Annotated in this window: 609 protein-coding genes, 7 tRNA genes, 4 pseudogenes and 1 riboswitch (1 of these 621 cut by a window edge); of the genes and pseudogenes, 318 read left to right on the forward strand and 302 right to left on the reverse strand. The window is 69.6% G+C overall.

Annotation, left to right across the window (positions count from 1 at the left end; genetic code table 11):
• The 3 genes from dinB to FZO89_RS11570 all read left to right on the forward strand — a co-directional run.
• Nucleotides 1-774, forward strand: the 3' portion of a protein-coding gene (dinB, locus tag FZO89_RS11560; RefSeq protein WP_149103397.1) for a DNA polymerase IV. It extends 306 nt beyond the left edge of the window; 774 of the gene's 1,080 nt are visible here — the last part of the coding sequence; its start codon lies beyond the left edge, outside the window; the stop codon is at nt 772-774.
• Between the two features lie 75 nt (nt 775-849).
• On the forward strand, nt 850-1,557 hold the full coding sequence (gene gph / locus FZO89_RS11565; protein WP_262378627.1) for a phosphoglycolate phosphatase: 708 nt from the start codon (nt 850-852) through the stop codon (nt 1,555-1,557).
• Nucleotides 1,558-2,197: 640 nt separating this feature from the next.
• The gene (locus FZO89_RS11570; RefSeq protein ID WP_149103398.1) at nt 2,198-2,674 is read left to right on the forward strand and encodes a hypothetical protein; all 477 of its coding nucleotides are present in this window, start codon (nt 2,198-2,200) and stop codon (nt 2,672-2,674) included.
• A 281-nt stretch (nt 2,675-2,955) separates the two neighbouring features.
• Here FZO89_RS11570 and FZO89_RS11575 read toward each other — a convergent pair whose 3' ends face one another.
• The 3 genes from FZO89_RS11575 to FZO89_RS11585 all read right to left on the reverse strand — a co-directional run bounded on the left by FZO89_RS11575 (nt 2,956) and on the right by FZO89_RS11585 (nt 6,139).
• Nucleotides 2,956-4,827, reverse strand: a complete 1,872-nt coding sequence (locus FZO89_RS11575) for a TonB-dependent receptor domain-containing protein (protein ID WP_149103399.1) — start codon at nt 4,825-4,827, stop codon at nt 2,956-2,958.
• A 125-nt stretch (nt 4,828-4,952) separates the two neighbouring features.
• Nucleotides 4,953-5,186, reverse strand: a riboswitch (cobalamin riboswitch).
• A gap of 96 nt (nt 5,187-5,282) precedes the next feature.
• Nucleotides 5,283-5,660, reverse strand: coding sequence for a TfoX/Sxy family protein (locus FZO89_RS11580; RefSeq protein WP_149103400.1), 378 nt, complete (start codon nt 5,658-5,660; stop codon nt 5,283-5,285).
• Nucleotides 5,657-6,139, reverse strand: coding sequence for a GAF domain-containing protein (locus FZO89_RS11585; protein WP_149103401.1), 483 nt, complete (start codon nt 6,137-6,139; stop codon nt 5,657-5,659). The genes FZO89_RS11580 and FZO89_RS11585 overlap by 4 nt, the downstream gene beginning before the upstream one ends.
• A gap of 43 nt (nt 6,140-6,182) precedes the next feature.
• On the opposite strand from FZO89_RS11585, the gene FZO89_RS11590 reads away from it, so the two are divergent.
• Both FZO89_RS11590 and bioD read left to right on the forward strand, forming a co-directional pair.
• Nucleotides 6,183-6,962: a TMEM175 family protein gene (locus tag FZO89_RS11590; RefSeq protein WP_149103402.1), complete on the forward strand. Its 780-nt coding sequence runs from the start codon at nt 6,183-6,185 to the stop codon at nt 6,960-6,962.
• On the forward strand, nt 6,959-7,657 hold the full coding sequence (bioD, locus tag FZO89_RS11595; protein WP_149103403.1) for a dethiobiotin synthase: 699 nt from the start codon (nt 6,959-6,961) through the stop codon (nt 7,655-7,657). The genes FZO89_RS11590 and bioD overlap by 4 nt, the downstream gene beginning before the upstream one ends.
• Before the next feature lie 298 nt (nt 7,658-7,955).
• On the opposite strand, the gene FZO89_RS11600 is transcribed toward bioD, so the two are convergent.
• The 3 genes from FZO89_RS11600 to FZO89_RS11610 all read right to left on the reverse strand — a co-directional run bounded on the left by FZO89_RS11600 (nt 7,956) and on the right by FZO89_RS11610 (nt 13,179).
• On the reverse strand, nt 7,956-11,138 hold the full coding sequence (locus FZO89_RS11600) for an efflux RND transporter permease subunit (RefSeq protein WP_149103404.1): 3,183 nt from the start codon (nt 11,136-11,138) through the stop codon (nt 7,956-7,958).
• A 79-nt stretch (nt 11,139-11,217) separates the two neighbouring features.
• Nucleotides 11,218-12,408, reverse strand: a complete 1,191-nt coding sequence (locus FZO89_RS11605) for an efflux RND transporter periplasmic adaptor subunit (protein ID WP_149103405.1) — start codon at nt 12,406-12,408, stop codon at nt 11,218-11,220.
• Between the two features lie 24 nt (nt 12,409-12,432).
• Nucleotides 12,433-13,179: a TetR/AcrR family transcriptional regulator gene (locus FZO89_RS11610; RefSeq protein WP_149103406.1), complete on the reverse strand. Its 747-nt coding sequence runs from the start codon at nt 13,177-13,179 to the stop codon at nt 12,433-12,435.
• Nucleotides 13,180-13,379: 200 nt separating this feature from the next.
• On the opposite strand from FZO89_RS11610, the gene FZO89_RS11615 reads away from it, so the two are divergent.
• Complete coding sequence (locus FZO89_RS11615; protein ID WP_149103407.1) at nt 13,380-14,600, forward strand: efflux RND transporter periplasmic adaptor subunit; 1,221 nt, start codon at nt 13,380-13,382, stop codon at nt 14,598-14,600.
• Nucleotides 14,601-14,606: 6 nt separating this feature from the next.
• Nucleotides 14,607-17,780: a multidrug efflux RND transporter permease subunit gene (locus tag FZO89_RS11620; RefSeq protein ID WP_149103408.1), complete on the forward strand. Its 3,174-nt coding sequence runs from the start codon at nt 14,607-14,609 to the stop codon at nt 17,778-17,780.
• Nucleotides 17,781-17,927: 147 nt separating this feature from the next.
• Here the strand turns inward: FZO89_RS11620 and FZO89_RS11625 are convergent, their stop codons facing one another.
• From FZO89_RS11625 to FZO89_RS11645, 5 genes are read right to left on the reverse strand one after another with little or no spacing between them, the layout of a single operon-like run.
• Nucleotides 17,928-18,866, reverse strand: a complete 939-nt coding sequence (locus FZO89_RS11625; RefSeq protein WP_149103409.1) for an N-acetylglucosamine kinase — start codon at nt 18,864-18,866, stop codon at nt 17,928-17,930.
• Nucleotides 18,866-20,026 carry an SIS domain-containing protein gene (locus FZO89_RS11630; protein WP_149103410.1) on the reverse strand — a complete coding sequence of 387 codons (1,161 nt, stop codon included), beginning with the start codon at nt 20,024-20,026 and terminating at the stop codon, nt 18,866-18,868. The genes FZO89_RS11625 and FZO89_RS11630 overlap by 1 nt, the downstream gene beginning before the upstream one ends.
• Nucleotides 20,013-21,305: a D-tagatose-bisphosphate aldolase, class II, non-catalytic subunit gene (locus tag FZO89_RS11635; RefSeq protein WP_149103411.1), complete on the reverse strand. Its 1,293-nt coding sequence runs from the start codon at nt 21,303-21,305 to the stop codon at nt 20,013-20,015. The genes FZO89_RS11630 and FZO89_RS11635 overlap by 14 nt, the downstream gene beginning before the upstream one ends.
• A 16-nt stretch (nt 21,306-21,321) precedes the next feature.
• On the reverse strand, nt 21,322-22,230 hold the full coding sequence (locus FZO89_RS11640) for a DMT family transporter (protein WP_149103412.1): 909 nt from the start codon (nt 22,228-22,230) through the stop codon (nt 21,322-21,324).
• Nucleotides 22,227-24,320 carry a glycoside hydrolase family 36 protein gene (locus FZO89_RS11645; RefSeq protein WP_149103413.1) on the reverse strand — a complete coding sequence of 698 codons (2,094 nt, stop codon included), beginning with the start codon at nt 24,318-24,320 and terminating at the stop codon, nt 22,227-22,229. The genes FZO89_RS11640 and FZO89_RS11645 overlap by 4 nt, the downstream gene beginning before the upstream one ends.
• A 112-nt stretch (nt 24,321-24,432) precedes the next feature.
• Here FZO89_RS11645 and FZO89_RS11650 point away from each other — a divergent pair, with 112 nt between their 5' ends.
• On the forward strand, nt 24,433-25,557 hold the full coding sequence (locus tag FZO89_RS11650; protein ID WP_149103414.1) for an amidohydrolase family protein: 1,125 nt from the start codon (nt 24,433-24,435) through the stop codon (nt 25,555-25,557).
• A 100-nt stretch (nt 25,558-25,657) separates the two neighbouring features.
• Here FZO89_RS11650 and FZO89_RS11655 read toward each other — a convergent pair whose 3' ends face one another.
• A complete protein-coding gene (locus FZO89_RS11655; RefSeq protein ID WP_149103415.1) occupies nt 25,658-26,437 on the reverse strand; it encodes a DeoR/GlpR family DNA-binding transcription regulator in 780 nt (259 codons plus the stop codon).
• A gap of 131 nt (nt 26,438-26,568) precedes the next feature.
• Here FZO89_RS11655 and FZO89_RS11660 point away from each other — a divergent pair, with 131 nt between their 5' ends.
• Both FZO89_RS11660 and FZO89_RS11665 read left to right on the forward strand, forming a co-directional pair.
• A complete protein-coding gene (locus FZO89_RS11660) occupies nt 26,569-29,448 on the forward strand; it encodes a TonB-dependent receptor (RefSeq protein ID WP_262378628.1) in 2,880 nt (959 codons plus the stop codon).
• A gap of 317 nt (nt 29,449-29,765) precedes the next feature.
• Complete coding sequence (locus FZO89_RS11665; RefSeq protein ID WP_149103416.1) at nt 29,766-31,076, forward strand: DUF4832 domain-containing protein; 1,311 nt, start codon at nt 29,766-29,768, stop codon at nt 31,074-31,076.
• 563 nt (nt 31,077-31,639) lie between these two features.
• Here the strand turns inward: FZO89_RS11665 and FZO89_RS11670 are convergent.
• Nucleotides 31,640-32,044 carry a phasin family protein gene (locus tag FZO89_RS11670; RefSeq protein ID WP_149103417.1) on the reverse strand — a complete coding sequence of 135 codons (405 nt, stop codon included), beginning with the start codon at nt 32,042-32,044 and terminating at the stop codon, nt 31,640-31,642.
• Between the two features lie 155 nt (nt 32,045-32,199).
• Entirely contained in the window at nt 32,200-32,553 is a 354-nt protein-coding gene (gene queD, locus FZO89_RS11675; protein WP_149103418.1) for a 6-carboxytetrahydropterin synthase QueD, read from the reverse strand.
• 173 nt (nt 32,554-32,726) lie between these two features.
• Between queD and FZO89_RS11680 the strand changes: the two genes are divergently transcribed.
• Nucleotides 32,727-34,409, forward strand: a complete 1,683-nt coding sequence (locus tag FZO89_RS11680) for an electron transfer flavoprotein-ubiquinone oxidoreductase (RefSeq protein ID WP_149103419.1) — start codon at nt 32,727-32,729, stop codon at nt 34,407-34,409.
• 168 nt (nt 34,410-34,577) lie between these two features.
• Here the strand turns inward: FZO89_RS11680 and FZO89_RS11685 are convergent, their stop codons facing one another.
• From FZO89_RS11685 to FZO89_RS11710, 6 genes are all read right to left on the reverse strand, one after another.
• Nucleotides 34,578-35,039: a DUF305 domain-containing protein gene (locus tag FZO89_RS11685; RefSeq protein ID WP_149103420.1), complete on the reverse strand. Its 462-nt coding sequence runs from the start codon at nt 35,037-35,039 to the stop codon at nt 34,578-34,580.
• A gap of 289 nt (nt 35,040-35,328) precedes the next feature.
• Nucleotides 35,329-37,023 carry a glycoside hydrolase family 43 protein gene (locus tag FZO89_RS11690; RefSeq protein ID WP_149103421.1) on the reverse strand — a complete coding sequence of 565 codons (1,695 nt, stop codon included), beginning with the start codon at nt 37,021-37,023 and terminating at the stop codon, nt 35,329-35,331.
• Nucleotides 37,024-37,030: 7 nt separating this feature from the next.
• Nucleotides 37,031-37,957 carry a 2-dehydro-3-deoxygalactonokinase gene (locus tag FZO89_RS11695; protein WP_149103422.1) on the reverse strand — a complete coding sequence of 309 codons (927 nt, stop codon included), beginning with the start codon at nt 37,955-37,957 and terminating at the stop codon, nt 37,031-37,033.
• Nucleotides 37,954-38,874, reverse strand: coding sequence for an SMP-30/gluconolactonase/LRE family protein (locus FZO89_RS11700; protein ID WP_262378630.1), 921 nt, complete (start codon nt 38,872-38,874; stop codon nt 37,954-37,956). Before FZO89_RS11700 ends, FZO89_RS11695 begins: the two co-directional genes overlap by 4 nt.
• Nucleotide 38,875: 1 nt before the next feature.
• Nucleotides 38,876-40,027: a galactonate dehydratase gene (gene dgoD, locus FZO89_RS11705; protein WP_149103423.1), complete on the reverse strand. Its 1,152-nt coding sequence runs from the start codon at nt 40,025-40,027 to the stop codon at nt 38,876-38,878.
• Nucleotides 40,024-40,647: a 2-dehydro-3-deoxy-6-phosphogalactonate aldolase gene (locus FZO89_RS11710; RefSeq protein WP_149103424.1), complete on the reverse strand. Its 624-nt coding sequence runs from the start codon at nt 40,645-40,647 to the stop codon at nt 40,024-40,026. The genes dgoD and FZO89_RS11710 overlap by 4 nt, the downstream gene beginning before the upstream one ends.
• Nucleotides 40,648-40,971: 324 nt before the next feature.
• Between FZO89_RS11710 and FZO89_RS11715 the strand changes: the two genes are divergently transcribed.
• The 12 genes from FZO89_RS11715 (at nt 40,972) to FZO89_RS11770 (ending at nt 69,951) form a co-directional block, all read left to right on the forward strand.
• Nucleotides 40,972-41,940: a LysR substrate-binding domain-containing protein gene (locus FZO89_RS11715; protein ID WP_149103425.1), complete on the forward strand. Its 969-nt coding sequence runs from the start codon at nt 40,972-40,974 to the stop codon at nt 41,938-41,940.
• A 231-nt stretch (nt 41,941-42,171) separates the two neighbouring features.
• Entirely contained in the window at nt 42,172-45,117 is a 2,946-nt protein-coding gene (locus tag FZO89_RS11720; protein ID WP_262378631.1) for a TonB-dependent receptor, read from the forward strand.
• A 596-nt stretch (nt 45,118-45,713) separates the two neighbouring features.
• Entirely contained in the window at nt 45,714-48,836 is a 3,123-nt protein-coding gene (locus FZO89_RS11725) for a TonB-dependent receptor (protein WP_262378713.1), read from the forward strand.
• Nucleotides 48,837-49,053: 217 nt separating this feature from the next.
• Nucleotides 49,054-51,291, forward strand: a complete 2,238-nt coding sequence (locus FZO89_RS11730) for a WD40/YVTN/BNR-like repeat-containing protein (RefSeq protein WP_262378632.1) — start codon at nt 49,054-49,056, stop codon at nt 51,289-51,291.
• Nucleotides 51,288-53,231, forward strand: a complete 1,944-nt coding sequence (locus FZO89_RS11735) for a glycoside hydrolase family 2 protein (RefSeq protein ID WP_149103426.1) — start codon at nt 51,288-51,290, stop codon at nt 53,229-53,231. Before FZO89_RS11730 ends, FZO89_RS11735 begins: the two co-directional genes overlap by 4 nt.
• Nucleotides 53,224-55,143, forward strand: coding sequence for a sialate O-acetylesterase (locus tag FZO89_RS11740; protein WP_149103427.1), 1,920 nt, complete (start codon nt 53,224-53,226; stop codon nt 55,141-55,143). Before FZO89_RS11735 ends, FZO89_RS11740 begins: the two co-directional genes overlap by 8 nt.
• A 754-nt stretch (nt 55,144-55,897) precedes the next feature.
• Nucleotides 55,898-57,601, forward strand: a complete 1,704-nt coding sequence (locus FZO89_RS11745; RefSeq protein WP_425480466.1) for a DUF5597 domain-containing protein — start codon at nt 55,898-55,900, stop codon at nt 57,599-57,601.
• Nucleotides 57,602-57,605: 4 nt separating this feature from the next.
• Nucleotides 57,606-60,467: a TIM-barrel domain-containing protein gene (locus FZO89_RS11750; protein ID WP_149103429.1), complete on the forward strand. Its 2,862-nt coding sequence runs from the start codon at nt 57,606-57,608 to the stop codon at nt 60,465-60,467.
• Nucleotides 60,468-60,527: 60 nt separating this feature from the next.
• Entirely contained in the window at nt 60,528-62,921 is a 2,394-nt protein-coding gene (locus FZO89_RS11755; protein WP_425480467.1) for a glycosyl hydrolase family 95 catalytic domain-containing protein, read from the forward strand.
• A gap of 300 nt (nt 62,922-63,221) precedes the next feature.
• Nucleotides 63,222-64,634 (forward strand): sugar porter family MFS transporter, encoded by a 1,413-nt coding sequence (locus FZO89_RS11760; RefSeq protein ID WP_149103431.1) that lies wholly within the window; start codon nt 63,222-63,224, stop codon nt 64,632-64,634.
• Nucleotides 64,635-64,879: 245 nt separating this feature from the next.
• On the forward strand, nt 64,880-66,439 hold the full coding sequence (locus FZO89_RS11765) for a sodium:solute symporter family transporter (protein ID WP_149103432.1): 1,560 nt from the start codon (nt 64,880-64,882) through the stop codon (nt 66,437-66,439).
• Nucleotides 66,440-66,918: 479 nt separating this feature from the next.
• Nucleotides 66,919-69,951: a serine/threonine-protein kinase gene (locus tag FZO89_RS11770; protein WP_187471135.1), complete on the forward strand. Its 3,033-nt coding sequence runs from the start codon at nt 66,919-66,921 to the stop codon at nt 69,949-69,951.
• Here the strand turns inward: FZO89_RS11770 and FZO89_RS11775 are convergent.
• Nucleotides 69,905-70,504: an ECF-type sigma factor gene (locus FZO89_RS11775; RefSeq protein WP_149103434.1), complete on the reverse strand. Its 600-nt coding sequence runs from the start codon at nt 70,502-70,504 to the stop codon at nt 69,905-69,907. The two genes, FZO89_RS11770 and FZO89_RS11775, sit on opposite strands and share 47 nt — an antisense overlap.
• A 167-nt stretch (nt 70,505-70,671) precedes the next feature.
• Here FZO89_RS11775 and FZO89_RS11780 point away from each other — a divergent pair, with 167 nt between their 5' ends.
• Nucleotides 70,672-71,439 (forward strand): sterol desaturase family protein, encoded by a 768-nt coding sequence (locus FZO89_RS11780; protein ID WP_149103435.1) that lies wholly within the window; start codon nt 70,672-70,674, stop codon nt 71,437-71,439.
• A gap of 266 nt (nt 71,440-71,705) precedes the next feature.
• Nucleotides 71,706-72,056 (forward strand): hypothetical protein, encoded by a 351-nt coding sequence (locus FZO89_RS11785; protein ID WP_149103436.1) that lies wholly within the window; start codon nt 71,706-71,708, stop codon nt 72,054-72,056.
• 238 nt (nt 72,057-72,294) lie between these two features.
• On the opposite strand, the gene FZO89_RS11790 is transcribed toward FZO89_RS11785, so the two are convergent.
• Nucleotides 72,295-72,371, reverse strand: a tRNA-Met gene (locus FZO89_RS11790).
• Nucleotides 72,372-72,509: 138 nt separating this feature from the next.
• Here FZO89_RS11790 and FZO89_RS11795 point away from each other — a divergent pair.
• From FZO89_RS11795 to bfr, 3 genes are all read left to right on the forward strand, one after another.
• A complete protein-coding gene (locus tag FZO89_RS11795) occupies nt 72,510-73,091 on the forward strand; it encodes an RNA pyrophosphohydrolase (RefSeq protein ID WP_149103437.1) in 582 nt (193 codons plus the stop codon).
• A 99-nt stretch (nt 73,092-73,190) separates the two neighbouring features.
• Nucleotides 73,191-73,406, forward strand: a complete 216-nt coding sequence (locus FZO89_RS11800; protein WP_149103438.1) for a (2Fe-2S)-binding protein — start codon at nt 73,191-73,193, stop codon at nt 73,404-73,406.
• A gap of 110 nt (nt 73,407-73,516) precedes the next feature.
• Nucleotides 73,517-73,987, forward strand: a complete 471-nt coding sequence (bfr, locus tag FZO89_RS11805; protein WP_149103439.1) for a bacterioferritin — start codon at nt 73,517-73,519, stop codon at nt 73,985-73,987.
• 187 nt (nt 73,988-74,174) lie between these two features.
• Here the strand turns inward: bfr and FZO89_RS11815 are convergent, their stop codons facing one another.
• The 3 genes from FZO89_RS11815 to FZO89_RS11825 all read right to left on the reverse strand — a co-directional run bounded on the left by FZO89_RS11815 (nt 74,175) and on the right by FZO89_RS11825 (nt 79,579).
• Nucleotides 74,175-76,868, reverse strand: a complete 2,694-nt coding sequence (locus FZO89_RS11815; RefSeq protein WP_262378633.1) for a hybrid sensor histidine kinase/response regulator — start codon at nt 76,866-76,868, stop codon at nt 74,175-74,177.
• A 15-nt stretch (nt 76,869-76,883) separates the two neighbouring features.
• Nucleotides 76,884-78,632 carry an EAL domain-containing protein gene (locus tag FZO89_RS11820; RefSeq protein ID WP_262378634.1) on the reverse strand — a complete coding sequence of 583 codons (1,749 nt, stop codon included), beginning with the start codon at nt 78,630-78,632 and terminating at the stop codon, nt 76,884-76,886.
• Nucleotides 78,633-78,994: 362 nt separating this feature from the next.
• Nucleotides 78,995-79,579, reverse strand: coding sequence for a DUF4126 domain-containing protein (locus tag FZO89_RS11825; RefSeq protein WP_149103441.1), 585 nt, complete (start codon nt 79,577-79,579; stop codon nt 78,995-78,997).
• An 83-nt stretch (nt 79,580-79,662) separates the two neighbouring features.
• Here FZO89_RS11825 and FZO89_RS11830 point away from each other — a divergent pair, with 83 nt between their 5' ends.
• The 4 genes from FZO89_RS11830 to ampE all read left to right on the forward strand — a co-directional run bounded on the left by FZO89_RS11830 (nt 79,663) and on the right by ampE (nt 82,787).
• A complete protein-coding gene (locus tag FZO89_RS11830) occupies nt 79,663-80,439 on the forward strand; it encodes a DUF6776 family protein (RefSeq protein ID WP_262378635.1) in 777 nt (258 codons plus the stop codon).
• Nucleotides 80,440-80,495: 56 nt separating this feature from the next.
• Nucleotides 80,496-80,858 carry an iron-sulfur cluster insertion protein ErpA gene (gene erpA / locus FZO89_RS11835; protein WP_149103442.1) on the forward strand — a complete coding sequence of 121 codons (363 nt, stop codon included), beginning with the start codon at nt 80,496-80,498 and terminating at the stop codon, nt 80,856-80,858.
• 5 nt (nt 80,859-80,863) lie between these two features.
• Entirely contained in the window at nt 80,864-81,757 is an 894-nt protein-coding gene (nudC, locus tag FZO89_RS11840) for an NAD(+) diphosphatase (protein ID WP_149103443.1), read from the forward strand.
• Nucleotides 81,758-81,869: 112 nt separating this feature from the next.
• On the forward strand, nt 81,870-82,787 hold the full coding sequence (ampE, locus tag FZO89_RS11845) for a regulatory signaling modulator protein AmpE (RefSeq protein ID WP_149103444.1): 918 nt from the start codon (nt 81,870-81,872) through the stop codon (nt 82,785-82,787).
• Between the two features lie 300 nt (nt 82,788-83,087).
• Here the strand turns inward: ampE and FZO89_RS11850 are convergent, their stop codons facing one another.
• The gene (locus FZO89_RS11850) at nt 83,088-85,046 is read right to left on the reverse strand and encodes an MFS transporter (protein ID WP_149103445.1); all 1,959 of its coding nucleotides are present in this window, start codon (nt 85,044-85,046) and stop codon (nt 83,088-83,090) included.
• A gap of 214 nt (nt 85,047-85,260) precedes the next feature.
• Between FZO89_RS11850 and ygiD the strand changes: the two genes are divergently transcribed.
• On the forward strand, nt 85,261-86,124 hold the full coding sequence (gene ygiD, locus FZO89_RS11855; RefSeq protein ID WP_262378636.1) for a 4,5-DOPA-extradiol-dioxygenase: 864 nt from the start codon (nt 85,261-85,263) through the stop codon (nt 86,122-86,124).
• Nucleotide 86,125: 1 nt separating this feature from the next.
• On the opposite strand, the gene purD is transcribed toward ygiD, so the two are convergent.
• The 5 genes from purD to prmA form a co-directional block, all read right to left on the reverse strand.
• Complete coding sequence (gene purD / locus FZO89_RS11860) at nt 86,126-87,412, reverse strand: phosphoribosylamine--glycine ligase (RefSeq protein ID WP_149103446.1); 1,287 nt, start codon at nt 87,410-87,412, stop codon at nt 86,126-86,128.
• A gap of 109 nt (nt 87,413-87,521) precedes the next feature.
• Nucleotides 87,522-89,108, reverse strand: coding sequence for a bifunctional phosphoribosylaminoimidazolecarboxamide formyltransferase/IMP cyclohydrolase (gene purH, locus FZO89_RS11865; RefSeq protein WP_149103447.1), 1,587 nt, complete (start codon nt 89,106-89,108; stop codon nt 87,522-87,524).
• 59 nt (nt 89,109-89,167) lie between these two features.
• Nucleotides 89,168-89,440: a DNA-binding transcriptional regulator Fis gene (gene fis / locus FZO89_RS11870; RefSeq protein WP_149103448.1), complete on the reverse strand. Its 273-nt coding sequence runs from the start codon at nt 89,438-89,440 to the stop codon at nt 89,168-89,170.
• 135 nt (nt 89,441-89,575) lie between these two features.
• The gene (locus tag FZO89_RS11875) at nt 89,576-90,022 is read right to left on the reverse strand and encodes a DUF3426 domain-containing protein (protein WP_149103449.1); all 447 of its coding nucleotides are present in this window, start codon (nt 90,020-90,022) and stop codon (nt 89,576-89,578) included.
• A 657-nt stretch (nt 90,023-90,679) separates the two neighbouring features.
• Nucleotides 90,680-91,597, reverse strand: coding sequence for a 50S ribosomal protein L11 methyltransferase (gene prmA / locus FZO89_RS11880; RefSeq protein ID WP_149103450.1), 918 nt, complete (start codon nt 91,595-91,597; stop codon nt 90,680-90,682).
• Between the two features lie 1,117 nt (nt 91,598-92,714).
• Here prmA and FZO89_RS11885 point away from each other — a divergent pair.
• Together FZO89_RS11885 and FZO89_RS11890 are read left to right on the forward strand one after the other, a co-directional pair.
• Nucleotides 92,715-94,475: a glycosyltransferase family 2 protein gene (locus FZO89_RS11885; protein WP_262378637.1), complete on the forward strand. Its 1,761-nt coding sequence runs from the start codon at nt 92,715-92,717 to the stop codon at nt 94,473-94,475.
• A 154-nt stretch (nt 94,476-94,629) separates the two neighbouring features.
• Nucleotides 94,630-95,256, forward strand: a complete 627-nt coding sequence (locus tag FZO89_RS11890; protein WP_149103452.1) for a superoxide dismutase — start codon at nt 94,630-94,632, stop codon at nt 95,254-95,256.
• A 117-nt stretch (nt 95,257-95,373) separates the two neighbouring features.
• Here FZO89_RS11890 and FZO89_RS11895 read toward each other — a convergent pair whose 3' ends face one another.
• Nucleotides 95,374-95,919 (reverse strand): DNA-3-methyladenine glycosylase I, encoded by a 546-nt coding sequence (locus FZO89_RS11895; RefSeq protein WP_149103453.1) that lies wholly within the window; start codon nt 95,917-95,919, stop codon nt 95,374-95,376.
• A 98-nt stretch (nt 95,920-96,017) separates the two neighbouring features.
• Here FZO89_RS11895 and FZO89_RS11900 point away from each other — a divergent pair, with 98 nt between their 5' ends.
• From FZO89_RS11900 to FZO89_RS11915, 4 genes are all read left to right on the forward strand, one after another.
• Nucleotides 96,018-96,476: an FKBP-type peptidyl-prolyl cis-trans isomerase gene (locus FZO89_RS11900; protein ID WP_149103454.1), complete on the forward strand. Its 459-nt coding sequence runs from the start codon at nt 96,018-96,020 to the stop codon at nt 96,474-96,476.
• A gap of 53 nt (nt 96,477-96,529) precedes the next feature.
• On the forward strand, nt 96,530-97,096 hold the full coding sequence (locus tag FZO89_RS11905) for a YqgE/AlgH family protein (protein ID WP_149103455.1): 567 nt from the start codon (nt 96,530-96,532) through the stop codon (nt 97,094-97,096).
• The gene (ruvX, locus tag FZO89_RS11910) at nt 97,093-97,554 is read left to right on the forward strand and encodes a Holliday junction resolvase RuvX (protein WP_149103456.1); all 462 of its coding nucleotides are present in this window, start codon (nt 97,093-97,095) and stop codon (nt 97,552-97,554) included. The genes FZO89_RS11905 and ruvX overlap by 4 nt, the downstream gene beginning before the upstream one ends.
• Nucleotides 97,555-97,661: 107 nt before the next feature.
• Nucleotides 97,662-98,594: an aspartate carbamoyltransferase catalytic subunit gene (locus tag FZO89_RS11915; RefSeq protein ID WP_149103457.1), complete on the forward strand. Its 933-nt coding sequence runs from the start codon at nt 97,662-97,664 to the stop codon at nt 98,592-98,594.
• A 552-nt stretch (nt 98,595-99,146) separates the two neighbouring features.
• Here FZO89_RS11915 and FZO89_RS11920 read toward each other — a convergent pair.
• The 15 genes from FZO89_RS11920 to FZO89_RS11990 form a co-directional block, all read right to left on the reverse strand.
• On the reverse strand, nt 99,147-99,950 hold the full coding sequence (locus FZO89_RS11920; protein WP_149103458.1) for a carboxylesterase family protein: 804 nt from the start codon (nt 99,948-99,950) through the stop codon (nt 99,147-99,149).
• A 19-nt stretch (nt 99,951-99,969) separates the two neighbouring features.
• Entirely contained in the window at nt 99,970-101,331 is a 1,362-nt protein-coding gene (gene mgtE / locus FZO89_RS11925) for a magnesium transporter (RefSeq protein WP_149103459.1), read from the reverse strand.
• A gap of 175 nt (nt 101,332-101,506) precedes the next feature.
• Entirely contained in the window at nt 101,507-103,234 is a 1,728-nt protein-coding gene (gene ptsP, locus FZO89_RS11930) for a phosphoenolpyruvate--protein phosphotransferase (RefSeq protein ID WP_149103460.1), read from the reverse strand.
• Nucleotides 103,235-103,397: 163 nt separating this feature from the next.
• The gene (locus FZO89_RS11935) at nt 103,398-103,667 is read right to left on the reverse strand and encodes an HPr family phosphocarrier protein (protein WP_149103461.1); all 270 of its coding nucleotides are present in this window, start codon (nt 103,665-103,667) and stop codon (nt 103,398-103,400) included.
• 8 nt (nt 103,668-103,675) lie between these two features.
• A complete protein-coding gene (locus FZO89_RS11940; RefSeq protein ID WP_149103462.1) occupies nt 103,676-104,071 on the reverse strand; it encodes a PTS sugar transporter subunit IIA in 396 nt (131 codons plus the stop codon).
• Nucleotides 104,072-104,178: 107 nt separating this feature from the next.
• Nucleotides 104,179-105,084, reverse strand: coding sequence for an RNase adapter RapZ (gene rapZ, locus FZO89_RS11945; RefSeq protein WP_149103463.1), 906 nt, complete (start codon nt 105,082-105,084; stop codon nt 104,179-104,181).
• The gene (hprK, locus tag FZO89_RS11950; protein WP_149103464.1) at nt 105,081-106,049 is read right to left on the reverse strand and encodes an HPr(Ser) kinase/phosphatase; all 969 of its coding nucleotides are present in this window, start codon (nt 106,047-106,049) and stop codon (nt 105,081-105,083) included. Before hprK ends, rapZ begins: the two co-directional genes overlap by 4 nt.
• Before the next feature lie 10 nt (nt 106,050-106,059).
• Nucleotides 106,060-106,527 carry a PTS sugar transporter subunit IIA gene (locus FZO89_RS11955; RefSeq protein WP_187471136.1) on the reverse strand — a complete coding sequence of 156 codons (468 nt, stop codon included), beginning with the start codon at nt 106,525-106,527 and terminating at the stop codon, nt 106,060-106,062.
• Between the two features lie 19 nt (nt 106,528-106,546).
• Nucleotides 106,547-106,873, reverse strand: a complete 327-nt coding sequence (hpf, locus tag FZO89_RS11960; protein WP_149103466.1) for a ribosome hibernation-promoting factor, HPF/YfiA family — start codon at nt 106,871-106,873, stop codon at nt 106,547-106,549.
• A gap of 127 nt (nt 106,874-107,000) precedes the next feature.
• Nucleotides 107,001-108,470: an RNA polymerase factor sigma-54 gene (locus FZO89_RS11965; protein WP_149103467.1), complete on the reverse strand. Its 1,470-nt coding sequence runs from the start codon at nt 108,468-108,470 to the stop codon at nt 107,001-107,003.
• Nucleotides 108,471-108,502: 32 nt separating this feature from the next.
• Nucleotides 108,503-109,222: an LPS export ABC transporter ATP-binding protein gene (lptB, locus tag FZO89_RS11970; protein WP_149103468.1), complete on the reverse strand. Its 720-nt coding sequence runs from the start codon at nt 109,220-109,222 to the stop codon at nt 108,503-108,505.
• The gene (gene lptA, locus FZO89_RS11975) at nt 109,222-109,758 is read right to left on the reverse strand and encodes a lipopolysaccharide transport periplasmic protein LptA (RefSeq protein ID WP_149103469.1); all 537 of its coding nucleotides are present in this window, start codon (nt 109,756-109,758) and stop codon (nt 109,222-109,224) included. The genes lptB and lptA overlap by 1 nt, the downstream gene beginning before the upstream one ends.
• Entirely contained in the window at nt 109,739-110,299 is a 561-nt protein-coding gene (gene lptC / locus FZO89_RS11980) for an LPS export ABC transporter periplasmic protein LptC (RefSeq protein WP_149103470.1), read from the reverse strand. The genes lptA and lptC overlap by 20 nt, the downstream gene beginning before the upstream one ends.
• Entirely contained in the window at nt 110,296-110,841 is a 546-nt protein-coding gene (locus FZO89_RS11985) for a KdsC family phosphatase (RefSeq protein WP_149103471.1), read from the reverse strand. Before FZO89_RS11985 ends, lptC begins: the two co-directional genes overlap by 4 nt.
• A gap of 96 nt (nt 110,842-110,937) precedes the next feature.
• Nucleotides 110,938-111,948, reverse strand: coding sequence for a KpsF/GutQ family sugar-phosphate isomerase (locus FZO89_RS11990; protein WP_149103472.1), 1,011 nt, complete (start codon nt 111,946-111,948; stop codon nt 110,938-110,940).
• A gap of 122 nt (nt 111,949-112,070) precedes the next feature.
• Here FZO89_RS11990 and FZO89_RS11995 point away from each other — a divergent pair, with 122 nt between their 5' ends.
• From FZO89_RS11995 to FZO89_RS12005, 3 genes are read left to right on the forward strand one after another with little or no spacing between them, the layout of a single operon-like run.
• Nucleotides 112,071-112,307: a BolA family protein gene (locus FZO89_RS11995; protein ID WP_149103473.1), complete on the forward strand. Its 237-nt coding sequence runs from the start codon at nt 112,071-112,073 to the stop codon at nt 112,305-112,307.
• Nucleotides 112,307-113,566, forward strand: coding sequence for a UDP-N-acetylglucosamine 1-carboxyvinyltransferase (murA, locus tag FZO89_RS12000; protein WP_149103474.1), 1,260 nt, complete (start codon nt 112,307-112,309; stop codon nt 113,564-113,566). The genes FZO89_RS11995 and murA overlap by 1 nt, the downstream gene beginning before the upstream one ends.
• 10 nt (nt 113,567-113,576) lie before the next feature.
• Nucleotides 113,577-113,906, forward strand: a complete 330-nt coding sequence (locus FZO89_RS12005; protein ID WP_149103475.1) for an EF-hand domain-containing protein — start codon at nt 113,577-113,579, stop codon at nt 113,904-113,906.
• A gap of 147 nt (nt 113,907-114,053) precedes the next feature.
• Here the strand turns inward: FZO89_RS12005 and FZO89_RS12010 are convergent, their stop codons facing one another.
• The 4 genes from FZO89_RS12010 to purM form a co-directional block, all read right to left on the reverse strand.
• Nucleotides 114,054-114,755, reverse strand: coding sequence for a DUF3108 domain-containing protein (locus tag FZO89_RS12010; protein WP_149103476.1), 702 nt, complete (start codon nt 114,753-114,755; stop codon nt 114,054-114,056).
• A gap of 17 nt (nt 114,756-114,772) precedes the next feature.
• Complete coding sequence (locus tag FZO89_RS12015) at nt 114,773-115,576, reverse strand: DUF3108 domain-containing protein (protein WP_149103477.1); 804 nt, start codon at nt 115,574-115,576, stop codon at nt 114,773-114,775.
• A 10-nt stretch (nt 115,577-115,586) separates the two neighbouring features.
• Nucleotides 115,587-116,231, reverse strand: a complete 645-nt coding sequence (gene purN, locus FZO89_RS12020; RefSeq protein ID WP_262378714.1) for a phosphoribosylglycinamide formyltransferase — start codon at nt 116,229-116,231, stop codon at nt 115,587-115,589.
• A gap of 131 nt (nt 116,232-116,362) precedes the next feature.
• A complete protein-coding gene (purM, locus tag FZO89_RS12025) occupies nt 116,363-117,418 on the reverse strand; it encodes a phosphoribosylformylglycinamidine cyclo-ligase (protein WP_149103479.1) in 1,056 nt (351 codons plus the stop codon).
• A gap of 179 nt (nt 117,419-117,597) precedes the next feature.
• On the opposite strand from purM, the gene FZO89_RS12030 reads away from it, so the two are divergent.
• From FZO89_RS12030 to hda, 3 genes are read left to right on the forward strand one after another with little or no spacing between them, the layout of a single operon-like run.
• On the forward strand, nt 117,598-118,650 hold the full coding sequence (locus tag FZO89_RS12030) for a DUF2066 domain-containing protein (RefSeq protein WP_262378638.1): 1,053 nt from the start codon (nt 117,598-117,600) through the stop codon (nt 118,648-118,650).
• 19 nt (nt 118,651-118,669) lie between these two features.
• Complete coding sequence (locus FZO89_RS12035) at nt 118,670-119,866, forward strand: AI-2E family transporter (RefSeq protein ID WP_149103481.1); 1,197 nt, start codon at nt 118,670-118,672, stop codon at nt 119,864-119,866.
• Nucleotides 119,867-119,871: 5 nt separating this feature from the next.
• Complete coding sequence (hda, locus tag FZO89_RS12040; protein WP_149103482.1) at nt 119,872-120,579, forward strand: DnaA regulatory inactivator Hda; 708 nt, start codon at nt 119,872-119,874, stop codon at nt 120,577-120,579.
• A gap of 151 nt (nt 120,580-120,730) precedes the next feature.
• Here the strand turns inward: hda and FZO89_RS12045 are convergent, their stop codons facing one another.
• The 3 genes from FZO89_RS12045 to FZO89_RS12055 all read right to left on the reverse strand — a co-directional run bounded on the left by FZO89_RS12045 (nt 120,731) and on the right by FZO89_RS12055 (nt 124,384).
• Nucleotides 120,731-122,497 (reverse strand): cytochrome P450, encoded by a 1,767-nt coding sequence (locus tag FZO89_RS12045; RefSeq protein ID WP_149103483.1) that lies wholly within the window; start codon nt 122,495-122,497, stop codon nt 120,731-120,733.
• Nucleotides 122,498-122,628: 131 nt separating this feature from the next.
• Complete coding sequence (gene murU, locus FZO89_RS12050) at nt 122,629-123,357, reverse strand: N-acetylmuramate alpha-1-phosphate uridylyltransferase MurU (RefSeq protein ID WP_149103484.1); 729 nt, start codon at nt 123,355-123,357, stop codon at nt 122,629-122,631.
• A 10-nt stretch (nt 123,358-123,367) separates the two neighbouring features.
• Nucleotides 123,368-124,384, reverse strand: a complete 1,017-nt coding sequence (locus tag FZO89_RS12055) for an aminoglycoside phosphotransferase family protein (protein ID WP_149103485.1) — start codon at nt 124,382-124,384, stop codon at nt 123,368-123,370.
• Between the two features lie 70 nt (nt 124,385-124,454).
• Between FZO89_RS12055 and FZO89_RS12060 the strand changes: the two genes are divergently transcribed.
• The gene (locus FZO89_RS12060; protein ID WP_149103486.1) at nt 124,455-125,858 is read left to right on the forward strand and encodes a mannose-1-phosphate guanylyltransferase/mannose-6-phosphate isomerase; all 1,404 of its coding nucleotides are present in this window, start codon (nt 124,455-124,457) and stop codon (nt 125,856-125,858) included.
• A 129-nt stretch (nt 125,859-125,987) separates the two neighbouring features.
• Here FZO89_RS12060 and FZO89_RS12065 read toward each other — a convergent pair whose 3' ends face one another.
• From FZO89_RS12065 to cysG, 6 genes are all read right to left on the reverse strand, one after another.
• Nucleotides 125,988-127,052: a sulfate/molybdate ABC transporter ATP-binding protein gene (locus FZO89_RS12065; protein WP_149104157.1), complete on the reverse strand. Its 1,065-nt coding sequence runs from the start codon at nt 127,050-127,052 to the stop codon at nt 125,988-125,990.
• A gap of 297 nt (nt 127,053-127,349) precedes the next feature.
• Nucleotides 127,350-128,207 (reverse strand): sulfate ABC transporter permease subunit CysW, encoded by an 858-nt coding sequence (gene cysW / locus FZO89_RS12070; RefSeq protein WP_149103487.1) that lies wholly within the window; start codon nt 128,205-128,207, stop codon nt 127,350-127,352.
• Nucleotides 128,200-129,063 (reverse strand): sulfate ABC transporter permease subunit CysT, encoded by an 864-nt coding sequence (cysT, locus tag FZO89_RS12075; RefSeq protein WP_149103488.1) that lies wholly within the window; start codon nt 129,061-129,063, stop codon nt 128,200-128,202. The genes cysW and cysT overlap by 8 nt, the downstream gene beginning before the upstream one ends.
• Before the next feature lie 520 nt (nt 129,064-129,583).
• Nucleotides 129,584-130,600, reverse strand: a complete 1,017-nt coding sequence (locus FZO89_RS12080) for a sulfate ABC transporter substrate-binding protein (protein ID WP_149103489.1) — start codon at nt 130,598-130,600, stop codon at nt 129,584-129,586.
• 157 nt (nt 130,601-130,757) lie between these two features.
• Entirely contained in the window at nt 130,758-131,735 is a 978-nt protein-coding gene (gene cysK, locus FZO89_RS12085) for a cysteine synthase A (RefSeq protein ID WP_149103490.1), read from the reverse strand.
• Between the two features lie 44 nt (nt 131,736-131,779).
• The gene (gene cysG / locus FZO89_RS12090) at nt 131,780-133,225 is read right to left on the reverse strand and encodes a siroheme synthase CysG (RefSeq protein ID WP_149103491.1); all 1,446 of its coding nucleotides are present in this window, start codon (nt 133,223-133,225) and stop codon (nt 131,780-131,782) included.
• 216 nt (nt 133,226-133,441) lie between these two features.
• Here cysG and FZO89_RS12095 point away from each other — a divergent pair, with 216 nt between their 5' ends.
• Complete coding sequence (locus FZO89_RS12095) at nt 133,442-134,425, forward strand: LysR family transcriptional regulator (RefSeq protein WP_149103492.1); 984 nt, start codon at nt 133,442-133,444, stop codon at nt 134,423-134,425.
• 31 nt (nt 134,426-134,456) lie between these two features.
• Here FZO89_RS12095 and FZO89_RS12100 read toward each other — a convergent pair whose 3' ends face one another.
• Complete coding sequence (locus FZO89_RS12100; protein WP_149103493.1) at nt 134,457-134,669, reverse strand: hypothetical protein; 213 nt, start codon at nt 134,667-134,669, stop codon at nt 134,457-134,459.
• Nucleotides 134,670-134,965: 296 nt separating this feature from the next.
• Entirely contained in the window at nt 134,966-135,376 is a 411-nt protein-coding gene (locus FZO89_RS12105) for a gamma-glutamylcyclotransferase family protein (protein WP_149103494.1), read from the reverse strand.
• Between the two features lie 163 nt (nt 135,377-135,539).
• Between FZO89_RS12105 and FZO89_RS18865 the strand changes: the two are divergent.
• Nucleotides 135,540-136,034: pseudogene (locus tag FZO89_RS18865) on the forward strand (pyridoxamine 5'-phosphate oxidase family protein); the annotation flags it as partial.
• 410 nt (nt 136,035-136,444) lie between these two features.
• Here FZO89_RS18865 and FZO89_RS12115 read toward each other — a convergent pair.
• Nucleotides 136,445-136,642: a hypothetical protein gene (locus FZO89_RS12115; protein ID WP_149103496.1), complete on the reverse strand. Its 198-nt coding sequence runs from the start codon at nt 136,640-136,642 to the stop codon at nt 136,445-136,447.
• Between the two features lie 82 nt (nt 136,643-136,724).
• Nucleotides 136,725-138,038: a serine hydrolase domain-containing protein gene (locus tag FZO89_RS12120; RefSeq protein WP_149103497.1), complete on the reverse strand. Its 1,314-nt coding sequence runs from the start codon at nt 138,036-138,038 to the stop codon at nt 136,725-136,727.
• 266 nt (nt 138,039-138,304) lie between these two features.
• On the opposite strand from FZO89_RS12120, the gene FZO89_RS12125 reads away from it, so the two are divergent.
• Complete coding sequence (locus FZO89_RS12125; RefSeq protein WP_187471137.1) at nt 138,305-139,315, forward strand: Gfo/Idh/MocA family protein; 1,011 nt, start codon at nt 138,305-138,307, stop codon at nt 139,313-139,315.
• 19 nt (nt 139,316-139,334) lie between these two features.
• Here the strand turns inward: FZO89_RS12125 and FZO89_RS12130 are convergent, their stop codons facing one another.
• On the reverse strand, nt 139,335-140,456 hold the full coding sequence (locus FZO89_RS12130) for a GGDEF domain-containing protein (RefSeq protein WP_222928115.1): 1,122 nt from the start codon (nt 140,454-140,456) through the stop codon (nt 139,335-139,337).
• Between the two features lie 353 nt (nt 140,457-140,809).
• Nucleotides 140,810-141,190, reverse strand: a complete 381-nt coding sequence (locus tag FZO89_RS12135; protein ID WP_222928116.1) for a polyhydroxyalkanoate granule-associated phasin — start codon at nt 141,188-141,190, stop codon at nt 140,810-140,812.
• Nucleotides 141,191-141,298: 108 nt separating this feature from the next.
• Here FZO89_RS12135 and FZO89_RS12140 point away from each other — a divergent pair, with 108 nt between their 5' ends.
• Nucleotides 141,299-142,078 (forward strand): ThuA domain-containing protein, encoded by a 780-nt coding sequence (locus FZO89_RS12140; protein WP_149103499.1) that lies wholly within the window; start codon nt 141,299-141,301, stop codon nt 142,076-142,078.
• Here the strand turns inward: FZO89_RS12140 and FZO89_RS12145 are convergent.
• On the reverse strand, nt 142,059-142,901 hold the full coding sequence (locus FZO89_RS12145; RefSeq protein ID WP_149103500.1) for a polysaccharide deacetylase family protein: 843 nt from the start codon (nt 142,899-142,901) through the stop codon (nt 142,059-142,061). The two genes, FZO89_RS12140 and FZO89_RS12145, sit on opposite strands and share 20 nt — an antisense overlap.
• A gap of 257 nt (nt 142,902-143,158) precedes the next feature.
• Between FZO89_RS12145 and FZO89_RS12150 the strand changes: the two genes are divergently transcribed.
• Both FZO89_RS12150 and FZO89_RS12155 read left to right on the forward strand, forming a co-directional pair.
• A complete protein-coding gene (locus FZO89_RS12150) occupies nt 143,159-144,304 on the forward strand; it encodes an MFS transporter (RefSeq protein ID WP_262378639.1) in 1,146 nt (381 codons plus the stop codon).
• 101 nt (nt 144,305-144,405) lie between these two features.
• On the forward strand, nt 144,406-144,612 hold the full coding sequence (locus tag FZO89_RS12155; RefSeq protein ID WP_149103502.1) for a hypothetical protein: 207 nt from the start codon (nt 144,406-144,408) through the stop codon (nt 144,610-144,612).
• Nucleotides 144,613-144,622: 10 nt separating this feature from the next.
• Here FZO89_RS12155 and FZO89_RS12160 read toward each other — a convergent pair whose 3' ends face one another.
• Nucleotides 144,623-145,861 carry an MFS transporter gene (locus tag FZO89_RS12160; RefSeq protein WP_149103503.1) on the reverse strand — a complete coding sequence of 413 codons (1,239 nt, stop codon included), beginning with the start codon at nt 145,859-145,861 and terminating at the stop codon, nt 144,623-144,625.
• Between the two features lie 237 nt (nt 145,862-146,098).
• Here FZO89_RS12160 and FZO89_RS12165 point away from each other — a divergent pair, with 237 nt between their 5' ends.
• Nucleotides 146,099-146,461 carry an RcnB family protein gene (locus FZO89_RS12165; RefSeq protein WP_149103504.1) on the forward strand — a complete coding sequence of 121 codons (363 nt, stop codon included), beginning with the start codon at nt 146,099-146,101 and terminating at the stop codon, nt 146,459-146,461.
• Between the two features lie 114 nt (nt 146,462-146,575).
• Complete coding sequence (arsN2, locus tag FZO89_RS12170; protein WP_222928117.1) at nt 146,576-147,028, forward strand: arsenic resistance N-acetyltransferase ArsN2; 453 nt, start codon at nt 146,576-146,578, stop codon at nt 147,026-147,028.
• 33 nt (nt 147,029-147,061) lie between these two features.
• On the opposite strand, the gene FZO89_RS12175 is transcribed toward arsN2, so the two are convergent.
• Complete coding sequence (locus FZO89_RS12175) at nt 147,062-147,319, reverse strand: hypothetical protein (protein WP_149103506.1); 258 nt, start codon at nt 147,317-147,319, stop codon at nt 147,062-147,064.
• A gap of 118 nt (nt 147,320-147,437) precedes the next feature.
• Nucleotides 147,438-148,304, reverse strand: coding sequence for an alpha/beta fold hydrolase (locus FZO89_RS12180; RefSeq protein ID WP_149103507.1), 867 nt, complete (start codon nt 148,302-148,304; stop codon nt 147,438-147,440).
• 302 nt (nt 148,305-148,606) lie between these two features.
• Between FZO89_RS12180 and FZO89_RS12185 the strand changes: the two genes are divergently transcribed.
• Nucleotides 148,607-149,296 carry a DUF1349 domain-containing protein gene (locus tag FZO89_RS12185; RefSeq protein WP_149103508.1) on the forward strand — a complete coding sequence of 230 codons (690 nt, stop codon included), beginning with the start codon at nt 148,607-148,609 and terminating at the stop codon, nt 149,294-149,296.
• 192 nt (nt 149,297-149,488) lie between these two features.
• On the opposite strand, the gene FZO89_RS12190 is transcribed toward FZO89_RS12185, so the two are convergent.
• The 7 genes from FZO89_RS12190 to FZO89_RS12220 all read right to left on the reverse strand — a co-directional run bounded on the left by FZO89_RS12190 (nt 149,489) and on the right by FZO89_RS12220 (nt 154,963).
• Nucleotides 149,489-150,148, reverse strand: a complete 660-nt coding sequence (locus FZO89_RS12190; protein ID WP_149103509.1) for a glycosyltransferase family 2 protein — start codon at nt 150,146-150,148, stop codon at nt 149,489-149,491.
• Nucleotides 150,145-150,741, reverse strand: coding sequence for a class I SAM-dependent DNA methyltransferase (locus FZO89_RS12195; RefSeq protein ID WP_149103510.1), 597 nt, complete (start codon nt 150,739-150,741; stop codon nt 150,145-150,147). The genes FZO89_RS12190 and FZO89_RS12195 overlap by 4 nt, the downstream gene beginning before the upstream one ends.
• Nucleotides 150,738-151,493 carry a PIG-L deacetylase family protein gene (locus FZO89_RS12200; RefSeq protein ID WP_149103511.1) on the reverse strand — a complete coding sequence of 252 codons (756 nt, stop codon included), beginning with the start codon at nt 151,491-151,493 and terminating at the stop codon, nt 150,738-150,740. Before FZO89_RS12200 ends, FZO89_RS12195 begins: the two co-directional genes overlap by 4 nt.
• Entirely contained in the window at nt 151,481-152,464 is a 984-nt protein-coding gene (locus FZO89_RS12205; protein WP_149103512.1) for an acyl-CoA dehydrogenase, read from the reverse strand. Before FZO89_RS12205 ends, FZO89_RS12200 begins: the two co-directional genes overlap by 13 nt.
• Nucleotides 152,465-152,587: 123 nt before the next feature.
• Nucleotides 152,588-152,980, reverse strand: coding sequence for a VOC family protein (locus FZO89_RS12210; protein WP_149103513.1), 393 nt, complete (start codon nt 152,978-152,980; stop codon nt 152,588-152,590).
• 298 nt (nt 152,981-153,278) lie between these two features.
• The gene (locus tag FZO89_RS12215; protein WP_149103514.1) at nt 153,279-154,142 is read right to left on the reverse strand and encodes an MBL fold metallo-hydrolase; all 864 of its coding nucleotides are present in this window, start codon (nt 154,140-154,142) and stop codon (nt 153,279-153,281) included.
• On the reverse strand, nt 154,139-154,963 hold the full coding sequence (locus FZO89_RS12220) for an MBL fold metallo-hydrolase (RefSeq protein WP_187471138.1): 825 nt from the start codon (nt 154,961-154,963) through the stop codon (nt 154,139-154,141). Before FZO89_RS12220 ends, FZO89_RS12215 begins: the two co-directional genes overlap by 4 nt.
• A gap of 131 nt (nt 154,964-155,094) precedes the next feature.
• Here FZO89_RS12220 and gcvA point away from each other — a divergent pair, with 131 nt between their 5' ends.
• The 3 genes from gcvA to FZO89_RS12235 all read left to right on the forward strand — a co-directional run bounded on the left by gcvA (nt 155,095) and on the right by FZO89_RS12235 (nt 159,638).
• Complete coding sequence (gene gcvA / locus FZO89_RS12225; RefSeq protein ID WP_187471139.1) at nt 155,095-156,006, forward strand: transcriptional regulator GcvA; 912 nt, start codon at nt 155,095-155,097, stop codon at nt 156,004-156,006.
• 399 nt (nt 156,007-156,405) lie between these two features.
• The gene (locus tag FZO89_RS12230) at nt 156,406-157,671 is read left to right on the forward strand and encodes a ferredoxin reductase family protein (RefSeq protein ID WP_149103517.1); all 1,266 of its coding nucleotides are present in this window, start codon (nt 156,406-156,408) and stop codon (nt 157,669-157,671) included.
• Between the two features lie 281 nt (nt 157,672-157,952).
• Nucleotides 157,953-159,638, forward strand: coding sequence for a GspE/PulE family protein (locus tag FZO89_RS12235; protein ID WP_149103518.1), 1,686 nt, complete (start codon nt 157,953-157,955; stop codon nt 159,636-159,638).
• Between the two features lie 64 nt (nt 159,639-159,702).
• Here FZO89_RS12235 and FZO89_RS12240 read toward each other — a convergent pair whose 3' ends face one another.
• The gene (locus FZO89_RS12240; protein WP_149103519.1) at nt 159,703-160,311 is read right to left on the reverse strand and encodes an NAD(P)H-dependent oxidoreductase; all 609 of its coding nucleotides are present in this window, start codon (nt 160,309-160,311) and stop codon (nt 159,703-159,705) included.
• Between the two features lie 72 nt (nt 160,312-160,383).
• A complete protein-coding gene (dbpA, locus tag FZO89_RS12245) occupies nt 160,384-161,766 on the reverse strand; it encodes an ATP-dependent RNA helicase DbpA (RefSeq protein WP_149103520.1) in 1,383 nt (460 codons plus the stop codon).
• Between the two features lie 158 nt (nt 161,767-161,924).
• Between dbpA and FZO89_RS12250 the strand changes: the two genes are divergently transcribed.
• Nucleotides 161,925-162,176, forward strand: coding sequence for a hypothetical protein (locus FZO89_RS12250; RefSeq protein ID WP_149103521.1), 252 nt, complete (start codon nt 161,925-161,927; stop codon nt 162,174-162,176).
• A 43-nt stretch (nt 162,177-162,219) separates the two neighbouring features.
• Here FZO89_RS12250 and FZO89_RS12255 read toward each other — a convergent pair whose 3' ends face one another.
• Together FZO89_RS12255 and FZO89_RS12260 are read right to left on the reverse strand one after the other, a co-directional pair.
• A complete protein-coding gene (locus FZO89_RS12255; RefSeq protein ID WP_149103522.1) occupies nt 162,220-163,536 on the reverse strand; it encodes a glycoside hydrolase family 2 TIM barrel-domain containing protein in 1,317 nt (438 codons plus the stop codon).
• Nucleotides 163,537-163,673: 137 nt separating this feature from the next.
• On the reverse strand, nt 163,674-164,324 hold the full coding sequence (locus FZO89_RS12260) for a glutathione S-transferase family protein (protein ID WP_149103523.1): 651 nt from the start codon (nt 164,322-164,324) through the stop codon (nt 163,674-163,676).
• A 648-nt stretch (nt 164,325-164,972) separates the two neighbouring features.
• On the opposite strand from FZO89_RS12260, the gene FZO89_RS12265 reads away from it, so the two are divergent.
• Nucleotides 164,973-166,025, forward strand: coding sequence for a glycoside hydrolase family 11 protein (locus tag FZO89_RS12265; protein ID WP_149103524.1), 1,053 nt, complete (start codon nt 164,973-164,975; stop codon nt 166,023-166,025).
• Between the two features lie 21 nt (nt 166,026-166,046).
• Nucleotides 166,047-166,976 (forward strand): hypothetical protein, encoded by a 930-nt coding sequence (locus FZO89_RS12270; RefSeq protein ID WP_149103525.1) that lies wholly within the window; start codon nt 166,047-166,049, stop codon nt 166,974-166,976.
• Between the two features lie 124 nt (nt 166,977-167,100).
• Here FZO89_RS12270 and pgaD read toward each other — a convergent pair whose 3' ends face one another.
• From pgaD to FZO89_RS12290, 4 genes are read right to left on the reverse strand one after another with little or no spacing between them, the layout of a single operon-like run.
• Nucleotides 167,101-167,562, reverse strand: a complete 462-nt coding sequence (gene pgaD, locus FZO89_RS12275; protein WP_149103526.1) for a poly-beta-1,6-N-acetyl-D-glucosamine biosynthesis protein PgaD — start codon at nt 167,560-167,562, stop codon at nt 167,101-167,103.
• On the reverse strand, nt 167,559-168,818 hold the full coding sequence (pgaC, locus tag FZO89_RS12280; protein ID WP_149103527.1) for a poly-beta-1,6-N-acetyl-D-glucosamine synthase: 1,260 nt from the start codon (nt 168,816-168,818) through the stop codon (nt 167,559-167,561). The genes pgaD and pgaC overlap by 4 nt, the downstream gene beginning before the upstream one ends.
• 2 nt (nt 168,819-168,820) lie before the next feature.
• Nucleotides 168,821-170,716 carry a poly-beta-1,6-N-acetyl-D-glucosamine N-deacetylase PgaB gene (pgaB, locus tag FZO89_RS12285; protein WP_149103528.1) on the reverse strand — a complete coding sequence of 632 codons (1,896 nt, stop codon included), beginning with the start codon at nt 170,714-170,716 and terminating at the stop codon, nt 168,821-168,823.
• Nucleotides 170,713-172,722, reverse strand: coding sequence for a tetratricopeptide repeat protein (locus FZO89_RS12290; RefSeq protein ID WP_262378640.1), 2,010 nt, complete (start codon nt 172,720-172,722; stop codon nt 170,713-170,715). The genes pgaB and FZO89_RS12290 overlap by 4 nt, the downstream gene beginning before the upstream one ends.
• A 372-nt stretch (nt 172,723-173,094) precedes the next feature.
• Here FZO89_RS12290 and FZO89_RS12295 point away from each other — a divergent pair, with 372 nt between their 5' ends.
• Nucleotides 173,095-173,781, forward strand: a complete 687-nt coding sequence (locus FZO89_RS12295; RefSeq protein WP_149103529.1) for a beta-galactosidase small subunit-related protein — start codon at nt 173,095-173,097, stop codon at nt 173,779-173,781.
• Nucleotides 173,782-174,020: 239 nt separating this feature from the next.
• Here the strand turns inward: FZO89_RS12295 and FZO89_RS12300 are convergent, their stop codons facing one another.
• Nucleotides 174,021-174,413: a tautomerase family protein gene (locus FZO89_RS12300; RefSeq protein ID WP_149103530.1), complete on the reverse strand. Its 393-nt coding sequence runs from the start codon at nt 174,411-174,413 to the stop codon at nt 174,021-174,023.
• A 61-nt stretch (nt 174,414-174,474) separates the two neighbouring features.
• Nucleotides 174,475-174,891 (reverse strand): MarR family winged helix-turn-helix transcriptional regulator, encoded by a 417-nt coding sequence (locus FZO89_RS12305; RefSeq protein WP_149103531.1) that lies wholly within the window; start codon nt 174,889-174,891, stop codon nt 174,475-174,477.
• Between the two features lie 223 nt (nt 174,892-175,114).
• Here FZO89_RS12305 and FZO89_RS12310 point away from each other — a divergent pair, with 223 nt between their 5' ends.
• Nucleotides 175,115-175,684 carry a hypothetical protein gene (locus FZO89_RS12310; protein WP_149103532.1) on the forward strand — a complete coding sequence of 190 codons (570 nt, stop codon included), beginning with the start codon at nt 175,115-175,117 and terminating at the stop codon, nt 175,682-175,684.
• A 128-nt stretch (nt 175,685-175,812) separates the two neighbouring features.
• Here FZO89_RS12310 and FZO89_RS12315 read toward each other — a convergent pair whose 3' ends face one another.
• On the reverse strand, nt 175,813-176,490 hold the full coding sequence (locus tag FZO89_RS12315) for a hypothetical protein (protein ID WP_149103533.1): 678 nt from the start codon (nt 176,488-176,490) through the stop codon (nt 175,813-175,815).
• 200 nt (nt 176,491-176,690) lie between these two features.
• Nucleotides 176,691-177,365 carry a class I SAM-dependent methyltransferase gene (locus FZO89_RS12320; RefSeq protein WP_149103534.1) on the reverse strand — a complete coding sequence of 225 codons (675 nt, stop codon included), beginning with the start codon at nt 177,363-177,365 and terminating at the stop codon, nt 176,691-176,693.
• Nucleotides 177,366-177,415: 50 nt separating this feature from the next.
• On the opposite strand from FZO89_RS12320, the gene FZO89_RS12325 reads away from it, so the two are divergent.
• Complete coding sequence (locus FZO89_RS12325; protein WP_149103535.1) at nt 177,416-177,871, forward strand: Rrf2 family transcriptional regulator; 456 nt, start codon at nt 177,416-177,418, stop codon at nt 177,869-177,871.
• The gene (locus FZO89_RS12330) at nt 177,868-178,803 is read left to right on the forward strand and encodes an NAD(P)/FAD-dependent oxidoreductase (protein ID WP_149103536.1); all 936 of its coding nucleotides are present in this window, start codon (nt 177,868-177,870) and stop codon (nt 178,801-178,803) included. The genes FZO89_RS12325 and FZO89_RS12330 overlap by 4 nt, the downstream gene beginning before the upstream one ends.
• On the opposite strand, the gene FZO89_RS12335 is transcribed toward FZO89_RS12330, so the two are convergent.
• Together FZO89_RS12335 and FZO89_RS12340 are read right to left on the reverse strand one after the other, a co-directional pair.
• Nucleotides 178,784-179,029: a hypothetical protein gene (locus tag FZO89_RS12335; RefSeq protein ID WP_149103537.1), complete on the reverse strand. Its 246-nt coding sequence runs from the start codon at nt 179,027-179,029 to the stop codon at nt 178,784-178,786. The genes FZO89_RS12330 and FZO89_RS12335 overlap by 20 nt on opposite strands.
• A 167-nt stretch (nt 179,030-179,196) precedes the next feature.
• Nucleotides 179,197-179,808, reverse strand: coding sequence for a DUF2242 domain-containing protein (locus FZO89_RS12340; protein ID WP_149103538.1), 612 nt, complete (start codon nt 179,806-179,808; stop codon nt 179,197-179,199).
• Nucleotides 179,809-180,300: 492 nt separating this feature from the next.
• Here FZO89_RS12340 and FZO89_RS12345 point away from each other — a divergent pair, with 492 nt between their 5' ends.
• Nucleotides 180,301-180,510, forward strand: coding sequence for a cold-shock protein (locus FZO89_RS12345; protein ID WP_149103539.1), 210 nt, complete (start codon nt 180,301-180,303; stop codon nt 180,508-180,510).
• A 153-nt stretch (nt 180,511-180,663) separates the two neighbouring features.
• On the opposite strand, the gene FZO89_RS12350 is transcribed toward FZO89_RS12345, so the two are convergent.
• Complete coding sequence (locus FZO89_RS12350; protein WP_149103540.1) at nt 180,664-181,587, reverse strand: alpha/beta fold hydrolase; 924 nt, start codon at nt 181,585-181,587, stop codon at nt 180,664-180,666.
• A 124-nt stretch (nt 181,588-181,711) separates the two neighbouring features.
• On the opposite strand from FZO89_RS12350, the gene FZO89_RS12355 reads away from it, so the two are divergent.
• Nucleotides 181,712-182,314, forward strand: coding sequence for a CGNR zinc finger domain-containing protein (locus tag FZO89_RS12355; RefSeq protein ID WP_149103541.1), 603 nt, complete (start codon nt 181,712-181,714; stop codon nt 182,312-182,314).
• 57 nt (nt 182,315-182,371) lie between these two features.
• Here FZO89_RS12355 and FZO89_RS12360 read toward each other — a convergent pair whose 3' ends face one another.
• The 8 genes from FZO89_RS12360 to FZO89_RS12395 form a co-directional block, all read right to left on the reverse strand.
• Nucleotides 182,372-182,815: a carboxymuconolactone decarboxylase family protein gene (locus FZO89_RS12360; protein WP_149103542.1), complete on the reverse strand. Its 444-nt coding sequence runs from the start codon at nt 182,813-182,815 to the stop codon at nt 182,372-182,374.
• A 79-nt stretch (nt 182,816-182,894) separates the two neighbouring features.
• Nucleotides 182,895-183,758, reverse strand: coding sequence for an RNA polymerase sigma-70 factor (locus FZO89_RS12365; protein WP_149103543.1), 864 nt, complete (start codon nt 183,756-183,758; stop codon nt 182,895-182,897).
• 277 nt (nt 183,759-184,035) lie between these two features.
• A complete protein-coding gene (locus FZO89_RS12370; RefSeq protein WP_149103544.1) occupies nt 184,036-184,536 on the reverse strand; it encodes a BON domain-containing protein in 501 nt (166 codons plus the stop codon).
• A 280-nt stretch (nt 184,537-184,816) separates the two neighbouring features.
• Nucleotides 184,817-185,230, reverse strand: coding sequence for a nuclear transport factor 2 family protein (locus tag FZO89_RS12375; RefSeq protein ID WP_187471140.1), 414 nt, complete (start codon nt 185,228-185,230; stop codon nt 184,817-184,819).
• A gap of 506 nt (nt 185,231-185,736) precedes the next feature.
• Nucleotides 185,737-187,326, reverse strand: a complete 1,590-nt coding sequence (locus tag FZO89_RS12380) for a GMC family oxidoreductase (protein ID WP_149103546.1) — start codon at nt 187,324-187,326, stop codon at nt 185,737-185,739.
• A gap of 121 nt (nt 187,327-187,447) precedes the next feature.
• Nucleotides 187,448-188,239, reverse strand: coding sequence for an alpha/beta fold hydrolase (locus FZO89_RS12385; RefSeq protein WP_149103547.1), 792 nt, complete (start codon nt 188,237-188,239; stop codon nt 187,448-187,450).
• A 109-nt stretch (nt 188,240-188,348) separates the two neighbouring features.
• Nucleotides 188,349-188,939 (reverse strand): cytochrome b, encoded by a 591-nt coding sequence (locus FZO89_RS12390; protein WP_149103548.1) that lies wholly within the window; start codon nt 188,937-188,939, stop codon nt 188,349-188,351.
• Nucleotides 188,936-190,015: a catalase family peroxidase gene (locus FZO89_RS12395; RefSeq protein WP_149103549.1), complete on the reverse strand. Its 1,080-nt coding sequence runs from the start codon at nt 190,013-190,015 to the stop codon at nt 188,936-188,938. Before FZO89_RS12395 ends, FZO89_RS12390 begins: the two co-directional genes overlap by 4 nt.
• Before the next feature lie 178 nt (nt 190,016-190,193).
• Between FZO89_RS12395 and FZO89_RS12400 the strand changes: the two genes are divergently transcribed.
• Nucleotides 190,194-190,721: a sigma-70 family RNA polymerase sigma factor gene (locus tag FZO89_RS12400; RefSeq protein ID WP_149104161.1), complete on the forward strand. Its 528-nt coding sequence runs from the start codon at nt 190,194-190,196 to the stop codon at nt 190,719-190,721.
• On the forward strand, nt 190,718-191,476 hold the full coding sequence (locus FZO89_RS12405; RefSeq protein ID WP_262378641.1) for an anti-sigma factor family protein: 759 nt from the start codon (nt 190,718-190,720) through the stop codon (nt 191,474-191,476). The genes FZO89_RS12400 and FZO89_RS12405 overlap by 4 nt, the downstream gene beginning before the upstream one ends.
• A 352-nt stretch (nt 191,477-191,828) precedes the next feature.
• Here the strand turns inward: FZO89_RS12405 and FZO89_RS12410 are convergent, their stop codons facing one another.
• The 6 genes and pseudogenes from FZO89_RS12410 to FZO89_RS18875 all read right to left on the reverse strand — a co-directional run bounded on the left by FZO89_RS12410 (nt 191,829) and on the right by FZO89_RS18875 (nt 195,244).
• The gene (locus FZO89_RS12410; protein WP_149103550.1) at nt 191,829-192,839 is read right to left on the reverse strand and encodes a hypothetical protein; all 1,011 of its coding nucleotides are present in this window, start codon (nt 192,837-192,839) and stop codon (nt 191,829-191,831) included.
• Between the two features lie 84 nt (nt 192,840-192,923).
• Entirely contained in the window at nt 192,924-193,406 is a 483-nt protein-coding gene (locus tag FZO89_RS12415; RefSeq protein WP_149103551.1) for a hypothetical protein, read from the reverse strand.
• Between the two features lie 164 nt (nt 193,407-193,570).
• A complete protein-coding gene (locus tag FZO89_RS12420; RefSeq protein ID WP_187471141.1) occupies nt 193,571-194,287 on the reverse strand; it encodes a hypothetical protein in 717 nt (238 codons plus the stop codon).
• Nucleotides 194,288-194,342: 55 nt separating this feature from the next.
• Nucleotides 194,343-194,528: pseudogene (locus FZO89_RS18870) on the reverse strand (trypsin); the annotation flags it as partial.
• Between the two features lie 29 nt (nt 194,529-194,557).
• On the reverse strand, nt 194,558-194,839 hold the full coding sequence (locus FZO89_RS12430) for a hypothetical protein (protein ID WP_149103553.1): 282 nt from the start codon (nt 194,837-194,839) through the stop codon (nt 194,558-194,560).
• A gap of 282 nt (nt 194,840-195,121) precedes the next feature.
• Entirely contained in the window at nt 195,122-195,244 is a 123-nt protein-coding gene (locus tag FZO89_RS18875) for a hypothetical protein (protein ID WP_262378642.1), read from the reverse strand.
• A gap of 226 nt (nt 195,245-195,470) precedes the next feature.
• On the opposite strand from FZO89_RS18875, the gene arr reads away from it, so the two are divergent.
• The gene (gene arr, locus FZO89_RS12440) at nt 195,471-195,875 is read left to right on the forward strand and encodes an NAD(+)--rifampin ADP-ribosyltransferase (protein WP_222928118.1); all 405 of its coding nucleotides are present in this window, start codon (nt 195,471-195,473) and stop codon (nt 195,873-195,875) included.
• Nucleotides 195,876-195,980: 105 nt separating this feature from the next.
• On the opposite strand, the gene FZO89_RS12445 is transcribed toward arr, so the two are convergent.
• From FZO89_RS12445 to FZO89_RS12455, 3 genes are read right to left on the reverse strand one after another with little or no spacing between them, the layout of a single operon-like run.
• Nucleotides 195,981-197,204, reverse strand: coding sequence for a sensor histidine kinase (locus FZO89_RS12445; RefSeq protein ID WP_149103555.1), 1,224 nt, complete (start codon nt 197,202-197,204; stop codon nt 195,981-195,983).
• Entirely contained in the window at nt 197,191-197,901 is a 711-nt protein-coding gene (locus FZO89_RS12450; protein ID WP_149103556.1) for a response regulator transcription factor, read from the reverse strand. Before FZO89_RS12450 ends, FZO89_RS12445 begins: the two co-directional genes overlap by 14 nt.
• 33 nt (nt 197,902-197,934) lie before the next feature.
• A complete protein-coding gene (locus tag FZO89_RS12455) occupies nt 197,935-198,990 on the reverse strand; it encodes a type 1 glutamine amidotransferase domain-containing protein (RefSeq protein WP_149103557.1) in 1,056 nt (351 codons plus the stop codon).
• 238 nt (nt 198,991-199,228) lie between these two features.
• On the opposite strand from FZO89_RS12455, the gene FZO89_RS12460 reads away from it, so the two are divergent.
• Nucleotides 199,229-199,999: an SDR family oxidoreductase gene (locus tag FZO89_RS12460; RefSeq protein ID WP_149103558.1), complete on the forward strand. Its 771-nt coding sequence runs from the start codon at nt 199,229-199,231 to the stop codon at nt 199,997-199,999.
• Nucleotides 200,000-200,050: 51 nt separating this feature from the next.
• Here FZO89_RS12460 and FZO89_RS12465 read toward each other — a convergent pair whose 3' ends face one another.
• Nucleotides 200,051-201,388, reverse strand: coding sequence for an alpha/beta hydrolase family protein (locus tag FZO89_RS12465; protein WP_149103559.1), 1,338 nt, complete (start codon nt 201,386-201,388; stop codon nt 200,051-200,053).
• A gap of 85 nt (nt 201,389-201,473) precedes the next feature.
• On the opposite strand from FZO89_RS12465, the gene FZO89_RS12470 reads away from it, so the two are divergent.
• Both FZO89_RS12470 and FZO89_RS12475 read left to right on the forward strand, forming a co-directional pair.
• Entirely contained in the window at nt 201,474-202,067 is a 594-nt protein-coding gene (locus tag FZO89_RS12470; RefSeq protein ID WP_149103560.1) for a MarR family winged helix-turn-helix transcriptional regulator, read from the forward strand.
• Between the two features lie 93 nt (nt 202,068-202,160).
• The gene (locus tag FZO89_RS12475; protein ID WP_149104163.1) at nt 202,161-202,871 is read left to right on the forward strand and encodes an REP-associated tyrosine transposase; all 711 of its coding nucleotides are present in this window, start codon (nt 202,161-202,163) and stop codon (nt 202,869-202,871) included.
• A gap of 978 nt (nt 202,872-203,849) precedes the next feature.
• On the opposite strand, the gene FZO89_RS12480 is transcribed toward FZO89_RS12475, so the two are convergent.
• Nucleotides 203,850-204,293: a tellurite resistance TerB family protein gene (locus FZO89_RS12480; protein ID WP_187471142.1), complete on the reverse strand. Its 444-nt coding sequence runs from the start codon at nt 204,291-204,293 to the stop codon at nt 203,850-203,852.
• Nucleotides 204,294-204,556: 263 nt separating this feature from the next.
• Here FZO89_RS12480 and FZO89_RS12485 point away from each other — a divergent pair, with 263 nt between their 5' ends.
• Nucleotides 204,557-205,051, forward strand: coding sequence for a GyrI-like domain-containing protein (locus tag FZO89_RS12485; protein ID WP_149103562.1), 495 nt, complete (start codon nt 204,557-204,559; stop codon nt 205,049-205,051).
• Between the two features lie 201 nt (nt 205,052-205,252).
• Nucleotides 205,253-206,248, forward strand: a complete 996-nt coding sequence (locus FZO89_RS12490) for an alpha/beta fold hydrolase (RefSeq protein WP_149103563.1) — start codon at nt 205,253-205,255, stop codon at nt 206,246-206,248.
• Between the two features lie 137 nt (nt 206,249-206,385).
• Here FZO89_RS12490 and FZO89_RS12495 read toward each other — a convergent pair whose 3' ends face one another.
• From FZO89_RS12495 to FZO89_RS12505, 3 genes are all read right to left on the reverse strand, one after another.
• Nucleotides 206,386-207,114: a hypothetical protein gene (locus FZO89_RS12495; RefSeq protein ID WP_149103564.1), complete on the reverse strand. Its 729-nt coding sequence runs from the start codon at nt 207,112-207,114 to the stop codon at nt 206,386-206,388.
• Nucleotides 207,115-207,208: 94 nt separating this feature from the next.
• A complete protein-coding gene (locus FZO89_RS12500) occupies nt 207,209-207,505 on the reverse strand; it encodes a hypothetical protein (protein ID WP_149103565.1) in 297 nt (98 codons plus the stop codon).
• Complete coding sequence (locus tag FZO89_RS12505; RefSeq protein WP_149103566.1) at nt 207,502-207,924, reverse strand: ACT domain-containing protein; 423 nt, start codon at nt 207,922-207,924, stop codon at nt 207,502-207,504. Before FZO89_RS12505 ends, FZO89_RS12500 begins: the two co-directional genes overlap by 4 nt.
• Before the next feature lie 514 nt (nt 207,925-208,438).
• Between FZO89_RS12505 and FZO89_RS12510 the strand changes: the two genes are divergently transcribed.
• From FZO89_RS12510 to FZO89_RS12535, 6 genes are all read left to right on the forward strand, one after another.
• A complete protein-coding gene (locus tag FZO89_RS12510) occupies nt 208,439-211,021 on the forward strand; it encodes a bifunctional diguanylate cyclase/phosphodiesterase (protein WP_262378643.1) in 2,583 nt (860 codons plus the stop codon).
• A gap of 355 nt (nt 211,022-211,376) precedes the next feature.
• Nucleotides 211,377-211,703 carry a helix-turn-helix domain-containing protein gene (locus FZO89_RS12515; protein WP_149103568.1) on the forward strand — a complete coding sequence of 109 codons (327 nt, stop codon included), beginning with the start codon at nt 211,377-211,379 and terminating at the stop codon, nt 211,701-211,703.
• Entirely contained in the window at nt 211,700-212,986 is a 1,287-nt protein-coding gene (locus FZO89_RS12520) for a type II toxin-antitoxin system HipA family toxin (RefSeq protein WP_149103569.1), read from the forward strand. The genes FZO89_RS12515 and FZO89_RS12520 overlap by 4 nt, the downstream gene beginning before the upstream one ends.
• A gap of 189 nt (nt 212,987-213,175) precedes the next feature.
• Complete coding sequence (locus tag FZO89_RS12525; protein ID WP_149103570.1) at nt 213,176-213,376, forward strand: hypothetical protein; 201 nt, start codon at nt 213,176-213,178, stop codon at nt 213,374-213,376.
• 43 nt (nt 213,377-213,419) lie between these two features.
• On the forward strand, nt 213,420-214,097 hold the full coding sequence (locus tag FZO89_RS12530) for a hypothetical protein (RefSeq protein ID WP_149103571.1): 678 nt from the start codon (nt 213,420-213,422) through the stop codon (nt 214,095-214,097).
• Between the two features lie 162 nt (nt 214,098-214,259).
• The gene (locus tag FZO89_RS12535) at nt 214,260-214,688 is read left to right on the forward strand and encodes a Dabb family protein (RefSeq protein ID WP_149103572.1); all 429 of its coding nucleotides are present in this window, start codon (nt 214,260-214,262) and stop codon (nt 214,686-214,688) included.
• Nucleotides 214,689-214,918: 230 nt separating this feature from the next.
• On the opposite strand, the gene FZO89_RS12540 is transcribed toward FZO89_RS12535, so the two are convergent.
• The 7 genes from FZO89_RS12540 to FZO89_RS12570 all read right to left on the reverse strand — a co-directional run bounded on the left by FZO89_RS12540 (nt 214,919) and on the right by FZO89_RS12570 (nt 224,661).
• Entirely contained in the window at nt 214,919-215,512 is a 594-nt protein-coding gene (locus tag FZO89_RS12540) for an RDD family protein (protein ID WP_149103573.1), read from the reverse strand.
• Nucleotides 215,513-215,653: 141 nt separating this feature from the next.
• Entirely contained in the window at nt 215,654-216,478 is an 825-nt protein-coding gene (locus FZO89_RS12545) for a S1 family peptidase (protein ID WP_149103574.1), read from the reverse strand.
• A gap of 2,209 nt (nt 216,479-218,687) precedes the next feature.
• Complete coding sequence (locus FZO89_RS12550) at nt 218,688-219,977, reverse strand: AAA family ATPase (RefSeq protein ID WP_149103575.1); 1,290 nt, start codon at nt 219,975-219,977, stop codon at nt 218,688-218,690.
• Between the two features lie 109 nt (nt 219,978-220,086).
• Complete coding sequence (locus FZO89_RS12555; protein ID WP_149103576.1) at nt 220,087-220,869, reverse strand: TSCPD domain-containing protein; 783 nt, start codon at nt 220,867-220,869, stop codon at nt 220,087-220,089.
• A gap of 283 nt (nt 220,870-221,152) precedes the next feature.
• Entirely contained in the window at nt 221,153-221,719 is a 567-nt protein-coding gene (locus tag FZO89_RS12560) for a hypothetical protein (RefSeq protein WP_187471144.1), read from the reverse strand.
• A 59-nt stretch (nt 221,720-221,778) separates the two neighbouring features.
• Complete coding sequence (locus tag FZO89_RS12565) at nt 221,779-222,306, reverse strand: hypothetical protein (protein WP_149103577.1); 528 nt, start codon at nt 222,304-222,306, stop codon at nt 221,779-221,781.
• A 204-nt stretch (nt 222,307-222,510) separates the two neighbouring features.
• Complete coding sequence (locus FZO89_RS12570; protein ID WP_149103578.1) at nt 222,511-224,661, reverse strand: adenosylcobalamin-dependent ribonucleoside-diphosphate reductase; 2,151 nt, start codon at nt 224,659-224,661, stop codon at nt 222,511-222,513.
• 528 nt (nt 224,662-225,189) lie between these two features.
• Between FZO89_RS12570 and FZO89_RS12575 the strand changes: the two genes are divergently transcribed.
• From FZO89_RS12575 to FZO89_RS12610, 8 genes and pseudogenes are all read left to right on the forward strand, one after another.
• Nucleotides 225,190-226,623, forward strand: coding sequence for a trypsin-like peptidase domain-containing protein (locus FZO89_RS12575; RefSeq protein ID WP_149103579.1), 1,434 nt, complete (start codon nt 225,190-225,192; stop codon nt 226,621-226,623).
• Nucleotides 226,624-226,690: 67 nt separating this feature from the next.
• The gene (locus tag FZO89_RS12580) at nt 226,691-227,056 is read left to right on the forward strand and encodes a hypothetical protein (RefSeq protein WP_149103580.1); all 366 of its coding nucleotides are present in this window, start codon (nt 226,691-226,693) and stop codon (nt 227,054-227,056) included.
• A 12-nt stretch (nt 227,057-227,068) separates the two neighbouring features.
• A pseudogene (locus FZO89_RS12585) lies at nt 227,069-227,548 on the forward strand (phage holin family protein); the annotation flags it as partial.
• A 110-nt stretch (nt 227,549-227,658) separates the two neighbouring features.
• Nucleotides 227,659-228,147, forward strand: coding sequence for a hypothetical protein (locus FZO89_RS12590; RefSeq protein WP_149103582.1), 489 nt, complete (start codon nt 227,659-227,661; stop codon nt 228,145-228,147).
• Between the two features lie 120 nt (nt 228,148-228,267).
• On the forward strand, nt 228,268-229,368 hold the full coding sequence (locus tag FZO89_RS12595; RefSeq protein WP_149103583.1) for an AI-2E family transporter: 1,101 nt from the start codon (nt 228,268-228,270) through the stop codon (nt 229,366-229,368).
• Between the two features lie 341 nt (nt 229,369-229,709).
• Nucleotides 229,710-230,420, forward strand: coding sequence for an HAD family hydrolase (locus tag FZO89_RS12600; protein WP_149103584.1), 711 nt, complete (start codon nt 229,710-229,712; stop codon nt 230,418-230,420).
• A gap of 5 nt (nt 230,421-230,425) precedes the next feature.
• The gene (locus tag FZO89_RS12605) at nt 230,426-231,106 is read left to right on the forward strand and encodes a DUF1294 domain-containing protein (RefSeq protein ID WP_149103585.1); all 681 of its coding nucleotides are present in this window, start codon (nt 230,426-230,428) and stop codon (nt 231,104-231,106) included.
• A gap of 46 nt (nt 231,107-231,152) precedes the next feature.
• Nucleotides 231,153-232,547, forward strand: a complete 1,395-nt coding sequence (locus FZO89_RS12610; RefSeq protein ID WP_149103586.1) for a leucyl aminopeptidase family protein — start codon at nt 231,153-231,155, stop codon at nt 232,545-232,547.
• 525 nt (nt 232,548-233,072) lie between these two features.
• Here the strand turns inward: FZO89_RS12610 and FZO89_RS12615 are convergent.
• From FZO89_RS12615 to FZO89_RS12640, 6 genes are all read right to left on the reverse strand, one after another.
• Nucleotides 233,073-233,495 (reverse strand): hypothetical protein, encoded by a 423-nt coding sequence (locus FZO89_RS12615; RefSeq protein ID WP_149103587.1) that lies wholly within the window; start codon nt 233,493-233,495, stop codon nt 233,073-233,075.
• Nucleotides 233,496-233,737: 242 nt separating this feature from the next.
• Nucleotides 233,738-234,340 (reverse strand): response regulator transcription factor, encoded by a 603-nt coding sequence (locus FZO89_RS12620; protein ID WP_149103588.1) that lies wholly within the window; start codon nt 234,338-234,340, stop codon nt 233,738-233,740.
• Nucleotides 234,341-234,478: 138 nt separating this feature from the next.
• The gene (locus FZO89_RS12625) at nt 234,479-235,651 is read right to left on the reverse strand and encodes a sensor histidine kinase (protein WP_187471145.1); all 1,173 of its coding nucleotides are present in this window, start codon (nt 235,649-235,651) and stop codon (nt 234,479-234,481) included.
• 53 nt (nt 235,652-235,704) lie between these two features.
• Nucleotides 235,705-237,546, reverse strand: coding sequence for a CIA30 family protein (locus tag FZO89_RS12630; protein ID WP_149103590.1), 1,842 nt, complete (start codon nt 237,544-237,546; stop codon nt 235,705-235,707).
• Nucleotides 237,547-237,575: 29 nt separating this feature from the next.
• A complete protein-coding gene (locus tag FZO89_RS12635; protein ID WP_149103591.1) occupies nt 237,576-238,343 on the reverse strand; it encodes an ABC transporter permease in 768 nt (255 codons plus the stop codon).
• On the reverse strand, nt 238,340-239,248 hold the full coding sequence (locus FZO89_RS12640) for an ABC transporter ATP-binding protein (RefSeq protein WP_149103592.1): 909 nt from the start codon (nt 239,246-239,248) through the stop codon (nt 238,340-238,342). Before FZO89_RS12640 ends, FZO89_RS12635 begins: the two co-directional genes overlap by 4 nt.
• A 204-nt stretch (nt 239,249-239,452) precedes the next feature.
• Here FZO89_RS12640 and FZO89_RS12645 point away from each other — a divergent pair, with 204 nt between their 5' ends.
• The 4 genes from FZO89_RS12645 to FZO89_RS12660 all read left to right on the forward strand — a co-directional run bounded on the left by FZO89_RS12645 (nt 239,453) and on the right by FZO89_RS12660 (nt 244,497).
• A complete protein-coding gene (locus FZO89_RS12645; RefSeq protein ID WP_149103593.1) occupies nt 239,453-240,685 on the forward strand; it encodes an efflux RND transporter periplasmic adaptor subunit in 1,233 nt (410 codons plus the stop codon).
• Nucleotides 240,686-241,064: 379 nt separating this feature from the next.
• Complete coding sequence (locus tag FZO89_RS12650; RefSeq protein ID WP_149103594.1) at nt 241,065-241,757, forward strand: ABC transporter ATP-binding protein; 693 nt, start codon at nt 241,065-241,067, stop codon at nt 241,755-241,757.
• A gap of 178 nt (nt 241,758-241,935) precedes the next feature.
• Entirely contained in the window at nt 241,936-243,102 is a 1,167-nt protein-coding gene (locus FZO89_RS12655) for an ABC transporter permease (RefSeq protein WP_149103595.1), read from the forward strand.
• Nucleotides 243,103-243,180: 78 nt separating this feature from the next.
• Nucleotides 243,181-244,497 carry an ABC transporter permease gene (locus FZO89_RS12660; RefSeq protein ID WP_149103596.1) on the forward strand — a complete coding sequence of 439 codons (1,317 nt, stop codon included), beginning with the start codon at nt 243,181-243,183 and terminating at the stop codon, nt 244,495-244,497.
• Nucleotides 244,498-244,843: 346 nt separating this feature from the next.
• Here the strand turns inward: FZO89_RS12660 and dapA are convergent, their stop codons facing one another.
• Nucleotides 244,844-245,746 (reverse strand): 4-hydroxy-tetrahydrodipicolinate synthase, encoded by a 903-nt coding sequence (gene dapA, locus FZO89_RS12665; protein ID WP_149103597.1) that lies wholly within the window; start codon nt 245,744-245,746, stop codon nt 244,844-244,846.
• Between the two features lie 155 nt (nt 245,747-245,901).
• Here dapA and FZO89_RS12670 point away from each other — a divergent pair, with 155 nt between their 5' ends.
• On the forward strand, nt 245,902-246,996 hold the full coding sequence (locus FZO89_RS12670) for an alpha/beta fold hydrolase (protein WP_187471146.1): 1,095 nt from the start codon (nt 245,902-245,904) through the stop codon (nt 246,994-246,996).
• Nucleotides 246,997-247,650: 654 nt separating this feature from the next.
• Here FZO89_RS12670 and rarD read toward each other — a convergent pair.
• The 4 genes from rarD to FZO89_RS12690 form a co-directional block, all read right to left on the reverse strand.
• Entirely contained in the window at nt 247,651-248,562 is a 912-nt protein-coding gene (gene rarD, locus FZO89_RS12675; RefSeq protein ID WP_262378645.1) for an EamA family transporter RarD, read from the reverse strand.
• Nucleotides 248,559-249,491, reverse strand: coding sequence for a drug/metabolite exporter YedA (gene yedA, locus FZO89_RS12680; protein WP_149103599.1), 933 nt, complete (start codon nt 249,489-249,491; stop codon nt 248,559-248,561). Before yedA ends, rarD begins: the two co-directional genes overlap by 4 nt.
• A gap of 263 nt (nt 249,492-249,754) precedes the next feature.
• A complete protein-coding gene (locus tag FZO89_RS12685) occupies nt 249,755-250,111 on the reverse strand; it encodes an MmcQ/YjbR family DNA-binding protein (RefSeq protein ID WP_149103600.1) in 357 nt (118 codons plus the stop codon).
• A 12-nt stretch (nt 250,112-250,123) separates the two neighbouring features.
• The gene (locus FZO89_RS12690) at nt 250,124-250,642 is read right to left on the reverse strand and encodes an adenine phosphoribosyltransferase (RefSeq protein ID WP_262378646.1); all 519 of its coding nucleotides are present in this window, start codon (nt 250,640-250,642) and stop codon (nt 250,124-250,126) included.
• A gap of 99 nt (nt 250,643-250,741) precedes the next feature.
• On the opposite strand from FZO89_RS12690, the gene FZO89_RS12695 reads away from it, so the two are divergent.
• Nucleotides 250,742-251,164, forward strand: a complete 423-nt coding sequence (locus FZO89_RS12695) for a DUF4920 domain-containing protein (RefSeq protein WP_149103602.1) — start codon at nt 250,742-250,744, stop codon at nt 251,162-251,164.
• 132 nt (nt 251,165-251,296) lie between these two features.
• Nucleotides 251,297-252,097 carry a lytic transglycosylase domain-containing protein gene (locus FZO89_RS12700; RefSeq protein WP_149103603.1) on the forward strand — a complete coding sequence of 267 codons (801 nt, stop codon included), beginning with the start codon at nt 251,297-251,299 and terminating at the stop codon, nt 252,095-252,097.
• A 16-nt stretch (nt 252,098-252,113) separates the two neighbouring features.
• On the opposite strand, the gene FZO89_RS12705 is transcribed toward FZO89_RS12700, so the two are convergent.
• The gene (locus FZO89_RS12705) at nt 252,114-253,310 is read right to left on the reverse strand and encodes a PQQ-dependent sugar dehydrogenase (protein WP_149103604.1); all 1,197 of its coding nucleotides are present in this window, start codon (nt 253,308-253,310) and stop codon (nt 252,114-252,116) included.
• An 83-nt stretch (nt 253,311-253,393) separates the two neighbouring features.
• Here FZO89_RS12705 and FZO89_RS12710 point away from each other — a divergent pair, with 83 nt between their 5' ends.
• The 13 genes from FZO89_RS12710 (at nt 253,394) to FZO89_RS12770 (ending at nt 265,133) form a co-directional block, all read left to right on the forward strand.
• Nucleotides 253,394-253,585, forward strand: coding sequence for a CPXCG motif-containing cysteine-rich protein (locus FZO89_RS12710; RefSeq protein WP_262378647.1), 192 nt, complete (start codon nt 253,394-253,396; stop codon nt 253,583-253,585).
• Between the two features lie 137 nt (nt 253,586-253,722).
• Complete coding sequence (locus FZO89_RS12715) at nt 253,723-254,181, forward strand: EF-hand domain-containing protein (RefSeq protein ID WP_262378648.1); 459 nt, start codon at nt 253,723-253,725, stop codon at nt 254,179-254,181.
• 148 nt (nt 254,182-254,329) lie between these two features.
• Entirely contained in the window at nt 254,330-255,079 is a 750-nt protein-coding gene (locus FZO89_RS12720; protein ID WP_149103606.1) for an HAD family hydrolase, read from the forward strand.
• 14 nt (nt 255,080-255,093) lie between these two features.
• Nucleotides 255,094-255,600, forward strand: coding sequence for a hypothetical protein (locus FZO89_RS12725; protein ID WP_149103607.1), 507 nt, complete (start codon nt 255,094-255,096; stop codon nt 255,598-255,600).
• A 148-nt stretch (nt 255,601-255,748) separates the two neighbouring features.
• Nucleotides 255,749-256,642, forward strand: a complete 894-nt coding sequence (locus FZO89_RS12730; protein WP_149103608.1) for an NAD(P)/FAD-dependent oxidoreductase — start codon at nt 255,749-255,751, stop codon at nt 256,640-256,642.
• Nucleotides 256,639-256,917, forward strand: coding sequence for a hypothetical protein (locus tag FZO89_RS12735; RefSeq protein WP_149103609.1), 279 nt, complete (start codon nt 256,639-256,641; stop codon nt 256,915-256,917). Before FZO89_RS12730 ends, FZO89_RS12735 begins: the two co-directional genes overlap by 4 nt.
• A gap of 200 nt (nt 256,918-257,117) precedes the next feature.
• Nucleotides 257,118-257,564 (forward strand): type II secretion system protein, encoded by a 447-nt coding sequence (locus tag FZO89_RS12740; RefSeq protein ID WP_149103610.1) that lies wholly within the window; start codon nt 257,118-257,120, stop codon nt 257,562-257,564.
• Nucleotides 257,565-257,572: 8 nt separating this feature from the next.
• A complete protein-coding gene (locus tag FZO89_RS12745) occupies nt 257,573-260,224 on the forward strand; it encodes a putative bifunctional diguanylate cyclase/phosphodiesterase (RefSeq protein ID WP_149103611.1) in 2,652 nt (883 codons plus the stop codon).
• Nucleotides 260,225-260,327: 103 nt separating this feature from the next.
• Nucleotides 260,328-261,362: a tRNA dihydrouridine(20/20a) synthase DusA gene (gene dusA / locus FZO89_RS12750; protein WP_262378649.1), complete on the forward strand. Its 1,035-nt coding sequence runs from the start codon at nt 260,328-260,330 to the stop codon at nt 261,360-261,362.
• Complete coding sequence (locus FZO89_RS12755) at nt 261,359-262,297, forward strand: arginine deiminase-related protein (RefSeq protein ID WP_149103613.1); 939 nt, start codon at nt 261,359-261,361, stop codon at nt 262,295-262,297. The genes dusA and FZO89_RS12755 overlap by 4 nt, the downstream gene beginning before the upstream one ends.
• Before the next feature lie 286 nt (nt 262,298-262,583).
• Nucleotides 262,584-262,817 (forward strand): hypothetical protein, encoded by a 234-nt coding sequence (locus FZO89_RS12760; protein ID WP_149103614.1) that lies wholly within the window; start codon nt 262,584-262,586, stop codon nt 262,815-262,817.
• A 67-nt stretch (nt 262,818-262,884) separates the two neighbouring features.
• The gene (locus FZO89_RS12765) at nt 262,885-263,571 is read left to right on the forward strand and encodes a response regulator transcription factor (RefSeq protein ID WP_149103615.1); all 687 of its coding nucleotides are present in this window, start codon (nt 262,885-262,887) and stop codon (nt 263,569-263,571) included.
• A 137-nt stretch (nt 263,572-263,708) separates the two neighbouring features.
• Nucleotides 263,709-265,133, forward strand: a complete 1,425-nt coding sequence (locus FZO89_RS12770) for an ATP-binding protein (protein ID WP_262378650.1) — start codon at nt 263,709-263,711, stop codon at nt 265,131-265,133.
• A gap of 40 nt (nt 265,134-265,173) precedes the next feature.
• On the opposite strand, the gene FZO89_RS12775 is transcribed toward FZO89_RS12770, so the two are convergent.
• A complete protein-coding gene (locus FZO89_RS12775) occupies nt 265,174-265,920 on the reverse strand; it encodes a M90 family metallopeptidase (protein ID WP_262378651.1) in 747 nt (248 codons plus the stop codon).
• Between the two features lie 13 nt (nt 265,921-265,933).
• Entirely contained in the window at nt 265,934-266,215 is a 282-nt protein-coding gene (locus FZO89_RS18550; RefSeq protein WP_187471147.1) for a hypothetical protein, read from the reverse strand.
• Between the two features lie 194 nt (nt 266,216-266,409).
• On the opposite strand from FZO89_RS18550, the gene birA reads away from it, so the two are divergent.
• From birA to FZO89_RS12810, 7 genes are all read left to right on the forward strand, one after another.
• The gene (birA, locus tag FZO89_RS12780; RefSeq protein WP_149103616.1) at nt 266,410-267,405 is read left to right on the forward strand and encodes a bifunctional biotin--[acetyl-CoA-carboxylase] ligase/biotin operon repressor BirA; all 996 of its coding nucleotides are present in this window, start codon (nt 266,410-266,412) and stop codon (nt 267,403-267,405) included.
• On the forward strand, nt 267,402-268,139 hold the full coding sequence (locus tag FZO89_RS12785; RefSeq protein WP_149103617.1) for a type III pantothenate kinase: 738 nt from the start codon (nt 267,402-267,404) through the stop codon (nt 268,137-268,139). The genes birA and FZO89_RS12785 overlap by 4 nt, the downstream gene beginning before the upstream one ends.
• Before the next feature lie 9 nt (nt 268,140-268,148).
• Nucleotides 268,149-268,940, forward strand: a complete 792-nt coding sequence (locus FZO89_RS12790) for an SPOR domain-containing protein (RefSeq protein WP_149103618.1) — start codon at nt 268,149-268,151, stop codon at nt 268,938-268,940.
• Between the two features lie 52 nt (nt 268,941-268,992).
• Nucleotides 268,993-269,068: transfer RNA gene (locus FZO89_RS12795), tRNA-Thr, on the forward strand.
• A 236-nt stretch (nt 269,069-269,304) separates the two neighbouring features.
• Complete coding sequence (gene rocF, locus FZO89_RS12800) at nt 269,305-270,228, forward strand: arginase (RefSeq protein ID WP_149103619.1); 924 nt, start codon at nt 269,305-269,307, stop codon at nt 270,226-270,228.
• 179 nt (nt 270,229-270,407) lie between these two features.
• Nucleotides 270,408-270,563, forward strand: a complete 156-nt coding sequence (locus FZO89_RS12805; protein WP_149103620.1) for an entericidin A/B family lipoprotein — start codon at nt 270,408-270,410, stop codon at nt 270,561-270,563.
• Nucleotides 270,564-270,826: 263 nt separating this feature from the next.
• Nucleotides 270,827-271,027, forward strand: coding sequence for a CsbD family protein (locus tag FZO89_RS12810; protein ID WP_149103621.1), 201 nt, complete (start codon nt 270,827-270,829; stop codon nt 271,025-271,027).
• 194 nt (nt 271,028-271,221) lie between these two features.
• Here FZO89_RS12810 and FZO89_RS12815 read toward each other — a convergent pair whose 3' ends face one another.
• Complete coding sequence (locus FZO89_RS12815; RefSeq protein ID WP_149103622.1) at nt 271,222-272,043, reverse strand: hypothetical protein; 822 nt, start codon at nt 272,041-272,043, stop codon at nt 271,222-271,224.
• A 125-nt stretch (nt 272,044-272,168) separates the two neighbouring features.
• On the opposite strand from FZO89_RS12815, the gene FZO89_RS12820 reads away from it, so the two are divergent.
• The 3 genes from FZO89_RS12820 to FZO89_RS12830 are packed head-to-tail and all read left to right on the forward strand — an operon-like array spanning nt 272,169 to nt 274,789.
• On the forward strand, nt 272,169-273,500 hold the full coding sequence (locus FZO89_RS12820) for a tryptophan--tRNA ligase (protein WP_149103623.1): 1,332 nt from the start codon (nt 272,169-272,171) through the stop codon (nt 273,498-273,500).
• Nucleotides 273,497-273,811 carry a hypothetical protein gene (locus FZO89_RS12825; protein WP_149103624.1) on the forward strand — a complete coding sequence of 105 codons (315 nt, stop codon included), beginning with the start codon at nt 273,497-273,499 and terminating at the stop codon, nt 273,809-273,811. Before FZO89_RS12820 ends, FZO89_RS12825 begins: the two co-directional genes overlap by 4 nt.
• A 30-nt stretch (nt 273,812-273,841) precedes the next feature.
• On the forward strand, nt 273,842-274,789 hold the full coding sequence (locus FZO89_RS12830; protein ID WP_149103625.1) for an MBL fold metallo-hydrolase: 948 nt from the start codon (nt 273,842-273,844) through the stop codon (nt 274,787-274,789).
• 33 nt (nt 274,790-274,822) lie between these two features.
• On the opposite strand, the gene FZO89_RS12835 is transcribed toward FZO89_RS12830, so the two are convergent.
• The 7 genes from FZO89_RS12835 to FZO89_RS12865 form a co-directional block, all read right to left on the reverse strand.
• Entirely contained in the window at nt 274,823-275,206 is a 384-nt protein-coding gene (locus FZO89_RS12835) for a VOC family protein (RefSeq protein ID WP_149103626.1), read from the reverse strand.
• A 30-nt stretch (nt 275,207-275,236) separates the two neighbouring features.
• Nucleotides 275,237-275,623 carry a VOC family protein gene (locus FZO89_RS12840; RefSeq protein ID WP_149103627.1) on the reverse strand — a complete coding sequence of 129 codons (387 nt, stop codon included), beginning with the start codon at nt 275,621-275,623 and terminating at the stop codon, nt 275,237-275,239.
• A gap of 99 nt (nt 275,624-275,722) precedes the next feature.
• Complete coding sequence (locus FZO89_RS12845; RefSeq protein WP_149103628.1) at nt 275,723-277,162, reverse strand: dihydrolipoamide acetyltransferase family protein; 1,440 nt, start codon at nt 277,160-277,162, stop codon at nt 275,723-275,725.
• Nucleotides 277,163-277,187: 25 nt separating this feature from the next.
• Nucleotides 277,188-277,526, reverse strand: a complete 339-nt coding sequence (locus FZO89_RS12850) for an SH3 domain-containing protein (protein WP_149103629.1) — start codon at nt 277,524-277,526, stop codon at nt 277,188-277,190.
• 2 nt (nt 277,527-277,528) lie between these two features.
• Nucleotides 277,529-278,560: an alpha-ketoacid dehydrogenase subunit beta gene (locus FZO89_RS12855; protein ID WP_149103630.1), complete on the reverse strand. Its 1,032-nt coding sequence runs from the start codon at nt 278,558-278,560 to the stop codon at nt 277,529-277,531.
• A complete protein-coding gene (gene pdhA, locus FZO89_RS12860) occupies nt 278,557-279,630 on the reverse strand; it encodes a pyruvate dehydrogenase (acetyl-transferring) E1 component subunit alpha (RefSeq protein ID WP_149103631.1) in 1,074 nt (357 codons plus the stop codon). Before pdhA ends, FZO89_RS12855 begins: the two co-directional genes overlap by 4 nt.
• A gap of 218 nt (nt 279,631-279,848) precedes the next feature.
• Nucleotides 279,849-283,421, reverse strand: coding sequence for a lamin tail domain-containing protein (locus FZO89_RS12865; RefSeq protein WP_149103632.1), 3,573 nt, complete (start codon nt 283,419-283,421; stop codon nt 279,849-279,851).
• 123 nt (nt 283,422-283,544) lie between these two features.
• Between FZO89_RS12865 and FZO89_RS12870 the strand changes: the two genes are divergently transcribed.
• The 5 genes from FZO89_RS12870 to FZO89_RS12890 all read left to right on the forward strand — a co-directional run bounded on the left by FZO89_RS12870 (nt 283,545) and on the right by FZO89_RS12890 (nt 289,958).
• Complete coding sequence (locus FZO89_RS12870; RefSeq protein WP_149104168.1) at nt 283,545-284,405, forward strand: tryptophan 2,3-dioxygenase; 861 nt, start codon at nt 283,545-283,547, stop codon at nt 284,403-284,405.
• 9 nt (nt 284,406-284,414) lie between these two features.
• Nucleotides 284,415-284,864 (forward strand): NUDIX domain-containing protein, encoded by a 450-nt coding sequence (locus FZO89_RS12875; protein ID WP_149103633.1) that lies wholly within the window; start codon nt 284,415-284,417, stop codon nt 284,862-284,864.
• Entirely contained in the window at nt 284,861-286,465 is a 1,605-nt protein-coding gene (locus tag FZO89_RS12880; RefSeq protein WP_149103634.1) for an AbgT family transporter, read from the forward strand. The genes FZO89_RS12875 and FZO89_RS12880 overlap by 4 nt, the downstream gene beginning before the upstream one ends.
• A gap of 202 nt (nt 286,466-286,667) precedes the next feature.
• Nucleotides 286,668-288,161: a peptide MFS transporter gene (locus FZO89_RS12885; protein WP_149104169.1), complete on the forward strand. Its 1,494-nt coding sequence runs from the start codon at nt 286,668-286,670 to the stop codon at nt 288,159-288,161.
• Nucleotides 288,162-288,614: 453 nt separating this feature from the next.
• Entirely contained in the window at nt 288,615-289,958 is a 1,344-nt protein-coding gene (locus tag FZO89_RS12890; RefSeq protein WP_149103635.1) for an MFS transporter, read from the forward strand.
• 128 nt (nt 289,959-290,086) lie between these two features.
• Here FZO89_RS12890 and FZO89_RS12895 read toward each other — a convergent pair whose 3' ends face one another.
• On the reverse strand, nt 290,087-290,566 hold the full coding sequence (locus tag FZO89_RS12895; RefSeq protein WP_149103636.1) for a MarR family winged helix-turn-helix transcriptional regulator: 480 nt from the start codon (nt 290,564-290,566) through the stop codon (nt 290,087-290,089).
• Nucleotides 290,567-290,657: 91 nt separating this feature from the next.
• Here FZO89_RS12895 and hppD point away from each other — a divergent pair, with 91 nt between their 5' ends.
• The 4 genes from hppD to FZO89_RS12915 all read left to right on the forward strand — a co-directional run bounded on the left by hppD (nt 290,658) and on the right by FZO89_RS12915 (nt 295,068).
• Nucleotides 290,658-291,770 carry a 4-hydroxyphenylpyruvate dioxygenase gene (hppD, locus tag FZO89_RS12900; RefSeq protein ID WP_187471148.1) on the forward strand — a complete coding sequence of 371 codons (1,113 nt, stop codon included), beginning with the start codon at nt 290,658-290,660 and terminating at the stop codon, nt 291,768-291,770.
• Between the two features lie 91 nt (nt 291,771-291,861).
• Nucleotides 291,862-293,157, forward strand: a complete 1,296-nt coding sequence (hmgA, locus tag FZO89_RS12905; RefSeq protein ID WP_149103637.1) for a homogentisate 1,2-dioxygenase — start codon at nt 291,862-291,864, stop codon at nt 293,155-293,157.
• Between the two features lie 195 nt (nt 293,158-293,352).
• A complete protein-coding gene (locus FZO89_RS12910) occupies nt 293,353-294,012 on the forward strand; it encodes a hypothetical protein (protein ID WP_149103638.1) in 660 nt (219 codons plus the stop codon).
• Between the two features lie 108 nt (nt 294,013-294,120).
• A complete protein-coding gene (locus tag FZO89_RS12915; protein WP_149103639.1) occupies nt 294,121-295,068 on the forward strand; it encodes a sodium:calcium antiporter in 948 nt (315 codons plus the stop codon).
• A gap of 118 nt (nt 295,069-295,186) precedes the next feature.
• Here the strand turns inward: FZO89_RS12915 and mnhG are convergent, their stop codons facing one another.
• From mnhG to FZO89_RS12945, 6 genes are read right to left on the reverse strand one after another with little or no spacing between them, the layout of a single operon-like run.
• Entirely contained in the window at nt 295,187-295,597 is a 411-nt protein-coding gene (mnhG, locus tag FZO89_RS12920) for a monovalent cation/H(+) antiporter subunit G (protein WP_149103640.1), read from the reverse strand.
• On the reverse strand, nt 295,594-295,875 hold the full coding sequence (locus FZO89_RS12925; RefSeq protein WP_149103641.1) for a K+/H+ antiporter subunit F: 282 nt from the start codon (nt 295,873-295,875) through the stop codon (nt 295,594-295,596). Before FZO89_RS12925 ends, mnhG begins: the two co-directional genes overlap by 4 nt.
• Nucleotides 295,872-296,360: a Na+/H+ antiporter subunit E gene (locus tag FZO89_RS12930; protein WP_149103642.1), complete on the reverse strand. Its 489-nt coding sequence runs from the start codon at nt 296,358-296,360 to the stop codon at nt 295,872-295,874. Before FZO89_RS12930 ends, FZO89_RS12925 begins: the two co-directional genes overlap by 4 nt.
• Before the next feature lie 13 nt (nt 296,361-296,373).
• Nucleotides 296,374-297,924 carry a monovalent cation/H+ antiporter subunit D gene (locus tag FZO89_RS12935; protein ID WP_149104171.1) on the reverse strand — a complete coding sequence of 517 codons (1,551 nt, stop codon included), beginning with the start codon at nt 297,922-297,924 and terminating at the stop codon, nt 296,374-296,376.
• Nucleotides 297,924-298,298: a Na+/H+ antiporter subunit C gene (locus FZO89_RS12940; protein ID WP_149103643.1), complete on the reverse strand. Its 375-nt coding sequence runs from the start codon at nt 298,296-298,298 to the stop codon at nt 297,924-297,926. The genes FZO89_RS12935 and FZO89_RS12940 overlap by 1 nt, the downstream gene beginning before the upstream one ends.
• Nucleotides 298,298-301,078 carry a monovalent cation/H+ antiporter subunit A gene (locus tag FZO89_RS12945; RefSeq protein ID WP_149103644.1) on the reverse strand — a complete coding sequence of 927 codons (2,781 nt, stop codon included), beginning with the start codon at nt 301,076-301,078 and terminating at the stop codon, nt 298,298-298,300. The genes FZO89_RS12940 and FZO89_RS12945 overlap by 1 nt, the downstream gene beginning before the upstream one ends.
• 139 nt (nt 301,079-301,217) lie before the next feature.
• Here FZO89_RS12945 and FZO89_RS12950 point away from each other — a divergent pair, with 139 nt between their 5' ends.
• On the forward strand, nt 301,218-302,099 hold the full coding sequence (locus tag FZO89_RS12950; RefSeq protein ID WP_149103645.1) for an NAD-dependent epimerase/dehydratase family protein: 882 nt from the start codon (nt 301,218-301,220) through the stop codon (nt 302,097-302,099).
• On the opposite strand, the gene FZO89_RS12955 is transcribed toward FZO89_RS12950, so the two are convergent.
• The 3 genes from FZO89_RS12955 to FZO89_RS12965 all read right to left on the reverse strand — a co-directional run bounded on the left by FZO89_RS12955 (nt 302,083) and on the right by FZO89_RS12965 (nt 304,513).
• A complete protein-coding gene (locus FZO89_RS12955) occupies nt 302,083-302,994 on the reverse strand; it encodes a DMT family transporter (RefSeq protein WP_149103646.1) in 912 nt (303 codons plus the stop codon). The genes FZO89_RS12950 and FZO89_RS12955 overlap by 17 nt on opposite strands.
• Nucleotides 302,995-302,998: 4 nt before the next feature.
• Nucleotides 302,999-303,499: an Mpo1 family 2-hydroxy fatty acid dioxygenase gene (locus tag FZO89_RS12960; RefSeq protein WP_149103647.1), complete on the reverse strand. Its 501-nt coding sequence runs from the start codon at nt 303,497-303,499 to the stop codon at nt 302,999-303,001.
• Between the two features lie 117 nt (nt 303,500-303,616).
• The gene (locus FZO89_RS12965) at nt 303,617-304,513 is read right to left on the reverse strand and encodes a phosphoribosylaminoimidazolesuccinocarboxamide synthase (RefSeq protein ID WP_149103648.1); all 897 of its coding nucleotides are present in this window, start codon (nt 304,511-304,513) and stop codon (nt 303,617-303,619) included.
• A 90-nt stretch (nt 304,514-304,603) separates the two neighbouring features.
• On the opposite strand from FZO89_RS12965, the gene FZO89_RS12970 reads away from it, so the two are divergent.
• The 10 genes from FZO89_RS12970 (at nt 304,604) to FZO89_RS13015 (ending at nt 312,955) form a co-directional block, all read left to right on the forward strand.
• On the forward strand, nt 304,604-304,930 hold the full coding sequence (locus tag FZO89_RS12970) for a J domain-containing protein (protein WP_149103649.1): 327 nt from the start codon (nt 304,604-304,606) through the stop codon (nt 304,928-304,930).
• A gap of 116 nt (nt 304,931-305,046) precedes the next feature.
• Entirely contained in the window at nt 305,047-305,721 is a 675-nt protein-coding gene (rpe, locus tag FZO89_RS12975; RefSeq protein WP_149103650.1) for a ribulose-phosphate 3-epimerase, read from the forward strand.
• Complete coding sequence (rraA, locus tag FZO89_RS12980; RefSeq protein ID WP_149103651.1) at nt 305,718-306,191, forward strand: ribonuclease E activity regulator RraA; 474 nt, start codon at nt 305,718-305,720, stop codon at nt 306,189-306,191. The genes rpe and rraA overlap by 4 nt, the downstream gene beginning before the upstream one ends.
• A gap of 268 nt (nt 306,192-306,459) precedes the next feature.
• A complete protein-coding gene (gene yegS, locus FZO89_RS12985) occupies nt 306,460-307,404 on the forward strand; it encodes a lipid kinase YegS (RefSeq protein ID WP_149103652.1) in 945 nt (314 codons plus the stop codon).
• A gap of 131 nt (nt 307,405-307,535) precedes the next feature.
• Entirely contained in the window at nt 307,536-309,041 is a 1,506-nt protein-coding gene (gene trpE / locus FZO89_RS12990; RefSeq protein WP_149103653.1) for an anthranilate synthase component I, read from the forward strand.
• 1 nt (nt 309,042) lies between these two features.
• Entirely contained in the window at nt 309,043-309,621 is a 579-nt protein-coding gene (locus FZO89_RS12995; RefSeq protein ID WP_149103654.1) for an anthranilate synthase component II, read from the forward strand.
• Nucleotides 309,622-309,812: 191 nt separating this feature from the next.
• Nucleotides 309,813-310,853: an anthranilate phosphoribosyltransferase gene (gene trpD, locus FZO89_RS13000; protein ID WP_149103655.1), complete on the forward strand. Its 1,041-nt coding sequence runs from the start codon at nt 309,813-309,815 to the stop codon at nt 310,851-310,853.
• A gap of 59 nt (nt 310,854-310,912) precedes the next feature.
• Nucleotides 310,913-311,275: an antibiotic biosynthesis monooxygenase family protein gene (locus FZO89_RS13005; RefSeq protein WP_149103656.1), complete on the forward strand. Its 363-nt coding sequence runs from the start codon at nt 310,913-310,915 to the stop codon at nt 311,273-311,275.
• A 130-nt stretch (nt 311,276-311,405) separates the two neighbouring features.
• Complete coding sequence (trpC, locus tag FZO89_RS13010) at nt 311,406-312,224, forward strand: indole-3-glycerol phosphate synthase TrpC (protein ID WP_262378717.1); 819 nt, start codon at nt 311,406-311,408, stop codon at nt 312,222-312,224.
• Complete coding sequence (locus FZO89_RS13015) at nt 312,221-312,955, forward strand: haloacid dehalogenase-like hydrolase (RefSeq protein WP_149103657.1); 735 nt, start codon at nt 312,221-312,223, stop codon at nt 312,953-312,955. The genes trpC and FZO89_RS13015 overlap by 4 nt, the downstream gene beginning before the upstream one ends.
• A 120-nt stretch (nt 312,956-313,075) precedes the next feature.
• Here the strand turns inward: FZO89_RS13015 and FZO89_RS13020 are convergent, their stop codons facing one another.
• A complete protein-coding gene (locus tag FZO89_RS13020; RefSeq protein WP_149103658.1) occupies nt 313,076-313,549 on the reverse strand; it encodes a GNAT family N-acetyltransferase in 474 nt (157 codons plus the stop codon).
• The gene (gene crp / locus FZO89_RS13025) at nt 313,546-314,181 is read right to left on the reverse strand and encodes a cAMP-activated global transcriptional regulator CRP (protein WP_425480468.1); all 636 of its coding nucleotides are present in this window, start codon (nt 314,179-314,181) and stop codon (nt 313,546-313,548) included. Before crp ends, FZO89_RS13020 begins: the two co-directional genes overlap by 4 nt.
• 182 nt (nt 314,182-314,363) lie before the next feature.
• Between crp and speD the strand changes: the two genes are divergently transcribed.
• Nucleotides 314,364-315,158 (forward strand): adenosylmethionine decarboxylase, encoded by a 795-nt coding sequence (gene speD / locus FZO89_RS13030; RefSeq protein ID WP_149103660.1) that lies wholly within the window; start codon nt 314,364-314,366, stop codon nt 315,156-315,158.
• Nucleotides 315,159-315,330: 172 nt separating this feature from the next.
• Here the strand turns inward: speD and coq7 are convergent, their stop codons facing one another.
• Nucleotides 315,331-316,026, reverse strand: a complete 696-nt coding sequence (gene coq7, locus FZO89_RS13035) for a 2-polyprenyl-3-methyl-6-methoxy-1,4-benzoquinone monooxygenase (protein ID WP_149103661.1) — start codon at nt 316,024-316,026, stop codon at nt 315,331-315,333.
• Nucleotides 316,027-316,256: 230 nt separating this feature from the next.
• Between coq7 and rplM the strand changes: the two genes are divergently transcribed.
• The 6 genes from rplM to FZO89_RS13065 all read left to right on the forward strand — a co-directional run bounded on the left by rplM (nt 316,257) and on the right by FZO89_RS13065 (nt 321,664).
• Nucleotides 316,257-316,685 carry a 50S ribosomal protein L13 gene (gene rplM / locus FZO89_RS13040; protein WP_149103662.1) on the forward strand — a complete coding sequence of 143 codons (429 nt, stop codon included), beginning with the start codon at nt 316,257-316,259 and terminating at the stop codon, nt 316,683-316,685.
• 3 nt (nt 316,686-316,688) lie between these two features.
• On the forward strand, nt 316,689-317,081 hold the full coding sequence (gene rpsI / locus FZO89_RS13045; RefSeq protein ID WP_149103663.1) for a 30S ribosomal protein S9: 393 nt from the start codon (nt 316,689-316,691) through the stop codon (nt 317,079-317,081).
• A 48-nt stretch (nt 317,082-317,129) separates the two neighbouring features.
• Nucleotides 317,130-317,204: transfer RNA gene (locus FZO89_RS13050), tRNA-Gln, on the forward strand.
• 263 nt (nt 317,205-317,467) lie between these two features.
• The gene (locus FZO89_RS13055) at nt 317,468-318,211 is read left to right on the forward strand and encodes a 2OG-Fe dioxygenase family protein (RefSeq protein ID WP_149103664.1); all 744 of its coding nucleotides are present in this window, start codon (nt 317,468-317,470) and stop codon (nt 318,209-318,211) included.
• Between the two features lie 109 nt (nt 318,212-318,320).
• Complete coding sequence (locus FZO89_RS13060; protein ID WP_187471149.1) at nt 318,321-318,872, forward strand: ECF-type sigma factor; 552 nt, start codon at nt 318,321-318,323, stop codon at nt 318,870-318,872.
• Nucleotides 318,873-318,874: 2 nt separating this feature from the next.
• The gene (locus FZO89_RS13065; protein ID WP_149103666.1) at nt 318,875-321,664 is read left to right on the forward strand and encodes a serine/threonine-protein kinase; all 2,790 of its coding nucleotides are present in this window, start codon (nt 318,875-318,877) and stop codon (nt 321,662-321,664) included.
• Nucleotides 321,665-321,726: 62 nt separating this feature from the next.
• Here FZO89_RS13065 and FZO89_RS13070 read toward each other — a convergent pair whose 3' ends face one another.
• Nucleotides 321,727-324,033 (reverse strand): YadA-like family protein, encoded by a 2,307-nt coding sequence (locus FZO89_RS13070; protein WP_149103667.1) that lies wholly within the window; start codon nt 324,031-324,033, stop codon nt 321,727-321,729.
• Nucleotides 324,034-324,560: 527 nt separating this feature from the next.
• Between FZO89_RS13070 and FZO89_RS13075 the strand changes: the two genes are divergently transcribed.
• Nucleotides 324,561-325,550 (forward strand): fumarylacetoacetate hydrolase family protein, encoded by a 990-nt coding sequence (locus tag FZO89_RS13075; RefSeq protein ID WP_149103668.1) that lies wholly within the window; start codon nt 324,561-324,563, stop codon nt 325,548-325,550.
• 308 nt (nt 325,551-325,858) lie between these two features.
• Nucleotides 325,859-326,524, forward strand: a complete 666-nt coding sequence (gene maiA, locus FZO89_RS13080) for a maleylacetoacetate isomerase (protein WP_149103669.1) — start codon at nt 325,859-325,861, stop codon at nt 326,522-326,524.
• Nucleotides 326,525-326,552: 28 nt separating this feature from the next.
• Here the strand turns inward: maiA and FZO89_RS13085 are convergent, their stop codons facing one another.
• Complete coding sequence (locus tag FZO89_RS13085) at nt 326,553-327,662, reverse strand: PilT/PilU family type 4a pilus ATPase (RefSeq protein WP_149103670.1); 1,110 nt, start codon at nt 327,660-327,662, stop codon at nt 326,553-326,555.
• Between the two features lie 92 nt (nt 327,663-327,754).
• Here FZO89_RS13085 and FZO89_RS13090 point away from each other — a divergent pair, with 92 nt between their 5' ends.
• The 15 genes from FZO89_RS13090 to FZO89_RS13160 all read left to right on the forward strand — a co-directional run bounded on the left by FZO89_RS13090 (nt 327,755) and on the right by FZO89_RS13160 (nt 352,917).
• The gene (locus FZO89_RS13090) at nt 327,755-328,141 is read left to right on the forward strand and encodes a DUF4398 domain-containing protein (RefSeq protein WP_149103671.1); all 387 of its coding nucleotides are present in this window, start codon (nt 327,755-327,757) and stop codon (nt 328,139-328,141) included.
• Nucleotides 328,138-328,740 (forward strand): hypothetical protein, encoded by a 603-nt coding sequence (locus FZO89_RS13095; protein ID WP_149103672.1) that lies wholly within the window; start codon nt 328,138-328,140, stop codon nt 328,738-328,740. The genes FZO89_RS13090 and FZO89_RS13095 overlap by 4 nt, the downstream gene beginning before the upstream one ends.
• Nucleotides 328,741-329,132: 392 nt before the next feature.
• Nucleotides 329,133-329,351 (forward strand): HP1242/YdcH family protein, encoded by a 219-nt coding sequence (locus tag FZO89_RS13100; protein ID WP_149103673.1) that lies wholly within the window; start codon nt 329,133-329,135, stop codon nt 329,349-329,351.
• A gap of 136 nt (nt 329,352-329,487) precedes the next feature.
• Nucleotides 329,488-330,864, forward strand: coding sequence for a pyridoxal-phosphate dependent enzyme (locus FZO89_RS13105; protein WP_149103674.1), 1,377 nt, complete (start codon nt 329,488-329,490; stop codon nt 330,862-330,864).
• Nucleotides 330,865-330,927: 63 nt separating this feature from the next.
• Nucleotides 330,928-332,106, forward strand: coding sequence for a cystathionine gamma-synthase (locus FZO89_RS13110; protein WP_149103675.1), 1,179 nt, complete (start codon nt 330,928-330,930; stop codon nt 332,104-332,106).
• Nucleotides 332,103-332,897, forward strand: coding sequence for an ABC transporter permease (locus FZO89_RS13115; protein WP_149103676.1), 795 nt, complete (start codon nt 332,103-332,105; stop codon nt 332,895-332,897). The genes FZO89_RS13110 and FZO89_RS13115 overlap by 4 nt, the downstream gene beginning before the upstream one ends.
• Nucleotides 332,894-333,703 carry an ABC transporter ATP-binding protein gene (locus tag FZO89_RS13120; RefSeq protein ID WP_187471150.1) on the forward strand — a complete coding sequence of 270 codons (810 nt, stop codon included), beginning with the start codon at nt 332,894-332,896 and terminating at the stop codon, nt 333,701-333,703. Before FZO89_RS13115 ends, FZO89_RS13120 begins: the two co-directional genes overlap by 4 nt.
• Nucleotides 333,700-335,151 carry a glycosyltransferase gene (locus tag FZO89_RS13125; protein WP_187471151.1) on the forward strand — a complete coding sequence of 484 codons (1,452 nt, stop codon included), beginning with the start codon at nt 333,700-333,702 and terminating at the stop codon, nt 335,149-335,151. The genes FZO89_RS13120 and FZO89_RS13125 overlap by 4 nt, the downstream gene beginning before the upstream one ends.
• Nucleotides 335,148-336,434 carry a UDP-N-acetyl-D-mannosamine dehydrogenase gene (wecC, locus tag FZO89_RS13130; protein ID WP_262378654.1) on the forward strand — a complete coding sequence of 429 codons (1,287 nt, stop codon included), beginning with the start codon at nt 335,148-335,150 and terminating at the stop codon, nt 336,432-336,434. Before FZO89_RS13125 ends, wecC begins: the two co-directional genes overlap by 4 nt.
• 25 nt (nt 336,435-336,459) lie before the next feature.
• Nucleotides 336,460-342,759 carry a glycosyltransferase gene (locus FZO89_RS13135; RefSeq protein WP_222928119.1) on the forward strand — a complete coding sequence of 2,100 codons (6,300 nt, stop codon included), beginning with the start codon at nt 336,460-336,462 and terminating at the stop codon, nt 342,757-342,759.
• Entirely contained in the window at nt 342,756-343,265 is a 510-nt protein-coding gene (locus FZO89_RS13140; RefSeq protein WP_149103680.1) for a hypothetical protein, read from the forward strand. Before FZO89_RS13135 ends, FZO89_RS13140 begins: the two co-directional genes overlap by 4 nt.
• Before the next feature lie 27 nt (nt 343,266-343,292).
• Entirely contained in the window at nt 343,293-345,866 is a 2,574-nt protein-coding gene (locus tag FZO89_RS13145) for a heparinase II/III domain-containing protein (RefSeq protein WP_187471152.1), read from the forward strand.
• A gap of 86 nt (nt 345,867-345,952) precedes the next feature.
• A complete protein-coding gene (locus tag FZO89_RS13150) occupies nt 345,953-347,125 on the forward strand; it encodes a glycosyltransferase (RefSeq protein ID WP_149103682.1) in 1,173 nt (390 codons plus the stop codon).
• Nucleotides 347,122-350,241, forward strand: coding sequence for a glycosyltransferase family 4 protein (locus FZO89_RS13155; protein WP_149103683.1), 3,120 nt, complete (start codon nt 347,122-347,124; stop codon nt 350,239-350,241). Before FZO89_RS13150 ends, FZO89_RS13155 begins: the two co-directional genes overlap by 4 nt.
• Nucleotides 350,242-350,496: 255 nt before the next feature.
• The gene (locus tag FZO89_RS13160; RefSeq protein ID WP_149103684.1) at nt 350,497-352,917 is read left to right on the forward strand and encodes an acyltransferase family protein; all 2,421 of its coding nucleotides are present in this window, start codon (nt 350,497-350,499) and stop codon (nt 352,915-352,917) included.
• A 604-nt stretch (nt 352,918-353,521) separates the two neighbouring features.
• On the opposite strand, the gene FZO89_RS13165 is transcribed toward FZO89_RS13160, so the two are convergent.
• Entirely contained in the window at nt 353,522-353,770 is a 249-nt protein-coding gene (locus tag FZO89_RS13165; protein ID WP_149103685.1) for a hypothetical protein, read from the reverse strand.
• Between FZO89_RS13165 and FZO89_RS13170 the strand changes: the two genes are divergently transcribed.
• The 4 genes from FZO89_RS13170 (at nt 353,762) to FZO89_RS13185 (ending at nt 360,955) form a co-directional block, all read left to right on the forward strand.
• Entirely contained in the window at nt 353,762-354,730 is a 969-nt protein-coding gene (locus FZO89_RS13170; RefSeq protein WP_149103686.1) for a hypothetical protein, read from the forward strand. The genes FZO89_RS13165 and FZO89_RS13170 overlap by 9 nt on opposite strands.
• A gap of 85 nt (nt 354,731-354,815) precedes the next feature.
• Nucleotides 354,816-357,215 carry an acyltransferase family protein gene (locus FZO89_RS13175; RefSeq protein ID WP_187471153.1) on the forward strand — a complete coding sequence of 800 codons (2,400 nt, stop codon included), beginning with the start codon at nt 354,816-354,818 and terminating at the stop codon, nt 357,213-357,215.
• Between the two features lie 54 nt (nt 357,216-357,269).
• Entirely contained in the window at nt 357,270-359,054 is a 1,785-nt protein-coding gene (locus tag FZO89_RS13180) for a hypothetical protein (protein ID WP_149103688.1), read from the forward strand.
• Between the two features lie 122 nt (nt 359,055-359,176).
• A complete protein-coding gene (locus tag FZO89_RS13185; RefSeq protein WP_149103689.1) occupies nt 359,177-360,955 on the forward strand; it encodes a hypothetical protein in 1,779 nt (592 codons plus the stop codon).
• Nucleotides 360,956-361,025: 70 nt separating this feature from the next.
• On the opposite strand, the gene FZO89_RS13190 is transcribed toward FZO89_RS13185, so the two are convergent.
• Nucleotides 361,026-362,018: a polysaccharide pyruvyl transferase family protein gene (locus tag FZO89_RS13190; protein WP_149103690.1), complete on the reverse strand. Its 993-nt coding sequence runs from the start codon at nt 362,016-362,018 to the stop codon at nt 361,026-361,028.
• Between the two features lie 75 nt (nt 362,019-362,093).
• Here FZO89_RS13190 and FZO89_RS13195 point away from each other — a divergent pair, with 75 nt between their 5' ends.
• Nucleotides 362,094-362,678, forward strand: a complete 585-nt coding sequence (locus FZO89_RS13195) for a hypothetical protein (RefSeq protein WP_149103691.1) — start codon at nt 362,094-362,096, stop codon at nt 362,676-362,678.
• Nucleotides 362,679-362,735: 57 nt separating this feature from the next.
• Here the strand turns inward: FZO89_RS13195 and FZO89_RS13200 are convergent, their stop codons facing one another.
• The 7 genes from FZO89_RS13200 to FZO89_RS13230 form a co-directional block, all read right to left on the reverse strand.
• A complete protein-coding gene (locus FZO89_RS13200) occupies nt 362,736-364,151 on the reverse strand; it encodes a hypothetical protein (RefSeq protein ID WP_149103692.1) in 1,416 nt (471 codons plus the stop codon).
• A 130-nt stretch (nt 364,152-364,281) separates the two neighbouring features.
• Nucleotides 364,282-364,683, reverse strand: a complete 402-nt coding sequence (locus FZO89_RS13205; RefSeq protein ID WP_187471154.1) for a GtrA family protein — start codon at nt 364,681-364,683, stop codon at nt 364,282-364,284.
• Nucleotides 364,684-364,718: 35 nt separating this feature from the next.
• Nucleotides 364,719-365,492, reverse strand: a complete 774-nt coding sequence (locus FZO89_RS13210; protein ID WP_149103694.1) for a class I SAM-dependent methyltransferase — start codon at nt 365,490-365,492, stop codon at nt 364,719-364,721.
• On the reverse strand, nt 365,489-366,484 hold the full coding sequence (locus FZO89_RS13215) for a glycosyltransferase family 2 protein (protein ID WP_149103695.1): 996 nt from the start codon (nt 366,482-366,484) through the stop codon (nt 365,489-365,491). The genes FZO89_RS13210 and FZO89_RS13215 overlap by 4 nt, the downstream gene beginning before the upstream one ends.
• Complete coding sequence (wecB, locus tag FZO89_RS13220; RefSeq protein ID WP_149103696.1) at nt 366,414-367,538, reverse strand: non-hydrolyzing UDP-N-acetylglucosamine 2-epimerase; 1,125 nt, start codon at nt 367,536-367,538, stop codon at nt 366,414-366,416. The genes FZO89_RS13215 and wecB overlap by 71 nt, the downstream gene beginning before the upstream one ends.
• A 47-nt stretch (nt 367,539-367,585) precedes the next feature.
• Nucleotides 367,586-368,524, reverse strand: coding sequence for an electron transfer flavoprotein subunit alpha/FixB family protein (locus FZO89_RS13225; RefSeq protein WP_149103697.1), 939 nt, complete (start codon nt 368,522-368,524; stop codon nt 367,586-367,588).
• On the reverse strand, nt 368,524-369,270 hold the full coding sequence (locus FZO89_RS13230; RefSeq protein ID WP_149103698.1) for an electron transfer flavoprotein subunit beta/FixA family protein: 747 nt from the start codon (nt 369,268-369,270) through the stop codon (nt 368,524-368,526). Before FZO89_RS13230 ends, FZO89_RS13225 begins: the two co-directional genes overlap by 1 nt.
• 224 nt (nt 369,271-369,494) lie before the next feature.
• Between FZO89_RS13230 and FZO89_RS13235 the strand changes: the two genes are divergently transcribed.
• From FZO89_RS13235 to FZO89_RS13245, 3 genes are all read left to right on the forward strand, one after another.
• The gene (locus tag FZO89_RS13235) at nt 369,495-370,208 is read left to right on the forward strand and encodes a CoA transferase subunit A (protein ID WP_149103699.1); all 714 of its coding nucleotides are present in this window, start codon (nt 369,495-369,497) and stop codon (nt 370,206-370,208) included.
• Nucleotides 370,208-370,843, forward strand: a complete 636-nt coding sequence (locus tag FZO89_RS13240) for a CoA transferase subunit B (RefSeq protein ID WP_149103700.1) — start codon at nt 370,208-370,210, stop codon at nt 370,841-370,843. The genes FZO89_RS13235 and FZO89_RS13240 overlap by 1 nt, the downstream gene beginning before the upstream one ends.
• Before the next feature lie 106 nt (nt 370,844-370,949).
• On the forward strand, nt 370,950-373,271 hold the full coding sequence (locus tag FZO89_RS13245; RefSeq protein WP_149103701.1) for a reprolysin-like metallopeptidase: 2,322 nt from the start codon (nt 370,950-370,952) through the stop codon (nt 373,269-373,271).
• Between the two features lie 132 nt (nt 373,272-373,403).
• Here FZO89_RS13245 and FZO89_RS13250 read toward each other — a convergent pair whose 3' ends face one another.
• The 3 genes from FZO89_RS13250 to FZO89_RS13260 all read right to left on the reverse strand — a co-directional run bounded on the left by FZO89_RS13250 (nt 373,404) and on the right by FZO89_RS13260 (nt 377,800).
• A complete protein-coding gene (locus tag FZO89_RS13250) occupies nt 373,404-374,141 on the reverse strand; it encodes a phosphoadenylyl-sulfate reductase (protein WP_149103702.1) in 738 nt (245 codons plus the stop codon).
• Nucleotides 374,138-375,859 carry an assimilatory sulfite reductase (NADPH) hemoprotein subunit gene (gene cysI, locus FZO89_RS13255; protein WP_149103703.1) on the reverse strand — a complete coding sequence of 574 codons (1,722 nt, stop codon included), beginning with the start codon at nt 375,857-375,859 and terminating at the stop codon, nt 374,138-374,140. The genes FZO89_RS13250 and cysI overlap by 4 nt, the downstream gene beginning before the upstream one ends.
• A 102-nt stretch (nt 375,860-375,961) precedes the next feature.
• On the reverse strand, nt 375,962-377,800 hold the full coding sequence (locus tag FZO89_RS13260; protein ID WP_149103704.1) for an assimilatory sulfite reductase (NADPH) flavoprotein subunit: 1,839 nt from the start codon (nt 377,798-377,800) through the stop codon (nt 375,962-375,964).
• Nucleotides 377,801-377,939: 139 nt separating this feature from the next.
• On the opposite strand from FZO89_RS13260, the gene cysD reads away from it, so the two are divergent.
• Both cysD and cysC read left to right on the forward strand, forming a co-directional pair.
• Nucleotides 377,940-378,866: a sulfate adenylyltransferase subunit CysD gene (gene cysD, locus FZO89_RS13265; protein ID WP_149103705.1), complete on the forward strand. Its 927-nt coding sequence runs from the start codon at nt 377,940-377,942 to the stop codon at nt 378,864-378,866.
• Between the two features lie 127 nt (nt 378,867-378,993).
• A complete protein-coding gene (gene cysC, locus FZO89_RS13270; protein WP_425480446.1) occupies nt 378,994-380,895 on the forward strand; it encodes an adenylyl-sulfate kinase in 1,902 nt (633 codons plus the stop codon).
• Nucleotides 380,896-381,070: 175 nt separating this feature from the next.
• Here cysC and FZO89_RS13275 read toward each other — a convergent pair whose 3' ends face one another.
• A complete protein-coding gene (locus FZO89_RS13275; RefSeq protein WP_149103706.1) occupies nt 381,071-381,337 on the reverse strand; it encodes a GlsB/YeaQ/YmgE family stress response membrane protein in 267 nt (88 codons plus the stop codon).
• 152 nt (nt 381,338-381,489) lie between these two features.
• Complete coding sequence (locus tag FZO89_RS13280) at nt 381,490-382,983, reverse strand: M20 family metallopeptidase (protein ID WP_149103707.1); 1,494 nt, start codon at nt 382,981-382,983, stop codon at nt 381,490-381,492.
• A gap of 205 nt (nt 382,984-383,188) precedes the next feature.
• Between FZO89_RS13280 and FZO89_RS13285 the strand changes: the two genes are divergently transcribed.
• Both FZO89_RS13285 and FZO89_RS13290 read left to right on the forward strand, forming a co-directional pair.
• The gene (locus FZO89_RS13285) at nt 383,189-383,524 is read left to right on the forward strand and encodes a ComEA family DNA-binding protein (RefSeq protein WP_149103708.1); all 336 of its coding nucleotides are present in this window, start codon (nt 383,189-383,191) and stop codon (nt 383,522-383,524) included.
• A gap of 170 nt (nt 383,525-383,694) precedes the next feature.
• Nucleotides 383,695-384,300 carry a HutD/Ves family protein gene (locus FZO89_RS13290; protein WP_149103709.1) on the forward strand — a complete coding sequence of 202 codons (606 nt, stop codon included), beginning with the start codon at nt 383,695-383,697 and terminating at the stop codon, nt 384,298-384,300.
• A gap of 133 nt (nt 384,301-384,433) precedes the next feature.
• Here the strand turns inward: FZO89_RS13290 and FZO89_RS13295 are convergent, their stop codons facing one another.
• The 7 genes from FZO89_RS13295 to FZO89_RS13325 form a co-directional block, all read right to left on the reverse strand.
• Nucleotides 384,434-384,766: a non-heme iron oxygenase ferredoxin subunit gene (locus FZO89_RS13295; RefSeq protein ID WP_149103710.1), complete on the reverse strand. Its 333-nt coding sequence runs from the start codon at nt 384,764-384,766 to the stop codon at nt 384,434-384,436.
• The gene (locus FZO89_RS13300; RefSeq protein WP_149103711.1) at nt 384,763-385,302 is read right to left on the reverse strand and encodes a GNAT family N-acetyltransferase; all 540 of its coding nucleotides are present in this window, start codon (nt 385,300-385,302) and stop codon (nt 384,763-384,765) included. Before FZO89_RS13300 ends, FZO89_RS13295 begins: the two co-directional genes overlap by 4 nt.
• 104 nt (nt 385,303-385,406) lie before the next feature.
• Complete coding sequence (locus FZO89_RS13305; protein WP_425480469.1) at nt 385,407-386,630, reverse strand: cysteine desulfurase; 1,224 nt, start codon at nt 386,628-386,630, stop codon at nt 385,407-385,409.
• A gap of 29 nt (nt 386,631-386,659) precedes the next feature.
• Nucleotides 386,660-387,919: a Fe-S cluster assembly protein SufD gene (gene sufD / locus FZO89_RS13310; RefSeq protein ID WP_149103713.1), complete on the reverse strand. Its 1,260-nt coding sequence runs from the start codon at nt 387,917-387,919 to the stop codon at nt 386,660-386,662.
• Entirely contained in the window at nt 387,916-388,680 is a 765-nt protein-coding gene (gene sufC / locus FZO89_RS13315; RefSeq protein WP_149103714.1) for a Fe-S cluster assembly ATPase SufC, read from the reverse strand. The genes sufD and sufC overlap by 4 nt, the downstream gene beginning before the upstream one ends.
• 110 nt (nt 388,681-388,790) lie before the next feature.
• Nucleotides 388,791-390,251 (reverse strand): Fe-S cluster assembly protein SufB, encoded by a 1,461-nt coding sequence (gene sufB / locus FZO89_RS13320; RefSeq protein WP_149104175.1) that lies wholly within the window; start codon nt 390,249-390,251, stop codon nt 388,791-388,793.
• Between the two features lie 49 nt (nt 390,252-390,300).
• Nucleotides 390,301-390,756 carry an SUF system Fe-S cluster assembly regulator gene (locus tag FZO89_RS13325; protein ID WP_149103715.1) on the reverse strand — a complete coding sequence of 152 codons (456 nt, stop codon included), beginning with the start codon at nt 390,754-390,756 and terminating at the stop codon, nt 390,301-390,303.
• A 197-nt stretch (nt 390,757-390,953) separates the two neighbouring features.
• Between FZO89_RS13325 and FZO89_RS13330 the strand changes: the two genes are divergently transcribed.
• Nucleotides 390,954-391,133: a hypothetical protein gene (locus FZO89_RS13330; protein ID WP_149103716.1), complete on the forward strand. Its 180-nt coding sequence runs from the start codon at nt 390,954-390,956 to the stop codon at nt 391,131-391,133.
• On the opposite strand, the gene FZO89_RS13335 is transcribed toward FZO89_RS13330, so the two are convergent.
• Entirely contained in the window at nt 391,106-391,687 is a 582-nt protein-coding gene (locus FZO89_RS13335; RefSeq protein WP_149103717.1) for a cytochrome C, read from the reverse strand. The two genes, FZO89_RS13330 and FZO89_RS13335, sit on opposite strands and share 28 nt — an antisense overlap.
• Before the next feature lie 180 nt (nt 391,688-391,867).
• Between FZO89_RS13335 and FZO89_RS13340 the strand changes: the two genes are divergently transcribed.
• Both FZO89_RS13340 and FZO89_RS13345 read left to right on the forward strand, forming a co-directional pair.
• Nucleotides 391,868-392,344, forward strand: coding sequence for an SET domain-containing protein (locus FZO89_RS13340; RefSeq protein ID WP_149103718.1), 477 nt, complete (start codon nt 391,868-391,870; stop codon nt 392,342-392,344).
• A 132-nt stretch (nt 392,345-392,476) separates the two neighbouring features.
• Nucleotides 392,477-394,714 carry a DUF5916 domain-containing protein gene (locus tag FZO89_RS13345; protein WP_149103719.1) on the forward strand — a complete coding sequence of 746 codons (2,238 nt, stop codon included), beginning with the start codon at nt 392,477-392,479 and terminating at the stop codon, nt 394,712-394,714.
• Between the two features lie 13 nt (nt 394,715-394,727).
• Here the strand turns inward: FZO89_RS13345 and FZO89_RS13350 are convergent, their stop codons facing one another.
• The 8 genes from FZO89_RS13350 to fusA all read right to left on the reverse strand — a co-directional run bounded on the left by FZO89_RS13350 (nt 394,728) and on the right by fusA (nt 400,910).
• A complete protein-coding gene (locus FZO89_RS13350) occupies nt 394,728-395,396 on the reverse strand; it encodes a hypothetical protein (RefSeq protein WP_149103720.1) in 669 nt (222 codons plus the stop codon).
• 29 nt (nt 395,397-395,425) lie between these two features.
• Nucleotides 395,426-395,995, reverse strand: a complete 570-nt coding sequence (locus tag FZO89_RS13355; protein WP_149103721.1) for a DUF1439 domain-containing protein — start codon at nt 395,993-395,995, stop codon at nt 395,426-395,428.
• A gap of 67 nt (nt 395,996-396,062) precedes the next feature.
• Nucleotides 396,063-396,494: a hypothetical protein gene (locus FZO89_RS13360; protein WP_149103722.1), complete on the reverse strand. Its 432-nt coding sequence runs from the start codon at nt 396,492-396,494 to the stop codon at nt 396,063-396,065.
• 48 nt (nt 396,495-396,542) lie between these two features.
• On the reverse strand, nt 396,543-397,103 hold the full coding sequence (locus tag FZO89_RS13365; RefSeq protein WP_149103723.1) for a hypothetical protein: 561 nt from the start codon (nt 397,101-397,103) through the stop codon (nt 396,543-396,545).
• Between the two features lie 20 nt (nt 397,104-397,123).
• The gene (locus FZO89_RS13370; protein WP_149103724.1) at nt 397,124-397,777 is read right to left on the reverse strand and encodes a tellurite resistance TerB family protein; all 654 of its coding nucleotides are present in this window, start codon (nt 397,775-397,777) and stop codon (nt 397,124-397,126) included.
• 108 nt (nt 397,778-397,885) lie between these two features.
• A complete protein-coding gene (locus tag FZO89_RS13375; protein ID WP_149103725.1) occupies nt 397,886-398,266 on the reverse strand; it encodes an HU family DNA-binding protein in 381 nt (126 codons plus the stop codon).
• 136 nt (nt 398,267-398,402) lie between these two features.
• Nucleotides 398,403-398,822, reverse strand: a complete 420-nt coding sequence (locus tag FZO89_RS13380; protein WP_149103726.1) for a DUF2784 domain-containing protein — start codon at nt 398,820-398,822, stop codon at nt 398,403-398,405.
• Nucleotides 398,823-398,837: 15 nt separating this feature from the next.
• Complete coding sequence (gene fusA, locus FZO89_RS13385) at nt 398,838-400,910, reverse strand: elongation factor G (protein WP_149103727.1); 2,073 nt, start codon at nt 400,908-400,910, stop codon at nt 398,838-398,840.
• Between the two features lie 307 nt (nt 400,911-401,217).
• Between fusA and FZO89_RS13390 the strand changes: the two genes are divergently transcribed.
• The 4 genes from FZO89_RS13390 (at nt 401,218) to FZO89_RS13405 (ending at nt 405,034) form a co-directional block, all read left to right on the forward strand.
• Nucleotides 401,218-401,652: an OsmC family protein gene (locus tag FZO89_RS13390; protein ID WP_149103728.1), complete on the forward strand. Its 435-nt coding sequence runs from the start codon at nt 401,218-401,220 to the stop codon at nt 401,650-401,652.
• Nucleotides 401,645-402,331: an alpha/beta hydrolase gene (locus FZO89_RS13395; RefSeq protein WP_149103729.1), complete on the forward strand. Its 687-nt coding sequence runs from the start codon at nt 401,645-401,647 to the stop codon at nt 402,329-402,331. The genes FZO89_RS13390 and FZO89_RS13395 overlap by 8 nt, the downstream gene beginning before the upstream one ends.
• Before the next feature lie 110 nt (nt 402,332-402,441).
• Nucleotides 402,442-403,170: a glycine zipper 2TM domain-containing protein gene (locus tag FZO89_RS13400; protein ID WP_149103730.1), complete on the forward strand. Its 729-nt coding sequence runs from the start codon at nt 402,442-402,444 to the stop codon at nt 403,168-403,170.
• Nucleotides 403,171-403,354: 184 nt separating this feature from the next.
• A complete protein-coding gene (locus FZO89_RS13405) occupies nt 403,355-405,034 on the forward strand; it encodes an amidohydrolase (protein ID WP_149103731.1) in 1,680 nt (559 codons plus the stop codon).
• 159 nt (nt 405,035-405,193) lie between these two features.
• On the opposite strand, the gene FZO89_RS13410 is transcribed toward FZO89_RS13405, so the two are convergent.
• On the reverse strand, nt 405,194-406,084 hold the full coding sequence (locus tag FZO89_RS13410; protein WP_149103732.1) for a PhzF family phenazine biosynthesis protein: 891 nt from the start codon (nt 406,082-406,084) through the stop codon (nt 405,194-405,196).
• Nucleotides 406,085-406,191: 107 nt separating this feature from the next.
• Between FZO89_RS13410 and FZO89_RS13415 the strand changes: the two genes are divergently transcribed.
• The 3 genes from FZO89_RS13415 to murD are packed head-to-tail and all read left to right on the forward strand — an operon-like array spanning nt 406,192 to nt 411,693.
• Nucleotides 406,192-408,786, forward strand: a complete 2,595-nt coding sequence (locus FZO89_RS13415) for a bifunctional aspartate kinase/diaminopimelate decarboxylase (RefSeq protein WP_149103733.1) — start codon at nt 406,192-406,194, stop codon at nt 408,784-408,786.
• Nucleotides 408,783-410,279: a MurL-like N-terminal domain-containing gene (locus FZO89_RS19075; protein WP_262378657.1), complete on the forward strand. Its 1,497-nt coding sequence runs from the start codon at nt 408,783-408,785 to the stop codon at nt 410,277-410,279. Before FZO89_RS13415 ends, FZO89_RS19075 begins: the two co-directional genes overlap by 4 nt.
• The gene (gene murD / locus FZO89_RS13425) at nt 410,260-411,693 is read left to right on the forward strand and encodes a UDP-N-acetylmuramoyl-L-alanine--D-glutamate ligase (protein WP_262378659.1); all 1,434 of its coding nucleotides are present in this window, start codon (nt 410,260-410,262) and stop codon (nt 411,691-411,693) included. The genes FZO89_RS19075 and murD overlap by 20 nt, the downstream gene beginning before the upstream one ends.
• Before the next feature lie 84 nt (nt 411,694-411,777).
• Here murD and FZO89_RS13430 read toward each other — a convergent pair whose 3' ends face one another.
• Entirely contained in the window at nt 411,778-412,773 is a 996-nt protein-coding gene (locus tag FZO89_RS13430; protein ID WP_149103735.1) for a polyprenyl synthetase family protein, read from the reverse strand.
• Nucleotides 412,774-412,937: 164 nt separating this feature from the next.
• On the opposite strand from FZO89_RS13430, the gene ssb reads away from it, so the two are divergent.
• The 10 genes from ssb to FZO89_RS13480 all read left to right on the forward strand — a co-directional run bounded on the left by ssb (nt 412,938) and on the right by FZO89_RS13480 (nt 423,750).
• On the forward strand, nt 412,938-413,408 hold the full coding sequence (gene ssb, locus FZO89_RS13435; protein WP_149103736.1) for a single-stranded DNA-binding protein: 471 nt from the start codon (nt 412,938-412,940) through the stop codon (nt 413,406-413,408).
• Nucleotides 413,409-413,447: 39 nt separating this feature from the next.
• Complete coding sequence (gene rfbB, locus FZO89_RS13440; RefSeq protein WP_149103737.1) at nt 413,448-414,503, forward strand: dTDP-glucose 4,6-dehydratase; 1,056 nt, start codon at nt 413,448-413,450, stop codon at nt 414,501-414,503.
• Nucleotides 414,500-415,387 carry a glucose-1-phosphate thymidylyltransferase RfbA gene (gene rfbA, locus FZO89_RS13445; RefSeq protein WP_149103738.1) on the forward strand — a complete coding sequence of 296 codons (888 nt, stop codon included), beginning with the start codon at nt 414,500-414,502 and terminating at the stop codon, nt 415,385-415,387. Before rfbB ends, rfbA begins: the two co-directional genes overlap by 4 nt.
• The gene (gene rfbC / locus FZO89_RS13450) at nt 415,384-415,941 is read left to right on the forward strand and encodes a dTDP-4-dehydrorhamnose 3,5-epimerase (protein ID WP_149103739.1); all 558 of its coding nucleotides are present in this window, start codon (nt 415,384-415,386) and stop codon (nt 415,939-415,941) included. Before rfbA ends, rfbC begins: the two co-directional genes overlap by 4 nt.
• Nucleotides 415,938-416,843: a dTDP-4-dehydrorhamnose reductase gene (gene rfbD, locus FZO89_RS13455; protein WP_149103740.1), complete on the forward strand. Its 906-nt coding sequence runs from the start codon at nt 415,938-415,940 to the stop codon at nt 416,841-416,843. The genes rfbC and rfbD overlap by 4 nt, the downstream gene beginning before the upstream one ends.
• Before the next feature lie 299 nt (nt 416,844-417,142).
• Nucleotides 417,143-419,206, forward strand: coding sequence for a S9 family peptidase (locus FZO89_RS13460; protein WP_149104176.1), 2,064 nt, complete (start codon nt 417,143-417,145; stop codon nt 419,204-419,206).
• A 72-nt stretch (nt 419,207-419,278) separates the two neighbouring features.
• Nucleotides 419,279-420,541 carry a DUF819 family protein gene (locus FZO89_RS13465; RefSeq protein WP_149103741.1) on the forward strand — a complete coding sequence of 421 codons (1,263 nt, stop codon included), beginning with the start codon at nt 419,279-419,281 and terminating at the stop codon, nt 420,539-420,541.
• Between the two features lie 256 nt (nt 420,542-420,797).
• Nucleotides 420,798-422,486: a carbon starvation CstA family protein gene (locus FZO89_RS13470; RefSeq protein WP_149103742.1), complete on the forward strand. Its 1,689-nt coding sequence runs from the start codon at nt 420,798-420,800 to the stop codon at nt 422,484-422,486.
• Complete coding sequence (locus FZO89_RS13475; protein ID WP_149103743.1) at nt 422,486-422,761, forward strand: cory-CC-star protein; 276 nt, start codon at nt 422,486-422,488, stop codon at nt 422,759-422,761. The genes FZO89_RS13470 and FZO89_RS13475 overlap by 1 nt, the downstream gene beginning before the upstream one ends.
• Nucleotides 422,752-423,750 (forward strand): ArsA family ATPase, encoded by a 999-nt coding sequence (locus FZO89_RS13480; protein WP_149103744.1) that lies wholly within the window; start codon nt 422,752-422,754, stop codon nt 423,748-423,750. Before FZO89_RS13475 ends, FZO89_RS13480 begins: the two co-directional genes overlap by 10 nt.
• Here the strand turns inward: FZO89_RS13480 and FZO89_RS13485 are convergent.
• The 6 genes from FZO89_RS13485 to FZO89_RS13510 all read right to left on the reverse strand — a co-directional run bounded on the left by FZO89_RS13485 (nt 423,747) and on the right by FZO89_RS13510 (nt 430,460).
• Nucleotides 423,747-424,751 carry a magnesium and cobalt transport protein CorA gene (locus FZO89_RS13485; RefSeq protein ID WP_149103745.1) on the reverse strand — a complete coding sequence of 335 codons (1,005 nt, stop codon included), beginning with the start codon at nt 424,749-424,751 and terminating at the stop codon, nt 423,747-423,749. The genes FZO89_RS13480 and FZO89_RS13485 overlap by 4 nt on opposite strands.
• 107 nt (nt 424,752-424,858) lie before the next feature.
• Nucleotides 424,859-426,901, reverse strand: a complete 2,043-nt coding sequence (locus FZO89_RS13490) for a glycoside hydrolase family 97 protein (protein WP_149103746.1) — start codon at nt 426,899-426,901, stop codon at nt 424,859-424,861.
• A gap of 108 nt (nt 426,902-427,009) precedes the next feature.
• A complete protein-coding gene (locus tag FZO89_RS13495) occupies nt 427,010-428,185 on the reverse strand; it encodes a lipoprotein N-acyltransferase Lnb domain-containing protein (protein WP_149103747.1) in 1,176 nt (391 codons plus the stop codon).
• Between the two features lie 24 nt (nt 428,186-428,209).
• Nucleotides 428,210-429,085, reverse strand: coding sequence for a CorC family transporter (locus tag FZO89_RS13500; protein WP_149103748.1), 876 nt, complete (start codon nt 429,083-429,085; stop codon nt 428,210-428,212).
• A 105-nt stretch (nt 429,086-429,190) separates the two neighbouring features.
• Entirely contained in the window at nt 429,191-429,454 is a 264-nt protein-coding gene (locus FZO89_RS13505; protein ID WP_149103749.1) for a hypothetical protein, read from the reverse strand.
• A 25-nt stretch (nt 429,455-429,479) separates the two neighbouring features.
• Nucleotides 429,480-430,460: a hypothetical protein gene (locus FZO89_RS13510; protein ID WP_149103750.1), complete on the reverse strand. Its 981-nt coding sequence runs from the start codon at nt 430,458-430,460 to the stop codon at nt 429,480-429,482.
• 212 nt (nt 430,461-430,672) lie between these two features.
• Here FZO89_RS13510 and FZO89_RS13515 point away from each other — a divergent pair, with 212 nt between their 5' ends.
• Nucleotides 430,673-431,158 carry a hypothetical protein gene (locus tag FZO89_RS13515; RefSeq protein ID WP_149103751.1) on the forward strand — a complete coding sequence of 162 codons (486 nt, stop codon included), beginning with the start codon at nt 430,673-430,675 and terminating at the stop codon, nt 431,156-431,158.
• 20 nt (nt 431,159-431,178) lie between these two features.
• On the opposite strand, the gene ybeY is transcribed toward FZO89_RS13515, so the two are convergent.
• From ybeY to FZO89_RS13530, 3 genes are read right to left on the reverse strand one after another with little or no spacing between them, the layout of a single operon-like run.
• Nucleotides 431,179-431,667: an rRNA maturation RNase YbeY gene (ybeY, locus tag FZO89_RS13520; protein ID WP_149103752.1), complete on the reverse strand. Its 489-nt coding sequence runs from the start codon at nt 431,665-431,667 to the stop codon at nt 431,179-431,181.
• Nucleotides 431,664-432,560 carry a hypothetical protein gene (locus tag FZO89_RS13525; protein ID WP_262378660.1) on the reverse strand — a complete coding sequence of 299 codons (897 nt, stop codon included), beginning with the start codon at nt 432,558-432,560 and terminating at the stop codon, nt 431,664-431,666. The genes ybeY and FZO89_RS13525 overlap by 4 nt, the downstream gene beginning before the upstream one ends.
• A gap of 33 nt (nt 432,561-432,593) precedes the next feature.
• A complete protein-coding gene (locus FZO89_RS13530; protein WP_149103753.1) occupies nt 432,594-433,574 on the reverse strand; it encodes a PhoH family protein in 981 nt (326 codons plus the stop codon).
• A gap of 108 nt (nt 433,575-433,682) precedes the next feature.
• Here FZO89_RS13530 and FZO89_RS13535 point away from each other — a divergent pair, with 108 nt between their 5' ends.
• The 5 genes from FZO89_RS13535 (at nt 433,683) to FZO89_RS13555 (ending at nt 438,586) form a co-directional block, all read left to right on the forward strand.
• Entirely contained in the window at nt 433,683-434,363 is a 681-nt protein-coding gene (locus tag FZO89_RS13535) for a TetR/AcrR family transcriptional regulator (protein ID WP_149103754.1), read from the forward strand.
• Between the two features lie 5 nt (nt 434,364-434,368).
• Nucleotides 434,369-435,346, forward strand: a complete 978-nt coding sequence (locus FZO89_RS13540; RefSeq protein WP_262378719.1) for an HlyD family secretion protein — start codon at nt 434,369-434,371, stop codon at nt 435,344-435,346.
• A 208-nt stretch (nt 435,347-435,554) separates the two neighbouring features.
• Nucleotides 435,555-436,481 carry an ABC transporter ATP-binding protein gene (locus tag FZO89_RS13545; protein ID WP_149104179.1) on the forward strand — a complete coding sequence of 309 codons (927 nt, stop codon included), beginning with the start codon at nt 435,555-435,557 and terminating at the stop codon, nt 436,479-436,481.
• Nucleotides 436,478-437,563, forward strand: coding sequence for an ABC transporter permease (locus tag FZO89_RS13550; RefSeq protein ID WP_149103755.1), 1,086 nt, complete (start codon nt 436,478-436,480; stop codon nt 437,561-437,563). Before FZO89_RS13545 ends, FZO89_RS13550 begins: the two co-directional genes overlap by 4 nt.
• Nucleotides 437,564-437,878: 315 nt before the next feature.
• Nucleotides 437,879-438,586, forward strand: a complete 708-nt coding sequence (locus FZO89_RS13555; protein WP_149103756.1) for a hypothetical protein — start codon at nt 437,879-437,881, stop codon at nt 438,584-438,586.
• 141 nt (nt 438,587-438,727) lie between these two features.
• On the opposite strand, the gene FZO89_RS13560 is transcribed toward FZO89_RS13555, so the two are convergent.
• Entirely contained in the window at nt 438,728-439,393 is a 666-nt protein-coding gene (locus tag FZO89_RS13560) for an HD domain-containing protein (RefSeq protein ID WP_149103757.1), read from the reverse strand.
• On the reverse strand, nt 439,390-440,826 hold the full coding sequence (miaB, locus tag FZO89_RS13565; protein WP_149103758.1) for a tRNA (N6-isopentenyl adenosine(37)-C2)-methylthiotransferase MiaB: 1,437 nt from the start codon (nt 440,824-440,826) through the stop codon (nt 439,390-439,392). The genes FZO89_RS13560 and miaB overlap by 4 nt, the downstream gene beginning before the upstream one ends.
• A gap of 175 nt (nt 440,827-441,001) precedes the next feature.
• On the opposite strand from miaB, the gene FZO89_RS13570 reads away from it, so the two are divergent.
• From FZO89_RS13570 to FZO89_RS13595, 6 genes are all read left to right on the forward strand, one after another.
• Nucleotides 441,002-441,964, forward strand: coding sequence for a lytic transglycosylase domain-containing protein (locus tag FZO89_RS13570; protein ID WP_149103759.1), 963 nt, complete (start codon nt 441,002-441,004; stop codon nt 441,962-441,964).
• Between the two features lie 301 nt (nt 441,965-442,265).
• Nucleotides 442,266-442,901 (forward strand): ubiquinol-cytochrome c reductase iron-sulfur subunit, encoded by a 636-nt coding sequence (petA, locus tag FZO89_RS13575; protein ID WP_149103760.1) that lies wholly within the window; start codon nt 442,266-442,268, stop codon nt 442,899-442,901.
• Between the two features lies 1 nt (nt 442,902).
• Nucleotides 442,903-444,162: a cytochrome b gene (locus FZO89_RS13580; protein ID WP_149103761.1), complete on the forward strand. Its 1,260-nt coding sequence runs from the start codon at nt 442,903-442,905 to the stop codon at nt 444,160-444,162.
• Complete coding sequence (locus FZO89_RS13585; RefSeq protein WP_149103762.1) at nt 444,155-444,901, forward strand: cytochrome c1; 747 nt, start codon at nt 444,155-444,157, stop codon at nt 444,899-444,901. The genes FZO89_RS13580 and FZO89_RS13585 overlap by 8 nt, the downstream gene beginning before the upstream one ends.
• A 150-nt stretch (nt 444,902-445,051) precedes the next feature.
• Nucleotides 445,052-445,687, forward strand: a complete 636-nt coding sequence (locus FZO89_RS13590) for a glutathione S-transferase N-terminal domain-containing protein (protein WP_149103763.1) — start codon at nt 445,052-445,054, stop codon at nt 445,685-445,687.
• An 84-nt stretch (nt 445,688-445,771) separates the two neighbouring features.
• On the forward strand, nt 445,772-446,200 hold the full coding sequence (locus FZO89_RS13595) for a ClpXP protease specificity-enhancing factor (RefSeq protein WP_262378661.1): 429 nt from the start codon (nt 445,772-445,774) through the stop codon (nt 446,198-446,200).
• Between the two features lie 93 nt (nt 446,201-446,293).
• On the opposite strand, the gene FZO89_RS13600 is transcribed toward FZO89_RS13595, so the two are convergent.
• From FZO89_RS13600 to FZO89_RS13610, 3 genes are all read right to left on the reverse strand, one after another.
• Nucleotides 446,294-446,629, reverse strand: a complete 336-nt coding sequence (locus FZO89_RS13600; RefSeq protein WP_149103764.1) for a DUF3301 domain-containing protein — start codon at nt 446,627-446,629, stop codon at nt 446,294-446,296.
• 166 nt (nt 446,630-446,795) lie between these two features.
• Nucleotides 446,796-447,698, reverse strand: coding sequence for a carboxylating nicotinate-nucleotide diphosphorylase (gene nadC, locus FZO89_RS13605; RefSeq protein WP_149103765.1), 903 nt, complete (start codon nt 447,696-447,698; stop codon nt 446,796-446,798).
• Between the two features lie 108 nt (nt 447,699-447,806).
• Nucleotides 447,807-448,076 carry a Trm112 family protein gene (locus tag FZO89_RS13610; protein ID WP_149103766.1) on the reverse strand — a complete coding sequence of 90 codons (270 nt, stop codon included), beginning with the start codon at nt 448,074-448,076 and terminating at the stop codon, nt 447,807-447,809.
• A 56-nt stretch (nt 448,077-448,132) separates the two neighbouring features.
• Here FZO89_RS13610 and purE point away from each other — a divergent pair, with 56 nt between their 5' ends.
• Both purE and FZO89_RS13620 read left to right on the forward strand, forming a co-directional pair.
• A complete protein-coding gene (gene purE / locus FZO89_RS13615) occupies nt 448,133-448,636 on the forward strand; it encodes a 5-(carboxyamino)imidazole ribonucleotide mutase (protein WP_149103767.1) in 504 nt (167 codons plus the stop codon).
• Nucleotides 448,637-448,777: 141 nt separating this feature from the next.
• A complete protein-coding gene (locus FZO89_RS13620; RefSeq protein ID WP_149103768.1) occupies nt 448,778-449,926 on the forward strand; it encodes a 5-(carboxyamino)imidazole ribonucleotide synthase in 1,149 nt (382 codons plus the stop codon).
• 266 nt (nt 449,927-450,192) lie between these two features.
• On the opposite strand, the gene FZO89_RS13625 is transcribed toward FZO89_RS13620, so the two are convergent.
• Nucleotides 450,193-450,780, reverse strand: a complete 588-nt coding sequence (locus tag FZO89_RS13625) for a superoxide dismutase (protein ID WP_149103769.1) — start codon at nt 450,778-450,780, stop codon at nt 450,193-450,195.
• 122 nt (nt 450,781-450,902) lie between these two features.
• Here FZO89_RS13625 and grxD point away from each other — a divergent pair, with 122 nt between their 5' ends.
• The 5 genes from grxD (at nt 450,903) to ppnN (ending at nt 457,463) form a co-directional block, all read left to right on the forward strand.
• On the forward strand, nt 450,903-451,223 hold the full coding sequence (gene grxD / locus FZO89_RS13630; protein ID WP_149103770.1) for a Grx4 family monothiol glutaredoxin: 321 nt from the start codon (nt 450,903-450,905) through the stop codon (nt 451,221-451,223).
• Nucleotides 451,220-451,948: an SDR family NAD(P)-dependent oxidoreductase gene (locus FZO89_RS13635; protein ID WP_262378662.1), complete on the forward strand. Its 729-nt coding sequence runs from the start codon at nt 451,220-451,222 to the stop codon at nt 451,946-451,948. Before grxD ends, FZO89_RS13635 begins: the two co-directional genes overlap by 4 nt.
• Nucleotides 451,945-452,544 carry a YhgN family NAAT transporter gene (locus tag FZO89_RS13640; protein WP_149103771.1) on the forward strand — a complete coding sequence of 200 codons (600 nt, stop codon included), beginning with the start codon at nt 451,945-451,947 and terminating at the stop codon, nt 452,542-452,544. The genes FZO89_RS13635 and FZO89_RS13640 overlap by 4 nt, the downstream gene beginning before the upstream one ends.
• A gap of 244 nt (nt 452,545-452,788) precedes the next feature.
• Nucleotides 452,789-455,968 (forward strand): TonB-dependent receptor, encoded by a 3,180-nt coding sequence (locus FZO89_RS13645; protein ID WP_149103772.1) that lies wholly within the window; start codon nt 452,789-452,791, stop codon nt 455,966-455,968.
• Nucleotides 455,969-456,068: 100 nt separating this feature from the next.
• Entirely contained in the window at nt 456,069-457,463 is a 1,395-nt protein-coding gene (gene ppnN / locus FZO89_RS13650; protein ID WP_149103773.1) for a nucleotide 5'-monophosphate nucleosidase PpnN, read from the forward strand.
• 11 nt (nt 457,464-457,474) lie between these two features.
• Here the strand turns inward: ppnN and FZO89_RS13655 are convergent, their stop codons facing one another.
• Nucleotides 457,475-458,509, reverse strand: coding sequence for a sensor histidine kinase (locus FZO89_RS13655; RefSeq protein WP_262378663.1), 1,035 nt, complete (start codon nt 458,507-458,509; stop codon nt 457,475-457,477).
• A 171-nt stretch (nt 458,510-458,680) separates the two neighbouring features.
• On the opposite strand from FZO89_RS13655, the gene FZO89_RS13660 reads away from it, so the two are divergent.
• The 6 genes from FZO89_RS13660 to FZO89_RS13685 are packed head-to-tail and all read left to right on the forward strand — an operon-like array spanning nt 458,681 to nt 465,421.
• Nucleotides 458,681-459,217: a GspH/FimT family pseudopilin gene (locus tag FZO89_RS13660; RefSeq protein WP_149103775.1), complete on the forward strand. Its 537-nt coding sequence runs from the start codon at nt 458,681-458,683 to the stop codon at nt 459,215-459,217.
• A gap of 25 nt (nt 459,218-459,242) precedes the next feature.
• Nucleotides 459,243-459,749 (forward strand): type IV pilus modification protein PilV, encoded by a 507-nt coding sequence (pilV, locus tag FZO89_RS13665; protein ID WP_149104182.1) that lies wholly within the window; start codon nt 459,243-459,245, stop codon nt 459,747-459,749.
• Nucleotides 459,750-459,766: 17 nt separating this feature from the next.
• Complete coding sequence (locus FZO89_RS13670; RefSeq protein ID WP_187471155.1) at nt 459,767-460,693, forward strand: prepilin-type N-terminal cleavage/methylation domain-containing protein; 927 nt, start codon at nt 459,767-459,769, stop codon at nt 460,691-460,693.
• 8 nt (nt 460,694-460,701) lie between these two features.
• Complete coding sequence (locus FZO89_RS13675; protein ID WP_149103776.1) at nt 460,702-461,253, forward strand: pilus assembly PilX family protein; 552 nt, start codon at nt 460,702-460,704, stop codon at nt 461,251-461,253.
• 29 nt (nt 461,254-461,282) lie between these two features.
• Entirely contained in the window at nt 461,283-464,966 is a 3,684-nt protein-coding gene (locus tag FZO89_RS13680) for a pilus assembly protein (RefSeq protein ID WP_262378664.1), read from the forward strand.
• Between the two features lie 5 nt (nt 464,967-464,971).
• On the forward strand, nt 464,972-465,421 hold the full coding sequence (locus FZO89_RS13685) for a type IV pilin protein (RefSeq protein ID WP_149103777.1): 450 nt from the start codon (nt 464,972-464,974) through the stop codon (nt 465,419-465,421).
• 51 nt (nt 465,422-465,472) lie between these two features.
• On the opposite strand, the gene FZO89_RS13690 is transcribed toward FZO89_RS13685, so the two are convergent.
• Both FZO89_RS13690 and FZO89_RS13695 read right to left on the reverse strand, forming a co-directional pair.
• Nucleotides 465,473-465,549: transfer RNA gene (locus tag FZO89_RS13690), tRNA-Asn, on the reverse strand.
• A gap of 59 nt (nt 465,550-465,608) precedes the next feature.
• Nucleotides 465,609-466,139, reverse strand: a complete 531-nt coding sequence (locus FZO89_RS13695; RefSeq protein WP_187471156.1) for a GspH/FimT family pseudopilin — start codon at nt 466,137-466,139, stop codon at nt 465,609-465,611.
• A 150-nt stretch (nt 466,140-466,289) separates the two neighbouring features.
• Between FZO89_RS13695 and uvrB the strand changes: the two genes are divergently transcribed.
• The gene (gene uvrB, locus FZO89_RS13700) at nt 466,290-468,323 is read left to right on the forward strand and encodes an excinuclease ABC subunit UvrB (protein WP_149103779.1); all 2,034 of its coding nucleotides are present in this window, start codon (nt 466,290-466,292) and stop codon (nt 468,321-468,323) included.
• Between the two features lie 147 nt (nt 468,324-468,470).
• Nucleotides 468,471-468,545: transfer RNA gene (locus tag FZO89_RS13705), tRNA-Val, on the forward strand.
• Between the two features lie 43 nt (nt 468,546-468,588).
• On the opposite strand, the gene FZO89_RS13710 is transcribed toward FZO89_RS13705, so the two are convergent.
• The 4 genes from FZO89_RS13710 to FZO89_RS13725 all read right to left on the reverse strand — a co-directional run bounded on the left by FZO89_RS13710 (nt 468,589) and on the right by FZO89_RS13725 (nt 474,874).
• On the reverse strand, nt 468,589-469,326 hold the full coding sequence (locus tag FZO89_RS13710; RefSeq protein WP_149103780.1) for a sulfotransferase-like domain-containing protein: 738 nt from the start codon (nt 469,324-469,326) through the stop codon (nt 468,589-468,591).
• Entirely contained in the window at nt 469,323-470,258 is a 936-nt protein-coding gene (locus tag FZO89_RS13715; protein WP_149103781.1) for an aminotransferase class IV, read from the reverse strand. The genes FZO89_RS13710 and FZO89_RS13715 overlap by 4 nt, the downstream gene beginning before the upstream one ends.
• A gap of 123 nt (nt 470,259-470,381) precedes the next feature.
• The gene (locus FZO89_RS13720; protein ID WP_149103782.1) at nt 470,382-473,147 is read right to left on the reverse strand and encodes a TonB-dependent receptor; all 2,766 of its coding nucleotides are present in this window, start codon (nt 473,145-473,147) and stop codon (nt 470,382-470,384) included.
• Between the two features lie 155 nt (nt 473,148-473,302).
• Nucleotides 473,303-474,874: an alpha-glucosidase family protein gene (locus FZO89_RS13725; RefSeq protein ID WP_262378720.1), complete on the reverse strand. Its 1,572-nt coding sequence runs from the start codon at nt 474,872-474,874 to the stop codon at nt 473,303-473,305.
• A 345-nt stretch (nt 474,875-475,219) separates the two neighbouring features.
• On the opposite strand from FZO89_RS13725, the gene FZO89_RS13730 reads away from it, so the two are divergent.
• Nucleotides 475,220-476,719: an MFS transporter gene (locus FZO89_RS13730; RefSeq protein WP_149103784.1), complete on the forward strand. Its 1,500-nt coding sequence runs from the start codon at nt 475,220-475,222 to the stop codon at nt 476,717-476,719.
• Between the two features lie 167 nt (nt 476,720-476,886).
• Nucleotides 476,887-478,593, forward strand: a complete 1,707-nt coding sequence (locus FZO89_RS13735) for an alpha-amylase family glycosyl hydrolase (protein WP_149104185.1) — start codon at nt 476,887-476,889, stop codon at nt 478,591-478,593.
• 123 nt (nt 478,594-478,716) lie between these two features.
• Here the strand turns inward: FZO89_RS13735 and FZO89_RS13740 are convergent, their stop codons facing one another.
• Complete coding sequence (locus tag FZO89_RS13740) at nt 478,717-479,778, reverse strand: LacI family DNA-binding transcriptional regulator (RefSeq protein ID WP_262378665.1); 1,062 nt, start codon at nt 479,776-479,778, stop codon at nt 478,717-478,719.
• A gap of 294 nt (nt 479,779-480,072) precedes the next feature.
• Between FZO89_RS13740 and thrS the strand changes: the two genes are divergently transcribed.
• The 11 genes from thrS (at nt 480,073) to FZO89_RS13795 (ending at nt 490,276) form a co-directional block, all read left to right on the forward strand.
• Complete coding sequence (thrS, locus tag FZO89_RS13745; protein WP_149103785.1) at nt 480,073-481,977, forward strand: threonine--tRNA ligase; 1,905 nt, start codon at nt 480,073-480,075, stop codon at nt 481,975-481,977.
• A gap of 93 nt (nt 481,978-482,070) precedes the next feature.
• Nucleotides 482,071-482,592: a translation initiation factor IF-3 gene (infC, locus tag FZO89_RS13750; protein ID WP_187471201.1), complete on the forward strand. Its 522-nt coding sequence runs from the start codon at nt 482,071-482,073 to the stop codon at nt 482,590-482,592.
• A 657-nt stretch (nt 482,593-483,249) separates the two neighbouring features.
• Nucleotides 483,250-483,453 carry a 50S ribosomal protein L35 gene (gene rpmI, locus FZO89_RS13755; protein WP_100322122.1) on the forward strand — a complete coding sequence of 68 codons (204 nt, stop codon included), beginning with the start codon at nt 483,250-483,252 and terminating at the stop codon, nt 483,451-483,453.
• 13 nt (nt 483,454-483,466) lie between these two features.
• Nucleotides 483,467-483,826, forward strand: a complete 360-nt coding sequence (rplT, locus tag FZO89_RS13760) for a 50S ribosomal protein L20 (RefSeq protein ID WP_149103786.1) — start codon at nt 483,467-483,469, stop codon at nt 483,824-483,826.
• Nucleotides 483,827-484,124: 298 nt separating this feature from the next.
• The gene (pheS, locus tag FZO89_RS13765; protein ID WP_149103787.1) at nt 484,125-485,135 is read left to right on the forward strand and encodes a phenylalanine--tRNA ligase subunit alpha; all 1,011 of its coding nucleotides are present in this window, start codon (nt 484,125-484,127) and stop codon (nt 485,133-485,135) included.
• Between the two features lie 98 nt (nt 485,136-485,233).
• Nucleotides 485,234-487,621: a phenylalanine--tRNA ligase subunit beta gene (gene pheT / locus FZO89_RS13770; RefSeq protein ID WP_149103788.1), complete on the forward strand. Its 2,388-nt coding sequence runs from the start codon at nt 485,234-485,236 to the stop codon at nt 487,619-487,621.
• A gap of 19 nt (nt 487,622-487,640) precedes the next feature.
• Entirely contained in the window at nt 487,641-487,943 is a 303-nt protein-coding gene (locus FZO89_RS13775; protein ID WP_149103789.1) for an integration host factor subunit alpha, read from the forward strand.
• Entirely contained in the window at nt 487,936-488,292 is a 357-nt protein-coding gene (locus FZO89_RS13780; RefSeq protein WP_149103790.1) for a MerR family transcriptional regulator, read from the forward strand. Before FZO89_RS13775 ends, FZO89_RS13780 begins: the two co-directional genes overlap by 8 nt.
• Before the next feature lie 224 nt (nt 488,293-488,516).
• Nucleotides 488,517-488,593, forward strand: a tRNA-Pro gene (locus FZO89_RS13785).
• A gap of 109 nt (nt 488,594-488,702) precedes the next feature.
• On the forward strand, nt 488,703-489,173 hold the full coding sequence (locus FZO89_RS13790) for a cupin domain-containing protein (RefSeq protein ID WP_149103791.1): 471 nt from the start codon (nt 488,703-488,705) through the stop codon (nt 489,171-489,173).
• Nucleotides 489,174-489,205: 32 nt separating this feature from the next.
• Nucleotides 489,206-490,276: a TraB/GumN family protein gene (locus FZO89_RS13795; RefSeq protein ID WP_187471157.1), complete on the forward strand. Its 1,071-nt coding sequence runs from the start codon at nt 489,206-489,208 to the stop codon at nt 490,274-490,276.
• A 7-nt stretch (nt 490,277-490,283) separates the two neighbouring features.
• On the opposite strand, the gene FZO89_RS13800 is transcribed toward FZO89_RS13795, so the two are convergent.
• The 9 genes from FZO89_RS13800 to FZO89_RS13840 all read right to left on the reverse strand — a co-directional run bounded on the left by FZO89_RS13800 (nt 490,284) and on the right by FZO89_RS13840 (nt 500,446).
• Nucleotides 490,284-491,342 (reverse strand): sensor domain-containing diguanylate cyclase, encoded by a 1,059-nt coding sequence (locus tag FZO89_RS13800; RefSeq protein WP_222928120.1) that lies wholly within the window; start codon nt 491,340-491,342, stop codon nt 490,284-490,286.
• Nucleotides 491,343-491,604: 262 nt separating this feature from the next.
• Entirely contained in the window at nt 491,605-493,515 is a 1,911-nt protein-coding gene (gene dxs, locus FZO89_RS13805) for a 1-deoxy-D-xylulose-5-phosphate synthase (protein WP_149103794.1), read from the reverse strand.
• 53 nt (nt 493,516-493,568) lie between these two features.
• Nucleotides 493,569-494,672, reverse strand: coding sequence for a hypothetical protein (locus FZO89_RS13810; RefSeq protein ID WP_149103795.1), 1,104 nt, complete (start codon nt 494,670-494,672; stop codon nt 493,569-493,571).
• A 173-nt stretch (nt 494,673-494,845) separates the two neighbouring features.
• Nucleotides 494,846-495,514, reverse strand: a complete 669-nt coding sequence (locus FZO89_RS13815) for an HNH endonuclease (RefSeq protein ID WP_187471158.1) — start codon at nt 495,512-495,514, stop codon at nt 494,846-494,848.
• Between the two features lie 91 nt (nt 495,515-495,605).
• Nucleotides 495,606-495,995: a hypothetical protein gene (locus FZO89_RS13820; RefSeq protein ID WP_149103797.1), complete on the reverse strand. Its 390-nt coding sequence runs from the start codon at nt 495,993-495,995 to the stop codon at nt 495,606-495,608.
• A gap of 59 nt (nt 495,996-496,054) precedes the next feature.
• Nucleotides 496,055-496,819 (reverse strand): methanethiol S-methyltransferase, encoded by a 765-nt coding sequence (gene mddA, locus FZO89_RS13825; protein ID WP_149103798.1) that lies wholly within the window; start codon nt 496,817-496,819, stop codon nt 496,055-496,057.
• 166 nt (nt 496,820-496,985) lie between these two features.
• Nucleotides 496,986-498,050 (reverse strand): alpha/beta fold hydrolase, encoded by a 1,065-nt coding sequence (locus tag FZO89_RS13830; protein WP_149103799.1) that lies wholly within the window; start codon nt 498,048-498,050, stop codon nt 496,986-496,988.
• 79 nt (nt 498,051-498,129) lie between these two features.
• Entirely contained in the window at nt 498,130-499,920 is a 1,791-nt protein-coding gene (locus FZO89_RS13835; RefSeq protein ID WP_149103800.1) for an acyl-CoA dehydrogenase C-terminal domain-containing protein, read from the reverse strand.
• A 34-nt stretch (nt 499,921-499,954) separates the two neighbouring features.
• Complete coding sequence (locus tag FZO89_RS13840; protein ID WP_149103801.1) at nt 499,955-500,446, reverse strand: LEA/WHy family protein; 492 nt, start codon at nt 500,444-500,446, stop codon at nt 499,955-499,957.
• Nucleotides 500,447-500,784: 338 nt separating this feature from the next.
• On the opposite strand from FZO89_RS13840, the gene FZO89_RS13845 reads away from it, so the two are divergent.
• The 4 genes from FZO89_RS13845 to FZO89_RS13865 all read left to right on the forward strand — a co-directional run bounded on the left by FZO89_RS13845 (nt 500,785) and on the right by FZO89_RS13865 (nt 503,440).
• Nucleotides 500,785-500,860, forward strand: a tRNA-Phe gene (locus tag FZO89_RS13845).
• Nucleotides 500,861-501,293: 433 nt separating this feature from the next.
• Nucleotides 501,294-501,665 carry a helix-turn-helix domain-containing protein gene (locus FZO89_RS13850; protein ID WP_149103802.1) on the forward strand — a complete coding sequence of 124 codons (372 nt, stop codon included), beginning with the start codon at nt 501,294-501,296 and terminating at the stop codon, nt 501,663-501,665.
• Nucleotides 501,666-501,679: 14 nt separating this feature from the next.
• Nucleotides 501,680-502,234 (forward strand): ImmA/IrrE family metallo-endopeptidase, encoded by a 555-nt coding sequence (locus tag FZO89_RS13855; protein ID WP_149103803.1) that lies wholly within the window; start codon nt 501,680-501,682, stop codon nt 502,232-502,234.
• An 810-nt stretch (nt 502,235-503,044) separates the two neighbouring features.
• On the forward strand, nt 503,045-503,440 hold the full coding sequence (locus tag FZO89_RS13865) for a hypothetical protein (RefSeq protein ID WP_149103805.1): 396 nt from the start codon (nt 503,045-503,047) through the stop codon (nt 503,438-503,440).
• On the opposite strand, the gene FZO89_RS13870 is transcribed toward FZO89_RS13865, so the two are convergent.
• The 9 genes from FZO89_RS13870 to FZO89_RS13910 all read right to left on the reverse strand — a co-directional run bounded on the left by FZO89_RS13870 (nt 503,441) and on the right by FZO89_RS13910 (nt 511,680).
• A complete protein-coding gene (locus FZO89_RS13870) occupies nt 503,441-504,151 on the reverse strand; it encodes a hypothetical protein (protein ID WP_262378667.1) in 711 nt (236 codons plus the stop codon).
• Complete coding sequence (locus FZO89_RS13875; protein WP_222928121.1) at nt 504,142-504,888, reverse strand: phage terminase large subunit; 747 nt, start codon at nt 504,886-504,888, stop codon at nt 504,142-504,144. Before FZO89_RS13875 ends, FZO89_RS13870 begins: the two co-directional genes overlap by 10 nt.
• Complete coding sequence (locus FZO89_RS13880; protein ID WP_149103806.1) at nt 504,869-505,543, reverse strand: hypothetical protein; 675 nt, start codon at nt 505,541-505,543, stop codon at nt 504,869-504,871. Before FZO89_RS13880 ends, FZO89_RS13875 begins: the two co-directional genes overlap by 20 nt.
• Nucleotides 505,530-505,874, reverse strand: a complete 345-nt coding sequence (locus tag FZO89_RS13885) for a hypothetical protein (protein ID WP_149103807.1) — start codon at nt 505,872-505,874, stop codon at nt 505,530-505,532. Before FZO89_RS13885 ends, FZO89_RS13880 begins: the two co-directional genes overlap by 14 nt.
• A 102-nt stretch (nt 505,875-505,976) precedes the next feature.
• Nucleotides 505,977-506,705 (reverse strand): hypothetical protein, encoded by a 729-nt coding sequence (locus tag FZO89_RS13890; protein WP_149103808.1) that lies wholly within the window; start codon nt 506,703-506,705, stop codon nt 505,977-505,979.
• A gap of 739 nt (nt 506,706-507,444) precedes the next feature.
• The gene (locus FZO89_RS13895; RefSeq protein ID WP_149103809.1) at nt 507,445-509,385 is read right to left on the reverse strand and encodes an AAA family ATPase; all 1,941 of its coding nucleotides are present in this window, start codon (nt 509,383-509,385) and stop codon (nt 507,445-507,447) included.
• The gene (locus FZO89_RS13900; protein WP_149103810.1) at nt 509,382-509,621 is read right to left on the reverse strand and encodes a MerR family transcriptional regulator; all 240 of its coding nucleotides are present in this window, start codon (nt 509,619-509,621) and stop codon (nt 509,382-509,384) included. Before FZO89_RS13900 ends, FZO89_RS13895 begins: the two co-directional genes overlap by 4 nt.
• Nucleotides 509,622-509,702: 81 nt before the next feature.
• Nucleotides 509,703-510,194, reverse strand: a complete 492-nt coding sequence (locus FZO89_RS13905; RefSeq protein ID WP_149103811.1) for a hypothetical protein — start codon at nt 510,192-510,194, stop codon at nt 509,703-509,705.
• Between the two features lie 25 nt (nt 510,195-510,219).
• The gene (locus FZO89_RS13910) at nt 510,220-511,680 is read right to left on the reverse strand and encodes a tyrosine-type recombinase/integrase (RefSeq protein WP_187471159.1); all 1,461 of its coding nucleotides are present in this window, start codon (nt 511,678-511,680) and stop codon (nt 510,220-510,222) included.
• Between the two features lie 510 nt (nt 511,681-512,190).
• On the opposite strand from FZO89_RS13910, the gene FZO89_RS13915 reads away from it, so the two are divergent.
• Complete coding sequence (locus FZO89_RS13915) at nt 512,191-512,400, forward strand: DUF2188 domain-containing protein (RefSeq protein WP_149103813.1); 210 nt, start codon at nt 512,191-512,193, stop codon at nt 512,398-512,400.
• Between the two features lie 87 nt (nt 512,401-512,487).
• Here FZO89_RS13915 and FZO89_RS13920 read toward each other — a convergent pair whose 3' ends face one another.
• Entirely contained in the window at nt 512,488-513,882 is a 1,395-nt protein-coding gene (locus FZO89_RS13920; protein ID WP_187471160.1) for an FAD/NAD(P)-binding protein, read from the reverse strand.
• Nucleotides 513,883-514,047: 165 nt separating this feature from the next.
• Between FZO89_RS13920 and FZO89_RS13925 the strand changes: the two genes are divergently transcribed.
• A complete protein-coding gene (locus FZO89_RS13925; RefSeq protein WP_262378668.1) occupies nt 514,048-514,512 on the forward strand; it encodes a DUF6491 family protein in 465 nt (154 codons plus the stop codon).
• Nucleotides 514,513-514,819: 307 nt separating this feature from the next.
• On the opposite strand, the gene FZO89_RS13930 is transcribed toward FZO89_RS13925, so the two are convergent.
• The 4 genes from FZO89_RS13930 to ftsY form a co-directional block, all read right to left on the reverse strand.
• Nucleotides 514,820-515,101, reverse strand: coding sequence for an oxidative damage protection protein (locus FZO89_RS13930; protein ID WP_149103815.1), 282 nt, complete (start codon nt 515,099-515,101; stop codon nt 514,820-514,822).
• A gap of 113 nt (nt 515,102-515,214) precedes the next feature.
• A complete protein-coding gene (gene mutY, locus FZO89_RS13935) occupies nt 515,215-516,285 on the reverse strand; it encodes an A/G-specific adenine glycosylase (RefSeq protein WP_149103816.1) in 1,071 nt (356 codons plus the stop codon).
• Nucleotides 516,282-517,577: an AsmA family protein gene (locus FZO89_RS13940; RefSeq protein WP_149103817.1), complete on the reverse strand. Its 1,296-nt coding sequence runs from the start codon at nt 517,575-517,577 to the stop codon at nt 516,282-516,284. Before FZO89_RS13940 ends, mutY begins: the two co-directional genes overlap by 4 nt.
• Complete coding sequence (gene ftsY / locus FZO89_RS13945) at nt 517,574-518,944, reverse strand: signal recognition particle-docking protein FtsY (protein WP_262378669.1); 1,371 nt, start codon at nt 518,942-518,944, stop codon at nt 517,574-517,576. Before ftsY ends, FZO89_RS13940 begins: the two co-directional genes overlap by 4 nt.
• Here ftsY and rsmD point away from each other — a divergent pair.
• The 7 genes from rsmD (at nt 518,829) to FZO89_RS13980 (ending at nt 524,348) form a co-directional block, all read left to right on the forward strand.
• Nucleotides 518,829-519,401, forward strand: coding sequence for a 16S rRNA (guanine(966)-N(2))-methyltransferase RsmD (gene rsmD, locus FZO89_RS18890; protein WP_149103819.1), 573 nt, complete (start codon nt 518,829-518,831; stop codon nt 519,399-519,401). The two genes, ftsY and rsmD, sit on opposite strands and share 116 nt — an antisense overlap.
• A 65-nt stretch (nt 519,402-519,466) precedes the next feature.
• Complete coding sequence (gene coaD, locus FZO89_RS13955; protein ID WP_149103820.1) at nt 519,467-519,970, forward strand: pantetheine-phosphate adenylyltransferase; 504 nt, start codon at nt 519,467-519,469, stop codon at nt 519,968-519,970.
• Between the two features lie 37 nt (nt 519,971-520,007).
• Nucleotides 520,008-520,493 carry a hypothetical protein gene (locus tag FZO89_RS13960; protein WP_149103821.1) on the forward strand — a complete coding sequence of 162 codons (486 nt, stop codon included), beginning with the start codon at nt 520,008-520,010 and terminating at the stop codon, nt 520,491-520,493.
• 354 nt (nt 520,494-520,847) lie between these two features.
• Nucleotides 520,848-521,102 (forward strand): YfhL family 4Fe-4S dicluster ferredoxin, encoded by a 255-nt coding sequence (locus FZO89_RS13965; RefSeq protein ID WP_149103822.1) that lies wholly within the window; start codon nt 520,848-520,850, stop codon nt 521,100-521,102.
• Nucleotides 521,099-522,841, forward strand: coding sequence for a gamma-glutamyltransferase (gene ggt / locus FZO89_RS13970; RefSeq protein ID WP_149103823.1), 1,743 nt, complete (start codon nt 521,099-521,101; stop codon nt 522,839-522,841). Before FZO89_RS13965 ends, ggt begins: the two co-directional genes overlap by 4 nt.
• A gap of 206 nt (nt 522,842-523,047) precedes the next feature.
• Nucleotides 523,048-523,950 carry an MBL fold metallo-hydrolase gene (locus tag FZO89_RS13975; protein ID WP_149103824.1) on the forward strand — a complete coding sequence of 301 codons (903 nt, stop codon included), beginning with the start codon at nt 523,048-523,050 and terminating at the stop codon, nt 523,948-523,950.
• Entirely contained in the window at nt 523,947-524,348 is a 402-nt protein-coding gene (locus FZO89_RS13980; RefSeq protein WP_149103825.1) for an MAPEG family protein, read from the forward strand. Before FZO89_RS13975 ends, FZO89_RS13980 begins: the two co-directional genes overlap by 4 nt.
• Nucleotides 524,349-524,366: 18 nt before the next feature.
• On the opposite strand, the gene FZO89_RS13985 is transcribed toward FZO89_RS13980, so the two are convergent.
• Nucleotides 524,367-524,750, reverse strand: coding sequence for a helix-turn-helix transcriptional regulator (locus tag FZO89_RS13985; protein WP_149103826.1), 384 nt, complete (start codon nt 524,748-524,750; stop codon nt 524,367-524,369).
• Nucleotides 524,751-525,184: 434 nt separating this feature from the next.
• Between FZO89_RS13985 and FZO89_RS13990 the strand changes: the two genes are divergently transcribed.
• Complete coding sequence (locus tag FZO89_RS13990) at nt 525,185-526,945, forward strand: glycoside hydrolase family 9 protein (protein WP_149103827.1); 1,761 nt, start codon at nt 525,185-525,187, stop codon at nt 526,943-526,945.
• A gap of 73 nt (nt 526,946-527,018) precedes the next feature.
• Here the strand turns inward: FZO89_RS13990 and upp are convergent, their stop codons facing one another.
• On the reverse strand, nt 527,019-527,651 hold the full coding sequence (gene upp / locus FZO89_RS13995) for a uracil phosphoribosyltransferase (protein WP_149103828.1): 633 nt from the start codon (nt 527,649-527,651) through the stop codon (nt 527,019-527,021).
• Between the two features lie 155 nt (nt 527,652-527,806).
• On the opposite strand from upp, the gene FZO89_RS14000 reads away from it, so the two are divergent.
• The 4 genes from FZO89_RS14000 (at nt 527,807) to FZO89_RS14015 (ending at nt 533,658) form a co-directional block, all read left to right on the forward strand.
• Complete coding sequence (locus FZO89_RS14000; RefSeq protein WP_149103829.1) at nt 527,807-530,359, forward strand: TonB-dependent receptor; 2,553 nt, start codon at nt 527,807-527,809, stop codon at nt 530,357-530,359.
• A 117-nt stretch (nt 530,360-530,476) separates the two neighbouring features.
• Complete coding sequence (locus FZO89_RS14005; protein ID WP_149103830.1) at nt 530,477-531,628, forward strand: NHL repeat-containing protein; 1,152 nt, start codon at nt 530,477-530,479, stop codon at nt 531,626-531,628.
• A 1-nt stretch (nt 531,629) separates the two neighbouring features.
• Nucleotides 531,630-533,024: a purple acid phosphatase family protein gene (locus FZO89_RS14010; protein ID WP_149103831.1), complete on the forward strand. Its 1,395-nt coding sequence runs from the start codon at nt 531,630-531,632 to the stop codon at nt 533,022-533,024.
• 40 nt (nt 533,025-533,064) lie between these two features.
• On the forward strand, nt 533,065-533,658 hold the full coding sequence (locus FZO89_RS14015) for an inorganic diphosphatase (RefSeq protein ID WP_425480470.1): 594 nt from the start codon (nt 533,065-533,067) through the stop codon (nt 533,656-533,658).
• Between the two features lie 21 nt (nt 533,659-533,679).
• On the opposite strand, the gene FZO89_RS14020 is transcribed toward FZO89_RS14015, so the two are convergent.
• The 12 genes from FZO89_RS14020 to FZO89_RS14075 form a co-directional block, all read right to left on the reverse strand.
• Nucleotides 533,680-535,017 (reverse strand): sensor histidine kinase, encoded by a 1,338-nt coding sequence (locus FZO89_RS14020; RefSeq protein WP_262378723.1) that lies wholly within the window; start codon nt 535,015-535,017, stop codon nt 533,680-533,682.
• A gap of 2 nt (nt 535,018-535,019) precedes the next feature.
• A complete protein-coding gene (locus FZO89_RS14025) occupies nt 535,020-535,682 on the reverse strand; it encodes a response regulator transcription factor (protein ID WP_149103833.1) in 663 nt (220 codons plus the stop codon).
• Nucleotides 535,682-536,011 (reverse strand): PepSY domain-containing protein, encoded by a 330-nt coding sequence (locus tag FZO89_RS14030; RefSeq protein ID WP_149103834.1) that lies wholly within the window; start codon nt 536,009-536,011, stop codon nt 535,682-535,684. The genes FZO89_RS14025 and FZO89_RS14030 overlap by 1 nt, the downstream gene beginning before the upstream one ends.
• A gap of 147 nt (nt 536,012-536,158) precedes the next feature.
• Entirely contained in the window at nt 536,159-537,616 is a 1,458-nt protein-coding gene (locus FZO89_RS14035) for an alkaline phosphatase D family protein (protein ID WP_149103835.1), read from the reverse strand.
• Nucleotides 537,613-538,434, reverse strand: coding sequence for an inositol monophosphatase family protein (locus tag FZO89_RS14040; protein WP_187471162.1), 822 nt, complete (start codon nt 538,432-538,434; stop codon nt 537,613-537,615). The genes FZO89_RS14035 and FZO89_RS14040 overlap by 4 nt, the downstream gene beginning before the upstream one ends.
• 4 nt (nt 538,435-538,438) lie before the next feature.
• A complete protein-coding gene (locus FZO89_RS14045) occupies nt 538,439-539,785 on the reverse strand; it encodes an MFS transporter (protein WP_149103836.1) in 1,347 nt (448 codons plus the stop codon).
• A 70-nt stretch (nt 539,786-539,855) separates the two neighbouring features.
• Complete coding sequence (locus FZO89_RS14050; protein ID WP_149103837.1) at nt 539,856-541,355, reverse strand: CoA-acylating methylmalonate-semialdehyde dehydrogenase; 1,500 nt, start codon at nt 541,353-541,355, stop codon at nt 539,856-539,858.
• 2 nt (nt 541,356-541,357) lie between these two features.
• Nucleotides 541,358-542,179: a 5-deoxy-glucuronate isomerase gene (gene iolB / locus FZO89_RS14055; RefSeq protein WP_149103838.1), complete on the reverse strand. Its 822-nt coding sequence runs from the start codon at nt 542,177-542,179 to the stop codon at nt 541,358-541,360.
• The gene (iolE, locus tag FZO89_RS14060) at nt 542,179-543,069 is read right to left on the reverse strand and encodes a myo-inosose-2 dehydratase (protein WP_149103839.1); all 891 of its coding nucleotides are present in this window, start codon (nt 543,067-543,069) and stop codon (nt 542,179-542,181) included. The genes iolB and iolE overlap by 1 nt, the downstream gene beginning before the upstream one ends.
• A complete protein-coding gene (iolD, locus tag FZO89_RS14065) occupies nt 543,066-544,916 on the reverse strand; it encodes a 3D-(3,5/4)-trihydroxycyclohexane-1,2-dione acylhydrolase (decyclizing) (RefSeq protein WP_149103840.1) in 1,851 nt (616 codons plus the stop codon). The genes iolE and iolD overlap by 4 nt, the downstream gene beginning before the upstream one ends.
• A 1-nt stretch (nt 544,917) precedes the next feature.
• Entirely contained in the window at nt 544,918-546,855 is a 1,938-nt protein-coding gene (locus tag FZO89_RS14070; RefSeq protein ID WP_149103841.1) for a bifunctional 5-dehydro-2-deoxygluconokinase/5-dehydro-2-deoxyphosphogluconate aldolase, read from the reverse strand.
• 83 nt (nt 546,856-546,938) lie between these two features.
• Nucleotides 546,939-547,832: a MurR/RpiR family transcriptional regulator gene (locus FZO89_RS14075; RefSeq protein WP_149103842.1), complete on the reverse strand. Its 894-nt coding sequence runs from the start codon at nt 547,830-547,832 to the stop codon at nt 546,939-546,941.
• Nucleotides 547,833-547,972: 140 nt separating this feature from the next.
• Here FZO89_RS14075 and iolG (FZO89_RS14080) point away from each other — a divergent pair, with 140 nt between their 5' ends.
• Nucleotides 547,973-548,971 carry an inositol 2-dehydrogenase gene (gene iolG, locus FZO89_RS14080; RefSeq protein WP_149103843.1) on the forward strand — a complete coding sequence of 333 codons (999 nt, stop codon included), beginning with the start codon at nt 547,973-547,975 and terminating at the stop codon, nt 548,969-548,971.
• On the forward strand, nt 548,971-549,948 hold the full coding sequence (gene iolG, locus FZO89_RS14085; RefSeq protein WP_149103844.1) for an inositol 2-dehydrogenase: 978 nt from the start codon (nt 548,971-548,973) through the stop codon (nt 549,946-549,948). The genes iolG (FZO89_RS14080) and iolG (FZO89_RS14085) overlap by 1 nt, the downstream gene beginning before the upstream one ends.
• Nucleotides 549,949-550,211: 263 nt before the next feature.
• On the opposite strand, the gene FZO89_RS14090 is transcribed toward iolG (FZO89_RS14085), so the two are convergent.
• Entirely contained in the window at nt 550,212-552,725 is a 2,514-nt protein-coding gene (locus FZO89_RS14090) for a TonB-dependent receptor (protein WP_187471163.1), read from the reverse strand.
• Between the two features lie 264 nt (nt 552,726-552,989).
• Here FZO89_RS14090 and FZO89_RS14095 point away from each other — a divergent pair, with 264 nt between their 5' ends.
• Entirely contained in the window at nt 552,990-555,056 is a 2,067-nt protein-coding gene (locus FZO89_RS14095) for a phytase (protein ID WP_149103846.1), read from the forward strand.
• A 48-nt stretch (nt 555,057-555,104) separates the two neighbouring features.
• Here FZO89_RS14095 and FZO89_RS14100 read toward each other — a convergent pair whose 3' ends face one another.
• Nucleotides 555,105-556,601, reverse strand: a complete 1,497-nt coding sequence (locus FZO89_RS14100) for an aminotransferase class III-fold pyridoxal phosphate-dependent enzyme (protein ID WP_149103847.1) — start codon at nt 556,599-556,601, stop codon at nt 555,105-555,107.
• A 185-nt stretch (nt 556,602-556,786) separates the two neighbouring features.
• On the opposite strand from FZO89_RS14100, the gene FZO89_RS14105 reads away from it, so the two are divergent.
• The 9 genes from FZO89_RS14105 to secF all read left to right on the forward strand — a co-directional run bounded on the left by FZO89_RS14105 (nt 556,787) and on the right by secF (nt 567,333).
• On the forward strand, nt 556,787-557,218 hold the full coding sequence (locus FZO89_RS14105) for an Lrp/AsnC family transcriptional regulator (RefSeq protein WP_149103848.1): 432 nt from the start codon (nt 556,787-556,789) through the stop codon (nt 557,216-557,218).
• Nucleotides 557,219-557,249: 31 nt separating this feature from the next.
• A complete protein-coding gene (gene queA / locus FZO89_RS14110; RefSeq protein ID WP_149103849.1) occupies nt 557,250-558,281 on the forward strand; it encodes a tRNA preQ1(34) S-adenosylmethionine ribosyltransferase-isomerase QueA in 1,032 nt (343 codons plus the stop codon).
• Between the two features lie 118 nt (nt 558,282-558,399).
• Nucleotides 558,400-559,473 carry a Fe(3+) ABC transporter substrate-binding protein gene (locus FZO89_RS14115; protein ID WP_149103850.1) on the forward strand — a complete coding sequence of 358 codons (1,074 nt, stop codon included), beginning with the start codon at nt 558,400-558,402 and terminating at the stop codon, nt 559,471-559,473.
• 114 nt (nt 559,474-559,587) lie between these two features.
• The gene (locus tag FZO89_RS14120; RefSeq protein WP_149103851.1) at nt 559,588-561,285 is read left to right on the forward strand and encodes an ABC transporter permease; all 1,698 of its coding nucleotides are present in this window, start codon (nt 559,588-559,590) and stop codon (nt 561,283-561,285) included.
• Complete coding sequence (locus FZO89_RS14125) at nt 561,282-562,298, forward strand: ABC transporter ATP-binding protein (protein WP_149103852.1); 1,017 nt, start codon at nt 561,282-561,284, stop codon at nt 562,296-562,298. Before FZO89_RS14120 ends, FZO89_RS14125 begins: the two co-directional genes overlap by 4 nt.
• 436 nt (nt 562,299-562,734) lie before the next feature.
• Entirely contained in the window at nt 562,735-563,862 is a 1,128-nt protein-coding gene (tgt, locus tag FZO89_RS14130) for a tRNA guanosine(34) transglycosylase Tgt (RefSeq protein ID WP_149103853.1), read from the forward strand.
• 116 nt (nt 563,863-563,978) lie between these two features.
• Complete coding sequence (gene yajC / locus FZO89_RS14135; RefSeq protein WP_149103854.1) at nt 563,979-564,320, forward strand: preprotein translocase subunit YajC; 342 nt, start codon at nt 563,979-563,981, stop codon at nt 564,318-564,320.
• Nucleotides 564,321-564,461: 141 nt separating this feature from the next.
• Nucleotides 564,462-566,348: a protein translocase subunit SecD gene (secD, locus tag FZO89_RS14140; RefSeq protein WP_149103855.1), complete on the forward strand. Its 1,887-nt coding sequence runs from the start codon at nt 564,462-564,464 to the stop codon at nt 566,346-566,348.
• Between the two features lie 19 nt (nt 566,349-566,367).
• Nucleotides 566,368-567,333 (forward strand): protein translocase subunit SecF, encoded by a 966-nt coding sequence (gene secF / locus FZO89_RS14145; protein WP_149103856.1) that lies wholly within the window; start codon nt 566,368-566,370, stop codon nt 567,331-567,333.
• A gap of 161 nt (nt 567,334-567,494) precedes the next feature.
• Here the strand turns inward: secF and FZO89_RS14150 are convergent, their stop codons facing one another.
• Entirely contained in the window at nt 567,495-568,328 is an 834-nt protein-coding gene (locus FZO89_RS14150) for an inositol monophosphatase family protein (protein WP_149103857.1), read from the reverse strand.
• Between the two features lie 88 nt (nt 568,329-568,416).
• Here FZO89_RS14150 and FZO89_RS14155 point away from each other — a divergent pair, with 88 nt between their 5' ends.
• From FZO89_RS14155 to FZO89_RS14165, 3 genes are all read left to right on the forward strand, one after another.
• Nucleotides 568,417-569,193, forward strand: coding sequence for an RNA methyltransferase (locus FZO89_RS14155; RefSeq protein ID WP_149103858.1), 777 nt, complete (start codon nt 568,417-568,419; stop codon nt 569,191-569,193).
• Between the two features lie 100 nt (nt 569,194-569,293).
• Nucleotides 569,294-570,211 carry a phosphate/phosphite/phosphonate ABC transporter substrate-binding protein gene (locus FZO89_RS14160; RefSeq protein ID WP_187471203.1) on the forward strand — a complete coding sequence of 306 codons (918 nt, stop codon included), beginning with the start codon at nt 569,294-569,296 and terminating at the stop codon, nt 570,209-570,211.
• Complete coding sequence (locus tag FZO89_RS14165) at nt 570,208-572,337, forward strand: putative bifunctional diguanylate cyclase/phosphodiesterase (RefSeq protein ID WP_149103859.1); 2,130 nt, start codon at nt 570,208-570,210, stop codon at nt 572,335-572,337. The genes FZO89_RS14160 and FZO89_RS14165 overlap by 4 nt, the downstream gene beginning before the upstream one ends.
• 96 nt (nt 572,338-572,433) lie before the next feature.
• Here the strand turns inward: FZO89_RS14165 and FZO89_RS14170 are convergent, their stop codons facing one another.
• Both FZO89_RS14170 and FZO89_RS14175 read right to left on the reverse strand, forming a co-directional pair.
• Entirely contained in the window at nt 572,434-573,084 is a 651-nt protein-coding gene (locus FZO89_RS14170; protein WP_149103860.1) for an exopolysaccharide biosynthesis protein, read from the reverse strand.
• A complete protein-coding gene (locus FZO89_RS14175) occupies nt 573,074-574,408 on the reverse strand; it encodes a hemolysin family protein (RefSeq protein WP_149103861.1) in 1,335 nt (444 codons plus the stop codon). The genes FZO89_RS14170 and FZO89_RS14175 overlap by 11 nt, the downstream gene beginning before the upstream one ends.
• 258 nt (nt 574,409-574,666) lie before the next feature.
• Between FZO89_RS14175 and FZO89_RS14180 the strand changes: the two genes are divergently transcribed.
• Together FZO89_RS14180 and FZO89_RS14185 are read left to right on the forward strand one after the other, a co-directional pair.
• On the forward strand, nt 574,667-575,293 hold the full coding sequence (locus FZO89_RS14180; protein ID WP_149103862.1) for a DUF47 domain-containing protein: 627 nt from the start codon (nt 574,667-574,669) through the stop codon (nt 575,291-575,293).
• Between the two features lie 13 nt (nt 575,294-575,306).
• Nucleotides 575,307-576,434, forward strand: coding sequence for an inorganic phosphate transporter (locus FZO89_RS14185; RefSeq protein WP_149103863.1), 1,128 nt, complete (start codon nt 575,307-575,309; stop codon nt 576,432-576,434).
• Nucleotides 576,435-576,534: 100 nt separating this feature from the next.
• On the opposite strand, the gene FZO89_RS14190 is transcribed toward FZO89_RS14185, so the two are convergent.
• Nucleotides 576,535-576,945 carry a hypothetical protein gene (locus tag FZO89_RS14190; RefSeq protein WP_149103864.1) on the reverse strand — a complete coding sequence of 137 codons (411 nt, stop codon included), beginning with the start codon at nt 576,943-576,945 and terminating at the stop codon, nt 576,535-576,537.
• Nucleotides 576,946-576,990: 45 nt separating this feature from the next.
• Between FZO89_RS14190 and FZO89_RS14195 the strand changes: the two genes are divergently transcribed.
• Both FZO89_RS14195 and FZO89_RS14200 read left to right on the forward strand, forming a co-directional pair.
• Complete coding sequence (locus FZO89_RS14195) at nt 576,991-577,344, forward strand: MGMT family protein (protein ID WP_149103865.1); 354 nt, start codon at nt 576,991-576,993, stop codon at nt 577,342-577,344.
• 87 nt (nt 577,345-577,431) lie between these two features.
• Entirely contained in the window at nt 577,432-578,085 is a 654-nt protein-coding gene (locus FZO89_RS14200) for a rhomboid family intramembrane serine protease (protein ID WP_149103866.1), read from the forward strand.
• Between the two features lie 90 nt (nt 578,086-578,175).
• On the opposite strand, the gene FZO89_RS14205 is transcribed toward FZO89_RS14200, so the two are convergent.
• Nucleotides 578,176-580,191: a M13 family metallopeptidase gene (locus FZO89_RS14205; RefSeq protein WP_149103867.1), complete on the reverse strand. Its 2,016-nt coding sequence runs from the start codon at nt 580,189-580,191 to the stop codon at nt 578,176-578,178.
• Nucleotides 580,192-580,347: 156 nt separating this feature from the next.
• Nucleotides 580,348-582,432 carry a M13 family metallopeptidase gene (locus FZO89_RS14210; protein ID WP_187471204.1) on the reverse strand — a complete coding sequence of 695 codons (2,085 nt, stop codon included), beginning with the start codon at nt 582,430-582,432 and terminating at the stop codon, nt 580,348-580,350.
• 200 nt (nt 582,433-582,632) lie between these two features.
• Between FZO89_RS14210 and FZO89_RS14215 the strand changes: the two genes are divergently transcribed.
• The 3 genes from FZO89_RS14215 (at nt 582,633) to FZO89_RS14225 (ending at nt 588,608) form a co-directional block, all read left to right on the forward strand.
• Nucleotides 582,633-584,006, forward strand: coding sequence for an MBL fold metallo-hydrolase RNA specificity domain-containing protein (locus FZO89_RS14215; RefSeq protein ID WP_149103869.1), 1,374 nt, complete (start codon nt 582,633-582,635; stop codon nt 584,004-584,006).
• Between the two features lie 110 nt (nt 584,007-584,116).
• The gene (locus tag FZO89_RS14220) at nt 584,117-585,010 is read left to right on the forward strand and encodes an ABC transporter ATP-binding protein (protein ID WP_149103870.1); all 894 of its coding nucleotides are present in this window, start codon (nt 584,117-584,119) and stop codon (nt 585,008-585,010) included.
• A 10-nt stretch (nt 585,011-585,020) separates the two neighbouring features.
• Entirely contained in the window at nt 585,021-588,608 is a 3,588-nt protein-coding gene (locus FZO89_RS14225; protein WP_149103871.1) for an ABC transporter permease/M1 family aminopeptidase, read from the forward strand.
• Between the two features lie 43 nt (nt 588,609-588,651).
• Here FZO89_RS14225 and FZO89_RS14230 read toward each other — a convergent pair whose 3' ends face one another.
• The gene (locus tag FZO89_RS14230; protein ID WP_149103872.1) at nt 588,652-590,490 is read right to left on the reverse strand and encodes a monovalent cation:proton antiporter-2 (CPA2) family protein; all 1,839 of its coding nucleotides are present in this window, start codon (nt 590,488-590,490) and stop codon (nt 588,652-588,654) included.
• Nucleotides 590,491-590,494: 4 nt separating this feature from the next.
• Nucleotides 590,495-590,863: a hypothetical protein gene (locus tag FZO89_RS14235; protein WP_149103873.1), complete on the reverse strand. Its 369-nt coding sequence runs from the start codon at nt 590,861-590,863 to the stop codon at nt 590,495-590,497.
• 496 nt (nt 590,864-591,359) lie between these two features.
• Between FZO89_RS14235 and FZO89_RS14240 the strand changes: the two genes are divergently transcribed.
• The gene (locus FZO89_RS14240; RefSeq protein ID WP_149103874.1) at nt 591,360-592,715 is read left to right on the forward strand and encodes a DEAD/DEAH box helicase; all 1,356 of its coding nucleotides are present in this window, start codon (nt 591,360-591,362) and stop codon (nt 592,713-592,715) included.
• Nucleotides 592,716-593,212: 497 nt separating this feature from the next.
• Here the strand turns inward: FZO89_RS14240 and FZO89_RS14245 are convergent, their stop codons facing one another.
• Entirely contained in the window at nt 593,213-594,145 is a 933-nt protein-coding gene (locus tag FZO89_RS14245) for a PD40 domain-containing protein (RefSeq protein WP_149103875.1), read from the reverse strand.
• Between the two features lie 149 nt (nt 594,146-594,294).
• Here FZO89_RS14245 and FZO89_RS14250 point away from each other — a divergent pair, with 149 nt between their 5' ends.
• Both FZO89_RS14250 and FZO89_RS14255 read left to right on the forward strand, forming a co-directional pair.
• Nucleotides 594,295-595,368, forward strand: coding sequence for a sensor histidine kinase (locus tag FZO89_RS14250; protein WP_149103876.1), 1,074 nt, complete (start codon nt 594,295-594,297; stop codon nt 595,366-595,368).
• On the forward strand, nt 595,365-596,123 hold the full coding sequence (locus FZO89_RS14255) for a LytR/AlgR family response regulator transcription factor (protein ID WP_187471164.1): 759 nt from the start codon (nt 595,365-595,367) through the stop codon (nt 596,121-596,123). The genes FZO89_RS14250 and FZO89_RS14255 overlap by 4 nt, the downstream gene beginning before the upstream one ends.
• Nucleotides 596,124-596,180: 57 nt before the next feature.
• On the opposite strand, the gene FZO89_RS14260 is transcribed toward FZO89_RS14255, so the two are convergent.
• Genes FZO89_RS14260 through FZO89_RS14295 form a run of 8 tightly spaced genes read right to left on the reverse strand, consistent with a single transcriptional unit; the run spans nt 596,181 to nt 604,733 of the window.
• Entirely contained in the window at nt 596,181-596,972 is a 792-nt protein-coding gene (locus FZO89_RS14260; RefSeq protein WP_149103878.1) for a queuosine precursor transporter, read from the reverse strand.
• 45 nt (nt 596,973-597,017) lie between these two features.
• On the reverse strand, nt 597,018-598,142 hold the full coding sequence (locus tag FZO89_RS14265; RefSeq protein ID WP_149104194.1) for a zinc-dependent alcohol dehydrogenase family protein: 1,125 nt from the start codon (nt 598,140-598,142) through the stop codon (nt 597,018-597,020).
• 5 nt (nt 598,143-598,147) lie between these two features.
• Nucleotides 598,148-598,579, reverse strand: a complete 432-nt coding sequence (locus FZO89_RS14270; protein ID WP_149103879.1) for an acyl-CoA thioesterase — start codon at nt 598,577-598,579, stop codon at nt 598,148-598,150.
• Nucleotides 598,576-599,973 carry a hypothetical protein gene (locus FZO89_RS14275; RefSeq protein ID WP_222928123.1) on the reverse strand — a complete coding sequence of 466 codons (1,398 nt, stop codon included), beginning with the start codon at nt 599,971-599,973 and terminating at the stop codon, nt 598,576-598,578. Before FZO89_RS14275 ends, FZO89_RS14270 begins: the two co-directional genes overlap by 4 nt.
• Nucleotides 599,970-601,613, reverse strand: a complete 1,644-nt coding sequence (locus tag FZO89_RS14280; RefSeq protein WP_149103880.1) for a long-chain fatty acid--CoA ligase — start codon at nt 601,611-601,613, stop codon at nt 599,970-599,972. Before FZO89_RS14280 ends, FZO89_RS14275 begins: the two co-directional genes overlap by 4 nt.
• 34 nt (nt 601,614-601,647) lie before the next feature.
• Nucleotides 601,648-602,643 carry an NADPH:quinone oxidoreductase family protein gene (locus tag FZO89_RS14285; protein WP_149103881.1) on the reverse strand — a complete coding sequence of 332 codons (996 nt, stop codon included), beginning with the start codon at nt 602,641-602,643 and terminating at the stop codon, nt 601,648-601,650.
• A 19-nt stretch (nt 602,644-602,662) separates the two neighbouring features.
• A complete protein-coding gene (locus FZO89_RS14290) occupies nt 602,663-603,496 on the reverse strand; it encodes an IclR family transcriptional regulator (RefSeq protein WP_149103882.1) in 834 nt (277 codons plus the stop codon).
• 1 nt (nt 603,497) lies between these two features.
• Complete coding sequence (locus FZO89_RS14295; RefSeq protein ID WP_149103883.1) at nt 603,498-604,733, reverse strand: acyl-CoA dehydrogenase family protein; 1,236 nt, start codon at nt 604,731-604,733, stop codon at nt 603,498-603,500.
• Between the two features lie 188 nt (nt 604,734-604,921).
• Between FZO89_RS14295 and FZO89_RS14300 the strand changes: the two genes are divergently transcribed.
• From FZO89_RS14300 to FZO89_RS14345, 10 genes are all read left to right on the forward strand, one after another.
• Entirely contained in the window at nt 604,922-605,662 is a 741-nt protein-coding gene (locus FZO89_RS14300) for a 2-phosphosulfolactate phosphatase (RefSeq protein ID WP_187471165.1), read from the forward strand.
• Nucleotides 605,659-606,717 carry a phosphotransferase family protein gene (locus FZO89_RS14305; RefSeq protein ID WP_149103885.1) on the forward strand — a complete coding sequence of 353 codons (1,059 nt, stop codon included), beginning with the start codon at nt 605,659-605,661 and terminating at the stop codon, nt 606,715-606,717. Before FZO89_RS14300 ends, FZO89_RS14305 begins: the two co-directional genes overlap by 4 nt.
• 55 nt (nt 606,718-606,772) lie before the next feature.
• Nucleotides 606,773-608,884 carry a 3-hydroxyacyl-CoA dehydrogenase NAD-binding domain-containing protein gene (locus tag FZO89_RS14310; protein WP_149103886.1) on the forward strand — a complete coding sequence of 704 codons (2,112 nt, stop codon included), beginning with the start codon at nt 606,773-606,775 and terminating at the stop codon, nt 608,882-608,884.
• An 8-nt stretch (nt 608,885-608,892) separates the two neighbouring features.
• On the forward strand, nt 608,893-610,071 hold the full coding sequence (locus tag FZO89_RS14315) for an acetyl-CoA C-acyltransferase (protein ID WP_149103887.1): 1,179 nt from the start codon (nt 608,893-608,895) through the stop codon (nt 610,069-610,071).
• A 5-nt stretch (nt 610,072-610,076) separates the two neighbouring features.
• On the forward strand, nt 610,077-611,906 hold the full coding sequence (locus FZO89_RS14320; protein ID WP_149103888.1) for an acyl-CoA dehydrogenase: 1,830 nt from the start codon (nt 610,077-610,079) through the stop codon (nt 611,904-611,906).
• 11 nt (nt 611,907-611,917) lie between these two features.
• Complete coding sequence (locus FZO89_RS14325) at nt 611,918-612,715, forward strand: SDR family oxidoreductase (RefSeq protein WP_149103889.1); 798 nt, start codon at nt 611,918-611,920, stop codon at nt 612,713-612,715.
• A complete protein-coding gene (locus FZO89_RS14330) occupies nt 612,712-613,674 on the forward strand; it encodes an SDR family oxidoreductase (RefSeq protein WP_222928124.1) in 963 nt (320 codons plus the stop codon). The genes FZO89_RS14325 and FZO89_RS14330 overlap by 4 nt, the downstream gene beginning before the upstream one ends.
• A 14-nt stretch (nt 613,675-613,688) precedes the next feature.
• Nucleotides 613,689-614,864, forward strand: a complete 1,176-nt coding sequence (locus tag FZO89_RS14335) for an acyl-CoA dehydrogenase family protein (RefSeq protein WP_149103890.1) — start codon at nt 613,689-613,691, stop codon at nt 614,862-614,864.
• 12 nt (nt 614,865-614,876) lie between these two features.
• A complete protein-coding gene (locus FZO89_RS14340) occupies nt 614,877-615,995 on the forward strand; it encodes an acyl-CoA dehydrogenase family protein (RefSeq protein ID WP_149103891.1) in 1,119 nt (372 codons plus the stop codon).
• 113 nt (nt 615,996-616,108) lie between these two features.
• On the forward strand, nt 616,109-618,679 hold the full coding sequence (locus FZO89_RS14345) for a TonB-dependent receptor (RefSeq protein WP_262378670.1): 2,571 nt from the start codon (nt 616,109-616,111) through the stop codon (nt 618,677-618,679).
• A gap of 135 nt (nt 618,680-618,814) precedes the next feature.
• Here FZO89_RS14345 and FZO89_RS14350 read toward each other — a convergent pair whose 3' ends face one another.
• The 4 genes from FZO89_RS14350 to trxA all read right to left on the reverse strand — a co-directional run bounded on the left by FZO89_RS14350 (nt 618,815) and on the right by trxA (nt 623,388).
• Nucleotides 618,815-619,504, reverse strand: coding sequence for a DUF502 domain-containing protein (locus FZO89_RS14350; protein WP_149103892.1), 690 nt, complete (start codon nt 619,502-619,504; stop codon nt 618,815-618,817).
• Between the two features lie 45 nt (nt 619,505-619,549).
• Entirely contained in the window at nt 619,550-621,610 is a 2,061-nt protein-coding gene (locus FZO89_RS14355) for a bifunctional serine/threonine-protein kinase/formylglycine-generating enzyme family protein (protein ID WP_187471166.1), read from the reverse strand.
• A gap of 173 nt (nt 621,611-621,783) precedes the next feature.
• Nucleotides 621,784-622,230 carry a DUF4442 domain-containing protein gene (locus tag FZO89_RS14360; RefSeq protein ID WP_149103894.1) on the reverse strand — a complete coding sequence of 149 codons (447 nt, stop codon included), beginning with the start codon at nt 622,228-622,230 and terminating at the stop codon, nt 621,784-621,786.
• A gap of 285 nt (nt 622,231-622,515) precedes the next feature.
• Nucleotides 622,516-623,388, reverse strand: coding sequence for a thioredoxin (trxA, locus tag FZO89_RS14365; RefSeq protein WP_149103895.1), 873 nt, complete (start codon nt 623,386-623,388; stop codon nt 622,516-622,518).
• Between the two features lie 104 nt (nt 623,389-623,492).
• Here trxA and FZO89_RS14370 point away from each other — a divergent pair, with 104 nt between their 5' ends.
• Together FZO89_RS14370 and FZO89_RS14375 are read left to right on the forward strand one after the other, a co-directional pair.
• Nucleotides 623,493-624,692 carry a winged helix-turn-helix domain-containing protein gene (locus tag FZO89_RS14370; RefSeq protein ID WP_222928125.1) on the forward strand — a complete coding sequence of 400 codons (1,200 nt, stop codon included), beginning with the start codon at nt 623,493-623,495 and terminating at the stop codon, nt 624,690-624,692.
• A gap of 208 nt (nt 624,693-624,900) precedes the next feature.
• Nucleotides 624,901-625,485, forward strand: a complete 585-nt coding sequence (locus tag FZO89_RS14375) for a DUF998 domain-containing protein (RefSeq protein WP_149103897.1) — start codon at nt 624,901-624,903, stop codon at nt 625,483-625,485.
• On the opposite strand, the gene FZO89_RS14380 is transcribed toward FZO89_RS14375, so the two are convergent.
• Nucleotides 625,466-625,717, reverse strand: a complete 252-nt coding sequence (locus FZO89_RS14380) for a SemiSWEET transporter (RefSeq protein WP_149103898.1) — start codon at nt 625,715-625,717, stop codon at nt 625,466-625,468. The genes FZO89_RS14375 and FZO89_RS14380 overlap by 20 nt on opposite strands.
• Entirely contained in the window at nt 625,714-627,012 is a 1,299-nt protein-coding gene (locus tag FZO89_RS14385; RefSeq protein WP_149103899.1) for a metal-dependent hydrolase family protein, read from the reverse strand. The genes FZO89_RS14380 and FZO89_RS14385 overlap by 4 nt, the downstream gene beginning before the upstream one ends.
• Nucleotides 627,013-627,118: 106 nt before the next feature.
• On the opposite strand from FZO89_RS14385, the gene FZO89_RS14390 reads away from it, so the two are divergent.
• The 6 genes from FZO89_RS14390 (at nt 627,119) to rlmH (ending at nt 633,350) form a co-directional block, all read left to right on the forward strand.
• Nucleotides 627,119-629,890 carry a leucine--tRNA ligase gene (locus FZO89_RS14390; protein ID WP_262378671.1) on the forward strand — a complete coding sequence of 924 codons (2,772 nt, stop codon included), beginning with the start codon at nt 627,119-627,121 and terminating at the stop codon, nt 629,888-629,890.
• A gap of 54 nt (nt 629,891-629,944) precedes the next feature.
• Nucleotides 629,945-630,460 (forward strand): LPS-assembly lipoprotein LptE, encoded by a 516-nt coding sequence (locus tag FZO89_RS14395; protein ID WP_149103901.1) that lies wholly within the window; start codon nt 629,945-629,947, stop codon nt 630,458-630,460.
• Between the two features lie 13 nt (nt 630,461-630,473).
• Nucleotides 630,474-631,517: a DNA polymerase III subunit delta gene (gene holA, locus FZO89_RS14400; protein ID WP_149103902.1), complete on the forward strand. Its 1,044-nt coding sequence runs from the start codon at nt 630,474-630,476 to the stop codon at nt 631,515-631,517.
• 23 nt (nt 631,518-631,540) lie between these two features.
• Nucleotides 631,541-632,281 (forward strand): nicotinate-nucleotide adenylyltransferase, encoded by a 741-nt coding sequence (gene nadD, locus FZO89_RS14405; RefSeq protein WP_149103903.1) that lies wholly within the window; start codon nt 631,541-631,543, stop codon nt 632,279-632,281.
• Nucleotides 632,282-632,310: 29 nt separating this feature from the next.
• Nucleotides 632,311-632,730 (forward strand): ribosome silencing factor, encoded by a 420-nt coding sequence (gene rsfS, locus FZO89_RS14410; protein ID WP_149103904.1) that lies wholly within the window; start codon nt 632,311-632,313, stop codon nt 632,728-632,730.
• A 149-nt stretch (nt 632,731-632,879) separates the two neighbouring features.
• Nucleotides 632,880-633,350, forward strand: a complete 471-nt coding sequence (gene rlmH / locus FZO89_RS14415; RefSeq protein WP_149103905.1) for a 23S rRNA (pseudouridine(1915)-N(3))-methyltransferase RlmH — start codon at nt 632,880-632,882, stop codon at nt 633,348-633,350.
• Between the two features lie 136 nt (nt 633,351-633,486).
• Here the strand turns inward: rlmH and FZO89_RS14420 are convergent, their stop codons facing one another.
• From FZO89_RS14420 to FZO89_RS14425, 3 genes are all read right to left on the reverse strand, one after another.
• Nucleotides 633,487-634,173: an energy transducer TonB gene (locus tag FZO89_RS14420; RefSeq protein WP_149103906.1), complete on the reverse strand. Its 687-nt coding sequence runs from the start codon at nt 634,171-634,173 to the stop codon at nt 633,487-633,489.
• Nucleotides 634,174-634,658: 485 nt separating this feature from the next.
• Nucleotides 634,659-634,826: a hypothetical protein gene (locus FZO89_RS18555; protein ID WP_187471167.1), complete on the reverse strand. Its 168-nt coding sequence runs from the start codon at nt 634,824-634,826 to the stop codon at nt 634,659-634,661.
• A gap of 6 nt (nt 634,827-634,832) precedes the next feature.
• Nucleotides 634,833-635,570, reverse strand: coding sequence for an SIMPL domain-containing protein (locus tag FZO89_RS14425; protein ID WP_149103907.1), 738 nt, complete (start codon nt 635,568-635,570; stop codon nt 634,833-634,835).
• 122 nt (nt 635,571-635,692) lie between these two features.
• Between FZO89_RS14425 and FZO89_RS14430 the strand changes: the two genes are divergently transcribed.
• From FZO89_RS14430 to tldD, 4 genes are all read left to right on the forward strand, one after another.
• The gene (locus FZO89_RS14430; RefSeq protein WP_149103908.1) at nt 635,693-636,328 is read left to right on the forward strand and encodes a Maf family protein; all 636 of its coding nucleotides are present in this window, start codon (nt 635,693-635,695) and stop codon (nt 636,326-636,328) included.
• Entirely contained in the window at nt 636,328-637,815 is a 1,488-nt protein-coding gene (rng, locus tag FZO89_RS14435; RefSeq protein ID WP_149103909.1) for a ribonuclease G, read from the forward strand. The genes FZO89_RS14430 and rng overlap by 1 nt, the downstream gene beginning before the upstream one ends.
• Nucleotides 637,816-637,920: 105 nt before the next feature.
• Nucleotides 637,921-641,811: a YhdP family protein gene (locus FZO89_RS14440; RefSeq protein WP_149103910.1), complete on the forward strand. Its 3,891-nt coding sequence runs from the start codon at nt 637,921-637,923 to the stop codon at nt 641,809-641,811.
• A gap of 58 nt (nt 641,812-641,869) precedes the next feature.
• Nucleotides 641,870-643,321, forward strand: a complete 1,452-nt coding sequence (gene tldD / locus FZO89_RS14445) for a metalloprotease TldD (RefSeq protein ID WP_149103911.1) — start codon at nt 641,870-641,872, stop codon at nt 643,319-643,321.
• A gap of 92 nt (nt 643,322-643,413) precedes the next feature.
• Here tldD and yjgA read toward each other — a convergent pair whose 3' ends face one another.
• Nucleotides 643,414-643,938 carry a ribosome biogenesis factor YjgA gene (gene yjgA, locus FZO89_RS14450; RefSeq protein WP_149103912.1) on the reverse strand — a complete coding sequence of 175 codons (525 nt, stop codon included), beginning with the start codon at nt 643,936-643,938 and terminating at the stop codon, nt 643,414-643,416.
• Between the two features lie 17 nt (nt 643,939-643,955).
• Here yjgA and pmbA point away from each other — a divergent pair, with 17 nt between their 5' ends.
• The 3 genes from pmbA (at nt 643,956) to FZO89_RS14465 (ending at nt 646,478) form a co-directional block, all read left to right on the forward strand.
• Nucleotides 643,956-645,329, forward strand: coding sequence for a metalloprotease PmbA (pmbA, locus tag FZO89_RS14455; RefSeq protein WP_149103913.1), 1,374 nt, complete (start codon nt 643,956-643,958; stop codon nt 645,327-645,329).
• A 75-nt stretch (nt 645,330-645,404) separates the two neighbouring features.
• Entirely contained in the window at nt 645,405-645,764 is a 360-nt protein-coding gene (locus tag FZO89_RS14460; RefSeq protein ID WP_149103914.1) for a DUF4870 domain-containing protein, read from the forward strand.
• A 276-nt stretch (nt 645,765-646,040) separates the two neighbouring features.
• Nucleotides 646,041-646,478: a DUF4870 domain-containing protein gene (locus tag FZO89_RS14465; RefSeq protein WP_187471168.1), complete on the forward strand. Its 438-nt coding sequence runs from the start codon at nt 646,041-646,043 to the stop codon at nt 646,476-646,478.
• Between the two features lie 22 nt (nt 646,479-646,500).
• On the opposite strand, the gene FZO89_RS14470 is transcribed toward FZO89_RS14465, so the two are convergent.
• From FZO89_RS14470 to dnaE, 7 genes are all read right to left on the reverse strand, one after another.
• A complete protein-coding gene (locus FZO89_RS14470; protein WP_149103916.1) occupies nt 646,501-647,481 on the reverse strand; it encodes a polyprenyl synthetase family protein in 981 nt (326 codons plus the stop codon).
• Nucleotides 647,468-647,731, reverse strand: a complete 264-nt coding sequence (locus FZO89_RS14475; RefSeq protein WP_149103917.1) for an exodeoxyribonuclease VII small subunit — start codon at nt 647,729-647,731, stop codon at nt 647,468-647,470. The genes FZO89_RS14470 and FZO89_RS14475 overlap by 14 nt, the downstream gene beginning before the upstream one ends.
• A 45-nt stretch (nt 647,732-647,776) precedes the next feature.
• The gene (tilS, locus tag FZO89_RS14480; protein ID WP_149103918.1) at nt 647,777-649,129 is read right to left on the reverse strand and encodes a tRNA lysidine(34) synthetase TilS; all 1,353 of its coding nucleotides are present in this window, start codon (nt 649,127-649,129) and stop codon (nt 647,777-647,779) included.
• Nucleotides 649,130-649,160: 31 nt separating this feature from the next.
• Nucleotides 649,161-649,454 carry a hypothetical protein gene (locus FZO89_RS14485; RefSeq protein ID WP_149103919.1) on the reverse strand — a complete coding sequence of 98 codons (294 nt, stop codon included), beginning with the start codon at nt 649,452-649,454 and terminating at the stop codon, nt 649,161-649,163.
• Between the two features lie 174 nt (nt 649,455-649,628).
• A complete protein-coding gene (locus tag FZO89_RS14490; RefSeq protein WP_149103920.1) occupies nt 649,629-650,366 on the reverse strand; it encodes a tetratricopeptide repeat protein in 738 nt (245 codons plus the stop codon).
• An 18-nt stretch (nt 650,367-650,384) separates the two neighbouring features.
• Nucleotides 650,385-651,344 (reverse strand): acetyl-CoA carboxylase carboxyltransferase subunit alpha, encoded by a 960-nt coding sequence (locus FZO89_RS14495; RefSeq protein WP_149103921.1) that lies wholly within the window; start codon nt 651,342-651,344, stop codon nt 650,385-650,387.
• 119 nt (nt 651,345-651,463) lie between these two features.
• Nucleotides 651,464-655,048 (reverse strand): DNA polymerase III subunit alpha, encoded by a 3,585-nt coding sequence (gene dnaE / locus FZO89_RS14500; RefSeq protein WP_149103922.1) that lies wholly within the window; start codon nt 655,046-655,048, stop codon nt 651,464-651,466.
• A gap of 259 nt (nt 655,049-655,307) precedes the next feature.
• Between dnaE and FZO89_RS14505 the strand changes: the two genes are divergently transcribed.
• The 3 genes from FZO89_RS14505 to FZO89_RS14515 are packed head-to-tail and all read left to right on the forward strand — an operon-like array spanning nt 655,308 to nt 659,583.
• Nucleotides 655,308-656,696, forward strand: coding sequence for an MFS transporter (locus tag FZO89_RS14505; protein ID WP_149103923.1), 1,389 nt, complete (start codon nt 655,308-655,310; stop codon nt 656,694-656,696).
• Nucleotides 656,693-659,080 carry a GH36-type glycosyl hydrolase domain-containing protein gene (locus FZO89_RS14510; RefSeq protein ID WP_149103924.1) on the forward strand — a complete coding sequence of 796 codons (2,388 nt, stop codon included), beginning with the start codon at nt 656,693-656,695 and terminating at the stop codon, nt 659,078-659,080. The genes FZO89_RS14505 and FZO89_RS14510 overlap by 4 nt, the downstream gene beginning before the upstream one ends.
• Complete coding sequence (locus tag FZO89_RS14515; RefSeq protein WP_149103925.1) at nt 659,077-659,583, forward strand: gluconokinase; 507 nt, start codon at nt 659,077-659,079, stop codon at nt 659,581-659,583. The genes FZO89_RS14510 and FZO89_RS14515 overlap by 4 nt, the downstream gene beginning before the upstream one ends.
• 41 nt (nt 659,584-659,624) lie before the next feature.
• Here FZO89_RS14515 and FZO89_RS14520 read toward each other — a convergent pair whose 3' ends face one another.
• From FZO89_RS14520 to FZO89_RS14580, 13 genes are all read right to left on the reverse strand, one after another.
• Nucleotides 659,625-660,200 (reverse strand): ribonuclease HII, encoded by a 576-nt coding sequence (locus FZO89_RS14520; RefSeq protein ID WP_149103926.1) that lies wholly within the window; start codon nt 660,198-660,200, stop codon nt 659,625-659,627.
• Entirely contained in the window at nt 660,197-661,465 is a 1,269-nt protein-coding gene (lpxB, locus tag FZO89_RS14525) for a lipid-A-disaccharide synthase (RefSeq protein WP_425480449.1), read from the reverse strand. Before lpxB ends, FZO89_RS14520 begins: the two co-directional genes overlap by 4 nt.
• Nucleotides 661,462-662,247: an acyl-ACP--UDP-N-acetylglucosamine O-acyltransferase gene (gene lpxA / locus FZO89_RS14530; RefSeq protein ID WP_149103928.1), complete on the reverse strand. Its 786-nt coding sequence runs from the start codon at nt 662,245-662,247 to the stop codon at nt 661,462-661,464. Before lpxA ends, lpxB begins: the two co-directional genes overlap by 4 nt.
• 1 nt (nt 662,248) lies before the next feature.
• Entirely contained in the window at nt 662,249-662,704 is a 456-nt protein-coding gene (gene fabZ / locus FZO89_RS14535; protein WP_149103929.1) for a 3-hydroxyacyl-ACP dehydratase FabZ, read from the reverse strand.
• Nucleotides 662,701-663,741, reverse strand: coding sequence for a UDP-3-O-(3-hydroxymyristoyl)glucosamine N-acyltransferase (lpxD, locus tag FZO89_RS14540; RefSeq protein WP_149103930.1), 1,041 nt, complete (start codon nt 663,739-663,741; stop codon nt 662,701-662,703). The genes fabZ and lpxD overlap by 4 nt, the downstream gene beginning before the upstream one ends.
• Nucleotides 663,742-663,755: 14 nt before the next feature.
• Entirely contained in the window at nt 663,756-666,308 is a 2,553-nt protein-coding gene (gene bamA, locus FZO89_RS14545; RefSeq protein ID WP_149103931.1) for an outer membrane protein assembly factor BamA, read from the reverse strand.
• 62 nt (nt 666,309-666,370) lie between these two features.
• Nucleotides 666,371-667,732 carry an RIP metalloprotease RseP gene (rseP, locus tag FZO89_RS14550; protein ID WP_149103932.1) on the reverse strand — a complete coding sequence of 454 codons (1,362 nt, stop codon included), beginning with the start codon at nt 667,730-667,732 and terminating at the stop codon, nt 666,371-666,373.
• Nucleotides 667,733-667,741: 9 nt separating this feature from the next.
• Nucleotides 667,742-668,914, reverse strand: coding sequence for a 1-deoxy-D-xylulose-5-phosphate reductoisomerase (dxr, locus tag FZO89_RS14555; RefSeq protein WP_149103933.1), 1,173 nt, complete (start codon nt 668,912-668,914; stop codon nt 667,742-667,744).
• Complete coding sequence (locus FZO89_RS14560) at nt 668,914-669,792, reverse strand: phosphatidate cytidylyltransferase (RefSeq protein WP_149103934.1); 879 nt, start codon at nt 669,790-669,792, stop codon at nt 668,914-668,916. The genes dxr and FZO89_RS14560 overlap by 1 nt, the downstream gene beginning before the upstream one ends.
• Nucleotides 669,789-670,610: a polyprenyl diphosphate synthase gene (gene uppS / locus FZO89_RS14565; protein WP_149103935.1), complete on the reverse strand. Its 822-nt coding sequence runs from the start codon at nt 670,608-670,610 to the stop codon at nt 669,789-669,791. The genes FZO89_RS14560 and uppS overlap by 4 nt, the downstream gene beginning before the upstream one ends.
• Nucleotides 670,611-670,681: 71 nt before the next feature.
• Entirely contained in the window at nt 670,682-671,239 is a 558-nt protein-coding gene (gene frr, locus FZO89_RS14570; protein ID WP_149103936.1) for a ribosome recycling factor, read from the reverse strand.
• Nucleotides 671,240-671,624: 385 nt separating this feature from the next.
• Nucleotides 671,625-672,347 carry a UMP kinase gene (gene pyrH, locus FZO89_RS14575; RefSeq protein ID WP_149103937.1) on the reverse strand — a complete coding sequence of 241 codons (723 nt, stop codon included), beginning with the start codon at nt 672,345-672,347 and terminating at the stop codon, nt 671,625-671,627.
• Nucleotides 672,348-672,427: 80 nt separating this feature from the next.
• Nucleotides 672,428-673,915: a GGDEF domain-containing protein gene (locus FZO89_RS14580; RefSeq protein WP_149103938.1), complete on the reverse strand. Its 1,488-nt coding sequence runs from the start codon at nt 673,913-673,915 to the stop codon at nt 672,428-672,430.
• Nucleotides 673,916-674,319: 404 nt separating this feature from the next.
• On the opposite strand from FZO89_RS14580, the gene FZO89_RS14585 reads away from it, so the two are divergent.
• From FZO89_RS14585 to FZO89_RS14595, 3 genes are read left to right on the forward strand one after another with little or no spacing between them, the layout of a single operon-like run.
• Nucleotides 674,320-674,715: a hypothetical protein gene (locus tag FZO89_RS14585; RefSeq protein ID WP_222928126.1), complete on the forward strand. Its 396-nt coding sequence runs from the start codon at nt 674,320-674,322 to the stop codon at nt 674,713-674,715.
• On the forward strand, nt 674,712-676,193 hold the full coding sequence (locus FZO89_RS14590; protein WP_149103939.1) for an ATPase domain-containing protein: 1,482 nt from the start codon (nt 674,712-674,714) through the stop codon (nt 676,191-676,193). The genes FZO89_RS14585 and FZO89_RS14590 overlap by 4 nt, the downstream gene beginning before the upstream one ends.
• An 8-nt stretch (nt 676,194-676,201) precedes the next feature.
• Nucleotides 676,202-677,806, forward strand: a complete 1,605-nt coding sequence (locus FZO89_RS14595; protein ID WP_149103940.1) for a diguanylate cyclase domain-containing protein — start codon at nt 676,202-676,204, stop codon at nt 677,804-677,806.
• Nucleotides 677,807-677,897: 91 nt separating this feature from the next.
• Here FZO89_RS14595 and tsf read toward each other — a convergent pair whose 3' ends face one another.
• Together tsf and rpsB are read right to left on the reverse strand one after the other, a co-directional pair.
• Complete coding sequence (gene tsf, locus FZO89_RS14600; protein WP_149103941.1) at nt 677,898-678,770, reverse strand: translation elongation factor Ts; 873 nt, start codon at nt 678,768-678,770, stop codon at nt 677,898-677,900.
• A 126-nt stretch (nt 678,771-678,896) separates the two neighbouring features.
• Complete coding sequence (rpsB, locus tag FZO89_RS14605; RefSeq protein ID WP_149103942.1) at nt 678,897-679,751, reverse strand: 30S ribosomal protein S2; 855 nt, start codon at nt 679,749-679,751, stop codon at nt 678,897-678,899.
• Between the two features lie 604 nt (nt 679,752-680,355).
• Here rpsB and map point away from each other — a divergent pair.
• The 5 genes and pseudogenes from map to dapE all read left to right on the forward strand — a co-directional run bounded on the left by map (nt 680,356) and on the right by dapE (nt 686,241).
• Nucleotides 680,356-681,132 (forward strand): type I methionyl aminopeptidase, encoded by a 777-nt coding sequence (map, locus tag FZO89_RS14610; RefSeq protein WP_149103943.1) that lies wholly within the window; start codon nt 680,356-680,358, stop codon nt 681,130-681,132.
• Nucleotides 681,133-681,134: 2 nt separating this feature from the next.
• On the forward strand, nt 681,135-683,753 hold the full coding sequence (gene glnD, locus FZO89_RS14615; protein ID WP_262378675.1) for a [protein-PII] uridylyltransferase: 2,619 nt from the start codon (nt 681,135-681,137) through the stop codon (nt 683,751-683,753).
• A gap of 20 nt (nt 683,754-683,773) precedes the next feature.
• Nucleotides 683,774-684,598, forward strand: a pseudogene (gene dapD, locus FZO89_RS14620) (2,3,4,5-tetrahydropyridine-2,6-dicarboxylate N-succinyltransferase); the annotation flags it as partial.
• 24 nt (nt 684,599-684,622) lie between these two features.
• Entirely contained in the window at nt 684,623-684,979 is a 357-nt protein-coding gene (locus FZO89_RS14625) for an arsenate reductase (RefSeq protein WP_149103945.1), read from the forward strand.
• A gap of 116 nt (nt 684,980-685,095) precedes the next feature.
• The gene (dapE, locus tag FZO89_RS14630; protein WP_149103946.1) at nt 685,096-686,241 is read left to right on the forward strand and encodes a succinyl-diaminopimelate desuccinylase; all 1,146 of its coding nucleotides are present in this window, start codon (nt 685,096-685,098) and stop codon (nt 686,239-686,241) included.
• A 47-nt stretch (nt 686,242-686,288) separates the two neighbouring features.
• Here dapE and FZO89_RS14635 read toward each other — a convergent pair whose 3' ends face one another.
• Nucleotides 686,289-687,950 (reverse strand): ABC1 kinase family protein, encoded by a 1,662-nt coding sequence (locus tag FZO89_RS14635; RefSeq protein ID WP_149103947.1) that lies wholly within the window; start codon nt 687,948-687,950, stop codon nt 686,289-686,291.
• 330 nt (nt 687,951-688,280) lie between these two features.
• Here FZO89_RS14635 and asnB point away from each other — a divergent pair, with 330 nt between their 5' ends.
• From asnB to FZO89_RS18560, 4 genes are all read left to right on the forward strand, one after another.
• Nucleotides 688,281-690,014, forward strand: a complete 1,734-nt coding sequence (gene asnB, locus FZO89_RS14640; protein WP_149103948.1) for an asparagine synthase B — start codon at nt 688,281-688,283, stop codon at nt 690,012-690,014.
• A 115-nt stretch (nt 690,015-690,129) separates the two neighbouring features.
• Entirely contained in the window at nt 690,130-690,954 is an 825-nt protein-coding gene (locus FZO89_RS14645; RefSeq protein WP_149103949.1) for a DsbC family protein, read from the forward strand.
• Between the two features lie 103 nt (nt 690,955-691,057).
• Nucleotides 691,058-695,083 carry a phosphoribosylformylglycinamidine synthase gene (gene purL / locus FZO89_RS14650; protein ID WP_149103950.1) on the forward strand — a complete coding sequence of 1,342 codons (4,026 nt, stop codon included), beginning with the start codon at nt 691,058-691,060 and terminating at the stop codon, nt 695,081-695,083.
• Between the two features lie 742 nt (nt 695,084-695,825).
• Nucleotides 695,826-698,415: ESPR-type extended signal peptide-containing protein (locus FZO89_RS18560; protein ID WP_262378676.1), on the forward strand; the 2,590-nt coding region annotated here is incomplete at its 3' end.

Below are 698,415 nucleotides of genomic sequence, written 5' to 3' on the forward strand. Positions count from 1 at the left end.
GAGGCCTATCTCGACGTCACCGAACCCAGGATCGCCGCAGCCAGCGCCACCGCGACCGCGCAGGCGATCCGCGCCCGGATCCGCGAGGAAACGCGGCTGACGGCGTCGGCGGGCGTGGCGCCGAACAAGTTCATCGCCAAGATCGCCTCCGACTGGAACAAGCCCGACGGCCTGTGCGTGATCAGGCCGGCGCAGGTGGAGGCGTTCCTGACGCCGCTGCCGGTCGGGCGCATTCCCGGCGTGGGCAAGGTGATGCAGGGCAAGCTCGAACGGCTCGGCGTCCGCACCGTCGGCGACCTGCGGGCGCTGCCGCGGGAGGAACTGCAGTCGCGCTTCGGCAGCTTCGGCGTGGCGCTGCACCGGCGTGCGCGCGGCATCGACGATCGCCCGGTGGAACCGGACCAGCCGGTGCAGTCGATCTCGGCCGAGGACACCTTCGAGCGCGACCTGCCACTGGGCGAACTCGAGCCGCACATCCGCCGGATCGCGGAGAAGGCCTGGAATGCGACCCGCAGGACCGAACGCGTGGGGCGCACGGTGGTGCTCAAGCTCAAGACCGCGCAGTTCCGCATCCTCACCCGCAGCCTGACGCCGGATGCGCCGCCGCCGTCTCAGGACGCTTTCACCGCCATCGCATTGGCGTTGCTCGAACGCGTCGACCTGCCGGACGAGACGCGCTACCGCCTGGTGGGCGTGGGCCTGTCCAATTTCCGCGACGCGGAGGACGTCGCGCCGCAGCCGGGTCTGTTCCCCGCGGAGGCGGCGGCGTCCTGAGCGTGCGCGGGGCCCCACGATCGTGCGTCGCAGCGACGGCCGTTAGACTGCAGGCCCCTGGAACGAGGCAAGGCGATGTCCGCAGTACCGCGCGCCATGCTGTTCGACCTGGACGGCACCCTGGTCGACAGCGCCCACGGCATCGCCTGGGCGGTGAACCGGACCCTGGCCGAACTCGGGCACCCGGCCGCGGACGAGACGCTGGTGCGCACCTGGATCGGCGAGGGCGCGCGCTTCCTGCTGCACCGCGCGCTGCGCCATGCCGGCGCCGACCTGCCCGACGGCGAGGCCTTCGATCGCGTCTTCGCCCTGCTGATGCGGCACTACGCGGCGTCGCTGCCGCGCCAGGCGCGCGCGTATCCCGGCGCGGACGCGGCGCTGCGCGGGCTGCGCGAGCGCGGGGTGGCAGTGGCGCTGTGCACCAACAAGCCCCAGCGCTTCATCGATCCGCTGCTCGAGGCGCTCGACTGGCGCGCGTTGTTCGACGGGATCGTCGGCGGCGACACGCTGCCCGAGTGCAAGCCTTCGGCGCTGCCGTTGTTGCACCTGGCGCGCGCGCTCGACGCGCCGGTCGAGGCCTGCCTGATGGTCGGCGACTCGCACACCGATGCCGCGGCGGCGCACGCCGCCGGCATGCCGCTGGTGCTGGTGGACTACGGCTATCACCGCGAGTTCGATCTGCATGGCGCGGGCGCGGTGGCGGTCACCGGCGACCTGCGCATGCTGCTGCAGATGCCGGCTCCTGGCGCAGGCGCGCTCGCGGTGCCAACCGGCGCCGTCTAGCCGCTGCAGGACGGCAAGGCCGCAAGCCGCTTCCGGGACGATGTCGGTGCGATCGTGGGGGTCGCGACCGCCGCATCCCCGCCCCGGGTGCGCTTCGCTTACCCGGGCTACGCGCTGCCGGCTCATGGCGCAGGCGTGCACGCGTGCCAACCGGGCCGTCTAGCCGCCGCAGGACGGCTAGGCCGCGAACCGCCTCCGGGACGATGTCGGTGCGATCGTGGGGCGCGCGACCGCCGCATCTCCGCCCCGGGTGCGCTTCGCTTACCCGGGCTACGCGCTGCCGGCTCATGGCGCAGGCGTGCACGCGGTGCCAACCGGGCCGTCTAGCTGCCGCAGGACGGCTGGGCCGCGAACCGCCTCCGGGACGATGTCGGTGCGATCGTGGGGGGCGCGACCGCCGCATCCCCGCCCCGGGTGCGCTTCGCTTACCCGGGCTACGCGCTGCGGATGCCGGCTGCGGATACGGCCTCGCCGGTGGTGTCCTCGGCGACGCGTAGCCGCCGCGGCAGGCGGGCTCCGGGCTATTCGTCGCCACGCGCCCGTCGAACCCGGGCGCGCTGTCAGCACTCGTGCCTGTTTGCTGCCAACACGCCGCGCCCGCGCAGCGCTAGGCTCGGGTCGGACCAACGAGGAGGCAGGCATGAGCGGGATCCGACAGGGGGCGGCGGCCGCGTTGTGGCAGGCGGTGATCCGCGAGGCGCTGGCCACGCGCGGCGCGGAACTCGACGAATCGCAGGAAAGCTATCTGGTGTTCGTGCTGCTGCGCCACCAGCGCGACGCGCACCTGCTCGCGCGCATCCAGGCGCTGGAATGGCTCGATGCGCAGGCACAGGCCGGCAGCGTCCGTACCGACGCGCTGCGCGACGTCGGCGATCGCTGCCTGCTGGTGGCCGGGCTGTTCCCGGCGCTGGCGCGCCGGCGCCGGGTCGGCGTGGAGTACTTCGTGGACCTTGGCCGCGGCGCCTACCAGGGCGTGGCCGATGCCGGGCGCGACGCCTATGCCGAACTGTTCGCGCGCCTGGCCGGCACCTACGACGAGCTGGTGGCGACGCTGCAGGCGGTGCGCGGTCTGGTCCCCTTGCCGGTGCCGATCGCACACGCGCGCGCCCTGCACTGACGCGGTCGGGCATGCGGGTCTGCGCCCGGCGCTGTCGCGCGTGCATCCCGCCTGCGTCGTAGGCAGCGCTGCCCCCGGGCAACGTGGCCCGCGTCGCAGCGGGCGTGCCGTACCTGGCCGAGCGCTGCCCGATGGGCTTCAGTGCACCGGCGGGACGGCGACGCCGGTTGCCCACGCGCGCGTCGGCCGCCCAACCCGTCGGTCGCCAGCCAGCCGCCTGCGCGCATGCGGCCGCGCAGCACCGGGCTGGCGGCCGGCCCGATGATGCTCCTGCGCCCGCGTCAGCGCGCCGGACGCCAGCGCAGCGCCACGTGGTATTCGCGCCCCGGCTGGTAGTACCAGGCCACCGTCTCGTACTGGCGGTCGAACACGTTGCTGGCGCGCGCGAGCAGGGTCCAGTCGCGGTGCAGCGCGTATTCCAGGCGCAGGTCGGTGGTGGCGTGGCCGCCCAGGCGCACGGTGTTGGCGGGGTCGTCGTAGCGGCTGCCCGCGCCCTGCACGGTGATGCCGGCGCGCAGCGGGCCGAAGTCGCGGTCGAGGTCGAGCCGGCCCGTCGTGCGCGCGCGTCGCGCCAGCAGGTTGCCGTCGTTGGCGCCGCCGCTGCGGTCGCGCGGATCGGTGTGGCTGAGTTGCAGCGAGACGTCGATCCCGGCCAGGGTGGTGCCGAAGGCGAACTCGGCGCCGCGGATGCGCGCCTGGTCGACGTTGCTGCCCACGCCGCGGTAGTCCGGCGGCGGGTAGACGAACACGATCAGGTCGTCGATCCGGCTCTCGTAGACGTCGAACGACCAGTGGTGGCCCTGCGCGATGCGCGACAGGCCGAGGTTGAGGCTGGTCGATTCCTCCGGCCGCAGGTCGGGGCTTTCGGAGCCGGGGTAGTACAGGTCGTTGAAGGTCGGGGCCTTGAAGCCGGTGCCGAGCGAGCCGGTCAGGCGCAGGCCGTTGTCGAATGCCGTGCCCCAGCCCAGCGCGCCGGTGACGTGGCTGCCGAACTGCTCGTTGTCGTCGTGGCGCACGCTGGCCTGGAAGCGCTGGGCGCCCGCCTGCCCGCCATAGGCGAGGAACACGCCGGTGTTGTCGCGCTCGTCGACGGCGTAGGCGGTGGCGCTGTCCACGCGGTCGTTGCCGTGGTCGATGCCGAGGCTGAGCAGGTGGTCGGCGGCCAGCTGCACGTCGGCCTGCACCGAGGCGCTGTCGCGACGGGTCTGGAAGTCGCTGCGCGGCAGCGCGTCGAGGAAGTCGTCGGAGCGGTCGACGTTGCGTGCCAGCGCGAGGCTCAGCGCGAGCCGCCCGTCCCCGGGCGCGTGCCGCAGCCGCGCGCCGGTGACCTGCTGGCGGATGCGCGAGCGGTTGGTCCACGAGCCGTCGAACTCGTTCTCGGCATCGGCCTGCAGGAACTGGCCGTCCAGCACCAGCGCCTCGCCGAAACGGTAGCCGCCGCGCAGGGTGATCGAGGTGTTGCGGTAGCCGTCGTCGTCCGGCTCGTCGGTGAAGCAGCCCTGGAACAGCGCGCCGGAGCCGCGGCAGGCGTTGAAGCCCTCGGTGCTGTCGTAAGCGCCGTGCGCGCCGATCCAGCCGCGCTCGCCGCGGTGGTCGAAGCCGGCGCTGGCCTCGCGCGCGTCATGGCTGCCGCCGCCGACGCTCGCGTAGGGCGAGAACCCCTGCGCCTGGCTGCCGCGGGTGAATACCTGGATCACGCCGCCGATCGCCTCGGAGCCATACAGGCTCGAACGCGGCCCGCGGATGATCTCGATCCGTTCGATCTGCGCCAGCGGCAGGTCCTGGATCGCCGCCATGCCGGCGGTGGCGGAGTTCATCTTGACCCCGTCCACCAGCACCAGCACGTGGTCGGATTCGGTGCCGCGCAGGAACAGACTGCTGAGCTTGCCGCGGCCGCCGGTGTTGCCGACGTCGATGCCGGCGCGCCCGCGCAGCAGTTCGATCAGGTCGCGCGCCTGGCTGCGCTCGATCTCGGTACGTTCGATGACCTGGGCCGGGACCAGGCTGTCGGCCAGGCGCAGCTCGCTGCGGGTGGCGGTAACCAGCACGGTATCGAGGTCGGTGGCGGCGGCATCGGCGCGCGCCGCCCCGGACAGGGTGGAGGCGGACAGGAGCAGGGCGGCGGCGATGGCCGCGGGCAGGGAACGGTGCATGCAGGGCTCTCCATGGCGCGCACACCCGCGTACGCGCCGGTTTCGGTCGGGTCGCGACAGGGAGAGCAGAGGCCGCGGAACCGGAGACGCGCGCCGGCATCGCCGCCGCGACGCCCTCCGCGTCGCAACCAGTGGACTCCGTGGCCGGTCTCCGGACTCGCGCGCTGGGCAGTGGATGCCCTGGCCGTCGCGCCTTCCCATGCCCTGGGCACAGTGGCGGATGCGGCGGCCTGACGCGCTTACCGTTGCGGGGGCAGTGCCGGAATGGCCGTGTCGCTGCTCGCGACATCGGCGTCACCGGCTTCCCGTTTCAGCCCTTGGACGAACGTCCGCGGGCCACCTCGAAGCAGCACGCATTGTACGCGATGGGGGAGTGCCCACGTCCCGGGGGCGCCTTTCGGGGGCGACCCCATGGAACCTTCCCGGCGACCGCCTCGATCGCCCTGGGGGCACGCTCAGTCGTGGTCGCCGCCGCCGGGTTCGTCGAGGAAGCCGAACGAGGGCGCGGGCGCCTCGTCCTGGTGGTGGGTGGTGGTGACCGGCGCTGCGGCAGGGCGCCCGCGCGGCGGCGGCAGGCCGGCCGTCGCCGCCTCGACTGCGGACACCAGCTCGGCGCGCCGGGCCTCGGGCACTTCCTGCCAGTGGCAGTCCTGGAGCGCGCCCTCGAGCGCGTAGAGCATGTTGAGGCTGGGCTTGAAGCCGGCGCGCCGGACCCGCATGAACGCATCCACCGGGCCCGCGGCCACCAGGTCCTCCTGCGTGCGCAGCCCCACCTGGCGCAGCCAGGCGGCGGACTTGGGACCGATGTTGCGCAGTTTCAGCGGAGCATTCATGGCAGCGACTCGACGTAGATCCGGGCGATGGTTTCCAGCCCCTCCTGATCCATAACGTCGAAACGGGCCGGATCCGGGCTGTCGAGATCGAACACCCCCACCAGCTCGCCGTCGCGGACCAGCGGCACCACCAGTTCCGAGCGCGAGGCCGCGTCGCAGGCGATGTGGCCGGGGAAGGCGTGGACGTCGTCCACGCGCTGGGTCTGCCGGCTGCGCGCGGCGGCGCCGCACACGCCACGGTCGAGCGGGATGCGCACGCAGGCGGGCAGGCCCTGGAACGGGCCGACCACGAGTTCGACGCCGTCGTGGAAGTAGAAACCCGCCCAGTTCAGCCGCGGCAGCGCGTGGTAGACCAGGGCGGCGAGGTTGGCGGCATTGGCGACCCTGTCGCGTTCGCCATGCAGCAGCGCGCGGGCCTGCTCCGCGAGCTGGGCATACTGTTCGGACTTGTCGCCGCTTAGACTGGAGGCGCTGAACATGCGGCCAGTGTAGCAGCGCGTCCACGCGCGCTCCGGAGGACGGGTGACGGATCTGGAACGGCTCGATCGCGATGGCGCCGGCTTCCGCCTGCGCGGTGAACAGGTGACGCGGCTGGAGACCTTCGTCGACGCCGCGTTCGCGTTCTCGCTGACCCTGCTGGTGATATTCACCAGCGACCTGCCGCAGACCGCCGCCGAGCTGCGCGAGGCGTTGAAGAAGGTGCCGACCTTCGTCGCCTGCTTCGCCGTGCTGATGATGTTCTGGGCCGCGCACAACCGCTGGAGCCGGCGCGTCGGGCTGGAGGACGCGAAGTCGACCGTGCTCAGCCTCGCGCTGGTGCTGGTGGTGATGGTCTACGTGTACCCGCTGCGGATGGTGAGCTCGAGCTTCCTCTCGCTCGTCACCGCCGGCTGGCTGCCGAACGAACTGGGCATCGACGCGGACCACGTCATGCGCGACCTGCAGACCACGTTCATCGTCTACGGCCTGGGCTTCGGCCTGCTGGCCTGGTTGCTGTGGCGGCTCAACGCGCATGCCCTGCGCAGGGCCGATGCGCTCGCGCTGGACGCCAACGAGCGCCACCTGCTGCGCACCGAGGTCGGCTCGCACGCGATCCTGGCACTGGTCTCGCTGGCCAGCCTGGCGAGCGCGCTGATGCTGTACGTGCTGGATCCGGCACTGAGCGGCGTGGTCCGGGTGCTCGCCGGGCTGCCGATGTGGTGCTACGCGACGCTCGGGATCTGGATGCCGTGGTACCACACGCATCGCGAGCGGCAACGGCTGTCGCGGCATGCCGCGGCGCCCGGCGGTGGCGGCGCATGAGCTGGTCCTGTTTCGTCACCGGTACCGACACCGGCATCGGCAAGACCTTCGCCTCGGTGGCGCTGCTGCATGGGCTGCGCGCGCGTGGCCTGCGCGCCTTGGGGATGAAGCCGGTCGCCAGCGGCTGCGTGCGGACCGACGCAGGCTGGCGCAACGAGGATGCACTGGCCCTGCTCGCGGCCAGCGAGCCGGCGCCGGCCTATGCCGACGTCAACCCGTTCGCGCTGCCCGCCGCGACCGCGCCGCAACTGGCTGCGCGCGAGGCCGGGATCGCGGTGGATCTGGCGGCACTGCTGGCCGCGCATGCGCGACTCTCGGCAACCGCACAGGCGACCGTGGTGGAAGGCGTCGGCGGCTGGGCGGCGCCGCTGGCCGATGGCCTGGACCAGTGCGCGCTGGTGCGCGCGCTCGATGCCGACGTCGTGCTCGTGGTCGGGCTGCGGCTGGGTTGCCTCAGCCACGCGCGGCTGACCGCGCGTGCGGTCGAGGCCGACGGTTGCCGGCTGGCCGGATGGATCGGCAATCGCGTCGATCCGTCGTTCGACCGTGCGGACGACTACCTCGACCTGCTCCGCGACGCCCTGCCGGCACCTTGCCTGGGCGTCCTGGCGCATGCACCGACGGGCGATGGCGCGATCGCGGCGGAGGAACTCGACGTGGCGCCGTTGTGGCGGACCGGCGACCAAAGCCGCTGAAGGAGGCGTCCTTCCTGCCCCACGCAGCGGCAAAGGCTTGTAAGCGGAGGTCCTGCGTCCTTCCCCACGCAGTGGGAGGGTTTCGAAGCGGTGTCCTGCTTCTTTCACCGCGCAGAAGCAAAGGTATCGAGCTGACGTCCTGTTTCCTTCGCCCAGGCAGTGGGGGGAAGATGCCGAAGGCGGATGGGGGCGCGCCGAAGGCGCGGCAGGACTTTGGCCCCTGTCTACCCTCACCCCTGCCCCTCTCCCGCAAGCGGGAGAGGGATGAAACATGCCCCGCGCCGGCTCCGTTCCGGCCTCAGCCGTGCTGCGGCGCCGGCGGCGGCAGCCGATCCGCGCCGTCCGCTTCGCTCGCCGTCTCGTAGTCGCGGTCGTGCGCATGGTCGCGGGCGAGGTAGAGGTAGAAGGCCGGCAGCACGAACAGCGTGAACACGGTGCCGATGGTCATGCCCGAGGCGATCACCGTGCCCATCGAGAAGCGCGAGGCCGCGCCGGGGCCGCTGGCCATCAGCAGCGGAATCATCGCGAACACCAGCGCCGCGGTGGTCATCAGCACCGGCCGCAACCGGATCGCGGTCGCTTCCTCGATCGCCTCGCGCTTGGAAAGGCCCTGCTCGATCTGCAGCTTGTTGGCGAACTCCACGATCAGGATGCCGTGCTTGGAGATCACGCCCACCAACGTCACCAGGCCCACCTGGGTGTAGATGTTGATGCTCATCCCCGGGAAGGCCTCGATCCCCGAGAAGCCGAGGATGCCGCTGATGATCGCCAGCACGTTGAGGGTGAGCAGCGCGCCGCAGATCGCCATGGGCACCGTGAGCAGCATGATCAGGGCATCGCGGAAGCTCTCGAACTGCGCCGACAGCACCAGGAAGATCACGATCAGCGCCAGCCCGAGCGTGACCAGCATCGCCGATCCCTCCTGCTTGAACTGGCGCGACTCGCCGGCGTAGTCGACGCTGTAGCCCTGCGGCAGCACGTCGCGCGCGGCCTCGTCGAGGATCGCCAGCGCCTCGCCCTTGCTCACGCCCGGGCGCGGCGCGAACGTGATCGCCACCGAGTTGAGCTGCTGGAAGCGCTTGAGCGACTGTGGCTGGGTGCTCTCGCGCAGCGTCACCAGGGTCGACAGCGGGATCAGCTCGCCATCGCGGGTGCGGGTGTAGTAGTTCTGCAGTTGCGCGGCGTTGAGCCGGTCGCTGCGCTGCACCTGCGGGATCACCAGGTACGACCGGTTCTGCATCGCGAAGCGGTTGGTGTAGCCGCCCGAGAGCATCGCCGACATGTCGGCCGCCAGGGTACGCATGTCGATGCCGAGCGAGGCCGCCTTGTCGCGGTCGATCTCCACCTCGATCCGCGGCTTGTCGATCTTCAGGTCCTTGTCGAGGAAGATGAAGCGCTTGCTCTCCATCGCCCTGGCCAGGATCTGGTCGGCCAGCTCGCTGAGCTGGCTCAGTTCGCCGACGCCGCCGATGACGAACTCGCCGCCGCCGTCGCCGCCGGCGCTGGGCAGCGAGGGCGGAACCAGGGCGAAGGTGTTCAGGCCCGTGACCTCGCTGATCTTCGGCTGCAGGTCCTGTTCCAGCACCTGTTTGGTCGAGCGCTCGCGCTCGCTCCAGGGCTTGAGCACGAAGCCGGCCATCGCCATCGGGCTGGCGCCGCCGCCGGCGCCGCCGAAGCCGCCGTTGAACAGGAAGTAGTCCTGCACCTCGGGCACGCCCTTGGCGATCTGTGTGACCTCCTCGGTGTAGCGCTCGACGTAATCGAGGGTGGCAGTGGGGTCGGCCTGCGCGATGGAGAAGATGAAGCCTTCGTCCTCGAGCGGCGCGGGTTCCTTGGGCGCGGTCATGTACAGGAACACGCACGACACCAGCACGATTGCGCCGAAGAGCGCGATCACCGCCTTGGTCTCCAGCGCGCCGTGCAGCCTGCGCTGGTAGCCCAGGCGCAGCTTGTCGAAGCGCGTGTCCAGCCAGGCCTCCAGCCGGCCCTTGCTGCCCTCGCTGTGGGGCTTGAGGATCTTCGCGCTCATCATCGGCGAGAGCGTCAGCGCGATCACGCCCGAGAGCAGCACGCTGCCGGCCAGGGTGAACGCGAACTCGGTGAACAGCACGCCGGTCAGCCCGCCCTGGAAGCCGATCGGCAGGTACACCGCGACCAGGGTCGTGGTCATCGCCACCACCGGCCAGGCCAGCTCGCGCGCACCCTTGATCGCCGCATCGTAGGGCGACATGCCTTCCTCGATGTGGCGGTGGATGTTCTCCAGCACGATGATCGCGTCGTCGACCACGATGCCGATCGCCAGCACCATCGCCAGCAGGGTCAGCAGGTTGATGGTGAAGCCCATCAGCAGCATCAGGAACAGCGAGCCCACCAGCGACAGCGGGACCGTCACCGCGGGGATCAGCACGCTGCGCAGGCTGCCCAGGAACAGGAAGATCACCACGATCACGATGACCACCGCCTCGATGATCGTGGTCACCACCTCGTTGATCGCATCCTGGATCGCCTCGGTGCTGTCGTAGGGAATCGTGGCGATGATGCCTTCAGGCAACTGCGGCACGATCTCGCTGTCCCACAGCTCGCGGACCTCGCTGATCACGTCGAGAGAATTGGCGTCGGGCGAGACGAAGATGCCCATGAACGTCGCCGCCTCGCCGTTGATGCGGACCGAGGTGCCGTAGTTCTCCGAGCCCAGCATCACGTCGGCGACATCGCCCAGGCGCACGATCGCGCCGTCCTGCTCGCGGATGACCAGCTTGCGGAATTCCTCGGCGTTGCGCAGGTCTGTGCGCGCGGTCATGTCGATCGCGACCATCTGGCCCTTGGTCGAGCCCACCGCGGAAAGCACGTTGTTGGACTGCAGTGCGGTGGCGACGTCGCTCGCGGTCACCTGAAGCGCGGTCATGCGGTCGGGCTTGAGCCACACGCGCATCGCGAACGTGCCGGCGCCGAGGATGTCGGCGCGCTGCACGCCGCCCACGGTGACCAGCTTGGGCTGGACCACGCGTGTGAGGTAGTCGGTGATCTGGTTGTTGTCGAGCGTCTCGCTGGCGAACGACACGTACATCGCCGCGATCTGCTGGCCCTGCTGCAGGTCGATCACCGGGTCCTCCGACTCCGGCGGCAGCTGGCCGCGCATCTTGTTGACCTTGGCGGCGATCTGGGTGAGCGCCTCGTTCGGATCCTGGTCGAGGCGGATGTAGGCCTGGATCGTGCTGACGCCGGCCGAGCTGGTCGAACTCAGGTAGTCGATGCCCTCGGCGCTCGCGATCTCGCGCTCCAGCGGCGTGGTGATGAAGCCCTGGATCAGGTCGGCGTCGGCGCCGTAGTACACGGTGCTGACATTGATCACCGCGTTGCGCAGCTCCGGGTACTGGCGCACGTTCAGTTCCGAGAACGCGCGCAGCCCGAAGATCAGGATGAACAGGCTGACGACCATCGCCAGCACCGGCTTGTTGATGAAGATGTCGGTGAATTTCATCGCTTCGAACTCCCCCTCTCCCGCTTGCGGGGGAGGGTCGGGGTGGGGGCCCGCGCGCGGCGCGGGGCGGTCGGACCGGTCAGCGGTTCTCGGCCTGCGGCTGCGCGTCAGAGGTCGGCTGGATCTTGTTGTTGACCGTCACCTCGGCTTCGTTGCGCAGCTTGAGCAGGCCGCTGGTCGCCACCCGTTCGCCGGGCTTCAGGCCCTCGGTCACGGCGATCAGGTCGCCGCGGGTGGTGCCGGTCTTGATGAAGCGCTGGTTGACCACGAGCTTGTCGCCGGTCAGCGCATTGCCCTGCATGTCGGTCTCGCCTTCCTCGCGCGGCACTTCGCTGATCACGAACACCGCGTTGCCGTAGGGATTGAAGCTGACCGCGGTCTGCGGGATCACCACCACGTCGCGCTCGCCGCCGAGCGCCAGCGACACGTGGGCGAACGCGCCCGGACGCAGCTCGCCGTCGGGGTTTTCCAGCGTGGCCTGCGCGGTGAAGTTGCGCGTGCCGGGGTCGACCCCCGGTTCGATCGCCGTCACCCGGCCCTCGAACACCTTGCCGGGCAGCGCATCGACGGTGGCGCGGATCGTCGTGCCCTGCTGCAGCTTGTCCATGTACAGCTCGGGCAGGTTGAAGTCGAGGTAGATCGGGTCGAGCTGCTGCAGGCTGACGATGGGATCGCCCGGCGAGACGAACTGGCCGAGGTTGACCTTGCGGATGCCGAGCTCGCCGCTGAACGGCGCGCGGATGGTCTTCTGCGCGATCAGCGCGCGCTGCGCGTCGGCCTGGGCGCGTGCGCTGGCGGCGGTGGCCGTGCGCTGCTGCACCTCGTCCAGCGAGACCAGCTGGTCCTTGCCCAGCTGCTGCCAGCGCTCGGCCTGCACGTCGGCCAGGCGCGCGGCGGTCTCCAGCGACTTCAGCGTGGCCAGCTCGTTGTCGGTGTTCAGGCGCACCAGCACGTCGCCGGCCTTGACCGGCTGCCCGGCCTCGAACTCGATCGCGCGCACCACGCCGCCGGCCTCGGTGGTGACGTCGGTGCCGTTCACGGCGACCAGGGTGCCGACCGCCTCCGCGTCGTCCGACCAGCGCTCGGCACGCGCCACCGAGGCGCTCACCGCCGACGCCGGCTGCGGCATGTTGTCGAAGAAGTTGTTGGTCTGCGCGCCGATGAAGGCCTTGACGGCGAACACGCCGCCGAACACCAGCGCGGTCGCCAGCAGCATCAGGATCAGGCGCAACGCGAATCGCGGCTTGCGCTTCTGGGGGGCAGTGGACATGGGGGGAGCCTTGGTGGAAAGGAATCAGCGGGTCGAGCGGGTGGGATAGGGGCAGGGCGCGTCGAACACGTCGCGGCACAGGCGTTGCGTCATGCGGTCGAGCGCGTCGTCGTCGCCGGGATCGAACAGGGGTTGCCAGCCGTAGCCGTTGAGCAGGTAGTGCAGGTGCTTGAACAGCAGCCGGTACGGATCGCCGATGCCGGCCGGATCCAGCAGCCCCTGCTGCTGCGCGAGAGTATGCATGCCCAGGCACAGGATCCATGGGCCGATCGTCAGGCATTCGTCCGGCATGGCGAATCCCGCCGGCAGGTCGCCGTTGCGGCGCGCCTCGGCGGCCACCCCGTCGACCAGGGCGGCCAGTGGCTCGCAGGCCTCCAGTGCGCGTCGCCGGCTGTCGGCGGACGCGGCGCCCCAGACGACGTCGGTCCACACGAACTGGGCGAGGCGGAAATGCTCGGGCTGCTCGCGCAGCACGATCAGGTCGGCCAGCGCGATCGCGACGATGCGGTCGCGGGTAGGGCCGTTCCAGCGCGCCGCGCGTTCGAACAGTTCGACCCGACCGATGCAGTTGCGCGTCGACAGCGCCACCAGCAGGTCCTCCTTGCTGGCGAAGTGCTTGTACAGGGTGCCGATCGCGTACTCGCATTCCTCGGCGATCCTCGACATCTGCAGGTTGAGCAGCCCGTCGCGCTGGATCAGCGCCTGCGCGCAGTCGAGGAACAGGTCCTCGCGGCGCGCGAATTCCCGCTGTTTGCGATCGACGGTGGCCATGGGCGTGAGGGGGAGGACGTCGGCAGGCGGGCATTGTGAACCAGGTTCATTCCATGATCCAGCGTTCATTTGCGGCGGGCAGGGCGCCATGGCCCCCCCTGACGAACGGCAGGGTCTGACGGTCCGGCTCGCAAGTATACTCGCCGGTACAGAAATTAATCACGCCCGTGCCTGCGCGGGCCCCGCCAGGGATTTGCCCGATGCGCCGCCTCCTCGCCCCCGTGCCGCTGCTCCTCCTGCTTGCCGCCTGTGGCGGCGAGCAGGCCCCCGCGACCCCGCCCCCGCCGGAGGTCGGCGTGATCGAGGCGACGCCCGCCAACCTGCCGCTGACGCTCGACATCGGGGGCCGCCTGGCGCCGTTCCGCAGTGCCGACGTGCGCGCGCGGGTACCGGGCGTGCTGCAGAAGCGGGTGTACGCCGAGGGCAGCGATGTCCGCGAGGGCGACGTGCTGTTCCTGATCGATCCGGCACCGCTGCAGGCGGCGCTGGGGACCGCCCAGGCCTCGCTCGCGCAGGCGCAGGCGAACTACGCCAACGCGAAGGCCGGCGCCGACCGTGCGCGCCAGCTGGCGCCGCAGAACTACGTCTCGCAGTCCGACCTCGACAATGCGCTCGCCGCCGAACGCAGCGCCGCGGCGGCGGTACAGGCGGGGCGCGCGGCGGTCGATTCGGCGCGCATCAACCTCGGTTACGCGACCGTGCGCGCGCCGATCGCGGGCATCGCCGGCAAGCAACGCGTCACCGAAGGGGCGCTGGTCGGACAGGGCGATGCGACCCTGCTGACCACGGTCGACCAGGTGGACCCGTTGTACGTGAACTTCTCGATCAGCGTCAGCGAACTCGGGCGCATCCGCGCGATCGTCGCGGCCAGCGGCCGCGACCGGTCCGAGGTCGCGGTGCGCCTGCCGGACGGCAGCGAGCACGCGCACAAGGGCGCGCTCGACTTCTCGGCGGACCTGGTCGATCCGGCGACCGGCGCGGTCTCCATGCGCGCGAGCGTGCCCAACCCCGACAGGCGCCTGCTGCCCGGCACCTACGTGACCCTGGAGGCGACGATGGGCATGCAGCAGGGCGTGTTCGCGATCCCGCAGGCGGCGGTGCAACGCGACGCGAGCGGCGCCTACGTTCTGGTGGTGGGTGCCGACGGCAAGGTCGCACGCAGGGACGTGGAGACTTCGACGGCCAGCGAGGGCAACTGGATCGTCACGGACGGCCTTTCCGCCGGCGAGCAGGTGATCGTGGCCGGGGTGCAGAAGGTGCGCGTGGATGCGCCGGCCAGGGCGGTGCCGTGGCAGCGCGACGGTGCGGCGCCGCCGGCGAAGCAGGCGCCCGCCCCCGGCGCTCCGCAGCCTGCGGCACGACCCGCGGCGCCTGTCGCGCCATCCGAAGGCGCGCCTGCCGACGCCGACGCCGAGGGCTGACCGGCCATGCCAAGGTTCTTCATCCACCACCCGGTCTTCGCCTGGGTCGTCGCGATCCTGATTTCGCTCAGCGGCGTGATCGCGCTGCTCAACATGGGCGTCGAGTCGTATCCCAACGTCGCCCCGCCGCAGGTCACCATCAGTGCCACCTATCCCGGTGCCGACGCGCAGACCGCCGAGCAGGCGGTCACCCAGGTCATCGAGCAGCAACTGACCGGCATCGACAACCTGCTGTACTTCAGCTCCTCGTCGAGCTCCTCGGGCGGCGTGTCGATCACGCTGACCTTCGAGAGCGGCACCGATCCGGACATCGCCCAGGTGCAGGTGCAGAACAAGGTGTCGCTGGCGACGGCGCGCCTGCCGACCGAGGTGATCCAGCAGGGCGTGGTGGTGGCCAAGGCCAACAGCGGCTTCCTGATGGTGGTCGGCCTGCGCTCCGTCGATGCCTCGATGGACCGCAACGCGCTCAACGACATGATCGCCTCGCGCATCCTGGAGCCGCTGGCGCGGGTGCCGGGCGTGGGCAATACCCAGCACTTCGGTTCGTCCTACGCGATGAACATCTGGCTCGACCCCGAGAAGCTGCAGGGCTACGGCATGTCGGCCTCGCAGGCGCTCGCGGCGGTGCGCGGGCAGAACGCCCAGTTCGCCGCAGGTTCGATCGGCGCAGATCCCGCGCCGGAAGGCCAGGGCTTCACCGCCACCGTCGCCGCCGAGGGCCGCTTCAGCACGCCCGAACAGTTCCGGAACATCATCCTGCGTTCCGACGCCGACGGTGCCGTCGTGCGGCTGGGCGACGTGGCGCGCGTCGAGGTCGGCGCGCAGGGTTACGGCTTCGATGCCAAGTTCGACGGCAAGCCGGTGGGCGCGGTCGCGGTGACGCTGCAGCCGGGCGCGAACGCGCTGGCGGTGGCCGAGGCGGTCACCGCGCGCATGGACGAGCTGCAGGCGACGTTCCCGACCGGGGTGGAGTGGTTCACGCCGTTCGACACCACCACCTTCGTCCGGATCTCGATCGAGGAAGTGGTGGTGACCCTGGTCGAGGCGGTCGTGCTCGTGTTCCTGGTGATGCTGCTGTTCCTGCAGAACCTGCGCGCCACGATCATCCCGACCCTGGTGATCCCGGTCGCGCTGCTGGGCACGTTCCTGGGCCTGAGCATGATCTGGTTCACGGTCAACCAGCTGACGCTGTTCGCGATGGTGCTGGCGATCGGTATCGTCGTGGACGACGCGATCATCGTGATCGAGAACGTCGAACGGATCATGGCCGAGGAGCATCTGCCGGCGCGCGAGGCGACCGAGAAGGCGATGGGCCAGATCACCGGCGCCGTGGTCGCGATCACGGTGGTGCTGGCGGCGGTGTTCATCCCCAGCGCCTTGCAGGGGGGGGCATCGGGCGAGATCTACAAGCAGTTCGCGATCACCATCGCGATGGCGATGGGCTTCTCGGCCTTCCTCGCGCTGGGCTTCACCCCGGCGCTGTGCGCGAGCTTCCTCAAGCAACATGACCCGGACGCTTCGAAGAAGCAGAACGTCGTCTACCGCACCTTCAACAGGTACTACGACCGCATCAGCCGCACTTACGTGGGGCATATCGGGAGCGCGGTGAAGCACGCGCCCCGCTGGATGATGGTGTTCGCGGCGATCGCCGTGGTCTGCGCGCTGCTGTTCACCCGACTGCCGGGCAGCTTCGTGCCGGAGGAGGACCAGGGCTACGCCCTGGCCATCGTGCAATTGCCGCCCGGCTCGAGCCTGCAGCGCACGCAGGCGGTGTTCGAGGACGTGCGCACCACCATGGAAGGCCTCGACGGCTACGAAGGCATGATGCAGATCGCCGGCTTCAGCTTCGTCGGCCAGGGCGAGAACGTGGGCATGGCGTTCATCCGGCTCGACCACTGGGACGAGCGGGACGTCACCGTGCCCGAGTTCATCGCGCAGGCCAACGGCGCGCTGCAGGGCATCAAGGAAGCGCAGATCTTCGTGGTCAACCTGCCGACCATCCGTGGCCTGGGCCAGTTCGGCGGCTTCGACATGTACCTGCAGGATCGCGCAGGCCTCGGCCGCGAGGCGCTGGGCGCGGCGCGCGACACGCTGGTCGCCAGTGCCGCGCAGCAGCCGGAGCTGTTGACCGCGGTGCGCCCCAACACCCTGCAGGACGCGCCGCAGCTCAGGCTCGACGTCGACCGCGCGCAGGCGCAGGCGATGGGCCTGTCGGTGAGCGACGTGTACAGCGCGATCCAGCTGATGCTGGCGCCGGTGTACGTCAACGACTACTTCTCAGAAGGTCGCGTCAAGCGCGTGATCATGCGCGCCGACGCGCAGTTCCGCAGCGGTCCGGAATCGTTCTCGCGCTTCTACACGCCGTCGGCGCTGGAGAACGTCGACGGCAACCCGGCGATGGTCCCGCTCAGCAACGTGGTGTCCACGCGATGGCAGATGAACGCCCCGGCGCTGACCCGCTACAACGGCTACTCGGCGGTGAACATCAACGGCTCGCCGGCGCCAGGCCGCAGCTCCGGCGAGGCGATGGCGGCGATGGAGGACATCGTCGGCAACGAACTGCCGACCGGCATCGGCTACGACTGGACCGGGCTGTCGTACCAGGAAATCATCGCCGGCAATACCGCGACGTTGCTGCTGGTGCTGTCGGTGCTGGTGGTGTTCCTGTGCCTCGCGGCGCTGTACGAGAGCTGGTCGATCCCGGTCTCGGTGCTGCTGGTGGTGCCGCTGGGCCTGCTCGGCGCGGTGCTGTTCACGATGATGCGCGGGCTGTCGAACGACATCTTCTTCAAGATCGGCCTGGTGACGGTGATCGGCCTGGCGGCGAAGAACGCGATCCTGATCGTCGAGTTCGCGGTGCTCGAGCGCACCCAGGGCAAGACGTTGCGCGAGGCGGTGATCGAGGCGGCGCGCCTGCGCTTCCGTCCGATCCTGATGACGTCCTTCGCCTTCATCATGGGCGTGGTGCCGATGGCGATCTCCACCGGCGCCGGCGCCAACGCCCGCCACGCGATCGGCACCGGCGTGATCGGCGGCATGCTGTTCGCCACCTTCCTCGGCCTGCTGCTGATCCCGGTGTTCTTCGTCGCGGTGCGGCGCATGCTCGGCGACAGGATGGACGAGCCGCTGCCGACGACGGACGAGGCCACGCCGTCACCCGGGCCCGCATCGAACGACTGACGGCTGGCTGGGGAACGCGCGTGGCGGGGGCCGCCATGTGCGTCGATGCGCGGCGGTGTCCTGGCCGTCAGTCGTGAAGCGGCCGGTCCCCGGCCCTGGAGCCATGCTGCGCAGGCACGACGCGCAGGCCGCGCCGCCGCGGCCGACTCAGCCGTGGCGCGACAGGTGCATGGCGTAGAAGGCGGCGCCCAGGTGCGGTGGACGCAGCGGCGCACGCACGTCGAAGCGCGGGCAGGCCGCGTGCAGCGCCTGGGTGAACGGCGCCAGTAGCAGTGCGCCGGCGCTGAACGCGCCACCCGAGTACGACACCGGCACCGCCTCGCCGTCGTCGAAGGCGAGCGTGCGGCGCAGCGCGTCGGCGATGCGCGCCAGCTCCTCGCCGGCCACGCGGAAGATGCCGGCGGCGGTGGGGTCGCCCAGTCCTGCGGCCTCGGCCACCAGCGGCGAGAGCTGCGCCAGAGCGCCACGCGCCAGCGCATCCTCCCCGTACACGTGCGCGCACAGGTCCAGATCGTGTCGCAACCCGAGACGCTCGCGCAGCAGCGTGTGCAACGGGCCGCGCGGCAGCCGTCCGTCGCTCATCCGCGAGAACGCGTTGAGTCCCTGCACCGCGATCCAGTAGGCCGAGCCTTCGTCCGAGAACGCCTCGCCCCAGCCGCCGCAACGCGCCGCGCGGTCGCCGCGCTGGCCGTAGCCGATCGAGCCGGTGCCGGCGACGACGTTGATGCCGTCGCCGCAGTCGAACGAACCCGCCCAGCCGCAGACCATGTCGTTGTCGCAGGTGTAGCGTTCGTGTCCCAGCAGGTCGCGCGGCATCGCATCGAGCAGCGGCGTGACGCGGCTGTCCTCGCCGTAGGCCGGGAGGCCGAAGAAGGCATGGCGGACATCGACGCGCGTGCGGCCGGCGCGCGCAAGCGCCGCGTCGATGCCTTCGCCCAGCGCCGCGCGCACGCCGTCGAGGCCGACCTGCGGATGGTAGGTGGTGCCGACCCGCGATTCGCCGAGGAGGCCGCCGCTGGCGTCGACCACGGCGAAGCGGGTCTTGGTGCCGCCGCCGTCCACGCCCAGGAAGCAGTCGCCGGCCATCAATCGGCCAGCGGGTGGATGCGCACGCCCTGCACGACGCGGTTCACCGTGCCCTGCACGTTGGGATTGTCGGGCGACAGGCCGAGCGCGCGCGAGGCGAAGAACGCGTACAGCTGGGCGACCGCGACGTAAGGCCACAACAGCTCGACGTCCCGCGCCGCGGCCATGCCGGGTACCGCGAGCGTGTCGCGCGCCGCCTGCGGCCGCGGATGCGCGGTGACCTCGATCACGCGCGCGGCGCAGCCGTCCTGGCGCAGTTCGTCGACCAGGTCCTGGTCGTAGCGGCGGGTGGTCGCATCGCCGGAGACGAACACCACCACCAGGGTGCGGTCGGTGACGAAGGTCTTCGGCCCGTGGCGGAACCCGAGCGGGGAATCGAAGCAGGTCGCGACCGCGCCGTTGCTCAGCTCCCCCAGTTTCAGGCATGCCTCGCGGGCCAGGCCCTGGAAGGGTCCGCTGCCCAGATAGACGACGCGGTCGAAGCCGCGCAGCGCGAGTTCCTGCAGTGCCGGCCGGGCGTCCGCGATGACGCGGGCCATGGCATCTGCGACCGCCGCGATGCGTGCGTCCAGCGCCTCGACCCCCGCCAGCGCGGCGAGCGTGGCGTACATCATGCAGCTGAAGCTGGAGGTCATCGCGAAGCTGGCGTCGTGCGTCTCCTCCGGCAACTGCAGGGTCATCGCCTGGCGCGCGGCGACGCGGCCGAGCGCGCCGTCGGGATTGCAGGTGACCAGCAGGTGGCGCACGCCCGGGACCAGGGCTTCGGCCAGTTCGACCGCGGCCAGGCTTTCCGGGCTGTTGCCCGAGCGTCCGAACGAAACCAGCAGCAGCGGCCGGTCCGGGTCGACGTACAGACGCGGGCAGCTGACGATGTCGGTGGTCGGCACGGCATCCACGCGCGCGGCCAGCTGCCGATCGAGCAGGGGCGCCAGGCACTGGCCGATGTAGGCCGAAGTCCCGGCCCCGGTGAGGATGATGCGCGCCGCCGGATCGCGGGCGACCGGTCCGACGAACGCCTCGATCCGCTCGCGCAGTTGCGAGAGCAGCGCGTGCGTTTGCGCGAGCATGCGCGGCTGCTGCTCGATCTCGCGCGCGGTGTGCAGCGCGCCGGATGCGGCGAGCTCCGGCTCCGGAACGCCCAGGTATTCAGCGGTGGTCATGGCGGGGATGGCATGCACGGTGGTAATCATCGAGGACGGTGGCGACGTGCGCCATGACGAGGGAATGGGGATCGCGGGTGGCACGTCCCTCGCGCATGGCGTGCAGGGCGTGCGGGAGATGCTGGCTGAGCAGGGGCAGCGGCGGCGGCCGGTCGCGCAGGTTGGCGAACAGGCGCTGGCGGGCCCGCTCGATCGCGGGATCGGGCCAGTAGTAGCGGATGCGGTCGCTGAGGCTGTACGACAGGTCGAGCTCGAGTTGCGCGCCCTGCGCGTGGTAATGGCGCTGCCAGTGCCCGGGCTGCTCGCGCATGCGCGCAAGCGAGAGTTCGCGCAGGTTGGCGCGTGCGTCGGGTTCGACCGTCTCGCGTTCGATCGCATCGAGCGCCCACAGCGCCTCGCGCAGCGCGAACGTCAGGCCGGGGCCGACCTTGAGGATGGCGAAGTGGTCGCGCACCAGCGCCCGCAACGCGCCGGCGGTCTGGTAGTCGGTGGAATGCGCCTCGAACACCATGCCCGGCACGCTGGCGATCGCGTCGCTGAGCGCATGCGCCGCGTCGGGACGGTAATCGACGACCTCGTGGTGGTCGAACTCGACCCCCGGCTGCACGACCGAGGCGACCACCCGCGCCCATGCCGCCTCCAGCCCCGCGGCGGCGAAGGCCTGGCGGTGCGCCTCGATCGTCGCCAGGGCCGCCTGCGCCGTGGTGGGTTCCAGGCCTTCGATCGCCTCGGTGGCCCCGCCCGGCACCGGCACTTCGGTCCCGATCACGTAGACCGGCGGTTCGCCGCCGGCGCGGGCATGCGCGGCTTCCGCCGCCAGGCACAGGCGCACCGCGCGCTCGACGACCACCGGTTCCGGCAGCGGCACCGGGTCGCCGGCGCAGGCCATCGAGCAGTCGAGGTGGATCTTGCGGAATCCCGCGGCGACGTAGGCATCGACCATCGCCTCGGCCTTGTCCATGGCCGCCGCGGCATCGAGCGCGGTCCACGGGTTGGGGCCGAGATGGTCGCCGCCGAGCGCGATGCGCGCCGGGTCGAAGCCGACGTCGACGGCGATCGCGTGCACGAAGCGCACGAAGTCCGCAGGGACCATGCCGGTGTAGCCGCCGTCCTGGTTGACCTGGTTGCAGGTCGCCTCGAACAGCGCCACCGGCGCCGCGACCGCCAGCGCATGGCGCAGCGCGGCCTCGATGACGATCGGATGGGCGGAACAGACCGAGGCGATGCCCACGGCCTCGCCGCGCTTGTGCCGTTCGATCAGGTCGAGCATGACGCGCATCGCATGCGACTCCGTGTCAGGGCGCCCGGGGCGCGGGGGCGTCGTGCTCGGGCTGCAGCACCAGCAGCAGCGAAGCCACCAGCGCCAGCGCGAGGCCGACCATCTTCAGGGGGCCGGGCACCACGCCGGCGATCAGCAGCGACAGCGCCGCGGTGACCAGCGGCGCGCCGGCATTGGTCAGCGGCGCGACCACGATCGCCTTGCCGTAGCGGAAGGCATAGACCAGCATCAGCGCGCCGACCGCGTTGAGGGTCTGGATCGCGGCGGCCATCCACGGCCCGTCGAGGCCCAGGTTCAGCGGTTGCGTCCAGTCGGTCATGCCCCACGCCACCGGGATCAGCAGCAGCGCCCCGAGCATCATGTAGAAGAAGATGCTCTCGGCGCCGACGGTGTTGTTGGCCAGCTTCATGAAATAGGCCTGCACCCCCCAGGCCAGCATGATCAGCAGCGCCAGCGGGAACCAGCCCAGCCCCTGCGCGCCGCCGCCGAACGACAGGTCGAGCATCGGCAATGCCACCAGCGCCAGCGCGATGCCGAGCGCGCCGAGCCGGCCGGTACGCTCGCGCAGCAGCAGGAACGACAATGCGATCGTCACCACCGGCGACAGCGAGATCACCGGGAAGATGAAGTAGGCGGGCCCGGTGGTGAGCGCCTTGAACAGCACCATCTGCCCGCCTGCGCCCAGCAGGCCGATGGCCATGCCGTAGCCGATGGCGCCGGGGGTGCGGTCCAGCGACCAGCCGGTGCGCCACAGCACGAACAGCGCCGGCGGGATCATCGTCAGCGCCCATACGCAATACACCAGCGTGTCCGGAAAGCCGTGCTGCGAGGAAAGCCCCGCCAGCGCGCCCCAGACGCCCCACAGCAGGACGGTCACCAGCGCATAGACCAGCCACGGGCGTCCCGTGCGCGGTGCCGCGCTCATGCGCCTTCGCCTTCGGGCAGCGCCTGCAGCAGCAGGAAGCCTTCGAATGCGGCGTCCAGCGTGTTCGCGCGTGAATCGACGACCCCCAGCTCGCGATCCTCGAACAGGTCGCGCACACGCCAGCGGCCCTTGCCGAGGCCGCGCAGTTGCAGCGGGCCGTTCCAGGCATCGGCGTAGAACGCGTAGTACATCGCGCCATCCTTCGCGATCGCGTGCGCCTCCGGCCTGTCGAAGCCGATGTCGTACAGCGCGCCGCGATATTCGCCCTTCGGCAGCATGTGCGCCTTGTACAGGTCCACCCACTTGCGCCACAGCGCTTCCTTCTCCGGCGTCAGCACGAAGCCGCCGGGCGGCAGCGGGCCGGGGTTGGGACGGTCGGTGTCGCGCGGCCAGGTGAACTTGGTCGAGATCACCGCGCCGATGCCGACGCTGCTGGCGAAGTCCTGGCCGCCGGTGCTGAGTTCGACGTGGTCGCCGGCGTAGCTGCTGCCGCGCCCCATCAGCGCCTTGACGGTCTTGCCCTTGTGCCGCACCTGCCAGGACGACAGCGGGTCGGACGAAGGGAACTGGTCGGTGGCCGGCAGGTTGTGGAACGCGAACGCGGTGCCGCAGGGGCACAGTTCCACCACCGCCTCGGGATTGGCCTCGCGCGCGGCGGCGTGGATCGCGTTCCAGAAGTCGGGCAGCTTCTCGCACGACTCGGCCGGGTGCGCGTGGTTGTGCGCGGGGTTATGGCAGGGTGCGACCGCGTTGAGGTGCTGGCCGTCGAGCTTCAGTCCCTCGAAGCCCCATTCGCCGATCGCCTTCTTCACGAACGCGACGTAGTAATCGATGGTCTTGTCGTAGGCGGGGCACTGGGTGAGCGCGTTCCACCACGTCACCTTCTGGAAACCGCCGTATTCGTCCAGCAGCAGCATGTCGGGGTGCTGGTGCAGCACGTCGCTGCCGGGGTCGGCCGCCAGCGGCGCCAGCCACAGGCGCGGGCGCAGGCCCTGGGCGCGCACCGCATCGGTGAAGGCGCGCATGTCGGCGTCGCCGCGCGGGAACTTGCGCAGGTCGATCGCCCAGTCGCCCTCGTTGGTCTGCCAGCCGTCGTCGAGCACCGCCCACTCGAACCCGAGTTCGCGCGCCTTGGGCAGGGTGGCCAGCACCTGCTCGGTGGTGAAGTCGCGCTCGTAGCCCCAGGCGCACCAGATCGGCGCGAAGGCGGAGTCCGGCACCTCGCGCGCGGCGATGCCCTGGTCGCCCAGCAGGCCGCGGTAGAGTTCAAGCGGGGCGTAGAAATCGCCGCTGTGCACGCACAGCAGCGTGCGCTCGGTCGTCAGCGTGCCGCCCGGCGGCAGCGTGGCCGGCTGCGCGCTTTCAAGCGCGATGCTGGCGCCGCGCGCGGTCTTGCGCACCGGCATGTCCAGCAGCCGCGGCATCGCCTCGACATGGCCCACGGCCAGGCCGCCGTCGCGGCGCCACAGGTCGGCCACCGGCGTGCCGCCACCGTAGTCGGACGAATCCATCGCCAGGGTGTTGCGCTGGTTGAAGTCGGCGTCCACCGGCTGCACCCAGTCGCGCCGGTCGGTATGGGTGGCGCCGGAGAAGCTCCAGAAGCCCCCGGGCGCATCGTCCAGCTCGTACGCGGCGTTGCGCCAGCCGGCCAGCTCCAGCGGGGCGTCGCCGCCGTTGCGGTAGGTGGTGGCCAGGATCGCCAGGCCCGGATAGCGTGCGTAGAAGGTCAGGTCGACGGTCTTCTCGATCCCGCCGGCCGAGCGGCCGCGCAGGACATGGCGGCGTCCGCTGCCGTGGCGCGCGTCGTCCAGCGGTTGGATGCGCTCGTCGGCGAAGGCGAAGTCCTGCAGTTCGGTGCCGTCGGCCAGCAGCAGCACTTCGCTGGGCTGGAAGCCGGTCATCGCGTTGCCGCCGCGCTCGATCGCGGTATGCATGCGCGCGTCGAAGCGGATGGCCAGGCGGTCGTCGTGCGCCACCGCGCGTGCCGGCCGGGAGGACCCGGCACGCGCGGCGGACAAGGAGGGGAGCGCGGCCAGCGCGACGGTGCCGGCGGCCAGCTTGAGGACGGTGCGGCGTCCGATCGGGGTCATGGGACGGTTCCGAAGGAGTGCGGGGGCATTCTGCGTGACGGGCCCCAGCGATGCAACATTTTTGTTTCGATATGTTGTATATAAGTTTCGTTACATTCCGACGGAGCCCGCGATGCACGCCCGGTCCCTTGCCTGCCTCGGCGCGATCCTGGCGCTCGCGACCGCCTGCGCGCCGGTCGCCACCACCCCCGCCGTGGCCGATGCGGCCGCGAAGGATGCGACCTACACCATGGCCGATTTCGCCCGCGTGGCGAAGTTCGACGCGCACGTGCACGCCAACACCTCCCAGCGCGCCTTCCTCGATCAGGCCGCGGCCGACAACTTCGAACTGCTGACGATCAACGTCGACTACCCGGTGTTCCCGTCGATCGCCGACCAGCGCACCGCCGCGCTCGCGCTGGCGAAGGCCGATCCCGCGCGCCTGCACTGGGCCGCCACGTTCTCGATGGACGGCTTCGGCACCCCGCAGTGGCGCAGTTCGGTCGGGCAGGCGGTCGACGCCGCGGCCGATGAGGGCGCGCTGGCGGTCAAGATCTGGAAGAACGTGGGCATGATCGAGAAGGATGCGGACGGGCGCCTGGTCATGCTCGACCATCCCGCGCTGGCGCCGGTGGCCGAACACGTGCGCGCGCGCGGCCTGGCCCTGATCGGCCACCAGGGCGAGCCGCACAACTGCTGGCTGCCGCTGGAGCAGATGACCACCGACAACGACCGCGAGTACTTCGCCAACCACCCGCAGTACCACATGTACCTGCATCCGGACGAGCCTTCGTACGAGGACCACATGGCGGTGCGCGACCGCTTCGTGGCCGCGCATCCGCGGCTGCGTTTCGTCGGCGCGCACATGGCCAGCCTCGAATACGACGTCGATCGCCTGGGCGCGTTCCTCGACCGGTTCCCCAACGCCAGCATCGACCTCGCCGCACGCATGAGCCAGGTGCAATACCAGTCCGTGCGCGACCGCGAGCGCGTGCGCCGCTTCTTCATCCGCCACCAGGACCGGATTCTCTACGGCACCGACCTCACCCAGGCGCCGGACACGGAGCCGGACGAGATGCGCCGCACCGCCCACACGGTCTGGACGGCGGACTGGCGCTATCTGGCGACCGCCGAAACCCAGCACGTGGACATGATCGGCGCGGACGTGGCGGGCCTGGCGCTGCCACGTGCGGTGATCGACAAGATCTACCACCACAATGCGCGTCGCGTGTTCCTGCGGGAAGGCAACGCCGATTGACGTCGCGCGCGATGCGTTCCGATCGACGGCGACGCGGCCGTTTCCGGGTCATGTACGCATGCATCCGCATGCGTCGAAGCACGTGGCTGGCCGGGACGACCTAGGCCAGCAGCAGTTCGAAACCGAGCTGCTGGCTGGCGGCGCGGATGTCCTCCGGCGCGCCGGTATCGGTGATCAGCGTGTCGAGGTCGGTGACCGGGATGATGCGGTGCAGGCACACGGTGCCGAACTTCGAGCTGTCGGTGATCGCGACCACCACGCGCGCGGCCTCGACCATCTTGCGGTTGAGCATCGCCTCGGGCTCGTAGTGCGTGGTGATCCCGCGCTCGAGATCGAAGCCGTCGACCCCGAGGAACAGCCGGTCCACGTGCAGCGCGTCGAGCGCCTCGACGGTGAGCCCGCCGTAGAAGGCCATGTTCTTGCGGCGCAGCTCGCCGCCGAGCATCACGATGCGGATGTTGTTCTTCGGGGTCAGCGCGGCCAGCACGTTGAAGTCGTTGGTGACCACGGTGACGTCGATGTTCGGCAGCGCCTCGGCCAGCTGGATGGCGGTGGTGCCCGAATCGATCGCGATGGTGTCGCCGGCCTTGACCAGGGTCGCCGCGCGCAGCCCGATGCGGCGCTTCTCGTCGAGGTGCGAGGTGCGCTTGGCCTCGTAGGGCGGTTCGGACAGGGCGCCGCCGACCACGTGGCTGTCGATCGCGCCGCCGTAGGCGCGGGCCATGACCCCGCGCTCGGCGAGGTAGCGCAGGTCCTTGCGTACCGTCTGCATGCTGACGCCGAAACGGCGCGCCAGCGCGGTCACCTGCACGCTGCCGTGCTGGCGCACGAGTTCGCTGATCTGCAGGCGTCTCTGGCTGGTGTCGCGGGTGGCGGCCATGGGGTCCTTTCCTCTGCGGTCGGAGTATGCGACATTTCGTTAAATTTCGCTATTGATGCGAAACGAAACATAGGATAGGCTCGGTTTCGTTTCGTTCACCTTCCGCCCGCTACCGCCCCGAGGAGACCTCCGTGACGACCGTCCGACTGCACCGGAAAACGCTCGCCTTCAGCATCGCCCTGGCGATGCTGGCGCCGTATCCCCTCCTCGCCCAGCAGTCCGACCCCGCCGCGGTCGAACCGTCCGCTGCGGAACCGGCACCGGGCAGCGACGAGGCGATCGAGTCGATGGAGACCGTGGTGGTCACGGGCGTCCGCGGCAGCCTGGCGCGCGCCACCGAGCTCAAGCGCGATTCCTCGACCGTGCAGGATTCGATCAGCGCGCTGGAACTGGGCAAGTTCCCCGACGACAACGTCGCCGACTCGCTGAGCCACATCACAGGCGTCTCGATCTCGCGCACGGCGGGGGGCGAAGGGCAGCGGGTGAGCGTGCGCGGGCTCGGCCCGGAATACACGCTGACCACCTTCAACGGCCGCATCCTCGCCACCGACGGCGCCGGCCGCGACTTCGCCTACGACGTGCTCCCGGCCGACGTCATCAGCGGCGCCGACGTGATCAAGGGCGCGCAGGCCTCGCTGACCGAGGGCGCGATCGGCGGCCTGGTCAACCTGCGTTCGGCCAGCCCGTTCGACCGCACCGGGCAGCACGGCGCGCTGCGCCTGGAAGGCGACCGCAACCTGATGTCGGAATACGACGGCGGCAAGCTGTCGGCCGTCTACAGCAACACCTACGCCGACGATACCTTCGGCGTGCTGGTCGGCCTGGTCTACGCGAAGCGCAAGGACCGCACCGACGTCGCCGGCAACGATGGCGGCTGGAGCCGCAACGCCGATCCGAACGACGAGAGCTGGCTGTGGGGCAACACCTGGGGCGGCCATATCGATCCCGACGGCAACGGCGTGCTCGACGAGGACGAATACGGCCTGATCGGCCCCGGCCAGTTCCGGGTCGGTTCGATCCTGGAAGAGAAGAAGCGCACGGCGCTGTCGGCCAAGCTGGAGTGGCGGCCGAGCGACAGCGTGAGGATCTCGGTCGACGGCCTGAAGACGCGGCTCGATTCGCCGCAGGTCGGCTACCAGCAGTCGTACTATCCGCTGTTCGCGCCGGGGCGCTGGTCGAACATGACCATCAACGACGGCATCGTCACCGACTTCACCATGGACAACCCCGATCCGGAGATGCGGCTCAATCCCGAGCTGCTGAACCAGACCGAGTACCGGGTGGTCGATACCGACCTGTACGGCGTCAACGGGCAATGGAAGGTCAACGACGACTTCACCCTCACCGCCGACCTGTACCGCTCCACCTCCAGCCGCTATTCCGGTGGACAGGATTCGTACGTGGTGCTGCGCATGAACCAGCCCAACGTGGCGCGGATCTGGCTGGACGGCGGCGTGCCGAACGTGCAGGCGACCTTCGCCGACGGCCGCGACCTGATCGGCGGCCTGGCGGCCGGCCAGTTCGGCGCGGACGATTTCAACACGCACTACTTCTCGCTGGCCGGCGACAACATCGACGACCGGATCACCGGAGGCGCCGTCGCCGGCGAGCTGTTCGTCGGCGAACTCGGCATCGACAGACTGAAGTTCGGCGTCAACCGCACCGACCGGCGCAAGGCCCGCGACCTGGTCAACAACGCCCTCAACGGCGGCGCGGACTACTACTCCGGCGGCAACGCGATCAACGTCGGCGACCTCGGCGGCAGCGTGATCTCGGACACCTTCAACCTGCCCAACTTCATGAGCGGCGTGTCGTCGGTGTTCCCGCGCTCGTTCCTGGGCTTCGACGTGCCCGGCTACATCGCCGCGCTCGAGGCCTACGACGGCAATCCGCGCCCGGGCGGCGGCAGCTACGACTACGCCGCGGCGGCGCCAGTATGGAACCCGCTGCAGAGCTATCGAGTGTCGGAAAAGACGCTGGCGAGTTATATCGAGCTGGACCTGTCGGGCGAGCGCTGGAGCGGCAACGTCGGCCTGCGCCTGGTCAAGACGCGCACCACCGCGCAGGCTTGGGACGCGGAGATCCTGAGCATCGTCGAGTTCGGCGCCTTCAACTACTCGGCCGTCTACGCCGAGCCGTCGTCGGTCTACCAGGAATCGGAATACACCTACGCCCTGCCGACGGCCAACTTCACCTGGCGCTTCACCGACGACCTGCAATTGCGCCTGGGCGCCGCCAAGACCATGGCGCGCCCGGCGGTGAGCCAGCTGGCGCCGACCAACACCACCGAGAGCGTGGCCTGGGGCGAGTTCACCCAGATCTACGGCGGCAACGCCGAACTCGAGCCCTACAGCGCGAAGCAGGCGGACGCATCTCTGGAGTGGTACTTCGCCGAGAACTCGATCGCCAACTTCGCCGTCTTCCGCAAGCGCATCGAGAACCAGATCACCACCAGCTGGGAGCCCGGCCAGGACATCGGCGTGGGCCCGATCGTCGACACCGACGGCAACCCGGTGACCGATGGCCCGACCCTGTTCAACATCATGCGCCCGATCAACGGCGACTACGCCAAGGTCCATGGCTTCGAGGCGGGCCTGCAGCACTTCTGGGAAAGCGGATTCGGCTTCCGCGCGCAGTACACACGCAACTGGTCGAGCAGCTGGGTCGACGACGAGGAGCGTCCGCTGGAAGGCATCGCGCCGTCGGTCTACTCGCTGGGGGTGATGTACGAGAAGGGCCCGTGGTCGCTGGGCGCGACCGCCGACCGCACCGACGGTTTCGTCACCGCCATCAACGTGCTCGGCGGCGGCTACAACGAAGAGGCAGACCCGATCACCTGGCTCACCGCGCACGCGTCCTACAACGTCAACGACGACTTCACCGTGTCGCTGGAGGGCAGCAACCTGCTCGACGAGGCCAATACCTACAGCATCAACGGCAATCCGCTGCTGTCGCAGGGGTACTACCGCTACGGTCGTTCGATCACGGTGGGCCTGAGCTACCGGTTCTGACGGTTCCGCGCGGCCAGCCTGCCTGGCCGGCCGCTTCCATGGAGTAAGGAGTCGAGGCGATGGGACGCTGGAGAATCCCGGCGGGCGCGATCCCGGCGGCATTGGCGCTGGCGCTGGTCTGCACCGGCGCATCGCAGGCCTTGTCGCGGACTTCGGAACGCGGGCGAGCGGATGCGCCAGTCGCGGACGAATGGCCGCAGGCGAGCAACGAAGCCGTCCATCGCGTGCCGGTGGGCTTGGTGGTGGCGGGGCAAGCGCGAGGTGCCCTGCCGCAGAGGGAGTCGCGAACCGATCGCGCGGCTGCAATGGCGCGCGGGGTGCCTGCCGGAACCGCTTCGCCGCCGGCGCAGGCAGCCGCGGCATCGTCGCGCACGACCGGCGGACGCGGCGCCCGGCACCGGCGCGCGGCATCGGCCTTCATCCCGGTGCCGCTGCAGTCCCGCATCGATGCGGTCCAGCCGATGACCGGCATCGTGCTGTGGAACGACAACGCCGCCGGCCTGGCCGCGCTGGGCGAGGACGTGCAGCTGGAGTTCGCCTACCTGCGCTACAGCGACGTGAGTCCCAGCTCCACCACGTTCGACTGGTCTCCCGTCGACACGCGCCTGGCCGCCGCCGCCGCGCGCGGACACCAGATGATCCTGCGCTTCCACGACACCTATCCCGGTCGCACGGAGATCTCCATCCCGGCCGACATCGCCGACGGCCCTGACCACGTCACCGCCTTCCACACCGTCGAGGGGCGCCGTACCTTCATCCCCGACTGGCGCTCGCAGCGGCTGCGGCAGTTCGTGCTCGACTTCTACACCCGCTTCGCGCAACGCTACGACCGCGACCCGCGCCTGGCCTTCGTGCAGGTGGGCTTCGGCTCCTACGCCGAGTACCACCTGTGGGACGGGCCGCTCACGCTGGGACACACGTTTCCGTCGAAGGCATTCCAGCAGCAGGCGCTCGAACATCTGGGCGCGAATTTCGTCGACACGCCCTGGTCGGTCTCGATCGACGCCGCGAGCGGAGTCTACTCGCCGTTCCCGTCGGTGCCGTCGCTGCGCACGCTGCGTTTCGGCCTGTTCGACGACTCCTTCATGCACGAGCGCCACTCGGAGAGCGACACCGAATACAACCGCGCCGCCTGGCGCTTCTTCGGCGACGCGCGCCACCATGATGGCCCGGCCGGCGGCGAGTTCAGCTACTACAGCGATTACGACCAGGCGCACGTGCTCGACCTGCCCGATGGCCCGCACGGCCGCAGCTTCGAATCCTTCGTGGCGCAGTACCGCATCAGCTACATGATCGGGAACGACCAGCCCCGGTACCAGTCGCGTGCGAGGATCAGGCAGGCGGCGATGGCGACCGGCTACGCGTTCCGGGTCACGGCGCTGGAAAGCGATGGTGACTGCGTGCGCATGGCGGTCCGCAACGAAGGAGCGGCACCGATCTACCACCACGCCTGGCCGGCCGCCAACGGCCAGCGGGCGGGCGCATCGCTGAAGGGATTGCTGCCCGGCGACGAAGACACCTTCCAGGCCTGCATCGGGCCGCACCAGCGCGAGGCGCTGGAGATCGGCATCGAAAGCGATCGCCTGGTGCCGGGACAACGGATCCAGTTCAACGCATCGCTGACGTAACGCAGCGACAGGAGTGTTCGAGGTTCCCGGTCGCTGGCGACATCGCTGCTCCGAATCCGGGGGCGGGCCAAGAAAAGGTTCTTCTCCCATGGGAGAGAGAGATAGTCCGCGATGGAGAAGACATTGCCGGGACTTCGGATGGACGCCGCGCCCTGGCGCCCGGGGATCGCTTTTCGCTCGCGCGCAAAACATCCATGTTCTGCTTGCCGCGATCCCCGGGCACCAGGACGCGGCTCACCGTTGCTCTGGCCGCGATGGCCCGGTGGCCTGCCCTTCGAAGCCACGCCAATGGTCGGCCGATGGGCGTTCCGGGTCGGGGGTTGCGGAAAGCAGCGCATGGATGCGCTGCGGCGGCGAGTCAGCCATGGATGGCTGACCGAGCCGAAGAGCAATCCCCGGCCCGGAACGACCCGAGCCGCAAGGCCGGGGCCAATCCCTGACAACTTGGCCAGGGTCCCTCTCATTGGAGAAGAACCAAAAAAACCCGGCAGCCAAGGCCGCCGGGTTTCCGGTTCGAGCGCGGCGCGGGGAGGGACGCGCCGGCTCGGGGGACTGCGCGTCGCTCAGCGGCGCTTGGTCGCCTTGGCGGCCGAAGCCACGACCTTCTCGGCCTGGGCCTGCGCCTTGACGGTGGCGGCCTCGAGCTGCGACTTGGCGATCTCGGCGATGGCCTCGTTGGTCTTCACGGTGGTGCCGAAGACTTCCTGGCCGGCGCTGATGCTGCGCTCGACGTTTTCGCGGGCGATCTGCACGCCCTTCGGCAGCAGGGTCTTCATGCCGTCGAAATCGCGCACCTCGGCGGCTTCGCCGAAGAACGCGAAGGTGGCTTCGGCGTTCTCTTCGAGGGTCGCCATCTGCAGGCCGAAGACCTTCTGGGCGTTCTCGAGGGCAAGCTGGTTGATGCGCGCAGCGGTGTCGGCGAACTGACGCGTCGCGGCTGCGAACTGCTCGTTGTACTGGTAGTTCATGGTGATCTCCTGCGATCAGTGCCGGCACGGGGTTGCCGGGTTTGTGCGATGCAGGATAGCCATGATTATGTTGCAGTGCAACATCGACCCGACGAACGGCTGAATGGCGTTCAGGTTTGCAGGTAAATCAGCCGCTTGCTCGGACCGGGGACCCCTCAGCCGCTGTACCGGCACCCCGAGGTGCAGGTTTCCCGGACCACCACGGCACTTAGCGCCGGCAGGGCGGGCTTCAGGCGCTCCCAGATCCAGACCGCCAGCCGCTCGCTGGTCGGATTTTCCAGCCCGGGCACGTCGTTGAGGTAGTGGTGGTCCAGTTGGTCATGGAGCGGCTTGAATGCGGCCTTGATGTCGGCGAAGTCCATCACCCAGCCGCTGTCCGCGCCCGGCTCGCCGCTCACGTGCAGTTCCACCCCGAACGAGTGCCCGTGCAGGCGCGCGCACTTGTGGCCGGGAGGCACGTTCGGCAGCCGGTGCGCGGCTTCGAGGGTGAAGCTCTTGAAGATGTCCATGCGGCATTGTCCTTGCGCCGGCACCGGCGGGCAATCGTGGAACTTGGGGTTTGCGACGGCGATGCGGTAGCGTACGGCCCCTTGGCCGACTGGACGCGCGCAGCGCGGAAACCGGTGCGCGCCGGCCTACCGCACATCCACGATGCCGCCATGCCCCGCGAGGAGCAAAGCCGATGACACCCGAAGAACTGCTGGCCACCCACGGCCCGCGAGAAGCGATGGAATACGACGTGGTCGTGGTCGGCGCCGGTCCCGGCGGGCTGGCGACGGCGATCCGGCTCAGGCAACTGGCCGCGGAAGCGGGGCGCGAGGTGTCGGTCTGCGTGCTGGAGAAGGGCTCCGAGCCGGGCGCGCACATCCTCTCGGGCGCGATCATGGATCCGCGCGCGCTGGCCGAGCTGTTCCCGGACTGGGCCGAGCGTGGCGCGCCGCTGAAGCAGGCGGTGACGCGCGACGAGTTCCTGTTCCTCGGCGAGGACGGCGCCCGCGCCACGCCGGCGTTCTTCCTGCCCGAGTGCTTCGACAACCACGGCAACTACATCGTCTCGCTGGGCGCGGTGACGCGCTGGCTGGCGCAGCAGGCCGAAGCGCTGGGCGTGGAGATCTTCCCCGGCTTCGCCGCCGACGAAGTGCTGTACACCGACGACGGCGCGGTACGCGGCGTGGCCACAGGCAACCTCGGCCTCGGCCGCGACGGCGAGCCGACGCCCGAGTTCCAGCTCGGGATGGAACTGCACGCGAAGTACACGATCTTCGCCGAAGGCTCGCGCGGCCACCTGGGCCGGCGCCTGATCGCGAAGTTCGGGCTCGACGCCGGCCGCGACCCGCAGAGCTACGGCATCGGCATCAAGGAACTCTGGCAGGCCGACCCGGAGCGGCACCAGCCCGGGCTGGTGGTGCACACCGCCGGCTGGCCGCTCGCGGACGACACCTATGGCGGCTCGTTCCTGTACCACGCCGAGGACGGCAGGATCACGCTCGGCTTCGTGGTCGGACTGGACTACGCCAATCCGTACCTGAGCCCGTTCGAGGAATTCCAGCGCTGGAAGACCCATCCGGCGATCCGCAAACACCTCGAGGGCGGCAAGCGCATCGGCTACGGCGCGCGCGCGATCACCGCCGGTGGCCTGCTGTCGCTGCCGAAGCTGGTGTTCCCGGGCGGCGCCCTGGTCGGCTGCGAGGCCGGTACCCTCAACGCCAGCCGGATCAAGGGCAGCCACGCCGCGATCAAGACCGGCATGCTCGCGGCCGAAGCCGCGTTCGCCGCGCTCGGCGAGGGCCGCTTGCACGACGAGCTGTCGACGTATCCGGAAGCGTTCGAGCGCAGCTGGCTGCACCAGGAGCTGCTGCAGTCGAAGAACTTCAAGCAGTGGTTCAAGAAGGGCCGCACCCTGGCGACGCTGATGACCGGCATCGAGCAGTGGCTGCTGCCGAAACTCGGCATCCGCAACCCGCCGTGGACGCTGCACCGCGACAAGCCCGACCACGCCTGCCTGGAGCCCGCGGCCCGGCACGCGAGGATCGCGTATCCCAAGCCCGACGGCGTGCTCACCTTCGACCGGCTGAGCTCGGTGTTCCTGTCGAGCACCCACCACGACGAGAACCAGCCCAGCCACCTGACCCTGAAGGATGCGTCGATTCCGGTGGAGGTGAACCTGAAGGAGTACGCCGGACCGGAAGCGCGCTACTGCCCGGCGGCGGTGTACGAGTTCGTCGGCGAACCCGGCAGCGAGCGGCTGCAGATCAACTTCGCCAACTGCGTGCACTGCAAGACCTGCGACATCAAGGACCCGATGCAGAACATCGTCTGGGTCGCGCCGCAGGGCGGGGGCGGGCCCAACTACGCGGGGATGTAGCGGCCGCCCGCATTGCGGTCGTTCTCACGCTGAGCGCCACGCGGTTCTTTTCCGCCGGCGCGGGTGCGCGGTCCTTCTCCCGCGGCGCGGGAGAAGGTGGCCCGAAGGGCCGGATGAGGGCAGGCCACGAACTGGACACCGGATTGCCGCGCGGGTGGGCGTCCAGGCTCACCGTTGCGCGGCGGTGCTTTCAAGCTCGTCGATCAGCTGCTTCATCTCGTCGATCTCGCGACGCTGCGCCTCGATGATCTCGTCGGCCAGCGCCCGCACGCGCGGATCCCGGATGCGCGCCCGCTCGCTGGTGAGGATGGCGATCGAATGATGCGGGATCATCGCGCGCATGTACGAGACATCGTCGACCGTGCGCTGGCTTCGCACCAGCCACAGCGCGCCGGCGAAGACCACGGCCGCGGCCGCGAAGATGGCCATGTTCTTCCGGCGGTCCTGGTACATGTGCAGCATGAACAGCAGCATCAAGGTCGCCATCGACGCGCCCATGATCAGGGCCATGTAGGCGCGGGTCTCCGAGAAGAACACGTGGTCCGGCGCGTATGTATGCAGGTACATCAGGCCGAACATGACGAGTGTCGAGGTGGCGATCATGACGCCGAAGCGGGGGTACGGGCTCATCGGACTCTCCTGCTGGCAAGGATCTGTACGGGGGACGCCACGGCCGGTCGCGTCCGCGCCGGCGGTGCGAATCGGGAGGCGCGCGCACGCGGCAGTCGGACGCCGATGCCGCGAAGCGGGGCGTGCGCCGGAAGGCGGTTCGCGTGGCCGGACATCCCGGCGGCAGCGCGTGCGACGAATCTAGCGGATGCCGGTGCCGCCGGCGTGCAGAGTCCGTGAATGCGACGCCAAGGGCGGTCCGCAATCGCGCGGCGTTGCGCCGGCCGCGATCGCCTCCCCGTGCAGCTCCCTACGGGTGGCCATCGCGCCGCACCGCGTAGGGCCCGAAGGTATTGCCGATGAAGCCGCCGGCGGTGTCGACGCTCAGCAGGCTGGCATCGAGGTCGGCGGCGAGCGGCTTCCAGTCGCCCGGCGCGAGCGCGTAGTCGACATCGAGGCGCGGCGCGGCGAGGCGGAAACGCAGCGAGACCTGCGCCGGCACTCCGGACAGCCGAATCCGTGCGAGTTCGCGGCCACCTTCGGGTTCGTCCTTGCCGGCACGGCGCAGCAGCACCAGCGCCGCGCCGCGCTCGTCGCGTTCCAGGCCCGCCACGTAGTGGTAACGCTCGTTCTGCAGCAGCGCCATGCCCGCGAATTCGCCGGCGTCGAGGGCGGCGGCGTCGAGCGTGGTGGCGAGCGTGGCGTGATGGTGCAGCAGCCGATGGGCGACATAGGCCGGCTGCCCGCGCGACTGGCCGTGCGCGCCGAGCGGCGTCGCGGCAGGCGTGATTCGCAGGCCGTCGCCAGTGGTGAACCACGCGGTCTTCGGCGGATCGAGCATCACCCACTGCGGCGGCAACGTGCCGGCCCCGAACCGCTCCGTCCACGCCATCGGCCCGGTGGTGGGCGGCGTGGCCGCGTCGCGGGGCAGCGCAGGACGTTCCAGCACCGCGGGCACGCGTTCGCCGCGCGCCAGGATCACCGGCCAGCCCTCGCGCCACTGCACCGGCAGCAGGAAGGTCTCGCGGCCGAGGTTGTACTGGTTGCCGCGGTAGGGGCGGGTGGCGAGGAACACCGCCCACCAGCTGTCGTCCTGCGCGCGCACGAACTGCGCGTGGCCGGTGGAGGTGACCGGATCGGTTCGCGCGGGATCGAGGTCGCGCTGGGTGAGCGTGGGATTGCCGCTCCAGGCCTCGTACGGACCGGTGACGGCGCGGCTGCGCCAGATCATCTGCGCATGCTGCTCGCCGGTGCCGCCCTCGGCCGCAGTGAGGTAGTACCAGCCGTCATGCCGGAACACGTGCGGACCTTCGACGTGCTCGGGATTGCTCGCCGGATCCACGCCGGCGTCGACCAGCTGCAGGCGCGGGCCGACCAGCGACAGCGTTTCCGCATCGAATTCCTGGATGAAGATCGCGCGATGGCCGTCGTAGCGCATCTCGCCTTCGGGGACGCCGTTGTTGACCAGCCAGGCGCGGCCGTCGTCGTCGAAGAACAGCGACGGGTCGATGCCGTCGATGTCCAGCCAGTGCGGATCCGACCACGGCCCGGCCGGGTCGCGCGCGGTGACGACGAAGTTGCCCATGCCGCGGCCCGGGCAGTAGAAACAGGTATTGGCGATGTAGAACGTACCGTCGTGGTGGCTGATGGTCGCGGCGAACAGCCCGCGGGTGAGTTCCTCGCCATCGCCGTAGGGCATCTGCTCCGGCCGGTCGATCGCGTTGCCGATCTGCCGCCACGAGACCAGGTCGGTGCTGTGGAACACCGGCAGGCCGGGGAAATAGCCGAAGCTCGAGGTGACCAGGTAGTAGTCGTCGCCGACGCGGATCGCGGACGGGTCGGGATGGAAGCCTGCGATCACCGGGTTGCGGAACTGCGTTGCGCCGGGCGCCGGGCCGTCGTCGTCGCCCGTGTATGCCACTTCGGTGAACAGCGCTTCGCCGGCGTGGGCGCCGGTGGCGAGCAGGCAGCCGGCGAGGAATGCCAGGCAACGTTTCATGATCATGCTCCGGTCAGGCGGGCGGCGCCGGAGCGCGCTGCCCGGCCGCCTGCATCCGCCGCGTCCACAGCAGGTGCAGGCCGCGGGCGGCGAGATCCTCGGGATGCCGCTGCACGCCGATCTCGAGCGTGGTCAGTGCGCGCGCGTACACGCCCAGCAGGCGTTCGCTGCCGATCAGGTGCACCTGCGCCGGACGCGGCCGGTCCGCCGCCAGTCCGCATTCGTGCAGTTCGTGCCCGACCAGCAGGCCGGACAGGTACGAGGGCAGCGCCGCTTCCGCGAACTGTCCCGAGAGGCCGGCCGTGCGGACGCCGAACAGGTGGTGCAGCAGCCCGCCCGGCTCGGCACTGCGGCGCAGCCCGGCCTCGAAGGCATAGGCGTCGAAGCGGCTGTCGTCGTGGGACATCAGCGCGCCGAGGATGCTGTGCTTGCGCAGCAACGCGTACAGTTCCCCGGTCATCGCCGTGCGGATGCGCTGGACGCGACCGTCGCGGATCGTCACCCACTTGCTGTGGGTCCCGGGCAGGCAGACCTGGTGGACGCCTCCGGGCAGTACGTCGAGCAGGGCCGCAAGCTGCGTTTCCTCGCCGCGCATCACGTCCGGTACGGTCTCCGAGGTGTCGCGCAGGCCGGGGACGAACCACAGCTCCCGGTGTTCGAACCCGGGCGGGTGGATGCGCTGCATGTGGCGCGCGAGGTCGGGCAGGCCGGCGGGGCAGTCGAGGTAGGGCATCTCGTGCCAGCCGCCCCTGGCGCCGGCCATGCCGCAGAGCAGGACGTGGCTGTCGTCCCAGCCGGCCATTTCCGCGGCAAGTATCGCGCCGAAGCGGCCGCCGGTGGCGAGCGTGCCCTGGTCGCTGCGGCGCCGTTCGCTCAGGGTGCCGTCCGCCCCCATCCGGTACAGGCGCAGGTGGGTGGTGCCCCAGTCGACCGCGATCATGCGCCGCGCAGCCGCGGCTCGGCGCGACCGCTGCCCGGTGCCAGCCGGAAGGCGAACACGCCACCGGCATGCGGCGCGCGCGCAAGCGCGTCCCCGTCGAGTTCCTCGCGCGCGGTGGTCACGTACAGCGTGTCGAAGTCCGTACCGCCGATCGCGCAGCACGAGGGTCGGCCCGCGGCAATGGCGACGATGCGGTCGACGCGGCCATCGGGTGCGTAGCGCACCACGCGGGCCGCGTCCCACTGCGCGTTCCACAGGCCACCCGCCGCGTCGACGGTCGAGCCGTCCGGCGTCATCCCGCCTTCGACTTCGGCGAACACGCGTGGATTCGAGATGCTCGCCTGGTCGGGATCGTAGTCGCAGCGCAGGATGCGCGGCTGCATCGAGTCGCAGTAGTAGAGCGTCCGGCCATCGGGCGAGAAGCAGATCGAGTTCGGGATCGCGGCGGGCGGCAACGGCAGGACGCGCAGGCCGTGGGCGAACGAGAACTGGTAGAACCGGCCCAGCGGCGGCACCGCGCCGGTTTCGTCCTTGGTGCCGAACACGAAGTTGCCGTCGCGGTCGCAGCGGCCGTCGTTGCTGCGCGTGGCTGCGCCGTGCTCGGGTTCGAGGGCGGCGAGCATGCGCAGCGACAGCGCTTCGCCCGGCATCGGCGCGTCCGCAAGGCGGATCGATTTCGCCAGCGCCAGCAGCAGGCGGCCGTCGTCGCACAGGGCGAGGCAGCCGAGGGCTTCGGGCAGGTCCCAGGCATGGGTGGCGCCGTCTGCTGGCGCGTGCATCCACAGCTTCGATCGCAGGATGTCGGTCCAGTACAGGCGCTGCGTGCGCTCGTCCCACACGATGCCCTCGCCGAGCTGGCAGCGGCTGTCCACCGCCAGCGTCGCGGTCGCCTCCAGGGGACGGCCCGGATCCGTCACCTCACCACTCCGCCACGCTGCCGTCTTCGTGGCGCCACAGCGGATTGCGCCAGCGCGGCGGCTCGCGCGAGGCGCGTTCGAGGCGTTCCACGTCGATCTCCACGCCCAGCCCTGGCAACGGCAGCGCGGCGATGCTGCCGGTGTCGTCGCAGCGGAAGTCGTCCTTGTTGAGCACGTAGTCGAGCAGATCGGTCCCCTGGTTGTAGTGGATGCCGATGCTCTGTTCCTGCAGCATCGCGTTCCAGCTGACGAAGTCCACCTGCAGGCAGGCCGCCAGCGCGACCGGGCCCAGCGGGCAATGCGGCGCCAGCCCGACGTCGTGGGCCTCGGCCATCGCCGCGATCTTCACGCATTCGGTGATGCCGCCGGCGTGCGAGAGATCCGGCTGCAGCAGTGCCAGCCCGCCGGCGGCGAGCACCGGCTTGAACTCGGCGCGCGAGTACATGCGCTCGCCCGCTGCCAGCGGGATCGAAGTGGCGTCCGAGAGCGGGCGGTAGTACTCCCACTGTTCGGCCAGGACCGGTTCCTCGACGAACAGCGGCTTGAACGGCGCCAGCTCGCGCAGCAGCACGCGCGCCATCGGTGCGCTGACCCGGCCGTGGAAGTCGATGCCGAAGTCGATCGCGTCGCCCACCGCCTCGCGCACCGCGGCGACCTTGGCCACCGCGGCGTCGATGGCGCGCGGGCTGTCGATCAGCTTGAGCTCCTCGGTGCCGTTGAACTTGAAGGTGTCGAAGCCCGCGGCGTGGTGCGCCTGCATCTGCGCGACGATCTCGCCCGGCCGGTCGCCGCCGACCCAGCGGTAGGTCTTCATGCGATCGCGCACCATTCCGCCGAGCAGCTGGTACACCGGCACGCCCAGCGCCTTGCCCTTGATGTCCCACAGCGCCTGGTCGATGCCGGCGATCGCGCTCATCAGGATCGCGCCGCCGCGGTAGAAGCCGCCGCGGTACAGCACCTGCCAGAGGTCGTTGATGCGCGCCGGGTCGCGCCCGACCAGATAGTCGCCCAGTTCGTGCACCGCCGCCTCGACGGTCGCCGCGCGGCCTTCGATCACCGGCTCGCCCCAGCCGCTGATGCCCTCGTCGGTCTCGATCCGCAGGAACAGCCAGCGCGGCGCGGCCTGCCAGGTGGTCAGCCGGGTGATCTTCATGCGGTGTGTTCCATCCATGCCTCGCGGAAGCGACGCGCCTGCGTGCGCGTGTGCTCCGCGGATTGTCCCGGTCGATAGAGTTCGCCGCCGATGCCCACGCCCTGGCAGCCGGCGGCAAGATACACGGGCAGGGTTTCCGGCGTGATCCCGCCCACCGCGAACAGCGGCACCGGCGGCAGTACGCTGCGCAGCGCGCGCACCATCGCCGGCCCGTAGACCGCGGCGGGGAACAGCTTGAGCATCGGCGCGCCGGCCTCGAGCGCGTCGAAGGCCTCGCTGGTGGTGGCGAAGCCGGCGACCACCTGCAGCCCGAGCCCGACCGCACGGCGGATCACCGCCGGGCGCACGTTGGGCGTGACCACGAGGGTGCCGCCCGCGGCCAGCAGGGCATCGACGTGCGCGGCTTCGAGCACCGTGCCCGCGCCGATCCGGGCGCGGTCGCCGAAGCCGGAGGCGGCGATCGCGACGCTGCGCGTCCAGTCGGGCGAGTTGGTGGGAATCTCGATCGCGTCGAATCCTTCCTCCACCAGGACCTCGCAGTGCTCGGCGACCTCCACCGGCATCACGCCGCGCAGGATCGCGATCAGGGGCAGGCGGAACGGGGTGCGGGGCTCGTCCATGCCGGGTTCCGGAATCAGGGGGCCGGCGCGCGCGCGTGGCCGCGACCCGCCGGTCCGGCTGCGCGCGCAGCGGCCGCCGCGATGGCGCGGCGTGGGCGGTCGCCGTGCAGCGATCGCAACATGCTTGGTCCTCCTCCCGGTCCCGCGTCAGTGGGGTGGCCGCCCGCGGGATCCCGGCGGGTCGCCACCACAGGAGAGACCGGGCGCGAGGCACCGGCTCCGTGAAAGCGGACATAGCCTCGCGTGGCCGTGGTATGTACGACAAATGAAATTTTCGTCGTACCCTATTCCCTTGGCGAATATGTGAACACGGCGAGGAACAGCATGGTGCAACCGGCCACCGGATGGTTCGGCGCGACGCGGCTGAAGACCCGCCACCTGGCCTTGCTGCTGCACCTGTACGAGCAGCGATCGGTGCTGCGCGCGGCCGAAGCGGCCAACATGACCCAGCCGGCCGCGTCCAAGCTGCTCGCGGAGATGGAGGCGTTGCTGGGGGTGCCGCTGTTCGAGCGCCACGCGCGCGGCGTCGAGCCGACCTGGTACGGCCAGGTGCTGATCCGCCGGGCGCGGTCGGCGCTGTCGGAGATCGGGCGCGCGCACGACGAGATCGCCGCGCTGCGCAGCGGCCGCATGGGCCAGGCCTCGATCGGCACGGTGGTCAATCCCGGCACTACCCTGGTGCCGCAGGCGATCGCGGCGGTGAAGCGCGACTTTCCCGACATCCTGATCCGGGTCGAGATGGACTACAGCCGGCCGCTGGTGGCGCGCCTGCTCGACGGCCAGCTCGACATCGTCGTCGGCCGCATCATGGGGCCCGAAGGCGCCGCCGACCTCGACTTCGAGCCGCTGGCCGACGAGCCCCACGCGGTGATCGTTCGCGAGGGCCATCCGCTGGCGCGCCGCGAGACGGTGCACCATGCCGACCTCGCCGAGTTCGGCTGGATCATGCCGCCCGTGGCCAGCGTGTTGCGCGCGCGGCTGGACGCGGTGTTCCTCGAGCTGGGCCTGACCCTGCCGCAGAACATCGTCGAGACCGCCTCGCTGCCGGTGATCATCCACCTGCTGCGGCACAGCGACCTGCTGACCGCGCTCCCGCCCGAATCGGTGGGGCCGTACCTGCAGACCGGGCAGATGCGCGTGCTGCCGATCGACCTGGGCGTGCGCATGGAATTCTTCGGCATCGTGCGCCGCCGCGACCAGTTGCTGTCGCCCGGGGCGGAACGGGTGCTGGAAGCCTTGCGCTCCACCGCGAGGCGGCTGTATCCCCCGGCGCCGCGCCGGGGGAGCGACTGAAACCCCGGGAGCCGGGGGCAACCGGCGGCTCAGCGCCAGGGCCCGGCTATTCCCAATCAGACTAGCTTGCGGCCAAAAATTCATTGGTAGTGCATGGGTTGACGCTCCTATGCTCCAAGCAGACGGCCGTGTCTTGCGCTGTCATCAACGGCCGCGCCAGAGAGCGCACGCCGCTGAAGCCGGCGCCAGACACCTCATCCGCTTGTCATGTGCCCTTGGGAGGGGAACACCATGTCAACGCTCCGCCACCGCCACCCGGCTACCGGGAAGGCGGCATCCGATGCCACCCGTACTTTCCGCCGCTCCGCCATCGCCCTCGGCGTGGCGGCCATGCTGGCCGCGCCTGCCTACGCGCAGGAGGCGACCGCCACCGCGCAGCCGGACGAGGCCACCGAGCTCGACAAGGTCGTGGTCACCGGCATCCGCGGGTCCGTCTACCGGGCCCAGGACATCAAGCGCGATGCCAACACCTTCGTCGATTCGGTGACCGCGCTCGACATCGGCGCGCTGCCGGACCGCAGCGTCACCGAGACGCTCTCGCGCATCCCGGGCGTGACCATCGACCGGTTCCTGTCGGTGGGCGACCCCGAGCACTTCTCCGCCGAGGGCGGCGGCGTGCAGGTACGCGGCTTGACCCAGGTGCGCTCCGAACTCAACGGCCGCGACAGCTTCTCGGCCTCCGGCGGCCGCGCGCTGAGCTTCCAGGACGTGCCCTCGGAACTGATGGCCGGCGTGGACGTGTACAAGAACCAGACCGCCGAGATGATCGAAGGCGGCCTCGGCGGCACCGTCGACCTGCGCACCTTCATGCCGCTGGACTTCGAGGAAAGCCGCCTCGGTGTGTCCTTCAGCGCCAACCGCGGCGATTTCGCCGACGAGGTCAAGCCGTCCGGCTCGATCCTCTACAGCAACCGCTGGGAGACCGGCGCCGGCGATTTCGGCATCCTGGTCGACGTGGCGCATTCGGAACTGGCCACGCGCACCGACGGCATGTTCGTGCGGCCGTTCTTCAACACCGCCAACAGCGACCTCGACGGCGACGGCACCAACGAGCAGCTGTGGCTGCCGCGCGGCGCCGACTGGCGCACGCTCGAATACGAGCGCGAACGCCAGGGCGCCTATGTCGCCCTGCAGTGGCGGCCGAACGAGAACCTCGAACTGTTCGCCACCGCGTTCCAGAGCAGCTACGACGAGCTGTGGTACGAGGATGCGATCTTCGTCTCCAACGATCCGCTGCAGGTCCGGCTCGACGCCAGCCAGCCCTACGAGCTCGACGGCAACGTGTTCGTGTCCGGCCGGCTGCGCTCCAACGGCGACATCCCGATGGGCACCGACATCCGCGCATCGCACCGCGAGTCCAAGACCACCGACTACTCGGTCGGCATGAAGTGGGCCTTCAGCGAGCGCACCGAATTCTCCACCGACCTGCAGTTCATCAAGGCCGACACCCGCGCACTCGATTCCACCGTGTCGCTGGGCGTCAACGTGCCCTACATCGACGTCGACGTGGGCTCGGGCCGCCCGAGCATCGGCGTGGACGAGCAGTTCACCGCGAACCCAGCCAACTACTACTGGGGCTTCACGATGGACCACCGCGACGACAACGAGGCCGAGGAAGTGGCCTGGCGCGCGGACCTCAAGCACAGCTTCGATGCCGGCTTCGTCGATTCGATCCAGTTCGGCGTGCGCCTGACCGACCGCGACGCCACCAGCGTCGACACCGGCTACGACTGGCAACCGGTGTTCCAGACCTGGATGCAGGGCTGGGCGCTGCCGGCCGGTGCGCTGCCGGGGCTCGACCTCGACGGCACGGTCAACTCCAGCCTGGTGAACCTGCAGACCTTCGACAACTTCTACCGCGGCGACGCCAACACGCCCGGTGCGTTCTATGCGCCGGTCCTGTCGACCGCGCTGAACTTCCCGCAGAGCTACCTCGACATCCACGGCGCGGCCATCCCGTACTACACCTGCTGCTACGGCCAGATCACCCCGCGCGACCTCGACGACCCGCAGTGGCGCAATACCCAGGGCGAGAAGACCACGGCCGGCTACTTCATGCTGAGCTTCGGCAGCGACGAGGCGCTGTTCGACGGCAACGTCGGCGTGCGCGTGGTCCGCACCGAGAACGAGGCGGACGGCTTCCTGGTATATCCGAACCTGCAGTTCGCGCCGTACCTGGGCGCCGGCGAGTCGGTGCCGATCACGGCGAGCAATTCGTATACCGACGTATTGCCCAGCCTCAACCTGCGCTGGGAATTCGCGCCCAACCTGATCGCGCGCTTCGCCGCGTCCAAGGCCATCGCGCGCCCGGCCTTCAGCGACATGCAGGCCTACCAGCAGCTCAGTGCGGCGGTCCGTGATGGCGTAACGCCCGACCCGGGCGAGACGGTCACCCCCGACGACCTCGACCTGACCGGCAGCTCCACCGACAACCCGTACCTCGAGCCGATGAAGGCCAACCAGTTCGACCTGTCGCTGGAGTGGTACTTCGCGCCGGACAAGGGCGGCATGGCCTGGGTGAACTTCTTCTACAAGGACGTCGAGGACTACTTCCGCCAGCAGACCGAACTGGTGCCCTACCCGGGCGTGGACGGCAACGAGTACGACTACCTGATCTCGCGCCTGGTCAACATCGGCACGGCGAAGATCCAGGGCGCCGAGCTCGGCTGGAACCAGTTCTTCGATTTCCTGCCAGCCCCGTTCGACGGCCTGGGCATGTCGGCCAACTACACCTACATCGACAGTTCCACCGAGATTCCGGCGGGCTCGAACGCGGTGCCGATCGATACCGACGGCAGCACGTTCGACGACCTGCCGGCCGATGGCCTGTCGAAGAATTCCTACAACGCGGCCGTGTTCTACGAGAAGGGCCCCTGGCAGGTGCGCCTGGCCTACAACTGGCGCAGCGAATACCTGCTGTCGGTCGGCCCGAACGGCTACAACGGCGGCGATGGCGGCATTCCGTGGAAGCTGCCGGTCTACAGCGACAGCTTCGGCCAGCTCGACGGTTCGATCTTCTACAAGGTCTCCGACAACGTGCAGATCGGCCTGGAGATGAACAACCTCAACAACGCCGAGCAGCGCACGATCATGGACCAGAACGGCGCGGGCAAGCGCATCACGTCCTGGTACGTCAACGACCGGCGCTACGCCGCGACGCTGCGCTTCACCTTCTGACGGGCACGGGCCGTCCGGACGCCCCGTCCGGGCGCCCGGACGACAACCCGGGTGCGGACGGATGCGCCGCACGCACCCGGTCGCGGACCAGCGGCTTCCCTCCCGGGCCGCAGGATCCGCAACTGCGGCGGCGCGTCGCCAGCCCCGTGCACAAGCACTGGCGGCGCGCCGGCCGCAGCATCCGGAAACGCCTGATCGACTCCGTCGACAGGCTCGGATGAAACAGTCCCGGATGTATCGATTGGCGTCTACGACCATCGCCCAATACGGCTTGGCGCGCATTGACGCGCTCAAAATGCGAGCGCTAACATCGAGACAGGGGCGCACAGTCGTCCAAGGGGACAAGCACGACAGCCGGGTCTCCGGCATGCGGGTTTCTGCGCGGGCGCCGGCACGGTGGCGTCGTCGCGCAGGCGCTGGTGCTGGCCAGCGCAGATGGCGTAGCGGACGCGGGTCGTCCGTGCGTCGGTGGCACACCGTGGCGATCAGTCCGCGACACACAACTCGATCCGTTCGACGCGCATTCCTCGGGAGGGAACACCAGGCGAACGCTCAACCATCGCCAGCCGGCCTTCCGGCAGGCGGGTTTCGACACCCTGTGCACGTTCCGCCGCAGCGCCATCGCCCTGGGCGTGGCCGCGCTGCTGTCCGCTCCATTGCACGCGCAGACCACGGGCAGCAACGCCCCCGCCGGCACCACCAGCGACGCCACCGACCTCGATGCCGTGGTGGTCAAGGGCGTGCGCGGCGCGGTGATGCGCGCGCAGGACATCAAGCAGGACGCGCCGCAGATCATCGATTCGGTCACCGCCGAGGACATCGGCGCACTGCCCGACCGCAGCGTCACCGAAACCCTCAAACGCATCAGCGGCCTGACCGTCACCGGTTTCGCCGCGCGCGACGATACCGACCATTTCTCCGCCGAAGGCAGCGGGGTGATGATCCGCGGCCTGACCTTCGTGCGCGGCGAGCTCAACGGCCGCGACGTGTTCACCGCCAACGGCGGCCGCGGCATCAGCTTCGAGGAAGTGTCGGCCGAGCTGATGGCGGGCGTGGACGTGTACAAGAATCCCTCGGCCGAGATCATCGAGGGCGGCCTGGGCGGCACCATCAACCTGCGCACGCGCATGCCGTTCGACGAGCCGGGGCGCAAGATCGCCGGCAGTGTCGACGTCAACTACGGCGACAAGGCCAAGGATGCGCGGCCGTCGGCCTCCTTTCTGTTCAGCGATCGCTGGGACACCGGCGTGGGCGAGATCGGCTTCCTGGCCAACGTCTCGTACTCGGAACTGGCCACGCAGTCCGACGGCATCCAGATCCAGCCTTACTCGCGCCGCGGCCGCACGCCGGCGGAGCAGCCGGAAGGGCTGCCGAACGGGGAAGGCTGGGTGTACGACTGGGAGCAGGAGGCCTGGGTGTCGTCCGACAGCCAGCGCGACCTGCTGCTCGAAGGCAGCGGTCGCGACCAGGTGTTCGTCCCCGGCGGCGTGAACTGGCGCCGCACCGATTTCGACCGCAAGCGCCAGGGTGGCGCCTTCGCGTTCCAGTGGCGTCCCAGCGACGACACCGAGATCTACACCCAGTTCATCACCTCGAAGTACGACATGACCTGGCGCGAACACTTCATGGAGTACGCCGGCGCGGGCGAGGCCAACAACACCGACAACTGGACCGGCGACCCGAACTATTACGGCAACGCCTACGACGGCGGCGACGGACTGGCCGACCGCACCAACCGCCTGATCCCGATGCCGGGCACGCAGTTCGAATACGACGACAACGGCCGTTTCCTGCGCGGCAGCATCCGCCTGGGGGGCTGGCGCGGGCAGCCGGGCGACGATTCCAACGGCATGTACCAGGGGCCGGGCATCCAGTTCGTGGCCGGCAACCGCTACAACGTCCAGTCCTCGCAGACCACCGACTGGTCGGCGGGCTTCCGCCACTTCATCAGCGACAACTTCCTGGTGCGCGGCGACTTCCAGTACGTGAAGGCCGAGAGCGACCAGGTCGACTTCTCCGTGCACACCTCGACCCTGCTCGAAGGCATCACCCTCGACCTCACCGGCAAATACCCGTCGGTGACGCTCGACAATCCGGACCGGGCGCTGCAGCAGGACACCTACTTCTGGCGCTCGGCCATGGACCACCTGGCCGACAACGAGGGCCACGAACGGGCCGGGCGGGTCGACTTCGAGTACAACTTCCCCGACAGCACCTGGCTGCGCACGTTCCGCTTCGGCGCGCGCGTGGCGGACCGGGAATACACCAGTTTCTACACCACCTACAACTGGCAGCCGATCAGCGACGACTGGAACCGGATCGAGAACCCGGACCCGACCCGCCCGCCGGTCGCGTGGCTGGACCAGTTCTATGCCTCCGAGTCGGCGATCTACACGCTGGACGACTTCTTCGGCGGAGACGCCAACGTCCCGACCCAGTTCTGGGCGGCGCGGGACGGCTTCGTCGACATCGGTCGTGTCCGCGACACGCTGGCGACGATTCCCGGCGCACAGTGGAATCCGATCGCGTTCACGCCCGACGCCATCAACCAGCAGCGCGAGCGTACCCAGGCCGCGTATGGCGTGATGTACTTCGGCAACGACGAGCTGCGCAACCCGGTCGACGGCAACCTCGGCGTGCGCGTGGTCAAGACCAGCGTCAAGGCCTTGGGCGGTGGCCTGCTGCCGGACATGACCGGCGCGTACGTGGAGGACGTGGCGCAGGAAGTGCGGGACGCCTTCTACGGCCAGGCCTTCACCAGCCAGGTCAACACCTCCTATACCGACGTGCTGCCCAGCCTGAACGTGCGGGTGCGGTTCGACCATGGCCTGCAGTGGCGCTTCGCCGCATCCAAGGCGATCGCGCGACCCGAGTTCAGGCTGATGCAGAACTGGATCACGCTGTCGGCCAACGCCGCAGGCTGCGCCCAGGCGCGGGAGGACGGGCTGCGCGAGGAGCTCTGCAGCTTCGACGACCTCGCCTACAGCGGCAGCGGCGGCAACCCCGAACTCAAGCCCATGCGTGCGAACCAGTTCGATACCGCGCTCGAGTGGTACTTCGGGCCGGCCAACAGCCTGTACCTCACGCTGTTCAAGAAGGACGTCGAGGGCTATTTCGCCACCTCACTGGGCACCGAGATCATCGACGGGCGCGTGTACCAGATGAACCGCACGCGCAACCTGGACGAGGGGAAGATCAAGGGCTTCGAATTCGGCTACTCGCAGTTCTTCGACTTCCTGCCGGGCCTGGGCGTGCAGGCGAACTACACCTTCGTGGACAGCTCCGGCGGCACCAACGTCGACGTCGGCCCGCCGGACGGCGCGCCGACGGTGCCGGAGGTCGCGCTGGAACTGCCGCTGGAAGGCCTGTCGCGCCGCAGCTACAACCTGATCGGCATCTTCGAGCGCGGCCCTGTGTCCTTACGCCTGGCGTACAACTGGCGTTCGCGCTACCTGCTCACCAGCAGCGACGTGATGCCGGCCATGCGCCAGCCGGTGTGGAACGACGACTACGGCCAGCTCGACGGCTCGTTCTTCTACAACCTCACCGACAACATCCAGCTCGGGCTGCAGGTGAACAACATCACCAACAGCACCACCAAACTGCTGATGGGGCCGCGCGGCTACCGCCGTGACGGGTTCGTGGACGAGACGCTCTACAACCGCGCCTGGTTCGAGAACGACCGGCGTTACTCGGCGGTGTTGCGCGCGAGCTGGTAATCGCAGGCGACGAGCAGAATCGGGGGAGGGTCGCGGCATGCCACGCGACCCTTCCTGTTGCGCATGGACATGGGCGACGCGGTGATCGCGCGTACCGCGACGATGATGCATTGCATCATTCCATGGTGCTATACGCGCGGGCGTTTTATTCATTGGTAGGGAATGCCTGCGCCACCTATCCTGTCCCGCTGACACGTGGGGCGAGGGGTGCCGGGGGATGAGGCTGCGCACAGGGCGATCCAGGCAAGGCGCGAGCCGGGGTCGGCGCGGCGGCGCATGGCTGTTCATCGCCTGCCTGTGGGTGCTCGCCAGTGCGAGCGCCCAGGCGTCCTACCAGTGGCGCAACGTCGCCATCGGCGGTGGCGGGTTCGTGACCGGCCTGGTCTTCCATCCGGCGCAGCCGGGCCTGCTCTACGCCCGGACCGACATCGGCGGCGCGTATCGCCTGGAGCCCGACGGCGGGCGCTGGACACCGTTGCTCGACTGGATGGGCGAGGACGACAAGGGTCGCTTCGGTGTGGAAAGCCTCGCACTCGACCCGTCCGATCCCGATCGTCTCTATCTTGCGGTCGGCACCTATCTGCACGAACGCGGCAGCGAGGGCGCGATCCTGCGCTCGCGCGATCGCGGCGCGACGTTCGAGCGCACGCCGCTGCCGTTCAAGCTCGGCGGCAACGAGCAGGGTCGCGGCAACGGCGAACGCCTGGCGGTCGATCCCCACGACGGACGCGTGCTGCTGTTCGGCACCCGCGCCCACGGGCTTTGGCGCAGCGACGACGCGGGCGCCAGCTGGAGCGAGGTGCCGGGTTTTCCCGCGATCGCGACATCGAAGTCGGCATGGGCGAAAGGCTGGCGCGACGAGGTGCCGATCGGCATCGCCTTCGTCGTGTTCGATCCGGCCAGCGGCGGCTCCGGGGCGCCGTCGCGCACGCTCTACGCGGGCGCGTCGACGAAGGAGGCCAGCATGTACCGCTCCGACGACGGCGGCGACAGCTGGCGCGCCGTGCCGGGCCAGCCCACCGGCCTGCGCCCGAGCCACATGGTGCGCGATGCGCGCGGCCGCTGGCTGCTGAGCTACGGCGACGAACCGGGGCCGAACCACATGGCCGACGGTGCGGTGTGGCGTTTCGATCCCGCCGACGGCAGCTGGACCGACATCACCCCCGCACCGCAATCGAGCGGCATCGCCGGCACGGGCTTCGGCTGGGGCGCGGTGGCGGTGGATACGAACGATGCGGACGTCATCGTCGCCTCCACCTTCCGCCGTTACCAGCCGCACGACGACATCTACCGCAGCACCGATGGCGGTCGCAGCTGGACAGCCATGCTGCCGCGTTCGTCGTTCGATCATTCCAACGCGCCGTGGACGCGGGATGCGAAACCGCACTGGATGGCCGACCTCGAGATCGATCCGCACGATCCCGACCGGGTCTGGTTCGTCACCGGCTATGGCGTGTGGGCGTCCAGCAACGCGCGTGCGTTCGATCGCGGCGAGACCTTGCAGTGGCGCTTCGAGCAGGAAGGTTTCGAGGAGACCGTGCCGCTGGCGCTGGCCAGCCCGCCGCAGGGCGCGCACCTGGTCAGCGGGCTGGGCGACGTGGACGGTTTCGTGCACGACGATCTGGACGTGTCGCAGCAGCGCTACGCCGGCGTGCGCTTCTCCAACACCGAGAGTCTCGCGTTCGCCGGGCAGGCGCCGGACGTCATGGTGCGCACCGGCTACTTCCACAACCGTCCCGAAGGCGCGGTGCGTGGCGCATGGTCGACCGACGGCGGTCGCACGTGGACCGCGTTCGCAAGCGAGCCGCCGGACGGCGACGGCGCAGGCCACATCACCCTGGCCGCCGACGGCAAGCGTGCGATCTGGAAGCCGCGCAACGGCGAACGCCATTGGCTGACCGCGGACATGGGCGGGCGCTGGCAGGCAGTGCAGGGCTTGCCCAAGCATGCGGTGGTCGAGGCCGACAAGGTCGACGAGGGCATCTATTACGGGTTCGATGCCACCACCGGCAAGCTCTATGTCAGCGGCAACGGCGGGGTGGGCTTCAGGGAAGTCGAGGCCAGCGTCGGCGAAGTGGGCGACTGGTATCGCGCCGAGATCCGACCGCATCCGCAGCGCACCGCCGAGGCCTGGATCGCGGCGTCGTGGCGCGGCCTGCTGCACTGGTCGCCCGGCAAGCTGGAGCGCGTGCCCGGGGTCGACAACGTGATGTCGGTCGGCCTCGGCAAGCCCGCGAACGAGGGCGATCCGCTGGTGCTGTTCGTGTTCGGTGAAGTCTCCGGCAAGCGTGGGCTCTACCGGTCGGACGACAACGGCCGACACTGGCATCGCATCGACCGTGATGCGCAGCGATTCGGCGGCGTCATCCGCCACGTGACCGGCGATCCGCGACTGCACGGACGCGTGTACTTCGGCACCGAGGGACGCGGCATCTGGTACGGGGATCCGCAATGACGATCGCGTGGCGGGCGTGGCTGCTGTCGTTGCTGGTCCCGCTGGCGAGCGGCTCGTCGTTTGCGGCGGAGCGGCCAGCTGCATCGGACGACGTAGCGGAGGGCTATCGTCCGCTGCCTGTCCAGGCCGAGGCCATGCCGCGAACCGCAGTTCCGCCGATCGCATTGTCGGCGCCGGACGACATGCCGCCGCTGATCGCCAATGTCGCAGCACGCCAGACGCGTTCGCTGGACGGAACGTGGCAGGCGATGATCGATGCCTATGGTGCCGGCATGGGCGACTGGAAGGCCGCCTGGCGCGACCGTACGCCCGAGCGGCCCGACGAGTTCCACGAGTACGGCTTCGACGATGCTTTCACCCTGCAGGTGCCGGGCGATTTCAACACCCAGCATCCGCAGTTGCATTGGCTGGAGGGATCGGTCTGGTACCGCAAGCGCTTCGATTTCGATGCCGAACGGCTGCAGCGGCAGCAGCGTCGGCTGTTCGTGCATTTCGGTGCGGCGAACCAGCGCGCCGACGTGTTCCTCAACGGCGAGCCGGTCGGCAGCCACGAAGGCGGCTTCACCCCGTTCCAGTTAGAGCTCACCGGCAAGCTGAAGCAGGGCGAGAACCGGCTGCTGGTCCATGTCGACAACCGTCGTCGTCGCGACGCGGTGCCTTCGATGGGGTTCGACTGGTTCAACTACGGCGGGCTGACCCGCAGCGTGCGGCTGGTCGAGCTGCCGGCGCGCCATGTCCGCGACTACCACCTGCAACTGTCGCCGGACGACCGAGAGGAAGTCCGCGGCTGGGTGCAGGTCGCGCCCGCGCAGGCCGGACTGCCGGTACGGGTGGAACTGCCCGAGCTGGGCATGGCGGTCGATGCGCGCACCGATGCGGCCGGCCGCGCCGCGATCGCGTTCCGCGCACCGCTGCAGTTGTGGTCGCCGCAACGACCGAAGCTGTACCGGGTACGCGTCTCCGCCGCCGGCGACGCGGTGGAAGACGAGATCGGCTTCCGCAGTATCGCGGTGCAGGGCGAACGGATCCTGCTCAACGGCGAGCCGGTGTACCTGCGCGGCATCAACCTGCACGAGGAGATCGACGGCCGGCGCGCCGCGTCCGACGACGACTATCGGCGCCTGCTGGAACAGGTACGCGCGCTGGGCGCCGACTTCGCGCGGACCGGGCACTATCCTTTCGGCGAGGAGTTCGTGCGCCAGGCCGACCGCATGGGCATCCTGCTGTGGAGCGAGATCCCGGTCTACCAGGGCATCGATTTCGAGGATCGCGGAACGCAGCAACTGATGCAGCGGATGCTGGCCGAGATGATCGGGCGCGACCGCAATCGCGCCGCGGTGGTGATGTGGGGCATCGCCAACGAGACCGCGCCGGGACGGGCCCGCGACGCGGTGCTGACCGCGCTGGCGGCGCAGGCGCGCGCACTCGATCCGACCCGTCTCGTCGCCGCCGCATTCTACGGGCCCGGTTTCCACGGCGCCCGCCTGCAGATGCACGATCCGCTGTTCCCGGCGCTGGACGTGATCGGCGCGAACATCTACTACGGCTGGTATGTGCCGTGGGCGGTCGAGCCCGAAGAGGTGGAATGGATCCCCCCCGGGAAGCCGCTGCTGATCTCCGAGTTCGGCGCCGAGGCCCGGCATGGCCACCGCGGCGCCGCCGACCGCGCGGGCGACTGGAACGAGGAATTCCAGGCAAGCTTCTACCGCAAGCAGTTCCGGTTGATCCGGCGGCTCGGCTTCGTGCAGGGCACCCTGCCGTGGGTGCTGGCCGATTTCCGCTCGCCGGTGCGCATGCATCCGTACCAGGGCGGCTACAACCGCAAGGGGCTGCTGTCGGAGGACGGCGAGCGCAAACTGGCCTGGGACGTGGTCGCGGACTTCTATCGCACCGTGGTCGCATCCCCGCAGACGAGGCGGCAAGGAGTTTCGAATGAATAGGTCGTGCTGGATCCGCACCGCGCTGTGCTGGCTCGTCGGTTCGCTGTCGGCCGCTTCGGCGCATGCGGTCGATCTGCCGCGCGTGTTCTCCGACGGCATGGTGCTGCAGCGCGACCGGCCGATCCAGGTCTGGGGTCGCGCGGCGGCAGGGGCGCGCATCCAGGTCGCACTGGGCGCGGATCGCGCCAGCGCCACGGCCGGTGCCGATGGCGGGTGGCGCGTCGAGCTGCCCGCGCGCGCAGCCGGCGGGCCGTTCACGATGCGGATCGACGACGGCACCGCGCCGCGCGAACTGCGCGACGTGCTGGTCGGCGACGTGTGGCTGGCTTCGGGACAGTCGAACATGGAGTGGCCGATCTCGCAGTCCGCCGATGCCGATGTCGAGATCGCGCGCGCCACCGATCCGCTGATCCGCCATTTCAAGATTCCGAAGTCATGGTCCGGCACGCCGCAGTGGCAGCTGGCCGGTGGCGAATGGATCGCCTCGTCGCCGGCGGTGGCGGGCCAGTTCTCCGCCGTGGCGCACTTCTTCGCGCGCGAACTGCGCCGCAGCGAAGGCGTGCCGATCGGCATCATCGACAGCACCTGGGGCGGCAGCAGCATCGAGGCGTGGATGGATGCCGCCACCCAGGGCATCGACGGCGAGGCGCAGGCGGCGCTGGCTGAGAGGCTGAAAGCCGACGACGAACGCGCGCTGGCGCAGGCGCGCGCGAACCTGGCGCGCTGGCAGCTGCCGGCCGACGACCGCCGCTGGAACGCTGCGGACCTCGACGCGGCGGGCTGGGCCGACATCGCCGTGCCCGGGCTGTGGGAAGGCGGTGGCTTCAACGGCATGGACGGCATCGCGTGGTACCGCACCACGTTCGAGCTGAGCGCCGCCGAGGCCGGGCGCGGGCTCGCCCTCGGCGTCGGCCGCATCGACGACACCGACACCACCTGGGTCAACGGCGTCGAAGTCGGCACCACCGAGTCGCAGTACAACCTGGCGCGCGTGTACGAGGTGCCGGCCTCCGCGCTGCGCGCCGGCACCAACACCATCGCGGTGCGGGTGACCGACCTGGGCGGCGGTGGCGGGATCCATGGACCGGAGGAAGAACTGTTCGTGCAGCCCGGGGGCGGCGCGCGCCGGCCGTTGGCTGGAACCTGGGCGTTCCGGCCCGCACAGGTCACCACGCTCGCGCTCGACGATGACAAGAACCAGCGGCCGACCCTGCTGTACAACGCCATGATCCACCCCCTGCAGCCGCTGCCGGTGCGCGGCGTGATCTGGTACCAGGGCGAGGCGAATGCCGGCAGCGTGGAACAGGCCATGGCCTACCGGCAGCAGTTCCCGGCCTTGATCCGGCAATGGCGCACGCAGTTCGACGCGCCGGCGCTGCCGTTTCTGTGGGTACAGCTGGCCAGCTGGCATTCGGGTGGCGACGAGGGCGACACCAGCCCCTGGGCGGCGCTGCGCGAATCCCAGACCGCGACGCTGTCGCTGCCGGCGACGGGACAGGCGGTGGCGATCGACATCGGCGATGTCGGCGACATCCATCCGAAGAACAAGCAGGACGTGGGCAAGCGCCTCGCGCTGGCCGCACGTCGCGTGGCGTATGGCGAGGCACTGATCCATCGGGGGCCCGTGTTCGAAGGCGCGCGATTCGCCGATGGCGTGGCGCTGCTCTCCTTCGACGCCGATGGTCTGGCCGCGCGCGGCGGCGATGCGTTGCAGGGCTTCCGGCTCGCCGGCGCGGACCGCAGGTTCCATCCGGCCGCCGCATCGATCGACGCCGACCGGGTGGTCGTGCGCAGCGATGCCGTGGCCGCACCCGTGGCGGTGCGCTACGCGTGGAGCGATGCGCCGGTGGACGCGAACCTCGTCGGCGCGAGCGGTCTGCCGGCGTCGCCGTTCCGGAGCGATGACTGGTGAGGGTGCTGATGGAAGAGCCGGCGGCGGTGCAATTGTCGCTGCGCGATGCGGCAGAAGCTGCCTCTGCCTCTGCCTCTGCCTCTGCCTCTGCCTCTGCTTCTGCTCTTGCTGTTGCAGTTGTCCTTTGGAGCCGTAAAGCGAGCCGAGCACCGCAGCCGGTGGTGGCCGTAGAGGCGCCCATGTCTGAGCGTAGCGAGTTTGGGCGCCGTGCCACCGCCGGCGAGGAGCGCAGGGGACCGGCGCGGCGCAGCCGCGACGGCTCGCGTCCGGTGAAAGGGCTTTTGGTTCCTTTTGGCCCGTCAAAAGGAACTCGTCCGCGCAGCGGGCGAAAGCTCTCGATCTTGCCCTTGAGACTCCTGACTAATCCAGAGGAACAACCGCGACGGCTTACGCGCTGTCGCGCGGGTGACTTTTGTCTTGGCAAAAGTCACCAAAACCGCCTCCGCCGGACGCGATCCGGACTGGCTGCGCCAGTCCGGTCCCCTGCGTTTCTCCGTCGGCGGGGCACGCGGCCCAAACTCGCTGCGCTCGGACACGGGCCGCTCTTCGGCCCCGCCGCCCTGCGATGCTCGGCTCGCTTTACGGCTCGAAAAGCCAAGGCACAAGCAACGGCAACGACAACAGCAGCGACAAGGACAGCAGCGCCCAGACCATGCCCCAGGAGACCGCAATGACGCAGGGAGTGCCGATGGCCGTCGTGCCACCCGGATCGGGAGGCCGCAAGGCGCGGAGCGCGCTGTTCGCGCTGTTCGCCATGGCCGCTCTCGTGCTGGCCGGCTGCCAGCGCCAGTCTGCCGTGCCTGCAGATGGGTCCGCGCCCGATCCGGCCGCGGCCGCCGATGCGGCGGGCGACAGAGAACGTGCGGACGCGAACAGCGAAGTCGCGGACGGCGAACGCCCGATTCCGCGCTTCGAAAGCAAGGACGGCAAGCACGCCCTGATCGTCGATGGTGCCCCGTTCCTGATCCTGGGCGGGCAGGCGCACAACTCGAGCAACTATCCCGAACCGCTGAAGCAGGTATGGCCGGCGCTCGAGGACCTCGGCGCCAACACGCTCTCGATCTCGATCGCCTGGGAGCAGGTGGAGCCGGAGGAGGGGAAGTTCGACTTCTCCTTCGTCGACCACCTGCTGGCGCAGGCGCGCGCGCACGACAAGCGGCTGATCCTGCTGTGGTTCGCCACCTGGAAGAACAACGGTCCGAACTACGCGCCGCGCTGGGTGAAGCTCGACAACGCACGCTTCCCGCGCCTGGTACGCGAGGATGGCGTGGTGCTGAACTCGCTCTCGCCGCATGCGCAGGCCACGCTCGATGCCGACCGCAAGGCCTTCGCCCGGCTGATGGCGCACCTGCGCGAGCATGACGCGCAGCGTACGGTGATCATGGTGCAGCCGCAGAACGAGCCTGGAACCTATGGCGGCGTGCGCGACTTCTCGCCGATGGCGCAGAAGATCTTCCACGGGCCGGTGCCGCAAGCACTGCTGGACCACCTCGGCAAATCCCCCGGCACCTGGCGCGACGTGTTCGGCGCCGACGCCGACGAGACCTTCCACGCCTGGCACATCGCCCGCTACATCGACCAGGTCGCCGAAGCGGGCAAGGCCGAGTATCCGCTGCCGATGTACATCAACGCCGCGCTGCGGGGGCCGTTCAACCCGGGCCAGCCGGGCCAGTACGCCAGTGGCGGGCCCACCGACAACATGCTCGACGTGTACAAGGCCGCCACCCCGCACGTCGACCTGCTCGCACCCGACATCTACATGCCCGAGCACCTGCTCTACACCACGGTGCTCGAGCGCTACGCGCGGCCGGACAACGCGCTGTTCGTGGCCGAGACCGGCAACACGCCGCAGTACGCGCGCTACCTGTTCGCCGCGCTCGGCCACGACGGCATCGGCTGGGTGCCCTTCGGCATGGACTACACGCCCTACGGCAACTGGCCGCTGGGCGCGAAGCGCACCACGCCCGAGACCATCGCCCCGTTCGCACAGGCGTTCGCGCGCATCAACCTCGGCATGCGCGTGTTCGCGAAGGCCGCGTCCGAAGGCCGGCTGCACGGCGTGTCCGAGGCGCCGGGCGTGCCCGAGCAGCAGATCCGGCTCAACGACCGCTGGAACGCCACGATCGCCTACGGCCTGCCGCACTTCTGGTTCCAGGGCACGCCGCCCGGCAACCCCGAGCCGATCGGCGGCGCGCTGATCGCCGAACTCGGACCGGACGAGTTCCTGGTCACCGGCATGCATGCGCGGGTGACCATTTACCCGGCGCGCGAAGGCGTGGCGATGATCTACGACCGGGTCGAGGAAGGGCGCTACGTCGATACGGCGTGGGAGTTCCAGCGCAACTGGAACGGCGACCAGACCGACTACGGACTCAACTTTTCCGAGGCCACGCAGCTGCTGCGCGTGACCCTGGCCACCTATTCCACCCAGACCGACACGAAACCCCAGGAGCCCTGACGCCATGACCCGACTGTCCCGCTTTCCGCGACCCCTGGCCCTGCCACTCGCGCTCTCCCTGGCCTGCGGCGTGGCGCACGCGGCCCCCGGCTGGGAACGCGACGGCGGGGGCGTCGTGGTGCGTCCGGCGCAGGCCGGCGCGGCTCCCGTCCGGTTGCAGGTGGTGGACGGTAATATCCTGCGCGTGACCGCCGATCCGGACGGCGATTTCGAGCGCTCCAAGAGCCTGATGCGGGTCGAGCGCGAAGGCGCCGCACCCGGGTTCGAAGTGAAGGAAGGCGACAATGCGGTGCGCGTGGTCGCACCGGGGATTTCCGCGACGGTCTCGCTGGCCGACGGCCAGGTCGCGTTCTTCGACGCGGCCGGCAAGCCGCTGGTCTCGGAAGTGGCGGGCGGTCGCACGTTCACCCCGGCCGAGTTCGACGGCCGCGGCTACGTCAGCGTGCGCCAGCGCTTCGTGTCGAACGACGACGAGGGGCTGTACGGCACCGGCCTGCACCAGCAGGGCTGGATGAACCTCAAGGGGCGCGATGTCGAGCTGCTCCAGCACAACATCGACAATGCGATTCCCTACCTCACCTCGAGCCGCCACTACGGCATCCTCTGGGACAACAACTCGATCACCCGCTACGGCGACCCGCGCGGCCTGCGCCAGATCGGCGAGGTGGTGGCGCTGTACGACAAGGACGGCAAGGAGGGCGCGCTCACCGCGACCTATTCGATCGAGGGCGACGTCAAGCTCGTCCGGCGCGAGGAGAAGATCGATTACCAGTTCATCTCCAGCCTCGAAGCGTTCCCCGAAGCAGGCAAGAACCTGGCCCAGGGCGGGCGCAGCGAGGTGGTCTGGGAAGGGCAGATCGCCGCGCGCACCTCCGGCCGCCACACCTTCTCGCTGTTCAACAGCGAGTACGCCAAGCTCTACGTCGACGGCAAGCTGGTGATCGATCGCTGGCGCCAGAACTGGAACCCGTGGCACCACGAGTTCGCGCTGGACCTCGAGGCCGGCAGGAAGCACGACATCCGCATCGAGTGGGACCGGATCGAGCCGGCCTACCTCGCGCTGCAGGGGCGCGACCCGCTGCCGGCCGACGAGGCGCAGGACCTGTCGATCTGGTCCGAAGCCGCGCAGGTGATCGACTACTACGTGGTCGCCGCCGACGACGCAGACGGCGTGATCGCCGGCTACCGCGAGCTCACCGGCAAGGCGGTCCTGCTGCCGAAGTGGGCCTACGGCTTCTGGCAGAGCCGTGAGCGCTACAAGACCCAGGCCGAGCTGACAGGCGTGCTCGACGAGTACCGCCGCCGCAAGCTGCCGATCGACAACATCGTGCTCGACTGGTCGTACTGGCCCGAGGACGCCTGGGGTTCGCACGATTTCGACCCGAAGAACTTCCCCGATCCGGAGGGCATGGTCGAGCACGTGCACGACAACAACGCCCAGGTCATGATCTCGGTGTGGCCGAAGTTCTATCCGACCACCGAGCACTACAAGGAGCTCGACGCCAAGGGCTACATGTACAAGCGCAATGTCGAGGTCGGCGAGCGCGACTGGATCGGGGACGGCTACCTCAACTCGTTCTACGATCCCTACGCGAAGGAGGCGCAGGACATCTTCTGGCGCCAGGTGAACACCAAGCTCAACGCCAAGGGCTTCGATGCGTGGTGGCTCGATGCCACCGAGCCCGACCTGCACAGCAACCTCGACACCGGCGAGCGCAAGGCGCGGACCACGCCGACCGCGCTGGGATCGTCGGTGGAGTACTTCAACTCCTATCCGCTGCCGCATTCGGAAGGCGTGTACCGCGGGTCGCGCGAGGTCGATCCGGACAAGCGCGTGTTCATCCTCTCGCGCGCGTACTTCGCGGGCCAGCAGCGTGCGGCGGCGGCGTTCTGGAGCGGCGACATCGTGCCGCGCTGGGAAGACTACCGCGAGCAGATCTCCGGCCTGGTCAACGCCTCGATGGCGGGCGCGCCGAACGTGAGCTTCGACATCGGCGGCTTCTCGCCCGAACGCCGCTACGAGCAGAAGGACCCGGCGCACCTGCCGGAATGGCGCGAGCTCAACCTGCGCTGGTTCCAGCACGGTGCGTTCGTGCCGATCTTCCGCCTGCACGGCCAGTTCCCCTACCGCGAGATCTGGGAGATCGCGCCCGAGGGCACGCCGCACTACGACAGCTTCGTGCACTACCTCAAGCTGCGCTACACGCTGCTGCCGTACATCTACACCCTGGCGGGCGACACCTGGCACGCGGACGGCACCATCCTGCGCGCGCTGGCGATGGATTTCCCGGCCGATGCGAAGGCGCGCGACGTCGCCGACCAGTACCTGTTCGGCCCCGCGTTCCTGGTCGCGCCGGTGACAGAGTTCAAGGCCACCAGCCGCGAGGTCTACCTGCCCGCTGGCGCGCAGTGGATCGACTTCGAGACCGGGCAGCGGCATGAAGGCGGGCGCACCATCACCGCCGCCGCGCCACTGCAGCGGATGCCGCTGTTCGTGCGTGCCGGCTCGATCGTGCCGCGCACCGTCGTGCAGCAGTACGTGGACGAACAGCCCGGTGCGCCGCTGACCATCGAGGTCTACACCGGTGCGGACGGCAGCTTCTCGCTGTACGAGGATGCCGGGCGCAGCTACGGCTACGAGCGCGGCGAATCCAGCCGCATCCCGCTGGCGTGGGACCAGGCGAGCGGCACGCTGACCATCGGGGCGCGCGAGGGCTCGTATCCGGGCATGGCGGCGTCGCGCGAGATCCGCGTGCGCTGGATCGACGGCCCGCGCGGCGACAACGGCGCGCTGGAGCCGGAAGCGGACGCCACCGTGACCTACGACGGATCGGCGCAGGTGGTCGCGCGGCCGGCGAAGGGCTGAGCCGTGGCGGCGTTCGACCCGCGTCGTCGCGACGCGCTCAAGGCCGCCGCGCTGGCGGCGGTGGCGGGAGGGGGCGCGGCGGCAGGTTTCGGTCGCGCCGATGTGCGGGCGGCCGCGCCTGCCCTCGGCACGGACGCGGCTGGTGCGTCCGCGGGGTCTGCCGATGGCGTAGCCGTCGCGGGTGGCGCGTCATGGGAGGATCTGCGGCTGTGGTATCCGCGCCCGGCCACGCAATGGGTCGAGGCGCTGCCGCTGGGCAATGGCCGGCTCGGTGCGATGGTGTGGGGCGGCGGCAAGCACGAACGCATCCAGCTCAACGAGGACACGCTCTACGCCGGCGGCCCGTACGATCCCACGCCGCCGGATGCACGCGAGGCGCTGACCGAAGTGCGGCGCCTGCTGTTCGCGCGCCGCTATGCCGAGGCCGAAGCATTGGCCAACGAGACCATGCTCAGTCGGCCGCCGAAACAGATGCCCTACCAGCCGCTCGGCGACCTGGTGCTGGACTTCTTCGAGATCGCCGAGACCAACGGTTACCGGCGCGAGCTGGACCTGGACCGCGCGCTGGCGACCTCGACGTTCGAGGCGCGCGGGCTGCAGCACCGGCGCGAGGTGTTCGTCTCGCCGGTCGACCAGTGCCTGGCGATGCGCCTGTCGGGTGACAAGCCGGGCCGCATTTCGCTGCGTATCGGCTTGGCGAGCGACCAGCCCAGCGCGAGCGTGGAGGCCGATGGCGACGCGGGCGTGCTGCTGCATGGGCGCAACGAGGGGGCGTTCGGCGTGGACGGCCGGCTGCGCTTCGCCGCGCGCCTGCGGGTGCTGCCGGTCGGTGGCACGCTGCAGCGGCGCGACGGCCGCATCGAGGTGCGCGATGCCGACGAGGTGGTGCTGCTGCTCACCGCGGCCACGAGCTTCCGCCGCTACGACGACGTCTCCGGCGATCCCGGGGCGACCACCCGCGACCAGCTCGCGCGCGCGGCGGCGCGTTCATGGCCCGAACTGCTTGACGACCACGTCGCCGCGCACCGCGCGCTCTTCCGGCGCGTGCAGATCGACCTCGGCGCCTCGCCCGCCGCGCTCGCGCAGCTGCCCACCGACGAGCGTGTCGCGCATTTCGCCGACGCGAGCGATCCCGCGCTGGCCGCGCTCTACCACCAGTTCGGCCGCTACCTGCTCATCGCGAGCTCGCGCCCCGGCACCCAGCCGGCGAACCTGCAGGGCATCTGGAACGACCTGCTGCAGCCGCCGTGGGAAAGCAAGTACACGATCAACATCAACACCGAAATGAACTACTGGCCGGCGGAGGCGGGCGCCTTGCCCGAATGCGTCGAGCCGCTTGAACGCATGGTCTTCGAACTCGCAGAGCGCGGTCGCGAGACCGCGCGGCGCATGTACGGCGCGCCGGGCTGGGTGGTGCACCACAACACCGACCTGTGGCGCGCGACCGCGCCGATCGACGGCGCGCAGTGGGGCCTGTGGCCGCTGGGCGGCGCCTGGCTGCTGCAGCACCTGTGGGACCGCTGGGACTACGACCGAGATCCGGAGTACTTGCGCAAGGTGTATCCGCTGTTCCGCGGCGCGGCGGAATTCTTCGAGGCCGTGCTGGTCGAGGATCCGCACACCGGTGCCCTGGTGACCGCGCCGTCGATCTCGCCCGAGAACGTCCACCCGCACGGCGCCGCGCTGTGCGCCGGGCCGTCGATGGACGCGCAACTGCTGCGCGACCTGTTCGGCCAGTGCATCGAGGGCGCCGCGCTGCTGCAGGTGGATGCGGCGTTCGCGCAGCGCCTGGAACGCCTGCGCGCGCGGTTGCCGCCGCACCGCATCGGGCGTGCCGGCCAGCTGCAGGAATGGCAGGACGACTGGGACATGGACGCGCCCGAGATGGACCACCGCCACGTCTCGCATCTGTATGCGCTGCATCCCTCCAGCCAGATCAACGTTCGCGATACGCCGGACCTCGCCGCCGCCGCGCGCCGCTCGCTGGAGATCCGCGGCGACGAGGCCACCGGCTGGGGCATCGGCTGGCGCCTGAACCTGTGGGCGCGCCTGCGCGATGGCGAGCGCGCGATGAAGATTCTGCGCATGCTGCTGAGCCCGTCGCGCACCTACCCGAACCTGTTCGATGCCCATCCGCCGTTCCAGATCGACGGCAATTTCGGCGGCACCGCCGGGATCACCGAGATGCTGCTGCAGAGCTGGGGCGGCACGGTGTTCCTGCTGCCCGCGCTGCCCGAAGACTGGCCGACCGGTGAGCTGCGCGGCGTGCGCGTGCGCAACGCGGCGTCCGTCGACCTGGCCTGGCGCGGGGGCGCGCTGGCCAGCGCGACGCTGCGCAGCGACAAGGGCGGCGAATACCGCGTGGACTACCGCGGGCGGGAGCTGGCCCTGACCCTGGCGGCCGGCGAGGCGGCAGAACTCCGGCCGGATCGCGGCGGACTGCGACGTGCGTGATGCCGGCTGCCCGCAACGCGCTCGCGTTGGTTGCAGCGGAGACCGTCCCGCGCGATTGCTGCAATGCACGAAGCGCGACACGCGACTCCGGCTACCCTATGCGGCACTGGATGACAGCGCAGTCATCCAGCGAGCCGGACCTGCCGCCCCGGGCGAGTGCGTGCCTGGCTCCAGTGGTGTCGTATTCCCCGTGACGCCAGGCCGCTTCCGCTGTCGCGGGGACGGTCGCAGCGGTGGACGCGAGCTTCGTGCGATTCGTCGGATCCAGCAGAAACGGAAAGTCATCCCGGGAGGGAATACATGAGCAGTGGTAACGCGTCAGGCGAGAACACCGGTTTCATCATCCTGATCAGCCTGGTGGCGACGATCGGCGGTTTCCTGTTCGGCTACGACAGCGGCGTGATCAACGGCACCGTCGACGGCATCACCACCGCGTTCGACTCCGATGCGGCGGTGACGGGATTCAACGTCGCCTCGATGCTGCTCGGTTGCGCGGTCGGCGCGTGGTTCGCCGGCACCCTGGCCGACCGCTACGGCCGCCGCACGATGCTGCTGTTCGCGGCGGTGTTCTTCATCGTCTCGGCCTGGGGTTCGGGCATCGCCACGTCCTCGTTCGAGTTCGTGATCTACCGCGTGATCGGCGGCCTGGCGGTGGGTGCGGCGAGCGTGATGTCGCCTGCCTACATCAGCGAGGTGGCACCCGCGCGCTACCGCGGCCGGCTGGCCACGATCCAGCAGATCGCGATCATCTCGGGCCTGTTCGCCTCGTTCCTGAGCAACTACCTGCTGGCGAAGGTGGCGACCTCGTCGGTGGCCGAACTGTGGATGGGGTACGAGGCCTGGCGCTGGATGTTCTGGGCCGAGCTGGTGCCGGCGTCGCTGTTCTTCGTGCTGCTGTTCGCGATTCCCGAAAGCCCGCGCTACCTGGTCGCGCGCGGCCTGCGCGATCGTGCGCAGGGCGTGTTGTCGCGGCTGTACGGCGCGGCGCAGGGCGAGCGCAAGCTGGGCGAGATCGACGCCTCGCTGGCCACCGACCACCACCGCCCGCGGCTGTCGGACCTGGTCAGCAAGGCCACCGGCAGGATCCGCCCGATCGTTTGGGTGGGCGTGGGTCTGGCCACGTTCCAGCAGCTGGTCGGCATCAACGTGGTGTTCTACTACGGCGCGGTGCTGTGGCAGGCGGTGGGCTTCTCCGAATCCGACGCGCTGCTGATCAACGTGCTCTCCGGCGCGCTCAGCATCGGCGCCTGCATCGTCACCGTGCTGCTGATCGACCGCGTCGGGCGCAAGCCGCTGCTGTGGATCGGCTCGGTCGGGATGGCCGTCACCCTGGGCTTGGTGACCTTCGCCTTCGCCACCGGCGGCGTCGACGCGGCCGGCAAGCTGCAGCTCAGCGATTCGATGGGCCTGCTGGCGCTGGTGGCGGCGAACGCCTACGTGGTGTTCTTCAACCTGTCCTGGGGCCCGGTGATGTGGGTGATGCTGGGCGAAATGTTCCCGAACCAGATCCGCGGCTCCGGCCTGGCGGTCGCCGGGCTGGCGCAGTGGACGGCGAACTTCCTGATCACCTGGACCTTCCCGATGTTGCTGGCCGGCATCGGCCTGGCGACTGCCTACGGCATCTACACGGTCATGGCGGTGATCTCGGTGTTCTTCGTGATCAAGTTCGTGCACGAGACCAAGGGCCGCGAACTGGAGCAGATGGAGGGCTGACGCCCCGGACAAGACCGACGCGGTTCCTTCCACCCGTTTGGCGGGGCATTGCGCCCCTCACGGGTGGGAAGGTGCCGAAGACGGATGTTGGCCGTTCGAAGACGCGTCACGCGCGCGTCGATCGCCCGGTCCCGGAGGCGTGGATGCCTCTCCGGCGACATGCGTCCACGCGCCCTGGACACACCGGTGAGCCTGCTTGAAGCGCAGGCCACCCCCGCCTCGCCGCAACCGATGAGGAACGAGTGATGCAATTGTCCAGCCTGGATATCGCGATCGTGCTGGCCTACCTCGCCGGCGTGTTCGTGCTGGCGCAATGGGTCTCGCGAGAGAAGGCGGGCCATGCCAAGGACACGGACGACTATTTCCTCGCCAGCAAGTCGCTGCCGTGGTGGGCCATCGGCGCCTCGCTGATCGCGGCCAACATCTCGGCCGAGCAGATCATCGGCATGTCCGGCTCGGGCTTCGCCATCGGCCTGGCGATCGCATCCTACGAATGGATGGCGGCCGCGACCCTGCTGATCGTCGGCAAGTGGTTCCTGCCGGTGTTCCTGCGCAACCGCATCTACACCATGCCGCAATTCCTTGAGCGTCGCTACGGCACGCGCATCCGCACGGTGATGGCGGTGTTCTGGCTGGGGCTGTACGTGTTCGTGAACCTCACCTCGATCCTGTGGCTGGGTTCGCTGGCGATCGCGCACGTGGCCGGCATCGACCAGATGGCGGCGCTGCTGGGGCTGGCGGTTTTCGCGCTCGCGTTCCAGCTCTACGGCGGGCTCAAGGCGGTCGCGCTGACCGATATCGTGCAGGTGGTGCTGCTGGTGGCCGGCGGCCTGCTGCTGGCGGGCATCACCCTCGACCGCATCGGCGAGGGCGCCGGCATCTGGGCCGGCTTCCAGCGCCTGCGCATGGAGGTGCCCGGGCACTTCCACATGATCCTGTCGCCCGACAATCCCTTCTACAAGGACCTGCCCGGCATCAGCGTGCTGATCGGCGGCATGTGGATCATGAACCTGAGCTACTGGGGCTTCAACCAGTACATCATCCAGCGCGCGCTGGCGGCGAAGGACCTGGCCGAGGCGCAGAAGGGCGTGCTGTTCGCCGCCTTCCTCAAGCTGCTGATGCCGGTGATCGTGGTGGTGCCGGGCCTGGCCGCCGTGCTGCTGGCGCCGGACATCGCACGTCCCGATGCGGCCTACCCGGCGATGATGTCGCTGCTGCCGGCGGGCATCCTGGGCATCGTGTTCGCGGCGCTGATCGCGGCGATCGTCTCCTCGCTGGCGTCGATGACCAACTCCATCTCCACCATCTTCACCCTCGACCTGTACCGTTCGCGCAAGCGCGACGACCAGCGCCGCCTGGTGCGCACCGGCCGCATCGTGACGGTGGTGGCGATGGCGCTGGCGGTACTCGCCGCGCGCCCGCTGCTGGGCAGCTTCGACCAGGCCTTCCAGTACATCCAGGAATACACCGGCTTCTTCACCCCGGGCATCGTGGTGATCTTCGTGCTCGGCCTGTTCTGGAAGCGCGCCAACGAGGCCGGGGCGCTCGCGGCCGCGATCGGCTCGTTCGTGCTCTCGATCGTGCTCAAGCTGGCGTGGCCGGCGCTGCCGTTCATCGATCGCGTCGGGCTGGTGTTCCTGCTGGCGCTGGCGCTGGCGGTTGTGGTGTCGCTGTCGATGCGGCACGCGCCGGAGAAGGACATCATCCGCACCGACGATGTCGACTACCGGACCGGGACTTCGTTCAACGCCGGCGCCGTGGCCGTGCTCGCGATCCTGGCGGCGCTGTACGCCGTGTTCTGGTGAGGTCGCCCCCAGCAGGGGTGCGATGACCGCGGGATGGCGCGTCGCAACCGGGCGCGTTCCGGCCGACGTCGGAAACGACGCCGTGCCATCCGTCTCCGGGTCTTGCGATGGCGGGTGGCGCTGCAGGATCCCGTAGTGGCTTGAACGGCCCCGGTGCGGCAAGCCCGGACCGCACGCGAGCCCGCCACGCCCGCCAGGGTGTCGGCGACGCGGCGGAATCGCGCGGCAGGCAGGCGTATGATCCGGTGGCCGTCGCCGGGGGACGGTCGCCATGGCGTCGACCACCGGTGCACGAAGTACGTCCGCGGTGCCGTGGTTCGCGACGGCAAGCGGCGGGCGCGCAGTGCGGAGCCGGGATGTGATGGGGTGTCGCGCGGGACGGGCGCAGGGCGCGGGTGCGTCCGCCTGGTCCCGATGCCGCGGGAACGGTCGAGTGCTCCGCTTGCCCGATGCCGCATGTTGCCGCTGGTGAAATCGCCATGCCGGAAGATTCCGCAAGCAACATCAGGACGATCGACCGCCTCCTGGACGAGTTGCTCGACCTGGACGCGCCCGCGCGGCTGCGCCGGCTCGCCGAACTGCGCGACACGGACGCGGCGCTGGCGGCCGCGGTCGAGCGCCTGTTGTCGTTGTGCCTGGAGGAGTCGGGGGAACTGGCTCCGGGCGGCGCGCTGGAAGGCAGCCTCGCCCGCGAGTGCCTGTTCGGCGTCGAAACGCAGCCGCTGGCCGCCGGGACACGGGTCGGACCCTACCTGGTCGAGCGCCTGATCGGCCGGGGCGGGATGTCCGAGGTCTATCTGGCGTCCCGCCGCTTCGACGGCTTCTCCCAGCAGGTGGCGCTGAAGGTCGTGCGTTCGGACAGGGTGGGCCTCACGCTCAGGGAGCGGCTGCTTGCCGAACAGCGCACCCTGGTGCGCCTGGACCATCCGAACATCGCCCGGTTCCTGGACGCCGGCGTCGATGCCGAAGGCAACGTCTACCTCGCGATGGAGGCGATCGACGGCGGTTCGATCCTGGAAGAAGCCGCGGACAGGGAGCTCGACCTGCGCGAACGCGTCGGCTGGACGATCCATCTGTGCTCCGCGCTCGAACACGCGCACGCGCAACTGGTGGTGCATTGCGACATCAAGCCGTCCAACGTCCTGGTCGACCGGTGGGGCCAGCCGCGGCTGCTCGATTTCGGTATCGCCCAGGCCCTGGGAGAGGCCGAAGCCGATGCCACCTCGCCAGGCATCAAGCTGTTCACCCCCGATTGCGCGGCCCCGGAACAGCTCAGTGGCGCGGCGGTGTCGACCGCCACCGACGTGTTCCAGATCGGGGCCCTGCTCTACCAGCTGATCGTGGGCCGGCCCTGGCCGGTGGACGGCAACATCACCTCGATCACCCGCGTGGATTCGATCCTGCACGAGCCGGCGGTCGCGCCGAGCCGGCGCCTGGTCGAAGCGCGAGAAGACCCGCGCGTGCGCGACAACGCGGTCTCGTGCGGCGCGGCCGATGCGGAGGCGCTGGCGCGGCAGGTGCGCGGGGGCCTGGACGCGATCGTCCTCAAGTGCCTGGCGAAGAGCCCGGCGGACCGGTACGCGAGCATCGAACAACTGCGCGGCGACCTCGAAGCCTGGCGCTCGCTGCGCCCGGTCGCCGCCGCGCACGCCGGCCGCTGGGAACGGACGCGTTTGTGGTGGCGCCGCAATCGCGGTGTCGCCTCGGTGGCGGTGGTCGGCATGGCGGCGCTGTCGATCGTGGCCGCGATGGCACTGGTACGCATCGCGGAAGAGCGCGCGCAGAAGGCGCGCGAGCAGGAGCGCGCGCTGGCGGTGGAGGGGTTCATGGGCCAGGTGTTCAAACAGGCCAGTCCCTACCTGCGCGGCGAGCAGGAACACGCGCTGGAGACCCTGGTGCGGGTGGGCGATTCGATGCTCGCCGGGAGTCGCGACGTGGATCCGCGGACGCGCCTGGCGCTGATGGCGGTGCTCGCCAACCTCGAACTGGACATGGGGCAACCGCAACTGGCGGCGACGCGCGCGCGCGAGGCGCTGCGTGCCGCCGACGCCCGCCAGGTGGACGACCCGCGGACGTTGCTCGCCATGAGCGCCCTGCTGGCCGACGCGCTCTCGCAGCAGGATCGCGACCAGGAGGCGATCCAGATGCTGGGACCGGCACTCGAACGCACCCGCGACGCCGACCTGCCGCTGGTGGAGCGGGCGCAGGCCTGGTCGCAGCTCGGCGAGCTGTACGAGACCGTCGGCCGCCTGCCCGAGGCGACCCGCCAGTTCGACGCCGTGTTCGAAGCACTGGTGGCCTCCGACGCGCCGCTGGAAAGCGGATCGATCGATGCGCTGCGACGCCTGGGCCGTTACCTCAACATCGGGCAGCGGGGCGAGGATCCGCAGCGGGTGAGGGCGATCGTGCGGCGGCTCGAATCGCCTGTTCAGGGCGAGACCGCGATCCAGCGCGCGGCGCGACTGAGCACGCTGAGCCTGGTGGGATCGCTGGCCGCGGACGATCCGGCCGCCAGCGGACGCTACGGCAAGGAAGCGGCGCAGGCGCTGGCGTCGGCGCTGGGCGCGAGCCATCCCCGGGTCTCGGTCGCATGGGGCGATGCCTGCGTCGCCTTCATCAGCGGCGGTGACCTGCTCGAGGCCAAGGCCGCCTGCGAAGCCTCCCTTGCGGGCAACGTCGAGGCGGGACGCGGGAGCACCGCATCGGCGGCGGCGGACCGCATCAACCTCGCCACCATCGAGTACCTGCGCGGCAACTTCGCATCCGCCGGCCGGCTGGCGCGGGAGGCGATGGCCGCGGTGGACCGGGAGTCGGCGCTGTCGCTGTACCTGTTCGGTGCGGGCACGCTGGCCCGGATCGACTATCGCGAAGGCGACCAGGACGCCGCGCTCGCGCGACTCGACGAACTCGCGACGATCCAGCGCCAGCGCTATCCGGACAACGCCGACATGCGCCTGACCGTGCATACCAACCGTGCCGAGGTGCTGCTGGCGCAGGGGCGCGTCGACGCGGCGGCGGCCGCGCTCGAGGAAGCCGGCGTGCGGGCGCACACCGGTGGGCCGCTCGACCGGCTGATCGCGGGCCAGGTGCTCGCTGCGGCCGCGGTGGATGCCGCGGCCGGGCGCCGCGACGACGCGCTGGCGAAGGTGGTCGATGGCATCCGTGCCTTCGAGTCGCACCCGGCGGTGTCGCCGGCGGAACTGGCGTGGGCGCTGCTCGATGGCGGCGAGGCGCTGATCCTGGCCGGGGAGCGCGACCCCGCGGCCGACCTGTTCGCGCGGGCGCTGGGCACCGGCCTGGATCCCGAGCGGATGCCGGGACTCTGGGCCTGGGCGAGCCTGCGCCTGGAGCAACTGCGGCCGGGAAGCGTCGAGCCGCGCGCGCTGGGCCGGGCGGTCGCGGTCGGCCGCGACCAGCTGGGATCGGCGCAACGCAGCGTGCCCTGCCTGCAGGCGCCCGCCGACCTCAGTGCCGGGCCGGCAAAGGCTGCTGCCCGGACAGCATGTCTTTGACCCAGGCGCGGGCGCGCATCCAGTCGCGCTGCACGGTGCGCAGCGGCAGGCCCAGCGCCTCCATGGTCTCGGCTTCGCTGAGCCCGGCGAAGAAGCGGCATTCGAACACGCGCACCAGTCGCGGGCTGGCGTCGGCCAGGCCGCGCAAGGCCTGGTCGATCAGCAGCAATTCGTCGGCCTCGCCCTGGACCGGGATGTCCAGGTCCTCGATGTTGTGCAACACCACGTTGGCGCCGCGCTTGTCGGCGCGTTTCTGGCGCGCGTGGTCGACGATGAACTGACGCATCGCCTGGCTGCAGATGGCCAGGAAATGCGCGCGGTCGCTGGCGTCGAGCGTGTGCTGGCGGGCGAGCTTCAGGTACGCCTCGTGGACCACGCCGGTGGTGTCCAGCGTCAGGTTCGGCCATTGCCGCACCTGGCGGCGCGCGAGCCGGCGCAGGTCCTCGTACACCAGCGGCATCAGCTTGCCCAGGGCGTCGGGTTCGCCCTTGCGGTAGGCGACCAGCAGGTCGTGGAGGCTCTGGTCCATGGTCTCGAAGAACGGGTCGCGCATACCGGACCGGCCAGCGCGCCCGGCCGCAATGCGCGACGGCCCGGGAACGCGCCGTTGACCGGGAAGTGGCGGGACGCGGTGGCCTGCTGCGTATATCCCAATCTCTCGCGGCGGCGGACAGGGGCGCCTGCCGCGTGCGCCGGTCCCCCAACACCACAGGTCATGTCATGCCTTCTCCGCTGCAACTCCTGCTCGATCCCGTTTCCCTCGTCGTGTTCCTGCTGTACGCCGGACTGATGGCATGGGAGCTGTTTTTCCCCGCGCGGCGACTGCCGTCCATCCGCGGCTGGCACTGGCGCGGCCTGGCGGCATTCGCCGCGTTCTTTTTCCTGTCCTCCTACCTGCCGCTGTTCTGGAGCGCGCATCTGCAGGCCTACCAGTTGCTGGATCTGAGCCATCTGCCGGTCTGGGCCGGCGCAGTGGTTGGCGTGCTCGTGTACGAGGCCGGCGTGTATGCCTGGCACCGCAGCATGCACGGGTCGGGCCTGCTGTGGCGCGCGCTGCACCAGATGCATCACTCGGCCGAGCGCCTGGACACGTTCGGCGCCTTCTGGTTCAGCCCGCTCGACATGGTCGGCTGGATCGCGCTTTCCAGCCTGTGCCTGACGCTGTTGGTGGGCCTGTCGCCGGAGTCGGCGACGATGGTGCTGTACGCCACCACGTTCATGGCGGTATTCCAGCACGCCAACATCCGTACGCCGCGCTGGATGGGCTACATCCTGCAGCGCCCGGAAAGCCATTCGATCCACCACGGTCGCGGCGTGCACGCCTACAACTATTCCGACCTGCCGCTGTTCGACATCCTGTTCGGCACCTTCCGAAACCCGAAGCGGCACGCGCCGCGACAGGGCTTCTACGACGGTGCGTCGCGGCGCGTCGCCGAGATGGTGCTGTTCCGGGACGTGTCGAAGGAACCCGGAGGCCGCGCGTCCTGATCATGCCCGTGTGTCGATCGCACCGGCACCGGCACCGGCTGCGGCCGCCCGCAACGAACTGAATCGTCGACCAGCGTCATCCGGGCGGGTCCCGTCCGCCGCATCCCCGTTGCACCGCTCCGGCGACCCTGGTCATCGCCGACGGGACGCGCGGGTGGGGATGCCTTCCGCTTCCTGCGCCTTGTCCCTGCCCATTCCGGTGCGGGGCGGGTCCGCGCGTCTTCCGTTTTCGCGACCTCAACCCAACCCTCTGGAGTTCCCCCGAAATGTCCAACCTCGCAACCACCCTCCTGTTCCTCGTCAGCGCGCTCGGCGGTGTCGCCGTCCCCGTTCCCGAACAGGCGAACGAAACGCCCGGGCAGCATGTCGCCGGCCCTCACCATGGCGCGGCGAGCGCCGCTTCCGCGCCGAACACCGCGAACGCGAAAACCCGCGCGCGGTCCGTGGATCGCGCCTGCGACGCCGATCTCTGGCGCCAGGCCCGGCACATTCCCCGCCGCCGCGCACCGTCCGTCGCAGACTGCCAGCGTGGCCTGTCGCCGCCGCTCAGCGTGTGGGAGCAGGAACTGCTCCGCCAGCACCGCCAGTTCCACGAGCTGAATCCGGCCTGGCGGTAGGCGCGCCCACCCGGCTCGACTCCGGCGCGTTCGCGGCACCACGCAACCGGTTCCACGAGGCCCCGCCGGCCTCTGTCCGGTTGCGCGGGGCTGCGCCGCGCTGCCGGAGGCGGGCGGCCGCAGGTTATCGCTCGGCGCGGACGTCGGCACGATCCAGCACGGAATCGAGGTGGCGCGGGAGACGTCGAGGGCCCGGCGGTTTCGTGCAGCGTCCGCGGGACGCGTGACGACCCGGAGGTGGTGGCTATGGGTGGACTCGAACCACCGACCCCAGCATTATGAGTGCTGTGCTCTAACCGGCTGAGCTACATAGCCAAATCGATCGCGCGCGCAGGGCGGCGAGCCGCGTATTGTCGCGATGCGAAACCACGGCGTCAACGCCGGCCCGGGGAAGTTGGCACTTTCGCAGTGGTCGTGGCAGAGTCGGGGGCAGTAGATCTTGGAGTCCGCATCGTGATCGATCCGGACGGGTATCGCCCCAATGTCGGCATCGTCCTGATGCACACCGACGGTCGCGTCTTCTGGGCGCGGCGGGTGCGGCGCGACGGCTGGCAGTTCCCGCAGGGCGGGATGAACAGCGACGAGACGCCGATCGAGGCGATGTATCGCGAGCTGCGCGAGGAGACCGGCCTGCTGCCCGAGCACGTCGCGGTCCTCGGGGTGACCCCGGGCTGGCTGCGCTACCGGCTCCCGCACAACGCGATCCGCCGCAACGACCGCATGGTCTGCATCGGCCAGAAGCAGGTCTGGTTCCTGCTGCAGCTCACCGGCCAGGAGAGCGACCTGCAGCTGGACCTGACCCCCAGGCCCGAGTTCGACCACTGGCGCTGGGTGGATTTCTGGTATCCGGTGGAGCACGTGGTGATGTTCAAGCGTGGGGTCTACGCCAGCGCGCTGCGCCACCTGGCACCGTTCGCGCGCCAGATCGCCGGGAACGCGATCCCGGCGGCCAGCATCGAACGGGACCGCGGCCGGCGCCGGCCCCGGCATCGGCCCGGCGCCGCGCGGCAGCCCTCGAGCCGGGAGCGGGACTAGGGCCGCGGACGGGCGCGCTGAATACGAGTTCTGGCGGCATTGACACTCATTCTCATGTGTGGCGCAATAGGCGTCCGTTCCGCGAACAGGTCGCGCGCCTTGTACGTCTGCATCTGCAACGGGGTCACCGAACTCGACATCCGCCGTGCGGCCGAAGCCGGCTGCGGCTCCCTGCCGGAGCTGACCATGCGCACCGGCATCGGTGCCTGTTGCGGCACCTGCGTCGAGACCGCCAGCGCGCTGCTCGAGCAGTCACGCCCCGCCGGCATGTCCAGCGGCCTGGTCGCGCTCCCGGTCCTCTCGCGCGCGGCCTGACCGTTCCGCGCCTTTGGGGCGCGGATACAAATGCACCCTATTCGTGTTCCGTCATCCGCGCGCGGGGGGGCGCTAGAGTTGCCGCGTCCACGCTCCACGGAACCATGGAAATGAAAGGCGACGCGCGGGTCATCCGCTATCTCAACCAGGCGCTCTACAACGAGCTGACCGCGATCAACCAGTACTTCCTGCATGCCAAGATGCTGAAGAACTGGGGCCTCGAGGAGCTCGCCAAGCACGAGTACGCCGAATCGATCGACGAGATGAAGCACGCGGACATCTTGTCCGAACGCATCCTGTTCCTCGAGGGGCTGCCGAACTTCCAGGCGCTGGGCAAGCTCAAGATCGGCGAAAGTCCGGTCGAGATCCTGCGCTGCGACCTGGCGCTGGAAATGGAAGGCATCCCGCTGCTGCGCGAGGCGATCGCGTACTGCGAAACCGTCAACGACTTCGTCAGTCGCAAGCTCTTCGCCGACATCCTCGAGAGCGAGGAAGGACACGTCGACTGGCTCGAGACCCAGCTCGACCTGGTCGCGCGCATCGGCGAGCAGAACTACCTGCAGAGCAAGATCGAGGACTGAGCGCCGGCGCCGGGGCTGTCCTTCGTCCCGCGTGGCGCACGGACCGTCCGCCCCGTCGCGGACGGTCCACGTCGCCGTCCGGCGTGGCCACCGCGGTCGCCGCGGCATGCGTGCCGACAGGCACCGCATCGACGACCTCGACGCCGCCGCTTGCGGCCAGCAGAGGCTTGTCCGGCCGTACGGGCGCTCAGGCCTGCTGCGCCGGCCGCCGCGCCAGCAACTGCTGCTTCGCTCGGGCGAACTCGTTGGCGATCAGCGCGACCGCCACCGCGGGGCGCTCCAGCGATTTCTCGCGCGCCGCGAGCTCCACCCGCTTGGCCGCCGCCGACAACGACAGCGCGCCGAGGTTGGCGCTGGAGGACTTGAGCGAATGCGCGGCGTCGCGCAGCGCATCGTAGTCGGGGCCCGATGCCGCGTTCTCGAGCGCGCGGATCAGGCGCGGCGTGTCGTCGAGGAAGATGTCGACCAGCCGGTCCACTTCCTCGCCGAGCATGGCCTGCAGGTCGTCCAGGATCTCGGTGTCGAGGACCGCGGCGAGCTGGCGTTTCGGCGCCTCCGGCGCCACGGCGGGTGGCTGCTGGGGCGGATGCGGGACCACGGAGGCAGGCGCGGGGGAAGGCGCACGCGCGCCGGAAGGTGCGGACGGTGGGGGTACAGGCGTCCGTGGAGCGGCTGCGACCGGCGTCGGGGTGGTGTCCGGGCTGGTCGTCGGCGCGGGTGACGGCATCGGACGCGGGGGCGCGGGTGGCGTCGCGGCGGCGGGCGGTGCCGGCACCGGCGTCGCCGGTGCGACGGTCCGCGCAGCCGCGGGTTCGGCGGCCACGCCCGGGGGCGGAGCGGCGGGCCGGGTCGCCGGTGGCGTCGCGTCGGCGGTGGGCAGGCCGAGCAACTGCGGGTCCAGGTCGGTCGCGGTGATCGCCTCCGGGGCTTCGTCGGCCGCGACGGGCTCGCCGAACTCGGCAGGCATCGTCACCTGGTCCGGGTCCCACCAGCGGTGCAGGCAGCGTTCGAGCTCGCTGCGGGTGACGGGCTTGGGCAGGTAGTCGTCCATGCCGGCGTCGAGGCACTTCTGGCGGTCGCCGGCCATCGCGTTGGCGGTCATCGCGATGATCGGCAGGCGGCGGCCGTCGCCGCTGGCCTCCTCGTTCTCGCGCCAGCGCTGGGTGGCGGTGTAGCCGTCCATCACCGGCATCTGGCAGTCCATCAGCACGATGTCGTAGCGCGAGGCCGACATCCGCAGGAGCGCGGCTTCGCCATTGCTGGCGGTATCGCAGGTGATGCCCAGCACGCCCAGCAGGCGCTGGCCGACCATCAGGTTGACCGGGTTGTCCTCGACCAGCAGCACGCGCGGCTTGCGCACCGCGAACTTGTCCAGGTTGGTGGTCGCCGGCGGCGAGGCGGCGGGTGGCGCCATGGTCACGGATTCCTCCTCGGTCGCCTCGGCGGCGGGCGGGTCGACGGTCGATTCGAACAGGGCGGCGCGCAGGTCCGGATCCGGCGCCTGGCGGCTGAGCAGGGTGACGCTGCGCTGCAGTTCGTCGGCCACCGGGTCGTCGCCGTACAGGCACACCAGGCGCAGTTCGCCGTAGACGCTCTGGCGGCCGAGGTTGCGGTGCAGCGCGAGCGCGGTGTTGCGCATGCCCGCCAGGTCGGCGAGCACGATCGAATAGGCCCAGGGCTGGCCCTGGTTGGCCGCGGTGCGCAGCCGGTCCAGCGCCTCCTGGGTGGTCTCCACCGAGGTCACGCGCAGGCCCCAGTTCGGCAGCAGCATGCTCAGGCGCAGGCGCAGGCGCGGGTCGGCGCTGAGCAGCAGCAGGCGCCCGCCCTGCGGCGTCCTGTCTTCGGCCTGCATGTCGCCCTGTACCTTGAGCAGCGGAATCTCGAACCAGAACGTGGCGCCGAGTCCGGGTTCGGACTCCACGCCGATGCGGCCGCCCATCAGGTCGACGATGCGCTTGGAGATCGCCAGCCCCAGACCGGTGCCGCCGTACAGCCGCGTGGTCGAGGCGTCGGCCTGGCTGAAGGCCTGGAACAGGCGCGACTGCGCCGCCTGCGAAATGCCGATGCCGGTATCGCGCACCTCGAAGCGCAACTGGTGCTGCGCGGCGGTCTCGCCGGTCTTGCGCAGCGACACCGTGATCGAGCCGCGTTCGGTGAACTTGACCGCGTTGCTGACCAGGTTGCCCAGCACCTGGCGCAGGCGCACCGGGTCGCCGCGCACCGGCAGGCGCACGCCCGGGTCGAGCTGCATGTGCAGGCGCAGGCCCTTGCTCTGCGCCGGGCGTTCCATCAACTGCAGGACGCCTTCGAGCAATTCGCGCAGGTTGAACGTGGTCGTCTCGAGTTCGAGCTTGTCGGCCTCGAGCTTGGAGTAGTCGAGGATGTCGTCGACGATGCGCAGCATCTGCTGCGACGACAGATATGCGGTGCGCACCAGTTCGGCATGGTCCGACGCGAGCCTGGCGTGCATCAGCAGGTCGAGCATCGGCACGATGCCGTTGAGCGGCGTGCGGATCTCGTGGCTCATGGTCGCCAGGAACTCGCCCTTGGCCATCACCGCCGACTCCGCGCCCTGCTTGGCGAGGCGCAGCTCCTGTTCCAGCTGGGCGTGGCGCTCGAGTTCGCGCTGAAGCTCTCCCAGCAACTGCTCGTCGCGCTGGGTGCGCTCCTGCGCTTCGAGCAATTCCTGCTCGCGGCTGCGCAGGTTGTAGAACACCGCGATCGAGGCGAACACCGCGAGCAGCGCCAGCACCAGGGCGAAGCCCTGCCACGGGCCTTCCATGCCCAGCACGTGCAACGCCATGGTCACGGCCGCGCCGCCGGCGGCACCGAGCGTGAACCAGCGCAGCATCGCGCTGGAAGGACGGGCGGTGCTGATCATCGCCATCGGTGCGCCCTAGAGGACCGAACTCTGGAAGTCGAACTCGAGTTCGCCGGCCGGGCGCTGCACCAGGTTGCCCTGGATGAAGTCGACGCCCGTCATCCACAACGTGGCGGCCGACTGCGCGTCCTCGACCTGCTGCCCGATCACCTGCAGGCCGAGGCGGTGCGCGAAGTCGATCGCGCTGCGCATCTCGTCGCGCACGGCCGGCTCATGCAACTGGCTGGAATAGCGTGCGGCCAGCCGCACGTAGCCCAGCGGCAGCTGGCCGAGCAGGGCGTTGGCCTCGGGACCGAAGTGGTACTGGCTCAGGCACAGCTGCACGCCGGCCGAAACCATCTCGCTGCAGAAGTCCTGCAGCGACAGCGCGTGAACCAGGGCGTCCTCCTGGCGCACGTCCACCACCAGCGACGCGCCGTCCACGCCGGCTTCCGCCAGCGCCTGCAGCAGCCACTGGGCGTGGCCGTCGTGCGACAGGGTCGAAGGCGACTGGGTCACGAACAGGCGCAGCACCCGGTTCTCCGCGCGCTGCCGGCGCAGCGCGCCGATCGCGATCTCCATGACGCGACGGTCGACCTCCAGGGTCGCGCCGATGCGCCCCGCCGCCGCCAGCACCTGTCCGGCGGCATGCAGCTCGCCGCGGGTGTCGCGCAGCCGCAGCAGCACCTGGTACTGGGCGTCGTTGCCGCCGGCGACCGCGACGATCGGCTGGAACGCGGCCATCAGGCCGCCCGACGCCAGCGACTCGCGCAGCGTGCGCGCCAGTTCGGTCTGGGCCCGGTCCTCGACCGACACCGGCCGCTCCCAGGCGGCGACGCCGTGGGCATGGCCGCGGGCGGCGCGCAGGGCTTCCTCGGCCGCGGACAGGGCGGCGCCCGGATCCTCGAAGCCGAGCGCAAGGTCGGCATAACCCACGACCGCCCGCAGGCGCACGCGCTCCGCACCCACGGCGAAGGCGTGTTCGCCCAGACCGTCGCGCAGCTGTCGCGCGAACGGCGGCAGCGCGTCGGCCGCCAGCCCGGTCGCGAGAACCAGGAAGGTGTTGTCGTTCAGGCGCGCCGCGGGATGGCCGTCGGCGACCTCCCCGAGCCGGCGCCCGGCGTCGGTCAGCAGCGTCTCCAGCGCGGCATAGCCGAAGCGGTCGCGCAGCGCGGCCGAGCCGGCGATCTCGACGAAGAACGCCGCGCCGTCACTCGCGCCCGGCACCGTGGACGACAGCAGCTGGAGCATCTGCGGGCGCGTGTGCAGGCCGGTCGCCGGGTGCCGGTGCGCGGCGGCGGCCGGCCCCTGCAGCGCACGCGCGCGCACGATCCGGTTCTGCACTGCGGAGATCAGGTGCTTGGGGCGCACCGGCTTGCGCAGGAAGTCGTCGGCGCCGAGGTCGAGCGCCTCGAAGCGTCGCTCCGGATCCTCGTCGCCGGTGAGGAACACCACGGGCGTCAGCGCGAAGTCCGCATGCGCGCGGATCATCCCGGTCAGCTCCGCGCCGTCGAGGCCGGGCATGTGCAGGTCCATCAGCACCAGGTCGGGGCGCAACCGCTCCATCGCGTCCATCACCTCGCTGGTGACCGACACCACCTGGGCCTGCATGCCGGCGCCGTGGAGCACGCTCTCGGCGAACAGGGCCTGGCTGGGATCGTCCTCGACGATCAGTACCCGCCAGGGGGTGGCCTCCCCGCCGGGCTGCGCCGGTGACGGGGCGTCGGACTGCAACGCCGCCGGCGCCAGCGCCTCCGGGTCGGCGACCGGGTCCGCGCGCGGCATGACCGCCGCCGCTGCATCCTCGCACCAGCGGCGCCAGAATCCGGTGGGCGGAAATTCCGCGCGTTGGCGATTGTCGGCGTCAGACACCGCTGGAACCTTGCCGGAAAGCCGTGGCGTCGGCAACCGCGCGGATCGTGGCGAACGCAGCCTGCCGCGGGCGCGCGTCGACCTGCCGCATTCGCGGCGGCAACAGCCGAAAGAGCGAGGAGCCTGCCTGCGCAGCCACGCGGTCCATCCATTTCCCCCTGAGGCCGGCATTATGTCGGCAATGCGGCATGACGACTATTGCACGGCAAACGCCCCGGCGCGCGGCCAGCGCGCAGGGAACGCGGAGGCGCAAAAGCGGAAGTGTGACCGTCGGCTCAGGCTGCGGCGGTGGGGCGCGGGGCGCGCCGGAACAACAGGCGCCAGACCCACCACAACAGCAGCAGCATGCCGATCCCCAGCGTCACCACGATCCCCAGCACCGCCCACGGATACGACCACGCCAGTCCCAGTGCGCCCACCACCACCACGTCCTCGGCCGTCGACGCGGTCCAGTTGCTGACCGGTTCGGGCGAGGTGTTGAGCAGCGCCCGTGTTCCGGCCTTGACCGCATGGCTGGTCAGGGCAACGCCCGCGCCGGCGGCGAGCATGCCGGCGCCCAGTTCACCGTCCGGCGACAGTGCCGCGGCGGCGAGGAAGGCTCCGGCCGGCACCCGCGCCAGGGTCTGCAGCAGGTCCCAGGCCGAATCCACCCCGGGGATCTTGTCGGCCAGGAACTCGGTCACCGCCAGCACGCCCGACACCCCCAGCACCCAGGGCGAGGCCGTGGCTTCCAGCGCGGGCGGCAGGTCGAGCCAGCCCAGCGCGCCGGCCAGGCCGACGCCGAACACGGTGAGGTAGGCGCGGATCCCGGCCAGCCAGGCCAGCAGCACGCCGACGGCGAACAGGTGGGCTTCGGACATGGCGGGTCTCCTCGCAAGCCGGACGGCGGCTGAACATCACGGCAGGCCACGGCCTGTGCCGACGAGTATAGGAGGACTCCGCCTTGACGCCGCCGCCGGCGCGTCGCTATACCGGTTCGATGACCGATCCCGAATCCGATTCCCCCCGGCCGGGCGCAGACGCACCCGCGCCGGTACCGGCAACGCCGCCCGCGTCGGCCACCCGGACGACCTATGCGGTCCTGGGCCTGTTCGCCGCCGCGATGCTGTTCGGGCTCTGGGGCGTCTGGCGGGCCATGGACGGGCCTGGCGGCGCGACCGGCGCCCAGCTGGCGGCCGGGCAGGCCCGGATCGAGGCCCTGGAACAGGAGGTGGCGACACTGACCCGTTCCGACCAGATCAGCCGCGAGGCCAACCGCGACCTGCAGGGCACCCTGGCCGAGCGCGACGAGGAGATCTCCGCATTGCGCGCCGACGTCGCCTTCTACGAACGCTTCGTCGGTTCCACCGCACAGCGGCGCGGGCTGGCCGTGCACGAGCTCGTGCTCACCCCGCAGACCGACCAGGCCTGGCACTACACCGTCACCCTGACCCAGAACCTGAACCGCGGAGCGGTCAGTTCCGGTCGACTCGTGCTCGCGGTCGAGGGCACCCGCGACGGCCAGCTGGAGCAGCTGGACTGGGCCGCACTGCGCCAGCAGCCGGACGCGCCGGGCGTCGAGTATTCGTTCAAGTACTTCCAGCAGGTGGAAGGCGAGATCGTGCTGCCGCCGGGCTTCCAGCCGCTGCGGATCAGCGTGCGGCTGGTGCCGGCGTCCGGCGCGGCGGTCGAGCAGACCCTGCCGTGGGGCGAAGCCGCGCCGCGCGCGACCGCCGGGTGAACGGCCCGTCCGTCGCCGCGCTTGAAGTCGGCACGCCACCGCCCCATCCTGACTGCATGGAACTGCTCGCCCCCGGCTACCAATCGCTCGATCGTCCGCTGGAATTCACCCCGGCCGCGGCCGTCAAGGTGCGCGAACTGATCGCCGAGGAGGGCAACCCGGCGCTGAAACTGCGCGTCTACATCCAGGGCGGCGGCTGCTCGGGCTTCCAGTACGGCTTCGAGTTCGACGAACAGCAGGCCGACGAGGATCTCGCGATCACCACCGACGGCGTGACCCTGGTGGTGGATCCGCTCAGCCTGCAGTACCTGATGGGCGCCTCGGTGGACTACGCCGAGAGCCTGCACGGCGCGCAGTTCACGATCCGCAACCCGAACGCGAAATCGACCTGCGGCTGCGGGTCGTCGTTCACCGTCTGAGCCCGATGGCCGTCGCGGCTGCGCCGTTCGCCTTCATCGACGGCGCGCTGGACCGTGCCGAATACCTGCGCAACGACCCCGCGCGCCTGGCCGCGCTCTGGCCACAGGCGCAACTGCTGCTGCTCGACGGCGAAGGCCGCGCGCGCGGCGATGTCGATGCTGGCCCGCCGGCGATCACCGGTGCGGCGCATCCCGCGCTGCGCGACGAAGCGGTGCTGCTGGGGCTCGCGGATGGACAGGCCTGGTTCGCGTCCCTGGACGACGACGCGGCCGCCCCACGCGTCGACCTGCGCACCGCGGCCGCCACCTGGCCGATGCGCGAGGCGACCGCCTACGCCCAGGCGCGCGCGGTGCTGCACTGGCGCGCGCGGCACCGCTACTGCGGCGCCTGCGGCGGCGCGCTGCGCTTCGGGCGCGCCGGCTGGCTGGGCCGCTGCGACGGCTGCGCGCTGGAGCACTACCCGCGGACCGACCCCGCGGTGATCGTCGCGGTGAGCGATGGAGAGCGCCTGCTGCTCGGGCGCCAGGCGGGCTGGCCGCCAAGGCGCTATTCGACGCTGGCGGGGTTCGTCGAACCGGGCGAGACGCTGGAGCAGACCGTGGCGCGGGAGGTGTTCGAGGAGTCGGCGGTGCGCGTGCGCGGTTGCCGCTACCTCGCCTCGCAGCCGTGGCCGTTCCCGTCGTCGCTGATGCTGGGCTTCGTCGCGGACGCCGAGCCCGACGAGCCGCATCCCAGCGACGAGGAGCTCCAGGACGCGCGCTGGTTCACCCGCGATGAGGTCGGCGCCGCGCTGCGCGGGGAAACGCGCGAGGCCGGGCTGCTGTTGTCGCCGCGGCTGTCGATCTCGCGCTGGCTGGTCGAGCGCTGGTACGCGGACGACACCTCCTCGCAGCGATAGGGGCGCGCGGGTCGCGTCCCCCGGGCTCCGGGGCAGGCGGCGGCTGCCATCGATCGACAGTCCGACGCGCCGGCCGATACCGCCACCGCGCGGCAGCGCCTAGAATCGCGACATGTTCGCCACCCTGCTCGCGGTCGTCGTCGCCCTGGTGCTGGGCCATTTCGCACGCGACCTCACCGCGGCGCTGCGCAGCCATGGCTGGTACCGCGCCTGGCTGCGCTGGCTCGATGCACGCTTTCCCGATGACGGCGCCTGGCGCGGGCGCTACGGCATCGCGCTGGCGCTGGTTCCGGTGTTGCTGCTGGTCGCGCTCGTGCAGTGGCTGCTGCACGACACGCTGTTCGGGCTGCCCTCGCTGCTGTTCGGCGTGATCGTGCTGTTCCACGCCTGGGGCCCGCGCGACCTCGACCGCGATGCCGACGCCGTCCTCGACGCCGCCAGCGGCGACGCGCGCCGCGCCGCGGCGTCGTGGCTGTGGCCCGGAATGCGTCGCCACGAAACCAGCCTGCACCCGTTCGCACTGGTCTGCGCCGTGTTCGACGCAGCGCTGCGGCGCTGGTTCGGCGTGCTGTTCTGGTTCCTGCTGCTGGGGCCGGTCGGAGCGCTGTTGTACCGGCTGACGGCGATCGTCGCTGAAGACGAGGTCGCCGCCGACCTGCCTTCCACCACCGTTTCGGGTGCGCGCACGCTGCTGGCGGTGCTCGACTGGCCGGTCGCGCAGCTGGCGACGCTGGCGCTCGCGCTGGTGGGGAATTTCGACGTGGTGGTCGGCGCGTGGAAGGACGCCGGTGGCGCGTCGCCACGACTCGATACCGGGTTCCTGCGCGCGGCGGCGCGCGCGAGCGTGCGTAGCGACATCGCCGACGAAGCGGAGGAATACGCCGGTGCCGGCGTGCCGACCGGAAGCGCCCTGGTGCACGAACTCGGCCCGCTGCCGGAACTGCGCGATGCGATGAGCCTGGTCTGGCGCAGCCTGCTGGTGTGGCTGGCCGTCATCGCCCTCTTCGTCATCGGGGGATGGGTGAGCTGACGCGAGCTTTGCGCGGCACTGCCGCGCAGCGTCAGCGAACGCCCGCACACGGATGTGCGGGCCGGGCTATCCGGAGCCGAGCGTGTCACGCCATGGATGGCACCTTGCTCCGAGGGGCGCGAAACGCGCTTGCGAGGCACTGCCTCGCGCGTCAGCGAACGCCCGCACATGGAGGTGCGGGCCGGGCTATCCGAAGCCGAGCGTGTTGCGCCATGGAGGGCACCCTGCTCCAAGAGGCGTGGAACGCGCTCGCGCAGCACTGCCGCGCAGCTTCAGAGAACGCCCGCAGGCCGCGTGGCCTCAGGCCGCATCGCCCCGCAGTTCCCGCACCCGTGCTTCCAACTGCTGCGCGGTGACGCCGGGGTCGCGGACCGGCGCCTGCGCCATCACCTGCACGTGCGCACGGAAGCGCCGCGGGACGCGCATGCGGCCGAGGCGTCCGGCGCCGGCCGAGGCGCTGCGGCGGCTCCACATGCTGCTCCACATCCCGCGCAGCGCCATCGGCACTACCGGCACCGGACGACCCGCGGCGGCGGCGCGCTCCAGGATCTTCTCCACGCCCGATCTGAACGCCGCGATCTCGCCGTCGCCGGTCAGCTTTCCCTCGGGGAAGATGCCGACCAGCTGGCCGTCGGCCAGGGCCGCGTCGATCTCGTCGAACGCGCGTTGCATCAGCGCGGCGTCTTCCCGCGGGCTTGCGATCGGGATCGCCCTGGCGGTGCGGAAGATCCAGCGCATCACCGGGATCTCGAAGATCCGGTAGTACATGACGAACCGCACCGGGCGCGGCACCGTCGCCGACAGGATCAGCGCATCCATGTAGCTGACGTGGTTGCAGACCAGCACGGCCGGGCCCTCGTCCGGCACGTGCTTTTCGATGCCGTGCAGCTCGAGCCGGTAGAGCGTGCGCACCATCAGCCAGCTGACGAAGCGCATGAAGAACTCGGGGACGATGCTGAAGATCCAGATCGCGACCAGCGCGTTGGCGATCGCCAGCGCCAGGAACACCTGCGGGATCGACCAGCCGAGGAATCGCTGCAGGGCGATGCCGATCACCGCCGCTGCGACGATGAAGGCCGCATTCTGGATGTTCATCCCGGCGATCACGCGCGCCAGCTCGGCCCTGGGCGTGCGGCTCTGGATCAGCGCGAACAGCGGCACCACGAAGAACCCGGTGAACAGGCCGATGCCGGTGAGGTCGAGCATGATCCGCCAGGCGCCCGGCGCCGCCATGAACTGCGGTATCGACAGGCCAGCGGCCAGCGCCTGCCCCGGCCGCGCGAAGTACAGGTCGAGCATGAACGCGCTGACGCCGAATGCGCCCAGCGGCACCAGGCCGATCTCGACCGTGCGCCCGGACAGCTTCTCGCACATCAGCGAGCCCACGCCGATCCCGATCGAGAACAGCGCCAGCGCGAAGATGTACAGCGCCTGGGTGCCCCCGAGGTTGGTCTCGGCGTATACCGGCAGCTGCGCGGTCAGCACGGTGCCGACGAACCAGAACCAGGACACGCCGAGGACCGCGTTGCGTACCGCCGGCTGACGCCGCGTGAGCTGCCAGATGCGCCAGGACTGGCGCGCGATGTTCCAGTCCACCCGCAGGCCCGGTTCGCCCGCGTCCACGCGCGGGATGCGGCGGGCGACGAGGTTGCCGGCGATGGCGAGCGCGATGATCGACACCGCCGCCACGTAGGGGCCCGCGGCGCCGGCCAGCAGGAAGATCGAGCCTCCGCAGATCATGCCCAGCAGGATCGCCAGCGAGGTGCCCATCTCGACCAGGCCGTTGCCGCCGGTGAGCTCCTCGGGCTTGAGCACCGACGGCAGGATCGAGTACTTCACCGGCCCGAACATCGTCGACTGCAGGCCGGTGCAGAACAGCGCGACCAGCAGGATCCTCATGTCCTGCAGCAGGAAGCCGATCGCGGCCAGCGACATGATCGCGATCTCCATCGCGGTGGTGATCACGATCAGCCGCTGCTTCTCGAGCTTCTCGGCGATCTGACCGGCGGTGGCGGAGAACAGGAAGTAGGGCAGGATGAAGATCGCCGGCGCGAGCTGGGTGTAGAGCGCGCGCGTCTCCGGTGCCATCGTGCCGGCCAGCAGCATCGCGCCGAGCAGGCCGATGATCGCCTGGCGGTAGACGTTGTCGTTGAATGCCCCCAGCGCCTGCACGCTGAAGTAGGGCAGGAACCGGCGCTGGCGCAGCAGGTCGAACTGCGAGTGGTGGTCGTTGACGGGATGCTCGGGTGGACTCGCCATGCGGCCTCCATCGGTTCGCGGCGAGTGTAGCGGCTGGCCGCGTCGATTCGTGGGCTGCGCGCGCAGCTGCCGGTCGGGTAGCGCGAAGGGCGACCGGCGGGTGCATTGCGTCCGCGGTCTGGATGGCGGGGAACCTGACGGTGCGTGCGGCGGGCATGCCCGACACGACCGCAGCGGCTGCTAGAGTGCCCGCATCCGCGTTCCCGGAGCGAACATGGCCGCACCGCCTCCGATGCCCGCCGCCTTCCTCGGTCACGGCAGTCCGATGAACGCGCTGGAGCGCAACCGCTATACCGCGGCCTGGCGCGCGTTCGGCGCCTCGGTGGCGCGGCCGCGCGTGATCCTCGCGGTGTCCGCGCACTGGTACGTCAACGCGCTGGCGGTGACGGCGATGCCGAGCCCGCGCACGATCCACGATTTCTACGGGTTCCCGCAGGCTTTGTTCGACGTGCAGTACCCGGCGCCGGGCCTGCCCGACCTGGTCGGCGAGATCGCCGAACTGGTGAAGCCCGACCGGGTGGGCGCCGACATCGACGGCTGGGGCATCGACCACGGCACCTGGTCGGTGCTGGTACACGCATTCCCCGAAGCCGACGTGCCGGTGGTGCAGCTGTCGATCGACGCGCGCAAGCCGCTCGAGTGGCACCTCGCGCTCGGTGCCAGGCTGGCGGCGCTGCGCGAGCGCGGCGTGCTGGTGCTCGGCAGCGGCAACGTGGTCCACAACCTGCGCGCGATCGACTGGACGCAACCCGATGGCGCGTTCGACTGGTCGCGCCGCTTCGACGAGCGTGCGCGCGAGCTGATGCGGGAGCGGCCGCACGACGTGCCGTCGCTGGCCTCGCATCCCGACTACCGCCTGGCGGTGCCGACGGCGGACCACTTCCTGCCGCTGCTGTACCTCGCGGGTCTGGCGGCCGCCGCGCAACGGCCGGCGCAGACGCTGGTGGACGGCTACGCCTACGGGTCGCTGTCGATGACCGCGTTCACGCTGGATGCGCAATGCCCGGACGCCGCGTCGCAAGGCGCCGGCGCCGCGCCGATCGACACCCGACTGCCGCCGGAGGATGCGAACGTCTGATTCAGCCGCGTTCGCGTGCGATCGCGCGCCAGCCGATGTCGCGCCGATGGAACGCGCTGGCCCAGGAGATCGCGTCGACGCCGGCGTAGGCGTTGCGCTGCGCATCGGCCACCGAACCGCCGAGCGCGGCCACGCACAGCACGCGGCCTCCTGCGCTGACGACGCGCCCGTCGGCGTCGAGCGCGGTGCCGGCGTGGAACACCTTGGCGCCTGCGGGCACCGCATCGAGGCCGGAGATCGGCTCGCCGGTCACCGGCGCCTCCGGATACGGCCGTGCCGCCATCACCACGCCCAGCGACGGACGCGGATCCCACTGCGCGGCCACGCCATCGAGCCGGCCTTCGATCGCGGCCTCCACCAGGTCGACCAGGTCGGACTGCAGGCGCAGCATCACCGGCTGTGTTTCCGGGTCGCCGAAGCGCACGTTGAACTCGATCACCTTCGGCGCGCCGGTCGCATCGATCATCAGCCCGGCGTACAGGAAACCGGTGAACGGCACGCCGTCGGCGGCCATGCCGGCGACGGTCGGTTCCACCACCTCGCGCATCACCCGTGCATGCACCTCGGGCGTGACCACGGGTGCGGGCGAATACGCGCCCATTCCGCCGGTATTGGGACCGGTATCGCCGTCGCCGACGCGCTTGTGGTCCTGCGAGGTGGCCATCGGCAGCGCGGTGACGCCGTCGACGATGGAGATGAAACTGGCCTCCTCGCCTTCGAGGAACTCCTCGATCACCACGCGCGCGCCGGCTTCCCCGAAGGCGTTGCCCGACAGCATGTCGCGCACCGCGTCCTCGGCTTCCTCTGGTGTCGTCGCCACGATCACGCCCTTGCCGGCGGCCAGGCCGTCGGCCTTGACCACGATCGGCGCACCCTTGTCGCGCAGGTAGGCCAAAGCGGGCTCGACCTCGGTGAAGACCGCATAGAACGCGGTCGGGATGCCGTGGCGTGCGAGGAAATCCTTGGCATAGGCCTTGCTGCCCTCGAGCCGGGCGGCGGCCGCGGTGGGGCCGAAGATGCGCAGGCCCGCGTCGCGGAAGCGGTCGACCACGCCGGCCACCAGCGGCACTTCGGGTCCGACCACGGTCACCGCCACGCCCTCCTCGCGCGCCAGCCGCAGCAGGCCGTCGATGTCGGCGACTCTGACCGCCGCATTGCGGCACTTCGCCTCCGTCGCGGTGCCGGCGTTGCCCGGTGCGACGATCACTTCGTCCACGCGCGGGGACTGGGCCAGCTTCCAGGCCAGGGCGTGCTCGCGGCCGCCGGAACCGATGACGAGGATTTTCATGGAGGCGTGATTCGCGGATCCTGATGCGTGGTCGGGAGGGGCGTCGTGGAACGTGCCGCGGGTCGTACGTCGTTTCGAACCGGTACTCGCGGGTCGCCGCGCAGGCGTGCTAGTGCCGGAAGTGGCGCACGCCGGTGAACACCATCGCGATGCCGTGCTCGTCGGCGGCGGCGATCACCTCGTGGTCGCGCATCGAGCCGCCGGGCTGGATCACCGCCCTGATGCCGGCCTCGGCCGCGGCGTCGATGCCGTCGCGGAACGGGAAGAAGGCGTCGCTGGCCATCACCGAGCCCTCGACCACCAGGCCGGCATCGCCAGCCTTGATCCCGGCGATGCGCGCCGAGTACACCCGGCTCATCTGTCCGGCGCCGACACCGATCGTGCGGTGGTCCTTCGCGTACACGATGGCGTTGGATTTCACGAACTTCGCCACCTTCCAGGCGAACAGCAGGTCCGTGAACTGCGCCGCGGTCGGTGCGAGCTTCGTCACCACCTTCAGCTCGTCGCGCGTCACCACGCGGTCGTCCGCGGTCTGCATCAGCATGCCGGAGCCGACGCGCCGGGTGTCGATGAAGCCCTGCGACGCCGGCGCCAGCGGAATGCGCAGCACGCGCACGTTGGCCTTCTTCCTCGCGACCTCGAGCGCGCCGTCCTCGTAGTCCGGCGCGATCAGCACCTCGACGAACTGGCGCTCCAGGATCACCTTCGCGGTCGCCGCATCGAGCCTGCGGTTGAAGGCGATGATGCCGCCGAAGGCGCTGGTGGGGTCGGTGGCGTACGCCAGCTCGTAGGCATCGCCGCAGGCGGCGCCGACCGCGACCCCGCAGGGATTGGCGTGCTTGACGATCACGCAGGCCGGGGCGTCGAACTGGCGCACGCATTCCCAGGCCGCGTCGCTGTCGGCGATGTTGTTGAAGCTCAGTTCCTTGCCCTGCAGCTGCACGAAGGTCGCCAGCGACCCGGGCGCGGGATACAGGTCCCGGTAGAACGCGGCGCTCTGGTGCGGGTTCTCGCCGTAGCGCAGGTCCATCACCTTGTGGAAGGTGCCGTTGATCTGCGCGGGGTAGCGGTCCCGCACGGGGACGGGCGTGGAGGCGTCGTTGATCGAAGACAGGTAGTTGCTGATCGCGGCGTCGTACTGCGCGACCCGGTTGAACGCGGCTACCGAGAGCACGAAGCGCGTGCTTGCCGACAGCGCGCCGGCGTTCGCATCGAGTTCGGCCGCCAGGCCGGGGTACTGCGAGGGGTCGGTCGCCACCGCCACGCGCGCGAAGTTCTTGGCCGCCGAGCGCAGCATCGCCGGGCCGCCGATGTCGATGTTCTCCACCGCTTCGGCAAGGGTGCAGTCCGACTTCGCGGTGACCGATTCGAACGGGTACAGGTTCAGCACCAGCAGGTCGATCGCCGCGATCCCGTGCTCCGCCATCACCGCGTCGTCGGTACCGGCGCGGCCCAGCAGCCCGCCATGGACCACCGGATGCAGGGTCTTGACGCGGCCATCCATCATTTCCGGGAAGCCGGTGGCCTCCGACACGTCCTTCACCGCCAGGCCGGCGTCGCGGAGCGCTTTCGCGGTGCCGCCGGTGGACAGCAGTTCGATGCCGCGCGCGGCCAGCGCGGTGGCGAGTTCGATCAGCCCGGTCTTGTCGGAGACGGACAGCAGTGCCCGGCGCACGGGCAGGAGGTCGGAGGTCATCGCGGGGACGGAAGCGGGAAGCGAGGGCGGAATTATAGGCCGCCGTGCGTGGCCCCGACTCAGGCGATGCCGTATTCGCGAAGTTTCTTGCGCAACGTTGCGCGATGGATGCCGAGCATGGTGGCCGCGCGGCTCTGGTTGCCGTCGCAGTGCTCGAGCACCTCCAGGAACAGCGGGATCTCGAGCTCGCGCAGCGCGACCTGGTAGAGATTGTCGGCATCGCTGCCGTTGAGATCGCCGAGGTAGCGGCGCACCGAGTTGGCGACATGCTCGCGCAGTGGAGCGCGCGACGCGCTGCGCGGGTTGGGTTCGGTGTGTTCGACGGTATTCAATGGGGCGCCCGGTGCAACCTGGCGAGGGCAGGCGGGACCGGCCCTCGCGGGCGAACGAGTCTAGCGCCATGCGGTCGCAATGGACAATGCGAATTCGACCAATGGACCACGCGCGGCTGCGTCCGCGTCGGCGGGCTAGTGGCCGAAGTCGAACGCGAACGAGACCGTCGCGACGGATGGCTCGCGGATGTCCAGTGCGATGTCCGCCGTCTGTCCCGGCGCGATCGGCGCCGACGTCGTCGCACCGCGATATTCGTCCGCCCCGAAGGCGCGCGCGGCGACGGCGCGGCCCTCGACATCCGAGAGCGTGAGCAGCAGCGTCGGCCAGGCCTGCGGCCAGCGGGCGTCGTTGCGGAACGTGGCGCGCACGCGCAGCGCGCCTGGTACCTCGGGATGCGGGCGGACCTCGCGTGCGACCAGCACGAACGCGGCCGGTTCGCGCCACGGTGGGAGGCTGCAGCCGAACACGCCGCAGGTCGCCGCGACGAGCGGACGCCAGCGTGCGTCCGCCGCGAGCCGCGCGCGGTCGGCGAGCAGGACCTGCAGGCCGAGCAGCAGGGCCAGCGCCACGATCGCGAGCATGCGCCAGCGACGCCGCGCGCGACCGGAATCCGTCGCGGCGGGCGCCGTGGCCGACAGGAACCCCGGTCCGGTCGTCGTCGGGGCCGCGGGGACGTCCCCCGGGGCGACCGGTTCGTCCGCACGCGGAGAAGGCGGCGGCGTGTCGCCGGGAGGGGAAGGGGCGGCGGCCGCCTGCGGGTCGGTCGGCTCGGCGTCTGCGCCGGACACGGTTTCCGGGGCGCCCGCGGTCGGCGGCGGTGCCACCGGGGCCGGCGGCACGCGGGCGGCTGACGGAGCCGGCCCGGGCGCGTCATCCGCCTCGCCGGTAGCCACCGGTCCCCGCGCCGGCGGGTCGTTCACGGGATCCGGCGTGCCGGCCGGGCGGGCCGAGGCGGCAGGCGGGAGCGGATCGGCGGGGGGCGAAACGGCCGCGACCGCCGCAACCGCCGACGTAACGGTCGACGCGACGGCATCGTGCCCGGTGCCGGTGCCGGTGCCGGTGCCGGTCGGCGGCGACGCGGCCGGTTCGGCCCGCCTCAGCGACCCCGCACAACGCGGGCAGCGCTCCGGCGGCAGGTCGGTCGCCGGATCGGTCGCGACCAGCGCGTTGCAATGCCGGCAGTTGATGAACATGGCGCTATTCAATCACGCGCGGACGCCGGCCCGCCGTGTCGCGCGTCACCGGCGGACGCCATCGATGCGCACCCAGTCGCCCTCGTGTGCGACCGCGAGATCGTCGAACCACTCGGCGTAGCGCTCGAGCAGTGCGGCCTGCTGGCCGTCGAGGATGCCCGACAGCGCGATGCGGCCGCCCGGCGCGGTGCGCTCGGCCAGTTCCCCGGCGAGCGCATCGAGCGCGGCCGCCAGGATGTTCGCAACGACCACCGGGTAGGGGCCTGCCGGCGCCGCCGCGGGTTCGAACACCGGCAGGACCTCGCCCACGCCGTTGCGCGCGGCGTTGTCGCGGGTCGCCAGCAGCGCCTGCGGGTCGTTGTCGACGCCGTCCGCACGCGCCGCGCCGAGCTTGAGCGCCGCGAGCGCGAGGATGCCGCTGCCGCAGCCGAAGTCGAGCACCTGCCGGTCATGCAGCAGCCCGTCCGCGGCCAGCGCGTCGAGCCATTGCAGGCACAGCGACGTGGTCGGGTGCGTGCCCGAGCCGAACGCGAGGCCGGGATCGAGCCGGACCACGGCGGCATCGGGCGTGTCGGCTTCCGCCGGCAGGTCGTGGTTCCAGGGCACGATCCAGGTGCGCGCGCCGAACCGCAGCGGGTGGTACTGGTCCATCCAGGCGCGCTCCCAGTCCTGGTCGGCGACGTGCCGGAACGTGGCGCCGGTCCAGTCCAGCGCCGGATCGAACGCGTCGAGCGCGGCCAGCAGGAGCAGGGCGTCGGCATCGTGCGCGAACAGCGCGGTGAGCGCGACCGAATCCCACAGCGGGGTCTCGCCCACCCCCGGTTCGAGGATCGCGTGTTCGTCGTCGGTATCGGCGGCGGCATCGAGCATCGTCACCGCCAGCGCGCCGACATCCTCCAGCGCGTGCTCGCGGCGCGGCTGCTCGGAGGCACGGCAGCGGATGGTCAGTTCGAGGAATGGCATGGCGCCAGTCTAGCCGCCGCATCCGCAGCCGAGGCTCGCGGGGCGCTCCCGTATAATGTCCCATTGCGTCGGGCCCGGCCCCCCCAGGCACCGCGCCCTCCCGACGACGATCCGCCCCGATGCGCGAAGACGCCCCGCTGCCGTCAGGCCAGTCCCGATGGTTCGATTCCGGCTGGTACCGGATCGCGACCGCGTGGCCGGAAAGCGCGGGCGCGGCGCCGAAGATCCTGCTGACGCGCGAGGGCGCCGGGGACAGCGAGCGGGTCCGCGAACAGGTCTATCCGATGGACGTGGCGGCCGGCGTGGCCGAGGGCATCGTCGCGATCGCGCAGGGGCATTACCTGCTGCGGCTGGCTCCGGACCCTGCGGGCGGTTTGCGGGTCGAACGGGTCGAACGGGTCGAACGGGTCGGGCGGCGGGCAGCGCTGCAGGCAATGTGGTCGTCCCTGTCGGCAGCGGGCGGCGGCGGTCGCGCGCGGCGATGGGCCGGCGCCCTTCCGAATCTCCTGGCGGGCCTCCTGCGGGGCCCGCGTGGGCTGGCCAGCGCGCTGGTCGACGAATACCGCAGGCACCTGTTCCTGCGCGGGCACCGCCAGCTGGGAAGGCGCACCTTCCCGTACCGGCATGCGCCATGGCCGGCCTTCTCCGAGGAGGCGTTGCTGGTCCCCGCCGGGCGCGACGCGCGATCGCAGGCGGGGGCTTCGCTGTCCGTGGAGCACGTGGACGCCGGCTGGGCGCTGCGTCGCGCGCTCCCCGGGCAGCCGATCGAGGCGGGCTGGTACCGCCTGCGCCTGACCTGCCGCGGAGTCGATGGCCAGGTGCACCCGCTGTTGCTGCAGCCCGGTCCGGGCCAGGGGCCAGCGACCGGACGTGGCGTTTTCCTGTCCGACGAGGCACAGACCGGCTCCTGGGACCTGCTGGTGATGTTCGACGCCCCGGTCCCGTCGCTGTGGCTGGGATCGGCGTGGCGCCAGGTGGAACTGCGGGTGGCATCGCTGCAACTGGTCCGCGTCGGGCGCCTGCGCGCGCTGTGGGCGCTGTTGCGGGGCGTGTCGACGAGGGGGACGATGGCCGCGGAAGTCGTCGGGTTCCTGCGCGAAGCGGCCGCGCCGTCGGGTTGTCGGGGGCGGCGGATGCCCTGCTGCGTCGCTACAACCTCCGCCATGACCTCCGCCCCGATGCGTATGCGGCGTGGGTCCGGCACTTCGATTCGTTCGACGGATCGGACCTCGCTGCGCTGCGTTCGCGGGCGGACACCCTGGGCCGGGTGGTGGAATTCTCGGTACTGGTGCCGGTCTACAACACGCCCGAGCAATGGCTGCGGCGTTGCATCGAAAGCGTGCTCGCGCAGGCCTATCCCCACTGGCAACTGTGTCTCGCGGACGATGCCTCCAGCGATCCCGCGGTGTCCCGGGTGCTGGAGGAATACGCGGCGAAGGATCCGCGCGTGCGCGTGGTGCGGCGCGAGCGCAACGGGCACATCGCGCGGGCGTCGAACACGGCGCTGGAGATGGCGACCGGTGCGTACGTCGCGCTGCTCGACCATGACGACGAGTTGCGGCCGCACGCGCTGCTCGAGATGGCGCAGGCGATCGCCGGCGACCCCGCGCTGGACCTGCTCTATTCCGACGAGGACAAGCTCGACGGGGACGGCCAGCGCTTCGATCCGTACTTCAAGCCCGACTGGGACCCGGACCTGCTGCGCAGCCAGAACTACGTCTGCCACCTGAGCGTGATCCGGACCTCGCTGGTGCGCGCGGTGGGCGGATTCCGGCCGGGTTTCGAGGGCAGCCAGGACCACGACCTTGTCCTGCGCTGCAGCGAACGCATCGACCCGGCGCGCATCCGCCACATCCCGAAGGTGCTGTACCACTGGCGGGCGATCGAGGGCTCGACCGCGCTGACCCGCGATGCCAAGGACTACGCCGCCGCGGCCGGCGTGCGCGCGGTGGACGAGCACCTGCGCCGATGCCATCCGGGCGCACGCGCGGAGGAACTGTCGCATGGCCACTACCGCGTGCGGTGGCCGTTGCCCGAGGCGGCGCCGAAGGTCAGCCTGCTGGTCCCCACCCGCGACCGGGCCAACCTGCTGAGGACCTGCGTCGAGAGCATCTTCGAACGCACCGACTATCCCGACTTCGAGGTCGTGGTGATCGACAACCAGTCCAGCGAACCCGACGCGCTGCAATACCTGGCCGAACTGGACCGGCGCGATCGCGTGCGCGTGCTGCGTTTCGACGCGCCGTTCAACTATTCGGCGATCAACAACTGGGCGGCCGGGCAATGCGACGGCGCGGTTCTCGGGCTGGTCAACAACGACATCGAGGTGCTCTCGCGGGAGTGGCTGAGCGAGATGGTCTCGCACGCCGTGCGTCCCGGGATCGGGGCGGTCGGCGCGATGCTGTACTACCCGGACGACACCATCCAGCACGCCGGCGTGGTGCTGGGCGTCCACGGCGTCGCCGCGCACGCCTATTGCGGCATGCCGCGCGGCTACCCCGGCCACGGCGGGCGGGTGCGTGTCGCGCAGCGGCTCTCGGCGGTCACCGGGGCCTGCCTGGTGGTGCGCCGCAGCGTGTTCGAGCAGGTCGGTGGGCTGGACGAATCGCTGCAGGTGGCGTTCAACGACATCGACTTCTGCCTGCGCGTACGCGAGGCCGGCTATCGGAACCTGTGGACGCCATTCGCCGAGCTGTACCACCATGAATCGGCGTCGCGCGGCTCGGAAGACACCGAGGAGAAGCGCGCACGCTTCGTCGGGGAAGTCGAGGCGATGCTGCATCGCTGGAGCCCGCAGTTGCGGTGCGATCCGGCCTACAACCCGAACCTGTCGCTGTCGGGCCTCAACTCCGAATACGCGTTCCCGCCCCGGCTTTGACGTGCGTGCGCGACGTCTTTTGCGGTTGAGGTGCCCGGATCCGCCTCGAGTGCGCTCGAGGTTCGCCGGAATGCAGCATTGCGGCCGGTTGATCCAGTTTTTACCCCGCAGGCGTCACAATGGCGTCCGACCCTGACCCGAACGGAGATCCCCCGTGGCCTTCACCCTCCCCAAGCTGCCCTACGCCTACGACGCGCTCGAGCCGCATATCGATGCGCAGACGATGGAGATCCACCACACCAAGCACCACCAGACCTACATCAACAACGCCAATGCCGCGCTGGAAGGCACCCAGTGGGCTGACAAGTCGGCCGAGGAGATCATCGCCGACCTCGACGCGTTGCCCGAGGACAAGCGAGGTCCGCTGCGCAACAACGCCGGCGGCCATGCCAACCATTCGCTGTTCTGGACCGTGATGTCGCCCAAGGGCGGCGGCCAGCCGAGCGGCGACGTCGCCAAGCACATCGACAGCGACCTCGGCGGCTTCGACGCGTTCAAGGAGGCCTTCACCAAGGCGGCGCTGACCCGCTTCGGCAGCGGCTGGGCGTGGCTGTCGGTCGACAGGTCCGGCAAGCTCTCGGTCGAGAGCAGCGCCAACCAGGACAACCCGCTGATGAAGGGCGTGGGCTCCGGCAATACGCCGGTCCTGGGCCTCGACGTGTGGGAACACGCCTACTACCTGAAGTACCAGAACCGCCGCCCGGACTACATCGCCGCGTTCTACAACGTGGTCGACTGGAACGAGGTGGAGCGGCGCTACCAGGAGGCGGTGAAGGGCTGAGTCCAGACCCCGTCGTGGTGATTTCGATTCCGGCCGCGCGAGCGGCCGGAATGCGTTGCGGGGCGTGAGTTTCCCGGTTTCCCGTTCAACCGGGGCGTCGGGAGCGGCTCGTCGCTCCTATGCCGCACGCCGCGCGCGCGCGATCTTCCTGGCGATCGGGCAATCGGGCCGGTGCGCGCCGGGCAGGTAACCCAGGCTCATCAGGAATTCGCCGGTGATCTCGCCGCCGGTGAAGCGGAAGGTCTGCCTGAAGAGCTTCACCCACGAGGCCTTGTCGCGCGGCTTGCCGGATTCATCGTGGACGTTGGCATCGAGCCATCGGGCGAAGCCGCCGTGGGAGGCACGCAGGCCGCGGACCACCTTGGCATTGTGGATCGCGGCGGCCACCTTGAGGCGGTTGCGGATGATCCCCGGGTCGGCCAGCAGGCGTTCGGCGTCACGGTCGCCGTAGGCGGCGACGGTGTCGACGTCGAAGCCGGCGTAGGCGCGGCGGAACCCCTCCCGCTTCTTCAGGATCGTCTCCCAGCTCAGGCCGGCCTGGTTGATCTCCAGCAGCAGGCGCTCGAACAACGCCGATTCGTCGCGCTGCGGGAACCCGTATTCGGTGTCGTGGTAGGGCCCGTGCACGGGATGACCCGGGGCGATGTCGCAGTAGCCGCTCATCGCACCAGCATAGCGGGCGCGACCCCGGGGCGGCACCGGGTTGCCCCGGCTCCCGCGTCCGCGCCAACATGGAGGCTTCGCGCATCACGGGCTTCGCCATGGACATCGCAGACCGCCGCATCGCCACCGTCCACTTCACGCTGCAGGACGAGCAGGGCCAGGCCATCACCTCCACCCATGGGCATGCGCCGCTGGTGTACATGCACGGCACCGGCAGCATCATGCCCGGCCTGGAACAGGCGCTGGCCGGCAAGGCGCCGGGCGACACCTTCCGGGTGACGATCGCGCCGGAGGCCGGTTTCGGCCCCCGCCACGATGCGCTGGTGCAGACGCTGCCGCGCGACAGGCTGCAGGCCTCGGTGGAACCGGCGGTCGGCGCGAAGCTGACCGCGCAGACCGCGCGCGGGCCGCTGGACGTGGTGGTGACCGCGGTCGATGGCGACGCGATCACGGTCGACGGCAACCACCCGCTGGCCGGGCGCACGGTCGAGGCGCTGGTGGAAGTGGTGGACGTGCGCCTGGCCACGCCCGAGGAACAGCAGTTCGGCCTCGCCTGAACACCTGCCTGCCCGTGGGCGCGCCGCCGCGGCGCAGGGCCTAGAATGGCCGCATGCCCTCACTCTCGTCCTCGTTCGCGAACCAGCTGCTGATCGCCCTGCCGACGCTGGCCGATCCCGGCTTCGCGCGCACGGTGGCGCTGATCTGCCAGCACGACGACGACGGTGCGATGGGGGTGGTGGTGAACCGCGCCTCCGACTTCACCCTGGGCGAGGTGCTGCGGCAGATGGGCATCGCGTCCGACGATCCGGAGCTGGTGGAGCAGCGCGTGCTCGCGGGCGGCCCGGTGCATCCGGAGCGCGGCTTCGTGCTGCACGACGGCGCGAGCACCTGGGATTCCACCCTTGCCGTCGCCGCGGACCTCTCGGTGACCACCTCGCGCGACATCCTCGAGGCGATCGCATCCGGCGAAGGGCCGGCGAACGCCACGGTCGCGCTCGGCTGCGCCGGCTGGGGGGCCGGCCAGCTGGAGTTCGAACTGACCGAGAACAGCTGGCTGACCGCGCCGGTGCGGCAGGAGATCCTGTTCTCGCTGCCGCTGGACCAGCGCTGGCAGGCGGCGGCCGGCGAGATCGGGGTCGACCTGATGCGCATCGCGGGGCACGTGGGGCACGCATGAGCGCGGACACGATCCGCGTCGACGGCACGGTGCTGGGCTTCGACGTGGGCGCGCGCCGGATCGGCGTAGCGGTGGGGAGCGCCTACGGCCATGGCGCGCGCGCGCTGGCGGTGGTCGACGTCCACGGCGAGCAGGTGGATTGGGCGGCGATCGACCGCCTGCACCGGGAATGGCGCCCGGACGGGCTGGTGGTCGGCGACCCGATGACCCTGGAGGGTGGCGACCAGCCGATCCGCGCCCGCGCCCGTGCCTTCGCCGCCGATCTGCAGGCGCGCTACCGCCTGCCGGTGGTGCTGATGGATGAGCGTGCCAGTTCGATCGAGGCGGCGCAGCGCTTTGCCCTGGACCGCGCGCAGGGACGACGCCGGCGCCGCGACGCGGCGGCGCTCGACGCGGTGGCGGCCGCGGTCATCGTCGAACGCTGGGTCGCCGCGCCGGGCGACGCGACTCCGCTCTAGGCCCCCGCGCACCGCGGCGAGGCGAGCCGCGCGCACGCCCCGGCGGGTGATGCAGCGGAGGCGCCCCCGACTGCTACGACGGGGGCGATTTGCCCGACAATACGGCCATGACCGACCAGCTCGATGCCGACGGCCGCCTGCGCCACCTCCTCACCCTCGAAGGCCTGCCGCGCGCGACCCTGTGCGCGCTGCTGGAACGCGCCGACGGCTTCGCCGGAGGCGCCGACGCGCGCGGCGCCCTGGCCGGGAGCGCGGTCTGTACCCTGTTCTTCGAACCGTCCACGCGCACACGCCTGAGCTTCCAGCGCGCCAGCCAGCGGCTCGGCGCCGACGTACTCGGCTTCGACGCCGCGACTTCGTCGACCACCAAGGGCGAAACCGCGCGCGACACCCTGAAGAACATCGAGGCGATGGGCGTGCGGGGCTTCGTGGTGCGCCACTCGATCGACGGCGAGGTGGCGGATCTCGCCGCCGCGGCCAACCCCGGGACCGCGCTGGTCAATGCAGGCGACGGCCGCAGCGCGCATCCCACCCAGGGCCTGCTCGACATGCTGACCCTGCGCCAGGCGCTGGGCGAGGATTTTTCCCCGCGTCGCTTCCTGATCGTCGGCGACCTCCGCCATTCGCGGGTCGCGCGCTCGGACCTGCACGCGTTGCGCACCCTCGGTGCCGGCGAGATCCGGGTCTGCGGCCCGGCCGCGCTGCTGCCCGCCGACGCCACGCTGGAGGGCTGCATCGTCAGCCACGACCTCGACGCGGCGCTCGACGGCGTCGACGCGGTGATGATGCTGCGCCTGCAGCGAGAGCGCATGGAGGAAGGCCTGGTCGCCTCGCTCGACGACTACCATCGCGACTACGGCCTGACCCGCGAACGCCTGCGACGCGCTTCGCCCGCCGCCGTGGTGCTGCATCCCGGGCCGATGAACCGCGGCGTCGAGATCACCGACGAGGTCGCCGACGGCGCGCAGTCGCTGGTCCTGCGGCAGGTGGCGAACGGCGTGGCGGTGCGGATGGCGGTGCTGGAGGCGCTGCTCGCCTGACCAAGCCAGGGCTGGCGGATCCGCGGCGCGCGTTGCGCGAGCACGTCGCTGCATCCAGCAACGCGGGACCGGTCGGCACGGGTGCAGGCTGAGGCCGCCGCCGGGTTCCATCCATGCGTCGTGAACGCGGACGCCCGACCGGCCGACTCCGCGCCTATTTCAGGTTCTTCTCCCACGTGAGGGGGCCGGGCCAAGTTCCCGGAGATTGGACCCGGGCTTGCTGCCGGGGTCGTTCCGGGCCGGGGTTGCTACTCGGATCTGTCAGACCGCTGCGCGGCCAAAGCCACTACGAGCCGCGTCCTGGCGCCCGGGGAGCGCGCCAAGCAAAAAATGGATGTTCTGCGCGCGAGTCAGGGCAGGGTGAGCGTGGGTCGCTCGCGCGGCACGCTGCGCATCCGCGCGAACGCACGGCGCTCTGCGCCGGGCCGGGCCGCACAGCGGCCCTGACCGGGCGGAAAGCGATCCCCGGGCGCCAAGGCGCGGCGGCGATCGGAAGTCCGGACGGGGAGTTCTCCATCGCAGATCACTTCTCCCCCACATGGGAGAAGAACCCTATTTCAATCGCATTGCGTTCGGTTGCCGCTGCGCGAACAGCCAGGCCCACAGTTCCGGCGTGGCATAGGCCGGGTCCCAGCTGTTGTGGTTGGCATCGGGAAATTCGGTGTAGCGCACGTCGGCCGCACCGGCGGCGCGGAACGCGGCGTCGAGCCGCCGCGAATACTCCGGTGGCACCAGGTCGTCCTGTGCCCCGTGGAAGATCCAGACCGGCATCCCGCGCAGCCGCTGCGCCACCGCGGCATAGGGATCGACCTCATCGGCAAGCCCGGTGACCGCCATCGACGGCCGCCGCGGATGCACCAGCCCGCCGCAGACGGGTACCACCGCCGCGAAGCGGTAGGACTGGCGCAACGCCAGTTCCCAGGCGCCGTAGCCGCCCATCGACAGTCCGGTCAGGTAGGTGCGGTCGGGATCGCCGCCGAACTCGCGCGTCGCCGCGTCGAGCTGCGCGAACGCGACATCGGCGAGCTGGTTCCACTCGCTATCTTCCGGGGCCTGCGGGAACACGACGATCGCCGGGAAATCTTCGGCCCGGGACCGCACGTAGGGTCCCAGCCCGACCGCGACCTGGCGCCGGTTGTCGTCGCCGCGCTCGCCGGAGCCGTGCAGGAACAGGACCACCGGCGCCTTGCCCGGCGCGGCCGCGCGTGCCGGCACGAAGACCTGGTAGCGATGCACGCGGCCGTCGACCGCCAGTTCGCGCTCGAAGAATTCGCCCCGCTCCCCGCGCTGTGGCGCAGAAGCGCAGCCGGCGAGCATGGCGGCCAGCATCAGACCTCCGAGGGTACCCAGGCGCATGGGCGTGCTCCGGTTGGCATCAGTGCAGCAGGATAACCGTGGCCAGTCCGAGGAAGCTGAAGAACCCGATCACGTCGGTGACCGCCGTCACCACCACCGTGCCGGCGACCGCCGGGTCGACGCGCATGCGCTTGAGCAGCAGCGGCAGCAGTACGCCGGCCAGGGCGGCCGAGCAGAAGTTGATCACCAGCGCGGCGGCGATCACCAGCGACAGCGACCAGGAGCGGAACCACAACAGGGCGACCAGGCCGACCAGGCCGCCGATCAGCAGGCCGTTGATCAGCGCCACGCGCAGCTCCTTCCACAGCAGGATGCCGGCGTTGCTGGCGCCCACCTGGCCCAGCGCGATGCCGCGCACCATCAGCGTCAGCACCTGCACCGCCGCATTGCCGCCGATACCGGCGACGATCGGCATCAGCACCGCGAGGGCGACGATCTGCTCGATGGTGGCGTCGAACTGGCCGATCACGCCGGCGGCCAGGAACGCGGTGAGCAGGTTGATGCCCAGCCACACCACGCGTCCGCGCACGGCGCGCCGGATCGGCGAGAACAGGTCCTCGTCCTCGTCCAGGCCGGCGGCGCCCAGCGCCTGGTGCTCGGCCTGCTCGCGGATGATGTCGACCACGTCGTCGACGGTGATGCGGCCGAGCAGCACGTTGCCGTCGTCGACCACCGGCGCGGAGACCCAGTCGTTGTCGGAGAACTGGCGCGCGACCTGTTCGGCCGAGGCGTCGACGTGCAGCGATTCGAGCTCGTCGTCCATCAGCCGGTTGATCGGCGTGCCCGGGTCGCGGGTGACCAGGTCCTGCAGCGCCACCCAGCCGATCAGCTGGTGGCGGCGGTTGACCACGTACAGATGGTCGGTATGGTCGGGCAGTTCGCCGCGCAGGCGCAGGAAGCGCAGCACCACGTCGACCGTGGTGTCGGCGCGCACCGTCACCACGTCCGGGTTCATCAGGCGCCCGGCGGTGTCCTCGGGATAGGACAGCACCTGCTCGAGGCGCTCGCGGTTGTCGCGGTCCATCGAGCGCAGCAGCTCGTCGATCACCGCGTCGGGCAGGTCCTCGACCAGGTCGGCGAGGTCGTCGATGTCGAGGTCCGACGCCGCGGCGACCAGCTCGTCCTGGTCCATGTCCGCGATCAGGCTTTCGCGCACCTCGTCGCCGACGTGCACCAGCACCTCGCCGTCGTCCTCCGGATCGACCAGGCCCCACACGACCATGCGCTTGTCGGGCGGCAGCGATTCGAGCAGGTTGCCGATCTCGGCAGGCGCCAGGGTGTTGACCAGGCGCCGCACCGGGCCCAGGCGGCCGCTGTCGAGCGCGTCCGACAGCAGGCGCAGCTGGCGCGCGGTCTTGTCGTGGCGGACGGCTTCGGCCATGCGCGCGGCTCCGGTGGGCGAAGGGCTGCCGCGCCGGAAGACGCGGCGGATCAGGCGTTCATGCGCGCATTATCGCCCGCCGGCCGGTCGATGCCCACCCTCGCGTCGCCCCGTGAGGCGATGGCGCACATGCGCCGCCAGGCGGACGCACCAGGCATCGGGCAGCAGGGGGCGGCTAGGACGCTGCCGGTGGCACGCGTTGCAGCCAGCGCAGGATCGCCTCGCGGTCTCGGCAACGCAGCAGGGCCGACGCCGACGCGCGCAGCGCGTCGAGCCGCTGCGCGCGGACCGCGCGCCGTACTTCCAGCATCGTCGCCGGATGCAGGCTGAACTCCTCCAGCCCCAGCGCCAGCAGCAGCGGCGTCAGCAGCGCGTCGCCGGCCATCTCGCCGCACACGGCGACCGGCTTGCCGCGCGTGCGCGCGGTGCGTATGACCTGGTGCAGCAGCCTGAGCATGGCCGGGTGCAGCGGCGAATAGAGTTCGCCCAGGGCATCGTTGCCGCGGTCGGCGGCGAGCAGGTACTGGGTCAGGTCGTTGGTGCCGATCGAGATGAAATCGACGTCGCCGATGAAACAGGGCAGCGCCAGCGCCGCCGCGGGGACCTCGATCATCGCGCCGAACGGCACGTGCTCGGCGATCTCGTGGCCTTCGCTGCGCAGGTCGCGGGCAATGCGCCTGAGCAGGGAGGCGACTGCGACCACCTCCTCGCGGCCGCTGATCATCGGCACCAGGACCCGCAGTGGACCGTAGCCGGAGGCGCGCAGGATCGCGCGCAACTGGGTCTCGAACACGTCCGCGCGCGCCAGCGACAGGCGCACGCCGCGCAGCCCGAGCGCGGGATTGGGTTCGTCGCTCAGCGCCAGGCCGGTGCGATCGGCCTTGTCGGCGCCGATGTCCATGGTGCGGATGGTCACCGCGCGCCCGGTCATGCCCAGCACCACGTCGCGGTAGGCGCGGAACTGTTCCTCCTCGTCCGGCAGCTCGCTGCGCTGCAGGAACAGGAACTCGGTGCGGTACAGGCCGACGCCGGCTGCGCCGAGCGCGTGCGCGCTGGTCACGTCCTCGCGCGACTCGGCATTGGCCCAGAGCCGGATGTCGACGCCGTCGAGCGTGCGCGAGGGTTCCCGACGCAGCCGATGCAACTGCTTGCGCTCGCGCTTTTCCTCGCGTACGCGGGCGCGATAGTCGCGCAGGTCGGCGGCATTGGGCTCGACGATGATCTGGCCGCTGCCGCCGTCCACCAGCAGCACGTCGCCGTCGTTGACCTGCTGCAGCGCGAGCGGGGCGCCGACCACCAGCGGCAGGTGCAGGCTGCGCGCGAGGATGGCGCTGTGCGACAGCGCGCTGCCGCCGGCGGTGACCACCGCCATCACCCCCTGTGCCTGCAGCTGGCTCAGCTCCGCGGGCGCGACGGTGTCGGTGACCAGGATCTCGCCGGCCACTCCCTGCAGGTCGGCCTCGCGCTTGTGCAGCATCGCGTGCACCCGGCCGATGACGTGGTCGATGTCCTCGACGCGGCTGCGGAAGTAGGGATCGTCCATGCCCTCGAACACCGCCGCCAGCCGGTCGCGCTGCAGGCGCAGGGCGTAGTCGGCGCCGTAGCGGCCCTTGCGGACCAGGTCGTCGAGGCCCTGCAGCAGCTCCGGATCGTCGAGCAGCAGGGTGTGCAGGTCGAGGAACTCGCCGACCTCGTGCGCGAGCGCGCCGTGCAGGCGTTCGCGCATGTTGCGCATTTCCACCCGCACCGCGTCGATCGCGGTATGCAGCCGCCGCAGCTCCGCCTCGACCGCGTCGGCGGCGACGTGTTCCTCGGCGACTTCCAACGCATGCGGCAGCCGGACCCGGGCACGTCCGAGGGCATTGCCCCGCGATGCGCCATGGCCGGCGAGGGGGTGCCGCATCTAGGGCCGGCCGCCGGGGTCGGAACCGGCCGGGTTGCGGCGGACCGCAACCGGACGCAGCTGCAACCGCGTCATCGTTCGGGCATGTAGCGACATACTTTCCTCATCCTTCCTTGCCACGCACGGCCGTTCGCGTGGGCGATCCCGATGGCGCTGGCGGTCCCTAGCCGCCCTCGTCGAATTTGCGTTCGAACAGCGCGGCCGCGGCCTCCATCGCGGCGGCTTCGTCCTCGCCCTCGATGCGCAGCACCACGCTGGTGCCGTACCCGGCGGCGAGCAGCATCACCCCCATGATGCTCTTGGCGTTGACCTCGCGGCCCTTGGCGACCAGGGTCGCGTTGCTGCGATACCCCGACAGGACCTGGACCAGCTTGGCGGTGGCGCGCGCGTGCAGGCCGAGCTTGTTGGCGATGAGCAGTTCGCGTTCGGTCATCATCGGCCTCAGGCGTCGCCGAGGATCACCCCGTTTCGCGCGCCCGCGGCGGCGATGGCGGGGAGTTCCTCGAGGGGGAGTTCAGCATAATTCATCACCCGCAGCAGCATCGGCAAGCTCAGTGCGGAGACGCGGCGTGACGGTGTGCCCAGTCTGGACAGGCGGGCGGCGAGGTTGCTCGGGCTGGCGCCGTAGAGGTCGGTCAGGATCAGCACGCCGTCGCCGCCGTCCACCCGGCGCATCGCGGCGCTGGCCTGCGGCAGCAGGGCGTCCGGGTCGGCCTCGAACGGCACCTCGAACGATTCCAGCCGCAGCGGCAGGTTGCCGCGCAGCATGCCCGTGGCCACCGCGACGATCGCGCTGCCGATGCCCGAGTGGGTGAGAAGGAGGATGCCGACGGCCATGCCGCCAACTTAGCAGACGGCGGTGACACCCGGTTAGCGACGACCGCCAGGCGACCCGCATCCGGTGCCCGCCGCGCCGGCGCAGCGCGCGAGCGCGGCCGAGGGAGTCAGTCCAGCTCGCGGTGGAACGTGGCCACCTCGGTCCAGCCGCGTTCGCGCGCGTGCTCGGCGAGCGTTTCGGCGAGGTAGACGGAGCGGTGGCGGCCGCCGGTGCATCCGAACGCGACGGTCACGTAGCTGCGGGTGCCCGACTGCATCCGCGGCAACCAGGTGTCGAGGAACGCCGACACCTGGGCCACGTACTCGTTGACCTCGGCCCGTGCCTCCAGGTAGGCGCGTACCGCGGCGTCGCGTCCCGACAGCGGCTTGAGCCGCGGGTCCCAGTGCGGGTTGGGCAGGCTGCGCGCGTCGAACACGAAGTCGGCGTCGGCGGGCAGGCCGCGCCGGTAGGCGAAGGACTCGAACAGCAGCGACAGGGACGAATCCTGGCCCAGCCCGAGTTCGGTGATCACCCGGTGCCGCAGCTGGTGGACGTTGAGCTCGCTGGTGTCGACGACCATGTCGGCCAGCGCGCGCAGCGGCTTGAGCGCCTGGCGTTCGAGCGCGATCGCATCGGCCAGCGCCAGCCCCAGGTGGGTCAGCGGATGCCTCCGCCGGCTCTCGGCGTAGCGCTTGAGCAGGATCGCGTCGGTGGCGTCGAAGAACACCAGTTGCGGATCCAGTCCCATCGCCCCCACCGCCGACAGCCACTCCGGCAGGCTGGCGAGGTCGCCGCGGTTGCGCATGTCGATGCCGACCGCGAGCTTCTGCTCGGCGCGGTCGGTGTGGGTCGCGGCGCGCACGAATTCGGGCAGCAGTTCCGCCGGCAGGTTGTCGACGCAGTAGAAGCCGAGGTCCTCGAAGGTGTTGAGCGCGACCGTCTTGCCGCCGCCGGACATGCCGGTGACGATCAGCAGCGAGGCGGCGGGCCGGCCGCCGGCGTCGTTGGCCGAGGGTTGCGCGCGGGCGTTCATGGCGCCGTCGACTCCTCGCCGCTTTCGAGGAAGTGGGAGTGGCGCGCGAGGAACGCCGCGGCCGGGTCGATGCCCTTGGCGCGCAGGATGTGGGTGCGCGTGGCGGCCTCGGTCAGCACCGCCAGGTTGCGGCCGGGCATCACCGGCAGGGTGATCATCGGCACGTCGAGGTCGAGCACGCGGCGCAGGCCGAGGTCGCCGGTGAGCCGCACCATGCCGTCCTCGTGCAACTGCGGCTCGGCGTTGGGCCGGCTCAGGTGCACGATCAGGCGCAGGTACTTGTTCCGCTTGACCGCGGTGTCGCCGAACATCTGGCGGATGTTGAGTACGCCCAGTCCGCGCAGCTCCAGCAGGTCCTGCAGCAGGTCGGGGCAGGTGCCGTCGAGCACGTCGGGCGCGATCTGGGTGAACTCGGGCGCGTCGTCGGCCACCAGGCGGTGGCCACGGGTGATCAGCTCCAGCGCCAGCTCGCTCTTGCCCGAACCCGACTCGCCGGTGATCAGCACCCCGATCGAGTAGACCTCCATGAACACGCCGTGCAGCGTGACCCGTGGCGCCAGCGCGCGCGCCAGGTGGTACTGCAGGTGGTTGAGCAGTTCGTGGCCGCGCTTGGGCGAGGTCCACAGCGGCGTCTGGGTTTCCTCGGCGGCGCGGCGCAGGTCTTCCGGACACGGCTGGTTCTTGCTGATCACCAGCGCCAGCGGCCGGTACTGGATCACGCGCTCGATGGTTTCCCAGCGCAGCCGCGAGTCGAGCCCGTCGAGCCAGTGCAGTTCCTCGGTGCCGAGGATCTGCACCTTGTTGGGATAGATGATGTTGAGGTAGCCGGCCAGCGACGGACGGCGGGCATTGGTCTCCACCGACTCGAGCACCCGCGACTGCCCCTGCTGGCCGGCCAGCCAGCGCAGGTGCAGGCGTTCGTGCTGCTGCTCGAACAGGTCGAGGGCGGTCAGGCTCTGGTTCACCGGCGACGGCTCACGCGGCGTTCGCGGCCGGCGCGGGGGCCAGAAGCACCCGGCGCAGTCGTTCGAGGCTGCGCGCCATGCGCAGGCGGTCGCGGAACCCGGGGTCGGCGAAGCGCTCGGCGACACCGGCCAGGTAATGCAGGTGCTGCTCGGGCATGTCGTCGGTGGCGCTCATCGCGAACACCAGGTCGACGGGCTCGCCGTCGCGCGCGCCGAAGTCGACCGGCCGCCCCAGCCGCAGGAACGCGCCGCGCGGCGCGTGGAACGCCGAGCTGCGCGCGTGCGGGATCGCCACGCCGTGGCCGATGCCGGTGCTGCCGAGGCGCTCGCGCTGGCGCAGGGCGTCGGCCAGCACGCGGGTCGAGGCCGGCGAACCATCGGACAGCAGGCGCGCGGCGGCGTCGAGCACCTGCGCGGGGCTGCCCGGATCGACCAGCATCACGATGCGGTCCGCGCTCAGCAGGTCGGTCCAGGGCATGGGGTGGGGCGCCTCGTGCTCAGCCGAAGCTGCCGTCGCGGGCGGCATTCTCGCCGCGGTGGTGGTCAACCTGCTTCTTGCGGTGCTTGATCAGCAGGCGGTCGAGCTTGTCGGCCAGCAGGTCGATCGCGGCATACATGTCGATCGCGCTGGCGTCGGCGTGCAGCGCCTTGCCGGCCAGGACGAGGTTGGCCTCGGCCTTGTGGTTGGGCTTGTCGAGGCTGAGTTGCACGCGCACCTCGAACGGACGGTCGAGGTGGCGCGACAGGCGCTGCAGCTTGCTGTCCACGTACTCGCGCAGGGCGGGTGTCACGTCGATGTCGTGGCCGTAGGTCTCGATCTGCATGCGCTGCCTCCTGTCTGGGGGACTCCAGCATCGCCCGAAACGGGTCGCTGCGGGTTGAAAACAGGTTAACGCAGGCGCGCGGGGCCGGCGAGCGTCCGGATCATGGACATGGCGCACGGAACGCGCTTCAATCGATTCTTATGCGTTCGTGCGACGCGGCGATGTGCAGGGCCTCGCGGTACTTGGCCACGGTGCGTCGCGCGACCGGCACCCCGGAGGCCTTCAGCGACTCCGCCAGGCGCGCGTCGGACAGCGGTTTGCGCGGGTCCTCGGCCTCGATCAGACCGCGGATCATCTGCTGGATCGCGACGCTCGAAGCCTCGCCGCCGCCGTCGGTGTCGATGCCCGAGGCGAAGAAGTCGCGCAGCGCCAGCGTGCCGCGGGGCGTGTGCACGTACTTGCGCGCCACCGCGCGCGAGACCGTCGATTCGTGCATGCCGATCTCGGCCGCGACCTCGCGCAGGGTCAGCGGCCGCAGCGCACGCGCGCCGAACTCGAGGAAGCCGGACTGCTGGCGGATCAGGCAGCGCACCACCTTGAGCAGGGTCTCGCCGCGTGCCTCCAGGTTCTTCAGCAGCCAGCGCGCCTCCTGCAGGCGACCCTTGAGATATCCGGCATCGTCGCCCGCGGTGGTCTGGATCATGCGTTCGTAGGCCTGGTGGATGGTCAGCCTCGGCAGCGAGCTGGTGGCCAGCATCGCCTGCCACAGGCCGTTGCGCCGGACGATCACGCAGTCGGGCACGACGTAGCTGTCCGCCGGCACGTCGCCGACCTGGGAGCCCGGGCGCGGGTCCATCGAGCGCAGCAGGTGCAGGGCGGTGTCGGCCTCGTCCGCGCTGCAGCCCAGCTGGTCGCACACGCCGCGTGCGCCGAGCTTGGGCAGCCGGTCGATCAGGGTCGTGGCGATGGTCAGCGCCAGCGCGCGACCGGGTGTGTCGGGCGGCAGGGTGTCGAGCTGGATCCACAGGCATTCGGCAAGGTCGCGGGCGCCGACCCCGACCGGGTCCATGCGCTGGATCTGGCGCAGCACCGCGAGGATCTCGTCGTCGCCCGGCGCGGGCTCCGGGTCGAGGGCCGCGGCGATCTCGCTGAAGGGCGCGCGCAGGTAGCCGTCGTCCTCGATCGCGTCGATCAGGGCGGCGCCGATACGGCGGTCGCGCGGCGACAGGTGGCCCAGGTGCAACTGCCAGCACAGATGGTCGCGCAGGGTCTCGGACTGCACCATGCGGCTGGCCGGGTCGCTCTCGTCGTCGTCGCCACGGCCGCCGGACCCGGTGTACTCGAAGCCGCCGCCCTCCTGCCAGCCGTCCTCTGGTCGCTCCCAGTCCTCGCCGTTGCCGCGCTCGTCGCGGGTGGCGTCCCGGTCCCCGTGCGCATCCCCGTCCCCGGCGGCATGCGTTTCGCCCGCCGCCGGCTTGCCGTCGATCGCGAGCGCCGGCGCGTCCTCCGCCCAGTCCAGCAGGGGGTTGCTTTCGACCGCAGCTGCGATCTCGGCTTCCAGCTCGATCGCCGGCAGTTGCAGCAGGTGCAGCGCCTGGCGCAGTTGCGGCGTCAGGACGAGGTGTTGACCCAGCGATGTCTGGAGGCGTGGCTTCATCGTCCCGCGGATCCCCTGGACGACGTGCACGGCTACAGACGGAAGGACTCTCCGAGGTAGACCCGGCGCACGTCGGGATTGGCGAGAAGCATGTCCGGAGCCCCCTGCGCGAGCACGCTTCCCTCGTTGAGGATATACGCCCTGTCGCAAATGCCCAAGGTTTCGCGCACATTGTGGTCGGTGATCAGCACCCCGATGCCGCGCTGCTTGAGGTGCTCGACGATGCGCTGGATCTCCACCACCGAGATCGGATCGACGCCGGCGAACGGTTCGTCGAGCAGGATCAGCCGCGGCCGCGCCGCCAGCGCACGGGCGATCTCGACCCGCCGCCGCTCGCCGCCGGAAAGGCTGGCGCCGATCTGGTCGGCGACATGGGTGATCTGCAATTCGTCGAGCAGCCCGTCGAGTTCCCGGCGGCGGCCGGCGCGGTCCAGGTCCTCGCGCAGCTCCAGCACCAGCATGATGTTGTCGGAGACGCTGAGCTTGCGGAACACCGAGGGTTCCTGCGGCAGGTAGCCGACGCCGCGCCTGGCGCGCTGGTGCATGGGTTCGGCGGTGATGTCGCGGCCGTCGAGCACGATCCGGCCCTCGTCGGCCGGCACCAGGCCGACGATCATGTAGAAGCAGGTGGTCTTGCCGGCGCCGTTCGGGCCGAGCAGGCCGACCACCTCGCCGGCATCCAGGGTCAGCCCGAAGTCGCGCACGACCTCGCGCTGGCGGTAGCGCTTGCGCAACCCCTCGGCGACGAGCATCAGTCCTGCTCTTCCGTGTCGGCCTCGGCCGCCGGCGCGCGGTTGCGCGGCTCGAACTGCAGGGTCACGCGCCCTTCGTCGCCGCCGCCGCCGCCCTGCACCTGGCCGGTACGCATGTTGTAGACGATGCGTTCGCCGGCGATGCTGCCGCGGCCGGGTTGCTGGACCACCGCGCCGCCGATGAACACCACGGTGTCCTGCTGCAGGTCGTAGTCGACCCGGGCGGCGGTGGCGTTCATGGTCCCGCCGTTGTCCATCTGCTGCTTCAGCCGCACCGGCGAGCCGCTCAGCTTCGCGCTCTGGATGTCGCCGTCGCCCTGGCGGATGTCGGCGCGCGCGGCATCGATCACCAGCGAGCCCTGCACGATGTGGACGTTGCCGGTGAGCACGCAGGGGCCGGAGTCGGTGACCGTGCAGTCGCTCTTGTTGGCCTCCACCTGCATGGTCTGCTGGCGGTCGGAGGATTTGCCCAGCGCGGCGCCCGCGCAGCAGGCGGCGGCGATCGCCAGGACGAGCTCAGCGGCGTGTCGGGTCATTGGTCAGGCTCACTCTGGACAGGAGCTGGATGCGCTTGCTGGCCAGATCGGCCTCCATCCCGGTACCGCGCATTGTAGTGCCGGGGCTTGTGATGGTCACGACGGCCCTGGACGTGGCGCGGTTGTCCTCGGGCCGGATGTCGAGCTGTTCGGTCCGCAGCACGGTCGGACGGCTCGCGCCGACCGGGCTGTCGGCGACCACGTCGCCACGCAGTTTCACCAGGGTGCTCTTCTCGTTGACCCAGCCGGTCTTCGAGCGCACTTCCCAGCGGCTGCCGTGCTCGTCGGGCATCAGGAACAGCGGCGTCACCAGCTCCAGCGTGCGGGCGCCGGGCGTCTGCCGCAGTTCCGGCGCGCGCAGCGAGAACGACTCCCGGCCGTCGCTGTCCAGGGTCACCACCTCGAAATCGCGCAGGATGAAGTCCGAGCGCGCCTCGGTCGACGCCTCCGGGGCCTCCGGCTGGTGCGAGCGCCAGGCGAACCAGCCGCTCAGCAGCGCGCCGGCGAGCAGGAGCAGCATGACCGCGAGCCGCCAGTTCATCGGCGGCGTCCGTCGAGCAGCGCATCGACGCGGCCCTGCGCGTGCAGGATCAGGTCGCACAATTCGCGCGCCGCGCCCTCGCCGCCGCGCGAGGGCGTGACCCAGTGCACCTCACCGCGCAACCAGTGGTGCACGTTCGCCGGCGCGACGGCGAAGCCGACCCCGCGCAGCACGTCCAGGTCGGGCAGGTCGTCGCCCATGAACGCCACCTCGTCCATGGACAGTTCCATGCGCGCGGCGATCCCCGCCAGGCAGGCGAGCTTGTCCTTGCAGTCGACGTGGGGTTCGGCGCCCAGCTCGCGTGCGCGGTTGGCGGCGACCAGGCTGTTGCGGGCGGTGATGAAGGCCACGGCGATCCCGGCCCTGCGCAGTTGCACCAGGCCCTGGCCGTCGAGCACCTGGAAGGCCTTGGATTCGCGCCCGTCCTCGTCGAACCACAGGCGCCCGTCCGTCAGCGTGCCGTCGACGTCGAAACCGACCAGGCGGGTCTTCGCGGCGCGGGCGACGAGCTCGTCGGGATAGGCGGGGGTGGCGTGGGGCACGTGGGGAGTGTCCGGAAGGGGGAAGGCGGGAGAGGTCAGGAAACCGCATCCTGCCTTTACCTGCGGCGAATCAGGGTTCGCCCATCGGGGAACGGGTCATACCACCCGTGCCCGCAGCAGGTCGTGGACGTTGAGCGCGCCCACCACGCGGCGGTCCCGGTCCAGCACCAGCAGGGCGTTGATCTTGCGGGTTTCCATCAGCCGCGCGGCCTCGACCGCGAGCGCGTCGCTGCCGATGGTGACCGGGTCGCGGGTCATCACGTCGCCGATCGCCGTGGCATGCACGTCCACCCGCCGGTCTCCGAGGGTGCGGCGCAGGTCGCCGTCGGTGAACAATCCCAGCAGCCGCCCGGCATCGTCCACCACCGCGGTCACGCCCAGGCGCTTGCGGCTCATCTCCAGCAGCGCCTCGCCGAGCGAGGCGTCGGCGGGCACGCGCGGCACGTCGTCGCCGGTGTGCATCACGTCGGCGATGTGCAGCAGCAGGCGCCGGCCGAGCGCGCCGGCCGGGTGCGAGCGCGCGAAATCGTCGGCGGTGAAGCCGCGCGCCTCGAGCAGCGCGACCGCCAGCGCATCGCCCATCGCCATCGCCGCGGTGGTGCTGGCGGTCGGTGCGAGGTGCAGCGGGCAGGCTTCCTCCGGCACGCTGATGTCCAGGTGCACATCGGCCGCCTGCGCCAGCGCCGACCCTGGCCGGCCGGTCATCGCCAGCATGGCGTTGCCCTGGCGCTTGAGCACGGGCAGCAGCATCAGGATCTCGTCGGTCTCGCCCGAATACGACACCGCCAGCAGGATGTCCGCATCGGTGACCATGCCCAGGTCGCCATGGCCGGCCTCGCCCGGGTGCATGTAGAACGCCGGGGTGCCGGTGGAGGCGAGCGTGGCCGCGATCTTGCGCGCGACGTGGCCGGACTTGCCCATGCCGGTGCACACCACGCGCCCCTGCGCGCCGAGGATCCGCTCGCAGGCCCGGGAGAACGCGCCGTCGATGCGCGCGCAGACGGCCTCCAGGCCTCGCATCTCCACCTCGAACACGCGCCGGCCACTGGCGGCGAGGGCCGGTTCTGCGGCGGGTGCTTCGCGGGGCGATGTTCCGTGCGTGGCCATATCCGGTGGACCGGCTTTCCGTTAACCTAATCCGTTCATTTTAGGCGCTTCCCGGCGCAAAAGGCCCGCCCGTTCCACGCGGCCGGCGCCGGGCTCATGCCCGCTTCAGCAGGAAATCCCCCTTGAACCCCGATTTCATCCGCGATCTGATCCTGCAGGGACTGCCCGGCGCCCGTGTCGAGGTCTCCGGCGACGACGGCGTGCATTTCGAAGCCTTGGTCGTGTCCGAGGCCTTCGCCGGGAAACTGCCGTTGGCCCGTCACCGCATGGTGTACGCCACGCTCGGCGAGCGCATGGGCGGCGAGATCCACGCGCTCGCCCTGAAGACCCTCACGCCCGACGAAGCGGCACGCGGCTGATGGACAAGATCGTCGTCACCGGTGGGGTGCCGCTGGAGGGAGAGGTCCGGATTTCCGGCGCCAAGAACGCGGTGCTGCCGATCCTGTGCGCGACCCTGCTGGCCGATGCACCGATGGAGATCGGCAACGTGCCGCACCTGCACGACGTGCGCACCACCGCGCGCCTGCTGGGCGGCCTCGGCGCGGGCATCGGACACGACATCGAAGGCGGGATCGTGCGTGTCGACCCACGCACCGTCGACAGCCACCTGGCGCCCTACGAACTGGTGCGGACCATGCGCGCCTCGGTGCTCGTGCTCGGGCCGCTGCTGGCGAAGCATGGTGCGGCGGAAGTCTCGCTGCCGGGCGGCTGCGCGATCGGTTCGCGTCCGGTCGACCTGCATATCAGGGCGCTGGAGGCGCTGGGCGCCGAGATCGTGGTCGAGCACGGCTTCATCAAGGCGCGCGCGGGACGGCTGCGCGGGGGCCACGTGCAGTTCCCGATGGTCAGCGTGGGCGCGACCGAGAACGTGCTGATGGCGGCGACCCTCGCCGAGGGCACCACCACGATCGAGAACGCAGCGCGCGAGCCGGAGATCGTCGACCTGGCCGCCTGCCTCTCGGCGATGGGCGCGCGGATCGAGGGCGCCGGTACCTCGCGCATCCTCGTGCACGGGGTCGACGCGCTGCACGGCGCGCGCCACGACGTGATCGCCGACCGGATCGAGACCGGCACCTTCCTGGTGGCCGGCGCGATCACCGGCGGCCACGTGATCGCCACGCATGCGCGGCCGGACACGCTCGAAGCGGTGCTCGCGAAGCTGCGCGAGGCCGGTGCGGAGGTGAGCATCGACGGCGATCGCGTCGGAGTCGACATGCGCGGCCGCCGGCCGCGCGCGGTCGACATCGTCACCGAGCCGCACCCGGGCTTCCCGACCGACATGCAGGCGCAGTTCATGGCCCTGGACTGTGTCGCCGAGGGCGCGGGCACGATCGACGAGCGGATCTTCGAGAACCGCTTCATGCACGTCAACGAGCTGATGCGCCTGGGTGCCGATATCCAGATCGACGGCCATCGCGCCACGGTGACCGGCGTCGCCCGGCTCAGCGGGGCGCCGGTGATGGCGACCGACCTGCGGGCATCGGCTTCGCTGATCCTGGCGGGCCTCGTCGCCGAGGGCGAGACCACCATCGACCGCATCTACCACCTCGACCGCGGCTACGAGCGCATCGAGCGCAAGCTGTCGGGGCTGGGCGCGCGGATCCGGCGGGTGTCGTGAGGTGGCGCGCGTGAACAAGACGAAGTCGCGCTTCCCGCCCAGGCGCAAGGTGCTGCTGGCGGTCGTGGTGCTGGTGCTGGTGGCGATGCTGGTCCTGCGCCTGATGGGCATCGCCGGCTTCAACGGCACCGCGCCCGAGGGCATGGACTGGAACGACGACGGCGTGGCCAGCCGCGCCGAAATCCTGCAGGGCTACACGATCATCGCGGTCGACGAGACCCGCGACGGCCCGCGCACCTGTCGCCGCTACGTGCGCCTGCGCGATCGCGAGGCGCCGTTCCGGGTGGAATGCCGGGTCGAGTTCGGGGAAGACGGCGGGAAGGGTTCGACGCCGCAATAAGACTGCTGCCTGGCAGGTGGCTGCCGCCGTTCCTCGACCGCCGCCTCATGGACTCGCCCGCGTTCCGAACGCGGTCAGCGATTACGCCGGGTCGGGAGGACCGCACGACGACGGCCTGCGCCGTCGCCGCCTGCGTGGCACGCAGGGTCAGTGCAGCGACTTCAGCTGCAGGTCGATATGGTCGCGGCCGTCGCGCTGCTGCAGGATGCGCGCAGGCACCGGCAGATCGTCGACGATCCAGGCGGTGATGCTGCGATTGTCGTCCTTCCAGGTGACCTTGGTCGCCTTGCGGGTCTTGCCGGCCACCGAAATGTCCTCGGTGCCCGCCGGCCTGAAGGCCTGGCGCTTGACCCGCCCGTCCTCGACCAGACGGTAGCTCAGCGGCTTGCCGGCCTTGAAGTCGCGCACCAGCGCGAGGTTCATCAGCATGCCGTCGACGTCGCCGGCCTGCAGCTTCACCGGTCCGCGACGGTCAGGCTTGACGTCGCCGTCCCAGGTGGCCTTGCCGCTGTCCCAGTCGTAGGTGGCGTTGACCGAACGCTTCTTGACCAGCATCGCCGCGAGCCCGGATTCGCCGCCCTGCGAATCGTTGCCCGACAGCGGGCGCCACTGCCCGCCCGTGGCCTCGAACACCGTGCTCTGCGCCAGCCGCGCCCCGGCGCCGGTGACCTCGAGGCTGTACTTCCAGCGGTTGTCGCCCGCCGGCGCCAGGGTCATGCGGCCGTCGGCCTGCATGCCCATGTACTGGGCGCCGTAATCGGCGGTGAAGGGCTCGATCGCGGCCAGCGGCGCGCTGGCGAGCGCGAGCAGGGCTGCGATCGCGGGAGTACGGAAACGGGTTCGGAGCATGGGGGCAATCCTCGTTCTCATTGTGCGGTCTGGTATTCGACCAGGCGCAGGTCGATGGCGTCCTCGCCATCCTCGCGCTGCAGGATGCGGACCGGGGTCGGCACCCCGTCGGCGATCCAGAAGATGGTCTCGTCGTTGCCGCCGTTGGTGCGTTCGACCCGCAGCGCCTCGTAACTCAGTTCGGCCACGGTCACCGTTTCGGTCCGGGCGGCGACCTGGTAGGCATAGTCGCGCGCCCGGCCACCGTCGACGAAGCGGTACTGCAGGCTCCTGCCCGGCTGCGCATCGCGGATCACCGCGAGGTTGATCAGCAGCCCGCTCATGTCGCCGTAGCGGATCGGCAGCGGGGCACGGCGATCCCTGTCGAGGTCGCCCGTCCACCGCGCGGTATTCGCATGCCAGTCGTAGGTTCCGGTGACCTTGCGATTGAAGAAGAACGCGGCCTTGCGCACGGTGCTCTGCGACAACGGCCGGTAGATGCCGTTGGCCTCGTCGAACACGGTGCTCTGTTCAAGGTTCAGTCCCGCGATCCCGGCCAGCCCGCGGTTGCCGCGGATGCCCAGGTCGATGCGCCAGCGCGCGGCCGCGTCGTCCCGGACCACCTCCATGGTCGCGTTGCCCGCGGGCTTGCCGCCGTACCACGCCTCGTAGGTGGCGAGGAATGGCTGCAACGCAGAACCGGACGCTGGCGTCGGTGCCTGCGTGGCCTCGGTGGCCTCGGTGGCCTGGAGGGCCAGGGCATGCGCAGGCACGGAAGCGCCCGTGGCAACCAGGGCGGTCGCGGCGAAGCATGCGGAAAGCAGGGAAGGGGTCAGGCGCATAAGCCCGACATCATGCAAAGGCGTCGTTGCACGACAGCTGAAGCGCCGCGGTCAGCGCGCGTGCATCGACGTGAACGCGGTCTTCATGCAGGGCCACCCGCGCCTGCGCGAACAGGCGCAGGCTCGCCACCAGCAGCGGATGCTCGCGGGCCAGCACCCGCGCGGCGAGGCTGGTCTCGGTGTCGCCCGGTTCGACCGGCACGCGGGCCTGCGCGATCACCGGGCCGCCATCCAGGTCCGGGGTGACGAAATGCACGCTCGCCCCGTGCTCGGCCACGCCCGCCCGCAACGCCTGGCGATGGGTGTGCAGTCCCTTGAACGCGGGCAGCAGCGACGGGTGGATGTTGATGATGCGGCCGGCCCGCGACGCGAGGGCGGCGGCGTCGATCAGGCGCATGTAGCCGGCGCAGACGATCAGGTCCGGCGCCACCGCGTCGACCCGGGCGAACAGCGCCTGGTCGAACGCGGCGCGGGAAGGGTAGTCGCGCGGCGACAGCGCCTGGGCGTGTACGCCGGCCGCGCGCGCGCGTTGCAGCGCGGGCGCCCCGGTCCGGTCGGAGAACACGCCGGCGACGGTCGCGTCCAGGGTGCCGGTCGCGATCGCGTCGAGGACCGCCTGCAGGTTGCTGCCGCGTCCGGACGCGAGGATCGCGATGCGATATGTCGGAGTATTCGGGACGGGTGGCGGGAGATCGCCGGCATCCCGCGCGCCGGACACCGAGGCGCGCGCCGATGCGGCATCCTCGCCCACTCCCGGGTCCCGATTCCCCATTCCCGGCCCCGCTGTCAGCCGATGCGCACGCGCTCGCCTTCGCGCGCGGGGACGACTTCGCCGATCCGCCAGTGGGCGAGGCCGAGTCGCGCGAGCTCGCCGCCGAGGCCGGCGACCGCGTCGCGGTCGGCCAGCAGCACGAAGCCGATGCCGCAGTTGAACGTGCGCCACATTTCCTCGCGGGCGACGTTGCCCTCGCGCTGCAGCCATTCGAACACCGGCGGCAACTGCCACGACGACGCATCGATGTCGAGGCCGAGCCCCTCGGGCACCACGCGGATGATGTTCTCGGTCAGGCCGCCGCCGGTGATGTGGGCCATGCCGTGGATCGCCGGCCCGTGCGTGCCGCGCAGCAGTTCCAGGATCGGCTTGACGTACAGCCGCGTCGGCGCCATCAGCGCGTCGGCCAGCGCCACGCCGCCGACGTCGAGTCCGGCCGGGCGGCCGGCGCGGTCGTAGATCCGGCGGATCAGCGAATAGCCGTTGGAATGCGGGCCGCTGGAGGCGATGCCGAGCAGCACGTCGCCTTCGCGCACGGCGGAGCCGTCGCGCAGTTCCGACTTCTCCACCCCGGCCACGCAGAACCCCGCCAGGTCGTATTCGCCCGGCGGATACATGTCGGGCATTTCCGCGGTCTCGCCGCCGATCAGCGCGCAGCCGGACAGCTCGCAGCCCCTGGCGATGCCGCCGACCACCGCCACCGTGGTCTCCACGTCGAGCTTGCCGGTGGCGAAATAGTCGAGGAAGAACAGCGGCTCGGCGCCCTGCACCAGCACGTCGTTCACGCACATCGCGACCAGGTCGATGCCGATGGTGTCGTGGCGACCGAGCTGCTGGGCGAGCTTGAGCTTGGTGCCGACGCCATCGGTGCCCGAGACCAGCACCGGCTCGCGGTACTTGCCCGACAGGTCGAACAGCGCGCCGAAGCCGCCGAGGCCGCCCATCACCTCCGGGCGCAGGCTGCGCCGGACCAGCGGCTTGATGCGTTCGACGACCTCGTTGCCCGCGTCGATGTCGACGCCGGCGTCGCGATAGGTCAGGCCGTGCGGGCCGGGAGGGGGGGTGGTCACGGATGCTCGCGGAAGGCCGGTCGGCCCGCGATTCTAGCAGCCGGCCGGCGCCGGCCCGCGGCGCGGTCACACCTGCGGCGGTGGCGGCGTCAGGAACCGCGAAGGGGCTTTGTGGCACCATTTCACACGGTTGGCTGCTGGAAGGACATCGGATGCGCTTGGTGGTGCGAGGGACCCGGATGATCGGGTGGGCGCTGGCCGCGCTGCTGCTGGCGGCGCCCGCGGCGGCGCAGCGCGTCGAGGGCGACCGCGCGTCGGCGCAGGGCGTGTACGAGGCCGAGGTACCGGTGCGCAGCCAGGCCGAGTCCGAGCGCGAGACCGCCTTCGCGCGCGCGCTGGCCCAGGTGTTCGGGAAGCTGTCCGGCGACCGTGCGATCACCAGCCGCCCCGGGATCGGCCAGGAACTGCGCCGCGCCGAACAGTACGTGGACGGCTTCGACTACCGCCAGGACGAGAGCGTGGGCGCGAGCGGCGCGCCGAGCTTCCGGACCACCCTGGTGGTGCGCTTCAAGCCCGACGACATCGACGCCCTGGTCGACGCGCTGGGCCTGCCGGTGTGGCCGCAGCCGCGGCCCAAGCCGGTGGTGTGGCTGGCGATCGACGACGGCAAGGGGCCGCGCCTGGTCGGGCTGCAGCACAACAACGTGGCGCGGCCGCTGCTGCAGCGGGCGAGCGAGCGTGGCTACCGGCTGGGGCTGCCCAACGGCAGCGCCGCCGAGCAGGCCGCGGTCGGTGCGATCTGGCGCGGCGACACGGCCGCGATCGCGCGCCTGTCCGCGCGCTACAGTCCGCCGATGCAGCTGGTCGGCAAGCTCTACCGCGGCGGGGCCGGCTGGAAGGCCGACTGGATCTTCGTCGACAACGGCCGCGTGCTGTCGCGCTGGTCGGAAGAGGACGTCGACGCGCGGCGCGCGCTGGCTACAGGTGCCGATGGCGGCGCCGACGCGCTGATCAAGCGCTACGCCAAGGCCACCGCGCCGTCGCAGCCGGTCGCGCAGCGCATCGTCTTCAGCGGCGTGCGCAGCGGCGGCGACTACCTGCGCCTGGCCGCGGCGCTGCAGCGCATGTCGGTGGTGCGCGCGATCCGTCCCGTGCGAGCGACCGCCGACCGCCTGGAACTCGACCTCGACCTGCTGACCGGGCTGCCGGGCTTCCGCCGCATGGCCGACGAGGCGGTGCTGCTGGAAGTCGAGGGCGGCGACGAACTCACGCCGGTCTACCTGCTGCGCTGACCGCCGGAGCCGCGAACCCATGGACGAGACCCCCACCAGCGCGAACGCCGACATCGCGCGCTTCCTCAGGCGGCTGCAGTGGGGGCTGGTCGCGTTCGCCGCGCTGTGGCTGGTCGCACTGCTCGGGCCGATCCTGACGCCGTTCGTGCTGGCCGCGCTGCTGGGCTGGCTCGGCGACCCCCTGGTCGACCGGCTGGAACGCTCCGGCCGCTCGCGACCAGTCGCGGTCACCCTGGTGTTCGTGCTGATGGTGATGCTGGTGGTGCTGGTGGTGCTGATCCTGGTGCCGATGGTGGAGCGCCAGGTGGTCACCCTGGTCGAGGCCCTGCCCGAGTACCGCGAATGGTTCATGGGCACGGCGCTGCCGTGGGTGGAGGCGCGCACCGGCATCGAGATCACCAACTGGCTCGACCCGCAGCGGCTGATCGAGCTGGCGCGCGCGCACTGGGAGCAGGCCGGCGGTGTCGCGGCGACCGTGTTCGGCTACCTGTCCAGCTCCGGCTTCGCGTTCCTGACCTGGATCATCAACATCGTGCTGGTGCCGATCCTGACCTTCTATTTCCTGCGCGACTGGGACGTGCTGGTCGAGCGGGTCGCGGCGATGATCCCGCGCAACCACATCGGCACCGTCTCGCGCCTGGCGAAGGAGTCGGACGACGTGCTCGGCGCGTTCCTGCGCGGCCAGTTCATCGTGATGCTGGCGCTGGGCGCGATCTACGCCCTCGGCCTGACGATCGGCGGACTCAAGCTCGGCCTGCTGATCGGGATCGTGGCCGGGCTGATCAGCTTCGTTCCCTACCTCGGCGCGACCACCGGCATCGTCCTGGCGGTGCTGGCGGCGCTGGTGCAGGCGCAGGGCTTCGACCTCAAGCTGCTGATCCTGGTGGGCGTGGTGTTCACCGTCGGCCAGCTGATCGAGAGCTACATCCTCACCCCGCGCATCGTCGGCGACCGCATCGGCCTGCATCCGGTGGCGGTGATCTTCGCGATCATGGCCGGCGGCCAGCTGTTCGGCTTCGTCGGCATGCTGATCGCGCTGCCGGTGGCGGCGGTGGGCAACGTGCTGCTGCGCTTCGCCCACGAACGCTACACGCAAAGCCGCCTGTATGCGGGCGAGCGGCCGAAGATCGTGATCGAGGGCCACCGCAGCCATGGCGGGATCGTGCTCGACGACGATATCGGCGAGGCCAGCGAAGACCGCCGCGACGCGTCCTGAGTCCGATGCCGACATCCTCGCCGCAACTGCCGCTGGCGTTGCGCTACCCCCCCGACCAGCGCCTGGACACGTTCGCGGGCGATCCGGCGCTGGCGGCGCAACTGCGGGCGTTCGCGAGCGGCGGCGACGACCGCGCGCTGCTGCTGGCGGGGCCGGCGGGCACGGGCAAGAGCCATCTCGCGCTGGCCGCATGCGCCGAGGCCGACGCGGCCGGGCACCGGGTCGGCTACCTGCCGTTGGCCAGCATGGCCGGACGGCTGCGCGAGGCGCTGGAGGCGATGCACGCCTTCGACCTGGTGGCGCTCGACGGCGTGGAGGCGGTGTCCGGCCAGCGTGCGGACGAGCTGGCGTTGTTCGACTTCCACAACCGCATGCACGACGCCGGGCGGCGCCTGCTGTACACCGCCCGCGCCACGCCCGACGCGCTGCCGCTGGTGCTGCCGGACCTGCGCTCGCGGCTGTCGCAGTGCACGCGGCTGGTGCTCGAACGCCTCGACGACGCCGGCCGCGGCGAGGTGCTGCGCCTGCGCGCGCGACGCCGTGGCCTGCAGATCGACGACGCCGCGATCGACTGGCTGCTGCGCCGCGCCGGGCGCGATCTCTCCGGCCTGGCCGCCTTGCTCGACCGCCTCGACGCGGCCTCGCTCGCCGCGCAGCGGCGCATCACCGTGCCGTTCCTGCGCGAGGTGCTGGGGACGGACGGGTCGCGGTGAAGGCCCCGTTGTCGCGGAGCGATGGCCGGGTGACGCGGCCATCGGGATTGTCATCCCGAGCGTAGCGAAGGATCTGCCTCCGGTGGCCTTCCCGTCGGATCGAGCGCCCTGCCGGAGATCCCTCGCTGCGCCCGGGATGACAGCGGAAAGGCTATGCCGCGGGCGGTGTGCCCGCGCGCCGCTTCAGGCGGATCACCAGGTTGTCCGGGCGCATGGTGAACACCAGCTTCTCCTCGACCGGGCCGCTGCCGGCGCGTTCGAGCTCGAAGTTGCGGCACAGCATCGAGATCACGCCCTTGATCTCCAGCAGCGCGAGGAAGCGGCCCGGGCAGAAGCGCGGGCCGGCGCCGAACGGGAAGAACGCCTTCGCCGAACCCGCATCGAGCGCGGAACCGTCGGCCTTGATCCAGCGCTCGATGTCGAACGCAGCGGCCCCGGTCGCGGCCTGCGCGCGGATCGAGGCGTGGCGGGTGAGCAGGAACACCGGCGTGCGCGCCGGCACCTCGACGTCGCCGAGCACGGTGTCGTGCAGCGCCTCCAGGCGCAGCACCGGCGCGGCCGGCTTGAGCCGCATCGCCTCGAGTGCGGCGGCCTCGATCCGCACCATGCGCGGGTGGGTGGCGAAGTCCTGCAGCAGTTCGTCGTCGCCAAGCAGGGCGTCGGATTCCGCGCGCAGCATGTCGCGCAGGTCGGCACGCTCGCACATGAAGTGGATCAGCCAGGCCAGCGCACGCGCGGTGGTTTCCTCCCCGGCGAGCATCAGCGTCATCACGTTGCCGGTGACGTCCTCGTCGCTGAAGCCGCCGCCATCGGACTGCGCCACCAGCGCCTCGATGTAGTTGCCCGGGCGCGCGGCGAGCCCGGGGTCCTCCGCGAGGCGGCGCCGGGCGTCGGTGATCAGGCGTCCGAGCGTGTCGTGGATGCCGACCAGGGCGCGGTCCAGCGTGCGGTCCGCCGGCAGCTTCACGTAGTTCCAGTACGGCACCAGCGCGGTCACGCGCCGCGACAGCGCCTTCGGGATCTCGCCGATCTGCCGCTCCAGGGCGCCTTCGTGGCCCTCGATGGTGTTGAGGTCCTGGCCGAAGGCGAAGGTCGAGGTGACGTCGATGGTGAAGCGGGTGAGGTCGTCGAGCAGGTCGATCTCGCGGCCCTCGTCGGCGGCCTGCTCCCAGCGCCGCTGCAGCCGCGCGACGATGCGCATCATGGTCGGGAAGAAATGCTTGAGATGGCCGTGGGTCAGCGCCTGCACCACCACCTTGCGCTGGCGCCGCCACTCGTCGCCCTCGGCGGTGAACACGCCGGCGGCCTTGAGCCCGCGGGCGATGCCCTCGACCGTGCTCATGCGCCGGAAGGTATCGGGCCTGCGCTTGAACGCATCCTCGACCAGGGCCGGGTCGGCCACCATCAGGATGCGGTAGGCGCCGAGCCGGATCCGGTACATCGATCCGTACTCGTCCGCCCAGTCCTCCATCACCAGGTGCTGGTCGGTCTCGCGCAGCTGGAACAGGTTGCCCACCAGCGGCAGGCCGTGCGGGCCGGGCAGCGAATCGAAGCGACGGGTCGCCGCGGCACTGCCGGCGCGCTGCGCATGGAAGGCCTGCAGCTCGTCGGCGTCGATCGCGATGTCGTCGTCGACGAGGTGGGTGGTGAAACGGTGCAGGCACGCGCGCGTGCCTGCGTCACGGCGACCGCTGGCGCAGTCGAAGCGCCAGCCATGGCCGGGACAGACCAGGTGCCCGTCGACCACTTCGCCGTCGGCGAGCAGGCTGCCCTGGTGCGGACAAAGGCCGTGGAACACGGACACCTGTTCGCCATGGCGCACGATCACCAGGGGCGTGCCGTCCACGATCGCGGGCACGGGGACATCCTCGACCAGCGCGGGAGCGCGGGCGACCAGAAGCAATGACGTGGTCGTCATCAATCTCCTCCAGCAGCGGTCCCGGGGGGACGGGACGCAACTGCGTCCCGCGCGACCGAATTCGTCTCGACAGGTGGGCCCGGGGACCCGCGGGGCTGGGATCGCGCCAGAACGTGCGTGCGATCCGGAACCTATCTTGCGCCGTGGAGCGGGCCCGCGTCGAGCGTGCGGTCCAGTTCGGCCAGGCGCTCCGGGGTGCCGACATCGGTCCAGGCGCCGCCATGGCGCTCGCCGGTGACCGCGTCGCGCGCCATCGCCGCCCGCAGCAGAGGCGCCAGCTGGAAACGCGGCGGGGTCTCCTGCGCACCCGTCGTGTCGCCCACCACGCTGCGCCAGGTGCGCAGCAGGTCCGGACGGTAGACGCCGATGCCGGAGAAGGTCAGCCGCGGTGCGCCGCCGTCGCCGTCGTGCACCCTGCCGTCGGGTGCGAGCACGAAATCGCCCCGCGGGTGGTGGTCCGGGTTGTCGACCAGCACCAGGTGCGCGTCGCCTTCGGGTTCTGGCGGCAGTCGGGCGAAGTCGTAGTCGGTCCAGATGTCGCCGTTCACGGCGATGAAGGGCGCGTCGCCGAGCAGGTCCCGCGCATGCCACATGCCGCCGCCGGTCTCCAGCGGCACCGCGCCTTCGTGCGAGTAGGTGATGCGCAGGCCGAAGGCGCGGCCGACGCCGAGCGTCGCCGGGAACTGTTCCGCCAGCCACGAGGTGTTGATCACCACTTCGCCCACGCCGATCGCGGCCAGCCGCTCCAGGTGCCAGGCGATCAGCGGCCGGTCGCCGGCGCGCAGCAGGGGCTTGGGCGTCGTGTCGGTCAGCGGCCGCATGCGCTCGCCGAGGCCGGCGGCGAAGATCAGGGCCTTCATGCGCGCGCCGTCATGCGTCGGCCGACGCGAGCGCGTCCATCGCCGGCTTCACGCGCGCCTCGACCAGCGCAGCCAGCGGCCGCAGCTCCGGATGCCGCGGCAGCACCGCGTCGAGGTAGCCGACGAAGCGCGGGGCGTCGGCGACGTACTTCGGCTTGCCGTCGCGATGGTGCAGTCGCGCGAAGATGCCCAGCACCTTGAGGTGACGGTGCACGCCGATCAGGTCGAGGTCGCGGCGCAAGCGCTGCAGCGGCGGCACCGGCAGGCCGGCCTGCGTCGCCAGCGCGTGGTAGCGCGCGTGCCAGCGGGCGACACGTTCCTCCGGCCAGCTCAGGAACGCGTCCTTGAACAGGCAGGCGGGGTCGTAGCCGATCGGCCCGCGCACCGCGTCCTGGAAATCGAGGATCGCGACTTCCTCGCCGCAGGGCATGAGGTTGCGCGGCATGTAGTCGCGGTGCACCAGCACCTGCGGTTGCGCCAGCGCGGCTTCGACCAGGGTGCGGTACACGGCGACCAGCGAGGCGCGCTCGTCGGCATCGAGTGCGATGCCGAGATGGGTGCCGAGGAACCACTCGTCGAACAGCCCCAGTTCGCGCAGCAGCAGCGCCTCGTCGTAGGCGGGCAGGCCGGGCGGTACCGGGATCGACTGCAGCCTGACGAGGCGCTCCAGCGCGGTGTCGAAGAGCGCATCGGCGTTGGCTGCATCGATCACGTGCAGGTAGGTGTGGAGGCCGAGGTCCTCGAGCAGCAGGAAGCCCTGGTCGGGATCCTGCGCCACCACGTCCGGCACGCGCAGCCCGCCGCTGCGCAGAAGTTCGCGGATCGCCAGCCACGGCCGCACGTCCATCAGCTCCGGCGGCGCGTCCATCAGCACCAGGCTCGGGCTGCGGCCGGTGGTGCGCCAGTAGCTGCGGAAGTCGGCGTCGAAGGACGCGCGCTCCAGGCCGGTCTCCGGCTCGGACAGCGCGTTGCGAACCCACGCCAGGCGCTGCTGGTCGCGGGTCTGCGGGGCGGTGGGCTGAACCATGGACTCTCCCGCCGGCGGTCGCCGGGCGTGCAAAGGGTAAACTGCCGCGCATTTCCCGGCGAGAGAGGCGATGACGAACCTGCATCCAGTACTGCTCTCGGGCGGGTCGGGAACGCGGCTGTGGCCGCTGTCGCGGGAGGCCTATCCCAAGCAGTTCCTGCCGCTGGCCGGCGAGGAGACGATGCTGCAGGACACCTGGCGGCGGGTCGCGCCGCTGGCCTCGGCCGCGCCGATCGTGGTCGCGAACGAGGAACACCGGTTCCTCGCGGCCGAGCAGTTGCGCCTGGTCGGCGTGGAGCACGCACGGATCGTGCTCGAGCCGGCGGGGCGCAATACCGCGCCGGCGATCGCGGCGGCCGCGCTGCAGGCGCTGGCCGATGGCGGCGATCCGCTGTTGCTGGTGCTGCCCTCCGATCACGTGGTCCGCGACGCCGGAGGTTTCCGCGCCGCGGTGCAGGCGGCGATCCCGGCGGCCGAGGCCGGTGCGCTGGTCACGTTCGGCATCGTGCCCTCGGCGCCGGAGACCGGTTTCGGCTACATCCAGGCCGCAGCCGGCGAAGGCGTGCGCGACGTGCTGCGCTTCGTCGAGAAGCCGGACGCGGCGACCGCGCAGTCCTACCTCGATGCCGGCGGCTATTTCTGGAACAGCGGCATGTTCCTGTTCCGCGCGTCCCGCTACCTCGCCGAGCTGGAACGCTTCCGCCCGGACATCGCCGCCGCCGTGCGCAAGGCCTTCGACGCCGCCACCCGCGACGGCGACTTCATCCGCCTCGACCGGGACGCCTTCGCCGCCAGTCCGTCGGATTCGATCGACTACGCGGTGATGGAGAAGACCGGCGATGCCCGGGTGCTGCCGGTCGACATCGGCTGGAACGACGTCGGCTCATGGTCGGCGCTGTGGGAAGTCAGCGAACAGGACGGCGACGGCAACGCCAGCCACGGCGACGTGATCGCGGTCGACAGCCGCAACAGCTACGCCTATGCGCGGCGGCTGGTGGCGCTGGTCGGGGTCGACGACCTGGTGGTGGTGGAGACCGACGACGCGGTGCTGGTCGCGCGCAAGGACCGGGTGCAGCAGGTCAAGGACGTGGTCGCGCGGCTCAAGTCCGACCAGCGCAGCCACGCCGTGCTGCATCGCGAGGTGCACCGGCCGTGGGGCAGCTACGATTCGATCGACCAGGACGCCGGTTTCCAGGTGAAGCGGATCAAGGTCAAACCCGGCGCGCGCCTGTCGCTGCAGTCGCACAAGCATCGCGCCGAACACTGGATCGTGGTGCGCGGCACCGCGCGCGTCACCCGCGACAACGACGTGTTCGAACTGCACGCCAACCAGTCGACCTACATCCCGCTCGGCGCGAAGCACCGCCTGGAGAATCCGGGCAGCGAGATGCTGGAATTGATCGAGGTGCAGTCCGGCAGCTATCTCGGCGAGGACGACATCGTCCGCTACGAGGACGTGTACGGGCGGTCGTAGGCGGGTTCGCGAACGGGACGCCGGGCCGTCTTCCGGAAGGACGCCGGCGCCACGGTCGAAGCGCGGGCAGGACGCCCCGGCACGGTTTTTCCGCACTCGCTGGGCGCACGGAATTTCCCTCGACAGCCGCTATCGCGGATAGACCCGATAGCGGGGTAACTGCAGGCCTGTGACTGCGCCAAGCGCGGGCACCTGCGTGCCGGGCGTCGCGACGAGGTCGACCTCCAGCGCCCGTTCCTGGCCCGCGAGCGCCAGTTCGAGCGTGATCCGGCCGGCATGCGGATGCACTGCGGAGACCCGTGCTTCCAGGCCCTCGCCCGCTGCACCGGTCTGCGCATCGTGCGGCCGCAGGTACATCCTCGCGGGACCGTCGGCAACCCCCGCGGCATCGAACCCGAAGGCCTGCCCGTGCGGCGAGAAGCGGCCGGCCGCGACCATGCCCTCGATCACGCTGGCGCGGCCGATGAAGTCGAACACGTAGGCCGAGGCCGGCGCGTCGTAGATCTCGCGCGGCGTGCCCACCTGCTCGATGCGCCCGTCGCGCAGCACCACCACGCGATCGGCCAGTTCCAGCGCCTCGTCCTGGTCGTGGGTGACGAACACGGTGGTCTGCCCGGTCTGGTCGTGCAGGCGGCGCAGCCAGCGCCGCAGTTCCACACGCACCTTGGCATCGAGGGCGCCGAAGGGCTCGTCGAGCAGCAGCACGGTCGGGTCGATCGCCAGCGCGCGCGCCAGGGCCACGCGCTGCTTCTGCCCGCCCGAGAGCTGCTCGGGATAGCGGTCGCCGTGGCCGGGCAGCTGGATCAGCGCCAGCAGCTCGTCGACCCGGCGCCGGATCGTGGCCCGGTCCGGCCGGCGTGCGCGCGGCCGGCTGCGCAGGCCGAAGGCGATGTTCTCGGCCACGGTCATGTGCCGGAACAGCGCGTACTGCTGGAACACGAAGCCGACGTTGCGCTCGCGCAGGCTGAGCCGGGTCGCATCGGTGTCGCCGAACAGCACCCGGCCCGCGTCGGCCGGCAGCAGGCCGGCGATCACGCGCAGCAGGGTGGTCTTGCCGGAACCGGAGGGCCCGAGCAGGGCGACCAGTTCACCCGCGGCGATGTGCAGGTCGACGCTGTCGAGCGCGGCGGTCGAGCCGTAGCGCTTGCCGACGCCCTCGATCCGCAGGTCGACGCCGTGGCCGCGACCGGTCATGGACGGATCATCGCCGATTCCCGCCGCGTCGGCGTCGCTGCCCGCGTGGCCGGAAAGGGAGGCGCGATGCGGTCGTGGGCCGGTGTCCTGGATGAGCAGCATGGTCAGGTTTCCGAGGCGGGGCCAGGGGTGGAAGGCGAGGCGAGCGGGATGCGCGCCCGCCAGGGGCGATGGCGGTCTGCGTCCCGGCGAGACCGCGGGACAGCCCGGCCCTGGCGCGCGTCTGCGGCGTGCGACGGATAGGGCTTGATCGCCGCCGCGGGCGATGCATGGTCGGGTTGCGGTGGGGCCGTCATCTCAATGCCTGCGATGCGACTTCGCGAGGCCGTCGGCATGCGCGGCCTCCAGCCAGAACTTCAGCACCAGCGTCACCAGCGCCAGGCCCGCGAGCAGCGACGACACCGCGAAGGCCGCGGTGCTGTCGAACTCGTTGTAGAGGATCTCGATGTGCAGCGGCAGGGTGTTGGTCAGTCCGCGGATGTGGCCCGAGACCACCGACACCGCGCCGAACTCGCCCATCGCGCGCGCGCCGCACAGCAGCACCCCGTACAGCAGGCCCCACCTGATGTTGGGCAGGGTGACGCGGAAGAACATGGTCCAGGCGTTGGCGCCGAGCGAACGCGCCACCACCTCCTCCTCGCTGCCCTGCTGCTGCATCAGCGGCACCAGCTCGCGCACGACGAACGGGAAGGTGATGAACAGCGTCGCCAGCACGATACCCGGGCGCGCGAACAGGATCCGGATGTCGTGTTCGCGCAGGAGGCCGGCGAACCAGCCCTGCGAGCCGAACAGCAGCACCAGGCACAGGCCCGCGACCACCGGCGAGACCGCGAACGGCAGGTCGACCAGGGCCAGCAGCGCGCGCTTGCCCGGGAATTCGAAGCGCACCAGGGCCCAGGCGGCGGACACGCCGAACACCGCGTTGACCGGGATCACGATCGCAGCGGTGATCAGGGTGAGGTGCAGCGCCGAGACCGCATCGGGCGTGGTCAGCGCCGCCCACCAGGTGGCGAAGCCCTCGCCGAAGGCCGAGACCAGCACCATCAGCAGCGGCAGCACCACCAGCAGCAGCATCACCAGCACCGCGCCACCGACCAGCGTCCGGCGCAACCAGGCAGGCGTCTGCAATCCCGGGTCGTGGGAGGGGTCAGCCATCGCGGCGACTCCTGCGCTCGTGCCGGAACAGCAGCGGGATCAGGTTGATCGCCAGCAGGCACGCGAACGAGGCCGCCAGCATCACCGCCGCGAGCGCGATCGCGCCGTCGTAGTCGTATTCCTCGAGCCGGATGGTGATCAGCAGGGGCGCGACCTCGGTCCGGTAGGGCCTGTTGCCGGCGATGAAGATCACCGAACCGTATTCGCCCAGGCCGCGCGCGAAGGCGAGCGAGAACCCGGTGAGCAGCGCCGGCAGCACTTCCGGCAGCACCACCCGGCGCAGCGTGGTGAAGCGCGAGGCGCCGAGCGAGGCCGCAGCCTGTTCCTGGTCCTGGCCGAGCGATTCGAGGATCGGCTGCACCGTGCGCACGGTGAACGGCAGGCCGATGAACACCAGCGCGATCACGATCCCCGCCAGCTGGTAGGCCACCTGGATGCCGAGCGGTTCGAGAAACCGGCCGACCCAGCCGTTGGGCGCGTAGATCGCGGTCAGGGCGATGCCGGCCACCGCGGTCGGCAATGCGAACGGCAGGTCGACCAGCGCATCGAGCAGGCGCCGGCCGGGGAACCGGTAGCGCACCAGCACCCAGGCCACCATCGCGCCGGCCAGCAGGGCGATCACCGCGGCGGCGAACGCGGTACCGAAGCTCACCTTCAACGCCGCCTGCACGCGTCCGTCGCGCAGCACGTCCATCCAGCCGTCGGGGCCGAGCCCTGCGGCGTGGACGGTCAACGCGGTCAGCGGCAGCACCACCACCACGCCGAGCCAGGCCATGCCCAGACCCAGGCTCAGGCCGAAGCCGGGCAACGGGCGCCGCCAGCGCGGGCGTGGCAGGGGCAGGGCGAGCGTGCTCATCCGGGTGCGTCTGCCCGGTTCGTGGGATGGTGGTCGCTGGTGCCGAGGGCGGATCCGACAGGTCTCGCGGCTGGCTCGAACCTCTTCTGGGCGGGCTCGATCAGTTGCACGGCGGGTTTGATCCGATTCATTCCGGATCCTCGATGCGGCCTTCTCCCGCTTGTGGGAGAAGGTGGCCCGCAGGGCCGGATGAGGGCCGGTGCCGGTGGCGCTTCGCGCACCCGGCGCGACCGCGGAGCACCCTCATCCGCCTTCGGCACCTTCTCCCGCAAGCGGGAGAAGGAAAAGCGTCCGAGCGGGCGGGGGGACGAAAAGCGCTGGAGCAGGCGGATGGAAGGACGGCACTCACGCCGGTTGGAGAAGGAACTGCGCGCCTGTGGGCCGGAGAAGGAATGGGGGGCGGACCTGAGGACCCGCGAGCGCCAGGGCGCGATGGTGTCCGGAACGCGCGCGATCGACGCACCCGGGCCACCCGCGTGACCCCGGCGTTTCGCGCGCGAGCGGTGGAGGCGTGCGTGCGTCATCTGGGCTGGTAGATCCGGTCGAAGAAGCCGCCGTCGGCGAAATGCAGCTCCTGGGCCCTGGCCCAGCCACCGAACGCGCCATCGATGGTGACCATCGGGATCTGCCGGAAATGGGCGATGCCCGTCGCGGGCACGGAGGCCGGTCGCGACGGACGGCAATGATGTTTCGCGGCCAGGCGCTGCCCTTCTGGCGCGTACAGGAACTGCAGGTAGGCCAGCGCGACCTGCCGCGTACCATGCCTGTCGACATTCGCATCGAGCACCGCCACCGGCGGCTCGGCCCGGATGCTGAGGCTCGGGTAGACGATCTCGAAGCGGTCGCGGATCGCCGGATCGGCGAGCGCCAGCAGCGCCTCGCTTTCCCACGCCAGCAGGACGTCGCCGATGCCGCGCTCGATGAAGGTGGTGGCCGCGCCGCGCGCGCCGGAGTCCAGCACCCGCACGTTGCCGAACAGCGTGCGCAGGTAGTCGAGCACGCGTGGTGCCTGGCGGTACTCCTGCGAGGCCCAGGCCCAGGCGGCGAGGTAGTTCCAGCGCGCGCCGCCCGAGGTCTTCGGGTTGGGCGTGATCACGCCGATGCCGGACCCGGCGAGGTCGCCCCAGTCCCGGATCCGCTTCGGATTGCCCTTGCGCACCAGGAACACGATGGTCGAGGTGCAGGGCGCGCTGTTGTGCGGCAGGCGCTTCTGCCAGTCTCCGGAGAGCAGGCCGGCGTGGGCTGCGATCGCGTCGATGTCGCCGGCCAGGGCCAGGGCGACGACATCCGCATCGAGCCCGTCGATCACCGACCGCGCCTGCTTGCCCGAGCCGCCGTGCGAGGTGCGGACGATCACGGTCTGCCCGTGTTCGGCCTGCCAGCGCTTCGCGAACGCGGCGTTGAACTCGGCGTAGAACCCGCGGGTCGCGTCGTAGGAGACGTTGAGCAGTTCGATCTCGTCGGCGGCAGCGTTCCCGCTCGTGGCTGCGAGCGCGGCGAGCAGGAGAGCGGCAACATGCTTGGCTGGGCAGCGCATGGGATGACCGAAGAAGGGAGTTGCGGACCGGTCGCGCGAGCGGACCGGCGCCGGTCAGCGCGTGTCGCGGGCTTGCGCGGAGCAGCGGCGTGCGTGGCGGCGATGCGTCTGCGGCGGCGCGGGCGGGCCGCGACCGCCTCAACCACGGGGATGCGCGTCAGGCGCCGGTCCGCGCGCCCTCGATGCCGGCAAGCCACTCGTCGTCGGACCCCTCCAGCAGGTTCGCGAACAGAGGTGTGGAGAAGTAGCGCTCGCCGGTGTCGGGCAGGGTCGCGAGCAGCACCGCGCCTTCCGGCGCGTCGGCCGCGACCTTCAGCGCCGCGGCGACGGTGGCGCCGGCGGAGATGCCGACGAACACGCCTTCCTCGGCGGCGAGCCGGCGCGCGGTGTCGATCGCCTCGTCGTCGGTCACCAGCACCAGCTGGTCGTGCACGGTGCGGCTCAGCACCTCGGGCAGGAAGTCCGGGGTCCAGCCCTGGATCTTGTGCGGGGTCCATTCCTTGCCGCCGAGCAGCGAGGCGCCGGTGGGCTCGGTGGCGACGATCTTCGTTTCCGGGCGCGCGACCTTCAGCACTTCGCCCACGCCGGTGATCGTGCCGCCGGTGCCCCAGCCGCTGACGAAGTAGTCGAGGCGCCGGCCGGCGAAATCGCGCAGGATCTCGGCCGCCGTGGTCTGGCGGTGGTAGGCCGGGTTGGCGGGATTGGTGAACTGCGAGGCCAGGAACCAGCCGTGGCGCTCCGCCAGTTCCTTCGCCTTCTTCACCATGCCGCTGCCGCGTTCGGCGGCGGGGGTGAGGATCACGCGGGCGCCGTAGGCACGCATCAGCTTGCGGCGCTCGATCGAGAAGGTCTCGACCATCACCGCCACGAACCGGTAGCCGCGCGCGGCCGCGACCTGGGCCAGGGCCACGCCGGTGTTGCCGCTGGTCGCCTCGACGATGGTGTCGCCGGGTGCGAGCAGGCCCTTCGCCTCGGCATCGAGCACGATCGCGAGCGCCAACCGGTCCTTGACCGAACCGCCGGGGTTGAACGACTCGGCCTTCGCGTAGAGCGTGACGTGCGCGGGCGGCAGCCGGTGCAGCTTGACCACCGGGGTGTTGCCGATGGTGTCGAGGATGTTGTCGTAGAGGGCCATGGGTGCCTCGGGGTGATGAAAGCGAAGGGGACCTGGAAGGGGCGTCAGGCAGCATGCGCCAGCGCGGCGGCATCGCCCAGCGGCGCAGCGCCGAACCAGTGCAGCCTGCCGGCCAGTGCGGCGACCTCGCCGACGATCAGCAGCGCGGGCGCCTGCACGTCATGCAGACGCGCAAGCCGGGGCAGGTCGGCCAGGGCGCCGGCGACCACCCGCTGCTCGGGGCGCGATCCGTTCTCGACCAGGGCGAACGGGGTATCGGGCGCGCGGCCGTGCGCGATCAGCTGCATGCGCACCGTCTCCAGCCGCGCCACGCCCATGTAGAACGCCAGCGTCTGCCGCTCCTGCGCCAGCGCCGGCCAGTCGAGGGTGTCGCCCGAGTCCCTGGCGTGCGCGGTGACCAGGCGCACCGACTGGGCGTGGTCGCGATGGGTCAGCGGGATCCCGGCGTAGGCCGCGCAGGCCGCCGCCGCGGTGATCCCGGGCACCACCTCGTAGTCGATGCCGGCGGCGCGCAGCGCCTCGAGTTCCTCGCCGCCGCGGCCGAACACGAACGGATCGCCGCCCTTGAGCCGCACCACGCGCCGGCCGGCGGTGGCGTGCTCCACCAGCAGGGCGTTGATGTCGGCCTGCGGGGTGGCGTGGTGGCCGGCGCGCTTGCCCACGGCGATGCGCTGCGCGTCGCGGCGCGCCAGTTGCAGCACGTCCTCGCTGGCCAGGCTGTCGTGCAGGATCACGTCGGCTTCGTTGAGCAGGCGCAGCGCGCGCAGGGTCAGCAGGCCCGGATCGCCGGGACCGGCGCCCACCAAGGCGACCCGGCCGCGCGCAGTCGTGCTGTGGCCGTCTTCCGTGAGCGCGAGATCGAAGGCGCGTTCGGCCTCGATGTGGCGACGGCTGCGCAGCAGGCCCTGCAACGGACCCGCCAGCAGTCGCTCGAACGCGCGCCTGCGTGCGGCCGTGTCCGGCCAGCGCGCGCGGATGCGCTCGCGATGCCGGGTGAGCAGGGCGGCGAGCGCGCCGAAGGATTCGTCGAACCGGGTCTCCAGTTGTTCGCGCACCAGTCGCGCCAGCATCGGTGCGCCACCGCCGCTGGAGATGGCGATCTGCAGCGGTCCGCGCTCGACCCGCGCCGGCAGGTGCACCCGCGCCAGCGCCGTGTCGTCGACCACGTTCACCCAGACGCGACGCGCTTCGCCGGCCTCGGCCACCGCGCGGTTCACCCCGGCATCGTCGGTGGCGGCGATCGCCAACCAGGCCTCGTCCAGCCAGGCGGGCGTGAACTCGGCCGGCAGGTGTTCCACTTCGCCGGCCGCGGCCAGGACCGCCAGCGCCGGATCCAGCGTCGGCGCCCCCACCACGATCCGCGCGCCGGTGCCCAGCAGCGCCTCCACCTTGCGCGCTGCGACCGCGCCGCCGCCCACGACCACGACCGTCCGCTCGCGCAGGTCGGCGAAGAGCGGGAACAGCCGATTGCTGGCGGGGGTCTCGGGCATTGGGCGCAAGGCGGGTTGTCGGAAGGCGACGCTAGCGAGTGCAGGGGCGGCGGTGGAAATGGCGACCGGTGCTGCGCTTATGCCGCGATGGCATAAGCGGCCGGCCACGCCGCATGGACAGCCCCTGCGACCGTGGCTATGATGCGACCATCCATCTTTCAATCGGGATGGAAAGATGAAGTTGCGGCGGAAACCAGTGCCGCGTGGACGCCCGGCATGACCCTCACCCAACTGCGCTATCTCGTCGCGATCGCCGACTCCGGGCTCAACATCACGCTCGCGGCCGAGCGCGTGCACGCCACCCAGCCGGGCCTGTCCAAGCAGCTCAAGCAGCTCGAGGACGAACTGGGCTTCCAGCTGTTCGTGCGCAAGGGCCGCAGCCTCGAAGGCATCGCACCGGCCGGCGAACGCGTGATCGAGCATGCGCGCCGGATCCTGGCCGAGGCCGCCAACATCCGCAGCTACGCCGCCAACGAACGCGGCGAGTACAGCGGCCGCCTGCTGCTGGCGACCACCCATACCCAGGCGCGCTACGTGCTGCCGCCGGTGATCGCCGCGATCCGGCGCGAGTTCCCGCGGGTCGACGTCGACCTGCAGGCCGCGAGCGACGCCGAGGTGCTGCAGCTGCTGCACGATGGCGCCGACCTGGCGCTGATCAGTACCGCCGGTTCCACGCCCGGTGGCGGCCTGGCGGTGCCGCTGTACGGCTGGCGCCGGGTGCTGCTGGTGCCGGCCTCGCATCCGCTGGCCGCGCTGCGGCGGGCGCCCACGCTGGCGGAACTGGCGCAGCACCCGCTGATCAGCTACGAATCCTCGACCCGGGCCGATTCCTCGATGCGCCGCGCCTTCGCCGCGGCCGGGGTCGAACCGCAGATCGCGATGACCGCGCGCGACGCCAACCTGATCAAGACCTACGTGCGCGCCGGGCTCGGTGCGGGACTGCTCGCCGAAATGGCGGTCGGCCCGCGCGAGGACGAGGACCTGCGGATCCTGCCGGCGCCGACGCAGATCCCGGACTGCATCACCTGGGCGGTGGTGCCGCGTGGCCGGGTGCTGCGCGAGTACGCGCTGGCGCTGCTGCATGGCGTGGCTCCGCAGCTCGATCGCCGCGACCTGCGCCGCGTGCTCGAGGGCAACCTCGACGCCGACTGGCCGACGCCGCCGAGCTGGCAGGAACTGAGCCAGTCGATCACCGTGTGACGGCCGGCGCGATTGCGCCGGCGCCCGGATGTCAGTCGCTCACCGCCGAGATGTACGCGCCGGTGTCGACGATCTGGAAGGTGTCGTTGTCGACCCGCCGGACCGGACTGCCGTCGTCGAGCGTGTAGACCAGGCGCGCCGCGCCGTGGTCCTCGTGTTCCTCGCCCTGCTGCGGCGATTCCACGCGCTGGATCACCTTGTGCCGGTTGCCGGACTCGTCCTGGGCATAGAGGATCTGGGTCATGCGGGACCTCCGTGGAAAGCTTGCGCCACGCTAGCGCCCGCGGGGAAGGGAGGCGTGAAGAATGCGGCGGTGGGGTGTTAACGGCGGCCGAGCAAGGCGCTTCATTGGCGAGGCGCGCGGCGGCGCGTTCGCCGTAACGCCGTTCTGGTTGCGTCGGGCGCGGCTCGATCGAAAAACGCCGCACATCCTGTGCGGCGCCCTCCGGGTCTTGCCGGTTCTGCTCTCTTCACGAAAAGAGAGTGAAGCATTGAGGCGCAACTGGGTGGTGGTGCGCTTCGTCACCGGGGCCCCGTCGTTCAGGCGTCGCGCGACGGGGTGCGCCAGCGTGGTCCCGGGAGCGGGGCGCCGTCTGGCGGCGGGCCGCGGTGGCAATACAGCCAGGCGTCCACGCCGTGCTCCGGCAAACGCACCACCCGGCGCACATAGTCGGAGTTCGCCTCGTCCGCCGGATCGCAGGCTTCGTACAGGTCGAGTTCGGCGATCAGGCCGGGATCGAGGATGCGGTGCACTTCGCCTTCCACCCGCCCCGCGCCCGGTACCAGGGTCGGGTAGCCGCCGAGGTCGTAAAGACGGCCGTCGACCGTGGCGTCGCCGACGTATGCCGCGCGTGCGGACAGGGCGAAGCGCGCGTGCGCGGGTTCGCCGCGCATCAGCGTGCCGTAGAGGAACAGGTGCCCGATGGCGGAGGCATCGGCGGGATCGTGCATTGCGATGTTCCGGTCCGGATGGCGTCGATGTTCGCACGCGCCGGGCCGGATGCGATTCCCGCAGGGCCGTCAAGACGCATGCGCCTTGCCGCATCGCCTTCACGCGTTCCACGCGCGCGGCGTGTCCACACTGCGCAACTTCCACGTGCACGGAGCGAGCCCCATGGCGACACGCAAGCAGGAAATCGAACATCTCGCGAAGCTGATGAACAAGATCGACATCGCGATGCTGACCACGATCGGCAAGGGCGGGCACCTCGTGAGCCGTCCGCTCTCGACCCAGTGCGCGACCTTCGACGGCGAGCGCGTGTGGTTCATGAGCGAGGCCGATACGCCCAAGGTCGGCGAGATCCGCCGCCAGCCCAAGGTCAATGTCGCCTACGCGTCCAAGGACGCCAATACCTATCTTTCGATCGCCGGCGAGGCGCGCGCGGTGCGCGACCAGGCGCTGATCGACCGCTTCTGGAACGATGCCATGAAGGCGTTCTTCCCCAAGGGCAAGGACGATCCGAACGTGATCCTGATCGAGGTCGCGGTCGACACCATCGAGTACTGGGACGGCCCCGGCAGCTGGCTCGGCAAGGCGCTGACCTTCGCGGTCGCGCGGGTGACCGGCAAGGAAGAGGTGATGGGCGAGAACCGGATCGTCGACCTGCGCAAGCGCACCAGCCGCAAGCCGCCGTCGAGCGAGGATGCGCCGAAGAAACGCGCCACGAAGCGGTCGTCGAAGCGGTCGACGGCCACCGGCACCGCGAAGAAGGCGGGCGCGAAAAAGGCAGCGACGGCGCGTTCCGGAAAGACCGGCCCGGCGAAGCGGGCGGCCACCAGAAGTGCGCCCGGCGCGAAGAAGAAGACGGCAGCCGCGAAGAAGACGGCGTCCGCGAAGTCCGCCTCGAAGCGGGCGTCGAAGCCGGCGAAGAAGTCCACGAAGAAGCCCGCTTCCTCCCGACGCTGATCGTGGTCCCGCAGGGGACGCCTGCCCGGCGTGCCCCGTCGCGCGAGGTGGCGACTAGGCCGCAGCGCCCGGTCGACGCAGGCACTTTCCGCGCCCGCCGGTGGGCGCGGAACTCAGGCGTCGTGGCGCTCGCGGATCGCCTGCAGCCGTTCGCGGTAATACAGCGCGTCCGCGGGTTCGATGTCCGCGCGTGCCGACAGCCAGTCGCCGGCGTCGCGCAGCACCTGCGCCGCGTCGCCGCCGCCCGATTCGAGCGCGGTATCCACGCGGTCCAGTTGTACCAGCACGTCGTCCCGGGTCGTCTTCGCCATCGCCTTGCCTCGCCTGGATGCGGATGGCGACAAGCTGCCGCGCGCGGCGTGACAACCGCGTCGTCGCCGGGGCGCAGGCGGCTCAGGGCTGCGGTGCGGGCCCCTTGCCCGCGGAGGAGGCCTGCGCGTCGCGGTGGTACACCGCATCCCGGAACACCTTGTGCAGGTCGGTGCCGCCGGGCGGGACGTACTGGGTGAAGAGGACGGCGACGATCTCGTGCTCCGGATCGACCCAGAACAGGGTGTTGGCATAGCCGTCCCAGAAGAACTCGCCGACCGCGCCCGAGGCCTCGCCTTCGTGCGCCGGCGGCGAGTGGCGCACCGCGAAGTCGATGCCGAAGCCGACCTGGCCCTTGCCGGGCAGCCAGGAACGGTCGGTCACGTCGGCCGACAGGGCATCGGTCGCCATCAGCGCCACCGTGTCGGCCGCGAGCACGCGGGTGCCATCGAGGCTGCCGCCTTCGACCAGCATCCGTCCGAAGCGCATGTAGTCGTCCAGGGTGGATACCAGCCCGTAGCCGCCCGGCGCCATCGGCCATTCCCGGTAGGCGTTCGCGAGCGCGGTGTCGTCGGGCAGCCGTTCGAAGCCGTCGCCGGCGATCTCGTACATCGCGGCCATCCGCCCGCGCCGTTCCGGCGCCACGTGGTAGCCGGTGTCGCCCATCCGCAGGGGCTCGAGCACACGCTCGCGCACGAGTTGCGCGAACGGCTTGCCTGCGAGCACTTCGGCCAGGCGCGCCTGCACGTCCACCGAGATCCCGTACAGCCAGCGCGTGCCCGGCTGGTAGGCGAGCGGCACCTTCGCAAGTCGCTTCGACATTTCCTCCAGGCTGATCTCGCGCGTGTCGATCTGCGCGTCGCGGTACAGCTGCGCCGGCCTGTCCTGCTCGAACGCGGCCGGGAATCCCGCGGTATGGCGCAGGATGTCGCGCACCAGGATCGGCCGCTGCGGCGCAACCAGGACCGGCTGGCCATCGGCGTCGTCGTCCGCGTACACCTGCACGTCGGCGTACTCGGGCAGATAGGTCGCCAGCGGTTCGTCGAGCTGGAACTTTCCTTCCTCGTACAGCGACATCAGCACGACGCCGGTGACCGGCTTGGTCATCGAATAGACCTGGGCGAGCGTGTCGCGCGCCATCGGCCGGGCGGCCTCGCGGTCGGCCATGCCGAACGCGCCGAAGTACGCTTCCTGTCCGCGTTCGTACACCAGCGCCGAGACGCCGACCGCCGAGCCCTCCTTCACGAAGCGCCCGAGCACGTCGTCGATGTGCGCCGCGTCCACCAGGGCCGGTCGCGGTTCTGGCGCCGAAGGCGTGGCGTCGGACGGCGCGGTTGTCGGCGCGGGCTGGCATGCGGCCAGCAACAGGCCGAGTCCGGCGACGAGGAAGGACTTCATGCGGCAACTCCGTGGGCGGGGGCGGCGCGAAGCCGCAGGCGCGTCAGAGTATGCCCACGCGCGCATCGCGCTTCCCGCTGCAGTGCAGCGCCGCCACCGGCGCAGATGGGTGCATCGGCAACCATTGCGTGATGCGGACATCGGCGCATTGCGCAGGCGCACGGTCGCGGAAACAATGACGCATCGCGATGCGGGTCGTCGCGCACGCACGGAGACGCGATGGATTGCAGCAGGGCGGTAGCGGACGACGGCAAAGGGCGGGCGGCATGACCGGGCCACGCATGCTCGGCGTCGCGTTGTGCGGGCTGGGCAGCCTGGGCGAGCACCAGATCGCGCCCGCCCTTCGGAAGACGCGGTACTGCCGCCTGGCGGGGCTGGTCAGCGGCACGCCCGCCAGCGTGGCCCGGTTCCAGGACCGCTACGGCGTGCCCCACCGCAGCGTCTACCGCTACGACGACATGCACCGCATGGCCGACGATCCCGCGATCGACATCGTCTACGTGGCCACGCCCAATGCGCTGCACGCCGATCATGCGATCGCCGCCGCGCGGGCCGGTAAGCACGTGTTCTGCGAGAAGCCGCTGGAAGTGTCGGTCGAACGCTGCCAGCGGATGATCGACGCCTGCCGCGACGCCGGCCGCCAGCTGGGCACCGCGTACCGCTGCCAGTACGACCCGCACCACCTCGAGTGCATCCGCCTCGTGCGCGAGCGCGTCTTCGGCGCGCCGATCGTGGTGCAGGCCGGGTTCTCGATCGATGTCGGCCGCGCCGGCCAGTGGCGGCTGCGGCACGCGCTGGCCGGCGGCGGCGCGCTGATGGACGTGGGCATCTATGCGCTGCAGGCCACGCGCTACCTGACCGGCGAGGAGCCGGTCGAGGTCGGCGCCATGGAGACGAAGACCGATCCGGTGAAGTTCGCCGAAGTCGACGAAACCATGGCCTGGACGGCGCGCTTCCCCTCCGGCGTGCTCGCGCACTGCAGCACCAGCTACCGTGGCGCCGGCATCCAGGGCCTGCGGGTCAATGCCGAACGCGGCTGGTTCGAACTCGACCCCGCGTTCTTCTACGACGGCAACCATGGGCGGCGCAGCGACGGCGTCGGGATCCGCTATCCGCCGATCGACCTGTTCGCCGCCGAGCTCGACGACTTCGCCCTCGCCATCCTCGAAGGACGACCGGCCCGGGTGCCGGGCGAGGAGGGGCTGCGCGACGTGCGCATCATGGAGGCGATCTACGCCTCGGCGCGCAGCGGAAGGACCGTCCGCCTCGACCGGTGACCGGCGCGCGGCCGCGCGATCAGTGCGCGGCCGCGGGCAGTGCCCGCCCGCTCGCCAGCTCGTCCGACGACACCACCACCCGGTTGCGCCCGCGCAGCTTCGCCGCGTACAGCGCGTGGTCGGCCCTGAGCACCAGCCGTTGCGCGCGCGCCCCATGTTCGGGGAATCCGGCCACGCCGATCGAGAGCGTGGTCCGCATCGCCTGCCCGTCGGCGACCACGCGCAGCGATTCGAAGGTCGCGCGGATGTCCTCGGCCAGCGCCTCGGCCTCGGCCACCGTGGTGCCGGGCAGCATCAGCAGGAATTCCTCGCCGCCGTAGCGGCAGGCGATCAGGCCGTCGTCGCGCACGCGCTCGCGCAGCAGCCCGGCCAGCTGCCGGATCATCTCGTCGCCGGCGGGGTGCCCGTAGGTGTCGTTGATGCGCTTGAAGTGGTCGATGTCGATCAGCACCAGGGTCAGCGGCAGGCCCGCCGCGGTGCACGCCGCGAGCTCGCGCTCCAGCGCCTCGTCGAGGAAGCGCCGGTTGTGCAGGCCGGTGAGCGGGTCGCGCTGCGCCTGTTCCTGCAGCTGCGCCTGCAGCTTGGTGATCTCGGCCAGCTGCTCGCCCAGCTGGCGCCGGCTTTCGCGCAGCGAGACGCCGCGGCGGTAGGCGTCGTTGGCGAAGAACAGCAGGTAGGACGTGAGCAGCGCGATGCACAGCAGGCTGGTGTGCAGTTCGGTATGGGGCCGGAACGACAGGCCCTGGACCAGCGCCACCGCGGCCACCCCGGCGCCGACCGCCGCCATGCCCTTCCACAGCCCGGGCATGCCCATGAAGATCACCACGTTCACGCACACGCCGACGAACAGCACGAACGAGATCCACAGCGGCATGCCCCAGACGGCGATCCACGCCCCGAGCAGCACGCCGTCGATCAGCAGGTTCTGCATCTCCGCGCGCAGCGAGTCTTCCGCGCGCGCCGCGCGCCAGTACGCGAGTTGCGGATACGCCAGCAACTGCAGCACCAGCAGCGTCCACATCACCGGTCCGGCCTGCAGGTAGGCCAGGTGGGTGGCGAGCACCACGAATCCGAGCGCGAAGAACAGCGACCGGTAGCGCCGGTTCAGCGTGACCACCCAGTGGATCTTGCCAGCCTGCACCGCCTTCCCCTGTCCGACGTCGTTCGACCGGCGAAACGCCCGGATGTTCCGGGCGGACTCGCATTGTAGCGATGGCTCCCGGCGCCCCGGTGCATCCCGTGCGGGACGCCTGCCGTCCCTCGGCGGCGTGATCTCCGGCGGCGCGCGCCCGCGGCAGGTGCGAGTTCGCATCACTGCAAGGCCGGTGCCCGTTGCCGGGCGGACGCGAGCCGTATGATGGAGCTGCGGGTCGGAGCCGCAGGTCACGCTGGCGCTGCGGCCGCGCCTCCACCGCGATCGAGCGGCGCGCCGGGACCAGGCGCCGTGAACGACCTCACGCCTGCGGCCGCCCCCGCATCGAACCGGCAAGGCGCTCAGCCCCGCAGGCGCCTTGCGTTTGCGCGGACCCGCCGCTGGACCGGCGCCAGCCCCCGCGCGGCGATCCGGTCCAGGCCCGCCTGCAGCATCTGCGCCTGCCGCGCGGGCGAGGGCGCGCCCGTCATCCACGACAGTGCGAGCCGGGCCTGCAGTTGCCAGGCCTCGGTCCACATCGCGGCCCAGGACTCGACGAAGGCGACCTGCTTCTCCACGACCATGCCGTTGAACTCGCGCCGATCGCGCGCCGACGGCGACGCACCGGCAAGCGCCATCCGGGTCATGCGTGCGGAGGCGACCCTCTGCGCGGCGACCCCCAGTTCGGCCAGGCGCATGCCGTTCGAGAGGGCACGGATACCGTGCTTGCGGGAGCGGGCCATGCGGCGATCCATGAGAGGAGGGGGAAAAGGCACAGGGCAGCATCCCAGCGGCCGCGCGAGGATCGCGCGAAGGCGTCGCGGCGCGGCGACGACCGCTACCATGCACGCATGAAGACAGTCGCCGCCCTGCTCGTCCTGTGCCTGGCCCTGTGCCTGGCGCCCACCGCCCGGGCCGAGGGCCAGTTCCGGGTGCTGGTGGTCGCCGTGCCCAACCGCTACCACCACGACTACGCCGTAGTCGCGCAGCCGCGTTTCGAGCAGATGGCGCGACGCCACGGCTTCGACCTGGACTGGGCATGGAACACGGCCCACTTCGACGGCGACCTGTCGCCGTACCACGCGATCGTGCTGCTCAACACGCCCGGCGACGAACTCGCCCCGGCACAGCGCGGTGCGCTGGAGCGCTACGTGCGGGCTGGCGGTGGCGTGGTCGCGGTGCACCGCGCGCTGATCTTCAACCCGCCCGGCGACTGGCCCTGGTTCGAGAAGCTGGTCGGCCGTGCGTTCCGCATCCATCCGGTGGTGCAGACCGCCACGGTCCGGGTCGAGGATCCCGGTTTTCCCGCCACCTTCGCACTGCCGCGGCGCTGGATCTGGAGCGACGAGTGGTACGAGTTCGGGCCGCCGCTGGTCGAGGGCCTGCGTACCGTGCTGTCGGTGGACGAGACCAGCTACGATCCGACGCGCATCTGGCCCGGCCAGGTCGCGCACGGCATGGGCGACGCGCATCCGGTGGCCTGGTACCACGCCTACGACGGCGGACGCGTGTTCGCCACCGCGCTGGGGCATCCGCCGGCGGCCTACGACGACGCCACCTACCTGCAGCACCTCTACGGCGGCATCTGGTGGGCGGCGACGGGCCGCGGGGTCATCGCGCCGGCGGACTGATCTCCGTGTCGCCGGCGGCGGCCTGCGCCTGGCGATCGCGCACCCAGCGCATCTGCTCGCGGAAGGTGGCGGTCCAGTAGCGGTCCCGATGTTCGGCGAGGAAGGCGAGCAACTGCCCGTGCGCCTGGTTGCTGATCGACAGGTGGTCGCCGCCGATGCCGTGGAAGGTGAAGTTGATCATCGTGCCCAGGCGCCCGGCCTCCTCGACCAGTGCGATCAGTTCGGCGCCCGACATGTCCACTGGCACCGTCACCGGCACCGCCGAGCGGTCGAGCGCCTGCATGTCGGGGATCGCGGCGCCGCCGACCAGCTTGATGCCGAGGAACAGCGGCGCGACCGCGTCGATGTAGTTGCCGTCGCTGGCGAGCCGGTCGCCGCAGGGCGCGGTGTAGGTGAACTCGGTGCTGCCGTCGATCGCGTGCAGCATGGCGTTGGCCAGTTCCACCTGCGCGCGCATCTGCGCCACGGTGGTGGCGTCGAGGTCCTGCTCCGGTTGCACCCACTCGCGGCCCGGGCCCTTCGCCGAGCACTGGTGGAACAGGCTGTGGTTGCCCAGTTCGTGCCCATTGCGCGCGGCGGCGCGCCAGTCTTGCAGGCGCTCGCGCACGGTGTCCGCACCGAGGGTCAGGTAGAACGTGCCCTTCAGGCCGTGGCGGTCGAGCGCGGGGATCGCGTTGTCCAGTTGCGACGGCACCGCGTCGTCGTAGGACAGGCTCACCGCGGCGCGCTGACCCCCGGGCCACGCGAACGACGCGGGTTGCGCGGCGCAGGCGAGGCTGGAGAGGAGCAGGGCGCCGCAGACGGCGAATCGGAAATACGGCATTGAAGTCCCCCGGGCGCTGTGTGCGGTCGCCATGGTGCCGCAATCGGTGCGGTGCGCGAAGCGGGCATTGCGCGCGGTGAATCGGGCCGGTCGGGGGCGTGGCACGCCGGGGAAGGGGGTGCCTACCGGGTGCGCTTCGCTTGCCCGGGCTACGCCGCATCACATCGGTCCTAGGCCGTACCCGGGGGCGGCGTGGCCGGTTCCGCAACGGCGTGGTGCCGGCTATGGTGGCGGGCCCCGCAGGATCCGCAGCGCCTTTGACCATCGATCACCGCCGCGCGCAGCAGCGCGGCACCCGCGTGGCGTTCTTCATCCCCGGGTTCGTCGTCGCCACCTGGGCACCGCTGGTGCCGTTCGCGAAACTGCGCGCGGGCCTCGACGACGCCACGCTCGGCCTGGTGCTGCTGTGCCTGGGCCTGGGGTCGCTGGTGGCGATGCCGCTGGCCGGCGCCCTGGCCGCGCGCCAGGGCTGCCGGCGGGTCATGCTGGCCTCCACCGCGCTGATGCTGGCGGCCTTGCCGCTGCTGGCGTGGGTATCGGACCCATGGCTGCTGGGCGCGGTGTTGCTGCTGTTCGGCGCCGCGATCGGCGCGATGGACTGCACGATGAACATCCAGGCGGTGGTGGTGGAGCGCGAAGCCGGGCGTCCGATGATGTCGGGATTCCACGCCTTCTACAGCATCGGCAGCCTCGCCGGCGCGCTGGCCGCGACCCTCCTGCTCGGTGCGGGCGCGGGCATTTTCGCGACGACGCTCGCGATCGCCTCCTGCGCGGCGCTGCTGTGCGCGGGTTCGGCCGGGGCGTGGCGAAGCGACCGCGCGCCGCGCGATGCGAAGGTGTTCGCCGTGCCGCGCGGCGTGGTGGTCGCCATCGGCGTGGTCTGCTTCGTGAGCTTCCTCGCCGAGGGCGCGATGCTGGACTGGAGCGCGGTGCTCCTGCACGAGGCCAAGGGCGTGGACATCGCGCAGGCCGGCTGGGGCTTCGTCGCGTTCAACCTCGCGATGACGGCCACGCGGCTGGCGGGCGACCGGCTGGTTGCCCGGCTGGGTCGCGCGCGCATCGTGCTCTCGGGCGGGCTGCTCGGTGGATGCGGGCTCGCGCTGGCCGTCGTCGCCCCGGGCCTGCACGCCGGGCTCGCCGGCTATGCCCTGTTGGGGGTGGGCTGCGCCAACATCGTCCCGGTGATGTTCTCGCTGGCCGGCGAACAGATGCGCATGCCGGAGCACCTGGCGATCCCGGCAGTGACGACCCTGGGCTATGCCGGGGTACTCGCGGGACCTGCGCTGATCGGATTCGCCGCCCACGGCACCTCGCTGGCCGTTGCCCTGCTGCTGGTGGCCGGACTGCTGGCGGCCGCGTCGGTGCTGGGCGCCCGGCTGGGGCGGGGCAGTGCACCGCGTTGAGACGCCAGCCGTGCGTTGTCACCAAGATTTCTCGATTCGGCAACACCGTCTTGACGATGCGCCCACTACGATGCGCGCCCCAGACGCAAGGTGTTTCGTCGATGAACGGCACGGTCCGGATCGAAGTGCAGCGCGACATCGAGGGTGGCTGGGCGGTCACCCGAGACCAGATCATCGACGGCTACTTCAGCGACATCGCCGCCGCCAACGATTACGCCAGCGCCTGCGCCCACCGCGCGCAGCGCGCCGGCATGGCGGTGGTGCTGAACACCGTTCCGGCCGACCCGCCGCCGCACATCGCGGCATGACCCCGGGGCCTCACCGCGCGACGCCGACGGTCACGGGCGGGGACGCCCGCCGGGCCCCGGGAAAAAAGGTGACGATCGCCGCCGCCGCCAATCCCACCAGCAGCGCGCCGATGTACATCCACGCGTAGCTGCCGTAGCGATCGAACAGCCAGCCTCCGGCCAGCGGACCCAGCGCCATCCCCAGTCCCGACAGCAGCGTCATCGCGCCGATCACCCCGCCGAGGATCCGCGGCGGGAACGCCTCGCGCGCGAGCGAGGCGTACAGCGGCATGGTGCCGCCGTACGCCAGCCCGAACACGAACGCCACCGCGTAGAAGCCGTCGGGCTCGCTGACCGCGAGATAGGACACCGCCGCCACCGCCTGCACGCACAGTCCCGCCACCAGGACCTGCCTGGCGCCGTAGCGGTCGCCGAGCACGCCGAACAGCAGCCGCCCGCCGAGCCCCGCCGCGCCCTCCATGCCGTAGATCGTCACCGCGGTGGTCACCGACAGGCCGCAGCCCACCGCGTAGCTGACCGTGTGGAAGATCGGCCCCGAGTGCGCGGCGCAACAGGCGAGGAACGCCAGTCCCAGCACGATGAAGGGCCTCGAGCGCAGCGCCTGCGCCATCGTCATGCCGTCGGCATCCTCGTCCGCACCCGCGGATGGCTGCGCCGCAGCCGGCAACGCGCGGACGAACCAGGCCGCCGGCACGGTCAGCGCCCATGCCAGCACGCCGACGATCAGCAGGGTCTCGCGCCAGCCGTAGCGCATGAGCAGCCAGGCCACCAGCGGCGACATCGTCAGCGGCGCCACGCCCACGCCGGCGGACACCAGCGACACCGCGAGGTTGCGCCTGCGTTCGAACGCCGCCGCCGTCGCAGCCATCACCGGCGCGAAGAAGCTCGCCACCGCCACGCCCAGCAGCACGCCGAACGCCAGCTGGAACTGCAGCAGCGTCGTCGCCCGGCTGGCCAGAACCAGCGCCAGCCCGAGCAGGATCGCGCCGGCCAGCACCACCACGCGCGGCCCGACGCGATCGCTCAGCATGCCCCAGCCGAATCCCGCGAAGCCGCTGACGAGGAACGCCAGCGTCATCGCCATCGACAGCCCCGTGCGCGACCAGCCCGTCGCAGCGCCCATCGGCTGCAGCAGCACCGCCAGCGAGAACAGCGCGCCGATGCCGACGCAGCCGAGCAACGCGCCGGCGGCGACCAGCGGCCAGTTGCGGTCGAGGCTGGCGGGGTCGGGCAAGGAACGAACGGGCATGGTGGGGCTCCGGCGGTGTCGTGGTCACGACGGGCGGCGGGGTCGGGTTTCGACAGCGACAGATCGGCGCGCGCAGGACCGGATCCAGCCACACGCGTCGGTAGAGCGCACGGCGCACCTGCACATCGCGCCCGGAGGATGCGTGCTGACCCTTGCCGCAACGGAGCGCAGCCGTTTTCCCTTGCGTTCACGACGCTCCGCGTAGCGTTCGTCCGCATCCTTCCCGAGGAACAAGCCATGCGCGACCCATCCGCACACCCCGTCCGCCCCTTCGCGATCCTGGCCACGGCCCTGGGCCTGCTGCTTTCCGGGAGCGTCGCCCTCGCCGATCCGCCGCCGCATGCGCGTGGCAAGGGACCGCCGGCGCACGCCGGCGGTCCGCACCATGCCAAGGCGCCGCCGCCGGGCTGGGTGAAGCAGGCCTGGCGCAAGGGCGACCGCCTGCCGGTTGCAGAACTCGACGGCTACTGGATCGACGACTACGCCCACGACCACCTCAGGCCCCCGCCGCGCGGCCACCGCTGGGTGCGCCAGGACGATGGCCGCTACCTGCTGGTCGCCATCGCCACGGGCCTGATCGTCGACATCCTCATGCGGTGAGCCGTCGCGCAGGGTCGCTGCGCGGGTAGCGGGTACGCGTCGACGGGGCGGGGCAGTGGCGTTCGGCCGCGATTCGCGGGAAAGTTCCCCGCCCATCCGATCCGCGTGCGGCCCGTGTTCCCCATCCACGACATCGACTACGACGCCTCGGTCGCGCGCCTGCTGCGCGACGCCGCCCTGCCCACCACCGACCTGCCCCATTCGCGTGTGCGCTTCCTCGGCGCGGTCGACGGATCGCGCCTGCTGGGTTGCGTCGCCCTCGAGGATTGCGGCGACGACGCGCTGCTGCGTTCGCTCGCGGTCGCGCCATCCGCGCGCGGTGCGGGCCTCGGCGCCGCGCTGCTGGCCGCGGCCGAAGACTTCGCGAGCGCGCAGGGCCGCGCGGACCTCTACCTGCTCACGACCGATGCCGCGGCGTTCTTCACCGCGCGGGGCTACGCGAGCGCCGTGCGCGCCGAAGCGCCGCCAGGGATCGCGGCCACCGCCCAGTTCTCCGGACTGTGCCCGGCCTCGTCGCATTTCATGCGCAAGCGCCTGCCGGCGGGCGACGCCAGTCCCGGCCGCTGAGCGCGATCGTGGAAGGGCGTGTGGCTGCTGCGGTCATCGCGCCCGAGCGCGCAGCCAGGCCAGGGCGCCGGCCTGCATGCCCTTGAACTTCGGCTCGTCGGCGAGCGGCGCCACCAGCAGGCGTTGCGGTTGCAGGCGCCGCTTCAGCGCGTGGTAGAGCTGCGAACGCGTCCGCGAGGATTCGGTCAGGTACAGGCCGGGCGCGAGCGGCACCAGGTCCGGCGACGGATCCGGGTGGGACGTGTGGCGCGTTTCGACGTAGACGAGGTAGAGCGTGCAGGGGTCCGCCATCGCCCGCACTATCGCGCGGCCGGTGGCACGAATCCGTGAATCCGCGCCGGCGCTGGCCACACGATCCGAAAAAAACGGCCGCATCCGTTGCGGCCGTTCTCCGGTGCAGACGCTCTGCCTACTTGCGCAGGAATGCCAGCAGGTCCTGGTTGAGGCGATCCTTGTGCGTGTCGGTGATGCCGTGCGGGCCGCCCGCGTACACGATCAGCTCGGCGCCACTCACCAGTGCCGCCGAGGCCTTGCCCGCCAGGTCGATCGGCACGATCTGGTCGTCGTCGCCGTGGACGACCAGGGTCGGCACGTCGAACTTCGCCAGGTCCTCGCGGAAGTCGGTGGCCGAGAACGCGGCGATCGAATCGAAGGTGTTCTTGTGCCCGCCCTGTATGCCCTGCACCCAGAACGACTGGATCAGGCCGGCGTTCGCCGTGGCACCCGGACGGTTGTAGCCGAAGAACGGACCCGAGGCGATGTCGAGGTAGAGCTGCGAACGGTTGTCGATCGAGCCCTTGCGCAGGCCGTCGAACACCTCGAGCGGCAGGCCGCCCGGATTGTCGTCGGTGCGCAGCATCAGCGGCGGCACCGCGGACACCAGCACCGCTTTCTTCACCCGCGCCGTGCCGTGGCGGCCGATGTAGCGCGCCACCTCGCCGCCGCCGGTGGAGAACCCGACCAAGGTCGCGTCGCGCAGGTCCAGCGCTTCGATCACCGCCGCCAGGTCGTCGGCGTAGTGATCCATGTCGTTGCCGTCCCAGGGCTGGCTGGAGCGGCCGTGGCCACGACGGTCGTGCGCGACCACGCGGAAGCCCTGTCCGGCGAGGAACAGCATCTGCGCTTCCCAGCTGTCCGAGTTGAGCGGCCAGCCATGGCTGAAGGTGACGACCGGACCATCCTTCGGGCCCCAGTCCTTGTAATAGAGCTGCACGCCGTCGCGGGTGGTGACGGTGCTGGCGGTGCGGTCGGTGTAGAGGCGGGTGTCGGCGTTCATGGCATTGCTCCTCGTTCGGGTGGGGGGAGGGCGTGGAGTGCGCCCGCTCCGGTGATGCCTACTCTGGGCGCGCGTGCCTGCATCGTCGTGACAGGGAATCCTGAAAACTTGACCGGGCGTCCCGCGAGCGGGAGAAGCCCAACCCGGGTGCGCTTCGCTTACCCGGGCTACGGCAGCATCTGTCGGAACGGTCGGACCGCGGACGCCACCTTTGCTAGGCTGCCGCGAAGCGCCGCAGCCGCTGGCGATCCGGATGCGCGTTCCGGCTCCCGCGTGCGCCTCCCAGCCACAGGACGGTTCCCATGAACGCGAAACTCCTCGCAATCCTCGTCGCTGCGCTCGGCAGCTGCGGCCCGCTGTTGGCGCAGGACCACGGCAGCGTTCCGGTGGACGTCTCCCTGCCGGGCCTGCGGTTCACGCTCGCGGCCAATGGCGCGCAGGATCTGTACACGCTGGAGGACGGCGGCAGGCTGGTGCTGCGCAGCCCGGCGAAGCGCGACAACTTCCGCGATCCCGACGGCACGAAGGCGAACATCTCCGCGCCGATGCTGCTCGCGCAGATCGACAACACCCGCCCTTTCACCCTCACCGCGCGCGTGCAGCCGACCCTGCTCGACACCTACGATGCCGGAACGCTCTACGTCTGGGCAGGCGCCGAGTCGTGGCTGAAGATGGCGCTCGAGCGCGACGAACGCCGCCTCACCCGACTGGTCAGCGTGCGCACCGAAGGCACCTCCGACGACAACAACCACGATGTCGTCGAAGGCGATGCCGTGCACATGAAGATTTCCTCCGATGCCACCACGATCGGCTTCTACTATTCGCTGGACAACCGCGAGTGGCAGCTCATCCGCCTGTACCGCAACGCCTATCCGGACAGGCTGTGGCTCGGGATCAGCTCGCAGTCGCCGATCGGGACGGGCAATGCCACGGTGTTCGAGGACATCGCCCTCACGGATGCCGCCGTGTCCGACTTCCGCATGGGGAAATAGACGCGCGCTCGCGCTGCAGCGATACAGGCCGAAGACGGTCGGGCGCGGGCCTCGCGGTGCAGTGGTGATCGTCCTGGCGGACATCGATGGAAGGCGAGCATCGGTCGCCGCGGCCGGCGTCGACGCTCCCGTGCGGTGCGCAGCGTGCGCGGGCGACGTTCCGCATCCGGCGCGCCGGCCCGGCGACTCCGGTCAGGCGGCCGCTTCCTCCAGTCCCAGCAGGTAGTCGCCGAACCCGTGTCGCGCGCGCGCGTCGCGTCGCGCGCTGGTCCATACCGCGGGCGAACCACGCCGCGCGATCGCGAAGCCCGCACGCGCCAACGCGTCGATCAGGGCGCGGTCCTCGTGCGCCGCGTGCGGGGGGAACCCGCCGACGGCGCGGTAGGCACTTGCCGAAACGCCCAGGTTCGCGCCGTGCACGTGCGCATGCCCGTCGCGATAGTGTTCGGCGGCGAGGAAGGCGTCGCGCACGACGGGCCGGTAGTCGAGCCAGTCGCCGACGCGGACCGTGCCGCAGAACGCATCCGCCGCGCACGCCAGCTGCCCCGAAAGCCAGTCGGGCGGGACCCGGCTGTCGGCATCGGTGGAGGCGAGCCAGCGCGCGCCTGCGCGCAGCAACGCAGCGGCCGCGACCGCGCGCGCCTGGCCCACGTTGCGTGCCTCGAGCCGCACCGTGGGTACGCCGAGCCCTTCGCAGATCGCGGCGGTCGCGTCGCGGCAGCGGTCGAGCGCGACCACCACCGCCACCGGCTCGCCGCGCAGGCGCGGGCAAGCCGCGGCGACCTGGATGTTTCGCAGGCAATCGCCGATCAGCGCCTGCTCGTCGTGCGCGGGCACCAGCACCCCGATCATCGCAGGCCCTCGCGCTGCGCCACCGAGACCGCGTCGTCGCTCCAGCCGTCGAGCACGAAGTCCGCATCCTCGTAACGCCATCCCGGCACCAGTCCGGGAATCGCACCCAGGCGCGCGTGCACCGCTGCAGTGCTGGCCAGGCGGCCGTCGAAATCATCACGCCAGTGGCACGCCACCAGCACCGCGCCGGGCGCCAGGCTCCCGGCGACGCGCCTGGCGAACGCGTCGAGCGTGCCGTCGTCGAGGTAGTAGCCCATCTCCCCGACCACCACCAGGTCGAAGCGTCCGGCGGGCCAGTCGCGCGGATGCTCCATGCGCACGACCTCGACCGACGGCAGGTCGCTGCAGGCCCGCTGCGCCGCTTCGACCGCACGCGGATGCAGGTCGGTGGCCAGCAGCGAGGCGCAGCGCGTGGCCAGCCGCCGCGTGAGCTCGCCATTGGCGCAGCCGATTTCCCATCCGCGCCCGAACGCGGGTTTCGGCAGCGTCGAGAGCAGGAGTTCGCGTTTGCGCGCCTCGTACCAGCGATCGCGGTAACCGAACGGATCCTCTCCCTCGGCCCAGACCGCGTCGAAATAGCGCGCCAGGCTCATGCCAGGTAGACCTCGAACGGGCGCAGGAAGCGTTCGACCACGTGCGCGGGCAGGATCGGCTGCGGGGTCGCGGGATGGGCGGTGCCCAGCTGCGAGGCGAAGCAGGCGATCGCGCGTCGCTTGGCGGCCAAGGCGTGCGCATCGAGCTCGAGCCTGAAGGCGTCGAAGGGTGCATCCGCGGCGTCCGGCGGCAGCCAGTGCCAGGCCCAGACCGGGTACTGCAGCAGGCAGGCATCGCTCGACTGCGCCACCTGGAGCGCGGCCTCGCCGAGCGCGTCGTGGTCCGGGTGGCCATCGTGTTCCCAGGGCGCGAGCACGAGATCGTCGGGGCAGAGCAAGGCGGCGACCTCGCGCACCAGCGCTTCCCGGCAGCCGGCCAGACCACCGTCGGGCAGGCCCAGGCGCCGCACCTGCGCATGCACGCCCAGGGCGGACAGCGCCAGCGCGACCTCGTTCGGCCGCTGTTCGCGCAATCGCTGCGGCGTCCAGTCGGTGTCGCCGGGGTAGCAGGCTTCGCCGTCGGTCGCCGCCAACAGGTGTACCTCCAGGCCCGCATGCGCCGCCGCGCGCATCAGGCCTGCGCAGGCCAGGGTTTCGTCGTCGGGATGCGGCGACAACACCAGCAGTCGCCGGTGGCCGTCGAGCAGCGATTCGGCCGCCCGAACGGGCAACGCGGACAACCAGGGCGAGGCCTGCCAGTCGGCCTCGACATGCCCTGCGCCGACGATCCGCGGCGCGATCACAACGGCCATCGCGCAGCGGCTTCCAGGTCGGCGACGTCGGCGCCCAGCGCCGCCCAGTCGCGGTCGGCATGGCTCTGGCGGACGAACACGGCGAGGTCCGCGCAGCGCCGCGCATGCGCACCGTCGCTGCACAGCGGGCCGGGGCCGAGGCTGCGGGCCGCGGCGTCGAGCACCTCGTGGCAGGCGCGTTCGATCACCGAGCGCAGCCGCACCACCTCGCGGCGATGCGGTTCGCCCGGCGCCGCGTCGATGCGCGCGGCGAGTTCGCGCAGCAGCGCGGACGCGGCGCCGAGCGTCATGTCGACGCGCCCGAGCGCCGCGGCGAGATGCGGATCGCGCGCGACCCGCGGCGGGTCGGCCATGCGCTGGGCGATCGCGACCGCGGCCCCGTACCAGCAGGCGGCCACGCCCGCACCGCCGTGCCAGAACCCCGGGCGCTCCAGGTAGGCGCCCGGCCCGCCGATGCGACGGCAGGGCACCGCGTCGAAATCGACCGGGCCGCTCTCGATCGCCGCCATCCCGACCGCTTCCCAGCCCGCGGGCGGGCGCGAGATGCCGGCTTCGCGCATCGACACCAGCACCAGTCGCCGCGCATCGCCGTCGCGCACGGTGAGCAGCGCGGCGTCGACGAAGCGCGCGCCCGAGCACCACGGCTTGCGCCCGCGGATGCGCGGGCCGCCGGGACCGTCCTGCAGCGTTGCGGTCGACTGCGGTCCCTCCGCGGCCCAGACCGCGAGCAGGCTGTGGTCGTCAGGCGCGGCCGCGTCGAGTTCGGCGAGTATCGCGAGCGCGTCGTGATGCGCCTCCAGCACCTTGGCCAGGGCCAGATCCTCCGCGCCGAGCGCGGCGAGTTCGCGCCAGCGATCGAGCGTGTTGCCGCGCCCGGGGAGCGCGATCGCGCCCCCTTCGCGCAAGCGCGCACGGGACAGGTCCTCGAGCGTGGGAGGGAGGCGCGAGGGAGCGGGCGAGGGCGTCGGCATGGCCCGCCAGTGGAACAAACCGCCCGTCGGGGCCGCGTGACTGCGGAACGACCGCAGTGCACGCCTCGCGCACGGCTGGCGACTGCGGAGGTGGAAGCGGACAGTCGCGTCGAACGGCGCGTCCTAGCGTGGCCGGTATACCGCGCAAAGCTTGTTGCCGTCGGGATCGCGCACGTAGGCCAGATGCATCGGCCCGCTGCCGCCCTCGCGTGGTCCGGGCGGATCCTCGATGGAGGTGCCGCCGGCGGCCACGGCGGTGTCGTGGAAGGCCTGCACCTGTTCGGGAGAGGCGCAGCGGAACCCGAGGGTGCTGCCGTTGGCGACCGTGGCCGGCTCGCCGTTGATCGGCTGGGTGATGCCCAGGGAGTGTCCGTCGTGGCGATAGAACAGGCGCTCGTGGCCGGAGGCCGTGCGCTGGCGCACGGGCTCCGCCACGCCGAGCACCGCGAGCACGGCGCTGTAGAAGCGCTGCGACCGTTCGATGTCGTTCGATCCGATGACGATGTGGTTGAACAAGGCCGGCTCCAGGTTGCGGTGGGATCGGTAAGCGGGGGAGGTTAGCCCGTCGCGGGAGGCGCCGGTGTGCCAGGCGTGGGCCGCAGCGGCATGTCATCCACGCTGCGACGCGGATCGATCACGCCCTGGATACCCGGCTCGCGTCGCAGCGGCTTCATCCACCCTGCTTGCGGCTGCAATCGCCGTCTCGCCAGCGACCCGGTGCCTGCTTCCGGTTCGTCGTGCGCCGGAACGCCCGCAGCAACGCGTTGCAGGCCTCGCGCAAGACTTCCTTCCCCGTCGGCGGCTGGGCGTGCCTTCAATTCCATTCCAGCCATTCACCCGGCGCGAGCACCTGCAACGCGAAGGATCTGCCGCGCACCAGGCTGCGCAAACGCCCGATCGGATCCTCGACTTCCACGTACTCGTCCATGCCGCCGACACCGTAGTGGATGGGGACCAGCCGGCGCGCGCCGAGGATGGTCGCCGCCGCCACCGCCTGCTCGGGCGTGAGCACGCCGGGCTGGCCGCTGGCCGGTTGGCGCCACCCGAACCTGGCTCCGTTGACCGGCAGGAACACCGCATCGAACGGACCGAACTGGCGGCCGATCCGCCACCAGTGCCCGTGCCAGAGCGTGTCGCCGCCGTGGAAGATGCGACGTCCGCCGGCGCTGACCACCCACGAAGCCTGCGGATCTCCGTAGCCGTCCGCTGCCGGGACCGCGGCGGCGGTGAAGTCGCCGACCAGCTGCGGCTCCCACCACGGCGCCGGACGCGCGCGGGCGGCGTCGGGCACCGGGCGCGGGGTCGCGCCTTGCGGATGCAGCAGCACGCCGCCCTCGCCCAGGACCTGGCCCACCGCCATCGCATCGAAATGGTCGGGGTGCGCATGGGTGACGAGCACGCTGCGATCGCCCACCGCATCGTCCACCGGCACCAGCCGGTCGGGGAGGGCGTCGCCCCACGCTTCCGGATCGACCAGGGGATCGATGAACAGCGTCGCGTCCGGCAGCTGCAGCCGGATGCCCGCCCATGCGAGTCGCTGGATGCGCAATGCGTCGGAAGCACCGGCCACGAGCGCGCGGGCGCCCGGCACGAGCGTCGCAGCCGCGAGGCCCGCGCAGCCCGCGAGGAAAACGCGCCGCCCGATGCCGCGCCTGCCGGTTCCGGGGCGTGCGTTCATGCGCGTGCCCTGCGCGCGTCGAGCGCGGCATCGAGCGTGAACATCGACTGCGCGACGATCGCCTCGAGATTGCGTTCGTGCCAATGCCGCTCGAATGGAGAGGGTTCGACCCCGGGTGCCAGGCAGGTCTCGATGGCGATCGAGGCGATCCGCTCGTCCGGCTGGCGGCCGTCGACGGCGGTCCGGATCCCGACCACCGCCTCCGCCAGCCGGTCCAGGTAATGGACCGCGTTGCCGAGCGTCGCCGCGCCGAAAACGCCCATGTGCCCGCCGATCACCCTGCCCCTGCCGAACTGCTGCATGCGGACGATCGCGGCGCGGATCTGCGCCGGATCGGCCCGGGACACGTACACGATGTTGCCGACGATGTTGTCGCCGGCGCAGACCAGGTCGGCGCTCGGCACGTCCACGCTCAGGTGGTCCATGGTCTTGCCGGGATTGTGCAGCAGGTGCAGTTCGTGGCGCCCCCAGCGGATCCGCATCGCGCTGTCGAACACCACCTGCGGCTCGCGGTAGAACGCGTCGACCTGCCGGTTCTGCGACAGGAACGCGTGGCGGTGGTGGCGGTGCGCGATCGTCGTCGCCTCCGGGAACAGCGACAGCCCGGCGATGTGGTCGCTCATGAAATGGGTGGACACGACGATGCGCACGCGCTTGCCCATCTCGTCGCACAGCACGCGCCGCAACGCGTGCGCATCGTCCATGCCGCCGAGCGTATCGACCAGCAGCGCGTCGTCGCCGTCGACGAAGGCGGTGGCGACCGATTCGAGTTCCCGGCCGACGAACATCCAGACGTCCGGCGCGATTTCTTCGACTTTCATGGGAGCCACCGCGGGTTGCAGGGTGGCCATCATTGCGGGCGCGCACCGCGGCGACAAACGAGAAATTTTCCGCTTCCGGCACAGGAAAACTAAGCTGGTACGATGCGCCTCCCTCCCGCCGCAAGGCCGTCGTGAAGCCCCGCCATCCCGCTCCGCTCAACGCGCTCCGGGCCTTCGAAGCGGCCGCGCGATGCCTGAGTTTCCAGGACGCCGCGGCGCAGCTGTTCGTCACCCCGGCCGCCGTCAGCCACCAGGTCAAGCGCCTCGAGGCCTACCTGGGCGTGGAACTGTTCAAGCGCGGCCACCGTGCCGTCGCGCTCACCGCAGAGGGCGAGGCACTGGCCGCATCGCTGGGCGAACTGTTCGGCAAGCTCGACCTGGCGCTGGATCGCGCGACCGCGGCCACCACCGCCGACCTGCGCGTGAGCACGATGGAGTCGTTCGCCGCGAAATGGCTGGCGCCGAGGCTGCACCGCTTCCATCGCATCCGGCCGGACCTTCGGGTGCGCATCGAAACCGGCAACGCCCACGCCGATTTCGTCCGCGACGGCGTCGACGTCGCGATCCGTTACGGTGCCGGCGCCTACGCTGGCGTCGATGCGGAACGGTTCCTGGATGCTGCGGTGTTCCCCGTTTGCGCGCCCGCCGTGCTGGGCGATGCAGCGCGTCCGCTCGCGACCGCACACGACCTCCAGCGGCACACCCTGCTGCACGACGAGAGCGCGCAGGGACGACCTGGCGTACCCGGCTGGTCCGATTGGCTCGACGCCGCCGGCGCCACGCGCGTGAGCGCAGGCGAGGGCCCGGTGTTCGCCAGCATCTACCTCGCGCAGGAAGCGGCCATCGCCGGGCACGGCGTCGCCCTCGGCGTCGCGCCGCTGGTCGCCGAAGACCTGCGCAGCGGCCGCCTCGCCAGGCCGTTCGAACTGGCGCTGGACAACGCCTACGCGTTCTGGATCGTGCGGCGTCGTGGCGCCGCGGCGAATCCCGCCGTCGACGCCTTCTGCGAGTGGTTGCGTGGCGAGGCCGTCGGGGAGACGTAACCCATGCGGTAGCGTGGCATGGCCAGAACGATACGCGCGGCACGACGGACGACAGCGCGCGAAGGTCCCGTCTGACCAGTCCGGAGAGCAGGTGACCACGCCGACTGCGGTGGCGATGATCGGAGTCTCGCGCCGGGCCGAACCTCAGTCCGTGGCCCGATGGCTCATCGCACGATCGGGTGCGTCCGCGCCCAACGCACTTCAGGGCCGCGATCCAGTGTGGCGCCCGGTGACGAAACGCTCCGGGCGAATCGCCCGGACGACCCCGGCCGCCATTTGATCGTGATCAATGAAAGCCCGGCCCATGGGCGCAGACTGGGGTCGGTGGATTGGCACCGTCGACGCGGTGGGTGGATCGTCGTGGAGCCTGACGCGGCCTCGCGGAGTGCTGCAAAGCCCATGAGGCTGGGAACCGGACCGCTGGTCGCGTGCCTGGTCCTGGTGAGCTTCGCTTCGATGCTGGTGGCGATCCCCGCCGGCACGTGGTGGAGTACGGCTGCGCTCAGTCTCGGTTCGGGGATCGCCGCGGTCTCGCTGATGGCGATGGCGGCCGTGCTCGGAGCCCGCTGGAAGTGGCTGGAGTCGGTGTTCGGCGGCCTGGACCGCGTCTACGAGACGCACAAGTGGCTGGGCGTCTGGGCCCTGGTGTTCGCGCTGGTCCACTTCGTCTTCAAGGCGGGGAACGCGGAGTGGCAGACCGCGGCCATCGTGACGCTGCCCGGCCCGGCGACGCGGCTGGTCCGGCAACTGAGCCTGGTCGCGCTGGGGCTGATCGTGCTGCTGGCGCTGAACCGCAACATCCCGTACCGCGTCTGGCGCTGGTGGCACAAGCTGTCCGGGCCCTTGTTCCTCATCGTCGTCGCGCACTGGCTGAGCTTCAAGTCGCCGATCGCGTTGCCCAGTCCGTCGGGGGTCTGGCTGGCGGTTCTCTCGGTGCTGGCGGTGGTGGCGGCGACCTACAAGCTGCTGCTGTATCCGATGCTGTCCCAGCATGCCGAGTACCGCCTGCAATCGGTGTCCGGCAACGGCGGCGCCGTGCATCTGCAGCTCGCACCGGTCGGCCGCAAGATTCCCTTCGTGCCCGGACAGTTCGCGTTCGTGTCCTTCCGGCGCGATGGCCTGCGCGAGCCGCATCCATTCACCATCGCGGGCGCAGCGACCGACGATGGCAGCATCGCCTTCATGGTGCGTGCGCTGGGCGACTACACCGCGCGCCTGGTGAACGAAGCCGAGCCCGGCCTGACCGCGGAGGTCTACGCGCCATTCGGGCGTTTCCAGCGGGCACGCGACGGACGCGCCGAGATCTGGATCGCCGGCGGCGTCGGCGTGACGCCGTTCCTCGCCTGGTTGCAGGAAGCCGACGGCGCTCCCTTCGATCGGGTGACGTTCTTCCACTTCTTCACCCCCGGGCGCGAACTGCCCGAAGCGGTCGACCCGCGGGCATTGTCCGGTCAGCGCGGCGTGGAACTGGTGGAGATCACCACGGGGCCGGGTGCAAGCGAGTTCCGAAGCCGCTTCGCCGCGATCGTCGCCGAAGCCGGGCCGGGGCACGTTCGGATCAGTTTTTGCGGACCGAAGGGACTGCTCAGGCAGGTACGGTCGCTGATGCACGAAACCGGCGTGCCGGACGATCGCCTACGCCACGAGCTGTTCGAGTTTCGTTGAGCCGCGGATGCGGCAAGCCTGCGCTGGCTACGCTGCCTGCCCGATCCACAGCCGGTTGCCGTCGGGATCCTCGATCCGGAACTCGCGCATGCCGTAGAAGGTCTCGGGCCTGCGTCGGTTTCCCGGCAGCGGTCGCGATCCGCCTCTCCAGGCGCAGCGAGCCGGTCGCACCCATCCGGCGACGCATCCTGTCCCGCGAAGCCATCGCGTTCATCCAGATCAAGGCCGGCAGCGGAACGGGTGCTAAGTTCGACGACTACCCGTTGCCGGCAGAGAATTCGATGGCCATCGCCAGTCCCATCCCCCCGGCATTGCCGGTGATCCGCGATGCGGCCCAGCTCGATGCCTATCTGGCTGCCTGTGCCTCGGGCAGGGCCGAGGCGATGCTCGCGACGATACCGATGGACCATGCCACCTGGCTCGACCTCGCCGGCGGCGATGGCGATGCCGCCTGGCAGCGCGCGCAGCGGTTCGGCTTCCCGCTGGTCGACATGTCCGCCATCGACCGGAACCCGGAACTCCGGCAGTTGTTCCCCGACGCCGCCGCGAGAAGGCTTCGCGCGACGCCGCTGCTCAGTGCCCATGGCTACCTGGCCCTTGCGATCGACCCGACGACCGAGGAGGCAGCGATCGCGACCCTCGGGTTCGTCACCAACCAGCCGCTGGCCCCGCTGGTGGCGACCGCGCATGCGCGCATGGGCCGCCGCAGCCCGGAGGACGATCGCGAGGAGGACCAGCGGGTCGCCAGGCAGATGGGCCGTGAGCCGGGGCAGCGCGAGGTGCTGCAGGCGGCCCGCGACGACGAGCTGGCCGCCAAGTGGCCGATGATCCAGACCATGCGGTCGACCATGATCGCCGCGATCGCGCAGCGCGCTTCCGACGTCCATATCCGGCCGGGCGCGAAGGATTACGAAGTCCTGTTCCGGATCGACGGCAACATGGTCCACCAGCGCCAGATCCTGCCGGAGGTGGCGTCGCTGGTGGTCAACCGCATCAAGGTGTTCGCCGGCATGGACATCGCCGAGCACCGGCGGGCGCAGGATGGCCGCGGCTCGTTCAAGCTGGCCGACGGGCGTTCGATCGACCTGCGCGTCTCGGTCGTGCCCACCGTGCTCGGCGAAAGCGTGGTGATCCGCCTGCTCGATACCGAGGAAAGCCTCAAGACCATCGACGAGATCCAGCTCACGCCCGCCGACCGCGCCGAGCTGGAAGACCAGATGAACCGCTCCCACGGGTTCTTCCTGACCACCGGCCCCACCGGCTGCGGCAAGTCCACCACCCTCTACGCGATGCTGCAGGAGCTCCGGCGGCTGCCGGTCAACATTCTCACCGTCGAGGATCCGGTCGAATACACCTTGGCCGACATCCGCCAGATGGAAGTGAACCAGCAGATCGGGGTGACCTTCGCTGGTGCGCTGCGCAGCTTCCTCCGGCACGATCCGGACATCATCATGGTCGGCGAGATCCGCGACCGCGAAACCGCCGCCATGGCGGTGGAGAGCGCGCTCACCGGCCATCTGGTGCTGAGCACGCTGCATACCAATACCGCCGCGACCACCGTAACCCGGCTGCTCGAACTGGGCGTGGAGGCCTACCTGCTGCGGGCCGCGCTGACCGGGGTCATGGCGCAGCGGCTGGTACGGCTGACCTGCGAGCACTGCCGACAGCAGGAGGATCCCGCACCGCTCGTCCGCGGCGCACTCGGCGTCGGGCCGGACGAGGTGTTCACGATCGGGCGGGGATGCCCGCGATGCCACGGCACCGGCGTGTTCCGGCGCTGCGCCGTGTACGAGCTGATGCGGATCACGCCGGCGATCCGCGACCTGATCGCGCCGGGCGTCGACGCCGACCGCATCCACGAAACCGCGTTGGCGGGAGGCATGGTGCCGATCACCCAGGCCGCGGTGACGATGGCCCGGGAGGGACGGATCTCGCTGGCCGAGGCCTACCGAATCCGCGCGGACTGAACGGCTCGCGCGTCGTGATGCAGACCGGCGTGCACGTTCCGCTTGCCGGGCCGCACGCGCGCGCCTACGGCCCCAGGCGCCGGACCGTCGCGTCCACACAGTCGAGCCACTGCGCGCGCTGATCTGGCGAGCTGTCGACGACGGGACGGAACACCACCCGCTGGTACTGCCCGACGCCACAGAAGGGCAGCACGCAGCGTCCCCAGATCAGCTCGAGCGGATCGCCGAACTCGGCCTGCTCCCTTTCCTCGGGCGTGTCGGAGGTGTTGAAGATCAGCGCGTGGCGGGCGCGCAGCAGGCCTTGCGGGCGGCCATCCGCCCGTTCCAGGCGGTAGGCGACGCCGGGCACGAGCACGCGGTCGATCCATCCGCACAGGATCGCGGGCGGCTTGCCCCACCAGTTCGGGTGGACGACGAGCAGGCAGTCGGCCGCTGCCACGTCCTGCCGATAACGCTGCAGCAGCGGGTCGGCCGCCCGGGCGAGCGTCTGCTCGACGCTGTCGCCGATCGACCAGGCCTCGTCGGCCGCCAGTCTCGGCTCGAACCCGTCCGCGTACAGGTCGTGGTGCGTGAGTTCGTGCCCTTGCGCCGCAAGCGCGGTTCTCGCCCGTTCCGATACCGCATGGCAGAAGCTCGTGGGTCTGGGGTGGGCGAGGAGCGACAACACGTTCATGAGCCTGTCCTTCGAAAACGTCGAGGGAGGGCGGCAGCCTGCGGTTCCGATCCGCCCCGTTCCCGTTCCCGGCTACAGCCGGTTGACCCGGAACCTGCGCCCCTTGATCCGGCCTTCGCGCAGGGCCGCCAGCGCCTTCGCCGCATGCGTGCGGGCGATGGCGACATAGCTGCGGGTGGCGAACACGTCGATCCTGCCGATCGCATCCTTGTGCAGGCCGGCGTCGCCGGTGAGCGCACCGACGATGTCGCCGGCGCGCAGCTTGTCGCCGCGGCCGGCATCGATGCGCAGGGTGGTCATGGCGGCGGCGGGCACGTTGCCCGCCCTGCCAGACAGCGGTTGCAGCGGCTCCCAGCGCAGCGGCCCGCCCTGGCGCTCCTCGATCGCCTTCGCGCGCGGGAGTTCGCGCGGCGCGCACAGGCTGAGCGCCAGTCCGTCCCTGCCCGCGCGTCCGGTGCGGCCGATGCGATGCAGGTAGGTGTCGGGGTCGGTGGGCAGTTCGTAGTTCACCACGGCGCCGAGATCCTCGACGTCGAGGCCGCGCGCAGCGACATCGCTCGCCACCAGCACGCCGCAACTGCGGTTGGCGAACTGCACCAGCACTTCGTCGCGATCGCGCTGTTCCATGTCGCCGTGCAGGGCGAGCGCAGAGAACCCGTAGTGGGTCAGCGAGCCGACGACCTCCACGGTGTCGGCGCGCGTGTTGCAGAACACGACGGCGGACGCGGGCCGATGGCGCAGCAGCAGGGCGGCGAGCGCCGGCGCGCGCCGCGCCGGGTCGACCTCGAAGAACAGCTGCTCGATCGCCGCCGGCTGGGCGCCGCCGTCGATGCTGACTTCCAGCGCGTCGCGCAGCATGGCATGGCCCAGCACGCGGATCGGATCGGGGATGGTGGCCGAGAACAGCAGGCCCTGCCGGTCCTTGGGCAGGCGCCTGGCGATGTCGCGGATCGCGTCTTCGAAGCCCATGTCGAGCATGCGGTCGGCCTCGTCCAGCACCAGGGCGCGCACGCCATCGAGTTTCAGCGCACGCTGTTTCGCCAGTTCCTGGATGCGACCGGGGGTACCGACCACGACGTGCGGCGGATGGGTCAGCGAGGCCAGCTGCGGGCCGAGCGGAATGCCGCCGCACAGGATCGAGAGCTTGAGGTTGGGGATGCCGGTGGCGAGCTTGCGCAGCTGCTTGCCGACCTGGTCGGCCAGCTCGCGCGTCGGGCACAGCACCAGCGCCTGGGTGCCGGTGCGCGCGGGATCGAGCCGCGACAGCAGGCCAAGGCCGAACGCGGCAGTCTTGCCGCTGCCGGTGGGTGCCTGCGCGATCACGTCGCGACCTTCGAGGATCGCGGGCAGGCACTGCGCCTGCACCGGCGTCATCGCCGTGTACCCAAGGGCATCGATGCCCTGCAGCAGGGACGGCGGAAGGGCGAGGGCGGTGAACGGCAGCGGCGTGGTCATGCGCGCATGATCGCAGGTCGGGCATGTGGTTCGTGGCGGCGGTCCGCAGACCGGGGCAGGTAGCCGGTTCAACCCGAAGGCAGGCGCGGGGCAACACCCACCCGCGACCGGTCTTCGGCCACAATCCCCACGGTACGACCCACCCCGGGAGGCGCGAGATGCGCGACGAACTGACCATTGCGGTAGGCGAGCTCTACCAGGGCATCCGCCACGAGCATTGGCACGGCAGGACGTTCCGGCAGTTCTGGGAATGGTTCAACGCGCGCTGCATCCAGATCGTGGGCACGGCCGAAGCGGGCGAGCTCGACGAACTGGAAGGCAGGCTTCTGGAGGTGCGCGCCGAGGTCGAGGACGGCGGCTACGCCGTCGCGTCCGATCGCCTGGACGAGGTGATCGAACCGCCGATGTAGGTTGCGTGTCGGCAGCGGCGCCTCCGCCGTGTCGGGCGCCGGGTCAGCGTGCCGCGCCTTCCACCCGGAACGGGATGTTGGCGTAGGCGGCATGGTCGTGGCCGTCGCGCACCTCCACGAACAGGCGGTAATTGCCGGGCCTGTCCGGGGCGGCGAAGCGCAGGCGACCCTGTTCCGACCGCTGTACCCGAAGGTCGACCCGGGCCGGCACCGTTTCCGGGTCCCCGCCGATGCTGGTGGCCCGGCTTTCCTCGAGCGCATACCAGTGCCATTGCAGCGGATCGCCGTCGCGATCGTCCGCTTCGGCCGCCGCCTCGTGCATGGCGCCGGGCGCCAGCACCACGCTCGAGGTGGCCCCCTTGCCGTCGATCGTGGCCGGTCCGATCGACGGCGCGCGGTTGTCGGGCCAGCGGCCGGTCCACAGGAGCTGCATCGCATCGACCGCCGGCGTGGATTCGCCGGTGGCCAGGAACAGGCCGTACCAGGTCGGTGTGCGTTCCTGCTTGTGGCCCCACAGGAACACGTACGAACCCAGGCACCGCCGCGTGTCGGCGGCGATCACGTCGCGGTAGCGCCGCTCGAACAGCGCCGCCTTGCGCGAGCCGTGGTCCTCCACCGGCGCGCCCCAGGCGGTGAGCGGGCTTTCCCAGTGTCCGGTCGGGCCCCATTCGGTGACGAGGTAGGGGCCGGTCCAGTCGGCCTCTCGCAGCTTGTCCGGCAGCGCCTCGAGATCGCCGTACAACTGCACGCCGATCAGGTCCAAGGAGGGCGCGCGCGCCTTGATCGTGTCGATCAGGGCGCGGTCGAAGCCCGCGAGCGGCGTCATCACCGGGTGGTTCGGATCCTCTTCGTGGATCATGCGGGCGATCTGCTCCACCGCGTCCCAGACCTTCGGATTGCGGTGCTCCAGGTTCAGCTCGTTGCCCACCAGCCACATCAGCACCGCCGGATGGTCGCGATACAGGCGCACTTCCTCGCGCAGCTTCCGAAGTTGTATGGCGACCGCCGCGGGATCGTCGTAATCGAAGCCGTGGCGTTCCTTGCCCACCGCCAGGCCCATCGCCACCGTCAGGCCGTTGCGCTGCGCGCGGTCGAGCATGGCGCGTACCTTCGCCACGTCGGTGCCGGTGCTCCAGGTACGCACCGAGTTCCCGCCGCGTGCCGCGAGCTGTTCCAGGTCGCCCTCGGCGGATCCGGCACCGCGCACGTAATAGGGTTCGCCATCGACCAGCAGGCGATAGGCGCCGCCCTCCTGCACGATCCGCACGTGCGAGGGCGCGGCGGCCTTCGCATCGACCGGCGGCTGCGCCGATGCGCCCCACGATCCCAGTGCCAGCAGGCACGCCATCACTGCACGCATGTGTCCTCCGCCAGGTCGATGCATGCGCGCATGGTAGCGGCCGGCCACCGGAAGCGTCTCCCCTCGCGGGCCGCATCTCCGGAAGCCCGTTGCCGCAGTCACCATCGGTCCGCACGACGGAAGCGGTGCGAAGCCCTTCAGCCGCCTCGCGTCGCCTCGAACACCGCGCGCTGCGCATCGAACGCGCGCCTGTAGGCGGGCCGCGCTTCGCCGCGGGCGATGTAGGCCAGCAACGCCGGGAAGTGCTCGAGCAGTCCCGAACCCTCGAGCCTGCGCAGCACCAGCACCATCAGGATATCGGCGGCACTGAAGGCACCATCGAGCCACCTGCGATCGCCGAGGTGGCGAGACAGTGCCTCGAGGCGCTCGCTCACGCGCGCGTCGAGCATGGCCAGGTGCTCCGCCTGCCAGGCCTTGCCGCGCTCGGCGTAGCTGGCGGCCTCGCGTTCGACGATCGGCGTTTCCACCGTGTTGAGTGCCGCGAACATCCACATGATCGCGCGTGCACGCGCGCCGGCATCGGCGGGCAGCAGGCCGGCGTGGCGCTGCGCGATGTGCAGCACGATCGCGCCGGACTCGAACAGCACCAGGTCCCCCTCCTCGTAGGCAGGAATCTGGCCGAACGGATTGCGTGCGAGATGCGCAGCCTGCTTCATCGCCTCGAACGAGACCAGGCGCACGTTGTAGGGAACGGCGGCCTCCTCCAGCGCCCAGCGCACGCGCATGTCGCGCGCCAGTCCGCGGCCACGGTCGGGGGAGGACTCGAAGACGGTCAGGGTGGGGTGCATCGGGCTTTCCTCGTTGACGTCATGGGCGCATCGCCTCGCTACGACGATGACGCGCGCGCGGCTTCGACATCGCGCGGTCGAAGTGCGGCATGGCGGTCGGACACCTTGCGATCCGCGCCGATGGTGGTGCCCCCGGGCCGAATCGCCATCGCATGGGAGTTGTAATCGATACCATCCGTCGGACACGCGGGAGCTTGCGTGAAAGCCGTGTATACGCTCGCGAACCTGTCATGCAGTGCGAATCACGCGCAACTAATTTTTCGCTGGATTGTCGAGCGTTGTCGTCGATTCGGCAGCAACATCGCATGTCGAAACGCGAACGTGTTCGCGGTTCGCCGCGATCGATCCTGTTCTACTTTGGGCGCCGAATGGTAGCGCTACCATCCGGTGTGACAGCAGTTGGTTTCGAGCACTTGCAGTACCCAGGGAGGGGCTGTCGTGTTGAAGCAGTCGATTCCACGCCCCGGCGTGGCGCCATGTCGTCTCCGTCGCCGTGCATCGCGGCGCGACCCCCACGACACCGGCGCGGCATCGCCCCGGGCCCTGCGCGCGCAGGGCTTTCCATCATCCATGCAATCCCCGTCCATCGCCCCCGGCCCGCGGCGCATCCGCGGCCGCGAGGGCGCACATCCTCTTTGGAGAAACACGATGATGAAGTCACCAAGCCGCGCCGCGCGCTCCGCCGCCGCCCTGCTCTGCGTCACCGGCCTGTTCGCCGGCGCCGCGCAGGCGCAAACGCTCACCAGCAATTCCACCGGCACCCACGACGGGTTCTATTACAGCTTCTGGAAGGATTCGGGCAGCGCATCCATGACCCTGCATCCCGGCGGACGCTACAGCTCGCAATGGACCAGCAACACCAACAACTGGGTCGGCGGCAAGGGCTGGAACCCAGGCGGCCCGCGCGTGGTCAACTATTCCGGCTACTACGGCGTCAACAACAGCCAGAACTCGTACCTCGCGCTGTACGGCTGGACCCGCAGTCCGTTGATCGAGTACTACGTGATCGAAAGCTACGGCTCCTACAACCCGGCCAGCTGCGCCGGTGGCGTCGACTACGGCAGCTTCCAGAGCGACGGCGCCACGTACAACGTGCGCCGCTGCCTGCGCCAGAACGCGCCCTCGATCGAGGGCGACAACAGCACGTTCTACCAGTACTTCAGCGTGCGCAATCCGAAGAAGGGCTTCGGCAACATCTCCGGCACGATCACGGTGGCCAATCACTTCAACTACTGGGCCAGCCGCGGACTGAACCTGGGCAACCACGACTACATGGTCTTCGCCACCGAGGGCTACCAGAGCCAGGGCAGCAGCGACATCACCATCAGCTCCGGCGGTGGCAACCCGGGCAACCCGGGCAACGGCAGCAAGACCATCGTGGTGCGCGCGCGCGGCACCGCCGGGGGCGAGAACATCTCGCTCAAGGTCAACAACGCCACCGTCGCCAGCTGGACCCTGACCACCAGCATGGCCAGCTACACGGCGACCACGTCGGCCTCCGGCGGTTCGGTGGTGGAGTTCACCAACGACGGCGGCAACCGCGACGTGCAGGTGGACTACATCAGCGTCAACGGCAGCATCCGCCAGTCGGAGGACCAGACCTACAACACCGGCGTCTACCAGAACGGCCAATGCGGTGGCGGCAACGGTCGCAGCGAATGGCTGCACTGCAACGGCGCGATCGGCTACGGCAACCTCTGACCGGGCAGGACGACCATGGGCATGAATCGCGCGAACCTGCCGTCGATCGCGATCGCACTGGCGGCGGGCGTCGGTCTTGGCGCCCTGGTCACGGCGCTGGTGGGCGACGACGCCCGCCAGTGCCGACAGGCGGGCGGGGCGGCGTCCGAGGCCCGCATCGCCCGGCTCGAGGCGGAACTTGCCCGCAGGCCGGCGATGTCCGCGCCCCCGGCCGCGTCCGGCGCGGCGATGACGCGCGGGGACGGGCCCGGTCGGCCGCCTGATGTCGCGAACCGTGTCGATGCATCCCGCCCCGACGTCGACAGGTTGCTCAAGGACCTGCTGACCCTGGCCTGGAACGATCGTCGCGACTTCAGCGAAAAGCTGGAAGACTTCCTCGCCGAACATCCGGGCAGCGACGGCATCGCCATCGCCAGCAAGGGCGTGTCCGACCTCGGCGACAATCGCGACGTGCTGTCAGACGACGCGTTGAAGTCGATGTACCGCCGGCAACAGGATCCGGCACTGCAGCGCGTCCTCGCCCAGGTCGCATCGATGCGCGGCGACAACAGCCTGATCGAATCCCACGCCGGGCGGGCTGCGGTCGGCCTGCACAGCCCGGACGCGGGCGAACGCCAGCGGGCGCTGGTGGAACTGGCCCGCATCCGCCATGTCGCCGCCGCCGACATCGCCTTGCCGATGCTGCGCGATCCCGACACCGGCGTGCTGCTCGACGCACTGCTCGCGCTGCGCGCCACCGGCAACCAGCGGCATGTCGGCGCGATCGAACCGCTGCTCGACCATCCCGACGAAGCGGTGGCCTGGCTGGCGACGGATGTCGTCACCGAGCTGCAGTCGCTCAGCGAATCCGCGCGCACCCGCGTCGCGCACGGCGAGCTGGCGGCGGAACTGCCGCCGCTGCCGTTGCCGGATGCGAGCGCCTACGCTGCCTGTGGTCTCGCATCCGGCTGACGTGGCAGGCTGCCGCGCCGGCACCCGCGTGCGATCACGGAGCATGCCCCGCCTGCCGAACGCTGCCGCCACCGCGCGTCGTAGCGGCGAACGGGCGGCCGTGCGCGCCCACCGCGGACGCATGTCAGGGCGGCTGGTCCCGGGCCTCGCCCGGACGGGTCACCGAGACGGGGCGCGCATCCTCGTCGACCGCGACGGTCACGATCCGCCCGCTGCGCAGCTTCGCCGCGAGCAGGGGGCTCGCCCCCAGGGCGACCTGGACCGCACGGTCGTCGATATCGTCGCGGTGCTGTCGACGGTCGTGCCGGCCGAAGCGCGCGCGGTTGTACTCCGCCCAGCCGATCAGCAGGATCCCGCAGGCGAAGGCGGTGACCGGCAGCGCCAGCAGCAGGAACGGGTCGATCGCGTTGTCGGCGAGGTAGAGCTGCACGTACGCGGTGCGCACGCCGACCACCCACGCCAGCAGCGTGAACAACGGCAGCCACAGCCAGGCGTACAAGCCCCAAGCGAGGGCGGTGAGCATCCCGGCGGCGCTGCGGCGCCCCGGGCCGCGCTCGCCGCTGTGGTCGATGATCGGGACGGTCATGCGCGCGCTCCCCGGTCGGGACTGGTCCACAGCGCGCGTTGCCGGCGCCGGAGCACGGTGCGGGGCAGCGCGATCACCGCGGCCAGCATGCCCAGCATCCAGAACGCGATCGGGTACCAGATCACCCAGTAGAAGTGCCGCGCCAGGTTCGGCTCGTAGCGGCGCTCGATCACCAGGCTGGTCGCGAACTGCAGGAGGCAGACCACCGCCAGGACCATGCCGTGCCAGCGCGGCAGCAGCGTCTCGACGTGCAGCGATGCCGGCATGGCCACGAACAGCCCGACCAGCCACAGCAGCATGATCGCCAGCATGACGTAGGCCCAGCCCAGGCTCAGCAGGTACTCGAGCAGCACGCCCCACATCCTGCGCTTCCTCCAGGCGAGCACGCCGCGGCCGTGCCTGAGCAGCACCTCGACGCCGCCGGAGGCCCAGCGCAGGCGTTGCGACCACAGGCCACGGACCGTCTCCGGCATCAGGATCCAGCACAGTGCATTGGGTTCGTAGCGGATGTCCCAGTGCGCCATCTGCAGGCGCCAGGAGATGTCGATGTCCTCGGTGACCATGGTATCGGACCAGTAGCCGACATCGTGCAGCGCGGTGCGCCGGAACGCGCAGATCACGCCCGACACGGTGAACAGGCGGCCATAGGTACGCTGCGCGCGCTTGATCAGGCCGATGATCGCGGAGAACTCGCCGATCTGCATGCGGCCCATCAGCGTGGTGCGGTTGCGCACGCGCGGATTGCCGGTGACCGCGCCCACGCGTGGGCCGTCGATCAGGTGCCCGACCATCCAGCGCAGCGCGTGCGGCTCCACGATCGCATCCGCGTCGATGCAGACCAGGTACTCCGACTTCGCCGCGAGCGTCGCGATCCGCAATGCATTGGCCTTGCCCTGGTTCTGCGCCAGGTGGACCACCCGCAGGCGCGGATGGTCGGCGACCAGGGCATCGAGCACTTCGCCGGTGCGGTCGCTGCTGCCGTCGTCGACGGCGACGATCTCGAAGTCGTCGTAGGCCTGGGCCGACAGCGCCGCGATGGTCGCGCCGATGTGTTCCTCCTCGTCGAAGCAGGGCACGAGGATCGACACGAACGGCATCGTCGCCATCGGCGGGGGCGCGTCGGGCAGTGGCCCCTTGCGCTCGCGCCGCAGGTAGTAGTAGACGCCGCCGGTCATCCAGACGCAGGCCATGACGATCGGATAGAAGAAGGCGAAGTTGAACAGCCATGCCGTCAGCGGCAGCGTCGACCAGGCCATGCTCAACGCTCCAGGTAGGGGAAGTCGCGCGCCGACATCGCTTCGCGCGCGTCGGGCAGGGCGGGGTGGTCGCGCGGGAAGTCGTCGGGGTAGTAGCCCAGGTGGCGGACGCCGGCGGCGCGCAGCATGCGCGTCTGCGCGCGCAGGGTTTCGCCGGCGATCGGTTCGCCGCTGCGCCAGTCCACCGTCTGCAGCTCGAACAGGGTCTTCTCTAGGCCGCGCGGCGTGCCCGCGACCGCGTCTACGAGCCCGCGCAGCCAGCGCTCGGGATCCCCGGCGCCCTCGAGCTGAGGCATCGCCATCAACGCGGTGAGGTCGTAGGCGCGATGGAAGGCCGCGAGGTCCTGCGCGAACCAGGCTTGCGAGGCCGGCTCCAGGACCGGGCGCGCGAACAGGTTGCGCATCGTCGCCAGCTTGGGCCGCCAGCGTTCGGCCTCGGCCTGCAGCGCGAGGGTGAAATCGACCAGCCCGGCCGTGCGGCGCGCCGAAATGCCATCGCCGTAACCGGGAATCTCGTCGTCGCGCAGGTAGGCGTCGTCGTGGAACAGGAGGCCGTCGAAATGGCTGTTGGCGGCGAGATCGGCATACAGCTCGCCGACGATCGCCAGCGTGCGCGGATCGCCCGGATCGAGCCGTGGGATCTCGTCCGGATTGCCCGACGCGATCCGCAGCTCGCGCTGCAGGCCGGCATCGGCGAGTTCGAAGCCGAGCACCGGCAGCCATGCGAACACCCGCACCCCGGCGCGCGTGCGCAGCTGCCACGCCACCCGGTTGAACAGGTCGGCGCGCATCGGCAGGTGCCGGTTCGGGAAGTACAGCGCCTCGGCCGCGCCGTCGCCGTCGGGATCGGCGAACGCCTGCAGCAGCACGTGGCTGGGACCGATGTCCTGGACCCGCTGGACCAGCTGGTCGACATTCCGTGCCGTCTGCGCCGGGTCGTCGTCGAACACGTAGTCCATGTCCACCTGGATCGCGCGCACGCCGTCGAGCGAGAGATCGCGGCGCAGCTCGCCGGCCAGGTCGCGCACGTCCGGATTGCCGTGGATGAGCAGGCGCGCGAGGCTGCCGAGCGCGTCCTGCCCGGCGCTGTCCTCGCCCTGCTGGCCGAGATCGGCCTGCTGCGAGCGCCCTTCGAGATCGAACGACAGGACCATGCCCATGTCGCCCGCCAGCGCGTTGGCCACGTCGTTGTAGGCCGCGTACGGCCAGACGATCACGCGCGGCGCGCGGTCGAGATGGCGGGCGATGGCATCGCGGCTCGCCTGCAGGTCGGCCGCGATCCGCGTGCGGTACGCGCCTTCCGACTCGTAGCCGCGGGCAGCGTCCCAGATGCGCGTCACCGCGGCCGGTGTCTGGTTGCCGAAGGGATTGCCGGGCAGGCCGCGATGCAGGTCGTGGCTGTGCGACCCGACCTCGACCAGGCCGCTGTCCTGCATCTCCCGCAACTGGTCCCAGGTAAGGAAGTCGTCGCGGGTGAAGTCGCGCGGGCCGTAGGGCACGGTGCCGTCCGTTGGCAGGGCCAGCCAGCCGGTGACCGGTGCGACCAGTGCGGGATAGCCGTAGGCGCGCAGCAACGGGAACGCGTGCGTGTAGGCGCTGCGCAGGCCGTCGTCGAAGGTCAGCAGCACCGCCCTGGCGGGAAGCGGGGCGCCACCGGCACGGGCGTCGAGCACCGCCTGCACGCTGACGGGCTGGTAGCCGTGCGCACGCAGCCAGTCCAGGTGCTGGGCGAAGTTGGTGGTCGAGACGGCGTAGGCATCCGGATCACCCTTGGCCGCCACGTCGTCGCGGATGTCGTGGTAGCTCAGCACCAGCAGCGAAGCCTGCGTGGCGGGGGCCAGCAGCGCCAGCGCCATCAGCACTGCCACTTGCCACAGGCGCGATCGGAACGGATTCATCGTGCACCTCCCCAGCGCAGTTCGACATCGAAGGCGACGCGCTGCTCGCGTGCGCCGTCGTAGACCGGTCGCGACCAGGCGGCGCCGTATTCGAACTCGTGGCCGTCGCGACGCCACAGGTGGCGATAGCCCAGCGACGGCACCCAGTGCATCGACTGCCCGCGCTGCCAGTACGGGCCGGCGGCGATCTCGAAGCGTTGCTGGAAGGCGCTCTCGTAGCGACGCCAGGTGATGTGGTCGGCGCGCAGGCCCAGCGTCGCCGAGGCATCGCGCTCCGGATTGAAGTAGGCGGTCCGGTCGCCCTGCGAAGCGCGCCCGACGTGGACCGACGCGAGCCCATCGACCATCAGGTGCGGCCGGCTGAGCAGGCGACGCGTGGCGTCGAGGCCCAGCTGGTCGCGGATGTTGCCGTCCTCGTAGCGCAGGCGCGAGGCGCGGGCATCGAGGCCCACGGTGTCGCTCGGCGTCCACGCCGCGGACAGCGTGAGGCTGTCGGCGGTGATCCCGAGCCGGCGCGCCTGCAGCGACGCCTGCGGATCGAGCCTCGCGATCGCCGCGCCCGCGTGCCAGGCATCGGAGAAGCGCCAGTCGCCGGCGACGGTCCACGCGGTCGCGCCGCGGTCGTCGGCATCGCTGACGCGCGAGACGGTGGCCGATGCGCCCAGCCGGTCATGGCGGTACCAGCCGCCGATGCCGGCGCTGCGGTAGCGCGTGCGCGCGGCCCCGGTGTCGGCGCCGAAGTCCGCCCATGTGTCCTGCGCGAGCACGCCGATGCGCCAGCGGTCGTCGATCAGCGGCGACCGCAGGTCGAGCGCATGGCCACCGTCGCGACTGCCGAACGGCGACTGCGGGCTGCCACCGTCGCGCGCGCGGCTGCGTCCGCGGTTCGCCGACAGCGTGGCCTGCACGCCCCGATGGCGGTCGAGCGCCCGTTCAACGCGGACGAGGCGCGGATCTTCCGGATAGGTCGCGTCGAGCGCGGCGTACGCATCGCGCGCAGCGCCGATCCGGTCGAGTGCGGTCAGCGCGCCGACGCGGCCGGCAAGGGCGTCGCGATCCTGCGGATCCGCGGTCAACGCCATGTCGTAGCGTTCCAGCGCGGCCGCCGGTCGGCGGCGCCTCGATTCCATCGCGCCGATCGCCGCCTGCAGCCCGGGGTTCGCCGGACCAATGTTGCCGAGAGCGTGCAGCATCGCCTCGGCGCGGGCCTGGTCATTGCCATACGAATGCGCGAGCGCCAGGTTCAAGTCGGCGCTGTAGCGGTCCCAGTTCTCGTAGCCGGCGCGGGCGCCGGGCTGGCGCGGCCAGGCGGGCTGCGACGCAGCGAGCGTTTCGAACAGCGGCATCGCGAGGTCGAAACGCTCCTGCTCCATCCAGGCGTAGGCCAGCAGGATCCGGGCGTTCACGTCGTCCGGGCGATGCGCGAGCGCGGCCTCGAGCACGCGCGAAGCGTCTTCGGGGCGGCGCAGCGCCAGCAGCGAATCGCCGACGGTGCCGAGCGCGTAGGCCGGCACCTCGACGCCATCGGCCAGCAGGGCGTCGTAGCCGTCGACGACCTCCTGGTGGCGTTGCAGGCTGTTGAGCGCGGACAACGCGTCGACCCGCAGTCGCGTGCGTTCCCAGTTGGTCCGGCGCGGGGCGTTTCGCTGCAACACGCGCAGGGCCTCCAGCGCAGCCCTGGCTTCGTCGAGGCGCCGGGTGGGCGATTCCGGTTCGACCCGGCCCCAGCCGATGCGGCGGGCGATCGCGTCGCCCTGGATCCGCTCGATCTCGTGCGTGGCGAACAGCGCGGGACGCGCGGCGACGGCTTCGGAAGCGAGTATCGAACTGCCGAGATCGGCCAGCGTCAGCGCACGCAGGCGATACGCCTCGTCGTCACTCGGATCACGCGCCAGGCGGCGCTCGAGTGCCAGCAGGGCGGCAGCGTGGTGCTCGCGTGCCGATGGCGCGGCGCTACCGGGCGCCGGCGTGCGGGTCTCGCTGCCAGCCGACGTTTGTGCGATCACGGGCGCGCACAGGGCGGCAAGCAGGGCAAGCGGAAGCGGATGGAAGCCCGGGGCAGAACATCGTGGGGAGAGGGGCACTTGGATGGTTTCGAAAAAAGAAGTCTAGCGGCGTCGCGCCAATAACGTGACCAACGTCTCAGATTGGGGTGGAGCGTGACCGCGCAGGCGTCAACGTGATGTCGCGGCCGCGGTGCGCAAGCGCGTGTGATTCAGGTACGGGCGCGCGGTGCTGCCCATCCGTAGGCAAAGGCGGGCGTCTGCGCCACCTGCGTTCAGGAAACAGCACCCGGTGTGCATGCTTGCCTTGCATTCAGTTCTGGAGAGCCTGTGGGCCACGCGGCCCGCGTGACGCGCGGTTCGAGCCGAGACTGGATGCACGGCGACGGCCGCGTGGCGATCGGTGCAGCGCTCATGCCGCTCGCCGCGTCGCTGCCCGATCCGCTGCGCATCGGTCTCGCGTTCCGAATGCCCGGGGACTTCAACACGCTCGAGTGGTACGGCAAGGGGCCGCACGAAAGTTATCTCGACCGCCAGACGGGTGCCGCGCTCGGCCGCTGGACCTGCGCGATCGCCGACCAGCACCACGACTACATGCGCCCACAGGAAACCGGCAACAAGGTCGGCGTGCGCTGGTTCGCGGTGCGCGGGCAGAACCTGTCCACGCTCACCGTGCGCGGCGAGCAGCCGCTCTCGGCCAGCGTGCTCGCGTTCCGTACGAATACCTGGATCGTCGCCCGCCGGGCACGTCACGCAGCAGCGACATCGTGCCGCGCAGCGCAGCGACGTGTGTGTGGTGATCGATGCCGTGCAGAGCAGCGGCCTCGGCGGCACCGACAGCCGGAGCCCGCTGGGGCGACCGCTCGAGCGCTACCGCAGCCCGGTCGAGTCGCTGCAATATGCGTTCACGCTGGAGGCCTCGCCGCCTGTGCCCGCCATCCGCGACGTACGCGCGGCAACGGCCACCGGCAGCCCAGTCGTCGATTGACGCGGGGCAAGGGCGGCTCAGGGCGTTCTCGGGTTCGCTTCGCTTACCCGGGCTACGACGCCGTAGCCGGATAAGGCCGAAGGCCGCATCCGGGGAAAGCGCCGGTCTCCGCCATCGGCTGTTCGCTGACGTAGCCAAGCGTCCCGGGTGCGCTTCGCTTACCCGGGCTACGGCGCCGCGATGGTGCGCGTGCGCGGTGTCCAGTCGACGCTCAACAACGTCGTCTCGCAGGCACCCGGCAATAGCGCTACGGGTGTCTCCGTGGGGTTCACCGCAGGCGGTGAGCAGATCCGGCCAGGCGAGCATCCGAGCATCAGGGAAGGTGGAAGCGGGCCTCCTGCGTCTTGCCGCCGAACCCGTAGGCACTCGCGCGCACGTCGTCGATATGGATGTAGCTTTCCTCGTGCAGCTCCCCAAGCAAGCCTGCGAAGCCATCGAAAGCCTCGCGGATGTACTGCGCCTTCTGTTGCCTGGTATTGCTCTCGTCGACGATCTTGATGTCGAAATGGAAACTCCGCTTGCCCTGTTCGAGCAGGGTGCGCCCGCCGACGACCCAGTCGGCGGGATCGACGTACTCGACCACGATCGCGGTCAGTTCCGGCTTCTTGCCGAGGATACGCGTGGTCAGTTCCAGCAGCATGGCGCTGATGGCCCTGGTCGTGTCGGGAGATTTCGTGTCGCTGACCTTGACCTTGAGGATCGGCATGGCGGTTCCTTTGATTAGCTATGCAACTATATGGACGTGATGCAGGGATCGAATCGGCGGGTCACTCCAGCGAAGAACGAACCCTGCGGATCCTGGCGACGGCATCGCCGAAGTCCTCGTCGCCGAGGACGCGCTTGAGCTGGCGGGTCACGTTGCTGCTGGCCTGGTTGATCGCATCGCCGATGGCCAGCGCGGCAGAGGTGGGGTGGATGGACTGTCCACGACCGTCCGATGCGGAACCCTTGCGCACCAGCAGGTCCTTGGATTCCAGGCCGTCGATCAGCCTGGTCACGGTGGGGCGCGCGAGGGACAGCGTTTCCGCCAGCTCGAAAGGGGCCAGGCCCGGATGCTTCAGCACGGTCCGCAGCAGGAACGCCTGTGGCGGGGTCAGTCCGAACGGTGCGAACGCCGCCGACCATTTGCGTTCCAGCTGGCGGACCAGCGCCGATGTATTGAAATAGAGGCAACCTTCGAACATATGGGCACACTACGCCGATATGATTAGCTATGCAACTACATCGACGGAACAGGTTGTTGCGCCCTGGAGCGGACCATCGCTCCTGGCGAGATACTGCCTGCCCTCATCGGGCATCGCAGAGGCTGTTCCACCAGCCGGCCCTGGCTGGTGAAGCAGTGGATCAACAGCCGCAAGTCTGGGAAAGTCGCTGCTGACGAGGAGCCAGGATTTCCGGGGAGGACGCATGGGCAAGATGATCTGCGCGGTGCTGCTGGGACTGTGTCTGCATGCCCCGCACGCCGGGGCGCAGGTGCTGTGGGAGGGCGCGAGCTACGGCATGAGCCCGGCGCAGGTACAACAACGCTTTCCGCGAGCGCAGATGCCGGAGGTCCCGGACAAGCTGGCGGGTGGCGAGGTCGAAGGGCTGCGCCTGGCGGACGTGCGGATGGCGGGCCATGCGTTCACCGCATCGTTCTTCTTCGGGCACGACGGGCTCATGCAGGTCATGCTGGGGCTCGACGGGATGCCGGCGCAGGCCGACGGCATGCGGGCTTTCGAGGCGGTCGCCGGCGAGCTCGGGGCCGCGCACGGCAAGCCGCACTCCAGCGAATGGACGCATGCGCCGTTCCAGCGCAGGACCGCGCAGTGGATGGTCGATGGCGCCACGGTCAAGGTGTTCTACATGGACGTCGGCACGGCGTCGATCGTGAACGTGATCCACCAGGCGCGTGCGCCGGATGCGCCGCCCGGTCCGCGACTGCGGACGCCGACCGGATCGGGTCGGACGGGCGAGGCAGGGCGGCGGGGTGAATGAGCGTCCGGGTGGACAGGTTGCAGGGCCGGCGCCGAGGGGAGCACGGAAGTCGCCCGATGGAGTCAGGACGGAACCGCAACGTCAACGTCGACGGCGACTGTGCGTGGAAGATGGACCCGCAGCTGGACTCAGTCGGCGTTCTTGCGCACGAAATAGGTGAGGTAGATCAGCCCGCGATCATCCGACCCCATCGTGGTGCTCGCGTCGAAGAAATGTTCCTGGAACCAGGGCTCATTCATTACTTCGACCATCAGCGCCTGCCAGTCGTTCGTGTCGTCGAGGACGTTACGGTACGGCACGGCCGAGATCGTGCAGATCGAACGGGTGCAGCGCGGTTCGCCGATTTCCAGGCCAGTCCTGCCGCCCTGGCGTTCGCGCAGGGCCCGGCCAAGCGCGTCCTGCATCTGCGGTGACCAGCCCGGATCCAATTCCTCGTGGGTGGCGAGGTGCAGGAATTCCTTCTGGCGTTCGTCGCCTGCCGCAAGCCCCTCGGCGAACTTCGCGACCCGCCCGATATTCTCGGCGGACAACGGTGCCGGGCCGAGCGCCGCGACGGCCGCCTCGCCCGGGGGCGCGAGATGCGCGTTGCCGCCATCGGACGATTCTCCGATCTGTTTCCCGTCGTCAGCCCTGCCGGGCGCGCTCGCGCTGTGCGTACCCATGCGCGGAGAGGCTCCGCCGGCGTCAGCTCGTGTCGGCGTGGGCTGCGATGTCGCAGTGTGTCGGGGGGTCTGCTGCACGTAGATCCCGACAACGATCACGCATGCAAGCACGAGGGCGATGGCAATCCCGATCTTCCGGTTCACTGGATCCTCCCGAATGTGCGGATCGTCGCAGGCCTGCACGACTCCATGGGGTCGGGGAAAGCGTCTGAGCGCATTGCAGGGCCGACGGACACCTGCTCGGCGCGGAACACGCGATCGCCGGTCAAGCGAGCGCACTTTCCCCCAATCGCGCCGGAAAGTCGACTCCGACCGTTGCAGCAGCGCTGTCTCTTCCTTGCGGGTCACACGCGATACCCGACCCACCCGCGGAACGTGAATCCGGCATAGAACAACTCGATCCCCTCGAAACCCGCTTGTTCGAGCAGGCGGACCTCCGCCTCGGGCGACATGACCGGCAGCCGTTCGCGCATCGCCGCGTTCGCCGCGTCCGCCCCAGGCGCCAGGCGACCGGACGGCGATGCGAACGCGGCGTAGCGCCGGAGCCAGCGGGTCTTGCCCGCTTCGCTGGTATCGAAACTGTGGTGCGCGACCACGAGCGGCGCGCCGGGTCGCAGTCGTCGCCGGAGTTCGCGCAGTGTGTGCAGGCGCGCTTCCGGCGACAGGAAGTGCAGGGTCAGCAGGCAGGCCGCGCCATCGAACGTGGTTTCGGGCGCGTCATCGATATAGCCCTCGATGAGTTGAATCCCGGGTGCCAGCGTGCCCAGCGTCTCTTCCGCCAGCCCGAGCATCGCAGCCGAGGGATCGACGCCCACCAGCCGCCAGCCCGGGCGTGCCACGGCGAACGCCTTGAGCTCCAGCCCACCGCCCGCGCCGAGCACCAGCATGCGGCCGTCGTCGGGCACGACCTCCGCCAGCAGCAGCTCCGCCATCCGGTGCAGCGCCGCCAGTCCGGGCACTTTGGCGATGGGTCCTTCGAGATACCTGGCGACTGCATCGGGATCGTTGAACGAGGACATGACGGCTTGCGCACTTGACGAGGGGCGCTATTTGTAACATCGTTTGTTACATGAAACGAGACAGCCGCCTGTCCGCCGTCCTCCACGCACTGCTGCACATGGCCGAGCACGGCGGGCCGATGACCTCCGAGGCGCTGGGCCGATGCCTGGGCACCAACCCGGTCGTCGTCCGGCGCACGATGGGACTGCTGCGCGAGGCCGGGCTGGTCGGCGCCGGGCGTGGCCACGCGGGCGGCTGGACGATCCAGGCGGACCTGTCCACGGTGACGCTGCGCGACCTGCACGAGGCCCTCGGCGAGCCGGCGCTGTTCGCCATCGGCCATCGCAGCGAACATCCGGCCTGCCTGGTCGAACAGGTGGTCAATGCCGCCCTGGACGATGCCTTCGACGAGGCCGAGGCGCTGCTGATGGAGCGCTTCGCCTCGGTGTCGCTGGCGCAACTGGCCGACGCGTTCGCGCGTCGTCACAAGACGCACAAGGCCCGCAAGCGGAGAGCCGCGGCGTGAGCGAGGATGCCATCATCGTCGGCGGCAGCTATGCCGGCATGGCCGCGGCCCTGCAACTGCTCCGGGCGCGACGGCGCGTGCTGGTGATCGACGCCGGGAGGCGACGCAACCGCATGGCAGCCACGTCGCACGGGTTCCTCGGCCACGACGGCAGCGACCCCGCGATGATCGCAAGCCTCGCGCGATCGCAGCTCGAGCGTTACCCCACGCTGCGCTGGATCGACGGTTCGGCGGCGGCGGCGTCCGGCACCCGCGACCACTTCACCGTCACCACGGGCGACGGTGCCGAGCACAAGGGCAGACGACTGCTGCTCGCGCCCGGCGTCTCCGACACGTTGCCTCCGGTGCCGGGCCTGGCCGAACGCTGGGGCAGGAGCGTCTTCCATTGCCCCTATTGCCACGGCTACGAACTCGACCGCGGAGAGATCGGCGTGATCGCCACCGGCCCGATGTCGTTGCACCAGGCCAGGCTGCTGCCGGAGTGGGGCAGGGTGACCCTGTTCCTGGATGGCAGGCTCGAACTCGACATGCAGTCCGCGGACGAGCTTTCGGCGCTTGGCGTCGCCATCGAACCGACCCCGATCGCGCGGATCGAAGGCCACGCCGACATCGTGCTGGCGGACGGACGGCGTCGGGGCTTCGCCGGCCTGTTCACCGCATCGCGCAACGCGCCCGCGACCGATCTCGCCGAACGGCTGGGCTGCGAACTGATGGACACCCCGATGGGCACCCAGGTCCGGACGAACGAGGCGAAGGAAACCAGCGTCCCCGGCGTGTTCGCATGCGGCGACGTCGCGCGCGTGCCGCATTCGGTCTCGCTCGCAGTCGGCGATGGCGCATGGGCGGGTGCCCAGGTGCACCAGTCGCTGGTGTTCGCGGAGGCGGCCCGGGCGGACCGGAACAGGCAGTCGCCTACCCGCGTTGCCCGATGATCATCGCGGCCCGTTTGTCGGCCTCGATCCTGTGCCTGAAGGACTTGCACATGGCCACGCCGGCATCGGTCAGGCGCAGGCCCTCGTCGGTGTCCTCGACAAGCGCACTCTCGATCAGCCGCTGCTTCATCTCCGGCTCGATGGGGATGGACTCGTCGCACTGGAATACCCGGTGCAGGACATCCAGCAGGGCCAGGTCTTCGAGCGGAATCGGATCCATCGTCATGGCCAGGTCGGGCGAGGTTGCAGGGTTGGGGATCTGCCGGCTGATCCGTGGAGATGCGCCGCGGTTCCATTATGGACCGATCCCGCTGCCGCGGCCCCGATCCTGCGTTCGCGATTCCGAAGGCCGCGTCGCGCCGGATGGGTCCGGAAGGGAATCACCGGACCCGTTTACTGCCCGGGCAGATCCGGCCCCGGGGGATCGGGCGGGCTGTCCGCTTCCGGCGGCGGCGCCACCATGTCAGGGGTACCGGGCAGGTAGGACGCCACCCGGTCGAAGAACCGCTGGTAGAAATCCTGGTTCTGCACCGTGTTGCTGCCCACCCGCACCAGGTTGGCATTGCTGCTGCCGACCGGCAGCGACACCGACCCGATCATGCTCACGCCCACGCTGGCCGAATTGGATTGCGTCTTCAGCGCGTAGCGGTCCTGCACCGCGTTGAGGAACACGATCGACCCGCCGGCCGCCTGCGGCACGCAGGTGGCGCGCACGTTGAGCTGGGTGTGGACCTCGGCCTCGGGCTGGAAACTCTTGGTCGCCTCCAGTGCGTCCGTCGTCATCGTGCCGATCACGTAGCCCTGCCCCAGCAGCGCGCGACGCGTCGCCTCGCAGGCGGTGGCCGGTGCCACCGGATAGGTGCGCGAGTAGGTGTCCTCGGGGCCGAAGGTTTCGCCCAGGGGCGGTGGTTCCACCTTGTCCTGGCGCGAGCCGCAGGCGGCCAGCGAGCAGGCCACGGCGGCGGCGAGGGCAAGGGATCGTCGGGACGGCATGGTGGCGGGCATGCGGAGCACGGGGTCGAGTGGAACCGGAGCGGCGGCGGACGTGCAGCGCGAGTGTAGCGATGACGCCATGCAAGGCGACTGAATGCCGCGCCCTCGGTTCCACGCCGGTTCCGCCTCGGCGGGCGTCGGCCATGCGCCGGGTCGCCTTTCGCGTGGTCGCGGCGTCGGCACTCGAAGCGAACCCGATCCGGCATCGGAGCCGGTTCCTTCCTTGCATCCTGCCGCCCGTCCCGGGAGGCGGGAACTGAACCCGATCGCGTCCTGTTCATCCCCAACCCCCCGATTCCGCGAAAGTGCTGTATGGTGCCTGCACTGTTCAAAGCGGGATCACGGTACATCGTGGCTCCGATGCGGTTGATCAACAGGTTCCAGGGCCGGCGACGGCCTTTCCAGACGATCCGCTCCATCGCTTCGTGTTACCCCTTGCTCGATACAGTCCCGGCACCGCGCATTGCGGGCCGTGTTTCCTCAACTGATCCAAGGAGTAACACCATGTCTGAACGTCAAACCGGCACCGTCAAGTGGTTCAACGACGCCAAGGGCTTCGGCTTCATCACCCCGCAGAGCGGCGCCGACCTGTTCGTGCACTTCCGTTCCATCCAGGGCAGCGGCTTCAAGTCGCTCCAGGAAGGACAGGCCGTGTCGTTCAAGGTCGCGCAGGGCCAGAAGGGTCTGCAGGCTGAAGAAGTCCAGGCCGAGTAAGCACTACTCGACGCTTGCACCGCATCAGCGGTACCAGAGACCCCGGGCGGCGACGCCCGGGGTCTTTTGTTTGGCTCTCCTCCCCTGTGAGGGAGCCTGGCCAGGTTGGCAGGGATTGGCCCCGGGCTTGAGGCCCAGGTCGTTCGCCGCGCCCTACAGGTGACGGCCGAGGAAGGCCAGCATCTGCTTCGCGATCTCGTCGCCATGCGTTTCCAGCGCGAGGTGGCCGGTGTCCAGGAAGCGCACTTCGGCAGCGGGGTTGTCGCGTTTGAACGCTTCCGCGCCGGCTGGCAGGAAGAACGGATCATTGCGACCCCAGATCGCCAGCGTCGGCGGGCGGTGCTCGCGGAAGTAGGCGTGCAGCTGCGCGTACTGCTTCACGTTGCTGCCGTAGTCGGCCAGCAGGTCGACCTGCGGCTCCACTCCGATGCGCTCGATCGCGTCGGCCGCCAGCTGCCACGGCTCGGGCGCGATCAGCGACGTATCCGGCACGCCCTCGGTGTACTGCCAGCGGATCATGTCGGGCGTGTTGAAGCGGCGCAGCGCTTCGCGGTTCTCCGCGGTCGGCGCGTCCCAGGCCTTGCGCATGTCGGCCCAGCCCTCGCTCAGGCCCTCTTCGTAGGCGTTGCCGTTCTGGCTCACGATCGCGGTGATCCGGTCCGGGTGCCGCACCGCCAGGCGCCAGCCGACCGGCGCGCCGTAGTCGAACACGTACAGCGCGTACCGGTCCAGGCCCTTGGCGGCGGTGAAGGCATCCACCACCGCGGTCAGCTGGTCGAAGGTGTAGCGGAACTCCGTGCCGGGCTGCACGCGGGTCTGGCCGAAGCCCGGCAGATCCGGGGCGACGACGTGGTAGCGCTGCGCCAGTTGCGGGATCAGGTCGCGGAACATGTACGACGAGGCCGCGAATCCGTGCAGCAGCAGCACGGTGGGCGCCTGCGGCGAACCGGCTTCGCGATAGAACACGTCGACGCCCGCGACCTCGAGCGTGCGGTGGTGGACCGGTGGCGCACGGTCCGTGGCGTGGGCGCCGAACGCGGCGCCGAGGAGGGCGAGGAACGCGGCGATTGCTTTCATTGGGGGCTCCAGGGGCAGGAAGTCACGGGGAGTAGTAACCTTTATAAATCAAAATTAACGGTTACTGGTGGCGCAGGATCGCGCATCTGGAGTAACCTGTCAACAGGTGATTTCAAGGTTATCCATGGCAACCACGGCATCGACTGGCTCCGGAGACGACGCGCCCCTCGTCGGCGACCACCCGGCGATGGACCTGCTCAACACGCAGGCGCGCGAAGACGGCGTGCCCACCGACGCGTGGGAGACAGGCACGGACGTCCTCCGGTGGCTGGCGCGACTCGGCATCGTTCCCGCCGCTGGCGCCGGCCGGGTGGACGAAGCGGAGCTGCTCGCGCGCGCGCGCGACCTGCGCGCGCAGGCGCGCAAGCTGATCGTGGCGCGCATGCAGGGCAAGGCCGGCAATCCCGCCGGCCTCAACGCGCACCTGCATGCGTACCCGGGCACGCCCAGCCTGCAGCGCGACGGCGCGGGTGGTTTCTCGCTGGTCCGGGTGGCGCGGGGCGATGCGGTCGCCACGCTGCTCGGCCCGGTGGCGGAGGCGGTGGCCGAGCTGCTGGTGGAGGCGGATTTCAGCCTGGTCCGCCAGTGCGAACATCCCGACTGCGTGCTGTGGTTCTACGACCGCACTAAGTCGCACAAGCGCCGCTGGTGCAGCATGGCGGTGTGCGGCAACCGCCACAAGGCGGCGCGGTTCCGCGCGAACCGGCGGGAAGGCGCGGCGGGCTGAGCCGCGCCTTCGGGATTCCACCGCGCCGGCAGGCAAGGCCAGGTGCGATGGCCGGCCTCAGGGCAGCGGCGTGCGCATCCCCACCGCCAGCCGGTTCCAGCCGTTGATCTCGACCACCAGGAACGTCAGCTCGGCGATCCCGGCCTCGTCGAAGTGCTCCGGCAGCGGCGCGTAGTCGGCGTCGGCGGCATTGGTGGCCTCGATACGCGTCAGCGATTCGGCCCAGCCGAGCGCGGCGCGTTCGCGCGCGTCGAACAGGCGGCTTTCCCGCCAGCCGGCGAGCGTGTCGAGCTTGCGCTGGTCCTCGCCCGCCTCGCGCGCCTCGCGCGCATGCATGTCCAGGCAGTAGGCGCAGCCGTTGATCTGCGAGACGCGCAGTTTCACCAGCCCGGACAGGCGCGGGCCCAGGCTGCCGTCGTGCAGGGCGTCGGCGAGGGCGAGCATCGCCTTGAACGCTTTCGGGGCGAGTCGGGGGTAGGGAACGCGGGTGTGTTGCGACATGGAAGGCTCCGGACATGGCGGCCACCATGGCCGCCTCACCGGGAGGACGGGCCAGCGCGTACGCGCGTGACACCCGCGCTCAATGCAGCCGCAACTTGTCCGGGTTCATCTGGTTGAGCACCTCCACGATGCGCTCGCCGTCGCTGACGATCGTGGTGATCATCTGCAGCCGGCCGTGCAGGAAGCGCAGCCCGGCCGCCTCGCCGTTGACGCGCCCGATCCGCCACTGCGCCTCGCGCGGCACACGGCGCGCCACCGCCCGGTACAGCCGTGCGATGCGGTCGGCACCTTCCAGCGGCCGCAGCGCGGCGATCGTCTTGCCGCCGCCGTCCGAGCGCAGGCGCGCGTCCGCGTGCAGCAGGGCCATGATCGCGTCGCGATCGCCGCTGGCAGAGGCCTGCAGGAAACGCTCCAGCAGTTCGCGATGCCGTTCCGGCGCGACCCCGGGAAAACGCGCGCGCCCGGCCTGCACGCGTTCGCGTGCGCGGTGCACCATCTGCCGGCAGTTGGCCTCGCCCTGGCCGAGCAGCGCCGCGATCTGCGCGTAGTCGTAGTCGAACACTTCGCGCAGCAGGAATGCCGCGCGCTCCTCCGGCCCCAGCCGTTCGAGCAGCGCGAGGAAGGCCAGCGACACCTGTTCGGCGATCTCGGCGCGGCCGGCGGGGCCGGGCGATTCGTCGATGGTCAGAGGCTCGGGCAGCCAGGGACCGATGTAGTCGGTGCGCGCGACGTGCGCCAGGCGCAGGCGGTCGATGGCGAGCCGGGTGACGGTGGCCACCAGCCAGCCGGCCGGGTCGCGCACCGCGGCGTAGTCGGCCTGGCGCCAGCGCAGCCAGGCATCCTGCACCGTGTCCTCGGCATCGGCACGGGTGCCCAGCATCCGGTAGGCGAGGGCCAGCAGCCGCGGGCGGTGGATTTCGAAGGTCCGGTCGTGCGGGGTCATGAGGGAAAGGACGAACGACGGCGTGCGCGCGTGACAGGGATCCGGAAGCGGGCGCCGTGACTGTGCCCGATGCCGGCTGTCCGGGTCGACTGCGTTCCTGCGGGTTCTGCCGCGGCGCCATCGGCAACGCGTGCGTCGACGGCGTCGCGCCTGCGCCCTCCGGTCCGACGGGCCTGCAACGAAAATGCCGCGCACCTGTGAGGTGCGCGGCATTCATGGACAACCGTTGGGGACGGGCCGGGCGCATGTCACGCCCGGGAACCGCCCCGGCCCTCGATCACTCGGTGGCGGCGCCGACGGTCAGACCGGTCGTATCGACATTGGTCACGCCTTCGATGTCGCGCGCGATCCGGGTTGCATGGTCGATCTGCGCCTGCGATTCGACCTGGCCAGAGAGCGCCACGACGCCATTGACGGTTTCGACATCGATCGCCAGTCCGGACACATCGTTGTCGGCGAGCAGCGAGGACTTGACCTTGGTGGTGATCCAGGTGTCGTCGACCGGCTGGTCGGAGTCGCGGCCGTCGTCCATGTCCGCGTGCTGCGCGTCACCCATGGCAGGCGGCTGCGCTGGATCCGCGTAGGGATCGGCACCGGTGGCCACCGGGTCGGTCGGACCCGTCGGAGTCGTGTCCGGCGTGGTCTCCATGGCCGCTTCGTCTGCCGGCGTCATGTCGGCACGGTCGTCGGCATCGGGTGCGCAACCCACGGCGAAGGCGAGCGCCGTGGACAGCGCGATCGCGAGGGGCAGGCGGGTCGGGGACGAAATCATCTTCATTGCAGTGCTCCGGGACAGGAGTGGGGACGTGCGGCCAGTGTGGTGGGCGGGTTGTCCACGAGACGTGACCGGTTCGTGCCAGAGCGTTAAATCGGCGCGGATTCCGTTCACCAACGACAACGGCGACTGACTGGAGACCAGGCGGGCGCGGACGTCGGTGAAGAGAGCGTTGCGGGTATCGGTATCCGGAAGCGCGCACCAGGCGCGGGGGTCCACATCGGTGCGCCTGGGAAGAACGCCCGGTCGCCTTCGTGGCTGGTCGCCTGGCCTTGAAGAAGTGCTAGGCGGCGGCCGTCGACTGGGCAGCAGCCGTCGGATCGTCCTGTTCCGGCGTTTCGGTATGGGCGCACGCCACCCACCGGCCCTGCTTCCTGACCCAGGTGGTGGTGTCGTAGACCACCATGTCGTGGTGCCTGCCGCCCATCGTGAAGGACTGTTTCGCCTTGTACGAGGCGATCGCCACGTCCGGCGTCGGGAAGAGGACGCTCTCGTCGGAGAACTCGAACGAGGTCATCCGCGCATCGCCAGCGAGCGCCATCGCCTTGTATTCCCCGGGGGCGAAGCGACGGATGCCGCGGACGCCGGCGACGGTGGACTGCTCGTCCAGCAGGGAGATGGCGGTGTCGACGTCCATCTCGACCATGGACTGCCAGAACCTGCGCTCCAGGGCCATGATGTCGGCCTGTGTGGTCATCCTGCACCTCGCGTCCGAAATGGTCGCCACATGATGCGCACGACGCGTTCGCATCGCGTCGTCGAAGCGTTATCGGTGCGGCGTGGACGCATCGCGGCGTCGCGCATGCAGGATCGCGGCTCCCGGCACCCCGGGCGTGTCCGGAACCTTGAACGGATCGCGCCTTGCGCCCTTCGCCATGGCATTCTCGCCGCGAACTTCGCAGCTTCACTGCCGGGCTTGACCGGCCCCGTCGAGACGGGCGGTGCCGTCATTCGCAGCGGATGCCGGGCGCCTGCCGTACTGCCGCGGCGGGGCGCCCATGACCCGCTTGAATGCGGTGCTGAATGGCGAGCCGTTCCAGGGCCCTGCGAAGCGCCGCGGGTCCATGGCGTCTTCCGGACGATCGCGAGGGTGGATCGGACTCCGGCGCATGCGAAGGGGAAACGAGGTCGTTGGTTGTCAGGTCGCAAACCGAGCACAGGCCCGGGGCGCACAGCCATACCCGAAGCACATTGCAGCATTGCTCAAAGCCCGTGCGCTTTCCTGATGATCTCGGCGGCTCGCTCCCCGATGACGACACAGGGCGCCATGGTGTTCCCGCTCGGGACATTGGGCATGATGGACGCATCCGCGATCCGCAACCGGTCGATACCGTAGACCTGCAGGTTGCCGTTGACCACCGACATCTTGTCGCGCCCCATCTTCGCCGTGCAGGCCTGATGCCAGAAGGTCACCGCCGAGTCGCGGATGTAGGTTTCCATCTCGGACGGCGCCAGGTTTCCCGGCATCGCTTCACGCTTCAGCAGATTCTTGAACGGCGAGGCGTGCGCCATCTCCCGTGCCAACGTGATGGTCGCCACGGCGCCGCGTACGTCGTCGGGGTGGGAAAGCGTATTGGCCTCGATCCGGCAGGGTGCACCTGCTTCGGCACCCGTGAGGTGCACCGAACCGCGACTCTTGGGATGGGAAAGTCCGGCGAACGTCATCCAGCCATGCTCCGGCACGCCGCGGTGCGCGGTCTCCGGCGTCGGCACCGGGAACTCCAGCTGGCAATGGAATACATCGGGAGCAGCCAGCGCAGGATCGGTCTTCCAGTACAGCGTGGCCTCCGATCCGCCGTTGCCGACGCCCACCGGCGTACCCGACTCGAAGATGCAGCCGAAGGACACGTGGTCCTGATGGTTTCTTCCAACGCCGGGCAGGTGCTGGATCACCCGGATGCCATGGGGCGCCAGTTCCTCTTCCGGACCGATGCCGGACTGCATCAGGACCTTGGGCGTATTGATGGCGCCCATCGACAGGACCACCTCGCGGTCGGCCATGATGCGTGTGCTGCGCGCACCCTGCATCACCTCGACGCCGACCACGGTGGTGCCGTTGAACACCAGTCTGCCGACCTGGGCGTTGGTCATCACCGTCAGGTTGGACTGCCCCAGCTTCGGGAAGATGTAGCAACGGAAGATCGATGAGCGCCGGCCCGCCTTCACGATCAGGTCGTTGAGCGCAACGCCGCCGCGTCCTTCCATCATGGCGCCGTTGGGGCTGTCGAACGTCGGGATCCCAAGTGACCTGGCTGCCTCGACCATGGCGATCGCCACCGGTTGGGGATGGGGCGGCGTCGTCACGTGCACCGGTCCGGCGGTGCCGCGCCGGGCGGCATCGGGCACGCCGCGCCAGTCTTCGATGCGTCGATAGATCTCGAGCACCGAACGATAGCTCCACGCATCGTCGCCGGCTTCTTCAGCGAAGTGCTCCCAGTCGCTTCGATGCCCGCGCGCCCACACCATCACGTTGATGCTGGATCCGCCGCCCAGCACCTTGCCCATGTTCAGTGGAATGGCACGGCGATTGAGGTGCGGATTGGGCTGGGCCACGAAGGCCCAGTCGCGGTCGGAGCCGAGGTTCAGCGGCCACTGCGTCGGATCGAGCACTTCAGGCACCTCGTCGGATCCGCCCGCCTCGATCAACAGCACGCGCACCGCGGGATTCTCCGCGAGCCTGCCGGCCAGCGCGCAACCGGCAGGACCGGCGCCGCAGACGATGAAGTCGTAACGACCCGGATGTCGTGCGTCGGTCGCGTCAGAAGAATGGAAAGGAGGGTGAGGGCTGGACATGGCGGCAGATACTCCGGGCGAGGTGGGGCATTCAGGCAGCCGGGTGTGGCCGCCCGTCGTGGGAGAGGGGTGCAATGGGGAAAGCCGCGGACGCGCCGGACGGCGCGTTCGCGGGAGACGCTTAAGCGGCCGGTTGGCCGGCTTCCCTGGCGGCGAGGTCGATCGTGTCGGCGACCACCCTGGGCTGCGTCATGAAGACGGCGTGGCTGGCGGACACCCTGGTGACGCGCGCGTTGATGCGCTCGGCCATGTGGATGAGCATGGCCTGGTCGAACGCCTTGTCCTCGGTGGCAATCACGGCCCAGCTGGGCTTCGTGCGCCAGGCGGCATGGGTCAGCGTGGTGCCGAACACCGACATGTTGATCGGCACCTGCGAGTCGCGCAGGAACGCCGCGTCGGCATCGGTGGTGTCGTGGGCAAAGCCGGCCTTGAACCTGGCGGGACTGATGAAGCCGTAGCCGTCGCCGCCCGTGTCGATCACGAATTCGGGCGTGAGCGCGAAGCCGGCGTACTGCTGGGCGGTGGTTTCGCCGGCGTCCGGTGCCAGGGCGGACACGTAGACTAGGCCGGCCACCTTGTCGTGGACGCCGGCTTCGGTGATGACCGTGCCGCCCCAGGAATGTCCGACCAGGATGGCAGGGCCGTCCTGGCGGTCGAGCACGCGCCGGGTCGCCGTCACGTCGTCGGCGAGCGAGGTCAGCGGGTTCTGCACGATCGAGACGCGATAGCCGCGCGCGGTGAGGTCGTCGTAGACCGGGCGCCAGCCGGCGCCGTCGGCGAAAGCACCGTGCACCAGCACGACATTCTTCACCTGCGCGCCGCGGTGGCCGGGCGCGGCGTCATGGGCCTGTGCGGAAGGGGAGGTGCCGGCCGCCAGAGCGGCCGCGAGCACTGCAGGGATCAGCTTGAACATGGACGTATCCTCGGGTGTGGGCAGGTGTATGGCGTGTCGGCCGGCAGGGCCGCTTTGCGGCGCACGACAGGGCGGTCGGTTGCCTGAGCCTGATCAGTCAGCGGGCAGGTCAGTCCTGCAAGCGGGGGGTCGGCTCAGCCACGGTTTCGTTCGATGGCATCGACCTGGGTCGCCCGCTCCGCGCCATTGCATCGAATACGCCATCGCGACGCACCCAGGCGTGGTACAACGCCGCGGCCAGGTGCATCAGCACCAGGGCGAAAAGTGCATAGCCAAGTACGCCATGCGCGCCGCGCAACCAGGCGTAAAGCGTGGGGTCGTGCGGGACGAGTGCGGGCAGCCGCAGCGCGCCGACCATCGGCACCGGGTAACCACCGGCCGACAGCATCGACCAACCGAGCAGCGGCATCGCGAGCATCAGCGCGTACAGCAGCCAGTGCGAGGCTTTCGCGGCGAGGGCCTGCGGGCGCGGCAGGTCCGCAGGCAGCGGGGGTGGCGGGCTGCGCCAGCGGTGGTACAGCCGCACCAGCGCCAACAGCAGGATGGCGATGCCGAGCGGCCGGTGCAGCTCGATCAGCATCGGCCGCAGCGCCAACGATGCGACCATGCCCACGCCGACGAAGAGCATGGCCATGACCAGCACGGCCATGCCCCAGTGCAACAGCCGCGCAAGCGCATCGAAATGGCCGTGGCGATTCATCGTGCAACCTCCTGCATGGTGACGTCGGTCGCCGGCGGCGCCTGGTCGCGGGCGGTCTCGCGTTCGCGACGGTTGAAGGAAACCGAGTACGCCGCCGCGCGCGCCGCCAGGATCGGATCGCCGGACAGCGCGATGCCGTCAGGCACCACGGTCGGGTCGTAGTTCACGTCCCGGCACCGACCGGTGGCCTGCGGCTGGCTGTTGTTCAACACGAGTACGCCGGCAATGTGGCGCGGACGGTTTTCGGGCCATGCCTGCGACGGATCATCGATCGGATCGCCGGGCGCAGCTTCGATGATGACCAGGTTCCAGCGCAGCGGACCCCGGCGCAGCCGTGCCCGCAGTTCCTCGGCCAGGTAGTCGGGATCTGCCTGCTGGCGTTCGGCTTCGCTGAGCGGTTCGAATGGAGCCTGTGGCTCCATCGACCATCGTACGAAGCGTTCGCGACCCGCGGCATCGACGAAACGGAATGCGTTGACGCCGTTGTATGCCGTGTTGGCCCAGCTGCTGGACCACGGCGCGGACTTCGCCCAGGCCTGGAACCGCTTCGCTTCCGGATGTTCGGCAAGGAACGCCGCCATCCTTGCAGGATCCGGCTTTCCCGTCGCCGGATCCGGACGCGACGCGACCAGTTGCTTGTGGAATCCGGCCGGTGTGGACACGGAGAAGAATGGGAAGCTGTTCATCGCCATCCGCCACTCCTGTCCGTTGTCGGCCTTCAGCAGCAGCGCTAGGCTGCGCACGCGCGCCTGCGCGTCCAGCGCGTACGGATCGGCGCCGCCGATCGACAGTCGGCCCTGCACCGCCGTGCGCGGCTGGCTGAACACCTGTGCGCGCGAAAGCGCCGCAGCCTGCGTGGAAGGTTCGAAATAGCCCGCCACGCAGACGCCCTTGCTGTGCGCCCGGCGGAAGCCCGCGTACGGCTTGCCGCCCTCGATGGCGTCCACCAGGCGTGGCGCCGTCAGGCGATCCTTTCCGATCCAGCCGGCCGCCCAGGCGAAGGCCGTGGCCAGTACCAGGACGATGATGGCGATGGCCGTCAATGCGGGCCACGGCATCGGTGGTTTCGGGGGCATCAATGGATCGGGAGGAAGGGTGGGCACGGGCAGCTCCGGTATCGTTGGATGGTGGAGGACGCGCGGCGGCGGGATTTATTCCATGTACCGGCGATACCCGACCGTTGCATTGGCGGCAATGCGGAATAATCCGCCTTGCCCATACGTCCCACGCACAACACCGACCCTGCGCTCCCCGATGCCTGCTCCATCGCCCCTGCTGGATGATGAAACCCTGCGTGAGCTGATCCCGAGGCTGCGACGGTTCGCGCGGTCCCTGGCTGCGGATCCTGCCGCGGCCGATGACCTGGTCCAGGCCACGCTGGAGCGCGCACTGACCCGGGGCGCGAGCCGTCGCAACGAGGACGCCCTGCAACCCTGGTTGTTCTCGGTCCTGTACCGCCAGTTCATCGACGACCATCGGCGTGCGGTGCGCTGGAAGCGCATCGCCTCGCTGTTCGCGACCGAAAACGAGCCGCGGCCGCCGACGCCGGACCAGGTCTTCGATGCACGCACGTCGTTGGCGTCCTTCTCCCAACTGCCGGCGGAACAGCGCGCATTGCTGATGCTGGTCAGCGTGGAAGGCCTGGGTTACCGCGAAGCGGCGGATGTGCTGGGCATCCCCATCGGCACGGTGATGTCGCGCCTGTCGCGCGCCCGACAGGCGTTGCGTGCGATGGATGAGGAAAAAATGCCCGCCTCCCCCGTGCTGAGGGTCCTGCGATGAACATCGATGCCATGCACCACCGGCCCGACGACAGTGAACTGCATGCTTATGTGGACGGTCGGCTGGATCCTGCCCGGCTCGCCGATGTCGAAGCCTGGCTCGCCGCGCACCCGCAGCATGCCGTCCAGGTGGAGGGCTGGAAGCGCGATGCCGAGCGGCTACGCGCACTTCATGCACATCCGGAACACTGGGCTTGCAACACCGCACTGGAACCCGCGCGCGTGCGCAATCGTCTGCGCTCGCGGCGACGTGCGCGCTTCGGCATTGCCGCATCGCTGCTGCTGGCCTTCGGCATGGGAACTGGTGCGGGCTGGCAGGCGCGCGAATCGCGGCCGGTGCAAGCTTCGTTGCCGATGGCCGACGCCCTGGCCGCGTACCGCCAGTTCGTGAGTGTCGAGGCGCCGCCCATGGAATTCGATGCCAGCCGCACCGATGACCTGCAGCGCTGGCTGCGGCGCCATTTCGGCGAAGCGGGGCGGGTACCCGACCTGAGCGCAGCAGGTTATCGGCTGATGGGGGGGCGCCTGCTCTCTACCGAACAGGGGGCGGCGGCGATGCTGGTCTACCAGGATGGCTCAGGCGCGCGGGTGGGTTTCTACCTGCGTCCACGCGGCTTGTTGCGCAGCGACGGCCAGCGCCGCGACGGCGACCTTCTGGCGCGATACTGGTCGCACCGGAACACCAGCTTTGCACTGGTCAGCAATACGGAAGACGCGGCAGCGTTGAAGCTGCCCAGCCTGTTGGGCGGCGGGTAAGAGCCAGAGAGACCGCAGGTACTCGAACTGGCCGCATCGTCACCGCAGGCCCATCGCCGACGAGTGCTTGCACGGCCTTGACCCAACCCCGGCATTGGTCCCCCAGACCGTGTTGCCGGTCGGTTGTCGGGCGCCACCGCCTTCCAGGGCCAGGCGCCCCGGGACGACTGCGTTGTCTCCAGCGCGGGCCAGCGCGCCCCATCGGGACGACGGCACGACGTCCCCGGGTGGAAACATCAGCGCGCCGGGTTCTTCGGCGATACAGCCCCGAGTCGATCCGCCTGCCTGCCAGTTGCCGATACGAGTTCTTCCGCCCGCAAGTCTCCACGCGTCCGCGAGCCGATCTGCGGATTCAGTCGGCAGACGACTCCGGCTGCCGCCATTGTGCCGGACGCGGCGCCCAGTCGCCTTCGCCCAGCACGGCCTCGACCAGGTGGACCAGCGGGAAGCCGAGTTCCGCTTCGGCGCCCCGGCCGGCATCTTGCCAACCGGCCGCAAGCACGAACGCCCGGAATGCGGATTCGTCCTGCTTCGCGGCAAGGCGGGTGATGGTGGCGGCCAGATCGTAGGCGAGTTCCTCGCCATCGCCGACGTGGAACGCCTCACCCGACCAGAACGCCTGGATGCGCCCGGCATTCCACCAGGCGAGGTGGCGGGCGTGCATCTCGGCAGGGCTGTACAGGCGTAGCCGCGGGTCGGCCATGCGGGGCAGCAGGGCCTGCTCGACGTTCACCGCGATGCCTTCGTTGAGCCACACCGGCAGCGGCAGGTGCGTGAGCAGCGCGTGGGACAGTTCGTGCACGACGACCGGCTCGAGGTCGTCGAGTGCGTCGTGCCAGCTGGCGAAGTGGCCGTAGCCGGCGTTGATGAACACGCCGCTGGAAGGTGCGTAGTCGCCGTCCGTCGGGCGGTAGTGGTCGAGGTAGTCGTGGTAGCTCTCGCGCGAGGCGAACACCATCACCACGTACGGGCCATGTCCCTCGTCGGATGCGAGCGGGCCCAGCCGCGCGCGGATGGCCCGCAGCGCCTGCTCGCACATGCCCAGCACCAGGGTCCCGGCCCGTTCGGGCAGCGAGGACAGGAGCAGGAAATTTCCGCTGGCCCGTAGCCTGTACTCAGCGTCGGGCAGCGCGTTGCCCAGGGCGTCCAGCCACTGGCGGGCGGCAGTGGCGTAATAGCGGTCGAGAAAGCTTTTGTCGGCCTCCGCCGCCGCGGCACCCATCGCCTCCCAGTCGGGAATCGGAAACCGGGTGCCGGGGCGCCAGCGCATGTCGACGCCGACGTCGACGGGCGCTGGCTCGGGCGCATGCCTGGGGGCATCCGCAGTCGGTCCCTTGGGCTTGCGGAAGAACCGGCTCAGCATGCTTGGAGAGCCTCCTGCATCTCGGACCAGTCAGTGAGCCGGAGCCCGTGCCTTTCCTGGAAGCGAACGCGACCGCGTTCCCGGCTAGGGCGCACCTTTGCTTCTTCCCGCCCTGTACTCCGCGATGGCCTGTGCGGCCGTCGGATTCGACATCGCCATGCCGTTCACGAAGACGGCCGGCGCGCCGCGCTTGAACACCTCGACGGCGCGGTCGATCCCGGCCATCTGTTCGCTGGTCGGATCCGCCACGTCGAAGGAGAACCCGTCTCCCCTGACGACCGGGATGCCCAGCCGCTCGAGCTCCCGGACGAGGGACTCGGTGCGCTGCGCCTGCTCCGATGGGCAATTGCGCGGGGCGAGCACCAGCACCGCGTTGCGCGCGACGCCAGCCGGCATCTCGACCGGCACGAAGCCGTTGGCGCTCGCGGCGACCTCGCCGGCAACCTCGCGGCCCTGCCACCACTGGTAGGCGCCATAGAGCCCGCACCCCAGTAACAGGATCGTCAGGATCCGCATGAACGCAACCTCCGCTGTCCGGCGGCAATCTTCATTGAGTTCTTCCCTCATTCCCCGGTTGTGGCCGTGTCCGATCAGCCCCGTGTTCCCGGACGCAACCGCGATCACCCTTCCCCACCACGTTCATCCCCCGGTCGCACGAGTCGGTCGGTGAGCATGGCCCGCTCCGCATCGCTTCTGGCGCGACGAAGAATGGCCTCGTTCCTCCGGCCCGATCAAGGGCGCACGGGGCGCGAGTCCGTCTGCGGCGAGCGCCGGCCAGGCCAGGCGGGCAGCGGAATCCCGCGCGCCTGCATCACGCCGCTGCGGACGACCTCGTACACATCTTCCAGCAGCATCCCCTGCGAGCACCAGACCCTGCCGTTTGCGATGCGCCAGTGTGGCTGGTCGCCGGCACGGTAGCCGGCGAGCATGTGTTCGGACAGCTCGGACTCGAGCGCGATCTCCCGCCGGAACCTCAGCGTCCTCAGTTGCGGCGAGGGCTTGCCGGCAGGATCGCGGCGGATGTCGCCGCAGGAAGCCCACTGTCCGTCGACCGTCCGATGCACCGGAACCGCCTGGTACTTGTGGAGCCACGGCCCCTCGTCGGACAACGCCACGAACAGCAGCGCATTGCGGAAGCGCGCGAACGCCGGGAACCCGTAGTGGTCGGCGACGCTGAACCCCACTTCTGCGTTCGGGTAAGCGCCGGCGATCGGCTCCAGCACGCGGTACCGCGCCGCATACAGCGAATCCATGCTGATGCAGCCGCGCTCGCCGGTCTTCTCGAACTCCTGCTCGCACGGGTCGGGTGCTTCCTCGATCGAGATGCGCTCACCCACGAAGACGAACGTCTCGACCGGCTGCGGCCCGACGGCTGCCGCCGGCGCCGGATAGAAGAGCGCTCCGACTGACAGGAGCAGCGGCGCACACATAACGCAGTTGATGAGCATGCGTCCGAACTCCGTTTCGTACTCTGCCGGAAGCCCCGGCCTTGGCATGGATCGTATGGGCGGCGGTGACCACCCAGCGTGGGTCCGCCAGCACCCCGTGCCCTTCGCCTGGCATGTCGACAAGCGCCGGGAACTCCGTCGCGGGAACCCGGTACTGCGTGTCATCGACGTCATGCCGGATCACGATCGCGCTGGCGGACGAGGTTGCGGCAAGCAGGATGGGCAGCAGCAATCGCACCATGTCCTGGCCCCGATCCTCCGAATCGCCTGTCAGCGATCAATGGGCCAGACGACGACGCTGCCCACAATCAGCGACAGGGAGACGAACGCCAGCATCGAGGCAAGCCCTGGATGGCGGGTGAAGCGGGGACGCGCTGCCGCGAGCGTTGGATTGGCCAGGACAAGCACACCCAGAAGCAGCCAGCCGCCCGCGCCCAGCCATCCCGGAAGTCCCTGGAACCTGGTGGGCGACAGGTAAGCAACGACAGCGCACAGTCCCGCAATCCAGAGGTGTGCACGTGCGTCCGTGCTGGATGTCCCATCTTGCGACATGTGAACCTCCCTTTTCGAGCGCCACCGGGGCCTGGCCCTGAGTGCATGAACCCGCGCCGCAACGTCTTTCCTGTTCCCGGCGGCGGGGGCTGCGAACGAACCGCAAGGTTTCGTCGGCACCCGCTTCCAGAATGCAGCCTCCCTGGCCATGAGTGTAGCCATCCGGGGCGTGCCGGTGGAAGCCGCCGGCTCCGCAGCTGCCGATCGGAGGGGACCAGGTGCAAGGCGAACCGGATTCTCGGCGACGAGGTCGAGACGCCTGTTTTCCGACCCCTGTTTCCGCTACCCGGGCGTGCAGGCCTGGGCGATGGAGAGGCTGTTCTCGTACAGGTGGTGGCGGGTGGTCCCGCCATCCTCCACGGTCAGCCGCAGCGCAGACGGACGCGCGAAGAGCACATGGTGCATCCGGCCGACCTCTTCGAAGTTCGAACGCGGCGGGCCACCACGCCTCATCGGGCCGGGGCCACGCCCGGAAGAATGGCTTCCCACCTGTCCCGCCGCGGAAAAAAAGAAAGGGAGGCCTGCCCGGCCTCCCGTTATGACGTTATAAGCCGCCCGGGGGCTTGCGACAAGCCCCGTCGCCCGGGGCAGGATCGGCGCCCTGTCGATGGGACAGCACGGGGAGCGAAGCATGACCGACCAGGCAACGACCTACTACCACGGCACCCGCGCGGACCTGCGCGAGGGCGATCTGATCGGGCCCGGCCGCAGGTCCAACTTCGGCAGCAGGAAGCCGTCGTCGTACGTCTACCTGTCCGCCACCCTCGACGCTGCCATCTGGGGCGCCGAACTGGCCGCCGGCGAGGGGCCCCAGCGGATCTACATCGTTGCCCCGACCGGGCCGATCGAGGACGATCCCAACCTCACCGACAAGCGCTTTCCCGGCAATCCGACCCGCTCCTATCGATCGCGCCATCCGTTCCGCGTCGTGGGCGAGGTGATGCAGTGGACCGCGCATCCGCCCGAGCGCCTGGCGCAGATGCGCGCGTTCCTCGCCAGCCTCCCCGAAGCCGACGCCGATCCGATCGAAGACTAGCCCGCGTCGTCGCCGCATCGATCGGCACGGGCCATCGGGAGACGAATGCCGCCGACAACACTTTCGACGAACGGGCTTTCCGGTTCGCCTGGCCGACCCGGCGCTTCAGGACGACGGGACCGGCTCGAAAGGATGCGGGTCGGGCCAGCGCAATTCGCAGCAGACCCGTTCGGCGGAGACCCGCATCTCCAGCTGCCAGCCGATGCGCACGGCCAGACGCCGCGCGATGTCCAGGCCGATCCCGAAACCCGGCGCATCGGCTGCCGCCGGCGGGTTGCGGATCGCCAGCTGCGTGGCATCGGCTTCCACTTCGATCGTGCCTGCGCCGCCGTGCTGGATTGCGTTGAGCAACAGGTTGGCCAGCAGCGTTTCGACCGCTTCCCACGGCGCATCCCACCGCAGTCCCGGTGCGACGTGCACGCGGAACGTCTGCCGCCGCGTGGCGGCCAGCGGCTGCAGTTCATCGGCCAGCTCCCGCAGCGCCGATGCCGCATGCGTGGGCTGCGCGCCCGCCAACGTCACCTCGCTGGACAACCAGAGGATCGCGTTGCCCGCGCGCTCCAGCCGCGACAAGGCGCGCTGCAGGCGCTGCAGCGCCGGAGACGTGGTGTCCGCCTCCTGCAGCAGGGCCAGGCTGGTGCGTGCCGACTGCAGGGGCGTGCGCAGTTCGTGTGCGAGGAACGCCAGGGTCTCGCGTTCGCGTTCGACGGCCGCATGCCGGCCGCGCCAGACCTCGGCGTGCAGCAGCAGGATCTCGGCGAACTCGCCGACCGGCTCGGCACGCGCCAGCGCCTCCAGGCTCGCCGGATCCGGCGTCGCCCGCACCTGCGCCACGAGTCTGTGCGCATGCCGTTCCGCACGACCGACGAAGGCGTTGGCCAGCAGCCACGCACACAGCAATGCCAGCACGAATGCCGCCACCGCATAGGCCAGCCCAGCCGGGAGGCGCGGCGTGACGGTGAGCTCGCCAGTCACGTCGTACAGCAGCACGGCGCGGCCACCGTCGGCAGCCGGCACCAGCCGCGCATGCACGTAGCGGCCATCGTCGCGTCGGAACTCCGCCATCGCGCCGGTGCTTCGGTTCCCGAGATGCCTCTGCTCCCGTGGCGAGAGCCCGGCGAACGGAACCAGCGTGAAATGCTCGGGCAGGGACGCCCTGCGCGTATCGGCCGGCAAGGTCGCCGCGACCGTCTGCAGGCGCCGATCGATGAAGCTGTCTTCCAGCACGAACAGCAGCAGCAGGGTGATGCCCGCGAACAGCAGCGACAACAGCGCGGCGAACAGCATCCAGCGCCGGACCAGCGCCTCCCGCAGGCTACGCCGGCGCATCCATGGGCTCCCCGCTGAAGCGATAGCCCACGCCGCGCACGTTGGCGATCAACGGCACGCCGAACGCGCGCAGGCAGTGCTGCCGCAGCTGGTAGACGTGCATGCGCAGCGGATCGCTGTCCGGCGGGTCGCCCTGCCACAGTCGCTCGCACAGGACCTGCCGGGACACCGAGCCCGGGCTCGCCTCCATCAACGCGCGCATCAACACGAGTCCGGTGCCATGCAATGGCAGGGAATCGTCGCCGCGCGCCAACAGGTGGCGCTGGATGTCCAGTACGTACGCGCCGACGCGCAGCTGCGGGCCGCCGGCGTGCGCCGTGTGCGTGGTGATGGCCCGTGCGCGCGCCAGCAGCTCCGCCGGGGCGAACGGCTTGACCATGTAGTCCACCGCGCCGGCCGCGAACGCGGCGAGCTTGTCGTCCAGCGAGCCACGCGCGGTGAGGAACAGTACCGGTGCGCGCATCCCGCCCTCGCGCTTGAGCGACTGGCACAGCGCCATGCCGTTCTGGTCGGGCAGGTTCACGTCCAGAACCGCCAGGTCGAACGGTTGCGCCTGCAGCCGCGCACGCGCCTGCGCCGCGTTGTAGGCGAAGTCGACCACCACGCCATGGCGGCCCAGGTAATCGCCGATGCCGGCGGCGATGTCGACATCGTCCTCCACCAGCAGCAGTCGCAATGGCGGCGCGCGCAGTTTCACCGGCCGGTCCCGTCGAGGTCCGTGCGAGTGTAATCATCCATGCGCGAGGCGTTGCAAGTGCCAGGCGTCGCCCCAGCGCCCCTGCATCGCGGCCACCAGCGCATGCATCAGCAGCAGGTGCTTGCCTGCCCCGGGCGCGGACTGCCTGGCGTCCAGCGCGGCGTCGATGCCGCCGCGACGATAGGCCTCCATCACCCGCACTGCCTGCTCCTCGCGGGTCGCTTCGCGCGCGACGGGCGGATGGCCCAGCGCCGTCACCATCGCTTCGGCCACCGACCAGGTCGACCACGGGTTCTGCCCGGTCACCAGCCGGCCATCGACCACGGTGTTGTCCAGGTACAGGCCGCCTTCGACGAACCGCGCGCCGCGCTGCACGAGCGCGTCCTGCAGCAATGCGTCGAAGCGCTGCCGCGCGTCCTCCATCAGGAACAGTTCCTCGGCATTGGTGAAGCCGGTGACGCGGCGTCCCCGCAGCAGCGGCGTGCCGTCGTCCAGGGTCACATCGAGCAGCGCCGCCGGTCCGTGGCAGACAGCGCCGATCACGCCGCCGCTGCCATGCACCTGGCGCACGATCCGCGCGATGTCGGCATCGCCGGGGAAGTCGAACATCGCGCCCTTGCCGCCGACGAAGTACACCGCCGCATACCGGGAGCCGTCCACCGTCTCCAGCGGCAGGCTGGCGGCAAGCTTCGCCCGCGCCGGCGCGTCGTTGAGGAAGGCATGGTCGGCCGCGCCCATGTCCTCGTCGTCCACCCGCATTGGCGGCGAACCGCCCTGCGGGCTCGCGATGTCCACCGCATAGCCGTTGGCGATGAAGGTGTAGTAGGCGCGCGAGAGTTCGGTCAGTTCGAAACCGGCGCGCTTGTCGGTGCCGGGGAAGTACCCGGCGCTGCTGACCACCGCGAGGATCCGGCCGCGCGCCGGTGGGGGCGCGTTGCGCATGAACGCCAGGTCGGCCACGGTGCTGCGCGGGTCCGCCGGTGGCTGGCTGCCCAGGTCCAGGCTGTACACGTACAGACCGGCGCCTGCAGCCAGCATCACGACTGCCGTCAGTGCGCCAAGCAGCAGCCGCTTGATCCAACGCCGCATGTTCCGCCTCCGGGGCCGTGCCCCACGTTCAAGATGTGGCCACGTTGCACCGGCGATGTAGAACGAAGATCAATCCAGGCCGCGGATGGCCGTGCCTTCCGGTCGAGCCACCCGGGTGATCGGCCGTCGAGGCGCCCGGCGGGTCCCGGTCGCCGGACCCGCATGCAACGGCCGAATGCGGCCAGTACCGCGCGCTGCCGTTGCCCAGACTGCGGGCTCCCCCACAGGAGACTCAGACATGGCAGCACAGGCACTGGCCGGCAGGACGGCAATCGTCACCGGCGCGAGTTCGGGCATCGGTCGCGCGGCGGCACTGCGGTTCGCGCGCGAAGGCGCGCGGCTGGTGGTGAGCGGCCGCCGCGCCGATGCGCTGGCGCAGCTGGTCGGCGAGATCGAACGCGCGGGCGGCGAGGCGATCGCCTGCGCGGGCGACGTCCGCGACGAGTCGCACAACGACGCCCTCGTCGACACCGCGCTGGCGCGCTTCGGGCGTGTCGACATCGGCTTCAACAACGCCGGCGGCACCGGCGCCATGGGGCCGGCCAGCGAGATGTCGCTGGCCGACTGGCGCGCCACCATCGACACCAACCTGACTTCCGCGTTCCTCGGCGCGCGACGGCAGATGCAGGCCATGCTGGAGGCCGGCGGTGGCTCGATCATCCTCACCTCGAGCTTCGTCGGGCATACCGCCGGCATGCCCGGCACCGCCGCCTATGCGGCCGCCAAGGCCGGCGTGATCGGCCTGGCCCAGGTGCTCGCCGTCGAGGGCGGCCCGCACGGCGTGCGCGTCAACGCGCTGCTGCCCGGCGGCACGGACACGCCCGGCGCACGCGATTTCATCGAAGAACCCGCATCGCGCGCCTTCGTCGAACAGATGCACGCACTCAAACGCATCGCCGATCCGGACGAGATCGCCGCGGCCGCGCTGTTCCTCGCCTCGGACGCCTCCGGCTTCGTCACGGGCAGCGCGATGCGGGTGGATGGCGGGGTGTCGATCAGCCGGACGTGAGGGGGGAGGTGTGCCCAGCTTCCAGAAGCCGGGGCCGCTCCAACGCTGGATTCAATTCCCTCCGTCCCCTTTGGTCGCTGCGCTGGTCGATACGGATACCGATGCGCCGTAGTCCAGGTACGTTCGCACCTGGCCATCGCGGATGAAGTCCGCCAACAGTCGGAGGTAGCCCTCGGGATTCCGGGTGGACACGCGGTCGCCGTCGGCCGTCTGCTCGTACTGGTAGATCCCGTGGTCCGTCCCAGCGAACACCGCGGTCGTGATCGGGCGTCCCGCGGCCTGCAGTCGAGCCAGGCGACGCAGGGTTTCGCCGATGGGAGCGGCCCTGTCGTCGGCGGCGAGCACCCACAACTGCGGCACGTCGAGGTTCCGCAACACCGGCATCGGGTCGTACTGCAGCGGGATACCGTCCAGCAGCACGGGTCCCTGCGCGCGCAAGGTCGCTTCGGGCATGTCCAGCAGGTGGCCGGTGATATTGCCGCGCACGTGCGGGAACCATGGTTCATCGCCGTACTTCGCCCGCACCGCTTCGATCCGTTCGTATCCGCCCCGGAAACCGTTGAGCATCACCGCAGCGGTCGCGTCCGCGACTTCCATCGCATGGGCCACGATCTCCGGACCGTGGCCCTGGCGCGCCATGTCGTAGACGATGGCTTCCCGGTCTTCGTCCAGCGGCGACACCGCCAGGCCGTAACTGGCGATCACGAAATCCACCGGTTCGATCCGGGCCGCCAGCGGCGCGGTCCAGCCGCCCTGGCTGGTGCCGAGGTAACCCACACGCGTGGCGCGATCGCCGGCCAGGCGGCGTGCTTCGCGGGCGGCGGCGATGGCATCGTTGGCCAGCAACAGGTAGTCGTGGGTGTACTGCCCCCCGGACTTCCCGGTCCCGCGCTTGTCGTACACGAACACGCCGATGCCCTGGCCCGGGAACAGGCGCTGGTGGGCATAGAACTCCAGCGCGGAGAAGTCCTCCGAACCGTGCACCAGCACGACGACCGGGACCGGTCCGTCGCCGGGCGGCATGACCAGGCGGCCAGCCAGGGCGACGCCCGCGCCCTGGAACCGGGTATCGAGGGTTCGCAGTCCGACGCGGCGACCCTCCTTGCCGTCGAAGCGCAGCGTGCCCGCAGGGCAGTCGAAGCGCACGTCGATGCCGTCGCTGCGCTCCGTCCAGCCGAGGCGACTGGTCCAGTGCCCTGGCGTGGTCTCGGTCAGCGACCCGGTGCGGCCCTCCCAGGTCCGCCAGCGAAGACGTTCTTCGTCGCTGTTTCCGATATCCACCTGGCGACCGTCGCCGAACTGGTACAGGCCCACGCCGCACGCGGCGTCGGTTCCAGTCCGGGCCGGGGCCTCGTTGGCGAAGGCGAAGGCGGCGACCAGTGCAAGCATCCGGATGTACACGGCGACCCCAAGGTGGACATTTACGTAAAGCTTTACCTAAAATCGATCGCAACTCAAGCCGGGTCAGCATTCGATGGCCGACTACATCCAGCAGCAGGGCCCCGCATACTTGGCCCACCTGCTCAAACGCCTGTCCGACCACCTGGTCGAAGGGGCCAGCATCTGGTATCCGCAGGTCGGGGTGCGCGTCCCGCCCCGCACCACGTCCACCTTGCTCGCACTCGACGACATGGGGCCGCTGGGCATCACCGAAATCGCCGCCTGCCTGAGGCAATCGCATCCACTGGTGATCACCTGGGTGAAACAGCTGCAGGCGCTGGGTTGCGTGGAGTCGCGCTCCGACCCCGACGATGGCAGGCGCACGCTGGTGCACCTGACCCGACAGGGACGCCGGGAGGTCGAGCGCCTGCGCACCGCCCTGCTGACGATGGAACGGGCTTCGCGAGACTTGATGGACCAGGCCGGCGATGGCCTGTTCGAAGCGCTGTGGCGCATGGAAGCCGCCTGCCGCGAACAAGCCTTCGCCCAGCGTCTCGCCGCGTTCGCCGCACCGGCCGCCGGTGTGGAGAAGACGTCCCGGACGAAGAAAGCCGCCAAAAAAGGGACAAGGAATAGGCAAGGAATAGGGACGGAGGGAATTAAAAGGAATAGGGACGGAGGGAACTAAGGGATTCCCGACAGCTTGCTGCGGAATTCGCCGGCTGCGCGCAAGCGATGCCAAGGGCAGGATGGTGCTTCCTCTCCCTTCTCCCCTGCTGTCATGCCACGCCTGCCTCGCCTGGAACTCCCTGGCATCCCCCTCCATGTGACACAGCGTGGCGTCAACCGCTGCGCCATCTTCCTCGACGACGACGACCGCCACCACTACCGGCGCGTGCTGCGCGAGGCTGCCCGCCGGCATGCGGTCGCCATCCATGCGTTCGTGCTGATGGACAATCATGTCCACCTGCTGCTGTCCGCGAACCGCTCCGGCGACATCTCGCAGACCCTGCGGCGCGCCGGCCAGACCTACGTGCAGTCGTTCAACCAGCGCCATGGCCGCGTCGGCACGCTCTGGCAGGGGCGCTTCAAGTCCTGCCTGGTCGACTCGGACGCCTATGTCCTGCGGGTGATCCGCTACATCGAACTCAATCCCGTGCGCGCGGCGATGGTCGAGCGTCCCGAAGACTTCCGATGGTCCAGCGTGCACACGCACCTGGACAGGGCGCGGGACCCGCTGATCGTGCCGCATCCGGTCTACCAGGCACTGGGCAGCGACCCGGCCAGCCGTGCCGTGGCCTACCACGCGTGGCTCGACGCGCCGATCGATGCCGGGGAGGTGGCGCGAATCCGTGCCTATCTGACACAGGAGAAAGCGCTTGGCGAGCCGCGCTTCCAGGCGATGGTGGAGAAAGCCCTCAATCGCCCCGTGGCATTGCGGCCCAGGGGGAGGCCGAGAGCCGAGCTTCCTGCGGGCGGGGCGGGAGGTTGATTCCCTCCGTCCCCTGTTAAGTCCCTTTAAGTCGTCCCCTTTAAGTCAATCCAACAGACAGAGAGGGCGCTGAGCGCACCCTCCCTGACCCTGAGTGATCTATCAGGGGATCTGGCAGCCGTGTAACCGCAAGCACTGATAATACTTGAACTCGCACCTACTACCGCCATCAGCCAGGCACTGATCCCGTACAACGGCACAGTTGTTTGGTCGGCAGGCTGAGTATGCAGCGCCTGACAGAAGCGTCAACATGACAGCCGTAAACAATGTGACCTTGATTGGAGATTGCGTCTTCATCGTCTCACTCCTTTGGTTTGATGAACGTTCCCCCTGAACTAGCAGCATACGACATTAGTTCCTGAGAGGCCCAGCCCCTTACGGTTTTCCAGTTTCCCTACTGTAGGTGCCGAGAGCCTGTCGTGTGCACCCGATAACGTATCGGTGTAGCAGCAGCACCAAACGGAACCACTAAACGCACTAAACCACTAAACGGGACGGAGGGAATTAAGCGCACTAAACCACCAAACGGGACGGAGGGAACTAAGCAGGCGCTGACACCATTGTTGCGGCTGGGTTTAATCCCCTCCGTCCCCTTTAAATCCAGCGTGCACACGCACCTGGACAGGGCGCGGGACCCGCTGATCGTGTCGCATCCGGTCTACCAGGCACTGGGCAGCGACCCGGCCAGCCGTGCCGTGGCCTACCGCGCGTGGCTCGACGCGGCGATCGATGCCGGGGAGGTGGCGCGAATCCGAGCCTACCTGACACAGGAGAAGGCGCTTGGCGAGCCGCGCTTCCAGGCGATGGTGGAGAAAGCCCTCAACCGCCCCGTGGCATTGCGGCCCAGGGGGAGGCCGAGAGCCGAGCTTCCTGCGGGCGGGGCGGGGGGGGTTAATTCCCTCCGTCCCCTTTAAGTCCGAGCTTCCTGCGCGCGGGGCGGGGGGGTAATTCCCTCCGTCCCCTTTAAGTCCGTCCCCTTTAAGTCGCCCTCGCCAGGTGCTTGCGACGGATGAACTCGGCATGCGGCACGGCCAGCAGGTCGGCGACGCGGCGGACCATCAGTTCCTCGTGCTTGTCCAGGCGCGCGTCGGCGAACGCAACCCGCCACAGCCACTCGACGAGCTCGGCGCGCTGGGCCGGATCGAGCCCCGGCCGCAGCTCCCGGGTGAACTCGTGCAGCGAAACCGACTGCCGCCGCGCCTCGTGCGCCTGCCCGATCAGCGACGCCAGCTCGTCCGGGGGCATGCCGAAGGCCGCGGCCATCGCCTGGTGGACGACGTCGAGTTCCACGTCCTCGCCGCCTTCCGCGGTGACCGCCATCTCCAGCAGCAGCGCCGCCGCGGCCCGCGGCAGGGCATGTGGATCGTCGCCGGGCTCGTGGCTGTTGACGATGCGGGTGAGCGCCTTGAACCAGTCGGTCACGAGGATGCCTGCCTGTGTCTCGGTGGATCGGATGAACTGGGGTCCGCCACGGGGTTCTCAACCGCTGAACGGGACGGAGGGAATCAGGCAGGCCCCGACACCATCGTTCCCGCCGGGTCCGGTTCCCTCCGCCCCTGTTGCTGCCGCGGGAGAAGAATGGAAGCCGCAGTCCGTACGCCCGCCGGATTGTCGATCCGCGGCCGCCCGGCTCGTCGCACCAGCGAGGGCCCCCACGCGCCCGCCCAACGAACCGGAGACCGCACATGCTCAGCCTGCCATGCATCGTCGAACGCAGCGCCACGCCCTACGTCGCGCTCAGGAAGCACGTCACGCTGCCGTTCGACGACGAGATTCCCGCCATCCTCGCGCAGCTGTCCGCATACCTGGCGCAACGCGGCCTCGAAGCGGCCGGGCCGGTGTTCTTCAAGCACAATGTGGTCGACATGCCGTACCTGCAGATGGAATTCGGCGTGCCGCTCGCGCATCCGGTCGAGGCGGGCGGCGAGTTCACCAGCGGCGTGCTCCCGGCCGGCCCCCACGCCGAGATAACCTACACCGGCCCGTACGAGGACCTGATCACCGTCAACGCCGTGTTGATCGGCTGGTCGAAGCACGCCGGCCTGGTGTTCGACAGTCGGCAGCAGCCGGACGGCGAGTGGTTCGCGCACCGCTCCGAGATCCTGCACAACAGCCCGGCCGAGGAACCAGATCCGGGCAAGCTGCGCACGACGGTGACGATCAAGCTCAGGGAGCCGTAGGCACGCGCCAGCAAAAAAAAGGACGGAGGGAATCAAGGCTTCCCGCCAGACTGCTGTGTCCGTCAGTTGGACACCATTGATTGCGCTTTGATGTAACCGGGAAGCCTCCCCGCGCGAATACACAGCCATGACCACGCTGCTGACCCTTACAGGTACTGCGTTCCCCCAAGACCGACATTGGCTCGAACGAGGATTCATTTCATGGCTGGCCGCCTGCATATCCGCCTGAAGAACCGGTTATTCACAGTGGCGGCAGCTGCTGCCTTGCTGGTCGCCTTCGCACCGACGGCGTGGGCTGCTCCGCTGGTGTCCTCCAGCTCGACGACGACCTATCACAGGGTGGAGATCGACGGCGTCGGGATCTTCTACCGCGAAGCCGGACCGAAAGATGCGCCGACCATCGTCCTGCTGCATGGCTTTCCAACATCGTCCCGCCAGTACGAAGCGCTCATCCCGCTGCTGGCCACCCGATACCACATCATCGCGCCGGACTACCCGGGTTTCGGACAGAGCGACGCCCCCGCCCCATCCGCCTTCCCCTATACCTTCGACCATCTCGCCAGGGTCATGAATGACCTGCTGGTGCGCCTCCGGATCGAGCGCTACAGCCTGTACGTCCACGATTATGGCGCGCCGGTCGGTTTCCGGCTGATGCTGGCGCACCCGGCGCGGCTGGACGCGCTCATCACGCAGAACGGCAATGCGTACCGGGAAGGACTGGGCAGGAAGTGGCCCGGCATCACCGAATACTGGGCCGACCCGGACGGTCACCCGGAGGTGCTCGACGCCTTCCTGTCGTTCGACACCACGATGCAGCGCCATACCGCCGGCACATCGCATCCGGAGCGCTACAACCCGCAGGCGTGGCTCGATGAATTCGCGCACCTTTCGAAGCCCGGCCAGCGCGCGATCCAGTCGGCGTTGCTCTACGACTACCGGACCAACGTTGCGGCCTACCCGCAGTGGCAGGCCTGGCTTCGCGAACATCAGCCGCCGACCCTCGTCGTGTGGGGAGCCAATGACCCGTCTTTCATCGCCGCCGGGGGCGCGGCGTTCAGGCAGGACGTCCCCGACGCGGAAATCCACCTGCTCGACGCGGGCCACTTCGCGCTCGACGAGAAGACCGACGAGATCGCGCGCCTGATCCTCGATTTCATGGCGAGGCGTTCAGCCACCAAACGGGACGGGGCACATTAAGCAGTCCCTGACACCACACATCCAGCCAGGTTGAATACCTTCGTGCCCGTTGTTGCTCCTACTGTTCCCAACAACTTTTCCGCCAATGGGAGCGGGTCCGAAGACGACAATGACCGCGGGCCGGTACCCTCGTTCCTTCAGTCCGACTGCGACCAGGCCAGGGTTGGGGTGACCCATTCGGGAAGCGGCCGGTACAGGAAACCATGGCTCAGGCCCGTCGAAAGGGCGCGTTCCTCGAATTCACCGACGGTCGGCTGGCTGGCGACGACCGACCTGCAACTACCACCGTAGGGATCTCCCTCCTCGTAGATCGAGAGCACGTGGCCATGCAGCTCGGGCTTGAGCTCATCGCGGACCCAGTCGTTGCATGCGCCGAGCAGGACGAACCGCAGCGAGCCACGCTGCATCCTGTCCGACGCCTTCATGGCGATGATGGAGCCGATCGAAGCGCCCACGATGGTGATGTCGCTTTCCGCGACCCCTGCCGCCAGCAAGCCGTCGACGAGGCCTGCGACGTCTCCCGCGGCCCGGTCGGTAGTGGAGTCCGCGGACCTGACAGGCGCATGCACCACGGCGCCCGTCCTTCCCAGCGCGGACACGATCTCATCGAACATGTAGCGCCCGTACTCGGGACTGACGGCGTCCTTGCCCTGCTGCTCGACGATCCTGCCGTGCAGGTACAGCACATGCCGGGAACCCGCGATAGCGGAGGCGCGTGCATCGTCGTCGTGCCGCGCCGCGCGCACGCCGGCACCGCCCGCCATGACCAGGAAGGCCAGCGCGAAGATGAGCGTGTGTGTCTTCAAGAAGCGCTCCTGCGGATGCAGAGTGGCAACGGGACGGAGAAAGGCAAGCCACCCTGCCATCTTGCCGCGGGGTTCAATTCTCCGGGGAAGAATGACCCTGACACCATTCTTGTTTTCCGCCCCCTTGTTCTCAGAAGGCCCGCTGTCCGGATGTCTAACGGAGCCTTGGGCGGACGTTGGAGATGTGGATGAGCGCGGCACCGACGCCGAGCAGGAACGTAAGGGCGTACTGGATCATGTGTTCCCGTGGATGCACCAGCATTCCGATCGCGATCGCCGCCACCATCCAGAGCGAACTCCTGAAAGCGAACCTGCGCAGGCTTTTCCGGTCCTCGAAGCCGAAGTAGCCGCCATAGCGAAATATGCCACCCGGGCGAAAGCGGTACACCCACACCCACAGCGCCAGGTACCCCGCGAACAGCGGCGCCACGACTTCGATCATCGCCTTCATGCACTGTCGCTCACGTGGATGCCGTCCGCCGCCTGCGCCGCCCGCAGGACATCCATGGCCGCCCGGGCCTGCCCAACCGGCACGAACAGGTGGTCGTGGCAGACGCCGGCCACGACGTTGCAGCTGATCCCGGCCTGTGCGAGTGCCTGCGAGAACGCGGCGGTCAGGCCGACGGCAGACAGGTCCGAGTGGACGGTGAGGGTGATCCAGGCGGCGGTGAACGCGACCGGCAGGCCCAACTCCACGGCAACCTGCTCCGGGATGATGACCGAGAGCCCTTCGGGTTCGCGAATGGACGCAACGACATGGGCCGGGTCGAGCGGGAATCCGGCAGGCAGGGTGACGAACGCGTAGCGGCCTGGATCGAGTTCCGGCTGCATGTGGAGCAGCAGCTCCTGGAGGTCGGCGATCGCCTGCATTGCTTTGCCCTTGCTTGTTGCGGTCCAGCAGAAGGCGTTCGATCTCCCCCCGCTCGTCCAGCGCGCGCTGGAAGTCGGCGGGAGACGCCTGTTCGCTTTCGGCGAGCCTATGGCTTGTCCGAGGGCCGGTACAAGCGCCACGTGCCGCTCCGGAGGGAGCAACCGAGCAGGTCAGCCTCTGCGTCCCTTTCGTCGAGCCGGGGAGGAGCATGTCCCTGACACCTGTTTGCCTCCCCTTGGTCCCCGCTTCCGCAAGAATCGGGGTCAAGAGTTCCCTTCATCGTCCGATAGATGTATTGATGGCCACGGTCGGCCGGCCGCGGGCCGGGAAGACGCGGGTCCCCGCCTGGCCGCTTTTCACTGTGCAACGGGTGAGGGGCAGCATCGTTGCCGTTCCCGTCATGGAGCCACGCTCATGCCAGCACGGGAACCAGGAAAGGCGCACGGCGAGATGGGGGCAGATCAGGCCGGCGCACGCGGATGGCCGTCCAGCTCTCTTCTTTGGGCGTTGGCGTTGCTGCTGCTGGGCCTGCTGGGCACCGCGGCGATCGCGCGTCACGAGTGGGCGCAGCAGCAGCGGCAAGCCGACCTGCTGCAGCAGGCCTTGGCGACCGGGGCGCAGTCGCGCATGCGCCAACCGCTGAACGGGGCGGCGATGGTGCTGCGCTCGATGCAGACCGTGTTCCTGTCCAGCAAGGGCATGAACCAGCAGGAGTTCGCCCACTACCAGCAGAACCTGCGCCCGCACGAGCTGGCACAGGGCTATGTGCTCACCGCGTTCGCGCAGCGCCAGGCCAGCCCCGACCATTCCGGGCCGGACGCGTATCGCTACCAGTTCGTGGCGCCGCTGGAAGGAAACGAGGTCCTGCTCGGCTTCGATATCAGCCGACAGCCGGCCAACCTGCGGGCGCTGCAGCTGGCGCGCGACCGTGACCTGCCGACCGCGTCGGCCCCGTTCCAGCTGCTGCAGTTCCAGGACGGGGCGGAGAGCGCGCTGGGCATCACCGTGCGCCTGCCGGTCTATTCCCACGGCACGGTTCCGCTGACGGTGGCCGAACGCCGTGCCCGCGAGATCGGTGCGCTGGCGGTCAGCCTGCGGCTGGAGCCGATGATCACCCGGGCGCTGGAGGGCCGGGTACTGGACGACATGCATGTGCATATCCGCGATCTGGACGCGCCGCCGGGCCAGGACCTGATATTCGCTTCCGCGCAGCCGGCCCCGGCGCTCCCGCAGCAGGTGCGCCGGATGGATTTCGGCGGCCGCCGCTGGGAGATGCGCCTGTGGCCACGCAGGGACACCGCCGAATGGGGGCAGCTGCGCGCGATCCTCGTCGCCGGCACCACGATCAGCGTGCTGCTGGCGCTGCTGCTGTGGTCGCAGATGACCACCCGGCAGCGTGCGGTGGAACTGGGGCGGCGGATGAGCGCGCGCTTCGGCGAAAGCGAAGCGCGCTTCCGCACCCTCAACGAGCTGCTGCCGGCGCTGGTGCTGCTGGCCAATGGCGATGGCAGCCGGATCACCTACGCCAACCAGGCCTCCCGCGAGTTGCTGGGCGATGTGGTCGGGCTGCCCCTGTGCGCGCTGTTCGCCAGCATCCGCGCCTGCGAGGACGCCATCGCCATGGCGACGAGCGGCAGCGGCTGGCGCAGTCAGGAAGCGATGCTGGCCCCGGCAGGCAATGCCCCGTTCTGGATCAATGCGTCGCTGGCGCAGGTGGAGGTGGAGGGCGTTCCGCACCTGCTGATGGTCGCCACCGATACGAGTGCGCAGCGCGCGATGACCGAGCGTCTGCATTACCAGGCCACGCACGACGAGCTGACCGGGCTGTGCAATCGTCGCGAGTTCGAGCGGCTGCTGCGCGAAGCGCTGGCCGGTCATGACGGGACCGTGGCGGCCGTGCCGTTCGCGCTGCTGTACTTCGACCTGGACCAGTTCAAGCTGATCAACGATCTGTCCGGACACGCGGCGGGCGACCAGTTGCTGGTGCAGCTGGTGCGCGCGATGCGCGCCGAACTCGGGCCCGGCAGCATCCTGGCCCGGCTGGGCGGAGACGAGTTCGGCGTGCTGGCGCCCGGCGTGGACCAGGCGCAGGCCGAAGCGCTGGCCGAGCGCATCCGCCGCGCCATCGAGCGGCACATCTTCCGCTGGCACGAACGCACCTATACGCTCAGCGCCAGCATCGGCCTGGTCATGGTCGAGCGCAGGGGCAGCACGCTCAAGGACCTGCTGGCCTGGGCCGACAGCGCGTGCTACCAGGCCAAGGAGAGTGGGCGCAACCGCGTCTGCACCTATCGCGACGATGCCGCCAGCACCCACCGCATCGGCGAGATGGAGTGGGCCAACCGCCTGCGCGGGGCGCTGGAGCAGGGACATCTGCTGCTCGACTACCAGGAGCTGGTGGCGCTGGACCCGGCGGCAGATGCCGGGATGCATGTGGAGCTGCTGCTGCGCCTGCGCGACCCCGCGGGCGGCGTGATCCTGCCCGGGGCATTCCTTGCCGCGGCCGAGCGCTACGGGCTGATGCCGGCCGTGGACCGCTGGGTGATCCGGACCGCGCTGGCCAACTTCTCGCGGCTGCATCCGTGCGGCGCGCAGCTGCAGAGCTGTTCGATCAACCTGTCCGGTGCCAGCGTCGAGGACGACGGCCTGGCGGATTTCATCCTCGACGCGGTGGCCACGTTCGGGGTGCAGCCGCAGCGACTGTGCTTCGAGATCACCGAAACGGTGGCGGTGCGCGACCTCAAGCGCGTCGCCCAGGTGATCGAGCGCCTGCGCGCGGCCGGGTGCCGGATCGCGCTGGACGATTTCGGCGCCGGCATGTCCTCGTTCGGTTACCTGAAGAACCTGCCGGTGGACAGCATCAAGATCGACGGCAGCTTCGTGCGCGACCTGGGGCGCGATCCGGTGAGCCGCATCATCGTCGATGCGGTGACCCGGATCGGCCACGAGCGCCGTCTGCGGGTGCTCGCGGAATGGGTGGAGGAGGAGAGCGTGCTGTCGGTACTGCGCGAGCTCGGCGTGGACTATGCCCAGGGCTTCCTGCTGCACCGGCCCGAGCGGGTGGCGTTCCAGCGTGGACAGGCCGGTCCCCGTTGATCGAGTCGAACCGCGACAATCGGTACTGCGTGTTGAGGATCATCCTTCTCCATCCGGTGCCTGGACCGCCATGCCGTGATCGGCATGGTGCTCAGCGCGCACGAAGGCGTCCGCACACAAAGATGTCAGCGACAATGGACGCCTGCCCACCGAGGCGAGTAGCCGTTCCGTGCCACGGCATGTCCCACCTGCCTGCTTACGCTCGCAACCGGGCGAAATGTCCCTGACACATTGCTCTCCGTTGTCTGCAGCGGGCCGGTCCCATCCGGTACCAGGTGCTCCTGGCTCCGGTACCGGAATGCTTTCATGTACAGAATAGTGTTCAATTGAGCCTCTTTTGTTTACTATTCCAGACATGAGAAGCCAGACCAAGACGCTCCCCATCCGCCTCCGCAAGCCGGTTTCCGCTCTCGGAAAGCGGCTCGCTGACGCGCGCGTCGCCCGCAGGATCAGCCAGTCCCTGATGGCGGAGCGATGCGGCGTTGCCCGGGTCACCATCTCCAAGCTGGAGAACGGCGACCCCTCCGTGAGCATGGAGACGCTGTTTCGCTACCTGGGGGTGCTGGGGCTGGAGGGCGACATAGACCTGTTGGCCGGCAACGACAAGGTGGGTCACGAACTGGCCATGGCTCAGCTTTCCCGCAAGGGCCGCAAGCCCGCTGACCGCGCGGTGTCGCGATGAACGATGTGGCGCCGCTGGACATTGCCGGCCTGACCGCGGTGGAGGTGCTGTACGACGACCATGAGCGGGATGAGCCTGTGCTGGTGGGCCGGATCCTGCGCGATGTCACCCGGAGTGGCGATCGGCTGAGCTTCGTGTACGACGAGGGATGGTTCGGTGCCGATGGCTGCTTCCAGCTGGATGCCACCCTGCCGCTCCACGCGGGGCGTCACTTCATGGGCAGCGAGGGAGGGGTGGATGCCCTCGCCCCGGCGTTCGACGACTGCTCCCCTGACCGCTGGGGCAAGATGCTGATGAAGCGGCGCGAGGCGATGCGGGCAAAGGCCGAGGATCGAAGGATTCGCGGCCTGCGCTCCTGGGACTACCTTCTGGGCTCGCCGGACTCTGCACGCATGGGGGCGCTGCGGATGCGCGATCCGGGTTCTGGCCGATGGCTGGACGACTCCGCACTTGCGGCCCCTCCCGTGACGCGCCTGGGTGAGCTGGAGGCAGTGGCGCGGGCAGTCGATTCCGGCCGGGACCTGGCGGCCGAGGAGCAGGTGTGGCTCCGTCAGCTGATTGCCCCTGGCGCCTCCCTGGGGGGCGCCAGGCCGAAGTCGGGCTTTGCCGGCGTCGATGGGCAGTTGTGGCTGGCCAAGTTCCCGGGGGCCGACGACGAATACGATGTGGGCCGCTGGGAGTTCATCACCTGGCAGCTGGCCCGGCAGGCGGGCATCTCCATGCCGGATGCCAGGCTGCTGCGCCTGTCGGCCAATGGCCATACCTTCGCGGTGCGGCGCTTCGATCGTGACAACCAGGGGTGGCGCATCCATTACGCATCGGCCATGACCCTGCTCAACGCACCCGACAGTGAGGGAGTGAGCTACCGGGACATCGCCGACGAGATCGGGCTGTCGGGCGCGCCCGGCGCGATCGCGGACGATCTGGAACAGCTGTTTCGCCGGGTGATCTTCAACATCCTGGTCGGCAACCGGGATGACCACCTGCGCAACCACGGGTTCCTGCGCATGGAGGGTGGGTGGCGTCTCTCCCCGGCCTTCGATGTGAACCCGAACCCGCACAAGGATGTGCACGTCCTGGGGATCGCGGGTGACGATCCCGCTCCCGATGCGGGGGGCGCGCTGGCGGACCACCGGCACTACCGGCTCACGAAAGCCCGGGCAGGGGAGATTGCCGACCAGGTGCGGGAAGCGGTGGCCGGCTGGCGGACGGTGGCAAAGGCTGCCCGGGCACCTGCTGCGGAGATCGACCTGATGGAGCCGGTGATCGACAGCGCGCGCTGAGCCCTGGTCTGGTGACCTGGCCCCACCGAGCCGTCCCACGTGAAGCTGCAGAGTCCGTGAACCTGGCAAAGGCGCGCCTGAGGGCAGGCCGGATGCGACGAACGGCCATGCGCGCGCCTTGCGCCGCACACGCAATGCGGCGAGGCCCGTCGGATAATGCGTGCGAATGCATCCAGGCGGAGTGGCGGCATGAGCGAGCAGGGGTGGCACGATTTCCGCAGTGCCGAAGGCGTGGACGACTGGGTGCTGCTGCATGGCGGCGCCACGGCGGTGGTCCGGGTGGATTCGCTGGACCATGCCTTGCGCGTGGCCGCCGCCCAATGGCCGCTCTCGGACCGGGCCGGGAACCGCGTCTGCGTCTGCGGCTGGCCGGACGGACACGGTGCCTAGCGCGGGCGATGGGTGGCTGCAGGAGCGCCCCACGTACTGCCTGATGTCGGCCACCAGCCGCCCCCGGCGCCGGATCGCCCACGCGCCCGCCATCGACGGCGTGAGCTGGTGGCGCGGCGCCCCGATCACGGCGCCGGTGCCCGTGCCCCTGCCGTTCGCCCTGCATCCCTACCGACCGTTCTCCGGGGACGAGGCGCCGCATCTGGGCGCCATCCTGGAGACCAACCCGCCGCTCTGGCGCGACGACCTGGTGCAGGCGCTCCGGGACTGCGGCGTGCACAACTTCGAGACCTACGCGGTGGCCATCCACAACCCCGACAACCGGGGCGTGATCGACGACCTCCACCGCGAACTGCGCGAAGCCGGCGTCGGCGATGTGGAGCGCTACCTGCGCGAGATCGGCCATACCGACCTGGACGAGTGGATCGATCCCGCGCCCGGCGCGATCTTCAGCCACTACAAGGCCGTCAACATCCTCGGCCTGGTGTCCGCAGTTGACCTGGGCGAAGGCGCGGTGTCGGAGGCCGTCGACCTGGCATCGGCTGGCGGACCGCCCGATCCCGTGACGACCGACGCGCGAACGCCCGATGGACTGAAACTCTTCCGGCTTGTCGAGTCCCCGAACGCGATTCTCGTGCACGCATCGCTGCGCGACGCACTGCTCGCCCGAGGCTTCGGGTCGGATGTGGCGTTCCACGACCTGAAGGAAGCCGCGCTCTGAAGTCGGCAATCGATGCGCGGATCGATGGCGGCAGCACCGCATCGACCTATCCCCGGAAAGTCGGCTCCGACCCCTGCTTTCCTCGGCGCAGACGTGCTGGGGCATCGCCGATGGCCCCCTATACTCGTGGGCCCGCAGGCCATCCACCGAAGGACCCGGATCATGACCGATCGCAGCCGCCGAGACATCCTCCTCGCCGCCACCACCCTGGCCGTCGGCGCGACCGCCACCGGCGCCCGCGCGGCCGCGTCCACACCCGCCGGCAAGGCAGCGTTCCCGCCGGTCGTGCACCACGTGTTCTTCTGGCTGAAGAATCCGGAGTCCAGCGAGGATCTCGCCGCACTGCTCGCCGGATTGCGCACGCTGGCGGGCATCGACACCGTGCGCGGCATCCACATCGGCGTGCCGGCGGATACCGAGCAGCGCGGCGTGGTCGACGGCAGCTACAGCGCCTCGGAGCTCCTGTTCTTCGACGATGTGGCCGGGCAGGACGCCTATCAGATCCATCCCATCCACAAGCAGTTCGTCGCCGACTGCGAGCACCTGTGGGAGCGGGTGGTGGTGTATGACGTCAAGGCTGTCGCGCCGTAACCCATTGGCTCCCGGAAAGTGGCAGGTACATCCTGGACGTCGCGTCGCGTCGCGGCAGGCCTCCAGTGACTCGGCCCGGTTCGGCGGCCATGCTATCTGCCGCGGTCGCATGGATGCGATAAGGCGCGCCCTACCACCTCAATCTTTCCGGCATCGCGTTGACAAAAGCGGGAAGGAATCAACTGGCTCAATTCCCTCCGCCTCTTTAGATCCCGCGTCTTTGCAGCGTGTCAGAGGGACGTGAACGTCCCAATCGTGCCTGCGAACATCAAGGCCACCACAATGGCGCCGCCGAAGATCGCGCGCACCCACCAGAACCAGGTAGCGGGCGCATGATGCACCTCCAAGCCGAGCGACCTGTCCCACCGTGTGATGCCATTGTTGGAGAGATCACCGAAGCTGGTCGCCATCGTGTACAGGGTGACTAGCGGCAGCCCAAGACCCAAGCCGCGCACGTAGATCGTGGCCTCTCGCCGGAGTGCCAGGACAAAGCCCATCCTGCGTCCTTCGCGTGTGCGCACCCGAATTCCGAAGAGCCACTTTCCCGGCGTCTGCCCGGAAGCCAGCAGCAGCGCGATCGGCGGGATCGCCACGATCGGCGATATCACATTCGACAGGACCGTCCCACCCAGTCCTTCGAAAAGGCCCAGCAACCTGTCGACCCGTTCCGTATCCGCCTGTAGGAGTTCCAGGTAGATCACGACCACGAAGATTGCCACGAAGGAAAAGACGAACACGTCGATCATGCGTGCGAAGTAGCGTGGCCAAGGACGCACGTCTACATTCGCCCTCGGCGGGGCGTCGGACTCTACCTGAATCTCCATCGCACACCCCCTGTTGCACTGTGCAATCGCACCGGCGCCATCCCCATGGCGAACGCTCCCCTGCTCCTGACGACGTAAAGGGGACGGAGGCAATCTAAGCCGATCATTGCCCTCCGTCACCTTTTTTTGGTCCCCTTACAGTCAGCCAGCCGCTGGCGGCTCGCCGGCGATCACCCCCTCGATCCAGCTCGCATAGTGACTGATACGGACATTGCAGGCGCTCTGTCCGTAGCGGCCCGGCCAGACGGTCCTGACGTCGCCTTCGAGGAACTTCCAGGAAGCCAGCCCAGCCAGTCGCCATTGCCCATCCACCTCGATGAGCGCGGGGCCGCCGCTGTCGCCGTTGCCGAGGATGCCCTCGAGCGGCAGCCCGGAAGGGGGCGCATCGAACACGTAGCAGAACCAGCGCTCGTGCGCGCTGGTGACGGTGTTGAAGGCGCGGCGCAGTTCCGTGCGATTGGGGCCCTGTGGATCGTGACCAATGGCGCCCGTTCCCGCGGCGCCTTTGCCCAGGATCCTGACGATCCGGTTGGCTTCATCGCTGCCAAGGTAGAGCGGCGCGGGCACGACATCGGTGACCGCCTCCGACAGCTTGAGCATGGCGATGTCGTCGGAGGATGCGAGCAGCACCAGCACCAGCACCGCTTCGCCGGTGGCCATGGCCTGGTGGATCAGCGCGTGCGGCGGCAGCTTGTAACCGGGATGCGTCACGACACGCTCGACGTTCCTGGGCACGCCGTTGATGACGACCTGCCAGGGCCCGGGCTGCGACGGAATCGTATGGGCGGCGGTAACCACCCAGCGCGGTTCCACCAGCACCCCATGGCCCTCGCCGGGCATGTCGACGAGCGCCGGGAACTCGGCCGCCGTCACCCGGTACTCCGTGTCATCGACGTCATGCCGGATCACGACCGCGCTGGCGGACGACGTTGCGGCAAGCAGGCTGAGCAGCAGCAATCGCAGCATGCACCTTGTCCCGTTCTTCCAAACCGTTGGTCAGCGATCAATGGACCAGACAACCACGCTGCTCACGATAAGCGACAAGGCGACGAACGCCAGCATCGAGCCAAGTACTGGATAGCGGGTGAAGCGGGGACGTACCGCCGCGAGCGTTGGGTTGGCCAGGACAACCACACCCAGAAGCAGCCAGCCTCCCGCGCCTAGCCATCCCGAAAATCCCTGGAACTTGGCAGGCGACAGGTACGCAACGACAGCGCACAGTCCCGCAATCCAGAGGTGTCCACGTGTGTCCGTACTGGATCCCATATCTTGCGACAAGTGAATCTCCCTGAATCTCCCTGTCTGAGCGCCAACCGGGCTTGGCTGCGAGTGCCTGAGACAATCAAAGCGGATTAATTCCCTCCGTCCCCTTTAGATCCGAGCAGCAGCAATCGCAGCATGTACCTTGTCCCGTTCTTCCAAACCGTTGGTCAGCGATCAATGGACCAGACAACCACGCTGCTCACGATAAGCGACAAGGCGGCGAACGCCAGCATCGAGCCAAGTACTGGATGGCGGGTGAAGCGGGGACGTACCGCCGCGAGCGTTGGGTTGGCCAGGACAACCACACCCAGAAGCAGCCAGCCGCCCGCGCCTAGCCATCCCGAAAGTCCGTGGAACTTGGCAGGCGACAGGTACGCAACGACAGCGCACAGTCCCGCAATCCAGAGGTGTCCACGTGTGTCCGTACTGGATCCCACATCTTGCGACAAGTGAATCTCCCTGAATCTTCCTGTCCGAGCCCCAACCGGGCTTGGTCCCGAGTGCCTGAAACAATCAAAGCAGATTAATTCCCTCCGTCCCCTTTAGATCGCGCTAACATAAACGATTGGCAGGCGATTGCTTCCCTCTCCTCTTATCAGAGCAGCTGCGACTCTGGCGTGAGTCGACGCAAGTGGTATTGACTTATCTGAGACCGGAATCTCACCGTCACTCCCGCCACCAATCTCGCTTAAGAGCAACTTAACGAGGTAAGGTTTACGCGCAGGTGGCAATTTCGGAACAACTCCGTACTTTTCCGAAGAGACCTGGATTGACACGAGAAGCTGACCATCCGCATCCGTAACACAGCCGAGAGAAGTCGTCCACTCGATGCCTTCGTTGTCGCGAGTCACGTATCTCAAACCACCAAGTACTTTTTCTGACAGCTCAACCAAGATGGTCGAAACCTGCTCTGCCCCTGTGTCCAAGTATGTTTCATCATCAACGTCGGGTAACGAAAGTGATCCGGCCTGAATCGAAGAGTATGGGCTCCCCGATATCCATCTATGCCCCAGGTCCAAGACCTCTCGCGCAGTCGTTCCGCACTTTAGTGGGATCACAGTTGAGTAGCTGATCAATTGTCACCTCATGAATAGGAATGACCCACATGCAGTTGCGAGGCCCCCACGCAGAATGAATCTGATCCAGTGTCCCGTCGATAGGGCGGACTCTATGTTGGCGCGGGTTACTCCATCAGCCGAAACCAGTCGCGAAGAGTCAACTGAAGCCAACGCTCTTCCTCTTCTAAAAAACGGGACTAAAAAACGGGACGGAGGGAATTAACTGGCTTAATTCCCTCCGTCCCCTTAGAGCTGCCCTTTAGATCGTCCCCTTTAGATCGGACGACGTTGCGGCAAGCAGGCTGAGCAGCAGCAATCGCAGCATGTACCTTGTCCCGTTCTTCCAAACCGTTGGTCAGCGATCAAGAGACCAGACAACCACGCTGCTCACGATAAGCGACAAGGCGGCGAACGCCAGCATCGAGCCAAGTACTGGATGGCGGGTGAAGCGGGGACGTACCGCCGCGAGCGTTGGGTTGGCCAGGACAACCACACCCAGAAGCAGCCAGCCGCCCGCGCCTAGCCATCCCGAAAGTCCGTGGAACTTGGCAGGCGACAGGTACGCAACGACAGCGCACAGTCCCGCAATCCAGAGGTGTCCACGTGTGTCCGTACTGGATCCCACATCTTGCGACAAGTGAATCTCCCTGAATCTTCCTGTCCGAGCCCCAACCGGGCTTGGTCCCGAGTGCCTGAAACAATCAAAGCAGATTAATTCCCTCCGTCCCCTTTAGATCGCTAGGTTTAATTCCCTCCGTCCCCTTATTCCCCTGACACCATTTCTCAGGAGGGGCTAAATGTCCCTGACACCTTTTTTTAAGCTAGTCTGACACCGCATTTGCGTGAGCCTTGGCTCAAAAGTTCCTCAGCCTTACATACAGTCGAAATACGGGATTTACAAATTCGTATACACCCTGCTTCTCAGGCAGCCTGAAGAGAGCGGGACCAAATTTCTTATCTAGTAGCCGAGGCAACAGCTGGTCGACCCACTCAATACCCACGTCCTTAGCATCTTGTCGCAGTCGCTTTACCAGCACTCTTCCAAGCTCGTCAGCTGAGATGTCGGCTCGATCCTCTTGCTCAGCCAAAAAGTGAAGAAGAATCTTTCTGTCCTCAGATTCGCCTATGGCGCGCTGATACTGAGATTCAAGAGTCGGAAAGGCAGTGCCATTTCTTACGTCATCAAGAACTTCCGTAAGTACTGTGGGGTCGACAAGTTTTACGCTCAATCTGTTCGCGACAGTCACACACTCCTTACCAAGCAGTTGCGCCAGATAGGGATAACCCCCGCTTAGCTCACTGATCTTCCCAACCACGTCGGGATCAAAAACGATCTCGTTCTTAAAAAGTCGCTCCGCAGTGGAGAAAATTTGACTTGTCTCAGCTGGAATCATTGCTTTGACATGGATAGCGCCTTCTTCAAGAAGCCTCTCAACAGACGCGTGATCTTCAACCAGATCAGTGAGGTCACGCGCGATCCCGCAAATTGCAAACTTGACGTCCGCTGATGACAAGGACTTGATCAAAGATCCGATTCCACTCTTATTCTCGATTACATCAAATTCATCGAGAAGAATTAGCAATCCATCTCGCTTCATCTTCCCTTTGACTTGGTGGGTGACGATCGCAGACAAATAATTTCGGAAAGTCTGGACTATGTCTCCTTCCACAGTTTTTGCGTATTTGGAGGATTCAATACCCTTAGCGCCCCAATTTACGACTTTCAGATCGGCGCCGGCGCTAACCTCTTTAATGCGGTCAAATTCGACTAGTTCTTTTCCATCATTTGGTACTAGTCGCAGCAAGCCGTCTTCGCCGTCTTGGTCATTACAAAGTCGGCGCAACAACCCCTCGACTCCGTTGATCGAGGAGTCGCATGTGTAGTAGGTCGTCAGGTACTTTCGTGGCTTTTGCGGAATCTGGCCTTGCAGTCCTGCGTACTTCGCTAGCGTGTAATCTCCCAGCGCCATCTGTTGCACTTGGCGCATGAGAGATGACTTGCCGACACCGCGCTTCCCGTAAACCGCAATTAGGCTCAGAGGTGCATTAACTGCCTTCATGCAGTCTGTCAGCTGGTTAGTCCTGCCAACAAAGCGAGCCGGGTCGCGGATCACATCCGATGTAAAGCCAACCTCAGGGTCCATTCGCTATTCCTCGTCAACTAAAGCACAACGCCAAACTTTAAGAATAAGGGCCAGGTTCACTTCTGAACGACTGGCCCTTTCGGTCTCACTCAACAATGTCGCAAGCGACTCACCCGCACTTGCTATACCCACAATTCAAACAAGTCGCACACCCATCCATCAGCACCAGCGCCTTGGTGCTGCACTTGTGGCACATGCTGGCGGAGGGCGGGAACGAGGCGCCGTCGCCGGTGACTTCGATGTCGCCGACGGGCTCGGGGTAGCCGGGGTCTTCGGGGGTGGCGTCTACGTCAGAGTTTTTTTTTGACTGCTGTTCGTAGGCGCGGCGCTTTTCGGCGATCAGGGCCTTCTGCGCGGGGCTCATCTCGGGGTCGTGGAGCATGCCGATCGACTTGAGGTGGTCCTCGACGATGCTGCCCAGCTCGGCCACCAGGCTGGGCATGTACACGCCGCCGGCCTTGAAGTAGCCGCCCTTGGGGTCGAACACGGCCTTCATCTCTTCCACCAGGAAGGTCACGTCGCCGCCCTTGCGGAACACGGCGCTCATGATGCGCGTGAGCGCGACGATCCACTGGAAGTGCTCCATCGACTTGGAGTTGATGAAGATCTCGAACGGGCGGCGGTGCTCGTGCTCGTTGCCGGCGTTGAGCACGATGTCGTTGATGGTCACGTACATGGCGTGTTCCACCAGCGGCGACTTGATCTTGTAGGTGCTGCCGATCAGCACTTCGGGGCGCTCGATGCGCTCGTGCATGTGGATCACGTCGGCGGTCTTGGGCAGCTCGGCCTCCACCTTCTCGCGCGGGACGGAGGCGCCGGCGACGGCCTTCTCCTTGTCCTCGGGGGTGACGACGGCGTATCCGGTGATCTTCTTGTCGATCTTGACGGCCATTGCGTGGGTCCTGGTGGTGCGTGGTGCTGGAATGTTGGAAGTGCGTGGGGCGGGCCTGGCCCTCACCCCGGCCCTCTCCCGCAAGGCGGGAGAGGGGGAACAGCGGCCCTCCCGCACGGAACGGGAGAGGGGAACAGCGGCCCTCCCGCACGGAAGGGGAGAGGGGGAAAGCATGGTCCTCTCCGGCAGGGCGGGAGAGGGAGGAGCTGGGCCCTCACCCCGGCCTCTCCCGCAGACGGGAGAGGGGAACAGCGGGATGGGGCGGGTTACGGGATGGGGCGCGTTACCTGTCCGCCTTGGTGCCTTTCTTGCGCAGGTCGGCGGCGTGGGCGCGCTGGTAGGTCTGGATGTCCTTGAAGCTGCCGTCGGCGGCGCGCACGGCGTAGAGCTTCTTGCCGGTCGAGGAGCGCATCACGGTGCGGCGGGTCTTCTTGGCGGCCTTCTTCGCGGTCTTCCTGGCGGGCGTCTTGCGGGTCGCCTTCTTCGCCCCCTTCTTCGCTGGCGCCTTGCGGGTGGCCTTCTTCGCCGCCTTCTTCGCCGGCGCCTTGCGGGCGACCTTCTTCGCGGCCTTCTTCACCGATGCCTTGCGGGCGACCTTCTTCGCTGCCTTCCGGGCCGGCGCCTTGCGGGTGGCCTTCTTCGTCGCCTTCCTTGCCGTGGTCTTCTTCGCCGCGGCCTTCTTCGCGACCTTTCGGGCGGTCTTCCTCGCGGTCTTCTTCGTGGTGGCCTTCTTTCTCGTCGCGGCCTTCTTCGCGGTGGATTTGCGCGCGGCCTTCTTCGGGGTGGCCTTGCGGACGGCCTTGGCGACGGCCTTCTTCACGCGGGTGACTGCCTTCTTCAACGATGCCATGGGAACCTCCTCCCTGCGGGTGACGTCGCCGCGCCCGGGGGCGCGGCGACGGGTACTGCTTACTTCTTCTTCGCGGCTTTCCGGGCAGGCGCCTTCCTGGCGGGCGCCTTGCGTGCGGTCTTCTTCGCCGCCTTCTTCACCGCGGCCTTGGCCGGGGCCTTCTTCGCGGCGGCCTTCTTCGCCGGCGCCTTCTTTGCCGGGGACTTGCGGGCCGGGGCCTTCTTCGCCGGTGCCTTCTTGGCCGCAGCCTTCCTGGCAGGGGCCTTCTTCGCGGCGGCCTTCTTCTTCGGCGCGGCCTTGGCGGTCTTCTTCTTGCCCTTGGCCTTCAGCGCGGCGACTTCGGCCTTGCCGGAACTGCTGGCGCTGGCCAGCGACTTCTTCGCCGCGGCGACGCGGCTGGAGATCGACTTCTTCGCCTTGCCGGCGCTCTTGGCGACGGCCTTTTCGGCCTTGGCCGCGGTCTTCTTCGCCGTTTTCACTGCACTGCTGGCTTTCTTCGCGACCTTCTTGCCGATGCCCTTGGCCGTCTCGGCGACGGTTTCGGCGGCGTGGGTCAGGGTCTCCGCGACCCCGTTGCCGTTGCTCATGGTGTGTCCTCGTCAGTTTGCTTTTTTACGGTGATCGGGTTACGGGCAAAGGGCCCGTGGGCGAAATGTAGCGCGAAGTGCGCGCCACGCAAGCAATACTGCGAGGGGCTGCCCTCGCCCCGGCCCTCTCCCGCAAGCGGGAGAGGGGGAAGGGCAGGGCGCGTCGCATCGGTTTTCGGCTGCGGCTGCCGGGACGGCATGCGCCTAGAATTTTCCGTAATAGCCTTCTTTCAGCGCGTCGAACAGGTTGGCGGCGGAGTGGGTCTCGCCGTCGTATTCGATCTGTTCGTTGCCCTGGACCTCGATGACGCTGCCGTCCTCCAGCTCGAAGCGGTAGGTGGTGTTGGCCAGGTCCGTCTCCTTGACCAGCACGCCCTGGAAGGCGGCCGGGTTGAAGCGGAACGTGGTGCACCCCTTCAGGCCCTGCTGGTAGGCGTAGCGGTAGATGTCCTTGAAGTCTTCGTAGGGGTAGTCGGTCGGGACGTTGGCGGTCTTGGAGATGGACGAGTCCACCCACACCTGCGCCGCGGCCTGGACGTCGACGTGTTCCTTGGGGCTGATGTCGTCGGCGGAGATGAAGTAGTCGGGCAGCTTCGCGTCGGGCTCTTCCGAGAACGGCATCGCCTTCGGGTTCACCAGTTCGCGGTAGGCCAGCAGCTCGTACGACCAGACGTCGACCTTCTCCTTGGTCTTGCGGCCTTCGCGGATCACGTTGCGGCTGTAGTGGTGCGCGAACGAGGGCTCGATGCCGTTGGAGGCGTTGTTGGCCAGGCTCAGCGAGATCGTGCCGGTGGGCGCGATCGAGCTGTGGTGGGTGAAGCGGGCGCCGGTCTCGGCCAGCTGCTCGACCAGCTCCGGCGCGACCGTGGCGATCTTCTGCATGTAGCGGCTGTAGCGCGCGTGCAGCACCTTGCCCTCGATCTTCTGGCCCACGCGCCAGCCGTCGGCGGCCATCTCCGGGCGCTTGCGCAGCATGGCGGCGGTGACCTCGAACTGCTCGTCCATGATCGGCGCCGGGCCCTTTTCCTGGGCGAGCGTCAGACCGGTTTCCCAGCCGGCGACCGCCATCTCGCGGGCGATGCGCGCGGTGAACTCGCAGCTGTCCGCCGAGCCGTACTTCATCTTGAGCATGGTCACGGTGCTGCCCAGGCCGAGGAAGCCCATGCCGTGGCGGCGCTTGCGCACGATCTCGGCCTGCTGCTGCGGCAGGGGCAGGCCGTTGACCTCGACCACGTTGTCGAGCATGCGGGTGAACACGCGCACGACTTCCTTGTATTCCTCCCAGTCGAAGCTGGCCTGGTCGGTGAACGGGTCGCGCACGAACTTGGTGAGGTTGACCGAGCCCAGCAGGCAGGCGCCGTAGGCCGGCAGCGGCTGCTCGCCGCAGGGGTTGGTGGCGCGGATGTTCTCGCACCACCAGTTGTTGTTCATCTCGTTGACCTTGTCGATCAGGATGAAGCCCGGCTCGGCGTAGTCGTAGGTGGACACCATGATCATGTCCCACAGGTGCCGGGCCCGGATGTGGCCGTAGACCTTGCAGGCGACCATGCCGTCGTCGCGGGCGATGTAGCCGTCGCTGTGCGGCCAGTCGCGCCAGACCACCTTGTCGGCGTCTGCCAGGTCGATGTCGCCGGCTTCCTTGTCGCTGATCGGGAACACCAGCGGCCAGTCGGCGTCGGTGTCCACCGCGTCCATGAAGCCGTCGGTGATCAGCAGCGAGAGGTTGAACTGGCGCAGGCGCCCGTCCTCGCGCTTGGCGCGGATGAAGTCGCGCACGTCGGGGTGGCTGACGTCGAAGGTGCCCATCTGCGCGCCGCGGCGGCCGCCGGCGCTGGAGACGGTGAAGCACATCTTGTCGTAGATATCCATGAAGGACATCGGGCCGGAGGTGTACGCACCGGCGCCCGCGACGAACGCGCCGCGCGGGCGCAGCGTGCTGAATTCATAGCCGATGCCGCAGCCGGCCTTGAGCGTCAGCCCGGCCTCGTGGACCTTGTCGAGGATGCCGTCCATCGAATCGGTGATGGTGCCGCTGACGGTGCAGTTGATGGTGCTGGTGGCGGGCTTGTGCTCGAGCGCGCCGGCGTTGGAGGTGATGCGGCCGGCGGGGATCGCCCCGCGGCGCAGCGCCCACAGGAAACGCTCGTTCCAGTACTTCTGCTTCTCCGGGGTGGCCTCGGCCTCGGACAGCGCCCTGGCCACGCGCTGGTAGGTGCCGTCGATGTCGGCATCCACCGGCGCACCGTGCTTGGTCTTGAGCCGGTACTTCTTGTCCCAGATGTCCTGCGATGCGGGCTGCATCGGGATCTCCCGTTGGGCGGGCGTCTTGACTGCTTCCAGACGAACCGTGCTCATGCGTCCGTTCTCTCCTCATTGCCGGCCAGGGTGCGTGCCCCGGCCTGTTGTTCTTGTCGATGCCGACCATCCCGGGGGTGCCGGGTCGGACGACGGGAAAATTGCGGTCACGCTGGCGCGCATCCGCCGAGGAACCGTGCGAGGTGCCGTCTCCAGCGCTGTGGTGCCATCCGCGCGTCCCCTGTCGCCTTCCGCTGCCGGATCCGTCTGTTCTGGCCAAAACCCTATCTCTTGGGCTTGGGCGGAAGACATGACCCCAACATCTTGTGGCGGGCGGGGTGAACGCTACGCGCGCCGTTTTGCGAAGTCAACCGCTATCGGACGCCGGCGGGGCAAAAATCGCAGCCCGTGGCCGTGGCGGGGGGAAAGTGCCCGTTCAGGCTGGATGGAGGCGCTGCGGCCGACACTTCAGGGCCCCCTCTTGACGCAGTGCGGCGTGGCGAGTGCGCAGCCGGGGGTTGCCGCGACCGCGTGCCGCGCCCATCTTGCCCCTGTCTCCGCCATTGCCTGAAGCCGCGAACCGCGACCATGCGCCCAGCCCCGACCCTGCTCGTCCTCGCCGCCGCCGCCGCGTTCGGCGGATTCGCCGCCACCGCCATCCGCGATGCCATGCAGTCGCCCGCACAGGCCGCCGAACCGGCCGCGCCGGCGTTGCCGGTGCCCACGGTCGCCGCGCTGCCGACCGCGGTCGACGGCCAGCCGGTGCCCTCGCTGGCGCCGATGCTCAGGCGGGTGACGCCCTCGGTGGTGAGCGTGCAGGCGGCCCAGCGCCGCCAGGTGAGCCCGTTCGGCAACGATCCGTTCTTCCGCCGGATGTTCCCGGAGCTGTCGCAGGAGCGGATCGCGCGCTCGCTGGGTTCGGGCGTCATCGTCGATGCGGCCAACGGCTACGTGCTGACCAACCACCACGTGATCGAGAACGCGGACGAGGTCTCGGTGACCCTGTCCGACGGCCGCACGCTGGAGGCCGAGTTCATCGGCTCCGACCCCGACACCGACGTGGCGCTGATGCGGATCGAGGCCGGCGACCTGGTCGCGATCCCGCTGGCGGCGGACGCGCGGCTGGAGGTCGGCGACTTCGTGGTGGCGGTGGGCAACCCGTTCGGCGTCGGCCAGACGGTCACCTCGGGCATCGTCTCGGCGGTCGGCCGCAGCAACGTGCCGGGCGTGGGCTTCCAGAACTTCATCCAGACCGACGCCTCGATCAACCCGGGCAATTCCGGCGGCGCCCTGGTCAACCTGCGCGGCGAGCTGGTGGGCATCAACACCGCCAGCTTCAACCCGCGCGGCAGCATGGCCGGCAACATCGGCCTGGGCTTCGCGATCCCGGTGGAACTGGCGCGGGGGGTGATGCAGCAGCTGGCCAGCACCGGCACCGTGCGCCGCGGCACCCTGGGCATCGACACCCAGGCGGTGGACGCGCGCCTGGCCGCCGCGCTCGGGCTGGACGAGCCGCGCGGGGTGGTGGTGACGCGCGTGCACGGCGACTCCGCGGCGGGCGCGGCCGGGATGCGCACCGGCGACGTGATCATCTCGGCGGGCGGGCAGCGCATGGACGATCCGCTGACGCTGCGCAATTTCCAGGGCCTGCAACCGCTCGACACGCCGGTGGTGCTGGAGGTGCTGCGCGACGGCGAGCCGATGAAGGTGACCGCGCGCCTGCGCGCGCAGCCGCGCGACGGCGCCAGCTACGACGAACGACTGGCGGGCGCGACCCTGGCCGACCTGCCCGAGGTGGTGCGCCGGCAGAACCCGAACGCGCGCGGGGTGCTGGTGGAGAAGATCGAGCCGGGCAGCCGCGCCTTCCGCAACGGCCTGCGCGAGGGCGACTACATCTTCGCCGCCAATGCCGGCGAATTCCGGGATCTGGCGGGTTTTCGCGATACCTTGTCCGACGGCACCCGCCAGCTGGTCCTGCGGATTTCACGCGGTGGACGCGTCGGAAACCTGATGATGGAGTGACCGGCCAACCCCGGACCCTCCGCGCCACCCCCGCGCGCCGCGCGCGCCCCCTCCCAGGAGATAGACGATGAGCCCCAACTCGACTGACGCCATGAAGACCAACCTCGGCGAAGCCGGCGCCCACCTCAAGAACGCGGCCAGCGACGCAGGTAGCGCGATCAAGAACGCCGCGGGCGTGGCCGGCGACGAGCTGCGCATGGGCCGCGCCGCGGTCAAGGCCGACCTGGCCGATTCCGCGCTGGCCGGCATCGCCGCGCTGGAAGAGGGCGGTGGCGCGGCCAAGGAGCAGGTCGACCAGCTGATGGACAAGGGCCGCGACCTGATCGACAGCGCCGCCGACCTGATCCGCGAACGCCCGATCGCCTCGTTCGGCGTCGCCTTCGCCGCCGGCTGGATCATCGCCAAGCTCGCCCGCAGCGGCGGAGAGAAGTAAGCGCCCCACGACGTGACCGGGGACCCAGCCAGCAGCGACGACGCACGGGAAGGCAAGCACCACACCCAGGCGCCGGGCATCGACGAAAGCCTGCGTGCGCTCAACAGCGCCCGCCGCGAAGCCTTCGACGCCACCCGCGGCACCGGCCGCGCACTGCGGCGTCTGATCGCCGCCGACTTCGCGCTGGCGCGCAGCGCCTTCGGTCGCGGCCTGGCCTGGGCCGGCGCGGCCACCGTGTTCGGCGCCTCGGCCTGGCTGCTGCTGACCGGGACCCTGATCGCGCTGATGCAGCGCAACGGCATGTCGTGGCTGCTCTCGCTGGCGGTGGCGGCATTGGTGAGTGTCGTGGCGGCGGTGTTCTCGGCCTGGCGGGTCTCGCGCTACTTCGACTACACCGGCATGCACGCCACCCGCCGCCAGCTGACCCGGCTGGGGCTGTTCGACGAGGACGGCAGCGCGGACGACGATGACGACGATCCGCCGCCCGGCGCGGACGCCATGGCCTCGGCCGAAGCCGCCGCCGCGCGTGCCGCGAAGTCCGCGGCCGAAGCCGCCGCGGCCCACGGCGCCCGCCCGGCGGGCGTGCCCCCCGGAGCGACCTGATGCGGTTCGAACGATTGCGCGACGAAGTGGTGATGGCCGAGCGGCGCCTGGAGACGCGGCATCTGCGCGCGCAGACCAACTGGCGCGTGCTCAAGACCATCTGGCGCGAGAGCTGGACTCCCGGCCGGATCGTCGCGATCGGCCTGGCCGGCGGCTTCCTGTTCGGGCGCGCGCGGCCCCTGAAGAAGATGGGCGCGGTCTCGCCCGCGCGCTGGGTCCAGCTCGCGAGCGCCGTGTCCGGATTGCTGGCCTCGCTCAAGGCGAAGCAGGCGGCCGACACCGCCGAAGTCGCGGCCGCCGATGCCGGCCATGCGGCCGATGCCGCCGACGAGGCGGTCGATACGGCCGATGCGGTGGCCGGCAACGAAGCGGCGCCCGCGGGTGAAGCGGCGCCGCGGACCGTGTCCGACGGCCGCCGCCGCGCCGACACGCAATGGTCGAGCGAACCGCGCCCGGCCGAGGCCGCGACCGAACTGTCGGAACGCTAGCGCGTTCCGCCGGCCGCGGCGGACGTGGCGCTGCACGATGCGGCTTCGCGGCAGGGCGTCGTCACGGGCTCGTGCACCGACGCAATGGCATGATCGCGTCCCGTTTCCCGCTCGCCCGTCATGGCCCACGACGCCACGCCCGAACTTCCCGCGTCAGACGGGGCCGCCCCACCACCCCCCACGCGCCCGCGCGGCTCGACCGCGCTGGTGGTGCTGGCCACGCTGGCGGTTGGCTACACCCTGTGGGCGGCGCAGGCGCTGCTGCTGCCGGTGCTGCTGGCGATGTTCTTCGCGCTGGTCGGCAACCCGATCATCCGCGTGCTGCGACGGCTGTGGGTGCCGCGCACCCTCGGCGCGCTGCTGGTGCTGTGCGGCGGCCTCGCCGCGACCGGGGCGCTGGCCTACAAGATGCTGCCCTCGGCGATGGCCTGGGCCAGCGAGGCGCCGCGCGAGCTGCGCCAGCTCGCGCCCAGGCTGCGCGAACTTACCAGGCCGGTGCAGGAGGCCAACAAGGCGGCCGAGGACTTCGCGCGCGCCGCCGGTGGCGAGACCGGCCGCCAGCCGCAGCTGGTGCGGACCGCGATCGACGACCCCTACCGCAAGCTCACCGAGACCCCGCGTCTGCTGGCCTCGCTGCTGGCGGTGGTGCTGCTGACGTTCTTCTTCATGGTCTACGGCGAGAACCTGCAGCGCAACGCGATCGCGCTGCTGCCGGGGCGCCAGCAGAAGAAGTTCACGGTCGAGATCCTGCAGTCGATCGAGCGCGAGGTCTCGCGCTACGTGCTGACCATCAGCCTGATCAACACCGTGGTCGGGCTGCTGTTCGCGGTGGGGTTGTACCTGATGGAGATCCCGCTGTCGGAGGCGCTGCTGTGGGGCACGATGGTGGCGCTGCTCAACTTCGCGCCCTATGTGGGCCCGTTGATCGGGATGCTGGCGATGCTGCTGGTGGGCTTCATCACCTTCGACGATCCCTGGCAGTCGCTGATGCCGGCGGCGGCGTACCTGGTGCTGCACACCATCGAAGGGCAGCTGGTGACGCCGATCGTGCTCGGGCGGCAGATGGCGCTGTCGCCGCTGGTGCTGATCCTGGCGCTGATGCTGTTCGGCTGGCTGTGGGGGATCATCGGCCTGTTGCTGGCGGTGCCGCTGCTGGTGTGCGTGAAGCTGGTGCTGGCGCGGATCGAGGGCATGGAAGGCTGGGCGCGGTTGCTGGAGTAGGGCGGTCCGCGGCGCGGAGCCCTTACCGCGCGGTTCGGGAAAGGTGTCGCCCCGGGGCGCAGCGGGAAACCTGCCTTCCGAGAATGTCATCCCGAGCGGAGCGGCGAATCTGCCTTCCGCAATGTCATCCCGAGCGCAGCGAGGGATCTGCGTTCCCGCGATCCTCGAGCAGATCCCTCGCTGCGCTCGGGATGACAGGTTCGCGCTTTGCTGCGCAACGGGCGACAGCTTCCGGCTCGCTGCGTCCGGCATGGAAGGGTCCGGTTTCCGGCATCCCGGGAGGATAGGTTCCAGCCTGGTTCCTGGACCCCTCCGCCCGTGCCGGCGGCTACAATATCGGCGTGAGTTTCCCCGTCCGCGCGATCACCCTCGACCTCGACGACACCCTGTGGCCGTTCGCGCCGATCGGCGCGCGGATCGAGCGCGTGCTCGACGACTGGATGCGCGAGCACAGCCCGGCAACCGCGACGATGTTCCCGGTCGAGGCGATGCGGGCGTTGCGCGAGCGGGTGTGGCGCGAGCATCCCCACCTGGCGCACGACCTGAGCGCGCTGCGGCGGCTCACGCTCGAGATCGCGCTGCGCGACAGCCGGGGCGACCCGGCGCTGCTCGATGCCGCGTACGAAGCCTTCTACGCCGAACGCAACCGCGTCGAGTTCTATCCCGATGCGCTCGAGGCGCTGGAACGCATCGCCGCGCGGTTGCCGGTGGTGGCGCTGAGCAACGGCAACGCCGACCTCGCGCGCTGCGGCATCGACCGGCACTTCGCGTTCCAGCTGCATGCGCGCGAGCACGGCGCGGCCAAGCCTGAGGCCAGCATCTTCCTCGCCGCCTGCGAGCGCCTGCGGCTCGCGCCGGGCCTGGTGCTGCACGTCGGCGACCACGTCGACGCCGACGTGCGCGGCGCGGCGCTGGCGGGCCTGCGCAGCTGCTGGCTTCGGCGCGACGACCATCCCGCTGCGCTGGCGGACTGGCCGCACCAAGACGTGCGTCCGGACCTGGTGTTCGACAGCCTGGCCGGGCTGGCCGACTGGCTCGACCGGCAGGACTGAAGCGGATGCCGCAGCTCGGTCGCCTCGAACAGTGGGACGATGCGCGCGGTTTCGGTTTCGTGCGTCCGCTGGCCTCGCAGGCGGGCGCCGATGCGCCGCGCGCGTTCGTCCACGTCAAGGCGATCGAGCGCGCCGGGCGTCGTCCCGCCGAGGGCGACCTGGTGCGCTACGAGATCGAGCGCGACGCCCAGGGTCGCCTCAACGCGGTCGGGGTGGCGTTCGTCAATGCCAGCGCGATGCGCGAGCTGGCGCGCAGCCGGGTCGATGCGAAGAGCGCCGCACGCGATCGTCGCGAAGCCGGTCGCCGTGCCGCGCTGCTGCGTCGGCTGGCGACTGCGGCCGCCGTGGCCGTGTTCGTCGGTGGCTGGCTGCTCGGCACCTGGCCGGGCGTGGTGCCGCTGTTCTATGCGGCCCTGGCAACGGTTTCGTTCCTGGCCTACCGGCACGACAAGGTCGCGGCCGAACACGGGCGCTGGCGCACGCCCGAAAGCACGCTGCACGCGATCGACCTGGCCGGCGGCTGGCCGGGCGGCCTGCTGGCGCAACAGGTGCTGCGCCACAAGTCGAGCAAGCGCAGCTTCCAGCTAGTGTTCTGGACCACGGTGCTGCTCAACTGCGCCGCGTTCGCCTGGCTGCTGCGCGAAGGCGTCGTCGCGCAGCTGGCGCAGTCCTCGCCATGGGCGTGAAGCGCCCGCTTTCCCTTCCTGCGCCGTCGATCCCGGAGTCCCGCCCATGACCGTTTCCCCGCCCCACGCCGGCTTCTCCACCGACGCCACCAGCGCGCGTGCGCTGCACGTGCTCGACAAGGCAGGTTATGGCGCCTGGCTCGAGGCGCAGCCGGATGCGACGCGCGCCTGGCTGTCGACGCAGCAGTTCGATGCCGCGCCGGGCTCGCAGGTGCTGCTGCCGGGCGAAGGCGGCGTGGCCGCGGCGATCCTCGGCATCGGCGATCCGCTCGACCCGTATTCGTATGCGCACGCCCCGGGCGCGCTGCCCGAAGGCGACTGGACGCCGGCGCGCGCGCCCGCGGCGGAGCATGCAGCGGCCCTGCAACTGGGCTGGGGCCTGGGTGCGTACCGGTTCACCCGCTACAAGGATCGCGGCCGCGCGCCCGCGCGGCTGGCGCTGGAGGCGCCGGATGCCGAAACGCTGGATGTCCTCGCCGCCTGCATCCGCGTGCGCGACCTGGTGAACACGCCCACCCAGGACATGGGGCCGGAGCAGCTCGAAGAGGTGGCGCGCGAGGTCGCAACGGCGCACGGCGCCACGTTCGAAAGCATCGTCGGCGATGCGCTGCTGGCGGAGAACTTCCCCGCGATCCACGCCGTCGGCCGCGCCTCGCACCGCGCGCCGCGCCTGCTGAAGCTGCAGTGGGGCTTCGATGGCGACACCGGCGCGCATCCGCACCTGGTGCTGGTGGGCAAGGGCGTGTGCTTCGACACCGGCGGACTCGACATCAAGCCCGCCGACGGCATGCGCCACATGAAGAAGGACATGGGCGGCGCCGCGCACGCGATCGCGCTGGCCGAGCTGGTGATGGCGCGCGCGTTGCCGCTGCGCCTGACCCTGCTGGTGCCGGCGGTCGAGAACGCGATCGGGCCCGATGCCTATCGTCCGGGCGAGGTGGTCGCCACCCGCAAGGGCGTGAGCGTGGAGATCGACAACACCGACGCCGAAGGCCGGGTGGTGTTGTGCGACGCGCTGGCGCATGCAGGCGAACTGGCGCCCGACCTGATCCTGGATTTCGCCACGCTGACCGGCGCCGCGCGCATCGCGCTGGGGCCCGACCTGCCGGCGCTGTTCGCCAACGACGATGCGCTGGCCGGCGACTGGCTCGCCGCCGGCGAACGCGAGCGCGACCCGTTGTGGCGGATGCCGTTGTGGCGGCCGTACCTGCGCTACCTGACCAGCGACATCGCCGACATCGCCAACGCCGGCTCGCGCATGGCCGGCGCGGTGACCGCGGCGCTCTACCTCGAACGCTTCGTGCCCGAGGGCACGCCCTGGGCGCACCTGGACGTATACGCCTGGAACGACAGCGCCCGCGCCGGCCGCCCCAAGGGCGGCGAGGCGCTGGGGCTGCGCGCGGCGTACGCGATGCTCAAGGCGCGCTGCGCGCAGGGCTGAAGCGCTCCGCGGTCGCGAGAACGCACCGACCGCGTAGCCCGGGTAAGCGAAGCGCACCCGGGGCTCCACGCCAGGCCGAAACCCGCCGGTGGCACGCGCACTCGCGTCCGCGCCTCCCCGGATGCGGCCTGCGGCCTTATCCGGGCTACGCGCACGTAGCCCGGGTAACCGAAGCGCACCCGGGTCCGCGTCGGATCGGCGCCTTCGCACGGCTCGGCAATCGGGGTCCGCGGGATTCCCGGATGCGGCCTGCGGCCTTATCCGGGCTACGCGCACGTAGCCCGGGTAAGCGAAGCGCACCCGGGTCCGCGCCGGATCGGCGCCTTCGCACGGACCGGCAATCTGGGTCCGCGGGATTCCCGGATGCGGCCTTCGGCCTTATCCGGGCTACGCGCATGTAGCCCGGGTAAGCGAAGCGCACCCGGGTCCGCACCGGATCGGCGCCTTCGCAGGGGTCGGCAATCGGGGCCGGCGGGATTCCCGGATGCGGCCTGCGGCCTTATCCGGGCTACGCGCGAATCCGGTTCAGCGCAGCCAGCCGCGCTTCGATGCCAAGCGCGCGTACCACAGCAGGAACGCGGCGATGCCGACGATCAGCAGGGTCATCGGCAGGCCGCCCACGCCCGAGGCCTGCCAGGCGGGCGTGAGGGCGTAGAGCGCGATCGTCTGCACCAGCACCGCCGCCAGCGAGATCGCCAGCAGCGGCAACGCCCAGCGCCGGCGCAGCAGCAATGCCAGCGATCCCAGCGCGCCGCCGAACACCGCGATCGCGTAGAAGATCGACAGCCATGCCGGCATCGCGGCATACACCGCCTGTTGCGCCGGCGGCAGCTGCGCGATCTGCGCCGCGCTCATGCCGGTCTGCAGGAAGAACATCGCGATGCCGATGAGGTTCCAGGCGAGGGCCGCGATCGCGATCACGCGGAACAGGGTCGGCACAGGGGTCATGGCAGCCTCCGATGGCGCATGCGGTGGCCGCAGCGTACGCCCGTAGCCCGGGTAAGCGAAGCGCACCCGGGTCCGCGCCGGATCGGCGCCTTCGCACGGACCGGCAATCGGAGTCCGCGGGATTCCCGGATGCGGCCTGCGGCCTTATCCGGGCTACGCGCCTACGCATCGGCTTGGATGCACCGGGCGTAGCCCGGGTAAGCGCAGCGCACCCGGGGAATCACGGACTCGGGGCTCGAGCCCTACAGCCAGCCCTTCTCGCGGGCGAGGCGGTAGGCCTCGATGCGGTTGCCGACGCCGAGCTTGCCGATCGCCTCGGACAGGTAGTTGCGCACGGTGCCGTGCGAGAGGTTGAGCCGTGCGGCGATCTGCCCGGCGGACAGGCCCTCGCCGGCCAGGCGCAGGGCCTGGCGCTCGCGGTCGCTGAGCGGATCGGGTTCGCCCCAGGCTTCAAGCGCGAGCTGCGGATCGATCGCGCGACCGCCGCGATGCACCTGGCGCAAGGCGTCTGCGAGCTGTTCGGCCGGCGCGTCCTTAAGCAGGTAGCCCGACACGCCCGCCTCAAGCGCTCGGCGCAGGAAGCCGGCGCGCGCGAACGTGGTGACGATCACCACCCGGATCGGCAGCTCGTGGCGCTGGATGCGCTGCGCCAGTTCCAGTCCGGTGAGCCCGGGCATCTCGATGTCGGTGACCAGGATGTCGGGTGCGAGCCGCTGCAGTTCGCGCCACGCGCTCTCGCCGTCGGCGGCGGCGCCGACCACCTCGATGTCGGCCTCCATGCCCAGCAGCGCCGACAGCGCCCCGCGCAGCATCGCCTGGTCCTCGGCGAGCAGGATCCGGATCACGGGGCGGGCACGAACACGGGCATGCCGGGAACGTTAGCAGGTCGCGCATGGGGCGGAGGTCGCGTCCGCGCTGCTCGGGAGGATCACGGGAAAGGGCCGACCCCGTTCCCGCGGTCCGGGCTCCGGCCGCAGACGCTTCTAGACGGAAGCGTCATCGTTGGCCGCGAGCGGCACGCGGGCCTCGAGCAGGGTGCCGCCGCCTTCTCCCGCGCCGACGCGCAGGCGGCCACGCAAGCCTTCGATGCGCTCGCGCATGCCCGACAGGCCGTTGCCCGGCACGATCGCGCCGCCGCGACCGTCGTCGACGATGCGCAGCACCGCGTCCGCCCCGTCGGTGCCGAAGCTGACCTCGGCACGCTGCGCGCGCGCGTGGCGCTGGATGTTGGTCGCCGCCTCGCGCACGGTCAGCGCCAGCGCGCTCTCCACGCCCGCCGGCAGCGCACTGTCGGCGAAGCCCTCCTCGAAGCGGTAGCCGAAGGCGATGCCGTCGGTTTCCAGCAGCAGCTTGGCCGAGGCCAGTTCGGCGGCGATGCCGGCGGCACGGATGCCGCTGACCGCGCGCCGCACCTGGGCCAGCGCCTCGCGCGCGACCCGGCTGACCTCGGCGATCTCGCCGCGCGCGGCGTCGGGATCGCGCTCGAGCAGTCGCCCGGCGAGGTCGGACTTGAGCGCGACCATCGACAGCGTGTGCCCGAGCAGGTCGTGCAGGTCGCGGCCGATGCGTTCGCGCTCGGCCACCGCGGCAAGGCGCCGCACCTCGTCGTGCGACAGGCGCAGGGCGGCGTCGCGTTCGCGGCCGATCCGCTCGAACACCACCAGCACGCCGATGATGGCGGTGACCGTCGGCATCCACACCAGCGCCTGCCATGGATAGCCGATGGACAGCGCGTAGCCGAGCAGGATCGCGTTGAGCGCCACCAGCAGCGCCAGGTAGCCGAGCACCCTGTGCCCGCGCCGCGGCTGCAGCATCACGCAACCGAACACGAAGTAGCTCAGGCCCGAGGGATACCAGGGCAGCAGAGCGAAGCACAGCGCGACCAGCCCCAGCGCGCTGGCGTAGGCCTTGCGCGGCGACTGCACCACGCTCATCGCGTACAGCCACAGGAACAGCGGGAACGAGACCGCCGTCAGCCATGCCCACAGCGCGCTGTAGCCGTAGGCGCCGCCGGAGAACGCCGGCGTCAGGAACACCCAGATCGACCACACTACGTGGACCATGGCCAGCCACGGCGAGCGCCCCATGCGCTGGTCCAGCGCGGCGATCGAGCCCGGCCGCGGCGCCAGCCAGCGTTGCAGTGCGGTGCGGATCACCGGCAGGCCTCCAGCGGGGTGCGGTGTGCGAGGCGGAATCATGGCACGCCGGGTCAGCGCAGTTCGACCCGGTCGATCCGGAACTCGAACGCGCCCTGCGGCGCGCCGGCGGTGAAGGCGATGCCGCGCACCCGCGACAGGTCGCCGCCGGCGAACGCCGACAGCGGCAGCCGGATTTCGCGCCACTGCGGCCCGGCGGTGAACGCCTGCACGCTCGGCATGCCCTGCATCGACGGCCCGGAGAACAGCATCGCGCTGTACGTGCGCCCGTCGCCGCGCACCTGGAACACCAGTTCCCTGCGTGCGGACAGGTCGACAGGCTGCATCGGCTGCGCGGCCGGGAAGAACATCACCCCGGCCCAGGGATAGGCGAAGCCCGGCCTGATCTCGCCGCCGATGCGCAGTGCGCCGCGCGAACCCCCGGCGCCGCCCTCGACCAGCGCGTGCTCGACCTGCGATGCGCCGCCGGCCATCTGGTCGGTGGTCGCCATCCAGCTGCCGAATGCCGCTTCGATCGCGTCGCCGTCGAAGTCGCTGACCAGGGTGTCGTCGGGCGCGGCCGCGGCCGGTGTGGGCGCGGCGGCTGCAGCGGCCGGCTCGCGCGCGACGCGATGGCCGTTCTTCCACACCGTATCGATCGCGCGCGTGGCCGCGATGTCGTCCAGCGGATCGCCGTCGACCAGCACCAGGTCGGCGCGCATGCCCGGCGCGATGCGCCCGCGTTGCGCGAGCCCGAAGCGCTTCGCCGGCAGCGAGGTCGCGGCCGCCAATGCCTGCGCCGGCGTGAGCCCGGCGCGCACCAGCAGCGCGAGCTCGTGGTGCAGGCTGGCGCCATGCGCGGTGCCGGGATTGGGTGCGTCGCTGCCGGCGAGGATGTCGACGCCGGCAGCGTGCAGCAGGCGCACGCTGTCGAGCGCGCGCTGCAGCCGCTGCGGATTCGGCGGGCCGAAATCGGCCGCCAGGGTGCCGGTCTGCTGCGCAGTGAACAGCGTCCGCAGGCGCGCGTCTCCGGCCAGGGCCTTGCCCTCGCCGCTGCCGGCCATCGAGGCGACCACCGCCAGCGTCGGCACCACGAACGCATCGCGTGCGCGCATCGCGCCGACGAAGGCCTCGTCGGCGACCGCGTCGGCGAACACGTGCACCAGGCCGTCGGCGCCGGCGTCGATCGCCATGCGCGCATCCTCGAGTTTCGCCACGTGCGCGACCGCGCGCCGGTCGCGCGCGTGCGCGGCGGCCACCACCTGCGCGACCTGCATCGGCGACAGCGTCGGCAGCCGCTGCGGCAGGCCGTAGGCGCTGAGGTCCTCGACGATCAGCTTGATGAAGTCGGCGCCCTCGTCGACGCGTTCGCCGATGAAGGCGTCGATGTCGGTCCCGGCGTCCACCGTCGGCACCGGGAAGCCGTACTGGGTGCCGTGGCCGCCGGGCGCGGTGATCGCGAAGCCGGCGGCCCACAGGTCGGCGCGGTCGCCGTTCGCGGTCGCGTCGCGTTGCGTGCGCAGGGCAGGCAGGCGCGCGGCATCGCCGTGCATGTCGAGCGCGGAGGTGACGCCGAAGCGCAGCAGGTCGCGCTGCGCCTCGCCCCAGGCGTGGACGTGCGCGTCGATCAGGCCGGGCAGCAGAGTCTTGCCGCTGCCGTCGACCACGGGTAGTCCCTGCGGCACCTGGGCATCGGCGGCGACCGTTTCGATCATGCCATCGCGCACCAGCACGTTCGCCACGCCCAGGTCGCGTTCGCCGTCGAACACGCGCGCACCCTGCACGACGAAGCTGTTGCCGGTGTCCGCGCCGGCAGGTGGGGGCGCGGCGGAGCGGGCGGACGGCTGGAATGCAAGCGCCAGGCCGACCACGGCGGCCAGCGCGCCGGCACAGGCAAGTTCGGACCAGGATTTCATCGGAAGACTCCGGCGGACGAGAACGGGGACTACCCGGCCGCGGCGAGCCGCCGCTGCGCGAGGACGAAGCAGGCGACGGTCACCACCGCCAGCACCAGCAGGTGCAGCCACGGCGCGCCGCCACCGTCGTGGCCGACCACCTTCAGCGCCAGCTGGCCCAGGTGATAGGCTGGCCAGGCAGGCGCGATCCGCGCAAGCCAGTCGGGCAGCATCGACAGCGGCAGCCACAGCCCGGACAGGAAGGCCATCGGCAGGTAGATCAGGTTGAGCAGCACCGGCGCGGCGTTGCCGCCGACCAGGGTGCCGACCCACAGCCCGATCGCGGCGAACGGCAGCACGCCGGCCACGTTGACCGCGAACAGCCCGGCCCATTGCCGTGGCGCCAGCGACACGCCGCCCGCGGTCGCCGCGAGCAGCGCCAGCACCACCGAGATGATCGCCGCGAACAGCATCGCCATCGCCATCTTCGCCAGCAGCTGCGCACCGGGCGGCGTCGGCAGCGCGCGGCGCAGCCGCAGGTAGCCGCGCTCGCGGTCCATCGCGATGGTCACGCCGAAGCCGAACAGCGCCGCGCCGACCACGCCGAACACGCCGTAGCTGGCCAGCAGGTACTCGGCCGCCGCCGCGTTGCCGCGATTGAGCAGCACGCCGAACAGCAGGTAGAACATCGCCGGGAAGGCGACCACCGGCGCGCAGAACGCGGGCTCGCGCAGCATGCGCAGCAGTTCGTACTTCGCTTCGAGCCAATAGGCACGCCAGGGCGTGTGGGCGACGGTTGGCGCGATCGCGTCCGTCATGCGGCCTCCTGCAGCGCCGGCCGGGTGAGGGCGAGGAAGGCGTCGGCGAGTCCGGCGCGGCGGATCTCGAGGTCGCGCAGCGCGGGGTCGGCTTCGAGCAGGCGGCGCACCACCGGTTCGGCCGGCTCGGCGGCGATGCTCAATGCGTCGCCCTCGCGCACCGCCTCGCGCACGCCGGGCCATTGCGCCACGGCGCCGGCGGGCAGGCTCGAGACGCAGCGGATGCGGCGCAGCGAGACCCGCGCGCGAATCTCGCCGACGCTGCCCTGCGCGAGCATGCGCCCGGCATCGAGTACCGCCACGCGGTCCGACAGCGCCTCGGCCTCTTCCAGGTAGTGCGTGGTCAGCAGCACCGCGCTGCCGTCGGCGACCAGCTCGCGCACCGCGGACCAGAGCCCCTGGCGCGCCTCGATGTCGAGGCCGGTGGTCGGTTCGTCGAGGAACAGCAGCCGCGGCCGCCCGCAGATCGCGAGCGCGAACTGCACGCGCCGCTGCTGTCCACCGGACAGGCGCCCGTAGCGACGTTCCAGCAGGCCGTCGAGCCCGGCCAGCGCGACGCAGTCGACGATGCTGCGCGGCCGCGGGTAGCCGGCGCGCACCAGCTCGAGCAACTCGCGCACGCGCAGCCGTTCGGGGATGCCGGCCGACTGCAGCATCGCCCCGCACTGGCGGCGCACGGCGGCGGAGCCCGGCGCCTGCCCGAATACCGACACATCGCCGGCATCGGCCGACAGCAGGCCCAGCAGCAGGCCGACCGCGGTGCTCTTGCCGGCGCCGTTGGCGCCGAGCAGCGCGGTCACCTGGCCCGCGTGCAGCGACAGGTCGATCCCGTCCAGCGCCGGCGTGTCGCCGTACCGCTTGCGTACGCCTTCGAGCCGCGCCAGCGGCGGCGGGGTATCGGCCATGGGGGGAACCTCGCGGGATGACATGGCGCCATCGTGCCGCCGCCGTGCCCGGCGTGACATTCGCCGCCGTCAGCCGAAGCACGTGACAGTTGTCAGCAGCCGGCGCCGATACCGGCGGCTAATCTGTCCCCCGACATCCGCGCGCCGGGCATCGCATCGGTCGAGCGGTGTCACAATGGCCGCGAATCCACGTCCTGTCTTTCGATGAATACCAACGCCGACCTGCTCAACGAACTGCGTATCGACCGCTCCCCCGGTCCGCCGCCCTCGCGCAAGTGGCTGTGGATCGCGCTCGCGGCGATCGCCCTGATCGCGCTGCTGGCGCTGGCCGGCTGGTGGCTGTTCGCCCGCGACAAGGCGGTGCCGGTGGAGACCGCGACCGCGGTGTCGCTGGCTGCCGGCAATACGTCGGCCTCGGTGCTCGACGCCTCCGGCTACGTGGTCGCGCGGCGCATGGCCACGGTCTCGTCGAAGATCACCGGTCGCGTGCGCGAAGTGCTGATCGAGGAGGGCATGGAAGTCGAGGAAGGGCAGGTGATGGCGCGGCTGGACCCGATCGACGCCGACGCGCAGCGCTCGCTGAGCGCCGCGCAGCTGTCGGCGGCGCGCAGCGAGATCGCCAGCGTGCAGGCGCAGCTCGCCGAGGCCGAAGCCCATGCGCGCCGTCTGGGAACGCTGGTGGGGCAGCAACTGGTGTCCAGGGCGCAGTACGAGCAGGCCGTGGCCACCCGCGACGCGCTGCGCGCGCAACTGCAGAGCGCGCGACGCAACACCGAGGTCGCGGCCGGAGGCCTGCGCATCTCCGACCTGGGCGTGGACAATACCGTGGTGCGCGCGCCGTTCGCCGGCGTGGTGATCGCCAAGGCCGCGCAGCCGGGCGAGATCGTCTCGCCGCTGTCGGCCGGTGGTGGCTTCACCCGCACCGGCATCGGCACGATCGTCGACATGGATTCGCTCGAGGTCGAGGTCGACGTCGGCGAGGCCTACATCGGCAGGGTGCAGCCCAAGATGCCGGTCGAGGCCACGCTCAATGCCTATCCGGACTGGAAGATCCCGGCCGAGGTCATCGCCATCATCCCCACCGCCGACCGCGGCAAGGCCACGGTCAAGGTGCGCATCGCATTGAAGGAGAAGGACGCGCGGATCGTGCCGGACATGGGCGTGACCGTGAGCTTCCTGGAGAAGGCGCCCGAAGCCGGCGGCGAGCCGAGGCGCGGCGTGCGCGTGCCGGCGACGGCGATCGTGCAGCGCGATGGCGGCGAGGCGGTGTTCGTGGTCGGCGGCGACGACACGGTGGAAGCGCGCGACGTGCAGGCCGGCGCCATGATCGGCGAGGCGCGCGAGGTGCTCTCGGGACTGGCCCCCGGCGAAACCGTCGTGGTCGAGCCGCCGGCGGGACTGGCCGAGGGCGCCACCGTGGCCACGGACACGCAATGAAGCAGGGCGACGCAAACGTGATCTCCCGGCGTCCGCCGCCTCATGCATTGACTGCCGGTTCCGGCATTGCTGTCATTCATCCTTTCGCCGTGAGTCGGCAGTTTCTTCTGTCATTTCGAGCGCAGCGAGAAATCTGTTCTGCGGCCGGGCGGGATCTCTCGCTGCGCTCGAGATGACAGGCGTTTCCGATAGCGCTGGCGTTTCGAGATGACGGGCGTTTCGAGATGACGGGCGTTTCGAGATGACAGGTATTTCGAGATGACAGGTGTTTTCGACTCCCGCTGTTGCTCCACGTGACAAACCGCGCGATGCGGCGAACCACTCCGCATCGCATGACCTTCGCCGGGCATCCCGGCCACGACACCACACGAGGCAAGCCATGGCATCCCTGGTATCGATCCGCAACCTGACCAAGACCTACCAGCGCGGCCCGGAGAAGGTCGAGGTGCTGCACGGCATCGACCTGGACATCGAGAAGGGCGACTTCGTCGCGCTGATGGGACCGTCCGGCTCGGGCAAGACCACCCTGCTCAACCTGATCGGCGGGCTCGATTCGCCCACCGGCGGCAGCATCGAGGTCGACGGCCAGCGCATCGACCAGCTCGGTGGCGGCAAGCTCTCGCACTGGCGCAGCCAGAACGTGGGCTACGTGTTCCAGTTCTACAACCTGATGCCGGCGCTGAGCGCGCAGAAGAACGTCGAGCTGCCGCTGCTGCTGACCAGGCTGGGCGGCGCGCAGCGCAAGCGCAACGCGCAGATCGCGCTGCAGCTGGTCGGCCTCTCGGACCGCGTCAGCCACAAGCCCACCGAGCTCTCCGGCGGCCAGCAGCAGCGCGTGGCGATCGCGCGCGCGATCGTCTCCGACCCCACGCTGCTGATCTGCGACGAGCCCACGGGCGACCTCGACCGCCAGTCGGCCGAGGACATCCTGGGGCTGCTGCAGACGCTCAACCGCGAGCACGGCAAGACCATCGTGATGGTCACCCACGACCCGAAGGCGGCCGAGTACGCCAGCCACACCCTGCACCTGGACAAGGGCAGCCTGGTCGACGGCCAGGCCCAGGCGGCATGAGCGTCCGCCACGCCGCGGACCGCGGTCGCGCTCCCCGTCCTGCTGCCGCGGATCCGGTGCGTCCTGCGGTTTCCCGCCATCCCGAGCACAGCGAGGGATCCCGTTCCGTCATCCCGCCGTCCGCGGGGGCCAGGTTCCCCGCTCCGTCCGGGACGACATGCCGAGAGGTGGCCGTGCCATGAAATACTTCCACCTGGTCTGGGCGGCGCTGTTCCGGCGCAAGACCCGCACCTTCCTCACCCTGGCCTCGATCCTGGCGGCGTTCCTGCTGTTCGGCATGCTCGACGGCATCCGCACCACGTTCGCGCAGCTGGGCCAGAGCGCCGACGGCGCGCAGCGGCTGCAGACGACCTCGCGCCTGTCGATCGTCGAGACCCTGCCGATCTCGCTGGAATCGCGCATCCGCCGGGTCGACAACATCGAGGAAGTGACCTGGGCGAACTGGTTCGGCGGCGCCTACCAGAACCCGCGCAACCAGTTGTTCACCTTCGCGGTCGCGCCGAACTACCTCGACCTGTACCCGGAGGTCGACGTGGAACCCGCGCAGCTCGAGGCCTGGAAGCGCACCCGCGACGGCATCCTGGTCGGCCAGCAGATGATGACCCGCTTCGGCTGGAAGGTCGGCCAGCGCATCCCGCTGCAGTCGACCATCTTCCCCAACAGCGACGGCACCCTGAACTGGTCGTTCGAGATCGTCGGCGTGCTGCGCGGCAAGGAAGGCCGCAGCGCGGGCTTCACCGACGCGCTGATCCTGATGCACTACGACTATTTCGAGGAAGCCACGCCCTACGTGGACGACACCGTGGGCTGGTACATCAGCCGCGTGTCGGACGTGAACCGCAGCGACGCGGCGGCCAAGGCGATCGACGCGCTGTCGGCCAACTCGCCCAACGAGACCAAGACCATGAACGAGCAGGCGGCGATGGCCGCCCAGCTCAACCAGATGGCCGACATCGGCCTGATCGTGGGCTCGATCATGGGCGCTGTGTTCTTCACCCTGCTGCTGCTGACCGGCAACACCATGGCCCAGGCGGTGCGCGAGCGCACTTTCGAGCTGGCGGTGCTCAAGACCATCGGCTTCACCAGCGCCAGCGTGCTGGGGATGGTGCTGGCCGAGTCGATCCTGCTGGTGGTGCTCGGCGGCGTGCTCGGGCTCGGCCTGGCGGCGGTGCTCAGCCCGGTGGTCACGGCCGCCAGCAACGGTGTGATCAGCCTGCCGGCGATCGGCTGGCAGAGCTGGGCGCTGGGACTGGGTCTGATGGTGGTGATCGGGCTGCTGGTCGGCGCGTTGCCGGCGATGCGCGCGATGCGCCTGAACATCGTCGATGCGCTGGCAGGCCGCTGATGGCGCGCGCTGATCGGCGCGAACCGCAGGCGCGTCGCGCCCGAGGCCGGACGTGATGGAATCCATGAGGGAATGCAGATGACCACTTTGAAGAAGTTGCTCCGTGGCTTCGGCCTGTTCCTGCTGCTGGCCGTCTTCCTCGCCGCGTGGATCGTGCTGCCGTGGCAGGCGCTGGTCGGGATCGCGGTACTGTTCGCGCTGTGGATGGCGTTCACCCGCAGCGGCCGGCAGGCGGCCTCGGTGACGCGCGTGGGCGTCGGCACGCTGCGACAGCGCCTGGGCGCCTCGTCGGTGGTGGTGATCGGCATCGCCGGCGTGGTCGGCGTGCTGGTCGCGCTGCTGGCGATGGCGGAAGGCTACCGGCACACGGTCAGCAGCAGCGGCAGCGACGATACCGCGATCGTGCTGCGCGGCGGCTCGTCGGCGGAACTGATGTCGGTGGTCTCGCGCGAGGCGATCACCGCGATCGAGCGCGCGCCGGAGGTGGCCCGCGACGCCGAAGGCCGGCCGCTGGCCTCGGCCGAACTGGTGGTGTCTGCGAACGTGGTGCGCCGCGACGGCGAGGACGGCAGCGTCACCCTGCGCGGCGTCGGCGACATGGCCTGGGCGGTGCGGCCGGACCTGGAGCTGGTCGAGGGCCGCCGGTTCGAGACCGGCCGTCGCGAACTCGTCGTCGGCAAGGGCGCGCAGCGCCAGTTCGTCGGCCTCGATCCGGGCAAGGAGATCCGCCTGGGCAGCCAGGTGTGGACCGTGGTCGGCGTGTTCGAGTCCGGCGACGCGATGGAATCGGAAATGTGGGCCGACGCCGAAGTGGTGGCCTCCACCTTCAACCGTGGCAGCAGCCGCGCCTCGGTGTTCGCGCGCCTGACCGATCCGAAGGCGTTCAACGCCTTCAAGGCCACGCTCGCGGCCGACCCGCGGCTGCAGGTGGAGGCCGACACCACCGCGGACTACTTCGCCTCGCAGTCCGAAGCGCTGACCCGGGTGCTGCGCGTCATCGGCATCGTGGTCGGTTCGATCATGGCGATCGGCGCGGTGTTCGGCGCGCTCAACACCATGTTCGCCACGGTCGCCTCGCGTGCGCGCGAGATCGCGACCCTGCGCGCGATCGGCTTCCGCGGCATGCCTGTGGTGGTGGCGGTGATGCTCGAGACCATGTTGCTGGCGCTGCTGGGCGGCCTGCTCGGCGGCCTGCTGGCCTGGCTGGTGTTCAACGGCTACACCGCATCGACCCTGGCCGGCGGCGTGGCCAGCCTGAGCTTCGAGTTCCGGGTCTCGCCCGAACTGTTGTGGCAGGGATTGAAGTGGGCGCTGGCGATCGGCTTCGTCGGCGGCCTGTTCCCGGCGCTGCGCGCGGCGACGCTGCCGGTGACCGACGCGCTGCGGGCGATGTAGGACATCCATGTGCCTTCCCGCGCTCTGCGGGTAGGTGCCTGAGCGGCATCGCTTTCCCTTCCGCAGCTGCGGGGCGCAGATCCCTCGCTGCGCTCGGGATGACAGCGGGCGGGGGGCTGCGCCACCATCGTCGCGCTTCAGTCTCCGAGCGAGCCCGACTCGCGCAACGCCGCTTCCGTCTTGTGCCGGTGCACTGCGTCGAGTCGAGAAACCCCGGCCCATCTCATCCCGGCCGGGAGGTCATTCCGTGCGCAGCGAGGAATCGTCATTCCGCAGCTGCGATACGCAGATCCCTCGCTGCGCTCGGGATGACAGCGGGCGGGGGCTGCGCCACCATCGTCGCGCTTCAGTCTCCGAGCAGCCCCGCCTCGCGCAACGCCGCTTCCACCTTCGGCTGGTTCGCGGCGTCGAGTCCGGTCAACGGCAGGCGCAACGCGCCGCCGCACAGGCCCATGCGCGCCATCGCCCACTTCACCGGGATCGGGTTGGCCTCGACGAACAGCTGCCTGTGCACCGGCAGCAGGCGCATCTGGATGGCCATCGCGCCCGCCACGTCGCCGGCCAGCGCGGCCATGCACAGTTCGTGCATCAGCCGTGGCGCGACGTTCGCGGTGACGCTGACGTTGCCGTGGCCGCCGCACAGCATCAGCGCGACGGCGGTGGCGTCGTCGCCCGAGTACACGGCGAAACCCGCGGGTGCCTCGCGGATCAGCCACTGCGCGCGCTCGAGGTTGCCGGTGGCTTCCTTGATGCCGACGATGCCCGGCACCTGCGCCAGCCGCAGCGCGGTCTCGTGCTGCAGGTCGGCGGCCGAGCGCCCGGGCACGTTGTAGAGCACCACCGGCAGGTCGCCGGTCGCCTCGGCGATCGCGCGGAAGTGGCGGTACAGGCCTTCCTGCCCGGGCTTGTTGTAGTAGGGCACGACCTGCAGCTGGCTGTCGGCGCCCACCTTGCGCGCGAACTGCGCCAGCGCGATCGCCTCGGCGGTGGAATTGCCGCCGCAGCCGGCCATCACCGGCACGCGGCCGGCGGCCTGCTCCACCGCGACCCGGATGACCTCGCAGTGCTCCTCGACATCGACCGTGGGCGATTCGCCGGTGGTGCCGACCACGCCGATGCAGTCGGTGCCCTGTTCGACATGCCAGTCGACCAGCTTGCGCAACGTGGCGTAGTCGATGCCGCCGTCGTCGTGCATGGGCGTGACGAGCGCGACGATGCTGCCGCGCAGGAGGTTATCGCTGGAGGTCATGGCGTGGGCCGGGCGTGCGAAAGGAGACGGAGCCCACGATTCTAATGCTGAACGCCGGGCGCGCTGTCATCGGACTGTCATGCAAACGCGGTAGATGGCCGCGCCGGCGATCCCTAACCTCTGCAACCTTTTCCGCGAAACCCGGACCGCCGACGATGCGACGCGTGCTGCCGCTGCTGTGTGCCTGCCTGCTGCTGGCCGGCTTCGCCTGGCCCGATGGCGGCGACGCGCTGGGCCGGCGGCTGGTCGCGCCGGGCGGCGTGTCGCCGCTGCTGCCGGGCGCGCGCATCGAGCAGGCGATCGCGCGGCTGCCGCATCGCGAGGGGCATGTCGCGACCTCGGCCGGGGTCGAACTGTTCTGGCGCGCGTTCGACCCGGGCGCTTACCGGCTCGACTACGCCTACCGGCCGGACGGCAGCGAGCGCGGGCGGATGGATTTCAGCCTCGATTTCGCCGTGCCCGATGCGGCGCCGGTGGCGCCGCGCGGCACCGTGCTGCTGCTGCACGGCTGGATGATGGACGGCGGCTCGCTGCTGCCCTGGTCGCTGCAGCTGGCGCAGGCCGGCTACCGGACCATCAGCCTGGACCTGCGCAACCACGGTCGTTCCGGGGCCGCGCCTTCCGGCTACGGCCTGCGCGAGGCGCGCGACGTCGCCGACGCGGTTGCGGCGCTGCGCGAGCGTGGCGAGATCGTCGGTCCGCTGCACGTGATGGGCGTGTCCTACGGCGCGGCCACCGCGATCTTCAGCGCGCGCGAACTGGGGCTGCAGGTGGAGAACGTGGTCGCGATCGAATCGTTCGACAATGCCGGCCGCGCGATCCGCGACATGGTGCCGCACCTGCTGCACAAGGCGCCGGAGAGCCTGGCCCAGCAGTTCACCCACCGCTGGTTGCGCTGGCAGCTGGACGATGCCGCGCTCGAGCGTGCGATCGCGGGCGCGAGCCAGACCCTGCGGCTGCCGCTCGACGGGGTCGACGTGGGCACGGCGCTGGCGCAGGTGCCGGGCTGCGTGCTGCTGCTGCACGGCAGCGACGACGCGCACGTGCCGGTGGCGCATGGCCGCGCCCTCGCCGCCGCGGCGCCGCGCGCCCGCTACATCGAAGTGCCGGGCGAGGACCACATCAGCCTGCCGATGCGCCTGGACCTGCTGGCGCCGACCGTCATCGACTGGCTCGACAACGCCTCGCCCGCGCGCCACTGCCCCCCGCCGCTGGCCCTGTCCGATCCCGCGAACCAGCGCAACGCGTAGCCCGGATAAGCGCAGCGCATCCGGGACCCCAAGCCTCTGCGCCGCGCAACGCCCGCGCACGCTTGCAGCAGTTTCGACCCGCGCCGCACGGCGGCCCCGCATTGCCGCGATCCCGGATGCGCTGCGCTTATCCGGGCTACGCTGCTCCGGAGCCGGTGAGGCGACCCATGTAGCCCGGATAAGCGAAGCGCATCCGGGACCCCGCGTCGCTTCGCCGCGCAACGCCCGCGCACGCTTGCAGCAGCTCGACCCGCGCTGCGCGGCGGCCCCGCATTGCCGCGATCCCCGGATGCGCTGCGCTTATCCGGGCTACGCCGCTCCGGAGCCGGTGAGGCGACCCACGTAGCCCGGATAAGCGAAGCGCATCCGGGACCCCGCGCCGCTTCGCCGCGCAACGCCCGCGCACGCTTGCAGCAGCTCGACCCGCGCCGCGCGGCGGCCCCGTATTGTCGCGATCCCCGGATGCGCTGCGCTTATCCGGGCTACGCCGCTCCGGAGCCGGTGAGGCGACCCACGTAGCCCGGATAAGCGAAGCGCATCCGGGACCCCCAGGCATCTTCGCTGGCCAACGTCCGGTACACGCTTCCTGTGGCCGTCCTGCACTGCGCCGCGTCCCCGGTTTCGCGATCCCCGGATGCGCTGCGCTTATCCGGGCTACGCCTGCTGGGCGACCACCCGCCGCCGCGCGGCGAGCGCGCCGTCGATCGCGAATACCGCCAGCCCGGTCCAGATGATCGCGAACCCGATCGCCCGGTCGGCGCCGAAGGCTTCGCCGAAGAAGAACACGCCCAGCAGCAGCTGGAGCGTCGGCGCGAGGTATTGCAGCAGGCCGACCACGCTCAGCGGCACGCGTCGCACCGCGAAGGCGAAAAAGATCAGCGGCACCGCGGTCAGCGCGCCGCCCAGCACCAGCAGCAGTTCGACCCAGCCGCCCCAGCGCAGCGAGAAGAAGCCGCCCTGGCCCTGCAGCTCGAACCACAACAGCGCCACCAGCGCCGGCACGAACATGAACATGTTCTCCGCGCCCAGCCCGCGCACCGCATCGACCGCGGCGAACTTCCGGATCACCCCGTACAGCGCGAACGAGCCGGCCAGGCACAACGCGATCCAGGGGAAGCTGCCGTAGTGGAAGGTCAGCCACGCCACCCCGCACGCCGCCAGCGCCACCGACACCCACTGCGCCGGCGACAGCCGCTCGCGCAGGAACAGCACGCCGATCACCACGTTGAGCAACGGGTTGATGAAGTAGCCCAGGCTGGTCTCGACCACGTGCCCGGCATTCACCGCCCACACGTACAGGCCCCAGTTGAAGGCGATCAGGACGCTCGACGATGCCAGCATCGCCACCAGCCGCGGCTGCGCGAGCACGCTGCGATACCAGCCGCGACCCTCGCGCAGTGTGAGCCAGGCGGCGACCAGCACCGCGCACCACAGCGCGCGATGCAGCACGATCTGCAGCGACGGCACCGCCTTGAGCAGGTGCCAGTACAGCGGCATCAGCCCCCAGATGACGAATGCGCCGACCGCGATCCACAGGCCGCGGCGGTCGAGGCCCGGCGCCGTCACGCGTCCGCTTCCGCGACCGGGGCCGGCACCGGCTTCTTCGCCTTCGCCAGGGTGATCGCGACCACGCCCGAGAGCACCACCGCCATCGCGCCGAGGTCGCGCGCGCCGAACGTCTCGCCCGCCAGCCAAATGCCGAGCAGCACCGCGATCACCGGGTTGACGTAGGCGTAGCTGCTCGCCAGCGCGGGCCGCACGTGCTGCAGCAGCCAGATGTAGGCGCTGAAGCCCACCAGCGAGCCGAAGCTGGCCAGATAACCGACCGCCCACAGTCCGCGAACGCTCGGCCATCCGTCGAAGCGCTCGCCGATCGCGAGCCCGGCCACCAGCATCGCCGCGCCGCCGCACAGCATCTGCGCGGCGGCCGACATGAAGGGCGAGGGCAGGTCGCGGCCGCGGCTCCAGATCGAACCGTAGGCCCAGGCGATCGCGGCCACCAGCAGCGCCACCAGGCCACCGGGCGTCGCGCTCAGGCTGCTGCCGGCATTGAGCCAGGCCACGCCGACGAAGCCCACGCCCAGGCCGATCCATTCCACCCGCCGCGGATGCTCGCCGCGCAGCACCGCGAACAGCGCCATCCACAGCGGCACCGAGGCGACGGCGACCGCGGCCATGCCGGAGGACACCGTCTGTTCGGCCACGCACACCAGGCCGTTGCCCACGCCCAGCAGCAACACGCCCACGAACGCGGCGTTGCGCCATTGCGCGGGCGTGGGCAGGGCCATGCCGCGCCAGCGCAGCACCGCCAGCAGCACCAGGCCGCAGGCGAGGAAGCGCACGCCGCCCATCAGCAGAGGCGGCCAGCCGCCTTCGAGCGCGAAGCGGATGGCGAGGTAGGTCGAGCCCCAGACCAGGTACACCGACGCCAGCGCGAGGGCGATGGCGAGCGTGGACGCGGACGCTGGGCCGACCGATGCAGGCGAGGGACGCATCGGGCACCGTGGGGCAGGGGCTGCGCGGACGTGGGATGCGCGTCGCGCCGGACAGCCGCCATTCTAAGGCGCGCGACCGTTGCGGCGATGGAACACCCGCGATTCACGGATGGGCTACCGACGGGCGGCGGGCGCCGTCCGGGCCGATCCCGTCACGCGCAGGGGGACGGGCGACGCTCGCGGGCCTTCTGCCGCCGCATCGCCGAAGGCCGCGATGGCGAAGCCCCCGGGCGCGACCTCCGCGCGGGGCGGCCATGGCCGTCTCAGGTCACGCCGGGCGGACGTCGCCGCTTCGGCAGCTTCTCCACCGCACTGCGCCAGGAGCCTTCGACCAGCGCGCGCAGTTCCGCAGTCGGCATCGTCCGCACGTCGACGATCGTGATCCAGCCGAAGCGGCCCAGCCAGCGCGCGGGCTGGATGCCGGGCTGGTCGGTGAGCTCGAGGAAGCGTTCCGGCGGCGGTTTCAGGCTGAACCGCCAGCGCTGCGGCGCGCTGGTCTTGAAGTGCGCGAAGCGCTTGCCGCCGACCGAATACACGAGGATGTTCGCGGGCGCGTCGTGCAGCCGGCTTTCCGCGCCGGGCAGGCCCGCGCAGTAGCGCTTGAGCGCGGCGACGTCCATCGCGACGGGCGTCTAGAGCAGCTTCGCCGCGCGCAGCGGCGCCGGGTCGTCCCAGCGCTCGCGTCCACGCAGGAACGCCAGTTCGACCAGCACGTCGGCACCGACCACGTCGGCGCCCTGGCGGCGCAACAGGGCGGTCGCCGCGCGCAGGGTGCCGCCGGTGGCGAGCACGTCGTCGACGACCAGCACGCGTGCGCCGGGCGGCAGCGCATCGACGTGGACCTCGAGCCGGTCGCTGCCGTACTCCAGTGCGTAGTCCTGCGCCAGCGTGCGCGCCGGCAGCTTGCCGGGCTTGCGCACCGGCACGAAGCCGCAGCCGAGCGCGTGCGCCAGGGCCGCGCCGAGGATGAATCCGCGCGACTCGATCCCGGCCACCGCGTCCGGCGGCGCGCCACGCCAGGGCGCCGCCATCTGCGCCATGGCGCCGGCGAACGCGGCCGCATCGGCGAGGACCGGAGTGATGTCCTTGAACACGATGCCCGCCTTGGGAAAGTCGGGGACGTCGCGGACGAGGCGGGACCAGTCGGACACGGGCGCGATCCTGAAGCGGGGCAGGCGGCCATCCTATCGCCCCTGCCCGCGGCCCGGGCTTCGCGCTATCGTGGCCGCCCCCTACCAAGGAGCGCCGCCATGCGCCTGCTGCCGATCCTGGTCCTGAGCTTCTGCGCCGCCGTCGCACATGCCGCCGGCACGCCGTACGGCAAGCCCCTGCCCGCGGGCGAGACCGTGCCGGTGTCGCAGGCGATCGCCGACTTCGAGGCCCATGCCGACGCGCCGAAACGCTTCAGCGGCCGCATCACCGAGGTCTGCCACGCCAAGGGCTGCTGGATGATGCTCGAGGACGACGGTCGCAGCGCGCGGGTGATGTTCGGCAAGCACGACTTCTACATCCCGAAGGACACCACCGGCAGCGCGGTGGTGCACGGCGTGCTGACGCGCAAGGAACTCACGCCCGAACAGGTGGAGCACCTGAGCGGCGACAGCGGCAAGGGCATCGCCGCCGAGCCGGTGGAGTACCGCATCACCGCCGACGGCATCGAAATCGCGTCCTGACTATCGCCGCGCCGCGCGCGGCGAGCGAAAGCGCATGCCATGGACCGCCCGTTTCCGTCATCCACCCCGGCATCGGCGCCCCTGCCTTCGCACTGCTCGAACCCTTCTCCCGCTTGCGGGGGAAGGGCAGGGATGGGGGCGTCCCCGCCGCGAAGATGCTCCCGCGCCGCCATCGCGCTGCTGGCCGCGCTCGTGCTCGCCACGGCAGCGTCCCCGGCCGACGCCCGCACCGTCTACCGCTGCGTGCGCGACGGCACCGTCAGCCTCTCGACCGCGCCCGAGCCGGGATCGAAATGCGAGGCGAAGGAACTCGACGACAACGCCGTGCAGACCCCCAACCTGTGGGGTTCGATGGGCGTGTTCAGCGGCACCCTGTACGAACGCGAGCAGGACGGCACGCTCGTCTACGGCACCCGCAACCTGCCGGGTTCGCGCCCGTACCTGCGCTTCACCGCGACCACGCCGCCGGGTGAGCCGGCGCACGAAGGGCTTGGCCAGGTCGGGGCGCCGCGACTGGAGCCATTCGCGGGAGAGTTCCGTGCCGCCGCGAAGGCGACCGGGGTCGAGGACGCCTGGCTGCGCGCGATCGCGCATGCGGAAAGCGCCTTCGACGCCGATGCGCTCTCGCCCAAGGGCGCACAGGGCGTGATGCAGCTGATGCCCGACGTGGTCTCCGACTATGGCGTGGACGATCCGTTCGACGCGCAGCAGTCGATCCGCGCCGGCGCGCGCCACCTGCGCGCGCTGCTGCGCCGCTACGACGACGACCGCACGCTGGCGCTGGCCGCCTACAACGCCGGCATCGGCACGGTGCAGCGCTACGGCGGCGTGCCGCCCTATGCGGAAACCCAGGCCTACATCGCCAAGGTACAGGCGCTGCACGCGCGCTATCGCGAGGCGATGGGCTTCCGGGTGGAGCGACCGGCGCAGTAGCGCCGGTCGATGCGCGTCAGCCCTTCGGCGTCAGCTTCAGCAGGCGCCCGTCCTTGCCATCCTCGATCACCCACAGCGCGCCGTCCGGCCCCTGGCGTACGCCGCGGATGCGCGCGCCCATCTCGAAGCGCTCGGCCTCCCAGGCGCGGTCGCCGTCGAACTCGATCCGCACCAGCGCCTGCGACGACAGGCCGCCGGCGAAGGCGTCGCCCTTCCAGTCCGGGAACAGGTCGCCGGAATAGAACACCAGGCTCGATGGCGAGATCACCGGCGTCCACGTGATCGCGGGGGCGTTGAATTCCGGGCGGGTGTCGTGGTCGGGGATCGGGCGTCCGTCGTAGTGGTCGCCGTTGGAGACGATCGGATAGCCGTAGTTGGCGCCGCGCTCGACCTTGTTGAGCTCGTCGCCGCCCTTCGGTCCCATTTCGATGTCCCACAGCTGGCCGTTGCCGTCGAAGGCGACGCCGAGCGGATTGCGGTGGCCGAGCGACCACACCTGCGCGGCCACCTCGCCCTGGTCGGCGAAGGGGTTGTCGGCGGGCACGCTGCCGTCGTCGTTCAGTCGCAGCACCTTGCCCATGTTCGAGGCCATGTCCTGCGCGGGATCGAACTTCTGGCGGTCGCCCGAACCGATCCACAGCATGCCCTCGTGGAACACGATGCGATGCGCGTAATGGCCGCGCCCGCTCACCTTCGGCACCTGCCGCCAGATCACCTCGAGATCCTCGAGCGCGCCGCCGCCGGCGTCGTCCGCCACCAGCCGCGCGCGCGCGACCGCCGCGCCGGCGGTATCGCCGTCGCCCGCTTCGGCGTAGCTCAGATACACCATGCCGTTGTCGGCGAACTGCGGATGCGGCACCACGTCTCCGAATCCGCCCTGGCCGCCGTAGACGACGTCCGGCACGCCGGTCACTTCGCCGGCGCGGCCCGTGGCGACGTCGACCAGCTGCAGCGTGCCCGGCTTCTCGCTCACCAGCAGGCGGCCGTCGGGCAGGAAACTCAGGGCCCAGGGCTCGTCGAACGAGGCCACCGTCTCGACCGAGAACGGACCGATCTCGCGGGTCTCGCGCGCCTGTTGTGCGCCCGCGTCCTGCGCGACCGCAGCCGTGTCGGCGGCCGTCGACTGAGCGGCGGGTTCCGCGGTGCCGTTGGCGCTGCACGCCGTTAGCAGCGCCAGGGACAGCAGGGTGGTGGTCAGCGCGGGTCGTGGCATCGGAATCTCCTCACCGGGATCGGGGGTCGCCGCATGATACCGTCCGACGAGCCGGCGATGCCGGCCCACGAGCGCCGAACCCCATGACGATGCAGGATTACGAAACGCACGACTGCCCCTATTGCGGCGAACCGGTCACGCTCGCGCTCGATGCATCCGCGGGCGACCAGTCGTACGTCGAAGACTGCCAGGTGTGTTGCCGGCCGATGATGGTCGTGGTCGCATTCGATGAGGCCGACGCGCCGCATGCACGTCTGCGCCGCGAAGATGAATGATCGCTACGGCCTGTAGTGCGCGAAACGGATGCGCACGCGCGTAACGCGCAGCGGCGGCCGGCATGCAGCCTTCCGACGCTGAACGCGAAACGCCTTGTTAACTTCGGCCATGCATCGATCTTTATGGATCCGCGGGCATGGTGTCGCCGTGCGGCAAACGGTCGTCAAGCACGCCAGCCGCGCGCACATTCGAATCCCCACGGGAGAAGCTGATGAAGATTGCACGCAAGCCGCTGTTCGGAATGATCGCGCTGGGCGCGGCCCTGGCGATGCCGATGGCCTTCGCACAGGAAGCCACAACCCCGGCACCGCAGGATCCGACCGCGCCGACGGCACCGACGACCACGGCACCGACGACGGCTCCGACGCAGTCCACCGCCCCGGCGACCGAACAACAGCCGCTGACATGGGCCGACGTCGATGTCGACGGCAGCGGAACCCTGAGCAAGACCGAGGCGGCGGCGGTGCCGGCGCTGGCACAGGTGTTCGACGACGCCGATGCCGACAGCAACGGCGAACTGACGCCGGACGAGTACAAGGCCTTCGCCGCCCAGGCCGCCCCGCAGCAGCCGGACGCTTCCGGCGGTGCCGACTGAGCGCGGGGTACTTCCCGCATAACCTCTCCAGGCCTGCCCCCATGCAGGCGTGCAAGCCATCGGCGGCCCCAGGGCCGCCGATGGTGTTTGCGGCGCCCGGGATCCCGGAGGCTCGATGCCCCGGCGGCCGTCGCGGCATACTGTGGCGATGACCACGCATTCCCCGATCGAGATGGTCGGCTTCGATGCCGACGACACCCTGTGGCGCAGCGAGGACTACTTCCACGCCGCGCAGGACGAGTTCGAACGCATCGTCGGACGTCACGTCGATCTCGCCGACGCACGCGTGCTCGAGCGGCTCTACGCGGTGGAGAAGGGCAACATCGCGGTGTTCGGCTACGGCGTGAAGGGCATGGCGCTGTCGATGGTGGAGGCCGCGGTCGACATCACCGACGGACGCATCGCGGCGCGCGACCTGCACCGCATCGTGCAGATCGCCAAGGACATGCTGCGCCATCCGGTGGAACTGCTGCCGGGCGTTCGCGACGCGGTCGAGGCGATCGCCGCCGAGCACCCGGTGGTGCTGATCACCAAGGGCGACCTTTTCCACCAGGAGGCGAAGGTGCGCGACAGCGGCCTGTCCGACCTGTTCCGGCGCATCGAGATCGTCAGCGAGAAGGACATCGACGCCTATGCGCGGCTGCTCGAGGAATTCGCGGTGCCGGCGGACCGCTTCGTGATGGTCGGAAACTCGATGCGCTCCGACATCGTGCCGATCCTGCGGCTCGGAGGCTGGGGCGTGCACGTGCCCTACCACCTGACCTGGGCGCACGAGAACGAGGCCGACGATGTCGCCGGCCATCCGCGGCTGCGGCAGGTCGCCGACGCGACCGGGCTGCCGGCTGCGATCGGCGACATCGCGGCGTCCGCCGCGATGGCTACAATCGTCGAAGCCTGACAGCGGACGCCCCGATGCGCGCCTTCGTCCCCCTGGTCGCGATCCTCGCCCTGCTGCCCGGGCCCGTGCTGGTCCACGCCCAGGAAGTCGCGCAGAACCCGGCCACCGCGCCTGACGCGGAACCGGCGCCGCAAGCGCCGGCGCAACCGCGCACCGGCGACGCCTGGATCGACGCGCACCTGCTCGACATGGACCTCTATGCCGCGCGTTTCGCGGATGCCTTCGTGGACGAGATCGTGCGCTACCACGAGGCCCCGCGCGAACTGGTGGAAGCCGCGCTCGCCGGCGGCGGGTTGCGCCCGGGCGATGTCTATTTCGCCTGCGCGCTGGCGCAGGCGGGCGGCCGCTCCTGCAGAACCGTGCTGGAGGCGCGTCGCCAGGACCCTGCGGCCGGGTGGGAGGCGATCGCGGCCGGCCTGGAGGTCGCGCCGGCCGTCTACCGGCGCATCCGCGGCGACATCACCGAAAGCTACGTGCGCTGGGCCCGCCCCCTGGTCTCCGGCACGCCTTCGAACCCGTAGCGGGCCCGCGGCGGGTCCCGGTGCGCGGGCGTGGCCGTCATCGCGGCATCGCCCCGGGGTCCGTGGCGCGCTTCCGGCCCGCCTTCTCGCTACATAGACGACCGGCAGGCCTAAGGTGGCCGTCCCCGTTTCCGGATCCAGCAAGCGCATGATCGACGTGGCGATCGTCGGTGGCGGGCCCGCGGGCCTGACCGCCGCCACCTACCTGCGGCGCTTCCACCGCTCCTGCGTGGTGCTCGATGCCGGCGAAAGCCGCGCGCGCTGGATCCCGGAGAGCAACAACTGCCCCGGGTTCCCGGGCGGCGTGTCCGGGACCGAACTGCTGCGGCTGCTGCGGGAGCAGGCCCGCGAGTTCGAGGTGCCGGTCGAACCGGTGCGCGTGGAACGCGTGGCGCGCGACCGCGACGGCTTCGTCGTCCAGGGCGGGGGCCGCAGCTGGCACGCCCGCGTGGTGATGATCGCCACCGGCCTGCGCGACCGCCTGCCGGCCGCCTGGGCCGAGGACGCGCTCGCCTGCGGCGCGCTGCGGCTGTGCCCGATCTGCGATGCGTTCGAGGCCAGCGACCGGCGCATCGGCGTGTACGGTCCGGCCGATTCGGTCGGATCGCATGCCGGATTCCTGCTGGCGTTCTCCTCGTCGGTGTTCGCGCTTCCGGCCGATGGCGGCGATGGCGGAGCCGCGGGCGAGGCCGCGCGCCAGGCTGGCGTGCAGTGGCTCGGCGCGGGCGAACTGCAGTTCGACGGACGCCGTTGCAGCTACAAGGCGGTGGATGGCGAGGTTGCGCTGGACACGGTGTACTCCTACCTCGGTTTCGAAACCTCGGTGCCGCTCGATGGCCTCGACATCGAACGCACCCGCAGCGGCGAGATCGTGGTCGACCGCCACCAGCAGACGCACGTGCCGGGCCTGTATGCGATCGGCGACATCGTCGGCGGCCTGAACCAGATCGCGGTCGCGGTCGGGCAGGCGGCGATCGCCGCGACCCACGTGCACGGCGAGCTCGCCCCCGCCGCGCGCGGCGACGCGGAGTCCGCGCGGTGAACCCGGACATCATCGGCTGGCTCGCCTCGGCGATCCTGCTCGCGACCCTGGTGCGCCAGATCCGCAAGCAGGTGGAGGACGGCACCGGCGCGGGCGTTTCGCGCTGGCTGTTCATCGGCCAGAGCCTGGCCTCGGTCGGCTTCATCGCCTACAGCGTGCTGCTGGACAACTGGGTGTTCATCGTCACCAACAGCTGCATCCTGCTCACCGCGATCGTGGGGCAGTGGCTGCGGCCGAGGGGCACTGCCGACGCCCCTGGGCATTCAGAAAGATGAAGGCGAAGCCGTGTCGTGCTACCCCGGGGCGCGTTCTCACCTTCCAGACGCGGCTGCCGTTATCGTCTGCCGATGGCGACGCGCATCCACCACCTCCCCATGCAACCCGTCGCATGACGAACAGTTGCGCCTGTTGCACCTTCCCGGGGCGCGGCCGGCGCGTGCCCCTTGCCGGCGTTCGCGGTGCCCGAAGGCGCGCCATGGCCGGCGAGGGGTTCACGCTGCTCGAGCTCATCATCGCCGTGGCCGTGGTCGCGATCCTGGCGACGATCGCGCAGGCCCAGCTTTCCAGATACATGGAGGGCGCGCGGGTGGCGGTGGCCGTTGCGGACATCGCGGCCATGGAGCTGGAGATCCAGCGCTTCCAGGGTCTGCCGGGCGGCCCGTTGCCGGCGTCTCTCGCCGACATCGGCCGCGCAGGCTTGCTGGACCCATGGAAGCGCCCCTACCACTACACGAACCTGACCACCACAAACAAGGGCAAGGCGCGGAAGGATCGCCGGCTCAACCCGATCAACTCCGACTACGACCTGTTCAGCGCCGGCAAGAATGGCGTCTTCAAGCCGCAGGTGAGCCAGAAGGACAGCCTCGACGACGTGATCCGCGCGCGTGACGGCGCCTACATCGGCCTGGCCGAGGACTTCTGAGCCCTGCCATGGGGGTCGGTCCACGCCTGTCCACGGCGATCCTCGCCAGCCGCTTCGGCCGCCGCCTGTTCCTGCTGTTCTGCCTTGCCGCGCTGGTGCCGGCATCGGTCGTGTTCTGGATGACCTACCGCACCGCGACCGCGGACGCCGAGGCGTCGCGGGTGCAGGTGCTGCGCGACGGCGCCAAGAACTACGCGCTCGGGGTGTTCGAGCGGCTGCAGCTCGCCGACCAGGCGCTGGCGACGGTCGATGCGCTGGCGATCGCCGACGGCCGCGACGGCGAACTGCTCGCACTGTACTTCAGCGACGTCTCGGTGCGTCCGCGCCCGCCCGTCGGGCAGCTCCCGCCACGCCTGCAGGTGACGTCCGCGCCGGACGGCGCCAGGCCGCAGCTCCTGCGGGTGGATGGCGACCGCATGCTCGTGGCCACGCTCGCCCCGGGCTTCCTCTGGGGCGAGTCGGCCGAGATGAGCCAGGACATGCGGATCTGCGTCTACGACGCCCGTGAACGCATGTTCTGCGGCGGCCATCCCGGCACCGACCCCGACGATCGCCTGCTGACCGCGAACTGGGACCTGTTCCTGAAGGCCGGATTCGATGCGCCGGCGTGGACGGCCGTGTCGGTGGCGGGCGCCGGCCCCAGCCTGCTGCGCTATCGCGGCGTGGTGATACCGGCCGCGGCTGCGGTGCTGCTGCTCGCGCTGCTGCTGAGCTCGGTCCAGATCCGGCGCGTCCTGGTCCCGCTTTCGGACCTGCTGCGCCGGATCCAGCGGGTCGAGGGCGGCACCACTACCGTGGCCACGCAGGCGGGCGAGGACGAATTCGCCCTGCTCACGCGCACCTTCGATGCGATGCAACAGCGCATCGGGCGCCAGATCGACACGCTCCGCATCCTGTCGGACATCGACCGGCTGCTGCTCGGGGGGGCGTCGCTGGAGCAGCTGCTGGACCTGGTGGCGCGCCGCCTGCGCCATCTCGCCGGGCCGGCGACGATCTGCATCGTGGTGCCGCCACTGGACGCCGACAGCGCCACGATGCTGTGCCTGCTCCGTCGCGATGGCGACGCGGTGGAACAGCTGCCCTGTCCGGATCCGCGCGGCGGGCAGACGGGCTCGGCGCAGGGGCAATGGCTGGCCGTGGATGCCGTGGAGCCCGGCTGCGCGCGCGAGGCCTGCCTGGGCCATGGCGTGCGCGAGGTGTTCGCGCTGCTGCCCGCCGAGGCGCCGCGACCGGTGCAGGTGCTGCTCGGTTTCACGGCGCGGCCGCCGGCCTGGGAGCAGCCCCTGGCCCAGGCGGCAAAGCTGGCCGAGGCGATTCCGGTCGCGTTCGCGTTCGAGGAGCGACGCCGCCAGCTCGTGTTCCAGGCCAGGCACGATCCGCTGACCCAGTTGCCGAACCGGCTGGCGACGTTCGAGGCCGTCTCGCAGGCGATCGGCGACGCCGCGGCCGCGGGTACCCGGTTCGCGGTCGCGTTCCTCGACCTCGACCGCTTCAAGTCGATCAACGACGGCCTCGGCCACGGCTCGGGCGACGAACTGCTGGCGGGGGTCGGGCGGCGCATCCGCGACAGCCTGCCGGCGACGGACTTCGTGGGCCGCTTCGGTGGCGACGAGTTCTGCGTGATCCTCGCCGACGCCCGCAGCGACGCCGAGGCCGAGCAGGCGATGCGGCGGATCGTCGACGGGCTCTCGCGCCCGGTGAGCGCCGGCGGGCGCGAATTCGTGCAGGGCTTCAGCGCGGGCATCGCGTTCTACCCGGACCACGGCCGCGATGCCAGCACCCTGATCCACAACGCCGACCTGGCCATGTACCAGGGCAAGCGGGCCGGCGGGCGGGGGCTACGCGTCTTCGCGCCCGAGATGAACGCCGCGGCGCGGTCCAGGCTGCAGATGGAGAACGAACTGCGCGATGCGATCGCCGCAGGCGCGATCGAGGTCCATTACCAGGCACGCGTCGACAGCCGCGACGGACGCGTCGTCGGCGCCGAGGCGCTCGCGCGCTGGACCCATCCGCGCGCCGGCCCGATCCCGCCCGCGACCTTCATCGCCCTGGCCGAGGACACCGGCCTGATCGACGACCTCGGCGAGCTGGTGCTGCACAAGGCATGCGCGCAGCTGGCGGCGTGGACCGCATCGGGCCTGCGCCTGGCGCAGGTCTCGGTGAACGTGTCCGGCCACCAGCTGCGTTCGCGCCGGCTCGCCGAGACGGTGCGGCGCGCGGTCGAGGCAGCCGGCATCCCCGCTTCCGCGCTGGAACTCGAGATCACCGAGACGGCGCTGATCCTGGACCGCGAGGCCGGCGAGCAGCAGCTGCGACGCGTGCGCGAGTTCGGCGCCACCGTCGCGATCGACGATTTCGGCACCGGCTACTCCTCGCTGTCCTACCTGGCCGAGCTGCCGTTCGACACGCTGAAGATCGACCGCTCCTTCGTCTCCGGCATCGGCGATGGCGGCACGCCGATGGCGGCGATCGTCCGTGCGACGATCGGCCTGGCACGCGAACTCGGCAAGCACGTGGTCGCCGAAGGCGTGGAATCGATGCCGGACGTGGAGCAACTCGCACGATGGGGTTGCCACGTGATCCAGGGGTACGTGTATCACCGCCCGGCGGACGCGACCGCGTTCGCCGCGATGCTCCGGTCCGGTACGCCGCGCGGCTGAGCGAGGGCGCAGATGCCGGGCGCCCACCGGCCCGGGCGCGGAGCGTTCGACGCCATGGCGCCCGCGGGCGACAATGCCGGCGTCCGCGACCATCGCTTCCGCCATGACAGCCCCCGCCCAGACGAGCCCTCCGACGACGCCGGACGCGACTTCGATCCGCCTGTCGGTCGCCCCGATGATGGACTGGACCGACACCGACTGCCGCGTGTTCCACCGCTTGCTGGCGCCGCACGCGCGGCTGTATTCGGAGATGGTGCATGCGAATGCGGTGATCCATGGCGACCGGGCGAAGCTGCTGGCAATGGATCCGTCGGAGCATCCGGTCGCCCTCCAGCTCGGCGGCAGCGAGCCGGCGTTGCTGGCGCAGGCCGCGCGCATCGGCGCCGGGTACGGCTTCGACGAGATCAACCTCAACTGCGGCTGTCCCTCCGACCGGGTGCAGGCGGGCCGCTTCGGCGCATGCCTGATGCGCGAGCCGGCGCTGGTGGCCGAGGGCGTGGCGGCGATGATCGCGGCGGTCGGCACGCTGGAGCGTCCGGTGCCGGTGACGGTGAAGTGCCGGCTGGGGGTCGACGACGACCACGACTGGGATCGCTTCCGCGGTTTCGTCGACACCGTGGCCGACGCCGGCTGTCGCATGTTCGTGGTGCACGCGCGCAACGCCTGGTTGAAGGGGCTGTCGCCGAAGGAAAACCGCGAGGTGCCGCCGCTGCGCTACGACTGGGCCTGGCGGCTCAAGCGCGAGCGACCGGACCTGCAGGTGATCATCAACGGTGGCATCGCCTCGCTCGAGGAGGCGGTCGCGCACCTGGACCATGCGGACGGGGCGATGCTCGGTCGTGCCGCCTATCACGATCCCTATCTGCTGCACCGGCTCGACGTCGCCCTGTTCGGCGGCGCATTGCGGCCGCGCCAGGCGCTGCTGCGGGAACTGCGGCCGCATGTCGAGGCGCAGCTCGCGCGCGGGGTGCCGCTGCGCCACATCACCCGCCACGTCCTCGGCCTGTACCACGCCCAGCCCGGCGGGCGCGCGTTCCGCCAGGTGCTGAGCGAGGGCGCGCACCGGCCCGGGGCGGACTGGTCGCTGATCGAACGCGCGCTCGCGGCCACCCGCCCGTCGGCCGGGCTGGCGGCGTGATCACCCGCGACCTCGACGCGTTCCTGGCGCTTGCACGCGATACCGCGCCGGACTTCGGCCCGGGCACCGCGCGCGCCGCCTTCCTGGTCGCGCCGGACGGGTTCGCCCACGCGGTCGAATCCGCCAGCGACAACCGCTACATGGCCGCCGCGGCGGCATTCGAGCCCGGGCTGGCGATGCAGCAGCATCGCGCGCTGCACGCGGCGCTCTCCCGGCAGCTGCCGACCGTCTGCTTCGCAGGCGACGCCGGAACGCCCGACGCCGTGTTCCCGAACAACGTGTTCGCCAGCGCGCGCGCGGATGCCCGCAGCGGCGGTGCATTCGCGCCCCGGCTGGTGATCGGCCGCATGCGCCATCCGGTGCGCCGGCGCGAGGCGGCGCGGCAGGACATCCGCGGCTGGTTCCGCGAGGTGGCGGGGTATGCCGAACTCGACCTGTCGACGCAGCCGCACGCCTGCGAGCTCACCGGCGCGCTGGTGATCGATCGCGCCCGGGGCCTGGGCTACTGCGGCCTGTCCGAACGCTGCGATGCGGCCGGCGCCGCGCTGATGCACGAAGCGTTCGGCTTGCGCGCGACCCTGGCGTTCGACCTCGCCCCCGGCGAATACCACGCCAACGTGGTGCTGGCGGTGCTGGCCGGCCGCGCCGTGCTGGCCTGCCCGGAGGGATTCGCGGTACCCGCGGTCGCGCAGGCCATCGCCCGCCTCTACCCGCACGCAGCCCTGCTTTCGGCAGCCGAGCGCGACGCCTTTGCCGGCAATGCCATCGCCCTGGCCCCCGGCACCGTCTCGATGAGCGCCACCGCCGCGTGCGCGCTGCGGCCCGGCACGCGGCGCATGCTCGAAGCGGCGGGCTTCGCCACCTGCCAGGTAGACCTGTCGGCCATCGAGGCGGCGGGCGGTTCGCTGCGATGCTGCGTGGCCGAAGTGTTCTGATCCTTGCCCGGGATGAACCGCCGGGCGTTGGTGAAAGAAAAGTTAAGGGACGATTCACCGCCCGCCGCCAAGAATGCCGATCCACCCCCGCGAATGGGGCCTGCGCATCCGCGTGTCCGGGAATCCCGTTGAAATGAGAGTCCTGTCGTCCCGACCGAGCGTCCTCGTCCTGTCCGCCGTGCTCGTGCTCGCCGGCTGCGGGTCGGCGTGGGCGCAGCAGCCACCGCGTGAGCGGGGCGGGGCCGGACAGGAGGACGCGCGCGACCAGCGCATGCGGGAACCGCGGATGGCACCCCCCAACCGCAACCGCGATGCGCTGTCGGATTCGGTGCGGCGTTTCGAACGCAGCAACCGCGGCAGTCGCGTGCTCAGTGCCGAGCGCATGCAGGCCGACGGCCGCGACGTGAACCGGATCAAGGCCATGGACGACCGCGGTCGCGTGCGCATCTACGTCGACGATCCGCAGCGCCGGAGGCCCGAGCCGCCGCGGCGTCCGCCTACACGCGGCGACCACGACTGATCCTGCACTCTGTTCAGGAAAGTGCGGCCACACTGGCCGCATCCACTGATATGAACGGAGTCGTTCCATGCGCATCCTGCTCGTCGAAGACGAAGCTCCCCTGCGTGAAACCCTGGCCGCGCGCCTGAAGCGCGAGGGCTTTGCCGTGGACGCCGCCCAGGACGGCGAAGAGGGCCTCTACATGGGCCGCGAAGTGCCGTTCGACGTCGGCATCATCGACCTGGGCCTGCCGAAGATGTCTGGCATGGAACTGGTCAAGGCGCTGCGCGACGAGGGCAAGCAGTTCCCGGTGCTGATCCTGACCGCTCGCTCGAGCTGGCAGGACAAGGTCGACGGCCTCAAGCAGGGCGCCGACGACTACCTGGTCAAGCCTTTCCACGTCGAGGAACTGCTGGCGCGGATCAACGCCCTGGTGCGCCGCGCCGCAGGCTGGAGCAAGCCGACGCTGGAATGCGGTGCGGTGGTGCTCGACCTGGCCGCGCAGACGGTGACGGTCAACGGCCAGAACGTCGATCTGACCAGCTACGAGTACAAGGTGCTCGAGTACCTGATGATGCATGCCGGCGAGCTGGTGTCCAAGGCCGACCTGACCGAGCATATCTACCAGCAGGATTTCGACCGCGACTCCAACGTGCTCGAGGTCTTCATCGGTCGCCTGCGCAAGAAGCTGGACCCGGAAGGCGCGCTCAAGCCGATCGAAACGGTGCGCGGCCGCGGTTACCGGTTCGCGATCCCGCGCAACGGCGAAGGCTGAAGCCACGCATCACGGCGATCGGCTGGCCGCGCCACGGCGCGGCGACGCCGCCACGCGATCGGCTATCTTGGCGGCCCGGGGTCGGGCGTCCGTGCCGCCCCGCGATCGCCCGAGCCGAATGAGCCGACCCTGATCCGATGAGTACCGGCAAGTCCGCACGCGTGCTGCCGTGGCGCCCGCGCTCGCTGCAGGCGCGGCAGCTGATGGCCGCCAGCCTCGGCCTGGTGGCGTTTCTCGCGCTGGCCGGTTACGCACTCGATCGCGCGTTCCTCGACGTCGCCAGCGAAGGCCAGCGCGATCGCCTGCGCAACTACGTGTTCGCCTATGCGGGCGATGTCGAGTTCCTTCGCAATGGCGACCTCTACTCGCCCGACAACGGGCCGGACGACCGATTCGACCGGCCCGGCAGCGGCCTGTACGCGGAGATCGTGCTGCCCAACGGCGGCTGGATCTCCCGCTCGGCCTCCGGCCCGCAACTGCCCGAGGCGACGATGCTCGCCGGCGGCGAGGAGACGTTCGAAGGCCCGCTGCCGATGACCCGCAGCGACGGCACCCCGGGGCAGGTGTACCGCTACGGCCTGGGCATGGTCTGGGCCTCGCAGGACTCCGCGCCCGACGCCGAGTTCCCCTACACGATCTACGTGATGGAGGACGCCGGCACCGTGCCGCGCCAGGTGCGCGTGTTCCGTGCGGCGCTGTGGGGCTATCTGGGCATCGCCGGCGTGATCCTGCTGCTGCTGCAGACGCTGGTCGTCCGCTGGAGCCTGTGGCCGCTGCGCAAGGTGGTCGAGGAACTCAAGCGGGTGCAGCGCGGGCAGGCGCACCGCATGGGCGAGCGCCACCCGCGCGAGCTCGAGCCGCTCACCGACAGCATCAACGCGCTGATCGAGAGCGAACGCGAGAACCTCGAGCAGCAGCGCAACACCATGTCCGACCTCGCCCACAGCCTGAAGACGCCGCTGGCGGTGATGCGCGCGCGGCTTGATTCCGACGCCGGCGACGACGAGTTGCGCGCAGACGTCGCCACCCAGCTGCAGCGAATGAACGACCTGGTGAGCTACCAGCTCGGTCGTGCCGCCTCGAGCGGGCACACGCTGTTCGCCGCGCCGATCGAGGTCGAACCCTATGCCGAGACGCTGGTGCAGGGGCTGGAGAAGATCTATGCCGGCAAGCGCGTGATCTGCGAATTCGACATCGACCCGGACGCGCGTTTCCACGGCGAACCCGGCGACCTGCAGGAACTGCTCGGCAACCTCACCGAGAATGCCTTCAAGTGGGCGCGCTCGCGCGTACTGCTGACGGTCAAGCCCGGCGACAGCGCGCCGAACCGGCGTCCCGGCCTGCTGCTGGCGGTCGACGACGACGGGCCGGGGATCCCGGAGGAGCGCATCCCGCTGGTGCTGCAGCGTGGGGTGCGCGGCGACGAGCGCGTGCAGGGACACGGCATCGGTCTGTCGATCGTACAGGACATCGTGCGCAGCTACCGCGGCGAACTGCAGGTGGGCCACTCGGCCGAACTCGGCGGTGCGCGTTTCGAGGTCCGGCTGCCGCCCGGACTGTAGGACGGGCCCCGTCCCGTCGTGCGGGGCGCGGGCATGCGCCCTATGCGATCGGGCCGAAGAAGCGTTCGAAATGCGCCGCCACGGCCGGGAACGCGTCGCGCAGCGTGGCCGGGTCGCTGAAGTGGTATTCGCTGCAGACGGCGAAGAACTCCTCCGGGGCTTCGGCCGCGTAGGGATCGATCGCCACTTCGCGTCCGGCGTCCACGTCGGCGACGAACGCGTCGAACGCCCGCTGGAAGTCCTGTGCCCATGCGCGCTGCCAGTCGCGCGGCAGCGGCGGGGTGCCGTCGAGCACGCCGTCGAGCGCATCGAGCTTGTGCGCCATCTCGTGCACCGCCACGCAGAAGCCGGCGTGCGGGTCGTCCAGATCGGATTCGACATCCGCCCAGGACAGGATCAGTGGCCCGCCGTCCCAGGCTTCGCCGATCAGTTCGTCGTCCCATTCGTGCAGTACGCCGGCGGCGTCGACATGGGTACGGTTCACCCGGAACGCATCCGGGTAGACGATCAGCTGCGACCAGCCGTGCAGGCCCTCTTCGCCGAACTCCAGCAGCGGCAGGCAGCACAGCGCGGCCAGGATCGCGCGTCGGGTCGCATCGAGTTGCAAGGGTTCGATCGGGGTGATCGTCTTGCGCTGCAGGAACAGCGTGGCCAGTGCGCGCAGGCGCTGCGAACGCGTGTCGTCGAGCGCATGGATCCAGCGTACGCGCGCCTGGACGTGGCGCCAGGTGTCGTCGTCGACCGGATCGGGCGCGCGGCCGAGCAGCCGCCGGATCAGCCCGGGCACAACCGCGTAGCCCTCAGCGGATCATGCCCGGCAGGAAGCTGTGCCAGCGCGGCGGGCGGGTGGTGGCTTCGGACTCTCCGGTGCGGCGGGCGGGCGCGGGGCGGGCGCGGGCTGGCGCGACGGCGCGCTTGTCGCCGGCGGGGACGGCCGAGGCATCGGCTTCCGCATCGGTCACCGGGCACCCGGCGCTGCCGCCGTTGGCATCCATCAGGGCGGGCTCGCGGCCAGCCGCGGGGAGCGCGGCGCAGGCCAGCAACAGACAAAGCAGCAGGCGGTTTCGCAGTCCAGGAGCCATGGCAACCATCCTTTGGCCAGTTGTTGCGGTGGCAACAGTTCACTATACCTTGATGCGGGCAGGGCGCGGAGGGTTGCAAGCGGGATGCGACGAGCGGGGCCGGCGGCGCGCCGGGCCGAGTCCGCCTCGGGCGCCGGGACGCGCGGCTGCCGGCGATCCCGGATAATCGCGGGCATGTCCCGCCACAACGTCCCATGACCACGGCCGCCGATCGCGCCCTGCTGGAGCGCCTGGTCGCCGGACCGGTGTCCGGCGACGTGCTGGCGCGCGAGTCCGGCCTGACCCGCGCGGCGGTGTGGAAGCGGATCGAAGGCCTGCGCGAGGCGGGCGTCGCGATCGACGCCCGGGCCGGGCGTGGCTATGCGTTGTCCGCTCCGGTCGACCTGCTCGACCCGGACCGGATCCTGCTCGCGCTGCCGCCGGCCGTACGCGCGGATGTCGCCGCGCTCGAGGTGGCATGGTCGCTGGATTCGACCAGTTCCGAACTGCTGCGGCGCAAGGACCACTCCGCGGGCGCGCACGTCCTGCTTGCCGAGCGCCAGACCGGCGGCCGCGGCCGTCGCGGGCGGCCGTGGGCTTCGCCGCTGGCGGCCAACCTGTATCTCTCGGTGGCGCGGCGCTTCGATGCCGGACTGGCGCGCCTGGGCGGGCTGAGCCTGGTGGCGGGGGTCGCGGTGGTCGAGGCGCTGCATGCGCTGGGGTTCGCGCAGGCCCGGCTGAAATGGCCGAACGACGTGGTCGTCGCCGATGACGGGCGACTGCGCAAGCTCGGCGGCATCCTGGTCGAGGGCGGCGGAGAGCATGCCGGGCCGGCGCGCGCGGTGGTCGGCATCGGCCTCAACGTGCGCATGCCGGCGCAGGCCGGTGCCGGCATCGACCAGCCCTGGCTCGACCTGCAGGCGCTGGCGCATCCTCCCCCGCGCAGCATGCTTGCCGCCGGCGTGCTGGCGCGACTGCTGCCGGCGCTGGTGCGCTTCGACCGCGAGGGGCTCGCGCCATTCCTGGCGCAGTACGCCGCGCACGACGTGCTGGCCGGGCAATCTGTGCAGGTACATTCGGGCGACGGCCTGCATGACGGCATCGCGCTGGGCCTCGCCGCGGACGGCGCGCTGCGCGTGCGGCTGGGGCAGGGCGAGCGCTGCTTCCATGCCGGCGAAGTCAGCCTGCGACGCACGGATCGCACGCCATGAGCGACTGGCTGTTCGACCTCGGCAACTCGCGGCTCAAGTGCGCGCCACTGCAGGCGGACGCGAGCCCGGGCGAGGTGCTGGCGTTCGCCCACGACGGCGTGGCCCTGGCCGAAGGCTGGATCGACTGCCTGCCGCCGCGCATCGACGCGGCGCACGTGGCGAGCGTCGCTTCGCCGGCGTTGCGCACCGCACTGCTGGAGGCGCTCGCCGCGCGCTGCGGCCGCATCGGCCTGGCGGCGACGCAGCGCGCCTGGGACGGCCTTCGGATCGCCTACGCCGCGCCGGAAAGGCTCGGCGTGGACCGGTTCCTGGCGATGCTCGCCGCGCACGCGCGCGGTGGCGCGTGGCTGGTGGCGGGCGTGGGCACCGCGCTGACCATCGATCTGGTCGACGCCGGCGGCCGCCACCATGGCGGACGGATCGCGCCGTCGCCGGCGCTCATGCGCGAGGCGCTGCAGGCGAAGGCGGCGCAACTGGTGGCCGACGGCGGCCACTATCGCGAGTTCGCGGCCGACACCGACGACGCGCTGGCCTCGGGTTGCCTCGGTGCGGCGCTGGCCCTGGTCGAACGCAGTCTGGCGGCGGCGGCAGATGCCTGCGGCGCGCCGGTGCCGCTGCTGCTGCACGGCGGCGGTGCCGAAGCGTTGCTGCCGCACCTGCGCGACGCCGAGCATGATCCCTCGCTGGTGCTGCGCGGCCTGGCGCACTGGGCCCGGAGCGGACCGAGCCCCTAGAATCGACCGATGTTCGCCCGCGCCCTGATCGTCCTGCTGCTGATCCTCAACCTCGGTGTCGCGCTGTGGTGGGCGACGCGTGGTGACGACGCGCCGTCCGCCGACGAGCTGCCGCTGCCGCGAGGGGTGGAACCGCTGAGACTGCTGGAAGAGTCGGCGGACCCCGCGGCCCCGGCCCGCGCGCCGGTGACGGTTCCGCCCGGCGCGCCGGAGGCACGGGATGCGCGGGACCAGGCCGCTGCGACGGCCGGTCCCGGGCCGACCACAGCGGCGACGGAAGCCGGCGAAACGACCCCGGCCCGGGAGGCCGCCGCGGCCCCGGCCGTGGCCACCGTCTGCCACAGCTTCGGTCCGTTCGCGGACGCTGCCGCGGCCGGGCGCGCGGCCGCGCAACTTCGGCCGGCGGTGCGGGGCGTGGCGACCCGACAGGTGCGGCCGGCGCCGCGTGGCTGGAACGTGCAACTGTCGGCGCTGCCGGACCGGGCGGCCGCCGATGCCGCCGCGACGCGGCTGTCCGCCGCCGGCTTCGACGACCACTATCTCCTGCCCGCCGCGGAAGACGGCACCGTCGACATCGCCCTCGGCCGGTTCGGAGGCGAGGCCGCCGCGCAGCGCCACGTCGCGGCGCTGCAGGCGGCAGGATTCGCCGCGGTCGCCGAGCCGATCGGAGGCGATGGCCAGACCCGGCACTGGGTCGACGTCGTCGCCGGCGAGCACGTCGACCCCGACGTGCTCAGGCGTGCGGCCGGCGCGGCGCAGGGCGAGCCCATCGAATGCGAGCCCGCAGCGGCGGTACCTTGAGGGGCGTGGGCTAGAATGCCTTCCGGTCGACGCCGGCGCCGCCGACGACAGCGCCGCTTTAGCTCAGCTGGTAGAGCAACCGCCTTGTAAGCGGTAGGTCATCCGTTCGAATCGGATAAGCGGCACCACGTCCGGCGACCGGGCCTGCAGGCCGATTCCGGGGCGGCATCCGGCCGGCCGGTTCCGGGAACGATTCATCCACCAGCCCCGCCACGTCAGTCCGCATCGTGCCTGCGGACAGCGGTGGCACCGATCCCGCCTGTTTCGCCCGTGCACGGCCCGCGCTTGCTGCGCTGCGACATCGGGCTGGCTCGCCGGGTCGCTAGACTGCCGGCCCGGACCCTTGCACGAGAAACCATCCGCCATGGACCAGCGCTATCCCCCGGTCTCGATGTTCGGCGTGCCCACCGATGTCGGCGCGGGCACGCGCGGCGCGTCGATGGGACCGGAGGCGCTGCGCGTCGCCGGCCTCGGCGAGGCGCTCAGGGCGCGTGGCGTCGACATCGCCGATGCCGGCGACGTCCCGGGGCCGAAGAATCCCTGGCTCGGGCCGGTCGATGGCTACCGCCACCTCGACCAGGTGGTGGCCTGGAACCAGGGGGTGTTCGAAACCACGCAGGCCATCCTCCGCGACGGCCGCATGCCGGTGATGCTCGGCGGCGACCATTGCCTGGCGATCGGCTCGATCGCCGCGGTCGCAGCGCACTGCCGCCGCGAGGGCAGGAGCCTGCGGGTGCTGTGGCTGGATGCGCACACCGACTTCAACACCAGCACGATCACGCCCTCGGGCAATGTCCACGGCATGCCGGTCGCCTGCCTGTGCGGCATCGGCCCCGACGCACTCACCCGGATCGGCGGACACGTGCCCGCGATCGTGCCCAGCCAGGTGCGGCAACTCGGCATCCGCTCGGTGGACCAGGACGAGAAGCGTCTGGTCAAGGAACACCGGCTCGACATCTACGACATGCGCTACATCGACGAGGTCGGGATGAAGCGGGCGATGGAACAGGCCCTGCAAGGCCTCGATCGCGACACCCACCTGCACGTGAGCTTCGATGTCGACATCCTCGACCCGACCATCGCGCCGGGCACGGGCACGCCCATCCCGGGCGGCGTCAACTACCGCGAGGCGCAGCTGATCATGGAAATGATCGCCGACAGCGGCCGGCTGCGATCGCTCGATATCGTCGAGGTGAACCCGGCGCTGGACAACCGCAATGCGACCGCCGAACTCGCCGTCGACCTGGTCGAAAGCCTGTTCGGCAAGTCCACGCTCATGCGCGACTGACGCGACCCCACCGCGCCGTCACGCCGCGGCGACAAGCCTGAACATCGCCCGCGCGCCCCGAGGCACTACCGGGTGTTGCGCCTTGCAGTCAACGCGGATTTCACGCCCGCCAGCGTCTTATGTCCGGGACGAACGCGGACGATCCGCGATCGCATCGAAAAGCCTCCAGGAGAAACCAGATGAAGCGTTTGATGGCCATGATGCTGCTTGCCATGTTCTCGGTCGGCATGCTGTCGGCGTGCAACACGACGAAGGGCTTCGGCCAGGACGTCGAGAAGGTCGGCGACAAGATCGAGGACGCGGCCGACGACACGGGCGGCACCGATCCGAAGTGATCGACCCCGCACGAACGCGTTTCGGGAAAGCCGGCATTGCCGGCTTTCTCTTTTTCCGGCGCGGTCCTGTCCCGGATTGCGTCGCTGCGCGATCGAAGAAGCATCGAAACTGAATTCGCGCGCGCCGCAAGTCATCGTTGTGAATACCGCCTTACGAATCCTTGATCCGGCCGTGATGCGTCCGCCGCAATGATGGAGCCATCGATGCGCAGCGGAACCATCGCACCGATGTCCCACCATCAACGAACCCAAGGAATGCAGCCATGAACAAAGACATCATTGCCGGCAAGTGGACCCAGCTCAAGGGTCAGGCCCAGGCCAAGTGGGGCGACCTGACCGACGACGTGTTCGACGTTGCCGAAGGCGACAGCAAGTACCTCGCGGGCAAGCTGCAGGAGCGCTATGGCTGGGAGCGCGAGCGCGCCGAGCAGGAAGTGCGCGACTTCGAGAAGACCCTGAACTGATGCAGCCGTAGCCGCGAGACGCGCGGCCGCGACGAAGGGTGGCAACGCCTCGCGCGAGCCCGCACCCGCAGCAACCAGAAGGGATGTCACGGGCAAGGGCCGGCACCGCCGGCCCTTTGCTTTGTGCCGACGTCCATCCGCAGGTGATCGTCAGCCCGATGCGGGGCGGTGGCCGGCGCGCGCGCCGGATCACTTCAACGCCAGTGCCCCGGCGGATCCGCCACGAACCTGCCCGGGAAGGCCCGCGGCCGCTCGCGATGCCACGCCGGAGGAGCAGGCGATGGCACGATCCCGCGCGCGGCGAGCGCCTGCGGCGCGTCGTAGCGCAGCTGCGTGAGCTGTGCCGGACGCGCGCTGGCGCGTGCGAACGAGGTCTGCCCGACCGGGGACCATTCGCGCCGACCGTGTCCGGTGCCGATCTGTTGCCGGGCCAGCCCGTCATCCGCGTGGTATGCATCCGCCGACTGTTCAGCCTTGGTGGCAGGCGCAGCGCGGCGCGACTTCCCGGCGTCCGCACCGTGGGCGATCGGCGGCGACGGCGGCGGATACGGGTGCTGATGTCGATCGGCGCGTTCTCGGAATACGGCCACCCCGATCGTGCCGACGTCGTCCGGGCGGCCGGTGCGCGCGGCATAACTGTCGGGCAAGGCGGTGAACACGAAACCGGCCACGTCCTGGTACGACTTGCGCCAGCCGGTGATCTCGGTGCTCTGCCAGGGCGCCAGTACGTAGCCGGTCTGCGAGGGGTGCGCGGTCTGGCCGGTGACGGCGTTGACGCCGTCGACCGAGAGCACCACCAGCACCCGTTCGCCCGTGTTGTTGGTCAGACGTACCCCGTAGCGGTGCCCGGGCGTTCCCGCGATCCAGGATTCATGCCGATGCCGATACTCGGGCAGCCACCGGCCGCTGTCGCGATCCACCACGTCGATGCGGACCAGCGAACGGGCGGCGGCGGGCGTCGCAGCCAGCAGGACGACGAAGGCGGCCAGCGCGGCCGGGGCGTGTTTGCGGATCATGGTCGGGATCTCCGGGCGGGTCGTGCGATTGAACGCACGCGCGCGCCGGGCGGGGTTGCCGCCACCGGAGGCGGCTGGCGCAACGGTTAAACTGGCGTTCCGCTTCCGTGTCCCGGCGCCCTGCAATGCCCCAGCGTCCCGTCCGCGTCCTTACCGGCATCACCACCTCCGGCACCCCGCACCTGGGCAATTACGTCGGGGCGATCCGGCCCGCCATCGCCACCAGCCGCGCCGCGGACACGGAGAGCTTCTACTTCCTGGCCGACCTGCACAGCCTGATCAAGGCCCAGGACCCCGCGCGCACCCAACGCTCCACGCTCGAGATCGCCGCGGCCTGGCTGGCCTGCGGACTGGATCCGGGCAAGGTCTGGTTCTACCGCCAGAGCGACATCCCCGAGATCACCGAACTGACCTGGTACCTGACCTGCGTCGCCGGCAAGGGCATCCTCAACCGCGCGCACGCCTACAAGGCGGCGGTCGACCGCAACCGCGCCGACGGCGAGGACGACGACAGCGGCGTGACCGCCGGACTGTTCATGTATCCGGTGCTGATGGCCGCCGACATCCTGGTCTTCAACGCCGACCGGGTGCCGGTGGGTCGCGACCAGGTGCAGCACATCGAGATGGCGCGCGACTTCGGCCAGCGCTTCAACCATGTCTACGGTCGCGAGTGGTTCGTGCTGCCCGAGGCGGTGGTGGACGAGCAGGTCGCCACCCTGCCGGGCCTGGACGGCCGCAAGATGAGCAAGAGCTACGGCAACACCATCGCGCTGTTCGCGCCGCCGGCGGAACTGAAGAAGCTGGTGTTCTCGATCGTCACCGATTCGCGGGCGCCGGGCGAAGCCAAGGACACCGAAGGCTCGGCGCTGTTCCAGCTCTACCAGGCCTTCGCCAGCCGCGAGCAGACCGCCGCGTTCGCGCAGGCCTTTGCCGACGGCATCGGCTGGGGCGATGCGAAGCAGCGGCTCTATGACCTGGTCGAGGCCGAAATCGCGCCGCTGCGCGAGCGCTATCTGGACCTGGTCGCGCGCCCGGGCGACATCGAGGACACGCTGCGCGACGGTGCGCGCCGCCTGCGCGAGCGTCATGCGACGCCGCTGCTGGCGCAGCTGCGCGAAGCGGTGGGCCTGCGCGACCTGTCGACGGTGCGGCTCGCCGCGATGGAGGCCGACGCCGTCGCGGAGAAGCCGTCGCTGGCGGCTTTCAAGCAGTACCGCGAGGCCGACGGCCGGTTCTACTTCAAGCTGGTCGAGGGCGAGCGCGTGCTGTTGCAGAGTCGCGGCTTCGACGCGCCGCGCGACGCGGGGCAGGCGATCGCAGCGTTGCGGCGCGGGAGCGTGCCGCTGGCGCAGGCACCGGCCTCGGCGGGCGAGGGCGTGACCGATGCGGAGGTGCAGGCCGCGCTCGATGCGCTGGCCGCCGCCGATGCGGAAAAGGCGGCGCGGGCGCAGGCATGAACCCGCTGGTCGAGCTCAACCTTACCCTGATCCTGTTCCTGCCCTGGTTCGCGATCCTGGCCACGCTGTACTGGCTGTTCCCGCGCCAGCCGCGCGGCATGAAACGCGCGCTGTACGACCTGGCGACGCTGGCGCTGGCGGTGGCCGCCTTCCTGTGGAGCGTGTACTGGTCGGTGGCCAATGCCGACACCCAGTACGGCAAGCTGTGGCCGCAGGTGCTGGCGACCGCGCTGGGCTACGGCGTGTTCCTCGCGGCGCTGGGGATCGCGTTCGTGGCGCGCCACCTGCTGTTCCGGCGCCGGCGCGGCTGAAGGCATGGTGATACAACCGGAGAAGGCGCGATGAATTTAGAGCGCATCACCCTCATCGACACCGGCTACATCCGCCCCGGATTGTGCGCGGCCTATCTGGTGCACGGCAGCGGTGGCCGCGCGGCGCTGGTGGATTGCGGCACCGCGACCTGCGCGCAGCGCGTGCTCGCGGCGATCGACGCCGCCGGCGTGGCCCGCGACGCGGTCGACTGGCTGCTGGTCACCCACGTCCACCTCGACCACGCCGGCGCTGCCGGCCCGCTGATGCGCGCGCTGCCGAACGCGCGGCTGGTGGTGCATCCGCGCGGCGCCCAGCACATGGTCGACCCGGAGAAACTCATCGCCGGCGCGAAGCGGGTCTACGGCGAAGCGATGTTCGCGCGCGACCATGCCGGCATGCTGCCGGTGGACGAGGCGCGCGTGGTGGTCGCCGACGACGGCCACGTGGTCGACCTCGCCGGTCGCCCGCTCGCCTGCGCCGACACGCCCGGGCACGCCCTGCACCACTACAGCGTGTGGGACGCGGCGACGCGCAGCTGGATCGCCGGCGATGCGTTCGGGCTGTCGTACCGCGAGTTCGACAACGGCAACGGCGCGTTCGCGGTACCGACGACCTCGCCGGTGCAGTTCGATCCCGGGCAGATGCAGGCCTCGATCCGCCGGCTGGTCGCGCGCGCGCCGGATGCGATCCGCATCGCCCACTACGGGATCGTCACCGAATGCGTGCGGCTGGCCGACGACCTGATCACGCTGGTGGATGCGATGGCGGCGATCGCGCGCGATGCCGACGCCAGCCCCGACCGCCACGCGCGGATCGTCCACGGCGTGACCGCGCTCTACGTCGAGCGCGCCGCAGCGCACGGCGTCGCCGATCCCGTTCGCAGCGTCGCCGCCGTGCTCGGCGGCGACATCGAGATCAACGCGCAGGGTCTGGGCGTCTGGCTGGACCGGGAAGCGAAGGCGCGCGCGGCCGGTTGAAGGGCGCGCCACCGCCCGCCGGCGGGATCGCCGTTATTCCCAGCGATTGAGATGCGGGCCGAACGGCTTGCGCTGCTGGCGCACCACGCAGAAGCGGTGGCCGCTGGGGGCCTCCATGACCCACCACGTGTGCACCTTCTCGATCTTCTTCGCGCCGAGTGCCACCAGGCGCTCGGCCTCGGCCTCGACGTCGTCGGCCTCGATGTCGAGGTGGATGCGCGAGGCGTGCGAGACCTTCTGCAGCAGCAGGATCGGCTCGTCGGCCTCCGTGTGCAGGCGCGCGTACTTGCCGTCGTCGTCCTCGTCGGGGGAGTCGACGCGCTTGCCGAGGGCCCGGCTCCAGAACTCGACGTGGGGTGCGAGGTCGTCGGCCTCGCAGTCGAGGACGAAAGTGCTCAGGCGGCTGTGGTGGGGCATGGCGGTCCTCCGTTGGTCGTGGCTTCCGGGTCATTCCCAGGCGCTGGGCGCTGCGCGCCGCTCCGGATCGCGCATCGGCACCACGCAGAAGCGGTGCCCGGTGGGCGCTTCCATCAGCCACCAGCGGTCGCGGACGAGTTCGATCCGGCGCGCGCCGAGCGCCTCGAGCCGGGATGCTTCGGCGTGGATGTCGTCGGCCTCGATGTCCAGGTGCACGCGCGAGGCGTGCTCGACCTTCTGCACTTCCACGTGCAGCCCGCCCGGCGCGCCGCCCAGGACCGCGTAGCGGCCGCGTCCGCCCTCGTCCGGGTCGGTGACCGGCAGGTCGAGTGCGCGGCTCCAGAAGCCGGCCGCGTCGGCCAGCGTGCCTTCGCCGCAATCGATCATGAAGCCGGCGAGTCTGCTGTGGTGGGGCATGGTGAGGCTTCCATGGGCGAGGGGATGGCGGGCACGGCGCATTGCAGCGGGGTGCTCTCGGGAGCGAAGGGGCAACGCAACGCGATCCCGACCATGGCGTCAGTCCGGCGCCGCGAGGTCGTCGAGCATCGCCTTGAGGAAGCGCGCGGCCTCGCCGCCGGTGCAGGCGCGATGGTCGAAGGTCAGCGACAGCGGGATCACCCGGTGCGACTCGAAACCGCCCACCACCGGCACGATCTGGTGGCGACCGCGTCCGGCTGCGACGATCGCCACGCACGGCGGTACCACCACCGGCGTCGCGTAGCGACCGGCGAACATGCCGAAGTTCGACAGCGAGATGGTGTAGCCCGACAGCTCGGCGGCCGGGATGCTGCGGTCCTCCACCCGGGCGCGCAGGCGGTCGATGCCCTCGCGCACGCCGCGCGCGTCGAGCAGGTCGGCGTTGCGCAGCGCCGGCACGAACAGGCCGTCGGCGGTGTCGACGGCGATGCCGATGTCGACATGCGGGTGCAGGGTGCGCACGAGTTTGTCGCCGTCGAACCAGGCGTTGAGCGCCGGTACCGCGCGCGCGGCGGCGCAGATCGCGCGGATCAGGCGCACGGTCAGGTCGTTGCCGGGTTGCCAGGCGTGGATGTCGGCATCGTCGACCAGGCTGGTCGGCACGACCTTGCTGTGGGCGTCTGCCATCACCCGCGCCATGTTGCGGCGCACACCCTTGAGCTGTTCGGGTTGCCCGCTGGCGCTGACCGTCGGCGGCTGCGTGCGCATGGGCTTGCCACCCGCGGAGAGTGCGGTGCGTTCGCCGGCGGTGCGCACGCCGCCGCGTCCGGCATTCTCGCCGGAGTGCCCCGCGCGCCCGGACCCCGCTCCGCCCGACGGGGCGGGGGATGGAGCGGTTCCGCCGGCGGCCGCCTGCTTCACGTCGGCCATGGTCACCACGCCGTCGGCGCCGCTGCCGCGCACGCGCCCGAGGTCGACCTTGAGCTTGCGCGCGAGTGCGCGCACCGCGGGCATCGCCCGGATGCCGCCGACCGACACCGCCGCTTCGGCATGCACGTCGTCGGACGCCTGCATCGCGCCGACCACGGTGCCGCTGTCGGCGCGTTCGCCGTCGCCAGGCTCCGACTTGTCCTCCGGCGGCGACTTGCCGCTCTGCTCGATCGCGCCGCCCTCGGTGGACGCGACCACGCGGTCGTCCGGCGCCGGATCCTGGCTGCCGACGCCCTTGCCGGACGCTGCCGGCGCGCCGTGGTGGTGGCCGGTGTCCTGGCCCTCCGCGCGCTGCGGCTGCGATGGATCGATCTCGAACTCGGCCAGCATCGCGCCGGTGACGATCACGTCGCCGGCATCGCCCGCGAGCCTGAGCACCTTGCCCGAGACCGGCGAGGGCACGTCGACCACCGCCTTGGCGGTCTCCATCGAGACGAGGTTGTCGTCCAGGCGGATGCTGTCGCCCTCCTTGACGTACCACTCGACGATGGTGGCGTCGGGCAGGCCTTCGCCGAGGTCCGGAAGCAGGAAGGTCTTCTTGTCGGCCATGTCGGTTCGGTGTTCCTGTCGTGTGTCAGTCGATGCGTTCGATCTTGCGCGCCGGGACCCAGCCCCGGGCGCCGCGCGTGTTTTCCACCCACCACCAGTCGGCCAGTTCGTGATGCAGGACGAGCGGCTCGCCCGGATCGACATCGAGCTCGGTGGTGTCGTAAGCGGCCAGCGCGGTCGCGGGACCGTGCTCGGCGTCGAACAGCGTGGCCGGGATCCAGCCGCCGATGCCGGTGGCGGTCGCCCAGACGAACTGCGGCCATTCGTCGTCCCGCTCGCCGAGCACCACGCGGTCGCCGATCCCGATCCGCAATGCCGGCCGGTCCGGCGCGCGATGGACGGACGTGGCGCGGGCGCGCGCCATGTTCAACTTGCCGCCAGGGTGCGCCTGGCCGCGGCGACGATCCGGTCGGTGCCCGGCATGTACTTCATCTCCAGCCGGAACAGCGGCATGTGCGTGTCGTAACCGGTGACGCGTTCGACCGGCGCGACCAGGTCGTACATCGAATGCTCGGCCAGGCGCGCCGCGATCTCGGCGCCGAAGCCCGCGGTACGCGGCGCCTCGTGCACGATCACGCAGCGGCCGGTCTTGGCCACCGATTCAGCGATGGTGGCGAAATCCAGCGGCTTGAGCGTGGCGACGTCGATCACCTCGGCGCTGATGCCGTCGGCGGCCAGCTGTTCCGCCGCCTCGAGCGTTTCCTTGACCTGCGCGCCCCAGGTGACCAGGGTGACGTCGCTGCCGTCGCGCAGCACGTAGCACACGTCCAGTGGCAGCGCCTCGCCGTCGTCGGGCACGACTTCCTTGTACTGCCGGTAGATGCGCTTGGGCTCGAAGTAGATCACCGGGTCCGGCTCGCGGATCGCGGCCAGCAGCAGGCCGTAGGCGCGCGCGGGCGAGGACGGCAGCACCACCCGCAGGCCGGGCACGTTGGTGAACATCGCCTCGTTGGCCTCGCTGTGGTGCTCGGGCGCGCGGATGCCACCGCCCCAGGGCACGCGCAGCACCATCGGGCAGGTCAGGCGGCCGCGCGTGCGATAGCGGAAACGCACCGCGTGGCAGATGATGTGGTCGAGCATCGGGTAGACGAAGCCGTCGAACTGGGCCTCGGCCACGGGTTTCATGCCCATCGCCGCCATGCCGACGGTGAGTCCGGCGATGGTGGTTTCGTCCAGCGGCGTGTCGAGCACGCGGTCGGCGCCGAAGCGCTGCTGCAGGCCGGCGGTGGCGCGGAACACGCCGCCGTTGACGCCGACGTCCTCGCCCAGCACCACCACCGAGTCGTCGTTGCGCATCTCCCAGGCCAGCGCCTGGGTGATGGCCTCGATCAGGGTGATCGCCTTCGCCTGCCCGGCCTGGACGCCGTCCTTCGTTTCCTGGCTGACCGCGGCTTTCATGCGCGGCCCTCCAGCGCCAGCAGTTGCGCGCGCTGCTCGAGGATGTCCGGCGGCGGATCGGCGTAGAGGTAGTCGAACATCGCCTCGGCCGGCTGGGTTTTCGTGTCGAGGTAGGCGTCGATCTCGACGTCGACCAGGCGCGTGCATTCGGCCAGCCAGTCCTTTTCCTGCGCCTCGTCCCACAGGCCCTGCGTGGCGAGCCAGGTGCGCAGCCGCGTGACCGGGTCGCGCGTCCAGGCATCCTTGACCTCGGCCTCGTCGCGGTAGCGGCGCGCGTCGTCGGCGGTGGTGTGGTCGTGCAGGCGATAGGTCATGAACTCGATCACCGTGCCGCCTTCGCCGCCGCGCGCGCGCTCCATGGCCCGGCGCATGCCCTCGAGCACCGCGAACAGGTCGTTGCCGTCCACCTGCAGGCAGTGCAGGCCGCCGGCCAGGCCCTTCTGCGCCAGCGTCTGCGCGCCGGTCTGCGCGCTGCGCGGCACCGAGATCGCCCAGCCGTTGTTGATGATGCACTGGACGAACGGCAGGGTGTACGCGCCGGCCGCGTTGATCGCGGCGTAGGTGTCGGTCTTGGAGCTGCCGCCGTCGCCGCAGCAGGTGACGGCGACGCGCTTCTCGCCGCGCAGCTTGAACGCCAGCGCCGCGCCTGCGGCATGCAGGCACTGGGTGGCGATCGGCACCGCCCAGGGGAAGTCGTGGCGCGCGTCCCGGTAGTCGTTGCCGCGTTCGTCGCCGCCCCAGTACAGCAGGATCTCGCGCAGGCGCACGCCGCGCATGATCTGCGCGCCGTACTCGCGGTAGCTCGGAGCCAGCACGTCCTCGGGCCGCATCATCGCGCCGATGCCGATCTGGGTGGCTTCGTGGCCCAGGCAGGGCGCGTAGGTGCCGAGCTTGCCGGTGCGCTGCAACGCAACCGCCTTGCCGTCGAAGGCGCGCAGGAACAGCATCTGCTTGAACAGCGCCAGGATCTCGTCCTTCGGCGGCATCGACGCCGGCAGGTCGGCGACCATCCGCCCGTCGTGGTCGAGGTATTGCAGGTACTCGATCTCGAAACTCGCGGCAACGCGCATGCACTTCCATCCGGTCGTTGTCGAACCCCGGATGATAAGGTTTCTTGCGTAAGGATCCGTTGCGCATTGCGGCATGCGCGGGCCGCGCGCGTGTGCTTGCGTTCGTATGTCTCGTCCGTGGGGCGGTGCCGCCGAGTGCGCCCGCGCGTGGAGGCCCGCCGGGCACGGGCCGGCCGGCGCCCGCCCCCTTGCCCGCAGCGGGCAAGGGGGCGGCTCAGTCAGTTGCCGAGGGTCGCGCGCACCGAGACGTTGCGGAACGCGCGCACCCCGACCAGCTTGACGAACCAGGTCCCCGGCGCCGGTGCCGTGAGCGCGATGGTCTCGTTGTTGCCCGGCCGCTGCGAGCGTCCGTCGAAGTCGTTGGCGGTCGGGATGCGGTCGTGCGCGACGTACAGGGTGACGTCGCCGCTGCCGCCGAAGCTGAGCAGGCGCAGCTGTCCGGCGCCCTCCGGCACGTCGATGCGGTAGACCAGTTCCTCGCCGGCCGTGCCGGCCTGGCCGCGGACCGACACACCGTCCTCCAGCACCGGGATGCCGGCGTACGGATCCTCGACCAGTATGGCGGCGCCGGAACTGTTGTTGTCGAGGTCCGTGTCCTCGGTCTGCGCGGTGACGGCGGCGGCAAGCGTGACCTGCGTGCCTTCCAGCGCCCCGGGTGCGGTGGCCGAGAGCGCGAACACCGCCTCCTCATCCGCGGCCAGTGCCTGCGCATTGCACGCGACCGTGGTCGAGCCGCCGTCCACCACCGGGGCCTCGCAGTCCCAGCCCGCGGGCGCCGCGACCGCGAGGTCCGCCAGCGCCGCGTCGAGCACGAAGCCCGCGCCCGGATGTTCGGCATCGTCGGGACCGTCGTTGGCGACCACCGCCGAGAACTGCAGCGCCTCCCCGGGGGCGACCGTGGCCGCCAGCGCCTCGGCTTCCACCGACAGGTCGGCGAAGCGCAGCGCCGCCAGCCGCACCAGCAGCACGCTGGGATCGTGGTCGGACAGCCGCGAGGGCGTATCGTCCTCGTTGCGCGCGGTTTCCGGGAAGTCGGCGCTGATCCGCGCGTGGCTGATCTCCAGCCCGGCGACCAGCGGCGAATCGACCAGCGCCTCGTTGACCAGGACATGGTCGAGCGACTGCGCCTGGTAGTCGAACACGAACGAGTAGCGCTGCTCCGGGTCGGCCAGCAGGGTGAGGTTGGACAGGTCCGGCTCGACCAGGTCCACGCCGTCGCCGTCGACCGCGGTCTGCGCGTCGGGCGAGGGCAGGCCGGTGACCGTGCCCATGGCGTCGACCAGGCCGTCGTTGAACTCGAAGGCGTTGAAGTCGCCCATGACGATCACGTTGCGTGCCGGATCGTCGGCCTGCATGCCGTCGACCAGGCTGGCGAGGAACTCCGCCTGCGCCTGGCGCTTGGCGCGCACGCGCTGCCCGAGCGTCAGCCAGCCGCTGCTGCCGTTCTCGTCGCTGTCGACACCGTTGAGCGAACGCTGGTGCACCACGATCGCGGTGAACGGCCAGCTGCGGCCGTCGGCGAAATGGACGACGGCGTCGAGCGACAGCGGTGGGCGGTCGTTGAGCAGGCTGGTGCTGCCGTCAGGGTTCTGTAGCACCTCTGCTGCGCCGTGCTGGACCACGCCCAGCACGTCCACACGCGGCGTTCCGGCGCTGACTTCCCCGGCCTTGACCAGGAAGCCGACGTCGATCCCGCCGACGTCGTTGCCCTCGAGCAGGTGGGCGGTGTAGCCCGGATCCGGCCCGCCGGCCGCGAGCGCATCGGCGTTGATGCGCGCGGCCAGCGCCTGCAGCACGGCCTGGTTCTCGACCTCGACCACGCCGACCACGTCGGGCGCGTGCAGGTAGCCGCGGATCGCGAGCGAGGCCTTCGCCAGGCGCCGCTCGAAGGCCGCGGCGGTCAGCACCGGCTCGCCGATCGCAGGATCGTTGTCGTCGTCGAAGAAGCGCTCGAGGTTCCAGGTCGCGAAGGTGGCGTCGTCGGCCGTCGGCAGGCGCGAGGGCACGGGCAGGCCGGTCGCACTGCAGTCGACCGTCAGCGCGCCCTCGGGATGGATGGTGTAGCGGCGGAAGGTGTAGTCGAGCGGACCGACCAGGCTGCCGTCGGTGATCAGGCAGCCGGCGGCGACGTTCGCGGCCGGCGCGCCGATGGTGGTGCTGTTGACCGCGATCAGCTCGGGGTTGAAGTCCCAGCGCGGGATGTCGGTGGCGCTGCTGCCCAGCGGGTCCGGGTCCGGCACCGGGATGCCCGGCTCGCGGAACGGTCGCGCATTGCCGGTCACCACCACGGCGAAGCGGCCGTTGCTGGTGGCCGTGGCCTGGGACTCGTTGACGTTGCCGCCTGTGGGCGCGACCACGGTCGCGCTCGGCACCACGACGCGCATGGCCTCGTAGGGCTCGAGCTGTTCGAGCCCGTCGTCCGCGTTCGGCAGGTCGACGGTGAGCGCAACGGGCGCCGGCAGTGCGTGCCCGCCCGACAGCGCGGTCACGCTGGCATTCACCAGTTCGGTCAGCGGCAGCTGGTATGGATCGGCGGCGGGGACGTATTCGTCCACCGTGCCCTGCACCAGCACCCGGTTGCCCACGGCCGCGGCGTCGGGCGGCGTGCTGCTGGTGAACACGAAAATGCCTTCGGACGTGGCCGGATTGCCGTCGTCCTCGCCGTCGGGCGTCTGCAGGAAGAAGCCGTTGTTCTTGCGCGCGGTGACGATGCCGGTGGTGGCGACCGCCATCCCGTCGTAGGACGACAGCTGTCCGGCACCCTGGATCGCGGAGATCGAGACGGTTTCCACGTCGTCGTTGAGGATCGTGCCGACCGCCTGCGCATCGGCGAGCTCGGCACCGGCGATGTTCGACAGGTCGACGAAGAAGGTCTCGTCGGCTTCCGTGACGCTGTCGCCGACCACGTCGACGCCGATCGTGACCGAGGACGAGCCTTCCGCGATCGTCGCGGTTCCGCTCGCGGCGAGGTAGTCGTTGTCGGCGGTGGTGGCGGTGCCGTCGGCGGTGGCGTAGTCGACGCTCACGCCGCCCGCGCCCGCCGGCTGGTTGAGGCTGATGGTGAAGAAGAACGGCGTGGTGCCGGTGTCGCCCTCGGCGGCGCCGGTGTCGCCGATGCTGGCGTAGACGATGCCGCCGCCCCCGCACGGCGCGGGCAGCGAGGACGTGTTGCGCGGCGCGGGCGCGGCGCTGGTGAAATCGGCAGCGTTGTCGTCGCTGTCGCCGCAGCCGTTGTCGGCGCGGAACGCGGCGCTGGCGTTGTTGAGCGCCGGTGCGGCGCCGCTGCCCTCGAAGAAGTTGGCGCCGCCGAAGCCCACCAGGTCGACGATCAGCGCGAGCTGCGCGGGGGTGCACGGCGTGCTGCCGCCGTTGCAGCCCAGGCTGGTGGTCGATTCGACCAGCGCCACCTTGCCAGCGCTGCCGGACATGTTGATGGTGCCGCTGGCGTCGGTCGGCGGCAGCGGGACGCCGTTGGCGCCGCCGGCCAGCCCGACCAGGAAGTACTGGCCCGGTTCGAGCGTCGCCGCGGGCAGCACCAGCAGCTGGCTGCTGCCGGCGCCGAAATTGCCGGTGCCGGTCGCGCTCGCGTACTGCAGCGACAGGCCCGACAGCGAGGCCGGCTGGCTGCCGCGGTTGAACAGTTCGACGAAATCGTTGGTATACGGCGCGCCGCTGTTGCCGCCGCCGCCGTAGACCTGGCTGACGACGACCTGCGCCTGCGCATGGGCGGCGAACAGCGCGCCGCAGAGAACGAGGGCCGGCAACAGCCGGCGGACGAGCCGAATGCCCACGAAAGACTCCTAGGTTCGATCCGCTGCCGGATCGGTGGCCGGCCCCCCTGCCAGGGCCGATTGTGCACCGTCCGGGTGTCGGTTGCATGACGCGGCACGGCGGCCATGCGTTACCCTCGCGCGATGGCCATCGACAAGAACGAACGTCCGCTCGAGGAGGGCATCCACACCGACCTCGACGGCAGGATCACCTACGGCGGGTACCTCGGGCTGGAGCAGTTGCTGTCCGCGCAGCGGCCGCTGTCCGATCCGCCGCACCACGACGAGATGCTGTTCATCGTCCAGCACCAGGTCTCCGAGCTTTGGCTCAAGCTGATCATCCATGAGCTGGGCGCGGCGATCGGTTTCCTGCGCCGCGACCAGGTCTGGCAGTGCCAGAAGGTGCTGGCGCGGTGCAAGCAGGTGCTGCGCCAGCTGACCGAGCAGTGGTCGGTGCTGGAGACGCTCACGCCTTCCGAATACATGGAGTTCCGCGACGTGCTGGGGCCCTCGTCGGGCTTCCAGTCGCTGCAGTACCGCACCGTCGAGTTCCTGATCGGCAACAAGAACGCGGCGATGCTCAAGGTGTTCGCGCACGACCCGGCCGGGCAGGCGACGCTGCGCGAGGCGCTGGAAGCGCCGGCCCTGTACGACGAGTTCCTGATGTACCTCGCGCGCTGGGGCCACGCGATTCCCGCCCAGCACCTGCAGCGCGACTGGACCCGCCCGCACGTGCGCGACGAGGCCCTGCTGCCGGTGTTCGAGGCGATCTACGAAGACACCGGCCGCTACTGGCGCGAGTACGCGCTGTGCGAGGACCTGGTGGACCTGGAGACCCAGTTCCAGCTGTGGCGCTTCCGCCACATGCGCACGGTGATGCGGATCATCGGCTTCCGGCGCGGCACCGGCGGTTCCTCGGGCGTGGGCTTCCTGAAACAGGCGCTGGAACTGACCTTCTTCCCGGAGCTGTTCGACGTGCGCACCCAGATCGGGCCGGGGCGGTAGCGGCGGGTGATGCACGACTGCGTCGGTGCGATGCTGGTGCGGGACGGGCGCGTGCTGCTGGGCCTGCGCTCGGCGGATGCGGCGTGGCTCGCCGGGGCCTGGGACATCTTCGGCGGGCACATCGAAGCGGGCGAATCGCCCGAGGACGCGCTGCGGCGCGAACTGCGCGAGGAGCTGGGCGTCCGCGCAGGCGCGCTGCATCCGCTCGGAGAACTGACCGGTGACGCGCCGGAGGCCTGGCGGCTGCGCGTGTTCGCGCTGCACGACTGGGCCGGACAGCCGCTGGCGCAGCCGGCGGGCGGGCACGACGCCGTGCGCTGGTGCACCCTCGAGGAGGCGCGGACGAGGCTGCTGGGCGCGCATCCCGGGTTCGCCACGCTGCTCGAACAGGCCTTGCGTCCGCGCCACGCTGCTAGCATCGACCCGAATCCGCATATCCACACGGGGACCCCCAGATGAACCCAGCCAGCCAGGATGCCGTGCAGCCCAAGGTCACGGCGATCACCCGGATGCTCGATGCGATCGAACGCGTCGGCAACCGCCTGCCCGATCCCGCGGTCCTGTTCCTGCTGCTGATGCTGGCGGTGTGGGTGGTGTCGGCGCTGCTGTCGAACGTGGCGTTCAGCGAGATCGATCCGCGCTCGATCGACGCCGAGAACCCCGGCGGCAGCCCGCTGCAGGTGGTCAACCTGCTCTCGGGCGCGAGCCTGGCGGCGTTCATGGCGCAGATGGTGCCGACCTTCGTCAACTTCCCGCCGCTGGGCGTGGTGCTGGTGGCGATGCTCGGCCTCGGCGTCGCCGAACATACCGGCTTCATCAGCGCCGGCCTGCGCGCGATCCTCTCGGTCACGCCGAAGATGCTGCTCACGCCGATGCTGGTCGCGGTGGGGATCCTGAGCCATGTCGCGGTCGACGCCGGCTACGTGCTGGTGATCCCGCTCGGCGCGGTGATCTTCTACGCCGCCGGCCGCCATCCGCTGGCGGGCATCGCGGCGGCGTTCGCGGGGGTGTCGGGCGGCTTCAGCGCCACGATGTTCGTGCCGTCGAGCCTGGACCCGTTGCTGGCGGGGCTCACCCAGGCCTCGGCGCATCTGGTCGATCCGACCGTGCAGATCAACCCGCTCAACAACTACGTCTTCACCACCGCCTCGTCGTTCCTGGTGATCGCGGTCGGCTGGTTCCTGACCGATCGCGTGATCGAGCCGCGCCTGCGAGGTACCGCGGTCGACGGCGATCCGGCGGACATGCCGGTGCTCGATCCGCTGAAGCCGCAGGAGCGCCGCGGCCTGACCCTTGCCATGGTGGCGATGGTGGCGACGCTCGCGCTGTTCATGCTCACGCTGCTGATCCCGGGCACGCCGTGGGCGGCGCCCGCCGACCAGGTACCCGCGGCCACGCATCCTCTGCTGGCGCCGGTGGCGCCGCTGATGCGCTCGATCGTGGCGCTGATCTTCATCTTCTTCCTGGTGCCCGGCGTGGTCTACGGCTACGTTTCGGGCAGCGTGAAGACCCATCGCGACGTCATCGCCGGCATGAGCAAGGCGATGAGCGGGATGGGCTACTACATCGTCATGGCGTTCTTCTGCGCGCAGTTCATCTACGCCTTCGGCCAGAGCAACCTGGGCGCGCTGCTGGCGATCAAGGGCGCCAACGCGCTGCAGGCGATGGGCCTGCACACCAGCATCACGCTGATCGGACTGGTGCTGCTGTCGGGCTTCGTCAACCTGCTGATCGGCTCGGCCTCGGCGAAGTGGGCGCTGATCGGCGCGATCATGGTGCCGATGATGATGCAGCTGGGCATTTCGCCCGACCTCACCCAGGCTGCCTACCGCGTGGGCGATTCGAGCACCAACATCATCACCCCGCTGCTGCCGTACTTCCCGCTGATCGTGGTGTTCTGCCGCAAGTACGTGAAGGACAGCGGCGTCGGCACCCTGCTGGCGCTGATGCTGCCGTTCTCGGTCACGCTGCTGGTGTGCTGGACCGCGTTCCTGCTGGGGTTCTGGGCCCTCGACATCCCGCTGGGCACCGGCGCGCACCACGCCTACCCGGCCGGTTGAGGGCCGGGGGGCGGGCGGGTGCGCCGTCCCCCACTTTCCTTATTGCCCGTCCGCGGCTAAGTTGCCGCTGAAACCGGCGGCCCCGCGTGGCCGCGCGCCGACGTTCCTGCCGGACTCCACCCCGGCCTGACGTCCCACGACCGCAGCAGGGGAGTTGTATCGAATGAGTTCCAGCAACCGCGTCGAACCCGCAGGTCCCGGGATGGAGCGCCCGGTGGACGGCGCCGCCATCCCCGAGTTCGCCCAGGTCCTGGGCCATCCGCGTCCGCTGTGGATGCTGTTCATGACCGAGTTCTGGGAGCGCTTCGCGTTCTACGGCATGCGCTGGGCGCTGGTGCTGTACATCGTGGCCCAGTTCCACAACGGCGACGCCTCCGGCGAGGCGCCGGCGAGCGAGCTGTACGGCGCCTACCTCGCGCTGGTGTATGCGGCCGCGATCTTCGGCGGCTATGTCGCCGACAAGCTGATCGGGTACCAGCGCTCGATCCTGCTGGGCGCGGTGTTCATGGCGGCCGGCCTGTTCCTGATCATGCTGCCGAGCGAGCAGTGGCTCAAGCTGGGGCTGGCGACGGTGATCGTCGGCAACGGCCTGTTCAAGCCGATCATCTCGACCATGGTCGGCAAGCTCTACGCCACCGCCGACGAGCGGCGCGATTCGGGCTTCACCATCTTCTACATGGGCATCAACATGGGCGCCTTCATCGCGCCGATCCTGACCGGCGTGCTGGCCGAGAAGGTGTTCGGCAGCGACGGCATGCCCGCCTACAAGACGGTGTTCATGGCCTCCGGCATCGGCATGGTGCTGAGCCTGGTGTGGTTCTGGTTCGGGCGCAGCCAGCTCAAGGGCATCGGTGCGCCGGCGGCCGATGCGATGGGCATGGGGCGCGTGTGGATGGTGACGGTTGGCGCGATCGTGGCGATCCCTGTCTACTACTTCCTGCTGACGATCGACGCCGGCCTGCTGAACTGGATCCTGATCGCGCTGTTCGTGGCGCCCGCGGCGATGCTGCTGGTCGAAGGCATCCGCGAGGGCAGGGTGCAGCGCGACATGGTGATCGCGATGCTGATCATCTTCGGCTTCAACGTGCTGTTCTGGATGTTCTTCGAGCAGGCCGGCAGCTCGTTCAACTTCCTCGCCCAGAACATCGTCGAGCGCGACCTCGGCGGCTGGATCTTCCCGGTGGGCTGGTTCCAGTCCGTCAACTCGGTCGCGATCATCACCCTGGCGCCGCTGCTGGCCTGGTTGTGGGTGGCGATGGGGCGGGCCAATCCCTCGATCCCGCGCAAGTTCGGCCTGGGCCTGATCTTCAACGGCCTGGCGTTCCTGCTGCTGATGCTGGCGCTGTCGGGGATGGTCGATCCGCAGACCCTGAAGATCCCGTTCTGGACGCTGTTCATGGTCTACGTGATCCAGTCGATCGGCGAGCTGTGCCTGTCCCCGATCGGGCTGTCGATGACCACAAAGCTGGCGCCGGCGAAGCTGACCGGCCTGGCCATGGGCGGCTGGTTCCTGTCGATCGCCATCGGCAACAACCTCTCGGGCATCTTCGCCAGCAGCGTCAGCGGCGAAGGCGGGATGACGGTGGAGTCCGCGCATGCCGGCTACACGTTCGGCTTCTGGGCGCTGCTCGGCGCCGGCGTGCTGCTGTTCCTGATCGCGCCGCTGATCCAGAAGCTGATGCACGGAGTGAAGTGACGCAATGGCCTGCGCACGCAGTGCGCAGCTGCCATTGCGTCATCCCGAGCCGCAGGCGAGGGATCTCCACCAGACGCACGCGCAGCTGTCCCTCCGCCGATCCGCACGGCGTGGCGTTTCCTGTCGCGCAAGGCGTGCGCAGCTGCCGTTGCGTCATCCCGAGCCGCAGGCGAGGGATCTCCATCAGACGCACGCGCAGCTGTCCCTCCGCCGATCCGCACGGCGTGGCGATTCCTGTCGCGCAAGGCGTGCGCAGCTGCCATTGCGTCATCCCGAGCCGCAGGCGGCGAGGGATCTCCATCAGACGCACGCGCAGCTGTCCCTCCGCCGATCCGCACGGCGTGGCGTTTCCTGTCGCGCAAGGCGTGCGCAGCCGCCGTTGCGTCGTCCCGAGCCGCAGGCGAGGGAACCCGCCCTGATCCGCGCACACAACTCCCGATCGAGCCCAGTCCCATGACCGATACCACCGCGCACGCATTGCCGCGCCCGTCGCCCGCGCAGCGCTGGCTGGCGCTGATCCTGGTCAGCGTCGCCATGTTCGGCAACTACTACGTCTACGACGCCTTCGGGCCGGTGGTCGACCTGCTGCGCGAGCAGGAAGGCTTCAGCTACGACCAGATCAGCATGATCTTCAGCGCCTACAGCGTCGCCGCGGTGCTGGTGCTGCTGGTCGGCGGCTATGTGATCGACCGCTGGGGCACCAAGCGCGCGATCACGCTGTTCGCCGTGATCTGCCTCGCGGCCGCGGCGCTGATGGCGTCGACCGCGCGCTTCGAGACCATGCTGGCGGGGCGTTTCCTGCTCGGGCTCGGTGCCGAGCCGCTGATCGTCGCGGCCACGGCCGTGCTGGCGAAGTGGTTCAAGGGCAAGGAACTGTCGTTCGCGTTCGGCATCAACCTCTCGATCGCGCGGCTGGGTTCGGCCTCGGCCGACTGGTCGACCTCGTTCGCCAGCCCGCTGTACGCCAACTGGCAGGACCCGCTGTGGCTCGCCACCGGCGTGGCCGCGGTCGGCGTCACCGCGGCGATGCTGTACTGGACGACCGAGTCGAGGCTCGAGGGGCGCGTGAACCTCGGCCAGGCCGATGCGACCGACAGGCTGGAACTCAAGGGCATGTACGCCTTCAGCGCCTCGTACTGGTACATCGTCGGGCTGTGCGTGGTGTTCTACGCCACCGTGTTTCCGTTCCGTGCATTCGCGATCGACTACTTCCAGCAGGCGCACGGGCTGGACCGCGAGACCGCCGGCATGCTGAGCAGCCTGTTGCCGGTGGCGGCGATCGTGGTGACGCCGCTGTTCGGCCTGTGGGTGGACCGGGTGGGGCGGCGATCGCTGTTCATGGCCGTGGGTTCGCTGGCGATGCTGCCGCTGTTCGTGCTGGTGACCTACGCGCCGCCGGGGCCGGACATCGGCATCTGGATCCCGTTCGCGGGCAGTGCGCAGGTGCCGCTGACGCTGCTGCTGGTGATGCTGATGCTCGGTGGCGTGTTCTCGCTGATCCCGGCGGTGATGTGGCCCTCGGTGGCCTACATCGTGCGCGAGAACCGGCTGGGCGCGGCCTATTCGATGATGACCCTGTGCCAGCAGATCGGCGTGGCGCTGGTGCCGCTGGCGGTGGGGCGGTTCAACACCGCGTTCGCGGCCGGGCCCGGGAATCCGGCGGGCTACGCGCCGGGCATGTGGTTCTATACCGCACTGGCGGGGCTGGGGCTGGCGTTCTCGTGGCTGCTGTGGCGGGCCGAGTCCGGGCCGGGCGCGCACGGGCTCGAGTACAGCTCCGGCCGCAAGCCGGAGTGATGTCCCCGCCCGGCGGGGTGGTTCGCCGTCGACAGGAGCGGGGCGACGACGGCGATGCCGGCGCGTGGATCCGGCGTTTGCCGAAGCGCGCAACGCCGGCATGCGCGCTGCGTGCGGGCACGGCCCGCTCAGATGTGCCGCAGCATCCCGTCCATGCCTTCGCCGGCGAGCTTGTCGATCAGTCGCGACAGCAGTGCGCGTTCCTCTTCCGACAGCGGCTCGAGCAGGCGCCGTTCGCAGGCCAGGGTCATCGGCGCGACTTCGTCGTAGACCGAATAGCCGGCTTCGGACAGGGTGAGCACCGAGCGGCGGCGATCGTCGCCGTGGATGTCGCGCTTGAGCAGTTCGCGTTCCAGCAGGCGCGCCACCGCGCGGCTGACCGCCACCTTGTCCATCGCGGTACGCTCGGTCACCTCGCGCGCCGACAGGCCCGGGTAGCGGCCCAGCACCGCCATTACCCGCCATTCGGTGATCGCCAGGCCGAAGCGGCGGTGGTATTCGCTGGAAATGGCGTTGCTGACGCGGTTGGACAGGACGCTCAGCCGGTAGGGCACGAAGCGTTCGAGGTCGAGGATCGCATGTTCCTGTGAGACAGCTGGGTCGGACATGATGCGCTGCACCTTGCTGTTGGTTTCTCGTGAAACTATAGAATAGGCAACTCGACGCAGGCCGCGTCGCCTTCCCCGCGAGGAGTATCACATGACAGCGCAGTCACAGGCCGCGAACGGCCAGCCCGGCATGCAGGTGGCCACGTTCGAGAATCCGATGGGTATCGACGGCTTCGAATTCGTCGAATACGCCGCGCCCCCGGGCGAGGCCGGCCATCTCCACGACTACTTCAAGCGCCTGGGCTTCGTGCAGGTCGCGCGCCACCGCACGCGTCCGATCAGCACCTACCGCCAGGGCGACTGCACCTTCCTGATCAACGAGGATCCCGACTCCTTCGCGGCGCGCTTCGCCGCCGAGCACGGCTCCAGCGCCTGCGGCTTCGCGATCCGTTTCAGCAAGCTGGCCGAATGGGTACGCGTGCAGGCGCTGAAGAACGGCGCCGAATCCTTCGACGCGAAGGATGAACTGACCAAGGCGGTGGCCGCCCCGGTGATCAAGGGCATCGGCGGTTGCATGCTGTACCTGGTCGACCGCTACGACGACAAGGGCACGATCCACGATCCCGACTACGAGATCCTGCCCGGCGCCGAGCTGATGCCGAAGGGCTTCGGCCTGACCTTCATCGACCACCTCACCCACAACCTCTACCAGGGGAACATGGCGAAGTGGTCGGACTACTACGAGCGGCTGTTCAACTTCCGCGAGATCCGCTACTTCGACATCAAGGGTGCCAAGACCGGCCTGCTGTCCAAGGCGATGACCGCGCCGGACGGCATGGTGCGCATCCCGCTCAACGAGTCGAGCGATCCGAAGTCGCAGATCAACGAGTACCTCGACACCTACCACGGCGAGGGCATCCAGCACATCGCCTGCTTCACCGACGACATCTACGACACCGTGGAGAAGATGCGCGCTCAGGGCGTGGAGTTCCTCGATACCCCGGACACGTACTTCGAGGTGATCGACCAGCGCATTCCCAACCACGGCGAGGACCTCGAGCGCCTGGCCAGGAACAAGATCCTGATCGACGCCGACGTCGAGACCAGGCAGCGCAAGCTGTTGCAGATCTTCACCACCAATGCGCTGGGGCCGATCTTCTTCGAGATCATCCAGCGCAAGGGCAACGAGGGCTTCGGCGAAGGCAATTTCCAGGCGCTGTTCGAGAGCATCGAGCGCGACCAGATGAAGCGCGGGGTGCTGTAGGGCGGGTGCCGCGAGGCAGGCGGTACGCGTCCGGGCGGCCGGATGCGCGGTGGGTGAAGACGCGGGCCCCGGCCCGCCCGACGGAGGCGTCATGACGAGCAACGGCTACATGTCCGGCTTCGGCAACGAGTTCGCGACCGAGGCGATCCCCGGCGCCCTGCCGGTCGGGCGCAATTCGCCGCAGAAGGTGGCGCACGGGCTCTACGCGGAGCAGTTGACCGGCACCGCGTTCACCGCGCCGCGCGGCGCGAACCGCCGCAGCTGGCTGTACCGGATCCGCCCGGCGGCGATGCACGGCCGCTTCGAGCCGTTCGCGCAGCCGCGCCTGCACGACCGCTTCGGCGAGGCGCCGGTCTCGCCCGACCAGATGCGCTGGAACCCGCTGCCGCTGCCCGAGGCGCCGACCGATTTCGTCGAGGGCCTGTACACCGTCGCCGGCAACGGCGGCAGCGACGCGCATGCCGGCGTCGGCATCCACCTGTACGCGGCCAACACCTCGATGCGCGGGCGCTACTTCTACAGCGCCGACGGCGAGCTGCTGATCGTGCCGCAGTTGGGACGCCTGCGCGTGGCCACCGAACTGGGCCTGCTCGATGTCGAGCCCCAGGAGATCGTGGTGGTGCCGCGTGGCGTGCGCTTCCGCGTGGAACTGCCCGACGGGGCCTCGCGCGGCTACGTCTGCGAGAACTTCGGCGCGCTGCTGCGCCTGCCCGACCTCGGGCCGATCGGGTCCAACGGGCTGGCGAATCCGCGCGACTTCCTGACGCCGGTCGCCGCCTGGGAGGACCTCGAGGGCGGCTTCGAGCTGATCGCGAAGTTCGGCGGCCATCTGTGGCACGCGCCGATCGATCATTCGCCGCTGGACGTGGTCGCCTGGCACGGCAACTACGCGCCCTACAAGTACGACCTGCGGCGCTTCAACACCATCGGTTCGATCAGCTTCGACCACCCCGACCCGAGCATCTTCCTGGTGCTGACGTCGCCCACCGACACCCCGGGCGTGGGCAACCTCGACTTCGCGATCTTCCCGCCGCGCTGGCTGGTGCAGCAGGACACGTTCCGCCCGCCGTGGTTCCACCGCAACGTCGCCAGCGAGTTCATGGGCCTGGTGCACGGCGCCTACGACGCCAAGGCCGAGGGATTCGCACCCGGCGGCTGTTCGCTGCACAACTGCATGAGCGGGCACGGACCGGATGCGGCGACGTTCGACAAGGCCTCCGGTGCCGACCTGTCGCAGCCCGACGTGATCGCAGACACGATGGCCTTCATGTTCGAGACCCGTGGCGTGCTCAGGCCGAGCCGGCAGGCGGTCGACGCCGCGCACCGCCAGCGCGACTACCAGGCCTGCTGGGCGGGCCTGCGCAAGCACTTCGCGCCGCCGCGCTGAGCGTCTACCGGGCCGGCATGGGGACCGGATCGGGCGGGGTCGCCGCGGGCTTCGCGTGCGGCGCCGATGTCGGGCGATGCCGACCGGCATCGTCGTCGGCGGCCCTGCCGGGACCGCGGTGCACGCCTGCGTCGTCACGATGCTCACGCGGCGCGTGGCAGGCTGCCCTCGCCAGCCACCTTCCGGAGCCGAAGCATGCGCCTGCAGACCCTGCTCATCGCCACCCTCCTCGCCGCCCTGTGCGCCTGCTCCGCGCAACGCGAAGAGCCCGATCCGGCGGTGCCTGCCGTCGATGCCGATGTGCCGGCCGCGCAGGCTGTCGACCAGCCGGAGCAGGACGTGCCCCCCGCAACCGCGAGTGCCGAGGCGCTGGGCTCCCTGCGCGTCGGTGCGCCTGCCGAGGGCACCATCACCTTCGCCGGCTTCGGTCCCGCGGCGTTCGGCGCGAGTCCCGAGGCGGTGCGCCAGGCCTGGGGCGGCGACCTCGGCGACGAACAGCCCGCCGAAGCCGGCGGTTGCCATTACCTGATCCCGCAGCCGCTCGGCAGCGAGGGTTACCGCACTGCCTTCATGATCGAGGGCGACCGCTTCGTGCGGATCGACGTGCGCGACGCGTCGGTGACCGCGCCCGGTGGCGCGAAGGTCGGGATGACCGGCGACGAAGTCCGCGCCCTGTACCAAGGCCGCGTCGAGGAGCAGCCGCACAAGTACGATCCCGAGGGCAGGGTGCTGCGGGTGACCGACGCCGATGGCGGCGAGGCCGCGCTGGTGCTGGAACTCGATGCGGACGGCCTGGTCGACACATGGCGCATCGGGGTGCCGCCGCAGGTGGATTACGTCGAGGGCTGTTCCTGACGCCGGCGCCCGTCCGGGCGCCGATCGGCCATCCGGGTGCCCTGGTCATTGGCGCTCGCCGGAGCCGACCCATAGAATCGCGGACCGACCGGTGGAAGGGATGTCGCGATGACCGCTGCACTGTTCTACTTCGCCGCAGGCATCGTGCTGCTGGCGCTCGGCGGCGACTCGCTGGTCAAGTCCGCGGCCGGGCTCGCCCGCAGGTTCGGCATCTCGCCGTTCACCACCGGCCTGGTGCTGGTTGCGTTCGCGACCTCGCTGCCCGAACTCGCGGTCAACCTGCGTGCGGTCTGGATCGGCGACCCCGCGCTCGCGCTCGGCAACGCGGTCGGCAGCAACATCGCCAACTTCGGCCTCACCCTCGGCGCGGCGGCGTTGTGCGCGCCGCTGCTGATCCGCTGGAAGGCGCTGCCGTCTTTGATCGTGTGCCTGGTGGTGGCGACGCTGGCGACCATCCTGCTGGCTCAGGACGGCCGCCTCACCCGCCTCGACGGATTCGTACTGCTGGCATCGTTCGTGGTCGTGCTCGGCTTCGCCTGGGCTTTCGGGCGGCGACAGCCGGAGCTGCGCAGCGAGTTCGCGGGCTTCGCCGAGACGCGCACCGATCCGCTGCTCAACCTCGTGCGCCTGGCGATCGCCGCCGCGCTGCTGTTCTTCGGCGCCAAGTGGACGGTGCAGGGCGGCACGGCACTCGGCCAGGCGCTGGGCATGGAATCGCTGCTGAGCGGATTGCTGCTGGTCGCGATCGGCACCGCGCTGCCGGAGATGTCGGCAGCGATCGCCGCCACGCGGCGCGGGCAGGGCGACATCGTCGCCGGCCACGTCATCGGCTCGAGCCTGGTCAACCTGCTGCTGGTGGTGGGCGGCATGGCGGTGCTGCGCGACGTCCCGGTGCCGGCCTCGTTCGTGCGCCTGGAACTGCCGGCCGCGCTGGTGTTCGCCGCGCTGCTGCTGCCGATGCTGCGTGGCGAGATGCGCATCAGCCGGGCCGAGGGCGCGGTGCTGCTGCTGGCATTCCTGGGCTTCGTCGCGATCGAAGTGCTGATGATGATGTGAGTTGCCGGCGGGCGCTTGCGCCGCGCGCGGCTGGAAACGGCGTGCAGGCGCCCTTGCCCGGCGACTGGCTGACGATCGGCTGCGCCGCACGCCTCGCGTGGGGATGCCTCGCCCGGCGTCAGCCTTCGCCGCGTCCTCCCCCGCGTTCCCGCGCCCGTTGCTCGGCGCGCTCGTCGGCATCGTCGCGGATGTGGCCCTCGGGTTCCACCGGCGCCGAAGGATCCTCCGGTCGCGCGTCCATCAGCGACAGTGCCGCGCGCGACATCAGGTGCGCGGCCACCGGTGCGGTCAGGAACAGGAACACCGCGATCAGCAGCTCGCGCGGATGCAGGCCGGCGCCGTGCACCGAGTGGTAGGCGATCGAGGCGAGCAGGATGCAGCCCACGCCCAGGGTGCTGGCCTTGGTCGGGCCGTGGATGCGGTGGAAGAAGCGGGTCAGCTTGACCAGGGCGAAGCTGCCCAGGAACACGAAGAAGCAGCCCACCGCAAGCAGGATCACTGTCAGCAGGTCGACCAGCCAGGTGATCATTCGACGATGTCCCGGCGCACCACGTACTTGCTCAGCACCACGGTGCCGAAGAAGCCGAGCATGGCGATGATCAGGGCGACCTCGAAGTAGATTTCGGTGTCCAGGTACATGCCGAACAGCACCAGCAGCGCGATCGTGCTCACGTACAGCGTATCGAGCGCGAGGATCCGGTCGGGTGCGGTCGGGCCTCGCACCAGCCGCCACAACGACAGCAGCATGGCGATGCCGACTACGATCAGGCCCAGGCCGATGGCCAGGTCGATGTCGATGCCGATCATGGGAACACCTTGAGCATCGGCGCCTCGTAGCGGCGCTTGATGTCGTCGATCATCGCCTGCGGATCGTCGACGTCGAGGCAATGCACCAGCAGGTGGCGGCGATCCTCCGACAGTTCCGAGCTCAGCGTGCCCGGCGTGAGGGTGATGATGCTCGCCAGGGCCGAGATGCCGTGGATGTTGGTCAGGTCCAGAGGCACCCAGACGAAGCGCGAGCGCAGCCTGGCCTCGGGCCCGAGCACCTGGCGCGCGACGGTGATGTTGGCGATCACGATGTCGCCCATCAGGCGGAACACCAGCGGGATCAGGATCCAGACGTTGCCCAGGCGCGCGAACTCGCGCTCGAGCCGCGCCGCGAGGTGAGGCATCAGCCACGCCAGCAGGGCGGCCATCAGCAGGGTGCCGGGCGCGTAGTCCTCGGCCATCAGCAGCCAGAAGGCGAAGACGGTCAGGCTCTGCGGGATCGAGGGGAACAGGCGTCGTCTCATGGCGGGCCTCGCATCACGGTTGCCGCACGGCGGGGGTCGCCGCGCGCGCTTCGCGGATGTAATCGCCCGGCGACAGCAACTGGCGGGCGGCGGCATCGGTGTAGCGCAGGATCGGCGCGGCGAACACGCTCATCGCCACGCCGTAGCAGAGCAGCAGGGCCGTGGCGGCGATCTCGCGCTTGCCCACCGGGGTCCTGGCCGACCGTGGCGCCGCGGCCGGCGGCACCGCTTCGTCCTCGGCGACGGCGGCGGTGCGCCAGAACAGCCGGGTGCCGGTGCGGCTGAGTCCGATCAGCGCCAGCAGGCTGCTCACCAGCACCGCCGCGTAGACCAGGGCGGTGGCCGCGTCCGGCACCGCGGCCAGCAGCAGGAACTTGCCGATGAAGCCCGACAGCGGCGGCAGCCCCGCCAGCGACACCGCCGCGACCATGTACAGCAGCCCGGTCAGGCGCGGCATCGGCGGCGCCGGCTGCAGCAGCCGGTCGCCGACCTCGCCGCGCTCGCGCTGCACGATGTGCGCGATCATGAACATCGCCGCGCCGGCGAAGCAGCTGTGCGGCAGGTAGTACATCCCGGCCGCGATCGTGTCGGGACGTGCCAGCGCGAACGCCACGAACAGCGTGCCGGCCGAGAGCAGCACCAGGTACGAAGCCGAGATGCGCAGCCGCAGCGCGCCGACCACGCCGAGGCCACCGAGCAGCAGCGTCACCACGCCGAACATCAGCAGGGTGTCGCGGCCGAAGCCGGCCAGCGCGTTGGCCCCGTCGCCGAGCATCAGCGTGCTCACCCGCAGCAGCGAATACAGGCCGACCTTGGTCATGATGGTGAACAGCGCCGCCACCGCCGCGGGCGCGCGCGCATAGGTCTCCGGCAGCCACAGGTACATCGGCAGCAGCGCGGCCTTGGCGCAGAACACCACCAGCATCAGGCCGAACGCCGCGCGCACCAGCGCCGCGTCCTCCTCCGCCACCTCGCGGATCCGGACCGCGAGCTCGGCCATGTTCAGGCTGCCGAGCAGGCCGTAGACCAGCGCCAGCGCGACCAGGAACAGGGTCGAGGCGACGATGTTGAACACCACGTAGTGCATGCCCGCCTTCATCCGTTCGCCGCGCCCGCCCGAGAGCAGCAGGCCGTACGAGGAAATGAGCAGCACCTCGAAGAACACGAACAGGTTGAACACGTCGCCGGTGAGGAACGCGCCGTTGAGGCCGGCGAGCTGGATCTGGAACAGCGCGTGGAAATGCAGCGCGCGCTTGTCCCAGCCGGCGCAGGCGTAGAGCAGGCAGGGAATCGCGAGCAGGCTGGTGGTGAGCACCATCAGCGCGCCGAGCCGGTCGAGCATCAGCACGATGCCCAGCCGCGCCGGCCAGTCGCCGAGCAGGTACACCTCGACGCCGCCCGCGGACGCGCGTGCGAACAGCGCGATCGATGCCGCCAGCAGCAGCGCCAGGCCGATCCAGGCGCCGCTGCGCAGTACCAGGCTGCTGTGCCGGCGTTCGAGCAGCAGCAGGATCGCCCCGCACAGCAGCGGCACCAGCACCGGCGCGAGCACCAGGTGCTGGATCATGCCGGCGGCTTCCGGTCGTCGTCGGCCGCGGCGCCGGGCTCGTGCCCGTCGACGTGGTCGCTGTGCAGGTCGGCGTGGTTGCGCATCGCCACCACCACCACCACCGCGGTCATCGCGAACGCGATCACGATCGCGGTCAGCACCAGCGCCTGCGGCAGCGGGTCGGCGTAGTACGTGGCGGTGGTCTCGACCCCGTAACGCAGCACCGGTGGCTTGCCGATCGCCAGCCGGCCGGACGAGAAGATCAGCAGGTTGGTGGCGTAGGAGAGCAGGGTCAGGCCGAGGATCACGTCGAACGTGCGCGCGCGCAGAAGCAGGTAGACGCCTGCCGCCACGAGGACCCCGATCCCGCTGGCGAAAGCGAATTCCATCAGCCCGCGCCCTCCGCCTGCAGTTGGCGCCTGCGCACCGTGCCCATCGTGGACAGCATCAGCAGCGCGCCGGCGAACACCACCACGTACACGCCGGTGTCGAACACCAGTGCGCTGGCCAGCGGCAGGTGGCCGATCAGGGGCAGGTCGAGGTCGACATGGCCGCTGGTCAGGAACGGCAGCCCGAACACCAGCGAGCCCAGGCCGCCGATGGTGGCGATGATCAGCCCCATGCCGATGCCGCGCAGGTAGTCGAAGCCGAAGGTGGCTTCCACCGCGCGCGCGCCCTGCACCACGTACTTGATCAGCACCGGCACCGCGATCGCCAGTCCGGCGATGAAGCCGCCGCCGGGCGCGTTGTGGCCGCGCAGGAACAGGTAGATCGACACCGTGAGCGCCAGCGGGAACAGCAGCTGGGTGAGGTCGGCGGGAATCGGCAGCTGCACCGGCGGGCCGGGCATCACCTCGTCCGGCCGCAGGCGCGCCCAGCGCAGCAGCGCGTGCACCACCAGCGCCGCCACCGCGAACACCGTGATCTCGCCGAAGGTGTCGAAGCCGCGGAAGTCGACCAGGATCACGTTGACCACGTTCGCGCCGTAGGCCTCGGGCAGCGAGCGCGCCAGCATCTCGCCGGAGATGGTCTGCTGCGGCGAGAGCATCATCGCGTAGGCCAGTCCGCCGACGCCGAGCCCGGCCACGATCGACAGCGCCGCGTCGCGCCAGCGCCGCAGCGGCGTGCGTGCCTGCTTCGACTGCTTGGGCAGGTAGTTGAGCGCCATCATCATCAGCGCGATCGTGACCATCTCGACCATCAGCTGGGTCAGCGCGAGGTCGGGCGCCGACAGCAGCGCGAAGGCCAGGCTCACCAGCAGGCCGACCGCGCCGATCACGATCAGCGCGGTCAGGCGCCGCCCGTGCACCGCCACCGTGCCGAGCGTGGACGCGACCAGCACCGCCCACAGGATCCAGCCCAGCCACGGCATCGATTGCGACGCCCCGAGTCCGGGCAGCAGCGCCGCCGGCGCGCCGACGAACGGCGCCGCGCCCACCAGCAGGGTGACCACGATCATCCAGAACAGGCTGCGGCGGATGCCGCCGGCGGCGACCCGCGCGGTGAACTTGCCCGCGGCGGTGAACAGCGCTTCGATGTTGACCTGGAACAGGTGCCGGCCCCAGGTGCGCAGGATCGCGTCGTGCAGCGCGTACAGCCGGCGCAGCGCGAAATAGAACACGACGCCGCCGAACACGCCGCCGATGCTCATCGCCAGCGGCAGGTTCCAGCCGTGCCAGACCGCCAGCGAGAACGCGGGGGCGGCATCGCCCAGGGTGCCCATCACCGCGGTCCTGAGCACCGGCTCCACGGTCAGCGCCGGCAGCATGCCGACCGCCAGGCACAGCACCACCAGCACCGCCACCGGGATCCGCATCCACACCTGCGGCTCGTGCGGTTCCACCGGCAGCGCGCGCGGGCCGCGGCCGAGGAAGGCGTCGTGCACGAAGCGCAGGCTGTAGGCCAGTCCGAACACGCCGTACAGCAGCGCGGCGATGCTGATCGCGATGCGGAAGCCGCGGTCGTTGCCGGCGTCGAGCGCCTCGGCGAAGAACATCTCCTTCGACAGGAAGCCGTTGAGCAGCGGGATCCCCGCCATCGCCAGCGAAGCCACGATCGCCAGCGCGGCGGTGTAGGGCATGTAGCGACGCAGGTTGCCGAGCCGCCGCAGGTCGCGGGTGCCGCACTCGTGGTCGATGATGCCCGCGGCCATGAACAGCGAGGCCTTGAAGGTGGCGTGGTTGATGATGTGGAAAACGCCCGCCACCACCGCCATCGGCGTCGACAGCCCGAACAGCAATGTGATCAGGCCCAGGTGCGAGATCGTCGAGTACGCCAGCAGGCCCTTGAGGTCGTGCTGGAAGATCGCGTACCAGGCGCCGACCAGCAGGGTGATCGCGCCGACGGTGCTGACCACGTAGAAGAACAGATCGGTGCCGGCGAGCGCGGGATGCAGCCGCGCCAGCAGGAACACGCCGGCCTTCACCATCGTCGCCGAATGCAGGTAGGCCGACACCGGGGTCGGCGCGGCCATCGCCTGCGGCAGCCAGAAGTGCAGCGGGAACTGGGCGCTCTTGGTGAACACGCCGGCCAGGACCAGGGCGAGGATCGCCGGGTACTCGCGACTGGCGCGGATCGCATCGCCCGCCGCGAGCACGGCGTCGAGTTCGTAGCTGCCGACCACGCGTCCGATCAGCAGCACGCCGCCGAGCAGGGCCAGCCCGCCCAGGCCGGTGATCGTCAGGGCCATGCGTGCGCCCTGGCGCGCGTCCTGGCGGTCGCTCCAGAACCCGATCAGCAGGAACGAGCTGATGCTGGTCAGCTCCCAGAACACCACCAGCAACAGCAGGTTGCCGGCCAGCACCATGCCCAGCATCGCGCCCATGAACAGCAGCAGGTAGCCGAAGAAACGCGGCGAGCTGTCGGCTTCCGACAGGTAGTAGCGCGCGTACATCACGATCAGAACGCCGATGCCGAGCACCAGGCCGGCGAACATCCAGGCCAGGCCGTCCAGGCGCAGCGACAGCGCCAGACCCGCCTGCGGGATCCACGGCAGGCTCCAGGCCGGGATCGCGCCCTCCATCACCGCCGGCGTGAACCACGCCAGCACGCCCAGGCCGAGCAGCGGCGCGGCCGCCGCCAGCCAGGCGATGGTCCGTCGCGAGGCATTGCGGGCCAGTGCGATGGCCAGCACCGCCACGAAGGGCAGGGCCAGGAGCAGGATCAGCATCGGAAATCCGGTGTGGGCAGGCCGGCACGCCGCGCATGCGCCGGGCCGGCACCCGAGTTTACCCGACGACCGCGTGCGCGAAACCGCGCGATATGCTGTCGCGATGACCGCAGACCGGGCGCGAGCGCCGCATTCGCCGATGGCCGCGCCACGCGTGGGACGCACCGCGCTGGTGTTCGGCGGCAGCGGCCAGATCGGACGCCCGCTGCTGGCGCGACTGGCCGATGCCGGCTGGGAGGCAAGGGCGGTCTCGCGCCATGCGCAGCCCGCAGCCGAAGGCGTGCGCTGGCTGCGCGGCGACCTCGCCGGCTGCCACGACCTGCCGGCGCAGGTCGATGCGATCCTCAGCTGCGGGCCACTGGACGCGTTCGCCGCGTGGTTCGCACGCGGCGAAGTGGCGTGCGGACGCGTGGTCGCCTTCGGTTCGACCAGCGTCGAGGTCAAGCAGGCCTCCGCCGACGCCGCCGAGCGCGACGTCGCGCGGCGCCTGCGGGAGGCCGAAGCGCGATTGTTCGAAGCCGCCGCCGCGCGCGGGATCGGCGCCACCGTGCTGCGGCCGACCCTGGTCTACGGCGTCGGCCGCGATGCCACGCTCACCCGGATCGCGGCGCTCGCGCAGCGGCTGCACGGCTTCGCGCTGCCGGCCGATGCCACCGGCCTGCGCCAGCCGGTGCATGTCGACGATCTTGCCGCTGCGGCGATGGCCTGCCTCGATGCCGGCGATGCGCACGCGAAGGCCTATGCCCTGCCGGGCGGCGAGTCGCTGGCGTACCGCGAGATGGTGCGACGGGTGCTGGCGACGCTGCCGTCGCAGCCGCGGCTGGTGGTGCTGCCGCCGCCGCTGTTCCGCGCGTTGCTGGCGCCGGCCCGGCTCGCCGGTCTCGCCGCCGGCTTCAACGATGCCGCGCTCGCGCGCATGCGCGAGGACCTGGTCTTCGACGCCGCGCCCGCGCATCGCGACTTCGGCTACGCCCCACGCCCGTTCGTCCCCGACGCGGCGATGTTCACACCTCCGGCGTGACCTCCGCCACCGGCGGGCGCTTCTTCTGCAGCGTGCGGATCGCGATCACCAGCACGCCGCCCAGCACCATCGCCCCGCCGATCCACAGCGCCGGGCCCGGGCGGTCGCCCCAGAACACGATGCCCAGCAGCACCGCGAACACCGGCGTCATCAGCAGGTAGGGCGTCACCTGCGCCACCGGATGTCGCTGCACCAGCTTGAAGAACAGCCCGTGCCCGAGCAGCGAGGCGAACACCGCCGCGTACACCGCGCCGCCCCAGCCGATCCAGCTGGCCTCGCGCAGCGCAGCGAATCCATCCGGTTCCACCATCGCGCTGATCGCCAGCAGCGGCAGCACGCTCAGCGCCGCGGTCCAGCCCTGCTGGTCGACGAGCCCGACGCCGGTCATGCGCCGCATCAGCACCGTGCCGATCGCCACCATCAGCGATGAGCCCAGCATCACGAACAGCGCCAGCGGCCGGTCCAGCACCATCGGGTCGAAGCCCAGCACCAGCACGCCGGCGAAGCTCAGGCCGATGCCGAGCGCGGTGCGCCAGGCGAAGCGTTCGCCCAGCCTCCACCACGCCAGCAGCACCGCCATCGGCACGTAGGTCTGGGTGACGATCGCCGGCGACGACAGGTTGCCGGCGAGCTTGAGCGCCAGGAAGCTGGTGCCGAAATGCAGCACGCCGGTGAACATGGCGATCCCGGCCAGCCGCCACCACTGCGAGCGCGGCGGCAGCCGCATGAAGGCGACGAGCAGCGCCAGCACGATCGCCATGCGCAGCGCACTGAACAGGAACGGCGGGATCTCCTGCAGCGCGTGCGCGGAGGTCAGGAAGTTGAATGCCCAGCACAGGCAGATCACCAGCGCCAGCGCGAGGTCGCGCCCGCGCAGCCCGGCGCCGGCGGTCATGGCCTCACCAGTGCCAGCCGAGTTTCCGGTACAGCTTCGACAGCACCCAGGCCGGGCCGATGAGCAGGTAGCGCAGGTCGGTGAAGAAGCTCGGCTTCTTGCCTTCGAACAGCTTGCTGTGGCCCACGAACTGCGCGATCCACGCCACCACGAACACGCCGACCGCCAGCCACAGCAAATAGCGCGTGCCCTGCAGGCGTTCGATCCAGAACGTCAGCCACAGCATCGCCACGAACACCGCGAGCATGCCGAACCCGATCCGCCGAGAGGCGCGGAAATAGAACATCCACGCCGCGAAACAGGCCAGCCCCGCCCACAGCCCGGCGCGGAAGCCGGTCTCGGGCGGCACCGGGATGCACCACAGCAGCGCGATCACGCTCCACAGGATCAGCGGCACCGCGAACACGTGGATCCGCTGGTTGGCGTCGTTGCGGTGGTCGGCCGAGTAGCTGGCGAACCAGCGGTCGATGGGGCGTTCGCCGGTCGAATCGACGGAGGCACTCATGGCATTCTTCCCGGGGCATGCAGGGTGTCCGCAGGATACCGGCAATCCCTCGTGGGCGTAGGTGGGGGCGCCGTACACCTGCTCCGCCACGCCGGACCGTCGAGAGATCCGGGGGCGTCAATCGATCGAGATGCCCGCCAGCCTCTGCAGCGCCTCGGCATACCGCGCCCGCGTGCGCGCGATCACTTCCGCCGGCAGGCGCGGGCCGGGCGGGGTCTTGTCCCAGTCCAGCGTTTCCAGGTAGTCGCGCACGATCTGCTTGTCGTAGCTCGGCGGACTGGTGCCCACCTCGTACTCGTCGGCCGGCCAGTAGCGCGAGGAATCGGGCGTGAGCATCTCGTCCATCACCACCAGGCGGCCGTCCTCGTCGGTGCCGAACTCGAACTTGGTGTCGGCCAGCAGGATGCCGCGTTCGGCGGCGTACGCGGCGGCGTGCTTGTACAGGCGCAGGGTGGCGTCGCGCACCTGCTCGGCGAGGTCGGCGCCGGCGAGCTTGACCGCGGTGTCGAAATCGATGTTCTCGTCGTGGTTGCCGACCGCGGCCTTGGTCGAGGGGGTGAAGATCGGCTCCGGCAGTTGCTCGGCCTGACGCAGGCCGCCGGGCAGGGCGATGCCGCTGACCCGGCCGGTGCGCTGGTAGTCCTTCCAGCCGCTGCCGATGATGTAGCCGCGCGCGATCGCCTCGATCGGCACCGGCCGCAGCTTCTTCGCCACCACCGCGCGCCGGGCGTACAGCGCCGGGTCGACGCCGGCGGGCAGCACGCTGGCCACATCGATGCCGGTCAGGTGGTTGGGCATCAGCGCCGCGGTCCGGTCGAACCAGAAATTGCTGATCTGGCAGAGCATCTCGCCCTTGCCGGGGATCGGGTCGGGCAGCACCACGTCGAACGCGCTCAGGCGGTCGGTGGCGACCATCAGCAGCTTGTCGTTGCCGAGGTCGAACACGTCGCGGACCTTGCCGCGATGGCGCAGGGGCAGGCCGGGCAGTTCGGAGGACAGCAGCGTGGTCGCCAAGGAGGTGGGCCTTCGGGCGGGCCGGCAAGTGTAGTGCCATTTCGCCGCGGCGATGAACGGGCCGGCCCGCCGGACGGCTACACTGTCGGGATGAACCGCTGGTACGGAAAACTGCTGGGTTTCATCGCCGGCTGGCTGCTGCTGCGCCACCCCGCGGGCGGGCTGATCGGGCTGCTGATCGGCCATGCCTTCGATGCCGGCTGGATCGCGCCCGGCAAGGCGAAGCCCTACCGGGTGCTGGGGGTGACCAGCGATGCCAGCGATGCCGAGATCGACCAGGCCTACCGCCGGCTGATGTCGCAGTACCACCCCGACAAGGTCGCCGGCGCCGCGCCCGAACTGCGCGCCAGGGCCGAGGAGAAGGCGCGCGCGATCAACGCCGCCTACGACCGCATCCGGGAGTTGCGGCAGCGCTGAACGGGCCGCATCGACCGGCCGTACGGTGGAGGTCGCCGCGGGTGCAGGACCGCGCGACCGGAGATGTGAACGAACGGACGCCCCCGGCGCCCGCGACGAACCAGGAGAGAGCTTGCATGCAGCCCGCCGTCATCGCCCCTTCGATCCTCTCCGCGGACTTCGCGAAACTCGGCGAGGAGGTCGACCGCGTGCTGGCCGCCGGCGCCGACTGGGTGCACTTCGACGTGATGGACAACCACTACGTGCCCAACCTGACCATCGGCCCGATGGTCTGCGAGGCGTTGCGCAGGCACGGCGTGACCGCGCCGATCGACGTGCACCTGATGGTCGAGCCGGTCGACCGCCTGGTGCCGGATTTCGCCAGGGCCGGCGCCAGCCTGGTCAGCTTCCATCCCGAGGCCTCGCGCCACGTGCACCGCACGATCCAGCTGATCAGGGGCGAAGGCTGCCAGGCGGGCCTGGTGCTGAACCCGGCGACGCCGCTGGACGTGCTCGACCACGTGCTCGAGGATCTCGACCTGGTGCTGCTGATGTCGGTCAACCCCGGCTTCGGCGGCCAGGCCTTCATCCCCTCGACGCTGGACAAGCTGCGCCGGGTGCGCGAGCGCATCGACGCGAGCGGAAAGCCGATCCGGCTCGAGATCGACGGCGGGGTGAAGCCGGACAACATCGGCGCGATCGCCGCCGCTGGCGCCGACACCTTCGTCGCCGGCAGCGCGATCTTCGGCCAGCCTGACTACGCCGCGGTGATCGCGCGCATGCGCGACGCGATCGCGGGCGCCGCGCGATGAACACCTGCGACCTGTGCGACCGGTTCGTCGGACGCGTCCGCGTGCTCGAGCTGCCGCTGCGCGACTACGGCGGGCGGATCGCGTTCTCCGGCCAGGTGAGCACGGTCAAGGCGCTGGAGGACAACTCGCTGGTGCGCGTAGCGGTCGCCGAGCCGGGCGAGGGGCGGGTGCTGGTGATCGACGGCGGCGGCTCGCTGCGCCGCGCGATGCTCGGCGACATGCTTGCCGAACAGGCGGCGGCCAATGGCTGGAGCGGGGTCCTGGTGCATGGCGCGATCCGCGACAGCGTCGCGATCGCCGCGCTCGACCTGGGCGTCAAGGCACTGGCCACGTGCCCGATGAAGACCGACAAGCGCGGCCAGGGCCTGCGTGATGTCCCGGTGGAGTTCGGCGGGCTGCTGATCGAGGCCGGGCAATGGCTGGCCGCCGACGAGGATGGCGTGATCCTGGCGGATGCGCCGCTGGCCTGAAGCCGGAGCGCTGCCGGTGTCCGCTTGCCTGGCGACGGACCCGCCTTGTCGCGGCGGATCCGTCGCCGGAAGACATGGGGGCAATCCCGCCCCCGCCCGTCGTCCCTGCTATGGCCTTCCATGCTGCGCGGCACCGGTGACGCGCGCATGACAGCGACGGGCGCATTCAGCGCCCGTTGCCGTCGTCCGCCTTCCGTGGAATGCGCGTGAAGCGCGGGCTCCCGGCGCGTGTTACACCGTTGCCCTCCCCAGCCTGCTCCGCGCACCCATGACCGCACCGCACTGGCGCCTGATCATCAACGGCAAGTCCGCGGGCGACGACGACCTGCGCGAGGCCGTGCATGCGATGCGCGAGCGCGGACTCGACCTGGACGTGCGCGTGACCTGGGAGGACGGCGACGCCCAGCGCTACGTGGCCGAGGCGATCGACGACGGCGCCAGCGCGATCGTCGCGGCCGGTGGCGACGGCACCCTGAGCGAAGTCGCCGCCACGCTGGCCGGACGCGACGAACCCGCCGCGGCGCTGCCCACGCTGGGGCTGGTGCCGATGGGCACCGCCAACGATTTCGCCACCGCCGCGGGCCTGCCCGTCGAGCCGTTGCCGGCCCTGGAACTGATCGCGGCGCAGCCTGCGCACGCCATCGACCTGCTGCGCCTGGAAGCCAATGGCAAGCTTCGATGGGCCGCCAACCTCGCCAGCGGCGGCTTCGGCACCCAGGTCACGGTGGAAACGCCGGAGGGCATGAAGAAGCTGCTCGGCGGACTGGCCTACGTGCTGACCGGCCTGTCCAGGCTGGGCCGCATCGAGCCGGTCGAGGCCCGCCTGCGCGGACCGGATTTCGCCTGGCGCGGCGGCTTCATCGCGCTCGGCATCGGCAACGGGCGCCAGGCCGGCGGTGGCCAGGCGCTGTGCCCGGATGCGCTGGTCGACGACGGCCTGCTCGACGTTACCGTCATCCCGGAGCTGGAGGGCGAAGTCGCCGCCACGCTCGGCACGGTCGTCAGCGAGGGCAAGGTGGCGGCGCTCGACCGCGTCGCCACGCGGGTACGGTTGTCGTGGATCGAGATCGAGGCCGCGGCGCCGCTGGTGCTCAACCTCGACGGCGAGCCGGTGGAGTCCACCCGGTTCCGCATCGATTGCGTGCCGGGGCGGGTACGCATGCACCTGCCGGCCGGGTGTCCGTTGCGCTCGCAACCACCGGTCGCGGACTGAGCGCGAAATCGCTACATTAGCGCCCATGGGCGCGTCCGCATTCCCGCATTTCCGTACCGCCGGCGAAGGCTGGCGATGGTGGCCCGCAGCCGCCGTCGCAACCGCCCGCCCGCCGTCCGAGGAAATGCCGCGTGTCACCGCAAGTCGAGTCCCCGCAAGCCGCGTTTGAGCGGCAGGCCGCCGAAGGCCATACCCGCATCCCGGTCGTGCGCGAGGTCCTGTCCGACCTCGACACGCCGCTGTCGGTCTACCTCAAGCTCGCCGACGGCCCGCATACCTACCTGTTCGAATCGGTCGAGGGCGGCGAGCGCTTCGGCCGGTACTCGATCATCGGCCTGCCGGCCACGCGGGTGTACGCCTTCCACGGGCAGACGCTGACGGTCAGCGAGCATGGCGAAGTGGTCGAGCAACGCGAGGTGGACGATCCGTTCGCGGAGGTCGAGCGCCTGCGGGTGGAGCATTCGGTGCCGCGCGTGCCCGGCCTGCCCGGCTTCACGGGCGGTCTGGTGGGCTGGTTCGGCTTCGAGTGCATCGAGTACATCGAGCCGCGGCTGCGCGCCAACGCCAACCGCGACGAGCTGGGCACGCCCGACATCCTGCTGATGCTCAGCGAGGACGTGGCCGTGTTCGACAACCTCAAGGGCCGGCTGTACCTGGTGGTGCATGCCGATCCGCGCGAGCCGCAGGCGTTCGCGCGCGCCAGCCGCCGGCTCGACGCGCTCGCGCACCGGCTGCGCCACGGCGGTGCGGGCTATCCCGAAACCCTGCGCCCCGAAGCGCTGGACGAGGCGCACTTCGAGTCGGGCTTTACCCGCGAGGGTTTCCTCGCGGCCGTCGCCCGGGCCAAGGACTACATCGCCGCGGGTGATGCGTTCCAGGTGGTGCTGTCGCAGCGCATGAGCGTGCCCTTCAACGCACGGCCCGTGGACGTGTACCGCGCCTTGCGCGCGATGAACCCGTCGCCGTACATGTACTTCCTCGATGTCGGCGGCACCCAGGTGGTGGGCTCTTCGCCGGAGATCCTGGTGCGGCTGCAGCATGGCGGCGACGGCGGGGCCGAGGTCACCGTGCGCCCGATCGCGGGCACCCGGCCGCGCGGCGCCACGCACGAAGAGGATCTGGCGCTCGAAGCCGAGCTGCTGGCCGACCCGAAGGAACGCGCCGAGCACCTGATGCTGATCGACCTCGGCCGCAACGATGTCGGCCACGTCTCCGTAGCCGGCAGCGTAAAGGTCGGCGACAGCTTCGTGATCGAACGCTACAGCCACGTCATGCACATCGTCAGCGAGGTCACGGGGCGGCTGAAGCCCGGCCTGTCCTACGCCGACGTGCTGCGCGCGACGTTCCCCGCCGGCACCGTCAGCGGCGCGCCCAAGATCCGCGCGCTGGAGATCATCCGCGAGCTCGAGCCGGTCAAGCGCAACGTCTACGCCGGCGCGATCGGCTACATCGGCTGGCACGGCGACGCCGACACCGCGATCGCGATCCGCACCGCGGTGATCCAGGACGGCAGGCTGCACGTCCAGGCCGGCGCCGGGATCGTCCACGACTCCGACCCGCAGACCGAGTGGGACGAAACCATGAACAAGGGCCGCGCGCTGTTCCGCGCCGTGGCCGAAGCGGCGAAGGGGTTGTGACGTGCTGCTGATGATCGACAACTACGACAGCTTCACCTGGAACCTCGTGCAGTACCTGCAGGCTCTGGGCGCCGAGGTGCGGGTGGTGCGCAACGACGAGCTGGGCGTCGATGACATCGCGGCGCTGGCGCCGGAGCGCATCGTGATCTCGCCGGGGCCGTGCACGCCCAACGAGGCCGGGGTGTCGCTGGCACTGGTGGAGCGTCTCGGCGCGACCACGCCGATCCTGGGCGTGTGCCTGGGCCACCAGGCGATCGGCCAGGCCTATGGCGGCCGGGTGGTGCGCGCGGGCCGGATCATGCACGGCAAGACCTCGCCGATCCGGCACCGGGGGGAGGGCGTGTTCGCGGCCCTGCCCGATGGCTACGAGGCCACGCGCTACCACTCGCTGGTGGTCGAGCGCGACTCGCTGCCCGACTGCCTGGAAGTCACGGCGTGGACCGAGCACGAGGATGGCGCGTTCGAGGCGATCATGGGGCTGCGCCATCGCGAGCATCCGGTCGAGGGGGTGCAGTTCCATCCCGAGTCGATCCTGACCGAGCATGGGCATGCGCTGCTGAAGAACTTCCTGGAGCGATGACGATGGCGCCGGCGACGTGCAGGCGACGCCCGCAACCGGGGTGTCGAAAGGCCTGTCATCCCGAACGCAGTGAGGGATCTCGTGGCCGAAGCCGTGCATGAAGCAGATCCCTCGCTTCGCTCGGGATGACAGCGTGTAGATTTTCACGAATCATGAATCACGAATCACGAATCACGAATCACGGCCCCACCATGACCATCACCCCCAACGAAGCCCTGCAGCGCACCATCGAGCATCGCGAGATCTTCCACGACGAGATGATCTCGCTTATGCGCCAGATCATGCGGGGCGAGGTGTCGCCGGTGATGACCGCGGCGATCCTCACCGGGCTGCGGGTGAAGAAGGAGACGGTCGACGAGATCGCCGCGGCGGCGAAGGTGATGCGCGAACTCTCGCGCACCGTCGACGTGCCCGACCGCAGCCACCTGGTCGACATCGTCGGCACCGGCGGCGACGGCTCCCATACCTTCAACATCTCCACCGCCAGCATGTTCGTCGCCGCGGCCGCGGGCGCGCGCGTGGCCAAGCACGGCAACCGCAGCGTGTCCTCGAAGTCGGGCAGCGCCGATGCGCTGGAGGCGCTGGGCGCGGCGATCGAACTGCAGCCGCCGCAGGTCGCCGACTGCATCGGCCAGACCGGCGTCGGCTTCATGTTCGCGCCGATCCACCACCCGGCGATGAAGGCGGTGGCGCCGGTGCGACGCGAGATGGGCGTACGCACGATCTTCAACATCCTCGGGCCGCTGACCAACCCTGCGTCGGCGCCCTCGGTGCTGATGGGCGTGTTCCACCCGGACCTGGTCGGCATCCAGGTGCGCGTGCTGCAGGAACTGGGCACCGAGCGCGCGCTGGTGGTGTGGGGGCGCGACGGCATGGACGAGATCTCGCTCGGCGCCGCGACCCTGGTCGGCGAACTGCGCGACGGCAGGGTGCGCGAATACGAGATCCATCCCGAGGATTACGGCATCGCGATGGCCGCCAGCCGCAACCTGCGGGTCGACGATCCGGCCGGCTCGAAGGCCATGCTGCTGGGCGCGCTGCGCGGCGAGGCGGGCTTGCCGCTGGAGATCGTCGCGCTCAATGCCGGCGCGGCGCTGTACGTGGCCGGCGTAGCGGACTCGATCGAGGAGGGCATCGGCCGGGCGCGCGAAGCGGTGGCCTCCGGGGCGGCGATGGCGAAGCTGGAAGCCTTCGTCGCGGCCACCCGCCGGCTCGCCTCGGGCGGGGGCTGACCGGGCCCGGCGCGTTTGCGACAATCGCCGGCCCCCGGGACGCACCCCGAAGGTCCGCCATGCATCCGACCGCATTCGCCACGCTGCCGAAACCGCCCTACTACGCGGTGATCTTCAGCTCGCAACGTACCGATGGCGACAACGGCTACGGCGAGACCGCAGACCGCATGGTCGAACTGGCGCAGCAGCAGCCCGGCTTCCTCGGCGTCGAATCGACCCGCGGGGAAGACGGCTTCGGGATCACCGTCGCCTACTGGGAGAGCGAGGACGCGATCCGCGCCTGGCGCCTGCACGCCGAGCACGCGGCGGCACGCGAACGCGGTCGCGCCGAGTGGTACCGGCACTTCGAACTGCGCATCGCCAGGGTGGAGCGCGCCTACGGCTGGGACCGGGAACAGGCGCACGGCGGCGAAGCTGGATGAGCAGCGCCGTCCGGCGACGCGCGGGCCGCTCGCATGGCGTGGCGTGTCCTGCGATCATGCCCGGTGAGATCGCGTACCGGCCCCGGAACAGGGCGACCGGCATCGAGAAGGAAACAACTCCGTGAACCCTCTGCTGCGGCCCTCGCTGCCGCGCCAGGACGACATCCTGCAACGGATCCTGCAACGCAAGGTGGAGGAAGTCGCCGCGCGCGCCGGCGCACGCCCGCTGGCGGACATGCGCGCGCTCGCCGCCGACATGCCGGCACCGCGCGGCTTCGCCGTGGCGGTCGAGGCGAAGATCGCGGCCGGCGCCCCGGCCGTGATCGCCGAGGTCAAGAAGGCCAGTCCCTCGAAGGGCGTGATCCGGCCCGACTTCGATCCGGCCGCGATCGCGCGCAGCTACGAGGCCGGCGGCGCGGCCTGCCTGTCGGTCCTGACCGATGTCGATTTCTTCCAGGGCGCCGACGCCTACCTGCAGCAGGCGCGCGCCGCCTGCGCGCTGCCGGTGCTGCGCAAGGATTTCACCATCGACCCCTACCAGGTGTACGAGGCGCGCGCGCTGGGGGCCGACTGCATCCTGCTGATCGTCGCCGCGCTCTCGGACGGGCAGCTGGCCGACCTGTCCGGCACCGCGATGGCGCTGGGGCTGGACGTGCTGGTCGAGGTGCACGACATCGACGAACTGGAGCGCGCGATCCAGGTGCCGGCGCCGCTGCTGGGCGTCAACAACCGCAGCTTGCGCACGTTCGAGGTCTCGCTCGATACCACCCTGTCGCTGCGCGACGCGGTGCCGCGCGACCGGCGGCTGGTGACCGAGAGCGGGATCCATTGCGCTGCGGACGTCGCCCGCATGCGTGCGGCCGGGGTCGAGGCGTTCCTCGTCGGCGAGGCGTTCATGCGTGACGAGGACCCGGGCGCCGCCCTGCGGCGACTGTTCTTCCCGGCATGAGCGCAGTCACGGTTCCGGGCGACGACGCGCCGCTGGTGGTCTTCGACTTCGACCACACGCTGTACGACGGCGATTCGGGCAGCCACCTGTTCGCCTGGCTGATCCGGCGCAGCGCCTGGCGCACGGCGCTGGCGCTGCTGGCCGCACCGGTGCTGGGGCCGATGGTGGCGTTCCTGCCCACGCGGCGACGGGGCATCTCGGGATTCGTGTGGATCGGCACCGTGGGCATGCCGCGCCGGCGCACGCTGGACGACGCCATCGACCGCTATGTCGCCAGCCACGATGCTTGGCTCCGTGGCCGCCTGCTGCCGGTGGCGCTGGAGGTGCTGCACCGGCACCGCGAGGCCGGCGACCGGGTGGTGATCGCCACTGGTGCGCCGCCGGAGCTGGCGCGCGCGATCCTGGCCTTCGTCGCGCACGAGGCCGTACCCGTGATCGGCACCGCGGTGGGGCCGCGGCTGGGCGCGATCGTCGCCATCCGCCACTGCCATGCCGAGGAGAAGATGCGGATGCTGCGCGAGCGCGGGTACGGCGAGATCGACGTCGCCTATTCCGACTCCAGCGCAGACCTGCCGCTGCTGAAGGCGGCGCGGGCGCCGGTGGTGGTGAATCCCAAGCCTGGCGCCGTCGACATGTTCCGCCGCGTCCTGCCCACGGGCACGCCGATCCTCAACTGGGGCTGCGAGGACCGGGCTGGCGATCGGCCTCCATCGGCAGCGAGCGCGGCGTAGGATCGGCTGCAGGCGCGACGGGGAGCGTGGGCTGCGGAGCGCGGACCCCCCTGGTCAGGGCGATGGCGGCGGATCGCGGCCGAGGCCACCTGCAGACCACCGCCGGGCCCGGAGCCCGGCCTACGCGTCGCCCAGGCGCTTGATGAAACGGACGGTGCCGTCGCTGAAGCCGCAGGCCTTGTAGAAGGCGTGGGCGTCGGTGCGTTGCGAGCCGCTGGACAGTTCCAGCCGCGCGGCGCCACCGGCGCGGGCGCGGCGTTCGGCCTCGCGCAGCAGTTGCCGGCCCAGCCCCTGGCCGCGTGCCGAAGGCGTCACCACCAGCGCGGTGATGCGGCAGGTCAGGGTGTCGAGCGGCAGGTAGTACATGAAGTCGAGGGCGATCAGCCCGGACACCGTGCCGCCGACCCGCGCCACCACCAGCGCCTGGCGGTCGTTGTCGAGGATCGCCCGGATCCGGCGCGCGGCGTCCTCCGGGTCGCAGGGATAACCGAGTTCGGACAGCAGCGCGGCGACGTCGTCGGCGTCGATCAGGCCGGCGCTGCGCAGGTCGGCGTCCGGCAGGTTGCCGCCGGCGCCGAAGTGGCCGACGCTCATCGCGTCCCGTAGAGCACGATGGTCTTGCCGCGGGCGTGCAGCTTGCCGTCGACCTGCAGCTTCTTCAGCACCCGGCCCGCCATCTCGCGCGAGCAGCCGACCAGGCGCGCCAGTTCCTGCCGCGACACGCGCAGCTGGGTACCCTGCGGATGGGTCATCGCCTCGGGCTCGCGGGTCAGGTCGTGCAGGGTCCGGATGATGCGATCGGTCACGTCGAGGAAGGCCAGGCGCCCCGCCTTGCGGCTGGTGTCGAGCAGCCGACGCGAGAGCTGCACGCCGATCGCGTACATGATCGAGGTCGCGTCGTTGGCCAGGGTGCCGTCGAACAGCTGGTACAGCCGCTCGTAGCTGATCTCGGCCAGTTCGCACTGGGTCCGGGTGCGCAGGATCACCTCGCGCACGTCGGTTTCGATGAACAGCCCCATCTCGCCGACGAACTCGCCGTTGCCGAAGTAGCCCAGCACGAGCTCCCGGCCGTCGTCCTCCTCGGTGATGATGCTGACCGAGCCGCTGATGACGAAATAGAGCGTGCCGGCCGGATCGCCGGGCCGGAACACCTCCGTTCGCGGCGGATAGCGCCGGCGGTGGCAATGGGCGAGGAAACGCTCGATGGTCGCGGGGGACGGCGCCATCGGGTGGGCAGGGCGGCGGTAGCTGCTGATCAGGGCCACAGGGCTTGGGTTCATGCAGGGGGGAACGGGGGAAGCCGTGAGATTAGGACGTCCGTGCCCGCGTAGCAAACGCGTTGCCCCCGTGGTCACGGGCTTTGCCGCATAATTCCGCCCTTCGCCTGCCCGACCGGGGACCGTCCGACGTGGTCAAGCCACTGCCTCGCCTGAAGCTCCAGGGCTTCAACAACCTCACCAAGTCGCTGTCGTTCAACATCTACGACGTGTGCTACGCCGCGTCGGAAGACGAGCGCCGACGCTACATCGAGTACATCGACGAGCAGTACGACGCCGACCGCCTGACCCAGATCCTGAGCGACGTGGCCGAGATCATCGGCGCCAACATCCTCAACATCGCCCGCCAGGACTACGACCCGCAGGGCGCCTCGGTGACCATCCTCATCTCCGAGGAGCCGGTGATCGACAAGAAGGACGCCGGCAAGGAGATCATCTCCGACGCGGTCGTGGCCCACCTGGACAAGTCGCACATCACGGTGCACACCTACCCGGAGACCCACCCGGACAACGGCATCGCCACCTTCCGCGCCGACATCGACGTGTCGACCTGCGGCGTGATCTCGCCGCTGAAGGCGCTGAACTACCTGATCGAGAGCCTCGAGTCCGACATCGTGGTGATGGACTACCGGGTGCGCGGCTTCACCCGCGACATCAAGGGCCGCAAGCACTACATCGACCACAAGATCAACTCGATCCAGGACTACCTGGCCAAGAACATCCGCGCCCGCTACGAGATGCTGGACGTCAACGTGTACCAGGAGGCCCTGTTCCACACGAAGATGCACCTGAAGGACTTCGACCTCGACAACTACCTGTTCGAGGAAAAGGCCCGGAACCTCTCGTTCAAGGAGCGCATGAAGATCGAGGCCCGGCTCAAGCGCGAGATCGAGGAGCTGTACCACGGGCGCAACCTGATCGATTGATGGAAAGCGGGGATTCGGGATTCGGAATTGGGGATTCGGAACAGCGGTTCCCGCATGAGAACGGCCTTGCGCAGTGCGGGGCCGTTTCCGTCTGAGATCAGGCGCCCACGCCGCGCTTTATCCAATCCCCAATCCCGAATCCCAATCCCGGCTGTAGAGCGGGCAATCCGCTCTACAGCCGATACGCCACCGCCTTCATGAACCTCGATGCCGCCGCCATCAGCGTCGGGATCGGCTGCGGCAGGATGCGGGCGCCGGCGAGTTCGGCGCTGTCGGCGTGGCGGGCCTCGTCCTGTTTCATCTGGCGCAGGATCTCCCGGCTGCGCTGGTCGGCCTCCGGGAGGGTCTGCAGGTGTTCGTCGAGGTGGGCCTCGACCTGGCGCTCGGTCTCGACCACGAAACCCAGGTTCCAGCCGTCGCCGCGCAGGCCGGCGGCCACCCCGAGCGCATAGCTGCCGCCGTACCACAGCGGATTGAAGAGGCTGGGGCGGCTGTCGAGTTCGCCCAGGCGGTCGGCACACCAGGCCAGGTGGTCGGTTTCCTCCTGCGCGGCCTCGAGCAGGTGCTCCCGGGTCGCGGGCTCGCGCGCGACCGCGGCCTGGCCGAAGTACAGCCCCTGGGCGCAGACCTCGCCGACATGGTTGATCCGCATCAGCCCGGCGGCGTGGCGGCGCCCGGCCGGGTCCAGTTCCACGTCCGGCGTGTCCCCGGCCGGGTTGGCGCGCTGCGCCATGGGCCGGCCGAACACCGTTTCCAGCGCGCGCTGGGCCTCCACCAGGACCTGGTCCAGGGGCGCCAGGCGGCGCGGGACGACGCGTGGCGGGGCGGGCAGGGTGGCGGGCAACTGCGGGGTGGGGGGCGCAGGCATCGGGACTCCGGGTGGCCGTGGCCGGTAGGGCCGCGGGTCTGGCGGGAACCGCCATCGTCGCCTGCGGGCGCCGGGGATGCCAGCGCTTCGGGACGCGGCTTGCGCCGGGCGACGCCGAAGGCTAGAATTCCGCTTCTTTTTCCCGCAATCACAACGCGTGGTGACGTTCCGCCGCCCCCCGGGGTCCCGGAACCAGCCCGACCAGGCACCCCGCCCGGAGTCATTTTTCGATGAAGACCTTCACCGCCAAGTCCGAGACCGTCCAGCGCGACTGGTATCTCGTCGACGCCACCGGCAAGACGCTGGGCCGCCTGAGTTCCGAACTCGCGCGCCGCCTGCGCGGCAAGCACAAGCCGGTCTACACCCCGCACGTCGACACCGGCGATTACCTGGTCGTGATCAACGCCGAGAAGATCACGGTGACCGGCAACAAGCTGGCCGACAAGAAGTACCACCGCTTCACCGGCCATATCGGCAACCTCAAGACCGAGTCGCTGGCGCAGGCGCTGGCGCGCCACCCCGAGCGGGTGATCGAGATCGCGGTCAAGGGCATGCTGCCGAAGAACACGCTCGGCCGCGCCATGTACCGCAAGCTCAAGGTGTACAAGGGTGCCGAGCATCCGCACGCCGCCCAGCAGCCCCAGCCCCTGGATATCTAAACGATGGCTATCACCCAGAATTACGGCACCGGCCGTCGCAAGTCCTCCACCGCCCGCGTGTTCCTGCGCAAGGGCAGCGGCAGCATCACCGTCAACGGCCGTCCGCTGGACGAGTTCTTCGGCCGCGAGACCGCGCGCATGATCGTGCGCCAGCCGCTGGAACTGACGAAGAACACGGAAAGCTTCGACATCGTCGTGACCGCGTCCGGCGGCGGCACCACCGGCCAGGCCGGCGCGATCCGCCTGGGCATCGCCCGTGCGCTGGTCGAGTACGACGAGACCCTGAAGACCGACCTGCGCAAGGCCGGCTTCGTGACCCGCGACGCGCGCGAGGTCGAGCGCAAGAAGGTCGGCCTGCACAAGGCCCGCCGCGCCACGCAGTTCTCGAAGCGTTAATCCGGTTTCCACGCCGTCGTCCGTCGACGGCGTTACAATCGGTTGCATAGCCCCGTCGCCAAGCGGTAAGGCACCTGACTCTGACTCAGGCATTCGGAGGTTCGAATCCTTCCGGGGCTGCCAATCCGCGATACGAGAGGACCCGCTTCGGCGGGTCTTCTCGTTTTCCGGGCTGGCACGGCGGCCTGGGCCTCCAGGTGGATGCCGGTCCGTTCGCGCGGGATCGCGAGGGTGCGGCCCCCGGCGACGGGGGTGCGGCGGATCCCGCGGTTCCAGCGGGCAGCGGGCACGGCGGGGCAAAGGGCACCCGGTGGGGGGGGGGGCGGTGGCCCGCTTCCCGAGGGTCCGCCCTGCATCGCGCGGCCCGATTCCGCGATAATCCGCCGATGACGGCTCCGTTTCCCCCGCCCCTGTCCGACGCCCGCCGGGTGCTGGACGACATCCGCGTTCACGGCTTCGCGGTGCTCCCGGCAGACGCGCTCGCCGCCCTGGCGCAGGCGCGCGGCGAGGACTTCGCGCGCCTGGAAGCGGGCTGGAACGACCTGCCGCCCGACGCCTATCTCCGCGACGGCGGCCGCTACCGCAGCCGCCGGCATTCGTGCTTCGTGGTCCAGGGCGACGACGTGCGCCAGGCTCCGCACCGCGCCCACTGGCAGTCGCTCGATTACAACGCGCTGCATGGCGGCATGCTGCGCATGTTCGAGCCGATCGCACCGGAAACGGTCGGCGCGCCGGCGTGGACGGCGCTGCTCCGCGGCCTGGCCCGCTGGTGTTCCGCGCTCAAGGGCGACCAGCCGTGGTACGTGGAGGCGCACCAGTTCCGCATCGACACCACCGACGGCATCGGCCGGCCGACGCCGGAAGGCGCGCACCGCGACGGCGTCGATTTCGTCGCCGTGATCCTGGTGGCGCGCCACGCCATCAAGGGCGGGGAGACCCGCGTGTTCCAGGCCGACGGCCCCGACGGGCAGCGCTTCACCCTGCTGCAGCCGTGGTCGCTGCTGTTCCTGGACGATGCACGCATGATCCACGAGTCGACCCCGATCCAGCCGGCCAGCGAAGATGCGCCCGGCCATCGCGACACCCTGGTGCTCACCTTCCGTGCCGGCGGCTTCCAGGGCGACGACTGAGGCGTCCAGGCGAGGCGCGGCGAAGGGGGAGCGATCCCCGCCCCCGGCACGGGCGGCTATGATCCGGCCCCAAGGGGTCGCGCACCCAACCGGAGGTCGGAGCGAGGCGATGGGTGAGGATCTGACCCGTTTGCTGCATGGGTGGCGGGGAGGCGACGCGGCCGCGCGCGACCGTTTGCTGGAAGAGGTCTACGACACCTTGCGCGGGATGGCGGCCGCGCGCCTGGGCCGCAGCCGCGACCAGCGTACGCTCCAGCCGACGGCCGTGGTCAACGAGGCGCTGATGCGCATGCTCGGCGGCGATCTCGACTGGGAGGACCGCGCGCACTTCTTCGCGCTGGCGTCGCTGAAGATGCGTTCGGTGCTGGTCGACCATGCGCGCGCCCGTGCCGCGGACAAACGTGGCGGCGACGTCGCCATGCTCACGCTCTCGCACGCGGAGCGCGAATCGGGCGAGGACGTGGAATACGACGTGATGGCGCTTCACCAGGCGCTCGAGCAGTTGGCGATGCGCGATGTGCGCGCCGCGCGCGGCCTGGAGATGGCCTACTTCGGCGGCATGGAACAGCGCGATATCGCCTGCGTGCTGGGGATATCGGTGCCGACGGTCGAGCGCGACCTGCGCTTTGCGCGGGCGTGGTTGAACCAGCGGCTGTCCTAGGCATGGAAACCACGGCCATGGACGCCGCGCACTGGCAGGACCTGAGGCGGCTGTTCGACGCGGTGTGCGACCTGCCGTCGTCGCAGTGGGAGGCGGGCCTGCGCGCGCTCAGCGAGGATCCTGCACTGGTGGCCGAGGCCCTGGCCCTGCTCCATGCACAGACCGCCAGCTTCGACCGCGCGCTGCAGCCGCTGCGGGACCTCATGGCGTCGTTGCCCGACGCCGAACTGCAGGTCGGCGGGCGCCTGGGCGCCTGGCAACTGGTCGAACGCCTGGGAAGCGGCGGCATGGGCACCGTGTTCGTGGCCGAACGCGCCGATGGCCTGTTCCGCCAGCGCGTGGCGATCAAGCTGCTGCGCGGCACCGCAGGCGGAGGGGCGACCGCCGAACGCCTGGCGGTCGAGCGCCAGATCCTTGCGGACCTGCAGCATCCGGACATCGCCCGGCTCTACGACGGCGGCACCACCCCTGCGGGCGCGCCGTACCTGGTGATGGAGTACGTCCAGGGCCAGCCGCTGGACGAGTACTGCGAGCAAGCGGCACCACCCCTGCAACAACGCCTCGGGATGTTCCTGCGCATCTGCCGCGCGGTGCAGGCCGCGCACCAGCGCCTGGTGGTGCATTGCGACCTCAAGCCCGGGAACGTGCTGGTGCGTCCGGGCGGCGATCCGGTGCTGCTGGATTTCGGCATCGCCCGGCTGCTGGATGCGGAGGCGCCGGGAGAGGCCAGCGCGTTCTGCACCCCTGCCTACGCCAGTCCGGAGTTGTTCGCCGGCAAGTCCGTCAGCGTCGTCAGCGACGTCTTCAGCCTCGGGATCCTGCTGACCGAATTGCTGGCGTGCCGAAGGGTCGGCCGCGGCGCGGGCGACATCGGCGTGCCGGTCCCGATGCCTTCCGCCCACGCCCACCCGGCTTGCCCCTGGCGTCGACGCCTGGCGGGCGACCTGGACGCGATCGCCGCCCGTGCATGCGCGCTCGATCCATCTCGGCGATACCCGTCGGTGGAGGCGTTCGCCGCCGACGTCGAGCGGCATATGCAACGGCGCCCGGTGCGCGCCCGCGTGCCGACCCTGCGCTACCGTGCCGGCAGGTGGCTGCATCGGCACTGGCGGGAGGGGGCGGTGGCCGCGGCGATGGTGCTGGGCGCAGGCGTGTTCGTCTGGCAACTGGGGATGGCCCAGGCGCGCGCGCAGCGCGAGGCCGAAGTCGCCAGCCAGGTCGCGGACTTCCTGATCGAAGCGTTCACCGTCGACAGCGGTGCGGCGCAGGGCAAGGACGGACGGGGCGAGATAAGCGCGCGCGAGGTCCTCGATCGCGGCGCGGCCAGGGTCGACTCGAGCCTGGCGCACGCTCCGCACATGCAGGCGCGCCTGCGCATGGTGCTGGGCCGGGCTTACCGGGGGCTCGGCGTGCCGGGGCGGGCGGAAGGACTGTTTCGGCAGGCGGCCGACGACTACCTCGCTCCCGCCGTCGCCCGGCCGCTCGATGCAGCCAGCGCCCTCGATGAACTGTCCGTCCTCATGTCCAACCAGATGCGGGGCGACCAGGCCGTCGAGGTCGCGCGGCAGGCGGTGGCGTTGCGCGAGTCGGGCGGTGCCGACCAGGCGGCGCTGGCCCACGCCTACAACGTGCTCGGCCTGGCGCTGTTGAGGAGCGCCGATCTCGACGGTTCGCGCGAAGCGCTGGAAAGCAGTCTTGCGATCGGTCGCAGGGTCTTCGGTGAGGGAACGGTCGCGAACTCCAGCGCGCTCCACAATCTGGGCTTGCTGCATCGCGAGATGGGGGACAACGCTGCATCCGAAACCCACTATCGACAGGCGCTCGCGATCAGGCGCCGGCACCATCGGCACAGCGACATGGTGCAGTCCAGCCTCCAGGGGCTCGCCGTCACCCTTGCCGCGCAGGGCCGTCATGGCGAGTCGGTGGCGCTGCTGCGCGAGAATCTGGCGCTGGCGCGCGCCCTGTACGGCATCGACAGCGACAAGGTGGCGAAGGCGCGGCTGCGCCTGGCGATCGCGCTGCAGGACCGGGGGAACTACCTCGAAGCGCACGAGCACCTGCTGCAGGCGCTGGCGACCAGCGAGCGGGTCGGTGGCGCGGATGGCCTCGATCATGCCCATATCCTCAATGCGTACGCGGGCCTGCTCGCCGCGCGCGGAGACGAGCCCGGGGCCGAGCGGGGGTACCGACGGGTGCTGGCGATCCGGCGCAGGCACCTGCCGGCAGATGACCGAGCGCTGATGCGTACCTCCGAACAGCTGGCCCTGGTACTGGCGCGCCAGCAACGCATCGCGGAAGCGGACAGCGCCTTCCAGGGTGCGTTGCCGCGGTGGCGACAGATCTACCGGACGGCGGGGGCGATGCCGCTTGAACTCGCCGGCGCGCAATTGCGGCACGCCGAGTGGCTGCTTCGGCGGGGTGCCCTGGAGGCCGCCGAAGCGTCGCTGCAGGCATCGCTGGACGGCCAGCCGCCGATGCAGCTCCGCGCGCAGGCGCTGAAGGCCGAACTTGCGCTGGCACGCGACGAGTGGGATCGGTCGCGGGGGCGATGGGAATCGGTGATCGAACGCGGCAGTGCCGTGTACGGTGCTGACAGCGTCCTGGTCGCGGAATGGAGAGTGCCCTATGCCCGGGCATTGGCTGCCAGCGAAAGGTGGCGCGAGGCCGAGGAGCAGTTGCGCCTGGCCGAGCCGCCCTTGCGCAGGGAGATGGTTGCCGACGCGCCGATCTTGCGGGAGGTGGACTCGGTCCGGGCGACGCTGGCCACCGCTGGCCGGCAAGTCGGCGGATAAAGGGAGCGGAGACGTCCGCCTCCGCTCCCGCGTCGCCGACAGCGTCGGTGCCGATCACGGCATCACAGGTCCAGGCCGAAGCCGATGCCGGCGGACTTCTCGCTGCCGCTGAAGGCACCGCCGAGCGAGAACGAACCGCGACCGACGCGCCTGCCATACCCGATCGACAATGCCTGCTCGCCACCCTGGAAGCCGGCGCCGACCGCGATCCGGCCGCGGGGACTCTGCGAGCCGGCGGCGTTGATCGCCATGTTCAGCATCGCCGAACCCATCGCCCCCTGACGGTCGATGCGCTTGTCCTGGCGGTCGAAGCGGCGGTCGACGCCGTCGAAACGGTCTTCCAGCGCGTCGAGGCGGCCGTTGATCGAAGTGGGATCGAAACCGAGCAGGTCGGCGATCCGGGTATCGGTGTAGGTGTTGGCGGTCGACAGGGTCTGCGCATCGCCGGCATCGGCATGGGCCGTGGCCGAATCGAGCGTGGCCGCGTCGCCCTCGTCCATCTGCTGGAGGTTGACCGCGTCGGTCGCGTCGACGCCAGCGGCGACATTGGAGATCGTGGTGCCGGCCGCGCCTTCCAGCGCGATCGAGCCCCTGCCATCGTCGTCGTAGGCCACGCTCAGCGGGTTGCCCGGGCCCTGCGGCCCGGCCGGTCCTTGCGGGCCTGCCGGTCCCGCCGGACCTTGCGGGCCCGGGATGCCGCCCTGGCCCGAGAGCTCCGTCAACCGCGTGTCCACCGCGGCGAAGGCGCTGCCGACATCGTTGTAGTCGTTGCCCTGGATCGAATACGTCGGGGCCAGGAACGTGCCGCCGGCGAAACTCGCGCCGCCACCCAGCGCAGCGGCGAAGGGATGCAGCTGGCCCACGTTGACCGCATCGGTATCCGCGGTGCCGCCGGCCAGGTTGACCAGCCGGCGCTCGTTGCCGACCCTGCCGATCGATACGGTATTGGCCTGGTCGGCGATCGATTCGGCCCCCAGCGCCACGGCCTCGGTTGCATCGGCATGGGTTTCGCTGCCGGCGCCCAATGCCAGGCTGGCGGTTCCCTGCGCACTGGCATTGCCCACGGCGATGGCGTATGCCCCGTCGGCGTGGCTGTACGCGCCGATCGCCATGGCGTCGGCGCCGCTGGCGTTGCTGTCCACGCCGAATGCCGTGGTGTTGGCGCCGGTCGCCTGGCTGTTCCGGCCCACCGCGGTGCTGTTTTCGGCGCTGGCCTGGCTCAGCATGCCGAGCGCGGTGCTGCGCAGGCCGGTGGCCTGGCTGCCCGCGCCCAGGGCCGTGGCATGTTCGGCGCTGGCATCGCTGGCCTGGCCCACCGAGGTGCTGCCCAGACCACTGGCCTCGCTACCCGCGCCCAGGGCCGTGCTCGCGGTACCGCTGGCGGTGCTGCTGCCGCCAATGGCGGTCGACAGGCCCGCGCTGGCAATGCTCATCACGCCCAGGGCGGTGCCACCCAAGCCAGCGGCCTGGCTCTGGTAGCCGATCGCGGTGGCGTAGTTGCCGCCCGCGACGCTCTCGCCGCCGAAGGCCGAGCTGTAGTCGCCGTTGGCGGTCGCCCAGAAGCCGTTGGCGGTGGCGGCCGTGCCACCGGCCGCGCTCAGGTAGCCTGCGGCCGTGGCGCCGCCGCCGGTGGCGCTGCTGCGGGCGCCGGTGGCGGTGGAGAAATTGGCGGAAGCCAGGCTCTGCACGCCGGTGGCGGTGCTGTCGATGCCGTTCGCGTTCGCGCGCGCACCGATGGCGGTGGCGCGATCGGCGGACGCATTGCCCTGCACGCCCATGGCGGAGCTCTCGATACCGGTCGCATGCGCGCCGGCCCCGATGGCGGTCGCGCGCCCGGCCGACGCCAGGGTCGATTCGCCGGCGTCGATCGAGCCGTCGTTGTCGGCGTCGTGCCAGCCACCCACGGCCGTGCTGCTGTCCCCGCCGGCTTCGCTGTAGGCACCGAGCGCAGTCGCGCGCGCGCCCGCTGCATTGGCGTTGCCGCCCAATGCGGCGCTGTGGTAGCCGGTCGCCTGGCTGGCCATGCCGATCGCGATCGCGCGCTCCTGGGTTGCGGCGGACGCGACCCCGATGGAGATGCTGCGCGTGCCGCTGGCCTCGCTGCCGCCACCGAGCGCCACGCTGAAGTCGCCGGTCGCCTCGCTCTCGCGGCCGAGCGCCACCGCCTGGCTGCCGCTTGCATCGCTGCCCGTGCCGCAGGCGAGCGCCTCGAAGCCGGGGGCGGTGGCGGCTCCACCGCTTTCACCGGCTGTTTCGAAATCGCAGACATCGCCCGCGACCGCGGGTCCGCCAGCAGCGAAGCACAGCGAAATGGCGAGGGACAGGATGTGGCGCTTGCGCAGGGTGGCGATCATGCGGACGGGTTTCATTGCGGACTCTCCTTGAAGGACGGGATGGGTGGCGCGGGCCTGGCCGGGCGGCCGGATTCGCGCGCGGACAGGACGCTGGCGCGACGGTCGCGCCGCACTTGGAAGAACAACCGGCGGAAAGGGCCGGGACCCATCAGGCGATGTCGCACCCCGAACCCCGGCCCCCGGTCAGGGGCGAACCGGCCCCCCGGGACGCCGATGCCGATTGGGGTCGTGCTGGCGGCGCGTGCGAGCTGCCGAGCGCGCGCCGCCCGCGGCGTGCGCGCTCTTTCGCAGGCCGGTGGCCAAGGCCGCGTGCCGGCTGGCATGCCCGGTCGAACCGGCCCGGCCCCGCAGGTCCGTGCGGCGGAAGCGACGCGAGGACGGTCGATGTGGCGAGGCGGCCTCGCTGACGGAAGGCCACACCACGATCGATTGCGTCTCCGGATCGTGCGCACGGACCAGGCCAGCCCGTCGGTGCGAGGGTGCTGGCGAGGGCTCGGCTACAATGGGAACCATCGCGTCACGACGCCTGAACCCGGAGTCCCATGAAACTCGGTTCCCTCAAGGAAGGCGGCCGCGACGGCACCCTGGTGGTGGTCTCGCGCGACCTGTCGCGCGCCGTCCGTGCCACCGGCATCGCAGCGACCCTGCAGCGTGCGCTGGAGGACTGGAGCAACACGGCGCCGCGCCTGAACGCGCTGGCCCAGTCGCTGGAATCCGGCGACGCCGACGGCGTGTTCGACGTCGACCCCAACGCGCTGGCCGCGCCGCTGCCGCGCGCCTACGAATTCCTCGACGGCAGCGCCTACCTGCCGCACGTCGAGCGCGTGCGCCGGGCCCGTGGCGCCGAAGTGCCGGAGAGCTTCTACACCGATCCGCTGATGTACCAGGCCACCAGCGCCGGCTTCCATGGCCCGCGCGATCCGGTGCGGGTGGTGAGCGAGGAGTACGGCATCGACCTGGAGGCCGAGATCGTGGTGGTCACCGACGACGTGCCGATGGCGGTGACCCCGGAGCAGGCGGCCGGCCATATCCAACTGGTCGGCCTGGTCAACGACGTCTCGCTGCGCAACCTGATCCCGGGCGAACTGGCCAAGGGATTCGGCTTCCTGCAGTCCAAGCCGCGCTCGGCGCTGAGCCCGGTGTTCGTGACCCCGGACGAACTCGGCGACGCGTGGCGGGACAACAAGCTGCACCTGCCGCTGCTCACCCACATCAACGGCGAATGGTTCGGCGCGCCGGAGGCGGGGGTGGACATGCAGTTCGATTTCGCCCAGCTGGTCGCGCATGCGGCCAGGACCCGGCCGCTGTCGGCGGGCACCCTGGTCGGTTCCGGCACCATCGCCAACCAGGACACGTCCACCGGCGCGTCCTGCTTCGCCGAACGGCGCACGGTGGAGGCGCTGGAAACCGGCGCGCCGGTGACGCCCTTCATGGCGTTCGGCGACCTGGTCCGGATCGAGATGCTGGACCGCGATGGCCGCAGCATCTTCGGCGCGATCGAACAGCGGATCGAGCGCCAGGCCGCGCCCTGACGGACGGGGGGCTGGTGCGACGAGTGGCGACCGGGCCTCGCGCGGGGCGGTCAGGATGAGCAGTTGGGCGGCGCGACGGCCGCTGCAGGCGCCGGGATGCGTAAGGATGGTTAAGTGCGGCACGAAGGTGGGGACGCGCAGGGGGTTGCGCGACGGGGCCTCGACCATGCCGCACGCGTGAGCCGCGGCGCAGTGCGCGTGCCGGTCCCTCCAAACCGACGGGGAGCCGCCGTTGCCGGGGCGCCGTCCATCGCGCGTGCGGCAGGCGACATGCATTGCAACCGACAACTGGCCCAGGGGGTGCCGGAGTGAACGAAGAACTGCGGCTGTATTCCTACTGGCGATCGAGTGCCGCCTACCGGGTGCGCATCGGGCTCAACCTCAAGGGGCTGGCCTACGAGACCGTGCCGGTGCACCTGCTGCGCGACGGCGGCGAGCAGTTCGCGCCCGAATACGCCGCCACCAATCCGCAGAAGCTGGTCCCGGTGCTGCAGCACGGGCAGCGGCTGTTCCGGCAATCGCTGGCGATCCTCGAGTACGTCGACGAAGTCTGGCCGTCGCCGCCGCTGCTGCCCGCGACCTCGCGCGAACGCCAGCGCGTGCGCGCGCTGGCGCAGCTGGTCGCCGCCGACATCCACCCACTCAACAACCTGCGGGTGATGCGCTTCCTGGAGCAGGACTGGAACGTGCCGCAGCCCGAGCGCGACGTCTGGATCCGGCACTGGATCACCGAGGGTTTCAACGCCTTCGAGTCGCTGCTGCGCGACCATCCGGCGACGGACACGTTCTGCGACGGCCACATGCCGACGATCGCCGACTGCTGCCTGGTGCCGCAGGTCTACAACGCGCGACGCTTCGGGCTCGACATGGCGCGCTGGCCGACGATCGCCGCGATCGAGCAGGCCTGCCTGGAGCTGCCCGAGTTCCGCGACGCGGCGCCCGACCGCCAGCCGGACGCGCCGCAGCAGTCCTGACGCGGTATCCGCCCGCCGCTGCTGCGGATCAGCGCTGGGAGCCGAACACGTCCGCGTAGGGATCGTGCTCGCCGGTCGCGCCCTCGGAGAGGCGGAACTTGAGGTCGAGGCCCTCGCGCGAGTCGGCCGCGCGCAGCGCGGTCTCGCGTTCGATCCGGCCTTCCTTGAACAGGCGGTACAGGCACTGGTCGAAGCTCTCGATGCCTTCCTCCAGCGATTCCTCCATCGCCTGCTTGATCTCGTGCACCTGGCCGCGGCGCAGCAGGTCGCGGATCATCGGCGTGTTGATCAGCACCTCGGTGGCGGGCATGCGGCGGCCGTCGACCCCGACGACCAGGCGCTGCGAGACCACCGCGCGCAGGTTCAGCGCGAGGTTCATCAGCACGTTCTTGTGCGCGGCCTCGGGGAAGAAGTTGAGGATGCGTTCGATGGTCTGGTCGGCATTGTTGGAGTGCAGCGTCGCCAGGCACAGGTGGCCGGTCTCGGCGAAGGCGATCGCGGCCTCCATCGTGGTCGCGTCCAGGATCTCGCCGATCAGGATCACGTCGGGTGCTTCGCGCATCGCGTTCTTCAGCGCGTTGTGGAAGGCGTGGGTGTCGAGCCCGACCTCGCGCTGGTTGACGATCGACTTCTTGTGGCGGTGCAGGTATTCGATCGGATCCTCGATGGTGAGGATGTGGCCCGAGGTGGTGCTGTTGCGGTAATCGATCATCGACGCCAGCGAGGTCGACTTGCCCGACCCCGTCGAGCCCACCAGCAGCACCAGCCCGCGCGGTGCCATGATGATGTCCTTGAGGACCTGCGGCAGCTGCAGCTCCTCGATGCTGGGGATGGTGCTGCGGATGGCGCGGATCACCATCCCGACCTCGCCGCGCTGCTTGAACACGTTGACGCGGAAGCGCCCCGAGTCCTGCAGCGAGATCGCCATGTTCAGTTCCAGGTCGCGCTCGAACTGCGGCACCTGGCCCTCGTCCATCAGCGAATAGGCGATCTTCTTGACCATGCCCGTGGGCAGGCCGGTGTTGCCGAGCGGGTACAGCTTGCCCTCGACCTTGATGTAGACCGGCGCGCCGGTGGTCAGGAACATGTCCGACGCGTTCTTTTCCGTCATCAGCTTCAGGAAATAGCCGATGTCCATGTATGAACCCCCAATGGCCCGCCGGGGCGTTTGCGAATCCGGCGAAGGCTGATGACAATGGCCGGACACCCACCCCGCGGGACGGCCCCCCAATGCCGGCAAGCTTCGCACAATTCAGGTTGGCACTGCAGGCACTGGTGTGCGGATGCGTGCTCGCGCTCACGGCTTGCGCGAGCATGCCGCCGCCGACGGCGGAATTGAACGCCGCCCAGCAGGCGGTTTCGCGGGCGGCCGATGCCGATGCCGACCAGTACGCGGCCGATGAACTCCAGCGCGCGCGCAGCCTGCTCACCCAGGCGCAGGCGGCGATGGCTGCGGGCCGCGAGAGCGAGGCGCGCGACCTCGCGACGCGAGCCGACGCGCTCGCCGGACTCGCTGCGGCGCGCAGCCGTGAAGCCGCGACGGATGCCGAGCTGGGGCAACGTCGCGCGGAGATCGCCGACCTGCGCCAGCGCCTGCGGATGGAGGAGACACCATGAGGGCCGGACTCCGGCTCGCCGCCTGCCTGTCGCTGCTGCTGCTGGCCGGGCCGGCGGCGTGGGCCGCCGAGGATCCCGAGGCGGTGCAGCTGACGCAACGGCTGGTCGCGCTCGACGCGGACGCTTCGTTCGCCGGCTTCGCCTCGCTCGAGCGCCTGCAGGCGCGGCAGGCGGTCGACGCGCTGGCGAATGCGCGCGCCCGCACGCGCCCGTCGGCGTTGCAGGTCGCGCAATGGCGGGTGGAAGCCGCCGAGGTCGCGGCCCGGACCGGGGCCGCGCGGCGCGAGATCGACCGGCTCGAGCGGGAGCGCGCCGACCTGCTGCTGGAAGCCAGCCGGCGCGAGGCCGCGCGGGCCCGCCAGGAGGCCGAGCGCCTGCGCATCCAGACCCAGATCCAGGCCGAGGAGACCGCGCGCCTGCGCGAGGCGGCCGAGGCCGAGTCGATGGCCCGGCAGGAAGCCGAAACCGTGCTCCAGGGCGTCTCCTCGCGCGAGGCCGCCCGCCTGCGTGCCTCGCGGGAACGCGCCGCCGAACTCAAGCGCCAGGAAGAGGAACTGCTGCGCAGCCTGGAAGCGGACGGCGCGCCTCCGCAGCCCTGAGGGCAGGTAAGAATTTAACGTAAATTCAACTGGTTGCAGGCCGTGGCCCGTCGCTGCGTCCAGGTTTTCCGCGGCCGCGTCTGAACGCCTGCACAAGGCGAACCGATTCGTGATGCGCAACCCGCCGGGATCTTGCCGGCGGCCCTTGTCGGCCTGCAAGGGGAGGAGTAGGGTCGGATACCCAGACGGCAGTTTCCTGATCCGGCCGTCTGGCGACCGAGCCAGACCGAAGATGACCGAGCCGATCCCGTACCAGCCCCCCTTCCCCGGCAGCGCAGTCCGCCGGGCAGGGCGCGCAGGTGGGGGTTGCCGCTCGCGCCCGGTCTGCCACCCGAGACGACGCCCCGTGCCCTGACCGGCCGGGGCGTTTGCATGTTCGCAGGAGGATTTCCATGTTCGAAGGGCAACCGCAGGCGGAACTCGACAAGCTGATCAACGACAACCGGGAGTTCAAGCAGCTCTACCAGCGCCACAAGGAACTCGACAAGAAGGTGCTCGATGCCGAACTCGGCGTGCTCCCGATCGACGACACCACCCTGTCGCAGATGAAGCGCGAAAAGCTCGCTGCGAAGGACCGCCTGACCCGGCTCTACGACACCCTTCAACACTGAGGTTTTACGAAGTCACGGGCGGCGGCGGCCATCCTCGTCGGTCGCCGTCGCCCGTGTGCTGTTCCCGACGCGTCAGCGGCGGCCTCACGGGCCGGTGCGATAATCGCCGCTCCTCCGGCTGCCGCATCGAACGCGCATGACCATCCACGCTTCCGTCCTCGAGCTCATCGCGCAGACCCCGATCGTGCGCGCCCAGCGCCTCGATGCCGGCCCATGCGAGCTGTACTTCAAGCTCGAGAGCCAGAACCCCGGCGGTTCGATCAAGGACCGCATCGGCCTGTCGATGATCGAGGCCGCCGAGGCCCGGGGCGATCTCAGGCCCGGCGCGACCCTGGTCGAGGGCACCGCGGGCAACACCGGCATCGGCCTGGCGCTGGTGGCGCAGCAGAAGGGCTACCGGCTGGTCCTCGTGGTCCCGGACAAGATGAGCCGGGAGAAGATCTTCAACCTCAAGGCGATGGGTGCCGAGGTGGTCCTGACCCGGTCGGACGTGGCCAAGGGCCATCCCGAGTACTACCAGGACCTGGCCGCGCGCATCGCCGCGGAAACGCCCGGCGCCTATTTCGTCAACCAGTTCGGCAATCCCGACAACCCGGCCGCGCACGAACACGGCACGGGGCCGGAGATCCTGCGGCAGATGGCCGAGGTGGGCGGGCTGGACGCGGTCGTGTTCGGCTGCGGCAGCTCGGGCACGATGACCGGGCTCTCGCGCTGCTTCGCCGAACACGCGCCGGACGTGGAACTCGTCCTGGCCGACCCGGTGGGTTCGATCCTGGCCGAATACATCAACGAGGGCACGCTCAGCGACAAGTCGGCCAGCTGGATGGTGGAAGGCATCGGCGAGGACTTCCTGCCCTCGATCTCCGACTTCAGCCGGGTGAAGAAGGCGTACGCCATCACCGACAAGGAGAGCTTCCTGGCCGCGCGCGAGCTGCTGCGCACCGAAGGCATCTTCGGCGGCTCCTCCACCGGCACCCTGCTGGCCGCGGCGCTGCGCTACTGCCGCGAGCAGACCGAGCCGAAGAAGGTGCTGGTGTTCGTCTGCGACACCGGCAACAAGTACCTGAGCAAGCTCTACAACGACTACTGGATGCTCGACAACGGCTTCCTCGAGCGCGAGCAGCACGGCGACCTGCGCGACCTGATCCTGCGTCCGTACTCGCAGCGCGACACCGTGGTCCTGGCGCCCGGCGACCTGCTGGTGACCGCCTACCAGCGGATGAAGCTGTACGAGATCTCGCAGCTGCCGGTGATGGACGGCGACCAGATCGTCGGCATCCTCGACGAGAGCGACGTGCTGCTGCACGTCTACGGCGACGAGGCCAAATTCCGCGATCCGGTCTCGACCGCGATGGTCCGCAAGCTCGACATCCTCGACGTGAAGTCGCCGGTCGAATCGCTGCTGCCGGTGTTCGACCGAGGCCACGTGGCGATCGTGGTCGACGGCCCCCGGTTCCTGGGGCTGATCACCCGGATCGACCTGCTGAACTGGCTGCGAAGGCGGGTTCACTGAACGGGCGGCCGGCACGGCCGCGATGCTAGAATCCCGGCCCCGGATTCCAATGGATTCAGTGACATGACGGACCCCCGCGAGGCGGTCGACACGGCGGCGTGGGGGCTCGGAACCAAGGCGATCCATGCCGGCCAGGCGCACGACCCCTCGACCGGGGCGGTGATGCCGCCGATCTATGCCACCAGCACCTATGCGCAGTCGAGCCCGGGCGTGCACCAGGGCTTCGAGTATTCGCGCACCCACAACCCGACCCGCTTCGCCTGGGAGCGCGGCGTGGCCGGCCTCGAGGGCGGCAGCCGGGGCTTCGCGTTCGCCTCCGGCATGGCGGCCACGGCGACGCTGCTCGAACTGCTGGACAGCGGCGACCACGTCGTGGCGATGGACGACCTCTACGGCGGCAGCTTCCGGCTGTTCGAGCGGGTGCGCCGCCGCAGCGCGGGGCTGGATTTCAGCTACGTCGACATGACCGACCTGGCCGCGTTCGAGTCCGCGCTCACGCCGAAGACGAAGCTGGTGTGGATCGAGACCCCCACCAACCCGCTGCTCAAGATCGTCGACATCGCCGCGGTGGCCGAAATCGCCCATCGCCATGGCGCGAAGGTGGTGGTCGACAACACCTTCGCCTCGCCGATGCTGCAGCGACCGCTCGAACACGGCGCCGACATCGTGATGCATTCGGCCACCAAGTACCTCAACGGCCATTCGGACATGGTCGGCGGCATCGCCGTGGTCGGCGACGACGAGGCACTCGCGGAGCAGGTGGCATTCCTGCAGAACTCCTGCGGCGCCGTGCAGGGCCCGTTCGACAGCTTCCTCGCCCTGCGCGGGCTAAAGACCCTGCACCTGCGCATGCGCGCGCACTGCGAGAACGCGCAGGCGATCGCCGAATACCTGCAGGCGCACGAGGCGGTGGATCAAGTGATCTATCCCGGCCTTCCGTCGCATCCCCAGCACGCGCTGGCGAAGCGGCAGATGGACGGCTTCGGCGGGATCGTCTCGGTGCGCCTGAAAGGCGGCTTCGAGGCCGCGAAACGCTTCTGCGAACGCACGCAACTGTTCACCCTGGCCGAATCGCTCGGCGGCGTGGAAAGCCTGGTCAACCACCCGGCGGTCATGACCCACGCGTCGATTCCGCCCGAGAACCGCGCGCGGCTGGGCATCGATGACGGGCTGGTGCGGTTGAGCGTGGGGGTGGAGGAAGTGGATGATCTGATCGCGAGTCTCGCAGGGGCCCTCGCGTGATCCAGCGCTCCCTGTTGAAGGATTATGCAGGCAGTCTGCTTGATCCAGGTTTCTGGATCTATGCGACCTGGCTCGAGTTGGTCAGCAAATACCGGAGATCTCGGCTGGGCATTGTCTGGGCGTTCGTACCACCTCTGCTCTACAGCTTCGGCGTGGGCTGGTTCTTCTCACTCCTGCAGAACGTGTCGCCGCTTGAATTCATACCCCACCTTGGCGTGGGTTACGTGGTGTTCCGCCTGATCACTTCCAGTCTCAGCGACGCTACGGTGACGATGTCCGGCCACTCTAGCTATATCCTTGATGGCCGGACGCGCCTGACCGACTACGTGCTGCGTGTAGTGGCGAAGTCGATCTTCTATTTCGTCACCTCGCTTCCGATCATCGTGCTGGCGTTGGCGCTGAGTCCGAGATTCGAATGGGTGGGCCTGCTCACCGTGGTGCCTGCGCTTCTTGTCGTGCTTCTGAACGTTGGCTGGATGTGCGTCGTCGTATCGGTGATAGGTGCGCGGTTCCAGGACGTACAGGAGCTGACAGGAAGCTTCCTGATGTTCAGTTTCCTGTTTACGCCGATTATCTGGACTTCCGCCAACGTGCCAGCCGATTCTCTTCGGGGGGTGATCGCCAGGGCCAACCCTCTCTTCCATTTTGTCGAACTCGTCAGGGCGCCATTGCTGGGGGAGCCGATGGAGCTCCTGACGTTCCAATACCTGGCTTGCTTCATGGTGATCGGCTGGAGTGTGGCTTACTTCGTCTACAAACGTTATGCGCGGTATGTGCCGATATGGCTATGAACAAGGCGGAGCGGGTTTTCCTGAAGGCGAACCGGGCCGGCTTAGATCTGCCGCTGTTCACGCAGGAGCAGCGAAGCGTCACCCAAAGCGTCGGGGTGTTGCTTCGCGCCGCCTTCGATCCGCCCAAGCGGCGGATGCGGACGATTCTTGACGACATCAGCTTCGATCTGGGCGAAGGAGATAGGCTTGCCATCATTGGTCGCAACGGATCGGGGAAATCCACGCTGCTGAAGGTACTGGTGGGCGCCTACCAGCCGACAAGAGGCGAGGTCGTCTCGAGCGGCAGCCGGCAGGCGCTTCTCAACCTCTCGCTGGGCTTCAATCCGGAGGGGACGGTCGTCGAAAACATCCTGTTGCGTGGGATCGCGATGGGATCGAGTCCAGCGCAAGCGGCAAGCACGATCGACGAAGTGCTGGAATTCTCCGACCTGCGCGAGAAAGCCGGGCACCGGCTGCGGACGCTGTCATCGGGACAAAGGATGCGCCTTGGCTTTGCAATGGCCACTTCGGCACAGCATCAGATCCTGATCATGGATGAGTGGATCGGCGCGGGCGACGCTTCTTTCGTGGAGAAGGCCAAGTCAAGGTTGCATTCACGGGTCGACAGCGCACAGGTCGTGGTGTTGGCCAGCCACAACTTCCAGTTGCTGCGGAGAATCTGCAACCTGGGGATGGTGATCGAAGAGGGGAGGGTGGCCTATTTCGGGCCAGTCCGCGAAGCGATCGATGAATACAAGAAGATCTATCAGGCAACGCCCGAATACATCGCGCGCCGCAAGGCGGAACTGGGAAAGACTGCTTCGTGATCGCCGGCACCGCGTCGCTGGGTTCTGACGCCGGGCCGGAGTCGGCTGTGACGCTGTCTGATGTCCGGCGTGCCGCTGAAAGTGCGCGTCGCTTCACCCTTCTGTTGATCGCATACGAGTTCCCGCCTAGTCCCTCGCCACAATCCCTGCGTTGGGCCTATCTGGCCCGGGAGCTCGCCCTGCGTGGCCATTGCGTCCATATCCTGGCGCCCGAGCACCCGGGCGCCGGCCATGGGCTGCCCGAGCTTCCCGATGGTGTAGTGGTGCATCGAACGTACGCCGGGCCTGCCATGGGGTTGTTGAATTTCCTGGCAAAGCGCGAACGGCGCAAGGCGGCAGGAGCGGCGGCTGAGCCGCCTGCAGCGGTCACAGGTCCCCCTGCTTCGGCGTCGGCCGTGCCAGTCACGGCAGTTGCCGCGCCTCCGCTAAACTGGAAAGGACGGCTTCACAATGCCGCGAACCATTGTCGGACAATCGCTTTCCATGGTTTCCAGCGCCTGACCGCCCGATGGTTCTTCCCGGACGGCAGGGCCGAATGGTATCCATGGGCGAAGCGCCGCCTGCGGTTCCTCCTCGACCAGCTTGACGTGGATCTCGTGCTCAGTTCCCACGAGCCCGCAACCACCCTGAGCTTGGGCCTTGATACGCGCCGGCACGGCCTTCCCTGGATAGCCGATCTCGGTGACCCGGTCCTGGCGCCCTATACACCGCCCCGGTGGCGCAAGCGTGCCGCGCGCCTAGAGCGGCGGGTCTGCATGGCGGCGGATCGCGTGCTGGTGACCAACCCGGCCGTCGCTGCGCTGCTGACCGAGCGCCATGGCGTGGCGGCGACGAGGCTGTCGGTACTGACGCAAGGCTTCGACGGCCGGATGGACACCTTTGAGGACAGGGGAAGTGTCACACCCCCCCTCGAGCTGCTCTATACCGGCAGCTTCTACAGTTTCAGGCGGGCGGAGCCGCTGCTTGATGCGGTGGTGGCGACGCCTGGCGTGCGATTGAACATTGCCTCCATCTCCGTGCCCGAACACGTCCAGGCCGTGAGCCGGCGCTCGCCGTCGATCCGGCTGTTGGGGTTTCTCCCGCATGTCGAGGCGATGGCCTGGCAGCGGCGCTGCGATGTCTTGGTCAACCTCGCCAACGATGACCCCTGTCAAGTGCCGGGAAAATTCTATGAGTACCTCGGCGCGAGACGTCCGATCCTGCATATCGGGAACGGTGACGATGCCGCTGCCAAGCTGCTTCTGGGAATTCCCCGTGGCTGGGTCTGCCCAGCGGATGCCGTCACGTTGCAAACCAGGCTGGAAATACTGAGGGACGATGCGCGGGCGGGTAGAATTGCAACTTCACTCGACCTGTCCGCGGCGGCAGTGCGGGAGTACGACTGGGCTGCGATCGGCGCCCGGCTGGACAAGATAATCAATACCCTGATGCTGGAGCGAGAAGCATGACGATGGACAATATGAGCCGGATCGACGAGAACGGCCAGGAACAGACACTCGCGATCATCGGGCTCGGCTACATCGGCCTGCCGACGGCTTCGATGTTCGCCGCGTCGGGCGTGCGCGTCCATGGCGTCGATATCAACCCGAACACCGTCGAGACGATCAACCAGGGCAAGGCGCACATCGAGGAGGGGGATCTCGATGACCTGGTGGCACGGGTGGTGGGATCGGGCAGGTTGAGCGCGCACCTGGAACCGATGCAGGCGGACGCGTACATCATCGCCGTTCCGACACCGGTCTCCCACGATGCGATCCGGCGTCCCGACCTGTCGTACGTGATGGCAGCGGGCCGCTCGATCGCCCGGCACCTGCGCAAGGGCAACCTCGTCATCCTCGAGTCGACTTCCCCAGTGGGAACCACCGAACAGCTGCGCGACGCACTGGCCGAGTTGCGCCCCGACCTTGTGTTCCCAGGCCAGGGTGAGGACGCCGACGTGCACATTGCTTACTGCCCGGAGCGCATTATCCCGGGACGTATGCTCAGGGAGCTGGTGGAGAACGACCGCATCATTGGCGGAATGACAAAGCAGTGCGGTGAGATCGCCGCGGCGCTATACGGCAAGTTCGTAAAGGGCGAATGCCTGTTGACCGACAACCGCACCGCAGAAATGGTCAAGCTCACGGAGAATGCGTATCGGGACGTCAACATCGCATTTGCGAATGAGCTGTCGATGGTTTGCGACGAGTTGGGCATCGATGCATGGGACGTCATCGAATTCTCCAACCGCCATCCGCGCGTGTCGATCCTCAACCCCGGCCCGGGCGTCGGTGGACACTGCATAGCGGTGGACCCGTGGTTCATCGTCGCCAGCAGCCCCGAGCGCGCGCAGCTGATCCACCAGGCGCGCAAGGTGAACGATTACAAGCCTGAGCACGTAATCGCCCAGGTCGAACAGGCGCTGGCGGAGAATCCCGACGCGAAGGTCGCCTGCCTGGGGCTGTCCTACAAGCCAGACGTGGATGATTTCCGCGAAAGCCCCGCCCTCGACATTGCCATCCGGCTCGCGCGCCGACTGCCGGGCAGGGTGCTGTGCAGCGATCCATACGCGCACGCTCTGGGCAATGCGGGCCATGGCGACATCGACCTTGGCATGGTCCCGGCAGAAGAGGCGGTCGAGCAGGCGGACATCGTCGTGTTCCTCGTGGGCCACGCCAAGTTCAGGGGGCTATCGATCACCGAGGGCAAGCGGGTGATCGACACCGTCGGTTTCCTCCGTCGCCAGGCCTGAGCTTCCGCGCATGGGACGGGAGCCGATGGCGGACCAGCGGAAGCGGATCGGTGGTCTGGGCGATGCTTCAGCGCACGAGGCCGAACTGGCGCTGTTCCGCAACCGCTTGGCCCACGTGGCCTATCGCCTGGGACTGCACGAATCGAGCGTCGTCCGGGAGCTGGGCAGCGCACAAGTGGACGCGCTGCGGTCGCTGCGCGGTTTGCTCGCTCTGCCGCGGCGGCTGTGGCGTCTGGCGGCACGTGCCCGCCGTGGCACGGAGCGCCAGAACCTGGACAGCCAGGCGTTGGACCTGGTGGTGGACCAAGCTCTGGGTGAATACCGGGAGCACGGATTCGCCGGAACCGACGCGTTCATCAGCGCCCAATTCCTGTCAATGCGCGAGCGGGCGCAGGTGTATGCGGGGTTCGCCCACGCACTGTTGCCTTTGTCCGGATACGACGCGGCGCGTGCTGCCGACATCGCGCTCACGTTCGAGCACGATCCATCGCTTGTCTTAAGGCTGGCGCTCCTCAAGCATGGCGCAGGGCAGCTGACCTCCGCGGTCGAGACCCTCGCGCGGCTGCCCGCAGGTCATCCGACGACCGTGACGGAGGATGAAGCAATCGCGCGCCTGCGCGGATTCGCGAGACTCGCCCTGAAGCCCCCCTCGATCCCGAGGCGGGCCGATGGCCAGTTGCGTTCCGGCGGCCGACAAAGCGTCATGCTGGTGTTGGAAGGCCATGAGAAGGAATGTTTCGGCGCCCGTGACCGTGCCGTCAGGTTGGCGCGTGAACTTGCAGCATCGGGCATGCAGGTTTCGCTGGTCATCCCCGGTGGTGCCGCGCTGGATCTCATCTCGCAGTCCATCCTCAAGGAGCTGGACGCGCTCGATGGGGTCGCCATGGTGAGATTGAAAGCCGATCCCGAAGGAGTCGCTCCGGACGAATGGTTCAAGCTGGCCACCCGGGAGCTGGGCGAGATTGCGCGGGCTTCGGGCGCGACGCTGTGCCATGTGGCCGGAACCTATCGGCTCGGCGTACCCATGCTGCTGGCCGCGCGGCCCGTGGGCGCGGCGGTGGTCTATGAGCGGTTCGCCTTCCCGGAATACGAAGGCGGGGAGCACAGCGCGGACTGGCGGTTGAGCGAGCTGTTCCAGCTCGAACAATCGCTCGAAGCTCTGGTCTGCGCACATGCGGATGTCGTCATCGTGGCGACGCGCAAGCAGTCCGAGGAAGTGCGGCGACGTGCCGGTCCGGACCAGGTAGAGGTCCAGCAGCTTGCGCCACCGGTGCCAATAGACGCGGGCGCGGCGCATGGTGCGGACCTGCGTCGGGAATACGGGCTGTCCGAGGACGACATCATCGTCGGTTTCGTGCATGACCGCCGGACGTTCGAGGGCCTTGACGATCTCGTCGCCGCGCTTGCGGCCCGGCGACCAGCACGGTCGCTGCGACTCCTTGTGCTCTCCTGTGTGGAGTTGCCGGCGCAGGAGCGACGAGTGATCGAGTCGGTCGCAGGCGTGGTGGTCGCAGATCGACTCGACGCGCGCACCCTCGCCGACAGCCTTGCCGTGTGCGACTGCGTCGCCTTCCCCTGGAAAGCCACCGCGGCGTCGGATCTGGCCTACTCGCCCGCCTTGCTGCAGGCCATGGCAGCTGGGGTGCCTGTCCTGGTGTCGAGCTGTTTCGCGTTTGCGGAGGTCGCATTGGATGGCGTGAATGCGCGCGTCCACGCGGCGGGAAATCCGCAGGCACTTGGCCGTTGCCTTGAAGACCTGCTGGGGCAGAGGCCCGCCGCGCTCCGGATGGCGGCCGCGGCCCGTGTTGCCGCGCGGCGCGAGCATTCATGGGCGGGCTACGTCGAACAGCTGCTGGCATCCTACCGGGATGCCAGTGGCGAGCCGGGAGTGGAATCGGCGGTCGAGGCCGACAACGCGTCCCTGCCGGGCATCGCGGGTAGGCCACGCCTGCGGGTGGCCGCGATCATGGACGAATTTACTCACAGCTGCTTCGCGGCAGAATGCGAACTCGTCCAGCTGACGCCGGGTGACTGGCATGCACAGATCACCGAACTGGAACCGGACTTCCTCCTGGTCGAGTCCGCCTGGCAGGGGTTCAACGGCGAATGGGAGAAACAGATCCCCCAAGCCAGCAGCGAACTGCGGAAGCTGATCGTACATTGCCGCAAAAAGGGTATTCGCACCGCCTTCTGGAACAAGGAAGATCCGGTGCATTTCTCGCTCTTCCTCGGCACCGCCCGGCTGTTCGACACGGTGTTCACCACCGACATCGACCGCATCAAGGCGTACCGGGAAAAGCTGGGCCACGACAGGGTCTACCTGCTTCCGTTCGCATGCCAACCGCAAGTCCACAACCCGGTCGAGCGCTACCAGCGCCTTGACGCGTTCTGCTTCGCGGGCTCCTATTACGCCAAGTATCCCGAGCGCCGCGAAGACTTCGAGCAGCTGATGGATGCTGCTCGATCCTTCAGGAAGGTCGACATCTTCGACCGCAACCATGGCAAGCAGGATCCCGGGCTGGCGTTCCCACCCGAGTACCAGGACCTTGTCGTTGGCAGCCTGCCGGTATCGGAGATCGACCGCGCGTACAAGGGTTACCGCTTCGGCATAACCGTCAACACCGTCAAGCAGTCGCAGAGTATGTTCGCCCGCCGCGCTTTCGAGCTGCTGGCCTGCAATACGCTCACCATCAGCAATTTCTCGCGGGGCCTGAAGCTGTTGTTGGGTGATCTGGTCATCTGCGGCGGAAGCGCGGCCAGCATCTCGTCGCTGCTGCACAGGCGCGCGGGCGATGAGGGACAGGCGCGGCGCTTCCGGCTCGCCGGGCTGCGCAAGGTGATGGACGAGCACACCTATGCCCATCGCATGGCGTACCTGTCAGGCAAGGTGCTTGGGCGGGACACAGGGCTGCCGGCGCCGCCGCTGGTAGCCTTTTGTGCCGTGACATCGCAAGCCGCAGTCGAGCATGCGGTCGCGGTGTTCGACTCGCAATCGGCCACCTCACGCAGGCTCGTGCTGGTGGTCGAGGACGGCATGCTCCCGGTGATTCCAGTCCGCCCCGATGTCGGCGTCCTCACCCGCCACCAAGCGAGCGTGACCCGCCCGGCGGAGCGCTGGCCGGATTCGCATCTCACGGTCTTCGATTGCAGGGACCACTACTCCAGGCACTATCTCAAGGACCTGCAGCTGGCCGTGGCGTATGCGGGAACGGCTGCCGTCGGGAAGGTGGCCCACTTCGTCCTTGATGGGGTAGCCCCAAGGCTCGAAGGCGAGGGTGCGCAATACCGGATCCACGAGGCCCGCTGGCCTTTGCGACGCTCGCTCGTTGCCGGCACCGCATTGCCCGGACTATCGATCGGCGACCTGCTGGAGCGGGACTTCCAGGCGCCGGCCATGGCCGGCCTTGCCATCGACGAGTTCAATTACTGCCGGGACGGAGCCGGTGCCGCTCGGGCGGATGATGTCGATTCCGACATTCCGGTGGACGAGGGCATCGCGATGTCCTCCCTTCTGGAGATCTCGGAGGCCTCGGGCAACAGTGCCGAGACGGCTGCGCTCGAAGCGCGTCCAGGCTTCCATGGCGATGCGCTGCAGAAGCTCTTCACACCGGCAGTCCATGGAGAGGGCCTGCTGCAGGTATCGCATTCGCTGGATGGCGTGGTGCTCGAGTCCAGACTCGCCACCAAGCAGCACGCGTACGCCTATGCCAGCCGCCTGTTCAAGCGGTCCGAGCTTGTCGACGATGGGTTCCTCAGATTCCAGCTCGTGACCGAGGCGGGGCTGTACGTCAACGCCGCGGTCGTCTACCTCGACGCGGCGCGTAACAAGCTGTCCCACGCCATCGTCTCCTCGGATACCAACCAGGCCCTGCCGGTGCCAGCGGCGACTGCCTGGATTCGCTTCGGCCTGCGTGTGCTGGGCCCTGGTTGCACAACGGTCAAGGCATTGGTCAAGGGGGCGCTTGCGCCGGCGATGGATCACATCGTTGGCCGCGGCAACGCGCTGCTGATCACCAAGGACTATCCGCGCTACGACGACCTGTACCGCTACGGATTCGTGCACCGGCGGATCCTCGCGTATGCCGAGGCGGGCCGGCACGTGGACGTGTTCCGGTTCAGCAACGCGCCGCTTCGCTTCGACGAGTTCGAAGGTGTGAACGTGGTGGCGGGCCAAGCCGAGCATCTCGGCATGCTGCTGGAGGGCGGCGCGTACGACACCGTCCTGGTCCATGCAATGGACCCGCTGATGTGGGAGCACGTCAAGCCGCTGCTGGAAACCCGACGCGTCGTGGTCTGGGTACACGGCGCGGAGATCCAGCCGTGGTTCCGCAGGTTGTCCAACGCCGGCGCCGACCAGGCGGCCCGCGAGATGACACGCCGGTCGAGCAACCGTCGGCTGGCGATGTGGGAAGACGTGTTGCGGCATCCGCATCCCAATCTGCGGGTCGTGTTCGTGTCGCGGTACCTGGAGGAAGAGGCGCTGGGCGACCTCGGCGTCCGGCTGCCGGAAGGGCAGGTCCACGTGATTCCCAACTACGTGGATGGAAGCCTGTTCCGCTACGAGCGCAAGGATGAGGCCCTTCGCGGGCGTATCCTTTCGGTGCGGCCGTTCGCCTCACCGGTGTATGCCAACGACCTGACGGTCAAGGCGATCGAGATTCTCGCGGCCGAACCCTTCTTCGAGGAGCTCCAGTTCACGATCGTCGGTGATGGCCCGCTGTTCGACAGGACGGTCGAGCCGCTCCGGCAGTACCCGAACGTGCGGCTCGAGAAGAGATTCCTGTCCCAGTCAGCGATCGCCGCGCTCCACCGCGAGCACGGTGTATTCCTGGTGCCCTCGCGCATGGACAGCCAGGGCGTGTCCCGCGACGAGGCCATGGCTTCGGGCCTGGTGCCGGTTACGACCCGGATCGCCGCCATCCCGGAATTCGTCGACGGGGATTGCGCGATCCTGGCCGAGCCGGAAGACGCGGCAGGGCTTGCGGCCGGGATCGCCAGGCTGTGGTCCGACCCGGCATTGTTCGGAAGCATGTCCGCGGCCGCTGCGGAGCGCGTGCGCCGGATCTCGGAGAAGGACAGCACGATTGGCAAGGAACTGGCCCTGATCGAAGGCCAGCAGCCGGTCCGGGCCGGGTTTCACGCACCGAGTCCAACCCCGCTGCAGCGGATTGCTATCTACGGCGATGTGAACCTCAACATCACCGACGGATCGGCGATCTGGGCGGCCTCCCTGGCCGAGGTGCTGGCAGGCAGCCCGCAAGTCGCCGTGACCCTGTACCTGAAGGCGACGATCGTGCAGACGCACGTCATCGCGCCTCTGCTGGCGGTACCGGGCCTGAGGATCGTCGAGCCGGTGGAGAAAGCACTGACGCCTACCGCCGCGCTCGATACCATCGAGCACGACGACCAGGTCCTGCGTTACGACGCGGTCGTGCTGCGTGGCATGGACCTGTGCGAACAGGCTGCCGCGCGCCCGGTCCTGCATGGCCGTCTGTGGGTCTACCTGACCGACGTGCCCCAGACGCCGGAACTGGCGACTCCGGAGATTTCCCGGCGCGTGGCCCGAATTGTTGAGGCCGCGGGCATCGTGTTGTGCCAGACGCCACAGTTCAGGGATTACATGGAAGGCTGGATCCCCGACGCCGCGGGTAGGACCCGCCTGCTGCCGCCGATGGTACCGGTTCCGCAGACAGTCGAAGAAGAACCTTCTGGCGATGGATTGCACATCGTCTACGCGGGCAAGTTCGCCCCGCTCTGGGGCGTGCGCGAGATGCTGGACGCGATCGCGATCCTCCGCGCCAACGGCCACGCGGTCACGCTGCACGTGTACGGGGACAAGATCCATAACCCGGCCGACGATCCCGAGTTCCGTCCAGAGATCACGCGTCGTCTCCAGGGCAGCGACGGCGTGGTGTGGCATGGCGCGGTGGAGCGCAGCCAGCTGCTCGGTGAACTCCAGCGCATGCACGTGGGCTGGGCCTGGCGCCATGCGGCGCTGGAGAATGGCACGCACGAACTGTCGACCAAGCTGCTGGAGTACGCCAGTGCCCGCGTTCCCCCTATCATGGCGCGCAATGCCGTCAATCTGTCGGTCTTCGGAGACGCGTACCCGCTCTACGCGGACACGCTGGAAGATGTGGTCGCGCTGGTTGGCAGGCTCGCGTCCGACCCCACGATGCGTGCCGCGGCCGTTGAGGCAGCAATGGCCGCATCGAGCCACTTCGACTTCGACTCCGTACGCCAGTTCATCCGTGCCCAAGGGCTAGTTCGCGCTGCAAGTCCTCGGGCGTCTACCGTTCCACACCATCCATGGGTATCAAAATGAAGAAGCTACTGCTTATCGCGGCGCTGCCTGTGCTGTTTTCCGCATGCAAGCAGCCCGACCCGCCGGCATCGGTGTCCGCTCCGACCCCCACTTCTGCCCCTGCCGAGGCGTCCGGCGAACGGTCTGCGCTTCCGCACGGCCTAGCGCTCGATGTCCCGTATGCCGTCCTGAGCGACGAATGGACCGATGAGTCCGAGGAGCGGAAGCGCAAGGTCGTGATCGAGTTCCAGCAGGCCGATGCGGCAAGGGTGGGGCAGGCCGTGACGGACAGCATGATCGCCGCCCGCTACCGCCTCACCGGACAATCCGAGGCGCGCGGCGGCGAACGCTACAACTTCCGCGCCGATGGCGGCGTGCGCGCCAGCATCCTGGTCCGCCCTCGTGGTGCGGTGAAGCTGCAGGATTCGCGCTCCACGGGCAACATCGAGTACAGCTACACCGAACCGCTCGAGGCGCCTGGCCAGGTCCAGGACGCGGGCAGCCGTGCCGGCCAAGGCGCGAACTGAGTGCAAACCGAAGCGCGGAAAATGTCCATGCAGAAGTTCCAGTGGCCGGGCGGATTCCGCGACCGCGTGGAGGCTTTCCGCCGCAGCAATGTCGCCCTGCGTTCCGGCCGCGAACTCCTCGACAGCGGCACATATCGTTTCCGCGCGTTCGAGCCGGTGGCGATCGACCTGTTCGCCAACTGGACGGCCAACCCGGTCGCCAACCGGAGCTGGCAATGGCATTCGGCGTCGTTCAATTTCATGCCATGGCTGATCGCACTGCATGCCGACAGCGGTGACCAGCGTGCGATCGACCATGCCACGCAGGCGATCGATTCCTGGTATGAGCAATTCGTCGCGGTCGATAGTGGGTACGAGTTCGCCTGGCACGACCATGCCACTGCCAACAGGCTGATGGCGGTGCTCGCATTGCTCTGTCATCTGGATGAGTATCCCGCGGACTTCGAGCCGGAGGTATCGCTGCCGCAGTTCCTCGCGGCGCACGGCGACCGCCTTTGCCTGGAGGAGATGTACTCGCGGCACACCAACCACGGCATCGACCAGTCTCGGGCGCTGCTGCTGCTCGCCACGTGCGCACCGTGGCTGGAAGGTGCGAAACGGTGGCATGAAACTGCCTTAGCCCGGCTGGCAGACGAACTAGGGCACGCCTTCGCCCCGGATGGAGGGCATGTCGAGAACAGTCCTGGCTACCACCAGTTTGTCGCCAACCTGTTCACGGATGTGCTGCGCACCTTTGGCGATGCACTGGATGCCGATTTCCACGACAGGCTGCAGCGTACCCTGGAGAATGCCGCGGGTTTCATGGCCTGGATCGTCAGGCCCGACGGGCGGCTTCCGCCGATCGGAGATACCGAATACAAGCCTGCCATCAACGTCTTCCGTTCGCTGGCGGGAACCGCTGCGCACGCCCACCTGCAATGGGTGTGCAGCAGGGGCCGTGATGGCGAGAAGCCACAGGGGTGGGCCGCCGTGTTTCCGCAGGCGGGCTATTTCATTGCGCGCAGCGACTGGGAACCCGACGTGCTGCCGGGCGACGCGTTCCACCTGGTGTTCCGGTGCGGCCGCATGTCGGGGTACCACCGCCACGACGATGACCTCTCGCTGACGTTCTGGTGGGGCACCGACTGGTTCATCGATGGCGGTGCGTACGCCTACGTCGAGGACCACCCCGTGCGACGTTACCTGCGCTCGAAGTGGGGCCACAACGTGGTCGTCGTCGACGACGGCGACTACGGGTGGGCGCGACCGGGGGCGGGCGCGGCGGGCGGCATGACGCGGCTCGCCGGCGACCCGGGTCGACCTGGCGCCCGTGGCGAAACGCAGTCCTACCCTGGCCTGCGCGCCATCCGGGATGTCGTGATGGGGCAGGATCGCCTGCGTTTTGAAGTGCGAGACGAACTGTCGCTGCAGGAGCCCGACGGGCGCAGCCGCAAGTTCCTCAGCCTGTGGCACGTGCCGGCAGACAAGACGATCCGCATCGACGGGCAGAGCGTGACCATCACCGACCGTAGCTTCCAGCGTGAGGTGGTGATCCGCAATGCCGGAACGGAGTTCGACGACATACGCGTCATCGATGCGTGGCCGAGCGGGCAAGAGGTCGTCTGGTCGAGGGAACTCAACCGCACCGAACGATGCCAGGTGCTGGTATTCGAGCGCTCCGGCGGGAGCTTTGAGAGCCGGCTCGAGTTCCAGCTCCATGACAGGCGCCCGGACTACCGTAGCTTGGGCAGGATCAATGCGCGGCCGCGGGGACTGATGCGCAGTTATGTCCTCGATCCGAATCAATGGTGGCCGCCCGAGAGCGCCCACCACGCGCGGAAGATCGCGGCGCGCGTGGGGCGTTCAGAGAAGGAGGGTCTGTCGGCAGAGGCGTTCGTGGAGGAGCTGTACGCGCTCGCCGTCGTCCGCCAGCGACACCATCGGCCCACGCTACACCTGGCGAACATGGGTTATCCGGATGCCGCCATCGTCGAGTCGCGGCTGCGCGCCGCGATGGGCATGCTGGTGGCGGGGGAGGTGTATCTGCCGGGGAGCATCCAGCGATTGGTCCCCGATTGGCCAGACGCGGAGCGGCTGCTGCTGGTAGACATGGTCCACTTGCTGCATGCCGCCGCGACACCGGACGCGAATATCCTCAACAGCGTCGTCAACAGCAGCCAGAGCCAGTTGAAGGATACGTTCTGGCGTGGAAACGACAGGGCGGTGCGTGCGCTCGTGACCCGGGATCCGGTGGATGCTGCCCTGAACGGCATGGCGCGGGCCCGGCCCGCCTCGGGGTGGGCGACGGAGGCGGATGCCGAGACCGCCCTTGCGCGGCAGGTGGAAAGGTTGAAACGCTTCGCCGGCTGGGCCGTAACACAGCGTTTCGCGTTGGTCTTCCGCGTCGAGGACTTCGCCGCCGATCCCCAGCCGGTTCTGGAGGAGATCGCCCGTCTGTGCGATTCTGCGGTCGATGTTTCGGCGCTCGTGTCGCTCCCCGGTATCAAGCCGTTGTCCGCGGAGCAGTCCGATGCTGAACTGGAATCCATTCACGGCCTGCCTGCACGCGCCATGCTGAGCGAGCGTCTGGCCAATGTCAGGGCTGCGCTCGGTTACGACTGAGCGCGCGCCCGCGCTTCCGTACGCGCTGGGCCGGCCCCGGCCTGCGCCATGTCGGATGCGATGAGGTACGGGAAACTGGAATAGACATGCGAATCAGATCACTCGCCGATGGCGTGCTCTCTCCGGCGGAAGCGACGATGCAGGCCCTTCTGGCTCAGGCCAACCAGTCGCAGACGTTGCCCTGCCTGCTGTCCTACGCGCCCGTGGCGGAGATGAATCCATTCCAGCGGCTGTTGTATTCGCGTGCCTCGGAGGAAGGGTTCGCGCTGGTCCCGGCGGTCGATTTCGAACACCTCGCGCCTGTGGGTTGGGCAGGTCGCAGCGTCATCCACCTTCACTGGCTGGCATCGGTGCTTGCCGGCGCAGTCAACATGGAGGAGGCCCGGATCCGCATCGCCGCCTTCCGCAAGCGTCTCGTGACATGGCGCTCGGCCGGCCACCGGTTGGTCTGGACCATGCACAACGTACTGCCCCACGAATCGACCATCCCGGAAGCCGAGATCGCACTGAGGCAGGCTGTCGCCGAGCAGGCTGATGCAATTCACCTGCTGTCCCGAGCCTCGGCGGACGAGGCCTCCAACTATTATGATCTTCCTTCGGACAAGGCCTTCCATGTCCCCCATCCATCCTACGAAGGCTGGTACGCGAACACGCGCGACAGGATGAGCGCGCGCATGGACCTGATGCTATCGGAGAACGAGTTCACCTTCGTGGCGTTCGGTTCACTGCAACGCTACAAGGGTCTGGTGGAACTGGTGGACGCCTTCGCGCTGCTCAACGAAAGAAGGCCAGATCGTCCGATGCGGCTGCTGATCGCCGGCAAGGCGGTGGACCCTGACTACTTGGCCGAGCTGATGACAAGGGTTGAACACATGCCCTCTGTCAGATTGATCCCCAGCGCCATGGAAGAGCGTCAGGTCCAGACGTTGCTCAATGGCGCGGACGCCGCAGTGGCACCGTATCTGCGCACGCTCAACTCTGGCGCAGCACTGCTCGCCGCGACTTTCCGGCGTCCGCTCGTGGCGCCAAAGGTCGGCGGGGTAGCGGAGACCTTTGCGCCCGATCCAAGGCTGCTGTACAGCGGGAAGCCGGGCGATACTCTCGACGCCGCGCTTGAGCGGGCACTGGAAATGCGGCCGGACGACGACGTTTACGACCGGATACTGGATGCGCACCGCCCCGCGGAGATTTCCAGGGCGTTCTTCATTGAATTGCGTGGGCGAGGGCTGGTCCAGGTCGCCGGCGGGGGTGTGGCATGAACACCACTGCGAACAGTCAAGGCGAGCCGACGGCTGACATGGCCAGGCGGCGCGAGTTCAGCGTCGAGCCCGGCCGACGCTATCGGCTGCGCATCGATGCGACGGATGAACCGGCGCGCGTCAGTCCCCGTGGCCTGATCGGCAAAGTCGAGTTTTTCGATGCGCATGGGCAGCCGATTGCAGGTCTTCCGGAAGGCAGCGTGCAGACCGACCGGCACGGTGCCGTCGCCTACCTGCCGACGCATGCGGCAGGCGAGGCAGGCGAGCAGCTGTCCGGAAACATCGTGATGGCGCCAGCCGGCGCTGCACGGCTTCGCGTGCAGGTACGGAACTGGAAGTGTTCGGCGGATGTGGTCATCCATGCACCGGTCGAACTGATCGAGCAACACGACCAGGAGCTGGCCAGGTATGAGTTCCCCCTGTCAGCCCATTTGCCACACGTACTCGAGTTGGCCCTTCGATCGATCGTGCGCCATGCCCGGGCCGCGATCCTCGCGTTCCAGTATCTCGATGCCGATGGCAACACGATCGAGGGGCCGTACGAGGATTGCATCAGTTCACCGCGATTCGGGCCATTCCGGTACCTGCGCGGGACAGTCGACGGGGAACTGGACCGCATTCCGGTGCTCCCGCCTCCGGGCGCAGCCCGGGTCAGGTTCGTCGTGCACCATTGGAAGGTCGGGCTCGCTGACCTGTCGCTCCTCGGTGTTCCGCGGCTGGCGACGGATATACCGGATGGGCTGGATGCAAAAGAGTGGACCCTGCTGCCCAGCCGGGAGTGGAGCGAGCCCTACCCACTGCCGGCGACCGGTGAGGGGCTGGTGCATCTCGCAGCGGACTGCATCGGCATCGAACGCCACCCCGGGGCGAGCCCCAGTCTGCTGGTGGATTTCATCGACGACACCGGGCGTCCCGTGACCGGACTCGGCGTTGTCCAGAACGTGGATCCATCGATCGTCATCGACGCGGCGTCCCGGCCCGGGCGTCGCGGCGGTTTCTTCCATCGACCGGCGGGTACCGTCGCCGCGCGTCTCAAGGTGGCATCAGGCGACGCATGGACCCTTCTCGGGCGTGGGCCGCTCGAGATGCTCCATGTCCCTGTGGACCGCCTGCCGGGACCGTCGCTGGTTTCACTTGGAGGCGGAGAATCCCACGTAGAACGGCGCGCCGCCTCATCGCTGTGGAAATCTCGCATCGAGTTCGACGGGTTCGCGATGGACGCCGATGCTGGTGACGTGACAGTTGAACTGACCCTGCTGGACGCGGCCGGCAAGCACCTGAACCCCAAGGGGATCCTGCTCCAATCCAACCATGCCACGGTGACCACGATCGGGAATGTCCTGCGGATCGCGCCGCATGCACGCGCCAGCGGAACCGGCGGCGTAGTGCGCTTCGCAACCTCCGTGACGATTCTGCCACCCCGCGGGACCGCGGTCCTGGCGACTGCGCTTCGCAACGAACGTGCCCAAGGGCTGGCCTTCGCCCTGGACGTCGCGGCCTACGACAAGCTGGAGTCCGAACGCGTGGTGCCCGAGTCGATCGCGGACATCCTCGCCATGGACGAACGCTCGCCGGCCAAGATCGCTCAACTCGCGGAAAGCTATCTGCAGCGGCACGGCCAGGAACCACGCGTCCTGAGCCATCTAATCGATGCCTGCCGCCGAATCGGCGAGTCGGGACGCATGGAAACGGCCGCACGCAGGGCATTGGCGCTCAAGGGCCAGGGACTCGGCAGGCTGCACACCAAGGCACGTCATGCCCTTGCATTGCTGCGTGAGCTGGACCCGCATTGGTTGCCCACTGCCGGTCTCGGCGCGCCGGTGGCGAACCGCCCGGGCCAGGCGTCCCAGCTTCGCGTGGCACACCTGTTCAAGACCACGGTCCCGGTCGAAAACACGGGGGGCGCCATCCGCTGCCTGAACATCGTCAATTTCCAGCGCAGGATCGGCATGCGGCCGCTGGTCGTCACGCCCCTCGGTTATCCGGATGCGGGCGGGACCGGCGCTCCCTGGGAGCAGGAAACGATCGATGGCGTTCCCTACTTCCGGCTCAATGGAATCGGCAGACAGGGGCTGCGCAGTGTCACCAGTACGACACAGCTCGAGTTCACCGCGATGCTCACCGCTAGGCTGCTCGGGGAGCAGGGCGTGGACATCGTACAGGCGAGTTCGGGCTATCGCGGCTACGAACAGGCGCTGGTTGGCCTCGCAGTCTCCCGTGCGCTCGGTGTTCCGTTCGTCTACGAAGTGCGCTCCTACCATGAGCACACCTGGCGCGGAATGACCGACTGGCTGCTCGAGGCGGAACATACGAAGCGCCGCATCGCGCAGGAGAACCGCTGCATGCGGGAAGCCGATGCCGTGGTGACGATCTGCGAAACGATGAAGCAGGGACTCGTGGAGCGAGGCATCTCGGCGGACAAGGTATTCGTGGTCCCCAACAGCGTGGATCTGGAGAAATTCCAGGTGGCTCCGCCGGACGGCGCATTGCAGGCCCAGCTTGGCCTGGGGGATGACATCGTTGCCGGCTACATTTCCAACGTCTCGGAGCGCGAGGGCCATCACGTGCTGCTGCGGGCCGTCGCGCAGGCGCGGGCGTCGGGCATAGGCATGAAGTGCCTGATCGTTGGGGCCGGCCCGCAGCTGGAAAGCCTGCGTACGCTGGCCGCGCAGTTGGGCATCGTTGAACACGTGGTGTTCACTGGCGAGGTGGCGCACGAACAGGTACCCGCCTATTACGCGTTGATCGATATCTTCGTGGTGCCCCGCGTGGGAGACTTCGCCAGCGATTTCGTCACCCCGATGAAGCCATTCGAGGCAATGGCCATGCGGCGGCCGCTGGTAGTAAGTGATCGCCCGGCGCTGCAGGAGATCGTAGGCGTGGACGGGCAAAGGGGCCTGGTGTTCCGTGCAGGAGATCACCTCGACCTGGCTGCTCGGCTGTTGGAGCTCGCGCACTCGCCGAGTAGGCGTGAAGCGCTAGCGGAACAAGGGTGGCGCTGGATCGAAAGTGAGCGCAGCTGGGACAGGACCATTCGCATCTACGACCAGGTGTATTCCCACGCCAAGCACGCGGCAATGGCCAGGTTTGCGACTGACCTGACCAGCAGTTCTTGACCCACTGGCTTGCCTGAGGCTTTCCAAATTGTCCAGGACGGCGGAGGCGCCGACGGCAACGAAGGAGATGAAGCCCCTCCCTTGGGCGCAGGGCGGGGCGATGGCCCGATGGCTGGCAAAGCCGATATATCCGCTTTCCGCATTCGCTGATGCGCGAGCAGAATGGGGTTCGGCAAGAGGATACGAAGATGTTGCGGAACGGCGCCTCGCAAATCGATATGAGTTCGGGGCAGCGTGGGATTTGAGCGCAGCGTGATGGATGCAGGCAAGCAGCACAGCGGCGGCGGTTATCGCCCCGAGATCGACGGCCTGCGCGCAGTCGCAGTGGTCAGCGTAATCCTGTACCACATCAACAAGGCGTGGCTGCCCGGCGGCTATGTGGGTGTTGACATCTTCTTCGTGATTTCCGGCTTCCTGATCACGTCGATCATCTGGCGCGAGCTGCAGGGCGGGAGCTTTTCGCTGACGGACTTCTACCTGCGCCGGATTCGCCGGATTATCCCCGTGATGCTTGTGGTCGTGGCGGCCACGCTGGTGGCAGGTGTGTTCTTGCTGCTTCCTGGCGCACTTGAGCGACTTGCCCTGTCGAGCATCTTCTCCGTGGCTTCGGCGGCGAACATCTACTTCTGGCGTTATCTGGACGACGACTACTTCGCGGAAACCAGCGATCAGGAGCCGCTGCTGCACCTGTGGTCACTGGGCGTGGAGGAGCAGTTCTATCTTGTCTGGCCGATCCTGCTGTTGATGATCGCGAAGAACGGGAAGCATCGTACCGCCATGGCGCTCCTGGTGGCGATCGGCATTGCCGTCGCATCCTTCGCGCTGGCCGAGGCGACCAATGAATCGAACCCCAAGTTCAGCTACTTCATGCTTCCGGCCCGGGCCGGCGAGCTGATGATCGGTGCGCTGCTGGCCCTCGGGCACAGGAGCGGGAGTAGCGTGCGCTGGCTGGACGCGCCGCTGGTGGCAGAGATCGCCGCCGCCGCCGGTCTGGCTGCAATCGGCTACTCGGTGTTCTTCCTCGACGACTTGTCACCCTTTCCTGGCGTCAATGCGATCTATCCCTGCGTCGGCGCAGCGCTGGTCATCCTTGCCGGTGCGCGCTCACGTCTGCTGCGGTGGCTGCTGGCCAACCGGGCGATGGTATGGATCGGGCTGCTCTCGTACTCGCTGTATCTGTGGCATTGGCCGATCCTCGCGTTCATCCGCTACTTCTTCGGGACAGTCAGCGTGCCGCACGCTGCTTTGGCGGTTGCCGGGATTCTGGCGCTGTCCGTGCTCTCCTACCGTCGTGTCGAGCGTCCGGCGCGACGAATCGCCTGGCCCGCAACCAGGCAGGTCGCGCTGCTGCTGGCATTGCCCGCCATGCTGGTGCTGCTGCCGGCCGCCCATGTGGTGAAGAAGGATGGCCTGCAGAAGAAGATCGAGTCTTCCGTGGCCTACCGAAAAGGCGTGCAGGTACTGGAAGAGGAGACCGCAGCCGCATTCAGTTATAACTACAACTGCCAGTTGTCCAAGCACGTCCCAGACATACTGTTCGACCCCAGGTGCGTCGTTGGAGCGGAGGCGCCGGCAACAGTGGAGACGCGCGTGCTTTTATGGGGCGATTCCCACGCAGCCCATCACATCGGGGCACTCGACCTGCTCGCCCGACATGCGGGGATCTCGATCAGGAACGCCTCGCACTCCTCCTGTCCGCCGGTGTTTCCCGGAGACTACAGCTACGGCAGGTTCAAGGCCGGCTGTTCCGCGTTCCGGCCGTATATCCGTGAGCACGTCCGCAATGGTGAGTTCGACGTCGTGATCTTCGGCGGCGCCTGGGAATCGTATGACAGGGAACCCGGCTTCCGTCCGGATCTGCTCGAAACGATCGCCGAGGTCAGGGCAAGTGGCGCCAGGGTGGTGTTGCTCGGGCAAGTGCCGACGCTGGGAACCTACAACCGCGAGTGCGACATGAGATGGATACGGCTCGGTAGCGCGAACTGCAGTGAGCTCAAGGTCAGGAACAAGGGCCGGCCCATCAACGACTACCTGGCCAGCCTCGCGACGCCCGATGGTGCCATTGCGTACCTGGACATCAGTTCGGCGATCTGCGACGAGGCGTCGTGTCCGGCGTACCTGGACGGAAAACCCATCTATTTCGACAGGGCGCACCTGAGCATGCGCGGCTCGTGGCGGGTTGGCGAGCGTCTGGTTGCGACGGGGCAGGCCGGCGAGTGGATACGTGCCATCGCCGGCGCCGAAGCAGCCTCCAGCGACCTGAGTGCGAACACGTACAGCTGGCAGTCGCCGCAGAAGCCGAGTCCGCTGGACCTGCCGGCAGAAGACGCCGCAAACAGGCAATTGCTGAAGGGACTGGCGCTGGACGCGCCTTATGCCGTTGTAAGCGACACGACTTCCACGACCCAAGAGGGCGACAGGCGCAAGATCCTGATCGAGTTCGAACAGAAGGACGCGAGAACAGTTGGCGCCGAGATCGTCGCAAGCATGCGCGCAGCCGGCTTCCGGATGACGGGGGCGTCGGACGTTAGAGGCGGACAACGTTTCAACTTCCGCGCTGGCGAGGGTGTGAAGGTTACTGTGCTGGTGCTGCCGCGCGGCAAGTTCAATGCCCAGAAGGAACAGGCTACCGGAACTGTGGAGGTCATCCACTCATGGGCGCCGGACTCCGGGTAGGGAATGGCCAGTGACGAAGCGGCGTGGGAACAGCAGTGCTCGACCCATACTGTCCTTTCGAGCCCACGATCGCCCATGGCAGGCGGGAGCGCTGGTGCTTCGTCCCACGATGCGGTCGCGGCGACGTTCCCTATCTTCTCCATGGGGTCGTTCTGCCATAGAGTCACGCCAACCGTGGGGCTGCGTGTGGCCCTGAGAGGTGAATTACAGGCGTCTGGATCTTGAATTACTGCTGGGAAGCTGGTTCGACCGGTTTCATGATGTCAAACTTGCTCCGGTGGAGCCGGCCTTCGGACTCAAGCTGGAGGACTTGTTTCTCTCGGCGAGCGGCGCAGGCGAATCAGCGTCCAAGCGCCCGTGTCGTAGAGGGTTGTCGGGCGGCTGCAGGCATACTTTCAAACTTGAAATTCCCGCCTTGCAGGAAGCGAGATCTTCTGAAGATGATCAGGAAGGCAGTTGAAACCGAGTTTCCAGAGGAGTTCGCGTTCTTCGGGTTGACCGAAGGCTTTGCTAGAGTGATAAACGACTACTGTATGGCCCGAAATGAGGGCTCCCGGGTCGGAAGACTGGGTGGAGCAAAAATCTTTACGAAGTCGCTCAAGGACTACAGCTTTCTCAGGACATTGATGGCAACGGACAACTTGCGCTGCGCGGAGAGCTTGATGTCTGCAGAGATGCTGGCGTTGGCTGTTGAGGAGACCCGGGAGAACTGTCCCTGCCACCGTTCGCGCCCCGTTTCGAGGATTCCGCCAGCGACTTCGTCGCGACGGCCGTTGACGGTGAGCGACGCCCATGCCAGGCAGACAGCCGGTGCACGGCTCGGGGCCAGACAGGTCCGCAGGTCGTGATGCATCTGGTCTGTCTGGGACATGCCAAATGTGGTACGACGCTGCTCGACAGCGTCTTCCGCCAGTCGCAATTGGTAGCTACACCGGCCGAAGCCAAGGAGATCAAGTTCTTCCTCCCTCGCGTGTTCGAGAAGCACGGCGCGCGCGAGCGCTACCTCGGACTGTTCGCTACCGCTAACGGTGCACAGGGCGTCGGCGTTACCTTCGAAGCCTCGCCGCCGTACAGCCACCAGACGCCCGAAGTTCTGCGTGAGGTGCTGGCCAACATCGTGGACATCCTCGAAGACCCGCGCATCGTGCTGTGTTTCCGCCAGCCGGTGCTGCGCGCCTACTCGCACTATATCCACAACCTGCACAGCTTCGCGCTCTACGGCGAAGGCGCTTTCGCGCCGCGCCCGGACCTGTTGCGAAAGCCTTGCACGATGTCGTTCGAGGAGGCTCTGACCAGCACGTCGCGGTTGGCCACCCGCTACGCGACCACGTTGCGCCTGGCCTGTGACGCGGTGGGCCGTGACCGGCTCCTCCTCTTCTTCCTGGAGCGGGACGCCGCCCGGCTGGGCAATTGGATTGCCCAGTATGTAGGACAGGATGTCGCTGCCGAACTGGAAGGAGCCGCAGCACGATCAGGCACCGTGTTCGGACGACGCCCTATACCCAACTACGTGGCGTATGGCGATTCGCTCCACGCGTTCGGTTCGCTGCCAGGGGAGCACGTGCTCTACGCGGACGCCGGCCCGGCGGCGGTGCGCGCCGCATTGGAAGCAAAGAACAACTGGACACTCTCGCTAGAACCCGAGGAAGTTGTACGGCTGACATCCGCCTATTTCCAGGACGATCTGCGAAAGTGCGTGGAGTTGACCGGCGAACCATACTTCCTGGAGTACCTGCGGCCACCGGCCTTGTCGGAGACTGCCGAACTTTCACCGTGCTCGTTGCTGCGCGACCTGCACGGAGTAGAGGTATGACCTTCCGAGCGGACAGCGGGTACCGGCGTTTGGATGGTGATATGCGTTCGCAGTTGGCGAGGAAGCCAGATCTGGAGAGATCCTAGTGGGAGCAAGCATTCCTCATGGCGCCGGCTACCGTCCGGAGATCGACGGCTTGCGAGCCGTCGCGGTAGCCAGCGTGGTGGCGTACCACATCAACAAGGGCTGGCTGCCGGGTGGCTACGTCGGCGTCGACATTTTCTTCGTGATCTCCGGCTTCCTGATCACGTCGATCATCTGGCGCGAGTTGCAGGGCGGAACCTTCACGCTGGTCGACTTCTACCTGCGCAGGATCCGCCGGATCATCCCCGTCATGCTGGTGGTGGTGGCGGTCACGGTGCTGGCAGGCGTCTTCTTGCTCCTGCCGGAAGCGCTTGAGCGCTTGTCGCTATCGGCCATCTTCTCGGTAGCGTCGGCCGCCAACATCTATTTCTGGCTGCACCTTGACGACGACTACTTCGCCGAAGCCAGCGACCAGGAACCTCTGCTGCATCTGTGGTCGCTGGGTGTCGAAGAGCAGTTCTACATGGTGTGGCCGCTGCTGCTGCTGGCCGTGGCCGCCTTAAGGAAGAACCGCACGGCATTGGCGCTGGTTGCAGCCTCGGTAATCGCGATCGCGTCGTTCGCAGTGGCCGAAGCAACCAACGAGTCGAACCCGAAGTTCAGTTACTTCATGTTGCCCGCGCGTGCAGGCGAACTGATGGTCGGGGCGCTACTGGCCCTGGCGCTGCAGCGCGCCCATTCCCAACGCTGGCTGGCTATGCCGCTGGCGGCGGAACTGCTGGGGGTGGCGGGACTGGCAGTGATCGGCTACGCACTGTTCTTTCTCGATGACCTGTCGCCGTTCCCCGGCACCAATGCCCTGTACCCGTGCATCGGGGCGGCGCTGGTGATCTTGGCAGGAGCGCATTCGCGCGTACTGAAGTGGCTGCTGGCCAGCAGGCCGATGGTCTGGATCGGCCTGATCTCCTATTCGCTCTACCTGTGGCACTGGCCGATCCTCGCCTTCATCCGCTACTTCTACGGCATGGTGAGCGCAACGCACGCGGCGATCGCGGTCCTCGCGATGTTGGCGTTGGCGGTGCTTTCGTACCGATTCGTGGAGAGGCCGACGCGCCGGGTTCGCTGGTCGACTGTGCGACAGACAGGACTGCTCTTCTTGTTGCCGGCTGCATGTGTGGTCATCCCCGCGTTCGCGATAGCCGAATCGGGAGGCCTCAAGGCATGGATCGAATCTTCTCCTGCTTACCAGCAAGGATTGGCCAGGCTGGAGGCATCCACGGCCCCGGCTTACCGTTTTGAGTACAACTGCCAGCTAGCGCGGCACGATCCCGATATTCTCCGGAAGGAACGTTGCGTCATCGGCGCTACCGACCCGCGCCCCGGCGCGCCGCGAATCCTGCTTTGGGGGGATTCGCACGCAGCGCACCACGTGGGCGCGATCGGTGCCATGGCGGCCTCCGCGGGCATCCAGGTCAGGAATGCGACCCACTCCTCGTGTCCGCCCGTATTCGGGCGCGAATATGGTCATGGCAAGTACAAAAGGGGGTGCACGCCGTTCCGCGAGTACATTCGGCGGCACATCAACAGCGGTGAGTTCGACGTCGTTCTGATGGGGGCGACCTGGAGCTCTTACCAGCGCCAATCCGGCTTCAAGGAGGACATCGCTCGAACGATCGCGGAGATCAGGAGAACAGGGACATCTGTGGTTCTGCTCGGCCGCGTTCCATACTTCGCTTCCTACAACCGCGAATGCGACATGCGTTGGCTGCGTGTTGGATCTTCCGGCTGCGACCGCGTGACGACGGGGCAAAAGCCGTTGGAGATCAACGACTACCTGAAGTCTTTTGCGCGTGCCGGCAGCGGTGTGACCTATCTCAACCTAGGCGAGGCGATCTGTGACGACGCGACATGTAGGGCGCATCTGGACGGGAAGCCGCTCTACTACGACAAATCCCATCTGAGCATGGATGGGTCGCGTCGTCTCGGCGAACACATGGTTGCCAGCGGTACCTCGGCAGCTTGGGTCGGGGCAATGGCGCGAGAAGGCTCACGTAAATCGCAGGGCATCTCGGGTGTTCGTGATCAGCTGACACATGGAGAGTCCTTCGAGCCGGCGAAACTCACGATCGATCTGCCCGAGTCACTTGAGCTTCCGTTCCGCTATCACCGGCGGTTCGACAACGGAACGGTGGGCTTTAAAGGATCCCCCGCTGAGCGTCGCGTCATGGTCGAGTACTTGGGGGTAGGTCCGGCGGAGGTCGAACGCAAGATGGTGCGAGCATTGGATGAGAAAGGATTCTCGACGTCGGCACGCAGTCAACGGAACGGGGTCCAGATGATCGAACTTTCGCGCCCGGATGGGTCTTCGGTCATCCTTAAGATCACGCTGCGCATGAGCGCTACGGCAGAGGCTCCGGACGCCGTTGGTACGCTGCACATGACGTGGCGCGGAAATGAGTGAACGCGAGCCGAGTTGTTGACGGACCCGCAGTACCCATGTATTGCCAGAGATCCAATGTCCAATTATCTGCTTGTCATCTCGAGCCAGGAAGCTGCCGTTGCTACCAGGTCCTGGCTCAGCAGGTACTCCAGCGACCTTGACGCGGAGTTGATGCAATTCGAGGTCAACGAGGATCGATGGGTCACCTATGTGTCGCGGAACCCGGTCCGAGAATGTCGGATGCACGACGGGGTCATCTTCAAGGGCTACGCAATCGACTATGCACGAGAATCGATGGCGTTGGGCGCGGAAGGATTCGCGCAGTATCTGGCAATCCATAGACTAGGCCGGCGGAGCGGAGAATCGATCGAGGGCTGCTATTTCTCCGCGCGCTGGACTGGCGCGCAAGCCGAGATCAGGAGCGACCTGTTTGCCCAGTGTCCGGTGCTGTATTTCGCTGACAGCGCAGTCGCGGCGGTCTCGGACTCGATGTATATCCTGGCGAACTTGCGGCGGGCGCTAGGCCTGCGTTGCAGCCTGCACGAACGCTCGGTCATCGGGAGGAGTTGGGGGAATGCGATGGCAGGGCAGATGCTCGGCGAAGACACGCTCGTGGAGGAGATCAAGTTTGCGCCGGTGGGCACGTCGCTGGTGGTCTCCTTCTCGCCGGAAATCAGGCTTGCCGTCAAACGAAGAAGCGTACTTGAAACGTTCGCCCCTGAATCAGACAACTACACCGAGACCGTGCGGCTTTCGGCGCAGCGGATCGCTTCTTCGATCCAGACGTTCTCTGGGCTATCAGGGGACGTAGCAAGGTTGGCCGTCTCTGGCGGCATGGACTCACGTGTCTGCCTCGCTGCGGCTCTCCTTTCGGAAGCAGGGCGAGGACAAGCCGCCTTCAACTGTATGAACACCAGTTCGTCGCACGCCAAGGACTATCAGGTCGTATCGTCTCTCTCCGGGAAATTCGGGTTTCCGCTCGGCCTTCGGACCCCTCCGGCTTCTGTTCCTCGCCCGGGACGGCGCGTTCCGGAACTTGGCCTGTGGTTCTTGGCAAATGCCGGGCTCTACGATTTCATGTATGTAATGCCCGCGATCAACACGGGCGAAGGCGCGGTATCGATCGGGGGACACGGCGCGGAACTGCACAAGGGCAACTACGGGTGGCGGACGATCCGGACGATCGCGAACGCCATCCCGGACAGGCTGGTTTCGGACGCATTCCTGTCCCAGTGCGAGTCCGGGATCGCCGCGATGGGCGTCAGGCCGGACGATGCTTTTGGTTCCGAATGGCACTACCTGGGTTTCAGGAATGCAATCCATTCCGGCCGCTTCGTGACCGGCACGATGGCGGGCTTCAGGCCGTTGATGACCAGGAGCCTTGTCGCACTGAGCCGTTCGTCGCTGAACGAGTGGATTGCCCCCAAGAAGGGGGGGCAGAGCCTGATCAGCGACCTGCTGATATGCCTGTCACCGGCGTTGGCCTCGGAACCGTTCGATGACGAGAAGAAGAACCTTGCGGCAAGCGTCGTGGCTGAGCGGAGTAGCTACCTGGGGGGGGGCTTGATGCCGGACGAGATCGTGGAGTACCGGGTCTTCGGCAGCCTTGCAGGGATTGTCAGCGGGTGTCCAGACGTGTTCGCGGCACTGGTGGCCGAACGGCACGGGGCCAACGACCTGGACCGCCCCGTGCTCCTGAGGCTGGTACAGGAGAACTACGGACGGCTCAGCGGTCGTGTCAGGGAGGTGTATGGACCGACCTTGGCCGAGGCGACCACCAAACTGGCGGCCGACAAGCTCTCGGTCAGTCAGATGCGGGCTTCGATAGGCAAGCTGCTCAGTTTCGAACTGGTGGATTGAGCGGCGATGGACGTCCCGATGTTCTGTGATGACACAAAGATGCTGACGGTGGAATTGCCGATGCATCAGCCGTCTTGCGGAGAATCAAACATGGAACAACGTGCGACAGGTCAAAGACGCTGATGTCCAACTATCTCCTCGTAGTGTCTGAACATGAATCTGCGTCAAAGATCCATCGATGGCTGGTTCGCCACGGCGGACAACATCAGGCGGAGGTGATGCAGCTGCAGCTGAACGAGGCCGTATGGCTGACCTATGTCTCGAAGAGGCCTGCGTCTGAGTTCAACCCAGACCAGCGCATGATCTTCAAGGGCTTCGCGATTGACTACGAGAACAGATCGTTGTCCCTGGGGGCAGACGGATTCTCCGGGTATTTGAAGAAGGCAGGCTCCCACACGAGTCAGCGACCGCTGGAGGGATGCTACCTGTCAGTTCGATGGGACGAGGACGCCGTCCATGTCTCCAACGACCTGTTTTCCCTGTGCCCGGTTCTCTATACGACCGGCAAGGCAATGGTTGCAGTGGCGGACTCCTCCATGATGCTGGCCGAGCTTCGGCGTGAACTGGGGCTGCCGAGAGAGCTGGACCAAGAGGCTGCGATTGCAAGGAGCTGGCAGAACGCGATGGCCGGACAGATGTTGAGTCAGGACACCGTGGTCGCTCAGATCAAGTACCTGCAGGTTGGCGCAGGACTGCGAGTCCCATTGACTGAGATCGAAGCCAAGATCACACGAAGAAGCTGCTACGAAGACTTTTCGACGGAAGGAGCCACTTACGCAGAAGGCGTTCGACTGGCCGGGCAGCGAATGGCATCCTTGATGGGGACCATTTCCGCCATATCGTCCAATACCGCGAGGATATCGCTGTCCGGTGGCATGGACTCGAGGACGTGCCTCGCGGCGGCACTGGCTTCCCGAGCCGGCCGCGAGCAGGCCGTGTTCAGTTGCACAAACACGAACGCAGGGCACGCGCGTGACTTTGCGGTGGTCGAATCATTGCGGGAAAAGTTCGGCTTTCCCGCTGGGCTGCGAGGGGCTGGGGCCAGTGACAAAGGGGTGTTCAGCAAGGTCAAGGACGAACTGGGCCTCTGGTTCCTGTCCAATGCTGGAATTTATGACTTCCTGAAGTTCAACCCCCATGTCAGGGTCAGAGGGGGCGCCTTCTCGATTTCGGGCCATGGCGCCGAACTTGTCAAAGGCAACTACGGATGGCGTCCTATCCAGGCGATCGCCGGGAATATCAAAGATCCGTTGGTTTCCGCTGCCTTCAGGGCCCAGAGCGAGGGGGGGCTGGCTGCAATGGGGATCGATGCCGATGACGTGTACGGATCGGAATGGCACTACTTGGGGTTCAGAAATGCAGTGCACTCCGGCCGTTTCGTACCGTCCACGATGATGGGCTTTCGCCCAATCATGACGCGCGACCTCGTTGCACTCAGCCGATCAAGCGTGAACGAATGGCCCGCTCCGTCGAAGAAGGGACAGAGCTTGATCAGTGATCTACTGATCTATCTTTCGCCTTCCCTTGCAGCGCATCCGTTCGACGACCCCCACAAGAATCTGGCCGATGCCATCGTGGCGGATCGCTCCCGGTATTTGGGCACGCTGCGAGCAGACGATCTCGACGAATATCGCGTGTTCGGGACATTGAACGACGTCGTGAACGGTTTCCCGCAACTATTCCTGGGCGTCCTGGCAGCGCGTGGCCTTGCCTACCCTGCCGACCGCGCGATTCTTGCCCGCATGGTTGAGCAGAATTACGGCAACTTGGGCGGTGCTGTTCGTGACAGCTACGGGCCTGCTTACGAAGCTGCAACCACCAAGCTTGCGCGCGAGGAAAGTACCTTCTCCGAAATGCGCGGCGACGTGGGCAAATTCCTCGCTTTCGAGTTGCTTTCCTGAGCCGGCGGACAGCGGAGGGGATGAATGGCTGGGAAGCACGATCCGCTAGCCTTCACGCCGCAAAACCGATCTAGCAGGACCTGAGCGACTCGGCAAGTTCATTCAAGGTCGCTTCCGCACGCCGGCGCAATAGATTGCGCGTCGCCCACGGAATCGGGGGGGTGTACTGGGAGAACCGGTCGGGCAGGTGCTTGTCGGCGATCGAGGTGAGCAGGTCCGGCCGCTCCATCATCCGCATGAGGTTGCGGCTCTTGTCGGTCGCCGACAGCACAAAGGACGGCACACCATAGGCGGCCGCGACGACGGTGCCGTGGAACTTCATGCTGGTCAGTGCGGTGCACTCGCCGATGGCCTTGCAGAGGTCGGCGGTGGACTCGCTGACCACCAGTTCCTTACCAGGGATGTCCAGGTCTTGGGCGCGCGCCACGTCCTTGCGGCCTACGACGCCCGATCCCAGCACGATGTGCCGGATGCGGTAGCCCAGCCCCAGCGCCTTTTGACAGAGCGCGAGCACGTTGGTCAGGTCGTCAGGCTTGTCCGAGCGGTCGCGCGTGACCACGCCGAGGATCGGGGCACCCTCGGGCTTGGGTGCCGACGGCATGTCCAGTGCGAACACGATGTCGGCGCCGTGGCTGGGCTCGGTGGCCGGCTTGATGTGCTTGTTGATCCAGTTCGCGCTTTCCCGGTCGCGGACGTTGAAGTAGCGGATGTTCGGATGAGACAGGAACTCGCGCATGTACTCGACGGCCGGGGCCGCCGAGCCCTTCCACGTCGGTACGCCCACGCCGCAGACGTGAACTGGCTTGGTCAGGTATTCCTTCTTCCAGTACAGGTCCGAAACCGTCCACGGCATGATCAGGTCGCCACCACCGATGACGACCGCGTCCACATCCTCCAGCACTTCAGGCACGGGACGCGAGAAATATGGCTTCTGCGTGAGATCGTTAAGTACCTTGAGCTCGAACTCCGGCTCGAGCCACTGGCGATAGACGTCCACAAACAACTCATCGCCGAAGTTGCCCCAGCCAAAGAATCCGACAAGGCCGATGCGCTTCTTCTTCATAGGAGATCCTGAATTGCTCTTTGCTGGGCAGGCGGGGCGGCTACGAGGCGGCCCTGTGGGCGGCAGCGCCGCCGGATGTATGATGATCGCACGCTGGCCGGGCTAAGACGAGGGGCGCTGACTGCACCGGAAGTCGACCTGGTCAACCTCGAACGCCAGTTCCCGAACAAGGTCCCAACAAGTATGCGTAAAGTCTTGACCCTTTCCTTGCTGCTGCTGGCCGCGTGTTCGGAGCAGTCCCCCCAGCAGACGGTTGAGCAGGCGGCGCCTGCCCCGGCGCCGGAGGCCCGTGAACCGGAAACCCGTGTCGACTTCAAGGCGACTGCGCTCAGAAATCCGCTGCCAGAAGGCATCGAGTTTCCGTTTCCTTTTCATCGATTGAATGACAACACGATCAGTGCTGGTACATCGAATCCCGAGCGGCGCGTTTACGTGGAGATCCGCCAGCTCACGCCCCAAGAGGCCGAAGAGGCCTTCGCGGGACTGCTCGCGGAGAAAGGTTTCTCCGAGTCTGGGACGGAGCTCGTCAAGGGCGTCAGGGAGTTGACGTTCTCACGGACGGACGGCACCAAGGTCACGGTCAAGATTAATCCGAGACACCGAAAGCCGAGGGCGCCAGACGCAACCGGCACCCTCCATCTGGTCTGGCAGTCGAACTGAGGTTGCCTGAAGGCGCGGGCATCGCCGGAGCCAACGGGGGATCGGCGATGATGTTCCTCAGGACTCGGCGGCGAGAGCCTCGATCCGGCGCTCCGCAGCGAGGAACAGCATCGTCCACCCCAGCAGCACCGTCCAGTGCAGGTAGCGGAAGCTCTCGATGGGCGATGTGAAGTAAAGCGACACCGCCAGGCCTGCCGAGCTCAGGCCCATGAACAGCAGCAGGCTGGGCCGCGGGCCGCCCAGGCGCGCGAATCCCAGGGCCCCGCCGACCAGGGTCACCAGCAGCCAGAAGCCGGGGTGGTACAGCACCGCGAGCTTCGGGCTCAGCACCGCCTTCCGGAACGCGTACTGCCAGGATTCGCGGTTCAACGTGTCTGGCAGCGAGTAGTCGGTGTTCATCACATAGCTGCGGTAGATCCAGGTGTCGCGCTCGCAGAATTGCAGGAGGCAGACAAACGCCTGCGTACGATGTTTCAGGTAGGCCAGCGGGTACTTGCTGACAAGGGTCTTGTGGATCTCGCGCACGCTTTCGGCGTCATGGTCCAGCGCATACACGTTGATTGAAAACGGCGTAGCCGGCCTGCGGCTGGTCCGGACTATCCGGCCTGCAGCGGCGGGCGTATAAGACCTGTAGATCCTGGCCAGGAACTGCTCGGGGGCATCCGTCAGGTGGCCTGCGTCGGCAAGCACCATGTTCGCCGCGTTTTCCGCATCGCCCGAGTACACGATGACGCCCGCGATGTCGTGCAGGTAGATGGCGGTCGTCGGATTGGCACGTTCCGCGATCAGGCCATTCCCCAGTGAAACACCGACGTAGAGCAGAACGGCTGCGACCACGCCGATGACCGAGGCTGCAAACAGCCTCAGCCATTGGCCCATCTTCGGAAACAGGACCAGATAGGCGGCGCCGGCCAGGAGCCCCGCGGTGGCGGCAAGCGCGTTATGCCGGAATGCGGTTGCTCCGAAGCAGAACACGACGACGAGAATCGCGTGCCTGCGCCGGACTGCGACGTCGAGGGCATCGCGCGCACGGAACAGGTGGACCAGCGCGAGGAGCAGGAAGCCCGACGTCCAGATATCCTTCCAGATCATGCCAACGAGGGTCATCGCCGGTGGAAACAGGCTGAAGACAGCCACAACCGACCATCGCGGAAAACGGCTCGAGAGACGGGGGAAGGCGTGGGCGCACAAGGCCGCGGAGGCGTATGCGAACAGGGCCGACTGCGCCAGCAACATGCCCGCAGGGCCCGCGATCATGCGGTCGAGCAGGCTCCAGATCAACGCCTTGAGCGGAGGATGCCAGTCGTTGAATTCCAGCGAGCGCGCCTGCCGCAGCGACGCGATGCTGTCGTTCGACATGATGCCCGGATCAAACAGGAAGACGAAGAACGCAGCGATCGCCAACCAGGCGAGCGACGTCCTTGCCTGCAGCGCGCTGTGCAGCTCGGGCAGGGCACTGTGGGGTTGGCTCATGCGTGGAGTCCTGTGTAGCAACCGCGCTCCTGGACGATGGGCGTGGCTGGAATAGGCAGGCCGGGCAACGCGCTGCCGCCCACAATGTCGTGGACGGTGCGATGCACCGGTTGGTCGATGACGCGCGGCATCAACTGCCGGGTCGCCGTCGGAACACGAATGTCCGGAATGCAATAAATTTCAGGCAGACGGCGATGCATGCGGTCAGGAAATATGCCGCATGATAGTTGTCGAGCCAGTCGGTGATCCGGGAGAACGCGAAGATCTCGATTGCCCTGAAAAGCAGAATGGATGAAAAGAACTTGCCGCCCTCGGTGAGCAGTCCGCCCCGGTGACCCTGGAAAACCCAATAACGGCAACCGAAAAAATTGACCATCGAACATGTGAGCACCGCGATGGCATACGCCAGGTCGACATGGAGACCTGCGAACTGATGGAAGACGATCGTCAACACATAGCCCAGTGCCAGGCTGACAAGAGACATCACGGCCATGCGCCAGCCATCACCGATCAGACTGGCGATCCATGCCATCGGCGGGAGTAGGGGAGTCCTCCCCTCGCTACCTGTCATCTTAGGAACGCCTTGGGAGGGCTTCGATCTTCTGCTTTCTCCGCGACGCAGATCAGGGACAGTCCCAGAGGCGGGCCCAGGATGCGATCCAACTTCTCCAACCAGGGCATCAGGCTTGCGATCCGCTTGATCTGCTGCTCGTTGAATGTGCGCGAGAAATTTTGCCGGCGTTTGAGAATGCGCGACTTGATGAAATACGGCAGCACGCCGGCGAAGTTCATGTAATGGCAACGAAGCACGCGGAACCCCGCCGACTCGACGGCGGCGCGGAGGGTCCGGCGGCTGTATCGGCGAAAATGCCCGGAGGCTTCGTCCACGGGACCGTAGAGAGACTGCAGAGCCGGTACCTTGATGTAGAGCTTTCCACCCGGTGGCAAAGCTTCTTGGAACTGCGACAGTACGCGCCGGTCGTCCTCCAGATGCTCAAGTACGTCCAGCGTGAAGATGCTCCTGGCGCCGAACGACGCAATCGCTTCGACGCAATGGTTCAGGTCGATTTCCTTGACGGACACGGCCGGGGAGCCCCTGAACCGGCTGTGGAGCGTGTCGAGGTTCTCCTGTCCGCCTTCCAGCAACAGTATCGGTGAGACCTTTTGCGAAAGCATGGCGGAGAAATGCCCGCTTCCGGCGCCGGCGTCGACCGCGGGTCCTTCCAGAGACTCCCCGAACAGCCGCGACGTCCAGGCATAGTAGGCATCGAGGTGCGCCATCCTCTCCTGCGCCTCATGATGCTCCGGATTGCTCTTCCATTCGAACGCATCGTTGCTCATATGTCGCTCCGCTTGTCGATCATGTCGGCAAGGACCGCGAAGATGCTGACGTTGAGACACATGGTGAGCAGGACCAGCGATTTCTCGGTCATGTCCTGCAGCACGAATGCGTCGTAGCCAAGGCTGAGCGCGCTTGCAGCCAGCAACAGCAGGATGATTGGCGTGAGGATTCGCAGGGGTGCGAAATACATGCCCGTGCGGCCGATGATCTGGACGAAGCGCAGCGTGTCCTTGATCGGGTGGATCTTGGAATTGCCCTTGCGCGCGAAGTAATCGATGGGCTCGAAGTGGACCCGGTAGTTGTTGCGCAAGGCCGAGATCGTAATCGTGATCGTAAAGCTGAATCCGTTGGGCAGGATGCGCACGAACTTCTGTGCCATGTCCTTGCGGAACACGCGCATGCCCGAGTTGATGTCCGGGATCTTCTGGTTGACGATCCAGTTGATCCAGCGGTGAAGGAAGAACTTCGGAATCTTGCGCACAGCCGAGTAGGTGACGTTGGCACCGGTGCGTGCGCCGACGACCATGTCGAAGTCCCGGGCCAGGGAGATCAGCTTGGGCAGGTCGTCGATCGGATAGGTGCCGTCCGCATCGATGATCGCGACCAGTTCCGCGTCCGAGTGGCGCATGCCCGTCTTCAGCGCGGCGCCGTAGCCGCGGTTGCGGTCGTGGCGGACGACCCGCAGCCTGGGGAAACCGGACCTGAGCGCCTCAAGCCGTTCCAGGGTGCGGTCCGCCGAGCCGTCCTCGATGGCGATGATCTCGTAGCGTTCGAGCACGGCCAACGCGCCGTCGAGCTTGCGGATGGTTTCATCGATCGCGTTCTCCTCGTTGTAGCAGGGGACCAGGACGCTGACGATGGGGGCGTTTTCGGAATGCACGGCGATCTCGTAGAGGGCGGGCGAGAGTGAATGGCGCGGGTCATGCAGCCTGAGTGCCGGCCCAGGCGACCAGCGCGTCGGCGATGCGTCGACTGGCCTGTCCGTCGCCATAGGGATTGTGGGCGTGGGCCATGGCCTCGTAGGCGACGGTGTCGTCCAGCAGCCGGTTGGCTTCCGCGGCGATGCGGATCGCATCGGTACCGACTAGGCGGACGGTGCCTGCCTCCACCGCCTCCGGCCGCTCGGTCGTGTCGCGCATGACCAAGACCGGCTTGCCGAGGGACGGCGCCTCCTCCTGCACTCCGCCCGAATCGGTGACGATCAGGTGCGAGCGCGACATGAGGTAAACGAAGGGGAGGTAGTTGAGCGGTTCGATCAGGTGGACGTTGGATTCACCCGACAGTATCCGCCGCACCGGTTCCTGCACGTTCGGGTTCAGGTGTACGGGATAGACCACCTGGGTGTCGCCACGCGCGGCGATCGCACGCAGCGCTTGGCAGATCTGCTCGAAACCGTCGCCGAAGTTCTCGCGGCGGTGTCCGGTCACAAGTACCAGCCGCTTGCCGGGGTCGAGAAACGGGAACTGTGCACGGAGCGATGCTTCCAGTGCGGCGTCTCGCCGGATCCGTTCCACCACCGCGAGCAGTGCATCGATCACCGTATTGCCTGTAACCAGGATGCTCGTGTCGGGCACACCTTCGACAAGCAGGTTCCTGCGCGAATTTTCGGTCGGCGAGAAGTGCAGCGTGCCGAGCGCTCCGGTCACCTTGCGGTTCGCTTCCTCGGGCCAGGGAGAGTAGAGATTTCCGGTGCGAAGGCCGGCCTCGACGTGGCCGATCGCCGTGCGGTTATAGAACGCCGCCAGGGACGTGGCCATGGTCGTAGTGGTGTCGCCGTGCACTAGCACGATGTCCGGCCTGTGCCTAGCGATGACCTCGTCCATCCCGGTGAGGATCCTCGAGGTAAGCCCCGCGAGCGTCTGCCCGGGCTGCATCACGTTGAGATCCTCGTCAGGGACGATGTCGAACAGTTCCAGCACCTGGTCCAACATCTCGCGGTGCTGGGCGGTTACCGCGACCAGCGTTTCGATGCCCCGGGTTGCCTTAAGGGCTTCCACGACCGGGGCCATCTTGATGGCTTCCGGGCGGGTGCCGAAGACGACCATGACCCGGCTGCGCGGCGGTGCCGGCGCCTTCCCGTCCGCAACGCCGTTCAGAGCGCAGCCTCCAGCTCCGGCAGCAGCGCGAACAGATCCCCCACCAGCCCGATGTCCGCGATCTCGAAGATCGCCGCGTCCGGGTCCTTGTTGATCGCGACGATGGTGCCGGCATCCTTGATTCCGGTCAGGTGCTGGATCGCGCCGGAGATGCCGATCGCCACGTAGAGCTCCGGGGCGATGATCTTGCCTGTCTGGCCGACCTGCAGCTCGTTGGGCACGTAGCCGGCGTCGACCGCGGCGCGCGAGGCGCCCACCGCGGCGCCGAGCCGGTCCGCGAGCTTGTAGATGATCTCGAAGTTCTCCTTCGAACCCACGCCGCGTCCGCCCGAGACCACGCGCTTGGCGCCCTGCAGGTCGGGGCGGTCGGACTTGGCCTGTGCCAGACCGATGAAGCGGGTATGCGTGGGCAGTTCGACCTCGATGCTGGCCGCCTCCACCGGAGCCGCATCGCCCTGGGCCGCTTCCGGCCAGGAGGCAGTGCGGATCGTGGCGACCACGGCCTGGTCCACGGGCGCCTCGACGGTCACCACTGCGTTGCCGGCGTAGATCGGGCGCTTGAACACGTGCGCGGACTCGACCGCCATCAGGTCGGACACCTGCGCCACGCCGAGCAGCGCGGCCACGCAGGGCGCCAGGTCCTTGCCGAAGGTGGTGCTGGGCAGGAACACGTGGCTGTAGCCGTCGGCCAGGCGCGCGACCTGGGGAGCCAGCATCTGGGCCACCGGGTGCGCGTTGGCGGCGTTCGCCACCGTCAGCACGCGGGACACGCCGGCGATGCGCGCGGCTTCGGCCGCGACCGCGTCCGGTTCCGACGCCAGCACGGCGACGTCGATGGCCTCCGGCGACAGCGCCTGGGCGGCGCTCACCGTGCGCGCCGTGGACGCGTTCAGCTGGCCGTCGAGATGTTCGGCGATGACGAGGACCTTGGCCATCACAGCAACCCCTTCTGCTTGAGCGCGGCCACCAGTTCGGCCGCATCCTTGACCATCACGCCCTTGCTGCGCCCGCCCGGGGCGGCGTAATGGGTGGTCTTGAGGAAATCCGCCGGCTCGATGCCGAGCTCGGACAGCTGCAGCGTCTCCATCGGCTTGCTCTTGGCCTTCATGATGTCGGGCAGCTTGATGAAGCGCGGCTCGTTCAGGCGCAGGTCGGTGGTGACGACGGCAGGCAGGTCGACCTCCAGCGTCTCCAGCCCGGCATCGACCTCACGCGTGACCGTGGCCTTGCCGTCCGCGATTTCCAGCTTCGACGCGAACGTCGCCTGCGGCCGGCCCCAGAGGGTGGCCAGCATCTGGCCGGTCTGGTTGGCGTCGTCGTCGATCGCCTGCTTGCCCAGGATCACCAGGTCGGGCGACTCCTTCTCCACCAGCTTCAGCAGCGTGCGGGCCGCGGTGAGCGGCTGGATCGCCTGGTCGGTGACCACATGGATGGCGCGGTTGGCGCCCATCGCCAGGCCGTTGCGCAGGTGCGCGGCCGCATCGGCCGGCGCGATGGTGGCCACCACCACCTCTGTCGCCACCCCCTTGTCACGCAGGCGCAGCGCCTCTTCCAGCGCGATCTCGTCGAACGGGTTGGCGGAGAGCTTCACGCCGTCGGTGACCACACCCGATCCATCCGGCTTGACCTGGATACGGACGTTGTAGTCGACCACGCGCTTGTAGGCGACGAGGATCTTCATCGGGGTGGGGGTCCTTGGGGACGCGGCGCGGGACGCCGGAGTGCCGCGATTTTACCGGCCCCCGACTCGGGGCGCGACCCCGCTGTCAGGTCACGTTGGCGGCCTGTCCCCCGACCGCCATGAGGTGGGCGCATCCGGTGCGCACGCAGGCGGCGCGCGAAGGTCAAGATGTCGGTGCAGTCCCGGCTGGTTAGAATCCCCGCATTCGTGACGACGAGACCCGCATGGCCACTTCCAAACGATTTCCCGACGCTAGGGCTGCACTGGCCGACCTGGTGACCGACGGCCAGACGCTCGCGGTCGGTGGCTTCGGCCTCTGCGGCATCCCCGAGGCGCTGATCGCGGCGTTGCGGGACTCCGGCGCAAAGGACCTGACCGTGATCTCCAACAACGCCGGGGTCGACGGCTTCGGTCTCGGCCAACTGCTGGAGACGCGGCAGATCCGCAAGATGATTTCCTCTTACGTGGGGGAGAACAAGGAATTCGAGCGCCAGTACCTGGGCGGCGAACTGGAGCTCGAGTTCAATCCCCAGGGCACGCTGGCCGAGCGCCTGCGGGCCGGCGGCGCCGGGATCCCGGCCTTCTTCACCCGGACCGGCTACGGCACGGTCGTGGCCGAGGGCAAGGAAACCCGGCAGTTCGAGGATGGCCACTGGTACGTGCTGGAGACCGCGCTCAAGGCCGATCTCGCCCTGGTCAAGGCCTGGAAGGCCGACGAGGCCGGCAACCTGGTCTTCCGCAAGACCGCGCGCAACTTCAACCCGGCCTGCGCGATGGCGGGCAAGGTCTGCGTCGCCGAGGTCGAGGAGGTCGTGGCCACCGGCCAGCTCGATCCCGACCATGTGCACCTGCCGGGCATCTACGTCGATCGCCTGGTCCTGAACCCGACCCCCGAAAAGCGCATCGAACAGCGCACCGTGCGCCAGGAGACCCGCTGATGCCGTGGACCCGCGACCAGATGGCCCAGCGCGCCGCGCAGGAACTCAGCGACGGCGCCTACGTGAACCTTGGGATCGGTCTGCCGACCCTGGTGGCCAACTACATCCCCGACGGCATGGACGTCTGGCTGCAGTCGGAGAACGGCCTGCTGGGAATCGGCCCGTTCCCGACCGAGGACGAGGTCGATGCCGACCTGATCAACGCGGGCAAGCAGACGGTGACCGCCCGCGCCGGCGCCAGCTACTTCGGTAGCCACGATTCGTTCGCCATGATCCGCGGTGGCCACATCGACCTTGCCATCCTCGGCGCGATGCAGGTCACCGACCGCGGCGACCTGGCCAACTGGATGGTGCCCGGCAAGATGGTCAAGGGCATGGGCGGGGCCATGGACCTGGTGGCCGGGGTCAAGCGCGTGGTCGTGCTGATGGAACATACGGCGAAGAACGGCGAGCACAAGATCCTGCCCGAGTGCACCCTGCCGCTGACCGGAGTGGGCGTGGTGGACAGGATCATCACCGATCTGGCGGTGCTGGACGTGACTCCGGATGGTCTGGTCCTCAGGGAGCTCGCCCCGGGGGTGGATGAAGAGGCGCTGCGGGGGAAAACCGGGGTGGCGTTCACGCGCGCGTCGTGACGGACTGCTTTCAGGTGCCGTTTAGCTACCGGCGTGCCGGGGGCGGGCGTATGCTGCGACACTCTCCGCCACAGGGCGGAACTTTCTCCACTTTTCGGGACGCGACATGCGCAAACATCTTCTGGGCCTGATGCTGGTCGCCGGGCTGGCCGGCTGCACGTCGGAGTCCGACTCCGATCCCGCGGCGGCTGCAGTGCCCAAGACCGCGGATTCTCCGGCATCCGGTTCGCTGCCCACGGGCGAATCGCTGGCGGCGCTGCGTGGTTCACCAACGAGCTTCGCGTCGCTGCCCGACCGGGGCGAACTGCTGTCCTATGGCGGCGCGCGCAAGAGCCGGCAGTCCGGTGCGTATACCTATCACCCGGTCGCCCTGAGCGAAGCGCATGCGCTCAACGCAATCGGGAGTGGTGAGCTGGTCTTGGCCACGCCCGACGGCGAGCCGGTGAAGATCAAGTACGAGCGCCACGAAGAGCAGCCCGACGGGAACTGGACCTGGATCGGCCGCAACGCCGATGGATCCAGCGCGATCCTGACCTTCGGCGAGAAGGCCGTGTTCGGCATGATCTCGCGCGGCGACGACTACTACCGCGTCCGCACCGACCGGACCGGTGCGTGGGTGGTGGAGACCGACCGCAGCCTGCTGGCTTCCAGCGGCGGTCGTCGTGAGAAGGGAGAAGATTTCCTCCTGCCGCCGGAGGCCGGCGCACTGACCGCGGCCGCTGCCCGTCATCTGTCTAAGGCAAGCCCGTCCGTGGCAGCGAATGTCTCGACTAAGGCCGCCGCCATGGTCGACGTCCTGGTCGGCTATTCAAGTGGCCTGGCGAGCGTCTACGGCAGCCAGTCCGCTGCGGCAACCTTCGTCACCAGCCTCGTGGCATTGACGAACTCTGCGTACGCGAACAGTGGCGTGAACATGCGTCTGCGCGCGGTGCATACGCTCCAGGTCAACTATGCGGACAACTCCGACAACCAGGAAGCGTTGCAACAGCTCACGGGCTACAACGCCGATACCCAGCAGCCCATCACCCCCAACTCCGCCTTCAACGCGCTGCGAGAAGCGCGTGAGGAATACGGTGCGGATCTGGTCGCGTTCGTGCGCCGCTATCGCGAGCCCGAGCAGGACGGATGTGGCATCGCCTGGCTGCTTGGCATGAACGGCTCCGGGATTTCCGCCGCCAACGATGCGGCATTCGGTTACGCGGTGGTGAGTGATGGCGAAGACCGCGACGAAAGCGACAACAATACCTATTTCTGCAGTGACTTCTCCCTCGCCCACGAGCTGGGTCATCTGATGGGGCAGGCTCACAACGAGGAGGACGCGGCGGACGCGGGCGCCCACGAGTACTCGTACGGTTATCGCGAAGCGTCTGCGACCGGATTCCACACCATCATGGCGTACCCGTCGGGTGCCTCGCAGATCGAGGCGCCGCACTTCGCGAATCCCTCCGTCAAATACGTCAATCGTCCGACGGGGACGGCCATGGAAGACAACGCCCGCAGCATGAACCAGACCATGCCTGTCATCGCCAACTTCCGCGCGACGGTCGTGCCCCTTTCCGATGTTCGAAGCGACATCGACGGCGACGGCAAGGCCGATATCATTTTCCGCCACACGGGCAATGGCAAGAATGTCATCTGGAAGTCTGCCAACCGCGCGACACAAGAGGCGATGGTGACCACAACCGACCAAGCTTGGACAATCGTCGGAACCGGCGACATCAATGGCGACGGTAAGGCGGATGTGGTGTGGAGGAACACGGTGACTGGCCAGAACCTGGTATGGCCTGGCGGCAAGCGGCAGCAGCAGCAGAACCTGGTGGGCGTCACCGATCAGAACTGGAAGATTGTCGGCATTGGTGATTTCAACGGGGACGGCATCGACGATCTGTTGTGGCGCAACTACTCGACCGGCGCCAATGCGATCTGGCCCTCAGGTCAGCGTGCCCAGCAGCAGGCCGTCGATGGAGTAACCAACACGAATTGGAAAGTGGTCGGGGTCGGGGATTTCGACAGCGACGGGCGGGAGGACATCCTGTGGAGAGAAGCCGTGACCGGCCTGAATGTCATCTGGCGCGCTGGTCGTCAGAACTCTCAGATGTCGGTAACCGGCGTTACGGATACGAACTGGGCCGTTGTTGGTGTTGGCGATTTTGATGGGAACGGCGTCGACGATATTCTTTGGCGCAATGCCTCAACTGGTGCGAACGTGATCTGGAAGAGCGGGGATCGCGGGCAACAGCAGGCGGTAGCCGCTGTCAACCGGAACTGGTTCGTGGCAGCTGTCGGCGATTTCAACGGCGATGGGCGCGCGGATATCTTTTGGCGGAATTCCGTTAACGGCGAGAATGTCTACTGGCGCTCGGGCGAGCGAAGCACCCAGCAATGGGTGGCCCCGGTGGAAGATCTCTCGTGGAAGGTCTTCTACTGAAGCCTGACGTGGCTGAGAGACTAGGCCGAACTCCACGTACTTCGTCGGCGCGGCACGTCGGATGATGCGTCATCCGACGTTCTCCCACGGCAAGCGTTGAGTAAGATTGGCTTCGACTCGAATCGGTATTTTTCAGGCGGGTATTGCGTCATCGTCGAAGTGCAGGCCGCACTCACGCTTCAGCCCGAAGAAGCGAGTGTCGTCCATGCTGTCTACGGCCGTCAGGGGGCGCGTGGTGTGCACATCCCCGATCGAGACGTAGCCCTGGTCCCATAGCGGGTGGTAGGGCAGGTCGTGGCGGGCGAGGTACTGGCCGACGTCGCGGTCGCTCCAGTCGGCGATCGGGTGCAGCTTCCAGCGTCCGTCCTTGCGTTCCAGGAAATCGATGCCGGCGCGTGTACGCGCCTGGCTGCGGCGCAGGCCGGCGATCCAGGTCCCCACGCCGAGCTCGCGCAGCGCGCGCTGCATCGGCTCGACCTTGCGCAGGCGGTTGTAACGCTCGATGCCGTCGACGCCTTCTTCCCAGATCCGGCCCATGCGCGCCTCCATCCAGGCCACGCCGATCTGCGGCCGGTATACCTTGAGGTTGAGCGAGAGGCGTTCGCTCATCTCGTCGATGAAGCGGTAGGTCTCGGGGAACAGGTAGCCGGTGTCGACCACCACGACCGGCAGGTCCGCGCGCTGACGGGTGGCCAGGTGCAGCGACACCGCCGCCTGCGCGCCGAAGCTCGACGACAGCACGTGCTCGCCGGGCAGGGTGTGCAGCGCCCATTCGACGCGCTCCTCGGCGCGGCGGCCGGCCAGCCAGCGGTTGAGCTCGGCGCGCGCGTCGACCGAGTCGAGCGCGGCATCCACGGTGGGAATGTTCATGCGACGTCCTCGACCAGGGTGCTGTCGATGGGGATGTGCTGGCGACGATCCCTGGCGGGAATCTCGACCACGCCCGTGCGCAGCAGGAAATCGCCGAATCCCTCGTCATCCAGCCGGGCCGCGCCATAGCGCGCGAACAGGGGCTCGAGTTCGGCCAGAATCTGCGCCTGGGTGATGTTCTCGCGGTACAGCGTGTTCAGCCGCTGCCCGCGATGGTCGGCGCCGAGCATCAGGTTGTAGCGGCCCGGTGCCTTGCCCACGAGCGCGATCTCGCCCAGGTAGGGGCGCGAGCAGCCGTTGGGGCAGCCGGAAATGCGCAACAGGATCGGTGCCTCGGCCAGGCCGTGGATCTCGAGCATCGGCTGCAGCGCAGCGGTGAACTCGGGCAGGTAGCGCTCGGCCTCGGCCATGGCCAGGCCACAGGTGGGCAGCGCGACGCATGCCATCGCCGCACGCGCGAGCGCGGTCGGCGCGTCGTTGACCGCATCCAGCGCGTGCGCGCGTACCAGTGCGTCGATCCGCTCGCGCTCGCCGGCCGGCACGCCGGCGATCACCAGGTTCTGGTTGCCGGTCATGCGGAACTCGCCGCGATGGATCCGGGCGATCTCGCGCAGCCCGGTGAGATGCGGCATGCCGGGACGGTCGGCGATGCGGCCGGACGGCAGCGACAGCGTCAGGTGCCAGTGGCCGTCCTCGCCCTCGACCCAGCCGTAGCGATCGCCGTTGTGCTCGAACGGAGCCGAGCGCGGCGCGGCGAACGCGATGCCCGCGCGGCGTTCGATCTCGGCCTTGACCACCTCCAGGCCGTGATCGTCGATGGTGTACTTGAAGCGCGCGCGCTTGCGCACGTTGCGGTTGCCCAGGTCGCGCTGCGTGGTGACCACCGCGGTCGCGACCGCCAGCAGCGCCTCGCGCGGGATGAAGCCGACGTTGTTGCCCAGGCGCGGATAGGTCTCGGCATCGCCATGGGTCGCGCCCATGCCGCCGCCGATGGTCACGTCATAGCCCACGATCCCGCCGGCGTCGTCGGCCACGCCGATGAAGCCGAGGTCGTTGGCGTATACGTCCACGTCGTTCACCGGCGGCAGCGCGAAGCCGATCTTGAACTTGCGCGGCAGGTACTTGTCGCCGTAGATCGGTTCGTCCTCGCCACCGCTGCCGGCCACGCGCTCCTCGTCCAGCCAGATCTCGTAGTAGGCGCGGGTGTTGGGCAACAGGTGCTCGGACGTGCGCGCGGCATCGGCGTAGAGCGTTGCATGGGCGGACGACAGCAGCGGATTGGCCGCCACCTGCACGTTGCGGTTGACGTCGCCGCAGGCGGCCAGCGTGTCGATCAGCGCGGCGTTGATGGCCTGCATCGTCCCCTTGAGCTCGCGCTTGATCACTCCGTGGAACTGGAAGGCCTGGCGGGTGGTGACGCGCAGCGAGTGGTTGGCGAACCGCGTGGCGATGGCGTCGAGCGTGAGCCACTGTTCGGGCGACACTACGCCGCCGGGCGTGCGGGTGCGGATCATGAACTGGTAGGCGGGCTCGAGCTTCTGGCGGCGGCGTTCGTCGCGGATGTCGCGATCGTCCTGCTGGTAGCTGCCGTGGTACTTGATCAGCGTCTGGTCGTCTTCGCGCAGCGCGCCGGTCAGGGGGTCGGACAGGCTCTCGAGCAGCGAACCGCGCAGGCGGTTGCTTTCGGCCTTGATGTCTTCGACGGAGTGGTTGCTCATGGTGCTGCCGGGAAGACGTGTTGGGATGAGGGCGCGGCGGCGCGTGCCCCCATCCGCCCTTCGGGCACCTTCCCCCGCGAAGCGGGGGAAGGGACGGGCCGGTCAGTAGACGTCGCGGGCATAGCGGCCTTCCTGCTGCAGTGCGGACAGATACCCGGCCGCTGCCTCGGTATCGCCGCCGTTGTGTGCGGCGACGATGTCGAGCAGCGCGGCGTGCACGTCCTTGCCCATGGCGATCGCGCCGCAGACGTACAGGTGCGCGCCGGACTGCAGCCAGTCGTAGACCTCACGGCCACGCTCGCGCAGGCGGTGCTGGACATAGAGCTTGTCGGCCTGGTCGCGCGAGAAGGCGAGGTCGAGCCGATGCAGTTCCCCGCGCCGCAGCGCCTCCTGCCATTCGACCTGGTAGAGGAAGCCGGTATTGAAATGCTGGGCGCCGAAGAACAGCCAGTTGCGGCCACCGGCGCCGGTTTCCGCGCGTTCCTGCACGAAGCCGCGGAACGGCGCCACGCCGGTGCCGGGGCCGACCATCAGGATGTCGCGCGCGCCGTCGGCGGGCACCCGGAAGCGTTCGTTCGGCTCGACGTAGACCGGCACCTGGCCGCCTTCCTCCAGGGCAGCGAGGAAGCCGCTGGCGGCGCCGATGTGGACATGGCCATGCGCCTGATAGCCGACGATGTCGACCGTGAGGTGCGCTTCTTCACCCACGCGCTTGCGGCTGGAGGCGATCGAATACAGGCGCTGGGCCTGCGGGCGCAGGGCGGCGAGCAGGGCATCGGGCTCCCAGTTCGCGGGCCAGCGGCGCAGCACGTCGACCAGCTGGTGGTCGGCCAGCAGCGCGCCGAACCCGGCATTGCCCGGTTCGAGCAGAGCGCGCAGTTCGTCCGCGTCGGCGCGCTCGGCCAGGGCGGCGAGCAACGGGCGCGACAACCTGGTCAGTTCGCGGTGCGTGGCCAGCCATTCGGCCAGCGGCAGGCTGTCGCCGTCGATGGTGGCGATGCCATCGCCGTCGAGCTTCGTCGCCTCCAGCACGGCGGCCACCAGCGGCTCGGGATTGCGATGACGGATGCCGAGCGCATCGCCCGGCTCGTAGGCCAGGCCGGAGCCGTCCAGCGACAGTTCGATGTGGCGCACGTCCTTGTCGACGGCGCCGTAGCGACGGAATCCGGTGCCCTTGAATTCGCGGCCGCTGAGGGTCTGGCTGGCCAGCACCTCGGCCGGGAACGGGCGTTCGTGCGACCAGCTCGTGGCCGGGCGCAGCGGCGTGACCGTCGCCAGATGCGCCGCGCCTGCGGGCGTGGCGACCCTGAGCTGTTCGCGGGCCTGGGCCAGCGCCGCTTCGCCCCAGGGAGCGGCGACGGTGTCGATATCGAGATCCGCCAGGCCGATGTCGGCCACGCGATGCGCGCCGAGTTCGGCCAGTCGCGCGTCGATGCGGCGCGCGATGCCGCAGAAGTCGGCGTAGCTGGTGTCGCCGAGGCCGAGCACGGCGAACTTCAGCTCAGGCAGCTTCGGCGCGCGCCGGCCGGTCAGGAACTCGACGAAGCCGATGGCATCGTCCGGCGGATCGCCCTCGCCCTGGGTGCTGATGACCACGTAGAGCAGGCGTTCGCCGGCGAGTTCGCGGGTGGGGTAGGTGTCGGCCCGCACCAGGCGCGCGGGCAGGCCCGCGGCCTGCACCTTGGCCAGCAGCGCCTCCGCGGCGCGGCGTGCGTTGCCGGTCTGGCTGCCGTAGAGGATGGTCAGGCGCCCCGCCGGCGCCGCGTCGGTGCGCGCAACCGCGGTCGCGGGCACCTCCGCACCGCTGCGGCTCGCCAGGCCTGCCGCATAACCGGACAGCCACCACAGCCCGGCCGGCTCCAGCCCCTGGGTGAGGCGGACCAGCGCATCCGCCGTCTCCTGGGGAAACGGCAGCGCGGGCAATGCGGCGGGTGCGGACATCCTCCGGCGATCCTTGGTGCGGGTACGCAACCAAGGCTAGGCAAGCACGCCGTGCGCGGGAAAGGAGGGTCGGTTATGCAGTCATGCCCTGCGGTGATTTACCGGGCGGGGAGGGGGGCTGGCTACAATCGCCGCCACCATGACGGTTCCCTCGCCCTCCATCGCCCCCGCCGACGCCGACCTCGATCGCCTCGAGGCCGAGAGCCTGCACATCCTGCGCGAGGTCGCGGCCGAGTGCCGCAACCCGGTGCTGCTGTACTCGATCGGCAAGGACAGCTCGGTGCTGCTGCACCTGCTGCTCAAGGCCTTCGCTCCCGCGCCCCCGCCGATTCCGCTGCTGCACGTGGACACCACGTGGAAGTTCCGCGAGATGATCGCCTTCCGCGACCGCCGCGCCGCCGAGACCGGCGTCGACCTGCGCGTCCACATCAACCCCGACGGCGTGCGCGACGGCGTCGGTCCGCTGAGCCACGGTGCCAGCGTGCACACCGAGGTGATGAAGACCCAGGCGCTGAAGCAGGCGCTGGAGGCCGGCGGCTACGATGCCGCGATCGGCGGTGCGCGCCGCGACGAGGAGAAGTCGCGCGCCAAGGAGCGGGTGTTCTCGTTCCGCGATGCGCAGCACCGGTGGGATCCGCGCCGGCAGCGTCCGGAGTTGTGGAGCCTGTACAACGCCCGGGTCGGCCAGGGCGAGAGCGTGCGCGTGTTCCCGCTGTCGAACTGGACCGAACTGGACGTGTGGCGCTATGTGCGCCGCGAGGGGATCGACGTGGTGCCGCTGTACTTCGCCGCCGAGCGGCCGGTGGTGCGTCGCGACGGCACCTGGATCATGGTCGACGACGAACGCTTCGTGCTGCGCGAGGGCGAGCAGGTGGAACAGCGCAGGGTGCGCTTCCGCACGCTCGGCTGCTACCCGCTGACCGGCGCGGTGGAGTCGGCCGCCGCCGACCTCGATGCGGTGATCGCCGAGATGGAGACCAGCGCGCAGTCCGAACGCGCCGGTCGCCTGATCGACCATGCCGACGGCGATTCGATGGAAAAGAAGAAGCGGGAAGGGTATTTCTGATGAAGCTGTGATTGGTGATTCGTGATTCGTAAGAGCCGGTCCCGGGTGTCGGAGACGCGTGTGGATCCCTCGCTGCGCTCGGGATGACAACTGCCGGCGTTGCTGGTCGGGAAATGGATGAAAGGCAATGAATAGCATGGCCATCGACAAGCGTTCCCGGAGCGGGGAAACGCCTGTTTCCGAATCACCAGTTACGAATCATCAATCGCGGTTCCTGCGCCTCATCGCCTGCGGCAGCGTCGACGACGGCAAGAGCACCCTGATCGGCCGCCTGCTGCACGAGGCCGGACGGGTGCCGGACGACGAGCGCGCCGCGCTCGCGCGTGCCAGTGCCGCACACGGCACGCGCGGCGGCGAGATCGACTACGCGCTGCTGCTCGACGGGCTCGATGCCGAACGCGAGCAGGGCATCACCATCGACGTCGCCTGGCGCCATTTGCAGACCGCGCGCCGCCGATTCCTGATCGCCGATTGCCCCGGCCACGTGCAGTACACGCGCAACATGGCCACCGGCGCGTCGGTCGCCGATCTCGCGATCGTGCTGGTCGATGCCACGAAGGGGTTGCTGCCGCAGACCTTCCGCCACGTCGCGATCCTGTCGCTGTTCGGTGTGCGCCACGTGCTGCTCGCGGTCAACAAGATGGACCGGGCGGGTTACGACCAGGCCGTGTTCGACGCCATCGCCACGCGCTTCCGCGCGCATGCGGAAAAGCTCGGCGTGCCGGACGTGGTCGCGATCCCGGTGGCGGCGGCGGTGGGCGACAACGTGACCGTGCGCTCGCCTGCGATCGGCTGGTACCACGGACCCAGCGTGCTCGAGCATCTCGAGACCGTGGCCACGGACGCGCCCGATGCATCGCTGCCGCTGCGGCTGCCATTGCAGTCGGTGCTGCGCGACGGCGACGGCGGACGCTGGCTGGCGGGCACCGTGGCGGCCGGCACGCTGCGGGTCGGCGATGCGGTGCGCGTCGAGCCTGCGGGTGCGGCGAGTCGCATCGCGGCACTGGTGGTGTCGGGCACCGGTGCGGTTTGCGCACGCGCCGGCCAGGCGGTGGCGGTACAACTGGCCGACGAGGTCGACGCCGGCCGCGGCCACGTGCTCGCGGCGCCCGACGCCCCGGTGGCGCACAGCGACCAGGTGGTGGCCGACGTGCTCTGGTTCGACGAGGCGCCGCTGCTGCCCGGGCGCCGCTACCAGCTCAAGATCGGAACGCGCACGGTGGGCGCACGGATCAGCGAGCTCAAGTCGCGGCACGATCCGGAAAGCCTGCAGCCGCTGGCCGCCAAGCGCCTGGAGTTCAACGAGATCGGCGAGCTGGTGCTGTCGTTCGACGCGGTGGTCGCCTTCACGCCCTACGCCGAGAGCGCCGCGCTCGGCGGCTTCATCCTGGTCGATCCGCTGACCCGCGCCACGGTCGGCGCCGGCATGATCCGCCACGGCCTGCGCCGCGCCGACAACATCCACTGGCAGGCGCTCGACGTCGACCGCAAGCTGCGCGCCGCGCTGAAGGGACAGCAGCCGCGCTGCGTCTGGTTCACCGGGCTGTCGGGCGCGGGCAAGTCGACGATCGCCAACCTGGTCGAGCGAGGCCTGCTGGCGCGCGGCCTGCACACCTACCTGCTCGACGGCGACAACGTCCGCCATGGCCTCAACCGCGACCTCGGCTTCACCGACGAGGACCGGGTCGAGAACCTGCGTCGCGTGGCCGAAGTGGCGAAGCTGATGACCGATGCCGGGCTGATCGTGCTGGTCAGCTTCATCTCGCCGTTCCGCGCCGAACGCCGCGCGGCGCGTACGCTGTTCGACGAGGGCGAGTTCCTCGAGGTCTTCGTCGACACGCCGCTGGCCGATGCCGAGCGACGCGACGTCAAGGGCCTGTACGCCAAGGCGCGCCGCGGCGAGCTGCCCAACTTCACCGGTATCGATTCGCCGTACGAGCCGCCGGAGAACGCCGAACTGGTGCTGGACACCCGGGGCGCAGGCGCCGAGGCGCTCGCGGAGCAGGTGATCGCGCGGCTGCTCGACTGACCACCGGGCGGCGGGACCGCGTGGTGCATACACCGGGCGGTCTGTCGTCGGGGCGTCTCCGGACGAGCCAGCCTCGCCCTGGGCCTGGAAGGGAGACGGTCGCGGCCGGCTTTCCCGCGAGCCCCGCAGCAAAGCCGACGACGCACGCGCCGCAAGAATGTTCCTGCGGCGTGGCTCAGCGCCGCTTGCGCAGCGCGCCGACGATGACCAGCAGCACGATGGCGCCGAGGGTCGAGGCGATGAAGCCCGCAGCCTGGCCCTGGCCGTACCAGCCGACCATGCGACCGACCCATCCCGCGAACAGGGCGCCGGCGATGCCCAGCACGATGGTCAGGATGATGCCCATCCTGTCGCGCCCGGGCTTGAGCAGCCGGGCCACGATGCCGACCACCAGGCCGATCAGGATGATGTAGAGCCAGTTGCTGCTGCCGAACAGTTCCATGCGGGCCTCTGGATTGGAGTGGCGGAGCGAAGCTTGGCAGGGCCACGATCGCGATGCCAGCCCTGCGCCCGCTTGCGCGGGCGGCGAGGTGCCGGGTGTGGGTACGAGGCGCCGTCCAGGGCGATCACGCGCCGCGGACGTTGCGCCACGGCTCAGCAGCAGCCGTGGTCGCCGTGGCGTGTGCCGCTGTCCGCGGCGACCGCGACACCCGTGGTCTCGCCGCGCTCGCCGGCGAGGTGGTGCTCGGCGAGCACCCGCGCGACCGAGGCGGTGACGCGCTTGCCCATCGCGATGTGCAGGAACTCGTTCGGGCCGTGGGCGTTGGAATGCGGACCGAGCACGCCGGTGATCATGAACTGCGCGCCCGGGAACTTCTCGCCGAGCATGCCCATGAAGGGGATCGAGCCGCCTTCGCCCATGTACATCGCCGGCCTGCCGAAGAACTCGAGGCTGGCCGCGTCGATCGCCTTCTCCAGCCACGGCGAGGTGGCCGGCGCGTTCCAGCCGGTGGCGGCCTTCTCCAGCGACAGCGTGACCTGGGCGCCGTTCGGGGCATCGCGCAGCAATGCCTCCTGCAGCAGTTCGCCCGCGCGGCGTCCATCGATGGTCGGCGGCAACCGCAGCGAGAGCTTCACCGCGGTCTGCGGCCGCAGCACGTTGCCGGCCGATGCGAGCGGCGGGATGCCGTCCATGCCGGTGATGGACAACGCCGGGCGCCAGGTGCGGTTGAGCACCAGTTCGGTCAGGTCGTCGTGCATCGGCGCCAGTCCCGGGACCAGCGGGAACTTGTCGTAGATCGCGGTACCCAGCACTTCGGCCGCGCGCCGCGCCTGCTGCAGGCGTTCGGGCGGGATGTCGGCGAACAATCCGTCGATCAGGATGCGGCCGGTGTCCTGGTCCTCGATCCGCGACAGCAGCTGGCGCAGCAGCCGGAAGCTCGACGGCACCACGCCGGAGGCGTCGCCCGAATGCACGCCCTCGTCGAGCACCTTCACGGCGAGGTTGCCGCCGGCCAGGCCGCGCAGCGAGGTGGTGCACCACAGCTGGTCGTAGTTGCCGCAGCCGGAATCCAGGCAGACCACCAGCGAGGGCTGGCCGATGCGGTCGGCGAGGTGGTCCACGTAGGCGGGCAGGTCGTAGCTGCCCGATTCCTCGCAGGCCTCGATCAGCACCACGCAGCGCGCATGCGGCACCTGCTGTTCCTGCAGCGCGAGGATCGCGGCCAGGGAGCCGTAGATCGCGTAGCCGTCGTCGGCACCGCCGCGCCCGTACAGCTTGCCGTCGCGCAGGACCGGCTTCCAGGGGCCGAGGTCGTCATCCCAGCCGGTCATCTCCGGCTGCTTGTCGAGATGGCCGTAGAGCAGCACGCAGTCGTCGTTGCTGCCGCCGTGTGCGGCCGGGATCTCGATGAAGATCAGCGGCGTGCGCCCTTCCAGCCGGACCACCTCCACGCGCATGCCGGGAATCGACTGCGCGCGCGCCCAGGATTCCATCAGCGCCACCGCCTCGTCCATGTGGCCGTGCGCGGCCCAGTTCGCGTCGAACATCGGCGACTTGTTCGGAATGCGGATGTATTCGACGAGCTGCGGGACGATCTCGTCGTCCCACTTGCCGCCGACATAGCGATCGATCTTGCTGGCGTCCATTGGATCCGGTCCGTTTGCGTGGAAGCGCCGATTCTAACGCGCGGCACGTGTAGGGCTTTTCCGACCTCGCCGCGCGGGATAACCCTGTCCCATGCGGGCCCCTGCGGCGATCCCGCGGCGCAGGGGGGTGCGGGAGACTGTCATCACCGGCAGGCGCCGCGCCGCCGGCGGCAAGGAAACCAACCTCAACCAAGGAACCCGACACATGAATACGATCAAGAGCCTGCTCGCCACGCTGTTGCTCTCGCTGATGCTGGCCGGCGCCGCGTTCGCCGCGGAGAAGGTCAACATCAATACCGCCGACGCCGCCACGCTCGACCGCGTGCTGCAGAACGTCGGCCCCGCGAAGGCGGACGCCATCGTCGCCTACCGCAAGGCGAACGGTCCGTTCCGGAGCCCGGAGCAGCTGGCCGAGGTCAAGGGCATCGGCCTGCGGACGGTGGAGCAGAACCGCGAGCGCATCGTGGTGTCCGCGCCGCGTCCGGCGAAGGCCGCCGCCGGCGCCGCCGGTGCCGGCCGCTCGGCCGCCCAGACCCGCTGAGTGCGGTTGGCGGACGCGCACGGAGGCGCGTCCGCGATGTGGAGCAGGGAAGGCTCCGTGGACGGCCGCAGGCCGCGACAGGGACGTACCGCCGCCCGTTCCATGCCAGGAAGGCATGGGCGGGCGGCTTCCTGCGCGCGGGGTGCGGGCGCGCGGCTAGACTGGCGCGCATGGACCGCTCGTCGCGGGTGATCCCCGCCCAGGAATACCGTCGCGTGCGCTGGATGAACGGTGCGGGATGGACGCGCGAGATCCATGCCGACCCCGCTGGCGCGGGCTGGGCATGGCGGCTGTCGATCGCCGAGGTCGAGGCCGATGCGCCGTTCTCGGTGCTGCCCGGCGTCGAACGCGAGCTCGTGCTGCTGGAAGGCACCGGCCTGCGCCTTCGCTTCGACGATGGCGAGACGCACGAGTTGCTGCCGCCATACCCGCGCCTGCGCTTTGCCGGGGAACGGGCGCTGGGTGGGCAACCGATCGAAGGGCGCGCCGTCAACTTCAACCTGATGTGGCGCCGTGATGCCGTGATGGCGCAGCTGTGGCATCGGCCGCTGGCAGGCGCGATGGTGCTGTTCGTGGAACCGGGTTCGACCTGGGCCGTGCACCTGCTCGCCGGTCGCGCGCGGCTCGAGGGCGTTGCAGGCCTGCCGGCGCTGGCACCGGGCGACACCGCGCTGCTGGTCGCGCACCGGCAACGTGCGCGCTACGTGCTCGACGGTGGCGGCGAAGCGTTGCTGATCCGGATCGACCCGCGGGAAGACGGGCAGGCATCCGGCTAGGCCGCACGCGATCGGCCCGGTCGCCGGCGCGTCCCTTCCGCCACGCGCGCCGCGTCAGCCCGGTGCGCCGGCAGCGCGGCAGCGGTGAGGGGTGGATCGTCGCCGTCGGTGGCCGAAGAGGATCGCGGCCAGTTCATCCGCGGTCGTCGCGCGCCCAGACGCCGCCGTGTTCGGTCTTCACCGGGAACTTCGGCACCGGCTCGTAGGCGGGCGCGCACAGGGCGCGGCCGTCGCGGAGGTCGAAGCGTGCGCCATGCAGCACGCATTCGATGCTGCCCTCGTCCGGGTCGACGCTGCCGGCGGAGAGTTCGAACTCCTCGTGGCTGCAGCGGTCCTCGAGCGCGTACAGCGTGCCATCGAGATTGACCACGACGATGCCGGCGCCCGTGATCTCGTCGAATGCGGTCTTCATCTCGCCCGGGAGCAGTTCGTCCGTGGCGCAGATCCAGGTCCAGTTTTCGCTCATGCGGCGGCTCCGTCGAAGCGCTTCTCCAGCACCTCGAAGCGCAGGTCGTCGCGCAGCGGGATGCCGTAGCGCGGGTCGCCGTAGGGAAACGGCTTGAAGACGCCGGTGCGGCGATAGCCGCGGCGCTCGTAGAAGCCGATCAGGGCGTCGCGGATGTCGATCACGGTCATGCGCATCGCCGGCAGCCGCCAGTCCTCGCGCACGATGCGCTCGCACTCGTCCAGCAACCGCTTGCCGAGTCCCGCGCCCTGCAGGTCCGGTCGTACCGAGAACATGCCGAAGTAGCCGGTACCGTCCTCGTCGGCCACGTGCGCGCAGGCGACCAGGCCATCGTCCTGCTCCGCCACCAGTACGCGGCTGCGCGGGCGCGCGATGTCGGCCCGCAGCACGTCCGCGTCGATCCGGTTGCCGTCGAGGAAGTCCGCCTCGGTGGTCCAGCCTGCACGGCTGGACTCGCCGCGGTACGCGGAGGTGACCAGGGCGACCAGGGCGGGCACGTCGGCCGCCGTAGCCGGGCGGAGGATCGGTTCGGACATGCGCGGATTCTATCCACTGCGACCGGGCCGCGGGGCGGCGCCCGGGCCCGCGACCGACGCGTCGCCGGACGACGATCCCGTACCCGTATCGCCGGAGGCGACGATCAACCCAGCAGCCTGCGTACCTTCTCCAGCGCGGCGACAAAGGCGTCGATCTCGGCGTGGGTGTTGTAGAACGCCAGCGACGCGCGACAGGTGGCGGCGACGCCGTAGAACTGCAGCAGCGGGTGCGCGCAGTGCTGGCCGGAGCGTACCGCCACACCCTCCAGGTCGAGCAGGGTGGCGAGGTCGTGCGCGTGCGCGCCCTCGACCAGGAACGAGACCACCGCGGCCTTCTCCGGCGCGCGGCCGAAGATGCGCACGCCATCGAGCGCATCCAGCGCGCCGGTCAGGTGCGCGAGCAGTTCGGCCTCGCGCGCCTCGACGTGCGCCATGCCGATGCCCTGCAGGTAATCCACGGCCGCGCCGAGGCCGATGAACCCGGCGATGTTCGGCGTGCCGGCCTCGAACTTCTGCGGCGGATCGTTGAACACGGTGCCCTCGAAACTCACCTCGCGGATCATCTCGCCGCCACCGAGGAACGGCGGCATCGTCGCGAGCAGTTCACGCCGCGCCCAGAGCGCGCCGGTGCCGGTCGGCCCGCACATCTTGTGCCCGGTGAAGGCGTAGAAGTCGCACCCGATCGCGGCGACGTCGACCGCCCGGTGCGGCACCGCCTGCGAACCGTCGACCACGGTCGTGATCCCGCGCCGGCGCGCCTCGCGGCAGATCTCGCGCACCGGGTTGACGGTGCCGAGCACGTTGGAGACGTGGGTCACCGCCAGCAGCTTCACGTCCGGCGTCATCGCCGTGCGCAGGGCGTCCAGGTCGAGCGTGCCGTCCTCGCGGATCTCGGCTACCCGGATCGTCGCGCCCGTGCGCTGCGCCACCAGCTGCCAGGGCACGATGTTGGCGTGGTGCTCCATGCGCGAGACCAGGATCGTGTCGCCGGCCTGCAGCCGGGGCAGCGCCCACGAGTACGCCACCAGGTTGATCGCGAAGGTGGTGCCGCTGCACAGCACCAGTTCGTCGGCGCGCACGTTGAGGAAGCGCGCCAGCTTGCCGCGCACGCCTTCGTAGGCTTCGGTGGCCTCGCTGCCGAGGGCGTGCACCGCGCGGCTGACGTTGGCGTTGTGCCGGCGGTAGAAGTCGTCGACCGCCTCGATCACGGCCGCCGGCTTCTGCCCGGTATTGGCGCTGTCCAGGTACACCAGCGACTTGCCGTGCACGGTGCGACCGAGCAGCGGGAAGTCCTCGCGCACGCGCGCCCAGTCGACGTCCTGCCGCATCGTCTCCGGCGCATCGGGCTGCGGCATGCTCATGCGGACAGCGCTTCCAGCGCCGCATCGATGCGTGCTTCCAGCGCGGCGCGCAATGCCTCGTCGCCGATGGCCGCCAGCGGCTCGCGGCAGAACGCCGCGGTCAGCAGGCGTTTCGCCGCGTCCTTTCCGAGTCCGCGCGAGCGCAGGTAGAACAGCGCGCCGGGATCGAGCTGGCCGACCGTCGCACCGTGCGCGGCCTGCACCTCGTCGGCATGGATCACCAGCACCGGTTGGGTGTCGATCTCGGCGGTCGCCGACAGCAGCAGGTTCTTGTTCGACAGCCGTGCGTCGCTGCCGTCTGCGCCTGCATGGATGGTGATGCCGCCATGGAACACCGCACGCCCACGCCCGGCACCGATGCCGCGCCACAGCAGATCGCAGCGCGTGTCGCGCGCGGCGTGCTCGATGCCCAGACGGGTATCGAGGTGGCTGCGGCCCGCGGCGAGCAGGACGCCGTGCGCGGCCAGCGTGGCGCGTTCGCCTTCCAGTCGCACATTGAGCTCATGGCGCGACAGGGCGCCGCCCAGCTCGAGATCGACGCGGTGGTAGTGCGCATCGGCCTGCAGGTTGGCGTCGGTGCGCGTGAACACGGTGGCGCCTTCGGCGGCGTGCTGGATCCGCGCGTGTTCGAGGCGGGCGCCGGCGCCGAGCAGGACCGAAAGCAGGCCGTTGTCGAGGTGGCGGTGCGGGCCCGCCGACAGGTGGTGTTCGACCACGCGCAAGGAGGCGCCTTCGCCCAGCTCGATGCGGTGGCGCAGGTGCCAGGCGAGGTCGGTTTCCGTCGGCGCGCCGATGAACACGAGGTGGATCGGATCGGCCACCTGCGCGCCGGCATCGACACACAGACTGGCACCGTCGCGCGCGAGCGCGGCGTTGAGCCGCGCGAAGACGTCGTCTCCCGTGGCGTGGCGCGCGTCTTCGTCGCCCCGGGACGCCGGCAGGGTCGGGGAGCGGGCCGCGCTGTCGAGCCGGAGGCCGGGCGGCAGGTCTTCGAGCCGGGACAGGGTGGTGTCCACCAGTCCGTTCACGAACACCAGTCGCGGCGCATCGATGTGCGCGAGCGCGTCCGGGGAGACGGTCGGTGCGGTTTCCACCGGAGCGAAGCTGCGCCGCTCCAGCGCACGCAGCGTGGTGTACTTCCAGCGCTCGCTGCGCGGGCCCGGCAGGCCGTCGCGCAGCGCGGCGTCGAGCAGGGAGCGCCGCGCGGGATCGCCGGAGAAGCCGGCGGCCAGCGACTCGAGCAGCGGGCTGGTCACGCCGTGGCCTCCGGCGCGATGCGGTCGGCGATCCACGCATAGCCGTGCTGTTCCAGTTCCAGTGCCAGTTCCGGCCCGCCGGACTCGACGATGCGGCCGTCGGCGAGCACATGCACCACGTCCGGGCGGATGTAGTCGAGCAGCCGCTGGTAGTGGGTGATCACCACGAACGAGCGGTCCGGTGCGCGCAGCGCGTTGACGCCTTCGGCAACGTGGCGCAGCGCATCGATGTCCAGGCCGGAATCGGTCTCGTCCAGGATCGCCAGCCGCGGTTCCAGCACCGCCATCTGGAAGATCTCGTTGCGCTTCTTCTCGCCGCCCGAAAACCCCTCGTTGACGCCGCGATGCAGCAGCCTGTCGTCCAGGTGCAGCACCGACAGCTTCTCGCGCACCAGCTTGAGGAACTGCATCGAATCGAGCTCCGGCTCGCCGCGCGCCTTGCGCTGCGCGTTGAGCGCGCTGCGCAGGAAATAGGTGTTGTTCACGCCCGGGATCTCGACCGGGTACTGGAAGGCGAGGAACACGCCGGCGGCGGCGCGCTCTTCGGGTTCCAGTTCGAGCAGCGGCTTGCCGTCGAACTCGACCGTGCCCGCGGTGACCTCGTAGCCCTCGCGGCCGGCGAGGATGTTGCCGAGCGTGGACTTGCCGGCGCCGTTCGGGCCCATGACGGCGTGCACCTCGCCCGGCTTCACGTGCAGCGTGAGGCCCTTGAGGATGTCCTTGCCGGCGATGCTGGCGTGGAGGTTGTCGATTCTGAGCATGGTGTACGTCTCGAAGCTGTCATTTCCGAACCGCAGGCGAGGAACCTGCGATCCGTCGTGGGTGAAAAGGAAGATCCCTCGCTGTGCTCGGGATGACGAACGTGGTCCGGTCAGCCGACGCTGCCTTCCAGCGACACGTCCAAGAGCTTCTTGGCCTCGACCGCGAACTCCATCGGCAGTTCGCGGAAGACCTGCTTGCAGAAGCCGTCGACGATCAGGCTCACCGCGTCTTCCTCGCTGATCCCGCGCGTGCGGCAATAGAACAGCTGGTCGTCGCTGATCTTGGACGTGGTCGCCTCGTGTTCCACGGTCGCGCCCGGGTTCTTCACCTCGATGTAGGGGAAGGTGTGCGCGCCGCAGCGCTTGCCGATCAGCAGGCTGTCGCACTGGGTGTGGTTGCGCGCGCCGTCCGCGCCGGCGGCGACCTTGACCAGGCCACGGTAGGTGTTCTGGCCATGGCCGGCGCTGATGCCCTTGCTGACGATCTTGCTCTTGGTGCGCTTGCCGACGTGGATCATCTTGGTGCCGGTGTCGGCCTGCTGGCGATGGTGGGTGAGCGCCACCGAGTGGAACTCGCCGGTCGAGTCGTCGCCCAGCAGCACGCAGGACGGGTACTTCCAGGTGATCGCCGAGCCGGTTTCGACCTGGGTCCAGGTGACCTTGCTGCGCGCGCCCCGGCATTCGGCGCGCTTGGTGACGAAGTTGTAGATGCCGCCGCGGCCCTGCTCGTCGCCCGGATACCAGTTCTGCACGGTCGAGTACTTGATCTCGGCGTCTTCCAGCGCAACCAGTTCCACCACCGCCGCATGCAGCTGGTTCTCGTCGCGCATCGGCGCTGTGCAGCCTTCCAGGTACGAGACGTGGCCCTTGTCCTCGCAGACGATCAGGGTGCGCTCGAACTGGCCGGTATGGCCGGCGTTGATGCGGAAATAGGTGCTCAGTTCCATCGGGCAGCGCACGCCCTTCGGGATGAACACGAAGCTGCCGTCGGAGAACACCGCCGAATTGAGCGCCGCGAAGTAGTTGTCGGCGACCGGAACCACGGTGCCCAGGTACTGGCGCACCAGCTCCGGATGCTCGGCGATGGCCTCGGACATGGAGCAGAAGATCACGCCCTTCTCGGCCAGTTCCTTGCGGAAGGTGGTGCCCACGGACACCGAATCGAACACCGCGTCGACCGCGACCCCGGCCAGGCGCGCGCGCTCGTGCAGCGGCACGCCGAGCTTGTCGTAGGTGTCGAGCAGTTCCTGCGGCACCTCGTCGAGCGACTTGTACTTCGGGCCCTTCGGTGCGGAGTAGTAGCTGATCGACTGGAAATCGATCGGCGCGATCCGCAGCTTGGCCCAGTGCGGCACCGGCATGGTCAGCCAGTGGCGGTAGGCGGCCAGGCGCCAGTCGGTCATCCACTGCGGCTCGCCCTTCTTGGCCGAGAGCGCGCGCACCACGTCCTCGTCCAGGCCCGCCGGCAGCGAGTCGGACTCGATTTCGGTGACGAACCCGGCGTCGTAGCGACGGCCGAGCTGTTCGTGGATTTCCTTGTTGGCGATCGGTTCTGCGAGTTCGGTGGCCATGGGGCTGCCTGGGGTATCCATGTGGGTGGCGTCCTGTCCGGAAACCGGATTACGCATTGGCCAGCCGGGCGGCGATGCGCCTGGCGGGCGGGGGCGAGGGGGGCACGTCGTCGAGCATCTGCGCCAGGCTCACGCCGCGCAGCGCGTCGGCGACCACGTCGTTGATGCGGCGCCAGTTGGCGCGCACGCCGCATCGGGCCGAGATCCCGCACTCGCCGTGGTCGAGGCTGCATTCGGTCATCGCCAGCGGGCCTTCCATCGCCTCGACGATCTCGACCAGGCTGATGTCGGTCGCCGGCCGCGCCAGTCGGTATCCGCCATGCACGCCGCGGAAGCCTTCCACCAGCCCGGCCTGCGCCAGCGGCTTGAGCAGCTTGCTGACCGTGGGGCCCTCCAGGCCGGCGCGTTCGGCCAGGTCGGCCGCGCTGAGCACCGCTTCCGGCCGCGAGGCGAGGACGGTCAGGACGACGGTGGCGTAGTCGGTAAGCCGGGTGACACGGAGCATGGATGCGAATGGTTCTCGAAAGCGGACCAAAATTGTACGCTTTCCGGTGGTTCGGCTCAACGCGCGCTGGCCGTGCGATTCATGAAGCACGCGGATGACGGCTGTCACCCCCGGCCTCTGATGCGCGCCACTGCCGTCAGCGACGCCGGCGCGCCAGCATGGCCATGTCCACCGGCGGACGGCAGCGGGAGGGTGCGATGGGATTCGAGACAGGCACGACGGCGGTGGAGGACGGGCGCGGCCGCTGGCTGGGGCCGGCGCTGGTCGCCGCGGCGGCCTTCCTGCTGTGGAAGGCGGCGCGCGGCGTCCGCGACCTGGCCTGGGCCGCGTTCGGCCTCGGCATGGCCGCCTACTGGACCGGGCTGTGGCCGGCCTGAGGCGACTGCGCGATCGGCTCGCCGGCGGTGCCCGGGCCCGGGGGCGGCAACACCAGCTGGTAATAGGGCTCGGGTGGTACCTGGCCCGGCGGCAGCGCCGCCGGCGCCGCGGTTCCTGCCGGACCGAGCGAACGCACGAAGCGATGGATCGCGCGGCGGTCGTGCTCGCGCATCTGCCGCAGCATGAAGTCGGGCATGATCGGACGGGTATGCAGGTTGGCGGTATAGGCCAGCCACTGCGCTTCGTCGAGGCCGGCGACGGTCAGCCGCAGGTTGGTGGCATACGTCGTGCCCCACGGCCCGTGGTAGCCCAGCGGCGAGCCGGTGAGCCATTCCGCGGTCGGGACCTCGCCGCCGCGCTCGGCATAACCGGCCGTGTGGCAGTCGTTGCAGCCGGCGATACGCACGATGTACTCGCCATGCGCGACGAGGACTTCGTCCGGCGCAACGGTTCCGGCGCTCGTGGCGGGCACCGCCGGCACGGGCTGGCATCCACCCTGGGCGCAGGCGAGCAGCAGGCAGGCGGGCAGGCGCAGGGCATCGGCGGTGCGCATCGGTGTGTCGTCCTCGGGAACCTGGCCTGATCAACGTGGATCCGTGGTCCGGGCGGACGCGCGACGCCGTCCCCAGCGGGCGATGGCGGCCGCAGACAGCTCGTGTCCGCGCCGCAACGGCGGCCTGCCGGGCGCGCGGCTCGTGCCACAATGCCGTTCCCGCCCACTTCACCGCCCGCAATGCCGAAGAAGAAAAAGAAGATCGAAGCCCGCCTGTCGCCGATCCACGGCAATGGCGTGTTCGCCACCGAACTGATCAGGAAGGGCGAGCGCATCGTCCGCTACAAGGGCACGTTGCGCACCCACGCCGAGGTCGACGAGGAATACGGCGACGACGACGAGGACGGCCACACCTTCCTGTTCACCCTCAACGACGAGTACGTGGTCGACGCCAACGTCGGCGGCAACGTCGCACGCTGGATCAACCACAGCTGCCAGCCGAACTGCGAGTCCGAGATCGAGGAAGATGCGAAGGATCGCCGCCACAAGGACAAGGTGTTCATCCACGCCCTGCGCGAGATCAAGCCCGGCGAGGAGCTGACCTACAACTACGGCATCACCCTCGATGAACCGCATACGGCCAGGCTGAAGAAGCTCTGGGCCTGCAAGTGCGGCTCGAAGAAGTGCACCGGGACGATGCTCCAGCCCAAGCGCTGACCGGCGCGCCCGCTGGCGGGATGCACGCCGCGGGCAAAGGGTTGCCATGACCGATGGGACGCGGCACCTCGTGTTGCCGCGGCTAGCCTGCGTGCCGGTGGAGGACGCGAGGGGAATCGCCCGGTGGGCTGGATGCACAGGTTCTGGCTGGTGGCGCTGGCACTCGCCCTGGTGGGAGGCCGGGCCGCTGCGGTCGAGGTCGATGGCCGGATCGATCCCGGCGAGTGGGAGGGCGCCACCCACGTCACCGATTTTCGCAAGGTCCAGCCGCTGACCGGCGAGCCGGGCTCGCTGCCGACGCAGGCCTGGATGCTGGCGACGCCCGACGGGCTGGCGGTGGCCTTCCGCAACACCCAGCCGCCCGGCGTGCCGCGCACCCGGCAGAAGGTGCGCCGCGACTTCGAGGAGCAGGTCGACCGGGTCAACGTCTTCGTCGATTTCGACGGCGACGGCCGCACCGGCTACGCCTTCACCGTGAGTTCCACCGGCGGCATCGCCGACGAGATCATCACCAACGAGAACCAGTTCAGCAGCGACTGGGACGGCCAGTGGCGCCATGCGGTAAGCGAGGACGAGGACGGCTGGAGCGTGGAACTGCTGGTGCCCTGGCATACCGCGCCGATGCGCGACGGTGCCGGTGGCGAACGCACCCTCAGGCTGTTCCTGGCCCGGGTGATCGGCTCCACCGGCGAGCGCACGGCGTGGCCGGCGGCGAGCTTCGAGCGCTCGCGGTTCCTGTCGGATTTCGCACCGCTGACGGTGCCGCAATACGACCAGTCGCTGCTCGCGGTCACGCCCTATGTGTCCGGCCTGTACGACAACATCGGCGGCGATGGCGAGGGCAATGCCGGCGCCGACCTGTTCTGGAAACCCAACGGCCGCTTCCAGCTCTCCGCGACGGTCAATCCCGACTTCGGACAGGTGGAAAGCGACGACCTGGTGGTCAACTTCAGCGCCACCGAAACCTTCGTCAGCGACAAGCGGCCGTTCTTCACCGAGAACCAGGGCATCTTCGAATACACCACGCCCTCCGACTTCAGCCAGCTGCTGTACACGCGCCGGATCGGCGGACCGGCCGACGACGGCGGCGGCGCCAGCGACATCGCCGCCGCGGTCAAGCTCAACGGCAGCTTCGGCCAGGCGAAGTACGGGCTGTTCTCGGCCGACGAGGCGGGCGCCGCGGGCCGCAGCTTCTACGCGCTGCGCGTGGTGCGCGATTTCGAGACCCAGAACCTCGGCATGATGCTGACGCACGTCGAGCGGCCGTTCCTCGACCGCGAGGCGAGCGTGCTGGGTCTCGACCACAGCTGGCGCCCGACGCCGCGCTGGAACGTGCGCAGCCGTGTGTTCGGCAGCCGGGTCGAGCAGGACGGCGGGCGCAGCAGCGACCTCGGCGCGACCCTGTGGGCCGACTACGAGATGGACCGAGGCTGGCGCCAGCAGTGGATCGCGATGCACTTCGGCAACGAGCTCGAGATCAACGACGCCGGCTATCTCTCGCGCGCCAGCACGAACTACCTGCACTGGCAGGTCTCCAGGCGCTTCACCGACCTGCCCGAAGGCTCGCGCTACGCCTCCACCGACTGGCGCTGGCGCGTCAGCAGCAACCACAACAACCGCGGCCAGAAGCTCAACGACCAGTTCCGCATGAGCCGCCAGGGCCAGCTGCGCAACGGCAGCGACGAGTACGCGCAGGTCAACATCAACGGCGCCGGCATCAACGACCTGCTGCTTCGGGGCAACGGCATCGTGCGCCTGCCGGCGAACTTCAACGCCTATTACGAGTACTCGCGCCCGCGCAAGGGGCGCTGGGCGCACGATGTCGAGGCCGAGCTGTTCGGCGGCGGGCTGGCGGGCAACGACCGGCTCGGTGGCTCGCTGTGGTACGGCGCCACCTATTTCGTCAGCGACGCCTTCAGCCTCAATGCCGGCGCGATCCTGATCCAGCGCCCGGACTGGCTGATCTGGCAGGGACCCGACAGCGGCGACCTGGTCGGCGCGTTCGACGGCAAGGAGGCCAAGCTGCTCGCGGGACTGGACTGGAGCATCGATCCACGCCAGGAACTGCGGGTGAAGCTGCAGGCGATCGGCATCGATGCGCGCGCCCGCCACGCCTGGCGTTTCGACCCGGCGGGCAACGCGATCGCCACGGACGACGCCATCGAGGACTTCAGCGTACGCAATCTCGCCTTCCAGATCCGCTACCGCTACGAGCTGGCGCCGCTGTCGTACCTGTACGTGGTCTACGGCCGCGGCGGCTTCGATCGCAGCACGATCGCGGACGGCGTCGACGAGGCGTTGCTCGACAGCTTCGATCTGCGCGACGACGAACAGCTGATGGTCAAGCTCAGCTATCGCTTCGAACTCTGAGCGCGCAGGTCCGTCAGGGCGCGGCGTCGCGCAGGTCGGCCGAGGCGATGCGCCAGGCGCGCTGCTCCGGCGTGGCGCCGTCGACCACCGCGCGGCGCAGCGTGAACCGGCCGGCCTGTCGCTGCACGCTGCCGTCGGTGCGGGTGGTGGTGACCGTCACCGGCACTTCGACCCAGCGCGAGCCGGCGGCCGCGCCGACCGGGCCGGGCTCGCCGAACGTGGTCTCGATTCGGGCGATGTCCGCGAAGCCGGCCGCGAACTGCTCGGGCGTCAGTCCGCTGGCGCGACCGTCGTCGGACCAGGCCGCATGGGCTCGGGCGAAGTCGCGGGCGTCGATCGCCGCGTAGTACTCGCGCATCAGCGTCGCCGCCTCGGCGGGCATGGGCTCGGCCGCATCCGGTGCGGCCGGTGCGATGCCGGTTTCCGGATTCTCCTCGAGCGGCGGCAGGCCGAAGTTCGCGTCGGCCGGGAGCAATGCCGGTGGCGGCGGTGGCGGTACCTCGCCGGCCAGGGGCACTTCGCCGGGGCCGGGACGGGCCGGCATGTCGGTGACGGCGCCGTCCGCCCTGGGCTGCGGCAGCGGTGCGTTCGGGGTGTCGTCGGTCGCGGCGCCGGCAGGCGCATCCCGGTCGCAGGCCGCCAGCACGCACGCCAGCGCGCCTGCCAAGAGCGCTGCGCGCATCGGGGCGGTCCGGGCCGTGCGCGCCATGCTCAGCGCTCCAGCCGCACGACGACCACACCGCGTTCGATGCCGACCTCGCCGATCCGGCTGCCGGCGGGCAGCTTCGCCAGCAGGTCGTCGTCGAGCCGGTACACCGGTTCGGTGCGCGCGTATTCGGCGAGCAGGCTGTTGACGATGCCGCGTGCGCCACCGCGCAGCAGTTCGCCCGAGCGCGGGATCTCGAACTGCAGCAGTTCCGGCGCATCCAGGTGCAGGCCCTGCGTCGCCGGGTCGTAGCGCAGGCCGCTGGCCAGTGCGAGGTGGCCGGTGGTCGCGCCCTCGCTGCCGAGCGCGCCGAGACCGAGGTCGAACTCCAGGCGCAGGCGCGAATCGCCGGGCGCAATCGAGGCGCGAGGATTGTCCAGCGTCACCGTCACCAGTCCGCCGAGCTTGTCGAAGGTGCGCGGGAAGCGGTGGTCGAGATGGCGTTGCAATTGCCCGGGTGTGAATGCGACCTGGTCGCCCAGCCACGCGGACACGACGCCGATGGTCGAACAACCGGCGAGCAGGACGAGCAGGAGCAGGCTCGGGCAGATCCGGGAAAGCGGAAGACGGCGCATGCGACGGTCCTGGCGGAAGACGACGTCGATCAGTGTGCGGCCGCGGCCTGAACCGTCGCTGGGCGGATCATGCCGGCGCGCGCAACGCGTTGCGGCGCGGCTGCAGCCAGGCCAGCAGCACGCCCAGCAGCACCATGCCGAGCGTGCCGAACAGCACCTGCTTGGCGACCAGCGCCGCCGGCAGCGGCTGCACGGCGTAATGGACCAGGTAACCGGGCACGGTCGAGAACAGGGCCATCGCCAGCCCGAAGCGCAGGCCCTGCGCGATCGTGGCGCGATCGCGGGCGTAGCCCTGCGAGAAGATCCAGGTCATCGCGAAGCCGAGCAGGCCGTGCGCGAGCAGCAGCCAGCGGAAGTGGCGCGTGCCGTCCGTGGCGTCTCGGTACATCGCCCCGAGCGCCGCGTAGTCGTCGCCGAGCAGCAGCCCGTGGGTCAGGAACGACAGCAGCAGCGCGGCGAACGACACCACGATGCCGCAGATCCAGAACCGCTTGTCCATCCCGCCTCCCGCACCCGCGTAGGGTCGCCGACGACGACCGCGGCCATGCTACTGCCGGGCGGGCATCGCGTCGATGGACGCGCCGGTGAGCTGCCATGTGTCCTGCGCGGGATCGTGCCGCAGTTCGTACCAGCCCGAATAGTGGCGCGGCGACTCGCCGCGCAGCCCGAGGCGCATCTGCACCGGGATGCGCACCGCCGCGGGGACGGGCGTGGTGCCCAGCGCTTCGGGGGAGCGGTTTCGCGTGCGGAAGAAGCTCGGCGCCGCCGGCAGGCCGCGCAGGTCCGCCTCGTCGGCGTCGCGCGGCGGGCGGCCATCGGCCCAGAACGCGTCGGCGGCGACGTGGTCCTCGGGCAGTTTCGCCAGATAGCGGTGCAGGGTGGAGACCGCGGCGCGCATGGCGGCATCGTGGCGGTCGCGCAGTTCCGCACGCGCGAACGCTTCCTCGTCATCGCGTGCGGCGCGCGCGGCAGCGTCCGCCGGGAGGGTGGCCGCGACGGGGCGCGCCGGAGGATCGTCGGTGCCGCCGCGATCGCAGCCTCGCAGGGCCAGCAGCGCGGCCAGCGCGGGCAACAGCAGCAACGGCAGCAGCAGGCGCGCGCGTGGCATCGGCGGGCGTCGGGTTGCGCTCAGCCGGCGGCGTCGCGGAACTCCTGCTCGAGCCGCCGCTTCAGGGCGTCGTCGATCCCGAGCTGGCGCGCGAGTTCGTCCAGGTACGCGCGCTCCATGTAGTTCTGCTCGTCCGCGGCGACGAGGCTGGCCAGGTACATTTCCGAGGCGATCTCGGGCGTGCCCGCCGAGCGCGCCACCTCGGCCGGATCGAGCGGCTTGTCGAGTTCGACCTTCAGCCACCGCTGCACTTCGGCCTCCGGCGCGATCCGTGCGAACTCGCCCTCGATCACCTGGCGCTCGCGCGCGTCGAGATGGCCGTCGGCCTTGGCCGCGGCGACCAGTGCGCGCAGGATCGCCTCGCCGTGCAGGTTCGCCTGCGGTGGCGGCAGCCGGTCGACGGTCTGCGGCTGCACCTGCGCGCCCTGCTGCGCCTTGTAGTCGCCGTAGGCGCGGTAGGCCATCATCCCCAGCGCGGCCAGCCCGCCGTAGGTCGCGAGCTTGCGGGTGGTCCTGTTGCGGCCCAGCAGCAGGCCCAGCGCGCCGCCGGCCATCGTGCCCTTGCCGAAGTCGGAGCCGAGCATGCCGCCGAGTCCGCCGCGGCCGTCGTTGCCCGTCACGGTGGTGGGTGCCGCGGACTTGAGCAGGTGGTCGAGGAATCCGTTGAGGCTCATCGTCGTGTCCGGTCGTCGCTTTGGAGGTGGGACGCGCATCTTAGCCGCCCGAAAAGAAACGGGACGGCAAGGCCGTCCCGTTCGTGGCGTCGCTGTCGCTTGCGGCGATCAGGCGGCCGCGTCCTTGAGCTTCTTCAGCGGACGCACCTTGACCTTCACCGAGGCGGGCTTGGCGGCGAACCACTGCTCTTCCTTGGTGAACGGGTTGATGCCCTTGCGCTTGGGCTTGGCCGGCACGCTGACGGCGCTGAACTTGGCGACGCCCGGCAGGGTGAAGCTGCCCGCGCCCTTCTTGTTCAGCGAGCCGTGGATCGCGCCCTCGAGCGCGCCGAGCACGGCACGGATGTCCTTCGCGGCGACGCTGGTGGCGTCGGCGATGTGGGCCACCAGGCCCGACTTGCTCAACGGATCCTTGATCGCTTTCGGCGCGGCAGGCTTGGCGGCCTTCTTCGGGGCTGCCTTCTTGGTCGTGGCCTTCTTCTTTGCCATGGGTTTTGTGTTCCCTCGTCAGTGTCTGTGGTCTGCGTTTTGGTGCGGCCGAACATGCCGGCAGGCGCAATGTAGGGCATCCGCATCGCGCCGCCAATAGGAAAACGCGAAAAAACACGCATATTCCGCACCCGCCTCACCGCGGGCGCCTGCTGCTTGCGCGACGCCGGACCGGCGGCCACCGCCACCAGCAGGCGATCACCAGTCCGGCGAACGCGCTGTAGGCGAACACGAACACCCACCAGGGCGCCTCGAAGAAGATCAGGCGCGACAGCCAGTACTGGATGAAGGATTCGCCGTAAGTATCCTGCCCCGCTCGGATTCGCAACGCCTGTTCCCAGACCGTCAGCGGGCACAGCTGCCCCATCCAGGCCTGCAGCGCGATCACCAGCATCAGCAGCAGGTGCGTGGCGCGGAATGCCAACCCCCGTATCCAGCGCCAGCCGAGTGGACCGCCTGCCAGGATCGCCAGCAACCCGAGCACCACGAAGGCGACCACGCCCACGTGCAGGGCGAGGATCGCGTCGGCGAGCAGGGCGGCGCGGCCGGAGTTCACGATTGGACCTCGTCGTCAGTCCTCCTCGTGCCTGGGTCGCCAGGCCGCCGCCAGCGCCTGCTGCACCTGCGGCGGCACCGGTTCGTAGTGGCTGAATTCCAGTGCGTAGCGGCCACGGCCGGCGGTCGCCGACTTGAGTTCCGCGGCGTACCCCTCCAGCTCCGACAGCGGCACCTGGGCGGTGACCGCGATCTCGCCGTTGCCGGTCGCATCGGTACCGTTGATGCGCGCGCGCTTGCCCGCCAGGCCGCCGCTGATGTCGCCCATGTGCGCCTCGGGCGCGTTGACCTCGAGGTCGACGATCGGTTCGAGGACCTGCGGCCTGGCCTTGCCGATCGCATCGAGGAACGCCTTGCGGCCGGCGGCGACGAACGCCACCTCCTTGCTGTCGACCGGATGGTGCTTGCCGTCGTAGACGATGACGCGCACGTCCTGGATCGGATAGCCGGCGATCGCGCCGGAGGCCAGCACCTGGCGGACGCCCTTCTCGACGGCCGGCAGGAACTGGCCAGGGATCACCCCGCCCTTGACCTCGTCGACGAACTCGAACCCGCCCCCGCGCGGCAGCGGCTCGACCCGCAGGAACACCTCGCCGAACTGGCCCGCGCCACCGGTCTGCTTCTTGTGCCGATGGTGGCCCTCGGCCTTCGCACCGATGGTTTCGCGGTAGGCGATGCGCGGCGGCCGGGTGGTGACTTCCACCGCGAAGCGGTCCTTGAGCCGCTCGAGCTGGATCCGCAGATGCAGGTCGGACAGCCCGCGGATGACGGTCTCGTTGGTCTCGTCCTCGTGTTCGACATGGAAGCAGGGATCCTCCTCGGCCAGCTTGTGCAGCGCGTTCGCCAGCTTCTGCTCCTGGCCCTTGCTGCCGGCCTCGATCGCCAGCCCGAACATCGGTTTCGGGAACGCGACCGGCGCCAGCCGGATCTGGTCCTCGTCGTGGCTGTCGTGCAGCACCGCGTCGAAATGCAGCTCGTCGACCTTGGCCACCGCGGCGATGTCGCCCGGGATGGCCTGGTCGACCTCGACGTGCTCCTTGCCGTGCAGCCGGAACAGGTGGCCGACCTTGAACGGCTTGCGCCCGTCGTCGACGAACAGCTGCGTGTCGCGGCGCACCGTGCCCTGGTACACCCGGAACACGCCGAGCTTGCCGACGAAGGGATCGTGGACGATGCGGAACACGTCGGCGACCACGTGCGCCGACGGGTCGGGCGTGGTGGTGATCGGCCGGGCGTCGGCGCCGGCGCCCTTCACGAACGGCGGCGGGTTGGCCTCGCCCGGATGCGGGAACAGCCGGGTGGCGACGTCCAGCAACGCCTTCACGCCGACGCCGGTGCGCGCGGACACGAAGCACACCGGCACCAGGTGACCCTCGCGCAGGCACTGCTCGAACGCATCGTGCAGTTCCTGGCCCGACAGGCCTTCCTCGCCGAGGTCGAGGTAATGGTCCATCACCGTCTCGTTGATCTCGACCACCTGGTCGAGGATCCGGCGATGCCAGTCGGCGACCGGGCCGAGGTCGCTGACGCGCGCGTCGCCGTCGGCCGAGGCGAAGCAGTCCACCACGCGCGTCGCGCCGTCCGCGGGCAAATTCAGCGGCAGCACCTCCGGCCCGAAGGCGTCGCGCAGCTGGTCGAGCACGCGGCCCGGGTCGGCGCCCTCGGCGTCGATGCGCGAGACCACGATCGCGCGGCACAGGCCGCGTTCCTTCGCGCGCTCCATCATGCGCCGGGTGCCGTATTCCACGCCGCCGGTGGCGTCGACCACGATCGCCGCGGTCTCCACCGCGCCCAGCGCCGACAGCGCGGGACCGCGGAATTCGGGATAGCCGGGCAGGTCGATCAGGTTGATGTGCGCGGAACGGTCCGCGCCCGCGCGGTAGTCGATGCCGGCGATGGCCGCGTCGATCGAGTGGCCGCGCTGCTTCTCGATCGGGTCGAAGTCGGACACGGTGTTGCCGCGTTCGACGGTGCCTGCCGTCTGTACGGTGCCGCCGGCATGCAGCAGGGCTTCGAACAGGGTTGTTTTGCCGGCGCCGGGGTGGCCTGCGAGGGCCACGTTGCGGACCTGTTGCGTCGAGTAGGGCATGGGGCCGATCCTCCCTTGGATGGGATGCCGGCCAGCGCGGCCGGCATCGTTCGGAGGGATCCGTGCCGCGGAACGTCCAGGCGGGCTGGTCCGATCCCTGCGGGGGATCCGCATGGCGGCCGTCATGGCTGTCCGCGGGAGGAACGCTGCCGTTCGAGCGCACGCTCGAGGGGCGGTCATGGCGGGCCGACACAGTAGCGCGTCGCACCGGGCGGAGCGCGTTGCGACGCAGCATCCCGGCGCGCCCGCACGCGGAAGTAACGCGCGCGTGCTTACGCTGCACGCTTTACCCCACAGGAGCGACATCATGGGCATCTCCCGCAAGGCCAGCGCACACTGGGAAGGCGACCTCAAGGGCGGCAAGGGCTCGCTCACCACCCCGCAGAGCGGCCTGCTCGACGGCACCCGTTACGGCTTCAACAGCCGCTTCGGCGACGAGAAGGGCACCAATCCCGAGGAACTGATCGCCGCCGCGCACGCCGGCTGCTTCACCATGGCGCTGGCGGCGAAGCTGGGCGAAGCCGGGCATCCGCCCGAAGCGCTCGACGGCAGCGCCGAGGTGGACCTGTCGATGGAAGGCGGCCCGACGCTGAGCGCGATCCGGCTGAAGATGAAGGCGAAGGTGCCGGGCCTGGACGAGGCGAAGTTCCGCGCCATCGCCGACGACGCGAAGCAGAACTGCCCGGTGTCCAAGGCCCTGAGCGCGGTTCCGATCACGCTGGAGGCGGAACTGGTTGGATGAGCGCATCGCCTCGGCACTGATGGTGCACGGCGGAGGCGGCGGCGGCTGGGAATGGAATGTCTGGAAGGCCGTGTTCGAGGCGGGCCACCTGCGGGTGGCCGCTCCCGACCTGCAGGCCTCGCCGGAGGGCCTGGCCGCCACCGGCTTCGACGACTACGCCGCGCAGGTGCGCGCGGCGCTGGACGCATTGCCGCGCCCGCGCGCGCTGGTCGGCGCGAGCCTGGGCGGACTGCTGGCGATGGCCTGTGCCGACGGCGCCGATGCACTGGTGCTGGTCAACCCGTTGCCGCCGTCGCCATGGCATGCGCAACTGCCCGGTCGCGACTGGCCGGACGTCGTGCCCTGGCAGCGCGACGCGCGCCTGACCGGCACCCAGCGCGCGCTGCCCGACGCCGACGAGGCCACCGCGCTGTTCGCGTTCCGGCACTGGCGCGACGAGAGCGGGCGGGCGATGCGCGAGGCCTGCGGCGGCATCGAGGTCGAACCGCCTGCCTGCCGGGTGCTGTGCATCGCCTCGATGGTGGACGACGACGTGCCGCCGCGGCTCACCGCGGCCCTGGCGAGCGCGTGGGAGGCCTCGCTGCTGCGCGCGACCGCCGTCAGCCATGTCGGCCCGCTGCTGGGCCGCAACGCCGCCGAATGCGCCGCGCAGGCGCTGGCCTGGCTGTCGGCGCGGTGAACGCCGCATGCCGCGGCGGAGCGGAGCCGCGCGGATTCAGCCGCCCGTTAGCCATGCGTCCCTAGCGTGGCGATGCGCGCCGCCCTGCCCGGCGCCCGGGGGTTCTCATGATGAAGTCCGCAAGCGTGTCCGTTGCCATCGTGCTGGCGCTCGCTGCCGGCGCCGTCGGCGCGCAGGTCGATGACGGCCGCTACGGTCCGGCGCCCTACGGCGACTACAGCCACCGGGTTCCGCAGCAGCAGGCGCGGCCTGACGCTTATGCGCCGCAGGGTCACCACGACTGGGCCCGGGTGGTGCGCGTCGACCCGGTCTTCGATGGCCGCGCGAGGCCGGTGAGCGATACGCGGCGCTGCCGGACCCGGCGCGAAGGCTATGCGGGCAACGAGCCCTGGGGCGATCGCCGTGCCGATTCCTACGACGGCGACTACCGGAACGGCTATCCGCACGATCCCTACCGCGACCAGCGTCGCGACGACAACGGCCGACTGGTCGCCACCGTGCTCGGCGGCATCGCCGGCGCGGTGCTCGGCAGCAGGATCGGTGACGGCAGCGGCCAGGTGATCGGCACGGCGGTCGGGTCGATGGTCGGTGGCGCGGCCGGTCGCGGCATCTACGAGGCCAACCGCCGCGATCGCGACGCCACGGTCACCGTCTGCGAGCCGGATCCCTACCGCGGCGACGGCTATGGCGGGTACGACGCCTACGGCAGCGATGCATACGACGGCACGGTCGGCGAGTACGACGTCACCTACGAATACGGCGGTCGCGAATACCTGACGCGGACGAACTACCACCCCGGCGACCGCATCCGCGTGCGCGTGGACGTGCGCGCCGAGTGAGGCGGCGCCCAGCGCCGCGATGAGGCGGGGGAGCCGTCGGGCCCCTCGTGTCCCTTGTCCTCGCGTCTCCGGCGTGGCGAACGCGCGTTACGGTGCGCCGCTCGGCATGCCTGCGCTCCACGGAGGGCGCAGGTCGGCGGCGTTCCCGTTGTAGCATCGCCCCATCGACCACCGGAGTGCGCCGATGCTGCGCCAGATGCTCTTGCCGTTGTTGTGCGCCGCCGCCTGCCTGCCCGCCGTGGCCGGTGAAACCAGGCTGCAGGCCGGGCGCATCCACACCTCGGATCCGGCCGTTCCGGTGGTGGAGTCAATCGTGTGGGACGACGGTGGGCGCATCGTCGCGGTCGGTTCGGCTGCCGTGCTCGCGGCCCGGCATCCGGACGCGCGCGTGATCGATGTCGGCGTCGCCACCGTGATCCCCGGGCTGATCGATGCGCATGCGCACATCGTCGGGCTCGGCGTCGCGCTGACCCGCGTCGATCTCGTCGGCACGCGCAGCAGGCAGGAGGTCCTGGCGCGCCTGCGCGCGTTCGCGGCGGACCTGCCGGACGGCGAGTGGCTGCTGGGCGGCGGCTGGGACCAGAACGACTGGCCGGAGCAGGCGTTCCCGACCGCGGCCGACCTCGACGCGGCGTTTCCGGATCGCCCGGTGTGGTTGCGCCGCGTCGACGGCCACGCGGGCTGGGTGAACTCCGCGGCGCTGCGCGCGGTGGCCGCCCGCCCGCAGGGCGCCGCGCTGCTGGCGTCGGGACAACCGGACGGCGGACTGATCGTGCGCGATGCCGGCGGGCGGCCGACCGGCGTGTTCGTCGACGAGGCCGAACGCCTGGTCGACGCGGTCGTGCCGGCGATGGACCAGGCCGATGCCGACCGCGCCCTCACGCTCGCGCTCGAGGCCGCCGTGCGCAACGGCCTGACCGGCGTGCACGACATGGGCACCAGCCGCCGCGACTTCGAACAGCTGCGGCGCTTCGCCGACGAAGGCCGCCTGCCGCTGCGCATCAGCGCCTACGCCGACGGCGACGCCGATGCGTTCGCCTGGCTGTGCGAGCACGGGCCCTACGCCCATCCGGGGCGCCGCGTGCAGATGCGCGGGGTGAAGTTCCTGATCGACGGCGCGCTCGGCAGTCGCGGCGCCGCGCTGATCGAGGACTACAGCGACGATCCCGGCAACCGCGGCCTGCTGCTGGTCGAGCCGGCGCGGTTCGAGCAGCTGGCCCGGCGCGCACAGGGCTGCGGCCTGCAGGTGGCCACGCATGCGATCGGCGACCGCGGCAACCGCATCGTGCTCGACACCTACTCGCGCGTGCTCGGAGATGCCGCGGACAGCGACCCCCGGTGGCGCATCGAGCACGCGCAGATCATGGCGCTGGAGGACATCCCGCGCTTCGCCGAACTCGGCGTGGTGGCGTCGATGCAGCCCACGCACGCGACCTCGGACATGCCCTGGGCGCAGGATCGTGTCGGCGCGGAGCGCATCGCCGGGGCCTACGCCTGGCGTCGCTTCGGGGAAGCCGGCGTGCGGCTCGCGCTGGGTTCGGATTTCCCGGTCGAATCGCCCGATCCGCGCCTGGGCCTGCATGCCGCCGCGACCCGCCAGGATCGCGAAGGTCATCCCGAGGGCGGCTGGTTGCCGGACCAGGTGCTGAGCGCGGCCGAGGCCCTGCGCGGCTTCACCGCGGACGCGGCCTGGGCCCATCGTGACGAAGCGTTGACCGGACGTCTGGCCCCCGGCCTGCAGGCGGATTTCGTGGTGCTGGCGCAGGATCCGCTGGCGATCGACGCGGCGGAACTGCACGCGCTCGAGATCCGCTCGACCTGGGTGGACGGGAAGCCCGTGTTCGAGGCCGCCGCTTCGGAATGATCCGGCGCCCGCGCGGCTCGCGGCGAACCGGTCCTGGCCGGAACAGCGCTCCGGCATCGGTGTTTTCAGCGCCGGACTAGCGGCCGCCGGGTGCCCATGGCGCAGGCGGACGCACCGCTTCCGTCGGTGGCGGTGGCGCGCAGCCGCCGCAGGCGAACGCTAGTCGCGTACCCCGAACCAGTCGATCATCCCGTCGACCACGGTCTGCACGCGACCACCCGACCACACGTCGCCGGCCTCGTCCACGTGCAGCTCGATGATCGCGTCGAAGCCGACTTCGCGACCCTGGCTGATGCGGTAGCGGCCGTCGCGGCCGGGCAGGGCGCCCTGCGAGGCCAGCCATGCCGCGAGCGTGGCGTTGGCCGCGCCCGAGGCCGCGTCCTCGAAGCGCCCGGTCGCGCCGACCCAGGCGCGCACGGCGAGGTGGTGCACCGGGTCGTCGCTGCGCGCGAACACGCACAGGCCCATGCTGTCGGTCTCGAGCGCCAGCCGCTCGATCGCGTCCCAGTCGGGCGTCGCGGCGCGCAGCGCGGCTTCGCCGGCCACTTCCGCGAGCCACCAGCGGCGCCCGCCGTCGACCAGCGCCTGCGGCAGGTTGCCGCGCGGGATGCCGGCCAGCGCCGCCCGCAACAGCGGGTGGGCCGGATCGGCGACCTCGACGATCCGCGCCCGCGGCGTGCGCACCGCGATCGTGCGGGTCGCGCCTTCGCCGAGCACGCGCAGCGGCAGCTCGCCGGCGATTCCCGACTGCACCAGCAGGCCGTCGCGTGGCGTCGCCAGCCCCGCCTGCAGCACCGCATGCGCCGTGCCCACGCTGGGATGCCCGGCGAACGGCACCTCGCGACGCGGGCTGAACATGCGCAGGCCGTAGCTCGCCCCGGGGGTGGGTGCCGGGAACACGAAGGTGGTCTCCGGCAGGCGCGTCCAGCGCGCGATCGCCTGCATGGTCGCGTCGTCGAATCCGCGCGCATCCAGGACCACGGCGAGCGGATTGCCGGCCCCGGGGCGATCGGCGAAGACGTCCAGCAGCAGGTAACGGCGTGGCGACATGTGGGGGTTGGCCTCGATTTGGATAGAATCCGCGCTTGTCATGAATCCGCGCGTCGCGCCCGCAGGCGCGGATCGGCCGCCCGTTATACCGGAATCCATCCACGTCCATGCCCGCTTCTCCGACCGGCACGCCCTGGGTCGTGCTCAAGTTCGGCGGCACCTCGGTGTCGCAACGCCATCGCTGGGACACCATCGGCAGGCTGGCTTCGAAACGGGCGGCCGGGGACGACGTGCGCGTGCTGGTGGTGGTGTCTGCGCTTTCCGGTGTAACCAATGAGCTGACCGCGATCGCGGCCGGTGCCGGCGACAGTGCCGCGCGCGTCGATGCGCTGGTGGCGCGGCATCGCGAGTTCGCCGTGCAACTCGGCCTCGATCCGGACCGGGTGCTGGCCGAGCGCCTGGATGCGCTGCGCGAACTCGCGCGCGATCCGCGCGCCGCCGCGCAGGCGCTCGATTGGCAGGCCGAAGTGCTGGCGCAGGGAGAACTGCTTTCGTCCACGCTGGGCGTGGCCTATCTCGCCGCGCAGGGGCTGGACATCGGCTGGCTCGACGCGCGCGACTGGCTGGATGCGATCGAACTGCCGAACCAGAGCGCCTGGAGCAGGCGGCTGTCGGTGTCGTGCCGGCGCGAGGCCGACGACGCCTGGCGTGCACGCCTTGCGGCGCAGCCTACGCGGCTGCTGCTCACCCAGGGCTTCATCGCGCGCCACGGCGACGGCGGCACCGCGGTGCTCGGGCGCGGCGGCTCCGATACCTCGGCGGCGCTGTTCGGCGGGCTGCTGCATGCGCGCTGCGTGGAGATCTGGACCGACGTGCCGGGCATGTTCACCGCCAATCCGCGCGAGGTGCCGGACGCGCGCCTGCTCACCCGTCTGGACTACGCCGAGGCGCAGGAAATCGCCACCACCGGCGCCAAGGTGCTGCATCCGCGTTCGCTCGGGCCGTGCCGCGTGAGCGGGGTGCCGATGGCGATCCTCGACACCGAACGCCCGGACCTGCCCGGCACCCGCATCGACGGCGACGCCTCGCCGGTGCCGGGCGTGAAGGCGATCAGCCGCCGCAACGGCATCGTGCTGGTGTCGATGGAAACCGTGGGCATGTGGCAGTCGGTCGGGTTCATGGCCGACATCTTCGAGCGCTTCAGGCGCCACGGCCTGTCGGTGGACCTGATCGGCACCGCGGAGACCAACGTCACCGTCTCGCTCGATCCCAGCGAGAACCTGGTCAGCACCGACGTGCTGGCGCGGCTGTCGGAAGACCTGGCGCAGATCTGCCGGGTCAAGGTGATCGCGCCCTGCGCGGCGATCACCCTGGTCGGCCGTGGTATGCGCTCGCTGCTGCACAGGCTGTCGGACGTGTGGGCGACCTTCGGCCAGGAGCGCGTGCACCTGATCTCGCAGTCGTCCAACGACCTCAACCTGACCTTCGTGATCGACGAGGCCGACGCCGACGGGCTGCTGCCCGAGCTGCACGCCGAACTGATCGGCAGCGGCGCGATGCCGGTGGCCGATGGCGACGTGTTCGGGCCCAGCTGGCGCGAGATCCAGCACGGACGGCCGCAGCGCGCGCCGGCCTGGTGGCAGGGCGCACGCGAACGCCTGCTTGGGCTCGCCGCCGTCGGCACGCCGGCCTATGCCTACCACCTGCCGACGGTGCGCGAACGCGCGTGTGCGTTGCTTGCGGTGGCGGCGGTGGACCGTCGCTTCTACGCGATCAAGGCCAACCCGCATCCGGCCATCCTGCGCACCCTCGCCGAAGAAGGTTTCGGCCTGGAATGCGTGTCTCAGGGTGAGCTCGAACACGTGTTCGCGTCAGTGCCCGGGATCGATCCGGCGCGCGTGCTGTTCACCCCGAGCTTCGCCCCGCGCGCCGAGTACGAAGCCGCGTTCGCGCATGGCGTCACGGTGACGCTCGACAACCTCGAGGCGCTGTCGCGGTGGCCGGACATCTTCCGCGGCCGCGACCTGTGGCTGCGCGTCGACCTCGGCCGTGGCGACGGCCACCATGCCAAGGTCGTCACCGGCGGCGCGGCCTCGAAGTTCGGGCTGGCGCTGGCATCGGTCGACGCCTTCGCCGACGCCGCGCGTGCGCTCGACGCGCGCATCACCGGCATCCACGCGCACCTGGGCAGCGGCATCGGCCAGCCCAGGCACTGGCGCGAGGTGTACGCAGAACTGGCGGCGATCGCCGACGGCATCGGCACGGTCGACACCATCGACATCGGCGGCGGCCTGACCATTCCCTACAAGCCCGAGGATGCGCCGTTCGACGTCGTCGCCTGGGCCGAGGGACTGGCGGAGATCAAGGCTGCCTGGCCGCGTTACCGGTTGGCGATCGAGCCGGGCCGCTATCTGGTGGCCGAGGCCGGCGTGTTGCTGGCGCGCGTCACCCAGGTGGTGGAGAAGCTGGGCGTGCGCCGCGTCGGTCTCGATGCCGGCATGAACGCGCTGATGCGCCCGGCGCTCTACGACGCCTGGCATGGCATCCACAACCTGTCGCGCCACGACGCGCCGGCCGACATGGCCTGCGACGTGGTCGGGCCGATCTGCGAATCCAGCGACGTGTTCGGCACCGGCCGCCGCCTGCCCGCGGCCACCGCGGAAGGGGACGTGGTGCTGCTGGCCGACGCCGGCGCCTACGGGTTCGCCATGGCCAATACCTACAACCTGCGCGAGCTGCCGCGCGAAGAGGTGCTGGAATGAAGCCGGCGGCCTTCGATCGCGACGCGGTGCGCGCGTTCCGCTTCGTCCGCTGCGGCTTCGATGCCCACAGCGGGGTGGCGCAGCTGGTGTACGCCTTCGACGATGGCCCGGAACTGGTCGAGACGGTGACCCTGCCGGGTGCGCCGTTCGTGCTGGAAGGTGAACGCGCGAGCGCGGCGGAGCGCGCGCTGCAGTTGCTGCACCTGATTGCCGGCATCAGCTACTACAAGGCGGCGGTGCCGCCGGAGATCCACATCGAAGGCGGGGGCATCGACGCGGCGACTGCGATGCTGCTGGAGGACGTGTACGTGCACGGCCTGGGCGAGTTCGCGTATCGCAATGGACTGGACCTGCGCGGCAGGATCAGGTTTCCTGCCGTTCTGCCCCCTCTCCCGCTTGCGGGGGAGGGTCGGGGTGGGGGCGGCTCCGTCGCTCCGGACCCGCCCCCATCCGCCCTTCGGGCACCTTCCCCCGCGAGCGGGGGAAGGGCGGGGGACACGGCACTTCGGGCACCTTTCGCTGCGGGCGGGGGAGCAGCAGGCATGGCCTTGCGCGAGCGAGCGCTCGTGGCGATCGGCGGCGGCAAGGATTCGCTGGTCAGCATCGAGGCGCTGCGCGCGCTCGGTGTAGAGCAGACGGTGACCTGGATCGGCGGTTCGCAGCTGATCCGCGCCTGCGCCGAACGCACCGGCCTGCCGACCCTCAACATCGGCCGCCAGCTGGCGCCGGAACTGTTCGAGTACAACCGCCAGGGCGCGTGGAACGGCCACATCCCGGTGACCGCGGTGAACTCGGCGATCCTGGCCTTCACCGCGGTGGTCCTCGACTTCGACCAGGTCGTGTTCTCGAACGAGCGCTCGGCCAGCTATGGCAGCCTCATCGAGGGCACCGGCGAGGTGAACCACCAGTGGTCCAAGGGCTGGGCGTTCGAGCGCGCGTTCGCCGCGCACCTGCGCAGCCATGTAGCGACCGACCTGTCGTACTACTCGCTGCTGCGGCCGCTGAGCGAACTCGCGGTGGCGCGCCAGTTCGCCAAGACCGACCAGTACGACGCGCATTTCTCCAGCTGCAACCGCAATTTCCACCTGCTCGGCGAGCGGCCGGTCAACCGCTGGTGCGGGGTGTGCCCGAAGTGCCACTTCGTGTTCCTCGCGCTGGCGCCGTTCATGCCCAAGCCGCGGCTGGTGGGGATCTTCGGGCGCAACCTGCTGGACGATCCTGCGCAGGTCGGCGGCTACGATGCCCTGCTCGAGTACCGCGACCACAAGCCGTTCGAATGCGTGGGCGAAGGCAGGGAGTCGCGCGCGGCGATGGCGGCGCTGGCGGCGCGGCCGGAGTGGCGCGAGGACGCGATCGTCGCGCGCTTCGCCCGCGAGATCGCGCCGCAGCTGGGTGCGGACGAGGTCGACATCGCGGCACTCCTGGTGCTCGACGACGGGCACGGCATCCCCGCGCCGCTGTGGGAACGCCTGCGTGTCCGCTTCGCCGCCTAGCATCGCGCAGCTCGCGGGACTGCGCGTCGCGCTCTGGGGCTGGGGTCGCGAGGGACGCGCGGCCTATGCGGCGCTGCGCGGCGCACGGGAATCGGGAATCGGGATTGGAGAATCGGGCGAGCGGTTTCCTGCGCGGCTCACGTTGTTCTGCACGGCCGCCGAGGCGGAGGAGGCGCGTGCGCTGGGTGACGGGGCGTTGCTGGTCGAAACCGAAGCAAGCGCCGAGCGGCTGTCGGCATTCGACGTGGTGGTGAAGTCGCCCGGCATCAGTCCTTACCGCCCGGAAGCGGTCGCGGCGGCCGCGCAAGGTACGCGCTTCATCGGCGGCACCGCGCTGTGGTTCGCGCAGCGTCCCGATGCGCGCACGATCTGCGTCACCGGCACCAAGGGCAAGAGCACCACATCGGCGTTGCTGGCGCACATCCTGCGCGCAGCCGGCCATCGCACCGCGCTCACCGGCAACATCGGCCAGCCGCTGCTGGAGCTGCTCGATGGCGAGGCGACGTTCTGGGTGATCGAGCTGTCCAGCTACCAGACCCGCGACGTCGCCGCGAGCGGCGTGCGTCCGGATGTCGCCGTCGTCACCAACGTGTTTCCCGAACACCTGGACTGGCACGGCAGCGAGGCGCGCTACGTCGTCGACAAGCTGGCGCTGCTCACCGAAGCGCATCCGCGCGTCGCGGTGCTCGATGCCAATGATGCGACGCTCTCCGCGCTTGCGTTGCCGGACAGCGACGTGCGCTGGTTCGGTCGTGCCGACGGATGGCATCTGCGCGGCGAAGCGCTCTGGCGGGGAGACGAGGCGGTGCTCGACACGCGTGGGTTGCCCGTACCAGGGCGGCACAATCGCGGCAACCTCTGCGCCGTGCTGGCCGCGATCGAGGCGCTGGGCCTGGATGCGAAGGCGCTGGCGCCGCACGCGCTCACGTTCCAGCCGTTGCCGCACAGGCTGCAGACCCTCGGCACCCGCGATGGCGTCGCCTACGTCAACGACTCGATCAGCACCACGCCGCACGCCAGCCTGGCGGCGCTGGACGTCTTCGGTGATCGGCGCGTGGCGATCCTCGTCGGCGGCCACGACCGCGGACTCGACTGGCAACCCTTCGTCGAGGCCATCGGCGCCAGGCCACCTGCCGCCATCGTCACCATGGGCCAGAACGGGCCGCGCATCCATGCCCTCCTGAGCGGTGTCGCGGGCCGTGCCGGCTTCGGCCTGGGCCAGGCCGTCGACCTCGGCGAGGCCGTCGCCCGGGCGCAGGACCTGCTGGGCGGGGAGGGCGTGGTACTGCTCTCGCCGGGCGCCCCGAGTTTCGGCGCCTACCGCGACTACAACGCACGGGGGCGCCACTTCGCCGCGCTGGCAGGTTTCGATCCAGAGGCGATCGCCGCCATCCCGGGGATCGGTATCGCCTGAGGCGCGCGGCAGGGTGGGGCAGGCGATTGCAGCGTCGCGTGAACAGCCCGGTTCCCGCGGCGCCGGGAATTGACCGCGGGACGCTCAGTGCCCGCGCTCGACCGCATGACGCGCGAGGCCGCGCAAAGCGGCGACCGCCTCGTTGTCCGGCAACGTCGCGAGCGCGGCTTCGGCCGCCGCGGCGTAGTCGCGGGCGCGGGCGCGGCTGTAATCGAGGCTGCCGGCGCGCTCGATCGCGGCCAGCACATCCGGCATCGCATCGATGTCGCCGCGTTCGACGATGTCGCGCAACCGCGCGCGCGTGGCCTGGTCGGCGTGCGCCATCGCGTGGATCAGCGGCAGGGTGGCCTTGCCTTCGGCCAGGTCGTCGCCGAGGTTCTTGCCGAGCGCGTCGGCGTCGGCGCTGTAGTCGAGCACGTCGTCGGCGATCTGGAAGGCATGGCCCAGTTGCAGGCCGTACTCGTGCAGGGCCAGTTGCGAGGCCTCGTCGGCGCCGGACGCCAGCGCTCCGAGCCGGGTGCCGGCGGCGAACAGCACGGCGGTCTTGCGCTCGATCACGTCGAGGTAGGTGGCCTCGTCCGTGTCGGGATTGCGCACGTGCAGTAGTTGCAGCACCTCGCCCTCGGCGATGCGGTTGGTGGTGTCGGCGAGGATCCGCATCACCTCCATGCGGTCGAGCTCGACCATCAGCTGGAAGCTGCGCGAGTACAGGAAGTCGCCGACCAGCACGCTCGGCGCATTGCCCCACAGGGCGTTCGCGGTGCTGCGGCCGCGGCGCAGGTCGGATTCGTCGACCACGTCGTCGTGCAGCAGGGTCGAGGTGTGGATGAACTCGATGATCGCGGCGAGCTGGTGGTGCTGCGGCGTGACCGGGCCGGTGGCGCGGCCGGCCAGCGCCACCAGCATCGGCCGCAGGCGCTTGCCGCCGGCGGAGACGATGTGCTCGGCGATCTGGTTGACCAGGACCACGTCCGAGGCCAGCCGGCGGCGGATCAGCGCGTCGATCGCGTCCATGTCCGCGGCGGCCAGCGCCTGGATCGCGGGGAGGCCGGGGGCCGGTGCTGGAGAGGGGGCGGCCATGGGGGGTCCGTCGAAGATGAACGGCCGATTATACGGAGCCTGCGCGCCGGCCCGCGTGCGGTGAAATCCGACACCGGCCCGCGGAACGCGCCGACGGCCGGGGGACGGGACGCTATAATCCAATGTCCCTCGCCGGGCTCTGCCGGCGACACCCGAGGAATGCAATGGCCCGTGGCATCAACAAGGCGATCCTTGTCGGCAATCTCGGCAACGATCCCGAAACCAGATACACCCAGGGCGGCATGGCCGTCACCAAGGTCAGCCTCGCCACCACCTCGGTGCGCAAGGACCGGGACGGCAACAACCAGGAAAAGACCGAGTGGCACCGGGTGACCTTCTTCGGCAAGCTCGGCGAGATCGCGGCCGAGTACCTGCGCAAGGGCTCGCAGGTCTACGTCGAAGGGCGGATCAGCTACAGCGAGCACACCGGCGACGACGGCCAGAAGCGCTACTACACCGACATCATCGCCGACGAGATGCAGATGCTCGGCGGCCGCGGCGAGGGCGGTGGCGGCGGTTCCCAGGAGCGCAGCCCGCGTCCGCAGCGTTCGGAGTCCGCGCCGCGCTCGCAGGCGGCACCGAGCCGGCAGCAGGCGCCGGTCGACGACTTCTCGGATGACGACATCCCGTTCTGAGCCGGGGCGCCCCATGACCAGCGCAGCCGCGGAGGGGCCGTGCCGACCTGGCTGGTGACCGGCGGCGCCGGCTTCATCGGCGGCAACTTCGTGCTCGATGCCGTTGCGCGTGGCGTGCGCGTCGTCAATCTCGACGCGCTGACCTACGCTGGCAACCTCGACACGCTTGCGTCATTGCGCAACAATCCCCGTCACGTGTTCGTGAATGGCGACATCGGCGACCGTGCGCTGGTGTCGCGCCTGTTGGCCGAGCATCGCCCCGACGCGGTATTCAACTTCGCCGCCGAGAGCCATGTCGACCGCTCGATCGACGGCCCGGCGGCATTCGTGCAGACCAACGTGGTCGGGACCCTGGCGTTGCTGGAATCCATGCGCGACCACTGGGCCTCCCTGCATGGCAATGAGGCCGATGTGTTCCGGTTTCTGCACGTGTCCACCGACGAGGTCTACGGCGCGCTCGGAGAGACCGGCCGCTTCACTGAAGCCTCGCCATACGCGCCCAACTCCCCCTACGCGGCGTCCAAGGCCGCGTCCGACCACCTCGTGCGCGCCTTCCACCACACCTACGGGGTGCCCGTGCTGACGACGAACTGCAGCAACAACTACGGGCCTTGGCAGTTCCCCGAAAAGCTGATCCCGCTGGTGATCGCGAAGGCGCTCGCCGGCGAGCTGCTCCCGGTGTACGGCGACGGCCTGCAGGTGCGCGACTGGCTGTTCGTGGCCGACCATTGCGCCGCGATCCGCGCGGTGCTGGCCAACGGTCGCGTCGGCGAGACCTACAACGTCGGCGGCGATGCCGAGCGACGCAACCTAGACGTAGTGGAGGCGATCTGCGGCCTGCTCGATGCCCGGCGCCCGCGCGCGGATGGCCAGCCGCACTCAACACTCATCCGCTTCGTCGCTGATCGTCCGGGCCACGACCGGCGCTACGCGATCGATGCGGGCAAGTTGCGCGCCGAACTGGGCTGGACGCCGGAGTACAGCTTCGAACGCGGCCTGGCCGAGACCGTCGACTGGTACCTGGCGCACCAGGACTGGGTCGGGCGCGTGCTCGACGGCAGCTATCGCCTGGAGCGCATCGGAGTGGCGGCATGAGCGGCCGCAAGGGCATCGTGCTGGCCGGCGGCTCCGGCACCCGGCTCTATCCGATCACGCAGGCGATCAGCAAGCAGCTGCTGCCGGTCTACGACAAGCCGATGATCTACTACCCGCTGAGCGTGCTGATGCTGGCGGGGATCCGCGAGGTGCTGGTGATCAATACTCCGCACGAGCAGCCGCTGTTCCGCAGCCTGCTCGGCGACGGCTCGCAATGGGGCATGAAGATCGAATACGCCGTGCAGCCGAGTCCCGACGGGCTGGCCCAGGCGCTGCTGATCGGCCGCGACTTCCTCGCCGGCGCGCCCAGCTGCCTGGTGCTGGGCGACAACATTTTCCACGGACCCGGCCTGACCACGATGCTCGGGCGCGCGGACGCCCGGCCCTCTGGCGCAACGGTGTTCGGCTACCGGGTCGCAAACCCCGAACGTTACGGTGTTGCAGAGTTCGATGCTGCAGGAAGAGTGGTCGGCCTGGAGGAGAAGCCCGTGGCGCCGCGCTCGAACCATGCAGTCACGGGGCTGTATTTCTTCGATGGGCGCGCAAGCGAATTCGCTGCCGCCCTTGGCCCTTCGGCACGTGGCGAGCTGGAGATCACTGACCTCAATCGCTGCTATCTCGAACGTGGCGAACTGCACCTCGAGCAGCTCGGCCGTGGCTATGCCTGGCTCGACACCGGCACGCATCAGTCGCTGATGGAGGCGTCGAACTACATCGCGACGATCGAGGCGCGGCAGGGCCTGCGGGTGTGCTGCCCGGAGGAGATCGCCTGGCGCAAGGGCTGGATCGATGACGCCCGTCTGCGCGCGCTGGCCGCACCACTCGACCGCAGCGGCTATGGGCGTTACCTGCTGGGGCTCGCAGAGCGCGGACACGTGCAGTGAAGCTGGTCGAAACCAACCTGCCGGGTTGCGTGGTAGTCGAGCCGGAAGTGTTCGCCGACGCGCGGGGTTTCGTGTTCGAGGCGTTCAATCGCGACAGGCTCGCCGCCCGGGGACTGTCCCCGACATTCGTGCAAGGCAACGTGTCCTCGTCGGCGCACGGCGTGCTGCGCGGCCTGCACTACCAGTGGCCGAACCCGCAGGGCAAGTACGTGTCCGTGCTCGAAGGCGAGGTCTGGGACGTCGCGGTCGACATCCGCCGCGGTTCGCCGCATTTCGGCAGGTGGACCGCGGTGGTGCTGAGCGCGGAGAACAGGCGGCATTTCTGGATCCCGGAAGGCTTCGCGCACGGCTTCGTCGTGCTGAGCGAACGCGCGCTGTTCACCTACCTGTGTACCGCGACCTACGATCCGGCCGCGGACGCGAACATCCGCTGGAACGATGGCGACCTCGCGATCGACTGGCCGGTCGCTGGGCCCGCATTGTCGGGCAAGGACGCGAAGGCCCCGTTCCTTGCCGACGTGTCGCCGGAGCGGCTGCCGATCTTCTCGCCATGAAGGTCCTGCTGCTGGGGGCGAACGGGCAGGTCGGCCATGAGCTGCGCCGCGCGCTCGCGCCGCTCGGTGATGTGGTCTGCACCACCCGTAGCGGTGCCCTCCAGGGCACGAACGGCTGCGAGGCCGCCGATTTCGACGAGCCGGCCTCGCTGCCGCGATTGGTGCAGCGCATCGCGCCGGATGTCGTCGTCAATGCCGCTGCATACACTGCGGTGGACAAGGCCGAGTCCGATCGCGACGCGGCGTTCCGTGCCAACGCCGAGGCGCCTGCCGAACTCGCGCGGGCCTGTTCCGCGCGCGATGCGCTGCTGGTGCATTACTCGACCGATTACGTGTTCGACGGCAGCGGCGCACGCCCCTATCGGGAGGACGATCCCACCGCGCCGCTCGGTGTTTACGGCGCCAGCAAGCTCGCCGGCGAGGACGCGATCCGCGCAAGCCGCGCGCGCCACATGATCTTCCGCACCGCGTGGGTCTACGGCATGCATGGCCGCAATTTCATGCTGACCATGCTGCGCCTGGCCAGGGAACGCGACGAGTTGCGCGTGGTGTCCGACCAGGCCGGCACGCCGACGCCCGCGACGCTCATCGCCGATGTCACCGCCACGATCCTGGCCCGTGGGGCCACGGGCCCGGGCACCTGGCACCTGACCGCGAACGGCGCGACTTCCTGGTACGGATTCGCCAAAGCCATCGTCGACGAGGCACACGCACGCGGCCTGCTCGAGCGCAAGCCGCGCGTCGTTCCCATTGCCACGAGCGAATATCCCACGCCGGCGAAACGCCCGGCGTATTCGTGCCTCGATACCACCCTGCTCTCGACATCCTTCGGGATCGGGATCCCCGCATGGCAGGACGCGCTGAAGCGGGCGCTGGTCGGCGAAGGCGCGGCGTCGGAGTAGCTGGCGGCGCTTTTCGGGAAGCGGGATGGCCGCCGGAATGGGCCTCGCGGTCAGCGGTGTGGCTCTGGCCGCGGAGATGATCGAGCTGTCGTACCCGCCATCGCAGCCCGGCATGGCGAGTCAAAGTTGCCACCCGGATCCCGGCGTCCCGGATTCCGGGGCTGCCGCCGGGGCTTGAGCGGAGCACGGGGCCGGCTGCCCGCTCGCGAGTGCCCGGCCGCATCCGCACCTGCCGCATGGCCTTTGCGCGGTTTCCCCCCGACGCCTACCATCGGGCCTTTCCCGTCCGGAGGAGCCCGATAATGCTGCGACACGCCCTGCTGCCGATGTGCCTGCTGGCCGCGCTGCCGGCGCTGGCCGATGCGCGCGGTTTCGACGTGCGCGACCTGGTCCGGCTCGACCGCGTCTCGTCCCCGGCCCTGTCGCCGGACGGCCGCGCCGTGGCATTCGTCCAGCGCAGCGTGGATGCCGACCTCAAGGCCACCACCGCCGTGTACGTGCGCAGCCTGGTGACCCGCGACATGGCGCCACCGCGCAGGCTCACGCCCGAGGGCTGGAGCGTGAGCGCGCCCGCATTCTCGCCGGACGGATCGACCCTGTACTTCCTCAGCGCAAAGCACGGCACGCAGCAGCTCTACGCGATGCCGGCACAGGGAGGCGAGCCCAGCCAGCTGACCGGGTTCGCGCTCGACGTCGGCAGCTACCGGCTCTCGCCCGATGGTCGCCGCATCGCGTTCAGCGCCGAGACCTTCGCAGACTGCGCGGACGACTTCGCATGCACGCAGAAGCGCCTCGACGAACGCAAGGAGGCGAAGGCCAGCGGCGTCGTCTACGAGCAGTTGTTCGTGCGCCACTGGGATACCTGGAAGGACGGTCGCCGCAGCCGGCTGTTCGTGGCCGACCTGCCGGCGGATGCCGCGGCGAAGCCGGTGTCGGCTGCGCGCGGCATCAGCCACGCGCTGGACGGCGACGTGCCGTCGAAGCCGTTCGGCGATGCCGGCGACTACACCTGGGCACCCGATGGAGGCAGCGTCGTCGCCAGCATCCGCGTGGCCGGGCGCGAGGAACCCTGGTCGACCAACTTCGACCTGTACCGCCTGCCGGTCGCCGACGGCGCGCCGGTGAACCTCACGGAGGCCAACAAGGCCTGGGACGCCGGCCCGGTGTTCAGCGCCGACGGCAACACGCTGTACTACCGGGCGATGAAGCGGCCCGGCTTCGAGGCCGACCGCTACGCGATCATGGCGATGGACGTGGCCACCGGGCGGACCCGCGAGATCGCGCCGGACTGGGATCGTTCGCCGAGCAGCGTCAAACCCTCCGCCGACGGTCGCGCGCTGTATGCGGCGGCGCAGAGCGTGGGGGAATACCCGCTGTTCCGGATCGACATCGCCAGCGGCGAAGTGACCGAACTGGTCGGCGACGGCAGCGTCTCGTCCTACGAAGTGGCGGGGCAGTCGCTGGTGCTGACGCGCAACGCGCTCGATACCGGCGATGTGCTCTACGCGGCCTCGCCCGACGGCCAGGGCCTGCGCGCCATCACCCCGACCGCGGCCGAACGCCTGCCCGACGTCGACTTCGGCGCCTTCGAACAGTTCGACTTCCGCGGCGCCGGCGGCGATCGCGTGCACGGCTACGTCGTCAAGCCGTGGAACTACGTCGAAGGCCGGACCTACCCGGTCGCGTTCCTGATCCACGGAGGCCCGCAGGGCAGCTTCGGCAACGGCTGGAGCTACCGCTGGAACCCGCAGACCTATGCCGGCCAGGGCTACGCGGTGGTGATGATCGACTTCCACGGCTCGACCGGCTACGGCCAGGCCTTCACCGACTCCATCAGCGGCGACTGGGGCGGCAAGCCGCTGGTCGACCTGCAGCAGGGCTGGGCCGCGGCGCTGGAGCGGTACGACTTCCTCGACGACGACCGCGCCTGCGCGCTCGGCGCCAGCTACGGCGGCTACATGGTCAACTGGATCGCGGGCAACTGGAACGAACCGTGGAAGTGCCTGGTCAACCACGACGGCGTGTTCGACACCCGCTCGATGGGCTACGTCACCGAGGAGCTGTGGTTCACCGAATGGGAGAACGGCGGCACGCCTTACGAACAGCCGCGCAACTACGAGCGCTGGAACCCGGTGAACCACGTGTCGGAGTGGCGGGTGCCGATGCTGGTCGTGCAGGGCGAGAAGGACTACCGCGTGCCGGTGGACCAGGGGCTGTCGACGTTCACCGCGCTGCAGCGCAAGGGCATCGAGTCGCAGCTGCTGTACTTCCCCGACGAGAACCACTGGGTGCTCAAGCCGCACAACAGCGTGCTCTGGCACGACACCGTCAATGCCTGGCTGAAGCGGCATCTGGGCGAGTAACCCTGCGCGGCGCGCTGCTTCTCTTCGGCGCCGCTTGATCCGCGGTTCGGCACACTTCCAACGGAGACATCCATGGCGATCGACAGCGCCGTACCCTCGACTGCCCTGATCACCAACGATGCGGTGGTGATGGGCCTGCTGGCCATCACGCTGGGGCTGGTGTTCTGGACCTCGTCGCGGCCGAGCGGCGCCTGGAAGCGCTTCTACACCTACGTGCCCGCGCTGCTGCTGTGCTACCTGCTGCCCGCGGTCTACAACAGCATCGGCCTGATCGACGGCAACGCCTCGGGGCTGTATCCGATGGCGCGCGACTACCTGCTGCCCAGCGCGCTGGTGCTGCTGTGCCTGGCGATCGACCTGGGTGCGATCCTGCGGCTGGGGCCGAAGGCGGTGGTGATGTTCCTCACCGGTACGTTCGGGGTGATGCTCGGCGCGCTGGTGTCGTTCGTGGCGATGGGCTGGATCCATCCCGAGACGGTGGCCGGCGACACCTGGCGCGGCATGACCACCGTGGCCGGCAGCTGGATCGGCGGCGGCGCCAACCAGGCCGCGATGAAGGAGGTGTTCGAGGTCGAGGCGACGCTGTTCGGCCAGTTCATCGCCGTCGACGTGCTGGTAGCCAACGTGTGGATGGCGATCCTGCTGCTGATGGCCGCGCGCGCGGACGCGTTCGACCGCTGGACCCGCGCCGACACCTCCGCGATCGAGGACATGAAGCAGCGCATCGAGGCCTACCAGGCGCAGCACTCGCGCATCCCGAGCCTGACCGACCTGATGGTGATCCTCGCCATCGGCCTCGGCGCGACCGGCTTGTCGCACCTGCTCGCCGAGCCGCTGGTGGCCTGGATGCAGAGCCTGCCCGCGTCGTGGAACCTCGAGGACTACAGCCTGACGTCCGGCTTCTTCTGGATGGTGGTGATCGCCACCACGGTTGGCCTGGTGCTGAGCTTCACCCGCGCCCGCGAGATGGAGGGCGCCGGGGCTTCGAAGGTCGGGTCCGCGATGCTCTACGTGCTGGTGGCGACCATCGGCATGCACATGGACATCGGCGCGCTGCTCGACCGGCCCTGGCTGTTCCTGCTCGGCCTGATCTGGATCGCGGTGCATGCGGCCCTGCTGCTGATGGTGGCCAAACTGATCCGCGCGCCGCTGTTCTTCCTGGCGGTCGGGTCGCAGGCCAACATCGGCGGAGCGGCTTCGGCGCCGGTGGTCGCCAGCGCGTTCCATCCGGCGCTGGCGCCGGTGGGTGTGCTGCTCGCGGTGCTGGGTTATGCGCTGGGCACCTATTGCGCCTACATCACCGGGCAACTGCTGCGGGTGATGGCGGGCGCCTGAAGCGCCTCCGGGCAGGAGGCGTCGCCGCACGGCCGCGACACGCGGCCGCAGCAGCAGTACCGGGAGGGCGGACACGGGCCGGCGCGTCTGGCGACGTGCTTGACGTGCGGGAATGTCGCGCGCGTGTCGCACTGCAGCACGCACCACGAATCCGACTGGCAACCCATTTGCACGATGCGAAGCTTGCAAATTCGCGCGGTTTCGGTTCGGCTTGCGCTACCGGGCGGCATCGCCGTCGCCAAGGGAGCCGCCGCACGTGAATGCCATCATCCTCCTGCTGGTCGGGCTCGGCGCGATGGCGCTGGGCTACGTGTTCTATTCGAAGTTCATCGCCGAGAAGATCTACCGGCTCCAGGCGGACTACCCGACGCCGGCGCATACCCTGCGCGACGGGGTCGACTACGTGCCGACCAACCGCTTCGTGCTCTGGGGGCACCACTTCACGTCCGTGGCGGGTGCAGCGCCGATCGTGGGACCCGCTATCGCGGTGATCTGGGGCTGGGCGCCCGCGTTCCTGTGGGTGACCTTGGGCACGGTGTTCTTCGCTGGCGTACACGACTTCGGCGCGCTCTGGGCCAGCGTGCGCAACAAGGGCAAGTCGATGGGCATGCTCAGCGGCAGCTACATCGGCCGCCGTGGGCGCAACCTGTTCCTGGTGGTGATCTTCCTGCTGCTACTGATGGTCAACGCCGCGTTCGCGGTGGTGATCGCCAACCTGCTGGTGTCCACGCCGACCTCGGTGATCCCGGTGTGGGGTGCGATCCTGGTGGCGCTGGTGATCGGGCAACTGATCTACCGCTGGAAGGTGGGCCTGCTGTGGCCCTCGATCGGCGGCGTGATCGTGCTCTACGCGCTGATCCTGATCGGCAACAGCTATCCGCTGGTGCTGCCCGATTCGGTGTTCGGCATGAGCGCGAAGTCGGCCTGGATCGTGCTGCTGTTCCTGTACGCGGGCATCGCCTCGCTGCTGCCGGTGTGGGTGCTGCTGCAGCCGCGCGACTACATCAACGGCCTGCAGCTGTTCGTGGGCCTGGGCATCCTGTACGCGGCGGTGCTGTTCGCATCGCCGACGATCGTCGCCCCCGCGTTCAACGACAACGTGCCCGACGGCACGCCCGGGATCGTGCCGCTGCTGTTCGTGACCATCGCCTGCGGGGCGATCTCCGGCTTCCACGGCATGGTCGCCTCGGGCACCACGTCCAAGCAACTGGACAAGGAGACCGACGCGCGCTTCGTCGGCTACTTCGGCGCGGTCGGTGAGGGCATGCTGTCGCTGGCGGCCATCATATGCTGCACCGCCGGCTTCGCCACGCTGGTGGACTGGCAGGCGGTCTACGCGCAGTTCGGCGCCGGCGGCGTGACCGCGTTCGTCAATGGCGGCGACGTGCTGCTGATGGAGGGCCTGGGCATGCCCGAGCAGCTCGGCTCGACCATGCTGGCGACGATGGCGATCCTGTTCGCGGCCACCACCATGGACACCGGCCTGCGCCTGCAGCGCTTCGTGGTGCAGGAAGCGGCGGAGCTGGCGGGATTCAAGGTCGGGACCTTCCTCGGCACGGTGGTGGCGCTGGCGGTGTGCATGGCGCTGGCCTTCGGTGCCGGTGGCGATGGCGCCGGCGGCATGGTCATCTGGCCGTTGTTCGGCACCACCAACCAGCTGCTCGCGGCGCTCACACTCGCGGTGATCTCGGTGATCCTGATCCGCAAGGGCCGCAATCCGCTGTTCACCCTGGTGCCGCTCGTGTTCCTGCTGGTCATGTCGCTGTACGCGCTGATCGTGCAGCTGGGCACCTTCCTCGAGCAGGGCAACTGGCTGCTGCTGGCGATGGACGTGGTGATCCTGGTGGCTGCGCTGTGGGTGTCGTTCGAGGCCTTCCTGGCCATGCGCAAGGGGCGCGATGCCGGTGCCGCGGAGGACGGCACGCTGGACGGCGAGCGCGGCTGATGGCGACCGACGCGCCCGGCGGCTCGCCGCTGGCGCGGCTGTCGGCCGCGCTCGGCGAGTTCTATGCCGCGCCCTACCGGCGCACGTTCGCGCGTGCCCGGCGCGACGAGGACGACCTGTTCATGCTGCTGGTCTGCTCGGAGGCGCTTGGCGTGCCGAACCCGGCCGCCTACTACACCCTGGAACTGATGCCGGTGCTGTACGAGCGCTTCCACGACTGGCACCGGCGCATGGGCATGGAGCGCTCGCCGCTGGACCACGTCGGATGCTGCTGACGCTCGCGGCGTCGCGCCGCGTGCTGTTCCTGGGCGGCAAGGGCGGGGTGGGCAAGACCACGGTCGCATCGGCCGTGGCGTACGCACAGGCCCGCGACGGGCGCCGGGTGCTGCTGGTGTCCACCGATCCTGCGCACAACCTCGGCCACCTGTGGCAATGCCGCATCGGCCCGGAGCCGCGGCCGCTGGCGGCAGGGCTCGACGCGGTCGAGATCGATCCGGGGGCGACCGTGAAGGCGCACCTGGGGCAGGTCGGCGACGCGCTGCGCAAACTGATGCCGCCGCACCTGTCCGGCGAGGTCGACCGGCACCTGGCGCTGTCGCGCGACGCGCCGGGAATGCTCGAGGCCGCGTTGCTCGAGCGCATCGCGGGGATCGTGCAGCAGGGCCTGCGCAGCCACGACCTGCTGGTCTTCGATACCGCGCCGTCCGGACATACCGCACGCCTGATGGCGCTGCCGGACATGATGGCGGCGTGGACCGACGGCCTGCTGCGACGCCAGGCGCGCAGCGAACGTTTCGGTGTCGCGCTGCGCAACCTCGGTGGCGACGACGGCGTGGCTGCGCGCGCGCTCGGCGAGGGCGACGAGGCGCGGACCCCCGGCGACCGGGACCAGGCGATCCGCGCGATGCTGCACCGGCGGCGCCACCTGTTCGGCGACCTGCGCGATGTGCTGGCGGATGCCACCGCCACCGCGTTCGCCATCGTACTGGCGGCCGAGCGCCTGCCGGTGCTGGAAACGATCGAACTCCACGCCAGCCTGGTGCGTGCGGGCATCCACGTCGGCGCGCTCGTGGTCAACCGTCGCTCGCCCGCCGATGCCGGCGCGTTCCTCGCCGAACGGCGCGTCCAGGAGGAGATCCACCTTCGTGCGCTGCGCGAGGCGCTGCCGGACATCCCGTTGCAGCAGCTGCCGCTGCTTGCCGGGGACGTGGCGGGCGAGGCGGGCGTGGCCGCGATCGCCGACCTGCTGGCGCGCAGCGGCTAGAGCCAGCCGATGCGCCGGAACAGGCGGTAGAGCCCGAAGCAGACCGCGCCGACGAAGAGCACCAGCAGCGGGTAGGCATAGCGACCGTCGAGCTCGGGCATCGACCGGAAGTTCATCCCGTACCAGCTGGTGATCAGGGTCGGCGCCGCCAGCAGTGCGGCCCAGGCGCCGAGTTTCCTGACCGTCTCGCCCTGTGCCAGCGTGACCAGCGACTGGTTGACCGCCATCGCGGTGCCCAGCAGGTCGCGCAGCGCGTCGACCGTGTCGTTGACGCGGATCACGTGGTCGTGCACGTCGCGGAAGTAGAAACGCGTTTCCTCCGGGATCTGCGGCGAGGGCGAACGCACCAGCTGCGACAGCACGTCGATCAGCGGCGCCACCGACATCCGCATCTCGGTCAGCTCGCGCTTGAGGTCGTAGAGCCGTACCAGGGTGCTGCGCCGATACGCGTCCGAGAAGATGTCGCGCTCGAGCGCGCGCAGCGTGGCCTTGAACTGGTCGGCGATGGGCAGGTAGTTGTCGACGATGAAGTCGAGCACCGCGTACAGCGCGTACGAGGGCCCCAGCGCGAGCAGGGCCGGCTCGCGCTCGACGCGTGCGCGGGCGTGCGCGTAGGAGAGCGAGGCGCCGTGACGGACCGTGATCAGGTAGTTCGGCCCGACGAAGATGTGGGTCTCGCCGAACAGGAGCTGGCCGTCGACCATCTGCGCGGTATTCACGGCGAGGAACAGGGCCTGGCCATAGGCCTCGACCTTGGGCCGCTGGTGCGCGTTGTGCGCGTCCTCGATCGCGAGCTCGTGCAGGTCGAACTCCTCCTGCAGCTTTTCCAGGCTGGCGTCGTCGGGTTCGTACAGTCCGATCCAGACGAAGCTGCCGTCGTCCTGTGCGAGCACGTCGCTGATCGCATCCAGCGCGATGTCGCGCCGGACGCCGTCCGGCGCGTACACCGCGCAGTTGACCACGCAGGCGGGGTTGGAGACGGGGGCGGACGCTTCGCTCATGGGACGCATCCTGCGCGAGCCGGCGGGCCCGGGCAAGCCGCCGGGAAGCTGCCGTCCGGGCACCTCCGCCCATCCGGGCGGCGCGTGCGGCCGCGAGGCGCGGCCTCTCAGTGCGCGACGAAGCGGATCGCCTGCCCGCCACCCGGTGCGAGGCGCAGGGTCAGCGTGTCGGCGCCGGTCACCTCGCGTTGCTCGATCACGATATCCTCGCGGTTGCCGCGGTAGTCCGCATCGTCGCCATCGCGATAGACCTGGGCGGTGTAGCGGCGGCCCTCGTCGAGGAACGACAGCGCGACCTCGAAGCTGCGCGCATGCTCGTCCGTGAGCGACCCCAGGTACCAGTCGTCGCCGCCGCGCTCGCGGCGGGCGATGGTGACGTAGTCGCCGATCTCGCCGTTGAGCACGCGGGTGGTTTCCCAGTCCACCGGCACGTCCTTGATGAACTGGAAGGGGCCGGGATTCTTCTCGTAGTTCTCCAGCAGGTCGGCCGCCATCTGCAGCGGGCTGTGGATCACCACGTACAGCGCCAGCTGCTTGGCCCAGGTGGTCTCGATGCCGCCGGACGAACGCGTACGCATGCCGAAGATGCCCGGCGTGTAGTCCATCGGTCCCGCCAGCAGGCGCGTGAACACCAGGTTGGCCTCGTGCTCGGGCGGGTTGCCAGGCTGGCCCCAGGCGCTGAACTCCATGCCGCGCGCGCCCTCGCGGGTGACCCAGTTCGGATACGTGCGACGCAGCCCGGTGTCCTTGACCGGCTCGTGCGGATTGACCGAGATCCGGCGCTTCGCCGCTTCCGTCACCACCTTGAGGTGGTGGTTGGCCATGGCCTGGCCCTCGTGCCAGGCATAGACGATGCCGCCGTCCGCATCGCGCACCTTGGCCTGCCCGGCATCGGCGACGTAGCCGGTCTTGACCGCCGGCACGCCCACCCGCCGGTACAGGTCGAACGCGGCGTCGAGCTGAGATTCGTAGTGCGCGGCGTGGCCCGAGGTCTCGTGGTGGCCGATCAGCGCCACGCCCTTGCCGCGCGCGTACCCGCTCAGCGCGGCGAGGTCGAAGTCTCCGGCCGATTCGGTGAAGCTGAACTCCTCGCCGTTGCCGAACCAGTCGCCATCCCAGCCGCGGTTCCAGCCTTCCACCAGCACGCCGCCGAAACCGTGCTCGGCGGCGAAGTCGATGTGCCGGCGGACGTTGGCGTCGGTGGCGCCGTGGCGCGCACCGGTGCCCCAGGTCTTGAGGTCCATGTGCATTTCCCACCACACGCCGACGTACTTCATCGGCTTCACCCAGGACACGTCGCCGAGCCTGTTGGGTTCGTTGAGGTTGAGGATCAGCGAGGACTCCACCAGGTCGCCGGCGCGCGTGGCGACCTGCAGCGTGCGCCACGGCGTGGCGAAGGGCGTGGCCACCGACACCTTCGCCGCCGTGCCGCTGCCCGGGGTGAGCGCGGCCTTGAGCTTGCGCCCCTCGACCCGGGTGAGGTTCATGCCCGAGTAGTCGACCAGCGCCGCCTCGTGGATCGAGACGTGCAGGCCGTCGCCGGTGCGCAGCGTGATCGGCGTCTGCGCATCGCCCACCTGCTGCAGCGACGTGGTGTGGTACAGGTATTCCTCGCGGTTCCACTCGAACGCCGGGATCCACCACGCGGTGGCGTCTTCGGCCAGCGTGAATTCGGTCAGTTCCTCGGCGATGTTCAGCCGCTCGAGGCCGGGCTGGCTGCGGAACACGTAGCGGAAGCCGATGCCGTCGTCATGGAGGCGGAATACCACGTCGAAGTCGCGCTTGCGGCCGGTCCGCTCGCGCAGGGTCACGGTGAGCTGGTTGTAGTGGTTGCGGATCTCGCGGCGCTCGCCCCAGGGCTGCTCCCAGGTCTGGTCGAACGAATCCCGGGTCTGCGCGGCGATCGCGAGGTTGCGTTCGAATTTCGGCACGTCGGTGAACAGCATGCCCAGGTGCGAAGGCGCGATGACCTCGCGGCCCTCGCGATGCACCGCGTAGCTCGGCCGGCCGTCGTTGTCGGTGGTCAGCTCGACGCACAGCACGTTCCCGGGCGAGCAGGCCTGCGCCTTCGGCGATGGCGGGGCCGTCCAGGCGGGCGAGGCCGCGGTGCACAGGAGCACGGCGGCGATGGATGCGTTTCGGATCTGCATCGGGCGGGTTCCTGTCGCGGAATCGGACCGATGATGTCACGGCGCCCGCGCGCGCGCGGCGTGCATACGTATGCAGTTGCGTCGGCGCGGGAGGCCGGTGTGCGCGAGTTACGCAGCCCGCGTCGCGCGGCCCGCGAGCGTCCACGCCAATGCGACGTGGATCGGCAGCAGCAGCGCGATCCAGTGCGCGTTGCGCTGCGGCAGCACCGGCAACCAGTGGAGGAACAGCGCGAGCACGGCGCCGGCGGCGACCAGCCACGCGAGCGCGCGGAACGGCTTGCCCGGGTCGCGCGAGCGCGCGATCCGCCACCCGCCCGGCCACAGCAGCAGGCACAGCGGCGACAGCAGCAGCAGGTTCTGGTTCGCCCATGCGAAGCGGTGTTCGGTGAGGCCCCAGAGGAACAGCATCGCGCCGCCGAGCAGGGCGGCCAGCGTCCAGAACGGCAGCGCCAGCGCCGCCAGCGCGGGCGGGCGGCGCTGGCCCAGCAGGCGCAAGGCCGCGGCGATCGCTAGGCCGGCGAGCAGCCATGGCCACCACGGTCGCGGCATTTCCGGCGGCTCCGGCGCAAGCCGGTGCGGCAGCAGTTCCTCGGTCGCGGCGACCAGCGGCCGGCCGTCGGCGCGGCGGATGCCGTCCAACGCATCGGCCAGGCGCATCGGCACGAAGGCGTCGTCCCACAGCGCATTGGGCCGGTCGGCCGCGGGACCGAGGCCCAGGTCGAAGCCCAGCCACAACCACGGCGCGGGGGAGGCCAGCCGCACCGCGTCGCCGCGGAACGTATTGCCGCGCGAGCGTCCCGCCAGCTGGCGCCGCAGCAGGCCGCCGAGCGCGTCGTCGAGCGCGTCGCGCACGCGCGTCGAGCAGTTGTCGGTGAAGTAGTCGTAGCGGTAGGCCGCGTTCTCCGGGCGGGCGTTGTCCGCCAGTGCGGCGGCCAGGCGCGCGGCTTCGTCCGGGTCCAGGTCGAGCCACTGCACCGAGACGCCGCGGCCGACCTCGCGGTAGTAGGCCAGGTCCTGCGACAGCGGCAACGCGACAAGGCGGTAGCGCATGTCCCCGCGCACGAAGCGGCCGGTGAAATCCGGCTCGTCGAGGTCGAAGAAGCCGAAGTTGTACGAGACCGGCTCGGCAAACAGGGGGTCGTCGACCACGATCGCGTTATGGCCGAAACGCTCGAAGAAGATCTCGCCGGGCTGCATGGTGGCGACGCCGATGCGCGGCGCGGCCTGCACCAGCGACGACATCGCGAGCAGGGCCGCCAGCAGCGCCGCGCGCCATGGGCTCATGGACGATCGTGCAGGGCGGGCACGTCAGTCCGCGGCGTGGTCGGCATGCACGCTGACGTGCAGGGCATGCAGCCGGCGCGCGTCGGCGCGGGTCACGCGGAATCCGAAGCGGCCCAGCGTGAGCTCCTCGCCCGCCTCGGGCAGGTGGCCGATGGCCGCGGTGACCAGGCCGCCGATCGTGTCGTATTCGTCGTCGTCGAAATCCGCGCCGAAACGCTCGTTGAAATCCGCGATCGGGGTCAGTGCGTCGACCACGTACTGGCCGTCGGCCTGGGCCGCGATCAGGGCATCGGGATCCTCGGCGTCGTCGTGCTCGTCGTCGATCTCGCCGACGATCTCCTCCAGCACGTCCTCGATCGTCACCAGTCCGGCGACCCCGCCGTACTCGTCGATCACGATCGCCATGTGGTTGCGCGACTGGCGGAACTCGCGCAGCAGCAGGTTGAGCTTCTTCGACTCGGGGATCAGCACCGCCGGGCGCAGCAGTTCGTGGATCGTGCCGGGACCGTTGTCGGCGACCACGCCGCGCAGCAGGTCCTTGGCCAGCAGGATGCCGAGGATCTCGTCCTTGTCCTCGCCGTGCACCGGGAAGCGGGAGTGGCCCGATTCGACCACCTGCTTCATCAGGTCGAGGAATTTCGCGTCGGCGGGCAGGGCGACCATCTGCGAACGCGAGACCATCACGTCGCCCACGGTCATGTCGGACACGGCCAGCGCGCCTTCCATCATCCGCAGGGTGTCGGCCTCGATCAGGCCGTCGGAATGGGTGTCGCGCAGCAGTTCGACCAGGTCGTCGCGGGTGCTGGGCTCGCCGGAGATCGCGGAACTGAGCCGGTCCAGCCAGCTGCGCCGCCTTTCGGCGGTTTCGGCGGTGCCGGTACTACTGTCGTCCTCGGACATTGCTTTCGGGTGCTTGATTCAAAAAGGCGCCGCCAAAGGCGACCGGTGAAGTCTAACGCGCCGGCGTGAAAGGTGCCCATCACGCGTGTCTGGCGGGTTGCGTCCTCAGGCCGGCACGCCGCGGTCGCGGCCCGGCTTGAGGATCAGCAGTTCGTCCGCCTCGCGGTTGCGGCAGCGCTGCAGGAACCCCTCCGCGGCGGCCGGATCGACCCGGTAGCGCTCCAGCGCGGCGCGGTCGATCTCGTAGTACTCCTCGTAGTCGGCCAGGCGGTTGGCCACGGGGATCGATAGGTAGTAGCGCCCGGATTGTTCTTCGATGCCGAGGGAAAAGCGCAGCTCGCGGCTCACGAACAGATCGGTGAATTTCACTTCGGGGCGGTTCCGCGCGCGGAGGTCAGGGGTCGACCGGAGTCGCCGAATATCTTGCTGGCGGGATGCCGGCAACGTCAATCACAGCCTCGGCCGAGCCGTCCGGCAGCCTGCCGCCGGGGATCCACTTGTCGTTGGCGCCGGCCTCGTTGCCCGAGGGCATGCGCAGGTCGAGCTCGGCGGGATCGTCGAAGTCCACCCGCATCAGCGTGTTGCCGTCCAGTTGGCCCTCGGGCAGGCCCAGCGCGCGCTCCAGGGCGCGCGGATCGCCGTTGGTGGCGGCCAGCAGCTCGTCGGCCTGGGAACGGGTCATCACGAACGAGGTGCCGTCCACCTGGCCCGGGCCGTACTTGTCGAGGCCGGACTTGAGCTGGAAACGGGTGGCGCCGCCCTCGAACAGGGCGAGGTGGTCGGAAATGTACTGCGCAGGCAGGTACTCGGCCGGGTCTGGCCGGCTGCCTTTGGCCAGGGCACTGATGTCGTCGATCTGGGTACGCGTCAGGGGGACGGCGTTGTCGATGCGGGCACCGGTACGCGCGGCGTCGGCGACGTCGCTGGCGGCATCGGCGACCCGGCCGCCGCGGGCGGCCTTGTCCACGCCCTTCGTGCCCACCACCACCAGCACCGCCTCGGTCAGCCCGCGGCCGATGGCTTCGCCGTAGTTGCCGTTGTTCCAGTCGTCGACGATCGGCTCGACCACCGCGTCGACCAGCAGGCCGGGGTTGCGGGCGATGGTGGCCGCGGTCTCGAAGGCGCCTTCCAGGCGCTCGCCGCCACGCTCCGCGGAGGGCAGCCAGTCCGCTGCGTCCTGCCCGGTCAGGTCCTCGTAGGCATCGGTGATCACGCCGGCCCCGCTGAGGTCGTAGCCGGTCCGGGCCACGCCGACGCCGAGGTCGACCACGCCCTTGCCGGTTTCCCACAGCGTTTCGCCTGCGCCCTTGAAGACGCCGCCGACCTGCGAGAGTCCGTTGCCGATACTGTCGAATACGCCCATGGCGGTGGCCACGCTTCCAGGATGCAACGAACCTAGCCGGCGCTGGCGGAAGCGACAATCTGGGGAAAACCCTCGCGGCGCGGGCGGCTGCAGGCCGCGAGGCCCCGACCCCCGGACGGGGCGTTTTCCGACGGCCGACCCGGGCGTGGCCCGATGGGCGGCGTGCGGCCGCACCCGGATCCTGTGCCTGCGGCATCCACCCACCACGTCAAGGAGGACGTTCCATGCGCTGCATCCATGCCCTGGCCCTGTGCGGGCTCCTCATCCTGCTGCCGGCCGCGGTCGCGCGCGCGCAGCAGGGTCCCGACTACATCGACATCACCGGCTACCTGCAGACCGATGCGCAGTACGAGGCCTGGTTCAATCTCACCCGGGGCCTGCGCCGCGGGTTCGACGAGATCTGCGGCGACACCTTCTGCGAGGGCGAGTACAGCAACATCCAGTCGCTGCGGTACCTGTGCTCGGTGCACCGGGTCAGCGGCCGGATCGGCATGTGCAGCTGGACCTTCGCGGCCAGCCACGAGGAGATCGCCCCGACCAACGGCAGGATCGGGGTCGAGCGCGCCTTCTGGCAGTGCCGTACGCCCTTGCCGTCGGGCACCACCATCGAACAGCTGCTCGCTGCGCTCGGCGACGAGGACGAACCGCTGTACGCGCCGCTGCCCGGCACGCAGCGCACGATGATGGACGGCCTGATCGATTGCCTGTGAGGCGGCCCGCCCGGTCCGGTCTAGTCCGGACCGGGCAGATACGGGTCGTCGATTCCGAGGCCGGCGAGGATCTCGCGTTCGAGCTGCTCCATCGCCTCGGCTTCGCGGTCGTCGCCGTGATCCCAGCCCAGCAGGTGCAGGACGCCGTGCACGGTGAGGTGCGCGTAGTGGGCCGCGAGCGGCTTCTTCTGTTCGCGGGCCTCGCGCGCCACCACCGGTGCGCAGATCACCAGGTCGCCGAGCAGGGGCATGCGCACGCCCGGCGGGAGGCCGTCGGGCAGTTCGGCCGGAAAGCTGAGCACGTTGGTCGCATAGTCCCGGCCGCGGTAGTGGCGGTTGAGCGCGCGTCCTTCCTTCGTGCCCACGACGCGGATCGCCAGGTCGGCTTCGCGGATACGGCCGGCGAGCGCGGCCGCCGACCATTTGCGGAACGACACCGCCGACGGCAGGCCCTTGCGCGGGATGGCGTAGCCGACGGCGACGTCGAGACGGATGGGGCCGCGGGTCATGGCGCTTTCCACTCCTCGGCCCGGTAGGCGATCTCGACCACTTCGGCCTCGGCCGACTTGCGGCCGACGCCCGCCGCTTCTGCCGTTTCATGGCAGTTGTAACCCTGGTGTTCGGTGGCCTGCATCACCAGTTCCCGCGCCACCTCTTCCGGTGAGGCATCCGCGGCCACGTGGATCACGGACCCGGCGCACGCCCCCACGTTGGCGACCTCGATCGCGGGGACCAGCGTCCGCGCCGCGCGATCGACGAGGACGTCGAAGTCCGCGGGCGTGATGCGCTCCACCGCGGCGGAGGCGCGGACCTTGAAGTAGTACAACTGCCGGTAGAACAGGTAGCCGGCGGACTGCATGGGCCAGCCGTGCGGCTGCAGCGTCATGGTCATCGGGAGCTTGCGCCCGGAAGGCCGGTTGCCGGACGCGGCGATGGCCAGGATCGCTTCCAGGGCCTCCCCGTTCCCGTCCCCTGGCGTATCCGGGCCGGCGACCGTCGCGTCCTCGACCAGCGCGAACTCCTGTTCGTCTCCCAGCACCAGATCGGCATAGGTGCCGGCATCGACAGCGCGCCCGAGATCGGCACGGAACCCCGCCATGCCGCTGGTCAGCGCCGAGGCCCGTGGCATGCGGCCCGCGGGATAGACATAGACGTCGATGCGGGTTTCCTGGTGTCCCTCGACGGCATAGCGGAAGCCCGCGCCGGAGTATTTCCGGCCCTCGTCGTAGCTGGCGTCGTGCAGAACGAAATCCCCGACCCTGCGTGGCGCGATCAGGTAGCTGGTCTCGACGTAGGGGCGCGCCTGCGCCTGTCGCGCGGCGTCCTGCGGCGCGGCCGGCAGCGACCCGGGCAGCAGCAGGACCAGCAGGATCAGGAAAGCGGGCGTGCTCGGCTGCACCACGGCGTTGCCTCGCGGAGGGGCGATCGCGCCAGTCTACGCCGGCCCGGTCTGCGCATCGATCGCGTCGCGACGCTCGTAGGCGTTGACGATGCGCGCCACCAGCGGGTGGCGGACCACGTCGCGGGCCTCGAAGAAGGTGAAGTGCACGCCGTCGACGTCGCGCAGCACCTCGATCGCGTCCTTCAGGCCCGACTTCACGTGCTTGGGCAGGTCGATCTGGGTCATGTCGCCGGTGACCACGGCGGTGGAGCCGAAGCCGAGCCGGGTCAGGAACATCTTCATCTGCTCGATGGTCGTGTTCTGCGCCTCGTCCAGGATCACGAAGGCGTCGTTGAGCGTGCGCCCGCGCATGTAGGCGAGCGGCGCGATCTCGATCACGTTGCGTTCCAGCAGCTTGACCACCTTCTCCACGCCGAGCATCTCGTACAGCGCGTCGTACAGCGGGCGCAGGTAGGGATCGACCTTCTGGGTCAGGTCGCCGGGCAGGAAGCCGAGCTTCTCGCCCGCTTCCACCGCCGGTCGCACCAGGATCAGGCGCTGCACCCGCGACTCGTTGAGCGCCTCGACCGCCATCGCGACCGCGAGGAAGGTCTTGCCGGTGCCGGCGGGACCGATGCCGAAATTGATGTCGTGGGTGGCGATGGCGTGCAGGTACTTCGCCTGGTTCGCGCCGCGGCCGCGGATGGTGCCGCGCTTGACCCGGATCGCCACGTCCTGCGGGACGATATCGTCGACCCGCTCGAGGTTGGCCTGGTTCAGCCGCAGGTTGATGGCGTTGCTGTCGAAGGTCTCGGTCGCGGCCTCCTCGTACAGCGCGCGCAGCAGCGCCTCGGCCTGGGCCAGCACCTTCTCGTCGCGGCCATCGAGGCGGAACACGTTGCCGCGGTTGGCGATCTCGATGCCCAGTCGCAGTTCGATCTGGCGCAGGTGCCCGTCGAAAGGCCCGGCGAGGTTGGCCAGGCGCTCGGTATCGGGCGGGTCGAGGGTGAAGTCGCGGTGGGGGAGGGGCGGCATAGGGCGAGCAGGGTAGCGCACGGCGATGCGAACCCGGGAGGAGCAGGCAGGCAGTCTCGTTCACCTTCCATTCGAACATTAATTGATTGATCAATTAATATTGATCGCATGAGCCGCAAATCAGACCGTGGCGGGTCCGGACCGGTCCGCAAGCCCCCTCAGCGCCAGCCTGGCCGGCCCAGCGGCGAGGGCGATCGCCGCGCGCTGGCGCTGGACGCCGCGCTGGCCTGTTACGTGCGGCGCGGCATCGCCGCGACCTCGCTGCGCGACATCGCCCGCGAAGCCGGCATCACCCCCGCGCTGCTTCACTACTACTTCGGCGATGCCGCCGGCCTGCGCGAGGCGGTTGTCGGCGAACGGCTGATGCCGGTGTTCACCGGGATCCGGGACACCCTGCTGGGCATGCCCGACGCGCCCTTGCGCGAAGTCATCGTCGCCTTCGTCGACGGCATCTGCGGGATGATCCGCCGCCACCCCTGGCTGCCGCCGCTGTGGATCCGGGAAGTGGTGAGCGAAGGGGGTGACCTGCGCGAACTGCTGGTCACGCGCCTCGCGCCGCAGATCGCCACCGTGCTGGCCGCACGCTTCGCTGCAGAGCAGGCGGCCGGCCGGCTCAATCCCGGGCTGGACCCGCGTCTGCTGATGGTCTCGCTGGTCGGGTTGACCCTGTTCCCCGCGGCCGGCACCCCGATCTGGCGGGAGATCTTCGCCAGCGACGACCTCGGCATCGACGACATCCGCGACCACGCGCTCGCCCTGATCGAGCGCGGCCTGGAGCTTCCCGCATGACCCGCATGACCCACATGACCCGCATCCCCTTTCCCCACCGGTTGCGCGCCGCCAGCCTGCTCGCCGGACTGCTGTGCCTGGCCGGCTGCGGCGAAGAACCCGCCGCCGCGCTCGGCACCCTGGAATACGACCGCATCGCGCTGCCGGCCCCCGCGGCCGAGCGTATCGTCGACATCGCCGTGCGCGAGGGCGAACGGGTCGAGGCGGGGGCGCGCATCCTCACCCTCGAGCGCACGCGCGGCGACGCGCAGCAGGCCGCGGCCGAGGCGGATGTCGCCCGGCAACGCGAGGCGCTGGCGGAACTGCGCAACGGCGCGCGCACCGAAGTCGTGGACCAGGCCCGCGCCAACCTCGCCGCCACGCAGGCGCAGGCCCGCGATGCCCGCGCCTACTACGCGCGCCTGCGGCCGCTCGGCACGCGCCAGCTGGTGGCCGCGGCGGAAGTCGATCGCGCGCGCGCCGCCGCCGGCAATGCCGATGCCCAGGTGGCGGCGGCGCGGGCCGCGCTGGCGGAACTCGACAACGGCGTGCGCCCGGAACAGGTAGCGCAGGCCGAGGCCGCGCTCGCCGCCGCGGAAGCGCAGTTGCGTGCGCAGTCGGCCACCACCGGCCGCCTCGACGTGGTCGCGCCGCGCGCCGGCCGCATCGACAGCCTGCCCTACCGGCTCGGCGACGAGGCGCCCGTCGGCGCGCCGCTTGCGGTGATGCTGGTCGGCGAGGCGCCCTATGCGCGCGTCTACGTGCCCGAGCCGCTGCGTGCCGGCATCGACGTCGGCGATGCGGCGACGGTGCTGGTCGGCGCCGAAGGAGAGCGCCGCTACGACGGTCGGGTGCGCATGATCCGCAGCGAACCGACCTTCACCCCGTACTACGCGCTCACCGGCAAGGACGCCGCGCGCCTGAGCTACCTGGCGGAGGTGGAGCTCGCGGACGCGGCCGACCTGCCCGCCGGGCTGCCGCTCCGGGTCGAGTTCGGGCCATGAGGCGGGGTCCCGCGCTCCGGCGCGCGGCGAACGCGGACGCGGCGCGTGCCGGCCGGGCCCCTGGGTTCCGGCCATGCGCTGCGCGCGGCCGGATGTCGTGCGCGCGCCGGGGCCGGTTCGCGGGTGGGCATGGTCGTATCCGTGCCATCGCCAATGCCGCCCCGGCCGGCGGAGCGCGCTGATGGAGGCCGCCGCCGACACCACCGCCATCCAGGCACGCGGCCTGGTCAAGCGCTTCGGCGCGCTGACCGCGGTCGACCATGTCGACCTCACCGTGCCGCACGCGCACGTCTACGGCTTCCTCGGTCCCAATGGCTCCGGCAAGTCGACCACGATCCGCATGCTCTGCGGCCTGCTCACGCCGAGCGAGGGCGAGATCGAGGTGCTCGGCCTGCGCATCCCCGAACAGGCAGATGCGTTGCGCCTGCGCATCGGTTACATGACCCAGAAGTTCTCGCTGTTCGAGGACCTGACGGTGCGCGAGAACCTGGAATTCCTCGCTGCGGTGTACGGCTTGCCGCGCAGCCGGGCGCGCGCGCGCGTCGACCGGCTGATCGAGCTCTACCACTTCGGCGATCGCCAGCGTCAGCTCGCCGGTACGCTGAGCGGCGGCCAGAAGCAGCGCCTGGCGCTGGCGGGCGCGGTGATCCACGAGCCCGAGCTGCTGTTCCTCGACGAGCCCACCAGTGCGGTCGATCCCGAATCGCGCCGCGACTTCTGGGAGAAGCTGTTCGAGCTGGCGGACGCGGGCACCACGCTGCTGGTGTCCACCCACTACATGGACGAGGCCGAGCGCTGCCACCGCATCGCCATCCTCGATCGTGGCGCCCTGGTGGCCGACGGGACGCCGGGCGAACTGGCGCAAGCGTTGCACGGCCGAGCCGTCGAGGTCCGTGCGGCGAAACCGCGGCGGGCGCAGCGCGCGCTCGCGCGGCTCCCCGGGGTGCTCAGCGTGGCCCAGATCGGCAATACCCTGCGGGTGCTGTCGGCCCCGGGCGAGGACAGCGCGGAGGCCGTTTCCACCGCGCTGCGCGAGGCCGCGCTCGAAGCGGACGTACTGCCGGTCGAGGCGAACCTCGAGGACGTGTTCGTCGCCGCTACCCGCGGCCGCGCCGAAGAAGGCGCGGCCGCATGAAGCCTTTGCGCCGCCTCTGGGCCGTGGTGTTCAAGGAGCTGCGGCAGATCCGCCGAGACCGCATCAGCCTGGCGATGATCGTGGCGATCCCCGTGATCGACCTGCTGCTGTTCGGCTACGCGATCAACTTCAATCCACGCAACCTCGACGCCGTCGTGGTCGACCAGGCCAGGACCGCCGCCTCGCGTGCGACGGTGATGGACATGCGCGCCACCGGCATCATCGAGATCACCGGCGTCGCCGACAGTCCGCAGCAGGCGATGGAGCAGCTGCGCCGTGGCCGGATCAGCGTCGGCATCGTCCTGCCGCCCGACTTCGAGCGTCGCCTCGCCGACGGGCGGCCGGCGGTGCAGGTGATGGTCGACGGCACCGACACGGTGGTCCAGGCCGCCGCGAACCAGCTCGCGCAGTTGCCGCTGGGACCCCGCGCCGCGCGCACCGCAACGCGGATCGAGGTCGTGGCCTTCTACAACCCCCAGCGCCGCTCCGCGGTCAGCATCGTGCCCGGGCTGATCGGCATCATCCTGACCATGACGATGACCATGTTCACCGCGATGGCGGTGGTGCGCGAACGCGAGCGCGGCAACATGGAACTGCTGATCGCCACCCCGCTCAGCCGCGCCGAGCTGATGATCGGCAAGGTGCTGCCGTACGCGATCATCGGACTGATCCAGACCACGCTGATCCTGGCGCTCGGCATCTGGATGTTCGACGTGCCGCTGCGCGGCAGCCTGCTCGACGTCTACGTCGCCGCGCTGCTGCTGATCCTGGCCAACCTGGCGATGGGGCTGCTGATCTCCACCCGTGCGCGCACCCAGTTCCAGGCGATCCAGATCACGATGTTCGTGTTCCTGCCCTCGATCCTGATCTCCGGCTTCATGTTCCCCTTCGCCGGCATGCCCGACGTGGTGCAGTGGGGCGCGGAGCTCCTGCCGATGACGCATTTCCTGCGCCTGGTGCGCGGGATCATGCTGCGCGGCGCGCACCTTGGGGAACTATGGCCCGGTGTGCTGGCGTTGCTGGCGTTCACCGCGGTGACGATGACCGCGGCGATCATGCGGTTCCGCAAGCGGCTGGACTGAGCCGCGGCACCGGACGCAACGCGCAGGGGTGCCCGCCACTGGGGCCGACCCCAGCTGTGCGCGGGCACGCGAGTCGCTATACCTGTCGCATCGCGCCGGCGCTCATCTCGTGAGGCCGGCGCTCGTGTGTGCCATGAATCAGGAAACCAGGCAGTGGAAGTGCGGCAACATTGCGACGAGCGGGGACCCGAAAGCCTTCGCCATGTGGCGCGGCGGCCCGGACGCAGGGCGTGGCCGCGCGCGCTGGGGTTGTGCGCGGCACTGGCGCTGGCGGCTTGCGGCGTCGCCGACCCGGCGGGCAGGGAGGAGGGCGCCGTGCGCTCCGGCAACGTCGATGGCGGTGCCGCCACACAGCCCAAGCCGGCTCTCGTCGACCCGCGCCCGCTGCAGGGCGCAGGCGCGGTGGCGTTCGACCCCGCGCGTCCGCGACTGGCCTGGGCGGCCGGCGCCACGCTGCGCATGCTCGATCTCGAGCAGGGTGTCGAGCTGCGCCGCATCGAGGTCGGCAGCGAGGTCGGCGACCTGGCCTTCGCGCCCGACGGCGCGCTCTGGGTGATCGCGGATGGCCTGCAGCTCTGGCGCGACGGCGCGTTGGCCTGTCGCGCGGAGGGCGTCGAACCCGATCGCCTGCTCGCCGTCGACCACGCCGGCGTGGTGGTCGCGCGCTACACCCATTCGGACGGGGTCGGCATGCTGCGCAGGCAGGCGTGGCTGGACGCGCGCTGCCAGGTCGTGGACGAGCGGATCGACCCCGTGCCCGAGGGCATCACCGGGTCGGAAGCCGACCCGGGCGCGCCACTCGGACGCGCGACGCTGCGCACGATTCGCACACCGGTCAGTGAAATCGAGTCGCGCCTGCCCGGTATGCAGTTGCCGGCAGGCGCAGGCGTCACGGGCGCGGTCGCGGTGTCCGAAGACGGTCGCTGGTGGGTACTCGAAGGCGCCCAGGGCCGGACCCTCTGGCGTCGCGACGGGCATCGGGCGGGCGTGGAGCCCTCGGCGGGCGGGCCGCCCGGCGGATAGGGGCCGTTGCCGGATCCCGGGCCGGAGCGGGGACGCTCCCGATCGCCATGCTGCGATGAAGACAGTCCGCCGACCGAACATGTCGATCCGGACGTGCCGGATTTGCGACCCCGGAAGGCAGAGCAGCTGCGTTGGACCGGCCTAGCGTGCCGGATCCTTCCCCAGTTGTGCCTGAAGGCCGTCCAGGAACCGTTCGAGTTCGGCCGCGCGCTCGCGACCGACGGCGCGTCCGGCCTCGGTGGACAACGTGGCCGGCAACTGGGCGGTGAATCCGCGCAGCGTCGCTGCAGCGGTGTCGATATCCGTCGCCCACGCATGCCGCGTGACCAGCGACAGGATGCGCGCGGCGCCGATGGGGCCGAGGAAATCAAGCGTGTCGGCATCGTGGAACACGCGCGCTTCGGGAAGCTCGCCCGGGTCGGCGGAGAACATGTGGCCCAGGATGGTTGCCTCGACGTCCGCCAGCTTCGCTTCCGGGAACCCCGTGGGCAGGAGCACCGTCGGCAGCAGGCCCACGGAACGTCGCGCGTGGTCGACGTCGTCCTGCCGGAACGGTTCGATCGCGCCGACATCGTGCAGGTACGCCGCCGCGAACAGGACATCGGCATCGACATCGAGTCCCTCCGCCGCGGCAAGCTGGAGGGACAGCCGATAGTTGCGCTCGGCATGCTCGACGCCCCAGGCACTGTGCTGCGCGTGCTCGCTCGCCCATGCGCGCACCGCGTCGCGCCAGGGCGCCTCCGCGGCTGCGGTCGTGGACAGCGATGCGGCCGCGGCCAGCAACATCGCCGCGAGCAGCCGCCTCATGCGACCACCCGGCCGCGCAGCGAATTGCTCATGGCGTCGGTGACGACGACATCGACGAAGTGGCCGATCAGCCTCGCCGGCGCCGGAAAATTCACCGAGCGCATGTTCTCGGTCTTGCCGGTCAGCTCGTGCGGGTCCTTGCGCGACGGGCCTTCGACCAGCACCCGCTGCACGCTGCCGACCATGGCCTGCGAAATCCTCGCGGCATTGGCGTTGATCGCGGCCTGCAGTCGCGACAGGCGCGCATGCTTGACCTCGTCGGACACATCGTCCGGCAGGTCGGCGGCCGGCGTGCCGGGTCTGCGCGAGTAGATGAAGGAGAACGACTGGTCGAAGCCGACGTCCTCGATCAGCTTCATCGTCTTGTCGAAATCGGCATCGGTCTCCCCGGGAAAGCCGACGATGAAGTCCGAACTGATCGAGATGTCCGGCCTCACCTCGCGCAGCTTGCGGATCTTCTGCTTGAACTCCAGCGCCGTGTAGCCGCGCTTCATCGCCGCGAGGATGCGGTCGCTGCCCGATTGCACCGGCAGGTGCAGATAGTTGGCCAGCTGCGGCACGTCGCGGTAGGCCTCGACCAGCGAGTCCGAGAACTCCAGCGGGTGCGAGGTGGTGAAGCGGATGCGGTCGATGCCGTCGATCCCGGCCAGCGTGCGGATCAGCAGGCCCAGGTCGGCCGGTTCGTCGGCGTCTTCCATCGCGCCGCGGTAGGCATTGACGTTCTGGCCGAGCAGGTTGACCTCGCGCACGCCCTGCGCGGCCAGGCGCAGCACTTCCACCAGCACGTCCTCGAACGGGCGGCTGATCTCGGTGCCGCGGGTGTAGGGCACCACGCAGAAGCTGCAGTACTTGCTGCAGCCTTCCATGATCGAGACGAATGCGCTCGGGCCTTCGGCGCGCGGCTCGGGCAGGCGGTCGAACTTCTCGATCTCCGGGAAGCTGATGTCCACCTGCGGCCGCGACTGTTCGCGCCGCGCGCGGATCAGTTCCGGCAGGCGGTGCAGGGTCTGCGGCCCGAACACCAGGTCGACGTAGGGCGCGCGCCTGATGATCGCCTCGCCCTCCTGCGAGGCGACGCAGCCGCCGACACCGATGATCACCTCGCGACCATCGGTCCTGAACCGGTTCTCCTTGAGCAGGCGCCAGCGGCCGAGCTGGCTGAACACCTTCTCCTGCGCCTTCTCGCGGATCGAGCAGGTGTTGACCAGCACCACGTCGGCCTCGTCGACGTTGTCGGTCAGTTCCAGGCCATCGCTTGCCGCCAGCACGTCGGCCATCTTCGCCGAGTCGTACTCGTTCATCTGGCAACCGTGGGTCTGGATGAACAGCTTGCCACGGGAAGGAGAGGCGTCTCCCGGTTCGCCGCGGCGGGGGCCTGCGGGGGCGGCGACGGCGGGGCGCGCGGCCGGCGCGAGGACGGGCAGTTCGGTCATGGAGGTCTCCGGGGGCGCGGTGTTGAGTCCGGGCCGGATGGCGGGCGGCGCAAGGCCGGGATCACGGGCCGGTAGTGTAGGCCGGTAGGCAGGTTCGCGCGTCCGGTTGTGGAACCGTGCGCCGTTTAACAATCAAGGACTTGGCAGGCGGACGTGAAGGGTGGACACTGCGCGCATGAAAGGGGGGCTGGGGCTGATTGCGGTGTTGGGGCTGGCGCTCATGGTGCCGGCCGCGCCCGCGTGGGCGGGCACCATCTACCGCTGCGACGGCGCGGACGGCGCACGCAGCTACGTCAGCAAGCGGGTCAAGGGCGCGAAGTGCGTCGCGGTCAGCAACTACCGCAGTGCGCCATCCGGCCGCGCTCCGAAGCCGGCATCGTGGCTGCCGGCCGCGGGCAGCGCCTCGCCCGGCAACGCGGTGGCAGGTTCCCCGGCCGCGATCCACAGCAACCCGCCGGCGACCTTCATGGGCGGTGCGGGTTCGACCGCCACGCCGGCGGCCAGCGCGGCGAAGCCGGTGGCGGTCGCTTCCGTCACCCCGTCGCGGTCCTCGCGACGCCTGCAGCAGGGACAGGTCTATTCCTACGTCAAGGACGGGGTTCGCCACTACACCAGCCAGCGCCCGAAGGGCGGCGGTGGCGCCACGGCGGTGCGGACGATCCGCTACAGCTTCTTCGAGACCTGTTACGCATGCGCCCCGCTGCCGGGGGTGAACTTCGGCAACGTGCGCCTGAATACCGCATCCTACGCCGCCGAGGTCAAGGCGGCGGCGGCCGAGTTCGGCGTCGAGGAGGCGATCGTGCGCGCGATCATGCATGCCGAGTCCGCGTTCAATCCCAATGCGCTCTCGCGCGCCGGTGCGCAGGGCCTGATGCAGCTGATGCCGGCCACGGCCCAGCGCTTCGGCGTGGTCAACGCCTACGATCCGGCACAGAACATCCGCGGTGGCGTGCAATACCTGTCCTGGCTGCTCAAGCGCTTCAATGGCGACCTGACCCTGGCCGCGGCCGGCTACAACGCCGGTGAAGGTGCGGTGGATCGCCACAAGGGCGTGCCGCCGTATGGCGAGACCCAGCGCTACGTCGTCCGCGTCGGCCAGCTGGCCGAGCGCTACCGCGGCCATCTCGCCTCGAACTGAGGCACGGCGGGCTTGGTGCCCGTCCGCCGCGCGGCAGCCGGGCGAACCTGCAGACCCGGCCTCCGCCTCCGGACACTGCCTGCGATCACCGGCCACCGCGCTGCGTGCCCATGCCGAGCGGTTCGGGCCGGCCACGGCAACTCCCTGATCCGACGCAGGAAACTCCGGGCCGGAGAGTCCGGACGTTGTCGCCGGATTCAGCGTTCCGTTACACTTCGGCGTTATTTGCGGCTGTCTCCGGGGACGGGGCGGTACGCGGCAGCCACATCAATCAGCTACCGAAAGTTTCGCGGAGAGCCGGATGGCCAACGAAGCGGTATTCGACCCCGACGCGCGCGGGGAACCCGACCACAAGGGCCGGCGTCGGTTCCTGACGGCCACGACCGTGGCGGTCGGCGCGGTGGGGGCCGGGTTCGCGGCCATCCCGTTCATCAAGTCCTGGAACCCGAGTGCGCGCGCGCAGCTGGCCGGCGCCCCGGTCACCGTCGACATCAGCGCGCTCCAGGAAGGCCAGCGCGTGGTCGTGGAATGGCGCGGCCAGCCGATCTGGATCGTCAAGCGTTCGCCGGCCATCCTCGCCGCGCTGCCGACGCTCGAGGGCGAACTGCGCGACCCCAATTCCGAGAACGTCGACCAGCAGCCGGCCTACATCCAGCAGGAAAACCCGCAGCTGCGCTCGCTCAAGCCCGAGATCTCGGTGCTGGTGGGCCTGTGCACGCACCTGGGCTGCTCCCCGGAAATGGTCGCCGAGATCCGTCCCGAGCCGTTCGATCCGAACTGGAAGGGCGGCTATTTCTGCCCCTGCCACAAGTCGAAGTTCGACATGGCCGGCCGCGTCTACCAGGGCGTGCCGGCCCCGACCAACCTGCTGGTGCCGCCGCACCATTTCGCGGACGACAACACCATCGTCGTCGGCGTCGACCCGGGAGCGGCGTGACATGGCCAACGTGATCGAACGCGGCGTCAACGGCGCCTGGGACTGGTTCACCGCGCGTGCGCCGGGCTTCATGCCCTTCTACCGCAAGCACATGTCGGAGTACTACGCTCCGAAGAACTTCAACATCTGGTACATCTTCGGCGTCCTGTCGATCGTGGTGCTGGTCAACCAGATCCTGACCGGCATCTTCCTGACGATGCACTTCAAGCCGAGCGCGGCGGAAGCCTTCGCCTCGGTCGAATACATCATGCGCGACGTGGAGTGGGGCTGGCTGATCCGCTACATGCACAGCACCGGCGCCTCACTGTTCTTCATCGTGGTGTACATCCACATGTTCCGCGGCCTGATGTACGGCAGCTACCAGAAGCCGCGCGAGCTGGTGTGGATCCTCGGGATGCTGATCTACCTGGTGCTGATGGCCGAAGCGTTCCTGGGCTACGTGCTGCCCTGGGGCCAGATGTCGTTCTGGGGCGCGAAGGTGATCATCTCGCTGTTCGGCGCGATCCCGGTGATCGGCAACGGCCTGACCGAGTGGATCATGGGCGACTACCTGCCCAGCGACGCCACCCTCAACCGCTTCTTCGCCCTGCACGTGATCGCGCTGCCGCTGGTGCTGCTGCTGCTGGTGGTGCTGCACCTGGGCGCGCTGCACGAGGTCGGCTCCAACAATCCCGACGGGGTCGAGATCAAGAAGGGGCCGAAGGGCAACCGCTGGTCGCCCAACGCCCCGGCCGACGGCATCCCGTTCCACCCGTACTACACGGTCAAGGACAGCTTCTACGTCTGCTTCTTCCTGATCATCGGGGCCTTCATCATCTTCTTCGCGCCGGCGTTCGGCGGCTGGTTCCTGGAGCACGACAACTTCACCGAGGCCAACCGCCTGGTGACGCCCGCGCACATCAAGCCCGTCTGGTACTACACGCCGTACTACGCGATGCTGCGCGTGGTCCCGCACAAGCTCTCGGGCGTGCTGGTGATGTTCGGCGCGATCGCGATCCTGTTCCTGGTGCCGTGGCTGGACCGCGCCCGGGTCAAGTCCTACCGCTACCGCGGCATGCTCTCGAAGGTGCTGCTGGGCCTGTTCGCGGTGAGCTTCATCTGGCTCGGCAAGATCGGCGCCGGCCCGGGGACGGACCCGGTCGAGACCATCGTCGGCCGTTTCCTGACCCTCTTCTACTTCCTGTTCTTCCTGACCATGCCGTTGTGGACGAGTTGGGACAAGACCAAGCCGGTGCCGGATCGGGTGACGACGCATGACTAAGACCTTGACCGGCCGGATCGCCGCATTCGCCAGCGGATTGCTGCTGTCGTTCTCCGCACTCGCCGCCGGTGGCGGCGACCTGCAGCAGGCGGGCACCGACCTGGGCGACCGCGCGTCCCTGCAGCGCGGCGCGCAGACGTTCATGAACTACTGCGCCGGATGCCACTCGCTCAAGTACCTGCGCTACTCGCGGATGGCCGACGACCTCGGGCTGACCGAGGACGAGGTGATGAACCACCTCAACCTCACCGGCGCCAAGTTCGGCGAACACATCGTCTCGGCGATGCCGGCGGAGCAGGCGGCGAAGTGGTTCGGCCAGGTGCCGCCGGACCTGAGCCTGATCTCGCGCGTGCGCGGCAGCGACTGGATCTACACCTACATGAAGTCGTTCTACCTGGACGATACGCGGCCGCTGGGCTGGAACAACACGCTGTTCCCGAATGCGTCCATGCCCAACCCGCTGTGGAAGCAGCAGGGCCTGCAGCATGCGGTGTTCGGCGAAGCCGACGCGGCCACCGGCGAGATGCCGGTCGAACGCCTGGAGATCTCGACGCCCGGCGTGCAGAGCGCGGCCGAGTTCGACCAGACCGTGCGCGACCTCACCGCGTTCCTCGAATACGCCGGCGAACCCGCCGCGCTCAAGCGCCAGGGGATCGGCGTGTGGGTGATCCTGTTCCTGTCGTTCCTGACGCTGCTCGCGTGGCTGCTCAAGAGCGAGTACTGGAGGGACGTGCACTAGTTCGAAGAGGGCACCGAAGGCGCGCGATCCGGACGGGGCGGAGCGCGCCTCCGGTGGCTTCGGTTCGGGACGCGACACCGGGGTGACCGGCTGCGATGGGCGGCCGGCACCGTGCGACCGGCGGATTCCGGTCGCGGGAGAAGGCCGTTGATGGCTGCGAGTCCACGTATGCGCAATGCAATGACCCTGTTTTCGTCCGTCGACGACGTGCTTTGCCACCGGGTGCGACTGGTGCTGGCCGCGAAGGGCGTCACCTACGACATGGTGGCGGTCGACCCGCAGAACCCGCCGCCCGACCTGATCGACCTCAATCCCTACCACTCGGTGCCGACCCTGGTCGAGCGCGACCAGGTGCTCTATGCCGCCAGCGTGGTGAGCGAGTACCTCGACGAGCGCTATCCGCACCCGCCGCTGATGCCGGTCGACCCGCTCTCGCGCGCGCGCCTGCGCCTGGCGATGCTGCGCATCGAGCACGACTGGGTGCCGCAGGTGCAGGCCATCCAGTTCGGGGGCAGGCAGCAGGCCGATGCCGGCCGCAAGCGCCTGAAGGAACTGCTGACCGCGTCGATCCCGCTGTTCAAGGCCAGCAAGTTCTTCCTCAACCCCGAGATGAGCCTGGCCGACTGCGCGATGGCGCCGATCGTCTGGCGCCTGCCCGCGCTCGACGTGCCCCTGCCCAAGGACGGCAAGGTGATCGAGGACTACGGCAACCGGATCTTCCGCAACCCCGGCTTCGCCCGCAGCCTGACGCCGCAGGAAAAGAACCTGCGCGAGATGCCGGACTGACTGACTGCGCGGCGCGCAGGCTGGCCACCCGCCGCCCGGCGACGGTTGCCAGCCGCGCGGCCCGTGCGGCACTGTAGCCCTGCGATGCCCGATACCCCGCCCGCCATGACCAGCCACCGTCCGTACCTGTTGCGGGCGCTGTACGAGTGGATCTCCGACAACGGCATGACGCCGCACATCCTCGTGGATGCGCAACTGCCCGGCGTGCGGGTGCCGACGCATACCGTGAAGGAAGGCCGGGTCGTGCTCAACATCGCCGACCGCGCGGTCGCCAAGCTCGAACTGGACAACGAGGCGGTGCGCTTCACCGCGCGCTTCGGCGGCGTCAGCCATCCGGTGGTGGTGCCGGTGTCGGCGGTGCTCGCGATCTACGCGCGCGAGACCGGCCAGGGCATGGCCCTGCCCGAGGAAGCGGGCGCGACCAGCCCCGACGATGAGCCCACGCCGCCGGACGATACGCCCGACGACGACAACTCGCCCCGGCGCGGGGCGCATCTGCGCGTGATCAAGTAGGCGGATCTTTCGGCACGAACACCGGACGGTCTCGAGCACAGGTCCCTGCGTGACCAGGTCGGGGGCGCCCCGGCGCTTCGCGGTCGTGCCGGATCAGTGCAACGCCACTGCCTGCGTCGCGCGCGCGGGGCCACTGAACTGCACCAGCTCTTCTCCGTGCAGCACCAGGCGCCCGATGTGCCGCTCGATGCCATCCTCGGAATATTCGAAACGGAAGCTGCGTTCGAGTCCCAGCCGCCCGTCGCTGCGACGCCGCAGGCGCAGGCCGTTGGCGTGCACGCTCTGGTCGAGCCAGATCACGCCGGCCGCCTGGCAGGCATGGCGGCCCACCGCGGCGGCGCGCTCGGCCGCGGCACGCGACGCGTTCCACCAGGCGTAGGCGGCGGCGCCGGCGATCATCAGCAGGATCAGGACGGGGAAGTCGGGCATGGCGCGAATGTGATGCCGCCGGCGGCGGTTTGCAATCGGGCGTTTCGATTGGAGGCGCCCCTTTGCCCGCAGGGATCGCCGCGGCGGAGCGTCCAGCGCGCCCGGTGGGAGGTCCGCGGCCGGCCCGGCGGCGTTCGCCCCTGTGGGGAATGCTCCGGCGCGCGACTCAGTGGCGCGCCACGCGCGGCGCCGGTCCGAGCTTGAGCGAGAGGTCGATCGCGCGGACATGCTTGGTCAGGGCGCCGATCGAGATGCAGTCCACCCCGTCGGCGGCGATGGCGCGCAGGCCGTCGAGGTCGACCCCGCCCGAGACCTCCAGCGGGATCGTTCCCGCGAACGGCGCGGCGCGGGCGATGCGTACCGCCTCGCGCCGCGTCGGCGCGTCGAAGTCGTCGATCAGGATGCGGTCGCAGCCCTCGGCCAGGGCTTCGCGCAGCTGGTCGAGCGTCTCGACCTCGACGATCAGCGGCAGGTTCGGCCGGGCCGCGCGTGCGGCGCGGATCGCCGCGGCAACCGAGCCGAGCGCGCGCACGTGGTTCTCCTTCAGCATCACCGCGTCGTACAGGCCGATCCGGTGGTTGACGCCGCCCCCCACCCGGACCGCGTACTTCTGCGCGATGCGCAGGCCGGGCAGGGTCTTGCGCGTGTCGAGGATCCGGGCGCCGGTGCCGCGCACCGCGTCGACATGCTTGGCGACCGCGGTGGCGGTGCCGCTCAGCGTCTGCAGGAAGTTCAGCGAGGCGCGTTCCGCGCTGACCAGCGCGCGGGCGCGACCGTGCAGCGTGGCGAGCACCGTGCCGGCGGCGACGCGATCGCCCTCTGCCACGCGCCAGTCGATGCGGACCGCGGGGTCCAGGGCGCGGTGGCAGGCGTCGAACCAGGGGCGGCCGCAGACCACCGCGTCTTCCTTGCACAGCAGGTAGGCCTCATCCGCGACGTCTGGCAGCAGGGCCGCGGTCGCGTCGCCGTCGCCGAGGTCCTCGGCGAGCGCGCGCGAGACGTCCGCGGCGACGACGCCTTCCGGCGGCGGGGCGAAGGGGTGCTTGGACGATGGTTCGGTTGCGGACATGGGCGACCGTTTCTGTGATGGGCAACGTGGCTGCCGCAGTGCAGGCGCCGGTTGCGTGCAGGGCGGCAGGGGTCGCACGACCGGCGCCGCGTCGGCCTGGCGCGTGCCCTAGCTCCGCGGGAAATCCGCGATCTGTCCGGTCGGAATCCCTTCCTCGACCAGCAGCACCGGAATGCCGTCGTCGATGCGATAGACCAGGCGATGGTCGTGGGTGACCAGCGCCTCGCGCAGGGGACCGGCCTGCGGCGCATCGTCCACGCGACGCAGGGTTCCTGCATTGGCGGCGGAATTGAGCGCAGCGAGGCCGGCCTTGCCGAGCAGGGCCAGCGGTTGCCGGCTCGCGGGGCAGACGAGGAGGTCGAGCAGCTTGCGGTCCATGGCGGGAACACCGGGGGGCGAACCGCTAGAATACGTCTTTAGGCACGGGAACAGCCATGTCCGCCACTCCTGACAGCCCGCTGGTCGGCGTCGTGATGGGTTCGCGCTCCGACTGGGACACGATGCAGCACGCCGCGCAGAAGCTCGAAGCGTTCGGCATCGCGCACGAGGTGCGGGTCGTCTCCGCGCACCGCACGCCGGACGTGCTCTTCGACTATGCCGCGAACGCGCAGCAGCGCGGCCTGCGCGCGATCATCGCCGGGGCCGGGGGCGCGGCGCACCTGCCCGGCATGCTCGCGGCGAAGACCATGGTGCCGGTGCTCGGCGTGCCGGTGCAGAGCCGCGCACTCAACGGCCTGGACTCGCTGCTCTCGATCGTGCAGATGCCCGGCGGCATCCCGGTGGCGACCTTCGCGATCGGCCAGGCGGGCGCGACCAATGCGGCCCTGTTCGCGGCCGCGATGCTGGCGGCGGACCGGCCGGAGATCGCCGGGGCGCTGGCCGCGTTCCGCCAGCGGCAGACCGAAGACGTCGCCGGCAGCGACGATCCGCGGAGGTGATCGCGCGATGAGCACCGCCGGCATCGACGGGCGCGCGCGCCTGTCCCCCGTTTCCCATCGCTCTTCCGGTTGGAGAGGACGCGTCGGTGGTCGCCAGGCGTCCCGTCGCGTGAACCACGGTCTGCGGGAACGCTCATCGCCATGACCACCGTCGGAATACTGGGCGGCGGTCAGCTCGCGCGCATGCTCGCGCTGGCAGGCGCGCCGCTGGGCCTGCGCCTGCTGGTGATGGACACCGTGGCCGACGCCTGCGCGGGCCAGTGCGCGCCGCTGCTGGTCGGCGACTACCGCGACGAGGCCGCGCTGGCCGAATTCGCCTCCAGGGTGGACGTGGCGACGTTCGATTTCGAGAACGTGCCGGCGGAGAGCGCGGAGTGGCTGGCGCAGCGCATCCCGGTGTTTCCCAGCCCGCGTGCGCTCGCGGTCGCGCAGGACCGCCTGGCCGAGAAGACCCTGTTCCGCGAACTCGGCATTCCCGTGCCGGAGTTCGTCGATGTCCCGACGCGCGCCGCGCTCGAGGCCGCGGTGGCGCAGTTGGGCACGCCCTGCATCCTCAAGACGCGCCGCCTGGGCTACGACGGCAAGGGCCAGTTCCGGATCAGGTCGGCGGCCGACGTCGGCGCCGCCTGGGACGCGCTCGGCGGCCAGGTGGCGAACGTCGGCCTGATCCTCGAAGGGTTCGTGGCGTTCGATCGCGAACTGAGCGTCATCGGTGTACGCGGTCGCGACGGCGAATTCCGCAGCTGGCCGCTGACCGAGAACTGGCACGTCGACGGCGTGCTGTCCGCGAGCCTGGCGCCCGTCGCCTGCACGCCGGCACTGGCCGAGCAGGCGTACGCGCATGCGCGCGCGCTGGCCGAGCGGCTGGAGTACACCGGCGTGTTCGCGCTGGAACTGTTCTGCCGCGACGGTCTGCTGCTGGCCAACGAACTCGCGCCGCGCGTGCACAACTCCGGACACTGGACGATCGAGGGCGCGGAGACCTCGCAGTTCGAGAACCACATGCGCGCCGTGCTCGGCCTGCCGTTGGGGGATACCGGAATGCTCGGTCATGCCTGCATGCTCAACTGGATCGGCGCGATGCCGGACGCCGCACCGGTGCTGCAGGCGTCCGGTGGCCATTGGCACGACTACGGCAAGTCTCCGCGCGCGGGCCGCAAGGTCGGCCATGCCACGTTGCGCGCCGGCGGCCCGGTGGAACTGGCGCGGATGCTGCACGATGTCGGATCGGCCCTGGGGCGCGTGGAGCAGGTCGCGCCCGTCATCGGGTCGCTTCGTTCGCGCGGATGACTGCGTCGCATCCTGGCGGGCCGTTGCCGGCGCATCGAGGATCGTGCCGGTAACCGGAGCGGCCAGCCCGGTCCCGGGAGGGAAGCTGGAAACCCGGATCCGGGCTGGTTTCGGCCCGGACCTGCCTTCGCCGCCCGCGGACACGGTGCCTGGATGTGCGCAGCCACGCGTATCGCGCGTATCGATGGGCGACCCGAGCGCAGGGAGGTCGGGCGCCCGCGCGATCTTTCCCGGCACTGGCTGCGCCAGCGCCGTGGGCTCGGCACCTACTGCAGTCGCGACGCGACCTTGTCCCAGTCGACCAGCTGCCAGAACGCCGCGAGGTAGCGCTCGCGCGAATCGCCGTAGTCGTGCGCGTAGGCGTGCGGCCACAGGCAGAACGCGAGCAGGGGCGTGTCGCTCCCCGTCAGAGGCGTGACGGACTGCGGCGTGGCCAGGATCGCCAGACGGCCGTCGCGCCGCTGCGCCAGCCAGACCCAGCCGGGTCCCGCCAGTTGCTGCGCAGCTTGGTCGAAGCGCTCGCGCAAACGCTTCGCGTCGCCGAACGCACCGCAGATCGCTTCGGCCAACCGGCCACCCGGCGCGTTGGCACCTTCGGGACGCGGCGCACGCAGCGCCTCCCAGTAGAACCCGTCGCACCAGGCCTGGGCCGCGTGCGCCGCCAGCATGCCGCGCGCGCGGCGTGCGAGATCGTCCAGACGCAGGTCTTCGGCTTCCGCCTCGCCGCCCAGGATGGCCGCGATCGCATCGAGTTGCGCCTGTTGCTGGCGTCGGTGCAGATCGATCCCTTCCACCGAGAATTGCGGTGCGAAGGACAACGGGTCGCAGGGCAGGGGCTGGATCTGGAGCGGCATGGCAGGGTCCGGCAACGGATGCGGGCGGAAGTCGGGTGGCGCCCGGCATACAATACGCAAACCCGTTTTCGCGGTGGCGGCGCCGGCCTGTTTCCGGCCCGGGACTGCGCAGGAGCCTGCCCATGGCGGTATTGGAACGCATCAAGGCCGAAGTCGAAAACCACCCCGTGGTGCTGTTCATGAAGGGCACGCCCCAGTTCCCGATGTGCGGATTTTCCAGCCGCACGGTCGAGGTGCTCAGGGAAGCCGGTGCTGGCGGCATCCATACGGTCAACGTGCTGGAGGATCCGGAGATCCGTGCCAACCTGCCCCGGTTCTCGAACTGGCCGACCTTCCCGCAACTGTTCATCCACGGCGAACTGATCGGTGGCTGCGACATCACCCTCGAGCTGCACGAGAGCGGCGAACTGGCGAGGATGATCGCGGAAGTGCAGAAGGCGTGAGCGCCGCGGCGTCGGCGCGCGACCACCGGCCGCTGGCCGGGCGGGTGGTGCTCGTGACCGGCGCGTATGGTGGCTATGGCCATGCGGTTGCGCTCGCCTGCGCCCGCGCGGGCGCGACCCCGGTGCTGCTGGGACGCAACGCGCGCAAGCTGGAGCGGGTTGCGGATGCGATCGGCGAAGCCGGCGTCGAGGCCTCGCTGTATCCGCTGGATCTCGAGGGCGCGGGCCCCGACGACTTCGCCGAACTCGCCACCCGCATCGGCGAGCGCTTCGCGCGCCTCGACGGCCTCGTGCATTGCGCCGCCGGCTTCCACGGCCTGACGCCGCTGGAGCATACCGATCCGGCCGTGTTCGCCCGTGCCCTGCATGTCGATCTCACCGCGCGCTGGTGGCTGACCCAGGCCTGCCTGCCGCTGCTGCGCGCATCCGATGCGGGCAGCCTGGTGTTCGTGATCGACCCGGCGCCCGCTGCCGCGCCGGCCTACTGGGGTGGCTACGGCATCGCCCAGCAGGGCCAGGAAGCACTGGTGGCGATGCTGGAAGCGGAAACCGCGTCGACGCCGCTGCGCGTCCACGCGTTGCGGCCCGGCCCGATGCGCACCCCGTTGCGTGCACGCGCCTACGCGGCCGATGGCGACCGGGTGGCGCGCGATCCGGCCGCGTTCGCGCAGGCCTGCATCGAACTGCTCTCACCCGCCGCCGGGCCGGTCGGGATCACGCAGTGACCATCCTGTCCGCGGCGCTGCTGCTGTTCCTGATCCTCGATCCGCTGGGCAACATCCCCGTGTTCCTCAGCATGCTGCGCCGGCTCGAGCCCCGGCGACAGCGCATCGTGCTGGCCCGCGAGCTGCTGATCGCGCTGGTCGTGCTGATGCTGTTCCTGTGGGCCGGCAAGTACGCGCTGGAGGTCATGCACCTGCGCCAGGAATCGGTGGCGATCGCCGGCGGCATCGTCCTGTTCCTGATCGGCATCCGCATGATCTTCCCGCCGCCCGAAGGCCTGATGGGCGAAATCCCGGACGGCGAGCCTTTCATCGTGCCGCTCGCGATTCCCCTGGTCGCGGGACCCTCGGGCATGGCCGCGGTGATGCTGATGGGCAGCAAGGAGCCCGACCGCCTGCTCGACTGGAGCCTGGCTCTGCTCCTGGCCTGGGCCGCGACCGCCGCGATCCTGTTCTCGGCGACCTCGCTCTACCGCCTGCTCGGCGCCCGCGCCCTGACCGCGATCGAGCGGCTGATGGGCATGCTGCTGGTCGCGATTTCGGTCCAGATGCTGCTGGACGGCATCAGCGGCTACCTCGGCCGAGGTGCGCCCGGGTGAGTGTTGCGCTGCAGCAACAGTCACTTAGCGCCACTATCTAGATCCGCCATCAAATCCAGTCGACTCAAGCACTTCCGTGAATTTGACGGCTGTCTTTTTGCTGTCATGTGCAACCGTTAACGTGTTAATCTGAAGTTAACCGATGTGACTTGTGCCCGCCCTTCGTGCCGGGCAAGGGGCCGCCCATGGCGGCGAGGCGCACCGGTTCCGCCATCACACGACCACTGCATCGAGGCCCTCCACCATGACCCACCGCAACCGCGTCCGACTGTCCAAACTGTCGATCGGTCTGATCGCCGCCCTCGCCGCGGCGCCCGTCTTCGCCCAGAGCACCTCCGCGGGCGTCGGCGGCCTCGTCACCAACGACAGTGGCCAGCCGGTCGCAGGCGCCGAAGTCGTCATCACCCATGTCGAGTCGGGCACGGTCAGCCGGGCAACCACGGACGCAGCCGGCCGCTACAACGCGCGCGGCCTGCGCGTCGGCGGTCCGTACGAGATCACCGTCACCAAGTCGGGCGAGGGCACGCGCACCGAAGACAATGTCTACCTTTCGCTGAACCAGGTCACCGCGGTCAACACCCAGCTGTCGGGCGATACGACCACGCTGGACACCGTGGCGGTGACGGGATCGCGCCTGTTCGACACCTTCAACCCGGACAACAAGGGCGTGGGCACGTCGGTCAGCGGCCGCCAGCTGGAGATCATTCCCCAGAGCAGCCGCTCGCTCGACGACGTGGCGCGTCTCGACCCGCGCATCTCGGTCACCGACCAGGCCAGCGGCGCGATCTCCGTGGCCGGCGTCAACAACCGCTACAACACCATCTCGGTCGACGGCCTGTCGCAAGGCGACCCCTTCGGCCTGAACAGCAATGGCATGCCCTATACCGGCAGCCCGATCTCGATCGACACCATCGCCGCCTACGACATCAAGGTCGCCGACTACGACGTCGCGGCCGACACCGTGGGCGCCACCGTCAACGCGGTCACCAAGTCGGGCACCAACGAGTTCCACGGTTCCGTGTACTACGTGTACAAGAACGCCGGCGACATGGTCGGCAGCCGCGACGGCGAAGACTACGACCTGTTCGACGCCGACAAGACGATGGGTTTCACCATCGGCGGCCCGATCGTGAAGGACAAGCTGTTCTTCTTCGCCTCGTACGAGGAGCAGGAGATCACCGAATTCGGCGGCGCGTCCACGGCCGACGGCCTGACCAACGGGTTCGTGACCCAGGACGAGCTGGATGATGCGATCGCGGCCGCTACGGCCCTGGGCCTGCAGCCCGGCACCCGCGACTCCGGTGGCGTCAACCTCGACAACAAGCGTGCCCTGGTCAAGCTGGACTGGAACATCAACGACTACCACCGCGCCAGCCTGACCTACCAGCAGACCGAAGAGTTCCGGCCCTCGCCGTACGATGCGTTCTCCGACACCGTCGTGCTGTCGAGCCACTGGTACAACATCGACAACATCACCAAGAACACCTCGCTGCAGCTGTTCAGCGACTGGAACGAGAACTTCTCCACCGAGGTCAAGCTCAGCCACCAGAAGTTCGACCAGGTCAACGGCAACCCGATCGACCAGCCGGAAGTCGAGATCGAGACCGCGGACGGCGGCTCGATCTTCATCGGCGAGGACAACAACCGCCACGAGAACCAGATCAACACCGAACGCTACACGCTCTCGGCGTTCGGTACCTATTACGCCGACAACCATACGATCAAGGGCGGCTTCGAGTACCTGCGCCACGACGTGTTCAACCTCTACGGTCGCGACCTGCACGGCTCGTACGTGTTCGAGAGCGTGGACGACTTCGCCGCGGGCGACTACGACGTCTACAACCTGCGTCGTCCGTCCCCCGGCTTCACCGAAGCCGATACGGCCGCCGCGCTGGTCTACAGCCAATTCAGTCCGTACCTGCAGGACACCTGGGCGGTCACCGACCAGCTGTCGCTGACCTACGGCGTGCGCGTGAACATTCCCAGGGCCGACAAGGCGCCGGTCCGCACCCCCGGCTTCGAGGATGCCTTCGGCTTCCCGAACGACTACAAGCTGGGTTCGGACAACAAGGTCATCATGCCGCGGCTGTCGTTCAACTACGCGTTCGACACCGAGCGCTACTCGCAGCTTCGCGGCGGCGCCGGCGTGTTCCAGAGCATCCCGCCGTTCGTGTGGCTGGCCAACCCGTACCAGAACAACGGCGTGACCTCGGTGTCGTACCGTTCGTTCGATCCGGACGATGCCCCGTTCAGTCCCGATCCCTACAACCAGAACGTCCCGGACGGCGCCTCCGGTGCGCCCCGCTACCAGGTCGACTCGATCGATCCTGATTTCAAGCTGCCGACCGTCTACAAGTTCAGCCTCGGCTACGACGCCGAACTGCCGTGGATGGGCCTGATCGGTACGATCGAGGCGCAGCAGATCCAGGCCAAGGATGCGGTGTTCTACCAGGCGCTGAACCTGGGGCCGGCACAGGGCACGCTGGCCGATGGCCGCCAGTACTTCTGGTGTGAGCTCGGCAGCACGAGCAGCAGCAACCGCACCTGCGGCGCCAACCCGGGCTTCACCACCAACTCCACGGTGATGGGCAACACTAACAAGGGTTCGGCCACCTCGGTGACGTTCGCCCTGAACAAGCCCCTGGCCGACAACTGGTTCGGCAGCCTCAGCTACACCTTCACCGACGCCGAGGAAGTGGCTTCGGACGGCAGCTCGCAGGCGTTTTCCAGCTACCAGTACGTCTCGCGCGTGAACCCGAACCAGGAGTTCTCCACCCGTGCCGGCCGCATGGTGCGCGATTCAATCAAGCTCAGCGTGGGCTGGGAGAAGGCGCTGTTCGGCAACTACATGACGAGCGTCTCGGCCTTCTACAACGGTCGCTCCGGCCTGCCCTACACCTGGACCGTCAACGGCGACACCAACGGCGACGGCATCTTCCAGGATCCGGCGTACATTCCCATGGTCGACGATCCGATCGTCAGCTACGGATCGGCCACGCCCGAACAGATCACGGCGTTCCACGAGTACATCTCGAACAACCCGTACCTGGCCTCGCGTCGCGGCAGCATCGCCAACCGCAACGGCGACCGTTACTCCTGGGTGAACCAGCTCGACGTCAGCCTGCAGCAGGAGCTCCCCGGCTTCTTCAGGGAGCACAAGTCGGTGATCCGGCTGGACATCTACAACTTCCTCAACCTGATCGACAGCGACTGGGGCGAGACGATGGGCGAGACCTTCTCCGACAACACCCGCTACCTCGCCCGGCTGGCGGCGGTGAACGAAGATGGCACCTACACCTACGACCTGGGCACCGCCGAGCGCCCGACTTGGGAGCAACTGACCCCGTACGACGCCGCCGGCTCGTACCCGTCGCGCGTGGTGTCGCGCTGGTCGGCCATGCTGACCTTGCGTTACCAGTTCTGATCGAAGGTTCCGACGAAGCAGGAAACGGCCGGGGAAACCCGGCCGTTTCCGTTTCCGGAGCGGCTTGCGCTACAGTCTCGTCCCGAACGAGAGACCGCGAATGAAGAACCACGAGAGCGAGACGGCGGCGACGGCGCTGCCGGTGGTGAGTGCCCGGATCTATCCCAAGGGCGGGCTGGACATCCTCTCGCGCGACGAGGTCGCGCGGCTCAAGGACGCGTCCGCCGGCGGCATGCACGACCTGCTGCGCCGCTGCGCGCTGGCGGTGCTGACCAGCGGCAGCGCCTCGGACGACCCGCGCGCGGCGCAGGAGCTGTACCCCTCGTTCGACATCCAGGTGCTGCAGCAGGACCGCGGCGTGCGCATCGACCTGATCAATGCACCGGCGATGGCCTTCGTCGATGGCGAGATCATCCGCGGCGTCGCCGAACTGCTGTTCGCCGTGGTGCGCGACCTGGCCTACACCGCGATCGAACTCGGGCCCGAGCCCGGTACCGACCTCGAAACCTCCCCCGCGCTGACCGACCTGGTGTTCGGGCTGCTGCGCAACGCGCGCATCCTGCAGCCGATCGAGCCGAACCTGGTGGTGTGCTGGGGCGGTCATTCGATCGGCCGCGAGGAATACCAGTACACCAAGGACGTCGGATACCAGCTCGGCCTGCGCGGACTCGACATCTGTACCGGCTGCGGCCCGGGCGCGATGAAGGGGCCGATGAAGGGCGCGACCATCGCCCATGCCAAGCAGCGCAAGCGGCGCACGCGTTATATCGGCATCACCGAACCGGGAATCATCGCCGCCGAATCGCCGAACCCGATCGTCAACCACCTGGTGATCATGCCGGACATCGAAAAGCGCCTGGAGGCGTTCGTCCGGCTCGGCCACGGCATCATCGTGTTTCCCGGCGGCGTCGGCACCGCCGAGGAGATCCTCTACCTGCTCGGCATCCTGCTGCGCGAGGAGAACGCCAGCCTCCCGTTCCCCTTCATCCTCACCGGCCCGACGCCGGCCGCGCCGTACTTCGAACGCATCGACCAGTTCATCCGCCTGACCCTGGGCGAGTCCGCTGCGGCACGCTACGAGATCATCGTCGCGGATCCGGAAAAGGTGGCGAAACGAATGACCGCGGGCGTGCGCAAGGTGCGCGAGCACCGCATCGCGCAGAAGGACTCGTTCTACTTCAACTGGGGCGTGGACATTCCGCTGCCCTACCAGCAGCCGTTCGTGCCGACGCACGAGGCGATGGCCGCGCTCGACCTGCGCCACGGCCGAAGGCCGCAGGACCTCGCCGCGGACCTGCGCCGCGCGTTCTCCGGGATCGTCGCCGGCAACGTCAAGGAAGACGGCATGCGCCGGGTGGAGCAGTTCGGCCCGTTCCAGATCCGCGGCGACCACGACATCATGCAGGCCCTGGACGCGCTGCTGCGCGCCTTCGTCGAGCAGCGGCGGATGAAGATCTCGGGCGAGTACCGGCCCTGCTACCAGGTGACGGCCTGAGGTACGTGGCTTCAGGCCTGCGTCGGCAGGGTCAGCGTGGCGGTGTGCTGGCCGTCCTCCACGCGGGTCTCGACGCCGCCCTCGCCATGGGTGAAGACCTGGATGCGCGAGCGCACCGCGCTCAGGCCGATGCCGTGCCCCGCCGATGACGGGGTGACTTCGGAAGGCAGCGAGTTGCGGACGTCGATGGCGACCGCCGCGGGTGTCCGCCGCAACACGACCGATACCCGCCCGCCGGTCCTTGACGGTTCGATGCCGTGCTTGATCGCGTTCTCGACCAGCGGCTGGATCGACAGTGGCGGAATCTCGATCCCGCGCAGTCCGTCATCGGATTCCGGCACGTCCCAGTGGACCTCCAGCCGGTCGCCGAAGCGCAGTCGCTCGATCTCCATGTAACGTTTCGTCAGCGACAGCTCCTCGCTGAGCGACACGCGTTCGCGACCCGAGATCGCGGCGCGGAACAGGTCCGCCAGGTCGAGCAGCAGCCGCTCGGTGGCCTCCGGCCGCGCATGCACGAGCGCGATCCCGGTATTGAGCGCGTTGAACAGAAAGTGCGGCCGCAGGCGCGCCTGCAGCGCATCGAGTTCCGCCTGCTTGGCGCGCACCGCCAGCTGGCGGGTGCGCCAGTAGCTCTGGAAAGCCGCCAATGCCAGCAATCCGACTGTCAACGCGATCACAGATACCCGTGTCACATAAGAAAGCCAGCCGCCCCCAGGGGTGAGCTTGACATCGTGCAAGAATAGCCAAGCCAACCCGCTGACAAGCCATGTGCTCAATAACAACGCGCCCAATGCAGTCTGGGCAACGCGCATGGGCGAGGCCTCGGCGAGCTTCCTGCGTCCGAGATACAACAGACCCAGGGAACTCAGCGAGATCCATTGGATCGCGAACGACACGATGCCGAAGTAGGCGAGCCGATCCGACAGCATCCCCGGGGCTAGCGCCAGGACCACGGCAAGCGCCTCGCCGGCCGCCACCAGCCTAAGAATCGTACCGGCTCGCCATAGAGTATCCAGCGGTCTGAGATCGGCGTGCAGAGAAGGCATGTTGGGCCTCGAAAGGGCTGGCATCTGTCCAAGTACAGGTGCGTCAAGGAGTCCGCTGCAACTGGGGAGTTTAGCCACCCAGCCGGCTCATCGTGCCGTTCATCACCGGGGGCTGGAGTTGAGGCTGGCGTAGGGCTACGGTACGGCATCCGTAGTGGGGGGATGTCGTGCATGCATAGTGTCACCGCTGAAGGTCGACGGGGGCCCGCCGGATGGTCACGGCCGCTGTCAGGCTTCACCCTGATCGAGCTCGCGGTGGTACTTGCTGTCGCGGGAATCCTCGCGGCGATCGGGTACCCGGTATTCACTTCCATCATCAACGGAAGCCGGCTCAACTCCAGCGCTGACGAGCTGACAACGTCGCTCCAGCTCGCGCGCAGTGAGGCGGTTCGCAGGAATGCACGCGTTTCAGTCTGCGGCAGCGCAGATGGAGCGGCGTGCGGAGGGGCCTGGAATCATTGGCTCACCGTGTTGGAGTCTGACGCTACGGTGCTAAGAGTTCACGAGGTCAGACCTCCGGTGCAGGTGAGCTCCGCGGCAGCGCGAATCACCTATGGCGCTAACGGCCTCGCGGTGACGGCAGTCAACACGGCCGTCAACATCTGCATTCCCACGAACCTGCCGTCCGAGAATCAACGTGTGGTAAGGCTCACGTCAGCGGCTCGCGTCTCAAGCACGCGGGCCGTTGGTGCGGGTGCTTGTCCCTAGTGCAGACGAGATCATGATGAAACCAATGAGAATTTCGAGGACTACATCGCGGCGGCGAAGTCAGCATGGCGTGAGCCTGATTGAAGTCATGGTATCTGTCCTGATCCTGGGCATTGCCTTGCTTGGGATTGCAGCGATGCAGTCGATGGCGCTCCGAAACGGCCAGAGTTCGCTGGAACGAAGCCAGATCGTTGCCTATTCCTACTCGATCCTCGACGCGATGCGTGCCAACCGAGATGCGGCCCTTTCGGGGGCATACAATCTTGCAAGCATGCAGTGTGAGATCCCGCCAGCGGGGTCGTTGGCGGAAACGGATCTTCGTCAGTGGATACTTTCCCTGAAGGATGGCATGAGTGCAGATCCGGTGAACGACAGCACAACATGCGGTCAGGTGGTTTGCGCTGCGGGTGTCTGTACGATCACAGTGCAGTGGGACGACACCCGGGCCCGGTCGGTGGATGCAGCCGCTGCTGACGCGGCGAATGCCGAAGGTGGAGCGCAGCGGCAGGTGCAGACGGTGGCGCGGCTATGAGTGGCAATCGACATGTGTTGGCATACACGCCAAACGAGCAGCGTGGGTTCTCGCTGATCGAACTGATGGTCGCGATGGTGATCGGTCTGGTTGTGCTGAGCGCCGTGACGGGGATTTTCCTTTCCAGTCAGCGGACCTATCGGACAACCGAGGGGCTGGGTCGCGTGCAGGAGAGCATGCAGTTTGGCTTCGAACTGATGGCGCGGGATCTTCGCGAAGCTGGCGGCAATCCCTGTGACGTCAATCTGCCGATTGCCAACGTGGCAGATCAGGCGGGCGCTAATTGGTGGACCAACTGGGCGCAGCCCTTGAGGGGTTTTGACAATGGCGCACTAGCGGGTAGCGCAGCTGCGACGGACGCCGTCCAGCTGTTGTTGATGGGTGAAGAGGTCGTCAACGTGGTCAGCCACGTCGGTACGGTGTTCTCGGTCGACGATACAGTGGATTTTGAAGCCAATGACGTTCTCATGGCATGTGATATGCGTCAGCTCGCAGTCTTCAGGGCCGGTGGTGTCGACGAGGGGGCGAACACGATCAGTCATTCCCACACCGGCAACTGCAGTGACATCCTGAATGTGCTCCCTGCCCCATGTGATGGGACTGCACCTGCCTATCTGTATGCACAGAACTCTGTGATCAGCGGCTTGCGTGGAGTGCGGTGGTTTGTTGCGGACAACGCGAACGGAGGCCGCTCCCTTTTCCGCGCTGTGAATGGCGGAGCGCGAGAAGAGATGGTTGAAGGTGTCCAGAACATGCAGGTTCAGTACCTGCAGGGTTCCGATTCCGGCAGCTATGTCGATGCGGGTGGCGTCACCAACTGGCAACTGGTTTCATCGCTGCGGATAGTCTTGACGGCGCAGAGCAGTGATGCGGTCGGAACGGATGACAGCCAGCTGGTGCGCAGGCTGGAGCACGTCGTCAATCTCAGGAACAGGACGCCATGAGTTCGTATATGAAATCCGTCAGCCAGCGTTCTCAGCGTGGCGTGAGCTTGCTCGTGGTGATGATCGTGTTGGTGGTGATGACCATTGTGGGGTTGGCTGGCATCCGCAGCACGCTCTTGAGGGAACGCATGAGCGCGAACATGTACGATCGCAGCCTCGCGTTCCAGTCAGCGGAATCTGCATTGCGCGAGGCTGAGCTGGCAGTGCGACAGGCCGTACTGGCAGGTACCCCGATCGGGACGGACTGCAGCGCTGTTGGCGCGTCGTGTCCCATTCCTCCGGCCGATACGTACACGGGTGGAGCCAACCCCGACTGGGTCGATGGCACGGCAACGCAGGAGCTGGCCGCAGGCGCGCCGCAGTACTTCATTCAGTTTCTAGGCCAGCGCGACAGTACGGACGAACTAAACCTCGGCTTCAGCGCGGGCGCCAATCAGTACGGTGGTGGGGGTGGAGTGCCGCTGGAGTCATTCTATCGAGTCATTGCGCGCAGCCATGATCCTGCCGTTGCCGCAGATCGTTCTGTGGTCGTGCTTCATTCCAATATCGTTATCAAGTAGGCGCAACCAGGATTCATTGGGGAAATGTCATGAGTTCAAGCACAATGTCAGCGTGCAGTGGTCGTTCCCTGCGCAGCCGTGCATCGGCATTCTTGGTGGGCCTGCTCGCGGTTGTGAGTTCGGTATCCGCGCTCTCTGTGGAGATTGATCAGAGGCCTCTTTACCTCGGGAGCGACGTGCCCGGCAACTTGGCTCTCGTGCCGTCGGTGGAGTACCCCACGATCCACAGCCAGGCGAATATAGGAAGCTATGCCACGAATCGCCGTTACTCCGGCTACTTCGATCCTGGAAAGTGCTACGAGTATCAGTACAGCGCGACCGAAGCCGAACGGCATTTCTCTCCCGCAGGCGCTGCGAATGGATTCAATTGCACGGCCGAAGGGCAATGGAGTGGCAATTACCTGAACTGGGCCGCCACCCAGACCATCGATCCGTTCAGGTCGGCGCTGACCGGTGGATATCGCGTCAAGGACGAAGCAGATGAAACCTGGCTCGAGAAGGCGAGGCATGCGCCGGGCTACACGCTTTATCCGAACCGTCGACTGCCCAACAGTGGTAGCGATTCCGCGCTCGTAGAAAACCTGACGCCTGCGAGCTGGAACAATTTGACAGTACGCATCCAGGGCCTTGGAAACAAGATGCGGTTCAGCGCATCAGGCAATCTGGACAGTACGCCGGTCCCCTACAACCCAGAGCAGCATCCGCTGGTGAATAGCTCGCCTGAGGAAGGTCGGTGGGAAAACTGCTCTGGCCCTCAGCCGGGATGCGTGCGGCGGGGAAATCGGTGGCAGCGTTGGGTTGTCACTGTGCCAGCTGTCCAGGGTGATGCAGGGACAGTCTATGAGGTCAGCGTGAGGGTCAAGGTATGCGATCCGGCGGTGGGCGTCGAAGCCAATTGCAAGCAGTATTCCCAGGGCTGGAAGCCAGAAGGATTGATTCAGGAGTACTCGGAGCGCATTCGCTACAGCATCTTCGGCTTCATGAATGAAACTGGCAACCAGCGCAATGGTGGCGTGATGCGCGCGCGCCAGAAGTATGTAGGTCCCAATACGCACTATCCGGAACTGGGGACGCTGGCGAATGCCAACCGGGAGTGGGACCCTGAAACCGGTGTGCTGGTGAGAAATCCAGACAGCACGGATGCGACCGCCACTGGTTATGACGTGGCCGATAGTGGTGTCATCAATTACCTCAACAAGTTTGGGCAGATGACTGCGCAGGACCCGAAGGGCAACGATCCGGTAAGCGAGCTCTATTATGCTGCGCTTCGCTATTTCCGGGGTCAGGGTAACTTGGCAAGCTACACCAGTGGGGTGAATTACAATCGAGCGGACGGATTCCCGGTGATCACGGATTGGGATGATCCCATTCGTTATGCCTGTCAGGTCAACGCGGCATTGGGGATCGGTGACGTTTACACGCACGAGGACCGCAACATACCGACCACGCCAGCGGATGATCTCGCCCTGGCTAGGACGTATACCCAGAAGATTTTTGATCTTGAGTCGATCAACAAAGAGGCGGAGGATGTTTTCAGCGGACGCGGCAACTCTGCTTACATTGCGGGCTTGGCCTATTACGCGAACACGAACGATTTGCGGCCGGACAATGAGGCGCAGGCGAACAGTGCGGGACGTCAGACACTTTCGACGTACTGGGTCGATGTGCGTGAGAATCAGCGCCTCGAACCAAAATCCGACAACCAGTACTGGTTAGCGGCCAAGTATGGTGGGTTCCGAGCGCCAGAGGGGTTCGATCCGTTGGAAACCACGGGCCTCAATCAGGCTTGGTGGCACGGTTCCAATGAGTACCTGGTCAGTGGGGCCAATGGTGATGTCACTACAGCCGTGACCGCCTACCCCCGTCCGGACAACTTCTATGTGGCCAGTGAAGCGGACAAGATGGTGGCGAGCCTGCGCGAAGCGTTCGAGAGCTTTTTGGCCGAGATGGAAGGTTCTGCGAGTTCGTTTGCGAGCAACACCACGCGACTGGAGAATGGCGCGCAGACGTACCAAGCGCAGTTCGTGACCGGGCAGAACAATGAGTGGGGTGGCGAGCTTCGCGCTTTCGATGTCAACGTCACTACCGGGGCGTTGACCGAAACATGGGCGGCGACAGATAATTTTCCCGAGTGGGGTCCGACGAACGCAACGCCTGGTGCGCGGCAGGTCTTCTACAATAATGGCGGCACAATGGCGGCCTTTGAGGGTGCTGTGGCTGGCCTCTCGTCGGAAGTTGTGAATTATCTGCGCGGGGATCGTTCGGAGGAGCAGAGTAATGGCGGCGATTTCCGAGATCGTCGGAGCGTTCTCGGCGATATCGTCAATTCCCAGCCGACGTTTGTCGGCGCGCCGAACGGCCGCCTGTTCGCGGGGCAGACATTCCCCGGCGCGAGTGCGTACGCCGGTTTTGCAGCGGGGCAGGCCACGCGGACGCCGGTGATCTATGTGGGGGCGAACGACGGTATGTTGCACGCTTTCAACGCCGATACAGGTGCCGAGCTGTTTGCCTTCGTGCCGACGGAAGGCATGTCCAAGCTTCATGGAGAGGGTGGATACACCGATCCGGACTATGAGCACGCTTATACGGTAGACGGTGCGTTGACGGCGGCTGACTGGTTCAACGGAACCAGCTGGCGCACGGTTGTCGTCGGCACAATGGGGCGCGGCGGCAAGAGCGTGTTCGCGCTGGACGTGACCGATCCTGCTTCCCCTTCATTGCTTTGGGAGCGCACCGCGAGCGAGCTTGGCAACAACCTTGGGCAGCCCATCGTTGCGCAGGTTGCCTCGAATGACTGGCGTGTATTGGTTGGCAATGGTCCAAACAGTTCCGATGGGGAAGCGAGGCTGGTGAGCATCGGCCTGGGGACGGGGATGGTGTCCTCCATTACGACCGGTGTGGGTGGCGACAACGGATTGTCCGGCATCAATGCCTGGTCTACTTCGGGGAATGGAATCTTCGATACTGCCTATGCCGGCGATCTGAGGGGCAACCTGTGGAAGTTCAACCTCGCTGCGGGAACGGCGACCCTGTTGTTTGCCGCAGGAGACTCCAAGCCGATCACGGTGACACCGCTGGTGGCAAGGAATCCCAGAACCTTGCAGACGTGGTTGTTCTTCGGTACGGGACGCTATCTGAATTCAGCTGACCTGTCGAACAAGGACGTGCAGACTTGGTATGGACTGATCGATCGCGGAGTCACGATCACTGACGGCCTTGCAGAGGTGGAAGTCCTCGACGAGGGCGTCGTAGGCGGGCGCGATGTGCGGGTCATCGAGCAGATCACAACGCCTGGTACGAATGGTTGGCAGATGGATCTTCTTCCGCCGGGAGGCGTAGCGCAGGGCGAACGCATGGTGGTTCCGAACTTCTTCCAGGGGCTCGCCCTGATTGGGACCACCCGTATCCCGGACGCAAACGACGTATGCAGCCCAAGCGGCAAGGGCTTCACGATGGCGATAGACCCGTTCACGGGTGGGCGACTGTCGTCCGGCTTCTTCGATGTGACGGGTGACGGCCATGTGGATGCAGGAGATACGCTGGATGGCGTGCCAGTCTCCGGCATCGGGTACGACAGCAGTCCCAACAATCCTATCTTCCTGGGCGACATCATGTACACCAGCCTCGACGATGGCGGCAGTGCCATCATCCAGACGAATGCATCGGGAAGTGATTTGAGGCGTGTGTCTTGGCGTGAACTGATCAGGAACTAGACTCGATGAATAGCCCAGTAGTTTGGAGTGATCTGGTGATTGACGCCAAGGCGCGCGCGCGCGCGCGACGGGGCGACCGGGGTTTCACACTGGTTGAACTGATGATTGTCGTGGCAGTGCTCGGGATTCTTGCCGCGATCGCATATCCGGCGTACATGGACTATCTGATCAAGGCCCGCCGGACCGGAGCGGCATCGTGCCTGCAGGAACATGCCCAGTTCATGGAGCGCTACTTCACTACCCGGCTGACATACGTCGGCGCACCAGGACCGACGTGTGATCCAGCCTTGGCCAATTTCTATAACATCGGCTTCACGGGCGCACCGGCCGCCAGGACATTCGTGATTCAGGCCGCCCCCACCGCGAGGCAGCCCGATGCAACTTGTGGAACGCTCTCGATCAACGCGCAAGGCGTAAGGACGCAAACTTCCGGTACGGTTGCGGCCTGCTGGTAGCGCCCGCTCCGCGGAAGCAAAAAAGCCGCGACAGTGCCGCGGCTTTTTTGTTGGCGCCCGAAGTTGGACTCGAACCAACGACCCCCTGATTAACAGTCAAGTGCTCTAACCGGCTGAGCTATTCGGGCGGGCATGGAATTGTAGACGGCGTCCGGTGCACGGGCAACCCGGCGCGGGAGCCTGAGGTTCAGCCGGGACACGCAGCCGGGGCGGCCGGCCGGAAAGTGCGCGGGCGGCCCGCGTTGTTCACGATCACGGCGCCCAGCAGGGCCCCGTCGCCAGTGCATACCGAGATGGTCAGGTTGGTGCCCGTGCTGCGGCCGTCCGGCAGGTAGCGAAGCTGCGTGCGGCCGGTCGTTCCCAGCAACTGCAGGGTCCGGCTGGTGGGAGCGGACTCGACCCGCAGGATGTCCCCGGCGGAGTCGGGCTGGCGGTTGCCATCGCGATCGAGGAAGACCATCCATCCGCCGCTCCAGTCCTCGGCGGCGTCGCATGCGATGCCGCTCCGGGATGGGCACAGGATCACGGCCTGCCGGTACGTGATCGCGGCCATCCTGGCCAGTTGCATCTGGGTCGCCAAGGCCCCCATCGCCGCGCCGGCGCGCTGCCGCTCCAGCAGCCCGCCCATCGCCGGCAGCGCCACCGTGGCGCAGACCACCACGATGGTGAGTACCAGCAGCAGTTCGACCAGGGTGAAACCGCGTACCTTCCTACGCATCACATTGCCCTCCATGGCTGTGGACGTTCAGCATGGCTCGCGGCCGCGAACGGCGGCATCGGACCCCAGCGAGATCCGGGGTAGGAAAACCCCGCACCCGTCCCCATCAACAATGGTTCGCTAGACTGGATCGCCCGCCCCCGGCCCGCCATGACGAATCCGCTCCATCCCGCCACATTCCAGCTCGCCGCCCCCTACCAGCCGGCGGGCGACCAGCCGCAGGCCATCGAAAAGCTCATCGACGGCTTCGAGAGCGGCCTGGCACGACAGACGCTGCTCGGCGTGACCGGCTCGGGCAAGACCTACACCATCGCCAACGTGATCCAGGCGGTGCAGAAGCCGACCCTGGTGATGGCGCCGAACAAGACCCTGGCCGCGCAGCTGTACGGCGAGTTCAAGTCGTTCTTCCCGCACAACGCGGTCGAGTACTTCGTCAGCTACTACGACTACTACCAGCCCGAGGCCTACGTCCCGTCCACCGACACCTTCATCGACAAGGACAGTTCGGTGAACGAGCACATCGAGCAGATGCGGCTTTCGGCGACCAAGGCGCTGCTGGAGCGGCGCGATGCGATCATCGTCTGCACGGTCTCGGCGATCTACGGCCTGGGCGATCCCAACGAATACTTCAAGATGGTGCTGCACATGGTGCGCGGCGAGCGCATCGACCAGCGCGAACTGATCCGCCGGCTGACCGAGATGCAGTACGCCCGCAACGACACCGAGCTGCGCCGCGGCACCTATCGCGTGCGCGGCGAGGTGATCGACGTGCACCCGGCCGAATCCGACGACGAGGCCCTGCGCATCGAACTGTTCGACGGCGAGATCGAGAAGCTGACCCAGTTCGATCCGCTGACCGGCGAAACCCGGCGCTCGCTGGCGCGCTACACCATCTATCCCAAGTCGCACTACGTCACCACGCGCCGCACCGTGCTCGATGCGATCAACGCGATCAAGGAGGAACTGCCGCCGCGGCTGGAACAGTTCTACGGGCAGAACAAACTGGTCGAGGCGCAGCGCCTGCAGCAGCGCACCCAGTTCGACCTGGAGATGATGGCCGAGGTGGGCTACTGCAACGGCATCGAGAACTACTCGCGCCACCTCACCGGGCGCATGCCGGGCGAGGCGCCGCCCTGCCTGTTCGACTACCTGCCGCCCGACGCGCTGCTGGTGGTCGACGAGTCGCACGTGACCGTCCCCCAGGTCGGCGCGATGTACAAGGGCGACCGCTCGCGCAAGGAGACGCTGGTGGAGTTCGGCTTCCGCCTGCCCTCGGCGCTGGACAACCGCCCGCTGAAGTTCGAGGAATGGGAGCTGCGGTCGCCGCGCACGATCTTCGTCTCGGCCACGCCCGGCAAGTACGAGCTGGAGAAGTCCGAGGGGCAGGTGGTCGAGCTGGTGGTGCGGCCCACCGGCCTGATCGATCCCGAGGTGGAGATCCGCCCGGTCGCGACCCAGGTCGACGACCTGCTCGGCGAGATCCACAAGCGCGTGGCGATGGGCGACCGCGTGCTGGTGACCACCCTCACCAAGCGCATGGCCGAGAACCTCACCGAGTACCTCGGCGAGCACGACGTGCGCGTGCGCTACCTGCATTCGGACGTCGATACCGTCGAGCGCGTGGAGATCATCCGCGACCTGCGCCTTGGCAAGTTCGACGTCCTGGTGGGCATCAACCTGCTGCGCGAGGGCCTGGACATGCCCGAGGTCTCGCTGGTGGCGATCCTCGACGCCGACAAGGAGGGTTTCCTGCGCTCCACCGGTTCGCTGATCCAGACCATCGGCCGCGCCGCCCGAAACCTGCGCGGCAAGGCGATCCTGTACGCGGACCGGATCACCGACTCGATGAAGCGGGCGATCGACGAGACCGACCGCCGGCGGCAGAAGCAGGTCGAGTACAACGCCGAGCACGGGATCACGCCGCAGTCGGTGGTGCGCGCGGTGATGGACGTCATGGAGGGCGCCCGCGACGAGCCGGCGGCCGCGCGTGCCGCGGCCGGTCGTGGCCGCCGGGTGGCGGACGCGCCCGAGGACTACGCCGCGCTCGACCCGGCGAAGCTGGCGGCGAAGCTCAAGGCGCTGGAGCAGCAGATGTACCAGCACGCCCGGGACCTGGAGTTCGAGGACGCCGCGCGGGTCCGCGACGAGATCCGCAGGGTCAAGGACGCCACGCTGGCCGGCTGAACGGACGGCCCGAGGATGGCAACAGGCCCCGGCTTCGGCTAGAATTCGCCTCCCGCCGCGATGGCGGGCCCTCACCCTTTGCCCTCTCCCGCGTGGGCGGGAGAGGGGAAGTGATCGTCGGGCGGTGCCCGACAGCGTTGTTTCTTTGGGCGGTTAGCTCAGCGGTAGAGCACTACCTTGACATGGTAGGGGTCACAGGTTCGAACCCTGTACCGCCCACCACGCCGGACGGCGTGGCTCCCCGGATCGACAGGCCGTGCCGGGATCATGCCTGGGGACGCATCCTGCGCCCATGCAGCAGCCGGTAGGCGGGCAGGCAGGCTTCCGCTACGTCGGCGTGCGCGCCGGACAGCGCGATCCCGGGGGCGGCCGGTGGCTCGAACCCGGTCGATTGCAGCACGCGCGCATACCAGTAGGGCGCCCACGGGCCGTCGCTGGCACGCGGCCCGGGGGGCCACTGCAGCATCCGCGCGGTGAATGCGATGCCCAGGTGGTCGCACAGGGCGCGCAGGTGGGCTTCGGGCGCCCGCAGGAAGTCGCCGGCGTCGATGATCGGCGTCGTCCGCCCGCGGCTTTCGAGTCGCTCCAGCAACTCCACCTGTCGCAGCACCCCGATGTCGGTCGCTGTCACCGTGGCCCGCGACTTGACGTAGGAGGCCACGACTTCGCGCGGATCCCGGATCAGCAGCACGTTGTGCAGGCCGTCGATCCAGTCGAGCGCCATGCCGGGCAGCAGGTGGTGGGTCATGTGCTTCTGGTACCAGAGCCGGGCGCCGCCGGGCACGGGGCCGGCGAGCGCGGCCACCACCTTGCGCCAGTCGGTTTCGCCGGCGGCGATCACCTGCGCGCGCCCGGGATGGTCGAGTCCGGTCGCGGCCAGGTAATGCGCGTACAGCGGCTCGTCGCTGACGCAACAGTCGCCGCGGTTTTCCCAGGCGCGCATCATCGCGGTGGAGATGTTGCGCGGCCCGGACCACATCGCGATCCGCAACGGCGGCTTCATGCCCGGTCCGGCGGCTGGCGGTCGGCGATATCGCGCGCGACGAGGTCGCGGTACAGCCCCTGCAGGCGTTCGACCATCGGTCCGCGGCCGTCGCGGATCGTCCGGCCGTCGATCGAGTGTGCCGGCACCACGCCGGCGAAGGTGCCGGTGACGAAGGCCTCGTCCGCGCCATACGCATCGGTGAGGCTGAAGGACTTCTCGAACACCGGGATGCCGTTGGTGCGGCACAGCGCGATCACGTTGGCGCGGGTGATGCCGCCGAGACAGTACTGGCCGGTCGAGGTCCAGACCTCGCCCTTGCGCACGATGAAGAAGTGGGTGGAATTGCAGGTGGCGACGAAGCCATGCGGATCGAGCATCAGCGCCTCGTCGGCGCCCGCGGTGTAGGCCTGGATGCAGGCGGTGATGCAGTTGAGCTTGCTGTGCGAGTTGAGCTTCGGGTCCTGCACGTCGGGGAAACCGCGGCGCACGTGCACGGTGAACAGCGACAGGCCCCGTTCGGCGGCTTCCGGCGCGGCGGTCTTGTACTCCGGGATGATGACGATGGTCGCGGGGCCGGCGGTGACGCGCGGGTCCTGGTAGGGCGTGCGCTTCGGACCGCGCGTGACCATCAGCCGCACGTGCACGCCGTCGCCGTGCATGCCGTTCGCGGCGAGGGTGTCGTAGATCGCGCGGGTGAGGCCTTCGCGGTCGAGGCCGACGTCGAGCGCGATCGCCTTCGCGCCCTCGTACAGGCGGTCGAGATGGGCTTCGAGGAACACCGGGTGCCCGCCCGAAACGCGCAGCCCTTCCCATACCCCGTCGCCGAGCACGAAGCCGCTGTCGAAGACCGATACGACGGCCTCCGCACGCGGCTTCAGCGCGCCGTTCACGTGGATGAGGATGTGTTCGTTGCGCGGATCGTCCGCGGCGTGCTGCGAGCCCGTGGTCATGGCGCCTCCTTCCGGAGACGATGGTAAGGCCTCGGCGGGGTCGGCGACAGGGCGGACATCTGCAGAAAAAACCCCTGCCTGGGGGAGGGCCAGGCAGGGGTGCAAGTGCGCCGGGGCGCCGGATCAGAAGCGGTAGTTCAGGCCCAGCAGCCAGGTGCGACCCCATTCGATGTGCTCGAGCGGGCGGTCCCTGGTTCCGGCGTAGGTGCGGTAGGACTCGTCGGTGATGTTGCTCGCCTGCAACAGCACGCTCAGGCCACCCAGGCCGGTGTGGTCGCCGAAGGCGTAGCTGACCTGCACGTCGGTGATGTCCTCGCCCACCACGTAGCGCAGGGTACGGTCGCCGTCGAAGTTGCCGATCTCGCCGACGAAGTCCGAACGCTTGCGCTGGCTGATCCGCGCCTCGAATCCGTTGCGCTCGTAGTACGCGGTCAGGTTGTACACGCGCTTCGACAGGCCCGGCAGCATGATCTCCTCGCTGCCGACGCTGCTCTGCGCGTTGGGCGGAGGCGGGATGGTGATGTCGCTGTCGTTGAAGCTGGCGCTGGCGACGATGCCGAAGCCGGTGAGCGCTGGCGCGAACAGATCCAGCGGCAGGGACGCGGTCAGCTCAAGGCCCCGCAGCGATCCGCCCTCGCCGTTGTAGGGAGCGGTGAAGCGTCCGGTGGTCTGGGTCGGGGGCTCGTTCGGGCCAGGCACGTAGTCGACCAGCAGGTCGCTGAAGTCGTAGCCGTCGCGGGACTCGGTGTAGATGTAGGTACGCAGGTCCTTGTAGTAGAACGCCGCGGCCACGTAGGCGCGCTCGCCGAAATACTTCTCGTACGACACGTCGAACGCGTAGGCACGCCAGGGATCGAGTTCGGGGTTGCCGCCCGAACCGCCCGGCTCGCCGGTTGCGGTATTGACGCCGAACTCCAGCGATGCACGCAGTTCGTCCACGCGCGGACGCGCGATCTGCTCGGCCAGGGCCACGCGAAGGGTCTGGTCGTCCGTCAGCGAGAACGCCAGGTTCAGGCTGGGCAGGACGTCGGTGTATTCCTTGCCGCGGGTGATCGGCTGCACGTTGTCGCCATCGGGGCGGGTCGAATCCCAGTAGCGCGAGGTCGAGGACTGGTCCACGCGCTGCACCTGCACGCCGAAGTTGCCGCGCACCGGCACGCTGCCCCATTGCGTGTCGATGTTCGCACGCGCATAGCCGGTCGTGATCTCTTCGTCGACCCGCCATGCCTTGGGGATCAGGTACGACAGGTTGTCGACGGGAATGAAGCTCATGTAGCGCGCGACGGCCGCCGGCACGTTCCAGGAAGGGATCATGCCCACGCCCGCGAAACCGAGGTCGACCAGGCCGTACTGCAGGTCCGCACCGATCGTGGTCTCGCCCTGGGCGCCGAGGTTGATGTTGCCCTCGGGCTGCCATTTGCTCTTCTGGCGGTCCGCGTAGTTGACGCCGAGATCGACATCCACCAGCCAGCCCAGCGATTCGGGCACCGGCACGGAAGCGTCGAGACGCAACGCGCGCAGCTCGTCCTCCACCCGCGGCGTCTTGCCGTAGCCGGAGCCGTAGATCGTGTTGGTCAGGTACAGCGAGCCGGGATCGGAATAGTCGCGGCCCGGATCGAGCTGCGAGAAGCCGTCGCTGCGGAAGTCCAGCGCCACCGAATCGAGCTGCGGCGCGGGCAGGAGCTGGGTGTTGTTCTCCAGCAGCACTTCGTCGCGCTCGGTCTTGGAGTAGCTGACGTCGGCCACCAGTTCGACACTGCCGAGGTTGAAGGCATTGTTCCAGCCGAAGGCGCTGATCTCGTCCTCGCGGTGGTTGTACATGCCGCGCACCAGCGGATAGACGTTGTTGGCGACGCCGCCGGTGAAGGTGCCGTCGCCGTTGATCGAGGGGTTGGTGACCTCGAGCCGCCCGTAACCGCCGTTGTAGTCGCCGATGTGCACCTCGAACTGGTTCGCGGTGCTGACCTGCGTGGCCTCCGAGTAGAACAGGTCGAGCGTACTCGTCCAGGCGTTGGAGGGACGGAACTGCAGCGTGGCCATCACGCCGTCGCGCTCGGTATTGCCGGTGCGGCGCAGGGCCTTTATGCCGTCGGAGTAGTAGGTGCCGGTGGGCACGCCCGGTCGCCAGCCGTCGCCGATCGGCTGCCAGGGCTCGTACAGGCCCACCTGGTTCTCCTGGATCGGCGTGTCCGAATGCGAATAGCCGATCGAGAAGCCGAAACGCCGGTCGTCGGAACGGGTGATGTAGCTGGCGTTGATGCGCTCGCCGTAGCCGGATGCGTCCGCCGCATTGCCCAGCGAGTTGTGCTGGCCGCGGATGCTGACGACGCCTGCCGGCTCGTCGAAGTTCAACGGCCGCACCGTCTGCATGTCCAGCGTGCCGGTGAGCCCCTGGCCCACCAGGCGCGCGTCGGGCGTCTTGTACACGGTGACGCCGCTGATCAGTTCCGACGGGTACTGGTCGAACTCGACGCTGCGGTTGTCGCCGGTGCTCACCATCTCGCGGCCGTTGAGCAGGGTGGTCGAGAAGTCGGGCGAGAGCCCGCGCACGCTGATCACCTGGGCGCGGCCGGCGACGCGCTGCGCGGACAGGCCCGGAAGCCGGGCCAGCGACTCGGCGATGCTGACGTCGGGCAGCTTGCCGATGTCCTCCGACGAGATCGCCTCGACGATCGAGGTGGAATCGCGCTTGACCGAGATCGCGTCCTCGATCCCGCGCCGGATGCCGCGCACCACGACCGTATCGAGCTCGGACGTCTCGGTGGTCGCGGTCGGCGTGGCGTCGTCGGCCTCGTCGGGTTCGGTGGTCTGCGCATTCGCGGATGTCGCGGCGAAGCCGATGGCGGATGCGAGCGCGAGGCTCAGCAGGTTGCGTCGTGGGTTCAACATGTCCCCTCCCGAAGGATCTGTTGCGGTGTGTGGATGCGTTTGTCGCGAGCGGTCATGGCCGCGCGTCGGGTGCGTCTTGGGCTGGATTCAATGGTAGGCGCGCACCGAGGGGCGCGCGCTGCGCTGCATACGTATTCATCGAAGGAACGGCGCGCTCATGCCCGGCCGCGCGGCAACGTGCCGTACCAGGCGCCATGCGGCGGCAGGCGCAGTTCGCGTGCATCGAGCGTTCCCTCGGCGAGGCGGTGGCCGATGACAGGCACGGCGCCTCGCGCGAAGTCCGGCAACGCCATGGATACGGCCGTCGGCGAGAGGTTGAGGACCACCAGCACGCGCTGCGACTGGCTCTCGCGGATGAAGGCGAGGAGCTGGCCGGGCGCATCGATGAAGCGGATGCTGCCTTCGCGCAGCGCGGGTTGCGCATCCCGCCAATGCAGGAATGCACGCACGCCGTTCAGCACCGAATCCGGATCGGCCGCCTGCAGCCCGGCATTGGCAGCGAGGTGCGGCGCCGGCACCGGCAGCCAGGGCGTGCCGCTGGTGAAGCCGGCGTTCGCGCCGCCGTCCCACGGCATCGGCGTGCGACAGCCGTCGCGACCCTTGAAGTTGGGCCAGAAGGCGATCCCGTATGGATCCTGCAGCGACTCGAACGGCACTTCGGCTTCCGGCAGCCCCAGTTCCTCGCCCTGGTACAGGCACACCGAACCGCGCAGCGAACACACCAGAGCGACGAGCAGCTTCGCCAGCCCCGGACCCGCGTCCGGGCCGCCCCAGCGCGAGACCGCGCGCTGCACGTCGTGGTTGGAGATCGCCCAGCACGGCCAGCCCTCGGTCATCGCCGCTTCCAGCCGCTCGACGGTGCCGCGGATGTAGGCGGCGCTGAACTCGTCGGTCAACAGCTCGAAGCTGTAGCCCATGTGCAGGCGGTTCGGCGTGACGTACTCGGCGGTGGTGGCCAGCGAGTCTTCGGAGGAAATCTCGCCGAGCGTCGTTGCGCCCGGATAGCGGTCGAGCAGGGCGCGCAGCGCTTCGAGGAACGGCAGGTTCTCCGGCTGCGTGTTGTTGTGGTGGTGGTACTGGTAGGCGTAGGGGTTGTCGGTGCTGAAACCGCGACCCGCGCGCAGTTCAACGGGTTTGGGCGGGTTGTCGCGCAGCCGGCGATCGTGGAAGCAGAAGTTGATCGCGTCCAGGCGCAGGCCGTCGACGCCGCGGTCGAGCCAGAACTTCACGTTGTCCAGCGTCGCGGCCTGCACGTCCGGGTTGTGGAAGTTGAGGTCGGGCTGCGAGGCCAGGAAATTGTGCAGGTAGTACTGCTCGCGTCGCGGTTCCCAGCGCCAGGCGACGCCGCCGAACAGCGACATCCAGTTGTTCGGCGGGGTGCCGTCCGGTTTCGGATCGGCCCAGACGTACCAGTCGGCCTTCGGATTGTCGCGGCTCTGGCGGCTTTCGCGGAACCAGGCGTGCTGGTCGGAGGTATGGCTCAGCACCTGGTCGATCATCACCCGGATGCCGAGCGCATGCGCCCTGGCGAGCAGGCGGTCGAAGTCGTCGAGCGTGCCGAACAGCGGATCGACGTCGCGGTAGTCGGCGATGTCGTAGCCGAAGTCGGCCATCGGCGAGCGGAAGAACGGGGAGATCCACACCGCGTCGACGCCGAGGCTGGCGACATGGTCGAGGCGCTCGATGATGCCGGGCAGGTCGCCGACGCCGTCGCCATTGGTGTCCATGAAGCTGCGCGGGTAGATCTGGTAGATCACCGCGCCGCGCCACCAGTCGTCCGCCCTCCCTGCCGCCACCTTGCACCCCGACCCCGTTTCGACGGGCGCCACTATTCCACAACGGCCGGCCATCCAAGCCGGCGCCGGCGCGCTCTTCTCGATGAATACGTATGCATGCCCAGGCGCGGCGGTGGGGCGCACGACCATGCCTGCGCGCGTTGAAGAGGCAGGAAACAAGCGGTTTTTCGCTGTTCCGGTGCGCATCCGATGCAGCGGTCGCTGTTGCATCGCCGCAGGGACAGGCCCCGCGATTCCGTGGACAATGCGCGCGTCGCAACGGGGAGTGCGGGTCGGATGGCGAGCAAGCCGCAGCTGTCGTTCTGGCAGATCTGGAACATGTGTTTCGGGTTCCTCGGGATCCAGTTCGGCTTCGCGTTGCAGAACGCGAACGTCAGCCGCATCTTCCAGACGCTCGGCGCGGACATGGAGCAGGTGCCGGGGCTGTGGATCGCCGCGCCGCTGACCGGCTTGCTGGTGCAACCCGTGATCGGCTACTTCTCCGACCGTACCTGGACACGACTCGGGAGGCGGCGACCCTATTTCCTCTGGGGCGCGGTGTTCTCGACGCTTGCGCTGTTCGTCATGCCCAACTCGCCGCAGCTGTGGATCGCCGCCGGCACGCTGTGGATCCTCGACGCTTCGCTCAACGTGTCGATGGAGCCGTTCCGCGCCTACGTCGGCGACCAGCTCTCGCCGCGGCAGCGGCCGACGGGCTACGCGATGCAGAGCTTCTTCATCGGCGTGGGCTCGGTGGTCGCGAGCCTGCTGCCGTGGCTGCTGGCGAAGGCGGGCGTGGCCAATACCGCGGGCCCGGGCGAGGTGCCCGATACGGTGCGCTATGCGTTCTATGCCGGTGGCGCGGTGCTGTTCCTCGCCATCCTGTGGACCGTGCTGCGCTCGCGCGAGTATCCGCCGGAGGTGTTGCGCTCGTTCGACGATGCCGAGCCCGAAGGGCCGCCCCGTGACGACGCCAAGGTGCCGGGTGCCACGGGAGGTCTGTCATGGCTGCTCGCCGGTGCAATCGGCATCGTCCTGATCTGGCAAGCCGGCTGGGACCGGTTGCTCTACGTGCTCGCCTCGCTGCCGCTCGCCTACGGCCTGCTGCGCCTGGTCGCTCCGTCGCTGCGCGAAGGCGCGATGCTCGCTTCGCTCACGGCCGACCTGCACGACATGCCGGCCACGATGCGCCGGCTCGCCGTGGTCCAGTTCTTCTCCTGGTTCGGCCTGTTCTGCATGTGGATCTACACCACGGCCGCGGTCACCAGCGTGCACTACGGGACCGCCGACACCGCCTCGGCGGCCTGGAACGAGGGCGCGAACTGGGTGGGCGTGCTGTTCGCGGCCTACAACGGATTCGCCGCGCTGGCGGCGATCGCGATCCCGTGGATGGCGCGACGCCTTGGCTTGCGTGCCAGCCACCTGGTCAACCTCTGTCTCGGTGGCCTCGGGCTGGTCTCGATCGCCTTCATCCGCGATCCGCAATGGTTGCTGCTGTCGATGGTCGGCGTCGGCTTCGCCTGGGCCTCGATCCTGTCGCTGCCGTACGCGATGCTGTCCGACAGCCTGCCGGCGGCGAAGATGGGCGTGTACATGGGCATCTTCAATTTCTTCATCGTGATCCCGCAGCTGGTTGCCGTGAGCACGCTGGGCGTGCTGCTGGCGCACGTGCTCGGCGGCGATCCGATGCGCGTGCTGATGTTCGGCGGCGCCAGCCTGGTGGTGGCGGGGCTGTGCGTGCTGCTGGTGCGACTACCGCGTGGGAGCGAGGCCGGTCCGGTTTCGTCGCTTCGATGATACTCACCGCAATGTCATCCCGAACGCAGTGAGGGATCTGCTTTCCGGCGTTCGGGGCTGCATGGAGCAGATCCCTCACTGCGTTCGGGATGACAGTCCCGTGTGCGGGACGACATTTCCATGTTCGGAATGACAATTTCGCGTTTCGAGGAAGAAGGTCAATGACGATGCGTGCCGTGCTCCTGCTGATCCTGTCCCTCCTGCTGCCGGCGTGTGCGGACGCGGATCGACCTGCGCCGACAGTTGCAGACGCCTATGGCACGCTAGAACCGTTCGCCAGCGAAGCTGTGTACTTCGTCGTCACCGACCGCTTCGTCAATGGCGATCCGTCCAACGACCAGCGAAACCAGGGCGGCGAGCGCCGTACCTTCGACCTCCCGCTCGAGCCCTGCGACGGCGTAGCCGGCAACATCGGCTACCTCGGCGGCGATTTCCGCGGCATCGCCGACAACCTCGACTACATCCGTGGCATGGGCTTTTCCGCGGTGTGGATCACGCCGGTGGTCGACAATCCCGACGAAGCGTTCACCGGCGGCGAGACCCCGGGCTGCGGCAGCATCCTCACCGACCGTGGCAAGACCGGCTACCACGGCTACTGGGGCGTGAACTTCTTCGAGGTGGACGAGCACCTGCCGAGTCCCGGCATGCAGTTCCGCGATCTCGCAGATGCGATGCACGCCCGGGACATGAAGCTGGTACTCGACATCGTCGGCAACCATGGCTCGCCCGGATGGACGATGACCGCGCCGCAGCCAAAGTTCGGCAAGCTGTACGACCGTGACGGCACGCTGATCGCCGACCACCAGAACCTGCCGCCGCAGCAGCTCGACCCGGAAGGCAACCCGCTGCACGCGTTCTACAACGATACCGGGCCGGTCGACGCGAAGCACGGGTCGATCTTCGACGGCAACCTCGCCCAGCTCGCCGACTTCGATGCCGGCAACCCGGCGGTGCTCGAGTACCTGGTCGACGCGTACAGCCATTGGATCGACCAGGGCGCGGACGCGTTCCGCATCGACACCATCGCCTGGATGCCATCGTCGTTCTGGCAGGCGTTCAGCGAGCGCATCCGCGCCAAACGCCCGGGCTTCTTCATGTTCGGCGAGGCCTTCGACTACGACGCGGCGAAGATCGCGGTGCATACGCTGCCCGGCAACGGCGGGGTGAGCGTGCTCGATTTCCCGATGAAGCAGGCGATGGACGAGGTCTTCGGGCGCAAACAGGCCGGTTTCGAGCGCCTGGCGCCGACGTTGTTCCTCGAAGGGGGGCCGTACGCCAACCCCTACGAGCTGGCCACGTTCTACGACAACCACGACATGCCGCGCATGGACGCCAGCGACGAGGGCTTCATCGATGCGCACAACTGGCTGTTCACCGCGCGTGGCATCCCGGTGGTCTACTACGGCTCGGAAGTCGGCTTCATGCGCGGTCGCGCCGAACATGCCGGCAACCGCAACTATTTCGGCCAGGCCCGCGTCGACGCGGCGGCCGAGAGTGCGATCCACCGCAACCTGACGCGGATCGCGACACTGCGCCGCGACACCCCGGCATTGCAGCGCGGGCTGCAGGTCAACGTCCGGCTGGAAGGCGAGTCGGCGGCGTTCTATCGTGTCCACCAGCACGGGGGCGACGCGCAGGCCGCGCTGGTACTGCTGAACAAGGGCGACGCAGCGCGGCGCATCGTCGTCGACACCCTCGTGCAGCCGGGCGACTGGCGCGACGCGTTCTCGGGCGAAACGGTGCGCATCGACCGGCGCATCGATCTCGAGGTGCCCCCACACGGCGTACGCGTGCTGCTGCGCGATGCGCCGATCGATGCGCCCGGGCTGCAGGTGGCGCTGGCTCGGGCCATGGCGGCTCCGCACGCGCAATAGGGGGCGCCGTCCGACAACGCCCGCGCCCCACGAGGGAGAGCACCCGCGGTCGCGGGTACGGGCCGTCGCACGCGTGGCCGGCTCGCAGTCCGCGTGCGGACGGCGGCGGAGCGGGCGCCGCGGCTACGCCACCGCGCCGCTGGACTTGCGCACCACCAGCGACGTCGGCAGCCGCGTGCGTTCCGCCGGTTCCCCGTTGACCAGGTGCACCAGGGCTTCGACCAGCAGTTCTCCGGCGCGGATCGTGTCCTGCACCACGGTGGTCAGCGCCGGAGTGGCGATGCGCGCCGCGGGAATGTCGTCGAACCCCACGATCGCCACGTCCTCCGGGATGCGCAGTCCGTTTTCCTGCAAGGCGTGCATCGCGCCGATCGCGATCAGGTCGCTGGCAGCGAACACCGCGTCGAACGGCAGTCCGCGGCCGAGCAGGGACAACGCCGCGGCGTAGCCGGAATCCTCCGCGCTTTCCGCATCCACCTGCAGCGCGCGGTCGAGCGAGAACCCGGCCGCCTTCAATGCCTCGTCGCAGCCGCTGTAGCGGTCGAGGAACTCGGGGTAGTGGTTCGAGGCATCGCCGAGGAAGGCGATGCGGCGGCGCCCGACGGCCAGCAGGTGTTCGCCGGCCAGGCGTCCGCCGCCGACGTTGTCGCAGCCGATCGACAGGCCCGGCTGGTCCGGCATCACCGCGCCCCAGCGCACGAACGGCGTGCCCTGTTCCACCAGCTTGGTGAGCTTGCCCTGGTGGGCGAGGTAGTCGCCGTAGCCGAGCAGGATCAGCCCGTCGGCCTTGTGGCTGTCGCCGTATTCGGCGTGCCAGTCGTCGGAGAACTGCTGGAACGAGATCAGCAGGTCCTGGCCGTGGCGCGCGCAGGCCCGGGTGATCGAACCCAGCATCGGGAAGAAGAACGGGTTGATGTGCGACTCGTCCGGGGTCGGGTCCTCGAACAGCAGCAGTGCCAGGGTCCCGGCATGCTGGCGGCGCAGGCCCGAGGCGTTCTTGTCGACCTTGTAGTTGAGCTGCTCGGCGATCGCCAGGATCCGCCTGCGGGTCTCCTCGTTCACCATCGGGCTGCCGCGCAGCGCGCGCGACACCGTCGGCTGGGACACTCCTGCCAGGTGGGCGATGTCGAGCGAGGTGGGCTTGCCGCGGATGTTCATGCCGGAGACGCCGGGAGCAGGCGGCATCATGCCACCTGCCGCCCCGGCGCCCCGGTGCAGCGCAACATCGCCCGATCCGCGGTAGAATCCGGGTTCGACCCGACCACGAGGTGGCCCGCGGAAACGCCGGCCGAGCGTGCGACATGCGCACTACCACCGCCCACCGCTGACCGACCGCGAGGCTTCCACCAAGGGCGCCCTCGTGGCGCTTTTTTTGTGGCCGCTTTGCGGCCACGGGATTGGGGGTTGGGATTCGCAAGCGCCGAACCGCCTTCCGCTTTCCCGAATCGCCAATCACGAATCACCAATCACGGCTCCCCAATGATCACCATCACCCTCCCCGACGGCAGCCGCCGCGAATTCGACCACCCGGTTTCCGTCATGGAAGTCGCGCAGTCCATCGGCCCGGGCCTAGCCAAGGCGACGGTCGCCGGCAAGGTCGACGGCCGCCAGGTCGATGCCTCCGACCTGATCGACCACGACGCCACGCTGCAGATCCTCACGCCGAAGGACCCCGAGGGCGTCGAGATCATCCGCCACTCCTGTGCCCACCTCGTCGGCCACGCGGTCAAGCAGCTGTATCCGGACGCGAAGATGGTGATCGGCCCGGTGATCGAGGAGGGCTTCTACTACGACATCCACGCCGAACGTCCGTTCACGCCCGACGACCTCGCCGCGATCGAGCAGCGCATGCGCGAGCTGGTCGCGCAGGACTACGACGTCGTCAAGAAGATGACGCCGCGCGCGGAGGTGGTCGAGGTGTTCCGCGCGCGTGGCGAGGACTACAAGCTGCGCCTGATCGAGGATATGGGCCCGGAAGTCACCGCGATGGGCCTGTACCACCACCAGGAATACGTCGACATGTGCCGCGGCCCGCACGTGCCGAACACGCGCTTCCTGAAGGCGTTCAAGCTGTTGCGCATTTCCGGCGCCTACTGGCGCGGCGATGCGAAGAACGAGCAGCTCCAGCGCATCTACGGCACGGCCTGGGCCGACGAGAAGCAGCTCAAGGCCTACATCCAGCGGATCGAGGAGGCCGAGAAGCGCGACCATCGCCGCATCGGCAAGGCCCAGCAGCTGTTCCACCTGCAGGAAGAGGCGCCGGGCCTGGTGTTCTGGCACCCGAAGGGCTGGGCGGTGTGGCAGGTGGTCGAGCAGTACATGCGCCGGGTGTACCGCGAGACCGGCTACGGCGAGGTGCGCTGCCCGCAGATCCTCGACGTCGAGCTGTGGAAGCAGTCCGGTCACTGGGACAACTACAAGGACAACATGTTCTTCACCGAGTCCGAGAAGCGGACCTACGCGGTGAAGCCGATGAACTGCCCCGGCCACGTGCAGGTGTTCAACCAGGGCCTGCACAGCTACCGCGACCTGCCGATCCGCTACGGCGAGTTCGGAAGCTGCCATCGCAACGAGCCTTCGGGCGCGCTGCACGGCATCCTGCGCGTGCGCGGCTTCACCCAGGACGACGGCCATGTGTTCTGCACCCCGGAACAGGTGGAAGCGGAAGTGCGCGCGTTCCACGAGCAGGCGCTCAAGGTCTACGCCGACTTCGGCTTCGAGGACATCCAGATCAAGATCGCGCTGCGCCCGGAACCGCGCCTGGGCGACGACGCCACCTGGGACAGGGCCGAGACCGCGTTGCGCGACGCCCTCCGGGCCTCGGGCGTGGACTGGCAGGAACTCCCCGGCGAGGGCGCGTTCTACGGCCCCAAGATCGAGTACCACCTGAAGGACGCCATCGGCCGCACCTGGCAGCTCGGGACCATGCAGGTCGACTTCATGATGCCCGGGCGCCTGGGCGCCGAATACGTGGATGAACAGAGCCAGCGGCAGACCCCGGTGATGCTGCACCGGGCGATCGTGGGTTCGATGGAGCGCTTCATCGGCATCCTGATCGAGCACCACGCGGGGTCGTTTCCGGCCTGGCTGGCGCCGGTCCAGGCGGTGGTGATGAACATCACCGACGCCCAGGCGCAGGCTGTCGAATCCGTTGCCAAGGCATTGAATTCGAAGGGTTTGCGGGTGGTTGCCGATATCCGCAACGAGAAGGTCGGCTACAAGATCCGCGAGCACACCCTGCAGCGGGTGCCGTACCTGCTGGTGGTGGGGGACCGCGAGAAGGAGGCCGGCGAGGTCGCGGTCAGGACCCGGGCAGGGGAGGATCTCGGTACCATGGCCCTCGACGCCTTCGCCGGACGGCTGGCGGGTGAATCCCGCGGCTGACGGTTGTATCGTGGCCGAAATCCGTTAAAAATCTGTACGAACGACCCGGCGCCGCCCCGATGGCGCCGGCTTCTTCCATTCCGGAGACGCAGTATTAGCACCCCAGACAAGCAGAATCGCCGCAACAACGAAATCCGCGTGCCGCGCGTGCGCGTGATCGGTTCCGACGGAGAAATGGTCGGCGTGTTGTCGCGCGACGAAGCCTTGAAGATGGCCGAGGACGAAGGCCTCGATCTGGTCGAGATCCAGCCCAACGCGGATCCGCCGGTCTGCAAGATCATGGACTTCGGCAAGTTCAAGTTCGAGATGCAGAAGAAGGCCAACGAGGCCAAGAAGAAGACCCGCCAGGTCGAGATCAAGGAAGTGAAGTTCCGCCCCGTCACCGACGAGGGCGACTACCAGATCAAGCTGCGCAAGATGCGCGGCTTCCTGGAAGAGGGCGACAAGATCAAGGTCAACATCCGCTTCCGTGGCCGCGAGATGAGCCACCAGGAACTCGGCCGCGAGATGGCCTCGCGGATCGAGGCCGACCTCGGCGAAGACATCGTCATCGAATCGCGCCCGCGCCTGGAAGGCCGGCAGATGGTGATGATGATCGCCCCAAAGAAGAAATAATCGCCGCCGTAGGCGGCGATTCGTACCGTTCCCCTCCGCCCGCTTGCGGGGGAGGGTAAAGGGTGGGGGAGCGTGCCGAATGGCGCGCTTCGCTTTTCTGGTGTTTGGTCCGGCCGGGGAAAATCCAGCCGCTGGATGTTCAGGCGCCTCCGGACCGACGCCGCGCCCTGCCGCCCGGGGATCGCTCCTCCCTCGGTCAGGACATCCTGTCCTGACTCGGGCGCAGGACATCCATGTCCTGCTTGCCGCAATCCCCGGCCGACAGGACGCGGCTTGCCGCTGACGGGCCTGCGTTGCTTCGAGCCCTGTTGTCCGGAATGACGCCAGCGAACGGTGCGACCATCCCGGCCGCCACGTGCGCTGCAGGAGCGCCGCCGGGAACGACAGGATCGGCGGCGGATGGACGCCATCGTGTCCAGCCGAACCCCCTGATTTGCAAGCGAAACCCCCGGCGGGCATAATGGCCGGCCCGGTTCTCCGGGTGCGTCACGCAATCCCTTTGGACCCGCCCTGATGTCCTTTCGAATCAGCGGCTTACAAACCGGCCAGGCAGGAAGGAAAGTGCGTTCCAGCAAGCGACGCGCGGCGTAGCCGCAAAGTCGCCTGCCGAAGAACGCCGCCCGGGCCAGTACTAGAAACGACCCCAAGGACCACCCAATGTCGAAGATCAAGATCAAGACGCATCGGGGCGCGGCCAAACGCTTCCGGAAGACCGCTTCCGGCAAGTACAAGGCAGGCCACGCCAACCGCAGCCACATCCTCACCAAGAAGGCGACCAAGCGGAAGCGCAACCTCCGGCAGACGAACCATGTTCGTGCCGAGGACGCGGGCCGTCTGGACCGCATGCTTCCGTATCTCTGAGGAGGGCTGAACAATGGCACGAGTCAAGCGTGGCGTGCAGGCGCGCCGTCGTCACAAGAAGGTTCTCGGCCGCGCGAAGGGCTATTACAACGCCCGCCGCAAGGTCTTCCGCGTCGCCAAGCAGGCGGTCATCAAGGCGGAGCAGTACGCCTACATCGGCCGCAAGCAGAAGAAGCGCAACTTCCGTTCGCTGTGGATCACCCGCATCAACGCGGCGGCCCGCATCAACGGCATGAGCTACAGCCGTTTCATGAACGGCCTGCTCAAGGCCGGCATCACCCTGGACCGCAAGGTGCTGGCGGACATCGCCGTGCACGACGCGGCAGGGTTTACCGCCCTGACCGAAAAGGCGAAGGGCGCGCTCGCGGCGTAATGCACGTCCCCGTCGCTGCCGGCAGCCATGCCGGCCGGACGGCGGGAGACAAGCTGGTACACGCATGGGGAAGGGCGCAAGTCCTTCCCCATTCGTTTTTCAGGGGTCTGGCGATGCTGTCGCTGCCATCTCCGCAGTTGTCGTTTCCGCGGTTGTCATCCCCGCGGTTGTCATCCCGAGCGAAGCGAGGGATCCGCGGTCCGATCGACGCGGGATCACCTGCTTCGCCCGGGATGACGGCGCAGGGAACCGGCCGAGCCGGCAGTACCGGAATGGATTCAAGAACCGAGGACGTTCGATGAGCGGGATCGAATCACTGTCGGACCAGGCGCTGGCCGACATCGCCGCGGCGCCCACCGCCGACGCGCTGGAGGCGCTGCGGGTCGCGCTGCTCGGCAGGAGCGGCCGCATCACCGCACAGCTCAAGTCGCTGGGCGCGCTGCCTGCCGACCAGCGCAAGGCGGCGGGCGAGGCGATCAACCGCGCACGCGACGCCGTCGGCGAGGCGCTGGCCGCGCGCAAGGCGGCGCTGGAGGATGCGGAACTCGATGCGCGCCTGGCCGGCGAGTCGATCGACGTGACCCTGCCCGGGCGCGACCCGGGCCGCGGCGGGGTGCACCCGATCAGCCGCACGATGTCGCGCATGGCCGACATCTTCGGCCGGCTCGGCTACGACCTCGCCGACGGGCCCGAGATCGAGGACGACTGGCACAACTTCGAGGCCCTGAACTTCCCGCCGCACCACCCGGCGCGCGCGATGCACGACACCTTCTATTTCGGCGACGGGCGCCTGCTGCGTACGCATACCTCGGGCATGCAGGTGCGCTACATGCGCGACGCGGTGGCTGCCAGCAGCGGACCGCCGCTGCGCATGATCGCGCTGGGCAAGGTCTACCGCTCCGATTCCGACCAGACCCACTCGCCGATGTTCCACCAGTGCGAGGGCCTGCTGGTGGACGAGCATTCGACGTTCGCCGACCTCAAGGGCACGCTGGCCGAGTTCGTGCGCGCGTTCTTCGAGCGAGACTTCGAGATGCGGTTCCGGCCGAGCTATTTTCCGTTCGTCGAACCGGGCGCGGAAGTCGACATCGCCTGGCAGCGCCCGGACGGCAGCACGCGCTGGCTGGAGGTGCTGGGCTGCGGCATGGTGCACCCGAACGTGCTGCGTGCGGTCGACATCGACCCCGAGCGCTACACCGGCTTCGCCTTCGGCATGGGCGTGGAACGGCTGGCGATGCTGCGCTACGGCGTCGACGACCTGCGCGCGTTCTTCGACAACGACCTGCGCTTCCTCAGGCAGTTCGCGTAACCGGCAAACGCGTTATCCCGAGCCCAGCGAGGGATCTGGCTTCACTCTGCCGGACGCGGGATTCCTCGCTGCGCTCGGAATGACAAGGTGGTGGTGCAATGAAATTCAGCGAGAACTGGCTCCGTACGCACGTTCCCACCGACGCGACCCGCGAGCAGCTGGTCGAGGTGCTGACCGCGATCGGCCTGGAGGTCGAAGAGGTGACCGCGCTGGGCGAGGCGCTCGACGGCGTGGTGGTCGCGCGCATCGTCTCGACCGAGCGGCATCCGCAGGCCGACCGCCTGCAGGTCTGCCAGGTCGATGCCGGCGGCGCGCAGCCGTTGCAGATCGTCTGCGGCGCGCCGAACGCACGGGCCGGGCTGGTCGCGCCGCTGGCGACGATCGGCGCGACGCTCGGCGAGCTGACGATCCGGGCTGCGAAGCTGCGCGGCGTCGAATCCAGCGGGATGCTGTGCTCGGCGAAGGAGCTGGGCGTCGACGCCGACGCGGCGGGCCTGCTGGAACTGCCGGACGACGCGCCGGTGGGTACGCCGCTGGCCGATTACCTCGGCCTGCCCGACGCCAGCATCGAGATCAAGCTCACCCCCAACCGGGCCGACTGCTTCAGCCTGCGCGGGATCGCCTTCGACGTCGCCGCGGCCGTAGGCAGCGAAGTCGCCGCATACGACGCCACACCGGTTCCCGCTACCAGCGAAGCGCGACTGCCTGTCGAACTGCAGGCCGGCGCGGACGCACCACGCTATGTCGGCCGCGTGATCGAAGGCGTGGACGCGCGCGTGCCCACCCCGGTGTGGATGGCCGAGCGCCTGCGCCGCAGCGGCATCCGTCCGCTGAGTTTCCTGGTCGACGTCACCCAGTACGTGATGCTCGAGCTGGGCCAGCCGATGCACGCCTTCGACCGCGATCTGCTGCAGGGGCCGGTGAGCGTGCGCCGCGCGCGCGCCAACGAAACGCTGACCCTGCTCGACGGCCGCGACGTGATCCTGGACGAGGAGTTCCTCGCCATCACCGACGCCGACCGCCCGGTCGCGCTGGCCGGCGTGATGGGCGGTTTCGACACCCGGGTCACCGACGCCACGCGCAACGTGTTCCTGGAGGCCGCGCACTTCGCCCCGGCGGCGATCATCGGCCGCAGCCGGCGGCTGGGCATGCATACCGACGCCGCGCACCGCTTCGAGCGCGGCGTCGACCCGGCGCTGCCGCGCACCGCGATCGAGGTCGCCACCAGGCTGATCGTCGACATCGCCGGCGGTCGGCCGGGGCCGGTCGCGGAGGCGTCGCTGCAGGTGCACCTGCAGCAGCCGCAGCCGATCGCGCTGCGCCGTGCGCGACTGGCGCGCGTGCTCGGACTCACCGTGCCCGACCTCGCGGTCGAGCGGATCCTGCGCGCCCTGGACATGGAGGTGACGGCGGTCGACGAGGGCTGGCGCGTGCTGCCGCCGAGCCGCCGCTTCGATATCGCGATCGAGGAAGACCTGATCGAGGAAGTCGCGCGCATCCACGGCTACGACGCCGTCCCGACCACGCTGCCCGGTGGCGCCGCGCGCATCGCCGCCCCCAGCGAAACGCGCGTGGGCGAGGACGAAGTGCGCGCGCAACTGGTCGCGCGCGGCTACTTCGAGGCGGTGAACTTCGCGTTCGTCGACGAAGCCCTGCTGCGGCGCTGGCAGGCGGTCGAGGGCAGCGTCCCGCTGGCCAATCCGCTCAGCGCCGAACTCGGCGTGATGCGCACGCAGCTGCTGCCCGGCCTGGTCGCCGCCGTGGCACGCAACCTCGCGCGCCAGCAGTCGCGGGTGCGGCTGTTCGAGATCGGCAAGGTGTTCTGCGCGTCGGCGGGCGCCGGCGCACCGCCGGAAACGCAGCGCATTGCCGCGGCGATCCATGGCGACGCGCACGCCGAACAGTGGGGCGTGCCGGCACGCCCGGCCGATTTCCACGACCTCAAGGGCGATCTCGACAGCCTCGCCGCCTGTGCCGGTGCGCGGCTCGACTACCGCCCGTCGCAGGCCACCCACGGGCACCCGGGGCGCAGCGCCGAGGTGTGGCGCGTGGACGGCGAAGCGGAAGAAATGCTCGGCTGGATCGGCGAACTCCATCCGCGCCTGCTGCGCGCGCTGGACCTGGACGGCGCCGTGATCGCCTTCGAACTCGACCTGGCGCCGCTCCAGCGCCGCGCGATCGCGCGGGCGCAGGGGCTGTCGCGGTTCCCGTCCGTCCGCCGGGACATCGCGTTCGTCGCCCCGGAGAGCGTGCCCTGGGCCGCCCTGGAGGCGACCATCCGCACCGCCGCGGGCGCGCTGCTGGCCGATGTCCGGCTGTTCGACCGTTATCTCGGAAAGGGGGTCGAGCCGGGATTCAGAAGTCTCGCAACCGGCTTGATTCTGCAGGATAAATCGCGCACTCTCACCGACAGTGACGTGGATGTTGCAGTGGCCGGGGTCATGACCGCATTGCAGGATGCGCACGGCGCCAGGATCAGAAGCTGATGTTGCACCGGGGGACGGCGTGGCGTTGACCAAAGCGGAAATGGCCGAGAAGCTCTACGAGGAAGTCGGGCTCAACAAGCGCGAGGCGAAGGAATTCGTCGACGCGTTCTTCAACGTGCTGCGCGAGGCGCTGGAACAGGGCCGCCAGGTGAAACTCTCCGGCTTCGGCAACTTCGACCTGCGCCGCAAGAACGAACGCCCCGGACGCAACCCCAAGACCGGCGAGGAGATCCCGATCTCCGCGCGCACGGTGGTCACCTTCCGCCCCGGCCAGAAGCTCAAGGAACGCGTGGAAACCTACGCAGGCACGCGCGATGCTTGATCCCGGCAGCAACCGCGAACTCCCGCCGATCCCGGCCAAGCGCTACTTCACCATCGGCGAGGTCAGCGAGCTGTGCGACGTCAAGCCGCACGTGCTGCGCTACTGGGAAACCGAGTTCCCGAGCCTGAGCCCGGTCAAGCGCCGCGGCAACCGCCGTTACTACCAGCGCCACGACGTGCTGATGGTGCGCCAGATCCGCGGCCTGCTCTACGAGCAGGGCTACACCATCGGCGGCGCGCGCCTGCGGCTCGAGGGCGACGGCGCGAAGCAGGAATCGGCGATGAGCAGCCAGATCGTGCGCCAGGTACGGATGGAACTCGAGGAAATCCTGCACCTGCTCAAGCGCTGAGCCGGCGAGCAGTCGCGGTGCGATCGCCGCTGGCCGCTGGTCGCTGGTCGACCCCGCGGCCGACGGACCCTGTCCCGGGGCGACCCCGTGGATGCCGTGCGATGAAGCTCCTGCGAGCGTCATTCCTCCGATGTCCCCAAAGGTGCGCCAGCGCCCGAACGGCGGCGCATTCAGCCCGGGCGCGGCTCATCCGCGGACGAGCCGCGCTATAATCCGCTCCGATCCGGGGTATAGCGCAGCCTGGTAGCGCACTTGTCTGGGGGACAAGTGGTCGTCGGTTCAAATCCGGCTACCCCGACCAATTTCCCGAAGCCCGCCGCAAGGCGGGCTTTTTCGTTCACGGCGTTTCCGCTCCCGCGAGCCGGGCATGCGGCTGCCGGAATCGCCGCGCCCCGCTACCATGCGGGCGCATGGACGAAACCGAGCGCGAACTGATCGCAAGCCATGGGCTCGAACCGCATCCCGAGGGCGGCCACTACCGGCGCATGCATGTCTCGGCAGTCGAGGTGGAAGCCAACGGTCGGCGCCGGCCGGCGATGACCGCGATCCGCTACCTGCTCGGCGCCGGCGCGCGCAGCGAATGGCATCGCGTGGATGCCGACGAGGCCTGGCACTGGCAGCAGGGCGGCGTGCTGGACCTGCTGCAGTTCGACGCGGCCCGCGGCTTGTTGTCGCGCACGCGGCTGGGGCCGCCGCCAGCGGGCGAGGCGCTGCCGTGCATCGTGCCGGCGGGGACGTGGCAGTCGGCGCAAGCCCGCGATGCATGGGTGCTGGTCACCTGCACGGTCGCCCCGGGTTTCGTCTGGGAAGGTTTCGAACTGCTCGACCAGGGCAGCGGGCTCGCGCAGGAACTGCGGCGGCTCGGCGAGGTCAAGCGATGAGCGCTGGCGGCCGCACGTCGCCCGGAACACGGATGACCGCCATGCCTGTCGCCAGGTTGTTGCCGCTCCTGCTGCTGCTCGGTTCGGCACCCGTCTCCGCGCAGGAGGCCGCGACGCCGGTCGAGCCGTCCACGCCTGTCGCGGACCTCGCCGGACCGGCCGCCATCCCCTCCGCGCCCGGGGACGGCCGGATCGTCGATCACGAGACCGTGGTCGTCTCCGGCGTGCTGCCGGGGCCGGGATTGTGGAAGGTGCGCAAGGATGGGCACGTGCTGTACGTGATGGCCACGGTTTCGCCGCTGCCCAGGCGGATGCAATGGGAGTCGGCGGGCCTCGAATCGGTCGTCGCGCGCTCGCAGCAGGTGCTGCTGCCGCCGTCGTTCACCCTCGACGCGGGCGTGGGTGTGTTCCGCGGCATGCTGCTGTTGCCGTCGCTGCTCAAGGCGCGTCGCAATCCGGACGGCGCCACCTTGCAGCAGATGGTGTCGCCCGAGCTGTATGCACGCTGGGTGCCGCTGAAGCGACGTTACCTGGGCCGCAACCGCGGGGTCGAGCAGTGGCGGCCGATCTTCGCGGCGCAGGAGCTGTACGAGGCGGCGATGGACGAGTCGGGGCTCAGCCGCGAGGACGTGGTCGACAAGGCGGTCCGGCGCATGGCCAGGCGCCACGACGTCGAGCTGCGTGCGGTCAACTACAAGCTGGAGATCGAGGATCCCAAGGCGGTGATCCGCGAGTTCCAGGCGACCACGCTCGCCGACACCGAGTGCTTCGAGAAGACGCTGTCGCGGATCGAGGGCGATCTGGAGCTGATGCGTCGGCGGGCCAATGCCTGGGCAACCGGCGAGATCGATACCCTGCGCTCGCTTTCGATCGAGAACCAGTACAGCACCTGCATCCGCGCGATGACCGAGAATGGGCTGGCGCGCAGGCTCGGCGTGTCCGACCTGCGGCCGCGCCTGGACGCGATGTGGATCGCGGCTGCCGAGGAAACGCTGGCGGAGAACGCGTCCAGCTTCGCGATGCTGCCGCTGTCCCTCGTGACCGCGGCCGACGGCTACCTGGCGCGCCTGCGCGAAAGGGGCTACGTGGTCGAGCCCCCCTGAGCGCGGCTCACGACTCGATCCGGTCGCGGCCGCCGCGCTTGGCGCGGTACAGCGCGGCATCGGCTTCCTCGATCCACTGTTCCAGTGAATCGTGGCCGCCGTGCGCCGGCGCCATGCCGATGCTCGCGGTGATGCGCGAATCTCCCATTTCGGCGACACCGATGCGACGGATCTCGCGCCGAATCGCCTCGGCCACCAGCCGCGCATCGCCCGGCGGCGTGGCGTGCAGGACGATGCCGAACTCGTCGCCGCCGTAGCGTCCGGCGTCGTCGCTCTCGCGCAGGCCGGCGCGGATCGCCTCGGCCACGGCGCGCAGCACGTCGTCGCCCACGGCGTGGCCGTGGCGGTCGTTGGCGGCCTTGAAGTGGTCGATGTCGAGCAGCAGCAGGGTCGCGGGGATGCCTTCGGTCTGGCGCAGGTGCAGCGCCCGGTCGGCCAGCGCCTGCCAGTGCCGGCGCACGTGCAGCCCGGTCAGCGAATCGGTGCGGCTGAGTTCGTCGAGCAGGCGGTTCTTCTGGCGGATCTGCTGGACCATGCGGTTGCTGGCCAGGCTCACCGCGATGCTGTGGATCAGCAGCATCGGCAGGGCCACCAGCATCACCGTCGTGCTGGTGTCGGGACGCACCGCGAACCCGGTCGCCAGCCCGCCGAGCAGCAGGCCGGCCGCGAACACCGGCAGCGACCACAGCCACAGCCGCGGAATGCCGGTGCTGATCTTGTCCACGGTCACCAGGGTGAACAGCAGCACGCTCGGCAACAGGTTGAACTGCATCATCGCCACCCAGAAGCCGGTCTGGGCCGAATCCAGCAGCAGGTTGCGCAGTTCGGCGCGATAGGGCGAAGCGCTGCTCCGCGCCACCAGCAGGGCCAGGTGCGGCCACACCAGGCCGGTGAACGCGCACAGGCTCCAGACCAGCGGCGAGGCGCCGTTCTCGCGCAGCACCGCGGCGATGCACAGCGCGCCCAGGCCCATGCCGAGCAGGCGGAAAACGTAGGTGCGTTGTGGGAGCCGGTCGAAGCCGTGGGGCGCGGGCGCCCGGCCCGACCGGCCGCTGTTCGTTTGCACGCCACGTCTCCCCGGGCGAATGCGGCAAGCGGTGCCGGCGGCAGCCGGCGTCCCGATGATTCTAGCGGGCGATTCCGGCCGGAGCGTGCGAGCGCCACGGCTTGAATCGTCGATCCACAGCGCCCACGCCTGTGGCTCAGCGCCCAGGCGGTGGCGCCAGCCCGGCTGGCCCGGGCCCTGGGGCCACCCGATCATCGACGCGGCGGCGATGGCCGTCGACGGCACGATGCGGCCGCCGCACAGGAATCCTGCTGTCGTTCGCTCAGCCCGAAGCGCTGAGCCTGGCGCGCTGGTCCCCCGCCTGCGGCCAGCGCGCGATGATCGCGGCGCGGATGCCGGCGGCGTCCAGGCCGGCCTCGGCCAGCAGCGCCTCGCGGCTGGCATGGTGCTGGAACGCATCGGGTAGGCCCAGCTGCAACACCGGCAGCAGCACGCCCTGCGCCTGCAGCAGCTCGAGCACGCCCGAGCCGGCACCGCCCATCACCACGTTGTCCTCGAGCGTGACGAAGCCCTCGTGGGTCTGCGCCAGTTCCAGCACCAGCGCGCGGTCGAGCGGCTTGACGAAGCGCATGTTGACCACGGTCAGGCCCAGCTCGGCGCCGACCTGTTCGGCCGCCGGCACCAGCGCGCCGAAGGCGAGCAGGGCCAGGCGCGCGCCCTGGCGGCGCACCTGCGCCTTGCCGATCGGCAGGGTATCGAGCGCCTGTCCCGGCGCCACGCCCGGACCGGTGCCACGGGGGTAGCGCACCGCGGCAGGCCCGCGGTGGGCGAAGCCGGTGCTGAGCATCTGCCGGCACTCCTCCTCGTCGGCGGGCGCCATCACCACCATGTTCGGCACGCAGCGCAGGAAGCTCAGGTCGAGGTTGCCGGCGTGGGTCGCGCCGTCCGGGCCGACCACGCCGCCGCGGTCGATCGCGAACAGCACGTCGAGGTCCTGCAGGGCGACGTCGTGCACCAGCTGGTCGTAGCCGCGCTGCAGGAACGTGGAATAGATCGCCACGACCGGCTTCGCGCCCTCGCAGGCCATGCCCGCCGCCAGCGTCACCGCGTGCTGCTCGGCGATGGCGACGTCGAAATAGCGCTCCGGGTACTCCCTGCTGAAGCGCACCAGGCCGGACCCTTCGCGCATCGCCGGGGTGATGGCCAGCAGCGAGGGATCCGCCGCGGCCATGTCGCACAGCCAGTCGCCGAAGACGTCGGTGTAGGTCGGCTTCTTGGCGCCGGCCTTGGCCACCAGGCCCTTGCTCGGATCGAAAGGCGAGACCGCGTGGTAGCCGATCTGGTCGCCCTCGGCCAGTTCGTAGCCCTTGCCCTTGGTGGTGATCACGTGCAGCAGCTGCGGACCCTTCAGGCCCTTGAGCGTCTTGAGCGCGCCGACCAGCGCCCTGACGTCGTGGCCGTCGATCGGGCCGGTGTAGTGGAAGCCCATCTCCTCGAACAGCGTGGACGGCACGAACATGCCCTTCCAGTGCTCCTCCCAGCGGCGCACGAAGCGCGCGGGCCCGCTGCTGCGCTTGTCGCCGAGCAGTTTCTTGCCGCCCTCGCGCAAGGCGTTGAGGGTCGAACTGCTGGTCATGCGGCCGAGCATCCGGGTCACGCCGCCGACCGCTTCGGAGATCGACATGCGGTTGTCGTTGAGGATCACCAGCAGGTCGGGTTCGTCGTCCATGCCGCCGGCGTGGTTGAGCGCCTCGTAGGCCATGCCGGCGGTCATCGCGCCATCGCCGATGACCGCCACCACCCGCCGGCCGTTGTCCGTGCGCGCGTTGGCGATGGCCATGCCCAGGGCGGCGGAGATCGAGGTCGAGGAATGGCCGACGCCGAAGGTGTCGTACTCGCTTTCCTCGCGCTTGGGGAACGGCGCCACGCCGCCGGCCTGCTTGACGGTGTGGATGCTGTCGCGGCGCCCGGTGAGGATCTTGTGCGGGTAGGTCTGGTGGCCGACGTCCCAGACGATGCGGTCGTCGGGGGTATCGTAGATCCAGTGCAATGCGGTGGTCAGTTCGACCACGCCCAGGCCCGCGCCGAAATGGCCGCCGGACTTGCCGACCGACTCGATCAGGTAGGCGCGCAGTTCATCGGCGATGGCGGGCAGTTCTGCTTCTTCGAACTGGCGCAGCTCGGCCGGGCTGCCGATGCGCGCAAGGCGCGGGTAGCGCGTGGAATCGATCATCCGCGCATTGTAAATCCTGCGCAGGGTGCGCGACGTTCACGCCGCGGCCGGGCTCAGCGGCCGCGCAGCCGCCCGAGCAGGCCGCCGCTGCGGGGCGGGGCGGCGGGTTCGGCGGGCTGCTCCGCCACCGGCTCGGCGACCCCGGTGGCCAGGTTGGCGTTCACGAAATCGGCGATTTCGCCCAGGGCGATGCCGCTGGCCTCTGCGATGTCCTCCAGCTTCGCCGGCCCCTTCATCATCGCGGTGGCGATGCGGAAGTGGCGCGGGAACTCGCGCTCGGTCTGCGGCCAGCGGTTGAGCTGGTACTTCGCCCCGGGGTCGTAGCCCGGCAGCAGTCGGCCCTGGCCGCTGACCAGGCCGCCGAGCCAGACCAGGCGCAGCAGCGGCTGGGCGGCACCGGCGCCGGCGGTCTCCTGCTCCCAGGCGCCGTCGTCCACGGACTCCAGGTCCTGGCGCGCGACCTCGCCCTCGAAATACTGCATCAGCGGCTTGAGTGCCGACGGGCCGTGATAGGTGCGGCCATCGGCATCGATCAGCAGGGTCGGTCCGCTGGGGCGGCGGTAGCGCAGGTGACCGCGCAGTTCGCCGCTGGTCAGCCAGCCCAGGAGGTTGCCTGCGGTGGCGGCCACGACCGGTTCGGGTTCGCGCTCGGGTTCCGCTTCCGGTTCGGGAGTCGCCGAAGGTTCCGGTTGGGAAGCGGCAGCCGGCGGGCCCGGCGACGCCGCGGAATCGGGCTGGCGATCGCTGCCGGCGTCGGGCTCGATCGCCGTGGCGACGGCGGGTGCGGCGGCCGTCCCGGGAACCGCCGGAGTCGGACTGGGCGCCTGCGGTTCGACCGATGGCTGCGACGCCACCTCGCCCGCGATCTCCTGCAGCAGCGCGGTCAGGGTGTCCACGCTGAACGGGCGCGACAGGCGGAAATCGGTCTGCGTGCGCATCGCCGAGGTCAGCCCGACCACGCGCTTGCCCGAAGCGTGCAGGCGCAGCCAGCTCATCGGCCCGTACATGCTGTCCATGTCGACCACGATGTGGTCGGCCTGCGTTTCCGGCAGCAGTTGCCAGCGTCCGGCCAGGCGTTCGTTGGCTTCGAGGAAGGCCGCCTTGAGCGCCGCCTCGGTGGCTGGATCCATCCCGGCCAGGCCGATGGTCAGGGACATGCGCAGGTTCGCTGGTGGATGACCGGGCGAGTGTAAACCAGCGGCATCGCGTCCGGTGGCGCGTGCGCGACGGAGGGTTCGGCAACCGCGGCGCGATGGCGGCGGACGGCGCCGGCGATGCCCGCGTCGCCACGCCGACGCGCCGCGTGGAACCGGTGACGCCGACCCGCGTGCTATTGCGCCAGGCGCCGGCGCTTGGGCAGGTGCGAGGTCAGGAAGGCCATCTGGTCGGCCAGGATGTTGCGGTTGCTCAGGATCAGATGCTCGATCCAGCTCGGCCGGTAGGGCACCGCCAGCAACGGCATCGACGCCTGCTGCGGCGTACGTCCGCCCTTGCGCGAGTTGCAGTGGAAGCAGGCGCAGACCACGTTCTCCCAGGTGTCCCTGCCGCCCTTCGACAGGGGCATCACGTGGTCGCGCGTGAGCAGCTGGCGGCTGTAGCTCTTGCCGCAGTACATGCACAGGTACTGGTCGCGGGCGAACAGCGCGGCGTTGGTCAGCGCCGGGGTCGGGTCGAGCGCGTGCGCGCGGACGTGGCCGCGCGCGGCGATGATCGGGTGCAGGTCGAGGATGCTGCGCAATCCGGTCTGGCGGCAGGTGCCGCCGTGGACGCTCAGGCAGGGATCGCCGAGGGTCCAGGCCACCGCCTCGCGCGCGTACAGGCAGGCCGCGTCCTGCCAGCTGATCCAGTTGAGGGCGCGGCCGTGGGCGTCGAGCGACAGCAGGCGTACCGAGTCGAGGCGCGCGGGCAGGGTATGCGCCGCCATCATGCCGTCGGCGGAGTCCGGTCCCGCGGGGGTCCCGATCCGGTTCAGGCGTCGATTTGCTCTGTCGGCCTCCATCGGAGACCAAGCTTATACGCGATTGATGACGTCTTGTGTAGGCGAGGCACCGGCGTCGCGCCGCCCGGGGAGGCGGGGTGGCGCGATGGCGTCACGCGCGATCGCTGCCGATGCGCCGGGCGTGGTCGATCAGCGATTCCAGGCTGCTCGAGCCGCCGGTATTCTCGCCGCGCGTCGCGCCCGCGTCCCCAAGGCGCGAGTGGACGCTGCCGACGCGGAACCCGAACAGGTCGAGCGCGGTGAAGAAGGCCGGTTCGTCATCGCGCAGCAGCGTGTGCACGTCTTCGAACTGGTCGTCGGTCATGAACAGCGATGTGCCTGCATCGGTGAATTCCAGGAAATCCGCCGGCAGCGTCGCGACGAAACTGACCGTTGCGCTGCCGCCGGATTCCAGTTGCAGGCGCGCCTGGCGCGTGATGTCGTGCAGGTTGCTGCGAACCACGGAAACCGAATACGAGGTGATGGGATCGGAAATGGGCATTGCAGTGACTCCGGATGAATTCCGGGGAAGGCCGCGAGGACCGCTGACGGCTCGCGGGATTACCGCGACCGCGCCACGGAGCCGACCGGCTCGCGCCGCTTCGGCAGCGGCAACAGCATCGGCACCTCGCGCTGGTAGCGGCGGTAGGCCTCGCCGTGCATCGCGACCAGGTCGCGCTCTTCGAGCAGTTTCACTGCCAGCACGATGTAGCCGGTCGTCGCCAGCGCGAACAGCAGATGGCCCTGGCTCATGTGCGGCGTGGCCCAGAACGCGATCAGGAAACCCAGCATCAGCGGGTGGCGCACGAGGCGGTAGAGCGAGCGCGTGACGAAAGGCAGATGGGCCGCCGTCTTCCCGCGTGCATGCAACCAGACCTGGCGCAGGCCGAACAGTTCGCAGTGGCTGATCAGGAACGTGCCGACCAGCACCAGCAGCCAGCCGCATGCGGACAGGGCGTGGAGCATCCAGTACAGCGCGGGGGTCTCGACCTGCCAGACCGGTGACGGCATCGGCCGCCACCAGGCGAACATCGCCACCAGCGCCAGGCTTGCGCACAGCACGTAGGTGCTGCGTTCGACGTGCTCGGGCACGAAACGCGTCAGCCAGCGCTTGAACGCGGGCCGCGCCATCACGCTGTGCTGCGCGGCGAACAGTCCCAGCAGCGCGGCATTGACCAGCAATGCCGGGAGCAGCGGGCCGGCGAGGCCACCGTCGATGTGCTTTGGCACGCCGAGCCCGGTGACGAAACCGATGGCATAGGTGAAGGTCGCCAGGAAAACGAGGTAGGAAACGACGCCGTAGAACAAGGCAAGGACGCGGGGCATGGAGGTCTCCGGGGCAGGGCCGCGATGCCTGCCGCACGAGGGGTGCGCGCGGCATGGCATCGGTGAGCCGTCAGGCTCGCGCGCCCGCGCCCTTCCTCCAATGGAAAGATTGTCCCGATCCGGGGTGGAACGCCCACCAGGCGGGACGTTTGTCCCGGTCGCAGACTCAGGAAGGATCGATCAGCTGGTGCGCGTGGGCGTGGGCGATCGCTCCCGCGCGGCTGTGCACGCCCAGCTTCGCGTACAGGCCGGTGAGCTGGTTGCGCACGGTCTTTTCGGAGATCCCCAGCCGCCAGGCGATCTCGGCGTTGCCCAGTCCCTGGCACAGCAGCGGCAGCAGTTCGCGCTCGCGCCGGCTGAGTCCGGCGGGCGCACCGGCGGCGGCCGCCTGCACCCCCGTGAACGCGAGCACCGCATCGCGGAAAGCGGTCCACGCCGGCTCCTGCTCCAGCAGCACGTGGTTGCATGAATCCAGTTCCACGAACTCGGCCCCGGGGATGCCGCTGGCCAGGCGCACGCCTTCGGAGAACGGCACCACCTGGTCGCGCCGCCCGTGCAGTACCAGGGTCGGCACGCGCACCTGCGCCAGCAGTTCGCGCACGTCGACGTTCGCACGCGCCTCCATCAGCGTCGCGCCGATCTCGCCGCGCGTGGTCTTGAGGCAGAGCTCGTTGAGCCAGCCCACCTGCTGCGGGTCGCCGGTGGGGATGAAGCGCGAGGTGAACAGCTGGCGGAAGGCCGGGTTGCCATGGTCCCAGCCACTGCGCAGCAGCTCCACCACGGCGCGGTAGAGCCGGGCGGCCTCTGCGTCTTCCCGCCGGTAGGAGCCCACCACGTAGCCGCCGTAGAGGATCAGGTGAGAGACCCGCTCGGGGTGGCGGACGGCATAGGCCACTGCGGTGGCCGCCCCCTGGCTGATACCGAGCAGGGCGAAAGGCCGTTCGATGGCGGCGGCTTCCACCACCTGCTCGAGATCGTCCAGCCAGCGCGCGGAGGACAGGTCGCCGACCTCGCGGTCGCTCATGCCGCAGCCGCGCTCGTCGTGGCGGATGTAGCGGTAGTGGCCGGCGAGAAAGCGCATCCAGTGGCGCCAGACCGGGCTTTCCCAGTCGTACTGCAGGTGGGTCAGCCAGTTGGCGGCCTTGACCAGCGGCAGCCCCTGTCCGGCCTCGGCCCACGCCAGGCCGATGCCGTCGCCGGTTCGCAGGTAGCGGATGCGCTGTTGGCCCATGGTCTGCAGGCTACAACGCAGTCGCAGCCGCGGAACGGCCCTGCGTCGGCGACCGCCCGTGGCCGGCCGCCGATGCGGTTCAGGCGTCGAACGCGGCCTCGTCCAGCGCCAGCAGAGGCGCCGGGCCGCTGTCGATCGCGGCCTTGTGGGCGAGCGTGCGCGGCAGCAGGCGGGCGAAGTAGAAGCGCGCGGTCTCGCGCTTGGCGTCCTTGAATGCCTGCGGCTGCGACGAGTCGTCCGCCGCGGCCACGCTGCGCGCCCACCAGTAGGCCAGCGCGACATAGCCCGAGTAGAACAGGTAGTCGTACGCGGCCGCGCCGATCTCCTCCGGGTCGGACATCGCACGCTTGCCGATCGACAGCGTCAGCGCCTGCCATTCGCCGGCCTTCTCGCGCAGCGGCGCCACGAACTCGGCCAGCGCGTCGTTGCCGGCCTGCTCCTCGCAGAACGACTGCACCAGGCCGAGGAACACCTTCAGCCCAGCACCCTGCAGCTGCATGGTCTTGCGACCCATCAGGTCCAGCGCCTGGATGCCGGTGGTGCCTTCGTACAGCGTGGTGATGCGCGCATCGCGCGCCAGCTGCTCCATGCCGTGCTCGGCGATGTAGCCGTGGCCGCCGTAGCACTGCAGCGCGTGGTAGGTGCATTCCACGCCCCACTCGGTGAGGCAGGCCTTGACGATCGGGGTGAGGAAGCCGAGCAGGTCGTCGGCCTGCTTGCGCTCGGCCTCGCTCGCGCCGTGGGTGGCGATGTCGACCTGCAGCCCGGCGTGGTACGACAGCGCGCGCCCGCCTTCGATCAGCGCCTTGCAGGTCAGCAGCATGCGGCGCACGTCGGGCTGCACGATGATCGGATCGGCCGGCTTGGCGGGGAACTTCGCCCCCGACAGCGCGCGCGACTGCAGCCGTTCGCGCGAGTACCGCAGCGCGTTCTGGTACGCGCGTTCGGACAGTCCCAGCCCCTGCATGCCGACACCGATGCGCGCGGTATTCATCATGGTGAACATCGCCGCCAGGCCCTTGTGCGGCTGGCCGATGAGGTAGCCCTGGGCGCCGTCGAAGTTCATCACGCAGGTCGCCGAGGCGTGGATGCCCATCTTGTGCTCCACCGCGCCGCAGCGCAGCGCGTTGCGCGCGCCCTGGGCGCCGTCGCGCGCGACCTGGAACTTGGGCACGATGAACAGCGAGATGCCCTTGCTGCCGGCCGGCGCATCCGGCAGCCGCGCCAGCACCAGGTGGACGATGTTCGGGGTCAGGTCGTGCTCGCCGGCGGTGATGAAGATCTTGGTGCCGGTGATCGAATGGGTGCCGTCGCCGTTCGGCTCGGCGCGGGTCTTGAGCAGGCCCAGGTCGGTGCCGCAATGCGGCTCGGTCAGGCACATGGTGCCGGTCCACTCGCCCGACACCAGCTTCGTCAGGAACACCTCGCGCTGCCATTCCTCGCCGTGGTGCAGCAGCGCACTCGCGGCGCCGTGCGAAAGCAGCGGGAAGTTGCCCCAGGCCAGGTTGGCCGCGTCGATCATTTCCTCCAGCGGCATGCCCAGCACGTGCGGCAGGCCCATGCCGCCGTACGCGGTGGGCGCGGCCAGGCCGCCCCAGCCACCGTCGGAGAACTGCACGTAGGCGTCGCGGAAGCCGGGCGCGGTGGTGACGCTGCCGTCGTCCTTGTCGTAGCGCACGCCGAATTCGTCGCCGACCCGGTTCAACGGCGCCAGCACCGTGTCGCAGAAGCGCGCGGCCTCGTCGAGCACGGCGTCGACGGTCTCGCGGCCGGCATCGTCGAAGCGCAGGTGGCGGAAGCTGGACTCGACGTCGAGCACGTCGAAGAGCGCGAAACGGATGTCGCGCAGCGGTGCGGAGTAGCTGCTCATCGGGGAATGTCGCCTGCAGGGAATCTGTTCGGGATCAGCGCAGGACGCCGGGCAGCCCCGGCACCGGGCTCAGCCGGCTGTCGCGCTCGACCTCGTAGTCGCGGACCTTGCCGCGATCGGTCGGCGCGGCGTCGATCGTGCCCTCGATGCGGTAGTCGACGCCGCGACCGTCGGCAAGCCGGCCGGCCAGCAGCAAGCGCGCATCCGCGGAGGGATCGAAGGCCACCGTCACCACGTCGGCCGATTCGGGCCCGATCGTCAGCGCGGGCTGCGTGGCGAGCATGCCGGCGTCCTGGTCGCCCACCCGCAGCGCGAACGACACGCGCTCGAAGCGCATCGGGATGCTGCTGTAGTTCTGCAGCCGCAGCTCGATCGACCAGCGGCCATCGGCCTGCACGGTGAGCTGCTGCAGGCTCGCCGTCGGCTCGGACACGCGGCGCGGGATGCCGCCGCTCGAACAGGCTGCCAGGAACGCCACCAGCAGACCGGTCGCCAGCATCGCCGGCCCACGCCATCCAAGCTTCATGTCGAACCCACCAGTCGTCACGGACCAGCGCAGGATACTACGACGTATGGACCCGTCCGCGTGCCTGGTCTGGCGGCAGGGTGGGGGCGGCTTCAGTTGCGTCCCTCCGCCCGCGCGCGCCGCATGTCCCTGCATCGCGCCTGCGCACGCGACGCTTCGATACGCCCGCCGTCGCGCGGTGTGCCACAGCCGCTTCGTGGCCTGGCGGATCCTCCGTACGTCCAACCGTGGGCCCCGCCCGGGCCGGTTCCGCGATGGTCATGCCGGGGATCGGCTTGCCCCCCGTATCCCGCCCCCGTATCATTACCGGCTCGCACGGCCCAGCGCCGCAGCGTGCCGGCCGGGTAGCTCAGTTGGTAGAGCAGGGGATTGAAAATCCCCGTGTCGGGGGTTCGATTCCCTCCCCGGCCACCATGTATAGCGTGCGTAACTGTAGGCCCTGCAAGGCTTTTTGCCCTGCGGGGCTTTTCGCTTTATGGCCCAGCCGCGGCGGCTGCGAGCGCTATGGCCCGGCTGTGGCCCGAACGGGAAGGTTGCAGTTCCCGTCGCTCCTCCCGATGCAGCGCAGGCAGTCCTTGGCGAGCCTTTGGCGCGGTGGGCCGAGGAGGCGCGCGCATCCTCGGCAGCCCCGAACCTGAATGAATCCAAGTGGAGGAGCTTGCGCCCCTCAACCGACTGTGGTCTAATGACAATCGTGTCCTTGTAACTTTCGCTTCAACCATAGAGGTTTAATTGCAACATAGTTCGTAGCGAAGTTCCACGGATGCGTAGTGCGGGACTGATGAAGATAGCGATGAGATGACGATGAACCCCGACCTATATCTAGAGCCCAAGTGATGATGCAGACATGAAGACCAGTGAGGGTTTGACGAGGTTCGGCAAAGCCCTGAGGAAAATCAGAATCGACCGAGAACTAACGCTAGGAATGTTGGCAGACAAAGTGGGAATGAGCGCGGCATTCATCTCCGCGCTCGAGAGAGGAAAGCCTGTTCCACCCGACTTCATAGCGAAGGCGGCACAAGTGATGGACCTCACGGATCAAGAGATTTCGGGACTGCAGGAAGGGGCAGCCCTACAACAGAAGGAGGTAAGAATTTCCATGACAAACCGATCGGATCAGGCAAAAGTCGCAGCAATGGCGTTCGCTAGGCGCTTTGAATCGATGAGCGACAAAGAGTTGGCTCAGCTGCTGAGTTCCATCAATAACGGCAATGAATAAATAGGTGATGGATCATGAGTGGCGTTTGCTTTGAAGTTCCACCAGCTAGTAGAGCGCGAATTGAGGGCCTCACGGCTTCAATTCGCGCTCACTTCAAAATTAAAACGCCATTCTTCCCATTGCTGGAAGTAGTCGAGCTCTGGCTGCCGCTAGTATGGCCAGAGTTCGGCTTTTCAGTGGGGCAGTACGACGACATGGGGAACGACCATGGGCGTACTTTTCCCGGGCAAGACCATATCCAGGTCAGAGATGATGTTTACGACAACATCCGGCGGAACAAGGGCCGAGATCGATTCACGCTGGCGCATGAACTTGGACATTTGTTCTTGCATAACGATCCTGCTCTTGCCCGAAACATTCGGAGAAGTGTCGACATAGAGCCGTTCCGAAGTTCCGAGTGGCAGGCAAACTCGTTTGCCGGCTCGCTGCTAATGCCGCTTACCTATTTGCAGCAGGCTGCGTCACTGGCAACAGTCGTCGAGGATTGCGGCGTCACACTGGACGCAGCTCGAGTACAAGTACGCGGAATGAAAAACGCGAGGTTGCTGAGCAACAACAACCTCGAATAGTTCAACAAAAGAAAAGCGAACCCCAAGAGGGTCCGCCTTTTAGTTCAGTGGGAAAGAAGCCACCACTGGAGCTTGCAATGTGTGCACTAGGGTACCCAGACATACTAAAACACTGGGGGCACGCTCCGCAAGTACCAAATCGGGCTTCGAAGGAGGTGTTTATGCGTGAGCAATCAAAAGCCTGCCCCTAAGGGGTTCCGTTGGGTTTGTTGTCGCTACCGCCGAGTGAAGAACTCGGACAAGGTGCTCGACGCCCATGACTACGGCTACGAAGCCTGGTGCTTTTTAGTCCGTTGCTGAGCCTGACTGGAGCGGCGGTTCGCCGCCGCTCCACCTCTAATCTATAAGGACCCTCGATATGAAATCGAAGATGACGACGCCTAAGGCCGCGAAAGCAGCCGCGAAAGTTCTCGCGTCTAACAGCACTGGTAGGAATTCCCGCACGGCAGCGGGAAGTGCCCTGACCCAGAGCCGTACTCGCGGAGAAGCTACTTCCGCTCGTGCTGCGAGCGCCGCCTCCAAAGTTCTTCGCGATGGCCGAACATCGGCCGCGTCGAAGACCGCTGCGGGCAGCGCACTATCCCAGGCACGCGGTAGGAAGTAGGCAATCTGGATGGGGCGGCTCCGGCCGCCCTATCCTTGCATGGAGATCGAAATGGCAAACAAGCGACCCGGCCCCAAGCCAAGCGGTCCGAAGACTTCATCGCCGTCGAAGCCAAAGCCTTCGCCTGCTCCACGTCCAACTCCCCAGCCAGGTCCTGTAAAAGGGACTCCATCCCGTGGCGGAGATACGGGTCCGCGGAGGCGTTAGTGAAAACCCTCGCCGAAGTCGATAGGACGAAGCAAGACGCGACTGGCAGGGCGAGTGATGTGGGGCGACAGCTAGCTTTCGCGGGACTAGCTGTAGTCTGGATTCTGCGAGATGCGTCCGGCAATCCTATTGGTCCTACGCTTGTCTCCCCTCTGCTGTTGCTAGTGGGGTCGCTCGCACTTGACTTGCTTCAGTACGTTTGGTGCAGTTTCATCTGGACGTTGTTCTACAACTACCAGTTCGAGAAGCACAAATCAGATGAGGCACAGATCGACATACCAGATGCGATCAATTGGATCTCCTACGGTTGTTTTTGGACCAAGATCGTCTTTCTTATTCTGGGCTGGGGTTGCATAGCTGATGTTGTGATCAGCAAGTGGCAATTGTTCCTCTAATCATCGGCGCTCCCAGTACCACGGCACATCCGTCGCCGGTTCCGGGCGACTGAGCCCGAAGACCGCAAGGGCAAGCGCGAGGACCAAGTCATCGTGAGCCCCCTCCCGCGCGCTGAAGGTCGCATTGCCGGCGTCGCTGTACCGAACCCGGAAGTCTTGGAGCTCCCGCATGAGCACGGCGGCGTCGGGCAGGCTGGCGGCGATCCGCAGCTCCCCGGCGTGGAGCAGGGCTTGGAGCTTGCTGACCAAGTCGCCTTTCGGCACCGACCAGCCGGGCCCGTGGCGCGTGGCCTCGCGGCCCCCGGTAATGACGACCCCTTGCGCCCTGCGCAGCGCGTGGCGGCCCGCGAACATGTCGAACACCGGGCGGCCCACGCCCGTGTAGTCGACCAGCACGCGCGGCGACAGGCGGCGCAGCGGCGGGCGCGACAGCATGGCCTCGATCGCGTCGACCTGCGCCGGGTACGGCATACCGAGCCGCAGCCGTTCGAGATGCGGCACTTCGTACCGGGGATGGGGCTCCGGGTTCGCATGACGCAGGTTCGGGTTCACCGTCTCCGTGGTGATCTTGGCGACCACCGCGATGGCCGTCGGGTCATGAGCCTGCCCCACGTCGATGCCCACAGCGAACGCGCGGCGGCGGACGACGGCGATACGCCCTGCCAGCCTAGGATGATCCGTGGGAAGCTCGATGTATGTGCTCAGCTCCACAGGGGCGCGACCTCATGGCAAAGTGCTGCTTCGATAAGATCGGAGGCGAAGAACTGCTCATCCGTGTCCACGAACTCGCACATGTACTCTTGGCGGTACTGCCAATCTCCGATAAGGCGGCGTTCCTCCGCGAGCCACTCGGGATCGATGCGGGGGCAGTCATGCGCCGTGATCTTTGTGCGACGCCAGCCCTCCCCGTGTTCCCAACTCTCGTAGAACCACCCGCGCTTGCCGTAGGGAGTCGTGAGCGCCACAAACCGACCCTGAGTCGTCGCAAGCATGGGACGCACGGCGGCGAACAAGGCATCGTCCACGCGACTCGCTTCGTCGATGATTACGGTCCTCGCGCCGGAGTAGCCCCGGATGGTGCCCTCGGTACCGGGCAACGCGATGATTCTGGAGCCGTTCGCGAGTTCCATGCGCAAGGCAGATTCCTGCACGATTCGCGGCACGTCGGGCAACGCTGTATAGACCTCGCGCACTTTGCGAAACAACTCGGAACTCTGGCGCTGCGCCGGAGCAATGAGCAACACAAGGCCGGGATCGTAGAGCGCCTGATGGACCGCAAGGCTGGCGCACGTAGTGGATTTTCCGGATTGGCGGCTGCACAGGAGCAACATCCGCCGAGAGTCGCTGTTCAATACGGCTTCCTGCCACGCATCTGGCTGCATGCCTGCGTCCCGCATCACACTCGCGGGTTCCAACATGCGGGTGAAGTCACGCGCGAGGATCGACACGCTCGGCGCTCCCTTCGATGACCTGGCCTTTTCGCTTCGCGCGGCTGCGGCGCGTCACGTCGCAGTCCTTGGCCATTTCATCCGCTGCGGCTTCGCGTTCCTCTGGCGACTCCTGACGGGGCACGTCGGGCGACTCCAACTGCCGCAGGGCGGCGGCCACGCTGGCCCGGGCTTCGGGATGCTGGCGCAGTGCCTGCATGATCGTAGTGCGGAGCGCATGGAACTCGGGCAGGAGCAGGACGTTGTTGGTCACGTTCACCGTGCCCGTGCGAATGTCGCCCAGCAACTTTGCGGTGACTTCGAGGTTTCGGCCGATCTGATTCCCAATCGCCGCCGCGCCCCGGTAATCGTCCTGGAGGGTCGCCGCGTCCATGAGTCCGTATAGGCGCCCACGCACCGCCACGAGATGCTGGAGCACGCCCTCGGATTCTGTGATGCGCAGGTTCTCGAGGTCTTGCGGCGTCATCCGGCCACGGGTTTGCAACTGACCATGTAGCTCCGCGCTCATGTGGCGCTGACCATGCCGCCAAACCGAATCGGCAGACACGCCGTAACGCTTGCCGAGAACACGGATCGGAACCTTGTTGGCGAGCCCCAGTTCTATGGACGCTCTATCGGGATGATCGCAGATGCGGCACGGGCTACCTCTCGCCATGACTCAGCTCCGAGTCCAGCCATTCGAGCGTCATCTCTGCATAGGCGATGGCCGTGGCCACCCGATCACACTTGGCGAGAGCCTTACGACCGGAGTCGCCCATTCGTGCGAGGAACGCGGCTGCTTGAAGCGGATTCGCTGGATCGACGTGCTCCATTCCACGCGCGAGCATCATGCTTTCCACGCTTTCGCCGTAGACGTCTGCGTTCTCCTTGAACGTACGGAGTGCGTAGCGCGCCGCGTCGAGGTTGCGCAGGCGTGCAACACGTGTGCGATAGATCTTCAGTGCCTCGCGCAGCGGACTCAGGATTTGGCTGGGGAGTGGAGCCAATAAATCCCACCAGTGAGCCTGGAAATGCCGCGGTTTTTCGCAGAGGCCCGGCCGCCCGGCGGGGCGCGTAGATCCCGGGTGTGTACCCCCTTCGACCATGATTCAGCCCCCCATAAGGGACCGCAGCGCGGCGGCCTTGTCGAAGTCCACGAGCTCTCGGATCGCCCCTGCCACGCCCTTCTCAAGCGTGTTCAAGTGACGCTCGCGATCCGCGAAGTCCTGAGACTCGGTCAGCAGGCCGGGGTCACGGAGCCCCAGTAGAAGGTTGCGCATGTTCGCATGCGTCTCCGGAGCGACGCCCGAAAGCTGCGCAGGCACACTCGCCACCGCGTAGGTGACCAGCATCGCGTCATCGCCAGTCAGCGATTTGAGGAAGGTTGCACGCTCGTCGTACGACATACCGCGGAGCACTGCACGCACTTCACCTGCGGCTGCACGCCAGTCCTCGCGAGGCGCATGGAATGCGTTGGCCGTGCGCCGGTCGAGCTCGGCGCGCTTGGTAGCGAGTATGTAGCGCTGTGCCTCGATATCTGCCGCGATGCTGTCGTCGAGCTTCCTTACTTCGGTTTCCGCGCTCAGCAGCTTTTCGTTGGCTGTGAGGATCGGATTCTTGTGTAGCTTTGCCACGTTCTCATTTGCGCCGGCCACCCGATCCGTGACCAGCTGGCGGAACGGTCGGCCTGAGTCGTCGCCGTGATTCGCGAATGCCTCGTTGTAGGCGCTGGGGTCGGTGATCAGGGGCGGCTTCGGGGCGTTGGCGCGGGCGCGTCGTGCTTCGTCTCGGCGGGCGCGGTTGTCGGCGGCGATGCGTTGGTCAATGCGGTTGGACATGGCGTGGCCTCCTGGGCGGGTTTCGCCAAGGGTGGCCGGTGCGCCTGCTACGCGGGCGGCGGTTGTGTAGCTCGTCGCGAAAACGTGCCGCGCGACGACGTACCGGGCCACAGTCGGGCCATAACGTCACGCTGCCGCAGGGAACTCGGCACGAAGCCCGTAGCGACGCGGGTTGCGGCGGTCCGACATGGGGTTACGTTGGCACCGTGCCTGCAGAATGGCGGTGAACTTAGTGTTCCGTGCGCTGCGCGATCATGGTCGGAAAGTGTGGGGAAAGCCCGGGCGAACGTGATGAACTTGGCGACCAACACCGCCAACCCTTACACCACCGATAAATTGGCGGCCTTAATACCTAAGCACACACAAAATAGCTTGTTTTTAGGGGTTTAATTAAGGCCGCCAGTGTGTGGCGGTGTTGGCGGTCTAATTATTAACACCGCCAAGCCATTAACACCGCCAGTAGGGCAAGGGGTCGTGGCGGCCTTAATTAAACGCCTAAAAACAAGCTGTTTCGGCGTACGTTCGGGTACTAAGGCCGCCACACCGCCAACCCCCGCGTGCGCAGCCGCGCGCGCGCGGCCCGGGGCGCGGGGTGCGACGCGCCGCCGACAACTCGCCTGCGCCAGTGGCCCAATTTGGCCCGCCAACAAGTCGTTTTGCCCCGCGCAGGGCAGGGCAGCCACCACCCTAGCGCCTCGCGCAGGTCGGCTGCACAGGGCCGTACAGCGCTCTACAGCCGTCATGCCTTTATTGCCTTGTTCGACGGCAGTTTCCACGTCCAAGCACCTGCGCCGCGTTTGCCCGGCTCGCCCTGTCGCACCGCTACGACGTCAAGTGCTTCCTTGGCGCGCTCGACGGTGCGCCACGCGATGCCGTCAGCGTCAGCTTTCACCTTCAATTCCTTCGATGCGACTGGGCCGCCATGCAACATGGCCGCAAGCCACTCTGCGGCTTCGTCCTTCGGTTGGCGCTTGCTCTCGATCTGCCCGAGCAACTCGTCTGCAAAGCCGTACAAGGGACGGCCCCATTCGATCTTGGAGACTTGGCTCCGCTGTCCTGCGATTTCACGATCGACAACGGCAATGGAGTAGGCGAAGCCGTCCCCGGTCAAGCCTACGTTGTTCTTGGCCCGGACGATTCGGCCTTCACCGTCACTACCCATGGCTGTTGCGAGCGTCACCCGAGCAACGGCGTTGAAGGCTACTGAGCCGATCACACGTTCCGCCGTGCTACGGCCTGCGGTGTTCTTGGCGTAGTGCGTGATGCCTACAACCGCCGCACCGGTGTCGGCTGCGAGGTTGAGCAGCGGTTGCAGACCACGACGTACCTCCGCGTTCTTGTGGCTGTCACCTTGCACCATGCTCACGATGGGATCGACGATGACGAGCGCGAGGTCCGTAATGCGACACGCGGCATGTTCAAGTGCCGGCATGTCAGTTGCCGGGTCGAACACTTGATCACCGTTGCCAACAAAGTGAATACGCGCCATATCTGCGCCGGCTTCGCGCAGTCGTGGCACCAGGACCTCTGCTATTGCGTCCTCACCCGACCAGATGATCACATTGCCAACCGGGGCCGTAGTTCCGTCGGGCCACTTCCCACCGCGCGAGATGGTCGCCGCGAGGCTGAGCGCAAGGGTCGTCTTACCTGTGCCGCCGTTGCCCGCAATTAGGGTCAGCATTCGGCGTGCGAGATAGCCTTGCCATGCCCAGTCAATCGCCTTGGGCTGGATATCGGAGGCACGGAGCAGTTGAACGCCGGATTCCTTCGGCGCGACGGTTGGCAATGCCAGCATGTCGGCCGCGGTCGCGGTTGGGTTCGCGTCGAGCCAGTCCACGGCGTCGGCGCCTATTTCGTCCAGCCCGAGCGCATCCACGTCGATGATTCGCACGTCGCAGCCGAGTTCCTGCAGGATTTTGGCCACGTCGGCCGCGTATTGCTCGCCCGGGTCGTCGTTGTCGGGCCAGATTACGCAGGCGCGGCCCGCCAACGGTGACCAGTCAGCTTTGGCAGCGCTCTTAGCGGCTCCGCTCGTGGTGGCCGCGACGCCGAGGACGGCGAGTGCGTCGGCGCACTTCTCGCCTTCCACTACTACGATGACGCCTTCGGCGGCGAGGACTTCGGGCAGGCGGTACAGGGGCTTCCCAGCGCGCGGGGGCTTGGGTTCCCTAGGCACCCATTCTTGGCCGTTGCGGTGGAACGGCTTGATGTGCTTCTCGCCGGCCTTGTCGATGAAGCGAGCGCGCCACCCGTGCACCTGGCCGTTCGCGAGCCGGTACGGATACACAGCCACGAGCTTGAGTCCCGTGAAGCCGCTACCGTAAAGGCTCTTCGCGGCCTGCTCGGCCTCGGCCCATTGGTCAGCGGTCAACGGTTCGACGGTCGCGGGTTTCGGAATCTTGGCGCGTGGCTTCGTTGCGGCCTTGGCTTTCGGCTTCGTTGCCACCTTGCCCGGAAACAGGTCTGCCGTAGTCATGCCGAGTGCGGAGCACACGGCGTCGATGCTGCATCCGGCGTGGCAATGGAGCGCGACGGTGCCGGAGTCGTCGACGCTTACGGCGAGCGACGCGTTTCCGTCTTTGTGAGCAGGACAGCGCGCGCTGTACTGAGTGCGCCCTTGTTGGTACTCGACGCCGAGCCCCGCGAGAACCCTGCGGATCGGGGATGCGTCGGCTTTCATGCGCGGACCCTGCGGCCCTTGGTAACCGGGGCCTTGGTCTCGCTGATCTGCTGGAGCCACGAGATCACGTCCGTGCGGCGGTAGAACAGCCGTTTGCCAATGTAGAAGTGATCAGGGCCGTAGCCGTTCGCCTTCCAGAGCTTAAGCGTGCGGATATGACAGCCGATTGCCTGCGCGGCTTGGCGTGCGGTCATGAAGTCGCTGACGACTTCGTTGAGCTGTTCGGGTGAAGCCATTGTCGCCACCGTTCGGTTAGTTTCGGTGGCGCACAAGCTATGCCCCGCGCCTGCTACGCGGGCAAGGGTTATGTAGCCGGGCTACTTCCTATCGCGGTTGCAGAGGGCGCGGTACCTCTTGCGGACAGCGCGGCGGCGACTTTGGTTCGGATCGTCACGACTAAAGCCGGTTTCAACCTCCGCCTCGCGCATCATCCATTCCAACTCAGCGTCTCGCTGCGTCGCAAACCTTCCGTGCCGCATCAGTTGCTCCACGCCGGCGGCGCGACGTGCACGGAACTCGGCTTTCCCAAGCTGGCGCTCGGTTACGTCGACTATGACGGTGACGCCTGCTGCGCGCGCGCTGGCAGGGGCCGCGAGGTGGTCGGCAACTTCCTTCTGCTTTCTCAGATCCTTGCTGTTCGCGTGTGACCGCGCGTACTCGCCCAAGTAGCCGGAGCGCGCCACCGCGAGGGCGTCGAGGCGGCTGTACTCAAGCACGGCTGGGCGATGCTCGTCTCCTTCGTCGGTGCAGTGGCCGCGCGCGAGGCTCAGCGTTGCGTACCATGCTCCTTCTTCCGCTTTCCGTTCCATTCTCGCTCGGATATTGGGGTCCATATCAGCGGCCTCTCGGCATTGCGGGGAACTGCAAAACGTTGTCAGTCTGCGGGAGGGCGTCGTCTTCCCAGTCGTCGATGGTCTTGCCTGTACGCACGACTTCGGCGAAGTAGTCAGCCCATGCTGTCATAGCGCGACGACGGATGCGCGTCTGTCTTGACTTGTCGTAAGTCTTTTTCAACTTACCCATCGCATGATTCAGTGTTCGCTCGACAACATCACTCGAAACGCCAATCTCGTTCATGCCCGTGGCGAGGGTTCTACGCACGTCGTGGGGAGTGAACGGCTCGACACCCTGACTCTGGAGGTACGGGATAGCCTCGCGCAACCCCGTGGCGAGCCTGTTGGCGGTAAGGCAGCCTTGGCCGCCACCGTTTGCGATTCTGCGGCTCCGCCCACTTGGGAACACGTAATCACTAGCGTTTCCGTGCCGGGAACGAAGGATCGCCATCGCCGGCGCGACAAGGGGCAGCGTGTCGCCGCGTTTCGATTTGGCGCGGCCCTCGCCTTGCTTCGGCTTGTTCCAAACGGCTGCGGCCATATCGACTTCGACCCATCGCAGGCCGGCCGCCTCGCTGGGTCGTGCGCCGGTGTAGAGCATGAATCGCAGGCATTCTGCCACGTCGCGGTTCATTCGTTTGGCGGGGGGCACTTCGGCGAACGGATCAGTGATACACCAAAACGCGCGGAAGTCGGCGGCGGTCGTCAGCGCGCGTTCGCGTGCTTCTGGGAGCTCATCGGCCTTATCGAGGATGGCGAGGATTCCGCCTGCGGGATTCTTCTCCTTCGCAAGGTGCCGCTCTGTGAGGCCCCATGTGTAAAGGCCAGAAATCAACGACACCAGATGCACTACTTCCGATCGCTTTCCCGCTCGGCGAAGCGGCTTGATCAGATTCAGGACGTCGCCTTGCTCAAGGGTATCGGCCTTGCGATTGCCCAATGCGGGGACGATGTAGCGATTCGCGCGTCGCCGGGTGCGACGCAAGGTGTCCGAGGTGAGCGTTGCTCCTTCCTCCGGGTCGAGATAAAGGGCGAGAAGCTGGGAGACCGTCAGCCGCGCTTCCTCGGCACTGCGGGCCGCCTCGGCCTCGGCTGCCGCGCGCTCGCGCTCGATGCGTTCGGCCTCGCGCTCGGCGGCGAGGCGCTCGGCCTCGGCCTTGCGCTCGGCGTAGGGGTCGCGGCCTTCGGCGACGATGCCGGCCAGCCGTATCGCCTCCTTGCGCATGGCGGGCAGCACTGATGCGATGCTGCGGCCGCTAGCCGGGGACCAGGGTCCGAGCACCATGCGCCGGGCACTACCGCCGGCAACACTGCTGCCATAGCAAAACATGAGGGCCGCGCCTGCGCTTTTAGTGAATCGAACCGCCAGCCCCTTGGTCTCGGTGTCGTAGTCGATCGCGTTGCCCTTGGCGGGGCGCGGGCGGTTGCGGATGTAGGCGTCTGTGAGAATGGTCTTAGCCATGGCGGCGGTCCTGTGGTGGCCCGAGCTATGGCCCGACTGTGGCCCGACTCGGATTGCACCGGCGACCATCGCCGGCCATCGAAGCTTACCACTATCGCCACCAAAAAAGTAGAAATATCAAATACTTAGCGTAACTGGCCAGATACGCAGCGGTACGACCCTTACAAAACAGGCGGTTACAAAAGCCCCAAGTGGGCTTTGAAAATCCCCGTGTCGGGGGTTCGATTCCCTCCCCGGCCACCATTTTGCGGAAGACAAACGGGGGCGCCGAAAGGCGCCTTTTTTCTGTTCCCGGATCACGCGGCCGCGCGCCGACCACGCGGAGTCGGACTTTTCCTACACGCCATCGCGTCGGGCACCGACGGCGCCCGCCCGGCATCACGGTCACTCTGTGACGGCCCCGGCAGCGCGCAAGGGAAGGTTGGGAAGATGCCGCTGCACGGACGCCGGTCGCGATCCACGGATCGCGGCTCGAGCCGGGGCACCTCCCGATGGTGAAGGTGCCGACGAATGGTTCGCGAGTTGATCGAGATCGAGCCCGCCGACGACGGCTGGCTGGTGCGCAGCGGGGCGGCGTGCCTGCACTACCTGACCAAGCTGCAGGCGATCGAGCAGGCGCAGATGCTGGCGGCGCGACGCTACATGGAAACGGGGTGCCCCACCGGGGTGCGCGTGCCGGTGGCGCACGGCCGGCCGGTGATCGTCGGAACCTGCGGCTGAGGCGATCCCGTCCGCGTGCTGGCGCGCAAGCTGCGTCTTCGCACCAGAGGAGCGCTCCGCGACGTGCTCGCGCGCGACGCGCGGCGGTCAATTCTCAGGCATGGGGTGCGCGCCGGAGATGGCGTCGGCGATCTGCCTGGCCTGTTCGCGCAACTCGGGGATCGCGATGCTTTCCCACAGCTCGCCGATGCGCAGCGCGCCGATGACGAACAGGTGCGGGTCCGGGCGGCCGCGCGAATCGATCACGTGGCCACGGTCGCTGCTGGCCAGGCCGATGCCCTGCGGGCCGGGCAGTATTCCGCCGCGCGCGCGAAGCGCCTGCAGCAGCGGATCGGGGCGCAGGTCGATGTTGGTTTCCACGCCTGTGGCGTTGACGATCCAGTCGGCGTGGCGCATGTGTTCGCGCGCGGTGTGGCGCGGGCGGAAATGCACGCAGCTGCCGCCGACGGGATCGGCGGTGAGCGCGCGCAGCCGGGCGGGCACGATCTCGAGCTGGCCGCGTTGGCGCAGCCCGTCGAGCGTGGCGGCGACCTGCGGCGCGATGCGGTGGCGGTGGATGTCCCAGTAGCGCACGGCATGGCGCAGGAAGCGGCGTCGCTGGGTGTCGTCGAGCGAGCGCCACAGCGCCTGGCCGTGCGGCCGCAGGCGGTCGAAGCTCCATTGCCAGGGTTCGCCTGCCTCGATCGCCGTGGCGATGCGCTGCCGCAGCCGCCGCCAGCGCTGGAGCACGCCGAGCGGCAGCAGGTCGTCGATGCCGCCATCGTGCTGCGCGCCCGGGACCGCGTGCGGCAACGGCGCCAGGCCGTGCCGCGACAGCACCAGGATGCGGCCGCGGTGCCCGCCATGCGCGAGGGTGAGCGCGGCATCGACCATGCTCAGGCCCGAACCGAGGATGCACACGTCGGCGCCGGGTTCGATGGAGGCGACCGCCGCGTAATCCCACGACTCGGCCACGCGCACCCCTTCGTGCAGCAGGTAGGCGGGCAACGGCCGTGCCGCGTTGCCGAGCGCGAGCACGACGTGCGAGGCGCGCAGGCGCGCGCCGGAGGCCAGGTGCACCACGTGGCCGGCTCCGGCGCGCTCGATGTCGATCGCGCGGTCGTGCAGGTGGATCAGCGCCTCGGATCCCGGCAGCGATTCCAGCGTGTGGCGCAGGTAGCGGGCGTAGTCGCGACGCGTAGCGAAGACGTTGTCGAGTGCGGCTGCTTCCCCCTGTCCGTCGCGCACGAGGAAGCGCACGAAGTGGACGGGGTCTTCGGCGACCGCGCTCATGCGCGAGGCGATGACGTTGAGCAGGTGCTCGGGCTGCGCGGTGGAATACGCCGCGCCTCGCGCCAGCTGCGCGTCGGGTTCGACGATCGCGATGCGCAACGCGTCGCCTTCCCGCATCAGCAGGCGGATCGCGACCAGCGCCCCGGCTGCGCCGCCGCCGACGATCACCGCATCGAAGCTGGCGTCACCTGGGTCCTGGGCGGGCGTCATGCATTCGCTGGGCGGGGCACATGCCGGCATTGTCGCATCCGCACCCGGTCCCGGCGACGCCGACCCGGCGCTGAACCGGGGTCGCGCCGCGGCTCGAGCGCGGCGACCCGGGGCGCATCATGCGAGCCATGCGGACGGGCGAGGGCCCGCGACAGGGAGACGACGATGGGCACCAGGAAACTCACCATGATCACCGCACTGGCGGGGCTGCTGGCGCTGGCCGGCTGCGCTTCCGATGCGGGCCTGCGCGCAAGCGAGAAGCTGGCGCTCTACACCGCCCACGCGGGCGAACCGGTGTCGAGCTTCCGCTATTTCGGCAGCATCAACGGCTGGACGCCGCTGGGCGACAGCGCCCTTGCGGTCTGGACCAGGCCGTCCGAAGCCTGGCTGCTGGAACTGCAGGGTCCCTGCCAGGACATGTCGTTCTCCCCGACGATCGGCCTGACCAACCAGATGGGCCGCGTCCATGCGCGCTTCGACAAGGTGATCGTCCGCGGCGGCGGCGCGGTCGGCATGCCCTGTCACATCGGCCGGATCCGGCCGCTCGACGTCAAGGCGATACGCGCAACCGAGAAGGAACTGCGCGAGGCGAGAGTGGAGGAGCGCGAGGCGGGAGACGGCGCGCGCTGAGCCTTCGCTCGGCGCGCATCGTGTCAGACCACGGCTGGCGGTCGCGCGAGGGCCTTGCGCGAATGCGCGAGTGCCGGGCTTGCCGGACCGGGCGTGAGGTCGAGGCCTTCGGTGTTGCGGTGTTCGGGAGCGTGGAAGAAGGTGCGCGACAAAGCACGCGGCCCACGATACCGACTCCCGTCGGAAGCGCATTCAGGCGCGATGCCCGTGGTCCCATGCCTGCGTCGTTCGCTGGTTGCAGGCAGGAAGCAAGGCGTTGCGCCTGGAGTTGTTCCTGCGCGATGAGGCGTGGCGGTGCGGCGCCTCGTCAGGATTCGCCATCGTTTCGCGGCACGTAGCCCGCCGGCCGGTCCGCGCCGCCGCCGAACAGGAACTTCTGCATCTCCTCCTCGAGGAAGGCGCGATGCTTGGGGTCCAGCGGCGAGAGGCGGTTCTCGTTGATCAGCATGGTCTGGTGCGCCAGCCACGCCGCCCAGCCGGCCTTGCCGATGTGCGCGAACACGCGCTTGCCCAGCTCGCCGGGCCAGGGCACGAAGTCGAGGCCTTCGGTGTCGCGCTGTTCGTAGTCGCAGAAGACGGTGCGGGCCATGGCGTGCGTTCCGGAGGTGCGGACCCCTATTGTAAGAGTCCCTTCGGGCGCGATGTTTTTTCGCTCCTTGGGCCATTGCACGCGGTCGCAGGACATCGCGCCTGAAAGCGCTCCTACGGCAGCCGGCGCTCCAGCAGGCTGCGGATCGGCGCGGGGATGCCGAGCGAGCGCAGTTCGTCGCGCGCGACCCAGCGCAGGCCGTCGTCGTCGCGCACGCTGGCGCCCAGGGCCGCCCCGCGCCATTCCAGCGGCTGCAGGGTGAGCCGGTAGTGGGTGAAGCCATGGGCGATCGGGTCGAGCGCTTCGGCACTGTCGTAGCCGTCGCCGATGTGGCCGCTGTACCAGGCGCGGGCCTGGTCGTGGTCGGTGTGCTCGGGCAGCGACCACAGAGCGGCCCAGATCCCGGTCGGCGGGCGTCGCTGCAGCAGCACGCGGCCTTGCGCATCGTGCAGCAGCAGCGCCAGCGCGTGGCGTTCGGGCAGGGGCTTGCCGGGCTTGGGCGTGGGCAGTTCCTCGACCCGTCCCTCGCGCAGCGCCACGCAGTCGTGCTGCAACGCGCACAGCATGCAGGCCGGATCGTGGCGGGTGCACAGCGTCGCGCCGAAATCCATCTGCGCCTGGGTGTAGTCGGCCATGCGGTCGGCAGGCACGCCATGGACGTGCGCTTCGGCGATCGCCCACAGGCGCTTCTCGATCGCGGGCAGTCCGGGCCAGCCCTCGACGCCATGCATGCGGCACAGCACGCGCTTGACGTTGCCGTCGAGGATCGGCACGCGCTCGCCCCAGGCCTGCGACAGGATCGCGCCGGCGGTGCTGCGGCCGATGCCGGGCAGCGCGAGCAGCGCGTCGAAATCCCGCGGCAGTTCGCCGCCGTGCCGCTGCGCGCACAGTTGCGCGGCCGCATGCAGGTTGCGCGCGCGGGCGTAGTAGCCCAGGCCCGACCACAGCGCGAGTACGTCGTCGAGCGGTGCCGCCGCCAGCGTGCCCACGTCGGGCAGCGCGGCGACGAAGCGCTCGAAGTAGGGCACCACCACCCGCACCTGGGTCTGCTGCAGCATGATTTCCGACAGCCACACGCGGTAGGGCGTGCGCGGGTGCTGCCACGGCAGGTCGTGGCGGCCGGAGACATCGAACCATTGCAGCAGGTGCGTCGCGAACGGGTCGCCACCCTGTGTCGAGTTCATGGCGGGGGCGCCGGCGCCGCTGCAGGATCATCCTCGAACTCGACCACGACACCTTCGAGCTGCGCGCCGGAGATCTCGATGCGCGCTGCCTCGAGGCGCCCGTCGAGCGGAGGCAGCAGGGAATCGGGCAGCGTCGACGTGCCCCAGACCACCAGCGCGGGCACGTCGAGGCGGCCGTCGAAACGCATGTCGTCGCGCCCGGCGCGCAGCGCGAGCGGATCGGACAGGTCTGGCGCACCGAGGTAGGCGAGCGAGAGTGCCAACGGTTCGCGTGAGCCGCCGAGCGGCGGCGGCAGCGCGGGCCACGCTTCGGGCCACTGCGCGATGCGGCCATCGAGATCCAGCAGCAGCCGCTGGCCGAGGCCGAGCCGGCCGCGCGCGTCGAACACGGGCACCAGGCCGCCACCGCGCAACGCCAGACCCGCCGGGACCAGCGTCCAGCTGCCGTCGTGCGCACGCAGCGGCCCGTGCACGCCGAGCGAGAAGGGCACCGTGGTGTCGCCCGACAGATAACGCCCGCTCGCACCGAACCTGGCGGGTAGCAGGCGAAGGCCATCGTTCCAGTGCAGCGCGCCCGACAGCGTGATCCATGCGGGCAACCGCCAGTCGCCTTGCGCAGGCACGACCGGGCCGGCGACGGCGAAGCCGCGACCGCTGGCCGGACGCATCAGTGTGGCGGCGAGATCGAACGGGGCACGTGTCGATGCATCGACGTAGCGCCCGGCGGCCTGCGCGCGCAACGGCTGATCGGGATGCAATCGTGGCAGCGCGAGTCGCAGCGCCTCGATCCGCCAGCCGGCGCCCTCGATGCGGCCGTCGCGCACGCGCAGCCCGTCCGACAGCGTCGGCAGGCGACCCTCGCCCGGCGGCCGCGTGCCCAGCCAGTGCTGCAACGCGGCCACGTCCACGACCGGTTCGTCGAGTTCGATGCGGACCAGATCGAGCGTGTCGCCGAGGCTGCGGATCGTGCTCCAGGGCAGCGACACCAGAAGGCGCCGCGCCTGAAGCAGCGGCCGCTCCGCGCCCGGTTCGCGCGCGACCAGGTTGCGCACCACGAAGCTGGGGTGCGCACCCAGGCGGGAGGCCGCGTCGCCTTCGGCGCTGATCTCCAGGTTCATCGACGCACCGATGCGCGCCAGCACCATCGGCACCACGCGCTCGGGGGGCAACGCCAGCCAGACCACCAGCCACAGCACCACCAGCAGCGCCAGCGGAACTGCGCACACCAGCAGCACGCGCGGCCAGCGCCGGCGCGCCCGCGGCGTCCCGGCCTGGCGCGGGGAGGCGTTCACCCGCCGAGCGACTCCGGCAGCAGGGCGTCGACGAAGGCCTGCGCATCGAACACGCGCAGGTCCTCCGGGCGTTCGCCGATGCCGGCGAAGCGGATCGGGATGCCGAACTCGCGTGCCAGCGCGAACACCACGCCGCCCTTGGCGGTGCCGTCGAGCTTGGTGACCACCAGCCCGGTGACGCCGACCGCGGCGTGGAACTGCCGCAGCTGCGACAGCGCGTTCTGACCGGTGGTGCCGTCGATCACCATCAGCACCTCGTGCGGCGCGTTGGGATCGAGCTTGCCGAGCACGCGCCGGATCTTGCCCAGCTCCGCCATCAGTCCCTGCTGGGTATGGAGGCGGCCGGCGGTATCGGCGATCAGGACCTCGGTTCCGCGCGCCTTCGCGGCCTGCAGCGCATCGAAGGCGACCGAAGCCGGGTCCGCGTCCTGGCCCTGGGCGATCACGGTCACGTCGTTGCGTTCGCCCCAGGCCTGCAACTGCGCCACGGCGGCGGCGCGGAAGGTGTCGCCTGCGGCGAGCACCAGCGCATGGCCCTCATCCTTGAAACGACGCGCGAGCTTGCCGATGGTGGTGGTCTTGCCGACGCCGTTGACACCGACGGTGAGGATCACGAAGGGCCTGGCCGCCGCATCGATCCGCAGTGGCTGCGCGACCGGCTGCAGCAGCGCGACCAGGTCCGCGCGCAACGCCGCGAGCAGGGCGCGGGCGTCGGCGAACTCGCGCGACTTCATCCGCTTGCGCAGGCCTTCAACCAGCTGGGTGGTCGCGGCGACGCCCACGTCGGCGGTCAGCAGCGCGGTCTCGATCTCGTCGAGCAGGTCTTCGTCGAGCCTGGGATTGCGCGAGAACAACCCGCCGAAGCTGCGTGCGAAGCCGCTGCCGCGCAGGCGGTCGCGCCAGCCTGGCTTGCCTGGCGCCGCCGCGGGCAGTGCCGGTTCCGGTTCGTGCGATGGCGATGGGAATGGCTCGACCGCGCCTGGGGCCGGTGCCGAAGCGTGCTCGGGCGGACGCGCGGGCGGCGCCTGGTCCGGCGACACCACGAGCACCGCAGCAGGATCCGGGGTGACCGGAGCCGCGTCGCCGGGCAGGGGCGCCGGCATGTCGCGGGTGTCGGCAGCGGCTTCGGGCGACGCGTCTGGCGCCGCGGCCGGGTCGGGCTTCTTGCGGCGGAAGAACTTGAGCATGCGGGGCGAGCGTCGGAGTGCGCGAGAATGGAGCCATGCTAGCACCCGCCCCCCGTACGCCCCGATGAACCGGGCAAGCCCCGGCCGCGCCGGCGCGGTGCGCATCATCGGCGGCCGCTGGCGCGGGACGAAGCTGCCGGTCGCCGACCTGGACGGCTTGCGCCCGACCTCCGACCGCACCCGCGAGACCCTGTTCAACTGGCTGCAGCCGGCGCTGGCCGGCGCGCGCGTACTCGACCTGTTCGCCGGCAGCGGCGCACTCGGATTCGAGGCGCTATCGCGTGGAGCGCGCGAGGCACTGCTGGTCGAACGCGATCCGCGCCTGTGCCAGACCCTGCGCGCCAGCGCGGCGCGGCTGCCCGGAGGCGAGGCGGCGACGATCGTGCAGGCCGACGCGACCTCGTTCCTGGGCGCGCCGCTGCAAGGGCGCTTCGACATCGTGTTCGTCGACCCGCCGTTTGCCGCCGAACTGTGGGACGGGGTGCTGGCGCAACTGGATGCGTGGACGACCGGACGCGCCTGGCTGTACCTGGAAACTCCGCTGCAACGCAGCATCGCGCCCGGAGCTGCCTGGCGACTGCATCGCGAGGGCACGACCCGCGAAACCCGTCACGCGCTGTACCGGCGCGCCGGCTGAACGCGGGCGGGTCGCGCTGCTACACTGCGGCGACTCCCGGACAACGACTGCGCCAACGCCACGCCATGAGCCCGGCCCGCACCCGCACCGCGGTCTATCCCGGTACTTTCGACCCGATCACCAACGGCCACATCGATCTGGTCGACCGGGCCGCGCCGCTGTTCGAACGCCTCATCCTGGGCGTGGCGGAGAGCCCGTCCAAACGCCCGACGCTGCCGCTGGAACTGCGTGTGCGGCTGGCGCGCGAGGCGCTGGCGCGGCATCCGAACGTCGAGGTGCGTGGCTTCGATTCGCTGCTCGCGCATTTCGTGCGCGAGATGGGCGGCGGCATCCTGCTGCGCGGGCTGCGCGCGGTGTCCGACTTCGAGTACGAGTTCCAGATGGCGAGCATGAACCGCCACCTGATTCCGGAAGTGGAGACCCTGTTCCTGACCCCCGCCGAGCAGTACGGCTTCATTTCCTCGTCGCTGGTCCGCGAGATCTCGCGGCTGGGCGGCGACGTGTCCGGTTTCGTCCCGGCCGCCGTGGCCGAGGCCCTGCAGGCCGAGTGGCGACGCGACGCAGGCTGATATCGTCCATCCCCACACCTACCCTCGGAGTAACACCATGAACCTGATGAAGAGCCTGGCGCTGGCTGCGTGCCTGGTGCTGCCCCTGGCGGCATGCAAGAAGGAAGAGGCCGCGCCGGTCGAAAAGGCGCCGGTCGCGGCGCCGACCACCGACGACAAGGCCAGCTGGCATGCCTACCTCAACGACCAGGTGCCGCGGCACATGGAAGGCATCACCAACCAGCCCTATGTGTACTGGGTGCCCGCCAGCGAGAACACGCAAGATCCGGAGGCGCACAACCGCCTGCTCGACAAGGCCAAGATGGATGTCGCCCGCGGCATCGTGAAGGGCAACATCCTGGCCTACGCCGGCCTGGATCCGACCAAGACGGCGGACCTGATCGTCGAGGCGTTCGGCGAAGTCACTCCCAACACGATGAAGGGCGTGCGCGTGGTCTACATCGGCGACACCGCCAACAGCGGCAGGGTGAAGGCCGCGGTGGAGCCGGCCGGCGTCGAATACGTCTTCGTCGAAGCCAAGTGACCATCCGGCCCACGCCCGCAACGCGGGCGTGGGCCGGCTTCATCCCCGCGCAGGCGGGGATCCAGCGGCGCAGCAGTAGTCCCCGCGCCCGCGGCGCGGGCGTGGCTGACGGAACGTCGTCCCCGCACAGGCGGGGATCCAGCGGCGCAGCAGTTGTCCCCCACGCCCGCAGTGCAGGCGCTGCCGGATGGCCGCTCCGCGCGGGCGGGATCGGGTTTACGGGGCAACCACCCTCCGCGCACGCGGGCGTGGGCACATCGCCATCCGAGGGAGCAGGCGCCGCCCGGCCGCCGGTGCCCTTGCGTTCCGGGCATGGAACGGGGCCCGCCGCGACGCAGCGCATACAATGTGCGCATGTCCCTGAAGATCAACGAGCTCTGCGTCAATTGCGACGTCTGCGAGCCGGTCTGCCCGAACAAGGCGATCTCGCAGGGGGAAACGATCTACGTCATCGACCCGGCACTGTGCACCGAGTGCGTGGGCCATTTCGACGAACCGCAGTGCGTGGTGGTGTGCCCGGTCGAGTGCATCGATCCGGATCCGCAACATCCCGAATCCGAGCCCCAGTTGCTCGCCAAGCTGCGCCGCCTGCAGCAGGAGTCCGCATGAGCCGCAAGTCCCTCGCCGTCCTGTTCGCCTGCCTGCTGTTCGTGGCGCCGCTGTCGGCGCGCGAATCCGCCAAGCCCTCCGCGCAACCACCCGGCGCCGCCATCGCCTCGGCGCACGCGCTGGCCACCGACGCCGGCTTCGAGACGCTGCGCGCGGGTGGCAACGCCTTCGACGCCGCGGTCGCCGTCTCGGCGGTGCTGTCGGTGGTCGAGCCGATCTCGTCGGGGCTCGGCGGCGGCGGCTTCTTCCTGCTGCACGATGCGAAGACCGGCAAGGACGTGTTCGTCGATGCGCGCGAGATGGCACCGGCCGCGGCCACCCAGGAACGCTACCTCACGGCCGACGGCGGCTTCGACCGCGACCGCGCGGTCAACGGCCCCTGGGCGGCGGGCATCCCGGGCCTGCCGGCCGCGTTCGTGCACGTCGCGGAGACCTACGGCAAGCTGCCGCTGCGCACCTCGCTGGCGCCGGCGATCCGCATCGCCCGCGACGGCTTCCCGGTCTATGCGCGCTTCGCCCGCGGTTACCAGCAGCGACGCGAGGTGATGGAGCGCTATCCCGGCACGCGCGCGGTGTATCTCGCCAGCGGTGCGGCGCCGAAGGAGGGCGAGGTGTTCCGCCAGCCCGACCTCGCACGCACCCTGGAACTGCTGGCCGGGCATGGATTCGACGGCTTCTACCGCGGCGAGGTGGCGGCAAAGCTCGTCGCCGGCGTGAACGCCGAGGGGGGGCAGTGGACCGGCGAGGAGCTGGCCGCCTACACGGTGAAGGAGCGCGAGCCCGTCCGCTTCCGTTACCGCGACTGGGACATCGTCACCGCGCCGCCGCCGTCCTCGGGTGGCATCGCCCTTGCGCAGATGCTGCAGATCCTCTCCGGCTGGGACCTGCAGGAGCTCGACGAGCCGCTGCGCGTGCACCTGGTGGCCGAATCGATGCGTCGCGCCTTCCGCGACCGGACCTTCTACCTCGGCGATCCGGACTTCGTGAAGGTACCGCAGCGGCTGCTGACCAGCCCCGACTACGCCGCCGGACTGCGCGCCACGATCAACCCGTCGCGCGCCACCCCCAGCGACCTGCTCTCGGGCGAGCAGACGCCGCTGGAGGACGAGGAGACCACGCACTTCTCGATCATCGACGCGGAAGGCAACCGCGCCGCGGTGACGCAGACGGTGAACCTGCTGTTCGGTTCCGGCCTGGTGCCGCCGGGCACCGGCGTGCTGCTCAACAACGAGATGGACGATTTCGCGCTCAAGCCGGGCACGCCGAATGCATTCGGCGTGATGGGCTACGACGCCAACGCGCCGGCGCCGGGCAAGCGCATGCTCAGTTCGATGACGCCCACGTTCATGCAGTCGCCGGGCAAGGTGGTGGTGCTGGGAACGCCGGGCGGCAGCCGCATCATCACCATGGTGCTGCTCGGCATCCTCGGTTTCGATGCCGGGCTCGACGCGCAGGCCGTGAGCGCGCTGCCGCGCTACCACCAGCAATGGATGCCCGACGTGATCGAGGCCGAAAGCGGTGCGTTCACGCCGCAGGTGGCGCAGTCGCTGCGGGCGCTCGGGCACAGCCTGAAGCTGCCGGGCGACGAGGCCGCGGGCGGACGCGGTTCCAGCCATGTCTGGGGCAACCTCCAGACCGTGGAGTGGGACCTGGCCGACAACGCGCTGCACGGCGGCAGCGATCCGCGCAACCCGGTGGGCAAGGCGGCGGTGGAGGCGATCGGCGCAACCGCGCGCTGAGCGTATCCATGCATGTCATGCAGGGCCGGGCCCGTTTCGATGGCGACCGGTTGCGTATCCTTGCCCCGGACCCTCGCTACGGGAAAGGTGCGGAGAGCCTGTCGAGCAGCGTCCCGGGGACGGTGGAAGTGGCGACACCGGTCACCGCTTTTCGGCAATGAAGTGACGATACGCCCGGTCCGCCACCCGGAGTCAGGAATCCAGCCATGAAACTCTGGTCGATCGAAGGCAACTCCCAGCGGCTCGACGGCGGCTCGATGTTCGGCAACGCGCCGCGCACGATGTGGACGAAGTGGGCCGAGCCCGATGCGTCCAACCGCATCCGCCTGGCGACGCGCGGCCTGCTGGCGACGCCGCTAAACGGCAAAACGGTGCTGTTCGAGACCGGTGTCGGCGCGTTCTTCGCCCCCGACCTGCGCGAGCGTTACGGCGTCGCCGAAGACCGGCACGTGCTGCTCGACTCGCTGCGCGCCGCCGGCTTCGAGCACACCGACATCGACGTGGTGGTGCTCAGCCACCTGCATTTCGACCACACCGGCGGCCTGCTGGCGCCGTGGGCGCCGGACGCGCCGCCGCGACTGCTGTTCCCCAACGCGACCTTCGTCCTGTCCCGGCGCCACTGGCCGCGCGCCTGCGACCCGCATCCGCGCGACCGCGCCAGTTTCATCCCGGAGTTGCCGGCCCTGCTCGAGGCCAGCGGCCGCATCGAATTCGTCGACGGCGACCGCACGCCTGCGCTCGGCGGTGCAGTGCGCTTCCACTACAGCGACGGCCACACGCCGGGGATGATGCTGGCCGAGATCCTCGGCCCGGACCTGCGCGACGACCAGCCGCACGGCGGCGTGGTGTTCTGCGCCGACCTCGTCCCCGGCCTGCCGTGGGTGCACGTGCCGATCACGATGGGCTACGATCGCTCCCCGGAACTGCTGGTCGACGAAAAGCAGGCCTTCCTCGAGGACAAGCTGGCGCGCGACGTGCATCTGTTCCTCACCCATGATCCCGATATCGCGCTGGCGCAACTGGCACGCGACGAGCGCGGCCGGTTCACGGCGATCCACCAGGTTGCACGGCTGGCGGCGCGACCGTTGCGCCTGGAGCGCGCCGCATGATGCCGCGCATCTCCCTGCTGTTCGCCTCGCTGCACGCGATCGTCTACGTCGCGCTGGCGATGCGCGTGGTACTGCATCGCCGGGCGACGCGCATCGGCGTCGGCCACGGCGGCGACGAGGCGCTGACCCGCCGGGTCCGGGTCCACGGCAACTTCGCCGAGTATGTGCCGCTTGCCCTGCTGCTGCTCGCCCTGCTCGAACTTTCGGGCGTCGGCGCAGGCCTGTTGTGGAGCTTCGGCGCTGCGCTGCTGGCGGGGCGCGTGCTGCACGCGATCGGACTGGGCGGTTCGGCGGGCTATTCGTTCGGCCGGTTCAGCGGCGCGTTGCTGACGTTCCTCGTCCTGCTGGCGATGGCGCTGCTCGGACTGTGGCGGACCCTGGTGGTCTACACGCTCTAGCGCGCGGCGCCGCGCGCTTCAGCCGCCGGGGCGCGGGCGGCGCGGTCGCTGCGGCGCCTGCGCCTCGAGCACGGTCAGGATCGCCTGCTTGAACTGCTCGTTGCAGGCGCGGAAGGCTTCCAGCAGGCGACGCTCGACCGGGTCGTCCACGAACTCGGCGTCGGCGGCGGGGATGCCGTCGCTCGGCGCCTGCGGGGCGCCGCGGCCGGTGGCCAGCCATTCGTAGGACACGCCGGTGGCCATGGCCAGTTCCGAAAGCCGCTCGGTGGACGGGAATACCCGCCCCTTCGCGCTTTCCCAGTTGCCCACCGCGCTGCGGCTGACGCCGAGCGCCCCGGCGAGGTCAGCCTGCGACATCCCGGCGCGCACCCGTGCGGTGCGGATGCGTGTACTGAGCTTCATTCCGTGCCTCTTTCGGTAACGCCGGGACAAGACTACGTGCCCGGGCCGAGCCGTTGGTCAGCAATACTGACACGTCAACGATACTGACGACGCTTGTCTACCTTCGTTGACAGGGGGTCCCAACCATTTGAAGGAAGGGAACATATTTTGAAGTCGTCAGCAATACTGACCTCCGGGGCCGGGTCTGGCCCATTGCGCGGCCCCGGGACATCGCGGAATGTGGCACCCGTGTGGTCGCGTCGGCTCCACGGATGGACGCCATAGGAGCAATTCCGCAGGGAAACGCTGGAAGCAAGCGCAGGTTCGGCCGGGTCGACGGCTTCGTCGACCCGGTCGGATCGGTCCTCCCCCCGCCGGGCGCTTGTGTGTCGCATTCCACCCCCCGGCTTGGTCCGCAACTTGCGCGCGTCGGCCGATGCCATGAGCATCGGCTCATGACCGACACCTTCCCGCCACTCCCCCGCGTCCTTCGCACCCTGATGCTGGCGGCGTTGCCGCTGCTGCCGGTGGCAGGGCAGGCCGGCGGCGCTTCCGCAACGCCGGCGATCCGCCTCAACCAGCTCGGGTTCCTGCCCGCCGCGGGCAAGCTCGCGGTGGTGGAAACCGTGGAGGCACGATCCTTCGAGGTGGTACGCGAGGGCGACGCCGCCGTGGTCCTGAGGGGCGACCTGGCGGAGCCCGCGGACTGGGCGCCGGCCGGGCGACGGGTGGCGATCGCGGATCTGGGCGGATTGTCCGAGGCGGGCCGCTACCGGTTGCGCGTCGAGGGCCTGCCGCTTTCCGATCCGTTCGCGGTGGGTCACGGCGTCTACTCCGATCTTGCCGCTGCCGCGCTCAAGGGGTTCTACTTCAACCGCGCCGGGACCGCACTCCAGGCGATGCACGCCGGCCCGTATGCGCGTGCGGCGGGACATCCCGATACCGAGGTCGAAGTCCACGCCTCCGCCGCGTCCACCACGCGCCCGGCCGGCAGCGTGATCTCCGCGCCCGGAGGCTGGTACGACGCCGGCGACTACAACAAGTACGTGGTCAACTCCGGGATCACCATGTCCACGTTGCTGGCGGCGTGGGAGGACTTTCCCGGATTCTTCCGGGAACGCGACATCGGCATCCCCGAGAGCGGCGACGCGGTTCCGGACCTGCTCGACGAGGCCTGGTGGAACCTGCGATGGATGCTGGCGATGCAGGATCCGGCCGACGGCGGCGTCTACCACAAGCTCACCAACCTGCGGTTCGATGGCGCGGTGATGCCGGAGGCGGCGCGCGAGCGTCGCTACGTGGTGCAGAAGGGCACGGCGGCGGCGCTGGATTTCGCCGCGGTGATGGCGCAGGCGGCGCGCGTGTACGCGGAATTCGAACCACGGTTTCCCGGGGTGCCGGCGCGGATGCGCGCCGCAGCCGAGCGCGCGTGGGCGTGGGCGCAGGCGCACCCGGACGTGCCGTACCGCCAGCCCGACGACGTGGCGACCGGCGCCTACGGCGACGACGGTTTCGACGACGAGTTCGCCTGGGCTGCGGCGGAACTGTTCCTGCTGACGGGGGAGGCAGCCTACCTGCGCGCATTCGAGCGGCACGCGGTCGAACCCGACGTGCCCTCGTGGGCGCAGGTCGGTGCGCTCGGCTGGAGCTCGCTGGCACGCCATCGCGACCGGCTGCCGGACGAGGCGATCCGTGGGCGCGTCGCTGCGGCGATCGATGCGCTGGCGCAGCGACTGGCCAGCCGTTCGCGCGAGGACGCCTGGCGCATCGCGATGGCCCCGGAGGATTTCGTCTGGGGCAGCAGCGCGCAGGCGCTCAACCAGGCGATGATGCTGGTGCAGGGATACCGCCTCAACGCGCGTCGCGACTACCTGGATGCGGCGCAGTCGCAGCTGGACTACGTGCTTGGACGCAATCCGCTTGGCGTCTCGTTCGTGACCGGGCACGGCGCGCGCACGCCGATGCGCATCCACCATCGTCCTTCGCAGGCCGACGGCATCGCCGAACCGGTGCCGGGACTGCTGTCGGGCGGGCCCAACCCGCGCCAGCAGGATCGCGACGACTGCGCGGCGGCGGGCGGTTATCCGTCGAAGCTGCCGGCACTGTCGTGGATCGACCACGACTGCAGCTACGCCAGCAACGAGATCGCGATCAACTGGAACGCGCCGCTGGTGTACGTGAGCGCGGCGATCCAGTCGCTGACGCCGGCCGAGTAGCGCACCGGATCGCGCGTGTTTCCCGGCCCCGGCGAGACCGGCCGCGGTTCGCAGGGCAGTACCAGCGGGAATGTCAGCCCACGCGCGTGCCGAAGATCCGGTCGCCGGCGTCGCCCAGTCCGGGCAGGATGTAGCCGCGCTCGTTGAGGCGTTCGTCGATGGCAGCGGTATACACCTGCACGTCGGGATGTGCGGCCTCGAGTGCACGCAGGCCCTCTGGCGCGGCGACCAGGAAAATGCCCTTGATGCGCCGCGCCCCTGCACGCTTGAGCATGTCGATGGTGGCGATCAGGGTGCCGCCGGTGGCGAGCATCGGATCGAGGATCAGTGCGTCGCGTTCGTCGAGTCGACCCGTAAGGCGTTCGAAGTAGGGGACCGGCTGCAGCGTTTCCTCGTCGCGCTGCAGCCCGACCACGCTCACCTTCGCCGCGGGGATCAGCGCCAGCACGCCCGGCAGCATGCCCAGGCCCGCGCGCAGGATCGGGACCAGGGTGATCTTGGCGCCGGCGATGCGGCGCACCGTCACCTCGCCGGCCCAGCCGGGCATGGTCGCGGGTTCGGTCTCGAGGTCGGCCGTCGCCTCGTAGGCGAGCAGGGTGCCGAGCTCGGTGACGAGTTCGCGGAAGCCCTTGGTGCTCAGCGAGGCATCGCGCAGCAGGCCGATCTTGTGCTGGACGAGCGGGTGGCGGACTTCGACGGTCTTCATCGAGATGACGGCGGGGGCGGCTGGTGCAGTGTGACCGATTTGCGACGGCGCCGGAAGCCGCGGCCTGGCCGTCTCCGGCGATCGTTGTCATCGCGCTGCAATCGAACGGACATAGCGTGCACACCCGGTATTCACACTTCCGGATCGCACCCCCCATGTCGCGTCGCCACCCGCTTCACTTCGCCATCGCGCTCGCGCTGGCGTCACCCCTGCCCGCCGCCTTGGCGCAGGATCCGCAACCCGCCACGCCCGGAATGGATGCCGTCGACCTCGATGCGGTCGTCGTCCGCGCGCAGTACGAATCGCAGGTTCGCGCGATCGACCTCAAGCGCAGCTCCGATGCGATCCAGGACACCGTCTCCTCCGACTCGATGGGCCAGTACCCGGACAAGAACGTGGGCGAATCGCTGTCGCGCCTGCCGGGAATCAGCGTCACCCGCGACCAGGGCGAAGGCCGTTTCGTCGTGATCCGGGGTCTCGATGCGGGGCTCAACAGCGTCAGCATCGACGGGATTGCGGCCGGCACCCCGGAAGACTCGGTGCGTGCCGCTCCGCTGGACGTGATCCCGTCCGATTCCACCGAGCGGCTGACGGTGGTCAAGTCGCCCACGCCGGACATGCCCGGCGATTCCATCGGCGGCATGATCCTGGTGGAATCCGCGTCCGCCTTCGACCGCGACGGCCGCAGCGTGCGCGCCAAGGCGGAGGCCAGCCACCAGAGCCTGAGCGGGGAGACCAGCCCCAAGGCCTCGTTCAACTACAGCGACATCTTCGCGGACGGCACGTTCGGCGTCGCCCTTGGACTGAGCCACCAGGACCGCGACTTCGAGTCCGACAACATCGAGGTGGAGTACGACAAGGACGACGAGGTACTGGATGGCGCCCTGGTGCCGATCGAGGTGCAGCAGCGCAAGTACTCGATCAATCGCGAGCGTACGGGCCTCAACCTCAACCTGGACTGGCGGCCCGGAGAGGGCAACAGCTACTACCTGCGCACGCTGTTCACCGACTTCACCGATGCGGAGACGCGCCAGCGCAGCATCGTCCCGCTGGGCGAGGGCGATTTCACGGCGAACGACGATGGCACCTACACCGTCGACGGCATCGACCCGGGCGACTTCAGCCGCCGCGTGCGCTGGCGTACCAAGGAGGAGGAGACCTTCACGATAAGCGCCGGTGGCGAGAACCGCTTCGGCACGGCGGTGGTGGACTACAAGCTCGGCTACACGCAGATGCGCGAACGCGTCGAGGATGAAGTGGAAGCGCGCTTCGACTACGACGCCGACGAGGACGTGTCGATCACGGTGGACGGTTCGCACCCGATCCCGCGCTACACCGTGGCCGACGATCCGTCCGGCGGCTGGCTGCGGAACGGGAACTACGAGTTCGACCGTTTCGTGGTCGCACCGATCTGGGTCGACGACGACGAGGTCAGCGCGCAGGTGAACTTTCGCTTCGACGGCGACGCAGTCAGCTGGAAGACGGGTCTGCTGGGCCGCTGGCGCGACCGCGACGTGAACATCGACGAGGCCGAGCTCCGTGTCGGACCGGACATCAACCTCGGCGAGTGGACCAGCGGATCGCCGGACTACAGCCATGGCGAGATGGGCGACGGCATCAGCTCCGGCGCGATGAACGACTACCTCCGCGCCAGCCTCGGCGACTACAGCGCGCGTCCGCAGGACGAAGCGGTCAACACCGAGATCTCGCTGATCGAGGACTACGTGGCCAGCGAGGACATCCTGGCCGGCTACCTGATGGCGACGATGGACTTCGGCAACCTGCGCGTCATCGCCGGCGCGCGCGTCGAACGCACCGAGTTCGAGGCGACCGGGAACGTCGTCGACCTCGAGGACGAGGAAACCATCGGCTCGATCACGACACGCAACGTCTCCAGCAGCTACACCAACGTGCTGCCCGGCCTGCACCTGCGCTACGACAGCGACACCGACTGGGTCTTCCGCGGCGCCTACACGAATACCATCGGTCGCCCCGCGTTCGGGGACATCTCGCCGCGCACGCGGATCAACCGCGACGAAGGGGAAGTCGACCTGGGTAATCCGGACCTCGATCCCTACGAGTCGCGCAACCTGGACTTCTCGGCCGAGCGCTACATCGGTGAGTCCGGGATCTTCTCGGTCGGCGTGTTCCACAAGGACATCGAGGGATACATCGCCGAAACCGTCACCGCCGGCAACCAGGAATACGAGGGTTTCGACGTGACCACGCCGGTCAACGGCGACGATGCCAGCGTGTCCGGGATCGAGCTGAACTGGCAGCAGCATTTCGCGAGCGGATTCCTGGTCGGTCTCAGTGCCACTTGGCTGGACACCGAGTTCAGCTTGCCGGCGGGTGCCTCGATCGACCGCATCGGCGAGAAGTTCCCGCTGCCGCGGTCGTCCGAGAACCTCTACAGCGCCCACATCGGCTACGAGAAGGGTGCGATCAGTACCCGGCTCGCCGCGGTACGACGCAGCGAGTACCTGGACGAAATCGGGGACGATCCCGACTACGACATCTGGGTCGCGTCCAACACCCAGCTCGACTTCACCGCGGACTGGAAGATCGGCGGCCGCTGGAGCCTGTACTTCGAGGCGGCCAACCTGCTCGACGAGCCGCTGGAGCTCTACCAGGGCTCGCCGGCGAACACGCTGCAGAACGAGCTTTACGGCCGCACCTACGTCATGGGCGTCAAGCTGCGGCTGTAACCGGGCTGGCGCGGGCTGGCATCCGCTGACATCGATTGTCAGCCGGATGTCAGTGCCGCAGGCCTAATGTCCCCTCGTGCCCGGCGCAACGCCGGAAGAATCCACGGGAGAACCACCATGACGACCCTCGCCACGCGCCGTGCCGCGCGTACCCTGTCGCTGCTCACGATCGCACTGGCCGTTGCCGGTTGCGGCGGAGAGCCGGCGACGGCGGCCGCCCCGGCGGCCGTCGAAGCGCCGACCGCAACGACGACCCCGTCTCCCGCGGAGCGGGACATCCCGGTGATCGGGGAAGCCTTCCTGACGGCGATGACGCCGGAAGACAACATCGATTCGCCCGCGGCCTGGTCGGCGCCGGACGGCAACATCTGGGTGATCGCGACCGCGAAGGCCACCGATACCCTGGTGGTCTACGACGGCAAGACCGGGGAGACGCTGCGCACGGTCGGCTCGCTCGGCGCCGGCCAGGGCGAGTTCGAGCGGCCCAACGGCGTGGCGGTGGCGGACGACCTGCTGTTCGTGGTCGAGCGCGACAACCATCGCGTGCAGGTGCTGCGCCTGCCGGGCTTCGAGCACGTGTCCACGTTCGCGGCGGACGACCTGGTCAAGCCCTACGGCCTGTGGGTGAACAAGGTCGGAAACGGCTACGAGGTCTACGTGACCGACGCCTACATGGCCGGCGAGGATGCCGAGGGCGAGGACATCCTGCCCGCGTTCTCCGAACTTGACCGTCGGGTGAAGCGCTTTGCGATGACGCCGTCGGGCGACGGTTTCGATGCGCGGCTGGTGTCCGCGTTCGGCGACACCGGCGAGCAGGGCGCACTGCGCGTGGTCGAGTCGATCTGGGGCGACGCGGCCAACGACCGCCTGCTGATCGCCGAGGAAGACGAAACCTACGCCAACGAGCTCAAGGTCTACGACCTGTCCGGGAATTTCGCCGGGCAGACCATCGGCCGCGACGTGTTCAAGGCGCAGTCGGAAGGCATCATGCTGAAGTCATGCGGCGATGGCGGTGGCTGGTGGATCACCACCGAACAGGGCAAGGGCCGCACCGTGTTCCATCTGTTCGATCGCGCGACGCTCGCGCACGCGGGCGCCGTGACCGGCAGGTCGGTGGCCAACACCGACGGCATCTGGCTGCATGGCTCCGCGTCGGACCGATTCCCGCGGGGCGTGCTGTATGCGGTGCACGACGACCAGGGCATGGTGGCGTTCGACTGGAACGACATCGCCACCGCACTGTCGCTGCCTGCCTGCGAGGTCCGCTGACATGTCGCATCGCGTTCGGTTCGCCACCGCGCTGCTGCTGGTGTTGCCCGCACTCGCAGCGCTGGCCGAGGCGCCGCCAGCCGCGCGCCATGTCGAACCCAACACCCTGGTGCCGAAGGGCGTGGTGCACTACGCCCCGACGGGGTTCCCCGATCGTATCGTCGCGGTCCCGATGCAGGACGCGTCGACCGGATTCTCGGTGAGCTGGCGCACCGACGCGGCCGTCGACGCCCCGGCGCTGGAAATCGTCGTGGCGAAGGACTCGCCGGACCAGTGGGATGGCGACACGCCGCCGCGGCAGGTGAAGGCCGCCACCCGCAGGCTGGCGACGGCCAACGGTGTGGCGCACCACCACCAGGCAAGCATCGACGGCCTGCGGCCCGGCACCTTGTACGCCTGGCGCGTGCAGGGCGACCGTACCTGGAGCCCGTGGCGCCACCTGCGCACGGCCGCACCGGTCGGCACGCCACTGGAGTTCCTCTACGTCGGCGACACCCAGAACAAGAACGCCAGCCTGACCACGCGGGTGATGTTCGAGGCGGTGCGCCGCGCGCCGAACGCGAACCTGGTGCTGTTCGCCGGCGACCTGGTCAGCGAAGCGGTCGACGACGACGAATGGGGCGAATGGTTCGATGCCACCGCGCCGCTCGCGACGATGGCCTTCGCGCCGGCGCCGGGCAACCACGAGTTCTTCGAAGAGCACGAGGACACGCCGCAGGAGCGCCGTGTGCTCGGCGAGCAGTGGAAGGCGCATTTCGCGCTCCCGGCGAATGGCGCCGAGGGCGTCGAACCCACGACCTACTGGTTCGACTACCAGGGCATCCGCTTCGCGGTGATCGATGGTACGTCCGCACTCGACCTGGATGCCGCTTCCACGCAGGCCGCATGGCTGGACGGGGTGCTGGCCGACAATCCCAACCGCTGGAGCATGGTGCTGATCCACCAGCCGTTCCATTCGCCGCGCGGCGAGGAGCGCAACAAGCGCCACCAGGTGTTGCGCGACGAGTTGATGCCGGTGATGGAACGCCATGGCGTCGACCTGGTGTTGCAGGGGCACGACCACCTCTACGGACGTCGCGGCAGCGAGGGCGGCGTGCCGCCGGTCTACGTGGTGTCGGTGGCCGGACCCAAGCAGTACCTCGTGTCCGACGACGCGCGCGCCACCATGTCGCCCGTGGGCGAGGACACGCAGCTGTTCCAGGTGCTGCGGCTGGAGGGCAACCGCTTGAGCTACGAGGCCCGCACCGCGACCGGCCGCCTGTACGACGCCTTCGCCCTGATCGATGAAGGCGATGCCGGCAAGCGCATCGAGGAGCGAACGGAGGGCCGGATCGGCGAGCGCGAGTGCGGTCGGTCGCAGACATTGGGCGGGCGCACGGATCGTTGCTGGGAGTGACCTGATGACACCGGGACGATGCGCGTTGTTCGCCTGGCTGATGCTGCTTTCGTCGACGCAGCCGGTGCTGGCGGTAGAGTCGATCCGCCATCCGTTCCATGCAGCCCAACCGGCCACCGCGCCGGCGGAAGTGCTGCTGGCGGTGGAGATCCCCGCCGGCAGCTTCACCAAATACGAGATCGGCGAGGAGGATGGTCTGGTCTATGTCGACCGTTTCCAGTCGATGCCGGTGGCGTATCCGGCGAACTACGGCTCGATGCCGCGTACGCTGGCCGGCGACGACGATCCGCTCGACGCACTGGTCCTGACGCGCGCACCGCTGCATCCCGGCACGTTGATCCTTTTTCGACCGATCGGCGTCTTGCGAATGCTCGACGACGGCGAGCACGACGAGAAGATCATCGGCGTTCCGGCCGACAAGGTCGATCCGACGTATGCGGCCGTACGCGATATCCATGATCTGCCGCAGATCGAGCGTGAGCGGATCGAGGCGTTCTTCCGCGTCTACAAGGACCTGCCGGCAGGGCGCAACCCGGTGGCGCTCGACGGTTTCGGCGATGCCGGCGAAGCCAGGGCGCTGATCGGGGAAGCCTTGCAGCGCTTCGTCGACGGGGCGAAGCGGCCGCCGCGCTGAAGCGGTCCCGCGCCGGCACCGTCAGGGCGCGCTCCACTCGAATCGCACCAGCGCACCGCCGAGCGGCGAGGACGACAACTTCAGCCGACCGCCCGTGGCCTCGGCGAGTTCGCGGGCGATCGAGAGGCCCAGGCCGCTGCCGCTGCCGGATTCGTCGAGCCTGCCGCCGCGCACGATGCTGTCCTCGGTCCGATCGGCGGCGAACCCGGGGCCATCGTCCTCGATCGCGATGGTGGTCCATTGCGGCCCCGCATTGCCGGCGATTCGCACCTGGCGCCGGGCGTGCCGCGCCGCGTTCTCCAGCACCGCGCCGAGGATTTCCGAAAGATCTTCCGGCTGCACCGCGAGGCGCAGGCCGGCTGGGACGTCCACGGTGAACGCGAGTTGCCCGCCCTTGTCGGTGTGCTCGATCACCGTCACCAGGCGTTCGACCACCGCCCTGACCTCGGTGTCGCCGCCGCGCGCGTCGCGGATGGTGGCCGCGCGCGCGTGCGCGAGTTCGGCGTCGATGGTGCGACGGATCGCGGCCACGGCGCGGTCGAGCCCGTCGGCGGCCTCCCCGGCGCCGACTTCGCGCGCGCGGCGGCTTTGCGCGGCGATCGCCGACAGCGGCGTCTTCAGGCCGTGGGCGAGATCGGCCGCGCGATGGCGCGCGAGTTCGAGGTCGCGCTCGCGTGCGTCGGCGAGGGAGTTGATCGCGTCCGTCAGGGGCTGGATCTCGCGCAGGCGCGCGCCTGGAAGCCGGGCGCGCGCACTGTCGCGGAGCAGGGCCAGGTCGCCCCGGATGCGGCTCAAGGGGTGCAATCCCAGTCGTACCTGCAGCCAGGCTGCCGCCGACAGCACCAGCCAGAGTACGAACAGGAACAACGCGAGTTCGCGGCCGAACTCGTCGCGCGCGACGGTCAGCGGCGCGCGATCCTGCGCAAGCTGGACCAGCACGCGGGGTCCGCGCGCGTCGGGAGTGACCTGGCGTTCGAGCACCGAGACCTGCTCGCCATAGGGGCCGTCGGCGCGGCGGAGCGTCCAGTCGCCGGTGGGCGCATGCGTGGGGGCGGGCAGGTCGGCGTCCCACAACGAACGCGATCGCGCCGCGCCCGCAGGGCTCGACACCTGCCAGTAGTAGCCGCCCGCCGGCGTCTGCAGGCGCGGATCCATCGGTTCGGGGTCGATCAGGGGCACCTGGCCCGGCCCGAGTTCGAGCGCCGCGACCAGGCGCAGTCCGTCGCGGGTCAGCTCGGTTTCCAGCCGGCGCTCGAGATGACGCTCGAACAGCAGCGTCATGAACAGCCACGCCACGCACAGCGCCAGCAGGATCGCGGCGGTGGCGCCGGACAGCAGGCGCCAGTGCAGCGAGCGCACGATCAAGGTGGCGCACCCAGCAGGTAGCCGAAACCGCGGCGGGTGGCGATCAGCTCGCGGCCGAACTTCCTGCGCAGGCGCGCGACGATCGCTTCGATGGCATTGGTGTCGCCGGTATCGGCGATACCGTAGAGATGTTCGGCCAGCTCGCCTGCGGAGACGGCGCGATCGGGCGAATGCGCCAGGTGGTCGAGCAGCCGGAATTCGAGCGGCGAGAGATGTGCCGGTGCGCCGTCGAAAGTCGCGCTCATCCGCGTGGTGTCGAGCCGGAGCCTGCCGACGGTGACGATGCTGCTGGTGCGTCCGGCCTCGCGGCGCATCAGTCCGCGCACGCGCGCGATCAGCTCGCCCACCTGGAAGGGTTTGCCCATGTAGTCGTCCGCGCCAGCCTCGATGCCTTCCACCTTCTCGGTCCAGTCGCCGCGGGCGGACAGGACGATCACCGGGAACGCACGGCCCGCCGCGCGCCAGCGGCGCAGCACCGAAAGTCCGTCGAGTACGGGCAGGCCGAGGTCGAGCACGATCGCGTCGTACTCCTCGGTATCGCCGAGGAACCAGGCGTGTTCGCCATCGCCCGCGGCATCGATCACGAAACCAGCGGCTTCCAGCGCGCGCCGGAGATCTGCCTGGATGTCAGGATCGTCCTCGACGATGAGGCAACGCATCAGTCATCCTCGATTTTCCTGACCACGCCGGTGCGCGCGTTCACGTCCACCTCCAGCACGCGGCCGGAGGCGGCAAGCACCTTCACCTCGTACTCCCAACCGTGCTTGTCGCCACGATCGAGCTCCACTTCGATGATATCGCCCGGTACGCGCTCCTGCACGATCTCCAGGATGCGGCCGAGCGGCAGGATCTCGCCGCGTTGCAGCAGCGCGCGCGCCTCGACCTGGTCGTCGTCGCCGGCAAGGACAGGGGGCGTTGAAAGGGTCGCCACCGCGGCGGCGAGCACCAGCGGGGTCGCGAGGAACGCGGTCAGGGTGGGCTTGTTCATGGGCGCCAGCCTGCCGTGGCGCAGCTGACATCCGGCTGACAGCGGCGGTGGCTTCGCCGTCAACCCGGATCGGCGATGCTGCGCCTCGACCGGCCGTGGCACGGCCCCCAGCCCCCGGGCTGGCTCCCGGGGCGCGTGCCATGCCGGTCATTCTGCGTCGGTGTAGGGCGCGTCCGGCCAGCCTTCGGGCGGATCGAAGCCGTAGTAGCCGCCTCCGCGCCTGAACCGTTCGAGGCGTTGCAGTTCGACCGGATCGGACTTGCTGTCCCAGGTCCGGGCGCCGTTGACGAGGTCGTCTGGCGTCAGGACAAGCGGATCCCACACCGCTTCGCCGAGGTCGTCGTGCAGGGTGTAGGTCAGCGTCGGCGTCTCCGCGGTCAGGTCGAAGCGCATCAGGCCGACGTTGACGCTGCGCGTCCACACGTCGCGCACGCGCACTTCGGGCGCCTGCCGCGTGTGCTTGGCGGCGGGCAGCTGCGCGAGCGGCGAGGAGCAGAAATCGTAGATGTCGTAGCCACCCTGCGCGGAGCGGGGAATGCAGTTGAGTTCGCCCATGTGCGAATCGCCGGAGATGCAGACCACGCCGCCGATCGCCTCGTCGCGGATGAAATCGAAGATCTCGTTGCGCTCGGCCATGAACACCGCCCACGAGTCGCCGCCCTCCTCGTTCTCCGCCGATGACCAGCCGCCGCCTATGGCAAGCACCTTGAACGGTGCGGCGCTGGCCTTGAGTTCGCGCTTGAGCCAGGCCTTCTGTCGTGCACCCAGCATCGTCTTGCCGGCATCGTCGGGACGGTCGGTAGGATCGCGGTGATAACGGCCGTCGAGGATGAAGAAGTCCACGCCGCCATAGTGCTGCTTGCAGTAGACGCCCGGGTTGTCGCGCTCGCCGTACGAAGGATTCGCCCAGAAGCGCTTGAACAGCTCGAGCGACTCGGCCTTGTAGGGGCTGAGGCCGTCGGAATCGTTGTAGCCGAAGTCGTGGTCGTCCCAGGTCGCCAGCTGCGGCACCGAGCGCAGCAAGGGTTCCAGCGATGGCACCACGCGTCCGCGCGCATACAGGTCGGTGATCGCGGAGGACTGGTCGCTGTCGGCGTAGATGTTGTCGCCGAGCCAGAGGAACATGTCGGGCTCGAGCGCCCGCACCGTATTCCAGATGCGCTGGTCGGGATCGTACTGGATCCGGCAGCAGGAACCGAACGCGATGCGGAACGCGGCGGCGCCCGCAGGCGCGGTGCGTGCACGATGCGGGACGAACTGGAAACGGTCTTCGTGTCCGTCGTAGCGCAGGCGGTACCAGTATTGCGTGTCGGGCTGCAGCCCCTCCGCACGCAGTGTCACGCAGAGATCCTCCGCGGACGAAGCGACCCCGGACGCGGTCTGCACCAGATGGCGGAACTCGCGATCGGTCGCGATCTCCAGCGCCACCTCGAAGGCACCGCTGGCACGGACCCAGACGGTGAGGTGGTTCGGGCCCGGCGCGCCGAGCATCGGACCCTGCAACGCGCGCGGATAGCCCAGGGCCCCCGCGATCGCCCTGGGCAACGCGAGGAACAGGCCGGCGAGTCCGCCGGTGGCAAGGAAGGTTCGGCGTCCGAACGTCATGCGAGGGGTTCCTCCGGATACAGCGCGGCATTGAGGGTGTCGACCAGGACGGTATGGATCGCGCCATTGCTGACGCAGACGTTGCCGCGTTCCAGATCCAGTGCATCCCCGGTGACCGAGGTGGCGATGCCGCCCGCTTCCTCGACCAGGATCACGCCAGGCGCGATGTCCCAGGCGTTCGTCGCCCGCTCCCAGTACGCATCCCAGCGGCCGGCGGCGACGAAGGCCATGTCCACCGCGCAGGCGCCGGTGCGGCGGATGCCGGCCACCCGGTCGCTCAGCAGCGTCATCTCGCGCGCGAACACGGGGTGGTCGGGCTTGTCGGCGAACGGGATGCCGCAGGCCAGCACGCTGCGGATCAGGCTGTTGCGCGCGGACACATGGATGCGGCGGCCATTGAGCCAGGCCCCCTTGCCCTGTTCGGCGACGAACAGCTCGTCCATCACCGGCAGGTAGGTCACGCCGGCGACGACCATGCCATCGCGGGCGAGTGCGACGTTCACGCCCCACAGCGGGCAACCGAACAGGAAATTGGTGGTGCCGTCGAGCGGATCGACGATCCAGCGCTGCGAGGCATCCGTGCCGCCGGCGATGCCGCCTTCCTCGCCGAGGAAGGCGTAGGAGGGCTGCGCCGCCGCCAGCATCGAGCGCACGGTCTGTTCGGCCTCCTGGTCGGCGATCGAGACCAGATCGGTGGGTCCGGACTTGGTCTGCACGGCGAGCTCCGGCAACTGCGCGAAGCGCCTCAGCAGGCCTCTGCCTGCGGCGTGTGCCGCCTCGACCATGGCGGTCAGTTCGCGGGATGCATCGATCGGCATGTCGTCAATCCCTCAGTTTCGTGCGCCACAGCGTCGCCGCGAGCAGCATCGACAGCACCGATGCGCCGATCCAGAACCAGATCACCGGACCGAAATCGTAGCTGCGCACGTCGCCGGCCACGGTCATGCCTTCCTGGATGAGCTTGCCGGACACGTACTCCTGGATGCCCGCGCCGATGTAGCTGAAGATGCCGATCACGCCCATCGCCGCGCCAGCCACCCGCTTGGGGGCGATGTCGACCGCGAACAGTCCCCCGAGCGACGTGACCAGCCCGGTGAGCCCGAGACCGAACAGCACCATGCCGGCGATCAGGACCGGCATGGTGTTCGGGCCGTAGAAGAACAGCAGCAGACCGCCGATCTCGAGGATCGCGAACAGCAGGTTCGCCGGTGGCCGGCGCGCGTCGAAGAACTTGTCGGAAATGAACCCGTAGGCAATCGCGCCCGCCACGCCGGCCATCGTGCTGATCATCAACACCGTGCCGGCCATCGGCAGCGACAGGCCGCGATCCTCCTGCAGGTAGAGGATGCCCCAGGAATTGATCGCATAGCGGGTCACGTAGATGGTCGCGGCTGACAGGCACAGCACCCAGATCGCGGGAATCCTGAGGATCGAAAGTTGCAATCCGAGGACGGACTTGATGTCCGGCCTCGCCTTTTCCGCGTAGAAGTCCTGCTTCCACTCGTTGACCGTGGGCAGGCCCATCGTGCGCGGCCGGTCCCGTACCAGCCAGTACATGCCTACGGCCGCGAACACGCCGAACAGCGCCGGCACGAAGAAGCCCCAGCGCCAGCCCAGCCACGCGACCACCGAGCCTACGCCGATGAAGGTCAGGCCTTCGCCGAGCGAATGCGCGGTGCTCCAGATGCCGTAGGCCCGGCCGCGTTCCCGGTTGGAGAACCAAGCCGTCATCGCCACAACGCCGCCCGGCGCGCCGAAACTCTGGAACCAGCCGTTGAGACCCCAGATGATCACCGCCGTCCACACGGCGGTGGTCAGGCCCATCGCCAGGTTGCACAACGCGGTCATCAGGAACGCGAACGCGAGGAACCGCCGCATGTTCGCGTGGTCGGCCAGGAATCCGTTGGTCAGCTTGCCGACCGCGTAGGCGTAGTAGAGCGCCGAGCCGATCATGCCGAGTTCGACCGGGGTGAAGATCCCTTCGTCGATCAACGGCTTCTTGACCACGCCCAATGCGAGCCGGCAGGTGTAGATCACGCCATAGCCCAGGGTGATCGCGAGCATCACGCGGAAGCGGTGCCGGCGGAACAACCGGTCGATGGTCGCCTGGTCGGCGGTCACCGGCAGGTCGGCTCCGGTCGCGAAGAACCTCGTCAGGGCGTTGGCCATCCAGCAATCCCTCCCCAGGGCGTCGTGGCCGGCGCGAGGGCGCCGGCGATGTGCAGCGGTACGGCGTGCGTCAGCGCATCGTGGGAATCACGAAACTCCGCTCTACTTCGGCGCCGCCCTTCGGCCAGCGCTGCGTGACCACCTTGGTGCGGGTGTAGAAGCGCACGCCGTCCATGCCGTACTGGTTGTGGTCGGCGAACCCGGAGCGCTTCCAGCCGCCGAAGCTGTGGTAGGCCACGGGCACCGGAATCGGTACGTTGATGCCGACCATGCCCACTTCCACCCGATCGGCGAACTCGCGCGCGGCCTCGCCGTTGCGGGTGAAGATCGCCACGCCGTTGCCGTACTGGTGCACAGACGGCAGCGCCAGCGCTTCGTCGAACGTGTCGGCGCGCATGATCTGCAGCACCGGACCGAAGATCTCCTCGCGCCAGGTCTGCATGTCCGAAGTGACGCGGTCGAACAGCGTGGGCCCCAGGAAGAACCCGGCCTCGTGGCCCGCCAGCGAGTAGCCCCGGCCGTCGACGACCAGTTCCGCGCCCTCGTCGACGCCGACCTGGATGTAGTGCTCGATCTTCGCCTTGTGCGCGGCGGTGATCACCGGCCCGTAATGCGCATCCGCATCGGTGGACACGCCGATGCGCAGCGCCGCGATCCCTGCGACCAGCTTCTCGCGCACTGCGTCGGCCGTCGCTTCGCCCACGACCACCACCACCGGCAAGGCCATGCAGCGCTCACCGGCCGACCCGTACGCGGCGCCCAGAATGTCGGCGACGGCCTGGTCGAGGTCGGCATCGGGCAGCACGATGCCGTGGTTCTTGGCGCCGCCCATGCACTGCACGCGCTTGCCGTGGGCCGCGCCCTGGCCGTAGACGTGCTGCGCGATGTCGGACGAGCCGACGAAGCTGACCGCCCTGATGTCGGGATGACGAAGGATCGCGTCGACGGTCTCCTTGTCGCCATGCACGACGTTGAGCACCCCCGCAGGCAGGCCGGCTTCGATCATCAGTTCCGCCAGCCGCACCGGGACAGACGGATCGCGCTCGGACGGTTTCAGGATGAAGGCGTTGCCGCAGGCGATCGCCGGGCCGAACATCCACATCGGGATCATCGCCGGGAAATTGAACGGCGTGACGCCCGCGACCACGCCCAGCGGCTGCCGCATCGAATACACGTCGATGCCCGGGCCGGCGCCCTGCGTGTACTCGCCCTTGAGCAGGTGCGGGATGCCACAGGCGAACTCGATCACTTCCAGCCCGCGCTGGAGGTCTCCGCGCGAATCCGACAGCACCTTGCCGTGCTCGGACGACAGCATCGCGGCCAGCTCGTCCATGTTCGCTTCGAGCAGGCGCTTGAACTCGAACATCACCCGCGCGCGGCGCTGCGGATTGACCCGTGCCCAGCCGGCCTGCGCCTCGACCGCCCCGGCGACTGCACGATCCAGCTCCGCCGGAGAGGCCAGCGACACCTTCGCCTGCACGCGCCCGCTGTTGGGATCGAAGACGTCGCCGTGCCGGCCGGAGCTGCCGGTGAAGGTGCGGCCGTCGATGAAATGTTCGATGCTGCGCATGCTCATGGTCCGGAAAATGGGGGAGGCGCGGCGATCCAGGCGTGGTCGGGATCGTTGCGGAACAGCCAGCGCCGCTCGGGGCCGGCCATCACGTTGAGGTAGTAGAGGTCGTAGCCGTGCGCCGCGCCGACGGGGTGGTAGCCGCGGGGCACCAGCACCACGTCGCCGTCCTCGACCGCGATCGCCTCGTCGAGCGAGCGATCGGCGGTGTACACGCGCTGGAACGCGAAGCCCTGCCGCGGCTGCGTACGGTGGTAGTAGGTTTCCTCGAGGATGCTTTCCTCGCCGGGCGTCGCGGTGTCGTGCTTGTGCGGCGGATAGCTCGACCAGTGGCCGGCGGGCGTGACCACTTCGACCACCAGCAGGCCGTCGGCGGCTTCGGTTTCCGGCAGGATGTTGCGCACGTAGCGGGTGTTGGTGCCGTTGCCGCGGACCTCGCGCGACATGTCGGCGTCGCCGATCGGGCGCGCCGCACCCGTGCCGCTCCCCGGCGCGGTACAGATGGCGAGTTCGACATCGCCCTGCGCGACGACCGCGTACGGCAGGCCGGCAGGCACGTACACCGCGCCCGGCGCGCGATCCTCGAACGGGGAAGCGCGACCGCCCACGTTCCCGAATCGCTGGTCGCCGGCCACGATGTCCGCGGAGCCGGCGACCAGGACCAGGCAGGCTTCGCGTCCCGCCTCGCCGCCTTCGTGGCGCTGTCCCGCCGTCAGTTTCACGACCTTGAATCCGACATGCGACCAGCCGGCGCTCGCCGGCGTCACGACGAGCACCGTGCCATCGTCGCCGGGCGCCTGCGGGCGGATGCGCAATCTCGACATCAGGTCAATCCCGCCCGCGCGGCCTCGGTCTTCAACGTATGCAGTCCGAGCGCGGCATACGGCTTCGGGGCGGCGATCGCGGGATCCTGCTCGGCCTCGATCACGATCCAGCCGCTGTAGTCGATCTCGACCAGAGCGCGCATCACCGCGCCGTAGTCGATGCCGCCGTCGCCGGGCACGGTGAACATGCCGCCGAGCACGCCGTCGAGGAAACTCGAACCGCCGTCGCGCAGCCGGCGATACGCCTCCGCGCGGAAATCCTTGCAATGCACATGTGCGATCCGCGCCGGATGCTGGCGGATCACCTGCAGGTAGTCGACCCCGCCGAGCGCGGCATGACCTGTGTCGAGCGTGAAGCCGACAGACGGCCCGGTGTGGCGGATGAAGGCCTCCATGTCGGACGCGCGTTCGACCACGGTGCCGAGGTGGTGGTGATAGGCGAACTTCAGGCCCTGCGAGTGGATGTAGTCGGCCACGCCGGTCATGCGCGCGCCGAACTGCGGCCAGTCGCCATCGGCGAGCTGCGGCGTGCCGGTCAGCGGAACGCTGCGATCGCCATGCACGGCGTTGCTGGTCTCGGCGAAGACGAAGACCTGGCTTCCCATCGCCTTGAGCAACTGCAGGTGGGGCTGCAGCGCGGCGATCTCGGCATCGGCGTCGCGCACCAGCAGCGAACCGCTGTACCAGCCGCCGATCAGGTCGAGGCCGTACGAATCCAGCAACGGCTTGAGCGCCGCCGCGTCGCGCGGGAACTTGCCGCCGAGCTCGACGCCTTCGAAGCCGACGTCGCGGATGTCGGCGAGGATGCTCTCCAGCGGCGTGTCGCCGCCAAGTTCGGGCATGTCGTCGTTGGCCCAGGCGATGGGGCTGACCCCGAAGCGGATGCTCATGACAGGTTTCTCTTCATGCGGATGCGTTGCTCGTAGTCGCGTCGCGCGGCGTTGACTTCGGGGCGGTCGGAGACTTCGGGCACGGCGACGTCCCACCACCAGCCGCCGGCTTCGGTGGTCTTGAGCGGGTCGGTGTCGATGACCACCATGCTGCTGCGGTCGGCGCCGCGCGCGCGTGCCAGCGCTGCGCGCAGTTCTCCGAGGTTCGCGACCTTCTCGCCATGCGCTCCGAGGCTGCGCGCATGCGCGGCGAAGTCGATGTCGGGCAGCGTCGCATGACGCGAATCGGCCAGCAGGTTGTTGAAACCGGGGCTGCCGGTGGCCTGCTGCAGGCGGTTGATGCAGCCGAACCCGCGGTTGTCGAGCAGCACGACGATCAGCTTGTGGCCCAGCATCACCGACGTGGCGAGTTCGGAGTTCGCCATCAGGTAGCTGCCGTCGCCGACCATCACCACCACGTCGCGGTCGGGTGCTGCGAGCTTCACGCCGAGTCCGCCGGCGATCTCGTAACCCATGCACGAATAGCCGTATTCGAGATGGTAGCCGTCGCTGCGGGTGGTGCGCCACAGCTTGTGCAGTTCGCCCGGCAGCCCGCCCGCGGCGCAGACCACGATGGCGTGATCGTCGAATGCCGACTGCACCGCTCCGATGACCTGGGCGTCACTGGGCAGCGTGGTGGTGTCGTCGCCGCGCGTGGCCGCGTCGACGGCGGTGTTCCAGGCCGCGACAGCGTCGCGGTCGATGCCATCGCCCTGCGAACGCCAGCCGCGCAGGGCGGCATCGAGTGTCTCGAGGACTGCGGCTGCATCGCCGACCACCGGAAAGGCGCCGTGCTTGTGGGCGTCGAAGGCCTGCACGTTGACCTGGAACAGGCGCGCATCCGGGAACAGGCTGCGCGAGCCTGTGGTGAAGTCCTGCAGCCGCGTCCCGATGCCGACGACGACATCGGCCCCGCTCGCGGCAGCGTTCGCCGCGCTCGATCCGGTGACGCCTATGGATCCGAGCGCGTTCGGATGGTTCCACGGCAACGCGCCCTTGCCTGCCTGCGTTTCTGCGACCGGCAGCCCGGTGCGTTCCGCGAACGTCGCGAGCGCGTTCCCGGCACCGCTGTAGAGCACGCCGCCGCCAGCGACCAGCAGGGGGCGCTCCGCATCGCGCAAGGCCGCGACCAGCGCTTCGAGTTCGCGCGGGTCGGCCGGCTGCCTGCGTGGATGCCAGACGCGGCGGGAGAAGAAGTCCGCGGGAAAGTCGAAGGCTTCCGCCTGCACGTCCTGGCAGAACGCCAGCGTTGCCGGCCCGCAGGTGGCGGGGTCGAGCAGTGTCGCCAGCGCTTTCGGCAGCGTATCGAGGATCTGTTCCGGTCGCGTGATGCGGTCGAAGTAGCGCGATACCGGACGGAAGCAGTCGTTGACCGATACCGTGCCGTCGCCGAAGTCCTCGAGCTGCTGCAGCACCGGGTCGGGGCGACGGCTCGCATAGACATCGCCCGGCAGCAGCAGCACCGGCAACCGGTTGACGTGCGCGAGCGCGGCCGCAGTCACCAGGTTGGTCGCGCCGGGTCCGATGGACGTGGTGCAGACCATCGCGCGGCGGCGGCGCATCTGCTTCGCGTAGGCGATGGCGGCATGCGCCATGCCCTGTTCGTTGTGCGCGCGGAAGGTCGGCAGCGCGTCGCCCGCTGCGTGCAGCGCCTCGCCCATGGCGGCGACGTTGCCGTGGCCGAAGATCGCCCATGCCCCGGCGAAGTAGGGGACTTCGCTGCCATCGACGACGACGTGCTGCGACGTGAGCCAGAGGACGGTGGCCTGGGCGGCGGTGAGACGGATGGTCTGCGGGTCGGTCGTCATGTCAGGCAGTCTCGCGGATCGCCTGCGATCGCGCCCGTTGCTTCGCGTCACGCCAGGCGTCGACCAGGACAGAGAAGCGTCGCGCCAGGTCCGCCACGGCGGCTTCGTCCGCGATCTCGCCGGCCAGCCAGCGCTGTGCGGCATCGGCGAAGATCGTGCGGCCCACCGCGAAGCCCTTGACGATCGGCGCCTGCGCGCTCGCCTCGAACGAGGCGATCAGTTCGTCCTCGGGAGCCGACAGGCCAAGCAACACCACGCCGCGGCAATGCGGATCGTTGCGGACGATGGCGTCCTCGATGTTGCGCCATGCAGCGGCCCGGTCGTCCGGTTCCAGCTTCCACCAGTCCGGACGGATGCCCAGGTCGTAGAGGCGCTGGATCGCGCGCGCGGCGGTATCGTCGGCGACCTCGCCATTGCGCGAGGCGATGATCTCCACCAGCAGTTCGTGGCGGGTCTTGCGCGTCGCATCCGCGAGGCGCAGCAACTGCCGTTCCTGTCGCTCGCGCAGGGCCTGCGGATCGTCGGGGTGGTAGAAGGCCAGGCACTTGACCACGTGGTTCGCCGGCCAGGTCGCGAGTTCGGTCGCCACGTCCGGCGAGGATTCGAACTCGAGCGGGCACGAGCCGGGTAACTCGATCGGACGGCCGATCCAGTAGGGGGCGGTAGCGGCAGCCTCGAGCGCCCGCGCGCCGTAGCGACCGTCGAGCAGCACGCCGAACGAGGGATCGCCCTTGGCGACCCGGTCCACCGCCTGCAGCGCGAGCGACTTGAACCCGGCGATGCGCCCGGGATCCGCGCCCACCTGGCTGCACAGCGCTTCGAACTGGCTGCGATGGTCCATCGCCAGAACGGTCAGCGCCGGATAGTCGCTCGCGCGCGTGGTCGCCCAGTGCAGGTGTTCCAGCGCAGCATCCTCGCGCAACCGGAATGGCCGTTCGCCACCGTGAAGGAAGGCCTGCAGCTCCTCCCACGTCGCCATCGCCGGCGAGCAGCCGTGGCGCGAAACCACGATCGCGCCGCAGGCGTTGGCCCAGGCGCAGCAGTCCTCGAGCGGCGCATCGCGCAGCCAGCCACGCAGGAAGCCGGCCATGAACGCGTCGCCCGCTCCCAGCACATTGAATACTTCCACCGGGAAGCCGCGGCCGACGACGCCGTCGTCGAGCGATGCCGGGATCGCGCCCGGGAACGCACTGCATCCGTCGGCGCCGCGCTTGCACACGAGCAAGGCGTTCGTGCGTGCACGGATCGCGCGCAGCGCGGCGAGGGTATCGGTATCGCCGCCGAGGATGTGCACCTCTTCCTCGGTGCCGACGATCAGGTCGCACAGCGGCAACACCTGCTGCAGTCGTTCGGTGACGGCGGTGTCGGCGACGAAGCGGTTCTCGCCCGCGTCCTTGCCGGTCAGTCCCCACAGCACCGGGCGATAGTCGATGTCGAACACGATCCGGCCGCCGTTCGCTCGCACGATCGCGCAGGCTTTCATGGATGCCGCGAACACCTCCGGCTGCGACAGGTGGGTACCGTTGATCAGCACCGCCTGTGCAGACCGGATGAAGTCGGGATCGACGTCGGCCTCGCACAGCGCCATGTCGGCGCAGTTCTCGCGATAGAAGATCAGCGGGAACGTGTCCGGGTCGCGGATGCCGAGCAGGACCAGCGCGGTCAGCCGTTCCGGGTCGACGGCGACGCCGCGCGTGTCCACGCCCTCGCGGGCGAGCTGTTCGCGGATGAAGCGTCCGCAGTGATCGTTGCCGACCCGCGTCAGCAGGCCGGTCCGCAGCCCCAGACGCGAACCGCCGACCGCGGTATTGGTGGGACTGCCGCCGATGTACTTGGCGAAGGACAGCATGTCCTCCAGCCGACCGCCGGTCTGTTCGCCATACAGGTCGATGCTGGAACGCCCGATCGCGATCAGATCCAACCCGTCCGTGCTCGCCATCGCCGATCGTCTCCCGCCCAGGCGGCATCCGGCCCGGTGTTTGTAAAATCTATTCTATTTTATGATCTATGGCAAGATTCATTTCATTTTTTCGCGGTCCGCTTCTTCGCCCCCAGCGTCGATGCGTTGCGGGTCGTCGTCGCCGTGGAAAACGCGTATGAGATGACCAGCGCCTGGGCCAGGCACATGGACGTGGAAAGCGAGCGGAACTTGCGGATCTCCGCCTCCCTGACCTGCAGGACCAGCGACGCCGGCTTGGCGACCGGGCTGACCGGGCTGTCGCTGATCGACAGGACCTTGCAGCGGGCGTCGACGGCTGCGTCGATCAGGTGCACCGCTTCCTCCGCATAGGGCTGGTAGCTGACCACCAGCAGCAGGTCGTCGTGGGTGATGCCGTGGATCTGCTGGCGGGTCATGCCGCCGACGCTGTCGATGAACACCGTCTTCTTGTCGACCTGGTGCAGCGAATAGGCGAGGTAGGCGGCCACCGGGAAGGAGCGCCGGAAGCCCGCGACGTAGACGGTGCCCGCCTGCGCGATCAGTTTCACCGCCTCCGTGAGCTGGCGCTTGTCGATGGCGTCGCCCAGGTGCTGAAGCGCCAGCACGTTGCCCTCGACGAATTCCGCCAGCACCTGCGAGGGATCGCTGACGCGCTTGCCGTCGACGGCCTTGCTGAACTCGCGCACGCGCTCGCCATAGCCCAGCGAGGCGTTGGCCGACAGCAGCCCGTCGCGGAACAGCCGCTGCATCTGGGTGGCGCCGTCGAAGCCGAACGACTTGGCGAAGCGCACGATCGCCGAGGGCTGCACGCCGCAGCGCTCCGACAGCACCGCGAGGGTTTCCAGCGCCACGGCGTTGGGCTCGTCGAGGATGTAGCGCGCGATCTGCTTGAGGCGTTTGCTGAGGCCGTCGTAGCGGGCGAGGATCGCGCTGCGCAGTTCCTCGGCGCTGGCGGGCGGGGTGGGATGTTCGGACATGCGGGCAGCCTCGGTCGGTTCTTCCCTGGGGTCGCAAGGAAGTGTCCGTGAAAAAATGGAATGCGGCCAGATTTCTGGAAATTCTATTGCATTCTTATCTGGAACACATATTCTATTTGAAATCGCGGCGGGAGGGTCGCATGCAACGGATCGACGTGGCCCTGGTCGGGGCCGGCCGCATGGGCCAGGTCCACGGGCCCAACGCCGCCAGAACGCCCGGACTGCGGCTGCGGTACGTGGTGGACCCGCGTCCGCACGCGGCGTCGGCGATGGCGGCCGCCACCGGCGCCGAAGCCGCCACCCTGGACCAGGCCCTGTCCGATCCCGCCGTCGGCGCCGTGCTGGTCTGCAGTTCCACCGACCAGCACCTGGCGAATGCGCTGCAGGCGGTGGAAGCGGGCAAGGCGGTCTTCTGCGAGAAGCCGATCGACCTCGACCTGCAGAAGGCGCGGGCCGCACAGCCGCGCTTCGAAGGCGCGCGCTTCGTGCTCGGCTTCAACCGGCGCTACGACCCGCATTTCCTGGCGCTCAGGCAGCGCCTGGACGCCGGCGCGGTCGGCCGGCTCGAAAGCCTGCACATCGTCAATCACGACCCGGCCGCCCCATCGGCGCATTTCATCCCCACCAGTGGCGGCCTGTTCAAGGACTTCACCATCCACGACCTCGACATGGCGCGCTGGATGCTGGGCGAGGAGCCGGTGGAAGTGTTCGCCACCGCGAGCTGCCTGGTCGATCCCGGGATCGGCCGGCAGGGCGACGTCGACACCGCGCGCACCGTGCTCCGGACGGCGTCGGGCAGGCTGTGCGTGATTTCCAACACCCGCCGCAGCGGCTACGGCTACGACCAGCGCATCGAGGCGTTCGGCTCGACCGGCATGGCGACCGCCGGCAACGTCTCGCGCGATACCGTGCAGGTGTTCGACGAGCACGGTACGACGGCGGCGCCGATCGCCTATGCGTTCCCTGAGCGCTACGCCGAGTCCTACCGCGCGCAGATCGCGCATTTCGCCGAGGTTGCGCACGGGGCGGCGCGACCACGGACGCATTACGCCGACGGCATTGCCGCACTGGTGCTGGCCGAGGCCTGCCAGCGGTCGGTGCGCGAGGGCCGTTCCATCCGATTGCAGGAGCAAAGCTGATGTCGAAAGTCGCATTGATCGGTGCCGGTCGCATCGGCCGCATCCACGCCAGGAACGCGGCGCTGCACCCGCGCTTGGAGCTGGCTGCGGTGGTGGACCCGGTCACCGCGTCGGCCGGATCGATCGCCGGTGAGTGGAACGCCCGGGTGAGCTCGCTGGAGGAGGTGCTTGCCGACGACACCATCGCCGGCGTCATCGTCGCAAGCTCGACGGATACGCACCTGGATTACAGCATCCGCGCAGCACAGGCAGGCAAGGCCGTCTTCTGCGAGAAGCCGATCGACCAGGACCTGCAGCGTGCCCGCGGCGCCGCCGGCGCGTTGCGGGAGGCGAGGCTGTTCCTGGCTTTCAACCGGCGCTTCGATCCGAACTTCCAGGCTCTCAAGGCGCGCCTGGATGACGGCGGGATCGGCAGCATCGAAAGCCTGCAGATCACTTCGAACGATCCCGCTCCACCGCCGCCCTCGTACATCGCGGTCTCCGGCGGCCTGTTCAAGGACATGGCCATCCACGATTTCGACATGGCGCGCTGGCTGCTGGGCGAGGAGGTCGCCGAGGTCTGGGCGGTGGGCAGCTGCCTCGTCGATCCGGAGATCGGCAGGTTGGGCGACGTCGATACCGCGCGCACCGTGCTGAAGACGGCATCGGGCAAGCTGTGCGTGATCTCCAACACCCGCCGCAGCGGCTACGGCTACGACCAGCGCATCGAGGCCTATGCGTCGGCCGGCATGGTCCGCGCCGACAACGTCCTCGAAAGCACCGTGCAGGTGTTCGGCGAGAACGGCGCCGCCAGCGACCGGCTGCAGAACTTCTTCCTAGATCGATACGCCGAAGCCTACAGGCGCGAGATGGATCACTTCGCCGAGATACTCGACGGCGCGACGCCGTCGGTCGGCTATGCCGACGGGGTCGCGGCACTGGCCCTGGCGGAAGCGGCAACCCGGTCGTCGAAGACCGGCGAGGTGGTCAGGCCCTGACCGACCTCCACCGCTGCGGTTCCGGCGTTCCGCGAGCGTTCAACGCACGATGCTCGACCGCGCCGGGCGGTTCGTGCCGACCTTGATCGCGCACCGGCCCCGGCCGACGCGGCAAGCGATCCCCGGCCGCCGGGGCGCGGCGGCCGTCCGCAGGCACGACACCGGACTTCTCCAGCGCGAACCACCTCTCCCTCGTGAGAACAACCGGAAAAAAAAGCGGCGGCCAGTGGCCGCCGCTGGAGGTCGCTTGCGGCGCCTCGTCGTCAGAACTTGAACTGCACGCCCATGCGTGCGGACCAGCCGTAGATTTCCTGTTCCATCGTCCGCTCGCGGCGGCCGACGTAGGCGCGCATCATGGCGTCGTTGAGGTTGGAGCCTTCCAGGAACACCGACCAGCGCGGATTGATCTCGTAGCCGAACTTGATGTCCCACTGCTTCAGCGAGTCCCAGTAGACGTCTTCTTCCGGATCGTCCTCGCTGGCCTCGTTGAGCATCGCCGAGCGGTAGGTGTAGGCCAGTCGCGCCGAGAAACCGTACTTCTCGTAGCTGACCTGCACCGATGCCACCCGGTCGGACTGGTTGACCAGCGGCACCGTGTCGGTGCGCGCCGGCAGGCCTTCGGCTTCCGAATCCACGAACGTCATGTTGGCGCCGACGCTGAAACCGTCGAATGGCGACGGCAGGAAGCTCAACTCGTACTGCGCGTTGAACTCGATGCCCGACACCGTCGCCTTCTCCGCGTTCTCCCAGCTGCCGACTTCGGCACCGGTCAGAGGCAGGCCGCCGAACACGCCGTCCTGGTCGGTACGGGTGACGGCGAAGATCGGGCTGCTGATGTCCTTGTAGAACACCGCCGCCGAAAGCACGCCGCGATTTCCGACGTAATATTCGACCGAGAGGTCGACGTTGGTGGAGTACAGCGGATCGAGGTCCGGGTTGCCCATCGTGACTTCGGGCTCGAGGCTGCCCGCGCCCTGGATCTCGACGAACGGCGCGATCGACTCGTAGTTGGGGCGGCCGATCGCGCGGGTCACCGCGCCGCGCACGACCAGGTTGTCGCCGGCGTCCCAGCGGATGTTCACGCCGGGGAAGATGTCGGTATAGCTGCGTGAACCGAACACGTTGAACGCCTGGTCGAGAGACCCGCTCTCCACGTCGAAGGCATGCGCGGCGTAGCTGCCTTCGGTGCGTTCGATGCGCATGCCGGGGATGACGGTGACGTTGCCGAACCAGAGGCGCGCCATCGCGTAGGCGGCGGTGATGGTTTCCTCGATCTCGAAGTCGCCGGCCAGGGTGGCGCTGAGCGTGCCCTCGCCGTCTTCCTCGAACTCGCCCTTGTTGGCGTCGAAGTACGCGTCGGCCAGCGATCCGCTGACCAGCGGCCCCAGTCGATAGCGGCCGCCGAAGACGGCGTCGAAGCTGCCACCGGGGACGTCGGCCATCGTCAGGCCGCCGTCGCCGTACTCCCAGGCTTCACCGTCGACGTCGTTGTTCTTGTCGCGCCTGAGGTACTTGAAGCCGACCTGGAGATCGGAGCCGTCGGTGCCGAACGGAATCACGTAGTCGGCGCGGAACTGGTACAGGTCTTCCACCGCGCGCCGCGATTCGGGCTCGAAGAAGTCCGGCTCGAAGTTCGACGGGTCGAACGCCGCATCGTCGGCGAACGAGAAGTCGTAGCTGCGCGGACCGATCGAATAGCTGCCCGAGACGTCCTCGGCCACGAAACCCCATTCGTCGCGACGCGGGTCGCGCTTGTTCGCCCGCGAGTAGGTCGCTTCGAGGTCGAGCCGGTTGTCGCCGAAGCGGAACTCGCCGCCGGTCGCCGCGGTGAAGCTGGTGGTGGTCTCCTCGCGCGTACGGATCGCGCGGACCGCCTCGGCTCCCTCGAACGTGCCGCTGGTGGCGGAACCGGGCGAAATGCCGTCCTCGTCCAGCTCGACGGCGAACGCGTCGCGCGTTTCCTGGTCCTGGTACTTCGAGTACATGAAGCGCAGGAACAGCGAGGCGTTCTCGCTGGCCTTCCAGTCGAAGTTGGCGACTGCGCCGGTACGCTGGCGGTGGGTGTTGTATTGCCGTACTTCCAGGCCTTCGGGGACTTCGTTGCCGTCGATCTCGATCCAGCCGCCCGGGTTCTGCACGTTCTGCGAGCCGATCTTGCGGTCGGAACGGTTGACCGCCAGCACCGCGCCGAACTGCCTGTCGGCGCCGAACACGCTGCCGAACGAAGCGTCGTACTCGTAGGGGTTCTCGCCGTTGATGTCGTAGCGGCCGTAGGCGGCGCGCGCCGAACCGAAGGTGCGGTTGCGATCGAACGCCGACACGGTTTCGATGTTCACCTGTCCCGCGATCGCGTTCGCATCCATGTCCGGCGTCAGCGTCTTGGAGACGGTCACGCCTCCGATCAACGCGGAAGGAATGTCGTCGAGCTTGACCTGCCGGCTTTCCGGTTCCGGCGCCGCGGCCGTCTGCCCGTTGAGCGTCACGTTGAGCAGGTCGGGCGATACGCCGCGTACCGTGAGGTAGCGGCCTTCGCCCTGGTCGTTCACCGTCGTCACGCCCGGCAGTCGACGCACGGCTTCCGCCACGTTCTGGTCCGGCAGGCGGCCGACGTCGTCGGCGCGGATCGCATCGACCTGGCCATCGGCGCTGCGCTTGTCGTCGATCGCCAGGCGATCGGCGGCGCGACGGCCGGTGACCACGATGGCGTCCAGGTCGGTGGCTTCCGACGCCGGGGTCGTGTCGCCCGTCGAGTCCTGTGCGGACGCGATGGATGGCAATACCGCGCACTGGCAGAGCACCAATGCCTTGAAAAGGGCACTTCGACGCAAGGTCCGCATGTTCTGTCCCTCCCGAGGACGAGTCGGCTGCCGGTTTCTGCAACGGAGTGAAGGCAGCGCGTGGGCGGAGATTACGAACAAACATTCCATATTTCAAGAGAAATAGAATTTTTCTTGCAAATTGGCCCCCGGCCGCGTTAGCTTGGTCGCCAATCAGACGCTACGTCGGGCGCGCTCCCCGCGCCGGAATCTCCGGGAGGAATCATGAAGAATCGCGTTTTTCTGGCCCTTGCTTGCGCATTCGTAACGACGGCGCCGGCGTGTTCGTCGGATGCTGCGCAGCAGCAGGCGCCGTCCGTCGCGGCCCATGCGGCCACTGCACCGACGACCTCGAGGGAAATCGGCAGCGCCGCGCTGGTCGGCGCCCCCGACGCCGCAGGCGAGCCCCGGATCGTGGCGACCGCCGCCCTGGGCGGACTCGAACTGTATTCGCTCGAGGGCAAGCGGCTTGGTGCCACGCCGGCCGGCGAGGCGGTGGCCGTCGACGTGGCCAGTGGCGTCCGCGTCGACGGGTCGCTCGCGACGATCGTGGTCGCCATCGACGGCAACGGCCACCGCCTGCGGTTGTTCCGCTTCGCCGACGACGCGTTGACCGACGTCGGCGCGCGCGAGATCCCGCTGGGCTTCGCGGGCGAGGGGATCTGCCTGTACCGGCATCCGCTCGATGGCGCCCTGCATGCCTTCATCGTCGGCGACGGCGGTGAAGTCGACCAGCAGGTGATCCATGGCACTGCCGACGGCAGGCTGGACGCGCGGCAGGTACGGCGGATCTCCGTGCCGTCGCCGTTGAAGCAATGCGTTGTCGATGCCCGTGCCGGCAACGTCTATGCGTCCGAGGAAACGGTCGGAATCTGGCGCTTCGATGCCGATCCGGAAGCCGACGTGTCCGCGGTGCTGGTCGATTCCCCGAGGGGCCACATCGAGGAAGAGGTCGGCGGGCTGGCGATCCACGATGGAGGCGAAGGCGCGCGCTGGCTGCTGGCGTCGAACGCGTCCGCGGGCACGTTGAACGTCTACGACCTGGAGCGCGATGCGGCCTTCATCGGCAGCGCGACGGTGTCGGGGCAGGGCGCCTCCGAGCCCCTCGCCGAACCGGGCCCGTTGTATGCGGGCAGCGCCGCGGTCGGCGCGCACTACCCGGACGGCGTGCTGCTGGTCGTCGACGAGGACGGCCCGGACGTCAAGCTCGTGTCGATCGCGACGCTGGCACAGGCGCTCGGCATTTCCGCTGGCTCCACTTCCGGGCAAGCACCCGATGAGGCGAAGCCGGCGGTCGCCGCGGTCGTCGCGGTAGCCGAAACGGTGCCGGTCGACAGCTTCGGCGACGCCGCCGACGACCCGGCGATCTGGGTGCATCCGACACGGCCGGAGAAGAGCCTCGTCATCGCCACCGACAAGAAGGCGGGCCTGTACGTGTACGACATGCAGGGCCGGCTGCGGCAGTTCCTGGCCGACGGCAAGATGAACAACGTCGACCTGCGCGATGGCTTCAGGCTGGGCGACCGCGAGGTCACGCTGGTCACGGCCAGCAACAGGACCGACAAGAGCATCGCGATCTACCGGCTCGATGCCGAAACGGGCGAGCTCGTCGACATCGCCGATGGCCCGCAGCCTACCGGGCTGCACGATCCTTACGGCCTGTGCATGTTCCGCAGCCCGCGCAACGGCGACACCTATGTCTTCATCAACGGCGACGAAACGGCGAAGAAGCAGTGGCGGCTGGTCGACGCCGGCGATGGCCGCGTGCGCACCGAGCTGGTACGGGAACTGGCGTTCGATTCGCAGACCGAAGGCTGCGTTGCGGACGACGCGACCGCCACCCTGTACGTGGGCGAGGAGGACGTGGCCCTGTGGAAGCTGCCGGCCGAACCCGATGGCGGCGACACGATGACCGCAGTCGACCGCGTCGACGCCAATCCCGCGATCAGGGACGATATCGAGGGCTTGGCGCTGTACGACCTCGGCGACGGTCGCGGCTACATCGTCGCGTCGAGCCAGGGCAACGATACCTATGCGGTGTACCGGCTCGAGGGCGACCAGGCGTACCTGGGATCCTTCGCCGTCGCCGGCGATCCGGTGGCCGGCATCGACGGCATCTCGGAGACCGACGGACTGGATGTCAGCAGCGCCAACCTCGGCCCCGGCTTCGAGCACGGGGCGTTCGTCGCGCAGGACGGGCGCAACGTGATGCCGGTGCAGAACCAGAACTACAAGATCGTGCCGTGGAAGGCGATCGCCGAAGCGCTGAACCTGGAAATGCGCAGCCCCTGACGGTGTGGTGGTGCCTGCCACGATCCGGCAGGCACCGCCAGGCCTGGATCAGGCTGCGTTCGCCTGCTGCTGCCTCGGCCCCTCGCGCAACGCCTTGCCCACCATCGACACCAGCAGTTCGAGTTCGTCGGACTGCGTGTCGAAGCGCGGGGTGAAGCGCAGCGAGTTGGCGCCGCCGTGGATCACGCCGATCCCGCGCTCGCGCAGCCATTCCTCGGTGGAACCTGCGCCGTAGCACTTGTACTGCGGCGCCAGTTCGCACGAGAACAGCAGGCCGGTGCCCTGCACCCCGGTGACCAGGCCGCCGAGCTCGGCCTTCAGCGCCTCGAACCTGGCGACCGCCTCCCTGCCGCGCTCGCGGATGTTGGCGCGCAACTCCGGCGTGATGGCGTCGAGCACCGCGCAGGCCACGTCGAGCGCGCGCGGGTTGGTGGTCATGGTGTTGCCGTAGATGCCGCTGCGGTAGAGGTTCGCGGCGCGTTCGGTCACGGCCAGCACCGACAGCGGGTACTGGCCGGCGTTGAGCGCCTTGGAATAGGTTTCCATGTCCGGCGCTTCGCAGCCTTCGAAGCCGGGGTAGTCGACGATCGACAGCACGCCATGCGCGCGCAGGCCGGCCTGGATCGAATCGACCAGCAGCAGCGAACCATGCGCCTTCGTCAGTTCGCGCGCGGCATCGTAGAACGCGCGCGGCAGCGCCCGGCCCGGATCGCCTTCGCCCATCACCGGCTCCAGGAACACCGCCTCGACGAACCAGCCGTTGGCATCCGCATCGGCGAACGCGCGTTGCAGTGCCGCGACGTCGTAGGGCTCGACCGCGATCAGCGACTCCTCGCCGCGGAAGCTGGCCAGGTGCCGCATGTAGGCCTTGCGGCTGGAGTCGGAATACAACGCGGGGCGTTCGGTACGGCCGTGGAAGCTGCCCTTGACGACGATGCGCTTGACCGCGGCGCCTGCACGCATCGCGCCCGGGTCGGTCGCCAGCTTGGTGCCGACGTCGGCGATGCGCGCGGCCAGGCCCACCGCTTCCGAACCCGAATTCAGGCACAGGAAACGCGCGAACGGGCACTCGCCGCGGGTGTGTCCGATCTCGCGGCGCATGGCGCGATCGAAGCGCAGTTGCGACAGCCCGGGGGTCATCACGTTGGCCATCGCCTGCGGTTTCGCCATCGCCTCGAGCACCGCCTGCGGTGCGTGGCCGAAGCCGAGCATGCCGTAACCGCCCGAATCGTGGACCACCGCGCCCTTGAGGGTGACGATCCAGGGTCCGCGTGCGGTGAGCGCGACGTAGGGGTTCACGGCGTCGCCGGGGTAGAAGTTCACGTAGCCGGCCTGCACGGCCTCGATCTGCGCGGCTTCGTCGAGTTCGAGCAGGTCGGCGAACTCGCCCCGGATGCGCGCGTACTCCGCCGCGGCGGCATCGATCGCGGCGCGAAGCTCGGGATGGCTCGCGGCGAGACGCTCGATCGTGGCGTCGTCGAGGCCGCTGGTGCGGCGCTGTCCGTCGTGGGCGCGCAGCGGGGCGAGGGCGTCGGTCACGGGCATCGTGCGTTCTCCTGGAAGGCGATCCGGTGCCGCCGGCGGGGCGGAAAAGGTCGCGGGTGACAGGGCCGGTCCGCGGGAACGGGCGGCGAAACCCCTATTATCTCGATCCTGTCGGCATAAGACAGGGCTGATCTGCGCAGAATTTCGTATGATTTCGTCGAATCGACGAGCGGTTTGCGCAAATCATGAAAATCACCCCGGCCGATGCCCAGCTCCTGTCCGCCCTGCGCGAGAACGCGCGCGCCTCGATCGCGCAGATCGCCCGGCGGCTCGGGCTGTCGCGCACCACGGTGCAGAGCCGGATCGAGCGGCTCGAGCGCGAGGACGTGATCCGCGGCTACACCGTGCGTGTCAACGAGGAGGTCGAGCGCGGCCACATCCGCGCCCACATCCTGATCACCGTGCTGCCCAAGCAGATGCCCGCGGTGGTGCAGGCGCTGCGCGGCATGCCCGAGGTGCGCAGCCTGCATTCGGTCAGCGGCGCGCACGACCTGGTGGCGATGGGCGTGGTGCCGGCGGTCGCCGACATGGACGACCTGACCGACCGGATCGGCGCGATCGAAGGGGTGGAGCGCACGACATCGGCCGTGGTGCTGTCGACCAAGTTCGAGCGCTAGGGCGGGCCGCGGCCCGTCCTACAATCGGGCGATGAAGAAATCGGACTTCCATTACCACCTGCCGGCGGAACTGATCGCACAGGCGCCACTACCCGAGCGTTCGGCCAGCCGGATGCTGGTGGTGCCGCCGGGCGAGGCGCCGTTGGTCGATGCGCAGGTGCGTGCGCTGGGCGACTGGCTGCGGCCGGGCGACCTGCTGGTGTTCAACGACACCCGGGTGATTCCCGCTCGGCTGTTCGGGCAGAAGCAGACCGGCGGCCGGGTCGAGATCCTGATCGAGCGCCTGTTGCCCGGCAACGAGGCGCGCGCCCAGGTCGGCGCCAGCAAGCCCCCGAAGCCGGGCGGCCGCATCGCGCTCGATGCCGGCGGCGTGGCCGAGGTGCTCGGGCGCGAGGGCGAGTTCTACCATCTGCGGTTCCATGTCGACGGCGCACTGGAGGCCTGGCTGCTCGAAGCGGGGCGGCTGCCGTTGCCGCCCTACATCCGGCGCGCGCCCGGGCGCGACGACGCCGAGCGCTACCAGACCGTGTTCGCGCGCGAGGTCGGCGCGGTCGCGGCGCCTACGGCGGGCCTGCACTTCGACGACGCGCTGCTGGCGGACCTGCGCGCGCGCGGGATCGCGTTCGGCCACGTCACCCTGCACGTCGGCGCCGGTACCTTCCAGCCGGTGCGCGAGGACGACCTGCACGCGCACCGCATGCACAGCGAGTGGCTGAACGTCGGCGCCGGACTCGTCGCGCAGGTCCGGCGCACGCGCGAGGCCGGTGGGCGCGTGGTCGCGGTGGGCACCACCGTGGTGCGCGCGCTCGAGAGCGCGATGCGCGACGGCGAATTGCAGCCGTTCGCCGGCGAAACCCGGATATTCATCTTCCCCGGCTACCGCATCCGCAGCGTCGATGCGTTGCTCACCAACTTCCACCTGCCCGAATCGACCCTGCTGATGCTGGTGTCCGCCTTCGCCGGCCGCGAGCGGATCCTGGCGGCCTACGCGCACGCGGTGCAGGCGCGCTACCGCTTCTTCTCCTATGGCGACGCGATGCTGCTGTTTCCGCAGGGGCCGTGACACGCCTGCGCCGGGCCGGCGGCTGGCGGGACTCGCGTCCAAATGAGTACAATTCTCATTCCCTTCCGGTGGCCGGCGGTGTTCGCTGGCGGCCGGGAACCCAGTACGAGGACGTCCCATGCCTGCCTTCCCCCGACTCGTCCGCCTGTTCACGCCCGTCGCGGCCCTGCTGCTTGTGGCCTGCGGCGGCAGCCCGGCTCCGGCACCGACCGCCGACGCCGAGGCCGCCGCCGACCCGGGCGAGCTCAACCTCTACACCACCCGCGAACCCGGCCTGATCCAGCCGCTGCTCGACGCCTTCACGGCGCAGACCGGCACTCGGGTCAACACCGTGTTCGTGCGCGACGGCCTGCTCGAGCGGGTGCGCGCGGAAGGCGAGCGCTCGCCCGCGGACGTGCTGATGACTGTCGACACCGGCAACCTGCTCGACCTGGTCGACGCCGGCCAGACCCGACCGGTGCAGTCGCAGGTGCTGGCCGACGCCATCCCCGCGCACCTGCGCGGCGCCGACGGCCAGTGGTTCGCGCTCTCGCTGCGCGACCGCATCCTCTATGCCGACAAGGACCTCGCGCTCGACGGTTTCACCTACGAGCAGCTCGCCGATCCGAAGTGGAAGGGCAAGGTCTGCATCCGTTCGGGGCAGCACCCGTACAACACCAGCCTGATCGCGGCGATGATCGCCCACCACGGCGCCGAGGCCACCGAGACCTGGCTGCGCGGGGTCAAGGCCAACCTGGCGCGCAAGGCCGCCGGCGGCGACCGCGACGTGGCGCGCGACATCCTCGCCGGCATCTGCGAGATCGGCATCGCCAATGCCTACTACGTCGGCCGCATGAAGAACGAGGCCGAAGGCAGCGAGCAGCGCCAGTGGGGCGATGCGATCCAGGTGATCCGCCCGACCTTCGCCATCGACGGTGGCGGCACCCACGTCAACATCAGCGGCGCGGCCGTGGCGTTGCATTCGCCCAACCGCGACAACGCGGTGAAGCTGCTGGAGTACCTCGTCTCCGACGAGGCGCAGAGCCTGTACGCGAAGGCCAACTACGAGTATCCGGTGAAAGCCGGCGTGGAGCTCGATCCGGTCGTCGCCAGCTTCGGGCCGATGCAGGTCGACGCATTGCCGCTGGCGCGGATCGCCGAACACCGCCGCCAGGCCAGCGAGCTGGTCGACCGGGTCGGGTTCGACAACTGACAGCGCGGGAATGGGGAATCGGGCATCGGGAACCGGCGAGGGGCATGACGGCGCGTGCGTGCCGGTGTCGAACCGGTGCCGCCTGATCGCGATTCCGCTCGGAGCCGCCCGGGGATGACTGCCGCCGCCAGTGCGCTGGCCATGGCGCCTGTGCGTTCGCGCGCGCGGCCCGATGGCTGGCTGCTCGCCGCGCTGGCGATCGCCGCCGTTGCGCTGCTGCCGCTGCTGGCGCTGGCCTGGACCGCGGCCCAGGGCAGCGACGCCTGGCCGCACATCGTGGCCAACGTGCTGCCGCAGGCGGCACGCAACACGCTGTGGCTGTTGCTCGGCGTCGGCGCGTTGTCGGTCGCGATCGGCACCGGCAGCGCGTGGCTGGTGACCGCCTACGATTTCCCCGGCCGCGCGGTGATGGCCTGGGCGCTGCTGCTGCCGCTGGCGGTGCCCACCTACATCGTCGCCTACGCCTACCTCGACCTGCTGCATCCGCTCGGCCCGGTGCAGGGCGCGATCCGCAGCGTGCTCGGCCATGAAGGCCCGCGCGAATTCCGCCTGCCCGACATCCGCGGCCTGGCCGGCTGCATCGTCCTGCTCGGGCTGGTGCTCTATCCCTACGTGTATATCACCACGCGCGCGATGTTCATGACCCAGGCGGCGGGCCTGCTGGAGGCCGCGCGCACGCTCGGCGCGTCGCGCGCGGCCGTGTTCCGGCGCGTGGCGCTGCCGCTGGCGCGGCCGGCGATCGCGGTGGGTGCGGCGCTGGCGCTGCTGGAAACCCTGGGCGACATCGGCGCGTCCGAATTCCTCGGCGTGCAGACGCTCACCGTCTCGGTGTACACCACCTGGGTGACGCGCAGCGACCTGCCGGGCGCGGCCCAGATCGCGCTGTCGATGCTCGTCGTGGTGGTGGCGGTGATCGCGCTGGAGCGTTCCGGGCGCCGCCGCGCGGGCTATGCCAGCGCGATGCGACCGCGGCCGATGCAGCCGCAGCGCCTGCGTGGCGCGGCGGGCTGGGGCGCGCTGGCGCTGGTGGCGTTGCCGGTCGTGCTGGGCTTCGTCGCGCCGGCCACGCATCTCGCGATCGAGAGCGGGCAGCGCATCGTCGACGGCACCGGCGTTTCGCCGATGCTGTGGCGCAGTACCTGGAACACGCTGCGGGTTGCGCTGCTGGCCACGGCCGCCACCCTGGCCGCAGGACTCGTGCTGGCCTGGGCGCTGCGGCTGGCGCAGGCGCGTCGGCGCACGCGGCTGGCCACGGCCGCACTGCGCATCGGCAGCCTGGGGTATGCGGTGCCGGGCACGGTGCTGGCCATCGGCCTGCTCGCGCCGCTGGCCTGGTTCGACGATGGCGCCAACCTGCTGTTGCGCGCCGCGGGCCTGGAGCCGCGCATGCTGCTGATGGGGTCGCTGGGCGCGCTGGTGCTCGCCTACATGCTGCGCTTCCTCGCGATCGCCGGCGGCGGCGTCGAAGCGGGCCTCGCGCGGATCGCGCCATCGCTGGACCAGGCCGCGCGCGGCCTGGGCGCCGCGCCTCGCCGCATGCTCGCGCGCGTGCACCTGCCGTTGCTGCGGCCGGCACTCGCGGCCGCGGCGCTGCTGGTGTTCGTCGATGCCATGAAGGAACTCCCGGCCACCCTGCTGCTGCGCCCGCTGGGTTTCGAGACGCTCGCCACCTGGCTGTACGCCGATGCCGCGCGCGGCGCCTACGAAGACGGTGCACTGGCAGCGCTGCTGATCGTGCTGGCCGGCCTGCTGCCGGTGATCCTGCTGGCGCGCACCGGCCTGACCTACGGGCACGAGGTGGCGCCGGCATGAGCCAGGCGATGCTGCGGCTCGACGACATCCGCGTCGCCTACCCGGCCGCCGGCGGCGAGCGCACCGTGGTCGAGCGCCTGTCGCTGGTGCTGGCAAAGGGCGAGATCGGCTGCCTGCTCGGCGCCTCCGGCTGCGGCAAGACCACCGTGCTGCGCGCCATCGCAGGCTTCGAGCCCCTGCGCGCGGGCCGCATCGAACTCGACGGACAGGTGCTGTCCACGCCCACCACGACCCTGCCGCCGGAGCACCGCGGCATCGGCATGATGTTCCAGGACTACGCCCTGTTCCCGCACCTGGATGTGGCCGGCAACGTCGGCTTCGGGCTGGCGGGGCGGCCGCGCGCCGCGCGCAACGCACGCATCGCCGAGGTGCTGGCGCTGGTCGGCCTGCCCGAGCGCGCCGGCGCCTACCCGCACGAGCTGTCGGGCGGCCAGCAGCAGCGCGTGGCGCTGGCGCGCGCGCTGGCGCCGTCGCCGTCGCTGCTGCTGCTCGACGAACCGTTCTCCAACCTCGACATCGACACCCGCGAACACCTCGCCGCCGAGCTGCGCGCCATCCTGCGCCGCACCGGCACCACCGCGCTGCTGGTCACCCACGACCAGGCCGAGGCGTTCGCCATGGCCGATGCCATCGGCGTGATGCACCGCGGCCGCATCCTGCAGTGGGCCGATGCGCAGACCCTGTACCGCGCCCCGGCCGACCGCTTCGTCGCCGGCTTCGTCGGCCGCGGCTGCGTGCTGCCGGCGGGGGCGCTGGGCCTGCCGGGCGGCGGCGAGGTGCTGTTGCGACCGGACCAGCTGGTGCCGGACGACAACGGCGCGATCCGGGCGGAGGTGCTTTCGAGGATCTTCCGTGGTCCGCAGCACGTCCTGCTGCTGCGCCTGCCGGGTGGCGAGGTGGTCGAAGTCGACGTGTCCGGGAACGCGATTCCCGCTCCCGGTACGACGCTCGCGCTGCGCCTGGTTGGTGTCCCGTTGGTGGCGTTGCCGCGCCGGGAGGTGGATGCCTCGTAGCGCGGCCTTTGGCGGATTCGTCAGTAGGGGGGCTGGTCTTTGCCAGCCGAGCTTCACGCAATCGGCGAGTCGTGTCGGCTCGGCTGCGTCCTCGACGATGGAAGGCACAACTGTCCCGGCCTGCAGTGTCATGAACCTCCCGGGACAGGTCACTCTCGGGATCCTGTCCTTCCGGTGTAGTGTCCCGCGGCATCATGTCGCGACCAGCGCGATGTGTCCCGAACGCAGTGAGGGATCTGGCTCTCCGTCGCCGCAAAGAAGATCCCTCGCTGCGCTCGGGATGACAAACCATTAGGCTCTCGCCGGTCGCCGGTCGCCGGTCGCCGGTCGCCGGTCGCCGTCCACTTTTCCATTCCCGATTTCCGATTCCCGGTTCCCCATTCCCGGTTCCCCATTCCCGGTTCCCCATTCCCCATTCCCCATTCCCGGCTCTCCCATGTCCCGCATGCAGTTCCAGCTCCTGACCACCGACGGCGTTGCGCGCCGCGGCCGGCTCTCGTTTCCGCGGGGTACGGTCGAGACACCGGCATTCATGCCGGTGGGCACCTACGGCACGGTCAAGGGCATGCTGCCGGAACAGGTGCGCGCGCTGGGCGCGCAGATCATCCTCGGCAACACCTTCCACCTGTTCCTGCGGCCCGGGCTGGAAGTGATCGCGGCGCACGGGGGGCTGCACGGCTTCGCCCGCTGGGACGGGCCGATCCTCACCGATTCCGGCGGCTTCCAGGTGTTCTCGCTCGCGCACCGCCGCAGGATCACCGAGGCCGGGGTGACCTTCGCCGCGCCCACCGACGGCTCGAAGGTGTTCCTCGGTCCCGAGGAATCGATGCACATCCAGAAGGTGCTCGGCTCGGACGTGGTGATGATCTTCGACGAATGCCCGCCGGTGCAGGTCGATGGCCAGCCGGTGGAGCGCAGCGTGGTCGAGCGTTCGATGGAACTGTCGCTGCGCTGGGCGGAACGCTCGAAGATCGCGCACGCGGGCAACGACGCGGCACTGTTCGGGATCGTCCAGGGCGGCGTGCACCATGCGCTGCGGACGCGTTCGGCCGAAGGGCTGAAGGCCATCGGCTTCGACGGCTATGCGATCGGCGGGCTGGCGGTCGGCGAGACCGAGACCGAGCGCAATGCGATGCTCGAACACACCTGCCCGCAGCTGCCCGATGACCACCCGCGCTACCTGATGGGCGTGGGGCGCCCGGAGGACCTGGTGGAAGCGGTCGCCCGCGGCGTGGACATGTTCGACTGCGTGATGCCGACCCGCAATGCCCGCAACGGCCACTACTTCACCTCCACCGGCGTGGTCCGCGTGCGCAACGCGCAGTACGAGCATGACCTGCGGCCGATCGAGGAAGGCTGCGGCTGCCCGGCCTGCGCCGGCGGCTACAGCCGCGCCTACCTGCGCCACCTCGACCGCTGCAACGAGATGCTGGGCCCGATCCTGGGCACCCTGCACAACCTCTGGTACTACCAGAAGCTGATGGCCGACATGCGCGAGGCGATCGGGCAGGGAACCTTCGCCGCCTTCCGCGAGTCATTCCACGCGTCCCTCGAAGCCCGATAGCACCCGCTCCGGCGAGGTTTCCCGCCCCCGTGGCGCAGAAACCCGCGCCCGGCGGCGCCCCGGGCCGGGGCCGTGGCATAATTCCCGGCTGTTTTCCGCGATATGGAACTGAACCGATGAACCTGCTCGACCTGCTGATCGCCCCGGCCCATGCCCAGGCCGCCGGCGCGGCCCCCCAGGGTGGTGGCCTGAGCTTCCTGATCATGCCGATCGTGCTGATCGCGATCATGTACTTCCTGATGATCCGTCCGCAGATGAAGCGCCAGAAGGAACATCGCGGCATGCTCGAGAAGCTGGCGGTCGGCGACGAGGTGATCACCAACGGCGGCATCGCCGGCGTGGTGCGCGCGATGGGCGAGAGCTTCATCTCCGTGGAGATCGCCGACCGCGTCGAGATCCGCGTGCAGAAGGGCGCGATCGCCAACGTGCTGCCCAAGGGCACGCTCAAGGCGGCCTGACCGCCCAGGTGGCGCGGTGCGGCCGGCGCCTGCCGCCCCGCGACGCCGCGTGACCGTACCGACCCTCCCGCTCCGGTTCCGGGGCGGCACGGGGGCGAGGCCCGAGGGCCGGTGCCTCCCCCTTCGCAGACGATGCCCGCAATGCTCGACTTTCCCCGCTGGAAATACGTCCTCATCCTGATCGTGGTGCTGCTCAGCGCGGTGTACGCCGTGCCGAACCTCTACCAGAAGGATCCGTCGGTCCAGGTGACCAGGAACCGCCCCGCGGCGGTAGTCGACGAGGCGCTGCTCGCACGCGTGCAGGGCATCCTGGAGGAGGCCGGCGTGCAGGCGAATTCGGTCGCACTCGAGGGCGAGCAATTGCTGGTGCGCCTGCCGGACGCGACCGTCCAGACCCGTGCCGCCGATGCACTGCGGCCGGCGCTGGGCGAGGACTACTCTGCGGCGCTGAACCTGGTGCCGACCACGCCCGCGTGGCTCGAGTCGTTCGGCGCCCGGCCGATGTCGCTGGGCCTGGACCTGCAGGGCGGCGTCCACTTCATGATGCAGGTCGACCAGAAGGCGGCGCTGGAGAAGCGCGTCGACGCCTACGCCGACGCGATCCGCACCGCCCTGCGCGAGGCGCGGATCGGCTATACGGGCGCCGAGCGCCGTCCGGACAACACCGTGCAGGTCGTGCTGACCGATCCCGCCGATGCCGGGCGCGCGCGTGGCGAGATCCTCACCGCGATGGGCGGGCTGAGCGCGGCGGCGACTCTCGGTACCGGCGCCCCGACCCTCGACGTCGATGGCAACCGCATCACGGTGCGCCTGTCCGAGTCGGAGATCGCGCGCATCGCCAGCGACGCCATCGAGCAGAACCGCAACGTCATCGCCAACCGCATCAACGCGATCGGTGTCGCCGAGCCGGTACTGCAGCGCCAGGGCGAGGACCGGCTGGTGATCCAGTTGCCGGGCCTGCAGGACACCGCCGAGGCCAAGCGCCTGATCGGCGCGACCGCCACGCTCGAATTCCGCGCGGTGACCGGCGACGAGGCGCAGGCGGCCGCGGCCCAGGCCGACAACAATATCCCCGCCGGTTCGCGCATCTACCACGACCAGAACGGCCAGCCGCTGCTGCTCTCGCGCCGGCTGCTGGTCTCGGGCGACGAACTGGTCAATGCGCTGCCGCAAACCGATCCCCAGACCGGGCTGCCGGCAGTCGAAATCACGCTCAACGCGGCAGGCGGCAAGCGGATGCTCGACCACACCCTGGAGAACGTGGGCAACCGCCTCGGCATCGTCTATGTCGAGCGGATTCCGACGGTGACGATGGTCGACGGCGAGGAGGTCCGCTCGGCGCGCACGGTCGAGCGCGTGATCAGTTCCTCGACGATCCGCGGCGTGTTCGGCAAGGAGTTCCAGACCACCGGCCTGAGCCGCGAGGAAGCCGCGGAACTGGCCAAGCAGCTCAAGGCCGGCGCGCTCGCCGCGCCGATGGACTTCGTCGAGGAGAACGTGATCGGCCCGACGCTCGGCGCCGAGAACGTGGCGCGCGGCACCCAGGCGGTGATGTACGCATTCCTGTTCACCCTGCTGTTCTTCGCCATCTACTACCGCATGTTCGGCCTGTTCACCTGTTTCGCGCTGCTGCTCAACCTGCTGATGGTGGTGGCGGTGATGTCGCTGTTCGGGGCCACCATGACCCTGCCGGGCTTCGCCGGCCTGGCCCTGTCGATCGGCATGTCGGTCGACGCCAACGTGCTGATCAACGAACGCATCCGCGAGGAGTTGCGCGCCGGCCTGCCGCCGCGCACGGCGATCGCCACCGGCTACGACAAGGCGTCGGGCACGATCTTCGACTCCAACATGACCGCCTTGCTCGCCGGCATCGCGCTGTACGCATTCGGCACCGGCCCGCTGCGCGGCTTCGCGGTGACGATGGTCATCGGCATCGTCACCTCGGTGTTCACCGCGGTCACCGTCTCGCGCGGCATCGCCACGCTGGTCTACGGCGGCAAGCGCAAACTCAAGTCGGTCGCCATCTGAGCGCCGGGAGACCCACGCCATGAAACTGTTCCCCCTGACGCTGATCCCGGCGGACACGCGCATCGACTTCATGCGCTGGCGCTTCGTCACCATCATTTTCATGCTGCTGCTGATGGCCGCCTCGGTGGTGCTGATCGCGACCAAGCAGTTCAACTACGCGCTCGACTTCACCGGCGGCACGTCGGTGGAACTGGTGTTCCAGAAGCCGGCGGACGTCGACGCGGTGCGCGGCCGGCTCGAGGCGGCCGGCTATCCCGGCGCCCAGGTGCAGACCATGGGCACCGCGAGCGACCTGATGATCCGCCTGCAGCCCAAGGACGGCGGCAGCGACGCCGAGGCGATCAACCGCACCGCCGACGACGTGTTGCGTGCCGCCGCCACGCCGGACAACGCGGCGACGATCAAGGGCCGCTCCTACGTCGGCCCCCAGGTCGGCCAGGACCTGGCGAGAAAGGGCATCTACGCGATCGTGTTCGTGGTGCTCGGCTTCCTGATCTACATCGCGTTCCGCTTCGAGTGGAAGTTCGCGGTATCGGCGATCATCACCACCCTTGGCGACGTGCTGATCGTCGCCGGCTGGTTCTCGCTGGCCGGGCGCGAGTTCGACCTCACCCTGCTGGCCGGCCTGCTGACGGTGATGGGCTTCTCGATCAACGACACCATCGTGGTGTTCGACCGCGTGCGCGAGAACTTCCGCAGCATGCGCGCCGATCCGCTGGAAGTGCTCAACACCTCGATCAACCAGACCCTGTCGCGCACCATCATCACCTCGCTGGTCGCGTTCCTGACGGTGCTGGCCCTGTACCTCTACGGCGGCGGCTCGCTGGAAGGCATGTCCGAGGCGATGATGATCGGCATCGTGATCGGCACCGCGTCGTCGATCCTGGTGGCCTGCCCGCTGCTGACGCTGGGCGTGCTGCGCGTGACCAAGCAGGACCTGCTGCCCAAGGCGCGGGACGAGGCGGCGCTGGCCAGGAGGCCGTGATGGGCGGTAGAGCCGTAATTCGTGATTGGTGATTGGAAAAGCAGGAAGGCCGCGCAATGCGCGGCCTTCTTCTTTTGGATCCGGGCGGATTATGGTTCGAGGGCCGCTTGGCGCTTTCCCGAATCACGAATTACGGCTCTCCCACCCTTCACGGCTCCAGTTCAACCGAACTCCTTCGCGTAACCCGTGGCTACGATCGCCTTCTGCAGCGCATCGGTGACCTTGATGTTGCCGGCGATCAGCTGGCGGCCGGCGGCGGCGCCGGGGATGTGCATCGGCCCGGTGGCGCCGCCCTTGAAGTCGATCACGCGGCCACCGGCCTCGCGCACCAGCAGCACGCCGGCGGCGATGTCCCAGGACTGCACGCCGGCCTCGAAATAGGCGTCGCAGCGGCCGGCGGCGACCCAGGCCAGGTCGAGCGCGGCCGAGCCGGTGCGGCGCACGTCCTCGGCATCCTTCAACAGCACCTTGATGCAGTCCAGGTGGGCGTCGACCCGCTTGCGCTCGCGCGGCGGGAAGCCGGTGGCGAGCATGGTGCCGGAGAGATCCCTGCGCTCGGCGACGCGGATGCGCTTGTCGTTGAGCTGCGCGCCGGCGCCGCGGCTGGCGATGAACAGCTCGTTGCGCAGCGGGTCGAACACCACGCCGTGCAGCGGCTCGGGCCCCTCGCACAGCGCGATCGAGACGCACCAGTGCGGGATACCGTGCAGGTAGTTGCTGGTGCCGTCGAGCGGGTCGATCACCCAGGTATGGCGGCTGGGGCCGCGGTTGCCCTTCTGCGCGCCGCCTTCCTCGCCGAGCACGGCGTAGTCCGGGCTGGCGCGCCGCAGTTCCTTGATGATCGCTTCCTCGGCCAGCCCGTCGACCTCGCTGGCGTAGTCCAGCCGGTCCTTCTCGACCACGTTGAGCGCGTCCAGCCGGTGCATGTGCCGCAGCAGGATGTTCCCGCCCGCGCGTGCGGCCTTGACCATGATGTTGACGGCAGGGGCGAGCATTGCGGACTCCGTGGGGCGCGGTCGGGTTTCGGCGGGTGGCAAAGAGCGGGCCGGCGCTGGGCCGGGCGCGCAGTTTACCATCGGCGCCATGAGCGAACTCCTGCACGCCGCCGGGCGCATCCGCATCGTCCTGGTGGGCACCCAGCATCCGGGCAACATCGGCTCGGCCGCGCGCGCGATGAAGACCATGGGCCTGCAGCGCCTGGTGCTGGTGGCGCCCGAGCGCTTCCCGCATGCCGACGCGACCGCCATGGCGGCGGGTGCGGGCGACGTGCTCGAGGTCGCGCCGCGGGTGGCGACGCTGGCCGAAGCGGTGGCCGACTGCCGGCTGGTGCTCGGCTGCACCGCGCGCAGCCGCCGGATCGCGCTGGAGGAACTGCCGCCGCGCGAGGCCGGCGCGCGCGCAGTCGCCACCGCGGCCCGGGAGACCGACGTGGCGCTGGTGTTCGGACGCGAGCGCACCGGGCTCGACAACGACGAACTGCAGCTGTGCCACGCGGCGGTGACGATCCCGGCGGATCCGGGGTACAGCTCGCTCAACCTGGCCGCGGCCGTGCAGGTGCTGTGCTACGAGCTGCGGCTCGCCATGCTGGGGCTGCAGGGGCAGGCGCCGATCCCCGTGGCTCCGCCGGAAGGTGGCGAACCGCCCGCCAGCCATGCCGAACTGGAGGGATTCTTCGCCCAGCTGGGCGACACCCTCGACGCGATCGATTTCCACAAGGGACGCGCGCCGGAGTCGGCCATGCGCAAGCTGCGGCGGATCTTCATGCGCAGCCGGCTGGACGACCGCGACGTGCGCCTGCTGCGCGGGGTGCTGGCCGACGCCCAGCGCATGGCCAGACTGGCCTCGGGCGGCGGCGAATGATCGGCTGCGGCGTTGCACGCGCGGCATTCGCTACCGGCGTCGCGGGTTTTCGGCTAGGCTCGCCGCCGTGCCCGTCCTGAACTGGAACCGCCCCTTGTCAGTGTCGTTCCCCGGTTCCGGTCGCCTGTCGTGGCTGCTGGCGTTGTGCCTGGCGCTGCTGGCGCCGGCCAGGGCGGACGACGGCGTGCTGGTGCTGGGACGGATCAGCGACAATCCCCAAGCGCACTACGAACAGCTCGAGCCGCTGCTGGATTACGTGGTGCCGCGGCTGGCGGAGGTCGGGATCCGCGAGGGTCGGGTGCTGATGGCGCGCGACGCACAGCAGATGCAGAGCTACCTGCGCCGCGGCCGCGTCGACTGGGTCACCGAAACCGCGGCTACCGCGATGGCGCTGGCCGAGCGCGCGGGGGCCGAGCCGCTGCTGATGACCGAGCGCGACGGGGTCGGCAGCTACCGCACGCTGTTCTTCGTGCGCAACGACAGCCCGGTGCGGTCTCTGGCCGAACTGCGCGGCCGCAGCATCGCGTTCCAGAACCGTTTCTCGACCAGTTCCTATTACGTACCGGCCACCGAACTGCTGGACATCGGGCTGCGGCTCGAGGTGCTGCTTTCGCCGCTGGACCGCCCCGCGCCGGACTCGGTCGGCTATGTGTTCGGCCGCTCGGAGCTCAACGTGTCGTCCTGGGTGCACAAGGGCCTGGTGGACGCCGGGGCGATGAGCAACCTCGACTGGATCAACCCGCAGCGGGTGCCGCCATCGTACCGCCAGGATTTCCGCATCCTGCGCGAGACCCCGGACTTCCCGCGGGCGCTGGAAATGGTGCGTGGCGACCTCGATCCGCGCGTGCGCGAGCGCCTGCGGGAGGTTCTCGCCGGCGCCGCCGACGATCCCGACGCGCGCGAGGCGCTGCTGCGGTTCTTCAAGACCACACGCTTCGTGCCGATCGACGCGCAGACCGCGCGCGCGCTCGAGCAGTTGCGTCGCGGCGTGTCCCGGGTGACGCGGGAGGTCGAATGAGGCGCCGCCTGGGCCTGCGCGGGCGGTTCGCGCTGGTGGCGGCCATCGCCCTGCTGGTCTCGCTGGGGCTGGTGGCGCTGGTGCTGCAGCGGCAGGACGCGATGCACCGCGACATGCAGCAGCTCAGCCTGCAGGCGATCCACGAGTTCTCGTCCAAGCGGCTGCTGTCGCACGGCGAGGCCGCGACCCTGCAACTGGCCGACTCGCTGGTCAACCCGCTCTACTACTTCGACCTCGAGGCGATCGGCTCGGCGGTGCGCAACGTGCTGCGCCAGCCCGACGTCAGCTATGTCATCGTCTACGACAACCAGGGCCAGATCATCCACGACGGCAGTGCGGACATCTCGACCTATGGCCAGGCGATGGGCGACCCGTTCGCGTTCGAGGTGCTCTCGCTCAGCGAGGCCCACGTGCAGTCCAGCGACAGCCTGGTGGACGTCGCCGCACCGATCCAGATCGGCGACCAGAGGCTCGGCGGCGTCCGCGTCGGCTATTCGCTGGCGGCGGTCAAGGCCGACGAGCAGCAGGTCGGCGGGATCATGTCCGGGCGCCTGGGCGAGATGGGACGCAGCCAGTTGCTGTGGCTCGGGCTGCTGCTGGCGGCGATGGTCGCGCTGCTGGTCGCGATCGGCTACGTGCTGCAACGCGCGCTGGTGTCGCCGGTGCGGCAGCTGGCCGATGCCGCGCGCGAGATCGAAGCCGGCAACTTCGAGGCGGAAGTGCCCGCCAGCCGCCGGAACGACGAAATGGGCGACCTGATGCGTGCGTTCGCGCACATGCGCGACAGCATCGTCCGCCACGACCGCGACATCCGGCGCATGGCCTACACCGATGCGCTGACCGGCCTGTCGAACCGGCTGGCGTTCCGCGAACTGCTCGACCAGCGCGTGGCCGAAGGCCACGGGTCGGCGCGGCAGCTGGCGCTGCTGTTCGCCGATATCGACGATTTCAAGCGGGTCAACGACACCATCGGCCACGATGCGGGCGACGAGGTGCTGATGCAGTTCTCCAGCCGCATCCGCGACGTGATCGACCTGCATGGCGGCGCGGGCGCGGAGCTGGCGCGTTTCGGCGGCGACGAGTTCGTGGTCCTGCTGCAGGGCGGCGCGGGCGGCGACGACATCCGCATGCGCGCCGAGCGCCTGGCCGAATCGCTGGTGTGCGAACTGGGCAGGCCGATCGCGGTGCATGGCCGCCAGGTCTTCCTCGGCATCTCGATCGGCATCGCGTTGTTCCCGGACGACGCGACCGATGTCTCCTCGCTGATGAAGAACGGCGACATCGCGATGTACCAGGCCAAGGTGGCCGGCAAGAACTGCCACCGCTTCTACAGCCGGGTGATGGACCAGGCGGTCGAACGCCGCGTGCGCATGGAGCAGGACCTGCGCGGCGCATGGGAACGCGGCGAGCTGAGCGTGGCCTACCAGCCGGTCTACCGCCTCGACGACGGCCGGCTCGCCGGCGCCGAGGCGCTGCTGCGCTGGCGGCACCCCGTGCACGGGCCGGTCGCGCCGTCGCTGTTCATCGACGTGGCCGAGCAGAGCGGCCTGATCGAGGTCATCGGCCCGCAGGTGCTGCGCGCTGCCTGCATGGACGCGCGTGGCTGGCAGCGCGACTTCCCCGCGGCACGTGGCCTGTTCGTCTCGGTCAACGTGTCGGCGCGACAATTGCGGACCGGGGACCTGGCCGCGCAGGTCGAGGCGGTGCTGCGCGAAACCGGACTGGCACCGCAGCACCTGCACGTCGAACTGACCGAGACCGCGGTGATCGGCGACGAGGCCCGGGTGAGCAGCCTGCTGGCGCGACTGCGCAACGCCGGGGTGAAGGTCTGGCTCGACGATTTCGGTACCGGATTCTCCGGCCTGAGCCACCTGCGGCGGGTGCCGGTGGACGGGGTCAAGATCGACCGCAGCTTCATCGCCGACGTGCTGCGGGACCCGGACGACCTCGCGCTGACCACCGCGATCATCGCCATGGCGCACTCGCTCGGCATCCATGTCGTCGCCGAGGGCGTGGAAAAGGAAGGCCAGTACGCGTTGCTGCGCGAACGCGGCTGCGACATGGCCCAGGGCTTCTGGCTGGGCCACCCGATGCAAAACCAGGAATTCACCCGCCTGCTGGCGTAGTCCGCCCCATGCCCCGGTGACGTTTGCGGTCGAGGGATACGCTGCGGCGCGCAGGCACCTGATGGTGGTTCGCGCCACCGGCCGCCGCGGGCCTGCTCAGGCGAACAGGCCGCCGATCCACTGCGATGCGGCCGTGGCCAGCGCACCGCTGAGCACGCCGAACACCACGATCGCCGCGATCCCGGCGCCCCAGCACAGCAGCATGAGTCCACCGTCGCGCTCGAGCAGGGCGAAGGCATAGACCAGCAGCAGCGCGCCGAACGCGTAGTTGGTGAACGGGATCGGGAGCGCCAGCAGGATCCCGAGCAGCACCAGCAGCAGGCCGGTGAACATGGAGGCGGCGCGGTGCTCGATGACCCCGGTCAGGCGTGGCTTGACCAGCTTCTCGAGCCGGCCCAGCCACGGCCCGAGCGTGCGATCGAAGGCCTGCAGGCTCGCGCGCCGCGGCCCGCGCCGGGCGATGAACCGCGGCAGCCACAACTTGCGCATGCCGACCAGCAGGTGCACGCCCACCAGCACCGTGAGCGGCCCGCCGATCGCGCCGCCGACGCCCGGAATCGGGATGAAGGCGGGCAGGGTGGACACGAACAGCAGCATCCCGAACACCTGCCGGCTGAGCCCGGCGAGGATGTCCTCCAGCCGCAGGTGGTCGTCGGGATCGCCGGTGGCGAGGGCGTCGAACAGCTCGCGCGTGCCGAGGGTGCCCGCAGGCGCGCGCCGCGTGGACTCCGGGTCGTCAGCGGTCATGGCCCACGGCATCCCCGAGGCGCTGCAGCAGCAGCTTGTCGATGCGTGGTCCGTCCAGGTCGACCACCTCGATCCGCCAGCCGTTCCAGTCGAAATGCTCGCCCACGTGCGGGATCCGCCCGAAGTGCGCGATGACCATGCCGGCCGCGGTGTGGTAATCGTGTTCGTCCTCGGCCGGAAGGGTGCCGCCGCCGAGCAGTTCGCGCGCGGTTTCCACCGAGATGCCGCCGTCGACCAGCAGCGAGCCGTCGTCGCGGGTGGTGATCTGCGGGATCGAATCGGGGCCGTCGCCACTGAGCTGGTTGCGCCCGATCACCGCTTCCATCACGTCGTTGACGGTCACCAGGCCGGTCACGTCCCCGTATTCGTCCACCACCAGCGCCAGCGACTGCTGTTCCTCGCGCAGGATCTCCAGCAGCTTCAGCGCCGGCGTCGACTCGGAGACGAACAGCGCCTCGCGCAGGTACTTGAACAGATCGAACTCGCGCTCCTCGAGGCGGTCGATCAGCGACTTGATCTCGAGCACGCCGGCCACTTCCGCGTCGCTGCCGCGGTACACCGGATAGCGCGAGAACGGCGTGGCGCGCATGGTCGCCAGGTTCTCCTCGAAGCCCTCGGCGATGTCGAGCCAGGCGATCCGCGTGCGCGGCGTCATCAGGCTGGCCGCGGTGCGGTCGCCCAGGCGCAGCACGCGGTTCATCATGTTGCGTTCGTCGGCGTCGATCACGCCCTGCTCGTGGCTCTCGCTCACCAGCAGCCGGATCTCCTCCTCGGTGACGTTCGCGGCCTGGCTGTGGTTGAGCCGCAGCAGCCGCAACATCCCGCGCACCGATGCGCTCAGCAACCAGACGGCCGGGGTCGCGATCCGCGACAGCCCGTGCATCGGCGGCGCGACGAAGGACGCCACCCGCTCCGGGGCCAGCAGCGCCAGGCGCTTGGGCAGCAGCTCGCCGAGCACGATGGTGAGGTAGGTGATCAGGCTGATCGCCAGCACCGTCCCGACCACCTGGGCCACGCTGCCTTCGAAGAACGGCATCCCGGTCCCCATCGAAGGGAACCATTCCAGCAGCCGGATGCCGATCGCGGCGCCGATGGCGTCGCCGCCGAACATGCCCGTCAGGATCCCGATCAGGGTGATCCCCACCTGCACCGTCGAGAGGAAGCGCTCGGGGTGTTCGGCCAGTTCCAGGGCCTTGCTCGCGCCGCGGTGCCCGGGGGCCAGCTGCCTGAGCCGCTGCTTGCGCGAGGTGACCACCGACATTTCCGACAGCGCGAAGAACGCGTTGCAGGCGATCAGGACCAGGACGATGACGAACTCAAACACCGCCGCGTCCTTTCCGACGGAAAGCCGTGGCGGGAGTCAGGCGCGGGGGGCGACCGCCGGAAGGCGGTCGGGGGGGCGGTCTAGGGTCGTCGTCCATGGGGCGGCGGCGCGTCACGGGCGCGGCAGGCCATCATAACATTCCGCCCCGGCGCCAGCCCCGGTGGCCCGGCGATTGCGTCGGATTGGCGACAGACGTCATCGAACCGTCATAATTCCCGCCCGATGGCCGTCCACCCCGCGACGGCGGGACCGCTCCCGATGTTTTCCTTGCAAACCATCTTCGGCCAGGGCAACCAGTTCTACACGCTGCTGGAGGAGGCCGCGGTGGCGGCCCACGACAGCACCAGGGCGCTGCACGAGATGCTCCGGGAGGCCGACCGGCAACCGGCGCTCGACGCCTTCAAGCTGGCCCGGCTGCGCGAGCGCGAGGCCTCGAACAAGATCAGCCAGGCGCTGGTGGACAGCTTCATCACCCCGATCGAGCGCGAGGACATCGAGGCCCTGGGCTCGGCGCTGTACAAGATTCCCAAGCAGGTCGAGAAGTTCGCCGATCGCTATTCGCTGGCCACCCGGCACCTGGAGCACATCGACTTCGCCCCGCGCGCGGCCATGCTCGAACAGGCCGCGGAAGTGGTGGTGCAGATGGTCAAGACCCTGCGCACCATGAAGCTGGAGCCGATGAAGGCGCTCAACGACCGCCTGCGTTCGCTCGAGAACGAGGCCGACCGGCTGATGCTCGAGCTGTACCGCGACATCTATTCGGGCAAGCTCGATCCGTTGCAGATGTTCCTGCTCAAGGAATTCTTCGAGATCCTGGAGAAGGCGATCGACCGCTGCCGCGAAGCCGGCGTGGTCGCCTTCGAAATCGTGCTCAAGAACTCCTGACCGGGCCGCGCCGATGCTGACCCTGGTCCTGATCGTGGTGTTCACCGCGCTGGTGTTCGAATACATCAACGGGTTCCACGACACCGCCAACTCGATCGCCACCGTGGTCGCGACCAAGGTGCTTTCGCCGATGCAGGCGGTGGGCATGGCCGCGTTCATGAACCTCATCGGGGCGCTCGCCGGCACCGCGGTGGCCAAGACGATCTCCTCGGGCCTGATCGATGCCGGCGTGATCGAGGTCGGCTCGCAGCTGATCCTGTGCGCGCTGGTGGGCGGCATCACCTGGAACCTGATCACCTGGTGGTTCGGCCTGCCGTCGTCGTCCTCGCACGCGCTGATCGGTGGCCTGCTCGGCGCCGCCCTGGCCGCGGCGGCCAACGATTTCGACGTGGTGATCTGGTCCGAGCCCAGCGAACCGCTCTACCGCAGCGCCGGCGTGCTGTGGAAGGTGATCATGCCCATGGTGTCCTCGCCGGTGCTGGGATTCGTCGCCGGCTTCCTGATGATGGGCGTGCTGTTCTTCGTCATCTCGATGATGATGCGCGGCGGCGGCTGGCTGGCGCGACTGGCGCGGCCGCGCTGGGTCAACGGCTTCTTCGGCAAGGCGCAGATCGTCAGTGCGGCCACGATGGGCTTCGCGCACGGCATGAACGATGCGCAGAAGACCATGGGCATCGTCGCCCTGACCCTGGTCAGCGCGCAGGCGGCCGGCACGCTGGACGTGCTGCCGCCGTGGCTGGCGTTCCTGCATCCGTCCGAGGCCGCGCTGGCCGAGGGCGACATCGACACCTGGATCAAGGTCACCTGCGCGCTGGTGATGGCCGCCGGTACCGCCGCCGGCGGCTGGCGCATCATCAAGACCCTCGGACACAAGCTGGTCAAGCTGCATCCGATCCACGGTTTCGCCGCCGAGACCAGCGCCGCGTCGGTGATCCTGGCGGCCTCCTCGCTGGGCATCCCGGTCTCGACCACGCACAACATCTCGGCCGCGATCATGGGCGTGGGCACCGCCAAGCGCCTGAACGCGATCAAGTGGACCGTGGTCCACAAGATGATCTGGGCGTGGATCCTGACGATCCCGATGTCGGGCGGGATCGCCTACCTGCTGTTCCGGCTGATGCGGAACATGGGGTGGGCGTGAACGGCCGGGATTGGGAATTGGGGATTCGGGATTCGGAAGAGCGGGGCAACCGCACGCTGCAGTTTTTCCAATCCCTAATACCCAATCCCCAATCCCGGCTTCAAAGCAGATCGCCCTCGGCCGACAGCGCGCGCTCCAGGCGGTCGCCCATGCCGCCGACTTCCAGCAGCACCCGGCCGATCTCCGACGCGGTCAGGCCCTCGTAGGGGCGGTTCTCGCACAACTGCAGGTACGGAACGCCGTCGAGCTCGCCGATCGCGAGGTAGCCCACGCGCGAATTCCAGTTGAACGCCAGGGCACGGCGCGCGTCGATGCCGGTGATCGGCGCGATCACGGTGCTGGTGCGCAGGTAGTTGCGACCGTCGTCGTCCTGCAGTTCCGACAGGAAGATCGCCTGGTGGCGGCGGCCGCCGTCGAGCGAGAGTTCGACGCAGACCACGTACGGCTCCTGCATCGTGACCCGGAAGTCGCCGGCGAGGAGGTGACGGCGGACCTGTTCGAAGTTCTGCATGGCACGGGCATCGCACGACGGGAAGGAGGGATATCCTAGTCGCCGATGGCCGCCCTGTCTGCCGATGCTTCCGCCGCCGCGCGGATCCTGGCCGCGATCCGCGACGTGCCGCACGGCGCGGTGGCCGGTTACGGCCAGATCGCGCGGCGCGCGGGGCTGCCGGGGCGGGCGCGGATGGTGGCGCGGCTGCTGGCCGGCAACGACGACCCGACCCTGCCGTGGCACCGGATCCTGCGCAGCGACGGCCGGATCGCCTTCCCCCCTGCATCGAAAGGCCATCGCGAGCAGGCGCGACGGCTGCGTGCCGAGGGGGTGGTGGTGGCCAACGGACGCGTGCGCATGCCGCGCAGCGACCACGAGGACCTCGACGCCGCACTCTGGGGCCCGGAAGGGGCCTGAAGGCGTGTTGCGGTCGCCGGTGGGCAGGCCGCGTCGACCTGGTGCTCGCGCTTCCGCCGTTATCATGGGCGCAGTGCAGGAGCGCCGATGTTCACCAACCTTCCCCCCGTCACCAAGGCCTTGCTGATCGCCAACTGCGCGGTGTTCGTGCTGCAGCTCGTGCTGGGCCCGGCGCTGGACGCGCTGATGCTGTGGCCGTGGCTGCCCGCTGAGCTCGCCCCGTACGCGCCCCATGGCTTCATGCCCTGGCAGTTGCTGACGCACGGCTTCATGCACAGCCCCAGCAACGTCGCCCACCTGCTGTTCAACATGCTGGCGCTGCTGATGTTCGGCGCGCAGCTCGAGTACAAGTGGGGCCAGCGGCGTTTCCTCACCTATTTCCTGGTGTGCGTGGTCGGCGCGGGCCTGTGCCAGCTGGCGGTGGTGTCCTGGGGCGTGCGCAACGGTGGCGGCGTGTATCCCACGGTGGGCGCGTCCGGCGGCGTGTTCGGCCTGCTGCTGGCCTACGGCATGCTGTTTCCGAACCAGCGGGTGATGCTGCTGATCCCGCCGGTGCCGATGAAGGCGCGCACGCTGGTGATCGTCTACGGGCTGATCGAACTGGTGCTCGGCATCACCGGCACCCAGTCCGGCGTGGCGCACTTCGCGCACCTGGGCGGGATGCTGTTCGGCTGGCTGCTGATCCGGCACTGGCGCGGGCAGCCACCGTTCGGTGGCCGCCGCGTGCGCCGGGTGGTGTAGCCGCGCACTGGAGCGTGTCGCGTTCGGCCAGGGCGGGACTGACGCTGGCAACGGGGCGCGCCCGGAGGCGCGCCTGCCGTCTTCCGCCGGCTACCGCCAGATCGAAACCTGCTCCTCGGGCTTGCGCAGCATCGCGTTGCCGGCCTTGCACTTGAAGGTCTCGGCGAACGCGGGCAGGTTGACCAGGGGCCCGTTCGCGCGCCACCTTCCCGGCGCCTGTGCGCGCGTGGCTACCGCCTGGGCCGCGGTTTCGGGCGACAACTGTTCGCGCCACAGCGCTGCCCACGAACGGAAGAACGATTCGCGACCCTCGTCGTCGAGTTCGGGCTGCGCGTTCGCGAGTGCGTCGAGCGCCAGTTCGACTGCGGCCAGGTCGGCCGCGTTCTCGTCGCGGGTCAGGTTGCCGTCGACCTTCAAGGCGTTCGTCGCGGGGTAGTCGTAGGTCGAGTACTGGGCGGCGAGCTGGTTCGTGCGCGCACCGAACGCGGCCTCGTCGGCCGGGGTCCACCAGCTGCGCACGTTGCCGGCGGCGTCCACCAGCTGTCCCCTGCTGTCGATGGCGCGGCTGAGCTCGTGCCCGACCAGGGCGCCGAAGCTGCCGTACTGGGCGGCGGTCTCCTGCTCCATGTCCAGCACCGGCGCCTGCAACGCCGCGGCCGAGACGATCAGCCGGTTGTGGGCGAGGTCGTAGGCCAGCGCCGGTTGCTGCGGCAGCACGTCCCAGCGGCGCTGGGCGTTGCCGATGCCGATGCGGCGCATTTCCTCGCGACGATGCCAGGTCGACGCGATCAGCATGTTGCTGCCGAAGCTGGAGCGGCCCATCGGCTGCACGGTGTAGTCGATGTCGCGCTCCGGGGCGCCGATCTCGATGGTCAGCTTCTCCAGCTTGGCGCGGGCCTCGGCGCGCGCGGCGTCGGACATCCAGCTGTTGCGGTCGACCGCGCGGGCGAGGGCGGCGCGAACGTCGGCCGCGATCGTCCCGGCGCGCGAGCGCGTGGTCCCGGGCAGGTAGCGCGCCACGTATTCGCGCGCCAGCATCGGGCCGGCGGCGCGGTTGATCGCATCGAGCACCTGGACGTCGCGCAGCGGCGGCGCGGTCTGCCCGCGCAGCACGCGTCCGTGGAACGAGAAATGCGCGTCGCGGAAATCCTTCGCCAGGTACGGCGCCATCGCGTTGCCGATCTGGTAGCGCAGGTAGGCCTTCCATTGCGCCGGCTTGAGCGTGCGGACCAGTGTGTCGACCTGGGTGAAGTAGTCGGCGTGGGCCATCGAGACGCTGTCGTCGCTCACGCCCTGCGACTGGAGGTAATTGCCCAGCTGCAGGTTGCGGAACTGCTTGGCCAGTCCTTCGGTCGGCACCAGGGCGTAGTTCTCGCGCGGGTCGCGCAGCGCGGTGATCGGGCGCGATGCGCGCGCGATGCGCGTCTCCAGGTCGATGACCTGCGCCATCTCCGTCTTCAGCTGTTCCTGCGGCGTGCCGGTGAGGGCGAGGATCTTCTCCACGTACTCGGTGTAGCGGCCGAGCAGGGCGCGGGTGTCGGCGTCCTCGCGGGTGTAGTAGGCCGGGTCGGGCAGCGCCAGGCCGCCCTGCGAGAAGTAGCCGACGTGGCGGTCGAGGTCCGCCAGGTCGAGGTCCGCGGTGAAGTTGAACACCACCGGGATGCCGACCTGGTGCAGCGCCGCGATCGACGGGGCGATGTCCTTGCTGCGCTTGATCGCGTTGATGCGCGAGAGCAGGGTGGCGATCGGCTGCGCGCCGTCGCGTTCCAGCGCGGCCTCGTCGATGCCGCTCACCCAGAAGTCGCCGAGCAGCTTCTGCACGTCGTTCTGCGGGTTCAGCACCGCGTCGTCGAGCAGGGCGCGCTGCTGCAACAGGGCGCGTTGCTGCATGTGCCCGAGCGCCGACACGCTGCCGCTGCCGCTGACGATGGTGTTGGCCGTCAGCCAGTCCTTGTTGACGAAGCCGTAGAAGTCGCTGCAGGCGGTGATCGCCGGCGCCGCCGGCTTGCTGGAGCGGCGCTTGCGCTGGGCGTCGGCATCGGGGGACGCCAGGGCCAGGACGAGGCTGGCGGCAAGGGCGACGGCAAGCGGCTTGTGGATCGGCATCGAGCGGGTCCGGGACGGGAACTGGAAGCTGCGGATTCTAGCAAGCCGGCCGGCGCCGCCTTCACCCGGTGACGCGGCGCGCGTCACGGAAACGTCCTGCCTGAACGAAGAAGCCCGGCGTGCGCCGGGCTCCTGCGTTCAGGGCAGCGGCGGTTGCTACCAGATCACGACCTGGCGGTCGCCGTCGCGCACCATCGCGTCGCCCGGCTTGCAGCCGAACGCCGCCGCGAAGGCCGGCAGGTTGGAGGGCGCGCCGATCGCCCGGAACTCCGCCAGCGCGTGCTCGTCGGTGACCAGGCGCTTGCTCAGCTCTTCCGGCGTGAAGTTGCGGCGCCATACCGTGGCCCAGTTGAGGAAGAAGCGCTGGTCGCGGGTCAGGCCGTCGGTCATCGGGTCGGGCGTGCCGGCGGTGGCCTTCTTCATCGCGTCGTAGGCCGTGGCCAGGCCGCCGAGGTCGCCGATGTTTTCACCCAGCGTATGGGTGCCGTTGAGTGCGCGGCCATCGCTGGTCCTGTAGCCATCGAACTGCGCGACCAGCTTGCCGGTGCGCTCCTTGAACGCGGCCGCGTCCGCTTCGGTCCACCAGTTCTCGAACTTTCCTGTCGGGCCGAAGCGGCTGCCCTGGTCGTCGTAGCCGTGGCTCATTTCGTGGCCGATCACCGCGCCGATGCCGCCATAGTTCATCTCGTCGGTCGCATCCGGATCGAAGAACGGCGGCTGCAGGATCGCGGCCGGGAACACGATCTCGTTCTGCAGCGGGTTGTAGTAGGCATTGACCATCTGCGGCGGCATCGCCCACTCGGTCTTGTCGACCGGCTCGCCGATCTTGCCGATCTGCCACCTGTAGTTGAATTCCTGCGCGGCCAGCACGTTGTCCAGGTAGCTCTCGCGCCCGGTTTCCAGGCCGTTCCAGTCGCGCCACTTGTCGGTGTAGCCGATCTTGGTGGTGAAGGCGGCCTGCTTCTCCAGCGCCTTGGCCTTGGTCTCCTCGCTCATCCATTCCAGGTTCTGGATGCGCGCCTTCAGCGCCTCGCCCAGGTTGGCGACCAGCGCTTCCATCTTGGCCTTGGACTCGGGCGGGAAGGCGACCTTCACGTACAGCTGGCCCATGGCCTCGCCGACCTGGCCGTCGATCGTGCCGAGCACGCGCTTCCAGCGCGGTTCGAGCTCCTTCTGGCCGCTGAGGGTCCTGTTGTGGAAGTCGTAGTGCTGCTGCACGAAGGCGTCTGACAGGTAGGGCGAGGCGCCGTCGACGACGTGGAAGCGCAGGTAGCTCTTCCACTGGTCGACCGGCACGTCTGCCAGCATCGCGTCCACCTCGCGGAAGTAATCCGGCACCGAGACCGAGAAGGTCCCGGGCTGCTCGACACCCTGGGCTTCGAAGAACTCCGTCCAGGAGAAGTTGGGCGTCAGCTTGTCGGCATCGGCCACCGGCATCGGGTTGTAGTAGAGCGACACGTCGCGCGAGAACTCGGCACGCGACTTCGATGCGGCCGCGAGCCGGGTCTCGAACGCCAGCACGTCGTTCGCCTGCGTCGCCGCCTCGGCGGCGGGCACGCCCGAGAGCTCGAGGACCTTGGCAATGTGCGCGACGTAGGCATCGCGGATGTCCTGCTTGTCGGCATCCTTGTAGTACGGCGTGTCGGGCAGGCCGAGTCCGCCCTGGCCGGTGGCGGCGATGTTGATGCTGGAGTCCTTGAAGTCGGGCATCGCGCCGACACCGATCAGGAAGCCCTGGCCCTTCGCGGCGGTCTCGCGCAGCCAGGCCACGATGCCGGCGCTGTCGGACAGCGCGTCGATGCGCGCCAGCTCGTCCCGGAGCGGTTCGATGCCCTGGGCGTTGATCTTCGCCTCGTCCATGCCGGTGGCCCAGAAATCGCCGACCAGCTTCTCGACCCCGGTGGCGTCGGCATCGGCGGCGGCCTGTTCGGCGAGCTGCTGCTGCACCGCCGTGGAGCGCTCGTCGAGCATCTCGAACGCGCCCCAGCTGGTGCGGTCGCCCGGGATCGGGTTGGCGGCGAGGAATTTCGCGTTGGCATAGCCGGCGAAATCGGTGCAGGCGTTCTTCGAGGTGTCGAGGTCCTCGACCTGGAACTGGTTGAACGGGGGCAGCTTGCTCTCGTCGAGGGTCATCTCGCGCGCGGCGGGGGCGTCGGCCGGCGCGGTGGCGGTGGCCGCGGCCGGGGCGGACTCGCGCTGGCAGGCGCTCACGGCCAGCGTCACGGCGAGGGACAACAGCAGCAGTCTTGGGGTGGTGGGGCTCACGGGCATCTCCGGTGTCGATGGAACGGCGACGACGGAAACCGCCGGGGCCGGCTGCGCGGCACTGTACGCCCGTGCATGCGGGGGTCGAAGGTGTCGAAGGTCATGCCGCCGCGGCGCGGCATTCACACGCCGCTGCGATTGCGTGCAGAATCAGCCGTTTGGCGAGGGAGACCGGCATGCGGGTGCATTTCCACGGCGCGGCGGGCGAGGTCACCGGTTCGATGCACCTGGTCGAGGCCGCGGGAAAGCGGGTGCTGCTTGACTGCGGCATGATCCAGGGCGGCAGCGCGAACGAAGCCCGCAACTTCGATCCGTTCCCGTTCGATCCCGCTTCGATCGACGCGCTGGTGGTGAGCCACGCCCACATCGACCACATCGGCCGCATTCCGCGGCTGGTCTGGCAGGGCTTCCGCGGGCCGGTGTTCATCCAGCGGGCCGGCGCCGACCTGATGCCGATCATGCTGCTCGATGCGGCGTCGCTGGCCGAGAATGATGCCGACCGCGAGAACCGCAGGCGCCGCGCCGGCGAGCCCGAGGCGATGCCGCTGTTCACGCGCGACGACGTGCACGACGTGCTCGCGCTGCTGCAGCCGATTGCCTACGACGCGCGCACGCAGATCCTGCCGGGGGTGGAGATCGCATTTCGCGATGCCGGCCACATCCTCGGTTCATCGATCGTCGAATTGTGGGCCGACGATCGCAAGCTGGTGTTCTCCGGCGACCTCGGCCCCCGCGGCACGCCGATCCTGCGCGACCCGGTGCAGGTGCGCGAGGCCGACCTGGTGCTGATGGAATCCACCTACGGCGATCGCAACCACCGCGACCGCATCGACACCATCCACGAATTCGGCGAGCTGCTCGAGCAGGCATGGAACGGGCGGGGCAAGGTGCTGATCCCCGCGTTCGCGGTCGGTCGTTCGCAGGAACTGCTGTACTGGTTCGCCCGATACTGGGACGAGTGGAAACTCTCGCGCTGGCGGATCTTCCTCGACAGCCCGATGGCGGCGAAGGTGGTGTCGGTGTACGACCGCCACCAGCGTCTGTTCGATGCCGAGGCGCAGAAGGTCTGGAAAGACCACCCGACCCCGTTCAACCTGCCCAACCTGCACATCACCGCCTCGACCGAGGAATCGATCGCGATCAACCGCATCGAGAACGGCGCGATCGTGATCGCCGGCAGCGGCATGGCCAACGGCGGCCGCATCCTGCATCACTTCCGCCACAACATCGACCGGCGCGACACCCATGTGGTGTTCGTCGGCTACCAGGCCGAAGGCACGCTCGGCCGACGCCTGGTCGACGGCGCGAAATGGGTGCGCATCCATGGCCACGACCACCGCGTGGGTGCGCGCATCCACACCATCGGCGGCCTGTCGGCGCACACCGACCAGCGTGGCCTGATCGAATGGTACGAAGGTTTCGAAGGCAAGCCTCCGCTGGTGCTGGTGCACGGCGAGGACAGGGCCCGCGAAGCGCTGGCGGGCGAGCTCGGCGAGCGCGACGGCATCGACGTGCGGCTGGCGCGTCCGGGGATGGTCGTCGAGGTCTGATGGCAGTCCGGCCGCATGACGACCGGCACCCTGACCAGTCACATGTGCGGGCGCGGCGTCGTCCCCGTTAACATCCATGCAGCCGGGCATGGAGCCCGAGGGGACGTTCGATGCTCGCGATCCGCGACCTGTGCAAGACCTACGCCAACGGCGTGCATGCGCTCGACCACGTGAGCCTGGACATCCCGCGCGGGATGTTCGGCCTGCTGGGACCCAACGGCGCCGGCAAGTCCTCGCTGATGCGCACGCTGGCGACGCTGCAGGAGGCCGACAGTGGCAGCGCCACGCTCGAAGGCGCCGACGGCACGCCGATCGACGTGCTTCGCGACAAGGACGCGGTGCGACGCCAGCTCGGCTACCTGCCGCAGGATTTCGGCGTGTATCCGAAGGTCAGCGCCGAGGACCTGCTCGAGCACTTCGCGGTGCTCAAGGGGCTCACCGCACGCGCGCAACGACGCGAGGTGGTCGACGGCCTGCTGAAGCAGGTCAACCTGTGGGATGCGCGCAAGCGCAAGCTCGGCGGCTTCTCCGGCGGCATGCGCCAGCGCTTCGGCATCGCCCAGGCGTTGCTCGGCAATCCGCGGCTGGTGATCGTCGACGAGCCGACCGCCGGACTCGACCCGGAGGAGCGCAATCGTTTCCTCAACCTGCTGGCCGACATCGGCGAACAGGTGGCGGTGATCCTGTCGACGCACATCGTCGAGGACGTGACCGACCTGTGTCCGACGATGGCGATCATGAACAGGGGCCGGGTGCTGCTCACCGGCCGGCCGGCCGACGCCATCGCTGAACTGCGCGAACAGGTGTGGCGCAAGCAGGTGAGCAAGGAGGCGCTACCGGGTTACGAGGCCAGCCACACCGTGCTGTCGACGCGGCTGGTCGGTGGACAACCCGTGATCCACGTGTTCAGCGGGCAACGCCCGGAGGAAGGCTTCGAGCGTATCGATCCCGATCTCGAGGACGTCTACTTCCGCCAGTTGCGCCTGCAGCGCCAGGCGGCCTGAGGCGCCGCGCATGATCCTCGAATTCTTCCGTTTCGAGTTGCGCGAACAACTGCGCTCGCCGCTGCTGTGGTTCCTGGCGGTGCTGTTCGCGCTGCTGGGCTTCGGCGCCGCGGCCAGCGATGCGGTACAACTCGGCGGCGGCATCGGCAATGTCCATCGCAACGCGCCGATCGTGGTCGCGCAGTGGCTGACGGTGTTCACCCTGCTGGGCATGCTGATCGTGCCGATCTTCGTGAGCGCGGCGCTGCTGCGCGACTTCGAGCAGGGCACGGCGGAACTCTTCTTCGCCAGTCCGATCCGCCGTCGCGACTACCTGATGGGTCGGCTGGCGGCGGCGATGCTGGCGAGCGTGGTGGTGTACCTGGTGATCGCGCTCGGCATCTTCGTCGCCCAGTTCATGCCCTGGATCGACGAGGCGCGGCTGGGGCCGGCGTCGCTGCGGCCCTACCTGTGGGCGTTCGCGGTGATGGTGCTGCCGAACCTGGCGTTCACCGGCGGCCTGCTGGCGCTGCTGGCGGCCCTGACGCGTTCGATCCTCTGGGTCTACCTGGGCGTCATCGGCTTCTTCGTGCTGTACGGCGTCAGCGCCGCGCTGATGCGCGACCTCGACAACGTCTGGCTGGCGACCCTGCTAGAACCGCTCGGCATCCGTGCCTTCGCGCGTACGATCCGCTACTGGTCGGCGGAGGAGCGCAACACGGGGCTTCCGGCCCTGGCCGGCTACCTGCTGGCCAACCGCGCGCTGTGGATTGCGCTGGGGCTGGCGCTGTTCGCCGCCACGTTCGCGCTTTTCCGCACCGAGCGCACCGGCACCGGGCGCGGACTGTGGCGTCGCAAGGCCCGCAACTTGATGCCCGCCGAGATCCCGCCGCCGACCGTGCCGGCGCCTGCCCCGCCGCGGGTCGCACCGTCGTTCGGCCGCGGCACCGCGCTGCACCAGTTCCTGCACCAGGTGCGCTTCGACACGTCGGGCGTGCTGCGCAGCGTGCCGTTCCTGGTGATGCTGGCGTTCGGCCTGGCCAACTTCATCCCCACCGCGCTGTCGATCCAGTCGATGTACGGCACCGACGTGTACCCGGTGACCTCGCGGATGCTGGATGCGCTGCGCGGCAGCTTCAGCTTCCTGCTGGTGATCATCGTCATGTTCTACGCCGGCGAACTGGTGTGGAAGGAACGCGCGGCGAAGATCCACGAAGTCACCGACGCCGCCCCGTTCCCCGGCTGGGTGCCGCTGGCCGCCAAGTTCTGCGTGATCGTCGCGGTGGTGCTTCTCTTCCACGCGATCGGCATGCTCGCCTCCATCGCGATCCAGCTGGCCAAGGGGTTCACCGCGATCGAACCGGCGCTGTACGGCAAGGCCCTGCTGCTCGATTCGGTCCCGTTCGTGCTGATGGGTGGCATGGGGCTGGTGCTGCAGGTGCTGGCGAACAACAAGTTCATCGGTTACGGCCTGCTGGTGCTGGTGGTGCTGTCGCAGATCGTGCTGGGCGTGCTCGACTTCACCCACAACCTGTACACCTTCGGCAGCTGGCCGAATGCGCCGTATTCGGACATGAACGGCTACGGCCACTTCCTCGCGGGGCAGCTGTGGTTCCAGGGCTACTGGGGCGTGCTGCTGCTGGCGCTGCTGTTGCTGAGTGCCGGGCTGTGGGTGCGCGGGGTCGACCAGGGCTGGCGCCAGCGCCGGGCGCAACTGCGCGCGCGCATGCGTGGCGGGCTCGGCGTGGCCTTCGTCGCGGCGCTGGCGGGGTTCGCCGGCATCGGTGCCTGGCTGTTCTGGAACACCAATGTCCGCAACGAGTACATCTCGCCGGAAGGCCAGCTCGACCTGATGGCGCGTTACGAGAAGGAGTACAAGCAGTACGAGCAGCTGCCGCAGCCGAAGATCGTGGCCAGCCGACCGCTGGTCGACCTGCGGCCCGAGAGCCAGTCGATGACGGCCGATGTGGCCTACACCGTGCACAATCCGCACCGCGAGCCGATCGCCGACGTCCACCTGCAGGTGGACGACGACGACACGCTCACGTCGGTCGACCTCGGCGGGCAGGCCCTGGCCGCGCACGACGCGCCGCTCGGCTACCGGATCTACCGCCTGTCGCGCCCGCTGCAGCCGGACGAGCGGCGCGAGTTCCGCTTCCGAATGGAGTTCCGTCCCAAGGGCATCACCAATTCCCAGGCGCAGACCCGGTTCGTCGACAACGGCAGCTTCTTCAACAGCAGCCTGTTCCCGTCGTTCGGCTACAACCCGCGTGCCGAGATCGAGGATCGCAACGACCGGCGCAAGCGCGACCTCGGCGAGCCGCGGCGGATGCCCAGACTGGAGGACGAGGCCGCGCGCGCCAACACCTACCTCGGCGACGACGGCGACTGGATCGATTTCTCGACCACGGTCTGCACCGCACCCGACCAGGTGGCGCTGGCGCCGGGCTATCTCGAGCGCGAGTTCATGCGCGACGGACGCCGCTGCTTCAGCTATTCCATGGACCAGCCGATGCTCGACTTCTACGCCTTCCTGTCGGCGCGCTGGCAGGTGAAGAAGGGCGTCTACAAGGACATCCCGATCGAGGTGTACTACGACGCCAGGCACCCGTTCAACGTGGACCGCATGATCGAGGCGACGCAGAAGTCGCTGGGGTATTTCGAGCAGAACTTCACCCCATACCAGCACCGCCAGTTCCGGATCATAGAGTTCCCGGGCTATGCCAGCTTCGCGCAGGCGTTCGCCAACACGATCCCGTACTCAGAGTCGATCGGATTCATCACCGATCTGCGCGACCCGGACAATATCGACTACGTGTTCTACGTCACCACGCACGAGGCCGCGCACCAGTGGTGGGCGCACCAGGTGATCGGCGCCAACGTGCAGGGCGCGACCATGCTGTCGGAGACCCTGGCGCAGTACTCGGCGCTGATGGTGATGGAGCAGGAATACGGGCGCGCCAACATGCGGCAGTTCCTGCGCTACGAACTGGATCGCTACCTGGGAGGACGCGGAGGCGAGCGGATCGAGGAATTGCCGCTGTACCGCAACGAGAACCAGCAGTACATCCATTACCAGAAGGGTGCTCTGGTGATGTACCGGCTTCGCGAAGAACTCGGCGAGGCCGCGGTGAACCGCGCGCTGCGCCGCTTCCTGCAGGACAAGGGCTACCAGCGGGCGCCGTTCACGACCTCGCGCGAGCTGGTGGCCTACTTCCGCGATGAGGCCTCGCCCGCACAGCAGGCGCTGATCACCGACCTGTTCGAGAAGATCGTGTTCTACGACAACCGCGTGGTCGAGGCGACGTCGAAGCAGCGTGCCGACGGCAGGTACGACGTGACGCTGCGCCTGCACGCGGCCAAGCGCGAGGCCGACGGCAAGGGCAGGGAGACGCCGGCGGAACTGGACGACTGGATCGAGATCGGCGTGTTCGCGCGCGGCCCATCGGGCAAGGAGCGCGACGAGAAGGTGCTCTACCTGGAGCGTCACCATGTGACCACGGGGGATCCGGTGGTCACCGTGACCGTCGACGAGGCGCCGTTCGAGGCCGGGTTCGATCCGTATAACAAGCTGATCGACCGGGTGGCCGACGACAACCGAAGAAAGGTTGCGATGTAGCGGACCGCCAGCGACTGCGACGCCTGTCGGCGTTGGCGGGCGATCAGCCGCCCGGTGGCGCCGGCGCCTGCGCCCCGGCTTCGCCGTCGATCCGTTGGCCCTCGCGACGCGGCGTGGTGAACGGCGTCGGCTTTGGCGCGTTGCCGGTGTTGTTGATCAGCAGGGGAATGCCGGCGCGGGTGTCGTTGCCGGCGATCTCCAGTTCGAAGCGTTCGGCGTCCAGCCTGCGCACCTGTTCGGCGATGCGCGCGGCCTCGTCGACATCGATGCCGATCTCGCGCAGGGCGGCCTCGCCGAACGCCACCGCCGATTCGAAGGTCTCGCGGATCTGGAAGTCGACGCCGGCGTTGACCAGTTTCAGCGAGTGTTCGCGATCGAACGAGCGCACCAGCAGCTTCGCCTGCGGGAAGTGGTGCTTGGCCAGCTCGACCACGGTGTCGGCCGCGGCGCGGTCGTCGATGCACACCGCGATCGCGCGTGCGCTGTGCGCCCCGGAGGCGTGCAGCACGTCGAGGCGGCGGCCGTCGCCGTAGAACACCTTGAAGCCGAACTGGGCTGCGCTGGTGATCATCTCGATGTCGGTGTCGATGATAGTGACGTCCACGTCGCGCGCCAGCAGCGACTGGCTCATCACCTGGCCGAAGCGGCCGAAGCCGATGATCAGCACGCTCCCGGTCTGGCCCTCGACGGCTTCCACGCCGTCGAGCGAAAGCGACTCCTTCGGCGCCAGCCTGCGCATGGCCAGCACCACCAGCGGGGTCAGTACCATCGACAGCACCACGATCGCGGTCAGGTTGTCGTTGACCTCGGCATCGATGATGCCGGCGGTTTCCGCCGCCGCATAAAGTACGAACGCGAACTCGCCGCCCTGCGCCATCAGCGTGGCGCGGTCGAGCGCATCGCGATGGCTGCTGCGCAGCAGCCGTGCTATCAGGTAGATGCACGCCGCCTTGACCAGCATCATCGCCGGGACCGCGACCAGGATCAGCGTCCAGTTCGCGCGCACCACCGCGAGGTCGAGCGACATCCCCACGGCGACGAAGAACAGCCCGAGCAGGATGCCTCGGAACGGTTCGATGTCGGCTTCGATCTGGTGGCGGAATGTCGATTCCGACAGCAGCACGCCGGCGATGAACGCGCCCATCGCCATCGACAGCCCGCCCATCTCCATCAGCACCGCCGCGCCCAGCACCACCAGCAGCGCGGCGGCGGTCATCACCTCGCGCGCCTTGGCGGCCGCCAGGATCCGGAACAGCGGGTTGAGCAGGAACACCCCGGCGACGATCAGCGCGGCCAGCGAAGCCACGGCGATGCCGAAGCCGACCAGCCTGGGCGGCGCGTCGGGATCGACCGGTGCGTGCGACATGAACGCGACCAGCGCCAGCAGCGGCACGATCAGCAGGTCCTCGAACAGCAGGATCGAGACCATGCGCTGGCCACGCGGGAGCGCGATGTCGCCGCGCTCGCCCAGCAACTGCATGACGATCGCGGTCGAGGTGAGCACGAAGCCGGCGCCGGCGATGAATGCCACCTGGGGCGACAGCCCGAACGCGAGGCCCACGCCCGTCAACGCCAGGGTGCAGGCCGCGATCTGCAGCGCGCCCAGCCCGAAGATCTGCCGGCGCAGGCTCCACAGGTGGGAAGGACGCATCTCCAGCCCGACCACGAACAGGAACATCACCACGCCCAGTTCGGCGAAATGCAGGATCGATTGCGGGTGCGAGAACCAGCCCAGGCCGAACGGCCCGATCACGAGCCCGGCGGCCAGGTATCCCAGCACCGGGCCCAGCCCGAGCTTGCGGAACAACGGCACCGCGACCACGGCGGCGCCCAGCAGTGCGACCGCCGCGATCAGGTGGTCGGGGTCGGCGCCGGCGGCCACGTCTTCAGCGCCTGCGCGTGGGCGCTGCGAGCGAGAGCAGCAGGAAGCCGCCGACGATCGCGACGTTCTTCATGAAGTGCAGCAACTGCGCGCTGCGTGCCGGCTCGGCCAGCGACCAGAACGGGTGCGAGAGCACGGCGTCGGCCACCATCAGCAGCGCCGCCAGCAGGGCGGTCCAGCGCAGTTTCCAGCCGGCCGCCATCAACAGGCCCAGCACCAGTTCGGCGGCACTGAAACTCAGGGTGGCGCCGCTGGTCGGCACGCCCTGGTAGGCGTTCCACAGGCGCCAGGCCCCCATCACGATGAACACGCTGGCCAGCAGCAGGCGGGCGAGGGTGGTGCCGGGGTTCGACGACGGCGAACGGAAGGACATGCGGCGCTCGGAGGGCGGGACCCGCATAAGGGTGGCATAGCGCCCCGGGCGCTTCCACCCTTCCACCCGACCGAAACCGCCCCGGGCAGCTGGCGCGCCGGGGACGTTGCGCACCTGCGTGGCCTGAAGCGGAGCCGCCGGGGCCGCCGCCGCAGCGACCCCAGGGTGAACGCCAGGAGGGCGGGTGCGCCGGCGGCTGGCGCGACGGCGCCCGAATCCGTACAATGCCGGCGTTTGCAAAACGGCTGCCCGCCGCGTTCCGACGCGGCACACGATCCTGGCAGGCCGGCCACGGGCTCCACCCATGGCGTCCTCTCCCGCACGTCTTTCGTCGCGCAGACACGGTCCGGAATCTCCGGTCGCCGTCAAAATTTTGCCCGCAACGCGGATCTGGATGGTTCCGGGCAAGCCAGTCGAAGGCGCTTCTTCGATGTCCGTGTCCACGCCGTGGCTTCACGGCGCGGAGCGCGGTTGGCTGCCACGGAGTACTTTCCCAATGACGTTCGAATCCCTCGGGCTCTCGCCCGCGTTGCTGCGCGCGCTGTCCGATTCCAACTACACCACGCCCACCCCGATCCAGGCGCAGGCGATTCCGCCGGCGCTCGCCGGCAACGACATCCTCGGCGCGGCCCAGACCGGCACCGGCAAGACCGCCGCGTTCGGCCTGCCGCTGCTGCAGGCGCTGGCCAGGGAAACCCCGGCCAAGGGGCCGCGCAAGGCGCGCGCCCTGGTACTGGTGCCCACGCGCGAGCTGGCGGTGCAGGTCAGCGACAGCCTCAAGACCTACGGCCGCCACCTGCGGCTCAACGTGACCATGATCTTCGGCGGCGTCGGCATGCAGCCGCAGATCGACAACCTGCGTCGCGGCGTCGACATCCTGGTCGCCTGCCCGGGCCGCCTGCTCGACCACCTCGACTCGGGGCACGCCAAGCTCGACGGCGTGGAACTTCTGGTGCTCGACGAAGCCGACCGCATGCTCGACATGGGCTTCCTGCCGTCGATCAAGCGGGTGCTCTCGCGCGTGCCCAAGCAGCGCCAGACGATGCTGTTCTCGGCCACGTTCGAGCCGCGCATCCGTGCGCTGGCGATGGAACTGCTCGACCGCCCGACCGAAGTGCAGGTGGCCGCGCAGAACACCATCGCCGACACCATCGTGCACCGCGTGCACCCGGTCGACGCCTCGCGCAAGCGCGACCTGCTGGTCGAGATCCTGTCGACCCGCCACACCGACCAGGTGCTGGTGTTCGGCAAGACCAAGCACGGCTGCAACCGGCTGGCCGAACAGCTCGAGAAGGCCGGCCTGCCGGCGCTCGCGATCCACGGCAACAAGAGCCAGGCGCAGCGGCAGAAGGCGCTGGACCAGTTCAAGTCGGGCAAGGCGCGGATCCTGGTCGCCACCGACGTGGCCGCGCGCGGGCTCGACATCCCCAACCTGCCGCTGGTGATCAACCACGACCTGCCGATGGTCGCCGAGGACTACGTGCACCGCATCGGCCGCACCGGCCGCAACGGCCTGCAGGGCGAGGCGCTGTCGCTGGTGTCGCCGGAAGAGGGCGGGCTGCTGCGCGACATCCAGCGCATGCTCAAGGCCGACATCGCGATGGAGACCGTGCGCGGCTTCGAGCCGTCGCAGGCACTCCGTCTCGACGGCAACCAGCCCGGTCGCCGTGGCAGCGGTCCGAAGCCCGCCGGCGGCCAGCGTCCGCCGCGCAAGCCCGCGCATCGCGCGCACGGCAAGCCGCAGGACCGCGGCGCGCATGCGCATGCCGGTCCGAAGCAGTCGCGCGGCGGCGATCGCCGCGGCGGACAGGGTGCCGGACGCTCGCGCGACGGCGGCAGCGTCCGCGCCTGACGCCGCACAGAGGTAAGAGAGTCTTCTCCCAACCGGGGGAAGCTCTGCGTCTGTTCGTGGACCGGGGGCCGGGTACGGATGCCCTTGGGTCCGAATGTCCCCCGGCGACGGCCTGCGGCCGTCGCCTCCTCCTTGATTTCGCACCCAAGGGCATCCGCACCCGGCGTGCCGGACTGTTGGCGTTCAAAGCGCGCAAGCCTGAGTACCTGGCTGGCGCCTGGCGCACGCGCCCGCAAGTCGAGCCTCGTCGTGGCCGGTAGCCCTTTGCGGCGAAATCAAGGGGGAGGCATCCGCGTGCGGCGGATGCCGGAGGACATTCGCCGCAAAGGGCTGCCGGTCGCGGCGAGGCCCGTCAGGTCGCGATGACCTGGGGCAATGCGAAGCGGTGGGGTAACAGTCCCTCTTCGCTCCTGCCACGACCGACCCTTTCCGGGAGTTGGGCGAAAAACCGAAAAAATGCCCCTTCCTTGCGGAAGGGGCAGCCGGGGGGGCCGCGGTCAGCGCGGCAACCGCAATCTGGTCCTGTGGAAATCGCTGGGCGCGCCGGCATCGCGGGCGAAGAACAGCTCGCCGCGCTCCCACAGCACGGTGGGATGGAACTCGTCGGCGGCGGTGTTGACGCAGGGGCCGAGGTTGACGCCGGCCGAGAACCCGCCGCGACCGAGCCGGCTCACGTAGAGGTCGCCCCAGCCGTACCCTTCGTCCTCGAGCCCGTCGTCGGGACGATCGAGGCGCACGAACAGCAGGGTCTTGCCGTCGGGTGAAATCTCCGGGTTGAACTCCCAGCGCTGCGCTGTGTTCACGCCCGGGCCGACGCGTTCCGGGGCGCCGTAGCTGCCATCCCAGCGTCGTTTGCTGCGCCAGATGTCGACGTCCTCGGTGGGGACCGGAGCCTTGACCCGCGCGAAATAGAGATTGCCGTGCAGGTCGACGCTGGGATACAGCTCGTCGTAGCCGTCGGCGTTGACCTCGTTGCCCAGGTGCACCGGTTCGCTCCAGCCGTTCCAGGTGCGGCGGACCATCCACAGGTCCATGTCGCCGCGCGGCTGTCCGTCGACCGGGCGCATCGACGAGAAGAACATCGCCGTGCCGAGCGGGGTGACGAACGGGTCCATGTCGGCGTATTGCCCGGAGAACGGCACCACCACCGGCGTCGACCAGTGGCCGCCGGGCAGCCGGTGCGAGGTGCGGATCTCGGCGCGCTCGCGCGTGCCCGGCCACCAGCCCTCGCTGTGCGACCAGTAGGCCTGCAGCCGGGTCGGGGTGAACGACAGGCGCCATTGCCAACTGCCCTCCACCGAGATCACGCCCGGCGCGAAGACCTCGACCGGCGGGCAGCCGTGCCGGTTCGCTCCTGCCGGTCCGTCGGCATGCGCGCACGCCGCAGCGGCGATCGAGAACACTCCTGCCATCATCGCCATGCGCTTCATCGCGTCGACTCCTGGTTCCGGCTGGGAGCCCGATTTGGCGTCCCGGCGGCCGGGCGCGCAAACGGCTTGTGACGAAGCGTCCGCAGGGCGTGACGAACGACATGCCCGCGGTTGCGGACGCCGCGCCGACGCTCCAGCATGCGTGGCATATGCGCGATCGCCCCTGGCCCATGCTGCCGATCGTCACCGCCTGGTGGACGCTCTACGGCGTCGCCTCCACCAGCCAGTGGCTGAGCATGGAGGGCGCCGACGGCGAGGTGATGCCGTTGCGGGAAGCGGCCACGCTGGGCTTCGCCTCGGCATGGTTGTGGATCCCGATGACGATGCTGCTGTTGTGGTGCGTGCGGCGCTTCCCGATCGAGCGCGGGAAGGCCTGGCGCTCGACCCTGGCCACGCTGGCGATGGTGCTGCTGCTGGTGCTGTTGCGGGCAGCGGCCGTGATCGTGCTCAACCCCTGGGTGGGCTGGTACCACGCGCCGCCGCCCTACGACGAGGTGCTGCTGGCCAGCCTGGGCAACAATTTCCTGCTGCTGTGGTTGATGGTCGGCGCGGCGCATGCGTTGCTGTACGCCGCGCGCGCCCGCCAGCGCGAGCGGCAGGCCGAACAGTTGCAGGCGGCGCTGGTCGAGGCGCGCCTGCAGGCGCTGGCCTCGCAGCTCAATCCGCACTTCATGTTCAACGCGCTCAATTCGATCGCCGAGATGGTGCACCACGACCCGGACGCGGCCGACCGCATGCTGGTGGCGCTGGGCGAACTGCTGCGCAGCAGCCTCGACCACCAGGCGCGGCCGCTGGTACCGCTGCACGAGGAACTCGCGCTGCTGCGCCACTACCTCGACCTCGAGAAGATGCGGCTGGGCGAGCGCCTGCGGGTGGACTGGGCGATCGAGCCGCGCCTGGACGAGTTGCCGGTGCCGCCGCTGGCGTTGCAGCCGCTGGCCGAGAACGCGATCGTGCACGCGCTGTCGCTGCGGATCTCGCCGGGCCGCCTGTCGGTGCAGGCGCGCGCGGATGAAGATGCGCTCGAGATCGCGATCGCCGACGACGGCGGCCACCGCGAGTCGACCGTGCACCATGGCAATGGCCTGGCCAACCTGCATGCGCGCCTGCGACACCTGTACGGCGAAGGCGAATGGCTGCGCCTGGAGGCCAACGACCGCGGCGGCACCACCGCGCGATTGCGGATGCCCAGGCGCGCGGGCAGCACCGGAGTCGCGGCATGAGCCGGGCCCTGCGCGCCGCGATCGTCGACGACGAACCGCTGGCCAGGCTGCGGCTGGCGCGGATCCTGGAAGAAGTCGACGGGGTGCGGATCGTCGGCACCTACGGCCATGGCCATGCCGCGCTGGAGGGTCTGCCCGGCGCGCCGGCGGACGTGGTGTTCCTCGACATCCGCATGCCGGAAATCGACGGTTTCCAGCTGCTCGCACGCCTGCCGCGAGCCGCGCGCCCGCTGGTGGTGTTCGTCAGCGCCTATGGCGAACGCGCGCTGGAGGCGTTCGACGTCGAAGCCGTCGACTACCTGGTCAAGCCGCTTTCGCCCGCGCGCGTGCACGACGCGGTGGCGCGCGTGCGTGCCCGGCTCGAGCATCTCCCCTCGCGGGCATCGCCCGCCGCGGGCGATGCGGCCGGCGGCATGCGCTACCTGCAGCGGCTGGCGGTTCCGGATGGCGCACGCCTGCGCATGGTGCCGGTGGAGGAGATCACGATGCTGGTGGCGCAGGGCAACTACGTCGAACTGGTCCTGGCCGGCCGCAGCCTGCTGCTGCGCGAAACCCTGGGCTCGCTGGTGGAACGGCTCGATCCCGCCCGCTTCGTGCGCATCCATCGCTCGCGCGCGGTGCGCATCGACCTGATCGAGCAGGTCGAGCCCTGCGGCGCCGGCCAGTACTGGATGCGGCTCAGGGATGGCAGCTGCCTGACGTCGGGCCGAAGTTTCCGCAAGCCGCTGCGCGAGGCGCTCGGCATCGCCGGCTGAACCGCGGGAAGCCGCGCAGGAAGCGTGCCGGGTGGATGCGCCGATGCGGGCCTGTGCTCAGGCCGCGGAAGCGCGCGTGCGCAACTCCTGCGCCCGCGCCGCGCCGAGGTAGGTCGCGATCGCGCGCCGCATCACGTACAGCAGCGGGATCAGCGCGATCGCCGCGGCCATCTTCCAGACGTAGTTGACGCTGCTGACCGCGAGGAACAGCGAGGTCGGCCACTGCTGCGGTCCGAGTACGAAGGCGATCCAGATCACCACGAAGCTGTCGACCAGCTGCGAGACCGCGGTCGATCCGGTGGCGCGCAGCCACACCATGCGCTCGCCGGTGGCGCGGCGGATGCGGTGGAACGCCCGCACATCTATCAGCTGCCCGATCAGGAACGCCACCACCGACCCGGCGATCGTCCACAGGCCCTGGCCGAACACCGCCGCGAACGCGGCCTGGTAGTCCGGCACGCCCTGGGCCTGCGCCGCCGTCATCCACCAGTCCGCCGGCGCCAGCGCGATGGCGACGAACGCGAACACGAATCCATACAGGATCAGGCCCACCGCGATCCACGAGATCAGCCGCACGCCGCGGCGGCCGAAGTACTCGTTGATGACGTCGGTGAACACGAACACCACCGGCCACAGCAGGGTGCCGGCGGTGAAGCTCAGCGAGCCACTCTGGCCGAACAGGTTCCATTCGCGCGGCGCGATGCCCAGGGTGTCCTCGAGCGCGAAGATCTTGACGCCGATGAACTGGGCCAGGACCGCGTTGACGCAGAAGAATCCGGCGAGCGCGATGAACAGCCGCGTGGCGCGGTCGTCGAGTGGATGCGTCGGTGGCGCGGCGGGCGTTTCCATCCGTCGCCAGTGTAGCGGCGGGTGCACGCCGCGACGAAACGACCGCTAGTCGAACAGCACCACCTGCCGGATCGCCTCGCCGCTCGCCAGCCGGTCGAAGCCCGCGTTGATCCCGTCCAGCGCCAGCGTATGCGTCAGCAGCCTGTCCACCGGCAGGCGGCCGGCGCGGTAGAGCGCGACATAGCGCGGGATGTCGCGCCGCGGCACCGCCGAGCCCATGTACGAGCCCTTCACCGTCCGCTCCTCGGCGACCAGGCTCACCGCCGGCACGCTGAACATGCGGTCGGGTGCGGGCAGGCCGACGCTGATCGTGCTGCCGCCGCGTCGGGTCGCGGCGTACGCGGTGGCCAGCACGTGCGCGTGGCCGGCGGTCTCGATGCTGTAGTCCGCGCCGCCCCCGGTCGCCTCGCGCACCTGCGCCGCGACGTCGCCTTCGCGCGCATCGATGCAGTGGCTGGCGCCGAGTTCGCGTGCCAGCGCCAGCTTCGCCGGCACCACGTCCACGGCGACCAGTGGCCACGCCGACGATGCGGCCGCACCCAGCAGCGCCGACAAGCCCACGCCGCCGAGCCCGAACACCGCGACGGATTCACCAGGACGCACGCCGGCGGTGTTCACCACCGCACCCACGCCGGTCATCACCGCGCAGCCGAACAGCGCGGCGATCTTCGGCGGCAGGTCGGCATCGACGCGCACCGCCGAATGCTCCGAGACCACCGCGTACTCGGCGAACCCTGAAACCCCGAGATGGTGGTGCAGCGGGGTGCAGCCAGCATCGTGCAGGCGCATCGCGCCGCCGAGCAGGGTCCCGCGCGCGTTCGCCGCAGCACCCGGCTCGCACAGCACCGGGCGGCCACAGGCGCAGGGAGCGCAATGCCCGCACATCGGCACGAACGAGAACACGACGCGGTCGCCGACGCGCAGGGTCGACACGCCGTCGCCGGCCTCGACCACTTCGCCGGCCGCCTCGTGGCCCAGCAGCATCGGCATCGGCCGCGGGCGCGAGCCGTCGATGACCGACAGGTCGGAGTGGCACAGCCCCGCGGCGCGCACCCGCACCCGCACTTCGCCCGGCCCGGGTGGCTGTGCGACGACGGTTTCGATCGCGAGCGGACGCGAGTCGGCGTAGGGCGCCGGGGCGCCCATCGTGCGCAATACCGCGGCGCGCATCGTGGTCACGGTGGCGGTTCCACCACAAGCGCCTGCAGCGCGGCGCGGATGCGGTCCGGGATCGGTGTGCTGCGCCGGCTCCGGCGGTCGACGAACACGTGCACGAACCACCCCTCCGCCGCCGGCCCGGCTTCGCCGGCGCGGAACAGGCCGATGCCGTAGCGCACGCTGCTGTTGCCGAGCTTCTCCACCCGCAGTCCGGCGTCGACGCTGCCGGGAAACGCGAGTTCGCCGAGGAACCGGCAATGCGATTCCGCGCACAGGCCGATCGCGTCGCCGCGGTGGATGTCGAGCCCGCCCTCGGCGATTAGCCAGGTGTTGATCACCGTGTCGAAGTAGCTGTAGTACTCGACGTTGTTGACGTGGCCGTAGACGTCGTTGTCCTTCCAGCGCGTGGGAATGGCGAGGAAGTGGCGGTAGCCGTCGCGTGCGCTCATCGCGGTTCCTCGCCGGCCACGCGTGCCGGTGCCTCCGCCGGCGCGGGCGCCTTCGGGTCGCGCCCGACCAGCAGCCACCAGGCGGCGACCGCCAGCGCCAGCGCGATCCACGGATCGAACAGCGACAGCGCCACGCCTCCCAGCACCGCGCAGCCGCGCTCGGCATTGGTCCGCGGGATCGCCATGCCGATGTAGGCGCAGGCGAAGCCGGTGGTGACCAGGGTGATGGCCAGGGCCACGCCCATCAGCGGCTGCAGGCCGGTCAGCAGCGGCAGCAGGAAATAGATCAGCGGCAGGCCCATCAGGTAGTAGGAGATCAGGCCGCTGTGCAGGTCGCGCATCGCGCCCGGGCCTTCGCGCCAGCGCGAGGCGACCACCACGTGCACGCCCGCCCACAGCGAGCCCTGGGCGGGGAAGAACGGCACCACCAGCGCCGACCCGAAGTTGCGCAGCGCCAGCGCCAGGTGCGAACGCCTCGGATCGATCCGGATCGGATCGTCGGGACGCGCCGGCTGCGCGTCGCGCAGCACCGCGTCGCCGGTCACCCAGTCGCCGAACTGGATCACGTAGGTCAGCAGCACCAGCGGCACCACGTCGAGAAACATCGACAGCGGCGGCCAGCCGATCGAGAACGGCGACATCTTCGCCACCGCATCGCCCACCGGCGGCCACAGCCAGCCCCATTCGACCTCGTAGCGCACTTCGCCGACCAGCGGGCCGACGATCGCCGCGGCGAGGAATCCCGGCAGCAGGCCCAGCGCGGTCACGCGCCGCAGCCAGGGGTGGCGCGCCTGCAGCCGGTGCACCGGCGCCGAGAACACCAGCACCAGGCACAGCGCGCAGGCCAGCAGGATCGAAATCGGCTGCTGGTGCAGGAAGCGCGGCGCATCCGTGACGAAGACCTGGCGGAATGCGGCGAGCGCCGAACCGATCAGGATCGTCGCCCGCAGCGTCGGCGGCAGCCAGGCCATCAGGCGGGGCCCGGCCCGGGTGACGCCCAGCGCGAACACCAGCAGCGCGTAGGAGATCGAGAGCGCGGCCATGGCCTGGAAGCGCAGCTCGGGCGTGTCGTAGCGCGCCAGCACGAAGGCCAGCACCAGCGGCAGGGCGGGCGTGGTCCAGCCCGGCGCGTAGGGGTCGCCGAAGACCCACAGCGCGATCACCAGGAAGGTGCTGATCAGCAGCGAGGTGGCGATGCCTTCCTCGAAGCTCATGCCGAAATAGCCGGTGAGGATCGGCACCAGCGCCAGCCCGGTCGCAGTGGCGACCAGCGTGCCCTGCAGCAGTTCCGGCCAGCACGGCCTGGTATGCAGGAACGGCAGGCGGAAGGTGAAGGGCCCCCAGCGCCAACCGCCGTTCTCGACCACCGGCGGACCGCCGCGCGAAGCGCTCACGACGTGCGCCCGTCTTCGGCTTCCTGCAGCGCCCGCCACTGCACCTTGCCGGTGGCGCTGCGCGGCAGGGCGGTGCGGAACTCGATCGCGTGCGGCACCTTGTACGCGGCCATGTGCCCGCGCGCCCATTCGATGATGTCGGCTTCGCTGGCGTCGTGGCCTTCGCGCAGTACGACGACCGCCTTTGCGCTCTCGCCACGGTGCGGATCGCGGGTGCCGATGACGCAGGCCTCCTGCACCGCCGGATGCCCGTAGAGCAGCGCTTCGACTTCGGCCGGCCAGATCTTGAAGCCGGAGGCGTTGATCATGCGCTTGAGCCGGTCGACCATGAAGAAGTAGCCCTCCTCGTCGACATAGGCGAGGTCGCCGGTGCGCAGGAAGCGCTTGCCGTCGATCTCGACGAACGTCTCGCGGTCGTCGCCAGGGCGGCCGTGGTAGCCGAGCATCACCTGCGGTCCGCAGGTGACGATTTCGCCGACCTCACCCGGCGGCAGTTCCTCCAGGGTCTGCGGATCGAGCACGCGCGCGTCGGTGTCGAAGATCGGCAGGCCCAGGCATTGCGGCTTCGGCCGGTGCACCGGGTTGAGGTGGGTGGGCGCCATGGTTTCCGACAGGCCGTAGCCTTCCACGTAGTCCAGCCCCCACAGCTCGCGGATGCGTTCGGCGACCGCTTTCGGCATCGCCGCGCCGCCGCCGGTGAGAATGTGCATCGAGGACAGGTCGTGGGCCGACAGGTCCTGGGCGAGGAAATCCATCAGCATGGTCGGGATCGCGGTCCACGCGCCGGCGCGATGGCGTTCGATCAGCATCGCCGCGCAGCGCCGGTCCCAGCGCGTCATCACCACGATGGTGTTGCCGCGGTAGACCGGCGTGTTGACGCCGTTCTGCAGGCCGGTGACGTGGAACATCGGCAGGTTGGCCAGGACCACGATGTCCTTGGGCGCGAAGCACCATTCCGGACCGGCGACCGCGGTGTGCATCACGCTGCGGTGGGTGTGCAGGCAACCCTTGGGATGGCCGGTGGTGCCGGAGGTGTAGGGCATCATCGCCAGGTCGCCTGGGCCGGCGAGGTGCGCGGAAGGCGCGAAGTTTTCGGCCAGCGTGTCGACCCAGGCGACGGCGCCGTCGATGGGTTCGCGCGGCAGCGACACCACGTCGGGCAGGGGCAGGTCGGTGCCGAGGTCGATGTAGTCGGAGTAGGTGGCGACGACGACATGTTCGAGCAGGTCGCCCTTCAGCGGCAGCAGTTCGGGCGCGAGTTCCTGCGCGACCAGCGCGGTCCGTGCGCCGCTGTCGCGCACGATGTGCCGCACTTCCTCCAGCCGGTTCATGCTGTTGACCGGCACCACCACCGCGTCCGCGCGCAGGATGGCGTACAGCGCCACCACGAACTGCGGGCAGTTCTGCATGAACAGCGCCACGCGGTCGCCACGCGCGACACCGCAGCGCTGCTGCAGGAAGCCGGCGAGCGCGAGCGCCTGCGCGTCGAGCTGCGCGTAAGTGAGTTCGCCGCCGTAGTAGAGGGTGGCGGGACGCGACGGATAGCGGCGCGCGCTGATCGCGAGGTTCTCGTACAGCGAGGTCTGCGGCAGCCCCAGGTGGCGGGGCAGGCCGGGCGGCCAGTGCGGCGAAGGCTTCATCGGGCTTGGCTCCTGTGTCGTCGTTGTCGGCGGCTCAGTCGGGCTGCTGCGGCACGATCACCAGCTTGCCGACCGCTTCGCGTCCGAGCAGGGCTTCGAGCGCGGCCGGCGCCTGCGAGAGCGGATAGCGCCGCGAGATCAGCGGCCGCAGCGCGCCTTCGCGCAGCCAGGCCAGCAACTGGCGGGTGTTGGCGGCGTTGGCCTCGGGTTCGCGACGCACGAAGTCGCCCCAGAACACGCCGACCAGTGCGCTGCCCTTGAGCAGCAGCAGGTTGGCGGGCAGCTTCGGGATGCCGCCGGCCGCGAAGCCCACCACCAGGTAGCGCCCGCGCCAGCCGACGCTGCGTAATGCCGATTCGGCGATGTCGCCGCCGACCGGGTCGTAGACGATGTCGACGCCGCGACCGCCGGTGAGTGCCTTGAGCCGCTCGCGGAAATCCTCCGCGGTGTAGTCGACCGTTTCGTCCGCGCCACGCGAAAGCGCCGCCTGGCGCTTGGCCTCGCTCGCGGCCGCCGCGATCACGTGCAGGCCCATTCGCTTGCCCAGTTCGACCGCGGCCAGGCCGACGCCACCGCCGGCGCCGAGCACCAGCAGGGTTTCGCCGGGCCTGGCTTCGGCGCGATCCTTCAACGCGTGCCAGGACGTGCCGTATGTGAGCAGGAAGCTTCCGGCGAGTTCCAGTTCCGCATCGTCGGTGTCGTCGGGCAGAACGATGACGTGTCCGGCTTCGGCGACCACTTCCTCCGCGTACGCGCCGAACGCGGCGCTCCCGACCACCTTGTCCCCGACGTTCGGCGCCGCCACGCCTTCGCCGATCGCGGTGACGGTGCCGGAGAATTCGGCACCGGGTGCGAACGGGAAGTCGGGACGGAACTGGTACTTGCCCGCGACCATCAGCGCGTCGGGGAAGTTCACCGCGGCGACGTGCACGCGCACCCGTACCTGGCCGGGGCCGGGTACGGGCAAGGGCAGGTCCGCGACCCGCAGTGTGTCGGGTGCGCCCCAGGCTTCGCAGACAACGGCCTTCATGCAGTGTTTCCCCCGGAGTTCAGAAGCGGCCTTCGGTGGCCTCGTAGACGCGGTTGCGCAGCGCCACCAGCTTCGGACCGAAGTCCTGCACCAGCTTCTCGCGCGTCATCACCGAGACGCGGCCGCTGATGTTGAAGGCGAAGTGGCGGGTACGGTCGGCCGACACCATCGGCACGCCGACCGCGAACACGTCGGGATTCCAGTCGCCCAGCGAGAACACGAAGCCGTAGGTCTCGTAGTCCTGGCGCGCGCGCTCGATGCCGGCGCGGATCCCCGGCCACGCCTCGCGCGTGCTGGTGCGTTCGAGTTCGGCCAGCCGCTGCTCGAACACCTCGCGCGGTCGCGCGGCGAGGTCGGCGCGGCCGAGCGCGGTGGTGCCGTGCGGCACGCGCGCGCCCTTCTCCAGGCGCAGGTTGAAGGTCTCGTCGCCCTGGCAGACCGCCAGCAGCAGCATGCGCAGGCCCTCGGGCACCGCCAGCATCACCGCGGCCTGGGTGTAGTCGGCCAGTTCCTGCATCAGCGGCAGGGCGGTGTCGACCACGTCGTGCCCGGCCATGTAGGCGTGGCCGAGGCCGAGCACGGCGGGGCCGAGCGCGTACTTCTCCAGGGTGGGCGAGTACTCGAGGTAGCCGAGCGCGGCCAGCGTCTGGGTGAGCCGCGACACGGTCGCCTTCGGCAGCTTCGTGCGCCTGGCGATGTCCTGGTTGCCGAGGTAGCGGTTTTCCGGCGTGCCGCGCGTGCGCTCGAAGCAGCGCAGGATCGAGAACGCCCGCACCACCGAGTTCACCAGCTGCGGGTTGCGGCCGTCGGCGTCGGTGCCGAGCGTCTGGATGTCGCGCCTGGGGTTGCCCATCTCAGCGATCTCCCTGCGTCGTGGCGTACTTCTTCAGCTCGATCCGCGCGATCGCCTCGCGGTGCACTTCGTCGGGGCCGTCGGCCATGCGCAGGGTGCGCGTGTGCGCCCAGGCCCTGGCCAGGAAGGTGTCCTGGCTGACGCCGGCCGCGCCGTGCGCCTGCACCGCCCAGTCGATCACCTGCTCGGCGGCCTGCGGGGCGATCACCTTGATCATCGCGATCTCGGCGCGCGCGGCCTTGTTGCCCACGGTATCCATCATCCGCGCGGCCTTCATCACCATCAGCCGCGCCTGGTCGAGCAGGCAGCGGGACTGGGCGATGCGCTCACGCCAGACCGAGTACTCCGCTACGGCACGCCCGAACGCATGGCGAGAGGCCAGGCGCCGGCACATCGCTTCCAGCGCGCGCTCGCCGGCGCCGATCGCGCGCATGCAGTGGTGGATGCGGCCCGGACCGAGCCGCCCCTGCGCGATCTCGAAGCCGCGGCCCTCGCCCAGCAACATGTTCGACGCCGGCACCCGCACGTTGTCCAGCGCCACCTGCATGTGGCCGTGCGGCGCGTCGTCGTAGCCGTACACGTCCATTGCGCGCTCGACGCGTATGCCCGGCGCATCGGCGGGCACCAGGACCATGGAGTGGCGCTGGTGCCTGTCCGCCGTGGGGTCGGTGATGCCCATGACGATGTAGACCGCGCAGCGCGGATCGCCGGCGCCGGAGGCGTACCACTTGCGGCCGTCGATCACATAGTCGCTACCGTCGCGGCGGATCGCGCATTCGAGGTTGGTGGCATCGGAGGACGCCACCGCCGGTTCGGTCATCAGGAACGCCGAGCGGATGCGGCCATCGAGCAACGGGTCGAGCCAGCGGGCCTGTTGGTCCTCGTCGCCGTAGCGGGCGAGGACCTCCATGTTGCCGGTGTCCGGGGCGCTGCAGTTGAACACCTCGGGCGACCAGTGCACCCGCCCCATCAGCTCGCACAGCGGGGCGTAGTCGAGGTTGGACAGGCCCTCCGGCGCGCGTGGCGACCCCGGCAGGAACAGGTTCCACAGCCCCTGTGCGCGGGCCTGGTCCTTCAGCCTTTCGACCAGCGGGCTGGCCTGCCAGGGATTGCCGGCGGCGCGCGCACTCGTTTCTTCCGCGGCGTGCTCGGCTTCGCAGGGCCAGACCTGCTGCTGCAGGAAGTCCAGCAGTCGCTGGTGCAGGGCCTGGGCGTGGGGCGAGGGGGTGAGATCCATAAAGTTCCGTATAACGAAACGTAGTTCCATGAATTGTAGGATCCTACTTCCGCCTGAGCCAAGAGTGCAAGCATTTGAAAATCAGGAAATATCTTGTGCGTCGCAGCACGCTCGGCGCTTGCAGGGTCTGCGGCGGCAGGCTAGATTATTCCGAATTACAGAATTAAGTTCCATATTACGGAATTAAAGTGACGAATGCGACCCCGCCACGACCGCCCAGCCTGCACCTGCTCGTGCGGCGCGAGGACATCGATCCCGAACGCCTGGGCGGGCGCGTGGTCGTGGTGATCGACGTGCTGTTCGCCACTTCGACCATCGTCCGCGCGCTGGGCGCCGGACTGGCCGCCGTCTATCCCGCCAGCGACGACGACGATGCCCGCCAGGCCGCACGGCTGCGGCCGGATGCGGTCGTGGCCGGCGAATACCTTGCGCGCACCCTGCCGGACCACGCCCCGGCCACGCCACTGGCGCTGGCGGCACGGCTGCACGAGGGTGGCGAGCTGGTGTACTTCACGACCAACGGCACCCGCGCCATCGCCGCCTGCCGCGCCGCCGCCGCCGTGTACGCGGGCGCGCTGACCAATGCCGCCGCGCTCGCGCGACACATCGCGCGCGAACACCCGGGCATGCCGGTCCTGCTGGTCTGCGCGGGCTCGCTGGGGCGCTTCTGTGTCGAGGATTTCGTCGGCGCCGGCCATCTTGCGCGCGCGCTGCGCCGCTGCGCCGAGTACGCGCCCACCGATGCCGCGCTCGGCGCCGAGTTCGCCAGCCTGGGCGTCGAACCGGGCGCCGCGCTGGCCGGCTCGCGCGTCGGCCGCATGCTCGCGGGGGCGGGGCTGGAACAGGAGATCGCGCATGCCGCCGACTGCGACAGCTGCGAGGTGATACCGGTGCTGCGCGACGGCGTGCTGGTGAGGGCGGCGGCATGAGCGGCCCCTCGCCATTTCCCGCGGTCGAGGCGAACGCGGCGCGGCTGCAGGCCTGGCTGCAGGCACGGCTGGAAGGTTTCGGCGGCGGGTTGCAGGTCGACCGGCTCCACGGCGGTCGCTCCAATCCCGGATGGCGCCTGCGCACCGCCGAACGCGACTGCGTGCTGCGCGCGCGTCCCGGCCCGCGCGATCGGCTGCTGCCGTCCGCACACGCGATCGAACGCGAGTACCGCGTGCAGCAGGCGCTTGTCGGCAGCGGCGTGCCGGTTCCGGCGGTGCACGTACTGTGCGAGGACGAATCGGTCATCGGCGCGGGCTTCTACGTCATGGATTTCGCCGATGGCGAGATCTTCCGCGAGCAGGCGATGCCCGACCAGTCGCGCGAAGGTCGCGCCGCGCACTACGACGCGATGAACGCCGCGATCGCGGCCCTGCACGGGCTAGACGTGGATGCGCTCGGCCTGCGCGACTTCGGTCGTGGCGGCAGGTACTTCGCCCGCCAGATCGACCGCTGGACGCACCAGTACGCGGCCAGCCGCGACGGCGCGATCGACGCGATGGATCGCCTGATCGCGTGGCTGCCGGCGCACGTGCCGCACGAGGACGACGAGCCGGTGGCGCTGGTCCATGGCGATTTCCGCCTCGACAACCTGGTGTTCGCCCAGGGCGAGCCCCGCGTGCTCGCGGTGCTCGACTGGGAGTTGTCCACGCTCGGCCATCCGCTGGCCGATTTCGCCTACCACGTGATGAGCTGGCACATCACGCCGGGCTTCCTCACCGGGCTCGGCGGGTTGGACCTCGATGCGCTGGGCATCCCCGACGAGCGCGCCTACGTGCGGGCGTACGAGCGGCGCACCGGGCGCGATGCCGGCGCGCACTGGGACTTCTGCCTGGCCTACAACCTGTTCCGGCTGGCCGCGATCCTGCAGGGCGTGGGCGCGCGCGCGCGCGCCGGCATGGCCACCGATCCGGACGCGCCGCGTTTCGCGGCCCAGGCGCCGATGCTGGCCGAACTCGGCTGGCGCTTCGCGCGGCGCGCGCAGGGCGGTGCATGAACGCGATGCGCGCCCCGATTTCCGCTGTTCTCTCCCACGGCAAGGCACAGTCACCATGGCGGTAACCAGTACTTCGCGCGACGGCATCGCCGTCATCACCTTCGACAACCCGCCGGTCAACGGCCTCGGCCTCGACGTGCGCCGCGGCCTGGCCGAAGCGCTGGCGTCGGCCAACACCGACGACGCGATCCAGGGCATCGTCATCACCGGCGGCGGCCGGGTGTTTTCCGGCGGCGCCGACATCAAGGAATTCAACACGCCGCGCGCGACCCAGGCGCCCAACCTGCACGACCTGATCGCGGCGGTGGAAGACAGCGCCAAGCCGGTGTGCATCGCCATCAACGGCACCGCGCTCGGCGGCGGACTGGAACTCGCGCTCGGCGCGAACTACCGCGTCGCCCACGCGGAGGCCGAAGTCGGCCTGCCGGAGGTGAAGATCGGCATCCTGCCCGGTGCCGGTGGCACCCAGCGGCTGCCGCGCGCGGTCGGGCTGGAGGCGGCGTTGAACATGATCGTGTCCGGCGCGCCGGTCGCTGCCGGCAAGCTGGCCGGCACCGCGTTGTTCGACCAGGTGGTGGAGGGCGATCCGGTCGAAGCGGCCGTCGAGGTGCTTCGCGGGAAGATCGTCGCTGGTGGACCGCACCCGCGCATGCGCGACCGCAAGGTGGAACACGACGACGCCCAGGGCTTCCTGGCCTGGGCACGCATGGGCGTGGCCGCGGCATCGAAGCACTTCCCGGCGCCGCTGCGCTGCGTGGACGCGGTGGCCGCGTCACTGAAACCGTTCGACGAAGGCATGGCCATCGAACGCGAAGGCTTCACCGTGCTGGTCGAATCACCTGAATCCCGGGCGCTGCGCCATGCGTTCTTCGGCGAGCGCGCCGCGGGCAAGATCGACGACATCGGCGCGGACGTGCGGCCGCGAACCATCGACAGGGTCGGCATCGTCGGTGCCGGCACCATGGGCGGCGGCATCGCCATGAACTTCCTCAACGCAGGCATCCCGGTGGCGCTGGTCGAAACCACGCAGGAAGCACTGGATCGCGGCGTGGCGACCATCGGCCGCAACTACGGGAACAGCGCGAAGAAGGGCAAGCTGACTGCCGAACAGGTCGCCCAGCGCATGGCCCTGCTGACGCCGTCGCTGGACTACGCCGTGCTGGCCGATGCCGACCTGGTCATCGAGGCGGTGTACGAGGACTACGCGGTCAAGCAATCGGTGTTCGGCAGGATCGACGCGGTGGCCAGGCCTGGCGCGATCCTCGCCACCAACACCTCGACCCTGGACGTGGACCGGATCGCTGCCTTCACCTCGCGCCCGCAGGACGTTCTGGGCCTGCACTTCTTCAGTCCGGCCAACGTGATGCGCCTGCTGGAGGTGGTGCGCGGCGCGCAGACCGCGAAGGACGTGATGGCGACCGCGATGGCGATGGCCAAGCGGATCCGCAAGACCGCGGTGGTCTCGGGCGTCTGCGACGGCTTCATCGGCAACCGCATGATCGAGCAGTACTCGCGCCAGGCCGGCTTCCTGCTGGACGAAGGCGCGCTGCCGCAGCAGGTCGACCGGGCCATGGAAGCGTTCGGCTTCGCGATGGGTCCGTTCCGCATGGGCGACCTGGCCGGCAACGACATCGGCTGGGCGATCCGCAAGCGCCGCTATCTCGAACGCCCCGACATGGTCTATGCGCGCAATGCCGACCTGCTGTGCGAAATGGGCCGCTACGGCCAGAAGACCGGCAAGGGCTGGTACGACTACGTGCCGGGCGACCGCACGCCGCATCCCTCGGCCGAGGTCGAGGCGATGATCGTCGCGCAGTCGCAGGCCCAGGGTATCGAGCGCCGCGAGATCGGCGACGACGAGATCGTCGAGCGGCTGGTGTACGCCCTGGTCAACGAAGGCGCACGCATCCTCGAGGAAGGCATCGCCGCACGCGCCTCGGACATCGACATGGTCTACCTGTCCGGCTACGGCTTCCCGGTGTGGCGCGGCGGGCCGATGTTCCATGCCGACCAGGTCGGCCTCTACAACGTGCTGGCGGCGATGCGCCGCTACGCGCGCGGCCATCGCGGCGACGCCTGGGAACCGGCACCGCTGTTGCTCGAACTGGCCGAGTCCGGCCGCGCCTTCAATGATCCGGTCGCGCGTCCGCGCGCCGTCGCCGCATGAGGTCCGCAGTGAAAGAAGCCGTCATCGTCTCCACCGCGCGCACCGCGCTGGCCAAAAGCTGGAAGGGCGCACTGAACCTGAGCCACGGCGCCACGGTCGGCGGCCACGTGGTCCGCCACGCGGTCGAGCGCGCCGGCATCGAGCCTGCCGAGGTCGAGGACGTGGTGATGGGCTGCGCCTGGCCCGAGGGCGCGACCGGCAGCAACATCGCCCGCCAGGTCGCGATCCGCGCCGGGCTGCCGGCCAGCGTGCCCGGCGCCACCGTCAACCGCTTCTGCGCGTCGGGATTGCAGGCCATTGCGCAGACCGCGCAGCGCATCGTCGCCGGCGAGGGCGAGGTGTTCGTCGCCGGCGGCGTGGAGTGCATCTCCACCGTGCAGAACACGATCAACCAGCACATGCTGGAGGACACCTGGATGCAGCGGCACTACCCGGCGATCTACATGCCGATGCTGCACACCGCCGAGAACGTCGCCAGGCGCTACGGCATCGACCGCGAGCGCCAGGACCGCTACGGCGTGGAGAGCCAGGTACGTGCCGCCGCCGCGCAGGCCGCCGGTCGCTTCGACGACGAGATCGTGCCGATCACGGTGCGCATGGCCGTGGCCGACCCGGTCACCCGGGCGATGGGCACGCGCGAGGTCACGCTGTCGGCCGACGAGGGCATCCGTGCCGACACGAACTACGAAGGCGTGTCGAAGATCCGCACCGCGGTGCGCGGCGGCGTGATCTCGGCGGGCAATGCCAGCCAGTTTTCCGATGGTGCATCGGCCTGCGTGCTGATGTCTGTCGACGCGGCGCAGCGCAGGGGCGTGCAACCGTTGGGCGCGTTCCGCGGCTTTGCGGTCGCCGGCTGCGAGGCCGACGAGATGGGCATCGGCCCGGTCCACGCGGTGCCGAAGCTGTTGAAGAACGCCGGCCTCGGCGTCGACGACATCGGCCTGTGGGAACTCAACGAGGCGTTCGCGGTGCAGGTCCTGTACTGCATGGACCGGCTCGGCATCCCGCACGAGCGGCTCAACGTCAACGGCGGTGCGATCGCGGTCGGCCATCCCTACGGCGTCAGCGGCGCACGGCTGGTGGGCCATGCGCTGATCGAAGGCAAGCGCCGCGGCGTGCAGCACGTGGTCGTGACCATGTGCGTCGGCGGCGGGCAGGGCGCGGCCGGGCTGTTCGAGGTCCTCTGACGGCAATGACCAGCCTGCTGATCTCGCGCGAAGACCTGCGCTTCCAGTTGTACGACTGGCTGGGCGTGGAGGCGCTGTTGCAGGCGCCGCGCTTCGCGGCGCACTCGCGCGAGATGTTCGATGCGGTGATCGACAGTTGCGAGCGCCTGGCCGCGGACGTGTTCGCGCCCTGCAACCAGGCGGCGGACCGGCAGGAGCCACAGTTCGATGGCGAACGCGTCGCGGTGTTGCCGCAGGTGGCGCAGGCCGTGCGCGCCTTCGCCGACAGTGGCCTGCTGGCCGCGACCCAGGACGATGCGGTCGGTGGCATGCAGCTGCCGGTGGTGATCGAGAAGGCGGCGCTGGCCGGGTTGTACGCGGCCAACATCGGCGCGTGCGCGTATCCCGCGCTGACCATCGGCAACGCCTCGCTGCTGCTGGCGCATGGATCGCCTGCGCAGATCGAGGCGTTCGCGTTGCCGCAACTGCGCGGCGAATGGACCGGCACCATGTGCCTGTCCGAACCGCAGGCGGGCTCGTCGCTGTCCGACATCACAACGCGAGCCGAATTCGAATGCGATTCGCAGCTGGGGCCGCAGTACCGCCTGGCCGGTCGCAAGATGTGGATCTCGGGCGGCGAGCACGAGATCCTCGGCAACATCGTCCACCTCGTGCTGGCCAAGGTGCCGGATGCGGACGGCAAGCTGCCGCCGGGCACCCGGGGGATCTCACTGTTCATCGTGCCGCGCTCGCTTCCCCGTGCGGACGGTGGCGCGGGCGAACGCAACGACGTCAGCCTCGCCGGACTCAACCACAAGCTGGGGTACCGCGCGGCCGTCAACTGCGCGCTCAATTTCGGCGAGGGCCGCCACACGCCGGGTGGCCGTGCGGGCGCGATCGGCTACCTGGTCGGCAGGCCGGGCGCTGGACTGGCCTGCATGTTCCACCTGATGAACGAGGCGCGCATCGGGGTCGGCCTCGGTGCGGCGGCGCTGGGCTGCACCGCGTACCTGCACGCGCTCGACTACGCGCGCAACCGCCCGCAGGGGCGGCTGCCGGGGCCCGCGGGCAAGGACCCCACGCAGCCGCAGGTACCGCTGGTCGCGCACGCGGACGTGCGCCGGATGCTGCTGGCGCAGAAGTGCTATGCCGAAGGCGGGCTCGGGCTGGTGCTGTACTGCGCGAAGCTGGTGGACGAGGCGCGCATCGCGCGCGAGGCCGGCGACGCCGCGACGGCGCTCGAACGCGAACGCCTGCTGGACATCCTCACCCCGATCGCCAAGAGCTGGCCGGCGCAGTGGTGTCTGGCCGGCAACGACCTCGCCATCCAGGTCCACGGCGGCTACGGCTACACGCGCGACTACAAGGTCGAGCAGTTCTGGCGCGACAACCGTCTCAACGCCATCCACGAAGGCGCGCACGGCATCCAGGGCATCGACCTGCTCGGGCGCAAGGTGGCGATGGATGAAAGTGCCGCGTTCGACGCGTACTGCGCGTTGCTGGAATCGGAGATTGCACGCGGTCGCGCATCGATTCACACCGATTGGGCAGATGCGCTCGCGACGCGACTGGCGCGTTTGCGCGACGTCACCGCGAAGCTGCTCGCCGTGCCCGATCCGGTCGCGCGGCTGGCGAACGCGACGCCCTATCTCGAAGCCTTCGGCCACGTCACCGTGGCCTGGGTCTGGCTGGGGCAGGCGCTGGCGCTGGGAACGCGCGACGACGACTTCGCGCAGGGCAAGCGCCAGGCTGCGCGCTGGTTCATGCAGTGGGAACTGCCGCGCGTGGATGCGTGGCTCGACCGGCTGGCCGACAACGACGACACCGCGCTGGCGATGCGCGACGCATGGTTCTGAAGGAGCACGACATGAACGACGACACTGCGCGACCCGGACGCAAGCTGTTCGACCTCGATGGCCGCGTCGCGCTGGTCACCGGAGGTTCGCGCGGCCTCGGCCTGCAGATCGCCGAAGCACTTGGGGACTACGGCGCCACCGTCGCGATCTCCGCGCGAAAGCAGCACGAACTCGACGCGGCGCTGGCGCACCTGCGCGGGCGCGGCGTCCGCGCCGAGGCCTTCGCCGCCGATGTCGGCAAGCCGGAGTCGGTGTCGCAGCTCGTCGCCGCGGTGCTCGATGCGTTCGGGCAGGTCGACGTCCTGGTCAACAATGCCGGTGCGAGCTGGGGCGCCGACGCCGCCGACTATCCGCTCGAAGCCTGGGACAAGGTGTTCGACCTCAACGTGCGCGGGCTGTTCGTGCTCACGCAACAGGTCGCCAAACGCTCGATGCTGCCGCGCGGCGGCGGTCGCATCATCAACATCGCCTCCATCGCCGGCCTGCGCGGCAACGCCGGCGGCGCGCTCCGGACCATCGCCTACAACGCCTCCAAGGGTGCTGTCGTGAACCTCACGCGCGCGCTCGCGGCGGAGTGGGGCGGGCAGGGGATCACCGTGAACGCGATCGCGCCGGGGTTCTTCCCCTCGAAGATGAGCCAGGGCGTGATCGACGCGCTCGGCGAGGACGCGTTGATGGGCAACGCGCCGTTGCGCCGACTGGGCGGCGACGAGGACCTCAAGGGCGCCGCGCTGCTGTTCGCCTCCGATGCCGGCGCGCACATCACCGGCCAGGTCCTCGCGGTCGACGGCGGATATACCGCGGTATGAGCACCGGCTCGTCGAACATCGGCACGTCGAAGCCGGGGGCGTCGCACACGGACACACCGGGCATGGGCGACCTGCGCGGCAAGGTCGCGGTGATCACCGGCGCCGGCTCGGGTTTCGGCCGCGAGTTCGCGCGCCATGCCGCGCGCCAGGGCATGGCGCTGGTGCTGGTCGACGTGCAGGCGGACGCCCTGGGCGCCACCGTCGCCGAGCTGGAAGCCATCGGCGCGCCGTTGATGCACCGCCGCCTCGACGTGACCGACGGCGAGGCCATGCACGCGCTGGCGCACGATGCCTGGGCGCGCTACGGCGCGGTGCACCTGCTGTTCAACAACGCCGGCGTGGGTTGCACCGGCCTGGTGTGGGAAGCCAGCGTGCAGGACTGGGAATGGGTGCTGGGCGTGAACCTGTGGGGCACGATCCACGGCCTGCGCGCGTTCGTACCGCGGATGTTGGAAGAGGCCCGCGAGAACGCCGGCTATCGCGCGCACATCGTCAACACGGCTTCGATGGCGGGCCTGGTCGATCCGCCGCTGACCGGCCCCTACAACGTCGCCAAGCACGCAGTGGTCTCGCTGGCGGAAACGCTGCACCAGGACCTGTCGCTGGTGACCGACCGGATCGGTTGTTCGGTGCTGTGCCCGTCGTGGGTCGGCACCGGGATCGCTGCGTCCGACCGCAACCGCCCGGCCGCGGCAGCGGCGCAGACGCGGGGCGCGGCAGTCGGACGCGCGCTGGTGGAGAAGGCCGTGGCCTCGGCACGGCTCACGGCCGCCGAGGTCGCGCGCATGACCTTCGACGCCATCGCCGAGCGCCGCTTCTGGATCCTTCCCCATCCGCAGGCGCTCGACGGCGTGCGCGCGCGCAACGAAGCGCTGCTCGCCGGGCAGGCGCCGCCCGATCCCTACGCCGCGCTGCCGCAACTGCGCGGCCAGCTGGTGGACGCGCTGCGCGCACCCTGAACCACGGAGAACGCATGGACCTGAACTTCAGCCCCGAAGAAGTCGCCTTTCGCGACGAGGTGCGTGCGTTTCTCGTCGCGCACCTGCCCGAAGACATCCGCGACCGCGTCCGCCGCGGCGACGATCGCAATGTCTCCGACGACCTGCGTCGCTGGCAGCGGATCCTGCATGCCCATGGCTGGGCCGCGGCGATGTGGCCGGTCGAGCATGGCGGTACCGGCTGGGACAAGACCCGCCAGTACCTGTTCGAGATCGAATGCGCCGCCGCCGATGCGCCGATCCAGCTCCCGTTCGGCCTGAAGATGGTGGCGCCGGTGATCATGCGCTACGGCTCGCAGGCGCAGAAGGAGCGCTTCCTGCCAAGGATCCTCGACGGCAGCGACTGGTGGTGCCAGGGCTATTCGGAACCCGGCAGCGGCTCCGACCTGGCCTCGCTCAAGACCCGCGCCGAGCGCGACGGCGACCACTACGTGGTCAACGGCCAGAAGGCCTGGAACACGCTCGGCCAGCATGCCGACTGGATCTTCTGCCTGGTGCGCACCGATCCGGCCGCGAAGCCGCAGCGCGGCATCAGCTTCCTGCTGGTCGACATGAAGACGCCGGGCATCCGCCTGCAGCCGACGAAGCTGCTCGACGGCGGATTCGAGGTCAACGAGGTGTTCTTCGACAACGTGCGCGTGCCCGTGGAGAACCTGGTGGGCGAGGAGAACGCCGGCTGGACCTACGCCAAGTTCCTGCTCGGCCACGAGCGCACCAACATCGCCGGCGTCGGCGCCAGCCGCCGCGAACTGGCGCGGCTGCGGCGCATGGCGCGCGAATGCCGCCGCGAGGGCGCGCCGCTGATCGACGATCCGCTGTTCGCCACCCGCATCGCGCAGGTGGAACTCGAACTCAAGGCGCTGGAAGTCACCAACCTGCGCGTGATCTTCGCCGAAGCCCGGCAGCAGGCGCCGGGACCGGAAGCCTCGATGCTCAAGATCCGCGGCACCGAGATCCTGCAGCGGATCAGCGAACTGCAGGTCGAGGCGCTGGGCGCCAGGGCGCTGGCCTACGAAGAAGACGTCGGTGGCGACGGCGAGGACGTGCCGCGCGCGGCGGCCCAGTACATGAACCTGCGCAAGCTCAGCATCTACGGCGGGTCCAACGAGATCCAGCGCAACATCATCGCGCAGACCATCCTCAAACTCTGACGGCCACGACGCATGGATTTCGCCTTCACCGAAGAGCAGCAGATGCTGCAGGACTCGATCCGGCGCTACCTGGAATCGGGCTACGGCCTGGAACACCGCGCGCGGATCATCGCCGGCGACGAGGGCTGGTCGCCGCGGACCTGGGCCGAACTCGCCGAACTCGGATTGCTGGCGCTGGATATCGACGAGGACGACGGCGGCATCGGCGCGGGACCGGTCGGCACGATGCTGGTCTCGCAGGCGACCGGCGCGGGCCTGCTGGTCGAACCGTTCCATTCCAGCGCGGTGCTGGCCACGCGCGTGGTGTCGCTGCTGGCGCAGGGCGAACGTCGCGGGCAATTGCTCGATGCGCTGGGCTCGGGCGAGGCGATCGCGGTGCTCGCGCACGAGGAAGGCGATGGCTGGGACGCGCCGCTGGAGACCACCGCGGTTTCGGAAGGCGAGGGCTGGCACCTGCGCGGTCGCAAGGCCTGCGTCTACCACGCGCCGATGGCGCACTGGCTGCTGGTCACCGCGCGCTGCGACGACGGTGTGGGCGTGTTCGTGGTGGAGCGCGGGGCGGATGGCGTCGACCTGCGCGCCGTTCGCACCCTCGATGGCCAGCGCGCCGCCGACATCGCGCTCGATGCGCGACTGCCGCCCGATGCGCGGCTGGGCGCAGGCGATGCAACGGCGGCGCTGGAGCAGTCGCTTGATCGCGGCATCGCAGCGCTGTGCGCCGACGCGCTGGGCGTGCTCGACCGGATCCTCACCGCGACCGTGCAGTACGCCCGCGACCGCGCCCAGTTCGGCACCCCGATCGGGCGCTTCCAGGCGCTGCAGCACCGCATGGCCGACATGTACATGCAGGTGGAGCAGGCACGTTCGATGACCTACTGCGCCACGTCGGCCTGCCTGCAGGACGATCCGGCATCGCGACGCGAAGCGGTCTCCGCTGCCAAGGTCATCGTTGGCCAGGCCGCGCGCCGGGTCGGCCAGGAGGCGATCCAGCTGCATGGCGGCATGGGCATGACCGACGAGCTCGACGTCAGCCACTGCTTCAAACGGTTGCTCGCCTTCGAGCTGCGCATGGGGACCACCGACGAACACCTGCGCCGCTACCGGGAAGCGGCGCAGGCGGACGCCGCCTGAAAGCGAAGGACGATCGCGACACCACACAAGGACAAACAACAGGGATCCGGGGGCGCGGCGATACCGCGGCCGACACGGCTCCTCCATCAGGGGTACTACGGGAGGGTAGATCCATGAACCGCAACACGACGCACCACGACATGCTGGCCTGGGCGGTCGCGCTCGCACTGGGAAGCGTGGCCGCGAACGCCCACGCGGACGCCGGACCGCAGGAGGAGACGGGCCCGCAGTCGCAACCGCAAGCGCAGGCGCAACCGGCACGCGACGAAGCACCGACCACGCTCGACGCGCTGATCGTCACCGCGCAGAAGCGCGAGGAAGCGCTGCAGGACGTGCCCATCACCATGAGCGTGCTGCCGGAGCAACTCCTGCAGGACGCCGGCGCGCGCGACATCAAGGAGATGCAGACCCTGGTGTCGGGCCTGAGCGTCAGCAGCACCAGTTCCGAGAGCCAGACCACGGTGCGCATCCGCGGCGTCGGCACTGTCGGCGACAACCCGGGCCTCGAGTCGTCGGTCGGCGTGGTGATCGACGGCGTGTACCGCCCGCGCAACGGCGTCGGCTTCGGCGACCTCGGCCCGGTGGAGCGCATCGAGGTGCTCAAGGGGCCGCAGGGCACGGTGTTCGGCAAGAACACCTCGGCCGGCCTGATCAACATCACCACCCGCAGCCCCGGCTTCAACCAGGCTGCCGAGGCCGAGATGACCGTCGGCAACTACGGCGCGATGGGCGTGGCCGCCGGCTACAACGACGCCTTCAGCGACACCGTGGCCTTCAGCGTGCATGCGGTCAAGCGCGTGCGCGACGGGTTCATGGACGTCGAGACCGGCGGCGGACCGCGCACCAGCCGCGAGGACGGCGACCAGAACTTCCATTCGCTGCGTGGCCAGCTGCTGTTCGAACCGAACGACGACCTGCGCATCCGCCTGATCGCCGATTACGCCAATCGCGACGAGGAATGCTGCGCGGCGGTGACCACCACCCGCGGCCCGACCGCCGCGATCGTCAATGCGCTGGTCGGCGGCAACGCGGTGATCCCGGTGCCGGACCCGGAGCGGCGCCTGGCCTACGGCAACGACATCACCCGCCAGTCGGTCGAGGACAAGGGCGTGTCGGCGCAGGTCGACTGGGACATGCCGTGGCTCGGCAACGCGACCCTGACCTCGATCACCGCCGCCCGCGAATGGAAGAACATCGGCGCCCAGGACCTCGACTTCACCACCGCGCCGATCTGGACGAGGTTCTACGGCGAGGGCGAGAACGACGTCGGCTTCGAGACCTTCAGCCAGGAGCTGCGCCTGACCGGCTCGGGCGAGAGAATCGACTGGATGGCGGGCGTGTTCTACGCCGACGAGGACCTGGTGCGCAACGACAGCATCAGCATGGGGCCGGCGTACGAGCCCTACCTGTCGATCGCACTCCTGAGCAACATCGCCGCCTCGTTCCCGCCGGGGCTGGTCGATACCGCCAACCCCGCGCTGTTCCTGTCGCAGGCGGCCGGCCGACCCTATGGCACCACCTTCGTCGGCCCCGGCAGCCACGACCACTTCGAGCAGAACGCGCGCAGCACGGCGCTGTTCACCAACAACGTCTGGCACGCCAGCGACGCGCTCGATGTCACGTTCGGCGCGCGATACACCCGCGAGCGCAAGCAGCTGGCCTCGACCTACGCCAACCCGAACGGCGGGGTCGGCTGCCTCAACGGCCTCACCAATCCGGCGCAGGTCGGCGCGGCGCTTGCCGGGCGCGGCGTGCCCGGCCCCTACATCGCCGCGCTGGTGCCCACGGTGATCGGCTACATGTGCCTGCCGTGGAGCAACGTGCAGCACCACGGCCGCCAGACCTGGCAGGAGCGCGAGGAGGAGGAGTGGTCCGGCACGCTGCGCGCCTCCTACCGCTGGAGCGATACGCTGATGACCTATGCCTCGGCGGCGCGCGGCTACAAGGCCGGCGGCTTCAACCTCGACCGCGTGCAGTCGGCCAACGGACTTTCTTCGGGTGCGGCGGGCATCACCCCGGTGGACGACACCTCGTTCCCGGGCGAGTTCGTCGACAGCTACGAGATCGGCGCCAAGTCGACGCTGGCCGGCGGCAACCTGCTGTTCAACGCCGCGCTGTTCCACCAGACCTTCAGCGACTTCCAGCTCAACAGCTTCATCGGCACCAGCTACGTGGTGCGCTCGATCCCCGAGCTGCGCAGCCACGGCCTCGACCTCGACCTGATGTGGCAGACGCCGGTCGACGGGCTCTCCCTGCAGGGCGGCGCGACGTACCTGCGGGCGCGGTTCGGCGACGACCTCCTGCCCGATGCCGACCTGGCGCTGCTGCCCGGCGCCACCCCCGGCTTCATGCCGCGCTGGCAGGCCAACGCATCGGCGACCTGGGAATGGGACATCGCCGAGCGCCTGATCGGCCGCGCCTACCTCGGCGCGCGCTACACCGGCGACCACAACACCGGCTCCGACCTCGACCCGCAGAAGTTCCAGCAGGCCTACACCCTGGTCGATGCGCGACTGGTGCTGGGCGCGCGCGACCGGCGCTGGTCGGTGGAACTGTGGGGACGCAACCTCACCGACGAGACCTACAGCCAAGTCGGTTTCGATGCGCCGATCCAGACCGGTTCCTGGAATGCCTTCCTCGGCGCGCCGCGCACCTACGGCGTGACGCTGCGATTGATGTACTGAACGGGGAGGGGCGCGTGCGGCCGCCGGGAGAGGGCGGCCGCATTGCGTCCACTGGCGGACGGAGCGCTGCGGACGAGATGGTGCAAGGCTTTGGCGCGCGATGCGCACGATGCGCGCTCGCGGCGTTCGCGGTTCTCAGGGGGCCGCGGCCGCCCCCCGATCGCGCCCCGGCGCCTCGAACGGAATCGTTTCCGGCGCCACCGCGCCGCCGCTGATGATGAAGCTCATCGCCTGGTCGACGGTCCAGTCGGTGGGCGTGAGCTTCTCCACCGGCACGATCTCGAGGTAGCCGGAGGTCGGGTTGGGCGTGGTCGGCACGTAGACCGCTGCGAGCTCGCGACCCGTGCCCTGCTCGCGGATCACGCGGGTGACGAAGCCCACCGACTTCATCTGGTCGTGCGGGAAGTCGATCAGCACCACGCGCTGGGTGCCGTCGGGCTTGGTCTGCAGGATGTCGAGCAGCTTGCGCGCGCTGGAATAGATCACGTTCGCCAGCGGGATGCGCTGCACCAGCGCTTCGACCCAGCCCAGCAGGCGCTGGCCGACCACGCGCCGCGCCAGCCAGCCGACCGCGAGGATCAGCACCAGCGTCGCGACCATCGCGATGGTGGCCTGCACCGAATCGGCGTTGATCCAGCCCAGCGCGCTCGGGAACCACGCCGCGATCTGGTGCGACAGCGGCCCCACCCAGTGCCGGCTCATGTCCGACAGCAGCACGAAGACGAACTTGACCACCACCCAGGTCAGCCAGATCGGCAGCAGGGTCAGCAGTCCGGTCAGGAACAGGCGCTGCAGGCGCTGCGCCAGTGAAGGGGGGGAAGACATGCGCCGATCTTACCGGCTCGCGATCCCTCCGCCGCGCTGGCCCGGCTAGAGCTCGCGCACCAGGCGGAAGCCGACGTCGTCGTAGCCGCGCTCCGGATCGAGCGTGCGCGAAGCGGTTTCGGTGCGCCAGCTGGCACCGGCGACGGCACGCCGCGCGCAGTTCGCCGCACAGTCCGCGCGCCATTCCGACACGATGCGCGCGCCGCCAGCGGCGCCCAGGCTGGCCGCTTCGGAGGTGGTGGGCAGGCGGTAGCGGTAGCCGTCGCGGTTCCCGAGCCACTGCGCGTAGGCTTCCGCGTCCTGCCACGACACGCAGACCACGGGATCGCCGTCGCCCTGCTCGAAGCCGGGCTCGGTCCAGTCGCGCCGGTCGAACACGCGCAACAGCGAGATGCGTTCGCGGCACAGCGCGGGCTCGCGCCCGGTGACTTCGGCGAAGCGGGCGTAGCCTGCGCGGCTGACCGGACTGGCGAACGCCGCCAGCGGACGCGTGGCGCCTTCCAGCACCACCATCCCGTCCAGGTTGCCGGGGTCGCGGCCCTGCAGGTCGGGAATGCGTTCGGCCTGCGCGAGCAGCTGCTGCACGCTCGCATTCGGCAGGCCCACCAGGCGTGCGTGCTCGACCAGGCGCATCGCATCGGCGCGGTCGAGGCGACGGGTGGCGGCCGCGAGGCGCGCCCGCAACGCCTTGTCCACGCGCGCCCGGTGGTTGGCGCGTGCGCTGGCGGACGGCGTCGCGGCTTCCTGCACGCGAGCAGCCGCCTGCAGCAGGGGCGCGGCATCGGCGTCGCGACCCGCGTCGATCGCACCGACCCCAGCCTCGCCCAGCGCATCGAGCAGGGCGGAGGAGGTGGCGGCCAGTTGCGGGTGCCCGGCTTCGGCCCGCGCGGCCTCGAGCAGGCTGTCGAGTGCGCTTTCGCCGGCGGGCGTCGTGAGCCGGCCGGCGCGCATCCGTTCGCGCGCGCGCTCGATCGCCTGGTCCGCCGCCGATAGCGGCGCCGCACCGTGCATCGTGGCGGCGTCGGCGGCCAGGGTGTCGCCGGCGGATGCCGCCGCGTCGGCGGAGACGGTGGTCGCGTCCGTCAGCGACGAGGCCGACGGGGCGGGCGTGGCCGGGTCACCCGCGTCGTCGCCCGTCAGCTGTCGCCATGGCATGCCCATGCCGAGCGCGGCCGCGCAGACCAGGCCCACCGCCACCCACGCCGGTTTCGGCAGGCGCTGCAGGCGCGTGGCGGCGCGGTGCGCGAAGTCCCGCAGCCTCGCGCCGTGGCTGAGTCCGGAAAGCGAGACGCGCTCCAGCGCCGCGAGCATCTGCGCCGCGTCCGCAAACCGCTTGCGCGGCGACTTCGCCAGGGCGCGGTCCATGAACGACTGCCACTGGCGCAGGCCGGGCGGCAGCTTCGGCAGCGGGCTCTGGGCGTGCTGGATCGCCATCGCCAGCGCGTCGTCGGCCTTGTACGGCAGTTCCCCGGTCAGCATCTCCCAGGCCAGCACGCCGACGCTGTAGAGGTCCGCGCGATGGTCGACCTGCTGCCCGCGCGCCTGTTCCGGCGCCATGTAGGCGGTGCTGCCGACGGCCAGCCCGGTCATCGTCACCCGGGTGCCGTGGCCGCGGCGCAGGGCGATGCCGAAGTCGGCCAGCAACGGCCGGTCGGCCTCGTCGAACAGCACGTTCTCGGCCTTGACGTCGCGGTGGATCACCCCGCGCGCGTGCGCGAACGCGAGCGCGGACAGCAGCGCGCGCAGGATCTCGCGCACCCGTTGCGGATCGTCGCCGAGCCGGCGCTGCCCCACGTGCCCGCGCGGCAGGTGCGGCATGGCGTACCAGGGCAGGCCGTCGGCGGTACGGCCGACCTCGTGGATGCCGACGATGTGCGGATGCTCGAGCCGCGCGATCGTGCGCGCCTCGTTCTCGAAGCGGCGGCGGCTGACCTCGTCGGCCAGCGCCTCGGGCAGCATCACCTTGATCGCGACCTCGCGCCCCAGCGACAGCTGCGTGCCCAGGTACACGGTCGACATTCCGCCCTCGCCGATCACGCGCGAGATGCGGTAGCCGGCGATTTCCGGCAACGGTCGGTGTGCGTCCTGTGTCTGCCAGCGCGTCATGCAGCCCCCTGTCCAACGTCGCCGAGGATACACAGGCCGGGCTGCGTGGCCGGTGAACCCGTCGCCCGCGTCGCGCGGCCGCGGCAGGCCCGGGGCGCGCGACCCCGACCGGTGCGTCGCGAACGATTCCGGCGGCATGGATCGCCGCCGCAGCGTCGACCCGGGCGCGCCGCTCAGCGGCGCTTGCGCCGCACGTAAAGCTGCTTGCGTACCCGCGCCACCACGTCGCCGTCGCCGTCGACCACGCTGGTCTCGAACCAGTGCAGGTGCTTGTCGCCGGCGGCGGTCGCCGCGCGCATGTTCTCCAGCGTGGCCTCGTCGAGCCGGAACTCCGCCACCACCGTGCCCTTGCCCGGCTTGACGAAGTCGATCGAGCCCGCGCGGTCCCAGACGATGTAGTCGCGACCCAGCGCCTGCAGGGTCATGATCATCCAGAACGGGTCGGTCATCGAGAACAGGTTGCCGCCGAAGTGGGTCCGCACGTAATTGCGGTTCCACGGGCGCATCCGCAGTTCGACCCGGGCGTGGCGCCAGTCCGGAGAGAGGTGGGTGACGTGGATGCCGGCGGCCGCGAACGGCGGCCACAGGTTGAAGATCCAGCGCAGCAGGGACGGGCGCATCGCGGCGAGGGGTGCGGGGGAGCGTGAGGCTACCATACGTGCTGGTATGGTCGCGTCCGGCGAGAGGCGTGGCCGCAACGCGGGCCGCTGTCACGGGCTATCGAAGGGAGTCGGCACGACCGCGCTGGGCAACGCGCGAGGCAGGGAGCCGGCTCCTGGTCCGGCGCCTGCCGGAGGCGGGTGCGGCCGACATGGGGGTGGGTGCTGCCGGGCGCGCCATGTCGGCGCGCCCCGGCACGCCAGCCGATGCGGGTGGCGACCGGTTGCCGATCCGACGGCGCGTGCTCAGACCAGCAGCAGCGATGCCATCCGGCGGCGGTAGCGCCCCACCAGCCCGGCGTCGTCGATCACGCGGAACGCATCGATCAGCGCCTTCCGCGGCAGGCCGTCGGCGTGGTTGCGGTCGATGCGCAGCATCTCCAGGAACTGCTCGAGCGCTTCCTCGTTGCGTCCGGCGACCAGCCGGTGCGCCCCAAGCAGATGGCGCGCGCGCAGGTCGGCCGGATCGGCGGCGACGGCCGCTTCCAGCGCCTCGGGCGCCGGCGCGTCCGCGAGCAGCGCGGAGAACTCGAGCCGTGCGCGCGCCTTGACCGCACGCTCGTCGGTGGACAGGTTGGCCGGCAGGCCATCGAGCAGGGTCCTGGCCTCGGCGGCGCCGCCCGTCTGCAGCAGGGCGAGCGCGAGGTCGAGCTTGAGCTCGTCGTTGTCCGGCTCGGCCTCGATCGCCCGGCGCAGACGCGGAACTTCGGCGTGCGGGTCCGGCGGCGGCGCTTCGGCGGGTTCTGCTTCATCGACCGCTTCGGCAGGTTCGATCCCGTGGTGCTTGAGGAACTCGCGTACCTGGCCTTCGGGCAACGCGCCCTGGAACCCGTCCACCAGTTGCCCGCCCTTGACCAGGTACACGGTCGGGATCGAGCGGATCTGGAACGCGGCCGCGATCTGCGATTCGCGTTCGGTGTCGACCTTGGCCAGCAGGAAGGCGCCGTGGTAGTCGGCGGCGAGCTTCTCCAGGATCGGCCCCAGGGTCTTGCAAGGCCCGCACCACTCGGCCCAGAAGTCGACCAGCACCGGCATCTCCAGCGATTTCTGCAGGACCTCGGCCTCGAATCCGGCGGTGGTGGCGTCGAAGACGTGCGGCTTGGCGGTGTCGGCGGGCATGGACTCGGTTCCTGGCAACGGACTGCCCACATTGTGGCAGAGCCGCGAAAAACAACCGGTCCGCGGGCACAATGCGGCCTCGTCCCCGCTGTCCCGGAGTGAGCGTGACCGTTGCACTGAGCCGCGCGCAGGCCCGCCGCATCGCGCTCGCCGCGCAGGGGTTCTGCGACCGCCCCCACGCCGTGCCGACGCTGCGCACCCTGTCGCGCACGCTGCGGCGCACCGGCGTGCTGCAGATCGATTCGGTCAACGTGCTGCAGCGTGCGCACTACATGCCGCTGTTCAGCCGGATGGGCCCGTACGACACCGGCTTGCTCACGCGCGCCTCGGAGCGGGCGCCGCGGCGGATGGTCGAATACTGGGCGCACGCCGCCGCATTCATGCCGGTGGACCTGTGGCCGCACATGCAGCACCGCATGCGCCGCTACCGCGAGCGCGGCCACCAATGGGCGGGGATGCGGCATTCCCCGGAACTCCTGGACGCGGTGCTCGCCCAGGTGCGCGAACGCGGCGCGTCGACGGCGCGAGACCTCGACGACGGCCTGCCGCGCGCGAAGACCCACTGGGGATGGAACTGGTCGAACACCAAGCGTGCGCTGGAACACCTGTTCGCCACCGGCGAGCTCGCCGTCGCCGGGCGCAACAGTGCGTTCGAACGCGTCTACGACCTTCCGGAGCGGGTGCTTCCCGCGCAGGTCCTGGCGCGTCCGGTTCCCGCCGATGCCGATGCGCACATCGAACTGGTGCGCCGCGCGGCGATCTCGCACGGCATCGCCAGCGAGCCCTGCCTGCGCGACTACTACCGCATGCACCACAGCCACAGCCGCCCGGCAGTGGCGGCGCTGGTCGAGGCCGGCGAACTGCTGCCGGCCAGCGTCGAGGGCTGGTCGCGACCGGCCTACCTGCATCGCGATGCGCGGATCCCGCGAAGGATCCAGGCGCGCGCGCTGCTCAGCCCGTTCGATCCGGTGGTTTGGGAGCGCGAGCGCTGCGAGCGGCTGTTCGATTTCGTCTACCGGATCGAGATCTACGTGCCCGAGCACCGGCGCACCCACGGCTACTACGTGCTGCCGTTCCTGCTGGGGGACCGGCTGGTGGCGCGGGTCGACCTCAAGGCCGGGCGCCGGCGGGGCGAACTGGTGGTGCGCAGCGCGCATGCCGAAGTCGATGCGCCGGCGGAGACCGCGCAGGCGCTTGCCGCGGAACTGGCCCTGCTCGCCGGCTGGCTCGGCCTGGACCGGGTCCGCGTGGAGCGCCGCGGCGGACTGGCCAACGCCTTGCGCCGGGCGGTGGTGGCGCAATGACGGGCACCCGCATCGGCGGTCGGGTCCGGCTCCGGCGAATCGAGCGCGGCGCGGGGATCGGGCGCGCGTGGGCCGACGACCGCCGCGCAGCGTCGCAGACGATCATGACGCGGCAGGCCCGCCGGATTGCGTCGCGGCAAGGGCCGGGGCTGCGCATCGCGCGTTCCTTCGGGATGGGCGGCGGGGATCCTTTTCGCCGGGAGGGCGCATGAGCGAAGCGAACGCGAGACTCGCCTGGACGTCGCTGCTGGTCTGGGCCTGCGCGCTGCTGGCGCTCGGCGCGCAGGTGCCGGGGTATTCGCAGGCGGTGCATCCGATGGCCCTCCCGGGTGCGCGCGGCATGCCGGGGGCAGGGTTGTTCAACGCGATGGTGTTCGTGCTGCCGGGGTCGCTCGTTGCGCTGGTCGCCTGGCGACTGCGGACGCTGCTGCCTGCGCGATCGGGTGCCGCTGCCCGGATCGGCGCGACGCTGCTGCTGCTGTCCGCCCTGGCGTTCGCGGTGCAGGGTGTTCTGCCGATCGAGCGCTCGGACACCGACGGCGCGGCCACCGCGCTGCACGCGTCGGCGTGGACGACATGGTGGATCGCATTCGCCGCGGGCAGTCTCGCGCTTGCGCTGGCGGTGCGCGAGTGGCGCGTGCCGATGCTGCTGTCGCTGGCTGCGGTCCTGGCCAATGCGCCGCTGGCCGGGGTGTGGCTGCCCGGCGGCATCGCGCAGCGGATCGCCTGCGCGTGCTGGTTCGCCGGGATCGCGTGGATCGCCTCGGGCCGCCTCAGCCGTGGCGCAGCTTGAGCGCGAGGATGATCGCGCCGAGGACGAAGGTGATGGCATTGGCGACGATCATCGGCCACGAGCGCAGTGCGATCCCGTAGCCGAACCAGCACACGACCCCGACGATGAACAACACGTACATCCCCAGCGAGATGCCGCGCGTGTCGCGGCTGCGGATCGTCTTCACCGCCTGCGGCACGAACGCCAGCGTGGTCAGCGTCGCCGCGACGTAGCCCAGCCACTCGGGGTTCATTCGCGCTCCGGTGTCCGGTACACGGTGCCGTCCTTCATCACGAAGTCGACGCCGAGCACCGCCTCGATATCGGCCACCGGATCGCCGGGCAGGGCGATGATGTCGGCGCGGCGGCCTTCCTCGATCACGCCCTGGTCGTCCAGGCCCAGCACTTCGGCGGCATTCAGCGTCGCCGACTGCAACGCGTACGCCGCCGGGATCCCGGCTTCCACCATGTAGACGAACTCGCGCGCGTTGTCGCCGTGCGGGCCGACGCCCTGGTCGGTGCCGAAGGCGATCTTCACCCCGCCGCGGTAGGCGCGTGCCGCGGTCTCCTGGATCTGCGCACCGATGCGCGCCGCCTTCGGCCGCACGATCTCGGGGAAGTAGCCGTCGATCTTCGCCTTCTCGGCGACGAAGCGCCCGGCGTAGATCGTCGGCACGTACCAGGTGCCGTGCTGCTTCATCAGCCGCATCACCTCGTCGGTCATGTGGGTGCCGTGCTCGATGCTGGTCACGCCGGCCTCGACCGCGCGCTTCATGCCCTTGGTGCCGTGCGCGTGCGCGGCGACGGAGTAGCCGTAGTCCTTCGCCGTGTCGACGATCGCGCGGATCTCCTCCACCGTGAACTGCGGCGCGTCGCCTGACTTGGCGTAGCTGAGCACGCCGCCGGTGGCGGTGATCTTGATCACGTCGCTGCCTTCCTTGTAGCGCTGGCGCACCGCCTGCCGAGCGTCGTCGACCGAGTTGATCACGCCTTCCGTCGGCCCCGGCGGGCCGATCAGGTGCGAGAGCATCGAGTTGTGGCCGTTGGTCGGGTCGGCGTGGCCGCCGGTGGTGGCGATCGACTTGCCGGCGGCGAAGATGCGCGGGCCTTCCACCAGGCCCTGGTTGATCGCGTCGCGCAGGTGCGGGCTGACCTCGCCGCCGAGGTCGCGCACACTGGTGAAACCGGCCTGCAGGGTCTTGTTCGCGTAGCCCACCGAGCGGTAGGCGTAGTCGACCGGATCGAGCCGGAAGCCTTCCGAATAGCTCTGCGGACTCGACTGGCCGCCCATGTGCACGTGCAGGTCGGTCCATCCCGGCAGGCAGGTGCGGCCGGCCAGCATGATCGACATGGTGCCGTCGGGCAGTTTCGCCCGGCCCGGCAGCAGCGAACGGATGCGTCCGTCCTCGACCACGATGGTGTGCTCGCCCAGCACCTTGCCGCTGCGGGCGTCGAACAGCCGCTCGCAGTGCAGTGCGACGGGATCGGCCGCGAGCGCGGGCAGGGCGGTGGAGGCGGCGAGGGCGAGGCTGGCGACGGACAGGCGCATGTGGGCGGATTTCCCTGGGCTGTGGTCCGACGATCATAGCCGGCCCGATGGCGGCTTCCGGGGCGCTGGGGTAGGCTGTCCGGCTCCCCGATCCCGTCGTCGCGCCGTGTCCGAAGTCACCGCCAGCCCCGAGCCCGCCTACCAGCCCGCCGCCGTCGAGGCCGCCGCCCAGCGGTTCTGGGACGGGACCCGCGCCTTCGAGGTCGGCGAGCAGCCGGGCAAGCCGAAGTACTTCTGCCTGTCGATGCTGCCGTACCCGTCCGGTGCGCTGCACATGGGCCACGTGCGCAACTACACCATCGGCGACGTGATCAGCCGTTACCAGCGCATGACCGGCCGCAACGTACTGCAGCCGATGGCGTGGGACGCGTTCGGCCTGCCGGCCGAGAACGCCGCCATCAGGAATGCGACGGCGCCGGCGAAGTGGACCTACGCCAACATCGACCACATGCGCGCGCAGCTGAAATCGCTCGGCTACGCGATCGACTGGAGCCGCGAGTTCGCCACCTGCTCGCCGGACTACTACGTCCACGAGCAGCGCATGTTCACCCGGCTGATGAAGAAGGGCCTGGCCTACCGCCGCAACTCGGTGGTGAACTGGGATCCGGTCGACAAGACGGTGCTGGCCAACGAGCAGGTGATCGACGGCCGCGGCTGGCGCAGCGGCGCGCTGGTGGAAAAGCGCGAGATCCCGCAGTGGTTCCTGCGCATCACCGACTACGCCCAGGAACTGCTCGACGGGCTCGACGCGCTCGACGGCTGGCCGGAGTCGGTCAAGACCATGCAGCGCAACTGGATCGGCCGCAGCGAGGGCCTGGAGATCGAGTTCCGCGTCGATGGCGAGGACGCGCCGCTGCCGGTCTACACCACGCGCCCGGACACGCTGATGGGCGTGACCTTTCTGTCCATCGCCGGCGAACACCCGCTGGCGGTCAAGGCCGCGCGCGGCAATCCCGAACTCGCGGCATTCCTCGACGAGCTCAGGCGGGGCGGCGTGTCCGAGGCCGAACTCGAGGCACAGGACAAGCGCGGCATGGCCACCGGCCAGTGGGCGATCCACCCGCTCACCGGCGAGGACCTGCCGATCTACGTCGCCAACTTCGTGCTGATGGGCTACGGCACCGGCGCGGTGATGGCGGTGCCGGCGCACGACCAGCGCGACTGGGAGTTCGCCAGGAGCCATGGGCTGCCGGTCCGTCCGGTGATCGTGCCGCCCGGCGTGCGCGACGCCCTGGCGGAAGTCATCGGCGACGTCGCCCACGACGCCGACCCGTTCCAGGCCGCCCTGGCCGGCGGTTCGGTGGACGCCTACGAGACCTCGGCCGCGGTGGCCGTGGTGCGCGACTACCTGGACGGCCTCGAGCAGCGTGGCGCGTACACCGAGCGCGGATTCCTGATCAATTCGGGCGAGTACAACGGGCTGGACTACGACGCCGCCTTCGCCGCGCTGGCGCAGCGGGTCGAAGCCGAGGGCACGGGCCGTCGCAAGGTCAACTTCCGCCTGCGCGACTGGGGCGTGAGCCGCCAGCGCTACTGGGGGTGTCCGATCCCGGTGATCTACTGCGACGCCTGCGGCGCGGTGCCGGTGCCGGAGGACCAGTTGCCGGTGGTGCTGCCCGAGGACGTGGCCGACGCCTTCGCCAACCCGGGCGTGGTGCATTCGCCGATCAAGTCGGATCCGCAGTGGCGCAAGACCACCTGTCCGCAGTGCGGCGCCGCGGCCGAGCGCGAGACCGACACCTTCGACACCTTCATGGAGTCGAGCTGGTACTACGCGCGCTACACCTCGCCGGGCGCGGCCGACATGGTCGACGACCGGGCGAAGTACTGGGCGCCGGTGGACCAGTACATCGGCGGCATCGAACACGCCATCCTGCACCTGCTGTACTTCCGCTTCTACCACCGCCTGCTGCGCGACGAAGGCCTTGTGGACGGCGACGAGCCGGCCACGCGCCTGCTCACCCAGGGCATGGTGATCGCCGAGACCTACTATCGCGAACACGTCGACGGCTCGAAGGAGTGGATCAACCCCGCCGACGTCGAGGTGGTGCGCGACGAGAAGGGGCGGATCGCCGGGGCGACGCTCAGGGCCGACGGCCATCCGGTGATGATCGGCGGCGTCGAGAAGATGTCCAAGTCGAAGAACAACGGCGTCGATCCGCAGGCGATGATCGCGCGCTACGGCGCCGACACCGTGCGCCTGTTCTCGATGTTCGCCGCGCCGCCCGACCAGTCGCTGGAATGGAACGAGGCGGGCGTGGAGGGCATGTCGCGCTTCCTGCGGCGGTTGTGGGCGCAGGTGCAGCGGCATGCCGCGGGTGGCGTGGCCGCCGCGTTCGACCAGGCCGCCGCGACGCCGGCGCAGAAGGCGCTGCGCCGCCAGCTGCACGAAACGATCCAGAAGGTCGGCGACGACTACGGTCGCCGACACGGCTTCAACACCGCGATCGCGGCGGTGATGGAACTGCTCAACGCGGTGGCGAAGTTCGACCCTGCGGCAGGCGCGGCGCCGGCCGACGCCGGCAACGGCCAGGCGCTGCGCCAGGAATGCCTGGAAGCGATGGTGCTGCTGCTCAACCCGATCACCCCGCACGCCAGCCACGCGCTGTGGCAGGCGCTGGGCCATGCCGAGACCCTGCTCGAGGACGTGCCGTTTCCGCGGGCCGATCCCGCCGCCCTGGTCCGCGACGCGGTGACCCTGGCGGTGCAGGTCAACGGCAAGTTGCGCGGCACCATCGAGGTGCCGGTCGACGCGCCGCGCGAGGCGGTCGAGGCCGCGGCGCTGGCCGAGCCCAACGTGCAGGCCTTCCTGTCGGGGCTGGCGGTGCGCAAGCTGATCGTGGTCCCGGGCAAGATCGTCAATGTCGTCGCCGGCTGAACGCACCTTGCCGCCGCGCTTGCCGGCACCAGCGGCCTCCGCCAGACTTCGCCGATGATCCGGACCCTCCTGCTCGCCATCCTGCTCGCCCTCGGCCTGTCGGCCTGCGGTTTCCACCTGCGCGACGCCCTGGTGCTGCCGGACGACATGGGCCAGGTGCGCATCACCGCGCGCGATCCCTACAGCCCGCTTGCGCAATCGCTGGCGCGTGCGCTGGAACGCGCCGGCGCGCAGGTGGTCGAACCCGGGACCAAGGGCCGGCTGGCCACTCTCGCGATCCGTTCCGAGCGCTGGGCCTCGACCCCGCTGAGCATCGACCAGTTCGGTCGCGCACAGGAGTACACGTTGCGCTATGCGGTGGTGTTCGCGCTGGTCGACGCCAACGGCGACGAGCTCGTGCCGCAGCAGGCGGTGGAACTGTCGCGCGACTACATCCGCGTTCCGACCGACCTGACCGGCTCGGACTCCGAACGCGAACTGCTGGCCCGTGAGCTGGAGAACGAGATGAGCGCCTCGATCCTGCGCCGCATCGACGCGGCCACGCGCGAGCTCCGGGAAGCCGCGCAATGAGCCGCCCGGGCGGATGGAACTGAAGCCCGACCGCCTCGCCGCACAGCTCGCCGCCGAGCCTCTGCGACCCGTCTACCTCGTCGCCGGCCCGGAACCGCTGCTGGTGCTGGAAGCCGCGGACCAGATCCGAGCCCGTGCCCGCGAGACCGGCTTCGGCGAGCGCGAGGTGTTCGACGCCGACGGCCGCGATTTCGACTGGAACACGCTCGACGCCAGCTTCCGCTCGCCCAGCCTGTTCTCGGCGCAGCGGCTGGTCGAACTGCGCCTGCCGACCGGCAAGCCAGGCAAGGAGGGCGCGGACGTCGTGGCCGGCTACTGCGCACAGCCGCCCGGCGACATCGTGCTCCTGGTCACCGCCGGCGACTGGAGCCGGCAGCACGGCGGCAAGTGGAGCGAGGCGATCGCCAGGTGCGGGCACTTCATCCACGCGCCGCAGGTGCGGCCGCACGAACTCGAAGGCTGGCTCGAGGCACGCCTGCGCCAGCGCGGCGTGCGTGCCGACCGTGGCGCGGTGCAGCGCCTGGCCGAACGCGTGCAGGGCAACCTGCTGGCCGCGGCCCAGGAAGTCGACAAGCTCGTGCTGCTGGCCGACGGCGCGTCGCTCGATGCCGCGCGCATGGAGGCGCTGGTCGCCGATGCCGCGCGCTTCGACGTGTTCCGCCTGGTCGATGCCGCGCTGAACGGGCAGGCGGCGCAGGCTTCGCGCATCCTCGCCGGCCTGCGCGGCGAGGGCGAGGCGGTGCCGGCGCTGATGGGCATGGTGGCGATGGAGCTCAACCGCGTCGCCGCGCTGGCGCGCGTGCAGGCCCGCGGCGGCAACCTCGCCGCCGAGTTCAAGGCGCAGCGGGTGTGGGATTCGAAGCAGGCGGTGTACCGGCGCGCGCTGTCGCGGCATCCAGCGCCGCACTGGGAACGTTTCGTGGCGATGGCCGGCGGTGTCGACCGCATCGCCAAGGGCCGGGTGCGCCCGGGCGAAGAGCCGGTCGACGCCTGGCTGGCGCTGGAGCGGTTGCTGGTGGCGGTCGCCGAACCGAAGGCGACGGCGCTGCTGGCGTGACGGCCGCGAATGGGGGATCGGGAATGGGGAATGGAAAGCAGGCAGTGCCGGACGTGTCGCCCGATGCTTCCCTCCCTTCCCGATTCCCTGCTCCCGATTCCCTGCTCGTCTTCTACGGCGGCACCTTCGATCCGGTGCATCTGGGCCACCTCGCCATCGCACGCCATGCGCGCGACGCGCTCGGCTGCACCATCCGGATGATGCCCGCGGCCGATCCACCGCACCGCGCGCCTCCGGGCGCGGACGCCGCCCATCGCGCGCGGATGCTGGCGCTGGCCATCGACGGCGAGCCGGGGCTGCAGGTCGATCTGCGCGAACTCGACCGCGACGGGCCGAGCTACAGCGTCGATACCCTGCGCGCCGTCCGGGCCGAGTACGGCGATGCGGTCCCGGTCGCGCTGCTGATCGGCGCCGACAGCCTGCTCGGCCTGCCGACCTGGCGCGAATGGACCGCGTTGTTCGGGCTCGCGCATCTGGTCGTCGCCGAGCGCTCCGGGAGCGCCCTCGACCTGCGCCTGCCGCCGGTACTCGCCGAGGCCACCGCCGGGCGCTGGGTCGACTCGGCGACCGCGCTGCGCGGGTCGCCCGCAGGCCGCCTGCTGCGCCTGCAGCAGCCCCTGCATCCCGGCTCGGCGACCGAAGTGCGCCACCGCATCGCCGGCGGTGGGCCCTGGCACGATCTGGTGCCCGGCGTGGTCGCCGACTACATCGTCCGCCACCGCCTGTACGGCCTGAACGGGGCCGCGACGCCGGCTTCGCTATAATCGCGCCGCAGCCGCCCGAGCCTTTGCCCTTGACCAGTTCCGCCCACGTCATCAAGACCCGCCTCCCCAACCCGCCGCCGCCGGCCGATGTGCTGCTCAGGTCGATCCACGGCGCGGTCGACGAACTCAAGGCGAAGGACGTCACCGAGATCGACGTGCGCGGCAAGACCAGCGTCTGCGACTACCTGGTGATCGCTTCGGGCACTTCGACCCGGCACGTGAAGTCGATCGCCGACGAGGTGGTGCGCAAGGCCAAGCAGCTCGACTGCCAGCCGCTGGGCGTCGAAGGCGAGCGCGAGGCCGAGTGGGTGCTGGTCGACCTCGGCGACGTGGTGGTCCATGTCATGCTGCCGCGCGTGCGCGAGTTCTACGCGCTCGAGCGCCTGTGGACGGTCGGCGACCAGCCGCCCGAACTCCCCGCCGACGCGCCCGACGACGACCGCGGCTGAGGCACGGCAGCGACCTTGTCCGGGTGCCGCGATTTCGACCTCCTGCTCGTGGATGATCGGCCTGCGGCGATTTGCGGCGGCCTCGCCCGCGACGAACACGCCCCGCTGGCCGGATTCCCGGCAATCGCGTCCTCGATCGTCCTAGCGCAGTGAAGGCGCGCCTGGTCGCCGTCGGCGAACGCGCGCCCGGCTGGGTGGCGGAGGGGTTCGGGGAATACCGCAAGCGGCTCTCGCACTGGCTGCCGCTGGAGCTGGTGGAAGTCGAACCCGGTGTGCGCGGCAAGGGCCGGGACACGGTGCGCGCGATGCAGGACGAGGGCGCCCGCGTCCTCGCGGCGCTGCCGAAGAACACGCACGTGGTCGCGCTCGACGGGCGTGGCCGGATGCATTCCTCCGAACAGCTCGCCCAGCGCCTGGAACACTGGCGCGGACAGGGGCGCGACCTGGCCTTCCTGATCGGCGGTCCCGAGGGCCACGCGCCCGAGGTGCTGGCGCACGCCGACGAACAGTGGTCGCTCGGCCCCCTGACCCTGCCGCACATGCTGGTGCGGCTGGTGCTGGCCGAGCAGTTGTACCGCGCTGCAGCGCTGCTGGCGAACCATCCCTACCACCGCGCCTGAATGCGGCGACGTCGCTGCCGCACGGGGGCAATCGCTCCCGCCCCGGGTTCGGGGAGGGGCGCACTGGCGGGTCCGGGCCGGCCCTACGCGACCAGGAACGCCTGCGCGAGGGCGGGCGTTCCTGCAGCGACGACAGTCAACCGCGACCGAGCTTGAACTCGATCGGCACGAGGCCGACGGCCTGCACCGCCTGCCCGTCGCGTGTCGCCGGGCGGAAACGCCAGTTGCGCTGCACGTGGCGCACCGCCTCGCGATCCAGCACGCCATGGCCGCTGCTGCGTTCGATGCCGACTTCGAGCGGGCTGCCATCGGTGCCCACCAGCACGCGCAACAGCACCGTGCCTTCGAGGTTGCGCTGGATCGCCGCGCGCGGGTACGTCGGCGAAGGCGCACTCTCGTATTGCAGTTGCATGCCCAGCACCGGTCCGGATGGCTCGATCGTGGGCGGCGCGTCGTTCGCCGGCGCCGCGTCCACCACGGTCTCGGGCACGACGATGCCCTGGTCGACCAGCACGGGCACATCGATCGTCGGTGCTGGTTCCACCGTCTCGCGTATCGCTGGCTGCGGTCGTGGCGTCGGTTCGACGATCTTCACCACCGGCGGTGGCGGCGTGACCGGCCTGATCGGGACGATGTCGACCACGATCAGTCCCGGCGGTGGATCCACGACCGCTGGAATCGACGGCATGGTCATCGGCATCAGCAGGAACGACAGGGCCAGCACGTTCAGCGCCAGCGTGCTGCTGAGCCCGAGGATGCGGTTGAAGTCGAGGCGCGACGGCTGCGCCTTGCGGGGAACGGAATGCGTCTGCTGCAACACCATGGCCCACCTCCGCTGTTGCCGGCGGCCGTTGCGGCCGCCCGTGTGGCTGCGAACGCGTCAGTGGACGGTCCGGGGTCGATTCCGGTGGAGCCTGCCCGCGCTGGCGCGTGACCCGACTGCGACTCCACGCTACGCCCGCGGGAAGCCCGCGTGCAATGCGACGGAAGTCGAACACGGCGATGCGTCGACGGACGGCGGGCGAATGCCGGAGACCGGCACCCGTCGCCTCGATCGGCATGCATGTTGCGGTGGACAGTGGCCAAGGCCGCCGGCGGCGGAGCAGCCGGTCGGGGGCAAGGCGCCCGGTCGGATTTGGCGTGGGTGGCATCGGAAAGGTCCCCATGCCGGGATGGGGACCCCGCTGGGCTGGGGGAAGAGGTCGTGTCGCAGCCCTGCCAGGCCGATGCCAGGCAAGGTGGCGGCACGATGATTGCGTAGGCCCCTACGGCCCTCCGATCACCCCTCAGGCTGTCAACGATCGACGATCAATCGTCGTCCTCGTTCGTCCCGTCCTGCTCCGGCTGCCGGTCCAGCCCGCCCTCGTCGGGGTCGGGCTTCTTCTGCGGGCCGGTCTTGCGCGCGTCCTCGCCGTCGAAGGGTTGCTCCTCGGGGTAGCCGGAGCGCTTTTCCTGGCGGTCGGGTGTCCTGGACATGTCGATTTACCTCCCGAGTTCGAACACGACATCGAGGTTGGCGCCGAGCGTGGTCTCGCCCGGCGACACCGGCGCGGACTGCACCCGCGCTTCCATCATGTCCATCGACTTCATCATCGGCATCGGCGGCTGGAAGCCGCCACCTTCGCTGATGCTCACGATCCGGCGCACGCGCAGGCCCAGCGACTCGGCGTACATCTCCGCGCGCGCCCGGGCCAGCTTCAGCGCGGACTGGCGGGCTTCGTCGTAGGCGGCCTCGCGCTGGTCGATCTCGAAGCTGGGGCCGTTGACCTGGTTGGCGCCGCTGGCGACCAGCGCGTCGAGCACGTCGCCGAGCCTGGCGATGTCGCGCACCTTGATGTTGACCGTGTTGCTGGCCTGGTAGCCGGTGATCACCGGCGGCTGGTTCTCGGCGTAGCGGTACTGCGGCTGGATGCTGATGCCGCTGGTCTGCACGTCGCGCTCGGCGATGCCTGCGGCCTCGATCGCGGCGACCACCCTGGCCATCTCGGCGGAATTGGCCTTGAGCGCGGCGTTGGCGTCCGCCGCCTGGGTGACCACGCCGGTGGACAGGCTGGCCACGTCGGGCACGCGGCTGGCCTCGGCGTGGGCCGAGACCGAGAGCAGGGTGCCGTCGGTCGGGGCGATGGCGGGGGTGGGGGTCTGTGCGTTGGCGGTGGTCATCACGAGGGCACCCAGGGCGAGGGTGGAAGCGAACAGGAGGGAGGCGGCGGGACGGATCATGTCGAACTCCGGGAGTGGCTGGGGGCAGGGTCGTCAGGATCTAGTGAACGGCCCGTGAGCCTGAACGGGGTTACCGGCCCGGGTTCGGCCGGCGCGCGAGCCCCCGCGGGTATCCTTGCCGCATGTTGCATCTTGCTTCCCAATCCCCGCGCCGGCGCGAACTCCTGGCGCGCCTGGGCGTGCCCTTCGGCGTGATCGAGGTGGACGTTCCCGAAGAGCGCGCGCCCGGCGAGCCGCCGGAGGACTACGTGCGCCGCGTGGCCCGCGAGAAGGCGGGGGCGGGGTTGCTGGCGATGGTGGCGGTACCCGGGGCGGTGGTGCTGGGCGCGGATACCGAGGTGGTGCTCGACGACCGGGTGTTCGGCAAGCCGCGCGACGCGCGCGATGCGGCCGACATGCTGCGTGCGCTCTCGGGCCGCACCCACGACGTGGTCTCGGCCGTCAGCCTGGTCTCGGGCGGGCGTGAGGCGCAGGCGGTGAGCCGCTCGCAGGTGACCTTCGCGACCCTGGAGGATGATGAGATCGCGGGCTACGTCGCCAGCGGCGAGCCGATGGGCCGCGCCGGGGCCTATGCCATCCAGGGCGGCGCGGAACGTTTCGTCACCCGGCTCGACGGCAGCTATTCGGGCGTGATGGGCCTGCCGCTGCACGAGACGGCGATGCTGCTGAAGGCGTTCGGGATCGCGACCGGGTTCGGTCCGGAACCTTCCCGTGCGGCGACGGATGATGCGCAAGCGGATACGGGAGCGCCGCGCTGATGTCCGAGGAAATCCTGGTCAACGTCACCCCGCGAGAGACCCGCGTGGCGGTGGTCGAGAACGGCATGCTGCAGGAGCTGCACATCGAGCGCGGCTGGCGCCGCGGCGTGGTCGGCAACATCTACAAGGGCACGGTGCAGCGGGTGATGCCCGGAATGCAGGCGGCGTTCGTCGAGATCGGGCTCGAGCGCACCGCGTTCCTGCACGCCAACGACGTGATCCGCCCCAACCAGCCCGAATCCGAGGACGACGGCGCCCTGCCGCCGGTGCCGCAGCCGGTCCGCCCGGTCACCGAATTGCTGCGCGACGGCCAGGAAGTGATCGTGCAGGTGGTCAAGGATCCGATCGGCAGCAAGGGCGCGCGCCTGACCACGCAGCTGAGCATCCCGTCGCGCTACCTGGTGCTGCTGCCGCAGTCGCGGGTGGTCGGCGTGTCGGCGCGGATCGAGGACGAGGCCGAGCGCGCCCGCCTCAAGGCCCTGGTGGCCGAGCAGTCCCTGCCCGAAGCGCAGCTGGGCTACATCGTGCGCACCAATGCCGAGGGCCAGCCCGCCGAGGCGCTGGCCGAGGACCTGGCCTACCTGTCGCGGGTCTGGAACATCATCGGCCGTCGCTCGCGCGATGCCGCGGCGCAGACCTGCATCTACGAGGACCTGAGCCTGCCGCTGCGCGCCGTGCGCGACCTGATCCGCAAGGACGTGGAGAAGGTGAAGGTGGATTCGCGCGAGACCTTCGACCGGCTGCAGGCGTTCGTCGCCAAGTACATGCCGGTGCTGGCCGAGCGCATCGAGCTGTACACCGGCAACCGCCCGATCTTCGACCTTTACGGGGTCGAGGACGAGATCCAGCGCGCGCTAGACAAGCAGGTGCCGCTGAAGTCCGGCGGCTATCTCGTCATCGACCAGACCGAGGCGATGACCACGGTCGACGTCAACACCGGCTCGTTCCTCGGCCAGCGCAACCTCGAGGAGACGGTGTACCGCACCAACCTCGAGGCCGCGCAGGCGGTGGCGCGGCAACTGCGGCTGCGCAACCTGGGCGGGATCATCATCATCGACTTCATCGACATGGTCGACGAGGAACACCGCCGCCAGGTGCTGCGCACGCTCGAGAAGTCGCTGGCCAAGGACCACGCCAAGACCACGGTCTACGACTTCTCGCCGCTGGGCCTGGTGGAAATGACCCGCAAGCGCACGGTCGACAGCCTGCAGCGCCAGCTCAGCGAGACCTGCAACGAGTGCGGCGGCCGCGGCATGGTGAAGACGCCGGAAACGGTGACCTACGAGATCTTCCGCGAGATCGTGCGCGCGGTGCGCCAGTTCGAGGCCGAGCGGCTGCTGGTGATCGCCTCGCCCAAGGTGGTGGCGCGGATCACCGAGGAGGAGTCGCCGGCGGTCGCGGAACTCGAGGAGTTCCTGGGCAAGTCGATCCGCTTCCAGTCCGACGAGCAGTACCTGCAGGAACAGTTCGATGTGGTTTTGCTGTAAGGCCGTGATTCGTGATTCGTCATTCGTGATTCGGAGAAGCACGCAGGCTCTTCCAATCACCAATCACGAATCACGAATCACCGCGTCGCGCACGGCGCGACGCCCGTGACCACGCCCTTCCGCCGCCGTCTGCGGCTCGCGCGCCGTGGCGCGTGGTACGCCGTTGCGCTGACGCTGGTGTTCACCGCGCTGGCGGTGGGCGCGCTGAGCCGGCTGCTGCCGCTGGCCGAGCGCCATCCGGATCGCGTCGCCACGTGGCTTGGCGAGCGCGCCGGGCGGCCGGTGGCGTTCGACCGGCTCGAGACCGAATGGACGCGGCGCGGGCCGCTGCTGCGCGTGGACGGCCTGCGCATCGGGAAAGGCGCCGACACGGTGCGCATCGGTGCGGCGGAAATCCTGGTGTCGCAGTACGCCGGCCTCCTGCCCGGGCGCTCGTTCACCGAGCTGCGCCTGCGCGGCCTGCAACTGGAGCTGGAACGCGGCGACGACGGCCGCTGGCACGTGCGCGGATTGCCGGGCTCCGAGCGGCCGGCGCGCGACCCGTTCGCGGCGCTCGAATCGCTCGGCGAACTGCAGGTGATCGGCGGTCGGCTGACGGTCTCCGCGCCGGCGCTCGGCATCGAGACCACGCTGCCGAAGATCGACCTGCGCCTGCAGGTGGACGGCGACCGGGTGCGGGCGGCGGCACGGGCCTGGATCGATCCCGCGGCGGCGCCGCTGGACCTGGCGATCGACCTCGACCGCCACGGCGGCGACGGACGCGTCCACGCCGCCGCGATGGAGGCGGAACTGGCGCCCTGGGCGCCGCTGCTGCGCCATGCCGGTGTCGGGGTGGCCTCCGGCACGGGTAGCGCGCAACTGTGGCTGCAACTGCGCAACAGGCGGGTCAGCCGGGTGACGGTGGATGCCGCCCTGGCCGACGTGCAACTGGCCGGGACGCCGGTGGCGGCGGGTCTTGCGCCGCCGCGCCTGCGCTTCGGCCAGCTCGAGGCGAAGGCGCGCTGGCAACTGGCGGACCAGGGCTGGCGCGTGGATGCGCCGCGGCTGCGCATTGCGGGCGATGGCGGCTCGCAGGTGCTCGACGGGCTCGCGGTCGCGGGCGGGCAGCGGTTCGCGCTGCGTGCGGCACGGCTCGATGCGGGCCCGCTTCTGTCCGTGCTCGCGCTCGGCGACCGGCTGGAGCCGGGCCTGCGCAACTGGCTGCTGGCCGCGGCGCCGGACGCGACCCTGCACGACATCGCGTTCGAGCGCGGTGCGGATGGTCGCCTGCGTGCGAACGCGCGGGTCGAGGCCCTGCGCATGGCCAGCGTCGGCGACACGCCCGGGTTCGCGGGGCTCGCCGGCGCGTTCTCGGGCGATGCCCAGGGCTTCCGCTTCGAGCCGGATCCGGCGGCGAAGGTGCGCTTCGACTGGCCGTCGGGGTTCGGACCGCCGCATACCGTCACCCTGCGAGGGGAAGTGGCGGGCTGGCGCGAGGGCGCGGGCCTGCGCGTGGGCACGCCCTCGCTGCGGGTGGCCGGCGAGGGCTATGCCGCCGACGTGCAGGGCGGGATGTGGTTCCAGAACGACGGCACCCGCCCGTTCATCGACATCGCGGCCGCGGTCGAGGATGCCGAGGTGACCGTGGCCAAGCGCTTCTGGGTGCGCCACGTGATGCCCGACGCGGCCGAGCGCTGGCTCGACGACGCACTGGTGGCCGGGCGCGTGCGCGAGGGACGCGCGCTGATCAGCGGCGATCTCGACGACTGGCCCTTCAGCACGCGCCGCGACCGGCAGCACGCCGGGCTGTTCCATGCCGATGCCCGGCTGCAGGGCGCGGTGGTGAAGTTCCATCGCGACTGGCCCGCGGTCGAGGACTTCGACGGCGAGGTCGACTTCGTCAACGACGGCTTCACGGTGCGCGGCGACGGCGCCGTGGCCGGGGTCGAGGTGCGGGGCGTGCAGGCCGCGCTCGCGCACTACGGGCGGGCGCCGCTGGAGATCAGTGCGCGCTCCGCCGGGGATGCCGGCGCCCTGCTCGCGCTGCTGCGCCGGAGCCCGCTGCGCAACGGGATCGAGGACACGCTCGACAGCCTCTCGGCGAGCGGCCCGGTGGCGGCGACGTTCTCCATGTCGTTGCCGCTGCGCGGCGCCGGCGCGCGGCCGACGATCGCCGGCGAGGTGGACCTGGAAGGCGTGCGCCTGGCGGACGCGCGCTGGAAGCTGGGCTTCGACCAGGTGCGCGGTCGCGCCACCTACGACCGCCATGGCTTCGACGGCAGCAGCCTGAAGGCGGTGCGCGAGGGGCGGCCGGGCACGCTGTCGCTGCGCGCCGGGCAGGGCCACGTGCGCGACCCCGCTTCCGCATTCGAAGCCGACCTCGATGGCGTGCTGGCCGCGAACGACCTGCTGCAGCACGCGCCGCAACTCGACTGGCTGGCACCGCGCGTGCGTGGCCGCTCGCAGTGGCGCGTCGGCGTGGCGATCCCGCGGGCCGTGCAGGCGGGCGCCGCGGCGCCGGCGCGGCTGCAACTGCGCTCGAACCTGGTCGGCACCACCCTGGACCTGCCCGAACCGCTGGCGAAACCCGCGGCCGAGGCGCTGCCGACCACGATCGCGACCACGCTGCCGCTGGGCGATGGCGAACTCAGCGTCGACCTCGGTGGACGGCTGGCGCTGCGCGCCACCACGTCGCCGGCGGGCACCGGCGTACGCGCCGTGCTCGGGGCATCGCGCGTGACCCAGCCGCCGCCGGCTTCGGGCCTGGCGGCCAGCGGCCATGCGCCGGTGCTGGATGCGCTGGCCTGGGCCACCCTGGCCTCCGGCAGCGGGGGGGGCGATGGTGCGATGCCGTTGCGCGGCATCGACATCACCGCGGCGCGCCTGCGCCTGCTCGGTGCGGATTTCGCCGACACCCGCCTGCTGGCGGGCCCGGCGGGTGACGGCACCCAGGTGCGCTTCGAGGGCGCCGCGCTGGCGGGGACGTTGCAGCTGCCGCGCGCGTCGGCCGTGCCGGTCAGCGGCCGCTTCGCGCGCCTGCACTGGCAGTCCGCGACGCCGCTGGGGCGCACGGCGACGGCAACGGCAACGGCAACGGAAGCGGCGAATCCGCCGGCGTCACCGCGCCCGGCCAGTGGCGACAGCCTCGATCCTTCGAAGGTCCCGCCGTTGCGGATCGATGTGGACGATTTCCGTTTCGGCACGCTCGCCCTGGGCCGGCTGGAACTGCAGACCCGCGCCACCGCCAGCGGGCTGGAAATCGAACGCCTGCAGACGCGCTCGGATCGGCAGCGCATCGACGCCGGCGGCAGCTGGACCGGACGCGGCACCAGTGCGCGCACGCAACTGCGCGTGGACGCGGACAGTCGCGACTTCGGCGAGCTGATGGCCGGCCTGGGCTTCGGCACGAGCATCGACGGCGGCGAGGGAACCTTGCGTTTCTCCGCGCAGTGGCCGCGCAGCCCGGCCGATTTCGCGCTGGGCGCCATGCAGGGCGAACTGTCGCTGGCGATCAAGGACGGGCGCCTGGTGGAGGTGGAGCCGGGCGCCGGCCGCGTGCTCGGCCTGCTCAGCATCGCGCAGTTGCCGCGGCGGCTGATGCTCGATTTCCGCGACTTCTTCGCGAAGGGCTTCAGCTTCGACCGCATCGGCGGCAGCGTGCGCTTCGCCGCCGGCATCGCCCGCAGCGACGACATGCAGATCGACGGACCGGCCGCGGAAATCATCATGCGCGGCCGCAGCGACCTGCGTGCACAGACCCACGACCAGACCATCGAGGTGCTGCCGAAGACCGGCAACCTGCTGCCGGCCGTGGGTGCGATCGCCGGCGGGCCGGTCGGCGCCGCGGTCGGCGCCGTCGCCAACGCGATGCTGCGCCGGCCACTGGGCGGGATGGGCGCGCGCACGTATCGCGTGACCGGGCCGTGGAAGGATCCGCAGGTCGAGGTGGTCGAGCCGGCCAATGCGCCGCAGGCGGCCGCGGCGCGTCGTTCAGCGGCGCCGCCGCGCGCGCAGTGATGCCGTCCCGGGGATCGACGGGCTTGCGATCCTCGCGCCAGGCCCCAGACTGCGCGGCATGAACAACGCCCAGACCCCGCTCGCCGTCGCCGAATCCCGCCTGCTGCTGCCCGCCGGGCTCGACGCCTCGCAACTCGACCGCATGTTCGGCACCCTGCTCGGGCCCGGCATCGATTTCGGCGACCTGTATTTCCAGCATTCGCGTCGCGAGAGCTGGAGCATGGAGGACGGCATCGTCAAGGATGGCGCGCATTCGATCGAGCAGGGCGTCGGCGTGCGCGCGATCAGCGGCGAGAAGACGGGCTTCGCCTATTCCGACGACATCAACGGCGAGGCGCTGCTGGAGGCCGCGCGCTCGGCGCGGGCGATCGCGCGCGACGGCGACTCGCGCGCGCCGCGTGCGCTCGCGGTGGGCCAGGGCCGCAGCCTGTATCCGGCGCACGACCCGGTGGATGCGCTGGGCAGCGCCGCCAAGGTCGAGGCGCTGCAACGCATCGACCGCATGCTGCGCGCCGCCGATCCGCGGGTGCAGCAGGTGATGGTCGGGCTGATGGGCGGCGTCGACACGGTGCTGGTGGCGCGCAGCGACGGCGTGCTCGGCGGCGACGTGCGGCCGCTCGTGCGGCTCAACGTGCAGGTGATCGTGGAGCAGGACGGCCGCCGCGAGAGCGGCTATGCCGGCCACGGCGGCCGCTACACCTACGAGGAGTTGCTCGGCGACGGGCGTCCGGAATCGACCGCGCGCGAGGCCCTGCGCCAGGCGCTGGTGAACCTGGAGGCGATCGACGCGCCCGCCGGCAACATGCCCGTGGTGCTGGGCAGCGGCTGGCCCGGCGTGCTGCTGCACGAGGCGGTGGGCCACGGCCTGGAAGGCGACTTCAACCGCAAGGGCACCAGCACCTACGCCGGACGCATGGGCCAGCGGGTGGCCGCGCCGGGCGTGACCATCGTCGACGACGGTACGCTGGCCTCGCGCCGCGGCTCGCTCAACATCGACGACGAGGGCACGCCCACCCAGTGCACCACCCTGATCGAGGACGGGGTGCTCACCGGCTACATGCAGGACACGCTCAACGCGCGGCTGATGGGCGTGGCGGCAACCGGCAACGGTCGCCGCGAATCCTTCGCCCACCTGGTGATGCCGCGCATGACCAATACCTACATGCTCGCCGGCACGCGCACGCGCGAGGAGATGATCCGCTCGGTGAAGAAGGGCCTGTACGCGGTCAACTTCGGCGGCGGCCAGGTCGACATCACCAGCGGCAAGTACGTGTTCTCGGCCACCGAGGCCTACCTGATCGAGGACGGCAGGATCACCGCGCCGGTGAAGGGCGCGACCCTGATCGGCAACGGCCCGGAAACCATGCAGCGCGTGACCATGGTCGGCGACGACCTCGCGCTCGACGAGGGCGTGGGCACCTGCGGCAAGGACGGCCAGAGCGTGCCGGTGGGCGTCGGCCAGCCGTCGCTGCTGGTGTCGCAGATCACGGTGGGCGGGACGCGCGCTTGAGAGCCGTGATTCGTGACTGTTCGTTCGTGATTCGGAACAGCCGGATGGCGAGTCGCCCACGCCTTTTCGAATCACCAATCACCAATGGCGAATCACCGCTCCTGCGCGAGCGTCTCGCGCAGGAGCCTGAACAACTCCCGGAACGCGCGCGGCGGCTTGTCGCGGGCGCGTTCGTCGAGCGCGTTGCGCGCCAGTTGCCGCAACTGCTGGCGATCGGCCTGCGGGAATTCTTCCAGCAGTTCCGCCAGCGCCGCGTCGCCTTCGTCGAGCAGTCGCTCGCGCCAGCGTTCGGCGCGGTGCAGCAGCGCGGTCTCCTGCTTCGCCGCCTCGCCACCGGCGTCGAGCGCATCGCGGATCGCGTCGAGCACCTCGTCGTCCTCGCGCCGCATCTGCTTGGCCAGGAACGCCAGCTGGCGTTTGCGCGCGATGTGCGAGGTGATGCGCCGCGTTTCGGCGATGTGCGGCCGCAGGTGCTCGGGCAGCGGCAGTTTCGCCAGCCGGCCCGGTTCCAGTTCCGCGAGCTGCGTGGCCAGCGCCAGCACGTCCAGGGCCTCGCGGCGCTGTTGGCTGCGGCTGGGCGACAGGAACTCGCCCGTGTCTTCGTCCTTCCCTCTCATCGCATCAGGATAAGCCATTGAACAGCGTTGCCGTGCCCGCCACCGACGACAGCCTCGAACGCCTCGACCGCCTGCAGGCGCTGGCCGCGCGCCTGCTCGAGGCGTGCAGCGCGCAGGGTGCCGACCAGGCCGAGGTCTCGTGCTCCGAAGAACGCGGCCTGAGCGTGAACGTGCGCATGGGCGAGGTCGAGACGGTCGAGGCGACCCGCGACCGCGGCATCGGCGTGACCGTCTACTTCGGCCGGCGCAAGGGCAGCGCCAGTACCGCCGACCTGCGCGATGCCAGCCTCGACGCCAGCGTGGCGCAGGCCTGCGCGATCGCGAAGTTCACCGAGGCCGATCCCGCGGCCGGGCTGGCCGATGCCGGACTGATGGCGCGTCCCGGTCCCGGTGGCTGGCCCGATTTCGACGACTGGCACCCGTGGGCGCTCGACGCGGACCGCGCGGTCGACCTTGCGCTCGCCTGCGAGGCGGCGGGCCGCGACGCCGACGCGCGCATCGCCAACTCCGATGGCGGCTCGGCCAGCAGCAGCGCGTCGCTGGGCGTGTACGCCAACTCGCACGGATTCGTCGGCGCCGAGCGCGACACCCACCACAGCATCGGCTGCGCACTGATCGCCGGCCAGGGCGACGACATGCAGCGCGATGGCTGGTACAGCTACGCGCTGGCGGAAGCCGACCTCGAATCGCCGGTCGCGATCGGGCGCCACGCCGCGCAGCGCACGGTGGCGCGACTGCAGCCCAGGCCGCTGGCGACCGGGACCTACCCGGTGCTGTTCAGCGCCGAGGTCGCGCGCTCGCTGGTCGGGCACCTGCTCGGCGCGGTCTCCGGTGGCGCGCTGTACCGGCGCGCGAGCTTCCTGCCCGACAGCGTGGGCACGCGGCTGTTCCCGGAATGGCTGTCGATCCGCGAGGATCCGTTCCTGCGACGCGGCCTGCGCTCGGCCGCCTGGGACAGCGAAGGCGTGGCCACGCGTGCGTCCTCGCTGGTCGAGGGCGGGGTGCTGCAGCGCTACGTGCTGGGCAGCTACTCGGCGCGCAAGCTCGGATTGCAGACCACGGGCAACGCCGGCGGCGTGCACAACCTGGAGCTCTCGCCGAACGCCGGCGGCTTCGACGAGATGGTGCGCGGCATGGGTCGCGGCCTGGTCGTCACCGAACTGATGGGGCAGGGCGTGAACCCGGTGACCGGCGACTATTCGCGCGGTGCCGCCGGCTTCTGGGTGGAAGATGGCGCGATCGCCCATGCGGTGGACGGGATCACCGTTGCAGGCAACCTGCGTGCGATGTTCCTCGGCATCGAGGCCGTGGGTCGCGATGTCGACCCGCGTTCGCACATCCGCACCGGCTCGATCCTGGTCGGCGCGATGACGGTGGCCGGCGCCGATTGACGGTATGCTAGGCCCGGCCGCGCGGCGGAGGGAGCCGCGCGCGTAAACCGCGCTCCAACAACTTCGGGGAAACACATGAACGATTTCAATCCCATCCCGGGCGACACCGCGAGCCAGGACGACCGCACGGTCGCGATGCTGACGCACCTGTCGGGCATCATCCTCGGCTTCATCGTGCCCCTGGTGGTGTGGCTGATCAACAAGGACAAGACGGACAAGGGTTTCCTGATCAGCCAGTCCAAGGAAGCGCTGAACTTCCAGATCACGCTGCTGTTCGGCTACATCGTCGGCATCATCCTGTCGGTGATCCTGATCGGCGCGCTGCTGAACTTCCTGATCTGGATCGTCTGCATCATCTTCGCCATCATCGCCGGCCTCGCCGCCAACAAGGGCGAGGACTACCGCTATCCGTTCGCGATCCGGCTGATCAAGTAACCGCGGTGTGTCCGGACCCGGATGCGGCCGACGCCCGTCCGGGTCCACCCTGCATCGCCTCGTGCGTTTTCCGATTGCGGCCTTTCCCGGCGCACGGCGGCTCCGGTCACGCGATCTCCCGCGCCGGCATCTCCACCACCGACCGGATGGGCCTGCCGGCGCCGGCCTGACCCGCGTGCTCGCGAAGCGGGTCGCTAGGGCATCAGTTGGGTTGAGTTCCCCGGGGGCGGGCGCATGATGGTTCTGCGCCGGACGGTTTCCGGCGGGAGCAGGACCATGAATGCGATGCTGCATCGTGAGGACGCCAATCTCGCCGATCGCCAGTGGGCGGCCGGTGCCCACGTCACCGCGCTGGTACTGGCGCTGCTGACCAGCTGGACCGCCGGTTTCGCGGGCATGCTCGCGGCGGGCGCGGTCTACCTGCTCAAGCGCGACGATGCGCCGTTCGCCGCGCAGCACGCGCGCGAGGCGTTCAACTTCAACCTGAGCATGTTCCTGTACGCCTGCGGCATCTGCGCGGTCGGCTTCCTGCTGCTGGGCGCCACCGTGCTGACGCTCGGCATCGGCCTGATCGTCACCCTGCCGGCGGGCCTGATGCTGCTGGTGGCGATCGCCGCGCTCGCGGTGATGTGGCTGGTGTGCAGCATCGTCGCCGCGGTCAAGGCCTGGAACGGCGAGGACTACCGCTATCCGCTGACGCTGCGGCTGCTCTGATCCCGAGGCTCGGTCCGCCCGGCTAGTACGAACGCTCGATCGTCCGGCGCCCCAGTTCCGCCAGGGGCGCCGTGTCGCCGGGCAGCGCGGCGAGCGCATCGGTCATGCGCGCCGCAAGCTGGCGCAGGCGTTCGCGCGAGGCGTCCACGCCGATCAGGGCGGGGAAGGTGATCTTGTCCTGGGCGGCGTCCTTGCCGGCGGTCTTGCCGAGGGTGGCGCTGTCGGCTTCGACATCGAGCAGGTCGTCCCGGATCTGGAAGGCCAGGCCCAGCGCCTCGGCGAAATCGTCGAGCGCGCGCCGTGTCGGCGCCGCGGCGTCGGCGGTGATCGCGCCCAGGCGGATCGCTGCGCGCAGCAGCGCGCCGGTCTTCATCGCATGCAGGCGTTCGAGGAAGCCGAGCCGCCTGGACGGATCGTCGGCATTGCCTCCGGCGTCGGGCCGGGACGGATCGTGGCCGCCGGCATGTCGCGCGCGACCCGAGCCCGTGCCCGTCGCCGCGACATCCAGCGCCTGTCCGCCGCACATGCCGCGCGCGCCGGCCGCGTCGGCCAGTTCGGCCAGCAGGGCGACGCGCCGGGTGTCGTTCACGGGCGTGGCGGCCAGCACCGCGAAGGCCAGCGGCTGCAACGCGTCGCCGGCGAGGATCGCGGTGGCCTCGTCGAATGCCACGTGCACGGTCGGTTGGCCGCGGCGCAGCGCGTCGTCGTCCATCGCCGGCAGGTCGTCGTGCACCAGCGAATAGGCATGCACCAGCTCGACCGCCGCCGCCGGTCCGTCGAGCGTCTCCTCGCGCGCGCCGCAGGCATGGCCTGCCGCGTACACCAGCAGCGGCCGCATGCGCTTGCCGCCGAGCAGGACCGCGTGGCGCATCGCGGCGAGCAGCCCCGGTTCGGTGCCGGCGACGCTGTCGAGCGCGGCCGCGAGCGCGGCATCGGCGCGCTTGCGCCAATCGTCCAGCTGGATTGCGATCGCCCCGGCGCGGGAAGGGTCAGCCGTCGCCATCGACCGCGCCCGGGAACGGCTCGGACCTGTCGGGAGCGTCGGGATCGGTGAGCAGGCGCACGCGCAGTTCCGCCTGTTCGAGCGCCTGCTGGCAGCGCCGGTAGAGTCCCACCCCGCGCTCGTAGGCGGCGAGGGATTCCTCCAGGCTCATCTCGCCGTGCTCCATCTTCTCGACCAGCTGCTCGAGCTGGTCCAGCGAAGTCTCGAAGTCGGCAACGGGCGAGGGATCGGCGGCGGGCTTCTTGGCCATGCGCAAAGTGTAAGCCAGTGCACGCCGCGCGGCGCATGCACGTGGTCACGCCTTGCTCGAGCCTGTCCAGACCAGGCGTCGGCCGCTCGCGCGCAGCCAGGCATCGAAACGTGCGGAATGGACGAGATCGGCGGCGGCCAGCAGGGTGCCGTCGCGGTCGGACAGCAGCGGCATGCGCGCACGGATCCAGGGCGGTACGCCGAGATCCTGCAGCACGTGCTTGAGTGCGTGCGAGTGCCTGCGGCCCGGCAGGGTGATGCGTTCGCCGCCGGTGCGCGCGTGCGCGACGAAGGGCGGGGCGGGCGGGTCCGTGGTTGCGTTATCTCCCGGCATGGAGCTCGCAATGCGCGGCGACGCGGACGCCAGCACCAGTTCGCCTCCGCCCGGCCACGCCAGAGGAGCGGCGCCATCCCAGGGAATGCGGAGCGCGTCGGGCGCACCCGGCATCACCCGGCCGGCCCAGAGCAGGTCGCGCCAGCGGCGGATGACCGCGCCGTGCCAGGCGAAGGCGGCCGCATCCGCCGGTGCCGGCGCGAGCAGCCGGCCCATCACCTGGGCGACGCCTTCCGCGGGCAGCGGCGGCAGCCCGTTCCCGTCCACCCAGCGGCGCAGCACGCGCGCCGTCCTCGCCGCGGGCAGGGCCGCGAGCGCCGTGACCCGCAGGCAGCACGGGTCCACGCAGCGCGCCGCCGCGAGCGCCTGCGCATCCGCCTCGCCCAGCAGCGTGGATGCCTCGCGCTGCAGGTCCGCGGCGCGGGCGAACGCGGCATCGGCGTGCGGCCAGCGCGCCTGCAGCGCCGGCATCACCTGCCGGCGCAGGAAATTGCGGTCGTGCGACTCGTCGCGGTTCGAGGGATCCTCGATCCAGTCCAGGGCATGCAGGCGCGCGTATTCATGCAGCGCCCGGCGCGGGAGATCGAGCAGCGGGCGCCACAGCCAGCCGCCGCCGAAGCGGCGCCATGCGCGCATCGAGGCCAGCCCGCCGACGCCCGAGGCGCGCAGCGCCCGCAGCAGGAAGGTTTCCGCCTGGTCGTCGCGGTGGTGCGCCAGTACCAGGATCCCGCCGCTGCCGAGGCCGGCGGCGAATGCCGCGTGGCGTGCGCGACGCGCTGCCGCCTCGAGGCCCTCGCCGCTGTCGTGGTCGACGCGCACGTGCACGATCTCGAGCGGCACCTCGAGCCGCGCGCACACCCGCGCGCAATGGGCGGCCCATGCATCGGCCCCGGCGTGCAGCCCGTGGTGGACGTGGATCGCGCTCAGGCCGTGCGCGCGCCAGGCGCGGTCGTGTGCCAGCCGGTGCAGCAGCGTGGTGGAATCGAGCCCGCCGCTGAAACCCACCAGCAGCGGGCCGTGGGCCGTGGCGGGAGCGTCCGCCGGCCACGCGAGCGCGAACGTCATGGCGACGACGCGTGGAATGGTGGCGCGGCAGTCACTCGGTCTCGATGCGGATGCCGCCGATCACGCCGGCCGCCAGGTTGTAGATCACCGCCTGGATCAATCCGCCGATGAAGCCGGCGATGCCGTACAGGATCGGCAGCGCGATCAGGCCGACGATGCCGCCGCCGAGCGCCGCCAGTCCCCCGGACTCGCCCTGGCTGCCGAGGATGCCCGCGAACAGGCTGCCGAACACCAGCATGAGCAGCCCCGCGAGCAGGCCGAACGCGGCGGCGATGATGCCGGTGATCTTGCCCACCGAAAGCACGTCGAGCTTCTTGATGATCATGGTCGGTTCCCCCGCAGGCCCGCCGGTTGCGGACAGGAAGGATTCTAGACCCGCAGCCCCTCGGGACATCGCCGATGCCCCGGGCGCAAGACCGCGGTCGCCATCGCAGGAGACGGTTCGTGCGACGCGGCCGGCGATGCATGTCGGACGTCCGCCGAGGCGAAGTGGCGCAGGCTACTTCAGGGCCCGCTTCGCCAGGTCGATCCACTCGCGCTGTTCGTTGCGGTAGTAGCGCGGCAGCGCATCGGCGCGCTTGAGGATTTCCCGGAACAGGCGCTGCGCGCCGGCCTCGTCGCCTTCGCGACCGAGCAGCAGTGCGTAGCGGGCGCGCGCTTCCTCGCCGGGATATCCCTGCACCAGCGCCTCGTATTCGTGCCTGGCCGCTTCGATGTCGCCGGTCGCCTCGACCGCGCGCGCGTACAGCAGGTGTCCGTCGCTGGAGCGGAAGTCTGGATTGGCCGCGATCAGCGCTTCGAGCGTCGCCCGTGCCTCGGCCGGACGGTTCAGCCCGAACTGCGCCCGCGCCAGGCCGAGCATCAGGTGCGGGTCGGTCGCGTACAGGCCGTTGAGCGAGGCCTGGTAGAGCTCGGCGGCCCGCGCATGGTCGCCGTCCTGCAGGCTCTGCTCGGCCAGCATGCGGCGGTTCTCGAGCGTGTCGGCGAGATCGAGCCGTCGGCTGGCCTCGCGCCGGCCGCGGCCGGGATCCAGCGTGCGCTGCACGCCGCGCGCCAGGTTGCGCGCGGCGCGATGGTGGCGCATGCCGGGCAGCACCTCGGCGATCAGGTAGATCGCAACCGCGAGGTAGGAACCGATCAGCAGGATGAACACCCAGTACAGCGGCCGGCCGGTGCGCACCACGTGCACCGCGCAGCCGATCTGCAGCGCGATCGAGAGCAGCAGGACGGGACTCATCTGTCGCGGCGTCCCGGCTCAGGCGTTCTCGTACGCGCCGTAGCCGCGCAGGCGCCGGTAGCGTCGCTCCAGCAGGTCCGGGACCGGCACCTGCTGCAGCGCGTCGAGCTCGTTCATCAGGATGGTCTTGAGCCGGATCGCGGTCTGGCGCGGATTGCGATGGGCGCCGCCGATGGGCTCGCGCACCACCTTGTCCACCAGTCCCAGCCCGTGCAGGCGCCGTGCGGTCAGGCCCAGCTGCTCGGCGGCATCGCGGGCCTTGCCGGCGTCCTTCCACAGGATCGAGGCGCAGCCTTCGGGCGAGATCACCGAATAGGTGCTGTATTCGAGCATGACCGTGCGGTCGCCGACGCCGATCGCCAGCGCGCCACCCGAGCCTCCTTCGCCGATCACGGTACAGATCACCGGCGTACGCAGCTCGGCCATCTCCATCAGGTTGCGGGCAATGGCCTCGGACTGGCCGCGTTCCTCGGCGCCGATGCCGGGGTACGCGCCGGGCGTGTCGATGAAGGTCAGCAGCGGCAGCGAGAAGCGTTCCGCCAGCTTCATCAGCCGCAGCGCCTTGCGGTAGCCCTCGGGGCGCGGCATGCCGAAGTTGCGGCGGACCTTGGCCTTGGTGTCGCGACCCTTCTGGTGGCCGATGATCACGACCGGGCGCCCGTCGATGCGGCCGAGGCCGCCGACGATCGCCGGATCGTCGGCATAGGCGCGGTCGCCTGCCAGCTCTTCGAACTCGTCGCACATCACCTTGATGTAGTCGAGCGTGTACGGACGCATCGGGTGCCGCGCCAGCTGCGACACCTGCCAGGAGCTGAGGTCGCGGAAGATGTGCGCGGTGCGCTTGCGCAGCTTGTCCTGCAGCGCGTGGATTTCGGCGTCGATGTTCACCGCCGGGCCGCTGCTGGCCTGGCGCAGCTCGTGGATCTTGGCCTCGAGGTCCGCGATCGGCTGCTCGAAGTCGAGGTAGTTCGGATTCATGCCCGGGACTGCTGCGGGAAAGCGCGAAGTCTAGCCGACCCGACCTGCGGAGACCGTACCCGGGCGTCCGGACGGCATAATCCGGCGGCCCCGCGGGGTGCGGCGAGCGACACGCGCGCTCAGCCGACCCAGGGCCGCTGCAGCGCCAGCCTCACCTGTCGCACGCCCGGCAGCGCCCGCAACGTGGACGGCAGGTCCACGGCGACGCGGATCCCGTGGCTGCCATTGACATCGAGCTTGCCGGCGGCGCCGGCGGGCAGCAGCAACTCGTAGCGCAGCGGCGTCCTGCCGGGCCGATGCTGCGCGAACAGTTTTTCGACGCCCTCGAACGATCCAGGCACGCGCAGGTCGAGCTTCAGCGCCAGTCCCTGCGCGTGCTGCGCGCACACCTGCTCGAAATCCCAGCAGCGGCGCGCGCGCAGCGAGAAACCGCCGCTGAACTCGTCCTCGCGCAGCCCGCCCTCGATCACAAGGATGCGGTCGCGCGTGAGCAGGGCGGCGTTGTTGAAGTAGTCCTCGGCGAAGAACGCGCACTCCAGGCGCCCGCGCCCGTCCTCGATCAGCACGAACGCCTGCGAGTCGCCGCGCTTGCGCATCGCCAGCACCTGGCCGGCGACCACCACCGTGGTCTCGGGCCGCCATCCGCGCGATTCCGACTCCGAGCGCGCGGCCCACAACGCATCGAGCTGGCCGAGGTCGTGTCCGACCAGGTTCGCCAGCTCTTCGCGGTAGGGATCGAGCGGATGGCCGCTGAGGTAGTGGCCGAGGGTATCGCGCTCGCCGTCGAGCTTCTGCTTGAGCGGCCATTCCTCGCAGGTGGGCAGTTCGATGTGCAGGTCGGCCGCGCCGCCGCCGCCGAACATGTCGAACATGCCGGCGGCGCGGTTGCGCGCGATCTGGTCGGTGGCCTTGAGCACCTCGGGCAGCTGACGCATCAGCGAGGCGCGGTTGGGTGCGAGCGCGTCGAGCGCGCCGGCCTGGATCAGCGCCTCGAGCGTGCGCCGGTTGAGCCGGCCGGCGTCGACCCGCTTGCAGAAGTCGTAGAGGTCGGCGTAGCCGTCGCCGCGCGCGTCGATGATCGCCTCGCAGGCGCCGCGGCCGACGCCCTTCACCGCGCCCAGGCCGTAGCGGATCGTCGCGCCATCGATGGCCTCGAACATGTAGCCCGAGGCATTGACGTCCGGCGGCATCACCGTCAGGCCCATCGTCTTGGCTTCGTTGAGGAAGCCGACCACCTTGTCGGTGTTGTCCATGTCGCTCGAGAGCACCGCGGCCATGAACTCGGCCGGGTGGTGCACCTTGAGCCACGCCGTCTGGTAGGCGACCAGCGCGTACGCTGCCGAGTGCGACTTGTTGAAGCCGTACTCGGCGAACTTCTCCATCAGGTCGAAGATCTGGGTCGCGGTGCGCGCGTCGACGCCGTTCGCGGCGGCGCCGGCCTCGAACTTGGCGCGCTCCTTGGCCATCTCCTCGGGCTTCTTCTTGCCCATCGCACGGCGCAGCAGGTCGGCGCCGCCCAGCGAATAGCCGGCCAGCACCTGGGCGATCTGCATCACCTGTTCCTGGTACACGATCACGCCGTAGGTCGGCGACAGCACCTGTTCCAGTGCCGGGTGCGGGTAGCTGACGTCCTCGTTCCCGTGCTTGCGGTCGCACCATTGCCTGTCCATCCCGCTGCCCAGCGGGCCGGGCCGGAACAGCGCCGCGAGCGCGATGATGTCCTCGAAGGTGTCGGGCTTCGCGCGCTTGAGCAACTCGCGCATGCCGCGCGATTCGAACTGGAACACCGCCACCGTGTCGCCGCGCGCGAACAGCTCGTAGGTGGCCTTGTCGTCGAGGGGGAGGGTGGTAATGTCGAGTGGGGGCCGGGATTCGGGATTCGGGATATGGGATTCGGCAGAGCGAGGCACCGGCCTTCCCGAATCCCCAATCCCGAATCCCGAATCCCGTCGATTGACCGCCTTCACCGCCCAGTCGATGATCGTCAGCGTGCGCAGGCCGAGGAAGTCGAACTTCACCAGGCCCACCGCCTCGACGTCGCTCATGTCGAACTGTGTGACCGGGTTGCGGCCGCGGCCGCCCTCGTCGTGTTCGGCGTACAGCGGGCAGAAGTCCGACAGCGGCGAGGGCGCGATCACCACGCCGCCTGCGTGCTTGCCGGCGTTGCGGGTGAGGTCTTCCAGTTGCAGCGCGAGGTCCACCAGGTCGCGCACCTCGTCCTCGGTCTCGTAGCGCTCCTTGAACTCCGAGACCACGTACGCACTGTCCTTCTGCGCGCGCTTGCTGCGGCCGATCGCGTCCTCCAGCGACAGCGGGTCGGCCGGCTGCAGCGGGATCAGCTTCGACAGCCCGTCGACGAATCCGTAGGGATGGCCGAGCACGCGGCCCGCGTCGCGCAGCACCGCCTTGGCGGCCATGGTGCCGTAGGTGATGATCTGGCTGACGCGGTCGCGGCCGTACTTCGAGGCGACGTAGTCGATCACCTCGTCGCGCCGGTTCATGCAGAAGTCGATGTCGAAGTCCGGCATCGACACGCGTTCGGGGTTGAGGAAGCGCTCGAACAGCAGGTCGTAGGGCAGCGGGTCGAGGTCGGTGATGCCCAGCGCCCAGGCCACCAGCGAACCCGCGCCGGAGCCGCGCCCAGGGCCCACCGGAATGCCGTGCTGCTTGGCCCAGTTGATGAAGTCGGCCACGATCAGGAAGTAGCCGGGGAAGCCCATCGAGATGATGACGTCGAGCTCGCGTTCCAGTCGCGCGTCGTAGCTCTCGCGCGTATGCCCGGGCGCCAGCGGATGCCGGTCCAGCCGCGCGGCGAGGCCATCGCGCGCCTGGCTGCGGATCCAGCTGTCGAGGGTCTCGTCCGACGGCACCGGGAACGCGGGCAGGTAGTACTTGCCCAGGCGCAGCTCGAGGTTGCAGCGCTGGGCGAGCGCAAGCGTGTTGTCGATCGCGTCGGGCACGTCCGCGAACAGTTCCGTCATCTCCTCGCTGGACTTGAGGTATTGCCCGGGGGCGTAGTCCTTGGGCCGCTTGGGATCGTCCAGCACCCGGCCGGAGGCGATGCACACGCGTGCCTCGTGCGCCTCGAAACCGCCGGCGTCGAGGAAGCGCGCGTCGTTGCTCGCCACCACCGGGATTCCGCGCGAGGTGGCGGCGCGCAGCGCGAAGGCGTTGAACGCGGGCTCGCCGTCGAGCCCGCAGCGCGTCAGTTCGAGGAAGCAGTGTTCGCCGTAGACGCGCTGCAGGTCGCCGAGCGCGCCTCCCGCGAGATCCTCCCGCCCCCCGGCCAGCAGCTGGCCGGCGTTGCTGTGGCGGCCGGCCAGGGCGAACAGGCCGCGGGCGTCGTCCGCCAGCCAGTCCGGCCGCACCACCACGCCGTCGTGGCGATGGCCCTGGGTCCAGGCGCGCGTGAGCAGCCGCGACAGCGACAGGTAACCGGCGTGGTCGCGGACCAGCAGGGTCAGCAGCCAGGCGGGCGCATCGCCGTCGGCCACCAGCACGTCGGCGCCGGCGATCGGCTTGAGCCCCGCGCCCTCCGCGGCCCGGTAGAACTTCACCAGGGAAAACAGGTTGTTGCGGTCGGTGACCGCGACCGAAGGCTGGCCGAGCTCGGCGCAGCGCTTCACGAGATCCGGGATGCGGATCGTCGAGTCGGCCAGCGAATATTCGCTGTGGACGTGGAGGTGGACGAAGCGGGAGGACATCGTGGCCGGGTCGGTCAGGCCCCCAGCAGGGTAGGTGCCGCGGCGGGTCCGGACAAGGCTTGACAGTGCGGCGGCGGGCCCGGTCGCGGGCGGGGTGGCGGGGAGGGCGCCTCGTGCCGGCGATGGCGTGCTCCGGTCTCCCGGGCGCCCGCCTGGCGGTTTGCCTTCGCCCGGCGTTGCCGGCACTCTGATAGCGCTACCACGCCATGTCGGCGGAACGCCCCCGCAGACGGGGCGCGGGCAGCATCCGGGGAGGCGCATGGGCAACGATCAGGCCAGGAAGCGTGCGGGCGGCAGGCATGTCGGCGAGGTCCTGCCGCTGCGCGAAAAGGCCGGCTACGGGTTCGGCGACTTCGGCTTCAACCTGTACTGGGCGAACATCTCCGCCTTCCTGCTGATCTTCTACACCGACGTGATGGGCCTGGCCGCGGCCGCGGTCGGCACCATGATGCTGGTGACCAAGGTGGTCGACGCGATCACCGATCCGCTGGTGGGCGCGCTCGCCGACCGCACCCGCACGCGCTGGGGCCGGTTCCGCCCCTACCTGCTGTTCGGCGCGGTGCCGCTTGCGGTGTGCGGCGTGCTGACCTGGACCGTGCCCGACCTCGACCCGGACGGCAAGCTGCTGTGGGCCTATGCCACCTTCACCCTGATGATGCTGGCCTACACCGTGCTGGCGATGCCGTATTCGGCGCTGAGCGGGGTGATGACCGCCGACAGCCAGCAGCGCACCACCCTGATCAGCTTCCGCTTCATCGCCGCGTTCACCGGGACCACGGTCGTGAACTGGCTGACGCTCGACCTGGTCGGCTGGCTGGGCCGCGGCGACGAGGCGCTGGGCTGGCAACTCACGCTCGGCCTGTACGGCGTGATCGCCGCCGCCACCTTCGCCACCGTGTTCCTGACCACGCGCGAGCGCATCTCGCCGCCGCCGCTGCAGCGCAGCGCGGTGAAGCAGGACGTGGCCGACCTGCTGCACAACCGCCCGTGGCTGGTGCTGTTCGTGCTCGCGCTGGTGATCATGGTGACGATCGTGATGCGCAGCGGTTCGCTGGTGTACTACATGAAGTACTACCTGGTGCGCCCGGAGCTCACCGGCACGTTCCTGGGCGTGTACTCGGTGGCGCTTGCGGTGGGCGCGGCGCTGACGCCGGTGATGACCCGCTACGTCGACAAGCGCCGGCTGATGATGTGGCTGATGGCGGGCGTGGGCGTGCTGAGCTGCGCGATGTATTTCGTGCCGCCCGACGCGATCTGGCTGCTGTTCGGCATCAACACCGCGATCGGGCTGCTGCTGGGGCCGAAGTCGCCGCTGGCGTTCTCGATGTACGCCGACTGCGCCGACTACACCGAGTGGAAGACGGGGCGGCGCGCGACCGCGATGACGTTCGCCGCGGCCACGTTCTCGCAGAAGCTCGGCGGCGCGCTGGCGACGGCGGCGATCGCCTGGATGCTGGCGGCGCTGGGCTATGTCGCCAACGAGGCGCAGTCCGACGCATCGCAGCAGGGCATCGCGCTGCTGCTGACGGTGATTCCCGGCATCGTCGCGCTGCTCGCGGCCGGCGTGATGCACTTCTATCCGCTCGACGATACCGCCCTCGAAAGCGTGCAGCGCGACCTGCGGGCGCGCCGGGACCAGGCCGCATGAGCGAAGACCTGTACGGATTCCGCGATCAGGGGCGGCGCTTCGTCCTGCGCAGCCCGGTGGCGATGCCACAGGCGTCGACCTTCCTGTGGAACCGGCGGATGCTGCTGCAGCTCAACGTCCGTGGCTACGCCACGGCGCAGTTCATGCAGCCCGAGCCCGCGAAGTACGCGCACGCGCCCACGCTGGAGGCGAAGACCTTCATGCAGCCGGAGCAGCCGTACTACGCGCACCATCCCGGGCGCTTCTGCTACGTCCGGGACGAAGAAGGCGGCGGGCTGTTCTCGGCGCCGCATGCGCCGGTGAACCGCGCGCCCGACGGGTTCGCGTTCGACGTCGGCCAGGGCGACGTGGCCTGGACCGTGCGCTGCGACGGGATCGAGGTGGAGCTGGGCGTGTCGCTGCCGCCCGACGACGTGGCCGAACTGTGGACGCTGCGCGTGCGCAACGTGTCCGGGCGCGCGCGCCGCCTCAGCGTGTATCCGTACTTCCCGGTCGGCTACATGTCGTGGATGAACCAGTCGGGCGCCTACCGGCCCGACCTGGGAGGGATCGTCTGCGACAGCGTCGCGCCCTACCAGAAGGTCGCCGACTACTTCCGCCAGCGCGATTTCAACGACCGCACGGTGCTGTTGCACGAGCGCATGCCGGATGCATGGGAAGCGAACCAGGCCGCGTTCGAAGGCGAGGGCGGGCTGCATGCGCCTTCGTCGATCACCCAGCACGAGCAACTGGCCTGTGGCGATGCGCTGTACGAGACGCCCACGGCGGCGCTGCAGTACCGGATCGCGCTCGCGCCCGATGCCGTGGAAGAGTTCCGCTTCCTGTTCGCGCCGGCGCGCGACGACGCCGGGATCGCCGCGCTGCGCGAACGCTACCTGTCCGCGAGCGGCTTCGCCGATGCGGGCGCGGGCACCCGCGAATACCTGGAGCAGGGCAGCGGCTGCATCCGCATCGAAACCCCCGACCCGTGGCTGGACGACTTCGCCAACCACTGGCTGCCGCGCCAGGTCTACTACCACGGCGATTCCAACCGCCTGACCACCGACCCGCAGACGCGCAATTTCCTGCAGGACCACATGGGCATGGCTTATGTGCGGCCGGAGACGTCGCGCGCCGCGTTCCTGCACGCGCTGTCGCAGCAGGAGGCCAGCGGCGCGATGCCCGACGGCATCCTGCTGGCCGAGGGCGCGGAGCTCAAGTACATCAACCAGGTGCCGCACACCGACCATTGCGTGTGGCTGCCGGTGTGCCTGCGCGCGTACCTGGACGAAACCGGCGACGACGCGTTGCTCGACGTGCCGGTGGCGGGCGCCGACGGCACCGCGCGCAGCGTGGCCGAGCGCATCGACCGCGCGATGCAGTGGCTGCTCGACCAGCGCGACGCCCGCGGCCTGAGCTACATCGCGCAGGGCGACTGGTGCGACCCGATGAACATGGTCGGCTGGAAGGGCCGGGGCGTGTCCGGCTGGCTGTCGCTGGCCAGCGCGCACGCACTGCAGCTGTGGGCGGACATCTGCGGGCGCGTGGGTCGCCAGGCGCAGGCGAGGCTGTTCCGCGACGGTGCCGCCGAATTCAACGCCGCGGTCAATGCGCAACTGTGGGATGGCGACTGGTACGCACGCGGCATCACCGACGAGGACGTGGTGTTCGGCGTGCGCGCGGACGCCGAAGGCCGCATCTACCTCAATCCGCAGAGCTGGGCGATGCTCAGCGGCGCGGCCGACGAGGCGCGGCGCGCACGCCTGCTGGGCGCGGTGGATGCGGAGCTGGTGTCGCCCTGGGGCGTGGCGATGCTCGGCCCGCCGTATACCGGCATGCGCGAGGACGTGGGCCGCCTGACCCAGAAGTTCCCGGGCTCGGCCGAGAACGGCGCGGTCTACAACCATGCCGCCGCGTTCTGGCTGCACGCGCTGTATGCGGTGGGCGAGTCCGACCGCGCGTGGCGCACGCTGCGGGCGATGCTCTCCGGCCCCGATGCGCACGATTGCCTGCAGCGCGACCAGTTGCCGGTGTTCGTGCCCAACTACTATCGCGGCGCCTGGCGACTGCACCCGCGTACCGCGGGCCGGTCCAGCCAGCTGTTCAATACCGGCACCGCGGCCTGGCTGTACCGCTGCCTGGTGGAATCGCTGTTCGGACTGCGCGGCGACGGCGATGGCCTGCGGATCTCGCCGCAACTGCCCGCGCACTGGCCGCGCGCGCGTGCACTGCGCCGCTTCCGTGGCGCCGAATTCGACGTCTTGATCGAGCGCGTGACCGGGGTCGATCGCACCCGGGTCCACGTCGATGACGAACCGTGTGCGGACGGACGGATCGCGGCCATCCGTGCCGGCCATCGCTATGCGGTGCGCGTGGAACTCCCGACCCACTCGGAGGTGGCATGAGCCGGGACGTGCGCGTGGCGGTGGTGATGGGCGTGTCCGGCAGCGGCAAGACCACGCTCGCGCGCGCGCTGGCCGCGGCCTGGACGGCCAGCTTCCTCGATGCCGACGATTTCCACAGCGCCGAGGCGAAGGCGCACATGGCGAGCGGCCATGCGCTGACCGACGCCATGCGCCAGCCCTGGGTGGAGCGCATCGTCGACGAGCTTCGGCGCCGGCTGGCCGCAGGCGAGCGCGTGTCGCTCGCCTTCTCCGGCCTGCGCCGCCGGCACCGGGACATGCTGCGGGAGGCCGGCCTGCCGCTGCGCTTCCTGTTCCTGCACGGCGAACGCGAACTCATCGCCCGGCGCATGCGCGAGCGTAGCGGGCACTACATGCCGGTCAGCCTGCTCGACAGCCAGTTCGCGGCGCTGGAGCCGCCGCGCGGGGAGGCCGACGTATTCGCCCTGGACATCGATGTCGCGCCTGCGCGCATGCTCGAACAGGCATTGCTGCTGCTCGAGTGAGCGCCGCGGCGTGCGTCGGGCCTGCGCGGCCGCGGCGTGGATCAGAACAGCGCACCCTGCGCGACCGGTGCGAAGCTGCGGCGGTGGTGCGCGCAGGGCCCGTGCGTCCGCAATGCATTGAGGTGGTAGGGCGTGCAATAGCCCTTGTGCGCGTCGAATCCGTAGAGCGGGTGTTCGGCGTGCAGTGCCGTCATGGCGCGGTCGCGCGAGACCTTGGCCAGGATCGAGGCCGCCATGATCGAGCGGTCGCGCGCGTCTCCGCCTACCAGTGCCTCGGCCGGACAGGGCAGTCCGCGCGGCAGGGCATTGCCGTCGATGCGCGCCAACCCGGCGACGTGGACCACGCCGGCGATCGCGCGCTGCATGCCCACCATCGTCGCCTGGAAGATGTTGATCCGGTCGATCTCCTCGACCTCCACGAACACCACGCTGTACGCCAGCGCGCGCTCGACGATGCGTTCGTACAGGAGCTCGCGCCGCGCAGGGGCCAGCCGCTTGGAGTCGTCCAACCCGTTGATCCGTGGTCGCGCCGGGTCGAACACGACCGCGGCGACCACCACCGGGCCGGCGAGCGGGCCGCGTCCGGCCTCGTCCACGCCGGCGACGAGCGGCATCATGGCGCCGGTGCCATCAGGCCGGCGACCGCGTCCGCCGCGGAGGCGGAGGCGTCGCGCCGCAGCGCCAGGTGCAGGTCGCGATACACCGGTTCCAGCGCGGCGACGGCGGCCGGGTCGGCGAACCAAGCGAGCACCGCATCGGCCAGGCGCCCGGGCGTGCAGTCGTCCTGCATCAGCTCGGGCGCGATGGTGGTGCCGGCGAGGACGTTGGGCAGCGCGTAGCGGTCGACCTTGAGCAGGCCCAGCGCGCGCACGATGCGGTAGGTGCTGGGTGCGATGCGGTAGCCCACCACCATCGGCCGCTTGGCGAGCATGGCCTCCAGGGTGGCGGTTCCCGAGGCCAGCAGCACCACGTCCGCCGCGGTCATCGCCTCGCGCGCCTGGCCCTCGAGCAGGTGCACGACACCCGGGGGGGCGGGCATCCCCGCCAGCAGCGTGCGCAGCGCTTCGCCGCAGCCCGGCGTCGCCGCGGGCACCACGACGCGCAGCCCCGGCAGGCGGTCGGCGACGCGGCCGGCGGCCTCCAGGAAGATCGCACCCAGCCGCTCGATCTCGCCCAGGCGCGATCCGGGCAGTACGGCGAGCACCGGCGCCCCGTCGTCGAGGCCGAGTTCGGCGCGGGCGCGGCGCCGGTCCGGGTTGAGCGGCATCGCGTCGGCCATCGGGTGGCCGACGAAGCGCGCGTCGACGCCGTGCCGGGCGTAGATCGCCGGCTCCATCGGGAACAGGCACAGCACGCGGTCGGCGCTGCGCCCGATCTTCGCCGCGCGTCCCTCGCGCCAGGCCCAGACCGACGGACTGACGTAGTGCACGGTGGGCACGCCACGCCGCTTCAGGGCGCGCTCCAGGCCCAGGTTGAAGTCCGGGGCGTCGATGCCGACGAACACGTCGGGCCACCACTCGAGCAGGCGCCGGCGCAGGCCGCGGCGCAGCGACAGCAGCCGGGGCAGGTGCCGCAGCACCTCGCTCAGGCCCATCACCGCGAGTTCCGAGGCGTCATGCCAGGTGTCGACGCCTGACGCGCGCATCGCCGCGCCGCCGATGCCGGCGAACTCGGCGCCGGGAAAGCGCGCACGCAACTGCTGGACCAGGCCGGCACCGAGCAGGTCGCCCGACGCCTCGCCGGCGCACAGTCCCACGCGCAGCGGCCGGTTCGCGCCGGGCATCGGGGGATCCACGGTCGCGAAACCGGGGTGGGTTCCGACGGGCGAGGCGCCATCGGCGGCGTCGGCTCCGGATCCGTGGCTTGCCGTCCCGGACATCACCGCAGCAGCGGCCGTTCACCGCTCTCGATGAAGGCGAGGAAGTCGCGCACGTCGTCGCTGTCCCTGGCCAGATCGACCAGCTGCGCCTTGGCCTCGGCCAGGCTCGCGCCCGAGATGTAGACCGCCCGGTACGCACGCTTGATCGCCGCGGTACGGCCGGCATCGAAGCCACGCCGCTTCAGCCCTTCTGCGTTGATCCCGCGTGGGCGCCCGTAGCCATCCTGCGCCACCATCAGGAACGGCGGCACGTCGCCGTTGACGAACGCACCCATGCCGATGAACGCATGCGCGCCGATGCGGCAGAACTGGTGCACGCCGGCGAAACCGCTGAGGATCACGTGGTCGCCGACCACGACGTGCCCGGCGAGGGTGGCGTTGTTGGAGAACACGCAGTGGTTGCCGACCACGCAGTCGTGCGCGACATGGGTGTAGGCGAGGAACCAGTTGTCGTCGCCGATCCGGGTCCGGCTGCCGCCTTCGCCGGTGCCGCGGTTGAGTGTGACGAATTCGCGGACCAGGTTGCGGTCGCCGATCTCGAGTTCGACGCGCTCGCCGCGGTACTTCTTGTCCTGCGGGTCGCCGCCGATCGCGGCATGGCCGATGATGCGGTTGTCGCGGCCGATGCGGGTCGGCCCGTGCACGCTGCAGTGCGGCCCGATTTGCGTGCCGTCGCCGATCTCGACGTCCGGGCCGATGCAGGTGAACGCCCCGATCGACACCCCCTCCCCGATCCGGGCACCCGGATCGACGAACGCGCTGGGGTGGATCCCGGCCGGGCTCATGTCAGCCGCGCACCTCGGCGCACAGGATCTCGGCGCACGCCACCTGCTCGCCGTCGACACGGGCCGTGCCGACGTACATCGTCATGTTGCGGATCTCGCGCTTGATCTCGACCTCCAGGTCGAGCCGGTCGCCCGGGACCACCATGCGCGAGAACTTCGCGTTGTCCACCTTCACCAGGTACGACAGCCGGCCTTCGAGGCCGCCTCCGTGGGTGAGCTGGGTGAGGATGCCGCCGGCCTGCGCCAACGCCTCGATCACCATCACCCCGGGCATCACCGGGCGGTCGGGGAAGTGGCCCTGGAAGAAAGGCTCGTTGCCGCTCACGTTCTTGTAGCAGAGCACGCGCTTGCCCGGCTCGGCCTCGACCACGCGATCGATCAGCAGGAACGGGTAGCGATGCGGCAGCAGGGCGCGGATGCCGATGCTGTCGATGGGGAGCGTGACCTGCTGTGTCATTCGGTTTCCTTTGGAGGCGTCCCCACGCGCCGGGCCAGCGCGTCGAGCTGCTTGAAGCGGACCGCGTTCCTGCGCCAGCTGCGACTGTCCATCAACGGGGTGCCGGAAGAATACTCCCCGGGCTCGCGGATCGAATGCGTCACCAGGGTCATGGCGGTCACGACCACGCGGTCGCAGATCTCGAGGTGCCCGGCGATCCCCGCCGCGCCGCCGATCATGCAGTATCGCCCGATCGTGGTGCTGCCGGCCACGGCCACGCAGCCGGCCATCGCGGTGTGCGCGCCGATGCGGACGTTGTGGGCGACCTGGATCTGGTTGTCGAGCCGGACATCGTGCTCCAGGACCGTGTCCTCGAGCGCGCCGCGGTCGATCGTGGTGTTGGCGCCGATCTCGCAGTCGTCGCCGACGCGCACGCCGCCCAGTTGCGGCACCTTGATCCAGTGCGGCTCGCTCCCGCTGCGATCCAGGGCGATCCCGAACCCGTCCGCGCCGAGCACCGCGCCGGGATGCACCAGCACCCGTTCGCCGAGCACGACGCGCCGGACCAGGGTGACGCGCGCGACCAGGTTGCTGCCGGAACCGACCACGCAGTCCTCGCCGATCATGCAGCCGGGGCCGATGCTGGCGCCCGCGGCGATCAGGCTGCGCGCACCGATGCAGGCGAGCGGACCGACCGTGGCAAGCGGATCGACGTGCGCGTCGGGATGCACCACCGCGGTCGGATCGATGCCGGGCGCCGTGGCCGGCACCGGCTCGAACAGCGCCGCGATGCGCGCGTAGGCGACATAGGGGTCGTCCGCGACCAGCACGTCGCCGGCATGGGCGTCGGCGTCGCCCGTACGCACGACCACCAGACCTGCGCGCGAACCGGCCAGCTGGGCACGGTAGCGCGGGTTGGCGAGGAACGAGAGCTGCGTCGGGCCGGCACCGGCGAGCGTGCCGACGCCGTCGATCAGGCGGGTCGCGTCGCCGCGCAGGGACAGGCCGAAGCGCTCGGCGAGTTCCCCCGCGGACACCTGGACATCGTGGCGCGGCATCGACCCGGAGGCGGCTAGAACGCGCCGCCGAAGGTGAACTGCAGGCGCTCGAGCTCGTCGCCCTGCTGGATCAGCGCGCCGTTCTCGCCGCGGATCTCGTCCTGGGTGCGCAGCGGATACGCGTAGCTGATCGAGATCGGGCCGACCGGCGCGCGCCACATCAGCGCGATGCCGGCCGAGGCGCGCAGCTCGCTGCTCTCGAACGCGTCAACATCGCGGAAGACGTTGCCGACGTCGACGAACGCGGACACGCGGGCCGCCGGCGACTTGATCAGCTGGGGGAAGAACATCTCCAGCGAACCGACCGTCTTCAGCGAGCCGCCGATCGGCTGCAGGTAGCTGCTGTTGAAGGCCGCCTCGCGCGGGCCCAGGGTGTTGTCGCGAAAGCCGCGCACCGAGCGCGCGCCGCCGGCGTAGAAGTTCTCGAAGAACGGCAACCCGCTCGCGACAAGGGTCTTGTCGTAGACACTGCCAGCCGCGCACTCTTCGCCACCGGGAATGTCGGCCGGGTCGGGGGCGGTGCTGCCGGGCGGGGGCAGCGGCTGGCCACCGAGCGAGCGGCAGAACACCCGGTAGGTGTCGTCTCCGTAGCTGTCGCCGTAGCCGATCTCGAAGCGGGTGTTGAGCACCAGCGCGCGGTTGATGTGCCAGTACTTGGAGAACTCGTAGTTGAGCTTGTAGTACTCGACCGTCGAGCCGGGCAGGGTGGTTTCCAGCGACACCCGCTGCAACGTGCCGCGGGTGGGCTGCAGGTAGTCGTTGCGCGAGTCGCGCGCCCATGCCAGTTCCGTGCGCCAGGCGTGGAACGTGCGATTGCCCACGGCATCGATGTAGTCCACGATCGATTCCGGCGACGAGCCGCGGAAGGCGAAGATCTGGTTGCGGTCGATGCCGAACAGCGCCGAGATCGTGTCCGACTCGGTGATCGGCAGGCCCAGCACCATCTGGCCCGCGGCGTTGGTCGAGGAGTACTGCGCGGTGTTGAACTCGGAATTGTCGAACTCGCGCCACCACAGGTTGTAGCCGAGCGACAACCCGTCATCGGTGAAGTAGGGGTTCATGAACGAGAACGCGTAGCGCTGCAGGTACACGTTGCGCTGCGCCTCGATCGAGACCCGGTTGCCGCTGCCGAGGAAGTTGTTCTGGGACAGCTGGACCGAGGTGGTCAGGCCGGCCAGCTGGGAATAGCCGAGGCCGAACACGAAGCTGCCCGAGGTGGTCTCGGTCACGCTGAAGACCACGTCGACCTCGTCGTTGCTGCCGGGGACCGGCTGCGTCTCGACGTTGACGCTGCCCGATTCGAAGTAGCCCAGCCGCTGCAGCCGGACCTTGGAGCGGTCGATCGCGGCCTGCGAATACCAGGCGCCCTCGAACTGGCGCATCTCGCGGCGCATCACCTCGTCGGAGGTGCGGGTGTTGCCCTTGAACACGAGCCGGCGCACGTTCACGCGCGGACCGGGGACGACCTGCAGCTGGACGCCGACCGTGCGCTTCTCGCGGTCCACTTCCGGGATCGTGTTGACCTGCGCGAACGCGTAGCCGATGTTGCCCAGGGTCGCGGTGATCGCGTCCGAGGACAGCTCGAGCAGCGCGCGCGAGAAGACCTGGCCGTCGCGCGTCAGCACTAGGGCCTCGATGTCTTCCTTCGGCAGCACCGTGTCGCCGGTGACCTCGACCGAGGACACCGTGTAGATCTCGCCCTCGGTGAGGCCGGCGCTGATGTACATGTCGCGCTTGTCGGGGCTGATCGACACCTGGGTGCTGTCGATGCTGAAATCGACGTAGCCGCGGTCGAGGTAGTGGTTGTGCAGCTTCTCGAGGTCGCCGGAGAGCTTTTCCTTGGAGTACTGGTCGTCGCGGCGGTACCAGCTCAGCCAGTTGCTCTCGCCCGATTCCCAGCTGTCGGTCAGCTCCTCCTGCTCGAAGACCTCGTTGCCGACCAGGTTGATGTGGCGGATCTTGGCCGCCTTGCCCTCGGTGACCGCGATGGTGACGTCGACCCGGTTGCGGTCCAGGCGCGAGACGGTCGGCACGATCTCGACGTTGTACTTGCCGCGGTTGTTGTACTGGCGGGTGAGTTCCTGGGTGACCCGGTCGAGCGCCAGCCGGTCGAAGGTCTCGCCCTCGGACAGGCCGATGTCGGCCAGGCCCTTGGTCAGGTCCTCGGTCTTGATGTCCTTGTTGCCGGTCAGGGTCAGCTTGTTGATCGCGGGACGCTCGGTGACGGTGATCACCAGGATGTCGCCCTGGCGGCCCACCTGGATGTCCTCGAAGAACCCGGTGCGATAGAGCGCGCGGACCGCCTCGCCGATGCGGTTCTGGTTGATCGTGTCGCCGCGCTCGATCGGCAGGTAGGTGAAGACGGTGCCCGCGCCGATGCGCTGCAGTCCGTCGATGCGGATGTCGCTGACGGTGAAACTGCCGGCGCCGGGTGCGAACTGCGGCGCGGCGGCGGGTTCCGGGACCGCGAACGCAGCCTGCGGATCGACGGCCTGCTGGGCCCAGGCGGGAGCGATGGCCGTCGCGAGGGCGAGTGCAAGCAGGTGGCGGGCAGGAATACGCGTCATCGATCGGTCCGGATTGGGGAAGAGCTCCGCTGCTGACGCAGCGGCGGTCGGAGGGCGGGGCATCAGCGCACCAGCTGCAGGATGTCGTTGTAGAACGCCAGGCCCATCAAGCTAGCCAACAGGACCAGGCCGACATACTGCCCGGCGGCCATCGCACGTTCGCTTAACGGACTGCCCTTGACCAACTCGATAAGGTAATACAACAGGTGTCCGCCGTCCAAGAGCGGGATCGGCAACAGGTTGAGGATGGCGATGCTCAGCGACAGCAGGGCGAGGATCGTCAGGTACCAGGCCACGCCCTGGCTGGCGTAGGCGTTGGTCGCCCGGGCGATGGTCAGCGGCCCGGCCACGGTGTTCTCCAGCGCCAGCCGGCCGCTGAAGGCGCGCTGGACCATGCCGAGCAACTGTCCGGTGAGATGTCCGATCTCGCGCGCCGCCACCGGAATCGCGGCGACCGGACCGTACTGCTGCAGCGCATCCTTGGGCGGCAGCTCGATGCTCGCCGGCGCCTCGATGCCCAGCACCCAGCGCCGGTTGCCACGATCGTCGGTGAACTCGCGCGGCCGCAGCGGGAACGCCAGGCGCTCGCCGTCGCGCGTCACCTCGATCATCGCGTCGCCGCCGCGTTCGCCCAGCGCCTGCAGCAGCGGGCCGATGTCCTCGAAGCGCTCCACCGGACGGCCGTCGATCGCGGTGATCCGGTCGCCCTCCGCCAGCGTGCCCCATGCGGCGCCGTCGGGCAGGACCCGGCCGATATCGGCGGGAATGGTGAAGTGCCGCGGCATCAGGCCGATGCTGCGGATGACCTGGCGCTGGTCGAAGTCCTTCGGCAAGGCCGACAGGCGCAGCGAAACCCGGCGTTCGTTGCCCTGGGCATCGGCCACCCGCAGCGGCACGTCGGCGCGGTCGAGCGCGGCCGGCAGCAGGGCCATCTGCAGTTCCATCCAGGTCGGGGTCTCGCGCCCGCCCACCGCCAGCACGCGGTCCTCGCCGCGCAGGCCGGATTCGGCGGCGATCCCGGTCGAGGGACCGAGCACCGGGGCGTAGTCGGGCCGTCCGATCACGAACATCGCCCACAGCAGCGCGTAGCACAGGACCAGGTTGGCGGCGGGACCGGCGGCGACGATGGCGATCCGCTTCCAGACCGACTGGCGGTTGAAGGCCTGCGCCGCCTCGGCCTCGGGCACGTCGGCCTCGCGCTCGTCGAGCATCTTCACGTAGCCGCCGAGCGGGATCGCCGCGATCCGGTATTCGGTCCCGTCCTTGGCGAAACGCTTCCACAGCGCGGCGCCGAAGCCGATCGAGAAGCGCAGTACCCGGACCCCGCAGCGGCGGGCGACCCAGAAATGGCCGAATTCGTGGATGGTCACGAGGATGCCGAGGCTCACGATCAGCCACCAGGCGGAACCGAGGAACTCAGTCATGGCGGCGGTTCATCGCAGGGCACCCGTGGCAATGGCGTGTTCGGCATGGCGCCGGGCGCGGCCATCGGCATCGCCGAGCGCCGCCAGCGACGACGCCGGTTCGGCCGCGATCGCCGCGAGGGCATCCTCGACCAGCGCGGCAATGGACAGGAAACCGATCCGCCCCTGAAGAAAGGCTGAAACCGCGACCTCGTTCACAGCGTTCAGGATAGCGGGCGCGGTTCCGCCCACGCGCAGCGCCTCCCGGGCGAGCCGCAGGCAGGGGAAGGTGTCGAGGTCCGGCGGCTCGAAGTCGAGCCGGCCCTGGGCGGCGAGGTCGAGCCCGCCGACCCCGGAGGCGATGCGCTCCGGCCAGCCCAGCCCCACCGCCAGCGCGGTGCGCATGTCCGGGAGCCCGAGCTGGGCCAGGGTCGAGCCGTCGACGAACTGGACCAGCGAATGGACCAGGCTCTGCGGATGCACCAGAACGTCCAGGCGGTCGTCGGGCAGGCCGAACAGGTGGTGCGCCTCGATCAGCTCCAGGCCCTTGTTCATCAGCGTCGCCGAGTCCACCGAGATCTTCGGACCCATCGACCACTTCGGATGCGCCACCGCTTCCTGCGGACTGATCCGCGCCAGTTGCGCACGCGTGCGGCCGCGGAACGGACCGCCCGAGGCGGTCAGGGTGATGCGTTGCACCTCGGCCCCCGGCGCCCGCCCGTGCAGGCACTGGAAAATGGCGTTGTGCTCGCTGTCGATCGGCACGATGGTCGCGCCGGCCGCGCGCGCGGTCTCGATCAGCAGTTCGCCGGCCAGCACCAGCGATTCCTTGTTCGCCAGCAGCAGGCGCTTGCCGGCGCGGGCGGCGGCGAGGGTGGAGTCGAGGCCCGCCGCGCCGACGATGGCCGCGACCACGGTGTCGCAGGCATCGCCGGCGACCAGCGCCGACAGCGCCTCGGGTCCCGCGTGCGCCTGCGTCGGAAGCCCCGCAACGCGCAGTCCCTCGCGCAGCGCCGCCAGGCCCGCCGGGTCGGCGACCACGGCATGCGCGGGCCGGTGTGCGGCGCACAGCGCGACCAGCGCCGCCACGTTGCCCCCGGCCGCGAGCACGCTGGCCCGCAGGGTGTCGGGATGACGGGCGATGACGTCGAGCGCCGAGCCGCCGATCGAGCCGGTCGCGCCTAGGACTGCGACGCGCTGCATCAGAATCCGAGCCAGATCTTCGCCACGGCGAAGACCGGAAGCGCGGCCAGCACGCTGTCGATCCGGTCGAGCACGCCGCCGTGGCCCGGGATCAGCGTCCCCGAATCCTTCACCCCGACATGGCGCTTGAGCAGGCTCTCGAACAGGTCGCCGACCACCGAGAACAGGACCGTCGCCACCGCCGCCAGCGCCACCAGCGGCAGTTCGCCGGGTGCGGCGCCGGCCAGCGGCGCCATCGCCAGCGCCACCAGCACGCCCGCCACGACACCGCCGGCGAGGCCCTCGATGGTCTTGTTGGGACTGATCCGCGGCGCCAGCCGGCGACCGCCGAACCACCTGCCGCCGAACTTGCGGCCGGCGAAGTAGGCTCCGGTGTCGGTCGCCCAGACGATCATCAGCGCGGTCAGCAGCCAGACGTGTCCCTGTGGCACCAGGCGCCAGGCGGTGGGATCGGGATCCCCGGCGTGGATCACCGCCAGCGCACACCAGGCCGGCACCACCGCCAGCGTGCCCGCGGCCAGCTTGAATACCCGGGCGTGGGTGTCGTGGTCGGAGGCGAAGTCGTAGCGGCGCAGCCACAGCGCCGCCACCAGCCACCAGACCACGCCGAACATGCTCACCAGCTTGAACAGCACCAGAGACCCGCCGCTGTCGGTGGGCGAGGCCCAGACCAGGGCCGCCATCAGCAGCAGGTTGGCCAGCAGCAGCAGGGTGCGCTGCAGGGTGTCGCCGATCTCGGAGAGGCGGAACCATTCCCACAGCGCGGCGAGGAACACGATCGCCGCCAGCGCGACCAGCCACGGGGTCGGCAGCAGCAGCACCCCGGCGATCGCCAGTGGCGCCATCAGCAGGGCGGCGAATACGCGGGTGCGGGTCAAGTCGTGGCACTCCCGTGCATGGAGGATCGGACGCCGGAGACCTGCTCCCCGGTCAGCCCGTAGCGGCGCTCGCGGGCGCCGAAGTCGCGGATCGCCGCGTGCAGGGTCGCCGCGTCGAGGTCCGGCCAGAGCGTCTGCGTGAACCAGAGTTCGGTGTAGGCCAGCTGCCAGAGCAGGAAGTTGCTGATCCGGCAGTCGCCGCCGGTGCGGATGAACAGGTCCGGCGGGGGCAGGTCGGCAAGGGCCACGCGCGCGGCGACCGCGGCTTCGTCTATCTGCTCGGGGCGCAGGCGCCCGGCGGCGACATCCTCGGCCAGCGCCCGCGCTGCCGCCGCGATGTCCTGACGCCCGCCGTAGCTGGCGGCGATCGCGAGCGTGAGCCGGGCGTTGTCGCGGGTGAGCGTCTCGGCGGCCTGCATCCGCGCCCGGATGTCGGCGGGGAAACGGGTCCGGTCGCCGATGAAGCGGACCTGCACGCCGCGCCGGTGCAGTTCCTCGACCTCGCGGTCGAGCGCCGCCAGGAACAGCTTCATCAGCGCCCCGACCTCCTCCTCGGGCCGGCCCCAGTTCTCGCTGGAGAAGGCGAACAGGGTCAGTGCGCGGATGCCCTGGTCGAGGCAGAAATCGATGCAGACGTTGACCGCGCGCGCCCCGGCGCGATGCCCGATCGCGCGCGGACGGCGCCGCCGCGCGGCCCAGCGGCCGTTGCCGTCCATGATGATCGCGACGTGCCTCGGTACGTCGAGGGGATTGGGGATGGGGGATTGGGGATTCGGAAAAGCGGAATCCCGCGAATCGGCGGCGTCAGTCAATGGCATGGCCTCTTTCGGACTTCTGGCTCGTGGCCGATCCCTAATCCCTGGTCCCGAATCCCGAATCCCGGCTCTCGTCAGACCGCCATCAGTTCCTGTTCCTTGCCCTTGACCACCTCGTCGACGTCCTTGATGGCCTTGTCGGTGATCTTCTGGATCTCGTCCTCGCCACGGCGCTCGTCGTCCTCGGAGATCTGCTTTTCCTTGAGCAGTTCCTTGACCTGCTGGATCGCGTCGCGGCGGATGTTGCGGATCGCCACCTTGGCGTCCTCGCCCTCGGCGTGGACCACCTTCGACAGTTCCCTGCGGCGCTCCTCGGTCAGCGCCGGCAGGTTCAGGCGGATCGTGGTGCCGGCGGTGGTGGGGGTCAGGCCGAGGTCCGAGGCGAGGATCGCCTTCTCGACCGGACCGACCATCTGCTTCTCCCATGGCGTGATCGTCAGCGAACGCGCATCGCTGATCGCCACGCTGGCCACCTGGCTCAGCGGCATGTCGGAGCCGTAGTAGTTGACCTTCAGGTGCTCGACCAGCGCGGTCGACGCGCGGCCGGTGCGGATCTTCACCAGGGTGTGGCGCAGCGCCTCGACGCTCTTGGCCATGCGGGTCTGGGCGTCCTTCTTGATCTCGTTGAGCATCGACGGCTCCGGGTATCCTCTGGGCTAAGCTGCGGGATTATAGGCGGTGCGGCGTCGGCACGAGCCGGGACGCGCCGTCCGCGGCGGCTTTCCCGCAGCGAAAGCCCGCATCCACCGGTCCGGGGATGCGGGAAAGCGGCGCCCGCGTGAGCGTGCGTTGGTCCGTCCGCGATGTGCGGCACGTCGACGGTGCGGGGCAGGGCGCGGCGACGCGCAGGATCGACGAGGCCTGGTGCATCGCTGCGCCCGGGCCGGGCCGGGGTTCGACCAGGCACGGTCGCGGCGCCCTGGCGGGGTCCGGTGGCACGGCGTGGACGCGTCGCGGCGCAGGGCGGCCCGGTCGCGCCGGCAGCGGTGAGCCCCGCCGGGGCGAGGATGGCGGGCTTCAGCCCCGTCCGCGTACCAGGGTGCCGATCGGTTCGCCCTGGAGGATGCGCAGCAGCACGCCCGGCTGGCCCATGTCGAAGATGCGCAGCGGCAGGTCGCTGTCGCGGCACAGCGCGAACGCCGCGGTGTCCATCACCTGCAGGTCGCGCGACAGCACCTCGTCGTAGCTCAGCGAGTCGAAGCGCACCGCGTCGGTGTGCTTCTTCGGATCCTTGTCGTAGACGCCGTCGACCTTGGTCGCCTTGAGCAGCAGGTCGGCGCCGATCTCGATCGCGCGCAGCGCCGCGCCCGAATCGGTGGTGAAGAACGGATTGCCGGTGCCGGCGGCGAAGATCGCGATCCGGCCCTTCTCGAGATGGCGGATCGCGCGCCGGCGGATGTAGTCCTCGCAGACGTCGTTGATCTTGATCGCGCTCATCACCCGGGCGCGCGCGCCCAGCTTCTCCAGCGCGTCCTGCAGCGCCAGCGCGTTGATCACCGTGGCCAGCATGCCCATCTGGTCGCCGGTCACCCGGTCCATGCCGCCGGCCGCGAGTCCCGCGCCGCGGAAGATGTTGCCGCCACCGACCACCACGCCGATCTCGGCGCCCGCCTGCTGCGCCTCGATCACCTCGCGCGCCAGCCGGCCGATGACCTTCGGGTCGATCCCGTAGTCCTCGTCGCCCATCAGCGCCTCGCCGGACAGCTTCAGCAGGACGCGGCGATAGGCGAGCTGGGACATCCGGACCTCGGGGCTGGGGGGCGCGGGAATTCTAGCCCATCGCCGTCGATGCCGGTTCGGCGTCGGGCCGCCTTCCCGGTTCAACCACCGGGCGTGGCGACCTGGTTGCGGCCATCGCGCTTGGCGCCGTAGAGCGCCTCGTCGGCCGCCCGCAGCAGCGCGTCGGCACTGGCGAACTGGTCGCTGCCGCCCTGGCAGGCCAGTCCCGCGGAAAAGGTGATGTACAGGGGAACGCCGTCGATCAGCGCCATCGGCGTGCGCGAGATCTCCGCCAGGATCCGCTCGAGCGTGACGCGCGCCGCAGCGGCGTCGCAATTGCCGAGCACGATCAGGAATTCCTCGCCGCCGTAGCGCGCGAGCAGGTCGCTCTGCCGCAGCTGCGCGGCAAGGCAGCGGGTGAACTCCTGCAGCACCTGGTCGCCGACCAGGTGCCCGTGGCGATCGTTGATGCGCTTGAAGTCGTCGAGATCGATGAAGGCGATCGACAGCGGCCGGTCGTGGCGCAGCGCTTCCTCGAACTCGCGCTCCAGCACCTCCTCCAGCTGCAGGCGGTTGTAGGCGCCGGTGAGCGGGTCGCGCCGCACCTGTTCGGAGAGGTCGCGCGTCCTGGCCTTGAGCACGTCGATCTCGCGCCTGGCGTCGGCGGCGTTGCGGATCTCGATCAGGTTGCGCACCACCATCAGTTCCTGCACCCGGCCATGGAGCGCGCGAAGCTCGCGCGGATGTTCCAGGCGCACCTCGAACAGGGCCTCCAGCTCCGGTGCCGATGCCGACATGCGTTCGAGCAGGCGGGCGGTCTCCAGCCCGGTCAGCCCGGTGCGACGCTCCAGCTCGGTGGCGATCGCCCGCAGTTGCTCCGGGGTGCCCGCCCGCAACCAGAGGTCCGCGAGCAGGCCGGAGCCCGCGACGCATGCGAGTTCGGGATCGCCCTCGTAGTGCCCGCATTCGTGGCGGGCGACGATCCGCTGCAGGTAGGCGGGCAGGTTCCAGCGCGCCGCCAGCCAGGCGCCGACCTCGGCGTGGTCGCTGCCGAACAGTTCGCGTTCGCGCTCCAGCGACAGGATGCTGGCGGGTACGTTGCCGATCTCGGCGTAGCGGTCCGGCAGGACCTGCATCAGGGCCAGCGCCCCGATATCCTGCAGCAGGCCGCCGAGCATCAGTTCTTCCAGTTGCTCCAGCCCGGCCCGCTCGGCGAGCAGGCGGCTGGCCATGGCGCTCAGCACGCTCCGGCGCCAGAAGTGCTCCCGCGCCGCCGCGACCTGGCCACCTCCGCGCATCGCGGCCGCCAGCGAGAACCCGAGCGCGAGAGTGATCGCCGCGTTCAGGCCGAGCAGGGCGAGCGCCCGCGAGACCGTCGCGGCCGGGCGCCTGGTGGCGCTGGCGAACAGCGGCGAGTTGGCGATGCGCAGGATCCTGGCGCTGAGCGCGGGATCGTGGTTGATCACCTCGGCGGTGGCGGCCAGGTGGGCGGCAGGATCCTGGGCAAGCGCGATGACCCGCAAGGCCACACCCGGCGGGCTCGGCAGGTCGCCGCAGCGGTCGAGCAGGATTTCGAACTCCGGGTGCATCGAACTGCGGGCTCCATGAGGGTATGGCCGACCGCCTGGGCGTTGCGCAGGCGGGGGTGGGCGCCTTCGTTATCGGCCGATGGTCGCGCAGCTGTAGCGGGCGCGCAGGCCCGGGGGGACTCCCCGCAGGCGGCCCGCGCGCCGCGGTCGTTCAGCCGATCAGCGCCCACTCGATTCCGGTGCCTCGACGCCGGCCGCCTTCCCCGGGCGAGGCCGCTGGGGGCCCGGCGCCACGCTCTGCCGTTGGCCGGAATGGCGACGACACCAGCAGCGATGGGTGGCCCGGGAGCTGCGGAGCGGGCGCATTGTCCTCACACCCGGAGGCGTACTATCGCGTCGATGCCGTCCTCCGCGGTCGGCAGAGGGGTTCCGTGGACAGTCAGGATGACAGGATCGCTCTTGCCGTGGCGCAGCGTGCCGGCGAGAGTGCGGACGCGGCGCGGATCGCAGAGGCGATCGGGGAGATCTGGGATCGGATCGATGTCGCGCTGGCGCCGATCATCGGACAGCGTGGCGTGGCTGCGCTCTACAGGCGCAGCCTGTATCTCGCCGCCGCGGCCCATTCCTGGCTCGCGCTGCAGGAAGACCCGCAGGCGCCACCGGACCTCGTGGCCCTGAAGTCGTCGATCGCGCGCCAGCCTCCCCCCGAGGCCGCGGCCGGCGGCGTCGCCCTGCTGCAGGCCTTCCACACCCTCCTGACCAGCCTGGTCGGTCCTTCGCTCACCCTGCGCTTGCTCGACGCCGTGTGGACGCCACCTTCCCCCACCAGCGGCTCGTCCGCCCAGGATCCATCGCCATGACCTCTGTCACCATCAACCGCCTGGCTACCGGCGTGCCGGGCCTGGACGACGTGCTGGGCGGAGGCCTGCCGGAATACTCGTTCAACCTCATCGCCGGTCCCCCGGGCAGCGGCAAGACCACGCTGGCGCACCAGATGATGTTCGCGCTGGCGACGCCGCAGCGTCCGGCACTGTATTTCACGGTACTCGGCGAGCCGCCGCTGAAGATGCTGCGTTACCAGCAGCAGTTCGCGTACTTCGACAGCGCCGCGATCAACCAGTCCATCCGCATGATCAACCTTTCGGAGGAAACCGGTGCGGGCGATCTCGACCGGGTCCTGCAACGCATCGTCGAGGCGATGGAGACGCACGCGCCGGCGCTGGTGTTCGTCGATTCGTTCCGCTCCGTGGTGCTCGCCAGCGGATCCGCCGGCACCGGGCACAACCAGTTGCAGCAGTTCGTGCAGCAGCTCGGCATGCTGATGACCAGCTGGCAGGCCACGACCTTCCTGATCGGCGAATACTTCACCGAGACCGGTCCCAACCCGATCTTCACCATCGCCGACGGGCTGATCTGGCTGCGCCAGAGCGTCGAGCGCAACTCGATGGTGCGCAAGATGGAGATCATGAAGATGCGTGGACAGCCGACGCTGCCGGGGCTGCACACCTTCCGCATCGGGGAAAGCGGCATCAAGGTGTTCGCGCCGGCGCGGGTTTCGGTGGACGCGATCGACAACCTTCCGGCACGGGACGACGTGCGCCTGCGGATGGGCGTGCCGCGCCTGGACGAGATGCTCGGCGGCGGCCTGCCCCGCGGCTACTCGCTGCTGGTGGCCGGGCCCTCGGGCTCGGGCAAGAGCATCCTCGCCGCCTCGTTCTTGGCCGAGGGCGTGCGCGCCGGCGAGGCGGGCGTCATCGCTGTGTTCGAGCAGCGCCCGGACCACCTGCGCAACCGACAGCTGGCCGACCTGATCGCGGCCGACCAGGTCGGCCTGGTGGACACCCGTGCGCCCGACCTGTCGATCGACGAGATCGTGCTGCTGATCCTGGACGAGGTGCGCCGGCGCAAGGCCAGTCGCGTGGTCGTCGATTCGCTCTCGGGGTTCGAGCTCGCGGTGGCGCCGACCTTCCGCCACGACTTCCGCGAGAACCTCTCGCGCATGGTCGCCGCGCTCGCCGCCGCCGGCCTCACGGTGCTGATGACCTCCGAGCTCGAGGATCGCTACACCGACCTGCGCTTCAGCCCCTATGGCACCGCGTTCCTCACCGACGCGATCATCGTGCAGCGCTACATCGAGGTGGAAAGCCGGCTGCGGCGGGTGATGGCGGTGGTCAAGGTGCGTTCGAGCGGGCACTCGGACGAGCTGCGCGAGTACACGATCGACGAGGGTGGCCTTCGCATCGGCGGGACGCTGCCCGAGCAGGAGGGGCTGCTGGGCGGCAGGCCGACCAGCAAGCACCCGCGCGTACCGTCGGCCGCCGCCGGCGACGACGGCTAGGCGCCACGATGACCGCGCCCGGCAAGCAGGATGGATCCGCAACGGCGGAAGCCGCGCGGGATCTGTGGCGACTGCAGGAGCAGGCGGGTCAGGCGCGCGCCGACCTGGTGCGCCTGCAGCAGCAGGTGGTCGAAGCGGAAAACCGCCTCGACAGCCGTCGGGCGGCGGAACTGGTCGAGGCGAACGAGCAGTTGCTGTGCTCGGCGCTCGCCGCGCAAGTCGATGCCGACACGTGCAAGGAAACCCTGCAGGAGATGTCGCGATCGCAGGGGCACGATGTCCTGACCGAACTGCCCAACCGGCTGCTCCTGCTCGACCGGTTCGCGCAGGCCATCGCGCACGCGAACCGGCACGGCACCCGCCTGGCGGTGCTGTTCCTGGACATCGACCACTTCAAGCAGATCAACGACACCTTCGGGCACGCGGCCGGCGACGAGGTACTGAAGCTGGCCGCCCGCCGGCTCACGGCCGCGGTGCGCGACGTGGATACCGTCTCGCGCCATGGCGGCGACGAGTTCCTGATCCTGCTCACCGAGGTCGATCAGGTTGCCGATGCCATCGACGTGGCCCACAAACTGACCTCGGCGCTGGGTGTGCCCGACCGCGTCGGCGGGCACGTCCTGCGCCTGACCGCGAGTATCGGCATCAGCGTCTACCCCGAGCATGGCGAAGATGCGGATGCGCTGATCGACTGCGCCGATACCGCGATGTACGACGCCAAGCGACGCGGCCTGGGCAATTGCGTCTTTGGCGCTGGCGGCCCGGAACGAACGGAGACGCCGGCGCCGACCGCATTGCGACGGCCACTGACCCGGTACGAACTGGCGCTGGCCGAGCACGATCGGTGGCATGTGCAACTGCGCGAGGCGAACGAGCAGCTGGTGCTGGCGGCGCTGACCGCCCAGGACCTGCAGGCCGCGGCAGAACGCCTGCAGCGCCAGCAGAAGGAGTTCCTGGCCATGATGGCCCACGAACTGCGCAATCCGCTGACCTCTATCCGCCTCGCCTCGACCATGCTCGCGCAGTCCGAGGGCGGCGATCCGGCGCGGATGCAGGCGATCATCGAGCGCGAAGTGACGCACATGGCGCGCGTGGTGAGCGACCTGCTCGACGTCTCGCGCGCCAACACCGGCAAGCTGCGGCTCGAACGCCGCACCGTGGACCTGGCCGGGGTCGTCGACGCGGCGATCGACGCCTGCCGGCCGGCGATGGACATGCGCCTGCAGCACCTGGGCGTGCAACTGCCTTCGCGTGCGGCCACCGTGGACGGCGACCCGGTGCGCCTGGTGCAGGTACTCGGCAACCTGCTCGACAATGCGTCCAAGTACACGCCCGAAGGCGGCCGGATCGGGCTCGCCCTCGCGCTGCTCGGCGACACCGTGGCGATCAGCGTCTCCGACAGCGGGATCGGCATCAGCGCCGAAGCCCTGCCGGACGTGTTCGAGCCGTTCGTACAGGACGGGCACGCCATCGGCTTCAACGGCGTGGGCCTCGGCATCGGGCTGACCGTCGTACGCGAACTGGTCGAGGCCCACGGCGGCAGCGTGGTCGCCACCAGCGCCGGCCACGGGCAGGGCAGCCGGTTCGTGGTCACGCTGCCGCTGCTTCGATAGGTACTTCCCGCGAACGCGCAATCCGGATCGGCGCGCATGAAAAAAGCCGCGCTTTCGCGCGGCTTCGTTCAACGGCTGCGAACGCGGGAGGTCAGGCCAGGCCGGCCTGCTTCATCACTTCGGCGGCGTAGTCCTCGACCACCTTCTCGATGCCTTCGCCGACGGCCAGGCGCTGGAAGCCGACGACCTCGGCGCCCGCGCCCTTGAGCACGGCCTCGACGCTCTTGTCGGTATCGAGCACGTAGGGCTGGCCGTACAGGCTGACCTCGTTGACGATCTTGGCGATCTTGCCGCCGATGATCTTCTCCAGGATCTCGGCCGGCTTGGCGCGATCCTTGTCGGACATCTTCGCCAGCTCGATCTCCTTTTCCTTGGCGATGAAGTCGGCCGGCACGTCGCTCTGCTTGTTGTGCGGCGGGTTCATCGCGGCGACGTGCATCGCCAGCCCGCGGGCGAGCTCGGCATCGCCGCCCTTGACCTCGACCAGCACGCCGATCTTGCCGCCGTGCACGTACGCGGCGACGTGGTTGCCGCTGTCGATGCGGGCCAGGCGGCGCACCTGCACGTTCTCGCCGACCTTGGCGATCACGGCCGCACGCGCTTCCTCAACGGTTTCGCCCGACGGCAGCTTCGTGGCCTTGAGCGCCTCGACGTCGGCCGCGGCGAGCGCGGCCTGGGCCACGGCCTCGGTGAAGGCGACGAAGTTCTCGTCCTTGGCGACGAAATCGGTCTCGGAGTTGATCTCGACCAGCACGGCCTTGCCGGCCTCCTGCGCGGCGGCGATGCGGCCTTCGGCGGCGACGCGGCTGGCCTTCTTGTCGGCCTTGGCCAGGCCAGACTTGCGCAGCGCCTCGGCGGAGGCGTCGATGTCGCCGTTGTTCTCGGTGAGCGCCTTCTTGCACTCCATCATGCCGGCGCCGGTACGCTCGCGCAGTTCCTTGACCAGGGATGCGGTGATTTCCATCGGGGACCTCGGATTCGAAAAAATGACCGGCGGGCAGGGCCCGCCGCTGGATTCGTGACGGCTGACGTGGGGACGACGGCCGCGATCGCAACCGCGGCAGGATGCCGCGGCCGCATTGCCGCAGGATTACCCGGCGGCCGGGGCCTCGTCGGCCTTGGCGGGCTCGGCCGCTTCGGCCGGCGCGGCGCCCTTGGCGGCCTCGGCGCCGTCGTCGGCGGCCTTCTTCGCCGGCGCGCGACGACCCGGCTTGGCATCGCCCTCGACGAACTCTTCCTCGCGCACGTTCGCGGCGTTCGGCGCGGCGGCCTTGCCTTCCAGCACGGCGTCGGCGGCGGCGCTGGCGTACAGCTGCACGGCGCGGATCGCGTCGTCGTTGCCGGGGATGGCGTAGTCCACCAGGGCCGGGTCGTAGTTGGTGTCGACCACCGCGACCACCGGGATGCCGAGCTTCTTGGCTTCCTTGACCGCGATGTCCTCGTGGCCGATGTCGATCACGAACAGCGCGTCGGGCAGGCGGTTGAGGTCCTTCAGGCCGCCGAGCGAGGACAGCAGCTTGTCGCGCTCGCGACGCAGGCCCAGCACCTCGTGCTTGACCAGCTTCTCGAAGGTGCCGTCGGTCTCGGCGGCTTCCAGTTCCTTCAGGCGGGCGACGGACTGCTTGACGGTGCGGAAGTTGGTCAGCGTGCCGCCCAGCCAGCGCTGGGTCATGTACGGCATGCCGCAGCGCTCGGCCTCTTCCTTGACCGCGTCGCGCGCGCTGCGCTTGGTGCCGACGAACAGCACGATGCCGCGCTTCTGGGCGATGCCCGAGATGAAGTTCATCGCGTCGTTGAACAGCGGAACCGTCTTCTCGAGGTTGATGATGTGGATCTTGCCGCGGGCACCGAAGATGTAAGGCGCCATCTTCGGGTTCCAGTAGCGCGTCTGGTGGCCGAAATGGACGCCGGCTTCCAGCATCTGGCGCATGGTGATCTGGGGCATGGGTTGGAACTCCTGGAAAGGAACCGGCCGCCACGACAGGATGGGCGGTGCGTCCTGCAGGACAGGGCGCTCGGTTCCGGGGTTGGGCCTCCCCGCTGCCTCCGTGGCCAGATCCTGCGCCCTCGTGGGCGCGGGACACCCCGGCACGGGTGCTTGCAGCGGGTGTGTATTCGCCTGCGTCGAGGGCGACGCGACGCCCGGCGTGGGCGGCTGGCGGGGGGTTGGCCCCGCACAGCCGCGGAATCTTAACGTGGCCGGGCCTCCAGGTAAACCCGCGGGGCACGGCGCCGGTGCGGGAACGGGCCCTGGCGGGTCGATCCGGCGGTCCGGCCCGCGCCGCAAGCACCATCCGCCGGCGACGGGGCCGCGGGTACGCCTCCCGAGGCGATCCGCGCCGGCGACAGAAGATCACGGCGCCCCGGCCGGGTCCATCGGGTGCGCCTGTCGTCACTGCCGGCCCTTCCGTCTTCGGCTCCCGCCGGGGCCGAAGCCTTCTGTTCGCGTCCGTGGACGTCCCGTCGCCCGGCGGATCCCTGCCCGTGCCGGACCCTAGCCGGCCGGCCGTTTTCCGGCGCGTGGCAGGAATCGGGGATAATGGCGGCCTATGTCCGTGATCCCCAAGACTCCCGAACAGGTCGAGAAGATGCGCGTGGCCGGCCGGCTCGCGGCCGAAGTGCTGCAGGTCGTGGCCGAGCACGTGAAGCCCGGCGTCAGCACCGACGAGCTGGACCGCATCTGCCACGACCACATCGTCCACGTGCAGAAGGCGGTCCCGGCCAACCTCGGCTACAAGGGCTATCCGAAGACGACCTGCATCTCGGCCAACAACGTCATCTGCCACGGCATCCCGAGCCAGGCCAAGGTGCTCAAGGACGGCGACATCATCAACATCGACGTCACCGTCATCAAGGACGGCTGGCACGGCGATACCAGCCGCATGTACTACGTCGGCACGCCCTCGGTGATGGCCAGGCGGCTGGTGGAAGTCACCCGCGAGGCGCTGTTCCGCGGCATCCGCGCGGTGCGTCCGGGCGCCACCCTCGGCGACATCGGCCACGCCATCCAGGAGTACGCCGAAGGCCAGCGCTTCAGCGTGGTGCGCGAGTATTGCGGCCACGGCATCGGCAAGGTCTACCACGAGGATCCGCAGGTGCTGCACTACGGCCGGCCGGGCGAAGGGCTGGTGTTCCAGCCGGGCATGACCTTCACCATCGAGCCGATGATCAACGAGGGCACGCGGTTCACCCGGCTGCTGCCGGACGGCTGGACCGTGGTCACCAAGGACCGCAAGTTGTCGGCGCAGTGGGAGCACACCGTGCTGGTGACCGACGACGGGGTCGAGATCCTGACCCGGTTGCCCGGCGACGACAACGACCTCTGACCGTGGCGGTCGCCCCGGACAGCGACGAGGAGGCTGCCGCGCGCGCCGGCGAGGACGCGGCCTGGGCGGCGCTCGCCGCCGAGAACCTGCGCGGCCAGGATGCGAGCTTCGCGCAGCGCTTCGACGACGACGGCGACATCGAGCGCCTGCTGATGGCGCGCGTGATCGCGGTCGACGGGCTGGTGCGGCAGGCGTGGTCGCGGTCGATCCCGGCCGACGCCGCGCTCACCCTGTTCGCGACCGGTGGCTACGGGCGCGGCGAGCTGTTCCCGCGCTCGGACATCGACCTGCTGGTGGTGGTCGGCGACGACGCGCGCGAAGGCGACACCGCCGCGCTGTCGCGGCTGTTCGCGTTGCTGTGGGACGCCGGCCTGCCGGTGGGCCACGCGGTGCGCACGCTCGGCGAGTGCACCCAGGCCGCGCAGGACGACCTGACCGTGATGACCTCGCTGATCGAGGCGCGTCCGCTGGTCGCCACGCCGGAGATGGCGCTGCGCCTGGAAGCGGCGGTCTCGGTCGACCGGGTGTGGCCGGCGCGCGAGTTCTTCGAAGCCAAGCGCGAGGAACTGCGCCAGCGCCACGCCCGCTTCGGCGACACCGCCGACAACCTCGAACCCAACATCAAGGAAGGCCCCGGTGGTCTGCGCGACATCCACGCCCTGCGCTGGATGGCGCGACGCGTGTTCGGCACCCGCGACATCGAGTCGCTGATCCCGCTGGGACACCTGGGCCTGGACGAGTATTCGGCCCTGGAGCGCGAATGGCGGGTACTGGCGCGGCTGCGCTACGGCCTGCACCTGGTGGCCGGCAAGCGCGAGGAGCGCCTGCGCTTCGACTACCAGAAGGCGCTGGCCGCCCGCCTGCAGCACATCGACGATGCCGACAACGCCGCGATCGAGCGGATGATGCAGGCCTTCTACCGCAGCGCCGCGATCGTGCAGCGTATCGGCGAGCGGCTGCTGCAACGCTTCGAGGAGCAGATCGAGGGCGACGTGGAGGCAGTCCCGCTCGATGCTGAGTTCGCGATGAAGCGCGGCTACCTGGTGGCGCGCGACGAGTTCTGGCCGGGCGGCGACATGGCGCGGGTGTTCTGGCTGTTCGCACTGTGGGCCGACCACCCCGGCGCCAAGGGCCTGCACTCGCGCACCGCGCGCGCGCTGGCCGAATCGCTGCACGCACTGCCTGCGTACGATGCGGCGTCGGCGGAGCTGCGGGAGGACTTCGTCGCGCTGCTGCGTGGCCCTGGCCCGGTGCGCTCGCTGGAGCGGATGGCGCGGCTGGGGGTGCTCGGACGCTGGATCCCCGCGTTCGCGCAGGTGTCCGGGCGCATGCAGTTCGACCTGTTCCACGTCTACACCGTCGACCAGCACACGCTGGCGGTGCTGCGCAACCTGGCCTCGTTCTCCACCGGCATCCCCGACGAGCGCTTCTCGATGGCGCACGAGGTCTGGCCGCTGCTGCGCAAGCCCGAACTGCTGCTGGTCGCCGGCCTGTTCCACGATATCGCCAAGGGCCGCGGCGGCGACCATTCCGAACTGGGCGCGGTCGACGCGCGCGCGTTCTGCCAGGCGCATGGCTTCAGCGCGAACGACACCGCCCTGGTCGAGTGGCTGGTCCTCAAGCACCTGCTGATGTCGACCACCGCGCAGAAACAGGACATCTCCGATCCCGCGGTGATCCACCGTTTCGCGGTCGAGGTGGCGGACCGCGAGCGGCTCGACTACCTCTACCTGCTGACCTGCGCCGACATCGCCGGCACCTCGCCGAAGCTGTGGAACGCATGGAAGGACCGTCTGCTGGCCGACCTGCGCATCGCCACCCGCTACGCGCTGCGGCGCGGGCTCGAGCATCGTCTCGGCGCCGCCGACCGGATCGCCGAGACCCGCGACAAGGCCACCGGCCTGCTGGTGGCCGAGGGCGTGGACAACATCGACGCGCTGTTCGCGCGCATGCCCGACACCAACTTCCTGCGCGCGCGTGCCGACCAGGTGGTCTGGCAGGCGCTGGCGCTGCGCGGCGCGCCCGCCGGCGCCACGGTGGCGCGCGTGCGTCGCCTGGCCGGCGCAGGCGATGCGCTGGAGGTGTTCGTGCATGCGCCCGACCGCGACGGCCTGTTCGCCGCGATCGTCATCACCCTCGATCGCCTGGGACTCGCGATCCAGCAGGCGCGCGCGCTCGATGGCCCGGCAGACACCATCTTCGACACCTTCCAGGTTCTGTCCGTGGACCAGCGCCAGGCCCCCGACATCGGCGCGATCGAGCGCAAGCTGGCGACGGTGCTGGCCGGATCGCTCGACGTGCGGCCGGCGAGGCGCGCGCAGCCGCGCCACCTGCGCCATTTCCGGGTGGTGCCGCAAGTCGATTTCGACACCACCGGCGATGGCCGCCGCACCGTCATGAGCCTGGTCTGCACCGACCGGCCGGGGCTGCTGGCCGACATCGCGCAGGTGCTGCGGCAGCAGCACGTCCGCGTCCACGACGCGCGCATCGCCACCTTCGGCGCGCGTGCCGAGGACGTGTTCCTGGTCAGCGACCGGCGCGACCGGGCGCTCGACGACACCCAGTGCGGCGCCCTGCGCGACGCGCTCCAGCAAGGCATCGACGGAGAACACGCGGCATGAGCGCAGCGACGACGGCAACCGAGCTACAGCGCACGATCGAGGACGCCTGGGAAGGGCGCGCAGAACTCGGCGCCGGCGAAACCGCCGAAGCGGTGAAGCGTGCGGTCGAACGCGCCATGCTCGGCCTGGAAAGCGGCGAACTGCGGGTGGCCGAGCCCGACGGCGCCGGCGGCTGGCGGGTCAACGAGTGGCTGAAGAAGGCCGTGCTGCTGTACTTCCGGATCAACGACATGGCGCTGGTGGACGCGCAGCCGGCGCCGTTCTGGGACAAGGTCGAGGCGCGCTTCGCCGGCTTCGACGCGGCCCGGTTCCGCTCGATGGGGGTGCGCGTGGTGCCCGGTGCGATCGCCCGGCGCGGCACCTATTTCGGCCGCGACGTGGTGCTGATGCCGAGCTTCGTCAACATCGGCGCGCACGTGGGCGAAGGCACGATGGTCGACACCTGGGCCACCGTTGGTTCGTGCGCGCAGATCGGCCGCCACGTGCACCTGTCCGGCGGCGCCGGCATCGGCGGCGTGCTCGAGCCGCTGCAGGCCAGCCCCACGATCATCGAGGACCACTGCTTCATCGGCGCGCGCTCGGAAGTGGTGGAAGGCGTGGTGGTGGGCCACCACAGCGTGATCGGCATGGGCGTGTTCATCGGCCAGTCCACGCGCATCTACAACCGCGCCACCGGCGAGGTCAGCTACGGCCATGTGCCGCCGGGCAGCGTGGTGGTGTCCGGCCAGTTGCCGGCGAAGGACGGCTCGCATTCGCTGTACTGCGCGGTGATCGTCAAGCAGGTCGACGAGAAGACCCGCGGCAAGACCAGCGTCAACGAGCTGCTGCGCGGCCTGGCCGACTGATTCCGCTTTCGAGGACGCACGGACATGACCACCCTGTACGGACTGAAGAACTGCGACACCTGCCGCAAGGCGACGAAGTGGCTGGACCGATTCGGCATCGCGTACTCCTTCGTCGACTACCGGGACGACAAGCCGACGCCGGAGACCCTGGTCGAGTGGGCCGGGCAGCTCGGGGGCTTCGGGGCGATGGTCAACAGATCGTCGACCACCTGGCGGCAGCTGCCCGACAACCGCAAGGCCGCGGCCAGCGAAGCGGAATGGAAGCTGCTGCTGCGCGAGTATCCGCAGCTGATCCGGCGCCCGGTGGTGGCGACGGCCGACGGCGTGGTGACGCAGGGGTTCAGCGACAACGGATTCAAGAAGCGGTTCGGGATCGCCTGACCGTCCGCGGGGCGTGCGCGTATGCGCGATGATGATGTCCTCGAGGGGTCGGCGTGTCGTGCGCGAGCGCGCCTCACCGGCCCGGATCCGTTCCTTCGCCCGGAGTGTCCGTTCCCGTGTCCGATGTCCTCGATCTCACCCGTGAACTGATCTCGCGCAAGTCGGTCACGCCGGACGACGCCGGCTGCCAGCCGCTGGTGGCCGCGCGACTCGAGGCGGCCGGATTTGCGGTCGAACCGATGCGCTTCGGCCAGGTCGACAACCTGTGGGCCACGCACGGGCAGGGCGCGCCGGTGCTGGCGCTGCTCGGACATACCGACGTCGTGCCGAGCGGGCCGTCCGAGGCGTGGACGTCGGATCCGTTCGCGCCCGAGATCCGCGACGGCGTGCTCTACGGACGCGGCGCCGCCGACATGAAGAGCGGTGTCGCGGCGTTCGTGGTCGCGGCCGAGCGCTTCGTCGCCGCGCATCCCGGCCATGCCGGCACGCTCGCGCTGCTGCTCACCTCCGACGAGGAGGGCGATGCGATCGACGGCGTCCGCCGCGTCGCGGCGACATTCGCCGAACGCGGCACGCGGATCGACTGGTGCATCACCGGCGAGCCCTCCTCGACGCGGACACTCGGCGACCTGCTGCGCGTCGGCCGACGCGGCAGCCTGTCGGCCACGCTCACCGTCCGCGGCGTGCAGGGCCATGTCGCGTATCCCGACAAGGCGCGCAATCCGATCCACGACCTCGCGCCCGCGCTGGCGGAACTGGTCGCGCGGCACTGGGACGCGGGCTACGAATCCTTCCCGCCGACCAGCCTGCAGGTGAGCAACATCGCCGCGGGCACCGGCGCGACCAACGTCATCCCCGGCACGGCGACCGTGCAGTTCAACCTGCGCTACACGCCGCACTGGGATGCGCCCGCGCTCGAGGCCGAGATCGGGGCGCTGCTGGACCGCCACGGGCTCGACTACACGATCGCCTGGCACCGCAGCGGCGAACCGTTCTACACCCCGGAAGGCCCGCTGCGCGCGGCGGCCCGGGAGGTGATGTCGAGGTTCGCCGGCGCCGCTCCCGAGGAGAGCACGGGCGGGGGCACATCCGATGCGCGCTTCATCGCGCCGCTGGGCGCGCAGTGCATCGAGATCGGGCCGGTCAACGCCAGCATCCACCAGATCGACGAACATGTGCGGGTGGCCGACCTCGAGGCGTTGCCGCAGCTGTACCTGCAACTGCTCGAACGCCTGCTGCCGGACGCGAAATCCGCGGGCTGAAGCAGCGGAGGGCTGCGCCGGGCGGGGGGCTGCGCCGAGCGGGGGGCCTATTCCGCGCCGGTGCGCTCGACCGGTCGCGCGCGACGGTCGTGGCGCATCGCGCCGACCACCAGCACGATCCCCAGCACCGCCGCCACCAGGAACATCAGCATCGCCAGGGCGGGATAGCCGAACAGGGTGGGTCCGACCTCGAGCCGCATCATCTGGGTGGAGGACAGCAGCAGCGCGGCGATCACCACCGCGGAGGCGATGCGGTTGGCGATCTTCTGCAGGTTCTCCATCAGCCGGGAGTCGTCCAGCCCGTCCAGCCGCACCTGCATCCGGTTGGCGGCCAGCAGCGACAGGGTGTCGGAGAGCTTGCGCGGCGCCTCGCGCACCAGTTCCTGCAGTTCCATCGCCTCGGTGGCGAGGTTGGCCGGCGACAGCGCCTTGCGCAGGCGGTCGCGCATCAGCGACTGCAGGTGCGCCTCGATCTCGCGCCGCACGTCGATCTCGGGCGAGAGCGCGTCGACCACCCGTTCGAGGTTGAGCAGGGTCTTGCCCAGCAGGCTGATCTCCGGCGGCGTACGCAATCCGCATTCGGTGGCGCGCCGCACCAGGTCCAGCACCATCCGGCCTTCCGAGGCGCGCCGGGTGGCGCTGGCGTAGCGCGCGACCACCTGCGAGATCTCGCGCACGTAGGCGCTTTCGTCGAAATCCTCCAGCCGGGTACCGAGCGCCACCAGTTCGCGCGCCACGTCCTCGCCACGGCCGTCGACCGCGGCGAAGACGAGCTTCAGCAGGCGCTCGCGCTGGCGCGGCGGGATGGTGGCGACCATGCCCAGGTCGATCAGCGCGATCCGCCCGTCCGGGCACAGCAGCACGTTGCCCGGATGCGGGTCGGCATGGATGTCGCCATGCACGAACACCTGGTCGAGGTAGGCGCGCAGCAGCTCGACGGTGGCCGGCGCGGTGTCCTGTTCGGTCCGGCGCAGGCCGCTGATGCGGGTGACGTTGATGCCGTCGATCCAGTCCATCACCAGCAGCCGCGGCGTCACGTAGTCCCACAGCGGCGCGGGCACGCGCAGCCGGTCGTAGCCGGCCAGGTGGCGACCGAAGCGGTCCAGGTTCTCGGCTTCGATCCGGTAGTCGAGCTCCTGCAGCATCGCCTTGCGGAACTCGGCGATCCAGTCGGCCAGGCGCAGGCGGCGGCCGGCGTCGGTGAGGGCGTCCGCGGTCCCCGCCAGCCGCGCCAGCACGTCGAGGTCGCCGCGCACCGCGCCGGCCACGTCGGGGCGCTGGATCTTCAGCGCCACCACGCGACCGTCGTGCAGCACCGCGCGATGGACCTGGGCGAGCGAGGCGGCCGCCATCGGCTCGGGATCGATCAGGGCGAAGACCTTGCTCGCGCGCACGCCCAGTTCGCTCTCCAGCAGCGCTTCGATGTCGCCGACCGGCGCGGGGGTGGCGTTGTCCTGGGTGCGCTCGAGCGCCGCGATCCAGGCGGCGGGCACGAGGTCGGGGCGGGTGGACAGCGCCTGTCCGAGCTTGACGAAGGCCGGGCCCATGGCCTCGAGGTCGGATACGAAGCGCTCGGCCAGCGCATCGGTTTCGCCGTCGGCGACTTCCTCCTCCTGGGTGTCGCCCAGGTCCAGCCCGGTGAGGATGCCCGCACCGCGGTAGCGCGCGAGCATGGCGATGATCTGGGAAGTCCGGGAAAGTCGCTGCATGGTGTCGTTCAAGGTCGTGCCCCTGGCGTCCGCTGGCCCGTGGCGAGCCCGCCGGCGAGTATTCCGACGCCGCGGTGACGGTTGTGTCTGCAACTGTTGCAATCGCCGATGCGCGCGGTTACGTTCGTGACCATGGCACCGCAGTCCTCCCGCAACCCGAGCGTTTCCGGCCGCAATCCCGGCGCGGCGAACAATCGTGTGCGAGAAGCGGGCTGCAGCCCGGCGTAGATCCCGAAAGACCACGCCGTCCACGCAAGCCCGCATCGCAAGGTGCGGGTTTTTTCTTGTCCGCGTCTCCGCACAACGTCCGCCACCCAGGAGTTCCGCCCCATGTGTTCCATCTTCGGCATGTTCGGGCTGCAGCCCGGCGACGACGTCCCCGCGCTGCGGCGGCAGGCGCTGGAACTCTCGCAGAAGCAGCGGCATCGCGGCCCGGACTGGAGCGGCGTGTACCACGACGAGCGCGCGATCCTGGTGCACGAGCGTCTCGCCATCGTCGACCCGGCGGGCGGCTCGCAGCCGCTTCGTTCGGCCGACGGCGGGCTCGTGCTCGCCGTCAACGGCGAGATCTACAACCACCGCGAGCTCAAGGCGGAACTGGTCCGCGACTACGCGTTCCAGACCGGCTCGGACTGCGAGGTGATCAACGCCCTGTATCGCGAATGCGATACGGACGCGGGCGGACCGGCCGCGTTCCTGGAGCGGCTCAACGGCATCTTCGCCTTCGCCCTGTGGGACGCGGCGAACGGGCGGGGCCTGATCGCGCGCGACCCGATCGGGGTGGTGCCGCTGTACTGGGGCCACGACCGCGCCGGGCGCCTGTGCGTGGCTTCGGAGATGAAGGCGCTGGCCCCGATCTGCGCCGACGTGGCGCAGTTCCCGCCCGGGCGTTACTACGAGTTCCCGGCCGACGCGGCCGATGCGGCGAAGCCGGTGCCACGCAGGTACTACGAGCGTCCCTGGCGCGACTACGACGCGGTGGAAGGCGTGCAGGTGCCGAAGGCGGAGCTGCGCGCGGCGTTCGAGGCCGCGGTGCACCGGCAGCTGATGACCGACGTGCCCTACGGCGTGCTGCTGTCGGGCGGGCTGGACTCCTCGCTGGTCGCCGCGGTCGCCGCGCGCTACGCGCGCCACCGGGTCGAGGACGACGACCGCAGCGAGGCCTGGTGGCCGCGGCTGCATTCGTTCGCGATCGGGCTGGAGGGCTCGCCCGACCTCGCCGCCGCGGAAGTCGCGGCCGCGGCGCTGGGCACCGTGCACCACGGCTTCACCTACACCTTCCAGGAAGGCCTGGACGCGCTGCCGGAAGTGATCCGCCACATCGAGACCTTCGACGTCACCACCATCCGCGCGTCCACGCCGATGTACCTGCTCGCGCGCCGGATCAAGGCGATGGGGGTGAAGATGGTGCTCTCGGGCGAGGGCAGCGACGAGATCTTCGGCGGCTACCTGTACTTCCACAAGGCGCCCAACGCGCGCGAGTTCCACCAGGAACTGGTGCGCAAGCTCGACGCGCTCAACAACTACGACTGCCTGCGCGCGAACAAGTCGATGATGGCCTGGGGCGTCGAGCCGCGGGTGCCGTTCCTCGACCGCGAGTTCCTCGACGTGGCGATGCGGATGGACGCGAAGTACAAGATGATCGACCGCAGCGACAGCGGCCCGCGGCGCATGGAGAAGGGCGTGCTGCGCGATGCCTTCGAGGGCGAACTGCCCGGGTCGATCCTGTGGCGGCAGAAGGAACAGTTCAGCGATGGCGTGGGCTACGGCTGGATCGACGGCCTCAAGGCGCATGCCGAATCGCAGGTAAGCGACCGCGAGCTCGCCGCCGCCGACCGGCGCTTCCCGGTCAACCCGCCGCAGACCAAGGAGGCGTACTACTACCGCATGCTCTTCGAGCAGTTCTACCCCGGCACGGCCTGCGCGCAGACGGTGCCGGGCGGCAAGTCGATCGCCTGCTCGTCGCCGGCGGCGATCGCATGGGATGCGAGTTTCGCGGCGATGGCCGACCCGTCCGGGCGTGCGGTGGCCGGCGTGCACGCGCAGGCGGTGTCCGCGGGGTGAGGGCGCGGCCCGCGCGGACTTGAACGGTTCCGGACCCTGGCGTGCGCCGTGGCAGGGGGGCGGGACGGGGCGTGCAACAATGCGCGCTGTCCCGCTGTCGACGTGTACCAGCCGAATGTCCCCGAAGCGAAGCCTGCTGTTGTCCATCCTCTGCGCCGCCAGCCTGTCGGCCTGCGCGCAGTCGCCGTCGTCCGCCGCGGAGGATCCGGCAGCGGATGCCGCCGCGCCCGCCGCCGCACAGATCGAGACCGCCCCCGGCACGCCGGAGGACCGCGCGCGCAAGGCGATCCTGTCGATCAATCCCGACATCCGGATCGACAGCATCGCCGCGGCGCCGCTGGAGGGGTTTCGCGAAGTCATCGTCGGCGGCCAGGCGCTGTACGTCAGCGACGACGGCAAGTACCTGCTGCAGGGCAGCCTGTTCGACATCGAGGCGAAGAAGGACGTCACCCAGGCCGGCGTCGCCGAGGTCCGGCGCAAGCTGCTGGCGGCGGTGCCCGCCAGCGACCGCATCGTGTTCGCGCCGGCCAACCCGAAGTACACGGTCAGCGTATTCACCGACGTGGAATGCGGCTACTGCCGCAAGCTGCACCAGGACATCGCCGAGTACAACAAGCGCGGCATCGCGATCGAATACCTGGCATTCCCGAGGATGGGGGTCGGCACTCCCGACTACGAGCTGATGGTGTCGGTGTGGTGCTCGCCCGACCGGCGCAAGGCGCTGACCGACGCCAAGGACGGCCGCCGCGTGCCGTCGCGCAAGTGCGAAAACCCGGTGGCCAGCCAGTACCAGCTCGGCCAGCGCGTCGGCCTGACCGGCACCCCGATGATCGTCACCGAGAGCGGGGTGCAGATGCCCGGCTACCTGCCGCCGGATGCGCTGCTGTCGGCGCTGGAGCAGGCCGACGCGGATGCGGCGGCCCGAGCCTCCGGGGGTTGATCCGCAGGCGCCGCCCGCGCCTGTTGCGTCGAAACCGCGTTTCGCGGGCTGCGCCGGGCAAACGCCCTTACAATGGACGGCCCGCTCCCAACGTTCTCCGGACATGATCGTCCTCGAGGGCCTTCCGGCCCTGTCGCCGTTCCGACGCGAACGGCTTGAGTTCCGCCTGCAGTCGGTTGCGCCCGGGGTCCGGATCGCCGGCGCCTGGCACGTCTACTGGATCGACCCGGAACCGGGCGCCAGGCCCGACCAGGACACGCTGCGGCGCATGCTGGAGGCGCCCGGGGCGCCGTCGCCGGCGGATGCCGGCGCGGTGTCGCGCTTCGTCTCGCCGCGCCTGGGCACGATCTCTCCCTGGGCGAGCAAGGCCACCGACATCGTGCGCGGCGCCGGGCAGCCGGTCCGCCGGGTCGAGCGCGGCACGCGGCTCGACCTCGCGGGATGGCCCGACGCACCGTCGCTGCAGGCGGCGCTGGCCAGGCGGCTGCACGATCCGATGACCCAGTCGCTGCTGTCCTCGCACGACGAGGCGGCGGGCCTGTTCGCGGCGCCGGCGCGAGGCGCGCTGGAGCGGATTCCGCTGGCGCAACTGGAAGAAGCCAACGCGCGCCTCGGCCTGGCGCTGGCCACGGACGAGATCGAATACCTGCGCGAACGTTACGCGAAACTCGGGCGCGATCCGTCCGACGTCGAACTGATGATGTTCGCGCAGGCGAACTCCGAGCACTGCCGGCACAAGATCTTCAACGCCTCGTGGACGGTCGACGGCGAAGACCAGCCGCATTCGCTGTTCCGCATGATCAAGCACACCCATGCGAAGACGCCGCAGCACACGCTGTCGGCCTACAGCGACAACGCCGCGGTGGTGGAGGGCTACCCGGCCCGCCGCTTCCGCCCCGATCCCGCGGGCGGCGAGTACCGCAGCGAGCCGGTCGCCGACAGCGCGTTCTGCATCAAGGTCGAGACCCACAACCATCCGACGGCGATTTCCCCGTTCCCGGGCGCCAGCACCGGCGCCGGCGGCGAGATCCGCGACGAGGGCGCCACCGGGCGCGGCGGCAAGCCCAAGGCCGGGCTCACCGGCTTCAGCGTGTCGCACCTGCGCATCCCCACGTTGCCGCAGCCCTGGGAAGCGCCGCGCGCGCTCAACCCACGCATGGCGCCGGCACTGGAGATCATGCTCGACGGCCCGCTCGGCGGCGCCGCGTTCAACAACGAGTTCGGGCGCCCGAACCTGCTCGGCTATTTCCGCAGCTTCGAGCTGCAGCACGCGGGCGAGCCGCCCCGCGCCTACGACAAGCCGATCATGCTCGCCGGCGGCCTGGGCGCTATGGACCGGCCGATGGTCGCCAAGCACTCGCTCCGGCCCGGCGATGCGGTGGTGGTGCTCGGCGGTCCGGCGATGCTGATCGGCCTGGGTGGCGGTGCCGCGAGCTCGGTGGCCTCGGGCGAGAGCGCGGAAGACCTGGATTTCGCCTCGGTGCAGCGCGAGAACCCGGAGATGGAGCGGCGCTGCCAGGAGGTGATCGACCGCTGCGTCGCGCTCGGCGAACGCAATCCGATCGCCTCGATCCACGACGTCGGCGCCGGCGGGCTATCCAACGCGATCCCGGAGCTGCTGCACGATTCCGGGGTGGGCGGCGTGATCGACCTGGACAAGGTGCCCAGCGACGATCCCTCGCTCTCGCCGATGCAGCTGTGGTGCAACGAATCGCAGGAGCGATACGTGCTCGGCGTGCCGCAGGACCGGCTCGAAGAGTTCGCCGCGCTATGCGAACGCGAGCGCTGCCCGTTCGCGACGGTGGGCGTGGCGACCGGAGCCGAGCACCTGGTGGTCGCCTATGGCGCTTCGGTCGGCCACACGCCGGACGATCCCGCGATCGACCTGCCGATGGACGTGCTGTTCGGCAAGGCGCCGAAGATGCATCGCGACACCGCGCGCGGGACGCCGGTGCGCTGGCGCGGCCTGAACACCAACGTCGTCGACCTGCACGAGGCCGGCCTGCGCGTGCTCGCGCATCCGACCGTGGCTGCCAAGCAGTTCCTGATCACCATCGGCGATCGCGCGGTCGGCGGGCTGACCGCGCGCGACCAGCTGGTCGGCCCCTGGCAGATGCCGGTCGCGGACTGCGCGCTGACGCTCGCCGGCTTCGACGGCGTGGCCGGCGAGGCGATGGCGATCGGCGAGCGCACGCCGCTTGCGCTGGTCGATTCCGCCGCCGCCGCGCGCATGGCCGTGGGCGAGGCGATCACCAACCTGTGCGCGGCGCCGGTCGAGGCGCTGGAGCGGGTGAAGCTGTCCGCCAACTGGATGGCCGCGGCCGGCCACCCCGGCGAGGACGCGAAGCTGTTCGACGCGGTGCGGGCGGTGGGGCTCGAGCTGTGTCCCGAGCTGGGCCTGAGCATCCCCGTCGGCAAGGATTCGCTGTCGATGCAGGTGCAGTGGAGCGACGTGATTGGTGATGACCAGCCTGCGGCTGTTGTGGAGCGTCCGTCATTCGTGACTGGTGAAATGCGGGACTCGTCGGTCAACGACGATGGCGCCCTTCCGAATCACCAATCACCAATCACCAATCACCAGCAAACACGGGTCACCAATCACAAGTCCGTCTCGCCGGTCTCGCTGATCGTCACCGCGTTCGCGCCGGTGCCCGACGTGACCGCGCAGCTCACGCCGCTGCTCGAGGACGGCATCGACAGCGAGCTGTGGCTGATCGGCCTGGGTGCCGGCAAGCAGCGGCTCGGCGGTTCGATCCTCGCGCAGTGCTACGACGCGTTCGGCGGCGCCTGCCCGGATCTCGACGAGCCCGCGCGCCTGCGTGCGTTCTTCGAACTCGTCCGCGATGCACGCGGGGCGGGGCTGCTGCGCGCCTACCACGACCGCTCCGACGGCGGCACCTTCGCCGCGCTGTGCGAGATGGCGTTCTGCTCGCATCGCGGGCTCGACATCGACCTCGAAGGCTGGGGCGACGACCGCGCCGAGGACGTGCTGCGCACGCTGTTCTCCGAGGAACTGGGCGCGGTGGTGCAGATCGCCACCGGGGACCGTGCCGAGTTCGCCGACCTCGTGGCCCGTCACGGTCTGGTCGAATGCGCGCAGCGCATCGCGCGGCCCACCAGCGCGGCGAGGATCCGGGTACTGGACGGCGAGACATCGCTGGCCGAATGGAAGTGGCAGGAACTGTTCGATGCCTGGTGGTCGGTGACCCATGCGATGCAGCGGTTGCGCGACAACCCAGACTGCGCCGACGAGGAACATGCCGCCGCACGCCGGTTCGACGCGCCCGGGCTGCAGCCGGAACTCGCCTTCGATCCGGTCGATGTCGCACCGGTGCAGGCGCCTTTCATCGGCAAGGGCGCGCGGCCGCGTGTCGCCATCCTGCGCGAGCAGGGCGTCAACAGCCAGGTCGAGATGGCGATGGGTTTCGATCGCGCCGGTTTCGCCGCGGTCGACGTGCACATGAGCGATCTGGTGTCGGGGCGCGTCAGGCTGGACGGCTTCAGCGGCCTGGTGGCCTGCGGCGGCTTCAGCTATGGCGACGTCCTCGGCGCCGGCCGCGGCTGGGCCAGCTCGATCCTGGAGCGCGACGCGCTGCGCCTGCAGTTCTCGGAATTCTTCGCGCGCAGCGACACCTTCTCGCTGGGCGTGTGCAACGGCTGCCAGATGATGTCCGGATTGCGCGACATCATTCCGGGCGCCGCGCGCTGGCCACGCTTCCTGCGCAACCGCAGCGAACAGTTCGAGGCGCGCCTGGGGATGCTCGAGGTGCTCGATTCGCCGTCGTTGTTCCTGGCCGGGATGGCCGGTTCGCGCCTGCCGGTCGTCGTCGCCCATGGCGAAGGCCGCGCCGCTTTCGACGACGAGGCGGATCGCGCCGCGGCAAGGGTGGCGTTGCGTTACGTCGAAGGCGACGGCACGCCCGCGCAGACATATCCCGCCAATCCCAACGGCTCGACCGACGCGATCGCAGGCCTGTGCAGCGACGACGGCCGCGCGACCATCCTGATGCCGCATCCCGAGCGCACCCTGCGTCGCCTCAACTTCAGCTGGGCGCCGGCGGACTGGCCGGACGCCTCGCCCTGGACCCGGATGTTCCGCAACGCACGCGTGCGATTCGAACGCGGCTGATCGCGGCGGTTTCCTGCGGGGACACCGCCGCCCTGCCGAGGCGTGAAGCCGGAGGTGCCTGGACGCCGCGCGTCGGGGCGATGCCCGGCTGGAACGGGGCCTCGAGCCGGCGGCAGCGCTTGCCTCCAGGGGCCGCTTCCCGCCGGGCGCATCGGCAACTCCCTGGCTACGCCTGACCGTGGCCCATCCTGCTGCCTGGCATCGACGCATCGACCCGCCTGTCGTCCCGGCTCGCGCCCCCGGGTCCGCCCCGGGCGGAGATTTATGCTGCACTGCAGCAAGGCCTGGTCAAAACGTGATCGGGCCGGAGGCAGGACAACGAAGTCGATTCGGGCAGGTTTTCAGCCCGGGGAAGGGCGGTGCCCGGTGATCGGTCGTCGCATTTTCCTATCGCGTTCAGTTTGTTTCAGCCGAAACATCCCGGGCGACCGGAGGAGCAGCCCGGAAACCCTTGAAACCGAGGGAAAATCCGCTCCAACACGTCAATTTGTGACGCGAAGCGTCCAATCGCTTGACGAAAATTGCCCGCCGCGGTGAGTATCGTCACAGTCCTATCGCAGTTTGAGGAGCGTTCAGGAAGCGCTGATGGCCCGCACATGGATGGCTTCGATGCCGTATCTCGCTGCGATCGCGACACGCCCTGACCCCCTCCCGACTTTCCCGTACCGGACGCCCCGAGCGCCCGTGTCCTGATTTTTCCAGGTGTCTTCCGCATCAACCCACTCCGAAGAGGGCCAACTCGATGAACCGCATCTATTCCAAGATCTGGAACCCGTCCACCGGTCAGGTGACCGTCGCCTCCGAGCTGGCCACGGCGAAGGGCAAGGGGAAGGGGGTGCGGTTGCTGCAGGCGGTCGTCGCGACCGGCGTGATCGCGATGGCCGGCGCCGCGGGCGCCCAGGGCCAGGTCCAGGGCGGGAAGGCCGGCGGCAAGGGGCAGCACACGGCGAAGGCGCATCACCACGGCAAGGGTGCGCCGGCGAAGCTCGCAGACGCCTGCGGCAGCGCAGTCGCCTCTGGCACCGGCTCCACGGCCTGCGGCAACGGCGCCACCGCCGGCGGGGCGGGTTCGACCGCGGTCGGCAACGCGGCCAGGGCGACCCACGCCAATGCCACGGCGCTCGGAAACAACGCGCGCGCGCTGCAGTCCAACGCCACCGCCGTGGGGTCGAACGCGCTCGCCAACGGCTCGGCCTCGACCGCGCTCGGGGGATCGTCGCAGGCGATGGGCGTGCGCAGCACCGCGGTCGGGCAGGGCGCCCAGGCGCATTCGGAAGGTGCGGTGGCGATGGGCTTCAATGCCTACGTCGCCCCGGCGGCCAGCGGCAGCGTGGCGCTGGGCTACGGCGCGCGCGCCACGGAAGCGGGCGTGTTCTCGGTCGGCAACGGCGGCGGCGCCGGTACCGTCGGCCCGGCCACCCGCCGGATCACGAACGTGAGCGACGGCGTCACCGCAAGCGATGCCGCGACGGTGGGCCAGGTCGACGAAGTGGCAGGCGCGGTGGACGCCGTGGCCGACGTGGCCGAGCATACCGACCGCTACTTCAAGGCCGACGGCGCCGACGACGGCAGCGACGACGCGAGCGTCAACGGCGTGGGCGCGGTTGCGGCAGGCGCAGGCGCGGCTGCCGATGGGGATGGCGCGGCTGCCCTGGGTGCCGGCGCGCAGGCGACGAACGCCTACGCTACCGCGCTCGGCAGCGACGCTTCCGCGTCCGGCCTCCAGGCGACGGCCACCGGCTTCAACAGCGAGGCCTCCGGCGACGGCTCGGCTGCCTACGGCGGCTACAGCGTGGCCGGCGATTTCGGCGCCAGCGCATTCGGCTATGGCGCGGAGGCGACCTTCGCCGGCGCCACCGCGGTCGGGTTCGGCGCGTTCGCGGGCAACTTCGATTCGGTGGCGGTCGGTGAGTACGCGATCGCCAGTGGCGACAACGCGGTCGCAGTGGGCGGCGCGTTCTGGGGGCTGATCCCGACCGAGGCCGCGGGCGACTACTCCACCGCTGTCGGCGGGGCGGCCTATGCCGGCGGCTTCAACAGCACGGCGGTCGGCAACTTCAGCGCGGCCGAGGGCGACGCCAGTCTCGCCTTGGGCTCGGACAGCACGGCGGTCGGCGAAGGCAGCGTGGCGCTGGGCCAGGGCTCGTATGCCGACCGCGACAACACGGTGTCGGTAGGCGATGCGGGCAGCGAGCGGCAGATCACGAACGTGGCGGCGGCGACGGAAGCCACCGACGCGGTGAACCTGGGCCAGCTGGAGGAAGCGACGGCGGACAACCTGTACTTCCAGGCCACGGGCAACGACGAGGACCAGAGCGACGACGTGGGGGCGTATGCCGAAGGCGCGTACGCCACCGCCTCGGGCGAGGCGGCGAACGCGTACGGGGACGGCGCCTCGGCCTACGGCAGCGGCGCGTATGCCGAAGGCCAGAACGCGACGGCGTCGGGCTACAACGCGACCGCGACCGCGGACGGTGCGACGGCGGTGGGCGGGAGCCTGTACTACGAGGATCCGGACACGGGCGAGGTACTGCTGGACCAGACCACGACGGCATCGGAAGTGGGTGCGAGCGCGTACGGCGCCGGCGCCCAGGCCAACGGTGCGTTCAGCACGGCCAGCGGCGCGGCGGCCACGGCCGACGGGCTGCAGTCGAGCGCCTCTGGCTACAGCAGCACCGCTTCGGGCGACTACACCACGGCGGCGGGCAGCTTCAGTGAAGCGACCGGCTACGGCGGCAGCGCCCTGGGCTACGGTGCGATCGCCGGTGGCGACTACGCCACGGCGGTGGGCGTGGTGGCCACGGCCAGCGGCGTGAGCAGCGTGGCGGTCGGCGAGTTCAGCGAAGCCACGGGCGACGAGAGCGTGGTGGTGGGCGGCTCGACGTTCTTCGGGCTGATCCCGGCGCAGGCCTCGGGCACGGGCGGCACCGCGGTGGGCGCGGGCGCGTGGGCGACGGGCGAGTACGGCACGGCGATCGGCTGGAACAGCTGGGCCGACGGCGAGGGCTCGACCGCGCTGGGCGAGAGCGCCACGGCGACGGCGGCCAACAGCGTGGCCCTGGGCGCCGGTTCGCAGGCCGAGCGCGACAACACCGTGTCGGTGGGCGATACGGGCGCCGAGCGCCAGATCACGAACGTGGCCGCAGGCACCGAGGGCACGGACGCGGTGAACGTGGACCAGCTCGAGACCGCGACCCAGTACAACCGCTACTTCGCGGCGAGCGGCGGTGCGGACAGCGACAACGGCGCGTATGTCGAGGGCGAGTACGCGACAGCCTCGGGCGAGTCGGCCACGGCGGTGGGCGAGGGCGCCTCGGCCTACGGCAGTGGCG

Source organism: Luteimonas viscosa (assembly GCF_008244685.1).
Taxonomy (GTDB): Bacteria; Pseudomonadota; Gammaproteobacteria; order Xanthomonadales; family Xanthomonadaceae; genus Luteimonas; species Luteimonas viscosa.

What these genes read in the sequence shown, in the direction of transcription:
- gph (WP_262378627.1), top strand. Translation starts at nt 850, where the DNA reads ATGTCCGCAGTACCGCGCGCCATGCTGTTCGACCTGGACGGCACCCTG.
- FZO89_RS11570 (WP_149103398.1), top strand. Translation starts at nt 2,198, where the DNA reads ATGAGCGGGATCCGACAGGGGGCGGCGGCCGCGTTGTGGCAGGCGGTG.
- FZO89_RS11575 (WP_149103399.1), bottom strand. Translation starts at nt 4,827, where the DNA reads ATGCACCGTTCCCTGCCCGCGGCCATCGCCGCCGCCCTGCTCCTGTCC.
- FZO89_RS11580 (WP_149103400.1), bottom strand. Translation starts at nt 5,660, where the DNA reads ATGAATGCTCCGCTGAAACTGCGCAACATCGGTCCCAAGTCCGCCGCC.
- FZO89_RS11585 (WP_149103401.1), bottom strand. Translation starts at nt 6,139, where the DNA reads ATGTTCAGCGCCTCCAGTCTAAGCGGCGACAAGTCCGAACAGTATGCC.
- bioD (WP_149103403.1), top strand. Translation starts at nt 6,959, where the DNA reads ATGAGCTGGTCCTGTTTCGTCACCGGTACCGACACCGGCATCGGCAAG.
- FZO89_RS11600 (WP_149103404.1), bottom strand. Translation starts at nt 11,138, where the DNA reads ATGAAATTCACCGACATCTTCATCAACAAGCCGGTGCTGGCGATGGTC.
- FZO89_RS11605 (WP_149103405.1), bottom strand. Translation starts at nt 12,408, where the DNA reads ATGTCCACTGCCCCCCAGAAGCGCAAGCCGCGATTCGCGTTGCGCCTG.
- FZO89_RS11610 (WP_149103406.1), bottom strand. Translation starts at nt 13,179, where the DNA reads ATGGCCACCGTCGATCGCAAACAGCGGGAATTCGCGCGCCGCGAGGAC.
- FZO89_RS11615 (WP_149103407.1), top strand. Translation starts at nt 13,380, where the DNA reads ATGCGCCGCCTCCTCGCCCCCGTGCCGCTGCTCCTCCTGCTTGCCGCC.
- FZO89_RS11620 (WP_149103408.1), top strand. Translation starts at nt 14,607, where the DNA reads ATGCCAAGGTTCTTCATCCACCACCCGGTCTTCGCCTGGGTCGTCGCG.
- FZO89_RS11625 (WP_149103409.1), bottom strand. Translation starts at nt 18,866, where the DNA reads ATGGCCGGCGACTGCTTCCTGGGCGTGGACGGCGGCGGCACCAAGACC.
- FZO89_RS11630 (WP_149103410.1), bottom strand. Translation starts at nt 20,026, where the DNA reads ATGACCACCGCTGAATACCTGGGCGTTCCGGAGCCGGAGCTCGCCGCA.
- FZO89_RS11635 (WP_149103411.1), bottom strand. Translation starts at nt 21,305, where the DNA reads ATGCGCGTCATGCTCGACCTGATCGAACGGCACAAGCGCGGCGAGGCC.
- FZO89_RS11640 (WP_149103412.1), bottom strand. Translation starts at nt 22,230, where the DNA reads ATGAGCGCGGCACCGCGCACGGGACGCCCGTGGCTGGTCTATGCGCTG.
- FZO89_RS11645 (WP_149103413.1), bottom strand. Translation starts at nt 24,320, where the DNA reads ATGACCCCGATCGGACGCCGCACCGTCCTCAAGCTGGCCGCCGGCACC.
- FZO89_RS11650 (WP_149103414.1), top strand. Translation starts at nt 24,433, where the DNA reads ATGCACGCCCGGTCCCTTGCCTGCCTCGGCGCGATCCTGGCGCTCGCG.
- FZO89_RS11655 (WP_149103415.1), bottom strand. Translation starts at nt 26,437, where the DNA reads ATGGCCGCCACCCGCGACACCAGCCAGAGACGCCTGCAGATCAGCGAA.
- FZO89_RS11670 (WP_149103417.1), bottom strand. Translation starts at nt 32,044, where the DNA reads ATGAACTACCAGTACAACGAGCAGTTCGCAGCCGCGACGCGTCAGTTC.
- queD (WP_149103418.1), bottom strand. Translation starts at nt 32,553, where the DNA reads ATGGACATCTTCAAGAGCTTCACCCTCGAAGCCGCGCACCGGCTGCCG.
- FZO89_RS11680 (WP_149103419.1), top strand. Translation starts at nt 32,727, where the DNA reads ATGACACCCGAAGAACTGCTGGCCACCCACGGCCCGCGAGAAGCGATG.
- FZO89_RS11685 (WP_149103420.1), bottom strand. Translation starts at nt 35,039, where the DNA reads ATGAGCCCGTACCCCCGCTTCGGCGTCATGATCGCCACCTCGACACTC.
- FZO89_RS11690 (WP_149103421.1), bottom strand. Translation starts at nt 37,023, where the DNA reads ATGATCATGAAACGTTGCCTGGCATTCCTCGCCGGCTGCCTGCTCGCC.
- FZO89_RS11695 (WP_149103422.1), bottom strand. Translation starts at nt 37,957, where the DNA reads ATGATCGCGGTCGACTGGGGCACCACCCACCTGCGCCTGTACCGGATG.
- dgoD (WP_149103423.1), bottom strand. Translation starts at nt 40,027, where the DNA reads ATGAAGATCACCCGGCTGACCACCTGGCAGGCCGCGCCGCGCTGGCTG.
- FZO89_RS11710 (WP_149103424.1), bottom strand. Translation starts at nt 40,647, where the DNA reads ATGGACGAGCCCCGCACCCCGTTCCGCCTGCCCCTGATCGCGATCCTG.
- FZO89_RS11715 (WP_149103425.1), top strand. Translation starts at nt 40,972, where the DNA reads ATGGTGCAACCGGCCACCGGATGGTTCGGCGCGACGCGGCTGAAGACC.
- FZO89_RS11720 (WP_262378631.1), top strand. Translation starts at nt 42,172, where the DNA reads ATGTCAACGCTCCGCCACCGCCACCCGGCTACCGGGAAGGCGGCATCC.
- FZO89_RS11730 (WP_262378632.1), top strand. Translation starts at nt 49,054, where the DNA reads ATGAGGCTGCGCACAGGGCGATCCAGGCAAGGCGCGAGCCGGGGTCGG.
- FZO89_RS11735 (WP_149103426.1), top strand. Translation starts at nt 51,288, where the DNA reads ATGACGATCGCGTGGCGGGCGTGGCTGCTGTCGTTGCTGGTCCCGCTG.
- FZO89_RS11740 (WP_149103427.1), top strand. Translation starts at nt 53,224, where the DNA reads ATGAATAGGTCGTGCTGGATCCGCACCGCGCTGTGCTGGCTCGTCGGT.
- FZO89_RS11745 (WP_425480466.1), top strand. Translation starts at nt 55,898, where the DNA reads ATGGCCGCTCTCGTGCTGGCCGGCTGCCAGCGCCAGTCTGCCGTGCCT.
- FZO89_RS11750 (WP_149103429.1), top strand. Translation starts at nt 57,606, where the DNA reads ATGACCCGACTGTCCCGCTTTCCGCGACCCCTGGCCCTGCCACTCGCG.
- FZO89_RS11760 (WP_149103431.1), top strand. Translation starts at nt 63,222, where the DNA reads ATGAGCAGTGGTAACGCGTCAGGCGAGAACACCGGTTTCATCATCCTG.
- FZO89_RS11765 (WP_149103432.1), top strand. Translation starts at nt 64,880, where the DNA reads ATGCAATTGTCCAGCCTGGATATCGCGATCGTGCTGGCCTACCTCGCC.
- FZO89_RS11770 (WP_187471135.1), top strand. Translation starts at nt 66,919, where the DNA reads ATGCCGGAAGATTCCGCAAGCAACATCAGGACGATCGACCGCCTCCTG.
- FZO89_RS11775 (WP_149103434.1), bottom strand. Translation starts at nt 70,504, where the DNA reads ATGCGCGACCCGTTCTTCGAGACCATGGACCAGAGCCTCCACGACCTG.
- FZO89_RS11780 (WP_149103435.1), top strand. Translation starts at nt 70,672, where the DNA reads ATGCCTTCTCCGCTGCAACTCCTGCTCGATCCCGTTTCCCTCGTCGTG.
- FZO89_RS11785 (WP_149103436.1), top strand. Translation starts at nt 71,706, where the DNA reads ATGTCCAACCTCGCAACCACCCTCCTGTTCCTCGTCAGCGCGCTCGGC.
- bfr (WP_149103439.1), top strand. Translation starts at nt 73,517, where the DNA reads ATGAAAGGCGACGCGCGGGTCATCCGCTATCTCAACCAGGCGCTCTAC.
- FZO89_RS11815 (WP_262378633.1), bottom strand. Translation starts at nt 76,868, where the DNA reads ATGATCAGCACCGCCCGTCCTTCCAGCGCGATGCTGCGCTGGTTCACG.
- FZO89_RS11820 (WP_262378634.1), bottom strand. Translation starts at nt 78,632, where the DNA reads ATGCCGCGCGCGGACCCGGTCGCCGACCCGGAGGCGCTGGCGCCGGCG.
- FZO89_RS11825 (WP_149103441.1), bottom strand. Translation starts at nt 79,579, where the DNA reads ATGTCCGAAGCCCACCTGTTCGCCGTCGGCGTGCTGCTGGCCTGGCTG.
- erpA (WP_149103442.1), top strand. Translation starts at nt 80,496, where the DNA reads ATGGAACTGCTCGCCCCCGGCTACCAATCGCTCGATCGTCCGCTGGAA.
- nudC (WP_149103443.1), top strand. Translation starts at nt 80,864, where the DNA reads ATGGCCGTCGCGGCTGCGCCGTTCGCCTTCATCGACGGCGCGCTGGAC.
- ampE (WP_149103444.1), top strand. Translation starts at nt 81,870, where the DNA reads ATGTTCGCCACCCTGCTCGCGGTCGTCGTCGCCCTGGTGCTGGGCCAT.
- FZO89_RS11850 (WP_149103445.1), bottom strand. Translation starts at nt 85,046, where the DNA reads ATGGCGAGTCCACCCGAGCATCCCGTCAACGACCACCACTCGCAGTTC.
- ygiD (WP_262378636.1), top strand. Translation starts at nt 85,261, where the DNA reads ATGGCCGCACCGCCTCCGATGCCCGCCGCCTTCCTCGGTCACGGCAGT.
- purD (WP_149103446.1), bottom strand. Translation starts at nt 87,412, where the DNA reads ATGAAAATCCTCGTCATCGGTTCCGGCGGCCGCGAGCACGCCCTGGCC.
- purH (WP_149103447.1), bottom strand. Translation starts at nt 89,108, where the DNA reads ATGACCTCCGACCTCCTGCCCGTGCGCCGGGCACTGCTGTCCGTCTCC.
- FZO89_RS11875 (WP_149103449.1), bottom strand. Translation starts at nt 90,022, where the DNA reads ATGCTCGCGATCGTGGCGCTGGCCCTGCTGCTCGGCCTGCAGGTCCTG.
- prmA (WP_149103450.1), bottom strand. Translation starts at nt 91,597, where the DNA reads ATGCCATTCCTCGAACTGACCATCCGCTGCCGTGCCTCCGAGCAGCCG.
- FZO89_RS11895 (WP_149103453.1), bottom strand. Translation starts at nt 95,919, where the DNA reads ATGAGCGGCTACTGCGACATCGCCCCGGGTCATCCCGTGCACGGGCCC.
- FZO89_RS11900 (WP_149103454.1), top strand. Translation starts at nt 96,018, where the DNA reads ATGGACATCGCAGACCGCCGCATCGCCACCGTCCACTTCACGCTGCAG.
- FZO89_RS11905 (WP_149103455.1), top strand. Translation starts at nt 96,530, where the DNA reads ATGCCCTCACTCTCGTCCTCGTTCGCGAACCAGCTGCTGATCGCCCTG.
- ruvX (WP_149103456.1), top strand. Translation starts at nt 97,093, where the DNA reads ATGAGCGCGGACACGATCCGCGTCGACGGCACGGTGCTGGGCTTCGAC.
- FZO89_RS11915 (WP_149103457.1), top strand. Translation starts at nt 97,662, where the DNA reads ATGACCGACCAGCTCGATGCCGACGGCCGCCTGCGCCACCTCCTCACC.
- FZO89_RS11920 (WP_149103458.1), bottom strand. Translation starts at nt 99,950, where the DNA reads ATGCGCCTGGGTACCCTCGGAGGTCTGATGCTGGCCGCCATGCTCGCC.
- mgtE (WP_149103459.1), bottom strand. Translation starts at nt 101,331, where the DNA reads ATGGCCGAAGCCGTCCGCCACGACAAGACCGCGCGCCAGCTGCGCCTG.
- ptsP (WP_149103460.1), bottom strand. Translation starts at nt 103,234, where the DNA reads ATGCGGCACCCCCTCGCCGGCCATGGCGCATCGCGGGGCAATGCCCTC.
- FZO89_RS11935 (WP_149103461.1), bottom strand. Translation starts at nt 103,667, where the DNA reads ATGACCGAACGCGAACTGCTCATCGCCAACAAGCTCGGCCTGCACGCG.
- FZO89_RS11940 (WP_149103462.1), bottom strand. Translation starts at nt 104,071, where the DNA reads ATGGCCGTCGGCATCCTCCTTCTCACCCACTCGGGCATCGGCAGCGCG.
- rapZ (WP_149103463.1), bottom strand. Translation starts at nt 105,084, where the DNA reads ATGAACGCCCGCGCGCAACCCTCGGCCAACGACGCCGGCGGCCGGCCC.
- FZO89_RS11955 (WP_187471136.1), bottom strand. Translation starts at nt 106,527, where the DNA reads ATGCCCTGGACCGACCTGCTGAGCGCGGACCGCATCGTGATGCTGGTC.
- hpf (WP_149103466.1), bottom strand. Translation starts at nt 106,873, where the DNA reads ATGCAGATCGAGACCTACGGCCACGACATCGACGTGACACCCGCCCTG.
- FZO89_RS11965 (WP_149103467.1), bottom strand. Translation starts at nt 108,470, where the DNA reads ATGAAGCCACGCCTCCAGACATCGCTGGGTCAACACCTCGTCCTGACG.
- lptB (WP_149103468.1), bottom strand. Translation starts at nt 109,222, where the DNA reads ATGCTCGTCGCCGAGGGGTTGCGCAAGCGCTACCGCCAGCGCGAGGTC.
- lptA (WP_149103469.1), bottom strand. Translation starts at nt 109,758, where the DNA reads ATGACCCGACACGCCGCTGAGCTCGTCCTGGCGATCGCCGCCGCCTGC.
- lptC (WP_149103470.1), bottom strand. Translation starts at nt 110,299, where the DNA reads ATGAACTGGCGGCTCGCGGTCATGCTGCTCCTGCTCGCCGGCGCGCTG.
- FZO89_RS11990 (WP_149103472.1), bottom strand. Translation starts at nt 111,948, where the DNA reads ATGGCCACGCACGGAACATCGCCCCGCGAAGCACCCGCCGCAGAACCG.
- murA (WP_149103474.1), top strand. Translation starts at nt 112,307, where the DNA reads ATGGACAAGATCGTCGTCACCGGTGGGGTGCCGCTGGAGGGAGAGGTC.
- FZO89_RS12010 (WP_149103476.1), bottom strand. Translation starts at nt 114,755, where the DNA reads ATGCTCCGAACCCGTTTCCGTACTCCCGCGATCGCAGCCCTGCTCGCG.
- FZO89_RS12015 (WP_149103477.1), bottom strand. Translation starts at nt 115,576, where the DNA reads ATGCGCCTGACCCCTTCCCTGCTTTCCGCATGCTTCGCCGCGACCGCC.
- FZO89_RS12030 (WP_262378638.1), top strand. Translation starts at nt 117,598, where the DNA reads ATGATCGGGTGGGCGCTGGCCGCGCTGCTGCTGGCGGCGCCCGCGGCG.
- FZO89_RS12035 (WP_149103481.1), top strand. Translation starts at nt 118,670, where the DNA reads ATGGACGAGACCCCCACCAGCGCGAACGCCGACATCGCGCGCTTCCTC.
- hda (WP_149103482.1), top strand. Translation starts at nt 119,872, where the DNA reads ATGCCGACATCCTCGCCGCAACTGCCGCTGGCGTTGCGCTACCCCCCC.
- FZO89_RS12045 (WP_149103483.1), bottom strand. Translation starts at nt 122,497, where the DNA reads ATGACGACCACGTCATTGCTTCTGGTCGCCCGCGCTCCCGCGCTGGTC.
- murU (WP_149103484.1), bottom strand. Translation starts at nt 123,357, where the DNA reads ATGAAGGCCCTGATCTTCGCCGCCGGCCTCGGCGAGCGCATGCGGCCG.
- FZO89_RS12055 (WP_149103485.1), bottom strand. Translation starts at nt 124,384, where the DNA reads ATGGTTCAGCCCACCGCCCCGCAGACCCGCGACCAGCAGCGCCTGGCG.
- FZO89_RS12060 (WP_149103486.1), top strand. Translation starts at nt 124,455, where the DNA reads ATGACGAACCTGCATCCAGTACTGCTCTCGGGCGGGTCGGGAACGCGG.
- FZO89_RS12065 (WP_149104157.1), bottom strand. Translation starts at nt 127,052, where the DNA reads ATGACCGGTCGCGGCCACGGCGTCGACCTGCGGATCGAGGGCGTCGGC.
- cysW (WP_149103487.1), bottom strand. Translation starts at nt 128,207, where the DNA reads ATGGCTGACCCCTCCCACGACCCGGGATTGCAGACGCCTGCCTGGTTG.
- cysT (WP_149103488.1), bottom strand. Translation starts at nt 129,063, where the DNA reads ATGAGCACGCTCGCCCTGCCCCTGCCACGCCCGCGCTGGCGGCGCCCG.
- FZO89_RS12080 (WP_149103489.1), bottom strand. Translation starts at nt 130,600, where the DNA reads ATGCGCTGCCCAGCCAAGCATGTTGCCGCTCTCCTGCTCGCCGCGCTC.
- cysK (WP_149103490.1), bottom strand. Translation starts at nt 131,735, where the DNA reads ATGGCCCTCTACGACAACATCCTCGACACCATCGGCAACACCCCGGTG.
- cysG (WP_149103491.1), bottom strand. Translation starts at nt 133,225, where the DNA reads ATGCCCGAGACCCCCGCCAGCAATCGGCTGTTCCCGCTCTTCGCCGAC.
- FZO89_RS12095 (WP_149103492.1), top strand. Translation starts at nt 133,442, where the DNA reads ATGACCCTCACCCAACTGCGCTATCTCGTCGCGATCGCCGACTCCGGG.
- FZO89_RS12100 (WP_149103493.1), bottom strand. Translation starts at nt 134,669, where the DNA reads ATGACCCAGATCCTCTATGCCCAGGACGAGTCCGGCAACCGGCACAAG.
- FZO89_RS12105 (WP_149103494.1), bottom strand. Translation starts at nt 135,376, where the DNA reads ATGCACGATCCCGCCGATGCCTCCGCCATCGGGCACCTGTTCCTCTAC.
- FZO89_RS12115 (WP_149103496.1), bottom strand. Translation starts at nt 136,642, where the DNA reads ATGGCGAAGACGACCCGGGACGACGTGCTGGTACAACTGGACCGCGTG.
- FZO89_RS12120 (WP_149103497.1), bottom strand. Translation starts at nt 138,038, where the DNA reads ATGAAGTCCTTCCTCGTCGCCGGACTCGGCCTGTTGCTGGCCGCATGC.
- FZO89_RS12125 (WP_187471137.1), top strand. Translation starts at nt 138,305, where the DNA reads ATGACCGGGCCACGCATGCTCGGCGTCGCGTTGTGCGGGCTGGGCAGC.
- FZO89_RS12135 (WP_222928116.1), bottom strand. Translation starts at nt 141,190, where the DNA reads ATGGCCCGCTCCCGCAAGCACGGTATCCGTGCCCTCTCGAACGGCATG.
- FZO89_RS12140 (WP_149103499.1), top strand. Translation starts at nt 141,299, where the DNA reads ATGAAGACAGTCGCCGCCCTGCTCGTCCTGTGCCTGGCCCTGTGCCTG.
- FZO89_RS12145 (WP_149103500.1), bottom strand. Translation starts at nt 142,901, where the DNA reads ATGCCGTATTTCCGATTCGCCGTCTGCGGCGCCCTGCTCCTCTCCAGC.
- FZO89_RS12155 (WP_149103502.1), top strand. Translation starts at nt 144,406, where the DNA reads ATGAACGGCACGGTCCGGATCGAAGTGCAGCGCGACATCGAGGGTGGC.
- FZO89_RS12160 (WP_149103503.1), bottom strand. Translation starts at nt 145,861, where the DNA reads ATGCCCGTTCGTTCCTTGCCCGACCCCGCCAGCCTCGACCGCAACTGG.
- FZO89_RS12165 (WP_149103504.1), top strand. Translation starts at nt 146,099, where the DNA reads ATGCGCGACCCATCCGCACACCCCGTCCGCCCCTTCGCGATCCTGGCC.
- FZO89_RS12175 (WP_149103506.1), bottom strand. Translation starts at nt 147,319, where the DNA reads ATGGCGGACCCCTGCACGCTCTACCTCGTCTACGTCGAAACGCGCCAC.
- FZO89_RS12180 (WP_149103507.1), bottom strand. Translation starts at nt 148,304, where the DNA reads ATGAACGCCGACACCCGCCTCTACACCGACCGCACCGCCAGCACCGTC.
- FZO89_RS12185 (WP_149103508.1), top strand. Translation starts at nt 148,607, where the DNA reads ATGAACGCGAAACTCCTCGCAATCCTCGTCGCTGCGCTCGGCAGCTGC.
- FZO89_RS12190 (WP_149103509.1), bottom strand. Translation starts at nt 150,148, where the DNA reads ATGATCGGGGTGCTGGTGCCCGCGCACGACGAGCAGGCGCTGATCGGC.
- FZO89_RS12195 (WP_149103510.1), bottom strand. Translation starts at nt 150,741, where the DNA reads ATGAGCCTGGCGCGCTATTTCGACGCGGTCTGGGCCGAGGGAGAGGAT.
- FZO89_RS12200 (WP_149103511.1), bottom strand. Translation starts at nt 151,493, where the DNA reads ATGGCCGTTGTGATCGCGCCGCGGATCGTCGGCGCAGGGCATGTCGAG.
- FZO89_RS12205 (WP_149103512.1), bottom strand. Translation starts at nt 152,464, where the DNA reads ATGCCGACGCCCTCGCCCGCTCCCTCGCGCCTCCCTCCCACGCTCGAG.
- FZO89_RS12215 (WP_149103514.1), bottom strand. Translation starts at nt 154,142, where the DNA reads ATGAACGCACGCCCCGGAACCGGCAGGCGCGGCATCGGGCGGCGCGTT.
- FZO89_RS12220 (WP_187471138.1), bottom strand. Translation starts at nt 154,963, where the DNA reads ATGAAAGTCGAAGAAATCGCGCCGGACGTCTGGATGTTCGTCGGCCGG.
- FZO89_RS12230 (WP_149103517.1), top strand. Translation starts at nt 156,406, where the DNA reads ATGAGGCTGGGAACCGGACCGCTGGTCGCGTGCCTGGTCCTGGTGAGC.
- FZO89_RS12235 (WP_149103518.1), top strand. Translation starts at nt 157,953, where the DNA reads ATGGCCATCGCCAGTCCCATCCCCCCGGCATTGCCGGTGATCCGCGAT.
- FZO89_RS12240 (WP_149103519.1), bottom strand. Translation starts at nt 160,311, where the DNA reads ATGAACGTGTTGTCGCTCCTCGCCCACCCCAGACCCACGAGCTTCTGC.
- dbpA (WP_149103520.1), bottom strand. Translation starts at nt 161,766, where the DNA reads ATGACCACGCCGCTGCCGTTCACCGCCCTCGCCCTTCCGCCGTCCCTG.
- FZO89_RS12250 (WP_149103521.1), top strand. Translation starts at nt 161,925, where the DNA reads ATGCGCGACGAACTGACCATTGCGGTAGGCGAGCTCTACCAGGGCATC.
- FZO89_RS12255 (WP_149103522.1), bottom strand. Translation starts at nt 163,536, where the DNA reads ATGCGTGCAGTGATGGCGTGCCTGCTGGCACTGGGATCGTGGGGCGCA.
- FZO89_RS12260 (WP_149103523.1), bottom strand. Translation starts at nt 164,324, where the DNA reads ATGCACCCCACCCTGACCGTCTTCGAGTCCTCCCCCGACCGTGGCCGC.
- FZO89_RS12265 (WP_149103524.1), top strand. Translation starts at nt 164,973, where the DNA reads ATGATGAAGTCACCAAGCCGCGCCGCGCGCTCCGCCGCCGCCCTGCTC.
- FZO89_RS12270 (WP_149103525.1), top strand. Translation starts at nt 166,047, where the DNA reads ATGAATCGCGCGAACCTGCCGTCGATCGCGATCGCACTGGCGGCGGGC.
- pgaD (WP_149103526.1), bottom strand. Translation starts at nt 167,562, where the DNA reads ATGACCGTCCCGATCATCGACCACAGCGGCGAGCGCGGCCCGGGGCGC.
- pgaC (WP_149103527.1), bottom strand. Translation starts at nt 168,818, where the DNA reads ATGGCCTGGTCGACGCTGCCGCTGACGGCATGGCTGTTCAACTTCGCC.
- pgaB (WP_149103528.1), bottom strand. Translation starts at nt 170,716, where the DNA reads ATGAATCCGTTCCGATCGCGCCTGTGGCAAGTGGCAGTGCTGATGGCG.
- FZO89_RS12295 (WP_149103529.1), top strand. Translation starts at nt 173,095, where the DNA reads ATGCACGGCGACGGCCGCGTGGCGATCGGTGCAGCGCTCATGCCGCTC.
- FZO89_RS12300 (WP_149103530.1), bottom strand. Translation starts at nt 174,413, where the DNA reads ATGCCGATCCTCAAGGTCAAGGTCAGCGACACGAAATCTCCCGACACG.
- FZO89_RS12305 (WP_149103531.1), bottom strand. Translation starts at nt 174,891, where the DNA reads ATGTTCGAAGGTTGCCTCTATTTCAATACATCGGCGCTGGTCCGCCAG.
- FZO89_RS12310 (WP_149103532.1), top strand. Translation starts at nt 175,115, where the DNA reads ATGGGCAAGATGATCTGCGCGGTGCTGCTGGGACTGTGTCTGCATGCC.
- FZO89_RS12320 (WP_149103534.1), bottom strand. Translation starts at nt 177,365, where the DNA reads ATGTCCTCGTTCAACGATCCCGATGCAGTCGCCAGGTATCTCGAAGGA.
- FZO89_RS12325 (WP_149103535.1), top strand. Translation starts at nt 177,416, where the DNA reads ATGAAACGAGACAGCCGCCTGTCCGCCGTCCTCCACGCACTGCTGCAC.
- FZO89_RS12335 (WP_149103537.1), bottom strand. Translation starts at nt 179,029, where the DNA reads ATGACGATGGATCCGATTCCGCTCGAAGACCTGGCCCTGCTGGATGTC.
- FZO89_RS12340 (WP_149103538.1), bottom strand. Translation starts at nt 179,808, where the DNA reads ATGCCCGCCACCATGCCGTCCCGACGATCCCTTGCCCTCGCCGCCGCC.
- FZO89_RS12345 (WP_149103539.1), top strand. Translation starts at nt 180,301, where the DNA reads ATGTCTGAACGTCAAACCGGCACCGTCAAGTGGTTCAACGACGCCAAG.
- FZO89_RS12350 (WP_149103540.1), bottom strand. Translation starts at nt 181,587, where the DNA reads ATGAAAGCAATCGCCGCGTTCCTCGCCCTCCTCGGCGCCGCGTTCGGC.
- FZO89_RS12355 (WP_149103541.1), top strand. Translation starts at nt 181,712, where the DNA reads ATGGCAACCACGGCATCGACTGGCTCCGGAGACGACGCGCCCCTCGTC.
- FZO89_RS12360 (WP_149103542.1), bottom strand. Translation starts at nt 182,815, where the DNA reads ATGTCGCAACACACCCGCGTTCCCTACCCCCGACTCGCCCCGAAAGCG.
- FZO89_RS12365 (WP_149103543.1), bottom strand. Translation starts at nt 183,758, where the DNA reads ATGACCCCGCACGACCGGACCTTCGAAATCCACCGCCCGCGGCTGCTG.
- FZO89_RS12370 (WP_149103544.1), bottom strand. Translation starts at nt 184,536, where the DNA reads ATGAAGATGATTTCGTCCCCGACCCGCCTGCCCCTCGCGATCGCGCTG.
- FZO89_RS12375 (WP_187471140.1), bottom strand. Translation starts at nt 185,230, where the DNA reads ATGACCACACAGGCCGACATCATGGCCCTGGAGCGCAGGTTCTGGCAG.
- FZO89_RS12380 (WP_149103546.1), bottom strand. Translation starts at nt 187,326, where the DNA reads ATGTCCAGCCCTCACCCTCCTTTCCATTCTTCTGACGCGACCGACGCA.
- FZO89_RS12385 (WP_149103547.1), bottom strand. Translation starts at nt 188,239, where the DNA reads ATGTTCAAGCTGATCCCTGCAGTGCTCGCGGCCGCTCTGGCGGCCGGC.
- FZO89_RS12390 (WP_149103548.1), bottom strand. Translation starts at nt 188,939, where the DNA reads ATGAATCGCCACGGCCATTTCGATGCGCTTGCGCGGCTGTTGCACTGG.
- FZO89_RS12395 (WP_149103549.1), bottom strand. Translation starts at nt 190,015, where the DNA reads ATGCCCCCGAAACCACCGATGCCGTGGCCCGCATTGACGGCCATCGCC.
- FZO89_RS12400 (WP_149104161.1), top strand. Translation starts at nt 190,194, where the DNA reads ATGCCTGCTCCATCGCCCCTGCTGGATGATGAAACCCTGCGTGAGCTG.
- FZO89_RS12405 (WP_262378641.1), top strand. Translation starts at nt 190,718, where the DNA reads ATGAACATCGATGCCATGCACCACCGGCCCGACGACAGTGAACTGCAT.
- FZO89_RS12410 (WP_149103550.1), bottom strand. Translation starts at nt 192,839, where the DNA reads ATGCTGAGCCGGTTCTTCCGCAAGCCCAAGGGACCGACTGCGGATGCC.
- FZO89_RS12415 (WP_149103551.1), bottom strand. Translation starts at nt 193,406, where the DNA reads ATGAGGGAAGAACTCAATGAAGATTGCCGCCGGACAGCGGAGGTTGCG.
- FZO89_RS12420 (WP_187471141.1), bottom strand. Translation starts at nt 194,287, where the DNA reads ATGCTCATCAACTGCGTTATGTGTGCGCCGCTGCTCCTGTCAGTCGGA.
- FZO89_RS12430 (WP_149103553.1), bottom strand. Translation starts at nt 194,839, where the DNA reads ATGTCGCAAGATGGGACATCCAGCACGGACGCACGTGCACACCTCTGG.
- FZO89_RS18875 (WP_262378642.1), bottom strand. Translation starts at nt 195,244, where the DNA reads ATGCACCATGTGCTCTTCGCGCGTCCGTCTGCGCTGCGGCTGACCGTG.
- arr (WP_222928118.1), top strand. Translation starts at nt 195,471, where the DNA reads ATGACCGACCAGGCAACGACCTACTACCACGGCACCCGCGCGGACCTG.
- FZO89_RS12445 (WP_149103555.1), bottom strand. Translation starts at nt 197,204, where the DNA reads ATGCGCCGGCGTAGCCTGCGGGAGGCGCTGGTCCGGCGCTGGATGCTG.
- FZO89_RS12455 (WP_149103557.1), bottom strand. Translation starts at nt 198,990, where the DNA reads ATGCGGCGTTGGATCAAGCGGCTGCTGCTTGGCGCACTGACGGCAGTC.
- FZO89_RS12460 (WP_149103558.1), top strand. Translation starts at nt 199,229, where the DNA reads ATGGCAGCACAGGCACTGGCCGGCAGGACGGCAATCGTCACCGGCGCG.
- FZO89_RS12465 (WP_149103559.1), bottom strand. Translation starts at nt 201,388, where the DNA reads ATGCTTGCACTGGTCGCCGCCTTCGCCTTCGCCAACGAGGCCCCGGCC.
- FZO89_RS12470 (WP_149103560.1), top strand. Translation starts at nt 201,474, where the DNA reads ATGGCCGACTACATCCAGCAGCAGGGCCCCGCATACTTGGCCCACCTG.
- FZO89_RS12475 (WP_149104163.1), top strand. Translation starts at nt 202,161, where the DNA reads ATGCCACGCCTGCCTCGCCTGGAACTCCCTGGCATCCCCCTCCATGTG.
- FZO89_RS12485 (WP_149103562.1), top strand. Translation starts at nt 204,557, where the DNA reads ATGCTCAGCCTGCCATGCATCGTCGAACGCAGCGCCACGCCCTACGTC.
- FZO89_RS12490 (WP_149103563.1), top strand. Translation starts at nt 205,253, where the DNA reads ATGGCTGGCCGCCTGCATATCCGCCTGAAGAACCGGTTATTCACAGTG.
- FZO89_RS12495 (WP_149103564.1), bottom strand. Translation starts at nt 207,114, where the DNA reads ATGGCAGGGTGGCTTGCCTTTCTCCGTCCCGTTGCCACTCTGCATCCG.
- FZO89_RS12500 (WP_149103565.1), bottom strand. Translation starts at nt 207,505, where the DNA reads ATGAAGGCGATGATCGAAGTCGTGGCGCCGCTGTTCGCGGGGTACCTG.
- FZO89_RS12505 (WP_149103566.1), bottom strand. Translation starts at nt 207,924, where the DNA reads ATGCAGGCGATCGCCGACCTCCAGGAGCTGCTGCTCCACATGCAGCCG.
- FZO89_RS12515 (WP_149103568.1), top strand. Translation starts at nt 211,377, where the DNA reads ATGAGAAGCCAGACCAAGACGCTCCCCATCCGCCTCCGCAAGCCGGTT.
- FZO89_RS12520 (WP_149103569.1), top strand. Translation starts at nt 211,700, where the DNA reads ATGAACGATGTGGCGCCGCTGGACATTGCCGGCCTGACCGCGGTGGAG.
- FZO89_RS12525 (WP_149103570.1), top strand. Translation starts at nt 213,176, where the DNA reads ATGAGCGAGCAGGGGTGGCACGATTTCCGCAGTGCCGAAGGCGTGGAC.
- FZO89_RS12530 (WP_149103571.1), top strand. Translation starts at nt 213,420, where the DNA reads ATGTCGGCCACCAGCCGCCCCCGGCGCCGGATCGCCCACGCGCCCGCC.
- FZO89_RS12535 (WP_149103572.1), top strand. Translation starts at nt 214,260, where the DNA reads ATGACCGATCGCAGCCGCCGAGACATCCTCCTCGCCGCCACCACCCTG.
- FZO89_RS12540 (WP_149103573.1), bottom strand. Translation starts at nt 215,512, where the DNA reads ATGGAGATTCAGGTAGAGTCCGACGCCCCGCCGAGGGCGAATGTAGAC.
- FZO89_RS12545 (WP_149103574.1), bottom strand. Translation starts at nt 216,478, where the DNA reads ATGCTGCGATTGCTGCTGCTCAGCCTGCTTGCCGCAACGTCGTCCGCC.
- FZO89_RS12550 (WP_149103575.1), bottom strand. Translation starts at nt 219,977, where the DNA reads ATGGACCCTGAGGTTGGCTTTACATCGGATGTGATCCGCGACCCGGCT.
- FZO89_RS12555 (WP_149103576.1), bottom strand. Translation starts at nt 220,869, where the DNA reads ATGGCCGTCAAGATCGACAAGAAGATCACCGGATACGCCGTCGTCACC.
- FZO89_RS12560 (WP_187471144.1), bottom strand. Translation starts at nt 221,719, where the DNA reads ATGGCATCGTTGAAGAAGGCAGTCACCCGCGTGAAGAAGGCCGTCGCC.
- FZO89_RS12565 (WP_149103577.1), bottom strand. Translation starts at nt 222,306, where the DNA reads ATGAGCAACGGCAACGGGGTCGCGGAGACCCTGACCCACGCCGCCGAA.
- FZO89_RS12570 (WP_149103578.1), bottom strand. Translation starts at nt 224,661, where the DNA reads ATGAGCACGGTTCGTCTGGAAGCAGTCAAGACGCCCGCCCAACGGGAG.
- FZO89_RS12575 (WP_149103579.1), top strand. Translation starts at nt 225,190, where the DNA reads ATGCGCCCAGCCCCGACCCTGCTCGTCCTCGCCGCCGCCGCCGCGTTC.
- FZO89_RS12580 (WP_149103580.1), top strand. Translation starts at nt 226,691, where the DNA reads ATGAGCCCCAACTCGACTGACGCCATGAAGACCAACCTCGGCGAAGCC.
- FZO89_RS12590 (WP_149103582.1), top strand. Translation starts at nt 227,659, where the DNA reads ATGCGGTTCGAACGATTGCGCGACGAAGTGGTGATGGCCGAGCGGCGC.
- FZO89_RS12595 (WP_149103583.1), top strand. Translation starts at nt 228,268, where the DNA reads ATGGCCCACGACGCCACGCCCGAACTTCCCGCGTCAGACGGGGCCGCC.
- FZO89_RS12605 (WP_149103585.1), top strand. Translation starts at nt 230,426, where the DNA reads ATGCCGCAGCTCGGTCGCCTCGAACAGTGGGACGATGCGCGCGGTTTC.
- FZO89_RS12610 (WP_149103586.1), top strand. Translation starts at nt 231,153, where the DNA reads ATGACCGTTTCCCCGCCCCACGCCGGCTTCTCCACCGACGCCACCAGC.
- FZO89_RS12615 (WP_149103587.1), bottom strand. Translation starts at nt 233,495, where the DNA reads ATGACCCCTGTGCCGACCCTGTTCCGCGTGATCGCGATCGCGGCCCTC.
- FZO89_RS12630 (WP_149103590.1), bottom strand. Translation starts at nt 237,546, where the DNA reads ATGAAATCCTGGTCCGAACTTGCCTGTGCCGGCGCGCTGGCCGCCGTG.
- FZO89_RS12635 (WP_149103591.1), bottom strand. Translation starts at nt 238,343, where the DNA reads ATGACGGACGCGATCGCGCCAACCGTCGCCCACACGCCCTGGCGTGCC.
- FZO89_RS12640 (WP_149103592.1), bottom strand. Translation starts at nt 239,248, where the DNA reads ATGGCCGATACCCCGCCGCCGCTGGCGCGGCTCGAAGGCGTACGCAAG.
- FZO89_RS12645 (WP_149103593.1), top strand. Translation starts at nt 239,453, where the DNA reads ATGAATACCAACGCCGACCTGCTCAACGAACTGCGTATCGACCGCTCC.
- FZO89_RS12650 (WP_149103594.1), top strand. Translation starts at nt 241,065, where the DNA reads ATGGCATCCCTGGTATCGATCCGCAACCTGACCAAGACCTACCAGCGC.
- FZO89_RS12655 (WP_149103595.1), top strand. Translation starts at nt 241,936, where the DNA reads ATGAAATACTTCCACCTGGTCTGGGCGGCGCTGTTCCGGCGCAAGACC.
- FZO89_RS12660 (WP_149103596.1), top strand. Translation starts at nt 243,181, where the DNA reads ATGACCACTTTGAAGAAGTTGCTCCGTGGCTTCGGCCTGTTCCTGCTG.
- dapA (WP_149103597.1), bottom strand. Translation starts at nt 245,746, where the DNA reads ATGACCTCCAGCGATAACCTCCTGCGCGGCAGCATCGTCGCGCTCGTC.
- FZO89_RS12670 (WP_187471146.1), top strand. Translation starts at nt 245,902, where the DNA reads ATGCGACGCGTGCTGCCGCTGCTGTGTGCCTGCCTGCTGCTGGCCGGC.
- yedA (WP_149103599.1), bottom strand. Translation starts at nt 249,491, where the DNA reads ATGCGTCCCTCGCCTGCATCGGTCGGCCCAGCGTCCGCGTCCACGCTC.
- FZO89_RS12685 (WP_149103600.1), bottom strand. Translation starts at nt 250,111, where the DNA reads ATGGACGTCGCCGCGCTCAAGCGCTACTGCGCGGGCCTGCCCGGCGCG.
- FZO89_RS12695 (WP_149103602.1), top strand. Translation starts at nt 250,742, where the DNA reads ATGCGCCTGCTGCCGATCCTGGTCCTGAGCTTCTGCGCCGCCGTCGCA.
- FZO89_RS12700 (WP_149103603.1), top strand. Translation starts at nt 251,297, where the DNA reads ATGGGGGCGTCCCCGCCGCGAAGATGCTCCCGCGCCGCCATCGCGCTG.
- FZO89_RS12705 (WP_149103604.1), bottom strand. Translation starts at nt 253,310, where the DNA reads ATGCCACGACCCGCGCTGACCACCACCCTGCTGTCCCTGGCGCTGCTA.
- FZO89_RS12710 (WP_262378647.1), top strand. Translation starts at nt 253,394, where the DNA reads ATGACGATGCAGGATTACGAAACGCACGACTGCCCCTATTGCGGCGAA.
- FZO89_RS12715 (WP_262378648.1), top strand. Translation starts at nt 253,723, where the DNA reads ATGGTGTCGCCGTGCGGCAAACGGTCGTCAAGCACGCCAGCCGCGCGC.
- FZO89_RS12720 (WP_149103606.1), top strand. Translation starts at nt 254,330, where the DNA reads ATGACCACGCATTCCCCGATCGAGATGGTCGGCTTCGATGCCGACGAC.
- FZO89_RS12725 (WP_149103607.1), top strand. Translation starts at nt 255,094, where the DNA reads ATGCGCGCCTTCGTCCCCCTGGTCGCGATCCTCGCCCTGCTGCCCGGG.
- FZO89_RS12730 (WP_149103608.1), top strand. Translation starts at nt 255,749, where the DNA reads ATGATCGACGTGGCGATCGTCGGTGGCGGGCCCGCGGGCCTGACCGCC.
- FZO89_RS12740 (WP_149103610.1), top strand. Translation starts at nt 257,118, where the DNA reads ATGGCCGGCGAGGGGTTCACGCTGCTCGAGCTCATCATCGCCGTGGCC.
- FZO89_RS12745 (WP_149103611.1), top strand. Translation starts at nt 257,573, where the DNA reads ATGGGGGTCGGTCCACGCCTGTCCACGGCGATCCTCGCCAGCCGCTTC.
- dusA (WP_262378649.1), top strand. Translation starts at nt 260,328, where the DNA reads ATGACAGCCCCCGCCCAGACGAGCCCTCCGACGACGCCGGACGCGACT.
- FZO89_RS12760 (WP_149103614.1), top strand. Translation starts at nt 262,584, where the DNA reads ATGGCACCCCCCAACCGCAACCGCGATGCGCTGTCGGATTCGGTGCGG.
- FZO89_RS12765 (WP_149103615.1), top strand. Translation starts at nt 262,885, where the DNA reads ATGCGCATCCTGCTCGTCGAAGACGAAGCTCCCCTGCGTGAAACCCTG.
- FZO89_RS12770 (WP_262378650.1), top strand. Translation starts at nt 263,709, where the DNA reads ATGAGTACCGGCAAGTCCGCACGCGTGCTGCCGTGGCGCCCGCGCTCG.
- FZO89_RS18550 (WP_187471147.1), bottom strand. Translation starts at nt 266,215, where the DNA reads ATGGCTCCTGGACTGCGAAACCGCCTGCTGCTTTGTCTGTTGCTGGCC.
- birA (WP_149103616.1), top strand. Translation starts at nt 266,410, where the DNA reads ATGACCACGGCCGCCGATCGCGCCCTGCTGGAGCGCCTGGTCGCCGGA.
- FZO89_RS12785 (WP_149103617.1), top strand. Translation starts at nt 267,402, where the DNA reads ATGAGCGACTGGCTGTTCGACCTCGGCAACTCGCGGCTCAAGTGCGCG.
- FZO89_RS12790 (WP_149103618.1), top strand. Translation starts at nt 268,149, where the DNA reads ATGTTCGCCCGCGCCCTGATCGTCCTGCTGCTGATCCTCAACCTCGGT.
- rocF (WP_149103619.1), top strand. Translation starts at nt 269,305, where the DNA reads ATGGACCAGCGCTATCCCCCGGTCTCGATGTTCGGCGTGCCCACCGAT.
- FZO89_RS12805 (WP_149103620.1), top strand. Translation starts at nt 270,408, where the DNA reads ATGAAGCGTTTGATGGCCATGATGCTGCTTGCCATGTTCTCGGTCGGC.
- FZO89_RS12810 (WP_149103621.1), top strand. Translation starts at nt 270,827, where the DNA reads ATGAACAAAGACATCATTGCCGGCAAGTGGACCCAGCTCAAGGGTCAG.
- FZO89_RS12815 (WP_149103622.1), bottom strand. Translation starts at nt 272,043, where the DNA reads ATGATCCGCAAACACGCCCCGGCCGCGCTGGCCGCCTTCGTCGTCCTG.
- FZO89_RS12820 (WP_149103623.1), top strand. Translation starts at nt 272,169, where the DNA reads ATGCCCCAGCGTCCCGTCCGCGTCCTTACCGGCATCACCACCTCCGGC.
- FZO89_RS12825 (WP_149103624.1), top strand. Translation starts at nt 273,497, where the DNA reads ATGAACCCGCTGGTCGAGCTCAACCTTACCCTGATCCTGTTCCTGCCC.
- FZO89_RS12830 (WP_149103625.1), top strand. Translation starts at nt 273,842, where the DNA reads ATGAATTTAGAGCGCATCACCCTCATCGACACCGGCTACATCCGCCCC.
- FZO89_RS12835 (WP_149103626.1), bottom strand. Translation starts at nt 275,206, where the DNA reads ATGCCCCACCACAGCCGCCTGAGCACTTTCGTCCTCGACTGCGAGGCC.
- FZO89_RS12840 (WP_149103627.1), bottom strand. Translation starts at nt 275,623, where the DNA reads ATGCCCCACCACAGCAGACTCGCCGGCTTCATGATCGATTGCGGCGAA.
- FZO89_RS12845 (WP_149103628.1), bottom strand. Translation starts at nt 277,162, where the DNA reads ATGGCCGACAAGAAGACCTTCCTGCTTCCGGACCTCGGCGAAGGCCTG.
- FZO89_RS12850 (WP_149103629.1), bottom strand. Translation starts at nt 277,526, where the DNA reads ATGGCGCGCGCCCGCGCCACGTCCGTCCATCGCGCGCCGGACCGGCCG.
- FZO89_RS12855 (WP_149103630.1), bottom strand. Translation starts at nt 278,560, where the DNA reads ATGAAAGCCGCGGTCAGCCAGGAAACGAAGGACGGCGTCCAGGCCGGG.
- pdhA (WP_149103631.1), bottom strand. Translation starts at nt 279,630, where the DNA reads ATGCGCGTTGCCGCGAGTTTCGAGATCGAGTACCTGCAATACCTCGAC.
- FZO89_RS12870 (WP_149104168.1), top strand. Translation starts at nt 283,545, where the DNA reads ATGGCCATCGACAAGAACGAACGTCCGCTCGAGGAGGGCATCCACACC.
- FZO89_RS12875 (WP_149103633.1), top strand. Translation starts at nt 284,415, where the DNA reads ATGCACGACTGCGTCGGTGCGATGCTGGTGCGGGACGGGCGCGTGCTG.
- FZO89_RS12880 (WP_149103634.1), top strand. Translation starts at nt 284,861, where the DNA reads ATGAACCCAGCCAGCCAGGATGCCGTGCAGCCCAAGGTCACGGCGATC.
- FZO89_RS12885 (WP_149104169.1), top strand. Translation starts at nt 286,668, where the DNA reads ATGGAGCGCCCGGTGGACGGCGCCGCCATCCCCGAGTTCGCCCAGGTC.
- FZO89_RS12890 (WP_149103635.1), top strand. Translation starts at nt 288,615, where the DNA reads ATGACCGATACCACCGCGCACGCATTGCCGCGCCCGTCGCCCGCGCAG.
- FZO89_RS12895 (WP_149103636.1), bottom strand. Translation starts at nt 290,566, where the DNA reads ATGTCCGACCCAGCTGTCTCACAGGAACATGCGATCCTCGACCTCGAA.
- hppD (WP_187471148.1), top strand. Translation starts at nt 290,658, where the DNA reads ATGACAGCGCAGTCACAGGCCGCGAACGGCCAGCCCGGCATGCAGGTG.
- hmgA (WP_149103637.1), top strand. Translation starts at nt 291,862, where the DNA reads ATGACGAGCAACGGCTACATGTCCGGCTTCGGCAACGAGTTCGCGACC.
- FZO89_RS12910 (WP_149103638.1), top strand. Translation starts at nt 293,353, where the DNA reads ATGCGCCTGCAGACCCTGCTCATCGCCACCCTCCTCGCCGCCCTGTGC.
- FZO89_RS12915 (WP_149103639.1), top strand. Translation starts at nt 294,121, where the DNA reads ATGACCGCTGCACTGTTCTACTTCGCCGCAGGCATCGTGCTGCTGGCG.
- mnhG (WP_149103640.1), bottom strand. Translation starts at nt 295,597, where the DNA reads ATGATCACCTGGCTGGTCGACCTGCTGACAGTGATCCTGCTTGCGGTG.
- FZO89_RS12925 (WP_149103641.1), bottom strand. Translation starts at nt 295,875, where the DNA reads ATGATCGGCATCGACATCGACCTGGCCATCGGCCTGGGCCTGATCGTA.
- FZO89_RS12930 (WP_149103642.1), bottom strand. Translation starts at nt 296,360, where the DNA reads ATGAGACGACGCCTGTTCCCCTCGATCCCGCAGAGCCTGACCGTCTTC.
- FZO89_RS12940 (WP_149103643.1), bottom strand. Translation starts at nt 298,298, where the DNA reads ATGGAATTCGCTTTCGCCAGCGGGATCGGGGTCCTCGTGGCGGCAGGC.
- FZO89_RS12945 (WP_149103644.1), bottom strand. Translation starts at nt 301,078, where the DNA reads ATGCTGATCCTGCTCCTGGCCCTGCCCTTCGTGGCGGTGCTGGCCATC.
- FZO89_RS12950 (WP_149103645.1), top strand. Translation starts at nt 301,218, where the DNA reads ATGGCCGCGCCACGCGTGGGACGCACCGCGCTGGTGTTCGGCGGCAGC.
- FZO89_RS12955 (WP_149103646.1), bottom strand. Translation starts at nt 302,994, where the DNA reads ATGACCGCCGGCGCCGGGCTGCGCGGGCGCGACCTCGCGCTGGCGCTG.
- FZO89_RS12960 (WP_149103647.1), bottom strand. Translation starts at nt 303,499, where the DNA reads ATGAGTGCCTCCGTCGATTCGACCGGCGAACGCCCCATCGACCGCTGG.
- FZO89_RS12970 (WP_149103649.1), top strand. Translation starts at nt 304,604, where the DNA reads ATGAACCGCTGGTACGGAAAACTGCTGGGTTTCATCGCCGGCTGGCTG.
- rpe (WP_149103650.1), top strand. Translation starts at nt 305,047, where the DNA reads ATGCAGCCCGCCGTCATCGCCCCTTCGATCCTCTCCGCGGACTTCGCG.
- rraA (WP_149103651.1), top strand. Translation starts at nt 305,718, where the DNA reads ATGAACACCTGCGACCTGTGCGACCGGTTCGTCGGACGCGTCCGCGTG.
- yegS (WP_149103652.1), top strand. Translation starts at nt 306,460, where the DNA reads ATGACCGCACCGCACTGGCGCCTGATCATCAACGGCAAGTCCGCGGGC.
- trpD (WP_149103655.1), top strand. Translation starts at nt 309,813, where the DNA reads ATGACCATCACCCCCAACGAAGCCCTGCAGCGCACCATCGAGCATCGC.
- FZO89_RS13005 (WP_149103656.1), top strand. Translation starts at nt 310,913, where the DNA reads ATGCATCCGACCGCATTCGCCACGCTGCCGAAACCGCCCTACTACGCG.
- FZO89_RS13015 (WP_149103657.1), top strand. Translation starts at nt 312,221, where the DNA reads ATGAGCGCAGTCACGGTTCCGGGCGACGACGCGCCGCTGGTGGTCTTC.
- FZO89_RS13020 (WP_149103658.1), bottom strand. Translation starts at nt 313,549, where the DNA reads ATGAGCGTCGGCCACTTCGGCGCCGGCGGCAACCTGCCGGACGCCGAC.
- crp (WP_425480468.1), bottom strand. Translation starts at nt 314,181, where the DNA reads ATGGCGCCGTCCCCCGCGACCATCGAGCGTTTCCTCGCCCATTGCCAC.
- coq7 (WP_149103661.1), bottom strand. Translation starts at nt 316,026, where the DNA reads ATGCCTGCGCCCCCCACCCCGCAGTTGCCCGCCACCCTGCCCGCCCCG.
- rplM (WP_149103662.1), top strand. Translation starts at nt 316,257, where the DNA reads ATGAAGACCTTCACCGCCAAGTCCGAGACCGTCCAGCGCGACTGGTAT.
- rpsI (WP_149103663.1), top strand. Translation starts at nt 316,689, where the DNA reads ATGGCTATCACCCAGAATTACGGCACCGGCCGTCGCAAGTCCTCCACC.
- FZO89_RS13055 (WP_149103664.1), top strand. Translation starts at nt 317,468, where the DNA reads ATGACGGCTCCGTTTCCCCCGCCCCTGTCCGACGCCCGCCGGGTGCTG.
- FZO89_RS13060 (WP_187471149.1), top strand. Translation starts at nt 318,321, where the DNA reads ATGGGTGAGGATCTGACCCGTTTGCTGCATGGGTGGCGGGGAGGCGAC.
- FZO89_RS13065 (WP_149103666.1), top strand. Translation starts at nt 318,875, where the DNA reads ATGGAAACCACGGCCATGGACGCCGCGCACTGGCAGGACCTGAGGCGG.
- FZO89_RS13070 (WP_149103667.1), bottom strand. Translation starts at nt 324,033, where the DNA reads ATGAAACCCGTCCGCATGATCGCCACCCTGCGCAAGCGCCACATCCTG.
- FZO89_RS13075 (WP_149103668.1), top strand. Translation starts at nt 324,561, where the DNA reads ATGAAACTCGGTTCCCTCAAGGAAGGCGGCCGCGACGGCACCCTGGTG.
- FZO89_RS13085 (WP_149103670.1), bottom strand. Translation starts at nt 327,662, where the DNA reads ATGGACATCGGCTATTTCCTGAAGCTGATGACGGAAAAGAACGCGTCG.
- FZO89_RS13090 (WP_149103671.1), top strand. Translation starts at nt 327,755, where the DNA reads ATGCCGGCAAGCTTCGCACAATTCAGGTTGGCACTGCAGGCACTGGTG.
- FZO89_RS13095 (WP_149103672.1), top strand. Translation starts at nt 328,138, where the DNA reads ATGAGGGCCGGACTCCGGCTCGCCGCCTGCCTGTCGCTGCTGCTGCTG.
- FZO89_RS13100 (WP_149103673.1), top strand. Translation starts at nt 329,133, where the DNA reads ATGTTCGAAGGGCAACCGCAGGCGGAACTCGACAAGCTGATCAACGAC.
- FZO89_RS13105 (WP_149103674.1), top strand. Translation starts at nt 329,488, where the DNA reads ATGACCATCCACGCTTCCGTCCTCGAGCTCATCGCGCAGACCCCGATC.
- FZO89_RS13110 (WP_149103675.1), top strand. Translation starts at nt 330,928, where the DNA reads ATGACGGACCCCCGCGAGGCGGTCGACACGGCGGCGTGGGGGCTCGGA.
- FZO89_RS13120 (WP_187471150.1), top strand. Translation starts at nt 332,894, where the DNA reads ATGAACAAGGCGGAGCGGGTTTTCCTGAAGGCGAACCGGGCCGGCTTA.
- wecC (WP_262378654.1), top strand. Translation starts at nt 335,148, where the DNA reads ATGACGATGGACAATATGAGCCGGATCGACGAGAACGGCCAGGAACAG.
- FZO89_RS13135 (WP_222928119.1), top strand. Translation starts at nt 336,460, where the DNA reads ATGGCGGACCAGCGGAAGCGGATCGGTGGTCTGGGCGATGCTTCAGCG.
- FZO89_RS13140 (WP_149103680.1), top strand. Translation starts at nt 342,756, where the DNA reads ATGAAGAAGCTACTGCTTATCGCGGCGCTGCCTGTGCTGTTTTCCGCA.
- FZO89_RS13145 (WP_187471152.1), top strand. Translation starts at nt 343,293, where the DNA reads ATGCAGAAGTTCCAGTGGCCGGGCGGATTCCGCGACCGCGTGGAGGCT.
- FZO89_RS13150 (WP_149103682.1), top strand. Translation starts at nt 345,953, where the DNA reads ATGCGAATCAGATCACTCGCCGATGGCGTGCTCTCTCCGGCGGAAGCG.
- FZO89_RS13155 (WP_149103683.1), top strand. Translation starts at nt 347,122, where the DNA reads ATGAACACCACTGCGAACAGTCAAGGCGAGCCGACGGCTGACATGGCC.
- FZO89_RS13160 (WP_149103684.1), top strand. Translation starts at nt 350,497, where the DNA reads ATGGATGCAGGCAAGCAGCACAGCGGCGGCGGTTATCGCCCCGAGATC.
- FZO89_RS13165 (WP_149103685.1), bottom strand. Translation starts at nt 353,770, where the DNA reads ATGCATCACGACCTGCGGACCTGTCTGGCCCCGAGCCGTGCACCGGCT.
- FZO89_RS13180 (WP_149103688.1), top strand. Translation starts at nt 357,270, where the DNA reads ATGTCCAATTATCTGCTTGTCATCTCGAGCCAGGAAGCTGCCGTTGCT.
- FZO89_RS13185 (WP_149103689.1), top strand. Translation starts at nt 359,177, where the DNA reads ATGTCCAACTATCTCCTCGTAGTGTCTGAACATGAATCTGCGTCAAAG.
- FZO89_RS13190 (WP_149103690.1), bottom strand. Translation starts at nt 362,018, where the DNA reads ATGAAGAAGAAGCGCATCGGCCTTGTCGGATTCTTTGGCTGGGGCAAC.
- FZO89_RS13195 (WP_149103691.1), top strand. Translation starts at nt 362,094, where the DNA reads ATGTATGATGATCGCACGCTGGCCGGGCTAAGACGAGGGGCGCTGACT.
- FZO89_RS13200 (WP_149103692.1), bottom strand. Translation starts at nt 364,151, where the DNA reads ATGAGCCAACCCCACAGTGCCCTGCCCGAGCTGCACAGCGCGCTGCAG.
- FZO89_RS13205 (WP_187471154.1), bottom strand. Translation starts at nt 364,683, where the DNA reads ATGGCATGGATCGCCAGTCTGATCGGTGATGGCTGGCGCATGGCCGTG.
- FZO89_RS13210 (WP_149103694.1), bottom strand. Translation starts at nt 365,492, where the DNA reads ATGAGCAACGATGCGTTCGAATGGAAGAGCAATCCGGAGCATCATGAG.
- FZO89_RS13215 (WP_149103695.1), bottom strand. Translation starts at nt 366,484, where the DNA reads ATGGCGACGGACAGGCCAGTCGACGCATCGCCGACGCGCTGGTCGCCT.
- wecB (WP_149103696.1), bottom strand. Translation starts at nt 367,538, where the DNA reads ATGGTCGTCTTCGGCACCCGCCCGGAAGCCATCAAGATGGCCCCGGTC.
- FZO89_RS13225 (WP_149103697.1), bottom strand. Translation starts at nt 368,524, where the DNA reads ATGGCCAAGGTCCTCGTCATCGCCGAACATCTCGACGGCCAGCTGAAC.
- FZO89_RS13230 (WP_149103698.1), bottom strand. Translation starts at nt 369,270, where the DNA reads ATGAAGATCCTCGTCGCCTACAAGCGCGTGGTCGACTACAACGTCCGT.
- FZO89_RS13235 (WP_149103699.1), top strand. Translation starts at nt 369,495, where the DNA reads ATGGCCACTTCCAAACGATTTCCCGACGCTAGGGCTGCACTGGCCGAC.
- FZO89_RS13240 (WP_149103700.1), top strand. Translation starts at nt 370,208, where the DNA reads ATGCCGTGGACCCGCGACCAGATGGCCCAGCGCGCCGCGCAGGAACTC.
- FZO89_RS13245 (WP_149103701.1), top strand. Translation starts at nt 370,950, where the DNA reads ATGCGCAAACATCTTCTGGGCCTGATGCTGGTCGCCGGGCTGGCCGGC.
- FZO89_RS13250 (WP_149103702.1), bottom strand. Translation starts at nt 374,141, where the DNA reads ATGAACATTCCCACCGTGGATGCCGCGCTCGACTCGGTCGACGCGCGC.
- cysI (WP_149103703.1), bottom strand. Translation starts at nt 375,859, where the DNA reads ATGAGCAACCACTCCGTCGAAGACATCAAGGCCGAAAGCAACCGCCTG.
- FZO89_RS13260 (WP_149103704.1), bottom strand. Translation starts at nt 377,800, where the DNA reads ATGTCCGCACCCGCCGCATTGCCCGCGCTGCCGTTTCCCCAGGAGACG.
- cysD (WP_149103705.1), top strand. Translation starts at nt 377,940, where the DNA reads ATGACGGTTCCCTCGCCCTCCATCGCCCCCGCCGACGCCGACCTCGAT.
- cysC (WP_425480446.1), top strand. Translation starts at nt 378,994, where the DNA reads ATGAATAGCATGGCCATCGACAAGCGTTCCCGGAGCGGGGAAACGCCT.
- FZO89_RS13275 (WP_149103706.1), bottom strand. Translation starts at nt 381,337, where the DNA reads ATGGAACTGTTCGGCAGCAGCAACTGGCTCTACATCATCCTGATCGGC.
- FZO89_RS13280 (WP_149103707.1), bottom strand. Translation starts at nt 382,983, where the DNA reads ATGGACGCCAGCAAGATCGATCGCTATGTCGGCGGCAAGTGGGACGAC.
- FZO89_RS13285 (WP_149103708.1), top strand. Translation starts at nt 383,189, where the DNA reads ATGAATACGATCAAGAGCCTGCTCGCCACGCTGTTGCTCTCGCTGATG.
- FZO89_RS13290 (WP_149103709.1), top strand. Translation starts at nt 383,695, where the DNA reads ATGGACCGCTCGTCGCGGGTGATCCCCGCCCAGGAATACCGTCGCGTG.
- FZO89_RS13295 (WP_149103710.1), bottom strand. Translation starts at nt 384,766, where the DNA reads ATGAGCGAAAACTGGACCTGGATCTGCGCCACGGACGAACTGCTCCCG.
- FZO89_RS13300 (WP_149103711.1), bottom strand. Translation starts at nt 385,302, where the DNA reads ATGTCCGAACCGATCCTCCGCCCGGCTACGGCGGCCGACGTGCCCGCC.
- FZO89_RS13305 (WP_425480469.1), bottom strand. Translation starts at nt 386,630, where the DNA reads ATGCGGCAGGACGTCGACTGGGCGCGCGTGCGCGAGGACTTCCCGCTG.
- sufC (WP_149103714.1), bottom strand. Translation starts at nt 388,680, where the DNA reads ATGCTCAGAATCGACAACCTCCACGCCAGCATCGCCGGCAAGGACATC.
- sufB (WP_149104175.1), bottom strand. Translation starts at nt 390,251, where the DNA reads ATGGCCACCGAACTCGCAGAACCGATCGCCAACAAGGAAATCCACGAA.
- FZO89_RS13325 (WP_149103715.1), bottom strand. Translation starts at nt 390,756, where the DNA reads ATGCTCCGTGTCACCCGGCTTACCGACTACGCCACCGTCGTCCTGACC.
- FZO89_RS13330 (WP_149103716.1), top strand. Translation starts at nt 390,954, where the DNA reads ATGGGATTCGAGACAGGCACGACGGCGGTGGAGGACGGGCGCGGCCGC.
- FZO89_RS13335 (WP_149103717.1), bottom strand. Translation starts at nt 391,687, where the DNA reads ATGCGCACCGCCGATGCCCTGCGCCTGCCCGCCTGCCTGCTGCTCGCC.
- FZO89_RS13340 (WP_149103718.1), top strand. Translation starts at nt 391,868, where the DNA reads ATGCCGAAGAAGAAAAAGAAGATCGAAGCCCGCCTGTCGCCGATCCAC.
- FZO89_RS13345 (WP_149103719.1), top strand. Translation starts at nt 392,477, where the DNA reads ATGCACAGGTTCTGGCTGGTGGCGCTGGCACTCGCCCTGGTGGGAGGC.
- FZO89_RS13350 (WP_149103720.1), bottom strand. Translation starts at nt 395,396, where the DNA reads ATGCGCGCAGCGCTCTTGGCAGGCGCGCTGGCGTGCGTGCTGGCGGCC.
- FZO89_RS13355 (WP_149103721.1), bottom strand. Translation starts at nt 395,995, where the DNA reads ATGCGCCGTCTTCCGCTTTCCCGGATCTGCCCGAGCCTGCTCCTGCTC.
- FZO89_RS13360 (WP_149103722.1), bottom strand. Translation starts at nt 396,494, where the DNA reads ATGGACAAGCGGTTCTGGATCTGCGGCATCGTGGTGTCGTTCGCCGCG.
- FZO89_RS13365 (WP_149103723.1), bottom strand. Translation starts at nt 397,103, where the DNA reads ATGCCACGCGCGCGCCTGCTGCTGCCGTTGCTGCTGTTGCCCGCGCTG.
- FZO89_RS13370 (WP_149103724.1), bottom strand. Translation starts at nt 397,777, where the DNA reads ATGAGCCTCAACGGATTCCTCGACCACCTGCTCAAGTCCGCGGCACCC.
- FZO89_RS13375 (WP_149103725.1), bottom strand. Translation starts at nt 398,266, where the DNA reads ATGGCAAAGAAGAAGGCCACGACCAAGAAGGCAGCCCCGAAGAAGGCC.
- fusA (WP_149103727.1), bottom strand. Translation starts at nt 400,910, where the DNA reads ATGCCCTACTCGACGCAACAGGTCCGCAACGTGGCCCTCGCAGGCCAC.
- FZO89_RS13390 (WP_149103728.1), top strand. Translation starts at nt 401,218, where the DNA reads ATGGGCATCTCCCGCAAGGCCAGCGCACACTGGGAAGGCGACCTCAAG.
- FZO89_RS13400 (WP_149103730.1), top strand. Translation starts at nt 402,442, where the DNA reads ATGAAGTCCGCAAGCGTGTCCGTTGCCATCGTGCTGGCGCTCGCTGCC.
- FZO89_RS13405 (WP_149103731.1), top strand. Translation starts at nt 403,355, where the DNA reads ATGCTGCGCCAGATGCTCTTGCCGTTGTTGTGCGCCGCCGCCTGCCTG.
- FZO89_RS13410 (WP_149103732.1), bottom strand. Translation starts at nt 406,084, where the DNA reads ATGTCGCCACGCCGTTACCTGCTGCTGGACGTCTTCGCCGATCGCCCC.
- FZO89_RS13415 (WP_149103733.1), top strand. Translation starts at nt 406,192, where the DNA reads ATGCCCGCTTCTCCGACCGGCACGCCCTGGGTCGTGCTCAAGTTCGGC.
- FZO89_RS19075 (WP_262378657.1), top strand. Translation starts at nt 408,783, where the DNA reads ATGAAGCCGGCGGCCTTCGATCGCGACGCGGTGCGCGCGTTCCGCTTC.
- FZO89_RS13430 (WP_149103735.1), bottom strand. Translation starts at nt 412,773, where the DNA reads ATGGCCGCCCCCTCTCCAGCACCGGCCCCCGGCCTCCCCGCGATCCAG.
- ssb (WP_149103736.1), top strand. Translation starts at nt 412,938, where the DNA reads ATGGCCCGTGGCATCAACAAGGCGATCCTTGTCGGCAATCTCGGCAAC.
- rfbA (WP_149103738.1), top strand. Translation starts at nt 414,500, where the DNA reads ATGAGCGGCCGCAAGGGCATCGTGCTGGCCGGCGGCTCCGGCACCCGG.
- rfbD (WP_149103740.1), top strand. Translation starts at nt 415,938, where the DNA reads ATGAAGGTCCTGCTGCTGGGGGCGAACGGGCAGGTCGGCCATGAGCTG.
- FZO89_RS13465 (WP_149103741.1), top strand. Translation starts at nt 419,279, where the DNA reads ATGGCGATCGACAGCGCCGTACCCTCGACTGCCCTGATCACCAACGAT.
- FZO89_RS13475 (WP_149103743.1), top strand. Translation starts at nt 422,486, where the DNA reads ATGGCGACCGACGCGCCCGGCGGCTCGCCGCTGGCGCGGCTGTCGGCC.
- FZO89_RS13480 (WP_149103744.1), top strand. Translation starts at nt 422,752, where the DNA reads ATGCTGCTGACGCTCGCGGCGTCGCGCCGCGTGCTGTTCCTGGGCGGC.
- FZO89_RS13485 (WP_149103745.1), bottom strand. Translation starts at nt 424,751, where the DNA reads ATGAGCGAAGCGTCCGCCCCCGTCTCCAACCCCGCCTGCGTGGTCAAC.
- FZO89_RS13490 (WP_149103746.1), bottom strand. Translation starts at nt 426,901, where the DNA reads ATGCAGATCCGAAACGCATCCATCGCCGCCGTGCTCCTGTGCACCGCG.
- FZO89_RS13495 (WP_149103747.1), bottom strand. Translation starts at nt 428,185, where the DNA reads ATGAGCCCATGGCGCGCGGCGCTGCTGGCGGCCCTGCTCGCGATGTCG.
- FZO89_RS13500 (WP_149103748.1), bottom strand. Translation starts at nt 429,085, where the DNA reads ATGTCCGAGGACGACAGTAGTACCGGCACCGCCGAAACCGCCGAAAGG.
- FZO89_RS13515 (WP_149103751.1), top strand. Translation starts at nt 430,673, where the DNA reads ATGCGCTGCATCCATGCCCTGGCCCTGTGCGGGCTCCTCATCCTGCTG.
- ybeY (WP_149103752.1), bottom strand. Translation starts at nt 431,667, where the DNA reads ATGACCCGCGGCCCCATCCGTCTCGACGTCGCCGTCGGCTACGCCATC.
- FZO89_RS13530 (WP_149103753.1), bottom strand. Translation starts at nt 433,574, where the DNA reads ATGCCGCCCCTCCCCCACCGCGACTTCACCCTCGACCCGCCCGATACC.
- FZO89_RS13535 (WP_149103754.1), top strand. Translation starts at nt 433,683, where the DNA reads ATGAGCCGCAAATCAGACCGTGGCGGGTCCGGACCGGTCCGCAAGCCC.
- FZO89_RS13540 (WP_262378719.1), top strand. Translation starts at nt 434,369, where the DNA reads ATGACCCACATGACCCGCATCCCCTTTCCCCACCGGTTGCGCGCCGCC.
- FZO89_RS13550 (WP_149103755.1), top strand. Translation starts at nt 436,478, where the DNA reads ATGAAGCCTTTGCGCCGCCTCTGGGCCGTGGTGTTCAAGGAGCTGCGG.
- FZO89_RS13560 (WP_149103757.1), bottom strand. Translation starts at nt 439,393, where the DNA reads ATGAGGCGGCTGCTCGCGGCGATGTTGCTGGCCGCGGCCGCATCGCTG.
- miaB (WP_149103758.1), bottom strand. Translation starts at nt 440,826, where the DNA reads ATGACCGAACTGCCCGTCCTCGCGCCGGCCGCGCGCCCCGCCGTCGCC.
- FZO89_RS13570 (WP_149103759.1), top strand. Translation starts at nt 441,002, where the DNA reads ATGAAAGGGGGGCTGGGGCTGATTGCGGTGTTGGGGCTGGCGCTCATG.
- petA (WP_149103760.1), top strand. Translation starts at nt 442,266, where the DNA reads ATGGCCAACGAAGCGGTATTCGACCCCGACGCGCGCGGGGAACCCGAC.
- FZO89_RS13580 (WP_149103761.1), top strand. Translation starts at nt 442,903, where the DNA reads ATGGCCAACGTGATCGAACGCGGCGTCAACGGCGCCTGGGACTGGTTC.
- FZO89_RS13585 (WP_149103762.1), top strand. Translation starts at nt 444,155, where the DNA reads ATGACTAAGACCTTGACCGGCCGGATCGCCGCATTCGCCAGCGGATTG.
- FZO89_RS13590 (WP_149103763.1), top strand. Translation starts at nt 445,052, where the DNA reads ATGGCTGCGAGTCCACGTATGCGCAATGCAATGACCCTGTTTTCGTCC.
- FZO89_RS13595 (WP_262378661.1), top strand. Translation starts at nt 445,772, where the DNA reads ATGCCCGATACCCCGCCCGCCATGACCAGCCACCGTCCGTACCTGTTG.
- FZO89_RS13600 (WP_149103764.1), bottom strand. Translation starts at nt 446,629, where the DNA reads ATGCCCGACTTCCCCGTCCTGATCCTGCTGATGATCGCCGGCGCCGCC.
- nadC (WP_149103765.1), bottom strand. Translation starts at nt 447,698, where the DNA reads ATGTCCGCAACCGAACCATCGTCCAAGCACCCCTTCGCCCCGCCGCCG.
- FZO89_RS13610 (WP_149103766.1), bottom strand. Translation starts at nt 448,076, where the DNA reads ATGGACCGCAAGCTGCTCGACCTCCTCGTCTGCCCCGCGAGCCGGCAA.
- purE (WP_149103767.1), top strand. Translation starts at nt 448,133, where the DNA reads ATGTCCGCCACTCCTGACAGCCCGCTGGTCGGCGTCGTGATGGGTTCG.
- FZO89_RS13620 (WP_149103768.1), top strand. Translation starts at nt 448,778, where the DNA reads ATGACCACCGTCGGAATACTGGGCGGCGGTCAGCTCGCGCGCATGCTC.
- FZO89_RS13625 (WP_149103769.1), bottom strand. Translation starts at nt 450,780, where the DNA reads ATGCCGCTCCAGATCCAGCCCCTGCCCTGCGACCCGTTGTCCTTCGCA.
- grxD (WP_149103770.1), top strand. Translation starts at nt 450,903, where the DNA reads ATGGCGGTATTGGAACGCATCAAGGCCGAAGTCGAAAACCACCCCGTG.
- FZO89_RS13645 (WP_149103772.1), top strand. Translation starts at nt 452,789, where the DNA reads ATGACCCACCGCAACCGCGTCCGACTGTCCAAACTGTCGATCGGTCTG.
- ppnN (WP_149103773.1), top strand. Translation starts at nt 456,069, where the DNA reads ATGAAGAACCACGAGAGCGAGACGGCGGCGACGGCGCTGCCGGTGGTG.
- FZO89_RS13655 (WP_262378663.1), bottom strand. Translation starts at nt 458,509, where the DNA reads ATGCCTTCTCTGCACGCCGATCTCAGACCGCTGGATACTCTATGGCGA.
- FZO89_RS13660 (WP_149103775.1), top strand. Translation starts at nt 458,681, where the DNA reads ATGCATAGTGTCACCGCTGAAGGTCGACGGGGGCCCGCCGGATGGTCA.
- pilV (WP_149104182.1), top strand. Translation starts at nt 459,243, where the DNA reads ATGAGAATTTCGAGGACTACATCGCGGCGGCGAAGTCAGCATGGCGTG.
- FZO89_RS13675 (WP_149103776.1), top strand. Translation starts at nt 460,702, where the DNA reads ATGAAATCCGTCAGCCAGCGTTCTCAGCGTGGCGTGAGCTTGCTCGTG.
- FZO89_RS13680 (WP_262378664.1), top strand. Translation starts at nt 461,283, where the DNA reads ATGAGTTCAAGCACAATGTCAGCGTGCAGTGGTCGTTCCCTGCGCAGC.
- FZO89_RS13685 (WP_149103777.1), top strand. Translation starts at nt 464,972, where the DNA reads ATGAATAGCCCAGTAGTTTGGAGTGATCTGGTGATTGACGCCAAGGCG.
- FZO89_RS13695 (WP_187471156.1), bottom strand. Translation starts at nt 466,139, where the DNA reads ATGCGTAGGAAGGTACGCGGTTTCACCCTGGTCGAACTGCTGCTGGTA.
- uvrB (WP_149103779.1), top strand. Translation starts at nt 466,290, where the DNA reads ATGACGAATCCGCTCCATCCCGCCACATTCCAGCTCGCCGCCCCCTAC.
- FZO89_RS13710 (WP_149103780.1), bottom strand. Translation starts at nt 469,326, where the DNA reads ATGAAGCCGCCGTTGCGGATCGCGATGTGGTCCGGGCCGCGCAACATC.
- FZO89_RS13715 (WP_149103781.1), bottom strand. Translation starts at nt 470,258, where the DNA reads ATGACCACGGGCTCGCAGCACGCCGCGGACGATCCGCGCAACGAACAC.
- FZO89_RS13720 (WP_149103782.1), bottom strand. Translation starts at nt 473,147, where the DNA reads ATGTTGAACCCACGACGCAACCTGCTGAGCCTCGCGCTCGCATCCGCC.
- FZO89_RS13725 (WP_262378720.1), bottom strand. Translation starts at nt 474,874, where the DNA reads ATGGACACCAATGGCGACGGCGTCGGCGACCTGCCCGGCATCATCGAG.
- FZO89_RS13730 (WP_149103784.1), top strand. Translation starts at nt 475,220, where the DNA reads ATGGCGAGCAAGCCGCAGCTGTCGTTCTGGCAGATCTGGAACATGTGT.
- FZO89_RS13735 (WP_149104185.1), top strand. Translation starts at nt 476,887, where the DNA reads ATGCGTGCCGTGCTCCTGCTGATCCTGTCCCTCCTGCTGCCGGCGTGT.
- FZO89_RS13740 (WP_262378665.1), bottom strand. Translation starts at nt 479,778, where the DNA reads ATGCCGCCTGCTCCCGGCGTCTCCGGCATGAACATCCGCGGCAAGCCC.
- thrS (WP_149103785.1), top strand. Translation starts at nt 480,073, where the DNA reads ATGATCACCATCACCCTCCCCGACGGCAGCCGCCGCGAATTCGACCAC.
- rpmI (WP_100322122.1), top strand. Translation starts at nt 483,250, where the DNA reads ATGTCGAAGATCAAGATCAAGACGCATCGGGGCGCGGCCAAACGCTTC.
- rplT (WP_149103786.1), top strand. Translation starts at nt 483,467, where the DNA reads ATGGCACGAGTCAAGCGTGGCGTGCAGGCGCGCCGTCGTCACAAGAAG.
- pheS (WP_149103787.1), top strand. Translation starts at nt 484,125, where the DNA reads ATGAGCGGGATCGAATCACTGTCGGACCAGGCGCTGGCCGACATCGCC.
- pheT (WP_149103788.1), top strand. Translation starts at nt 485,234, where the DNA reads ATGAAATTCAGCGAGAACTGGCTCCGTACGCACGTTCCCACCGACGCG.
- FZO89_RS13780 (WP_149103790.1), top strand. Translation starts at nt 487,936, where the DNA reads ATGCTTGATCCCGGCAGCAACCGCGAACTCCCGCCGATCCCGGCCAAG.
- FZO89_RS13790 (WP_149103791.1), top strand. Translation starts at nt 488,703, where the DNA reads ATGGACGAAACCGAGCGCGAACTGATCGCAAGCCATGGGCTCGAACCG.
- FZO89_RS13795 (WP_187471157.1), top strand. Translation starts at nt 489,206, where the DNA reads ATGACCGCCATGCCTGTCGCCAGGTTGTTGCCGCTCCTGCTGCTGCTC.
- dxs (WP_149103794.1), bottom strand. Translation starts at nt 493,515, where the DNA reads ATGATCGATTCCACGCGCTACCCGCGCCTTGCGCGCATCGGCAGCCCG.
- FZO89_RS13810 (WP_149103795.1), bottom strand. Translation starts at nt 494,672, where the DNA reads ATGTCCCTGACCATCGGCCTGGCCGGGATGGATCCAGCCACCGAGGCG.
- FZO89_RS13815 (WP_187471158.1), bottom strand. Translation starts at nt 495,514, where the DNA reads ATGGAGGCCGACAGAGCAAATCGACGCCTGAACCGGATCGGGACCCCC.
- FZO89_RS13820 (WP_149103797.1), bottom strand. Translation starts at nt 495,995, where the DNA reads ATGCCCATTTCCGATCCCATCACCTCGTATTCGGTTTCCGTGGTTCGC.
- mddA (WP_149103798.1), bottom strand. Translation starts at nt 496,819, where the DNA reads ATGCCCCGCGTCCTTGCCTTGTTCTACGGCGTCGTTTCCTACCTCGTT.
- FZO89_RS13830 (WP_149103799.1), bottom strand. Translation starts at nt 498,050, where the DNA reads ATGGGCCAACAGCGCATCCGCTACCTGCGAACCGGCGACGGCATCGGC.
- FZO89_RS13835 (WP_149103800.1), bottom strand. Translation starts at nt 499,920, where the DNA reads ATGAGCAGCTACTCCGCACCGCTGCGCGACATCCGTTTCGCGCTCTTC.
- FZO89_RS13840 (WP_149103801.1), bottom strand. Translation starts at nt 500,446, where the DNA reads ATGAAGCTTGGATGGCGTGGGCCGGCGATGCTGGCGACCGGTCTGCTG.
- FZO89_RS13850 (WP_149103802.1), top strand. Translation starts at nt 501,294, where the DNA reads ATGAAGACCAGTGAGGGTTTGACGAGGTTCGGCAAAGCCCTGAGGAAA.
- FZO89_RS13855 (WP_149103803.1), top strand. Translation starts at nt 501,680, where the DNA reads ATGAGTGGCGTTTGCTTTGAAGTTCCACCAGCTAGTAGAGCGCGAATT.
- FZO89_RS13880 (WP_149103806.1), bottom strand. Translation starts at nt 505,543, where the DNA reads ATGGCGAGAGGTAGCCCGTGCCGCATCTGCGATCATCCCGATAGAGCG.
- FZO89_RS13890 (WP_149103808.1), bottom strand. Translation starts at nt 506,705, where the DNA reads ATGTCCAACCGCATTGACCAACGCATCGCCGCCGACAACCGCGCCCGC.
- FZO89_RS13895 (WP_149103809.1), bottom strand. Translation starts at nt 509,385, where the DNA reads ATGAAAGCCGACGCATCCCCGATCCGCAGGGTTCTCGCGGGGCTCGGC.
- FZO89_RS13900 (WP_149103810.1), bottom strand. Translation starts at nt 509,621, where the DNA reads ATGGCTTCACCCGAACAGCTCAACGAAGTCGTCAGCGACTTCATGACC.
- FZO89_RS13905 (WP_149103811.1), bottom strand. Translation starts at nt 510,194, where the DNA reads ATGGAACGGAAAGCGGAAGAAGGAGCATGGTACGCAACGCTGAGCCTC.
- FZO89_RS13910 (WP_187471159.1), bottom strand. Translation starts at nt 511,680, where the DNA reads ATGGCTAAGACCATTCTCACAGACGCCTACATCCGCAACCGCCCGCGC.
- FZO89_RS13915 (WP_149103813.1), top strand. Translation starts at nt 512,191, where the DNA reads ATGGTTCGCGAGTTGATCGAGATCGAGCCCGCCGACGACGGCTGGCTG.
- FZO89_RS13920 (WP_187471160.1), bottom strand. Translation starts at nt 513,882, where the DNA reads ATGACGCCCGCCCAGGACCCAGGTGACGCCAGCTTCGATGCGGTGATC.
- FZO89_RS13925 (WP_262378668.1), top strand. Translation starts at nt 514,048, where the DNA reads ATGGGCACCAGGAAACTCACCATGATCACCGCACTGGCGGGGCTGCTG.
- FZO89_RS13930 (WP_149103815.1), bottom strand. Translation starts at nt 515,101, where the DNA reads ATGGCCCGCACCGTCTTCTGCGACTACGAACAGCGCGACACCGAAGGC.
- mutY (WP_149103816.1), bottom strand. Translation starts at nt 516,285, where the DNA reads ATGAACTCGACACAGGGTGGCGACCCGTTCGCGACGCACCTGCTGCAA.
- rsmD (WP_149103819.1), top strand. Translation starts at nt 518,829, where the DNA reads ATGAACCGGGCAAGCCCCGGCCGCGCCGGCGCGGTGCGCATCATCGGC.
- coaD (WP_149103820.1), top strand. Translation starts at nt 519,467, where the DNA reads ATGAGCCCGGCCCGCACCCGCACCGCGGTCTATCCCGGTACTTTCGAC.
- FZO89_RS13960 (WP_149103821.1), top strand. Translation starts at nt 520,008, where the DNA reads ATGAACCTGATGAAGAGCCTGGCGCTGGCTGCGTGCCTGGTGCTGCCC.
- FZO89_RS13965 (WP_149103822.1), top strand. Translation starts at nt 520,848, where the DNA reads ATGTCCCTGAAGATCAACGAGCTCTGCGTCAATTGCGACGTCTGCGAG.
- ggt (WP_149103823.1), top strand. Translation starts at nt 521,099, where the DNA reads ATGAGCCGCAAGTCCCTCGCCGTCCTGTTCGCCTGCCTGCTGTTCGTG.
- FZO89_RS13975 (WP_149103824.1), top strand. Translation starts at nt 523,048, where the DNA reads ATGAAACTCTGGTCGATCGAAGGCAACTCCCAGCGGCTCGACGGCGGC.
- FZO89_RS13980 (WP_149103825.1), top strand. Translation starts at nt 523,947, where the DNA reads ATGATGCCGCGCATCTCCCTGCTGTTCGCCTCGCTGCACGCGATCGTC.
- FZO89_RS13985 (WP_149103826.1), bottom strand. Translation starts at nt 524,750, where the DNA reads ATGAAGCTCAGTACACGCATCCGCACCGCACGGGTGCGCGCCGGGATG.
- FZO89_RS13990 (WP_149103827.1), top strand. Translation starts at nt 525,185, where the DNA reads ATGACCGACACCTTCCCGCCACTCCCCCGCGTCCTTCGCACCCTGATG.
- upp (WP_149103828.1), bottom strand. Translation starts at nt 527,651, where the DNA reads ATGAAGACCGTCGAAGTCCGCCACCCGCTCGTCCAGCACAAGATCGGC.
- FZO89_RS14000 (WP_149103829.1), top strand. Translation starts at nt 527,807, where the DNA reads ATGTCGCGTCGCCACCCGCTTCACTTCGCCATCGCGCTCGCGCTGGCG.
- FZO89_RS14005 (WP_149103830.1), top strand. Translation starts at nt 530,477, where the DNA reads ATGACGACCCTCGCCACGCGCCGTGCCGCGCGTACCCTGTCGCTGCTC.
- FZO89_RS14010 (WP_149103831.1), top strand. Translation starts at nt 531,630, where the DNA reads ATGTCGCATCGCGTTCGGTTCGCCACCGCGCTGCTGCTGGTGTTGCCC.
- FZO89_RS14015 (WP_425480470.1), top strand. Translation starts at nt 533,065, where the DNA reads ATGCTGCTTTCGTCGACGCAGCCGGTGCTGGCGGTAGAGTCGATCCGC.
- FZO89_RS14025 (WP_149103833.1), bottom strand. Translation starts at nt 535,682, where the DNA reads ATGCGTTGCCTCATCGTCGAGGACGATCCTGACATCCAGGCAGATCTC.
- FZO89_RS14030 (WP_149103834.1), bottom strand. Translation starts at nt 536,011, where the DNA reads ATGAACAAGCCCACCCTGACCGCGTTCCTCGCGACCCCGCTGGTGCTC.
- FZO89_RS14035 (WP_149103835.1), bottom strand. Translation starts at nt 537,616, where the DNA reads ATGACGTTCGGACGCCGAACCTTCCTTGCCACCGGCGGACTCGCCGGC.
- FZO89_RS14040 (WP_187471162.1), bottom strand. Translation starts at nt 538,434, where the DNA reads ATGCCGATCGATGCATCCCGCGAACTGACCGCCATGGTCGAGGCGGCA.
- FZO89_RS14045 (WP_149103836.1), bottom strand. Translation starts at nt 539,785, where the DNA reads ATGGCCAACGCCCTGACGAGGTTCTTCGCGACCGGAGCCGACCTGCCG.
- FZO89_RS14050 (WP_149103837.1), bottom strand. Translation starts at nt 541,355, where the DNA reads ATGCGCAGCATCGAACATTTCATCGACGGCCGCACCTTCACCGGCAGC.
- iolB (WP_149103838.1), bottom strand. Translation starts at nt 542,179, where the DNA reads ATGTCGAGATTGCGCATCCGCCCGCAGGCGCCCGGCGACGATGGCACG.
- iolE (WP_149103839.1), bottom strand. Translation starts at nt 543,069, where the DNA reads ATGAGCATCCGCTTCGGGGTCAGCCCCATCGCCTGGGCCAACGACGAC.
- iolD (WP_149103840.1), bottom strand. Translation starts at nt 544,916, where the DNA reads ATGACGACCGACCCGCAGACCATCCGTCTCACCGCCGCCCAGGCCACC.
- FZO89_RS14070 (WP_149103841.1), bottom strand. Translation starts at nt 546,855, where the DNA reads ATGGCGAGCACGGACGGGTTGGATCTGATCGCGATCGGGCGTTCCAGC.
- FZO89_RS14075 (WP_149103842.1), bottom strand. Translation starts at nt 547,832, where the DNA reads ATGTCCGAACATCCCACCCCGCCCGCCAGCGCCGAGGAACTGCGCAGC.
- iolG (WP_149103843.1), top strand. Translation starts at nt 547,973, where the DNA reads ATGCAACGGATCGACGTGGCCCTGGTCGGGGCCGGCCGCATGGGCCAG.
- iolG (WP_149103844.1), top strand. Translation starts at nt 548,971, where the DNA reads ATGTCGAAAGTCGCATTGATCGGTGCCGGTCGCATCGGCCGCATCCAC.
- FZO89_RS14095 (WP_149103846.1), top strand. Translation starts at nt 552,990, where the DNA reads ATGAAGAATCGCGTTTTTCTGGCCCTTGCTTGCGCATTCGTAACGACG.
- FZO89_RS14100 (WP_149103847.1), bottom strand. Translation starts at nt 556,601, where the DNA reads ATGCCCGTGACCGACGCCCTCGCCCCGCTGCGCGCCCACGACGGACAG.
- FZO89_RS14105 (WP_149103848.1), top strand. Translation starts at nt 556,787, where the DNA reads ATGAAAATCACCCCGGCCGATGCCCAGCTCCTGTCCGCCCTGCGCGAG.
- queA (WP_149103849.1), top strand. Translation starts at nt 557,250, where the DNA reads ATGAAGAAATCGGACTTCCATTACCACCTGCCGGCGGAACTGATCGCA.
- FZO89_RS14115 (WP_149103850.1), top strand. Translation starts at nt 558,400, where the DNA reads ATGCCTGCCTTCCCCCGACTCGTCCGCCTGTTCACGCCCGTCGCGGCC.
- FZO89_RS14120 (WP_149103851.1), top strand. Translation starts at nt 559,588, where the DNA reads ATGACTGCCGCCGCCAGTGCGCTGGCCATGGCGCCTGTGCGTTCGCGC.
- FZO89_RS14125 (WP_149103852.1), top strand. Translation starts at nt 561,282, where the DNA reads ATGAGCCAGGCGATGCTGCGGCTCGACGACATCCGCGTCGCCTACCCG.
- tgt (WP_149103853.1), top strand. Translation starts at nt 562,735, where the DNA reads ATGTCCCGCATGCAGTTCCAGCTCCTGACCACCGACGGCGTTGCGCGC.
- yajC (WP_149103854.1), top strand. Translation starts at nt 563,979, where the DNA reads ATGAACCTGCTCGACCTGCTGATCGCCCCGGCCCATGCCCAGGCCGCC.
- secD (WP_149103855.1), top strand. Translation starts at nt 564,462, where the DNA reads ATGCTCGACTTTCCCCGCTGGAAATACGTCCTCATCCTGATCGTGGTG.
- secF (WP_149103856.1), top strand. Translation starts at nt 566,368, where the DNA reads ATGAAACTGTTCCCCCTGACGCTGATCCCGGCGGACACGCGCATCGAC.
- FZO89_RS14150 (WP_149103857.1), bottom strand. Translation starts at nt 568,328, where the DNA reads ATGCTCGCCCCTGCCGTCAACATCATGGTCAAGGCCGCACGCGCGGGC.
- FZO89_RS14155 (WP_149103858.1), top strand. Translation starts at nt 568,417, where the DNA reads ATGAGCGAACTCCTGCACGCCGCCGGGCGCATCCGCATCGTCCTGGTG.
- FZO89_RS14165 (WP_149103859.1), top strand. Translation starts at nt 570,208, where the DNA reads ATGAGGCGCCGCCTGGGCCTGCGCGGGCGGTTCGCGCTGGTGGCGGCC.
- FZO89_RS14170 (WP_149103860.1), bottom strand. Translation starts at nt 573,084, where the DNA reads ATGACCGCTGACGACCCGGAGTCCACGCGGCGCGCGCCTGCGGGCACC.
- FZO89_RS14180 (WP_149103862.1), top strand. Translation starts at nt 574,667, where the DNA reads ATGTTTTCCTTGCAAACCATCTTCGGCCAGGGCAACCAGTTCTACACG.
- FZO89_RS14185 (WP_149103863.1), top strand. Translation starts at nt 575,307, where the DNA reads ATGCTGACCCTGGTCCTGATCGTGGTGTTCACCGCGCTGGTGTTCGAA.
- FZO89_RS14190 (WP_149103864.1), bottom strand. Translation starts at nt 576,945, where the DNA reads ATGCAGAACTTCGAACAGGTCCGCCGTCACCTCCTCGCCGGCGACTTC.
- FZO89_RS14195 (WP_149103865.1), top strand. Translation starts at nt 576,991, where the DNA reads ATGGCCGCCCTGTCTGCCGATGCTTCCGCCGCCGCGCGGATCCTGGCC.
- FZO89_RS14200 (WP_149103866.1), top strand. Translation starts at nt 577,432, where the DNA reads ATGTTCACCAACCTTCCCCCCGTCACCAAGGCCTTGCTGATCGCCAAC.
- FZO89_RS14205 (WP_149103867.1), bottom strand. Translation starts at nt 580,191, where the DNA reads ATGCCGATCCACAAGCCGCTTGCCGTCGCCCTTGCCGCCAGCCTCGTC.
- FZO89_RS14215 (WP_149103869.1), top strand. Translation starts at nt 582,633, where the DNA reads ATGCGGGTGCATTTCCACGGCGCGGCGGGCGAGGTCACCGGTTCGATG.
- FZO89_RS14220 (WP_149103870.1), top strand. Translation starts at nt 584,117, where the DNA reads ATGCTCGCGATCCGCGACCTGTGCAAGACCTACGCCAACGGCGTGCAT.
- FZO89_RS14225 (WP_149103871.1), top strand. Translation starts at nt 585,021, where the DNA reads ATGATCCTCGAATTCTTCCGTTTCGAGTTGCGCGAACAACTGCGCTCG.
- FZO89_RS14235 (WP_149103873.1), bottom strand. Translation starts at nt 590,863, where the DNA reads ATGTCCTTCCGTTCGCCGTCGTCGAACCCCGGCACCACCCTCGCCCGC.
- FZO89_RS14240 (WP_149103874.1), top strand. Translation starts at nt 591,360, where the DNA reads ATGACGTTCGAATCCCTCGGGCTCTCGCCCGCGTTGCTGCGCGCGCTG.
- FZO89_RS14245 (WP_149103875.1), bottom strand. Translation starts at nt 594,145, where the DNA reads ATGAAGCGCATGGCGATGATGGCAGGAGTGTTCTCGATCGCCGCTGCG.
- FZO89_RS14250 (WP_149103876.1), top strand. Translation starts at nt 594,295, where the DNA reads ATGCGCGATCGCCCCTGGCCCATGCTGCCGATCGTCACCGCCTGGTGG.
- FZO89_RS14255 (WP_187471164.1), top strand. Translation starts at nt 595,365, where the DNA reads ATGAGCCGGGCCCTGCGCGCCGCGATCGTCGACGACGAACCGCTGGCC.
- FZO89_RS14260 (WP_149103878.1), bottom strand. Translation starts at nt 596,972, where the DNA reads ATGGAAACGCCCGCCGCGCCACCGACGCATCCACTCGACGACCGCGCC.
- FZO89_RS14265 (WP_149104194.1), bottom strand. Translation starts at nt 598,142, where the DNA reads ATGCGCGCCGCGGTATTGCGCACGATGGGCGCCCCGGCGCCCTACGCC.
- FZO89_RS14270 (WP_149103879.1), bottom strand. Translation starts at nt 598,579, where the DNA reads ATGAGCGCACGCGACGGCTACCGCCACTTCCTCGCCATTCCCACGCGC.
- FZO89_RS14280 (WP_149103880.1), bottom strand. Translation starts at nt 601,613, where the DNA reads ATGAAGCCTTCGCCGCACTGGCCGCCCGGCCTGCCCCGCCACCTGGGG.
- FZO89_RS14285 (WP_149103881.1), bottom strand. Translation starts at nt 602,643, where the DNA reads ATGAAGGCCGTTGTCTGCGAAGCCTGGGGCGCACCCGACACACTGCGG.
- FZO89_RS14290 (WP_149103882.1), bottom strand. Translation starts at nt 603,496, where the DNA reads ATGGGCAACCCCAGGCGCGACATCCAGACGCTCGGCACCGACGCCGAC.
- FZO89_RS14295 (WP_149103883.1), bottom strand. Translation starts at nt 604,733, where the DNA reads ATGGATCTCACCCCCTCGCCCCACGCCCAGGCCCTGCACCAGCGACTG.
- FZO89_RS14305 (WP_149103885.1), top strand. Translation starts at nt 605,659, where the DNA reads ATGAGCGGCCCCTCGCCATTTCCCGCGGTCGAGGCGAACGCGGCGCGG.
- FZO89_RS14310 (WP_149103886.1), top strand. Translation starts at nt 606,773, where the DNA reads ATGGCGGTAACCAGTACTTCGCGCGACGGCATCGCCGTCATCACCTTC.
- FZO89_RS14320 (WP_149103888.1), top strand. Translation starts at nt 610,077, where the DNA reads ATGACCAGCCTGCTGATCTCGCGCGAAGACCTGCGCTTCCAGTTGTAC.
- FZO89_RS14325 (WP_149103889.1), top strand. Translation starts at nt 611,918, where the DNA reads ATGAACGACGACACTGCGCGACCCGGACGCAAGCTGTTCGACCTCGAT.
- FZO89_RS14330 (WP_222928124.1), top strand. Translation starts at nt 612,712, where the DNA reads ATGAGCACCGGCTCGTCGAACATCGGCACGTCGAAGCCGGGGGCGTCG.
- FZO89_RS14335 (WP_149103890.1), top strand. Translation starts at nt 613,689, where the DNA reads ATGGACCTGAACTTCAGCCCCGAAGAAGTCGCCTTTCGCGACGAGGTG.
- FZO89_RS14340 (WP_149103891.1), top strand. Translation starts at nt 614,877, where the DNA reads ATGGATTTCGCCTTCACCGAAGAGCAGCAGATGCTGCAGGACTCGATC.
- FZO89_RS14345 (WP_262378670.1), top strand. Translation starts at nt 616,109, where the DNA reads ATGAACCGCAACACGACGCACCACGACATGCTGGCCTGGGCGGTCGCG.
- FZO89_RS14350 (WP_149103892.1), bottom strand. Translation starts at nt 619,504, where the DNA reads ATGTCTTCCCCCCCTTCACTGGCGCAGCGCCTGCAGCGCCTGTTCCTG.
- FZO89_RS14355 (WP_187471166.1), bottom strand. Translation starts at nt 621,610, where the DNA reads ATGACGCGCTGGCAGACACAGGACGCACACCGACCGTTGCCGGAAATC.
- FZO89_RS14360 (WP_149103894.1), bottom strand. Translation starts at nt 622,230, where the DNA reads ATGCGCCCGTCCCTGCTGCGCTGGATCTTCAACCTGTGGCCGCCGTTC.
- trxA (WP_149103895.1), bottom strand. Translation starts at nt 623,388, where the DNA reads ATGCCCGCCGACACCGCCAAGCCGCACGTCTTCGACGCCACCACCGCC.
- FZO89_RS14375 (WP_149103897.1), top strand. Translation starts at nt 624,901, where the DNA reads ATGAGCGAAGCGAACGCGAGACTCGCCTGGACGTCGCTGCTGGTCTGG.
- FZO89_RS14380 (WP_149103898.1), bottom strand. Translation starts at nt 625,717, where the DNA reads ATGAACCCCGAGTGGCTGGGCTACGTCGCGGCGACGCTGACCACGCTG.
- FZO89_RS14385 (WP_149103899.1), bottom strand. Translation starts at nt 627,012, where the DNA reads ATGCGCCTGTCCGTCGCCAGCCTCGCCCTCGCCGCCTCCACCGCCCTG.
- FZO89_RS14395 (WP_149103901.1), top strand. Translation starts at nt 629,945, where the DNA reads ATGATCCGGACCCTCCTGCTCGCCATCCTGCTCGCCCTCGGCCTGTCG.
- holA (WP_149103902.1), top strand. Translation starts at nt 630,474, where the DNA reads ATGGAACTGAAGCCCGACCGCCTCGCCGCACAGCTCGCCGCCGAGCCT.
- nadD (WP_149103903.1), top strand. Translation starts at nt 631,541, where the DNA reads ATGGGGAATGGAAAGCAGGCAGTGCCGGACGTGTCGCCCGATGCTTCC.
- FZO89_RS14420 (WP_149103906.1), bottom strand. Translation starts at nt 634,173, where the DNA reads ATGGTGTTGCAGCAGACGCATTCCGTTCCCCGCAAGGCGCAGCCGTCG.
- FZO89_RS18555 (WP_187471167.1), bottom strand. Translation starts at nt 634,826, where the DNA reads ATGTCCAGGACACCCGACCGCCAGGAAAAGCGCTCCGGCTACCCCGAG.
- FZO89_RS14425 (WP_149103907.1), bottom strand. Translation starts at nt 635,570, where the DNA reads ATGATCCGTCCCGCCGCCTCCCTCCTGTTCGCTTCCACCCTCGCCCTG.
- FZO89_RS14430 (WP_149103908.1), top strand. Translation starts at nt 635,693, where the DNA reads ATGTTGCATCTTGCTTCCCAATCCCCGCGCCGGCGCGAACTCCTGGCG.
- rng (WP_149103909.1), top strand. Translation starts at nt 636,328, where the DNA reads ATGTCCGAGGAAATCCTGGTCAACGTCACCCCGCGAGAGACCCGCGTG.
- tldD (WP_149103911.1), top strand. Translation starts at nt 641,870, where the DNA reads ATGAACAACGCCCAGACCCCGCTCGCCGTCGCCGAATCCCGCCTGCTG.
- yjgA (WP_149103912.1), bottom strand. Translation starts at nt 643,938, where the DNA reads ATGAGAGGGAAGGACGAAGACACGGGCGAGTTCCTGTCGCCCAGCCGC.
- FZO89_RS14460 (WP_149103914.1), top strand. Translation starts at nt 645,405, where the DNA reads ATGAACGATTTCAATCCCATCCCGGGCGACACCGCGAGCCAGGACGAC.
- FZO89_RS14465 (WP_187471168.1), top strand. Translation starts at nt 646,041, where the DNA reads ATGAATGCGATGCTGCATCGTGAGGACGCCAATCTCGCCGATCGCCAG.
- FZO89_RS14470 (WP_149103916.1), bottom strand. Translation starts at nt 647,481, where the DNA reads ATGGCGACGGCTGACCCTTCCCGCGCCGGGGCGATCGCAATCCAGCTG.
- FZO89_RS14475 (WP_149103917.1), bottom strand. Translation starts at nt 647,731, where the DNA reads ATGGCCAAGAAGCCCGCCGCCGATCCCTCGCCCGTTGCCGACTTCGAG.
- tilS (WP_149103918.1), bottom strand. Translation starts at nt 649,129, where the DNA reads ATGACGTTCGCGCTCGCGTGGCCGGCGGACGCTCCCGCCACGGCCCAC.
- FZO89_RS14485 (WP_149103919.1), bottom strand. Translation starts at nt 649,454, where the DNA reads ATGATCATCAAGAAGCTCGACGTGCTTTCGGTGGGCAAGATCACCGGC.
- FZO89_RS14490 (WP_149103920.1), bottom strand. Translation starts at nt 650,366, where the DNA reads ATGAGTCCCGTCCTGCTGCTCTCGATCGCGCTGCAGATCGGCTGCGCG.
- FZO89_RS14495 (WP_149103921.1), bottom strand. Translation starts at nt 651,344, where the DNA reads ATGAATCCGAACTACCTCGACTTCGAGCAGCCGATCGCGGACCTCGAG.
- dnaE (WP_149103922.1), bottom strand. Translation starts at nt 655,048, where the DNA reads ATGTCCTCCCGCTTCGTCCACCTCCACGTCCACAGCGAATATTCGCTG.
- FZO89_RS14505 (WP_149103923.1), top strand. Translation starts at nt 655,308, where the DNA reads ATGGGCAACGATCAGGCCAGGAAGCGTGCGGGCGGCAGGCATGTCGGC.
- FZO89_RS14510 (WP_149103924.1), top strand. Translation starts at nt 656,693, where the DNA reads ATGAGCGAAGACCTGTACGGATTCCGCGATCAGGGGCGGCGCTTCGTC.
- FZO89_RS14515 (WP_149103925.1), top strand. Translation starts at nt 659,077, where the DNA reads ATGAGCCGGGACGTGCGCGTGGCGGTGGTGATGGGCGTGTCCGGCAGC.
- FZO89_RS14520 (WP_149103926.1), bottom strand. Translation starts at nt 660,200, where the DNA reads ATGATGCCGCTCGTCGCCGGCGTGGACGAGGCCGGACGCGGCCCGCTC.
- lpxA (WP_149103928.1), bottom strand. Translation starts at nt 662,247, where the DNA reads ATGAGCCCGGCCGGGATCCACCCCAGCGCGTTCGTCGATCCGGGTGCC.
- fabZ (WP_149103929.1), bottom strand. Translation starts at nt 662,704, where the DNA reads ATGACACAGCAGGTCACGCTCCCCATCGACAGCATCGGCATCCGCGCC.
- lpxD (WP_149103930.1), bottom strand. Translation starts at nt 663,741, where the DNA reads ATGCCGCGCCACGATGTCCAGGTGTCCGCGGGGGAACTCGCCGAGCGC.
- bamA (WP_149103931.1), bottom strand. Translation starts at nt 666,308, where the DNA reads ATGACGCGTATTCCTGCCCGCCACCTGCTTGCACTCGCCCTCGCGACG.
- rseP (WP_149103932.1), bottom strand. Translation starts at nt 667,732, where the DNA reads ATGACTGAGTTCCTCGGTTCCGCCTGGTGGCTGATCGTGAGCCTCGGC.
- dxr (WP_149103933.1), bottom strand. Translation starts at nt 668,914, where the DNA reads ATGCAGCGCGTCGCAGTCCTAGGCGCGACCGGCTCGATCGGCGGCTCG.
- uppS (WP_149103935.1), bottom strand. Translation starts at nt 670,610, where the DNA reads ATGCCATTGACTGACGCCGCCGATTCGCGGGATTCCGCTTTTCCGAAT.
- frr (WP_149103936.1), bottom strand. Translation starts at nt 671,239, where the DNA reads ATGCTCAACGAGATCAAGAAGGACGCCCAGACCCGCATGGCCAAGAGC.
- pyrH (WP_149103937.1), bottom strand. Translation starts at nt 672,347, where the DNA reads ATGTCCCAGCTCGCCTATCGCCGCGTCCTGCTGAAGCTGTCCGGCGAG.
- FZO89_RS14580 (WP_149103938.1), bottom strand. Translation starts at nt 673,915, where the DNA reads ATGCACCCGGAGTTCGAAATCCTGCTCGACCGCTGCGGCGACCTGCCG.
- FZO89_RS14590 (WP_149103939.1), top strand. Translation starts at nt 674,712, where the DNA reads ATGACCTCTGTCACCATCAACCGCCTGGCTACCGGCGTGCCGGGCCTG.
- FZO89_RS14595 (WP_149103940.1), top strand. Translation starts at nt 676,202, where the DNA reads ATGACCGCGCCCGGCAAGCAGGATGGATCCGCAACGGCGGAAGCCGCG.
- tsf (WP_149103941.1), bottom strand. Translation starts at nt 678,770, where the DNA reads ATGGAAATCACCGCATCCCTGGTCAAGGAACTGCGCGAGCGTACCGGC.
- rpsB (WP_149103942.1), bottom strand. Translation starts at nt 679,751, where the DNA reads ATGCCCCAGATCACCATGCGCCAGATGCTGGAAGCCGGCGTCCATTTC.
- map (WP_149103943.1), top strand. Translation starts at nt 680,356, where the DNA reads ATGTCCGTGATCCCCAAGACTCCCGAACAGGTCGAGAAGATGCGCGTG.
- FZO89_RS14625 (WP_149103945.1), top strand. Translation starts at nt 684,623, where the DNA reads ATGACCACCCTGTACGGACTGAAGAACTGCGACACCTGCCGCAAGGCG.
- FZO89_RS14635 (WP_149103947.1), bottom strand. Translation starts at nt 687,950, where the DNA reads ATGCAGCGACTTTCCCGGACTTCCCAGATCATCGCCATGCTCGCGCGC.
- asnB (WP_149103948.1), top strand. Translation starts at nt 688,281, where the DNA reads ATGTGTTCCATCTTCGGCATGTTCGGGCTGCAGCCCGGCGACGACGTC.
- FZO89_RS14645 (WP_149103949.1), top strand. Translation starts at nt 690,130, where the DNA reads ATGTCCCCGAAGCGAAGCCTGCTGTTGTCCATCCTCTGCGCCGCCAGC.
- purL (WP_149103950.1), top strand. Translation starts at nt 691,058, where the DNA reads ATGATCGTCCTCGAGGGCCTTCCGGCCCTGTCGCCGTTCCGACGCGAA.